Origin of the sequence: Moraxella cuniculi, assembly GCF_900637105.1 — a bacterium.
Classification (GTDB): Bacteria; Pseudomonadota; Gammaproteobacteria; order Pseudomonadales; family Moraxellaceae; genus Moraxella; species Moraxella cuniculi.
Window position 1 is genome coordinate 403,700 of the sequence record NZ_LR134343.1, and the last position, 922,746, is coordinate 1,326,445.

Genomic DNA, 922,746 nt, shown 5'->3' on the forward strand with positions numbered 1-922,746 from the left:
CTCAACCGCCACCACTTGCACGGCGTTGTTTTTGCTTTTTAGCACTTCGCCAACGCCTGTTACCGTACCACCTGTGCCAACACCTGATACCAAAATATCCACCTGTCCATCGGTATCTTCCCAAATTTCAATGGCGGTGGTATCACGATGCACTTGCGGATTGGCAAGGTTGTCAAACTGGCGTGGCATAAAATACCCCTCTTGTGCCGCCAACTCATTTGCCTTGGCAATCGCACCGCCCATACCTTCGGCAGCTGGTGTCAGCACCAAAGTCGCCCCATACGCACGCAACAATGCACGACGCTCAAGGCTCATGCTCTCTGGCATGGTAATCACCAAGCGATAACCTCGTGCTGCACAAACCATCGCAAGCCCAATGCCTGTGTTGCCAGATGTCGCCTCTACGATGGTTGTGTCCTTGTTAATCAAGCCTGATTTTTCGGCATCATCAATCATTGCCAACGCAATGCGGTCTTTTACCGAACTGGCTGGATTGAAGTACTCAAGTTTTGCCACCACGCGTGCGGGTAAATCTTTGGTTAAGGCAGACAATTCAACCAAAGGCGTGCGTCCGATAAGCTCGGTGATATTACTGGCGATTTTCATAGATACTCCTTGTGTTATTGGTTGGGCAAAGGTTGGCATCGCCATCGGTGAAGCACCATTTGCCCATGCAGTCATGATTACTATAACAAATTTTATTGGCATTTTATACACCCATTTCGGCAATTATTAGTCCAATATCAGCTATGGTTATTCTGATTATGAAATATCCAGCAACATCGCCACATTGTCCCTTGCTGTGCTACAATATCAAGATAACCGTCAAGCAAGGAAATTTTCATGAAAACTTTTGAACCAATAGCCATCACCTGCTTTAAGGCCTATGATGTGCGTGGCGAGCTGGGCGTAAGCCTTGATGAGTGTATCGCTTATCGCATTGGTCGTGCATTTGCCCAATTTCTCGGTGAACAAACCTGCCAAGACACTGCCACCATCGTGGTCGGTGCCGATATTCGCCCCTCCAGCGAAACCCTAAAAGCCGCTGTGATTGACGGCATTACCGATGCAGGCATTGATGTGATTGATTTGGGCATGACAGGCACAGAAGAGGTGTATTTTGCCACCAGTCATTATCAAGCCATCGGTGGCATCGAAATCACCGCAAGCCACAACCCCATCAACTACAATGGGCTAAAAATGGTGCGTGAACACTCTCGCCCCATCAGTGCAGATACAGGGCTTGCCCAAGTGCAGGCACTGGCAGAGAGTGGGCAATTCACCACGCACCCAAAAGGCAAAATCACCCAGCTTGCCAGCAAAGATGCCTATATCACCAAGCTGATGAGTTTTATTGACACAACCAAACTCCACCCCCAAAAAATCATCATCAACAGCGGCAACGGAGCAGCAGGGCCTGTGGTGGACGCACTCGAATCGCAACTGATTGCTGCCAATGCACCGATTGAGCTTATCAAAATACACCACACGCCTGATGGCAGTTTTCCAAACGGCATTCCAAATCCGATGATTGTTGCCAATCAGGCAACCACACGCGATGCTGTACTGGCTCATCAGGCGGATTTTGGCGTGGCTTTTGATGGTGATTTTGATCGCTGTTTTTTGTTTGATGCCAATGGTCGCTTCATTGAGGGCAGTTATGTGGTCGGTATGCTGGCAGAGGCTTTTTTGCAAAAACACCCCAAGCAAACCATCGTCTATGACCCACGCGTGATTTATAATACCGAAAATGTCGTCTCTCGCTTGGGTGGCGTGGCTGCCCTGTCCAAATCAGGACACTCATTCATCAAGCAAGTCATGCGTGATGAACAAGCTATCTATGGCGGCGAAATGTCAGCACATCATTATTTTAAGGAATTTTTTTATTGCGACAGTGGCATGATTGTTTGGCTGCTGGTCAGTGAGCTATTGTCCAGCACTGGCAAATCATTGGCGACTTTGGTTGATGACTATATTGCCAAATTCCCAAGCTCAGGCGAGCTAAATTTTCGCTTGGGTGGTCATGATGCCACAAGCATTATCACAAAACTTGAACAACTGTTTGCCAATGAAAATCCCAGCAAAAACACGCTTGATGGACTAAGTTTGGATTTTGGCAAATGGCGGTTTAATCTGCGTTCGAGCAATACCGAGCCACTGATTCGGCTAAATATCGAAAGCCGTGGCGACAAGGCACTGCTTGCCCAAAAAACTGCCGAGCTGGTGTCATTTTTGCAGCAGCATGGAGCGGCTTCCGCCGACCACTAAGCTTGGCAAAAACAACCCTTGTATATCAAGGGTTGTTTTATAAATACACCACCTTGGTTAAGGTTTTAGTTTATCGCCCACCAAGCCTTTGATGGTGTTCAAAATATCCGCAGGCAACACCACCGTCTTGGCATTATCCGACTGTGCCATGTCATTCATCGCCTTGATATATTGTTCGCCCAATAAATATACCGCAGGCATTTCTTTGCCGTCCATCGCCTGTGAGATAAGACGGATAGACGCTTCAGAGCCTTTTGCCAGCACCACTTGAGCTTCGGCATCACGGCGTGAGGCCTCAAGCCTACCATCAGCCTCCAAGATAGCTGCTTGCTTTTGACCATCGGCACGAGTTACCATCGCACGGCGTTGGCGTTCGGCAGCTGCCTGCTCCTCCATTGCCAATTGCATGGTTGCCGATGGTTTAATGTCTTGAATTTCAACGGTTTTTAGGGTGATGCCCCAGTCGGAAATATCATCGCTGATGGCGTGTTTGAGCTGTGCCTTGATCTGATCACGGCTAGACAAGGCAGCGTCCAAATCCATCTCGCCAATAATAGAACGCAAGGAAGTTTGTACCAAATTACGAATGCCGTGTTCATAATTTTCGATGCCATAGACAGCGTGCTCAGGCTGGACAATATTGATATACGCCACCGCATTGGCAATGATGACGACATTATCCCGAGTGATGACCTCTTGGCTTGGAATATCCAGCACAATGTCTTTGGTGGTAACTTTGTACGCGACATTATCCACATAAGGAATAATAAAATTCAGTCCCGGCTCTAGCGTCTGGTGATATTTGCCCAGACGCTGAACGATCCATTTTTCGCCTTGGGAAACCATTTTTACCCCTTTATAAATGGTAAATACCACCAAGGCAATCAATACCAACAATACACTGCCAAATTCCATCATCATTCTCCCAAAATTACTTATAAATAACTTAAATTTATCCAAACAATTTGACTTGTGGGTTATTTTTTGGCGACCACCAACTCATTGCCCATGACCGCTGTTACCACCACTCGCTCGCCAACAGCGATTGGCTGACCGTCATCACTGCGGCATCGCCATTGGTCAGCACCCACTTTTGGCACGGCAAATCGCACCACACCCAAGCCCTCTGGGGTAATTGCCGAGACAATCATGCCACTTTCACCGATAATCACCGCACCGCCCAAGCCTGCTTTGGTGCGTGTTTTGATTTTTGGCTGTATCAGGGCAAACCACAATACGCAAGCGATAATTGACAAAACAAGCCAAATCACAACCTGCATTATCAATCCCACTGGCAACAGCCATGCCAACAATGCCGTCAGCAATGCCGCCACACCAAACCACAAGGCAGCAAAACTTGGCAAAAATAGTTCAACGGTTATTAACAACAAACCAATTATTACCCAATGCCACGGTTGCAAATTCATACCAATTCTCTACTATGTCCAATTTACTGCAACGCCGCCAATGCCTGCACAGGCAAAGTAACCACATCAAAAGCAACCGCCAGTGGCAAAAGCAATAATTTACCTGCAGCCAACGCTCCTGCCTTGCCATCAGCCCTGCTGCTTGCTTGCGTGTAGATACTGACGCTATAAGGGCGTGTCAGCGGTGTAAACTTGCTGCGTAATAAGTCAAAATTGCTCACCTGCGGATAAACTTCGCCTTGCACAGCAATCTGAAAACAAAACCGCTGGGCGTTCATACGAGTATCTGAGGCATTGGAGCATTCACTGGCTTTGTTTTGCAGCAAAAATTGCAAATCTTGGTACTGCAAATCTTGTTTTAGGCGAGCATAAGACAGCTCAATCGTGCCTGCAAACCGACCATCATTATTGGCAGAATAAAAGGCAAGCTGATTGTTCACCGTGATGTTTTTTGGCTCTAGTGTGCTTAACAATGCAACCAATTGTGTGCCACCTTCGGTCAGAACATAGCTGTTCGTCTGACCGACAATCACCACCGAATCATTGGGCAAATTTGCCGTGCTGGCAGGGCGAGCAAACGCCACAACCTTATCAGCAACAAGCTCTACTTTTGTGATGTTTTGCTTTGAATCATTCATCAAACTTGTGGTTGCACAACCTGTCAGCAGCGTCAAACCCAAGGCAATCAAGGCAGATTTAATCAAGATAGCACAACTCATTACCACTCCTTATAACGATAAAATATATTATTGAGAATAAATATCAAATGCAAATGAAGCAGATTTATCCTAGTATCGATTATAAAACATCATTGAGCAAAATACAAATAAGCCCAAACTATCCATCAATCTTGGTCTGTGAAATTGTCCAAGCAAAACCGACATTTACCAGCATTAATAGCAACAGCACCGCCAATGGCAACTGCCAATCACCCTGCCACTGATACAGCCAACCGAGCAAAAATGGCCCAAAAAATGCAATGCTATAACCTATCGCCTGTGCCATGCTTGATAAATCTCGTGCCATCTCGGCAGTGGTGGTTTTTAGCGAAAACATCATCAGCGACAGCGTAAACACCATCGCACAGCCCAAGCCCATCAGCACCGACCACATCAGCATCTGTGTAGGCATAAATAATAAGCCTGCCACCGCCAGTGCATTCATTGAGGTGCCGACAATCGCCAATAATCGCACCGACACGCCTCGCCTCATCAGATAAGTCAGACCAATAATTGCAGGCAATGCCATCAGCTGACACACCAGTGCCAAACGCACCGCCTGCTGCAATGTCGCCCCATAAGACATCACAATCGCTGGCAAAAAGCTGGCAATACTATAAAATAACAAAGACTGCAATCCAAGAAACGCTGCCAAATGCCACGCTTGATGATTTTGCCACACAGAATATCCTGTGCCAAATTCCGCCCCATCTGCCACAGTAGGCTTATCGGCAAATCGCCACCAAATCAGTGCCGCCGCCAGCGAAAATACCGCCCAAAAACTCATCGAAACCCGCCAGCCCCAATATTCAGACAATGGCACAACAGCCCACGCACCCACGCCTGCCATTGCCGACATACCCAAGCTAAACACCCCTGTGGCAACGGTGATATGACCAGCTGCGTGTTGTTTGATAAACGGGGCAATCAACGCATTTAGCATACCAATGGCAAAAGATAAAATCAGCGTGCCTATAAATAATACCGTCGCCCCAAACCAGCTGCGAGTCGCCACCCCCATCGCAAGCAGCAGTGTCATCACAATCATCATGCGATGCAGCCCAAAGCGTCTTGCCAATCGTGCCGACACCAATGCCCCAAAGGCAAATAACGGCATGGGCAAAGCACCAAGTAGCCCTATCATCGTTGTTGTCAAGCCAAGCTCTGTCGCCACCATTGGTGCCACCGAGCCAAGCATCACCAAAGGCGTTCTCATATTCACGGCAGCCAATATCAAGCCGACCAGCAGCACTGGCAAACAAACCCGAGAAATCACCTGATGGGCAGTCATGATAATTTATCCAAATCAATCAACATAAATACAAAACCCACCAAAATGGCGGGTCTTATCACCTAAGCAATCAACCAGCAACAGGCTGATATTGATAAAGCAGGCTGGCGGATAAGCCAGCCACACGTCTAGCATATCGTCAAGCGGTGTGTCTTATTGCCATTTTCTAAGCAGCAACGAACCATTGGTACCGCCAAAGCCAAAGCTGTTTGACAACGCAAATTGCAAACCCTCCACCTTGCGTGCCGTGTGAGCAATATAATCAAGTGTACAAGCTGCGTCTGGATTGTCCAAATTAATGGTCGGTGGCAGCAATTGGTGCTGTAGTGCCAGCACTGTAAAAATCGCCTCAACCGCCCCTGCGGCACCAAGTAAATGCCCCGTCATGGATTTGGTTGAGCTCACCAAAATATCACCGCCAAATAGTCGCTCAATCGCCTGACTTTCGGCAATATCACCCTGTGGCGTACTGGTGCCATGGGCATTAATATACCCAACTTCTGCTGCACTCACGCCTGCATCAGCCAGTGCTGCCGCCATCGCACGCATCGCCCCCTCACCTCCTGCCGCTGGGCTGGTGATGTGGTTGGCATCATCACTCATGCCAAACCCTACCAACTCAGCCAAGATATTAGCACCGCGTGCTTTGGCGTGTGCCAAACTCTCCAAGACCAACGCCCCAGCACCATCTCCCAGCACAAAGCCGTCTCTGTCTTTGTCAAACGGTCTGCTGGCACGCACTGGCTCATCGTTGCGTGTGGATAAAGCGTGCATCGCCCCAAAGCCTGCCATGCCAAGCGGTGTTGAGGCTTTTTCGCTGCCGCCAACCAGCACCGCATCACAATCACCATAAGCGATAAGTCTCGCTCCCAAGCCGATGGCATGCGTTGAGGTAGTACAAGCTGTTGCTGTCGCCAAATTCGCCCCTTTGAGCTGATGTCGCATGGCAATCAGCCCTGCTGGCATATTGACAATTGTCCCAGGAATGATAAATGGCGAGACTTTTTTTGCCCCATGCTCGGTGAGTGTATCACGGCTACTTTCAATGGTCTGAATTCCGCCAATGCCTGAGCCCATCACCACCCCGAACCGCTCACTTGGCACATTGACAGGCAGTTCATCGCCAACAATATCTGTTGTTAGCCCAGCATGGTGCAATGCCTGAGCTGCCGCCACTTGTGCATAATGCACAAAAGTATCAAAACGGCGTGCTTCTTTTGGGTTTAGGAAGGCTTTGGCATCAAAATTCTTCACCAATCCTGCAATCTGCGAGCGAAATTCATCAATCACCACCGCCTTATCATCAAAGCCCTGCAAGCGACTAATGCCACTGACCCCTTGGCTAAGATTTGCCCAAATTTCATCAAGGCTGTTACCCACAGGGGTCAAAGCCCCCATGCCTGTAATGACAACGCGTTCGGCATCGCTTTTTTCAAAATAAGCACGCTTGGCTTGGCTTGATGGCTGTGTCATGCTACATATCCTACTTGGTGAATGGTTGAAACTTTATCATAAAACAACAAACTGGCTTATCTTAGCATGAATTAGTATAAATTTACAGTTTACAGTTGTATTTTTTAGCCTCGTGGGTGATGGGCAGCGTGTAGCTGTTGTAATCGAGTGCTGGCAACATGGGTATAAATCTGCGTGGTGGACAAATCACTATGTCCCAATAGCAGCTGCACACTGCGTAAATCCGCCCCATGATTCACCAGATGCGTGGCAAACGCATGACGCAAAGTATGTGGCGAGATGGCAGTGCTAATCCCTGCTGACAAAGCGTATTTTTTGATAATGTGCCAAAAATTATGCCGCGTCATATAACCGCCCTGCTCGGTCAAAAATACCGCCTGACAGTCTTTTTTGCCAAGCAAAAAATTAGCACGCACCTGTAAATATGCCGCCAATGCCGCTTGAGCATACTCACCAAGTGGCACCAGTCGTGCCTTGCCACCCTTGCCCACAACGGACAACCACCCTGCGTTTAGGTTTAGATTCTCAAGCGACAAGCCAACCAGCTCACTGACTCGCAGCCCACAAGCATACAGCACCTCAAGCATTGCTTTGTCCCTTAAGCCTCTGTCAGTGGTCGTATCGGCAGCATTGAGCAGGGCGTTTACATCTTGTTCTGAGAGTGTTTTTGGTAACGATTTGCCAAGTTTTGGTGGCTTGATGCCCTGACAAGGATTGTCCGTACGCACGCCTGTTTCGATTTGCCACAAAAAAAACTGCCGCAAACTTGCCAAACTGCGTGCAATGGATCGTTCAGATTGGTTTAATTGCCTTAATTTTGATAAATGTGCCTTCAGCTCACCTGCCTCCCAAGAAGCAACGGGGGTATCAGACAGGCGAATGCACAATCGCAAATCTTGGCTATAGGCATTGCGTGTGGCTGTCGATAGCCCTTTGGCAAGCATCGCCGCACGAAACTGGCTAAGATAATCAGGATCGTCATCATAAATAATGGCGGCAGGTTTTCTGGGGGATAGGGCTTTCATGCCGATTTTTTTTGTACAAGATAGCGATAACTGCCCTCGCTTAACTGCTCTTGGACAAGCAACTGATGCCCCAAATGACGGCAAAAATTTGGAATATCACGCATGGTGGCAGGGTCGGTGGCATGAATTTCGATACACTCGCCTGCTGCCGCTTGCCGCATGGTTTTGTGCAGGAGCATGACAGGCTCTGGGCAGATTAGCCCTGTGGTGTCCAAAGTATGATGAATGGTTGTCATTATTTTACCCAATAGCTCGCCAGTTTGCTTCTCATTGCTAAGTTAGCAATGAAGTTTGCTTAACTTTGATTTTATTTATACTAATAACTGTATTTTTGATGAATTAATAGAATCTACCCATAATGCCGCCACAATCCCACGCTTGGACTGTCTGCCGATGTCATGTGTCCAATCACTTCTCATCTGGCAGTGATGGCTGGTCGTTATTGGTATTTTCTGTTAAGAATTTTAAAAATTTATTTAAATTTACACGAAACAAAAACGGCATACCCAGCCAAGCAATCATCGCCAAAAATACCGCCATAAAAAACACCTTGTCAGCACCGAATATCAGCCCACGAAACAACGCCACAATCAATAAACCCACACCTATGGCAAGGATTAAAAACAAAATTGACGGCTGCATCACTCGATAACGCAACAACAAAAAACTGTGATACAGGCTAATCGGCATCGTCAAGGCAATCAACCCATAGGGCAAATAATGAAACGCATAATACACCCATGCGTTGTTTGCCAATGCAGGCAGACTTGCCAATGTACCAAGCACACAAAAGCAAATCACCGCCAAAAGCACCAAGCGTACCGCCAAATTTCCCTGCTTGATAGCCTTGGTAAATGTTTGAATAATCAGTGTTTGCTGCATAATAATCCTTGAGACCAATTTGTCAAAGGGTTGCTATTAAGGTGTAAGCGGCTATTTGTTACTTGGTTTGTAACTGCTGACAAATACCGCAAATTCTGGCTGGCGATAATAACTGTCAATCAACAAACACGCTGCCACATCATCAACTGGCTCATAAGGCGAAGCAATCCAGCCTTGTTGCAGAGCGATGGCTTTGGCATCTTGTGAGCTTAGCCGTTCGTCATAAACAAACACCGCCACCGCCTGACGACGCTCGGCAAGCTGATGAGCCAATCTACGAGCGAATTTGTGTGCCCGCTTTGAGAGCATCGATTCTGTGCCGTCCATATTCAGCGGCAAGCCAACCAGCACCTCGCCAATGCCCCACTGCTTGATGATACCAAGCAAATTATCCCAGTCGGGCTGCCCATTATTCATCGCCAAAATATCAAAGGGGCGTGCATCGCAAGTTAGGCTATTGCCCAGTGCCATGCCCATTTTTTTTACCCCATAATCCAAAGCAAGAATCAAAGTTGCTGTTGTCATCACGCATATCCCAAATTGGCAGCCAATCGCTCAGGCTTAATGCCCATCTTGGCATAGCAAGCAGCCAACCTGTCAGCAAATGGTGTCAAAAATAAGGTTGGCAAATCAGCAGGGCAAATATACCAATCGCCTGCACAAACTTCTGCTTCCAATTGTCCCTTGCTCCAGCTGCAATGCCCCATACACAACAAATAATGCGACAACTCGCCAAATGCCAAATGTTGCAAAATGTCCTTGCTGGTAGTCAGACAGACATTCTCAGCAATTACAAACGAAGACTTAAAATCAGGCTGACCTGTGTGCAACACAAACCCTGCCTCAATTCGCACAGGCCCACCATCAACGGCAGGCGTATTCATCATCTGCTGACTAACAGGCAAATCCAAATCAGCAAGCAACGCACCCACGCTGTTTGGCAGTGGCTGATTGACCACAAATCCCCACGCACCCTCTTTGGTATGCCGACAAATATAGACCAGCGTATCCACAAAGCGATCATCTTGCAACTGCGGTGTCGGTATCAAAAAATGATGGTTCAACTTTAATAATGCTTGATTCATGGGGCTTTCCTGCCTTGCTTTGATGGCTCGGCAGGTAAATTGGCAGTCAGCTCATCAGCATGACGGATGTCAGCCAGCAGGCTTTTTACATGGGCTCTGGTAGCATCGGTAATATTCACCCCGCCTGACATACGAGCCAGCTCATCAATCTGCTCTTCGCCTGTGATAATACGCATATCACTGACCGTCTGCTCACCATGCTCCTTATGTACCAAGATATGCCGATGTGCTGCCGCTGCCACTTGTGCTTGATGCGTGATGGCAAGCAGTTGCTGGTGCTTGCCCAAGGTTCGCAATAACTCACCAACCACTTGGGCTGTGCCACCACTGATGCCAACATCAACCTCATCAAAGACCAAAGTTGGTCTTGCACCGCCATCGCCCGATGCCATCACCTGCATTACTAGGGCGATACGAGACAGCTCTCCCCCTGATGCCACCTTGTGCAAAGGCTGTAGCGGCATACCAACATTGGCACTGAACAACAACGCAATCTCATAAGTGCCTTGTGCATTATACTGCTGTTCTGGTTTTTTATTAAAGGCGAATTCACAGCGAGCATTGGGCAATGCCAAGGGCAACAGCCTTGCCTCCAGTCGCTCACAGACATCGGGTGCGTGGGCGATTCGTGCCTCGTCAAGTGCTTCGGCTGCCTGCAGATACGCTTGGTACGCCGTCTGCACTTGAGCTTCAAGAGTGTCGTTATCAGGCAAATTATTGAGCATATCCAGCTCTTGTTGCCAGTTGGTAGCATCAGCAATCAGTTCCGCAATTGGCGTATGATACTTGCCAGACAAGCGATGTGCCAAACCAAGCAGCGTATCCAACTCATTGAGCCTTGCCTCATCTGGCAGTTGCTGATCGGCATAATTAACCAGCTTGGCGGTCGCCTCTTGGATTTGCTCTTGTGCCAATGCCAAAAGCTGACTGCATTCACCAAAAGTCTTGTTCGTGCTGTGATTATCACAAATCCGCATCGCACGCGACAACAAAGATGCAACAGACGGCGTATCGTCATCGCTATCAAGCAGCGTTGCCGCCTGCAAAGCCTCTCTCATCAGCTGTTCAAGGTTACAAAGCTCATCATGCTCGGCTTCTATTTGCTCAAAATCCACCGACAACAGCGGCTCAATATCTGCAATTTTTGCTGATAATAACGCCATGCGGTCAGCCCGTTGTGCCGACTGACTGCGTGCCTGCTCTGCTTGCTTTTTTAGCGATTGATAGCTGTCAAATGCCAGTTTGCTTTGTTGTTTTAATTCACCAAAGCCACCAATCTCATCAAGCCACTCAACCACAAACTGAGGTTTTAATAGCTCAAGCCCTGCGTGCTGACTGTGGATATTGACCAAAATCGCCCCAAGGCTTTTTAGTTCGCTGATGCTCGCTGGCACGCCATTTATCCATGACTTTGAGCGTCCCTGACTGCTGATTTTGCGACGAATGAGCAAAACAGGCTCATCAAGCGTGCGATCATGTTCGGCAAACCATGCCGCAACTTTCTGATTGCCACTGACATCAAACTCACCAAAAACACTTGCCTCATCACAGCCATGCCGCACCATGCCACTATCAGCACGCTCACCTGCACACAGCGATAATGCGTCCAAAATCAATGATTTACCCGCACCTGTCTCGCCTGTGATGACATTAAATTTCTCATCAAAGCTGATTTCTTTTTCGTCAATCAATGCCAAATTTTGTAAAGTCAGTGAAATAAGCATAGCCAATCTCTATCCGTCATCAACCCTCTATCATAATCAAACAGCACCCATTTGGCAATGATAAAAATGTTACCAAGCTGCTTTGTTTTTGGCAAGACAACAAACAAGCTGGGCGTTTGCTGAAAAATTGGCAAAATAAACACGCTGCCAAATACAGCAGTCAGCCAAACCCAAAAATAAAACCATCTGTATCAACAAATGGTTTTGGGTGGTTATTTTTTGTCTCGTGCCTTGAGGACTTTTTTGACTTTATCGCGTGCACGAGCTTGCTTAAGCGTGGACAAATAATCCACAAACAGCTTACCATTTAAATGATCCATCTCATGCTGGATACATACCGCCAATAGCCCATCAGCTTCAACATCAATCTTTTGACCTTTGTCATCCATCGCCTCAATTCTGACACGGCTGGGACGCTCGATGGTGTCATACACCTCAGGGATTGATAGACAACCCTCCTGATATGGAGCCAGCTCATCAGTCAATGGCGTAACGGTAGGATTGATAAACACCTGTGGTGCAGGATTATCGGCATCTGCTGACAAATCCATAACAATCACCTGCACATGACGATCCACCTGCGTTGCTGCAAGCCCAATGCCTCGTGCATCATACATGGTCTCAAACATATCAGCAACCAGTGCTGTGATACTCTCATCAATGTCTGCCACAGGCTTGGCAATGGTACGCAAGCGTGGATCAGGATAGGTCAAAATTGGCAATCGTGCCATCGTCTCATCTCGCTATTTGGTTGCAAAAAGTTTATTATAATCTAAAATCACCACAAACAAAACCAAATTCACCAAAACTGTGCCACTTGGTAATTTGTCATCGCTTATTTACCTGCGGAGATTTGTCATGAAATACCCAAAAACAGCCATCTATCTTGGCATTGGCATTTTGCTTGGTGCTTGCCAAAGCTCACCTACCATCAGCACCATCACTGCCAATACAGATGCCAATGGTTGCCTAAGCACGGCAGGATTTCGCTACTCGGCACTGCAACAAAAATGCGTACAGCCCTTTAATGCAGCGACTTTTCACTTTGCTGACAACGATGATGGCACACTTTCGGTGTATGTTATTTTGTCTGAGGACAAACAGCTGGCGGAAGTCTTTGCCAACAACCTACCACGCCCTCTCATACTACAAGCCAACAAAGGCGGCTATGTCTCCGATGATGGCAAAATACGCCTGATTTATGCACAAAATCGCTGGCGATTGACAGGTCGCTAAGCCCATTATGCCTTTGGCACATAGCCTTGCGGTTTTTCGTAATCAGCATTGTCCAAGAATTTATCTCGCTGCTCATTCAAAAAGGCTTTGGCAGCAGGGTCTATCATGCTTAGATGATTTTCGTTAATCAGCATGGTTTGTAGCTCCAGCCATTCTTGCCACGCTTTGGCTGATACTGTTTCTTGAATTTGCCGACCTTTGTCATTGGGAAATGGCGGATTTGGCAATTTTGGCAGATTTTGTTTATATTTACGACAAAAGACCATGTGGTCTGCTGGATTAAAAGTTTGCATAAAATTTCCTTGATGATGCGATGTAATGATTATAGCAGATTTTGCCTATTGGCGTGGTAAATTTGCCACCCTTTCCAAATCATGCAACAATTCATGTTACAATAACCAAGCTGGCAGACATTGGCAAGAATTTTTGCCGACAATCAATCTGTCTTAATAAATAATCCACCCAACCAAAGGAGCAATGATGGGCAATCGACTCTCAAAAATTACCACACGCACAGGTGATGATGGCACAACGGGCATGGCTGATGGCAGTCGCTTATCCAAGTCGGATTTGCGGTTTGATGCCATGGGGGCAGTTGATGGATTAAATGCTCAAATCGGTCTGCTGCAAGCTCATCTGGCTCAAAAACTGCCAACAGTGTGTGATGAGATTGGCATTATTCAGCACAAACTGTTTAATATCGGTGGTGAGATTGCCCTGCCAAATCATGCCGAAATCGGCTATGTTGCCATCACTACAGATGATATTGCAACCGTTGAACGCTGGCTAGAACAACACAACGAACCTCTGCCCTATTTACAAGACTTCATTCTGCCTGCAGGCTCTGTTGCCACCGCTCAGACCCATGTGGTGCGTGCCAGCTGCCGTGATGCCGAGCGGCTGCTTGTACGCCTATCTGAACGAGATGGCAACATTAGCCATGCCAGCAAACAATACCTAAACCGCCTGTCTGATTACTTATTTGTGCTGGCTCGTGTGGTTGCCAGACTAGATGGCGGACAAGAGGTACTTTGGCAAAAATAACCAACAAGCTGCCTTTCGGCGGCTTTTGTTTGCAGATCTGGCATGGCTTTGTGGGAGCAAGCTGGCAAAGCGTGTTTATACCGCAAGATCTGCCAAATCTCCTTTGGTCTCAAGCCACTGCTTGCGATCTGCCGAACGCTTTTTGGCAAGCAGTTTGTCCATAATGCTGTTCGTGCTGTGTATGTCGTCCAAATCCAGTCGCACCAACTTACGCGTATCAGGATTCATGGTGGTTTCACGCAGCTGATTGGGGTTCATTTCACCCAAACCCTTAAAGCGGGTGATTTGCGGTTTTTTGTTGCCAAGTTTGGCAAGCACCTGCTCTAGTTCTTCATTGTCAAGTGCATAATGCACCTCTTTGCCTGCATCCACGCGATACAAAGGCGGCACAGCAACATACAAATGCCCCGCCTCAATCAACGCAGGGAAATGTCTGACAAATAACGCACAAATCAAAGTCGCAATATGCAATCCATCACTATCGGCATCTGCCAAGATACAAATCTTATCATACCGCAGCTCGGACAAATCATCAGAGGCAGGGTCGACACCGATGGCGATGGCAATATCATGAATCTCTTGGCTAGACAGCACCGTATCGGACGACACCTCCCAAGTGTTCAAAATCTTGCCACGCAATGGCAAAATCGCCTGAAACGCATTATCTCGTGCCTGCTTGGCACTGCCCCCTGCTGACTGCCCCTCAACCAAAAACAGCTCGGAGCCTTCTTTTAAGCCACCACGACAATCCCACAATTTACCGGGCAAGGCAGGCCCTTGGGCGACTTTTTTGCGTGCCACTTTTTGGGCGGTTGCCAGTCGTTTCGTTGCCTTACTAATCACAAGCTCGGCAATGGCTTTGGCACTGTCTGGGTGCTGATTGAGCCACAGGCTAAACGCATCTTTGGCAAGTGTCTGCATCAGCGGTGCTGCCTCACGGCTGGACAATCGCTCCTTGGTCTGCCCACTAAACTGCGGCTCGACAAATTTTAGCGACAAAATATAGTTCACGCCGTCCCAGACATCTTCGCCTGACAGCTTGACATTGCGAGGCAACAGATTATGAATATCACAAAACTCACGCAACGCCTCCAGCACCCCTGTTCGCAATCCATTGACATGCGTCCCACCTTGGGCAGTAGGGATAAGATTGACATAACTTTCGGTAACGGGCGTACCCCCTTCGGCAAGCCATGACAAGGCAAAAGTTGCACCGCCTCTTTCACCTTTGGCAGGCTCAACGCTAAAATAAAATGGCTCATCGGGCAAAGCAGGCAGCCCATCAAGCTGCTCGGTCAGATACTGCACCACACCATCACTAAACTGCCAACTTTCGCTGTCGGCAGGATCAATCTGACTGATAAAGTCTATCTGCAATCCCGTGCAGAGCACCGCTTTGGCTTTTAGGTTGTGCTTGAGTGCTTTGATGGCAAACTTTGGATTGTCAAAATATCGTTCATCAACCCAAAATTGCACCTTTGTGCCACGCTTTTTTTTATTTGCCGCCTTATCAGCCAATAATGGCGTAACAGCTTGCCCTTGCTCAAACAACATACGATGTTCAAGCCCATCACGCCACACCGTAACCGCCACTTTGGTTGATAAAGCATTCACCACGCTGATGCCCACACCGTGCAAACCGCCCGAAACCTGATAATTATCCGTGCTAAATTTACCGCCAGCGTGTAATCGTGTCAAAATCAGCTCAACACCCGATTGGTTAAATTCAGGGTGAATGTCGGTCGGCATACCCCGCCCATCGTCCTCGACAGACAGCGAGCCATCAGTATGTAGCACCACAGTAATATGGCGTGCAAAACCCGCCAAGGCTTCATCAACCGAGTTATCAATGACCTCTTGGGCAAGGTGATTGGGTCGTGTGGTATCGGTGTACATACCGGGACGGCGGCGTACAGGTTCAAGCCCCTCTAGGACTTCTAATTTTTGGGAAGTATAAGCACTCATGGCAATCAATCTACAAAAAAATTACCGCCATTGTACACCAAAGATGATAAGTTGGGCAATGGCAAAGCCGTGATTACCACCATCAGCCCTGCCAACCTTGTGTAAATTTTTTCAATTCAACAGCTGTGGTTATGTAGATTTATCAATCATCATGTAGCCGCCAATTTTTATTATTGATACGCCATGCTTGTTATAATGCAGCATTTATTAGTGCTAATATTTCAAAAATTATTTAGTTTGTTTTAATTATTATGCCAATTCTAGCAGCAATCAACTCTTTATTTATCTTAACAAAGCAACCACTTGCACAAAATCAATCTGCCCTATCTGATGGTGCATTTCGTGCATTTGCCCATCAAGGTTCTGCTGTCAAATGCCAAAAATTTATATTTTAAAATTTAAAAATATTGGTTAATAATTATTCAAAAAATCAAATTACAATCTTGCGATAATTTACCCATTATTATCACAAAAATTCCCATAAAATCGCCCAAATTATTAATATTTTCTTAAAAATAAATCATAACATCAGCTATAATTTTGGCACAAAGCGCATGGCAAATAACGCCACTTACTCAAAACCTACTCAAATTCTCTGCACCTAATTATCTTGGCAAATTTACCAACGCCAAAACCCAATTTAGCACCGTTGCCACCTGCTTGTCATAATCACTCATGCGATGGTCGCCACCTGCCTGTGCCAATACCGCCACCCCACAAGACTGATAAAAGGCTTGCGTGGCGGTAGCGTCCAACAGCTCATCAGCCATTTTTAGCAACACTTTGATTTTATTTGGATTTTTTGCAATCAAGCGATGATTTTCAAACCATGCCAAATCTGCAAATTTAATCTGCCAACCGCCTGAGGTACGATAAATTACCGTCTCATCAGCCAGCGGTTGCCCATCAAAATGATTTGCCAAAAACCGCCGAAAACTCAAATCTGGGCGGATACTCGGATTGAGCAATACGCACGGCACGGCGGTCATGTCGCTTAATAAATTGGCAAAATAACCGCCAAGCGATGAACCAACCAGCACAGTATCCTTGCCATCGCCGATCAACTCAACCAAAAGTGCCACCACCTCATCAGGCGTGCGATTTAGGTCAGGTCGCAGCACTGTGATATCTGGGTAGTGTTCTTGGCAAAATTGATGGGTAATTTGAGCCTTAGTAGCATTGCTATCACTGTCCAGTCCGTGCAGATAAATCAGTTTCAAAACCACACCTTTTTCATTAACAAACTAGCCAACAGTTTATAACAAAATAAGCATAAAATCAAAGCCTTCGGCAAAGTGCCAAAAGACAACATTCTCTTTAACCAGCCCAAGTCATTTGGTAAGAAAATTTGATAAATATTAAAATTTTTATATGCAGTCAGTTTTTGGACTATTGCCAAATCGCCAATTTGCGTTTATAGTAAGCATTTCATCAATCAATCGCCAACCATGCCACAAGTTGAACTTTTTGCCATCGACAACCCCTGTATCAGCATTTGCCAAATGAACAAAAAAGGCTACTGCATCGGTTGTCTTCGCAATCGCAGTGAGCGACAACGCTGGCACACCATGAGCGATGACGAAAAACATCGAGTGCTTGTTTTACTTGCCCGTCGTCGCAGGCAGATTCATGAGCATTTGCGTCAAAAAGCACAGCCACAGATTGAATTGGACTTTGTTGGCACACCAAACCAGCTTGAGATTTTTTAAAGCCAGCAGCCCAAGTTATCATGTTGGCAAACAAAACCCCCATTCTGTAAGAATGAGGGTTTTTTCTCATGCCAATGGCTACTTGGGCAGTATTTGCTTACCTTTTACGCCTTGGCAAATTGCTAATAAACCAGCAATCACACTCTGCGATTGGTTAATTTGGCGACCGCAGATCGTGCACCCAAAACACTGGCAACAAAGGTCAATAAAGTACTAATCAACCAAAACAAACCTGAATACAAAGCGGCTTTGCGTGCTGTTTCTTCTGCGGTTTGCAGTGCTTGTTCCGCTTTTAGCTTGGCATCAGCGATGGCTTGTTCGGTACTTGCTCGATACTCTTGATAAGAAGTCATCGCCACCTTGCGCACTTGTACAGCCTGAGCCTCGCTTAAGCCTTCATTTTGCAAGCGGTTAATCAACTCATCGCCTTTTAGTACAGTTTCAACTTCGGCCGCACGCTGCTTGGCGTATTCATCAATATTTTTCCAAGTATCAATGTTACCAAAATCCATTTTGGCAAGGTCGGCTTTGGTCTTGTTCACCATGCCTTCTAGAACATTAACAGTTGCCGCCACCTGTGCTTGATCAAAGCTGTCATTATTTTTTGCAACCCAAGCCTCAATATCTTCACGGCTGATATTGCCCGTTGCTTTTTGGTACAGCTCTTGTGCTTTGTTGGCAATCCCTCCTTCACTTGAGGCATTCACTGCCACCGCTCCTGCACCTGCTACAGTTGCAGTTGTTGATGCCACCGCTCCTGCAGCGTTGCCAATCATGCTTGCTGTACCGCCAACAGCATTACCAGCGGTCTTTACCACACCTGTGATGCCATTAAATGCAAAAACCGAGCTGATTACCACAATTGCTGCCGCGGTCAAAATCCCAGTCAGCGTTGCATCTTTGGGTGCGATATCTGTACCATCACCAAACAAAGCCTCTGGTGCTGATGACTTGACTGCAAAATACCCCGCCACAAAAGCACTTAACAATGCCGTCAATGCTGCATAAATACCTGCGGCAATGCCTGCACCACGCAAATCTAATGATAAAAATGAACTAAGCACCAAAGCCAAGGCAAGCATAGCCATTGATACCACAAGACCCATCAACAGGCCTGCAAAAATCCCACGCCAAGATGGGCGTCTGCCAGTCAGTGTAAGATTTTTCATTAATCTCTCCGATAAAATCTTAAATTCTAATCCAAACACAGTTTATTAAACTGATGAATTATTATACATACTATAATTGTATCCTTCACCACCCATCTCGTCGTTCCTTCGTAACCCTCTGTAACCCCCTGTAACAACAAACCCCCTCCATCACTCGATGAAGGGGGTTTAAATAAGGATGCTGACGATGACCTACTCTCACATGGGCGAACCACACTACCATCGGCGCTAAGACGTTTCACTTCTGAGTTCGGGAAGGGATCAGGTGGTTCCATCTTGCTATTGTCGTCAGCGTAAAAGGATTAACAACGCTGTTATGAGTCTGTTATTTGCATTTAACTTGTTTTGTTAAAATCAATTCAAGATATTTTCTTTATCAAGCTTATTAGGTAAAATCTTTACACTTATTCATACTAAACCACTTGGGTGTTGTATGGTCAAGCCAAACGAGCAATTAGTATTGGTTAGCTACATGTATCACTACACTTCCACACCCAACCTATCAACGTCGTAGTCTACAACGGCTCTTTAGGGAAATCTTATCTTGAGGTGGGCTTCCCGCTTAGATGCTTTCAGCGGTTATCCCATCCGAACATAGCTACCCGGCAGTGCTACTGGCGTAACAACCGGAACACCAGAGGTTCGTCCACTCTGGTCCTCTCGTACTAGGAGCAGATCCTCTCAAATTTCCAACGCCCACGGTAGATAGGGACCGAACTGTCTCACGACGTTCTAAACCCAGCTCGCGTACCTCTTTAAATGGCGAACAGCCATACCCTTGGGACCTGCTTCAGCCCCAGGATGAGATGAGCCGACATCGAGGTGCCAAACACCGCCGTCGATATGAACTCTTGGGCGGTATCAGCCTGTTATCCCCAGAGTACCTTTTATCCGTTGAGCGATGGCCCTTCCATACAGAACCACCGGATCACTAAGACCTACTTTCGTACCTGCTCGACTTGTGGGTCTCACAGTTAAGCGCGCTTTTGCCTTTATACTCTTTGAACGATTTCCGACCGTTCTGAGCGCACCTTCGTACTCCTCCGTTACTCTTTAGGAGGAGACCGCCCCAGTCAAACTACCCACCATACATTGTCCTTGATGTTGTTACATCTAAGTTAGAACCCCAACATAACCAGGGTGGTATTTCAAGGTTGGCTCCATGGCAACTGGCGTCGCCACTTCAAAGCCTCCCACCTATCCTACACAAGTTAGGTCAAAGTTCAATGTAAAGCTGTAGTAAAGGTTCACGGGGTCTTTCCGTCTAGCCGCGGGTACACAGCATCTTCACTGCGATTTCGATTTCACTGAGTCTCTGCTGGAGACAGCGCTGCCATCATTATGCCATTCGTGCAGGTCGGAACTTACCCGACAAGGAATTTCGCTACCTTAGGACCGTTATAGTTACGGCCGCCGTTTACTGGGGCTTCGATCAAGAGCTTCGCATACGCTAACCCCATCAATTAACCTTCCAGCACCGGGCAGGCATCACACCCTATACGTCCACTTTCGTGTTTGCAGAGTGCTGTGTTTTTAATAAACAGTTGCAGCAGCCTGGTATCTGCGACTGCCAACAGCTCAAAGAGCAAGTCTTATCACCATCAGCAGCGTACCTTCTCCCGAAGTTACGGTACCATTTTGCCTAGTTCCTTCAGCAGAGTTCTCTCAAGCGCCTTGGTATTCTCTACCTGACCACCTGTGTCGGTTTCGGGTACGATTTGTTTATGACTATCGCTTAGAAGCTTTTCCTGGAAGCAGGGTATTTGCCACTTCGCCAGTAAACTGGCTTGCTATCAGATCTCAGTAATAGTCTAGCGGATTTGCCTACTAAACCTACCTACATCCTTCCACCTGGACAACCAACGCCAGGCTGACATAACCTTCTCCGTCCCTCCATCGCATCATAAACAAGTATCGGAATATTAACCGATTTCCCATCGACTACGCCTTTCGGCCTCGCCTTAGGGGTCGACTCACCCAGCCCCGATTAACGTTGGACTGGAACCCTTGGTCTTCCGGCGAACGGGCTTTTCACCCGTTTTGTCGTTACTCACGTCAGCATTCGCTCTTGTGATACCTCCAGCATACCTTACAATACACCTTCACAGGCTTACACAACGCTCCCCTACCACTTAATTGAAACAATTAAATCCGCAGCTTCGGCTCCTAGTTTGAGCCCCGTTACATCTTCCGCGCAGGCCGACTCGACTAGTGAGCTATTACGCTTTCTTTAAAGGGTGGCTGCTTCTAAGCCAACCTCCTAGCTGTCTGTGCCTTCCCACATCGTTTCCCACTTAACTAGGAATTTGGGGCCTTAGCTGGCGGTCTGGGTTGTTTCCCTCTTGACGACGGACGTTAGCACCCGCCGTCTGTCTCCCGGATAGTACTCTTGGGTATTCGGAGTTTGCATCGGTTTGGTAAGTCGGGATGACCCCCTAGCCGAAACAGTGCTCTACCCCCCAAGGTATTCGTCCGAGGCGCTACCTAAATAGCTTTCGGGGAGAACCAGCTATCACCGAGTTTGATTAGCCTTTCACCCCTATCCACAAGTCATCCCCTACCTTTTCAACGGGAGTGGGTTCGGTCCTCCGGTGCCTGTTACGGCACTTTCAACCTGCTCATGGATAGATCACTCGGTTTCGGGTCTATACCCTGCAACTAAAACGCCCTATTAAGACTCGGTTTCCCTACGCCTCCCCTACACGGTTAAGCTTGCTACAGAATATAAGTCGCTGACCCATTATACAAAAGGTACGCCGTCACCCGACCACTTAATCGTTCTGCTGTTGTGCAAATTGCGATTTAATGCGGTTCATTAAGAAAGTTCTTATGCGACCATTATTTTTAATGGTTCGCTCTCGCTTTCTTGCCACCTGCTCGTTGATATAGGCTTCACAATAAACTATTTGCCATTTTCTTGCTCTGGTTGAGTAAGTTGTGCCATTATTATGATTAACAATTCTTTGTTTTAAATTGGTGGTAAAACCAACATAAAACTCATCATGATTGTCAATATTTTGTATGACATAAACATAATAAAAGTTCATGCTATCCTCAAAACGATTAAGTGGTCGGGCTCCGACTGCTTGTATGCACACGGTTTCAGGTTCTATTTCACTCCCCTAACAGGGGTTCTTTTCGCCTTTCCCTCACGGTACTGGTTCACTATCGGTCAGTCAGGAGTATTTAGCCTTGGAGGATGGTCCCCCCATCTTCAGACAGAATTTCTCGTGTTCCGCCCTACTTAATATGTTAAAATTGCAGTTTCGCATACAGGACTATCACCTACTATGGTTGGCTTTCCCACGCCATTTTGCTACTACAAATCTAATCGGCTACTCCCCGTTCGCTCGCCGCTACTTGGGGAATCTCAATTGATGTCTTTTCCTCGGGGTACTGAGATGTTTCACTTCTCCCGGTTCGCCTCATAAAATAAATTATGATACCTAAGTTATCTTAGGTGGGTTTCCCCATTCAGAAATCGCCGGGTCACAGGATATTGCCACCTCACCGACGCTTATCGCAGGCTATCACGTCTTTCATCGCCTCTGACTGCCAAGGCATCCACCATGTGCACTTCATTACTTGACCATACAACCCCAAATAGTTTGTTGTCGTATGGGTAATGTGTAACGATTCACCTATGTTTACGCTTGATTCAGTTCTCTTTACTTTGTATTGATTGCTCAATACTGGTTAATTATTTGTTGGAATAAATAATTAACCCAGACTCATTACATGTTGTTAAATAATGTTATAAACTTCGTCAGTTTATAGATAGTTTCTACATTAAGTAGAAAGAAGAAATCTTCTAAAAGATTGCTTATTTCTAATTAATGGTGGAGTTAAGGAGAGTCGAACTCCTGACCTCCTGCGTGCAAGGCAGGCGCTCTACCAACTGAGCTATAACCCCATAAATGGTGGGTCTAATAAGACTTGAACTTATGACCCCCGCGTTATCAACACGGTGCTCTAACCAACTGAGCTATAGACCCGAAAGCCGTTAAAAAATTGCTTTTGCAACCTTCTAACTTTTATTCAACTAAAGAACAACTTGTTGTGAATTCTTGCCAATCAGATAACTTCGTTAAGGAGGTGATCCAGCCGCAGGTTCCCCTACGGCTACCTTGTTACGACTTCACCCCAGTCATCGACCCCACCGTGGTGATCGCCCTCTTGCGTTAGGCTAACCACTTCTGGTGAGATCAACTCCCATGGTGTGACGGGCGGTGTGTACAAGGCCCGGGAACGTATTCACCGCAGCATTCTGATCTGCGATTACTAGCGATTCCGACTTCATGGAGTCGAGTTGCAGACTCCAATCCGGACTACGATTGGCTTTTTGAGATTAGCATCACATCGCTGTGTAGCAACCCTTTGTACCAACCATTGTAGCACGTGTGTAGCCCTGGTCGTAAGGGCCATGATGACTTGACGTCGTCCCCGCCTTCCTCCAGTTTGTCACTGGCAGTATCCTTAGAGTTCCCGACTTAAATCGCTGGTAACTAAGGAAAAGGGTTGCGCTCGTTGCGGGACTTAACCCAACATCTCACGACACGAGCTGACGACAGCCATGCAGCACCTGTATCACAGTTCCCGAAGGCACTAAGCTATCTCTAGCGAATTCTGTGTATGTCAAGACCAGGTAAGGTTCTTCGCGTTGCATCGAATTAAACCACATGCTCCACCGCTTGTGCGGGCCCCCGTCAATTCATTTGAGTTTTAACCTTGCGGCCGTACTCCCCAGGCGGTCTACTTATTGCGTTAACTGCGTCACTAAGTCTTCAAGAGACCCAACGACTGGTAGACATCGTTTACGGCGTGGACTACCAGGGTATCTAATCCTGTTTGCTACCCACGCTTTCGCACCTCAGTGTCAGTATGATGCCAGGAAGCTGCCTTCGCCATCGGTATTCCTCCAGATCTCTACGCATTTCACCGCTACACCTGGAATTCTACTTCCCTCTCACCTACTCTAGTTACCCAGTATCAGATGCAGTTCCCAGGTTAAGCCCGGGGCTTTCACATCTGACTTAAGTAACCACCTACGCGCGCTTTACGCCCAGTAATTCCGATTAACGCTTGCACCCTCTGTATTACCGCGGCTGCTGGCACAGAGTTAGCCGGTGCTTATTCTGTGGGTAACGTCAGGGCTAATAGGTATTAGCTATTAGCTTTTCCTCCCCACTTAAAGTGCTTTACAACCAAAAGGCCTTCTTCACACACGCGGCATGGCTGGATCAGGCTTTCGCCCATTGTCCAATATTCCCCACTGCTGCCTCCCGTAGGAGTCTGGGCCGTGTCTCAGTCCCAGTGTGGCTGATCATCCTCTCAGACCAGCTACAGATCGTCGCCTTGGTAGGCCTTTACCCCACCAACTAGCTAATCCGACTTAGGCTCATCTAATAGCGAGAGCTTACGCCCCCTTTCACCCGTAGGTCGTATGCGGTATTAGCTATCCTTTCGGATAGTTATCCCCCACTACTAGGCAGATTCCTAAGCATTACTCACCCGTCCGCCACTAAGTATCAGGAGCAAGCTCCCTAACTTCGTTCGACTTGCATGTGTTAAGCCTGCCGCCAGCGTTCAATCTGAGCCATGATCAAACTCTTCAGTTTAATCTTTTAAAGCTCATTTAGATATTACTAGCAAAATTTGCTCATCGTGTAAATGAATTAACTTTGAGATTTTTTGTCGAGATAATAAATAAATGATTTATTTTTTAATTTATTTAAGTATCTTGTATTGACAAAAATCCACACAAGTTGTTCTTTAGTTTGGATTTTAAATAGTTGTTGAACACTGTCGTCCAGTTGTTCAATGAGTTGCGTATTATATACGCTTTTAATTGTTTGTCAAGGGGTTTTAAAGATTTAAATTAAAAATTTTTATTTAAACTTTTTAACCCAGCAAATCAACCTAAGTGATTGATTTAGCTCAAGTTTTTTATTACTTGGCTTGCTTGAGTGGTGCGTATTATACGCACCAGAATTCATGTTGTAAAGGGGTTTTTTGGGGGATTGGGAATAAAGTTTGTAAGTTGTTGATTTTAGGGGGTTTGTTTTTAAAAAATTTTTTGGCAGTATTTTATGCAAACCAAATTATACAAATCTCTCATAAACGCTTGCTTACATATCGTTAATTGGCATCATAAAACTGCGGCTACTTACCTGTAGCAAGTAGCGGTGGAGAAGATTCTTTTGGTTGTCATACCAACAGCAAAACAGGTGTTTATCACTGCCATTAAACCAAATAAAAACCCAAGCATCTGCTTGGGTTTTGCATCAATACTTCGGTCAAAGTCTAAGCCTTGATACAGCTAAGCCTAACCGCGATAAGCAAACTTGGGGTCAGCGGCTGCCGTAAATAACACATCGGTAGATGAATTCAGTGCCGTTTCGGCAGAGTCTTGCACAACGCCAATAATAAAGCCGATAGCAACCACTTGCATGGCGATATCATTTGGGATATTAAACAAGCTACACGCCACAGGAATCAACAGTAGCGAGCCGCCAGCGACACCAGAAGCACCACAAGCTGACACACTGCCAACAATCGCAAGCAATAACGCCGCCCCAAAACTCACCTCAATGCCCAGCGTGTGTGCCGCTGCCAAAGTTAGCACATTAATGGTGATTGCCGCTCCTGCCATATTGATGGTCGCCCCCAAAGGAATACTGACCGAATAGGTTTCTTCTGACAAGCCCAGTTTGCGAGCAAGGTTCATATTCACAGGAATGTTTGCCGCCGATGAGCGAGTAAAAAATGCCGTAACGCCAGACTCTCGCAAGCAAGTTAGCACCAGCGGATACGGATTTTTGCGGGTGATGGCAGCGACAATCAGTGGATTGACCACCAAGGCAATAAACAGCATCGACCCAACCAGCACGCCCAGCAATCTGGCATAGCTCATCAATGCCTCAAGTCCTGTCTCGGCAACGGTAGACGCAACCAAACCAAGAATACCAAATGGAGCCAGTGCAATAATCCACTTCACCACGCTGGTAATCGCCACGCCCAAATCCGACACCACTTGACGCGTGGTATCACCAACAGAGCGTAATGCCAAGCCAATTAGCACTGCCCAAGTTAAAATACCCATATAATTGGCATTGGCAAGCGATGAAACAGGATTGGCAACCAAATTCATCACCAGATTGGTTAATACTTCTTTTAAGCTCTGAGGGGCGGATTGCTCGGCTGCCGAAACATTTAGCACAAGCTCCACTGGGAACATAAAACTTGCCCCAACCGCCACCAAGGCTGCTGCAAATGTGCCAACCAGATACAATAATAAAATCGGCTTGATGCGTGTATCAGCACCAACTTGCTGACCTGACACTGCCGCCAAGACCAGCACAAATACCAATATAGGGGCTACCGCCTTTAATGCACCGACAAATACCGAACCTAAGATGCCAAGCGACAATCCCAGCTCGGGTGTCAATGCACCAATTATCGTGCCAAGTATTAATGCCGCAATAATCATCGGCACCAATCCCAAACGCATATAGGCATTCGCAATAGAACGCATAATTACTCCTAAGTTTCATACGAGCAAAGCTGATCTAAGCTGGACTGATGGTTTCAACCAACAAGCCCATTGCAACATTGTACAAATGCCACCAACACAGCGATTGGCTGATAAACTGGCTTCAACTTTGGCTTTGCAACAAAATAACACGCCTGACAACTTGCATTTATCTCTTATTGTTTTTGTAACTCATGTTGAGTCTGCGTTAATATACCATTTTTTTGTCATAAAGTCAGAATTTGTTGGCTTGGCAAGCACATCGCCCAAAATTTGCCCATAATCTTATCAAAAGTCAATCGCTGTCATCATACAGTGGCAAATAATTTTTGTGATATTTATCTGATACTTACAATCCATCTGCTGATTTATCAGAAGAAAAATTTTCCAAATCCAGCTCAAATTCTGACTCAAAACGCATCATCTCACCTGTTATCGGATCAACAAATGACAATCGCTTGGCAAGCAGCTGCAAGGGCTTGCTAAAATCATCATCGGCTCGGTGGCGAACCACAGGATAAAAACTGTCATGGCAGATGGCAAGACCCAGATAATTCATATGCACACGCAACTGATGCAGCTTGCCTGTGGTGGGTCGCAGTTGATATTTGCACCACTTGCCATCACGGCTTATTTGCAATGGCTCAATCAGCGTATGTGTATTTGGTTCGCCCTGTCCCACTTTCATGGTATAAAACGGCTCACCACGCTCAAGTGGCAACGCAAGCGATAAAGGAAAATGGTGCTGCTCGCTAGCAGGAGCGATGGCATGATAGCATTTGTCTATTGCATGATTGGCGAATAATTTCTGATATGTCGTGCGAGCCTTTGGCGTTTTGGCAAACAAAATCACGCCTGCCGTCTCCCTGTCCAAACGATGCACAGGTGAGATATTGGCATTGCCCGTTTGTGCCTTTAGCCGTGTCAAAAGCGTTTGTTGCACATAACGCCCTGCTGGTGCCACCGTCAAAAAATGCGGCTTATCCACCACCAGCAGTTCGTCATTTTCACAAATAATCCGATGAGCAAATGGCACAATCGTCTCACACGCCAGCTGCCGATAATAAGAAATGGTCAAGCCATGCTGATAAGGACTGTCCTGCGTCAGCACCTTGCCTTCGTGCAGCACCAAGCCTTGCTCAAAGCGACCACGCCATTCATCAGGGGTGATGTGGGGGAATTTTTGGCACAAATAGGCAAAAATGGTCGGCACGGTTTGGGCAAGTTTTGGCAAATATAACTTGCTTGGCGATATGCCTTGTCGCATCAAGCCATCTGCCTGCTGGCTACTTGGCATGAGCGATACAATAGGCGGTATATGGCACAGCCTTTAGGCGATTGTCGTCAATTTTTTCTGCACATTCCACGCAGATGCCGTACTCGTCCAGCTCAATACGCCGCAATGCTGCATTGACCTGTGCCAAACCTTGCTCCGCCTCAATCAAGAGAGCCTTACGCATCTCATCACGACTGGCAGCCACTGCCTGATCGTCCCAGTGTCGCTGTAGCTGATCTTGGGGGTGGCTGATGTGGTCGCTGATTTTGTCAATGCGTGCTTGGTACTCTTGTTTAAGCGTTTGTAATGCCTGCTCATACTGATGCAATTGTGTCATGATATCTCCTTATTGGCGGCGGTTTTCTCTGGCAAGATTTGTTGCCCAATTCTCCATCGCTTAATTGTTAAGGCAAATCATTCCTTGCCTTGTGTCAATTATTCATGAATTTATCAAAAAACGCAAGACCGCACGCCACAATTGACCATTTTGGTAGGTTTGTAAGAAATTTCTTACAAAAATTGGCGAAATTTGCCACTGTGTTTTGTCATGGCAATTTGGCATAATAGCACCATCAGCACAGGAAATGGCAACGATGCCACACGGAGGATTTGCTGTCGGTGTATGGAAGCACATTAGGGAGCCGCAAAGTATTGCACAAAACCACAAGTGATGAGCTTGTGGTTTTTTATTGCAGGTCTATCAAGCAATCCTGCTGACTGTCTAATAGCTGTCCGTATACCCCTAGGCTTGCGACAAATTCCTTGAGCCGTGCTGCATCCAGCCTAACTGTCGCACAGACATCAAGTGCATAATCAACCTGCAACATCTCGCCACCTGCCGCCAAGACCAAATACCGCAACTGTGCCTCGTGAGCAAAACTGGTCTTAATACGCAGTGTCGTCTGTGGCACGAACTGGCTTAGCACCATCTGATCAACCACCATCTGTGCCGCTGTCGCATAAGCACGCGTCAGCCCGCCAGCACCCAATTTAATGCCACCAAAATACCGCACAACCACAATCAGACAATTGCCAATCGCCTTGTGCTGTAGCACGCTTAAAATCGGCCGACCTGCTGTACCATTTGGCTCACCATCATCATCAAACCCTGCACTGGTGGTGTTGTGCGGATCGCCGATGATATAACCATAGCAATGATGGCGTGCATCAGGGTACTGCTGCCTTAAGTGCTGCACCCACGCCAACAGCTGCTCTCGTGTCTGTATCGGATAAGCAAAAGCCAAAAACTCACTTTTTTTGATTTCATAAGTCGCCGTGCAGGGCAAACTTAGCGTCTGATAGCTCACAACACACTCTTTGATGACAAAATGCCATTGTCCCACATTTTGGTAATTTATACAATTTTTTGCCCAAATTTGCCAATCTTTGGGCAATTCAGACCACCCACAGGCACTCTTAGCTTGATTATCACCACAAATCAAGCAGACAATGGCAAAATATGCTAAACTCATGCTTTGATTGTCTTATTGAGAAAAACCATGCGATTGGATAAATTTTTAAGCAAAGCCACCGAATTATCTCGTAAAGATGCCAAAAAAGTGCTACACGCTGGCGAAATTACAGTAAACAACACCATCATCAAAGATGGCAGCCATCATATTGACACCACCTGCGATGAGGTGCTGTGGGCGGGCGAACCATTATCGGTCGCTGATGGCAATCGATATATTTTGTTGTACAAGCCTGATGGCTTTGAATGCACCCTAAAACCCAAAGAATATCCGATTGTTACCAATTTAATTGCCGTACCTGAGGTGGCAAATTTGCGTATCGCAGGCAGGCTCGATGTAGACACCACAGGAGCATTGCTACTGTCTGACGATGGTGCGTGGCTTCACCGTGTTACCAGCCCAAAAAGCCATCAGCCCAAACGCTACGAAATCACACTTGCCGACCCGATGGACAGTCAAGCCCAAGCCGTCGCTATCAAGCAGGTGGCAAATGGCATCTTGCTTGAATCAGAAACCGAAAAAACCCGCCCTGCGGAACTGTCATTTGTTGATGAAACGCACGCCGTGCTGACACTAACCGAAGGCAAATACCACCAAGTCAAACGCATGATGGCATATTTTGGCAACAAAGTTGTCGCCCTGCACCGTGCCAGCATTGGCACCATCACGCTTGACGGATTGCAAATGGGCGAATGCCGTTTTTTGCGTGCCGATGAAATTGCTCAATTTTGATAAATTTCTCGCTACACTTTTAAGGTTTCATGTGAAACGCTTGATAAGTTGGCAAAATCTTAGCCCTAGACCATAAAAATTTGGCAAAATCAGCAAAAGCTGGCAAGATTTGTTATTTTGACTTGATAAATCGCTCAATTGGCACCATATTGAGCGATATTTTTATTTTTTATAATTTTTTGATAATGAGTATGACAAATGAGCAATGATTTTTATAGCACGCTGGGTGTCAGTCGCAGTGCGGACGAAAAAGAAATCAAAAAAGCCTTTCGCAAATTGGCAATGAAATATCACCCAGACCGCAACCCAGACAATCCTGAAGCCGAAGAAAAGCTCAAAGAGGCCACCAAAGCCTACGAAACGCTTAGCGATCCTGAAAAACGAGCCACTTATGACCGTGTCGGACACGCCGCCTATGAACAAGGCATGGGTGCAGGCGGCTTTGGCGGTGGTGGTTTTGGTGGCTTTGGCGGTGGCGATTTTAATGATATTTTTGGCGACCTATTTGGTCAGGCATTTGGTGGCGGCTTTGGCGGTGGCAGCTCACGCCGTCAAGCACGGCAAGGAGCGAACCTACTGTATAACATCAGCCTAACCCTTGAGGAAGCTGTCAAAGGTTGCAAAAAACAAATCACTTACCAAACTTCGGTTGCCTGTGGCAGCTGTCATGGCAAAGGTGCAGCCAAAGATAGCGACATCGTTACCTGTGGCAGCTGTCATGGTCAAGGTCAGGTGCGTATGCAACAAGGGTTCTTTGTCATGCAACAAACCTGTCCTGACTGTCAAGGCACAGGCAAACAAATCAAAACCCCTTGCCCAGATTGCCATGGTGTCGGCAAAAAACAAGAGCAACAAACGCTGGAGATTAGCATTCCTGCTGGTGTTGATGACGGCGACCGCGTGCGTCTGGCAGGCAAGGGTGAGGCTGGCGAAAATGGCTCACCAAGCGGCGATTTGTTTGTCGAGGTGCGTGTCAAACCACACGATATCTTTACGCGTAATGGTGCTGACTTGCACATGGAAGTCCCTGTTTCTATGGTATCGGCAGCTTTGGGCGATGAAATCGAAATTCCCACTTTGGACGGGAAAATCAAAATCAAAATCGCCGAGGGAACGCAATCAGGCAAAATGTTGCGGGTGCGTGGCAAGGGCGTAACCACTGTGCAGGGACGAATGCAGGGTGATTTGATTTGCCGAATCATCGTCCAAACGCCTGTCAATCTTAACAATGAACAAAAAGAACTACTCAAGCAGCTACAAGCAACCTTGGGCAGTAACAACAGCAGCAGCGAAGCCAAGAAAAAAGGCTTTTTTGACAAAGTCAAAGACGACCTAAAAGACCTGTTTGATTGATACCACAAAAGCCCCATAGTTGGGGCTTTTTGTTGTCTTAATGCTTTGGTGGAATATTTTGCAAAACCACATAACAAGACCGCACGCACTGGCAATGGCTCAATCGCACCAGCCCAAAACAAGTTTGACACAGCCAAGGCAAGAGATTATGATAATCGCATAAGCATTATTTTGTAAACAAACCAAAACCACAAGTAGATATAACAACAATACCATGCACGAACAAACCGCCCTTATCCACGACCCAAAAGCCGCTCCGATGGATATTAACACCATGCAACCGCCCGTGTATCACGCCTCAACCATCATCTTTGATAGCACCAAGGCGTTATTTAATCGCCACTGGACAGATCGCTATGACTACAGCTATGGCACGCACGGCACGCCAACCACTTATTTGCTCGCCGATCAAATCGCACGGCTAGAAGGCGGTCAGCACTGCCTATTGACCCCCAGCGGTCTGTCTGCGATAAGTTTGGTCAATACCGCTTTATTGACAACAGGCGATGAGGTCTGGATACCAGACAATGCTTACTCGCCCAATTTGGCTCACTTGCAACAACTACAGTCAAGCTATGGTATCAGCATAAAAATCTATCAACCACAAGATATTGACAGTTTTATGCCATCAAAGGCGTGCAAATTATTGTGGCTTGAGGCAGCAGGCTCAATTACCCTTGAGTTTCCCAATTTGCCTGCATTTATTCACAAGGCTCATCAGCATGGTGCTTGGGTGGCACTGGATAATACTTGGGGTGCGGCGGTGGCGTTTTGTCCTTTTGCTATCGATACGCTGGCGGTAGATATTTCGGTGCATGCACTCACCAAATACCCAAGTGGCGGTGGCGATGTACTGATGGGCAGCATTGTCAGCCGTGATAACAAACTACATCAGCGACTCTTGCAAACACATTCTGTCTTGGGGCTTAGTGTCTCTGGTGATGATTGTGCACGCATTTATCGCAGTCTGCCCAGTTTGCAGTTGCGTTATCAACAACAGTCCGCCACCGCTCAACAGCTGATGCACTGGCTAAAAAATCAACCACAATTCAGCCAAGTGCTACACCCTGCCAATCCAGACAGTGCTGGGCATGACGCTTGGCAAAAACTTTGCCCCAACGGCTTGTCATCAGGGCTTGTAAGTGTGGTATTTGACAAACGCTATCGCTGGGCGGATGTTTGTCGTTTTTGTGATGCGTTGCGTTTGTTTCAACTGGGTTTTAGCTGGGGTGGTGCGACAAGTCTTGTGATGCTGTATGATATTAAAAAAATTCGCAGCCTGCCACAGACGCATTTGCAGGGCGATTATGTGGTGCGATTTAGCGTTGGGCTTGAGCATATTGATGATTTGACAGCAGATATTGCCGCTGCACTACTGGTGCTAAATTATGATGAAAAAGCGGCACAACCTTGATATAATCATCTCATCTAGCCAAAAGGAGCAAGTATGAATCCATTAAAACTAGGCATCATGGGAGCATCGGGTCGCATGGGGCGTATGCTGATTGAGGCCACTTTAGACAATCCTGATACCACACTTGGTGGTGCGTATGTACGCAGCATTTCTAGCCTAATCGGTGCAGACGCTGGGGAATTTATTGGTGGTGAGCGTATCGGTGTCGCTCTTGCACCGCTTGATGTCGCCAAGGTTGATGCACTGATTGACTTTAGCCTACCTGAAGCACTTGATGAAGTGCTATCACAATGTATCACGCACCGCATACCGCTGGTGATGGGGGTAACAGGCTTAAGCCAAGACCAAGAAACCAAACTGACAGAAGCTGCCAAGCATATCGCCATCGTCTATGCTGGCAACTACTCAACAGGGGTAAATCTATCGCTGAACCTGCTTGCAACCACTGCTCGTGTGCTGGGGCTCGATGCCGATGTTGAAATCATCGAACATCACCACAAGCATAAGATTGACGCTCCCTCTGGCACGGCATTAATGATGGCAAATGCCATTGCTACCACACGAGGTCAGCAGCCAAATACCGTCATCAACCATGGTCGCTCAGGAGCCGCCAAACGAGTTGCTGGCGAAATTGGCATTCATGCAGTGCGTGGCGGTGAGATTATCGGTGAGCATACCGTGCAGTTTATTACCGCTGGTGAGATTATCGAAATCACGCACAAAGCCCAAAGTCGTGCCACCTTTGCCACAGGGGCGGTGCGTGCCGCTTTATGGGCAGCCAAGCAACCTGCTGGTCTGTATGATATGCAAGATGTTCTGGGGCTAAAATCTTAAGCACCGCCATGCCTACTGCTGATGGCGGTAGGCATTTTTCCATTGTTATCGCAATCACAGCGTGGCATTTAGCCAAACCACAGCTCAATCACCCTATCCCAGCAAATCTTAAATTTATAATTCACAACCACAACGCACAGCAACACAATCACCATCAAATCAGCCTAGGTGCATAGTACCGCTCGCTCGGCATGAAGTCTAAAAATGCTGTCGCCACTTGTTTGCCAAAATCAACTCTGATAGATCAAGTTTGGGCAGTTATCAAATTACAGCTTGAAAATTTTTGCAAATTTAAGGCGGTGGCAAATGGTCAAACAAAATAGCTCCAACATTCACACAGTTAGTAGCTACAGTTAAATAAACCCTCTTACGGAAATTTATGCTTGGCTGGTGCCCTATGCTTACCGCTGCCAATTCACCCAAAACCCCAGCACACCTGCCACTACAGTCAAACCGCCCAAGCCAAAAAATGCTGTGGTGAATTGTGTACTTTTAACCAGCATAGAAATCAAAAAGCCAATGACAACGCACATCTGCAAAATCAGCACATACGCAGGCATATAGTTATCACGATTAACAGCGGCGATATTTTTGAGCATAAAAGCAGACATGACGGTGTTTTGTGTACCATTAAACGCCCCCATCATCACCCCAAATACCACCAACATATAAAACTGCTCAGTTATGCCAAGTAATAAAAGCGACACACCGATCATCACAGCTGACAAACAAGCAGCCGCCGCCTCACCCATCTTTGTCAGAATTGGTACCAATATCAGTGGACAAAGTGCCAAAGCAAGACTGATCGCCGATGAAAATATACCGTACTCCACACCATTTAGTTGTACCACATCGGTCAGATATACAATCAGTAGTACCGATAGTGCCGAGGTACACGCCACCGTAACGCTCAGTGGGGGCAATGGCGGTCAATATCTGCTTATTTTGCAGCAACAAGCCAATGGATTTCAATCCGTTGATCGCAGGGGTGCTATCAGGTCTTGGAAGGCGTGCCAAACCACACATGGCAAGCCAAATGACCATGCCTGACAACGAAGTTGCCACTGCCACCCACAACAAAGCCCGTCCTACATCAAACAAATAACTAAAAGTACCACCCAACATCGGACCTGCCATAAAGCCCATGTTGCGGATACTGTGGGCGTATTTATTGATTTGCTCCAGCGGCTTATCATCAGTACTCATCACAGGGATTAAAATCAACACCGCCGACCACAGCAAGCCACCCAAAAAACCCAGCATAAGCGACACTGTCAAATATACCGCTGGTAAAGCGGTGGTAGCGGCAACCATCACCAATACTGCCTGAGCAAACAGGGCAAATAAAATCAGCTGGCGTGCCGAAAAGCGTGCCGCAAGCCTGCTATAGATAACATTGGCACACAGACCACCAAGCATACCCAGTAGTAGCAGTGCAGAGGTCAGATATACTCGCTCGGCATCACCCAGCTGCAAGGCAAAGATAATCTGCACCGCCTCATCACCAAAACTACCCAGTAATAACGATAAGAATAGCAAGATGATGTGCTTATTGTTCATAACGCTCCCCACTTACGCAGTAGTGCAAAAATGGGCATGTATTCACGACATGAATACAAGGAGACTTCTTGCTGACATGACAGTTCTTCAATAATTTTTAAAACTCGGCTTTCATATACAATAGCAGCGATATTTCTCTGCAAAATCTCATCGAGATTATTTTTATAAGAAAAAAGGGTTTAAAATATAACATCTTCTTCAATGAAGAAATCGTCTGGCTGAAGTTCGGCAGCTTGCTTACCAAATATATCTGTGGCAAATTTTTTGCCAAAAATCGTTTGCATATCTTTCCTCCTTGAGAATATGAACAATCTTTTAATTATGAGCTGCACAAAACCATGTACAACTCATAACTTCAACAACTTGCAGTAAACAAATTCAAAAAGCCAAATTATTTTCTAGCATATTTGATATGTTTAAATTCTGGGTTGTCGTTCTTTAAGGTGTACTCTCGAATAATCATAATTTACTCCTTTTAAAATATGAATTAAATGTACATCTTAGGGATTTCTCCCCAATTCAAATATAAAAACAAAAATAGAAATGTCAAGAAAAAATTTCAACTTTTAAATAACAACAATCACCTCTATGATGCTGGTAGGTTTAATCAGTTCACCATGCAATTCATTCGGCACCAAAAAACCTTAGGGCGTTGCGTGGCACAAAGGTTAAATCAAACTGCTTTTGCTGATAGCGATAATCCAAAAATCCAATATGACCACCAAAACGCGTATCCAGCAACTGCACACTTGACGAAACATCGCTTGGTTCGGCAGTTACCCCCAAAAATGGATCATCTTTTGCGGTTATTATTAAGGTTGGTTTAACAATATCTGCCAAATAAGGCAATGCAGATGCCTTGCGATAATAGTCATTTTTTGAGCGATAGCCATGTCTGGGTGCGGTGAACGCATTATCAAAATCTGCCATGCGTTTGGCGGTTTTTAGCATGGTGATTTCGTCATCGGTCAGTTGATTTGCCAGTGCTTTTTTGACAATGGGGTTGAGCAAATATGGGGTATAAACACGGCGACCGAGCAATCTTTCCATCGCCACCGAAGCACTCGCCAAGTCCACAGGTGCAGAGACAACCACCGCCCGCTGAACAAGTGCATCAGCACCGTATTCGCCCATGTATTTTGCCAAAACATTACCGCCAAGCGACACGCCCATCGCATAAATTGTCGTAAATCGCTCGGTGAGCTGTGCCAAATTGTGCTGCACTTCTGCGGTATCGCCTGCATTATAAAACACCTTACCTGCCACTGCCACACCGCCACAAGAACGAAAATGCACCACCACAAAATGCCAACCCACCTCATGCACACATTGTGCCAGCGTGCGTGCGTAATGGCTCTGACTTGAGCCTTCCATGCCATGAAACAGCACCACCAGTGGCGTGCTGTATCTGCCTGTGGCATCTTTTTTTTCATCTGCCAACAAATAATCATAGGCAACATCGCTTTCATTGAGCGAATCTTTTACCAGCACACGCTGATAATTGGGCGTATAACGCACCAAATAGCGTGGCAAAATGGTTTGTAAATGTGCATTACGAAGCCATATTGGCGGTGAAAATTGTTCGGCCATATCAGTCTCATTTATTTATATTTTCTAAAGAATAATTTGTAATAGCACAACCTGCATGATACATCGCAAGAAGGGTAGTTACTTATGTAGCTTGACGCAATTGCACCACCAAATCCCCCGTGCCGTCAGCTGTTGGCAACCCACGCCCAGTCAGCACAATATCAGCAGGACAATCCAAGCAGGCAGGGCTAATCAAAGTCAGCGAAAGCGGTGCTGGCAAAGTGATTTTTGCACCCTCCATCATCTGATGAGCGGTTAAATAAACCACATAATAAACATCAGCCCCTTTTAGCCGAACGCAAGGATTATCCAGCCAAATCCGCACACGCAACAACTGCTCGGCATATCGCACCTTGACAATCTCGCCTGCTCCAAGACCGCTTGGCAAATCCAGCTCAATTGCCTGCTCATGCCTTTGTTGCTGGGTGGTGATAGACACCTTGCCACCAAAATATGCGGTTTGCAAACCAATCCTGCAAACAATATCCGCCTGCTTGCCAGCCAAATGCGGCAATTGCTGATAAAAACGCTCAAACCGACCCCATGCCGCCATCACCGATTGTGCCGTCTGCATCATGCGACCTTGCAACTGCTTGCCAACCCCTGCCAACTGACTGTAGCGTCTATTTAGCCACTGCCGCTGTTGCACTTTGGCAAGATGTGCATCATAGGCTTGGCGAGTATTGGCGTCTTTTAAGGTGGCATAAGCAATATTGAGCCTGCTTGCCCAAGCATCATCGGCACCTCTGTCGGGGTGGTGCTGCGAAATTTTTTGGCGATATGCACGCTTAATGGTTGCTGTATCTGCGGTATAAGCAACCCCAAGTATCTGATAATAATCTGCTGTGGATTCGTCCATCTGCATTCACCAAAGCCATTCAGCCCAATTCACGCTCAAGCGTTTCAAGCTCGTCCATCGCAACCAAAAGCTCCTCTTCAATGGCGGCAATTTGTGATTTTAGTGCATTTTGCTCGTCCAGCTTCTCCAGCAAACGCTTTTTATTTGGCTCATCGTACAGCGAAGGTTCTGACAAATCATGCTCGATTGTCTGTAATTGCTCGCTGTGCTTTGTCAATTGCCCTTCAAGCGTGCTGATTTGCTTGCGTAATGGTGCGGTTTGTTCACGGATTTGGGCATTTTTTTTGCGTCGCTCCTCCTTGCTTAGCCCATCACCCTTGGGTGGCAAATCAGCGGTTGGTTGCTGCTTTATCACTGGCTGGGCATCTTGGGCATTTTGATGAGCTTGGCGAGCTTTTTTTAGATGCGTGCTATAATCGCTCATGTCTCCCTCAAAGACAGCCGCTCGCCCATCAGCCACCAACAGCAACTCATCACACACCGACAAGACCAAATCACGATCGTGCGACACCAAAATCAACGCACCTGAAAAATTTTGCAATGCCAACATCAAGGCATTACGCATCTGCAAATCCAAATGGTTGGTCGGCTCATCTAGCACCAAGACATTGGGTCGCTGCCACACAATCAACGCCAACATCAGCCTTGCTCGTTCACCACCAGAAAAGAACTTGCTTGGCGTATCAATTCGCTCTCCACGAAAATCAAAACTGCCCAAAAATGCACGCAATTTATCATCTGGCGTCTTGGCTGCAATGCGTCGCAATAGCAGCATTGGCGTGGCTTCATCGTCCAAACTGTCCATCTGATGCTGGTTAAAATACCCCAATTTGAGCGTCTGTGAGGATTTTTGCTCACCTGATAACAATGGCAACTCCCCCACCAATGCCTTGATGAGCGTTGATTTGCCTGCACCATTGGCACCCAAAATACCCAGTCGGCTGGCAGGCGTAATTTGTAAATTAACCCCTGTCAATAATGGCTTGCCCTGATAGCCAATGCTGGCATTATCAAGACAAATCAGCGGTGAAGACATCTGCTCTGGCTCATAAAAAGCAAATGAAAACTCACTATCAGCCATGACAGGACTTAGCTCGCTCATGCGGTCAAGCTGTTTGATGCGACTTTGGGCTTGTTTTGCTTTGGTTGCCTTGGCACGAAATCTACGGATATAATCTTGCAAATGCTCCTTGAGTGCTTGTTGCTTTTGGTAGGCTTGTTGCTGCTCGGCAAGTTGCCAAGCACGCATACGCACAAATTGGCTATAGTTGCCCGTATACAGCTTGATGCCGCCTTGCTCAATGTGCAAAATATGACCACAAACCGTGTCCAAAAAAGCCTGATCGTGGCTCACCACCAGCACCAAACCGTCAAACTTCAATAGCCATTCCTCAAGCCACAAAATAGCGTCCAAATCCAAATGGTTAGTCGGCTCATCTAGCAGCAACACCTCGGCTCGGTGCATGAGCGTGCGTGCCAAATTCAGTCGCATTCGCCAGCCACCAGAAAATGAAGCAACAAGCTCGGCGTGGTCAGATTCACGAAAGCCCAATCCCGCCAAGATGGTTGCCGCCTTGGCACGCGTGCGATAGCCATCAATCTCTTCATAACGCTGATATGCCACCGCGATTTGTTCTTCGTTCAGGCCTGCTTGCTGACCAAGCTGATTATCCAGCTCCCACCACTGGGCATCGCCAGACAGCACATAGTCCATCGCCGTCATATGCACCGCATGAATCTCTTGTGCCATGTGTGCAATCTGCCAAGTTGTCGGCAAATTCACCTCGCCAACATCGGTGCTGTGCTGCCCCAAAATGGTCGCAAACAAAGTGGATTTGCCCGTGCCATTTTTGCCCGTCAGGCCAATTTTTTGACCTTTGTGCAATTGCAAATTCACCCCATCAAACAGCAGCCGACCCTCTCGCCGCACTGCCACATTTTTAAACTCTATCATGAATCATCATCACCAAGGTGCAGTTTGTGCCATTGTAGCACATTTGATAATAGCCAAAAATCTAACAAAGACCGATTTTTGCCGAACCCATAATCAGTCATGAACAAGCTGTGCCAATAAGGCTTGCAGAGCAAGACCGCGATGGCTGATGGCATTTTTGGTGGATTTATCCAATTCGGCGGCTGATTTATTCAGCGTCGGCACAAAAAATAACGGATCATAGCCAAAGCCGCCCTCGCCACGAGGTGATGGCAAAATCTGCCCTTGCCAGCGACCGATGGCAATAACTGGCATCGGATCATCAGCGTGCTGCGCCAATGCCAAAGCACACACAAAAAATGCCTCTATCGGCACATCTGTGCGATAAGGCAACAGCTCATCGAGTAATTTTTGGTTATTGGCGGCATCATCACCATGCACGCCTGCATAGCGAGCTGAATAAATCCCCGGTGCATTGCCAAGCACAGGCACGCACAATCCAGAATCATCAGCAATCGCTGGCAGCCCACTGGCTTTGGCGGCATGGCGTGCTTTGATGATGGCATTTTCTACAAAACTGAGTCCATCTTCGACAGCGTCATCAATGCCCAAAGCCGCCTGATTGACGATGGTTAATTGTAAATTGGCACGATCAAACAATGCCTGAAACTCTGCCAATTTGCCTTGATTGTTGCTGGCAAGCACCCAGCGGTCATGCATCTGCATAAAAATCCTTAGTTAAGTTAATGATAAAAGCAAAATCCAATCATGGCTACAACGGCGACACCACTGCACTGATGGGCAGATGGTCAGATAAGTTTGACCATGGTATGCCTGCGTGTACCATCGCTGTCTGCACTGTCAAATTACGCACATAAATGCGATCTAGACTAAGTAGCGGCAGCTTGGCAGGAAAAGTGGCAGGATAAGCACCGTGTGCCTGCACAAATGCCTCATTTAAACCCAGTGATGACAGTGCTTGGCAGGATTTTTTTGACCAATCATTAAAATCACCCGCCAGCACCAATGGCACATCACTGGGCAGAGTCTGCACATACTTAGCAATCGCTTGGTACTGCTTTTGCCTATCACGGTGCAACAAATTCAAATGCACGCACAGCACCACCAATGCCGTCTGCCAGCCATCAGGATACACCTCGCAGTGCAGCACTCCGCGTTTTTCTAGGCGATTGACGGTGATATTCAGATTGTGCTTGGGGTCAAGTGGGTGCCGCGATAACACCGCATTGCCATGATGACCGTGCTGATATTCGGCATTTTTACCATAGCTGACTTGTGTGGATAAAAATTCGCCAAACCATTCATGCTGACCACAGTCGGGAAATTCAGCAAAATTCATCGCACGCTTAAGATTTTGCCCCTGCACTTCTTGCAAGCACAACACATCAGCATTGAGCTGCTGTAGGGCGTTTTTCATGCCATCGAGTCGCAGCCAGCGGTTGGTTGGCGACATACCTTTGTGGATATTATAACTGGTGATGGTGATGGCGTTCATCGTGATTGGTTACTGATGGTTGTTTTTGTTGGTTTGTCTGACAAATCATGTTGTTTAATTTGCTTGGCAAATATGGCGGCTTGGTAAGTCATCTGTCAACCTCGCCCAGCAAAACTTCCTGCCAAACAGATGCCATTATACCACAATTGCCAAAAGATAAGGCAGCCAACGCTTGCAAACAACCATCAGCAAGCATATTTTGCCAAAAATCACAAGCTGAGCCTCAAAGACCTTGCAAAATCACAAATCGCACGCATTTAGCTATTGATAGAATTTGGTTTAATTTGGTACACACCGCCCATCTAACAAAACACAAGGAATACGCATGACCGACACCATCAATCTAACTGGCAGCCCACTCAATGATAATCTGCACTTGGTTGATTTTGACAAGGCAACACCAGAGACACTACAGGCATTGACCGAGCAAGCACTGCACGCCGCCAGTTGTCAGCTTGATAATATTGAAGCACGCCAAGATACGCCCGATGTCGCTACGGCGTTTGCCATCATTTCGTCCTTTGATGATGCCACTGCTCAGATTTGGCGTCATTTTGGCATTTTGTCGCACCTAAACAGTGTCGCAAGCACCGATGATATTCGCCACGCCCACCATGCATTATTGCCAAAATTGTCCGCCTTTGGTACTCGCACAGGCCAATCAACCGCCCTGTATCAGCTATACCAGTTGGTGCATGATGAGTTTGACAAGCTGCCAGATGAGCTACGCCATGATGCCCAAAAGCGTGCGATTAATAAGGGATTGCAAGAATTTGTCTTGTCAGGCGTGGCTCTTGATGACGAGAAAAAAAGCAAATTTGCCGCCATCGAAAGCCAGCTGTCTGTCAGCTGTGCCAAATTTGCCGACAATATCATGGACGCCACTTATCATTTTGCCCGTCCACTAAAGCAAGATGAGCTGTCAGGCATCAGCAGCAATGGCTTGGCGTTATTAAAGGCGGCAGGCGATGCCTATCGTGCCAAAAACCCAAACGCCAGCTTGCCCAGCGATTATGTGGCGACATTGGATATGCCTTGCTACTTGGCGGTGATGGAATTTGCCGACAACCGAGCCTTGCGAGAGCAATTATATCACGCCTACAATACGCGTGCCTCTGACCAAAGCCCCGATACCACCGAGTTTGACAATGCTGACTTGATGGTTGAAATTCTCACACTACGCAAACAAAAAGCCGAACTGCTTGGCATGAGCAACTACAGCGAGTATTCATTGGCAACCAAAATGGCTGACAGCAGTGCAGAAATTGAGCAGTTTTTATTGCAACTGTCTGCTGCCGCCAAACCAAAAGCCATCGCCGAACTTGCCGAATTGGAACAAGCTGCCAAAAAGTTTGGGCTGGACAAATTGCAAGCATGGGATATTGCCTATTTAAGCCAAAAAATCCGCCAAGAAAAATTCAACCTAAGCAGCGATGCCTTGCGTCCTTATTTTCCTTTGCCTGTGGTGCTTGATGGCTTATTTGACATTTGCAAAAGTCTGTTTGGCATTCGCTTTGTGCAGGCGGATAAAGCACATTTTTCAGCATGGCATGATGATGTGCTGTTTTATACCCTGTATGATGACGACAGCGATACGCTCTTAGGCGGTGTGTATCTTGACTTGTTTGCTCGTGCAGGCAAGCAAGGCGGTGCGTGGCTTGATGATTTCCAAAAACGCCAAATCAAAGACGGTAACACGCGTCTGCCTGTGTGCTTTATTGTTGGCAACTTCGCCCCACCGCTTGGCGACAAGCCGAGCCTATTGTCCTTTGATGAGGTCAATACCCTATTCCACGAATTTGGACACGCCCTACATCATCTTTTGACTCAGATTGATGTTGCTGCCATCGCAGGCATTAATGGCGTTGAATGGGACGCTGTCGAGCTGCCAAGTCAGTTTATGGAAAATTTTGCCATCACAGATGTTGGCATTGGTAAAATCAGTCGCCATATTGACAGTGGCGAGACACTGCCTGCGGACAAAAAAGACGCTCTCATCGCCGCCAAAAATTTCCAAACAGGCTTACAAACCCTACGACAAATGGAATTTGGCTTATTTGATCTAAGGCTACACAGCCAGCAATCAGACACCAGCCTAAGCTACCAAGACATCTTGCAAACCGCCAACACCATTCGTGATGAAATTGCCGTCATTACCCCGCCTGCCTATCAGCGAATGGGCAACGGCTTTAGCCATATTTTTGCTGGCGGTTATGCTGCAGGTTATTATTCGTACATCTGGGCAGAGGTGCTGTCGGCGGATGCTTTTGGCAAGTTTGAAGAAGATGGCATTTATAATGCCAAAACTGGCAGAGCCTTTAGACAAGAAATTCTCGCACAAGGCAGCCTAAGGGACGCCAAAGACAATTATTTGGCATTCCGTGGTCGTGCCGCCACAACCGATGCTTTGTTAAGACATCGTGGGTTGGTGGAATAATTCCTTGTATCTTAGACTGGCACTGATATCAATCATGCCAGTCGGCTCGCACCAAGCATTAACAAACACTGAAAATTAAGATTTTATTATTAATAACCAACTGACTATTATGCGTTATCAATCCACTCGCCCAAAGCGACAATTTCTTGCTGGTGTCTCATGCCCCAGCTGTAACCACACTGATACCATTGTGCAGGTGCAAATCTTTATTCCCAGCTTTGATGAATACATCGAATGTATCAACTGCAATCACCAAGAAAGACGACCAAGCAAAGAGGACATCGCCACCATCAATCAGCCAGCCGACCAAAATGGTGTTGGTATTATTAAGTTTAAATAAATAGCGTCAGCTACTTCTGCCAATTTTCTTGATTGCAAGATAACGATGATGGTGTTATTGCAAATTGGCTGATATAATATCAACAAATGTTGCAATTTGGACAATGGATAATGTCAATCAATATTAACAATATTTTGTCATTCGTTGATGGCATGGCACAAGTTTTTATCCTAATAGGAGCCATGTTGATTGCTTTTGACGGTTTGCGTTTTGTGCGTAATTTATGCTTTCATTGGTGGAAAAATCGTCAAGTAACTTTCAAGCCAAGCCTCATAAAAGACTGGCACATGGATTACATTTCGCTACTTTACTTAATTATCGGACTGATTGTTCATACACTGCTGGCAGATTATGCAGTTGACTTTGATTATTTTCAAGTCATCATCAGTGCAGCACAAGGAATGGTGATAGCTCTGTTTGGCTATACGCTATTTCAGCTCATAAAAATGGTAAGACATAACCACCGCACAGGAAATAAATTATTGTTGCTCAATCATGAAAATAAGATGCTGCTTATAGATGGTGTAACTTGGCTCATGCTATGTGGCGTTATTTTGCTGATTTTTTTAAGGTGTCAGCAATAAAGATAATTTTACAGGCGGTGGGATTTGGCTAGATTACACGGTTTAACCAACAAAAGACAGTTAAGTAAATACCACCTTACAAACAACGCCCTAAAATAAACTCTGTTGCCCCACTAAAAATTCAGGTTTGGGTTTTATGCTAAATCCGAATTCTACCAAATAGCCTTTTAGGCTTTCAATATTATAAAAAGAATGGCTGTGGGTGGTGTTTTGAAAATAGAGATAAAGCCTATCAAATTCGCCTTTGTGTTGATTTAAGAGCGTTGCCAACTGCTTTAATTCCGCTTCACTATAACGATAATCGTGGCGAGCTTTGGCGGATTGGGCTTGCCACCAATTTTGGTTGCGTCCGTGCAATCGCAAATAAGCGGTGCGTTGGTTGGCGTAGAAATGAAAGGCAGGCAAGCCGATATTGGGCGGATAATCCACATTGCACCAAATCAAATTTGGCTTGCCGTGAAAATAGTCCAACACCGATGGCGTATGCCAACTGGCGTGGCGAAATTCAATCGCAAGGGGGAAATCGCCAAACCACGAAACCAGTTCCGCCAGATAGTAACGATTGGCGGTTGTCCGCTCAAACTCGGTGGGAAATTGCACAAATAAATTCGCCAAACAGCCCTGTTCACGCAAGGGGTGCAAAACTTTCAAAAATCCTACCGCTTGTTCGGCAGTTGCGGTGCGTTTATGGCTAAAATCTTGATGTAATTTCACCGAAAATTGCAACCGCCCTTCCGCTTTTTCGAGCATACCTTGCAACGCCTTCTCCCCAATCGGGGCGTGAAAGGTGCTGTTGATCTCAACGGTGTCGTAGTGCTGACTATAAACCGCCAAAAAATCCGCCTTATCCGTCCCAAACGGATAAAGCGTTCCGATTAAGTCTGTATCAGCATAACCGCCTGTGCCGAGGTGGATGTGGGGTGTGTGCATTAGTCTATTTATTTTTCTTTTAATAACGCAATAAGTGCTTTTAAGGAATCAATTTCATTTTGTTTTTGCTCCAATAAAAGATCCTTTGTTTTTAAAAGCTCTTCTTTATGAGAAATAATATTATCTTTTAATTGCAGTGCTAACTTTAATTTTTCTAATTCAATAACTGGGTTTTCTTGGACACCATAATAAACCGTATTATTGTCTGCGGTTTCGTTCATCATAAAATAAACACCATTATTGGCATTTTGCATAAATTCTAACACATCCATATTGAATAAGTTGGCAATTTGCTCTAATTTATCTAATGTCAGTTTAGTTTCCCCTCGTTCAATTTTGGCGTAACCATTTAAAGACATATGTAACTTTTCTGCCATTTCTTCTTGCGACCACTGATTAATTTCTCGCAATGCTCTAATTTTCTGATTGTATTCCATAGATACCTACTATTTGGTGAAATTTAACCACAAAAAGCGTAATTTTACCCACCTTTTGTAACTGGTTAAGTAAAATTGCAAACTCCACACCCCCTTGATCACTCATTCCAGTCTCAAATGAACAGTAATTCCAATTTAAAATGACCAGCCATTCCGATGAATGCTGATCATTTGATTTTGGCTTTTGTGAAATTAGTTGCTTAATGATTAATTGATAACGTGCGCCAATTTCTTACGCATGGATTCGCCAGTCAGGGTGATTGGATACGCTCGGTGAACTATACGATCAAGCACTGCATCAGCAATGGTTGCTTCTGGAAACAGTCCATGCCAACGCTCAATAGGGAATTGACTGGTGATGAGTAAACCGCCCACAGTGGATTGCTTATCTATAATATCCAGCAGCACAGGGCAGATTTGGGGCAGCAATTCACCAATACCGAAGTCGTCTATAATCAGTAAATCTACTTTGCAATATTTCTGCTTGGTTTTGGCAATGCTGCCATCAGCGATGGAGAGAATGATATCTTCATACAGATCAGCAGCTTGAACAAATAGCACTTTTCTTAAATTGCGACAAGCATGTATGCCTAAGGCACAAGCCAGCCAAGTTTTGCCTGTACCAGTTGCACCCATGATGATTGCGCTACGATGCCTATCCAACCACTCATCTTCTAATAAGTGCGATATACTATCAGGACTTAACCGTTTGCTGCTGTAGTCTATATCTTCAATTCTAGCTTTATTGTAGCGAAATTTGGCGTTTTTAACCAGCTTGTCAATGTGATTATTGTGCCTTTTGTTAATTTCATACTCCAACATACCATCAATCAGCTGCACTGTGCTAATTTGTGGATTGCTTGGTGTAAGATAATGTGTCTCGTAGTAATTGGCAGCATGGCTTAGTTTTAACTGCTTTAATTTTGTGACAATTGGATTGTTTGACATGGTTCTTCCCTATATTGCAATTTGGTTTAATTTATTAGCATAGTAGCTTGATCCACGGATGTTTTCATGTGGCTGTTTCGGAGCAAAGACCACATCCAACTCTTCCATACTTGGCATGAGTAGATGCTCGTTCTTTTGGTAAACTTTATTTTTAAATACTGAAATAATCCGATCAACCGCACAGATATTGAGTCTTTGCACATAGTCAAAGCCTTGTTCTATCTGTATATTTGGTACTTTATGTTCAAGTAAATATCGCTTTAACTGATTGAGTTTTCTAAGATTATTGGCGTAGCCAGTTTTATTATTTAGCAGCTTTTGGATAACAGCTGCGGCTTGTGAGCCAATGCTCTTAGCCCATGCCATCAACCGATCTGGTTGCATTTCATCTTGTAGCTGATGGTTTCTTGGCATATGCTCAGTAAGAATACTATTGCCTAAGGCAATGTATGGATGTTCAGCAATAAGCTCTCTATTTAGATATATTAATACTTTATTGCCTGCCACTTTAGCATCTACACGCTGTCCGATAAACTGATATGGCACCGAATAATTTGAATCACCTACGGTAATAGTATAGAACTCAGATACTTTTAGGCCGTAAGTCCAGTGGCAGACTTCGTATGGTGCGGCAGGTAGTGGGTTTAAGAACGGTTCATCTGTCTTTGTAAAGCTAACATAACGACTTTCTGGGTAGCGCCTAGTGGTTTTGGTGTTTAAAATCACAAGCTCTTCTTTGAGCACTTGGTTGAGCTCGTCAAGATCAAAAAACTTTCGGTTTCTTAATTTGGCTAAAATACCCATCTGCACAATGCGAACTACCAGCTCTGCCATGGATTTATCTTGAGGTTTTCTAGGTCTTGAAGGTAAAATGATAATATTATAATGATCAGCAAGTTCACTGTACGATGCGTTTAGCCGAATGCCTGTTTTATTATTGCTAATCACCGCAGATTTTAAATTGTCTGTAACCAACTTTAAGGGCACGCCACCAAAAAATTCAAACATACGAATATGACACAACTGCCAATCATCAATCTTTTGAGAAGCAACGGCAGTGCAATAGATATAACCAGATGCTGGTAATATGGCAACAAATATTTGGGCATTGATCATGATTTTGCCCATTTTCTCATCGTATATCGGTACAGTACGACCGCAGAAATCCACTTGCACCATATCGCCAGCTTTATAAACTTGCCTTTTGCTTGGTCTTACTGTTTTCTTATACTTGCGATATTGTTCACAAAACTGTGAATAGCCAATGCCATCTGGATGTGTCTTCTTGAACTCTTGCCACAATAACTCAAGTGTCATATCAGGGCGTGTCATCTCCTGATCTATATATGTCCAATCAGGATGCGGCTTAACTGGATTGATTTTATGTGGGTTATATGCTTTTTCCAGACCCAACAGTCTTCGCATCTCAATATCACTGACGGTGAGTAGTTCATCAATATCAACAATGCAGCCAGAATAAAGCTTTCGTATTTTGGCGACAGTTGTGGGTGAGATGCTCAGATGGAGAGCTATGGCTCGGTTGCTTAAGTCTTGATCAATTTGCCGTATGGCGGCACGGATAATTTTATTATCTATTTTCATAAGAAATCCTCAATGGTTAAATTAAAGAATATTTTTAACTTTTAAGGATTGCAAAGCCCTATAGCACTTGACAAATCAAGTACTAGCAGAGATAATAAAGATGTCAGCCCTCTAGCAGACAATCTTTATGAAGCACTATCAATTGGCGTTGATAGCGCTTTTTTGTTGCAATCGTGTTTATGTTGGCGTTTAATTCGCTATGACCAGTGCATAAGCTACCTCCCGTTATTCATTCGTTATTCATTCTTTCTACCAGTTATTAAAAAGACACGCAAAAAGCGTGCCCAATCTTATAAAGATGCAAGATGTATTGATCTGCTTATTTGTGAGTTGTAGGTGTTAATCGCAGATTCGCGACGGTTCTTTTCTTCGCTGATAAGTTTGGCAATAAAGCCTGACAATGACTGAAAATCATTGTCAGCTTGCTCTTTTGCCCAGTCTTTCAGGTATGTTGGTAGCTTTATGTTGCTTTGCGTGATTTTACGATTATGTTGGGCAGACATGAGATACTCCTAGCTGTAAAAAGTTACGACTGATTGCCTTATCATAAATGATTGATTTGCTACTGTCAAATAATTTTGTACCAATATATATTTTTTATTTTATTTACATGTACCATATTGTACCATAAATATAAAATAATGGTATACAATGTAGCAAAATTATATTAATTCTCACTCACTTTTTAGTATAATGAATTCATTTAAATCCAAAGGAGCTGTTATGGCTGGTGATATTCAGGTGAATCTACGCATCCCACCTGATCTGAAACAAAAACTCTTAGAACAAGCAGAGTTTAACGGACGCTCGCTTAATCTTGAAATGAATTATCGCCTGGTCAATTCATTCTCTACCCCTAATGACAGCTATGCAGACATCATCCAGAAGATGGATGAGATTGTCGCTCGTCATCATAAAACCAAGCGATTAAGCGCCATTAAAGAACGATTAAATATCGCTTTATTGGAATTGTGTAAAGTTCCGATGGTTAGGCAGCTTACCTCTGCACGCATCGCCTATGAATTGGGCTATGAGCGTGCCGATGAAGTGGTTCGCTGGTTTGAAGGTGATCTTGAACCCACCTTTACCCAGCTTGAACAGCTGGCAGATTATTTAGGCTGTGACGCCGCTTGGTTGATGTTTGATGAGGGCTGTCCATACCCTACTAAAAACAAAGACTTTAGCAATTTAAATACCGTCGAGGCGGTGGTTGAGTTTTGTTTTAAGCCAGAGGCGAGATTTGATGAGGTTCAAAAGGTTTCATTTATCCGAAATGACACTCACACAGGTGAGGTATTGATCATCAAGCAATTTGATCAAAAGCACGCTCAAGTCTATACCACCAACATCCATTTGAGCGATGTTGTCGGTGCCACGGGTGCCAGAATACAAGCTTTATTTGTACTGGCACTAAGAGCTATTTGCAAAAGCAATGAATACAAACATCGAGCCATGAGTTATGTATTTGACACGGAACGGTGCGAACAATTAAAACAAGGCATACAACATCCACTAAATCTGATGGCGCGCACCACCTTTATTCCATGGATGGATGATATTTGGGATCGGTACATGTATGAAAAACAAGATGCTAATTACTACTGGCAAGGTTATCAAGATTTGTGCTTTAGGGCGCAGACATATATCAATGAGGATGCTAGGTTGAGAACTTATTATGATTGATTCAAGTCGTGACAGTCAAAGGTTAGGCAAATATTCAAGATCGTCTAATGACCATCTAATCAGCAATTAAAGTTACCTGATTGTAACTGATGGATTTGATGATTGCAAGATTCTTTATTTAGATTTTATCATCATTTGATTTATCTTAAAAAATTAAATCATTTTTTAAATATTGTGATTATAAACAGAATTGCATAGTAACCATAGATGCTGATTAGTATCATAAAACAAGAAGTGATTCGAGTATGCAGAGTAACTTTTAAATAAAGTTAAAAAATAAAAATTAAATTTTTAAATAGATAAGACTTTATTTTTAAGAATACCTGTGCTAATATCCACAAAATATTACTGCTTTGTTGCTAAGAATTGGTAAACTGGCAGGTGTTTTGGTAGATTAAGATTATAATTTGGTACTGTAAGATAGGTGTGCAATCATGAACCGTTTTTGTTATCGTGTGATTTTTAGCAAAAGCCTAGGCAGACTTGTGGTGGTTTCTGAAAAGACAAGATCGCAAGGCAAATCCGATAACTCAAGCATGGGCGGTAGTACGCCGGCTGCGTCATCACCTGTTGGTTTTGGTTTAAAGACTCTTGCACTATCACTTCTGCTTGGGCTGGACATGACTGCCCACGCCACCACCGTCATCGCTGATCCATCCGCCGATAAATCACTACAACCCATTGTTCTACCCACAGCCAGTGGCATCACTTCAGTCAATATCACCACCCCCAATGCTCGCGGTTTATCCAATAACCATTATAGCCAATTTGATGTCGGCAGTTCTGGTGTTATTTTAAATAACAACCGCCAAGCAACAAATACCCAAATCGCAGGCTTTGTGGCAGCCAACCCCTTTATGGCTCGTGGTGAAGCTTCTACCATCTTAAACCAAATCAATTCAAACCATCCAAGCTACTTGGGTGGTTTTATTGAAATTGCAGGTAAAAAGGCAGATGTCATCATTGCTAATCCATCAGGCTTAGTGGTTAATGGCGCTGGGCTTATCAATGCAGGCAATGTCCATCTGGCAGCAGCAGGCAGCCAAGTCAATCAAGGGCAGGTATCTGGTTATCAAGTCAGTGGCAACTCTGCTGCTCATATTGAAGTCAATGGCAAACTAAACCTACAAGGCACCGATTATGCCGCTTTAATTACCAAAACTGCCCAAATCAATGATAAGATTTATGCAGGTAATACGCTTGATATTATTCTAGGCGAAAATCAAATCAGTCTTCAAAATGGTGATTTTACCAAGCTTAATGCCACTAATAAACAAACCAGTGCATTATCCGCCAGTCAAACCACCAATAAAGAACAGCGAGGCGTTGCCCTAGACATCTCATCTTTGGGTGGTATGTATGCTGGTAAAATCCATCTGATTGGCACGGACAAAGGCTTTGGGGTTAATAACACTGGTGTCATCACCGCAACTGGCAAAGGCGTACAGGCAGGCGGTACACTCACCCTAGATGCTCAGGGCAATCTTGTCAATGCTGGCATACTGTCTGCCAAAGACAAACTTGCCATCAATACCCATAATCATTCTGTTCTAAACGATGGCACACTGCTTAGCGAACAAGCCAATCTCACCATCAATACAAAAGACCTTGAGAGTGCAGGCACCATCCACAGCACTCAGACCACCCAAATTGATGCCACTGATACTTTAAACAATCAAGGCAGTATTTATGGCGGTGTTTTACAACTTACCACCAATCAGCTTGATAATACAGGCAAACTCATCCAAACAGGCACAGGCCGTCTTAATATCAGCACAGACACACTCACCAACAGCAATAAAGCCGTCATCGGTCAAAGTCTGTATGAGCAAACCACCCTCAATGCACCAAGCACGCCAAGCAGTGCTCAAAGTGCTGGTAGTATTAGCAGTGAGCCAACAGATAATACAACAACCAACCCGCAGCCACCTGCTTTAAGTGACTCTGGCGCAAACACTCAAACCAAACCCGTCCCAACTGCTCGTGGTCATATCATTGCTACCAACAGTATTCACAACACAGGCGATCAAGCACTCATCACCGCCACAGGTGATATTAGTATCAGTGCTGATCAAACCAGTAACACCAAGCAAGCATCGATTGATGTACAAAGCCTAAATACCAACACCCTTGCCAATACCGACAGTAAAATCGCCTTGGATGATATCCACTGGCAACTAACGAGCTTTGACAACAGTAAAGGTAGTATCACTGCTAGAAATGGCATGGTGATTGATAGTGAATCTGCCATCATTAACGCAGAGGGTAGTTTGACAAGCGGTGGTGATATGATACTTATCGCCAAGGACAGTATTATCAATCAAGACGGCACCATTACCGCAGTCAAACAAGCAGATATCACTGCCAAAGAATTACAAAATGGCGGTACTATCACGGCTGATACGCTGACCATCACCCAACAAGCAGACTATACCCACACGGATCAGGATAAGCTTGTTGCCAATCGCCTAGCGTTTACAACAAGTGGCAAGCTGATTAACCAAAGTCAATTTACCGCCGATCAAGATTTGACACTGAATGCCAATGACATCACAAACCAAGGCTTGATCAACAGTGAAAACACATTCATCAAAGCTGCAGGCACCATTGATAACTTGGCTGGTGGTCGTATCTATGGCACACACCTTGCCATTACTGCCGACACACTAAACAACACCCCAGCCAAAGCCAGTGATACCGACAGCCATCACACCGCCCCAGTCATTGCAGCCAGAGAGCGTCTGGATATTGGTGTAAACACCCTAAACAACAACCCCAACCCTGACAGAGCGGGCAAATTCAACGAAAACTTCGACAGTCAAGCTTTAATCACAAGTCTTGACAGTCTTAACATTGGCGGCAGTCTTGATGACAATCATCATGCCACAGGCAAAGCCGAAGCCATCATCAATAACGGTGCAACCATTGAATCTGGTGGGCAGATGCAGGTTAATACCAAAACCTTGTTAAACACCAATGCCGACTTTAACAAGCATACAGTCAAGGTAGAGGAAGAATCTGTCTATGGACAAACACTCTATCGCAACCGTGAGCAGTCAGGGGCAGCTCCTGTCATTCAAAAAAGCACCAATACTGATGATTTGGGCAATAAACCCATGGCAGGATTGTTTGACTGCCCAGAGGGTAGCGACTGCATCATCAACTACGGCAATGATTCTGCCATCTGGTCGTACTTTAAAATTGAGCCGCCCAAAGAGCCTATCCCAAGCATTAAAGCTCAGGATCTGTTAGATGAGCCTGATCTGCCAGAAAATGAAACCGCCGAAAGCTGTGCTTTGGCAGGTGCAGCCAATCAAGCGTGTGCTCAGTACAACAAAGAGCTGGCAAATTACACCAAAGTTATGGGTCCATTGTTAAAATGGGAAGAGGATAATGCTGCATCCATCGAAGCGCTAAATTCAGCGATTCGAGAGTATAACCGTCAGTTCGTCAAAGACAAAAGCGATGTGGATTTGGCATTAAACATCTACACCACCGATGAAGCGTATTTGGGTCCAACCAGTAAAAAAGGCGCACCGACTGGTGCTTTATATGTCAAACAAGCTAACGGTGATTATCATCGTGTTGGTGAAGAGATTGATGAGATCACTGTTGACTTTGTGGTCTATGAGGATAAAACCCTCACCTCTGACCCTGCTCGTATGGTGGCTGGCAATAATCTTATCATTCATGGCGATACCTTAATTAATGATAAAAGCCAGATAACTGCAGGTCATGACTTTGCTGTCATTGGCGATACTGTCATTCAAACACCTGACAATGGCCTGCATGGTGAAAAAACCAAAGTCACGGAAAATGGTCGATATGTCAGCCGCACGGTTGAGTCATCTGCTGCAGGTCGTAGGCATAAGCGTATTGATATCGGCAGTGGTGCCTTTGTACAATCCTTTGCGCCGCTGGCAACTTACGAGCTCCCCATCCTAAACGCTGCGATCAATACCACGCCAAATAGCACCAGCATTGACAAGCCAGCTGTGGATAATGATGTTTCTACCATCATTAAAGATGTGGGTGATGACACCATCACCTTACCAACTTCAGCCTTATACATCATCAACGCTGACGACCCTAATCAGCCACTGGTTCAAACCGATGCCGCCTTTACCGATTACAAACAGTGGCTTGGCTCGGATTATATGCTAAAAGCCCTACAATCAGACCCAAATCACATCCACAAACGCCTCTCTGATGGCTATGGTGAGCAACAGCGCATTAAAGATCAGTATTATCTACTGACAGGCAGACACATCAACACCGATTACCGCAGTAATGAAGAAGCCTTTAAACAGTTGATGGATAATGGCATCACTCATGCCAAACAGTTCGGCTACACGCTTGGCACCGCACTCACGCCTGAGCAGATGGCGAACTTAACCACAGACATCGTCTGGTTGGTCAAACAGTCCATCACGGTCGCCACCAAAGACAAAGATGGCAATACCATCACCAAAACAGAAGAAGTGTTGGTGCCTAAGCTGTATCTAAGATCTGCCAACATCGCCACAGGTGCACTTACCCCTGATGGCAGATACAGTGCTGTCTCAGCAAGAAATATTAACATGCAGCTGACTGGCGATCTTGACAATAATGGCAACCTCATCGCCAAAGACACAGCTGCCATTACCGCAAACAATGTCAATAATACAGGCACCATTTATGGTAACTTTGTCGCTGTCACAGCAGATAATACCATTGCCAATCATGGCACCATGTATGCAAACAGTGCCATGAGTCTAGATGCAGGCAACCAAATCATCAACCAAAGCCAAACAGCTACCCAAACAAACACACAAGGACAAAGCCACTCATCTAACACCGCCACCACACGCATCGCCACCATCAGTGTTGGTGAGGGCTTAAAAGACAAAACTGATGATAATGGCAAACCTTTAACCACCCTAAGTCTGCGTGGCAATCAGATCATCTATCAAGGTGCCACATCAGACAACGCTGGTGGCAGCACCCAAATCACCGCCGAAAACGGCATCGACATTGGTGCTGTTACCGTAAGCAATCACATCAGTGCTGTCGCCGATGAGAATAACTACTTTAAGTACAGCCAAACTACCGATGTAGGCTCAAATATTAGCAGTTATGGCAACACCATCATCAGAACTACAGGTGAGTATGCAGACATTAACATCCAAGGCTCGCACTTAGACTCTGCCACAGGCACTACGGCTATTATTGGTACTGGGGATGTACGCATGATTGAGGGGCGGCAGACACAGAGTGTAGAGAGTGCAAGTTTACACACCAATCGCCGCTTAACAGGCAGTAAAACTGAGCGGTCTAGCTTTGAGCAGCACAGCAGCACCAGCATAAAAAATCAGGTGGGCGGCAATCAAGTAGTCATCAGCGGTGTAAATACAACATTGGTAGCTACCGAAGTGTTGGCAGATGGCGATGTCCTTGTTAAAGCCGACAAACAGCTTAGCATTGGCTCTACCGCAGACAGTCTAAGTAGCCACAGTAGCGAGCAAACCACCAAAAAAGGCATATTTACCACCGCGCCCGCCTCAGTGACCCTAGGCAAACAGCAAACTCGTCAGAACGATGCCTATGAGCAAGTCACCTACACAGGCTCATTGGTGGGTACAACAGGGGGTAACATCCGCCTTGAAGCAGGTGATGGGGTGGATGTCATTAACAGTGACATCATCGCTCAAAAAGATGCGATTGATGCCAATACAGGTAATATTTTATTTAAAGCCCAAGCTGTCAATATCACAAGCCAAAATATCCAATCCAGCAATGAATCACACTTCTTACAAAAAACCACAGGGGTGACTGCCGGTGTTTCAAGCAGTGTTGTGAGTGATACACAAAGCATTGAAAGCTTAAAAGACGCTGCCCAAGACACCGACTCTCGCCGTGCTAAGCTCATGGGGACTTTAGCAGCTGCATCTAAAATACGCACCCTTAATCAAAACCTACAAGACAGCAAACTAGGCTCTGTCAGAGCCCAAGCTACCATCGGCAGTCAAAGCACCAAAAGCGACAGCCAAAGCCATCAAGAGACCAATGACGCTGCCAATGTCCATGCAGATGGCAATCTGATCTTTGATGTCAAAGGCAAAGGCGAAAACAGCACACTCACCGTCACAGGCTCAAACATCAGTGTTGGACAAAACCTATACAACCATGTTGAGGGCGATGTCATCTACCAAGCCTCAACCCAAACCAGCACCCAAGACAGCCAAAACAGCAGTAAAGGATGGGGAGCAGGTGTCTATGCCTCTGCCAATCTTGGCACCGATGGACTAAGCTCAAACTCTGCTGGCTTTACCGCTAATGCCAATAGAGCAAAAGGCAGTAGCCAAGAGATTGCCACAACCCACACCAATACCCAAGTCACTGTTGGCGGTACAACCGTCAATGACATTGGTGGCAGTCTTATCCTAGATGGTGCCAATCTTGATACCACATACCTAACAGGCACAGTAGGCGGTGATCTGATCGTCAAAAGCCATCAAGACGAATATCAATACACCCATGACCAAAAACAAATGGGCGGCAGTCTTGATGTCAGCTTCCAAGGCACACCACAATCTGCCAGTATCAATGGCGGCAAAACAGACATAGACGCAAGCTACAAGCAAGTCACCCAGCAATCAGGCATCAAAGCCAATACCTCAAACCTATCCGTACAAGGAAAAGGCAGCTTCACTGGTGGCTATCTCATCACTGATGCAGGTAAAAACCAAACTCAATTTGCCCAAGGCATCCAAACCCAAGACATTGAAAATCAGCTAAGCTATGAAGGTGATGCCATCAGTGTCGGTGTAGGGATTGGTTTTAATAACAAAGAGCAAGACAGCGAGGGCAGCCAAAACAAAACCAGCTACAACGCTAGTTTGCAAGGCATTGGTTATGGTACAATAGACCCAGTCCATAAAACATCCACAACCTACTCTGCCATCACAGACCAAGCAGGACTTGACTACATCAACACAGAAAGCTTCAACCAACCAGAAGTGCAAAATAAACTAAATCAAATCATTACTAATGATTTTGATAAGGAGCAAGCGATTAAAGAGCTAAATGCTCAAGTGGTAATTACTCAAGCCTTTGACAGTGAACGCCGTAAAATAAAAAGCGAATACGCCAAAAAAGCAGAAGACTACCTTAAACAAGCCAAAGACTTACCAGATGACGACCCAAGAAAAGCAGAACTGGAAGCTAAAGCCCAAAAGATACAAACCAACCTAAGAATCTTCGATAGCATCACCTCAGTCTTGTATGCTCCTAATTCAAATGGTATCATAGGTGATGTGGCAAGAGCGGCAAGTCCAGAGCTTGCTTATCGGATTGGGCAATATTTTAAACAAAACAAACTCAAAAACGAAATTGATGGTGGTAATCGTCCAGAAGAACAAAGCCCACAACACCTACTAGCCCATACCATACTAGGTGCTGCCGTAAGCTACGCCACAGGCAATAACCCAATAACAGGTGCTTTATCGGGAGCAACCAATGAAGCTGTTGCCCCAGTTTTATCAAATTACTTATATGGCAAAAAACCAAACGAGCTTAGTCAAGATGAAAAGGACACCATCACAAGTATCTTAAACCTAACCACAGTTGCCACTGCTTATGGCACAACAGGCGGTAGTGTAGCCGATGCAGTTAATGGAGCTGAGATTGGGAGAGTTGGGGTTGAGAATAATACATTAAAGAAAAGTGATGTTGATGAATTGTTAAGGCAGATAGCCTACGCTAGAAGGCATTATGATAGTGTTAAACTCGATGAAGAGATGCGTAGAATCAGAAGTCTTGCAGCAAAATTAGCTCATGACAACTTTAAGGAAATTCAAGCCTGTCAAAACAACCCCACGCCGAGCTGTGTAAACAAAATCAGAACTGAGTACAAAGATGTAAATTTTGCTAGCTTACAAGATGCCTATCACAAATATCAAGACACTGGCAATATTTTAAGTGCCTATGAATTTCGCAATAATTCACTTGTTTCGTGTGCTAACACCAATTTTGCAGATTGTATCATTGTTGCTGATGGTATAAAAGTTATGCAAAATGGTGCTTATGAAGCGGTAGGGGGATATGCAGGTAGTCAATTACGCCCCACCACTCTTTTAGCTGGAAGTGGAAGAAAAGTTAATAATCTTGACATTTCCTTTAATCCAGATATAAGCAAACATATGGTTAGGGATGGTAAATTTTCTCAAAGCGGGGGTATTTCTGGTACTCACAATAGATTGGAGTTTTACAAGGTTGCTAAAGAACACAACATTCAGATAATAGATGTTAGGTTGAGTACCAAAGATGGTATTTACACTGCTTGGTATAAAATTCCATCAAAAGACAGGATGGGAAATATAACAGGTTATAAAAAACAGATTTTTTATAAAACTGTTTATGATCCAAAAATATACAGTGATTCAATGATGTTAGAATACGGAAGGCAAGCTGCTAAACAAGGGTATCAACGAGCAATATCAGAACGATTAACCCAATATGATTCAACATATAATGGCATAACTTTTAGAGTTTATCTGGATTCTAAAACTGGTCAGGTAACGAATTTTCACCCAAAATAGGAGTTAACTAAATGAACACAATTTTTAACAACATAGATGTTTTGGATAAATTTTCAACTGCTAAATTATTTTTTAATTTAGTGTATCAGGATAACTATTTTTTGACGGTTATAGATTATCTTATTGATAGGCACGGTTTTGTTTCTGATGATATTGGATGTGTATTTCCAGATCCTGATAGCTATTATGAAGAAGATCATTTTGACGGAGTACGCTTTTTTATTGGAGGGCAAGAATTGACTGTATCTGATGATGAATTTAAAAATTTACTATATGAGGCTTGTGAAAAATATAATAAAATTCATCCGAATTATAATTTTTTTGGGACTGAACCCGATTAGCAACCATGCTTACTAGCTCGTGGGTTGAGTTTACCAAACTAAGCAAATTCAATGACTCAATCTAAAACTTTGAGGTTTGTTGTCGATCAAGCCAACCTATCAAGGAGTTCCATCAGTGTCGGCATTGGTATCGGTGCAGACGCCAGCAGTCTAGATGGCAAAGCAAAACCTGCCCTCCAAGGCTTAGGCTATGGTACAATAGACCCAGTACATAAAACATCCACCACCCACTCTGCCATCACAGATCAGGCAGGGCTTAGTCATATCAATACAGAGAACTTCAACCAACCAGAAGTTCAAGATGAGCTAAATCAAATCATCACCAATGACTTTGATAAGGAGCAAGCATTAAAAGAACTTGGGGCTCAAGTAACCATCACCCAAGCATTTGACGCTGAACGCCGTGCCATTAGAAGTGAATTTGCGAAAGAAGCGGAAGATTATCGTAAACAAGCAGAAAAGCTATCAGATGACAATCCAGAAAAGTTCAGACTTGAACAACAAGCCCAAGAAATCGAACAAAAGCTAAGAATCTTCGACAGCATCACATCAGCCTTGTACGCTCCTAACTCAAATGGTATCATAGGTGATGTGGCAAGAGCAGCAAGCCCTGAGCTTGCTTATCGGATTGGGCAGGAGTTTAAACGCAAAGACCAAGAAGGTTCGGCACAGCATCTACTAGCCCATACCGTACTAGGTGCTGCGGTAAGCTATGCCACAGGCAATGACATCGCCACAGGAGCAATATCGCCGTAAGCAATGAAGCAGGTGCTAAGATTTTAGCAAACTACCTATATCAAGGCAAAGATCCACAAGACCTAACCCAAGAACAAAAAGACACCATTGTCAGCATTCTAAACCTAGCTACTGCGACAGCCATCTACACCACAACTGATGGCAGCGCCACTGATGCAGTGAGTGGGGCTGAAGTTGGAAAAGTGGGGGTGGAGTGGAATGGTGGCGCAAATCTTGTACAAAAAAGCAGAGCGATCAATAATAAAAAATGCAGAAATGGCGATGTAAGTGCTTGTAATGTCAAAACTTTGGGTGACTTAATTAAGGATAATAAACAGTACATCCTAATTGGAACGAGCTTGCTGCCTATTGTTGGTGATATCCAAGGTTTTGTTGAGGCTGAGACTACTGGTGATTATGTCTTTGCTACCATAGGTCTTGTGCCTGGTCTTGGAGATGCAGCTCAAAAAGCCCATACAGCAAAAAAGGCTTATGATGCTGCTAAATCCGCCAATGATGTGAATGGTATGAAAGCCGCCATTCAACAAGGGGTGGATGCCTTAAAGGCACAAGGAAAAGCACAACAGCTTACTGGCAAGCAGGCTGTTAAAAAAGCGGAAAGTGGGGAGATTACCACACTATTATTACCAACCCCAAAAACAGCAAATGAGAGACGAAATAGTGCAGGAAAGGTATTTTCATCAACTAAACTAACCGAACTGAAAGCTGGCGAAAGCTTGTTTAAAGGTGGCAATTCAGCACCAGTACCAAAACAAGTGGCTGACAAATTGTCAGGCAGAGGCTTTAATAATTTTGGCGAATTTAGAAGTGCTTTTTGGAAAGAAATGGCAAGCGACCCTGCAGTTGCTCAAAATTTTGACCGTTCAAATTTAGCTCTTATGAGGCAAGGAAAAGCCCCTATTGCTCCAAAATCCCAGCATAATGGAGATAACAAAAGATATGAATTAGATCATAATATAGAAATTAGAGATGGTGGAACTATCTACAACCTAGATAATATCATCATTAGAACCCCAAAAGATCATAAAGAAAAAACTAGCAAGAGAGGCAGATAAATATGAAAAATATTTATCATGATTTAAAAAAACTAATTGAAGAATTGATGACATTTCAATCATCAGAAAAAAGAGAAAATTATATTATGTCCGAATTGGATGATATCATAATTGATCCAAAATGGAGTGATTATATATTTTGGAGCAATGATTATCATCATGAAGATGGCTCATTAAATTATGATAAATTCTTCAAAAAAATATCAGAATATGAACAATCTGATGAATACCAAAGAAATAAATATATTATCTCCTTAGTTAATAGTTTATTAAATAAAAATTTTGATAAAAAATCAGAAATGGAAATTGTCAATGAACTTAACAAGCTAATACCCGATGAAGATTGGATTGATTGCTTATTTGTAAGCAAATCATGTTTTTTGGAAAACGGAGTTTTTAATGAAAAAGAGTTTCTTAAATTAATGAATTTAATAAATTTTGAATTATAAAATGGGTGGAAATTATCAAACCCATAAACCAAGCCCGTAGGCTGGGTTAGCGACAGCGTAACCCAGCATTTATGGTGTAACCAATCGAAAAGGATTTGTTGAAGCTGAAACTGTCGCTGATTATGTTTTCGCCACAGTTGGTATTGTGCCTGGTCTCGGAGATGCAGCTCAAAAAGCCCATAAAGCAAAGCGAGCATACGAGACTGCAAAGTCCACCAATAATACCAGTGGTATGCAAAATGCTTTGACGAACATGAAGGCCGCCATTCAACAAGGTGGATGTTTTAAAGCAGGAGCAAGGGAAAGCTGGTGTTCCTAATGTCAGCCAACCCATCTCTGGTAGTCAAGCCATTCGGCAGATAGAGAACGGACAAGCGGTTCCTGTTGGGTATAGTAGAGATACTCAAGGTAGGTTGCGAGACAGTCAAGGGCGTTATGTGAGCAACCCAGATAACCCTAAAGTGGGAGACTTATATAGCCGACCAAGCCTAAGAGTGAATATTAAAGAGCAAATTATGGCGGATTATGAAAAACTTCCCAACGGAGACTACCGTCATAAAACTACCAGAACTGTTGTTAAAGCGCCCGTTGATTTCGGTCATGCCTATGGTTATGAACACAGACGATTGGTTCTAGCTGCACAACAAACGGGACTTACTCAAGCTCAATTTAACGATTTTGTTAATTCTCGCCCTGATTATTTTAGGCTTGAAAATAGAGCCGACAACCAAAGTCATCGTTATGAAAAGCCGGGCAATGGAGATTTACAGAAAATTATTGAAGATATTAATAAATTTAAAACACAAAGAGGTATTAAGTGATGAGTTACGATATAAGTGGTACTGAAATATGGAATGCTCTAAATATGGGTGATATTCCGCTTTTGGAAGCTGTGTTAAATAAATATCCGCAACGCAACCTATTAGAAATATCAGAAGATACAAATTGGAATTGGTTGCATAAAATATTGTCAGGGCTTGAACTTAGTAAAAATAAGCCATCTAGTTTAAGTGTTAAGTACTTAATCAACAAAAATATCCCCGTCAACGCCCAAGACATATATGGTATGACCCCATTGCATTATGCCATGCGTAGTCATAATGCTGATGCTGCCATTGCATTGCTTGAAGCAGGTGCTGACCCGAATATTCCTAATATTGATAATTTGCGACCGCTGTCTATGGTGGGTTATACTAAAGATAGATTGGATGTATTAGAGTTAATGCTTCAAAAAGGTGGGAATGTTCATAATATCATCAATGACAATGAAACAATTTTAGAAAGTTGGCTGCCAAGTGAGAATGACGAACAATGGGTAAGAGAAATTTATGAAATAATGAAACAATATGCCTAATTTAAATTCAACGACTTTGTAAACTTTCGCCCTGATTATTTTGGCCCCTAGCCCGTAGGCTGGGTTAGCGACAGCGTAACCCAGCATTTATAGTGTAACTCATTGATTTTGTTGGGTTTCGCTTTACTTAACCCAACCCTTAAAGACTATAACCTATTAACCCAACCCACAACCCAAAAAGACCCAAACCCATGACCTATACCAACCACCCATCTTGCCATATATTATCCTTACCAACACGATTGGCATTGGCTGTCTCTTTGACCTTATGCTGTTCAGCATATGCCAATACCCCTGAACAGATTGCCCATCAGCAAATCTTGCTTAATGAACAAAGACAAGCGGTGCTTAATCAATCATTGATGACAAGCCCTAGCGTGCAAGTTGATGTGCCCGCCTTTGAGTCTATTGCCAAGATGGATTCTATTCATACTGACAGTCAAAACAGCCACGATGATTTGCCTTGCTTTACCATCAATCAAATCGCTTATGCACCGATTGATGCTGCTAGCGATATTACTGGCGATGCTGATAGAGCAGATTTGAATCAATTCGCCTTTGCTCTTACGCCTTTAACACATGGCAAAAGTAGTGTATTGGGTCAATGTTTAAACATCAATGATATACATCACATTGTCCGTGATGTACAAAACCGCTTGATTGAGCGTGGCTTTGCCACCACCAGAGTCTTTATTGGTAATCAAAACTTATCTGGTGGTCAGCTTGTCTTGTACTGTCGTACCAGGTGTTATTGGACAGATTAAGGCAGATACGGCAAATAGTCCCAAGCCCATTTATACAGTTTATACAGACCCCACAGGACTGCCTGCCAATTTTAATACCGCTTTGCCTTTTAAATTTGGTGATGTACTAAACATCAGACAGCTTGAAACCGCCCTTGAAAACCTAAAACGAGTGCCAAGCTCTGATGCTGATTTTGCCATCATGCCAAGTGAGACTAGCAAGGTGGGAGCAAGCGATGTACTCATCAAATACGCCGCATCCAGAAAAGTGCGAGGCAGCCTTGGTCTTGATGACTCAGGGTCAAAAACCACAGGTAAATATCAAGGCAGTGTTACCTTAAGCTTTGGCAACCCCACTTGGCATAATGACTTACTCTATCTGACCTATAGCCGTGATTTAGGCAATCACATCAATAAAGACGAATATACCAATAAGACTGATAAAGGTGGCAGTAAAAACTATGGTATGGGCTATGTATTACCTATTAACAACACCGTCTTTCATGCCAATGCCAGCCATTACACCTATCATCAAACCGTGGCAGGGGTGAATCAAGACTATCTCTACAGCGGTGATTCTGATAACATCAGTCTAAATGCCAGCCACTTGGTACATCGAGATGCTAAGAGCAAAACATGGCTCAATGCAGGTGGCTTCACCAAATCACAAAAAAGTTATATTGATGATACCCAAATCGATGTACAACGCCGCAAAATCTCAGGCTGGACGGCAGGCATTCGCCATGAGACACGCTTGGGGCAAAGTCAGCTAAATACAGATGTCAGCATACAAAGAGGTACAGGTGCATTTAATGCCTTGACACCACCTGAGAGTCTGTTTAACGAAGGCACGGCACGCACACCGATTTATAAGCTTAATCTAAACTTTGCTACACCTCTCAAAATGGGCGATAACTACCAAGCAGGCTATCAGGCAAACCTAAAAGCCCAATACACCCAAGAAGCCCTAGTCCCCAGTGAGCGAATGAGTATTGGTGGACGATACAGTGTGCGTGGCTTTGATGGCGAGCGGACACTGTCAGGCGACATCGGAGCAATCCTTCGTCAAGATGTCAGCTTTCCCATTAAGCAGTCAAATCACAGTCTATATCTAGCCCTAGATGCTGGCAGTATCGCCATGTAAAACAAAGAGCAAGACAATCTGCTACTTGGACACACACCCATCGGTGGTGCCATCGGCATCAAAGGGCAAATTAAGCCACTGCGCCTAAACTACGACTTCTTTGCAGGGCATCCCATCAGACAGCCTAAGTATTTTGGTGATAAAGATTGGGTTGGTGGAATGAGTTTGGGGGTGGAGTTCTAACCAAACGGTTTTTTAAACCAGCAGACAAATAAATCCTGCGTAAACCATCAGTTAGGCATTGGCTTGGCTGGTGGTTTTTTATTGGGTGGGTAGAATGTTTACAAATATTTTGTAATACTTGCACATTGCCATCTCTTGTTTTAAAATATATAAACCTTTATGTAACAATTGTGCAAAATTATACCCAATCATCTGATGTTTGGGTAAGGTATTAAAATCTTCGAATGTTTGGTGGTATATCAAGCTGGTAAAAAACATGGTTGTTTTGGTTTTGTGAATATACACATAATTGGTGTATAGATGCTTACATCAATGAAAAAAGTAATGGTGAACTATATGGACTTAAATGTGATTAGAGAGAATCGCTGATTTAGTAGATGTGGCTGAGCAGCGCCGTATTTCCTTTTCTGAAATACAATCGGTTTTTAAATCTGTCAAAAATTCGTTAAATGGCAGAACATTTATTCATCTTAAAAATAAATTGGGTGGCGAGTACGACAGTGTTAAATTAACGACATTACATCAAAATTTGTCTAACATAATAAACGCACATATTTTCTTTGATGACAAGTTGATTTTTATTTTTGAAAAAGAAGATGAGATAAAAACTAAGCTTGATGCATATTTTGATGGTCAAAATTTTGGAAGTTATCAACCATACAAAAAACAGAAGCTTGATGAATTATGTGATTTCTATCATTTTTTTGTTTGCCGAGAGATTAATGTTAAGGTTCAACTTAGTTTGAATGATTTAAAGGAAGTTGATGGCAATTATCAAGAAATATATGCCATCGAAAAAATTCCGCTAAATTGCCATGATTTTATCATGATTGATAATAAGTGGATTGTGGTTGGAATTGATTTGGCGGACGTACTTGGTGCCAATGAGCTAAATATTGCCGAAAATAACTTTTTTAATTTTTTAAACAAGGAAATTGACATTCGGTTGGATAAGCGAGTGGATTTTTTCCCAAAAATTAGAGCATTTTACGACTTGCCACAGAATAGCGACAATGGCGTTACCGAGATTTCATTCATCACAACAGCAGGTACGGCTCATCATGAAGTACTAAAAGGAAATGCAACGGATTTGCGCCAAGCTCCTTACCATGATGGCGGTGTAAAAGCAGTTCGTGGACAAAAATACAACGGGCAGTTGTTGAATAATGATATCACTCCTTATAAAATAAACACAAGATTCTATCGCGTGGATAATAGAGACATGGATATCGCCATCAAGAGCAGTTATCGAGCTCTGCATACAGCCAATGCTTCACATGTCTATGGTGCTTTTATTTACGGCAGTAGGAGTTTGTCTGATTTGAATTTTGCAATTAATCGCTTGACTGCTTGATCATGAATATTGTTGATAACGCAAAAAATGAGCTAGACTCTCGCCACATCCCCCAAGATGTAGCGAGTGTTTGTCTTGCGATTATCAATCATGTGTCAAGATCCCCAAAAGCTTTCTCTCACTTGAGCTTTATGGATTTATATCGAATTAGCCCGAGAGTTGATGACGATAGCTTTTATCAAGCGGTATTTTTGTTAACCAGGCATCCATATAATATTCTAACTCAGAACTTTGAAGCTCAGCATCCAAGAGATGGCTTTAAAATTGTACCAAATAAAGAAGAGATCATAGAGGCAATGAAAACTAGCGATTTCTTCAATCCTTTTACTGGGCAGAGCTTAACCGAACAGGAGTTTGGAGAGCAGGTACTAACTTTTTTTTCACCCTCAGATGAATTATTGGAAATGTTTAATGCTAAATAATTCGCAACTATCCAATAATAAGATACGCCAATTGTCCATAACACCCAATCCAAAAAGCTATCAAGAATTTTTGGATGCCTTGTATTGCGATCTAGATTTTGCTATCGCAGAGCTTGCAAAATATAAAAATATTTGCTCTCAGGGGATTAAAAATAACCCCACCCAGGGCGAAAACCTGATTAATGTAATTATTTGCGTCATTCTGACCGCTCGTGGTTGGCAAGCTGGGCATGACACTTCTATCAATGGTCACGCTGATATTGTCGTCACTTTGCCATATATGAGTTATCAATGGATTGGTGAAGGAAAAATTTATAGCGGACCCACTTATACCACTAAAGGCTTAAATCAGCTTGCTTATCGCTATTCCACTGGACTAGAAGGTCAAAATGCAGGTGGGCTTTTGATTTATATTGACAGCACAAATCTCAACCAAAAGCAGATACTAGATAAATGGTTCAAGTCATTGCAGGATTCCTGCTTTCCAATAATCAAGCCCAACAGTCCTTGCGCAAATAACAGCCTTGCATTCTATAGTACGCATACCCATCCTTCTTCAGGTCTTGATTACACCATCCGGCACATGACGCTAGATTTTCGATATAATCCAAAAGACTAAGCAAATCACGTCTTAACAACTGTTAGCCACCTCTACAAATTAATTTAATATAGTCATTATACAAAATAACTACTAGATGATCACATGAAGAGTAGAATAAGTGGTCACGTGAAGAGTGGAATAAGTGATCATTTGGAGTGGAATATGCAAAAACGAAAAAACTATACTATATCAGTAACATTCTAGTTTTTATCCGTACATTTATCAAGCAAAGAATATTCATATTATGACGGCTTTTGGTTTCCCCACAGAAACAATTCTTATCTTTTTTGGTGTTATCGCCTCCTCTGTCTATCTTGATTTGTTTGCTCATCGCAAAACAACCGAGATTAGCGTAAAAGATGCTTCATTTTGGTCAATCTTTTGGATTGGGTTGGCATTAGCATTTTATGGTTATCTATGGGCGAGATTTGATCAAGGATACGCAAATCTTTATCTAGCTGGCTATGTGTTAGAAAAGAGCTTATCGATTGATAATTTGATGGTGTTTGTCGCTATTTTCGCCTCTTTTGGCATCACTGGAAAATTACAACATCGCATTCTCTATTGGGGGATTATTGGGGCATTGATTTTCCGTGCAATTTTTGTTGTGATTGGCACAAGTTTATTTACAGTAAGCCCTTATGTAGGCTTCCTTTTTGCAGGTTTTGTGATTTGGAGTGGCTATAAAATGCTCAGTAGTAATAGTGATTCTGAAGAAGAGATTGAAGATTATTCAAACCACTGGAGTGTTCGTTTCACTGGGAAATTGATCCCAGTGTTACCTAAATTATATGCAGAACGTTTCTTTGTTAAACATTCAGAACTTAGTCCAGAGAATATTGCATTAGTTACTCGTAAAGGATTGCGTTACGCTACACCTGCATTTCTTTGCTTAATGGCAATCGAAACCTCCGATGTAGCTTTTGCTTTTGACAGCGTACCAGCAGTGATCGCTGTTACGCAAGAACCGTTACTTGTTTATGCAGCAATGATCTTTGCTATTCTCGGATTGCGTAGTTTGTATTTTATTTTAGCTGCACTCACAAAATATTTAGTCCATCTTGAAAAAGCCGTTATTGCTTTACTATTTTTTATTGGTATCAAAATGGGGATTCAATCTTGGAATCACGCATTTGGCGATAGTGGTATTCATATTTCAGCCAATACAAGCTTATTTATTGTGTTAGGCACATTAGCGATTGGGGTATTAGCTTCCTTTATTTTTCCAGAGAGAGAAAATAATGAAAAAATTTAAATTTTCAATGGCTCTACTATTTATTTCCACTACGGTATTTGCACAATCTTACAAAATACCACCAACTTCATCAACCAGTGGTTATGTACCAGTCATCAGCGATAAATTGATGGAACAATGTGTGAAAGTTTATAACGAAGCTGAGTGGTTAAAACAAGACCTAAAGCAAACCTCAGTAAATCAATATTCATAATATGAAGTCAATCAGTACAACCAAAATGTTGCCAAATTAAATCGATCAACAAATTGGTTTAATCAAAATTGTGCAGGAAAACAATCTCGTTCCGCCTGTGAGGCAGCAAAAAAATTAAACCAACAAAAGGGATTGCCCTATCAATCTTGCAACTAATTTTTTCAAAAACTCAATGGAGATTTTATTATGTCAGTATCTTTATCAAAAGGCGGAAACGTCAGTTTAAGCAAAAATGCCCCAAATCTCACTAAATTAGTGATTGGATTAGGTTGGGATGTGAGAACGACTGATGGGGCAGAATTTGACCTTGATGGTAGTGCGTTTATGCTTGGTGCTAACGGAAAAGTCCGCTCGGACTCTGATTTTATCTTTTACAATAATCTAAAAGCCTCAGACGGTAGTATTGAGCATACTGGTGATAACCGTACTGGAGCAGGTGATGGTGATGATGAAAGTATTATTATTCACCTAGACAAATTGCCTACTACAGTGGAGAAAATTGCGATTACAGTTACTATTCATGATGCAGAGGCTAGAAAGCAGAGCTTTGGTCAAGTTGTCGGTGCATTTGTTCGCTGTGTCGATGGGGCTAATAATAATGAAATTGCTCGTTTTGATTTAAGCGAAGATGCTTCAACTGAAACTGCAATGATTTTTGGTGAGGTTTATCGCCACAATGGAGAATGGAAATTCCGTGCCGTAGGACAAGGATTTGCTGGCGGATTAGCTGCATTAGCAAGAAATTACGGTATTAACATTTAATAAAACATAAATGGGTAAGAAATTACCCATTTTTTATGGAGAAATCATTATGGCTATTGATGTAACAAAGAAACCTAAAATATCATTAAGTAAAGTAGTATTGGAAAAATCAGGTGATTCTACACGTATTGATTTATCTAAAAGTAATGATCAAAATATTGTGATCAATTTAAACTGGACACAAAAGAAAAATGATGGATTATTTGCCAACTTATTTAATAAAAACCAAGATATTGACCTAGATTTAGGTTGTTACTATGAATTAACCAATGGACAAGCTTCGGTCATTGATGGTTTGCAATTTTCCCATAATCGAGGCGGAGCAAAAAATCAACGTACTAGACAAGGTTGCTATACAGAAGCTCCCTATATTTGGCATTGTGGTGATGATCGTGGTTCAGGTAGTTCTTCTGGTGAAAATATTTTAGTTAATCCTATCGGAGCAAATTATATCAAACGGATTATTGTCTACTGTTTTATCTATGAAGGTGTAGCAAAATGGGGTGAATCTGATGCTATTGTCACGGTAAAAGTGCCTAACCAGCCTGATATTGTGGTAGAAATGGGCAGACAAACTGATCCAAGAACATTCTGTGCAATCGCTTCCATTGAATTTCACGGTAATCAAATGTCAGTGCGTAAAGAAATCACGTTCCACAACGGACACAAAGAGTGCGATCACTATTATGGTTGGGGATTTAATTGGGGGGCTGGGTCGAAATAAGGAAAGCGGAAGAAAATTGCTTGATTCAAGATTATTTCAATACCACACTCCAATAAACACAAATATCTATTTAATATATTGCTGGTTTACCCAGTTAAAAGAGCGTAAAACCATAAATAACTTGGCAGGTATTCCTCCGTCATTTTGATAATATTACAACACAAGCAATTTAACCCCAGCTGACAATCAAACCAACAAAAAACAGCCCCAACTTAGGGCTGTTTTTTTATTTGTAGTACAACTTACTTGCGTTTTTTGCGTTGAATGGCGTGGATTGCACGACCATCAGCAGACAATGCCGCCTCATGAACCGCTTCTGATATCGTTGGGTGAGCAAAAGTCATCAATTGCAGATCCTCGATGCTAGAAACAAACTCCATCGCAATCATGCCCTGATGAACAATCTCGCCTGCACCCACAGCAACAGCATGCATACCCAGCAGACGATCAGTCTTGGCATCGGCAACAACCTTAATCAGACCCACGCCCTCGCCCTGTGCCAAAGCACGACCATTGGCAGCCAAGCTAAATGAGCCAGTTTTCACCTCATAGCCTTTTTCGATAGCAGCTTGTTCTGACAGCCCCACCCATGCAATCTCTGGGTGCGTATAGATAACGCTGATGATGGTGTCATAGTTCACCTGTGCTTTTTCGCCGTGAATGCGTTCGGCCGCCATCATGCCCTCTTCCATGGCTTTGTGTGCAAGCATTGGGCCACGCACCAAATCACCGATGGCATATACACCGTCTAGGTTGGTTTTGCACTGATCATCAACTGCCACCAAGCCACGCTCGGTCAGCTCAATGCCACAACCCTCTGCAAGTAGCTTCTCGCTATACGCACGACGACCAACACAAACGATCAGCTTGTCAAAAGTCTCAGTCTTGGTCTCGCCCTTGACATCTGTGGTAACAACCACTTCACCATTGACCACTTCAGCATTGGTAACTTTGGTATCCACACGGATATCCAAGCCTTGTTTTTTCAGTAATTTGGCAGCTTCTTTGGAGATTTCTTTGTCCGCCACTGCCAAAAATTCTGGCATTGCTTCATAAACTACCACTTCAGCACCCAAGCGACGCCACACCGAACCAAGCTCAAGTCCGATAACGCCCGCACCAATCACGCCCAAGCGTTTTGGCACTTCGCTAAATTCCAATGCCCCTGTTGAATCAACGATATACTCGCCGTCAGTCTTGGCAACTGGAATCTCGATTGGCACAGAACCTGCCGCCAAAATTACATATTTTGCGGTGATTGTGGTCTCTTCGCCCTCAAGCGGTGCAAATTTTACTTGTTTTTGCTCGCCCTTGCCGTCAAGTAGCGTACCCCAGCCTTGCAACCAGTCAATGCCATTACCCTTAAGCAAACCTGCCACACCAGCTGTCAGACCTTTCACCACAGCGTCTTTACGCTCAAGCATTTTGGCAATGTCAATTTGCACATCACCTGTTGTGATGCCATGATCGGCAAGCTCATGCTTGGTTGCCTCATAACGATGCGAGCTGTCAAGCAACGCCTTTGATGGAATACAACCAACATTCAAGCAAGTGCCGCCCAATGCTGGCTCACCTTTATGAACACGCTTTTCGATACAAGCCACGCTCAGACCAAGCTGTGCTGCACGGATTGCGGCTTCGTAGCCACCAGGACCACCACCAATAACAACCAAGTCGTATGAATTTTTCATAATTTTCTCTTTTTTGTTAATTTAAAACACGCAAAGAATTGCCAGTACAATCCAGCAATTCTTTGTAACACGCTCAAGCAATTAGATCTTATAGATCTAACAATAGCATTGATGGATCTTCAATCAGCTCTTTGATTGTTACCAAGAATTGCACCGCTTCTTTACCATCAATGAGGCGATGGTCATAAGACAAGGCAAGATACATCATTGGCAAAATCACCACTTCGCCATTTACCGCCATTGGGCGTTCATTGATGGCGTGCATACCCAAAATCGCAGTCTGTGGTGGGTTGATGATTGGTGTAGATAACAACGAACCAAACACACCGCCATTGGTGATGGTAAATGTACCACCTGTCATCTCATCAATAGACAGTCTGCCTTCGCGAGCCTTGATGGCATAATCACGAATGCCTGCCTCGACATCTGCCATGCTCATGCGGTCAGTATCACGCAGCACAGGCACAACCAAGCCACGATCGCTTGATACTGCTACGCCAACATCATAAAAACCATGATAAATAATATCATCACCATCGATAGAGGCGTTTACCGCTGGGAAGCGTTTTAGGGCCTCTGTTGCCGCTTTCACAAACAGCGACATAAAGCCAAGTTTAACACCATGGCGTTTTTCGAAACGGTCTTTATATTTTGCACGCAAATCCATCAACGGCTTCATGTTCACCTCATTAAAGGTGGTTAGCATGGCAGTTTCTTGGGTTGCTGATAGCAGACGCTCTGCGATACGCTTACGCAAGCGAGTCATTGGCTCACGCTTTTCGATACGCTGACCAACCGCTGTGGCAATCACTTGACCATTGTCAGATTTTAAGGTTGGATTAACCATATCAGACTTGGTTACACGACCGCCGCGACCACTGCCCTGTACATCGGCAGGGTTGATGCCTGTTTCTTTGGCAGCCTTACGCACCGCTGGGCTTTGGTCTTTGTACTCTTCTTCTTTGGCATCGCTCTTTGGCTGTACAGGAGCAGCAACCGATGCTGGATCTACGGTAGTATTACCATCAGCCTGATCTTCGCTGGCAACCTTAGTCTCACCAGCAGCCACAGCACCCGCCTCAAAAGTTGCAACAACTTCGGCAGACAACACAGTGTCATCAACATTTTTGACAATGCTGGTAATCACGCCGTCATCAGGTGCAACGATTTCTAGCACAACTTTATCAGTCTCAACTTCAGCCAACAGCTGATCTCGGCTCACCGCTTCGCCTTCTGCGACATGCCATTCAACAATCGTACCATCTGGCACTGACTCTGGAAATACAGGGGCTTTAATTTCAGCCATAATAAACTCCTTGAAAGTTTATAAATCATTAAAAATTAGTTTAATTCATTTAACAATATCAGCCAAAGCAACCACCGCTTCGGCTGAAGTTGTATTATTTCAACTCATCAACAGTTACACCCAATGCAGCTGCAATTAGGGCTTTTTGTTGCTCTGCGTGCAATTTTGGCGAGCCAGTTGCAGGTGCGGCGGCAGCAGGGCGTGCCGATGGTGGCACAATCTTCGCTTTGGTTGGTGCTGGCACCACAATGCGGAACAATTCAGGAGCAAGATAATACCACGCACCTTGATTCAGTGGCTCTTCTTGTGCCCAAATAATCTCTTGCAAGTTTGGATATTTGGCAATTTCGTCCAAAATGCGTTGTTCTGGCAGAGGATATAGTTGCTCAATACGCACGATGGCAATATGCTCTTGGCTTAGTTTGCGGCGTTGTTCAAGCAAATCATAATACACTTTGCCACCACACAACACAAGGCGTGTTACCTGTTCAGGGTTGATGGCATCAATCTCTGGCAAGACGGTTTCGAACTTGCCGACTGCCAACTCATCAAGTGTCGAAGTAGCAAGCGGATGACGCAATAAGCTCTTAGGCGACATCACCACCAATGGCTTGCGAATTGGACGCACCACCTGACGACGCAACGCATGGAATATCTGTGCTGGCGTGGTTGGGGTAATCACCTGCATATTATCTTCGGCACACAACTGCAAGAACCGCTCAAGTCGTGCTGATGAATGCTCGGGACCTTGACCCTCAAAGCCATGTGGCAACAACATAACCAAGCCACACACACGCTGCCACTTGGTCTCACCGCTTGAGATGAACTGGTCAATCACCACCTGTGCACCATTAACAAAGTCGCCGAACTGTGCCTCCCAGACAATCAAGGCATTTGGCACTGTGGTCGCATAACCATATTCAAATGCTAATACCGCCTCTTCGGACAACAGTGAGTTATAGGTAGCAAAGCGAGCTTGGTTTGGTGAAATATGCTGCAACGGAATGTACATACTGCCATCGGTCATGTTGTACAATTCGGTATGGCGATGCGAGAAAGTACCACGACCCACATCTTCGCCCGTGATACGCACCAATGCCCCTTCGTCAGCAAGGCTGGCATACGCCAAAGTCTCAGCAGCCCCCCAGTTTAGTGGCTCTTCGCCTGTTTGCATGGCAAGGCGTTGCTCCAGCACTTTGGCAACTTGACGCTGCAATACAAAGCCCTCTGGCACTTTTGCCATCGCTTGCCCATATGCTTTTAGCTTGTCAATATCAACACCTGTTTGCCAATCATCAACCAGCTGATGACCCAGATATGGCTGCCAATCTACAAACAGCTGCGTATCTGGCTCACTGACCAAACCACCAGCTACAAAGTCGCCACGGTCAAGCGATTCACGATAATCGTCCTCGAACTTCGCCCCTTCGGCTGCTGTGATAACGCCTTCTTTGATTAGCTTGTCGGCATATTGGGTGCGAGTGGTTGGTAATTTTTTGATGACGCTATACATCAGTGGCTGTGTTGCTGATGGCTCATCAGACTCATTATGTCCATTGCGGCGATAGCAAACAATATCAATCACCACATCTTTGCCAAATTCACGGCGATAATCCACCGCCAATTGTGATGCAAACACCACCGCTTCGGGGTCATCACCATTGACATGGATAATCGGTGCATTCACCATCTTGGCAACATCGGTACAATACTCGGTTGAACGAGCGTCCTCAATGCGTGAAGTGGTGAAACCAACTTGGTTGTTGATGACAATATGCACCGTGCCGCCTGTTTTGTAGGCACGGGTTTGCGACATTTGAAAAGTTTCTTGATTGACGCCCTGACCTGCAAAAGCAGCATCGCCATGCACCACCAGAGGCATCACGGTACTGCTGTCAATCTCAAAGCCGTATTGCTCCGAACGACGAGCCTGTCTGGCACGCACCGAACCTTGTAATACAGGTGAGACAATCTCCAAATGTGAAGGGTTAAATGCCAATGCCAAGTGCATCTCACCGCCCGGTGTCATGACATTTGAGCTAAAGCCATTATGGTATTTGACATCGCCCGAACCTTGTGTTGGCTGTACTTTGCCATCAAACTCATCAAACAAATCGCTGGGGTTTTTGCCCAAGATATTGACCAACAGGTTCAAACGACCACGGTGTGCCATGCCGATGACGACTTCTTTTGAGCCATAACCACCTGCACGCTGCACCATTTCATGCACCGCAGGGATAAAGCTCTCGCCACCTTCTAGACCAAAACGCTTTACGCCCGTGTATTTGCGTGCCAAATATTTCTCAAGCCCTTCGGCGGCTGTTAGGCGTTCTAGGATTTCTAGCTTTTTGGCTTTATCAAACTGGATATGGCCGCGTGATGATTCGATATAATTTTCAAACCAGCGTTTTTCTTCTGTGGTAAAGACATGCATATATTCATAGCCAATGCTTTGGCAATACACACGCTCCAAAACCTCGATAATCTCACGCAAGGTCGCTTCAGATTTGCCGATGAGCAAATCATTGGTCGGGAAAGTTGCCGCCAAATCAGACTCATCAAGCCCATGATATGCCAAAGTCAGCTCAGCAATTACTGGGGTAGGCTGCAATCCCAATGGGTCTAGATTTGCCTTGCGATGGCCACGACGGCGATAAGCAGAAATCAGTTGCTGCACTGCCATCTGCTTAGGACTATACTCACCTGCTTGTGCTGCTGGTGCCACCGTTTGGTTGGTTTGGTTGCGAGCAAGCAACAAAAATTGCTCTTTGATGGCGTTATGCGGTGCATCATTATCTTGGCGATAATCAGCAAAATATCGCTGCCAATCCTCACTTACGCTTTGGCTGTCCGCCAAATACTCCTCATAAAGGGCTTCGATATAAGCCGCACCATCGGCTGTCAGTTCGGTGCTTTGATAAGCAACCGTATCTTTGCTATTTTTTGTCATGACCTACCACTCTTTGGTTGTTGTCATTTGCCCAATAATTGAGCAAATTTCCCTCTGGCTATTTACAATACGCACATTTGATATAGTTTACGCCATTTGGGCAAAGATAACAAGGGTAAGCGTGATTTTTCATTCAAACAAACTTCTCTCTACATCACACCAGCTAAAATTTGGGTAAAGAAATCAAAAATTGATAAAAACACTTGAATCAAGATATTTTTTTGCTAGGATAAAACTGTTCTTAATGGATTAGGGCATGATTTCATTGAGTTCTATTCATTTAGAACGCTTGGCAATTTAATTGATTTTGGTTTAATATAGAAATTTCAAATCCATCATCAAGTCTATATTTTGACAAGAAAACCACTGGTAATTGGTTCCAGTATTATGTGTCAAAAATGGTTCAATTCCTGCACCATTCATGATTGATGGTTGCAGTTGAAAAATTAGACTAAATTGCTGGCTCAATAGACGATTGGATTGCTCAATCATCTTTGCAAAGCGCTCAAAAGGATATTGATAGGAAAAATTTGATTTATGGGATATATCCAAAACCCCTGATGAAATCTCAACAAATCAAGAAGCAAAAAATGCGTATGAAAAAGTCTATCCCTACATTCAAGGTTTTTTGTGTGCAGACCATCCTTTTAGAAAAGGGGCTGTGTGTCCATTTGTACCCTCAGCAATAAAATATAACAACATATATTTTACTTATTTTGACAATGCCGATGAGAATCAAGTCTGTATTTTGATTGACAAACTAATCACTGAATATCTCGGCATCAAAAATGCTTCAAAAAACAAATATTTATCTATTATTGTCTTATTTCCTGAAAATTATAGTATCGAAACTCTTGCCAAGGTTCATATACAATCTAAAATACCCTGTATAAATAACCATATCATGCTCGGTGTACTGTTTGCAGATAATAATGCCCCAAGCCTACATAGCACTTCTTTTTTTCCTTTGCGGACACAAGTTCCATGCTTGGTAATGCGAGATTTAACCGTTCATGATTTATTATTTTTAAATCCCAAGCATTACTCTATTAAGCAACGAATAAACTTTTTACAAAAATTTATTGAGCGATTTAACAATACTACCTCAATCAAAAATCAAGAAGAGGTATTACAAGCAAAACAACTATTAAACGACTACCTGCAGGAAATATCAAATGCTCAATAACCGTGCTTTGCTTGTCAGCATATCACTGGTGCTTATCCAGCAGCTGCTATTGGTGCATCTACTTATTTGATTGCCAATGCAGGGGCTTATCTTGCTGCCCAAGATACCCAAGCTACGGTGCAAGCGATGTGCTACTTTTTTATGCTGGCATTGGCAGCGTATTTGGTCAGCGGTGTGGATAAGCTGGTTGTTGTGCGTGCCAAACAGCATATTTGTACAGAATATTTCATTCGATTTTTTAATAAAATACATAACAATCAAGGCTATAACAGCAAACACGGCAAAATACAAACAATCGCTTGGCTATCAGGCGAGGTACGCCAAACCTTAACCGCCGTCATTGATTTTATCAATCAAGCATGGTCGCTGTATTTACATATTCTCATCACTTTTTTGGTGTTTTATCAGACAGTGGGAGCTGTGATTAGCCTTATTATTCTTGCCTGTTTTGCTCTGCCTGCCCTATTGGTGCTGACAAGTCGGCAACGCATACAAAAGCTAAGCTGCACCAACCAAGCCGATAACATCAAGCTCAACGAAGCACTGCCTGTGCAGTGGGATTATGTCCTATTTGGTAATGCGAGCCGCCATCATCGCTTGCTTGATGCTGCCCTTGATGGTTATTTTGGCAGCTTGCGGCGGTATGTCCGCCTTGAGCAAGTCATCGTCATCGCCCCTGTTGCCGTGTGCGTACTGGCAATGGTTGGTTATTTATCCATCGCTGATGTGCCACTTGTACAACTGGCGATGATGGTGGCGGTACTGCCTCGAGCATTACAACTACTCGGCAGTGTACATACTGTTGCCACCATCAATACCCAGTTTAATTTTATTAAAAATAAATATCAAGGCGTGGTTAATTTTCTGCCCGCTTATCGTGATTTGGCTACTCACATTCAGCCTGATAAGCTCCAAATTTACTCAAATAAACAACAAACCACGCTCACGCTCGAGGCATTATTTGACACAATTAGCCGTCCAGCTGGCACGCACCCAGACCACATACGCCTGACAGGGGCGAATGGTGCTGGCAAATCCTCCTTGCTTAAATTATTAAAGCAGCACAATCCAGCTGCCACGCTCATCACCCCAGACAGTGATTTTCAGTATACGACAGCCGCACTATCCACAGGACAAGAGCAACTGCTTAGATTGACCGAACTTATCCATGACCCACAAAATACCATACTGCTGCTTGATGAATGGGACGCCAATTTGGACGATTATCATATCACCGTGCTTAATCAACAGCTTGTAGCACTTGCCAAAGACAAGCTGATTATCGAGGTTCGCCACCATCAGGGTGGCCAGTTAGGCGGTTTTTGCCAACAACAGCCAACCTGTCGCTAAGGTAGCAAACAACGCCAAAATTCCCACCGTCCCACCATATCCCACAAAACCGCTTATCATCAAAATTAAGGCAGCGATGATATTGCCAGCCCTGCCTGTTAGCGAAAAGGCACTTAAATAGATGCCAGCATTTTTATCGCCAATGTCATTGGCATAAATAGTCTTGATGCCCACCACTGATACAAAATAAAAAACACTCACCAAAGCAGATACCATATAAAATAAGTACTCATTATCAATCACCAAAAATAGCAACACAAACAGTAATCCGTATAAAAATGTTGTCCATAACATGGTGGTGTAGCGGGCGATTTTTTTGATAAATCCCAATAATGCCAGTCCAGCAACCAAAACAACCACACCGCTTATCGTTCTTGAAAAAGACAAAAGCTGTGAACCATTGTCAAACCTACTAAGACATGCTGGCAAAAATTGGCTTAAAGAAAAAAATAAACTGTGAATAAAAACTGATGATAACAGCAAATATGCCGCTGATTTGTCGTCCAAAATTCTGGAAAATTGGTTGTTTTTTGTGGGCGTTTTGGTTTAAGAATCAATCGATTGCCCTGCCAGCTGATTGTGCGATAATTGAGCAAAACCAAAAAAATAAAGCAAAAATATCAAAAAAGAAAACGCAGACAACACATAAATCAGTATATTTAAACCATAAGCATAAAAAATCCTCCCAGCAACACCCCCAAAGGAGCAGCCAGACCGTTCATCAGCCCACTGAGCTGGTACAAAACGGCTCGGTTTTCTTTTGTTGTCAGCTCAAAAACAAATACCTCGCCAAAGGGAACTAGGTAGCTAAATATCACATTTTTTAACAAATAAAGCAGTATAAAAACGATGCTATTTACAAAAATAGCCATCAAAAGCACCGCAATAAACTGCACAAATTCACCCCAGATTAAGGCATTTTTGATATTTTGGCTGGCAACTGCTTTGCCTCCATAACCATTAAAAATGTCCCCAATGCCAAAATTGCAAAAGCAATCATACCTGCCAAAAATTCCCCTTCTTGCAGCACCAAAAACAGCATCACAAAAGGTATCATGCCTTCTGTAACAAGCTTTTGTAAAAAACTTGCCAATAAACACATCTTGAGAGGGTAACAAAGCGTGTTGATATCATTGATAATATTTTGCACAAACCGCACAATCACGCCTCCGTTTTATTGTAAAAATCCTTTATTGATTAATAATAAATAAAAAACAATTTTAATTGATAATTATACGCCGACACAACCCAGTCATGCGACAAAACCTTTGCTGCCTTCTGGGTATATTGCTTGCTATTATACCTCTTATCTGATAAATAAAAAGGACAGTCAAAAAAACCGCACTTAGTTTGTGCGGTTTTTGCTTGCTTTTGGTATTAGCCTGCTTGGTCAAGCAACATATTTCTGATATGGCCAATGGCTCGTGTTGGGTTTAGACCCTTTGGACACACTGACACACAGTTCATGATGCCACGGCAACGGAACAAGCTAAATGGGTCATCTAGGCGTGCTAGGCGTGCCTGAGTATCGCCATCACGGCTATCAATGATGAAACGATAGCCATTTAGCAGTGCTGATGGGCCCAAGAATTTGTCAGGATTCCACCAAAATGATGGGCAAGAAGTTGAGCAGCACGCACACAAGATACACTCATACAGACCGTTCAATTTCTCACGATCTTCTGGTGATTGCAGGCGTTCTTTTGGCGGTGCTGGCTGGTTATTGATTAGATAAGGGTGAACCTTTTCGTATTGCTCATAGAACTGGTTCATGTCCACCACCAAATCTTTAATCACAGGCAACCCCGGCAATGGGCGAACGGTGATTTTGTTTGGTAGTGTGTTCATATTAATCAAACACGCCAAGCCATTTTTGCCGTTAATGTTCATGCCATCAGAACCACAAATACCCTCACGGCAAGAACGGCGGAAAGTTAAGGTCTCATCTTCACGCTTAAGACGCAATAATACATCAAGCAACATACGATCCGAATCCAAAAGCTCAACGGTGTATGATTGCATATATGGTGCTTTGTCTTTGTCTGGGTCGTAACGATAAATCTCGATGATACGGGTGCCTCGACTCATTATTTTTCTCCGAAGTTGGAAGGGCGTAGACAGCCCTTCATATTTGGCAAATGCTTAGAAAGTACGGACTTTTGGCTCGCAATAATCAACCGTCAATGGCGTTCTGCGAACTGGCTTATAAACAACTTTATTGCCTTGTGAGTACCACAAGGTGTGCTTCATCCAGTCTTTGTCATTACGCCCAAGTGGAGCTGGCTCGTAGTCGGCTGGGTGTTCATAATCAACAACCATATGTGCCCCACGGCATTCGTGGCGTAGCGATGCCGAAATCATGGTCGCCTTGGCAACCTCATACAGATTCGCCACTTCCAATGCCTCAATGCGAGCTGTGTTAAACACTTGCGACTTGTCCGCCAAATGGATTTGGTTGATTTTTGGCTCTAATGCCAAAATACGCTCAACGCCCTTGTCCATCAATTCTTGGGTACGGAAAACACCTGCGTGGTCTTGCATGATTTGGCGAATTTCATCACCAATCTCTTGGGCATTATAGCCGTCAGTTGAGTCTTGTAGCTTGTTTAGACGCGACAAGGTAAAGTCCAAAACTCGTGGACTTAGCGGTTTGTAGCTGCGATCAGACTGATTGAAGCTGTCAATGATGTGCTGACCTGCTGCACGACCAAACACCACCAAGTCAAGTAAAGAGTTCGTGCCCAAGCGATTCGCTCCGTGTACTGACACACAAGCACACTCGCCGATGGCATATAACCCTTTGATGATGCGACCTTCGGTGTATAGACCTTGCTCATCTTGTGGACCTTCAAGATTTGGTACAGTTACCTGACCGTGAATATTGGTCGGAATGCCGCCCATCATGTAGTGAATGGTAGGCACAACAGGTACTGGTTCTTTGGTAATGTCCACATTACCAAAATTACGGCTGATTTCAAATACCGATGGCAGGCGTTTCATGATTGAATCATGACCCAAATGCGTCATGTCCATCACGATATAGTCGCCATTTGGACCACATCCACGACCTTCTTTGATTTCTTGGTCCATTGAACGAGAAACGAAATCGCGTGGTGCCAAGTCTTTTAGGGTTGGTGCATAACGCTCCATAAAGGCCTCGCCATGCTTGTTACGCAAAATCGCCCCTTCACCGCGACAACCTTCGGTCAATAGTACACCTGCACCTGCTACGCCTGTTGGGTGGAATTGCCAAAACTCCATATCCTGCAGCGGAATGCCTGCACGCACCGCCATACCCAAGCCATCACCTGTGTTAATATAGGCGTTGGTTGATGCCTTAAAGATACGACCTGCACCACCCGTTGCCAGCACTGTGGTATGTGCCTGAAATACCGAAATATTGCCTGTTTCTTGCTCAAGTGCAATCACCCCATTGATGTTGCCTTCGTCATCTTTGATCAAATCAAGGGCAATCCACTCAACAAAAAACTGTGTGCCTTTTTCAAGGTTTTTTTGGTACAGCGTATGCAGCAGAGCATGACCTGTACGGTCGGCTGCAGCACAAGCACGCGGCACTGGCTTTTCGCCATAGTTCGAGCTATGACCGCCAAATGGGCGTTGATAAATCGTGCCATCAGCATTACGGTCAAAAGGCATACCCATATGCTCAAGCTCATAGACCACCTTTGGTGCTTCACGGCACATATATTCGATGGCATCTTGGTCGCCCAGCCAGTCAGAGCCTTTGACTGTGTCATAAAAATGAAAATGCCAATTGTCCTCGCTCATATTACCAAGCGAGGCACCGATACCGCCTTGGGCTGCTACAGTGTGCGAACGGGTTGGGAAAACTTTGGTAATGACCGCCACTTTCATGCCGCCATTGACCAATTGTAGCGATGCACGCATACCTGAACCGCCACCGCCAACAATCACTGCATCAAAGTTAAGCGTTGGGATATTATTAATTTTATCTTGGTTTGTTGCCATGTCTATTCCTAATTATTCTCATTGCTGTCAAAGCGTTATGATTTTGGCATTACCAAAAAATCATCACGCCCCAAAACAGATATACCAAAACAGCGATAATTACCAAAGATTGGATCACCAAACGCAATCCTGAGGATTTGACATAGTCGGTCAATACCGTCCACATACCCACCCATGCGTGAAATACCAATGACAAAATCGCCACCAAGCTAAACAACTTCATCGGCAAGCTCAGCATAAAGCCCTGCCATGCCTCAAAGTTCACCTCAGTGCATAGGAAAAACCCAACCACAACAACGCTATAAATCGCCAAAACAACGGCACTGATACGCTGCAAAATCCAATCGCGTGAACCTGACCCTGTCAAGCCAGTCGCACTTTTAATACCAGAATTATTTCTCATCAGAACATTACCCATACAAATGATGCGACAATTAATACCGCTGCAATCACAAAACTTACGATTGCGGCAGTACGGCCAGAATTAAACTCTTCATTCATGCCAAGGTCGGCAAGCAAATGCTTAATCCCCATCACAAAATGATACGCTGTCGCTGCCACAAAGATCCATGCAACAAAACGCACAGCAATGTTATTAAAAACATTCTCAAACCCTTCGGCTGATGACAGCGAAGTCTGAAGCAAGCACAACATCACAGGCACAAGCAAAAATAGCACGATTCCAGAGACGCGATGCAAAATAGAGGCCATAGCAATCGGTGATTTGGAGTTTACCGCAATCACTTGGCTTAATGGTAAGTTAATCGGTCGGTTGCTTTTCACAGCGGGCATCCTTATTTGATTAGATCTAATTTATGCCGTCATCAGCACGGCAAGGAGAGCTGGCTTTTATGATTGATATCCAAAAACATCAAATCATTTCATTATTTCTATTTATTAGTAATGGTAAAAAGTATATGTATTGGTTTTTGTTTTGCCCAAAACCGCCTACGAGCAACCAAGCCATCACCCATCACAAAGGTAGGTTTGTGCTGGCATACTTTTTTACCACTGACATTTATTTTTATAAATACTTATCAATCATCAAACACATAGGCCACAAAAATGCACAACCACTCATGCTTTTTGTTATCTTTGCCTATTGACAACACAAATGATTATCATTTATAAAAATGAATGGGTAAACTGTTAGATTATAAATCGCTTTGCGGTGAATTACAATTCTTTGCAGCCAAAAATTGCCAAAAACCCCTTATTTTTTGTAACTTTTCTCAATCTTATCAGCATTAACCAAAATGCTTCTCATTAACCCAATAACGACTTGATGACACATCGGTCATGTGTTCTGTAGCTCTTTATAATCAACAAAAAACCACACCTGATGCTCTCGGTGTGGCTTTGTATTTTATGCTACTGCACTTTTTTTACTTGTGCTTCTAGGTGATGAATCTTTTCCTCATTTTCCAGAACCCTTGAACGCGTGTTCTGATTTTCTATTGCAAGCTCTTTATCTCCTACCTTATGTTTCCATTCCAATAATTTAATATCATCAAATAAAACCTTACTCACCATAAACTGAAAAACCTGAAATACCAGCATGACAGCCAAAACAACACCAAGTGTAATTTTAGACCAAGGTAGTTTCTTTTTGGTGGTGCTCGTAGGGGTGGTCGTTGTCATAAATCTCTCTCCTTGATTGAACCAATAATTTTGTAATACGCCAAAGCACGCCCATGTCAAGCTGGTTTTTGATGACTTACAGGTGCTTGCACAGATATACTTATTTGCTTAATGCAGTTTAGGTTGATATTTTACTGATCTTTTTGTAACTGATTTTCCAAACGATCCCCCAATATCATTACTTCAAGCCGATCGTCTGCTATCTTTTGCTTTATTTCCAATTTTTCGTGTTGCAATTGTGATATTTGTATTTTCTCAAGTAACATTGCACTAATTTTGAACTGAAATACCTGCAAACCTATCAGCACGACCAAAATCACACCCAAGGCGATTTTAGACCAAGGGATTTTCTTTTTTGGGACAGTAGTAGCGGTTGTCATAAATCTCTCTCCTTGATTGAGCTATCATCTTAGCTTGAACAATGATGGGTAAGCACGCCTACCACAACTTCAAAGTTTTAGCATTTTTAAAATTATGCAGGTGTGCTTACAGATGGGGTAAACTAATTATTACTCATCATCAGCACCATCTGGTGGTATTTGGCACTCTTGACCTCTGCGATGATACTGTCCACACCCTGCAATTTTATTCTTGTGCGTTCACTACCCTACTTGTCATATTTTTCTTAATAATAACCTGCGAAATCCAGCATTTTTCATAAAAACTCCTTGTATTGAAAATGACATGCACTATAAAATTTACATAATAATAAACCTAAGCACAATTTTATACTATGTATAAAAAATCATCATGTCAAGTATTTTATGGCTCAATTTGTAACTAAATATTTCATTGAATTGCTTGTGATAAAAACTGTCATTTGCTAAAAAAATATTTGCAAAACAACAAATATTTGCTATTATCATCACTGTAACAGACAACTATTAGGAACTTAGCGAAGTTACAAGACAAAAAGGCTGGCAAAGAATTTGCCAAAAGAACGGAAGTTCTATCTTATCCTATCATTTTAATAACGAGGTGATTATGTCAGATATAAAAGATGTAAAATTAGTCGTGGACGGCACAGAATACGAAATGCCCGTACTGGAGAGTACACTGGGTCGCCCTGTACTAGATGTCAGTGCCATCGCCAAAGCAGGTCTATGGACATACGATCCTGGCTTTATGGCAACTGCTCCAGTTGAGTCAAAAATCACCTACATTGATGGCGAAAAAGGCGAATTGTTGCATCGTGGCTATGCCATTGATGAGCTTGCCTCAAATGCTGAATATCTAGAAGTATGCTATGCACTGCTGTATGGTGATTTGCCAAATGCTGAGCAAAAACAAGCATTTTATGAGCGTGTATCAAACCACATGGCAGTACACGACCAACTGCGTAAATTCTTCGAAGGTTTCCGCCGCGATGCTCACCCAATGGCAATCATGGTAGGTGTGGTTGGTGCATTGTCTGCATTTTATCACAATCATCTTGACATCTCAGATCCTAAGCATCGTGATAACACAGCAGTGGATCTGATTGCCAAAGTGCCAACACTTGCAGCAATGAGCTATAAGTACTCAATCGGCGAACCGTTCATGTATCCACGCAAAGATTTCAGCTATGCTGAGAATTTCTTGTACATGATGTTTGCTACACCGGGCGAGCCTGATTATAAGGTCGATCCTGTGCTGGTAAAAGCCATGGACAAAATATTCACCCTGCACGCTGACCATGAGCAAAATGCCTCAACCTCAACTGTACGCTTGGCTGGCTCAACAGGTGCCAACCCTTATGCCTGTATCGCTGCTGGTATCGTTGCCCTATGGGGACCATCACACGGTGGTGCCAACGAGGCTGTCCTAGAGATGCTAGATGAGATTGGCTCTGTGGACAAAGTTGAAGAGTTCATGGAAAAAGTCAAACGCAAAGAAGTCAAACTGATGGGCTTTGGTCATCGTGTTTATCGCAACTTTGACCCTCGTGCCAAAGTGATGAAAGAAACCTGCGATGAGGTATTGGGTGCGTTGGGTATCAACGATCCAAAACTTGAGCTTGCCATGAAACTTGAGCAAATCGCTCTGAACGATCCATACTTCGTTGAACGCAAGCTATACCCAAATGTTGATTTTTATTCGGGCATTATCCTAAAAGCCATCGGCATTCCTACCTCAATGTTTACGGTAATTTTTGCCCTAGCTCGTACAGTAGGTTGGATCAGCCACTGGACAGAAATGCACTCTGAAGCATTCAAAATCGGTCGTCCACGCCAACGCTACACAGGTGAAACACACCGCAAATTTGTACCACTTAATGAACGCAAATAAGCGATCGCTTGGTAGGCGTACAATCCCCGAGAGTTTTCTTGGGGATTTTTATTTGTCAATTATTCAAAATTATTGCATCAACCATGCTCCAATCCAATGGCGATTTGCCTAATCTTGTAGAATTAATGGACAATGTCTTAACCGATGCAGTTATAAAAAACCTGCCAGCATCGGCAGGTTTTTGGTATGGATCATGACTTGCCCAGACCTGCTTGCTGCAATAACGCCCCAAAGCTGCCCAGTGTTTTTTCCACTTTTTTGCCAGTCTTAACCGAGTTGCGTGCAGTCTGCTTGGCAGGGTTGTCAGCAAGTTGCTCCCTGCGTTTATTTGTCTTGTCTGCCTGTTTTTTGTCAGATTTTTGTAGCTTCATACTAAAGCCAATGCGGCCTCTTGCTTCATCAACCGAGATGACTCGCACCTTGACAATGTCTTGTGGCTTGACAACATCGGCAGGATTTTGCACATAATCATCAGAAAGCTCAGAAATATGCACCAGCCCATCTTGATGCACACCAACATCAACAAAGCAACCAAAAGCGGTAACATTGGTTACTACGCCCTCTAGCACCATATCAATTTTTAGATCTTTGATGTCATTAACATCATCACGAAATGATGCGGTACGAAACTCTCCACGAGGGTCGTGTGCAGGTTTGGCAAGCTCACTTAGAACGCCCGTCAGCTGGCTGAACGCATCACCATCACCGAGCGACTTGGCAAGTGATTCGTTGCCCAGCACCTCATCAAGCGATTTGCCATGCTTTGCCAAAATCTCATACACCAAGCCGTAACTTTCGGGGTGAACGCCTGTGGCATCAAGTGGCTCATCGCCATCTTTGATACGCAAAAATCCTGCCGCCTGCTCAAAGGTTTTCACGCCCAATCTTGGGACATTTTTTAGCTGCTCACGATTGCCAAAAGCACCATTGGCACGGCGATAATCGACAATTTGCTGGGCGACATTTTTGTTCAGCCCAGAAATATGTGTCAAGATTGCAGGACTTGCGGTATTAACATCAACGCCAACCGCATTCACACAATCCTCGGTAACTTTATCCAAGCTACTCTCAAGCTCGGTCTGATTGACATCATGCTGATACTGCCCAACGCCAATGGCTTTTGGCTCAACTTTTACCAACTCAGACAAAGGATCTTGCAATCGCCGTGCAATCGACACCGCACCACGCACCGAAACATCCAAATCAGGCAGCTCAGCAGAAGCAATCTCGCTGGCTGAATACACCGATGCACCTGCTTCAGAGACAACCAATGCAGTTGCAGACAATGCTGACTCACGGATTACCGATTTTACCAATTCTTCGGTTTCGCGGCTGGCGGTACCATTGCCAATCGCCACCAATTGCACCTGATGGGCCGTGATGAGATTTGCGATGCTGCTTTTGGCTTCATCAAGCTGATTGTGCGGGTTAAACGGATACACCGTATCGGTAGCCAACACCTCGCCTGTGCCATCAATCACTGCCATTTTTACACCATGGCGAATGCCGGGATCAACACCCAAAATCACCTTGCGACCTGCAGGTGCCATCATCAGCAAATGCTTCAAATTCTCGGCAAAAACAGCAATGGCATCACTCTCGGCTGTCAATCGGCGTTCGGTCAATAGACGATGCTCAATCTGCGGTCGCCATTTGACCGACCATAGTTTTTGGGCGGTATCGGCAAGAAACTCGCCACTTGGCGATGCTTGGTTAATATCAAAATAGCTGATGATTTTTTCGACAAATGGCGTATCCTCTCCCTCCACCGACAACACCAGCACATTTTGCTGGCGACCACGCAACATTGCCAACAGGCGATGGTTGGACAGCTTGGCAAATGGCTCGCTATGCTCAAAATAATCTTTAAATTTCTCGCCTGCTTCACGCTTTTCTTCACCAACCAATGCCGAACGGATATTGGCAGTTTTATTAAAAGCTATGCGTACCTCATCTAACAAATCCAGCCTAGTTGCCCATTCGTCCAAAATAATCGCTTGCACGCCTGCCAACTGTTTGGCAATGTCCTCAAAATCCGCCTCAAAAGTCTCGCCAGACTCATCGGTCAATGTCTGCGGTGGATTAAAACCAGCCAACGCCTCTAGCGGAGCAACACCTGTCAAGATATGATGAGCGATTGGCTCAAGCCCTGCCAATTTTGCCTTGGCAGCCACTGAGCGGCGGCGAGGACGATAGGGCTGATAAATTTCTTCCAGCTCAATCTTGCTTGTCGCTGCCGCAACTCGCTCGGCAAGCTCATCGGTCAGGGCATTTTGGGCGGTCAATAGCCCCAATATTTTTTGGCGGCGAGCAGCAAGGTCTCGCTCGGCGATCAGGGATTTTTCAAGCTGGCGTAGCATTTCATCATCAAGCCCACCCGTCTGATCTTTGCGATAGCGTGCAATAAATGGCACACTGGCACCTTCATCAAACAAGCTGGCAAATGAAGCGACTTGTTGCACCTTAATATTGTGCTGTATGGCAAGTTTTTGATAAATAGACTGATTATCAATCTGAAAATCGGTATCTTGGGCAGATTGTGTCATAGCAACTCTTTGTTATTAAACACCATTATTAAACATACGAAAATTAAGCCACCAAAGCACATGGTGGACACTGTGTCGTATTATAGCAAGTTTCGGCAAAAACACCAAAATTGCCTTGATTTGCCAATTTTGACCCAAAAGTGATCGCCAAACCGAGAAATTAACAAAAAATAGTTACATTTTTTTGTGCAATATTGTACACTAGCTATAATTATACTTTTTGACAAATCATGGCAAAAGGACAGGAAAAATGACTGATACTCTTGATAATTTGACTCATCGCATTTTGGTGGTTGATGATGATGCTCGTCTGCGTGCATTGTTGCAGCGTTTTTTGGAAGATGACGGCTATGTGGTGCGTGTGGCACATGATGGCAAACAAATGGACAAGTTCATCGCTCGTGAAATGTTTTCGCTAATTGTGCTGGACTTGATGCTGCCTGACGAAGATGGTATCGCCATCTGCAAAAGATTGCGTGCCGACAATGCTGACATTCCCATCATTATGCTTACCGCCAAAGGTTCGGATGCTGACCGCATTGCAGGGCTTGAGGCTGGTGCTGATGATTATTTGCCAAAGCCATTTAATCCAAAAGAGCTGCTGGCACGCATTAAGGCTGTGCTACGCCGCCAAAATCGTGAATTGCCCGGTGCCCCTAGCCAGCAAGTAGAAGTGGTGGATTTTGGCCCTTGGACACTTGATTTGTCCACACGCACACTCAAACGAGACGGCAATGTGGTTACGCTGACCACAGGGGAATTTAGCGTATTAAAGGCTTTGGTACAGCACCCCAGAGAGCCTCTGACACGAGACAAGCTGATGAATTTGGCACGCGGTCGTGAATGGGGTGCAATGGAACGCTCCATTGATGTGCAAGTATCTCGCCTACGCCGACTCATTGAGGACAATCCTTCGCAAGCACGCTATATCCAGACCGTTTGGGGTGTGGGTTATGTGTTTGTCCCAGATGGTGCCGAAGGCTAAATCTCATAATGATTTGACAAAATCAAGCGGTCATCACTCTGGTGTAGACCGCTTTTTGGTATTTTTCCATCAGCTTGATGGCCATATAAACAGCAACGCACACTGGCAATATCTGATAAAGCTGATGGCATGGTCAATTTATGCTGTGGTGATTGGCTGCAAAGTTGCATGGGTAAATCGCTTAGGCAAATTCAGGAACCGTCGTTTCACGACTTAAACCATATACACTAAACGACCCTGACTGTGGCTGCATCTTGACTGTTTTGCCAATATACAAGCGAAACGAATGCCCATTGGTCAAGCTGTTTAACTGCACAAATGGCTCGGCTGTTTTTGTCTCTTGATAATCCTGAAAATACGCTCTCACCTCTTCCACCGAAATGCCACGCCGTTTTGCTTGATGCAAAATGCGGTGCCGCAAAGGTATCTTGGGTGCGGTGCGATAATAGCAGGCATGACCAGTAACCCTATCTTGTGGCACAGCACGAATGCTGGTCATATGCACATAGTCGGTGAGCCGCTCTAGCCATTTTGCCAAGTTTAGGTCTTGCAATGCTTGTTCGGTTGGGGCAAAAATACGCACTCTAAAACCCAAAAAACCAATTTGTTTATCGGCATTTATACGATACTGCGGAAAACCCACACCGTATGAGATTTCACCATCATCGTCTTGTTGCTCAACGAAGGCGAGATGGAGCTGGGTGTAGAGTTTGCTCCAAATTTGATAAGCTGTTAATTCAGGACTATCTATGACGGTCAGTTCAATGTAATAATTCATAAACATTCTCATTGTTTTAGACGAATATCAGACACATACGCCAAGCCTTTTTTACCCAGATAAAATGATGATACGCCTGCATTATCTATCATCTGCTTTAGCTCCATCGCTTTTGGCAGGTCAATATCCAAAATGATTTCAAGCTGTCCACTGGCTTTGGTGAGATTATAGGGAGTATGGGTTGTTTTTTTCTTGTTACCCATTAAAGGATTTAGAAAATCTCGAACACCATTGAAGTTTCTTTTTGAAAACCCCTTAATTGTACCTCTCGTTGAAATATATTTTGAGATATCAACACCTCCTTGCTCAAGTTCGTTTACCATCACATAAAGACCTGCGGAGTACAACCTTATTGGATCAATGGTATTATTTTTTTCAACATATGATTCTTCAGGAAACAAATGTTCAAGAACTTCCAAACAATCCTTCAATTTTTTCTCAAATTTTACAACATTTTCCTTGTTTGCTAAATTCTCAAATCTTGAAATTTGCTCATGTAAACTTTCGATTCGCTTATCACTTGGTTTTTCCTTTTTGTATTCTTGAGTTAATTTGTCTTTAACAAGATTAATTTTATCTTGGAAAAATTGAACAGCCTCCATTGGTTGAATATCAAATTGAACCTTGTTTAAAATATGCGATACAGACACCTCCTTTTCAATTTTTCTTATCTTGGGATTGATAATAAAATCAAGCAACTCTTCAAAAGTAAAATCTAAAACAGACCATAAAGTGGCAGAATAATCAGAGAAAAATAAAGGCTCGTCTTCTTTTAACACACCAATAAAGCTACTTTGCGGCGGTCTATTTTCAGATTTATTAATTAAAAAAGCTTTTTCAATCCATGTTTTCGAATGTTTGGTATGTTGAAAAGAGATCTCCATATCTTTGAAATAAAAATCATCATTATTTTTTACCTGATACAACTTTCTTTGATCTCCAATCAACCTAGACAAAATACCCAAAATCGTATTATGAGAAATTTCTTTTACATCCTCTGCTTCTTTTGACTTAGATGATGCCTTAAATTCTCTTTTTTTAACAGGCTCATCATTTGAACCTGTTAAAAATGAGTTTTGCCAAGAGGATTCATAATCAATGATAATTTTCATTATTATTCTCCTTGTTGATAATAAATAGCATATTCTCCACTTTTCTGCGGGCTAATTTTGCTAATATCCTTTCTGATACGGAACATATCTTTAGGCTGCTCAAAGTTATTGTAATCAACCTCAACACTTTCTACATACACATAGCCTTTGGCTTGAGAAAAACCCAAGTTTTCTATCATATTAAGCATTTGTTTTACCAAAGTATTGATGGCATCTTCATTTAGCAAAATACCTTTCTGTCCTTCTGCAAAAATTGTTCCTTTGCGAACAAAGTTATTATGATAGGTTGCCTTAATATCCCCATGAGCAAAATCTAAGGTTTTAATATAGTTTTCAATTTTTTCAGCCAATGCGATACCCTCTTTGTCAGTAGTAATCTGTATAGCTTCTTGGCCAAAGTCATTGGATAAGGCAATAAATTGCAGTTGTTCAATATTGATTGAACCGTAAGCGATATATTCCGTATCGCCAAAAGTTGTCTTAGAAAATAATGAGTTGCTTTTATCTTTACCAGATTTGGTTTCCTGCTTTTCTTTGCTGCCCGCTCTTCCTAATTGTTCAAAATTGCCTTTTTTACCCAATTCTAAGAAGTCTGTTAATAGCAACGGACTTGTACGCTTATTCTCATTTCTCGGGATAACATAACCCCTTAACAATCCCGTCATTGAACATAAAATCTTATCAACATTCTCATGAATTTTTGGATGCTGCCAATTAATCACATCATCTTTAAACAAATGATATCGGATGCAGTTTTGGCTGATATAAAGGGGAGTCTCATCAAAATCAACTTCTGTAGCCTCTTTTAAGGTTTCGAATTTTTCACCTTTATCATTTGAAGCCAGTTTCTTGTTTGTGTAACCTCTTAGTTTTGGCATATTATGATTGGTTACGGTTTTCCATGAGCCATCAATTAAAGTTTTGAGCTCTGTCGATCCATTCCAATTCACCACGCCATGACCGCAAGCCTTGATTTTAAAATCAACACTTTTGATACCTGTTACTTTTTGCATGATTTACTCCTTGATTAAACTCATTTAAGTGATTAACTGTTTGTGAATGATATTATCGCATACATGAGTATGCAGATTTACTTTTATAAGCTTGCAAAATGTTAATACTACATCTAACCGACTTCATCAACAAGCTCATTATCCATAGATTTTGGGCTTGCCAATACATTAATCGGCATCATACCAACCGCCTGCTTGGGTGTGCGTACATAATACATGGCAAACTTATGTCGCTCTCGTTCGCCCCCGATGTATGCCAAATCTTCTGGCGTATAGCTGGTATAAATCGGATATTCTGGCGAGCGAGCCAGTTTCAGCAGCTCATAATCAGCAAATGACTTTTTGTGCGTATTCTCGCCACTGCGTCCATTTAGGATCTGATGATGTTTTTTGTGCATAAAAGCCAGCAAATCTTTTTCGCTATCTCTCATCTCAAATCTACCGCCTTGCAGTCGATCTGTGCTTTCGGTCAGACCGATATACACCTGACTGTGATCGGTGTCTTCATCATAGGCATATTCATTGATAAAGCTTGGATTGAGCTGATTATCTACCATACAGACCGCCATCTGCACAAAGCGATTATCCCCACGCAAAGACACTCTGGCGATTTTGGCAATTTGATCTGTTTTGATGGATTTTTTACTGCTGATGCTGATGGGATCAACCAGCTTACGATGAATCATCTGCACACTTTGATTGAGTGATTTTGCAATATCTTCGGCAATTTTTTCTACTGCTGATTTATCTTGATAAAACGCTTGATACAGCCGATACAGTTCATTTAACCCCATCACATTGCCATGATCTGACAGATGGCTTTGTAAATAGTCAAGCCATGCGACACTACTGTGAAACACGCACATATTTGCCAAAAATTTGGCTTTACTACTGCTTTGTTTTTTGGTCATCAATGACTGTGGTACCGCCGTTGTGTACACGCATTGCTTGGCTTCACCAAAACGGTTGAGTCGCCCTAGCCGTTGCAGCCAGTTTTCTGGGCTCGTTAGGTCAGTAATCATCTCGTCACAGCTGATATTGAGTGAGGCTTGTACAATCGGGCCACTGCGTAAGACTTGATATTGACCATTGCCATGTTTGCCAAAACTGTCTAGCACGCTGGCAAATAGATCAGCCTTGTCTTGTTTGATGAATTTTGAATGCAGCAAAATGGCATTTTCCTCATCTTGGTGAAGTAGATAACCAAGCTGAGCATCTTGAGCGGTATTACTGATTACAAAGGTGGCTTTGTCGCTACTTACAGCATTCACTATCAATGGACTGATCTGCTCGGTCTCATCATATACATCAAATACGAATTGATATTTTGCTAGATTAAAGCTATCCATACGAACCACGCGACTATCATCAATCTTTAGCACATTTTTCACAAAAAAATCATGCGGCGTTGCTGACACAAGTAAAGTATTGGCTTTGGCACCTTGCAGTTTTTTAGCTTCAATCAATTCGGCAAACAACAAATTCATCGCTGGGATGACAATCAGCTCATGAAATTCATCAAACACCACATGATATTGCATAAAATCCATCATGCTGGTAATTTTTTGGTGCGAAATAATGCCATTTAAAATCTGGTCAATGGTCGTAATGATGACATCACCAGAAAAATAATCTTCCACCTTGGTATCAGGCAATGCTATCAGCGGCGTATCGCCTTGAGAGATTTTCTTAAATTCGCCTGTAAAAATTTCAATACGGCTATTGGACAGATATTCTTTTTGGGTCAAATCATGAAATAAACCCAAACACACCTGCACTCGTGGACAGACCCAAATGATTTTTTGGGCATGGGTTTTCATTGCCCATTCTAGGGCAATTTTGGTTTTGCCGCAGCCTGCCGGTCCCTGTAGCACTGCCACATTATCACTATCTTCAAACTCTGCAATCATGGTAAGTTCAGACAACTCTTTGGCGACTGTGCTTTGTGCCTGATTGCGTTCGCTGTTAGGATATTGACGCTCAAAGCCATCCAAGCACGCTTGGATATGCTTGCCAAGCTGACTGTCTGTCGCTAGCACATCATCCAAGGCATACGCCAGCGTACCTTCTTTTGGATAATCTTGCAAATCTTCTGACGACATCTTTGAGACGATGCGATCGGCTGTAATGACCGCCATTCTCACCAAATTATGATAAGCATTGGGTGCAATATCAGCGACAATCTCATCAATCTCTGTAGCGATGTTTTCATATGCTTTATAAGGTGGTAAATCATCTCGTGTCAGCTCATAGTGGTAGGACAAAGTAGGCAATAACTTGGTCAAATCAAAATCATCTTGGCAAAACCGCTCAGCGATTTTATAAATATCCTTAAAAATCGCTTCTAACTTATCCATCAGCTTAGCTATGCTGCTCGTCCCAAGCGATTTGATAAACAGCTTATCAATGCCTTTTGCTTGATCAAAAAATTTGTCATCTTTGCGATAAGGGCGAGTATGATGCCAATAAATGCTATGGGTGATTTGCCCATATTGTGCCGAATTTAACTCGCCATTTTCTTTATTTTCTTTTAATAATGACGCCGCAAGCAGCCATGAGAGTTCATTATGCCTTGGGTGGTTTTCAAAACCAAACTTGCCAAACCCCCGATCGCTTTGATTGATATGTACACCATCTTCTGGCAGTACGACAATTTCTTGTTCTTTGTTCAGTTTTTTGGTTAGCCACTCTTGAAACTGCGGATCTAATTTACCGACATCATGCAGCATCCCTGCAATGAGGGCAGATTGTGCCAATTTGGGTTTATTTAAATTTAAGCTCTTTATCAAATGATATGCCAAATAACCCACCGCAAATAAGTGTTCGCTTAATATTTGCCCTTGGCTATTGGCATAAATATCTTTTACATTGATTTCAATATCCATAATTAATTCCTTCTTTGTCCAATTCACAGGCACAAAGCCCCATTCATTGAATTTATTGCGATTGCCCACAATCCACAACAGTTCACTGTGTTTACGTGTATGAAAACGATAGCAACTCACCGCAGTACTTTTGCTTGCCGTACGCGATAGCAATTTTTTCACCATTGCCAGACCATCTTCGGTAATCACTGTTTGCCATGTATTATCGCCAATACGATTAGCAAAAGCGTCCAAAACCTGCCTTGTGCGTGGCAAAGCCTTCTTTTCACATTGAGAAATAAAGGTAACAATCATAGTCAATTTTGAATAAAAAAGAATTATTGAAATTTTCAGGCTGTCCGAACTTGAAAATGTTGTGAAGCATTTTTGACTTGCTCAAACATAAAATCTAAGGCTTGATATTGAGTAAATTTTTGCAGAATTTTCTGACGAAATTCTTGTTCAGTAAATTCTTCTTTGGCACAGATAAACGCCCAAGGGAGCACAATCGCGTCTTTGATTAAATCCGCCACATCAAACACCAAAGCACCACGCCGTGTTTTGCCATGCATTACCGCGAAACCATGCGGAATGCCCAACACCCATAGCGTTGTCGCACCCAGTCCATACGCCAAATAATTGCCATGATTCAAAAAATTATTGGCAAGATCGCCTGCTTCATGATTGCGTTCAAAAGATAACTGACATCTTGTGGCTGCTGCTTTGTAAAGTTGTTTGGTCATCATGGCTTCAGCCAGCAACAACTCATTTACCGTGTTGATTTTGGAAATTTTATTTTGAAATGAAGTATAAGCCTGCGAAATATCAACCTCATCGGCATAAAATCCAAACTCATGTAATTGTTTATCTTTTGACCAGATTTGCTTAATAAATTCAATTCGTTGCTTTTGAAATTCTTTGGCAATAACCAATCGTTTTTGCTCATCAAACCAAAATGACAACCAACCTTGCACATATTCGGTCGGGCGATATTCATTTTGCGGATTAAGCCATTCAATTTCGGCACCCGAAAATAATGGCGTAGCACCACCCCCACAAAAACCAACCAAAACACCTGCACTGGCAAGCATACGCATAGCAGCTTGAGTAATTGATGTTCCCGTACCAAGCAAAATGCAGGTGGTGTTGGCGATGGGGATATTATAATAATGATTTTCGTATTTGGCTTCGGTCAGATACAAAACGCGACCATCTTTTTGCATCACTCGGCAATGCTCAAGATAAAAGATATTTGCCCGCTTTGAATGCAAAATCGCTTTGAGATCCTTAGGCTTGAGCGTGTCCATGGCGTCAATTTCCTTGATGATGAATTTAATTTAATCACACTCATTGTAGCCTGTCAAGCGATGATACGACCAAATTATAAGCTTATATTTTCCATCTGCCACATTGGTTATGCTATACTAAATTTGCCGTCAGATGATGATGGAAGTAAAAAACCTTTATTTTTTTAACTATTTAAAAACTTAATAAAATCAATAAGTTATAACTGGTCAAATTTTGATTGGGTAAAAAGGGTCAATTCATCATAAATGACTGTTATTTCTTAATTTTTTGGCGTATAATTACTCTTCACGACCGCATAGGTCGCTTAGAAAGAAGTGATCTGGTACTGGGATCTCATCCAGCCCTTCACGACCGCATAGGTCGCTTAGAAAATTCATTATCGCCATTTTTAGCCGTTTTAAGCCTTCACGACCGCATAGGTCGCTTAGAAAACTACCCCCTGATTGTGATTGGCGAGCATTAACTTCACGACCGCATAGGTCGCTTAGAAAAGCCATCACTTGGGCAAACCAGTTACGGTTATCTTCACGACCGCATAGGTCGCTTAGAAAACCATAAGCTAAATATTCAACATCAAAATCAACTTCACGACCGCATAGGTCGCTTAGAAATATCACCTTTATCACCTTTAGGGCCGGTTTCGCTTCACGACCGCATAGGTCGCTTAGAAATACCTTTGGCTATGTTCGCACTACAGAAGTAACTTCACGACCGCATAGGTCGCTTAGAAATGTTCTTTCACAATGGATTTTTTCGCCAGCTCCTTCACGACCGCATAGGTCGCTTAGAAAATTAACTCCGTATCGCTGAAACAACAATGCCCCTTCACGACCGCATAGGTCGCTTAGAAATTTGTCAGAGCTTAGCTTTTGCTATCCTTAAGCTTCACGACCGCATAGGTCGCTTAGAAATAATAGCCCAGTGGTTAGCCACAACGCTACACTTCACGACCGCATAGGTCGCTTAGAAAACACATTTCTACGTCTTCATATAAGCGGGCTACTTCACGACCGCATAGGTCGCTTAGAAATCCAATTAGTTTTACTGTTACTTAGTTGCCATCTTCACGACCGCATAGGTCGCTTAGAAATAGAGGTAAAGCACCAAGCCGAGTAATGTTTACTTCACGACCGCATAGGTCGCTTAGAAACTGTAGCGTTGAAGATTGTTCAATCATCAGTGCTTCACGACCGCATAGGTCGCTTAGAAATGAAGTCTACAGGGAGATGTTGATCGTCATCTCTTCACGACCGCATAGGTCGCTTAGAAAGGTTGACCGCACTTTAGTGAAGATATTATCTCCCTTCACGACCGCATAGGTCGCTTAGAAATTCCGTAACGAAGGAAGCATTGTCCCCAGCCCCTTCACGACCGCATAGGTCGCTTAGAAAATATCGTCAATGTTGGTGAGTTGCGAGGTTAACTTCACGACCGCATAGGTCGCTTAGAAATCCAAAGTTGGATACTTGCCATCATAATCGCGCTTCACGACCGCATAGGTCGCTTAGAAAGGCGATTTCGGTTGGGTGTAATTTAGTCATGTCTTCACGACCGCATAGGTCGCTTAGAAAGTGCACCGATACACCAGTTTTTATACGTTTCCCTTCACGACCGCATAGGTCGCTTAGAAAGTTTCTTTTGATTTTTTCCACGCTTTCTGGGTCTTCACGACCGCATAGGTCGCTTAGAAAAAGCGTTTTTGTAGGTCTTGTGCGACCACAGACTTCACGACCGCATAGGTCGCTTAGAAACAAGATTAAAGTTCCGTTTTCTAGTGTTGCTTCTTCACGACCGCATAGGTCGCTTAGAAAGTAAGTCCTGTGTGGTGTTCAGAATACCCATTCTTCACGACCGCATAGGTCGCTTAGAAAACATAGCTTAATACTGTGCCGTCTGATTTGATCTTCACGACCGCATAGGTCGCTTAGAAATTATGTTTTATCACCCAAGAGCGGTATTCTCTCTTCACGACCGCATAGGTCGCTTAGAAATCAAACCATTTTGACCACATGAGTTTGTTGCACCTTCACGACCGCATAGGTCGCTTAGAAAAGATTTAGATTTAACATTAAAAGCCATGAGAACTTCACGACCGCATAGGTCGCTTAGAAACAAGCGTCTACACGCTTGCGTGCAGCTTTTGCCTTCACGACCGCATAGGTCGCTTAGAAATTTAGTCCAGCTTCGATGTACGTTTGCTTGGTCTTCACGACCGCATAGGTCGCTTAGAAATAAAAAGCTCGCTGGTGCTGACAACTGTGCAGCTTCACGACCGCATAGGTCGCTTAGCGAATTAACCACAAGGTGAAATACCCATGCCCTGCCCAAATGTGCTACAATAAAATCAGTTCACCATCAACCAACGGGGAGCTGCAATGCACCATCACAATTCCGAACTTTTTGCCAAAGCTGTACAATGGCGAGAAAACATTGTTTTTAGTCAAGAAGTGCTTGGCAAAACCTTTCATTTTAATAGCACTTGGGGGATTTTTTCGCCCGAAAAACTCGATGACGGCAGTCTGATGCTGCTTGACCATATTGACTTTCGGTCAGATGACAACAGCATTGATTTAGGCTGCGGCTACGGTGTGCTTGGCATGACCGCCGCACGAGAATGTCCACAAGGACAGCACTTGCTGATTGACAAAGACTTTGTGGCGGTGGAATACGCCAAATTAAACTGCCAAAACAATCAGCTGCACAACGCCACAGTCATGCTCTCAAACGGCTTTTATCATGTTGATAAAACTTACAAATTCAGCCTCGTCATGAGCAACCTGCCCGCCAAAGCCAGCAAAGAACAACATTATTTGTATCTGATTGATGCCTATCAAGCCATGGAAATCGGGGCAAGGTTTTATGTAGTAACAATTAACGGACTGCGTGATTTTATGAAACGATCTTTTGGCGAAGTTTTTGGCAATGCAACCAAGGTCAAACAAGGCAAAACCTACACCATCACCATGGCGGTCAAAGAAAATTGATAAGGATAACTTATGAATTTTGTGCAAATGAAAAACCACTGGCAAGCACGATTGTCCACCAAGCGGTTTGGCGTGATTGATGAACAAATCCAACCAAAATCCATCGATACAGACGCCATTCGCACCAATTTTCATGTGGACTACGATCGTGTGGTTTTTAGTCGAGCATTTCGCCGACTGGGACGCAAAACACAAGTCCACCCATTTGCACGCAGCGACCATACCCACAACCGCCTGACACACAGCGTAGAAGTGGCGAGCGTTGGTCGCAGTCTGGGCAATGCTGTCGGTGCCAAGCTACAAGATGCCCACCTGTTGCCAGATGGCTACAGCCCGAGCAATATCGGCACCATTGTGCAAGTGGCTTGCCTTGCTCACGATTTGGGCAACCCAGCTTTTGGTCATACAGGCGAGGCGGCATTGCGAGAATGGTTTGCCAACCCAAAGCATGAGATTTATTTAGAAAATCTTAACGAAATACAGCGACAAGATATCTGCACTTACGAAGGCAATGCCCACAGTCTGCGTACCGTGTTACGGCTAGAAATGTACCAAAATCAAGGCGGTATGCGGCTAAGCTGTGCCAGCATTGGTGCCTTGTTAAAATACCCATGGGCAAGCAACAACCCCCATGCCAAGGGCAAAAAGTTTAATATCTATCAAAGCGAAATGCCACTCATTCGCCACATCGCCGCCGAATTGCAACTGCCCGAACTTGCCACCGACCATTGGGCAAGACACCCCTTGTCATACCTGATGGAAGCTGCTGATGATATTTGCTATGCCCTGCTTGATTTGGAGGATGCTGTAGAGCTTGGACTGATTGACATTGCTGATTTTCAAGATATTTTGGGCAACATTGATGGCGTTGCCAAATTGACCAACATCAGCAATATTGAACAGCGTTGTGGAGCGATGCGTGGCACCGCCATCGGACAAGCCATACAGGGCATTAGCCATGCTTTTATGCTGCATCATGACGAGTTATTGATGGGCAAATTTACCCACAAAGACCTGCTCGCCGTCTGCGATGAATCCATCAAAAACACCCTAAAAGAAGCCAAAAACCTCGCTGCCAACAAAATTTTTCGCCATGACAGCAAACTAGCTACCGAAATTGCCGCTTTTGGTTGTCTAGGTTCGATACTGGATTTGTTGATTCCTGCGGTCTTTGCTCATCATCAAAATCAACAAATCAGCACCAAACACGCCCTAGCACTGGATTTGATAGGTTTTGACAAATCAGCCAAAAATAGCCTGTACCAAGACTATATGAGCGTGCTGGATTTTATTGGCGGATTGACCGACAACACTGCCGCCCGCTTGGCACGCGACATTTCGGGCGTAAGCATGGTTTAGGCGTCCTTGACTCATTGGTCGCCTAAAAATGCGTAAAATCAGCCAAACATATTTTCCCTTTTAGCACAACCAAACTACCATCAACCACGCCCAAAACAGCATGATTGATGATAAATTTAGCAATCGCCCTTGAAAAATCCGTATTTTACCACTATCAAGATGGGGAATTTTAACCTTTGGGGCGATGATTATGACTGAACAAAATACCGAACACAGCACTGATGAAGTGCTACAGACCAGCACCGACAATGCCAAAGCCGATGAGCTAGCCACGCTACAAGCAACCATCGAAACACTGACAGCACAAGTCAAAGAAGCAACCGAAACGGCAGCTCGTGCCAATGCCGAAAGCTACAATGCCCAACGCCGCATGGAGCAAGAAGCCGAAAAAGCCAAAAAATTTGCCTTGCAAAAATTTGCCAAAGAGCTGCTTGATGTCGTGGACAATCTGGAGCGTGCCATTGACAATGGCGAAAAAACAGGCACAGACGAGGCGGCACTGGAGGGTATTCGCCTGACGCACAAATCGCTGCTTGGCGTACTTGAAAAAAATGGCGTAGTTGCTGTTGGTGAAGTTGGCGAGGCATTCAACCCAGATTTGCACGAAGCGGTGGGTATTTTTGCCGATGCCGAAAAAGACACCATCGGTCAAGTACTACAAAAAGGCTACACGCTCAATGAGCGAACACTGCGACCTGCGATGGTACTGGTTGGAGCATAATCCTAAGGATTTATTGAATAATTTCAATGGCTTAAAAATCAAAATTTTTTGAAAAAATTTCAAAATTTTCCCTTGAAAAGCCAAAAATCATACAAATATAGCACTTACTCTGGCAGGATTTTGAATTAAACTTTCAAGTCTGGCTAAAGCAAACAACCTTAATCATTAAAATAATTTTAAATTGGAGTAAACTATGGCTAAAGTAATTGGTATTGACCTAGGCACCACCAACTCATGTGTGGCAGTGCTTGAAGGCGACAAAGTAAAAGTAATTGAAAACGCCGAAGGTGCGCGTACCACGCCATCTATCGTGGCATTTAAAGACGGCGAGACCTTGGTGGGTCAAGCTGCCAAACGCCAAGCGGTTACCAATCCAAAGAACACACTGTTTGCCATCAAGCGTCTAATCGGTCGCCGTTTTGAGGACAAAGAAGTTCAAAAAGACATTGGGCTTGTGCCTTTTAAAATCGTCAAAGCCGACAATGGCGATGCTTGGGTTGAGGTAAACGACAAAAAACAAGCACCTCCACAAATCAGTGCCGAAGTGCTACGCAAAATGAAAAAAACCGCCGAAGATTATTTGGGCGAAAGCGTAACCGAAGCTGTTGTAACTGTACCTGCTTACTTTAACGATGCTCAGCGTCAAGCCACCAAAGATGCGGGTAAAATCGCAGGTTTGGATGTTAAGCGTATCATCAACGAACCAACTGCTGCTGCACTTGCCTATGGCATGGACAAAAAAGGCGGCGACAAAACCGTGGCTGTGTATGACTTGGGTGGTGGTACATTTGATGTGTCAATCATCGAGATCGCTGATGTTGATGGCGAGCAACAATTTGAAGTTCTGGCGACCAATGGCGACACCCATTTGGGCGGTGAGGACTTTGACCTTGCATTGATTGATTATTTGGTTGAAGAGTTCAAAAAAGAACAAAATGTCAATCTAAAAGGCGATCCGCTTGCCATGCAACGCCTAAAAGAAGCTGCCGAAAAAGCCAAGATTGAACTGTCAAGCAGCCAATCAACTGAGGTAAATCTGCCTTATATTACTGCCGATGCCTCAGGTCCAAAGCACTTGGTGGTTACCATCAGCCGTGCCAAACTTGAGTCTTTGACCGAAGAGATGGTTGCTCGCACCATTATTCCTTGCAAAACCGCACTAGAAGATGCTGGTCTATCAGCAAGCGACATTGACGATGTTATCTTGGTTGGTGGTCAAACGCGTATGCCGCTGGTACAACAAAAAGTGCAGGAATTCTTTGGCAAAGAGCCAAGAAAAGATGTAAACCCTGATGAAGCGGTTGCAATGGGTGCTGCTATCCAAGGGGCTGTGCTTGCTGGCGACAAAAAAGATGTGCTGCTGCTTGATGTAACACCGCTAACCTTGGGCATTGAGACCATGGGTGGCGTGATGACGGCAATCATTGAGAAAAACACCATGATTCCAACCAAAAAATCACAAGTGTTCTCAACGGCAGCCGACAACCAGCCTGCGGTATCCATTCAGGTATATCAAGGCGAACGCAAAATCGCCAACCAAAACAAACTGCTTGGCAATTTTGATTTGACAGACATTCCGCCAGCACCGCGTGGCGTGCCACAAATTGAGGTTACTTTTGACATCAATGCTGATGGTATTATGAACATTTCTGCCAAAGACAAAGGCACAGGCAAATCACAATCAATCCAGATTAAAGCAGACTCTGGTCTATCAGAGGCAGAAATCGAGGAGATGATTCGTGCAGCCGAGGCAAATGCCGCCGAAGATGAGAAATTTGCCGCCCTTGCCAATGTGCGTAACGAAGCCGATGGTCGCATTCATGGCGTACAAAAAGCCCTAAAAGACGCTGCTGACAAGGTCAGTGATGACGAAAAAGCAGCAGTTGAGGCAGCCATCACTGCCCTAGAGGCTGCCGCCAAAGAAGACGATGTTGATGACATCAAGGCCAAACTTGAGGCATTGGACAACGCCTTCTTGCCAGTGGGTCAAAAAATCTATGCCCAAGCAGGTGGCGAAGCTGGTGAAGCACAGCCAGAACAAGCTCAAGCTGACGATGGTGTCGTTGACGCTGAATTTACCGAAGTCAAAGACAAATAATCAGTCAGCATTACCAAACAAAAAAAACAGCTCATGTTGCATGGGCTGTTTTTTATTGCATTAGCCAAACAATAGATGGACAATCCAGCACAACAAAGCCGCCCAAGCCAAAGCCACCTTGCCCATCAAGATAATAACGCCCAATCATGTATGCGATTTATAACCCTGACAAGGTCGCCACCGAACAATAAAAATGCTATAATAAGCACAACTACCAGCCCGCCAACCAAATGGCTGGCACAACCAATCAAAGGAATCAGCCAATGAATGATATCATCAGCCAATTTTTGCCGATTTTTTTTGTTACTCTTGGCGTTTTTGTTTTATTCTTTTTGTTTATGGGTATTGGTTATTTGGTAAAAAAACAACCACTCAAAGGCTCGTGTGGCGGTGTGGCAAATTTGATGGGTGATGAATATTGTCAATTCTGTGGCAATGACCCAAATAAATGCGAAAACAACAACGATTTTGACAAAGCCACCCAAGCCAAAGCCAAAAATTTATCCAAGCCTGCCTAAATACCAAAAGCAAAAAGCGTAACATGAATAGTTACGCTTGTGGGCGAGCTGATTTATTTTTGTCGCTGTCTTGCCACTTCATATAACATCATGCCCGTGGCGACGCTGACATTGAGACTCTGCGGGCGGCCAGTCCTATCTGCCATCGGAATATAAACCAGCGTATCGCACATCTGCTGGGTCAATCGCCGCATGCCTTCGCCTTCTGAACCCATGATGATTGCAACCTTGCCAACAAAATCACACGCCTGCACTGGCTTGGCAGTCTCATCAAGTGCTGTGCCAAAAACAAACACGCCTGCTTTTTTCAGTTTGTCCAAAGTGCGTGCCAAATTGGTTACCAAGACAACATCAATCACCTCTGATGCCCCAACCGAAACTTTGGCAACTGTCGGCGTAATCGGTGCTGATTGATGCTTGGGTATGATGACGGCATCAACGCCCATCGCACACGCTGAACGCAAGCAAGCCCCCAGATTATGAGCATCGGTAATCTGATCAAGCACCAAAAATAACACATCAGGCTTATCCATCAATACATCAAGCAAAGCCTCATCAGCAACCGCCTTGGCTCTGGCTGAAGCGACAACGCCTTGGTGCTGATGACTGTCGCAAAGCTGCGATAATTTATCCTTGTGTGCATACTGAACACTGATACCAAACGCTTGAGCCATCTCAATGATGCGTTGGTGTTCGTGGCTTGGCTGACCATCTTCACGCAATTGTACAAACACCGCCAGCACCTCTTCTGGACGGCGTTTTAATAACATGGTTACTGCATGAATACCATAAAAATGTGGCATTTTTGCCTTGGCTGACCTAGCCTCGCCTTTTTGGTGTGCAGATGACTTTGGCAAGTTGCGATAATCGCCTCGGTTTGGGCGTTTTTTGTTGGTTGCGTTCATGAAGTTTTATCCTGATAATTTAATCATAGCCACCATCTTATTGGCGGTTTATATAATAATTTGACAAACACTTAGGCAGTGTGTTGCATTAACCCATCAATTGCCAAGCAAATCTCATCAGGGTGCAGGGTATCTATCTTGGCAACTTGAGCGGCTGGCTCTTGGCTACGGACAAGCTGTGATAATCGCTCGCCCAGCGTCAAATAATAACGACAAGTGTGCTGTAGTGTCCGCCATGCTTGATATGCCATTTGGCTGCTAATTAGCACACAGGTATTGTGCTTGTCCAGCAAAGGCTGCAAATGATTAAATCGCAACTCTAGATTATCTGGCACACGCCGCTGATACCAATAAACATCATCAACCTGCACACCTTTTGCCAACAAAGTGTCTTTTAATAGCCTGCGACCGCCAACACCGCACCAAATCAGCACCCGCTCGCCCGCCTGCAAAGTGGCAATCTCTGGCAATGCCAGCATACCCTCATTGCTGGCAACAGCTGGCAAAATCACCGAAAATCCACGAGCTGATAACACTTTGGCGGTCGCCTCACCAACGGCAATTATCGGTGCGGTCATCGTGGTAGCGACAGTTGTCAAATCCACGCCAAGCTGCCCAAGATATGCCAATGCTCGCTTTGCCGCCTCAACACTGGTGATAACCAATGCATGATAATCGCCAGTCAGCCACTTTGTCATCATTGCCTGCTCGCTGATACTCAAGGACAGCGAAACAATTTCAAGCAGTGGCAAATTCACCACAGGCACTACCGTGATTTGGTCAATTGCCGCACTTCGGTGGCTGGGTCTGGTATTGATAAGTAGCGGAGTCATGCGTTGTCTTGATATATCGCTTGCAAAATCTTATCCGCCCCCTGTGCCAGCAAATCTTCGGCAACTGCTGTGCCTAAATTTTCGGCAGCGGATTCATCACCGCCTGTCAGCACAATGCTGTTTTGGCTTTTTAACAGAACTGTGCCATCAAGCGAACCAACGCGTCCACGCAAGCTAAGTTTATCCCCAGCGATGGTTGCAAATCCTGCAATCGGCACTTGACAACCGCCTTGTAAAGTGCGATTCATCGCTCGCTCTGCCATGACACACAGGCGAGTGCTTGCATGATTTAGCGGTGCAAGCAGCGACAAAACAGCAGCATCATCGGCACGACACTCAATCGCCAACGCCCCCTGTCCAACCGCAGGCAAACAAAGCTCATCATCAAGCTCATGACGAATCCTGTCATCAAGCCCCAATCGCTGTAACCCACTGGTGGCAAGGATAATCGCATCGTACTCGCCTGCGTCCAGCTTAGCTAAGCGTGTGCCAACATTACCACGCAAACTTTTGATTGATAAATCAGGGCGTGCCTGTCGCAACTGACACTCACGGCGTAAGCTCGAAGTTCCCAGCACAGCACCAGCTGGCAATGCTTGCAGACTGTCATATTGATTGGATACAAATGCATCGGTTGGGGCGTGTCGTTGGCAATATGCTCCAAGCACCAAGCCATCAGGCAGCACCATTGGCACATCTTTTAAAGAATGCACAGCGATATCAGCCCTGCCATCATACAGTGCCTGCTCAAGCTCTTTGACAAACAGCCCCTTGCCACCGATTTTGGCAAGTGGCGTGTCCAAAATTTTATCGCCACGAGTAACCATGGTCAAAAGCTCAACAACCAGCTGCGGATACAGTGTCTCAAGTGCTTGTTTAATAAAATTCGCCTGCCACAGAGCCAAGGGGCTTTGACGAGTAGCGATGGTTAGAGTGCGTGCATTCATACAAAATCCAAATTATATTACTTATGCCTATTATAAGAGTTTTGGCACGCAAATGGCAAAGTTTGTTCGCTGTTTTGGCAATTTTTCTGATTAAGCGTTATTCTTGTCAGCAAATATGGTATACTTTTTGATATTTTTATTATCAAGAAGGCAGATTATGACAGAACAAACTTCAAGCATGTGGGGTGGTCGTTTTAGTGAGGCAACCGATGGTTTTGTGGCTGAATTTACCGCATCGGTCAATTTTGATAAACGCATGGCAAAACAAGACATTCAAGGTTCCATCGCCCATGCCACCATGCTGGGTCGCTGCGGTATCATCACCAGCGAAGAAAGTGATTTGATTATCAGTGGTCTAAAGCAAGTACAAGCCGAAATTGACGCTGGTCAATTCCAATGGTCGGTCGCCCTAGAAGATGTACATATGAATGTCGAATCTCGCCTGACTGCCCTAATCGGTGATGTCGGCAAAAAGTTGCACACAGGCAGAAGTCGCAATGATCAGGTGGCAACCGACATTCGCCTATGGCTAAGAGATGAAACGGATAATATCTTGGCACTGCTAAAACGCCTGCAATCAGGCTTACTTGATTTGGCGGACAAGCACACCACCACCATCATGCCCGGCTTCACCCATCTACAAACCGCACAACCTGTCAGCTTTGCCCATCATGTGATGGCGTGGTTTGAGATGCTTGTGCGTGATAGTGAGCGATTTGCCGACACTCGCCGCCGCATCAATCAAATGCCACTGGGCAGTGCCGCCCTAGCAGGAACAACATATCCAATCGATCGCACGATTACCGCCGAACTTCTGGGTTTTGAGGGCATTTGCCAAAACTCACTTGATGCGGTATCAGATCGTGATTTTGCCATCGAATTTACCGCCAATGCCTCGCTGCTGATGATGCACCTATCACGCATGAGCGAAGAAATTATTCTGTGGATGTCGGCACAATTTGGTTTTGTGGTGGTGCCTGACCGCTTCTGCACAGGCTCATCAATCATGCCCCAAAAGAAAAACCCCGATGTGCCAGAGCTTGTGCGTGGCAAGGCGGCAAGGGTCTTTGGGCAATTGACCACTTTATTGACACTCATGAAAAATCAGCCGCTGGCATACAACAAAGACAATCAAGAAGACAAAGAACCATTGTTTGATTGCGTGGATACTATTACGGGCAGCTTGCTTGCCTTTGCTGATATGCTGCCAAACCTTGTGCCAAATAGCGAAAATATGCGTGCAGCAACCATGAAAGGCTATGCCACCGCAACCGACTTGGCAGATTATTTGGTCAAAAAAGGCTTGCCGTTTCGTGATGCCCATGAAGTTGTTGGCAAGGCAGTGGCTTTGGCGGTGCAGACAGGCGTTGATTTGTCAGAATTATCATTGGCACAATTACAGAGCTTTAGTCCGCTGATTGCAGATGATGTATTTGATTGCCTAACCCTCGAAGGCTCGCTACAGGCTCGAGACCATCTTGGTGGCACGGCCCCCAATCAAGTCAAACAAGCCATCATCAGAGGCAGACAGCGCATCAGCTAAGCAACAACACACCCCAAATTGGGGTGTTTTTAATGCGACAAATAAACCAGCAACCACCCACAAAGCTACAATCCTTAATGGCATTTTTGACAAATTTTGCAAAAATACCTACGGGGTATTTGCAAATCATTCCGCCTGCGTATATAATATATGCTTTAAATGAATAATCACACATACGGTGAAATCATGTCCTCTTGCAGCAACACCCACAAACACAGCCACCCTCACGGCGATAATCACGACCATGACCACAGCCACGATCACGGCGGACATGGTCATAGTCATGTACCCAATGACAAACGCATCTTGCTTATCAGCTTTGTTATCATCACTGGCTATATGTTCATCGAATTTGCTGGTGGTTGGTACTTCAAAAGCCTTGCCCTACTTGCAGATGCAGGACACATGGCAAATGACAGCCTAGCATTATTCTTGGCATTTGTCGCTTTATATTTTAGCACCAAAGTACAAATGTGGGCAGCACTGCTCAATGGACTATCACTCATTGTCATCGCTGTATATGTACTGATTGAGGCAATCAACCGCTGGGGCAATCCACCAGAAATGCTGGCTCTGCCAATGCTTGGTGTTGCTATCATTGGATTGCTTGTTAATATCGGCGTTGCTTGGCTTATCCTAAAAAGCGACCAAGAAAACCTAAACATCCGCTCTGCTTATCTGCATGTGTTGGCGGACTTGCTCGGCTCGGTGGTTGCTATCATCGCAGGTTTGGCGGCGTGGTTACTGAACTGGCTATGGGTAGATATTGTCGCCAGTGTGATTTTGAGTATTTTTATCCTAAGAAGTGGCATCATGGTAACTAAGGCTTCTTTTTTAAGAATCAAAAACGCCAATAGTGATGATAATCATGATAATCACAATCACGACCATAGCGACCACAAACACTGATTACAAAAATCCCCAAACTTCAGCTTGGGGATTTTTTATAAACAAAACTGATTACTTAACGGATAATCTTAGCGAAATTGAACATAATCAGCGTCAATTTCTACGCGTTTTTTGCGTAAACTGATGTCAGTTTCGCCATTGATGGTAACTGTCTTGCCAATCAACTCTTGTGGATTTTGATAATAATCATCATCAATCTCAACAATCACAGTGCCTGTTTGGTCTTGCAATTCAAACTTTTCATTGCCCAAAAAACGCACAATCTTGCCCGTGATGGTTACTTGTCTGTCATCACCAACTGACTGAACAGTGGCTGCGGTAACGGTTTGGATACCTTGTTGTTGATTGTTTTTGGCATAAGCCATCGGTGCTGCTACCACAGAAACTGTCAATGCCGCTGCCAAAATTTGCTTCATAAAAGTCATAATAAACTCCAAATAATAAACTGTTTGTTTTGGCTGATGGTTATTGCCATCAGTTGATGGTGCATATTAAACCACATCAACCTTAACTAAACCTTAAGGGATAAAAATTTATCAAAAACACCAAACAAAATTTATGCAACCATTTGATTTTTAATAATTTTTATTCTTGCAAAAAACCATCGCCTGTCTGCCTTGCCCACAGCGACGCATAAACACCGCCATAAGCAAGCAGCTCATCATGACTGCCCATTTCGACAATTTGCCCCTTATCCATCACCACCAACCTATCCATTGAGGCAATCGTTGATAAACGATGAGCGATGGCAATGACAGTTTTGCCTGCCATCATGTCATCAAGACTGTCCGTGATGGCTTGCTCCACCTCGCTATCTAAGGCACTGGTCGCCTCATCAAGCAACAAAATCGGTGCGTTTTTTAGCATCACTCGGGCGATGGCAATACGCTGCCGCTGACCTCCAGAGAGCTTAACTCCTCGCTCACCCACTTGGGTATCTAGCCCCGTGTTGCCATATTTATCTTGTAGATTTTCAATAAACTCCCACGCATGGGCTGCTTTGGCGGCAGCAATAATCTCATCATCGGTGGCATCAGGGCGGCCATAGGCGATATTTTCTCGCACACTGCGGTGCAATAGCGAAGTATCTTGTGTTACCATGCCAATCTGTGATCGCAATGAATTTTGGCTGACATGGCTAATGTCTTGATTGTCAATACATATTCTGCCACCGTCCAATTCATAAAATCTTAACAGCAGATTAACCAAGCTGGATTTGCCCGCACCACTTCGCCCAACCAACCCGACTTTTTCTCCTGCTTTTATTGATAATGTAAACTTGCTAAATAGTTGCATATTGACATCACGGCGTGCATAATTAAATGTAACATCGTCAAAAATAATATCGCCTGCAACCACTTGTAGCTGTGTCGCATCTGGCTTGTCTACGATGGCGTGCGGTGTGGTTAAGGCAGTCATGCCATCTTGAACCGTGCCAATATGCTCAAGCAATCCTGCTGTCTCCCAAGTAATCCAGTGAATCATGCCCTTTAGTCGCAGTGCGATACCGCTTGCCACCGCAATCGCCCCCACCGTTACCTGCCCAACACTCCACAGATACACACCAACAACCATGCTGCCAACAATCATCACCAGCGACAGCACCTCGATTGTGGTTGCCAATAAGCTCACCCAACGCATCTGGGCATGAACCGTTGTCATGAACTCGTCCATCGCTGTCTTGGCATAGCCCAGCTCTCGTTGCGAATGGCTAAATAACTTCACCGCACCAATGTTGGCATAGGCATCGGTTACTCGCCCTGTCATTAACGCTCGTGCGTCTGCTTGTTTTTCGGCGGTGCGTCTTAGATGTGGTAAGAAAAACTTGATAATCAGTACCGCAAAACCAAACCATAACAAAAATGGCAAAAACAGCCAAAAATCCAACTGAAACAAAATCACGCCACTGGTGATAAGATAAGCTGTAACAAATGCCATCATCTCCACCATGGTCATAATCGCATCACGCACCGACAGTGCTGTTTGCATAACCTTGGCAGAGACACGCCCAGAAAATTCATCTTGATAAAATTGCAATGATTGCCCAAGCATGTGCTTATGAAACCACCACCGCAGTCGCATCGGAAGCACCCCTTGTAGGGTCTGATAATGAATCAAATTGCCCAAAAATTCAGCAAAAATTGACAAAACGCACAATGCCAAAATCACCATGACGGTGCTGCCTTTTTGTTGCCACAGCGTCTGCGGTGTGTAGACAGTCAGCCAGTCAATCACATCTCCAACCCATGCAAACAGCAACGAGCCAAACACCCCCAGCAATACCGCCAGTATCATGCGAATAATAATCCAGCCCCTTGCTCCTTTGGTACACGCCCACAAAAAAGCAAACAAGCCATCTTGGCTGGTTGGCATCGGTGTGTCTGGGTAAGGGTTTAGGCGTTTTTCAAAATAAGAAAACAAAGACATATCGCTCTCTTGGTTATAAAAATACCGCCATTATACCGCATATTATAGGCATGGCAAGCCAGACACACCGCAACATCGAGCCTACATCAATCCACACAGCCAACACGGCAGTCAATCAGTCATCAACACAACCAGCTGGCATTTGATGGTCTTTGGCATAATCACGCACATTTTGGGTAATTTTCATCGAACAAAACTTCGGCCCACACATCGAGCAAAAATGTGCCGATTTGTGTGCTTGCTTGGGCATGGTTTCATCATGCATACTGCGTGCAGTATCAGGGTCTAATGACAGATTAAACTGATCTTCCCAGCGAAATTCAAAGCGTGCTTTTGACAGAGCATTATCACGCACTTGGGCAGCAGGGTGTCCTTTGGCAAGATCTGCAGCATGGGCGGCGATTTTGTAGGCGATAATGCCGTCTTTGACATCTTTTTTATTTGGCAATCCCAAATGCTCCTTTGGGGTTACATAGCACAGCATCGCCGTACCATACCAACCAATCATCGCCGCCCCGATGGCACTGGTAATATGATCATAGCCGGGGGCAATGTCTGTGGTGAGCGGCCCAAGTGTATAAAACGGTGCTTCATGACACAGTTGCAACTGTTGCTGCATATTTTGCCGAATCAGCTGCATCGGCACATGACCCGGCCCTTCTATCATTATCTGTACATCATGTTGCCACGCACGACAGGTTAGCTTGCCCAAAGTAGCAAGCTCGGCAAACTGTGCTTTGTCATTGGCATCTTGGATACAGCCAGGACGCAGCCCATCGCCCAAACTAAAGCTGACATCATACGCTTGCATGATTTGACAAATCTCATCAAAATGTGTGTACAAAAAATTCTCTTGCTTGTGTGCCAAACACCACTGTGCCATGATCGATCCGCCACGGCTAACAATGCCTGTCAAGCGATTGGCGGTCAGTGGTATGTGGTCAAGTAACACCCCTGCATGAATGGTAAAATAATCCACGCCCTGCTCGGCTTGCTCAATCAGCGTATCCCTAAAAATCTCCCACGACAAATCTTCGGCGACACCAAAAACCTTCTCCAATGCCTGATAAATCGGCACAGTGCCAATTGGCACGGGACTGTTGCGGATAATCCATTCACGCGTTTCGTGGATATTTTTGCCTGTGGATAAATCCATGATGGTGTCAGCACCCCAACGAGTCGCCCAAGTCATCTTGGCAACTTCTTCATCAATGCTTGAACCCAGTGCCGAGTTGCCAATATTGGCATTGATTTTTACCAAAAAATTCCGCCCAATAATCATCGGCTCAAGCTCTGTGTGATTGATATTGGCAGGGATAATCGCACGACCTGCGGCAACCTCTTGACGAACAAATTCGGCGGTGATTTCCTGCTGATTATTTGCACCAAAATTCTCTCCCTGATGCTGTCTGGTATCCACGCCCTGTGCTTGGCGTTGATTTTCGCGAATGGCGACATATTCCATCTCAGGCGTGATAATGCCCGCTTTGGCATAGTGCATTTGGGTAACGATACGCCCCTTTTTGGCTCGGCGAGGCTTGGTGATGTGAGCAAAGCGAATATTAGCAGTGGTGATGTCTTTTAGCCGTGCCTTGCCAAAATCCGAACTGGGTTCATCCAAAATTATCGTATCAGCCCTGCTGTCTATCCATGGCTCTCGCAGCTTTGGCAATCCTTGATTTAAATCAATCTGAGCATCAGGGTCGGTATAAACGCCTGAAGTGTCATATACCAAAATCGGTTCATTTTTTGGTGAATTGCCATCAGCCAAGCCCTCTGGGGTATCAGACAGCGTAATCTGGCGAAATGGCACACGAATATCCGCCTGCAAGCCTTGCACATAGACCTTTTTGGACGCAGGCAAAATACGGGTTAAATCTTTGGCATCTTGTTCATGCTGGGTGGATTTGTGCGTATCAAATTTGGCAAAATCATCAACGCTTTCAACACAATATGGCGTGCTGGTACTGCTAGACTGAGTCATGGCATATTCCTTTATGGGTGATTAATTGCAAAAACGCACAAACCAAGCCAACAAAGAAAAGCCAATTTTGGGTACAAACAGATGGGTTTACTTTCATTAACTTGATTCCTACGCAGGTCTTAACCTTCAGGTTCAACGGTATCTGTCTGCAACAACGCTTGGGTTATAAGACAGTCTCAACAGCTTATTGGCTGTACTCCGTCAAGTTATAACAACAGTATAGCACAAATTTTTAGATTGGTTAATTTTTATTCTTTTGGCAAATTGTGTCAATTCTGCACAACTTGTCAATAATACCAGTGCAAGCAGCCAGCGGATTTTACCTTGAATAATTGATTAAATTTTAGCTTGTCAAGCATTGTCATTGCCTGTTATTATATATTTAATTAACCTTTGCCAGTTCGTCTGTGGCAAGGAAATATGGAACAAAAAACCACAAAACAGCTTACAAATTGTGCATGATTGCCCAAATTTGGTGTGGTTTTAAATCGGTTAATTGTGGAATAGTTCATGAAAGTTTTGGTTTTGGGTGGCGGTGTCATCGGCACAACCACAGCGTATTATCTCGCCAAACAAGGCGTAGAGGTTACAGTTGTTGAGCGGCAGCACAATGTTGCCGAAGAGACAAGTTTTGGCAATGCAGGGCAAATATCCCCCGGTTATTCAACACCTTGGGCAGCACCCGGCATTCCGCTAAAAGCTGCCAAATGGCTGCTTGAAAAGCACGCTCCTTTTGCTGTGCGTCCTGATGGTTCACTGTGGCAACTACAATGGGCGATGCAAATGTTTGCCAACTGCAATGCCGATCGTTATAGCATCAACAAAGAACGCATGATGCGAGTCGCCGAATACAGCCGAGACTGCCTGCAACAGTTACGCAAAGACACCAATATCAGCTATGAGCATCGTGAGCGTGGCACGCTACAATTGTTTCGCAAGCAAGCACAGATGGATGTTGTTGGTCGCGATATTGAGGTTTTAAAAGAATGCGGCGTTGATTATCAACTGCTCAACCGCGATGAACTGCCCACCATCGAACCTGCATTAATTCATGCCAAAGATAAGCTGGTTGGCGGCTTAAGACTGCCCAATGACGAAACGGGTGATTGTAATATTTTTACCAAATCCTTGGCAAAAATCGCCGAAGGCTTGGGCGTGAAATTTTTATTCAATACGACCATTGCAGATATCGAACATCAAAACAATGCCATCACGGGCATTATCACCGCAGATGGAGAGCGTTTGACAGCGGATAATTATGTGTTGGCATTTGGTAGCTATTCTCGCCCTTTTGCCGAAAAACTCCAGCTAAAGCTCCCCGTTTATCCTGTCAAAGGCTACTCGCTGACCGTGCCGATTATTGATGAATCGCTCGCCCCTGTCTCTACCGTACTGGACGAAACCTTTAAGATTGCCATCACTCGCTTTGATAATCGCATTCGTGTTGGTGGCATGGCAGAACTAAGCGGATTTAATACCGATTTGCCCATTGCACGCCGCGAAACTCTACAGATGGTCAGCCAAGAGTTGTTTGGCGGTGGTGATTTTGCCAATGCTCGCTTTTGGACAGGTTTGCGTCCAATGACACCAGACGGCACGCCTATTATTGGCGAGAGTCGATTTGCCAATTTATATATCAATACAGGGCATGGCACACTTGGCTGGACGATGGCCTGTGGCTCAGGTCAGCTGATTGCCGACATCATCACGCATACACCGACACAAATTAGCCTTGAGGGGCTGTCTGCCGCTCGTTATAATTAATTTATCATTTAAGGAATATTTATGAGTAATATCATCAAAATTGACAGCAACGATACCCTAAGCGAAATCGCCATTCATAACGGCGTGGTCTATTTGGCAGGGCAAGTGCCTAATGATGACAGCTTGGACATAAAAGGTCAATCTCGTGAGGTTTTTGCCAATATTGATGCCGCCCTTGCCAAAGCAGGTACAGACAAATCAAAAATCCTCTCGGCTCAAGTTTTTATCACCGATTTGGCAAATTTTGCTGATTTTAATGAAGAGTGGAATAACTGGGTCAAAGGTACAACTCCGCCTGCTCGTGCCACCATCGAGGCCAAGCTGGTCAATCCAAACTGGCTGGTTGAGATCATGGTTATTGCCGCAGTCTAAGCCAAGCCGAGTCTTACCACCCCGATTTTGGGGTGGTTTTGTTTCACTTATCAATACCATAATTCTTTGGCACTGAATGTTCCACATGAAACATCACTTGATATATTTTACCTTTAATGGCGGAAAACCATTAAACTCCACCGATGAATAAGAATTGGTATAAGCTCCTGTGGTCAGCCAATACAGCTTATCACCAATCTCAAGGTTCTGTGGCAGTTTGTAAGCAGCATTTTCGTACATAATGTCAGTGCTATCACAGGTTGGCCCTGCCAAGATCACCGTGCCTTTTTCGGTGGCAGTTTCCATTTTTGGTGTATAAACAGGGTATTTAATCGCCTCACCAAGCGTCTCGATTAACCCTTGGAACAGCCCAACATCAGTATAGACCCAGCGGGTTAATTCTGTGCGTGATTTACGGCTAATCAGCACCACTTCAGACACCAGCACGCCACTATCACCAACCATAGAACGGCCCGGCTCTAGGATAATCTCTGGCATTTCATCTTCATCAAAATCCTCAGACAGATAGCGGTGAATCTCTTCGGCGTAGACACTGATTGGGTTCACCTCGCTGATATAATTGGTTGGAAAACCACCGCCCAAATTAATCATTTGCAGTTTAATACCTTCTTCGTATTTCATCCAGTCAAACATATATTTGACCTTCGCCAAAGCATCGTCCCATGCCGCCACATCTTTTTGCTGACTGCCAACATGAAACGAAATGCCATAAGGCACAAGACCCAGATTTTTAGCCTGTACCAACAAATCAATCGCCATATCAGGGTGGCAACCAAACTTACGAGATAGCGGCCACTCGGCAGTATCTGCACCATGCACCAAGATACGCACAAACACCTTTGAACCAGGGGCATTATTGGCAATATTAATCAAATCAGCCTTAGAATCTGTGGCATACAATCTAATGCCCTTTTCATAAGCATATTTGACATGGTCGGCTTTTTTGATGGTGTTGCCATAAGAAATGCGATCAGGCGAAACGCCACAGCCCAGCACACGATCCAATTCATAAATGGACGCACAATCAAAATTTGACCCCAAATCCGCCAAATAATTCACCACCTCAACAGCAGGGCTTGCCTTCATGGCGTAGTGAATTTTTGCCTTTGGAAACAAATTCACCATCTCTTCATACTTGGTCTTAATACGGCTCAAATCCACCACCAAAAGTGGCGTTTCTTCGCCCTTGGCAGCATCGGTGAATTTTTGCCATTGTTGTTTGTCAAAATATTGATCGATTTTAATCATGCTTAGCTCCCTGTTATTAAAGTTATCTGTGCAACAGCCCATCTGTATTGCAATTGTCAATTGTACTTATCACAGATTATCACACAGTTTTTTTGGTTTTAAAATCAAAAACCTGCCATAGTTATTATAGCAGGCTTTTGGGTGTCAGACCATTGTCAGTCATCACGGGTTTTTACCTGCAACAAAGCAATCTCAAAGTACAAATCAGAATGCGGTGGAATTTTGCCCACATGGCGTTCGCCGTAGCCCAAATGAGCAGGCACAACAAGTCTTCTTGTACCGCCAATTCTCATCGGTTCAAATGTTGGCAAATCCAACTCAATGCCCCATTTTTCGCATAATTTTTGACCGATTTTATCGCCCAATATGCCCAAATCCCAGCCTTTTATCACTCGACCTGTGCCGATGACGCACTCAAATCCGTGTTCATTAGACGCATCAAATATCGTGCCATCAGCCAAACGACCTGTATACTGAGCTGTGATTAACGCCCCACGCTCAGCAGCCTTGCCTGTGCCAATCACCACATCCTCTACCACAAACTGTGACATCATCACCACGCCGTTAGTCATTTGTTGGGTTTGCCAGCACCACTTTTACTGTGCGTGTGGTTGTTACTGCTGCGATTTTTGATAATGCTTCATCAACTTGATTGGCAACTGGAGCGGCATCTGCTACCAGATTTGCATCTTTGTTATCAGCGACATCAGCGTCATTTGCAAGCTCAATGGTAACTCTGGCACGACCTTGCGACAAGGGAGCGATTTTGGCAAATGCTCCTTTTGACAAATCCAGTGCAATGCCATATTTACCAAAGCCGCCACGGTCATTGACACGACAAACCACCGATTTGCCATTGGCGACATTGGTAACTTTTAGGCGTGTGCCAAATTTATGCTTATTACTGGCACAAGTCATGGCATTTTGGTTAAAAATTTCGCCACTTGCCGTCTTGCGACCGTGGAATTTGCCGCCGTAATAGGTTGCAACCTGCTGGGCATGTACAGTTGTGGCACTTAGTGCAATCGCCACTGCCAGAAACTTTTTCATGGATTTCTCCTTACAATTCAAACCGCCAATAATAACCAAAAACCGCCAAAAAATATATCTTTTTTGGCGGTCATTGACATTTTTTAACAATGATTATTTAATATTACTCAATTATTGCTGATTTACTACAAAATCCCCAAAAAAGAGCTTTTAATCAGACAAATCAATATACTTTTACATAAGAATCATAAATTTCTACCCTAACTGTCGGGTTGCCACGCACGATTCTTTTGATTACGGCTGGCGATAGGTTGCTTCTTTTTACTTTTTCTTCAAATCTGGCTCGACTATCAGCATCGCCCAGACCGCACTCCCATGAGCCTGCATACGCCCTTTCTTGGCGTAAAATAGCAGCGGCTGCTTTTTTGGTTACAGAATTGCCCAAAAATTTACCACTGGTGTTAAATTTATCATCATTACTAATATAAGTTGTGTAGCTGCAATAATAAGCAAAGCTGCTTGAGCTTATCAATGCCAGTGCAACAGCTGCCAGATATTTTTTCATCATTTTCTCCCAATTGGTTAATAAATACATTATTAAGGAAAAGGCTATCATAATCAAAAAAAAAAAAACAATCTTTATTTTTTAAAAATCACAAAAAAAACCGCCAATTGCTGTCATTGGCGGTTTTGTTATAAAAATTTATACCAAATTATTCCCATTCGATGGTGGCAGGTGGCTTGCTTGATACATCATACACCACGCGTGAGACATCGCGGATTTCGTTCATGATGCGTGTTGAAATTTTATCAACAAGCTCATACGGCAGATGGGCAAAGCGAGCAGTCATAAAATCCACCGTCTCCACTGCACGCAAGGCAATCACCCACGCATAGCGTCTGCCATCACCAACCACGCCAACCGATTTGACAGGCTGAAATACCGCAAAGGCTTGAGCAGTTTTGTCATACCAGCCAGATGCTCTAAGCTCCTGCATAAAAATATCGTCCGCCACACGCAAAATGTCAGCATATTCTTTTTTGACCTCGCCCAAGATACGCACGCCCAATCCCGGACCTGGGAACGGATGACGATAAATCATATGAGCAGGAATGCCCAATGCCACACCAAGTTTACGCACTTCGTCCTTAAACAAATCACGAAGCGGCTCAACCAACTCAAATGCCAAATCGTCAGGCAGCCCGCCCACATTATGATGCGATTTAATCACATGAGCCTTGCCCTGCTTGCTTGCAGCTGACTCAATAACATCAGGATAAATCGTGCCTTGTGCCAAAAATTTCACGCCATCTAACTTGCGTGCCTCTTCGCTAAATACCTCAATAAACTCACGGCCGATGATTTTTCTTTTTGCCTCAGGGTCGGTAACGCCTGCCAAAGCCCCCAAAAATCTCTCTTCGGCATCGGCACGAATGACACGAATGCCCATATTTTCGCCAAACATCTGCATCACTTGATCGCCTTCATTGAGGCGTAGCAAGCCATTATCAACAAATACACAAGTCAGCTGATCGCCAATGGCACGATGCAACAACGCTGCCACCACCGAGCTATCAACACCGCCCGACAGACCCAGCAAAACCTTATTATCACCAATCTGCTGTCTTAATTGAGCAATACGCATCTCAATGATATTGTCAGAATTCCACTCGCTGCCACAACCACAGATTTTATGAACAAAGTTTGCAATCAACTCCACACCTTTGGCGGTATGAGTAACCTCAGGGTGAAACTGCACACCATACAGCTTGCGATTCTCATCACTGGCAGAGGCAAATGGGCAACTTGGCGTACTAGAAGTGCTTACAAACCCTTCAGGAAGGCGGGCAACCTTATCTCCATGGCTCATCCATACTTGGGACTGATTATTTTCATCAGCGATGCCGTGTAGGAGTTTATCTTGATGCGTGATATCAATTTTGGCATAGCCAAATTCATGCACCACACCTGCCTCTACCTTACCGCCCAGCTGCTCTGACATGGTCTGAAATCCATAACAAATACCCAAAACAGGCACGCCCAGCTCAAAAACCACCTGTGGTGCTCGTGGACTGCCCTCAATATGCACACTTTCTGGGCCGCCCGATAAGATTATGCCTTTTGGATTAAAATTGCGGATATCTTCTTCTGAAATGTCATAAGCGTACATTTCACTATATACGCCAGCTTCACGCACACGGCGAGCAATCAACTGGCTGTATTGTGAGCCAAAATCAAGAATTAAAATACGATCAGCGGTGATATTGGTCATGGCAAATAATTTCCGTCTTGGTGTGTAATGAGTGGTTATTTTAGCATTTTTTGGTGATAAAACTAAGGAAAACTGCCACAAATCGCATATTATTCATGGCAAAATTCCAAACAAATTTATAAAACAAAATACCGATTGCTTCATTGCCAATCAAGCATCAATATCTGCATTTAGAGCATTTTCTTCGATAAAAATACGGCGTGGCTCAACATCATCACCCATCAAGCAACTAAATAAATGGTCGGCTTTTATCGCATCTTCGATGGTGATTTTGAGCATACGGCGATTTTCAGGATCCATTGTTGTCTCCCATAACTGCTCTTTGTTCATCTCGCCTAGACCCTTATAACGCTGCACATCAACGCCGCGGCGAGCCGCCAGCATTAATTGCTGCCAAAGATGGTCAAAATCCTTAATCGCCAAATCTTTGTCATTGCGGCGTAAAAAAGCATCTTCGCTTAACACAGTGTTCCATTGAGTGCTAAGCCTTAATAAACGAGCATAATCCGACGATGCCAAAAATCCCAAATCCAGCAGGTATTGTTGTGGCAAACGATGAATATATACCACCACCTTGGGCAGCCACTGGGCATTTTCATCGCCAGAGATAACCTGCTCCAGCTCCACCGTTGCCTCAAGTTTTGGTGCCAGTTGGTTTATTTTATCTTCCAGCAATTTTGCCCATGTGGTCATTTTTTGATAATCGCCAATATCCGCGGTATCAAATTTTGGCACAAAGGTCAAAGCATCAAGCACAGCCGCTGGATATTTTGCTTGCAGTTTGTTTTTGACAACTTGGCTTTGGCTGTAGTCTTTTAGCAACTGCTCAAGAGCCAATCCTGTAACAGGCGGCGTATCTTGGCTGACAAACAACTGATGGTCATCAATTGTTGAGGACAATAAATAAGCATCCAAAGCCTCAGTGTCTTTTAGGTATACTTCCTGCTTGCCACGCTTAACCTTGTACAGTGGTGGCTGGGCGATATAAATATAGCCTCTCTCAATCAATTCAGGCATTTGACGGAAAAAGAAAGTCAAAAGCAAGGTGCGAATATGGCTACCATCGACATCGGCATCGGTCATGATGACAATTTTGTGATAGCGGATTTTATCAGGATTATACTCATCTGGACCAATGCCTGTACCCAGTGCGGTAATCAGCGTACCAACCTCGGCACTGGAGAGCATTTTGTCAAATCTTGCTCTCTCAACATTTAGGATTTTGCCCTTTAATGGCAAAATTGCCTGCATTTTGCGATTGCGACCTTGCTTAGCACTACCACCTGCCGAATCACCCTCGACAATGAATAATTCAGACAATGCAGGGTCTTTTTCTTGACAATCCGCCAACTTGCCGGGCAAACCTGCAATATCAAGCGTACTTTTGCGGCGAGTCATCTCTCGTGCCTTGCGTGCTGCATCGCGTGCCCGTGCCGCCTCGATAATCTTACTGGCGATGGCTTTGGCTGCCGCTGGATTTTCAAGCAAGTATTCAGACAACCTTTCGTGCATGGTTGTCTCAACGGCTGATTTTACCTCGCTTGATACCAGCTTATCTTTGGTTTGGCTGCTAAACTTCGGGTCAGGCACCTTGACCGAGATAATCGCTGTCAGACCCTCGCGTGCATCATCACCTGTTACTTGCACTTTTTCTTTTTTGCCGATATTTTCGCTGTCCATATAGGTATTTAGACAGCGAGTTAATGCCGAACGAAATCCTGACAAATGCGTACCGCCGTCTTTTTGTGGGATATTGTTGGTAAAGCACAGCACTTTTTCGTTATAACTGTCCGACCATTGCAACGCCACCTCAACTCCGATGCCTTCTTGACCATCAGCGGTAAAGTGAAAAATTTCGTTTAAGGTTTGTTTGCCACCATTGATATAATTAACAAATTCTGACAAACCGCCTTTATGCTCAAACACCTCTTTGATGCCTGTACGCTCATCAGTTAGCACAATACGCACGCCAGAGTTCAAAAAAGACAATTCTCGCAAACGCTTGGCAAGAATATCATAATCAAAGGTCGTTACACCCTTAAAAATCTCAAAACTTGGATAAAATCTGACCTGCGTGCCTGTCTGTGATGAAGCTTGTAATCTAGCAAGCGGTGCATCAGCAACCCCATCGGTATAGCTTTGTGTATGTGCAAAACCATCACGCCAAATATTTAATATCAATTTTTTGGACAGGGCATTTACCACCGACACACCAACGCCGTGCAAACCACCTGAAACCTTATAAGAATTATCATCAAACTTACCACCAGCGTGCAGCACAGTCATGATGACCTCTGCCGCCGACACCCCTTCTTCAGGGTGAATATCCACAGGAATACCGCGGCCATTGTCCATCACAGACACCGATTCATCATCATGGACAACAATATTAATCTCATCACAATGACCTGCCAGTGCCTCATCAATGGCATTATCCACCACCTCAAACACCATATGATGCAGACCTGTACCATCGTCAGTATCGCCAATGTACATACCAGGGCGGACACGCACCGCCTCAAGTCCACGCAAAACCCGCACATTTTTGGCGGTGTATTCCGCATTTTGTCCATCGACCTGCTGGCTGCTGCTTGTGGTTTCGGTCATAGCAAATCCTTAAACATAAACTTGAAATAATTTCAGGGTTTTTCCCAAAATATTTAAACAAAATAACGCTTATTATAGCATAAATCAGCCATAGATTGTATCGGTTTTCTAAGCCCAAACACACCTTGTTCTTGATTTTTAAACAGTTATCCAGTTTTTATAAATCCAAACCTATCAGACGAATAATTATTATTAAAATTAAAATACTAATAAAGATTGACTGGTTAATCTGCGTACATAAGAGCAAATTCACCCTGTTTCACATGAAACATATGATAAGATTTTTGTTGATTTTCAGACACATTTTGCCCATTTGATTGGTTGTATTGTTTATTGGTATTATTATCACCAGTGTTATTTAATTGATTGATTTTTAATAATATTTCATCATGAATGGCGTTATTTAAGCTACTGATAATAACCTGACAGGGCAAAGACAGTACCGTATCTAACAATATCGACACAGCCGCAGCATCCAGCTCGGCATCAATATCATCAATCAATACAATCGGTGGATTATCCAACATCACTCTGCCTTGTGCAACAGCATGACAAATTAACTGCAATTGCGACAATCTTAAAGCAGTAATGAGCAGTTTTTTTTCACCTCGTGAAAGAACATGGGTTGCCTGCTCACGAATCTTTTGACCATTTTGATGCTGTATTTTTAGCATAACCGCAACATCAGCACGATGAGCCCCTATGCGAGTATAGCCCAGCTCTATATCTTGTTTTATTCTTTTATTTAGTATATCTAATAAATTATGCTCAGTATCAAACCCTGCCAAATATTGCAAATAAAGTTTATTATGATATGCTGGCAACAGTCTTGCTATCATTCCATCAAAGCATTCAATCCATTGATAAAACACCTCCTCTCTGCATTCGTGCAATGTTTTTGCATAGATTGACAGCTGCTTATCCCAAGCAGCAAGCTGGCTAATGTTTTGATTTATCGCAGGATTTTTTAGTAAAGAATTTCTTTGTTTTAATAATCGCTGATAATGAAGCCAGTGCTGATAAAATTCAGATTTCATATGAAACGCCAACCAATCCAATAATTGTCGTCTCGAGGCACTGCCTTCATCAAGTAAATTCATACCAACAGGGTCAATTAATAAGACTGGCAAATGCAGGCTTAATACACTTTGGCTTGCGACAGGTTGTTCATTAAATCTTAATAATGTATCCGATTTACCAGTCGTATCTATCTTTTTTTGAATTGCCAGAGATACACTTTGTTGTTGCTCACTGGTGGTTGCCCAGATTGTGCAAGATGATTGATGATGACTGATATAACGCTTGGATTCATGATGGCGAAAACTTCTGCCACGAGACAGCAAAAACACCGCTTCCAATAGCGATGTTTTGCCACTGCCATTTTCTCCAATCAACAAATTACACTTAGCCAAATCCAGTACAACTTGGCTAAGGTTTCGTAATTGATGAATTTGTAATTTATTTATCACAACAATCAGGTACTACGCATTGGCATGACAACATACTGATGCAAATCATCACCAATTTGATAAATCAGTGCAGGTGAGCTTGGTTGGTTCATTTGTAGACAAATATCCCCCTCAAGCACATTAAGCACAGCTCGCAGATAGCCTTCATTAAATGTCAGCTCAATCGGATTACCCTCATAGCTAACAGCCAATACCTCCTCTGCCTCGCCATGTGCTTTGTTATTCACCCCCACTTTACAAGAATCAGCATCAGCAAAATTTAACACCACACCGGGATTTTCTTTACTGTTTAATACCGAAATACGACGCAAAACATCAACAGCCTGATCTTTGTTAATGATTGCTTTTTTGTCATTATTGGTTGGTAAAACACGGCGATAATCTGGGAATTTACCCTCAATCAAGCGTGCAGATAAGCTAACTTCAAGCTCTATGGCGGTTTCATCATCAATCAAAGTCAGCCCAACTTGCAAAAATTCACCGTCAAAGCCAAGCTCAACAACACCGTCCTCATCTTGGGTTTTGGCAAGCTCTAATAATAACCGCTCAAGCTCCAACACAGCCTTACCCGGAATAATCACCTGACTGGCTTCATACTGATTGGTCAATAAGCGATGTGCCACCGCCAAACGATGCCCATCTGTTGCCACCGCCGTCAATTTATCACCATCAATATCAAACAACATACCCGTTAGGTAATGACGAACATCTTGGGTTGCCATGGCAAAACGAGTATGATGAATCAAGCTGGTTAAATCATCCTGACTGATGGTTACAACATTGCTCGCCGTTGCCGTACCAATGCTTGGAAAATCAGCCGCTGGCAAAGAACTAAGCACATAGCGACCCTTGCCACTGGTAATCACACAACGCGTGGTATTTTCTGGTGCGTCAATTACCACCGTTTCTTCAGATAATGATTTACAAATACTAAAAAACATTTCGGCAGGCAGAGTTGTCGCCCCTGGCTGAATGCACACGCCTTCAGCAATGGCAAAGCGTGTGGTTAATTCAAGCTCCAAATCCGATGCTGTTAAGGTTAAAAAATTCTCTTCTAGCACCAGTTTGATATTACCCAAAATCACATAGCGATGGCGTTTGTCAGCTGCTTTTACCACCATGTTAATGGCTTTAATTAATAACTCTCGATTGATAGATAATTTCATAAAACTTATACACCATGTTAATCAAAATTAGTAAACAAACCTGCCCTTAGACATATTCAAGCATCATTTTTAGCGAATGATAGTCTTTTTCAATACTAGCATCAATCTCTCTTAGTTCATGAATCTTTTCACAGGCATGCATGACAGTGGTATGATCTCGTCCACCAAATACTTGTCCAATCTCAGGAAAGCTGTCTCTGGTAAGTTCGCGAATCAATGCCATTGCCATCTGTCTTGGGCGGGCAATTTGGCGAGATCGCTTTTTACCAATCAAATCCTTTGGCGATACATCATAATATTTTGCCACCAAATCTCGGATATTTTCAGCATTTAGTGCTTGGATACGCACCTGTATTTGACCTTTGATCGCACGCTTTACAAGCTCAATGCTAATGGGTTCATTGCCCATTAAACTTGCCGCTGCCAATTGCACATTTTTTAATGCACCCTCAAGCCCTCGCACATCAGGTGGTAGGTTTTGAGCCATATAAAACGCACAATCTTTTGGCAAATCAAGATCCAGCACAGCTGCCTTTTTTTCCAAAATTTGCACCCGCATATCCATATCTGGCGGTTCAATCGCCAATTGCAAAAAGGCAGATAATCTGGAAATACCACGATCGCCAAAGCTATCAAGCTGTGAAGGCGGTTTATCCGAGGCAAGAATCAGCTGTTTTTGCTTGCCATGGGTAGAAAAATCATCAACCAAATTCATCAAAACATCGTAGACTTTTGGCCCTGTTTTGACACCAAACATATGCACATCATCAATAATCAGTAAATCATGCTGACATATATTTTTTATCAATTGATCGATTTTTTTTGCATTAAACGCCTTGACTATCTGACTATAAAAATGATCTTTTGTAAAATAACAAAAAGACTTCTCGTATCTATGATAGCGATGGGCAACCGCCTGCATCAAGTGCGTCTTACCAAGCCCTGATGAACCATAAATAAAAATTGGACCATAATTGTGATTACTGTCTCTTTTGGACAACTCATTACAGGCATTATACGCCATAGAATTTGACTTTCCTTTAACAAAGGTATCAAAGGTAAAAGCAGGATCAATTGGCAGCCCTTCAACGGAATTTTTTTTCTTTGCGGTTTTGTTGCTTGCCGCCTGATTGTCAGATTTGGTCGGCGTGGTATTTACCATAACATCGACACGAACTGACTGTATTATTCCTTGACTGATTTTTTGAACAACCTCGGTAATTTTTTCTAAATAATTATTTCTTAAGTGTTTTGCCCACATTGGATTGATAGCAAGCAATACCAACTCACTGCCATCAATCTCTGCTTTTAACTGCTCAATCCACTGATAATATTCTTTTTCTTCCAAGACAAATCGCAGTTCGGTCTGACACTGCCGCCATAATGCCTCATTTTCAACCTGATTCATAACCTGCCCTACAATTTTATCTTTATCAATCAGCCTATTGCTTATCTGCTTGGCTGTATTTTAATCAATATAACCATCGCCTGTTTAAACTCATCACAAGCGTGAGTAAATAGTACCATATTTTACCCAAATAGCAAGCATTATTTTTGTGGATAACTTTATGAATAACTCTGTGGATAACTTAAAATTGCCAATTTTCCCCAAAAATAAAACAAATTATTAACATTAATTTCCACAATATAAATATATGATTTTTATCAAAAAAATTAAGTTTTCCCCAAAAATTTTTAGCTTTATTATTATTATATTTATCTATATATTTTAATAATAGCTCGATTACAAATCTGTGGATAACTTTTTTGAAAAGTTGGCAACTAACAAAAACAATATAAATTTTCTAGCCGAAAATAAAGATAAAATTTTAAGGCAGTAATCTTAAAATCAGCTGTTAATTTTTTAAATATTGACCTAATAATTTTATTTTGTTATAATTAAAAGGTTTTCTATCTTTTAGAGCGAAAACATTAACTAGTTAATTATCATTGTTGTTTGTCGTACTACGAACAACACCGCTTGCTTTTCAAGCATCAACATCTTAAGGTGAATTATGAAGCGTACATTTCAACCAAGCGTTTTAAAACGCAAACGCACTCATGGTTTTCGTGCTCGCATGGCAACCAAAAAAGGCCGTCAAGTCTTGGCTCGCCGTCGTGCAAAAGGTCGTCATCGCTTGACCGTATAAGCGAAAATCAAAAGCACCGAATTTGCGGTGCTTTTTTGTGCCTAAAATTTGCTAAAATAACCAAAGTGGTTTGTGGCAACATAAAATCAAGCCTGACAAGTATATCACGATAAATAACAATCATCAGAAAAAAATGACCAATTTTCAAAAACAGCATCGATTATTAAAACCTGCCGAATTTAAGGCGGTGTTTGATAAGCCAATAAAAAAAATTCACAGCACACATTTGTTGATTTTTGTTGGTGAATCAATATGCCCACAAGCACGACTTGGGCTTGCCATCACCAAAAAAAAGCTCAAAAATGCCGTTGATCGCAATTGTCTGAAACGGCTGGTGCGTGAGAATTTTCGCCATGTTAGAGATGATATTTTGCCAATTGATATGGTGGTGATTGTTAAATCTGGCTATCAAAGAGAGTTTGATATCGCCCAAGAAATCACCGAATTATTTAGAAAAATTAAAAAGATGTACAGAATTGAAAAGGTGTGAAATTTTATAATTGATAAGATATGATAAAAAATCTAATTTTGTGGATTATCAATAGTTATCGGCGATATATCAGTATCATAATCCCTGCCAGATGTCGTTATTATCCCAGCTGTTCGTTGTATGGCAAGCAAGCGATGCTATGGCATGATACAACCAAAGGCTTGTGGTTGGTGATACGCCGTGTTGCAAGCTGCCACCCTTGGGGTGGTTCGGGTGTTGATTTTGTTCCTCTGCCGCTGTATCGTTACCATTATCAGATTTCATCATTAACTGTGTGTAAGGTCGCCTGTGATAACACCAGTTATGTTGCTAGATTAAATTTTTTAATGAATAAATAAATTTTGATTAAATAATTTTAATAAAATATCATGTTAAATGGGTGGGTTTTCTTATATTTACCCTGCTAAGAGCTGGTTTTTCTAGGATTTTTAAATTATTTTTAGTACAATAGAAAGTTTTGAGATAAATTGGCTTTTATTTTATAGCTCGTGGATTCATTTTATGCAAAAAATTCTTAGGATTTTAATCATTGTGGCGATGCTGATTACGGCGTATTTGCTGATTTTGGCTTGGCGTGATGATTATGCAGGCAAGCCTGCAACAACTCAGCCTGTGGCAACACAAAGCAGCAATACGGATATACCAAGCAGTCAAGCTGCTGGCGATGTACCAACGCTGACTGCTGGCACTGTGGCAGATTCAACCAATCAGCAAGGCAATCTTATCAGCGTTAGCACAGATTTGTATGACATAAAAATCAACCCTGTTGGCGGGGATATTGTTTATGCTGCACTCAAGCAATACAATGCAACCAAGGACAGTAGTGAGCCTTTTGTACTGCTTGAACAAAACGCCACGCGTACTTATGTGGCACAGTCTGGTCTGACTGGCAAAGATGGTGTGGATACTGCCGAAGGTCGTGCGTTTTATAGCAGTTCTCGCAGCAGTTACGAGCTAAATCCTGCAGCAGGCTCGTTGCAAGTACCATTGGTTCTGCAAAAAGATGGGGTAACAATTACCAAAACTTATACATTTAATGCAGGTCAATATCCTATTAATTTAAGCTACAATATTAACAATAATTCAACCAAGCCTTGGCAAGGGCAAATGTACGCACAATTAAAGCGTGATGGCAGTTCAGATCCAGGTTTGGACGACAAGGGCATGCTTGGCTTGGCAACATACTTGGGTGGTGCTTGGGGTGTACCAGCAGATCCTTATAATAAGCTAAAATTTGGCGATTTTGGCGATGGTTTAAATGTTGGCAGTAAAGATGGTTGGGTGGCAATCGTTCAGCATTATTTTGTGTCTGCATGGACGCCGTCTAATAGTTTTGATGCGAAATTTTTTGCACGCACAACAGGCAATGATTATTTTATTGGTTATAATAGCCCAATTATCAATGTTGCCGCCAATAAGCAAATCACTCTAAATAGCACCTTGTACGCAGGGCCTAAAGTGCAGTCGCAGTTGGCACCAGTGGCCGAAGGGTTGAATCAAACGGTTGATTATGGATTGCTATGGCCAATCTCAAAGGTGTTATTTGCTATTTTGGATAACATCCACAAAGTGCTTGGCAACTGGGGTTGGTCGATTATTGTACTGACTTTGATTGTCAAAATTGCTTTATTTTGGCTGTCAAATAAAAGCTATGTTTCTATGGCAAAAATGCGTGCCATTGCACCAAAATTACAAGCTCTAAAAGATAAGCATGGCGATGATCGCATGGCAATGAGCCAAGAAATGATGCAGATTTATCGTGATGAAAAAGTAAATCCAATGGCGGGCTGCTTGCCGATTTTCTTACAAATGCCGATTTTCCTTGCACTGTACTGGGTGTTGGTTGAGTCTGTTGAATTGCGTCATGCACCTTGGATTTTGTGGATTAAGGATTTGTCTGCAATGGATCCATGGTTTATTTTGCCGATTTTTATGGGCGTAACCATGTTTGTGCAACAGTTATTAAACCCACAGCCAACCGACCCGATGCAGGCGAAAATGATGAAAATTTTACCTGTGATTTTTGCGGTATTTATGCTGTGGTTCCCAGCAGGTTTGGTGTTGTACTGGACGGTTAATAACTTGTTTAGCATGACTCATCAGCATATTGTTAATAAGCGAATCGAAAAACAAATGCAGCAGCGTGTATAAGACACAAACCCCATGATTTCATGGGGTTTTTTATTGCCATAAAATTATCAAAATCAAATTAATTGCAAAATCACCAAAAAATTAGATGGTGTATTAAAACTAATTCGGCACCAATTTATTTGATGGAATATTTTAATTGCTCCTATAAAAGTGATACAATAAAAGGTTAAATAATAACAAATCGATATTTATGAGCATTATTCAACAGCCAACCATCGCCGCCATCGCCACGCCCATCGGACAAGGAGGGGTGGGGATTATCCGTTTGTCTGGCAAAGATGCCTATCAAATAGGCTGTGCCATCACAAAAAGACAAAGCCTTAGCCCTAGAGTGGTATATTTTGGTAGTTTTTTTGGTTCTGATGGTGTGATTGATGAAGGGGTGATTATTTATTTTAAGGCTCCTCATTCATTCACAGGTGAAGATGTTGTGGAGCTGCAAGGGCATGGCGGCATGATATTACAAAATATGCTGCTGGCAAGGCTGTTTGAGCTGGGTGCTCGTCAGGCTACAGCGGGTGAATTTTCTTACCGTGCTTTTGAAAATGATAAGATTGATTTGGTGCAAGCTGAAGCGATCAGCGATGCCATTTCGGCAACTTCGGTGGCTCAAGCCAGCAGTGCTATCCGCTCACTTTCTGGAGAATTTTCAAATAAAATCAATGATTTATCTGAAAAATTAACACAGCTAAGATTATATGTTGAGGCGGCAATAGACTTTCCTGATGAGGAAGATGTTGATTTTTTGTCCGATGGCGTTATTGAGAAGAAGATAAATCTAATATTATCAGGCGTTGATGATATTTTGGCGACCGCCAAGCAGGGGCAGTTATTACGAGATGGGGTTCATGTGGTGTTGGCAGGTAGGCCTAATGCTGGCAAATCCAGCCTGCTTAATCGCCTGTCTGGTACACAAAGAGCCATTGTTACCGATATTGCAGGCACTACTCGCGATACACTTGAAGAAACACTGGTTCTGGACGGCTTGACTGTGCATTTGACAGATACGGCTGGCTTGCGTGATACCACAGATCAGGTCGAAAAAATCGGTATTGAGCGTGCTTTTGATGCCATAAATAAAGCAGATATTTTGCTAATGGTCTATGATGTCAGTGTAGAAAATGACCCACTTGCACTGGCAAAATCATTGTTTAGTGAGGGTTTGCCAGAGGTAAACATAGAGGAAATTTTTGCAAAAAAACTTGTTCTTGTTGCTAATAAATGTGATTTATTGACAACAAAACCCAGCAGTTATGTTTCATGTGAAACAGAAAATTTACCAAAAACTGTATATGTTTCATGTGAAACTTCCGAAGGTATTACGCAATTAATTGATTTATTGAAAGAAAAAGTCGGTTTTCATCCGCCAGAAAACAGCCTGATTGCACGCACTCGTCATCTTGATGCACTAAAGCGTGCCAAACAGCATATATTGCAAGCACATGAGCAATTGGTTTATTATCATGCAGGTGAATTGGTGGCTGATAGCTTAAGACAAGCACAGCAATCTTTGGGTGAAATTACAGGTCAGATGAGTGCCGATGAATTGTTGGGAAAAATTTTCTCAAGTTTTTGTATTGGCAAATGATAAAAAAAATGAGCGGTTTTATTTTATTTTTCTAAAAAATTAAAATGATAAAATTATGCTAATTTTTTATTATTATATTGTTTTTCTAAACAAATAAAATTAAAAGGATGGTTATGCATTGCCCTTTTTGCAATACAGATGATACAAAAGTAACCGACTCTAGGTTAGCGGCAGCTGGTGCCCAAGTACGCCGTCGTCGTCAATGCGTGGCGTGTGGTGAGAGGTTTACAACTTTTGAGATTTGTGAGATTGTGATGCCTCGCATTATCAAGTCAAGTGGTCGTATTGAACCCTATGATCAAAATAAATTGCGTCGTTCAATTTCGTTGCCATTGCAAAAAAGACCTGTCAGCAGCGATGAGCTGGAGGCAAGCATTAGTCGTATTGAGCATTCGCTGCGTACGCTGGGAGAAAGAGAGGTTGCCAGCAAAGTATTGGGCGAGATTGTCATGAAGCAACTTCAAGATTTGGATGATGTTGCTTATGTACGCTTTGCGAGTGTCTATAGAGATTTTCAAGATATTGGGCAGTTTCGTGCAGAGCTTGACAAAATAAATTTACCAAAAGATGTTGAAGAATCATGAATACAGCAATCATGCAGGCAGATGATGCATATTATATGACGCTGGCAATCAAGCAGGCATGGCAAGGTATTTATACCACACGACCGAACCCTGCTGTAGGGTGTGTGATTGTCAAAGATGGCATGGTTGTCGGTCAGGGATTTCATCCGAAGGCAGGTCAGCCCCATGCGGAGGTTTTTGCCTTGCAAGATGCTTATAATAAAGGTTGTGATGTTGTAGGAGCAACGGCGTATGTAACACTTGAGCCTTGTAGCCACACAGGTCGTACACCTCCTTGTGCTGATGCTTTGATTGAGGCAAAAATTGGGCGTGTGGCAATTGCCAATGTTGATCCCAATCCGCAAGTTGCTGGTTCTGGCATAGCTAAGCTTCAGGCTGCTGGTATAACTGTTGATGTGGGTGTATGCTCTGATGAAGCTGCCGAGCTTAATCGAGGGTTTTTTAAGGCAATGCAGTGGCAAATGCCTTATGTGCGTCTGAAGGTTGCAGCCAGTCTTGATGGTCGAACAGCAATGGCATCTGGTGAATCCAAGTGGATTACAGGAGAGCAGGCTCGAGAAGATGTACAAAAGCTGCGTGCTAGAAGTGCTGCGATTATTACAGGTTCTGGTACTGTAATTGCTGACAACCCTGCTTTGTCTGTACGCAGCCAGCTGCTTGGTGTGGATGTTGCACAGATACCCACCCCAAAGATTGTTGTGATAGATCGCAGTCAAAAACTAAGCATAGGTGATGATTTTCAGGTATTGCGTGATGATAACACCTTATTGTGGCGGCAGGATATATTGACGCTACTGAAGACTTTGGTGCAAAAATATCAATGCTATGATGTACTGGTGGAGGCAGGGGCGAGACTGTCAGCGACATTCATTCAGCAAAATTTGGTTGATGAATTAATTGTTTATCAATCTCCTTGTATTTTGGGCAGTTCAGCACGAGCGATGTTTGATTTTAATGTTGATAATTTATCCGAACGCCAACAATTTTGGTTGCAATCAATCAACCACATAGGGCGTGATTTGCGTTTGGTCTACCGTAGATAATTTTATTGGAAGTTTTAAAATATTGTAAAAACTTATACACAGTTGATATAAGTGATAATTTATCAAATCGGGTGAAATTTTCTATTATTTTGGCTGTGTATAATTATCAAAAATAAGATAAAATTTTATTTTGTTATTTATACAATTATTTGATTTTTATATATTTTTTATAAAAAATTTCTCTGATTGTTGTCAGAAAAATAAACTGTGGATAATTTTATTGTAAAAATAAAAACCCATAATGGCTGCTATAACCAAGATAATTATCCACAAGAAAATCGAGGTAAATATGTTTACAGGTATCATAGAAACCACTGGCAAAATTAAAGCAATTAATCAGCTTGGCGGTGATATTGAATTGATTATTCATGCACCTGATTTGGATTTTTCTGATGTAAAATTGGGTGATTCTATAGCATCAAATGGCATCTGCCTGACGGTCGTATCGGTTGCTAAAGATATGTATAGTGTTGATGTTTCACGGGAAACATTAAGCAAATCCGCCTTAAAAAATTGGCGTGTGGGAGATGTTGTTAATCTTGAAAAAGCAATGTTGCCTACCACTCGCTTTGGGGGGCATATTGTTGCAGGCCATGTAGACGGCGTGGGAGTAATAAAACATATTGCCAAAGATGCCCGTTCTGTCTATATTGAGATAGAAATCCCTGCCGAGTTCATGCATTACACTGCAGACAAAGGCTCAATTACAGTGGATGGGATTAGCCTAACAACCAATATGATTAAGCCTGAACAAAATCTAGTATGCTTAAATATTATTCCTCATACTGCTGAGCGTACAAATATCGCATATCATTGGACGGTGGGTGCATTGGTGAATATTGAGGTTGATTTGCTTGCTAGATATTTAGAACGACTTTTGCATAAAAAATCAGGTAAAAATACAGCTGGTAATATCACAGAAGAAATGCTGAATAAGGCTGGATTTTATTTATAATTATTAAGTTATTTTTAACAATAAACAGTCTATTGTTTTTATCGTATTAATTTTTATTTTTCATAAAAACTAATCAATTAAACCATTAATAAATAAAGAGTGTATGATGATACAAGGTGATAAGCGGTTAAGAGTCGTGTTTGCGGGTACTCCAGAGTTTGCAGCGACAAGTTTGCAACGGCTGATTGAACAACAGTCAATATTAAATATTGAGATTGTCGCTGTGTATACCCAGCCTGACCGTAAGTCAGGCAGGGGACAAAAAATTACTGCTTCTGCTGTCAAAAAAGTAGCAATTGCTAACAATATCCCTGTTGAACAGCCAGTTAGTTTTAGCCTTAAATACAACCCAGAACAAGGTGTAAGTGGAAAAGTTTCACGTGAAACTTTGGAAAAATATCGTCCTGATGTGATGGTTGTGGCAGCGTATGGCTTGATACTGCCATTGGGTGTTTTGGGTATACCAAAGTTTGGCTGTTTAAATATTCATGCATCTTTATTGCCAAGATGGCGTGGAGCTGCACCGATTCAGCGTGCTATTTTGGCTGGTGATACGCTAACTGGCATTACTATTATGCAGATGAATCAAGGGCTTGATACGGGAGATATGTTATATAAGAATATTTGTCCGATAACCGATATGGACACTGCCCAGACTTTGCATGACAAACTTGCCCTGCTTGGTGCTGATGCGATTATTACCGTCTTACAGGATTTGCCGAATTATCAAAAAAAAGCAGAAAAGCAGATGGATAATGAAGCAACCTATGCAGAAAAGATTCATAGTACAGAAGGTCAAATTAATTGGCAAGACAGTGCTGAGAATATCCATCGGCAAATTCGAGCTTTGAACGCTTATAGTTATTTGCATGACGAGAGAATTAAGGTGCTTGCTGCTCAATCCATTAAACAAGATCAAGTTACAACAGAGCCTGCAGCAAAGATTGTGAGCGTGGGCAAAAAAGCGATTTTGGTTTCATGTGGAACATCTGATGATGGCATGAAGCGTTTGATAAATTTAACAGTTTTGCAATGGGCTGGAGCCAAGCCATTAAATACTGAGCAAATTGCAAATTCAAATAAGATTAATGATGGTGATTATTTTGAGATGGTTGATTGAGATAATAAATGACTGATAATTTAAAAAAACTTTCTAATGATAGCTTATCAACTCGGACAAAAGTAGTTACCATTATTGAAGAAATTCTAAATGGTAAATCGTTGTCTTTATTACTTGACACATTGCTAGCGTCGGTGAGTTTTTCTGATAAGCCTTTTGCCCATGAGTTATTGATGGGAACATTGCGTCAATGGTGGGCATTGACTCGTATTGCAGAAAGTTTGGCAAAAAAGAGCATTGATGATCATGCCGTGTTGGCAGTATTAAATATTGGCTTATATCAACTTTTGTATATGAATACGGCAGATTATGCCGCGATACATAACACGGTTGAGGCACTCAAGCAGCTGAATAAATCTTATGCTGTGGGTTTTGTGAATGCAATTTTGCGAAAGGTGCAACAATCTTTGGCAAAATATCAAAAGAAGGCTCAAAAAAATCACAGCTTACCTAACTGGCTGGCAAAGCAGCTAAAGCAAGATTGGCCTTTGGTGTATAATGAATTAAGTCTGTCATTGAGACATTCGGCAGCTATTTTTTTGCGAGTCAATGAGCAAAAAGTCAGCATAGATAAATATTCAGAAATTCTTAATAGTAACGGTATCAGCCATAGTATTATCTTTCTTGGCTATGAGCATCATCAGACGATACGCTTGGATAGCCCTGTACAAATTGCGACCCTGCCTTATTTTGAGCAAGGCTGGGTTTCGGTGCAGGATATGCACGCACAGTTGTCGGCTTTTTTATTGAAACCGTCATTATCCACACAAGGCAAGCGAGTATTGGATATGTGTTGTGCCCCTGGTGGCAAGACGGCACATTTGCTTGAGAAGTTTCACATGAAACATATTGTTGCGATTGATTGTGATGAAAGTCGTCTAAATCGCGTTCATGAGAATCTAAACCGCCTAAACCTTAATCAGCAAAATATAACAATCATGGCGGCAGATGGCACTTCTTGGCAAGATAAGTCATTGTTTGATGTGATATTGCTTGATGCACCTTGTACAGCAACTGGGGTGATTCGCAGACACCCAGATATTGCGTTATTACGCCAAGAAGCGGATGTCTTGACAACCTGTGAATTGCAAGCCAAAATTTTACAAAATACATGGCGACAGTTAAAAACAGGTGGTGTATTATTGTATGTTACCTGCTCTATCTTAAAAGCAGAAAATGAATTGCAAATTATTGATTTTATTAAAAAAAATACAGACGCTCAAGCCACCCCTTTTGTGTTGGATTTGCCAAATCAAATCAAGCAAACAGTAGGCTATCAGTGTTTGCCACTGGATAGATTTGGTGGTGATGGTTTTTATTATGTGATGCTGACCAAATGTGCAACATGAGAATTGGGGCAAAACTTCGCCATTTGTTTATAATTTGTGCTAAAATTGATTAACTTGTTTAAATTTGGAGACAACATGAAATACATCAGTACTCGTGGTAATACCGCACCAATGCAGTTTAGTGATGTGCTTTTGATGGGGCTTGCACCAGATGGCGGATTGATGCTGCCAGAGTATTATCCGCAGATTGATAATGAGACGCTGAATAAATGGCGTAAGCTGGATTATGCCGATCTTGCTTTTGAGATTATGTCATTATTTGCAACGGATATACCTGCTGACGACTTAAGATTGATTATTAACAAAACCTACACAAAGCAAGCCTTTGGCAGTGATGAAATTACCCCTGTTAACCCTTTGTGCGACAATTTAAGTTTGCTTGAGTTGTCTAATGGTCCAACGCTTGCTTTTAAAGATGTGGCAATGCAGTTTTTGGGCAATGCGTTTGAATATGTATTGGACAAAAAAAATGAGCGACTAACCATCATCGGAGCAACTTCGGGGGATACAGGCAGTGCTGCTGAATATGCCCTGCGTGGCAAGAAAAATATCAGTGTTTTCATGATGTCGCCGCATGGTAAGATGAGTGAATTTCAGCGGGCACAGATGTACAGCCTTGATGATGCCAATATACACAATATTGCTGTAGAGGGGATGTTTGACGATTGCCAAGATATCGTCAAATCGCTGCAAGAAGATGCAGAATTTAAGAAAAAATACAGCCTTGGGACGGTAAATTCTATCAACTGGGGGCGTATTTTGGCACAGATTGTTTATTATTTTAAGGGGTATTTTGCAGCAACGACAAATAATGAGCAAAAGTTGAGTTTTTGTGTGCCTTCGGGGAATTTTGGCAATGTCTGTGCAGGATTGTTTGCAAAACAAATGGGCTTGCCGATTGACCGTTTGATTGTTGCCACCAATGAAAATGATGTTTTGCATGAATTTTTTAGCACAGGTAAATACACGCCTCGCCAATCAAGCGAAACTTATGTAACTTCCAGCCCTTCGATGGATATTTCTAAGGCATCAAACTTTGAGCGTTTTGTGTATTTACTGCTTGATAAAGACAGTGCTTATCTTGCTCAGCTATTCAATGATGTCAAGCTCGGCAAGGGCTTTGATTTGTCAGATAAACTTTCGGAAGTATCACAAAAGTTTGGTTTTGTTTCGGGTAAGTCCACGCACCAAGATCGCTTGGATACTATTAAGAAAATCTACACAAAAACCCAGCGTTTAATTGACCCACACACTGCAGATGGCGTCAAGGTTGCCTTGCAACTTCAACGAGAAGATGAGCATATTTTGGTTGCTGAGACGGCATTGCCTGCTAAGTTTGAGGATACTATTGTTGAGGCACTTGGTAAGATTGATTTGCCACGACCTAAGCACACTATTGGGCTTGAGGATAAGCCACAATATGTAACGGTTGTGCCAAATAATGCCGAAGCGGTTGCACAGATTATCAAGCAGCACATAACTGCATACTGACGGCTAAAGATGGCGTATTCATCATTAACAGATAAACAAGCGGTATTGGCACTGTGGTACATTGTCAATACTTCGCTAATTTCTTATTATAAACTTATTACTTATTGTAATAATGCTAAAGATGCTTTGCTGGCTGATACTTCTGTTTGGCAAAATCTCGCCATTCATAAGCTGCATATCAAACGCTGGCATGATAGTGCTGATGTGCTTGCTTTTGTTGAGAAAATCAAGCAAGAGGTTTCGCTTGGCAGTTATCAAGTGTGTTTTTTGAGCGATGATGATTATCCGCCGTTATTAAAAGAAATTTATGATCCGCCACCTGTGCTGTTTTATCGTGGTAATATTAAGCGGCTCACCGATCGCCAAATTGCCATTGTTGGCAGTCGCAAGCCCAGTACCGAAGCCGAAAAAATCACTTTTGATTTGGCACAGTATTTGGTTCAGGCGGGATATACCATCACCAGTGGCTTGGCTTGGGGGATAGATAAGCAGGCACATTTGGGAGCGATGGCTCAATTGCCTGCCTTGTCAGGTCGCACGGTAGGTGTGCTAGGCACGGGTATTGATGTTTGTTATCCTCGCAATCACAATGCGTTATTTGCCCAAATTGTCCAAGATGGCGGTTGTCTTGTCAGTGAATTATTACCAGCAACGCCTGCCAGCAAGCATACTTTTCCCAGACGCAATCGCTTGGTTGCTGGATTGTCCAAGGCGGTGGTTGTTACCGAAGCGGCATTACAAAGCGGCTCTCTTATCACGGCACGATTGTGTGCAGAGCAAGGCAAACAGGTTTTTGCAATACCGAGCAATATTTATAATAGCAATGCCGAAGGTTGTCATCATCTGATTCGCGAGGGTGCAACTTTGATATATCACCCCGATCAGATTTTGGAGGATGTGGGAAGGCAAGATGATGACTTTTTGCCTATGTTGCCAAAGACTTTTAGCCAAGGGGTGTCGGTGTATGATGGCGATGATAAGCTAGCCAAAAATCACAGCAGTAAGTCTGATGTGAATCATGGCACACCTGATTCTGTGGCGGTTCCTGAGCATTTAACGAAGCTGTATCATGTGCTGGATAAGCCGTGTGATTTAGATACTTTGGTTGCAGCAACCAATCAAGAAGTTGGTTCGTTATTGGCTGGGTTGATGGAGCTTGAGATTTTGGGTTTGATTACTCAATCAGGAGGTCATTATGTCAAATCCTGATGTGATATTATCAGCCCATAATCTGCCAGCGGTGGCTGATTATCTGCGGTCAGGTGCTGTGTTGGCATATCCAAGCGAAAGCGTCTGGGGTCTGGGCTGTGATGCGTTTAATACCACTGCACTAAAACGAGTCATTGCCTTAAAAAACAGACAGCTTGACAAAGGGCTGATTGTTTTGACGGACAATGCTGAGCGATTGTTACCATTATTTGCTAATGTTTCACATGAAACAGCTAAGCGGTATATTGAGCAAATCCAGCAGCAAACAGAGCATTTTGTGGCAACACATCAGCGAGCTGTAACTTGGCTGATTGAGGCTGATTTGACACAATTGCCAAAGGAGCTATTGGGTGGATTTGCCACTTTGGCGGTGCGTATTACACCCCACCCTGTGCTACAATCTTTGTGTCAAAATTTGGTATCCAAGCATAATCCTTATGGTTTTTTGGTATCGACCAGTTGCAATTTGGCAAGCCAGCCACCAGCACAGACATTGCTTGATGCGTATGGATATTTTGCTGACAGCGTTGCTTATTTGGATACGGATAATCTGGGTTTTGTGCAGCCAAGCTGTATTATTGAGCTGGCAACTGGCAAGGTGCTTAGATAGCTGTGTGTTAGCAATTGAACCAAATACGGTTATGTTGACAAAAATCCTTAAAAATTTTAAGAGATTATCAGGATTATTCTCGGTAGTAAGGCTGGGTACGCGTGGCGTTAATTATTTGCTTAATTAAACAGCTCAAGCAAATCATCTTTGTTTAATAAAAAATCCGCCAAAGTGTATTTGTCCAGCACCGAGATAAAGGCTTGGGCAGCTTCGGCAAGTGCAGGTTTTAGCATACAAGCAGGGGCGATGGCACAATATTCGGTGCTTTTTGTGCTGAAATTCACAGTAGGAATGATGGCACTGTTGTGCTGGGTTTGTTGCAATTGTTCAAAGCACTGCACCAAAGCAAAGTCGTTTTCGGTATGGCGAATCAGCTGTCCGATATTGATTTTTGTTGGGTGCATGGCAAGACGAATGCCGCCATTTTTGCCACGCACAGTTTCTACATAGCCAAGCCTGCCCAGCTGATGAATAATTTTGGTTAGGTGGCTTTTTGAAATGCGATAGCTGTTTGCAATATCGACAATATTGACAAATTCATCTGGCTTGGGCTTGACCGCCAAATATATCAAAGACCTAAGGGCAAAATCACTGTAATTGGTAAGTCTCATGCGTGTTTTGATTTAGATGATTGATTTTATTATAAATTGTAATTTTTATTTTGTAAATCAAAGTTTGTTAAAAGTGCTGATTTTGATTCATTAAACAGCAATCTGGCAAAAAATGCACTAATTTGCCAAATAAAAAAGACACGAACAAGCGTGTCTTTTGGTATAAGTGCTGGTTTGTTTAACGGCGTTTGCCAGTTAAAATCTCATAAACGAACAACAAAATCATCGCACCGATGACTGAGAAAATCAGATAGCTCATGCCAGAGGCGGCATTCATGCCCAAGAAATTGGCGATAAATGTTCCAACATAAGCACCCGCAATGCCCAAAATAATGGTCAAAATCCAGCCCATGCTGTCCGCACCCGGCTTAATCATGCGAGCCAGTAGACCAACAACAAAGCCAACAATCAAAGTCCAAATCATCATCGTCTCCTTTTTTGGGTTTGTATTATTACTAAAACCAAGGGGTTAGGATGATTTATTATAAAATCTTAAGCAGAAAATTACTTATAATATTTTGTAACTTAGGTAGTAAGCCTGTTATTAATTGTTGTTTTCTTGTCTTGGTTCATTCCACTGTTTCGATGATGTTTAGGTCAAATCCCGATAAAGCATTAAACTTAATGGGGCTGGATAATAGACGCATATCCTTAACCCCTAAGTGTTTTAGGATTTGGGCACCGACACCGATGGTTTGGTAAGGGGCACGGCGGTTTTGGTTGCTGGATTGTTGATTTTTGAGTGCGTCAAATGCATCTGACAGACCCATTTCATCGCCATGACCTATCCATACCAATACGCCATGCTCAGCTGTGGCAATCTCTTGCAAGGCGTTTTGTACACTCCAGCGGCTGCCTGTTGTGCGAATGCCAAATAAGTCTTTCATCGGAGAAAAGCTATGAACACGCACGGTGCTAACACCACCTGTTGGCGAGCCTTTGACAAATGCCAAATGCGTGTCATCGGAGCCAAACTCGGCAAAGCGATAGGCTTGAAATTCGCCATATTCTGTCTGAATGCTGAAACTCTCAACTTCGCTGACGGTTTGTTCGGTTGCCATGCGATACTGAATCAAGTCGGCGATTGTGCCGATTTTTAGCCCATGTTCTTTGGCAAAAATTTCCAAATCATCACGGCGTGCCATTTCGCCATCTGCCTTAATGATTTCAACAATCACCGCTGAGGGTTCAAGCCCTGCCAATCTCGCCAAATCACAACCTGCCTCGGTATGTCCAGCACGGTGCAATACACCGCCCTTGCGAGCCATGATGGGGAAAATGTGTCCCGGTTGCACGATGTCGCTGGGCTTGGCGTTGGCTGCTACTGCTGCACGAATGGTGGTGGCTCTGTCGGAGGCCGAAATGCCAGTACTGACCCCTTCGGCAGCTTCGATGGATAAGGTGAAATTGGTGCTAAATTTTGCACCGTTTTTATCGCTCATCAGTGGCAAATCCAGTTGCTGACAACGAGCCTCGGTTAAGGTTAGGCATACCAAACCGCGTGCGTGAGTTATCATAAAATTAATCGCCTCTGGGGTGATGTGGCTGGCTGCCATGATCAGGTCGCCTTCGTTTTCTCGATCTTCGTCATCCATCAAGATGACCATTTTGCCAAGTTTAATGTCTTCGATGATTTCAGGAATGCTGTTTAGTGCCATAATTGTGTCTCTGATGAATTTTTGGTAAATAATGGGGGCGGTTTGTGTTTTGTAAAGGGGTGCTTTGGTAAAGTTCCACCATGCTACTGTGCTGAATTTTTTAGCCAATTGATAAAAGCAAAGCTGGCTTGTTCTTTTTGATTGTCAGCAAATTCATAAAACCTAACGCCTTGCAGGGCATCGGGCAGATATTGCTGTGGGTGATAATGGTTTGGATAATCGTGCGGATAAATATAGCCTATGCCATAACCTTCGTTTTGCATCAGTTTGGTTACGCCATTTCTAAGGTGCAGTGGCACGCCAGATTGGTCAGTTTCGGCAAGTTTTAAGGCACGATTGATGGCATTGTAGCTTGAGTTGGATTTTGGGCTGTTGGCAAGATAGATTGCCACTTGACCCAGAATAATGCGTGCCTCTGGCATACCGATTGACTGAACTGAACGCAAGGCAGTATCGGCAAGCAACAAAGCATTGGGATTGGCAAGCCCAATATCTTCACTTGCCAAAATTACAAGCCTGCGTGCGATAAAGGCAGGATCTTCGCCTGCCGAAAGCATTCGTGCCAGCCAATATATCGCAGCGTCAGCATCCGAACCACGCACCGATTTTATCATTGCCGAGATAAGGTCATAATGATTATCGCCTGATTTGTCATAACGCACCAAGGATTGCCCTGCCACAGCGGTAACACTGGCATTGTCAATAACGATGGGGTCTGTATCGCCACTACAGACCAGCTCAAGCAAGTTTAACGCTCGTCTGCCATCACCTTGTGATAAATCAATCAAGGCGGTCAAATCACAAACTTGGATATTTTTTTTGCTAAGATGGGCATCTTTTCTGATGGCACGATGAATCAGTGTGCTGATTTCGTCAGGGCTTAGGGGGTTTAGTTTGTATACTTGGCAGCGTGATAACAAAGCATTATTGACGCTAAAGGAGGGGTTTTCGGTGGTTGCACCGATAAAGATGATTTCGCCTGTCTCGACAGCGTGTAACAGGGCATCTTGTTGTGCTTTGTTAAATCGATGAATTTCATCAACAAAAACCACAGGCGGCTGATGAAATAACCCATCATCGCTGCCCAGCACTTCTCTTAATTCCTTGACACCACTATTGATGGCAGATAAGGGGCGAAAAGGGCGACCGACTGCATAAGCCAGCAACATGGCAAGGGTGGTTTTGCCGATACCAGCCGAGCCGTGCAGTATCATTGAGGGCAAAAAACCTTGTTTGACAATGGTGGTAATCGGTGCTTGTTCACCAAGCAAGTGTGTCTGTCCGATGACATCATCAAGCGTGGCGGGTCGCATTCTTTCGGCAAGGGGTTTCATGGCAATTGGTTTTTGTGATTGTTTGTGTTATTTTAGCATAAAATTTGGTAAATTCTGGCACAGTTATGATAACAAACCCATTTTGGCATCAACAACAGGTGCGAAAGCTAACCGATGGCGAGCAACAAATTGCCCGCAGTGTTTTTGGTGAGGCATTGTGCCTTGATGAAATTCGTCTAAAGACGGCGTGGTGGGTGATTAGGGGTTATGCCGTCTCACCTGATGGTAATATTTATTTTCACCCTGATGACTGGTGTGAGGATTTTGCCAGCCAGCCACTTGAGCGGCGTGCGTGGCTTGTTCATGAGCTGGTGCATATTTGGCAGGTGCAACAAGGCATACGGGTGTTTTGGCGTGCTGTATTTAATCGCCGTTATCGCTATCAGTGGCACAAAAATAAACCGTTTTTAAGCTATGGCATCGAGCAGCAGGCACGCATGGTTGAGGATTTTTATATTCGCCGTGAATTGGGTGCAGATTGTACCGCTTGGTATCAGTGTGTGCCGTTTTTAAAATATTAAAAAATATTTTTATTTTGCATCAAAAATATACAAAAAGTATTGACAGGGTGTTTTTATATGGTAGCCCAAAACTGTCATAAGGAAACACTCTAGGCATTTTTATGCGACGGTTTCTTAACTTTATAAGGAGATGAGTTATGTTAAAGCGGTTAGGCTTAAGCAAGTTGGTTACTTTAAAAATCAATCAAAAGTAACAAAAATACAAGCATGATGAAGCATATAAAAAATTTTTAGAGGAAAAAGGCAATGAGGCTTGATTTTTTTTACCGCTATCAAGCCGCCGAGCTATTATTAACCACCAGCATCAGAACCATTGGTATTTTATTTGCATGGGTGATGATTGATGGGCTTGGTTTGGTGCAGGATTTGGGTGAATTTATCGCCCTCTCTTGGCTGTGTCAGGTGTTGTCTTTATTGATTTTTGGTAAAATCTCTAGCAGATTACAGTTTGATAACAAGCACCTTTTGCTGCTGTTTTGTTTTCTGACCGTTGTGGGGCTGCTTGCTTTATTTTATAGCCAAGCGATTTGGCTGTTTGCCACGATTTTATCATCACTTCTGTATTTGCTATTTTATTAACTCCACTGGGTAATGCACTGGCGGCAGATCTGTATGCTGGGGTGGATAAGAATCACGCATTTAAGGTGCGGGGTTTTGTTGGTTCTGTTAATACCATCTTAGCACCTGTGCTGTCTGGTTTTGTGATTTATTATCTTAGCAGGCAGCAGATTTTGTTTTTGTGTTTGAGTGTTGCATTGCTTAGTTTGTATGCTTTTTCTACGATAAAACTGCCCAAAGTCTCTACAAACACCGCCGACACCCATGCTGTCAATGTGTTAAAGGTGCTACTTTTTAATCCCATTGAGCGGATTATGGCAACCGTCTCTGCGGTGGCAAATTTTTCCGTTACGCCGATTTTGGCTTATGTGATTCCTTATAAAATCAGCCAAGAATTTTCATTGCCTGTGCTGTATGTCGGTATCAGCGAGGGGTTTTTTGGCTTGGGCATGATTATGGGCAGTGCGTGGTTGTTGGCGGTGTTTAATCACTATCTTGGCAAGCATCATACGGTGGCTGTTAGCACAGTATTATTTGCTTTGGGGATTGTGATGACAGCTCTTAGCCAAAATGTCGCTGTGCTGGTGGTATCGATGTTTGTGCTGGGTTTGGTGGTGGTGATGTTTAATATCAATAGCACAGCAATCCGCTGTACTGCTACGCCCAAGGCATTGACTCAGAGCTTTGAATTTGTGTTTTTGGCGGTGTGCATTATTCCGATACCCTTGGGTGTGATGGCGACCACTTGGGCGTTAAGCGGTGGTTATTTGCTGTGGTTGTATATGGCAACCGCGGTGATTGTGCTGCTGTTGTCTGGGGTGATTTATTTTCATCAACAAATCAAGCAGGTGTATCGGCTTACTGCTGATAAATTGCCTAATTTTTATCAAAGACAATACCCCAAACTGTATGTGGGTGTGGATACCGCCCAGCCTTAAGCCAAATAAAGAGCGTTCTTTCGTCTGATGGATTATCTTTTATAAGGCTAAATTTGCGTATCAACGGAGTTGGTGTCGTTATCAAGCTGGAGCGACTATCAATCAATTTGATGCGTTTTGTGCCAAATTCTAAGCAAAATTGATAAAATTAACATTGATAATGATTTTCATTTTTCATATAATAATTGCTATGTGTATTGATAATTTAAGGGTGCATTATGAAAAAAATTTTTGTTTTGTCGATGATTGCTTGTGCGGTGATGCTTGCTGGCTGTCAAGAGAAAAAAACCGAACAAGCTGCCAAAGTGGCAAGTGAGACCACCAAAACCGAAACACAAAACAATCAGCCATCGCAAGCGGTTGATTTGTCCGAAGAGATTAATACTTATCGCACATGGCTTGAGTCAGAGATTGATGAGCTGGTGGTGGGCGTAGAAAAATTTGCCACCGTGCTAAAATCAGGCAATGTTGCAGAGGCTAAGGCACTGTATCCAGAGGTGCGTGTGTATTTTGAACGCAGTGAGCCGATTGCTGGCAGTTTTGGCGATCTCGATCCACGCATTGACAACCGTGAAGCGGATTTGGAAGCAGGAGAGGTCTGGACGGGCTTTCATGCCATCGAAAAAATCCTATGGACACAAAACACCACAGCAGGCACAGAAAAGCTCGCCGAACAGCTACTGGCTGATGCCAAGCAGTTGCGTGAGCAGGTCTCACAAATGCCAATCACAGGCGAGCTGATGGTACAAGGCTCGGTGGATTTGCTCAATGAGGTTTCTACAGGCAAAATCACGGGCGAAGAAGAGATTTTCTCAAAAACAGATTTGTATGATTTTCAGGCAAATATCGAAGGTGCAGAAAAGATTTTTGAAATCTTGACCCCAAAACTTAAGGCAAAAGATGAGAAATTGGTCGCAACCATCGAAGAGCGATTTGCCGATGTGTACAAAGAATTGGCAAAATATCGAGAGGGCGGCGTTTATAAACCTTACGACACATTAACCAGCGAACAGACCAAATCGCTTGCCGAAGCGGTCAATAAACTGGGCGAGCCGTTGGCACAGATGGGCATTATCCTTGAGTAAATAAAATCGGCAAATAAGCTTGGCTTGTTTGTCGTTTTTTTTGGTGTTGTTTTATGTCGGATATGAATTTTTTGCAAAATCGCCGTCATTTTTTAAAGGGCATGGGAGCGGTTGGGCTGGTGGCAAGCTCGCCGCTATTAACCGCTTGTAATAAAGTCGCAACAGGCTTTGGCAAGAATCAGGCAGATGCCACGCACTGTATGGCGAATTTGCAGTATGAGTTTTTTGGGGAGCATCAGTCGGGTATCATCACGCCCGTTCAGCGGCATGTTTATTTTTTGGTGGCGGATTTGCACAGTCAAGATGTTGATAAGATACGGCAAATGCTACAAGCATGGACGCAGGCGGCAGCTCGCTTGATGCAGGGTAAAAATATCGCCGATTATGGCACAAGCCAGCAAACGCCACCGACCGACACAGGCGAGGCAGATGGGCTGGGGGCGTATGGGCTGACGCTTACCTTTGGTATTAGTCCCAGCTTTTTGCAAAAATTGGGTTTGGCTCACAAAGCTCCTTTGGTATTTCGTGAGTTGCCAAGTTTTGCACGAGAGCAGATTCGCCCCGAGTTATCAGGCGGTGATATTTGCATTCAGGCCTGTGCCGAAGATCCACAAGTGGCGTTTCATGCGGTGCGTCAGCTTGTTCGGCAGGCACGCGACAAAATTACCATGCGTTGGTCGCAGGCGGGGTTTAATTCTTTTGACAAAGGTAGTGATACGCCAAGAAATTTGTTTGGCTTTAAAGATGGTACGGCCAATCGCTCGGTGCTACAAAATGCCGATGAGCAAATTTGGGTGAATGATGGCAGTTGGCTGACTGGTGGCAGTTATTTGGTTACGCGGATTATCCAGATGCACCTTGAGACTTGGGATCGCACCGCCTTAAAGGCACAAGAACAAACTTTTGCTCGGCATCGCAACACAGGAGCACCGCTGGGGTCGGCACAGGAATTTGATGAATTTAACCCCGATGCTACCGATAACAATGGCGAGGCAATCATGCCTGATATTGGGCATACAACGCTTGCCAATCGCACCAAGCTGCAGATGCTTCGGCGTTCGTATTCGTACAGCAGTGGCATAGATGCACGCACGGGGCAGTTTGATGCAGGCTTGTTGTTTATTTCATTTCAAAAATCGCCCGAGCAATTTATCGCAATTCAGAATGCCTTGGGACGCATTGACAAGATGAACGAATACACCACGCATATTGGCAGTGGCTTGTTTGCGGTTTTTGGTGGCGTGTCATCTGGTGAATATTTGGGACAAAAATTGTTTGACTCATAATTTATGCACAAGCAACCAAATCCACCCAGTGATAACAAGTGCCAAATATTGATGGGTATGCTCCATTAAGCTGGTACTTGTTATTTTTTAGCAGTACTTAACAAAATTCTAAAACCGCATGACTGCGACTTGGGCTGACAAAAGATAGTCATTTGTCATTGCAGCAGTTCATGTCGGATAGTTTGGTTGTGATGTGAATTTGGTGATGTTCATAAACGCTGATAATGGCTTGATATAAGCTCGCCAAATGCGGCACAGGGTTGTGTGCCAATGTATTGATGTAGATGGCGGAGCTAAAATCATGAGCCAGTGGCAGATAGCATATCTGCTCATGACGAACACCAGTTAAGCTGTCAGGAACGATGGTTACACCCTCACTGGCAGCAACCATTGCCAAGGCAATCTGAATATCACGCACTCGCACACTGTTTTTTGGCTGCGTTTGTGCTTGCTCGAACAGTTGTAGCAGTGGGTCGCTTTGTGCCATTGTTGGCGTGTCGGTGGTATGATGATACAAAATCAGCGTATCGGTGGCAAGCTGTGATAGCTTGATGGGGCTTGTATGATTTGCCAGCGAATGCCATTTTGGTACCGCCAAAACTTGTGGTTCATGACGCAAAAATGCTTGATGAATCAAACTGTCATGGCTGACACTGCGAGCAAATCCAACATCAATCTCACCAGCCTTTAGTGCCGTGATTTGCTGCTCAAAGCTCATCTCAACAACTTTAATATCAAACTCTGAATGATCATCACTGACCATTTGGCGAAATTTCGAAACAACTTCTGGCAACAATCCATGTATGACCGAACCAACCGAACCGATGATAAGGCGGTTTTGGCAACTTTCGCCAAATCGACGCGTCAGTGCCATTGCTTGCTCAAGTTCATGCAGTGGTTCTTTGATGTGGCGGTATAAAAATTCGCCAGCGTCTGTCAGCGTCATGGGGCGGTGATGTCGTTTGAACAGCTGGGCCTGCAAATTGTCCTCAAGCTGCTGAATTTGGCGGCTCAGAGATGGTTGGGATAGACCTAGGGCTTTTGCTGACTGGCTGACGCTGCCAGTATTTGCCAGATGCAAAAAATAACTCAGTTGTCGAAATTCCATGCCTACCCCAAAGGTTATTGTTAGTTTGTTACATTATTATAAATCATAGCACTATTTGTGGGCATTTGCCAAGATTGCATTGATAAATTTGGTCAAATGGCAGCGATTGGTTGATGGTTTGGCATCGCTGGTTTGTTGAAATGTAGCATGATTAATCAATCACTGGCAATGGGTTGATGCTTGGGTTAATTGTCAAATGCACCTTGCTGATTGACAAAAGCAAACACGCCACCGCTGACACATTGGGAAGTTGTCAGGCTTGGCGTGGTGTGCGTTTTAATTTAAGCAAAGCACACTTGCCCCAGCACAACAGCTCTAGATGCTCCCGTGGCGGCAGGTAGATTGCCTGTGCGTCCCAAGATGGTTTGGCGTGCCAACCAAGCAAATGCTACGCTCTCAACCAAGCTTACATCGATGCCAAATTCATCGCTTGGTCTGACTGACATGGTTGACAGATGGGCTTGCAGGCGACGCATGAGGTGCTGATTTTTGGCACCGCCGCCACAAACAACCAGCACGCCATCATCAACAAAGCGAGAGATTTCGCTGGTGGCACTGACGGCGGTCAGCTCGGCAAGCGTGGCTTGTACATCGGCAGCCTGATAGCTAAGTGAAGGGTGATTTTGGTGCAGTTTTTCAAGATTATTGTTAAGCCATTCTAAATGAAATTCCTCACGACCTGTGCTTTTTGGTGGTTTTTTGGCAAAAAATGGGTGGCTAAGCAAAAGTTGTAATAATGGCTCAATCACTTGTCCTGATGCCGCCCATGCACCGTCTTTGTCATACGGTTTGCCTGTGTGTTTGGCAATCCATGCGTCCATAAGTAGATTTGCCACACCTGTATCAAAGCCCACTTGGGTGCTGTCTAATGGCTGATTTAGCAAAGTAATATTGGCAATGCCGCCCAGATTGAGCACGGCTTTTATTGCTGCATGATTGCCAAACATTGCCTGATGAAATGCAGGTACCAAAGGAGCCCCTTGACCACCGACCGCCATATCACGGCGACGAAAATCGCTAACAACGCTAATGCCTGTGTATTCAGCGAGCAAATTGGGATCAATGAGCTGCAGGCTAAATGCCCACTGTGGTCGGTGTCTGACCGTCTGACCGTGGCAGCCGATGGCACAGACTTTGTCGCTACTGATGTTGGCTTTTTCAAGCAGTTCAATGACAACCTGTGCGGCAAATGAAGCATAATAGACGCTTGCCCAACCGAATACATCAAGCTCGCTGTCAAAGCCAAGATTATAATCCGAGATGACCGAAACTGCCCCATTTGGCACAGTCAATGCCAACAACACGGCACGCAAATCATCAGTAAAAGGCAAACTGTGGCTTGCAACAATCTCCACTGTGCGTTCATCGTCAAAAAATTGGCACAAGACAGCGTCCATCGCATCTAGACTTGTGCCACTCATCATGCCAATAAAATAGGGCGTATCTGCCATTAAATCCTGTGCATCATCAAACAGCTGGCTCATCTGTGCCACAAAATCTGTCGCCATGTCATTGCCTTTTTTAAGTTTCTTATCAGCTTGCTAGCATAGCAAATTTTTGCCAAATTATCCATGATTTGAGAGGGTGTTAATTATTTATGCCGCTCTTTAAGTTTAGCAATCACATCAGCCCAGCTTAAGTCGGCATCTTGCAATAAAACGGTTAAATGATAAGCAAGATCCGCCGCTTCGCAGATGGTCTCTGCTCGATCTTTGACGGTGGCGGCGAGGGCGGTTTCCACCCCCTCTTCGCCGACCTTTTGGGCGATTCGTTTTGTGCCTTTGGCGTATAATTCTGCGGTGTAGGAGGTGCTAGGATCTGCCCCTTTACGCTCAGCAATTAAGCGTTCTAATTTAGCAAAAAAGATCCAATCGGGCGTTTTGTCAAATTGATGAAAACAGCTTTCCGCCCCTGTATGACAGGTTTCGCCGATTGGATTTGCCAGAATTAACAAGCTATCATTATCACAATCAAGGCTCATTTCCACCACATTTAAAAAATTGCCCGAGGTTTCGCCTTTCGTCCAAAGCCTGCCTTTGGTGCGAGAATAAAAGGTAACGCGTTGTTCTGCAATGGTTTTTGCCAGTGCCTCTTCGTTCATATAGCCCAGCATTAACACTTCGCAGGTTTGATAATTTTGCACGATGACGGGCAGTAATCCGCCCACTTTTTGCCAATCAATATTTTGCATGTTCACTTCTCTCTATTGGTCATTAATTAAAAGTCTTTTCTAATTTCAATAAGGCTCTCTTTCGATCAACTCCACCGCCATAACCTACTAAATCACCATCGCTACCTATCACACGATGGCAAGGAATAATAATAGAAATTTGATTTCGCCCATTAGCTGCAGCTATGGCTCTAATCGCACTGAGTTTACCCATAGACTCTGCTTGCAATTTATAGCTGCTGGTTGACCCATAAGGAATATTCAGTAACGCTTGCCAAACACTTTTTTGAAATTCTGTGCCAATAATATCAAGAGGAATGCTAAAATTTTTTCTTTCTCCAGCAAAATATTCACTAAGCTCTTGCGTAAGTTGAATACTTTGTTCGGTGGTTTGAAAAATAAAATTCGCTTTGAGATTTTTTTGTAAAGCCAACAGCTCGCTTTCTAACATTTTTCTATCGCAGAACTCTAATAAACACAAGCCTTTTTCCGAGAATATGGCTAACATTTCACCCAAAGGAGTCTCAATATAATTAGCACTTAAGGCTTGTTTAAACTTTTCGTTGATTTGATGTAATAAATAATCAACACGTCTTAAACGCACATATTTTCCTAAAGATATGCCAAGTGCTTTTTGAAAATCTTTTTTAAATACCAATAATTCAGCCTCTGAATTAAAGGGAAAAAGAGAATAAGATTTTGGCGGATTATTTTGGGTAACCAACCAATCGGCTATCGTTTTCCACTGACTTGGTAAAGAGGAAACTATATCCCATATTTGCATTTTTTACTCCTTTTTTGACCGCTTACAAAATTTGCGTAGGGGCAAGTTTCAACTCACCTATCGGGAGGGTTAAAACCCTCGCCTACGATTATCTACGAACCTCAACCCCTTCCGTCGCCAAATACGCTTTCAACTCGCCAATATTGATAATCTGCTTATGAAACACGCTTGCCGCCAATGCCCCATCGACATTTGCAAGGGTAAATGCGTCCCGAAAATGCACCATTTCGCCAGCACCGCCTGAGGCGATGAGTGGCACTTGGCACACTTCACGCACTTTTTTGAGTTGCACCAAATCGTAGCCGTTGCGAACGCCGTCTTGGTTCATCATATTTAGCACGATTTCGCCTGCCCCACGGCGTTGTACTTCTTGCACCCAGTCGAGCAGTTGCCAGTTGGTTTGGCGGGTGCGTTTTTCATCGCCCGTGTATTGATTGACCCAATATTTGCCAGTTTCTTGCTCAAACCAGCTATCAATGCCAACCACCACGGCTTGCACGCCAAAGCGTTGCGACAGCTTGGTAATCAAGGCAGGATCGGCAAGGGCAGGGGAGTTGATCGAGATTTTATCCGCCCCAAAAGCGAACAATTTTTCCGCATCTTCAAGGGTTTTGATTCCGCCAGCCACGCAAAACGGAATGTCGATCACTTCCGCCACCCGTGCCACCCAGCTTTTATCGACCGTGCGACCGTCCGATGAGGCGGTGATGTCATAAAACACCAATTCGTCCGCCCCTTCGTCCGCATAGCGTTGTGCAAGCGGTACGATATCGCCGATAATTTCGTGGTTGCGAAACTGCACGCCCTTGACCACCTGCCCATCTCGTACATCCAAACAAGGGATTATTCTTTTTGCCAACATTCGATAGCCTCCGCCACATTAAATTTACCTTCGAGCAACGCACGCCCGACAATCACGCCCGCTACGCCCGTGCCTTTTAACGCCTCAATATCCGCCAGCGAGCCGATACCGCCTGAGGATTGGAAATTCACATTAGGATATTTGGCACAAATTTCACGGTAAAGCTCCACATTTGAACCTGCCAGCGTGCCGTCTCGGGAAATGTCGGTGCATAAAACGTGCTGTAATCCGACCGCTTGAAAATCCTCGATCACCGTTTCTAGCGACACACCGCTTGCCTGTTGCCAACCGCTAATCGCAATGATTTTTTGACCGTTTGCATCAATGTTTACATCCAACGCCAGCACGAATTTTTCTGCCCCATATTTTTCAAACCAGCCCTTGACCATTGCTGAATCTTTCACGGCGGTAGAGCCTACCACCACACGGTTCGCCCCTGCGTTGAGCAAATCCGCCACATCTTGCTCAGAACGAATACCGCCCCCCACTTGAATCGGGCAGTGGGTATTTTCGATGATTTGAGCGATTAACGCCGTTTGCCGTTTGGCAGGATCTTTGGCTCCTGTTAAATCAACCAAATGCAACTGCTTCGCCCCTTGCTCAACATAGCGAGCGAATTGAGCAATCGGATTGTCGCAATAGGTCGTCTGCTTGGCATAGTCGCCCTGATGCAGTCGCACCACCTGCCCCTCAATCAAATCAAGGGCAGGGATAATGATGGATTTTTTCATTGATGTTGTGTCCTTTTAATAAAAATTTCGCGGAAAGTTACCGCTTGTGGTTTTGTTGAACAAGTTGTTCGATCAGTTTTTTCCCACTTCCGCCAGCCACATTTTTAGCGGTTCAGCTTTGGGAGAGGGAATGGATTGAATAATCCGAAAAACGCCTTGCATATCGGTGGCATCGGTTTCTCGCATTTTTCCGTCTGGAGCTTTCATTTTCAACTGTACGATTTTTTCGTACAGTTCGATGCCCCCTTCATCATCTTGGATTTTCCGTTTCAAATCACTCCAATAACGGCGAGGATTTGAGCTGCCTGTGAGCACCAAAATAATATCCACAATGCTAAAAAACCATTCCTCTAATTCGTTATGCCAAACAGAACGAATTTGGCTATTTTCAAAAAGTTTAATCTCGCTCATAAATCCTCTGTAAAAAATACCAGTAATGATAAAAGTATAACGCAATTTTTAGCCAGCAAAATGGCGAGGTGTTAATTTTTCGATCAAGCTCACAAAATTAGAGATTTTCCACAAAATTTTTCAGCAATTTCGCCCCATTTTTGCCCGACCGCTCGGGGTGGAACTGCACGCCGTAGAAGTTTTTATTGGCGATCGCCGCCGAAAACGGCACGCCATAATCGCAGGTGGCGATGGTGCTGTCATTCGGCAGCACGGCGAAGCTATGCACAAAATAAAAATGGCTATCTTGCGAAATGCCGTGAAACAGGGGGTGATCCGTTTGATAACGCACTTTATTCCAGCCCATATGTGGCAACGGCAAGCCCGTGTTGGGGATAAGCTCGGTTTTGCCACTCATCAGTTTGAGCGTTTCCACATTGCCCTCAGCCGAAAATTCGGTCATCAGCTGCATACCCAAACAAATGCCGAGCATGGGCTGAGTGGCGTTACGGATTGTCTCAATCAAATCACGATCTTGCAAAATCTTCATTGCAGCGGCTGCTGTCCCCACACCGGGGAGCAAGAGCTTATCCGCCGATCTGATTTTGGCTAAATCTTTGGTGATTTGTGCCGAAATCCCCAAACGATCGAATGCAAATTTTACCGAAGACAGGTTTGCACAGCCTGTGTCGATGATGGTGAGGTTCATATTTTTAATGCCTGTTTAATTAAACTCATAATATATTCTAAATTTTCTGTATCTTTGACGATGACTTGATAATCACCATTGCCCCAATGACCAATGGCAGAAACATCTTTGGTTAAATTTTTCGGGTCGTCCAATTCGCCTTTTTTCATATTTATGGCTATTTTTAATCCCGATTTTTGAATTTCAATATCACTGATTGTGCCGTTTAATTTAAACGAGATATATAGTTTTTTTGCCGTTGTGGTAATTTCAGGATTTAAATTTAAAATGCCTTGTTTAAAAATTTGATAAAGCTCAACAACATCATCTGATTTGCCAAGCAAATGTTCATCTTCACTATAAGTTTTTAACTCCTTTGTGATTTTAGCCAATTCATCATTATTTTTATCATTTGACAGTTTAATGCTCGGCTGATAGGCGGATTTGGGCAAGCCATTAATCACAACAATATCATTTTCAAATTGTTTTATTTCCCAAAGTTCAATATTTAAATCCTTAAAATCAACGGCTTGCTTTTGCGTTTGATTAAATGCAGGAGCCACAAAAACAACCTTGCTTTGCGACCAATCCACTTGATTTTTTCTCAATGATTGATCGAATCGTTCATTATATTCCAAAACAAAATCAGCCTTATGTTTTAGCAGGGTATTTAAATAGCTAATGCCTTGATCAAACACGCTATAATTGTGATTTCGCTTATATTCAATAATGACAAAGGCGTTATTTTCAGCATCAAAAGCAAGCGTGTCAATTCGTTGATTTTGGACCGAAAATTCCGATTTAACCAATATCAAACCTGTGGTTTGGGTCAAATTGTTTTCAAAAATTGCCTGAATGTCTTTTTCTCGCCGAAAGGGCATTTCTTTTAATTGGCAAAGATTGGCTTTGTTTTTATAAAAAATTTGCACTTTCTATCCTTAAGTTTGCTGGCAACCAATATTAGGTAGGGTAATATTGGTTGCTTTTCTATGGAAAAAATAGCAGATTTTAAATTATACTAATTTAATTCATAAAGTGTTACGCCGCATTCTTGTGTTGAAGCACTTGGCGTTACTTCATAATCTTTCCCTGCTTTTGCGGTGAAAGTTATTTTTTGACCAGAGCAATAAGAATAAGCCGTTGTTTTTTTACCTGTTGAAGCATCTGTAAAAGTATGATTTGGCGTTCTAATTGAATTATTGACGGTAATTTCAGCATTGGCAGGGACAATAAATTCTTTAAAGAAAGGCGTTGAGCCAATATTGGCAAATTGTGCTGGATTTTTGCTAAATTGCGTTGCAGGCATACCAATGCTTTCGTTGCCTTTTAAGCCAACCAATGACGAGAAAGCTTGCCCCATACCACCACCAACGCTGACCGTCTCGGTGTTGCCATTGGCATTGACCTCCATCACAGTGGCTCTGCCATTTTGACCGAATAAACGAATTCTCGCCTGATTGGCTGCATCATATTGGGCTTGATTGGTTGATAATTCTGTATTAACACAGCCAGCAAGCACGAGAGTTGCGATAGATAACGAGAGTTTTTTCATGTGAATTTTCCTCATAGGTTGATAATACAAGCGGTAGGATTTTATAAAATTTTACCGCATGGATTGGCTCTTATTTATTAATAACAACAGAGCGTTAAATTATAAAACCCCTTTCGAACTCGGCAACTGATCCCCCTCAACCTTGATACACTGTCTCAACGTTCTGCCGAACACTTTAAACAGGCTTTCGATTTTGTGGTGGTCGTTGTCGCCACGGGTTTTGAGGTGCAGGGTTGCCATTAGGGTGTAGGCGAGGGATTGGAAAAAATGCTCGGTCAGTTCGGTGGAAAAATCGCCCACTTTTTCGCGGTTGAATTTCGCTTTGAATTTTAAGTATGGTCGCCCTGACAAATCCATCGTACATTCGGCTTTGCATTCGTCCATCGGCAGCACAAAGCCAAAGCGGGCAATGCCTCTTTTTTCGCCTAAGGCTTGTTTGAGAGCCGTGCCGAGGGCGAGGGCGGTGTCTTCGACCGTGTGATGTTCGTCAATCCACAAGTCGCCTTTGCATTGCACATTCATACGGAAGCCTCCGTGGGTGGCGATTTGGTCGAGCATATGGTCGAAAAAGCCCACGCCGGTGCTGATTTCATTTACCCCTGTTTCGTCCAGCCATACCTGCACTTTGATGTCGGTCTCTTTGGTGGTGCGGACGACTTCGGCATAGCGAGCAGGGCGGTTGCAAGCGGTCGGTTTTGGCAATAATTTTTCGGCAATCAGATCCCAATTTAATTTTTCTCTGGTGTATTGTAAACCTTGAATCCCTAAATTTTCGGCAAGTTTTAAATCGGTTTCACGGTCTCCAATAACAAAACTGGTTTTAGGATCAAATAAATTTTGTTCGATATATTTTGTTAATAATTTGGTTTTGGGTTTACGACATTCACAATTATCCTCTGGGGCGTGCGGACAAATTAACACTTCATCAAAGAAAATGCCTTGTGAATTAAATAATTTCATCATCGCATTATGCGGTTTATCAAAATTTTCTTGCGGAAATTTAGGCGTACCTAAGGCGTCTTGATTGCTGACCATCACAAAACGGTAATAGGGTTTTAATTTTAATAATGCAGGAATCACATTCGGCTCAAATTGTAATTTTTCTAAACTATCAATTTGAAAATCGGTTTTTGGCTCGTCAATAAGCGTGCCGTCTCGGTCGATAAATAAAATAGATTGTTGTGGCATTTTTATCTCCTTATTGTGCGATAAATTTGTTAAATTAACTAAATTATATTTGCCATCATCTCAACGCAAAAAAAGCAGTTACAAGCGGTGAGATTTTGTCAAATTTTCTTATTTTGCGCATAAACTTTTTTAAAAACAAGTCTAGGCAAAAAATGATTTTGGGTTAAAATACGCCCTCTTTTTTACGAGGATTTTTTTATGAACGCTTGGTTTTTATTAGGCATTGCCATTATTGTTGAGGTGATCGGCTCAAATTCAATCAAGGCGAGCGATGGTTTTACCAAGCCCATTCCAACCGCCATTGCGATTGTCGCCTTTGTCATCGCACTCTACCTACTTTCTATCATCACCCGCACCCTACCGCTTGGGATTGTGTACGCCATTTGGTCGGGGGTGGGAATCGTGCTGACCGCGTTGGTCGCCTTCTTTTTATTCGGTCAAAAGCCTGATTTGGCAGGCTTTATCGGAATGGCGATGATTATCGGTGGTGTGCTGGTGATCAACCTGTTTTCGTCTAGCTCATCGCACTAATCGCTTGCACCACACGGCGATTTTCGTCCGCCGTGCCAACCGTAATCCGCACACAGTTGGCAAGAGATAACGCCGTGTGCTGATTACGCAGGATAATTCCCTGATCCCACAAGGCTTGAAACACTTTTTGCCCGTCTTTGAATTTCACCAAAAGATAGTTCGCCTCGCTTGCAAAAATCTGCTCAACAAGCGGTAGTTTGGCAAGATTTTTTTGCAAATCGGCACGCAGGGCGTTAAGCTTAGCCACCCTTGCTTGCATTGTGGCGATCCCTTGTGGGGCAAGGGCTTGGGCGGCAATATCTGACACAGGCACAGGCAACGGATAAGGGGCGATCACCTTTTGCAATATGCCGATAAGCTCTGGGCTTGCAAGGGTGAAACCGCACCGAAGGCCTGCCAGTGCAAAGGCTTTGGACAGGGTGCGGATAATCGCCAAATGCGGAAAATTGCCCAGCTCATTGACCATTGTCACAGTTGGGCAAAATTCAATGTACGCCTCGTCCACCACCACAATGGCACGCCCTGCCGTCATTTGCAAAAGCTCAAGCAAATCAGGCCGCTTGATTAGCCCCCCAGTCGGGTTGTTCGGGCTACACACAAACACCACTTTCACGCCGTCCAGATGGCGGGCGATTTCGGGCAAATCAAGCTGAAAATCCGCCGTCAAAGGCACGGTTTTCACCGCCACGCCACAGGTTTCGGCAGAAACGCCGTACATTCCGTAGGTCGGCGGACAATACAACACGCTATCATCTGCCTCGCAAAAAGCACGGATAATCAGCTCAATGCTCTCATCACCGCCACGGCTGACCAGCACATTTTGAGAATCCACGCCAGCATATTGAGCGTAGCCATCGATCACGGCAGCAGGTTGAGCCTCTGGATAGCGGTTAAATTGACGAGTTAAAAGGTCAAAATCAGGCGAAGTCGGGTATTCGTTGGCGTTTAGCCACACATCGCCACGACCCCCCAAACGGCGCGCCGATTGATAAGGGGTGAGGGCTTGGATATTTTTCCGAGAAAGTTTGGTGATTTGCATATTTTTCCTTATTTAAGCTGGTTAATTGGGCGATCTTGCCCCTTCGCAAATTTGACTTTGGGCGTTATAACTGCCACCTCTATCCAAGCAATCATCTTTGGCAAAAAATTCTTGGATAGTAGGTTTGATAAATAGCACTAAGAGTAAAATTACAATCAATATATAGATAAATTTTCGCATTTTATTTCCTTAAATTGGTTGATTTTGGGACATTTTTGCAAGTCGCACCACCACCGCCTGTTTGTGAGCTTCTAATTGTTCCGCCTCTGCCATTGCGATCACGGTTGGGGCGAGATCTTGAAAGCCTTGCGGAGTGAGTTCTTGCACGGTCATTCGCTTGCAAAAATCAGCCAAACCAAGGCTTGACGTGGTGCGAGTGTAGCCGTAGGTCGGCAGAACATGATTGGTGCCACTGGCGTAGTCGCCCATACTTTCAGGGCTGTACGCCCCCAAGAAAATTGAGCCAGCGTTGTCGAGTTGGTCGAGCAGTGAGCGAGCGTTGTTAACCTGCACCACCAAATGTTCAGGTGCATATTCGTTGCTGATTTCGACCGCTTGTTCAAGGCTTTCGGCAATGAAAATTCGGCTATGTTCCAACGCTTTACAAGCGGTCTGTTTTCTCGGCAATTTTGCCAATTGGCGTTCGATTGCCTGTTCGACCGCTTGGGCGAGGGCTTGGCTTGGCGTAACCAAAATTACTTGGCTGTCCGCCCCGTGTTCGGCTTGCGAGAGCAAATCGCTTGCCACAAAATCGGCATCGGCAAATTCGTCCGCAAGCACCAGCACTTCGGACGGCCCAGCCTGCATATCAATCGCTGCCCCATTGACCGACTGCGACACTTGGCGTTTCGCCTCGGTAACAAAGGCGTTGCCTGGCCCAAAAATTTTATCGACTTTGGCGACCGTCTGCGTGCCGAACGCCATTGCGATCACCGCTTGCGAACCGCCGATGGCGTAAATGGTTTGTACGCCACAAAGCTGGGCGGTGTACAAAATTTCGTCCGCAATTGGGGGCGGCGTGCAGAGAACTATCCTTTTGCAACCTGCGATTTTGGCAGGAATGGCGAGCATTAGCACGGTGGAAAATAGCGGTGCCGAACCGCCTGGAATATACAAGCCGACACGGTTGATTGGGCGTGTTAGCACTTGGCAACGCACGCCGTTTTGAGTTTGAAGATCGACCACGGGCGGAATTTGAGCGGTGTGGAATTTTTCGATATTGGCTTTGGCGTTTTGGATCGCCTGCTTAAGCGAGGCAGGCACACGCTGGGCGGCTTGTTCGATCTGCTCGGCGGAGACGATAAGGCTGTCTAATTTGACCTTGTCGAATTTTTCGGTGAGTTCAAATAATGCCTGATCGCCACGGCTTAGCACCGCATCTTTGATTTGATTTACCGCCTCAACAATGCTTTGGCTACCGCTAATCGCAGGGCGAGTGAGGGCTTGTCGTTTTTCTTGGCAACTTAAGTTTTTCCAAATCAGGGTTTGCATCTTGTTTCCTTTGTATAAATTTTAAAAAATCCGACCGCTTGCAAGCGATATTTATGCCAGCATTTTCTCAATCGGTAGCACCAAAATCGAACTTGCCCCGGCCTCTTTGAGTTGTTCCATCGTTTCCCAGAAGAGATTTTCTTGGCTGACCACGTGCATGGCGACTTTGTTCGGGTCGCTGGCAAGCGGTAAGAGGGTTGGATTTTCTACCCCCGGTAACAGGGCGGTGATGGCGGAGAGCTTGTCTTTCGGGGCGTGGAGCATAATGTATTTGGACTCGCTGGCTTGTTGCACGCCTTGAATGCGAGTGAGCAATTTATCGACCAACGCCTGTTTTTCATCTGATAAAGGGGCGGTGCGTTGGATTAAGCAGGCTTTCGATTGGTAAATCACCTCAACTTCTTTTAAGCCGTTTGCCTCTAAGGTTGCCCCTGATGAGACCAAATCGCAGATGCCCAAGGCAAGCCCTGCGGTGGGGGCGACTTCGACCGAGCCTGTGAGCAAGCAGTTTTTGAACGGCACGCCTTGTTCTGCCATATAGCGTTTTAACAGGTTGGGGTAGGAGGTGGCGATACGAGCATTGGCAAGGTCTTGCACGGATTGGTAGGCAAAATCACGCGGTACGGCAAGGGACAGACGGCAACCGCCAAAATCGAGGCGAGTGAGCATTTTGTAGCTTGGCGTTTCGCCTGCCGAGAGGCGACCGAGTTCCTCTTCTTCCAGCACATTTTCGCCGATAATGCCGAGATCGACCACGCCGTCAAAAATAAGCCCCGGAATGTCATCATCTCGCACGCGTAAAATATCAATCGGCAGATTTTGTGAATAGGCGATCAACCGCTGTTCGTTCCAGTTAATTTTTACCCCACACTGTTTGAGTAAGGCTTGCGATTCTTGGCTAAGCCGCCCTGATTTTTGCATGGCAATGCGTAAGCGTTGTGTTGTCATCTTGTGTTCCTTGTTATCGATAAATGCAAAAGAAAACCCCTCGGAATTTTGGTTTCCGAGGGGTTAAAATAGGGTGAAATTCAAACTCGCTCGGAATTTTCTTCCGAACACACCAACTGCCCGAAAGAATCAGGAAAAATGGTGGTGATGATGGCGAATTTGGGGGAGTTTCATTTTGTTATCCATTATGGGTGATTTTTTCATTATAGCAACCGTGATTAAAATTGCAAGCTGTTTTGGTATATTTTTACAAATTATTTTCAAAGCCTGCGTATTGCCATCATCGGTAGGTTTTTTTGCCAAGTTTTGCTATAATGGCGATTTATTATAATGACAGCCATCGCCGACATCAGATTTGATAAGTGGGCGACCAATGAACAAGGGTGTGCCATGAGCAAGTTTTTATCTACCGAAGAGCAATTGCAGCTTATCATGCGTGGTGTGCAAGATATTTATTCCAAAGAAGATTTGATTGCCAAGCTGGACGAAAAACGCCCTTTGCGTATCAAACTTGGCATGGATCCGACCGCACCAGATTTGCACTTTGGGCATACGGTGGTATTAAATAAGCTGCGTCATTTTCAGGACTTGGGGCATGAGGTGCTGTTTTTGATTGGTGATTATACCGCACGCATCGGCGATCCATCTGGTAAAAATGCCACACGACCGCCCTTGACCGAAGCAGAAGTCAAGGCAAATGCCGAAACTTATGCTGAGCAGGTGTTTAAGATTTTGGACAAAGACAAAACCACCATCGTGTTCAACTCACAATGGTTCGGTCAGATGAGTGCAGGGGACATGATTGCACTTGCCAGTCAGCTTACCGTTTCGCGTATGCTTGAGCGAGATGATTTTGCCAAACGCTACGCCAGCCAGACACCAATTGCCATTCATGAATTTTTGTATCCGCTGGTGCAGGGCTATGATTCGATTGCCCTTGATGCAGATGTTGAGCTGGGCGGTACCGATCAGACTTTTAACCTATTGATGGGGCGTACATTACAAGGACGCTATGGCAAACAGCCACAAGTGTGCCTGACCATGCCGATTCTGGAGGGGTTGGACGGCGTACAAAAAATGAGCAAATCGCTCGGCAATTATATCGGCATCAATGATTCTGCTGGGGTCATGTACCAAAAAATCCTCTCCATGCCTGATACGCTGATTTCGCGGTATTTTGAGCTTTTGAGCTTCAAGCCGATGAGCGAGGTCAATGAATTGCTTGAACAAATGGCGAATGGTCGCAATCCGCAAGAGCTAAAGAAAATTTTGGCACAGGAGCTGATTGAGCGTTTTCATGATAAGCAAGCGGCAGAAAATGCCCACAAATCAGCAGGCAATCGCTTGGCTGATGGTGAGCTACCAATTGATTTGCCAGAGGTTCAGTTGTCTTTGGCAGGGGCAGAGCGGTTGTTTATCACCCAGATTTTAAACCAAGCGAATTTGGCAAAAAATTCCGCCCAAGCCAAAGATATGCTGTCTCGTGGAGCGGTGAAGGTTGATGGCGTGGTGGTTGATGCCTCGTTTGCCATGACAGCAGGACAGACGGTGGTGATTCAGGCGGGCAAAAAATCCTACGCCAAGGTGTCGGTTGGCTAAGCATTACGCAAAATTGCACCAAAAATTGTGCAGCTTGCGATGGCAGGCTGCTTTTTTGGTATAATTTGTTGGCATTTGGTCATAAAACTGCTGAATTTCATCACAAAAAACCATAAAATTCCCCAAAATATACATGGATTATTTGTCAAAATAAATATATAATGACACTCGTTTTATTAATAAGAATGATTTTTATTTAAAGGAAGCCACTTGTTAAAAGACAAGTGGTTTTTTTGTTGAGACAATCGTTCATTTTTTGAGAAATAATCATGACCAAATCCGTTTTTACCCCATCGCTACTTTGTGTATCTGTTTTGGCGGCGTTATCGCCCAGCGTGCAGGCAGCCGAACAACCAACCACAGTATTGGCAACAGAATATGTAACCGCCAAACGAGGTCAGCAGACCCTAAAAGAATCCGCCCAAAAGGTGCTGATTATTAATCGTGAACAAATCAACGATCAGCTGCTGATTAGTGGTGATACCTCTCAAGCCTTGGCAAAGCTCATTCCGGGTTATGCACCAGCAAGCGAGAAATTGGGTACGGTGGGCGAGAGTTTCCGTGGGCGTGATGTGCTGTTTATGATTGATGGCGTGCCGCAGTCCAATCCGCTACGAAACGGCAGCCGCGAGAGTCGCACCATTGATTTGTCGATGGTGGATCGCATTGAGGTGGTCTATGGTGCCTCAGCCGAGCAAGGACTTGGTGCAACAGGGGGTATTATCAACTTCATCACCAAATCCAATCGTGAAGATGGACTAAGTCAGCAAATTGGCGTGTCGCTTAGCTCATCAAGTGAGCTAAAGTCGGCAGGTCTGGGCGGCGATGTACGCTATCAGGCAAGCTATGGCAATGATAAGGTTGATGGCTTGTTTGCTGTCAAATATGCCAAAGAAGGCATGTATTATCAAGCAGATGGCCGCATGATGGGCATCTATGGCAACCAAGGCGATGTGCAAGGCTCGGACAGTATCGATGTGCTGACAAAGGGCAGTTATCGCCTTGATGACAATAAGAAAATTGCCGCCTCGGTGAATTATTATCATCTTGAGGGCAGTCAAGATTATGTCAATGTCGCAGGTGATCGCAGCACAGGACGCACGGATACGGCACGCAAATACAACCCAGCCATCGATGGCGAGCAAGGCGAAAATCCTTATAACGATGTGCTGACGGTTAATGCCACTTATGACGATGAGGATTTTTTTGGTACGCGTTTGTCGGCACAGGTTTTTTATAATGACTTTGCGGCACGCTATGGGGCAAATTATGCCGCCAATTATCAAGACATAAGTATCGCACCCAATGGTCAGCTGCTTGACCAATCACAAAATGAATCAACAAAAATCGGCAGCAAATTCACCATTAATAAAGACAATCTGTGGCAGGATAAATTGGCACTGACTGCAGGGGTTGATGCCATGCAAGACACCACCGAGCAGCGACTCATTCGTTATAATCGCTCGTGGGCACCTAAGATGGTGTATCGCACCGTATCGCCTTTTGTGCAGGCTCGTGTGCGTTTGGCTGATAGGCTAAATATCAGTGCAGGCGTGCGTTATGAAAATGGTGAATTGACGGTAGATGACTTTCAGACGCTGGCAGGATATACGCGTGCAGCCAGATTTGGCAATCGACGCTGGACAACCACGCAGGTGGCAGGCGGCAAGCTAAAATTTGACGAGCTGTTACCAAGTGCAGGCGTGGTTTATGATGTGAATAATAACACACAGCTTTTTGCCAACTATGCCAAAGGGCTTGGTATGCCAGATGTTGGCAATGCTTTGCGTGGCATTACCGATGTGGGACGCAGTGTCGCCAATACCAATCTTGAACCGATTGTAACAGACAACACTGAGCTTGGTGTGAGATTCTATGGCGAAAAATTATCCGCCGATGCCAGCGTGTATCAGTCCAAGTCAGACCTAGGCTCAACATTGCAATACAATCCGCTCACCGAAGGGTATCAAGCAGTTCGCCAAAAAACCGACATTAAGGGTGCAGAGATTGCCCTACGCTATCAGGCTACTGACAACACGCAACTGTCAGCAAGCTATGCTTATGCCCAAGGCAAATACGATGCTGCTGGCGATGGCGTCATGGTGGATATGCCAGCACGCAATATCAGCCCAAACAAGCTAAGCCTTGGCTTGGTGCATAAATTGCCAAATAACAAGCGATTCACCGCCACTGCAACCCATCTGTTCTCACGAGATTATCCAGCGGTGGACAGCAGAGAGTCGTCATTTTCGGGTTATACGCTGGTTGATGTCGCCTACAGACAGCCGCTTGGCAAGGGCGAGTTGGGTATCGGTGTTAATAATCTGCTCAATGAAGAATACCTCAACTACCTAACCAGTACGGTGCTGCCAACTTCGGATAGATTCTCTGGTGGTCGTGGTCGCAGCTATACCATCAGCTATACGCAATCTTTCTAATTTTTTGCCCTTTTTGTGCCAAGTGATTTGCCAAAAAGGGCTTTTTGATGTTTTTTGGTGGTGGTTATGGATTGGCAGAGTGAATTAAGTGGTTCGGCAGTTTGGCTTGGGCAGACGCTTGTGTGGGTCTGTGTGGTTTTTGCTGTGGTGTTTTTTGGGCTGATACGCTGGACGGATACGGGACGCAAGTTTTGGGCAATCAGCAAGCCCTGTCTTGCCGACACTTCGCTCATAAAGGTGGTATTGATGGTGGTGGCACTCATCGCCTTTGTGCTGATTGAGGTGCGTATCAGCGTGCTAAATACCTTTTTTTATAATGGGCTATATACCTCGTTGCAAGAAATGCAGCCATCGGCGTTTTGGTTTTTTGCCCTGATTAATGCCGCCTTGGTGGGCGTAAAAATTATCCAAGAGATTATCGATATTTTGGTCGGTCAGGTATTTGAGATTCGTTGGCTTGAGAAATTAAATGCGGTGCTTTTGGACAGATGGCTGGATAATCAAAACTACTATCGCATCAGCCACAATGACGATGTGCCAGATAACATTGACCAGCGTATCGAACAAGATGCCACCGCTTTTATCACAGATACACTAGAGATGGTTCGCGGGGTGCTAAATTCGATTTTGTCCTCCATTGAATTTACGCTGATTTTGTGGGGTTTGTCGGGCGTTTTGGTGATTGCAGGAATTGAGATTCCCAAAGCTGCGGTGTTTTTGGTGTATATCTTTATCCTTTTGGCGACAGCGATTGCAGTATGGATTGGCAAGCCGCTGATTCGGCTGAATTTTGAAAAAGAACATCGGCATGGCGATTATCGTTATGCACTGGTGCGAGTGCGAGATCATGCCGAGAGCATCGCATTTTATCGTGGCGAGGGGCGAGAGAGAATTAATTTGACCGCCTATTTTAACGCCATCATTAGCAATCGTTGGGCGATTATCAAGCGTTCTTTGGGTCTAGAAGGGTTTAATACAGGGGTAACGCAATTTGCCATGTTGTTGCCGATTATGATTCAGGCACCGAGATTTTTTGCAGGGCAGATTAAACTTGGCGATGTGCATCAGACGGTGCAGTCGTTTAACCGTCTTATGCGTGCGTTGTCGTTTTTTCGCTTGTTTTATGAGCAATTTACCTTGTACCAAGCACGAGTCAATCGTTTGTATGGATTTTTAAATTCTTTGGCACAGATTGGCACGGTTAATCAAACCACCACTCTTGCTGATGAGTCATCACAAACACAAAAGCACGAGCTGGTGTTGCAGCAGTTTGGGCTAACCACAGTGTCAGGGGGCGTGTTGTTTGCACCGATTGATTTGCATCTACAGGCGGGCGATAGGCTGTTAATCCAAGGGGCTTCGGGTGTGGGCAAGACGAGCCTGTTGCGTGCGATGGCGGGGATTTATCCCTTGCCAACGGTGGGGGCGATGGTGCTGACGACAGCGGTGAAAACTTGGTTTGTGCCGCAGCGAGGCTATGTGCCACAGGGCAGCCTAAAACAGGTGATTTGTTATCCTAATATCAACGCCAAAGATGAGGAAATTTGCCGATGGCTTGAAGTGTTTGGGCTTGGGTCATTGTCAGATAAGCTGGACGAAGTGCGTACATGGCAAACGCAGCTGACCCCAGGGCAAGTGCAACGCATTGGTATTATTCGTGTGCTGCTTGTTCGACCTGATGTGGTGTTTTTGGACGAGGCGACTTCTGCTTTAGATGAGGCAAATGAACAGCTGGCGTATGAGCTGATTGGTACGCATCTGCCCCATGCTATCGTGGTCAGTGTCGGTCATCGCAGCGGTTTGGCTGTCCATCATAATAAGACCTTGCACATCACCGTTTAATGAACAGCTGGCTTATGTCATACCTGTCTAATCGCTGGGTTACAAAATTTATCAAAAGGTTTGACAAGCCCAAAAAATTACAATGGCATGAAATACCAAGGATTTTTCTTGGTATTTTTGTTTTACAAGGAGTTTCTCTCTTATTCATCATTGGCTAATCAAAAGGAAATTGATATGATGCAGTCGTTGGGCTTGAATGGCGTTTACACGAATATGATTGTGCTTTCTGCAACCCAAAGTCAAAACTATGTGTTTTCAAATACGCAAGATCTTGAGAGTTCTTTTCATGGTTTTTTGCGGTATTATCAACCAGAGGTAGTAAGACCGAACTCTTTTAGATTTGGTATTATTACTGAAGATTTTCTTTAGTAATATTTATCAGATTTATTCATCACGCAGTCTGCATTGAATGATAAAAATTAATCTGGTGCCGCAGATGGATGATTTCTTATCGTGTGTCAATAAATTGAAATATTGAGAGTTTTTTAATAGATCATGGAAGATGGTATGTTTACCAAATATCCATATTTACTCAATACAGAGCTGAAAATCACCGCCCTTTGTCTGTGTATTCAGCAGCTGATTGTTGCGTCCTCTACTTATTTTATCGCTCGCTTGGCAGCAGGGGTGGGGCAGGGCGAGATTTCCATGCTCTATGCGGTATTGTTTGTGATCTCACTGGTCGTGGTGTATGTACCTGCCTACTTTTGCATGGTGTATCTTGAGCGTGCCAAATATACTGCATGGCTTGGCTATATCAAGCGCTTTGAAGATAAATTTTTAGGCAGGGTTGGTTTTTATCCTGATGACACAACCAAGCAGACAAGCCTAGCCATGCTCAGCCAAGAGAGCAAAGCCACCATCGATAGCACGCTCAATACTTTGTTTGAAATTTCAAGCCTGTTATTAAACATTGTGCTTAATATCTTGGTTTTTGTCTTGGTGCTAGATAGTAGCATTTTGTTGGGTTATGTCGTTGGCGTGCTATTGGCGTTTTGCTATTTAAATCAATTTGGCAAACTTGATAAAATCGCTAAAGATGCCCAAAACAACAGGCTTAATCTGATTGCGTGGCTAAATAGAGCGTGGGACAATGTGGTTTTGGGTAATCAATACAGCCAGCATATTTATCAGACGCACTTGAAGATAAATTTAATCAAGCCAAGTGGGCTAATGTGCATTGTCAGTCGGTAAGCCACATTGTATCTAATATCGGTATGCTGTGCCTACTTGTTCCTGTGATGGCGATCACTGCGGCACTGTTTTATCAAAATATGAACGATTTGCCAGTGTTTGCGGTACTGGTGGCGAGATTGCCAAGGCAGGTGCAGATTTTGCAGGTGTGCTATGCGCTGATTAACCAAAGCGTGAATCTTAGCGTTGTGCGTTCAAGGCTTGATGGACTAGCACAGGCGTTGGCGATGAGTGAGCCTGATTTGGCACAGCGTATCTGTGCCGATGGCATCACAATCAAACAAAGCCAGCAAGTTTTTAATCCGCAGAATTTACCGAAAATCGGCAGGCTGACCTTAACTGGTAAAAATGGCGTGGGCAAGAGCAGTCAGCTATTGTTATTAAAACGAAAGCTTGGCAGTACAGCTTTTTATCTGCCAGCTAAGCATGAGCTGTGTTTTAATGGTAGGATACAAGGATCAACAGGGCAAAAGCTAATTGCCGAGCTAGATGAGATTGCTAAGCTTGGGGTGCAGACGGTGCTGCTGGACGAATGGGACGCAAATCTTGATGCAAGCAACGCCTGTCGGTTGGATAAACAACTTGATGAGATTGCCAAAGAAAAATTGGTGATTGATATTCGTCATTTTCGCAAAGCGTAAGGCTGGGTTAGGGTGGCGTACCGATGAGCAGGTTTGTAATCTGGTCTTTGTCCTTGAGTCGTTTGACCGTTTGCCACAGTGCGTCCGCTTCGGCATAGCCTTTGCTTAGCATACCCAGCCATTGTTTGTAGCGACCAATCAGTCCACTTTGGTTGTCGGTATTGTCTGACAAAAACTGCAATTGATAATCACACAGAGTTGCCCAATCCAAAGTGCCGCTGCCAGCAATACAAGCAATCAGATCGGGGCGAGTAACTGCCCCACGACCCAGCATGAGGTGTGGTGTGTTTGCTTGTTCGGTGCAGCGGTGGGCGTGTTCGGCGTGCCAAATCTCGCCATTGGCAATGATAGGTATGCCAAGCGTGGTAAAGGGGGCAACTTTTTCCCAATAGGCAGGTGGCTTGTAGCCATCAACCTTGGTGCGAGCGTGTACAGTCAGCCAGTTTGCACCAGCATCACGCACCGCCAGCCCAATGTCGCCTGCCAAGCTGTCATCGGTATAGCCCAAGCGAATCTTGGCAGAGACAGGTATGCTTTGTGGCACAGCATCACGCACCGCCTTAATGATGGCAAAAAGCGTGTCTGGCTCTTGCAGCAGCACCGAGCCGCCTTTGTGATTATTGACTGTTTTGGCAGGGCAGCCAAAATTAAGGTCAATCGCCAAAGCACCTAGCTTAGTAGCAACCATCGCACTTTGTGCCATCATTTCAGGATTATTGCCCAAAAGTTGAATATGCACAGGCGTGCCACTGGGCGTGCGTCCACCGTGATGCAGTTCAGGCACTGCCTTATAAAACACATGAGCAGGCAAAGGATAATGCGTAACACGAATAAACTCACTGACCGCCCAGTCATACGGTGCATGTAGCCGATGAGCAATGCTTGTTAAGATATGCCGCATCAACGGATCGGTCAGACCCTCCATCGGTGCAAGCAGGCGAACAGGCTGGGCGAATAATTCAGAAAAAGGCACGGCAAGTCTCACTGTATTAGCCATAAATCAGCTTTTTGTGCGGTAGGCTATGAATCAAATCGCTGATATTATGAATGTCAAGCAGGGTTTTGGCACGCGTACAAGCCACATACAATAGTCGCAATTCTTCGGGGGTGATTTTTACCGCCAATTGATTGATGTCGTACAAAAAATCATCGCTGATTTGTACACGCTGCCATTCTAGCCCCTTTGCCTTGTGTGCGGTGGATACGACATAGTCGGCGTGGCGTTGGGTGCTTAGGCTGTTGATGGCGTGGGTGATGGTGGCAGTGCCATGCTCCTCGATGAGCTTGACCCAAGTTTTCAGGTCGCCACCTTCGCCCGTTTCGCTAAATTCTTGTACCTCTGCCCAATGCCCAAAGTAAGCAAGTTCAGGAATGCCATAGGCGGATTTGCCATTTTTTAGGTTTTCTGCACCTTGGCAAAATCGCAAAATTCGCTGACTGTCGGCTTGCAAAGCAACCTTATGCCCCAGTTTTAAGCCCTCAAGCAGGCGAGCCATAGCCGTGGCATTGGTGCGGCACAAGATGGCATCTTTGGCACCATGCACCAAACTTTTGGCAAGTGTTGAATGCTGATTTGGGTTGCCCTGCAAGGGAATGGATTCTTGTAAGGCGGTCAAAAACACATTGGCAACATCGGCAATCGCCTCCCCAAAGCGAAACGACTGCGTCAAAAGTGTCTGCGGATAGGGCAATCGCTTCATAGCGTTCAAGGCTCCACGCCATTCATAAATCTGCTGGTGAGCATCGCCAACATAGATGGTTTGTTTGTCTTGGCGAATCAACGCCCCCATCATCAGCGGGTCAGCATCTTGGGCTTCGTCAAATAAAATAAAATCAGCAGGGATAATGGGATTTGACAGCGTCCATAACTTCAGATAAATATCGTGGCTAATGCCTGCTTGATGGCGTGGGTCAATGGACTGTAGCCAGCGTTGCTCAAAGGCAGGATAGAGCGTTTGTTGCAGGGCTGCGGCATCGGTCTCATTCATCCAGCTGGGGGCGGTGATGTGGCGTGGTGCAGGGTAGGCTGATGAGGTTTTGCAAAAAGTACTCAACGCCTCGCTGATGATATTGGCAAGTTTGGCAGGCGTGAGCGTAACGGATTTTTTGACACCGTCAATGGTGCGTTCGCAACCAATCGCAGTCAATCCCAGCTCGTCCGCCAGTCGTGCAGGTGTCAGGCGTGGCAGCTGGATTTTGGCAGTGATATCACGATTGACATGACGAAATGCCAGCGAATGAAAGGTCTGACAGCGAACATTGGGCGGAAATTTACCCTGTGCTTCGGTGGCAATTGCTTTGTTAAATGCCAAATACAGCCCGCGACCTCGCAAATTCTCACTGATAAGGCTTAAGGTGGTGGTTTTGCCCGCACCAGCATAGGCGACAATCTTAAAAGACTGCCCTGTGCGTGCCATATCCAGTGCCGCAAGTTGCTCTTGGGTGGGTGTGGGGCGAGTGTGGGCGGTGCTGACCCCGTGTATCGCAGGGCTTTGATAATCGCTGTGCTTCATGGGGCGTACATTTGACAAAAAAGCTATTATATCACAGCTTGGCGTAGTTGGTACAAGCTGCTTGCTGATGAGCTGCCAAGCTACAATTGACCACCAAACGAAAAGCGACTGCCTGCGTGCCACATATTTACAAAAGTTACCGCCATGCCTTGTGATTTGGTGTGGCGAGTGTGCAACAAGGCTGGTTCACCTTCTGTCATCAGCAGGGCTGTACGCACTTCATGGGGCGGCATGACTGCTTGAATTTGATAATCGCCGTATTCAAGTGGCACATGGTTGATAAGATAGTCGCTGGTATTGGTTTTTTCAAAATCCTGATGGATAAAATCGGCACACAGCTTGGCATTTACCCATCGCTGCTCGTACTGAATGGGCAAATCATCGCCATGATGCACAATATCAACTCGGTGCAGCTGGTCGTCATCGCTTGGCGTGCCACCAAAAAACAGCTCAGCCAGCCAGCGGTTCTCGGGCGTGGTGAGTTGTTCATGGTTTAATGAGCCAAGCGTTAGCACTTGGGCGTGGTAGCGTTGATGGCTTGAGCGAATGTCATTGGCGATGTTTTGTATCTCAATGTGGACATTGTTGTATTTTTGCTGGGCAACATAAGTGCCAGAGCCTTGGATTCGCTGCAAGATGCGTTCGGCTTCTAGTTCTTTGATGGCTCGGTTTACCGTCATGCGAGAAACGCCAAAGTTCTGAGCCAGCGTTATTTCGGCAGGAATTGCAACGCCCGATGCCCAAATGCCAGCGTGAATATTCTCCAAAATGGCGTGTTTGATACGCAGATAAATAGGGGTTTTGTTTGCCATGCTGATTTTAATTTGGTTGAACAAATACTTGAAATATTGTAACCAAAATCTACCAAAAAATAAAGCAATTGGCAACCACCATCAGCAAGATGCAAGCGTTTGGTGGCAATCAAAAGCCGTGCTTGGCTTACTTATTTGTTTTCATAATAGCTTTATCATTTTTGGCAAATATTATCAAAAAATAGCTGTGCTATAATAATTGGCTGTAAATTGCACATTTGGCACTGTGCCAAAGCCAGCAAGCACCAAGTTTATTTTGTGTGCAAGCCTTTAGCCTCTTTAATAATGACAGTAAATCACATGACACCATCAAAACCATCGCAGGATTCTGCCAATTATCTGTTTTTGGTACTGCCACGCTTTGCCTTGCTGTGGGTCTGTATCTTATTGATTCCTATTTCATTTTTTTTCAAGATTTGGTGGCTGCTGTTTATCACAGTGTGCCTGACTTGTCTTGGGATTTATAATATCAACCAAAAACGCCACGCCATTTTACGCAATTATCCAATCAGCGGACACATTCGTTTTTTGTTTGAGAATTTCCGCCCAGAGGTGCGTCAGTACTTTATCGAGGGCGATCGTGAAGAAGTGCCATTTTCTCGTTTGCAACGCTCGATTGTTTATCAGCGTGCCAAAGATGTTGATAGCACGACAGCATTTGGCAGCTTGAATGACTTAAGCAAGCCTGGCACAGACTGGTTTTTGCATTCAGGACGCAGCCACAAAATCAGCGATCATAATTTCCGTGTGCGTATCGGCAACGAACGCTGTAGCCAGCCTTATGATTTGTCGGTGTTTAATATCTCGGCGATGAGCTTTGGGGCGTTGTCGGCAGCGGCGATTGAGTCGCTGAACAAAGGGGCAAAGCAGGGTGGTTTTGCCCATGACACGGGCGAAGGGGGCATCAGCCCATATCACCAAAAGCATGGCGGTGATTTGATTTGGCAGTTGGGAACGGCATATTTTGGTTGCCGAGATGAACAGGGCAAATTCAATCCAGAGACCTTTGTGCAGCGTGCCAGCTTGCCACAGGTGAAGATGATTGAGATTAAGTTATCACAAGGGGCAAAACCCGGCAAGGGTGGCGTACTGCCTGCCTCAAAAATCACCGAAGAAATTGCTGCAACTCGTGATATTCCGATGGGCATTGATTGTATCTCGCCACCAACTCACCCAGAGTTTAGCACGCCACGCGAGCTGGTGCATTTTTGGCAGAGATTGCGTGAGCTGTCAGGTGGCAAACCTGTTGGCTTTAAGCTGTGTATCGGTATGCCGTGGGAGTTTATGGCGATTGTCAAGGCGATGATTGAAGAAGACAACTATCCTGATTTTATCGTCATTGATGGTGCCGAAGGTGGCACGGGTGCTGCACCTGTGGAGTTTATGGATTCGGTCGGTATGCCGCTGGTTGATGCCTTGATTTTTGTCCAAAATACTTTGGTCGGTGCTGGCATTCGCGATAAGATTAAAGTGGGCGTCAGTGGCAAGGTGATTTCTGGTTTTGATATCGCCAAGCTGATGGGTCTGGGGGCTGATTGGTGCAACTCGGCACGCGGCTTTATGTTTGCAGTGGGTTGTATCCAGTCTCGCTCTTGCCATACCAACAAATGCCCAACAGGGGTCGCCACCCAAGACCCTGCTCGACAAAAAGCCCTTGATGTGCCTGACAAATCACGCCGTGTGGCAAATTTCCACCAAAATACCCTCAAGGCACTTGCCGAAATTGTCGGCTGTGCAGGGCTGAATCACCCCAATGAGTTGATGCCGCACCATATCGTTCGCCGTCAGCCAGATGGCTGGATTAAGCTGTTGTCCGAGCATTATCAGTTCATCGATTCAGGTTCGCTGCTGACGGGTAATTGTGGTCGCCGTGTGCTTGATGATATGTGGAAACTTGCTGATCCGAACAGTTTTCAGGCGATGACCATTGCCGATGAAATTGTCGATGCTCAAAATGAACGCACACGAGCCCACCAAGAGCATTGCACATAATGTGTTTGATGTTTCACATGAAACCAGAACCGCCAGCTGCTGTTGGCGGTTTTTTTGGCTAAGTATTTCATAATCAGGTGATAAATGAGGCTATGATGGTTTTTATTTGCATGGCTATGATGGCTTATTGATAAACGCACCGCCAAACATATGCCAATGCTTTTATAAGGGATAATTTTCTTACCCCAAAACCGCAAAAGTGCTTGGCAAATTAAGCGTGGCAGCTGCTCCTTTTTTAGTGATAGATACATGGTGTATTGTGCGGTGGATTTGCCAGCAGATTGACCATTGTGGTTTGCTGAGATGATTAATGCAGGCACGGATATCTTTGTATACAATTTAGCAATTTAATTTAACATAAAATATACAAAAATAAAAAAATAAAAACAAATTTTATCAGTTATAGTAAGGATATCAACAAGGTGGTAATGTCGGCGGTCAGTCGCTGTGTTGATATACACATGATGCCAATGAAGACATCAAGGGATTCAAACAGTTGTGTTTGATAAATTTGTCTTGGATAGATAAATTAAGGATAATCTATGAAATATTTTCGTTACACCCCCCCCTCTTTTCTCGCCCTAGCTAGCCTGTTTGCCATGGGTCTTGCTGTCGAGGCTGTCGCCGCACCCAAGATTAACGGTCGCTTGTATGCCTCCATGTTGTACCAAGACACCAAAAAAACCGAAACCAACCTAAGCGATGCAAGCCAGCCTGTGATTGAGACCAATAACGATCGCACTAAGTTTAGCTCAAGTGGTTCGCGTATCTGGCTTTCGGGCAGTGAGCAGCTGAATGATAAGTTGGATTTGGTTTATCACTTAGAATACAGCGTGTTTTTGGACAATGACGGTGCAGGCCGCAACTTTGGTGCCCGTAATACTTATTTGGGCGTTAAGCATAAAGAATATGGTCAGTTGCACTTTGGTCGTATGTACACGCCTGATGATGCCATTGATTATGTGGCACAGGGGTATTTGTACGCTGATGGCTCGGGCAATTCTTTTGGTTATCATGGTCAGCGTACCAATAACTCAATTCGCTATATGTCGCCTGGTTTTGGCAAAGATAAGAAAAATTCTGTGCGACTGCACTATGCAATGGACGAAGGTGGCGATACGCTAGAATCAGCCGCCAGAGTGAGAGCCTTTAAGGACGGCAAGCCAGCTGACAAGTATCGTGATTTGTTCGTTGCCAATATTTTGCACAATGGTGATAAACTAAAACTGGGTGCGGCATATACTTATGGTGGCGATTTTAGTGCCGTGCGTGGCATGGTGAGCTATGCGGTCAATGACAAGCTGACGGTCGGTGCTTTGGCACAGCAAGTGGATTATGGCAGTGGTGATAATGAGCTTGGAGCAACGGTCAGTGCCTATTATCAATATGACAAAAACAAGCTGGATTTTTATGGGCAGGTAAGTCGCACTGATAATTATGGTGGCTTTAAAGATGGCGAAAAAACCACTGCCAGTATCGGTGCTGTCAAATGGCTCAAAAAAGAAAGCGGCACCCGTGTGCGTGCGTTTGCTTCATTAAACTATGCCGATGCGACCGTGTTTGGTTATAAGGCTGATAATTTGACAAAAACCCAAAGCGAGAGCTTCGGCGTTGAGACTGGTCTTCGCTACGATTTTTGATTTGGAAGTCGGACGCTAGGTCTTAAGTCGTAGCATTTTGCTGATGATGACACTCTGTTTGGTAACAGGCAGGGTGTTTTGTTTTGGGCATGATGGCTGGGTTGGTGTTTGTGCTTGCAATCAATGGGGGCTTATTATACCATAAGACAATACATTGGCTAAGCTGGCAGGTTTTGTTTTGCACAACAAATGCAGCAATAACCTTGACCGTTCTTGTCGACATGACTCTTGGTGGATACGATTTAAGCCCAAGGCAAAATGAAGGTTTGTGATAAGTTGCTTGCAATTTGGAGGAAGTAATTTCCCCAAATATATCTGCCAAAATTCAAATAAGGAAAGATGATGCTAAAAATCAACACAATATTTGAACCTATCTTAACTGGCGATGCTCGCCCAGCAGCGCTACAAGATTATCCTGTGGTGTGCGTACAGCCTGTGGCATGGGGGGATATGGACGGCTTTAATCATGTGAATAATGTTGTTTATTATCGCTATGCCGAATCGGCACGAATTGCATATATGCGAGCGATTGGTTTTTTGCAGGCACGAGAGGATTTATTGACGATTTTGGCACACGCCTCAATGCAGTATCATCGCCCTGTGGTGTATCCAGATACGCTGCTAATCGGTGTGCGAATTAAGCATCTTGGCACAACCAGCATTGTGCAAGAATATGCGATGTTTAGCCAAGCTCAACAGGCAGTGGTGGCAACAGGCGAGGCGGTGATAGTCAGAACCGATCGCACGATGTCAAAGATTGCTTGGTCGGGCGATGAGCGAGCCAAAGTTGCAGCCTTTGAAGGCAGGGAATTTTAGTGATTTTTGGGCGTTATCAAGGTGGCGTTGTTGGGTGGGGTCGGGCTATCCAAAGCCCAATATAACCACCATCATTTATCTGTGGCTGTATTGGGATTATCCAAGCCATCGTTGGCAAAATTTTCCATCGCCAGTAGATGTTCTGGCTGGTGGCAGGGGTTTGGATTGTGCATAATGGGACAGGATTGCCAAGAGGCAGTGGTGATTTGTAATTTGGGTTGGTGTTGTGGCTATTTTAGATGATTAATTATGGCTTGGCATTGGCAGTAATTGGTTATGGTGATGACTCACTTTAAGCATAAAAAATCACTAACAATGCACAATCATAAGCTGGTCGCAATCTGGCATAAAATGGCTGATGATGCCAGCCAAGTGCCACAGACTTGTCATTCTTGTCAAGCCAAACAAGCCAGCCTAGCTGACTTGTGGCGATGTGTTTAGGCTTTGGCTTGCAGTGTTGCCAGTAGTCGTGTATGAATGCTCTCAAAGCCACCATTTGACATGATGATAATCGCATCTCCTGCTTTTGCGTGCAGACTTAGGTGGTCGATGATGGCATCGGTGCTGCCCAGCACCATTTGCCCAGAGGTATCACCAATGGCATCGGCCAGCCCCCATGAGAGGTCTTTTGGCTCATACCAAATCACCTGATCGGCAATCGCTGCCGAGCTGGCAAGTTGATCGCGATGACTGCCCAGCTTCATTGTGTTGGAGCGGGGTTCAATCACTGCCCAAATGCGGCGGTTTTTTAGGCGTTTTTTTGCTCCATCAAGTGTGGTGGTGATGGCGGTTGGATGGTGAGCAAAATCATCAAAAACCAAAATATCACCAACATCACCAATCAGCTCCATACGCCGCTTAATGCCAGCAAATGCAGACAGAGCCTCGCACGCGGTTTTGATGCTTATGCCTACATGATGAGCGGCTGCGATGGCTGCCAAGCCGTTATTGACATTGTGTAGACCGCTCATGCCCCAGCGAACTTCGCCGATTTCATTCCCAAAACGCACGCCAAAGACCGAACCATCTGCCTCGGACAGTGTCGCTTGCCAGTCGGCATCTTGGTCGATGGCGGTACGCAATACAGGTGTCCATACGCCCAAGCCAAGCGTCTGTTCTAGGCTGTCGGTAGCGGCAGGCATGATAATCTGACCTGTGGACGGTATCATGCGAATCATGTGATGAAATTGCGTCTGAATCGCTGCCAAGTCGGCAAAAATATCAGCGTGATCGAATTCTAAGTTGTTCAAAATGGCTGTGGTTGGGCGATAGTGTACAAATTTTGAGCGTTTGTCAAAAAATGCCGAGTCATACTCGTCTGCCTCAATCACAAAATACCGCTCACCCAGATGACCAGAGTGAGCAAAGGCAGATTGCAGGCGACTGTCCGTACTATTTACCAGTGGCACGCCACCAATCAAAAATCCCGTGTCAATCCCTGCATATTGCAAAATCCATGCCAGCATGGTGGTTGTGGTGGTTTTGCCGTGTGTGCCTGCCACCGCCAGCACATGGCGATTTTTTAGCACCGTTTCGTACAAAAACTGCGGCCCTGAGGTATAGGGCAGGCGGTGATTTAGCATATATTCAACCGCCTCCATGCCTCGCTTGCAGGCGTTGCCCACCACCACCAAATCAGGAGCAGGGTTTAGGTGTTCGGCACGGTATCCCTCCCAGATTTCGATACCAGCATTGGCAAGTTGTGTACTCATGGGCGGATAAATATTGGTATCTGACCCTGTAACACGATGACCCAAATCACGGGCAATGAGTGCCAAAGACCCCATGAATGTGCCGCAGATACCCAAAATATGAATGTGCATGACGAACCTTGTACGATGATAAATGGTGAATAATTATGGCTGTTTGTTAATAATTTTTTTCAACAGAATTAACTGAATGACAAAAATAACCACGAATAAAATCAGTGTTTGGGCAGGGATTGACAGACCCATAAAAGTCCAATCAATCACCGAACAGTCGCCATTGGCGGTCAATACGGTGGTCAGCACATCAGATAAAGGCAGAGTCTGCACCCAATATTCCAGACCAGGGCCGCAGGCAGGCGGTTCGGCTGATGGCACATAGTGTAGCCAAGTATGGCGTGCAGCCACACCACCACCCCACAGTGTGCCAGCAAGACTACCTAGCCACAACAACAGGCGGGCGGTGAAATTTTTTGGGTTAAACAGTACCGCAAGCAGAGCAAAAGCCCCCATGGTCCACAGCCCAATACGCTGAAAAATGCACAGCGAGCAAGGTTCTAGCATAAGGTATTTTTGTAAAAATCCGATGGCAAAAATGCTGGCAGCTACCATGATAATGACCAGCAGCAGATTGATTGTGCGATAGTTAAATGTATTCATAAAAAACCTCAGTTAAATGTATTCATAAAAAACCTCTGGGCTTAGCGGTAGGCTTGGAGATATTGAGCAAATTCAATATCATCGGCAGCTTCAAGTTCGGCTTGCTTGGCAAGCGATTGTTGGGCGATGGCATCAAATTTGGCTTCGTCCTCACGGCTTAGGGCATGACCTAGCAGTTCGGCTTGGTGCTTTTGTGCCAACAGTTTGCCCAATGCCCAAGTACCGCCAACACGGTATGAGTCGGCGATGATTTGTGCCGACAGAGTAAATTCTGGGTTGGTTGCCTTGCCTTGCATCATTGCCAATGCACTGCGATAATCATTGCTGCCGTGATGTGCATCAAAGGCATCGGCGATGACTTGCATTTGTGATAGATGATGCACAATCCAATCGTGTAGGCACACTTCACCTGTCTTAGTGGTGATGGTAATGCCTTGTCGTCTGCCATAATTGACAACTGTGTCGATGTTTTGGCTTAGGCGTTTTTCTTCATCAGGCATAAGATAGGGCGAGTCAGTCAGCAGGCAATACAATGCCAACACTTCCAAAAAGCACGCAGTTGAGGTCTCGATACCGATGTCTGAATAAGGGTCAAGGTCAATTGCACGAAACTCAACATACGCAATGCCACGAGCCGCCAGTGCAGCGGTGGGTGTTTCGCCAGCTTTGGTGGTTTGTTTTGGTCTGATTGGGCTGTAGTATTCGTTCTCTATTTGCAAAATGTGGCTGTTGATTTGAATTGGGTTGCCGTCTGCATCGTCTACGCCAATGCGTTCAAAATCAGCATACGGCGTGCCGATGGCAGCTTGTAGACCTGCGATGTATTCGTCCAGCTGATTGTAGCGAATGTCCAGATTTTCTTGTACGCTGTTGGTGTAGCCAAGCTTACCCATGCGTAGGCTTGTGCCGTCAGGTTCGTGATAGCTGCAAGTGCCGCCCAAGGGCTTGAGCGTATGATTGCGACCGCTGACAAAAGTACCACAAACAGCAGGGCTTGCTCCGAGCAGATACAGCACCAGCGGCGTTAGGCGTTTGAAGTTGCGAATCAGTGCCAGATATTTGTCATTTTTAAAGTCGCCAAAACTGCCTGTGCCAGCAGCTTTGTGCCAAGCGGCAAACAAATCATCACCGATGGAGAGATTATAATGTAACCCTGCGATGGTTTGCATTTTGCGTCCATAACGCACACCAAGCCCTGAGCGGTAGAGAGTTTTTAGCTTGCCGATATTGGAGCTGCCATAATCAGCCAGCGGAATGTCGCTGTCGGTATCCGAACTCATGCACGGCATGGACAGTGGCCACATCAATTCGTTGTTTTCTAGTGAGCGATGGACTAAGACATGCAAATCTCGCAACATATCCAACGCCTGTTTGATGGAGGGCATTGGGTCGGTGATAAGCTCTAATAAGTTTTCTGAATAATCTGTCGTGATATAAGGGTGGGTGAGCTTTGAGCCGAGCTTGGCAGGGTGGAAGGTTTTGGCGGCATAGCCATCGGGCTGCATACGCAAGCCTTCTTTTTCGATGCCGCGTTGCATACCTGCCACAAGACTGGGGCTAAACCATACTGGCAAGCGAAAAACTGATTGCGTCATTGTACTGCTCTTTTATTTAGAAAATTGCTTTATTATAAAACACACAACCTAGCTTGGCAAAGGGATTTTGGTATGACTTGTTGGAATTTGTATTTGTGTTTATGCCATAAAACAAAGCCAGCACGCCACTTGCGAGATTGGTTTGTGATTTGGCACAGCTCATGCTTGGCTTATTTTTGTGGCGTAGCACCATGCTTAAGGCTACACGATTTGACCGAATTTAGATAGAAAATGACGAGCCGCAGCCGCAGGTGGTGGTGGCGTTTGGATTATTGACAATAAACCGTGAGCCTTCTAGCCCCTCAATGTAGTCAATGGTTGAGCCAGCCAGATATTGATAGCTTAATGAATCCACCACCAAAGTCTCTGTGCCATGCTCAAAAGTGGCATCATCATCGCCCAATTCTTCGGCAAAATCAAACCCATAGCTAAAACCAGAGCAGCCACCCCCTGTTACATATACACGCAACATGAGTGTGTCATTGCCTTCGGCGGTTTTTAGTTTGGCAAGTTTGGCAGCGGCACTGTCGGTGAGTGTAAGATTTGTATTCATACCTTTTGATAAACCTATAAACAAATGTGTCATCTAAATAGGATTAATTGTTCATTATACAAGGTTTTTGCCAAAAAAAGTTATTTTTTATCATTATCTTGCTAGCTAAGTTCTGCCATGAAGTTTGGCGCCCTTGCCATGGCAATCAAGCGGTTATTTGCTGGGGGCTTTTAGCTCAATTTTGGCGGTGATGGTATCATCAATGCGTTGGCTAAGCAGCAGTAGCGATTCATCATCGTTGTCAATGTGCCATGCCTGTGGCGTTGGCTCGCCTGTGATGCTGACGGTGATGGCTTTGTTTTTTAGGCGAATCATGGGGGGTTTGTGCTGATAGCCTGTATGATCTAGCCCCAAAATATGATGGGCGATGGCAGAGGCTTGTTCACGCAGCACAGCAACGAATCGGCAGGGCTTGCCATAGATACTGATGCAGTCGCCGATGGCATAGATGGCAGGGTTTGAGCTTTGTAGCGTTGTTGGATTGACGATGATGCCATGTTGAGAGTGGTCAATCCCTGCACTTGCTGCCAGCGTCTTATCCAGCATAAGACCCGTGCTGGTGATGACCTCATCAACCAGCAGTTCGCCATTGGCATGGCTTAGCTGATATTGTCCTTGCTTAGGGTGAATGCTCTGAATGTGCGTATCCCCAAGATAACAAATGCCAATATCGGTCAGTGCTGTGTGCAGTCTGGTAGCTGCAATGGGTGGCAGTACCCCAAGCAATGGCAGCTGATCGCGACCAATCAGAGTGATACGATGACCTGCACGGCTTAGGTCTTCGGCAAGCTCAACGCCAATCATGCCAGCACCGATGATGGCAATGTGCTGATTGGGTTTGGTGGCAAGTTTGCGTTGTAATTTGTCAAAATCATCAATATGATTAATCTGCCAAGTATGCTCACAGGGCAGGTTGGCTGGCAGCACAGGCACGGCTCCTGTCGCCAAAATCAGCCGATGATACCCAATCATGCCGTGATTGCTCGTGATGGTCTGAGCGTGGCTGTCAATACTGGTTACAACCGTGTGTGCCAGCAGCGTGATATTAAGCGTGGCAGCGAGCGACTCGGCAGTTTTGTTGATGAGCGTGGCGGCGGTTTTGTTCTGACTAAAGGCGGCAGAAAGTTGTGGCTTGATGTAGCGATCGCCACTGTCGGCAGTGATGAGCGTGATGTCAAGCGTTGCATCAAGTTTACGCAGAGTTTCGATAATCGTCCAGCCTGCCGTGCCACCACCGATAACGACGACACCTGCTTGGGGGATTTGGGAGGGGTTGGTATGCGTATTCATAAGAGTCCTGTCTGGTGGGTGTTTTGGCTTGCTGCGATTGATGTTTTTGTCATAAAAACAAAACAGTGCTTATTATAGCGAATCGCTGGTGATTTTGCTTATTCTAAATTTGCATATTGTGCAATTTGCCGTGTGCCATGGGCGTGATGGTTGTATCAAGCGTGCGGAGAAATTCGCCCGTTTGTCTGCGAAGGCTTGTAATTTTATCATCAATTGGCTATACTGTATTGCTTTTATTATATTTATATGCTGATTGTTAATGATATCTAATCATAGATATAAAAATATCTGCATAAACAGATTTTGATTGGCAAACCAAGAGCCAGTCTTTTAGGTATTTTAATTACACAAAAAGGTGAGTTATGAGCGATTTACAAGTATCTGTCAATGTCATCTCTGACAAAGAAACCCAGCTGACAGTCAAAGTGCCTGTGGGCAATATCCAAAGCAAAGTTGAAAGCCGCATTCGCAGCGTGGCAAAAACTGCCAAGATTGACGGTTTTCGCAAGGGCAAAGTGCCTGTATCACACATTCGTGCCCAGTACGGTGCTGGCATTCAACAAGAAGTTATCAACGATGTGATTCGTGATACAGTATTTGAAGCACTGGCAGGCGAGAAAATCCGTGTCGTTGGCGTACCAAGCATTGACGATGTGAAACTAGAAAATGACTTTTTGGTGTACCAAGCCACCGTTGAGACTTTCCCAAAAGTTGAGGTTCAGGGCTTGGGCGAGATTGAGGTTGAGCGTCAAGTTGCCAGCGTCTCTGATGCAGATGTCGATACCATGATCGAAAACTTGCAAAAACAACGCCAAACTTTTGAGACCAAAGATGGCGAGCTGGTTGATGGCGATGAGGCAGTTTTTGATTTTGCAGGCTCAATTGATGGCGAAAAATTCGAAGGCGGCAGTGCCGAAAATTACAGCCTAGTCATCGGCTCAGGTCGCATGATTCCCGGCTTTGAGGACGGCATGAAAGGCATGAAAGCTGGCGAAGAAAAAACCATCAAAGTTATCTTCCCAGAGGATTATCAAGCCGAGCATTTGGCGGGTAAAGAAGCCGAGTTTGTTATCACCGTCAAAGAAGTGAAGCAAGCCAAATTGCCTGAATTGGACGATGAATTTTTTGCCTTGTTTGGCGTAACCGAAGGCGGCTTGGACAAGCTAAAAGCCGATGTTCGCAAAAATATGGAGCGTGAAGTTAAGCACGCAGCACGCAATCAAGTTAAGCAAGCTGCCTTTGATGCACTGCTTGAGAAGAATGAATTTGAAGTGCCAAAAGCCATGTTAGATCAAGAGATTGACCGCCAACGCCAGCTGATGCTAAATCGTTTTGCACAGCAGTTCGGTGCCAATCCAGCAACTTTTGATGCCAATATGTTGCCAAATGAGTTGTTTGAAGATCAGGCATTGCGTGCAGTGCGTTTGGGGGTATTGGTTAGCCAAATCATCGAAACTCAAAAAATCGAAGTGGATCAAGAGCGTGTAACAGCATTTATCGCCGAAGCTGCCGAAAACTACGAAGATCCACAAGAGGTGATCGAGTACTACACCAATGACAAGGCTCAACGCAGCCAAGTTGAATCTGTGGTGCTAGAAGATCAGGTGGTGGATTATCTGCTTGGTCAAGCCAAAGTCAGCGAAAAAGAGGTAAAATACCAAGACTTGCTGGCGGCGGCACAGCAACAAGCCATCTAATGTGGGCTTAGCCATCAGAGTTGATGCGTCTTAGTCATCAAGATAAATGCCCCAAGCGTCATGCATTGGGGTTTTTATTCTTAAGTTTATCACAGCGGTGATGACTTGGTGGTCTAGGTTGGTTGCTGGATTTGACAAAGTAGCCAGACTTATGCCACACCAGTCGTATTTAAGGAAAATTATGAATAACATGACAAAAAACCCATTTTATGACCAGTTGGCAGATGCCTATCATGCACCTACCAATGCCCTTGTGCCGATGGTCATTGAGCAATCTGGTCGTGGTGAGCGATCGTTTGATATTTTCTCTCGTTTGTTGCGTGAGCGAGTGATTTTTTTGACAGGTCAGGTCGAGGACGGCATGGCAAATCTGATTGTCGCCCAGCTGTTATTTTTGGAGGCGGACAATCCTGAAAAAGACATTCACCTGTACATTAACTCGCCCGGTGGCGTGGTAACGGCAGGTATGGCGATTTATGATACCATGAATTTTATTAAGCCTGATGTATCAACCATTTGCTTGGGTCAGGCGTGTTCGATGGGTTCGTTTTTGTTGTCTGCAGGCGAAAAAGGCAAACGCTACGCACTGGAGAACTCACGCGTGATGATTCATCAGCCGCTGGGCGGTTTTCGTGGGCAGGCATCGGATATTGAGATTCATGCAAGAGAAATCATCGAGCTGAAGGCAAAATTAAACGCATTGCTTGCCAAGCACACAGGTCAGCCGATTGAAAAAGTGGAGCGAGATACTGACCGAGACCACTTCATGAGTGCCGCACAAGCCAAAGAATACGGCTTGGTTGATGTGGTGCTTGATAAACGCCCAAAATCACTATAATTGCCAATAAGGATAACGCATGACCAATACACAAGTGCCGAGCTGTGCCTTTTGTGGCAAAAAAAAGACCGAAGTGGATAAGCTGATTGCAGGGGCTGATGCCAATATCTGTGATGCATGTATCAAGGGTTGCGGTGATTTATTGCGAAAAGAGTCTGGCAAAAAACACCGCCAAGACACCAAAACAGACAGCGATCGCACCTCTTATGACCCACAGAATCAAGAGCAAAGCGAGTGGCTGGATAAGCCGTTGCCCAAGCCAAAGCAGCTGCGTGAGCATCTGGACGATTATGTCATCGGTCAAGATGCCGCCAAAAAAGCCCTGTCGGTTGCGGTATACAATCACTACAAACGCCTAAAAGTCGCCGCCAAAGACAACAGCGACAATGAGACGGTTGAGCTAAGCAAAAGTAATATTTTGCTTATCGGGCCGACTGGCTCTGGCAAGACGCTGCTGGCACAAACGCTGGCAAAAATGCTTGATGTGCCATTTGCGATGGCGGATGCGACAACCCTGACCGAAGCAGGCTATGTCGGCGAAGATGTTGAAAATATCGTCCAAAAACTGCTGCAAGCTGCCGATTATGATGTCAGCAAGGCAGAAAAAGGCATTATTTATATTGATGAAATTGACAAAATCTCTCGCAAAAGCGAAAATCCGTCCATCACACGAGATGTCTCTGGCGAGGGCGTGCAGCAAGCCCTGCTAAAACTTATCGAAGGCACGGTTGCCAATATTCCGCCCCAAGGTGGACGCAAGCACCCACGCCAAGAGATGATTCAGGTGGACACCAGCAATATTCTGATGATTGTCGGTGGGGCATTTGCAGGGCTTGAGCGAGTGATTCGCCAACGCACCGAAAAGACAGGCATTGGCTTTAATGCCGATGTCAAGGCACAGGACGAATCAAGCATTACCGAGCTGTTTCGCGAGGTGGAGGCGGAGGACTTGATTAAGTTCGGTCTGATTCCAGAGCTGATCGGTCGTCTGCCTGTGATTGCCAGCCTAGCAGAGCTGGACGAGGCGGCACTGGTGCAGATTCTCACCGAGCCAAAAAATGCCCTAGTCAAGCAGTACCAATATCTGTTTGAGATGGAAGGGGTGGCGTTGGAGTTTGAGCCACAGGCACTCACCGCCATTGCCAAGGCCGCAATGGTTCGCAAAACTGGAGCAAGGGGCTTGCGTTCAATCATCGAAAATGCCTTGCTTGACACCATGTACGAGCTGCCAAGTATGCAAGGGGTGAGCAAAATCATCGTGAGCGAATCCGTCATCACCAAAGGCGATAAGCCAATCGCTCAATAACCATAAAAGCCGACAGTCTGTGAGTGTCGGCTTTGTTATGTCAGTAAAAAATGGTTATTTATTCTGGGCGTAGTAACAAGTTTCATCTACAATACTTTCGCCGATAGTTTCTGGCGCGGTCGCATTCCAGCTGTCTGATGATAATGTGGAAATGTAGTTGCGATTAAAACTGTCTACTACATTGCCTTTGCTGGTGTAATCCATTCCTTGCACGAATTCTAATTTTTTGCCACCGCAGTCAATATAGTAAAAAACTTTTGATTGGCGATAAAGTTTACCAGCACTGGTTTTTTGAGCAGCAGCGTAATCCCATTTTATCCAAACAGACAAGTATCGAAAACTAGACAGCCCACCATGGTAACGAATGCTATCAGTATCAATGCTTGCACGGCGTGATCCATCAGCTGTCTTGCCAGTCTTAAGCCAATTAACAGCATGGGCAGTTGGGCTGATGAAGATAAATAGCACAGCTAGGCAGCTACCCAAAAAGCGAGGGGGGGGGGTGATTCTCATGATGATCCCTTATGATAAACGATGTCTCTGCACAGCTGATATTGTGAGTAGTGATATTATCATACAGTGGCTAGGATTTGTCAATTGTTACGCCAGTCCAGCGATATTGTTTATATTAACTATAATATATTATTAATCTATGGGAAAGTTGCGTAATTTATCAGCGGCAATCCAAGCTGCCACCCAGTCATCAGCAGGCATGAGCAAATCCCCATGACCGATGGCGGTCAGTACAGTTTGGGTCGGTATCGTCTTGCCTGTCATCAGATTGGTAACGCCAGTACGCAGCAGTGCCTGTGAGCTGGGCGTGCCTTGGTTGTACATGGTTTGCTCGATATAGAACCAGCGTTCGTCAATGGCACACAGCCGAGTTTTGATGGTGATTTTGTCAAACAGGCGAACACGCTTGCGATACTGAATGCTGCTGCCAGCCACGACCAAGCCCCAGCGGTTGGCGAGCAGTTTTTTGCCAAGCCCTGTACGAATGGCAAAATCCGTCCGCCCCAAGTCAAACAGGGTAAAAATCCGCCCATTGTTCATCTCAAGAAAATTATCAATATCATGAATGCCACTGACAAAGCTGATTTCGCTGGTGTCGGTCGGAGCAAGTGTTTTGCCCTGTAGTTGTAGCAGGGTGCTTTTGGCAATGGTTTTGCCCAGTCGGATAAAAGGATACATAATTTTCTCCAAAATTTTTGCCATGATAACAAATTTATCCAGCGTTGTCGGTGGCTAAGTTTGACCGCTGTGTCTATATTTGCCAGTTTGGGCAAGGGGTGGCTGTGTGGCGGTTTTGCAACAAAAAACCGCTCGCAGTGCAAGCGGTTGTGGTGATTTATTCGTATTCTTGCAACTGTGCAGCACGATCGTTTAGCTCTGGGACTTCGCACAGATAGCGAGCCGTGTCTTGCTCGTATTTAGTGCTGTAGTTGTTGCGTGCATAGGCTTTGCAGCCTGCTTCACGAGCGGCATTGATGGCACGCTGTTCATCACGCAAGGCGTTGCGAGTTTCGTCAGATAGGCTATTCCAAATGGCGTTGATGTTCGCTACCGCTTCATCATACATGGCTCGTGCTTCGGCAGGCTTAGTATAGCTGACAGGGTCGTCATAACTGTCGTCATGCGATTCGCTTGGTTCATCATAGCTGACATCATAGTCCGATGGCTCGTCATAAACAGGTGCGTTGCGTTCGCTTTGAATATAGACACGCAGTTCATTGGTGCGTTCGTCCATCAGGGGTACTTCGCAGCGATAGCGTGCGGTTTCGATTTCGATGGGTGAGCTGTATTCACTGACGGCTTGAGCTTGGCAGTTAGCTTCACGAGCGGCATTGATGGCACGCTGTTCATCACGCAAGGCGTTGCGAGTGTTCTTGGGCAGGCTATTCCAAACGGCATTGATGCGATTTACCGCTGCCAGATAGTCGGCGTGTGCTTGATTGCGTGCATTTTGTTGCTCGGCGGTGATGCCATTATCAATGGGGCTAACAGGCTTTAGGGTGTTGGTTTGGGCTGATGTGTCGATTGGCTGAACTGGTTCGTCTTTGTTGCCAAAAAATCCTGTGGAGGATACCAAATAATAAGCAAGCCCAGCCACTGCCAATAACACAACCAAAACCCCAATAATCCACGCTGCTGCTGACGAGCCTTTTTTTGGTGGGTGGTATGCAGCGGTTGGCATCGGTGCTACAGGGGTAACTGGCTGGTTGGTTTGGTTGAGTCGCAGCCATGCGTCATAGTCGCTGCGGCGAACAGGGTCTGACAATACATCATAGGCTTGTTTGATCAGTGCTGCCATCTGCCCTGCTTCAGGACTGGTGCTGTGGGTGTATTTTCTTGCCAGTGTCTGATAGGCGGCATGAATAACTTCAGGAGCGGCGTTGGCAGAGACGCCCAAAATATCATAATAAGTTTGCAATGTCATGGGAACTCGCAGGGAGATTTGGTTTGGTAAATCTGCTAATGATAACAATTAGCCAAATGTTTGTAAAGAGTGGTCGGTGATGATTGTTGATTTTGTGGCAAGTGTTGGCAGGGCTTGATGATTGCTAATTTTTGGGGCAATGACCCATCGGTCATGATTGTCTGGTGTAATCAGGTGCAATCTGTCTGTGGCTGTGCTATATTAAACAAAATCGGACAAATCCGCTGCTTGTTTGGCGGTTATTTTGAATTTAGGAGCGACCATGATTTATCAAGGAAACAGCATTCAAGTTGATTATTTGGATCAGGCGGCAGGCATTGTTGAATTTCGGTTCGATGCCAAACAAGGCAGCGTGAACAAATTTGACAAACAAACCAATAACGAGTTTGTTGAAGCAGTGGCAATTTTAGAAAAATCAAGCAATATCAAAGGCTTGGTGGTAAGCTCTGCCAAAAAAGTATTCATCGCAGGGGCGGACATTGGCGAGTTTGTAGAATATTTTAAAAAGCCAGCCGATGAGTTGTACACATGGCTTTTGCAGATTAATGATGCGTTTAACCGCTTTGAGAGATTGCCTTTTCCAAAAGTTGCCGCTGTCAATGGTGCAGCATTGGGCGGTGGCTGCGAGATGACTTTGGTGTGCGAATATCGTGTGGCGGGGGTCTCATCACAGATTGGATTGCCCGAAACCAAGCTGGGTATTTTCCCGGGATTTGGTGGCTCGGTACGCACGCCACGCTTGATTGGCATTGACAATGCTCTGGAGGCGATAGCCATAGGTAAGGCGTACAAGCCTGCCGATGCCTTAAAAATCGGCTTGGTGGATGCGGTGGTCGCTGATGAATCTGTGATGGATTCGGCGGTTGATTTGCTAAAAAAATGTATCGATGGGCAGTTTGATTGGCAGGCACGCCGCCAAGAAAAACTAGAGCCAGTCAAGCTAAACCAAATCGAGCAGACGATGGCGTTTACGACCGCCAAAGCGATGATTTTTGCCAAGGCAAATCCCAAGCAATATCCTGCGGTTGCATTGGCTGTAGAGGCGATCGAAAATCATGTCAATCTGCCGCTTGATGAGGCAATAAAAGTTGAGGCGGCAGCATTTGCCAAAGCAGCAACGACACCACAGGCGGCGGCATTGGTGGGGCTGTTCCTAAACGATCAAGCGGTGAAAAAACTTGCCAAAGATTACAGCAAGCACGCCCTTGATATCAACGAGGCGGCTGTGCTGGGTGCAGGCATCATGGGCGGTGGTATCGCGTATCAGGCTGCCAGCAAGGGCTTGCCGATTATGATGAAAGACATCAAAAACAGTCAGCTGGAGCTTGGCATGAGTGAGGCGAGCAAACTGCTTGCCAAAGAAGTAGAGCGTGGCAAATCTACGCCCGAAAAGATGGGTCGCACGCTGTCTTTAATCCGCCCAACGCTCAACTATGGGGATTTTGCTACGCCTGATATTGTCATCGAAGCCGTGGTAGAAAATCCAGCCGTCAAAGAGGCCGTGCTGTCTGAGGTTGAAGATTTGGTAAAAGATGACACAATTTTGGCATCAAATACCTCGACCATCTCCATCACACGGCTTGCCAAATCACTAAAACGCCCAGAGAATTTTGTGGGTATGCACTTTTTTAACCCTGTGCATCGTATGCCGTTGGTTGAGGTGATTCGTGGCGAAAAAACCAGCGATGAGGCGGTTGCTACCACAGTGGCATTGGCTCAAAAAATGGGCAAAACACCGATTGTGGTGAATGACTGCCCGGGGTTTTTGGTAAATCGTGTGCTGTTTCCGTACTTTGGGGCATTTGATTTGTTAATCAAAGAAGGTGCTGACTTTGTGCAGATTGACAAAACGATGGAAAAATTCGGTTGGCCAATGGGCCCTGCCTACCTGATCGATGTGGTGGGGCTGGATACGGGCGTGCATGGTGCCAAGGTGATGGCGGAAGGTTTTGCTGACCGCATGAAACCTGACTACAAGGGCAGCATTGAGCATTTGTATGAGCAAGGTCGCTTGGGGCAAAAAAACGGCATCGGCTTTTATAAATACGAGATGGACAAAAAAGGCAAGCCAAAAAAACTTGCCGATGATGAGACTTATGCATTATTAAAAGCAGTGCAGACAGATGCACAAAGTTTTGATGAACAAGCAATCATCGACCGCATGATGTTGGCGTTTTGTAATGAGACGGTACGCTGCCTAGAGGACGGTATCGTTGCCAGTGCTGCCGAGGCGGATATGGCGATGATTATGGGTGTGGGTTTTCCACCATTTCGTGGCGGGCCGTGCCGTTATATTGACCAGCTGGGTGTAGCAAATTATGTGGCACTGTGCGATCGCTATGCTCATCTGGGCAAGGCATATCAAGCACCAGATAAGCTGCGTCAAATGTGTGATGCTGGCGAGACTTTTTATTGATGGTTATTGGATAAAGTTAATATAAATAGAGTTTAAGGAAAATATAATGACTGCACTAAACCCAACCGATGTTGTCATTGTCGATGGCGTGCGTACCGCCATGGGCAAAAGCAAAAATGGTATGTTTGCCAATGTGCGTGCTGATGAGCTGTCGGCCGAGTTGATTCGTGCGTTAATTCAGCGTAATGGCATTGATGCAAGCGAGCTTGAGGATATTATCTGGGGCTGTGTCAATCAGACGCTAGAACAAGGCTGGAATATCGCACGCTATGCGGCATTGTTGGCAGGCGTGCCAAAGACTGTTGCTGCTCAAACGGTCAATCGCCTGTGCGGCTCATCAATGCAGGCACTGCATACCGCCGCTGCCCAAATCATGACCAATCAAGGTGATATGTTTATCATCGGTGGTGTTGAGCATATGGGACATGTGGCGATGACGCATGGGGTTGATCCCAATCCGCGTGCCAGTAAATACTATGCCAAGGCCTCCAACATGATGGGACTGACCGCCGAAATGCTGGGCAGACTGCATGGCATCACACGCCAAATGCAAGACGAATTTGGGGTAAATTCGCACAAAAAAGCATGGGAGGCGACCGTGCAAGGACGCTTTGCCAATGAGATTGTTGGCGTGAAGGGGCATGATGGGCAGGGCAATTTGCAATTATGCACCACTGATGAGGTGATTCGCCCTGATGCCAATTTGGCGGCATTTGAGGCATTGCGTCCTGTGTTTGACCCAAAAAATGGCACAGTAACAGCAGCCACCGCTTCGGCATTATCCGATGGTGCGGCGGCAATGCTTGTCATGAGTGCCAAAAAAGCAGGTGAGCTGGGGCTAAAACCGCGTGCAAAAATCCGTGCGATGGCAACCGCTGGCTGTGATGCGGCAATCATGGGTTATGGCCCTGTACCCGCCACTCAAAAAGCACTCAAACGAGCAGGCTTGGCGTTGTCTGATATTGAGACCATCGAGCTGAACGAGGCCTTTGCCGCCCAAGGTCTTGCCGTGTTAAAAGGCTTGGATTTGCTTGATAAACAAGACATCGTCAATCACAACGGCGGTGCGATTGCTCTGGGGCATCCTTTGGGCTGTTCGGGGGCAAGAATCACCACAACCTTGTTAAATGTCATGGAGCAACAAGATACCCAATTGGGGCTGGCGACCATGTGCATTGGCTTGGGTCAAGGCATCAGCACCATCATTGAGCGAGTCTAGTACCGCCTTTTGTCAAACAAACCCAAAACCCAAGTTATAGCTTGGGTTTTGTTCATTCTTATTGGCATAAAGGACGCTCCAGCCTGCTGGCATATAATCCATGACTATATAGAAAAATTGCACTGCCCTTTGTTTGCACCATTGGTATTTGCACCCTTAGTAGCCCCAGTGCTTTTGTACCAAATTATACGCCATTAATATTACAACCCATCAATAACAGCACCAGACCTACAAAAACCTTTTTATAAAAACCCCTTTTTGGCAAAATCCAAGCCATTTTTGTTTGATAATCCATGCTACAGCAGTAAATAGGCGGTGTCGTGATGGCTTGTGCTGCAGGGTGAGTGGGGTGATATTGACAAGGCTTGATTGATTGGGCATAATCAGCCATAGGTTTATCATTAGGGAGATTAAGATGAGAGCATCTGGCAAATGGCTTGCTGGCTTGGCATTGTTATCGCTAAGTTTGCTGGGATATGCTGACAGCACGGTGGATACCGCAACAAATGATGGTCGCTTTGGGCAACAGATTATGACAGGTGAGGCACTTAGCAAAAATGCCGACAGGTCAGGCATGCTGCTTTTGTACTGCCTTGATAGCAGCTGGTATCGGCTGGGGGCAATGTTTCCTGAAATGAGCAAGCAAGAAAAAAGCGAAAGACTCATCGAGGTCTGTCAATCATACATTGATACTTATTCGGTTTATAATGTTTTGCTGGCTGCTGATTACTATGGCGAACCAAAGTCTGAGCAGCAAGCATGGCAAATCATACAGGACAATCGCCAACGGGGCGATAATCAGGGAGAGCAAGAGGTGCATGAGATGATTAGAAAATATGCACAAACGCTTGATGATACGCCGCCCAATAAGTAGTTTGTACCGAGCAAGCGTTCGCATAACAATACCGCCAAGACAGGCGGTATTTGTGTATTGTTCTATTTGTTATTATTTGCCACTGTGGCGATTGTTGGCAGTGTCAATCGCCGTGTTGATGGCTGGCAGTTGTGCGATTGTGGCAATTTTGCCTGCATTGATAAGCTCAAGACGCTTGCTGGTATCAAAGGGCGATACTTCGGTTACCAAAGGGCGAATCAGCACATCGCTTGCCGCAACATCATCAGCACTGATGGCTAAGTTTTTGCCAGCTTGATCAAACAGTTGCCAAAGATCGGCTGGGCTGGTCGGCAGGTTTTTTGGCAGATTATCAGGCAAGGCGATGGTGGTGTCGGCTGGTATGGATTTGATGATATTGCCAACAATACTGCCCAGTGGCAACTCAAATGGCAGCTCGGCAGTTGCTTTATCAAGCTGTGTCAAATCAATCGGCAGAGCGAGGGTTTTGTCGCCCCATTTGGCACTGATGGCGGTGTCTGTGCGTGTGATGTTGATTTCACCCTTGTTTTGGGCGGCTTGGTCATCTGTGGTGGTTTGGGCTGGTGTCATCAAATCCACAGCAATGACGACATCTGCACCCAAATTGCGTGCAATGCGTGCAGGCACAAGAGCAGATTGCGAGCCGTCAATGTATTTTTTGCCTCCATTTTCGGGAATGCGTGGTGCGATAAACAGCTTTGGTACGCTGGTTGATGCTTGTACAGCAATGCCCGCCTCACCTGTGTCAAACACAACAGTGGTCTTGCTTGGCAGTTCGGTAGCGACCGCAGCATAACGCATCGCAAAGCTGCCAATGGGGCGATGATTGACCTGCTGATTGACATAGCGGCGTAGGCGTGTGCCGTCAATCAAGCCTTGTTTGGACGGGCTTAGTTCAATGATGTCTTTTTCGTTCAGCGTGATGGCGATCTGCTTTAGTTCATCGGCGGTTTTGCCACTGGCGTACAACGCCCCAACCATCGCCCCAACACTGGTGCCAACGACCATATCAGGACGAATGCCATTTTTTTCTAAGGCTTGAATCACGCCAACATGAGCAAAACCGCGTGTGCCACCACCGCCAAGCACCAACGCCACCACAGGGCGTTTGGGGGTGGTTTGTACAGGCTGTGGGCTGGGCGTTTGTTTGGTGCTACAGGCGGATAATAGCAAGGCAGCAGGCAGGGCAAGGGCGAATAATTTCATACAATTTCCAAAGATAAGCGTTATGCGTTTGGCGAAACTATAGCATAATTTGGCTAAAAATTTTATACAGATGTGCTGTGTTGTGTAAGTGTTTTGTTATTGGCTGGCGGATTGGGCATATTGAGCCATTGCGTAGAAGCGATTATGGTTGCAGGTAAATTGTGTGAATGCTTGATATTTTGATTATCAATACCGACATTGTAAGTATTCTTTTTGATGGTATCAAATGTTGACTTGCTTGGCGTGCAATCAATTAAATTTTTTAGATAACTCACAGGCTACCGTGAGTAAATGTTGTATTTTGACAAAGCCATGTTTGTGGTAAAACTGTTTATCAAAACTTAAACCATTGTCGATGATATTATCCAAGTTTAATGCATGCATTTTAGCTCTCCTGTTGTTTTGGTGTAGATGGTTTGGTACAAATAGTTACTTGGTTGGCAAGGTTGGTTAAGGTGCGAAAATCCAAGGGGCTATCATTGTTTTGATAATAAATAAAATAACCAAGCCTGTCGGACGAACCCAGCAGCTCATTAACGGTATCGCAGATGGTTTTGTGTAGTTTAACTTCAATAACGCCACGACTTGCCTGTAGTTTATCAATGCCTGTGATTTGGCTGATGATGCCCTTGGGGGCGTGAAAAAAGTAAACTGCCGCCACGCCTTTTCTGCTGATGGTGCCTATGTAGCCTGTTTTTTGACAAAACCATTGTAAAGATAATCTAAATATATCAATGCCCGTGCTAAGTTTTAGCAGATGAAAAATCCTGTCGCCACCGACTCGGGTATGTGTTTCAACAATTTTCACCCCAGTGTCGGTTAAGATGACTTCGGTGTGCGATGGACCATCACAAATACCCATACGATCTAGGCAGTCAAATACGACAGTCTCAATCAGCTGCCATGTTTGTGGGGTCAAATCAGCAGGTCCGATATGCCCAATTTCTACAAAAGGATTGGGATACTCTGCACCTGTTTTGAACTTTTGGTGAATAGATAGTAGCTTGTGCCTACCTGCAAAACTAAAGCACTCCACAGAGAATTCTTGACCATGGATAAATTATTCGCACAGATATTCTTGGTTGGTAAAATCAAGGCGATGTAGTGCATTTAGATTATCTGGTGTAACGCATACGACTGACTCACTGCCCACACCATCGACAGGTTTTATGATGACGGCTCGGTTTTGTTCTTTGACAAATGCAGCTGCCTGCTTGGCATCACAGGCAAGCTGATGGGCGATGGTATGGGGGCTGTCAGCCAATTTTTGTCGCATACGCTGTTTGTCTTTGGTGTTTTTTACCACTTCGGACGAAAATGGCGTAGCGATGCCGAGCTCTTCGGCAATCTGGCTGGCAAGCAGCAGGGCAGGCTCGGTGAAACTTAATATCATGTCTACTTTTTGGCTTTGGGTGATGGCGGCAATGATGTTTTTTGCCAAGTTTTTTTGATGATAATCAAGCAAGATAAACTGATGATTGGGCTGTAACAGGCTGGTATCCACCAATTGCACCTTGTCAATGATGGTAAGCCTAATACCAAGCTCGTTGGCGGCATTGATGACAGATTTGAACGCACCAAACAAAACGATGTGCATAAATACTCCTTAAATTTCACCAAAGCTAATGACGGTAGTATCGGCGATGTGCTGGGTTTTTTGTAGGGCGGACTGCCATGTGTCTGCGGTGGCAATCACGCAGCCCAGCCTGTCATCGCTTGATGTCAGGTTGCCTGTGTTGTATCTGGGCAGTGGACGCAGCCACAGGTCTTGTTCGCTGCCATCGGTACGGACTGTCATTACAGTGCCAGTCTGCTCGCTATATAGGTAGGCGGTGGCAGCATGGCAAGTGTGGTTGATAGCCAAATCAGCTGCCCATGGCGTGCCAGTGTGTGATAAGTAGGCAATCTTACCCATATCCACACCGCAAGCTGTCCGCACCAAATCAACAATCATATCTCCTGCCAATCTTGGATTGATTTCAACAACAAAAACCTGCCCTTGGTGCAACTTAAATTCCACATGAGCCACGCAATTTTTTAGCCCAAGTGCTTGTAGGCAGCCAATTAAAGTTTGGCAAATATCGTCGTCAAGCCCATTACCAAACGAATAAGGGAAAATGTGTGCCAGTTCCACAAAGGTAGGCTCTGGTGATTTGATCTTTTTGGTGTAGCCTATGAGTACCCAGCCTGCCAGACTGCACCAGCCGAACTCGGCACTGTATTCATCGCCTGCGATATATTGCTATTAGGGCTTGGGGCATTCGGCGATAGCCTGAGATGTGTTGTGGGCGATTTTTGATGAAATCTATCGCTTGCATAACTTGCGTGCTGTTTGTGCATTTGACCACGCCAAAGCTGCCACTGTCATCAACAGGCTTAACCACGCAAGGTAGGAATTTGGCAGCATCAGTAAACTTTGGCACATCGGTGGTATCATCAACCAGCTGATGACAAATCGGCAGTGAGACTTGATTGACAGTATTTCTGACCTTGTCTTTGTAGCGGGCGGTGATAAGATTGTTTGCAGTATCGGCATCTATCAAGCCTAAGGTGGTGGACAGCATGACGCACGGCAGCATTCTTATCTCATCAAACCAAATGACGGCGGTAATGTCGCTGTCGGCACAGATTGCTGATAGCATATCGGCAGGATTGATGGTGTCAGCGATACTTATCTTATCGGCAATGCTGACAGGGTCATATTTGGCGGTTTGCTACAGCGTCCGTTGTCTGGTCAGAAAATGGCAAAATACGCCGAGCTTTTGGGCGGCTTTGATGACATGATAGGCATTGCCTGAAGTATTGCTCTCAACGATGATGGCTGTCGGCATGATTTGCTCCTTTTTTCATGGCGGATAAAACGACAATACCAAAAAATATCGCAGCAAGCAGATAGCTGATAACGGTGATACTGTTTGGCTCATCAAGCCACGCCACAATACCCCCTGATAAGGGCATGGGCAATAAAATCAATGACAAAAACACGCCCATGGTGGTGCTAAAATTCTCAGGCTTAATCAATGCAGCACGGTGAATTCGCATATATACCACGAAAATCACCCGTCCAACAATCAATAGCCCATAGCCTGCCACGCACAGCCACAGGCTCTGTGGCTGACCAAATAGCAGCACCCCTGTGCCAATAAGCCCAAGCCCCAAATAATAACAAAGTGTAGGTTTAATCTTGGGCGATAAGGACAAAATCGACAAAACCACAATGCTGATAGCACTGCCTAGGGCGATGACAAAACCTACCATCTGACTGCTTTGGTTAAACTGTCCCATGATGATGGCAGGCAAGATGGCAAACAGCACGCCCTCAGCAAGGTTAATGAGTGCAGTAACCAGTGCCAAGCTAAGCAGCTGCTTGCCAAACAGCACTTCACCAAAGCCGCTTTTTAGTCGTGCGAGCAAAAAACTGCCGATGGGTTTGTCGTGTGCTTTTAGTGATTTGATAAACCAAAGTGGCATGATGATATAGCCGATAATAACCAGCGAAAAAGCCAACAACTGCCCACCGCCTGCCACAAATCCTGCCGCAATGGGAGCTAAGATCATCGCCAACTGCTCGGCATTTTGGATCTTGGCTTGGGTGCTGGGCGTTCTATTTATATCCAAAGCGTGCGTGATGGCGTATTCGATGCCCATATAAGACAACCCGGCCAGCAAGCCAAACACCGCTCCGATGACAGACAGCATATAAGGATTGTCCAGCCAAAATAGTGGCAGTATGATCATCGCTCGGACAAAGTCGGTGCTGATAAAGATGGATTTGATGTCAAATTTATCAATAATCACCCCAAAAAAAGGTTGGCAAATCACGCGTGGCAGCCAAATACTAGCAAACGAAATCCCAAGCCATGTCAGGCTGTCTGTTTGGATATAAATCAGCAGCGGTATGATTTTTTGGATAAATTCACCCAAAAATAAATTCGCAAAGCGATAAACCAATAAAGAGCTTAGGGTGGACAGATTTATATCTCGTTAATTTAATTCCATGATTGGGTTGTTGTTCTGCGTATCAAGAACCAACAGAGTTAAGATAGTGAGCAAAATCTGCCTTGAAACCTTATACACCTGCCTATGGTTTCGCCAATTAGCAATAATAAAATTTTGGTTTGCTCAATATTGTCAAAATGTGGCAGGTTGGTAATATGAATGGGCTTGGTTGGATTGCCATAAAATATTTGTGCAAGGTGCGTGGATTTTAGCTGCATGGAAAGCGTGCCAATACGAGACAAATAGCGACTCTGTATTTGGCTGGGACATTCTTGGTGAATGGTGGCAACAAGATGCTCCAAGTGCGATTTATCAGCACTGGATAATTGCAATTCCAAAACCTTGTAGCTGTCTTGATGGTTGGGTGTGTACATCATCTAACATTCCTTGTGTGCTATCAGTGCATGATTTATTGTAAAAGTTAAACAGGGGGGGGGTGTCAAGCAGTTTTGCTTTTTTGGGGGATTTATTTTACAATTCTTATCAGCTCTTATTAGTATCACAAACGCTTTTTTGGACGGCTTGCCATGACCAACCCTGCTATGAGTATTCATCTGCCTGTAACCGCTTTGGCTGGTGTGGGTCAGGCATTGGCAAATCGCTTGGCACAGCTTGGGGTGGTTCGGATTTTTGATTTGTTAATGCACCTGCCTAGAGATTATGAAGATCGCAGCCGTATCGTGCCGATTGGCATGGTCAGTCATGGCATGAGTGTGATGGTGTCAGGCACGGTAACTTGGGTAGAAAAAAATCGCACAGGGCTATCGGTTACGCTAGAAGATGAGTCAGGATTGTTGGTTTTGCGGTTTTTTAAGGCTTATGCCAGCTTGCTTGGCGTGATGACGGTTGGGGCGAAAATTACCGCTTTTGGTGAGATTAAGGTCAGTCGCTATGGCGTGCAGATGTCGCACCCAGAGTATCATCTGACAGGCACACAACAGACACAAACGGGGCTATTGCCGATTTATCCAACGGTCAAAGGATTGCACCAAAACAAACTTCGCCAGCTGGTGCGGTTGGCACTACAGGCGGTAGCAAATGATAGGATTTATAGCGTGCCTGATGCGATGTTGTCGGCAGCGGGACTGCGGCTATCGGGTGATTTTTTGTCCGCCTTAAAGCAGTTGCACCTGCCTGACCGCCATGCAGATATTTTTGCCCAGACTGAGTTATTAAGCCAATTAAAAGACCGCTCACACCCTGCGTGTCGCCGCTTGATTGTTGAGGAATTGGTGGCACATCAGCTAAGTTTTTTGTTTCGCCGTAATAATGTCTATCGCCAAAAAGCCCCCAAGTGTCAAGCAAACAGTGCGTTGGCAAAAAAACTGGCGGACAGTCTGCCCTTTAGCCTAACCCAAGCCCAGCAGCGAGTGATTCATCAGGCGGTTGTTGATATGACAAGCTCACAGCCAATGCTTCGGTTGATTCAGGGTGATGTTGGTGCTGGCAAGACTTTGGTGGCGGCGATGGTGGCGTGCCACGCCCTAGACAGCGGCTGGCAAGTGGCAGTGATGGCACCGACCGAGATTTTGGCAGAGCAGCATTTGGCGAATTTTCAGAAGTGGTTTGCTCCGCTTGGTATCAATGTTGGCTGGCTGGCTGGCAAGCAAACTGCCAAAGAACGCACGATGGCACTGCAAGCAATCGCTGACAATCAGGTGCAAATCGTGGTGGGGACGCACGCACTATTTTCGGACAATGTGGTTTTTGCCAAATTGGGCTTGGTCATCATTGACGAGCAGCATCGCTTCGGTGTTGAGCAGCGATTGCGATTGACGGACAAATCGTTGATGGGCAGCACGCCGCACCAGCTGACGATGACCGCCACTCCGATTCCTCGCACATTGGCGATGAGTATGTATGGCGATATGGATGTGTCTGTGATCGATGAGTTGCCACCAAACCGCACGCCGATTACTACCGTTACCATCAACCGTGAGCGGCGTGATGAGGTGATTGCTCGTATTTTTGACAATTGCAAGGCTGGCAAGCAGGCGTACTGGGTCTGTCCATTAGTCGAAGAATCAACCGCACTGGACGCACAGTCGGCACAGCTGACTTATGAGGATTTGGTGGAGCGGTTGGATATTCGTATCGGTCTGGTGCATGGCAAGATGAAAGCGGTGGACAAGCAGGCGGTGATGGCAGAGTTTAAGGCGGGCAAGATTGATTTGCTGGTCGCAACCACAGTGATTGAGGTGGGGGTTGATGTGCCAAATGCCTCTTTGATGGTGATAGAAAATGCCGAAAGACTCGGCTTGTCGCAGCTGCATCAGTTGCGTGGACGCGTGGGGCGAGGCGAGGCAAAAAGTTTTTGTGTGCTGCTTTATCAAGCACCGCTATCGCCAACAGGCATTGAGCGGCTCAATGTCCTAAGAGACAGCAGTGATGGGTTTGTCATTGCCCAAAAAGACCTACAGTTAAGGGGTGCAGGTGAGCTGCTTGGCAAGCGACAAACGGGTGATATGGGCTATTATTTGGCGGATATTGTGCGTGATGAGGTCTTGCTTGAGGCAGCGGGCAAAATCGCCGCACAGCTTATCGGCACAGCAGAGATGATGGCAACAGCCACCGCCATCATGAATACTTGGTTGCCACAGGCACAAAACTATGTCAATGTCTAGGTCATCGGCACTTTTGCGACCAGTCGGGCTAAGGGCGTTTGGTTGCCAAGCGTGCGTGCAATTTTACTGGCAGACTGCTACACTGGCAAATAAAATCATGGATAAATTTGGTATCGCTTATGACAGATTCATCACCAGACTATAAGACCGCCACGCAGATGCGAAACCACGCCAAGGGCTTGGTGCTGTTTGTGCTGGGTATTGTGATTGGCGTATTTTTGTTAAAGCCACTCATGCAATCTGATGACAAGCCATCGCCACAGGCGGCAGAAACACAGCCATCGGTCATGGCGGTGCGTGCCGTGCGACCACAGACGGTCAGTGTCCAAGACACGCTGTCGGCAAATGGACTGATAGCAGCTGCCAAGACTGCCGAAGTTGGCGGACAGCTGTCAGGGGTTGCCATCGAGCAGGTGCTGGTAGAGGTTGGTGATTGGGTGCGTCAGGGGCAGGTGCTGGCGGTGCTTGATACACGCACCTTAAGCGAGCAGGTGGCAGCTGGTGAGGCGGAGCTTGCTGCTGCTGTCGCTGCCCAAAAAAAGGCACAGGCGGATTTGGCACGCACCGAGCCACTGTTGGCGATTGATGCGGTGAGTCGCCAAGAGGTCGATGCCTATCGTGCGGCAGTCAGCCAAAGCGATGCCAATGTCCGTGCCGCCAATGCACGGCTTGCCACTGCTCGCACCAATCAGGCACGCAGCCAAGTTGTCGCTCCTGTGGCTGGTATTATCAGTGCCAAAAATGCCCAAATTGGTATGCTGGCAACTGGTGCGTCTTTATTTAGCATCATTGAAAAGGGGCAGTTGCAATGGCGGGCGGCACTTTCGCCAATTGAGGCAAACAGAGTACGCATTGGGCAGCTGGCAAGGCTTGAGATAGCAGATCGCACCATCACAGGTAAGGTGGTGCGTATCAGCCCTGTGGCAAATGACAGTCGCGAGGTGGCAGTTTGGGTGGATTTGCCAAAAGACAGCGGTGCCAGTGCAGGTATGTATCAAGCAGGTGAGCTGATATTTGCCGAAAAAACTTTGCCTGCCGTGCCAAAAAGTGCCTTGATGAGTTCTGATGGCTATGATTATCTGTGGCTGCTTGAGCCGACCCAAACAGCAGGTCAATACCGCACCAAACGCCACAATATTAGCATCATCAGCTATCAAGAGGACAAGATTATCGCCGATGTGCCACAAGATGCGTTGGTGGTGGCAGAAGGGGTGAGTTTTTTGGGCGAAAATGACTTGGTAACTCTGGTCAGTATTGACAATCAGCCAACCAGTGAAGGCAAATAACAAGAGGCTGCGATGAACATTTCGGCGTATTCAATCAAAAATCCACTGGCAGCGATATTGTTTTTTGTGCTGTTTAGTTTGCTTGGCGTGTTTGGCTTTTTGCAAATGAAAGTTCAGCAATTCCCTGACATTGATTTGCCGGGCGTGGTAACGACCATCACGCTAACTGGGGCTTCTGTAGAGCAGCTTGAAAGCGAGATTGCCATCAAGGTTGAGAACAGATTGGCAAATATTGAGGGTATCAAAAATATCCGCACGACGCTACAAACGGGCGTGGTTACGATTTTTAGCGAATTTGAACTAGAAAAGCCCAACGATGAGGCATTGGACGATGTGCGTTCGGCGGTTGGTGAAGTGCAGGCACAGTTGCCAGCGGCGGCTGATACACCGATTATCTCCAAAGTCTCAACGGCAGGAATGCCCGTGGCGACTTATTCGGTTGCAGCCTCAGGCATGAGTCAGGCACAGCTGTCATGGTTCGTTGATGATAAGCTGACCAAGCAGTTATCAAATATTGCAGGCGTGGGCAAGATTGAGCGAATTGGCGGTGTCGAAAGACAGATTTTGGTGCAGCCAAAGCTGGATATGTTATCAGCTCTCACCATGCCAATCGGGCAGTTGTCGCAGCAGATTTTTGCCAGATGGCAGGATACCGCAGGTGGTGAGGCAAGTATCGGCAATCAAAAACAAACCATCAATATTATCGGTGCAGGCGGGCGGATCGATGAGCTAAAAGCCATGCAAATCACCACGCCACAAGGCACAGCGATACGCCTAGACAATCTTGCTACCATCAGCGATACCCATGCAGATATCAGCTCGCTGGCACAGCTAGATGATAAGCAGGTGGTGGCGTTTAGTATCACACGCTCAAAGGGGGCAGGTGAGGTGGAGGTGGTGGCAGCGGTTGATGAAGCCATCAAAAAACTACAAGCACAGACGGCAGGGTTACAGATCGAAAAAATCGTTGATTATGCCGCTCCCATCAAAGAAAACTATCAGACAACCATGCGTATGCTCATCGAGGGCTGCATTTTGGCGGTACTGGTGGTGTTTGTGTTTTTGCGTGATTGGCGAGCGACTTTGGTGGCGGCGACCGCTTTGCCTTTGTCCATCATTCCAACATTTTTTGTGATGTATTGGTTCGGCTTTAGCCTGAATATGATTTCGCTGCTTGCCTTGACTTTGGTAATCGGCGTGCTGGTCGATGATGCCATCGTTGAGATTGAGAATATTGTACGGCATTTGGCGATGGGCAAAACCCCCATGCAAGCAGCAATCCAAGCGGCAGATGAGATTGGGCTTGCGGTAATGGCAACTACCTTTACGCTGATTGCGGTGTTTTTGCCGACAGCATTCATGAGTGGTGTGGTTGGGCAGTTTTTTAGTCAATTTGGCTGGACGGCAGTGATTGCGATTTTTATTTCGCTGATGGTGGCACGCTTATTGACACCGATGATGGCGGCATATTTGCTCAAGCCTGCCAAACACACCAAGCAAGCCGATGGCAGGCTGATGGTTATGTATCTAAATATCGTCAAATGGACGCTGAACCATCGTGCCTTGACAATCGGCATGGCGGCAGGGCTGTTTGTTATTTCATTGTCTCTTGCCAAACTGTTGCCAACGGCATTTATCCCTGCCGATGAGATGAATCAGACTCGGGTCAGCATTGAGCTTAGCCCTGATGCCACGATTGATGACACGCTACGAATCGCCACAATGGCACAACAAAAAGTCCAAGCCATATCAGGGGTGCAGAGCGTGCTGATTACCATCGGTGCAGGACAGAACTCAGGCGATCCCAGCAGCAGACGCAGTGGCTCGGTGAATGTCGCCAGTCTACAGGTGCGGCTTGTTGATCGCAATCAGCGTATCAGCAAGGCAGCCATCGAAAGCCAAATCACCCAAGCACTTGGTAAGGTACCATCTGCCAGATTTGCTGTGGGCATCTCAACAGGTGGTGGTGAAGCAGGTTATGTATTCTCGGTGATGGGGACGGACAAGGCGTTGCTGGATAAGACGGTGCAGCAGATCATGGCACAGATTCGCACACTGCCGATGGTGGCAGGTGTGATGAATGACCGCCCATTGCCCAAGCCTGAGCTTGGTATCCTGCCAGATACGCTGGCGATGGCGGATAAAGGGGTAACTACCAAAGATCTGTCCGATACGCTACGCATTGCCACTTTGGGCGATTATGACCAAGCTCTGCCCAAACTAAACCTTGACACACGCCAAATCCCCATCGTAACACGGCTTGGCGATACTGACAAACAAAGCCTAAATCACTTGCAAAATCTATATCTGCCCAGCACTCAGCCCTTGCCTGTGCAACTAAAAGATGTCGCACAGATTCGCTTTGGCATGACCAATGCCAGTATCAGCCGTCTCAATCGTGAGCGTGCAATAAAAATCACCGTCCTGCCCAAACAAGGCGAGCTGGGGGCGTTGGTTCAGGCGGTCAAGGCAACACCAACACTTGCCAATCTGCCACAGGGTATCCGTGCTACAGACGAAGGACAAGCGGAAAATATGGCAGAGCTGTTCACAGGCTTTGTGCTGGCGATGTCGGTTGGGGTGTTTTGTATTTTTGCGGTGCTGATGTTGTTGTTTCATCGTGTATTGCAGCCTTTGACCATTTTGGTGGCATTGCCATTGTCAATCGGTGGTGCATTTATCGGCTTGCTATTGACAGGCAGCAGTATGTCCATGCCTGCGATGATTGGCTTTATTCTGCTGATGGGTATCGCTACCAAGAACTCGATTTTGTTGGTTGATTATGCCATCACTGCCCAAGACAAGCAGGGTCTGCCACGCTTTGCGGCATTGATTGATGCGTGTCGCAAGCGGGCTCAGCCGATTATCATGACCACCATCGCCATGGGGGCAGGTATGCTGCCGCTGATTATTGGCTTGGGTGGCGTGGATTCTACCTTTAGCCGTCCGATGGCGGTGGCGGTGCTGGGCGGTCTGATTACCTCTACTTTATTGAGCCTTGTGGTGATTCCTGTATTTTATGCCCTGATGGACGATTTGGGCAGGCTGCTTAAGCGATCTGCCAGCTGATGCCTGTCATTGTGGCGTGGTGCTGTGCGATTGCTTGGCGTGCTGTAGTGCCTCGTGCATCAGCTCATTGAGCAGTCGTAGGTCGTGGATTTGTTCATTGAGCTTGGCAATCAGCTGCTCTTGATGGCGTATGGTCGCCTGTAGCTGGCAGATTTCAGGGGGGGGTAATCTTGGTGTGGGTTTAATAACTCATGGATGCTGACCTCAAAAATCCGTGCCAACTGCCCCAGCCGCTCGACACTTAGGCGAGTTTTGCCATGCTCTATCTTGGCATAGCCATTGACCGACAGTGCCAGTCTGTCCGCCATCTGCTCTTGGGTGAGCTGGCGACTTTTTCTTAGCTGATAGATGTGCCGATGTAGACTGTGGGCTGGATAATCGTCCATGACAAACTAAAAACCATACAAAAAGTGTAATAAATCCCCCTGATGGTTGCTGTTATCAGGCGGTGCTTGTTGCTATACTTGGTGGTATCATTTCATCAAAAGATGAGCCAAAAGTCAAGTTTTATACGGCGTACAAGCCACATTACACAAGGTTAATTATGAAAAAATCACTCCTTGCCCTGTCTGCCATCTTGGCATTTGCCACCACCAATGCCCAAGCAAACAATGCCCAAAAAATCGCTGTGGTTAAGCAGGCTTATGACAATGTAAGAAAAGTGCAAGATTGGCTGGCAACATTACGCAGATACGGCACGGCAAATTTAAATTATAATCTTGGGCTTGACGAGACCGATCCTGATTTTGACATCGTGCCTTGTTATTTTTATTGGGGTAGTGGTGGCGATCCATTTTATGGCAGCAGCGATCCAGATTTTACTGCCAAAGTATCTGTGGGCATGAATTCAAGAGGGTGGGTGGTGGCGTCTGTTTATAGTTCACGGTATCGCACTTCCCATTCGGTTGCTTATGTCGTCAAATTAGAAAATGGCAAATATAAGATTGACGATATAATTTTGTATGGCAGATCATTTAATGCCTATGCCAAAAAATACTGTAGCTAATTTTGTGATAATTTAACCAAATCATCAGGAGTTCATAATGAAAAAACAACTGCTTACCGCCCTATTGGGGGGGTGATGTCGCTGTCGGCATCGGCAAATAATGGCGTACCGTTTGTGGGTACGAAGTATTTTAATTTTGGTGGTGTGCCAGCATACAATGAAAATTATTCGCTTAGCATCAATAAAAATGGGCAAGCGGTGCTAAAATGGTGGAGCTGCTCATCGCTTGGTTGCGATGCCAAACGCACGCTATACAAAGGCAAGTTTAAGCCTACGATTGGCTATACCATCGATGGTTATAGTCAGTATCTAAAATTTGAAAAAAACCGTGTACGCCTACTTGATGCCAATGGTCGTCAAGAATATGGCTGTGAAGCTGCAATGACTGGTAAAAATACCCCATGTATCGATCGTTATTCTAATCCTTACTAAATACAACAACACCGCTAGTATTGCGGTGTTTTTTGTTTATATGTGGCAGCTTGGCGATTTATTCGCTTAGGATTTCAAGTAGCTGTTTTTCAAATTGGAGAAACTTTTTACGATTATTTTTTGCGTATGCTGCTTTATAGTTATCCACTCTTGGCAGGATATTGGTATAAAAATCTTGGACGACTTGGGTTTGTTTGCGATTGATACTCTGACCGATGGGCGAGTCATAAAACGCAATCATTGCATCAACTTCTTGTTGATTGAAGACTTGTTGATATAGAGCGTTTATATCACCAAGCATGATGTTAAGAAATGCAGGGTCAGCCCACAGCTCATCGGCGATTTGATTGGCGAATGGGCGAGCAATTTCGTCAATCTTTATGATTTGCCCCGCAGTTAAATTTGGATTTTGTTGTTTGGCTTGTTCTATTGTTGTCGTTGTGAAACTTTCCACCATACTGGTTCTAAAACTGGCTTGAGTCTCTTTGGCGAAGTTGGTAACTTGCAACAGGCGAGCGATGGATTCATTGCTGGGGGTCTGTGCCAGTGCTGGGTTTGTCAGCATGATGGTAGTACTGGTTAATAGGGCAAGTGTTAATTTTTCATTTTTCCGTCCTTAGGGTATGATTGTGGCATTTATTGTACAGATTTTGTCAATAATTATCAAATAAACCAGCCATTATCAGGCATAAAAAAGCAGCCATTTGCTGGCAGGCAACGCCCAAGACAACTTTGGTGGCGTATCCCACAGCCGTGCAAATTATAAATTATACTTAGCCAAAACCATCATGCTACTTTAAAATCCATTTACAGACGCTTAAGCTGGCATGGGCGAGATTTTGTGTTTGCTAGATGGTTTTGGTGGTGCTTGTTTGTGCCTTGAGGGCAAGCTGTTGGTATTTGTCATGCAGTTTGGCAAGCTGTTGGTGAAGGCTTGGCACATCGCCATCATTATTGACAACATCAGCACCGATGGCATGGGCGAGGGCAAGCCTGTCTGGACGGCTGATTTGCCGATTGATGATATTCATGATTTGGGCGGTGTCATTGCCATCACGGCGTGTGGCACGAGCCAGCTGGGTGCTGACGGCAACATCAATCACCAGCACATGATGGCACAGCTCAAGCAGGCTTGGGGATTTGTGCCGTCCCTCGAACAATAGCGGCACCGACAGTACGGCATATTCGCCCACCGCCACCGCCAACTCATCGCTGATGGCGTGCATGATGGCAGGGTGCATGATGGCGTTTAGCCTGTCAAGCTCGGCTGGTTTGTCAAAGACATAAGCACGCATGGCGGCACGATTATACCGCCCCTGTGCGTCCAGCACCCATGCCCCAAACACCTGTTGCAGCACGCCAAGCAGCGGACTGCCAGCCCCAGTTAGGCGATGGGCGATGACATCGGCATCTATCACCGCCGCCCCAAGCGTCGCCAAAAAATCACTCGCCGCCGTCTTGCCACTGCCGATACCACCTGTCAAACCCAATACAAACATCGCTAAGCTCGCTTTATTAATTGCAATTTTCAATTTTCAATTTTCAATTTTCAATTTTCAATTTTCAATTTTCAATTTTCAATTTTCAATTTTCAATTTTCAATTTTCAATTTTCAATTTTCAATTTTCAATTTTCAATTTTCAATTTTCAATTTTCAATTTTCAATTTTCAATTTTCAATTTTCAATTTTCAATTTTCAATTTTCAATTTTCAATTTTCAATTTTCAATTTTCAATTTTCAATTTTCAATTTTCAATTTCAATTTTCAATTTTCAATTTTCAATTTTCAATTTTCAATTTTCAATTTTCAATTTTCAATTTTCAATTTTCAATTTTCAATTTTCAATTTTCAATTTTCAATTTTCAATTTTCAATTTTCAATTTTCAATTTTCAATTTTCACCGATGGAAATGATTATCATTTATTTAATAAGAAAACAACCATGCCAAAAGTCGCTCGCCAAACAGCAGCGAGACAATCGCAGCAACAACAAGGCAAGGCCCGAAGGCAAAAGCTGCATTCTGCCCCAGTCGCCATCGCTTGTGCAGTCCAACCATCACACCGAGCGTGCTGGCAATCAGTAGCACCATCGGCAGCTGCCACACCCCCAGCCATGCACCGATGGCGGCGAGCAATTTGGCATCGCCAAGCCCCATGCCGTCTTGGTTGGTGATGAGCCGATACAGGGCGTTGATGAGCCATAATAGCACAAAACCCGCCACCGCTCCAAAAATAGCATGGCTTGCACTGGCAAACAGACCCATGCTGTTGGCAACAAGACCTATCATGCCAAGTGGCAGCACGAGGCGGTCAGGCAGCAGCTTGGTCTGATAATCAATAGCAGACAGGGCAATGCCTATCCAGACAAATATCAGTGCCAGCACCGCATGGATACCAACGCCCAGCACGGCAACCACCATGAGTGTCAGGACAATGCTAATGCTCTCAATTGCCAGATACTGTGGCGAGATGGCATGGCGACACTGGCGACACTTGCCCTGTAGCCATAGGTAGCTGATGATGGGGATAGCATCATAGATGGCAAGCGATGCCCGACAGTGGGGACAATGTATGGCAGTTGGGGGCGGATTGTCTGTAGTCAGGGCGGTGCTGATGGGTGTGATAAGCGTGCCATCAAGTGGCATTTGGCTTAAAAATTCTGCCACATCGGCACGCCACTGTCGCATCATCAGCATGGGCAGCCTGTGGGCAACCATACCAATGAAACTGCCAGCAACTGCACCGACACACGCTGTCAGTAGCCAGACCCATGTAGGCGTGGTGTCAATCATGGATTTTCCTCGTCTATATCAGATACCGATATTCATGCTAAATATCGGCAAATACATCGCCAGCACCAAGATACCAATCACCACGCCCATCACGATGATGATGGCAGGCTCTATCATGCTGATGATGGCTTGGGTGGTGGTGCTGATTTGTTTTAGGTAAAACTCTGCCACGGTATCAAGCATAATCTCAAGCCGTCCTGACTCTTCGCCAACCTTAATCATCTGTATGCCAATCGGTGAAAATAGCTTGCCCGTTGTCATCGCTGTGCTAAGCGGTGTGCCTGCTTGGACACTTTTGGCGATTTGTTCGGCTGCTTGCACAAAAAGTGGATTGTCGCATGATTTGCCAGCCAGCATGATACTTTGGGTCAATGGCACGCCAGAGCTTAAGGTGGTGGCAAGCGTCTGGGTAAATTTGGCATTATTCGCTGCGATAATAAGTTTGCCAATGATGGGCAAGCGTAAGCTAAGGGCGGCAATCCTTTGCCGAAAGCTAGGCTTATGCTGGTATAGCCAATATCCCAAAGTCATCATGGCAACCCCAGTGCCGATTAACCACCAAAAATAGCGACCAAGCCACTGGGACAGACCAAGCACCATCAGGGTAAGTGTTGGCAGAGTATCGCCTGTGGCGGCAAAATTGGCAGCAAAATTCGGCACGACCTTTAATAACAAGATACCACCGACCAATAAGGCGGTAATGATGATTGCCAGCGGATAGCGAGTGGCTTGGAGCAGCTGCGTTCGCAATTGGTGCTGTTTTTGGGCATAGTTGGCGGCACGGTGTAGCATAATATCCAGCGAGCCTGATTGTTCGCCAGCGTCAATCAAGGCTAGGGTGAGCTTGCCAAACTCTGGGTGCTGTGCGATGGCTTTGGCAAAGCTGTCTCCTGCTTCGATATCGGTTTTTATTTGGGTTAATTTGGCGGCAAGGCGAGCGTCTGTGCAGGTTTCGGCACTGATGGCAAGTGCGGTTGATAGGACAATGCCAGCGTCCAACAAGGTTGCCAATGTGTTTAGCGTGATGAGTATGTGCTTGGTTGCGATGGCTCGCCTGTAGCGTGGCGTGGACTGGGCGTGCAGACGGATATTGCCAAGACCTTGTTTTTTTAGCTGACTGTGTGCCAGCAGGCTATTTTTGGCACGAATCTTACCATGGATTTTGTTGCCCTGTGGGGTGATAGCGGTGTATACAAAGGTGGATTGTGAGTTTTCCACAGGGTAATTTTTGTTAGGCTGATTGTTTTTATCTTGTTGATTTATAAACATTTTATGTGAATTTTTCACAGTATTTTTTCCAGTTATCCACAATAGGTTTTTTGCTGATATATTTGGTGTCAAGTTTGTCCAAGCACACGGTGCATTTCAGATAAGCTAATTTCACCATTTAGTACTTTTGCAATGCCTGCACGCTTTAGACTGTGATTTTGGCAAAAATTGGCAGCCTCTATACGCTCTTCGTTGGCATTTGTCAAAATCAATGAGGCGATGGCAGGGCTGATGGGCAAGAATTCAAAAATCCCCACACGACCCAGATGACCATCTTTGCATTTGTGGCAGCCAGCAGGCTCGTATAGCAGTTTGGCTTGGGCGATTTCCTCTGGCTGAAAGCCTGCTTGTGCCAGCACCGATTGAGGTATTTGCACCGCTTGTTTGCACGCATCGCATAGGCGTCTGGCAAGTCGCTGGGCGATAATCAGGCTTAGACTGCCAGCTAGATGAAAGGACGGCACGCCCATGCTCGATAGCCGTGTGATGGCAGCGGCAGCGGAGTTGGTGTGCAGTGTTGATAGCACCAAATGCCCTGTCTGGGCGGCGGCTGTGGCGATTTTGGCAGTTTCGCCATCGCGAATCTCACCAACCATGATGACATCAGGGTCTTGGCGTAAAAAAGCCCGCAACACATCGGCAAAATCAAGCTGAATTTTGGGATTGATATTGACCTGATTAATGCCTGACAGATAAATCTCAACAGGGTCTTCGCAGCTTAGAATATTAATCTCGGGGCTGTTGAGTAGATTAAGAGCGGTGTACAGCGAGACCGTCTTGCCAGAGCCTGTTGGCCCTGTGATTAAAATCAGCCCTTGTGGCTTGGTGATGGCGTGGCGAAACTGTGCCATCTGCACATCGCTCATGCCCAGTTTGTCAAGGTTAATAAGGGCATGGTTCATATCCAAAAGTCGCAGTACGATTTTTTCACCATAGAGCGTGGGCAGTGTGCTGATACGAAAATTCACCGCCGAACCATCAGGGCTGGGGAATTTTAGCCGACCGTCCTGTGAGCGACGCCGTTCGGCAATGTCCAATTGTGCCAGCACTTTTAGGTAGGAGGCGATTTTTGGGGCGAGTGATTTTGGCGGATTTTGCACCACCTGCATCACGCCATCGATACGAAAGCGAATGCGATAGCTGGATTCATAAGGCTCAAAATGAATGTCAGAAGCTCGCAGACGAATGGCATCGGTAAGGAGCTTTTGGACGAATCGCACCGTTGGCGTGTCGTTGGTCGGTAGGGGCGTATCGTCTGGCTCATCATCAGGCAGGGCAATTTCCATGCCCAGATAATGCGTGCCAAGCAAGGCAGCCAGCTTATCCTCCTCGACCAGCACAGGCTGCACCATGAGCCGCGTGTGGAAGCGAATGGCGTGGAGCGTGCGTTGGTCAGTGGCATCGCTGACAGCAAGCCTGAGCGTATTTGCCTCACAAGACAGGGGCAGGGCGTGGTGCTGTACAAATAACTTGTCATCACCAATGCCATCAACAAGCTCAAGCTGAGCATCGGTCAGCTCGTAGATGGGCAGCTTTAGGTGCTGGCTTTGGAGCTTGGCAAGCTCATGAGCGGTGAGCAGTTGCGATGACACCAAGTGGCTAATCAGCGGTATGTTGGCAACAGCAGCATCACTGACCGCCTGTGCCAAAGTGGCATCATCGAGCAATCCGTACTGGGCGATGAGCTGTGCCAAAGGTGGCAAATTTACAGGTGTGGCAGCTTGCTGGTTTGGCTTGTCCATGTGCAATCGTCCTTGGCTGTGGTTTTGTGTTTGTTTGTGTGGCAAAATTCATCATTTGCGATAAGATTGTGGGCAAGGCATTTTTGTTTTTGCTGATAAAAGTCCAAACCCCATCTGCTTGCCCTTGCCACAAATTCACCAGCATTGGCTTTATGCTGTTGATGGCATAATTTTGTGATTTTGCACGCTTAATTTTATCATCGTTTGCAATACATACAAAAATCACCTTAAAATCACAAATGCTGTATTATTTTAAGCTTAAAATATCTATCATGAGTAAGTATAAGGTTTATTTATAATTAAAAATCATTTCACCATAACGCCATCATCAATCTTGAGGCTGTAATTTTTCGGCAAGTTTTTGGTAAATTTATCTTAATTAAATTTGTAGTATTGTTTACTTTATCTGTGCAAATGATTTTCTGCCAATGGCAAATCCTGCAAGCTGTATTGACAAGGCTGATAATAAACAGCAGAGTATCTTTCTGACCTTGTAAGCCTTGTGTGGTAGATTTTGCTGATTTTTATGCCACAATTTAAAGAATCTCAATCCATTGTAATGACTTTTTGGTTTGGTATCAAGCCAAATCGTATCACAAATCGTATCAATGGCATAAAATCGCCTTTGCCAAATGCCAAATGCCAAATGCCAAATGCCAAATGCCAAATGCCAAATGCCAAATGCCAAATGCCAAATATGATTTATCATTATGCCCAAATTTTTGCCAGTAGTGAAATCGCCTTTGATAAATCGCAACTGTGTACGGGGCAGGCAGGCTACATATACAGGAAATTTACCAAGTGGCTAGGCTTGCAGGCAATTTTGACCTGACAGTCAGACACTTAGTTTGGGCGGATTAATGTGCTATAATGAACGGCATTAATAACCTACACAACTTCGATGGCAGTGCCAAGCGATTGTAATTTTGATGATAATGATACGATAATGACAGCGACTACAGATAACCGCCAGCAATCTTTTCCTGTGTTATGGGTGATGATGCTGGGCGTGATGATTGCCATTGGGCCTTTGTCCATTGATATGTACCTGCCAGCTTTTCCGAGTATGGCAGAGGATTTTGGGGTGAGTGTGGCAAGCATTGCCAAATCTGTGCCAGCGTATTTTATTGGTTTGGTGGTAGGTCAGCTGTTTTATGGGCCTTTGTCCGACCGCATTGGGCGAGTGCTGCCGATGTATATTGGCATGGTGATTTTTATCATTGCCTCTGTGATTTGTGCCACGACAAGCAGTGAGTATGTGCTGTTTGTGGCACGCACAGCACAGGCACTGGGAGCGTGCGTTACTGCAGTGGTAACACGGGCAGCGATTCGTGATACGCTCTCGCCTGTACAGTCTGCCAGAGCATTTAGCTTGATGGTGTTGGTGATGGGCATTGCACCGATATTGGCACCGAGTTTGGGGGCGTTGATTTTGCGTGTGGCAGGGTGGCATGAGATATTTTGGTTTTTGGCGGCGTTTGGTGCTTTAAATATCCTTTTGACCAAATGCTTCTTAAAAGAAACGCTGCAACCACAATACCGCAACAGCACACCGATGACGCAGACGCTTGGGCAATACATTAGCCTAATGAAAGATCGCAGTTTTATGTTGCCAGCGGTGGCAGCAGGGTTGTTGCAGGGGGCGTTTTTTATTTATTTGTCCATCTCAAGCGAGCTGTTTATGGTCAATTATGCCCTAGACGAGCAGCAGTTTGCCATCGCATTTGGGCTAAATGCCTTTGGCTTTATTGCATTAACGCAGGTGAATCAGTTTTTGACCAAGCGATTTCGTCTGGTGCAGCTGCTTCGCTTTGGGGCGATGATTCAGCTGGTGGCGGCAAGTTGTTTGTTGTTGCTTGGGCTCACTTTTGGGGCAACTGCCAGTTTTTATTTGGTATTTGGTAGTATTTTTGTGTGCATTGCAGGGCTTGGCTTTACACAGCCTAACGCAGGGGCGATTGCGTTGGCATTCCAAAAGCAGCGTGCAGGCATGGCGAGTGCATTGCAGGGTGCGTTGCAGTTTTCGGTGGGGATTTTTGGTGGCTTGTTGATTGGGTTGTTTGATGCCAATCCTGTGCTAAAACTGGGCATTATCACAACCATCTTGGTGGCAATCGGCACGCTGCTTGTGCATAGCATTGACCCAAAACTTGATTTGTCAAAGATGGATTAGCAGAAAATTTGACGCTCTGTTGATTGCTTAATTAAATGGCGTTGCCAAAATATAGCCAAATGGCACAAATTAAGCCAGCCAAAGGTTAAATTTTTCTAAATTATTATTTTCGGCAGATGGCAGTTGCTACCACTTTTGTCAAATATACCAAACGCACCCAGCTGGGTTTATCCTAATGCCTGTTAATTTTCTAAAAATTAGAAAAGTTTTTAATTTTTTTAAATATCAAAGCAGCAGTCGTTTTTGATAAACTTTCAGGGCGATGACGCTGCAAGCATTGGCGATGATAAAGGCAATGCCAACGCCGAACAGTCCAGCCATGCTCAATAACCAACCGCCCAGCGGCAGTCCAACAGCAACCAGCAAGAGGCGAAATAGCGGCGGTTTTTTGGTATCGCCTGCCACACGCAGCTTGGCGATGGTGGCAATCGCCAAGCCATCTATCGCAGCAACCAGCAAAGCGGCCAGCACAATGAGCAGCTGCTTGGTATCAAATTGCCCAAAATACAGCCAGCACAAGAGGGGCGATAGCACCGCCCCAGCAAGCAGACTGCCTGCAACAAATCGGATAATGAGCCAGTCGATTTGGCGATTTGTGGTGCGGTGCAGCTTGATTGGCTGATTGGGCAGTTTGGATAAATAAATCACCAATGCCGAAGCAAAGCCGACATAGACCACAAAGCTTAAGTTAATCATGTTTAAAAAAATGCCAAACTCACCGACCAATTTTTCATCAAAACGGGCATTCAGATAAAACGACAATAAGGCAAAGCCAAGCGTAAAGACAAGCCCTGTCAGCAGCTCACTCTGACCGAAGCCGAGTAGTTTTTTTTGATTGCTGGTGGGTGCAATGTGGCACGCAGGGCGTGTGTGCCAAGCTGTTGCCCAATCCACGCCATAAGAACCAGCAGCCCAATGATTCGCACCGCTGTTGTGGCGGTCGCGATGGCAGCCTGTGCCGACAATGAACTGTTGAACAACAGCTGGTAGTTTAGGGCGATATTTAGCACGGTCATGATTGCCGTCAAATAAATCACTTGCCGAGATTTGCCAAGTGCGTCCAAGATGTGATTTAGCACGATATAGCAGGGCAGGCTTAGCACGCCACCAATCAGCAAAACATAAACCAGCGTCTGCTGTGGGCTAAAGGCATGAACGGCATCAAGCCCCACAAAATAAAGCCATGACAAAGCCAGCAGAGCGATACCAATCAAGCAAGCATAGCCAATGGCTTGACGAGTGGCAAGAACGCCATCACTGTGCTGATTAAAATAAATCGGCACCCCGATTGACAACGCCAGCGACAGCACCACAAACACCTGCACCAGCTGGGTAATCAGAGCATAATCTGCCAGTGCCGTGTCAGCTGCCCACCAAGACAGCATCACCAAATCCACCATCGGCATCGACAAAGCGATGAATTTAGATAAGCTGATCTGCATCGCTTGGCGGATGATTTGTTGGCTGGTTTGTGAGTTTGGCTGATGGTGTGTCTGATGATCCATATACGCACACTAAGTCATGATTGTAGGAGAAGTTATTATTTTAATTAACTTGGCAAAAAAATCAAGCCATCAGCGGTGATTGCAAGGCTTGAGCGGTTGGTAGGTTGATTTTGTGCCAAATTATCAACACCAACAGGCAGCTGGACAAATCATCATCAAGCCCTTGGTAAATTTGCCAAACAAGCCAAGATGGTTTTGTTTGCTTTGGCAAATGCCACTGCCTGCCTTGTTTGATGGTATTGGCTCATCTTTGTTTGGCATGGGTTTGGTTGCTGTTTTTGTTTTTGGGCGTGCTGTTGGCAGCTGTCTTGGTTGGGCAGAGGAAAAATTGGCTTACAACGCCGTTATCTGCTATAATGGCAATCATTTATTTTAATGCAATTGCCATTTTTGGCGTCTTTAGCAAGGGCAAAACACATGATGAATACCATCGCAGGTTTGGGTTTTTTGACCGACTTTCAAGCACAAAAATTAGCCAATCAGCTACGCACAAAAGCAGGGCTGGAGGTCAGCGGTTTGAGCAGTCAGCAGGTTTATGTTTTTGATGATGAATTGTCAGAAGCCAACCGCAAAAAAGCGATTGATTTGCTTAATCAAGGTCGTGTGCTAACGCTAACCCAAGCCAGCGATGAGCAAGTGCAGGTGGTGGTTGCACCACGCTTTGGCACGATTAGCCCATGGTCGTCCAAGGCGACTGATATTTTTAAGAACTGTGGCGTGCAGATTGGACGCATTGAGCGAGTGATTGTGTATACGCTGACAGGGCAGAATTTGCCAAAGCGTCTGCCAGCTGTTGCCGAGGCTATTTTGCACGACCGCATGACCCAAAGCTTGGTCTATGATTTGGCACAAGTGGCGGCACTGTTCATTGATGGCGAGCCTGCACATTTAAATGTGGTGGATATTCTTGGGCGTGGCAAAGAGGCGTTAATTGCTGCCAATATTGAGTATGGATTTGCATTAAGCACAGAAGATATTGATTATCTGGTGGAAAATTTCACCAACTTGGGACGCAATCCGACCGATGTTGAGCTGATGATGTTTGCCCAAGCCAATTCTGAGCATTGCCGTCATAAGATTTTTAATGCTGAATGGACAATCGATGGCAAAGTACAGCCAAAATCACTGTTTAAGATGATTCGCAATACCCACGAAAAGCACGCTGAAGGAATTTTGTCCGCCTATAAGGACAATGCAGCGGTGATGGAGGGTTTTGTTGCACAGCGTTTCTACCCCACCAAAAATGCCCAAGGCGAGGCAGAATATGGCTTTCATAATGAACAAATTGACATTCTGATGAAAGTAGAAACGCACAACCACCCAACAGCAATTGCTCCATTTGCAGGGGCGGCAACGGGTGCTGGCGGTGAGATTCGTGATGAAGGGGCGACAGGTCGTGGCGGTAAGCCAAAGGCTGGCTTGACGGGCTTTAGCGTATCGCATTTGCACCTGCCTACCATGCCCGAAAGCTGGGAAACCTCAGGCAAAGTATCAGCTGCTGATTATGGCAAGCCTGCACGCATGGCATCGGCATTGGATATCATGATTGATGGCCCGCTGGGCGGGGCGGCATTTGCCAATGAATTTGGTCGCCCTAATTTGGGAGGTTATTTCCGCACTTTTCAGCTGGATACTTCAGCGGATAAAGACGGCAGCCAAATGCGTGGCTATCACAAGCCAATCATGATTGCAGGGGGTTATGGCAACATTAAACGCAATTTGGTACAAAAAAACAGCATTGCCGAAGGTGATTTGCTCATCGTACTTGGCGGTCCTGCGATGCAGATTGGCTTGGGCGGTGGAGCAGCAAGCTCGGTTGATAGTGGTGAGCTGGACGAGGGGCTGGATTTTGCCTCGGTACAGCGAGACAATGCCGAAATGGAACGCCGTTGCCAAGAGGTGATTGATACCTGCTGGGCAATGGCAAAAGATGGCGTGGACAACAACCCAATCATCTCAATCCATGATGTCGGTGCAGGTGGTCTTTCTAATGCCATGCCAGAGCTTGTGGACGACCATGAGTTGGGGGCACATTTGAACCTACGCAAAGTCCCATCGCTTGAGGCTGGTATGTCGCCGATGGCAATCTGGTCAAACGAAGCACAGGAACGCTATGTGCTGGCGATTCGCCCTGAAAACGAAAAGTTATTTGACGAAATCTGCCAAAGAGAGCGTTGTCCATACGCCATCTTGGGCGTTGCAACCGCAGTGCGTCAGCTGGTGGTTGATGACAGTTTGTTGCCTGAGCAACCTGTAGATATGCCAATGCAGGTGCTGCTTGGCGGTACGCCAAAGATGAAACGCAGTGCCGTGCGTCAAAGCAAGCAGCTACAACCTTTGGACACCAGCATGGTTGATGTTGCCAGCAGTATCAAACAAGTACTAAGACACCCAACTGTTGCCAGCAAATCTTTCTTAATCAGCATTGGCGATCGTTCCATCACTGGCATGGTAACTCAAGATCAATATGTTGGTCGCTATCAAGTGCCAGTGGCGGACTGTGCCGTTACCAGCACCGCCATCAACGCCACCACAGGTGAGGCAATGGCAATGGGCGAGCGTTCGCCTGTGGCATTAATCAGCCCAGCAGCATCGGCACGCTTGGCGGTTGGGGAGGCGGTAACAAATATCGCCTCAGCACGCATTGCCAAAATCAGCGATATTACCCTATCTGCCAACTGGATGGCAGCCTGTGGCGATCAGGCGGAGGACATTGCTTTGTTTGATGCGGTACACGCTGTCGGCGAAGAGCTATGTCCTGCACTGGGCATCACCATTCCTGTAGGCAAGGACAGCTTGTCGATGAAGGCAGTTTGGCAAGACGAAACAGGGGACAAATCGGTCAGCTCGCCGATGAGTCTGATTATCACCGCCTTTGCTCCAGTACAAGATGTCGCTACTACGCTGACACCTGCACTTGTCAATCAAGATTCGGCGTTGTATCGCTTGGATTTATCAGCGGGCAAATACCGCTTGGGTGGGTCAATCCTTGCTCAGACTTTAAGCCAGTTGGGCGATGATTGTCCAGATTTGGATAGTCCAGAGTTGTTGGCGAAGTTTTTTGGGTTTGTCCAAGCGGCAGCACAGGCAGGGCTTATCAAAGCATATCATGACATTGGCGATGGCGGACTTGTGGCGACAGTTGCCGAGATGCAGTTTGCCAGTCGCATGGCGGTGGATTTGACCTTAGATGACGATAATGTGCTTGGTCAGTTGTTTGCCGAAGAGTTGGGTGCGGTGGTGCAGGTATTGCCCGAAGATGCCCAAGCATTTGTCGCACTTGCGACACAGCATGGTGTTGATGGGCTATTAAGCCTTGTTGGTCAAGCCAAACAAACCCCAGCAGGCGGCGGTGCGATTGATACGCTGAACATTCGCACACCAAGCCAATCTTGGTCGTTTGATCGCAGCAGTTTGCAACAAGAATGGACGAAAGTCAGCCATGCCATTGCCAGCTTGCGTGATAATCCTGCTTGTGCCGATCAAGAATTTGCCCTAATTAGCGATGTCAATCATCATGGTCTGATTGCTGATGCCAATTATGATTTGGATTTGGCGGTTGAGGCACCTTATGTCAATAGTCGCACCAGCCAGCCAAAAGTCGCCATCTTGCGTGAGCAAGGGGTCAATGGTCATCTGGAAATGGCGGCAGGCTTTGTGCGTGCAGGCTTTGAGGCGATTGATGTGCATATGAGCGATTTGATGAGCGGACGCATTAAGTTGCGAGATTTTGAGGGTTTGGTGGCGTGCGGTGGCTTTAGTTACGGTGATGTCTTGGGTGCAGGCTCTGGCTGGGCGAACTCAGTGCTGTTCCATGATGAGTTGCGAATGCAGTTTGCACAATTTTTCCACCGCCAAGAAACTTTTGCCTTGGGCGTGTGTAATGGCTGCCAGATGATGAGCCAGCTAAAAGATTTGATGGTAGGGGCAGAGCATTTCCCACGCTTTCGTGCCAACAAGTCAGCACGCTTTGAGGCACGCACGGTCAATGTGCGAGTTGAACGCACCAAATCTGTACTCTTAAAAGGTATGCAAGACAGCATTCTGCCGATTGCCGTTGCCCATGGCGAGGGTTATGCTGATTTGGACAATAAGTCCATCGAGCAGCTTGCTAAGCATGGTCAGATTGCTCTGCGTTATGTGGACAGTCAGGCAAACCCAACCGAGCATTATCCATTAAATCCCAACGGCTCACCACAGGGCATCACGGGCATCTGTAGCAACGATGGGCGTGTAACCTTGATGATGCCACACCCAGAGCGTACCTTGCGTGCGGTGAATCATTCGTGGAAGCCAGAATCATGGACAGGCGATGGTGCGTGGATGCGTCTGTTCCGCAATGCTCGAGCGTTTTTGCGTTAAGTTTTGTGCTGTCATTACAAAATCCCAAGTTGCAGCTTGGGATTTTTTTTGGTTTTTACCAACAAATCTAAAAACCTAAATTATAATTAAATTATCATTAAGCAAACAAACTTAAACAACACCAGCCTCAGTAAACCAAACAGGCGGCTAAAATAACACAAAATCAGTCAAAAGATGATGACAGGCTCAATGGCTTTGGCGTTACCATCAAAAAGCACCAAGCAAAAACACTTTTTGCTAATTTTATAATTTTTTAATATTTATGGATAGAAATTGAAGAATTATATCAGATACCTTTGTGGCGGAATGCTGCTATCAAGTTTGGCTTCTTCCATATATTTAATTGTACTGCCATTATATGTTTATTATCTCACGGGCAGTGCAATATCTACAGCACTGCAAGTAACAATCTTACGCCATTGGTAGCCTGTTTTCTTGTTTTTTGTCAATAATTTTAATGTATTTAAGAGTGATAAAAAACATATTGTTGCAATCAATCTTTCCTTGAGTTTTTTATTATGTTTGTCATACTTTTTTAGCAGCTCAAACATTATTTATTGGCTTTATATCATAAGTTTTGTAGCGACATTTTTAGATACTTGCTCAAGCGGCTATGTAGAGAGTTTGATTTCATTTATCTCAAAAATAACAGAAAACACAAACAGGCAAACCATCATAGCAAAAACAAAAATATTTTCAGGGATAGGCTCGGCATTAGGTTTCTTTTTTGGTGGTACTGTCTTGAGCTTATTGGAGTACAAATCGGTGTTTGTTATTAGCGGGGTGTTATTTATACTATCTGCTATCTTTATACATCGTATTCCCATAGACAATGCCAAACCAAGAGATAATGAGATTAAAAAGGCAGTCTATAAAATTTTATTTGCAAAAAATATATTTTATTTAAGCATGGCTCATGCCATATCTGCAATCAGTTTATTTATTTATAATGGAACTTTTATATATATTTTAAAAAGTATTTATAAAGTTGATGATGTTTATGTTTCTTTTTATTTTTTTGTGATGATGCTTTCGGTAATTTTGGGATCATTACTCATGACCAAATTATCAAAAAATAAAGAGTTGCCTGTTTATATAGCCCCACACCTGCGTGCATTGTACGCTTTATTGTTTTTTATTGTGGCATTTTCTACAAATTATTGGTACTTCTTAGTCTCTGTATTTATTCTAAATTTTATTCACGCTTTTTCGATTCCATTTTGGCAAGATTGTTTTCAAAAATATTCTGCGGCTTCACAATGGCGAGTGATCGGAACAAGCAGAAAAACATTGGTAGCCCTGTCTGGCATTGTTGGAAGTTTTATTGGTGGGTATTTGATAGCAGAGCGTGGCGTTATGATTACATATTTTTTTGCAGCCTTGTTGTCTTTTATCTCCAGTGCCTTATTGATTATTTTTGTTAAAAGGTCTTATGAGATTAACAAAAAACTATGATGTTATCGTCATTGGAGCTGGTTTGTTTTGCCAAATGCTGATGATTAAAAAATGATATGACTTTATAAGATGAGCAAACTTTTGATTATGTATGAAATATTTTGTAACAATTACCCATGCTAATTTTGACAAGTTATTTAGTACTTGTTGCGTTATGCTTTATAATGAGCCACCCAACGATTAAGATAATCAATACAAATTTTCAAATCAACAACAATCACCGCATTTGCCATATATTGCATATTGAATCATCTTGCACAAGGTTTGTTTGGCTCTGTGGTGATGACAGTATCGGTTGGTTGTTACAGATGGTTTGCACATTGCAAGCCAACCACATTTATCCACATGGAGTACCATCATGGAAATCACTCTCAATGGCTATTATACGCTGATTTTGGCAACGCTTGTGTTGCTACTTGGACGCTTTTTGGTGAAGCGAGTTAAATTTTTGGAAGATTTTAATATTCCTGAGCCTGTCGCTGGCGGTTTGATTGCGGCGGCGGTTGTCTTTGCACTCAATGCGTTCTTTGGCTATAGTTTTACCATCCAAAAAGAATTACAAACTGCCTGTATGCTGATGTTTTTTGCCTCAATTGGCTTATCGGCAGATTTTGCTCGCCTAAAAGCAGGTGGCGTGTCGCTGGTGGTTTTCTTGCTTGTGGTAACGACATTTATGTTCTTGCAGAACCTAGTTGGTGTCAGCATGGCATCAGCACTGGGGCTTGATCCGTTGATGGGCTTGGTTGCAGGCTCTATCAGTTTAACTGGTGGACATGGCACGGCAGGTGCTTGGGGTGGCACATTTGAAGATAAGTATAATCTTGTCGGTGCAACCACGCTAGGGATTGCTTGTGCAACCTACGGTTTGGTGGCAGGCGGTCTGATTGGCGGTCCAGTTGCCAAGCGTTTGATTAACAAGATGGGCATTACGCCAACCGCAGCCAAAAATACTCCGCAAACCACCCAAACCACAGAAGTTGCAACGCAAGAAGCGATGTTTGAGCGTTCGGACAATGTGCGTCTGATTACTGCAACTTCGGCGATTGAGACGCTGGCATTATTTGCAGCGTGTTTGGTATTTGCTGACTTTATGACTGGGGTTGCCAAGGATACTTGGTTTGAGCTGCCAACCTTTGTCTGGGCATTGTTTGGTGGTGTGGTGATTCGTAATGTTCTGACCGCGGTGTTTAATTTTGATATGTTTGATCGTGCCATTGATGTATTTGGCAATGCGGCGTTGTCGCTGTTTTTGGCGATGGCATTGATGTCGCTGAAACTGTGGGAGCTGGCTGATTTGGCAGGGCCGATCGTGATTATTCTTGCTGTTCAGACCTTGCTGATGATTGCTTATGCGTATTTTATTACTTTCCGCGTGATGGGCAAAGATTATGATGCGGCAATTTTGGCAGCGGGTCATTGTGGCTTTGGGCTGGGTGCAACACCAACAGCAATCGCCAATATGCAAGCAATCACTGACCGCTATATGCCATCGTACAAGGCATTTTTGATTGTGCCGATGGTGGGTGCGTTCTTTGTTGATATTATGAACTTGGTGATTTTGCAAGGATTTATCAATTTCATCAAGTAATTTTGCCAGTCAAAAACGCCCAACTGCTGTTTGGGCGTTTTTATTTTTACCAAATTTACCAAAAATAATGCACAATCAAGCCCAAAACATACAGCTTAGTGATGAGTACAATCAACACCACGCCATTAAACTGGCAAATTAAAAACAAAATCAAGCTTTGTATTTGATATTGCCAGCATCATCGTGCTTTGTGTTGTGGATTTTGGCAGGTTTGTCAAAGGACAGGGGATTTATCCGCTACGGGGCGTTGATTTGTCATCTTTGGCAATGCTGGCAGATTATCACGCCACCGCCCAAGCTGATACACAAGTCAAGTATCGCTTGGGTGGATTGCCAGTTTGGCACTCGTAGGGTGATGGGATTAGAGGTGTTTTTTTAGCACTTTTGAGTTGCGTGTGTGGTCATAATTTGCTCGGCGAGGTGCTGGCAAATCATCAACCGCCACTTCTACAAAGCCCTGCTCAACAAACCAATGAGCCGTGTGCGTGGTCAGTGCGTATAAGTGGTGCAAGCTGTGGCTGCGTGCCTGTTGCTCTAAGAACGCCAATAAATCTGCACCACGGCTGCCTTTGCGATAATCTGGGTGAATGGCAAGGCTTGCCACTTCGGCTGATTGCACATCCAGTGGATACAGGGCAGCACAACCCAAGATTGTGCCGTCTCTTTCGATGACGCTATAAAATTCGATTTCTTGCTCTAGGCGTTCTTGGCTGCGGCGGATTAAGATGCCTTGTTCCTCAAGCGGTTTTAGCAGCTCAAGCAAGCCAATAACATCGTGAATGGTGGCACGGCGAATCTCTTCATAAGGGTCGTGGCTCACCAGCGTGCCTGAACCATCACGCGTGAACAACTCTTCGATTAATGCCCCGTCTTTGGTATAAGAAATGATATGCGTACGATGCACGCCTTGTCGGCAGGCACTGGCAGCACAGCGTAAAAAATGGCTGATTTCGCTCTGGTCTTGGCGATCTCGCAGCAGTCTATCAACTTCGTTGGGAATCATCTCGTGCAGCAGTCGTCCATCACGACCCATGATACCGTCCTGTTCACCCAAGAAAATCAGCTTATCCGCTCCCAGTGCGGTGGCAGCCGTCAGGGCAACATCTTCGGCAAGCAGGTTAAAAATCTCTCCTGTGATCGAAAATCCTGTCGGCCCCAAGATGACGATATGATTATTATCAAGATTATGACGAATGGCATCAACATCAATTGACCGCACCTCGCCAGTCATTTGATAGTCAATGCCATCACGCACCCCAAAGGGCTTGGCACTGACAAAATTGCCCGAAATCGCATCAATGCGTGAGCCATACATTGGCGAATTGGCAAGCCCCATTGACAGTTGGGCTTCGATTTGTAGGCGGATTGCTCCAACAGCTTCTAGTATGGCAGGCATTGCCTCGTGTGGCGTGATGCGGACATCGGCGTGCAGGGTTGAGTCAAGACCGCGATTTTTTAGACTCTGTTCAACCTGTGGGCGAGCACCATGCACCAGCACCAACTTAATTCCCAAGCTGTGCAATAGTGCAAAATCATGAATCAAGCTGTTAAAATTATCCTGTGCAACCGCCTCACCGCCAAACATCACTACAAAAGTTTTGCCACGGTGAGTGTTGATATAGGGGGCAGAATTACGAAACCAATGCACGGGCGTAAGCTGGGTCTGAGTGGGGGCTGGTTGCATATTTTTCTCCGAGTGGTCAAGTGGGCGTAAATCGCTGAGCTGATGACTCAACCGAGGTTGTTTTTATGATTAACTGCCCATAATAAAGCAACTTGGCTGAATAATCAATTGTCGCACGCTTTTTTGTGATGTTTGTGGCTTGGCTGCTAAATTGGCAGGCTTGGTATGCTTTGCTGGCTTGTGATTTGGTTTGGTTGCCAAATTGACAAATGCTGGGCGACTGCTTGGCAAGGTTTTATAATCACTGCCCAAAACTTTTGGCGGTTACAAAGTGGCATTTGCAAAAAATCGCCGATACAGTTACCATAATTCAACAGTCAGCATATACACTCTTTTGCCAAGCTGTGTTATGCTTTATTAATATACGCAAACCATAAGGAAACCGCTATGAAAATTTCTGCACTGGCAGCAGTTGTGGCTGCAACATTTGCAATGACGGCATGTGTAACAACTCAACCAACCACCACGCCAACCACTACCCCTGTTGCCACAACTGGCAAAGTAGCTGCTGCCAATGTGCCAGCGACCAGACCGACCGTTGTTACCAGCAACAATGTTGATACAGTGATGAATGCGTTCGTGGTACGCTCGGTTAATGGTCAAGAAACCCTTGAACCTGTAACGGCCAATAGCAATATCAAAGCAGGCGATTTGGTTGAATATCAACTTTTGCTTACCAACAATGGCAAAGACCGTGTGCGTAATATGCAGGTTGCACTTAGCTTGCCACAGGGGATAAGTTTTACAGGTTATGTATCGCCATCTGTGGGCGTGCAGGCAAGCGTTGATGGCGGCCGTTTTGTATTTATGCCAGTTCGTGCCAGCGTCAATGGCGTTGTAAGCAATGTGCCGTTTGATCAATATCAAGCCTTGCGTTGGACGGTTGAAGAGCTTGGCATCGGTGCAACTGCTGTGGTCAAATACCGTGCAACCATCAACTGATTTTATCAAGAATACCCATTTGGGCTGATGGCGGAGCTTGTCTCCGCTTTTTTATTGCGTGTTATTTGGCTGGTGGAATAATGCCAATATGCAGACAACCTGCTGCACTTCAAAAACAGCTGCCTATTCATCAACAAAATGCCGATGGTTGATGACTTTTCTGATTACCAATCATTTACAAATAAAATAAATTCTTATTTGGTTTGAATTGATAAGATAAATACGGTACAATATCACAATTTGGGCAACTGACCCAATTTAGGCACAAATGATACCAATTCAACCGAGAGGCAATTTATGATTACCAAAAAACTTTATCCATTGAGCGTGGCATTGATGGCAGCTTTGAGCGTGGCAGCTTGTACAGACAAGAACAAAGATACCGCCAGCACCGAGACGCCAGCTGCCGAAACCGCCACAACCACCGAAACTGCTACCACTGACACTGTAGTACCTCAGGCGGGTGAAGTTACCATCAAAACGGCAACAGGTGAGATGGCTCTGCCTGCCAATCCGCACCCACTGGCAGTGTATGATATGACAGCAATGCAAAACTTGGCAGCATTGGGCGTGCCAGTTGAGGGCTTGCCAGCGAATTTGCGTGGCAATAATCTAAAAGCACCAAACACGCCAGAATCTACCGATATCGGTACTTTGTTTGAGCCAAATCTTGAGGCATTGAACGCATTGCAACCAAAAGCGGTATTTGTCGGCTCTCGTATGGCAGAAAAGGGCGAAGAGATTGCCAAAGTTGCCCCAGTGGTCAATCTGACCATCGACACCAAAAATGTCTATGAAGCCACCAAGCAGCAGCTGACAGATTTTGGCAAGTTGTTTAACAAACAAAACGAAGCTGCTACCGCCATCAGCGAAATTGACAAGGCAATCGAAGAAACCAAAGCAGCAGTTGCAGGCAAGGGCAATGGACTGGCAATCTTGGTTAATGGCAATAAACTATCGGCGTATGGTGAGAATTCTCGCTATGGCTTTTTGCATACGACATTTGGTATCCCGATGGCTGATAGCAACATTGAAGAAGCCAGACACGGTCAGCCAATCAGCTTTGAATACCTACAAAAAGTTGATCCAGACTGGTTGTTCGTGCTTGATCGTGGGGCAGCAATTGGTGAGGAAGGGCAGTCTGCCGAAGAGGTGCTAAACAACCCGCTGATGCAAAATACCAAAGCATGGAAAAACAAACAAATCGTCTATCTAAGTGCTGATAGTTATTTGGCATTTGGTGGCTATTATCAATGGCTAACCGATGCACAGATTGTGCGTGATGCTTTTAATGCCAAGAAATAATCCTTGCTTGGACAGGCTGTCCTGTTTATTGTCTTGATGTGTGAATTTGGTGGCTGCGGCTGCCAAATGTCATGCTTGATTGGCTCGGCATGATAAAATGCCGCCAAATGCTTTTGCTCATCAGATGGGTAGGTGATGTGTTATTCACCAAAGTGCTTGGCATTCATGCTGTATGATTAATAAATTTTGTTAATAATTTTAACAATTGGTACAAAAATATGTCCAGTATGTTTGCCAGTCGCTCTAACACCACTTCTCAGCATTCTTGGCAAAAAGCCATCATTACCAATATCGCAAGTCTGGCTATCATGGTGGTATTGGTGCTTGTCAGTTTGTCTGTTGGTGTGGCGGATTTTAGCTGGCAGGGATTGTTTGGCTTTGGCGAACCGCTGACAGATGATGCCCAAGTCCTGATCCAAAGTCGCATTCCCAGAACGCTCGCCATCATCTTGACAGGGGCAGGCATGGCAATCAGTGGCATGATGATGCAGGTGGTGCTAAAAAACCGTTTCGTTGAGCCGTCAATGGTGGGAGCAACCCAAAGTGCCGCACTGGGTATGTTGCTGACCGCACTGTTTTTGCCAGCGACAACCGTTGCCATAAAAATTGGCATTGCCACTGTCTGTGCAATGGTTGGCATGGCGATATTTATGCGTCTGATTCGCCGTCTGCCAGCGACTGATTATCTGATGGTGCCATTGGTGGGCATTGTGTTTGGCGGCATTATTGACTCAATCAGTACTTTTATTGCGTATCAAACAGAGATGGTGCAGCTGCTTGGTGTATGGCGGTTCGGTGATTTTTCTAGCATTTTGGCAGGTCGTTATGAGCTATTATGGCTTGTCGGTGCTGTATCGGTGCTGACTTATGTGCTTGCCGATAAGCTAACCATTATTGGGCTTGGCGACCATATTGCCACTAATCTGGGCATTAATCGTGAGATGGTGCTAAGGCTTGCGGTGGTGATGGTGGCATTGACCAGCTCGGTGGTGGTGGCAACGGTGGGCATGATTCCTTTTGTGGGGCTTGTTGTGCCAAATATTGTCAGCCGTATGGTGGGCGACAGATTGAGGCTGTCGCTGCCTGCAGTGGCTTTGCTTGGCTCCTCAGCGGTGCTGTTATCTGATATCATTGGTCGCCTGATTCGTTATCCGTTTGAGATTCCTGTTACGGTGATATTTGGCGTGCTGGGAGCGGTGATATTTTTGTGGTTGTTGTATAAGCAAAAATAACCAGCCACCATGGCTGATGCTCGCCAATTTCCAAGGTTTAGATACTGCCCAATCTGACCATCTTAGTCTTTTGACACAAAGTAGCCTAGTCGCTTGTAGAGTGTATATTTATGCAATCGCTGAAGTTTTTGTATAACCTAAAGCAGTATCCGTCCACGATATTTGCTGTGTTGCTTGCTGTTGCGTGTGTGTTATTTTTGACAATTAATGTCTCAGGCAATTGGGATTTTGTTTTATCATTGCGTGGCAAGAAGCTCTTGGCATTGATGACGGTAGGGTTTGCGATTGGTACATCGACACTGCTGTTTCAGACCTTGACGCACAATCCCATTTTGACCCCTGCATTGCTTGGTTTTGATAGTTTGTATGTGCTTATCAAAAGTTTGATGGTGTTTTTTTTGGGCTCGGTGGGGCTGGCTGCCATACCCAGCATGGGCAAATTCACCCTTGAGGTTGTCATTATGCTGTCGCTGTCGCTTGTGATGTTTCGCGTACTTTTTGGGCGACAGACACAGGATTTGACACGGCTGGTGCTGGTCGGTGTGGTATTTGGGCTATTGTTTCGTAGCCTGTCTTATTTGGTGGCTCGCATGATTGACCCTGAGGAATTTGTTACCATTCAGTCGGTCAGTTATGCTGGGTTTAACACCATCAATACCCAAGCCTTAGCCATAGGTATGCTGCTGTGTATGCTGTGTGCGGTGCTGATGTATCGCATGAGGCATCAGTTGGATATTTTGCTCCTTGGACGACTGCCAGCGATTAATCTGGGCATCAATTACCATCGCTTGGGTTTGGTGCTGCTATCAACCATTGCGTTGCTTGTTTGTGTTTCGACAGCAATGGTTGGCCCTGTTACCTTTTTTGGACTGTTGGTGTGTGCCTTGACCAACCGCTTATCACCCTCCATGCATCATGCCAAGCGTTTGGTGATGGTGTCATTATTGGCAATGCTGTGCCTTGTGGCGGGGCAGTTGGTGTTTGAGCAGCTGTTGAATATGGCAGGCGTGCTTGAGGTGGTGATTGAGTTTGTTGGCGGTGTGGTGTTTTTGTGGATTGTGTTTCATCAATATAAAAAGAGAGTGGCATGATAGAGATTGCGGATATATCTTATCAAGTGAATGATACGCTGACCATTTTGCAAGATATTAATTTGACTTTGCAAACAGGGCAGGTGATTGCACTGATTGGACCAAATGGTGCTGGCAAATCCACCTTGTTTGGTTTGATGGCACGCATCATACCGTTGCAGACGGGCAGCGTTCGTTTTTTTGGGCGTTCGGTGGCAGATACTGACAATCGCTTACTGGCTCAAACGCTTGCCATACTCACCCAAGAAAATCACATACAGGGCAGATTGCGAGTGGCAGAATTGTTAATGTTCGGTCGCTACCCTTATCATCAGGGCAATCCCAGTGAGCAAGATTATCAAAAAGTGCAAGAAGTTATGGCACAGTTTGAGCTGACACAGTTTGCCGATCGATTTTTGTCAGATTTATCTGGCGGACAGCGGCAGCGTGTGCTGATTGCGATGGTTGTTTGTCAAGATACGCCCTATTTGCTGCTCGATGAGCCACTGAATAATCTAGACATGTACCATGCAGGCAGGCTCATGCGACAGCTCAAAGCCTTGGCAACGCAGGGCAAGACCATTGTCATCGTTCTGCATGATATCAATCAAGCTGCCCAATTTGCTGATACAGTGGTGATGATGAAATCAGGGCAGGTGATGAATGTCGGCACGCCAGCAGAGGTTCTGACCGCCGAGAATATTCGCACGCTCTACCAAGTTGATGTAACGGTGCTGACCCATCAGGGCAAGCCTGTGATTGTTGATGTGCTATCTTAGGCAAAAAATCACCCAGCAGCATATATGTACACTGCTGGGCAGATTTGTCAGCATACTTAGCTGGGGTTAGTTTTCCAAATGCTGCACGCATAACTTTAACAACCGCCATAGCTCTTGGTCTTTTTCGATAAACTCATTGTAGATGGTATCTTGGCTCATGACGCTGTATTCGCCCTGTGTGGTCGTGTTGAGCTCACCTCGTTCATCGGCATCGTATAATTCATTAAAGGCAGGGCTGTAGTAGGTTTGTTGCAATTTTTCCATCACGGCTAGGGCGTGCTCAAGTTGCTCACGGGTATTTTGTAGTGCTGATTTGGCGGCCAGCCATTCACGATACAGTGTTTGGGCGGCATCAAGCGTTGCTTGTTGATCGGGGTTGCTCATGGTTTCTCCTGTCGGTTTGGTTAAGCGGATTTGTCGCTGTCGGGAAGTTGTTGAGGGTTGTCTTTTACCAGCAATCTGGCAAGCACCAACCCCAGCTCAAATAATAGGCACATGGGAATTGCCAACATCAGCATACTTGCCCCATCGGGCGGTGTTACGATGGCGGCGATGCCAAAGCAAGCAACGATAATATAACGCCGCTTGCTGGCAAGGCTCTGCACACTGACCAGTCGCACCAGCACCAGCACCAGCGTCAGCACAGGAATCTCAAACATCACCCCAAATACCAAAAACAATTTCACCACGAAGTTCAGATAACTGTCAATATCAGTCATCGGCAGCACATTGTCAGGAGCGAACATAACAAAAAATTTCAGTGCAGGGACAAGCACAACAAAATACGCAAATGCCACTCCTGTATAAAACAGCACAATAGATGACAGCAAAAGTGGTATGGCGGTGCGTTTTTCGTGGCGATATAGGGCTGGGGAAACAAAACCCCAAATCTGTGCCAAAATAAATGGTACGGTGATAAATAAGGCAACAAAAAAACTTAGGCGAATGGGTGCCAAAAAACTCGATGCCACATCGGTTGCAATCAGGCTGGCTTCGTTTGGCAGCAGTGCCACCAGTGGATTTGAGATAAAATCATACAGCTGACGACTAAATCCCACCAGAGCCAAAAAAACCACCAAGACGGCAATCAAGATACGAATAAAGCGAGTACGCAACTCAGCAAAATGCGACATTAAGGGGGTGTCATCGGTATTTGGGTCGTGGCTCATGATTGATGTTCCTGTGCCACAGCCTTGTTTAGCAATGGGTCGGCAGTATGGTTGGGTAAAAATGGAGCAGGTGGCAAGCGGTGTTTGCGGTCGTATTCACCGAGCAAAAACCAGCGATTGGTCATCGGCAGTGTCGCCGATTGTGCGTCTGCCATGTTGGCAATCTCTCGCCATGCACTGGTTGCTTGGCGGTTGCTTTGGTTGATTGACTGCTGAAGTTTGTCCATCTGTGCCTTCATGTCGGCCTCAGATTGGCGGATTTGTGCCAGCTCTTTTTTGAGCATTTCTTGTGTTTCAAGCAGTTGCAGCTCGCTTGAGATTTCGTGTTGCAGGCGTGCACTGGCTTGGCGAAAAGTGCGATACCATCGCCCCAGTGTCCGTGCGGCAACGGGCAACTTTTCAGGGCCAAGTACAATCAGTGCAATAACACCGAACAGCAACAGCTCAAAAAAACCAAGATTTGCCATGTTGTGTCAGCTTAGTTGTGCTGGTCTGGTTTTTCAATTTTAATCTCAACCTGCTCGGCGGTGATGGTTTTTTCGCCAGCGGGCAGTTGTGGCTTGTCATCATCTTTGACGGCATCTTTAAAGCCTTTGACCGCAGAGCCCAAATCCTTGCCAGCACTTTTTAGCTTACTTGTGCCAAAAACAATCACAACAATTGCCAAAAAAATCAGCCAATGCGTGATAGATAATGAACCCATAATGCACCTCGTGTCCTTGATAGTTGATAATAATTCAAAAATTGCTTTTGTTATGCTATTGTACCGCTTGCAGGCGAGCAAGTAAAGATAAGATGAAAGGAATGTTGCAATTAGGCTTGTTTTTGCTTGATTGATTTGCTACAATAAGTCTCCCACCTTCCGTCAGCGTCCAAGTATACTCTTGACACTAGGCAAAAAGGTTTATCGTTGAGCAATCAACTTATCTTAAGAGGCTATTATGAAACTAAAAACCAAGCGTGGTGCGGCCAAGCGTTTCAAAAAAACCGCAAACGGCTTCAAGCGTAAGCAAGCATTCAAGCGTCATATCTTGACCAAGAAATCTCCAAAGCGTATCCGTCAATTGCGTGGTTGTGTTATGGTTCACGCATCTGATGTGGCATCAATCCGTCGTATGTGCCCATACATCTAATCAATTTTTCGGATATTTTAGGAGAAAACAATGGCTCGTGTAAAACGTGGTGTACAAGCAAATCGCCGTCATAAAAAAGTTCTAGCTCGTGCAAAAGGCTACTATGGTGCACGCTCTCGTGTGTATCGTGTAGCAGTACAAGCTGTCATGAAAGCAGGTCAATATGCTTATCGTGATCGCCGCAACAAAAAGCGTTCTTTCCGCCGTCTGTGGATTGCTCGTATCAATGCTGGTGCTCGCCTAAATGGTCTAAGCTACAGCCGTCTAATCAATGGCCTAAAAAAGGCAAATATTGAAATCGACCGCCGTATCTTGGCTGATATCGCGATGCACGATGCTGCCGCTTTCACTGCAATTGCAGAAAAGGCAAAAGCTGCTTTGGCATAATCTTAAATTGTATATTTAAGAGCAAACCCACCATTTTGGTGGGTTTTGTTTTGTCTAAAATATCTTAAAAGACCGCAAAATCTATCAGCATACGCTAAAAACAGTAGCTAGGGTCAAATTGCCGAATGGATAAAATTTAGGCTATAATAAATCTTAGTTGCGTACTTGCTGCTAGGCTGCGGCATTTAACTATAAGATGAGCTGGTTTTGAATTCTATCCATTTTACTTATTTCGCCGACTTTATCAACAAAACCAAAGGACTGTCATAAATTATAGATTTATTCTTTTTGTGTGCTTGTCTTCTGTGGCACTTGGTGCTTTTTCTATCATTGACACTTTATTTTATCTACAAAAGGGGCTGGGTTTTCAGCAGATTGCTTTTTTGGCGACTTTGCTCAATGTTGTGGTGATGATCTGCGAGGTGCCGACAGGATTTATTACGGATAAATTTGGTGTTTTTCGGGCACTTTTGGTTGGTACGCTGCTTCGCTCTCTGGCTGCCATTTTTTATATTATTGATTTTTATGGTAATTTTGTTATCGCCACGACGCTTGCCGCCATCGGCATTGCTTTTTTGTCAGGTGCAGTAAACGCCGCAACCATCAGGCTCAAAGGAGCGATAAAAACCGAACAAGCGTTTTCGTCTGTCGGTTTTTATAAGAGTTTGGCTTTGGTCTTGGGTGGTCTGATGGGTTATGTGCTGTTTGGTTATAAGATTTATTATCCATGGGTCTTTGCCAGCATTTGTTTTTTCTTGGCGTGTGTCAGTATCATGCCTTTGGCGATTGAACTAAAAAATAATGATAAAAATCAACACAATACCGACCATTTTGCACAAACAGATGAACGAAAACTAAGCTTAAAAAACCTACCCATACTGATAAAAAAACCAAGCAACACGCCCTATATTTTGGGCGTGCGTGTGGATAAGTGTTGGGGCGGTTACGCCGATGCTTGTGTGGCAAAAGCTGTTTGATGGCTTTGCTTTTGGGTTGGTCTTGGGCTTTGTCAGCCTGCAAGCGGCAGCGATGGCAGCTTCTTATGTGGTAAAAAGACACAACATCACCTTAAAGTACAAATACACCGCCATGCTGGCAAATGGCTTGATTTTATTGTGCATTCCGCTTGCTACAGGCAATGTGCTGATATTGACGGCGGCGATATTTTTGCATGTGTTTTTTCATGTATTAAGCAGTATTTTTATTTTTTCTTTATTTCATGAGCAGGTCGAGGATGGTATTCGCAACACCGCTGAGTCATTGACCTCGCTGTTTGATTCATTGCTGCTCATTCTCATTTATCTTATCACAGGCTATTTGCTTGACGCAGGCAAGATAAATTCTGCGTTTTATCTTTCAGCTGTCGTGGCTTTGCTGGTGTTTTTGTTGTATTTTTTGGCAAATAAGTCGCCTGTTGGTTTGGTTGATTGATGAAAATATCAAAAAAGCATTGGCTAAAATATAAACTTGAAAAACGCAAACAGCTGTGGCGATACATCAGCATTTTTTAAAGACTGATGGTAAATTTAGGCGGATAATATACATGGTGGTGTTTGGCACTTAAAAAACCGCAATGTGCCATCATTGCGGTTTTATTTATGTGGCTACGGATTTAGTAAAACCTAGAAGTCATAGCGTAAGCCAGCTTCTAAGCCAAGAGCGTCTGATTGGACACGCACCAAATCATCGCCATCGTATTTAAAGCTGGTTTCGTCACTATATGACAGTGATCCAAAAACTCGCACACGAGCTCCGTCTCGTTTTAGCCATTTGATGACCCCTGTGCTGGCGGTGGTTTTTTCGCCATCTTTATAGCCTTTATAGTTGCGAGCTGTACCTGCTTGGGCATAGATATCGGTGGTTTGATTGAGCTTATAATAGCCTGATACCAATGCCCCAAGCTCTTTATTGCCGCTGTTATAGTCGGTTTGCTGGGCGATGAGACCGACAGTCAACTCTTTGGTTGGCTTGACGGACACCATGGCACGCAATGCCTTAAAATCACCTGCACTGGTATAGGCAATGCCTGTGTCAAACTTTTCAGATTCATGCAGCATATGACCAACAATCATGTCGCGTCTTTTTTCGTTTGGTTTGCCATCAGCACCAAAGACGGTAAATTTGCCACCATTACTGCTGTCTGTGTCGTCTTTAACCACCTCATCCATGGCGTAGTGTAGCTTGATTTGGGTTTTGCCGTCATTAAATTTTGGCGTGGTGTACTGAATGGTGTTGTTGGTGCGTTGCCCATGATAGCCAAAAGGTGAGCTTGTGCCTGCGGCATATAGGTAGCCCCAATTGACATAGTCAATGTCGTCATCAGGTGTGTATAGCCGACCAGCCAACATTGTGCCGTATTTTTTATGTTTAAGCCCCAAGTAGGTGTTGCGTGAGGCAAAATTATTGCCATTACCATCATTGTCTAAATATACAGAATATTCTAAGCGATATTCTAAATCAACATCATCAGTTAGTTTTTCTGATCCAGTTAAGCGAACGCGTGAGCCAGCTGAATTAAGCGTGGTTCGGTTGTCTTTACTCTGTGTTATCACACCTGTGCTTAGGTTGGTCTCTTTTTTGTCTGTCTTTTCTTGCAGAGTAGTCAAATAAAACCGACCAGAGATTTTTGGCTCAGCTGTGGCATTTATCGGTAAGGATAAAAGTAAAATGGGGGGGGTGGCGACACTAATGGCTTTTATGATGGCGGTTAGTGTGGGTGATTTTTTCATGATATGTCCTTAATTTCTTAGCTGTTGGCGAATATATAATCCATCAGATTGGGCACAAATCACAACTATATATAATGCCCAATCTAGTAATTTTGATGCCAAATCAAAATTACACTCTTAATATAATTGAAAAAATACAAAGTGGCAACATTTTTTTTGCAATTTGTTACAAGTTCGGTTTATGGTCTGGTTTTTTAGGCTTTGTTGGTAGATTGATGGTGATTTTTTGGCAAGCTGATGATAGGCTTGTCAAATAGCTTGACTGGATTTATTTAAGTGAGCATCTCGGGTGTGAATTGTTATAGCCTGCTGGTATTTGCCAATCGGTTGTTTACATTTTTGGGTGAATTATTTACAATAAACCGTTTTGGCTTGATAAAATTGATGAAAGTTTTTATGAGTATGATACCAAATTTGGACAAGGCTTTAACCGAGCTTGATAAGCAGCAATTTGTGGCATTTGAACAGCAGGCGGTTCAGCTGATTGAGCAAGCTCAAAATGAGCAGCAACTGCAAGAGTTGCGAGTAAATTTAACGGGTAAAAAATCTGCCTTGACGGCACTATCTAAGCAGATGGGGCTGCTTGATGCCGATGCCAAAAAGCAATACGGTGGCTATTTGCATGAGCTGCGTGGTAATATCATGCAGGCATTTGAGCAAAAAGCAAGCAGTTTGGCTTTGGTGGCACTCAATGCCAAACTTGCCAGCGAGACCATCGATATCAGTTTGCCTGCTCGGGGGGTTGACAAGGGTGGATTGCACCCAATCACGCAGACTGCCGAACGCATGAAGCAGTTTTTTGTGCAGGCGGGCTTTGTGGTGGCGACAGGCCCTGAGGTTGAGAGTGATTATTATAACTTTGAGGCACTAAATATCCCAGAGCATCACCCTGCGCGTGCCATGCATGATACTTTTTATTTTGATGCACATTATTTGTTGCGTACGCACACTTCAGGCGTGCAGATTCGCACGATGGAGCAGAGCACGCCACCGATTCGCATTATCTGCCCTGGCCGTGTGTATCGCTGTGATTCTGACCAGACCCATTCGCCGATGTTTCATCAGATGGAGGGATTAATGGTGAGCAAATCAAGCAATTTTGCTGAGCTAAAGGGCTTGATTCATGAATTTTTGGACGCTTTTTTTGGCAAGAAAATGACTGTGCGTTTTCGCCCTTCGTTTTTTCCATTTACCGAACCATCGGCTGAAGTGGATATTTTGTCCGACAGTGGTAAATGGCTTGAGGTGCTAGGCTGTGGCATGGTACACCCACAAGTGCTAAAAAATTGTGGCATTAATCCTGATGAGTACACGGGGTTTGCCTTTGGGCTTGGGATTGAGCGATTTGCCATGTTGTATTATGGCATTGATGATTTGCGATTATTTTTCCAAAATGATTTGCGTTTTTTAAGACAGTTTGGCTGATAAATTTGCCAAATTGATGGCGAAACAGTGGTTATTTTTGGGCTAAATATTAAGATAATATAGAGATTGTGATGAAAATCAGTGAACAATGGCTAAGACAATGGGTCAATCCACAACTTGACAGTGCCGCACTTGGCGAACAATTAACAATGGCAGGGCTTGAGCTGGACGGTATGCAGACAATTGCACCGCCGTTTAGTGGCGTTGTAGTTGGCGAAGTGATTGAGTGTACACAGCATCCAGATGCTGACCGTTTGCGAGTAACACGAGTAAATATCGGCGATGAGCTGTTGCAAATCGTCTGTGGTGCACCAAATGTGCGTGTTGGTCTAAAAGTTGCAGTGGCAACGATTGGTGCGGTGTTACCAAGCGATGATGGCAAGGGCTTTAAGATAAAAAAAGGCAAGCTGCGTGGCGTTGAATCGCAAGGCATGCTGTGTGGTGCTTCAGAGCTTGGTTTGCCAGATAAGATTGATGGGTTGATGGAGCTGGATTGTGATGCACCCATTGGCATGGATATCAGACAGCTATTGAACCTAGATGCCAAGATTTTTGAGATTGCCATCACACCAAACCGTGGCGACTGCCTAAGCGTATTAGGGCTGGCACGAGAAGTTGCAGCACTCAACCAGCTGCCGCTGAATCGTCCATCGGTCGAGGCTGTCTGTGCTGGTGATACCACCGTGCCGACTGTGCGTGTTGCTGACAGTACAGCCTGTCCTCGTTATTTGGCTCAGCGTATCGATGGCATTGATCGCAGCGTTGAGACACCGCAGTTTATCGTTGATGCTCTGACTGCCTCTGGCGTGCGAGTGCATAATTTTTTGGTTGATGTTACCAATTTTGTCTTGTTGGAATTGGGTCAGCCATTACACGCTTTTGATGCTGACAAAATAGTTGGCGACATTGTGGTACGCCATGCAGTCGCTGGCGAGACACTTGAGCTATTAAACGAACAGACCATTACTTTGACAGGTGATGAGCTGGTTATCGCTGATGATATTGGCGTGCTTGCTTTGGCAGGGATTATGGGAGGGCTGCGATCAGCTGTCAGCGATGAGACGACCAATATTGTGCTAGAGAGTGCACATTTTGCCCAGCTTGCCATCGCTTCGCGAGCCCGTCGTTTTGGCTTGCATACCGATGCTTCGCAACGCTTTGAGCGTGGCGTTGATTTTTGGTTGCCCAGATTGGCTCTTGAGCGTGCCAGTAGCTTGATTGTATCGGTGGCAGGTGGCAAGCCAAGTGCCGTCAGTCTCACAGAATCTTTAGAGCATCTGCCTGTGCGACCAAAAATCAGCGTACCGATTGCTAAAGTTACCCAGCTACTTGGCGTTGATATTGACCCTGTGCAGATGGTCGATGGCTTAAATAGACTTGAAATTGCAACCGAACAGGTGGGCGATGTGTTGCAGTGCCAAGCACCAAGCCATCGTTTTGATATTAATATTGCCGAAGATATCATTGAGGAAATTGCTCGCATTTATGGCTATGCCAATATCCCCGCGAGCTTGCCAAAGTTTGCCGTATCCATGAACGATGATATCGCTGCCGATGCTGTGCAATCACTCAAATTATCTTTGGTAAATGCAGGTTATTATGAGGCGGTGAGCTTTAGTTTTGCTGATGCGAAGGTTGAGGCATTGTTCGATGACGAAAATCTAGGGGCGGTATTGCCGATTGCCAATCCCATCTCCAGCGATTTGGCGGTAATGCGTCGCACCTTGCTGTCAAGCCTACTGCCGATTGTTGGCTATAATCTGAACCGTCAGCAATCTCGTGTGCGGTTGTTTGAAACAGGGCTTAGCTTTGTTGGTGCTGATGTCAAAAATCTACAACAAACGCCAAGCATTGCTCTTGTTGCCACAGGTGATGTCGCTCATGAGCAGCACCATGCCAACCGTGCGATGGATTTTTATGATTTAAAACGAGATGTCGAAAGTCTGCTGCCAGCAGCCTTGAACAAAGCAAGCGTCAGCTATGAGCGAGCGAAGTTGAGCTTTTTGCACCCTGGTCAATCCGCCCAGTTGCTGATTGATGGCGTGGCGGTAGGCTGGCTGGGTCAGCTACACCCAAGCATCGCCAAAGCACTTGATTTGCCGACTATTTGGGTTGCACAGTTGCAGATTGAGCCATTGCTTGCACAGTTTGGCAACAAGACAAGCATAGCAACACCGAGCAAATTCCCATCGGTTCGCCGTGATTTGGCGGTATTGGTGGATACAGATACACCGTGGCAGATGCTCAAGCAGGACATTCGTGTGCAGGCTGGCAGATATTTGCAAGAATTGTGGCTGTTTGATGTCTACACAGGCGATAGATTGCCAGCGGGCAAAAAGTCATTGGCATTTGCGATGGTTTTTCAGGACAATGAGGCAACTTTGGCAGATGAACAAGTCAAGGCAGCCACCGATAAGGTGATAGCAATGCTTGCCGACAAGCACCATGCCCAATTGCGTGATTGATTCCGTGCTGCTGTAGGCATGTTGTCTACGGCAGCCAAGTGAATAATGAGAATCGTGTATTATTTTTCAAAATTGTATTGCATTGAATATTTAATTAAGGTTAAAATAATACATTAAAGGCGATAAGGTTTTTTGGTAGCTTTTGATAAATAAGGATAAATCATGAGTGCACTGACCAAGGCGGATATGGTCAATCAATTAACGATTAGACTTAGGCTGACCCGCCAGCAAGCCAGAAAGCTGGTTGATGGATTTTTTGATGAAATCAGCCAAAATCTGATTGAGGGCAATGAGGTTAAATTATCAGGATTTGGTAATTTTGAGCTAAAAGATAAAAAAGCCAGACCGGGCCGCAATCCCAAAACTGGCGAAAACGCCCCTGTGCAAGCACGCCGTGTGGTAACTTTTAAGGCAGGGCAAAAATTGCGTGGCTGGGTAGATGGTCAGTATAATAAGGTGGATTAACCATCTTAGAGTACTTGAAAACCGTTTGGTTTTTTGCTAAAATATTGTTTTATTTTCCCACTTAAGTTGGCTAATAACACAGACAGGCATGGTGCGGCGTACCAAAGTTGGTTGGTGATGGCGTGGCTATGTTCCACCGTATGTGATTTGGTTTGGCGACCGACAGATATGGTGCTTATTAGTGCTTAGGTTTTTTGGATAAGAGTTTATTATGCGTAAAGACATTCACCCAGAATACCGCGAAGTATTGTTCCACGATACCAACGCTGATGTGTATTTTTTGACTCGCTCAACAGCAAGCACCAAGACCACTCGTGAATACGAAGGTCAAGAGTATCCATATTTCCCATTGGATATTTCTAGTGCTTCTCACCCATTCTACACAGGCGAGCAACGCAAAACTGCCAACGAAGGTCGTGTGGCAAGTTTCAACAAGCGTTTTGGTGCATTTGCAAATCGTGGCAAAAAATAAGCCATTGCACGGCTATCAGACGCATTGTGTCATCAAATCGCTCCATTGGGGCGATTTTTTATAAGTCGGATTTGGTGTGTTGGTTTTTGCATTGTCAGCAGGCGATGAGAATTGCAAGGCTATATTTATAAGACTGTTCATAAAATTGTAACAATTTTGACCAATATGCCAGACAATAGATGACGAATAATATTAAGTCTGATAAACTATGGTTATAAAAAGAGCCATTTGGGCAGTTGCTCAATTTTGGCTGATGATTGCTTTGTTTATTATAAAATAAAAACTTGAGGTGGCTTATGCAGTGGAGTGGTTTTTGGCTGGTTTTGGCCTTGGTTGTGATAATCATCGGTGTGCTGATGGTGGTGCGTAGTTTACGCCGTACTCAGGTGGCAGTGCCAGAGCTGGAACAAAAAACCAAGCATGGCTTGCCAATTGTCGCACGGGAAGATAGGGAGTTGTCATCATTACCAGCGGCAGAAAGTGAAGAGGTTGATGCGTTGTCTAGCATGGCGGCGGCAATGAGTGCTGCTCCTGTCATTGTGCAGACTGCTGATGATGCCAAAGCTGCCAAGGTGGCAGATGAGCCGCTGCCACACAGCGAAGAGTTGCCATTACAACAAGATGACGATGACGGCGAACCTATAGCGGTTGAGCAGATTAATTTTGAACAAAATTCGCCAGTGCTAGATAAGCATTTGGACGAACGCCGTCAGTTTGACCAAAACAATGACCCTTTGCTGCACGCCACCGAGACAGTCAGTATCGCCATCATGCCACGGCATTCTTTTGCAGGATTGCCGGGCAAGACCATCTTGGACATTGCCAAGACTTATGGCATTAAATTTGGCGTGATGAACCTATTTCATCGCTACGAAAATGAGGACGGCACAGGCGATTTGTGGTTTAGCATGATGGGTATGGGCTATGAGGGTGTGCGAGCATTTGACCTAAATACCCTGCATGAGGATCATTTCATTGGGTTGACGCTGTTTTTGCCATTGCCGCACCCACAGGCTGTATGCGGCTTTGATAGCATGGTGTCGGTGGCAAAGATGATTGCCCAAGAATTGTCAGCAGATATGCTTGATGAGCAAGGCAATGTAATCGATGATGCTTATTTTGATAAATTGCGTGCGGTGATTGTTGAGCAGCAATACGGCTGACAATGCGGACAGTACACGCTGGCACGAGAGACGATTTTGACATTTTCAAGGACAGTACCACAGACAAAGCATGGCTGACCTGCTCGCCCATAGACTGATAAGGTCTGCTGAAAATAGCCAGTTTTTCCCGTGCCAGTGCGAAAATCTTTCAGGCTTGAGCCACCTTGTTCGATGGCTTTGCTAAGCACTTGCTTGATGTTGCCAACCAGCCGTGCCAATTGCTCAGGACTGAGCTGGCAAGCAGGGGTCAGCGGGTGAATATTTGACAAAAACAAACTCTCGGCAGCATAAATATTACCCACGCCGACAACAACGCTCTGATCCATAATCAGAGCTTTGATGGCTTTATTGACAGTTTTGGCGACTGGGCTATTATGGATATGGCGAGTCAAATAATCACCATCAAAAGCGGCATCAAGAGGCTCTGGGCCCAGATGTGCCAAAAAACGCTCATGGGTGTCAGGCGTGTCAAGATGACTGTCATTTTGTAGCCAAAGTATCATGCCAAAGCGTCTGGGATCGTGATAATGCAACCAGATGTCGTGCTGATCATTGTCAGCATTGCCAAAACATATCAGCAGATGATCGTGCTTTCTTGGGGGCTCGTCAATGTATTGTTGTAAGCTGCCTGACATTCCCAAATGAATCAAAAGCGTCTTGTGCAGATTGTCAGTTTGGTGATAAAAATCAAGCAACAGATATTTGGCACGCCGTTTGATATCGATAAGCGTATAGCCCACCAAACCGTCCAAATCAGCAGCAATCGGGTAGCGTAGCTTGGTGTGCCGCAGCTGTAGTTGCTTGACGGTTTTGCCGATTAGTGGCATAAGGCTGGTTTTGGTGGTTTCGACTTCTGGCAGCTCTGGCATGATACACCTAATTTGTTACACGGCGTGCATACAGCACGGCTGGTTGTTGCTCTATTTTATTTAGCAGGCGTGATAAATGGGCGATGCCTGCCACCTCGACATAAAACCGCATTTGGCTGATTGTGCCATCATTATTGATGGTTTCGGCACGATGGATATTCACCTTCTCACGGTCAATGACATGCACCAAGTCTCTTAATAATCCGCTTGTGTTCTGGGCTTCGACATGAATCACCACAGGCTGATAACGGCCAAAACTTTCTTGCCAGCGAGCCACCACTGAGCGGTCTGGTTGCCGTTCTACCAATCGCAGATATTCAGCACAGCCTTGATTATGAATGCTGATACCGTTTGTTAATGTAATAAAGCCAGCAATCATCTCGCCATGAACAGGATTGCAGCATTTGGCAAGGTGCAACTCAACATTATCAAGTCCTTCAAGCTCAATTTTGTAGCGGTTGCTGCGAGCAGGTGTTTTGATTTCAATGGCGGCTTCATCAATGGCTGGCTCGGATAGATTGAGTTTTTGGGCAAGTAGGTTGCTGATTTGGCTCACGCCAACATCGCCCATTACCAGTGCCACATACAGGTCGTCTTCGGACTTGATGTTCAGCTCGCTTAGGCAGTCGTTTAGATCAATCTGGCTTGGCAGAATTGATAAGCGATCAAGTTCTCTTGATAACAACGCCTTGCCTGTGTCGATATTTTTATCACGGTCTTGTTTATTAAACCATTGCCGCAGTTTGGATTTGGCACGGTTGGTATGAATGTAGCCAAGTGATGCCATGAGCCAATCTCGATTCGGCTCACGGCTGGATTTGGTGATGATTTCAATCTGATCGCCTGTTTTTGGCTGGTGCGTCAGTGGCACATAGCGACCATTGACACGAGCCCCTTGGGCACGGTTACCAACTTCGGTATGCACATAATAGGCAAAATCCAGCACCGTTGCTCCTTTGGGTAGTTCGGTAATATCACCATCACGGCTAAAGACATAGATGCGTTCGGCATCATCAATCTCAATGTCGCTGTCTTCATCGCCGTCTGGTTTGTCATTGCCAAGCAATTGACGCAAGGAGCTGATTTTTTGGGTCAGATAGTCGTCTTTTTTGGCTTTTAGCCCTTCTTTATAATTAACATGAGAGCATTTGCCAAGCTCTGCCTCAAAGTGCATATCAAAGGTGCGTATCTGCACTTCCAGCGTTCGTCCTTCGGCGATGACAGCGGTGTGCAATGACTTGTAGCCATTGGGCTTGGGGTTGGTGATATAGTCATCAAACTGCTCTGGAATATGTCGCCACAGACCATGGACAATGCCAAGCGTGTAGTAGCATTCGGCATTGCTATTGACCAAAACACGCAACGCACGGATATCATACAGCTGATCAAAGGACAGATTTTTTTGTTTCATCTTACGCCAGATGGAGTAGATGTGCTTGACTCGTCCAGAGACTTCGCCTTGGATACCTGCCTGTATGAGAGCTTGGTTTAGGTTGTCTTTGACCAGTTCAATATAAGCCTCTCGCTCGCTGCGTTTTTCGGCAAGCAGTGAAGCGATTTTTTTGTATTCATCAGGGGCAAGGTAGCGAAATGCCAAATCCTCCAGTTCCCATTTTAGCTGGGCGATAGACAGCCGATGTGCCAGCGGTGCATAAATGGTCATCACCTCACGAGCGACCCGTTGCTGACGATCGGGCGGTGCAAATGACAGCTCACGCATGGCAAAGGTACGCTCGGCAAGTTTGATTAGCACAGCACGCACATCATTGGTGGTGCTGATGAGCATGCTGTAGATATTTGATAATTGATCGCGTTGATTGCTATTAAAATAATCCTCAAGTCGTTGATTATTCTCAATACTTTCGGATAATTTACCCATCGCCAGTGTGTCAGCCACCAAATGAGCAATGTCATCGCCAAAATTTTTGCTAAGGGTTTCTATGCTGACAAGCTCACGGCGTGCGGTGCGATATAGCATGGCAGCGGCGAGGGCGTTTTCGTCTTGGAACAAATACGCCAAAATATCCGCCATGCCAATGCCTGTGATGTACGCCCCAGAGCGAGTGATGTGTGGCTTATTGACCTGAATTTGGACAAACTGGCACGCCTTACGCAAAATGGGCAAATCCTCTTTGCCGATGCGTGCAGCGACATTGGCGATCCATGCCTCAACATCAATGTCTGAGACGCTGATATTGCATGGGGCGACTGGGCTGTTGGAATGGTCAAGGGTGCTGACCAGCTTGGGATTGGCAAGTTGTGCCTGAAAATCAGGGTGCAGTTGTTTGGCAACAAGGCTGGCTGCTAAGGTCGCACTGTCCATGCTGCTGCTATTGCCTCCCAATAATGGCAGGCTTTCACGAATTTGTACCACGGCAAATCCTTGTATTTTGTTTGTTGATGCACAATTTGTAGCCATTTGGCAGTCGGCTACGGTGTGCCAGCATACCAAAGCAATTGCCAAAATCGGTCGCTTTATGCCGATATGGCAAGCTGTATTGTTATGTTGTTGCTTATTATGGCACTTTATCGGTGATTTTTAAAGGCAAAAGCAAGATTTATCCGCAAAATTATTGCCCAGTACGACAAAAAATCGCAAATGCCACCAATTTTTATAAATAATAAAGAAAAATCAAGATTTTATCATCTGTTTGTGTTATAATTTTCCGCTTAAATTTATATTCGCTATCTGATGACATCGCCACCGAGCGTTCATGGTTTGGTATCTTGCCATGGGCGGCAGATTTCTTTTTATTATCATGCAATTGATAATGCCAGCATAATCTTTTCAACGAGCATCGGCACTGGTATCTTGGTCATGCCAGTTGTTGCTTTGATACTGTCGCGATGATTTTGGCTTGTTGCCCAAGGCTGCAAGCAAGCGACAACCATGCCACCACAGCAAAATGTTTTTATTAAGATTTTATTAATTATAAAATACTCATCAATGGTGGTGTATCAGGGTAGATTTATGACAAATACGACAACAATCACAGCTATCGATGACGGTGCGTGTGAAGATTTTGTGCTGCAATTTGCTGATTTGGGTCTGAACAAGCCTCTGTTAAAGGCATTGACAAAAAGCGGCTATACCACCCCTACACCCATTCAGGCACAGGCGATTCCCCATGCACGAGCAGGGCGAGATTTGCTCTTGTCTGCACAGACAGGCTCTGGCAAGACGGCGGCATTTGTACTGCCGATTTTGGACAAGCTAAGTCGCCTACCCAAGCTAAATAAGCAGGTTTATGCACTGATTTTGACACCGACTCGTGAGCTTGCTCTACAGGTGCAAGACAGTGTCCGCCGCTATGGCAATGGCATGCACCATCTGTACAGCGTGCCATTGGTGGGTGGGGCACCGTATGGTGGACAGCTGCGTGCCTTGCGTAAGGGGGTGCAGATTGTCATTGCCACGCCGGGCAGACTGCTTGACCATATGCGTGAGGGTCGGGTGGATTTGTCTGGACTTGATATGCTGGTGCTTGATGAAGCGGATCGTATGCTTGATATGGGATTTGCTGATGATATTCAAGAAATTCTTAATAATACACCAAGCAATAGACAAACCATCATGTCGTCAGCAACTTGGGACGGTGCGGTGGGCAAAATTGCCGAAAGTTTTACCAAAAACCCTGAAAAAATCGCCATCAAGGTTGAGTCAGCCCACATTGATGAGAGTGTGTATTTTTGTGATGATTTTCACCACAAAAACAAAATTTTGCTTGAGCTATTAAACAACCCACAAATCAAGCAGGCGGTGATTTTTGCGGCAACCAAGTCAGCAACAGAACGCTTGGCAGCAGAGTTGGTCGAGGCGGGGCTAAAGGCACGCTATCTGCATGGTGATTTGCCACAGCCAAAACGCAATCGCATTGTTGGTGAGATGAGATCGGGCAAATGTGATTTGCTTGTTGCGACCGATGTGGCGGCACGAGGTATTGATATTTCGGCAATCAGTCATGTGATTAATTATGATTTGCCACGACAAGTTGAGGATTATGTGCATCGCATCGGACGCTGTGGACGAGCAGGGCGTACGGGCGTGGCGATGAATCTGTGCAGTCAAGATGACAATCGCCAGCTGCAACGCATCAATGAATATCTGAAGCGGTCAATGACGGTTGCGACGGTAGAGGGGCTGGAGCCAAGCCGTAATTTTGGACCAGAATCCAGACAACGCCGCACTCGCCACAAGGACAAATCTCGCCCAAAACGCAGTTGGGCAGCACGCCATGAGCATAGCTATGATGAGTCGTCGGTTGGCAAGCGTGATGAGCGAGCACATCGCCGTGCACAGCATCGCAATCGCCACGATGACGCATGGGGCATTGCCAGCGAGCAATCAAAACATCGCAATCATCAAACAAAGCGTGATAAAGGCAGCCATCATGCTGACAATCGCGAGCATAAGCAGCGTGATTGGCATGGTGCCAAAAAATACCCCGCCAAGCCAAAAAACGCCCATTATCAGCCCAAACCTCTTGGTTATGCTGACAATCAAGCAGCAGGCACCACGAGGCAGCGTGGCAAAAAACCACAGCACAGCATGAATCAACCCGCCAAGGCACGCCCTGCGGTGATAGAGGAAGTGTTTTTTGATAAGCGTCAAGCCAAAAATATCAAACGCAAATTTGGGCAAATTGATTAGTATTGCTAATCTATACTCATAGCAATTATGATTAATAATGTGTAATTTAAAAACCTCATTGGGATAACAATGAGGTTTTTTAAGGTTGGCATGGGGTTAGTCTGTGATTTTTTCAAATCGAGCGATGCTCTCAACATGGCCTGTGTGGCTGAACATATCCATCACACCTGCGTGCGTCAGTCGATAGCCAGCGTCAATGAGTGCCTTAGTGTCTCGTGCAAGCGTGGCAGGATTGCACGAAACATAGACAATGCGTTTGGCGTTAAATTTTGGCAAATAACTCATGACCTCCCATGCACCTGATCGTGGTGGGTCAATCAGCAGTGCGTCAAATTGATTTTCGCCAGTTGCCCACGGCTGATGGCTAAAATCTTGGGTCAAATCTTGGGCATAAAACTTGGCATGACTGATGCCATTGGCAGCGGCATTCATGGCGGCACGCTCGGTCATTTCATTGCTGCCTTCAACACCAACCACAAAGCCTGTTTCGCCAACTTTTTTTGCCAGTGCAAGGCTAAAATTGCCCAAGCCACAGAACAAGTCTAGCACTCGCTCACCTGCTTGCAAATCCAGCAAATCACAAGCCAAAGCAATCATTTTGCGGTTTACCGATAAATTTACTTGGGTAAAATCCAGAGGAGAGAATTCATAAGTCAGCCCAAACTCTGGCAAATGATAAAACAGTCCGCCTGTTGGAGGCGTGGTCAATGAGCTGGCACGAGCATGGTCTGTGTCAATGCGATGTACGCTGTCTGAGCCTTTTGGTTGCAAAAACAATTGCCATTGTCTTTGGGCAAAAAATTCACTTAATTTTGCCAAATCATCATCAGACAGCGGTGCCATGTGGCGGACGATGACAGCGACTGATTTGGCACTGTCAGGCACATGGTCTAGGGTCTCACCCATTGCAACCTCTAGCTGTGCGATGGCATCTTTGGCTTGCAAGGTGGTGATGAGTGTTTTGAGATTTGTTATCTCATAACCCAGTCGCGAATCGAGAATATGACATTCTTGCAAATCTGCCAAAAAGTTACTGGCACGCTCACGAAAGCCGACCAATGCCGATTGTTTTTTGGCGACATAACGCACCCCTAGGCGAGCCTTGGTGCGATACCCCAGTCTATCCCCCACCAAGGGCGACAGCCAATGCTCTGGTGCGGTGCCTGCTTGATGTAGCAGCAGCTCCGCCAGTACCGATTGCTTAAAGCGAATCTGACCGTCAGGATCCCAGTGCTGGAGACTACAGCCGCCACAGCGGGTAAAATGGGGGCAGGGCGGCTCTTGGCGTTCTGGGTGGGGATTGGTGATGCTAAGCGTATCAGCTTCCTCAAAGGTTTTTTTGCTGCTGGTTACTTTGGCACAGACGGTTTCGTTTGGCAGTGCAAAGCTAATAAAGACTTTTTTGCCTGCCTTGTCGGGATTGTGCTGCGGGTTGTCTGCTTCATAGATGGCGACACCGCGGCCATCATGTGCCAAATTGGTGATATGAAAGTCAATCGGTGCTACCTCTGCCAAGCGTTTTCGCATACGGGCGGTTGGCCTGCCCTTTTTGCTGGGGCTTGCAATCAGTGAATGGGTCATAGTTTGCCTGTCGTCAGATGGGTCAAAAATTAATTGATTATTATAACATGGTTGTGATTTTATTGCCTGTCGTCCAAGAACTGCTGATGCCGAACGCTGCCATCATGATTGTACAATGTTGAGATAAACTGATAAGTATCTGTCATCAGTGCTTCATAGTCATCAAGACTTGCCTTGCCTGTCAAAATCAACCAACGCAAATAAATCAGCCAAGTATTGATAACATCAGCTTCGCAATAATTGCACAGTTTTTCCCACTCGCCTGCCTGCACCATTGGCACAACTTGCGAGCCGTCAATATCGCCCTTGCCAGCAAATCCACACAAGCTGGCAACGGTATCGAGCCTTTGGCGTTGATAGCCGTTATACAGCGACATTTTGTCCATCAGATCAATGTGCATATCGCCGTAGCGATACAGATAATCTGGTTTTTGGGCGGAGTTAAACAGCGAGGCAGCAGCGATTTTGTGGTGCATGGCACGATACATAATGACAGGAATATCAAAGCCCGAGCCATTCCAGCTGACCAAGGTGGGTTTTTTGTCAAACGCACGCAAAAAAGTGCTTAAGATTTCTTTTTCGCTCAAGTTCTCAAGCGAGAGTGATTTTAGGTGAAAATTTTGACCATCAAACCACAAAAACGACAAACAGGCAATTTTGTGCAGAGGCAGACGCATAAAGTCCGTGCCTGCTTCGGCTTGGCGTAGGGCAGTCAGGGCGGTTAGGGCATCGGCGTCATTTAGCGTGGCAATGTCAGGGTAAAGTCTTTTGCCTGTGGCAACATCGGGTATGGTCTCAATATCAAATACCAATATCGGCGTGTTGCTTAACATGACATCTCCTTGCTTGGTGGTTTGGATAAATTTGGCTAATTTGGTTTATGAAATGGGTTAATTTTTGAGTAATTGGGCTAATCTTTGATGCCAAATAGACCTGTGGATAGATAGCGATCGCCACGATCACAGACAATAAAGGCAATAACAGCGTCAGGGTTTTGTTGGGCGATTTGATGGGCTGCCCAAGCGGCACCGCCTGATGAGACTCCGCAAAAAATCCCTTCTTCTCGTGCCAGTTTTCGCATATAGTATTCGGCATCTGACTGATTGACATCAATGATGGCATCAACCAAACTGGCATCAAAAATTTTTGGCAGGTATTCACTTGGCCAGCGGCGAATCCCTGCAATTGACGAATGTTCATCAGGTTGTAGACCGATGATTTGCACGGCAGGATTTTGCTCTTTTAGGTATTGGCTGACACCCATGATGGTGCCTGTTGTCCCCATTGAACTGACAAAATGGGTGATTTTACCAGCGGTTTGTTGCCACAATTCAGGGCCTGTGGTTAGGTAGTGGGCGTTTTTATTATCGGGGTTATTGAACTGATCAAGCACCACGCCCAAGCCGTCCGCTTGCATTTGTAGAGCCATGTCTCGTGCTGCTTCCATGCCTTCTGCAACCTCAATTAAGGTCGCACCATAAGCGGTCATGGCATCTTTGCGTTCTTGGGTAGAGTTGGCGGGCATGAGCAGTGTCATCTTATAGCCTCGCATCGCTGCCACCATGGCTAGGGCGATTCCAGTATTGCCACTGGTTGCCTCGATGAGCGTATCGCCTGGCTTAATTTTGCCTCGCTGTTCGGCTTGATAAATCATATTAAACGCAGGGCGGTCTTTGACAGAGCCTGCTGGGTTGTTGCCCTCAAGTTTGGCAAGCAGGGTTGCACCGCTGTCTTTGCCCAAGTGCTTAAGCTCAACCAGTGGCGTATTGCCGACACATTCAGATAGGCTGGTGATTTGCTGGATAAAATTGGTCGTCATGGCCATATTCTCAATCAAAAATCATGGTGCAGATTATAGCATAATTGGCACAAGATATTCATACACTGTTCATACTTGAGCGTTTTTGAGATAATTTGCCAAGACAAGGCAGGCGATAGGTTTGCTTGATAAATGACGATTGGCAGCAAAATGTGCTGTTGGCTGACTTTGCCACCAAGATGGGTGCTGGCAAAAATGTAGCATGATGATGGCTTTTTTGTTATAGTGTGCCAAGCTGCCATACAAACCAGATGGCAGTGTGAGAGTATGGGTAACTGGGCGGGGCGAACAAAGCGTGCAAGATGATAAATTGTTTGGCGTAAAAAGTGCCTATGGGCAGCTGATTTTGTTGGTGTTTTTGCCAATTGTGATTCTGGCGATGGTTGGCTCGTATCTGGTGATGACAGAGACACGCCGTGCGATATTGTCAGAGCAAGACACGATGGCACAGGCGGCATTGGTGCGTTATGAGGCGATAGTCAGACCATTGCTTGAGGATATCAAGCGACAATCGGCACTTGATAATCAGGTGGCACAGATGGCGACCGATGCACTGCTGCAACCAATCGTGCCGCATGAGGTGATGACCAATGGCAAGGTGCAGACGGATAATTGGTTTGCTCAGTTGCAACAATCTGGCAGTCAGCATGTGCTGCGTGTGGCGGTGATGGACGGCATCGGTCAGGTGCTATTTAGCACAGGTGCACAGGCGGATTTGTCGTGGGGCAAGTTTGATTTACAAAGCAGACAAATTGCACGCGTACCAACCCCTGTTGGCATGGCGTATGGCAAATCTTTTGTGTTTGAGAATAAACGCTACTGGCTGGTGGTGGACATGGACAGCACGCCCTTGACCATCAGCTCATACCGTGTGGCATTGGCATTGACCATCACGGGGCTTACAACAATTTTGCTGCTACTGTTGATTCTAAATATCTACTCCAAACGCTGGATTGCACCGATTTATGAGATGCGTCTGTATCTACAAAAACTCAATGCACACAATCTCTCCAAAGTGCCACCGTTAAAGGCAGATGGGGAATTTGCCTTGCTAAAAGACGACTTTGTGTGTGCCATTGAGCGGCTTGAGAGCAGTTTTTCTGAACTAAAAAACCACGCCGAAGAAACTGAGCGAGATTTGCAGCAGGCGTTTGATGAGATGGAAATGCAAAATATCTCCATTCGCAACGCTCGTGATGCTGCCATCTCGACCAGCCAAGCAAAATCAGCATTTTTGGCAAATATCAGCCACGAATTGCGAACGCCGCTAAACAGTATTGATGGTTTTATCAACTTGTTGGCACGCAAAGCAAAACTGACTGGCGAACAAAATCTGTATGTGCAAACCATCAAAAAATCCAGTGCTCATCTGTTGGCATTGGTCAATGATGTGCTTGATTTTTCTAAGATGGAGGCAGGTAAGCTGGTTTTGGACAGCCATGACTTTGATCTGTATGCCACCGTCTATGATGTGGTGGATATGCTCTCGCCTGCGGCATTAGAAAAACGCTTGCGTCTTGCGGTGTTGTTTTATGATGATGTGCCGACCCAAGTTGTTGGCGATAGTTTAAGAGTGAAGCAAATCTTAACAAACCTAGTCGGCAATGCGATTAAATTCACCGATTCAGGTGGCGTGGTGGTGCGTGTCAGTTTGGCGGACAAGGCAAATTTTTTGCGTATCGAAATTGAGGACAGTGGCAAAGGGGTTAGCGAAAGCGACAAGGCACAGTTGTTTGTAAGTTTTGGGCAAGGTGATTTGTCGGTAACACGCCGCTATGGTGGCACAGGTCTGGGTTTGGTGATTTGTAAACAGCTGACAACCATGATGGGTGGCTCGATAGGCTTTTTTGACAATCGCAGCGAAAATATTGCCAACGCAGGGGCGACTTTTTGGTTTGAGATGCCAAGCGGCGTGCTTGAGCATGATGTTGCCCTGTCTGGCAGTGGCGTGCCGATACCTGCACAGATGCCCGAGCAGATTTTGGTGTGGATCAATCATGCACCTGCACTACAGGTATTAAAGGCGAGTTTGCTTGCCAGCAAAACCCAATTGACAGTAGCAATCGGCTTGGCGGATTTATTAGAAAAACTGGATAAAAATGATGCCAATTATGATTGGGTGATTGTGGATAATTTTGGTCAAGATGCCGCCAAAGATGATGTCGGGGCGATTTTGCGACAGATTCGCCAGCGATATCGTGGCAGCTTGGCAAGCTATGGTTATCAGGTGGGCATCAATGAGCAGCTGCTTGAGCGATACCAGACCCACGCACTGCACGAGCCGATGGACAGACGGCAGCTGTATGCGTTATTGTCCAACCAAAGCCAGATTCTAATGACAAACACACGCCAAGCGAAATTTGTCGGCAGGCGAGTTTTGGCGGTTGATGATCATTTGCCCAACTTGCTGGTGCTTGATGCCCTGCTTGGTGAGCTGGGGATTGAGGTGGTAACTGCCAGCAGTGGCTTTGATGCCATTGAAAAAATGACCCAAAGCATCACAGGGGCGATTGCACCGATTGATATGGTGTTTATGGATATACAAATGCCAAGAATGTCAGGGCTGGAGGCGACGATTGAGATTCGCAAGATAGAACAGGCTCATCTAAGCGAACCTGTGCCAATCGTTGCCCTGACAGCTCATGGGCTGGCAGATGAAAAGCTGCGTATGGTCAGCTCGGGGCTTGATGATTATATCAGTAAGCCCATCGGTGAGGTGCAGTTGGCACAAACCCTACAAAAATGGCTCAATCGCAGTGGTGCAGAGACAGAGCTGCCTACGATGTTATCCAGTCAGCCTGTCATGCTTGCTGAAATTTCGGCGGTGCAAGTATCCAGCAAATCTGCCAGCATTGAGACTGCCGAGCAGTTGCCTGATGTCGATTGGGCGGATGCGTTGGAGCGTTCGGCAAACAAGCCAGAGCTTGCCAAAAAGCTACTTGAGATGATGATTGATGGTGCCGATGGCGACAGACAGGCATTAGAGCGAGCGTGGGCAGATCGTGATCGTGCGACTTTGGCACAAATCGCTCATCGTATGGTTGGGGCGACACGCTATGCAGGCGTGCCAAGAATGCGTGCGGCTACCGAATTATTTGAACAAAAATGCCGTGCTGATATCGCTGCTGTCAGTGCCAGTCAGTTTATCGCCATGCGACCTGCTTATCGTGCGTTGATTGACGCACTAGATGCGTTGCAAGCGGTGCAGATAGATGTTGTTATCGGACGCTATCAGGGCGAAGGCTTGGGCTGATTTGGCTGTGGCGACAAGGATAATTGTGATTGACACAGGGCAACTGGAGCGGTTTGTCGAAGCCGAGCTGTAAAAATGCCACGCAGTTAAGCAACTGGTGGCAGGTGATTTGGCTTGATAATTAGCTGCTAACAAGACCTAAATGCTGCCCCATCATGACTTTTGTGCCATGTGCGATGTCGGCTTGCCATTGGGTATTTGCTGCTTTGGGCAGGACTATGATGGCGGTTGAACCCAAGTAAAATCTGCCAAGCTCATCGCCTTTTGATAGCGACAGCTCATGGGTGCGGTACTGAATGTATGGCGTGCGTTTGATTTTGCCTGTTGCCACTGTCTCAATACCTGCAACAATCATCGCACCGACCAGCACCACCGCAGCACGCCCAAACTCTGTATCAAACAAGCACACCAAGCGTTCATTGCGAGCAAACAAGTCAGGCACAGCATTGGCAGTGGTATTATTGACCGAAAACAGCGTGCCTGGCACATAGCGAGTGGCGATTAGTTTGCCAGCAAATGGCATATGCACACGGTGATAATTGCTTGGGGCAAGATAGATGGTTGCAAAGCTGCCATTGGCGAAATAGTTGCCGTCATCATAATCAGCGAGCAATTGACCAACCTCATAATCACGCCCTTTGGCTTGCAAGATGGCATTTTGCTGGATTGTGCCAATTTGCGATACTGTGCCATCGGCAGGGCAGATGATGCCACCGCTTGTGCCATCAATTGGGCGTGCGTTATCTTTTAGTTCCCGAGTGAAAAAATCATTAAAACTGGCATAATCACCCAGTGATTCTCGTGCATACTCGTCCAAAGTAATGTCATAGGCTTTGGCAAAGCTGTTGATTAAGGTGCGTTTGATGTGGCGATTTTCGCTGGCGGCAAGGTATCCTGCCAGCTCACTCAACGCCTGCTGTGGGACCAGGGTTTGGGCTAGGGCAAATAAATTCACAAGTGTATCCTGTTGGTTTTTGGCTATTGTAGCACAATTTATCATCACCGCAAACCAGTGCGGAGGCAAATGGTTGGTTGTTTTTCAAGATTATCTGCTGCTTGATTTGTTCTCATTTGATAATAATTATACTTTACAAAATAACACTGAAGCTTTATAATTGGGCAACTTGTATGCGTATTTATCAGCAAAACTTGCTTAGAGTTTGTTTGCTATGGAGAAAATCATGTCAAACTTTCAGCCAAAATCTTTGGCATTGTGTATTTTTGCCTGCATGAGCGGTGCAGCATTTGCAAATACTACAGAAGAAACAGCCAAAACCACCCTACCAACGGTTGTACTACCAACCCAAGTCGTTACCGCCGAAGCCCAAGTTAAGCAATCTTTGGGCGTATCAACCATTACAGGCAGTGATTTTGACCGCACGCCTGTCAAAAATGATGTTGCTGAAATCGTCCGCAAAATGCCGGGCGTCAATCTAACAGGCAACAGTGTCGGCGGTGCTAGGGGCAACAATCGCCAAATTGACATTCGTGGCATGGGTCCAGAAAATACGCTAATTCTCATCGATGGCAAGCCTGTCAGCTCAAGAAATTCGGTGCGTTATAGCTGGGGTGGTGAGCGTGATACGCGTGGAGATTCGCAGTGGATTCCAAGTGGTGCGATTGAATCCATTGAGGTATTGAGAGGCCCTGCAGCAGCTCGTTATGGCTCTGGTGCGATGGGCGGGGTGGTGAATATCAGAACCAAAAAAATAACTGATACGCCAACAGGCAGCGTCAGTGTATACACCAGCCAGCCCGAAAACAGCAAAGAAGGTGACAGTGTGCGAGTCAATGCCACTTTGAGTGCACCGATTATTGACAATAAACTGGGTATGCGTGTCTATGCAGGCTATAACAAGACTGACGCTGATGATGTGGATATCAACCCTGTGGTTAATGGCAGGCGTGCTGCTGGTCGTGAGGGCGTGATTAACAAAGACGCTGGACTGCGGTTGGCATACCAAATCAACCCAAACCACAGCTTGACTTTGGACAGCTCTTATGGTCGCCAAGGTAATATTTATGCAGGCGATACCCAGTCGAACGGCTATGATGCCGCCAATAATAACCCGATGACTCCCAACAGACGCACAGGCGTGCTGGAGGTTGATCAGACGGCTAAGCGAATTAACAACTTGGTTGGTGCAGAAACCAACACCATGTACCGCCAAAGCCATGCCATCACCCACGAAGGCGAATATGCCAACAATATCAGCAGCAAATTGATCGCCCAATATGATTATACTCGCAATTATCGTCAAGGCGAAGGCTTGGCTGGCGGTGGCGAAGGGGCATTTAACAGCGATGACAAGTTCACTTCACGACTAAAAACCAAACGCTTATCAGGCGAGGTGGTTGTGCCATTTTATGCTGCTGTGCCTAATGTCTTGACGGTGGGTGCAGAGTATGTCGGTGATGATTTTAATGATCCTGTATCAACCGTGATGGCGGACAGTTCAGGCTTGGTGCAATTACCGAGCAATCGTGCCGATATGAACTCACGCATTTATTCTGTGTATGCCGAGGATAATATCACGCTTGGCAATGATACCGATTTGGTTTTGGCACTTAGATATGACAATCACAACAAATCAGGGTCAAATTTCAGCCCAGCGATGAATATCACGCACAGATTGACCGATGGCTGGACAATCAAAGGTGGCATTGCCAAAGCCTACAAAGCACCCAATATGTACCAAACTGCACCGGGTTATCTGCTGTTTACGCGTGGCAATGGCTGTCCTGTAAACTACACCTATCAGGGCAATGCCTATAATTATGCGGCAAGTGGTCAGGCTACACGCATCAACAACTGCTATTTGATGGCGAACGAAGATCTTAAGCCCGAAACTGCCATCAATAGTGAGCTTGGTGTACAATTTAAGAATAACAAAGTTAATGCCAGCTTAACTTGGTTTAGAAGCGATTATAAAAACAAAATCGCCAGTGGCAACACTGTGCTTGGTCGCGTAACCAGAGGTCAAGATACCTACAATCTCTTGCAATGGGAAAATGTACCAAAGGCACTGGTGCAGGGCGTGGAGGGTAGCATTACTTATCGCTTTGATAAGGCAAGCTGGACAAATAATTTAACTTATATTATGGATTCTAAAAACAAAACAACGGGCAACCCACTGTCCATTATCCCTCGCTATACTTGGAATTCTATTTTGAATTATCAAGTGTCGGATAAGGTTGATGTTGTTGCCAGCTATACGCATTATGGCAAGCAAAAACCACGCCAATTCGCCGAGGGTAATATGCAGATTGATAGGGGGCTGGATTTGACCGAAGTGAAGGCGTACGGCATTGCAGGCATCAATGCAGGTTATCGCTTCAATGACAATATCAGTGCCAGAGTTGGTGTTGAGAATTTGTTTGATAAGCAGCTATTGCGTATCGGCAATCAGACCTACAACGAAGCGGGTCGCTCATATTTTGCCAGCATCAAATACCAGTTCTGATGCAAGTCCTAAAACCCAAGTTACAGCTTGGGTTTTATTTTTGCTGATTGGTTGGTTGATTTTGCAACACAGCTCATACGTGCCTTACCATGATTATTAATAATATTAAAAATTATTATCATATTGATAATAATTATACTTTACAAACATACAATCAGCTTTTATAATAATATCGTATCAGCTGGTTACAGCATTGTTGCAATTTTATGGATTGATGATTACTGGAGGATTTATGTCAAACTTTCAGCCAAAATCTTTGGCATTGTGTATTTTTGCCTGCATGAGTGGTGCAGCATTTGCAAATACTACAGAAGAAACAGCCAAAACCACCCTACCAACGGTTGTACTACCAACTCAAGTCGTTACCGCCGAAGCCCAAGTTAAGCAATCTTTGGGCGTATCAAGGATTAATCAGGCGGATTTGGAAAAACGCCCTGTGCAAAATGATGTATCGGAGATTTTGCGTACCATGCCAGGGGTGAACTTGACAGGCAATGCCGCAGGTGCAGCTCGTGGCAACAAACGCCAAATTGACATTCGTGGCATGGGACCAGAAAACACCCTAATCTTGGTTGACGGCAGACCTGTAACCTCACGCGGTGCTGAACGCTATGGTCGCTCGGGCGAACGCAATACGCGTGGCGATAGCAACTGGGTGCCAGCAGAAATGATTGAATCCATTGAGGTATTGCGAGGCCCTGCGGCAGCTCGTTATGGCTCTGGTGCGATGGGCGGAGTGGTGAATATCAAGACCAAGCCAACAACAGATGAATTTTTTGGCAGTGTTAATTATTATACCAATCAGCCCCAAGATGACAAAGAGGGGGCGACACAGCGAGTTGGGTTGTTGTTGAGCGGGCCGTTGATTAAGGACAAACTTGGTATGCGTCTGTATGCCAGCCAGAACAAAACAGATGCTGATGCGATGGATATTAATCCAGCCGAAAGAACCAACAATGACCCAATACCGCCATTGAGTGCAGGGCGTGAGGGCGTACGCAATAAAGACATTTCTGCTCGTATGGATTGGCAGATTAATGACAATCATAAGCTAAGTTTTGATACTGGGTTTAGCCGTCAGGGCAATATCTATAATGGCGATACGCAGTTTAATAATGCTGGTGGCACCGCAGATGGTGAAGCTTATACCAAATCATTAAACGGTGCCGAAACCGCTCGACTGTATCGCCAAAATTATGCAATCACGCACACGGCTCAATATGGCTGGGCTGATGGCAAAACGGTGCTAAGCTATGATCGCACCACCAACAGTCGCCTAAAAGAGGCGTTGGCAGGTCGCACCGAAGGCTCTTATGACAGCCGCAATCAAGGCTTTACAAACAGCGTGCTTAAGAATACGCGTCTGACCTCTGAGCTGAATATTCCGCTGAATTTTGGCTTTGAGCAGATGCTGACAGTTGGTGCTGAAGTGGTGCGTACCGATCTAAATGATGGTGCGTCTACCAGCCAGAATCTGTCTACCAATCGTCGAGGTCAGGCGGACAGTTATGACGGCATTCGCCAAGACCGTACAGGGCAGATTAAACGCACCAGCTGGGCGGTATTTGCTGAGGATAATATTGCTGTTGCCAAAGGCACTTTTGTTGTGCCAACTGTACGGTACAACTACAGCAGCGATGCAGGTTCGGTGGTTACAGGCGGTATTAATATTGCCCATAATATCACTGATAATCTGAAAATCAAAGGCGGCATTGCTCGCACCTACAAAAACCCAAACCTCTACCAAGCAAATCCTAATTATATGCTGTACAGTGCAGGCAGAAGTTGTCGCATTTTGCCACAAGGCACCCAATCTTGCTACTTGCTCGGCTCAGAGAATCTAAAGCCTGAAACCAGCTGGAATAAGGAAATTGGTCTAGAATATGCCAAAGATGGACTTAGAGCTTCTATTGCGTATTTTAATAACGACTATCGCAACAAGATAGTTGCAGGCACACAAGTGCTGGGCACAACAGCATTGGGTGCTGAGATTTTGCAGTGGGAGAATAGCAAGCAGGCGATTGTTGAGGGTGTTGAGGGTAATCTGACCTTGCCATTGGCACAAGATAAGCTGCGTTGGGTGAATAACTTTACCTATATGATGCAATCTAAGGACAAGGAAACTGGCAGCCCGCTGTCAGTGATTCCAAAATTCACCGTTAATTCTAGTTTGAATTGGCTGGTAACAGACAATCTAGATGCCAATCTGACTTATACACAATACGGTCGCCAAAAACCACGCACCGTGCCAACCACACCGCGTGAGCGTGAGGAAATGCGTCCAACCGAAGTGCCAAGCTATGGCATACTCGGGATAAATGCTGGTTACAAATGGAATGACGCAATCACTGTGCGAGCTGGTGTAAATAATGTCTTGGACAAGCAAATCAAACGCACCAACAGCGGTGCTAGAACCTACAACGAAGCGGGTCGCTCATATTTTGCCAGCATCAAATACCAGTTCTGATGCAAGTCCTAAAACCCAAGTTGCAGCTTGGGTTTTTTGACATTAACATTGGGTGGTGATCAGGTTTGCACCACAAGGAATGCGGTGTTGATTCATAATCCGAAGTAGTAACTTGGCAAACAGTAGAATTGGACGGACATTATCACCGATTATCCAGATTTGTCATGAATGGATAGCAAGCTAAAATCTATGTGTATGCAGTATGCGTGGAGCAAAGTGATACGGCAGATTGGCTGGCTGCTGCTTGGTTGGCTTGCCGTCATGACTCTTTGTGCTTTTGGGGCGTGGGATTATACCATTTGTCAGCATGAACAAGGCTATGACATGGCTTGTTTGCGTGAACAATATGCCAAACCAGTCAGCAAGTGGCCGCAGCCTGTGATTGACAAAGGTGTGGCGTGGCAAGAGTTAGCACCTGTGCCAAATCGCTTGTCAAGCAGTCTGTCGGCAAAGGCAAAATTGGGAGAGCGGTTGTTTTTTGAGACGGCGTTGTCTTTAGATGGTCAAATTTCCTGTGGCAGTTGCCATCGCCCAGAATACGCATTTGCCGATCCTCGCACTGTGTCTGTTGGCGTGCTTGGACGCAAAGGTGAACGCAATAGCCAGTCGCTTGTGCATTTGGGGCTTATGACAAATCAGGTGCAATTTTTTTGGGACGGCAGAGCCAAGTCATTATCCGAACAGGTGTTGTTGCCATTAACAAACCTCAATGAAATGGCAATATCGCTTGACAGTATTGATTGGCGGTTGCAAGAAGTGGGCTATTTGCCAAAATTCCGTCAAGTTTTTGGTCAGCAGGTGCAAGCGATAACCATTGAACAGTTCAGCCAAGCAGTGGTGGCGTATTTACAAAGCCTAACACCTGCACAGACCAGTTTTGATACAGTGCTTTTGGGCGATGTGTCCGCTTTTGATGACCAGCAGTTACTTGGTTTTCATTTGTTTCGCACCAAGGCACGCTGCATGAATTGTCATTTTGGGCAAGCAATGAGCGATGGCAAACTGCACAATCTGAACCAAACTTTGGCAGGCAGTGCTTTTGCTGATTTTGGTGCTTATGCCATCACTGGCAACAGTGCCGATTTTGGCAAATTTAAAACACCATCTTTGCGTAATTTGGCACAAAGCAAGCCATGGTTCCATCATGGGAGATTTACCAATCTTGAGGGCGTGGTTGAGATGTACAATCAAGCCATGCCTGAACGGTTGCCAAAATCCGCACCGCCTTTGGCACGCCAAAATCATAAAGATGCTTTGATTGTACCGCTTGGGCTAACGCGTCAAGAACGCAAAGCAGTGGTGGCATTTTTGCTGACTTTATAAAATCAAATAATCAAAATTATCAGTTTGCGTAGATAAATTACGCATACAAACTGCAATTTAAATAAGAAAAATTAACAAATAAAAATATTTGTCAAAATTGTTGACATATTTTACAAAATAAATAATAATCATTATCCATAAATTTCTTGTTATTATTTATGCTAATTTGGGATAATAAAATGAAAAGCAGTTTGAGCTTACTTAGTGCATCAATTATGATCTTGATGCCCAATTGGGCGAATGCTCAAGAGGTAGCGGCAGAAAAAGCAGCACCACAAACTACGGGCATAGTGCCAAGTGTTGTCCTGCCAGCGGTATATGTTTCGTCAGTGCCACGCCAAAATGATATTGGGCGTACTTATTATGATGCCGAAAAACTACAAAATACCCCAGCAATCAATCGCACCATCACCGAGATGCTCAAACAACATCCCAATGTGCAGTTTGACCGTGCAGATCAGGCGGCTGGCACTCAAGGGGAGATTTTTGCCACTGATTTTAGTATTAATGGTGCATTGCAGTATGATAATCAGATTTTGTTAAATAACGCCAGCATTGCCAATGAAATCAACCCTGTTGGCGGTGATAACAGCTTTGCGGCGGATAAATTACCAGGTTCGGCACAAACAGCAACCATCAATACAGCGTTATTATGCGAGCTTAGCGTATTAGATAGCAATGTATCAGCAGAATATGGTGGTTTTGTCGGCGGTGTGGTAAAGGCAAAAACTTGTGTGCCTAAAACCGCCACAGGCAAAATATACGGTAAAATCAGCTACGATTATACCAGCAGCGACTGGACCAAATATAACTATGTCAATGCCAGCGAGCTTGAGGATTTTGACAAAAATAACAATATCAACTATCAAAAAGATTTTAAAAAGCAAGGGCTAAGTGCCACTGTTTATGGCAAGCCAACCAATAATCTTGGTCTGTCTTTATCATTATCACGCCGTCTGTCAGATATTTATCTAAAAGCCAACCTGCCCGATGCCAGAGCGTATAACCAGCAGCGGACTGCTGATAATGCCATGCTTGATGCCGAATATCAGATTAATGCCAACAACAGCGTCAAGCTGAATCTGTCATATACCAATAATGGCTCGCTAAGATATCAGCCAAATGTTGCTGATAGCAAGCACACGGTTGATCAGCAAAATTACATTGTGGATTTGTCGTTTAGTCATGATTTGCCGAATTTTCAACTAAAACACGCTTTGGTGTACAAGCAAGAAAAACAGCAACGCAAAGTTAGCTCTGATGAATACATATCATGGCGAAAATCCGCCGCTAAGGATTGGGGCGTGGGTGCTGCGGTCAATGAGGGTACAACAGGCACACCGCTTGAACAAAATGGCAACAGCTGGCAATATCAGCTCAAAGCTGCCTTTAATCCTTATGAAAATGGTAGGTTTAGCCATCAAATGACTGTAGGTGCCAGCCTGAATCAGCAGCAGGCAGATTGGCGGCGTACGAGCGATTATTATTGGTATTTTATTCCTGAAATTAAGGGAGCGAATGGCACGGACTGCCAGCGTGCGGACGGCAGTATTGATAAATATTGCGACAGCACTTATGAGCGTAACAACAAAACCGTTGGTCAGTACCATACTCGCCGCACCTATTATCAGGCAGGTGCGATTAATCTCAAACAGCTTGGCTGGTCGGCGTTCACGCAGCATAAATTGACATTTGGTCAGCGGCTTGCTGTCAATCTGGGCTTAAGATACGATGATGACAATATGACCAAAAAAGCCACCATTGCACCGCGTTTTCATTTGACTTATCAGCCTTTTGCTAATTCAGACTTGGCACTAACACTGGGGGCAAACCGCTATTATGGGCGAAATGCGTTTAATTTATCGTTGCAAGACGGCATTAAGAATTTTGCTTGGGATCAAAGACGCACAAATTTAGATGATAATTGGCAAACCATTGGTAATTTGACAGGTGCTAGAATCGCTCGCAATGCCCTAAAATCACCATCTACAGATGAATATGTTGCAGGTATCACGGCCAAAGCATACAACACAAATTGGCAATTGCAATACACTCGCCGCAATTATCAAGATCAGATACGTCAGTATCGTGTCAGCACCACGCCGCTGGTTTGGGCTTATGATAATTTGGGCAAAAGCCAATCGGATATTTATAGCCTAAAGCTAACAACCGCCAAGCCACTAAAGTTATTTGGTGGTGAGCATCAGTTGTCTGTGGGTGGCAGCTATACCAAAACTTTGCGTAATTTTAATGATTTTGATGATTCCACCTTGCGAGACGATCCTTATGTATTGTATCAAGGGCGTGTGATTGAACATACCGATTTGCCAGCTGTGAATTACAATCAGCCGTGGCGTGCCACTTTGAACTTATACAGTCGCTTTAATCGCTTTAGTCTAAATAATCAGCTTAGCTATCGTGCTGGACAAATTGGTCTTGCCAACTCAACCCTGCCAATTGATAAACAGTTTGATTATGCAGGTTCGGTGGTGCGACAAGAATACAGCAAAAAACGCATGGGTGGCACGGTTAAGTGGGACATGAATGCTCGCTATGAGTTTGGTGGCGATTATCAATTGGCATTTGGCCTAACTGTCAATAATCTGCTCAATCGCCGTAGCCAATACCTAGGTGGCAGCACGGTGCGTTCCGAAGTTGGGCGACAGTATTTAGCACAAGTGGATTTTGTATTTTAATTGGTTGAAATTTACACCGATAGGCTCGTTTTGTTAATCAGCTTGGTGGTATAATGTCTTATATTTGTACAAGATAAGACCATGCCATCAGTTGATTTTGCTTATTTATTGCCACGCACCGCTTGCCTGCCTGTGCATTTGCGTCCTTATGCTGATATTCATCATGCCTTTGTTGATGACTGCCCGACCTTTTTGGCAGAGTGGCTTAACGGTTATTTTTTGGCAAATAATATCACGCCAAAGCTCCACGCCACCGCCACGCCCCTGTCATTTGTCAGTCAAGATGATTTGCCACATGGCACAGCGTATGAGGCTTTTATTCACAAATATGCCAAAATTCCCACCAGAGACAATCTGCATGATTGGTTCGGTGCTTGCGTCTGGGCAAAATTTCCCAAAACAAAAGCCTTATTAAACGCCAAACACATAGCCCATTTTGATGCGGTGGATAGTGGCAATGGCCGCAATCGTGTGCGTGATACCATCACCGTATTTGACGAAAATGGGGCAATCATCGCAGTCAGTGATGATGAAATCGGCAGCGAAATCGCAGATGCTTTGGTGGGGTTTGATTGGCAGACTTGCTTGGTAAAGAATCGCCAATATTGGCACAATCCTGATATTGCCAAGCGGTACACTGGGGCAAGGGCGTTTATTTTTGGCCATGCCTTGCTTGAGCAAATGCTCAATCCCTACAAATCATTATGTGCCCATACGCTGATTGTGCGTGTGCCACAAGTCTTTTTTGCCAAACCGCTTGCCATGCAATTGTCGATGCTTGATGAGCTGCTGTGCGATCGTCTTGATAAATTTTTGGTTGCAGGTGTAACGCCACGACAGTTTAGCCCTTTGCCGATTTTGGGCGTGCCGCACTTTTGGGACAATGCAGATGCCGCGTTTTATCAAGACGAATTCGTTTTTCGCAAGGGTCGGCGACATCAGAGGTGAATTATGTATCGGATATTGCTTATTGTGCATATTATTGCTGCCAGCATTTGGGTGGGCGTGCATCTGTATTTGTTTGTGCGATTAATGCCACGCTTTGTGCGTAATCAAGATGTGGCAGCTTTTTTGCAATTTGAAAAAAGCTATGAGCCGCTTGGGCTTTTGGCACTCGCCGTGCAGGTGATAACAGGGGCGTATATGCTCAATGCAATGGTGCCAATGTCGCAGTGGCTGGCACCGTTGGGGCAGCTTGGCGGGCTGATTTATGCCAAGCTGTTTTGGCTGCTATTGACCATCATCACCGCTTTGCACGCTCGCTTGCGAGTGGTGGCACGATTTGAAAAGGGCGTGCATGATGCCAAGACCATGCGTCTGATGATGGTTCATGTGGGACTGATTTGTCTGTGGGCGATTGCGTTTGTTGTAACGGGCGTGGCGTTTCGGTTTGGGTAGAGCTTGATTTTTGCCAATCTTCCAGCCTAAACCATACCCCTTGCTATTTTGGTGATGGCACGCACAAAATCACCATAAGGCGGTGCTTTGTAGCATAGGGCGGCAATCAAGCTGTACAAGCCAGCGTACCAAATCAGCTTGTCTTTTTCGATAAATTTCATCGCCGTGCCAGCGGATTTTTTGAGCCTTAGTCCATAAACATTGACGCTGTAGATTTCATCGAGTGCCAAATGCACCATCGCTCCAATAAACAGCATCATACCAAATATCCAGCTGACAAAGGCGGTTAATTTTAATCCATAAAATGCACCATAAACCACCCCAAGTGCAAAGACTGCCATATAGGGCACAGAATGCACCATGCCACGATGAACCGTTAAGCGACTAAACAACTCGGTCGCCCCACGCATAATCACAAACCCAATCGCCCAGATGAGCAATGAATGCAGCAGCAACTGACCAGATTGGTAGCGATTGGCATAGATGATGGTAATCAGCGTTGAGCTGATGAGCGATAGTGTAAAAAAACCTTGTTTGGCAGGCTTGGAGCTGTCAAGGTCGATATCAGGCAGCAGACTGCCCAATGTGCCAACCATCACGCACAGCACCGCAGTTGTCAGACCATAAAGCTGAAAATAAAACCCCAAGCCAGCAACAGTACTGCTAATAATCACGCCAGCGGTTAAGTGTGTATTAAAATTGGCCATGATTCACCAAGCAAACTTGTACAAACAAAAAAGCCAGTCAAATCAGACTGGCGTTTTGTTCTTTATTAAGAAAATAAGTGGCATCCCATAGGGGATTCGAACCCCTGTTACCGCCGTGAAAGGGCGGTGTCCTAGGCCTCTAGACGAATGGGACGCAAGAAAATTTGCAAATATTGCTGCAAATGAAATGCAAGAAATTGCCTAGGTGCTTACATTTCATACTAAGCATCTGGTGGAGCTAAGCGGAGTCGAACCGCTGACCCCTTGCATGCCATGCAAGTGCTCTACCAACTGAGCTATAGCCCCATGCTTAATGACTGCGTATTATACAGCATAATTTTTAGCTGTCAAGCATTTTTTGTAAATTTTCTCAATTTTTATCGCCAAGATTTTTGCCTGTTCAAGCGATATCTGGAGATTATGGCACAAGGCTATACTGCACCGTCCGCCAAAAAGTTTGGCAGGGCTTTGTTTTTTTCCTCAAGTTTTTTGAGTTTTTTCTTGCCAAGTCCGCCCAGCACTTCGCAGGCGTGTCTTAGGCGAGCCAAAGTCATGTCAGCACCGATGATGGCCATTGAGTTCATGACAGGCGTGCTGGCAGTACTGCCAGCAATGGCAACAAAAAACGGCTGCATGAAGTCTTTGAGCTTGATGTCAAAATGTGCCGCCAAGGATTTCATGATTTGATAAATATTATCCTCAGTCCATGCTGGCAGGGCTTCTAGTTGCCAAGTTGCCAAATACAAAATCTCAAGAATCTGTTCGCCATCAAGCGTTTTGTGGGCAAAATCTTCGCTGCTGATATCGGGTAGATTTTGAAAATAAAATCCCGCCCAATTGATTGCATCGGATAATAAATTAATGCGTGGCTGAATCGCCTTGGTGATGGCGGTCAGTTTTTCGTCATCATTTGCCCAAGATAACAGTGCATGCTTGAGCGTTGCTGTGTCCATTGCACGCAGGTATTCGCCATTTAGCCAGTAGAGTTTTTCGATATCAAATACAGGGCCGCCAAGCGAGACGCGTGAAATATCAAAACTGGCAATCATCTCATCTAGGCTGAATTTTTCTTGTTCGTCAGGCAGGCTGTAACCCATGCGACCCAAGTAATTTAGCAGTGCCTCAGGCAATACGCCAGCATCACGATAGTAGGTGATGGAGGTGGGGTTTTTGCGTTTTGACAGTTTGGATTTGTCAGGATTTCTAAGCAGTGGCATATGGCACAAGACGGGCATTTGCCAACCAAAGTATTGGTACAGCAATTGATGCTTGGGTGCAGAGGGTAGCCATTCTTCGCCACGCAGCACATGGGTGATTTGCATGAGATGGTCATCAACCACATTGGCAAGATGATAAGTAGGCATACCATCTGTCTTTAGCAGAACTTGCATATCCACTTGCTCCCAAGGAATCACCACCTCGCCACGCAGCATATCGTGAATGGTGCAGACCCCTTCGCTTGGCACACGCATACGAATCACATAAGGCTTGCCTTGTGCGACCAATGCATCGGATTCTTCACGGCTAAGATTGGCATAGCGTCCGTCATATTTGACAGGCAAACCAGCAGCCAATTGTGCCTCACGCATTTGGTCAAGCTCTTCTGGGGTGCAAAAACAGCGAAAAGCATGGCCTTTGTCCAGCAGTTCTTCGGCGTATTTTTTGTAGATTTCGCTGCGTTCACTTTGGCGATAAGGAGCGTGCGGCCCACCGATGTCAGGGCCTTCAGACCAGCTTAGCCCAAGCCATTTTAGGGCGTTTAGAATCATTTGTTCAGATTGACTGGTTGAGCGAGTCTGGTCAGTGTCCTCAATACGCAAAATAAACTCACCGCCCATTGATTTGGCAAAAGCAAGATTAAACAAGGCGATATAAGCGGTGCCAACATGAGGAAATCCTGTCGGACTGGGGGCGATGCGAGTGCGAACTGGTCGTGTCATATGATGCTCTTAACTTTCAACTGAAACAATAGATAAGGTGCTATGATAGCAAATTGGCACTATTTTTGGTAGAGTTTGGTGCAAACTGTGCAAAATGTGGCAAAATTTTGGCAATTGTTGAAATCTCGTAACAATCTAACACAAAAAATTGCGACAAATTCCCCACAAATTCATCATTTACTGCTAAAATAGTAAGGTTTTAGTTTTGTAATAGTTTATGATTATTTTGACTGATAAGTCAGTTAATTTTTGATAAATTATTATCTAAAATTTATTAATCAATTTGCACAAAATCACAGTGAACAACCATGAACGATGTCAGCTCAATCACTACAGCAAGCGATATGCCAAAGCAGTTTGTGCATACGGCTGTTTTGCTTGATGAGACGGTGGCGATGCTGTTAAATATCAAAAAGCTGACAGAGCTGGAGCTGGCATCGGTATCAGGTGTGTATGTTGATGCAACTTTTGGGCGTGGCGGTCATAGTCGCAGGTTGCTTGAATTTTTGGACGAATCAGCAAGGCTTGTGGTGTTTGACAAAGACCCAGAAGCAATCGAAGTTGCCCAAAAATTGGCGGCGATGGATTCGCGAGTGCAGGTGGTGCATGACAGTTTTGCCAATGTTGCCAAGGATTTGGACAAACTGGGCATTGGCAAGATTGATGGGTTGATGGCGGATTTGGGCGTGTCTAGTCCGCAACTTGACGATGGCAGTCGTGGCTTTAGCTTTATGAAAGACGGGGCGGTGGATATGCGTATGGATACCACCCGTGGTGAGCCTGTGTCAGCGTGGCTTGCACGCGTGTCGGCAGACGAGCTGGCAGATGTGCTGTATCAGTTCGGTGAGGAGCGGCATTCACGCAAGATAGCTCGGGCAATCAAGGCGATGGACAGCTATGATTCTACCTTGCAGCTGGCTGAGGTCATCAAGCAAGCTCACCCAAACTGGCAAAAAGGCAAGCACCCAGCAACCCAAAGTTTTCAGGCGATGCGGATTTTTATTAATAATGAGCTTGGCGATGTTGATGCCTTGCTTGAGCAGAGCATTGAACTGCTGGCAACAGGTGGTAGGCTTGCGGTGATTAGTTTTCATTCGCTTGAGGATCGCCGCATTAAGCAGTTTTTGCAGCGGCACAGTCGTGGCTATTATGACGAAGAGCAGCATTTGCCGATTGTGCCTGCTCGCCCAAAGTATTTTGCCAAGCCCAAACGAGTAGCACCAACGCAGACAGAGATTCACCAAAATCCCAGAGCAAGAAGTGCGTGGTTGCGTGGTGCGGTGCGTAGCGATGAGCCAGCGGTGCTTTAAGTAACGATAATGAGCAATATTATGAACAAAAATCATCTGTACGAAACTGAATCTGCACCTGATATGCGTCAGCTGTTGCGTTTGGTGCTTGCTGTTTTGATTGTGCTGATTTTTGCAACGGCGATTTTGATTGTCAAACAAACTCAAGCAAGGCATCAGGCGTATATTGAGCTACAAAAACTCAACCGAGAATTAACCAAGCTAAAAATTGAAGAACAGCGATTGATGATTGAGCAACAAACCTTCAGTGCCACACCACAAGTTGCCCAGCGAGCGGTAACTGAGCTGGGAATGTTTTTTCCCAATAATGACAATCGCCGTGTCATTGCCCCAAATGCCAAGCCATCAAGCCAAGCAAGTGAGTAAAGATGAGCAAATCAACCAAAAAACCAAAACTAGGCTCGGCAAGTGTTACCGCACCTTTAGAGCGTGATACGCAGAATAAAAAAAGATCATGGTGGTCGTTTGGTGTAAAAAAACGCACTGGGGCGAGCTTGGTTGGCGGCAAGCAAGACGCACGCAGATATTTGCTTGTGTGGTTGATTATGGCACTGGCGATGTTTGTGCTTATCGCACGAGCGGCTTATTTGCAGATTTTTAATGCACAGTTTTACATTGACAAAGGCGATGAACTCATCACCACAGTGCGTACCGAGCCGAGTTATCGTGGGGTGATTACCGACAGAGCTGGTGCTCCTTTGGCGGCAAATGCTCCGCTTTATACGGTGTTTTTTGATCCTTATGCGTATGCCGAAGAATACTATCGCTTGGTTGCTGATATGAACAGCACCAAAAAAGATGCCGTCAAGCAGCGTACTTTGACAAAATTAAAAGACATGGATTTGGTCAAATTGGCAGCGGCGGCCAACTTTCCTTTAGAAAAATTGCAAGCAGCGGTAAAAATTGACCCCAAATTGGACGCCAGTGATGACAAAAAAGTCCAAGCAGCACTACCAAAAGGTGCAGGCTCACGCCGTTTGGTCTTGTTAAATCGTGTGTCGCCCGAAATTGCCGAATCGGTCATGCAGCTTGAGTTTTTTGCGGTTGGGCGAGAGCAATATTTCCAACGCTATTATTTGCAAGCCGAGCCAAATGCACAGATTTTGGGCTTTATGGGGCAATCAAGCGATGGCAGTGGCTATATTGGGCGTGCTGGTATTGAGGCAAAATACAACGAGTTGCTCGCTGGCAAAGATGGCAAGGTTTTAACTTTGCGTAGCAGAGGCAGTCAGGTCATTCAAGAAATTGAGCAAATTGAACCGCTTGTCGAGGGGCGAGATATCAATCTGACCATCGACTCACGACTGCAATATGTCTTGTATAAGGAGCTTGAACAGGTTGGGCGATTGCAGTCGGCTCGCTCAAGCTCTGGCATGGTGGTTGATGTTAAAACGGGCGAAGTGCTGGCAATGGGTTCGTGGCCGTCATTTAACTCAAACAATCTGTCCGAGCGAGACGGTGCCAATGAACGCAACCGCCCCGTGCTTGATGTGTTTGAACCTGGTTCGGTAATGAAGCCATTTACAGTGGCAGCAGCCTTAGAATCTGGCAAATACAATACCAATTCGGTGATTGATACATCGCCGGGCAGTGTGTCAGTTGGTGGTTATACCATTCGTGATGGCGGTAATTATGGCGTGATTACGCTGGACAAATTAATCCAAAAATCCAGTAATGTTGCCTCAACCAAAATCGCTCTTAATTTGCCGACCAATGCCATTGCCAATATGCAGATGAAATTTGGCTTTGGTGCCAAGACAGCGTTGGACTTTCCTGCCGAATCTGCTGGCAAAGTTATCGTCCCTAAAGACCGTGAGCTATCACGCCGTGCAACCTTAAGTTATGGTTATGGACAGCAGGTAACTTTGGCACAGCTTGCCCAAGCCTATGCAGCCCTTGGCAATCGTGGGCTAATGTATCCGCTGCGTCTGGTAAAGGATCAGCCAAGCAAAGAGCCAACCCAAGTCATCGGTGCCCAGCATGCAGAAGCGGTTGTGCGTATGATGGAGCTGGTAACAGGTGCAGGCGGTACAGGTCAGGCTGCTGCCATCGATGGTTATCGTGTTGCTGGCAAGACAGGTACCAGCCGCCGTACCAATCCACAAGGTGGATACTACACCGATCAGCATCGTGCGATTTTTGTTGGTGTTGCTCCTGCGTCCAACCCAAGGTTTGCAGTGGCAATTTTGGTGGAAGATCCACGCAGACAGTCCTATGCAGGACAGGTTGCAGCACCTGTATTTGCCAATGTCATGAAAGAGGCGTTGCGTCTTTATAATGTGCCGTATGACAAGCCGCTTCGCCAAGCGACACAGGCACCTTTGTCATAGTTTCAAGGAATGATTATGAGTTTTCAGAATAATATTGTCAGCATAAAGCAAGTCATTGAGCAAGCAGTCAATACCCCAAGCACGGTTGCACAGACAAAAAGTGCATGGCTTTGGCAGGTGTTTGCACCGATTTTGGCTTGTCAATTTGGACGATTTTGCTTAGATTCTCGGCAGGTCAATCAAGGCGATGGCTTTGTGCTGCTTGCCAGCAGTAGCCTTGATGAAATAACCAGCATTGCCAACGCCAACCGCTATCTACAAGCGATAAAGGATAAAGCCAGTTTTGTCATCAGTGAGATAGCAGCCGAGCAATTGGATTTGTGCGATGTATCAATCCCTGTGCTGTGCGTGCCAGAGATTCGCACGGTGCTGGGCGATTTGATTGCTGCCAGACTGCAACTATGTCAGCCTGTGTCTTTGCCGATGGTAATTGCGGTAACAGGCACCAATGGCAAAACAACCGTTAGTCAATTAATCGCCCAGTTGTGTCAGGCGGCGGGCATACAAGCAGCGGTGATGGGTACGGCAGGTAATGGCAGGCTGGGTGCATTGGTACAAGCTGCCAACACCACAGGCGATGTCTTGTCCGTGCATGAATTTATTCATCAAATGGCACAGCAAGGGGTGCAGGTTATCGCCCTAGAGGCAAGCTCTCATGGCTTGGATCAGTATCGCTTGCAGGGCGTGCCGATTGTGGCAGCGGTTTATACCAATTTATCGCATGATCATTTGGACTATCATGCTGATATGCAAGCGTATCGTGCCGCCAAAGCAAGATTGTTTGACAAGGCATATTTTCCAACTTTGTCAGTTGGGGTGATAAATCATGATGCCGAGTACGCATTATTTGATTATACCAAGCCTTGTGGCTATGAGCTGTATGGCTACGGTCAGCAGACAAGGACGGATTATCGCACCAAGTCAGTTGAGCCAAGTCTTGACGGCGTAGCATTACAAATCATAACGCCACAGGGCGAGCTTTCGCTACACAGCCCATTGCTTGGCTTATTTAATGTGGATAATTTATTGGCAAGTGTGGCGGTATTTGACAGATTGTTTGCCGAGCATTGGACGGATTTGCCAGCATTGGTTGCAAACTTGCAAGGAGCAAGGGGGCGTATGCAGCGTGCCAAATCACAGCTGGGTTCGTTTATTGTTGATTATGCACATACGCCAGACGCTCTGGTGCAGGTATTATCAAGCCTAAGACGACATTGCACAGGTGAGCTAATCGCTGTATTTGGCTGTGGAGGCGATAGAGATCGCAGCAAGCGTATGCCGATGACACAGGCAGGATTGACTCATGCTAACAAAGTGATTTTGACCGCAGATAATCCCCGTTCGGAAGATCCGCTGGATATTTTGGCACAAATGCAAGAAGGGCTAAAGGCTGATGATTATGATAAAATCATGGTTGAGCCTGACCGCAGGGCGGCAATAGAGCTGGCAGTGCGTTGTGCAGGTGAGCATGATATTGTGGTGATTGCAGGCAAGGGGCATGAGACTTATCAAGAAATCAATGGCGTGCGTCATGATTTTGATGATTTGTCGGTGCTAAATGAGTTTTTGACAAAATATCAAAAATAACAGCACAGCAAACAGAGCATGGTGCCAAAGGTACAATCTGCGTATATTCACCGATGATGCGATTAATATTGCCGATAATGTCGTGTTGATGATTTGGTAGATTTGTACAATGTTTAGAATCGGTTTGTGCTACAAGCCAGATTTGTTGTAATATAAAAGTTAAGGTATATCAATGAGCAAACAAACCGCCTATGTGTGGCATAAGGATAATCTACAGCAAGCGACAGCTGGTCGTTGGCATCAACCGCCTGTTGATATCCGTGCCACGCGTATCATCACCGATACACGCCAGATTGTTGTAGGCGATGTGTTTTTGGCGATTCGTGGTGAGCGATTTGATGCTCATGATTTTGTTGCAACTGCTAAGCAAAACGGAGCAGTGGCAGCCATTGTTGAGCGAGAAGTTGAGTGCGATATACCACAGCTTGTTGTTGCTGACAGCAGGCTTGCATTGGGTCATTTGGGTAAATTTCGCCGCGATCAGCACACCGATTTGACAGTGGTGGCATTGACAGGCTCAAGCGGCAAAACCACCACCAAAGAAATGCTTGGCTCAATCTTGGGTCAAATTGCTCCAACGCTCATCACCAGAGGCAACCTAAATAACGATTTGGGCGTGCCAATGATGCTTTTGGAGCTGACAGATGAGCATCGCTTTTTGGTCGTTGAACTGGGGGCGAATCATGTGGGCGAGATTGCCTATACCGCAGGACTGGTGCGTCCTGATGTGGCGATGGTACTAAATATTGGCACGGCACATTTGGGTGAGTTTGGTGGTCGTGAAAATATCGCCAAAGCCAAAGCTGAAATTTATTCGGCATTGACCGAGCAGGGCGTGGCGGTGTTGCCATTTGCTGATGAGTTTTATGAAGAGCTGTCAGCTGCCGCTAAGCAATTCACCCAACGCACCATCAGCTTTGGCGAGCGGTCGGTACCACTAAAGACAGCCAATCTTGCCAAAGCAGACTATGAAATGCTCAGCTTGCAAGGCGTAGAGACGGTGCAAATGATGGGCGATGTTTTTGCTGATGAAGTGGAGGCATTGACAACGCACAGCTGTTTTGATTTGGTGCTAAATCCTGACATTGATACATTGCAGAGCTTGCCTGTACAGCTGCCATTTATTGGCGAGCATAATGTTGCCAATGCACAGGCAGCAGCGGCAGCAGCGGTGGCACTGGGGATTGATTTGCCAACGATTGTACAAGGATTGACGAATGCCACACCGCCAAAGGGTCGCTTGACACGAGTGGCGTTTGGTAATCATAGCTTACTTGATGATACCTATAATGCCAATCCAACCTCGATGCTGACCGCAGCTTCGGTGCTGGAGGCTGAACAGGGCATAAAAATCTTGGTAATGGGCGATATTTTTGAATTGGGTGATGCCAGTGTTGATGAGCATACAAAACTTGGCGAAAAAATAGCCACGCTTGCCATTGACCATGTGCTGACAGTCGGTACGCACATGGCACATACCGCCCAAGCAATCAACCGCCACAAGATGATTGCCAAGCACTATGCCGATAAGCCAAGCCTGCTGATTGATTTACAAAACCTACTCAAGACAGGGCAGGCAACCGTGCTATTTAAGGGTTCTCGTGGTATGGCAATGGAAAGTTTGATTGCAGATTTGACCGCTTGCTGATTGTACTAATTATTAAAAATAAGGAAAACTCATGCTTTATTGGTTGTTACAACAAACGGATATTGCCATCGCTTCGGTTACGCTAAGGGCGTTATTGGCAGTGATGACGGCATTGTGCATTGTTATCATCGCAGGTAAGCCTGTCATCAATTATTTACGCACGCTCAAATACGGTCAGGCTGTGCGTGATGATGGGCCAAAAACGCACCTTGCCAAGCAAGGCACACCAACGATGGGCGGCGTGCTGATTTTGGTGGCGATAGGCATCGCGACTTTGGCATGGGCGGATTTATCCAATCCTTATGTGTGGATTTTGATGGTGGTGATGGTGGTATTTGGAGCGGTCGGCTGGGCAGACGACTGGCTAAAAATCAAGCACAAAAACCCCCAAGGGTTGATTGCTCGCAAAAAGTATTTCTGGCTGTCGCTTGGTTCATTATTTGCAGGGGTGTCGATGTATTATATCGCAACCCAACAAGATGCCACGACGCTTGCCGCCATGCAAGATATGCTGATTCCGTTGTTTAAGGGCGTGGTAATTCCGTTCTCGGCGATACCGCTTGGGCTGGGTTTTATTATTGCTACTTATTTTGTATTGGCAGGATCGTCAAATGCGGTGAATTTAACTGACGGTCTGGACGGTTTGGTGATTTTGCCTGTGGTGCTGGTCGCGGCAGGTTTGGGCGTGTTTGCTTATATTTCGGGCTCGGCAAATTATGCTGCATATATGCATGTGCCGCATATTATCTACAATACCGAAGTTGTCATTGTCTGTGCCTCAATCATCGGTGCTGGCTTGGGGTTTTTGTGGTATAACGCCGCCCCTGCTGATGTTTTTATGGGTGATGTTGGTGCGTTATCGCTGGGAGGTATGCTTGGCACGATTGCTGTGATGACAAGGCAGGAGCTTGCTTTTGCGATTATGGGCGGTATTTTTGTGGCAGAGGCGGTATCGGTTATCTTGCAGGTTGGCTCGTATCGTTTACGCAAAAAACGCATTTTTTTGATGGCACCACTGCACCATCATTTTGAGGAAATGGGATTGAAAGAAACCAAAGTTGTTGCCCGCTTTTATATCGTGTGCATTATTTTGGTGATTTTGGGATTGATGACTTTAAAGCTACGCTAATGGCGGCGGCTTTGATTTTAAAGACCGTTTGCAAAAAATCTGACGATAAAGGCGATTTTGCGGTATAATGAGCATTTGCCTCGCCTTTTGGTCAAATTTTGCAGTTTGGGCAAGTTTGACAAATTAAGGTAAATTAAGGGTTGATATGCCAGTATGGATTGGCACAAACTGACAATTATTTATCATTGGAAAAATACATGAATGCACAAAAATATGTCATCGGCAACTGGAAACTAAACCCTGGCACGCTTAGCCAAGCGTGCCAGCTGGCATCATCTTTGGTGCAGATGGATAAATCAGTGCAGGTTGGTTGTGTGCCAAGTTTTGTGCATCTGTCAGCGGTTGGCGAATTGTTGGCAGAATCATCGATACTGCTCGGAGCCCAAGATGTCTGTGCCAAGACAGCAACAACGGGAGCCTTTACTGGTGATGTATCGGCAGGGCAGTTGGCTGATATTGGGGTGAAGTTTGTCATCATAGGCCACTCGGAGCGTCGAGCGTATTATGGTGAGGACAATGCCCTTCTGGAGGCAAAGATACAACAAGCGGTGGACGCTGGTCTGACTGTGGTGTTTTGTGTTGGCGAAACTAAGTCGCAGTATCAAGCACAGCAGACGCTGGCAGTGCTTGATGAGCAATTGTCAGTGCTAAAATCCGTACCAGCTGACAGGCTTATCGTTGCCTATGAGCCTGTATGGGCGATTGGCACGGGACTCACACCGAGCATTGACGAGGTCATCGGCGTGCATCGACATATCAAGCAGGTGCTGGCTGGTTATGCCATGCCGACCGTAAGCGTGCTGTATGGCGGCAGTGTCAATGAGAAAAATGCTGCCGAATTTGCCACAGCTTTTGGTGTTGATGGGGCGTTGGTGGGCGGTGCTTCCCTAAAAATTGAGGCTTTTTCCCAGATTGTTGCGGCATTTGCCGACAATTAAGATTAATTAATTTGGCACAGTTGTGCCACTGTGATTGAGAAATTTATGCTTACAGTACTTTTAGCCATTCATATTATTGTTGCCGTTGTCATGATTGGGTTTATTTTGATTCAGCATGGCAAAGGGGCGGACGCTGGTGCGTCTTTTGGTTCTGGTGCAGCAGGTACGGTATTTGGTGCAGCAGGATCGGCGAATTTTCTGACACGCACCACGGCAGTACTTGCGGCGATATTTTTTATCACCAGTTTGGCATTGGCACATTTTGCCCAAAAACAGGCAGAAGATCAGTTGCGTCTAGATGTGCCAGCAGCGACCAGCACACCTGCTCCTGCCGATAACTAACCGAAAAAACTTGCGTTTGCTGGATTTTTTGGGTAAAATACAGCAAGTTTGCGATCGTGGTGGAATTGGTAGACACGCCATCTTGAGGGGGTGGTGCTTCACGGCGTGAGGGTTCAAGTCCCTCCGATCGCACCAAATTTTATCTTTATTTATACTTACCAAACCTTGATTATCATCAAGGTTTTTTGTTTGATGGTTTGCATTTGTCAAATTTGCCCAATCAATCATCTGTCTTTAACTGCTTTTTACATCAAGCATCCAAACAGATTGCCATTTTAAATGATTCAAATCCTGCCAAGATGACACGGCAAATCTGGGAATTGCCACTGACACATCTTGCCAAAAACCAATCCGTTTGCATACATTTTTATGGCATTTGGTTATAATAGTCGCCAAGTTTGATGGTTTTACGACAAAAACGATAGCATGAGTGGGCATATGGACAATATTGATAGTTTTTTAAGGGCGGTTAGGCGAGCTGATGGGTCTGATGGGTTGTTGTCTGGCTTGGCGGCTGATTATTTTGGGGTATTGCCCATCAGCCCTGCAGGTGTGGCTGATTTTGACAATCTGCTGCATTGCCGTCAGATAACCGAGCAAATATTTCCTGCATCTCTTGCCAAAATCATGACGGCATTGGTTGCATTGGAATATCTTAAGTTGGATCATCAGGTGATGATTATTGATGATGATTTGGTGATTGGTTCTGGCTATAATTTAAAAACAGGCGATATTATCAGTGTAGAAAATCTAATCATTAACATGATGTTGCCCTCAAGCAATATCGCTGCCAAGGCAGTTGCTCGGGCAGTTACTGAAGTGTCGGGTTTGGGTTTTGTTTCGCTGATGAATGATAAGGCGAGGCAGCTTGGCATGACGGCAACCGTCTTTAAAAACCCCACAGGGCTGTCGGATAGGCAGCAGCTATCCACGGTGGTGGATTTGATGCGTTTGGGTGTCGCTGCCGTAAAGCATCGGGATTTGGCACGGCTTTGGGGTTTGTCGGTTGCAACGCTGACGATTACAGGTGCAAATGCACGCAGCATTCGTGTGGCGTCCTCTTTTGCAGCAATCAAAGATATGCCGTGGTGCTTGGGTGGCAAATCGGGCAGTTTTTCACACTGGGGCTATCATTTGCTGTGCCATGTCCGCCTAAAGTTTGGCTATACAGGCATTGCAGTTGTGCTAAAATCTCCAAGCAGCGAGCAAAGAGATTTGGATATGATTGGCATTGTGAATAATCTAAGCCAGCAGTATCATTATCCATGTGTTGATGGCTGATGGATTATGGATTATCAAAAAAGCCAACCAAGGCTGTGATAAGTAGTGTTATTTTTAGATTTTGATAAATAAAGTTTCGTTTTAAATTATATTTTGCAATAAAAATAATTAAAATAAAATTTTTGCTTGACATGGGGTGATTTTGCTGTATAATAGGCATTCTAAATTGATGCGGGGTGGAGCAGTCTGGTAGCTCGTCGGGCTCATAACCCGAAGGTCGTTGGTTCAAATCCAGCCCCCGCTACCACTTTTTAAAATCCTAAGTTCAGATTGTTATCATTGGATTTGGGTAGCTTGCTTAGCCAAGCTGTCGGCTGGTATTATTATTGCCCACCAACGATTGTTTTGTGGGTTTTTTTGTATTTATTATCCGTGTTCGGCTAAATTTTAGGAAATATCATTCAACCATGAAACCATCAAGCAAAATTGCTGAATTGACCGAATTGATAGCACCTGCTGTGGCTGCGTGTGGTGTGGACTTGTGGGGCATTGAGTTTATGCCACAAGGACGCAAATCGTTGTTGCGTATCTATATTGAGACCCTGCCAGAGCAGCGAGCGGCTGGTGAGCATGTTACCATCGAGGATTGCTCGGCGGTGAATCATCAGGTGTCAGGCGTGCTTGATGTACACGACCCCATCGCAGGCGAATATGTGCTGGAGGTGTCAAGCCCTGGTTTTGATAGACCGTTGTTCACGCGTGAGCAGGTGGCAGAATATGTCGGCGAGGTGGTGAATTTACGCTTGATTCATGCGATTGGCACAGCAGAGAACAAACGTCGCAAGGTTGTTGGGCGACTGATGTCGGTTACTGATAGCGGTATGCAAATCCTCACCGAGGATAAGTTGGAATTTGATATTGCCTTTGACAGTGTGGATAAGGCACATTTGGTTTATCAAGACTAACTTTTATTTATTTTAAGCAGATTTTCAAAATTAGTAATCTTCCCAAGCTGGGATTTTTATTAACTATTTGATTAAATTAACTATTTTATCATTATATTAACCATTAACCCAACCCAAGGAATCCACAGATGAGTCGTGAAATTTTGACCGTGGTTGAGACCGTCAGTAATGAAAAAGGGCTAAACCCTGAAGATATTTTTCAAGCAATCGAACAGGCGTTGGTTGTATCTACCAAGAAAAAAGTCTACACCGAGCAGCCAGAGGTTGCCATTCGTGTGCATATTGACCGCAAAACTGGCGACTATGACACTTTCCGCTACTGGACGGTGGTGGCTGATGAAGACCATGAAATGCCAGCTTGCCAGCTTGCCATCAGCGACTTGGACGAAAACGAGTGGAAAATCGGCGACATTAAAGAAGAACAAATTGAGTCAATTGAGTTTGGGCGAATTGCAGCAACCCAAGCCAAGCAAGTAATTATCCAAAAAATCCGTGAGGCGGAACGAGCGTTAATTGCCGATGCTTTTGAGTCTCGCTTGGGCGAGCTTGTTACTGGCGAGGTCAAAAAACAAAGCCGTGATGCTTATATCATTGACTTGGGCGAAGGTGGCGAAGGGTATTTGGCAAAAGACAATACTTTGCCAAGAGAGACTTTGCGTCCAAAAAGCCGCGTTTCGGCGATTTTGCAACAAGTCAATCGTGATGGCAGAAGCCCACAATTGGTATTGTCTCGCACCAGCAACGAAATGCTTGTTGCTTTGATGAACAAAGAAGTGCCAGAGATTAGCGAACAGATTATCGAGATTCGTGATGTGGCTCGCCTGCCGGGGCTTCGTGCCAAAATTTCGGTCAAAACCAACGACCACCGCATTGACCCTGTGGGGGCGTGTATCGGTATGCGTGGTACGCGTATCCAAGCGGTGCAGCAAGAGCTTGACGGTGAGCGTATCGATGTAATCGTCTGGAATGAAGACCCAGCCCAGTATATCATCAGTGCCTTGGAGCCTGCTGATGTCAGTGGTTTGGTGCTTGACGAAGACACCAAAACTGCTGAGGTGATTTTTGTAACCAACGAGCAGCTGGCACGAGCGATTGGCTCGCAAGGTCAAAATGTTCGCTTGGCATCAGAGCTGACAGGCTACAAGCTCAACATGATTTTGGAATCGGAATACAATGAGCGTCAGGCTTCTGAAAATCAAGCAGTGATTGAGATGTTCTATGAGCGTCTAGAGGTTGATCGTGATTTGGCAGAAGTATTGGCAGAGGTTGGCTTTAGCGATATTGAAACCGTTGCCTATGCACCTATTGAAGAGTTTTATGAAATCGAAGGTCTTGATGATGAGACCATCACCGCTATCCAAGAGCGTGCTAAAGAGGTAATTATCAGCGATGAGATTGCCAAGCAACAAAACATCAAAGAGCCAAGTGCTGAGCTTTTGGCACTCGATGAAATGACCCCAGCGATCGCCTATAAATTGGCAGAGCGAGACATCATTAGCCTTGATGATTTGGCAGAGCAGGCGGTATTTGATATTGATGATATCGAAGGCTTGGACAGCGAATTGGCTGGTAAGCTGATCATGGCAGCACGCCAATCGTGGTTTGATTAATCATGATGGCGGTAATAATGGACGCACAGCAATGAGCGTGCAGTCAAGAGCATAACCTGCCAGACCTAGTGTTTGGCAGACAAGATACGATGGGCGTTGTCAAAAGGCAAATGAAGATGATGCCAATGCCCATCACTAAGCAAAAACTAGGTGATATGAATGGCAAAAACAGTTAAAGAGCTTGCTCAAATTTCAAACACAACAACCGAAACCATCTTAAAGCAGCTTGCCGATGCTGGGTTGCCAGCACGCAGCGAAAATGACCATGTTAGTGATGCCGAGCAACAAAAACTGGTGGCATTTTTAAAACAAAGTCATGGCGAAAAGCCAAAATCTCGCATTAGCTTGAAGTCAAAAACCACTTCAACAGCACAGGTAACAGGTGCTTCTGGCAAGGCAAAAACCATCAATGTGGTACGCACCAAAAAAGTCGTTTATGAAAAGCCAGACCCTGCCAAGATTGAGGCAGAGATTGCTGCTCAAGCCAAAGCAGCTGAAGAAGCACGCCTAAAAGCAGCGGCAGAAAAACAAGCTGCTGAACGCAGCAAAAAAGAAGCCGCCGAGCGACAAGCGGCAACTTTGGCAGCAATGCGTGCCAGTGCCGAACCAAGCAAAGCTAGCGATACCAGCAGTGCTGTTGTCGTCAAAAAAGCCAAAAAAGACGATGAGCAAAAAGCTGCACCAAAAGCCGATAAGAAAAAAGCAGCAAAGCCAGCCAAACAAGAATCTGCCGAAGACAAAAAAGCCCGTGAAGCTCGTGAGGCTGAAGAAGAACGCCTGCGTCAGATGGAGGCTGAAACACGCCGCAAAGCTGCCATCGATGCCCAAAACCGCACGCTTGAACAAATGAAAGAGATGGCATCACGCTACAGCGATAGCGATGATAGTACACAGGCAACCATCGTACGCACCAAAGATGACGCACCGCTGGCTGATGGCTTGGTGGGAGCGGCTTTGGAGGAGTCGTTCGAAAAAGAACGCCGTGAGATTAAACGAGGCAGTGCTGGCACAACAGGCAAAGGCGGCAAAAAAGGCCGCAAAGGTCAGCAAGAAGAGCGAGAAATCAAAACCCGCTCAAAAGGACTAAAATCATCACAGGCAAATAAGCATAAGTTTGAAATGCCTGTTGAAAAAATCGTGCATAATGTCGAAGTTGGTGAGAGTATCGTACTGTCTGACTTGGCACAAAAAATGGCGGTCAAGGTTCGTGAAGTGATTAAAGCCTTGATGAAAATGGGCGAGCTGGTGCGAGAGTCTGACACCATTGATCAGATGACTGCTGCTTTGGTGATTGAGGAATTTGGTCATAATTTCATCGCTGTTAGTGATACGCAGCTAGAAGATGATCTGCAAGTGGCAGTAGACGAAAAATCAGGCAATATCCAGACCCGTCCGCCAGTTGTTACCATCATGGGTCATGTTGATCATGGCAAGACTTCTCTGCTTGACAAGATTCGTGCCACCAAAGTCGCCTCAGGTGAGGCAGGCGGCATTACCCAGCATATCGGTGCTTATCATGTAACCACAGATCGCGGCGTGATTACTTTCCTTGACACACCGGGGCATGCTGCATTTACAGCAATGCGTTCTCGTGGTGCACAGGCGACCGATATTGTTGTACTGGTTGTCGCTGCGGACGATGGCATGATGCCACAGACCGAAGAGGCGATTGACCACGCTCGTGCAGCTGGCACACCGCTGATTGTTGCCATCAATAAGATGGATAAAGACACCGCCGATCCTGATCGTGTGATTAATGAATTGTCGGTCAAAGAAGTGATTCCAGAAGAATGGGGTGGCGATACGCCGATGGTCAAGGTTTCTGCCAAATCAGGCATGGGCATTGATGAATTGCTTGAGGTGATTAGCATTCAGGCGGAGCTGATGGAGCTAGAAGCACCTGTTGATGGTGCAGCACAGGGCGTGGTGATCGAGTCTCGCTTGGACAAAGGTCGTGGAGCGGTTGCCAGCCTGCTTGTCAAAAAAGGCACACTAAACCAAGGCGATTTGGTCTTGGCGGGCGAATATTATGGCAAGGTGCGTGCCATGACCGATGAGAATGGTCAGCGTATCAAAACCGCAGGCCCTTCGATTCCTGTAGAGATTTTGGGCTTGCCAGAAGCACCAGCGGCAGGCAGCGAATTTTTGGTGGTATCAGATGAGAAAAAAGCACGAGAAGTGGCGGATTTCCGTGCTGCTCGTGAGCGTGATCGCATCTTGGAACGCCAAAATAAAATGCGACTGGATACCTTGTTTGACAGCATGAACAGTACCGAAGTTGCCACCTTAAACATTATCCTAAAAACCGATGTGCGTGGTTCGCTGGAGGCATTGTTGGGGGCACTTGATGAGCTGTCTACCGATGAGGTGAAAGTGCGTGTCATCAGCTCTGGCGTTGGTGCCATCACTGAGTCTGATGTTATCTTGGCAGAATCAAGCGAGGCGGTATTGCTTGGTTTTAATGTGCGTGCCGACAATGCAGGCAAGAAAAAAGCTGACGCAGCAGGATTGGATATTCGCTACTACAGCGTGATTTATGGACTGATTGATGATGTCAAGGCGGCAATGAGTGGTATGCTGGCACCTGAGCATCGTGAGCAGATTCTGGGCATTGCCGAAGTGCGAGAGGTCTTCCGCTCAAGCAAATTCGGTGCGGCGGCAGGCTGTATGGTGCAAGAGGGTACCATTCATCGCAACAAGCCAATCCGTGTATTGCGTGATGACAAGGTTATCTTCACAGGTCAGCTACAATCGTTACGCCGTTATAAAGATGATGTCAATGAAGTCAAGGCAGGCATCGAGTGCGGCTTGGCGGTGAAGGGCTATGAAGTTGCTGTTGGTGATAAGATTGAAGTGTTTGAAATTCACGAAATCAAGCGAGAGCTATAACCAACAAAAACCCTGTCAAGCTGGCGGGGTTTTGCTTTGTGGCGATGATACATCAACGCTCATGTGTCATCGCCACTTGGTAGTGCTGGCATTAGGCACAGTGGTCAATTTTTAAAATATTAATAAAGCATGAAAGGATATTTATGAATCAACGATTACAACGCTTGGCCGATCAGATCCAACGCAGTTTGGCAATTTTAATCCGTGATGAGATTAATGACCCCAGATTGACTGGATTTGTTACCATTTCGGCGGTGAAAGTCAGCCCAGATTTGGGCTATGCTGATATTTATGTAACCATTCTTGAGCCGAGCCAAGACGGTGGCATGAACATTGAGGCACATCGTGAGAGCCTAAAAGTGCTAAACAACGCCGCAGGGTTTTTGCGTACCGAGCTTAGTCGCACGATGAAAACTCGCACAACGCCACGCTTGCGTTTTCATTATGACGAAGTAACCGCACAGGGCAATCACATGATGAACTTGGTCAATCAAGCCATGCAAAAAACCCAAGCAACGGCAGACGATGGCGACAACTGATGCAAAAAACGGTTATTTCAGGTGTTTTGTTATTAGACAAACCTGCCGATATCAGCTCGCACACGGCTCTTTTTCGAGCAAAGCATTTGTTCAAATCAGACAGCCAAGATTCAAAAAAAGCAGGGCATACAGGCACGCTAGACCCGATGGCAACGGGGCTTTTGCCCTTATGCTTCGGTGAGGCGACCAAATTTGCCCAATATGGGCTTGATGCCAACAAGGGCTATACAGCCACGATTCGGTTGGGCGAGCAGACAGACACTGGCGATATGCAGGGGGTTGTGATTGCAACCGCCGCCGTGCCAGCGATAGATCAGGCGATGCTTGATGAGCTTAGTTTGGCGATGATAGGCGAGCAGTGGCAGACACCGCCGATGTATTCGGCACTAAAAAAAGACGGCAAAAAACTCTACGAATATGCACGCGAGGGCATACAGCTACAGCGAGAACCACGCCGTATCGTTATTCACCAGTTGCAATTGCGGCGTATTGATGAGCGGACGCTGGCATTGTCTGTATTATGCTCAAAAGGCAGTTATGTGCGTGTTTTGGCAGAGGATATCGCTGTTCGTTTGGGGACGCTTGGGCATCTGATTGGTCTGCGGCGGACGCAGACGGGTGGTTTTATGCTGGCAGAGGCGGTGGATTTTGCAGCATTGGAGGCGATGGATATGCCCAAGCGACTGCTTCAGCTGCTGCCTGTTGATGTGCTTGTGGCACATTTGCCGATATTGACGGTTGATGCTGATGAATCGCAGCGACTTAAGATTGGACAGCGGCTCAATGTTGCCAAGCGTGCCGCTGCCTTGTTCACCGAGCAAGCAGAGCCATCGTGTATGGTGCGACTGTATGCTGACGGTGCTTTTGTTGGCCTAGGGGAGCTTGCCATCACAGGCAGACTACAGCCCAAAAAAATGCTGGCATAGCTTTTTATGCTTGTAAAATTTTGTAACATATTGAGCAAATTTTATAAATATACTTGACAGTACAAGGTACTGGCGATAAAATTAGCTCGCCTATTATGGCAATGTTTTCTCCTAGGTTTAAGGATTTATTATGAAAAAGATCGCTCTAGCTGCTGTATTGGCAGGTGTTTCAAGCATGGCTTCAGCCAACCTACTAAACACTGACAACCTATATGTACAAGGTAATGTTGGTTATTCTAAACTACAAGCTAAACAAGGTGATAAAATCAGCGATAACAACACTAGCTACTCTGTTGCTGTTGGTAAAGACCTTGGTGATGTTCGTGTGGCAATTGATTACACTGGCTACGGTAAAGTTGAGCGTCGTGATAGATCATTTAACACAACCAGAACACTTGACAATCGTGAGCTAAAAACACAATCTGTAGGCATTTCTGCCATCTATGATTTCCAACCAGTGTCTGGCTTTACTCCGTATGTGGGTGGTCGTCTTGGTATTAACCAGCTAAAATACGAAGGTGCAACTGCAAGAACTGAAGTAGTAGCACCAAATACAGTTATGCGTACAGCAAGCACAACTGAAGAGAAAAAGACAGGTGTTGGTGCAGGCGTATTGGCTGGCGTTCAATACAATATCAACCCACAATTGGCTGTAGATGCTGGTGTTGAGTACAATTACCTTGGCAAAATCGGTCCTTTTGATGCAAAAGTAGACCAATACGGTGCTAAGCTAGGTCTTCGCTATAACTTCTAATGCCTGACTACTACAGTCGCATTATCAAATCCATCGATGTTTTATCGGTGGATTTTTTTGATTGCAGATTTTCTTGTAAAATTTTGTAACATTTATACCAAACCTGCCAAAAACTCCTTGACAGTTTAAGCAGGGGGGGGGGTAGAATTTCAGTGTTGGTTTATTTTGGCTTATTTTATTTTGGAGTATTGCGATGAAAAAGATGATTTTAGCTACCGTATTGGCAGGTGTATCAAGCGTAGCTTTTGCAAATGTGTTAGGCGATGGTCTGTATGTACAAGGTAATGTTGGCTATGCCAAATTACAGACCAAAGAGGGCAATCAGAAGCTAAAAGATAACAGCACAAGTTTTGGCGTGGCTTTTGGTAAAGACACTGGCAATGTGCGTTATGCAGTAGATTATACCAATTTTGGTACGCTTGAGCAAAGACAAACGGTGGTGTTTGACGCCGATATGCGAAATTTAGTTGCTGACATTACAAAGCAGGTTACAGGGCAGACTGTCTTTATTTCATCAGCCAAAGGCGATGTCATCACTAAGGTTAAAGCCCAGTCGCTTGGTATGTCAGCGATTTATGATTTTGCTAATAATTCGGCATTTACGCCGTATGCAGGTCTGCGAGTGGGTGTGAATCAGTTAAAAGCAGATGTGGCTGTTACGACTGATATGGTGATCAATGGCGTTGCCTCCAGCAACACACAAAAAGCAAACAAAGCCAAAAGCACCAAAGTTGGTGCAGGCGTGGTAGCTGGTGTACAGTATGCCATCAATCCACAGCTGGCAGTAGATGCTGGCGTTGAGTATAACTATTTGGGTAAATTTGATAAAATTAAAGCAGATCAATACGGTGCAAAAGTTGGCTTGCGTTATAATTTTTAATCACGCCAATTAACAGCGATGTATCTAGCCCATGGGCGTTTTGCTGATGGGCTTTTTGCCGTAATCTTAACAAATGCCCCAATATCTTCCGACTGTCAATCTCAATTGGCATGGCAGTATCTTTATAAAAAAAGCTGACAAATTGACAAAAATTTGTTATAATTATCAATCAGTGCCAATTGGCTTAGGCAGGCTTTCGCAATGCAATGCTTGCCCGAATGATATCGCATTGCCCAAATAGGAAACTGTTATGCTAACGAACAAAGATCGTGAAGAAATCATCGCCAAATACAAGCGTGGCGAGAACGACACTGGTAGCCCAGAGGTGCAAGTTGCTCTATTGACTGCTCGCATCAATGACTTACAAGACCACTTTAAGGCACACAAAGCTGACCATCACAGCCGTCGTGGTCTGATTCGCATGGTAAACCAACGCCGCAAATTGCTTGACTATCTAAAAGGCAAAGATTTGAACCGCTATACTGACCTTATCGGTTCATTGGGTCTGCGTCGTTAATTGCCAGCGTGCAATAATATCCATGAAAGACGGCGTGCGTTGGCGTGCCGTTTTTCTTTGAAATTTTTCTTAACAATCACATTCATCACCAAGCTGCGACAAAAATTTAGAACTCTAAGGCATGAGATGTGCTGACAGATGTGATGCCTTAGGGCTTTAGATTTGGTCTGGCTTGCATAGATAGGAATCATTATGTTTAATACCATTCGTCAAGAATTTCAATATGGCAATCAACAAGTTGTGCTAGAAACTGGTCGCATCGCTCGCCAAGCCAATAGCGTGCTGGTGCATATGGGTGGCGTGTCGGTACTGGTTGCTGTGGTGGTACGCCCAGAGGCAGTTGCTGGACAGAATTTCTTCCCACTGACGGTTAATTATCAAGAAAAAATGTACGCTTCGGGCAAAATCCCCGGTGGTTATGGCAAGCGTGAAGGGCGTGCCAGTGAGTTTGAGACGCTGACCAGCCGCTTAATTGACCGTCCAATTCGTCCACTATTCCCAGAAGGCTATTATAACGAAATTCAAGTAACCGCAACGGTTATCTCATCGGACAAGACCCAAGACGCTGATATTGCTGCCATGATTGGTGCGTCAGCTGCTCTTGCCATCTCACCAGCACCATTTAATGGACCAATCGGTGCCGCTCGTGTGGGCTTTATCAATGGCGAATATGTGCTAAACCCAAATCTTGCCGAGATGAAGCAGAGCGATTTGGATTTGGTGGTGGCTGGTACGAAAGCAGCTGTGCTGATGGTGGAATCAGAAGCCAAAGAACTGTCAGAGGATCAGATGCTTGGTGCGGTATTGTACGGACACGCCCAGCAACAAGTGGTGATTGATAATATCAATGCCTTTGCCGCAGCGGTTGGCAACGCCAAACAAGAGTTTGTCGCTCCTGTGATTAATGAGGCGTTAAACACGGCACTAAAAACCGCATTCACCGAAAAAGTGAGCGAGGCGTATACCATTACTGTCAAGCAAGATCGCTATGCTCGTTTAGATGAGCTACAAAATGAAGCGATTGAGACCTTGGCTGGTGATGCTGACAGCGAGGATTATGCAGACAAGGTTGCAGAAATCAAGAGTTTGTTTGAGGAGCTAAAATACCGCACCGTGCGTGATAATATCCTATCAGGCAAACCACGCATTGATGGCCGTGATCTTGAGACAGTGCGTGCGTTGGATATTCAGGTTGGTGTATTGCCTTATACGCATGGTTCGGCATTGTTCACTCGTGGCGAGACCCAAGCCTTGGTAGTAACAACACTTGGCACCACTCGCGATGTGAATTTGGTCGATACACTGGCTGGCACCAAGCAAGATCATTTCATGCTGCATTATAATTTCCCACATTATTCAGTGGGTGAGACAGGTCGTGAAGGGGCTCCAAAACGCCGTGAAATTGGCCATGGACGCTTGGCTCGCCGTGGCGTACAAGCAATGTTGCCATCTGTCGATCGCTTCCCATATACCATTCGTGTGGTGTCCGAAATCACCGAATCAAACGGCTCATCATCAATGGCATCGGTCTGCGGTGCGTCATTGTCATTGATGGACGCAGGCGTACCACTAAAAGCCCCTGTAGCAGGTATCGCAATGGGCTTGGTCAAAGAAGGCGACCGCTTTGCTGTTTTGTCAGATATTTTGGGCGATGAAGATCATTTGGGCGATATGGACTTTAAGGTGGCAGGTACCACCGAAGGCATTACCGCTTTGCAAATGGACATTAAAATCGAAGGCATCACTGCCGACATTATGGAACAGGCACTAAAACAAGCTTATGCAGGCCGTATCCATATCCTATCGGCGATGAATGAGGTTATCTCATCAAGCCGCACCGAGATTAATGCTCATGCACCAAACTATGCCACAATGAGCATCAATCCTGAAAAAATCCGTGATGTCATCGGCAAGGGTGGGGCAACCATTCGCCAGCTGACCGAAGACACAGGGGCGACCATTGATATTGAGGACAATGGCACAATCCGTATCTTTGGTATGGACAAAGCATCAACGCGTGCTGCCATGGCACAGATTGAGGCGATTACTGCCGAAGTGGAAGTTGGTGCGGTATACGAAGGTGTGGTTGCTCGCATCGTGGAGTTTGGGGCGTTTGTTACCATTTTGCCAGGTACGGACGGTTTGGTGCATATCAGCCAAATCTCTGATGAACGCGTTGAAAATGTCAGCGATTACCTAAAAGAAGGTCAAACGGTCAAGGTGCAAGTGCAAGACATTGACAATCGTGGTCGCATTAAGCTAACCATGAAAGGCATTGAATAACCAAAAATTGAGCTGATAGCAAGCCAAAACCCCGTCTGATGATGGGGTTTTGTTAATTATATCAACACAAACTGTGGCAGGCGTGGCTGATGGATTGGTGCCAAAAGATTTTTACTTGGTGTGAGGTTTGGTTGTATTTTAACCACCTCGATGATAAGGGTGGTTATTAATAATACTCATCGCACGGTACAGCTGCTCAATGAGTATGACACGAACCAATGGATGCGGCAGCGTCAAGTCCGACAGCGACCACTGAAAATCCGCCGCCTGCAACAGCGAGTTTGCCACGCCATCAGCTCCGCCGATAACCAGTGCGATATCACTGCCGTCTTGCATGGCGATGGACAGCTTGTCTGACAAGGTTTCGGTTGAGAGCATTTTGCCCTTGACTTCAAGTAGCCACAGTTGCTCTTTTGGGTGTTTGGCGGCAAGTATGGTTGCAGCTTCGGTTTGTTTGTATTTTTCGATATCGGCAGCCGATGGATTTTTGCTGCGTTTGGCAGGGGGCAGTTCCACCATCTCAACGCTCATCATGGGCAAAATGCGTTTTAGGTACTCTTGAAACCCTGTCTGTACCCAGCTTGGCATCTTATGACCGATGCTTAAAATTCTTAATTTCATAAAAAATTCCACAAAATAACGATATTTTACCGAAAATTCACAAAAAATCCCAGCAAAATCGCCCGAGATGATGGCGAAAATGCCAAAACTTTGCTATGCTACAGCGTACAAGATTTGGAGGTGATTATGGTACAACAACACGACCCTCGCTATGACGACAGCGAATATCAATACGCAGGATTTTGGGTGCGGCTTGTTGCCCAATTGGTGGATAGCTTGATATTTGTCTTGCTGACTTTGCCGCTTATGTATTATCAGTGGCAGCAGATGGCAAATATGCCGATTGAGGAGATACCTGTTTATAGCCCTATGGATATTGTGATAAACCTTGTGTTTGCGGTGGCGGTGATTATCTTTTGGGTGAAAAAAGGGGCAACACCGGGCAAAATGCTGTTTGGTTTACAAATTCGTGATGCCAAAACAGGGGCGTTTATCAGTGCACCAAGGGCGTTACTTCGCTATTTTATTGGCTATACGGTGTCGGCACTGGTGCTGGGTTTGGGCTTTATTTGGGCAGGATTTGATGCCAAAAAGCAAGGCTGGCATGATAAAATTGCTGGCACTGTGGTTGTTAAACGCATTCGCTAAACAAAATGGCGAAAACTGCCAAAATGCGACAGGGGGCGTTTTATGAAACGCAGGCACAACTCATTTTATGTCAGGCAGGGCTACAGATTGTCGCTACAAATTTTATTGCTACAGGCATTGGTGAGATTGACATCATTGCCACACCCAGCCAACAATCGCTGCTGATATTTGTTGAGGTCAGAAGTCGCAAAAAATCACAGTTTGGCACAGCGGCTGATAGCATTAGCCCGACAAAACAGGGGCGAATTTATCGCACTGCCGAGTATTTTTTGCAGCAGCACCCTGAATATGCTGAGTATGAGTGCCGTTTTGATGTGCTATTGTTTGATGTGATGGCAGATGGCGTGGTGCATGAATGGTTGGTGGCGGCATTTTAGCTTGGACAGGCTTGGGCATGGCATGATAATGTGGCAACACAGTCAAATAACGACAAAATAGCAAATTTATTAAAGAGAGTTTGTATTATGAATAAAGTATTGATTGCAATGATGGCATCAATGATGGCATTGACCGCTTGCACCACCAATGGGGGTAGTGTTGGGGCGGATGCGATGGGGCGTAGTATCCCAGAGCGTCTAAGCGACACCAGCATTGAGCTGACGGCACGCCGCAATTTGGCAACCATTGACGGCATTAATCAAAATAATGCACGCATTGCCATCGATGGCTATTTGCGAGAGGTGCTTTTGACAGGTGAAGTGCCAAGCGAGCAAATCAAAGCAGAAATCGGACGCACCATTGAATCAATGCGTGGCGTGGCAAAAGTGTTCAATTACCTTACCGTTACTGATATTCCCAAAAGCCAAAGCCACACAGTGCATGAGAACTATCTTCGTTCTAAGATTAATGCACGGCTGCTTGCCAATCGTGATGTCAAATCCTCACAATACAAAATCATCGTCCGTGATAGCACCGCCTATATCATGGGTTATCTTACCTCAGCTCAGCAAGATGAGATTTTGGCAGCGGTGCAGGCTACCTCTGGCATGGCAAAGGCGGTAACTTTGACCACTTTGGTTGAGGTGGCTCCTGCGGTTGAGGATTTGCCAGCGGTTGATGGTGCAACTGGCAGTTACACGCTCCAAGAGATTTATACGCCCGATGCGACAAATACCGCACCGAGTAATACACCGCCTGTATTTGGCACGCCAAGTGAATAATTTTGTTATCAATTGACAAAAATTACGCAAGCTGGGCAGTAGTTTGTTATAATAGTTGATTTGCAAACAGATGAGAAGTTTTATGAATGCACAAGAGTTGATTGACCTGTTGCGTCCACATTTTCCAAAGGCTCATATTGATGCAGTCAATCAGGGCAATAAGTTTGAGCTGCTGATTGTTGATGAAGCATTTGATAATAAGCGACTGGTAGCACGCCAGCAGATGATTTTTGCATTGGTCAATGAGCATATCCAAAGCGGTGCCATGCACGCCTTGACAATCCATGCTCTGACTCCTGATGAATATGCCAGCAAACAGGCTTGATAATACGAGAATTTTATGGACAAATTTAAAATCATAGGCAGCAGTCGCATCGCAGGCGAGGTGAGTATCTCTGGCTCAAAAAATGCCGCATTGCCCTTGCTTGCTGCCATGCTGTTACCCAATGATGAAACTGTACTGCACAATGTGCCAACACTAAAAGACACACAAACGCTCATCGAGCTAATCGCAGGCACAGGCGTTAAGATTGATAAGCAAGGCAACACAGTAACCGCCAATGCACGCACGGTGAATAATTATTACGCACCTTATGAATTGGTGCGAACCATGAGAGCGTCAATTTTGGTACTGGGGCCACTTTTGGCACGATTTGGCGAGGCAGAAGTGTCATTGCCGGGTGGATGTTCTATCGGTTCACGACCTGTTGATCAGCACCTAAAGGCATTTGAGGCGATGGGTGCTGCCATCACTGTCGAAAATGGCTATGTCAAAGCCAAAGCACCAGCAGGCGGTCGGTTGATAGGGTGTGATTTTAGCTTTGATATGGTAACTGTTGGCGGTACAGAGAATGTCATCATGGCGGCAGCTCTGGCAAAAGGCACAACACGCCTAGAAAACTGTGCCACTGAGCCTGAAGTGGTTGATTTGGCAAATATGCTGGTGGCGATGGGAGCAAAAATCAGCGGTATTGGCAGCACCACGATGGTGATCGAGGGCGTGGACAGTTTGCATGGTTGTGAATACAGTGTCATTGCTGATCGTATTGAGACAGGGTCTTATTTGGCTGGGGCTTTGATGAGCTGTGGCGATGTGCTGACCAAGAATACTTCGGCAGAATTTTTGCACCCTGTACTAAAAAAATTCGAGGCGATGGGTGCGACCATCACCACAGGCGAGGACTGGATTCGTGCTGTTATGCACACCAGACCGAAGGCGGTGGATATTCGCACACAGGTGCATCCTGGTTTTCCGACCGATATGCAGGCACAGCTGATGGCGGTGTGTTGCTTGGCGGACGGCACCAGCACAATCATTGAGAATATTTTTGAAAATCGTTTTATGCATGTGCCAGAGTTGCAACGCATGGGGGCAAAGGTGCGTGTTGATGGGCATACTGCCATCGTTGAAGGGGTGGAGAAGTTCATGCCAGCACCTGTGATGGCGACCGATTTGCGTGCTTCGATGTCTTTGGTGATGGCGGCTGCCTGTGCCGAAGGCGAGAGTATCATTGACCGCATTTATCATATTGATCGTGGTTATGATGATGTTGAAAATAAATTGCGAGCCTTGGGTGTCAATATCGAACGCATCAGCGGCTAGAGTGCTATTTGATGACAAGCAAGCATTGTATCGGTGCTTGCTTTTTTATTTGCCAATCCCTCTTTTTTAAGGCAGCGTGGGTGAAATCTTTTATCAGTCGGCTTTTGCCACAATCAGGAGAAATGCCAAAGTTTGTTTTGATGGGTGTCAATGCCTTTACAAAGTGCGGCTCATTAACTTGATTGTTGGCAGAATTGGCTGATTGTGATGATGATTTGCCAATCATGGATAAAATGACGAGAAAGGTAACAAGATAACCGCACCAAGTGTTATCAATTTTTGTCAAAAAATGCTAAAATGGTACAGATTATCACCGCTAATGTGGGTGATGACAACCAACAATGCCTTGCATTAAATTTAGCCGTTTGTGTGCTGATTGCACCAAATTAGCCAGAAGGATTTATCATGACTGTGATTAAGCAAGAAGACTTTATCCAAAGCATTGCTGATGCTTTTCAGTACATCAGTTATTACCACCCAACCGATTATATTACTGCACTTAGTGCCGCACTTGAGCGTGAAGAAAACCCTGCCGCTCGTGATGCGATGACGCAGATTCTGGTAAATAGTCGTATGTGTGCTGAGGGCAAACGCCCCATCTGCCAAGACACAGGGATTGCAACTGTATTTTTGAAAGTGGGCATGAATGTGCAATGGGACAGCACAATGAGCGTGGCAGAGATGGTCAATGAGGGCGTTCGCCGTGCTTATAACCACCCTGACAACAAACTGCGTGCCTCAGTGCTGGCCGACCCTGCTGGCAAACGCACCAACACCAAGGATAATACACCTGCGGTCATTCATATGGAAATTGTCGCTGGTGATACTGTTGATGTAACTTGTGCGGCCAAAGGCGGCGGCAGTGAAAACAAATCAAAACTTGCGATGCTAAACCCTTCGGACAGTATTGTTGATTGGGTGCTAAAAACCGTGCCAACCATGGGTGCTGGTTGGTGCCCACCGGGGATTTTGGGCATTGGCATTGGCGGTACGCCAGAAAAGGCAGCATTGCTTGCCAAAGAATCGCTGATGAGCCATATTGACATTCATGAATTAAAGGCAAAAGCCGACAGCGGTGCTGAATTGACCACAACCGAGAGCTTGCGTCTGGAGCTGTACGAGAAGGTCAATGCACTGGGTATCGGTGCACAGGGCTTGGGCGGTTTAACCACAGTGCTTGATGTGAAGATTTTGGATTATCCAACGCACGCTGCCAGTAAGCCTGTTGCCATGATTCCAAACTGTGCCGCCACTCGCCACATTCATTTTGAGCTAGATGGTACAGGGCCTGCCACCTTGACACCGCCAAGTCTTGATGCTTATCCAGACATTACTTACAGCCCAGACAATGGCAAGCGAGTGAATGTTGATACGCTGACCAAAGAAGAAGTGGCAAGCTGGAAGACGGGCGATGTATTGCTGTTGTCTGGCAAAATCTACACAGGTCGCGATGCAGCACACAAACGCATGACAGATATGCTAAGCAAGGGCGAAACCCTGCCTGTGGATTTCACCAACAAGCTGATTTATTATGTCGGACCTGTTGATCCTGTGCGTGATGAAGTTGTCGGTCCAGCAGGTCCAACGACCGCAACGCGTATGGACAAATTCACACGACAAATGCTTGAACAGACAGGGCTGCTCGGCATGATTGGTAAATCAGAGCGAGGCGAGGCAGCGTGTCAAGCGATTGCCGATAACAAGGCGGTGTATTTGATGGCAGTTGGCGGCTCGGCCTATTTGGTATCAAAAGCCATCAAAAATGCCAAAGTGGTCGCATTTGCCGAGCTTGGCATGGAAGCGATTTATGAATTTGAGGTCAAGGATATGCCAGTTACTGTGGCTGTAGACAGTCAGGGCAGTTCTGTCCATGCCACGGCACCGAAGATTTGGCAGGCAAAAATTGGCAAAATCCCTGTTGTAGATGCTTAAGCCACTACCCAACCACCACAGTTATTGTGGTGGTTTTTTGTACCAATCATTGCTAAAACCAAACAGTCTGGGTTGTTTATTGGCAATCTTGCTGTGCGCGGTTGTTTGGACTGATTGCTAAATTGTGCTTGCCGTGATGGCGATTAAGAGGGTTTAGCGGAGCTGGCTAATTTGTCAGTCTTTGATGAGTATGATTGCTACCAGAAGTGATGGCGTTGCTGTCTTTGCTACAATCAGACAATAAAAAAGAGAGCCTAAAAGACTCTCTTTTGCTATAAGATTTTAACAGCGTGGCTGTAAAATTACTTCTTAGCTTCTTCAGTTGCAGTAGTAGCAGCTTCTTGTGCAGTTTCTGCAGCAGCTTGAGCTTGGTCAGCAGCAGCTTGAGCTTCAGCAGTTTGAGCAGCGTTTGCATCACCAGCTACAGCGTCAGTTGCAGCTTTAGCAGCGTCGCCAGCAGCAGCAGTTGCGTCAGCAGCAGCTTCAGCAGCTTTGTCAGCAGCGTCAGCAGCAGCTTCACCAGTGGTAGCAGCAGCAGTTGCAGCAGCGTCTTTAGCTTCTACAGCAGCTTCAGTAGCAGTAGAGGCAGCGTCTTGAGCTTTTTCAGCTGGCTTTGAGCAAGCAGTTAGAGCCAAAGCAGCGATTAGTGCAGATGCGATTAGTTTAGTTTGCATGGTAAAACTCCAATTAGGTGGATATGAAATAAAAACAACCCATGAGCAAGCTCAATCTCATTGATACATGAGAAAACCCTCGTCCATAGGTCGATACAAAATTCGTATCATGATACAACAATTTATTGCAGATGCAAAGTTAAATTTATTAATAAATGCTTAATTTTGTAACAAAATATAACAATTAATCTGCTTGCCACTTTAGCCAAGCGACAATAAATTGTATCAAGGTTTAGTGTTGGGCGTATCTTAGCACAAAAAAATAAAGATGACAACGAAATGACAAGTCTTTTTTTGTAAATTTGTGATAAAAATTTGTAGCACAGGTAATTAACGGTACAACATAACAAAACCAGCCATTAAGAATAATGGCTGGCGGTTATTAGCTCTGAGCTTTTTTGATCATTTGTTCAAAGAATTCGTCATTGGTTTTGGAATCTTTGAGTCTTTCGAGCAAAAACTCGGTTGCTTGCGAATCTTCCATCGGTTGCATGAGCTTGCGTAAAATCCAAACGCGGCGTAGCGTTTCTTCGTCAAGCAATCTCTCTTCACGGCGTGTGCTGGATTTTTTGATATTAATCGCTGGGAAAATGCGACGCTCGGCAAGGTCTCGCTCGAGGGTAATCTCTTGGTTGCCCGTGCCTTTAAATTCCTCAAAAATTACGCTGTCCATCTTAGAGCCAGTGTCAATGAGTGCCGTTGAGATGATGGTCAGACTGCCGCCTTCTTCAACATTGCGAGCGGCACCAAAAAAGCGTTTTGGGCGTTCTAGGGCATTGGCATCAACACCGCCAGTCAAAACTTTGCCGCTTGAAGGAATGACCGTATTGTATGCACGAGCCAGACGGGTGATGGAATCTAATAAGATAACCACATCTTGTTTATGCTCAACAAGGCGTTTGGCTTTTTCGATGACCATCTCGGCAACCTGAATGTGTCGCTGTGGCGGCTCGTCAAAAGTTGAGGCGACCACTTCGCCACGCACGGTGCGTTGCATTTCGGTAACTTCTTCTGGGCGTTCATCAATCAGCAGTACGATAAGGTAGCATTCTGGGTGATTTTTGGTGATGGCTTGGGCGATGGTTTGTAATAGCACCGTCTTGCCTGCCTTTGGAGGGGCGACTATGATGGAGCGTTGGCCTCTGCCGATGGGGGCAATCAGGTCAATCATACGCCCTGTCAAATCTTCGGTTGTGCCATTGCCAGTCTCCAGCACCAGCTGCTTGGTAGGAAATAGCGGTGTTAAGTTCTCAAAGATGAGCTTATGACGACTGCGATCTGGGGTGTCAAAATTAATTTCGCTGACTTTTAGTAGGGCAAAATAGCGTTCCTGATCCTTAGGGGGGCGGATTTGTCCTGCGATGGAATCCCCTGTTTGTAGATTAAAGCGGCGAATTTGGCTGGGGCTGACATAAATATCATCAGGGCCTGCCAGATACGATCCTTCAGAGGAACGCAAAAAGCCAAAGCCATCAGGCAAAATCTCAAGCACGCCATCACCATAAATTGCCTCGCCGTTACGGGCGTGGGTTTTTAAGATGGCAAAAATAATGTCTTGTTTGCGACTTCTTGCCATGTTGTCAAGCCCCATAGACTCGGCAATCTGTAGCAATTCGCCAACGGATTTTCGTTTTAATTCAGTCAGATTCATGGATAGGTAAATAATGAATAAAGCCCAATTTGGGCAAATTGATGGAAATGATTGGGTAGAAATAAAGAAATGCAATCAGCAGAATGTGATTGCAGGTGCATAGATATTAAGCCAAATTGATGATTTTGTCAAGTGCTGTGTGGCAAATTTATGACACTTTTGCGTGATAAAAAAAGCCAGCACGATGCTGGCTTGAGGGTAGGTTTATAGATGCTTGTCAAGCAAGGCGGCAAATTCTGATTTTGGGCGACCGCCAACCACTGCCTCGACACGCTCACCATCTTTAAATACAAATAAAGTTGGAATGCTGCGAATGCCAAAGCGAGCGGCAGACTCTGGGTTGTCATCAACATTGACTTTGACGATTTTGGCACGACCAGCATAGTCTGCTGCCAGCTCCTCTAGGGTGGGAGCGATTGCCTTACAAGGGCCACACCATGGTGCCCAAAAATCAACCAAGACCACTTGGTCGGAGCCTAGCACATCAGCATCAAAGCTGGCATCGGTTGCGTTAATAATAGACATAATTTCACCTTTGTTAAGTTTGTATAATTGCCTAAATGGGGCGACTGGCAAAAAATTCAAGAGCGAATCATCTGTCAGGTGCGGTTTGTGGCAGATTGCGTGTTATAATAACAGCTTTTCTGCCCAAAGGCTTGTGCTGGCATGATTGAATTTATCAAATTCACCGATTGGGCAAATCAAAGATGACTATTGTTATTTGACCGAGAGCTGCCATGACCCTGTCCGAAGCTGATATTATCAACATGAATCAACACGAAGCGGCACAAAGTGAGGCGTTTTTTGTTGATTTTGCCAAATCAATCACCGTCTACGAAGATGAGGATATTTGGGTGCTGGATAAGCCAGCAGGGCTGCTTAGCGTTGATGGGCGACTGTTAAAGGTGAGTTTGCAATCACGACTGCTGCGAGTCAATTCCAAGTTGCGATTGATTCATCGGTTGGATATGGATACCTCAGGGCTGATTATTTTTGCCAAATCAGCACAGGCACAGACGCACATTGCCAAGCAATTTATTGACCGCGTTCCCCAAAAAGAATATCAAGCGGTGGTGATGGGTAGCATCATTCAACAAGACAAACAAGGCACAATTGACATTCCTGTCCGCTATGAGCCTAGCACCAAGCCTAGGCATATCGTTGATGAAGGGTGGCACAAACGAGCTTTGACGCATTATCAAGTGCTGCATCATGAGCTGCGGTGCGATGATATGGGCAAGGCACACGCCGTTACCCGTGTGGCGTTGTGGCCGATTACGGGGCGTAGCCATCAGTTGCGTGTGCATATGTTGCACTTGGGTCATGTGATGATTGGCGATCCGATTTATGCCGAGGGCGTGGCGTTGGGCTTGGACAGTAGGTTGAATTTGCACGCACACAAGCTGCGATTACGCCACCCAACGCATGAGGTATGGATGCAGTGGAGCAGTCCTGTGCCGTTTTAGCTTGGCAAGCAGGCGTGAATTTGGCTCTTAAGTACTGATTAATAGTTAAATTAGTCCAGAGATACAAGCACACTGATACAGTCGCTTGGCACGAGAGCCAGTGCCACAAAATACCATGACAGGCTTGGGCGTGTCGCTTAATAATTTGGCAAAACTTTGTACCTCAATCAGGTGAATTGATTCACCATCAATGGGTAGGTTGTGATAGACGAGTCCTGCTTGTTTGGCACTGGCTGCCAAGTCGCAGTTTTTTGGCTGACCGTCAATTTCATCATCAAAACGCAGATTGATGAGGCTTTTAAAGCCAAGATTGGCAAGGCTTGTGCATTGACTTGGGTGGATTTGTTTGTACAAAGTAATCTGGCTTGACATGGTAGATTCCGCATAAATGGGTGGATTAAGATGAGCTTGTACACAATTATCGCTTGTGTGCTTGGCAAACAGCTCTATCTTACCCCAAGCCAAAGCCTGTTGCAATGGCGATTTGGCATAAGGTTATGACTTGGGACGCAGGGTTTGCACCGCTTGGTTGGTGCTTAAAAAAACTTGCCCTGATAGGTTGGCAAAAACTTGGCTGGATTTTAAAATGTCCATGACAGGGCCTTTGACTTCGGCAAAATGCAGTCGCTGGTTGTTGGCTTGGCAGTGTTGATTCAAGTCATGCAGCATCTCTTGGGCGGCCAAATCCACATGATTGACTGCCGTCATGATAAGCACAATATCGCAAATGGCAGAATCATCGCTAAGTTTTAATAAATTGGCACGCACTGATTGGGCATTGCCAAAATACAAACTCTCATCAATGCGTAATAGCAACAACCCCTCAAAAGTGGTTGCTTGATAGCGTTCAATATTGCGAAAATGCTCACTGTTACCCACACGACCTAACACCGCAATATGCACCTGATGCGTGCGATAAATCATCGCAGCAAAACTGGCAAGTAGTCCTGCCACCAAGCCGCTATTTAAGCCAAAGACAATCGCAGTGGTAAAGGTGATAACAAAGCAGACAGCATCAGCCTTGTCATGTTGCCATGCTTGGGCGAGAGTTTTGGTATCAATCATGGCAATGGCAGAGATAATGATGACCGATGCCAACACCACATAGGGCAAGCCTGTCAAATATGCCCCAAAAAATAGCAAAATCAATAACACGCCCAATGCACAGATGACCGATGCCAATGGGGAGTTTGCCCCAACAAGCAAGTTGAGGCTGGTGCGAGAAATACCCCCTGCTACTGCAAAACCACCAAAAATGCCGCTGGCGATATTGGCAAGACCCAGCCCGCCAAGCTCTTTGTTGGCACTGTAGGTCTCGCCTCGCAATCTGGCTTGTTGTGCTGAGATGGTGCTTGATGAGACGAAGGCAATCAAGGCAATCAGCAGTGCTGATGGCAGTAATGTCAATAAAGTAGTGGGCGACAAACTGGGCAGACTGGCAGTGGGCAGGTGCGTGGGCAGTGGCTGCAAGACATTGACTTCATAAGCAGGTAAGTTGTAGCGATGGCTTGCCCAAATTGACGCCACAACAAGAACGATGACAAAAAAACGATTGCCAAAACTACGCCATTGGCGAGGCAACCACGCCCATACCCATCGCTCACCATAACGGCTGATGAGCAATAGCCCCAGTGCCAATAGACCAATCATTGCGGTGAGTGCGTGTATCGGCTTACTTGAGTGATAAATGCTGACGGCAAGGTTAATCAGGCTGTCGGCGTTGAGCGGTATGCCTAGTAGGTGCTTGATTTGTCCAAGTATAATCAGCACCGCTGCACCGCTGATAAATCCTGCTGCCACGCCACGGCTCACAAACTGCATAATCCAGCCCAAGCGAATCAAGCCACCCACCAACAAAATCGCACCAACCATGAGTGCCAAAGTAATGGCAAGAGAGATGTATTGCAAACTGCCTGTGGCATAGTCAGACAGTGCTGATGCAGTCATGATGGCAGTGATGGCAACAGGACCGATTGAGGAGACGCTGCTTGCCCCAATCCATGAGTATATCAGCACAGGCACAATGGCAGCATACAGACCCATGATGGGCGGCAGACCTGCCAAGGCTGCATAGCCAAGACTTTGGGGAATGACAAGCACCGCCATCATCAATCCTGCTTGGATATCTGGTAGGGCGGTGCGTGGTTGCTGGATAAATTGCAAAATCCAGTTGGGCAGTAGATTTTGCAAACGCATGGGTTATTCTCCGTAAATTTTTACGCCTTCTGCGAAGCTACAGTTCTTTTGGCGTGCAGCCACAATCATCGCATCGTGCTCACCATAAAGTTTGGCAAGGGCGTTATTTTTGGCAGCACGCTGACCGCTGCCTGTTCCCATGCCTAGGCTGATGGTCGGATAGATGCCATGGCGACCACCTGCAAGACCGATACCAATCCCTGTTGATGACAGGCTAAGTTGCTGTTTTTTGGTTTTTTCTACCAAAGCACCAATGCGTGCCGTCTCTGATTGTAATTGTTCGCAGTTATAGTTTTGATAGGTGGTTGGATTGACATACTGTGGGGCGATGTTGCCTGTGGTGGCACAGCCTGTCAGAACGCCACTGGCGATGAGAGCGGCAAGGAGAATTTTGCTAAATTTCATGATAATTCCTAGTTAAAAAGTGCTGGCATGGCAATGATAACCGCAAGCAACTTGGTAGATGTATGGTGATTTTGCTGATGATTTTATGGTCTGCTTGCCTGTCATGCCTGATTGTTATTGTTACGCCGTGAAGCACAGAGCGGACTGTCGGGCGATGTGGCAATGCTTGCCCACTCATCTGGTGTATAGGCAAAAATCGCCAACGCATGAATGGTGCCACCTTTACTCATCAAAAACTCATCAGCCAGTGCATAAATTTTTTGGTGTCTGGCAGCAAGGCGTATGCCATCAAAGGCTTGGCTTGCGATGGTGAGCTTAAAATGGCTTTGCTTGCCATCATAATACCCTGCGTGTTGATGGCTTTCATTTTCCAAAGCAAGATGTACAGGTTGCAAGGATTGCAAAGCTGCCAATAAGGCGGTGGCTGTATCCATAATTCCTCTTAGCGTGTTGTGCCTTGGAACAAAGGCATGACCGTTGGTATCAATGATTGCAACTGGCTAATGCGAGTAGCACTGCTGGGGTGCGTGCTAAGAAATTGTGGCACACTTCCCCCTGTTGCTTGCATTTTTTTCCAGAGGCTGACAGAGGCGTTTGGGTCGTAGCCTGCTCGAGCCATCAGCTCAAGCCCGATTTTGTCAGCTTCGGATTCTTGGGAACGTGAGTGTGGCAAGTCCAGACCCAATTGGCTAATGACCCCTGCCAGCTGTGCTTGACCGCTAGACAGACCCAATGCACCAGTTGCCAGTTGTAGCACCCCTTGGGTGGCAAAGCTGCGGCTGGCTTTTTCGCGAGAATGCTCACGCAGTGCATGGGCAATCTCATGACCCATGATGGCGGCAATTTCGGCATCAGTTAGGCGAAGTTTTTCGATAATGCCAGTATAAAAGACAATTTTGCCACCTGGCATAACATAGGCGTTGATTGAGTCGCTGGTGATGGTATGAACTTTCCAGTCCCAGTTTTTGGCATCAGGGCGGAGTACTTCGGTTTGTGTAATTAGCTTGTCGGCAATCTTGCGTAAACGCTTGACTTGCTCGTAATTATTGTCAAGTTTTCCTGCACGGCGAGCCTGATTGATGGTTTCGGCGTAGGCTTGATTGGACAGCTGGAGAATTTCTTGGCTTGAGACAAGCAGTAATTGTTTGCGATCGGCACCGACCACACCTGCACTGGTGGTGCTGGTGCAACCAACGATGGGCATGATGGCAGCGGCAGATACTGCCAAGGCAAGTAGACTGTGTTTGAGTGTTTTCATTGTCTGTCCTTAAAATTAAAAAGTCAAACCTCTAACGATGGCTAAGATTATAAACCAAATTCACCTCATTATCCTAGTGCTGACAACAAAAATTCACAAAATTTTGTCAATCAAGTTACTTTGGGCTGGGTGGTGCATGGCAAAATCATGAACAGGGTGGTTTGGGGATTGTCATCAAGTTGTCATGCAATGTTCATCAAGCTGTCATTTGCCAGTCATGCCATTGTCATTTATGCCACTTACAATGGCAGGCAATGCACCAAGGGCAAAAATCGTTGACATTTGGTGCGTAGCATAATCCAAATTATCCAACCAAACGGAGCAATCATGAAATTTTCTTTGTCGTGTATTAGCCTTGCACTTTTTGCCGCCATGACGCTGACTGCTTGTGGACAACAAAACAGCCAGCAAGCCGAGTCTGGCGACAAATCAACAACGCAGTCTGCAAACCAGCCAGCACAGTCAGCCAGCACCGAAGGCGAGGCCGTAACGCTAAGTATCACAGGGGCAGGGGCTTCTTTTCCACAGCCGATTTATGCCAAATGGTCGGCAGATTTTCGTGCTGCAACAGGTGGACAGGTGAATTACCAGTCCATTGGCTCATCAGGTGGTATCAAGCAAATCATCGCCAAAACCGTTGATTTTGGTGCTTCAGATGCACCGCTTAGCATTGAGGAGTTAAACGCCGAGGGCTTGGTGCAGTTTCCAACCGTGATAGGCGGTGTGGTGCCTGTGGTGAATATTGACGGCGTGGCAGCAGGGGCGTTAAAACTGGACGGGGCGATATTGGCTGATATTTATTTGGGCAAAATCACCAAATGGAATGATGCTGCCATCACCGCCTTAAATCCAGAGATTGCCTTGCCTGACGCTGCCATCACTACCGTGTTTCGCTCGGACGGCTCAGGGACGACATTTAATTTTACCGATTATTTGGCAAAGGTCTCCAGCCAATGGCAAACTTCGGTCGGCGTGGATAAGGCTGTCAAATGGCCAACAGCAGCGACAGGGGCGGCAGGCAAGGGCAATGAAGGCGTGGCAAGCTATGTGGGGCGTATCAAAAACTCCATCGGCTATGTTGAGTATGCTTATGCCAAACAAAACAACATGGCTCATGTCGCCTTAAAAAATGCCGCTGGCAAGTTCGTGCAGCCATCAGCAGAGAGTTTTGCAGCAGCAGGGAATATTGATTGGTCAAAATCGGCAGGGTTTAATCAAATCTTGACCAATTCGGCAACGGCTGATGCGTGGCCTATCGCTGCGGCAACTTTTGTTTTGGTGCATAAATCACCACAAAATCCCGAGCAGGTGGCAGGCGTGCTGAAGTTTTTTGAATGGGCGTATGACAATGGCGACAAGGCGGCACTGGAGCTGGATTATGTGCCATTTAGTGATGAGGCGGTGGCGTTGTTTAAACAAAGCTGGCAACAGATTACCGATAAAGATGGCAAGCCTGTGTTGCAGAAATAATATTATTTATCAATTAAGATTATATAAACAATGAATTGTCTGACATATTAAGGAAATGGTTGCTATGGATTTTGGGCAACAAGCATTAATAAAAAAAATCCGCCGCCAAAAGCAGCTTGATGTGGCTTTTGTGGCTTTGACCAAGCTGTCAGCAATGCTGGTACTTTTGGTGCTGGGCGGTATTTTGTTGTCGCTGATTGTCGGGGCTATGCCAAGCATTCGTCAGTTTGGTATTTGGTTTTATACAAGCAGCAACTGGGATCCTGTGGCAGGTGAATTTGGGGCATTGGCACCGATTTATGGCACGCTGATTACTTCGGCGATTGCGGTGCTGATTGCACTGCCTGTCAGCTTTGGCATCGCGGTATTTTTGGTTGAGCTTTGTCCAGATTTTTTAAAAAAACCACTGGGCATTGCCATTGAGTTATTGGCTGGCATTCCTTCGATTATTTATGGTATGTGGGGGCTGTTTGTTTTTGCTCCTTGGTTTGGTGAGATGGTGCAGCCGTGGCTGATTGATAACTTGGCAAAACTGCCAATCATCGGGCAGATGTTTGTCGGTGCACCGATTGGCATTGGGCTGTTTACCGCTGGGCTTGTGCTTGCCATCATGATTATTCCGTTTATGGCGGCAACCATGCGTGATGTATTTTTGGTTGTGCCTGATATGCTCAAAGAGTCAGCTTATGGCATGGGGGCGACCACTTGGGAGGTGATTGTCAAAGTGGTGCTGCCTTATACCAAAGCAGGCGTGGTGGGCGGTTTGATTTTGGGGCTTGGCAGGGCATTGGGTGAGACGATGGCGGTTACTTTTTTGATTGGCAATACTTTTACGATAAATGCCAGCGTCTTTGCCTCTGGCGTGTCCATCACTTCGGCACTTGCCAATGAGTTTGCCGAGGCAAGCAGTCAGCTGCATTTGTCATCGCTTTTGCATTTGGGTTTGGTGCTGTTTGTGATAAGCCTGATTGTTTTGTCCGCCTCGAAACTTATGCTGATGCGGATTGATAGACAGCTGGGCAAGTGATTTATAGCAAAAGGAGGGATTATGAATAACCAAATGCCAGCGTTTGTTGAACGCATTCATTTGCCAAAATACCATCGCCGCCGTGCCATCAGTCGCATTGCCATGGCTTTTGCGATAGCTGCGATGGTCTTTGGGTTGTTTTGGCTTGCGTGGATTTTATTGACTTTGTTGTCGCACGGCATACAGGGGCTGATGAGTATGCCTGTATTTAGCATGGATACGCCACCTCCGATGGCAGTAGGCGGTGTCAAAAATGCCATTGTCGGCTCGCTGATGATTTGTTTTGCGGCGTTATTTGTCGGTACGCCGCTTGGGATTTTGACAGGGGTGTATTTGGCAGAATTTGACCAAGGTGGACTGCTTGGTCGCAGCACACGCTTTATTAACGATATTTTGTTATCCGCACCTTCTATTGTTATCGGCTTATTTGTCTTTACGCTGATGGTGCAGGGTAGGGGATTTTCGGGGTGGGCAGGGGTTGTGGCACTTGCCATCATCGTCATACCTGTGGTGGTCGCCAGTACCGAAAATATGCTAAAACTTGTGCCAAACAGCTTGCGTGAAGCGGCTTATGCACTGGGTACGCCAAGATATAAGATGGCATGGCATATTACCTTAAAATCCGCCAAAGCAGGTGTGATAACAGGCGTTCTGCTTGCTTTTGCACGCATTGCAGGCGAGACGGCACCGCTGTTGTTTACGGCGTTAAATAATCAATATTTTAGCACGGATATGTCGCAGGCGATGGCAAACTTGCCAAATACCATCTACCAATTCGCCATGAGTCCCTATGACAACTGGCACGCGTTGGCTTGGGCGGCGGCGTTGTTGATTACCGCTGCGGTGTTACTGATTAATATCATCGCACGCACCTTGTCTGCCAAATCATCATAAAATACAACTGGAGAGCTTATGCAAACTGTATCAAACACACTGCCCATCAATATTCAGCTGATGGACAATCATCACAGCCAAAGTGCTGCCAATCAAGCCAGCATCGCCAAATTAACCGTGCGTGATTTGCATTTTTATTATGGCGATTATCATGCTTTGAACAACATTAATCTGACTGTCGCAAACAAAAAAGTTACCGCCTTTATCGGGCCGTCAGGTTGTGGCAAATCAACCTTGCTTCGTTGCCTAAATCGTATGTATGACCTGTATTCGGGCATGCGTGCCACAGGCAAAATTATGCTGGATAATCAAAATATCTTGGCTGATGATATTGATGTCAATCTGCTAAGAGCAAGGGTGGGCATGGTGTTCCAAAAGCCCACGCCTTTTGCCATGTCAATTTATGACAATGTGGCATTTGGGGTGCGATTATACGAAAATTTATCCAAAGACGCTCTTGATGAACGCGTTACATGGGCATTGCAAAAAGCGGCACTGTGGACGGAAGTGAAGGATAAATTAAAAAAGTCAGGGCTGTCATTATCGGGCGGTCAGCAGCAGCGTCTGTGCATTGCTCGCAGTATCGCCACACGCCCTGAAGTGCTGCTGCTTGATGAGCCGACTTCGGCACTTGATCCGATATCAACCGCTGCCATCGAAGAGCTGATCGCTGATTTAAAAAACGATTACACCATCGCCATCGTTACCCATAATATGCAGCAGGCGGCACGCTGTTCGGACTTTACTGCTTATATGTATCTGGGTGAGCTGGTTGAGATGGGGGCGACTCGGCAAATTTTTGAACAGCCAAAAAACGCCGCCACTGCTGATTATATCGCAGGTCGTCATGGCTGATAAATTTGTGCTACAATGCTGATATTTAGGTTTGTGATTTTTAGGCAAATAAAGCAAAATAACTACAGTGGCAAACAACCATCAACTTAAGGGGTGGACAATGTGTGCAAAAATTTTGGTCGTTGAAGATGAGCCAGCCATCAATGAGCTAATCGCAAGCACGCTGGAGCTGGCAGATTTTCAGGTGGTGCAGGCGTTTGATATCCAAGGGGCATATTTGGCAGTTGTTGAGCAGCTGCCTGATTTGATTTTGCTTGATTGGATGATGCCGCATGGCGAGTCTGGCATTGACTTTGTGCGACGGCTAAAAAAAACGCCCAATACCGATGAGATTCCCATCATCATGCTCACCGCCAAAGGCGAGGAGGATAATAAGGTCTATGGGCTAGATGCTGGCGTTGATGATTATATCACCAAGCCATTTAGTACGCGTGAGCTGGTCAGTCGTATCAATGCGGTGTTAAGACGGTTGGGCGGTGGCGACAAAAAGGGCGTGTTGCAGGTGGCAAATTTGACAATCAATACTGTCAGTCAGCGAGTCATGGCAGGCGATGATGAGATTGTGATGAGCAGCACCGAGTATCGACTGTTGTGCTTTTTTGTTGGCCATGCCGAGCGGGCATATACACGCACACAGATATTGGACGCTGTCTGGGGGAGTAATGTGTACATTGACGAGCGGACGGTTGATGTGCATATCAGACGACTGCGTAAACTTTTGATGCCATTTGGGGCGGATAGGCTGATACAGACAGTGCGTGGTACGGGCTATCGTTTTTCGGATAAATGCTGATGAATCAGGCGATTGATGAATGCAAGTTGCTTCACCAGCTGGCTGATGGCGTGGTTGTGGTCGCCTATGAGGCTGGCAGTGTTCGGGTGGTTTTTGGCAATACTGCTGCCAAGACTTTGCTTGGTATGTCTAATCCCAGTTCTGATGACACCAGCAATCTTGTGCAGCTATTTGATGATGAAATTGGTCAATATTTGCTTGATAGATTGACACATGGCGATAAAGATGGGGCGGCTGATGCGTGTTTTTATCAAAAAAACGCTCACACCGATGGCGTGCTACAGCTTAGTATCACAGCCGTGCCAAACCACCCGCAGCTGTTGGTCGTCATCAAGGATTACACGCGTACTTGGCAACTTGAGCAGATGCGTACGGATTTTGTGGGTAATGTTTCGCATGAGCTGCGTACGCCTTTGACGGTGATTTTGGGCTATCTTGAAAATTTTGGCATGATGGATGATTTAAGCCCTGCTTTGGCTCGTGGCACGAAGCTTATGCACGAGCAGGCGATACGCATGAATGCACTGATTAATGATTTGCTGATGTTATCACGATTAGAAAGCGATGAAACCAAGCCAATGGTGGCGGTGAATATGCCACGACTATTGATGCAAATTTTTGATGAAGCACAAGCAACCAACAAGGCTGGGCATTTGATTGATTTGCATTTGGACACGGACAAAAATATCTTGGGCATCGAGAGCTATCTGTACAGTGCCATCATTAATCTGGTGGTGAATGCCATCAAATACACGCCAGCAGGTGGCGAGATTGACATTAGTTACGAAGAGATTGCTGATGGCGTACAGTTAAGCGTTACTGACAACGGCATCGGCATCGCTGATGAGCATTTAAAACGGCTGACGGAGAGGTTTTATCGTGTTGATAGTGGCCGCAGTCGTGCTACAGGCGGCACAGGGCTTGGGCTGGCGATTGTTAAGCATATATTAGCAAAGCATCATGCAAAACTTCACATTAGCTCACAACAAGGACGAGGCTCAACCTTTCGCATGATTTTCCCAACAACGCAACTGGCAGATGGCTTGATGAAGTGAGGCGATTTATGTTGTCAAAAGATACCGAGAAGTTGGCGGCTGTTGATATTGGCTCAAACAGTATCCATCTGACCATTGCCAAGCGGCAGGGTGATAAATTGCGGCGTGTGGCGTCCATGAGCGAAAAAGTACAACTGGCAGCAGGGCTAGACGAGCATGATTATCTGTCTGAGCTGATTCAGCAGCGAGGGCTTGACTGCCTACAGCGTTTTGCAGGCAGGTTAGCCGATGTCAATGCCTCTTGTGTGCGAGTGGTGGCGACCAATGCACTTCGGCAGGCGGTGAATAGTCAGGCATTTATTGAGCGTGCCAATGAAATTTTGCCCGTGCCGATAGAGGTGGTGTCAGGTCGTGAGGAGGCTCGCCTGATTTATTTGGGCGTGGCACATACTTGCCCAAGTCCAAGGCAGCGATTGGTGGTGGATATTGGCGGTGGCTCAACCGAGCTGATCGTCGGTCAGGCACAGATGCCGCTTTTGACAGAGAGTGCCCAAGTGGGCGTGGTGGGTTTTAGCCAGCGGTTTTTTGGCGATGGCTATATTGACAGTCATCGTTTTGAAAGGGCGATTTATGCCGCCCAAAAAGAAATCATCACGCACGCCAATCGCTACAAAAAAGTCGGCTTTGCCGAAGTCATCGGCTCATCAGGGGCAATCAAGAGCATCGCACGAGCGGTGGCTGATTTTGGCTTGGGTGATACCATCACGCTTGCAGCTGTTGAGCAATTAAAGGCATCGCTATTATCCTGCGGTCATGTTGATATGATTGATATTGCTGGGGTTCGTGCGTATCGCAAGGCGATTTTTCCTGCTGGGGTGGCGATATTGCTCGCTGTCATGAAAGTGTTCGGCATACGCAAAATGCACTATTGCGATGGTGCATTGTCCGAGGGAGTGATGTACGATATGCTTTCACGCATGGACTATGATGATGTGCGTGATGACAGCGTGCGACAATTATCCGAACGGTTTGGTGTGGACAAAAAACAAGCAAAACGAGTCGCCAAGATTGCCGAGTCATTATTTGAGCAGGTGCGAGAGGCACTTGGGCTGACATCATCAGACAAGCAATTATTAAGATGGGCATCAATACTGCACGAGGTGGGGCTGGCGATTGGTCATAGCAGTTATCAAAAGCACAGCAGTTATTTGCTAAAATATGCTGACATGGCGGGTTTTTCACGCACCACCCAAGAAAAGCTATCGCTGCTTGTGCGTTATCATCGCCGTGCTATCCGTGCCGATGATGGCGAACGCATTATCAAAACTGGTGGCAAAGGCTTGTTATATCTGGCGGTATTGCTGCGAATGTCGGTACTGGTGCATCATGGCAGAAGCGATATTGCCAAGCAGCAATTGCGGCTTTATATCATCGACCAAGAAGCGAAATCTTGGCGTATTGATGTACGCATTGACCGTGCTGAGCATCAAGCCTGTGTGTTGGATTTGCAAGACGACGCCGATTGGCTTGCCAAGTGGGGGATTGCCCTTGGGGTGATGGCAAATTAACCAAAGTTGCCAAATTTTTATAAAAAATCAAAAAATTTTCAAAAAAATGCTTGACGGCAATTTTATTTACTGTATAATACGCACCCATAAAGCAAATATGCGGGAATAGCTCAGTTGGTAGAGCACAACCTTGCCAAGGTTGGGGTCGCGAGTTCGAATCTCGTTTCCCGCTCCAAATTTTAAAAAGTCCAAGTCAATGATTTGGGCTTTTTGTTTTGGTGTGTTGGTGTAGCGAAATATCAGCATCAATAATGAATAAGCAAACTGCGTGCCAATGCCCAAGACAGCCTTTGGCAGTCAAAATGACCAGACAAATAACAGCAAGAAAACTTACATAACTACACAAAAATAAACATACAATAACAAACAAGATTTGCCGAAAATCGGTACAAGTGTACTTTTCTATTATACCAACTGTTTGTTTTAATTAAGATTTGCTAATTATTTAGCTGCTATTGAGCTTTTTAATCAATGGCAACAGCCTCATCACCCCCCCCCCTTCATATTAAGAAATTAATACAATTCTTTTATTGCACAAACAAAACATTTGTGTAGAATTTTGCAGTGCAAATCTTACGCTATTTTGCTTGTCTAAGTTAGACTGGGTAAATATTGCAAATCTTGACATAATCTTAAGGTATTTTTCATGAACCAAATATATAAACTCATCTGGTCAGCCACTCAAGGTGCTTGGGTTGTTTGTTCTGAACTGGGTAGTCGTAAAAAGCAAGGCAGCACGCGTGCTGCGGTGTTGGTGTCAGCGATGGTTGTCGGTGGCGGCATTGCCCTACCTGCGGAGGCTGCAACCTGTGGTGATGGATCAACTGCCACCGAATGTACAATTACCGCTCTACAAGATGCCACCCAAGGAAACAGCTATAATCCTCGATTAAATGATGAAAGAGTAGGTCAAGCTCTTGTTGATGGCGCAGGTCAAACCCTACGTTTGACAGGTAAAGCCAGTAATGTTGAGCAGGGCATTGAGTCTCATATCTCGACAACGCCTGATCAGGTGTCGTATCAAGATGAAAATGGCAATGAAATGCGAGACGCCGAGCGTCTTACTGTGGGTCAAAAAAACAACAGCGTGGGTGCACCCAATGTACCGACCCGTTCAGTGAATACCGTTGCCACCTACAACAGCGACAATATCATTGGCGGCACTTGGGGGACCGAGCGTGTTGAAGTGCCAAATCTTAGCGTTGGCGATAATCAATATATCAATGCTCGCTTTGTCAATGCGTCAAACGAAGCCAAAGCAGAGGTAAACATTGAGCAAGACAGAGACACATTGCTGATGTATGCTAAACGCACCACATTGGCACAGGCAGAATCAGGTGCGGATATTGATTGGACAAGCCAAAACCGCATTAACTTTGGTAATGCCAATACTTACCGTGCCTCAAATGCTGATCCAAACAAACCAGCAGAGATTGGTGAAACCACCACCATCGCACTAACTCGCGCAGTGCCAAAATATGCAGGTCAAGTGGAGTTTGATGGTCAAACCTATAATGTTACCGATGCTGAAAGCCTCAAGGCCTATAACGATGCGTTAATCGCTCGCTTAAAAGAGCCAAGACTCTTCCCAGGTGAAGAGCAAAACGGTCTACAAAAAGCCTATGATGATGCGTTTAATAAAGCATTCACTTATGAGCAAGTTCGTTACACCTATAACGAAACCATTCCTGCTGATGATGTATCTGAAGTGCGTGGCGAACGCTGGGTGATGGCAGCTTCAGGTACAGGTTCAACCGTTACCGTAAAAGACGGTGCTTTCCTTGATGTTCGCTCATTGCCTAGTACCAGTGTTGCTGGCGTGCGTAAAGGCGGTGCGGGCGGTGCCATGCTTGCCGAAAACGGTGGTACAGCCATCGTTGAACAAGGGGCAAAAATCTCTGGCCACTTCTACCAAATGGTGGTGCGTGATGAAGGTTCACGCGGCGTGAATAACGGCGTGATTTCAACGGGTTATTATTCTGGAAATGGCTACGATACCGCCCAAAAAGGCAACTACAATGCTAATGGTGGCTATGTTGAGGGCTTGGGTGTTACCGTGTATGACAAAGGACGCTTTGAGAATAACAACATTATCAATGTGGCAGGCTGGACGCTTGACACCACTACAGGTCGTGTCAATTATGGCGTAAAAGCAGGCAATGACAGCACAGTGATCAACTCTAGCACAGGCGTGATTAATGTGGCGGTTAATAATGATATTCAAGGTCCTACCTATGGTATCATCGCCGATGGCGAAGGCTCAACCGTTAGCAATGATGGTGAGATTTATATCGGTCGTATTGCTCAATATGAAAAAGGTGCGGCAACACAAGAGACCAACCCGAACCTACCGACGGCGGGTATTTTGGTCCAATCAACCAATAGCACACCGATTAACACTACGGTGACCCATAGCGGCACTATCACGGTGGGAGAGAAGGCTCAAAATGCGACAGCCATCGCTGTAACTCAAACAGCGGCTGGTAGCGAAATCACCCTTGACAAGGGCAGCCAAATCATCTTAAAAGGTGCCGCACAAAATGCGAACGGCTCACCTCCACTGCAAAATATCGGTTTATTGGCCAAAGATTCTGGCGATGCCAAGATTCAAACCGCTGGTGCGATTACCATAGACGGCATCAACAGCGTGGCGGTAAAACTTGACGGCAAAGCCAAAGTGGACGCTACCGAAACCTCGAACATCACCATTAACGGTGGACAAGATCCGAAAAGCGGCACACGTAACTATGCGGTTTATGCCGAAGGTTATTCTGCCGACCGCCAAGCAACGGGTACGATTGACGGTGAAATCAACCTCAATGGTGTAGGTGCCATTGGTGTGCATGCACGTAATCACGCTGCCTTGACTGTTGAACAAGGCTCTTCACCAAAATTCAACCAAGGGACAGACCAAATCGGTTTTTATATCTTTGGCGAAAACGCTTCCATCACCACTAACGAAGCGGAAATGACCGTAGGTACCGAGCGTTCTAACCTTTATCGCATCGCCGATGGAGCAAAATTCGTTGCCAATGGTTTAACCAAAATCACCACTTCAGGTAAAGATAGCATTGCGGTGCTCGGCACGGGCTCTAACACCACCATCAATGCCGATACGCTCACCTTTAATCTCACGGGCGAAGGCAGCAATGCCCTTCGTATCGAAGGCGGTGCTACGGGTAATATCGATAATAACGCTACCGTGAATATTTCGGGCAAAGGTGCGGTTATCGGCGTGGTTGATGGTCAAGGTTATGATGTCAATAACAATGTAGATGGCGGTATCAAAGCCTCTACCCTAAATTCTTCCCTTGACACCACCACCAATGTAGAAGGCGTGAATGCTTATATCGCACGCAACCAAGGTAAATTGGTTTTTGATGCCAAAACACTTACCCTCTCTGGCAACAACAGCACGGCCTTTAGTACCGACAACGGCGGCGTGGTTGAAGTCAATGGCAGCACGGTGAATGTGAATACGAATGGCACGCTAGTAAAAGCCACCGAAGGCAGTACAGCGACACCGAATACCTTTACCGCGAATAACGCTACGCTTAATGCGACTCGTCTCCTTGATGCACAAAGTGGCGTAACGCAATTTACGGCTAATAATTCAAACCTTGCGGGTGCTTTTGTCAAAGCTGATAATGCTACCTCAACGGTTGCCTTAAAAGATAGCACTTGGCGTGTAACGGCAGATTCTGCGATGACAAATCTTGCGGTGAATAACTCCACTGTACGCTTTAGCCCATTGTCATCGGCGGCAGATCCAAAATTAGCGCGCAACTTCAAAACCATCACGACTGACAGCTACACAGGCGATAATGCCAACCTTATCGTCAATACCTCTTGGTATCAAGATGGCAAAACTTTCAGCGATAAACTGACAATCAACGGTGATGCGACAGGTAGCACAACGGTGAGCACCAACGGTAAAATTATCGGTGATGTAAAAGCAGGCGAAACCCAAAAATATTCTGCCACAGTGGTGGAAGTAAAAGGCACTGACAGTGCGACATTCTCAGGTACTGCCGAAACAACCAACGCAGAACAGGCACAATTAACCAAAGTGCGAGGAACCAACACCTATGCGTGGACATTGACTGCTGTGCCACAACCACCACAACCTGTGCCACAGCCAGAACCGCAACCTGAGCCACAGCCAGAACCACAACCTGAGCCACAGCCAGAGCAACCAAGCACGCCAATCTATGCACCAGAGGTAGCTGCCTATGTGGCGATGCCAAAAGTGAATATGGAAATGGGCTACACGAGCTTGGCGACCTTGCACGAACGCCGTGGCGAAAACCAAACGCTGGCTTGGGACGAGTGTGGTACTTGTGGCAAAGATGCTGATGCACAATCTTGGGCACGAATCTTTGGTCGCAACCTACAAGAAGACGGCAAAACACGCTTTGGCTATGATAGCGATATGTACGGTCTGCAAATCGGACACGATTTCGCCATCAACCGTGATGACAAAGGCGGCCACCAATTAAGCGGTGCTTACTTCGCTTACACCCGTGCGAACACCGACTTCAACGACCGCTTGCGTGCCGAAAACGGCATCATCAGCCAAGACAAATACACAGGCAAAGGCAAATCAGAGAGCTTCAGCCTTGGGGCAAGCCACACACGCTACGCCCTAAACGGTAGCTACCTTGATTTGGTGGGTCAAGTGTCTTACTTGCGTAACCGCTATGAATCACGCCGTGGTATCGAAGCTACCCAAAACGGCTGGAGAGCCGCCCTTTCTGCAGAAGTGGGTCGCCCTTATGCATTGAGCGATTACCAACCAACCGAAGGCGTATGGATGCTTGAGCCACAAGCTCAACTAAGCTACCAAGCGTTGCGTTTGAACGGCTTTAACGACGGCACTCGTCAAGTTGAGCCAGATACCCAACATGGCTTACGCGGCCGCGTGGGCGTTCGTTTGGCGTACAATGCTCCAACCAAAGAGCTGAACACCAAAACATTCTACGCCACCGCCAATGTGTTACACGATTTTGTTCGCTCGGGCAAAGTCAATATCGGACGCAGCTCACTTGAAGAAAAATATGCCTCAACTTGGGGTGAAGTGGGTGTCGGTATCCAATTACCAACCTCGAAACAAAGCTATGTCTATGCAGATGCCCGCTACGAGCGTGAACTCGGCGGCAGTGCCAACCGTGATGGCTATCGTGGTACGGTGGGTTGGAAATATACTTGGAAATAACCACTTGCATCTATCAACGCAAACGCTGCCACCATCGGGTGGCAGCCGATTAGGATAATATTATGAAAAAAATGAAACTTCTTACCGCTTGCTGCATCCTTGCCACACTAGGCAGCACAGCACAAGCTCGTGATGTCATTCACCGCTGGTGTCCGCCTGAGGAAGCAAAACCTGTTGAGGTGGTTCCGCCAGTTGTGGTTGAGCAACCTGTTATTATTCCTGAGCCTGTGCCCGTTCAACCAGAGCGACCAGTGCCGCCACCAGTTAGACAAATCGAAATCGCAGCTGATGCACTGTTTCGTTTTGATAAATCAGGCATGGCGGATATGTTGCCAGAGGGCAAAGCTCGCTTGGACGAATTGGCTCGTGTCCTAAATGAAGAATTTATTGAAATCTCAGGCATTGCCTTGACAGGACATACCGACCGCCTAGGCAGCGAGTCGTATAATCTTGCCTTGGGTCAACGCCGTGCCGATACGGTCAAAGCATATCTGCAACAAAAAGGCATCTTGGTTCCAATTAGTGCAACCAGTGCTGGCGAGAGCCAACCTGTTGTACAATGCTCAGACAGTCTTGGTCGTGAGGCACTAAAAAACTGCCTACAACCAAACCGTCGTGTAACCGTTGATGTAAGCGGTTACGCCAAATAATTTGACCGCTTATCAAACCCATAAAACTGTATGATGTTTTATGGGTTTTGTTTTTGGGTGGTAACCGCTAGCAGGGTATAATAATAGACAGTCTAATGCAAATTCCAAAAATCATTACTGTTAAAGGTTAATTGGCTATGCACCAATCAGTAATAATTGGTGCATAAAAATCTTTCGATGATTGCATTAAAGCCATCTGGACGCTCAAGATTTGAAATATGAGAGGCGGCAATGGTGGCAATGGCGGCATTTGGTATATTGTCGGCAATAAACTGAGCGTCACTAATAGGTGTGATGAGGTCAAATTCTCCACCGATGGACAAAAGAGGCGTATTAATATTGCCAAGCTTGTTTCGTACATCAGCAACTGCCAAAGCTTGACAGCAAGCAGCATAGCCATTGGTATTTTGATGGGCAAGAATATCAACCAGGCGAGCAACGACAGCACCATGGTGGACTATAAAGTCTTTACCAAACCAACGACTGGGGGCGGAATTGGCAATGTTTTTAAGCCCTTGTTCCAGCACGATATTTGCCCTATCTTGCCAAGCATTTGTTTGTCCAATTTTGGCAGCAGTATTGCTAACAATGATTTTTTTAAAGCGTTGGGGATAATGGATAGCAAGCCATAGTGTTACGCAACACGATAAAACTCTCAAATTTTTGCAATCAGACAAACAAAATTTTCTTTCACTTGGTGCAAGGCTATTTCATTTATTTGTGATATGCAACAAAAAACACCTTTAATTTTCACAGTAAAGGTGTTTTCTTTCACTTAAATTTCAGGGTTGATTGATATTGAACTCATCCCAGTAACAACTCCTTGTAATTCATCAATCCGATTTTGGCATAAACTAATTTTCTCCCTTAATGATAAAATTAGTTTATATCTTTCATCAATGCTTGGTAAGTCATCATTTCCCCATTTTTCACCTATTTCAGCATTGATAATATGCATGGTTTTTTTCATACACCACATCAGGAATTAACCAGTATAACATTTGTCTTGTTTCTGTGCTGTTACTTGGTGTGATTAGGTTTTTATGGCTACGAAAAGCATTAAATAACCATTCAAACCTTTGATTATTCTTGCACCACTCAAAGTCTTTAAGACTTCTTTCATTCATCGCCTTAAATCCGTTATATTTTTCCTGCATTTCTTTATCAACAAATTCAGGTTGCAGCAGGCTTTGAGCAATGTTTTTGGTATAGTTGCTCGCTTCTTGAGCGATAGATTCTTTCAGTAATACACCAAAATCCGTACGGTTTACAGGCATCATTTCAAGCTCTTTGATTTGCATTTCATAGCTTGATTTTTCTTGATTCAACTGCTTTAATTCATCGTACCATTTTTGAATTTCACTTTTGATTTTGGCAATATCATTTTTAATGGTCGATTTACTCATAGAGCAGCTTCTTGTTTTAAGCATTCACGCACCGCCGTTTTATAACTTACGCCGCATTGAGCTTGATAAGCTAAGGCTTTTTGGTGCAACTGATAGGATTGGTTATTGCTGTTTCTTTTTGAAAAATTAGCAGTATTTGCTTACTCACGCATGATTGAAATGACCGCTGTTTCGTAATCGGTATTAAAGGCTTTCATCCATGATAAAGCCTTTTTGTGAATGGCATTACCAGCATTAAAATCATGGGTATTTACCAATGCCATTACGCAGTTTTGCACAAAAGAATGCTCTGAAAAACTAAGTACTTCCATGTCTTTTACCGCAGGTCTTTTGACAAAAGCGACATGGTCTAACCACAAATCATCATCCACTTTCATAAAGCCAGCTGATACCGCCTTATATTGTCCGCTTTTTATCAAATTGATAAGTTTACGATTAACCCACGCCACCGCATACAATCGCCCATTATCCAGTTCAAGACCAGACACATAGCCGTAGCTTTGATGGCGTGTTGGGTCATTATTAGCTTTGCTTTGGGGATGTTCAAGATATAGGGACGTTTGTTGATTGCTATGATTTGTGCCAGTTGATTAAATCGTATTATCAGCTTATTAAATAGCACATCAGAAAAGTATGCTCATTGCCGTTACTGTCTGTATGCACGCCTGTTCTTGAAATTTAAAAGCGTTTTACTTCTAAGTCATTCATTGTTTGCCACCTTATAAAGCTCCAAAGTTTTCATTATTTTGCTTGCGTCTTTCCGTTCTTGCTTTGGATAGCTTCTTGTAGACAGATTGACAAGTCTTTTGATATTTTTGGGCAATCTGATGAATGCTAAGCCCTTTGTCTTGATCTATCAGCATTTGCCGACCTTCTTCATCTGCTTGCCCAGCAATGCCTTTTTTAAAATAAATATTGCAACCACCAAAAACCTTTTGCAAACATTCATACAATCGCATTGCCACACCATCACAATCATTGGCGACAAGATTCTCATTTTTTAAAAATTCTGAGATTACCATCACCATTTCGTACTGCTGTTCATCTTGTGCATTGATTTTGCTCATAAAACACCCTTAAAAGTGATAAGTAAATAACAAAAAAATCAAGCATGCCCAAAAAAAGGCTTGCCAAATTTTTTAAAAACATTTTACAAAAACAGGCAACAAGCTCTCCATGAAAACATTTTAAGCAAATGCTTTAAAAACAAAAACCCTCCCAAAAACATTTTTAGGCGGTTTTAATCAAAAAGTTACTGCAATATTGGCTAGGATTCTTGGGATTCTAAGGTATTAGTCAGCATATCCGACAGCATACCCAAAGTGTTTAATAAGGCACACTGCATTTATCATTATTGATACAAGTATAACCACTAAATGCAAGTAGAGTATCACGCACATTCAAAAGATGATTGTAGGCTTCATCATTGAGTATCCATTGCCCATTTTTCTAGACACAGCTTGGTTTTGGTCTGATGGGGTATTGGTTGATGCTATTGCAATTAGGATTGCAAGAATGAGAATGGTTGGAAGTGGTCATAGGGTTTGCCTTTACTTGTTTTGGTCATAAATACCAGCCTGTCTTCTCACGGATAGGGCGGTAGACAAAGGACGGATGTGAGAAACTGGCAACAAGTAACCAGCAGGCATAAAAGCCTAGCCGCCCCTTGCCTACCATAATAAATAAAGGCACAGGGAAATCGCAAGCATAAAAATACCGCTTGGTTATTGCGAAGGCAACAAACAAAACGGTTTGCTTACCTTGTTTATTCAGCTTCTCACGGCTGACTACTGATTTTGCAGTAGCAGATACATTATGCTAATTCTATGGAACACTGTCAAGCATTTTTTGCTTTGGCAGTAGCCCAAAAGTATGCTGTAACAAAAACTAAAAAGACAACTTGCACAAAAGTTGGTAATTTACGGTTATGAAGACACAAATTACCATTACTTGCCCAAGTTGCCTATCGGTTAGTATAAAGAAAAATGGCATAAAAAGCCGCCATTATGTAGCACCTGCACAAATATAAAAGAAAAAATAGGTGCTGATACACCTATTTAAAAAAACACTGGTTTACTAACTGCTTGAAATAATCTCTTATAACCTGATATATCTCATTCTCAATGTTGGAATCTCTTGTGTCAAGATAATTCAGGAACATTCTGTATATATTCGGTTTCCCGCCGCAGCTTTCTTCATTTTTTACTTTGTGTTTAAATCGATTCAGAACAAACTTTTTAGACATAAAGTTACGATTTATGTTGTCTATATTAAAAACATCGAGTCTGTGCGTATTTTTAAGTATAGCACCCATAATAAATAAATCACTCCAATATTCTAAATCACTCTCAATCAATCGCTTATCCAATATTGGATTTAAATTACCCAAAATGTAGTTGTGCTCCTCAGCAAGCATTGGTAATAAAAATTTTTTTATACAGTTTATATAACAGTACTTCCATAGATTGTCGAAATTAACAACCAACATCGAGTTTTTATGCTTTTCTCTATATTCTTTACTTTGAAAATTGGCTTTATTTATCGAGTTTAAATCGCGAAAATTGTAGTGATATACATCTATATCCGAAAAACCTTTGTCTAAACTTGTGACAGTTTGGTGTATATAATCATTCCCCGCTTGTTCTACACCACTAAGTGAAAATTTTAAGTCGCTGCCATATATGTCAAACATAAAGTTTTTTATAAACTCATAATTCATCCCTTCGGCATTCTTTTCATAAGTAGCCATAATTATGGGGAAAGGAGTGCCCCCCGCTAAATCTTTGAAGTAATGGCTAGAGAAAATAATTGCTTTTGCTAGGCGGTAGTTAGCCCTTAGTTTTTTCATATCTCTTAGATTGTTTTTCTTGATAAGATAGGATAGTGGGTGCAGAACACAAATGTATTCTGGTTCAAGTTTGGCATATGCCTCCAAAAAAGAACGTCCCACATCCCTACATTTGATATCTTCATCTTGAATCAGTCGTTCCGCTTTTTGCTTTGTGCTATATCGCTTATTAATACTAGTTGAATCGTTATAAGGAGGATTCCCAATGATAATAACTCTGTCGTCCTTGTCTAGCCCATATTTACCACGACTTACATTTAATAATGTATTGTCATGAAGTATATTGGAGAATTTAAACAAGTCAAGTATTTCAATGGCAGTTTTGTCTACATCCGCCCCTATGATTTTACAATCATCAAATAATTCAAGAAAAGCCCCACAACCGCAGGACAGATCCATCACAGTGGTATCAAAAGTAATTCGCTCCTGTATGCTCTCTCTTAATAGTTCCACTATTTCTTTTGGGGTGTAGTATTTACCCAAATTGGCTTTTTTATCATCTGGCATGTGGCTGGAGTAGTTGTGTTTTATGTATTCTTTTACTTTATTTACATCATCAATTGTAAATTTATTGATGAAATTTAAAAGTTCTTCTCTATTAACCTTGTCCATTACCAAATGAATTTCGATCTCATTCTCGGTTGCTTGGTTGATAAACAGATATCTATTAGTGGTAATTATTTCTTTATCAAGATTGAATAAAATTTGAAAAGCGTCCGTGACATTTAGTTTAAATTTATCATTTAGAATAAAATCTAAAGCGTACTCCAAATGAGAGTCTATTTTTATTTTATGGCCTTTTTGTTTGATAAAGTCTAAAAACTGATCCCTATCTTTTTCTTTGAATACAATACACTTATCCAGTTTCACATCCTGCCAGTGTTTTTCTTTCGTTTGATTGTAGTATCGTATTGTCTCACCTGCAACTATAAAGAAGGCCTCATAGTTATCAATCTTGCCAATATCGGTTTTTCTTTCATAAATTTCTTTCACCGCCTTCTTTAAATTTGAATTTGTATCTTTATTTTTGACCTCTCCTATTAGATTTAGTTCAGTTAAAATAAAATCAGGGCCTGCACTACCCCAGGCTTTAAACCTAACTCCGCAACTTTTAAACCAGTTCATATATTCAGAATGCAGGTGGATTTCTGGTAAGATACCATCTTCCGTTACAACTTCATTTGTACTCATAAATAACCATTAATTCAGATTTAGACTTTTGCACCCAATCACAGTTAATACCTGCAACATAAAATCAGCCCCAAAAGCGCCACGAGTGATTTTGTTGCTTAAGTTTTGAGGCGTTTCTTCAATACCAATTTCTTTGAGTTTTTCAACGACATCGGCATAACTAAGATTTCGCAGTGCAATCTCAGATTTTAAAATACCTTTGGCTTTATTTCGCCACAAGGCTTGTGTTTCTTTATTCATGGATACATACCAGAAAATCATTTAACAATTTTTTTCATTATAAACGATATTTTTATACTTGTCAAAGTTTGGTTCTTAGTATATAATCATCATATACGATATATAAAAGGATTATATTATGCCACAACACTTCCTTCTCTCTGCTGAAGCACGCAATCTATCACCGATTGCTATTGCTCGCATGAGCGAATATGAGGCGGTGATGACAATGAAGAAGTTGCGTTGGGGCGCTGGTGGAGCGGTGGTATGCCCTCGTTGTGGTGAGAAGCATCAAGCCTATTTCATTAAAACACGTCATCAATGGCAGTGTAAGCACTGCAATTACCGCTTTTCAGTGACAGCAGGTACGTTATTTGCACATCACAAATTGCCACTTCGTGATATTTTGTTTGCCTGTAGCTTGTATGTGAATGCAGCTAAGGGTATTTCTGCTTTACAAATTGCTCGCGATTTAAATGTACAATACAAAACTGCTTTTGTACTGCTACATAAAATCAAAGAAGCTCTAAAGGTGCATAAGCAGCGAGAAGCGATGCAGTTGAGCGGTATTGTGCATATGGACGCCACTTATGTCCATTCTAGTCAAAAACCCAAGAATAAAAAGAGTGAGCGTGTTGACAGACGCTTAAAGCAACACGAAAACCCACTAAAACGTGCGATTTTAGTTATGCGGGATAGTTTTGCCAAGCAAGATGATGAACAAAACACCAAACAAATTGGTGCAAGAAGCACCATTGCCTTTATCGCCAAATCTGAAAACAGCAAAGTTGTTAATCAGCTTGCCAACAAGCATATCACCAAAGGCAGTACCATCCATACCGATGAAAGCCCAGCTTATGACAACCTGATTTATTTTCATGACCTAAAGCGCGTCAACCACCAAAAGGAATATCGCTCTGATGCTGGTGTGACCAATAACTTAGCAGAAAGCTATTTTAGTCGCTTTAAGCGCATGTACTACGGGCAAGTTCACAAAATGAACAATACCTACCTATACGAATACGCCAATGAAATTGCTTATCGTGAAGATACTCGCCGTCTAAGCAATGGCGTCATTTTTAATGATGTGGTATCTAAATGTTTGACCAGCTTACCACCCGATGATTGGCGTGGATATTGGCAAGGCAATAAAAAGCGCGTTGAAACTTTAGCAGCTTAACAAACACCGACAAACCAATGAAAAAACCAAAACAATAAGGGGATAATATGGCAGATTCTCATATCAACAGCGGTATCGCCAATAGAATTGATAAACTTATCAAGCACAAACAGGCACTACACAAACAAATCCAAGAGATTGACCACCAAATTCACATTCTCACCCAAGCTGCTAAAATCATGGGCGAAATAGACCAACTGCCCAAATTAAGAACATCTGCTTTTAAAAATAGTATCAAAACCCTAGTAGTGCAGGTGTTAAAACAAGCAGATAAGCCATTATTAACGCATGAAATCGCAAAACAAGCGCTGATGCTAGACAGTGTCGAAAACACAAGCGCAGAGCCTGATAAAAGACAAAGCAAAGCTGTTTATAACGTACTAAGACCACTGGTTCAACAAGGCTTGGTTATCCAAACAGGAATAAGAAAAGGCGAAACACGTTATCAGTGGGCGACAAATACCCCAGAGAGTAGTTAAACCCATTAAAAGCAATAAGAAATCAAAGAAAAAGTAGCCAAAGAGCTGCTTTTATTGTGGTTGGTTTTGTGCAAGTGCTACATAATGGCATAAAAAGCTATGGCAAACAAAACTATTTTTGCAAAGATTGTCATAAACAGTTTGTTCATCATTTACAGCTTACTTACAAAGGTTGTCAATCTTACATAGATAACAAAATACGCTTAATGTTAGTTCGTGGTTGTAGCATTGCTGACATTGTGATACTTGAACAAGTGAGTAAGGGCAAAGTGCTTAGTGTGCTTGCAAACAGTAATCACCAAATCAAACCAAGACAAAAGCATTACAATACCTGAAAGATAGATGAGTTTTGGACTTGTGTGGGTAACAAGAAAAACAAAGTTTGGCTCATCTATGCGTACGATAGACACACAGGTGAGATTGTTGCCTATGTATGGGGCAAAAGAAACCTTGCTACTGCCAAACAGTTAAGGTCAAAACTGATGAGTTTAGGTATAAGTTTTGATAAAATTGCTTGTGATGATTGGGACAGCTTTCTGACGGCTTTTAAGCACTCTATCAAACAAGTGGGTAAACGCTTTACCGTTGGTATTGAAGGCAATAACACAAGGCTTAGAACCTTTGCTAGGCGAGCATTTAGAAAAACGTGTTGTTTCTCTAAAAACCTAACCAATCATCTTAAAGCATTTGACTTGGTGTTTCATTATATCAACTATGGGTGGGTGTAGCATACTTTTTGAACCAGGGCCTTTGCTTTTTATGCAAATTTCTCAAACAAGTTTAAAAAATCACCGCCCAAAAGCGAAAACGTTTTCGCTTTTACCCATTTTGGGTTATAATACATCCGCCAACAAGTGCAACGATTGGATTTATTTAAGCATTCTCGCTACCGCCCCAAATCCTTGATTTCTAAGGTTTTGGGGCGGTTTTTGTTGCAAAACGGAAAACGTTTCCCGTTTTAAAAGATTGTCAAAATGACCGACATCGGTCATTTTAAGAGATTTGTATTAAGATGAAACAATGTTTCACTTGTTCCGACATCGGGGCTTTTGCTAACGGTTGATAATTTTAATGACTGTTTCGCAGACATCTGCGAACATAAAAATAAGCTCTCTTACGCCCTCTTTCGGGTGTTTAAAACGGACACTGGCATCCATTTATGTGATTATTATCCTTATCTGATTTTTTGTTTTTGAAATTAAATTTCAAATGTCTCGCCAGCGATACATTTGAAAGGTTGTTTCATTTTCTAAATTACCCGACATCGGGTATTTTGTTTAAAAGTGGTAACAGTTACAAGTTTTTCATTTCATAAAATAATAAAAAATGGGACTGTCCTAGATAATGACCAAAAACTCCATTTAGGTTAAAATAACCCAATGAGAAAAAGTCGTCTAAGTCAGTATAAACAAAACAAACTCATTGAGCTGTTTGTTGCAGGTGTTACTGCAAGAACGGCAGCTCAATTAGCCAATGTAAATAAAACAACAGCTGCTTACTATTTTCACCGATTACGCCTACTCATCTATCAACACAGTCAGCACCTAGAAATGCTAGATGGCGAAGTTGAAGCTGATGAGAGCTATTTTGGCGGAACACGCAAAGGTAAGCGTGGTCGTGGTGCAAGCGGTAAGACTGCGGTATTTGGCTTATTAAAGCGAAATGGCAAGGTTTATACCTAATACAAAGTCGGTCACTTTATTGCCCATTATACGAGAAAAAGTAAAGCCTGACAGCATTGTTTACACAGATTTCTACAAAAGCTATGATGTGCTTGATGTTAGTGAATTTAATCACTTTAGAATCAATCACAGTACGCACTTTGCAGAAAAACAAAATCACATTAACGGAATAGAGAATTTTTGGAATCAGGCAAAACGCCATTTACGCAAATTTAACGGTGTTCCCAAAGAACACTTTGAGCTTTATCTTAAAGAATGCGAATGGCGTTTTAATAACAATGACCTTAAATCTCAAATTTCCATTTTAAAACAATTAGTTAAGGGTAGTTTGGGTTGGTTATCTAGGATGGTCCCTAAATTTATTTCACAAGAAGGCTTGGATATTTCGCCATTGTTTCTTGAGTCATGGGGTTATAATGATGACTTAAAAAGATGGGTACCAAATGGTTGTGCAAATCTAGGATAAATGTTGCCAAATTTATGAAAATGGTGTTTTTATTATTTGACAACAATATTTGCTTGATAAACTTTCAAGCAATCCCTAGATGGCCTTGTGTGGCATGGTACAAATATCCAAGGAGAATTGCCCAATCAAGTGTGCCATGTATTGACGCATGATTAAATATGCAAATTAACCAACCACCTGTGGTGTGCCAAAAATCTTATCGCCAGCATCACCAAGGCCGGGAATGATGTAGCCGTCTTCATTTAAATGGCTATCAAGGGCGGCGGTATAGATTTTCACATCGGGGTGGGCGGCATTGACGCAACGCACCCCCTCTGGGGCGGCAACCAGCACCAGTGCCTTGATATTGGTGCAGCCGTGTTTTTTTAGCATATCAATGGTTGCAACCATACTGCCACCTGTGGCAAGCATTGGGTCAAGAATGAGTGCAGGGCGTTTGTCAATGTCATTAACAAATTTCTCAAAAAACGGCACAGGCTCAAGCGTTTGTTCGTCTCGCTGTAGACCAACGACCGAAATTTTGGCGGTGGGCAACAAGTCCAGCACACCATCTAGCATGCCCAATCCTGCACGCAAAATTGGCACCAGCGTTACGGTTTTTCCCTTGATTTGTTCACCAGTAATTTCGCCACACCAGCCTTGCATGGCGAAGCGTTCTATCTGAAAATCACGACTCGCCTCATACGCCATCAGTCGCCCCAGCTCTTTGGCGAGGGTGCGAAATTTATAAGTGCTGCAGTCTTTTTCTCGCATCAGCGATAGTTTGTGGCGTACCAGTGGGTGGTTGATAATGTGGATATTTAGCGAATCTGTCATACATTTTACCTTAATTTATTTTATAAAAATAATAAACATAAATGACCAAAATCATCAGCGGTCATCAACAGCTACTAATGATAGCAATTTTCTTGGCAAATTGCACTCTTGCCGATAAGTTTCTTGCGATTTGTTTTGCTCGTTTTGCTGATTTTCCATGGGTTAAACAACACTTGTGCCAATTTGACAAATTATTGCCAAAATCTTGATAATGATAAGTGCCACAAAGCTATTTATCGATTGACTTAGTTGTCCAAAGTTGGTTAAATATGCACGCTGATGACCACCAGTTGTTATCAGAATAACCATCAATATTGATTAAATATTAATCAATTTCATAGCTGGGCGATGATAAGATTGTACCATGACTGACCAAAATTTCTCCTTGACGACCAACGAGCCAACGACCGATGCAGCAATCATTGAGCAAATGCGCGCTTTGATTGATTTGCTCAAAAAACACAACCATGCGTATTATGTGATGGATGCACCGACCATCACCGATGGCGAGTATGATAAGTTGCGTGAGCAGCTGATGGCACTTGAGACGACGCACCCAGCATTGGTGCAGTCAGACAGTCCGATTCAGACGGTTGGTGGAGAGCCGTTGCCGTTTTTTACTCAGGTGGCACACGATGTACCGATGTTGTCGCTTGGCAATGTCTTTGACAAAACGGATTTGGCGAATTTTTTGCGGCGAGCCAATGAGCGTGCTGGTGTCCATATTGATGAGTATGAGATGGAGCTAAAACTTGATGGTTTGGCGGTTTCGCTGAAATATCATCATGGCAGGTTTGTGCAAGCGGTAACGCGTGGCGATGGGCGAGTGGGCGAGGATATTACGCACAATGTCAGAACCATTGCCAATTTGCCACAAGTTTTGGCGGGGTGTGAGCAGCTTGAGTGGCTGGAGGTTCGTGGCGAGGTATTGATGCCAAAGGCAGGGTTTGAGAGGCTTAATCGAGACAGTCTGGCTCGTGGCGAGAAAACTTTTGCCAACCCAAGAAACGCAGCAGCAGGTTCATTGCGTCAGCTCAATCCTGCCATTGCTGCCGCACGACCGCTGGCTTTTTTTGCCTATTCGGTCAATCAAGGGCTGCCAGATGGCATCAAGACACAATCGGCGGCTTTGCAGTGGTTGGGCGAACTGGGCTTTCAGACTGCACCTTTTGCAACTGCGACCACTCTTGATGGCATTGAGGATTATTATCATCAGATTATCAAAACACGCAGCAGCTTGCCGTTTGAGATTGATGGCTTGGTTGTTAAGGTTAATTCACTGTCATTGCAGGAAAAACTGGGTTTTTTGAGCCGAGAACCTCGCTGGGCTACGGCGTATAAATTCCCTGCCGAGATTGTGCCAACACGACTGATTCATGTTGAATGGCAGGTTGGACGCACAGGCACATTGACACCTGTGGGCAAACTTGAGCCTGTCAATGTCGGTGGCGTAATGGTGAGCAATGTTACTTTGCACAATTTTGGCGAAATTGGACGGCTGGGGATCAAAATTGGCGATATGGTCAATGTCCATCGGGCAGGAGATGTTATTCCCAAAGTGTCAGGCGTGATTGTTGAGTTGCGACCAAGCGATGCCAAAGACATTACCCTGCCGACACACTGTCCTGTTTGTAGCTCACCTGTGGCTTTGCCTGAGGGTGAGGCATTGGCTCGTTGCACAGGTGGGCTGTATTGTGCCGCTCAGCAGCAGGAGGCTTTGATTCATTTTGTGGCACGCCGTGCGATGGATATTGACGGTTTGGGCGGTCAGTGGCTGGTGAAATTTTGGCAAATGGGGCTGATTAAAACCGTGGCGGATATTTATCAGCTGCATCAGCACAAAGAGCATCTGATGACGCTTGAGGGTTTGGGCGAAAAATCAGTTGCCAATATGCTCACCGCCATCGAAAAATCCAAAAGCACCACTTTGCCTCGTTTTATTTTTGCACTGGGCATTCGTGGCGTGGGCGAGAGTACAGCACAGGCACTGGCAAGCCAATTCGGCACTTTGCAGGCAATTTGTGATGCTACATTGGCACAGTTGCAAGCAGTGCCTGATATTGGCGAAATTACCGCACAGTCAATTTATGATTTTTTCCGTGCTAAGCACAACATGGCAGTGGTGCAGGCATTGATTGATGCTGGCGTTCATTGGGCGACGATGACAGCTCCTGATAGCGATAGTTTGCCACTGACTGGCGAGACTTGGGTGATAACAGGTACGCTACATCAGATGGGGCGTGATGAGGCAAAAGATAAGCTGATGGCATTGGGGGCAAAGGTTGCTGGCAGTGTTTCTGCCAAGACCACACGCTTGCTGGCTGGCGAAAAAGCAGGCAGTAAACTTGACAAAGCGATGGCATTGGGCATTGCTGTGGTATCCGAAGAGCAATTTTTGGCATTGCTTAATGATTATAGCTAATTTTATAATGAAAAAATAATTAATAGTTGAGCATAGTGATGGATTTATTTGCAGACCCAAGCCATGCCTGCCGAGTGCTGCATTTTGCAACCGACAGTTTGCCGTCATGTTGCCAACCAATAACCGCCAAAAATGACTTGTCAATATTGATAGATACACCCACCAATCGAGTAATTTTGGAAGAAATAGATGAATAGTCCAGAGATAAGTCGCAACAACCAGAGCTTGCCAGTGTTTGGGCTTTTGGTGGGGTGTGTATTATTTGGCATGGGCAGTTTGATTGTTGCACATGTGTCGGTGGGTTCTTATGCCATGGCATTTTGGCGGTTGTTGGTGTCATCGCTGATATTTGGTTGTTTGATGGTGATTTTTCGCCAGCACTTCCCTAGCTCAAGGCGAGCGATCGGCTTTGCGTTGCTGTCAGGGGCGGCATTGGGTCTGGATTTGGCATTGTGGCACGAAAGTATTCATGCTGTCGGTCCTGGGATTTCAACCTTGCTAAACAGCTTGCAGATATTCTTTTTGGCACTGATTGGTGTGTTGTTTTATTCAGAAAAACAAAGCATGGTTCGGATTATCAGCTTAGTACTGGCGGTTTTTGGCATCGGATTGATTGCCAGCCCTGAATTCGCCAGCAATATGCAAGCGGGATTTGGCTTTGTGGCAGGTATTGCCTCTGGAGCGTGCTTGGCATTGTCCATGACTTGGGTCAGGCAAGCACATCGATACGAAACGGTGGCGATTTTGCCATTGATGACTTTGGTGGCAATCGGTGGCATGATGATATTGTTGCCACTGATGCTATGGCTTGATGGCGGTCGGATATTGCCCAGTTCACTGACCGAGATTGGTTGGATTGTGATTTATGGTGCCATCATGCAGTGTTTGGCATGGGGTGTGATTGCCTATAGTATCCCAAAATTAAGTTTGACACTGACGGGTTTGTTATTATTGTCCGAGCCAGTGGCTGCATTATTGCTTGATTATTTTTGGCTGGGCAAGGCAATTGACAGCGTGCAGTGGCTGGGGGTGTGCTTGACGCTTGTTGCTATTTATTTGGGATCAATCAACAGAAAAAACGCATAGCCAGCAGCTGATGATTGCTTGGGTGATTTATCGGTTTATAAGATTAGTTTTTATTAACAATTTCAATTGGCAAAACCAACCCTTGTGCAAAGCTATCGGCGATGACATAATCATGCTTTTCGGCGATGATTGCTGGGGTGGTTTGGATAATTAGAGCAGGATTTGCACCATCTTGAAAAGTATGACCCAGATAGTTACCACCTAGCTGATTAATGATTTTTCCCAGTGCTTCAGGACTTGCCATGGATAGCATCATGGCGTACTGTGCTTGCTTGGCAGTGATATTAAAGTTGTTGGCATAATTAAGCACAGGCTGGCTATCAACGCCAAAAGGATATTGAAAATTATCAGCATCAACCTGTGCTGTTTTGCTGTCAATGACTGCCCAATTTAGTCGCAGCTTGCCATCATCGGTGGTGATGAGTTTGTTGGTTGTATCATCACTTTCACTGCTGGATTTTTTAGTTTTATTTAACAAATTATCGGCATTATGCGAATTGTTGTCGGCAGTTTGTTGGCTCTGCTCACTGGTGTCAATGATGGCAAGATTTTTTGCTGTTTGTGTATCTTGGCAGCCAGCAAATATCAAGCTGGCAATCATCAAGCCAATGCGACCGATATAAAGTGTGTGGTTATTTGTCAAATTCATTGCCATCAGCTCTTTGTTGGTTGGTTTGGGCAGGTGGTGTTTTGTATTTTGTCTGGTCTGTCAAAATTGGTGCTTAAACCCACGCTGCTTGTCGCGGGCGAAATCTCGCTCTTTGAGCGTGGCTCGTTTGTCGTGCAGCTTTTTGCCTTTGGCAAGGGCGATTTGGCATTTGACACGGCCATTTTTCCAGTAGCATGACAAGGCGACAACAGCATGGCCTTTTTGGTGTACCATGCCAAATAATTTATCAATCTCACGGCGATTAAGCAGCAGTTTGCGTGTGCGAATATTGTCAGGATTGACATGGGTTGAGCTGGTCAGCAGTGGCTGAATGTGCGAACCAAATAAAAACGCCTCGCCATTTTTAAAGATAACATAGCTTTCGGTGATTGACATTTTGCCAGCACGGATTGATTTGACCTCCCAGCCTTCAAGCACCAATCCTGCCTCAAAAGTTTCCTCAATAAAAAATTCATGCCGTGCCTTTTTGTTCGCACAGATTTGATTGTCAGGTTTTTTTGCCATCGATTGTCCTGCTTGCGTTGGTTGCCGCAGTTGCCATGGTTTGGTGGTGGCGTTGGCGACTATTTATAAATTTGCTGCCAATTATAGCAAAGATAATAAATTCTGTGCAATCATACAAGGCGGCTTTTGTGAAGGTTGATTTTGTTGCAAACTGTTTTTGAGGTTGCGTGCGTGTGCCATAATTTGCTAATATGCTTATGATTAATAATACTTGAGGAAAAGTTATGCTAAACAGCCAGCCAACCATCGAAACCTTGCTCAACCACCGTTCTATTCGCAAATACACAGGCGAGCCAATTTCAGAAGAGATGCTAAGTGCCGTGCTTGAGGCAGGGCGTGCAGTATCGACATCAAGTTTTTTGCAGGCTTGTAGTATTATCCGTGTAACGGACAAGGCTAAGCGTACTGCATTGCGACAAATTTCTTGCGACCTAAGCCAAGCACAATATGAGCAGGCGTTGGCAGAAGGTAAGCGACTGGGTCATGCCTATGTTGAAGATTGTGCCGAATATTTGGTATTTTGTATGGACAGCCATCGCCATAATCAGCTTGCCAAAGTGCAAACCGACTGGACAGAGGTGATGATTATTGGGGCGATTGATGCGGCATTAATGGCACAAAATGTACTGGCAGCTGCTGAGAGTTTGGGTTTGGGCGGCGTGTATATTGGCAGTTTGCGTAATGATATTGCCAGAGCCAGCGAAGTGCTAGGTTTGCCTAAGCATGTTGTGCCATTATTTGGCTTATGCCTTGGGCACCCTGACATGAGCTCAAAAATTAACCAATCGCAGCGTCCTCGACTGCCGCTGGATATTTTGGTATCAACAGACACTTATCAGGTGGCAGATGAGAGCAAACTTGAAAAATATAATGAAGTGGTGCGAGAATACTACCAAGGGCGTGGTTTGGATTTGGACTGGCGAGCCCAAATCGCCGCAACTTTTGGTGCAGAGGTGCGTCCATTTATGCTGGAATTTTTACAAAAACAGGGATTTTGTAAGCGTTAAATCATTCAAAGCGTCAATTGGGCAGACATAATTGACGCATCGCCATTTTGAATTTTGGTTTAAAAATTCCCCAAAATTTGCTACCATAGGCGTTTTGATTTTAATTTTGCTTTTACACCCAGTAGGCATAACAATGATTGCTCAAGCACACAAGACCAAAGTTTTATATCCAGGTACTTTTGATCCGATAACCAATGGACATATTGATTTGGTCAAGCGTGCTTTGCGGCTGTTTGATGAAGTGGTGATTGCTGTGGCGTTTGCTCACCACAAAAAACCGCTTTTTGATTTTGACGAACGCATTGACTTGGTGCAGGCATATTTTGCCGACAATCCGCGTGTTGTGGTCGTTGGTTTTGAAGGTTTGCTGGTGGATTTTGCACGCAAACAAGGAGCGACAGCGGTCTTAAGAGGCTTGCGTGCGGTGAGTGATTTTGAGTACGAATTTGGACTTGCCAATATGAATCGCAGCCTTGATGATGAGTTTGAGGCGGTATTTTTGACGCCATCGCAAGAATATTCTTTTGTTTCATCAACCTTGGTGCGAGAAGTGGCAAAATTAGGTGGCGATGTCAGCAAATTTGTCCCCGAGTCGGTGCAGCTGGCTTTTCAGAATAAATTTGCCACAGCTTAAGAGGTGCGATAATGGCACTAAAAATTACCGAAGAATGCATTAATTGTGATGTTTGTGAGCCTGTTTGTCCCAATGAAGCGATTTTTGCAGGGGAGGATATTTATGTCATCAATCCTGACCTGTGTACCGAATGCGTTGGGCATTATCAAACGCCACAGTGCGTGGACATTTGCCCTGTTGATTGCATTCCCAAAGACCCAAATTACCCAGAAACCCAAGAGCAATTGTTGGCAAAATATCAAAAACTTACCGCCGATGCTTAAATTATGCTATAATAAATTCGGCAGACTAGACAATCGCTGTTTAAGCAATTGCTTAAAGGGAGGAAAGTCCGGGCTACATAGGGCGATGTGCTAGCTAACGGCTAGGGGGCGTAAGCCTACGACAAGTGCAACAGAGAATAGACCGCCCGACTACTCAACCGAATTTTTTGCTGATTGATTATCGGGTTTTAAAAATTTCGGTTGAGTGGTTGGGTAAGGGTGAAACGGTGGGGTAAGAGCCCACCGCATGACTGGCAACAGTTCATGGCAAGGTAAACTCCACATGTAGCAAGACCAAATAGGAACTCAATGGGTGGCCCGCTCAGAGTTCGGGTAGGTTGCTTGAGCGTGTCGGCGACGGCACGCCTAGATGAATGATTGTCCACGACAGAACCCGGCTTATCGGTTTGCCAAAAATTTTTCAAATTTTCTATTGACAGGGCATAAATTTGTGCTAGAATATGCCTCCTGTAACGGCGATGTAGCTCAGCTGGTTAGAGCGCACGACTCATAATCGTGAGGTCAAGAGTTCAAGTCTCTTCATCGCCACCAATTATTAGATTAAATTTCAAAAAATGCTTGACATCGAAATTTAATACTGTATAATTGAATGCTCATACGGTTTGAAATTTTTTATTCAAAAAATAAAAAACCCCTTGACAAACAATTAAAAGCGTATATAATACGCAACTCATTGAACAACTGGACGACAGTGTTCAACAACTATTTAAAATCCAAACTAAAGAACAACTTGTGTGGATTTTTGTCAATACAAGATACTTAAATAAATTAAAAAATAAATCATTTATTTATTATCTCGACAAAAAATCTCAAAGTTAATTCATTTACACGATGAGCAAATTTTGCTAGTAATATCTAAATGAGCTTTAAAAGATTAAACTGAAGAGTTTGATCATGGCTCAGATTGAACGCTGGCGGCAGGCTTAACACATGCAAGTCGAACGAAGTTAGGGAGCTTGCTCCTGATACTTAGTGGCGGACGGGTGAGTAATGCTTAGGAATCTGCCTAGTAGTGGGGGATAACTATCCGAAAGGATAGCTAATACCGCATACGACCTACGGGTGAAAGGGGGCGTAAGCTCTCGCTATTAGATGAGCCTAAGTCGGATTAGCTAGTTGGTGGGGTAAAGGCCTACCAAGGCGACGATCTGTAGCTGGTCTGAGAGGATGATCAGCCACACTGGGACTGAGACACGGCCCAGACTCCTACGGGAGGCAGCAGTGGGGAATATTGGACAATGGGCGAAAGCCTGATCCAGCCATGCCGCGTGTGTGAAGAAGGCCTTTTGGTTGTAAAGCACTTTAAGTGGGGAGGAAAAGCTAATAGCTAATACCTATTAGCCCTGACGTTACCCACAGAATAAGCACCGGCTAACTCTGTGCCAGCAGCCGCGGTAATACAGAGGGTGCAAGCGTTAATCGGAATTACTGGGCGTAAAGCGCGCGTAGGTGGTTACTTAAGTCAGATGTGAAAGCCCCGGGCTTAACCTGGGAACTGCATCTGATACTGGGTAACTAGAGTAGGTGAGAGGGAAGTAGAATTCCAGGTGTAGCGGTGAAATGCGTAGAGATCTGGAGGAATACCGATGGCGAAGGCAGCTTCCTGGCATCATACTGACACTGAGGTGCGAAAGCGTGGGTAGCAAACAGGATTAGATACCCTGGTAGTCCACGCCGTAAACGATGTCTACCAGTCGTTGGGTCTCTTGAAGACTTAGTGACGCAGTTAACGCAATAAGTAGACCGCCTGGGGAGTACGGCCGCAAGGTTAAAACTCAAATGAATTGACGGGGGCCCGCACAAGCGGTGGAGCATGTGGTTTAATTCGATGCAACGCGAAGAACCTTACCTGGTCTTGACATAGTAGGAATCTTGCAGAGATGCGAGAGTGCCTTCGGGAATCTACATACAGGTGCTGCATGGCTGTCGTCAGCTCGTGTCGTGAGATGTTGGGTTAAGTCCCGCAACGAGCGCAACCCTTTTCCTTAGTTACCAGCGATTTAAGTCGGGAACTCTAAGGATACTGCCAGTGACAAACTGGAGGAAGGCGGGGACGACGTCAAGTCATCATGGCCCTTACGACCAGGGCTACACACGTGCTACAATGGTTGGTACAAAGGGTTGCTACACAGCGATGTGATGCTAATCTCAAAAAGCCAATCGTAGTCCGGATTGGAGTCTGCAACTCGACTCCATGAAGTCGGAATCGCTAGTAATCGCAGATCAGAATGCTGCGGTGAATACGTTCCCGGGCCTTGTACACACCGCCCGTCACACCATGGGAGTTGATCTCACCAGAAGTGGTTAGCCTAACGCAAGAGGGCGATCACCACGGTGGGGTCGATGACTGGGGTGAAGTCGTAACAAGGTAGCCGTAGGGGAACCTGCGGCTGGATCACCTCCTTAACGAAGTTATCTGATTGGCAAGAATTCACAACAAGTTGTTCTTTAGTTGAATAAAAGTTAGAAGGTTGCAAAAGCAATTTTTTAACGGCTTTCGGGTCTATAGCTCAGTTGGTTAGAGCACCGTGTTGATAACGCGGGGGTCATAAGTTCAAGTCTTATTAGACCCACCATTTATGGGGTTATAGCTCAGTTGGTAGAGCGCCTGCCTTGCACGCAGGAGGTCAGGAGTTCGACTCTCCTTAACTCCACCATTAATTAGAAATAAGCAATCTTTTAGAAGATTTCTTCTTTCTACTTAATGTAGAAACTATCTATAAACTGACGAAGTTTATAACATTATTTAACAACATGTAATGAGTCTGGGTTAATTATTTATTCCAACAAATAATTAACCAGTATTGAGCAATCAATACAAAGTAAAGAGAACTGAATCAAGCGTAAACATAGGTGAATCGTTACACATTACCCATACGACAACAAACTATTTGGGGTTGTATGGTCAAGTAATGAAGTGCACATGGTGGATGCCTTGGCAGTCAGAGGCGATGAAAGACGTGATAGCCTGCGATAAGCGTCGGTGAGGTGGCAATATCCTGTGACCCGGCGATTTCTGAATGGGGAAACCCACCTAAGATAACTTAGGTATCATAATTTATTTTATGAGGCGAACCGGGAGAAGTGAAACATCTCAGTACCCCGAGGAAAAGACATCAATTGAGATTCCCCAAGTAGCGGCGAGCGAACGGGGAGTAGCCGATTAGACTTGTAGTAGCAAAATGGCGTGGGAAAGCCAACCATAGTAGGTGATAGTCCTGTATGCGAAACTGCAATTTTAACATATTAAGTAGGGCGGAACACGAGAAATTCTGTCTGAAGATGGGGGGACCATCCTCCAAGGCTAAATACTCCTGACTGACCGATAGTGAACCAGTACCGTGAGGGAAAGGCGAAAAGAACCCCTGTTAGGGGAGTGAAATAGAACCTGAAACCGTGTGCATACAAGCAGTCGGAGCGGACTTGTTCCGTGACGGCGTACCTTTTGTATAATGGGTCAGCGACTTATATTCTGTAGCAAGCTTAACCGTGTAGGGGAGGCGTAGGGAAACCGAGTCTTAATAGGGCGTTTTAGTTGCAGGGTATAGACCCGAAACCGAGTGATCTATCCATGAGCAGGTTGAAAGTGCCGTAACAGGCACCGGAGGACCGAACCCACTCCCGTTGAAAAGGTAGGGGATGACTTGTGGATAGGGGTGAAAGGCTAATCAAACTCGGTGATAGCTGGTTCTCCCCGAAAGCTATTTAGGTAGCGCCTCGGACGAATACCTTGGGGGGTAGAGCACTGTTTCGGCTAGGGGGTCATCCCGACTTACCAAACCGATGCAAACTCCGAATACCCAAGAGTACTATCCGGGAGACAGACGGCGGGTGCTAACGTCCGTCGTCAAGAGGGAAACAACCCAGACCGCCAGCTAAGGCCCCAAATTCCTAGTTAAGTGGGAAACGATGTGGGAAGGCACAGACAGCTAGGAGGTTGGCTTAGAAGCAGCCACCCTTTAAAGAAAGCGTAATAGCTCACTAGTCGAGTCGGCCTGCGCGGAAGATGTAACGGGGCTCAAACTAGGAGCCGAAGCTGCGGATTTAATTGTTTCAATTAAGTGGTAGGGGAGCGTTGTGTAAGCCTGTGAAGGTGTATCGTAAGGTATGCTGGAGGTATCACAAGAGCGAATGCTGACGTGAGTAACGACAAAACGGGTGAAAAGCCCGTTCGCCGGAAGACCAAGGGTTCCAGTCCAACGTTAATCGGGGCTGGGTGAGTCGACCCCTAAGGCGAGGCCGAAAGGCGTAGTCGATGGGAAATCGGTTAATATTCCGATACTTGTTTATGATGCGATGGAGGGACGGAGAAGGTTATGTCAGCCTGGCGTTGGTTGTCCAGGTGGAAGGATGTAGGTAGGTTTAGTAGGCAAATCCGCTAGACTATTACTGAGATCTGATAGCAAGCCAGTTTACTGGCGAAGTGGCAAATACCCTGCTTCCAGGAAAAGCTTCTAAGCGATAGTCATAAACAAATCGTACCCGAAACCGACACAGGTGGTCAGGTAGAGAATACCAAGGCGCTTGAGAGAACTCTGCTGAAGGAACTAGGCAAAATGGTACCGTAACTTCGGGAGAAGGTACGCTGCTGATGGTGATAAGACTTGCTCTTTGAGCTGTTGGCAGTCGCAGATACCAGGCTGCTGCAACTGTTTATTAAAAACACAGCACTCTGCAAACACGAAAGTGGACGTATAGGGTGTGATGCCTGCCCGGTGCTGGAAGGTTAATTGATGGGGTTAGCGTATGCGAAGCTCTTGATCGAAGCCCCAGTAAACGGCGGCCGTAACTATAACGGTCCTAAGGTAGCGAAATTCCTTGTCGGGTAAGTTCCGACCTGCACGAATGGCATAATGATGGCAGCGCTGTCTCCAGCAGAGACTCAGTGAAATCGAAATCGCAGTGAAGATGCTGTGTACCCGCGGCTAGACGGAAAGACCCCGTGAACCTTTACTACAGCTTTACATTGAACTTTGACCTAACTTGTGTAGGATAGGTGGGAGGCTTTGAAGTGGCGACGCCAGTTGCCATGGAGCCAACCTTGAAATACCACCCTGGTTATGTTGGGGTTCTAACTTAGATGTAACAACATCAAGGACAATGTATGGTGGGTAGTTTGACTGGGGCGGTCTCCTCCTAAAGAGTAACGGAGGAGTACGAAGGTGCGCTCAGAACGGTCGGAAATCGTTCAAAGAGTATAAAGGCAAAAGCGCGCTTAACTGTGAGACCCACAAGTCGAGCAGGTACGAAAGTAGGTCTTAGTGATCCGGTGGTTCTGTATGGAAGGGCCATCGCTCAACGGATAAAAGGTACTCTGGGGATAACAGGCTGATACCGCCCAAGAGTTCATATCGACGGCGGTGTTTGGCACCTCGATGTCGGCTCATCTCATCCTGGGGCTGAAGCAGGTCCCAAGGGTATGGCTGTTCGCCATTTAAAGAGGTACGCGAGCTGGGTTTAGAACGTCGTGAGACAGTTCGGTCCCTATCTACCGTGGGCGTTGGAAATTTGAGAGGATCTGCTCCTAGTACGAGAGGACCAGAGTGGACGAACCTCTGGTGTTCCGGTTGTTACGCCAGTAGCACTGCCGGGTAGCTATGTTCGGATGGGATAACCGCTGAAAGCATCTAAGCGGGAAGCCCACCTCAAGATAAGATTTCCCTAAAGAGCCGTTGTAGACTACGACGTTGATAGGTTGGGTGTGGAAGTGTAGTGATACATGTAGCTAACCAATACTAATTGCTCGTTTGGCTTGACCATACAACACCCAAGTGGTTTAGTATGAATAAGTGTAAAGATTTTACCTAATAAGCTTGATAAAGAAAATATCTTGAATTGATTTTAACAAAACAAGTTAAATGCAAATAACAGACTCATAACAGCGTTGTTAATCCTTTTACGCTGACGACAATAGCAAGATGGAACCACCTGATCCCTTCCCGAACTCAGAAGTGAAACGTCTTAGCGCCGATGGTAGTGTGGTTCGCCCATGTGAGAGTAGGTCATCGTCAGCATCCTTATTTAAACCCCCTTCATCGAGTGATGGAGGGGGTTTGTTGTTTGATTTACTTTATTTATTTGATTGCTAGGGCATCGACAATGATTTTAAACAAATCTGAGTTTTCCATATAGCCACGGATATTTTCAGCACCAGGTCCGATGGCTTGAACCACCATATCATCAACAGAATGCACACCACTGTCAGCACCGCGTGGTAAGTTGCCTGCTCGCAGCACAGCACCAGCGGTATTTTTGTACTTGTCATTGGCGATGTAGTTGCCTTGGGCATCTTTGGTGGTTGGGCTAAATTGACCATCTAGTTTAGGACGGTAAGTCTCATAATAATCTGGATAGGCGGCAAAAAATACTGCTAAGCGTTTGCTGACATTCCAGTCATCAGGGTAGCCGTCGTTATTTTTATCTTCATAATTTGGCCATTTTGCATCTTGATATACACCGATTTTTTCACGCAGATCGCCTGCCTTATTATCATCAACCGTGCCAATGATAGAAATGCCGTGCGTGTGGTCGCCTGTAACAATGATTAGTGTGTCTGGATTTTTGGCAGCAAAATCCTTGGCGACTGCCAGCGTTTGATCCATCATGATGGTGCTTGCCATCGCCCGCTCCCAGTCCAGCGAGTGCGATGCTTTATCAATAAGTGCTGATTCTACCATCAAAAAGAAACCATCTTTATTTTGCGATAACACATCAAGGGCGGTTTTGGTCATTTCGGTTAGATCGGGCTGATCTGGAAACTTGGCGGTGTTGCCGTTATTTAAAAAACGCCGATCGAGTACGGTATTTAGATTACCTGTGTGAAATAAGCCCAAAAGTTTTTTGGTATTTTTGCCATCAATTTGTTTTAGCTGACTGGCATTGCTTATCACACGATAGCCTGAATTCTTAAAGGCGGTGATAAAGTCTTTGTCGTCTTTTCGTTTGGAGCCTGCCATATGCTGGGGTAAAAAGTACGCAGATCCACCGCCCAATAGCACATCGGGCTTGGCATTAAATAACATTTCGGTAATGGCGGCTTTTTCGGAACGGCGGCGTGTGTTGGCAACCACAGCGGCAGGGGTGGCATCTTGGACTTCGGCATCGGAAACAATACCGACCGATTTTTTGGTTAAGCGTTTAATCAGCTGACCTAAAGGCTCTTGTTTTGGATGATTAAAATTATCATTAGAACGGCTGGCATATACGCCTAGGGCATTGACGGCAGATTTATGCCCAGTCATATAAGCACTCATGGTGTTGGCACTGTCGGTGGCGATAGAATCGGTGCTAGAGGTGCCGATAAGACCCATGTAGGGTAAATCATCCATAGCCAGACGACCGTTTGCCTTGCCTTCTGTTATGCCTTTGGATAAAATGCGAGCCCCTGTGCGATGGGCAATGGATAGACCATCGCCAATGATTAAGATGACATTTTTGGCTTGGGCTTTATTTGGTGTGTTGTATGCAGACCAATTGACCGTGCTTTGTTTACCATTGACGCTCACTTGTACTTGATAATCGCCTGCTTGTTTTAGGCTGACATTACGAAGCCATAAAGCAGAAGCGTTCTTACCTTCTTCATTGGCAATGAACTCAACTTGATTATCGCTACTTAGTACAGTGTTGAATTTTTTGCCATTGATTAAGATGCTGGCTTGGGCAGGATTGATAATTTCATCAAATTCAATTTTAAAATCAAACTTTGCCCCTGTCATTATGGTGGCTCGATCAATCGGATAGATGATATTTTTTGCCATCACAGGCTGCGTAATGATGGCAAGAGTGGGTAACAAATAACGAAATTTCACAGTTTGCTCCTTTGGTGAATGACGCTTCACCAAGTATAAGTAGCAAATATAACCATCTGATGACAGCCTGATGACGGTTCGGTGATTTGTGGTTGGTATATTGGTTTTACAGGATTAATCGTTTAAGATTGGCTGATAAAAACCCTGCCAAAAAGCAGGGTTGCATTGGGAAGATAACTTAGTTGGCCTCATGCAATCGAGCATTGAGTTCGTCAAGTACCATTGCCCAAACGGCATCTTTTTTCCACTCTTCTACAATAAAGGCACGCTGTGCGTCATTCCAAAATTCAGCTGTTGCCAGCGTGGTGTCTTCATCAAGCTGGTTGGTTGCGATAAATGCCTCAATGTCGGCATTGCTATTTTCTAGCCCCAACTGGGCAAATAATTCATTCATGGTGTAGTCAATATCACCAAGCATGGCTCTCTCCTTGTTTAGGGTTTATTGTTATAACCTCCTTGCAAGTGTGGCGGAGGTATTTTGATTGTAGCAGTCCGATGGAGTTAAAACAAGGGTTTTATGTATGCTTTATGTAGCTAAACTTGATAAGCAATAAAAAACACCGCCAGTTTTGACGGTGCTTTTGGCTTGTTGATTAAGCGAACAGATGGTCAATTGCCGCGCGTTCTTCTTCAAGCTCGTTGAGCGTGATATTGATACGCTCTTGGCTAAATTCATCAATTTCAAGACCTTGAACGATTTTGTATTCACCGTTTTCGGTGGTAACAGGGAAACCGAACATCACGCCTTCTGGAATGCCGTATGAGCCATCTGATGGAATGCCCATCGTTACCCATTCGCCATTGGTACCCAATGCCCAATCACGCATGTGATCAATGGCGGCATTGGCGGCTGAAGCAGCTGAAGACAGACCGCGAGCTTCGATGATTGCCGCACCACGCTTGCCAACGGTTGGCAAGAATACATTGGCGTTCCAATCTTGGTCGTTGATCATGTCTTTGACGCTTTCGCCATTGATGGTGGCAAAACGATAATCAGCGTACATGGTTGGGCTGTGGTTGCCCCAAACGGTCAGTTGTTTGATGTCTTTGACTGCTTTGCCAGTTTTTTTGGCAACTTGGGTCAAGGCACGGTTGTGGTCAAGGCGTAGCATGGCAGTGAAGTTTTTCGCTGGCAGATCAGGTGCTGACTTCATGGCGATGTAGGCATTGGTATTGGCAGGGTTGCCCACCACCAGAACTTTCACATCACGGCTTGCCACATCGTTTAGAGCCTTGCCTTGCACGGTGAAGATTTTGGCGTTTTCTTGCAACAAATCAGCACGCTCCATGCCTGGTCCACGAGGTCTGGCACCAACCAGCAGGGCATAGTCGGCATCTTTAAAGGCGACATTTGGATCGTCAGTGCCGATAACATCAACCAGCAGTGGGAAGGCACAATCGTCTAGCTCCATAATAACGCCTTTTAGGGCTTGTTGTGCTTTTTCGACAGGAATTTCTAGCAATTGCAGAATGACTGGCTGATCCTTGCCAAGCATTTCGCCTGATGCGATACGAAATAGCAAACTGTAACCAATTTGACCAGCAGCACCAGTAACGGCAACACGAACAGGTTGTTTCATGAATAAATCCTTCTTGATGTATTAAGGGAAATCCAAAAATTGCATGATTGGACATTTTTGCAACAGGCATTGGTAAAAATGCCAAATCGCAGTTAGTGTATCATTTTATAATCCCAAAGACAAATCATTTGCATCTTAAGTTGATGGAAATATCTCTCAAGATTGATTATTGTGGTCTGACCTGCCCCATGCGTTGGCTGATGGGTGTGTAGTTGCCAAGCAACAAGCTGTAGATGGTGGCATTTTCCATCACATGCTTGACATAGGCTCGTGTCTCGCTGTAGGGTATCGCCTCGACATATTGGTCAGCACTGATGGAGCCGTGCTTTGGTAGCCATTTGACAGCTGCTGCAGGCCCTGCATTATAACCTGCGGTGGCAACAGCGATTTGTCCTGCTGTGCGATTTGCCAAATTGTTCAAAAACCAAGTGCCATAGCGAATATTGGTATCAGGATTGCTCATGCTTCCCGTGCTTTCGCCCATGCCACGAGCGATTTGGTTGGCGGTGCTGGGAATGATTTGCATCAAGCCGCCTGCACCTGCACCTGATTGGGCTGTGGGCTGAAAGCGACTTTCTTGTCTGATAATGCCGTACGCCCAAGCAGGGTCAATGCCAACCGAACGGCTGTGGCGAGTAATACTATCCAAATATGGCGTTGGGTGCGATAAGGCGGCATTACGCACCATATCGGTGGTCTCAATCGCTTGGATACTGCGATGATAATAACCCAAGTCATGGGCTTTTTTGGCGGCGGCGAGCAGCAGTGGCATATCACCTGCGTCTCTGGCTTTTTTGACCGCCCAGTTCCACTCACGGTTGATATGCTCAAGCCCTGCATTATTTTGCATCAATAACAAAGCACGAGCAAAATAAGGATTGTCCATCACACGCTGTGCGGTTGTGGCATCAACGGCTGGCAGGGTATTGCCACCGATATCATTTAGGCTAAGTCGCTGACCCAATCGATCCTTTGCCAACAAGCCATAATAATCAATGCCTGTGGCAAGCGTTTGATAAATTTGCCGTGCTTGGCTTTGTTTGCCTGTTTGTTCATAACCGCGTGCCAGCCAATATTGCCACATTCGCTCTTGCTGCTCAACGGCAGTCATGGCACCGATGGCATTGACAAGGTCTGTCCATTGCCCAAAATGAATCGCCGCTTGGGCATAATCTTCGGCTTCTTCATAATTAAACGGCTCGCCCAAGCTATTATTAAACCAAGTTAGGGCATCACGGCTGTAGCCATCATCGGTATTCATGTTCATGCGTTTGACCGCAATACTACGCCATGCATAACGGCGTGCCATGTCTGAGAGCAGCCTTGGGCTGCGGCGATTGTCTTGGTTGATATCAAACTCAAGTTGCAAGGCAGCGTCCTGATAAGAGCGATGTGCCAGCAGGCTGATGGCGTAGATGTATAAGTATTGGTTGGTTTGGCTGTAGCCTTCTTGGGAAAAGCGTGTCAAAAAGCCATTTGGGTTGTTGCGAATCTCTTGCAGGGTTTGGTAGCTGACAGGGAGATTGAGCTGCTGCATGAGCGATAAAATATCGCCAGTTTTGTCAAGTGCTGGCTGGCGGCTGGATAATTGTCGCTTATCTATTCGCAGCATTCGCACCAATTGTTCGTGCTTGTCAGTGTTGCTAATGCGGCTATTTTGGCTTAATTCGCTTGCCAATTTGTCGCACAGTGGTTGCTTGATTTGGGTATTTAGCCAGACATTGGGTTTTTGGTATAACGCACGCATGGATTCTGAGCTTTGGTTGAATCCCAAAGCGATGGCACAACTCTCCGAGGCATCTGGGTTTTCGATACTATTTGCAACAGCACGCACGGCAGCATAGTCCCCTTGGCGGGCTTTGGTTTCGGCGTAGTCGGCGGCCAGTTTTTCGCTCATGACATTGCTGGGGTATTGACGCACAAAGCCATTGATGGTGTCAGGTGTGTGGCTGGATAATTCGTTGTTTAACCGCCAATAGGTTGGGTACATGGCAAATAATGTACCTTTCATGCTTTGTTCGTATTGATAAAGGGCGGCATTGTTGGATTTTTGGCGTTCGGCATCGATAAATTGATAAATGCTGCCATCGTTGGCGTTGCCATTGGCACAGGCAAGCTGAGTTAAGGTTAAGCCACACATGGCAGCCGTCAGTACAAGGCGAATTGGGGTAGGTTTCATCATAATCTGTCAAATAAAAAAGCTGAGCTTGGCAATCTGGGTTAATACTTTGATTAAATTGCCATTTAGCACACTGGGCATAAATAGAAAATTATAACACTTTAACACTTTTAGGGTAATAAGTCTGCTACTGTTTGCGTGTATAAAAGTTGTAATTTTTTTGGGTTTAAAAATATGTAAAATTTGGTTGACAAAAAAAAAGGGGGGGGTAATTTAAAATAAATTTATGGCTTTATTGATTTATACCACCAAGGAGAATATACCATGAGTTTTTGGAATTCTTTGCTAAAAGCAGCTGGAACAGCAATGAGTGCGGCAGGCGATATCTATAACGCCACCTTAATTGAGACTTGGAATGCCTATAAGCGAAAAAATCAGGATACTTTGGGGCGTATTATTGAAGCCCATGAAACAACTTCTCAAAAAAGAGCAATTGCAATCGCAGCATGTCATCGGAATGGCTATATGCTAACTGAGGTGTTTTTAGACCATTATTATGCAAATACCGAAGGCGGAAAGTATGACAACAAACCTTTGGTAAAAGAAAGCCTAAGTTCCTTAATCAAGAAAATTGCTGAAGTTGATGGAGATGATGCACAAGAGCTTATCGACGCCCTTCAGGGTGCATTGCGTCGATATTTTTAATAAAATTCAACACTTGGGCTGTTGATATAAGATTTAAGACGGCAAAAAGCAATGCTCAATAAGCGATGGTCTAAGTTTGGGTCATTTATTATTGAGCATGATTTATATCAGCCAAAATAATTCAACGCACATGGTTGAGATTTCATATACCGACCAAAACAAGCTACCTTATTCTGATGGTAAAAAGCCTTATCAAGAGATAATGCCAATGTCAAAACACCGACAAGGCAAGACGAAACATTTGCCATCGAGAGTTATGGCTGTTCAAGGATAGGTCTGTCTTGCAAGGTTTAAATACAAAACCAAGCGTTATTTCAAATCTTGTGCATGAAAAATACACTTGGGCTTGTTATTTGTAGGCACAGTGGGGTTTGGGTTGGGTGTGCTTTTGAGGCTGCAACACCCTTTAATCATCAAGCATTATCCTGCCTTTGTTCCATCTTGATTGTAGACATTGCCGCGAAAACCATCAAAATTTTGATTCTTTGTATCCAGAAATATATTGCGAGCGGTATTGCCAACTATATTGGTGGTTACTGCATCAAAAGTACCACTGACCACACCACCCAATACGGGTACGAGCTTGGTAAGATTGATTAGACCTGTTGAACCTGCCTTTGTTACCAAACGAAAGCCGATTGCTTTGTTAATCTTGGTGAGCATTTCGCCAGTAATCTTTTTTGTGATAAATTGTTCGGCAAATTTTGTGCCAGCTGTTACTCCAAAATCCTTTAAGACTTCGCCTGCACCATTACCAAGCAAGCACATATATACCATTGTTTTTACTTTGTCGTGCTGGATGTCATAACCTGCCATGTGAGCAATCGCAGAAATCATGCGAATTTGTATGTATAAAGTAGAGGCGATATTGGCTGGCAAGGTTGCAGGAAGTGTAATCAGCCCTCCTAGACCTGTGGCAAATCCTGTTGAGCCTGCTTTGGCATTTTGCCAGCGAATAAGCGAGTTGATTCTATCCTCCAAACTGCCACTTTCAGACAAATAATCATTTGCCATTTCTTCTGCCGAGCCAAAGCCAATGCCGTTGTTTGCCTTTTTGTACGCCCATTCCATCACTTCGTACATGGTTTCACTACTGATTAAATTACTCATAAGTTTTCCTATTTTGCAGCCAAGACAGATTCATTATACAAAAAGCCTATTGTGAATCTTTGGTGTTTGGCTTTTTGGGCAGATAAGGCTTCTGGACGAAATAGTGGATTTGTCATCTAGTATTTCACAACCTCTAGCACATCGTTAGCACATAAGGTATATAGTGTTTTTGCAATCTTATCTGTATCTATTGCATTAGTCACTGTCAAGATTTCATCAACACTGATATTTGGGTTTTTGGCAATATGGATCAACACTGACTTTAAGTCAGAGTCTAAATTTAATTTAATGCCATTGGTAATGATATATTCGCTGTCATCATCATAGCTTTGGGTGGAATTTAGCCTTAATGTGGCAGATAGGGGTAGTTTACTGACTTGATTATTACCCAAAAGTTCTAAATTTAGCTTGCTTGGCAATCTGTGATTGGCGATAAATTCTTGCATAAATTGATCATAATTGGTTTTATTGGCAATTATGTTGGCTATGTTGTTAGCTAATGATTGTATATTTTCTTGGTCATTTTGCCAATTTGATAAAGGCTTTCTGATAGCTAGAATTTCAGGTAATTTCTGAGACAGCCACTCTGTGTAATCAAGCCCAAAAGCAGGAAATGTCCCAATTGCCAAATGTACCGTTTCTTCGCCTAGTGGCGATGGGTTGTGCCACCAACCACAAGGTATATATAGCATATCGCCTGCTTCTAGGACAATGTCCATGATTGGCTCTTTTGGGCAGGGGTGCGTGTCTTCATAATACTTACTTTGCTGCATATATAAGGGATTGGGAAAAGTCGGCTGATAAATTACCCAGCGTTTACGACCTTTTATTTGAATAGCGAAGACATCTCTTGTATCCCAGTGTGCCTTATACGAATCTTTATCGCCAAAAGCCACATACATACTGCTTACTGTTTGTCTGTTGGTCATCTGTGCAATCTGACGAGCAAAATGATCAACAGCAGGTTCGTTAATGATTTTATTGGCAATTACCGTAGCACCGTTTTGGAGTAGGTTATACACCGCAGGTTTTATTAGACGATGGCGAAGCATACCCACTTCAATAAAGCTTTCTACATAGTGATGTTTTTCTACAATGCCTTGATGAGCGATTTTAAAATCATCCGAGATAATATCTGCTCGTTCAATAATTTGATTGATTTGCAACCAGTCAAACCAATCAATACCAGCAATATTTTTAAATAAATAGGGCTTTTTATCTTGATAATTGGTTAAAAAATCATGCTGTGTCTGCTTGTTAAGATTTACCATAATATGCTAATCCTTTACCATTTTGTTTTAAACAAGAGATATTTCAAGTTCTTCTATTCATATCAATTTATATCAATCAAAAAAATAACCCAAAACACAAAATAGCCAGCTATCAAGAGAATTGCTGAACAATACAATCAGAATAAAGTAACAAAAGAAAAATAGCACTGGCTTGCGCATCGAGTCTGGTCTTAAGTTTAGTTTTGCTGATAAATAGATTGTGATACACATGCTTATTATTATAAATAAAATCCTTGTCAGCAGATATGCCAACTCTTCTCTAGGCTTAAAAGGTGCGATTTCAATCATAGTTACCTATCCTTGAGCTGAGTTTATTGATAATTGGTTCCAGCTTGAGATGAATTTTGATAGTCTGTCCCAGCCCTTTGTGAGCTTTTCTTCATAAAGTTGTCATATGCTGAAACAATAAAACTTCCGTTAAAGTTCAGACCAATCGTGTCCATTGTCTGCATTCTGCTCCGAAGAGGACCGCCAGCGTAGCCATAGTTTGCTCCAACTGCCCCGCTGAGCACAATACCTCCTACTGTAACAGGTTCGCCTGTTGCTAGTTTGCCACCCGTGTAACCTGCTGCATTGGATATTGCACCAACCGCCATAGCCCCTCCAAGACCATTATTGCCGTTCCCACCGCTAGTCTTTCCCACATCTTGACGCATACCACCACTAACCATCTCAATTTCTTTTAATGACAGTTCACGCATGATAATACTCCTTTTCAATACAATCCAACTAGATCATAAAAAACATAAAACCAAATAAAATGTTAAAACCATCATTGATTTGGTTTGTATCGCTCATTATAACCAAATGCAAAAAAGTAACCCTTTGTTAAATTCCCCCTCTTTTTGATGTAATTTATATCAACTAAAAAAATAATTTAAGATACAAGATAGCCAGTATTCAACATAGCCACCAAACAACCATAGGGCAATCAGGTATAAAAAGGTCGCAAGCCAAATTTTGGCACCATGAATGATATTCAAGCCAATTTTTGGCAGCAGGCGATCAATGATTAAAAAAGAAACTGTGATGAATGAGCCATTAGTGATCGCAATAGGCAGAATTTCTTTTAACGAAAATAATTCCATATTTATATTAACTTGTTTGTTTTGATGTCTATTGATAGTTTGTGCCTGCTTGAGATGTATTTTGATAGTCTGTTCCAGCTTGCTGCGAGTTTGTTCGACCTATTCTGGATAGACCTGATCCAGCTGCACCAGCGGCGGCATTTGACCCAATGATATTAATTGCTTGTTTCCCACTTTGGATTGGACCACCAAAAAATCCCGTAAATCCGCCCATGAATGCACTGATTATCATGCCTTGTTGAGTGGGAGATTCGCCTGAAGCCAGCTTGTCAGCTGAATAACCTGCCATGTTAGACAATGCACCAACAGCTATAGAATCCGCAATACGACCACCGCCCATATTGCCACCATTGGTAAAATTATCTCGCATACCACCACTAACCATCTCAATTTCTTTTAATGACAATTCACGCATAGCATTCTCCTTGTGCACAAAAATAAGTAAAAAATAACAAAACTATAATTGATTGTTATATTGCAATAAATTGTATAAAAAATCAACAGCTTTTATATTTTTAAGCTCTATAAGCCAAAGATCACCAAAAGATTATCGATATAAAGCAACTTGGTTTTGCCTAACCCTAACAATTGCTAATTTTTACCAAAAGCAAAATAAATAATCAAACAAATCAACATCATCAGCGTACCGTGTAGCCAATATTTTTTTAGCTGAGCATTTGGCAAAAAGAGCATTTGTTTTGCTTTGTGATTATGCCAGATGGTTTTGATGGTGTGGGCAATGATGAAGATTGGTATGACAAACATGAGACTCTCGGCAATGCCAACCAGCAATGCTGCATCAAAAAATGCCATGACTACTCCTTTGGGCACAATCCAACCAAGTTATAAAAAGCACAAGCCTAATGACAAATATCACTTATCCGATTTGTGGCTCAATTACAATCAACCGCTTAAAACAACCCTGTTGTTTATTTTTATCCTATTTGACTTGAGATATGCTGGCTGTTTATTTGCATCAAGCAAATACTCAAGTTTTGATAAAAATGATTATTATTATAATAACAAAATCTGCCTGCAGATACAACCTGTTTGGCGGATTTGTCAGGCTAGGTCGTATGTACAGCCCATGGCTGATGTGTTAAAATAGCTGAAATTTATCTTTTTGCAAACCCTTGGAGAAAACCATGACCGTTGGCACTTTTAATCCAGCCTTAGATCGCCAAAATCAGCATACTACCCAGATGCTGCCAAATACCACAGTGGCAGATGACGGCTCAAAAATAGGCAAAAAAGTCTATATCGTTACCCAAGGCTGTCAGATGAATGAATACGATAGCCAAAAAATGGGCGATGTGCTGGGCAGCAGTCATGGCATGACCATCACAACCGACATCAGCGAAGCTGATGTGCTGATTATGAATACTTGTTCGATTCGCGAAAAAGCACAAGAAAAGGTATTTTCTGAGCTGGGCAGATGGCGTAAATTAAAAGAAAAAAATCCCAATTTGGTGATTGGTGTTGGTGGTTGTGTCGCCTCACAAGAAGGGGATAATATCCAAAAACGAGCCCCTTATGTGGATATGATTTTTGGGCCGCAGACTTTGCACCGCTTGCCTGAATTATACGAAGCGACAACCAGCCAAGCCAGACAGCACGATGCCGATTTGCTCGCACCAAAAAACCGTATCGGCGTGGTTGATGTGTCCTTTCCTAGTATTGAGAAATTTGACTTTTTGCCAGAGCCAAGAGTGGAGGGCTATACGGCATTTGTTTCTATCATGGAAGGTTGCTCAAAATATTGCTCATTTTGCGTGGTGCCTTATACTCGTGGCGAGGAATTATCACGCCCATTAGATGATGTGCTTGCCGAGATTGATAGCCTAGCGGAGCAGGGCGTTAGAGAGATTAACCTTTTGGGGCAAAATGTCAATGGATATCGTGGACAAAAAGACGATGGCACGATTTGCCGCTTTAGTGAGCTTTTGCATTATGTATCGCATATTGATGGCATTGAGCGGATTCGTTATACCACAAGCCACCCGCTAGAATTTACCGATGATATTATCGATGCTTATAAGCATATTGATAAGCTGGTATCGCATTTGCATTTGCCGATTCAAAGTGGCTCAAATAACATTTTGGCAGCGATGAAACGCAACCATACGGTTGATGTTTATATCAATCAAATCAATAAGTTGCGAGAAATTCGCCCAGATTTGCATTTGTCGAGCGATTTTATTATCGGCTTTCCGGGCGAGACGGATCAGGATTTTGCCGATACGCTGAATCTTGCCAAGGAGCTTGATTTTGACCATTCCTACAGCTTTATTTATTCCAAGCGTCCCGGCACGCCTGCTTCTGATTTGCCCGATGATGTTAGTTTGCAAACCAAAAAACAGCGATTGGCAGAATTTCAAGAGGTGATTAAGCAATCAACCTTTGCCAAAACCCGTGCAATGGTTGGGCAGACTGTGCGAGTGCTGGTGATTGAGCCTGCCAATCGCCGTGAGGGGTACTTACATGGTACGGCGGATAATACACGGTCAGTGATTTTTCAGGGAGATGATACGCTGCTTGGCAAATTCGTCCTTGTGCGTGTCAATCATGCCATCAGTATGCATCTGGTCGAAGGGGAGTTGGTCGAGGTGTTGGGCTGATTTTGTCATGGCACAAGATGACAAATAACAGAAAATAAAAGAAGCAGAGCAGCAAGATGGACAATGACCGCCAGCATGGCAGTGTAATATAAATAATACCAAGGAGGCACAGGGTGGTGCGATGGCAACAACTGACAAAAATCGGCTCGCTAATTAAACCAAAGCGTCATGAGTCGCCGATATTGGGCGTGCATTTTACCAATACGGCGATTAATGTCACTGTCTTGACGCATCATCAGGGGCGGTGGCATTTATTGTCAGCCGCTCAGTCGCCACACGATGGGGCGATATCGCTTGGGCAAATTGTTGATAAAGCAAAACTGGCAGGCGTGCTTGCTGCAATCTTTGAAAGGCTGGCTACGACAGATGTGCTGATTGTTGGTGGTATTGCCGATGAGTCGGTGATGAGTCAGATAATTTGGCTGCCAGAGAATCTAAGCGATGAAGAAATTGAGGCTCAAATTCTGCTTGATGCCGAACGCTATATCGGACAAAACTTGGCAGAAGTCTGTTTTGATTTTTGGCAACTGCCCACACCAACACCCACCGCAATCCATGCCGACAGGGCGGATGTTGCCATCAGATTGACCGTGGCGTATCAAAGTGCGGTTGATGATTGTGTTGAGATTTTGGCGATGGCGGGTGCCAAGGCGGACGCTGTCGATGTGCATGGCGATAGCATGGCACGGCTGTTGTCCATTGACAAGGCTCATAATGGCACAGCAATTATCCACATAGACCTACCACAGGTTCGTTTGATGATTTATCACAATCATGAAATCATCTATCAGCAGCTTGGCGATGTGCCTTTGGCTGATATTGACACCACCCAAGCCGATTCACCTGCTTTTGCCAATTTTGCCACCGCCCAGACGCACCTTGATAATTTGCGTGCAGATAATGCTTTTGCCAAGCATGATTCATTGGATAATAATGACCCTACGGCAGAATATCAGATTCGCTTTGATGATACCATGGCACCACCAAGCAGTGCCGCTATTGAGACAACTTCGGCGACTTTGGGTGGTGTGCATACAGATTGTGGGAACCGATGGCAGATATTGTCCGATAAGATTGCTGAGTTGATTGACGGCTATCGCAGTTATCACCATGAGCCGATTGTCGCTGTTTGGATTGTGGGTATCAATCAAGCGGATAATGCTGGCTTTGATACCTTGCTAAATCAACGGCTGAATATGCCTTGCCAATTTTTCCAGCCAGCATGGCTACAGGTGGCAAATGGCTTTGATGTGGCAAAATTGCCTGTATTTGCTGGAGCGATTGCTTTGGCATTACGCACCGAGCCTGCCACCAACTTGTTGCCATGGCGAGATGATAGGCGGGTGCAAAAACAGGCAGCATTTCGGCAAAGGTGCATCACGCTACTGACGATTGCTCTGCTGACTGTGATTGTGATATATGCTTTGATTGGTCGGCAAATCAGCCATCAAAGTGCCATCAATGCCGAGATTGCACAGCGAATTGCCAATCTGCAAGCTCGGATTGAGCAGATGGCAACTTGGCAACAGCAGTTGCAACAGACACGCCAGCAAAGACAAGCAATGGCTGGTACGAGTATGGATGGTCAATTGCTGTATCGCTGGCAGAAATTGCCAAGTCTGTTGCCACAAGGCGTTTCATTGGATAGCTTGGTGCAGACAGGTGATGAGCTGACATGGACAGGCATGGCAAGCAGCACGCCAGCAGTGGCTGCCTTTGCTCGAGCGGTTGAGATGTCGGGATTTTATAGCGATGTGTTGGTTGTCGCCATGCAAAAAGCCCAAGATGGACGCACAAACTTTACGATGAGTGCCACAGTATTGCAGTTTGATTCGGCACAATTTGCTGAGATGGTGGCGGTGGATACGCTTGATGCCATGCCAGTGGCGGACGACACTGCACCGCAGGAAGGTGGTGATGAATAAGTTTGATTCTGTTTGGCGGTTTTGGCAAAAATTAAAGCAGGTTGATCGTCATAACATTGCCGATGCGGACAGCTCTGTACAATGGGCGGTGCTGCTGATTTTGTTATTGATTGTTGGTACTTTTGCATGGATTGGGCTGATTGCACCCAGCACAAACAAGCTTAAGGCAGTACGCAGTCAAGAGCAGGTTTTGCTACAGCAGTTTGCCGAAAAATACGAAGCAGGCAAGCAATACGAAGCGGTGCGTGAACAGTTGATAAAACAAAACGAGTTGTTAGAAAATGAACTTGCCAAATTGCCCCGTTCGGCACCGATGACGCAGATTGTTGCCATGATAAATGCCAAGGCTGAAGATGCAGGCGTGCAAATCATCAGTGCCAAGGTGCAGGCAGGCAGTGAGCAGGAGTATTATACCCAACGACCGATTGCGGTCAGTGCTGTGGGGAGATATCATGCGTTGGGCAGGTGGTTGTTTGCCTTGGTAGAAAGCGAGCATTTGCTGACGGTGCAAAATGTCAGCTTGCAGGCACAGGCGGATAATCGCTTGGTATTTGATGCAGAATTTATCACCTATCAGGCGAGCAAAAAGCCTGTTGTGCCTTTAACAGACAAAACAGATGGGGGCTTATGATTGCTAGAGTTATGATGATTTGGGCGTGCGTCATGTTGGCAGCGTGTGCTGATGATCCTAAGCAAATAGTTGATGGCAAACTTGCCGCCATCACAGAGCAGCCCATTGTAGCCACCAATGAAGGGTTGCCTGAGATTGTGGCGATGCCACGAGGCTATCAGGATTTTGGCGACCCTTTTTATGATGCAAACAGGATAGCCACCAACCATCAGCCAAATGATAAGCCTACCAATGCCAATGCCCAAACGATGAATACTGATGACAAGCCAAGCGACCCATCGGTTAATAAGAATAGCCTTGCTGATGTGCCTGCATTAACCAAACAAACACAGCCAATGAGCCTGCCAAAGCCACCGCCACCCAACTTGCCACAAGCGATGGTGGATAATGACAGGGTTAGGCAGCCGCTGGAGCGTTATGACTTGTCAAGTTTGCGTTATCAGGGCAATATCTTTGATGAAACACGGCAAGTGGCATTAATATCAAGCCCTGATGGGCTGATTCATCAGCTGACGGTGGGGCAGTATATTGGCAAAAATCATGGACAGGTTGTCAGGATAGATGCACGCACCATTGTCATCAATGAGGCGATGATGGCGGCAGATGGGCGGTATTATTCGCACCAGACAACCATGGCGTTTTTGGGTAAATAACAACAGGACGGACTTATGAGATATGGCAGTTTCGGTATTTTGATGGCTGGTATTTTGGCAACGACAGCATGGGCGGAGCAGACTAAAAATCCCAGCCAGCAGACACAGGAGATTTATCAAGGCAAACCCATTAGCCTTGAGTTTGCCGATATTCCTGTGCGTGCGGTATTTGATATTTTGGCAAGTTTTACAGGAATTAATATCATCACAGACGACAGCGTAACAGGCAATATCAGCATTCGCTTGACAAATATCGCATGGGATCAGGCGTTTGATATTATCGTGCAGATGCAGAATTTATCCGTACTAAAGACGGGCAATGTCTGGATTATCAGCTCAAAATCCATCAAGAGCAATCAGCCTGTTTTGACGCAATATATTCGTCTGCATTATGCACAGGCAGAAGAAGTGGCGGCGTTGATTCGTGGTGAGAAAATTGAGCGTAGCAATCTGAATAGTGCTCGGCGTGGCGAGGTGCTGCGTATCAACCCAAGCAGAGTGCAGCGTAGCGAAATTGACGAAACCACCACCATCACAGAACGAGGTACACTACTGTCAGAACGAGGCACGGTAACGATTGACAAACGCACCAATACTTTGATTATCCAAGATGTTGCTGCCAGCATTGAGAACATCAAAGCTTTGATTGCCAACATTGATGTTGCTGTTGATCAGGTGATGATTGAGGCTCGCATTGTCTCTGCCAACGAAAGTTTTGGGCGGCAGCTGGGGATAAGTCTGGGGGCAAAGGGTCAGCTTGGCAATGTGCGATATGCTGGCTCAAGGGCGAGTCTATGGTCAGCCGATAGTACAGCAACTGGCACCAATGTCAATCTGGGCGTTGGTGATGCGATGGGGCGGATTGCTTTTGGTTTATTAAATCTACCACAGGCGGTGCTGGATTTGGAGTTGTCTGCCATGCAGGCACAAAATGCAGGCGAGCTGATTTCTACCCCAAAGGTGCTTACCGCCGACAAACAAACCGCACGCATCTCATCAGGTGTGCAGATTCCTTATCAAGAAACCACCAGTTCTGGAGCGACTGCCACCACCTTTAAGGAAGCATCGCTGATTTTGGAAGTTACCCCAAGCATCACCCCAGATGGCAAAGTTGCCCTAAGGCTTAGCATCAAAAACGGCAATCCTGTGGCAACATTGGGCAGGGTCGCTATCCAAGAAGATGCCATCGAAACCAATGTCATTGTTGAAAATGGGCAAACGGTGGTGCTTGGTGGCATTTATCGCCAAAACTCACAAAATGGCACAAACAAAGTGCCAAAATTGGGCGATGTGCCAGTGCTTGGGCGGTTATTTCGTCATGACAGCAAGAGTCAAGAAAAGTCGGAATTGCTGATTTTTATCACGCCAACCCTGCTAAAACAATCCTGATTGTAAATTTTGGCAAAACAATCAACAAAAATACTGGCAACAAACCGCCAAACATTGTATCATAGATGATTTATATTGAGCTTATGCTCTATTTATTAAACATTGGAACAGTGTATGCACGAAGAGGATTCGGCGATTATTGATAGCATAATTGTCGAAAAAGCCAACAGTTATTTAGCCAAGAACTTGCCTGCGATTTTTTTGGTGGGGCCGATGGGTGCAGGCAAGACCACCATTGGCAAATTGCTCGCCAAATCTTTGGGAAGGCAGTTTGTTGATTGTGATTGGTATATCGTCAATCAAACAGGGGCGGATATCCCGTGGATTTTTGAAAAAGAAGGCGAGGCAGGATTTCGCGACCGAGAAACGCGTGCATTGATGGATTTGACAGCGATGCCAAATATCATCATGGCAACAGGCGGTGGGGCGGTTGGTCGCAGTCAAAACCGTGCATTGCTAAAAAATGGCTTGGTGATTTATTTGGACGCAAGTGTCGAGACGCAATTGGCACGCACCAAAAAAGACAAAAATCGCCCTTTGTTACAATCGGATAATCCCAAAGCCGTGCTTGAATCGCTTTATGAGCAAAGAAACCCATTGTACCGTGAGGTTGCTGATATCATCGTGCCAACAGGTCGGGCTTATCCCAAGCAGATGATTGGTGAGATTTTGTTGGCACTTGATGCATATCTGCGGCAACAAGACGAAAGCAGTTCACAGCAGATGCCGTGATTGACTGGGATTATTTTATATTTATTAAAATACAATTAAGGAAAGCTCATGTCAGAGCAAACATTAATCGTAAACACACAAAGTCATGATTATCCAATCTTTATCCAGTCAAGTGCTGATAAAGTGGATTTGGTCAGTCGCCTTGTGCCTTTTATCAAAGGGACGCAGGTGCTGATTGTCAGCAATGAAACCGTTGCACCACTGTATCTGTCTGAGCTGGCACAAGGTTTAAAATCGCACGGCTTTATGGTGCATGACTGCGTGTTGCCAGATGGTGAGCAGTTTAAAAATCAGCACAGCATCACGGCGATTTATGATGCCTTGCTTGAGCGACATTTTGCTCGTGATTGCACCTTGATTGCCTTGGGCGGTGGTGTGATTGGCGACATGGTGGGCTTTGCAGCGGCAAGTTTTATGCGTGGGGTGAATTTTATCCAAGTACCAACCACATTGTTGGCACAGGTGGACTCTAGCGTGGGCGGCAAGACAGGCATTAATCACCCGCGGGGCAAGAATATGATTGGGGCTTTTTGGCAGCCGCAGTGTGTGCTGGCAGATATGGCAACTTTTAGGACTTTGCCTGACAGAGAGTTTGCCGCTGGCATGGCTGAGGTCATCAAATATGCCTTGATTATGGATGATGGGTTTTTGGCATGGCTTGAGGACAATGCAGAGGCAATCCGTGCCAAAGATGGGGCGGTGCTTGGGCAGATGGTCTATCGCTGCTGTGCCTACAAAGCACAAATTGTCGCTGCTGATGAGCGAGAGTCTGGCGTGCGAGCGTTGTTAAACTTTGGGCACACTTTTGGTCATGTGATAGAAACCCACCAAGGCTATGGCAATTGGTTGCATGGCGAGGCGGTGGCGGTTGGCATGGTGCAGGCAGCACTGATGTCGGCAAAATTGGGGCTGATTGACCATGCAGATGTCGTGCGTATCAAGCGTATTTTAACCCTGTTTAATTTGCCTACAGTCGCCCCTGCCATCGACACCCAGACGGCACTTGGACTGATGGGGCATGACAAAAAAGTACAGCAGGGTAAGATTCGTTTGGTATTATTAAAAGCCATTGGCAAGGCATTTGTTACGGCTGATTTTGAACTGTCGGCACTAGAAGAAGTGTTGGCAGAGACGGCTTGATGGTTTGATTAATTAATTTGAAAAATAGCAAGGTGAGGTTATGTCGCAAACTGTCGCGATGAACGAGAAATATTTCCGCCGTCAGGCAATGTATTGGCTGATTGTGGCAGCTGTGGTGGCGGTGCTTTGGCTGGTGGTGTGGCTACTTAGTGCTACCCCTGTGATTGCCAACAAAGCAGATAATGAGATTAAATCGTCAGATTTGCCACTGCCTGCCACCATCACCGAGTTAAATGAGCTGAAGACTTTGGTGAAACCTTTGGACAATGCGGTGCTGGTACGAGATTTGCGTAGCTATCCTGATGAGTTTAAGGACAAAAATTATTTCACCGATATTGGCAGTCGTTATGCGGTGCAGCTGATGGATGTTGGCGAAAATGAGGTAATTGTGGATTATCTCAATGGACGCAAAGACCGTGCAGATTTTGCTTATTTTCGTTATACCGATGGCAATAAAAAACAGCGATATGTGCTGACTTATGGCAAATTTACCACTGCCGAAGAGGCAAAAGCTGCTTTGGCTTCGGTGAATTTCGCCCTGCCTGACAGCATCAAGCCAACAGCGGTAAAAATCTCCAGCTTGTTGCCAATGATTGACAATTACGAGCGAGGTCAAGATATTACCGATTTGGCAAGCACACAGCCGCGTCGTATCCGCCTACAAGCTACAGGCAACGAAATTCCTGTCAGAGCGGCAACTGCCGCCGATGAGGAACTGGCACGAATCAGCCGCCAGCGTGCCCAAGAGCAAGAAGCCAAGCAACAAGCACAGCAAGCAGCCCAAGCACAAGAGCAGTCGCAGCTTGTGCCGCCAGCTAAGGCAGGCGAGACGGCACCAACGCCAGCACATGAGGAGCTACCAATGGCACCAACTGCACAGCCAGAGCCGCACACCGCACAGCCGCCAGCTGCCGAGAAAAAACCTGCACCAGCCACCACTGGCGATAACCAGACCGAATCAGGTCAATAAGCGTCCTACGGCACAATGAACTAGGGTAGTATATGTCCGATAAACTCACCGCAAAACAAGTCTTGGCGGCACTCAAGGCAGGCAATGAACGCTATGTTGCCAGTCTTGCCAGTACTGAGCATGTCAGCATACCGCCACCTGCCTTGGTGCATGAGCATAAGCCAAGTGCCATCATTTTGGGCTGTTCGGATGCACGGGTGCCTGTGGAGCTGGTGTTTGATCAGGGGCTTGGCGATTTGTTTGTGATTCGTGTCGCAGGCAATGTTGTCGCTCCCAGCCAGATCGGCTCGGTAGAATTTGCTGCCGAAAAATTCGGCACTCGTCTTGTGGTGGTGCTTGGGCATTCGCATTGTGGTGCGGTAACTGCTTGCATTGAGGCGTTGGTGAACCCTGAGCAGTATTATTCACCAAATTTGCAATCAATTGTCGATCGCATTCGCCCCAGTGTGCTGAATTTGCACGAGATTGCCACCGCATCAGGCGATGATGTGGACATGGACGAATTGATTGACCGTTCCATTCGTGCCAATGTCGGCATGTCGGTCAGTCAGCTCAAGCATGGCTCTCGCATCTTGGAAGATATGGTCAATGCAGGTGATTTATTGATTGTCGGTGCAGAGTATGATGTGGCAACGGGCAAAGTGAACTTTTTTGAAGATTGATATTTTAGATAATATTAATAAATTGATTTTATCAAAAAATCCAAATGATGAACAAAAAAGAGGTTTGTAATGACAATTAAGCAACCAGTTTCTGCACCTGTAGCAACAGGCGTGCAGGATATTCCTGTGCAATCAGAGGGTTATATCTTTAACCATACCATGCTACGCGTCAAAGATGCAGTCAAGTCATTGGAATTTTATACAGGGGTGCTGGGCATGACTTTGCTGAAGCATCGCAGCTTTCCTGAAGCAAAATTTGATTTATATTTTTTAGCAAAACTAAGCGAACAAGAGCGAGAAAATTTGCCATCAGGCGACGAGCTAAAAGATTTTGTTTCGCGTCAGCGTTCGATTCTTGAGCTGACGCATAATTATGGCACCCAAGACGATGCTGATTTTCATTATCATAACGGCAACAGCGATCCGCGAGGCTTTGGGCATATTTGCTTTAGTGTGCCAGATTTGGCGGCGGCGGTTGCGTGGTTTGATAAAAACGGCGTAGAATTTCAAAAACGCCCAGAAGATGGCACGATGAAAGACATCGCCTTTATCAAAGACCCAGATGGTTACTGGATTGAGATTATCGAGATCAACAACAATCGTTGATAAAATGGCGCACCTAGCGGGAATCGAACCCACGGCCTTCAGCTTCGGAGGCTGACACTCTATCCAACTGAGCTATAGGTGCAGTAGCTAAAAATATTTTGTGGGCAAATTCTAGCAAGTTTTTACAAAAAAAACCACCTATGATGATAAAATAATGGCGATTTTGTGAAAAATTTTGCTAATTTTTAACAGATTTGATAAAAATCATGGCATTTTGCCTGCTTTTTCCCTTATAATAGTAAGGTAAATTTTATATCGTTTGAATCGCCTTTGCTTGAATTTGTCGATAAGGCAGCAACAGAGGTGATTTGACACCCCAGAGCAATTGCTCAAGGCCAAAACGAGATGATGACAATGAAAAAAGCCGTTCTGTTTTCTGTTGCTGCGATGCTTGCGGCAACAACTATGGCAAACCAGACCAAGCAAACCGAGCCAGCTCAAGCTGCTACTGCCACCACAACTGCCCCTGCCGAAACTGCCAAGACAGAAGACGCTACCAAAGCAGACACTACAGCAGCGGATAGTGCTGCTAAAGCCGATGGTAGTGATGCAGCACCAGCCGAAGATGCAGGGGCAACCGATGCAGCTGCCCCTGCCGAAAAAGCAGAAGAAGTGCCACAAGACAGTCCGCAGGTACAAAAACTGGTGGCAATGTACCCAAACCTGATTGCTCGCATTGCCCCATATGGCAAAGTTTGCTTTGCTGATGAAGAGGATAAGTGTGATATTAATATCACCGTGCTGGCACCAGCGGTTGAGGGACAGGCACGAGAGGGCAAGGATTTGTACAAGGCGATTTGTTCAACTTGTCATGATGCAGGCTTGGTGGGTGCACCAAAGATTGGCACGGCTGATTGGGCACCTCGTATCGCCAAAGGTAAAGCGGCATTGTACCAAAGTGCCATCAATGGCTTTAATGCCATGCCAGCACGCGGTGGTGCTGATATTTCTGATGAAGAAGTACAAAACGCTGTTGATTATATTATTGAACAATCAAGCTAATTATCATCAAGGTCTCAAGTCATTTTATTAAATGGCTTGGGGCTTTTTGTTGTTAATTTTTGACCCTTGAAAAAATCAGCATTGCCATCATAAAAACCGCCAACACTTGCAAGCAAAATCATCTATGAACATCAATACTCATGATAATACCAATGTGCCAGCCTTGAAAATTCAAGGGCTAAGCAAAGTCTATGACAATGGCTTTCATGCCTTAAAAGGCATAGATTTGACAGTGCCTCAGGGTGGTTTTTTTGCACTGCTTGGCCCAAATGGTGCAGGCAAATCAACGACAATCGGCATCATCAGTTCGCTTTTTCCGCCGACAGCTGGCTCGGTTGAGATTTTTGGGGTTGATTTGATTCGTCAGCCTGCCAAAGCCAAGCAATTTTTGGGCGTGGTGCCACAAGAATTTAACTTCATGCAGTTTGAGAATGTGCAGGATATTTTGATTAACCAAGCAGGATATTATGGCATTGCAAAAAGCCAAGCAAAACCTCGTGCCGAAAAACTGCTCAAGGCTTTGGGGTTGTGGGACAAAAGAAATACCAAATCCAGAATGCTCTCTGGAGGTATGAAGCGTCGCTTGATGATTGCTCGTGCCTTGATGCACAAGCCCAGATTGCTTATCTTGGACGAGCCGACAGCAGGTGTGGATATTGAGCTACGCCGCTCAATGTGGGAATTCATGGAGTATATCAACCAAGAAGAAAAAACCACCATCATTTTGACCACGCATTATCTGGAGGAGGCAGAGCAATTGTGTAAGCATATCGCCATCTTGGATAAGGGGCAAATTCGCATCAATACTGACATGAAAAGTCTATTGGCAAGCCTTGATGTGGAGAGTTTTGTGCTGGATTTTGCACAGGAGCATCATGAACCAATCACCCTGCAACATACATTACGCCATCAAAAAATTGATAATTTAAGCCTTGAGATTACTCTCAAAAAAGGCGACAGTCTTAATGGGATTTTTGCTCAATTGTCCAATCAGGGCGTGCAGATTGCCAGTATGCGTAACAAATCCAATCGCCTAGAAGAGTTGTTTATGAATTTGGTTGAAAACAAACTAACCACCAAATTAAATGACCAAGTGTAGCTGCAAGTTTGCTGTAGCGACGCTTATCGGCATTTGGCAAGATTTGCCTTATTTTGATAAATAAAACAACAAGTTATCCAAATTGGTAAATGGCAACCTGCCCAGCCAAGAGTGAGAAAATCATGAACACAAATCAACAATGGGTGGCATTTTGTACCATCTTAACCCGAGAAATTCATCGTATTTTGCGTATTTGGCCGCAGACTTTATTGCCTCCTGTGATTACCATGACGCTGTATTTTGTAATTTTTGGGCAGATGATTGGTAGTCGTGTTGGGCAGATGGGTGGCGTGTCTTATATGCAATTTATCGTGCCAGGGTTGATTATGATGGCGGTGATTACCAACAGTTATTCCAATGTGGTGTCGAGCTTTTTTAGCATGAAATTTCAAGGCAGTATTGAGGAATTGCTGGTGTCGCCTGTGTCCAAGCATACTATTTTGCTTGGTTATGTGGCAGGTGGCGTGTTTCGTGGATTGATGATTGCTCTGATTGTCAGCATTGTGGCACTGTTTTTTACACAGCTTGGTATACAAAATCTGACAGTGATGCTGATGACCATCATTGGTACAGCTGTGTTATTTTCGCTGGCAGGGTTTATCAATGCGGTCTTTGCTCGTTCGTTTGATGATATTTCTATCATTCCAAGTTTTGTGCTGACTCCGCTGACTTATTTGGGCGGTGTATTTTATTCATTGGAAAATTTGTCGCCATTTTGGCAAAATGTATCCTTGCTAAACCCGATTGTTTATATGGTAAATGCGTTTCGCTATGGTATTTTGGGGCATAGTGATGTGAATGTATGGTGGTCGCTTATGGCGATTTTGGCGTTTTGTGTGTTGCTGTATGCCATTTGTTACCGTCTGCTGGTTGATGGCTCAAGATTGCGACTGTAGCTGATTGCTGATGGGGGAATGATGAGTATCCATGGGGTATTGGGCGAGACAACAAGTTATCCAAAAACTTATGATGCAAGCGTGCTGTTCGCCATCACTCGCACGCTGGGTCGTGATGAGATTTATCAAGCCACTTCGGTAGCAAGTGACGATTTGGCGGTGGGGGTTGATGTTTGGCAAGCGTTTGAGCTGTCATGGCTTGATGAATTTGGCATCTCGCAGGTGGCTGTGGCACGATTGATTATCCCTGCCGATTCGCCAAATATTGTTGAATCAAAATCTTTAAAACTGTATTTAAACAGTCTAAATTTCACCCGTTTTGCCACGGTGTCAGCGGTGCAGGCGGTGATTGAGCGTGATGTGTCGGCGTGCATTGGGGCGATGGTGCAGGTGCAGATAGAGCCACTCAATACGACAGCGTTTGATTTGGTTGCACCGCTGGGTGAGTGCATAGATGATGTGCTAAGTCGTGCAGGGGTGGCAGTTGAGCTCAGCGATGATATTGATAGCACGCTGCTACAACCCAAGGCAGGTCAGATGATGCAGTATCAATTTCACAGTCATCTACTCAGATCAAATTGCCCTGTTACCAATCAGCCCGATTGGGGGACTTTATCGGTTGCCATCAGCACGGACAAGGTGGTGGATTATCAGCAAGTGCTGGCGTATATTTTGACATTTCGTCAGCATAATGGCTTTCATGAGCAGTGCGTTGAGCGGATTTTTGCTGATTTTTTGAGACTGTTTGCACCCACATCGCTGATGGTTCAAGCCAATTATACACGGCGTGGCGGCATTGATATCAACCCTGTGCGGGTAAAAAACCACCCTGTGCCAAAGATTGGACGACAAATCAGGCAGTAGCTGACAGCCTAAAAAGACCAGCAGTAGTTGGTCTTTTTGATTGTCAAATATAGCAAATTGGCCATTTGCTTGTTCTAAAAATAAATTTTGGCAGATGATGCGTCCTTAAACAACCACCATCTGCTAAATCTTGTTTGCCAAATAAGCTAATTTTGCAGGGTTGTTGCATGGATAATGATTGCTGGCTGGATTGTTGTCAGTATTTTACAAAAAAAGACCAATCACAAGACTGGTCTTTTTGTTATTTGTGAGCTTAGAATTTTGCCAGCACTTCTTCAAGGCTAAGCAACTGCTTATCTTCTGCGGTGCGATCGGCGTATTCGTACTTATTCTCGGCAAGATTGCGTTCTGATACCACGATGCGGTGCGGAATGCCAATCAACTCAAGGTCGGCAAATTTGACACCTGCTCTTTCATCACGATCATCAAGCAGTACATTAATGCCACGAGATTTTAGCATTTGATAAAGCTCTTCGGCTTTTTGTTCGGCTTCGCCAGTTTTCGATTTCAAAGGCACGATGGCGACATAAAACGGTGCAATGCTGTCCGCAGGATTGTCGGTTTTTGCCCAGATAATGCCTTTGTCGTCATGATTTTGCTCAATGGCGGCAGCAATGATGCGACTGACACCAATGCCATAGCAGCCCATCATTAAGGTAACAGGCTTGCCTTCTTTGCCAAGCACCGAGCAGCCCAAAGCTTTGGAATATTTATCACCAAGCTGAAAAATATGCCCAACCTCAATGCCTCGTTTGATCTGAATCACACCTTTGCCATCAGGTGAAGGGTCGCCATCAACCACATTGCGAATATCAACTACTTCGGCAATCTTGGCATCACGCTCCCAATTCATGCCTGTGGTGTGCTGATGTTCAATATTTGCCCCTGATACAAAATCCGCCAACGCCGCTGCGGCACGATCGACATAAGTCGGTATGGGTAAATCAACGCTGATATAGCCTTTAATTAGCCCCAATTGCTTTAGCTCATCTTCGCTTGCCATGGTCAAAGGCGTGTGGACGGCGGCGATTTTTTCGGCTTTGATTTCATTGAGTGTGTGGTCGCCACGCAGCACCAGTGCGACAAATTTTGGAGCGTCTGGGTTGTCTTCGCTATGACTGCCTTTGACAATTAGCGTTTTTACGGTCTGTGTAAGTGCAATGCCCAAATGCTCAGCAACTGCTTCGCAGGTCGGCATATTTGGGGTGGCGACATTGCTTCGTGCTTGCGTGGCGGCTGGACGCGTGCTGGTGCAAATCGCTTCAGCCAGCTCAACATTGGCAGCAAAATCCGATTCGCTGGAGAATGCAATATCATCTTCGCCACTGTCTGCCAAAACATGAAACTCATGCGAGGCAAAACCACCGATAGAGCCAGTATCTGCCTGCACGGCACGAAAATCCAGCCCCAGTCGGCTAAAAATACGGCTGTAGGCATCGTACATATCTTGGTAGGTTTGTGCCAAAGAGTGCGTGTCAATATGGAAAGAATACGCGTCTTTCATGGTGAATTCACGGGCACGCATCACCCCGAAGCGAGGGCGAATCTCATCGCGGAATTTGGTTTGAATTTGATAAAAGCTGACAGGCAGCTGTTTGTAGCTTTTTAATTCGTTGCGAGCGATGTCTGTGATGACCTCTTCATGCGTTGGACCCAAGACAAAATCACGGCTATGACGATCCTTGAACCGCAACAGCTCTGCTCCATAATCCTCCCAACGACCAGATTCATGCCACAGCTCACCGGGCTGCGTAACAGGCATGAGCAACTCTTGACTGTCAATGCGTTCCATCTCCTCACGCACGATACGCTCAACGCGTTTTAGCACTCTTAGCCCCATTGGTAGCCACACATACAGCCCCGAAGCCAGTTTGCGAATCAGTCCAGCACGCACCATCAATTGGCTTGAGATGATGTCGGCATCGTTCGGTGTTTCTTTTAAGGTGGCAAATAAAAATTGACTGGCTTTCATGAATAAACCTTGCTACAAAGTTGTTGTTATAAAATGTCTATATTATGCAAACTTTTGCCGTTGTGCAACAAATTTTCGGCAATTTTGCACAAAATTGTTGGCTTTTGTGGTATTTTAGAGCATTATTGGGCAGATTGCAGGGTTTTGGAAATGACAAAGCATTTGACTGGAGAGAATTTGCACCAGCAAACAGGCAAGGGCGTGTATATCATCATGTTAATCATGATGGCGTTGGCACTGGCATTTGCCGCCATGATGTTAAAAAATGACAACAAAAAAGCAAGCGTGATGACCACAGAGGGCATTGTTAGCCAGATTCAATCACTCTCACGGCTACAGACGGTGGCGTTTTCGGTGGATACCATTGTTACGGCAAATAAAGATGGCACTTGGCAAGCACTGTGGCAAGATAGGCAAAAGGGACTGTTTATCGTTAAGGGGCGAGTGCTGGCAGGGGTGGATTTGGCAAACTTAAATGAAACCATGGTAAAACTTGAGCCTACAAAAGACGGCACGAGTAAATTACAAATTACGCTACCGCCTGCTGAGATTTTTGAGGTGTTTTTGGACGATATTGTGGTGTATGATTGGCAGACAGGTTTGTTTGGTGCAACCAAAGTAGACCCTAAGCTTTTTGCTCAAGTGCAAGCCGATGCCAAGCGTGAAGTGCTACAAAAAGCCTGCCAAGGCGATGTGCTGACATTGGCGATGAGCAATGCGTCCGAGCAGGTGCAGAAGTTGTTTTCGCTCACTGCCACAACGGTTGAGCTAATCACCCAAGGCACAGGGTCGTGCCAGTTGCCCAGCAAATAATCTAAAAGGCGTTGGTGGCTATAAATTATCAGTAAGAATACGGTTGGTAATTAAGATGATAAAAATCAAATTTTGTGGACTGACTCGCAGGGCTGATGTGCAAGCGGCGGTGGCAGCTGGTGCGGATGCGATAGGCTTGGTATTTTATCCAAAAAGTCCAAGAGCAGTCAGCGTGGCACAGGCTGCCGAGTTGGTGCAAGCCGTGCCAGCATTTGTTAGCACGGTGGCACTGGTGGTGAATATTGATGATGAGCAATTGCAGCACATTTTTCAGGCACTGCCACTGGATTTGATTCAGTTTCATGGCGATGAAAGCCCAGAACAATGCCAAAGACAGGCAGCGTTGGTTGGCAGACGGTGGATAAAAGCATTGCGTATTAATGCTGCCTTGCACGATGAGCAAAGCATTGGGGCGATGATTGATGAGCTGGCTGCCGCAGGGGCATCAGCGGTGCTGCTTGATGCGTATCATGCAGATAAATTTGGCGGTACGGGCGAGCGGTTTGATTGGTCAATTATCCCCAAACAAGCCAGTTTGCCGATAATCTTGGCAGGGGGATTGACCCCTGAGAATGTATCTTTGGCGGCACAGTTGGCGATTTATGCTGTTGATGTCAGTGGCGGCATTGAAGCAGATAAAGGCATTAAAGATGCTGATAAGATGCAGCGTTTTGTTGCCAATTTGCGTCATTGTCAGCAGTTTGATGGACAAGCCTAAGCTGATGGCGGAATGATCAAGCCCTTTGATAAAGATTGCCAATTGATTGTAAAATTATTATAAAAAATATTTACAAAAATAAATATTTTGGATTATAATGCGTTACATGGATTTTTGTTTTATTAAAGGATACAGTGTGATTGTCAATGCCAAGTCAGCCGATAACCATAATCGGACAATAAGCCAAGCATTTTGTGCAAACATTAAGCACGGCTTGTGGTATGTATCGCTCTTACACACGCCAACCCCCCCCCGCTTATTGACAGCATGACAAGGCTTGCCGTGCTGAAGCTTGCTTATCAGCAGCCAAGCACTTCTGGTTTGCAATGCAGTCCTTATCATAGCAGCCTAGGCTTGCCATCTTGCCCAAAAACCCACGAAGCGGTTGCAACCAGTATTATCAGACTTGATGATGCTCTTGATGATTTATCCAATGTGCATCTGCAACGCTTGCAAGAGCCTTGTTTTGATATTCATAGACCTGCATCATTCCAAAACCATGCCGTCTGTCGCAATCTGCCACTGATTGTAAGACATGACGGCTATTTTGTTTCACGATTTGATTATCATAATGTCCACACAACAAGCCCAGAGCATATCGAGGCGTTAAACAGCTTTAAGGCACTTAGCACGCAACAAAAACGCTGGCGAAAAATTACGCTGACAGCAGGGCAGGTGCTAAGTTTTGATAACCAGCGAGTGCTGCATACACGCAGTGGTTTTTCACCAAAATTTGACAGCACAGACAGATGGCTGGTTCGTGTTTTTGGATTATACCAAGCTCCAGACCATCGCCATTTTTTCGCTGATGGTTGTCGCCATTATCTAAAAATTTCTTAAATTTATTCTAAATTATCTAATCTATTTTGGAGAATGCTATGTTTATTGACGGTAGTTTACTTGCCAATTATTTTATGATTGGTGTGGGTGTGCTGGTTGTGGCGGCATTTATTGCAGGTTATATTGATGCCATTGCAGGCGGTGCTGGGCTGATTTTAGTGCCTGCGTGTATGCTGGTCGGTATGCCACCACAGCTTGCCTTGGGTCAAGAAAAGCTCGTCAGCACCATCGGCACGATTGCAGCAATTAAAAACTTCATTAAAGCCAAATCCATCATTTGGAAAATCGTGCCTGTGGGTATCATCGCAGGGCTTTCGGGGGCGTTTTTGGGTGCAAAGGCGATTTTGGCATTTGACAGTAAGGTGATTGAATACATCATTTTTGCCTTATTGCCTGTGGGGCTGGTGGCGACCTTATTTAAAGGCAAAGTGGTGAATAAAAAACAAGACATGCCGATTAAGCAATCTGTTATTGCTGTATTTATTACTTGTCTTTTGGTGGGATTTTATGATGGATTTTTCGGCCCTGGCACAGGCAGTTTGTTTATCATTGCGTTGTTTTTAATCAACCGCCTAAGTTTGTTACAAGCCTCTGCAACTTCTAAGATTTTTAACTTTTCTTCAAATATCGGGGCATTTGTGGCATTTGCGATGGCAGGGCAGATGGCGTTATTGATTGGCATTCCGATGATTTTGGCAAATCTGCTTGGCAATCATTTGGGCAGTATGCACGCCATCAAATCAGACGGAGTGATTATCAAAAAAGTGCTGATGATTACGGTGGGCTTGATGATGGCGACTTTGGCATATCGGTTTTTGGTTGCTTGAGGTAATTTGTAAGGCATGGCAAAGAAATTTGTGATAAAAATGCCCATTTGCCATAAATCTGCTTGCATAATGGGGCTAACAAATGCTATGGTATTAACCGCTTGCGATGAGCGGCAGCTGGGATATAGATGAGAGCGATATGAATATTTTGGTTACAGGTGCAACTTCGGGCTTTGGTGAGCAGATCGCTCGCGATTTTGTGGCGACAGGTCATACGGTGTATGGTACAGGCAGGCGGGCAGACAGGCTTGCTGCCTTGCAAGATGAGCTGGGTGAGCGGTTTTTGCCTGTGTGTTTTGATGTTGCTGACAGTGAGGCGACTGTGGCTGCATTGACCAAGATTGATTTGTCAGCGATAGATGTGCTGGTAAATAATGCAGGGCTTGCGTTGGGGCTTGAGCCTGCCCATCGTGCTGACAGTACAGATTGGCAGACGATGATTGATGTGAATATCAAAGGCTTGGTAACGGTAACGCATTTGCTCTTGCCACATATGGTGGCAAAAAATTCAGGCACGATTATCAATATCGGCTCAACGGCTGGCAATCACCCTTATTTTGGGGCAAATGTCTATGGTGCAAGTAAGGCATTTGTTAAGCAATTTAGCAATAATTTGCGAGCTGATTTGCTGGGCGTGCGTGTGCGAGTAACCAACATTGAGCCGGGGCTGTGTGGTGGTACGGAGTTTAGCAATGTCCGCTTTAAGGGCGATGATGACAAGGCGGCAGCGGTTTATGAGCAAGTGGCATATCTGACCGCCCAAGACATTAGCAATGCCGTGCAGTGGGTGGTTTCGTTGCCATGGCATGTCAATATCAACTCTATGGAGCTGATGCCAACAGCACAGACTTATGCAGGACTGACGGTGGCACGCGGCATCTAGCTTGATGGTTAAGATATTAAAAAATCAGCACAAGCGGCTTTTGTGGCATCTCTGATGATTGTGATGGTTGTCGGCACAAAAGCGACCGCAACCACCGTATCACCAAATCAAATCGATGCTGATTTTGTCCAAAAACGCAGGCAAATCAGCCAATGAATTGGCAAGAATGCTGTCTTTGCAAGCCTATGACAGATTTCATAATCGCTTCATTGACGAATGCACTGCAGATATCGCAAGTGGGCAATCAGGTGATTTTTGATTATTTGTTATTTGATGAAAAATGTGGTAATTTGATTAAAAAGCACAGATGAACAACTCGCCCAGTATATCAGTGCTGGCAAGGCGTTTTGTATCAATGAGATTGCAAACACCGCAGCGATGGCAATGCTACAAGGTGGCGTGGTGCAGACATATCGTTTGATTTTATGCCACAAAAGGCTCTGATTGGTGGCTTTGACAGTATCAACAAAACAAGGAACAAACAATGAGTAACACAGATTTGGGTAAGCAGATTGATTATACCAAATTTCCTAATGATGACGGGCATTTTGGCGTGCATGGTGGAAGATTTGTATCCGAAACCTTAATGAAAGCCCTAGAAGAGCTTGAGGCGATTTATCAGACCGCCAAGGCTAGCCCTGAGTTTTGGAATGAATTTATGGCGGATTTGACCGATTATGTGGGTCGGCCAACGCCACTTTATTTTGCCAAGCGTTTAACCGAAGAAATCGGCGGTGCGAAGATTTTCTTTAAGCGTGAGGATTTGAACCACACAGGTGCCCACAAGGTCAATAATACCATCGGTCAGGCATTGCTTGCCAAGATGGTTGGCAAAAAACGCATCATCGCCGAAACAGGTGCAGGACAGCATGGGGTGGCAACGGCAACCATCGCAGCACGCTTGGGGCTAGAATGCGTTGTGTATATGGGGGCAGATGATGTCGAACGCCAAAAGATGAATGTCTATCGTATGCGACTCTTGGGAGCGAAAGTCGTGCCTGTCAGTTCAGGCTCACGCACGCTAAAAGACGCAATGAACGAGGCGATGCGTGATTGGGTGGCAAATGTTGATAGCACCTATTATATCATCGGCACGGTGGCAGGGCCACACCCTTATCCGCTGCTTGTGCGTGATTTTCAGGCGATTATTGGCAGAGAGGCACGCATTCAGCACCTAGAAAAAACAGGCAAACTGCCCGATGCACTGGTTGCTTGTGTTGGCGGTGGCAGTAATGCCATTGGGCTGTTTTATGATTTTTTAAATGATGCAGAAGTGGCAATCTATGGCGTGGAGGCAAATGGCTTGGGTCTTGATACGCCGCACCATGCAGCACCGCTACAGGCAGGGCGTGTCGGCGTTTTGCATGGCAATCGCACCTATCTGATGGCAGATGATGATGGGCAAGTGCTAGGCACACATTCTATCTCGGCAGGGCTTGATTACCCTGGTGTCGGCCCTGAACACAGTTTCTTAAAAGACATGAAGCGTGTGCAATATGTCGGTACAACCGATCAAGAGGCATTGGCAGCATTTAAAGAAGTAACCAAAAAAGAAGGGATTATCCCTGCTTTGGAGAGTTCGCACGCTGTGGCGTATGGGCTAAAACTGGCCGCTACCATGAAACCTGAGCAATCCATCATTATCAATATGTCAGGGCGTGGCGATAAGGATTTGCATACGGTGATGCAAGCTGATGGCATGGATATGTAATAAACAGCAGCTGCCAAATTATGATAAATTAAGAGAGAAATCATGACTCGAATCGAAAGCGTTTTTGCTAAATTAAAACAACAAAACAAAAAAGCCCTTATTCCCTATATCATGGCAGGCGATCCTGTGCCACAGCTGACGGTTGAGCTTATGCACCAGCTTGTGGCACACGGGGCTGATATCATTGAGCTAGGCTTGCCATTTAGCGATCCGATGGCGGACGGCTCTGTCATTGCTCATGCTGCCGAGCGAGCGTTGGCAGCAAAAACCAGTACGCGTGATGCCATCAAGATGGTTGCACAATTTCGCAAAACCAACACTCACACCCCTGTGTTGGTGATGGGTTATTTAAACCCCATCGAAATCATCGGCTATGATGCGTTTGCTGATATGTGTGCTGATGCTGGCGTTGATGCGATTTTGATGGTGGATTTGCCACCGCACGAAGCAGGCGAATTCCCACGCAAGCTAACCGCTCGCACGGACAATCCGATGAATCAGATTTTCTTGTTGTCGCCCACCACTACCGCCGAACGCCGTGCCAAAGTTATCGAAAATTGCAGCGGATTTATTTATTATGTATCGCTAAAAGGGGTAACAGGGTCATCTGCACTTGATGTTGATGCGGTGCGTGAGCAAGTTGCCACCATTAAGCAAGAAACCAGCATACCTGTTTGTGTAGGTTTTGGCATTCGTGATGGCGATTCTGCCAAAGCATTGGGTGCGGTGGCTGATGGTGTGATTGTCGGCAGTGAATTGGTGAAAAATTTTGCCGACACTGGTGAAGATCCAGAAAAACTGCAACTGGCAGTCGCCAAAGTTTTGGCAAAAATGGACGAGCTAAGAACAGCGATTGATGGCATTTGATGACATTTTGCCATGATGTTAACTTGGGTGGATTGATATTTGCCCAAGTTTGTCCTTGGCAAGATTGTTACCGAGCGAGCAAGGTGGCATACCACGGTAAATTAACAGAGCTGTATCTGCCCATTGTAAACTTTGCCATAAGATTGGCAAAACGGCAATTTATCCATCATTGGCTGCCAGGCGAAGGCTTGCTGGCTGGTTTGTCTTGCGATGGCAGTGTGCGGATTTTTGGTGAAATTGACCGTGTGAAATTGCAATCAAGGTGCTTTGCTGTCATTTGTCCAAGTTTGATTTGGGTTTGATGTGGCAAGCATGGGGCTGTGATATTGAGCTGATTTTGGGCAAATGCCGAACTAATTCTCGGCAAGGCACAAATTTCGTTTGCCAAATAAATAATACAAGTGTAAACTATATTAAATTTATAGTGATGCTAAATGGGATTTTTTATGTCAAATCAAGCACAAACCGCAGCAGAGCCAACCATCTGGCTGAATCGAGAAGTGCCAAAGGTCAAACGCACAACCGTGCCGACTTTAACCGCTGTGGAAACAGAGCCTTCGACAGAATGTGGCAATTGCCATTCGCTGACAACCAATACTGTCTTGACACTCAATCACTATGTCTGCCCTGAATGCGACCATCACATGACCATGACCGCTCGCCAGCGATTGCAGTGGTTTTTTGACAGTGTGGAGCAGGAGCTTGGGCAGGAATTTCGTGCAGGCAACCCTTTGAAATTCGTGGATTCAAAGCCTTATCCTGACCGCATGGCAGAAGCCCAGAGCAAGACAGGCGAGTCCGAAGGCTTGGTGGTGATGGCAGGTAAGCTAAAAAATCTTGATGTCATTGCTTGTGCTTTTGATTTTCGTTTTATGGGCGGTTCGATGGGTTCGGTGGTGGGTGATAGATTTGTCCAAGCTGCCGAAAAAGCACTGGCAGAACGCAAGCCTTTGGTGTGTTTTGCTGCCTCTGGCGGTGCAAGAATGCAAGAAGGCTTGTTGTCGCTTATGCAGATGGCACGCACTTCGGCAGTGATCGAAAGGCTACGATTGGCGGGCGTGCCTTATGTGGTCATCTTGACAAACCCTGTCTATGGCGGGGTAACAGCAAGCCTTGCCATGCTTGGCGATGTGCATATTGCCGAGCCGCGTGCGATGATTGGCTTTGCAGGTAAGCGAGTGATTGAGCAGACAGTACGCGAGGTGCTTGATGAGCCATTCCAGCGAGCTGAGTTTTTGCTAGAAAAAGGCACGGTGGATATGGTGGTGCATCGGCATGACCTGATTGATACCACGCATCGCATTTTGGCAAAACTGTCAAAAAAAGCAGCATAATTTGGTTTGATAAGCCACCCAAAACTGCTTGGTTTTGGGTGGTTTTTGTTGATTGTGGGTTTGCTTTGGTTGCAAAATCGCCAAAGGGCGGTAAAATAATTGGTAATTTTTAGATAGGAAAAATCGTCATGCAAAAATCGCTTGGGTGGTGGCTTGAGTATATGGCAAGCATTCATGTGTCCGCCATTGATATGGGGCTGGAGCGAGTGTTGCCTGTGGCGAGGCGGCTTGGCGTGTTAAATCAGGATTTGCCAAATAAACCAATGATTTTTAGCGCTGCAGGCACAAACGGCAAAGGCTCAACCACAGCAACAATTGCTGCCATCTGTCAGGCTGCTGGATACAAAACCGCTCTGTATCAGTCGCCACACCTGCTGTCATTTACCGAGCGTGTGCGTATTGATGGCGTATGCGTTGATGACAAAACCTTGATTGAGGCGTTTGAACAAGTCGAGCAGGCACGGCTGGCAGAAGGCTTGTCATTGTCGTTTTTTGAGATGACGACTTTGGCGGCATTTTGGATATTTGCCCAAGCAAGTTGTGATGTGTGGGTGCTTGAGATTGGCTTGGGCGGCAGATTGGATGTGGTGAATATTATCGACCCTGATGTGGCAGTGATAACCAATATTGGCATTGACCATGTGGATTGGCTGGGTGATGATATTGAAAAAATCGCCGCCGAAAAGGCAGGTATTATTCGCCCCAATATTCCTGTGATTTTTGGCTCAAACCCAATGCCAGCCAGTGCCAGTCAGATAGCACAGCAGCAAGGTGCCGAAATTCACCAATTGGGTGAGCATTATCACTACCAAGACTGCGGCGAGTCGTGGATTTTTGCCAATGCGGCATTAACCATGACACTGCCCAAGCCTAAGCTGTCATTATTAAATGCGGTCAATGCAGTGGCAGCCGTACTGGCAAGTCCACTGGCAATTGATTTGGCGGCGGTTAAGACAGGTCTTGATATCGTGCAGTTGGCAGGGCGTTTTGACCAGAGAATCATTGCTGATAGGCACTGGATTTTTGATGTGGCACACAATGCACATGGCATGGCGTTTTTTCTTGAGCAGTGGGCGGCGGCGTGGCAGGCACATTTGGCGATTTATCCAGAAGCTCGCCAAAAAATCGTATTTTCAATGCTTGGCGATAAAGATGTGGCGGCGGTGCTTGAATGCGTCCAGAATGCAAGCCGTCAGGGGCGTATTGCGACGGACAAATGGCATATTGCAGCTATTGATAATCCGCGTGCGATGTCGCTTGAGCAATTATTGCAGATTACCACTGATTATGTTGATGAGTGCAATGTAGAACAGCACCCAAGCCTTGATAAGGCGGTGCAGGCGGTGATTGCTGATAGCCGCGAAGAGGATTTGATTGTGGTGTTTGGTTCATTTCACACCATCAGCGAGGCTTTGATTGCTTTGCTTGGCAAACCGTATGATTGATGATGACATTTTTATTTACAATCTATCTGTAAAATCAGATTCAAAATCTTGACAAGCGGACAAAAAACAGATATTTTTAATTAATTTTTTGGGTGGATTTTGCCATGTTTGTTGGCAAAATTATCTTAACTTTCACAAATTTTTGGTGGTAGATTTATGGTATCAAGGCAGGTAATGTTGGGCATGGCACTGATTGTCGGTGGCGGATTGGCTGTGTTTGCATTGACAAAAAATGACAGCACCAGCACGGATACGCAAACCACCAGCAATGCTCCAGCCCAAAGTAAGGTCGCCAAGCCTATAGTGCAGCCTTTGACCGCTGATGTGGCAACTGAAGAGAAGCTACTTAGCCAAAAGCAGCGTGCCAGAGAGGCTCATACACTCCAGATGCAGCAACAGGCAGCAGCTCTGCTTGAAGAGCAAAACAATGCACGCAAAAAAGCCCTAGATAAGGCAAATGCAGAACTTTCTGGGCGTAATCCTACCACCAATCAGCAACTGTCTGCTGATTCGGCAGCAAAAAGTGAGCTGATTGCAGCACCGACAATACAAACCAGACCAGAGGCAATCGAGGCGGCACGCAAAGCCGAAGAGGCAAAAAAAGCTGCCAAAGCTGCCAAGCAAGCAGCAGAAACTGCCAAAAAATCTGAGCAACAAGCCCAAACCGCCAAAACCAAAGACAAACAGCAGGATAAGACAGTCAAGTCCGAAAAAACCGAACAGGCACAAAAAAAGCCTGATAACAAACCTGCCAATATTAAAGTGGTGGGCAATTATGAGGTAAAAGCAGGTGAGACTTGGCAGGGTATTGCCAACCGTCATGGTGTGTCGGTGTCGGCATTGGTGCAGGCAAACGGCATGACGGCAAACGATATTTTGCGTGCAGGCAGTAGCATAAAAATCCCTGCTGCTACCAAAAATCAGCAAAAATCCCAAGATAACAAGCGTAGCGAACAGACCAAGCCAGCCGCTCAAACACAGCAGAAAAAAGCAGAAAAGCCCACCGAGAAAACTGCTGAAAAAAATACAGACAACAAGGCACAATCTGAACAAAAGCAGAGCGAAAATAAACAAAATCCAAAATTATCAGGACGCTATACAGTGCAAGTTGCCATCTCGCCTGATAAACAAAAGATTGATGAGGTTGTCAAACAATACCGTGATGCTGGCTATCGTGTAACAACGAGTAATACCAGCCGTGGTCTGCGTGTGTTGGTCGGCAACGAAAAAACCGAAGAGGGTGCCAAAGCATTACGCAACAAACTTGCCAATGATTCACGCGTCAATTCATCAGGAGCATTTGTCCATCAGGTGCAATAGCAACCGAGCATTGCTGGCGGTTTTGGTTTGTGATTAACAAATCAGCCGCATTGGGCGAGTAAAATTTAAAGCAAAATCATGGCAAGCATGAATGATTATTTGTTGATTGCAGCGATTGTTGTCGTTGTGCTGTTTGTTATTTTTCGACCAAAACAAAAGCAGGTCAAAGGCGATGATTTGCCCGTTTGGCCTTTTGTGCCGATGGCATTGATGACTGACAGCGAGGTGTTGTTTTTCAAAAAATTACGCAGTGCCTTGCCAGAGTATGAGATTTTTGGGCAGGTGCAATTGTCTCGCATGATTGAGCCAAGCGATGAGGTGGCAAGCGAGCGGCAGTTTTGGTTCAATCGTGTGTGTCGTCAAAGCGTTGATTTTGTACTGGTTGCACAAGATTTGCAGCGAGTATTGGTTGCCATTGAACTTGACGATTGGACGCACGAAAGCAAAGCAAGACAAAAACAAGATGCCAAAAAAGACAAGGCATTGGCAAGTGCTGGCATTCCCATCATTCGCTTTCATGCCGAAAAAATGCCCAGCACGCAGATGATTCGCCAAGATGTGCTGGCGGTAATTCGCCAGTATGGCTTGGGCTAGTGGATATTCATTGATGATGGTTGCAACAAGGAGGTTGATGATGAAACGCTATCAAACCATTACCCTGCAAGTGCAAGATGGCATTGCAACTTTGTGCCTAAATCGCCCTGATAAGAAAAATGCCATTAATTTTTTGATGATTGACGAGCTGCTTGATGTGGCAAAACAACTGCAAAAAAGTCGGGATATTTTTGCAGTCAAGATCATGGGGGCAAAAGGGGATTTTAGTGCTGGGCTGGATTTGGGTGAGCTAAACAATCCAAAAAATACCTTAAGTGCAATATATCAGCTGATAAAGCCCAGCATGAGTAAATTCCAGCGTGTGTGCTTGATCTGGCAGCAACTGCCAATGCCTGTAATTGCTGTGGTTCAAGGCGTATGCCTTGGTGGCGGTTTGCAATTGGCATTGGGTGCAGATATTCGCATTGTTGATCACAAAGCCAAGATTGCCCTGCTTGAGGCGAAGTGGGGATTGGTGGCGGATATGGGCATTACCCATACAGCTTATGGCGTGCGTAGCGATGTGCTAAAACAGCTGGCGATGACCGCCGAGATGTTATCATCGGTCAAGGCTTGTGAGCTTGGGTTGATGACACATGTGAGTGATATGCCAGAGCTGATGGCTGATGATTTGATTGCCAAAATCAGCTCTCGTTCGCCTGATGCGGTACTGGCTGCCAAACGCGTGGTCAATGCTGCTCATTGCATCAACCATGCAGCACTGTATCAAGAAAAATATTGGCAGCTAAAATTACTAATAGGAAAAAATCGCCGCTTGGCAATCGCCAAGGCATATCAGGACGGCATAACTTTTGTTAAGCGACAATTTCGATAATTTAATATATTAGCAAGAATAAAGATATAATTAAAAATAACTGTTTATCCTTTTGGGCAGCAAACCATAAAATCACCCAATATAAAAAGTCGCCATGGCGATAGCTATGACGACTGTTGCTGATTAGTTTTTGTATTCTTTGTGGCATGAGCCGCAGCTACTTGCCATTTGTTTGTACAATTGCTCAACATCGGCAGCTGATGTGGCGTTGGCAGCAGCGGCAGATAGAGCGGCAGCGGCAGCGGTAAATTCATCAGCTTTTGCTTTAAATCCAGCGGCATCCGTCCAGACCGTATCTTTGGCATCGCCGCCTTTGCTCACTTCACCTTCAAAATATGGCCACATGGTATCGGCGGTTTTGGCGATAAAATCGGCTCTTTCTTTAAAGGCAGCGGCATCAAAGCTGGCTGGATTTTCAATCATTGTCTTCATGCTTTCGTTGGCTTGTCGCCAATCACGCATTAATTTGGCACGATCATCAAGCTGTGAATTTGTGGCATTGGCAGTTTTTTCGGCATTGCTACTACAAGCTGTCAAACCAAGGCTGCCAGCGAATAAAGTCGCCAGTACTAAGGCGGATAGAGTGTATTTTGACATAATGGCTTCCTGTTAGGTGGCTAATTTGGCACGGCAATTGGACGGAGGGCTATGCCAGTGGCAACATTACGCCGCCAAATTGCAATGGTGCCATTTTATTTTAGCAAAAAATCATCGCAAAATACTGATATTTTGTTAACTGTTCATAAAATTTTACAATTTTGGTAACGATTTGCAACAAAATGCCAGCTGGGCAAAAGATGATTATAATGCCAGCCAATCTTTTGGCTTGAGATAAAAATCGGTCAGTTCAAATTCTGGCGTGCCAGTTGCTGGCGTATAGCAATATTCCCACGCTGCCAGCGGCGGCATGGAGACCAGAATTGATTCGGTGCGACCGTTTGACTGGAGCCCAAACAGCGTGCCACGATCATAGACCAGATTATACTCAACATAGCGACCTCGCCGATACAGCTGAAATTGTCGTTGTTGCTCGTTGTAGCTTTTGTGTTTATTCTGCTCAAAAATCGGCACGATGCCATCAAGATAGCCTTGACCTACCGCCTGCATAAAAGCAAAACATTTGGCAAAATCCCAGCCTGTGTTGTCGGTATTGACATCATCATAAAACAGACCGCCCACGCCACGACACTCACCACGGTGCGGCAGATAAAAATAATCATCGCACCATGCTTTGTATTGCTGATAGACATCATCGCCAAACGGCTGGCAAAGCTCGTGGGCGACTTGGTGCCAGTGTTTAACATCTGATAGATTCGGGTAAAATGGCGTAAGATCAAAACCACCGCCAAACCACCAAATCGCCTCACTGCCATCATTGGGTGTGGCAACAAACAGACGAACATTGGCATGGCTGGTAGGCACATGGGGGTTTTTGGGGTGAACAACCAGCGATACGCCCAATGCTTGTGCTGTCGAACCTGCCAGTTTTGGGTGGCGTAATGTAGCAGAGGCTGGCAGTTGCGAGATATGAATGTGGCTGAACATTACCCCTGCTTTTTCGATAACCTGACCGCCTGACAGAACTGCCGAACGACCGCCACCGCCTTCATCTCGTTGCCAGACATCAATGACAAACTTGCTATCGCTTGAGCCATCAACACCTCCCAAGCGTTCTTGTTGCTCCAGTGCGTCGATGATGGTTTGTTGTAAGCCAAGTAAGAACTGTTTGACTGCTTGAATGTTGTTTTGCATGATTGCCACCGATGAGCGGTTAAGGGTTGTGGATTAAAAAGTGGATTAATTATATGATATTTTTCATTAATTATTAAAAATATCTACTTAATATTGCTTTGGTTTAAATCCGCACTGTCAATAAAATGAGCCATTTTTTTGCCTTTAATGCCCAGATAAGATTCGTTGTGCGGATTTACCCCAACAATCAGCGGCACTCGTTCGACAATTTGTATGCCTAAGTCTTGTAAGCCTTGCACTTTATTTGGGTTGTTGGTCAGCAGTTTGGCTTTGTTGATGCCAACGGATTTTAGCATGATTTCGCACATTTCATAGCTGCGAGCGTCCGCAGGTAGCCCCAGCATGAGATTTGCCTCAAGCGTATCATGACCTTGGTCTTGTAGGGCGTAGGCACGGATTTTATTCACCAGTCCGATGCCACGACCTTCTTGGCGTAAATATAAGATAGCACCGCAGCCATGTGCAATGATTTGTTGCATGGCATGATTTAGCTGGGGGCCGCAGTCGCATTTTAACGAACCAAAGGCATCGCCTGTTAGGCATTCTGAATGAATGCGAATCAGTGGTAAGATGTCTTGGTCGGTTGGTAGACCTGTTGTTAGCATGATATGCTCTTGCCCTGATTCACTCTCAAAGGCATGAATGTCAAACTCACCATGAATGGTCGGTAATTTGGCTTTGGTGATGAATTGATACAAAGTTTACCCCTTATTTTGTGTGGCAAATGCAATGATTTTTTATGCTTTGTTGCAATTTGTCAAAAAAATCACGAAATGGCGGTTTTTTCTAGCAAAAACACAGGCTATCTTGTAAAATAGCTTACATATTGCCACAGCACATACTTGCTGCTACACGCACTGGCGGTTAAAAGTGCTATTATGCCATATTTTTATTTGATGATGAACTGCCAATTGATAGCAATGCTGAAGTTGTTGCATTTAGCCATAAATTCGGAAAAAATTAACCATGTCGGATTCAGCCACCATTCATCTTAGTCGCCAAGCCAAAGTTTTTGATCAGATTTTGGCAACCCGTCCCGATACGCCGATTTTGGATACCATTGACAGCCCTGCTGTCCTAAAGACGCTAAGCGTTGATGAGCTGGTGCAACTTGCCGATGAGCTGCGAGCTTATTTGCTGTATTCAACAGGTGTCAGCGGTGGGCATTTTGGGGCAAATCTTGGCGTGGTTGAGCTGACCATTGCACTGCATACTGTGCTGAATACACCACAAGATTTGCTGGTGTGGGATGTGGGTCATCAGGCCTATGCCCACAAGGTTTTGACAGGTCGCCGCGAACGCCTGCCTAGCATTCGTGCCAAAGATGGCTTGACGGCATTTCCTGAGCGGCATGAGAGCGAATATGACACTTTTGGCGTGGGGCATTCATCAACTTCGATTTCGGCTGCCTTGGGCATGAGCTTGGCGGCACGATTATTGGGCGAAGAGCGGAAAGTGGCAGCGGTCATTGGTGATGGTGCCATGACAGGCGGTATGGCGTTTGAGGCGATGAATGATGCTGTACAACAAAATGCCGATTTGTTGGTGGTGCTAAATGATAATGATATGTCCATTTCTGCAGCGATTGGCGGTTTTTCTCGCCATCTTGCCAAGCTGTGGCAGCGAGGCTTGGCGATGGATATTGATAAAAATGGCAATATCTTGATGGTCAAGCGAGATATTTCGGCAGATGATCGCCGCATTCGGCATTATCTACAGATGGCAAATGGTGCGTTTGAAAATGTCTCGAATCGTCTGCCAAGCAAAATTGGCGAAAAAATCAGCGAGCTGTTGCATGGCGTGCCATTATCACCACTGCCTGACAAAATTGCCGAAAAAATCGGTGATAAGCTGTTTGCGGATAATTTGTTCAAGGCGATCGGCTTTACTTATCTTGGGCCATTTGATGGGCATGATTTGCCAAAACTTATCAGCGTGCTAGAGCGAGCCAAGCAGTTACAAGGGGCGGTGCTGGTGCATGTGCATACAGTCAAGGGCAAGGGGTTTTTGCCAGCAGAGGCAGATCCGATCGGCTATCACGCCATTGGCAAATTGCCAAAAACCACCGACAAGCAACCAGCCACCGATTCCCCAGCTAGACCTGCCGCCAAAAAATACTCGCAAATTTTTGGCGAATGGCTATTGCACACTGCCAAGCATGACAAGGCGTTGGTTGCCATCACCCCTGCGATGGCAGAAGGTTCTGGCATGGTTGAGTATGCAGCTTGCTATCCTGAGCGGTTTTTTGATGTGGCGATTGCCGAGCAGCACGCTGTAACGCTGGCGGCAGGCATGGCAACTTCTGAGAAAATCAAGCCTGTGGTAGCGATTTATTCAACATTTCTACAGCGTGGCTATGACCAGCTGATTCACGATGTGGCATTACAAAATCTTGATGTAACTTTTGCCATTGATAGAGCTGGGTTGGTTGGTGAGGACGGAGCGACACACGCAGGGGTTTTTGATTTGGCATATTTGCGTTGTGTGCCGAATATCATCATTGCCACGCCAAGCGATGAACATGAATGCCATCAGCTGCTTAATAGTTGCTATCGCCATCGAGGGGTGGCGGCGGTACGCTATCCACGAGGGGAGGGGGCTGGTCGCTCGGTTGGGATTGATGATGAGCATTATCCGATAGGCAAGGCAAATATTGTCTGGCAATCGTTTGATGAGTCTGATAATGTGGCTAATAATCAGCCAAAACTTGCCGTGTTGGTATTTGGTACGCGACTTGCTGATACACTAAAGGCTGCCAAAAGACTGTACCAGACGCAGCACATTGCTTGTGTTGTGGTTGACATGCGATGGGTAAAACCACTGGATAAGGCATTAATCAGCGATTTGTTGGCACAGGGCGTTACGCATATTGCTACCATTGAAGAGCATCAGATTGCAGGTGGTGCAGGCAGTGCGGTGAATGAATTTATCATCACAACTGCTTTGACGCAGCAGCCCAAGATCATTAATTTGGGCATTGCTGATGAATTTATCCATCATGCAAGCCATGCCGAGCAGCTGGCGTATTGCGGTCTTGACGAGGCGGGTATTTATCATGCTCTAAGCCAGTTCGTTGGTCGGTAGACTGTCCTTGCTTATCGCAAATTAAGCATTGATTGGGCAAAGGATTGGTTTTTTGTGGCTTTTGGCGTATAATAAAATTTTTGCATGATGAGTGCAAATAAACTGTTTTAAATCTTTTAACAAATTAACAAGTAGGTACTCTATGGAACCGATGGTTGTGATGGCGGCAAATGCGGCCAAAAAAGTAGGTCATGAAATTTTGCGGGCACATCTAAATCGCCACCGCCTAGATTTGGCAGTTGAATCAAAGGGCTTGGACGGCTTGGTTACGCAAATTGACCGTTATGCCGAGCAGCTTACCATTGCCACTTTGCAAGAAAGCTATCCGAACCATTCATATCTGGGCGAAGAGTTTGGACTACAAGAGGGCAAGGGTGCCGATGCCGAGTGGTGCTGGGTAATTGATCCGCTGGATGGCACACAAAATTTCGTCCATGGCGTGCCGCATTTTTGTGTATCTATCGCTGTCCAAAAAAACGGTATTACCGAGCATGGCGTGGTCTATGACCCTGTGCGAGATGAACTGTTCTCTGCCAGTCGTGGTCGAGGTGCAGTCATGAATCAACGCCGTCTGCAAGTCAGCGATCGCAAGACAATCGCAGGTGGACTGTTTACCACGGGTCATCCGTATGAGCGTATGGTGGGCAACGAGCGTGTTAGCTTTGCCAAACAGCACTTTGCCAGCCTGCAGGCGATTTGTGAAAATGGCGGTCAGGTGCGTCGTTTTGGCTCGGCGGCTTTGGATTTGTGCTATGTGGCGGCAGGGCGTTTTGATGGTTATTTTGAGATGAGCATCAAGCCGTGGGATATTGCTGCAGGCGAGCTGATTGTAAGCGAAGCACGAGGCGTGGTGGTCGATCATCAAGGTGCGTCAAACGCCATGCAGACAGGTTCGGTGTTTGCGTGCAATGTTAAACTGTTAAAACCATTAATGCAGCTGGTTGTGCCCAGATGGGAAAATGCACTGGGCTGATAAAAAATCCCGTACGATTAAGTGCGGGATTTTTTTTGCGGTTTGTACGCTGATGAATGCAGCGGAAGGGTGTTGATGATACCAAATCAGAGATGATGACCGTTTTTTGGCAAAGTATGACAAGATGTGTCAAAGATGAAACAAGTGTTTACACTTTAGTGGGCAAAATCGCCAATAAAGCATTGTTTACATTTGTACGCATGGGTTATACTACACACATCACAACAAGATAAATATAGACATATATTCAGCAAATCGCCAATATGTCATAGTTTTTAGAGGTGTCGCCATGAATCAGCCAACTCGCCAAATGACCGAAATGAACATTGTATCAAAAGGCAAAGAACAACCAATCACCGCCGAGATGATTGCTGCGGTATTAAAAAAACTTGCCAAGGGCAATCCACAAGTTTTGCCAATGACTGCCTAAGCAGGATTTGATGAATTTTTGACAAAGCCGCCTAGATTGGGCGGTTTTTTGTTGCTTGTTTTTTAAATAAAAAAGACCTGCAATAAGCAAGTCTAATGAAGATGGTAGGCCCAGCAGGACTTGAACCTGCGACCAAAGGATTATGAGTCCTCTGCTCTAACCAACTGAGCTATAGGCCCTGATTTGATGGTGTTTATCATAATAAACATGATTGTATCAACAGCTCAAGTATTGTACTTGGCGTTGTGCAATCATCATGTTGATGGGCGTAATTATACACAATGCCAATGCAAAAGAAAAGGGCAAAAGCCATAATTTCTTATTTTGTTGTCATTTGTGTCAGTATCCAAGCGTTGTTTGTAAGAACAGGGCTGATTGGTGCTTATTGATTTGGCAATATGCAGGCAGGTTGTGTTTTGATGGCAAGCCTAGGCTATTTATCAGTCAATAGATTTGTCTTTGGCAATGAAAAATGGGCAGTTTATTGGGCGGGGGATTTGTGGTAACTTTATCAAAAATACGCTATAATGACAGATTGCCGATAGATTTGTTATCAGCCTAATGGCACAAATCCAGTCGGTATGTGTACATTTACCAACCAGCCGATACTAGATCAAATTTATGAACATCACCAATATTAGAAATTTCTCCATCATTGCCCATATTGACCACGGCAAAAGTACGCTTGCTGATAGATTTATTCAGGTTTGTGGCGGTCTGTCCGATCGAGAAATGCAGGCACAGGTACTCGATAGCATGGATATCGAGCGTGAGCGTGGTATCACTATCAAGGCACAGTCGGTAACTTTGTATTACAATCACCCAAATGGAGAGCGGTATCAGCTGAATTTTATTGACACGCCGGGTCATGTGGACTTTAGCTACGAAGTTTCTCGTTCGTTGGCAGCGTGCGAAGGGGCGTTGCTTGTGGTGGATGCGGCCCAAGGCGTGGAGGCACAATCGGTTGCAAACTGCTATACTGCAGTCGAGCAGGGGCTTGAGGTATTGCCTGTTTTGAATAAAATTGACTTGCCACAAGTTGAGCCTGAGCGGGTGATTGAGGAGATTGAGGACATTATCGGCATTGAAGCGACAGACGCACCGCGAGTTTCGGCAAAAACAGGCGTGGGCATTGAGGAGCTGTTGCAAACTTTGGTGGATACCATTCCTGCACCTACAGGTGATCGTGAAGCACCGCTACAGGCATTGATTATTGATTCTTGGTTTGATAACTATCTGGGCGTGGTATCTTTGGTGCGTGTGCGAGAAGGTCAGGTTGCCAAAGGCGATAAAATTTTTATCAAATCAACAGGCGAAAGCCACATTGTTAGCTCTATTGGTGTATTTACCCCAAAATCGCTAGAAACCGATGTGCTGCGTGCAGGCGAGGTGGGCTTTGTGATTGCAGGGATTAAGGACATTCAGGGAGCACCTGTGGGCGATACCATCACCCTTGCCAAAACGCCTGATGTGGAGAGTATTGCAGGATTTCAAAAGGTAACGCCGCAAGTTTATGCAGGTATGTTTCCCATTGATTCAAGCGATTTTGAGAAATTCCGTGAGGCTTTACAAAAATTACAAATCAACGATGCGGCATTGTTTTTTGAGCCAGATACTTCAGAAGCATTGGGCTTTGGTTTTCGCTGTGGCTTTTTGGGCATGTTGCACATGGAGATTATCCAAGAGCGACTTGAGCGTGAGTATGACCTTGATTTGATTACCACTGCCCCATCGGTGATTTATGAGATTGTCAAAAAAAATGGCGAAATCGTCTATGTGGACAACCCTTCTAAGCTGCCAGATACAGGTGTGATTGCTGAGTTTCGTGAGCCGATTGCCCGCTGTCATATTTTGGTGCCGCAAGAATATCTGGGCAATGTCATCACGCTTGCCATCGAACGGCGTGGCGTGCAGGTGGATATGAAGTTTATGGCTCGTCAAGTGCAGGTGGTGTTTGACATTCCGATGGGTGAGGTGGTGATGGACTTTTTTGACAAATTAAAGTCAGCCAGCCGTGGATTTGCCTCACTTGATTATGGTTTTGAGCGTTATTCTGCTGATAAATTGGCACGCGTTGATGTGTTGATTAACGGCGAAAAAGTTGATGCACTTGCCATGATTTGCCATCAAGAACACGCACGCCGTCGTGGCAATCAGCTTGTTGAAAAAATGAAAGAGCTGATTCCTCGCCAGATGTTTGATGTGGCGATTCAGGCGGCGATTGGCAGTCAGATTATCGCTCGTAGCACAGTCAAGGCAATGCGAAAAGATGTGCTTGCCAAATGCTATGGCGGTGATGTCAGCCGTAAGAAAAAGCTGCTTGAAAAACAAAAAGCAGGCAAAAAGCGTATGAAGCAGGTCGGCTCGGTAGAAATCCCTCAAGAGGCTTTCTTGGCGGTACTAAAAGTCGATAGCTGATGATTGATAATAGTTAAGTTTTTATACATATTTTATACCTATTGATTGATTGGTGATACACGCAGTTGGTATAATGCATTTGGGGCGAGATTAATAGCACAATCGCTGCCAGAGTTTGCGTTTGACCGTGCTATCACAATACTAGGAGAAGTTGGGTGGAATTTGACATTAATTTGATTATTGTGCCAGTAACTTTGGTATTTTCGCTGATTTGGCTGGTGGATAAATTCATACTCAAACAACACCATGCTGTTAAGTTTTACTCAAAAGAGCTAAAGCTTGCCGAAGTGCAATTACAACAAGCCAAAGATAGGCTTGATGCCAGCTTGTCTCACCATCAAATCGCCAGCCACGCCGATGCTTATGTACCAAGTGCTGACAGCCCTACCGAAATTCAAACTGCTTATCAGGATTTTCAGCAACAACGCATTAAACTTGCCTCGCTAAAGGGCAATCCGCCAAGCGAAGCTGCATGGGTGCGTTGGGCGTATGAATTTTTGCCTGTGTTGGCGGTGATTGTGATTGTGCGTTCATTTATCATTGAGCCATTTAATATCCCTTCGTCATCAATGGTGCCGACTTTGTACACGGGGGATTTTATTGCGGTAAATAAGTCAGCTTATGGCTTAAGATTGCCATTGACGCATACCAAAATCTTGGATACGGGCAGTCCCGAGCGTGGCGATGTCGCGGTATTTCGTTATCCTCTCAATGACAAAGTATATTTTATCAAGCGAGTGATTGGCTTGCCAGGTGATACGGTGAGCTTCAATGATGGCGTGCTAAGCATCAATGGTGAGGCTGTATCAACGATGGCAGCCAATTATCAAATGCCACAATCGTTGGTTGATAAGATGTTGCCAGCTGTCATTAACAATCAGCCAATTGATGGTGAGCAGCGTGCGACTTTGGGTCGTCAAGAGGAGCTGGCAGCACGCTATCAGCGTGAGAATTTGGGCAAGCACAGTTATTTGGTGCGTTATGTGGCTGATGAAAATACCGCCAGCCAAGCCCCATTTTTGCTCGCCAATTCACCAGCACTTACCGAAACTGGTGGTCGCTCATGGTCAATCACTGTGCCAGAGGGTCAGTACTTTGTGATGGGTGATAATCGCGATCGCAGTGATGATGGCCGTTTTTGGGGCTTTGTGCCTGAAGAGAACTTGTCAGGCAAGGCAACTTATATTTGGATGCACAAAGAACCAGGGTTAAAACTGCCAAGTTTTGCTCGCAACGGTGCAATTGACTAAAAGGCATTGTGTGAATACCAATTCTAGTAAAATCAGTCAGCAGCCTTATTTTGCCCAATTTGAACAAGGGGTGGCTGTCTTGTGTGCCAAATTGGGCTATCAATTCAATGATGTGTCCTTGCTGCGGCAGGCATTAACACACCGCTCCTATGACCCAAAAAACAGCTATGAGCGACTTGAGTTTTTGGGTGATGCACTGCTTGGACTTATCATTGCACGAGCGTTATTTTTACATTATCCAAATCATGACGAAGGTCAATTGACTCGTATGCGTGCCACTTTGGTGCGACAAGAGACACTGGTGCGTATCGCTGACAAACTTGAGCTTTCGCGGCATTTGATTTTGGGCGTGGGTGAGCGAAAGGGCGGTGGTCGCCATCGCGCATCAATTTTGGCAGATGCGGTCGAGGCGTTGATTGCTGCTGTGTATTTGGACAATATTCACAATGATGACTGTCAATTGGTTGGCGAGATGGTGACTGCATGGTATGCTGATTTGATTGACGAAGTTGGCCAAGAGCAGGTCTTAAAAGATGCCAAATCACGCCTACAAGAGCTGCTACAGGGCAATCGCTTGCCATTGCCGACTTATGAGCTATTACAAACGCATGGCAATGCCCCTAATCAGATTTTTGAGGTCAGATGCAGTGTTGCCACCGCCAATGTAGCACCTGTCGTTGAAACAGGTGCCAGTCGCCGCATTGCCGAACAAAAATGTGCTGAATTAATGATTAATCAGCTCAATAAACTTGCCCTAAAACTGTAACACAACCGCTTTTTCAAGGAATTGTATGATTGATATGACTGCCGACAGCACAGATACAACCGATAATGATGATGTTATCTCGGCGTTTTTTGACAAAAAGCCAGCCACCAATGCGGTGTTTAAGGCGGGCTTTGTGGCGATTGTTGGTCGTCCAAATGTTGGCAAATCAACCTTGATGAATCATTTATTGGGGCAAAAACTTTCTATCACCAGCCGCAAACCCCAAACCACTCGCCATCGCATTCACGGGATTTTAACTGATGAAAATATGCAGATCGTTTTTGTTGATACACCCGGCATTCACGCCAATGAAGTGCGTGCAATCAATGAACGCATGAACAAGGCGGCAATCTCTGCTCTGTCCGATGTTGATGTGGTGCTGTTTGTGGTAAATGGCTTGCAGTGGCGTGAAGATGATTTGCTGACTTTGGAGAAGTTGTCAGCGACCAATCTGCCTGTCATTTTGGTGATTAACAAAACTGACACCATCAAAGACAAGTCCGAATTATTACCAGTGATTGATAGTTTCAATGACAGTTTTGATTTTGCTGATATTGTTCCTGTGTCAGCGTTGCGTCGTCATAACCTTGATAGATTACAGACGGTTATTGCCGAATATCTGCCAGCAAGAGAGGCGATTTTTGATGCTGAGCAAATCACAGACCGTTCCGAGCGTTTTTTGGCATCGGAGATTATTCGTGAAAAAATCATGCGACAATCAGGCGATGAAGTGCCGTATGATTTGACCGTGCAGATTGATACCTTTAAAGACGAGCCTGCCCACCAAGACCCAGAAACAGGCAAATGGCGGCGTGCGGTTACTTTTATTGATGCGACAATTTTTGTTGAACGAGCAGGGCAAAAGAGCATTGTCATCGGTGATAAAGGCAGTCGCATTAAGCAGATTGGCATTGATGCACGCAAGGATATGGAGCTGTTGTTTGATCGCAAAATCATGCTGACCTTGTGGGTAAAAGTCAAGCGTGGCTGGTCGGATGATGAGCGAGCATTAAACAGCTTGGGTTATTAATGCAAGCAGGGCGGCTTAGATTACCAGTCATCAATTTACTGCTTGCAATAATTTGTGATAATTGCTGCACTTTTAGCAAAAGAATAAAGCTAGATAATGTCAGTGGTGGCTTAGCGTGTACACATTATGTGCCATGTCAGTTTATTTGAGCAACTCCAAGCCTTAGACAATGAAACAATCTTTGCTTAATGGTTATATTCTGCACGCCAAGGCTTACCAAGAAAAGCGAGCGATTTATCGGTTTTTTTCTTATGAGCATGGGGTGGTGCATGGCGTGGGCGTACGAGCCATGCCGCTGTTTGTGCCAATCTGTCTGATGGCAACTGGCACACGCACGCTCAAAAGTTTTGGGCAATTGACGCTGGGTTTTGCTGCCTCTTTTGATGCAATAACGGCTCCAAGTTTTACCAAGATACCCAAAGGTCGCGTGCAGTATGCACTGCTTTATCTTAATGAAGTGCTGTATAAGTTATTGGCGATAGAAAATCCCTGCCCAGCGTTATGGCAGGCATACCACAATACCGCTGTCAAATTATACGCCCTAGATGCCATGCAGCTGTCTGTCGCCGAAGAATTGCAAGCAATGCGGGTATATTTGCGTGGTTTTGAGCGAGCGTTATTTGCTGAGCTTGGCGTGGCGATTGATTTTATTAATGATTATTTGGCAGAGCCGATCTGTGCTGAGCAGTGGTATCGATTCGTCCCTCAGATGGGCTTTGTGCCTGACAAGGTATCGGTGCTTGAGGGCGTTCGCCAAAATGCCAAAATCAGCCGTGCAAGATTTGCTGGCAAAGAAATTATACAAATGGCAGACAGCTTGTCTGACGAGACTTCGGTGGCGTATTTGGATCAATTCAGCCAAATTCAAAAGCAGTTGGTGGACTTTTTGTTGGACTATCAACCACTGCACAGCCGAACCTTGTGGCAACAAAGCATACGCTATTTGGCTGAAAAATAAGCAAGTGGAGAATTTTATGAACATACCATTATTAGGCGTGAATATTGACCATGTTGCCACTTTGCGAAATGCACGAGGTGTGGATTATCCTTGCCCTGTGGAAGCAGCATTGATTTGTGAGCAAGCAGGGGCAGCGGGCATTACTTTGCATTTGCGTGAGGATCGTCGCCATATTCGAGATGATGATGTTTATCAAATGGCAGACAAGCTCACCACACGCATGAACCTTGAGATGGCGGTTACTGATGAAATGTTGGCAATAGCCTTAAAAGTGCGTCCTGCTTGGGTTTGTCTTGTACCAGAAAAACGCCAAGAGCTAACCACTGAAGGCGGGCTTGATGTGGTCAATTTGCCCGATTTGCCAGCTTTTGTTGCCAAGTTGCAACAAGCAGGCATACAAGTGTCGTTGTTTATTGACCCTGATCTGCCACAGATTGATGCAGCGATGGCACTGGGAGCGGACGCTATCGAATTGCACACAGGCAGCTATGCACACGCAACTTTGGCAAATGATACTGCCAAGACAGCTTTTGAACTTTGGCGTATTGAACAGGCGGTGGCATACGTACGCAGTAGCAGCAACCTGCTTATTAATGCAGGGCATGGGCTGACTCGTGATAATGTGGCTGCTATCGCACAGATTGAGGGAATTCATGAGCTAAATATTGGCCATGCCTTGATTGCTGACGCTGTTTTTATGGGTCTGGAGAAGGCAGTGCAGGCGATGAAAGCGGCATTTTCGGCAACTTAAGCGTTCAGCAACCAAAAAATTGTAAACAAATATGATTTTTGTGTAATGGTTATGTAGTTTTTCACAAAAAGTAGTTGCCATTGCTAAGTTTTGCAGTTAAGCTACACCCATAAATCAATCAGCCAGTAGGGTTTATCACCAATCATGCTGATAATCATAAAAAAATTGTAACAGATTATTGTCAGAAACTGGCTGGCTATGCTACAATACGCATGGTAATCTTTAAAAACCAACCACTCCTTGGAGGAATTTATGAAATTTAATAAAATCGCTCTTGCAGTGATTGCTGCTGTTGCAGCACCAGTTGCTGCTCAAGCAGGTGTTACCGTTAGCCCACTATTGCTAGGCTATCATTACACTGACGAAGCAGCAGACGCACAGCGTAAAACTTTTGACGGTGATGAAAAAGTAGGCTATGCACTAGACAACGATTTGTGGACTGGTGCAGCTCTTGGTCTAGAGCTTACTCCATCAACTCAGTTCCAAGTTGAATACGGCGTATCAAACACTGATGCAAACTATTCTGTTAATGGCAATGAAGTGCCAGCTTGGGCAGCAGATGCTAAGCAACAAACCATCAGCGGTAACTTCTTGATCGGCACAGAGCAGTTCACTGGCTACAACCCAGCAACTAAGTTCAAGCCTTATGTATTGGTTGGTGCTGGCCAATCAAAAATCAAAATCGAAGACAAAGTAAATGGCCAAGAGCTTAAAGAGTCAAAAGACACCATCGGTAACATCGGTCTAGGTGCTCGTTACTTGGTAAATGATGCATTGGCACTTCGTGGTGAAGTTCGTGGTATTCACAACTTTGACAACGACTGGTGGGAAGGTCTTGCTTTGGCAGGTCTAGAGGTAACTCTAGGTGGTCGCTTGGCACCTGTGGTACCAGTAGCTCCAGTACAAGAGCCAGTAGCTCCTGTTAAGCCAGCAGCTGTTGTTGTTGAAGATCGTATCGTTGATACTGACCGTGATGGTGTGCCAGATCATCTAGACGCTTGCCCAGGTACCGAAGCTAATACTGTTGTTGATGCTCGCGGCTGCCCAGTACAAGTAAACTTGGTAGAAGAATTGCGTCAAGAATTGCGTGTATTCTTTGATTATGACAAGTCAGCAATCAAGCCACAATATCGTGAAGAAGTTGCAAAAGTTGCTGCACAAATGCGTGAATTCCCGAACGCAACTGCTGTAATCGAAGGCCACGCATCTCGTGAATCTGCTCGCTCAAATGCACGCTACAACCAGCGTCTATCTGAAGCTCGTGCGAACGCTGTGAAGTCTATGCTAACTAACGAATTTGGCGTTGCTCCAACTCGCCTAAATGCTGTTGGTTATGGCTTTGACCGCCCAATCGCTCCAAACGACACTGCTGAAGGTCGTGCAATGAACCGTCGCGTAGAAGCGGTTATCACTGGTACTAAGACTACCACTGTGAACCAAACCAAAGACATGGTAGTACAATAATACTTAGCTTTGGTTAGTTCAAAAGCCACTCCACTGGGGTGGCTTTTTTGTGCATAAACTTAAGCAGGCTGACTTTAATAATAGCTGGCAATGTGGTATAATGGGCGGTTTTTTATTTTTCTATCTTTATGAATTAATGAGTATTTATGGCAAATGACATCAAGCACTTGCGTAATATCGCAATTATTGCTCACGTTGACCACGGCAAAACCACTTTGGTGGATAAATTATTACAACAATCGGGTGCATTGGGCGACCGTTCGGGCGAAATCGAACGAGTGATGGATTCAAACGCATTAGAAAGTGAGCGAGGCATCACCATTTTGGCAAAAAACACAGCCATTAAATGGACGGACAAACGCAGTAATACCGAATACCGCATTAACATTGTCGATACACCGGGCCATGCTGACTTTGGTGGTGAAGTTGAGCGTGTGATGTCAATGGTTGATTGTGTCTTGTTGTTGGTTGATAGCCAAGAAGGCCCAATGCCACAAACTCGCTTTGTAACCCAAAAGGCATTCGCACGAGGGCTAAAACCCATTGTGGTGATTAACAAAATTGACAAGCCAGCAGCCCGTGCTGACTGGGTGATTGATCAGGTATTTGATTTGTTTGATAGCCTAGATGCAACCGATGAGCAGCTGGATTTTCCGATTGTTTACGCATCAGGAATTAACGGCATTGCAGGGCTAGAGCCTGACGCTTTGGCAGATGACATGACCCCGTTATTTGAGACGATTGTTGATATCGTTGAGCCACCCAAGGTTGATGTTGATGGGCCATTCCAAATGCAAATCTCAAGCCTGGATTATAACAGCTTTGTTGGTGTTATTGGAGTTGGACGCATTCAGCGAGGCTCGGTAAAAACCAACACGCCTGTTACCGTGATTGACAAAGATGGCAACAAGCGTAATGGCAGAATTCTAAAAATCATGGGCTATCATGGCTTGGAGCGGATTGATGTTGATTCGGCACAAGCAGGCGATATCGTGTGCATTACTGGAATTGACGCACTGAATATTTCAGATACCATCTGCGACCCTGCCCATGTTGAGGCGTTGCCAGCCTTGTCGGTTGATGAGCCAACGGTATCGATGACTTTTCAGGTCAATGATTCGCCATTTGCAGGTAAAGAAGGCAAGTTTGTTACCTCACGCAACATTCGTGAACGCCTTGATCGTGAGCTGATTCATAATGTGGCATTGCGTGTCGAAGATACCGACAGCCCAGAGAAATTCAAAGTCTCTGGTCGTGGTGAGCTGCATTTGTCAGTGTTGATTGAGAATATGCGTCGAGAAGGCTTTGAGCTGGGCGTGTCTCGCCCTCAGGTCATCATGAAAGAGATTGACGGCGTGATGTGCGAGCCTTATGAAAATGTTACCTTTGATGTTGAAGAGCAGCACCAAGGGGCAGTAATGCAAGAGATGGGCAACCGCAAGGGTGATTTGACCAATATGGAGGTTGATGGCAAGGGTCGTATCCGCATCGAAGCAACCGTTCCTTCTCGTGGGCTGATTGGTTTTCGTTCAGCATTTTTAACGATGACTTCAGGCACAGGCATCATGACCTCAAGTTTTAGCCATTATGGTGCCGCCAAAGAAGGCACAGTTGCCAAGCGACAAAATGGCGTGCTGGTATCCATGGTAACAGGTACTTGCCTTGCCTATGCTTTGTTTAGTTTGCAGGAGCGTGGCCGCTTGTTTGCCAAGCCACAGCTTGAGGTTTATGAGGGCATGATTATCGGGATTAATTCTCGTTCTGATGACATGGTGGTCAATCCAACCAAAGCCAAACAGCTGACCAATATCCGTGCCAGTGGCTCTGATGATGCCATTATCCTGACACCTGCGTTGGAATACACGCTTGAGCAGGCACTGGAATTTATTGAAGATGACGAGTTGGTTGAGGTAACGCCAAAGTCAATCCGTATTCGCAAGCGTTATCTGACCGAGAATGAACGCAAGCGTTTTGGTCGTAAAAAAGACTAAGACAATCTGATGGCAAGTGGGTAGCGTTAATTGATTAAGATTAATTAACAATAGTTTACACACTTGCTATCAAATGCTACAGTTGATTGACAAAGCTGTGCTAAAATTACGCAAAATTTATGGCGTGCTGGTCTGGACGCCATACCCAGTCTGACAAGGATTGGGTCTTTTTATTATCAAACAAATCGAGTGATTATCATGAGCATGATTCAAGAGTTTAAAGAGTTTGCCCTAAAAGGCAATGTAATGGATTTGGCAGTCGGTGTCATTATTGGTGCGGCATTTGGCAAAATCACAACTTCTTTGGTTGAAGATGTAATTATGCCAATCGTATCGTTTATCATGGGCGGCGAGCTTGACTTTAAAAATATGTACATTTTGTTGGGCGATGCACCAGCAGGCGTACCAGCCACTTATGACGCACTAAAAGAAGCAGGTGCACCAATGCTTGCCTATGGTAGTTTTATCACTGTGGTGATTAATTTTATCATTTTGGCGTTTATTATCTTTATGATGGTAAAAGGCATGAATCATCTACGCCGCAAATCAGAAGAGCCAGCAGCACCCGAAGAGCCATCAGAAGAAGTGCTACTGTTGCGTGAAATCAGTGCCAAACTGGGCGAACGCAAATAACCCAAACCCTTGATGCTGCGGTATCAGGGGTTTTTGATTGTGGGCATTGATGGTCGGTTTGTGCCAAGATTTGTGTAGGATTATCATGAACAATGGTGTTGGCAAAATGCCTAAAATGAGCTTAGCAATATGACAATGCGTCCAAAATTTTGGGAAAAATACCCACTGCATGAGCTTTTTGATGACGAATGGGAAGCGTTGTGCGATGGTTGTGGCGTGTGTTGTTTGGTAAAATTTTTGGACGATGAGCAAGTGCGGTTTACCGAATATACAGATGTTGCTTGCCAGTTGCTTGATTGTCAGACAGGGCAGTGCAGTAATTATCCAAACCGCCAAAGTGTCGTACCAGACTGTATCCGCTTGACGGCAGATATGTTGCCACAGATGCTGTGGTTGCCCCGCCATTGTGCCTATAAGCGCTTGTATTTGGGACAAAAATTGCCCAGTTGGCATAGATTGCTGCATGGTACAACGCAGCATCAAGCACAGTTTGCCAAATACTCTGTCGCTGGTCGCTGTGTCAGCGAGTTGGAATTTGATGAAGCCGCGATTGAAGAAAGGGTGGTGCGATGGGTGAAAATTTAGCCAAACAAATCACCGTGAGGCAATGCCAAGAAAAGCAATAATTTTGACCCAGATGAATAAAATCTCTTGAATAATTACCATCAATGCGTTACATTGTACAAAATCGGCAATGTGCCTTATTGATAATGCGAGGTTAAATTACACTTGTTATGTCTGATGACGGTTCGAGCAGTTGGTCAATGCGTGGGTTAAAAAGGTGGCTATCAACAGCACCAGAGACCCGAGATGATTTGTTAAAATTGGTGCAGGATTCGCGTCAATTTTTGGAGCCTGACACGGTGGATATGTTGGAGGGGGTGCTTGATTTGCCTGCCACCCAAGTGCGTGAGATTATGACACCACGCCCTCAAGTACACGCTGTGGCAAGCGATGATGATTTGGCTGATATTTTGTCGGTGGTGCTAAAGACTGAGCATTCTCGTTATCCTGTGTTTGACAGTTTGGACGATAATGCCGTCGTGGGGATTTTGCTTGTCAAGGACTTAATTCCATTGCTAAAATCAAAAGCCGATGGCGAAGATACACCCTTAAAACTTGCAGACATTGTCCGCAAGCCACTGTATATTAGCGAAACGGCTCGCTCTGATACATTGCTTCGCTCACTGCAAAAAGCCCAAGTGCATATGGCGATCGTGGTTGATGAATTTGGCTCGGTCTCTGGCGTGGTTACGATGGAGGATTTGCTTGAAGAAATCGTTGGCGATATTGTCGATGAGCATGACGATATTGATGAAGATAGCGACATTAACAATATCATACCACACCCTGACAAGGCGGGCGTTTGGTTGGTGCAAGCCTCAACTTTGATTAGTGATTGCAACGAAATCTTGGGCAGTCATTTTGATGATGCTGATGTTGATACGATGGGTGGCTTGGTCATGCAAGCATTGGGCTCTGTTGGGCGACTTGAGGGCGAAGTGGTGCAAATTGACGACTGGCAAATCACGGTGGTTGATGTTGAGGGCAGGTTTATTCACCTGCTAGAGCTGGTCTTAATGCCACAAAGCGAAACGCATGATGACTGACACTTAAAAAACAGGTTCTGCATGAACCTGTTTTATTTTAATTATTCCCGTCCAACATCAGTCTGTAGTGCTTCGGGCAGTGGCAAAAGTTCCAGCGAGCTTGCCAAAATATCCTCTGGCCGTGCCACAACCAATGCCTCGTAGCCCATCTGGGCTGCTATCGCATTGACGATGGTGATTTTGTCCAATTTATCACCCGCTTGTGGCACTGCTCCCTTGCCTGCCACACGGTGCAAGTAGGCCTTTGGCTTGGATTTAAAGTACAAGCGTGCAACCACTTCTTGCCCCAGATAGCAGCCTTTGTCATACGCCACACCACCTCGTTGGTGCAGTCGCAATTCTTGAGGCTGAAAAATCTCGCTGGTGGCTTGGCTTAGCCAATAGTTGCCCTGAGCAATGCTTAGCTTTCGCCAGTCATTTTGTTGTTGATGGTCAATAGCGGCAAAACTTGGCATATCCTGCCAAATACAAGGATAAATAGGCGTAGGTTGCGATAGCTCAATCTTAGAAAATGCACCGTATTTTTTGATATGATTGGCAAATTGCGTTGCCAAATCGGCACTGATTACGATACCAAAGCCAGCATCAAGTTTTTGTAGCCATAGACCAAATTGCACTCGCCCTGCCAAATTACAAATTGCTGTGGGTGTAAACAAGGGGCTGAGTTTTTGGACATCGGCGGTAACTTGGTCTTGCAAAAATTTTTCGCCATCGTTGCCTGTCAGGCTAAAATAACAAAAATCACTCATCGGTTTCTCTTGGAATTTGCTTAATTTTGTCAGATGGAGCGTCTGCCATCGTGTTTTGATAGGTCATTATAGGGGAATTTTATCAAAAAGTGTTAAAATTTTGTACGAAAAGCCAAAGCGTGCAACAATTTTTGGTCAAAATCGGTTACAATAGGCGACAAATTTCCCCAAGTTAATACAGTAGCAGGTGTGTTATGAGTTTGCCAATTTGCCCCAAGTGCAGCGAAGATTATACTTATGTTGATGGTGCATTATTTATTTGCCCCATGTGCAGCCATGAGTGGCAAGACGGCGAGGTTTCTGATGAGTTGCCTGTGATTAAAGATGCTGTTGGCAATGTACTTGCTGATGGCGATGCGGTAACTGTTATTAAGGATTTAAAAGTCAAAGGGTCAAGCACGCCAATCAAGGTTGGCACAAAGGTTAAATCAATTCGCTTGATTTATGATGCACCAGATGACCATGATATTGATTGCAAAATTGACGGTTTTGGGGCAATGAAACTCAAATCCAGCGTTGTCAAAAAAGCCTAAATTCTCATGCAACACGGCGACAAATCCATCTTGTGTGGTTGGTCGTCAAAGATTACAATTAGTTAAAAAGAGCAAAACATGAGCCAATCTGTGCATACCAATACAATCAATGAGCAGCTATTTGCACAAGCCAAACGCCATATCGCAGGGGGTGTTAATTCGCCTGTGCGTGCCTTTGCAGGGGTGGGCGGTGTGCCTGTCTTTGTTGCTCGTGCCAAAGGTGCGTATATCTACGATACCCAAGACAAGCCCTATATTGATTATGTTGGCTCATGGGGGCCGATGATTTTGGGTCATGCTCATGATGCGGTTATTGATGCGGTGAAGGCTGCCGCAGAGGACGGTCTGTCATTTGGTGCACCAACGCCGTCCGAAACCACGATGGCAGATTTGATTGCTCAAATTATCCCAAGCATTGAGCTGATACGCATGGTGTCATCAGGCACAGAGGCAACCATGTCGGCAATTCGCTTGGCAAGAGGTTATACAGGGCGTGATAAGATTGTCAAGTTTGAGGGCTGTTATCACGGGCATTCCGATAGCCTGCTTGTCAAGGCAGGTTCAGGCATGCTGGACATTGGCGAGCCAACTTCAAAAGGCGTGCCAGCGGATTTTGCCAAACATACTTTGACCTTGCCATATAATGATATTGAGGCATTGCAGGCGTGTTTTGAGCGTTTTGGCGACTCGCTGGCTTGTGTGATTTTAGAGCCGATTGCTGGCAATATGAACATGATTATCCCAAGCAAGCAATTTCACGAAACGCTGCGAGAGCTTTGCACCAAGCATGGCGTGGTGCTGATTTTTGATGAGGTGATGACAGGATTTCGTGTTGGGCTCGGTGGGGCACAGGCGTATTTTGGCATTACGCCTGATTTGACGACATTTGGTAAGATTATCGGTGCAGGACTGCCTGTTGGGGCGTTTGGCGGCAAGCGAGAGATTATGGAGCATATCGCACCAACGGGTGGTGTGTATCAGGCAGGAACTTTGTCTGGTAATCCGCTGGCAATGCGTGCTGGCAAGGCGATGTTTGATGAGTTGCTTGTTGATGGTTTTTATGATGAATTAAGCAAAAAAACTCAATATTTATTAGAAGGGCTAACAAAAGCTGCAGCCAAACAAGGCGTGGCATTGCAGACTTGTTCGGTAGGCGGTATGTTTGGGCTATTCTTTGCCGAGTCATTGCCACAGAACTTCAATGAAGTGGCAGCAAATTGCGATACCAAAAAATTCGCCAAATTTTTCCACGCCATGCTTGATGAAGGCGTATATTTGGCACCATCGGCATTTGAGGCGGCATTTATGTCATCGGCACATAGCTATGAGGATTTGGATCGCACCATCGCTGCTGCCATGCGAGCCTTTGCCAAATTATAAGCCTGTACAGTCGGCGACTTGATTTTGTTACAAAGACCCTTATAACTGATAAAGGGTCTGTTATTAAAATTAAATTGAACACAGAGATTATTTATGCGTTTATTGTTGGCATTTTTGTTGCCTTGGTTGCAGTTTTTTACCATTGGTCGTCCAATTTCGGGTGTGATTTGTTTGATTTTACAGATGACATTGGTTGGCTGGTTGCCAGCAACCATTTGGTCGGTGTATGCGTTAAGTCAATATAAAACTGACCAAAAACTCAAGAAGTTACAAAAAATGCACCAGCAATAAGCGGTATTTTGCTAGTTTTATCATGGATAATTTCCATTTTACGGAAAATTTAGTATGTTTACAAAAATTGTCAGCACAATCATCGGTACAAAAAACGAACGAGAACTTAAGCGAATGCGTAAGGTGGTTGATAAAATCAACGCCTTTGAGCCGAGCATTCAGACACTGTCTGATGAACAGTTGCGTCAAAAAACCGAAGAGTTTAAGAGTCGTTATAATGGCGGAGAGGACTTAGATAGCATCTTGCCAGAGGCTTTTGCGGTTTGTCGTGAAGCATCAAAGCGTGTCAATGGCATGCGTCATTATGATGTGCAGCTTATCGGTGGCATGACATTGCATGAGGGCAAAATCGCCGAAATGAAAACAGGCGAGGGCAAGACCTTGATGGCAACGCTGGCGATTTATCTTAACGCCATCAGTGGCAAGGGCGTGCATGTTGTTACTGTCAATGATTATCTGGCAGGGCGTGATGCCGAGCTAAACCGTCCCTTGTTTGAGTTCTTGGGCTTGACTGTGGGGGTGATTTATAGCCAGCAAATGCCCCAAGAGAAATTTGCCGCTTATCGTGCTGACATTACTTATGGCACCAACAATGAGTATGGTTTTGATTATCTTCGTGATAATATGGTGTTTAGCTTATCTGAAAAAAAGCAACGACCACTGAACTACTGTATCATTGATGAGATTGACTCTATTTTAATCGATGAGGCTCGCACACCACTGATTATCTCAGGTCAAGCTGAGGATTCTGCCCATCTGTATGCACTGATTGATAAGATTGTTGAGCGACTGGTGCGTTCGCAGGACGAAGAGGCGAACAAAGAAAACCGCGAAGGTGATTTTTGGATTGACGAAAAAAACCGCACCATTGAAATCAGCGAAAAAGGCTATGAGAAGATTGAGAAATTCTTAATAGAAGTTGGCGAGCTTGGCGAAAATGAAAGCCTATACAGTCCTGCTCGTCTGCCTTTGCTGGCTCATGCACAAGCGGCGATTCGTGCACATCATTTATTTGTCAAAAACATTCATTATATCGTCCAAGACGGCGAGGTGATTATTGTTGATGAAAACACTGGTCGCACCATGCCGGGCCGCCGTTGGTCTGATGGCTTGCACCAAGCGGTTGAGGCAAAAGAAGGGGTGGAAATCCAAGCCGAAAACCAGACAATGGCAACCACCACTTTCCAGAATTATTTTCGCCTGTATGACAAGCTCTCTGGCATGACAGGTACTGCCGACACCGAAGCTGCTGAGCTAAAATCCACCTATAATCTTGATGTGGTAATTATCCCAACGCATCGTCCAATCGCTCGTGTTGATATGGACGATCAGATTTTCTTGACCAAATTGGGTAAATATCAAGGCATTATCCGTGAAATCAAACAAATCACCGAAAAAGGTGCACCTGTGCTGGTGGGTACTGCAACCATTGAGGCTTCTGAGGAGTTGTCTTATTTGCTCAATCAAGAAGGCATCAAGCATAATGTCTTAAATGCCAAACAGCATGAGCGAGAGGCGGATATTATCGCACAAGCTGGCAGACCAAAGGCGGTTACCATTGCCACCAACATGGCAGGTCGTGGTACGGATATTATCCTAGGGGGCAATTGGCAGGCGGAGCTTGAGCAATATCCAGAGGTCAGCGATGAGATGCGTGCACAAGCACAAGCTGCATGGCAACAGCGACACGAGGCGGTTTTGGCGGCAGGTGGTCTGCATATTATTGGTTCAGAACGCCATGAGTCTCGCCGTATTGATAACCAGCTACGCGGGCGTGCAGGTCGTCAGGGCGACCCAGGTCAATCACGCTTTTTCTTGTCGCTAGAAGATGATTTGATGCGTATTTTTGCAGGCGATCGCATTACCAATATGTTCCGTGCGATGGGGCTAAAAGAAGACGAAGCGATTGAACATAAGATGGTATCTCGTTCAATTGAAGGGGCACAGGGCAAGGTTGAGGCTCGTGATTTTGATGCTCGCAAAAGCCTATTAAAATATGATGATATTGCCAATGAGCAGCGTAAAGTTATCTACAGTCAGCGTGATGATTTGCTTGCCAAGCTTGATTTGCAAGACAGTCTAAAAGCCATGCACCATGAGGTGTACAATGCCTTGATTGATCAATTCGTACCACCAGGGTCGGTTGATGATCAATGGAACATTGATGGGCTAGAAGATGAGATTGAGGAGGCATTTCGTTTTTATATGCCGATCAATGATTGGCTTGATGCGGATCGCCGTTTGGACGAAGATGGTTTGCGTAAAAAAATTATCCAAACCGCAATTGATCGTTATCAGGCACGCCGTGAGCAAATGGGTGAAGAGGCAGCAGCTCAGCTGGAGCGTCATTTTATGCTACAGAGCCTTGATCGCCACTGGAAAGAGCATCTGACCCAGATGGATCAGTTACGCAAGGGCATTCATTTGCGTAGCTATGCCCAAAAAAACCCCGAGCAAGAATACAAGCGAGAATCGTTTGAGCTGTTCCAATCCATGCTGGGTGCGATAAAATCTGATGTGGTGCAGGATTTGGCAAGAGTTCATGTGCCAACGCCTGAAGAGCTGGCAGCACTTGAGGAACAACGCCGCGAGCAGGCTGAGCAGATGCGTATGATGTTTGAGCATAATGAGCTAAATCTGGACGGCAGTCTGACACCAGACCCTGAGCTAAGACAAGCACCAGCCATGCAACGCATGACAGTATCTTTGGGAGCTGGCAGTCAGCAAGCACAACCGATGGTTGCAGATGATGACTTGGTGATACCTGAACATATCAATCGCAATGCACCATGCCCTTGTGGTTCTGGCTTAAAATACAAGCAATGCCACGGCAAATTAAGCTAAGCGTATAGATTGCAGTAAGTTATTGTAACCAACTTGTTGAAGTTGTGTATAATAACTGTGTTATACTGGTTATATCATCGGCTTGTGGCTGATTTGTTAAAGGCGGTTTATTTGCCAATAAATGTGCAGATAATCGTATTGCATATTTATCAAAACAAAGGAGCAAAATAATGAAAAAAGCATTTTGGCAAATTGCGATGCTTGCAGGCGTGCTGATGCTGACAGCGTGTGCCCAAAAAACCGAAGAAGCTACCGCCGAACCTGCCGAAGAAAAAGAAGTGCCAATGTCTGCCGAACCTGCCGAGCCGATGATTGTGGCAAAGGTGGACGAGAGTACAGAATCGGTTGAGCTGGCAGTACCAGAGGCATTTGAGGCACAAGAAGAAGGCGAAGAGACGCAAATTGCCGAAGTGATAGAAATTGACGAAACTGCTGATACCGCCACAAAAGATGCAGAAGTGCAAGAAGGTCCATAATCTTAACCGCATGGCATTTAAACCTTAACAGATACCATCAAATACATACACTTTGCATGGTCGTTTTGATTGTATGAAGATTGACCAAACACCGCTTAGCGATAGGCGGTGTTTTTCGCAAGTAGCCAAAAATTATGCTAAAATGATTTGTTTTGGTTTGATTAATAATCTTGCGTATTGGTGCATCATTAGATGTGATTTATTGGTAGTAGACTTATATTTTAATGGCGGATTGTCATGACACGAATTTTCCAAACAGCCCAAAAATCCACCCAATCAAGCCCGAAGTTTCCTTATGTGGTTTTGTGCTTGATTGCATTATTTGCTGGTGCGATTTTTAGCTTTGCTTTGGCACCGTATTATTTATACCCCTTGGCAGTTCTTTCCCCTGCTGTTTTGTATGCATTGCTGAGCGTTGCCAAAAACAGCAGACAGGCATTTTGGCTTGGGGAAATTTATGGCTTTGGCACTTGGGCGGTTGGTGGATTTTGGTTGTACACTTCCATTAACCAATACGGCAATGTCTCACCAACACTGTCGGTTGTGTTGATTGGTATCATGGCAATCATCATGGGGCTGTTTCATGCGGTGATGTCGTGGATTTTTGCACGCTTTACTGCCAAACAACCACTGTCGTTTGCAGGGTTATGGGTCGTACAAGAATGGCTAAAAACTTGGCTTTTGACAGGTTTTCCTTGGCTGTTTGTTGGTTATGCATTCACCGAAGTTGGTTGGTTAAATGGCATTGCTCCGATTTTTGGCGTCTTTGGTCTGTCGTTTTTGGCGGTGCTGTTGGCAGCCTCTGGCGTTGAGTTAATTCGCAAAAAAGCAGGATATTTTGTGATTTCGGCGACTTTGTTGTTGCTGACGGTGGCTATTTCGCTGCTTGATATTGCTTGGACTAAGCCAACAGGCACAACCACCAGCGTTTCGCTTGTACAGGGCAATATCCCTCAAGACTTAAAATGGCGTGAGGGCGTTGGTGTGCAGACCTTGGGGATTTATGCAGGGCTGTCGCAGGCTGAATGGGGGCGTGATTTGGTGATTTGGCCAGAAACGGCAATTCCTATGTTACAAGATGATGCCGAGGCGGACACTGCAGCCATCTCTGCACAAGCCAATGCTGCTGGCAGCACATGGATTACAGGTATTGTGTACCGTTTGCTGCCTGATGATGTTGCCGATGTGCCAAAGCTGTATAACAGCGTCATGTTGTTTGATGGCAAACAGCCACTGGTGTATCAAAAACAGCAGCTTGTACCATTTGGTGAATATATTCCGTTTGGTGGCTTATTAAATATTTTGCCAGGTTTGGAAGGTATGGATATGACAGGCTTAAGCCGTGGTGATGCCACCCAGCCGTTATTGGTTGCCAATGGGCAGAAACTTGGCACGGCGATTTGTTATGAAGTTGCTTATCCAAATACCACTCGCCGCAATGCACTTGGCAGTGATTTTTTATTAACTGTGTCCAATGACGCATGGTTTGGCACTTCGGCAGGGCCGATTCAGCATTTGCAAATGGTGCAGATGCGTTCTCTTGAGATGGGGCGTTGGTTTGTGCGTGCTACCAACAATGGAGTAACGGCACTGATTGACCAAAAAGGGCGGATTGTCAGCAGATTGCCACAGTTTGAGCGGGGCGTATTGCGTGGCGATGTACCAAGTTTTGTTGGTAAAACGCCATATATGCTGTGGGGATATTATCCTGTTTTGGTATTGGCGGCTGTGCTGATTGTGCTTAGTATGGTTGCTGCCAAGATGAGCAAAACCACCGCCAAGCGTGAAAAATTTTATACCGCAAAAGGCGTGGCAGATCGCTAATTGTGCTAAATACCCTTAATTTTTTGAAGGAATTGTACAAAAAGCAGTAATTTGTTATATAATAGAGAAAATTTATTTCAAACTTCACACCAGTTAAAATTAGGCAGGTAATTTATGGCACATGATGCTTCAGAAAACAACCCAGTAAAAGAATCGGTGATGACGCTTGTTGGTATCGTACTACTGCTTGTGATGATTGGTGGTATTGCGATATCGGCATGGTTACGACCTGCAGGCGAGCATCCTGCCAAAGAGCAGGTAGCTACAGAACAGACTGCCGAGCCAGCAGCCGAAGCCCCAGCGGCACAGCCAGCCACGACCGAGCAGCCAGCAGCCACCCAGCCAGAACAGGCAGCAACCGAACAGCCAAAGGCTGATGCAGCGGCTGGAGCAGAAGATGCGGCAGCACAGCCAGCAGAAGCAAAAAAATAATCTGCAATATCTACAAAACCAAGCATATCCGCTATGCTTGGTTTTTTTGTATCTATGATTTATTCAGTTGTGGCAAGTAGAGCCAAGGCTTGGGATTGATGTCAAATTTGACAGTATATCTTGCTTGATTGGCATAATTGACAAATGGTATTGTTATTTGCATGATGAAACTTTATAAAGTTGCCAAATTGGTGTCAAATCATGGTTGAAAATTATACCATTGGCACCAAAATATCTATTATCAGCTTAGGATTTCTGTGCTAAACTAGCAAGAGTTGATAGCTTTAACCCAAGTAAATTTTAAGGACGAGACATGATTGATTCAGCCCAAGTACGCCTAGAGCGACTGCAACAAGCACGCCAACTGATGAAACAGCATGGCGTAGATGCTTTGATTATCCCTTCTGCCGATCCGCATATGTCAGAATATCTGCCAGAGTATTGGCAGGGTCGTAGCTGGCTGTCTGGCTTTACAGGTTCAATGGGGACTTTGGTGGTTTTGCAGGACTTTGCAGGATTGTGGACGGATAGCCGTTATTGGGTGCAGGCTCCCATGCAGCTTGCTGGCACAGGTATTGAACTAAAAAAAATACAAGTTGATCCGACTTATGCTGTATTTTTGGCAGAGCATTTGCCCCAAGGTGCAAAAGTTGCCATCGATGGCAATGTATTGTCGGTGAGTGCCGCCAAAGAGCTAAAGACAGCTTTTGCTGACAAAAATATTACTTTGGTAACAGATATTGATATTTTGGCACAAATTTGGCATGACCGTCCAAGCCTACCAATGCAGCCGATTTATCAGCACCCTGACAAATTTGTTGATACCAGTATCACGGGCAAACTTGCCAAAGTGCGTCAGGTGATGGCAGAAAAGGGAGCGAGCCATCATCTGGTTTGTAGCCTAGATGATATTGCGTGGATATTGAATTTGCGAGGGTCGGATGTTGAGTTTAACCCTGTATTTTTGTCGCATTTGTTGATTGATGAGCAAAAGGCGACTTTGTTTGTGCATCAAGACAAACTGTCCGATGTCATCATTGATACACTTACGCAAGCTGGTGTTGGTGTGGCGGATTATGATGCGGTTGCTGCAGCTTTGGCAGAGGTTTCGGGTGTGCTGCTGATAGATCCGAGCCGTGTGGCGGTTGGCACACTGACATCAAATTCAGCACAGCTTGCCCATGGCATTAATCCTTCAACGCTATTAAAATCCATCAAATCCGAGGCGGACATTGCTCATATTCGCGAGGCAATGCGACAAGATGGGGCGGCGTTGTGCGAGTTTTTTGCTGAGTTTGAGAAAAAACTTGCAGCAGGCGAGACGATAACTGAGCTTGATATTGATACAATGCTAAACCAAGCACGCAGCCGTCAGCCAGACCATGTGTCAGCAAGTTTTAATACCATCGCAGGGTTTAATGCCAACGGTGCCATCGTCCATTATAGTGCCACAGCGGATAATCACAGTGTCATCGAGGGCGATGGCTTGCTGCTGATTGATTCAGGCGGGCAGTATTATAATGGCACAACCGACATTACCCGTGTGGCAGGTGTGGGGCAGGTCAGTCATGAACAAAAACAAGATGTAACCTATGTGCTAAAGGCACATATTGGCTTGGCACAGGCGTATTTCCCAGAAAATTTGCCATCGGCACATATTGATGCATTGGCACGCATACATTTATGGAGTTGTGGTCTGGATTATCGCCATGGCACAGGGCATGGGGTGGGGTATTTTATGAATGTGCATGAAGACCCACAAGTGATATCGGTACTTGCCCAACAAACGCCCGAGCGTGTACTCAAGCGTGGCATGGTAACAACCAACGAGCCGGGGCTGTATCGTGAAGGCAAATGGGGCATTCGTTTAGAAAATTGCGTGGTGCATACTGTGGCGTACGAAAATGAGTTTGGGGTGTTTTTGAAGTTTGATGATTTGACTTTGTGCCCATTTGATACTCGTCTGATTTTGCCAGAGTTATTAACAGAGGCAGAAAAACACTGGCTCAATGCGTATCACCAGCGTGTCCATGATGAGCTGATTGATCGTGTGGACGGTGATGCCAAGCAGTGGCTGATTGAACGCACAAAACCTGTGTGATGGTTTGGATTGACACCTTCTTGTGGACAAGAAGGTGTTTTTTATTGCCTGTTTGGCACCTGCACAGCCATCAGGTTTGGGTTATGGATTTTAGGGCAAATAAGCCAATACTTGCAATGTAAGTTTATATCAGGCAGTCTTATGATGAACTTTGGGGAGACTGGAGGGCGTCAAGAATTGTGCTGATTTTATCCCAGCATTCTTGATATTCGCCCAAGGCATCAGAACGCACCGTGATGCCACCACCTGCCCAGACGCTGACGGAGCTGGCATTGGCTTGCAGGGTGCGAATAAGCACATTAAATCGACCCGTGCCATCAAAATTGATAAAGCCAAGCGTACCACAATACGCCCCTCTGGGCAGTGCCTCTAACTCGGCGATGATTTGGCAGGCTCGTTTTTTGGGAGTGCCTGTGATGGAACCAGCGGGCAAAGAGCCAAACAGGACGCTCAAGGGGTGATTGTCAGGGTGCAGATGGGCGGTGATGGTGCTGACCATGTGGTGAACATTGTGAAAACTTTCGATGGCGAAGCGGTGCGGAGTTTTGACGCTGCCTGTGAAGGCATATTTGCCAAGATCGTTACGCAATAAGTCAACAATCATTAAATTTTCGGCAATGTCTTTGTCGCTGGTGGCAAGCTCGGTTTTGAGCTGATTGTCATGCTGAATGTTGATTGCACGCGGCCGAGTACCTTTGATGGGCTTGGTGATGATATGAATGCCATCATCTTGTTGATAAAAGCTAAAAAATAATTCAGGAGAGATGGACAAAAGCTCAAAATCACCACAATCAACAAACCCAGCAAAAGGGGCATTGCTGATACTCATCAGACAAGGAAGATGTGCAGCAAGCACACGCTGATGAGGGGTATTTGATTGCCAAACTTGGGTAAGGTTTATCTGATAGCCATCGCCTGCATGCAGATAGCGTTGGACTTGCTCAAAGGCATTAAGATAGTCTTGCTTGGACCACAGTGCGGTCAGCTGTAGTGCAGTGGCAGTAGGCAGGTCTTGGCGTGTCAGCTTACAAAGCTGCGAGGCAATTTGTGGCAAAATACCCAAATCTGCGTCATTACCAATCAGCTCAAAGCCGCCAACGCACGGCGATATATAAATATCATAATGCCCAAAAAAAGCAGCAGGTTGGCGATTGTCCACAACAATGTCATGACTTAGTGCATGAGCTGCGATGTCATAACCAACAAAACCCATCAGCCCTTCATGATAAACAATCGCATCATTTGGGCTGGCAGGCGTTGCTTGATAATTTTGCTGGCTGTAGTTTTCAATAACTGTCAAAAAGTGTGCATAATCGCTATTTGTACGCTCATGTTGATAGCCAATATCATCAGAGATATGGCGTTTTGTGGTAGTTAGCACAAAGTCTTGTGCTGTATCTTGTGCCTGTAATCGCCAGCTGATTTTTGGCAAAATACCAATCACAGGTGCGTGCTGATTGTTCAAAAAGCACACTTGCCATGTTGGATAATGATGGCTGATGCACGCTGTCAGTTCAGCGATGGTCAATGGGCTTAAAAAAAACGCTTTATACATAACAGACTGCACCAGCTTAAGCGAGCCAACTGAGCAAACTCAGCCATCAGGCTGTGGATATTGCGATAATTATATCCAGTTTTGCCCAGTTTTGCCATTTGCCTTATGGTTGGAATTTTTCAATAATCAAAGCGGCGTTAGTGCCACCGAAGCCAAAGCTATTACTCATTGCCGAATTGATAGCGGTTTGGCGAGTGCTGGTAACAATATCAAAGCCTTTGGCACCATCATCAAGTGTATTGACATTGATGGTTGGGGCGATAAAATCATGCGTCATCATCAAAAGGCAATAAATCAGCTCTTGTACGCCAACAGCACCCAAGCTATGACCTGTCATGGATTTGGTTGAGCTGATGGCAGGGGTTTTGTCCACGCCACCAAAGGCAGTCGCAATGGCGTTTAGTTCGGTGATATCGCCAAGCGGTGTGCTTGTGCCATGGCTATTGACATAATCAACCTTATCCAGCCCTGCTTGGGCAAGTGCCAGCTGCATACAGCGTACCGCACCTTCGCCACTGGGAGCGACCATCTCAGCACCATCAGAAGTCGCACCGTAGCCTGTAATTTCGGCCAAAATGGTTGCACCACGAGCTTGGGCAGATTCTAGGCTCTCAACCACCACCATGCCGCCACCGCCTGCAATCACAAAGCCATCTCGAGTGGTGTCATAAGGGCGGCTTGCGGTTTGTGGCGTGTTGTTATACTGGGTGCTCATCGCTCCCATGGCGTCAAACATACATGACTGTGTCCAATGCTCGCTTTCGCCACCGCCAGCAAGCACAATGTCTGCCTTGCCAAGCTGAATCAGCTCCATGGCATGACCTATGCAGTGGCTGGAAGTGGCACAGGCAGAGGATAGTGAATAAGACACCCCTTTGATTTTTAGTCCTGTGGCAAGAGTTGCTGATACGGAGCTTGCCATGATTTTTGGCACAGCCATTGCACCGACACCACGCAAGCCCTTATCACGCATGGCATCAACAGCGGTTACGACATCATGCGTTGAGGCACCGCCTGAGGCTGCAACCACTGCCACTCGGGGATTGTCGGCGATTTGTGCCATCTCAAGCCCTGCGTGTTTTATGGCGGACAAGGCACTGACATAGGCATATAAGCTGGCATCGCTCATAAAGCGTTTGAGCTTGCGATCAATGCCTGTTGTGTCCAAGCTGTCGTGGTCAATACTGCCAGCAACTTGTGATTTAAAGCCTCGTTCGGCATATTCAGGCTGAAAGCGAATGCCTGATTGACCATTTTGCAAGGCTTCTTTGACGGTTTGTAATTCATTACCCAAGCAAGAGACAATGCCTGCACCTGTGATAACCACTCGTTTCATAATTCAATCCATAAAAGTTTACAGTTGTAATGGTGGTATTGTAACAAATTATTTGACAGAAAATGGCACTTTTTTCTCATAAATCCAAAAAAAGCACAAAAAATTACCAACAGCATATGTCAGATGGGGATTTTTTGTATCATAAATTAACATTTATCTTATATATTTTTACTGGGCGTGGCTGTATTTTTGTGATACTCTTAGTGGTATTTGAGTAGGCATGATTTGCATGGCTATTTTATCAGCAGACAAAGACACAACAAGGAGCAAGCGATGTCAAAAAATAACAAATCACAAGCACCACACACAAAAAATCAGCACGATGAGCAAATGCAGGCTTTGGCACAAGAGGTTGCCGAGCATGATGATGTACAAATTGTCGCTGAGGTGAATATTGATAACAAAATCGTCTCTGATGTGCTGATTATCCGTGATAGTGAGGGCAATGAGACGGATAATTCAACACAGCAAGCTAAGCCATCATCGCAAAATGCAGATGAGCAACCAGCAGCTGAAGAGCCACTTGAAGCCGTCAAGCAACAAGCACAAGACTTAACCGAACAAGCAACCAGCCTTGCCCAGTCGCATAAGCAGGCAGCGGCTGATGGGGCAGATGAGCTTTTAAAGACCGCCAAAGAGGGGATTGATGAGCTAAAACAAAATGCCGATCGTGCACAAGAAACGGTTGCAAATAAGGTGCAGCAATTGACAGAACAGGCAGAAAATCAAGCCAAGCAGCTAAAAACACAGCTACAGCAGACCAAGGCGGATTTGTTGCACGCTGGCGATGAGCTAAAACAACAAGTCAGCGAAACGATAGACACGGCTCGCACCGAGACAGAAGCGGCCGTTTTGACAGGGTCGGTGGCAGTGCATGACAAAGTGGCAGCAACCAAAGACAAATTACAAACCTTGCTTGAGCAGGGCAAATCAACTTTGGAGCTAAAAGTGCAGGCACTTGACGAAAAATATGGTACCAGCGAAAAACTTGCCGAGCTTGGTGAGTCGGTTACGCTTGCCAGCGAATCGGTTAAGCAAGAAGCACAAGCGTGGCAGACTTCTGCCGAACAGTCGCTACAAGCTGCCAAGCAAGCAGGCGAGGCGTATGATAAGACGCACAAGCAGACAGGCATGGCAACAAAACTGGGTAAATTGGGTGCGTATTTGGCGGCTGCCTATGGTGCCAATCAGGCAAAAAATAAGCAATATCAAGCGGTTAATCTACAGCAGGACAGCTTTGCTAAAGATGCGTTTCATGAACAAAGCTCACAAGTGGCGAATTATTTGTTCGGTGCCAAAGCAGCGACCGCACAGAATTTCGCCAATAAATTTATCCCAGCAGGTCGGCTTGAGACGCTAAGCGAGGCGGTTTATCAGAAAGTTGCCCAGTGGGCGGATGCATGGGCAATGAAAGATTTGCAACAAGATGCACGATTTGCCATCGTTGAAACGCTAAGTGATGACGAAAAAGAGCGTTTTGTGCAGGATATTACCCATCAAAATCGTGCTTTGGCAGTTCTTGGTGGCGTTGCAGGGCTGGCAGGTTTAAAGGGCGTGCTGGCAGATATGGCATGGCTACTTATGGTATCACTAAAAACGGTATACCAAGTGGCGGCAATTTATGGCAAACCTTTGCAAGGCAAACAGGGCATTAAGCAGGTCTATGGCATCTTGGCGGGGGCAAATTTAGAAAAATTGCAAGAAAAGCAAGTGATTTTGACCGCTTTGGCACTGGGCAGCACCATGTTGGCCAATGCCCAACAAACAGGCGTCAAGCAGCAATTGACAGCTTTGGCAAATCGTTATCGCGAAAGCCAGCCCTATGCCAAACAATTTGTCGATTTGGATAAATTTGTTGATTTGGACAAGCTAAACTCAAGTTGGCTGCATAAATTACTGCCCATCGGCTCGGTGGCAGTCGGTGCGTATTATAACAATCAATTGATTGATGAGGTAATTGGCACGGCACTGGCAACTTTTACCGATGGTAGTGGCGAGATTGCCCTGCTTGAAGCAAGTATGACAGAAAAAACCCAAGAATAGCAGGATTAAGCTGTTTAAGAATTGGGGCGGTTTATTTGTTGCCGTCCCAATCATAATAGCTTAAAGCCAAGAAGGATTTGCATGACACTATGCTGTTTTGATAGGGAAAATCAATGAATTTTGTGCAAATATCTTGCAGTTTTGTTGATTTGGCTCTATAATATATTGCCCCAAAAAGGGGATTTGCGTTATTGGGTGTATTACCCAATGGCGAATTTTTAACAACAACGGGAGAGAATTGCCCTATGGCAACTACAAACCAGCTAATCCGCAAGGGTCGCACAACGATTAAGGAAAAGTCAAAAGTTCCTGCGTTGCAAGCATGCCCACAGCGTCGTGGCGTGTGTACTCGTGTTTACACCACTACGCCAAAAAAACCAAACTCAGCCATGCGTAAAGTATGCCGTGTGCGTCTAACTTCAGGTTATGAAGTATCAAGCTACATCGGCGGTGAAGGTCATAACCTTCAAGAGCATAGCGTTGTGCTTATCCGTGGCGGTCGTGTAAAAGACCTACCAGGTGTGCGTTACCACACTGTGCGTGGTGCACTTGACTGTGCAGGCGTGAAAGACCGCAAACAAGGCCGTTCTAAATACGGTGCTAAGCGTCCTAAGGCATAAGCCTAAGACATCATTTGCATGAAAGGGTTTGGTGTGTCAAACCCAAGTCGTGCAGTAAGGCTGGTTAGGCAACTAACCTTACCTATACCAGACAATCCTGAAGAACAAGGAAATTTATTATGCCAAGACGTCGTGTCGTCGCTGCCCGTGAAATCCTACCAGATCCAAAATTCGGCAGCCAAACAATCGCTAAATTCATTAACCATGTGATGGTTGATGGCAAAAAATCAGTCGCAGAAAAAATTGTTTATGGTGCATTAGAAGCAGTAGCCACCAAGAAAAACATCGAAGATCCTGTGGCTTTCTTTGAAGAAGTGCTAGAAAATGTACGCCCAACCGTTGAGGTAAAAGCTCGCCGTGTTGGTGGTGCAACCTACCAAGTGCCAATGGAAGTACGCCCATCCCGTCGTACCGCTTTGGCAATGCGTTGGTTGGCCGATGCTGCTTCTAAGCGTTCTGAAAAATCAATGGCACTACGCCTAGCAGGCGAGCTAAATGATGCTTCAGAAGGCAAAGGTGCAGCAATCAAGAAGCGTGATGATGTGCATCGTATGGCTGATGCCAACAAAGCATTCTCGCACTATCGCTTCTAATTGGCAGAGCAAGGATTGGTTAATCCACTGTCAAATATTGCGATTGTTTTTGGGATATTCCCAAACAATACTCAAAAATCTGCCTGACTGCAGCAATGACGGTCGGCAGATTTACCCAATTAAACAGAATTTTTCTAGGAAAAATTATGGCTCGTTCAACCCCTATTAGCCGTTACCGCAATATTGGTATCTCGGCACATATTGACGCTGGTAAGACTACTACTTCTGAGCGTATTTTGTTCTACACAGGTGTATCGCACAAAATCGGTGAGGTGCATGATGGTGCTGCTACCATGGACTGGATGGAGCAAGAGCAAGAGCGTGGTATTACCATTACTTCTGCTGCGACCACAGCGTTTTGGTCTGGCATGGGCAATCAGTTCCAAGAGCATCGTATCAATGTTATCGACACCCCAGGCCACGTAGACTTTACCGTTGAGGTTGAGCGTTCTATGCGTGTACTTGATGGTGCGTGCATGGTTTATTGTGCGGTTGGTGGCGTACAGCCACAATCTGAAACCGTATGGCGTCAGGCGAATAAATATAAAGTGCCACGCCTTGCCTTTGTAAACAAAATGGACCGTACAGGTGCAAACTTCTTCCGCGTTGTTGAGCAAATGAAAACTCGACTTGGCGGCAACCCTGTACCTATCGTAATCCCAGTAGGTGCCGAAGAGACCTTCACTGGCGTGGTTGATTTGATCGAAATGAAATCAATCATCTGGGACGAGCCATCACAAGGCATGAAGTTTGAATATGGTGAAATCCCTGCTGAACTGGTTGATACAGCTAATGAATGGCGTACCAACATGGTTGAAGCCGCTGCCGAAGCCTCAGAAGAATTGATGGACAAGTACCTAGAAGATGGCGATTTGTCAAAAGAAGACATCGTCAAGGGCTTGCGTATCCGTACTTTGGCAAGTGAAATTCAGCCAATGCTATGCGGTTCTGCCTTTAAGAACAAAGGCGTACAGCGTATGCTAGATGCTGTTATTGAGTTCTTGCCAGCACCAAACGATGTTGAGGCAATCAAAGGTATTTTGGACGACAAAGACGAGACCGAAGATTCTCGTGAAGCGTCTGATGAAGCACCATTCTCTGCACTTGCGTTCAAGATTATGAACGACAAATATGTTGGTAACTTGACTTTCGTTCGTGTATATTCAGGTGTGGTAAAACAAGGCGACAGCGTTTATAACCCTGTAAAAATGAAGCGTGAGCGTATCGGTCGTATCGTACAAATGCACGCCAACGAACAAAAAGAAGTTGAAGAAATCCGTGCGGGTGATATTGCTGCCTTGGTGGGTATGAAAGATGTAACCACAGGTGATACCCTGTGTGATAACGATCATGTCATCACGCTTGAGCGTATGGAATTCCCAGAGCCTGTGATTTCATTGGCAGTTGAGCCAAAGACCAAAGCAGACCAAGAAAAAATGTCTATCGCTTTGGGTCGTTTGGCAAAAGAAGACCCATCATTCCGTGTTCGCACTGATGAAGAGTCAGGACAAACCATCATTTCAGGCATGGGTGAATTGCACCTTGACATTATCGTTGATCGTATGAAGCGCGAGTTCAATGTTGAGGCGAATATTGGTGCACCTCAAGTTGCTTATCGTGAAACTATTCGTTCATCAGTTGAGGTTGAAGGTAAATTCGTTCGCCAAACTGGTGGTCGTGGTAAGTTCGGTCATGTATGGCTACGCCTAGAGCCACTTGACCCAACAGGTGATGTTGAGTACGAATTTGCCGAAGAAATCGTTGGTGGTGTTGTACCAAAAGAATACCATGCCGCTGTTGATAAAGGTATCCAAGAACGCATGAAAAATGGCGTTATCGCAGGCTATCCAGTTGTTGGCGTAAAGGCAACCCTGTACGATGGTTCATACCACGATGTTGACTCTGACGAATTGTCATTTAAGATGGCAGGTTCTATGGCATTCAAAAAAGGTTTCTTGCAAGCAAGTCCAGCTCTGCTTGAGCCTATCATGAAAGTTGAAGTAGAAACTCCAGAAGATTACATGGGTGATATCATGGGCGACTTGAACCGTCGTCGTGGTATGGTTCAAGGTATGGACGATCTACCTGGTGGTACTAAGTCAATCCGTGCCGAAGTACCGCTGGCAGAGATGTTTGGTTATGCAACCCAAATGCGTTCTATGTCGCAAGGTCGTGCAACTTACTCAATGGAATTCTTGAAATATCAAGAAACACCTAAGAATGTTGCTGACGAGATTATTAAGAAATTCACCGCCAAAGATGATGACGAATAAGTCATTATCAATCGGTTGATTGACAACAATGCTACTTTTTTGTTGTTGTAATAGATAAACAGATGGGTAGCATTGTCATAGATTTATTATCCTATGCATGGGAGTATTCCCATTTGCATCACAAAACGAGGAAACCATCATGGCAAAGGCCAAGTTTGAGCGTGTAAAACCACACGTAAACGTTGGTACCATCGGTCACGTTGACCATGGTAAAACCACTCTAACCGCTGCTATCGCAACCGTTGCTGCTAAGCATCACGGTGGTGAAGCAAAAGACTACGCTGCTATTGACTCAGCTCCTGAAGAAAAAGCACGTGGTATTACCATTAACACTTCTCACATTGAGTACGACACTGCAAACCGCCACTACGCACACGTAGACTGCCCAGGCCATGCTGACTATGTTAAAAACATGATCACTGGTGCAGCTCAGATGGACGGTGCTATCTTGGTTGTATCAGCAACTGACGGCCCAATGCCACAAACTCGTGAGCACATCCTACTATCTCGTCAGGTTGGTGTACCATACATCATGGTATTCATGAACAAGTGCGACATGGTAGATGACGAAGAGCTACTAGAGTTGGTTGAAATGGAAGTGCGTGAGCTACTATCAGACTACGACTTCCCAGGTGATGACACTCCAATCATCAAAGGTTCTGCCCTAGAAGCCCTAAACGGTGCTGACAGCAAATACGGTGAGCCTGCAGTTTTGGAACTGCTAGACACTCTAGACAGCTATATCCCAGAGCCTGAGCGTGATATCGATAAGTCATTCCTAATGCCAATCGAAGATGTATTCTCAATCTCAGGTCGTGGTACTGTAGTAACTGGTCGTGTAGAATCAGGCATCATCAAAGTTGGTGACGAAATCGAAATCATCGGTATCAAACCAACTGCAAAAACTACCTGTACTGGTGTTGAAATGTTCCGCAAATTGCTAGACGAAGGTCGTGCAGGTGAGAACTGTGGTATCCTACTTCGTGGTACTAAGCGTGAAGAAGTTCAGCGTGGTCAAGTACTTGCTAAGCCAGGTTCAATCACACCACACACCAAGTTTGATGCAGAAGTGTATGTACTATCAAAAGAAGAAGGTGGTCGCCACACGCCATTCCTAAATGGCTATCGCCCACAATTCTACTTCCGTACCACTGACGTAACTGGTGCCATCACTTTACAAGAAGGCACAGAAATGGTTATGCCAGGCGATAATGTTGAGATGAGCGTTGAGCTAATCCACCCAATCGCTATGGACAAAGGTCTACGCTTCGCTATCCGTGAAGGTGGCCGTACCGTAGGTGCTGGTGTTGTTGCTACTGTTAAAGACTAATCACAACACCTTATAAAGCAAGCTCCTTTTGGGGCTTGTTTTTTTGCCTTGGAGTAATAATTAATATAATATATAATTATTTTTTATAAAATATAATGAAATATTATTAATTGCAACTGTTAATAAATTTTACTTTCAAGACTCAAGAGTCCTGCAGTTGCTTTTTGGGCTAATTATCAAAACTTCTTAAGTTTGTTGGGGTGATTTGCACGATTATAAATCTGGACAATGTATTATCAAAATCATCAGCTGCCAAAATAACAATGCCACTGATATCAGACAGTGGCATTTGCTTTGCTGTTTGTTAACTCAAGGCATCTAGGTATTTTTCGGCATCTAGGGCAGCCATACAGCCTGTGCCAGCTGAGGTGATGGCTTGGCGATAGACATGGTCGGCTACATCGCCAGCGGCGAACACACCTGCGATATTGGTGGCGGTTGCATTGCCATCAAGTCCGCTATTAACAACGATATAGCCATCTTTCATGGTAAGCTGACTATCAAATAATGCAGTATTTGGCTTGTGCCCAATAGCAACAAACATACCCATCACCTCAAGGGTCTTTTCACTGTTGTCAATTGTTGAGGCGATTTTTATGCCAGTTACACCCATTTCATCGCCAAGCACTTCTTTGACTTCATGGTTCCACTCTATGCTGATATTGCCCTGTTTTACTTTTTCGAACAGTTGCTCTTGTAGGATTTTTTCGGCACGCAAGCCATCACGGCGATGCACCAAAGTTACATGACTTGCAATATTGGAGAGATACAGAGCCTCTTCGACAGCAGTATTGCCACCACCGATGACAGCAACTTTTTGATTTTTATAAAAAAATCCATCACAAGTTGCACAGGCTGAGACACCTTGACCCATGAATTTTTGTTCAGAATCCAGACCCAGATATTGGGCAGTGGCACCTGTGGCGATGATGAGAGCATCGCAGGTATAGGTGCCACTATCGCCTGTCAGCACAAAAGGGCGAGTCTGTAAATCGGCATGAGTGATGTTGTCGTAGATGAGTGTTGTGCCAAAGCGTTCGGCGTGTTCTTTCATGCGATCCATCAATCCATTGCCAGTCAGACCATAGGCATCACCAGGCCAGTTGTCCACTTCGGTGGTGGTGGTGAGCTGCCCACCGACTTGCAGGCCTGTGATGATGACAGGTTTTAGGTTGGCACGAGCGGCATAGACGGCGGCAGAATAACCTGCAGGACCTGAGCCTAAGATGATGAGTTGATGATGGGCTGCCATAACAATTCCTTCGATAAAAATATAAGACATATATAAGGTGTGATTGGTAAATTGCAAGTGCCACACCAACCAAACCGATAAGTTATCACAAACTCACTAAAAATAACAAGCCATCAATACAGTCAAGTCGCAATATCATGACAATAACTCTGTTTGAGAGATTCTATTCATAAACTTAGCCTGCCTACGAAAAAGCTGGCTGTTGATACTGCATTGATAAGCCTATTGCAAACAATCTGTTGTGGTAGATTGCTTCAATAACTATTAGTTTGGTTTTTGGCTTGTTGGTTGCAACTATGGCATCTTTATTCTTTGGAGCAAAAACATAAAGACAAGAAGCGTTGCCCTTAAACTTACTTTTGACAAGGCAAAGATGGGAGGGTTGTTTTTGTGTTGGCTTGGTTCTTTGATGAATAATTCACGATGGCAGGGTTTGGCAAAGGTGGGTTTGTATGATGAATGAAAAACTGCCCAAATCACAGACTTGGGCAGCTTGGCTGTATTAATCCAAAAAGGCGAAGTGGTCAATTTGCATTTGCATCATCACCTCACTTGGTGCAGTCATGCTTTCGGCATGAGCCGAACTTCTTGGTAGGATTTTTTCAAAATAAAATTCGGCAGTTTGTGTTTTGGCAAGATAAAATTCCTTGGGCTGTTCGCCACCATTTTTAAGCTTATCAAAAGACACCGCTGCCATACGAGCCCAGTGATATGCCATCATCACATAACCTGAGTACATCAAAAAGTCATCACAGGCAGCCGAGACAATATCACGATCTTTGCGTGCGGTTAGCAATAGGCGGGCGGTGAGCATGTTCCATTCGGCACACAGTTTGGTCAAGCTCCAGACAAATTTACGCATATCTTTGTCAAGGGCGTATTCACCGCACCACTTCATGATGCCAGCGGTATAATCACGGATTGCTTTGCCACCACCTTGCAGCAGCACTTTGCGACCCAATAAATCCAACGCCTGTACGCCTGTGGTGCCTTCGTATAAGGTTGCAATGCGAGCATCGCGAGCAATCAGCTCCATGCCTGATTCTTTGATGTATCCATGCCCACCATAGATTTGTTGACCGTGCTTGGCGGACTCAATGCCCAATTCGGTCAAAAAGCCCTTTAAGATCGGGGTAAAGAAACCGATTTTGTCGTCCCATTTTTTGATTTCTGCTTCATCGCCTTCTGCTACGGCTTCGGCAAGTTTATCTGCATAGCGGGCGGTGTGATAAATCATTGAACGAGCACCTTCGGCAAATGCCTTTTGGGTAAGCAGCATACGGCGAACATCAGCATGATGAATGATGGCATCAGCAGGTTGGTCTGGTTCTTTTGTGCCACTTAAGGCACGCATTGAGCGGCGTTCTTTGGCATAGGGCAGGGCATTTTGAAAAGCAAGTTCCATATGAGCCAAGCCCTGAATACCCGTACCAATACGAGCCGTGTTCATATAAGTAAACATGGCTTTTAGCCCTTTGTTTGGTTCACCAAGCAAAAATCCTGTAGCACCGTCAAAGTTAATCACGCAAGTGGCTGATGAGCTGATGCCCATTTTATGCTCAATAGAGCCACAAGCAACTTGGTTGCGTTCTCCGACTTCGCCTGTGGCAGTTGGTAAGAATTTTGGCACAATAAATAGCGAAATGCCCTTGGTGCCAGCAGGTGCATCAGGCAATCGTGCCAAGACAACATGCACAATGTTCTCAGTTAGGTCATGCTCGCCTGCCGAGATGAAGATTTTGCTGCCCGTGATGGCGTAGCTGCCATCGTCATTTGGTACGGCACGGGTTTTCATTTGGTTCAAATCTGTGCCACATTGTGCTTCAGTCAGGCACATTGTGCCAGACCATTCGCCAGAGACAAGTTTGGGTAGGTAGGTGTTTTTTTGCTGTTCATCACCATATTGCATGATGGTATTGACCGAGCCGATGGTCAGACCAGGGTACATTGCCCATGGCCAGTTTGCTGTTCCCATCATTTCGGATTTGATGAGATTAAGCGACATTGGCAGGTTCATGCCGCCATAGTTTTCAGGGTAGCTGATGCCTTGCCAGCCACCTTCAACAAATTGCTGATAAGCCTCTTTAAACCCTGTTGGCGTGGTTACTTTGCCATCTTGAAAATGACAACCCTCAGCATCGGCAGGTTGGTACAGTGGCGATAGTACATTTTCGGCAAAGCCGGCAAAACCCTGCAAAATCATTTCAACCGTTTCGGCATCGGCGGCTGAACCGTTGTTTAAGGTTTGATAATGACTTTGATAATCAAACATTTCATTCATCAAAAACTTCATGTCGCGTAGCGGTGCTTTGTAGGTTAGCATGATTTTTTCCTTTGCTGTTTGTTGATATAAAAGTTTGCCAATTTGCCAAAACTTGTCCTTACTATACAGAGATTTTTGCTTTTGGGAAAGGGTTGCGGATTATTAATAACTTATTTTCATACAAATCATGTTTTGTGATAATTTTTGGTTATAAAAAAGCGTCCGCCGAAGCAGACGCAGGTATTGCTGTTTGTGTGTTTGGCTTGGTTATAATTTACAAGCACCGCCTTCACAGCCATCGTCATTGCTACTATCTACGCCACCTTCGACCGCCATGCCGTCAAAGTCATTAAATAAATCATCCAAATTGTCAAAATCCAGCCCATCGGCTGCCAGTGTGGTGTCGCTCATGATGTCTCCTAATGGGATTTGCTTGTAAAATAAAAAGGTTGTATGATGCCCATACAGCGGTGTTAAAAGGCGAGCAGTATTGTATCATCACTCAATAAAAGCTCGGTTTAAAGCCAAAATTTTCAAAATCAAATAAACAGTTCATTGATAACTACTTTACTATGTTCTTGGGTGTATAAATCAATGATCTTATTTTTTTGGGAATTTTATCAGCCAGTGCGCCCGATGGAATACAAAATAACAGACGATATGTCCTTGCTGATGATAAGGCTACAAGTATTCTTGCTTGGAATTATACACACCTTGATGATAAACCACAATCAAAAATTGATTGCCGTAAGTTTGAGCCTGATTTATACAGCTACTTTTTAACATCGATCAAAACAATCGCGTGTAAAAATAGGTTCTAATAACCGCTGCTTATCATCACCAAAGCTAGTGATATTAAATTCTGCCACTGGCGTAATGCCCCGCACCGCATTGGTGATAAAAAGTCGTGTGATTTTTAACAAATCACCATCAGCCAGCACCCGTTCACGCACCACGCCACAAATACCGCTTGCCATGATTTTGGCACGCATAACCCCTGCTACACCTGATTTATCCACAGGTGGCGTGTACCAAATATCATCTGACAGCTGATAAAAAATATTACCCATCGTGGCACAAATCCACTCGCCATGCACATTGGCAACCAGCCCATCATCAATACTGGCATCGAACGCCTGCTTTGCCAAAAGTTCTGCGTGTGCCAGCACTTGCTCAGTGCAACCGATGAGTTTCAATCCTGCCAAGCGACTGGGACGATGGGCGAGCTGACTGCCCAGCGTGATGACGCGAATCGGTGCTTGCACTGGTATATCTTGGATAAATCCTGTGGCAAAACTTGTGTTGATGGGCGAAGTTTTTAGATAAACTTGTGCCTTATTGTTGCCATCATCAACAAAGCCATAGCCACGCAGAGTCTGTTTTTGGCGGGTGATGATGATTTTTATGATGCCCTGATGCACTTTGGTTGCCAAATGGCGAAGCTCAGCAAACAACAACGCAACATCCAGCTGCAAAGCAAAAGCCACCAAGCCCTGATTGATACGCTGATGATGAAAATCCAAGGCGATAATCTGCCCAGCAAACACGCCCATTGTGCTAAAAAAACCATCGCCAAAGGCAAATGCCCGCTCGTCCATGCGGTCATCGCACTGATCCAAAGTAGCATGATTCCATTGATAAAATTGTATTTTGTCCATAATTAATCAGCAAAAAACCAAATCACGCATAGGCACAGCCTTGCCCTTATCTTGCATGATTATTTATTTTGAAAATTTGACCCATCAACAACTCAGCGTTGCCTTAAGACAATCTGACAACGATAATCTTGGCACTGGGCATTTAGTAGTTCAAACGCACCAACGGTCTGCTCTGCCATTGGCACTCCTTGCAGTATCTGATGAACGATATTCGTCCCCTTTTTGGCATCGGCGGCACTCATCATTAAATAAGCTCGCTTGGCAAAATTAAGCGAAGATGACTTAGTTGGCTCATTATCACTGGCGGCGGCATAGTACCAAACCAGCTCTAGCAAACCATCGGATTCAACCACATACAAAGGTGGCTCATGGGCGGCACTGTAGCGAAAACTTGAGGCAGGTTTGCCATAAAAATCCAGCGTTTCTTCTTGGGTTGCGGTACTGCCAATGTATGACTTTAGACTTGTGATATCTGTGGCTGCCACCCCTGCCACTTGCCAATTTTTGGTGTCATAAACCACCGCTTTGTAGATTTTTTTCTCGCCATCGTCCTGAACCAGTTGCTCATTGCCCACAGGACGAAATGTCAAAAACAACACCAAAACCACCGCCAACAACAACGCTGCAAGCAGCCAAAACTGACGGCGATATAACCATGATTTATGAGAGGAGTTTTTGGTGAGATTTGTCATAGCGAATCAGTAAGATATTTTTTGATGATTGTAGCATAAAATAACAACAATCAGCACCCATTTGCTTGATTTTTTGCTAAAATTAGCACACTGCTTTATTTTTAAAAGCATTCGCCACGCTGGTGATGCTTAGTTATCTGGAACCCTCATGCAACATTTTATCGTCATTGGCAACCCCATCAATCACTCAAAAAGCCCAGAAATTCATCACGCCTTCGCTGCCAGTGTTGGGCTGCCCATCTGCTATCAAAGACAGCTTTGTCCTGATAATTTTGACAGTTTTGTCGCTGTTGTTTCAGCATTTTTTGCAGGGGGTGGTAAGGGGGCGAATGTTACTTTACCATTTAAACAAATGGCACATCAGCTGGTACAATCACAAGGCGAAATCAGCGATGATGCACGCCATGCTGGAGCGGTCAATACCCTGATGATAAAAAACGGCAAATTGTATGGCGATAATACTGACGGTCGTGGCTTGGTTGCCGATTTGCAAGCACATGGAATCACTTTGGCAAATAAAAAAGTCGCCATCATTGGGGCAGGTGGAGCGACTCGTGGGGCGATTTTGCCACTATTATCCACAGGTTGCTCGCTGGATATTTATAATCGCACCATTGATAAGGCTTGGCAGTTGCTTGAGCAATTCAATCACCCCGCCTTATCAGCACGCCCATTGTCAGACTTGACAACGGCACGCTATGACCTTATTATCAATGCCACATCAGCCACCACAACAGGTCAGACATTGACATTGGGCAATTGCCAAGCCAGTGCTGCCTATGATATGATGTATGGCAAGCCATCAGAATTTTTGGCACATTTTCAGCATCAAGGGGCGGCAACTTTTGATGGATTTGGTATGTTGATTCAGCAAGCCAAGCTGTCTTTTGAACTGTGGACAGGCAAGATGCTTGATTTGGATAAAATCACCTTGCCCTAAAAGCCCTTGGCTAAGATACGATATCATGGCAAAAAACCAATAGCATGAACATGCACCGTAAGCCGATGCTTGCCCATTTTTCCATTGGTATCAATACAATTTTTATTTCAAAATAAAATACAGTTGTAAGCAGAAATGAACAAAGACTGATTTTAAGTTTGAAAATTAATTATGTTTTTTGCAAAATTCAATGAGTTTTTGGCAGATTTAGAGCAAAACCCCATTGTTGATGAGTGGTATATGTCTAATTTTGCTGAAAAAAATATCAAAACATTAGAGCCTTATGAAGCATTTGATAATTTAAGGGGCTGAAATGGATTAGTATTGGAAATATTATGCTACAAATGTGAAGCTAACTCGTTGCAAATGAACATAATCCAAGCAAAGAAAATTACTTGAATTTTTACTGCTACAGTAATGGTCGGAATAGCAACTGACATGATAGGCATTTAAGCGAATACATCTATATTATATTATCACAAAGTTTGTCTTGCGATGGACCATTATTTAAGTTTGGAAGCCAAAGAATTCTTTTAAAACACAATAGCAAAGCCTATACTGTTGTCGTAAAAGATACCAAAGCTGACACCTGATGCCTATTATTACAAGCAAAATTAAACCTGGCAGTATTGTTTATGCGGACAGTTACAAAAGTTATAATGCTCTAGATATGAGTAACTTTAAGTACTTTAGAATTAATGATTCCAAAGAATTTATTGAGATCATAATCGCATTAACGGTATTGAAAACCTATGGAATCAAGCCAAGCTAGCACTTGGGAGGTGCAATGGCATTTAATCAGCTTAAAGTACTTAGAAAATGGTGCGAAATTGAGAGCTGACCTACAGCGTGAAAAAACCGATGGTTTTGACATCGACATTGCTCGAAGTGAGCCACGCTGGCACAAGTTGGAATAGCACATAAAGCGGTAAGCCTGAGCTAAACCCCGTGAAAATGCAGAGCAACATATTTTTGGTAAAAATCTGTTGCCAAAGGGACGGTTTGGTTGCGGTCATTGTTTTTCCCCTCTATTTTTAGCTTTTGTAGCCGTTCGGATTATTTTTTTGCCAGTTCCACGTATCTGCCATCATTTGCTCCAGATCGCGTTCTGTTTTCCAACCAAGCTTTTCAAGGGCTTTGCGAGAGTTGGAATAGCATTCAGCAATATCCCCAGCACGGCGTTCGACAATTTTATACGGCACGGCAATTTGATTTACTTTCTCAAAGGCTTTTACCATATCCAGCACCGAATAACCTACGCCCGTGCCCAAGTTGTAGATATGTAGCCCTGCGTCTTGATGATGTTTTTCAAGGGCTTTGAGATGACCAATCGCCAAATCGACCACGTGGATATAATCCCGCACGCCCGTGCCGTCTGGGGTCGGGTAGTCGCCACCAAAGACGGAAAGTTGCGGCAATTTGCCCACCGCAACTTGGCTGATAAACGGCATTAAATTATTTGGAATGCCATTCGGATCTTCGCCAATCAGACCGCTTGCGTGAGCACCGACGGGGTTGAAGTAACGCAAGATCACCGCACTAAATTGCGGATTGGCTTTGACCGTATCTTCCAACACACGCTCAACCATATATTTTGACGTGCCGTAAGGGTTGGTTGTGCCGCCCACTTCAAAATCTTCGGTAATTGGCACGGTTTTTGGTGTGCCGTAAACGGTGGCGGACGAGCTAAACACGATGGTATTTACCCCTGCTTTGAGCATTTCTTCCAGCAACACAATCGAACCGCCCACGTTATTTTCGTAGTAGAACAACGGTTTTTGCACGCTTTCGCCCACCGCTTTTAAGCCTGCGAAATGAATGACTGAGTCAATTTTGTGTTCTGCAAAAATTTTACGCAGGATTTCACGATCTAAAATATCGCCCTGATAAAACGGAAAATCTTTGCCAGTAATTTGTTTGACACGCTCAAGGGAAATCTCTGAGGAATTGTGTAAGTTGTCTAACACAACGATTTCTTGCCCTGCATTCAATAATTCTACGGCGGTGTGCGAGCCGATATAACCTGCACCGCCTGTGACTAAAATTGCCATTTAAGTGTTCCTTTTTTAGTAAAAATGTGGATATTCTACAACTTTTTAAAAAAAGTTAAATGTTACTTACAAAAAACATTGGCTCGGGGCGCTTTGAGTAAAAATAAAGGAGCAAATTAGATTAATAAACATATTATTTATACCAGTCTTATAAAGATAACCCATTGTAAAATAAGTAAAAAGCCTAAAAACTTTGCTTGAATTTTTGTGGCACAAGTTACTGCCAGAACAGCAAGTGACTACTTGATATTCGGTATAATTCATCCGCTTTATTCTATCACAAAATCAGGCTTGTAATAGGCTATCATTTAACCCAAGAAACCAAAGAGTTCTTTGATGGTGAAATTGAACTTGATGAAAGCTATTTTGATGACATCTGTAAAGCCAAGCGTGGTCGTGGTGCTGGTGGCAAAACTGCTGCGTTTAGTTTGTTAAAGCGAAATGATAGAGTTTATGTGGTTGTTGTTAAAGATATCAAGCAAAGTTAAGCCTGATAGTATTATTATTTATACTGACAGCTACAAAAGTTACCATGCTTTTGATGTGAATGACTTTAAGCATTTTAGAACCAACCATTCTAAAGAATTTTCTAAAGATTGCAATCATATCAACGGCATTGAAAACTTCTGGTTACAAGCCAAACAAGTACTTAGAAAGTATAATGGCATTGACAAGAAAAACATTCATTTGTTTATACAAGGAATGTGAGTTTAGATTCAACTATGATGCACCATATAATCAGCTTAAGGTATTGAGAAAATGGTGTAGGATCTGGGTTAATTTAGTGCAATTATTTATTTTATTAAAAACTCCATCAAGTCCCACGGCTGCAGCTAAGGTCAAGCAGCAACAGCAGGGCTGTATCTGTTTTGGGCATATTGCTTTTATTGACCGCTGTTGTTGTTCATATGAGGGTGAGAAAATATGCTTTGTAAATCATTGCCTGAAGTGACGGCTTATCAAAATGACAAACTGGTTTGGCTATATTGTAAACGCAAAATATCCGCCAAAAACAAGGCTTGTTTTTATTTGATGAGTTAAAAAATCACCATGGTTTTTGGCGCAATCAGATGCAAAGTTTTGATTATTGATATTGATGAATCGGTTGGCGGTTTACAATTTTTTAACGCATTATTGCGACATTGATTGGCTTTTTGTCATCAAACTTTGCTAAAATGGGCAAAATTTGATTTTTATTAGACTATGACAAAACGCAACAAAACCCAAGCAACAAAATCCAAACGAAACAACAAGCGTCAGCGATCTGGACGATCATCGCTGGCAGTGGCTGTGTCAATCATAACAGTTATCTTATTGGTCGTGGCGGCGGCTTGTTATCAGACGATTTATGCCAAATCAAGCCGACCTGCACAGACGATAACAGTGGATAAAGGTGATTCTTATCACAGTCTTTTGGTTACGCGTTTGTGGTCAGATCAGCCACTGGCGAGTCGCTGGATTGCTAGAGCTTATGTGGCATTGATGGCAAACAAACCATTGCAAGCAGGCGGCTATCAAATACCCAGTCAGGCAAGTTTGGCACAGGTGGTGCGTATTTTTGACGAAGGGGCAAAGGTGAGCCAATTTAGCCTGCGTATCATCGAGGGCAAGACGGTAAAAGATTTATATCAATTGCTCAAAAATACCGATGGCGTGGTATTGACCGTGCTGACACCGCCTGCTGATGGTTATGCGTGGACAGATGTCATGCGTGATAACGAAGCAGTTGCCAAAGCGTTAAATATCCAAACGCCCAATGGTAATTTGGAGGGGTGGTTTGCTCCCAATACTTATCAATTTGCCAAAGGCACAACCGATATTGCAATCTTGGAGCGGCTGTATCAAAGCCAGCAAAAAATCTTGGAGCAGGCATGGGCACAGCGAGCGGATAATCTGCCTTACAAAACGCCTTATGAAGCACTGATTATGGCAAGCATTATCGAAAAAGAAACAGGGATAAAATCCGAACGCAATCTGGTCGCGGCTGTGTTTGTCAATCGCTTGCGTCAAGGCATGAGATTGCAGACAGACCCAACCATTATCTATGGGTTGTTTGATCGATATGATGGCAAGATTTATCGCAGTAATATTGCCGAAAAAACCGAGTATAATACTTATCAAATTGATGGGCTACCACCGACACCAATTGCTCTGCCGTCAGCCGAAGCAATTTTGGCAACCATGCACCCCAAGGACAGCGATGTATTGTTTTTTGTTGCCACAGGCAAGGGTGGGCATAAATTCAGTCGCACTTATCAAGAGCATCAACAAGCAGTGGCACAGTATCGAGCAACCATTGCAAAAAAACCAAACTGACAAATAAAATCAATCAATACAGGCGAGATAACGATGGGCATGGGGCGATTTATCAGCTTTGAGGGAACAGAAGGTGTGGGCAAGACCACTGCCATAGAAGGCTTATGCCACAGGCTAACAAGCCAAGGCATTCAGGTGGTACGCACCAGAGAACCGGGTGGTAGCGAGCTTGCCGAGCGGGTGCGTGAGCTGTTTTTAAACCCCGATAACCACATTGATGCCAACACAGAGATTTTGCTGATGTTTGCGGCACGAGCCGATCATCTGCACCAAACCATTTTGCCTGCCTTGAAACTGGGTCATTGGGTGGTGTGCGATAGGTTTTTTGACAGCACAGTGGCGTATCAGGGTTTTGGGCGTTATAAGGGCGACAGATCGGCATTGGCAAAGATTGAGTCATTGATTGAGCAATTTGTTCCTGTGGTACCTGATGTAACTTTGTGGCTGGATTTGGATATTGCAACAGGTATGCAGCGTGCAGGCAAGCGTGCCGCTGCAGACAGGCTTGAGGCAAATGATTTGGCATTTTTTGAACGAGTATATCAGGGCTTGGTATATCAGCAGCAAAAATATCCAGAGCGAATTTATCGTATTGATGCCAGCGGCAGTGCTGATGAAGTGGCCACAAGAATTGATGCGGCACTGGGTCTTTGAGCTCTTTGGATTGTGTTGCCGCAGTTTTTTGCCAAGACCACTTGATCACAACAAATATCAAAGCCGCAGATGGCAGAAAAATCAAAAATAACTATCAACAATCTCCGCTAATGTGGTAAACTAGCAAAAGATTATTCGGTTTTTGAGCGAATGCTGCCAAGACCATCATTTATCACGCAGATTTTTCAATATTTACCACTGATTCATCAGGGCTTGTTATGGCAGATGTACATCAAAATATCAAATCCAAGTTAAAAGGTGCAATTACCGCTTTGGTTACTCCAATGAAACCTGATGGTTCCGTGGATTATGACGCACTTGCCAAGCTGATTGACTGGCAGATTGCCGAGGGTATTCATGGCTTGGTTGCTGTTGGCACAACAGGCGAGGCAGCAACTTTGCCAATGCAAGAGCATATCAAAGTGTTGCGTTTTTTTGTTGAGCAAGTAGCCTCTCGCGTCCCTGTAATTGCAGGCACAGGGGCAAACTCTACGCATGAGGCGATTGAACTGACCGCCCATGCCAAAGAGGCAGGAGCGGACTGTGCTTTGTTGGTTGTGCCTTATTATAACAAGCCAACCCAAGAGGGTATGTATCAGCATTTTAAGGCAGTTGCAACAGCGGTGGATATGCCGCAGATGCTCTATAATGTACCGGGGCGTACCGTGGTCGATATGTCCGAAGACACGGTTAATCGCTTGGCGGATTTGCCCAATATCATTGCCATTAAAGATGCCACAGGCGATATTGAGCGTGGCAAGCGGTTGATTGAGCGAGTTGGCGATCGTATCTTAGTATTTTCTGGCGATGATCCAACTGCCCTAACTTTAATGCATCATGGTGCAGTGGGGGATATTTCTGTCAGCTCAAATATTGCTCCCAAGGCAATGAGTCAAGTGTTTGAACTGGCATTGGCTGGCAAATTCACCGAAGCTGAAGCTATTCACCAGCAAATTGCCCATCTGCACCATGATTTATTTATCGAAACCAGTCCGCAACCTGTCAAATATGCTTTGCACAAAATGGGCAGAATTGATACAGGCATTCGTTTGCCTATGGTGTGGTTATCGCAAGAGTATCATGCTGCAATTGATGAAGCATTGCTAAAAGCAGGACTGTTGTCGGCATAATGACAAAATTGATAATAATCGGGGATTTTATGAAAATTTTACACATGATTGCATTGACGGTGGCGGTTGCTGCATTGACAGGCTGTGCAGCCACCAAAAGTGTGTTGGCAAAAAGAGACAATGGCAGCTTGGATTATCGCACTGCCAAGACACTTGACCCCATCAAAATGCCTGTCAATCAGCCAGCAGCTGAATTTATCCCCTTATACCAAACGCCAAAAGCAAACGGTGCTTTGCCAAATTTTGTTAATGAATCTGGCAAGCAATACCAGTTGCCCAGACCGCCTTCGGTTCGCTAATTAGTTGGCATTATTTACTTACCAAGCATTACCTTTTATATTATTGAGAGTATCATGGAAAAAAGAGCTTTATTGTACACTGGCAAGGCCAAATCTGTTTATGAAACTGACGATCCTGATTTATTGGTTTTGCATTTTCGCAATGATGCCAGTGCGTTTAATGGCGAAAAATTGGCAAGCCTTGATCGCAAAGGCATGGTAAACAACCGCTTTAATGCCTTTATTATGCAAAAACTTGCCGAAGCAGGCATTGAGACACATTTTGAAAAACAACTGTCTGATGAGGAGGTGTTGGTAAAACGCCTGAAAATGATTCCTGTTGAGGCGGTTGTGCGTAATTATGCTGCTGGTGGCTTGATGAAGCGTTTGGGATTGGCCGAAGGCTTGCCACTGCTACCACCAACTTATGAACTGTTTTATAAAGATGACGGACTGGGTGATCCGATGTTGTCCGAATCAACCGCCATCGCTCTTGGTTATGCCACTGCTGATGAGCTGGCACAAATGCAGACATTGACCATGAAAGTCAATGAAGTACTATCTAAACTGTTTGATGATGCAGACTTGATGTTGGTTGATTTTAAGCTGGAATTTGGTCTGTTCCATGGGCGAGTGGTGCTGGGTGATGAGTTTTCGCCAGATGGTTGCCGTTTGTGGGATAAGCAAACCAAGAAAAAGCTAGACAAAGACCGCTTCCGTCAAGGCTTGGGCGATGTGGTTGAGGGCTACGAAGAAGTCGCTCGCCGTATCGGTGTGCCACTATAAATATAAAATCTACACCACAAGTCAAGCAGCTTGTGGTGTTTGATGATTGCAACTGATATTGATATTGGATTATCGTCATGTATTTTCAGATGTATAAGATTGTTGCCTATATTCCAGAAAATGCACTCGAGAGTGTAAAAAATGCAATGTTTGAGGCAGGTGCAGGGCATTTTGGTAATTATGAATGTTGCAGCTGGCAAACTTTGGGCGTTGGACAGTTTCGACCTTTGGCTGGAGCGAACCCAACCATAGGGACAGTTGGCGAAATCACCCAAGTGTCCGAATGGAAAGTTGAAATGATCGTGGCGGAGAATAAGCTGTGCGATGTTGTTGCCGCCTACAAGCAAGCACACCCCTATGAAGTGCCAGCCTACGAAGTGTATCAGACTGTCGATGTTGAGGATTATTAAGCCAGCATTATCAACCTTCAAAGTAAAATTTGAAGGTTTTTATTTGCCTGCGAGATGGTTGCTCATGAATCGGATTTGCCATCACCCAAGCATAACAGGATTAAGCATTGGCAAAACAAACGCTTTTTTGCCAATCACACAAATTAGCACTATCCATCTGAAAAGATAAAAATTTAATATAAATAATAAAATTTGTTAATTAAACTTATTATATTTGCTCTTTTTATGTGATGTTTTTTGTGCTATGATAATTCAATTTACCAATTTCTTGGACGGATAATTAAGGGAATTGACACCATGTCGCAACCGATGACCAAAGATGAATTTTTGCAACTCAAGCAACAAGGGTACAGTCATGTACCGCTTATCAAAAAACGCTTGATGGACGATGCTACGCCAGTGGCGGTTTTTGCCAATATTCGCAAACTCAATCCAAAGGCGTATTTGTTTGAATCTGTGGTGGGCGGCGAACGCTTTGCACGCTATTCGATGATTGGGCTGGGCAAGGGCGTGTATTTTGAGTATCAAGACGGCACCATGCGTGTTGGTTCTGAACTTGTTGGTACGGTATCGAGCCAAAAAACAGACAAGCCCTTTGATGAAATCCGCCGCTTTATGCAGCAATTTCGTATGCCGTCAGCGACTGAAATTGTAGATTTGCCAGTATTTAGCGGTGGCTTGGTGGGTTATTTTGGCCATGATTTGATTCGCACCATTGAGCCAAGTGTCGGGCAATCAGATGCACCCAACCCTTTGAATTTGCCAGATTTGTGGCTTATGCTATCAACCGAGGTTGTGGTTTTTGATAATCTTGAACATACTTTATCCATTGTGGTGTATGCCAATTGTGATGTAGAAAATGGCTATGAAGATGCATTACAGCGTCTGCAAGCAATTGAGCAAGCGGTTGCACAAAAAGCGGATTTGAGCACCGTAACCAGAGCCAAGCCAGAATTTGTTTCACAAACGGGCAAAGAGAAGTATTGCGAAGATGTCAAAAAAATCAAAGAATATATCTTAGCTGGTGATGTGATGCAGGTTGTACCAGCCCAAAGACTGAGTGCTGATTTTGATGGCGATGCGTTGTCGGTGTATCGTGCACTTCGCTATCTGAACCCTTCACCGTATTTGTTCATCGTGCATGGCGAAACTTTTGGTACGGATAAGTCGCCTTTTGATATTATTGGTGCATCGCCTGAAATTTTATCCCGTATCGAAGATGGCATGGTTACGGTCAGACCATTGGCTGGGACACGCAGGCGTGGTCAAGATGCAGCAGAGGATTTGGCATTGGAGCAGGAGCTGTTGGCTGACCAAAAAGAAATCGCCGAGCATTTGATGTTGATTGACTTGGCTCGTAATGATATTGGGCGTGTCTGCCAAGTAGGTTCAGTGCAAGTTACTGATAAGATGTTTATTGAGCGATATTCGCAAGTGATGCATATTGCCAGTAATGTTGAGGGCGTTGTGCGAGATGATGTTGATGCACTTGATGTGTTTTGTGCTACTTTTCCAGCAGGGACGCTCTCTGGTGCACCAAAGATTCGTGCTATGCAGATTATTGATGAAGTTGAACCAGTACGCCGCACAGTGTTTGGCGGGGCGGTGGGCTATGTGGGCTGGCACGGCAATATGGATACCGCCATCGCCATTCGTACAGCAGTCATGAAAGATGGCAAGGTTCATGTGCAAGCAGGTGCAGGCGTGGTGGCGGATTCAGATCCTGTTGCCGAATGGGAAGAAACCAACAAAAAAGCCTTGGCTTTGGTGAAGGCGGTGGAGCTGGCTTGTGATGGATTAAATATCTAACAATTGCTTTGCTGATTAACCTTTTTGTTGCTTATGACGATTTGAGAATTTGCACCGATTGCAAGTGATTCAGATTGCAGGACATTGACAGATTGGCTAAGCTGCCAGAGTCTTAATGGGCGAAAAAATCTGGCAGCTGTGCATCAAGTTGTCAGCATGGCAGTTGATGGGCGGTATTTTGGGGCGTTTTCTGAAAAAAATAATCCAAATAAAATCAATGATTTATAAAAATATCTCAGATTTTTTATGAAAAAATAAAAAAAACGCTTGCACAATCTGAAAAATTTGCTATTATATGCACCACTTAGGAAATACACCGCCGGCTTAGCTCAGTTGGTAGAGCAACTGACTTGTAATCAGTAGGTCGCCAGTTCGATTCCGGCAGCCGGCACCATTTTCCAAGTATTATCAGGTCAAGCCCATCGACATTTTGTGGGCTTATCTTTTACCAAGACCAGTAAAAGCAAACCTTTTCAATTTGGTGGGGTTGGGGAGCGGTCAAACCCAACAGACTGTAACTCTGTCGCGAAAGCTTCGAAGGTTCGAATCCTTCCCCCACCACCATTATTCACTACCTAAGTTTACTACCCTGCGGGTGTAGTTTAGTGGTAGAACCTCAGCCTTCCAAGCTGATGGTGCGGGTTCGATTCCCGCCACCCGCTCCATATTTGCTCTTGTAGCTCAGGGGTAGAGCACTCCCTTGGTAAGGGAGAGGTCACGAGTTCAATTCTCGTCAAGAGCTCCATATACAACCCCTTGAAACTCAATGGTTTCAAGGGGTTCGGTTTTGGTAACGATGTGTTGCTTATCATAAAGGAGGTATCATGCGGTATTTTAATAAATCATTTGGGGTAATTATATAGCATGATGCCTATGGGCGTGTGCTAAATATCCATTTATCATGCGTCCAAGCCCATCAAAGTCTGGCTATGGTCGGGCTTTTTTAATGTCTAAAATCAGCCACAGGGTTTTGGGGATATTTCTTGGACGCTTTTATTTGTCATAAATAAGAGTATTAACAATGGCTGTCCAACTTATTTTAAATCAACAAACACAAACTACAGGCAAGGGCGTGCCTGTAAAAATCCATACCACAGATATTGATAGCGAGACTTTGGCACAATTGCACAAAATGTCAAAGCTGGGCTTTATTCATTCGCACATTGCAGTCATGCCAGATGCACACATGGGCAAGGGGGCGACTGTGGGTAGTGTTATTGCAACCAAAAATGCCATCATTCCAGCGGCTGTTGGCGTTGATATTGGTTGTGGCATGAATGCCATACGCCTAAGCCTAAAGGCTCATCAGTTGCCTGATAATTTATCGACATTACGCAACGCCATCGAACGCATGGTTCCTGTTGGCTTTGCTCAGCATAAGCAAGTTTTGGCAAAAGCATCAACGCTGGCACCGCTTGATAAGCGATTGCGGCTGATTACTGACAAACACCCAGCACTGCGTCGCATGTTGCGACAATTTGATGCCACATGGCAAAAACAGCTGGGAACTTTGGGTGGTGGTAATCATTTTATTGAGATATGCCTTGACGAAAGTGATGATGTTTGGGTGATGTTACACTCAGGATCGCGTGGCATAGGCAATGTGATTGGCAGTTATTTTATTGAGCGTGCCAAAAAAGAGGCACAAGACCGTTTTGGACGGGCACCAGATAGTGATTTGTCTTATTTTGTCGAAGGTTCGTCAAGTTTTGATGATTATATGCAGGCGGTTGAGTGGGCTCAAGAATATGCTTTTCATAATCGCCGTGAAATGATGAGAGTGATTTTGGAGGCAATGCGTCCATTGTTGCCGAAATTTTTTGCAACCAAAGAAGCAATCAATTGTCATCATAATTATGTGCAACGAGAACTGCATTTTGGCGAGATGGTTTTTGTTACTCGCAAAGGGGCGATTTCGGCACAACAAGATGAATACGGCATCATACCGGGTTCAATGGGGGCAAAATCCTACATTGTCAAAGGTCGAGGCAATGCAGACTCTTTTTGTTCATGCTCACATGGAGCGGGTCGCCGTATGAGCAGGGCAAAAGCAAAATTGCTGTTTAATCAGCAGGATTTGATTGAACAAACTCAAGGTGTCGAGTGTCGCAAAGACAAAGGTGTGCTCGATGAGATACCAGCTGCCTACAAGGATATTGATAGCGTCATGGCAAATCAGCAGGATTTGATTGAGGTGGTGCATACTTTGCGTCAAGTGCTGTGCATCAAAGGTTAATCTGCTAACAATTTTTAAGGACAATTATGGAAAAAATAACGATTATCTTGCCCAAATCAGGCAAGGGAAGAAACTTGGCAAGTTTATCACCCCTAATGAAAAAAGGTGGCAAATTTGCCAGTGAAAAACCTCGAGCCGCTCATCGCCGTCAGCGAAAATCAATCAAACTGCAACTGCGACAGGGTAGGAGTGATTGGCTCATTGATTAGTCAAAAACTAATACAGACAGAGCAAAGAGAAAAGTCATAAAATCTTGATTGGGTGTTTTCAAGGGCAATCTAGTGTGATATAATGACTGTTGATATGACAACCGTTTTGTCTGATTCGACCAAAGCATTGTCATAGAAGTTTTATTAACAAAACGAGGAAACCATCATGGCAAAGGCCAAGTTTGAGCGTGTAAAACCACACGTAAACGTTGGTACCATCGGTCACGTTGACCATGGTAAAACCACTCTAACCGCTGCTATCGCAACCGTTGCTGCTAAGCATCACGGTGGTGAAGCAAAAGACTACGCTGCTATTGACTCAGCTCCTGAAGAAAAAGCGCGTGGTATTACCATTAACACTTCTCACATTGAGTACGACACTGCAAACCGCCACTACGCACACGTAGACTGCCCAGGCCATGCTGACTATGTTAAAAACATGATCACTGGTGCAGCTCAGATGGACGGTGCTATCTTGGTTGTATCAGCAACTGACGGTCCAATGCCACAAACTCGTGAGCACATCCTACTATCTCGTCAGGTTGGTGTACCATACATCATGGTATTCATGAACAAGTGCGACATGGTAGATGACGAAGAGCTACTAGAGTTGGTTGAAATGGAAGTGCGTGAGCTACTATCAGACTACGACTTCCCAGGTGATGACACTCCAATCATCAAAGGTTCTGCCCTAGAAGCCCTAAACGGTGCTGACAGCAAATACGGTGAGCCTGCAGTTTTGGAACTGCTAGACACTCTAGACAGCTATATCCCAGAGCCTGAGCGTGATATCGATAAGTCATTCCTAATGCCAATCGAAGATGTATTCTCAATCTCAGGTCGTGGTACTGTAGTAACTGGCCGTGTAGAATCAGGCATCATCAAAGTTGGTGACGAAATCGAAATCATCGGTATCAAACCAACTGCAAAAACTACCTGTACTGGTGTTGAAATGTTCCGCAAATTGCTAGACGAAGGTCGTGCAGGTGAGAACTGTGGTATCCTACTTCGTGGTACTAAGCGTGAAGAAGTTCAGCGTGGTCAAGTACTTGCTAAGCCAGGTTCAATCACACCACACACCAAGTTTGATGCAGAAGTGTATGTACTATCAAAAGAAGAAGGTGGTCGCCACACGCCATTCCTAAATGGTTATCGCCCACAATTCTACTTCCGTACCACTGACGTAACTGGTGCCATCACTCTACAAGAAGGCACAGAAATGGTTATGCCAGGCGATAATGTTGAGATGAGCGTTGAGCTAATCCACCCAATCGCTATGGACAAAGGTCTACGCTTCGCTATCCGTGAAGGTGGCCGTACCGTAGGTGCTGGTGTTGTTGCTACTGTTAAAGACTAATCACAACACCTTATAAAGCAAGCTCCTTTTGGGGCTTGTTTTTTTTGGAAATTTTTTATAAAAATGCTTGCAAAAAATAAAATCTCTGCTATAATAGTAAGCCTTAACACCCTAGGCGATTGGCTCAATTGGTAGAGCATCGGACTCCAAATCCGAGGGTTGGGGGTTCGAGTCCCTCATCGCCTGCCATCTTATTTCTCACACCATTCTTTTAATTTCATAAAAATTGGTCATTCCAAGGCAAGTTCCTGCATGAGTGATAATAAAGACAATTTGGACATCCAAAAATCCGTACGCTCTGATATTAATGAGCAAAAACAACCAATCACCGTCTCAAAAGAAAGCGTGGTAGAGGTTGCCAAAAAACATTCAGCCAAAGACATGATCTTGTGGCTGCTTGCTATTGTTGCAATGATTTTGGCAACATTGGTATCGCAGTATTTGCCAAGATATTGGGCGGCGGCAAACGATATCTGGGTACAAATCGGTATCACGGTGGCGCTGGTTGTATTTGGCTTTGTTTGCTTGGCGTTCACCAATCAGGGTAGTGCATTCAAAACATTGCTAAAAGATGCAGGAATTGAATTAAGACGCATTACTTGGCCGAGCAAAGATGAGACCACGCGTTATACATGGCAGGTCATCGTTGTGATGATTATCATCGGGGTCATCATTGGGTTGCTTGATTTATTTTTTAACTATATTATTGGCTTTATTATTTAAAATATTAATTATTGTTAAGGATTGGATTGATGCGTTGGTATATTATTCAAGCATTTTCTGGCTACGAAAATCAAGTTCAGCGTTCGCTTATTGAGCGAATCAAACGCAGCGAATTTGCGGATAAATTCGGTGAGGTGCTGGTACCAACCGAAGAAGTGATTGAGATGCGTGAGGGCAAAAAACGCACCGTGCAACAAAAGCTGTTCCCTGGTTATGTGCTGATTAATATGGAAATGAACGAAGATACTTGGCATATTGTAAAATCATGTCCAAATATTACAGGTTTCGTTGGTGGCACGCCCGAAAATCCAGCACCAATTACCAAAGTTGAGGCGGATCGTATTTTAAATCGCATCAACAAGACAGGTGATGCACCGCGTCCAAAAACAATGTTTGAGCCGGGCGAAGAAGTGTTGGTCATTGATGGACCATTTACTGACTTTAAAGGCTTGGTCAAAAAAGTCGATTATGATAAATCAAAACTGCATTTGACAGTAAGTGTGTTTAATCGCCCAACTGAAGTGGAGCTTGAATTCACAAAAGTTGAAAAAATTAACTAACTGCTGTATAATATGTGGTTTGGGTCTTAGGATTCGTCCGAGGCTGAATTTTCACTGGGGAGCTGAATAAGCGTTTACCCATATCGGAGAGAGTATTATGGCAAAGAAGATTGATGGCTACATCAAGCTACAAGTGCCTGCTGGCAAAGCAAATCCATCACCACCGATTGGTCCAGCTTTGGGTCAAAAAGGTGTGAATATCATGGCTTTCTGTAAAGAGTTCAATGCTGCATCAGCAAACATTGAGCCAGGTTTGCCAATTCCTGTTGTTATCACAGTATTTAATGACAAATCATTCACTTTTGTGATGAAATCACCACCTGCAGCTGTACTATTGCGTAAGGCGGCGGGTATTGCTAAAGGTTCAAGTACGCCACACAGTGCTAAAGTTGGTACGGTTAATCGTGCACAACTTGAAGAGATTGTTAAAACCAAGCAAGCAGACCTAACTGCTGCTGACCTTGATGCAGCTGTTCGTACCATTGCTGGTACAGCACGCTCAATGGGTATCACTGTGGAGGGTGTATAATGGCTAAGCTAACTAAGCGTCAGCAACTAATCAAAGAGCGTGTAGATAGCAACAAGCTATACACCATCGAAGAAGCGGTTGCAATTTTGAATGATTTGCCAGCGGCTAAATTCAAAGAATCGATTGATATTGCCATCAACCTAGGTGTTGATCCTCGTAAATCAGACCAAGTGGTTCGTGGTGCAACCAACCTACCTGCAGGAACTGGTAAAACCAAACGCGTTGCTGTATTTGCACAAGGTGCTGCTGCTGAAGCTGCAAAAGAAGCAGGTGCAGATGTTGTTGGTTTTGAAGATTTGGCAGAAAGCATCAAAGCTGGCAATATGGACTTTGATGTTGTTATCGCCTCACCAGATGCGATGCGTATTGTTGGTCAATTGGGTACAATTCTAGGTCCTCGTGGCTTGATGCCAAACCCAAAAGTTGGCACAGTAACTGCTGATGTTGCAACTGCGGTAAAAAATACCAAAGCAGGTCAGGCACAGTATCGTGTTGATAAAGCTGGTATTATCCATGCTTCAATCGGTCAAGTTGGCTTTACTGGTGAGCAAATTGAGCAAAACGCAACAGCACTGCTTAACGATCTAAAGCGTGCTAAGCCTGCAACCTCAAAAGGTATTTATATCAAAAAAATCACACTTTCTAGCACAATGGGTCCGGGTATTGCTATCGATCCAGTGCCGCATCGTGTAAACAAGTAATCAGATTTGTAATATAATTTGAAATTGATTTGATATAACAATGGTGGCATAAGTTAGTATTATGCCACTTATAATAGATTTTATTATTAGTTCAGCACAACGGGTTGTGCTGTCTAAGACCGTAGGCACTGCATTGCAGTTTAATGTCCAACACCTACGCAGACGGTGAGACTATTGTCAGCCGTATTGGTGCAAGCAGTGATGCTTGTGAAATTGGCTTATTGCTTAGATTAAGCAATAAAACTGGAGACAACCCATGGCACTAAATCTTCAAGACAAACAAGCAATTGTTGCTGAAGTAAATGAAGCTGCCAAAGGTGCGCTCTCTGCTGTAGTTGCCGACTCGCGCGGCGTTGCAGTAGCACAGATGACCGAACTTCGTAAAGCTGCTCGTGAAGCAGGTGTTGATATGCGTATCGTGCGTAACACTTTGTTGCGTCGTGCCTTGTCAGACACTGCTTTTGAGTGCATGAACGATGTATTCGTTGGTCCTACTTTGATTGCATTTTCGAACGAACACCCAGGTGCAGCAGCACGCTTGTTCAAAGAATTTGCCAAGACCAATGACAAGTTCGAAATCAAAGGCGCAGCTTTTGAAGGTGAATTTATTGACGCAAAATCTATCGATCGCTTAGCAACACTACCGACCTACGACGAAGCTATTGCTCGCTTGATGGGTACGATGAAAGAAGCTGCAGCAGGCAAATTGGCTCGCACATTGGCAGCACTTCGCGACAAGATGGAAGCAGAAGCGGCTTAATTTACCGTTTAATTTTACTTTTTATTTTTATACCTTTATTTAGGAATAATTGCTATGTCACTAACTAATGAACAAATCCTAGACGCAATCGCGGCAAAATCAGTTATGGAAATCGTTGAGCTTATCTCTGCGATGGAAGAAAAATTCGGCGTATCAGCAGCAGCTTTGGCAGCAGCTCCAGCAGCTGGTGGCGACGCTGGTGCAGCAGCTGAAGAAAAAGACGACTTTAATGTTGTTCTAACCAACGGCGGCGACAAGAAAGTAGCTGTAATTAAAGTTGTTCGTGAAGTAACTGGTTTGGGTCTAAAAGAAGCCAAAGATTTGGTTGAAGGTGCACCACAAACTGTTAAAGAAGGTGCTTCTAAAGCAGAAGCTGAAGAGCTTAAGAAGAAGCTTGAAGAAGCTGGTGCAAGCGTCGAGCTTAAATAATTGTTTTGAGAAGGTGGCAGATTTGTCATCAATCAAAAAATTATCGCACAAAAACGACAATGTGATTGCATTGTCGTTTTTTATTGTAAAATATTGATGGTTTGGGACAGCTGATTTGATTTGGCAAATTTCTTTGTTGATAATCAGATTAATAAAGTAAAACAGCACCGTGATTAAAGCTGTTGATTTTTGAATTAAGCTGATTGGATTTGGATACTCTGGCTATTTTACAGTGTATTTAGTTGTGGATACTCAAGGTAAAATATAGTTTTGTTAATAAACTCTGGCTTGTGGATTGACCACACGCAATATCACAAGAAAAATTTCATCAGCTGACTTGCTTTATATGCCTTTTTTTATTATAATTTGTTATTTGACCTTTTGTGTAAGCATTTTGACAACAAAATGGTTGGCACGCCCAAAAAGGACAAACGCACCGATGCAAGTTCAGACAGTTTTTGGCATATCATGACTAAACTAGATACCAGAAGGTATTTGGTGTTTTGTTGTGTCTGCTGTTCTTGCGTTTGCCCATAAAAGTTCAAAATCGGTGCATCATGAGCAAATTGCAACGATTTGCAAAAGTTTGAAATCGCCCAATGATTTGGGAATGTTTGGCAGTGTTTGCCTGTTGGCAACATAAATTTAGTTAATCTAAGGAATCTTAATGGCATATTCTTATACCGAAAAGAAACGTATTCGCAAAAGTTTTTCAAAGCTTCCAGATGTCATGGATGTGCCGTATCTGCTCGCCATTCAAGTGGATTCTTATGAGCAATTTCTACAAGAGCACAAAAAACCCAAAGCCCGTGCCAATGTGGGTTTGCAGGCAGCATTTTCGTCAATTTTCCCAATAGAGAGCCACTCTGGCAATGCTCAGTTGCAGTTTGTGGAATATTATCTGGGTGAGCCTGAGTTTGATGAGCGTGAATGCATCATGCGTGGCTCGACTTTTGCTGCACCATTGCGTGTAAAAATTCGCTTGGTTATCAAAGACAAAGACAACAAAACTGCCATTAAAGATGTCCGTGAACAAAGCGTCTACATGGGCGAAATTCCGCTTATGACGGATAATGGTACTTTTATCATCAATGGCACAGAGCGTGTGATTGTTTCACAATTGCACCGTTCACCTGGCGTGTTTTTTGATCATGACAAGGGCAAATCGCACTCAAGCGGTAAGGTGCTTTATAATGCTCGTATCATTCCTTATCGTGGTTCATGGCTTGATTTTGAGTTTGATGTCAAAGACTTGGTCTATGCTCGTATTGACCGTCGCCGCAAGTTGCTTGCCACCATTATTTTGCGTGCCATCGGCATGGATACCGCACAAATTTTGGATACCTTTTTTGACAAAGTGGAAGTATTCAAGGGCGAAGAGTCTTTTGAGATTGAGCTGATCGCTGATCGCTTAAAGGGCGAAATGGCACAGTTTGATATTGTTGATGCAGAAGGCAAGGTTATCGTTGAGCAAGGTCAGCGTATCAATGCTCGCCGAATCAAACAAATCATTGATGCTGGCTTGACCAAATTGGCAGTGCCTGATGAGTACCTTTATGAACGCATTATTGGCGAAGATGTTATCGTGGCGGACGAAGTTATCGTGCGTGCCAACACCTTGATCGATCATGAAGTATTGGTAAAACTGGCTGAAAAAAATGTAAAATCATTTAAGATTTTGTTCACCAATGACATTGATCATGGCTCATTCATCGCTGATACTTTGCGTGCCGATACAGTATTGACGCGTGAAGAGGCATTGATTGAGATTTATAAAGTCATGCGTCCCGGTGAGCCACCAACGCTAGAAACTGCCGAAAAATTATTTGAATCAATGTTCTTTAGCCAAGAGCGTTATGACCTATCCAATGTTGGTCGTATGAAGTTTAATCGCCGCTTGGGTCGTGAATTTGTCGAAACCGATGATATTGATGTGCAGCGTGATCAAGGCGTGCTGTCAAATCAAGATATCGTTGATGTGCTAAAAGAACTGATCGAGATTCGCAATGGTCGTGGCGAGGTTGATGACATTGACCATTTGGGCAACCGCCGTATTCGCTCGGTTGGTGAAATGACCGAAAACCAATTCCGTATCGGTTTGGCTCGTGTGGAGCGTGCGGTAAAAGAGCGTTTGACCACAGCGGATTCGGACAATTTGTCGCCACAAGATTTGATTAACTCAAAACCTGTTGCCGCATCGATTAAGGAGTTTTTTGGTTCAAGCCAGTTGTCGCAATTTATGGATCAAAACAACCCGCTGTCTGAAATCACCCACAAACGCCGTGTTTCGGCACTTGGCCCAGGCGGCCTGACTCGTGAGCGTGCAGGCTTTGAGGTGCGAGATGTGCATACCACGCATTATGGTCGTGTATGTCCAATCGAAACGCCCGAAGGTCCAAACATTGGTTTGATTAACTCGTTGGCGGTATTTGCCAAGACGAATAATTTCGGCTTTTTGGAAACACCATATCGCCGTGTGGTTGATGGTCGTGTTACCGATGAGATTGAGTATGTCTCTGCCATTGAAGAAGTTGGCATGGTGATTGCACAGGCTGACTCGCCAATGAACGAAAATGGTGAGCTGACCGAAGAGATGGTCAGTGTGCGTTATGATGGTGAATTTGTCCGCATGAGTGCTGATAAAGTTACCCATATGGATGTTTCGCCTCGTCAGGTTGTGTCTGTTGCTGCAAGCCTTATTCCATTTTTGGAGCATGACGATGCTAACCGTGCCTTGATGGGCTCGAACATGCAACGCCAAGCAGTACCAACTTTGCGTAGCGACAAACCGCTTGTCGGTACGGGCATGGAACGCCATGTTGCACGAGACAGCGGCGTATGCGTGGTTGCCAAGCGTGGTGGGGTTATTGAGGAGGTTGATGCCAGCCGTATCATTGTGCGTGTCAATGAAGACGAAATGACCGCAGGTGAGGCAGGTATTGATATTTATAACCTGATTAAATACACTCGCTCAAACCAAAATACCTGTATCAACCAACGCGTTATTGTCAATGAAGGCGATGCGATTGCTCGTGGTGATATTTTGGCAGATGGCCCGTCTACCGATTTGGGTGAGTTGGCATTGGGTCAAAATATGCGTGTGGCATTCATGCCGTGGAATGGTTATAACTTCGAAGACTCAATTTTGTTGTCTGAGCGAGTGGTGCAAGAAGATCGCTTCACCACTATTCATATCCAAGAGCTGACCTGTGTGGCTCGTGATACCAAACTTGGCCCTGAAGAGATTACTGGCGATATTCCAAATGTCGGTGAGGCTGCTCTTGCCAATTTGGACGAGGCGGGCATTGTTTATATCGGTGCTGAAGTGGACGCTGGTGATATTTTGGTGGGTAAAGTTACACCAAAAGGCGAAAGTCAGCTAACTCCAGAAGAAAAACTGCTGCGTGCAATTTTTGGTGAAAAAGCTGCCGATGTTAAAGATACTTCATTGCGTGTGCCATCATCGACCAAAGGTACGGTGATTGATGTGCAGGTGTTTACCCGCGATGGCTTGGAAAAAGACAGCCGAGCCAAAGCCATTGAAAAGGCGATGCTTGATAATTATCGCAAAGACTTAAAAGAAGAGCTGGTTATCTTTGAGGCGGCGGCACGAGGTCGTATCTTAAGTTTGCTTGATGGCAAGAAAGTCTCAGGCGGTGCTGGCTTTAAATCAGGTACGGTGCTGACTTTGGCAGATCTTGAAAATCTACCGCTGGAGAGCTTGCTTGACATTCAACCTGCCGAAGAAGAAGTGTCAGAACGCCTGCAACAAATCGCTGAGTTTTTGAGCGATAAACAAAAAGACATTGATAATAAATTTGCCGAGAAAAAACGCAAATTGACACAGGGCGATGATTTGGCACATGGCGTGCAAAAAATCGTCAAAGTGTATCTGGCAGTCAAACGCCGCATCCAGCCCGGTGATAAGATGGCAGGTCGCCATGGTAACAAAGGGGTTGTATCACGCATTATGCCAGTTGAGGATATGCCTTATGATGAAAACGGCAATCCTGTGGACATCGTGCTAAATCCACTTGGTGTACCTTCTCGTATGAACATTGGTCAGGTGCTTGAGACGCACTTGGGCATGGCGGCTCGTGGCTTGGGCGATCGCATTAATGATATGCTCCGTTCACAAGCAAGCATTGCCGAGTTGCGTGAGTTCTTGGACAAGATTTATAACCAAGTTGGCGGGGAGCAGGTGGATCTTGACAGCTTGTCTGATGAAGATTTGTTGGCACTTTGCCAAAACCTAAAAGGCGGTGTGCCGATGGGTACTGCGGTCTTTGATGGTGCAAAAGAAACACAAATCAAGCAGTTGCTTGAGCTGGCAGGCTTGTCCACCACAGGTCAGCAAACGCTATACGATGGTCGCACGGGCAAGAAGTTTGATCGTCCTGTAACCGTTGGTTATATGTATATGCTAAAACTTAACCACTTGGTTGATGATAAGATGCACGCTCGTTCAACAGGTTCATATTCGCTGGTAACGCAGCAGCCATTGGGTGGTAAGGCTCAGTTTGGTGGTCAGCGTTTCGGTGAGATGGAAGTCTGGGCATTGGAGGCATACGGTGCAACTTATACCTTGCAAGAGATGCTGACAGTCAAATCAGACGATGTTGAAGGTCGTACCAGAATGTATAAAAACATCGTTGATGGCGAGCAATACATGACCCCAGGCATGCCAGAGTCGTTCAATGTATTGACCAAAGAGATTCGCTCGCTGGGCATTAACATTGACCTAAAAGAAAAAAAGTAAATTAGCCAAGACCGCATTTGCCCAAACTGTCCTGTGTGATGGTTTGGGACTAAAGATTAGAAAATTAACGGAGAAACCTTTTGAAAGATTTATTAGATATCATGAAAGGCCCTGCTGATGGCGGTGTAAAAGAGTTTGACAGCATTCAAATTTCTTTGGCATCACCTGAGGCCATCAAATCTTGGTCGCATGGCGAGGTAAAAAAGCCTGAAACCATCAATTACCGCACCTTTAAGCCTGAGCGTGATGGTTTGTTCTGTGCCAAAATCTTTGGACCTGTGAAAGATTTTGAATGCTTGTGTGGCAAATACAAACGCCGCAAATTCCAAGGCATTATTTGTGAAAAGTGTGGCGTTGAGGTAACTGCTGCCAAAGTGCGTCGTGATCGCATGGGTCATATTGAGCTTGCTAGCCCTGTGGCTCATATTTGGTTCTTGAAATCTTTGCCAAGCCGTATTGGTTTGTTGCTTGATATTACTCTGCGTGATATTGAACGCGTGCTATATTTTGAGAGCTATATCGTAACCGATCCGGGCATGACTAGCCTTGATAAGTATCAATTGCTTGATGACGAAGAGTATTTTACTGCCCTTGAGCAATATGGCGATGAATTTGTTGCCAAGATGGGTGCAGAAGCCATTCAAGACTTGCTAAAAGACATTGATGTTGATGGTGAGATTGATGAGCTGCGTGCCGCCATTCCGCAAACAGGCTCTGAAACCAAGCTAAAGAAAATGTCAAAACGCTTGCAATTGCTTGAGTCATTCCGTGATTCAAACAACAAGCCTGAATGGATGGTGATGACAGTATTGCCTGTATTGCCACCTGATTTGCGTCCATTGGTACCGCTTGAAGGTGGTCGTTTTGCCACTTCAGATTTGAACGATTTATACCGCCGTGTTATCAACCGTAACAACCGCTTGAAGCGTTTGCTTGAATTGAACGCACCTGATATCATCGTGCGAAATGAGAAGCGTATGCTACAAGAGGCGGTAGATGCTTTGCTTGACAATGGTCGCCGTGGCCGTGCTATTACGGGCTCAAACAAGCGTCCGCTAAAATCATTGGCAGACATGATTAAAGGTAAGCAAGGTCGTTTCCGCCAAAACTTGCTGGGTAAACGAGTGGATTATTCGGGTCGTTCGGTGATTGTGGTCGGTCCGACATTGCGTCTGCACCAGTGTGGTTTGCCAAAGAAAATGGCACTTGAGCTATTTAAACCATTTACCTATGCCAAGTTATTACAAAATGGCATTGCCAGCACCATCAAGGCTGCCAAAAAAATGGTTGAGCGTGAAGAGCCAGCAGTTTGGGATATGTTGGCGATGGTCATTCGTGAGCATCCAGTCCTGCTAAACCGTGCACCAACCCTGCACCGTTTGGGCTTACAGGCGTTTGAGCCTGTGCTGATTGAAGGTAAAGCAATCCAGCTACACCCCTTGGTCTGTGCGGCATTTAACGCTGACTTTGACGGCGACCAAATGGCGGTGCATGTGCCATTGACACTAGAAGCACAGCTAGAAGCTCGTGCATTGATGATGTCTACCAATAACATCTTGTCTCCAGCGAACGGCGAGCCGATTATCGTACCATCGCAAGATGTGGTATTGGGCTTGTATTATATCAGCCGTAGCCATGTGGCAGCTCGCGGTGAGGGCATGATTTTTAGCACAGTCAATGAGGCATTGCGTGCCATCGGTTCAGAGGATTTGAGCGTCAATGCAAAAATCAAAGTGCGTGTTGCCGAGACCATCTTGGACGAAAAAACTGGCGAAAAGGTCAGCCGTTCAACCATTTACGACACTGTTGCGGGTCGTTTGCTGATTTGGAATATCATGCCTGAAGGCATGGCGTTTGATGAGTGCAACACTGAGATGACCAAAAAGAACATCTCAAAACTTTTAAACTCTTGCTATCGTAAACTTGGCGTAAAAGAATCAGTATTGTTTGCCGACCATTTGATGTATCTAGGTTTTGCTCAAGCAACCTTGTCTGGTATTTCAATTGGTATGGAAGACATGGTAATTCCGCCAACCAAAAAACAAATCGTTGATGCTGCTGATGCCGAAGTGCGTGATATTGAACATCAGTTTGAGCAAGGCTTTGTAACCGCAGGTGAGCGATACAATAAGGTTGTTGATATCTGGGCAAGAACATCGGACAAGATTGCCAATGCAATGATGGAAAACCTATCAACAGATGAAGTTGTCAATGCTGATGGTCAAGCTGAGCAACAAAAATCATTTAACTCAATCTACATGATGGCGGATTCTGGTGCTCGTGGTAGTGCAACGCAGATTCGTCAGCTGGCTGGTATGCGTGGCTTGATGGCAAAGCCAGATGGCTCGATTATCGAAACGCCAATTAAGGCAAACTTCCGTGAAGGTTTGACCGTTTTGCAGTACTTTATCTCAACACACGGTGCGCGTAAAGGCTTGGCTGATACTGCCCTAAAAACTGCAAACTCAGGTTATCTGACTCGTCGTTTGGTTGATGTGGCACAAGACTTGGTAATTACCCAAGATGACTGTCATACACAAGCAGGTCAGCGTATGGCACCTGTGATTGATGGTGGCGAAATCGTTGAGCGTTTGGGCGATCGTGTATTGGGTCGTGTGGCAGCATCCGATGTTGTCAATGCCGATGGTGAGGTGGTTGTTGCAGCTGGCACTTTGATTGATGAGCGTCTGGTCGAAAAACTTGACACCAATGCCATTGATGAAGTGTATGTGCGTTCGGTCATCACTTGTGAAGCTGCTCAAGGCGTATGTGCAAAATGCTATGGCCGTGATTTGGCACGAGGTCATTTGGTAAATATCGGCGAATCTGTCGGCGTTATGGCTGCCCAGTCAATCGGTGAACCAGGCACACAGCTGACCATGCGTACTTTCCATGTGGGGGGTGCCGCTTCGGCAGCCTCGGTGGACAATAGCGTCTCTGTTGGTAATGCAGGTTCGGTTCGTTTCCACAACATGAAAACGGTAGAGCATACCGATGGGCATTTGGTCATCGTATCTCGTTCTGCGGAGATTGGCGTGGCGGACAGCCAAGGCCGTGAGCGTGAACGCTACAAAGTGCCTTATGGCTCAAGCATCTTGGTGCGTGATGGCGATGCAGTAGAGGCAGGTCGGGTGATTGCCAAATGGGATCCGCATACCCACCCAATCATCACCGAATTCTCTGGTACGGCTCGCTTTAGTGATATTACCGATGGTATGACTGCAACGGTCAAGGTTGATGAAATAACAGGCGTTAGCTCTTTTGAGATTCTGCCAAGCAAAGATCGCCCTGGTATTGCCAAAGATTTACGCCCAGCGATTATTCTTGATACCGATTCTGGCAAAGAAGTGGTGTATTTCTTGCCAAACGACACCATTATCCGTGTGGCAGATGGCGAACAAGTTGCAGCAGGTTCGGTCTTGGGTCGTGTACCGCAAGCAACCTCAGGCACCAAAGATATTACGGGCGGTCTGCCACGCGTGGCTGATTTGTTCGAAGCTCGCCGTCCAAAAGATCATGCCATCATGGCAGAGATTAGCGGTGTGGTGAGTTTTGGTAAAGAAACCAAAGGCAAAAACCGCTTTATCATCACTGCCGAAGATGGCACTGTCCATGAGGAATTAATTCCAAAATGGCGTCAAATCAATGTCTTTGAGGGTGAAACGGTTGAGCGTGGTGAAGTTGTGTCAGATGGGCCACAAAACCCGCATGATATTTTGCGTCTAAAAGGCGAAACAGCACTTGCCAATTATATTGTCAATGAAGTGCAAGAGGTATATCGCTTGCAGGGCGTAAAAATCAATGATAAGCACATCGAAGTGATTGTGCGTCAGATGTTACGCAAGGTTGAGGTGATTGATGGCGGTGATTCGAGCTACTTTAAGGGCGACCAAGCAGAGTACTCAAAAATCCGTGCATTGAATGCTGAATTGCAGGAGAATAACAAATTCCCTGTGCAGTACGAACGCCAATTGCTGGGCATCACCAAAGCAAGTCTGGCAACCGAAAGCTTTATTTCGGCAGCATCATTCCAAGAAACCACACGCGTCTTGACTGCCGCTGCGGTCATGGGCAAGGTTGATGATTTGAGCGGTCTAAAAGAAAATGTCGTGGTGGGTCGTTTGATTCCAGCAGGTACAGGATTGGCTTATCATCAAAACCGCCAACGCAAAGCACAAAATGCTGCTGACAGTCAGGTTCAGGCAGATGATCTGCTGGCAGAGACATTGCTTGGTGATACCGCTGGCAGTGTTGAGGACAGCTTTGCCAAGGCATTTGCTGACGAACTTGGTTCACAAGAGTAAACCTATCATCATAACAAAAGCTCGTTTGATAACGGGCTTTTGTTTTTTGAGCTTGATAATTTAACCTGCAAAAAAACTGGTTTGAGCTACAGACAAGGTGGCAGGGTTTGGTGAAATTTACCTTGACAGATGGCGTGATTATTATGATCGTGTTGGGCTTTGCCAGAAATTTGCTACTTGGTATTTGATTGAGTGATGGTTGGCAAACCATTGGCAAGAGCCAGTATTCCAAGATTTCATATTGATAGTGGCATTTGTCTATTGCAAAATTTAGCCAATGCGTGTATAACATTAATTTTTTCACCGAAGGATTTGCCATGACTTTATCTCTCAATAAAGACAAGATTCGTTTTTTGTTGCTTGAGGGCGTACACGAAAATGCACTGAAGGTATTAAACGAAGCAGGTTATACCAACATTGAATACATCAAATCTGCACTTGACGAGGCAGAATTGATTGAAAAAATCAAAGATGCTCACTTTATTGGTATCCGCTCTCGCACGCAGCTGACACGCAAGGTGCTGGAGGCTGCCCAGAAGCTGATTTGTATCGGTTGCTATTGTATTGGCACGAACCAAGTCGATCTTGAGGCGGCGTTGGAGCTTGGCATTCCAGTGTTTAATGCACCATTTTCAAATACTCGCTCGGTTGCCGAATTGGTGCTGGCTGAGACCATCATGTTAATGCGTGGTGTACCTGAGAAAAATGCCGTTGTGCATCGTGGTGGCTGGAATAAGTCTGCCAAAGACAGTTACGAAGTGCGTGGCAAAACAATGGGTATCGTGGGCTATGGCTCAATCGGCTCGCAATTGTCGGTGCTGGCTGAGAGTCTGGGCATGAAAGTTATTTATCATGATGCTGTAACCAAATTGCCGCTGGGCAATGCTGTACAAGTGGGCAGCCTAGATGAGCTGCTGGCGAAGGCAGATGTGGTAACTTTGCATGTGCCTGATTTGCCAAGCACTCGCAATATGATGACCGCCAAAGAATTTGCCCAAATGAAAGACGGTGCGTTTTTTATTAATGCTGCTCGTGGTGGTTGTGTGGATATTGATGCGTTGGCTGATGCACTGGCAAGCAAAAAACTGCTGGGAGCGGCGATTGATGTTTTCCCAAAAGAGCCAAAATCTGCCGACGAGGAGTTTGAGTCGCCATTGCGTGCCTTTGATAATGTTATCCTAACCCCGCATGTTGGCGGCTCTACCCAAGAGGCACAAGCCAATATCGGCTTGGAGGTTGCGGAGAAATTTGTTCGCTATTCAGATCAGGGCGATACCACCAGTGCGGTGAATTTCCCCAATGTTGCCATTCCTTTTGCCGAAGGTACGCACCGCTTATTGCACATTCACCGCAATGTCCCTGGTGTGCTGTCGCAGATTAACGCCTCTTTTGCCGATGCAGGGATCAACATTGCAGCCCAATCGCTGATGACCAAGGGTGATATTGGTTATTTGGTGATGGATGTTGATGATAACGATTCGGACAAGGCATTGCAGCGTTTGCGTGCTGTGGCTGAAACCATTCGTGTGCGTGTGTTGTTTTGATAAACTGGCATAAATGACCGTCTGTATGGACAATTTGCCATGATTGACAAGCTGCTGGGTTACTGGCGGCTTTGTTTTTTGCATGGCTTTGTGCTTTAAGCGTGTTATTTGCCAATGTCTTTGTGATAAAATGCTATGAACCGACAATAAAAGAGGTAATAATGAGCAAACAATACGATTATGACTATCTTGCCATTGGTGGCGGCAGTGGCGGCATTGCTTCTGCCAATCGTGCGGCCAGTTATGGTAAAAAATGTGCCATCATTGAGGCACGCCATGTGGGCGGCACTTGTGTTAATGTTGGCTGCGTGCCAAAAAAAGTCATGTGGTATGCCGCACACATTGCCGAGGCTTTGGGCAAATATGCTGCTGATTATGGCTTTGGGGTTGGTGAGTATCAGTTTGATTTTGCCAAATTAATCCAATCGCGTCAAAGCTACATTGACAGAATCCATCAGTCGTACAAGAATGGTTTTGCAAAAAACCAAGTTGAGCTGATTGACGGTTTTGCACGCTTTGTTGATGAGCATACCGTGCAAGTTACCGATGGTGATGGCAAAGTTAGCACGATTACCGCTGAGCATATTTTGATTGCGACAGGTGGCAAGCCTGTGCGAGCCGATGTTGCGGGTAGTGAATATGGCATTGATTCTGATGGGTTTTTTGAGCTTGACGAGCTGCCAGAATCGGTTGCGGTCATCGGAGCGGGCTATGTGGCGGTGGAGATTGCAGGTGTGCTGAACGCACTTGGGGCAAAGACGCATTTATTTGTGCGTGGCAAGCGACCGCTTAGACGCTTTGATGGGGATATTGTTGAGGTGCTAACGCAGACCATGAGCCAGCAGGGCATTGTGCTGCATACCGATTCTGATGTGGCACGCATTGACAAGAATCATGACGACAGCTATACCGTCGTGCTAAAAGATGGTCGCAGTCAGACGGTGGCGTGCGTGATTTGGGCAACAGGGCGTGTGCCTGCAACGGCGGATTTGAACTTGGATAAAGTTGGTGTGGCGGTTAATAGCCGAGGTCAAATCAAGGTTGATAAATTCCAAAATACCACAGCCAAGCAGATTTATGCCGTTGGCGATATTATCGAAGGGGGTATTGAGCTGACTCCTGTGGCGGTGGCGGCTGGGCGTAGACTGGCAGAGCGATTGTTCAATAATAAGCCTGATGAGCATTTGCAATATCATCTTGTGCCAAGCGTGATATTTAGTCACCCGCCGATTGGTACGGTTGGACTTAGTCAAAAAGATGCCGAAAGCCAGTACGGTGCCGAAAATATCAAGGTGTATACCGCCAATTTTACGCCAATGTACAGTGCGGTAACGCAGCACCGTGAACCGTGCCGCATGAAACTCATCTGTCTGGGTGATGATGAGAAAATCATCGGTCTGCATGGCATTGGGTTTGGGGTTGATGAGATGATTCAGGGTTTTGCTGTTGCCATTAAGATGGGGGCAACAAAGGCTGATTTTGATAATACGGTCGCCATTCACCCAACAGGGGCGGAGGAATTTGTTACCATGCGTTAAGTGTAATTTAATAATTAATCAACGCTACGCCACAAAACCCTTGGCAGCCTAAGCAATCCCCATCGCCCAAAAATCTAGAATTTATCGAGCGGTGGGGATTTTGTCAAACACTTAAAAACCACAAACTCACTATCGGTGATTGTTTATTATCACTAATTACATAATTTTACAAATCAGTAGTAATTTGTAAGAAATTGTAAAAGTGATTGCTTGGCGGTGCTTTTTGTAATATCTTGACAACGCCATTTATTAGGGAGTGCCTATGTTTAAAAACAGTGCTGATTTTAGACAGCATTTCAATTCAGAGCAAATTATTTCTTTGGATTTGTCTTATCTGTCTGATGATATTGAAAGCTGGTGGAATAAAGAAGTTAAGATAGATAGTGGATTTTTTGCTAAGAAAATATCACTAACCCATTTGCTACTTGCTAAAATAACCCCATCAGATTACACGATATTTAATAATTTGAGCAGGGCTAATAAATTTGTTTCTGGTATTGTTTTACATAATTTATTTAAGATAGACAGCCCAGATTTGGCTTTGTTGGTTCATGAATCTTTAGCTGATATTTTTAATTTAATTGATATTAAATATCCATATGAAGATCATAAGGCTTTATATTTAAAAAAATCCAAAAAACAAGTTGGGGAATGGGGTAATGGATCTGGAGATATTTCGTTGCACTCCGATGACTTGTATGAAGACATCAGCGCTGATTATTTGGCACTTACCACTTGCAGGGACTTAAGCAATACACCAACCTCTTATGCACTAGCCAAAGATATTTTGAATTGTCTAACTGATGATGAGCTGAATATTTTGCTAAATATTGAAGCAAACTTTATTTCGGGAAAAAATGTTAATGGCTTAAAGATTAAAAAGCATAAGATTTTAGAGTTTTGTGAGCAACGAGGATTTCTTTGCAGGCTGGATTTTCGTATCGATGATTTTAATGGTCAAAGAATGACGATTGCGAATGAAAATCCATCAAAGGCGGAGATTGATGTTTTTGATAAACTATTCACCATATCAAAAGCAATCAGTCATAACACGGTTGATAATGGCTTAGGTTCATTTTTAATTATTGACAATTATAAAGTTTTGCACGCTAGAAGCAATATTAAATATTATCCTAGTGAAGGGTATGATTGTCCAAAAGATGCGTTTCGACTTCTTTACAGAAGTAAAGGTCCGAGAAAGCAGTTTTTTGATGCCAGTAATGCGAGGTATTTTTGGTGAGCCTGTTACAAAACAATTCATTTCAAGCAGGGCTTAAGGATTCGATTTCTTTTGGGCTTGCTTTTATTTTTTTGTACATTCCGATTGGGGCATTGGGGGCAAGTCAAAACTTAAGTCTTATGGAGGTGATGACAACCAGTTTGCTGATTTTCTCAACGCCGCTACAGTTTATCTTGGTGCAAAGCTATGAGGCTGGATTGACTTTGTTGCCGATGATTTTGGCGTTGAACTCTCGTTTTATTTTAATGTCCTCTGCTCTTTCGTTGTACCTAAAACAAACCTCAATCAAAAAAATCATGGCATCAAGCATCTTAATCGTGCCATCGGTTTTTTCGGCAAGCATTTCTCGCTTTAAAAATCAACAAGAGGATTATTTTGCGTATTTTTTGGGCGTTGGCATTCCCATTTATCTTGCGTCCATTTTATCAACGCTTATCGGTTATTATCTCGGAGCCAGTATCGCCTCGCCGCTTTTTTATGAAGTGATAAAAATCGTGTTGCCGCTACAATTTACCGCTCTTGCTGCCAAGCATTGGCCGGATTATTTTGATGTCAGTGCTTATTGGATTGGCTTGATTCTTGCCCCTGTGTTTTTGTTATTGTTAAAAGAGTACACAATGCTGATAGCCCCTTTTGCGATTGGCATCTCAATTGCACTATTTGACAAGCTGGGGAGAAAAAATGGCTAATTTTACTTTTTTGCTGGTGTTTTCTGCGATAACGATTTTTATTTTTCGGGTTTTTCCATTTTTATTTAAAAATAATAAATATCTGAATGATAAAGACAGTTTTCTTTATAAATCAATCAGTTATTCTGCTCAAGCGATGATTGGCTTGATTGTTTTTAACAGTGCATTTTCAGGTAAGAATTTAACACAATTGGTTGAAACTGCTGATGTTAAAGATTTGATTAAGCTGTTGTTTTTGATTTTAACCTTTGTTATCACCATCAAAACCAAAAAAATCATACCAAGTTTCTTATTTTTCTTGGTGGTGTATGGTTTGATTGTGTATTTTTTGGGCTGATTGTTGCAGCAAAACAGCTACCAAATCGCAGTCTTCACATTGTGGCTAAATATAAAAAGCACCTTGATGGACAATGGTGCTTTTTGTGTGTCTGATTGGCAAGTGTTAGCTTGCTTGACGATTGGCGATCACGCCCAAAGCGTGTGTGAACAAATCAAATACGGTGCGGTATTTGTCGCTGTCATCATCAAGCGTTGGGTTAAACTCGGTGATTTCAAAGGCCTTTACCACTGGCAAGCCAAGCAATTTGTCAAAAATCAAACGCAAGTCATCAGGCTGATAGCCGTTCGGTTCAGGTGTGCCTGTGGCAGCGATGAGCGAGCTGTCCAAAGCGTCCACATCAAAGCTGACATAGACAGCGTCAAGTTGGCTAAGTTTGTCAATAAGCTGGCTGAGTATCTGACCAAGTGGCAGTTTGTCGCCACCAATCACCGCCTGACCTTGTGCATCATAGGCGAACATTTGTTGGGTTGCTAGCAGGTGTCGCTCGGGTGCTTCATAGCTACGCAAACCCAAGAAAAACACATCGCTTGACATGATGCCTTGGTGCATGGATAGCTGCTTGAGTGCTTGCCATTTTTGCTGTGTGTGGGTATCAATCGTCTGTGTTTGACAGTCGGTATTATCCAGACGCAGCACCGCAGCCAGTGGCATTCCGTGCATATTGCCTGATGGTGTGGTGAATACCGAATGCAAATCGGCATGAGCATCAATCCACACCACGCCAACACGAGCATCGTGATGATGATTCATGAATGCTGACAAATTGCCCATTGCGTTGGAATGATCGCCACTGATGATGACAGGGAAGTTGCCATTTTGTTCAATGTTGCCAAGCAATTTGTGCGATAAAGGGACGAGCTTATCACGAAAAAACGGCAACAAATGCTCGATGTATTTGGCAGCAGGGTGGGCTGGTGGCTGGGTGATTTTGTCGGCGATGATACGGTGCGTATCGTGGGCAAATCGCTTGGCGTGCTTGCTTATCAAATCCACCCCATGTACTGTGCCGTGCTTGCCTGCACCAATGTCAGAATACACTTCAATAAACTCAATATTCATTATCAATCCTTAATAGTTAGTTGTGTTATATTTGTCAAAAATAGCAACCCAACCTTGCCGATTGGGTATTTGTTATCCTGCCAAGTTGCTTATTGTAGCACACTGCATACCGCTGGACGAAAGGGTATCTTGCGGCATTAATTGCTAATTTGATAACTGGTCGGGTCATGGCTGGGCTTGGTAGGCTTGTCAGCAAAAAAAGTCTCTTGCACCCGCTGTCTGGCTGCCTGCCAATGCTCAAATTGCTGACAAGTCGCCTCAAGGCTGCCCTGCCACGGAGGGATATTACCCTTCATGCGAGCAAAGCGATTGTGCGGCTTGTCCGCTAGGTTTTTGGCAGCCTCAATGGCAAGTAGCGTACCTGCACGGTTGTTACATACCAATGCCATATCACAGCCTGCATTGATGGCGGCAATCACGCGTGCATCAACATCGCCTGCAATGTGGGCGGCTTTCATGCACAAATCGTCCGAAAATATCACACCGTCAAAGGCAAGTTGCTTGCGAATGATTTGCTCAATCCAAATCTGCGAAAAACCTGCTGGCTTATCATCAACTTGGCGAAAAATCACATGGGCAGGCATCAGAGCATCGAGTTTATCAAGCGTCTTAATAAAGGTCTGAGTGTCCATGCTGATGATTTCATCAAAGCTGCGTTCGTCAATCGCATCAGCGATGTGCGAATCAGGGGCGACAGAGCCATGACCTGGGAAATGCTTGCCTGTGGTCGCCATGCCTGCAGCTTTCATGCCGTCCATAAATCGGCTGGAGAGTGCCACGACAATATCAGGGTTTTGGTGAAAGGCACGATCTTGAATGACTTGGCTGCACCCATCAATGTCCAACACAGGTGCAAAACTAAAATCAACCCCCACCGCCAGCACTTCTGCTGCCATCAGATAGCCGCAGTCATAGGCAACCGACAGTGCATGAGCTGGGTCGGCGTCGTAGAGCTTGCCAAGCCTACCCATTGCAGGCAGTGGCGAGAATCCTTCACGAAAGCGAGCCACGCGTCCGCCTTCTTGATCGACAGCGATAAGCACATTATTGTTGATTGCACGCATTTGGTCGGTCAGTGTGCGTACCTGTGCTGCTGATTCGACATTGCGAGCGAACAAAATCATGCCACCGATTTGTTGGTTTGCCAGCAGGGCTTTGTCGCCATCATCAAGCACAGTGCCAGCAACATCTGCCATAATGATACCTGTTGCCATTTTATTTCCTTTGGATTGAGATGATTGTATATTATGCCATGAATTTGTGCGTGGTTGTGATAAGATTTGTATTTTGGGCGAATAAGCCAGTCTGTAGCCCGAGCCAATGGTGATGGCATCTTAAAAAGCGGTCATTTGCTGTCATTTTTGGCAAATTTATGTGCTTTGTAACCAAGCCTTAGGGTCTTTGGTACAAAAACCATCACTTGTGCAAAAAACTTTCGGCATTTTTGTGTTAATATAGCAACGCTTGATAAATTTAAGATGCCGCTTTGCGGTTTGATAACAACTCAGGAAAGAATTATGCCAAAAATCATCTCAAAACCAATCCCAAAACAGTATGTTGCATCATCACTGGCGGTTGCACTTTCTGCTGCTTTGTTTGCCAGCAGTTTTTCGTCATTGGCACAGGCGGCAGATCGTAAGGTATTTGAGCAAACGCCAGAGCAGCGTCTGACGGCACGCCAAGTGGCGGTTTTGCTTGATAGAGCCCATTATACAGATCAGCGACTCGATAAGCAGATGGGGCAAAAGATTTTGGCAATGTATTTTGACAAACTAGACCCAAATCGCACGCTGTTTTTGCAATCGGATGTTGATGAATTTACCCAAAAATATGCCGATAGTTATGCTGCTATGTTGCTGCGTGGCGACTTGACGGCTGGGATTGAGATTTTTGAGCGGTATCGCACGCGTTCTATGGAATATTACAAAACCGCCACCGACTATCTTGGCACTAAGGTGGATTTGTACACCGATAAGAGCATTGTGCTAGACAGAGAGGATGAACCAAGATTCACCAACAAGCAAGAACAGCTGGCTTATTGGCAAAATCAGACCGCCTTGTCGCTGATTGGCTTGACGCTGTCGCAAGAGGACGACAAAGCAAAAGACCAAGCCTATCTGGACAATCCAGAGTTGGCAAGGGGTCAGGATTTGATCAAGGCGGAACAACGCACACCAACGGAGATTTTGCTAAATCGCCTCAAACGCCAACAAGAACAGTTGGCACGCCTAAAAAATGACGAAATCATGGAAATGGTGCTTGACGCTGCAACCAGTGCCTATGATCCGCACAGCAATTATTATGCCCCTGTGCAAGCACAAGATATGCAGGTGCAGACCAGCTTGCAGCTTGAGGGTATTGGCGTGTCGATTCGACCTGACCGCAAGAATCCAGATTATATTCGCATTGTCAGTTTGGTTGATGGCGGGCCTGCTGCCAAGTCAGGGCAGATTTATGCCAATGATTTAATCATCGGCGTTGCCCAAGCCCAAGGCGAGATGGTTGATACCGTTGGCTATACCACACGAGAGATTGTTGGGCTGATTCGTGGCACGCGTGGCACCGAAGTTACCGTCAAGGTAAAGCAGCCAAACACGCCAGATTCCCAAGCGCGCACAGTAACGCTGACACGAGATGTCATTCGCCAAGATGAGTCAGGCGTGCAGCATCGAGTGATTGAGCTGCCTTATGAGGGTGGGCTTAAGCGTGTGGGCGTGATTGAAATCCCAAGTTTTTATTTGAACTTCAAAGCACGCCGACAAGGCATGGACAGCAGTGAGTATCGCAGCGTTAGCAATGATACCGCAAAAGCACTCAAGGCATTGACCGAGCAAGGCATTGATGGCTTGGTGGTGGACTTGCGTAACAATCCGGGTGGTTCGCTTGATGAAGTGGCAAAAATGCTAGCAATGTTTGTCAAAGAAGGTCCATTGGTGCAGATTCGTGATAATCGTGGCAATGTGCAGGTATTCACCGACAAAGATGGTGGACGGCAGTTGTACGATGGCAATTTGGCGGTACTGATTAATCTGGGTTCGGCATCTGCCAGTGAGATTTTTGCAGCAGCGATTCAAGATTATGGTTTGGGGTTGGTGATTGGCAACACCACCACAGGCAAAGGCTCGGCACAGTCGCAGCGTGATGATATTGCACTTGGTTCAACCACTTTGACACAGCGTAAGTTTTATCGCGTCAATGGCGGCAGCACCCAAAACAAGGGCGTGGTGCCTGACATTGAACTGGTGAATATCTACGAAGGCATTGAGTTTGGCGAACGAGAGTACAAAAACCCATTGCCGTGGGATACCATTGAGCCGACCAACTATACTGCAGCAGGTAAGTATTCGCAGGCGACCATCAGCTCTCTTAGCGAGCAATCCAAAGCACGCCAAAAAACTGACCCGCAATTTGTGTACTTATCAGAGCTAAACGCCATTCGTGCCTTAGATGATGACAAAAAGCCATCAGAAATCAATCTGGACAAACGCCGTGCCAAAATGCAGCAAATAGAGAACCGTACTTTGCTTGCCGAAAATGCCCGCCGTCAAGCGACAGGAGAGCAACCATTTGCCAACTGGACGACTTATCAGGCTCATCTGGAGGCATTGGCGGAAGAGCGAGTGGCGATGAAAGAAAATGAGCGTCCAAAATTGCCCGAAAGTGAGGCCTATGTGCTGGAGGCGGCACGGTTGATGTTTGATGCCAACAAAAATCTGCCGCAGTAATTGAAAAATTTTCTATAAATTTGCTTGACAGGCGGATAAAATTTTGGTTTAATATGCCCACTTTGGCGTGATAGCTCAGTTGGTAGAGCAACGGATTGAAAATCCGTGTGTCGGCAGTTCGATCCTGCCTCTCGCCACCATATCAAGACCCTCAAGGCGACTGCTTTGAGGGTTTTTAATTTGTCTGTTTTTGCCCATCATTGCCGTATGTCAAATTCACCGTTATCCGTGCGGCATGGACGAAGGCAGATTTGGCAATCGGCTGATTAAGAGATAAATCAGTTGGGAGGTGTTTATGCAGGTTTGTGATTTGGGTGTGTCATGGTAAATATAAACTACAAGCCATGAGCTTAATTGACAAAACTTTGTTAATTTTTAAGTTTTTTAAACTATTTAATCTGTAAGTTCAGTTTGTCTTACGATATTTTATCATTAATAACGATAGATTGCTTATTGTTCATTAAAAACAAAACCAAGCGGCGTTTGCGTGTCGCTTGGTTTTGCTGTATTGGGGCGTATTACAAGCCACTGGCGATTAATTGTACACCAACGATCATGAGCAATACCCCAAATGCTCGCTTGAGTGTTTGTGCAGGCAAAATATGAGCCAGTTTTGCACCGACTTTTGCCATAATAAAACTTGCAATGCTGATGCTGACAAATGCACCAATATGCACAAAACCAATCAAGCCGTCAATGCCTGTGGTGGTGCCACCAGCTTGACCAAACCAAATAAAACCCAACGCACCTGCGATGGCAATCGGCAAGCCACAAGCAGCAGAGGTACCGACCGCTTGTTTCATTGCAATGCCGTTATGGCTTAGGTATGGCACGGTTAGGCTGCCACCGCCGATGCCAAAAATCGCCGAAAGCATACCAATGATAATGCCTGCAAAGCCTTGCTGGTAGGGAGCTTGTGGGGTGGCGGTGCTTTTTTCTTGATTGGGGAAAAAGAGCATTTTTATCGCCATAAGTACAGCACCAGCACCCAATACCGCCTGTAGTGCTTCGCCGCTGATGAGTGTTGCCACCCATGCACCGACCAGACTGCCAAGCACCAAGCCCTTAGCCATGTGGCGAAAAATTTCCCAACGAACTCCGCCTCGCTTGTGGTGAGCGGTCATTGAGCTGATGGAGGTTAGAATAATGGTTGCAAGTGCCGTACCGACAGCAATGTGCGGCACGATGTCATTGGGTATGCCATAATACGCCAAAATCCAAATCAACGCAGGCACAATTACCATGCCGCCACCGACACCAAACAAGCCAGCACACAGTCCAGCAATGCTGCCTGCCAGTACAAACCATAGATAAATCATGCTATTTTCCGTTATTTTCTAACATTTGTGGTATTATAACGCAAATTTATCCGAACGATGCAATAACCTTTATGGCAGACAGTGATTTTGATGACTTGTGGCAGCAGATTTGCCAAAACCATCACCATAAGCCTTTGACCGACAGCACCAATACGCAGCTTATTGATGCTGTTGTAGAGGGCAGGGTTGATAATGATAAATTTGTGCTGTTCACCGCAGACAGCCAGAGTGCTGGGCGTGGGCAACATGGACGCAGCTGGCTCAGTGGGCGGGGCAATGTGTTTTTGTCTTTGTATGTGCCGATGCACACTCGCCATGCACGATTTGGGCTGGGGCGTTTGACGGGCTTGTTGTCGCTGCTTGTGGGTTTTTATCTTGCCAACTTGCCAGTGATTGAACAAATCAATCATGAGCGGACAAAAGAGCATTTGCCACTTATTGGCGTAAAGTGGGCAAACGATGTGGGGTTTTATGATGATAATCGGCAGCTGTTTCAGAAGTTGGCTGGTATTTTGATTGAACCTGTTTTTGCCAAACAACCAGTGGCGTTGACAGGCGTGGTGATAGGCATTGGGCTAAATGTTGCCAACAGCCCTGTGATTGCCGATGGCCTGTATCAAGCGGCCAGCATGGCTGATATTTGGCAGTCATCACTTGGCAAGTTGCCACAAGCACATGAGTGGTACCAGCCCATCTGTCATGGCATTTATCAGGCGATCATGCACCACAACCGATTGTGCGATGGCAGTCAAGCGAGGGCGGATTTTGTCCGTCAGTTTAATCGTTGTCATGTGCTGACGAATCGGCAAATTGCCATTTATGTGCGTGATGATATGACAACGGTTCATCAGGCAGGTCGCTGTCTGGGCATTGATGAGCAGGGGGCGTTGTTGATTGATACGACCGATGGCGTGCAAGCGGTATTTGCAGGCATGGTTCAGCTGGCTAAGTGAGGGTGTATGAAGCAAGGTGTATTGTGGTTGGACTTGGGTAATACGAGGCTCAAATATTGGCTGATTGAGCATGATAAAATAATCTTATCAGATGCCAAAGAGCATCTAAAAGCACCCAATGAGCTGCTTTTGGGGTTGCTTGGTAGTTTTGCACAGTTTGACCCTGCATTTATCGGTATTTCGAGCGTCTTGGGAGAGCGGATTAATGAGACGCTTGCCAATACGCTGACAGAGTTCGGCAGGGCGTTTGAATTTGCCAAAGTCAATGACAACCACCCAATGCTAAAAAGCCACTATCACCCCAAGCAACTGGGTGTGGATCGCTGGCTACAAATGCTTGGCGTGGTTGATGCCAATAAGCAGCAGTGTGTGATTGGCTGCGGTACGGCACTGACCATTGATGTGATTGATAAAGGCGTGCATTTGGGCGGTTATATCTTGCCAAATGTCTATATGCAGCGGCACGCATTGTATGCTGGCACACAACAAATCGGCGTGAAAAAAGGGCGATTTGATGAGCTGTCTTTGGGCTTAAGCACTGATGATGCGGTCAATCATGGGGTGCTGTTTGGCGTGGTGTCAGCGGTCAAAAATATTCAGCAGCAGTACCCAGATTATGAAGTTATTCTAACAGGTGGTGGTGCTAATATGTTATCCGTCCATCTTGATGGCGTACAAACTGACGCAGAGCTGCTATTAAAGGGTTTGCAGCGGTATTTTTGTGGCAAATCAAAGCTGTCAAGCCACACCGAGAATGCCTAAATGCCAATCCGATAAGACAGGATAAGCAACATCAGGCAGCAGCTCAATGAACAAAACCAAGACACCGAGCGAAACAGTGATAAATTGGCCGCGTAACTATAAATATAACACAGGCGAAACAGCACAAAACCTGTCGCAAGCATATTGATAATCTCAACAGGCACAAAGGTATACAGGGCGATGATGACGCTTGCCAAAAAAATCGGCAAGCTCTCAAAACTGTTCAGCTGAGCATAATTTAGGCGTGCTGCTGCCCCTGTGGTTTTTGCCAAAAACTCTCTGGGGGATTGATTGTCTTTGGCACGAAAACCGCCCAAAGCCTTGCACAGTATGGTGCAGACATAGGGCAATAAGACAGCGATGATCATCAGCACGATGGTAAGCTTGATGCTTGTTGTGGCAAATAACGAGACAATCATGCGGCAACAATCTGATAATCGTGGGTAATGTTCACACCGCCAGCGGAGAGCATTTGTGAGGCGGAGCAGTATTTTTGGGCAGACAGCTCAATGGCTTTGGCAAGCTGGTTTTCTTTGATGTCTTTGCCAGTTACCACAAAATGCAGGTGAATATCGGTATAAACTGCTGGTATGCCATCGGCACGCACAGCACGCATCTGACAACGCACATCGTGAATCTCTTGGCGAGATTTTTTCATGATGCTGACAACATCATAGCTGGCACAACCACCCAGACCCAACAAAATCAGCTCCATTGGACTGGCACCAGCGGTCTTGTCGCCGTCAATTTCGACACGATGACCAGAAGGCGAAGTGCCTGTAAAATGCACACCATCTTGCCATACGAGTTCTGCGTTTAACTCTGCCATAAGCCACCTTTTATGATAAATTTAGGCTTAATTTTACTTGCTTTGATGGATTTTGGCAAATGATTTGTTGTTTTGTGCTGTGCCTACCACCCAATTGTCATGAGCTGGTTAAAGATATGGGATAATGTTGGTGAAAATTTCGCCGAATGTAATTTTGTTTCAAAAAAACATTACACTTTTGGGCGGTTTTTTGGTTTAATAGGCAGTCAGGAAATGCCGATGATTTTCGGTAAAATTTATTTATAAAAAGAGTTTAGTTATGATTGATGCAGACGGTTTTCGTCCAAATGTCGGCATCATCTTGGTAAATGCACATGGGCAGCTGCTTTGGGCCAAACGCATAGGGCATGACAGTTGGCAATTTCCCCAAGGGGGGATTGGCTATGGCGAAACACCGCTTGAGGCGATGTATCGTGAACTGTACGAAGAGCTTGGGTTGTATCCTGAGCATGTCAAAGTGTTGGCAGTTACACGAGATTGGTTGCGTTATCGCTTGCCCAAACGCTTCGTGCGAGCGGGTCAGGAGCCGTTGTGCATTGGACAAAAACAAAAGTGGTTTTTGTTATACCTTGATGAGGCAGATACCAAGCACATTCGTTTTGATACCAGTATTCCAGAGTTTGATGATTGGCAATGGGTCAGCTACTGGTTTCCATTGACGGCGGTTGTTCCCTTCAAACGCAATGTATATCAGCGGGCATTAAGCGAGCTGATCGAAGCTGTACCAGCTCATCGCCAAGCCGCTGGGCGTTAGTCAAAAAATATAAATGTCAGCAGCTGGCAGGCGTGTCTTGTCGTTGCTGATAATCTAATCATGCACCGCTTGCCAAAATTTGTTAAAATGGCAGCTTTTGTTTGCCCTGTCTGATGGCAGGGTCTGTGTTATCGCTTGGTCTTTGTTGTAGTACAAAGTGCCAGCGGACTTGTTTGGCGTAATTACCATGCGATTAAAATCCCTAAAGCTGGCAGGGTTTAAATCCTTTGCCAACCCAACGACTTTCACTTTCAAGCATGACATCACTGCCATTGTCGGTCCAAATGGCTGTGGCAAATCCAATGTGATTGATGCCATTCGCTGGGTATTGGGCGAAACTTCAGCCAAGCAGCTGCGTGGTGGGGCGATGAGCGATGTGATTTTTGCAGGCGTGGAAGGTCGTGCCGCCAAGAGCCTTGCCAGTGTGGAGCTGGTGTTTGAGCATACCCAAGACGAAAAGCACGGCATTCGCCATGAGCTGAATCTATATCAAGAATTGTCATTGCGTCGCCAAGTAACCAAAGACGGCAAGTCAACTTATTTTATCAACGGTCAGCAAGTGCGGCGGCGTGATGTGGTTGATGTGTTTTTGGGAACAGGCTTGGGTGCTCGCAGCTATGCGGTGATTGAGCAGGGCATGATTGGCCGCATTGTTGATTCTAGCCCCATGCAGCTGCGAGAGTTTATCGAAGAGGGAGCTGGCGTATCTCGCTATCAGGCACGCCGAGTTGATACCGAGAAAAAACTTGCCGAGACGCGTGAGAATTTGCAGCGATTGTCCGATTTGCAAGGTGAGTTAAAAAAGCAACAAAAAACGCTGGCTCGCCAAGCAGAGTCCGCCAAGCAGTACAATCAGCTAAATGACAAATTGCACATTTTGCACCATGAGGATTTGTTGCGGCGATTGTTTGAGGCTTGGCAATATCATGAGCTAAAAAAGGGCGAACAGGGCAAATCGGCGGAAGTTTTGGCAGCTCTTGAGGCACAAGTTGGCCAAGTACGCAAACGGCTCGATGAGCATTCTGCACGCGTCCTAGAAGCCCAGTGGCTAAAAGACGATGCACGAGACAAATATCATAACGCCCAAATGGCTGAACAAACCGCTCAGCATAATTTTTTGACGGTTAATAACAGCATTGCCCAAAATGATGAAAAAATCGCCCGCCTAAAGAACACGCACGCCGAAGCGATGGCAAATATTGAGCATGCAAAAAGTGAGCTTGAGCAATTAACACAGCAATTGGACGAATTGTTGCCACAGGCACAGCAGGCACAGCGTGAGCTTGAGCTTGCCAAAGATACCCAAAATGATGCCCAAAACGCTTGGCAGACACAGCGTGATGAGCTAAATGCTCTTATGCAACAAAAAAACGCACTGCAAACCGAGCAAAAGTTGCTACAGACACAGGTGGCACGAGTACAGGAGAGTCTTGAGAAATCTCGGCACCGTGAAGAGCAGCTTGCGACAGCGTTACAAAACCTTGCCAATACCGACACGGAAGCCTCTGAACTAAAAAAACAGCAAGCGGTAGCACAGTCGCTTAGGCAGCGGCTTGATGGTTTTGGCGATGAGCAAGAATTAAAAGCTGGCGTGGATAAATTGCAGCAGCTTGTCAATCAACACCAAGCAGCCACCACCGCCCAAGATAAGCAGCACGCCAGTTTGATGGGTGAGTATGAGATTTTGCACAAACTTGTACATACGCCAGCACCAAAAGCCAAGCAAGATACGGCGGTTAATGCTGACATGGTGCAAGAATTGGAGAGCTTGCCAGTTCTACAAACAGCTTTGTCATTGACGGCAAAGGGCAGAGATTTGGCTGGAGTGCTGGATAAATTTTTGGGTTTTTGGCTGGGGGCGAGACTTGCCGATAACCCTTCTGTTGCCATTTGCCAAAACGATGCCCAAAGTGTGAAACTGATACTAAAATCAGGCAAAAAAAGCGACAAAGGCGTGATTGCTTCGGCATTGTATGCCAGTGATTTGCTGGCAAAATTACCACAATCTGTCAGCAGTCATCTTGTCAGACTCGATGAGCTGATTGCAACGCCGACGCTTGAGATATTCACCCGCTGCTATTTATACCTTGGCGATACGCTGCCTGATGAGCTTGATTGTACGGCACTGGTTGGGGTGATGATTTTGACCAAGACAGGCTGGTTGCTTGGCAGTTTTGGCATGATGCACATCAGTAAACTTGGTGATGAAAGTGGTGAGTTTTTGGTGCAGCGAAACAAGCATTTGCAGCGGCTTGCTGAACTGGACGATGAGCTAAATGCACTCGAAGAAGTACTTGGCAAGGAACAAAAACTGCTCAAGCAGACAAGTGGCCAGCTACAAACGGCAAAGGTTGAGCTCGAAGAGCTGCTCGCCCAAAAAAACGCAGCCACAGTACAGCTGCATCATGCCGAGAAGATGATTGCTACTTTGACGGCAAAGATTGATAATGAGCAAATCCGCCGTGAGAGCTTGTTGGCTCAGCATGAGCAGCTGACCGAAGAAAAAAAGGCATTATCGCTAGAGCTGCAGCAACTACAGGCACAGCAGCAACAGTGCCAAGAAAAGTTGGCTGAATTTGCTCCGCTTATCACACTTGCCAATCAGAGCATGAGTGTGCAGACGCTGCGTATCGATGAGGTCAATGCACTGCTAAAACAACGCAGCGAAACGCATAATCAGTTGCAGCTACAAATCAACACGCTTAGTCAAAATAAGACGCACGCCGAACGCTTGCTTGAGATGGCAAAGACAAGCCTTGCAAAGACGCAGGCTGATAGTGAGGCGACCAAACGCAGTCAAGATGAGCTGCATGACAAATTGCCAGAGCTTTTGGCGACATTCAAGCAAGCACAGGCGACAAGCCATGAGCTAAAAGTGGCAAGCGATGAGTACGAAGCTGCCACTAAGGTTTTGCAGCTTGGGCAGGCAAAATTGCAAGAAGAGCTGACCGATTGCCACAACCAATTTACCGCCGCCCAAACAGCCGCCGCTCAAGTCAGTGCTGATACTGCGGTTGGTGAGAGTCGCCTACAAGATTTGGCCGATGAGCTGACCCGCTTTGATGAGGCGTTTAACTTGCCTGCAATGTTGGCGGATTTTCGTGCCAATCCCAACAGGCAATTTGTGGATAATTTTGCCGAGCGTGAGCGGTTAAAAGAGCAGATTGCCAAACTTGGGGCGGTAAACCTTGCCGCCGCCGCTGAGCTTGCCGAGCTTGAGGCGAGAGTATCGCCAATGGACGAGCAAATTGCTGACATTACAAAGAGCATGACAAAGCTTGAAGATGCCATTCGCACCATTGACGAGAAAACAAAATCGCTATTTTTGGGTGCATTGTCTGCGGTCAATGAGCAGCTTAATGCCTTATTTTCCAAAGTTTTTGGTGGCGGTCAGGCAAGTTTGAGCTTGATGGAAGATGACAGCTTGCCAAAAGCAGACAAGTGGCGAGCAGGTTTGGTCTTGATGGCACAGCCCAAGGGCAAGAAAAACTCTCGGCTTGCAGTGCTATCGGGCGGCGAAAAAACACTGACGGCACTTAGTTTGATTTTTGCGATTTTCAAGCAGCACCCTGCACCGTTTTGTGTGCTTGATGAAGTGGACGCACCGCTTGATGATGCCAATGTGGCACGATTTACAGGGCTGATTCGTGAGCTGGCTTGTGATGTGCAGTTTATTTTTATTAGCCACAATAAACTTGCCATGCAGATTGCCGATGAACTAAAAGGCATCACCATGCCGACAGCTGGCATTTCAAGTTTGGTTACGGTTGATTTGCAGGAGGCCGAAAAATACCTTGAACCAGCAGTGTAGGCTTGTGGCGTTGGCTGTTTGATTGCTTGTCATTGCCAAAAATTTTTGCTATAATAATGCGTCCATTTTTTATGGGCGTATTTTTTATTAACACTACACACACGAGAATCTTTGAAATATCAGGGTGTTTGTCGGTTTGATTAATTCATTAGCACTATAATGAATGCGTGCTGGCAGATTTGATATTTTGTTTTCGTGGAGGCGTAACCCAACTTTTAGGATTTTTTATGTCAGACAAAAACCCAACCCAAATCTCAATGCGTGATTTGCTAGAAGCAGGTGCTCACTTTGGCCACCAAACTCGTTTTTGGAACCCAAAAATGAGCCAATACATCTTTGGTGCTCGCAACCGCATTCACATCATCAACCTTGAGCATACTGTGAAGCAGTTCAATGAGGCTTTGACCTTTGCAAATAAGCAAGCAGCTGCTCGCAACAAAATTTTGTTTGTTGGTACTAAGCGTGCTGCCAGTGCTGTTATTCGTGAGCAGGCACAACGAGCCGGTATGCCTTATGTAGATCATCGCTGGTTGGGTGGTATGCTAACCAACTGGAAGACTCTGCGTCAGTCAATCACTCGCCTAAAAGAGCTAGAAAAGCAAGCCGAAGACGGCACTTTTGCCAAGCTAACTAAGCGTGAAGCACTAGAGCGTACTCGCCAAATGGAAAAGCTAGAGCGTGCCTTGGGCGGTATCAAAGACATGGGCGGCTTGCCAGATGCGTTGTTCGTGGTTGATGTTGATCACGAAGCCATCGCCATCAAAGAGGCAAAAAACCTTGGTATCCCAGTCATCGGTATCGTAGACACCAACTCAAACCCAGACAATGTTGATTATGTTATCGCTGCCAATGATGACGCAATCCGTGCCGTTAGCTTGTATGTAACTGCAATGGCTGATGCGATTATCGCTGGTAAAGAGTATGCCAAAACTCAAGGCGGTGCTGATGCAGCCGATGCTGATAAGCAAGCAAGCCGTGATAATGCAACTGCACCAGTTGAAGACAAAATCGACCAAGCTGGTCAAGTGGTTAATAACTACTAATCACTCAAGCGGCCGAATGCCAAGCGTTCGGCCATCGCTGAATTTAAGTTTTTAAGGTAAACTACATGACTCAAGTTTCTGCAAAGCTGGTAAAAGAGCTAAGAGACCGTACTGGTCTTGGTATGATGGAGTGCAAAAAAGCACTAGAAGAAGCAAATGGCGATATCGAGCTTGCCATTGACAATCTGCGTAAATCAGGTCAAGCAAAAGCTGCCAAAAAAGCAGGTAATATCGCCGCTGATGGTGCGATTATCATCGCCCAGACTGCTGGCAAGGCACTGCTATTGGAAGTAAACTGCCAAACTGACTTTGTGGCAAAAGATGACAACTTCACTGCATTTGCCAACCAAGTTGCCGAGCTTGCTTTGGCAAACAACACAACCGATGTTGCTGCAATTTCTGCATTGCCATATGGCGACGGTGCAACCGTTGAAGAGGCTCGCGTAGCACTGGTGCAAAAAATTGGTGAAAACATTCAAGTACGCCGTGCCGAAATCATCGAAGGTGCTAATTTGGCTGCCTATCGCCACGGTCTACGCATTGGCGTGGTGGTGTCTTATGAAGGCGGTTCAGAAGAAGTTGGTAAGGCTGTTGCGATGCAAGTGGCGGCATTTAACCCATTGGCGGTGAACGAAGCCGATGTACCAGCAGACATTTTGGCTCGCGAAAAAGACATCATTGAAGCCAAAGCCAAAGAATCTGGCAAGCCAGAGGCAGTGGTAGAGAAGATGATCACTGGCGGTATCCAAAAATACCTAAACGAAGTAACTTTGGTAAACCAACCATATGTCATGGACAATGACAAAAAAGTTGGCGATGTACTAAAATCAGAAGGTGCAACCGTTGTTAGCTTCAAACGCCTAGAAGTGGGCGAAGGTATCGAGAAAAAGCAAGAAGACTTCGCTGCCGAAGTTGCTGCTGCTCAAGCGGCTGCAAAAGCCTAAGTTTTGCAATCTTTGCAAAAAGCCCAGTATTTTGCTGGGCTTTTTTATCAGCTTAATGATGGGATTGTGATTGACCTTTGAATTAAGTCTATGATTTTATTGAATTTATTATAAATTTTATTTAGGAATGATATCATAAACATTCACACCATTTTGGGCAATGATGCCGTCCGTCCTTCTTTGGCGGATTGCCAATTGTCGCGGTTGTGTTTATTTGTATTTATCCTGTTGATTTCATTGTAAAAGCGTGGCATACAGAGTACAATAGTCATCAGTTTATAAAAATCCCGCAGGCATTGCCGTGGGGTTGTTGTCAAGCTAAGGAATATTATGTCAGCATTTAGCCCTCAGCAGTTTATTGAAGCTGCACTAAAGAATAATGTATTGCGTTTTGGGGAATTTACCCTAAAATCAGGTCGAATCAGCCCATATTTTTTTAATGCAGGATTATTGGCGACGGGCGAGTTGTTGAGTTTATTGGCAAAAGGTTATGCCGAGACTTTGGCAAAAAACGCCACAGATGATTTGGTGATTTTTGGGGCGGCGTACAAGGGCATACCGTTTGTGGCGGCGACCGCACAGCAGCTATGGCAAGCTCATGGCATCAACGCCGAATGGGGCTATAATCGCAAAGAAGCCAAAGATCACGGCGAAGGCGGCGTGTTGGTTGGTGCAGACTTGGCTGGCAAGTCGGTTTGGGTAATAGACGATGTCATGACCGCAGGGACGGCAATGCGTGAAGTGGTGGCATTGCTTGACAATGCAGGAGCAAAAGTTGCAGGCGTGGTTGTTGCTCTTGATCGCAAAGAAAAAGGTCAGGGTGAGCAATCCGCCATTGCCGAGCTTGCCCAATCATTACAAGTGCCTGTGCTGGCATTGGTTACGATGGACGATATTATTGAGTATGTTGCCAATCAAGGCACGCCACAACAGCTTGCACAGATGATTGATTATCGCAACCAGTATGGCTGTGATTAAGACAAATGAGGGCAAGATGAAACAGCTAAATTTCCTAATCGTGATGGACGATATTGCAACCATTAATTATCACAAAGATTCAACGCTTGCGATGATGTGGGCAATTGCCAAGCGGGGGCATCAATTAAGCTATTGTCAGATTCAGGATTTGTGGCTTGATGAGGGTAGGTTGCAGGTTGATGCACAGGCATTGAGCGTTTATCAAGACCCTGAGCATTTTTATGAATTGGGCGATATAACAAGCGTGCCATCTTCGCAATTTGATGTGATTTTGATGCGTAAAGATCCGCCGTTTGACATGAAATTTTTGTACGCATTGCATTTGCTTGACTATGCCAAGCGAGAAGGTGTCTGGGTGGTGAACGACCCACAAAGCGTCAAAGATTGCAATGAAAAGCTATTCGCTACACAATTTAGCCATCTGATGTCGCCAACCATCGTTAGCAATAAGCAATCGCATATCCGCAGCTTTATCGCCAAGCATAAAGATGTGATTGTCAAGCCGCTTGATGGTATGGGTGGTATGGGTATTTTTCGGCTGACTGATACAGGGCATAATATCGGTGCAACGCTTGAGATGCTGACCGAGCTTGGCAGTTTGCCCGTCATGGCACAAAAGTACATTCCTGCCATCAAGGAGGGTGATAAGCGGGTGTTGATAGTTGGTGGCAAGCCTGTGGATTATTGCTTGGCACGCATTCCAAGCGAGGGCGAGACGCGTGGTAATTTGGCGGCAGGTGGTCGTGGCGTGGCAATGCCGTTGTCGCAAGCGGAGCGAGCTGTTGCCGAAGCCGTTGCACCGATTTTGTTAGAAAAAGGCTTGTATTTTGTTGGCTTGGATATCATTGGTGGTTTGATTACCGAGATTAATGTAACCAGTCCAACTTGCATCAGGCAGATTGATGAGCAATGTGGCACGGATATTGCAACCGATTTTATTGCGTTTATTGAGCATAATATTGATAAGTATTGCACAAGATAAATTTTAGTTAATTTAATTGATAATGACTGATAATCGATCAGTAAACATAGTGATTGATAAGTAGCAATCAGTAAGTGTCAATATGAATATTTGCTTGATTTATTGATATTTTAATAACAAAAGCAACTGGTGAAATTGTAAAGATTAATTAAACAACGGATATAACGATGATAAAACAACTTAATGTACTGATGATGGCGGCAGGCACGGGTGGTCATGTATTTCCTGCCTTAGCAGTGGCTGATGAATTGGCACGCCGTGGTGCAAATATTCATTGGCTTGGCACACCAACAGGCATGGAAAATGACTTGGTCGCAAAGCATGGGTACCAGATGCATACCATCGCCATGCAGGGCTTGCGTGGTAAGGGTTTGGCACGCATGGTAAAATTGCCATTTATGCTATTTAAATCCGTGCTGGCGGTGCGGCATATTTTACAAAGTCAGAATATTGATGTGGTGGTTGGCTTTGGTGGTTATGTAACAGCACCGGGCGGGCTGGCTGCAAAATTATGCAAATTGCCACTGGTGATTCATGAACAAAACGCCATCGCTGGCATGAGTAACAAGAACTTGGCTCGTCATGCCGATGTGATTTTGCAGGCATTTGCAGGGGCATTTGCCCAAGATAGCCAAAAGCTGCTGACGGTCGGCAACCCTGTACGCCGAGCCATTAGCAATATCGCCGATCCAAGTGTGCGGTATGCTGAGGATAATTCACCGCTAAAACTGCTGGTGGTTGGTGGCTCATTGGGAGCGATGGCAATCAATCAGGCGGTGGTTGAGATGTTGCAGTCAATCAATCGTCCGTTGTCGGTACAGCATCAGTGCGGCAAAGACAATCACGAGCAGATGCTGGTGGCTTATTCGCAGGCAGGCATTGACACCACTAAGCATATCATCGAGCTAAAGCCGTTTATTGATGACATGGCGGCAGCGTATGCATGGGCGGATATTATCGTATGCCGTGCTGGGGCTTTGACTGTTAGCGAAATCAGTAATGCAGGCGTGGCGGCGATTTTTGTGCCATTACCACACGCAGTTGATGACCATCAAACCGCCAATGCCAAAGTACTGGTTGAGGCTGGGGCGGCAATTTTGATACCACAAACCGAACTTGACGGCAAATCGTTGGCAGAGGTGCTTGATGGCTTGGATCGTAATCAGTGCAAGCAAATGGCAAGCATTGCTCGCGCGCAGGCTTGTGTTGATGCCGATGTGGTCGTTGCCGATATTATCGAGAAAACTGTGCAATAAAATCGCCATCGGTGCAACAAGTATCAGATGACAACAACTATGTGAAACGGCGACCCAATTTTAAATTGATTATCAAGGAAATTTGCCATGCCAAGCAAGCAATCATTACCCAAACGCTTAATTGAAATCCCAGAAATGCGACGCATTCAGACCATTCATTTTGTTGGCATTGGCGGTGCTGGTATGTGTGGCATTGCCGAAGTGCTACTGAATCAGGGTTATACCATCTCTGGCTCGGATATTAAACAAAGCACCGTTACGGCACGGCTACAGAGTTTGGGCGTGCAGATATTCATTGGGCATGACAGCAAAAACATTGCCAATGCTGATGTTGTGGTGGTGTCAAGTGCCATTGACAAGAGCAATCCTGAGATTGTTGCTGCCCTGAGCGGTCATATCCCTGTGGTTCGCCGCGCTGATATGCTCGGTGAGCTGATGCGTTATCGGCATGGCATTGCGGTGGCAGGTGCACACGGCAAGACGACAACCACAAGTTTATTGACGATGATGCTAACCGAAGCAGGGCTAGATCCAACCTATGTGATTGGCGGCAAATTAAACGCCTCTGGCAAAAATGCCTCGCTTGGAGGCAGTCGCTATCTGGTGGCGGAAGCAGATGAGTCTGATGCGTCATTTTTAAGTTTGCGACCGATGGCAACCATTGTAACCAATATTGACGAAGATCACATGGATACCTATGAGGGCAGTTTTGAGAAATTAAAAGCTGCTTATATCCAGTTTTTGCACAATATGCCGTTTTATGGTTTGGCGGCAATTTGTGGTGATGATGAAGTGCTGCTGGGTATGCTTGATGATATTGCCCGCCCTGTGCTTACCTTTGGGCTTAAGCCACATAATGATGTGCAGGCGGTGGATTTGCGTGTTGAAGGGGCAAAAACACATTTTACCGTACTGCGTAAAGACTGCAAGCCGTTGCCTATGGTGCTAAATGTGCCGGGCGAGCATAATGTATATAATGCGTTGGCAGCCATCACGATGGCGACAGATGAAGGAGTGAGCGATGAGGCAATCTGTCGTGCTGTTGAGAAATTTGCAGGCGTGGGGCGGCGTTTTGAGCATAATGGCAGCTATGCGTTGGGCGATGGCGATGTGCTATTGATAGATGATTATGGTCATCACCCAACAGAGGTTGCTGCCACCATCAAGGCTGCTCGCCAAAGCTATCCTGATCGCCGCCTAGTGGTGATGTTCCAGCCGCATCGTTATAGCCGCACCAGAGATTGTTTTAATGATTTTGTGGCAACGCTCTCGCAAGTGGACAAGCTGATCTTGCTTGATGTTTATGGTGCTGGCGAAGAGCCGATTAAGGGTGCGACCAGTGATGATTTGGCACGCTCATTGCGTGAACGAGGACAGGTTGAGCCAATTGTGCTAAATGTTAATGACAAGGAGCAGATCAGTCAGGTGCTAAAAGCCGCCCTAAAACCAAACGATTTGCTCATCACCCAAGGGGCGGGCAATGTGGGGCAATTGTGCCAAGAGCTAAAAGAACATGGCTTGTATTTATCAGAGCGTGATTGATAAGCTGCACTGATTAAAAAGTAATTAAAAAATAACAAATATGTGGAGAATATCATGATTGATGTAACCAAATTTGGTAAAGTTGCCGTTGTTTGTGGTGGCTTTAGCACAGAGCGTGAAGTATCGCTAAACAGTGGTAAAGCCGTGCTAAATGCTTTGCTCTCAAAAGGCGTGGATGCACACCAGTTTGACCCAAAACAAACCGATATTTCTAAGCTGCGTGAATTTGACCGTGTGTTTAATGTATTACATGGCACTTTTGGCGAAGACGGTGGTTTGCAGGGCGTGCTTGATGGGTTTAATATCCCTTACACAGGCAGCGGCGTGCTGGCATCGGCGATTGCGATGGATAAATTTCGTTGTCGTTTGATTTGGCAGGGGTTTAATTTGCCCAATGTGCCTTATGTTGTCTTGCATGATGACAGCGATTTTGCTGCGGTGGAGCAGCAGTTTGGTCTGCCACTATTTGTCAAGCCTGCCGCCGAAGGCTCAAGCGTTGGCGTAACCATGGTTGAAAATGCAGGCGATTTGGCAAAAATTTACCCAACGCTTAAGCAGTATCATGGTGCAATTTTGGCCGAAAAAGCCATCACAGGTGGCGAGTACGCCTGTGCTTTGGTTGGTGGCGAGACATTGCCAAGCATTCGCATTATCCCAACGGGCAAGTTTTATGACTATGAGGCCAAATATTTGCGTGATGATACGACTTATCAATGTCCGTCTGATTTGACGAGTGAACAAGAGCGTGAAATGGGCGAGCTTGCCAAAAAAGCCTTTGATGCTCTGGGTGGGCGTGGCTGGGCAAGGGTTGATTTTTTAAAGAGTGATGACGGCACGCTGTATTTGCTTGAGATTAACACAGTTCCCGGCATGACCGATCATAGCCTTGTGCCAATGGCAGCTCAGGCTCGCGGTGTTGGCCTTGCTGATTTGTGCGTACAAATCTTGGCACAGACGCTGACGGCATAATTTTGGCATCTGTATCGCCACAATCATCAGCCATGATTTCGCTAAGCAATCGCTTGGCAAGTCATGGCATTTTGTTAATTATTAATAAAAAACGCATTAAAAATATCAACTTTCGCATAAAAGCGGGGCAGTTTGTGGTCAGTACGCCCATTCATATTTCGCAAGCATTGCTGGCACAAGCCATTGAGCAGCGAATAGATTGGGCAATACAAGGTCATGAGCGGATTTTGGCACGGGGGCGGCAGCCGACTTGTCTATGGGGCGAGCCGTTTGATGCACGAGCTTGGCTTGCCATGCAGCAGGATAACTTGCACACACGCAGTTATCGGCGATTGCAAGCCATGCCTGATGATGAGCTGATTGCTTGGATTTATCGGCAACAAGTCGCCCAAAAATTGCCAGAGCTGTTGCAAAAGTGGCAACCCAAAGTTGGCAAATTTGCAAGCACGGTCAGCATTAAAGCCATGAAAAGCCGCTGGGGAAGCTGCAACACACGCACCGCCCAAATCACCATCAATAGCCGTCTTGCTGCTTATCCTGCCGAGTGCCTAAGTTATGTGTTGGTGCATGAATTGTGCCATTTGTATCATGCCAATCACAGTGCAGAGTTTTGGGCGTGCGTTGCATCTTTTATGCCAGAATATCGCCTGTGGCATGATAGATTAAAAGGTTAGCACCGCCATGTCATTGTCATGCCGTATGGGTGGGCGATGTGCTGGCTGTTTGCTGTTCGCCTTGTGCCAATGCCTGACCAAAAATTTCACTCAATAGGCGTACATCATTGACACGAGCATAATTGAGCCGTGTAATAAATGCCAACCGCCGATGCGGACCAGCTTCTGCTAATGGTAGGGCGTGTACTGATTTGGTGGTACTAATTTGATCCAAAGCCATTTTTGGCACCAAGGTTGTTCCCATACCTGCCAAGCTCATCTGAATCAGTGTATTTAGGCTGGCATCAGAAAAACTTGAGTGGATTTCACTCTTGCTCAAGGCACAGACAGACAGCACATGATCGGTTAAGCAATGCCCTTCGCCAAGCAGTAATAAATTGGTTTTGGACAAATCATCACTGCTGATTTTGTCAGCATGAATTGGCGTGTCGCCATTTGGCAAGATGGCAAAAAAATTCTCCGCCCAGAACTCAAAAGCGTGCAAACCGTCCAGTGGATAGGGCAGGGCGATGATGGCGGTATCAATATGCCCATAACGCACCTGATCGATGAGTCGCTCGGTTTGTTTTTCGATGACAGACAGCTCAAAATGCGGCTGGCTGGATTTTAGCACGGGCAGTACTTTTGGCAACAGATAAGGTGCAACCGTTGGGATAATGCCAATGGTCATCGGGTAGGCAAGCGGTGTCTGGTGGCTATGAGCACGAGTCATCAAATCGCTGACCTCGCTTTTGATGCGTTGGGCACGCTCAAGCAGCTCTTCACCGATGGGCGTGATGAGTACTTGTTTGTTGTTTCTTTCGAAAATTTGGGTGTCTAGCTGCTTTTCAAGCTCAGTAATACCAAGGCTTAGAGCCGATTGCGAGATGTTGCATTCTTCGGCAGCACGCTTAAAATGCCGATGTTTGGCAACTGCCAAAGCAAATTCCAATTGACGCAGTGTAATCATAGTTTTCCTTTTTAAATTGTAAAATAACAGCGGTTGTGATTGCCAACGCATTTTGGCGTGGTGATGTTTGATAAATTGCACCACTATTGTACCGAAGTTTTATAAAATAAAACAGCATCTTTGAAAGTTTTAACTGTATAAATTGACAATTTTTGGTATGATAATTAACGAAGCCAGAGCAAATACTGCATTTGATTTGGTGAGAATTAATTTTTAACAAACAAAAAAGGTGTCCATTATGGCAGCAATCATCAATCAACAAATCCCAGAATTCTCAACCCAAGCCTTTGTTAATGGCGAATTTAAAACCATCACTTCTGAAGATGTTAAAGGCAGCTGGGCAATTTTCCTATTCTACCCACACGACTTTACTTTTGTTTGCCCAACCGAGCTTGAAGACATGGCAGCTCATTATGACGAGCTAAAAGCCCTAGGCGTAGAAGTGTATGCAGTTTCAACAGATACTCATTTTGTTCACAAAGCATGGCATGACGCATCACCAGCGATTAGCAAAGTAAAATACCCAATGCTTGGCGATGGTACTGGCAAAATCACTCGTGGCTTTAATGTAATGATCGAAGAAGACAACGCTGCATTGCGTGGTACTTTCTTGGTAGATCCAGATGGCTTCATCAAAGTTGCTGAAATCCACGACTTGGGCATTGGTCGCTCTGCCAAAGACATGGTTCGCAAGGTGAAAGCTGCTCAATATGTGCGTGAAAATGATGGCGAAGTTTGCCCAGCAGCATGGGAACAAGGTCAAGAAACGCTAAAACCAAGCCTAGATTTGGTTGGTAAAATCTAAGCCAAACTACCTCCTTAAACCAAAAAACCAAGCTCTGATGGGCTTGGTTTTTTATGTTGCTTGACAAACAGCTTAAGAAGTGCTAATTATTTGCCAATATTTATTGGCTTTGGGGCTTGATATCCTGTTTGTTATTTGGGGGATTGTCAAAGTCGCCGTAGGTTAGGCTTTCGGCAAGCTCTTTGCTTAGATTGTGCATACTCATCATCCACAAAGGCAACTCCGTCTTTGGCGAGGCATTTTTTGATACTGTTGCTTTGATTGAAGGTAATGTCGGGATTGTAATCGATGTAATGCCCATTGGTGCCAATGGTATCGCCCATCTTAGATTCAAACACTTGTGGCAAATCATCGGCATCTTTTAGTGTTAGAATCTTGTCCTTTCATTTCATAATACGCCACTTTCTGGCAGTTTTGGGAAGGAGGCGGTGTATTTCTTATTTTTTGCAGAAGATAAATACAACCCTCGCCCCAAAAATGCACCATATACCACAGCTATCGACTGCCCATGTGATAAGGATTGGCATCATATGGCAGTAGTTTGGTTGCTTGTTCGTCCACCAAAGGGGTGTCGTTTTTGGCAATATAAGCAGGGGTTAAGACTGATGGCGGTGTACTGACACAGCCTGCCAATCAGGTAACCAAAAGAGCAAGTGCGATAGTTCTCATATTAGCCTTCTAAATTTAATCGAAATCCTGATTGTACAATGTTGATGGCGTAACACCATCGGTTATGTTTGTTGTACCAGCTGCGGCACCCACACCTCACCTGTCATCAGACGGCGAGCGGAGCGACTCATTGTTACCTTATGAACCAGCCATTTGCCATCAACCAATTTGGATTGACCGCCCACCAACAGCGTCCCTGATGGATGACCAAAACAAACCGTTGTCAGTGCCTGACCGCCTGCTGCTTCATTCACCACTGTTCCGACAATCGTCGCTGCTGTAGCAATGGCAACCGATGCCGTCCCCATCATCGCATGATGTAGCTGCCCCATGCTCATGGCACGAACGAGCAAATCAATCTTGCTTGCCTTGATTGTCTTGCCACTTGAGGCGATATAGTCGGTTGGGCTGGCAACCCAAGCGATTTTTGGGGTATGCTGGCGAGCTTTGGCCTCGGCAATATCGGCAATCAGCCCCATTTTGACAGCACCAAAGCTACGGATTTTTTCAAGTTTTGCCAAAATTTCGCCATTGCCATTGATGTCCTTTTGGCTTTCTGTACCTGTAAAACCAAGCTCATGAGCGTGTAAAAATATCGTGGGAATGCCTGCGTTAATCATCGTAACGCTAAAGTCGCCCACATCAGGCACGCTTAATTTGTCCTTTAAATTACCCGTTGGGAACATTTCGCCCGTATCGTCCACAGGGTCAATAAATTCAATTTTAATTTCTGAGGCGGCAAAGGTTACGCCATCAAGCTCAAAATCACCTGTTTCTTGCACTTGACCATCAACCATCGGTACATGGGCGATGATGGTTTTGCCAATATTTTGCTGCCAAATTTTGACCGTGCAAATGCCATTTTGGGGGATTTTGTCTTTATTAATCAGCCCATTAAAAATCGCAAAACTGCCCACTGCTGCGGTAAGATTGCCACAGTTGCCTGACCAATCAATCATCGCCTTGTCAATCGCCACCTGCCCAAACAGGTAATTGACATCGTGTATGCCGTCTGTACAAGGCGAGATGATGACGACTTTGGAGGTGCTTGATGAACCGCCTCCCAGTCCGTCAATTTGCTTGCCGTAAGGGTCCGGACTGCCAATGATACGCAAAAGCAGCTCATCTCGTGCCTGCCCTGCCACTTGGCAAGGCTCTGGCAAATCCGCCAAATTAAAAAATATGCCTTTTGATGTACCACCACGCATATAAGTGGCTGGGATTGGGGTTTGCATTTTAAGTTCCTTTTCATTTACTTACAACAGATTTGAAAAATTCATCATATTGTGTATTACCAATACTAATAATGAATAGATTCTCAATAGAACGAGTTATTCCTGTATATATAATTTCAGGAATATCATCTTGATGGACAATAATAAATACATTTTTTAGCTCTAAGCCTTTAAAGCTATGAATGGTAGAAAATTTAACCAATCCAGAATTTATATGAAAATGGTCTTTTTTAATTTTTCTTAGTTTTTCAATTTTGGATTTTCTACTATTTTTCTTTAATTGCTCATTAGGAATTTTTTCTATTGATATTTCAATATCCTTAATATCTGAAAATGTTTCAAATGCTGTTGTTGTTTTCTCATAATTGGAAAACTTATTTTCTATTTGTTGCAAAGTTAAAATCTTTGATGATAGGATGCAAGTATCATTTTGAACCAACTTATTATCTCTGATAATGGCTCTAATGCACTCACAAGCATCATTTATGGAACTAATATTCTGATGAATAATAATCTCGTGTCCTATGTCAAAGCTACCTTGTATGAGTTCTTTGTATTCATAGTTCTCTTCTTCTTTGTATTCAAGTAGAAACTCATCTTTAAACTTTGAAAAAACATCAATCAACTTTTAGCAAGAACGATAAGATTTATTTAACGCTTGCCATTCTCCAAAACCGTGAACCAATGAACTTTCTCTTTTCTTTATATCTCTTTTATAAATATTTTGAGTTTGGTCTCCAAAAATAATCATTTCACCATTTTCTGATAAAAACTATCTCGGACAATCTTTATCCAATCTGCTTCATAATCTTGAATTTCATCAACTAAAATCACATCATATCTTTCTTCATTATTTAAAAATATATTCTGTTTAAATTGATTTTCATTTATTGAGCCGTCAGCATTCATAACTTGAATACCTATATTCAAGTTATTGGCTTGTGCGATATAGAAACGATGATAATTGGTAATTTCAAATATATCTCTATCTATTTCGTCAAATTTTTCTTTATTAACTCGTCTTAAAACACTATACAATCTATATCTTAAATATGGTTTTAGACTATTATTATAGGTTAAAATTAAAATATTGTCTGTGTTAGTTCTCTGAATAGCATTAACCGCTCTATTAACTAACACTTCTGTTTTTCCACAACCAGCAACCCCTTTTATCTTTTGTAATCCTGCATTGCTTTGAGCAAGTTTTTCCTGCTTCTTATCTAAATGGATAATTTTTCCTTGCTCTAAAATAAATAAAGAAGGCGATAATCTACGCTTAAATTCATCATATATATCATCAGTAAATAAAGGGTGTTTTTTTCTGCCTTTAATTCGCTCAACCATTCTGTCAATATTTTTTTGAAATATTGCCAAATTTTTATCTCTTTGTTGTTTTTTTCTAAAATATTCAATTTTATCCATAGGGAAGTTTACAGAAATTCCTTTTTGATTATCAGAAACATATCTATTAAATATTCTATTGTTTTCTTCGTAGAAACTATCAAAAACTTCCTTATTGGTGCAGTGCAAATAAACAAAAACATCAATAACATTAAAAAAATTAGGGTTGATAACATTTTTAATTCCTAATAATGGAATATGTATATCATAAAAATTCTTTTTGTAATTAAACGCTTGTGAAAATGGGGATTTAATTGGTTTATAACCAACATTTGAATTAAAAAACCATTTATTAAATAAATCAATTTTGTAATTTTGATGATTTATTTCCCAATCTTTCACCTCAATAACAAAAACACCAACACTTTTCTTTAAAATAACAAAATCTGGTCTATCTCCGTCCAAAAAGGGATTAAAGAATATTTCATAAGAATTATCCAAATTATATTTTAGATAATTTAACAAAAACCATTCACCTGTGGTAGGTTGCACAGTCCAATTTTTAATATTCTCGATACTTGGATACACAATAGCCATTTTACAATCCTTAGTAAATACTAACTGACAGACAGCACAACGCTATCTGTCAATTATACTACATTTTTGCACCCATTAGCTTAGGAATCTCCCCGCAAACTCCCTTAGCACGCCTCCTGCCTTATAAGTCTTAATATCGCTATCACTGTCTAGGCGACATAAGACAGGCACGGTTTGGACATTGCCATTTTTGCGTTCAATAATTAAATCCAAAGTACAGCGAGCCGAGATCTCCCCTTGTACCGAATAAATTTCTGTACCGTCCAAATTCAGCGTTTTACGATTTTCACCGTTCATAAATTGCAGTGGCAACACGCCCATACCAATTAAGTTAGTGCGGTGAATTCGTTCAAACCCTTCGGCGACAATCACCTCCACGCCAGCCAGTCGCACGCCTTTTGCTGCCCAGTCTCGGCTTGACCCTTGTCCATAATCCGCCCCTGCAATGATGATTAACGGCTGACCACGCTGCATATAAGTTTCAATCGCCTCCCACATTCGCACGACCGTCCCATCAGGCTCGATGCGAGCCAGCGAGCCTTGTTTTACCGAACCATCATCATTTAATACCATTTCATTAAACAATTTAGGATTGGCAAGCGTGGCTCGTTGAGCGGTCAAATGGTCGCCTCGATGGGTGGCATAGCTGTTAAAATCTGCCTCAGGCACGCCCATTGAGAGCAGATATTCACCTGCCGCCGAGTTTGCCAAAATTGCATTCGATGGTGATAAATGATCGGTTGTGATATTATCAGGCAAAATGGCAAGTGGTCGTAAGTTTTTTAGCTCACAGGGCTTTGCCAACGCTCCTTCCCAATAAGGCGGACGGCGGATATAAGTGGACTTTTCACGCCAATCATACAGTGGGCTTTTGGCGGTTTGTGATTTGTCCAAATCAAACATTGGAATATAAATTTCACGAAATTGGGAAGGCTTGACGCATTTTGCGACAATCTCATCAATTTCATCATCAGAGGGGTAAATGTCTTTTAGATAAATTGCACGACCATCTTGTGCATACCCTAACGCATCATTTTCAATATCAAAACGAATCGTGCCTGCAATCGCATAGGCAACCACAAGTGGCGGACTTGCCAAAAATGCTTGCTTGGCATGGGGGTGGATGCGTCCATCAAAGTTGCGATTGCCAGATAGTACGGCAGTGGTGTATAAATCACGACTGATGATTTCTTGTTCAATTTCTGGTCGCAAGGCACCGCTCATGCCATTACAAGTGGTGCAGGCAAAGCCAACGATGCCAAAGCCCAATTTCTCCAGTTCATGTAGCAGCCCTGCCTCTGCTAAATATAATTGGGCAACCTTAGACCCAGGGGCAAAGGACGATTTGACCCATGGTTTGCGAGTCAAGCCAAGTGCGTTTGCTTTTTTTGCCAAAAGTCCAGCAGCTACGGTATTTCTTGGGTTTGAGGTATTGGTACAGCTGGTTATCGCTGCGATAATCACCGCTCCGTCAGGCATCAAGCCGTCTGTGCGATTTTCTACAATGCCTGCAATGCCTTTGGATTTAAGATCGCTCGTTGCCACTCGTGCGTGCGGATTGCTTGGGCCTGCGATGTTGCGAGTTACCTTTGATAAGTCAAATTCTAAAACGCGTGGATAATGGGCATTTGTCATTTTATCCGCCCATAGTCCAATGGTTTTGGCATAAGTTTCCACCAATTTTACTTGGCTTGGCTCTCGCCCTGTTAGGGTCAAATAGCCCAGTGTGTTTTGGTCAATATAAAACAGCCCTGCACTTGCCCCATATTCAGGGGTCATATTGGCAATGGTTGCTCTGTCGCCCACCGACAGCGAGTTTGCTCCTTCGCCAAAAAATTCCAAATATGCCCCGACCACTCGCTCATTGCGTAAAAATTCGGTCAAAGCCAGTACAATATCGGTCGCACTAATGCCAGCTTGCCGCTTGCCGAGCAAATGCACGCCCACGATGTCAGGCGTACGCATCATTGATGGCATTCCTAGCATGACACATTCGGCTTCAAGTCCACCCACACCCACCGAAATCACACCGAGTGCATCAGTGTGTGGCGTGTGGCTGTCCGTGCCAACACAGGTATCAGGGAATGCCACGCCATCACGCACCTGCACCACAGGCGACATTTTTTCTAGATTGATTTGATGCATAATGCCGTTGCCTGCTGTGATGACTTCGACATTTTTAAAGGCGGTTTTTGTCCAGTTAATAAAGTCAAAACGATCATCGTTTCGGCGATCTTCGATGGCACGGTTTTTGGCAAAGGCATCAGAATCATCGCCGCCATGCTCCACTGCCAAAGAATGATCGACAATCAGCTGTGTCGGTACGACAGGATTGACAAGGCTGGGGTCGCCGCCTTGCTTGGCAATCGCATCACGCAGTCCTGCCAAATCCACCAATGCCGTCTGACCCAAAATATCATGGCATACCACACGAACAGGATGCCACGGAAAGTCCAGTTCTTTTTTGTTGTCAATGAGTTGTGTCAAGTATTCACCGAGTTGCGGGTCATTGTGCTTGTTGCGAATCAATTGCTCGGCAAGCACTTTGGCGGTGTAGGGCAAGCGTTCATAGGCATTGGGGCGAATGTCATTAATCGCCTGCTCTGCATCAAAATAATGCAGATTGGTGCTTGGTAGGGGTTTTTGATGGTGTTTCATTGCTAAGTTTCCTTTCTTTGGCTGTGAAAAATTTTGGGTTGTGAATATGGGTTTATTGAAAAATGGGGCGTAGGTTAGGTTGAGCCTGCGAAACCCAACAAATTTAATATCGTATTTAAAATGTTGGGTTACGCTATTGCTAACTCAACCTACGACGATTTGCCATAATTGCAAACAAAATTAAAGTGTGCATTGATGGCGGGTTCTTTGCCAATGTCTTGCCATACTGCTTTTTTGGTTTGATGCTGGTAAATAACTAAATTGTTTTTATCGTAAAATTTTACTTGTAAAGGGGCAATTTTTTTAGTTTTGCAATTAACTTTAATGGTTACAATTTGAGAATGGTATTGCCGATACTCATCAAATTGTTGTGGGCTATTGTAATCCCTTTTTAAATTATAAATTACTTGATTTGAATTGCTCTTTTTAATATTGTCTGTATCAATATAAATTGCTTTTTCATCTGGATATTCCGCTGGTAATTGCATCCAATTTTGAGAAAAGGCAAAATTAGGGAATAAGAATAAAATTAAGACAATTTTTTTGTGAAATTTCATAAAAATACCTCATTAAAAAATCTTAAAAACAAGGCACATTTTCCCAATTAAAAATATGCCTTGTGTATGTTGATTACCGCTCATCCATCGGCACAAATGGCAAATTTTCAGGGCCTGTGTAATTGGCACTGGGGCGGATAATTTTACCGTCCGCTCGTTGTTCCAAGATATGAGCCGACCAGCCCGTGGTGCGAGCGATGACAAACAGTGGCGTAAACATGGCTGTTGGTACGCCAAGTTTTTGGTAGGAAACGGCAGAGAACCAGTCAAGGTTTGGGAACATTTTTTTCTCATGCCACATGAGGGTCTCTAGGCGTTCGGCAACATCAAACAACAACATATCGCCACTTTCTTGCGACAGCTTGCGAGCCACTTCTTTGATAATCGCATTGCGTGGGTCACTAATGGTATAAACAGGATGACCAAAGCCGATGATGATTTCCTTGCGTGCGATACGCTCACGGATATCCGCTTCGGCTTCATCGGCACTGCGATAGCGTTTTTGGATATCATAAGCCACTTCGTTGGCACCGCCATGCTTTGGACCTTTTAAGGCACCAATCGCTCCAGCAATGCACGAATAAATATCCGAGCCTGTGCCTGCGATGACGCGAGCAGTAAAGGTAGAGGCATTAAATTCATGTTCAGCATACAAAATTAGCGAGATGTGCATGGCACGCACTTGCTCTTTGGTGGGGGCTTTGCCGTATAATAGGTGCAAAAAATGTCCGCCGATGCTGTCTTCGTTATTTTCTAAATCAATCACTTTGCCATGCTGAGTGTATTGATACCAATACAGCAAAATAGAACCCAAGCAGGCAAGTAAGCGATCGGCAATATCGCGAGCTTCCGAAGCTGGTTGGCTTTCACGCTCAGGCAAAGTACAGCCCAATGCCGAGACACCTGTACGCATCACATCCATGGGGTGCGTGTGAGCAGGCAGATTTTCTAATACATGGCGGACACGCATGGGCAAGGTGCGATAGCTCTTGAGCTTTTGTTTGTAGGCTTTTAATTCAAAAAAGTCTGGCAAATGCCCATGAATGAGCAAATGTGCCACTTCCTCAAATTCGCACTTATCCGCCAAATCCAAAATATCATAACCGCGATACGATAAATCATTACCACTGCGACCGACCGTACAAAGAGCAGTATTGCCAGCTGGCACGCCTGACAGGGCGACGCTCTTTTTTGCTTTGAAGGTGGTTTGATTGTCTTGATTTGTCATAATCTACTCCTTGTTTGACAAAGTTGGCTAAAATTTTGCAATTTTAGCAGTTGGGTTAGCTGAATAATCCTTGTATGCCAACATGACCGATTTTAAAGGCAAGCAATAGCAACACGCCATAAGTCAGTGCCTTAAAGGTGCTAATGCTTAGTTTGTTGCGTAAATAAATGCCAACAAACAAAAAACCAATGGCAATGATAATAAGCATCAGCATCATCAACCAGTCTTGACGGTCAAAGGCGATGAATTGATTTTTTAGCAAAACAAGCTGTACCAATTTGCCAAGCAGATAGCATAAATTGCTGGCTTTGGCGATTTCATTTTTATCTTTACTATAACTTAATAAAAACATTAATAAAATTGGCGACATGGCATTGGTTGCTCCACCAACCACGCCTGCCATCAAGCCAAAAATTGCCATGCTAAGCGTTGTTGTCGGCACACGCAATTCGGGCAGTTTGCCTTGTAGGCTTAATAAGCCTTGTGCGGCATAATACAGCGTAACCGCCGCCATTATCAGATACAAAAGCGTGCTGGGCAGCGATATCAGTAGCCCCACGCCGATGATACTGCCAATGATGCTTGTGATGGCAAGTACACGATAAGTATAACAATAATGCCAAATCTCACTTGCTATCCATCGATTGCGGTTGGCGATAATGACAAACAGGCTCATCACAAGGCTGGGCAGGGCAACCATTGCCACCGCCTGTGATAACGGCATCACAAAAGCCAATGCCGTTGTGCCAATCATGGGAAAGCCCATACCAGTAATGCCGTGCAAGATGGCAGCGATGGCAAAGGCAATGGACTGTAGCAATTCTTGCATGGATTTTCCTTATTGACTGCTGGGCTTGGCTAGGTTTTGGATTTATTAAATGTTTTATCCAAATACTCTTCAAACTGATGATAATTAATGCGTTCATACAGCTCGGCACGAGTTTGCATTATATCCACGACATTTTTTTGTGTGCCGTCCGTACGAATGGCGTGGTATACATTTTCGGCGGCTTTGTTCATCGCACGAAATGCCGACAGCGGATACAGGGCAATGCTAACTTCGGCAGAGGCAAGCTCGGTGGTATCAAACAAAGGCGTTGCCCCAAATTCGGTGATATTTGCCAAAATTGGCACGCCTGTGGCTTCGGCAAATTCACGATACATATTAAGTTCGGTAATCGCCTCAGGAAACAGCATATCTGCCCCAGCCTCAACATAAGCACAAGCACGATCAATCGCCGCCTGCAACCCTTCTGATGCCAATGCGTCAGTGCGAGCCATCACCACAAAGTCATCACTGTCTCTGGCATCAACGGCAGCTTTGATTCTGTCAATCATTTCGGCGGTGGAAACGATGGCTTTGTTGGGACGATGACCGCAGCGTTTGGCACCAATTTGATCCTCAATATGCATGGCAGCGGCACCGAATTTGCTCAATGATTTGGTTGTGCGAGCGATGTTGAATGCTGATGAACCAAAGCCTGTATCGGCATCAACAAGCAGTGGCAAATCACAGACATCGGTAATCCGCCGCACATCCGTAAGTACATCATCAAGCGTGCTGATGCCCAAATCAGGCAGTCCAAGTGAGCCTGCCGCCACGCCACCGCCAGACAGATAAATCGCCTTGAAGCCTGCTCGTTTGGCAAGTAGGGCGTGATTGGCGTTGATTGTGCCGACCACTTGTAGGGGTTTTTCGGCAGCGATGGCTTGGCGAAATTTTAATCCTGCATTCATAAGCACTCCTGTTGATTGGTTTGGTTGTGATGTTGGGTTGATTGTTTGGCAAAATGCTCTCGGATATTTTGATAAGATGCCATGATATGCCGCTGCATGAGCATCTGTGCCAACTGACCGTCACCACAGGCGATGGCAGACAGGATTTGTCGATGCTCTTCTAGGGCTTGCTTTGGTCTGCCTTGTGTTCTGGCAAAGCGAATTCTGTGCATTTTTATCAGATGATACAGCTCATCGCACAGGAGTTTGGCAAGTAGCGTATTGCCGCTGTTTTTGATAATGCAGTAATGAAAATCATCGTCCAAAGACTGCGGATAATAGTCGGTATTTTGTTGTAAGTTTTCATCATTGGCGTGCAGCCGAAGGATATCATGCAGCTCGTCAATGACCGCTGGATCTTGTTTTTCGGCGGTAAGTTTGCAAGCCAGCGATTCTAGATTGGCACGGATTTGATACAGTTCATTCAGCTCTGCCAGCGAAAGACAAACCACCCGTGTGCCGACATGGGCGGTGCGTTCAAGTAGTTTTTGGGCTTCTAGACGATGGATTGCCTCACGCAAGGGGCCGCGACTGATGCCATAAGTTTTGGCAAGGTCGGTTTCAATGATTTTACTACCTGCGGCAATCTCACCACGCACGATGGCACTTTGGATTTGTTGATAGGCGTGTTCAGCTCGGGTGATTAGCCGTTGATTATCTTGGCAATCATTGTCATTATAATCGTCAGACATGAAGTTTTTTGCGGACATAAATTGGCTCAATATTTATTCATTGTTGTCAATTTATCATAAAAATAGGTAAAATAAAAGATATTTTTGCTTATTTTTCGAACATTGTAAACAATTTACCGCATGGTCGGTGTTTGGATCTTGGTGTGATTTTGGCTATATTGCATTTATAAATGCCCACAAAAAAGCCAACACGCAGAGATGTTGGCTTTTTTATAAACTGGTTTATTTTTCTAGACTTTCTAGATAGGCACGCAGCTCGTCTTTTAGGTGAAGTTTTTTGTGCTTCATTTCGTCAATTTCGGCTTTGCGACTGACAGAGGCAACTGGGTCTTTTTCTAGATTGTCGATTTGTGTGTCTAATTCATTATGCTCGTCAAACAGTTTTAAAAAGTGCAAATCGCCTTCGGCTTTTAGCTTGCTCATCAATTCTCTGTATTCTGGTAGCATGAGGTTCTCCTTGGGTTGGGCTGAAAAATCAGCATGGTTTATGTGCTTATATTAGCAAGAATATCGCCAATTATCAAGCCAAACCATGCTTGTTGTCAATCGGGCGGCTGGGCGGGGTGAGATTGTGGCTGTTTATGGTTTTGTGAATGTGATGACGGTGTTTAAAAATCTAAAATTTGGTTTGTGCGGTAACTGGGCTATAATAGGCACAACTGACAACAAGGCTGCAAAGCGATTGTCAATGATGATTTTTGTTAAAATAACAAGGTGAGCAAATGTTAGATCAAAATTTATTAGATGCTGTCAAATCTTATAGCGAAAATATGACCCGCCCTGTAGAGCTGGTTATTGGTCAGGGTGAGCATGATAAGCGTGGCGAGCTGGTGGATTTTTTGCAAAAAATCGCCCAAACCAGCGACAAAATCAACTTTGATGCAACCCAAACCGATGCAACACTGTCGCCGATGAGCTTTAAAATCACAACCAATGGGCGTGATACAGGCATTGTGTTTAGTGGTGTGCCGGGGGGTCATGAGTTCACCTCGTTTGTGCTGGCAGTGCTACAATCAGGTGGCCATACGATAAAACTTGATGAAGGTATCCAAAGCCTGATTAAGCGTATCCAAGCACCGCTACAGTTCCAAACCTTTGTGTCGTTGTCTTGCCACAACTGCCCTGATGTGGTGCAGGCATTAAACCAGTTTGCATTGCTTAATGATAATATTAACAGCGAGATGATTGATGGCGGGGTATTTCCTGAATTGGTTGCCGAAAAAGGCTTGCAGGGTGTGCCTGCGGTATTTTTAAATGGTAAGCCATTTGCCAATGGCAAAATTGACACCGCCAAATTGATTGAAAAGCTACAAGAGCAATACCCTGATTTGTTATCAGCTGCCGATGAACCAATGCTTGATACCCAAGATGTTACCGTCATTGGGGGCGGGCCTGCAGGGGCGGCAGCGGCGATTTATACCGCTCGCAAGGGCTTGGCAGTGGCGATGGTTGCCGATCGTATCGGCGGTCAGGTAAAAGACACGCAAGATATTGAGAATCTTATCTCAACACCGCTGACCAATGGCAATCAGCTGGCAGCCAATCTTGCCACGCACATTAAAGAGTATAACATTACAGTTAAAGAGCATGTCAGCGTTTCTGCCATTGAGCCTGTTGAGGGTGGTTATAAAGTTTTGCTAAACACAGGTGCAAGCTGGATATCACGCACTATTATTTTGGCAACAGGTGCCAAATGGCGAAAACTTGGCGTCAAGGGCGAGGATGAAAATATCGGTAATGGCGTGGCATATTGCCCACATTGTGATGGTCCGTTCTTTAAGGGCAAAGATGTTGCTGTCATCGGTGGCGGTAATTCTGGCGTAGAAGCGGCACTGGACTTGGCAGGTATCGTAAACCATGTAACAGTGTTGGAGTTTGGCGATACTTTGCGTGCCGATCAGGTGCTGGTGGATAAGGCGACAAGCCGTGAGAATATCACCATCATCAAATCAGCAGCCACCAGCGAAATCACCACAGATGGCAGCAAGGTCAATGGTCTGATTTATCAGGACAGAACCTCTGGTGAAAACAAAACTTTGCCACTGTCGGCGGTATTTGTACAAATTGGTCTGGTGCCAAATTCAGAGCTTGCCAAAGGCTTGGTGGCAACCACAGCACATGGCGAGATTGAGATTGATACCAAATGTCGCACCAGCCGTGAGGGGATTTTTGCTTGTGGTGATGTAACCACTGTGCCATATAAGCAGATTAATATCGCCATGGGCGAAGGCTCAAAAGCAGGTCTGGCTGCCTTTGAATATCTGATGATGAATGGTTAAAACACATTCAAGAGATAGAACAAAAAGCACGCTGTTAGGCAGGGTGCTTTTTTAATTTGTTAAATATAAAGGCTTATTTTATGCAGTTTTTTGGTGCCAATGATGGGCTTATAGATTTTCACGAAGCAAATCTACATCATCAACTAAAAAATTACACAAAAAATATCTCTCACTGCTTTCATTAGTGAAATAGAAAGTTGTGGCACTGTATGCACCTAGATGATAAACTGTTTGCAAAAGCCAGATGGGTAATTTATTTTCCATTTCAATCTGATATAGTTTGGAATCTTTTTTAGTATATTCATCAAGCCACTGATTGTCGCCACAGGGGTCTTCATTGATAAGTTTGATATTTAGACGCTTATCTTTTAATTTGCGAATATCAGGCTGACCTGTCACAATGCTTGTATTGATGGCAAAAAAAGATGGTTTATCACCAATGCCTGTGTAACCAATGCTGAACTCTGCTGGCGAACGACCAATGCCATCGCTTATTGCAACATTGTCAATGGCAACATTACGAGCATACATTTTGGTAAAATATCCACTGCTGACAAATGCCGAAATGCCAGCACCTGTTTGCCATTGTACTTGTCGATTGTTTCGTAGATTGTGATAACTTGGAGAAATTCCGTTGCTGCTGATTGCAAAAGGGGCGAGAAAATCATACATAGGGATAGCAAAGGCTGGCAATGAGAATGCTAATGCCAAACTGGCACATATTATTTTTTTCATAATTCACCTGTGGTTTATTTGCCTTATGAATTCAATTGACGATTTGCAGAATTATTATAAATGATTGACTTACAATAAAGCAAATGGCAAAATCTTATCCCTAGTTACTTGAATCAATCATCTGCTAAACTATGTTACAATAAGACAAATAAAACAGGAGGCAACAATGAAATTAACTTGGCAAGACACTTTGGATATCGCCATTGCTTTGGCGGAGAAATATCCTGATGTTGATGTGCAGTATATTCGCTTTACTGATTTGCACAGTTATGTGTGCCAGCTTGAGGGCTTTGCTGACAATCCGAACAGATCAAATGAGCGGATTTTGGAGGCCATTCAGATGGCATGGCTTGATGAGTTGTAAACTTAGCAGGTGATAAATTTGGGCGGCTCATTGATGACTGACCGCCTTATTTTAACTGGGTGATTGCCAAGCCACCAAGAGCTTGGTAGTATCAAAGCCCAGTACAGAGCAAGCATCTAGCAATTTTACAATATCCAACTGCCGTACCGCAGGTGGCATGACATCATGCAGTTCACGCGAGCGAGACCCGACATGGAGACAGTCTTGGTAATTACGACAGTGTGCAGAATCTATTGATTGATACCATCAGCGTATCACCAAGTGCATATTGCGACTCTGACAATGACAGTTGCATCAGCAGCGTCTGTCCTGTCTGGGTGCCGAGTGTGTATAGCCAATAACCACCACGAAAATCTTTGTCCAAGATGGTGCTGCTGATGGCATGGTTGTCATCAGCATTAGCTGGGCTGACATCATGTGGACGAACCAGCACTGTATTGGCAGCAGGATTGAGGGCTGCTTTTAGATGCTCATTAAGCGGTAGGGCTGCAAGCTGATGGATATCAATCAGCACGCCTTCACCAATAAACTGTGCCACCGCCTGATTGGCAGGCGTGTGATACAGAGCATCTGGGGTATCCCATTGTTGTAGCACGCCTTGGCTGATGACACCGACCTTGTCCGCCATGGCAAATGCCTCGGCTTGGTCATGCGTTACCATGATGGCACAGACTTGCTGAGATTTGAGCAACTGACGCACTTCTTTTGACAGGCTGGCACGCAGCTCAACATCAAGATTGGAAAATGGCTCATCAAGCAAAATCAAACTCGGTGAACACGCCAAGGCTCGCACCAGTGCCACACGCTGCTGCTGACCGCCTGATAATTCGTGCGGATAGCTGTGCCGATATTCACGCATATTGACAAGCTCCAGCATTTCGTCAATGCGGTGATTGGTGGCGGTTTTGTCAAGTTTTAGCCCAAAGGCGATATTATCCGCGACAGTCAAATGCGGAAACAGAGCATAGTCCTGAAACACCATGCCAATCTGTCGCTTGTGGGCAGGCGTGTGCGTATTTTTATCAAACAAAGTTGCACCACGAATGCTGATACTGCCACTGTCTGGCTTCTCAAAACCTGCAATACAACGCAGCAGGGTGGTTTTGCCACAGCCCGACCTGCCGAGCAAACAAGCGATTTCGCCAGTTTGTAATTGCAGACTGACATTATTCAAGATGGGCTTGTTATCAAAGCTGATGGATAAATTATCAATACGCAGCATGGTTGTTCTCAAGTTTTGCTAAATAATTAATATCTTTTAAATATAATGCACATTTAACTGGGCGGGTTTTACTCTAATTGACACAAGTCAAATCAAGTATGCTGGCTATTTTTGCCCAATTTTGCTAAATAGTATCACAGGAATCAGCCCTGTCAGTACAATCGCCAGTGCAGGCAGAGCAGCCTTGTCATACAAGCCTTCGCTGGTAAAGGCAAAAATCCGCACCGCCAGCGTATCCCAGTCAAATGGACGCATCATTAAGGTAATTGGCATCTCTTTCATGGTATCAACAAACACCATCAGCAGTGCCACGCCCAGCGACCCTTTAAGCAGCGGCAGATATATCCGCCAGATGGTTTGGATAGGCTTGGCACCCAGTGAGGCAGCTGCTTCAATGTGGCTGTGCTTAATGCGTTTCATGCCAGCGTCAATTGACTGTACGCCCAGTGCCAAAAAACGAATCAGCAACGCAACAACCATCACGGCAATTGTACCTTTAAAAATAGCATTGCTCTCGGCAAATGCAGGCACAGTGTCGATGAGCCAATTATCAAGCCACGCCACAGGCAAAAATACGCCGACTGCCAGCACCGCACCAGGGATTGTGTAGCCAAGTGTTGAAATTTTTGTGGTGATGACACCAAAGCGGCTGCCATCAGAGCGTCCAGCGATTGACAGTAGCAATGCCATGATGGCAACAGCGATTGCCGTCAGCAGGCTAATACTGACCGAGTGCCATATTTGTGCAACTATCTCAGCTGCCACCACTTCTTGCCAGCTTTGTACCGCCCATATAGTCAATTGCACCAAAGGCAGGACAAAGGCAAGCAGCAAAATACCACCGCAGTAGGCACTGGCGAGCCATTTTTTGTTGCCTGTCAATATGATACGGCGATGGGAATTCGCCTGTCCTGCTGTCTCAAATCGGCGGCGTCCACGACTTAATTGCTCCATCACCAAAAAAATAAACACCAAGGCAATCAATAGGCTTGCCAGCTGCTTGGCAGTGTCAATAGAAAAAAAGCCAAACCATGCCTGATAAATTGCCGTGGTAAAGGTATCGTAACCAAAGACACTCACCGCACCAAAATCCGCCAAAACCTCCATCAGTGCCAGCATTACGCCCCCTGCAATCCATGGGCGAGCCATTGGCAGGGCAAGTTTGACAAAGGCTTGTGCAGAACCCAGCCCCAAGGACGCACCTGCCTCTAAGGCACGATTGCCCATGCTGTCAAAGGCGTTTTTGGCAAGCAGATACACATAAGGGTAGAGCGTCAAGCTCATCACCACCGTCAATCCCAGACCATTTCTGACATCAGGAAGTCCGTTTTGTAAGCCCCAAACCGCACGCAGGTAGCTGCTAATCGGCCCTGTATAATCAAAAATCCCAAGTTGCACAAAGGCAAGCACATAAGCTGGCACCGCCAATGGCAGCATCATTGCCCAGCCAAAAAATCGCCTAAGCGGAAATTGCGTCATCGCCGTAAGCCATGCAGCTGTTGTGCCCAAGATTGCCGTGCCAATGCCCACGCCAACAACCAGCAGCAGGGTGTTTTTTAGTAATAATGGTAGCTCATATTCCAACAAAAATTGCCAAATCTCGGCATCAAACTCACCCAGGGCAGCGGCAATCACCGCAAGCGGAATGATAACGAGCAAGGCACACAGTATCAGCCAAATACGAGCAAAAAATAAGGATAAATTCATCATAATCCAAATGATAAGTTTGATTAATTTTCCATCATAAACAGCAAGCTATCTTTATTGACTTGGCTGGCTATTTATTAAGATTAACAAATGCAGCAAAATCCTTGGCAACAAGCCATCATCATTATTTGATTGGATATTCTTGATAAAATGATAACCAAAAATATACAAATACGCAATTTGTATAACAATCAAGATTGAATGACAATTATTCTTGTTTTCATTTGAAAATTGTTTTATTATAATAGCACAAGATTGGCAGGATTTTTATAAAACTTGCAAATATGATGCAATCTTTGTGAAATATATCGCACATTTGTGGATATGATGACAAAATTGCAAATTTTCACCAACAAAAGGATTGATTATGAAAAAGTTATTTGCCGCATCGCTGGCTTTGGCGGTGGCAACTCCAGCATTTGCCAACGAAATCGTGGTTTATTCGGCACGCATTGACGAATTGCTAAAGCCAATCGTTGATGCCTATCAAAACAAAACAGGCGTAAAAGTAACGGTTGTTAGCGACAAAGCAGGGCCACTGGTCGAAAGACTAAAAGCAGAAGGCAAAAATACCAAAGCCGATGTGCTAATTACCGTTGATGGTGGCAATCTGTGGCAAGCAGCTCAAGCAGGCGTGCTACGCCCAATCAACTCAAGCGTGCTAAAAGCCAATATTCCATCGCACCTAAGAGACCCGAATAATCAATGGTTTGGTCTGTCTGTGCGTGCAAGAACGATTTTTTATAATCCAAAAACAGTCAATGCCAGCCAGCTTTCTACCTATGCTGACCTTGCCAGCCCAAAATGGAAAGGCAAACTGTGTCTGCGTACCTCTAGCAATATCTACAGCCAATCGCTGGTGGCAACAATGATTGCCAATAACGGTCAAGCCGCCACCGAAAAAATCCTAAAAGGCTGGGTGGATAATTTGGCAACTGCACCGATTGCTAACGACTCAGGGGTGATTGAGGCGGTTGAGGCTGGTCGCTGTGATGTCGGCATTGCCAACACTTATTATTATGGTCGCTTGTTGGACAAAAAACCTGCACTGGCAAACACGGTCAAAATTTTCTTCCCTGACCAACAAGGCAAAGGCACCCATGTGAATGTCTCTGGTGCTGGCGTGGTAAAATATAGCGACAATCCAGTCGAGGCACAAAAGTTCATTGAGTGGCTATCAAGTGCCGAAGCCCAACGCCTATATGCTGATCGCAACTTTGAATATCCAGCAAGCCCACGCGTAGGCTCAGCTCCATCGGTCGCTCGCTGGGGTGCATTCAAGCAAGACTTTATCAATGTCTCGGTGGCTGGCAAAAACCAACAAAAAGCCATCATGTTGATGAAAAAAGCAGGTTATAAATAATCTGCCAAACCTAGAGAAAACAAAACACCCTGCACTCAGGGTGTTTTTATTTGGTGTGGCGTGAGCTGATTGAAGCGGTGCTTGGCTTATCAAGGCATAAAAAGCACAAAAGCAGGGCGTACCGCTTTACTTTACCAAACCTATCAGGCGATGAGCTGGCTTAGGATTTGTTCATAAATTTTGGTGAGATTTTCCAAATCATCAATCGCAACACATTCATCAATCTGATGAATGGTGGCATTTTTTACACCCAGTTCTACCACTTCGGCATTCATGATGGGGGCGATGAAACGACCATCAGAAGTGCCACCTGAAGTGGACAGTTGGGCGGTTGTGCCTGTTACTTGCTTGATGGCGGAGACCACTGCATCGACAAATTGACCTTTTTTGGTCAAAAATGGCTCACCAGAGAGGCTCCAGTCAATCTGATAGCTTGCTTTGCTGTTATTGAAATGCTTGTCAAAAATCTCATGGGTCTTTGCCTTGAGGCTGTCGGCGGTATTTTCGGTGCAATAGCGGAAGTTGAACAGGACTTGTGCATCTTGGGCGATGACATTGGTTGCACCTGTGCCGCTGTTTATGTTGGAGATTTGCATACTGGTGGCAGGGAAATATTCATTGCCCGTATCCCATGCTGTTGCCACAAGTTCTGCCAATGCAGGTGCCAGTGCGTGCATGGGATTGATTGCCAAATGCGGATAGGCGATATGACCTTGTTTGCCAGTAACGGTGAGTTTGGCATTTAGTGAGCCTCGGCGACCATTTTTAATGACATCGCCCAGTGTGTTGGTGCTTGATGGCTCGCCAACCAAGCAATAATTCATTTGCTCGCCACGCTGTGCCAATGCTTGTACGACCTTATGCGTACCATTAATCGCCACGCCTTCTTCGTCAGCGGTAATGAGCAGCGAAATATCCCCTTTGTGATTGGGGTTTTTGGCGATGAACTGCTCGCACGCCACGACAAAGCAGGCAATGGCGGTTTTCATATCGGCGGCACCACGCCCCCAGAGCTTGCCATCTGCTATCGTTGCCGAAAAGGGCGGATAAGCCCAAAGGCTCTCATCTCCCACAGGCACGACATCGGTATGCCCTGCAAAACATAGGTGTGGTGCGGTGGGGTTGCTTCCTCTTTTTTTGGCGTATAGGTTATTAACCTGTGCGTTTTTGCCTGTGTCGCTTGGGTCGCCAAAGTGCATAAATTCGCATTCAAAGCCCAATTTGTCCAAATAATCAGCAATCAGCTGTAGGCAGTTGGAGTTATCAGGGGTAATGGACGGCAGACGAAGCAAATCAATGCTTAATTGTAAAGTTGGTGTCATAAAAACTCTCAATAAATTCTTACAAATTTTTGATAAATAATCCAAGTAACCAATTGCCACGCCACAGGCTGACTATTCATACAGCAGGCTGATTGGCTTGGTTGTCGCACAGCTGGCGGACTAGGTGCTGTCTTTTGCCCATCTGACCAGCTTGTCATTTTCCATGATAAATGGCTGGGCGGTGGGCTGATTATAATCGATGGCGTATTTATTTAATAGATAGTCATAGGCTGCGTCTTTGCTGGCGAACTGTATCGCTTGATAGGGCTCTTGAAATGAGAGTTTTTCAAGGAATAGATAGCCAGTTTTGGCAGGCACCAAGACACCAACATGACCGATAAATAGATAATCACCGTCCAGATTGTCATGCATGACTACCGATAGCATGGTGGCAGTGTCATCAAAGCGAATGTTGGCAAATTGTGCCTGCATTTTTTTGGCGTGTACTGTTACATCGGTGGTGGCATCGGTTGCCACGCGTGCAAATAGTTGATTGAACTGTTGTAATTCTTGGGCATTTAATAGCTTGCCAGTCTCAACAGCCTCACGATCCAAGAACAGTAAGCGATCATCTGCTGGCGTGTTGGTGCCGATTTTGATGGTATTTTTTAGCAGCATAAAAGTATTCAGGCGGCAGTTGGTGCCGATAAACCAGCCCTTTTTTGCTTGCCAGAGCTTGTCAATCTGCACCACATCATAGTTAGGTTGCTCGCTATTGACAAAGCCATCTGTCAGGCTGGTGTTTTCGATGGTGGTGTTATAGTCTTGGATCCATGCCATGACAGTATCAACCGAACTTGGGTCTAGGTATTGCACCAGCGTATCACGCACTTGTTTGTAGCTTGTTTCATCGCTTAGGTTTGATAGCGTGATGGTCTGCTGTGTGGTGGTTTGGCTTGTGGTTTGGTCGGTAGATTCAATCTTGGTAGGCGTGCAACCAAACAGCATCAGGGTGATGGTGGTGGCAAGTAGGGCGTGCTTCATATTCAGATACCTGTTGTGGTGAATTGGTAAGATATTAGCAAATCAGCTCATCACGCCGCAACCAAGTTGCAATCGAAAACCGTCTGCGGTGCGTGATGGCGACTTGGTGCAACAGATTGCTATCAAACAGCACTAGGCGATTGCGTTGTGGCAGCAGCTGGGCTGTATTGTCTTGCTTATCAATCACACAAATCGCACCGCCATCACAAGCCTGCCAATTGTCATTTAGATAAAAAACTGCCGAAATCACTCGCTCATCACGACCTTTGGGATTGTCGGTATGCCACTGATAACCAAATCCAGCAGGATAGCAGGCATAATGAGCCTCGCTGCGGCGAATGCCTGTATAGAGCGTCTGGTTAAAGTATCGCCCCAGCTGATTGATTGATTCAAGATATGCCGTGCCAAAAGGGCAGTTGTCATCAATCCAGCGAATACTATCGCCACGGATATTTGCCTGCCGTTCGCCATGTGTCAAGGTTGCCTCGCGATACTCAACAAAGCCACTTTCTGCCTGCAACTTGCCCAAATCAGCCTCGTCAAATACCTCATCAAGCACCATAACACCTGTGTTGATGAAGTCGTCAAGTTTTGGCTCGATTAGGCTTTGCCAATTGACATCAAATGCTGGCATATTGCTCCTTTGTGATTATCATCTTGGGTTTGGTTGTAATTACGGATTAATTATTGGTTAAAAATTAGTAACAGATAATAAGTGATGGCTATATTCTGCACTGCCACCACCAAGCCATCATAAAAATATCGTAGAGACAGCAAGAATCTTATCGCTTAGCCTCTGATATTATTATAAATCATTTGGTTGATTTTTGATATTGCTAATAGCAATGACAAATAATAATCAACCAATCAATATTAATCCTTGACGACCATGCGTTTTAATTTGACCGTGTCAATTGTACAACCAGCGTATCTGTGATAGTATAGCATTTATTTTAAGCAGTTAAATCATGAACTATAAACACGCCTACCACGCTGGCAACTTTGCTGATGTTGCCAAGCATATTTTGTTATTGCAGTTGCTTGCTCAATTCTCCACCAAAGGCAAGCCATTTTATGTGCTTGATGCTTATGGTGGCCGTGGATTGTATTCGCTTGAGGCACTTGAGGCGACCAAGACAGGCGAGGCACAGCTGGGCATCAAAGCATTGGAGCAGGCAAGTGCTGATAACCCACCAAAGGCGGTGCGTCAATATTTGATGGATTTGGCACACGCTCGCAAGATTTATGATAAGCATGTTTACCCCGGTTCGCCGTGGTGGATTGCCAATCATGCCAGCAATCACAGCGAACACGCTCCTGTGCGTGCCGAAGCCTTTGAGGCGGTGGCGGACGAGTACGATGCTCTTAATTACCAGTTGTACCAATTGCCAATCGGCATCCACCACCGTGATGCTTTTGAGGGCGTGCCTGCGGTCTTGCCACCCAAAGAAAAGCGAGGCATTGTCTTGCTTGATCCGCCGTTTGAGCAAGAGCATAAGGATTTTGGTCGCTTGGTGGATTTGTTGGTTGTCAGCCACAAAAAGTTTGCCACAGGAACTTTTGTACTTTGGTATCCAATCAAAAATCTGGAAGCGGTAACGCTATTTTATAAAAAAATGAAACGCACAGGCATCAAAAAACAGCTGATTTGTGAGTTGAATTTATACCCCAATGATGTCGCAGTTGGGCTAAATGGCACAGGACTGCACATTATCAATCCGCCTTGGCAGTTTGATATACACGCCCAAGAGATTTTGCAGTATTTGGCACCGATTTTGCAGCCAGACAACGCTCCAGCAATGCCCATTGAGCAGATGGCAGTGGTTCAATGGTTGGTTGGCGAATAGCTTGGCAAGCATTTATTGGTTATTATTTATACAAATTTTGGCAAAAGTCATCAGCTGTTTGGGTAATGCAGCCAACAAAGCAAAATGCAGTATGTAATTTGATGAAGTGCTTTTGCCACAGACTTGTTATTTTTCGGCAGTTGCTGCTTTGTGATTATTGAAAGTAAAAAGGCAAATCATGTCAGATCGCCAACACATAAACAGTCAAAAAAACCCACCAGAGCATGACGGCATTACCTTTGAGGTGATTGAGCCTGCTGGTGATAAACCAACCTTGACCAAAGGGGTGTATTTGATTCCAAATCTTATCACCACCTTGTCGTTGTTTGCAGGTTTTTATTCGATTATCCTAAGTGCCAATGGGGAGTTTTATCGGGCAGCGTTGGCGATTTTTGCTTCGGCATTTTTGGACGGTATGGACGGCCGTGCCGCACGCTTGCTCAACGCCCAAAGCCCCTTTGGCGAGCAGTATGACTCTTTGGCGGACTGCGTGGCATTCGGGCTGGCTCCAGCCATGCTGGTTTATAGTTTTGCTTTGCAGCCTTTGGGGCGGTTTGGCGTGGCGTGTGCTTTTGTTTATGTGGCGTGTGCAGCATTTCGCTTGGCACGCTTTAATGTGCAGATTGGCACGGTGGACAAAAAATACTTCATTGGGCTTGCCAGCCCGCTTGCTGCCTTGCTTTTGACCTGTGCGGTGTTGGTGTCGTTAAAATATGTGCAAGCCGACCATCATGCCGATGCACTCACTTGGTTTTTTGCCAGCTGGGTGATTGCCTGCGGTCTGTTGATGGTGAGTAATATCAGATACTATTCCTTTAAGGAATTTGATAAGCAAAAAGTGCCATTTGTGGTGTTATTGCTTGCTGTATTGCTCTTTGGCATCGTGCTTTATGATGTGCCAGTTGGGCTATTGGCGATTGGCGTTGCCTATGTGTTATCAGGGCTGGTAACGACTTTTTATAAATCTTAACGAAAAATACATTGTATTAATATTAATCACAGCTTTTTAAGAAATTAAAAAGCTGTTTTTATTTTATCGATAATCAAGCAATTCTGCACGGTTTTTGCTCAAATATTTGCAGTGCTAATTTTATAGCCATAAAGGAAAATTGTTTAAATGGAATAAAAGCACATTTTTATTATGATAATAATTATCAAATGAGTTAATATATCAAATAATAATCAATTGATTTTGATAATAATACTTATTATAATGTAACAAAATCAATCAATAAATAACCCATCAGAGTAGACCGTCATGCTCGTGTTTATGCGTGAAAAAATCTGGACAAATCTAAAAGTTGCCAGCCGTATCTTGCTTGCGATTGTTGGCTCTTATATTATTGCAAGTCTGATTGCTTTGTTGCCACTGGCGTTACCGATATCTACCATCTCTGCGATTACTTGGGGGAGAATTATTGCTGTTGTGGTTGCTTGTTTGATTGTGCTTTGGGTTTTTTTGATTAGGTCTTTGTTCCAAGCGTGGCTTATGATTTTGACCATGATTTTTGTGCTATTTTTGCTGTGCTGGCTTATGATACCCAATTTTCTTTAGGATTGCTGGCTTTTGCTTGATTTGAGTGGGATTTATGATGAATACTAAGACAAAACAAGCTGTCAAAAAGGCGAATTTTCGCCAGATTCTCGCCCCTGTGCATACATGGACAGGGCTTATTTTGGGCTGGCTGTTGTTTTTGATATTTTTTATGGGGACTTTAAGTTATTTTAAAGATGAAATTAATATCTGGTCAATGCCGCACATTTACCAGCAAATTGGCAAAAGTCAGGATTGGCAATTGGCCACCGCTGCCGAGTATGCCGTGCGCAACTATCCTGATGCCAAGCAGATGTTTATTGATTCTGGTGATGACAGATCGCCGCTGACAATCAGAGTGCAGCCAAGCAATGATCGCAACAATGTACTGCAACTTGTCGCCAGTCAAGACGGCAGATTTGTCAGTGCCGACAATTACAGTCAGGGCGGTGAATTTTTTTACCGTTTGCATTTTGATTTACATTATATGCCTGTTCGTTATGCCAGATATTTGGTGGGATTTGCCTCCATGATGATGCTGATTGCCATCATCACAGGGGTTGTGATACACAAAAAGTTTTTTGCTGATTTTTTCACATTCCGAGCCAAAAAAGGTCAGCGTTCTTGGCTTGATGCACACAATGCTTTGTCGGTTCTGCCTTTGCCGTTTCATTTTTTTATCACCTTTACGGGGATTATTACACTGGTTGGTATGTATTTGCCATTTTCAGAAAAAGTTGCAGGCGTATCTGGTGATGTCAGAGCACCATTTTTGGCGTTTGATTGGTGGGCAAAACCCAGCGAGGGTGTCAAGCCTAGTCCGCCACCTGATATTTATCAGTTGATTGATAAAAGTAAAAAATCGTGGAAAATCCAGTCAGATTATGCAATTGCCAGAATCAGCATTAATTACCCCAATACCAGCGACATGACTGTCGCCATTGAGGCTGATGTGGATAAGCAGTTTTCAGTCATTCGTCCTTTTTATGTTTATAATCAGCAGTCTGCCTTGATTCGCCAGACGCCACCCATTCCATCTGGCGTGCTGGCACAGACAGCATTGGTTGGCTTGCATGAAGGTAAGGTTGCTGATTATTGGTTGCGTGTTATCTTATTTATACTCGGGGCGTTGGGCGTTGGTATGATTGCCACAGGTCTTGTTTTGTGGACAATAAAAAGAAAAGAAAAATTAAAAGCTCATCAGCAGGCAGGTTTTGGTTTTGTGCTGGTTGATGGACTAAATATCGCAACCATCATGGGCTTGCCCTTGGCAACAGTGGCATTTTTGTGGGCAAATCGTATTTTACCAAGCCAGTATCTAGGCAGGGATAATGCCGAAATTTTGATATTTTTTATAACATGGGCTACCGCCTTGGTGTTAGCGTTTATTTTGCCCAAAAAATTAGCATGGGCATTCTTAGGCTATGCCACGGCTTTGGCTTTGTTATTGTTACCCGTAGTCAGTATGGTGATGACGGATAGGGGTTTTGTTGATAGCTGGATAAACAAAGATTGGCTATTTGTGATTGCAGATATTTTATTTGTGCTATTTGCTTTGTTGTTTTGTTATATCGCTCATAAAATCTGGCAATACCAGCCACCAACACGCTTCAAAAAACAGTCAGCAATGGAGCAGCTATGAGTGATTGGCTGATTTATCTTGTTATATTTATGGCAAATCTTTGGGCTTTGCTGGCACTAATGATGATAAGCAAACGACATTCCAAAAAATTCCACATAACAAAGCCACAATTATTAAGCAAATTGGCTTATATTATGATGGTTGTTAGTTTTGGCTTTGTTTTTATCACGCAGCAACCTGCTTATTTTGGCATAGCTTGGTTTTTGCTATTGAGTTTTGCCGCCGTATTAATCTACCTTGGTTTGGTGATTTATGACCATCATCATGGGGCTAAAATCAAACCATGATTTATTTTTTATATAAAAATCAATAAGTTGAATAATTTTTTACATTTTTGTGAATTTTGTTATTGACGGGTAATTTTTTTCTGCTATAATAGATTTCGTTTTCAGCGTTACACAATTTAATCGTAATGTTGAAATAAAAATTAAAAAGGTCTTGACAACACAAAATTCTGTGATAAAATAGTCAGCCTTGATTAATAATACAGACGATGTATTATACACTATTTAAAATCCAAACTAAAGAACAACTTGTGTGGATTTTTGTCAATACAAGATACTTAAATAAATTAAAAAATAAATCATTTATTTAAGTATCTTGTATTGACAAAAAATCTCAAAGTTAATTCATTTACACGATGAGCAAATTTTGCTAGTAATATCTAAATGAGCTTTAAAAGATTAAACTGAAGAGTTTGATCATGGCTCAGATTGAACGCTGGCGGCAGGCTTAACACATGCAAGTCGAACGAAGTTAGGGAGCTTGCTCCTGATACTTAGTGGCGGACGGGTGAGTAATGCTTAGGAATCTGCCTAGTAGTGGGGGATAACTATCCGAAAGGATAGCTAATACCGCATACGACCTACGGGTGAAAGGGGGCGTAAGCTCTCGCTATTAGATGAGCCTAAGTCGGATTAGCTAGTTGGTGGGGTAAAGGCCTACCAAGGCGACGATCTGTAGCTGGTCTGAGAGGATGATCAGCCACACTGGGACTGAGACACGGCCCAGACTCCTACGGGAGGCAGCAGTGGGGAATATTGGACAATGGGCGAAAGCCTGATCCAGCCATGCCGCGTGTGTGAAGAAGGCCTTTTGGTTGTAAAGCACTTTAAGTGGGGAGGAAAAGCTAATAGCTAATACCTATTAGCCCTGACGTTACCCACAGAATAAGCACCGGCTAACTCTGTGCCAGCAGCCGCGGTAATACAGAGGGTGCAAGCGTTAATCGGAATTACTGGGCGTAAAGCGCGCGTAGGTGGTTACTTAAGTCAGATGTGAAAGCCCCGGGCTTAACCTGGGAACTGCATCTGATACTGGGTAACTAGAGTAGGTGAGAGGGAAGTAGAATTCCAGGTGTAGCGGTGAAATGCGTAGAGATCTGGAGGAATACCGATGGCGAAGGCAGCTTCCTGGCATCATACTGACACTGAGGTGCGAAAGCGTGGGTAGCAAACAGGATTAGATACCCTGGTAGTCCACGCCGTAAACGATGTCTACCAGTCGTTGGGTCTCTTGAAGACTTAGTGACGCAGTTAACGCAATAAGTAGACCGCCTGGGGAGTACGGCCGCAAGGTTAAAACTCAAATGAATTGACGGGGGCCCGCACAAGCGGTGGAGCATGTGGTTTAATTCGATGCAACGCGAAGAACCTTACCTGGTCTTGACATACACAGAATTCGCTAGAGATAGCTTAGTGCCTTCGGGAACTGTGATACAGGTGCTGCATGGCTGTCGTCAGCTCGTGTCGTGAGATGTTGGGTTAAGTCCCGCAACGAGCGCAACCCTTTTCCTTAGTTACCAGCGATTTAAGTCGGGAACTCTAAGGATACTGCCAGTGACAAACTGGAGGAAGGCGGGGACGACGTCAAGTCATCATGGCCCTTACGACCAGGGCTACACACGTGCTACAATGGTTGGTACAAAGGGTTGCTACACAGCGATGTGATGCTAATCTCAAAAAGCCAATCGTAGTCCGGATTGGAGTCTGCAACTCGACTCCATGAAGTCGGAATCGCTAGTAATCGCAGATCAGAATGCTGCGGTGAATACGTTCCCGGGCCTTGTACACACCGCCCGTCACACCATGGGAGTTGATCTCACCAGAAGTGGTTAGCCTAACGCAAGAGGGCGATCACCACGGTGGGGTCGATGACTGGGGTGAAGTCGTAACAAGGTAGCCGTAGGGGAACCTGCGGCTGGATCACCTCCTTAACGAAGTTATCTGATTGGCAAGAATTCACAACAAGTTGTTCTTTAGTTGAATAAAAGTTAGAAGGTTGCAAAAGCAATTTTTTAACGGCTTTCGGGTCTATAGCTCAGTTGGTTAGAGCACCGTGTTGATAACGCGGGGGTCATAAGTTCAAGTCTTATTAGACCCACCATTTATGGGGTTATAGCTCAGTTGGTAGAGCGCCTGCCTTGCACGCAGGAGGTCAGGAGTTCGACTCTCCTTAACTCCACCATTAATTAGAAATAAGCAATCTTTTAGAAGATTTCTTCTTTCTACTTAATGTAGAAACTATCTATAAACTGACGAAGTTTATAACATTATTTAACAACATGTAATGAGTCTGGGTTAATTATTTATTCCAACAAATAATTAACCAGTATTGAGCAATCAATACAAAGTAAAGAGAACTGAATCAAGCGTAAACATAGGTGAATCGTTACACATTACCCATACGACAACAAACTATTTGGGGTTGTATGGTCAAGTAATGAAGTGCACATGGTGGATGCCTTGGCAGTCAGAGGCGATGAAAGACGTGATAGCCTGCGATAAGCGTCGGTGAGGTGGCAATATCCTGTGACCCGGCGATTTCTGAATGGGGAAACCCACCTAAGATAACTTAGGTATCATAATTTATTTTATGAGGCGAACCGGGAGAAGTGAAACATCTCAGTACCCCGAGGAAAAGACATCAATTGAGATTCCCCAAGTAGCGGCGAGCGAACGGGGAGTAGCCGATTAGATTTGTAGTAGCAAAATGGCGTGGGAAAGCCAACCATAGTAGGTGATAGTCCTGTATGCGAAACTGCAATTTTAACATATTAAGTAGGGCGGAACACGAGAAATTCTGTCTGAAGATGGGGGGACCATCCTCCAAGGCTAAATACTCCTGACTGACCGATAGTGAACCAGTACCGTGAGGGAAAGGCGAAAAGAACCCCTGTTAGGGGAGTGAAATAGAACCTGAAACCGTGTGCATACAAGCAGTCGGAGCGGACTTGTTCCGTGACGGCGTACCTTTTGTATAATGGGTCAGCGACTTATATTCTGTAGCAAGCTTAACCGTGTAGGGGAGGCGTAGGGAAACCGAGTCTTAATAGGGCGTTTTAGTTGCAGGGTATAGACCCGAAACCGAGTGATCTATCCATGAGCAGGTTGAAAGTGCCGTAACAGGCACCGGAGGACCGAACCCACTCCCGTTGAAAAGGTAGGGGATGACTTGTGGATAGGGGTGAAAGGCTAATCAAACTCGGTGATAGCTGGTTCTCCCCGAAAGCTATTTAGGTAGCGCCTCGGACGAATACCTTGGGGGGTAGAGCACTGTTTCGGCTAGGGGGTCATCCCGACTTACCAAACCGATGCAAACTCCGAATACCCAAGAGTACTATCCGGGAGACAGACGGCGGGTGCTAACGTCCGTCGTCAAGAGGGAAACAACCCAGACCGCCAGCTAAGGCCCCAAATTCCTAGTTAAGTGGGAAACGATGTGGGAAGGCACAGACAGCTAGGAGGTTGGCTTAGAAGCAGCCACCCTTTAAAGAAAGCGTAATAGCTCACTAGTCGAGTCGGCCTGCGCGGAAGATGTAACGGGGCTCAAACTAGGAGCCGAAGCTGCGGATTTAATTGTTTCAATTAAGTGGTAGGGGAGCGTTGTGTAAGCCTGTGAAGGTGTATTGTAAGGTATGCTGGAGGTATCACAAGAGCGAATGCTGACGTGAGTAACGACAAAACGGGTGAAAAGCCCGTTCGCCGGAAGACCAAGGGTTCCAGTCCAACGTTAATCGGGGCTGGGTGAGTCGACCCCTAAGGCGAGGCCGAAAGGCGTAGTCGATGGGAAATCGGTTAATATTCCGATACTTGTTTATGATGCGATGGAGGGACGGAGAAGGTTATGTCAGCCTGGCGTTGGTTGTCCAGGTGGAAGGATGTAGGTAGGTTTAGTAGGCAAATCCGCTAGACTATTACTGAGATCTGATAGCAAGCCAGTTTACTGGCGAAGTGGCAAATACCCTGCTTCCAGGAAAAGCTTCTAAGCGATAGTCATAAACAAATCGTACCCGAAACCGACACAGGTGGTCAGGTAGAGAATACCAAGGCGCTTGAGAGAACTCTGCTGAAGGAACTAGGCAAAATGGTACCGTAACTTCGGGAGAAGGTACGCTGCTGATGGTGATAAGACTTGCTCTTTGAGCTGTTGGCAGTCGCAGATACCAGGCTGCTGCAACTGTTTATTAAAAACACAGCACTCTGCAAACACGAAAGTGGACGTATAGGGTGTGATGCCTGCCCGGTGCTGGAAGGTTAATTGATGGGGTTAGCGTATGCGAAGCTCTTGATCGAAGCCCCAGTAAACGGCGGCCGTAACTATAACGGTCCTAAGGTAGCGAAATTCCTTGTCGGGTAAGTTCCGACCTGCACGAATGGCATAATGATGGCAGCGCTGTCTCCAGCAGAGACTCAGTGAAATCGAAATCGCAGTGAAGATGCTGTGTACCCGCGGCTAGACGGAAAGACCCCGTGAACCTTTACTACAGCTTTACATTGAACTTTGACCTAACTTGTGTAGGATAGGTGGGAGGCTTTGAAGTGGCGACGCCAGTTGCCATGGAGCCAACCTTGAAATACCACCCTGGTTATGTTGGGGTTCTAACTTAGATGTAACAACATCAAGGACAATGTATGGTGGGTAGTTTGACTGGGGCGGTCTCCTCCTAAAGAGTAACGGAGGAGTACGAAGGTGCGCTCAGAACGGTCGGAAATCGTTCAAAGAGTATAAAGGCAAAAGCGCGCTTAACTGTGAGACCCACAAGTCGAGCAGGTACGAAAGTAGGTCTTAGTGATCCGGTGGTTCTGTATGGAAGGGCCATCGCTCAACGGATAAAAGGTACTCTGGGGATAACAGGCTGATACCGCCCAAGAGTTCATATCGACGGCGGTGTTTGGCACCTCGATGTCGGCTCATCTCATCCTGGGGCTGAAGCAGGTCCCAAGGGTATGGCTGTTCGCCATTTAAAGAGGTACGCGAGCTGGGTTTAGAACGTCGTGAGACAGTTCGGTCCCTATCTACCGTGGGCGTTGGAAATTTGAGAGGATCTGCTCCTAGTACGAGAGGACCAGAGTGGACGAACCTCTGGTGTTCCGGTTGTTACGCCAGTAGCACTGCCGGGTAGCTATGTTCGGATGGGATAACCGCTGAAAGCATCTAAGCGGGAAGCCCACCTCAAGATAAGATTTCCCTAAAGAGCCGTTGTAGACTACGACGTTGATAGGTTGGGTGTGGAAGTGTAGTGATACATGTAGCTAACCAATACTAATTGCTCGTTTGGCTTGACCATACAACACCCAAGTGGTTTAGTATGAATAAGTGTAAAGATTTTACCTAATAAGCTTGATAAAGAAAATATCTTGAATTGATTTTAACAAAACAAGTTAAATGCAAATAACAGACTCATAACAGCGTTGTTAATCCTTTTACGCTGACGACAATAGCAAGATGGAACCACCTGATCCCTTCCCGAACTCAGAAGTGAAACGTCTTAGCGCCGATGGTAGTGTGGTTCGCCCATGTGAGAGTAGGTCATCGTCAGCATCCCTTTTAAACCCCCTTCATCGAGTGATGGAGGGGGTTTGTTGTTACAGGGGGTTACGAAGGGAAAAGGAAGAAGGAAAATAGCTTGCGTGTTAGTTGCGGATATTATTTAAGCGATGCTTATATTACCTTAGTTGATGACTTTGCAATATCTAGTACCATACAATAATCTACTTGTTTGTAGGACCATCCTAGATAACTAACCCAAACTACCCTTAACTAATTGTTTTAAAATGGAAATTTGAGATTTAAGGTCACTGTTATTAAAACGCCATTCGCATTCTTTAAGATAAAGCTCAAAGTGTTCTTTGGGAACACCGTTAAATTTGCGTAAATGGCGTTTTGCCTGATTCCAAAAATTCTCTATTCCGTTAATGTGATTTTGTTTTTCTGCAAAGTGCGTACTGTGATTGATTCTAAAGTGATTAAATTCACTAACATCAAGCACATCATAGCTTTTGTAGAAATCTGTGTAAACAATGCTGTCAGGCTTTACTTTTTCTCGTATAATGGGCAATTTCGCTTTAATAAGCCAAATACCGCAGTCTTACCGCTTGCACCACGACCACGCTTACCTTTGCGTGTTCCGCCAAAATAGCTCTCATCAGCTTCAACTTCGCCATCTAGCATTTCTAGGTGCTGACTGTGTTGATAGATGAGTAGGCGTAATCGGTGAAAATAGTAAGCAGCTGTTGTTTTATTTACATTGGCTAATTGAGCTGCCGTTCTTGCAGTAACACCTGCAACAAATAGCTCAATGAGTTTGTTTTGTTTATACTGACTTAGACGACTTTTTCTCATTGGGTTATTTTAACCTAAATGGAGTTTTTAGTCATTATCTAGGATGGTCCCAAACTTAATTTACAACGAATTATCTTGATCTTTATAGTATAGAATAAGTACCAATCTACTATGGCTCCAAAACCAATATACCAGCCATAAATCACCAAACCGTCATCAGATGGCTATATTTACTACTTGGTTAAGTGTTATTCGCCAAAGGAGCAAACTGTGAAATTTCGTTATCTATCATCCACTCTTGCCATCATTATGCATACCCCACCCCAAATGACCACCCCATAAAAAACCACCAGCCAAGCCAATCTGCTCAACTGATGGTTTTGATGTCAATTTGCTTTTAAAACCCCACCCCCAAACTCACCCCACTCACCCAATCTTTGTTTGAAAAACCTGTGGGCTCGCTGATTGCTTTTGAGGTGAAAATGTCATAGTTAAAGCTTAAGTAAGGATTCTTGGTATTTGGCATGTATTGTCCTTTAATGCCAATGGCGGCACCTGCTAGATGCTGTCCCAGCAATAGCTCATTTTGGCTTTTGTTGTGGTTGGTGATGTAACCTGTATCCAATCCCAAATAGATGGCATGGCTTGATTGGCTGTTTGCTTTTTGCTGATTTAAAAAGCTTGGATAAAAGCTGATATCTTGTCTTACCAAGATGCTATTATCTGCTGATAATGAACGCTCCCCATCAAAGCCTCTAACAGTGTACCTACCACCAATTGCCATCTTTAAATCTGGTGTTAGACTGTCTGTGGCGTATTGGGCTTTGAGTGTGGTACTGTGGATGATGGGTAGTGGTTTGTTGTTAATGCTTGGGTTGTATTTACTTGTTAGATTGGCGTTTAATTGATAAATACCAACACGGGCAGAACCCTCATCAAACAGCTCTTCTGGTGAGGGCAAGGCATTAAAAGCTGCACTGCCGCGTTTATAAGAAATATCTGTCGTAAGTTGATGCTTGCCTTGTTTTAGGTAGGTTTCATGAGTAATGCCCATTTGATAACCAGCAATCTTACGAGTTTGTACATCGATGATTGTACCATCAATATCACTTTCTTGAGATTTGATAAACCCACCGACATACACATGGCTTTTGCTATGAGCATCTCTGTGTATTAAGTGTGATAATTTGGCATTATACCCACGAGAAGTACCACCATAAACATAATCTTGGGTGCTGCCTGCTACGGTTTGATGATAGGTGTAGCGATTGGCATTTAGTTGTAATAAACTATTTTTAATTGGCAATACATAACCAATACCATAATTCTTAGAGCCTTTGCTTTTATTAGACGGATAATCTTTATCGTCATTAAGCTGATTACCCAAATCCCGCCCAAAGCTTAAATAGAGTAAATCATTAAAATTTGCCAAATTATCCACACTCAAGGTTGCCATGCCTTGATATTTACCTGTGGATTTAGAGCCTGAATCATCGACGCTTAGACTGCCACGAATGCGGCGGTTTTGACTATAGTCAATTAAAATATCGCTAAAGCCAATACGCTTATCACCAGACGGCACAATCTTAAAATTAGCATCACTACTTGGCACGCGTTTAAAGTTCTCAAGCATGGTTTCTAAATCACGGATGTTTAATAGCTTGCCTGTTTGTGTGGTAAGTGCTGTGTCTAAAACAGCAGGATAAGCCATGTTTGTCTGTTTAACATAGACAGGCACTTTACTATCTGCTGTATTTACCAGCACTTTAGCAATCTTACCAGGAATTAAGGTTAATCTTAATTCACCTCCAGATAAATTCTGATCAGCCACCATAATACGACTGGTAACATAGCCTTGTTCAATTAAGCGGTTTTGTACACGAGTCAAGACAGCATTGATATCACCTACCGCCATACACTTGCCTAACACACTACCATTGCCCATAATTTCAGGAAGTAAAGCAAAGCCAAGCTTGTCTGCAAAGGCAATATCATCTTGTGATAACACCGAATAGCCAATCCGATAAATATCAAAGCAAATATTGCTATCATCTGCCAAAGCTTGCTCATCGTTGATGGCAGACGGGATGGAATCAATACCTGTTAATACCGTTGGATTGGGTACCAATTGGTTAAGCAGAGCTTGATTGCGAGCATCTTGGGTTTGCAGGAGGGCTTGGCTTTTGGTGTTGGCAAGGGCGATGCCGTGAGTAAAAATTGCTGTCATGCAAATAAAAAGAACGGAGTATCTAGCCATCACCAAATTTCCCAAAAATATCAAAAAGAATATATCAAGCGGTGTTAATCTGCACAAATTGTTAATTATTGCTATCATTATACTAAAATGTTACAATCATATCACTATTGTTTTTATCTGTCAGAGATTTGAACCGTGAACCATATTTATAAAATCGTCTTTAATAAATCCACACAGACTTGGATGGCGGTTTGTGAATATGCTCGTGGTGTGTCTTGTAACAGTGTCAGTGCTGGCAACAAGCCGTCAATAAAAGGCATGATGGGCAAAGTAACCGCTTTATCCTTTGCAGTATTTGTGGCTTTACAGTCAGCCCACGCCAACACCCCAACAACCATCTTAGCCGACAAATCCGCCGATAAATCACTACAACCCATTGTTCTACCCACAGCCAGTGGCATCACTTCAGTCAACATCACCACCCCCCAATGCTCGCGGTTTATCCAATAACCATTATAGCCAATTTGATGTCGGCAGTTCTGGTGTTATTTTAAATAACAACCGCCAAGCAACAAATACCCAAATTGCAGGCTTTGTGGCAGCCAACCCCTTTATGGCTCGTGGTGAAGCTTCTACCATCTTAAACCAAATCAATTCAAGCAAGCCAAGTCATTTGAACGGCTTCATTGAAGTGGCAGGTAAAAAGGCAGATGTCATCATTGCTAATCCATCAGGCTTAGTGGTCAATGGTGCAGGGCTTATCAATGCAGGCAATGCCCATCTGGCAGCAGCAGGCAGCCAAGTCAATCAAGGGCAGGTATCTGGTTATCAAGTCAGTGGCAACTCTGCTGCTCATATTGAAGTCAATGGCAAACTAAACCTACAAGGCACCGATTATGCCGCTTTAATTACCAAAACTGCCCAAATCAATGATAAGATTTATGCAGGTAATACGCTTGATATTATTCTAGGCGAAAATCAAATCAGTCTTCAAAATGGTGATTTTACCAAGCTTAATGCCACTAATAAACAAACCAGTGCATTATCCGCCAGTCAAACCACCAATAAAGAACAGCGAGGCGTTGCCCTAGACATCTCATCTTTGGGTGGTATGTATGCTGGTAAAATCCATCTGATTGGCACGGACAAAGGCTTTGGGGTTAATAACACTGGTGTCATCACCGCAACTGGCAAAGGCGTACAGGCAGGCGGTACACTCACCCTAGATGCTCAGGGCAATCTTGTCAATGCTGGCATACTGTCTGCCAAAGACAAACTTGCCATCAATACCCATAATCATTCTGTTCTAAACGATGGCACACTGCTTAGCGAACAAGCCAATCTCACCATCAATACAAAAGACCTTGAGAGTGCAGGCACCATCCACAGCACTCAGACCACCCAAATTGATGCCACTGATACTTTAAACAATCAAGGCAGTATTTATGGCGGTGTTTTACAACTTACCACCAATCAGCTTGATAATACAGGCAAACTCATCCAAACAGGCACAGGCCGTCTTAATATCAGCACAGACACACTCACCAACAGCAATAAAGCCGTCATCGGTCAAAGTCTGTATGAGCAAACCACCCTCGATGCACCAAGCACGCCAAGCAGCGATCAGAGTGCTGGTACTATTGGTAGTGATTCTAAAGACAATACAACAGCCAACACTGCCAACTCATCAAACCCATCACTACCTGCAACCACAGACACAACTCAGTCCATCCCAGTACCAAGTGCTGATGGTTTTATCACAGCCAAATCTTTGACCAACACAAACGATCAAGCACTCATCACAGCCACAGGCGACATTAGTATCACCGCCAATCAGACAAAGAACACCAATCAAGCATCCATTGACGCACAAACCTTAAACACCAAGACTCTTACCAACACCGACAGTAAAATCGCCTTAGACACCGTTAACTGGCAATTAACCAGCTTTGACAACAGCAAAGGCGATATTAGTGCCAAAGATGGTATGGTGATTGACAGTGAATCTACCATCATTAATGCAGAGGGTAGTTTGACAAGCGGTGGTGATATGATACTTATCGCCAAGGACAGTATTATCAATCAAGACGGCACCATTACCGCAGTCAAACAAGCAGATATCACTGCCAAAGAATTACAAAATGGCGGTACTATCACGGCTGATACGCTGACCATCACCCAACAAGCAGACTATACCCACACGGATCAGGATAAGCTTGTTGCCAATCGCCTAGCGTTTACAACAAGTGGCAAGCTGATTAACCAAAGTCAATTTACCGCCGATCAAGATTTGACACTGAATGCCAATGACATCACAAACCAAGGCTTGATCAACAGTGAAAACACATTCATCAAAGCTGCAGGCACCATTGATAACTTGGCTGGTGGTCGTATCTATGGCACACACCTTGCCATTACTGCCGACACACTAAACAACACCCCAGCCAAAGCCAGTGATACCGACAGCCATCACACCGCCCCAGTCATTGCAGCCAGAGAGCGTCTGGATATTGGTGTAAACACCCTAAACAACAACCCCAACCCTGACAGAGCGGGCAAATTCAACGAAAACTTCGACAGTCAAGCTTTAATCACAAGTCTTGACAGTCTTAACATTGGCGGCAGTCTTGATGACAATCATCATGCCACAGGCAAAGCCGAAGCCATCATCAATAACGGTGCAACCATTGAATCTGGTGGGCAGATGCAGGTTAATACCAAAACCTTGTTAAACACCAATGCCGACTTTAACAAGCATACAGTCAAGGTAGAGGAAGAATCTGTCTATGGACAAACACTCTATCGCAACCGTGAGCAGTCAGGGGCAGCTCCTGTCATTCAAAAAAGCACCAATACTGATGATTTGGGCAATAAACCAATGGCAGGATTGTTTGACTGCCCAGAGGGTAGCGACTGCATCATCAACTACGGCAATGATTCTGCCATCTGGTCGTACTTTAAAATTGAGCCGCCCAAAGAGCCTATCCCAAGCATTAAAGCTCAGGATCTGTTAGATGAGCCTGATCTGCCAGAAAATGAAACCACCCAAAGCTGTGCCTTGGCACCTAAAAGCAACCAAGCCTGCACACAATACAATGAAGACTTGGCAAATTACACCAAAGCCATGGCTCCTTTATTAACATGGGAACAGAACAATGCTGCTGCCATTGAAGCATTGGAACTTGCCATCAGAGCATACAACCGCCAATTTAACAAAACCAAAAGTGATGTTGATTTGGCTCTCAATATCTACACCACCGATGAAGCCTACCTAGGTCCAACCAGCCGTAAAGGTGCACCAACTGGGGCTTTGTATGTCAAACAAGCAAATGGCAGCCACCAGCGTGTTGGTGAAGAGATTGATGAAATCACTGTAGACTTTGTTGTTTATGAGGATAAAACTTTAACCTCTGACCCTGCTCGCATGGTGGCAGGAGGCAACCTTATCATTCAGGGCAATACACTGATTAATGATAAAAGTCAGATAAATGCAGGCGCAGGCTTTGCAGTGCTTGGCGATACTGTCATCCAAAACCCTGACAACGGTCTGTATGGTGAAAAAACCAAAGTAACCGAAAATGGCCGCTTTATCAGCCGCACAGTTGTCTCCTCTGGTGCAGGTCGTAGGCATAAGCGTATTGATATCGGCAGCGGTGCCTTTGTACAATCCTTTGCTCCGCTGGCAACTTACGAGCTGCCTATCCTAAACGCCACCATCAACACCACAGCAAGCAGCACAAGGATTGATAAGCCAGCCACAATCAATAACAACTCTGTCATTATTGATATCAACAGCAATGACAATAACATCATCATCCCAACATCAGCCCTATACACCATCAATGCTGATGACCCAAATCAACCGCTGATTCAGACCGATGCCGCCTTTACCAATTACAAACAGTGGCTATCGTCCGATTATATGCTAAAAGCACTACAATCAGACCCAAATCACATCCACAAACGCCTATCTGATGGCTATAAAGAACAGCAATACCTCAAAGAACAATATCAGCTATTAACAGGCAGACACATCAACACCGATTATACCAATCAAGAACAAGCCTTTAAACAGCTGATGAATCAAGGCATCACGGCAGCCAAACAGTTCGGCTACACACTTGGCACGGCACTTACGCCTGATCAGATGGCAAACTTAACCACCGACATCGTCTGGCTGGTCAAAGAGTCCATCACCTACACCACCAAAGACAAAGATGGCAATACCATCACCAAAACCCAAGATGCCTTAGTACCCAAGCTATATCTAAGATCTGCCAATATCACGACAGGCACACTTAGCCCTGATGGTAGGTATGCTGCCATGTCTGGCAAAAACATCAACATAGAGCTGACGGGCAATCTAGATAACAACGGTAATGTCATTGCCAAAGACAGCATAAACATCACCGCAAACAACGCCACCAATAAAGGTGCTGTGCAAGGCAACTTTATTGCCATCACAGCAAACAATGACATCACCAACCATGGCACCATATACGCAAACAGTGCCATGAGCCTTGATGCCAAAAACCAAATCATCAACGAAAGCCTAACAGCTACCCAAACAAACACACAAGGACAAAGCTCTTCATCCAACACCACCATCACACACATCGCCACCATCCGTGTGGGAGATGGTTTAAAAGACCAAACAGATGAACAGGGTAATCCATTAACCACTCTAAACATCCAAGCGGGTAACTATGTCCTAAACAAAGCTGCCAACATACAAAACGATGGCGGCAGTACCGACATCACCGCCGAAAACGGCATCGACATTGGCACTGTTACCGTAAGCAACCATATTAGTGCGGTGGCAGATGACAACAATTACTTTAAGTACAGCCAAACAGAAGATGTGGGGCCAAATATTAGCAGTTATGGTGATACTGTGATTGCAACAACAGGTCAGGGGGCAGACATTACAGGCAAGGCCGCCAATATTCGGTCAGGGGGTGTAAGTGCTGTTATTGCTACAGGTGGTGTGCATTTTAGCGAAGGGCGCGCGACAAGTAGTACTCAAAGCTCATCCACCCATCAACAGAGCAAATGGTATGGCTCCAAAGACATTACAAAAATCTATGAGTCCAGCAGCAACACTGCTGTGCTTAGCAGCATAGATGGCGATGAGATATATGTCATTTCAAAAAATTCTGATATTGATCTTTTTGGCACCAATATCACAGCCAACGAGCAAGCAAGCATCAGTGCCAAGCAAGGTGATGTCGCCATCGAATCCGTCAAAGATCGTGTTTATCAAAACACCATCCAAACCACTCAAAACTTTTATAAAAATACAGGCAATGTCGATGGTTTTTACCAAGAAACCCTTGCTCAAACAGGTGTTCGTGCGGGTAGTATTGACATTCAAGGAAACTCTACCAATTTAAATGCGGTCAAGTTACAAGCTCCCAACGGAGTCATCACTGTTGGCAATGCCCATCTTGCCACTAATGATGATGGTACCTTGAAGCTTGATGACAATGGCAAGCCCATTGTCCTATCAGGCGACATGCAGCACCTAAATTTAGGCACAGTAGATTTAACCAATAAAACTTGGCAAGAAAGCTCTAGCTCCTATCGTGGTTTTGTCAAAGATGTTATGAAAGGTGTTGGCGTGGTAACTGGTGCTTTAGGACTTGGTAAGGGTATTGCACTTGCCGAATCGCAAAGCAATCATACCACTGTCCATACCCAGGCTACCACTCAACTCAACGCCAATCAAATCCATTTGGGTGCATCCCAAGTTACCGCACAAGGCAGTGTAATAGATGCAGGAGATGACGGCTTTGTCAGCGTCTTGGGTGATGATATTTTATTTACCACCGCCAAGCACAGTCAAACAAACACACAAACCCAAACACGCCAAACCATCACTGGCGAGGGTATGCAATTTGGCAAAGATCGCTTACAACTTGGTGCTGTAGTTTATACAGATACGACAGATACCCAAACTACCCAAAGCACCACTCATGATGGCGTAACCGTTCGTGGTAATAGTGCGGCTGTACTTGGCGATATGAATGACGGCAGTCTAACCACGCAAGCTACCAACTTTGATTTGGATCGCACATCAGGTACTTTACTCATTGGTGCCAAAAACACCTTGCTTGATGGTGCCATCAATCAAAGCACTCACACTCAAAGCAACGAAACCAATACCACTCGTCTTGAAGCCAGTATTCATCATGCCGCCGTTGATACCGCTGTAGCTGCCGAAAACGTCAAAGAAGCTATCCAAAGTGCCAATCATGCTCGCAAAGCACTAGAAAATGCTCAAGATGAAGTGGCGGCAGGCAAACTTGAAGCGGATGCCATCAACGACTATGAAGCCAATCTGGCTATGGCAACCGCCAACATCGCCAATGCCCAAATCGCTTTAGGGGCAGTAGCAGCCAGTGCGGCTAATACGGCACCGACACTTGGCTTTAGTGCCAAATTAGGTGCAACGCATACCCAAAGCCAAAGCCATCAAACACAAACCAACCAAGACTTTGTAAGCACTCAGATCACCGCCGCCAATACAACGCTGGTTGGTGATGAGTTTACCACCAAAGGATTGCAAGCCGACATTGATAAGCTTAATATTGACCACCTAAACAAGTTAACCCTAACCCATGCCACCACCCAAGATACAAGCCAAAGTAAAAGTAGTACGAGCACCATTGATGCCAGTATCAGCACTTCAGGCAATCTATCAGCAGGCATGGGCAGACAACAAAGCCACAGCCATAGTACAAGCACGACCGCTCATGACACCAAACTTAACTTGGGTGAGCTGAACGGTCATGCCAAAAACACCACTTTACACGGTGCTACCATCAACGCACAAGGCGGTCATTACAGCACAGATACGCTTAACATTACCACCAGCCAAAATACCCAAAAAAGCCAAAGTGGTAGCAAAGGCGGCAATATCGGCGTTGGTACCAACAGTCTAAGCCTAGGCTATAATCAGCAAAACAGCCAAAGCGATATCACTGCCAGTAATACACCATCAGGCATTGTCTATATCACTACAGATAACACTGGCAATAAACCAAACCACAGCCTAACTGCCAATCATACTTCTATTACGGGTGGTATCATTGCCGCCATCAATGTAGATGAGCAAGGTAATCAAACCAATGGTCAATTAAACTTCACCACCAACACCCTAATCACCCAAGACCTACTGGCAACAGAATCTAGCCAAAACAAGGGCTTTGGTATCAATGTAGGTTTTACCAACAAACAAGGCGATATTGATTTATCCAATATCGGCATATCTGCAAACAATCAAGGTCATGACAAACAAACCCTTGCTCTTGCCACCATTGGTCAAGGTGCTACCATCAATAACACCATCACCCATAACGGACAACGCCAAACCACCACCGACCTTAGCCAAACAAACATCAACACCGATGCCCTAAACACCCAAAAAGTCATCAAAGACCAAAAAACAGGTGGTCTTGACATCAACACCACCATAGATGCCAGAGTATTCACCAAAACAGGTAGGCAGGAGATTAAAAAGGAGCAAAAGGAACTACCCAACAACGCCAAAGCTGCCTTTGGCATGCCAGCCATCGCAGCTGCTGCCATCACAACAGGCTTAATGGATAATGAAAAAACCATCAATGATAACACTCGTATTCAAAAAGCCAAAGACAATCTAACCCAAGCCAGAAATAACCTCTTAACAGGGGTAGATAAAGCAAATACCAGCCTAAACGCCCATGTGGATGCCATCATTGATGGCGACCTAACCGATGTCGCCCAAAACCAAGATATCCTAAATGAGCTCAACGCACAGCTGACCCAAAACACCAGTGCTGATGGCACGACTGTCTTTTTAACCGAAAACACCACCAATCCACAAGGTGAAATGGTTCAAGGGCTTGCCAATCCCACCAAAGGACACACCTACCTTGACATAGACCATCTAGACAATGCCATAGAAGCCCTAAACCACGAAATCACCCACCACAATGGACAAGGTGAAACTTCTGCCACAAGAATGGGCAAACTGGGTAATTTGGCGTATAATATTGGCACAAGTCTCAATCAAGAGGACATCAACACCCACAGGCAGGCAATTACACCAACAACTCAAACCCTACAAAACCTAAGCACTAAAGAACAACTTGCTTATCACACTCAAAATCAAGCACTCTTGGATGAGAACAAGGCGCAGTTGGAGGGGGAGAAGGAGAGTGATAGGGTTTGGAGCAAAGATTATAAACTAGGGAAAGGCTACCCTAAGCTAAAATATGATGCTGGTGCTGGAGAATGGGGTAGTGAACAAGCATCATTTGAAGTATATAGGGATTATAGTATAGCCATGGGCGTAGCCCTGAATTCCCCTGTATATCCAGATGCAACCGCTGCATTAAGACACTATTTGGCAAACTCTGGGGAAAATTATCAAATAGATCTTGAAGGCTTGATGAAAGATAGTGGTATTGCCCCGATTGTTCAAAAGGAAATTAATTACGCTCAATCCTTTATTGAGCAAAATCTGACTTCAAAAGGAACAATAGATTTTCATTCTACTGGGGCAAGTGGGGCTTATGCAGAGAGTAAGAATTGGTTTTATGCGACCGGAGGAGTGTTAATATATGGGGGTGGTAGTGCTACATATGATGGTGAAGGTAATTATACAATGGACTTTAACTTAATGTCTTATGATAGATATAATTGGGATGGTGGTAAATCTGTTACAATATTGGGACAAAAGATTACCGATGACCAACTGGGAGCCATGCACAGAGCTGGTATAGCAAAAGAATATAATATGTATGGAGCTGTACCTTTAACAATTACATGGTCTAAAGATGATCCAAAACCAAAAATTACAATCAATAAATCCAAATTAAGGTAGCAACCATGAAAATACACTATTCTAAAATTTTTATATTTTTAACTGGTGCTTTGGTTGGTTTTATATTATTTATTGCTTACAATACATCATCAAAGCCAGTATATGAATGGAAAAACAAATCAAACACCTTAATCTTGTCGGTTAGCCACAATGGAACCAACTATGGGTCTTTGCCTTTCGGAGATTACCATAGTTTTTTCTTAACGCCTTATGCAAATGGAAAGACCGTCCCTCGTGGGACTCTAATTACAGTAAGTGATAATTTTTCGGATTATGGTAGCCTAAAAGTTGAATGGCTAAAAGATGGTTGCTTAATAACATCAAAACATGGCTACAAAATCTTTATGCCATATCCATAAATGTAAAAAATTATATCAAACCCTAAACCACGAAATCGCCCACCACAACGGCTTAGGCGAAACTTCTGCACAAGAATGGGCAAGCTGGGTAATTTGGCGTATAATATAGGTACCAGTCTTAACAAAGAGGACATAAGCACCCATAGACAAGGCATCACACCAACGGCTCAAACCAAAGCAACTTTAGACCAACAAACGCAAAACTTACTCAAAGCACAAGACCAAGCCTTACTTGATGCCAATCAAGAACAGCTTAAGGGAGAGAAGGAAAGCGGGGATGGGATTTACAATGCTCCGATGACTACAAAACGAGGTCAGCTAATTACCGAGAGGCATAACAAAGAATGTAATCAGCTTGGCATTCCTGCGAATCAATGTGGTAAATATCATGGCGACAAAAGTCTTGAGACACTCAAAGAAGTGGGTCTATTTATTGTACCAACCACCCCTGAGGAAATCGCCCTTGCTGTTGTTACAGGTGGAGCAGGCAGATATGTCATTAAAGCTGGTGGTAAAGTAATCAGTAAAGTCTTTAAAAGTAAAGATGAAGCTGAGAAGGTGGTGGCTGAGGCTAAGAGGATTTCAAAAAAAGATACTCCAAATGGATATGAGCCTGATAATAATTTGTTGGGTAGTCCTGCGAGTGGAAGAAGGGAGTATTATAATTTTAATTTAATGTCAAAAACAGAGGCGGAAGAAATTGCTACCAAAATTAGCGTGCGTTCACCTGTAAAAATTCCCAATAATGCCACTAAAAAGATTGACCAAAAATCTGGGTATGCTCAAATAAAATATACTTGGATTGAGAACGGTGTTAAGTATGAATCTAGATGGCATACTAGAACCCCAGGGGCTCCTGCAAACCAAACCAATTCTTGGGTTGTAACCAGAAAAGTTCAAGGAAGTAGAACGCAAAAGGCTGGAGATACAGAATATTTGCTAAATAATGGTCAGTGGGTCTCTGAATCCAAATGGAATCATGCTTTAAAATTAAGAAAGCAAGGAAAAGAAACAAAAGAGAGTAGAGAAATACTGGATGGAGGGCATATAAAAGATGTTGAATGAATTAGGTGTTTTTATGATTGAAGGTACGGATATGTACGATTATTACGATAGTGATTATTATGGTATGTCAGCTTATATATTTTGCTACAAGAATCAAGATGAAAATTTTTTGTTTACATTACCTGGTTGTTATTTTGAAGAAATTTTAAAAATGATGTCAGAGTCAATTAATAGCAATTACTGCTTATTATTAGAAAAATTTATAGATGCTGGTTTGGATTTTGATTTCGATTTTCAAAATCATGAGTTGGGAGGATGGTGGGAAATACCTGATAAAAATCTATTGTTAGAAAATTTGAAAGCGATAGATTTTAGTAACATGAGCCCAGACTTAATTAATGATGATGCTGAGTACTATCTTGACTTGATTGCTGAAATGCATAAAAACTTGGTAAGCTACCTTGATAATAATTATCAAATTTTTTTGCACTATATGTAAATTAATTATAAATCATAGAATTATGACAAAGGGAATGGTATCTATGCAACCAATACCAGTAGCGGAGAAAAGTTTTCCTCTCCAACGAACTATTATCTTATTAAAGGAACTAAAAAAGTGAGTATTGTTCCTTACAGTCCCAAAGGTCCACGTCAATGAATATTTACTATGTGACATATTGCCTATCAAAGGCTTGTTTAGGTGAAATTAGTGAAAATTTTTCCAGAATTTATTGGTCTTTTGATAAATATAAAAATATTACTGTTTATTTTTATTTAATTTCTGAAATAGAAGAAGATGTGGATATAATTTTGGAAGAAATATTACCCATGTTAGAATTTTTTCTTGAAGAAGATTTAAAAATGGTGGGAGAATACAGTTTGAATCATAAAATATTTTATGATGATTGCTATATTGATTGTGATGATTATCATTTCTGTATGGAATTTTTTAGAAAAAAGGAAATAGGTGAATCATGTCAATTTCAGCAAGCATAGATTTTAATTTTTATTCAAGTAGTGTAGAGATTACACCATTGTTATTAATAAACATCTTAATATCAAATGGTTGGTCTTTGTTGGGTTGTGGAGGTAAATCTTACCTGCCCATTGGAGATATCGATGATTTTGATTGGCAATACTCAAAATCCATAACTGATGATGAGATTATGGATATTTGTACCATAAAATTTAAAAACAAAGAAATCATAGGGTTGGAATTGACATGGCTTGATACTAATATCGGTGGAAATTTCTTATTTTACCCAGAGGGTGGATTGTCTTTTGTATTGAATATAAAGCGAATTGAAAACCCATTAACTGCCTTAACGGATTTTAATTGGTATTTGGAAAAAATTGTCCCAGTTCTCATAAGAAATCATATCAAGGTAGAAAGGGTGGAGTGTAGCCATATGATATGATTTAATATACCATGAAGACAATCGGATTTTTATAAACCACGAAATCGCCCACCACAACGGCTTAGGCGAAACTTCTGCCACAAGAATGGGCAAGCTGGGTAATTTGGCGTATAATATAGGTACCAGTCTTAACAAAGAGGACATAAGCACCCATAGACAAGGCATCACACCAACTGTTCAAACGCTGCAAAACTTAAGCCCACAAGAGCAATCTATTTATCACACCCAAAATTAAGCACTCTTGGATGAGAATAAGAGGCAGCTAGAGGGGGAGATGGAGAGTGATGGGGTTTGGAGTTATTTATATCATGAGTCTGGATTAAGAAACCCCAAGTTAACTGGCAGGCAAAGAAGGCATATTCAAGCCCTAAAAGATGCTGGTGCTGTTTCTTATGAGGAGATTGAGAAAAAATTCAATGCTTGCCAAGGAAATAAAGTCTGCGAGAAAGAAGTAGAAAAAGAATGGTGCAAGCAATCAGAAATCACACGCCAAATAGAACGAGATTTGGTTGTAAAAGGCATTTTGACCTGGGAGGATTTTGACAAATTTGAAGGCGGTATTGGTACTGCTACGCCACACTTATCCGCTATACAAAACAAAAAACATAGCTTGGCTCAATCAGAGGTATTTAGTTGGAATCAGCCTGATCATATAGCGAGAACAGAAGCTCTTAGAAGAGATGGCGGAGTAACACCTGGAAGTACTGAGGATTTGCTAATGCAAGCTGGTGCTGGTACGGTTGGTGCAGTAGCGGCTGGGCGTGGGAAAGTTACAGTTAGTTCTAATGCTGGCAATTCAAGTCAAAATGTAAGTATTTCTCCTATTCGCTTACATGACAATAGCTCAAGTAAAACTTGGAGTTCTCCAGCTGGATTAAATTATGGTCAAGGCTCAAGAGAAGGAAATAGGGTCAAGCATGTGTTAGAGCATGCGCAACCCAATAGTAATAAGCCAAATCATACGGTGTTTAATGTGCAAAGAAATCAAATTTTATCGTTGGTTGATCAAGCGTGGGTAAGAAGAGGAAATCCTTTACCATCAGATCCTGGCGTTTATGTTATCCCCATGGGTAAAGTTGTCGGGACTCGTGGAGAGACTTCAATTCGTATTGTTGTAAAACCTGGCACCAACCAAGTTATTACAGCTTATCCCACTCCTTAGAGGTATACACTATGTTAATATGTCCAAGATGCGAACAAGCCTATTTGCTTAAAGCAAAAATTAAAAAAAACAATGAGGTTATTTTCTTATGCGAAGAATGTGAAGCTATGTGGCTTGAAAATCAAGATGTTGACTTATTGAATTTTGCGGATTTCAGCACCTACTTGGTTAGCCATAACTTGCAACCTTTATGGGATGAAATTGATATTTTGTGATTTCACCTAGCTCGTAGGTTGGGTTGAACCGCCGTTCCACCCAACATTTAAATTCAGCCCTTGATTTTGTTGGGTTTCGTAAACTCAACCCAACCTACGGGCTAAGACAAGACAGCATCCAAACCCTAGGTCATGAGCTAGACCACATCCGTGGTGGCAAAAACAAAACCTTGGCAGATTTAGCAGGACTTGCCGCCAAGCTCAATACCGAAGCTGTCATCAGTGCTAATAAAGACAGAATCAACCCCATCAAAGCACAGCTAGAGGATGGCAAAGATGCACAAACAACCCTTCAAAATCAAGCATTGCTTGAGGGGAATAATAAGACCTTCTTTAAGGACTGGGTAAAAAACACAGAAAATTGGCAGTATATTATTACAACTAAAGATGGAGAACAACTTGCTCGCCATAAAATGTTTAATGGCACCCAAAAAATGGTTTATGATTATTTGCAGCAAAACTATCCAGATGTCTTTAAAGCAAACGATGAAGAATTTTATAAGTTAGTCAGTCAAGCTATGAAAGAGATGGGAGTTTCTGATTCAATTTTTATCCCTTTCACTGGCAACAAATATTATGCAAATGATACCCTTATGAATGCAAAGGAGGCTCAAACTCGCACTGATAAAGACGATATTTTATTTTATAAAAAAGAATTTATTGAACAAATGAGAGATGAAAAGTATATTTGGAGTGATGAGCAGTTCAGGGAATTCAAAAAATCTGACGTCTATTATTATGATAAAATTCAAAATGGCATAGCTACCCAAAAACTTATTCAAGCAGGATTGGAAAAAGGACTGCCCCTTGCTCAAGCTGCTTTGGGTATTGGAGAGGTTATTGGAGGTGTAACCACCCTTACAACTTGCCCTAGTGTCGCAGGTTGTGTGGTTGCCACAGCAATCATTGTTGATGGTGTTGATAATGTTTCAACTGCTTTTGTCAATTACAATGAATCCATTGACGAACAAATCGCTTCACTTGGGCTAAAAAATCTTGGTGTGGATGAACAAAATGCTAACCTTATCAAACTTGGCACAGGTTTAGGTACTGGTGTTAGTGCAGTTGTAATTGCCAAGAGTGCGGATGGGGTGATTGATGGTGCAAACGCATTATCAAGATTGGATGCTAATCCCAAAACAGTTATTGACAATAATGTCAATTCTGAATATGGAGACTATATTTTACCAACAGGTCTTCAAACCATAGACCCTACAAGAACTTCATTCTCACAAGCAACGGTCAGTTATCAAAAGATGGAAAATGGTGTGCCAAAAGATTATAATTATGATAGCATTGTCTCTGCCATGAAAGAAAAACAAGGTTGGATAGGCGACCCTGTTGATGTGGTTAATATGCCAGATAAAGCCCCAACCAGTATGGACAACACCCGTATTTTGGCTGCCCGTGAAGCAGGTGTAAAAGTAGAGGCGAATGTCCATAATTTTGATGATCCTTTGACAAAAGCTGAAGCAACTCGCTTTACTTATAATGGCATAAAACCTAAAACTTGGGGTGAAGCTATTCAACTTAGAGTGCAAAAACAAAGCGATATGGGCTTCACTCCCAAAGAATGGTCATCTCAATACCCTAATGGCAGTATCTATGACCCCAAAATCACCTATGATTGCAAAAAAGTGAAAGCGGGTAATCAAGAAACCCAAATTTGCCAACCTAAAAAATAGTGGAGTTTTTATGAAAAAACAAACTTCTTTTAATCCCTATCCCCAAGAAATGCTACCAGAGGGATTTAAATACCCACAAAGCTATCTTGACTTATCCAAAGACACATCCACGATCAACTGGGATAGTGAATTTATGTTTCCTTGGTGGTTTGAGGACTGTCAAGAAGAGCTGACAGAAGTAATGAACATTTATCAAGAGCTTACTGAGTTAAATAATTTAATCCCCTTTGCTAGAAACGGAGATTGGGCTGCTTGCTTTAATGCCAATGACATTTCAGGTAGTCCCCAAGTAATTGTTATTGATTTAGGCAATCCTAAATATGTTAGCTATTGTGATAACTTTGATAAATGGCTAGAAATGGCAGAACAAAATGGTTGGACTTAATAAACAAACTTCTTTTAATCCCTATCCCCAAGAAATGCTACCAGAGGGATTTAAATACCCACAAAGCTATCTTGACTTATCCAAAGACACATCCACGATCAACTGGGATAGTGAATTTATGTTTCCTTGGTGGTTTGAGGACTGTCAAGAAGAGCTGACATAAGTAATGAACATTTATCAAGAGCTTACCAAGTTAAATAATTGGTAGTAGTTTGAAAAGTATGCTGAGATAAAAATAATAAAGACAACTTGAGAAAAAGATGTCATCACCGATAGCAACCTAACCGATGTCGCCCAAAACCAAGATATCCTAAATGAGCTCAACGCACAGCTGACCCAAAACACCAGTGCTGATGGCACGACTGTCTTTTTAACCGAAAACACCACCAATCCACAAGGTGAGATGGTTCAAGGGCTTGCCAATCCCACCAAAGGACACACCTACCTTGACATAGACCATCTAGACAATGCCATAGAAGCCCTAAACCACGAAATCGCCCACCACAATGGACAAGGTGAAACTTCTGCCACAAGAATGGGCAAACTGGGTAATTTGGCGTATAATATTGGCACAAGTCTCAATCAAGAGGACATCAACACCCACAGGCAGGCAATTACACCAACAACTCAAACCCTACAAAACCTAAGCACTAAAGAACAACTTGCTTATCACGCTCAAAATCAAGCCTTGCTTGATGCCAATCAAGAACAGCTTAAGGAGGAGAAGGAGAGTGGGGATGGGTTTGAAAATAAAACTGTTGCTGGTCGGATTGGTACCAATAGACAAGAAAGTGAAAGGCAACACAAAGCACAAATGTGTCAAGTTGCACAGGTATCCGCAGATATGTGCACCAGATACCAAAATGATAAGAAGGCAACTTGGAGTTCTTATGATTTTGCCCAATGGCAAATACAAGGGAGTGGTTTTTTGCATAGAAAAAAAGAATTGTTTGTGTCTGATTATAAATATGAGATTGAGAAGTATGCCAAACAATATGACATACCTCCAGAGTTATTAGCTGGTGTTATGTATAATGAGTTTGGAGGAGATCCTTTAATTGTGGATGATGTGGCATACAATGGACGCTCCATCCTTAATTTTGTAGGTGCTGGAAATCCAGCTGACAAAACATCGTTTGGCAATACAAGTATTCAAATTGCCAGGGTAAGAGAGGCTCGCCCTACTTGGAGTAATGCTAGAATTATAGCATCGCTAAAGATTCCAGAAAAAAATATTGAATTGACGGCAGAACATTTAAGAGTGGCTCTAAATGTGGATTATGCTGGTATTCCTGCAAAAGATATGGGTGATGAACATATTAGAATTGCTGGTGCAAGATACAATCGAGGGCTAGAGTTAACAAAGGAACAAATTATGCAAAATACATCATACGGAGATAGCATTTTGAAAAGAAAATACAAACTAAAAGAGTTAATAAAATGAAAATAATTAATATTATATTATCGATGTGTATTTGTTTTCTTATATTTTTCTTTCTAAACAAGTATGATTCTTGGGGTATTTCCGAGGGGGTATGTATTTATCATGATAGTTCCGTAGTTGTCGCCATAATTCTATCCTCTATTTTGTTTTTGTTAAATTTTTTATTTTTCTTATTTTGGTTTTTCTTTAAAGAAAAAAAATCAACTACCAATATTATATTTATTATTATCTCAATTGGTCTTTTTGTATATTGGCATCCTGCAACATACTATTATTCAATAGGTGCTCTATTAAAATACACCAATATCCAAATAGAACAACTGGGCGAAGTTGCTAGGTGCGAGTTGCAACGTAATAATGACTTAAGATTTGTAAAACCATAGAAACCCTAAACCACGAAATCGCCCACCACATGGACAGCAACACCAGCATTCAAAGTACGGTGGGTGGTAAGACTGTGCTGATGAAGGCAGATAATGGCATAAGCATCATGGGCAGTGATGTCATTGCTGATTATGATACCACTTTGCTATCAGATGGTGCGATACGCATTGGCTCTGCCACCAATACCCTAAATAGCCAATCACAGATACTCACCAAAAAATCAGGGTTATTTAGCACCTCACCAACTTCTGCTACCTTGGGCAAACAACGCACCCAAGATGACACAACAACCAAGCAAACCACTTATACAGGATCAACCATCGCTGCCTTAGATGGCAGCGTTACACTCATTAGCGGTAATAGCCTACATGTCACCAACAGCGATGTCATCGCCCAAACCAAAAATAGCACAAATACAGCATCAGACAAACAAACAGGCAATATCTTTATTGAAGCCACCGATGTTACCATCGAAAGCCAAAATGCCATCAATGAGACCAGCAACCATTTCACCCAAAAAACCACAGGTGTTACCGCCAGCGTCTCTAGCAGTCTTGTGAGCGACATACAAAGCATCGAAAGCTTAAAAGACGCTACCGAAGACACCAATTCTCGCAGAATGCAACTGATGGGAGGTCTTGCAGCTGTCTCCAAAAGCTACACACTCACCAAAAACCTAAAAAACAAAAACTTCGGCAGTATCCGTGCCCAAGCCACCGTCGGCTCACAAAGCACCAAAAGCAACAGCCAAAGCCATCAAGAGACCAATGACGCTGCCAACATTCATGCAGATGGCAATCTGATCTTTGATGTCAAAGGCAAAGGCGATGACAGCACACTTACCGTCACAGGCTCAAACATCAGTGTTGGAAAAGATTTATACAATCTGGTCGAAGGCGATGTTACTTATCAAGCCTCAACCCAGACCAGCACATCGGACAGTCAAAACAGCAGCAAAGGCTGGGGCGTGGGTGTCTATGCCTCTGCCAATCTTGGCACCGATGGACTAAGCTCAAACTCTGCTGGCTTTACCGCTAATGCCAACAAAGCAAAAGGCAGTAGCACAGAGCAAACCACAACACATACAAACACCCAAATCAAAGTAGGTGGCACCACTTATAATGACATCAAAGGCAATCTTATCCTAGACGGTGCCAACCTTAGCACCCAACACTTAACAGGCACTGTTGCCAAAGACTTAATCATCTCAAGCCGTCAAGACCAATACCAATACACCTACAATCAAAAACAAGCAGGATTTAGTGCCGATGTTGGCTTTGATGGTAAACCCCAAAACCTTAGTGTCAATGGGGGCAAAACCAACATAGATATCAGCTACGCCCAAGTAACCAACCAATCAGGCATCAAAGCCAATCAATCAACCCTATCTGTACAAGGACAAGGTAGCTTCACTGGTGGCTATCTCATCACTGATCAGGGTAAAAACCAAACCCAATTTGCCCAAGGGATAAACACTCAAAATATAGAAAATCATCTCACCATCAATGGCAAAGCCCTACAAACTGGCATTAACATCAGCCAAAATGGCATATCGCCAACAGACTTAGGTTATGGTACAATAACCCCAACCAACAAAACCAGCACCACTCACTCTGCCATCACAGACCAAGCAGGACTTGACTACATCAACACAGAAAACTTCAACCAACAACAAACCCAAAACCAACTTAACCAAATCATCAACAATGATTTTAACAAAGACAAAGCAATTAAAGAGTTAAATGCTCAAACAGTTATCACCACAGAATTTGGCAAACAAGCCCCAAAGACAATCGGTGATTATGCCCAAGCCAAACAGATTGAACTGACCGCACAAGGCAATCAAGAAGAAGCTAATAAGTGGGCAGAAGACGGCATCTACCGAATAGCACTACACACCCTAACAGGTGTTCTTGCTACAGGTACAATAAAAGGAGCTGTATCAGCAGGTACAACTGCCTATACCATTCCAAAGATTGATGAATATCTCACAAAACAAGGCTTTGATGAAACCACAAGACAAACCGCTTTACTTGCCCTATCAGCAGGCATTGGTGCGACTGTTGGTGGTGATACTGCAAGCACGGTGAATAATGTTGGGCAGACAAGGTGGAATTATTTAAATCATTGGGAAAATGCCAAGCTAAAAGAACTAAAAGCAAAGAAGCAAAAACTGTCAAATGCTTATGGCTATTGCATATCCAGCGAATGTGCAGAAATATCAAAACAAATTACCGAGCTTGAAAAATTAAGCAAGCAAAGAGATAAAGAATTTGACACTGCTTATGCAAATTGTCGTGCTGGCATTGACTGTAATCAGTTTTATTATTTGCATGTAACTCAACGAAATGAGTGGAATAGGGAGGGGGTTGAGTTATTTAAAAAACAATTTAATCCAAAGCTTAGCTATGAACAGCAGTCACAAGAGTTTCGACAAAACTGGAATGAGTACCCTGATTATAAAAATGCATTTCATAACTTTTCTGCTGATGGTACAAAAATTTTACAAAATCCTGATGGAGCTTATCCTCATGCAAAATATGTACATAAGGGCGGTCAATTTGAAGTGATTGTAGATAAAAAAACAGGGAAAATTGTTACCGTTCCATCTAATGCAGGCACATTTAATTACTATGCAGACAGTTTAGGTCATATAGATTATGATGTAGATCCTTGGGCGGACTTTGGTAGCGGCAATGGCGACAATACAAGCTATGATATTCGTCATTCTGGTTCAGGAAAATTTTTTGGTGAATTCAAACTATGGGATAATAAAGAAGATTCTATTAAAAAATTTAAAAAAGTTGATAAGGTTAGATAGATGAGTAAGTTTGAAAAAATATTTCTTTTGATGGCTGTTGATTTTATTATCATATTTAATATGGGTTTAGCCTTTGAGCCTTTTAAAAATCATTTTTTATTTAAGGTTTTTCACTATTATTTTGCTATTAGTATTGTGCTTTTATTTTTTTATTATACTATATCAAAATTATTTCCAAGGATATATAACTACTATTGGATGTTTATTATTATATTTATTACTATTAAAGAGTATTTTGCAATATTACTGTATGGAGCATCAGTTCTTTAGCTATTAGTATGGTAAAATATGTACAACACACCATTAAAGCAATTTTAATGGTGTGTAACAATACTGGTTTATAAAGCATCGGCTATGGTACAATACCCCCAACCAACAACAAACCCAAAACCAACTTAACCAAATCATCAACAATGATTTTAACAAAGACAAAGCAATTAAAGAGCTAAATGCTCAAGTGGTAATTACCACAGAATTTGGTAAAGAAGCTCCAAAGAGAATCGGTGATTATGCCCAAGACAAAGAACTTGAACTGCTTGCACAGGGCAACACCGAAGAAGCTAAAAAGTGGGCAGAAGGTGGTATTTATCGCATAGCACTACACACCGCAACCGCAGCCCTAGCCACAGGTACTATCGAAGGAGCAATATCAGCAGGTACAACTGCTTACACTATCCCAAAACTGGACGAATACCTAACCAAGCAAGCTACACCAAACAAGTAAGAGACACAACCTTACTTGCCCTATCAGCCACGCTAGGCACAACCATAGGCGATAGCACAGCAAGCACTGTGAATAATGTGGGGCAGACGCAGTGGAATTATTTGAGTCATTGGGAAAATGCCAAGCTAAAAGAACTAAAAGCAAAGAAGCACAAACTGTCAAATGCTTATGGTTATTGTATATCCAGCGAATGTGCAGAAATATCAAAACAAATTACCGAGCTTGAACAATTAAGCAAGCAAAGAGATCAAGAATTTGACACTGCTTATGCAAATTGTCGTGTTGGCATTGACTGTAATCAGTTTTATTATTTACATGTTATTCAGAGAAATGAGTGGAATAAAGAAGCTGAAAAATCATTTAAAGAAAATCGCAATGATTGGATCTTAATGAAAGATTCAGAAAATATATTTCATAATTTTAACAATCAAGGCATTCCTGAGAAAATGCCCAATGGTAGTTATAGATACAAAAAGTTTGTTCATAACAATGGACAGATGGAAATTATTATCGATACTAAAGATGGAATTCTAAGCACAGATGATTATAATAGAATTGTTAGAGATCCAACCAATGCGGGGACTTATAATTATTACGGACCAAAACAGGACGGACTAGGACATAAGAGATATGATGTTGATCCTTATATTGATTTTGGGAATGGACTGGGTGATGAAACTGGTTTGGGTAATAGAAGGAGTGTGCCTGCTATCCTGCATCTGAATTCGGGTAAAATTTTTGGAAAGTTGCCAATGCCTACAAATAACCCTAAAACCCTAAGGGCTAACAGAGTTATTAATCAAAAAATCAAAATTGCCCATGATGCTTTTAATGAAGCTGAAAAATTATGTGAGGCAAACAAGGATAATTGCAATTATGAAAAATGATATATTTTTTATTTTTATGTTTTTTATTTTTGTGCTACTGATTGCCTTTTTAAAAACCATCATTGCTTATTTATTGGTTGCATTTGGGTATATTAGTGTTTGATTTTTCCTTACACGGCAGATGAAATCTGCACTAGAGCATATTGGGCAGCCGTGGTTTAGGGTGGCTGAGGACGTTTCTAGAGAGGATCTTCAGGGCTGGATATATTCTGCTGGAAATGCGGCTTCTGATTTATATGGACCGTCATTGGATAATTGGCGTGATGAAGCTGGTGCTGTAATTATGAAAAACGGCAAAAAAGAATTCCAAGATATTTATAAAAATCACCAAAACAAAACTTTAAGCTGGAGCTATTGGCGATTGATCAATGAGCAAAATGATCCAGAATTGCAAAGAGTTCACGAGAAATATTATAATTCTTGGAATTGGTTTAGTAAAAGATCGGTAAATGCAATGATAAAGCTTAGAAAATGGGATTGGTCAGGCAAATTCTTAAATCCAAATCATAGGGTTGATGTTGGTTGTGAAGGCATGAAAGAAGTTAAGGAATGTCAATAATGAATATAAATGATAAGATCGTTGTATCAATCATGATTTTAAATTTCTTTTTCTGGATAACTTTTGGCACATTAAGTTTTTTGCTATACATCTATTTATTGGTACGGATTTTTTATCATGGTCTAAATAAAGAACTTTTAGACAAGTACATTAGAATATTCTCTTTTCTTAGTGTATTTCCAACAGCTACCTTGATTGCAATATTGATTGTTTCGATATTTTATGTGAAAGCATTGTGGGCTTTTATTATGTTTATTTACAGTGGTTATCCTCTATCGATGTTGACCATAGTTTGGATAATGCCACCAATTTTTTTAATGATAAAACCATTTATCTCAAATAAATCATATTTCTATAAATTTTTTATTATTTGGTTTGGCGTAGTTTCATTTTGTTCGTTTTGCTCTTATTTTGCATTTATTTTATAATAGATGTAGGCTAAGGTCAGTAGTCATCGCTTAGGTTGGCGATAGCGCAACCCAGCATTGCGATGTAACCCATTGAATTTGTTGGGCTTTGTTACCTAAATCCAACCTATGGGCTTCAACCAACAACAAACCCAAAACCAACTTAACCAAATCATCAACAATGATTTTAACAAAGACAAAGCAATTAAAGAGTTAAATGCTCAAACAGTTATCACCACAGAATTTGGCAAACAAGCCCCAAAGACAATCGGTGATTATGCCCAAGCCAAACAGATTGAACTGACCGCACAAGGCAATCAAGAAGAAGCTAATAAGTGGGCAGAAGACGGCATCTACCGAATAGCACTACACACCCTAACAGGTGTTCTTGCTACAGGTACAATAAAAGGAGCTGTATCAGCAGGTACAACTGCCTATACCATTCCAAAGATTGATGAATATCTCACAAAACAAGGCTTTGATGAAACCACAAGACAAACCGCTTTACTTGCCCTATCAGCAGGCATTGGTGCGACTGTTGGTGGTGATACTGCAAGCACGGTGAATAATGTTGGGCAGACAAGGTGGAATTATTTAAATCATTGGGAAAATGCCAAGCTAAAAGAACTAAAAGCAAAGAAGCAAAAACTGTCAAATGCTTATGGTTATTGTATATCCAGCGAATGTGCAGAAATATCAAAACAAATTACTGAGCTTGAACAATTAAGTAAGCAAAGAAATCAAGAATTTGATACCGCTTATGCAAATTGTCGTGCTGGCATTGACTGTAATCAGTTTTATTATTTGCATGTTGTTCAGAGAAATGAGTGGAATAAGCATGGTATTCGATTGTTTAAACAACAGTTTAACCCTAGTCTAAGTTTGAATGAGCAGTCTTATGAATTCAATAAGACCTGGACAAGATATCCAGATTCTCAAAATGCTTTCCATAATTTTTCAAATGATGGATCGGTTATTCTAAAAGATCCTGATGGCTCGTATCCAAATATAAAATATGTTCATAAAAATGGTCAATTTGAAGTCATTGTGAACAAAGCTGGAACTATTATTACCAATCCAGTTAATGCAGGGACTTTTAATTATTATTCAGATCTGATAGGGCATAAAGATTATGATGTAGATCCTTGGGCTGATTTTGGAAATGGTAATGGTGATAGCACAAGTTATGAATTAAGACGGAGTGGTATTACTGGAAAAATATTTGGGGAATTCTCCATTTATGATGATAAAAATGATGCTTTAAAGAAATTTAAGAAAATTGATGATAAAAAGGTAAAAAAGTGAATACTAGCACAAAGTTTTCTATATTAATTATAGTTGATTTGGTTATTTTGTTCAATTACTTGGTTTTTTCTTTGGATATTCTTACATACCCTTATATTGATAAGACGCAAGATATTACAAATATGATATTTTTTTATACAACTCTAACCATGCCGATTTATATAGCATTCATGTTATTATATATATTAAATAAATTTAATATATATTTTTCTATTTTTTTCTTATTTACAATTAGAGAATCGTCGTTGATATTTTTGTATGCAGTGAGCATGAGATAGAACAACAAGGGTGTAAACCATGAGGACTGAAGCTTTATTTTTCAAAACATTGTTTTTGGTTTTTTTATCATTTTATATTGTATCTTATTTTATTTTTTTGATACCAGTATTATGTATAGAAATGGGGGAATACAGCACCATCAACTTGATTGATTTCATGGAAATTGCGGCATTTGCACCATTTTTACTTGGCTTTACTGCTACTATATTTTTTTCTCCAGTTTTGTTGCTTGTATGCTTTATTCAGTGGTGGATAAAGAGTAAAAAAATAAAAAATACAATATCATTTATAGTAATGATATTGTATGGATATGTTATGTTTGCGTGGTTTTCAGGCGATTATGAAAAATTTAGTTGGATTGTTACGCAGGACGAAGCAATATACTATGTGATTTTATTAATACCATCAACATTGCTTTTTATGGTTCTGTTGTCCTATTTGGCTCAGTACAAAAAAAGCAGAAGACTACCTTAAACAAGCCAAAGACTTACCAGATGATGACCCAAGAAAAATAGAACTGGAAGCTAAAGCCCAAAAGATACAAACCAACCTAAGACCCTTCGATAGCATTACCTCAGTCTTGTATGCCCCTAATTCAAATGGTATCATAGGCGATGTGGCAAGAGCAGTAAGCCCACAAGTAGCTTATAACATAGGACAATACTTTAAACAAAACAAAACCCTAAACCAACTAGACAATGGTAATCGTCCAGAAGAACAAAGCCCACAACACCTACTAGCCCATACCATACTAGGTGCTGCTGTAAGCTATGCCACAGGTAATAACCCAACCATAGGTGCCTTATCAGCAGTAGGCAGTGAAGCTGTTGCTCCAGTTTTATCAAATTATTTATATGGCAAAAAACCAAACGAGCTTAGTCAAGATGAAAAGGATACCATCACAAGTATCTTAAGCTTAACCACTGCCATAACTACCTACACCACAACAGGCGGTAGTGTAGCCGATGCAGTTAATGGAGCTGAGATTGGGAGAGTTGGGGTTGAGTGGAATGCTGGACACTCAGCAAAACAAATCGCAAGTATTTCAAAGAGACAACAAAATGAATGTAAATCTTTGGGCATACCTTCAAATCAATGTGGCAAGTATCATGGTGAGAAAAGCCTTGAAATCCTCAGACAAATAGGCTTGTTCATTATACCAACCACTCCAGAAGAAATTGCTATTGCAGTTGTAACTGGCGGTGCTGGTGGGTATGTGATTAAAGCTGGAGGTAAAATTCTTAGCAAGACTTTTAAAAGCAAAGATGAAGCTGAAAAAGTCTTAGCGGAAGCTAAGAGGGTAAGATATAACAATCCACAGACTTACAGAGAAGATTTGGCTCGCCAAGCCGGCATCCCTAGGGATATTATCAACAACCCTACCAGCATTTGGGGTAAAGCCGCCGATCAGATTAAACAATCCCTTGAAATGGACGGTGCTGTTGTTACCAAAAAACCTCACAGAGCTAGATCTTCAGGCAATGGTCAGGTTTATGAAGTTAAAGGTGGTTCATCAGGAATTGGAGAGTTTGAGTATCATGCAGGTGGAGGTGTTCATGGTGCACCTTATTACAAAATAGTTAAAAATGATGGTACCATAGTCAAGATTATAGAGAAAAATAGTGGCTACAAGCCAGGAACCATAACTCGAAATCAGATTTATTTAAACCCTCAAGGTCAGCGATTAATATATAAAGGTGAAAAGTGGATGATTTGGGAATGATGAGTGTTCAAAACATACCCTTGGTGCCAGATTTAATGGCAGATATTATTCCTGAGCAGTCTGCTGCTGGTTATCATATAGGTATGGATTTTAATCAATTTTTTCAGACAATATCTACAAATTTTATTTATCAAAGAGAAGATATTGACTTATCTTTGACCGAGAAAGATGTTTGGGTGGTGGAATTTTTTTTCAGTGAACATTACCCGAATAGACAGATTGCATCTTGGAATAATACGGTAACACTCATATTTGATGATAACAAGCTCAATATTATCAGTTTAAAAAATGACTATCAAGGAAAATTATTTGATAAAGTCAACATTGGCGATAGATTGGATATATTGTTAGATAAGTATTATTTTTTATTTTATTTTGAGGTGCATTTATTGGTTGAAAAGAATCAAAATAGAGAAATTTTAGAAAAATATATATTTGATAATGATTTATATGATATTGATATAGAAAATGATTTTGATGTAATGAGTATCATATATGATATAAATGATACAATTACTGTTTTGGGCGTAGAATTCAATACAAACTATAAAATTCAATTTTCCAAAGAATATCCAGATCAAATTATTGAAGAGATTGTTATTTTTGGCTCATAAAAAAATATGTCTTCTATGATGATTTTATTGGTCGCGGCAAATGGAGAATAAAAAAGGATTTAGTAGACAAGCCAAAACTCCGTACCATTTTCTCAATGCTTTAAGCTGACTAGATGGTATGCCACAGTTAAATCTAAGCTCACATTCTTTGATAAAGGCTGTCGGTATAAACAATGCTGTTGGGCTTGACTTTACTTGTGATGATAGACATTAGAGTGCTTTGCTTGGTATTTTTAACAACAACAGTATAAGCCTTACCATTGTGTTTTAAAAGACTAAACACGGCAGTTTTGCTATCAGCACCACGACCACGCTTGCCTTTTTGAGTACCGCCTTCGTTATCCTAATCAAGTTCAATTTCACCGTCAAAGAACTCTTTGGTTTCTTGGGTTAAATGATAGTCTATTGCAAGCCTGATTTTGTAATAAAATAAAGTTGCTGAACGAGCAGTTACTTCAAGTACAAAAATTCAAGCAGGCTTTTTTGGGTTTTTGTTTATTTACAATGGGTTATCTTTATAAAACTAGTATAATATAAAGTGTTATTCTAGTACCTGGTACAGATCCAAAAAAACAAGAATTTTTGTTGCAATTTAGAAATTTTTGTTTAGCTTTTTTAACTGGCTATCCCAAAAGGTAATAAAAACAAGAAGATAGTTGGTAAGTTTGGTAAAACCGTGGCGGCGATGACCGTTTGCTGTGAGTATTGTAGACTGCTGACCCTTGGCTTAGTGGGAGCTTGTGGCTATTGATGAGCCAAAAATCCAAGCCAGCCTAAGATTGCACCAGACTGCCAAATTGGTGACTATTATTGATAATGATAAAATAATATGTGAAAAATTTTGCCAACTCAAGTAAAATAAACAGTTTGCTTTTGCCAAATATTGGCGTATGACAATAATCAAAAAATCGAGCAGTCTATGAGTGAAAATTTTGCCATTGGTCAGCGTTATTTGTCCGACAGTGAGTCAAGTCTGGGTTTGGGTGTGGTGATAGATGTTGATGATCGCTGTGTGCATATTTTATTCCCCCAAAGTGAACAGACGCGAGTCTATGCCAAAGCATCGGCGTTGTTGTCTCGTGTCATATTCTCAAAAGGCGATAGCATTACAGATCAAGATGGCAATCTGTACACAGTGGCAAGCCGTGAGGAAATATCAGGGGTGGTGCGATACCACTTAAGCTGTGGCAAAAGCCTGATGGAGACCAGATTGGCTGCCAATATTACTCTGGCAAAGCCGCTGGAGCGACTGCTGGCAGGGCATATTGCCTCATCAGATGAGTATGAATTGCGTCAAGATGCTTTGCGTATCCAAGCCATGCTAAGTCGCCACCCATTGCGTGGTCTGATAGGAGCAAGGGTGGATATCATCAAGCATCAGTTGTATATTGCTCATGAGGTCGGTAAGCGACTTGCTCCTCGTGTGTTGCTGGCTGATGAGGTTGGACTGGGTAAGACAATTGAGGCTGGGCTAATTGTCCATCAGCAAATCATCACAGGCAAAGTGGAGCGTGTGCTGATATTGGTGCCCGACAGTTTGCAATATCAGTGGATGATTGAGTTAAAACGGCGGTTTAATTTGGACTTTGCGTTGTTTGATTTGGTGCGTACTGCATCCATCAAAGAGCATAATCCTGAGCAAAATGTCTTTTTGACAGAGCAGTTTATCATCGCAGGGATTGATTTGTTGCTTGATCATCATGATTTGTATGAACAGGCTTATGCAGCAGGGTTTGATTTGTTGGTGGTGGACGAGGCACATCATCTGCATTGGGACAGCGAACAAGGTGGCAATGACAAATACGAGCTGGTGGCGGATTTTGCTGCCAATATTGCAGGCGTGTTGTTATTGACTGCAACGCCTGAACAGCTGGGCGTGGAGAGTCATTTTGCTCGTTTGCGATTGCTTGATCCGCATCGTTTTGATGATTTGGAGGATTTTGTTGCTGCCCAAGATGCTTTTGCCGATGTGGCGATGGTGGCAACTTTGTTGATTGATGGCGTGGAATTGTCCGCCAAACAGATTCGTGCGGTGGCAGGATTGCTTGGCTTTGATGAAGTGCAACTGGCCGATATTAATGCCAATGAGAGACTGCGTACCCATGTGATTAATGAGCTTTTGGATAGGCATGGCACTGGGCGTGTGTTGTTTCGCAATACACGAGACAGCGTGCAGGGATTTTTTGGGCGTATGAGTGTGCCGTATCCGCTGCCACTGCCGATGGCATGGCAAAACACCCATTATACACAAGGCAAATTGCGTGAGCAGCTGTGGGGCGAGGAAAATTATCCTGATGGCTCATGGCTTGAGCATGACCCGCGTGTGGCGTGGTTGATTGGGCTATTGCGTGAACAATTAAAGCACCAAAAGGTGCTGCTGATTGCACGAAGTGGAGCAACCATCGAAAGCCTAGAGGCGGCGTTGCGATTGCACGCTGGCATAAAGACGGCGGTGTTTACCGAGCAGATGAGCTTGCTTGAGCGAGATCAGGCGGCGGCGTTTTTTGCCGATGAGGCAGGGGCACAGATTTTGTTATGCTCAGAGATTGGCTCGGAGGGGCGTAATTTTCAATTTGTGCAGGATTTGGTACTGTTTGATTTGCCTGCCAATGCTGACACGCTGGAGCAACGCATTGGTCGGTTGGATCGCATTGGACAGATTGCCCAAATCCGTCTGCATGTGCCATTTGTCGTGGGAACTGCCCAAGAGCGACTGTATCATTGGTATGATGGGGCGTTAAATATCTTTCATCAAATCAGCCCAACTGCCCAAGCGGTGCAAGAGGCGTATTTGCCACAGCTTAAGCCACTGCTTGAGGCGGCGGATACCCCTGATAATCGTGAGGCGTTGGCTGGCTTGATTGCAGACGCCTTGGAATACCGTAAGCAGCTAGAGGAGCAGCTACAGGCAGGGCGAGATCGTCTGCTTGAGTATAATTCATGCCGCCCGAATGTCGCTGCGCGTATCGAAACGGCAATGCAAGAACTTGATGAGAATAAGCTGCTGCCTGTATTTTTGGACAGATATTTGACAGCGGTTGGCATTGATTATAGCGTGCAGCGAGATGGTTCGTGGATTATTCACCCAATTGATGGCTCTCAGGTTGATATAGAGGGCATTGAGAGCTTGCCACTTGACGAAGATGGCATGAGTTTGACCTTTAGCCGCAAGCAGGCTTTGGCTCGTGAAGATTTGCAGTTTATGAGCTATGAACATCCGTTGGTGCAGGCGATTTTGGAGGGGGTTTTGTCAGGTGCTTTTGGCAATACGCAGGTTGCTTTATTAAAATCTGCCGCCCTGCCAAAAGGCATGCTGTTGATTGAAAACCACTTCCGCATTGAGGCGATTGCTGCCAAGCGATTAAATTTATCAGCTTATCTGCCTAAGCAGAGCTTGCGTGTGTTTTTGAGCGAGCGTGGTGATGATTTGACAGCGGTGGCAACCAGCGAAAAAATCCTGCCATTGATTGAGCGACTTGATAAGGCTCGTGCTCGCCAAGTTACCAAAGTGCGTGCCGATATTATTGATAACCGCAGCCAAGATGCCAAGCAAATCGCCACGGCTCAGCTTGATGAAATCAGCCGTCAGGCAAGTACTGCCTTTGCCGAACACATGGATAAAGAGATTGGCAGATTGACCAGATTGCAGGCAATCAATCCCAATGTGCGTCATGATGAAATCGCTGCCTTGCAGGAGCTAAAACAGCAAGGAATGCAGGCACTGGGTGGATTGTCGCTGGTACCAGACAGCATTCGGGTGTTGGTGGTGGTCGCACCTGATTGATTGAAGGCTGATGATTTGTAAAATGATGGACAAATAATGCTTGCGGCTCGTCTGGTGCTATCATCAGGCTGACAAAGTGGCGATTAACAAAGCCGCTTGGCAGAAGTTTTGGTGAAATTTATCACAAAACACTGCCAGATACGCCAGAGTGTGCTATGATGGATAAAAAATGAACCAAATAAGGATATCTGATGTCATTTGCCAAAGTATATACCCGTTCGGTGGTTGGTCTGCACGCACCACAGGTGCTTGTTGAGGTGCATTTATCACAAGGGCTGCCTGCCTTGACCATTGTTGGATTGCCTGAGGCTTCGGTGCGAGAGAGCAAGGATCGTGTGCGTTCGGCACTGATTAATTCAGGCTTTGAATTTCCCAATCGCCGTTTGACCATCAATCTTGCCCCTGCTGATTTGCCAAAAGATGGAGCTAGGCTGGATTTGCCGATTGCCATGGGGATTTTGGCAGCAAGTGGTCAGATTGATGAGTCGGTGCTGGCAGCGTATGAGTTTGTCGGTGAGTTGGCACTAAATGGCGAGCTGCGACCTGTTACTGGGGCGTTGTCTGTGGCTCGTGCAGTCAAATCCGCCAAAGATGGCAAACGCACACTGATTGTCCCAACCACCAATGCCGAAGAGGCAGTCAAGGCAGGCGGCGTTACCGTGTTGGCGGCACAGTCGCTTGAGGCGGTTTGTCGCCATCTGGAGGTGGTTAGCGGTGTCAGCAGTAATCAGGCGGATTTGTTGCCAGCTGCTACCGCCGCTGTACATAATCTGGCGGTGGAATATGCACTTGATTTGGCGGATGTAAAAGGTCAGCATCATGCACGCCGAGCGTTGGAGGTGGCAGCAGCAGGCGGGCATTCGTTATTATTTATGGGTCCGCCCGGTTCGGGTAAGACGCTGATGGCATCAAGACTGCCAAGCATTCTACCACCACTGGCTGAAGAAGAGGCATTGGAGGTGGCGAGCATTTATTCCATCGCTGGGGTGGAGTGTCGTTTTGGCGAGAGACCATTTCGTGCCATTCATCATACGGTATCGGCAGCGGCATTGGTTGGCGGTGGTTCGCGTCCCAAACCCGGTGAGATTAGCCTTGCACATCGTGGCGTGGTGTTCATGGACGAATTGCCAGAGTTTGACCGCAGGACACTGGAGACTTTGCGTCAGCCAATCGAATCCAAGCAGATCGTCATCTCGCGCGCCAATTCTCAAGTGTCTTTTCCTGCAGATTTTCAGCTGATTGCAGCAATGAATCCTTGTCCTTGTGGTTATTATGGTGATTTATCAGGTCGCTGTCATTGCCGAGCTGAACAGGTGAAAAAATACCAAGATAAAATTTCAGGGCCGCTGCTTGATCGCATTGATTTGCATATCAAAGTTCCAGCCATGCCCATCAATGAGCTGCAAAATGCACCAGCAGGCGAGGCTTCGTCTGTTGTGCGTGAGCGAGTGGTGGCAGCACGACAAATTGCCATCGCACGGCAGGGCAAGGCCAATTATGAGCTTAGCCCCAGTCAGCTTGATCAGGTGGTTGTGCTGGGTACTGCCGAGCAACAAATGTTGCAGTTGGCACAGTCGAGACTTAATCTATCGGCACGCAGCTATCATCGTATCTTAAAGGTGGCACGCACCATTGCTGATTTGGCGGCCAGCGACAAGGTTACTACAGTGCATCTTGCCGAGGCATTAAGCTATCGCTGATTGGCGTGGATTGGCTGGCGACAGGACAGTGCAAGTTTATCAATTATTTTCAATTATTTTGTCAAATGCAGTCAATCAAGCAGTGATGATAATCCATGTGTATCTAAGATAACCGCTTGATTGACTTGGGCTATATGCCAAAAGGGTAGTGTTTGGGCTAGTTCTCGTTACCAATCCAGTAGCGTCTGCGTTTTTTGCCAGCGTTGCTTGGGTGGGCGAGGGTATTTTCAAGCACGCCGCCATTTTTGCTGATGACAAGCTGTGAGCCGATATTATGCTCATCGCAGGTGATGAGTATCCGATTGACGCCCAGTTCATTTAGCCGTGCCACAGCAAATCGTAACATGGCGGTAGCAATGCCACGCCCTTGATAATCAGGGTGGGTGCTATAGCCAACATGACCACCAAACTGCAATAAGAAATCATTAAGCTCATGGCGGATATTAACAATGCCAACAACCACTTCATCAAGCATTGCCAGATAAGTGCTGTCAGCCACTTTGGCATAGCCAAACCAGTTGCTGCCTGCAGGGGCGTTCAGATAATGAAACCAGCCGATGATACCACTGTCGCTAAAGGCGTTTAGCTCGCTGGCACCATGCAGCTCAGGATTGACGGCATTAAACTTGCGGCGAAAATCCAGCACGGCTTGTGCGTGTTTGGCAAATTCTGGCTGAACAAAGTGAAGTTTGCTAATATCCATGGTGATACTCCTTGTGCTTGACTGTTGATATCTTAAACCCTAAGCCTGCCAACTGTCAAGAAAGCCAGTGGCATCACTTTGCCAATGGTGATTGATGTCATTAAATTTATTATATAATTAAGTATTAATTAATTAAATATTATCAAATGAATCATCAAAGCAAGCAAGAATTGGGACAAATGGCGATAAATATTACCAAAATATAAATTGAAAATTTCATAAAAGTTAAATAAATCAATAAGTAGCGTTTATTTTGGCAATTTTGCTTGATTTGCTTGCAATGCGTTGGCTTTTTTGCTAAATTTGTCTATATAAATTTGACCAATGATTTGGGCAAGTTTATTTGGTCTAATTTTCACCTGCCAAAAAAGGATATTTTATGAGCAAATTTACTCGCACTGACACAAGCCGCGTTATCAAAGCACCGACAGGCACAACCTTGACTTGCAAAAGCTGGCTGACCGAAGCACCATTTCGCATGATTCAAAACAACCTGCACCCAGATGTTGCCGAAAATCCACAAAGCCTTGTGGTTTATGGTGGCATTGGGCGAGCGGCTCGCAACTGGGAGTGTTATGATAAGATTCTTGAGACGCTAAAGACGCTTGAGGATAATCAGACATTGTTGGTGCAGTCAGGCAAGCCTGTGGGCGTGTTTAATACGCACGAAAATGCACCACGAGTGCTGATTGCCAACTCAAACCTTGTGCCAAAATGGGCAACTTGGGAGCATTTTAATGAGCTTGACCGCAAAGATTTGTTCATGTACGGACAAATGACCGCGGGCAGCTGGATTTATATTGGCACGCAAGGGATTGTCCAAGGTACTTATGAAACCTTTGCCGAGGCAGGTCGTCAGCACTTTGGCAATGGTGTGGATAAATCCACCAACAACTGGAAAGGTCGCTGGATTTTGACAGCAGGCTTGGGTGGGATGGGTGGTGCTCAGCCACTGGCGGCGACCTTTGCAGGGGCGGCGAGTCTAAATATTGAGTGTCAGCAATCAAGCATTGATTTCCGCCTGCGTACTGGCTATGTGGATAAGCAAGCGGATAATTTGGATCATGCTTATGAGCTGATTAAAGAACATACTGCCAAAGGTGAAGCGGTGTCAATTGCCTTGCTCGGCAATGCTGCCGAGATTTTGCCAGAGATTGTCAAGCGAGCCAAAACCGCCACGGCTGACACGGCGTATCTGAAGCCTGATTTTGTTACTGACCAAACTTCGGCTCATGATTTGATCAACGGCTATCTGCCAATCGGTTGGACGGTAGATGAGTGGAAAGCGGCACAGGCTGACCCTGCTTTGCACGAACGCCTCACCAAAGACGCTGCCAAATCTTGTGCCGTGCATGTGCAGGCAATGCTTGATTTGCAGGCGATGGGCGTACCAGCAACCGATTATGGTAACAATATCCGCCAAGTTGCCTTTGATGAAGGGGTGAAAAATGCCTTTGATTTTCCGGGATTTGTGCCTGCGTATATCCGTCCCTTGTTTTGTCAAGGCAAAGGGCCGTTTCGCTGGGTGGCGTTGTCTGGCGACCCTGAGGACATTTATAAGACTGACCAAAAAATCAAAGAACTGTTCCCTGATAATGCCCATGTGCACAACTGGCTAGATATGGCAAAAGACCGCATTCATTTTCAGGGCTTGCCTGCTCGTATTTGCTGGCTTGGGCTTGGTGAGCGTGATAAGGCGGGCTTGGCGTTTAATGAAATGGTCAAAAATGGCGAGCTAAAAGGCCCCATTGTCATCGGTCGAGATCATCTGGATACAGGCTCTGTTGCCAGCCCCAACCGCGAAACCGAAAGTATGAAAGACGGCTCGGACGCTGTGTCAGACTGGGCATTGTTAAATGGTATGCTCAATGTCGCAGGCGGGGCAACTTGGGTGAGCTTGCATCACGGTGGTGGTGTTGGCATGGGCTACAGCCAGCATTCGGGCATGGTTATCGTAGCGGACGGTACTGATGCTGCCGCCAAACGCCTTGCCAATGTGCTGGTAAATGACTGTGGCAGCGGTGTGATGCGTCATGCTGATGCAGGTTATGAGCTTGCCATCGAGACGGCAAAAAACTTTGGGCTAAATCTGCCGATGATTAAATGATGTATCTGTTTGGCATTGCTTAACCAAAGCAGTTGCCAAAGTATAAGCGTGATAGATGTGCCTTGCTGTTTGACTGATGATGATTTTGCTGTTTGTGGCAACTCGGTTTAAACAGCAAGGCGGATAGGCAGTACAATATCCAAGCTGTCTGCTTGATTGTATCATCTATCACGCCGCCTTTTGCTTGGCGTGTTTTAAGGATAAAACGATGACACAACACAACAAATCCACCCAGCTTGCCCTTTGGCAGATGATTGTCTTTAGCCTTGTGGGAATCGTGATGTTTTTTGTGCCATTTACTATTGGTAACAAACGCACGATTGCTTTTGACCATGCGGCAAGCTATCTGGTGAATGAACAAAAACCACTGGCGATTGTGCTGCTGTTTGCTTTGATGATTTATGGTGTGGCAAAGCCATTTGTTACAGGTAGTTATAAGCATAACTTAACAAATAAGATTTTGACCGCCCTTAAGGTGGCAGGCTTGATATTGGCAGTGCTTTATATCACAGGTCTGGCACCAGAGCTCATCATGCAAAAAGACATGATGCCGTTTTTGTTTGATAAATTGGCTTTGCCTGTTGGTATGATTGTTCCAATTGGGGCGATGATGTTGGCATTTTTGCTTGGCTTTGGCTTGCTTGAGCTGATGGGTGTGCTGATGCAACCTGTGATGCGACCGATTTGGAAAACTCCCGGTGCTTCAGCGATTGATGCGGTAGCGTCATTTGTCGGCAGCTATTCGGTGGCATTGTTAATTACCAATCGCGTGTATTTGCAAGGTCAATATTCCACCAAAGAGGCGGTGATTATCGCCACGGGATTTTCTACCGTTTCGACAGCTTTTATGGTGATTATCGCCAAAACGCTTAATCTGATGGATTTTTGGAATTTGTATTTTTGGTCGTGCTTGGTGATTACTTTTTTGGTAACGGCGATAACCGCACGCTTGCCGCCCATTGCTACGATGGATAACAGTAAGCCAATTGCCGATGTTACTGCACAGGGTCAAAGCCGCCTAAAACTTGCTTTTGACACTGGTATTAATACTGCCAAAGCCAGCGATGGTTTGCTAAAGGTTTTGTGGATAAATCTCAAAGATGGTATTGAGATGGCAGCGGCAATTGTACCGTCCATCATTGCCATCGGTCTACTTGGGCTGCTTTTTGCCAAGTATACGCCTGTGTTTGATGTATTGGGCATGGCATTGTATCCTTTTACTTATTTGGGTGGGCTGCCTCAGCCGATGGTGGTTGCCAAGGGCTTGTCGGCAGGGCTTGCCGAGGTGTTTTTGCCTGCATTGTTGCTTGCCGATAGCGATATTTTAACCAGATTTGTAACGGCAATCGTGCCAGTGAGTTCAATCATCTTTTTCTCGGCGATGATACCTTGTGTGCTTGCGACCAATATCCCCTTGTCCGTGCCAAAAATGATTTTGATTTGGTTTATCCGTACGGCATTAAGCATTGTGCTTGCGTGTGCTTTTGCTCAGCTGGCTTTGGCATTGGGCTGGTTGGCTTAGGCTAAGTGAAGACGGTTGCGATATTTTGGCTTGCCGCACTGGATTTGTGCGGTACAAAAATAACAGGCAAAAAAAGCAAGACCCAAATTTAGGTCTTGCTTATCAAATCACCAAACTGCCTATTGCTAGGGCGTTTGGGTGATTAGTTGGCTTTTAGCCAATCTTTTAGGCTGGTGATGACCGCTTCATTGTTGCTGATTAATGATTGAGCCAGTTGTTTTAGGCTGTCATCTTTGCCGTATTTGAGTTGTTGTTCTGCCAAATCAACCACTGCTTCATGGTTGGCAAGTAGGTTTTTGGCAAATATCTTATCGGCACTGATGGCTGCTTCGGCATTGTCCGCTGTACCCATCAGATCTTCGTGCAGCTCGATAAGTTCTTTGTTGAATTCTTCTTTTTCGGCAAATGCTTCGCTGGCATCTTGATTGTTTGCCAAATAGTCGCCCAAAGTTTTGCTGATTGTAGCATTATCGGCGATTTTTTGGGCAATGCCAGTCAATAGTGGATCGGTGCCATTTTTTAGTTGTAGATTTGCCATGGCAATCGCACTGTCAATCTGTGGTTGCACGCTCTGGGCAAACATACGATCGGCACTGTTGCTGGCTTCGGCGGTTAGGCTTTTGTCCAAAGATTCAGCAACGATTTTCATGTATTCTGTCAGCACTGAATCTTGAGCGGTATCAGCTGCTGGTTGTGTTGTTGGAGCGGCGGCAGTTTCGGTTGTGGTGGTTGCGGCGGCATCGGTTGTTTTGGCTTGTTCTGGTGCTTTTTGTTGATTACAAGCGGTTAGCATCAACGGCAAAATGGCAGCTGCTAGAAGAATTTTTTTCATAAAACCCTCAGTTGGTTATTAAGTGAATGATAATCAGAACTGTAATCAGCCCTGATTCTATGGAGAATAGTAATCGCAAGTTTTCATTATACCCAAAAATAAGCCGAATGCAACTTGATGGCAACTGGCAGGGTATGAGTTTTGTAGTTAATATGTCTTGAAATTATACTATTTTGTTGCTATAGTCATTTTTTGATATGATGCTTGGGCTATTTGCAGTTAATTGAGCGGCAGGCTTGCATCACCACGATTTTATTTGTTGTTTGACAATATGAAAACATTTGACCAGATTTTAGGAGTGTTATCATGAAGCCAACCTTGACAATCATACCAAGTCAGCTAAGTTTTAAGCAGTTGCGCCAAATTTATGCCAAGCCAGCCACCATTCGTTTGTCCGAAGGCAGCTATGCGGCGATCGAAAAATCACATCAAGCAGTGCAAGAGATTATCAAACGCGACAAGGCGGCGTACGGCATCAATACAGGCTTTGGGCTGCTGGCAAAAACACGCATTGCCAACGATGAGCTTGAATTGTTGCAACGCAATCTTATCCTAAGTCATTCGGTTGGCACAGGCGAGCTGTTGCCTGATGAGGTGGTGCGACTGATTGTGGTAATGAAAATCTCAAGCCTAGCTCAGGGCTATTCGGGCGTGCGTGCTTGCGTGATTGATGCACTGATTAATCTTATCAATCATGACATCATGCCGTGCATTCCTGCCAAAGGTTCGGTGGGGGCATCGGGTGATTTGGCACCGCTATCGCACATGACTTTGGCAATCTTGGGCGAAGGACAAGTGCGAGTGCATGGCGAGCTTGTGCCAGCCAAACAGGCATTGGCACAGGCAGGGCTTGAGCCGATTACGCTGGCTGCCAAAGAAGGCTTGGCACTGATTAATGGCACACAAGCCTCAACAGCACTTGCGATTCGCGGCTTGTTTTTGGCACAAGATTTGTTGGCAGCAGCGACCATTACAGGCAGTATGTCAATTGATGCTGCCAAAGGCTCGGATGCACCATTTGATGCACGCATTCATAAGGTGCGTGGCCATCATGGACAAATCCAAATTGCCAAAGCACATCGCAGTTTGATTGATGGTAGTCAAATCCGTGAATCGCATAAGATTGACGATGACCGTGTCCAAGATCCTTATTGCTTGCGTTGCCAGCCGCAGGTGATGGGGGCGTGTCTTGATATCATCAATCAGGCAGGGGCAACCTTATTAAAAGAAGCCAACGCGGTAACTGACAATCCGTTGATTTTTGATAATGACGGCGAAGCAGTAGCAATCAGTGGCGGTAATTTTCATGCCGAGCCTGTGGCGTTTGCTGCTGATATGCTGGCACTTGCCATCAGTGAGATTGGCTCAATGAGCGAACGCCGCATTGCCTTGTTGATTGACAAAACCTTATCAGGTCTGCCTGCGTTTTTGGTGGAAAATGCTGGCACCAATTCAGGCTTTATGATTGCTCATGTTACGGCGGCGGCTTTGGTCAGTGAGAACAAATCACACGCACACCCAGCCAGTGTTGATAGCATTCCTACCAGTGCCAACCAAGAAGACCATGTGTCGATGGCAACTTATGCTGGTCGCCGCCTGTATGAGATGGCACATAACACCGCAGCGGTTGTCGGCATTGAATTATTGGCAGCGGCACAGGGAGTGGATTTTCATGCCAAAGAAGGTCTTAGTACCTCGCCGCTACTTGCCAAAACGCACCAGCTGCTGCGTCAAAAAGTGGCGTTTTATGACAAAGATCGCTATTTTGCCCCTGATATTGAAAATGCCAAAAACTTGGTGTTGTCAGGCGAGCTGCTTGCCCATTGGGACAATTTGCGTGATGAGTGGTATCTGGCAGAATAAGCACGCACGCCCAAGATCTTTTTTGGATTTTGGGTTGTGTTTTTAAGGATTTGTGATAGCATGGTGCCTTTGGGTCAATGTCAAAGGCACAGCATTAATGTTTGCACTTGGTCTATATAAATTTAGCCTATTAATGACCACGCCCAAAGACCGCTTTATTTGCCGATGATGGCTTGTAGGGCGGATTTGTATAATCATAACGGCCGAGAGACTTAGGGTGGTAGCGATGTTTGTGAAAGGGGCGTTGGTTTCGGCAAGTCTAATCATGGCAATTGGCGGTCAAAATGCCTTTGTGCTAAAAAACGGACTGAAGAAAAACAATGTTTTTGCCGTCAGTTTGATTTGTTTTTTGTGTGATTTTTTGCTGATGACCATCGGCGTGCTGGGCTTGGGGTCAATATTGGCAACCAACAAATGGCTAAGTGGCGGATTGGCAATTTTTGGTGCGGCATTTTTGGGTGTTTATGGGTTTAATTCCTTTAAAAGCTCATTTGCTGGCAATGACTCATTGCTTATTGATGGTCAAAATCAAGTTTCTGACAAGCTAAAAACCACAGTGCTTGCCACTTTGGCGGTAACTTTATTAAATCCCCATGTGTATTTGGACACAGTGGTGATTGTTGGTGGTATCGCAGGGACGCTGGCATTTGAGCAGAAATTACAGTTTTTGGCAGGGGCGTTGCTTGCCTCATTTGTCTGGTTTTTTGGTTTGGGCTTTGGTGCCAGATTTTTGTTGCCTTTGTTCCAAAAACCAAAAGCATGGCGAATTTTGGAATTTGTTATCGGTTGTATTATGTGGTGGATTGCCTTTGGCTTGCTTGCTTTTGCCTATCGGTTATTCATCGGGCAGTGATGGTCAGCAATTTGCGAGGTTTAGATGTCAGCACAAATAATCAAAACAGCTTATAATCAAGCCATTTATACAGCACGCCAAGAAAATTATGAGCATAACACTGCCAGTTATTGGCAGCAGGCGATTGCTGAATATGAGCAGCAACCGATTACGCTTCTAGGCTTTGCCTGCGATCAGGGCGTGCAACGCAATCAAGGACGCATTGGTGCAAAGCACGCACCAGATGTGATTAAGGCCGCCTTTGGCAAACTGCCAGTCTCCAGCAAGCTATGGCGTGCTTTTGGCGAGGCGGTTTTGTCAGGTGGGCTGGTCGCTGACGCTGGCAATATTCAGTGTGCTGATGATGATAAGATTGCTGTGGATATTTTGGAGCAATGCCAGAGCCAGTATGCTGACGATATTTGCAAGATTATTTGCAGTGGCAGCTTACCAATTGCCATCGGTGGTGGGCATGAGATTGCCTTTGGCTCGTTTATGGGGCTTCATCGTGCATTGGCATTGTCGGGCAGTCAGGATAAATCCATTGGCATTATTAATCTTGATGCCCATTTTGATCTGCGTTGTGATAAATATGCAACCAGTGGCACGCCATTTTTGCAGATTGCTGATTTTTTGGCTCAGCATAATCGGGCGTTTCATTATTTGGCGATTGGCATCAGTGAGTTTGGTAATACTGCCGCTTTGTTTGATAAGGCGGAGCGTTTGGGCGTGCATATCATTGATGAAAATGCCTGTCATGAGCTATCTTTTGACGAGATTAAGGCACGGATTGATGCATTCATCGATGGCGTGGATGTGCTGTATTTGACGCTGGATCTGGATTGTTTACAAGCTGGCTTTATGCCTGCGGTCAGTGCGGTCAATGCCAAGGGGCTGGATGTGCATTTTGTTGAAAAATGCTTAATTCATGCCATCAAAAGCGGCAAAGTAAAAATAGTAGACATTGCTGAATTTAATCCCAATTATGATATTGACGGACGGGGTGCAAAGGTAGCGGCACGATTATTGGCTCAGATGGCACAGGCATTTTTATTAGAAAAAATCAAATAAAATTTAATCAAAAATAAACCATCATCTATGACAATAGACAAGACAGCATAGGGAGCATTTATGAGATTTGACACCTTGATTATCAATGCCAACCTTGCCACGATGAATGAAGAGTTTGGCTTTGGTCGTGGTACGGCTTATGGGGCGGTGGCGAATGCAGCTTTGGGCATTGTTGATGGCAAGATTGCATGGATTGGCAGTATGGCAGAGCTGCCCACGCACCATGCAAACGAGAGGATTGATGCCTGTGGTGGCTGGCTGACCCCTGCATTGCTTGATTGTCATACACATTTGGTCTATGCGGGCAATCGCAGTGATGAGTTTGAGATGCGATTAACTGGCGTGGATTATACAACCATTGCCAAAAATGGCGGCGGTATTTTATCAACAGTGCGTGCGACACGGCAGGCGAGTTTTGAACAGCTGTATGAGCAAAGCCTGCCCAGATTTCTGGCACTGGTTAATCAGGGCGTGGCGACCATCGAGATCAAATCAGGCTATGGTTTGGACTTAGACAGCGAACGAAAAATGCTCCAAGTCGCCAAAAAACTTGGCGAGGATTATGGCATTAGCGTACAAAAAACCTACCTTGCTGCTCATGCTCTGCCGCCAGAATACCAAGGCGATGCTGATGCTTATATTGAAAAAGTCTGCCAATGGCTGCCGATTTTGCACGCAGAAGGACTGGTGGATGCGGTTGATGCTTTTTGTGAAAAAATTGCCTTTACCATTGAGCAAGTGGCACGAGTATTTAAGGTGGCACAGTCCTTGAATCTGCCTGTCAAGCTGCACGCCGAACAATTGTCCGACATGGGCGGCAGTGGCTTGGTGGCAAGTTTTCGGGGGTTGTCTGCTGACCATATTGAGTATTTATCCAGTGGCGATATTGTCAAAATGGCGGCAGCTGATACGGTTGCGGTATTGCTACCGACTGCCTTTTATTGCTTGCGTGAAACCAAAGTACCACCGATTGATGAGCTGCGTAGCCATGCGGTAAAAATGGCGGTATCAACTGACTGCAATCCCGGCACATCGCCATCGGTATCGCTTATGCTTGCTATGAATATGGCTTGCACACTGTTTCGCCTAACCCCAGAGGAGGCGTTGGCTGGCACAACCATTCATGCTGCCTGTGCATTGGGGCTGCCAAATAAAGGTAAATTGGCGGTTGGCTGTGATGCTGATTTGGCAATCTGGCAGATAGACAGACCTGCGGATTTGAGCTATTTGATTGGACAAAATGTACTCAAACAGCTCATTGTTGCAGGCAAATCACGCCACTGATGGTTAATGCTTAAGATAATAAAGAACAGCTTATGGCTCTAGGCTTTTTGCAGCCATCGCCATGGTTGCAATGCACCCAGTGCCATACCAATTAGCCCAAGAAGCAAAGTGGTATCAATCATCTCGCCAAGCAGTGGCACGGCAAGCAGGCTGGCAATAAATGGTGCCAAATTGGCAATGCTGCCTGCCTGAAATACACCGATTTGTGCTACGGCTTTGGCATAGCTAATTGTGGCAATAATCACCACAAAAATACTATGAAACAGCCCTTGTATGACCAAATGCACTGGTTGATTGTTGGCAAAATTTGGTTCTACAAATAGCACATAGGCAGGAATGTATAAAATGGCAGACCATATCGCCACGCCACTCATGATGTGCCATGCGGAAAAATTCCATTGCCGTAATAAGACAGAAAATAGCCCCCAGCAAGCACCGCTTAAAATAAAAAACACATCACCGATGCCAAAGCGAGCATTGTCAGCAATCATCATCACTGCCATCAGCAGCAAGGTCGCCACAATAATCCCAAGACCGATGCCTGTGTGCTTGTCAATGCCTTGTTTTAGCACAACATAGCCTATCAGTGCGGCAAACAGCGGAAAAGTACCATTTAAAAACACCACGCCGTGTGCCACAGGGGCATAAAAAAATCCACTATAAACCAAAGTGCAATAGCCAATACTGCCAACCAGTGCCAAAATCAGCATCCGCCAGTCAAACAAAAACCGATAATCTTTTTTTAGCCACAAAATCGGTATCAGTACCAAGGCTGCTATGCCAAACCGCAACAGCAATACATCCCAAACTTGGATTTGCCAGTAGGCGTTCATGCGAGCAAGCAGCCCAAAACTGCCCCAAATGCACATGGTGATAATGGTGAATAAATAGCCTTGTTGGGTGGTGCTTAGGTGGCGAAAGAATTTCATGGCAAGCGGTTGGTAAAAAGCAGAGTGCTATTATATCACAAGCAAATTGGCGTACAAAACAAGCGTGCCATGAGAACTGTTTATAAAATTGGCAAAATTATGTTACAAAAATGACCAATGGGTCAAATTTGCCATTGTTTGGCGAAAATTTGCTTGTAATGGTTTACAAACTTGTCTGAAATGTGTATTGTATAGCTGTTGTTTGTTTTTAATTAAAAGAGGAAATTATGAAAATATTAGTTGCGGTAAAACGCGTTGTCGATCACAATGTCAAGGTGCGTGTTAAGGCGGACGAGTCAGGCGTGGAGCTTGCCAATGCCAAAATGTCCGTCAATCCTTTTTGTGAGATTGCCATTGAAGAAGCGGTACGCCTAAAAGAAAAAGGCATTGCCAGCGAAATTATTGCTGTATCAATTGGCACAAGTCAGGCAGCAGAGCAGATTCGCTCGGCATTGGCATTGGGGGCGGATCGTGGTATTTTGGTAGAAACTGACGAAAAAGCCCACCCACTGCAAGTTGCCAAAATCCTAAAAGCGGTTGCACAGGCAGAAGATGCCAAAATCGTTTTGCTTGGCAAGCAGGCGATTGATGATGATAACAACCAGACAGGACAAATGCTGGCTGCACTGATGGGTGTTGGTCAGGGTACTTTTGCCTCTCAAGTGGAAGTTGAGGGTGATGCAGTTAAGGTTACTCGTGAGATTGACGGTGGTTTGCAAACAGTAGCTTTGCCATTGCCTGCGGTGATTACCACCGATTTGCGTCTGAATGAGCCTCGTTTCCCAAAACTGCCAAACATCATGGCTGCCAAGAAAAAACCACTGGAAAACAAAACTCCAGCAGATTTTGGCGTTGATATGACCTCAAAATTACAAACACTCAAGGTTACAGCACCAAAAGAGCGTTCGGCAGGTGTTAAGGTAGCATCAGTTGATGAGCTGATTGGCAAGCTAAAAAATGAAGCACGCGTGATTTAATTAACAGATAATAAGGATAATTAAGATGACAATTTTAGTCTATGCAGAACACGACAACCAAGAATTAAAATCAGCAACGCTATCAACGGTTGCAGCAGCAAGCAAAATCGGTGGCGAGGTACATGTATTGGTGGCAGGCTCTGGCTGTCAGGTGGTTGCAGAGCAAGCTGCCAAGATTGCAGGCGTGAGCAAAGTTTTGCTGGCGGATAATGCCGCCTATGCCAATCAACTTGCCGAAAATGTCGCTTTGTTGGTCAAGGAGCTGGCGGTAAGTTATAACCATATTCTTGCTGCTGCAACCACCACAGGCAAGAATTTTTTGCCACGCGTGGCGGCATTGCTTGATGTGAGTATGGTGTCAGATATTACAGCGGTCATTGATGCCAATACTTTTGAGCGTCCGATTTATGCAGGCAATGCCATCGCAACTGTCAAATCCAGCGAGAGCATCATTGTGGTATCGGTGCGTGCAACGGCATTTGACCCTGTTGAATCAACAGGTGCAGCAGCGATAGAGAGCGTGCCGCTTACGCTTGATGCTGGCAAATCAAGTTTTGTCAAAGAAGAGCTTGCGGTATCTGATCGTCCTGAGCTTACTTCGGCAAATATCGTGGTATCAGGCGGTCGTGCATTGGCAAGTGGTGAGAATTTTGCCAAATATATCGAGCCATTGGCGGATAAATTGGGTGCGGCAGTCGGTGCAAGCCGTGCAGCAGTTGATGCAGGTTTTGTGCCAAATGATATGCAGGTTGGTCAAACAGGCAAAATCGTTGCACCAAACTTGTATATTGCTGTTGGTATCTCTGGAGCGATTCAGCATCTGGCAGGTATGAAAGATTCTAAGACCATCGTGGCAATCAACAATGACCCAGAAGCACCGATTGCTGCGGTCGCTGATTATTTCTTGGAAGGGGATTTGTTCAGCGTGGTGCCAGAGCTCACTGACAAGCTATAATATCGACAAAAACGCACTCAATTGGGTGTGTTTTGTTTTGGGTGTATTGATAGGGCTTGCTAATTATAATGCCCAAGCCAATCATTAAAAGCAAGGTTAATGTTGGGCAAATTGTCGCTGTCTTAGCATTTCATAAAAACAAACCGAGCCTGCAACTCCAACATTGAGGCTTTCTTGACCGTTGGGTTGGGGTAGGGCGATGGCGGTGGCGGTGCGTAAGAATATCTCGGATACGCCTTGACCCTCATGTCCCAGCACCCATGCGATCGGTTGCGTTAAGTTGTGCTGATAGATGACTTTGTCAGTATGGCTGCTGGTGGCGTATAGCGGTATTTTGACTTTTTGTAGAATGGCTTCATAATCGACTTGCTCAAAGATTGCCAAAGAAAAATGAGCCCCCATGCCAGCACGCAAGCACTTGGGCGACCAAAGATGGGCGGTGCCTGTAGTGCTGATGATGGTACTGATGCCGACAGCGGATGCGGTGCGAAGCAAAGTGCCAATATTACCCAAGTCCTGCAACCCGTCCAAAATCAGACAATCGCTGGTGATAACACCCAGTGCAGGCGTTGGTATCTCGACAATTGCCATGATATCAACACCTGTACCTAGGCTACGAATTTGTTTATAAACAGCGTCTGTGGCAAGGATAATCGACTGAGCAATCTGCTCAATTAGCCCAGCAACTTCAGGGTGGCTGAGTGCAGATTGACCGATGATGATTTGCTTTATTGTGAAGTTTTGCTTAATTGCTGCTTCTATTAAATGCACACCCTCAAGCACGGTCTGACCGCTTTTTTTGCGTATGCGATGCTGCGTAAGCAAGGCGGCGGCGTGCTTAATGGTTGGGTTGGCAAGTGAGCTGATTGGGGTCATGCCACTGTTCCATCTGCCAGTATGCCTGCTTTGGCGTGCAATTGTCTGACATATTCAACCTCTTGTGTCGCCCCCAGTACAACTGGAATCCGCTGATGAATATGCGTTGGTTGAATCTGCATGATTCGTTGAACGCCGTCTGTGCTGGCACCACCTGCTTGCTCAATGACAAAGCTCATCGGATTGGCCTCATACATGAGTCGTAATTTGCCTGCCTTGCCTGCAATCTTGGTATCAAATGGATACATGAACACGCCACCACGAATCAAAATCCGATGCACATCAGCAATCATTGCTGCCACCCAGCGAGTGTTATAATCTTTATTGCGTATGCCTGTATCACCTGCAACCAATTCATCAATATATTGCTTGATGGGTGCAAGCCAATAGCGATGGTTAGAGGCATTGATGGCGTATTCGGCTGTGGTTGGGCTGATGCGTACATTGTCGTTAATCAGCAGATAGGTTTGGGTATTTGGATCAAAGCTAAACATTGCCACGCCATTGCCCAAGGTCAGTGCAAGCATGGTGGAAGTACCATAAATAAAATACCCTGCCGCCAGCTGATTTTCGCCAGATTGTAAAAAATCTGCCTCAGTTGCTATCTCGCCTACGCGATGATACGGCAAAATAGAAAAAATCGTACCAACGGTCATGTTGATATCGATATTGCTTGAACCGTCCAAAGGGTCAAAGGTGATAAGTACAGTGCCGTCTTGGTTGGCAGGGCTGATTTCATCAAGTTCTTCGGAGGCGACGCCTGCACAGTTTGGGTTGCGAGTCAATGCCCCAAGCAGCAAATCATTTGAGATGACATCAAGTTTTTTTTGGACCTCGCCTTGTACATTTTCGCCACCTGCATCACCATGAATGCCAGCCAATGCACCTTTGGCAAGCAAGTGGCTGATGGAAATGCTGGCGGTTGCCAAGGTGGTGATGGTGCTGGCAACGGTGGCATTGGCGTGGTTTTGCAGATACTGAGCAAGTGTTATCATGATTTATCCTTATCATTAAAATTGGTAGGCTTGGTTGATATTAAGTTTGTTAAAAATAGCAAACAAAATCACCACCAAAAACAATGTCAGGGCTAAGGCTTATGGTGGTGTCAATCACGAGCCAATCGTGTGATAATGCCATATTTTATCATGATTTTATCAAGAAAACTTGCAAAATTGGCACTGTTTTTGTGGGGAAAAATTTGCTAAAATGACTTAATTTATTTTTTTGACCGCCAGTTGGCAATTTGGCAAAAACCATTGGCAAAGCAAGTTTTGTATTATTTCAGGTTTTGATCTAAGGAATTTACATGAATAATGTTCAGGCACGCCTCAATGCACAGCTGGCACAACCGCAGCTGGCACCTAATGATGGTATTCGGCATTTTTTGGGCGTGGAGGGTTTGTCGTGTCGCCAGCTTGAGAGCATTATTGACAAGGCGATGGGTTATTTTGATGCCAATGGCAGGCTGATAAATACCGATGAGCTGGCTGGTTGTACGGTGATGAACTTGTTTTTTGAGAATTCAACACGCACTCGCACGACTTTTGAGGCTGCCCAAAAACGACTGGGGGCAAATGTATTAAACCTTGATATTGCTCGCTCATCAACCAATAAGGGTGAGACCTTGCGTGATACGCTGTGGAATTTGCAGGCAATGAGTGCTGATATGTTTGTGGTGCGACACAGTGCCTCTGGTGCGGCACATTTTATGGCGACGCAGGTAACGCCAAATGTTGCCATTATTAACGCAGGTGATGGTTGGCACGCTCACCCAACGCAGGCAATGCTTGATATGCTTACCATCTATCGTGAGGCGAATAAGCCATTTCACCAGCTGTCTGTTGCAATCATTGGTGATATTAAGCACAGTCGTGTGGCACGCTCGGACATAGCGGCACTGCAGACTTTGGGCGTGGCGGATTTGCGTGTGATTGCCCCAAAGACCTTGTTGCCAAAAGGTATTGAGCGTTATGGCGTGCGTGTTTTTGAGGATATTGACAAGGGCTTGGCAGGCGTGGATGTGATTATCGGACTGCGTATCCAAAATGAACGCATTGGCTCACCGCTTTTGCCATCAACCAGCGAATATTTTAAGATGTATGGCATTACCGAGAGTCGTGTTCGCCTTGCCAATCCTTCGGCACTCATCATGCACCCAGGCCCTATGAATCGTGGCGTTGAGATTGCGTCTGCGGTGGCAGATGGGCCGCAATCGGTGATTTTAAAGCAAGTGAATAACGGCATCGCTGTCCGCATGGCGGTGATGGCGATGGCATTGGCAGGGCAAAAAGCCAGCAGAGCCAATTTGACCAATTAAGCTGCCAGCCTTAAGCGGTTTGTTCATTTTGCTGATAGCAACTGGCTGTGGTGATCGCCATCGTGCATTTTGCTTGGGTTTGCTGGTGGTAGAATGATACCAGTGATGATTGGGATTTTGCCAAATGCTCGCTTGGCTTATGGACTTGACAACCATCGGTTGATGCTTGATAAATTTTGCTCATGATAAGGATAAATATAAATGACTGTCTCAACAAAACAACACGCCTCTTTGACAAATTTATTGCCCAGCGATTGGCAATTTGACCAAAACCAGCTAGAAGGCGTGGACACGCAGGGCAAATGGCTAATACCGCCAATCGTGGATTTGTGTGCAAGATTAAGAGAGCCAGGGCATCAGTCGCATGGCACATTGGCAAGCGAAGGGCAGGCCGCCAGAGCAAATGGTATCTTGCACATTGTGCTGCCACCTGATACCGACCCTGTGCTAGAAAATGGCTCTTTATTAAAGGGCTTGCGTGAAAAAGCATTGAATGACGGCGGCGTGCATTTGCATATCTTGGGGGCGATGACAGCAGGTCTAAAGGGTGAGCAGCCTGCCAATTTGGCTGGATTAAAGCAAGGCGGAGCGATTGCTGTTAGTAATGCTGGGGCAGGTTTTGCCAACGATTTGGCATTATTACGCTGCTTGGAATATGCGGCGACTTTTGGCATTAAGGTATTTTTTTATCCTGACGAGCCAAGCCTGTCGCGTGGCGGTGTGGCACATGAGGGCTATATTGCTTCATTTCATGGGCTGCAAGGGATACCGTGGCTTGCCGAGACCATTGCTTTGTCCAAGCAAATTCTGATGGCAGAAGAAACAGGGGTAAGCGTGCATTTTAGCCAGATTACCTGTCGTACTTCGGTGGAGCTGATTCGCTGGGCAAAGCAAAAAGGGCTGCCGATTACTTGCGATGTTGCCATGCACCAGCTGCACCTGACCGATGATAATATTGAGGGCTATAATGCCAATGCCTATGTGTTGCCACCACTTCGCAGCAATACCGACCAAAAAGCATTGATTGCAGGTTTGCAAGATGGGACGATTGATGCGATTTGTAGCCATCATGAGCCATTGTCAATGAGTGCCAAGCAAGCACCGTTTGCCGAAAGCACAGCAGGCATTAGTAATTTTGATACCTTTGTGTCTTTGGGTTGTCAGTTGGTGGCTGATGGCGTGCTAACCGCCGAGCAGTTGATTGAAAAAATCTGCCTAAATCCTGCCAAGATTGCAGGCATTGATAACTATCATGCCATCGGTGGTGCGGTGCTGCTTGACCCAGAGGCGAATTGGACAGTGTCGGCAGAGACCATGCTGTCTGCAGGCAAAAACACGCCTTTTATGGGGCAGATATTAACTGGCAAAGTTTGCCGTGTATTTTTTGATTAATCATGATGCAAGCGATGACAAAGACACTGTATCTGTTCGTGCCTGCGGTGCGTCTTGATAGAGTATCAAAGGCGATTGCCACAGGTGTTGATAAGGTCATCATCGATCTGGAAGATACGGTTGCAGACAATGCCAAAGATTCGGTGCGTCAGGCGTTGCTGGATTTTGATAAGCAGATGACGCATCGTTATTGGTTGCGGATTAATGCCTATGACACGGCAGCTTACCAAGCCGATATCGCCTGCGTGAATGAGCTGGTGCAGCTAGATGGTTTGTTGTTGCCAAAATGCCAATCTGCCGAACAGGCGACACAGGTACATCAGCAGAGCCAAAAGCCCATCATCGCTATGATTGAGACAGCGACAGGGCTTGCCAATCTTGTGCAGATTGCACAGGCGACAGGTGTGCAGGCATTGAGCTTTGGTTGTTTGGATTTGGCACAGTCATTGGGGGTGCGTCCAGATTCGGCTGCTTATGCGACCTTGCTTGACAAAGTCCGCACGGATTTGTTGGTATATTCAGCCGCTTATGGATTGCAGCCACCGATTGAGACCATTTTTGTCAATTTTGCCAATGAGCAGGCTTTTGCCGACCGTGTGGCGTATTGGCGTGATTTTGGTTTTGCTGGGCAATTGCTGATTCACCCAAGGCAAGTGGCGATTGCACGGCGTGTACTGGCAGATGAACAGGATTGGGCATTTGCCGAGGCGATTTATCAAAGGCATGAACAAACAGGCGAAATTGCTTTTGCCATTGACGGCAAAATGGTGGATTTGCCCTTAATACAGTGGGCAAGGCGACTGCTTGACAAGTAGTTTGGGCGGTTTCGATTCATCTTTTGCGGTAAACTTCCCACCACTGATCCAACTTCCCTACACCATGTGCCAGTGGTAAATGCTGATTGTCATCACCACTTGGGGCTTGATGGCGATCAAGCCAATCTTTCGCTGGCTGATTGCCTGCCGTGATAGCTTTTTAATAAAATCTGACCGTATTCAAATCGGCAAATGCTTACTTTGTAGGCTTGGTTTTTGATGTCAATTTATGCGTTTGCCATACCGTCATGTTGGTAGCGGCTTTGGCAAGATGGTACTAAGCACGCTCACTGGTGATGGCGATGGCGTGATTAATGTCCGGCAAATTGTGCAAAACCATAAACAGTCTATCAATACCCAGTGCTATCCCACTGCAGACGGGCAAATCATCGCACGCATCAAGTAGGTTGTAATCAATGGGCATGGTGGGCAGATTTAGCTTGGCTCGTAGTGCATTGTCAGCTTGAAATCTCGCCAACAGCTCGTTTTTATTGGCAAGCTCATCATAGGCATTGGCAATCTCAATACCGTTGATATACAATTCAAATCGGCTTGCCACCAGATGCCCATTATTATCTGTGCTGATTTTGGCAAGGGCGGCAGTGGCAGGCGGATAGTCTGTGATAAGTGTCGGTGCCTCAAAGCCCAGCTTGGGCTCAACCAAATGGCTAAACAGTAAATCAAGCCAGCCTTGTCTATCTACACCCATATCCAGCCTGATTTTATGGTGCGTGGCACAGGACTTGAGTTCTGTCAGACTGGCGGAAAATGGGTGAATGGCGGCGTATTTTTCAAAAGCATCGGCGTAGCTTAGCTGTTGCAGCTTGATGGGGTGGTGAAATACCGCTGCCAGCAGCTCCTCTAGCTCACAAGCTAGCATCGCCAAGTCAAATTTTGGCCGATACCATTCTAACATGGTGAATTCTATATTGTGCCGCCCCCCTTGTTCATTATCACGAAATACTTGGCAAATCTGATAAATTGGCACTTGGTAGCTCGCCAAAAGTCGCTTCATGGCAAACTCAGGCGAAGTGTGCAGATAGCCTGTGTGCTTTTTGCCATGGTGATGAAAAAACGCCTGCACGGATTCGATATAAACATCGGTATTGCCAGCGTGCGACAAAATGGGCGTTGTTACCTCCAGTACATTTTTTGTCAGGAAAAAATGACGGATACTGCTGAGCAGTTGGGCTTTTTTTTGAGCATGAGCAAGACTTAGCGTCGGCATATAGGTGGTTGTCATAATGTTGGCTTTTGGGTTTGTTTTGATGATTAAAAAATCCATTCACGCCGCAGTGGATAGTTTTTGCGTAAGCGGTCAAAATCATCACCGCGCACACCATGGTGATTGATTGCCTGTAGCTTGGCAAAATCAGCTTCAATGTCATAAAAATTCTTAAGAATTTCTAAATTAAATTTATTTAATAGTTCATCAAAAAAATAAGGATTGGGGGGTAATAAAGGAGCAAGGGTTTGTTTGATTGGCAGTTCAAAATGCCGACAAAACGCTTGATAAATCATGTCCGTACCGCGAATTTTGCCCTCAAGTGTGTAGCCTGCAATGTGCGGCGTGGCAAGCGATACTTTTTTTAGCAATTCATCATCAATATGGGGTTCATTTTCAAATACATCTAATATAGCAGTTAAGTTTTTATTATTTATGGCAGCTAATAGGGCAGCTTGGTCAATCACCTCGCCACGGGCGGTATTGATAAGCAGGGCGTTGGGGCGAATGCGTGCCAATTGTTCATGGCTGATGAGCTTGGCAGTGGGGTGCGTGCCTGTGTGTGTCAGTGGTGTGTGAATGCTGATGACATCGGATTGTAGTAGCTGTTCAAAAGTGGCATTGTTGATGGCTGATGGTGCCAAAAATGGATCATACCCCAACACTTGCCAGCCGAGTTTGTTGGCATAATTTGCCAGTGTGCTGCCAATATTGCCAAGTCCAATAATGCCAAGCTTGATTGGCGTGTGGCGTGCCTCTGGCAAGGTGTGTAAGATGGCAGTGATGACATATTGTGCAACAGAATGTTTGCTGCAACCAGCGGCATTGGCGAAGCTGATGTTAAATTTTTGCAAAAAATCACCATCTACATGGTCTGTACCGATGGTTGCCGAGCCAACAAACTTCAAATTAAGGTGCGATATGTTGGCAAGGTTTTGTGCATTGATTGGCGTAACCGAACGAATGAGCAATGCATCAGCACGGTGCTGCTGTAGCACCTCGCCAGTAATATCGCGACCTGCCATCTTAATCAGGCGAACCTTGTGATGATTCAGATAGCTTTCTAGATGGCTGATATTTTCATCAGCAATGACGGTAATCATGATTTATCCTGTGGCTGCTCGGGATTATTTTTTGTGATGGCATCGTGGTCTAGGATTGGCGCAGGGTCGGTATCGGCAAGCAACGCCTCTCCGTCAGCAACCACAAAACCACTGCGGCGACTGGCAAAAATCTCGCTTTTGTGCTGGCTTATCCACTCTCGCCAGACCGCCAAAGCAATGGCAAGCACAACAGGGCCGATAAATAGTCCCACAAAGCCAAATGCCGTCAAGCCGCCAAGCACACCAATAAAAATGATGATAAAAGGAATTTTGGTGGCACCGCTGATGACGATGGGGCGAATCAAATTATCCACCCAACTGATAACCAAAATGCCCCAAACAGCCAAGCCAATCCCTTGCGTGGTAAAGCCTTGCGAAAGCAGCCAAAGCGAAACTGCACCCCAAGCAAAAGGCGTGCCAAACGGAATCATCGCCACCACAAAGGTGATGAGCGTGAGCAAAATCGGACTGGGGGCACCAGCAACAGCATAGCCGATACCAGCCAGTAATGCTTGAGCCAGAGCGGTCAAGCCAATGCCATAAACCACCGCTTGCGTGGTGCTGGCGATGGCGTTGATATAGTGATCAATGCGATCGCCGATGATATTTCGCATGGCTTGGCGGATTTGCTTGACCAAACTTAACCCATCACGATAAAAGAAAAAAACAGTCATCAATGCCATGCCGAGTTTGGCAAAGTTTTTCAAGGCGGCATCAAAAGCGATTTTGCCATAGTGCAAATGCGACTGAATCCAGTTGCGTACAGCTGCCATTGAACTTTCTGGGTCTTTGTTAATCTCCCAGAGTATGTCTTTGATTTGCTGACCGATGACAGGTAGGTTTTTGATATTTTCTGGCAAATCCACATAGCCTGCTTGTAGCCGTCTGACCGCCATGCTATAAAAATTCACTACTTCATGCTGCAAATAAATAACACCGATGGCAAGCGGAATGCCAATGATCAGCGTGATGGAGACAGTCATGATTAATGCACTTAAAGTGGGGCTAAGCCGCACTTTTTGGTGAAAAAATTGATACAAAGGAAAGGTAACATAGGCCAAAATCGCTGCCCAAATCGCAGGCGAGATAAAAAAACGCACCACTTGCAGGCACAGAATTACCAAAACTGCCAACAAAATAAATGCCAACAGTCGCTGCAGGACAATTTCTTTGCTCCACTGCTCAATCATAACTTGCCACCGAAAAATTTATTGTATTTTGCCAAAAATACTGTCATCTTGCAAATGACAATTTGATGAATATTATCGCACCAAGCGATTGAGTGCATTGGCAAAGGCAATTTTATCTTTGTCGCCATAGCGTGCTTGCTTGCCCATTTGGTTGGGGTTTAGTAGACCTGTGGCACGCATTGTATCCATAAAATCACGGGCGTTTAATTTGGATTTGATGGTGTCGGCAATAAACTCTTCGCCATGTACGCTTAGTGCTTTGGCGGATTTTGCCAAGACAGCATCTGCCAGCACAATGTCATTGGTGATAACCAAATCGCCCTTGCTGACAGCGTTGATGATGTAATTATCCGCCACATCAAAGCCATGAGCAACAACGATATTCGCCAAAAAGGGCGAGGGCGGTAGCCTGATGGGGTGATTGGCGACAAATGTACTCATCACCTCACAACGCAAGGCGGTTTTGATAATTAATGTCTTGGCGATGGCAGGGGTGGCATCAGCATCAACAAAAATCTGCACAAAGCACCTAGCAATTGGACTGCTGTACGATGGATTCAATGTGCTGATGGTCGGTGATTGATTCGCTGATGATGGTCAAATGCCCAATCTTACGCCCAGCTCGCTCGCTTTTGTGATAGTGGTGAAAATTCACCCCATCGGTTGCCAAGATGTCATCAAGGTTTGGGTATTTGCCGATGATATTGAGCATGACAGAGGGTTTGATAATGCTAGTGTCGCCAAGCGGCAATCCTACTACAGCACGAATGTGGTTTTCAAATTGGCTACAAGCCGCACCCTCAATGCTCCAATGTCCAGAATTATGCACGCGTGGGGCAATTTCGTTGGCGATCAGTTCTGATTTGCTGACAAATAACTCAAGCGTCAAGACGCCAACATAGTTAAGATGAGTTAAAATTCTCTCAATGCTTTTTTGGGCTTGTTTGTTTAAAATTTCGGCATCGACAGCAGGAGCGATGCTTTTGGACAAAATGCCTTGCTGATGATGATTTTCGACCAAAGGATAGAAGCGAACATCGCCATTTTTGCTACGCACAGCGATGATGGAGACTTCCCGTTCAAAATCAATAAACCTTTCGGCAATCAGTGGTGCTGGAGTGCTTGTCAAGCCTCCCTCGCCTGTGGTTGCACTACCAAGCTGCCCCCAAGCAGCGGCAATATCATCGGTTGTTTTGATGACAAATTGTCCCTTGCCATCATAGCCACCTCGAGAGGTTTTTAGCACCAATGGCAGACCAAGTTTATTGCATGAATCTTGTAGTTCTGCTAATGAATTAACCACACGATAAGGTACGGTGCCAATGTTTAGCTCGTCAAATAAGGCTTTTTCGATTAAGCGGTCTTGGGCGATTGCCAAGGCGTTTGGCGGTGGATAAATGCCTTGTTTTTGCTGATTTAATAATTCGGCGGTTTCTACAGGTGTGTTTTCAAATTCTAAAGTAAAAACATCGCAAGCGGCAATAAATGCCTCAAGTTGATGGCTTTTAAAAACCTGCCCATACAATCCTGCTGGCGGATTGTCCGCATCTTCCAAAAACACACAACGATGACCAAGTTTTAAGGCGGCTTGAGCCAACATCATGCCCAATTGACCACCGCCTAAAATGCCAATGGTTTTGCTGTTTGTATTGATAGCGGTGGTAGTCATAATTTATCCAAAATTTATCCAAAATAACAATGGGGCTATTATCGCATATTTTGCCATAAATTTCACGTCCAACATCAGTTGATGATGCCAGGGGTGGGGCTGTTTAACACAGTTTGGGTTTGTTGGCTGCGAAAATCGTGTAGTTTTTTGGCAAGGCTGCTGTCATGCAGTGCCAAAATCTGAATGGCAAGCAAGGCGGCATTGAACGCCCCTGCGGTGCCGATGGCCAGCGTGCCAACAGCGACACCTTTGGGCATTTGGACGATGGATAGCAAGCTGTCCCAACCGCTTAGTGTGCTGGATTTGACAGGCACGCCAAGCACGGGTAGGGCGGTTTGGCTGGCACACATACCGGGCAGATGGGCAGCCCCGCCAGCCCCTGCGATGATGATTTGCAAGCCTTTTGCTTGGGCGGATTTTGCATAATCAAACAATTTGTCAGGTGTGCGATGAGCCGAGACCACTTCACATTCAAAAGCAACACCAAAGTCTGCCAGCAGCTGTGCCGCCTCGCTCATGGTTGCCCAATCAGATTGAGAGCCCATAATAATGCCAACTTTTGCAACGCCAGCAGGGGAGGAGATGGGTGCAGGCTGGGTAGTAGTCATGTTTTTCCCTTAAAATTTCAAATAAAACAATAAATAAGCCAAGCTGATAAATTAGCACATTTGCACAAAAATAGCAATTTATCCAGCAGGCTGACCTGATTTTTGGCGTGTGATATTTGGTGGTTTGGCTAGTATCGTTTGTGGTTGATTGTTATCACGATACAAAATGGCACAATTTGGCGGTGATAAAATTGCACCGCCGCAGATGGTAGCCAAGAGATGTGCTTGCCAAAATTTGCCATAAGGAAGTTTAGCCACCTAAGTATTGGACAAATTTGTCATCGGATAATGTTGGGTTGTCGGTATCGAATTGATAAGCGGTCAAATGGCCTCCGCCTCCTGCAGAATAATCCGTGCAGACCACGCTGTCGGACAGTATCGTAGGCGTGCCTGTCAGCCAATAATGCCCGATAAAAGTCGGCTTGGTGTTATTTGCCCGAAATGGCGTTGTGATGACCATTGGCTGATTGTCGGCAGCTGGGTGTAGCATGGTGTTTGCACCCAGTTGGGCAGCGGCAGCCAATGGCAGTGTCTGCCAGTTTTCCAGCCACCATTTGACACGCGTGCGATGGCGTATGATTTGCCCATCGGTCAGCACCATGCCTGCGGGCAAAGCCACCTCAATGCCTTTTAGCAGATTTTCAATGGCGTGATATGGAGCAGAATCTGCCGTACTGCTCGCTATCACAGTGCGTGGATTGAGGCAGTTGTTGGCACTTAGGTGTGTCGTGAGCGTTTTTTGGGCATCGTTATCCCAGCAGGCATGCACAACTTGCAAATCTGGCAAATCAAGCCAAAGTGGCAACTCATACATTCGCTGCAGCCAATAAGTATGCGTCGCCGAGCCAAAGGGTGCTTCTGCCAAAAATGCTTGGTGCTGATGGGTGTTGCGGTCAGTGTGCGGACGACAATAACCGCCATCAGGGTGTGCTGTGGCGTAGGCGATAGCATTGTATTCATGGTTGCCCATCACAGCAAGGGCGACACCAGCATCAATCATGTCAAAGACGATTTGTAAAGTCTGCAATTGAGCAGGGCCTCTATCAATAAAATCACCAACAAAAATCGCCTGATGATTGGCTGGTGGTTGATAGTATTGCCCTTGATGGCGATAGCCCAGTTTCTCAAGCAGTCCGATGAGTTTGTCAGCGTGTCCATGAATATCGCCGATGATGTCATAAATCATAATATATCCGCTACCAAGTATAAGTGGTTAAATGATTATCCATGTGCCAGTTGGGTAATTGGTTTGGGCATGATTGCCAAATTGGCTTTATTAATATAGCACAATTGCTAAAGTCTTGACAAAATTGGCTGGACTTTTTGTAACAAAACTGCTATATTTTAAATTTTATAATAACTATATTTTAATGATAAATTTAACAAAACAACAAAGTGAACAAATGACCGATGTGCCACAACAGACCTTGTCCATTATTTATCAAGATGAATATCTGGTGGTGGTAAATAAACCTGCAGGTATGCTGGTTCATCGCTCATGGCTGGATAAAAACGAGCGTCATGTCGTCATGCAGCAGCTGCGTAATCAGCTGGGCTGTCATGTGTATCCTGTGCATCGTTTAGATAGGCCGACTTCGGGGGCGTTGTTATTTGCCTTGTCCAGTCAGGTTGCAAGGCAGCTGGCTGAATTGTTTGAGCTTCATCAAGTAGAAAAAAGTTATCTGGCGGTGGTGCGTGGCGTGATTGATTCGGGTAGGATTGATTATCCGCTCAAGCCACGATTGGATAAGATTGCTGATAAATTTAGCAACCCTGACAAGCCAGCAGAGGCTGCCATTACCGATTATCAAGTACTGGCAACGACCGAGCAGCCTTTTGTTTCTTGTAAGCGGTTTGCAACTTCTCGTTATAGTTTGGTGGCATTAACACCAATCACAGGACGCAAGCATCAATTGCGGCGACACATGAAGCATATTTTTCACCCCATCGTTGGTGATACCACCTATGGCGACAAGGTGCAAAATCGTGCCATTGCTGCCCATGTAGGAGTGCGTCGTTTGATGTTACACGCTTATCGTTTGGCATTTGTGCACCCTGTTACAGGGCGGCATTTGTCGGTGATTGCACCGCTTGATGATGCGTACCAAAAATTGCTGACAGCATTTGCTTGGCAGGGCGTGCTGGCTGATTGACTTGCCAAAAGCACCAAACTGCCAAGATAAGTGCTTAAAGTGGCTTGACCACCGCCAGAATCACCACGGCAATCAAAATTACAACAGGAATCTCATTAAACATACGCCAATAAGTGTGGCTTTTATAATGAGGGTTATCCACGAGGCGTTTGCGAAATTGACCGCAGAGCAGATGATAGACGGTTAGGCAGATGATTAGGGCAAGTTTAATATGCAGCCAGCCCTGACTAAGATAAACGCTCGGTGCTAGGGCAATCATGCTTAGCCCAAAGCCCCAAGTAGCAATCATGGCAGGGGTCATAATGCCGCGATAGAGCTTGCGTTCCATCAAGGAAAATCTGTCTTGGCTGGGGGTATCTTCGCTCATGGCGTGATAGACAAATAGTCTTGGCAGATAAAAAATTCCAGCAAACCAACAAACCATGCTGATGATATGAAAGGCTTTTAGGTAATCAATCATGCTTATGCTCGTCTTTATCGCTGGCTGAAGGGTAATTGGGCTTGCTATTATAGCACAGTTTTTATCCTTCAGTCAGCAGATGGCACTAGGCGGTCAATGGGCAATGGCTGGGTGGTTGTTCGGATATGGCAACACCGCTCATGGCATCGATGATTGTTGGTTTGGGTGCTGCTTTGGCGGCAACCAGACCCAGTTCAGCCATGAGACGATCGTCATGTGAGGTGGATTGATTGCCTGTGGTGAGCAGCTTATCACCATAAAAAAACGAATTGGCACCCGCCATAAATGCCAAGGCTTGCTCGCCATCGCTTAGGCTTTCGCGACCTGCCGACAGTCGCACATGGCTGGTCGGGCAGCAGATGCGTGTTACTGCGATGGTGCGAATCCATTCAATGACGGACAGTTTACCTTCGGCAAGTACCTTGTCGCCCAGTGGCGTACCTTGAATTGGAACAAGCAAATTCACAGGAATGGACTGTGGCGGTATTGGCATTTGCGTGAGTTCATAAATCCAATCAATACGATCTTCGCGGCTTTCGCCCATGCCAACGATACTGCCCGAGCAGACATTGATGCCTGCATTGCGTACATTGTCAATGGTGTTTAGGCGGTCGTCATAACTGCGAGTACTGGTAACGGTGTCATAGTAGTTACGCGAGGTATCCAGATTGTGATTATAATAATCCAGCCCAGCCTCCGCCAGTGTCTGTGCTTGGTTGGCATTTAACATGCCCAAAGTCATGCAGGTTTCAAGCCCCATTGCCTTAACCTCACTGATAAGCTCAACCAAATAGGGCATATCTTTGGCACTGGGGTGTTTCCATGCTGCCCCCATACAAAATCTTGATGAACCCTGTGCTTTGGCACGACGGGCGGCTGCCAAGACTTTGTTAATCTCTAGGCGTTTTTCGGCAGTAAGTCCAGTTTTGTCGCGATAATGACCCGACTGCGAACAATAGCCACAATCCTCAGGGCAGTTGCCTGTTTTGATGGATAGCAAAGTGCTGATTTGCACTTCGTTTGCGGTGAAGTGCTTGCGATGCACCGTTTGTGCTTGCAGCAACAAATCCATCAGTGGCAAATCAAACAAGCGTGTGATTTCGTCCTTGCTTATTGTGGTCATCATGGTTTTCTCACTTTTGCCAAATTAATTACCAATACCAAAAATTAACTGATTAAATCGCCAAAAGCACGATGCTGATGACTAAGTGAACAATTGTAGCGAAAAATTCATCAAATAGCAAATCACCTTGACAATGCCAACAAGTTATCGCTGTCTATTTGACCGTGCTGCTTTGATGGCTGTGCCAAAGTTTTGGCTATTTTTGCAGTTTTTGCTTTAGGTTGCCAAGCAATTCTTTGGCATTTTGTGCATAGGGCTTGGCGATTGCCACCAGTGGCTTGACTTGGTCAAGATAGGGCTGATATGCTTCTGGGACGCTGGCGGCTTGTTTGCCGATACTGGCGAACCAAAGCAGCAATTTATAATCACCAGTGATGGTTATGTCGCCATCTTGAATGGCAGTCATGAAGGCGGTTATGTCGCCTTTGGTCAGCAGTTGTACGCCAGTCATTGCGTCTTTAAAATCAATTGTCAAATCGGCATTGTGTGCCGTGCCAAGCGACTGACCGAAGTGAGAATTTTCAAAGCGAAAATAGCGTGCCATCTCAGGTGCGACAAACTGAATACAGACATTGCGGTCTTTGATAAGATTATTAAAAGTTTCGTTATCACGGTTTTTTGCAAGGTTTTGTAGGCGTAAGCCAAGCAGTGCCAGCAGTGCATCAAGTGGATTGGTTTTGACATTGATAACGGGTATTGTAAACATAACACTTCCTTAAAAATATCTAAAAATCATCGGCTGCATTTGTCAAGGCGATGACCAAGCACATACAGCACGCCTTCTAGCCCTGTTGTATTGATGGCGGCATCGGCTTTGGCTTGTACGATGGGTTTGGCGTGATAGGCAATGCCAATATCACTGATGTTCATCATCGGCAAGTCATTGGCACCATCGCCAATACAGACGATCTGCTGTGGCGACAATCCCAGACGCTCGGCAACTTGTTGGGTGATGATGGCTTTTTGGGTGCCGTCTAAGATGGTATCGCCAATCGTGCCTGTGAGAGTTTTGCCATCGCTTATCAGTGGATTGGCATAGTACTCATCAATGCCAAGCGTGTTTGCAACATATTTGGCAAATGGTTCAAATCCACCCGAAATTAGCACGGTATGATAGCCCAGTGCTTTTAGGGCATGAATGGTTGCTGCTGCACCACGGCTAAAGCTGATTTGCTTGGCGATAATTTCATCAACAATCTCAATGGGTGTCTCTGCAAGCAGTGCAACACGACGGGCAAAACTGGTGGCAAAATCAATCTCGCCACGCATGGCTTGTTCGGTGATTTCGGCGACTTTTTCTGCCACGCCGCAGAATTTGGCAAGCTCAACGATGACTTCTTGCTCAATCAAAGTCGAATCCATATCAAAGCATGCCAAGCGATGCTCGTTGAGCATTTTTTCTATGGATAAAATATGCACATCGGCATGAATGTGGGCGGACAGATGGCTGCTGATTTGTTCATCAAGGATATGGGCGGCAGCGTCTTTATTGATCGCAAAATTGGTTTTTGGGGCGAGTAAATAGCGGTGAATTGCTACATCGGCAAGTGCTTCATCACTGCTGATTTTATGCGTACTGGCTGTGGTGGTATCATCTATGAGTGAATGCAGTTGCCAATTGGGCTGTGATTGCACCCAGTTTTGTATAAGGGTGTCAATGTTTGATTCTGTCGCTGGGCTGACAATGATGATGGCAAAAATAGGCAACGCAGCAAGCGTGGCATAAGCGTCATCGGTGCCGAAGTCCGCCCCTGTTGGCACGCTGGGCAGTTTGTCGCTTAAGCTATTTAGGGTATGTTGCCATGCTTTGCTATTTTTTGGCAGCTGATAGGTATAAGACATATCCAAATTATCCTTGTTGTCAGAATTACCATATTAGCAGGTAATGAGTGATTTTAAAAGAGCAAACGCAGGATTTGTGCCATTTTCTGATAAGCATTTTGGGCAAAAGTGCCAAACTTGCCATCGCCACCCATGGGCTTATTGGTTGATTGTGGGAGTCTATTAAGTGGATTTTTGACAACAAACCACAAAAGTGTTAAGAAAATTCACCAAAGCTGATAACTATATTGTCATTTGATGATATAATGGGACAATTTAACCGTTTGAATTATAATTTGGCAATTATCATGACTTATCTAGCACCCAGACAGGGTATTTTTGCGGCGATTGTTTTGGCAAGTTTGACACTGCATTTATTGTTTTTTGTCATCAGTGCCGAGCGTGGCATTAATGCTCAAAATCAGCAAGTAGTAAACCATAGTGTTGCTGCTTTAAGCCAAGAATTGGTCGCACCGTTGGCAGCCTATGACAGGGTTAGCATGAGCGTAATTGCCGAGCCGTATACCAATGAGCAAGCGGTGGGTTATATTGGCATCTATGATAGCCAAGGTCGTATATTGGTGCCTCTAGGAGAGGCAAGCGATGGCTATCGCACCGAGCAAATCATCGCTACAGGCGATCAGGTGCTGGGCAAGGTTGCGGTGCAAGCCAAACCAATCAGCCGTGCACAAATTTTGTCGGATAATTGGGTGTTTTTGCTCAGCGTTATTGGCTTACACATCATCTTGTGGTTGGTGTATGGCTATGTTGCACGACCAACTGCCGAATTAAAGCGTCAAATTGCCCAGCGTGTACGAACGGATTTATTAAACAAAGGCTTGTTAAGCGAGCAGCAACCTGCCAAGGTTGAAGCTGCTGAGCCAGAGCAGTCGCCATCACAAGCAAGCGATGACGAACAGGACGATGAGCTGCAAATTGATGATTCAAGCGATGAAGCCACGCTGTCGGCTGCCTATACGGTGCAGTTAAGCTATGATGATCCACGACATTTATTGGCGACTGTGAGTATTGATACCAAAGCGGCTTATTTGGCTCTGTGCGATCAGTTGTTTGACAAAGCGTGTCAGGCGTTGCTTGAGTTGCCTTTGTTTGCAGGCGTGGAGACCGCCAACAAAAAAACCTTTGACGACTCAGGCGTATCAATCACACTGCATGCCAAAGAGCCAACCGCCAAGACAGCGACAGCGGCGGCACTTTTGTCCAAATTGCTGGTGATGGTCAATGAAGTGGTGTACCAAAAGCACCGTGAAATCAGACGCTTTGCCTTGCCTGTCAAGGCGGTCTGTAGCGATGCTGATTCGGCCGAGATTGCCAAATTAATCTCTTTAAACCGCAAAGAGCAGCTGTTGATTATTTTGCCAGAAGCAGGGCGAAATCAGGTCTCAACCTACATGAGCCTATCTGCACTCAAGCAGCCAAGAAGCACCCACGAAAGAGATGCTCGCGAGATTGTCAGCGTAACCAATGCCACCACCGAGCGTCTAAAAATTGCTTGTGATAAAGTCTTGCTTTTTGAAGATAATGCTTGACAAAATGGCTATTTTGTTTTATAAGGCTATCAATCCATACGGCAAACTGTGCCATAGCGTACAATCTGACTAAGGAGTCATTATGAGTAATATTGATGATGATTTTGATGATGATAATTTTGAAGAAGATGCCGATGCACAACTGGCAGACGAATCCAAGGCAAAACCGCTCGAAAAACGCCTAAAAATCGATGCTTTATTAGAAGAGCAGCGACTGAACAAACTTAAGCGTGCCTTAGAAGATGGTGATGATTTTGCAGAATTTGATGATTTGGACGATTTGGATTTAGATGACGATTTTTAATCGTTAAATCATGGTTTGATTTGCCAGCTGATTTGACTTTTGGGGCAAAGTTGCCCATCGTGGTCAATCTTGACTATTTATACAACTGGATATTTCATGAACAAACAACAATTATTTGATTACCTAGAATCACCTGCCAATGAGATAGGGCTTGACCCAATCGCTGCTCATGGTTTTTTGACGGCAACGGTAGTGGGCAAGCCTTTACCAAATTGGCTGTCGGCATTTTTTGAGGGTGGCGATAGTCGCGTGCCTGATGATGTCAAGGCAGCATTGGTGGCATGGCAACAGGAGCTTGTTGATACCTTAAAGGCCGAACAGCCGATTGAGTTGCCATTTGATGCCAGTGAAGAGGCTGAAGATTTTAGCGAAGATGGTGATTTGGCGGCGTGGGCAATTGGTTTTGTTGATGCCATGTATTCTGATGAAAATGTTGATTGGTTTGACGATCCTGATACCGAAGAAGAGGTGGCGATGCTGACCTTGCCGATGGTTGTTTTGTCAGGTATTGATGAGGAAATGGACGATATGCGTGATGATGAAACGCTTGCCCAAATGGCAAATGCACTCGAGGATAATATCACAGAGTTGTTTTTATTGTTTCATACACAAGAATAATCAATTATTTGATAAAAGCGGGCTTGTCCTGCTTTTATTTTGCCAGTTGTTTGCTTGACGAGCTGGGCTTTAGAAGATGCTGGTTGGTGATGCTATAAGGCTGATACCAACAAAAATTATAGATTGCAAAGGATAACGCAAGACAACCAAAGACAATAAAAAGGGCTTAAAGCTAGAAAATACAAGGGCTATCGCACAATTGTGGACAGCCCTAGATTTTTATATGGTAGGCGTAAACGGACTCGAACCATCGACCCCCACCATGTCAAGGTGGTGCTCTAACCAACTGAGCTATACGCCTGTGTAATTGCGTGCTATTTTAGCAAACTTTTGGCAAAAAGCAAGCGTTTTTTGCATTTTTATGGCGATTTTGTATTTTTTGCCATTTGGTCAAATTGATAGATGTCAATCGGTGTTTTAAACGGGCGATTGGGCAGTTCTTGCACCAGCTTTGGCACAAGGTAGCCAGAGAGTCGCTCAAGCAATTGCCAATAAATCGCTACCGCTTGCTCAATGGGCAGGTCAAAATGTGCTGCACCTGCCACCTTGTCCAAAATATGCAAATAATAAGGCAAAATACCAGCGGCGAATAACGCATGGCTTAGTTGTGCAAGCGTATCGGCATTATCATTAATATTTTTTAATAAGACAGTTTGGTTAAGTAGCGTAATTCCTGCCGCTTTTAGGGCGTGGCATTTATCGCTAAGCGATGTGTCAATTTCGTTGGGGTGGTTGATGTGCAGCACCAATACGATGCTTTTTGATTGGGATTTTAATAACTCAATCAGCTCATTATCAATGCGGTTGGGTAGCGCCACAGGCAGGCGTGTATGTAGGCGAATGGTGTGCAAGTGATTGATTGTGCTAAGTTTATCTAGCCACAGTTTAAGCCGTTTGTTGCTTAAGTTTAAGGGGTCGCCACCGCTTAGTATTACTTCATTAATTTGTGAATTTTTATTTATATATGCCACAATGTCATCAATTTGCTGGGTGTTGGGCTGGTTGCCAGCATAATCAAAGTGCTGGCGAAAGCAGTAGCGGCAATGTATAGCACATGAGCCAGTTGCTGTTATCAGGACGCGGCTGTTGTATTTGTGCAGTATGCCCTTGGTGGGATTGTGATGATTTTCATCAAGGGGGTCGGTGCTATAACCTTGCACAGACAGAGCTTCTTTGGTATCTGGCAGCACTTGCAGTAACAAAGGGTCATTTGGATTGCCTTTTTGCATTTTGTTAATAAAGGCATGTGGCACACGCAAGGGGAATTTTTTGGGCGATGGCTGGGTTTTGGGCGGTGCTGGTAGCTCAAGCAAGGCAAATAATTCATCAATATTATCAACAACGGCTGATAATTCGTCTTGCCAAGTCTGAAAAACTGGCATTTTGTCGCTTGGGTGAATTTTTTTTGTAGAAATCATGGTTTAGGTTTTGACAAAAATCATTAAAACTTTATATAATGGAGTGTTTATGGGCGAAATCGCCAAAACATTATAGCACAGCGGATTTTTGGCTGTGAATTAATTTTGCCGAGCGTGCTTGGCTAACTTGATAACAAACCAAAGAGCAATAGGTAAATTATGGCAAGTTTTTCTACAAATGATTTTAAGGCTGGATTGAAGGTTATGCTTGACGGCAACCCTTGTTCAATCCTTGAAAATGAATATGTTAAGCCGGGCAAAGGTCAGGCGTTTAACCGTGTTAAGCTACGCAATCTACGCACAGGCAAAGTGCTTGAGCAAACCTTCAAATCTGGCGATACGCTAGAAGGTGCCGATGTGATGGATGTTGAGATGAACTATCTGTATAACGATGGTGAGTTTTGGCATTTTATGCACCCAGAAAGTTTTGAGCAGTTGCAAGCTGACAAGACAGCCATGGGCGATGCGGCACAGTGGCTAAAAGAAAACTCAAACGCACTTTGCACCATTACTTTGTTCAATGGAGCACCGCTATCAGTTACGCCACCGAATTTTGTTGAGCTTGAGATTGTTGAAACCGATCCAGGTGTGCGTGGCGATACTTCAGGCGGTGGCGGTAAGCCTGCACGCTTGGAGACAGGGGCGACAGTGCGTGTACCGCTATTTGTTCAACAAAACGAAATCGTCCGTGTCGATACCCGCACTGGCGAATACCAAACGCGTGTTTCTGCTTAATCTTATCTTGCAAAACAGTGCCAATCGGCACTGTTTTTTTGTGCAGGCGTGTTTGTTTTGATGATATGGCTTGGCAAATGATGTCAAATTTACAAATCATCAACCGAATGCAACATAATTTTGCCAAAAGTGCCATGTCAATAGATGACAAAAAATACACCAAATGGTAAACTATGCTGACACATTTTGAAATATTTTGATGAAATCAGCCTTGTGATTTTGTCAGGCATCACCGAGAATAACTATGACAAAGCTTAATCAGCGTACAGTGGCGACAGCGATTGCTGCAACAGGCATTGGGCTACACAGTGGTAAAAAAGTAACGCTGACCTTAAAGCCTGCCCAAGTAGATACTGGCATTGTGTTTGAAAGAACCGATTTGGGCAAGACGATACCTATGGCGGCAAATCTCGTGCAAGATACCATGATGTCGTCCAATCTGGTGCAAGGTGATGCTCGTGTAGGGACGGTTGAGCATTTGCTCTCGGCAGTGGCGGCGTGCGGTATTGACAATCTCATCATTGAAGTAGACGCACCAGAGATTCCCATCATGGACGGCAGTGCTGCACCATTTTTGTATTTGATTGACAAGGCGGGCATTGCTGAGCAAACTGCTCTAAAAAAATTCATTAAAATCATTAAGCCTGTTGAGGTAAGCGATGGCGACAAATGGGCTCGCCTTGAGCCGTATGAGGCAGGATTTTTGATGGATTTTGAGATTGATTTTGCTCATGCGGCGATTGCAGCAACAGAACAAAGCACACGGCTTGATTTTAGCACCGCCAATTTTGCCATTGAAGTGGGGCAGGCTCGTACTTTTGGTTTTTTAAAGGATTTGGAATATCTACAAAAAAATAACCTAGCATTGGGCGGTAGTCTTGATAATGCGGTTGTGCTTGATGATAATTCGGTGGTTAATGCAGATGGATTGCGTTACCCCAATGAATTTGTTCGCCACAAGATGCTTGATGCCGTGGGTGATTTGTATGTCATCGGACATCCGTTGCTTGCCAAATTTTCAGCGTTTAAATCAGGTCATGCGTTAAATAATGCACTGATTCGTGCAGTTTTGGCAGATGAAAGTTGCTATAAAATTGTAACATTTTATGACAAAAATGATTGCCCGATTGACTATGTGGAAGCGGCATAACGCAATTTTTGCTACAGCCAATCCTAGTATCAGTCTATGAATGCCACCCAAAGGCAAATTTAGCTGCAAAAGCACAGACATATTTCAGATTTTGCATAATCATCATATCAAAAATGAAAAAACCCACAGTGAATTTGACTGACTGGTTTTTTTTATTGCCATAAAATACAAAATAGTAAATAAAATCAACAGTTTATTTGATAAAAGTAGCCAGATGGTTAATTAATGATTAAAAAATCATCAACTGTAAACATATTGTAATAAAATACCAAGTTCTTTGCTTGGTTACAAAACTTTACAAAAAGCTTGGCTGGGTGGTGATGGTTTATTTGTTATTTATTTTAATTATAAATTTATTTTTATTAATAAATAACAATCATGGCTGGTTCAGTCTTCGCTGGCAAGTTTTTGCAAAGCCTCAATCAAATGCGGATTTTTGCTGATTAATTTGATATTTTGTGTTATCATTTGCCTTGTGTTTTCGCTTAGGGTCTTTTTAGCCACTGGGCGAGCATCTGATGGCAGTAAATTGGGCGAAGTAATGAACTTGATTGACTGCAAATGACAAAAACGCTGATCATAAGCACGCAAAGCTTGAACACAATCCTCCATGATATAGCGTGCATGATTGGCAGCGGTCGGCGAATCTAGCGATAGAGTAAGCTCGGTCGGCGAAACATAGATGGCATAGCAGCTTTTAAGCGTCTTTTCGTCAAAAATGGGCGTAAGAGCATTGCGAAGTAGTTGCGTATGATATTGCAAATAGCGATATTTTGACATCAGTGGTTTTGACAGCATGGCACCTGCTGCCGCTTGTTTTTCAAGCGGTGTGGCAAGATGATTGGTTATGCGAGTTTTTGCCAACAAATCATTAATCCGTGTGGTTTTTGTGGAATCAGACATGGCTCACCTAGAGAATAATTGACCTTGGACATGGTGTCCGCAGAGCAAGTGTATCACACCTTTTGAGAAAAACAACCATCATGCAAGCGTTGGGCTGTTTTTTTAGTACACCAAGGAAGTGTATTGTGTGGCACTGGCTTTAATCAAAACCAACCAACGGCACAACCGTAGCGGTTTGACAAGCTGACAGATGTTTTGTCGGTAAATCTCTTTCGGCTGTGTAAGGAAAATCAATGAAACAAGTACTTTGGCTACTATCAGCCGTGGGATTAACTTTTGTGCAATCAAGCACAGCACAAAACAACTATGTCAATAACACCGCTCAAGCCAGTTATGCTGCCAGCGTGCCAGACAATATTGACAGTGTGATTAATAGTCTGATTATCAGCAGTCAAAACGCACAAGCACAGACTTATCGTCAGGGTGCAACTGCTGAATTTAGCAGCAACTTTCAAGCACCAAAAACCAGCGAACGCCTTACTGCCAACAGTGCCCCAAGCATTGCAGCAGCAGCGGCGTCTCGTGCCGCACTAAAAAGCAGCATCGGTCGCTGTGCGATGTATGTTCGCAAAGCTCTACAGGCTGCTGATTATAAATTCACCCCACAGGTTTCTGCGTATCAGTACGCCAGCAATGGCACATTGGCATCAGCAGGTTTTGTAAAACTTGACAATAATAACTATGTGCCACAGGCGGGTGATGTTGCGGTATTTAACCGTACGGCAAAAAATCCACATGGACATATTCAGATTTATGATGGCAAAGACTGGATTTCTGATTTTCGCCAATCCATCTCAGAGACTCGCCAGCCGAACTTTAGCCCATACGCACAGCATAATGGCTACAGCGTGTGGCGTGATGCACGCTTTGTAGATGCTTCGGCAAATACTGGCACAATGCTTGCCATCAATGGACAATGATTGTATGCCGTACAGAAAGTCAGACTAAGTCTGGCTTTTTTATTTGTATAACTGGTTGTAAGTTTGTATTAATGCCAATACTGGCGTTGATGAAAATCAGGTGTGGTGGCGTGCGTGATGGCATAATACACAGGCGCACGACAATCATCAATCAATGGATATAAGATGGCAGTGATGTTGATATCAAGATTGGCACGCAAAAGTGGCTTGAGTGTATGGCGAATCTGTAGCTTTAGCACATAAGCATCAGGGGTGCTGCTTATTTTTTGTTGTAAATCATGCTCAAAATCCATGATTGGTGGCAGGGTGCTTGGTGTGCGATAGTTCTCAAAGCGATAAATGTTGTAGCGAGAATCAATAGCGGCGTTGATTTCAATATAGCTATCGGCTTGTTTTTCGGCGATAAAGCACTCAAAACAATCCATCTCCCACAAAAAATCAGCACGGCAAGCGGCTTTTGACTGATTGATCATAGGGTCAAAGAGTGCGTGCGTATGGGCGGTTTTTTCAACATAAAAACACAGCTGCAAAGCATCGCCCTGATTGCACAAGCTGGCAGTGATTTTTGCTGGTGTGAAGTGATTGACCGATTGCCGATAAGCATCATCAATCACCGCTTGCAAGACAAAATGTTCGCAATGACCAAGAGCGTCATGCGATATACCGCCATAAGAACTTGCTGCCATTTTAATAGATGTTACTTATGGATATTAGGCAAAGCCAAAGCGGCTTAAGTTTGATAGTTTGGGATTGGCCTCGTCATTGTTGCGAAGTAGTAGCACCATGCGACCGATATGATGAATGACGCTTGACTCGGTGGCGTTGGCGATGGCGTCAGCACAGGCTTTGCGTTCTTCGCTACTGCCAGCAGGAATTTTGATTTTGATTAGCTCATGGTCATGCAAGGCACGAGAAATTTCCTCAATGACAGTTGGACTGATGCCATTGGCACCGACAATCACCACGGGATCAAGCTGATGACCAATGCCACGCAGGGCTTTGATGTCTTGTAGTTTTGATTTTTTGCTCATAAAATCTCCAAATTGAGCTGGCAAGCAGTGAGAAATTTACATTATTATAGCAGATTTTCACCAAATTTACTGCCAATAATGGTAAACTAGAACATTCCGATTGGCTCTAGCTGGGCTATTATATAGACGATGTCATTGTATGAATGAATGATGGCGAAACTAACTTTGGCTGAGACCAGATGGCGATAAATTTGACAAAAAGGCAGGTATATGGCAACCAGAATCAAAAATAAAAAACTCTCCAAGTCCAGCCGTGCGTGGATGAAAGAGCATATTGATGATTTTTATGTGCAAAAAGCCCAAAAAGAGGGCTATCGAGCAAGAGCCGCCTATAAGCTGCTGGAAATTAACGAAAAAACAGGCTTGATAAAAAAAGGCATGACTGTGGTGGATTTGGGTTCGGCACCTGGTAGTTGGTCGCAGGTTGCAGGGCGACTGGTCGGAGACGGTGGCATGCTTATCGCCTCGGATATTTTGCCAATGGATACGCTGGAGAATGTTACCTTTATTCAGGGTGATTTTCGTGAAGAGGCGGTATTTAATCAAATCATGGATGAGGTTGGTGGTCGTAGGGTTGATGTGGTGCTGTCAGATATGGCACCAAACACCTCAGGCATGGCAGCGGTAGATCAGCCACGCATGATGTATCTGTGCGAGTTGGCGGTAGATTTTGCCCTAAAGGTGCTGCCAGAGGGCGGGGCGTTAATCATGAAGGTATTTCAGGGTGAAGGTTCACAAGAGTTGCGTGCCAATATGCAAAAGCAGTTTAGCAAAATTAAAAGTATCAAGCCTGCTGCCTCTCGTCCTCGTTCCAAAGAAATGTTCTGGGTGGCGATTAAATAAAACCACCAATAGGGCTTGAAATCATCAAAACAAGCAATATATAACACAAATAGGCATTGGGTGGCTTGTCCACCTGATTTTCATAAGCTAAGGATAAAAAGTTTGAGTGATATGGTAAAGAATACCTTATTGTGGCTGGCGATTATCGGTATCGTAGTTGCGATTTTTGGCAATTTGGATCGCGGTCGCGCTGATGCTGATTCTTTGAACTATTCGGCATTTGTAACCGCAGTTGCCAATGGCGAAATTAAAAATGTCAAAATTGATGGCGAGGAAATCACGGGCAAAAAAGTCAATGGCGATGATTTTGAGACCATTCGTCCCGCCCTTGCCGATGATGAACTGATGCCATTGTTACGCAAAAACAATGTTGAAATACAAGGCACAACGCCTGAACGCCAAGGTGTTGGTATGCAGTTGTTGATGGCAGCATTTCCGATTTTGCTCATCGTTGGTCTGTTTTGGCTGATTATGCGAGGCATGAGTGGCGGCGGTGCTGGTGGCGGTATGGCTGGTCGCAACCCCATGAGCTTTGGTAAATCAAAGGCAAAAATGCTCTCAGAAGATCAGGTTAAGGTAACTTTTGCCGATGTTGCTGGTGTGGAAGAGTCCAAGCAAGAAGTTGCTGAAATTGTTGATTTCTTAAAAGACCCAAGCAAATTCACCAAACTTGGTGCAACCATTCCGCGTGGCGTGTTAATGGTTGGCCCGCCTGGTACTGGCAAAACCTTGCTTGCTAAGGCCATCGCTGGCGAAGCAAAAGTACCATTTTTTAGCATTTCAGGTTCTGATTTTGTTGAGATGTTTGTCGGTGTCGGTGCCTCTCGTGTGCGTGATATGTTTGAACAAGCGAAGAAAAACGCACCTTGTATTATCTTTATCGATGAGATTGATGCCGTTGGTCGCCATCGTGGCAGTGGCATGGGCGGTGGTCATGATGAGCGTGAACAGACACTAAATCAGCTGCTGGTTGAGATGGACGGTTTTGAGGGCAATGATGGCGTGATTGTTATCGCTGCAACCAACCGTGTGGATGTGTTGGATAAGGCATTGTTGCGACCCGGTCGTTTTGACCGTCAGGTTAGTGTTGGCTTGCCTGATGTCAAAGGTCGTGAGCAGATTTTGAATGTGCATTTGAAGAAATTGCCTGCAACCATTGGGGTGGATGTGAACGCTTTGGCACGCGGTACGCCGGGCTTTAGTGGGGCACAGTTGGCAAACTTGGTCAATGAAGCGGCATTGTTCGCAGCTCGCCGAGATAAAAGCAGCGTGGACATGAATGACTTTGAAGATGCCAAAGACAAACTGTACATGGGGCCTGAACGCAAGTCTATGGTGCTAAAAGAAGAAGAGCGTCGTGCCACTGCTTATCATGAAGCAGGTCATGCACTGGTGGCACAATTGCTACCTGGCACTGACCCTGTACACAAAGTAACCATCATGCCCCGTGGCTGGGCATTGGGGGTAACATGGCAGTTGCCAGAGCAAGATGCTGTCAGCAGCTATAAAGACAAAATGCTTAGCGATATTGCCATCATGTTCGGTGGTCGCATCGCTGAAGAGATTTTTGTTAATCGCAAATCAACAGGTGCGTCCAATGATTTTGAGCGAGCAACAAAAATGGCACGAGCGATGGTTACACGCTATGGTATGTCTGATGCACTGGGTGTGATGGTCTATGAAGCAGAGGAGCATGGCGGCTACTTTGGTGGCAGTACTCGCACGATTTCTGAAGCAACACAACAAAAAGTTGATGATGAGATTCGTAGCATTTTGGAGGCACAATATCAGGTGGCTTATCGTTTGATTGATGACAATCATGACAAAATGCACGCCATGGTGGACGCACTCATGAAATGGGAAACCATTGACAGAGAGCAATTTTTGCAAATCATGGCAGGCGAAGAACCTCGTGAACCCAAAGAATATCAGCACGAGGTGCCAACGGTGAATATTGTCAAAAATGATGAACTGCCACCGCCATTGCCAAGTGCCTAATTGATGTACAAAAAACAGCATTTAAAATAAATGCTGTTTTTTTATTGATGGTTATTAGCGAGCATTAATATGAACGCAAGTGGCATTGGTAAATAACAGTGTGCCTGCGAGCAAAGTTTTGATTTTCATAAGAAATTCTTAGGAAAATTAACGGCACTCTTTGATTAAAAGTTCAGGGCGGTATTCAAAATGTGGGCTGTCATAACTTGCCCATTTGCCACCCCAAATAAAACCATGTTTTTCAAAAATTTTCACCACTTGATTTAATTTGGGATCCTGTAGGAGTGCCTTGGGATAAAGGCAGGGTTTATCTTCACTGGTGCAGCCGTCCCAACGCCAGTATTTATGTAGGTGTTTGGGCAGGTGAAAATCAACGGCCACGCCAAAACTATGGCTGCTCAGACGATTGGTGCCAGCAATCATTCGCCAATTAAGCGTACCAAGTGACTTGGCAACATAAGCAGACAGGGCTTTGTCTTTGGCAATCTCATCACCAACTTTTTGTAGTTGGATACTGGCATTATTGCGTTTATTAAACTGCAAAGTTTTGCCCGATGGTCGCCATTGTACGGTTGTCATGTTCGCCTGTACTTCTTTGGCGGTATTGCCATATAACACCTTAAAAAAAGCATCATTTCTTAGTCGTCCTGCGTCTTTATATTGTTTGGGAATGGCAAAATCCAAGGGGTAAGTTTGTGATAGTTGGTCAGCGATACTGGCATTTTTCAGGCGAGTGGTGAAAGCGGCATTAGAATCCACCCCCCCCCATGGCAGTGTTTTGCCATTTTTAAAAAGCACTTGACCGCCGTCCACTGATTTAATATCAGGATAAGCGGTGGTTAGGCATTTGTGTGGATTTATATTGGCAAAACTTGAGATGCTGACTGCCAATAAAGCGGTTGGTAGGATTCGTTTCATCACTATTTTAACCTGTTTTATGAGTGTAAGCATTATTAATATAATAAAATATTTACAAAATCTAAACCTTTGCACATAATGATGCATTTTATAGCAAAAAGATAGGCAAAACAACCATTCACCAAAAACGCTTGCAATTTTCTTAGAAGTCTTATAGGATAGACTTTTTAGCCGATTAGACAGATTATGACAAATTTTTTTAATAAGCAATTAAGACGCACCAAAATTATCGCAGGTATAGGCAATTCTTTGGTGGGGGGCTTTCGTGTCGCCTATAAAATTGGAGCGTTCAAAGAGCCTCCCAGAGATGTTTTGCCAAAATATATCCAAACCTTTTGCCGCAAAATGGTTAATTCTTTTGGCGTGGAAGTGGTGCAAGTTGAGCCTGTGCCACAAACTCACGGTCTGTGGGTAAGCAATCATGTTTCATGGTTGGATATTCCTGTGGTTGGCTCAGTCGCCCCTGTGTTTTTTTTGTCAAAGGCGGAGATTAGCCAATGGCCGATTTTTGGACGCTTGGCAAAGGCAGGTGGCACGCTTTTTATTCAGCGTGGTTCGGGAGATGCGACAACTGTCAGCGACCAGATAGCTCAATTTTTGCACGAAGGTTCATCGGTGGTATTTTTCCCAGAGGCGACCACCACAGATGGTAAGCAAATCAAAAAAATCTATGGCAAGTTATTAAAGGCAGCCATTGATAGCAACTTGCCAATTTGTCCGATGGTGGTGGCTTATGTTAATAAAGATGGCACATTGTCAGATGAGGCAGCGTATTATGGCGATCGCACGATGGCACAGAGTCTAAAGGCAGTTGCTGATCATGACATTACCGCTTATGTATTGCCGCTGGCACCGATTTATCCAGAAAATCGTGATTTGCGTGAATTGACAGCGGTGTTGCAGGCGGCAATGGAGCAAGGTCTGGCACAGCTTCATGCCCGCGTTTTGACAGCGTGATATTTGCTTGTCTTTTGCCAAGCTGATGACTTATTTCATAATCTGTAGCCCAAGCAAGCAACTTGTATCAACCAGCCAAACCAACCAAAATGCACCAGATGATTGATGGGGCATTTTGGTTATTTTTATGCCAATTTGCCAGTGTATTGCCAATTTGAGGTATATTTATCAAGGGCTATTGTAGATTATAACTTAATTTATATTAAAAAATAGATAAAAATCTTAGTTGTGGCATGAGTAGTGAAATGGCAGCAATTAACCGATGGGTAGGGCTTGTAGATGAGTTGTGAAGTGTCTGTGCTTTGGGTATAAAAAACCAGCCATTGGGCTGGTTTTTGGTTAATCGGTTAAATTGACGACCCGCTGAGTGGCTTTAATTGCCTTTGAGCGATCCTCTTTGCTTACCCATTGTGATGGTGTGCCTTTTAGCTCTTGACGCATAAAATTCACCCAAATAGGCAAGGCGGCAAAACCACCGTATTCTTTTGCACCCAGTGGCGAAGGTGTGTCAAAGCCGACCCAGACCACGGCGACATTGGTGGGATGAAAACCTGCAAACCATGCATCTTTGGCAAGGTTGGTTGTCCCTGTTTTGCCCCCAACATCACCACGACCCAAGGCACGAGCACGGCGACCTGTACCACTGGTGATAACCTCACGCATCATGTTTGAGACATTATAAGAGGTCTCTTGTGATAACACACGGGGGGCTTGGGTGGCGGTGCTGTATTGCGGTGCGGTTTTTGGCTGTAGCCTGTCGCCTTGTGGTGTACCTGCTGCTGCAAGGGTTTCTTGCTTGGCTTTATTTGCCTCAAATGTTTCTAGCAATTTGGCATTGGTTGTTTGTAGCTGGTCGTTAAAACATACCGCACAAGCCTGCACAGGGTTGGCTTGGTAGATGGTATTGCTATAAAAATCATAAATGCGTTCGATGATATAAGGCTGTACACGATGACCGCCGTTGGCAATGGTGGCAAAGCCTGTCGCCATTTGTAGTGGCGTGGCTTCGGCTGCACCCAGAGCGACCGCCAAAGTCGGTGGCATACGCTCCATCTCAAGTCCACCCATCGCATTCATCAAAGAGCGTGTCTCGTCAATACCTGCCGATCGCATTAGGCGAATGGCTGGCGTATTACGCGATAATGCCAAAGCACGGCGTAGCGTCATGTTGCCTGTGTAACGACCGTCAGCATTTTTTGGTCGCCAGCTGCCAATGCGAATGGCGGCATCAGATACCATGCTGTCAGGCGTGTATTTGCCAGTTTCTAATGCTGCAGCATAAACAAATGGCTTGATGATGGAACCAGGTTGGCGATAGCCTTGAATGGCACGGTTGAATTTGCTTTGGTTAAAATGAAAACCACCAACAACAGCACGCAATGCACCATTTGTAGGGTCAAGCGATACCAATGCCCCTTGTACTTTTGGAATGGATTCCATTTTCCAAGCGGTTTTTGCCTCGTTTAATGGCGAGATACGCACAATGTTGCCGACCTTGACCATTTGATTGGCATTGCTGTAGCCACCACCAACACGGTTGGCACTGTAGTAACGCCTTGCCCAGCTCATGCCTGACCAGCCGATGGTAACTGTTTCGCCTGATTGTAGCTGTGCCTCAAAGCTGTTGTTATTAACCTTGGTAACTTTGGCAGGATAAATGTTGTCAAAGTTTTTTCGCCCATCAAGTGAGCCTGATTCTGCTTCCACACCTCGCCAGCCATGACGGCGATCGTAGCTACGCAAGCCGCCAACCAATGCCTGATCGGCGGCAAGTTGTGAGCTGCTGCTGACCGTTGTTTGTACACGCCAGCCAGAATCCATGACCGCCTCACCAAAGCGTTCAACCAATGATGAACGAGCCATTTCTGCGATATAGGGGAGGTTTAAATCAAGTTTTTCTTGATAAAGGTTTAAGTCAATCGGCTCATTAATGGCAGCATCTCGCTCGGCAGCACTGATAAAGCCTTCTTCAAACATACGCCCAATAATCCAGTTGCGGCGTTCCATTGCTCTATCTGGGTTAATCACAGGGTTGTAGGCAGAAGGGGCTTTTGGCAAACCTGCAATCATCGCCATCTGTGCAATGGTTAATTGATCCAAAGTCTTGCTGTAATAACGCCGTGCTGCCGCTTGAATGCCATAAGTGCCTTCGCCCAGATAGATTTTATTGACATACAGTGTCAAAATCTCATTTTTGCTCAGCTCAGATTCAATCTTACGAGCGATGAATAATTCGGTCAGTTTGCGGCTGATGGTTCGCTCTGAGCTTAAGAAGTAGTTTTTTGCCACCTGCATGGTGATGGTTGAGCCACCTGTTTGTGTGTCATTATCGGTCAATACTTCGGTGATGGCACGCCCCATGCCCTTGACGCTGATACCACTATGCTCAAAAAAAGTATCGTCCTCTGCTGCCAAAAATGCCGAAATCATCGGCTTGGGAATTTCCTCAAAACGCACAGGCATTGAATAGCGATTGCCATACTGACCGATGAGCTTGTTGTCAGCGGTATAAATTTGCAATGGCATCTCAAACTTGGTGTTGTCAATTTTTTTGACATCAGGCAAAGTGGGTTCAAGATACATCGCCATGCCATAAAAACCGATCGGAAAAGCCAACAATAAAATGGCAAACAGTGCCAATATTGCCAAAATCAGTTTGGCTAAGATGGCAAAAAATGATGCAGAAAAAGACTGGTTTGACATAAGTGATAATACTTCAAGATAGCTTTGCGGTTTATTTTACTAGGTTCGGCAAATAATAGCCAGTATTTCATTGTAACCTGATTAAATTTTGTACTATTTTTGCCATAAGTTTGCTTTTTTGGCGTTGATTGCTGTTGTTATGATACAAAATATCAGCAAAATTGTCCGCAATGACGGCACAAATCATGACGGTCTGCGACTTTTTGGCATTTGGCTTGAAAATTTCTCATACTATCCCTATTTTTTAGCAAGTTTTATCTGAAAGTTAATGGAGAAAATTATGACCACAACCAATCATCATTTTGAGGCTGAAGTTGCCCAGCTTTTGCATTTGGTAACGCATTCTTTGTATTCTAATGCTGATATTTTTGTGCGTGAGCTGGTGTCCAATGCCTCTGATGCGTGTGATAAACTGCGTTTTTTGGCAACTGCTGATGACAGCTTGTACGAAAATGATGGCGAGCTTGCGATTAAGATTGATTTTGACCAAGAGGCAAAAACACTCACCATCAGCGATAACGGTATCGGCATGAATGAAGCTGATGCCATTGAGCATTTGGGAACGATTGCCAAGTCAGGCACAAAGGCGTTTTTGGACAAATTATCCGACAGTGAGAAAAAAGACGGCAATCTTATCGGTCAATTTGGTGTGGGTTTTTATTCAGGGTTTATTGTTGCTGACAAAATCACTGTTGAGAGCCGTAAAGCTGGCGAGCCTGCCGAGCAGGGCGTGCGTTGGGTATCAGATGGCACAGGGTCATTTAGCACCGAGACCATTACCAAAGACAGTCGTGGCACGAGCATTACTCTGCACCTAAAAGACATTTATGCAGGTGAGGGCGAAGGCGAGAGCAATTATCTGGATCGCCATACCGTGCGTCAGTTGGTGAACAAATACTCTGACCATATCAGTCTGCCAATTCAGATGCGTAAGCAAGAATGGCAAGATGAGCTGGACGATGATGGCGAAGTGGTCGCAGGCAAAGGCGAGTATGTCTTGACGGACGAGTACGAAACCATCAACCAAGCCACCGCCTTGTGGACAAAATCGCCAGCGGATATCAGCGATGATGAGTATAATGAGTTTTATAAAAACCTAAGCTATGATTATACCGATCCGCTTGCTTATACGCACAATCGTGTCGAGGGGCGTGTGCAGTATACCCAGTTGCTCTACATTCCCAAAAAAGCACCGTTTGACTTATACGCACGAGAGCAGCAGCGTGGGCTGAAGCTGTATGTGAAGCGAGTGTTTATCATGGAAGATGCCGAGCAGCTGCTGCCGATGTATTTGCGTTTTGTCAAAGGGGTGATTGATACAGCTGATTTACCGCTCAATGTCAGCCGTGAGATTTTGCAAGAAAGCCGTGATGTCAAGGCAATTCGCGATGGTAATGCTCGCCGTGTACTGACCTTGCTTGGCAGCCTTGCAGGTAGCGAAGATACGGACAAACAGGCGAAATTTGCCGAGTTTTATCAAGAATTTGGCGATGTGCTAAAAGAGGGCTTGGGCGAAGATCAATCCAACCAAGAACGCATTGCCAAATTGTTGCGTTATGCTACCAGCACCGATGATGCGACAAAGACCAGCTTTGCCGATTATAAAGCTCGCATGAAAGAGGGTCAAAAAGCTATCTATTATCTGACAGCGGATAATCTGGCTGCTGCCAAAAACAGCCCACAGCTTGAGCTGTTTAACAAAAAAGGCATCGAGGTTATCTTGATGACAGCACGAGTTGATGAATGGGCGATGAATTTCTTGCACGAGTTTGACGGCACGCCACTAAAAAATATTGCCAAAGGGGCGGTGGATTTGGGCGAGCTGACGGACGAGAGCGAAAAACAACAAACCAAACAAGCCGAAGAAAATCTCAAGCCCATCGTTGATAAGCTAAAAACCGCACTGGACGGTCGTGCCAAAGATGTGCGAGTCTCTAGCCGTCTGGTGGATAGTGCTGCGTGCTTGGTGGTGGGTGAGGGCGAGCTTAGCCCGCAGATGGCACAGATGCTAAAAGCGATGGGACAAAGCGTGCCTGATGTCAAGCCTGTGCTTGAGATTAACCCAAACCACCCATTGATTAACAAGCTTGAGCAAGATGGTGAGTTTGACACACTGGCACAGGTTATCTTTGATCAGGCGGTGCTGGCTGATGGCGGACAGCTTGATGACCCTGCAGCATACCTGAAGCGTATCAATGCACTGCTTATGAAGTAATTAAGAAATAATAAAAACTGTCTGTAGATACAGGCAGTTTTTTTTGTGTTTGCGGTATGATTTTTGGCAAAAAATGTAACAAAATGTAAAAATAAATAAAAATCGTTTTTTTTTTTTTTGGATATGGTATCTTGAGCAAAACTTAAGCAAATTGTTTGGGTTTGATTGTTCATTTTATTTAATTTTTATTAAGGAGTTATGATGAAAATCCACCATCTAATCACCGCCACAGCCGCAGCTTTGTTGTTGCTTGCCACAGCCCCCGCCCAAGCCAACCAAGCAAAGTTTAATAAGATTGAACGAGAGCTTAAGCAGTGTTTAAAAGATGTCAGAGGTTCGTATGGAGCAGGAAGTTGTGCGATAGGTGCTGTAGATGATTACAGAAAATTGATGAATGCAAGCAAAAGATCCAAGCTAAAGCAAGCAGAACGAGCTTGTGCAATTAAGGTAGCAAGAGAAGAGTCAAGATTTGATTATGATTATGACAACGATGGTTTAGAGGGATTCAGTAATGCAGGCAGAGGCAATGCTGCCGATTGCCAATTAAAAGCAGCCAGACGCATCGCCAAACAACGCTGATTTTTATTATGCCCAAAAAGATCGTCCTTTGGCGGTCTTTTTGTTATTTGGCTTGGCAAGAAATTTCCCCCACTTTGGCATGGCTTGTGGTACAATGATCTCACCTTTTTTGCCTTGTTGCATGGTTGAGTATTGCATGAGTTTTTTCTCAAATTTTTTCTCAAATCTGGGTGCGTCGTTGTGGATGCTGATCGGTAGCGAACGAGCATTTACGCGTGCCAAGCCAACCTTTGGGCAGTTTGTGCTGTTGATGGTGGTGGCACTGTCATCAAATATTTTATTTGCTTGGCTGGTTGCGACTGATGACAGTTATTTTAATGAACAGGGGCTGATCAGTTATCTGGTGTGGCCTGTGATTATTGTGGCGGCTGGGATTATCATTGCCCAGCGGTCGGTGAATTATTCGCTGTTGTTCGTGCCTGCGATTTTGTGGCTGGCGGCGGATACTTTGCTGGTGCTGTTCCAAAGCGGCATTCAGTTTCTTGAAAATCAGGGGCTGTTGCCATATTGGCTGGGCAGTATTTTGCCGAGCTTGTTTTTGCTGTTGTTCGTCTGGCAGACGACAGCGTTGCTGCTGATTTTTGCCAAACGCTTTGGCTGGCCGTGGTGGGAGCGGTGCCTGATGTTGATTGCAACCATCGCACTGCTGGTTGTTTGGCAAAAAAACACCATCAGCCAACCGATTTTTAAGACAGATGCCACACAGACTTTGCTGGACGAGGCGGCATTTTATGAACAGCCTGCGGTATTTTCACGCACGCTTGATAGCATCGCCGAACATAAGCAAGGTCGTGCCGAATGGTATTTTTTGGGCGTGGCTCCCTATGCTGAACAAAATGTATTTGCCAATGAGATTTTGCAAGCCAAGCAGATTTTTGATGGGCGTTTTGACTCGGCGAAACGCTCGCTGGCTTTGATTAACAATCCTAACACTTGGGGTGAATATCCACTGGCGACACGCACCAGCATTGAGCGGAGTTTGGTACGCATTGGCGAGCGTATGGACAGTGATGAAGATGTGCTGTTTATGGCATTAAGCTCACATGGTTCGGTTGATGAGCATGGCGAGCCAATCGGTGAGCTTGCGGTGAGCAACCCGCCGCTGGATTTGCGACAGATTGACCCGTTTTGGCTAAAATCAGCACTGGACAAATCAGGCATTCGCTGGCGGGTGATTGTGATTTCGGCGTGTTATTCAGGCACTTTTATTAATGCTTTAAAAGACCCTTATACGCTTATCATCACAGCATCAAAAGAGGACAAAGCCTCGTTTGGCTGTACCGATGATGCCGAGCTGACTTATTTTGGCAGGGCATTTTTTGCCGAAAGTATGCTACAGACCGATGGGATTATCGAGGCGTTTTATGCCGCTGTGCCAAAGATTAAAGAGCGAGAGATTCTGATGGGATTTGAGCCGTCTGAACCACAACTGGTGGTCGGTGAGCTGATACAGCTTGCTTTGCCAGAGCTGCAAAAATCACTGTACAATCCTAGCGAAAATTCCCCACTACAGCTGCCAGAGGGTGTGATCGATACCAAAAATCCGACCCAAACATCGACAGCTCCACCGCAATAATCAAATTTGCCAAAACCGCCTGTGTGATACGGGCGGTTTTTTGATGTGAGAAAAATGATAAAAATCTGTGCCAAAGCAGATAATCATCGCCAAATTTTGCTTATTTACAAAAAAAATTGCCAAAAAAATAAAAAACCGTTTTTTTTTTTTTTTTTTGAATGTGCTATCGTAGGCGGTATCGGAAATTTGCCGCTTTTTAACCAACAGGAGAGTATGATGAAAATCACCAAAACACTAAGCCTAACCGCACTGTGTGCTTTGGCTGCATTATCCAGCCCAAGTTATGCCAACCAAGCCAAGTTTAATAAGATTGAACGAGAGCTTAAGCAGTGTTTAAAAGATGTCAGAGGTTCGTATGGGGAAGGAAGTTGTATGATACAGGCTGTGGACGATTACAGTGATGCAATGAGCCAAAAGAAAAGAGAAAGATTGTTTGTATTTGGAGCACGCTGTGCGGTGCAATATGGTGCAGAAGATGAAAGGGAATATGAGGTATTTGGTTTTGATAATTTAAGTAATGCAGACAGAAGCAGTGCTGCCTATTGTAAATTGGAGGCTGCCAGACGCATCGCCAAACAACGCTGATTTTGTTATTTAAGACTGCCGATAGGCGGTCTTTTTTATGGGTGATTGGTGATGGGTTTTGAGATTGGTTTGGGTATTTTTTAGAAAAATAATCATTATTTCGCCAAAGATGGCTTGTAATTTATCAAAAATATCGGTATATTGTAGCGGTATATCATATTTACTTATGATATTACAAGTTTTTGTGATATGTTGTAATGCACCGTGCATGACCAGCACAACACTTGTCCATCATACAGATGTTTTTTAGTTTGAGGATTTAACCATGAGTATCCAATCTGTTGTCAAAAAAATCGAGCAAACCTATGCCCATCAGCCCGAATTTATTCAGGCGGTACAAGAAGTGGCGATGACGGTTGAGCAAGTGTATGCTGACAATCCAAAATTTGCCGAATTGAAGGTTTTTGAACGCTTGTGCGAGCCTGACCGCATCATCAGTTTCCGCGTGAACTGGGAAAATGACAAGGGCGAAGTGCAGGTCAATCGTGGCTGGCGTGTGCAGTTTAGCAATGCCATCGGCCCTTACAAAGGCGGTTTGCGATTCCATCCAACGGTCAATGAGGGCGTGCTGAAGTTTTTGGGCTTTGAGCAGATTTTCAAAAATGCACTGACAGGCTTGCCGATGGGCGGCGGTAAAGGGGGTTCGGATTTTGACCCCAAAGGGAAATCTGATGCCGAAATTCGCCGTTTTTGCTATGCGTTTATGCGTGAATTGCACAAAAATATCGGCAAAGATATGGATGTGCCAGCAGGTGATATCGGGGTTGGTGGTCGTGAGGTGAACTATATGTTCGCCATGTACAAAAATCTAACCCGCGAATATGAAGGCGTGCTGACAGGCAAGGGCGTAGGTTTTGGCGGTAGCTTGATTCGTACCGAGGCGACAGGTTATGGCTTGGTGTATTTTTTGGATAATATGCTAAAAGCCAATGATGACACGCTGTCTGGCAAGACGGTGCTGGTCTCTGGTGCTGGTAATGTTGCTCAATACGCCGCCGAAAAAGTGGTGCAGTTGGGCGGCAAGGTTATTACTTTCTCTGATTCTACTGGCACGCTGTATGACAAAGATGGCTTTGACCAAGAAAAAATTGACTGGGTAAAAGCACAAAAACAAGAACGCAAACCGCTGTCTGACTATGTGGAGCAATTTGGTGGTCAGTGGCTGGCTGGTGAGAAGCCTTGGCAGTTTGCTGCCGATATTGCTCTGCCTTGTGCAACCCAAAATGAGGTCAATGAAAGCGAAGCTAAGACCTTGGTGGCAAATGGTGTCAAATACATTGCCGAAGGGGCAAATATGCCACTAGATGCTAAGGCAATCGATGTGGTGCGTGAGCATGGCGTTGCCTATGCACCGGGCAAAGCAGCCAATGCTGGCGGTGTGGCAGTTTCGGGTCTTGAGATGAGCCAAAACTCGGTGCGTCAATACAAGAGTTTTGAGGAGCTTGATAAGCAGCTACAAAACATCATGAAAACCATTCATGACAATGCCTGTGCTGCCGCCGAAAAATACGGCACAACCAAAGGGGCGATTGATTACATGACTGGGGCAAATGTCGCAGGTTTTGTACAAGTTGCCAATGCTCTGGTGGCTTACGGTATTTTATAAGTTTGCCAAAAAACAATACCCCAAAAGTCGGCTTTTGGGGTATTTTTTGTGGATTAATGAGCGGAATGGTTATTGCTTGATTGATTGGTGTCCATTTGGCTCATATTTGTGCCATTCATATTACTCATGTCGTGTCCAGATTTTGACATCATCATCTGCATAATGGGCGAGCTAAAGGCAATGGCAAGCCCCGAAATCAGCATGATAGCACCGCTGAATTTGCGTAATTGCAGATGGTGGATTTTTGATTTTAGCCATGTGATGACAGTGCCTGTGGTTAGTAGCATGGGCAAAGTTCCCAGCCAAAAAAACGCCATAAATGCCGTGGCGGTCAAGCCAAATTGCCCATCGGCAGCCAGACCCAGTGCAACACCCAAAGCCCCATAAACCAAACCGCATGGCAAAAATCCCCACAACAAGCCTGCCGCCAGTGCCTTTGGTAGGCTATCCATGGGCAACACTTTGCTACGCAAGGGGGCAAGTGCATTCCACAATTTTAAGCCTGCTTTTTCTAGTTGGTTTAAGATGGGCAGACCGAGCATTAACAGGGCAGCAAAAATCAATGCCCCGCCCAATAGGTATTTTGGTATGGAGCTGTTTGCCATCAAAGGAGCAAGAATGCTGTTGCCAAATGCCGCCACCAGCAAGCCCAAAATCATATAGCTGCCGAGCCTGCCTGCATGATAAGCAACCATCAGCATGGCTTTTTTGGTAGGCGAGACTTCTTTCATCGCAACACCAAAAGCTGCTACGATACCACCACACATACCCAAGCAATGTGGCGAGCCTAATAGCCCCATGCTAAAGGCGGCAAAAATCAGGGCGATGGTCATTGGTGATCCTTAGTGGTGATATTGCGGCGTGCTTGGCGATCATCAAGAATAATCTGCTCTGGTGCGTTGTCCAGATCTTCAAACTGATTGGATTTGACGGCATAATAAATTGCCCAAATTGCCACCACAAACAGCATAAGACTTAAGGGGATTAATAAATAAATACTCAGCATAAACCACACCTACTAAGCCGATTGATTACAATATTTTATCAAAAACATAACCAGATGACAATATTTGCTCAAATTTCATTCATATACAGCACAGTATGACAGTGATACAGACTTTATCAGATAGACTTAGGACATACAGCTGATTGCCTTGATTTCATCATGCCGTGCAGGGCGAGTGTCATCGGCGGTTGCGATGGCATTTGGCTGATAAGGATTGGACAGCAGGGCAAATAATCGCTGGACTTCGGCAAAATCCCCTTGATAAGCCTGCATGATGGCACGATCCGCCATGTGATTGCGTAGCACATAGATGGGATTGTGCTGCTGCAATGTGCTGATGATGTCGGATTTGCTAGTATGGCGAAGCTCGTGCAGGTATTCTGTCGCCCATTGTTGCCAGTGGGCTTGGGCGTGTTGTGGCAGTTGTGCAAGTCCATGATGCAATAGCTGCTTTTCATAAGGGTGATTTTGACCATCAACAAGGGCAATTAGGCTGCGAAAAGTATTGGTAAAATCAAGTCGATGCGTCTGCATAAAATCAAGCAGATGATTGCCAAGCTGTATGATGGCAGGGTGCTGCGTATGGGGCTTGTTGATGCCAAGTTTTTGGCACAGTTTGTCATGATAACTATGCTGTAGCGTATTGTCATAAGATATCAGCACTTGCTCCATGTCATCTTGGCTGATAAATTGTCCAAAACTTTGTAAAAATTTTGCCAAATTCCAGCGTCCGATGGCAGGCTGATTATGATAACTGTACCGCCCCATGTGGTCGGACTGGTTATTGATCCAATGAGGATTAAAACGCTCCATAAAACCAAAAGGCCCAAAATCCAGCGTGCTGCCTGTAATGTTCAAATTATCCGTATTCATTACCCCATGGCAAAAACCAACCAGCTGCCAGTTGGCAATCATCAAGGCTGTGCGATTGGCAATGGTACAAAGCAGGGTAGGTATGTCCACAGTTTTTGTGCCGCTGTGATATAAAGCAGGATAATAACTTTGGGCAATCTTGCCAACAAAATCACCAAAATTATCAGGCGTATACATTGACACCCACTGAAAATGCCCCAGTCGCACATGGCAATCACTGACACGCAATAATGCAGCGGCTTTTTCTGGGTATTGACGGCGAATCGTGGTATCGCTTATCACCAATCCTATGGCATCTGATGAGTCAATCCCCAGTTGGTTCATGGCATGACCGCACAGATATTCACGAATGGTGCTGGCAAGCATTGCACGGCCATCACCATGACGAGAGTAGGGAGTACGCCCTGCACCTTTTAGGTGCAAGTCGGTCAGCCTGCCTTGATTATCCTTTAGCTGTGCTATCAGCAGTCCACGACCATCGCCCAGCTGACCTGCCCATTGCCCAAACTGATGACCAGCGTATGCCATGGCAATCGGCTGTATATCAGTTGGCATGATATTTGCCAAATCAGCAAGCCGACCGCTGATGATATTGCACCACTGATTATCGTTTAGATTATTCAGCCCAAGCCTGTCAATCAATGGGCGATTAAGAGCGATCAATGTGGGGTTGTCAAGTGGTGTTGGTAGAATATGGCGATACAGTCTGTCGTCATGCTTTAGGTAATCGTGGATAAATTTCATGCACTGTATGATTGATTATTGGGCTTTTGTTTGATAGTGGCGTGTCTTAAATATGAATGCAGCTTATCCATAATAGCACCAGTTGGGGCGTTTGACAAGGTTGCCATCATGCGATGTGCCATTATGATTGTGAGGCTTATAAATATTAAGCAAAAGAAACCCTTTGTTCAGAACAAGTGAACAAAGGGTGGAGAAAAGCCATCTGGTCTGATTAAGCGACAGGTTTGCCTTTGAGTTGTAGGAATGCTTGCTCAATCCGCTTGCTATGCTCAAAGATTTTTACCTCAATTTGGGCGAATTGTGCTTTGAGCTTTTCGTCAGCTTCGTGTAAGCGGTCGGCGAATTCAGCACGCTTTAGCTCGATGGCTTTGGCTTTTAGGGCGTGCCATTCTTCGACAGTTTTGGTAAATTCTTCATACTCTTGGCTGATGCGATCTTTGAACATTGCCAAGCGTTCATCTAGGCTTGGTTCGCCACCTTTGGCAATGCGTTCGGCAGCTCGCTTAAACTGCATGGTAACTTCTGCGTGCTTGATGGTAAGGTCGTCAACGCGTTTTAGGTTCTGTGCCAAGCCAATTTTTGACAAGATGCTGATGAACCATTTGGTTGGGTCGTATTGCCACCACTTAACACCATTGCGATAGTCGTATTGGAAATAGTGATGATAATTATGATAGCCCTCACCCCATGTTACAATCGCAAGCAGTGGGTTGTCTCGAGCGGTGTTTTCGTCAGTATAAGGGCGTGTGCCAAACATATGGCAGAGCGAGTTGATAAAAAAGGTAAAATGATGGGTCAAAACCAGACGCAACAAGCCTGCAATCAAGAAAGTGCCAAGCATATCACCTGTGATTAGCCCTGCAATGCCCACAACCACAAGATTGGTTGCAACCACCCAAAAGCCATAATATTTGTGTTGCAAGGTCAGCAGTTTGTCTTTTTTTAGGTCGGGGATATTTTTGTAATCATATTGACCGCTTGGATATTTGTGCAGCATCCAGTCCATGTGGCTGAACCAAAAACCACGGCGAGCCGAATACGGATCATCGTATTCATCATCAACATGGCGATGGTGCGTGCGATGCCCAGAACACCAGTCAAATGCCGAACTCTGGACTGCTAAAGTTGCCCCAAGTAGCAAGAAGTATTTGACAATCGGATGGGCTTCGTATGATTTGTGAGCCCAAAGACGGTGATAGCCTGCAGTGATGGAAAGACCCGTCCATGCCATAAACAACGCAAAGGCGGTCCAAACAGCGGGATTGACACCGTGTGTCCACAGATACCAAGGCACCAAAATAATGGCAAGTAGCGGTGTTGATAGCAATACAATGGCAGGAACCCAGTTGATTGGTGCGTTTTTAAAGGCTTCAGGATTGCGTTCGATGCTCATAAGCGATAAATATCCTCAAAGATAGTCAGGTAAACAGTGCGTTTGCACACAGCAACAATATTACAAAATTTTGCCAACGCCTGTTGTTGCTAGGCGAGCCATCGTCTGACAAACAAATGGCTTGGTTGTATTAAAAATTTTGGAATACTGACTGTCTGTATCCATACTATCACAGATTGTCAAGAAAGTGAACAATTATTCACGCAATTTTTGCATATTTTTTTGATAAAATTGTAACAGCAAACTGGCGATGATGATTTGGAATAATTGCCGTGATGCTTGATTATTTTGTGAATATTTTTATCATTTATTGATAAATATTATTAAATAAATAAGATGATGAACAAAGGCACCAAAAATAACCATATATAAATAAAGGAAATAAAAAAATGCACCAAGGGCGTTTGCTTTTGTTATAATCTAGCAAAATCTGGAGTGGAGCAGGCAACATGAACAATCGCAAGCAACAGTTTGAGCTGCGTCAGTTGCGTATTTTGCAAACTGCTGAACAATTGCTGCTAGAATCTGGCGAAGGGGATTTGACTTTGGACAATCTGGCGTTGCAGCTGGATTTGGCAAAAGGGACGCTGTATAAGCACTTTAGTAGCAAAGATGAGCTTTTGTTGCGTATTTTGATTCGTTATGAAGAGCGAAAATTACAAATCATCAGTGTTGATGACGGTGCAGGGGCGGGCGTGGCAAGGTTGGTGCTACAGCTGCTGAATTTGCCACACCGTGCGATATTGTTTAACCATATCGAGGAGCGGTTATCATCGACCACTTCGGGGCTAAATCAGTGGTTTGCACAGTTGTACCGTGTGCGTCGTGAACGCATGGTGCGTATGTCAAAAATTGTACACACTTATCTTGATGAACAAAATAGCGACATGAATATCCGTGATTATATGGCGACACTGTATGCGGTTGGGCAGGGGGGTGCAAGTCTGCTTAATTCAAGTTTTTATCAGATGTATCTGGGTAGGCGAGATACGCTAAAGATAGCACTGGTAAGACAGATGTTGGATTTGCCAAAGTTGTACCCCAGACTGGCACCGACCACTGACGAAGAATACAGGCAGCAACTGGCGATGCTTGATGGTATTAATGAGGAGCAAATCCAAGAGCTTGCCGAGTTGATTGGACAAAATATCATACCCACGCCCAGCAAGCAGTAGTTTTATTCGCATAAAAAAATACCCCAAGCGAGCTTGAGGTATTTTTTGTGATGTTTAGACATCGCTTTCTTTGTACTGCGGTACAGGTTTTTTAAAGCCTGCGGTCTTGATGCCCAGCCAAACAAAGCCAAGTGCTGCCCAGAATAGACCAACGCTGAAGGTTGTGCCGTCTACTTCTAGCCACATCAAGAAAATCGCAATAAAGCCAAGCACTGGCACGATGACATAGCTGAATATTTCTTTGGCACTTGTTACCATCTTATCACGAATGGCATAGCGGAAAATCACTGACAAATTCACAAAGCTAAATGCCGTCAATGCACCAAAGCTAATCAAGTTCACCACAGTTTCTAGGCTAATAAAGCCTGCGGTTAAAGCCACAGCACCTGCGATGAGAATGTTGTTTACTGGGGTGAGTAGCTTGGGGTGGATTTTCCCAAAGATTTTGTTGCTGATAACGCCATCACGACCCATCACATACATCAGACGAGAAACGCCAGCATGTGCCGAGATGCCCGATGCCATCACAGTTACAATGGCAAAGCCCAGTACAATGGCTTGAAATGCCGAGCCGCCAACCAGCAGTAGGATTTCGGCTTGGGTTTCGTCCACTGCCTTAAAGTAAATCGTAGGGTCGCTTGGCAAGAAAGTCTGCATAAAATAAGCACTGATGATAAACACAACACCTGCAATCAGAGTGGTTAATATCATGGCTTTTGGCAGCGTGTTTTTGACATCTTTGGTTTCTTCGGCAAGGCTTGAGATTGAGTCAAAGCCTGTAAATGAGAAACACAAAATGGTCGCACCAGTAATCAATGCACCAACAGAGGTCATCTTGTCCCAAAATGGCTTAAGGCTCCATAGCTGATAAGCGTCTTCTTTGAGCGTGCCATCTGCGTACAATCCCATGCCTAGCTTGGTGTAGATCAAATAGGTAAATACAGCGATAACGATCAGCTGTACAAAGACAATCCAGCTGTTAAAATACGCCACCACTTTTGAGCCAAATAGGTTTACCCCTGTCATCAATGCTGTCAGTCCAATGACCCAGACCCAGTGATTGACACTTGGGAACAGAGCCTCTAGATACAGCACTGCCAGAATGATATTAACCATTGGCGAGAGCAGGTAGTCAAGCCAGCTTGACCAGCCCACCATAAAGCCCATGCTTGGGTTGATGGCTTTTTGGGTATAGGTATAGGCAGAGCCTGATGATGGATAGGCACGAATCATATGACCATAGCTGATGGAGGTTAGCAAAATCGCCACCAAAGCAAACAGATAAGACATGGGAACATGGCCGCCGCTATCACGAGAAACCATACCAAAGGTATCAAACAAGGTCATGGGCTGAATGTAGGCAAGACCAATGATAATAACATGCCATAGGCCAAGATTTCGCTTCAGACGAGCGACATTAGAGGTGGGTAAAGTATTCAACGATGGTATTCCTTTTAAGTGTGCAAAATGCAGCCAACACAAAAGGGAGTACAGCTTTATCGTATCAAACGCAAGGTTTGATGCTTGGTCGATTAGGCTATCTGCTCCAGTTTTTTAATGAAAGAAAAATAATCAAACAGTGGTTGCTGTTTAATTTTGGGAAATTTGGGCAATTTTAGCCCAAAAATAACCATTTGTCAGCTGTTTTTTGCTAAATTGTTAAAATTTTTGCTACAAGGTTTTTATAAATTGACAAAATTGCTACCATCGCTGCCATATCAACCGCCTTTTAGCGTTAGACTGCGGCCGCCGTCAACGGCGAGAATCTGCCCTGTGATATAGCGACTGCTTGCCAAGAATAGCACCGCTTCGGCGATGTCGTTTGGTGTGCCAATGCAGGATAGGGGAACTGAGTTGATAAGCTCTGCTACGGTTTGGCTATTTAGTTGGAGGTTTTGGTCATTTTCAGGAAGGATATTAACACCTGGGGCAACACCGTTGATACGCACCAGTGGAGCGACTTCTAGGGCGAGGCTTTGTACCATGGCACGGTGGGCGGCTTTTGCCATGTTGTAGATGGGATAGCCGACAAAAGGCTTGCCATCTGCATGAATGTCAATCAGGCTGATGATACTGCCTTTGTTGGCTTGCAAAATTGGCAAAAAGGCTTGGCTTATCATAAAGGGGGCTTTGGCATTGGTTAAGAACAAATCTTGCCAATGCGATAGCAGATTTTGGTGATTATCGTGTAGATTTGTTGCATAAAAACTTGAGGCATTATGAACCAAAACATCAATACCGCCAAAAAATTCGCAGCAATTTTGGACAAATTGTGCAAGTAAGGCTCCATCATTAACGATTTGTAAATCCGCCTGAATCATGGCGGCGGAATTTGGGCGAGCGGTATTGAGTGCCAAGACCAGATTTGTCGCCTCAAGGGTGCTATGATGATAATGAATGATGATGCGGTAGCCGTGCTGGTGCAAAAGCCTGCTAATGGCGGCTCCGATACGCTTTGCTCCGCCTGTAACAAGGGCAACTTTGGACGATTTCATGATGGTTGTATGCCTTGGTTGGGTGCGATATGTGTGTGCTTTGATGATTGTAAAAATTTTGTCAATTGCAACAAGCGTAACCGTGTCAGCTCATCGCCAATTGCTTTGCCAGTGAGCGTTGGATTAATATTCGCCATACTAACAGATTGATAGCGAGTGATGGCATCATTCAGCCATGATTTTTTATAAGCAATTGATTTATCTTGATAAATCTGACAAGCATCATACAACAGCATCAACAGTGCATCATCTTTGTGGGCTTTGGTATGCTCAATCATAGTAAGCAATTGTTCAGCATTTATATTTTCTAAATTAAGTAAAATTTTATGATAATTGGCAAAAGCGTGGACAAACTGGCTGATGGCTTTTGGGGCATTGAGCCGTGTTAAGCAATCGTTTAGATTATCTTTATTGTTATATAAGTTAGAAAACAGCATGGCAAAACGCACATCAAGCGGAGCATTTTGTTTGCAGGCGTGTTGTAGCCGTGCCAAAACCGCTGCATAGCTGTTGTTATCGGTGAATGTCTGTGCCAGCGTTGGCAAAATATGCAGCAAAATCTCATTATCCTGCAAACAGCTGATGAATTGATGACCGTGCGGCTGCATTAAGGCACGAGCAAACTCTGCCCAAATGCGTTCGCGGCTAAGCGTGGCAAGCTCACCACGGCTGGCAATGTCGGTCATCAAAGTGCAAGTTGTGTCATCAATCACAAAACCAAGCGGTGATAACCGTGCATAAAATCGTGCCACTCGCAGCACTCGCAAGGGATCTTCGCTAAAAGCTGGGCTGACATGGCGGAGGATTTTATTGTGCAAATCAGCCAAGCCACCATAAAAATCAACCACCGTGCCATCGATGGGCGTGTCATCATTAAGACCTTGCACCTGTATGGCTAGGGCGTTAATTGTCAAATCTCGCCGCAATAAATCATCTTGCAGGCGGACGCTTTCATTGGCATCGATACAAAACGCCCGATGACCTGTGCCTGATTTTCGCTCAAGCCTTGCCAGTGCGTATTCGTTATGCGTATCAGGGTGTAAAAATACAGGAAAATCCGCCCCCACTTGGCGAAAGCCGTGTGATAGCATGGTGTTCTGATTACCACCGACCACCACAAAATCTTTGTCAGTAACAGGCAGACCAAGCAGCATATCACGCACCGCTCCGCCGACTAAATATATTTGCATGGATTTGTTGTTTATTGTGCCAGTATGCCATTCACTATAGCAAGTTTTTGTCAATTTGGCAAAATGTTCTATTGAAATTAAGGCTGGCTTGATAAAAAATACAAAAATTTGTGCACTGTTTTCACCGCTTGGCTAAAGTAAGCGGTATAATATTAATTTTGGCAACCATCAAGGAATATTTATGCTAAGCATTGCAAAAACCACCGACACGCAGGATAATTTGGGTATCATACCAAAAATGGCAAACCGACACGGACTTATTGCAGGAGCGACAGGCACGGGCAAGACCATCAGTTTGCGTAAAATGGCAGAGGCTTTTAGTCAGGCAGGCGTGCCTGTATTTTTGGCCGATGTAAAAGGTGATTTGTCAGGCATGGTGCAGGCAGGCACCGCCACAGGCAAAGTTGGTGAGCGTATGGCACAATTTGGGCTGTCTGATGAGTATCTGTCAGGCTTTCCTGTGCGGTTTTGGGATGTGTATGCAGAGACTGGGATTGCGGTGCGAGTTACCATATCGCAGCTTGGCAGTGCGTTGCTATCTCGCTTGATGGGGCTAAATGACACTCAAGAAGGCTTGCTAAATCTTGTCTTTAAGGTTGCTGATGACAGAGGTTGGCATTTGCTTGACTTAAAAGATTTGCGTGCCATGCTTGGCTTTGTGGCTAAGAATGCTGCCGAATTTCGCACGCAATATGGCAATATCTCAGCAGCCAGCATTGGTGCAATCCAGCGGCAGTTATTGCAGCTTGAGAGCGAGGGGGCGGATAAGTTTTTTGGTGAGCCATCATTAAATCTGCAAGACTGGCTACAAACTGACGGCGGCAAGGGGGTAATCAATATCCTAAACAGCGACAAACTCATGCGTTCGCCTCGTTTGTATGCGGCATTTTTGCTGTGGTTTTTGGCAGAGATTTTTGAGACTTTTCCTGAAGTGGGTGATTTGGATAAGCCAAAATTTGTGCTGTTTTTTGACGAGGCACATTTGTTATTTGATGAGATGCCACAAGCACTGACCAAGCAGATTGAGCAAGTGGTGCGGTTGATTCGCTCAAAGGGCGTGGGTGTGTATTTTGTTACCCAAAATCCACTGGATTTGCCAGATGCAATCTTAGGACAGCTTGGCAATCGCATTCAGCATGCCTTGCGTGCATTTACGCCTAGGGATCAAAAGGCAGTCAAAGCTGCCGCAGAGACTTTTCGCAGTACTGAGAAATTTTCTGTTGCGACCGCCATCAGTGAGCTTGGCGTTGGCGAGGCTTTGGTGTCATTTTTGGACGCAGATGGTATGCCAAGTGTGGTTGAACGGGCGTATATTTTGCCGCCGTCATCACAGCTGGCTCCGCTTAGTGCAGCCGAGCAGCAGGCGAATTATCAGCAGGATATTTTATACCCTCATTATAAAGATATGCTGGATAATTATTCAGCGTTTGAGGCGTTGGCTGATGAGCGTGCCGCCAGCGAGGAACGCACAGCACAGCCATCTGATGACACCAATACCAAAGAAAAAGCAGCCGAAAAGTCTGAAGCGGGCGTGTTTGAGGGATTTTTGGGCGGCTTGACAGGTGGACGCAAAAAATCAGGGCAGGGCGTGGCGTATAATGTCGCTGATCAGCTGGGCAGTCAGTTGAATAAGCAGGCGAGCCGTGCCATCAGCCGTGGTCTGATGGGCGTGATTAAAAATTTGCTAAAATAACTGTCAGAACAATAAGATTACGGCAAGTCAATGGCTTGCCGTTTTTACCAACGGTTGTTATTGCTGTTTTGCAAAAAATCACTGGCCGCTTTGCTGATGCCATCAATTGACTGACTGGCAAGTTTGCCAAGTTTTAACGCCTGCATTGGCGTATGCAGTTGCCAGCCGTTGTCTTCATAAGACAGTTGCCAAGCGATTAAGGTTTTGCAATCAGGTTCAATCTGCGAAAAGCTGATACTGTGTGCTTTGGGATTGTCTTTATCGCCCAGATGTATTATGCCTTTGTCGGCGGCACGCAGTGGTTGATTGTGATAACTGTTTAGTACAACTAACAAATGTTTGGCGGTATTGGGCAGTTCATTGAGGCGTAATTGTATTTGCTCTTGGGCAATCAAACTTTCCTCAAAACTTTTGGCACCAACCAGTGCATCACCTTGGTGGCGAATGGATTCATTGGCATTACGCAAATTGCCATACCAGATTTTTTCGACAACTTGCATTGATTTGTCAAGCACGATGCAGGATAAATCAATATCCATCGCAATTGGTGCATCGCTGACAAGTGGCAATTTGGCAAGCATGGCTGCCAGCCCTGTTTTTTCTAGGCTGGTGAAATGATAGCTTAAGCCAATCAATAAAGTGTCGCCAAGCGTGCCATCACTTAGCGATCTGGGTTCATAATGCTGCTTTAAGACATGAGTATTGTTTGACATGATAAATTTTGGTTTGGTTGATAGTTATTATGGCGGTTTTGGCAATGGCTCAAAAGCACAAAAATCCCAAGGTGTACTTTGGCATTTAAAAGTGGTAAGAAATCCAAAACCAGCGATTGGCTACCATCATACCCTATCTGGGCGGAATTTTCGAGCATGGCAACAAAATTATGACAAAAATGCAACTTGTAACAAACTGGCACAAATGCCACACAAGATTGTCAGTCACCATTGTGTTTTGTTGCCCTGCCAAAGCGGTGCAGTCAGTCAAAAATCTTGCCTGAATTGATGATGCCATTTGGGTCAAATGCTGCCTTGATGGCTTTCATGTAGGCGATTTCTTCGGGACTGCGGCTGTAGTGCAGATAGGGTTTTTTGGTCATGCCAACGCCATGTTCGGCAGAGATTGAGCCGTGGTATTTTTTGACGGTCTCAAAGACAAAAGCATTGACCGTTTGGCATTTGGCAAAAAACTCTTCTTTGCTAAGTGTGGCAGGTTTTAGGATATTTAGGTGCAGGTTGCCATCACCGATATGCCCAAACCAGCAGATTTCAAAATCAGGATAATTTTCCTTGACCACAGCTTCGATATCGGCAATGAAATCGCCCAGATGGCTGATAAGTACCGAGATGTCATTTTTATAAGGGGTGAAAACTGAGATGGTTTCAGAAATGCACTCACGCAATTTCCACAACTCTTGGAGCTGGGCGATGCTTTGGCTCATCACGCCATCAACAATCAAGCCAGCTTCGGCAGCAGACTCAAACACTGCCATCGCAGTCTCTAGCACCTCATCGCTTACCGCCTCAAACTCAAGCAAAACATAAAACGGCGTTTGGCTGTCAAAAGGTGCTTTGGTATGACCTGCGTCGATGACTTTATCAACAGCGATTTGGTCAAAAAATTCAAAAGCGGTCAGTGTCAATGCCTTGCCAAATTTATCAAGCAGTGCCACAATGCTGTCAAAATCAGGCACGCCAAGCACCATGGCTGTCAGATTGACAGGGGGTTTTTCAAGTTTAATCAGGGCTTTGGTAACAAACCCCAGCGTCCCTTCGGCACCGATAAACAGATGACGCAAATCATAACCTGTGGCGTTTTTTAGCATACCGCCATTGAGATTTAGCACATCGCCTTTGCCGGTAACGACAGTCAGACCCAAAATCTGGTTGCGTGTCATGCCGTAGCGAATCACCTTGATGCCGCCTGCATTTGTGCCGATATTGCCACCGATTTGACTTGAACCAGAGGAGGCAAAATCCACCGCATAGTACAAATCTTGACTTTCGGCAAACTCTTGCAAGGCTTTGGTAACAACACCTGCCTCAACTTCTACCATGCGGTCAGCTGCATAAAACTTGCCAATGTTGTTCATTTTATCAAAACTGACCACCACCTCGCCTTGTGCTGCCACAGCTGCTGCTGACAGTCCTGTGCGACCACCGCTTGGCACCAGTGGCGTGCGATGCTCATTTGCCAAACGCACAATGGTTGCAACTTCTTCGGTGGTTTTTGGGAAAAGTACCGCTTGGCAGTTGCTCTGAAAATGCACCGTCCAATCACGACCCCAGTGTGTGCAAGACTCACTGTCGGTTTTGATGCTAAGTTCAGGCAGGGCGATGGCGATGGCGTCCAAAAAGGCTTGATGTGTATTCATAATTTACTCGATTGCTGGTTTGGAATGTTCATCAAACAACACTTGACAAAAATAACCGCTATCATAGCAGATTATTGATAATTTTTTAATGATTTTTTCAAGACACTAGCTGTGAATTGTTGAATCAACGGACAAATTTAGCATCGCCCATGCCAAAAAGCAGTCTGGGGTGGGCAGCGGCAACAAATGTGCGTGTTGATTTTTATCTTTGGCAAAATTTGTTATAATAAGCAACCCAAGATTAATTAGGCAATGACAATGACAACCCAAACCACCAAAAAAGCCGAACTGCTCTGTCCTGCTGGCACTTTTAAAAATATGCAATATGCCTTTGCTTATGGGGCGGATGCCGTCTATGCAGGGCAGGCACGCTACAGCTTGCGTGTGCGTAATAATGATTTTGATGAAGAGAATTTGGCAAAAGGCATTGCTTATGCACATTCGCTTGGCAAAAAGTTTTATGTGGTGGTAAATATCCAAGCACACAACGCCAAACTCAAGACCTTTATCGAAGACATTCGCCCTGTGATTGAGATGAAGCCTGATGCCTTAATCATGTCGGATGCTGGCATGATTATGATGGTGCGAGAGCATTTTCCCCATCAACAGATTCATTTGTCAGTGCAAGCCAACGCGGTCAATTGGGCAACGGTAAAATTTTGGCAACAGATGGGTGTAAGTCGCGTTATTGTTAGTCGTGAGTTGTCCTTAAAAGAGATTGAACAAATCATTGCCGAAGTGCCCGATATGGAGATTGAGGTATTTGTGCATGGGGCACTCTGCATGGCGTACTCGGGTCGTTGTTTATTATCAGGCTATATCAACAAACGAGATGCCAACCAAGGCACTTGTACCAATGCTTGCCGTTGGTCTTATAATACTTATAAAGCCACAGAAAATGAAACGGGCGACATCGTACCAGTTACCCAAAGCACGAACACCGCTCAAGTCTTTGTGCCAAATCAAGCCACTGACAGCAACGCCATTGGTAATATCAATCTAAACGGCGATGTGGTGATGGGTGATGATTATGTAGAAAAACCGTCCGATGAAGTGGTGCTGATCGAAGAACAGGGCCGCAAGGGCGAGTTAATGGCAATGTATGAGGATGAGCATGGCACTTATATCATGAATTCCAAGGACTTGCGTGCGGTGGAGTTGGTGCCTGATTTGGTCAATATGGGCGTGCATTCTTTGAAGATTGAGGGGCGTACCAAGTCGCATTATTATGTTGCTCGCACCGCCCAAGTTTATCGCCGTGCCATTGATGATGCGGTTGCAGGTAAGCCGTTTGACACAAGTCTCATCACCGCTCTTGATGGGCTTGCCAATCGTGGCTATACCGAGGGTTTTTTACGCCGTCATGTACATGCTGATTATCAAAATTATGAATATGGTTCATCAAAAACCGACCATCAGCAATTTGTGGCGGAAGTTGTGGATATCTGTGAGAAGTTTCTGACCTTAGAAATAAAAAACAAACTCATGGTGGGCGATGAGATCGAAATCATGACCCCAAAAGGCAATTTGACCTACACGCTTACCAAGATGTGGGACAAAAAAGGCAATGAAATAGATGGTGCATTGGGTTCTGGCTGGACTGCCAAAATCGCCAATCCATTTAGCGATATATCGCATGAGGATTTGCAATTTGCTCTTGTGATGAAAAGCGTGAGTGAGGCGATTTATACTTGAGTTGTGTAAATAAGGCAGTTGAGATGCTGCCTTTTAGTGCACCTTACGATAGCGTCCACCGCCCAAAAATTCAATCACGCCTTGATCTCGTAAAACTTGTAACTGTTGTCGAATTTTGTCTTTGATATGAGCATTATTTGGGTATCTGATCGCCAATTCATGCTCAAAAGCATACATTTGCTTGAGTGAAAAAACATTGTCTGGCAATCTGTCAAGACAGCCCATGATTGCCAAAAGCCAGCCTTTGCTTTCAGCTTTCATTGTGCGTAGATAGAAATTTTGTCGCCATTTTTGCATTACTTTGTCTTGGTTGATGACTTGACCTTCCCTGATAATGCTGATTTTTCCACTGCTTGGCACTGTGCTGGTGTTAATGGAGCACATGACATAGTTTGGGCGGTTGGGAATGCCTTTTTGGCGTGGAATGATAATATCAGCACTAAAAAATTGCTTGGGTACAATAATTAAGTTATTGACTTTATAATCTTTTTTATCATAACTTAAAAAGAAAAAATTTGGATTGCTATCTGATGCAATCCGCTCAAGCATGGTGTGGTAGGCACCATCAGCAAAGTTGTTGCCTAAGCTTTTGCCATTTTTGCTCTTTAATTCATACTGCTCTTGGCATACAGTGCAGAAAAAATCACCAACAGGTTGGTTGTTGTCAAATTGATTAATGGGAAATGTACCACAGCATGGACAATAAACATTGTTGGCAAGCCAGTTTTCTGTTAGTATGCGAATAATTTGCGAGCTGCTTTGGTAATTTTTTGCCAAATCGGTATTAAAATATAAGTTCATTGATTGGGTGGTCTGTTGCTTCAATTAAACAGTGTTCATGCAAATACTCAAGACGCTGCTGTGATACCAAGCATGATAACTGGGCTGATGGCAAAAATCAATCACCTGTTGGCAAAACTTCCCATGCTGGGCATCGTGGCACATTGCTCAAGAGGCGATTTATCGGCATCGACCAAGAGCGACAATATTTACAAATTGCCAAAAATCGCTATCTTGCCATCAATGATGATACAAAAATATTCCTAAAACAAAAAATTCGTGAACAAATAAGTTTGATATAATAGTATTTATTTATCATTTTATCCCAATGGCACTAAAAATCACCACTGACTGTATCAACTGCGACATTTGCGAGCCAGAATGCCCCAATGATGCGATAAGCTACGACCAAAAAGGTCAAAAAACCTATGTCATCAACCCCGACCTATGCACCGAGTGCGTGGGTTTTTATGATGAACCGACCTGTGATAAGGTCTGCCCGATTGATTGTATCATCAAAGATCCCAATTATCCTGAGGATAATGATGAATTGTTGGCAAAATACAAGCGAATTTGGCAAAAATAAACCTGCCCAAAGGCAGGCTTAGGCTTGATTTAGGCGGTGAGTGCTTGTTTTACCAATCCTGAAATCACGGCAGGATCAGCAAGACCCACCGTTTGTTCTTTGACGGCATTCATCACTTTGCCCATATCCTTCATGCCTTGAGCTTCGGTTGCCAAGATGGTGGCTTTGATGATGGCAACAAGCTCTGCCTCGTCAAGCTGGGCTGGCAAAAACTGACTGATGGTATCAATCTCAAACTGCTCTGTATTTGCCAAATCCTCACGGCCATTGGCTGTATAAATCCCCAAAGACTCTTGGCGTTGTTTGATTTGTTTTTGTAGCAATTCCAAGATGGCAGTATCGCCAAGCTCAGTTTGGCTATCAATTTCTACCTTTTTGATGGCAGCTTGGACATTGCGAAGGACTTTGACGGTGTCCATTTCTCGTGCTTTCATTGCAGATTTGATGGTGTCATTTAGCGTATCTTTTAGACTCATGATGGCTCCTGTGTGGTTATGGTTTGTTCGTTGTTTTGTAGCGTTAGCAATCTGTCATAAACAGTGGATTTTTTTAGCTGCAGCACATCAGCAACGATGGCGGCGGCTTTTTTTGGGGGTAGCTCTTGGGCGATGCGTAATAGCCATTCGTCATATTCGGTAGTGCTATGCGTCTTGGTGTTGCCTGCAACAACCAGTACGATTTCACCCTTTTGTTGATTGCTGTCTTGTTTGACAAATTCCAGTAGCTGTGCCAGTGGCAGTTTTTTTATGGTTTCAAAAGTTTTGGTAAGTTCACGGCATAAAGTGGCTTCTCGCTCACCGCCAAATACAGAAATCATATCCGTCAAGCAGTCAATAATGCGGTGCGGTGCTTCATAAAAAATCAAAGTCTCGCTGCGTTTTTGCCAGCTGTTCAAGGCGGTGATGCGTCCATGGGATTTTGCAGGTAAAAATCCCAAAAAGCTAAACTTATCTGATGCCAATCCAGCGACAGACAGGGCGGCAATCATCGCACAAGCCCCAACAATAGGCACAACGCCAATGCCTTGCTCGTGGGCGGCACGCACCAAGCGAAAGCCTGGGTCTGAGATAAGTGGCGTGCCAGCATCACTGATAAGTGCAATCGATTGCCCTGATTGTAGCTTATCGATGAGTTTGGGCGTTTGGCTGTCGGCGTTATGCTCATGATAGGCAAGCGTTGGGGTGTTGATGTTAAAAAATTTTAACAAAACTGCCGAAGTGCGAGTATCCTCACAGGCGATAATATCAGCTGACTTTAGTGTGTCAATGGCACGCTGACTGATATCGGATAAGTTACCGATGGGCGTAGCAACGATATATAGCAGACCTGTCATATCATGCACCTGTGTGATTGTCTGATGACTCGGCAACGGGCAGTTGTAGCCATTCGCCCAGCACCAAGGCAAGCTCTTGCAGTCCTTGTTTTTTTAGTGCTGAAAACAACTGAATACTAAAGGGCAACTCCAAAGATTGCAATTGTTGTCTGGTGGCAAGCAGAGCTGATTTTTGGGCACCGTGCTTTAGTTTGTCGGCTTTGGTAAGTAGCACATGCACAGGCAGTCCGCCGTCTTTTGCCCAATGCAGCATCTGCTCATCAAAGTATTTTAAGGGGTGGCGTATGTCAGTCATCAGCACCAGCCCCACCAGTGATTTGCGTGAAACGAGATATTCCTCAAGCTCTTTTTGCCATTTGATTTTCATTGCCTCAGGCACGGCAGCATAGCCATAACCGGGCAAATCAACAATACGAGAATTCTCACTGCCAACGCCAAAAAAGTTAATCATCTGCGTGCGACCGGGGGTTTTTGAGGAGCGAGCCAGCTGTTTTTGTTGGGTGATGGTATTAATGGCAGAGGACTTGCCTGCATTAGAACGCCCAGCAAAAGCCACCTCAAAACCTGCATCATCAGGGCAGAGCTTAAAGGTGGGAGCAGACAACAAAAATTCCGTCTGATGGATTTTTTTTAAATAATCGTTGGCGTGATGATTTGACATGGTTTGATAAATTTAACAAAATAAGTTGTAGTATATCATTAAACACGCTAAAATCACCAATTTTAATCATTGATTTGGTTTGGGCTTGGAGATTGGTGATATTTTGGGCAGTTTGTGCTGGATTTGCCATGATTTATGATATTGTGTGGATTGTTTTGATGAAATTTTGCCAAAAAATCATACTTTTTTGAAAAAATGTTGCCAAAGCCACAATTTTTGTAGGAAAATTGAGCCAATTCTTGCTATAATATAGCCATTGTTCATGATATTTTGGTTTTGGTCGCCAAGCAATGCACGCCAATTGGCAAGTTGTTCAGCTTATCAAGACCGAGCCGCAACCAATTACAACATCACCCAAGACTTAGCCAAGTTAGTAGGAAATTGTTATGAAACCTGCAAAAAAAGCAACTTTAGCCAAATTCGCACTTGCAAGCTCAATTGGCATCGCCAGCCTGTCAGCTTATGCTGCTTCTTATCCCGTGCCTGCTTATAATATTGAGGCAGGTAAAGCCATTGTTGAGAATAACTGTGCTGCCTGTCATGGTGCCAATGGCGTGAGCGTTGCTCCATTACAGCCAAACCTTGGCGGACAAAATATCAAATACCTATACAAGCAGCTGGTGGATTTTAAAACCAAGGCTCGCCGCAATGGTGTGATGGAGGCTCAATTGGTGGGCTTGACCCAGCAGGATTTGGCAGATGTTGCAGGATATTATGCCAGTCAAGCACCATGGACACCGGGCTACGGCAATAAGGCAACTGCCGCCGAAGCGACCAAGTTGTACCTAGGTGGTGATAAGACCCGTGGCGTTATCCCTTGTGCAGGTTGCCATGATCCAAAAGGTTCGGGCAATGCCTTTGCTGCATTCCCTCGTTTGGGCGGTCAGCACGCCTCTTATCTGGCATTGCAACTAAAACTATTCCGTGCTGCAGGTCGTGAAGATGAGGTGGCAACTGACATGGAAGTGCGTACCAATGATGCTGCCAAAAAAGGCGAAAAAGGCATGATGCAAATGGTTGCAGCACGCCTATCTGACCGTGATATTAAGATTTTGTCTGAATATCTGTCAGCGGTGCATTGATTGATAGTTTTGCTGTATGTCAAAATTTGCCAAAAGCCTCCGTTGTGGGGCTTTTGTTGTTTTGGCTCGGCTTATGGGCTTGTACTGGATTTTGTGCTAAAATAGTGCAAATTTTATCATGGTAGAAAATATGCTGCATCGATATACGGTATTTTTTGTTGCTTGTGCTTTGCCTTTATTGATCACAGGGCAGATTGCACCAAATATGGCTTATCAGCTGGATTTTTGGCTGATGTGGTTGCTTGCGATGGTGCTGGTTGGCTTGCCAGTGTTGTTTGCTGAGTTGGCATTGTCGGCACGGTCGGCAGCTTTGCCATGGCAGGGCATTCAAAAACTCACTCGTGAAGCTGATGCTGGCATGATTTGGCGTGCGTTTGCAGCATTGTCAGTGCTGGTGGCGGTATTATTGGCAGCTGGGATTGCCTCGCGGATTGCGGTTGGCGTTGCGGCACAGTTCAGTGAGTTGGTGCGACAAGCAGGCGTGCCGATGATGGCGATGTCAGCGGTGGTGATGGCGGTGGCATTAATCTTAAGTTTATTAAGAGTGCGTTTGTTATTTGTTGGCACGCTACTTGTTATCTTTGGGGCGATGTTGTCGCTGCTTGACAGTGCGGTGAGCGTGCCACTGCTTACTGAGCCAAGCCTTGGTGAATGGTCTCAGGCAGTGTTGTTGGCATTATTAAGCGTCGGGGCGGGCAGTGGTTTGTATTGGTTTGGTTCAGCAACCATTGCCAATAATGTCATGCAAGCCAAAAAACCTTTGGCGGGCTATATTTTGCCAATTTGGCTGACGCAGTTAATTTTTGGGGCATTGGCAATTTTGGCAGGCAGTGCAATGATTGGCGTGCCGTCTTTTTTGGTGAGTAGTGTGGGCATGCTGTTGATTGCGGCATTTTTGCTACACTATGCAGGCGTGCAACTGGTGCTGCGTTTTGGGCTATTGACAGGGGTGCTTGTGCTTGTGCTTTTGGCATTTGCACTTAGCGTTGTGCCGATGCAGTTTTTGGTGATTGCGGTAATTTTTATCAGTTTGCTGGCGGTGTTGTGCTTGGCGATATTTTCAGGTTTTGTGATGAAAATCAGTCATTTACGCAAAACTTTTAACATGAAAACTGAACTGCGTTACAACATTTGGCGTGTGCTGGTGCGTATCATTGTTCCGCTTGCGGTTGTGGCGGCATTGGCAGGCGTGGTGCTGGAGCTGGTTGCCTGATGCGTATATCGGTGGCTTGTGTAACGGCGGATTTGCAGCAGTATTATACAGAGCTGGATTTGGCGGTAGGGGCAACGATTTATGAAGCACTGCTAGCAACAGGGTGGCTTGATGATGCCAAATTTGCCGACTTTGCCACTTGGTGCGTCCAAAATCGCACCAATGAGCCAAATCATAAAGCATGGCGTGTCGGTATTTTTAGCCAAAAAAAACGCTTGGACACGCCTTTGGCAGAGGGTGATCGTGTGGAGATTTATCGTCCACTTAACATTGAGCCGATGGCAAAACGCAAAGCCTTGTCAAAAAAATCACGCAGCGAGCGTTCTTAACAAAAGCCTGTGCAGATGGTCAAGCTCAAAACCAGACAGCTTGGGCTTTTTAGATTATTATGCTGATAATTGGGCAGTCTTTCTGTAATTTGGCGTGTATTTTGTTGTCATAAATCCGCCTTTATTTGACAAATTTACCACTGACGACAGCAATCCATCGACAATTGCCATCAATGGGCTGAATAATTTTTTAAAAAGTCTTCGATGATTTTGTCCATACTGCTTTGGTTACTCTGTCGTTGCCGCCATAATCTTGGACGGTTTCAATTTCAACCCATTGATTTTTCTTGAAAATTTGTTGAACTTGGGGGGCTTGTTGCCAACCGTGTTCTAACATCAACGCCCCGTTTGGGTGCAAATAAAGCGGTGCGTTTTCGATAATTTTTTGCAAATCCGCCAGCCCATTTTGCCCAGCGACCAACGCCGAACGAGGCTCAAACCGCACATCGCCTTGGGTGAGGTTTTCATCATTTTGATCGATATAGGGCGGATTACTCACGATCAAATGGAATTTCTGCGAGATTTGGGTAAACCAGTCGCTTTGCTGAATTTTAACATTATTTAGCCCTAAGGCTTGGCGATTTTGTTCGGCAAGTTCAACCGCTTGTGGCTCTCTATCGACTGCCACGATCTGCGCCTTTTCGCCCAATTCCCGTGCCAACGCCAAGGCAATCGCCCCCGTCCCTGTGCCGAGATCGAGGATTTGCAAAATTTCCTCACGATCCGACCGCTTGTTCGCCCAATCGAGTGCCAATTCGACCAGCCGTTCGGTATCAGGGCGAGGAATGAGGGTGGCAGGGGAGACCTTGAGCGGCAGCGACCAAAACTCTTTTTCGCCCAAAATATACGCCATCGGTTCGCCTTTGGCACGCCGTGCCAGTAAAGTGGCTAACTGTTTTAATTCTGCCTCGCTCAACCCCGTTTCCGCAAAGGCAAAAATGGCGGATTTTGAGCGTTTGGTTACCGCTTGCAACAGCAAATTCGCATCGGTTTTTGGATTTAAAAAAGGATCGTTCCCCTGATTTTCCGCAAGGGTGGCAGTGGCGAAAGTGAGCCATTGCTGATAGGTTTTGGGGAAAAGTTGCACAACCGAAAACTTTTCATAAACGACCTCAAAATCCCCCGCAATTTCCGTTGCCAAGTTGTATGCTTGGCACTGCTCTTGGAAAAATGCGAGGTGGGCTGATTGCCAGTCTGCCAAGTTCCCTTCACCCTCTGCTTGTGCCTTTTCTTCGGTGATTTGTGCAAATGCAATGATCTCAACCGATTGCAATTCGATTTTGACGACAGGCTGGTCGGCACTATCCAAAATAATGTGCTGATTGCCTACTTTGGGTAACGGCTCATCGGCTAAGGTGTAAAAACATTTGCCCGATGATGTGGCTGTTTTTAAGCCAGCCACGACCAGTGTTGCCAGATAATCAGGCTTTACGCCAAATTGCCATTGAGGAAGATCCATTTGCTGTCTCTATTTGCTTTTTAATTAGGCAATCTTGTTGCAGTTTAGCGTATATTCTTTATCGCCGATAATCACTGACAGCAGTCCAATCTCGCCTTTGGTGTGCCATTGGTATTGACTGTTCGGGTTGGTGCGATTCACAAAATTCATGCCAGAGGCTGTTTTTTCAGCTTTTAGGGTTAGCTGTTGATTGTTTAGTTTCCAGCTGGGGGCATTGATATTTAGCACCGCCAAATCTCGGTGTGGTTGATAGCTGGCAACCACTTTGGCATCTTGTTCACATTGATAGCTGGTGGTAAGGGCGGGTTTGGTTGCTTTGTCGCTGGCTTTGCCCTGATGATGGACAGCTTTGTTGGGCTTGTGGGTGGGTTTTACTTGAACTTGTTGCTTGGGAGCGGTGGCACAGCCTGCAATAGCAAAAGCAGCCAAACTGGCGATGATTAGTGATTTTTTCATAAATATCCTCAAAAGTTACACAAAATCAGCAACGATGCTGACAAATCGGTATATTATAATAAAAAAATAGTCAATTATCAGCCATAATGTGCAAAAATATGTAGTCAAATGGTGAATCATATTGTGCGATTGTGCAAAATTTTATAAACTGATTGCTGTGGCAAAGTTGAAGCGATTGCCAAATCTGACAAATGACCAGAGGGTGATGATGACAACATTCTTACAACGCTTGGGGCTTATGATACCGATTATCCAAGCGCCGATGGCAGGGGCGAGTAATGCTGGTTTTGTTGTTGCAGCTTGTCAGGCAGGAATAATAGGGTCGCTTGGGGCTGGCATGATGAAACCTGAGCAAATCAACGATGAGATTAACGCAATCAAGGCATTGGTTCAAGGCTGCTTTGCGGTTAATTTGATGATTTTGCCCAAACGGCTGACGGACAGAGTGATTGAACCGATGCCTGCATGGCTGGTGCAGTGCTATAAATCCATCAATCAGCCAGCCGATATTGAGATGCCGCCCGCTCCTGATTTTGCCGAGCAATTGGCGGTGCTGCTTGACAATCCTGTACCTGTGGCAAGTTTTACTTTTGGGATTTTGCAAGCCTCACAAGTGGACGCATTGCACGCTGTTGGCACGCAAGTCATTGGCACGGCAAATCACCCTGATGAGGTGTTGGCATGGATAGAGGCGGGTGCTGATGCGGTGGTGCTACAAGGTGCCGAGGCGGGCGGGCATCGTGGTGGCTGGCTGTACGAACAAAGTAAGCCGTTAATGCTCGATGAGCTGTGGGCAGCAACCAAGCAGGCTTTGGCGACTGCGGATAAATCGATACCGTTGATTGTTGCAGGTGGAATCGCAACCAGACAACAAGTGCAAAAATATCTAAGCATGGGTGCCGAAGCTGTTTCGGTGGGTACGGCATTTTTGACCACGCATGAGGCGGTGATTCACAAGGCGTATCAAGCACGCCTATTGTCCGCCAAAGCCTGCGATACTGCCTTGACCAGACTGTACTCGGGCAAGCTGGCAAGGGGGATTATTACCGAATATATGCGGCAATTTGCCCAATTTGATGGTTTGCAACGGCATGCACAAATTCCTGAATATCCAATGTTAAATGCCATGACCAAAAAACTGCGAGCCGTTAGCACGCAAATGCACAACACCGAGATGATGTCATTGTGGGCAGGCATGGGGGTGGAGCATTGCCGTGATGAGACCATATCACAACTGGTGGCAAGGCTTGGCTGCGATTAAGTCTTGTCATTAAGATTGCTACAACAAGCATTGGCTGCTGATAACTTTGGTGTAATGATGGCTGATTAAGTTTGATTTTGGCAAAATAAAGCCAATAAAGTTGAGTGAGTTTGTGGCAAATGAATTAATTTAATATAATTTAAGTATCTTATAATTTAATTAAAATGACTGTATTTGCCAAGATGGCAAGTAAGCGTTGTGCTTGTGGTTTTGTATAGCTTACTGATGACAAATATGATCAAAAGTACGGTGCTTGTGCTTGATATATTATATATTTAATAAAATATTATTTTATTTTTCATAATTTAAAATTTCTGTGCAATCAGTAAAATGATAACAAGGCAGATTGCTTGAGTTGGTGATGGGATTTGTCTTTTTGCTATGATTTAGCAATCTGTCTGGCGATGCCTGATGAATGCTTTGGCTGATTGCTGGCTTATCTGTGGACATAAAAATCCCCAAGCGGCGGGCTTGGGGTCAGGATTAGTCGTGCGTTGTGGGAATAAAACCATCGCCAGTATCTTTGGCAAGTGTGGGGTTGTCGGCATTGGGAATGGTGCGGCGAAGCAAAAGATAGCCTGCAATGCCTGAAATGAGTGAGCCAATAATAATGCCAAGTCGCGGATCGAACTCTGCTGGAATGCCACCAAAAGCCAGCCCTGAAATAAACAAACTCATGGTAAAGCCAATACCGCACAGCAACGAAACACCGTATAACTGCGTCAGATTTGTACCTTTTGGCAGGTTTGCCAGATTAAGTTTTAGGCAAATCAGCACCGCTGCCATAACGCCAAACTGCTTGCCCAAAACCAAACCTGCGGCAATGCCGAGCGGCACTGGGTGCAGCAGCGTGTCAAGATTGGTACCGATGAGCGAAATGCCAGCATTGGCAAAGGCAAATAAAGGCAATACACCAAAGGCAACGGTATTGTGCAAATCATGCTCCAGCTCTTCTAGTGGCGAATGCTCTGGATCTTTTTTGTTGCGAAGTGGGATGAAAAACGCCAGCAAAACCCCAGCGAGCGTTGCGTGCACGCCTGATTTTAATAACGCCGCCCACAGAATAAGTCCGATGAGCAGATAGGGTGTAATGCGTACTACATTGATTTTGTTCAAAAAATACAAAAATGGGAAACAGACAGCCGCCACTGCCAATGAAAATAATGACAACTCGCTGGTATAAAACAGGGCAATGATAATGATTGCACCCAAGTCATCAAAGATAGCAATGGATACCAAAAATACCTTTAGGGCGTTTGGCACGCGGTTGCCCAAAAGGCTAATCACCCCCAGTGCAAAAGCGATATCCGTGGCAGCAGGGATTGCCCAACCAGCCAATTGCTCAGGATTTTGGTAATTAAATGCTGCATAAATCAGTGCAGGAGCAATCATGCCACCGACCGCTGCCAGTGCAGGCATGAGAATTTGTTTGATGTCAGACAGCTCGCCAATCAGTGCCTCTCGCTTGAGTTCAAGACCAACCAAAAAGAAAAAAATCGCCATCAGCCCATCATTGATCCAGTGCTGGGCATCTTTGGCAATCTCAAAACTGCCAATTTGCACGACCACAGGGGCATGAATAAAGGCGTTGTAAAATTCCTGCAATGGCGAATTAGCAACGATCATGGCAAGCACCGCTGCCAAAGCAAGCACGATACCGCCAGCGGCTTCTAGTTGAAAAAAGGCTTTGATTTTTTCCATAGCTTCCTCATATTGGCTGAAACTTAATAATCTTATGAGTATTAATAAATTAACGCAATCAGCCAATCAAAATGGTGGCAAGTTGATTTTATGCAGGCAATTCATACATAAAAAATCGCTATCAATCCATCACTTTATCATAAAATTTTGTTAGGCGATAAGTTTTTTTGTAAATTTATCAAAAAATTCATCGCACGGTGCAGTCATTGGGCGAAGTTTGTAATTATGAGCGTGTGTTTTTATTGGCTTTGGCGGCTGTGTAGCTGTGCAGTGCCGATAAGGGATTGTGATTTGTTATTGTATTTTTGCCAATAAATCAAAAGTCATTTGATTTATTGTTGCTTTTTTAAGAAAAATAAAACCACTAAAATGGCGACATTCGTTAGGCTTCAAGGAATAAAAAATGATGAATCCAAAATATGCTCCACTGTTTGAGCCTTACACCCTGAACAACGGGGTGGAAATTAAAAACCGTTTAACCGTTGCACCGCTGACCATTTACGACTCAGGGGCGGACGGCGAGATTACCGAGGCAGGTCGCCACTTTTGGCGAGATCGTTTTAACGGTTTTGGGCTTTATATTATGCCGTTTACCAATGTGCACCCGAGTGGTATCGGCTTTGAGTCGCCCAATGCCTTTGATGAACGCCACTTGCCGACTTTGCGAGAATATGCCGAGCTTGCCCACGCACAAGGGGCAAAAGCGGTGGTGCAAATCGCCCATTCGGGCTTGCGTGCCGATCCTGCGATGACGCAAGGACACGATGTAATCGCTCCAACAGGCGATATGTACGGTCGTTTTCGTGCGATGAGCGATGACGAAGTAGGGCAAATGGTGGCAAGTTTCGCCCGAGCTGCCGAGCTTGTGATGCAAGCTGGCTTTGACGGGGTGGAAATTCACGGGGCAAATGGCTGGCTGATTCAACAATTTGTCTCCGCCGCCACCAATTTTCGCCAAGATCGATGGGGCGGTAGCCTTGAAAACCGCTTGCGTTTTCCGCTGGCGATTGTCGATGCGATCGACCAAATGCGACAAAAACACCACCGCCCAGATTTTATTATCGGCTACCGCTTTTCGCCCGAAGAGCCGGGCGAGAGAGGCATTACGATGAAAGAAACGCTCACGCTCATTGATCGCTTGCTCGAAAAACCGCTTCAATATCTGCACATTTCGCTGTGGGATTTTTACAAAAAAGTTCGCCGTGGGGCGGATACGAGCCTGACCCGAATGCAGGTGGTACACGACCGCATTAACGGACGCTTGCCGTTTTTGGGCTCTGGCAATCTTTACACGGCGGACGATATGCTAAAAGCCTATCAAACAGGCTGGGTGGAATCGGTTTCCATCGGCAAAAGCATTATGCTGAACCCCAATTTGGTGGGATTGATCGAAACAGGGCATGAAGAGGAAATCCAAACCACTTTCGATTGGGAAAAAGCCGACAGCTATCGCTACACCCCTGCGATGCTACAAGGCACAATGGCTGGCACGGATTTTTATCCGCCCTCAAAACAGCGTGGCGTGCGTTACAAAACCGAACATTTCTAACAAGCGGTGAGAAAAATGCAAAAACTTAACATATCAACCGAACAAGGCACGGCGTTGCAGGGCGTGCTGTTTTCCGCCCAGCAGGCGGATACTGTGATGATCGCCATCACGGGCATTCACGGCATTTTTATTCCAATCCCTTTTATTACAACATTGGTAAGACCCTGTCCGCAGGCGAGATTGATTTTATCTATGCCCAAACTCGCAACGCCTTCGGGCAAATTGACACCGTCAATCATCTCACAGGCAAGCCTGAGCTTGTCGGCTCTTTTAATGAGGATTTTCGCTTTGCCGAGCAAGATGTGAAAGCCTATGTGGATTATGCTGCCGCGGCTGGCTATCGCCACATTATTTTGGCAGGACATTCCTTGGGGGCGAACAAGGTGATTTATTATCTGGCGAAAACCCAAGATCCGCGTGTGCAGAAATTTATTTTGCTCAGCCCTGCCAATATCGCCCATCTGATTTCGGTGGTAACGCCCGAGCAAAAAGCGATAATTGCCGATTATCTCGCCCACGGACGAGGGCAAGAATTATTACCCTTTGAGCTACTCGGCTGGCTACCGTGCGTGGCGGATACGGCAGATCAATGGCTGCACAGCTTGATTTTGGATAATGTGCATTTGGAAGATGACAAAGATTTCTCTCAAATCGAGCAAATCTCGCACACGGGGGCGTTATTGATTGGCACTTTTGACCGCTTTACCTATGGCGATCCGAGCCAGTTTTTACGCACCATCAACCGCCATTTTCCCAAGCATCAGCAAAACGAGCTGATTTTTATCGAAAACACGGGGCATACCTACCAGCGAAAAGAGCAAGAAGTTGCCGACCGCCTGTTAGCCCTGATTCAACATTGGCGAGCCTAATAAGCTAAGCAAGCGGTGGGATTTTTTGAAATTTCTAAAAATCTCACCGCTTGTAACGAGGATTTTCTATGCCATTTATGACCTTAAAAACCAACCTGTCGCTCAATGCTACCCAAGCGACCGCCCTAAAAACCGCACTGGGCAAAGCGATCGAAGTCGTCCCTTATAAATCTGAGGCAAATTTATTGCTGGAACTACAAGATCAATGCCGTTTTTACCTTGCTGGCGAAAATCAGCACCCTGTCGCCTATGTCAAAATCAGCCTGTTTGCCAACGAACAGCACTGGGGCTACCCTGAATTGACGGCGGCGATCACAGAGTCCCTTACCGACATTTTACAGATTGCTCCACACCGCATTTATCTGCATTTTGAGGACATCACTGCGTGGGGCGTGGCAGGGCAATATCTTGAACGCTAGGGCAAAATTTATGCAAAACCCACTGATTATTTACCAATTTACCGACCCGATGATGGGGCTGTCGTATGAGAGTGAGCCGTTTTTCCGCCAAGTGGAAAGCCATTTTGGTGAGCAGATCCGCTTTCGCCCGATAATTAGCTACTTGGTGCGAAATGTGGCGGATTTTATGATCCCAGATGATTTTAAAGAGGGGGCAGAAAAGGCGTTTATCCGCTACAACAAACGGCTGGCACAAATCTATCAAAGCGAGCAAAGCATTAGCGGAATACCGATCAAAATGGATCATCTTGAGCTGTTTTCGCCCGAACGCCCCTCATCGCTACCGCTTAATCTGGCATATAAAGCGGTCGAGCTTGCCTGTGCGAGCAAAGCCGAGCCGTTTTTGTACCGCTTACGCTTTGCGACCGTGGCGGAATGTCGCCCCACCACCAAATTTGATGAAATCGTGCGAGTCGTCAAACAGTGCGATATTGATCTCACGGCGTTTTTACAGCATTATCAAGATGGTTCGGCACAATTCGCCCTTGAACGCGATTTTGCCTTTTTAAATGAGGTGGGCGTGCGAGGTTTGCCAGCTTATCTGTTTGAATATCAAGGCAAACGCCTATTGCGTTCGGGCGTGCTGACTTATGCGGATTTTGCGATGGCGATTCGGCAGGTGTCTGGTGGGCAAATTATGCCGTCTGTGCCCACTTTTTCGCCCCAAGCCTTAGACTTTTGCAAAAACATCCGCCGATCTCACCGCTTGAAATTCAAGCCGCCTTCGGCTTAACCGCAAGCGAAGTGTGGCAACAGGTTCGCCCCTTGATTGAAAACGGCTCGCTACAAGTGATTGATGCAGCTGGCGGAAAGTTTATGATGAGGCGATCTTTTTAACGAGAATGGCAATGGACAGAATACAATCCCTACAAATTTATGTGCTGGTGGTCGAGACGGGCAGTTTTACCAAATGTGCCGAGCAGTTAAATCTGCACGTTTCGGTGGTTTCCAAAGCGATCAAATACCTTGAACATCAGCTTGGCACACGCCTGCTCAACCGCACCACCCGTAAAATTTCGCTGACGGCAGAAGGCGAGGCGTTTTATGAAAAAAGCCAAAGCCTGCTGGCGGAATTGGCTGATACTTTTCACGATTTGTCCTCCGCCAGCCGTCAAGCCGAGGGCAAATTACGCATTGAACTGCCCTCTGCCATTGCCCCTTTTGTGATCGCCCATTTGCTGCAATTTTACCAAAAATATCCGCAAATTCAGTTGATTTTGTCGGTGTCGGATCATCTGAGCAATTTGATTGATGAGGGCTTAGATTGCTCCTTGCGACTGGGCGAATTAAGCGACAGCAGTTACATCGCTCGCCCCCTTGCCCCGATTGCGATGACGACTTGTGCCACAAGCCACTATTTACAGCAAAACGGCTTGCCCACCGAACTTGATGAGTTGCAACAGCATAGGGCGGTGCATTATTTTTCGGGCAAACAACGCAAAATAATGAGCTGGCATTTTTTGCAACAAGGCGAAAATATTCGTCTCAAATTGCCAAATAAAACGCTCGTGAATGATTCCAATGCGTTATTGCACTGTGCCTTGGCAGGGCTTGGCATTGTGCAAATGCCCACGCTACTGGTCGCCCCTTATTTAGCCACAGGGCAACTCCAAACCGTCCTTCCTCATCTCGCTCCACCTGCCAAAACCGCGTGGATTGTCTATCCCCAACGCAAACACCTCCCAAAACGGCTAGAACATTTTATTGAATGGGTTTGGGGATATTTTTGATATTGACAAAAAAGTTGGCTAAAGGCTGTGGTGATTATTAGCAATGGGTAAATTGGCTTGGTAAAGGTCTTGAGTTTGTATTAATCAATGATTTGGCTGATTGGGTAATGGATAGGAGGTTGGGTAAAATGCCAGCTTGGCATAAGGCTTGCTGGCATTGTGATAAATATCAGTTGTGCTACAGAGTGCTTGGCAATCGTGCGTTAAATTAAAAAAGCAACGATGGACGGTCAATCTGTTGGCAGTTTAACCAACAGATTGCAAGATGAATCATGCACGCCATGTGGCTTCATCAAGTGATTTTTCGTGCTTGGCAACGATGGCAACACCTGCGATATCACCAACCACATTCATCGCAGTTCGCCCCATGTCAAGCAGTGCCTCAATGCCCAAAATCATGCCATAGGCAATGGCAACTGCCGAACCTGTTTCAACAGGCAACCCAATGGATTCTAGCACCATCAGCAGCATAATCGCCCCTGCACCTGGCACGCCAGCTGTACCGACTGCAGCCAGCACGGTGGTCAGCGTAACGGTCATCATCTGCTCAGGCGTGAGTGGCATACCGACAGCATTGGCGATAAATATCGCACACACGCCAAGATAAACCGTTGTGCCGTCCATGTTCATGGTTGAGCCAACAGGCAGCCCAAAGCTATAAATATGCTTTGGCACGCCCATGCTCTCGGCACTTTGTACGGACACAGGCAAAGTTGCTCCAGATGAGCGAGTAACAAAGGCGGTAATCATCGCAGGACGCACTTTTTTTAAGAAAATCCATGGAGAAAGCCGAAAAATCGCACAGCTTATGCAATATACCAAGGCAACTTGCAGCAGCAGCCCAAGATAAACCGAAGCAGTTACGCCAGCCAAGGAACCAAAGGCGGCAGTACCATTTTTGGCAAAAACAACAAAAATCAAAGCAAAAACGCCAATCGGTGCGTATTGCATTACCCAGCCGACGATTCGAAACATCGCTTGGCTGACACCATCAACAAAAGCATAGACGGTATCGGAGCTTTTTTGGATTTGTGCATCGCTGCTGTCTCGCCCAAACGCCAAGGCGATACCAAACATCAAGCAGAAAAAAATCATCGGCAACACTTGTCCATCAGCAATCACGCCGATTGGATTGGTTGGTACAATCTCTAGCAGTACATTGAGCATGCTTGGAGCCTCGGCAGCCTTGCCATCAACGGCAGATTGTGCGGTCAATTGCAGACCCAAGCCGGGCTTTAGCAATGTACCAACGCCCAAGCCGATTAAAATGGCAAAAATAGAAGTGATGATGTAGTACAGCATGGTTTTTAGTCCAATGCGACCCAGCTGTGATGGCGTAATGCTGCTTGCACCGACAATCAAGGTGGCAGCAATAACAGGCACGACAATCATCTTTAATAAACGAACAAACAGCTCGCCAAAAGGGCTTAAAATTGCCAAAACGGTTGGCGAATCCTGAAAAATCAAACCAAAAATCGCCCCCAAAACCAAAGCGAGCAAAATACGAATGAGTAGGTTTGATTGAAAATATAGTTTAAAAATAGACAACATAAAGCTTGTCCTTAAGTGAAATGCTTATGATTAATTTATTAAAATTATTTATTATAAAAATAATATTATATTATAAATCAACAATAAGGCTACTGTGTTAAAGATAAATCCGCCAAAGAATCAACAGTTGATGTGCAGAATTATCTGGAGGATAAACTATCATAAACCATAATGATACAAACCGCCACATATTTAATAAGATTATTTAACAAATCGTCAAATCACAAATCACTTGAGAATCTCGGCGTGCTTTTGTATGATAACAAGCCAAAGGCGGCGATAGCTCGCCAAATTATAATGCTGGCAAGTGAGTTTGGTTGATGACATTTGGTGCGGATATATTGGCGGTGCTGTTTTTTGCGGCGATGATTGCAGGTTTTGTTGATGCGATGGCAGGGGGTGGTGGTCTTTTAACCATTCCTGCACTGCTTTTAACGGGTATCAATCCTGTAGCGGCATTGGCAACCAATAAGCTACAAGCAGCTGCAGGGTCGTTTTCGGCATCATTAACCATGATAAAAAAGCGGCTCATCAGCCCACGCCAGATTAAGATGGCTCTGATAATGGCGTTTGTGGGCTCAGCGATTGGTACGATTTTGGTGCAATTATCACCACCTGAGGCACTAAGAGTTATCATTCCTTTTTTGGTGGCGGCAGTGGGGTTGTATACGCTGATCGCCCCCAATCTTGGCGAGCTTGAGCGTCGTCCAAAAATCAGCCAGCAAACTTGGCAAAAAACCATCGTGCCACTCATCGGTCTGTATGATGGCTATCTGGGGCCAGCAACAGGAACTTTTTTTGCTCTATCAAATGTCAGCTTGCGTGGCATGGAGCTAATCCGTGCTACTGCCACCGCCAAATTGCTGAATTTTGCTACCAATATTGCCAGCTTGATTTTCTTTATTTTAGGCGGTCAGGTGCTGTGGCAGATTGGACTGATAATGATGGCAGGGCAGGTGATTGGGGCGTTTTTTGGTTCGCAGTTGGTGGTAAAAGGTGGGGCAAAATTTATCCGTCCTGTGATTGTGCTGATGTGCTTTGCGATGGTCGTGCGGTATGTGTTTTGGTGAATGTGCGAGCATATCGTTATTGTGCAAAATTTCTTCTTTGTAAATATCGGCCATAAAAATGGCACTGTCATCAAATTGACATTGGGCATTTTGACGGTTTGGGCATTATAAATTTACCGCAAAGAGATATGAATATAACTATTGCTCAAGATTTATCGGCTTAATTTTAAAATAATATTTATTTATAAAAATTAAATAATAAATCACCGATTTTATTTGCTTTGCTAGATAAAATACATTCACTTTCCCTGTCTGCTCAAAATACGCTATAATATACCATTTATATTTTGGGCGTTTGCCATGACTGATTTGACCAATCCAAAAATCCTTCTTGCCATCACAGGCGGCATTGCTGCTTATAAATCAGCAGTGCTGGCTCGCCTGCTTATCAAGGCAGGCTGTAGCGTGCGTGTGATGATGACACAAGCGGCGTGTGAGTTTGTTACACCGCTGACCTTTCAGGCATTGACAGGGCAGGCGGTGCATACCGAGTTGCTTGATGAGACTGCCGAGCTTGGCATGGGGCATATTGAGCTTGCTAAGTGGGCGGATGTGGTGGTGATTGCCCCAGCGTCTGCCAATACCATCGGTAAACTGGCTGCTGGCTTGGCGGACAATCTGCTGACAACGGTGTGTTTGGCGACCAATGCACCGATTTTGCTTGCTCCTGCGATGAATCAGCAGATGTGGTCAAATGCCATCGTACAGGATAATTTGGCAAAATTACACAAATTTGGCTACCATATCATCAGCCCTGACAGTGGCGAGCAGGCGTGTGGTGATGTCGGAGCAGGGCGACTGCCTGAGCCTGAGCAGTTGTGTGAGCAAATCCTTCACTTTTTAACCGTCCAAAACACCGCCCAGACTTTGGCTGGCAAAACTGTCATCATTACCGCAGGGGCGACACTTGAGCCGATTGACCCTGTGCGATTTTTGTCCAATCATTCATCTGGCAAAATGGGCTTTGCACTTGCCAAAGCCTGCCATGATGCTGGGGCAACAGTTAGCCTGATAGCAGGTCGCCGTGTGGCATTGCAGACACCGTTTGGGGTGGAGCGGATTGATGTTGGCACGGCTGACGAGATGCTTGCAGCCTGCCAAGCCAAAATGCGTGATGATGAGCAGATGATTTTTATTGCAACAGCGGCGGTGGCGGATTTTAAGATGGCAAATATCGCCAGTCAAAAAATCAAAAAAACCGCTGGCAGTGATGGCTTGACCTTAGAATTAATAAAAAATCCTGATATTTTGGCGACAATTTCAGAACAATTCCCCAATGCTCTGATGATAGGTTTTGCTGCCGAAACCCAAGACGGCGAAACTTATGCCCAAAACAAACTTGACGCCAAAAATCTAGACATGATAGCGGTCAATGATGTTTCAGACAGCAGCATTGGCTTTGGCAGTGATGACAATGCCATGACGGTGTTTTTTGCAAAAAAATACGCACGCAGCAAGGTGCAATTGCCAAAAGCCGCAAAAGCAACCATCGCCAAGCAGTTGGTATCGTGCGTTGCCATGCTGACAGATAAACTTAATCTAATTTGGGAAAATCAGTGATGCCACTTCGTTATTATATTACTTTTTTGGCGGCGATTATTCTGCTACAGCTGCTGACTTATGGTTTTGTCAAGACTGTGATTTGGCTTGCCAATCTACAATCGCATGGCAGGCGGTGGCTGACTGTGCTGGCATTTGTTGCAATTAACTCATTGATTGGCTTGGCATTTTTACGCAAGTTTGGGGTGGATTTTAAATTTATTGCACTGGTGATGACTTTGTTGTTGTTTTCCTTTTTTGCCAGTGCGGTGGTTTTTTGCTTGCAAAAGATTATTGGCAGTGGCAGCAATCACTGGTCAAAAGCCACCTATCTGCTGATTTTTGCTGGTTTGTTGGGGCTTGGTTGGTACAATGCCCATACGTCCAAGCTGGTTTCGTACGATGTGAAAATCAACAAGCCCTTTGTGCGTCCAATTCGTGTTGGCTTGGTGAGTGATTTGCACTTGGGTCGCTTGGTGGGTGCGGCCGCCATTGATAAGCTGGTGCAGATTTTCCAAGAACAACAAGTTGATGTGATTGTGCTGGCTGGTGATATTATTGATGATACGCTTGAGGGCTATGAATCGGCAAATTTACAACAAAACTTGCGGCAATTACAAGCACCGCTTGGCGTTTATGCTGCTTTGGGCAATCATGATTATATGGTCGAGCCTGATAGGATTCGCCAAGCCCTAAGCCAAGCTGGGCTTAAGGTTCTAGAAGACGAATCTGTGTATCTGGACAGTGGGTTTTATCTGATTGGTCGCAAAGACGATGTCATTACAAATCGCAAAAGTGCCGAGCAGTTATTACAAGAGATTGACAGCAGTAAGCCTGTGTTTATGCTACAGCATCGCCCCAGTGAGTTTGAGCATCAAGGGCAGCTGCCGATAGATTTGCAATTGGCAGGTCATACGCACAAGGGGCAGATTTTTCCAGCGAACTTAATTACCAAAATTGTGCATTTTATGGACTACGGCATACAAAAAATCGGACAGGGGAATTATATTGTTACCTCAGGATTTGGTTTTTGGGCGGTGCCATTTCGCTTGGGGTCGCAATCAGAGGTGGTGATTATTAATGTGCAGGGCGGTTAAGCGACTGCCTCTTGCTTGGCAAATTTGCCCAAAACATTTGCCAAAACTGCCACAATGCGATATGGTATAAGATAATCGTGCTGAATGTATTTTTGCACCACAAATAATCGCCGTGCGGCTACTGATTTATAAATATGTAAGGATTTATCATGACTGATTATGCTGGATTTGTTACCCCTGATAACCGTGCTTGGCAGGCGACCTATCGCCAGCATGGCTTGGATATTCAGCTGAATATGCCCAAAGGGATAAATTCGCTGCTTGATTTTTTTGATGAAAATTTTCGTGCCAATCGTGGGCAGCGTGCCATCACTTTTATGGGGCAGCACATCAGCTATGATGAGCTTGATAAACTTAGCCTAAAAATCGCCGCCTATTTGCAATCGCTTGGGCTTGAGCAGGGCGACAAAGTGGCGGTGATGATGCCAAACACGCCACAATATTTGGCGGTCATGATGGGGATTGTGCGAGCAGGATTTGTGCTGGTGAATATCAATCCACTCTATACCGCAAGCGAGCTTGAGCATCAGCTGGCAGATAGCGATGCCAAAGTGTTATTTATTGTTGAGAATTTTGCCCATACGCTTGAACAGGTCAAGAACAAAGCCAAACTTCAACACACGATTATTACAGGTGTTGGTGATATGCTGGGGCTAAAAGGCTTGCTGATTAATGCTGTGGTGCGATATGTCAAAAAAATGGTGCCGAATTTTTGCATTCCTAATAAAGTAAATTTTAAGGAAATTTTAAAATCATCGCACCCTTATACCAAGCCTGTGGTGAATCTTGATGATGTGGTGATATTGCAATACACAGGCGGTACGACAGGCGTGGCAAAAGGAGCGATGCTCACTCATGGCAATTTGATTGCCAATGTTTATCAGTGCATGACTTATGTCAAAACAGGCTTTAATAACCCTTATCAGCATGGCGAATATATGGCGGTTGCCTTGCCGCTTTATCATATTTTTTCGTTCATGGTGGCGATGCTTGGCATGAAAATGGGTTTTGCGTTGTTATTGATTCCCAATGCACGAGATTTGGACGATTTGACCAAGCAGTTTGGCAAATTCCGTCCGCAATTTTTCCCAGCGGTGAATACGCTGTTTAATGCCTTGACGCATCACAAGGGTTTTGTGGAGCTTGACCATAGTAACCTAAAAGTATCCTTAGGCGGTGGCATGAGCGTTCTGCCCAGCACGGCTGCCAATTGGGAGAAAATTACTGGTAATTATATCATTGAAGGCTATGGCTTGTCAGAGACCTCACCTGTGCTGACCTTTAATCCGTTGGGCAGTTATACAGGCAAAATTGGCATTCCGTTTCCCTCAACTGATATTATTTTGCTTGATGATGAAGGCAATGAAGTGGCAGAAGGTGAGGCTGGTGAGATTTGTGCCAAAGGCCCGCAAGTGATGAAGGGCTACTGGAAGCACGATGACGAAACAGCCAAGGCGATGACTGCTGATGGTTATTTTCGCACAGGGGATATTGGCGTGATGGACGAGCAGGGGTATTTTAAGATTGTCGATCGCAAAAAAGACATGATTTTGGTGTCTGGCTTTAATGTCTATCCCAATGAAGTTGAGGCGGTGATAGCAGCGTGTGCAGGCGTGCTGGAATGCGGGGTGGTGGGCGTGCCTGATGAGCATAGCGGCGAGGCAATCAAGGCGTTTATTGTCAAGCAAGACGCTGCCTTGACAGCCGATGCCATCAAGCAGTGGTGCAAACAAAACCTCACAGGTTACAAACGCCCCAAGCACATTGTTTTTGTTGAGCAATTGCCAAAATCCAATGTGGGCAAAATCCTAAGAAAAGAGCTGCGAGCATTGGCATAAACGGCACTGGACTGATAAGGTTGGTTGTTTGTGGCGTTTTGTGGTTTTTGTGGATAAAAGGCTTGTTTAATTTGCCATCTTATGTTAGATTGACAGTAATGACATTGCTTAGATGTCATTGAAACACAATGAAACCATTCATACGCAATCATCACCTTGATGATGGATTTTACAAAAGCAAACTTAAGGAAAGACAATGACTGAGCAACTATTCACCGTATCAAAAGATGTCCCGTGGTATAAGACTTATCAAGAGCATGGCATTGAGTTTGATTTTAGCCTGCCGAATAATATCAATTCGTTGGTGGATATTTTTGAGCAAGCCTTTGCTCGTTTTGGTGAGCGTGTGGCATTCACCTGCATGGACAAATCCATCACTTATCGCGAGCTGGACAATTACAGTCGCCAAATTGCTGCCTATTTGCAGTCTTTGGGGCTGACCAAGGGCGACAAAGTGGCGGTGATGATGCCGAACATTTTGCAATATCCGATTGCAATGATTGGTATTGTGCGAGCAGGTCTTACGCTTGTCAATGTCAACCCGCTCTACACCTCTCATGAGCTTGAGCATCAATTAAATGATTCTGAAGCAAAGGCGTTGTTTATCGTTGAGAATTTTGCCCATACTTTTGAGAAGGTTGCCAACAAAGGTCAGGTTAAGCATGTGATTGTCGCCTCGCTTGGTGATATGCTGGGGCTAAAGGGCTTGCTGGTCAATGCCGTGGTGCGTCATGTCAAAAAAATGGTGCCTGATTGGAATATTCCGGGTCATATCAGTTTTAAAGATGCACTTAATGTCGTGCCAGCTGCCAATTATACCCGCCCAGAGTTGCAGCTTGATGAGATTGCTGCTTTGCAATACACAGGCGGTACGACAGGCGTGGCAAAAGGAGCGATGCTTAGCCATCGTAATTTGGCCTCAAATGTTGAGCAGTGCGTACCTTTTGTAAGTAAGGTATTTCCAGAAAAAGACCTATCGGGCAAATACATTGCGGTTGCCTTGCCACTTTATCATATTTTCTCATTTACCGCCTGTGGCCTGCTTGGCATGAAATTGGGTTTTAGTATGCTGCTTATCACCAATCCGCGTGATTTTGCCGCAGTGTGCAAGGATTTTGCCAAATATAAGCCCGTATTTTTCCCAGCGGTGAATACGCTATTTAATGGCTTGGTGAATCATGATGGCTTTAGAGCCTTGGACCACAGTAACCTGCGTTTGTCCCTAGGTGGTGGTATGTCGGTGCTGTCAGACACCGCCAAGTCATGGGAGCGTTTGACAGGTAACTACATCGTTGAAGGCTATGGCTTGTCAGAGACTTCGCCTGTCTTGACGCTAAATCCACCGGGTGGCTATACGGGCAAAATTGGCATTCCATTCCCTGCAACAGACATTAAGCTGTTTGATGACGAGGGCAATGAAGTTGCCTTGGGCGAGGCAGGAGAAATTTGTGCCAAAGGCCCACAGGTTATGCAAGGCTACTGGAAACGCGATGATGAAACCGCCAAAGTTACCACCAAAGATGGTTATTTCCGCACTGGAGATATCGGCATCATGGACGAAAAAGGCTTTGTAAAAATTGTCGATCGCAAAAAAGACATGATTTTGGTATCAGGCTTTAATGTTTATCCAAACGAAGTTGAGGAAGTGATGGCATCACACCCAAAAATCCTTGAATGTGGAGTGATTGGGGTGGCAGATTCGCACAGTGGCGAAGTGCCAAAAATCTTTGTGGTGAAAAAAGACGCTTCTTTGACCACCGAAGAGGTGCGTGAATGGGCAAAAGAAAACCTAACAGGTTACAAACGCCCCAAATATATTGAGTTTGTCTCAGAGCTGCCAAAGTCCAATGTTGGCAAGATTTTACGCAAAGAGCTGCGTAAACTTGAAGAGAGCAAATAATCAGCATCGGCCATTTGACCGATGATGCCAAGAATACAAACCTGCCATGAAAAATTGGCAGGTTTGTTTTGTATTCTGATACCAAACTTGGTAAAATGATTGCCATACAAACAACTTAACGAGAATCATTATGCGTATTGACGGCCGTACCAACAATCAACTTCGCCCCATTCAATTTATCCGCCATTATACCAAGCACGCCGAAGGTTCGGTGCTTGTTTGCTTTGGTGATACCAAGGTGCTATGCACAGCCAGTATTGAAGCTGGCGTACCACGCTGGTTAAAGGGGCAGGGCAAGGGCTGGCTGACTGCCGAATATGGTATGCTGCCTCGTGCCACAGGCACACGCACACAGCGTGAAGCTGCTCGTGGCAAGCAATCAGGACGCACCCAAGAGATTCAGCGGTTAATCGGTCGCTCGTTGCGTGCCATGCTGGATTTGTCAAAATTGGGCGAAAACACCATTTATATTGACTGTGATGTCATTCAGGCCGATGGCGGCACACGCACTGCCAGCATTAGCGGTGCAGCTGTGGCGTTGATTGATGCCTTGGAGTGCTTGCAGCGTGATAAAAAACTTAGCCAAGATCCGCTGACAGGCTTGGTGGCTGCTGTGTCGGTTGGTATCAAAAATTCTGAAGCATTGTTGGATTTGAACTATGCTGAGGATTCAACTTGTGATACGGATTTGAATGTGGTGATGACGCAGGCGGGCGGTTTTATCGAAATTCAAGGAACGGCAGAGGATAAGTCATTCTCTCGGCAGCAGGCAGATGCCATGCTAAGCCTAGCCGAAGCTGGCATTGCTGAAATTATCACTGCCCAAAAACAAGCATTGGGCTGGTAATATGCTAAAAGTCTGCGATGATGGTGTGATTATTCGGCTTGATGGTCGGGCAGATAACCGACTGTTTTGGTGGTCGTTGTCGCTGGTGCTGGTTGGCATTGTTGTCGCCATAGCGTGCATGGCATTGCCTGTGGCGTACGCCATCGGCAGTCTGTTTGTTTTTGCGGTGCTGATGTTTGGGTTTAATATCCAAAAACATAGGGCAAAATCTCAGCATTGCTTCACGCAAGGTGAGCTGATACTGACACCCAAGCGATTTAGTATTAATCAGATTGCACTGACTTTGGCTGATGATGCCAAGATTGAACAGGTGGGCAACTGGCTGATTGTCAAGGATCGTGGGCTTGAGTATCGCTTTTCAGGCTTTGCTGATGAAAGACAAATGCAGGTGGCCCGCTCGGTGCTGGCTGGGGCAACGGTGCAAGCCAATCAGGTGGCGATTCGCATCAATCAATGAGATTGATTAGGGATTATCGGTACTGACTTCTTCAACTGGTGGCGTTTGACTTTGTGGTTGCGATTCTAGGGCTTTGGCGAGCTTTTCTTCATTCAGGCGGCGAACTTGATTAATGGCGATGGATAGCTGTTCATCAATCGCATCTGCTTGCTGTGCTGCCTGAGCGTCATAGATTTCAGTGCTGGCGGCTGTAGTAGCGGTGTTTTGGCGAGATGGCAGGTACAGATCATCAGCACTGACAGGGGTGCTGGCGGCTGCTTTGTTGGTGGACTGCTTTTGAGCAGGTTTGGCGGCAGCGTCAGCTTGTGCAGGGGTGGCTGCTTGGGCGGTGATCTCTGCGGAGCCATCACTTGGGCGATCTTGCACTGTCAGCGGCTTGTCGCTTTGATTGTCAGCATCGCTCGGCGGTTCGTCTGTTTGTGCGTCTGGGTTTGCGACATTATCATCATTGAGCGTCTCAAGCGAAACAGGCTCTAGTGGCTGAACTTGCAGATTGCTGCTAACTGGCTTTGGTTCATCGGCAGGTTTTGGCTTGTACTGGGACAGCAAATAAACAATGCTAATCACCAATAGACTTAGCATAACCAAAAGTAGCAATGCACTCATCAGTGGCGAGCGTTTAAAAAAATTGCCTTGATTGGCACGAGGTTTGGTCGGTGGTGTGGTACTCATGAGCAAAATAAAATCGCAAGGCCACATTGCCCAAAGAAATATAGGCAGTCGCATGGCGTTATGTTATTGATTGTTGATATAGTATAGCATAATTGGCTGGGCTGATAAAGTTTGCATTGTCTTGATAAATGGCAGCTTGCCGATGGCAAATCCGATATATGCCAGCCATGCTTGCACAAAATCAGCAATCTGTTAGCTGTTTTTGCTTGTGCTATTGTATATAATTTGTGAAACCATCAATAAAACCCAAAAAAAATTGTAGAATTTGGTATAATAGTCAGTTGGAATGTAATCAGAACAATCACTGACAATCACTTCAAAAACGGTTGCACTGCTTGTTGGCGGTGTGATTTTAAGTAATTTTATACAAGCAATTTGACGGATTTTGCCAAATTGTGTGAGTATGGATAATGACCGTATCTGTTTATAAATGCTCGATGACTTCGGCAACGAAAAAATTGCGACTTGGTAGCTTGGTGGCGGCACTTATTGGTGCGGCTTGTTTGCCTGCGTCCGCCAATGTTAATCCTTTGCAAATCAATGATTTAATCACTTTGGCGGTGCAGACTCACCCATTGGTTGGTTCGGCCGTTGCCGACCAGCAGGCGACCAAAGAGGGCGTAACTGCAGCCAAATTGGGTTATTTGCCCACACCGACCATCTCATCGCAATACAATGGTGATGACGGCACGGTTACTCGCTTTGCTGTCAGCCAGCCGATTTGGTCAGGCGGCAAGCTCAAAGCCGATGCCAATCGTGCCATCAATGATGATAAGGCGGCAACTGCCAAAATCATGGAGCGACAAAATGAAGTTGCCAAAAACACCATTGATATTTGGCAAAGCTATATTTATGCCTTGTCGCTACAAGAATTGTATGTCAATAACCTAAAACAGCTGGCAGAATTTGAGGCGATGATGCAGCGTCGTGTCAGTCAAGGCGTGTCGGCAAAAATTGAATTGGATTTGGTAACAAACCGCATCTTGCAAGACCAAAATTCCCTACAAGGAGCAATCGAGCAGCAAAAAATCGCTGAGGCACGCTTGCAGCAAATCATCGGCGTGCCAGTTGGTTCACCAAATGGTGCCACCATCGCCCAGTTGGCACAATATGCCAAAGATCAATCGCAAAACTACGGTCAGCTTGCCTTTTCGCAAGTGAGCGAAAATCACCCAACGGTCATTCGCCAACGCTTCGAGATTGATTCGGCACGCTATGCGGTTAAATCACAAAAAGCCCAACAAATGCCAACGGTCTATGTGCAGTACCAGACCGATTATAATCATCGCAACAATCGCTTTGAGGATAAGGTTGCACTGGGGCTGAACTATTCACCCGGTGCGGGTTTTTCGAATGTGGCACTGTCCAGAGCCTCTGAGGCACGCGTGCAAAGTTTGGTACAAAGCCAAGAGGCATCAAGACGCACCGTCATGGAGAATATCCAGACGCAGTATCAGCAGTTCATCAGTGCCAGAGATCAGGAATTGTCCCTGACGGCAGCGGTGGCGGGTGCACAAATTGTCCTAAATTCTTATCGCCGACAATTTATTGCAGGTCGCAAAAGCTGGCTTGAGGTGCTAAATGCCGTGCGAGAGCAATCGCAATACGAGCAGCAGCTGCGGCAGGTTCAGGCACAGATGGTGGCAAATTTTTATAAACTGCAAGTGGATTTTGCCTTGATGCCATGGCAGCAGCAGGGCATTGAATTTGTACAGCAACCTGTGGTTGAGTTTAGCCCATTTGGCTATCTAAAAAATGAATTAAGCCATTTTGTACCAAATACACCTATTGATAATTTATCAAATCAAGCAGGCGATGATGCGTCAGATGGTGTGGCCTATCCTGCTTCGGTATTGCCAACCGATGAGCCGATGATTAGACAATTACCGCTGGCAGAAGGCGAGTGGGTATTTGCTGATGAGTCAGATGAGGCATCAGCTGCTTTGTCGCCTGTGCCATCAAATGAGCCAAGCCAGCCTTATGCAGCAGGTGAGCAGCGTACAATCACCCAAACAATCAAGGCAGTGGCACAAAATCAGCAGTGTCAAAATGCAGAAATCTGCCCCAAACCTGTGTCTACAGATGACACGCCAAGCCAATGAATTTGGTGATTGTTGAGATATTTAATATTAAGTATTAATAATTTTGTAGTAAAGTTTTGATGAATTATCATCAGCCCTAAGGAATCAAACCATGTCGCTCCCATCAAATGCGGTGCAAACCAATCAAGGCAGCAATCCTCAAGAATTGGCGTATGCTGTCAGCATTCTCTTAAAAGAGCAGGGATACCCTGTCGACAAAAACCGCTTGCAGTCCAGTCTTGAGACGGTATTGACAGCCCCTACGCCAGATGCTGCTGTTTTTAATATGTTAAAGGCTCTGGGCATTGATGGTGGCATAGAGATTTTGCAAGCACCTGATGCTGCATTTATGCCATTGATTGCTCATCATAAATCCTTGGGTTTTGGGCGAATTGTACAATTTGAACAAGACAACTGGTCTTTTGTTCAGCAGGAAAATACGCATCGCTGCCGCAGTGGCGATTTTGATTTGGTGGCAAAAATTGACATTCATGCCAAGACTGATGAGCGACAAAACATCACCTTTACCAAGTTGCTACGCGAGAGTATTATTGAGCATAAGGGCATTGTCATTGAGGCAATGATTGCTTCTTTTATCATCAACCTATTGGCATTGGCGGTGTCGCTGTTTTCGATGCAGGTGTATGATCGCGTCATTCCAACACGCAGTGAATATACGCTGATTATTCTAAGCTCGGGCGTGGCGTTGATGATTTTGTTTGAGACTTTCATGAAATTTGCTCGCTCGCGGGTGATGGATCGCATGGTGGTGGGCATGGATCAGGATTTGTCTCGCTCGGTGTTTGAGCGATTGCTCAAGGTTCGTGTTGATAGAATGCCAAATTCTGTCGGCTCGTTGGCGGCACAGCTAAGGGGTTATGAGCAGGTGCGAGGATTTTTTACTGCCAGCACACTGTTTACTTTGGTAGATATTCCGATGAGTTTGATATTTGTCTTTCTTATCGCTGTCATTGCCTCGCCGCTGGTTGCAGCTGTACCGCTAATTGCTGCGATTATTGGGCTGCTGCTTGGGTTTTATAGTCGCAAAAAAATCAACCAAGCTGCCCAAGAAGGTGCACAGGCTTCTTATCTAAAAACAGGGATTTTGGTTGAGGCGGTTGAGGGCATTGAGACCATTAAGGCAGGGTCGGGCAATTGGAAATTTTTGTCCAAATGGCTAAATATCATGAATATCACCACCCAAAACGACCTAAAGATGCGTCATGCCAATGACAACCTTAACTACACAGTGCAGATGCTACAACAGATTAGCTATATCAGCATTGTCATTACAGGTGCTTATGTGGTAATGCAGGGCGATATGACCATGGGTGGCTTGATTGCATCGACCATTTTGGGCGGTCGTGTGCTGGCTCCGATTATGAATGCACCAAATATGTTGGTGCAGTATTCGCACGCCAAAGCAGCTCAAATGAATATTGAGAATTTGTTTAAGCTTGAGCAGGACAATCAGGGCGTGAGCTATCCTTTGTCGCCATCAAAAATTTATGGCAATTATCAGTGCAACCAATTGACATTTAATTATCCTGATAATGACAGACCTGCGTTACAAGTGCCAAATTTGACCATCAGAGCAGGCGAGCGAGTGGCGATTTTGGGTGCGATTGGTTCTGGCAAATCAACGCTGCTAAAATTACTATCAGGGTTGTACGCACCAAGTTCTGGGCATATCTTGCTTGATGGCTTGGACATTTCTCAAATCAGCCGTGAGAGCCTAAGTGATCAGGTTGGATATTTGCAACAAGACCATCGTCTATTTCAGGGAACGCTTCGGGATAATTTGCTTATCGGTATGCCGACTCCGTCTGATGATGTGCTGAGCCGAGCATTGCACAGAACGGGGCTGATTCGGTTGGTGTCAGGGCATTCAAGCGGTCTGGATTTGAACATCAGCGAGGGCGGCAAAGGCTTGTCAGGTGGACAAAAACAACTGGTGGCATTTACTCGGCTGGTGCTGACCCAGCCATCGGTGTGGTTGCTTGATGAACCGACCGCTTCTATGGATAATGCCCAAGAACAGCAGTGTATTCAGGTGCTGGCACAAGAGTTTCAAGATCCCCAAAAGACTTTGGTGCTATCCACGCACAAGCCTGCATTGCTTGCTTTGGTAAATCGTATCATCATCATGGACGACAGCAAAGTGGTGATGGATGGGCCAAAGCAGGCGGTGCTTGACCAACTTCGCAAAAATGAAGAAGCTGCCATTGCCAGACGACAAGCACAGCTTGAGCAGGCGAAGCAACAAGCTGCCCAGCAAGCTGATGCGGCTGATAATGACAAACAGCCACCACAGGCCTAATTTTAATTTTTGTTTTGGGATTTATAATGTCAAATTCATATCGTTATCAGCCACACAAGCCCAACTCTAAGCGGGCACGGATTATTATTTGGACGGCACTGGTTACGGTGGTTGTGCTTTTAACTTGGGCATATTTTGCCAAGATTGATCAGGTTACTCGAGCATCAGCGACCGTCATTGCCAGCTCTCGCACGCAAGAAATCCAAGCCTCTGATGGCGGCGTTTTGTCATCAATGCTTGTCAAAGAAGGTGAAGATGTGAAGCGTGGGCAGCTTTTGCTTGTGCTAGAAGAGGAGCGTGCACAGGCAGCGGTGGATAATTCGGCGGTGAAAGTTGCTGCACTGCAAGCAAAAGTGATTCGCCTAGAGGCAGAAATCTTAAATCGCCCATTGCAATTTCCCGAAAGTGTCAAACGGTATCCTGAATATGTACAGAACCAGACGGAACTGTACAATCGTCGCCGCCAAGCGATTTCGCAAGAGATTGCCTCGCTTGAGCAGATGTTGTCGCTTGCCGAGCAGGAATTGTCGCTCAATGAACCATTGCTGGCTTATGGTGATGTCAGTCAGGCTGATGTCATTCGTCTGCGTCGCCAAGTTGCTGATATCAAGGCACAGATTACCAACAAACGCAACAAGTATTTTGAGGACGCTCAAGCCGAGATGACCAAGGCTCAAGAAGAGTTGCAGTCTGAACAAGAGCAGCTTCGTGATCGCAGTCAAGTATTGCAAGAAAAACGCCTATTTGCCCCAACTGAAGGCAAGGTGAAAAATATCCGTGTTACTACTATTGGCGGTGTGGTTAAGCCTGGTGAAGTAATTTTGGAGATTTTGCCGACCGACAGTGATTTGGTTGTTGAGGCAAAAGTGCGTCCTGCCGATATTGCCTATGTCAAAGAAGGGCAAACCGCCAGCGTCAAGCTAGATGCTTATGATTATTCAATCTTTGGTGCGATGAATGGGGAAGTTTTCTATATCAGTCCAGACACTTTGACAGAGCAGACACCGCAGGGCGAGCAGCCGTATTATCGCGTGCAGATTCGTATATCGGGAGCGGAGTTTGATGGGCGTGCTGAAGATATCGTCATTCGTCCTGGTATGACTGCCAGTGTTGATATTAAGGCAATGGAGCGTAGCGTCCTGTCTTATCTGACCAAGCCAATTACCAAGACCTTGTCAGAGGGCTTGGGTGAGCGTTAAGCCATGAATGCTGTGCATCCAAAGCGGACAGTTGCCATTTTGACCACTGCCATTGTCATTGCTGGCATGGCGGTTGGTTTAAGTGCCTGTCAGCAATCTGCACCAAAATCGGCATTGTGTAATAATCAGCAGATTGAGCAAAGTTTTGCCAAGCAGCAATCAGATGTACAAGTGCGTGGCTGTGGTGTGGTAAAATCAGTGCTAAAAGACGACACAAAAGGCAGTCGCCATCAGCGATTTATTGTTCGCTTGGAGGGTGTGCAGCAAACAGTATTGATGGCACACAATATTGATTTGGCACCACGCATTGACACGCTCAAACAAGGCGATTGGGTGGATTTTTATGGTGAATATGAATACACCAAACAAGGCGGTGTGGTGCATTGGACGCACAAAGACCCAGCGGCACGCCGTCAAGATGGCTACATTGATCACCAAGGGCAGCGATATCAATAATATACAAGCTGGCTTATTTGCTTTTATTTGTTGTTAATTTATTATCAATGTAATATAGAGTGGTTATGATGAAAATTTCACTTTCTACCTTATCAGCGTCTGTTTTGGCGGGTTTTGGCATAGTGCCGATGGCGTATGCTGTACCAAATCCGATGGGGCTGCCTACAGAGACGGTGCAAAATAAACCATTTGTTTTGCTGACAGAGCAGGCAACAAGCGAGCCTCTTGTGTCAGCTGAACAAATTGAGCAAGCACAGCAGCCAACTGCCAAGCAGACAGCTATCAGCGTGCCTGAGCCATTGGTTGAGGCGGTCAGTGCAGATGTTGGCTCGCCAGCGGATATGCAGACGATGTTGATAAATTGTGCCTCATTAACACAAGATGCCATGCGTTTGGCGTGCTATGACACCCTGATGCAGGGCGATATACCAACTGCCACTCAAGCAAAACGACCAATCAAACTTGGCGATACGCTGTGGCAGACCATCAAGGGCAATCCGCAGGTTGTGTACAGCGAGACCGAGACGGTTACTTTGCTTGATGGACAGCAAAATGATCAATTATCAGACAAGCAAACCGAGCAACTGGAACAAATCGCCAAAAAATTCACGCCACTTAGTTTGGCATTTGACCTTGATCGCAACAATACACCATTGTGGACAACGCGTCCGCATAACCCCATGTATATTTTGCCATTATATTTAAATGCCAAACCAAATCGAGACCCCAGCACGCCAACACAAAGCACGCAACATTTTAGCACCAATGATATGCGAGCCATGGAACTAAAATTCCAGCTGTCGTTTAAGGTTAAGGCGGCAGAGAATTTGTTGGGTACAGATGCTGATTTGTGGTTTGGTTACACCCAGCAATCGCATTGGCAGGTGTATAATGAGGATAACTCGCGACCATTTCGCTCTCATGATTACCAGCCAGAGCTGTTTTTGACACAGCCTGTGTACTCCAATCTGCCTTTTGGGGGTAAGCTGCGTATGCTGGGTGTTGGTGGCGTGCATCACTCAAATGGTGAGGACAATCCATTGTCCCGCTCGTGGAATCGTGCTTATCTGATGGCGGGTATGGAGTGGGGTAAATTGACTGTCATGCCACGCCTTTGGGCTCGCGTTGCCAAAGGCAGTGATGGACAAGTTGATGACAATCCAGATATCTTGGATTATTATGGCTATGGCGATGTTAGATTCTTGTATCAATTGCCAAATAAGAGCAATATCTCAGGCTTGATGCGTTATAACCCATCAACCAGCAAAGGTGCATTGCAGCTTGACTATGTGCGTCCACTGGGTAAAGGTGTCAGTGGCTATGTGCAGTTGTTCAAGGGCTATGGACAGTCGCTGATTGATTACAATCATAACGCAACCAGCATTGGCATAGGCTTGATGTTAAATGACTGGATGGGCTTGTAATTTGATATAACCTAAACAAAGGCGGCTTGCATGATGGATTATAAAAGCCCAATTTGGCAAAAATCTGCACCAGACAACCCTGTGGTTTGGACGGTGCAGTATGTGCATTATCAAATGGCGGTTTGGCTATACAGACTGCATCGTCATTGCAGTATCTGTGGTCAGCGTCAGTCTGTAGCTCAGCTGATTTGTCAGCATTGCATGGCACGGATTGCCACCAAACTTGCTCCAGAATCCATACCGCTTGACATGGTTGGTGATTTGGACGGTCGGCCATCTGCCAATCAATCTGACAATGTTGCGGCGGCATGGTTGCGAGTTTATCCCATCAGTTATTATCAATATCCTATCAATTTTCTTATTAAAAAATTTAAAGAAAATGAGCAATTAACCGCCTTATTGGCACTGTATGGGCTGATTATGACTCTGCCCAAGCCAATCGGGTGTCATGCAAAAAACACAGTCATTTTGCCCATACCTACCACCACAAGCCGCATTCGTAGGCGTGGATTCAACCCTGTGCTGATACTTGCCAAATGTCTGGCAAAACACTGGGGCCTACCGATTTGGCAAGGTGTAGCACGGCATGACGATAGCCAAAGCCAGCGAGGGCTGGATCGCAAGCAGCGACTAAACAACACAATGGATTTTTATTTGCGCCAAGCGATTCCTGCTTGTCAGGTGATTATCTTTGATGATGTATTAACCACAGGGGCGACGATGGCGTCTGTTGCACGACTGCTTCGTGGGCAAAATGACAAGGTTCGCCTGCTTGGAGTTTGTTTGGCACATGGCACGCCCAAGCATGGAGCCAAGCGATGAATGCAAGAATTTATCAGCAAATCTACAAAAAGTCGACAGGGAGCAGTTTGCTTGAGGTGCTGATGGCTTTGTTGTTATTGTCTGTGGTGGCTTTGGGGCTGTTGTTGGTGCAGGGTAGGTTGTTGATTAGTAGCAGCTCGGCGGACTTAAAATCTCAAGCAGTACAGTTGATTAATAATGATTATCATGCGTTGCGTAATTTTGACGACAATCAAAAACGCAGTTATCGGCTTGCCCTGTCGCAAATTGCCAGCAGTGCCACGACATTGCAAGAATATCGCAGGGCAGCACAAGCACCTCGCATGGATTGTTATCAGGGCTGCTCGGCTGATGCCTATGCTCAATCATTGGCAATTCAGACTGCCAATGCCGCTGCACAAGCCAATGTGGTCATCACAGCGACAACCTGCCCTTCGGGCTATTGTTGGGTGGCGATGTGGGGCAGCGCTGCTTTTGCTGGGTATGATTGTCAAGCTCGTCTGGCGAGTACAGCCAGTGCAGATTGCTTAATCATGGGTGGCTTATGAATGCTGAACGAGGGCTGACACTGCTTGAGTTGGTTGTGGCTTTGGCGATTGGCACATTGGTGGTGCTGACGGCAGCAGCAATGTATGCACAGAGCCTAAAAATTGCCACTTGGACTGATAACACTGCCATATTAATGGATAAGCAGCTTTATGGTGTAGCAGGTTTGGTTGAGCAGCTGCGTTTGGCAGGGCTTGGCATAGATGATGATTATGCCCAAGCTGTGCTGATAGACCCTGCACAGCTGACAGGGCTGACACAGGGCGGCAGTGCATTGTCCACACGATTTTTGACCCAATCCAATCATGGGCAGGCAACCCAAGGCATGACGGCATCGGATAAGCTGACGATACGCTATGTTGCACCGATGGATATGTATGATTGTGAGGGTGATTTGGTGCTTGGGCCAAGACGGGTGCGATTAACCAATGGTGAGCTTGTGATGGTTGATGGGCAGGTGGTTATCGAGCGTTATTTTGTCAGCAGCGATGATGATGGCTTGGCATTGCGTTGTGATGCGGCTCGCTATATCACCGATTCAATTGAGCGAGATGGCAGTCGGGATAGGCGTGGCAGTATGTATACCAATGCGGTGATTGATGAGCAGGTAAAAAGCCACCTAAAAAATCAGCCAGCGATACGCAAACCCTATCAGCTCAAAGGTGCTGGCACACAAAATAGAGCAGGCACGGTGATTATGGCAGATATTGATGGTTTTTGGGTGCAGTTATTAACCATGCAAGCGGGACAAATTCGCCAAATATCCATTGATGATTATCGTAATCAACCAACCAAAACTCCTATTATTGGGATAAAATTTGCCATCATCAGCCGTGCCAGGAGTGATTTATCTGTTGATCAATCAAGCAAGTTGGTGCAGATTTTTGTCAAGCCTGTTCGCTTGCCAGCAGATGGTATCGCACGCCGCTTACATACAGCAGATGTAATGTTTGTCAATGTCAAACAGCAGGTGCCATGATGGGATATTATCAGAAGCAATCGGGGTTTGTACTGCTCGTTGTGCTGATTGTCTTGCTGTTCATGAGCGTGCTGACAACTTGGCTTATCAATCAAAATGCTGTAAATACAAGCAGTGCTTGGTTAAATTGGCGTCAGCAGTCGCTATTTGTCAGTGTTGATACGATGGTTCAGGGTTTTTGGCGATTATCACCAGATGAGTTGGTCAATGAGGCGAAAAGTCCGCAAACTTGGCTAAACACCATTATCACAACTGATGATGAGATGGTTGAGATGACCTCGTGCGATGGGCTGTTGAATTTTGGCAGTAGGCAGGTGGACATACGGCAGAATTTGACTGGTCAGCAGTCGGCACCTTGTGGCGGTGATACGGTAATAACAAAGCAGTGGTTATATGCCAAGAGGCTGCCGCAGACGCATTTTTTGGTTCGGCAGTGGCAGGCTGCCAATATAACACTGCCAACAGCCGAACAGCCTGATGATACCACAGCCCAGCCAAACACATGGCAATATATCCATGTTCAGCTGTTTGTGGTGGCAATGCCAGCAAACAACGGGCGGTTTTGCCAAACGCAGCCCATGTATCAGCATCAAGCGATAAAATGCCTAACGGACAACAGTGTCGCCAATGCAGCATCGACTGCCGAATGGCTTATGGTGGTGCAGGCTGATAATAGTGATTCAGAGCCTGCTACTGATAGTGTCTTATTTATCAAGCCATTACGCAGTTATGATATTCGTCTGGTGCGAGAATAGCTGGCATGAACCAAGCGTTCACAAAAAATCGGCTGACTGGCTGGATTTTTTGCCAAATTATGGTAAAATGCCACAGTTTTTGGTTGAATTGTGGGCGTTGCGGTGAAATTGTAATAAATTGTAACAATACTCACAGCAATTTGTCTGATAGAAAAATGATTGAACAATAAGCAATCATTTTTTACACAATTACATAAAAATACCATAAAAACACTGGTGCATTGAGCGAGCAATCGTATTAAAATGTAACCATCAATAACAAGATGTGCCTTCGGTGCATCGTTTTAGGAGAAAGCAATGAAAGCTGTAAAATTGTCTGTAATTTCTGCTGCAGTACTACTATCAACTTCTGCGATGGCAAATGTTATCACTAACACTGGCACCGCTGTTGCTAATGGTACTCGCACAGTTTTCAAAACACTAACCAAGCCAGCAGCAGTAAGTGCTGAAGTTGGTACTTTGGGTTATGGTGCAAACATCGCTTGGGCGGTGAATGATACCACCGAACTACAAGCTGGTTGGGCTGGCGGTAACATCGCTTCTAGCATCAATGATAACTTCGATGCCAATGGCGTAAACTACCAAGTAAAAACCGACTTTTCTAACCCATACCTAGGCGTACAAATGCGTCCTGCTGCCAACTGGTTCACCGTTGGTGCTGGCGTAATCGTGCCTGACAATGAAATCGAAGTAAAAGCTAACCCACAAAGCAATGGCACTTACCGTATCGGTGGTAAAGAATACGATCAAAACGATGTTGGCGTGCTAGAAGGTAAACTTGAGCATCGTAACAAACTTGCCCCTTACTTGACTGTTGGCTTCCGTCCAAACATTAACAACAACTGGGGTGTATTCGGTGAAATTGGTGCAACTTATCTAGGCAAGGTTGACGCTCAAATCAACAATGTGAGCAATCGTGTTGTAACTTCAACTGATAACAGTACCATTACCAATACATCTGCTTTGGCTGATCAAGCTGAACGCGACATCGAAGCGAAAAAATATGCAAACTGGTTCCCAATTGCAAAAGTTGGCGTAACTTATCGCTTCTAATCGCTAAATCAGAAATCTTCTGATAAATAGCAAAGGCAGTGCAATCGCACTGTCTTTTTTTGGCTTTGTATAAGTTCTTAATGGCAATGACATTGATTGTATTTTGGTGTGATATTTACTGATTAAGCTGTAAAAATTTATAGATAAATTAAGAATTATCATCAGGCAAAGTAGTATGGCAAATGGCAGTTATATTGCCATCAAGCAGTCAATTTTAGAATAAAAAAGCAAAATAAGATAAATATTAAAAAATAATTAATATATTTTTAATAAAAACACCAATTAATATTAAGCAAAGGCGACATTATCATCGGCAAAAATCGCATTCAGCTGCAATCTGGGCTGATGATAAACCCAATGCCCAGCTGCTACACTTGTCCGCACCAGTTGTAACTGTGTGCTGGCATCAGGCAAAGTCATTGCCGAAAAATCAACGCCAAGACCTGCGTGCAAGCGACCGTGATACAGCTTAATCCAACATTCTTTGATTCGCCATAATGCAGCAATCAGTGATTGTTTGGCGATGGCTTGGTTGATGAGCATAAGCTCATTGGGGTGATAATAGCGATTGGCAATGGCAGGGCTGACTGGGTGGATTTCGATATCAATGGCACAGGGCGTGGGGCTGATAATAAGTGCGACCTGATTGCCAGAATGGCTAAAGCTCACAAAACCATGCCGACCGCCGATAAGCCGATAGGGCAGATGCGTGTCTTGCAGCTTGGCGGTGATATTAAATTTGCATAAAGTTTTTGATAATAAAGCACGCACGCAAGCAGATTGTTGGCGTTTGTGTTGTGCTTTGTTGGTGTTTGGTTTGGCGATATAGGCATGGGCGATAATGACTGCCTTGTCATGCAACAAGGCAAAGGTAGGATTGTGCAAACTACACGCAGTCATGCAGAGCGACAGCCAAATTTATGCAGATACTTGCTCGATGGATATGCCACCAAGCCAGTATTGCGTTAGCTGTTTAGTATGATAGCTCGGCACGGCGGTTTTGCGACCATGCTTCTTCGGTTGAGCCAGTGGCAACGGGGCGTTCTTCGCCAAAGCTGACAATCTCAACATTGGCATCGCTGACCCCTTTGCTGGTCAAATAGCTACGCACAGCAGCGGCACGACGCTCACCCAGCGACATATTGTACTCACGACCACCTCGCTCATCGGTATGACCTGCAACCAACACACGAGCGGTCTGATTGGCGGTTAATAGCTTAATATGCTCATCTAGGATTGCTGCAGCTTGTGGCTTGATGACATCAGAGTCAAAATCAAAATGAACAAGGCTTGGCAGGGCTGCTGCTGCAGTTTTAACCGCTTCGCTATTTTCGACCAAAGGTTTGCTTGGGTTGTATACAGCACCTGTGTAGCCTGTTGGGGCGTTTGGTGCAACAACGACATTGCCAGTTGGCTTATGGGCACAACCTGTGCTTGTCATCACGGCCACCAAGGCAAGGCCTGCAAGAGCAAATTTTAAATGTGGCATAAAAACACCTTTTGTATTTATTAACAAATATTAATCGTTATACGCACAATTGTGCAAAGTTGTTTCAGATGGCTATATAATGACAAATTTATAACAAATTTACAAGATATTTTTGCATTTGTGAGACTTTGATTGTGGTGGTTTTATATTTTTAGTGATTCGTCCATTTGTTGCCGAAATTTCAAAAGTCTGTTACCATAGGTCATTTGGCACATAATCGTGTCAAAATCACTGTTTATTGATAAATTTTATTAAATTATATATTTATAAATTGGATAATACTATGAGTCAAGCAACCACACCCCAAAAAATCTACCTAAAGGATTATACGCCACCTGCCTATGCGGTTAAGAAAGTGGATTTGGACATTTGCCTATATGAACAACAGGCGATTGTTAGTAGTCGCCTTGAGATGACAAGACAGGCAGCAGGTGAGCTGGTACTGCTTGGGCGAGATTTGCAATTGCAGCAGGTTTCGGTCAATGGTGAGGTGCTCAGCCCTGCACAGTTTCGCTTGGATTCGGAGAGTTTGACTCTGATTGATGCTCCTGATAGAGCGATTGTTGAGACCAAAGTTATCATCAAGCCACAGACCAACACCACGCTTGAGGGTTTGTATCAGTCAGGCTTAGATGATGAGATGATGTTTGTTACACAATGTGAGCCTGAAGGGTTTCGAAAGATTACCTTTTTTCCAGATCGTCCCGATGTGCTAAGTGAGTATACCACGCGTCTAGAAGCACCAAAAACATTCAAAACCTTGTTGGCGAACGGCAATCTGGTGGAGGCAGGCGAGGTTGGCGATGACCGCCATTATACCATCTGGCATGATCCAACCAAAAAACCAAGTTATTTATTTGCAGCGGTGATTGCCAATTTGCAGGTGCTACAAGACCATTATACAACCAGCGGGGGTCGCAAGGTCTTGCTGGAACTTTATGCGGTTTCTCAGGATATTGACAAGTGTCATGTTGCCATGCAAGCACTCAAAGATTCGATGAAGTGGGACGAGGATAATTATGGGCGTGCCTATGATTTGGATCGCTATATGATTGTGGCAACCAGCCAGTTTAATATGGGGGCGATGGAAAATAAGGGCTTGAATATTTTTAATACCAGCTGCGTGTTATCAAGCCCTGAGACGGCAACCGATGAACGAAGCTTTAATGTCAAAGCGGTGATTGCTCATGAATATTTCCACAACTGGACGGGCAATCGTATCACTTGCCGTGATTGGTTTCAGCTGTGCCTAAAAGAAGGCTTTACGGTTTTTCGTGATCAGAGTTTTTCGGGGGATTTTCGCTCAAAGGCGGTGCAACGCATTGAAGATGTGGCGATATTGCGTTCGGCACAGTTTGCCGAAGATGCTGGCACATTGGCTCACCCTGTGCGTCCAGAGAGCTTTGTGGAGATTAATAATTTTTATACCGCAACGGTCTATGAAAAAGGTGCAGAGATTGTGCGTATGCTTGCCAATTTTCTGGGCAAAGAAAAATTCAGACAAGGCACCGATGAGTATTTTGCCCGTTATGATGGGCAAGCGGTAACTGTGGAGGATTTTTTGTCGGCGTTGTCGGTGGCGGACGAGCGAGTTTTGGCATTTATGCCGTGGTATCGCCAGCCGGGTACACCAGTGCTGTCAGGCGGTGTGCAATATGAACAAGATAAGGTGGTGGTTCGCCTTGCCCAAAAAACTCGCCATGTACCAAATTATGACGCACCAGTTGCTTTGCCAATTCCTGTGGATACGGCAATTTTTGACAGCAATACAGGGCAGTTGCTTGCCGAAAAAATGTTGCTACTGACCACCGATAGTGCTGAGTTTGTCTTTGATGGGATACAGCTGTCCGAAGGTGGCCACCCTGTCGTGTCTGTTTTGCGTAATTTTTCCGCACCTGTACGACTGGAGTTTGATTATAGTGATGAGGATTTGGTGCGTTTGGTGTCGTTTGAAACCGAAGGATTTAACCGTTGGCAAGCCATGCAAACTCTGGTAAATCGTTGGTTGTTTGGCAGCTTTGATAATGTTGATAGCATTGCAGGGCTGTTAAAAACGGTAACAGATGAACTGCTTGATTGTGATCCGATGTTGGCAGCCAGATTGTTTGATGTGCCAAGTCAAAAAGAGCTGGCGATGGCATATGACAGCGATTATGATCCTGTGGCGGTCAAGGCTCGCCGTGATGAATTTATTAAATTGATTGCGTGTGCGTTGGCGGATAAGGCGACAACATGGTATCAAGCCTTGCCAATACAGGCGTACGAAGACACACCATTGGCACGGGGTCGCCGTCTGTTACGCAATGTGTTGCTTGATTTGCGTCTGCTGGCAGGCGATGCTACCGCTGAACAAGATGCCTATTACCAATATGATAATGCAACTTGCATGAGTGAGCGACTGGGGGCGTTTACCGCCATCATCAATCATGATTTGGGCAAAAAATCGCTATACATTGCTAATTTTTATGAAAAATTTGCCAATGAGAACTTGGTGATCGATGCTTGGTTTAATGCACAGGCATTGTCAAGCCGTACCAGCATTGATGATATTGCCGCCTTGATGCAGCGTCAAGATTATGACTGGAATACGCCAAACCGTGTGCGTACCACTTTGGGAGCATTGGCTGCCAAACCTGTGCAGTTATGGACACAGCAGGGCATGGCGTTATACCTATCGGCGGTTGAGCGGCTTGATGGTTCAAATCCGCTTTTGGCGGCACGATTGTTGTCGGCACTGGCTCGCTGGTATACGCTTGGTGATGATGCCAAGGCGATGGCACAGTTCAATCTTGAGCAATTAAAACAAAAAGTACAGTCGAAAAATGTACTGGAGTTTTTGGATAATATGCTGACCGTTTGATGTGTTTTTATTGATAATCAACAAGTGGCAGGCTCGCTTGTTGATTATTATTTGTTGCATAAATTTTAATTTTTCCAATTTTTCTGATTTTTAAAATATATTATCTATCTATATATTTTTAATTAATTGTTGGGCAAGTTTAAAGAAAAATGCTACAATTGCTTTTTTGCCAAACTTTGGAGCGTCCATGTCAATCGCCACCAAGCCGCCTGTGTATTATCGTGCTGCCATTGCGATGCTATCTCCCCTGTATCGCCTGTGGGTTGCTTATAAATCCAAATCACGATTGACACGCCAAAGGGAGCTTGATGAGCGATTTGCGGTGCGGTATTTGCCTGTCCCTGTGGCTGATAAGGGGGTGATTTGGTGCCATGCGGTCTCTTTGGGCGAGCTAAATACGGCATATCCGCTTTTGGAGAAGTTGCTGGAGCATGGTTTTGGGCTGTGGATTAGCAGCACAACGCAGACAGGATTTGAGCGTGCTAAGCGGTTGTTTGCTGAGCAGATAGCAGCAGGTAGTGTGTCGCACAGTTTTGTTCCTGTGGATAGACCTGTGGTACTGGAGCGATTTTTGGCACATACAAATCCTGTTGCTGCACTGTTTGTTGAGACCGAGCTGTGGGCAAATACACTGTATGCTTGCCGCCGCCGTGGTATCGCAACTGTGATGATAAATGCTCGCTTGACCGAAAAATCATATCAAGGTTATGCCAAATTTGCCCAAGTAAGCAAGACCATGATGGCAAATCTGGACAGTGTAATCGCACAAGATAAGGATTCTGCCGAGCGATTTTTGGCACTGGGAGCCAAGAAAGTGGCGGTGGCTGATTCTTTAAAATGGGCAAGTGTCAGTCAGCTGACCTATGCCCAGCAGCTGCTTGCCGAACAAAAAGCACAGGAGTTTGGGCGTGCTGGCAAGACGCATATTTGGGTAATGGCAAGTACGCATGAGGGCGAGGAGGCGTTGGCGATTGCCGCACATCAAGCACTCATCAAACAATTGCCCAATGCTTTGTTGATTTTGGTGCCACGCCACCCAGAACGATTTGAGGCGGTGTATCAGCTGTGCCAGCAATCAGGGGTTGAAACGGTACGCCGATCGCAGCAGACAAATATCAATGAGCATACGCAGGTCTATTTGGCAGATAGTATGGGCGAGCTTTTGGCTTGGTATCAACTTGCAGATATTGCCGTTGTTGGTGGCTCGTTTGTGCCGATGGGTGGGCATAATCCGATAGAGCCAGCCAGCCTTGGCAAGCCTGTGATTATTGGCAGTTATGATACCAATTGCCATGAATTGGTGAGGGCATTAAAACGCGTTGGTGCGTTGGCACAGCTTGATGCAACAGATGATAAAGTGGCGATTAGGCTGTTTGAGGCAATCATGCAAGCGTATCTGTATCGCTGGACGGGAGAGAGCGGAGCGGAGTTGGTTGCAAGCAAGCAACAAGCGGTCTTCGAGCAACTGTCCTTGGTGCTACAAGCCATAAAAGAGCAAGGCAATGATGATTGATATTTTCGCCTAACGAATAAGCTGCGTTGTTAATTTATGAATGTTATTTTATTAAACTCTGAAAATTTTATTAATAAAAATGCAGAAAACACTTACCAGCCACAGGCTTGTATTTATGATGAAAAAATCATTCATCATGTCATCTCGGTGCTGGGGGCTAAGGCTGGTGATGAGCTAAAAGTTGGTGAAATTGGTGGCAATCTGGGTGTGGCAACAATTGAGCGAATTGATAATAAGCAATTGATTTTAAAAGATATTTATCTTGACACACCACCTCCACCAAAACTTGAGATGACCGTTGTTTTGGCACTGCCACGCCCCAAGGTATTAAGGCGGTTGATGATGGATATGGCGGCGATTGGTGTTCGGCATATTGTGCTGGTTAATAGCTTTCGCACTGACAAATCCTACTGGTCATCGCCACATTTGGCACGGCTTGATGAGTATCTTATCGAGGGGCTACAGCAAGGTGTGGATACGGTATTGCCAACTTTGACACTGGCTAGGCGATTCAAGCCTTTTGTGGAGGATCAATTGCCTGCCTTGATTGGTGAGGGGCAGGCGGTGGTGGCACATCCGTATGCACAGGTTGGTTTTGGGCAGTTTGGCAGTTCTTGTGTGCCGAGCGTTATATTGGTTGGGGCTGAAGGGGGATTTATCCCTTATGAGATTGAGCTGCTTGCCAGTGTTGGGGTGGTGGCTGCAAGTTTGGGCAGGCGTATTTTACGCACCGAGGCGGCGGTAAATGCTTTGCTGGGGCGGTTTTTGTCAGCTTGTTAATCACTTTATAAGCGGTTATGATTTATGTAAAAAACGGCAATTGCTATGTGCAACTGCCGTTTTTTGAGATTATTTATTATCCAGTTGGCGATAGTTGATGTAGGGAACTGGCTGAATGGTTTTGTTGTTTGGCGTGGTGTATGACAGTGCCTTGATGTCTTCTGCCAGCTGATTGCCCAGCTCGCTGTAACCCTTGTGGGTAAAATGCACGCCGTCTTTGGCAGCTTTGCCACTGCGAATCCAGTTCATCATTGAGCAGCTACCTCCCATTGCTGCTTGCCAATCCCAAAACAAAGTTTGTTCATCTTGGGCGGTTTGTCGCTGAATCTGCTGAATGGCAGACAATCCACTTGGGCGTGTGCCACAGCCACCACCAGTGCTTCGCAGTGCTTCGGGTGCAGAGACAATCATGATGGCTGCATTGGGTGCGGCTCGGCGAATTTGGCGAATGCGTTCGCTTAGCACCGCTTGCACACGCTCTGCTGATACGCTGTTGTAGCCTTCGTTGGTGCCATAGGCTAAAATAATCAAATCAGGGGCAATTTCTCCCAATTCATTTTGCCAAGCGGTGTCATTCCAACGATTCCAGTGGGACAGTTCAGCTCCGTTAATGCCCAGTGCTGATACGATGGCTCCTGTTTGGGTTTTTGATTTGCCCCACCAGCCACCGATGGCAGTGCCAGAGACGCTGCCTTGTGCAGTGATGGTAAAGGGTAATTTGGCATCAAAACTGACTCGTTGCCAAGTGCTATTTTTGATGGGAGCGGCGATACTAAAGCGGTTGCCATCGCTGTCAATACCAATAAGCTCACCATCATTGGCCGCTTGGCGGATGCTGACTGTCATGGTTTGGGTTGGTTCATAGCCCTTGGACTTAATGGTTAGGCTGCTGCCTGTGTGATTGGGCTTGGCAATCAGACCGCCAAGTGTGTAATTTTCGTTTTGATTGCGGCGACTAGAAATGGCTGTCCATTGGTTGTTGTCATAGCCATAGCGAGCTAATCTTTGACCGCTAAAGTACATTGGCATTGCCCAGCCCATGCCACCATTGCCATAGCGTTCCTGAAGATTGTTGCGTAGAGCGTCCGTCATGCTATCGCCTGCAGTATGCGAGTCGCCAAGCTGGACGATGTGGATATTATTGTTTGCCAGTGCGTTCAATAATTTGTTGGTATTTGGCTCATTATAGTTGGTCAAAAAACCACCCCAAGCAGCCATATTTGTCAGCGATAAGGCACAAAGTGCAAACAGTTTTTTCATAAATTTACTCGGTTAATCTGTGATAATGGTCAGCTCATCTTGTAGGGCTTTTGCAATCAGTTTTTGCCCTTGTACGCTAAAATGAATGCCATCGGAGCTACGCATTTTAATTGATTTGCCATCTTTTACAAGATAATCATTGTAAACATCGTTGCTGGTACCTAACAGTTCGCGTGCGTCCAAAACCTTGACATCGTGGCGTTGCAGCTCGGCTTTCATGACGGCAGTTAAATAAATCATCTGTTCATTTAGTTTTGCTTTTTTCATATTTGGTGGCGTAATCCAGATAACTTTTACGCCGTAGTTTTTGGCAGTATTAAGAATGCTTGCCATGCGAGCTTGATAGCCCGCTTCCCATTGTGGGGTCTGAAATTTCAACTGACCGCCATTGGTTAGGTCGGGCATATCCCATGGATCATTTGGCCCCAAAAATACCGCCAAAATCTTGATATTGGCATTATTTGCCAAAGTTTCTTCGATGGTTTTTGGCCAGTTAAATAGGCTTGGGTAAGCAAGTCCTGTGCTTTGTTTGGATAGATTTACTGATTTTATATTGTAATTTTTTTGAAGATATTGCTGCACATGCGGTGCAACGCCTTGCATCATAGAGTCTCCAGCAAAAAAGATTTCATCGCCAGTACGCAGAATATACACATCTGTAGTGGATGCTTGTATGCTAGATACTTGGTCTTGTGCTTTGGGTGCTTGATTGGACTGTATCAGCTGCTGCTTGGCAAGATATTGCGGAGTGTAGGCAAAATTTTTATTAAAATAATCAACCACTTGTTGATTTTTATTCGTGATATTATCGGTGAGTTGACCATGCCAAGCGTATAATTGGTTGCCGATTTCGCCGCCTTTTTTCCACGCGTCAAATTTGTTGTTTAGGTACAACAAGGGGCTGTCTTTGTGGTAGGTTTGTAGATAATAGGCATTGACCGAGTTTTGCATGACCCATAGGCACAATGCTGCAAAAAAGCACAGCACCGCCAAAAGATAGCTGTAGCTTTTTGAGTGCATATAATCCACAGGATAGTCATCTAGATTGATATGCTTGGCTGTGGGGTATGTTGGCAGATTATTGTCCGTTGATGATTGCTTAGAAATTGGCATAAATAAACCCTGGAATCCCTGATGGTGCAAAGATAATGACCGTTAATAACCCAATGAGCAATAGGCTGATGATGACAACCTTTGGCAGGCAAGAGAAAAAACGCACAATGGCAGGCGTGTGGCGTGTGTACCACGGATAAATAAGCCACGCAACCACAAAAATCGCCAGCATATACAAAGGATTGGCACTCCATGCGATGTTTTGATAATTAAATACCAATGCCTGAAAAATCTGCGTAGCATCATTCCAGCTGCTTGCTCGAAAAAACACAAAGCAAAATGCCACAAAATTGATGGTGAAAAAAATACCCAGCATTTTGCCCAGCCAGCCTTGCCGATAGAGGGCATTGCGTGCGGTTTTTGGGGTGCTTTTGTAGAGGATTTGGTGCAGCTTGTCGGTGCAGTTTAGCAGTACAATCGCCAAGCCGTGCAACAATCCCCACAGCAAAAAATTAATGCTTGAGCCGTGCCAAATGCCAGACAATCCCATGGCAATCATCAGATTGATTTGTGTTTTGGCAAAGCCACCACGGCTACCACCCAAGGGAATGTAAATATAATCACGAATCCATGTGGATAGACTGATGTGCCATCTGTCCCAAAAAACACGAATATTATGGGCGATGAGTGGTGCTTTGAAGTTTATGGGCAAACGAAAACCGAGCAATAAACCAAACGCCACCATCATCTCGCTATAGCCCGAAAAGTCCAAAAATAACTGCAAAGTGTAGGCATAAATCGCCACCAGTACTTCTAGGCTATGGTACTGCATGGGGTTGGCAAAGATTGGATTGACCCAATTGTCAGCCAACCAACCTGCCAGCCACCATTTTTTGATTAATGCCAACAAAATCAGTGCCAGAGCCACAGTCGGCAACAAAATCCGCCGTGGTGCGATGGTGCGGATTTGTTCGCTCATGCCACAGGGTTTGCCCTGTATGTCGGTCAATCCTGCTGCCGACTTGGCACGAGCGATAGGACCTGCACTGATGGTGGCAAAAAATGACAAATGCTGTAGCAGTTCCATAAAGCCAAAGCGTGGCGTTTGTTCGTCCTGCTGATAGCGGCTGACCATGTAGCTTATGCCTTGAAATGAATAATAAGAAATGCCCAGCGGAAAGATGATATTTGCCATCAAGCCTGACGAATCAAGCTGCAGGGCATCTAGGCTTAGCTGAATTGTTTGTTTGAAAAAATCATAATATTTAAATACGCTAAGGTTAAGCAGGGTGAAAATTACACCAAGGGCGAGCCATCGCTTTTTAAACTGACTGCGATCCATCATGCTGGTGATAAAAAATACCAAAATGGTGTAGATAAATAATATCAAGACAGCTTGCCCGCCTGCCATCAGATAGACAATCAAGTAGCTTAGGCAGCTAAGTAGCAGATTTTGGCATTTGGGTCTATGGCGAAACAACCAATAAATCGCCAAAAAACCAATAAATAATAACGAAAATTCTATGGATAGAAATGAAAACATGGGTTGATTTCACTCCGCATCAGAGTATATAAATATGGATAAATTTTGAACTATTTTATCATATCGTTGTTTTATTGTTAATATGTATGGTTAAAAAATTGCACGCATTTTGAGCAACTTTTTAAGATTTTATCAATATAATTTTTATTTATTAACAATAAAAAAGCAGGCAAAACCTGCTTGATAATCAGATTGATAAGACTGGCTAATCACTAAGTTTATTTGCTAGCAAGTGCAAATACCGACCCATTTGCCGAAATGGCATCATGCGTGCGTATTTTAGCTCCATTTGCACCACAGCATCAGGGTTATTCAGCCCGCCTCGTTTTAGCGGTGCATAATCAGAAAAAACACGAATCCCTGAACGCAACATGATTTGATAGCCGTGTTGATTTAGCCAGTTTTCGACAGTGTCGGCAGCCACAGGGTGATTGGGCGTGAGGCTTTTGTTGTCGGCTGGGCGTGGCGTATCCAGCTGATAAAAATTCCCCATCACCAGATTGCGATAAATTTTACTGGCAGGGTTATAAAAGCACAGCGAAAGTATGCCATCTTTTGCCAAAAATTGATCAAAAAATGCCATGATTTTTTCGGGTTCGCCAAGCCACTCAAGTAAGGCATGGCATAAGATTAGGTCAAATTTTTCACCTGCAAGTTGCTCGCTTAGCTGCTGATAGGGGCAGTTAATGATACGCAGTTTTTGCTCAACGCCGAGTGCTTTGGCGTTATCTTTTGCCATCTGGAGCATATTGGCAGAGATGTCGTTGATGGTAACTTGATGATTGTTGGCGAGCATGAGGCTCAATTGTGCCAATCCTGCTCCGACATCCAGTACACGCAGGCTATCTTTTGGGTGGTTGGTGATGGCTTCGTCAATATCCTGCCAAAGTACGGCAAGGCGAATGCGGCCTTTGATGCCGCCATAGACTTTTTTGGCAAAATGCTCACTGATGTCGTCAAAATTTCTATCGCTGATGTGCTTGGTCATGTTAATCTTTTGTAAAAGTTGAACGGATAAATGTATCTGTGCATTTTGTTGGGTTTATTTTGATTATTTGTTGGCTAAGCTGTGCTATAATGAGCTGGTTTATCAAGTGGATTAATGCCTTATTATAGCACAGCCAGATGAGTATGGGCTTATTTTATGGCTGGCATAAGGGCAGGTTGCTTGAACAGAAAAACTAAATAGCGATGAGTATCACGATGAAAAAATCTACCATCAAAGTTATTGGCGTGTCAGCAGCATTGGCATGGGCATTGGCAGGTTGTGATGAGCAGCCAAAAACACAAGATGTCGCAGTTGCTGAACCTGTGGTGCAAAAGCTGGATTCGGTATGCGAGGACAGTGCCTTAAAGAGTCGATTGGATTTGTCTATCAAAAATGCCATCTTGTCAGCGGCAATGAATCGTTTGGTAGGGCTATCGCCAGAGCAAAATTTGGCAACCCAAACCGCATTAAATCAGCGACTAAATACAGTGCGTATTGACAGCCAGAATCCGACAAATTTTGCTGACAGTTGCATGGTTGATGTTGCAATTGCCATTGATAATCAAGATTTGGTCGCAGCGGAGTATGCTTTTGCTCAGTCAGGGGCGACTTTGTTGCAACGAGCCACTCAAGATCAGGTTGAGTTAAATAATGGCACAATTGTCGCCAAGCAAGTTACTTATCAGCTGGTTGGTGGCGATGTGGTTATGTATAACAACAATCACAATGCCATTAATTTGATTGCTGATATTTTGTTGGCAGCGGTGGGCAATACGCAGGTTGATATGAGCAATGCGACTTATGGCGTAAGCAAGCCTCAGGTGGTTGAGCGTATGCCATCGCAACCAGCACAGATAAACAGTGATGCTCAAATCACCACCCGAATCGAACGCCAAAACTCTGTTGCAGATGCAGCTCATGACAATCAAGCGGTACGCACGCCAACAGGCAATCGCACGCCATCACATGAGTTGCCCAGAACCAGACAGCCAGAACAAAAAGCACCTGCCAAAGTAGCCGAGCCTACCGAGTCCGCCAAGGCTCAAGCAAGCAACCAGCAGCCAGCAATTATCAGCAAACGCAGCACTCAAGCTCAGGCTCAGATAAACTCTGCCAAAACAGCAGAGGCTGCCGAAAAAGCACAAGCCAAGCCAAAGCCTGCTGAAACTCGCTCTGCCGATGCATCGTCTGCCAAATCACCAGTCGAGCCAAAGCAAACCGAGCAAACAAGCGATGGTATTACCATTGTTGAGACCAATGAAACCTACTAAGTTTGTCAAAGTGTGGTGATGTCAAATAAAGCCTTGTAAAGGGGCTTTATTTGTTTTGTTACAGTATTATCAAAAATACCCCTTTTTGTTGATTTTGTGTTACAATCAGGTGATATTTAATCATTGATGATTTGGAGACTGTGATGAATTTGCCTCGTAATAAGTTTGCTCAAGTGATGCCAGCGATGATTGCAGTGGCGTTGATGGGCTGTAATGATTCTGCTAAGAGTACCGATACTGCTGAAAAATCCAGCAATCAGGCGGTTAAAACCCAAGAAAAAGCCAACAAAAAGGTGGCAATTTCGGCAATTGTTGAGCATCCTTCGCTAAACGATATTCGCTTGGGCGTGATTGATGGTTTGGCAAGTTTGGGCTATAAAACTGGCGAAAATCTGACAATTAATTTTCAGTCTGCACAGGGCAGTATGGCAACCGCAGGGCAGATTGCCAAGCAGTTTGTCGCTGACAATCCTGATGCAATCGTTGCCATCACCACACCAACTGCCCAAAGTCTTGCAGCAGCAACCAGCAGTATTCCTTTGGTTTATACGGCAGTATCAGACCCTGTGGCTGCCAAATTGATTGATGAAAATAATCAAGCCAAGCAAGCCAACATTACAGGTCTGTCAAGCCAATTGCCTCTGGAGCCACAGATTGAATTGTTCAGCAAAGTCAAGCCAGAAGCCAAACGCATTGGCTTTGTATACAGCCCCGGTGAGGCAAATTCGGTGGCAATAAAAAATCAGCTGCTTGAGCTTTTGCCAAAATACGGCATGACTTTGGTGGATGTGCCAGCAAATCGCTCAAGCGATGTTGGTGATGCGACCCGTTCTTTGGCTGGCAAGGTTGATTTGCTATACACATCACTGGATAATGGTGTAGCATCGGCGATGGAATCAATGGTGCAGGTGGCAAATGAGCTAAAAATTCCTGTCATCACCTCTGATGAATTTTCGGTGCGTCGTGGAGCAACGGCTGCTTTGGGCGTGAATGATTATGACTTTGGTTTGGCAACCGCCAAGTTGGTCGCCCAAGTATTAGATGGCAAAAAAGCCAATGAAATCAGCCCAGCGGTAATGAACGAGCTGACCTTGTTTATCAGCCCAAAACACGCTGCAGCACAAGGGGTTACTGTTGATTTAACCAAACTGCAAGACAGTATTAATGTAGATACCGTGCCTGCCCGCCAAGCACAAAACTAACCGCCAATCAGTGGGTTAGCCAGCCCAAAGCAGGCTTGGTGTTTTGGTGTGATTGTAAATATCACTCACCACAAACAAAGCAAGTCTGCCTAGGTGATTAATTGTATATTAAGAGAGTATTATGAAAAAGTTATTAAAAACTACTTTATGTGCCAGCCTTGCAGCACTGCTGCTAAGTGCCTGTGGCGATAAGACCACCAACGAAACCACCGACAAGGCAGCTGATGATGCCAAGCGTGTTGCCATTACCGCCATTGTTGAGCATCCTGCTTTGGACGCGGCTCGTCAAGGTGCGTTGGAGCAGCTGGCTGCCGAAGGCTTTAAAGAAGGCGAAAATTTAACGGTGAATTTCCAGTCAGCGCAGGGCAACATGGCAACTGCAGGACAAATTGCCAAGCAGTTTGTCGCTGACAATCCTGATGCGATTTATGCCATCGCCACGCCATCAGCCCAAGCGATCGCCGCTGCCACTTCAACGATTCCTGTGGTATTTTCGGCGGTTACCGACCCTGTGGAGGCAAAGCTGGTGAATAATTTACAATCATCTGGCAATAACATTACAGGTGCTTCTGATGTTTTGCCTTATGAGCCACAAATTGAGCTGATTCGTCAGCTGATTCCAACGGTAAAAAATGTTGGCTATGTTTATAGCCCAGGCGAGGTTAATTCAACCGTTGTCTTAAAAAATCTCAAAGAAAAACTTGCTCCGCTTGGTATTACAGTTATCGAGGCACCAGCCCAAAAATCCAGCGACATTACACAGGCAGCAAACAGCTTGGTTGGCAAGGTTGATGTTATCTATACCTCAACTGACAATAATGTCATTAATGCTTATGAGGCACTGTATCAGGTGGCAAAACAGGCAAAAATACCCTTGATTTCGGCGGATACCAGCACTGTTGAGCGAGGGGCGGTGGCAGCCATGGGCGTGAACTATACTGATTTGGGCAAACAGGCGGGCAAAATCATCGCTCGTGTGCTAAAGGGTGAAAAACCTGCCGATATTCCTGTGTATATTTCAGAGAATTTGGATTTGTACATTAGCAAAAAACACGCCGCCGAACAAGGCGTACAGTTGCCACAAGAAGTGCTGGACAGAGCAACCAAAGTCATTGATTGATTTTGTCGTGTGGATTTTTGGTTAATTTTGTGGCATATTTTCTTTTGTGCTACAAACTTCAAGCCCAAGCGGTATCAACTGCTTGGGTTTTGTACAAATGATAATTCTATTGTGCCAGTGATTTTGTTATAATAAGCATTTTTTGATGGCGAGTAATGCCCATGAGTTTGATTGCGTTATTTGGGGCGCTAGAAAGCGGTCTGATTTATGCCTTGATGGCACTTGGTGTGCTGATTTCTTTTCGGATTTTGGATTTTCCAGATTTGACAGCGGACGGCAGTTTTCCTTTGGGAGGTGCAGTTGCAGGCGTGGCGATTATTGCTGGATTTAATCCGTGGCTTGCCTGTCTGTTTGGTATGGTGGCAGGCATGGTGGCAGGTATGATAACTGCTTGGCTGCATGTCAAATTGGGTATCTTGCATCTTTTGGCAGGTATTTTGATGATGACTGCCTTGTATTCAATAAATCTTAGAATCATGAACGCTCCCAACTTATCACTGCTTGGCGAGCCGACTGTATTTGATGCGGTGTCGCAATTTGGTACGCCTGCCAAAATTGCCGTGGTTGCTGCCATTGTGATTGTTGTCAAGCTGCTTTTGGACTGGTTTTTTTCAACCGAGACAGGGCTTGCGATGCGTGCCACAGGCTCAAACTTACGCATGGCACAGGCTCAAGGCATCAACACTTCAGGGATTATTATTCTGGGCATGGCAATCTCCAATGGACTGATTGCGTTGTCAGGTGCGTTATTTGTGCAGACGCAGGGCTTTGCTGATGTGTCTATGGGTATCGGAACCATCATCATCGGTCTGGCGGCGGTGATTATTGGCGAGGCGGTATTGTCAGCCAAACGCATTTTTTGGATTACTTTGTCGGTATTATTAGGTTCGGTGATTTATAAGTTGTTTGTGCAATTGGCGATGTCTAGCGAGCTGTTGCGTGATGTGGGCTTTCGCTCGCAAGATTTGAATCTCATCACTGCTATTTTGGTGATTATTCTGCTTGTGTTGTCAGGTTATAAGCACAAGCTGGTTGGCAAACGCAAGACAAAACAATAGGAGTGCCACTTATGATGCAAGCAACTGATTTACGCCTGACATTTAATGCAGGTACACCAATTGAAAACCCTGCCTTGCAAGGACTGTCTTTATCAATCGCCAAAGGGGAATTTGTTACCGTCATTGGCACCAATGGTGCGGGCAAATCCACTTTTTTAAACGCCATCAGTGGTGCGGTGCGTGTTGATAGCGGCAGCATAAAAATCGACGGGCAAGAGGTGAGTCATTTGCCCACCCATCGCCGTGCAGGGCAGGTGGCACGAGTATTCCAAGACCCGATGGCTGGCACTTGCGAGGCTCTCACCATCGAAGAAAATATGGCATTGGCATTTAAGCGTGGCGGTGTGCGTGGCGTGTCAGGAGCATTAAATGCCAAAAATCGCGAGCTGTTTCGTGAAAAATTAGCCATCTTAAAACTCGGTCTAGAAAATCGCCTCACCGACCGCATGGGGCTGCTGTCAGGAGGCCAAAGGCAGGCGGTGAGCTTATTGATGGCAAGTTTGCAACCATCAAAGATTTTGTTGCTTGATGAGCATACAGCGGCACTCGACCCAAAGACGGCAGCTTTTGTGCTGGATTTGACCGACCGAATCATCAGTCAGGGGCAGCTGACCGCAATGATGGTAACGCATTCAATGCAACAGGCATTGGCACACGGTACACGCACTGTGATGCTGCATCAAGGCAAAGTGCTGCTTGATGTCTCAGGCGAGGCTCGTAAGGGCATGACGGTGCAGGATTTGTTAGACTTATTTACTCAAACTCGTGGCGAAAAGATTAGTGATGATAGTTTGATACTGGGCTGATATCCATAGCCCATCAAGCACTTAGGCAAAAGCTTAAGTGCTTTTTTATTATTAAGAAAATTTGTTTTGTCAAAAATTTTTGTTACTATGGGGTATTTTTTATAAATTACAAGGAAAGAAAATAAATTTAAATTTTTATAATAAAAACAATATCTTACAAATAAATATTGAGACAAATTTGTTTTTTTATTGAAAAATTATCCAATGCCTACCATATAATCGCTAACAATGCAATAAGATAATTTTAAGTATTAATTTTTAATTAAACTTAATAAATTATCTGACAAAAATTTTGAGGACGATAATGAATTTTGACAAATACACACGCACATTGCAAGAGCTGTTGCAAAAAGCTCAGAGCTTGGCTGGCGATCAGCAGCATACAGCGATTGCCCCTGTGCATTTATTAACGGTGGCGAGTGAGCATCAGACAGCAGCAGCGATATTGCAGGCGGCACAGGCGAATATGCCAGTGCTAAGCAATCAAGCCAAAACATTGTTATCGCACCAAGCCATCATCACTGGTGCAGCACAGGTGGGCATTTCGCCCGAGACCGTAAGAGTGTTGGAGGCAGCTGAAAAATACGCAGCCGAAGCAGGCGATGATTATGTGGCGGTTGAATGGTTGCTGCTTGCGTTGTTCTATGACAAAACGACGCACAAAGCACTGGTGGCAGCAGAGGTGAATGAGCAGCAGTTAAAGCAAACAATTATGAAAATCAGAGGAGATGAAACAGTGAATAATCAAAACAGCGAACAAAACAGACAAGCACTCGAAAAATACACCATTAACTTGACCGAGCGAGCGGCAGCTGGCAAACTTGACCCTGTTATTGGTCGTGATGACGAGATTCGCCGTACGGTGCAAGTGCTTTCACGCCGTACCAAAAACAATCCTGTATTGATTGGCGAGGCAGGTGTTGGCAAGACCGCCATTGTTGAGGGTTTGGCACAACGCATCGTCAATGGTGAAGTGCCAGAGAGCCTACGAAACAAGACGGTACTGTCTTTGGACATGGGGTCGCTCATCGCAGGGGCAAAATATCATGGCGAGTTCGAGGAGCGGCTAAAAGCTGTGCTAAATGAACTATCTAAGCAAGATGGCAATGTGATTTTGTTCATTGATGAGCTGCACACCATGGTTGGTGCAGGCAAAACCAGCGGTGCGATGGACGCGGGCAATATGTTAAAGCCTGCCTTGGCACGAGGTGAATTACGCTGTGTGGGTGCGACAACGCTTGATGAATATCGCCAATATATTGAAAAAGATCCAGCACTGGAGCGTAGATTTCAAAAGGTATTGGTTGATGAGCCGAGTGTTGAGGACACCATTGCGATTTTGCGTGGTTTAAAAGAGCGTTATGAGCTGCATCATGGGGTGAAAATTCTGGATTCGGCAATCATCGCTGCTGCCAAGATGAGTCATCGTTATATTACCGATCGCCAATTGCCAGATAAGGCAATTGATTTGATTGATGAGGCTGCCAGCCGTATCAAGATGGAGCTAGACAGCAAGCCTGAAAGTTTGGATAAATTAGATCGCCGTATCATTGCTCTAAAAATGCAGTTAGAAGCGGTAAAGCATGAACAAGACGCAGGGGCAAAATCGCAAGTAAATTCATTGCAGGCACAGATTGACGATGCCCAAAAGCAGTACGATGAGCTTGAGCAAGTCTGGCGAGCCGAAAAAGCAGGCGTGGAAAAAAGCAAGACTTTGCAAGCCAAACTTGATGCAGCACGCATCACGCTGGATAAGGCACTAAGAGAGGGTGATTATGCTCGAGCATCCCAGTTGCAGTACGGTGAAATTATTGAGCTGCAAAAACAGTTAGAAGAGCAAAGTGATGAAGGTCAGACGCCAAAATTGTTACGCAACAAAGTCAGCGATAACGAAATTGCTGAAGTGGTATCGGCAGCGACAGGCATTCCTGTTGCCAAAATGCTGCAAGGTGAGCGTGATAAATTGTTGGCAATGGAAGCGGTGCTGCATGAGCGAGTGATTGGGCAAAATGAGGCGGTCGTTGCCGTGGCGAATGCCGTTCGCCGCAGTCGCTCTGGTCTGTCAGACCCGAATAAACCAAGCGGATCGTTCTTATTTTTGGGGCCGACTGGCGTTGGCAAGACCGAACTTACCAAAGCACTTGCCAATTTCTTATTTGACTCCGAAGAGGCGATGGTGCGTATTGACATGAGTGAGTTTATGGAAAAGCATAGCGTTTCTCGTCTTGTGGGTGCACCTCCGGGCTATGTGGGCTATGAAGAGGGTGGTATCTTGACCGAAGCGGTACGCCGCAAGCCATACAGTGTGGTATTGTTTGACGAGGTGGAAAAGGCACACCCAGATGTGTTTAATATCTTGTTGCAGGTGCTTGATGATGGCCGTCTGACTGACAGTCAGGGTCGTGTGGTGAATTTCAAAAACACCGTCATCATCATGACTAGCAATTTGGGTAGCCAAGCAATCTCTGCAGCACCTGATGCTCCTTATCAGACGCTAAAATCAGCGGTCATGGAGTCGGTAACGGCACATTTTCGCCCAGAATTTATCAATCGCATTGATGAGATTGTCGTATTTCATGGCTTGGGTCAGGAGCAGATGGCTGGCATTGCAGAGATTCAGCTGGAAAGATTACGCAGTCGCCTAAAAGAGCGTGAGCTTGGGCTGGTGCTAAGCGATGAGGCGATGCAACATTTGGTGGCGGTGGGCTATGATCCTGTATTTGGTGCCAGACCGCTCAAGCGTGCCATCACCCAAGAAATCGAAAATCCACTGGCACAGCTTTTGTTGTCAGGTGCATTCGTGGCAGGCGATGTGATTTCTGTTGAATGGCGTGAGGGCAAATTCGCTTTTGAGAAGTTGCGTTTTAGCTGATTTGATATCAGCTGGGCATGACTTCCCGTGTGATGGGTTTTGCCCGCTCAAGCGTGCAAAGCGGAGAAACCATTATGGTAGAGATTTTACCATGAACGGTTTTTCCTAATTGCAAGGCTTTGTAGGAAGCTGTTAAGCTGCTCATTGATGGGCAGCTTTTTTCCGTTATTTGCTAATAATAACCAACAACGGTTGATATGCCAATCCCAGCAAAATGAGCTAGGGTGAGATTGCAAAAGTTATGCTTGTGAAAAGCACATTTTATTTGGCATAAACTGCCCATAATGCTAATCTAAGATACGCAGTGTTGGTTTATTATCAGTGGGCTTGTCGTTATCTTTTGGCGTGGGCTGATATCCGTCATACTCACTGGGGTCAAACAATGTGATTTGCTCAGAATTTTCCTTGGGATAAATAGCCATAACCGCCTGCATAGGAATCCACAATTTGTGAGAAACGCCACCAAAGCGAGCCTCAAAGCTGATGGCATCATTGTCAATGTGTAGATTTTGGGTGGCTGCATAAGAGATTGCCAGCACCAAGCGTTCATCAATTGCATACTCAAGCGGTGCCACAAGCTCGGCATGGCTAGCATCAACCAAGAGATAAGCGGTATAATCGTTATCTTCCATCCATTCGTGCATGGCTCGTATGATGTAAGGGCGTTTTGGAGTCATGATATGTCCTCAAAATTGATACTGGATAAAAAACTTTTGCGAGAAAATTGCTCGGTCTGATAGTCAAGTAGTGGCTTAACCAAATGCGTGGGCAGGCTGATGTTCATTTGTGGCAATCGCCAAAGCAGCGGCAAGAGCAATACATCGCACCAGCCAAAATCATCTGACATAAAATAAGGCCGATAACCAAACAAGGGGGCGAGAGTTACCAAAGAATCGCACAGGGATTTTTTGGCATGGTGTGCCTGTATTTCATCAAAGCTATCAGGGTGGGTAAGTAGCGTATACCCCTGACTGAGCCAATCTTTTTGGATTCGCCAAGCCAATTGCCGCATTTTGGCACGCTCACTGGGCATGGCAGGCAACAAGCGAGGTGCTTGATGGCGTTCTTCCAAATATTCAAAAATAACATTAATTTCATACAAAGCGACATCGCGATTGACCAAAATCGGCAAAGTATGATAGGGATTGAGTTCAATCAGCTCTTCGGGTCGTTCGTCTTCGATAACAATCAACCGATAATCCAGCTGTTTTTCTTCAAGCAATAAGCGAACCACATGGCTGTTTAGCCCATGGTCGGCATAGAGTGTAAATTGTGTTGAGAAACAATGTGCTGAATTTGCCATGATGATTCATGATATGGTTTAAGTTACTAGTTTAGCAAAATTTTTATTTAAAGTCTGTATTTTCTTAAAAAAATCCAAATCTTAAAATTGTGTGATTGATGGCAAAATGTCAAGCTGCATTGGTGCTGCACTAAGGTCAATAAAAATGACCGATGGTTGGCATCGGTCATTAATGGTACGGCTTGGCAATTTATTTGACATCTTTCCAGAATTCTTTGTTGAGCAGATAAACTGGAATCAACAAGATTAGTAGAAATAAGATGACATATGCACCATAGATTTTGCGTTGATGACGCACAGGCTCAGCCATCCATGCCATGAAGTTTACCAAGTCGCCAACGCGTGATTCGTACTCTTGTTTGCCCAACTCTTGTTGCAAATTCATCAGCACATGAGGCATGGCAGCGTTTGCAAGGACAAGGTTGTTTGCTCCCCAAGGACGGCTTGGGTCTTCATAAAAAGACAGCAAATAAGTATATACCCAATCATCACCACGCAGACGAGTCTCAAGCGACAAATCTGGCGGAGCTGCACCGAACCACTGCCCTTGTACTTCAGGGTCAATGCCAGCGGTGATGTGATCGCCAATTGACTTGCTGGTAACCATCAAGTATTTTTCGACCAATTCAGGTGGAATGTCCAAATCTTTGGCGATGCGTGAATGACGAACATATTGTGCTGAATGGCAGCCTGCACAATAGTTCATAAACATTGCTGCACCTCGTTGTAGCGAGCCTTTGTTGGTCAAATCAATCGGTGCTTTGCTACATTCTAGGGTAACGGTTGTGCCATCAGCTTCGGTATAAGTGCCACAGCCTTTGGTAGCGGCAGCCATGGCATTGGTGCTAGCAAAAGCACCAGCGGCGACCAATACTGCACCTGCACCAAATTTAATCAAAGAATTAAGTGCTTTCATTAGTGGCCTCCTGTAACGCGTTCTGGTGGTTGTTTGCATTTTTCAATTGATGTATAAATCGGCATCAATAAGAAATACAAGAAGTACAGTATTGTACAGATACGACCAATAATGGTTGCTGTTGGGGTAGAGGCTGTACCGCCCAAGTAACCCAGAATGATAAAGCTAATAACAAAGATAGCCAAAGCGATTTTTGACAAAATGCCCTTGTAGCGGATTGAGCGAACAGGCGAACGATCAAGCCATGGCAGAACAAATAGTACGGCAATCGCTGCACCCATTGCAATGACTCCACCCAGTTTGTGCGGTACGGCACGCAAGATTGCATAAAATGGCATATAGTACCACACAGGGGCAATCAGAGGTGGTGTTTTTAGGGCATTGGCAACTTCAAAGTTTGGTTTTTCTAAGAAATAGCCACCGCCTTCAGGGACGAAAAATACCACAGCAAAGAAGCAGATAAAGAATACTACAATGCCAACCATATCATGTACGGTGTAGTAAGGGTGGAATGGTACGCCGTCAAGTGGTACGCCGTTTTTGTCTTTGAGTTTTTTGATGTCAATGCCGTCAGGGTTGTTTGAGCCAACATGGTGCAAGGCAACCAAATGCATAAATACCAAACCAACCAACACCAGCGGAATGGCGATGACATGCAGAGCAAAGAAACGGTTCAGAGTAATGCCAGAGATTAGATAATCACCACGCACCCATTCTGACAGACCATCACCGATAAACGGAATGGCAGCAGGTAGGTTTAGGATAACTTGAGCACCCCAAAACGACATATTGCCCCAAGGTAGTAAGTAGCCAAAGAAGCCTTCTGCCATCAAGCATAGATAGATGGCCATACCAATAAGCCAAACTAACTCACGCGGCTTTTTGTATGAGCCATACATCAGACCACGGAACATATGTAGGTAAACTACGATAAAAAACGCCGAAGCACCTGTTGAGTGCATATAGCGAATCAACCAACCACCTTGAACATCACGCATGATATACTCAAGCGAAGCAAATGCCCCTTCGGCACTTGGGTTGAACATCATGGTCAGCCAGATACCTGTTACCAGCTGGTTTACCAAAACGACCATCGACAGCACACCGAAAAAATACCAAAAATTGAAATTTTTTGGTGCGTAGTATTTGGACATATGGTATTCATAAGTTTCGGTTGCAGGGTAGCGTGCATCCACCCAGCTCATGAACTTTTTCGCGATACTCATGATTAAGCCTCCCCAACGGTCAAGATTGTACCTTCGATGCTATAGATTGGCACTGGTAGGTTTGTAGGGGCAGGTACGCCACTATAAACGCGTCCAGCCAAGTCATACAGCGAGCCATGGCAAGGACAAAAGAAGCCACCAAACCAGTCAGCACCGCCCAAATCTGCCGCACCGACCTCAGGGCGGAATGTTGGTGCACAACCAAGATGCGTACACACACCCTCTACAACCAAGATTTCAGGTTGGATTGAGCGAGTTTCATTTTTGCAGTCTTCGGGCTGAACGGAAGCTTCAGAATTTGGATCGCTAAGTTTGGGTGTAACTTTGCTTAGATTTGCCACCATTTCTTCGGTGCGTTTGACGACAAAGATTGGCTTGCCACGATATTTTAGGGTAACCATTTGACCTTGCTCAATGCCAGCGATGTCTTGGGTAACAGCTGCACCCGCTGCTTCGGCTTTGGCACTTGGGTACCAAGATTTGACAAATGGAGTGGCAATCGCACCAACACCAACCGCACCGATGGCGGCGGTGGTTGCGATAAGGACTCTACGGCGTTTCACATTCACGCCTTCGGCATGGCTCATTAAAATTTCCTCCAGAGAAAGAATGGGGATATTCCCATACTGGGTGTGTGGCTATTATGAGAAACAATTTATCACAACAACCACATTTGCTGTGCCTATGTTTATTTAATATGACTATTTTAAGCTATTTTTGTAATAAAAGAAATTGTTCAGCGACAAAGTTGGCAAAAAAAGTCATAAAATTTTTGTTGATTTGATAAAAAAGTCAATTTTATAAAATAATATTAACTTATCAATTTATAAAATCTATAAAAAGCAACTATTTTGCTAAAAATTTATCGCTACAATGTTACCATATTTTAAGAAATTTTTCTGCATTGTTTGATGAAAAATTGCACAAAAGTACAAAATTTTCTTAGAATATTAGCTAGGTTTGGCGGAAGTGATAAGGTGCTATTTAAATTGTGAGGGTGATTGGTGTAATAAAGAGGGCGGTGAGGCTTGTGTGTTTTGATTAAAAAAACAAAAACCCTCAAATGAGGGCTTTTGTACAACCAAAACGGTATTAACGCTTTGAGAACTGTGGACGACGGCGTGCTTTGCGTAGACCAAGTTTTTTACGCTCAACTTCACGAGCATCACGAGTAACGAAGCCAGCTGCTTTTAGTGCAGGTTTGTAGCTTTCGTCAGACTCAATCAATGCACGAGTGATACCGTGGCGAATTGCACCTGCTTGACCGTTAATACCACCACCAACAACAGTGATGTACAAATCAACACTGTTGGTTAGTTCAAGTAGCTCTAGTGGCTGACGAACAACCATGCGAGAAGTTTCGCGACCGAAGTATTCGTCCAATGATTTACCGTTTACAACAATGTTACCTGTGCCTTTAGACAAGAAAACACGAGCGGTAGAAGTCTTGCGGCGACCAGTGCCGTAATTGCGTTCCATAATGTCTCCTTAGATGTCTAGTACTTGAGGTTGCTGAGCTGTGTGCGGGTGTTCGCTACCTGCATACAGTTTTAGCTTTTTAATCATTGCATAACCCAAAGGACCTTTTGGAAGCATACCTTTGACGGCTTTGAACAATACATCTTCAGGCTTGTGAGCAAGTAGTTTGGTGAAATTGGTTTCTTTGATGCCGCCTGGGTAGCCAGTGTGGCGATAGTATTTTTTGTCCTGAGCTTTTTTGCCAGTTACAGCAATTTTGTCAGCGTTGATAACAACGATATAATCGCCAGTATCTACATGCGGTGTGTATGATGGCTTGTGTTTGCCACGCAGACGAGAAGCAATTTCAGAAGCTAGGCGACCTAGAGTTTTGCCTTCAGCGTCCACGACATACCAGTCATGTACAACTTCAGCAGGCTTGGCACTGATAGTAGTAGTCATATAAAACCTATTTAGTTGAGTTTGAGAGTAATACAAATAAAAATCTCAAGCATGGCTTGATTTTATTTGTTTTTGGAGTTGGGAAACGAAGGGCTCTCAAAAAACAGCGACCATTTTACCAAATTATGATGGCATTGTGCAACTGTTTTTTAAATTTTTAAAATTGACTGCTATTTTATTATTGGCAGAGTAATCACAATCGGCAAACTGGTAGGTTCAAATAATCCTTGTGTGCGGTGGATTATTCTTTGTCGTTTTCTTTTTTGCCTTGCTTGTCTTTTTTGCCTGTGATGGCTTTGCCGACAGCGATGCCGCCTTTGACGACACCTTTGGTGGTTTTGTAGGCGATTTTGGCAGGGGTGGTAACAACTTTATGCACGCAGGCAGACAGCAATAAACAGGTGGCTGTGATAATAAGCAGGCGAATAATTTTCATGATAATATCAATAAGCAAAAGACTTATAATAAGCGATAATGACAAAAAATGCAATTGGCAAGGTTTGTTTATCAGTGGGCGAATTTGTCATAAAACTGTGCTAAAATAACGCCAAATTTATTTGGCTTTATGTCGCTGACAAATTTAACAATCAGCAAAAATCGGAAATCTTGAATGAATACAAGCACTTATACTTATCCTAAGACTTATGATGTGATTGTCATTGGTGGTGGTCATGCTGGCACGGAGGCGGCACTTGCAGCAGCTCGCATGGGCGTGGCGACTTTGCTAATTACGCATAATATTGAAACTTTGGGTCAGATGAGCTGCAACCCTGCCATTGGCGGCATTGGCAAATCGCATTTGGTGCGTGAAGTTGATGCCTTGGGCGGTGCGATGGCACTGGCAACGGACAAGGCAGGCATTCAGTTTCGTGTGCTAAATAGCCGAAAAGGAGCGGCGGTGCGTGCCACACGGGCTCAAGCTGACCGTATTTTGTACAAGGCGGCAATTCGCCATGTGCTAGAAAATCAACCAAATCTGGATCTGTTTCAACAAGCGGTTGATGATGTCATTGTCGAAAATGGCCGAGCGGTCGCTGTGGCAACTGCAACTGGCGTGCGTTTTAACACGCATACGGTGGTGCTGACTTCTGGGACTTTTTTGGGTGGGGTGATTCACATTGGCTTGCAGCACCAAAGCGGCGGTCGGGCGGGGGATATGCCAGCGATTCGCTTGGCAGATCGTTTGCGTGAGTTAAAGCTGCCAGTCGGTCGGCTAAAGACGGGCACGCCAGCACGCATTGATGCACGCACGGTGGATTTTTCGGTCATGCAAGTCCAAGAGGGCGATACGCCTTTGCCTGTGATGAGTTATTTGGGTGATGTATCCATGCACCCTAGACAAATTCCTTGTTATATTACACACACCAATGAGCGTACGCATGAGATTATCCGTGCCAATTTGGACAGAAGTCCGATGTTTAGTGGCAAAATCGAAGGCGTTGGACCAAGGTATTGTCCTTCTATTGAGGATAAGATTCACCGCTTTGCTGACAAAGACAGCCATCAGATTTTTATTGAGCCTGAAGGGCTGACAACGCATGAATTGTACCCAAATGGCATCTCAACAAGCCTGCCATTTGATGTGCAGGTGGCATTTATCCGCAGTATGCGTGGGCTTGAAAATGCTCATATCACAAGACCGGGTTATGCTATTGAATATGATTATTTTGATCCACAAAATCTCAAGCCAACACTTGAGACCAAATCAATCGATGGGCTGTATTTTGCAGGGCAAATCAATGGCACAACAGGCTATGAAGAGGCGGCAGCACAGGGTTTGTTGGCTGGGGCAAATGCAGCCTTGGCGGTGCAACAAAAAGAGGCGTGGACACCAAAACGACACGAGGCTTATCTGGGCGTGTTGGTTGATGATTTAATCACGCATGGCACCAATGAACCATACCGTATGTTTACCAGTCGTGCCGAGCATCGCCTGCTGTTGCGTGAGGATAATGCCGATGAGCGTCTGACAGCCATCGGATACCAATTGGGTCTGGTGGATGAAATACGCTGGGTAAAATTTAATCAAAAAATGGAAGACATTGCCAGTGAAACTGCTCGCTTGACAGAGATCTGGGCAACGCCAACCAATGCCATCGGCAAGGCATTCATGGCAAATACAGGCGAGGTGCTAAGCAAAGAAAATACACTGCTGGATTTATTAAAGCGTCCAAACATCGGCTTTGCCGACATTGCCAAAGTGTCAGACAGCACGGTCGCTGCCGAAGTTGGTGAGCAAATTGAGATTGCTGTAAAATATGCAGGATACATTGAGCGGCAAAATGACGAAATTGAACAAATCAAACGCCTTGAAAACACGCCTTTGCCGATGGATTTTGATTATCAGGCAGTGTCTGGACTTTCTAATGAAATTGTCCAAAAACTTAGCCATATCAGACCTGCCACACTTGGGCAAGCAAGCCGTATCAGTGGCGTTACTCCTGCGGCGGTGAGCCTGCTTGCCATGACGATTAAGAAGTTACAAAAAATGCAAGCCTTAAAATAACAGTCATATTGCTTGCTTTGATTGGTTTGGATAGGTAGTTTATTTGAGGTATTGTTATGTTGGCGGCCGTCATCTTTGCTGTATCAATCACCATGCCAAACTTGTTATTAATGGCTTTGGGATTTTTTATGCAAAGACGAATGCAGGTCAGCGATGGCTTTGTTGAGACAGCCTCAAACCTTGTCTTTAATTACTGTTTGCCTTGTTTGCTGTTTTTTAGCGTCATTGGCAGTGAGGCACAAATTGCCAGCCAATCGGTGCTATTAACCGCAGGGACGATTAGCACTTTGCTGTTGTTTATTTTGGCAGAATTGTACGCCAAATGCTTCGTGCCAAATATTGCTGATAAAGGGGTGTTTGTGCAGGGCGTATTTCGCTCCAACATGGCAATCATTAGTCTGGCAACCGTTGCCAATGCTTATGGCAAAACAGGGCTTGGCATTGGTGCGGTTTATATGGGCGTGATTACCATTTTGTATAATGTGCTGGCGGTGATTACGCTATCACGCACCAAAAAAACCACAGGCGGTCTGATGGTGCAAATAAAAAATATCGCCATAACCATCGCCAAAAATCCTTTAATCATCGCTTTGGTTGCTGCGTTTGTTTATAAGGGGCTTGCTCTGCCAGCTTTGCCAGAATTTATCCAAAAAACAGGCAACCTGCTTGGGGCGGTGGCATTGCCATTGGCGTTGATTTGTGCAGGGGCGACTTTGGATATGAAATCGATGCTCAGCCCATCGGGGTTGTCGATGCAGGCAAGTCTTGGGCGAATTGTTATCGCTCCTTTGATGGCGGTGCTGATTGGTTGGCTATTTGCTTTATCGCCAATGCAAATGGGCGTGCTGTTTTTGATGGTGGCAAGCCCTGCAGCGGCAGCAAGCTATGTCATGGCAAAAGCAATGGGCGGTAACGATGTGTTGGCGGCGAATATTTTGGGTTTTACCACCGTTTTTGGCATGATTGGCATGGCGGTGGGTATGGCGGTCTTAAGAGTGCTTGGGTGGGCATAGATTGATTGATAGGCACTGCCTGACTTTGCCCGCCGCTTATCACAATCTACAAACGCCAGCACCAGAGAGCGTGCTGTTACCACCTGCCTGTTTTTCTACGGTAATTTCGGTATCAATGCGTTCTTTTAGGCTGGCAACATGGCTAATGATACCGATACTTTTGCCACTTTGTTGCAGCTCAAACAAGGTATTTAGTGCCAAATCAAGTGCTGCCTCGTCCAGCGTACCAAATCCTTCGTCCAAAAACAGCGATTCAATTTGTACATTTTGGCTATTTATTTGTGCCAGACCCAGTGCCAACGCCAGCGAGATAACAAAACTTTCGCCACCAGAGAGGTTTTTGCTGCTACGCACCGCATCGCCTTGATGTTTGTCAATCACCAGAATTTCCAATGACTTACTATGGTCGCCGTCAAAACTAAGTAGATAGCGATCGGTCATTTTGCTCAAGACAATATTGGCATGGTGCAGCACCATATCAAGCGTCAGCCCTTGTACAAAATTGCGATATTTCTTGCCATCGGCTGAGCCAATCAGCAGATCTAATTTTTCCCAAATACTGTTTTCTTGTTGCTGATTGTTAATCTTTAATAATAAATCTTGTTGTTGATTTCGGTTTTTATTTTCCAGTTCTTGGCTTGCAAGCAGCGTGCCGATTTGCTGGTTGGTAATGGCAAGATGCTGTTGAATTTCTTGTAGTTTTTCTTGAATATCGTTAATGCTTAATTTATCAATATGCGGATAATCCTGTTTGATTGTTGATAGCTTTTCTGTGTTATCTGCCAAAAATATCTCCGCTTGATTTAATTGATTGTGCAGATTTTCTGAATAGTTTTGTAATGATAGTAACTCTGTATCGGGTAATTTCGCTGCCAAAAACGCATTCTCGTCAGTCAGCTGCAGCTGATTTAATGCTTCAGCAAATCGCTGCTTGGTGTCATGAAGTTTTGTACCAAGGTCTGTCAGTGCCTTTTCGTTGCTGCTGATGTACGCCTGATTTGCCTGCAAGTTTGCGGTATCGTGATGTAGCTTTTGTAAAATCTGCTCTTTTTCGCTGCGTTTATTGTTAATTTTTGATTGATACTCATCGTCCACCTTGTCAGCATTTTGAGCATTTAATAATTGCTTTCGCTGCTCAATAAGCACAGTTAGATTCTGGGCGGTAGAATTAACAAGCAATTGATGTTTGTCATAAGTTGATTTGCTTACAGCTAATTGATTTTCTAGTGTTTTTATCTTAGCATTTAGATAACTTAGCTTATTTTTTTGTTGGTTTAGTAGTTGATTTAATGTTTCGGAATCTACGAGCTTGGCATTAAGTTTGGCATGGGTGTTTTCAAAATATTGTTTCGTTTTACTTAATAAATAATTATCAATATCCGAAGGCAGACTAATGATATCAGACAGCGGCTGATTGGGTGATATTGTATCGATATCAACTGGCAAATCCTTAGGCGTGATGTCATTTAGATGTATCTTTAGTGCTTGTAGCGGCTCGGTGGAATCGTTTTTTTCTGCCCGATGTTCGTGGTGAAATTGCCAAATTTGTTGCACAAGTTGCAACAAGCTCGGCATTGTGTTATTGCTAAGCTCAAAGTGGTTTTGATTGGTTTGCTTAAGCAGCATATCAGTATCTTGCTTAAGCGTTTCACCATTTTGCTGAATATTTGCCAGATTTGTCAGCAGTTTTGTCAGTTCGTTATTTTGTTCATAGAGTTCATCAAAGTGCATTTTTGCCTTATTGAGCATCAATTCGGTTTGTTTGATGTCATTGCTTGTCTGTTCAAGTAGTCGCTCAATACCATCTTTGTCCACCTGATGTTTTGTTGTAAATTGCTGATGAATTTTCTCCCAGATTTTATTACTTTCTTGGGTGCTTGTTGTTAGTTTATTGATTAGATTTTCTAATTTATTATAATTATTTTCTAGGTGGATTGTGATGCTGTGCAGCTCTTGAGATTGTTCGTCATGCAGCGTGCTGATTTCCTCAAATTCTCTGGTGTGTGCGTGTAATTGCTGCTCGGCAACTTCGGCTTTTAAGTCATTAACATGCTCTGGCTGTGATTTGTAAGGGTGATCGGTGCTACCGCACAAAGGGCAACGATCCCCTTGCTTTAGTTGTTCAAGCTGCTTTTTCATTGCCAGAATTTGCTTGCAAAGGTCAAAATTTGCTTGGCTCATCTGCCATAACTCTTTGGATTTTTTTAATTTTTCCTTGCTTGCAGCCAAAGCATTGGCAATCTCTTGCTCCTTTTGCTTTAGTCTTGTTTGTTCCAGCCTGGCTTGATTGATTTCATCTTGTATGCTTGCTTGCTGTTGATACAGCTGATAAATTTGCTCAAGCAGGTATAGCTTGTGAGTGCTTGTTTTAAGCTCTTCTTGTTTTTCTGTGAATATTTGACGCAGCTTGCCATCTGTGTAGTCATTATCATTAAGTTTTAGTAAATTAATGATTTTTGTTTTTGTTTGTTGGCTTTGTTCAAGCTGACCTAGCTTTGCTTGCTTGGTTCTTTGATAATCGCTGCGTAATTGATTTAACTTGGTTAGATTTTCTTGCAGTTTTTTGCGATCAATGAGCTGCTGCGTATGCGTGTGTTGTAGGGTATTAATTAAAGTGGTGTATTGAGAGAGATATTGATTGTAAGTATTTAATTTTTCTGATAAATTTTCTGATTGCAGTTGGTTAATTTGCTGCTTGATATCTTGTGTTTTTTCTGTCAGTTGGGCTTGCTCTGCCAGTGCTTGCTGCAATTGGTCGTCAATATTTGTTTGCTGATATTGATAATCTGTTAAGATTTTTTGTTGGCTGGCTTGCTCGTGCTGTAGTGCTATTATCTCTTTATCCAGTGAGCGAGCCTGTGCCAGCATGGGTTTGGCTTGTTCGTATGCTGCCATTAGCTGTGCAAGCTGTTGCTGGCTGTTTTGGTAATCTTGCTGATTTTTATTTAGATTTTCTTGCAAGTTTTTTAGTTGATTATTAAGCGTGCTAAGTTCAGCATTTTTTTGCTCGCACGCTTGCTGGTATTCTTGCAATGCTTGATAGATTGGCGTATATTCCTTAACTTTTTTGGCAAGGTTGAGCCTTAATTGATTGGGGGAGAATTCCTCAAGCTCTTGCTGAATTTTATTAACTTTATCTTTATAAACCACCACTTGATTTTGTAAATTGTCATATTCTTCGGCAAGTTTTAACGAATCGCTTAGCTTGCTTAATTCTGCCTCAAGTTTGCTTTTATTTTGCTGATTTTCTTGCAGGGCGTTACTGAGCTTTTGATACTCTTCTTCGCTCAAAATATCAATATCGCCAAGTTTTTCTTGTAGATTTTTTAAAATATTTACTTGCTGTTTGTGTTTTTCAAAGGCGGCTTGACTGATTTTGGCATAGATTTGAGTGCCAGTGATTTGCTCAAGAATCTGCCCTCGTTCACTGGCATCGGATTGCAAAAATGCAGCAAACTCTCCTTGTACCAGCATGACAGAGCGGGTGAATTGCATTTTATTCATGCCCAAAATCTGTTCAATTTTTTTGCCAACCAGACTTGCTCTTTCTTCTAAAATTTTGCCCTTGTTGTCTTGACTGTGGCTTAACTCACTGATTTCACGATGGATATTTTGCAGCTTGCCATCGCTTTTTTGTTTGGCACGACGCTGCGACCAGCTGGCTTGGTAGATTTTGCCATTGGCACGAAAAATTACCGTGCTTGAGGCTGTGGCAGTACCGATGCTCATCAGTTCATTTTGGTTTGCTGAGATATTCAGGCGAGGGGTTTCGCCATATAGAGCAAGGCAGATTGCGTCCAAGATGGTGGTTTTGCCAGCACCTGTCGGCCCTGTGATGGCAAATAAAGCATGGTTGTTGAAGGCTTCATCTTCAAAATCGATTTGCCATTTGCCTTTTATTGAGTTGATATTCTCAAAAATTAATTTTAAAATTTTCATCAATAACCACCAGTGTCAAGCATTTCCGTCTTGTTCGTGTAATGATTTTAGTAAACTTTGATAAGCTAAAATTAACTGTTCTTTGTCTTCATTTGTTATTTTTTCTTTATTAAGTCGCTTAAGAAAAATATCCATTTCATCGAGATTTTTTGGGTTATCAATCCATACTGCTGCTTGTAAGCTGCCTTGGTGGCGTGCTTTATTTTTTATGCTGATGGCAACCAGTTTGCTATCATCAAGCAGGGTATCAATTTGTTGCTTTAGGTTGCCGATTAATGTTTCGCCTGTATATTCTATCTCCAGCCAAACCTCTTGCTGGGTGGCTTTTAGCTTATCAAGACAGTCTTGGATAAAGGTCATATCACCTGCAATTTTGGCAAGTCCCTGAAAAATTGGCACGGGCAAGCTGTTTATAGATAGTTGTTTTTTATCATTATTTTCTTTATGTATGTCAATAATTAAAACTTGTTTTTGTCGACCAATTTCACCAAAACCCATCGCAATCGGCGAGCCACAATAGCGGATACGCTCCTGCTTGCCAACTTTTTGGGCGGCGTGAATATGTCCAAGTGCCACATAGTCTATTGTATCGTCAAAGATGCTAGCACTGATTTGTCCCAATGTGCCAATCTGAATATCTCTCATGCCATCATCAGCCGATGAGACTGATGCACCTGCGACATACAGATGACCTGTGGCGATGATTGGTACGGATATTTGATAAGTTTTTTTTAATTCATCTTGTCTTTTTTTGGCAAGTTTTGCTAATGAATGATAATAATCAGCGACCGCAGATAGGAGTAATTTATCATGATGTTCGACTTGCTCAGGGTCGATGCTGCCACGCACATCACGATCCCTAAGATAAGGAACTGTCATCACAATGGCAAGCGGCGTGTCATCATCGTACAGAGTGATGATATCGTCCGCCATGTTTTGACTGATACTGCCAACAACATGGGTATTTAACACACCCAAGACTTCTTTGGTTTTTTGTAGGCTGGTCGGTGAATCGTGATTACCAGCGACAATAATTATATGCTTAATGTGTCTTTTAAAGGCAGTTGCCAAAAACTGATGATACAGATGCTCGGCACGATTGCTTGGGGTCATGGTGTCAAAAATATCACCAGCAACAATCAGAACATCAACCTCGAACTCCGCCAAGGAATCTTGTAGCCAATCTAAAAAATTGGCAAATTCATGATAACGGGGCTGATTGTATAATAATTTGCCCAAATGCCAATCTGAAGTGTGCAAAATACGCAGTGCATCTTTGGGCTTGGGTGGTAAAGCTGGCGTTTGGCTTTGTTGAACGAGGTGGGTTTTAAAGACATTCATAATGGTAAAAAAGACCGCATAAACACGGCCTTGGCTTGATTTTAAACAACGGTACGCACGGTTTTTGCTTTGTCCAAAGCGGTGTATAAGCGATTGACCTCATCGGCAGATTGCAAGTGCAGATTGACTCGTAGCGAGTGAAATCTGCCCGTACGAGAGGGGCGGACTTGAATGGTTGCATGGTCAAAGCTGGGGAAAATCTCTGCTAGAATCAGTTTGACTTCATTAAGCAAATCTTCATGATGACCCTCATGACCGATAATGCTCATTGGATAGTCCATCGGAAAATGCCACAGTTCTGGATTTTGGATTTCGGTGCGTGTTGGCACGGCGGTATTGTTGTCTTGCATAAATATTCCTAGCTGTTTGTGAGTGCCAAAACTGGCAAAGTTATCGGTTAAATGGGGTGGATTTTTGGAATTTAAAGAGCCTTGCTTAGTTAAGTAAAAATTCAATGACCGCCTTTGAGCCAATAAAACCAACCGCCAGCAAGACAAAGCCGTACATGGCAAAATTCGCCGCACGCTTGCCACGCCAGCCATAGCGATAATGCCCAAAAATCAACACGCCAAAAACCAGCCAGCTGGCAATGCTAAATGACAGCTTGTGTGCCAAATGCTGATTTAAAATATCATAAGTCGCCACAAAGCCCAGCCCTAAAGCAATGCTTAGAATAACAAAACCTGTCAGCACCATATCAAACAGCAAACTTTCCATGCTCTGTAATGAAGGCAGGCGACTTACCCAAAAACGGTGAATGCTTTGATGTTTTAGTTCGCGGATTTGCAAACGCAGCAACAAACCCTGTACTGCCGCCATCAAAAGCACGCAGTAAGCGGCAAATGATAACAAAATATGCACCTGCAAACTGGTGGATAAATTGGTCAAAGGCTCATAGGCAACTTTGCCAAAATAACCCAAACTCACCCCCGCCAACGCAGCAGGCACTGCCAAAATCCCAAGGCTTAAAATCGGACGATATAAAGCAAATAACACATAAAACAGCACAAAGAATAAGCCAGTCAGGCTAAGCGTATTAAACAGGTTAAAATTTAGCCCATAAAGCGTGATAATCTCTGGATACAGCACATAGCCATGTAACAAAATGGCAACGACAAGCAGTCCCAGTATGCCTTGGTGAATCGGCGTGTCCTGAATCAGTGCATGAGCCAAATATAAGCCAACACCTGTATAAATACCAAGACACAGTAAAAAAATCAGCAGCACAATCGCCCCTTTGGTTGTGAAATGATGGCAAGAACAGCAAGCAACATGATAAAATAACTCAATTAATAACCAGTTATGGTTAAAATAAAGATTTTTGTCAGCAATCATGCAATTAAATTGGAATATTTGCCTAATTTAGCATAAAATAGCAGGTATTTGTAGCCAAGTTTTGTCAAATGCGATAAGTTTTTGTCAATTATCTCAAAAACCGCAATCAATTTGACAAATCATCAAACTTATTATCATGGAAAAATTATGTTTGACACTTTAACCGAACGACTTTCGACCAGCCTTCGTAATATCGCAGGCACAGGGCAGCTGACCGAGGATAATATCAAAGATACCTTGCGTGAGGTGCGTATGGCACTGCTTGAGGCGGATGTTGCCTTGCCAGTTGCACGAGATTTTGTGGCAAAGGTTAAGCAAGAGGCTTTGGGGCAGCAAGTGCTAAAAGAATTGGCACCTGGTCAGGCATTTGTCAAAATCGTCTATGATGAGCTAAGCGAAATGATGGGCAGTGCCAATCAGAGCCTTGAAATGACAGCCAAGCCACCGATGGTATACCTGTTAGCAGGTCTACAAGGAGCGGGTAAAACAACCACGGCGGGTAAGTTGGCGAAGTTTTTGCAAGATAAGCATAACAAAAAGGTGATGTTAGTATCGGCTGATATTTATCGTCCTGCAGCAATCAAGCAGTTGGAGCAAGTGGCGGTGCAGGTCGGAGCGAGTTTTGTACCATCGCAAAGTGATGAAAATCCGCTTGATATCGCTCGCCGTGCCATTGAACAGGCGAGGCTACAATATCAGGATATTTTGATTATTGATACGGCAGGTCGCCTGCACATCGATGATGAGATGATGGCAGAGATTAAGGCATTGACAGCAGCGGTAGAGCCTGTTGAGACCTTATTTGTGGTTGATAGTATGACAGGTCAAGATGCGGCAAATACCGCCAAGGCGTTCAATGATGCTTTGCCTTTGACAGGGGTAATTTTGACCAAAACTGACGGCGATGCTCGTGGCGGTGCGGCGTTGTCGGTGCGTGCAATCACAGGCAAGCCGATTAAATTTTTGGGTCGTGGCGAGAAGCTAGACGCTTTGGAGCTGTTCCACCCTGAACGCATTGCCCAGCGAATCCTTGGCATGGGTGATGTGCTAAGTTTGGTTGAGGAAGTTGAGCAAAAAATTGACCGCGAACAAGCCGAAAAAATGGCGAAAAAAATCCAAAAAGGTGGAGAATTTGACCTTGAGGATTTGTTAAACCAATTTCAGCAAATGAAAAATTTGGGCGGCATGGCAGGATTTTTGGACAAAATGCCGGGGCTTGGCGGCGCGGATATCCAAAAAGCCATGCAAGAGGCGAAGCCTGAAGAGAAGGTTAAGGAAATGGAGGCACTGATTCATTCAATGACTCCGTTTGAGCGGCAAAATCCTGACAAAATCACCCCAAGCCGCAAACGCCGCATTGCTGCAGGCTCTGGCAAGCAGATTCAAGATGTCAATCGTCTGCTCAAGCAGCACAAGCAGATGGCAAAAATGATGAAAATGATCAGTCGCCCTGATGGTATCAGCAAAATGATGAAAGCGGTGCAGGGCTTGGCAAAAGGTATGTCAGGCGGCCCATTATTTGGTAACAAAGATGCCACAGCGACCGATATGGCACAGATGCAACAGTCAATGCAGCAAATGGGGCTAGACCCAAACAATTTGCCAAGTATGGAAGAAATGCAACAAAAAATGCAGCAGCTACAAGGGCAAATGCCGCCAAATTTTAAAAAACGATTCTAAGTATTATCAGAATAAGTTAATAAATCTGTATTTTGATTTGTCGTTGTGCGAGTAATTGGCGGAAATTATGGCGATTTTTATGGCATTTGACACGGTCTTTGGGCAGTGTTCTGTGGCAATTTGTGATGATGAGCAGGTGTTGTACCAACAGACACTGCCAACAGATCGTGGGCAGACAGAGGTGATTTTGCCGATGACAGAGGCTGCACTTTCTGCCACAGGTTTATCTTTGCCAGCGATTGATTGCTTGGCATTTAATCGTGGGCCGGGGGCGTTTAGCGGTATTCGCATTAACACAGCGGTGGTGCAGGCATTGTCTGTGGCAGCACAGTTGCCATGCGTTGGTGTTTCAAGCCTTGCCGTGCTTGCCGATACGGCACAACAAGCAGCAAGTTATGCTGACGGCAGTCGCATTGTGGCACTGATTGATGCACGACAAAATCAGCTCTATGCTGGACAATTTATTATCCAAGATGGCAAAATCAATGCCATAAACGAGGATAACAACCCGCATGGCAACGAGTATTTATTGGATTATGGCGAACAGATAGCGGCTGATGTCATTGTTGGCGATGGTGGCGAGTTGGTGCGTGCTGATGCACAGCGTGTCAGCATTCACCCAACTGCGGTAGATATCGCTCGCCAAGCTGTTGGTATTTATCAACAAGGTGGTGCAACCACTGCTGCACAAGCCCTGCCTGTTTATCTTCGGGACAATGCTTGGAAAACACTAACCGAGCAGGGCAAAGTGTAGTTTTTTGCGGCAATCACAGCATGATGGCATAAGCCAGTGCGAGCAATAAAAGGTGTTTATGGATATTGTATTACTCATCAAAACCATTATTATGGGCATCGTTGAAGGTGTGGCAGAATTTTTGCCCATCTCAAGCACTGGCTATTTGATTTTGTCAGCTGATTTGATGAATTTTTTGCAGGGTGATTTGCGTAATTTGTTCATCGTATTTATTCAGCTGGGTGCGATTTTGGCGGTAATTTATGACTACTGGGGTAGGCTGTGGCATGCTTTTATGGGACTGCTTACTGGGCGTGCCGAAGGGCTTGCCAATCCCAGACAGCTTGGCATATCGCTGATAATCGCAACCATTCCTGTGATGTTGGTGGGGTTTTTGGCGGCTGATTTTATCACCAAGACATTGTTTCATCCGTTGGTGGTGGCGGCCATGCTGATTATCGGGGCGTTGATTATCATCTATGCAGAAAAAAACCCTCGCATCGTTCGTGCAGCCGAAGCAGAAAATATCAGCTTTAAGACTGCATTGGCAATCGGCTTGTGTCAATGTTTGGCATTGATACCCGGCACTTCTCGCTCTGGTGCTACCATCATTGGTGCATTGTTACTTGGTGCATCTCGTAAGGCGGCAACAGAGTTTTCGTTCTTTTTGGGTATTCCTGTAATCATCGGGGCGGCTTTGATTGACTTGTTAAAATACAAAGACAGCTTGACCAGTACCAGTGATTGGGTGGTGCTGGGTTTGGGAACGGCGGTGTCTTTTGTGGTTGCTTTGCTGTGTATTCGCCTGATGGTATCGTGGGTCAGTCGCAAAGATTTTATGATTTTTGCTTATTTGCGTATCTTGACGGGCGTGGTGGTGCTGATTGCGTTTTTTGGCTTTAATTATCAAATTCAAAGCTGAGAAGCTGCTTAGAAGATACGACCGTGTTGATACCTATTATTACCAACGAGCATTGTGCTGCCATTGATACATTGTGGCAGTTGAATGATAAGCACGCACTGGGATTGCAGTTGGGCGTTGAGAGGGTTGATAATATTAAGATTAATGATAAAATATTATCAAGATATTATGAAAATTATAACACGCCTTTTCTTGCCATTATCAAAAATACACCAATGCTGATTAAAAGTGCTGATGGCGAGGTTGTCAAATCATCGCTCAATTGGCAGTCATTGACGCATCGCATTGTCAGTGCTGGACGCAAATCAGAATTGCTGCTACAAGCGTGCAAGATAACACAGCAGATGAGCGTGCTTGATGGCACGGCAGGTTTTGGGCATGATGGTTTGCTATTGGCAAGTGCGGCGGCACGGACTACTTTGTGCGAATCACACCCTGTGATGGCGTTGCTGCTTCTTTATGAATATCATCTGATGCTGGCGGTACAAAATTGGCAAGGGCTACTTGGTCGCATTCAAATCATTCACCAAGACAGCACACAGCTATCGGGTGAGTATGATTGCGTGTATCTTGACCCCATGTTCCCAAAAGGCAGCTACAAAGCAAAAGTCGGCAAGCAAATGCAGCTTCTGCATGATTTGGCAAAACCGCCGACAGTCGATGATGAAGAAGTGCTATTTTGTCGTGCCATGCAGCAGTTGTCGGCAACGGGTCGCTTGATTGTCAAACGCCCAATCCATGCACCGTATTTGGCAGGGCGAACGCCAACCCAAAGCGTACAAAATGCAGCAATCCGCTTTGATAGATATGAATCATCATGCTGCTGATGGGGCGATGGGTGCTGATATGATAAGTTTATTGAAAACATAAAAAAGGTGATTAATGAATAATTGGATTATCTGGGCATATCTTGTCGTAACTTTATTGATTTTATTGCAAAATTTTAGCTACAAAAAACGCATTCGTAAACTTGAAGATAGCTTATTTGCTCTAAAAAAAGACGAATGGCTGCCTTTTGCCAAAGCACAATTGCATCTGCCAAAAATCCAAGCAATTAAGCAAATCCGTCAGCAGTACCCTGAGCTAAGCCTACAGCAGGCAATGCAACTGTATCTGTTGGCTGCTGGTAAATAGTATGAAAAATCACCATACCAAGCTGCCGATGAGCCTGCAAGAGAAATGTGTAGCGTGGTTGCAGCTGATTCGCTTTGACAAGCCTGTTGGCACGGAGCTGTTGTTATATCCGACGCTGTGGGCGGTGATTTTGGCATTTGTTGGTATTGGTAGGGTGCCTGATGTTAAGATTGTGCTGATTTTTGCCTTGGGGGCGGTGCTGATGCGTGCTGCAGGCTGTGCCATCAATGATTTTGCCGATCGTAAGGTTGATGGCAAGGTCAAGCGAACGCTAGGCAGACCATTGGCTGATGGGCGACTGGCGGCAAAAACGGCAGTATATACTTTTGTTGCTTTGTCATTGCTGGCGGCTTGTTTGCTGGTATTTTTGCCAGTGGCGGTTTTTTATTGGGCGTTGGTGGCGGTGCTGTTGGCATTTGTTTATCCTTTTGTAAAACGCTTTAGTAATCTGCCACAATTGGTGCTGGCGGCGGCTTTTGGCTGGGCGATACCGATGGCCTATGTGGCAGTGCAAGGACATACAGATGCTAATACTTGGCTGCTGTTTATTGCATATATGTGCTGGACGGTGGCGTATGATACCGCCTATGCCATGTGCGATCGCGATGATGACGAAAAAATTGGCGTCAAATCCACGGCAATTTTGTTTGGTCGCCATGATGTATTAATCATTGTGCTATTAAATACTGCGTTTGTGGTGCTGATGACCGTGGTATTTTGGCGGTATTTTGCAGGCATTATCAGCAAGCTGCAGTTGCTGTGGCTGATGGTACCTCTGATGCTGATGTTTTTTGGGCAGTATCGCGCAATTGCCACTCGTGAGCGGCTGGCGTGTTTTCGTGCCTTTCGCCAAAATGCTTGGGTGGGGCGATATGTTTTTTGTGTTACGCTGATATTGCTGATTAAATGGCTGTTGCAAAATTAATTAATAAAACTTACCTTTAGCCACGCACAAGAAAACTTTTGTAACTGTGGCAAAATGTCATTAAACTGTCATATTGCCAACTTATAATTGGCACAAAACCAATCATGTCAGCTGTGTTTTGGGTTTGATGATTACAGTTGGCTTTTTATAAACTTTGGCGGATTTATGGTAAATTCAACAAAACAAACAACACCGATGGCGGCAAATGCTTTTTTTGCATTGCTACTGATTGGTATGAGTATTTATTTTATTCAGTGGGGACTTGGTTATACGCTATACCAACAAGTTGGGCTGTTTATGGTCGCCAGCTTTTTTGGTATTTTTATGGCGTTTAACATTGGTGGTAATGATGTTGCCAACTCATTTGGTACTTCTGTTGGTGCAGGCACTCTGACCGTTACGCAAGCACTGGCGATTGCAGCTATTTTTGAGGTTTCAGGAGCGGTGCTGGCAGGTGCGGCGGTAACAGACACCATTCGCAGTGGCATTGTTGATATCGGCAAGCTGGGTGTTTCGCCGAGTCAGTTTATCTACCTGATGTTGTCAGCATTGATTGCGGCGGCATTTTGGTTATTATTCGCCACCAAGCGTGGTCTGCCTGTATCCACCACACACGCCATCATTGGCGGCATTGTCGGCAGCTCAATCGTACTGGGGATTAGTATTGGTGGTACCGAGCTTGCTTTTTCGACCGTCAAATGGTCAAAAATCCGTGATATTGCCATCTCTTGGGTAGTCTCTCCTGTGCTGGGCGGTGCATTGTCTTATCTGCTTTATAGCATTATCAAGAAAAATATCTTGGCGTATAATGATAAGGTTGAGGTGGTTGTCAAGGCGATTAAAGCCCAGAAAAAAAATCTCAAGCGTGAACAAAAAGAGTATTTTGAAAAATTGGGCGAGGTGGAAAAACTGCCATATACCAATGCCATGCTGCGAGATCAGGAAGTTTACAAAGACAGCGATTGTCAGCGTGAGGATTTGGAAACCGAATACTACCGCTCATTGTATGATTTGGAGCGTAAGCGAGAAAATATTGACACCCTAAAAGCACTAAAAACATGGGTACCATTGATTGCGGCTTTGGGTGCTGTGATTATGACTGCGATGGTGGTGTTTAAGGGCTTGGCAAATACAGGGCTGACATTATCAACCTTACAAGCAGGGCTGGTGATGGGTATGCTGGGTGCGATGGTATGGCTGACGGCATTTATCTATACCAAGACCATTCGTGGCAAGCACAAAGAAGATTTGGGCAAAGCAACATTTGTGATGTTTAGCTGGATGCAGGTATTTACTGCGTGTGCATTTGCGTTCAGCCATGGTTCAAATGACATTGCCAACGCTGTCGGTCCCTTTGTTGCCATCATGGATGTCATCAAAAATAATGCCATTGAGGCACAAGCGAGTGTACCCGGCCCTGTAATGGTAACTTTTGGCGTGGCATTGATTGTTGGTCTGTGGTTTATTGGCAAAGAGGTCATTCAGACGGTTGGTACCAACCTGACCGAAATGCACCCAGCATCAGGGTTTGCTGCCGAGCTTGCCGCCGCTGCGGTGGTGATGGGAGCCTCAAGTCTGGGCATTCCTGTATCAAGTACCCATATTTTGGTTGGGGCGGTACTGGGCATTGGCTTGGTGAACAAAAATACCAACTGGCGACTGATGCGACCCATTGGCTTGGCGTGGGTTATCACCTTGCCAGCTGCCGCAGGTATCAGTGCAATTTCATTTATGCTTCTGACCAAATTTTTATAAAATGGTCTGTGATAAAAGCTCTGAAAATCAGGGCTTTTATTTTGCGTCAAAAAAGTTATGTATAATGGGTGGGCTTGAGTCAGACGGATAATTTTATCACTATTTATGACAAGCAATCATCAATAAATAAAAACACGCTCAAATCAATGACTTGAGCGTGTCTGGAATAGTGGCATCCCATAGGGGATTCGAACCCCTGTTACCGCCGTGAAAGGGCGGTGTCCTAGGCCTCTAGACGAATGGGACACAGTGTGTAAAGTCAATTGCTTGCTTTACCAACTTTCGACGCTTTCACCGTTTAACCGAAAGTGGCGTTATTATAGCAAATTTTTAAAAATCGTCAAGCAGCCAAAGAAAAAAATCAACAAAAATCTTATAAGTCATTGAATTTAAATAATTTTTATATCATTGCTGCTTGGCGTTTTAGTCTTTAAAATTATTAAATTGCAACGGCACGCCAAACTGTTTTTGTTTTAATAATGCCATCGCAAGTTGCAGATTGTCTTTTTTCTTATCGCTAACACGCACTTTGTCGCCTTGAATGCTGGCGGCGACCTTCAAATCAGATTCTTTGAGGGCTTTGGCAATCTTTTTGGCACTGTCAGCATCCAAACCGTCTTTTAGATTAATCAGTTGCTTGATGTGTTTGCCTGATTGGGTTTTTTCTTGTGGGTCAAGCGACTGCAAATCCACATTGCGTTTGATGAGCTGCTTTTCTAAGATGGCATACACATTATCTGCCTGCAAGTCATTATCAGTGGTGATGGTGATGGTTTTTGCTTTTTCGTTCAGCTCAATTTGAATATCGCTGCCCTTAAAATCAAAGCGAGTGGCGATTTCTTTTTCGGCATTTTGTACGGCGTGCTTGACCTCAAAGGTCTGTAATTCTGATACAACATCAAAAGATGGCATGGTTGTCTCCTTGGTGCTGCTACATGGCAGCGGTATCGTTGGTTTGTTCGGATAAATTGTCTGCTATGGGCAATAGGGTGCTGTGATTGACAATGTGGCAAAATAATTCAGCAGTTTTTTGGGTGTCGTAGACTGCCGAATGTGCATGACTGTTGTCAAATTCAATGCCTGCCATCATGCAGCTGCGTGCCAGCACCGTATGCCCATACGCCAAAGCGGCAAAACTTGCGGTATCCAGCACGCTAAAGGCATGAAAGGGCGAGTGGTTTTTGCTGTTGGTGCGTGTAATGGCAGCATTTAAAAAGCCCAAATCAAAATGTGCGTTATGCCCCACCAAAATACACTGACGGCAACCGTGTTGTTTTTTGATGGCTTTTAGTGCCTTAAAAATACGGCGCAAGGCAGTTTTTTCGTCCTCGCTGATTGCTTTGCGAATGGGGCTGTCTGGATTGATGCCTGTGAATTTTAAGGCGGCAGGCTCAAGGTTCGCCCCTGCAAATGGTTCAATATGAGCATTTAGCACCTCGCCTTGATACAGTTTGCCTGTCTCGTCCATCAAAATCGGCACGCAAGCAATCTCAAGCAGGGCATCAGTTTGGGCGTTAAATCCTGCGGTTTCGACATCGACAACCACAGGCAAAAATCCACGAAAACGATTGGCGATGCCAAGGGGGGCTGTGTCATTCATTGGGCAACCTGCCAAGCAATTGTTTCACCTGCAAGCAGTGGCGTGAGTGTCTGAGTCTCCAGATATGGATAGCTTGCCGCAATGGTTTGTGGTTTTTTGATTAGGGTGATGGTGCTGGTATTCATCGGTAAGCCGTAGAATTTGGCACCATAAACACTGGCAAAGTTCTCTAGCTTATCAAGTGCGTCTACGCTCTCAAAAGCAGCTGCATACAGCGGCAGTGCGTGCGTGGCGGTATAGCAACCAGCACAACCGCAAGCGGCTTCTTTGGTGCTGGTGGCGTGTGGTGCCGAATCTGTGCCTAAGAAAAATTTCGGATTGCCACTGGTGGCAACTTCCAGCAGTCGTTTTTGGTGCACGGCACGCTTTAAAATAGGCAAGCAGTAATAATGAGGCTTAACACCGCCAACAAGCAGATGATTGCGATTAAACAATAAATGCTGCGGTGTAATGGTGGCAGCAATATGATTACCCTGAGCCAGACAAAAGTCCGCTGCATCAGCGGTTGTGATATGCTCCATGACAATTCTTAGCTCGGCAAAAGTGCTGATGATTTTTTGTAGCACTTCGTCCAAAAAACGCTTTTCGCGATCAAAAATATCTATGGATTCGCGGGTGATTTCACCGTGTACCAGCAGCGGCAGTCCGTGTTTTTGCATGGCGTCAAAAACCTCTGCCCGTGCCAGAATATCAGTTACCCCATCGGCTGAATTGGTGGTTGCACCAGCAGGATAGAGCTTGACAGCGGAGATAATGCCTGTGGCGACAGCATCGTCAATATCACTTGCGGTTGTATGATCGGTCAGATACAGCACCATGCGTGGATCAAAAGCTGCTTTGCGTGCCTTATCAACATCACTGTCTGCCAAAGCCTGCATAATGCGTTCACGATAAGAGATGGCTTGGGCGGCGGTTTTGACAGGGGGTGTAAGATTTGGCATACAAATCACACGGTTAAAGCTTGTCGCCGCATGCGGTACTGTGGTGGCAAGTGCAGCACCATCACGCAGATGAATATGCCAATCATCTGGCTGAATGATTGTTAATGTGGTTGTCATGAGTAAACTTGTTCCAAGATAAATAAATCAATTGCCAAGCCCTTAATTATTCTAGCAATTGCCATCTTTGTCAAGTGCCGATGATGATTTGTTGGCTTGATACCCTCCTTTGCCGTGCCGATTTGATTGGCATGATGATAATAAATGAGGGTGTAAACCAGACCTAAGCGTTGTATTTTTAAAAATTACCGCAAAGCCAAATTTATAAATTTATTCAACTTAAACCACCATTAAAATAAATTTATACTTTAAAAAATTTTAATAAATTGTCATTATTGCAAAAATCTTAAATACCGCACAGTCAGTGATTTGTGCAATTATTGTCATTTTGGGTTGTATGCTATTATTTTTGTATAAACTTAATAATTTGCACAAAAAATTCCCAATCGGTTGATTGGGAATGTGGCATGGGTTTATTTGTTGTTTTGTTCAAGTCTTGGCACGGTGTTGCCTTCGCCAAGTCCCAGCAGCCCTGATTGAGCATACAGCCCAAGTTTTTGGCGAGTGTCTGCAATGTCAAGATTACGCATGGTAAGCTGACCGATACGATCAAGCGGTGTAAAGGCAGCATCTTCCACTTTTTCCATAGACAGACGATCGGCTTCGTAAGTTAGGTTTGGTGATTCGGTGTTTAGAATACTGTAGTCATTGCCACGACGCAACTCAAGCGTAACCGTACCGGTGATGGCACGAGCCACCCAACGCTGAGAAGTTTCACGCAGCATTAGGGCTTGAGAGTCAAACCAGCGACCTTGATACAACAAGCGACCCAAACGCAAGCCATTGATGCGATATTGCTCGATGGTGTCTTCATTATGAATGCCTGTTACCAATCGCTCATAGCAGATGTGCAGCAGTGCCATGCCGGGGGCTTCATAGATGCCTCGAGATTTTGCCTCAATGATGCGATTTTCGATTTGATCTGTCATGCCAAGTCCATGACGACCACCGATTTCGTTGGCCTTTAAAATCAACGCCACCAAATCATCAAAACGCTCACCATTGATGGCGACAGGCATGCCTTCTTCAAAACTTAGGCTGACGGTTTCGGCTGCAATTGCGACCGATTCGTCCCAATAACGCACGCCCATGATCGGCTCAACGATTTTATGGCTGGCATCCAGATACTCCAAATCTTTTGCTTCGTGAGTTGCACCGAGCATATTAGAATCGGTTGAGTAGGCTTTTTCTTTGCTCATTTTATAATCAAAGCCATTGTCAATCAAAAATTGACTCATCTCGGCACGACCGCCCAATTCATCAATAAAGGTCTGATCCAGCCAAGGTTTGTAGATTTTTAATTCAGGATTGGCGAGCAAGCCATAGCGATAGAATCGCTCAATGTCATTGCCTTTGTAGGTTGAGCCATCGCCCCAAATGTGGACATCATCTTCACGCATTGCCGATACCAGCATCGTGCCTGTTACCGCACGACCAAGAGGCGTGGTGTTAAAATATGGCATACCGCCTGTGCTGACATGAAACGCACCGCATTGAATGGCGGCAATACCTTCTTGGGCAAGTTGTTGGCGACAGTCAATTAACCGTGCTTTTACCGCACCGTATGCTGTGGCTTTGGCTGGAATGGCATTGTAATCATCTTCATCTGGCTGACCCAAATTGGCAGTATAGGCGTAGGGGGCGGCACCTTTTTGTTTCATCCACAAAAGGGCGGCAGAAGTATCCAAACCGCCAGAGAAAGCGATGCCAACTTTTTTGCCGACAGGTAAGTGTTGCAAGATGGTTGCGTTTGTCATGATATACCCTTGATTAACAATGAAAATAAATATCGCAAATTATAGCATTTTTTAGCCACTTGTCATGAGTTTGCATGGATATTTTATAAAAAATGCAATAAATAAAGGCAGGGATTAACAATTTTTTGCACCCAAGTGCTGATTTTGCTATACTATTATTTATTAAATGAATGATAGTTATAATTCTGACAAATTGACAAAATCGCACAGGGTTGGAGTGCCATCGGGTATTTTTGGTCGCGTTTATGCGGTATATACGACTGGCATGGTTGATAGCATTTGGTGATTTTGGCAGTTTTGGCTTATCGGTGAAATCATGACGCAGACAATAACGACTGAGCAAACACAGCTGATTGTTGATTGCCAAGTTCAGACTTTGCAATTGTGGCAAAATCAGCAATTGGTACGAACTTTTAGCATCTCAACCGCCAAAAACGGCACAGGACAACTGTCAGGATCAGGCTGTACGCCACTTGGACGGCATAAAATAAGTGAAAAATTTGGTGAAGGCTTGCCGATAAATGCGGTATTTGTTGCACGGCAGTTCACAGGTGAGTTATATGATGAGGCGTTGGCAGAGCAATTTGCCAATCGTGATTGGATTTTGGCTCGGATATTGTGGCTGGAGGGCTTGGAGGAGGGGTATAATCGCGGTGAGAATGCACAAGGGATTTGTGTTGATAGTAAGTCTCGTTATATTTATATTCATGGTACGCCAGATACAGAGCCAATGGGTGTGCCATTATCGCATGGCTGTATCAGAATGCGTAACCAAGAGATACTTTGGCTGTTTGAGCAAGTTGAAGTTGGTGCACAGGTTGTGATTCGCTAGGCTGTGCAATAACATGATCATAAATTACCAAGCGGTATTATTTTGTCAAGCAAAGCTGTTTTTGTTGTTGATGAAAATTTATACTACTGTGCTTTGTGTGGTTTTGGGTTATTTGCCAGATGGCTGATTGGGTGGGGTGTGTTTATGAATTTGCAAAAAGTTGATTTGAATTTATTGTTTTATCTTGATGTTTTGTTGCGTGAAAAAAATGTAACACGAGCGTCAGAGCAATTGGGCATTACTCAGCCTGCGATGAGTAATATTTTGCGGCGATTGCGATCGCTGTTTAATGATCCGCTGTTGGTGCGTTCATCAGAGGGTATGACGCCGACCGAACGAGCATTTGAGCTACAGCCTCGTATTCGTGAAGTGTTGTCGGATATCAGTGTACTGCTTGAGCCACGCACCGAATTTCGCCCTTATAGCACCTCAAGAGTGTTTCGCATCATGACCAGTGATTATGCCGAAGCAACTTTGGTGCCTCGTTTGGTGAAGGCGTTGCGTAGCGAGGCACCGAATGTGATTTTGGATTTTTTGACACCTTCGGATGTTTCGTATCGCGATATGGAGCAGGGCAGGGTGGATTTGGCGATTAATCGCTTTAATGAAATTCCGCAGAGTTTTCATCAGGTGCTGGTTTGGCGTGATACTTTTAGCTGCTTGTTGTCCGCCGAAAGTCCTTATGCACACAGATTTAACCTAAAAAACTACCTAAAAGCACAGCATGTCTGGGTGTCAAAAACAGGCATGGGGGTGGGCTTTGGGGTCAATCCCGAAAAATCAGGCGGGCTTGGTTCAATCGATCAGGCATTGCAGCGATTGGGACAAAAACGGCAAATCAGTGTATTTACTCGCCATTATCAGATGCCTGCCATGCTTGCTGCGAATAAAGATTTGATTGCAACCTTGCCTACGCGTGTGGCACGCCTACAGGCGGATAATAACTCACAAATCATTGTCAAAGAACCGCCATTTTTTATCCCAGAGTTTGAGCTGACGATGGCTTGGTCGCCACTGCTACAGCACCACCCCGCCCATCGCTGGTTGCGGCAGTTAATTCTGCATGTGGCTCGTCAAGTGATTGCCGAAGAAGAGCAAGCCACAAGGGCAGAGCAGGCATCAATCATATAAATGGCGATTGTATCGTTCAGCTTGCGGCGGATTATGATGATATAATCCGCCATTATTTTATCAGCGGTTGCTATTACGGTAGTAAGAGTGATAGGTATTGTGTGGCGGATTTGAAGTGAAAATCAAGGGGGGGGTTATCCCTTGATTATTGATGTTCTACAATATTTCTGGTAGGGACATTTTACTGTGTTCCTGCTGATATAATTCCAGAATTTTCCCTTTTTGCTCATCACTATAAAATTGTTCACTAGTATTAGATTGAAGTTTCAAATATCTTAATGCTTCTACAATCTCATATTCTGAATTTTCATCATATTTTTCAATCATATAAGTAATAAATTGCTTCAAGATATTAAATGCTTCATAACTTTCCAAAACCTTAATATGTTCATCTACAAAATTAGACATATACCATTCATCGGTAACTGGATTGTTATTTAAATCATCTAAAAAAGCATCAAATTCATCAAAGAACAAAACTAATCCTTAAATTTAAAATCTGTTGTTTCACCAGTTTTGGTATTTTCAATATAATGTATCTCAACACCATTCACATTTTGAACACGCTTAACCCAACCGTCCTTTGCAAACCAACCATTTTTTGCATCAGACATTGCGGGCATTCTTGCAGGTGTAGTACCGCGTGGATTAGCTTTAACTTCTTCCATTACCAATTTTTCTTTTAAATTCTTTGGCACAGTTCTACCAGTAGATTTTTCAGAATTTGGCTTTGTAGCTTGGGTTTGAGGTGCTGTTGTTGTAACTTTTGGCGTTTTAGGCGTTGTTTTCTTTGGTGGTGCTGCGACAACAGTTGTTGCCAAAGAAAATAGGCTAAAAACCACAAATAAATTGACAAAAAACTTTTTTATAATCAATTATCCTAAATATTTTCCCCATTCTAACTACTTTTTTTAAGCAAAAACAAGCTAGTTTTTAACAATTTGCCATCTGGGCTAATGTATGGCTGACTTTTTGATGATTATTTGCCAGCGTTTTGTGATGTGGCAGATGATGGTCTTTTGTCTCGCTGGTCGGGCAAGTCATTTTGGGTGGCATTAAAACTTGTCAATGGCAAAAAGACAATGTTGTTTTTTGGTAGATTTTCGGGTTGGAGTAGTCGCCAGTTGTGCGTACCAGCATTGCTGACTTGTAGATAATATTTGGCAGGCGTGGCATCTAGCACCACCTCGCCTGTGTAGCGATTGGCGGCTTGGTGCGTGATGACAAAATCACGGTCTTTGGATTTATCCGTGGCGTGTGAGATACTAACGCTTAGGGTTTTTGGGTAATTAAGCGGCGTGCCATCGCTAAGTTTGCCACTTGCCAAAGATTCTTTTGGATAGTTAAGCTCAAAAACCACCTGCGTGCTATCACCGCTTTTATTTAGTCGCATGACCCCTGATACACCCAAGTCATAAGCCAGTTGGTCTCGTGAGGCATCTTGGTAGAGTGTTTTGCCGTCCATGTACCAATCATCACGCACGGTCGCATCTTGAATTTTGATAGAATAAAACACAAAAAAAATGCAAGCAATCACCACAAATGCAGGCAGACCAATGACAAAAATGAGCATCAATGGGTTGGTGTACCAAGTGTCGTGGGATTGTTGGTTGTTGTGCGGTGGTGTTGTGTTGCTCATGATGATAAATAAGATAACCAAGATTGACCCTCATTGTATCACAAGAGGGTCGTCTTTTTAAGGCAATAACTGGGTTATTTTTGCTCTTTTGCTTCGTAGATGAACATATTTTGTGCAGAAGTGCTGTATTTGCCATCGGTGCTGTACACGGTAATGGTAATAGGCGTGCTGCCTGCCTTGATGATGGCTGGGTCGCCAATGACACTGACGGGTAGGTCGTATGGCTCATTGGCTTGTAGTGGCAGTTGCTTAAAGCGAGAGCGTAGTGTCAGCCCTTTGGTGTCGCCGTCCAGACGCACTTTGTAGATTTGTTTTTCGTTAGTTTTGTTGACGATTTTTAGCACATAGCTGTTTTCAACCATGCCATCACGGCCAATGCTGGAGAGCTGTTTGCGGTCGTGGCGAATCTCAAGCTCAAGTGGCGAGCGTCCAACAACAATCAAGGCTGCCGCCACGATACAAGCACTAAGCACGCCAATATAGGCAAAAATACGCCAGCCGATGATTTTGGTTTTTTGTTTATCAACCAGCTGTCTTTCGGTGGTATAGCGAATCAAGCCACGCGGTGAGCCAACCTTGTCCATGATTTCATTACAAGCGTCAATACAGGCGGCACACTGAATACATTCAACTTGCAAACCATCACGGATATCGATGCCTGTTGGGCAAACTTGTACGCACAAAGTACAATCAACGCAATCGCCATATTGATGAGTGCTGTCTTTTTTGCGAGCACCTCGTGGTTCGCCTCGCTCATAATCATAAGATACAATTAAGGTATCCTTATCAAACATAACCGATTGAAAGCGACCATAGGGGCAAATATAGACACACATATGCTCACGCATATAGCCGCCATTGGTCTGGGTAACAAAAGTGATGAGCAGGAAAAAAATCCAAGTCATCTTGCCCCAGCCCATAAAAAATAACGGCTCGCCATTAAAGAATAAATAATCAGTACCAACAATAAAGGCGATAAAGGTCAGAGCGGTAACGGCAGAAAAAATTCCCCAAATGCTGTGGACCGCCAAGGTTTTTAGAATTTTTTCGGCATTCCAAGGGGCTTTGTCAAATTTAATGCGTTTATTGCGATCGCCAATGATTATTTTTTCTACATATTGATATAAATGAACATAAATTGTTTGTGGGCAAGCATAACCACACCAAACCCGCCCTGCATAGACTGTTACCATAAAAAGTAGCAAAGCGGCAATGATAAACACAAAGGCAAAAAAGTAAAAATCCTGCGGCATAAATACCGCACCAAAAATATAAAACTTCGGTTCAATAACATCAAACAATAAAGCCTGACGAGAATCCCAACGCAACCATGGTGCGAGCAAAAAGCCCAGCAAAATCGTGTACATACTTATCAGGCGAATTTTTTGATATTTGCCTTTGACGAATCTGGGGTGGACACGCTGCTTGGTTGCGTCCATATCTTTGGAATGTGGAATGATTTTTTCGGGAGCTGGACGGGGTTTTTTTGGTTTTTGTTGTTCTGACATGGCAGATACCTTGGCTGATTGCTTGCAACAAGATGGTACAAGCGATGGCTTGGTCTTTGATTGGTTAAACTTTGGCTGATTGAACAAATACCACAGAGTTTAATTTTGCTGATTATATTACCATGTTTTGTAGGGTTTTGGTATGGGTAGTTTGTGCTAATTTATGCACGCTTGAGTTTATATTGACAAACCAGCCATCAATCTAATGGCTGGCGAGGTGGGGATTAAAATTCGGTCATTGCCAAAATTTGCTTAAATAATGCTTTTTGTTCTTGGCTTGGTTTGGCAGATTGCAGTGCCATCACCTGTGTCATGTCGCCATCAATGCGAATTTTGCCGAGCATAAATGCCTCAATGGCGTGATTAATGTCGCCATCTGTGATGATTTGTTGCAAGGTGGTACGATCGATGGTCAGCGTGGTTGTGGCAGTATCAATCAAGCCTTGTGCGATTTTGCCTGCCTGTAAGTGCAAAGCGGTGTCGGTTTCGCCTGTGATTTTGGCATTTAAGGTAACATTGGCAAGATTGGGTGGTAGGTTTAGTTCACCTGCGGCGTTGTTTAGTTTACTTACTTCATCAAACCATGCCGAGCTTAAAAATTGTGCCATAAGATTCCTTGGGATAAGCTATGATAATGTGGCATGACCATCGATGCCAAAGCTGTGGCAGTTTGTCGGTCATTGCGACTCTTATTATAAGGGATAAAGCAGGCTTTGTCGATTACAACAAGGCATCAGCGATATAATTGAATAATTTTTGATAAGAAATATTAATATTTTTAAAATAAAGCCATCAAATCTATAGAATATTACTAAAAAATTTCAAGATTTTTACAAAATATACCCAAAAATTACATTTGTGTTGTATAATAAAGGGGAGAGACCGCTGGCAATACCATATTGTCAGTAAGGATATAGATGGTGTGCTTAAGCCACGCCATCAACGCAAGCCAAGCACTGTAGCAAGCCAAGCTAGCATGGAATAAAGCACCAAATATACAAATTTGCTGGTATTCCATAGAAAAAATAAGGATTTTTTCATTTTTGCTGGTCTGACTTGATGATATTTGCCCGACTTTGCGTTACAATAGACATAAAATATCAAAGCAAGTGTGGTTTTTTATGCGTTATTTGCATCAGACCGCATTGCGACATAAATCAGGCTGCACAGGAAATATCCAATGATTAGTCTAAATAAATCAGCAGTAGCCCCAGTTTCTGTCGATCATGAATATGAAATCACCATTGTGAGATTTTTCACCATCATGACGGTTGTATGGGGCATTATTGGCATGTCTGTTGGTGTATTGATTGCATCGCAGTTGGCATGGCCAGCATTGAATTTTGACACCTCGTGGTTGTCTTTTGGGCGACTAAGACCATTGCACACCAATGCGGTGATTTTTGCATTTGGCGGCTCGGCACTTTTTGCCACTTCTTATTATATCGTCCAGCGTACTTGTAAGACCAGATTATTCGCCCCATATTTGGCATGGTTTACTTTTTGGGGTTGGCAGGCAATTATTGTTGCGGCGGTAATCACGCTGCCGCTTGGGCTAACTTCAGCTAAAGAATATGCCGAATTAGAATGGCCGATTGATATCGCTATTGCTTTGGTTTGGGTATCCTATGCCATCGTATTTTTTGGTACGATTATCAAGCGTAAGACCTCGCATATCTATGTGGCGAACTGGTTCTTTGCGGCATTTATCATCACCATTGCATTGCTACACATTGTCAATAGCCTTGCAATTCCTGTTAGTGCGATGAAATCATACTCACTGTTTGGTGGTGCAACCGATGCCATGGTTCAGTGGTGGTATGGACATAATGCTGTTGGATTTTATCTTACTGCTGCCTTTTTGGGCATGATGTATTATTTCATTCCTGTGCAAGTAGGTCGTCCTGTATATTCATATCGTCTGTCAATTGTTCACTTTTGGGCATTGATTGCCTCGTATATGTGGGCAGGCGGGCATCATCTGCACTATTCGGCACTGCCTGATTGGACTCAATCTTTGGGCATGGTATTCTCGTTGATTTTGTTTGCACCTTCTTGGGGTGGTATGATTAACGGCGTACTGACTTTGTCAGGCAGCTGGGATAAGTTGCGTACAGACCCGATTATCCGCTTCTTGATTGTTGCTTTGTCGTTCTATGCGATGAGTACCTTTGAAGGACCAATGCTGTCAATCAAAGCTGTGAACGCCATCAGTCATAACACAGACTGGACAGTTGGCCATGTGCATTCAGGTGCATTGGGCTGGGTTGGTATGATTACCATTGGTTCGGTGTATGTGCTATTGCCACGCATCTGGAATAAGGCAAAAATGTACTCAACAGGATTAATCACTGTGCATTTTTGGTTGGCAACCACAGGTACGGTACTGTATATTGTGGCGTTGTGGATTTCTGGTATTACGCAGGGCATGATGTGGCGTGCCACCAACCCAGACGGTACTTTGGCTTATGACTTTATTCAGACAGTTGTTGTGTCGCATTGGCCATATGTTGTGCGTACACTGGGTGGGGCGTTGTATGTGGCAGGTATGTTTGTGATGGCGTATAACTGCTATCGCACCATCAAGATGCCAAGTGTGCCTGAGCATATCGCTGAGCCAGATGAAGTGAATACTGGCAGCGATCAGGTTACAGCACAAGCATAAGGGGTAAACTCATGTCAAAAATCACTCATGAATTAGTAGAAAAAAACACGGGTTTGCTCGTCATTTTTATCGTGATTGCAATCAGCTTTGCAACTTTGGTGGAGATTGTGCCATTGATTTATGATGGCACAGCTGCCGAAGATGGCGGTGTGAATAAACCACTGCCAAATATGCGTCCATGGACAGCACTTGAGCTTGAGGGTCGTGATATTTATATCCGTGAAGGTTGTCATGTTTGCCATACCCAAATGGTTCGCCCATTGCGTGCCGAGGTGGAGCGTTATGGACCATATAGCCGTGCAGCTGAATCAGCTTGGGATCATCCGTTTTTGTGGGGCTCTAAGCGTACAGGTCCAGACTTGGCACGCGTTGGTGGGCGTTACTCGGATCAGTGGCATGTGGATCACTTGACCAACCCTCGCTCTGTCGTGCGAGAATCGGTAATGCCAGCCTATCCTTGGCTTGCCAAAAATGAAGTTGATGGCACAAAAGTACAACAAAAAATGCGTCTATTCAGAGATCGTTTTGGTCTGCCATATACTGAAGAAGACATTGCAGCAGCACCTGACCAAGTTCAGGGTGCGACCGAAATGGACGCACTGGTTGCTTATTTGCAACAGCTGGGCATTGCAATGCAAGGTCAGCGATAATGGATTGGGGTTTTTTGCATAGCGTCGCAACTGTATCAGCCGTTTTGGCATTTATTGCGATTGCATGGTGGGCGTATTCACCAAAAAACAAAAAACGCTTTGAAGATGATGCACAACTTGCGCTGGATGATAAGCAACAAACGCTATCATCACATGAGCGCACTAAGGATACACAATGAGCTTTTTTTGGGGTTCTTGGATTACCATCTTGTCATTGGGCTGCTGGCTATTCATTTTTGCGGTACTGGTTTGGACATTGAGATCTAAGCCAGTATTGGATGAAGATGAGACAACAGGGCATTCTTATGACGGCATCCGAGAGTTTGACAAACCGCTACCAAAGTGGTGGCTGGTAATTTTCTTTGGCACGATGATTTGGGGCTTGGGCTATTTTGTGCTTTTCCCAGCCATTCAGCCAAATGTCTGGAAGGGTGTTACAACGGTTGAAGTAGACGGTCAGCAAGTGCCGTGGACTTCTGCCAATGAGCTAAACAGCCAGCTACAAGCGAACAATCGTGTTTTTATTGAGAATTTTGAACAAAATATTTTGGCAAATGCAGGTGCCAGTGAGGCAACAGCAATTTTGGCAAAATTGAGCGATTTGCAGGCACAACGCAAGACAAATGAAAAAAATGAAGATTTGCAAAAACAAATTGATGAGCAAATCACCTTGCTTGCTCCTTATGTAGACAAACTGGCTGCCGACCCTGAAGCACAAAAGGCTGGCAACCGCTTGTTTTTACAAAACTGTGCTTTGTGCCATGGCTCTAATGCCAAAGGTTCGGTCGGTTATCCTAATTTGACGGACAATGACTGGCTCTATGGCGGTACGGCAGATCAGATCTTACTTACCATTCATAATGGTCGAGTGGGTGCGATGGCAGCATGGCAAAAGCAATTGGGTGAATCAGGTGTGCGAGCTGCTGCCGAATATGTGCTAAAAATCTCTGGCAATCAAAATGATTATACGCTTGATGAAGCAAAAGTGGCTCAAGGTAAAGCAATTTTTGAACAAAACTGCGTCCTGTGCCATGGTGCTGATGCCAAGGGCTTGACTGCAATGGGTGCACCAAATCTAACCGATGATATTTGGTTGTTTGGTGGCGATCGCGAAACCATTCGCACAACCATTCGTCATGGTCGTTCTGGTGTGATGCCAGAATGGCAGAGTAAGCTGGGCAATGAGCGAGTCATGCTACTTGCTGCCTATGTGCGTTCATTATCGCAATCTGCTGAATAATGTTTTTAGACCAAAGAGCTGCCAAGTTGGTGGCTCTTTTTTCATGCCATGATGCAGCCATTGGTGTGTTATTGGTTAAATAAAGCAATTTCTGCCTTAAAAATTAACCCAAATTAAAAAGCACCAGCAATTTGTGATGATGATAAAGAAAGCCCACTCAACATATTGCCAATCACAAACTTGACGCATAAGAAGAGCAAAACGCACAAGATGATGCCTTAATGACAAGAAAAAATTTGCCCAACCCCCTATATTTTTTTGACGATTTTTAGTAAAATTTGACTTTACCAGCAACCGATTTGATTATTATGACGACTAAATTTATCTTTGTAACTGGCGGTGTTGTATCATCACTTGGCAAGGGCATCGCTGCAGCTTCTCTTGCCGCTGTCTTGGAGGCTCGTGGGCTAAAAGTAACCATGACCAAGATGGATCCTTATATCAATGTTGATCCGGGCACGATGAGTCCATTTCAGCATGGTGAGGTGTTTGTTACCGAAGATGGTGCAGAAACCGACCTTGATTTGGGGTATTATGAGCGGTTTTTGCGTCGCTCAAAGATGAGCAAGGCAAACAATTTTACCAGTGGTCGCATTTATCAAACTGTGCTTGCCAAAGAACGCCGTGGTGATTATTTGGGCGGTACGGTGCAGGTGATTCCGCACATTACTGATGAAATCAAGCACAAAATCCGTGCCAGTGGCGAAGGTTATGACATTGCCATTATTGAGATTGGTGGCACAGTGGGCGATATTGAGAGCCTGCCATTCATGGAAGCGGTGCGTCAATTGCAAGTTGAGCTGGGGCGTAGCAATTCGCTATTAATGCATTTGACACTGGTGCCATACATTGCCTCGGCTGGCGAATCAAAAACCAAGCCAACGCAGCATTCGGTCAAGGAGTTGCGTTCTATCGGTTTGCAGCCAGATGTATTAATCTGTCGTTCGGAACAAACCATCTCTGAAGAAAATCGCCAAAAAATCGCTCTGTTTACCAATGTTGAGACTCGTGGTGTGATTTTGTGCGAAGATGCCAAATCCATTTATCAGATTCCACGCCGTTTTTATGAGCAAGATTTGGACGATTTGATTTGTGAGCGATTTGGGCTGACCGTCCCAGAGGCGGATTTGTCCGACTGGGATTTGGTGGTACAAGATTTGTTCAATGCACAAGGCGAAGTTGTTGTGGCGATGGTTGGTAAATATGTTGAACTGCCAGATGCCTATAAGTCGGTTAATGAAGCCTTGTTGCACGCAGGTATCCACAACAAAACCAAAGTGCGTATCAATTATATCAATGCCGAGACGCTAGAACATGACAATGCTGCCTTTGATGAATTGAAGCAAGCCGATGCCATCTTGGTACCAGGGGGGTTTGGTGAGCGAGGCACGCTTGGCAAGATGAAGGCCATTGAATATGCTCGCACGCATAACAAGCCATTTTTAGGCATATGTCTAGGTATGCAGTTGGCGGTGATTGAGTTTGCTCGCAATGTTCTGGGGCTTCAAGCAAATTCAACGGAATTTGACCGCAAGACTACCCACCCGATTATCGGTCTGATTACCGAATGGTTTGATGAAAAAGGTGAATTGCAGATTCGCTCTGATGACAGTGATTTGGGTGGCACGATGCGACTTGGGGCACAGCAAGCAGAGCTGGTTGCAGGATCAAAACTTGCCAAGATTTACGGTGCCAATAACATCACCGAACGCCATCGCCATCGCTATGAAATGAACAACCGCTATATTGAGCCACTGGAGCAAGCGGGCATGAAAATTTCTGGCTATTCTGCCAAGCAGCACTTGGTTGAGGCGATAGAAATTGATCATCACCCATGGTTCGTGGCAGTGCAGTATCACCCAGAGTTTACCAGTTCGCCACGCGGTGGGCATCCGCTATTTAATAGCTTTATTAAAGCAGCGATGGCTGATAGCTAGCACAAACAGCACATCAAGCAAGTTTGGTGTGCTTTTTATTTTCAGTGTTTTTGTTGCTTGGTTGAGATATAATAACAAAAACACATTTATTTAAGCCAAATTGACTTAGGTCTAAGGATATTAAGATGACGCAGCCGCAAGCAACTGCACAATCAGTGATTAATATTGCAGGGATTGAGATTGCCAATGATAAGCCATTTGTGCTGTTTGGTGGCATGAATGTGCTTGAAAGTCGCGAGTTGGCTTTTGAGATTGCCGAGCAATATATTGCCATTTGCCAAAAATTACAGATAGGCTATGTGTTTAAGGCAAGTTTTGACAAGGCAAATCGCTCAAGCCTGCATTCTTTTCGTGGCCCAAGTCTTGAGACGGGGCTGACTTGGCTAAATGACATTAAAGAGGCGTACAATGTGCCGATTATTACCGATGTGCATGAGCCATATCAAGCAGCACCAGTTGCCAAAGTTGCCGATGTTTTGCAGCTGCCTGCGTTTTTGTCGCGTCAGACAGACTTGGTCAATGCCATTGCTCGTACAGGCAAGGTGGTTAATATCAAAAAAGCACAATTTTTGGCACCGCATGAGATGCGTCATATCATTAATAAATGCCTAGAATCTGGCAATGATCAGGTGATATTGTGCGAAAGGGGTTCTGCCTTTGGTTATAACAACTTGGTGGTTGATATGCTTGGTTTTGACACCATGAAGGCGATGAATGTTCCTGTGTTTTTTGATGTAACGCACGCTTTGCAAGAACCGGGGGCAAGGGCGGATAGTGCAGGTGGTCGCCGTCATCAGATTGCCACTTTGGCTCGTGCTGGCATGGCAACAGGATTGGCAGGGCTGTTTTTGGAAGCTCATCCAGACCCTGATAAGGCAAAATGCGATGGGCCAAGTGCCTTGCGACTTGACCAGCTTGAACCATTTTTAACCCAAATAAAACAGCTTGACACATTGGTGAAGGGCTTTTCGGTGCTGGATACGCATTAAGTGGCAGAGATATTTATTAAATAAATTTAAGACTGTTTGTTTTTAAGATAAAAAGGAGTGATTATGTACGCTGAAGATACCAAAAATGTTGTAGAAATTAAAGACATTGTTGCACGCGAGATTTTGGACTCTCGTGGCAACCCAACCATTGAGGCTGATGTTATTTTGGCAAATGGTATTTGTGGTCGTGCTGCTGCACCAAGTGGGGCATCTACTGGTTCACGCGAAGCGTTGGAGCTGCGTGATGGCGATGCCACCCGTTATCTAGGCAAAGGGGTAAAAAAAGCTGTTGCCAATGCCAACAGCCAAATTCGCAGCGTATTGCTTGATAAAGATGTTACGCAGCAAGCTGAGATTGACAAATTGTTGATAGAGCTTGATGGTACTGAAAATAAAGCAAATATGGGTGCAAATGCCATGCTGGCGGTATCTTTGGCAGCTGCCAAGGCGGCAGCACAGTCGCAATCATTGCCACTTCATCAATATATCGCCAATTTGCGTGGACAAACTTCTTTGACCATGCCTGTGCCGATGATGAATATTCTAAATGGTGGAGCCCATGCGGACAACACGGTTGATATTCAGGAATTTATGATTGAGCCAGTTGGCTTTTCGTCATTTTCAGAAAGTCTGCGCGCAGGGACGGAGATTTTTCATGCACTAAAATCAGTGCTAAAATCGCAAGGCTTGAATACAGCGGTTGGTGATGAAGGTGGTTTTGCACCAAATTTACGCTCAAACGAAGAAGCAATCACTGTTATCATGCAGGCAATCGAAAAAGCAGGTTATCAGGCTGGCAAGGATATTTTCTTGGCACTGGACTGTGCTTCGTCAGAGTTTTATAAAAATGGTCAATATGTGCTGGCTGGCGAGGGCAATAAGGCGTTTGACAGTCAAGGATTTAGTGATTATCTGACCGCTTTGTGCAGGCAATATCCAATCATCTCAATTGAAGATGGTCTTGATGAGAGCGATTGGGAAGGCTGGGCGTATCTAACCAAGCAATTGGGCGATAAGGTGCAGTTGGTTGGCGATGATTTGTTCGTAACCAATCCAAAAATTTTGCAAGAAGGCATTGATAAGCATATCGCCAATGCGATTTTGATTAAGTTTAATCAAATTGGCACATTGACAGAAACGCTTGATGCGATTTATTTGGCAAAACAGCATGGCTATGCGACAATCATCAGCCATCGCTCGGGCGAGACTGAAGATTCTACCATTGCTGATTTGGCGGTGGGTACGGCTGCAGGTCAGATTAAGACAGGGTCATTGTGCCGCTCTGACCGTGTTGCCAAATACAACCAACTGTTGCGTATCGAACAACAAGTGCGTGCCGCATATCGTGGTCGTGAAGAATTCATCGGCTTGCGTGGCTGAGGCTATGGCAGTTTTGGCTTTGGAGATGGGCTGTGGCAAGCGATAAAATAACCAAATTAAAACCATATCGGTTGTATGTAGTTGCGATCGCATTTGCTACAGTGGTGCTATTGTTGATGCAATATCAATATTGGTATGGCGAATATGGTCATGGCAACTTTGTGCAGGTACAAAAGCAGCTGCAAGAACAAAGTAAACTCAATGAAGAACAGTCTTACAAAAACGCCATTTTACTTGCCGATGTCAAGGACTTAAAATCAGGCTTGTCTGCCATTGAAGAGCATGCACGGCTGGATTTGGGTTTGATTAAGGCTGGCGAGACTTTTGTTCAATTGTCCAACGCACCCATCACCTATTCACGCTCCATGCTAACTGACGATGAACAGGTGGTGGAGACGGTTGATTCCGTGCCTGAACCTTCCGCCCAGTAACAAAGCCATTGTGATAAAATCGCCCAGTTTGCCGACTGTGGCGATTTTTATTTATGTGTTATTTTGATGGCAATCCAATACCCAAATGTACTACAATTAACCCATAAGAACATCAAAAATTACTTAAAAATAGCGGCAGATGCAGCAGCGATGGCGGCTTTGTGGTTTGTTATTAAGTATTGCGATTTGCTGCAACTGTAGATTGTGCTTTTTAAGCTTAAAAAAGGGTTGTGGCAATAAGAAGTAAGCTGGGGGAAGAAATGCAATTGCCTGAATGGCTTAAAATATGCGATACTATAGCAGGATAAGCGGTGATTGCCAGCATTGGTGGGATTTTGTCAGTCTGCAATCTGGCGGTTGCTTGCATTGTTCGCTTTATATAAATACAAATAACAAGAGGTCGTTGTGATTTATCCAATGATTGTTGCTGCAGGTGTGGGTAGGCGTTTTGGGGCGGCAACGCCTAAGCAGTACTTGACAGTGGCAGGCAAAACCATACTTGAGCATAGTGCAGCTTGCCTTGTTCACCCTGCTTTTGCCACACTTACCTTGGTGGTGGCGAGAACAGATCCGTACATTGATGAGCTGCTGCCACGCTTAACCACTCTGCACCCAACAATATATCGTGCTGTCGGTGGCGATGAGCGGTGGCAATCGGTGCTTTCTGGCATTGAGGAGATTTGCAGGCAGGGTGGTCAAGATGATGACTGGGTGCTGATTCATGATGCGGCACGACCTTGCTTGCCAAGAGCAGATCTGGATAAGTTGCTTGACCACCTACAGACAACCCAAGCATCGGCGGTGATTTTGGCAACAGCGGTGGTGGATACGCTCAAATATGCTACATCGGGGCAAATCAATCATACCGTCAGCCGTGAGAATCTCTGGCAAGCCTTGACACCGCAGGCATTTCGTATCGGTGTGCTAAAGCGTGCTTTTGCTCATGCCAGCCAGCAGAATCTTAGCATCACCGATGAGGCCACTGTGTGCGAGGCATTGGGAATACCAGTGCAAATTATCCCAGCCTCACGCAGTAATATCAAGCTGACCCATGCTGATGACTTGCCTTTGATTGAGCGGTTGATTGTGGATTTGGATTGACAAAAGACAATAGGGAAGGAGCTTAAGGGAATAAGATGGCAGCGTGGCTATTTGCAATTGTCAGTCTGGTGGTGCTGGTATTGCTTGGCAGTGTTGAGCAGTTCATAATTGGCGAAGGCCTAAGTGCTTGGCTGTCCGTGGCGTGGCTTGCACCGCTGTTGTCGGTTGCTTTGGTGGTATCATTGTTGCTGTGGTTATTTACCCCTGTGGTAAGTCGCCATCGTGCCTATATCCTATCGCTACAGATGGTAAGTTTTGTGGCGATTGTTGCGTTGTTTGTTATCAAGAGCTTGTATGCTTATCATCAGCTTGAGCGACAAACGCCCCAATCACGCACGCTTATTAATGCAACCGCAACGATATATCAAATCAGCGACAGTGTCTATGATAAAGTTTTAGCAACACCATTTCGCCAAGTGGCTGTCTTGTCAAACATAGAGCCGTTTAATCCGAAGCAAAATTCCCGCCTGATTCACAATCCTTTTGCCAATGATGATGACTTTGCTGCTGGTCAGGCGGTAGATTTGCAATCGTTTGAGGGCATGACGGTGCTATTAACCGCAGACCCAAAGTTTGCCAAAAGCGATTTGCAGGCACTTGAGTCGGCACAACCTGCCAGTATTTTGCAGGTTCAGTTATTGCTAGAGCCAATTAAGGGTGGGGCTTTGGCATCAGGGTTTGACAACAAGGCTTGGTTGCGTACTCGCCAAGTGCAGGCGACGGCACAAATTTTGGCGGCAACACACATTGGCACAGCACAGGCTGACACATGGGCGCAGCAATTTAGGCTACAGCTTGAGCGATTGCGTTGGCAGTTGCGGCAGCATTTTTATAAAAACTGGCACACGCTTGATGGCAAGCAGGCACAGGCAAGGGCGGTAACGCTTAGCTTGCTCACAGGCGATAGAGCATTGATAGATAGGGATACCAAAGATCTGTACCAGCTGGCAGGGATTTCGCATTTGTTGGCAATATCAGGCACCCATGTGTTGTTTTTGGCGATTGTGCTGGCGGCGATGATTACTGCCATTACCGACAGATTTGCGTTGCTTATTTATCAAAAAATCCCCCGTTGGCAAATTCGCATGGCAATCATGGTGGCTGCTGCGTTGATTTATGCGGTATTTACAGGGTTTGAGGTGCCTGCGGTGCGTACAGTATATATGCTGATGGCGGCTTGGCTGATTCGTTATTTTGCCTTACCAACCTCTATCATCTCAGCGTTATTTGTTGTGGCATTATTGATGGTGTGGGCTGACCCTTATGTGTTATGGCAGGCGGGATTTTGGTTGTCATTTGTTGCGGTGGTTTTGTTAATTCGCTACGAAAACGGTCATTTGCAAGCAGCAGACCTGCATATTTATGGGTGGCTTGGCAGATTGTGGCAAAAATTATCAGCGACAGTGTCGTTGCAGTTGTGGCTGTTTTTGACCATGTTGCCTGTGTCAATTTTGCTGTTTGGCAAAGTCTCTTTGTGGGGCTTGTTGGTAAATTTATTTGCCATTGGGCTGTTTGGTTTTGTTGTTGTGCCAATAAACTTGTTGGCAGGCGTGGTTTTTTGGGTATCTCCTTGGCTTGCTGATTTGCTCTGGAGTATTTCTGTAGCGATATTGTATGGGCTGCATCAATCGCTGTCGGTTGCATTGACAACAAAATTGCCAGCAGTCTCGGCATGGCTGTACGCACCATTTGGCATGGCAGGTTTTGTTTTGGCGTTTTTGTTGGTGATTTGGTTGATATTGCCCAAAGTGATGCCAAGATTTCTACTGTTGTTGCCGATTGCGGCATTGATTTTTTTAACAAAGCCTGTTAAAAACCCTCGCCTTGAGATTGCATCGTTGCCCAGCGATACGCCCAATGTCAGCCAATTATTATTGACCCAATATGGCAAAGATGGCACAAGCCACTGGCTGATTTTAAATGATTTGGGGGCAAAATCACTCAGAAAAAATCATGCACAGATTTTGACAGACCAGCTGTATCGGCGTGGGGTTGCTGCCATGGGGCTTGATGGGGTAATTGTGCAGACACCGAGCGATATTTTTGTTCCGATGGTTGGGCAATTGGCAGACAGTTTACCCATTTCTCGCTACTGGCAAGCGGGCAATCATCAACAGCTTGTCAGCATACGCCAACAAAGTTGTCGTGCTGGCATGGCTTGGCAGCAGGAAGGCTTTGTAATCCGAGCATTGACAGGGTGGAGCGAGATTAATGATGAGCGTGTGCAATATTGTGCCATTGAGGTGTTAAGCGACTATCCATTTTCTTGGCAGGGTAATGCAGCACAGACGACTGAAGCGGACGCTGTCGATGATTGGGCTGATGATGACAGTCAGCCATCAGACAGCAAGCCATCAACGAAAGCCAAGAGTCAGCTGGTCATCAGCACCAGTGCCGAACCGCTGCTTTGGCAGCTGTGGCAGAGTTTGTGCGTATCGAACAATCGCCTTGATGTGCTTGCCAAAGAAGGGTATTATCCTGTCTGGCTAACTTCGTGGCGTGCCGATGAGGCGACAGTTGCCAAACAGCGATTATCACCTGCCAAGATATATATGCTTGATGAGTGATTGCTTGCACGGTTGCCAAAGGAGAAATTTTGCTGGCGAAATTAGGCACTGTGCCATGCTTGTGCTGTGGTCGCATTGTATTCATAGGCACATTCGTTAGTGAATGATTGCTGATTGTAGTGATAAATATGATTTTAAAAACCATCAGACTTGATTAGTTGATAATATTAAAGCACTGCACCATTATGCCAGTATGTCGGTGAAAATAAGCAAAGCATGATTTTTGCTATCACTTGGCTTGATTTTCAGGTAGAATAGGGGGCTGTTTTATACATAAAGGACAAAAACCATGGCATGGCCACCAAACCCCAACAAAGCACCCAGCTCACCAAATCCACAGCAGCAGGTCAATACGCCGCCTTCGGATCAAAGCTGGCGTGTTATCGAAAAAACCTTGCTTGCCAGCATTGAGGAACAAAAATCCTCTCGCCGCTGGTCTATCTTTTTTAAGCTTTTAACCTTTGCATATCTGCTGATGATGTTTGTGGCATTTGGCTATGGTTGTAGCGACAGTGTCTCATCGCAGCGTATCGGTAGTAGCCAGCCGCATATTGCTGTGGTGAATGTGGCAGGCGTGATTGCGGCAAATACAGATACCAATGCCGAAAACATCAGCGACTCGCTCATCGATGCTTTTGATAATGCCAATGCCCAAGCTGTGGTGCTGAATATCAACTCGCCCGGCGGTTCGCCTGTGCAGTCAGATGAGATTTGGCAGACGGCAATGATGCTAAAACAACAATACCCCGACAAAAAACTCTATGCTATCATCGGTGATATCGGAGCGTCAGGGGCGTATTATATCGCTTCGGCTGCCGATGAAATTTGGGTCAATCCATCAAGTCTGGTCGGCTCAATCGGTGTGATTATGTCGGGATATAATATTGAAGAGTTGCTAAAAAAAATCGGCGTCAAAGACCGCACCATGACCTCAGGAGAATATAAGGATATCTTGAGCATGAATCGTGAAATGACCGCCAGTGAGCAGGCTCATGTACAAAGATTGCTAGACACCACGCACCAAAATTTTATCGATGCGGTAAAAAAAGGTCGTGGCGATAAACTAAAAAATACCGAACAAAATCAGATATTTAGCGGATTGTTCTGGACGGGTAAAGATGCGTTGGCATTGGGCTTGGCGGATAAAACAGGCGGCATTATCCAGCTAAAAAAACAGCTAGACCTACCAACGGTGGATTATACCTATAACGACCCGATGAACAAGATTTTTGATAGATTTGGTGTGCAAGTCGGCAAAGGTTTGGGAGAAGGTGTTAAGTTTGGCTTAACAGATAGCACCAGCACCCGCTTGCAATAATGATGTTTTGATTTCATACCCAAACTTGATGATAATGAAGTTTGGGTATTTTTTGGGTTTTTAAAAACACTTAGATGATGATTTTGGATTGGCTTAGTCCAAATCGCATTTTTGATTAACATCGGTCAATGCTTCATCGATGATTTTTTGGCTTACGCCTTTTTTGCGTAATTTTTCGATAAACAGCACATCTTGAGCTAGGCTATAGTTGCAGTTATCACGATCCAGTCCTTGTCTTACATATAGGCGAATCAATCCTTGAATGCGTTCAAAGCCATGTGCTTTGGCGGTTTCTTCCAAATGCTCGATAATCTCTTCAGACAGACGCAGATGCACAGGACGCATGATGGTCTGTGGGTGGTTGAGATAGCGATTTTTTAGGCGTGGCGGTATCATGACTGTCTATCCAATGAGAATGTAGGTAGATTATAGCATGACAGCTTGCGTTGTCAAATCCAAGATGCAGCGGAGATGGCATGGTATTTTTTATAAAATAAAAACCCCTGCGATTAAACAGGGGTTTTTGAATTTGGCTCCCCAACCTGGGCTCGAACCAGGGACACACGGATTAACAGTCCGATGCTCTACCGACTGAGCTATTGGGGAATGGTGGTGGGTCGTGCAGGATTCGAACCTGCGACCAATTGATTAAAAGTCAACTGCTCTACCAACTGAGCTAACGACCCTTAGCGATACTTAATAAGCTGTGGATAAATGGTGGGTCGTGCAGGATTCGAACCTGCGACCAATTGATTAAAAGTCAACTGCTCTACCAACTGAGCTAACGACCCATCTATCCTAGGATACGGTATCCCATATCGCTAATGTGGTGCATATTATACGCAAAAATTTTATAATTGCAAGCGTTTATTTGCAAATTTTGCAAATTTTTGCTGAAAAAATCACTGCCAGCATGATGACTGTGCAATTATTGAGCAGTTTTATCAATATTGCCAAATTTGTTTGGCAAGCAAGAATGTCTGACAGTGGGCGGTGATGATGTCGTCAAGATTGGGGCTATAACCACCGCCCATGACAACCACAACAGGTATGCCGTGCTGATGTGCGGTGCGTAATACGATTTCATCTCGGCGTTCACAGCCTGCCATGCTAAGCGATAATTTGCCCAAAGCATCTGTGGCAAGCACATCAACACCTGCTTGATAAAATATCATATCAGGGCAAAATGAATCAATAATCGTAGGCAGGGTGTGGCTTAGCTGATGCAGATAAGTGGTATCATCTGTACCATCATCAAGCTCAATATCTAGGTCTGATGGTGGTTTGATAAAAGGGTAGTTTTTCTTGCCGTGCATACTAAACACAAAGACTTTGGGATTGCCTGCCATGATGGCAGCGTTGCCATTGCCTTGATGCACATCTAGGTCGATGATTAAAATTCGCTCAGCTTGCTTGCGATGAATGAGCAGGTTGCTGGCGATACAGATGTCATTTAGAATACAAAATCCTTCACCATGCCCAGCAAAAGCATGGTGCGTACCGCCTGAGGTTGAAAGTGAGATGCCGTAATTTTTGGCATATAAGGCACATTCATAAGTGCCATGGGCAATGTAGCGTTCTCGCTTAATGAGTTCGGCAGACATCGGCAGTCCGATTTTGCGTGCGTCTTTGGCAGCAAGTGTGAGCGTCTTTAATTCGTGCCAATATTTGGCGGTATGGGTGCTTAGAATTTCTGCCTCACTTGCCAAAATGGGGTGAAACAGATTGTCATGACAAATCACGCCTTGGCTTATGAGCCGTTCGGGGATTTGTTGATATTTTGCCATCGGAAAGCGATGATTGGCAGGCAAAGGGTGGCAAAATAGGGGTGAATGGGCGATTTTTAGCATGATGATTGATTTGGCTTGGCTGTATTTTGGCGTGATTATTGGTATTGCTCGGTCGGCACAAAAAAGCTGTCCTGCTTGCCATCATCAGCAGTGGTCAAATCGTTATAATGCAAATAATCAAGCAAAATTGGGCTTGGTTCGCTTTCGTTCATGACTTCATCATAGAGATTCTGGGCAAGCTCGCTTAAGGTTGTCGCTGCGTGTAAATAACAATCAAGCAGTCTGTCCGTCAGTGGTGCAAACTCGACATCAAAACTTAGTTTGGCGTGTATGATGCCATCTGCTGGGCTGAACTCAATACTGCCAAAATCCACGCCGCGATTGGCATTGGCAATTGCCATAATCATCGGTGCAAAATGACTGTGCGGCACAATGTCTGGCAAGATGGCAAAAAGCCCAACAAGCTGATTTTTTTCATTTATCCGAAATATACAAGTCCATTCTCGTTGTCTGTCGGTTAGATTCAGTGAAATATGATGCAGCTCATGCAGAGCTTGTTCGTTGTTGGCGGGGTGATATTCATATTGCCATTTGCGAGCGTCCAGATAGTGCATGATTTGTCGGCTGATTGGAGCTGGTTCGTCCGTGGCGGTTTGGTGATTTTTGCTGAATAGATTTTTGAGTTTGCTTAGCAGTTTCATCATTGTGCCGAACTTGGTTTTAGGTTTTATCTATTGTAACACCAAATGATGATTTTTGAAAAATTTTGCAAAGTTTGTGCCAATAAAAATGGGTAATTTGCTACTTTTGTGCAAAAGGTGCGTTGTGTTGGCTTGGATTTTGGTGCGTTTTGTAATTTGTTTCGGTAAATGTGGCGAAATTTTGGTATGATATGACAAATTTAACCGATTAAGATTGCATGAGTATAGATGTAAGAATGATGGGAAATGCCGATTGCACAGATAGCACGCACGCACAGCCGATATTCACCGCACAAGGGGTGAATGTGCAGCGAGGGGAGTTTTTGTTGTGCCAAGGGGTGGATTTGGCATTGCGTGCTGGTGATGTGTGCCATCTGATTGGTGAGAATGGCTTGGGCAAGACCACGCTTATTTTGCAGATTGCAGGACTGTTGCCTGTGATGACAGGGTGGATTACCTGTAAAACTGGCATGGTGTATGTGTCGCATCAGTTGGGCATTAGCAGTGCATTGACCGTGCAGCAGAATTTGCAGTTTTTGCTGGCATTGCATGGCGTGGCGGCAGATGATGAGCTGATAAGTATGGCATTGGAAAAGGTGGGGCTTGATGGTTTGCAAGATGTGCCAGCAGCACAGCTGTCAGCAGGGCAGATGCGGCGAGTTGGCTTGGCGAAACTGTTCGTGCTAACGCCAGCACAGGCAGGATTTTGGTTACTTGATGAGCCATTGACAGCACTGGATATGCAGATGGTTGATTTGCTTGAGCGGCAGATTGCGACATTTGCAGCTGCAGGCGGTGCGGTGCTGATGACCAGTCATCAGGCGATAAATGTGGCAAATTGCCAGTTGGATTTGGCGGAGTATGCGGTATGAATCATGCGTTCTTGACCATGCTTAAGCGAGAGTGGCAAATCAAGTGGCAGGGAGCGGTGTCATGGCTGTATCCTTTGGTGCTGTTTTTGTTGATTATCACCTTGTTTCCGCTGGCGATTGGCAGCGAGCCAAATTTATTGTTGCGACTGGCACCATCGGCGGTATGGATTGCAGCACTGTTGGCGTTGGTTATTGGTGTTGATGATTTGTTCCGCAGTGAGTTTGATAATGGTGTGCTGGCACAGTTGGTGGCAACCAAAGCACCGCTGATTCTCTGGGTACTGGCACGGTTACTGGTGCATTGGTTGTTCAGTGCGGGTATGGTGGCGTTGTTGTCGCTATTGGTGGTGGTGCTGTTTGCCATGCCGATGGCTGATGCTCTGATGTTGATGTTGTCTATCTTGGTGGGGTCGCCACTGCTTTTGGCACTGTCGGCGATTGCCAGTAGCCTGACTTTGACGCTCAAAAATGGTGCAGTGCTGGTGCCATTGATTGCCTTGCCAATGCAGCTGCCTGTGCTGATTTTTGCCACGGGTGCGGTGGATTTACAAACGACAGGGCTAAATGGCCTGCCGACCTTGGCACTGTTGGCGGCAGGCAGTATCATTGCCATCTTGGCAACACCTTGGGTGGTGGCAGCGGTGCTACAGATGGCATGGACGGAGTAGTTTAGTAACCAAGTGCTGTAAGCTTTTTATATTCATCGCAGCCTTGTCGGTCGCCATTATCGCAGGCTTTGCCATGCCATTGCTTAGCAAGACTGTAATTTTGGGGCATGCCTAGACCATCATAATGCATGACACCAAGAGCAAATTGGGCATTTGCATAACCCTGTGCTGCTGCTTTTTCAAACCAATATTTGGCTTGGGTATAATCCTGTCTGACACCTTTACCTTCGATATACATTACACCAAGGTTGAATTGAGCCTTTGCCGAGCCTTGTTTGGCAGCCTTTTCGTACCAATATTTTGCTTTGATATAGTCTTGTTTTATGCCATAACCATTATCATACATTATGCCAAGATTAAATTGAGCGGCCGCATCGCCTTGTGCTGCTGCTTTCTCAAACCAATATTTGGCTTGATTGTAATTTTGGGGTATGCCTAGACCGTCATAATATATCACACCAAGATTGAACTTAGCATCTGCACTGCCTTGCATTGCTGCTTTTTCAAACCAATATTTCGCCTGCGTATAATCTTGAGGCTTGCCATTTTCCCCAAAATAATAATTGACAGCAGTATTAAAATAATCCGCTGTCGCTGCTTTTGCTGCACCAGTTGTGGGATTGGCTGGGCTATTGCTGCTTGCTACATTTGCCATCAAGGCAGAGGACAATAGGGCGATGGCAAGTGATTGGGCAAGGATTTTATTGTTCATGGGAGTTTCTGTGTGCGGTTTGATGTTGTAGAATTAAAGATGGTTGTTGTATTAAAAAGTGTATCATCAGCTCAAGCGATGGCAGTCAAAAATCGGCAAGTTTTGACGAATTTGTCGCTGCTCGCTTGGGGTGTAATTGGCATAGACAATCTGATACTCTCCAGTCATCTCACCTGTAGTTGCCACCACCTGCCCGTTGGCATCAGCAATAAGCGAATGCCCCCAAGTCTCACGCACACGGCTGCCGATATGGTGCATGCCGCCTTGGGCTGACCCTATCACCATGCATTGACTGTCCAACGCCCGAGCCTGTAGCAGTAGCTGCCAGTGAGCCTGTCCAGTTCGCTGGGTGAATGCTGCTGGCACGGTCAGAATGTCCGCCCCTTGTTGTCGCAGTTGCTGGGCAAGTGCAGGAAATCTGACATCAAAACAAATCATCATGCCAACATTCACCGCCACACCGTCAATCATGCAGTTGGCAATCACCACCTCATCACCCGCCTCAAAAGTCTGACTCTCGTCATAGCGACCTGTGCTGTCATTGACCATCGCACGAAACAGATGAATCTTGTCATAGCGTGCCTTGATGTTGCCTGCGGGGTCGATCATCAGACTGGTTTGGCGAAATCTACCGCCATCGACCTTGCTACCATCTGGACGATTGGGGCAGGGCAGTGTGCCTGCAACCAGATGAATCTGCTGCTTTTGTGCCAGCGTTTGATAAAACTGACAAATCTCATCAAAGCGTATCGCCAGCTCATCTTGGCGACCCATGGCACAGGCATTCTCTGGCAGTACGATGAGTTTGGCACCAGCTTGGGCGGCTTCATTGACGGCATGGCTGATGATTCGAAGGTTGTTATCGATGCTGGTCTGGCTATTTAATCCAATACTGGCAATGGCAAAGCTCATCATGATCTCCTTGTAGATGATGGTGATAATTGTGGCTGGGTATCGTGCGTGTCAGTGGTGATTGTTGTCAGATTGCTTAAGTGGCGTCTGTTTGGCAAAATCACTTGCAAAAAATCGCAAACTGTGCGATAGTGGCAAAGTACCCAATGCAGTCTCTAACAGGCATTTGATTGCATTGGGTATTTTTTAGCCACCGCCAACCGCTTGCACCACTTCGATACGCATATTTGGCAGTAGGGCGGTCTGCTCTAGGCGTGATTTTGGCAACAGTACGCCGTCAATCTCCACCGCAAAACGACCTTGAGTCAGCTGATGCTTCTCCAGCAGCTGTAGAACGGTATCGCTGTCATCGCTGATGGGCTGACCGTTTAGGATAATTTGCTTGGGCATCGTCTCTCCTTGTTGATGGTTATGATGATTTTGTTTTGCCACTGCCAAAGACAATCAGCAGCCATGCAAGGATAAATAGTACGCCACCGATGGGGGTGATTGCCCCTAGCCACTTGGGCAGACCCAGTGCAATGGCGTACAAACTGCCACTAAATAACACAATGCCAAGCTGCATAGCAAAAGCAGCAACTGTGGCACGATGGGTGCTGACAGCGTGCAGCACGCCGATGGCAAGCAGTCCCAATGCGTGTACAAACAAATACATGGTTGCTGTTTGCCAAATTTGCACAGCATAATCACTCATGCCCTGCAGTCCATGGGCTCCGAATGCTCCCAGTGCCACGCCGATGGCAAGGTTGATGGCGGCGATTTTTAACCAAGTCATAAGCTACCTTTGTGTAGAGTGTGGACAAAGTCAAAATTTGGGCCTTGTCCGCTTATTTAGTTTGTTACCAATCCTTAATCGTCCAAAATCATGCGATCTAAGGTGATGGCTTCTTTGATTTTATCCATGGCATTTTTTTCGATTTGGCGTACTCGCTCGGCAGAGATGTTGTACACAGCTGCCAAATCGTGCAAGGTGGATTTTTGGTCAGCAAGCCATCTTTGGGTGATGATGTCGCGTGAGCGGTCATCTAGGCTGTCCATGGCGTCTTTTAGGGCGGTAGTGGTGTTTTCTTCCCAGTCTGCCTCTTCAACCACATCGGCAGGATTGACAGCATCTTCCAAGAACAGCTGCGGTGCATAACGCCCCTCGTCATCATCAGAATCCTGTGCCTCAAAGCTGGCATCATAGCTGGTTAGGCGAGATTCCATTTCTAGCACTTGCTTTACCGTTACATTCAAATCTTCGGCGATGGCGGTGGCTTCTTCTAGTGTCAGCTGGTTGTTGGATTTTTTTAAGCTGCGTAAATTAAAAAATAGCTTGCGATGTGCTTTGGTGGTGGCAACTTTGACAATCCGCCAATTTTTGATGACAAATTCGTGAATCTCTGCTTTAATCCAATGTACAGCAAAACTTACCAATCGTACGCCTTTATTTGGGTCAAAGCGTTTGACGGCTTTCATCAGCCCCAGATTGCCTTCTTGAATCAGGTCAGCCTGCGGCAAGCCGTAGCCAGAATAGCTGCGAGCGATATGAATGACAAAACGCAAATGCGACATTACCAACAGTCGTGCTGCCTCAAGGTCGCCTTCGTTATAGTAGCGTTCGGCAAGTTCGCGTTCTTGCTCAGGGCTTAAAATGGGGATTTGATGCACTGTATTAATGTACGCACCCAAATTCACTCCCGGGGCTGCCAAATGTGTAGGCATGGCAGGCACAAGGTCTTTGGTGGCGACATTGTGCGACACAGCAGGCGAGGCTGGCAGGTTGTCTGAGTACTTGTCAAGCATTTGGGTGTATTCATCATCGCCGAAGTCTTCGTCATTAAAGTCTTCAAGTTCATGAATCAAATCATCGCTCAAATCCTCATCAAGCTCATCATCTGGATAGTAATCCTCATAACCATCATCGTGGTCGTAATCATCATCGTGGCTGCGTTTGGACATTGTACTCTTGGCTTAGGTTGTCAATAGGATTTTACTATTGTACGGCAAATGTTGTTAATTGGCTAGTATTCACTGCCGAAAACACATAATTTTTACAAATTGCAACTTTTGGCTTGGAATTAGTGCCAATTGGGACTTTGCTTTGCTTGGCAATTGCCCAAATCACATGGCGATTGCATTTTACCTTTTGGAATAATACCATCGTTGTTTATGGATTGTTTGCTTAAAAGGGTGGATTTGTCCAAGTCTGCTAAGCGACTGATTGATTTGATACGCTTGGTGTCTGCATGAAACTTTACGGAGAATGTTGCACAGCCATTTGGGAAAATTTATAACAACAAATCGTCAGCTGGCATTAGATGGATTAATAATTTTAAAATGAAATTTATTTTATATTAAAAATACACATTTATCCCAAGCCAAATAGACAAGATGGCTGATGGATAACCGATTAGGCGGTTTTTAGCAGGATAAAATGATAGATGGTCGCCGTGCCATCTGGTGCATCACTGTGCCAACTGTGGGCGGTGAGGGCGTTTTTTTGGCAGTAGGCAAGTAGGTCGGTTTGTGAATTTTTGTCGGTGGCAATCAGATACAGTGCTTGATTGGCATTGATGCTACGAAGGGTAATTTTTGCTTTTAGTAGCGGCATCGGGCAGGGTAAATTGCGTGCATCAAAAAATGCCACAACAGTATCAGTGCTAAGTGATAGCTTATCAAGCTGGTTTGCGAGCTCTTGATAAAAAAACGACTGCTCTGTTTGCTCTAAAGTGCCAAAAAAATTCATCATATAATTGTCAAAATCGATATCAGCTGGGAAAAACGCCCCAAAGCTGGGGCGTTGTAGGTTTAGACAGCGGCGTGCAAGCAAGCAACTTGGTGGCTGTCTGTGCCTTCTAGGACGGGCTTGGTCTTGGCACATTCATCGGTTGCCAATGGGCAACGGGTGCGAAACACACAGCCTGAAGGTGGGTTGATAGGGCTTGGCAAATCACCCTCAAGCAGCTGTACGGTTTTGTTGCGTTCAGCTTCTGGGTCTGGCAGTGGTACAGCAGACATCAGTGCTTGGGTATAGGGGTGAGTTGGCTTGTCATAGACAGCGGTATCAGTACCCAGCTCAACAGCATTGCCCAGATACATGACCAGTACTCTGTCAGAGATATGCTTAACAACAGATAAGTCGTGAGCGATAAAAATCAACGCCAAGCCCATCTCTTCTTGCACTTCTTGCAATAGGTTAATTACCTGTGCTTGAATTGACACATCAAGTGCCGATACTGGTTCATCGCAGATAATCAGCTTGGGACGCAAAATCAACGCACGAGCAATCCCGATACGCTGACACTGACCGCCCGAAAACTCATGCGGATAGCGGTTGATTAGGCTTGGCAACAGTCCAACCTTTTTCATCATCTCACGCACTTGCTGCTGAATCTCTTCGTTTTTTAGCTCAGGGTGGTGCGTCCGCAGTGGCTCAGCAATGATTTCGCCAACGGTCATGCGTGGGTTTAGTGATGCCAGTGGGTCTTGGAAAATCATTTGGATTTCTTGGCGTTTGGTTTTCCATGCTTTTTCAGGCAGCCCAACCAGCTCTTCACCATTGAATAAAATACTGCCTGATTTTGCTTTGACCAAACCAATAATGGTGCGTGCCAGCGTGGATTTGCCACAGCCTGACTCGCCGACCACGCCCAAGGTTTCGCCTGCTTTTAGCTCAAATGATACGCCGTTTACTGCCTTTAAGGTGGCGGGCTTTTGCCAAAAGAACGCCCCTTTTTTATGAATATCAAAATGCGTCTGCACATTGCGAACTTGTAATAATGGAGTCGTCATGACATCATTCTCCTACAGGTAGATTTGGGTGCTGCCAGTGGCAAGCACGCTGGCGTTCATTTGGCAAAAATTTCAGCTCTGGTGGCTGGTTTTGGCAAATATCCATCGCATATTCACAGCGTTCAACAAATGGGCAACCAACAGGCAGGTTTAGCAAGTTTGGTGGGTTGCCGGGAATGGTGGTCAATCGCTCGCTTTCGCCATCTAGGCGTGGAATCGCTCCAAGCAAGCCAATGGTATAAGGGTGGGTTGGGTTATAAAAAATCTCTTCGGTCTTGCCGTATGCCATCGTACGACCTGCATACATGACCAAGATGCGATCACAAGTACCTGCCACCACGCCCAAATCATGGGTAATCATGATAATGGTGGTGTCAAAATCGCGTTTTAAATCATTAAGCAGTGCCATGATTTGTGCTTGTACGGTAACATCAAGTGCCGTGGTTGGCTCGTCTGCAATCAATAGCTTGGGTCTGCAAAGTAGTGCCATTGCAATCATCACACGCTGACGCATACCGCCCGAAAACTCGTGCGGATACATACCAATACGCTTGCGAGCTTCGGGGATTTTTACCGCATCAAGCATGCGAATGGACTCTTCCCAAGCCTCTGCCTTGCTCATACCCTTGTGCAAAATCAATACTTCCGTCAGCTGATCGCCTACTTTCATAAAAGGATTTAGGCTGGTCATCGGATCTTGGAAGATGATGGCAATTTCGTTGGCACGGATTTTGTTAAGTTCTTTTTGTGATAATCCAACCAATTCTTTATCACGAAATTTGATCGAGCCTTCGGTATAGCCATTTTTGGCAAGCAAACCAAGAATTGAGAAGGCGGTTTGTGATTTGCCAGAACCAGACTCACCAACGATACCAAGCGTTTCGCCTTGATTTAGGTTGAAATTGAGACCATTGACGGCAGTTACCAAGCCGTCTTCGGTTTTGAATTTTACCTTTAAGTCCTTTACTTCTAATAAAGCCATATTGTTCTCCTAGGCGTGCAGAATACACGCCTGTTGTCTTTATAATTAGCGGTCTTTTGGATCTAGAGCATCACGCAGACCATCGCCGATGAAGTTAAAGCAGAACAGCGTTACCACCAAAAATACCGATGGTACAAGCAGCTGCCAAGGCGTTACCTGCATGGTTTGGGCACCTTCTTGGAGCAAAGCACCCCAGCTGGTCATTGGCTCTTGTACACCCAGACCCAAGAAACTCAAGAAAGATTCAAACATAATCATACCGGGCACCAGCAGTGATGCATAGACCACAACTACGCCCAACACATTAGGTACGATATGGCGAGTAACGATTTTCCAGCCAGAAACACCGCCAACATGAGCCGCCTCAATAAATTCTTTGTTTTTTAGGCTCAAGGTTTGACCGCGAACAATACGGGCAATGTCAAGCCATGAAACCAGACCAATCGCCACAAAGATAAAGATAATGTTGCGACCAAACAAAGTTACCAACAAAATCACAAAGAACATGAAGGGAAAAGCGTTCAATACCTCAACAAAACGCATCATCAGCATATCTACCTTGCCGCCCAAATAGCCAGAGACTGCACCATAGATTGTGCCAAATAGGACGGCAACCAGCGAGCCTGCGATACCAACCATCAGCGAGATACGACCACCGACAGCAGTACGCACAAGCAAATCGCGACCCAAATTGTCTGTACCAAAATAGTGCTTGGTTTCAATTGAGGGGGCGGAGGCCATATTTGCCCAATCTGTATCGGCATAGCCAAACGGTGCAAACATTGGCACAAATACAACAAATAAAGTGATGAGTAGTAAAATAAAACCACTGATCAATGCTGCTTTATTATGAGAAAAGCGACGCCACGCATCTTGCCACAGGCTGCGTCCTTTGACTTCTTTGGCGGCAGTCGGTGCAATTGTCGTTGAAACTTGATTTGACATAAAAATCCCTTATCCGTCCTAGTATTTGATTTTTGGATCGATGATAGCATACAAAATATCAACGATGGCATTAAATAAGATGGTTAATGCACCAACCAAGATGGTCAGGCTAAGCACCAAGCTATAATCACGGTTCAATGCACCATTAACAAACAGCTGACCAATACCGGGCAGACCAAAAATCGTCTCAATGATGATAGAGCCTGTGATGATACCAACAAATGCAGGGCCAAGATAAGAAATAATTGGCAGCATGGCAGGACGCAAGGCATGACGAGTTACGATACGAGAAAGCGGCAAGCCTTTGGCACGAGCGGTGCGGATAAATTGTGAGTTCATCGTCTCAATCATCGAGCCACGAGTAATACGAGCAATGCTGGCAATATAGCTTAATGACAATGCAGTAACTGGCAACACAAGGTTCATGAATGCACCATTGTTCCAACCACCCGCTGGGAACCATTTTAAAATAACGGCAAATACCAAAACCATCAGCGGTGCTTTAACAAAACTTGGCACAGCAACACCTGCCATCGCAAGCGTCATCAGAGAGTAATCCAGCCAGCTGTTTTGTTTTAAGGCGGCGATGATACCCAGAGTAATACCAAGCACAACCGCGATGACGAAGGCATACAGACCAATCTCAACCGAAATTGGCAGCTGCTGGGCAAGTAGCTCATTGATGGTATGGTCTTTGTATTTAAAAGACGGGCCAAAATCGCCTTGCAGCAGTTGTTTTAGGTAGTTGAGATATTGTAGCCAAAGTGGGTCATTAAGATTGTATTTGGCTTCGATGTTTGCCATGACAGCAGGTGGTAAGTTACGCTCACCAGTAAAAGGGCTGCCAGGTGCTAGACGCATCATAAAAAAGGAAATGGTAATCAAAAACAGCAGCGTTGGAATCGCTTCGAGCGTACGCCGTAAGATGAGTTTGAACATAAAAATAACCTTTTGTTTTGCCTATGGCAAAATCTTCCATGGGGTTGTTTGCCATCCGCTTGATTGATAGGTTTGGCTGATTTAAAAAATCGCTGAACTCTAGCTGGCTTGGCTTATTGTATCGGTGGTAATCCACACAGTTGGTTGCAAAATACAACAATCGTCAGATAATGCAAAAAGCACCTGCAACCATAAGCTCCTTTATATCAGAGTTACCCCTATTATAACAAATGGGTGAAAAATTCCCATAGTTTTTTATTTTTTTTGTAAAAAATATTGCTTATTTTTGCAAATTTTTGGCAAATAACGCTCTGATAAGTATTTTATTGCCGAATGAATTGTATGCCAAATTGGCATATTTATCAAAAAATTGATTAAAAATCAAACATACCACATTATTTTAAGATTTTGCAACTTGGTTTTTGGTGGTTATTGACAGGGTGTTTTTGACCGTACTGGGCGAGATTTGTTTTATTAATTAATCAATTAGTATAGAAAAAATTAATAATTGATAGTAGCTTGTGGATTGTGGAGAAATAAAAGCGGCATCTGTATAAGACAAATGCCGCTTTGTGGTTATTTATTTACCGACCAATATTTGGCGTGCCACTGATCCAGAGGGTCTTTGTTGGAATAGTCTTGAATATAAGGTTTTACCAAGCGTACATTGCTGTAGTAAAAAATATTGATTTGGCTGGCATCTTGATCCATGAGACTTTCGGCAGTTTCGTAGAGCTTGACTCTGGCAGCATCATCAACATTGGCGGTGAGTGTTTGGAGCATGACCTCGTCATACTTTGGATTATTGTAGCGTGTCCAGTTGTTGGTATTGTTGGATTTACGCAGATTTAAGAAAGTGGAGGCTTCGTTATAATCGCCACACCATCTGGCACGAGCCATTTGATAATTACCATTGCGGCGACTGTCCAGATAGGTTTTCCACTCTTGATTAACCAAATTAACATTGACAAAGCCTAGAGAGTCTTTCCATAGACTGCTTGCTGCCACGGCAATCTTTTTGTGGCTTTCGTTGGTGTCATACAGCAGGTCGAAGTTCAGTGGATTTTTCTCATTGTAGCCAGCTTCAGCAAGGAGCTTTTTGGCTTCTTCGATGCGTTTTGCCTTGTCCCAAGATTTCCATGCAGGCGTGTAGCTGACACCACCTTTGATGGCGGTTGGGGTGAATTGATAAGCACTGATTTGTCCTTGACCCATCACCTTGTCAGCAATGGCTTCACGATCCATCGCCAAAGTCAGTGCTTGGCGAACTTTTGGATTGTCAAAAGGTGCTTTGCTGTGATTTAAGTCATAATAATAAGTGCATAGGGTTGGTGCATTTTTTAGCTCATCACCAAGTTTGGCTTTTAGGTCGTTAAACTGCTCTGGTGGCAATTCGCTGGCAGTGATATCAATCTCACCTGCTTGATAACGCATGACATCGGTGGTTGCTTGCGAGATTGGCAAAATGGTCAGTTGCGGCAATTTGACAATGCTGGCGTTGTAATAAGCTGGGTTTGGTTCAAGTACGATTTTTTCGTTGACGATCCACTGTGTTGGCTTGAATGGACCATTGACCACAATGTTGGCAGGGTCTGTCCATTTGTCGCCGAATTTTTCAACGGTGGCTTGATGTACAGGTTGCACCGATGAATGAATCATCATATCAGGAAAATAAGGCACAGGCTCAACCAGTGTGATTTTTAGGGTTTTGTCATCTACCGCTTCAACACCGAGCTTATCAACTGGCATTTTGCCATCAATGACGGCTTGGGCATTGGCAACTTTGGCATCTTCTAGATAGCTGGCATAGTATGAGCCTGTTGCAGGATCGACCAGACGGCGGAAACTATAAACAAAATCTTGAGCAGTTACAGGGTCGCCATTTGACCACTTGGCATCACGCAGTTTAAAAATCCAAGTTTTGTTGTCTTCGCTGCTCCATTCGCTTGCCATACCAGCGACCAAATTGCCATCATTATCAGTGCTGACCAAACCTTCGGAAAATTGGCGAATGATATTGGCCTCTTGCACACCCTGAGCCAGTTGTGGGTCAAGTGTTTCTGGTTCACTGGCATTATTGATGGTAATGCCTGCCGTTGTTGTCGTTGTGCTGGAGCTGGCTGGCTTGTCGGCTGGCTTTGAGCAGGCACTTAGCAGGGCGACAAGGCTGACTGCCAGCAGGGTGGGCTTAAATAAAGTGGTCATAAATTCCCTCTTGGATAATGATGAAAATTGGCATTTTTTACAAAACACTATCTGAATAATACCTAAAAACTACACAGCTGGCAAGTGTTTTATTATTTGCTTTTAAAAATTGCTGTCCGTCAAGGCGGATTTGGTTCGTTTGCACCAAAGCACAAAAATGAGCAAGTTGGCAGGGTGTTATTGTTGGTTGATGGTTTTTAAGCTGATGGCTTTATCCAACTGGCTAAGCAAACAGCTCTATCATTTTGTACCAAAATCAAGTGGTGCATGGTGCTTGACTTGACCTTTTAAGCATAAAAGGATAATAAAAATCCAAGCGTTTTGCTTGGATTTTGTTGGTTTGGCAAGGGGGGGGTGAAATAGATAGCAAGTGATGTTTATTACTGGGTGTTTTTTAGCAACAAATCCCTCCCTGCAAACTCATTACCTGACAATTCTAGGGCAAAACGCTCATGGTCAGCCTTACGCACTTGATCGCAAATATCTTCTGCTTGTAGCTCATCTGCTCCCAGCTGCTTGATGGTTTCGTTGCCCATTAGCATGGCAGCCTCAAAGGTCTCACGAATCACAAAATCGGCGTCCGCCTGCACCAAATGCAAGGCATGCTCACGGTCATTGGCACGCACGATTACTTTGACGGTTGGGCAATGGTGCTTGACATTCTCGACAATGCGAGTTGTTGCTTCACTGTCGTTGATGCACACCAAAACACACTTGGCCTGATACGCTCCTGCAGCGTGCAGAACATCCTCACGAGAGCCATCGCCGTAATAGACTTTGAAGCCATATTTTGCTGCTCCTCGAACCACATCGGGATTATTGTCAATGATAGAAATGTCAGCACCGTAAGCAATCGGTGCTTGGCTGGCAATTTGTCCCACACGCCCAAAGCCAATAATCAGCACATTGCCTTTGAGTTTTTTGTCGCCAGCTTCTAGATTGTCCACGCCGTCCATTGAGGCTTGGGCGGCTTTGGCAAAGCGTTGGTGCAACATAATCATCACAGGTGTAATTGCCATAGATAGCACGACAACGGCAGTCATGTTGGCATTGATTGTTGCGGTAATCACGCCCTGAGATGCCGCTGCCGAAAACAGCACAAAAGCAAACTCGCCACCTTGAGCCATCATCACGGCACGGTTTAGTGCGTCAGCGTGATTGCTTTTGGCAATGCGAGCCACGACATAAATCACCACTGCTTTGGCGGTCATCAGAGCAATTACGCCAGATAGAATTAATTTGTAGTTGGCAGCCACGACATTTAAATCAAGTGCCATGCCAACCCCTAGAAAAAACAAACCGAGCAGCAAGCCACGAAACGGCTCAATATCCGCCTCTAGCTGATGGCGGAAGCTGGATTCTGACAGCAACACGCCTGCAACAAATGCCCCCATTGCCATTGACAGTCCGCCCATCTCCATGAGCAATGCCGCTCCCAAAACCACCAATAAGGCAGCAGCGGTCATCACTTCACGGGCTTTGGTTTTTGCCAAAATTCTAAACAAAGGATTGAGCAAATATAAACCCGCTATCACCAGTGCCGCCAAAGAAAGCAATGCCAGTCCCAGTTGCTTTAGCACAGAAGTGTCGCCTGCTACATGACTTGGGTCGGCTGGAGCCAAAAATGCCACAATCGCAAGCAGTGGCACAATCAGCAAATCCTCAAACAATAAGATGGATACCATGCGTTGTCCGCTGGGGCTATTAAGTTCGTTGCGTTCGCCCAGCACCTGCATGACAATGGCGGTGGAAGTGAGGACAAAACCTGCCGCACCAACAAAGGCTATCTGCCATGCAAAACCAAATGCCATGCCTACAAGCGTCAGTATAAAGGCTGCCAAAATCACCTGCATACTACCCAAGCCAAAGATTTGATGACGCAAACTCCACAGATGCGATGGCTTCATCTCAAGTCCAATCACAAATAAAAACATCACCACGCCAAACTCTGCCACATGGATAATAGCCTGTGGATCATGAAACAGCCCCAAGCCAAACGGCCCGATTGCAAGTCCTGCTGCCAAATAACCAAGCACCGAACCCAATCCCAGTCGTTTAAATAAAGGTATCGCAACGACCGCAGCTCCTAATAAAGCCACGACAGAGCTAAGTTGGCTTGCACCTTCTGCTGCCATAAATCACTCCAAAAATACAAAAAGCTGATTATTATATCCCAAAAACAAAGTAGCAGCAAACACTGTTGCTGCTACTTTGTTGGTTGTTAAACGCTTATTGTTTGGCGATTTTTAGGTTTTTCACCTGCCAATAGTTCAAAGGATCGTTGCCTGAGAAGCCTTTGACATAAGGTTTCACCAAACGAGGTGCAACATATTGATAAACAAAGATGTTGGCTGCATCTTTATCCAAAACCGCTTCTGCTTGGTTGTACAACTCTGCACGCTGTTCCTCTGTAACATCGGCACCGAATGCTTTATTCAACAGAGCATCAAATTCTGGATTGCTGTATTTGCCGTAGTTGCTTGAGTTTTCTGATTTTAGCGTGTTTAAGAAGGTTGATGCTTCGTTATAATCAGCACACCAGCCGCCGCGTGCCATTTGGTGCTGTTGTTTGCGGCGTGTTTCTAGGTAGGTTTTCCACTCTTGGTTGTTAAGGGTGATATCAACAAAGCCTAAGTTTTCCTTCCAGAATGAGCTTGCTGCCACAGCGAGCTGTTTGTGCTGGTCGTTGGTGTTATACAGCAGTTCAAATTTCAGCGGATTGTTCTCATTGTAGCCAGCTTCGGCAAGGAGCTTTTTGGCTTCTTCGATGCGTTTTGCCTTATCCCAAGATTTCCATTCAGGCGTGTAGTTTTTGATGCCTTGGATTGCCTCTGGGCTGAACTGATAGGCAACTTTTTGACCTTGCTTTAAGATACTATCCACGATGATATCGCGATCAAGCGTCAAAGAGAGTGCCTTACGCACACGCACATCATTAAACGGTGCCTTGGTGTGGTTAAACTCGTAATAATAAGTACATAGTTTTGGCGGTACAATGACTTGCGATCCAAACTCATTTTTCAGCTGTACAAACTGCTCTGATGGTAGCGACTCGCCAGTTACATCAACATCACCTGCTTTATAACGCTGTACATCGGTGGTAGGCTGCGGTATAGCCAGCAGCGTTACTTTGTTGATGGTGGTGTTGGCATCGTCATAATACACTGGGTTGCGTTCTAGTACGATGCGTTCATTGACCTGCCATTGAGACAGTTTATAAGGGCCATTGACCACGATATTTTCAGGCGAAGTCCACTTGTCGCCGAATTTTTCAACGGTGGCTTGGTGTACAGGCTTAACCGAAGTGTGAATCATCATTGATGGGAAATATGGCACAGGTGCAGATAGGGTTACTTCCAGTGTCTTATCGTCAAGTGCTTTTATGCCCAATGTGTCCATTGCAGCTTTGCCATCAATAATCTCTTGAGCATTGACAATTTTGGCATCTGCCAGATAAGAAGAATAGGGCGAAGCAATTTCTGGATCGACCAGACGGCGGAAGCTATAAACAAAGTCTTGAGCAGTTACAGGGTCGCCATTTGACCACTTGGCATCACGCAGTTTAAAAATCCAAGTTTTGTTGTCGGTACTTTCCCAAGATTCGGCCATGCCGGGGATAGTATTGCCGTCCATATCAACAGAAGTTAATCCAACAAACATCTGACGCAAAATGCTAGACTCTGGCACGCCAGATACTTTGTGCGGATCAAGCGATTCTGGCTCGGCACCATTATTGATGGTGATTTCTTGAGTCTGTGCCAGTTCGATATTGGCAAGATCTTCTTTTGCGGTAGCTGTATCAGCTTTTGCGGCTGCTGTATCGGTGGCTTGCTCTTTGTTGCCACCACAGGCAACGAGTAAGGTGCTAAGTCCAAGTGCGACTGCCAAACGAGCTGGCGTGAAAACTGTATTCATAAGACGATATCCTTAATTGTCAAAAGTGTACAACCATCAACCTGCCCATCTCGGGGTTTGGCAAATTGCCTTAAGACCGAAAATTTGTCATGGCAACCGCTGCCTGCAGGTTTATTGTTACCAAAATTCTGCGATGGTTGGTTTATATTGACAAAATGTAACTAAGATGTCAATAGAATTAACAAAAATTGTTAATGTTTTAAGTAATTGAGCAATTTTGCGGTACAATCAATGTATAAGTATGGCGTGGCAATCTGTAGTTGGCGGATTGGGTTTGTTTAAAAACGAGGTGGGCTGTGGCTTTATTGACAAAATATCAACAAGTGGCATTGTGTGCTGGGCTGCTTATGTGCCAAGCTGCACTGGCAGATGGTCAGACGCTTGGTTATCAGTTGCCGAGCATGGCAGATGGGCAGGGCTTTTATGATAAGCATCGCAATGAGCAGATTGCTGCGTGGTCGTTGCGTCAGATTCATGCAAGCCTGCCTGTGATTGATGATGCGTGGACAAATCAGCTGATTGCCCAAATGAGTGCCGAGATGAATGCTTCGGTACGCAACACGCCTTTGTACACCACAGTGCTTGTCAATGATAACAATATTAATGCCTTTGCCGTACCTGGTGGGCTAATTGGCATGAACACAGGCACGATATTATCCGCCCAGAGCATGGACGAGCTTGCCAGCGTCATGGCACACGAGGTGGCACATATCAGCCAGCGACACTATGAACATCGGCAGGATAATAACAAAAAACTTTTGGCATTGCAGCTGGGTGGTTTGTTGGCTGCCATTGCTGCTTCGGCATCTGGCAGTGGTGATGCGGCATTGATGGCGATGGCAGGCTCTCAAGCATCGGCAGCAGAGGTTGCAGCCAGCCACAGCCGAGAAAATGAAAGAGAGGCTGATAGGGTGGGTATGCAGATTTTGGCACAGGTGGGCTATGACACGCAAGCAATGCCGAAGTTTTTTGGCAGAATGCAGCGACAATTAAGCCTAAACCAAGCCAAAAATGCTTTTGTACCAAGTTTTGTGCAATCGCACCCATTTACCGCCGAGCGACTCTCTGAGGCAAATGCACGCAGCCAAACCTATCCAAGAGCTTCACAGACTCGCCTAAAGCAACACGCAGTCATCTTTGACCAACTATACTGGCGTGTCAAATACCTAAGTAAGCAAACCACCTATGCTGAGCTTATCGCTAGTTCGGCATATAGCGAAGGGGCAAAGTTGGCATTGGCAATGTATCTGGCGGACAATGGGCAATTTGCCAAAGCCGAAACAACTTGGCTTGAGGTTTCATTGGACAAGCAAGACCCTTTGATGTGCCTAACTGGTGCTTTTGTGTTTACTGCCAGCAAGCAATACGAGCGTGCTAAGACGCTTTTGGCACAATGCCAGCTGTTGTATCCTGAACGGCGAGATTTGCGATTGGCATTGGCAGAGGCTGAATTGTCGCTGAATCAACCAAATGCAGCATTGGCATTATTGACGCCATTGGTGCAAGATGGGTCATCTGATGTTGTTGCTTGGCAGCTGGCTTATCGTGCTTATGATAAGCGGTCGCAGGCAAGTGGTGATACCGCCACCAAGACCATTGCCACAATCCATGCCTTGCGTTCACGCAGTCAGCTGGAGCTATGGCGTGGTCAGTACACGGGAGCATTGCAGTCATTGGCACAGGCAGAACAGCTTGCCAAGCAGTTGCCACAAGCATCAAGCCTGTTATCAATGCTTGATAAAGACAAGCAGCAGGTGATTGTGGCACGAGATTTTAAGCCCAGATGAGATTGGTGGATTGTTTTGGGCTAAGATTTTGGTTATTGATTTTGGTTGGTAAATCAACCAAGCCAAATAAAAAAGTGGCTGGCGGCTGCATATTTACAAATCTACGAGCATAGGCGGGATAATTAAAAAACAATTACTTTGATACTAAAAAGCACAGAAAATAAACCTTCTGTGCTTGATGATTGTGCCAAGATTAAGGTTGCTGGGTAATTGATTCTAGCCCCTGTGGACGGATTTGGCTTAGGTGTTTTTTGATGGTGGCGATTGGCAGACCTTGTTTTTCTAGGCGTTTTGGGATAATTTGACTGCCTTTTTGACCTTTCATATCAAACATCATAAACAAAAACTCATCTGTCTCGTCCCAGCTGCTGATTGCCGACCAAGGAATTGTGGCTGATTGTGTTGTGCCAGCACGCAGCTGCATACCACGCATTTGTGGCGTGTTCGTCAAGGCAGGTGCAGGCATTGCCATTACCAGCCCGTGCGATTGTACACCCAGTTGCAGTTGCTCAAATTGCTCAGGCATCTGACTGCTGGCGACTTGTTTTTGGTATTCGCGCTGCATATACCACCGCAGACCCAAAGTGCGTGCCAGCAGATAAACTGCCACGAGCACAAGCATCACCCAAAAAATAATTGTTGAATAACCATTAACCAGCACCAGACCTGCTATCGCTGCAATAACAGTCAAGGCAATGACGATCCATTCGGTGCGTTTGATGGCTTTTAATGAGGTGGCATTGGCACTTTTGTTAAACAATGCCAATTGAGCTTGGCGAAACTCTTGCTCGCTCATATTCAGTGCGATGGGCTTGAGCGTATAAGGGTACAGGGCTTGTGTCATGTTGTTATTCCTATGAATTAATCTGTCTATATTACCCATTTTGCACGCAAAAATAAACCAAAACTTATAATTTAAGAAAAAAAATTCATTTTTGTGAGCTTTGGTGGTCAAATTGGCTTAATTTTAAGGGTAAAATTTGCTATGATATAGCCATATTTTTTCATTGCTTAGATTATTGATATTTTTATAAATAAAATTTAATCTAAAATAAACATAAAAGAGCGAAGTTATCAAAAGGTGTGCTTATGCTAGACCCAAAAATTTTGCGTGGTGAACTGGACGAGTTGGCGGCTAGGCTTGCAACGCGTGGTTATCAGCTTGATGTTAAGTTTTGGCAAGATATTGAACAGCAACGAAAATCACTTCAAGTAACCACAGAAGAACTGCAGGCCAAGAAAAACGCAGGGGCAAAGCAAGTTGGCGAACTAAAGCGTCAAGGTCTGGATACCAGCGAACTGATGGCACAAATGCAGGAAGTGAGCGAGGCGATGAAAACCGCTGAGAATCAGCTGCGAGAATTGCAAGATAAGATTACAACCGCAAGTCTACAGATTCCTAATTTGCCTGCCGATGGCGTACCTGTGGGTGCTGATGAGGCGGATAATGTTCAAGTGCGTCAGTGGGGGCAGCCACGCCAGTTTGACTTTGCCATCAAAGACCATACTGATGTAGCAGAGGGCTTGGGTTTGCTGGATTTTGAGATGGCGGCAAAACTGACAGGTTCTCGTTTTAGTGTGTTAAAGGGTGATTTGGCACGCCTAAATCGTGCCTTGGTGCAGTTTATGCTCGATACACATACCCAAAAAGGCTACACAGAGATGTATGTGCCTTATATGGTAAATGCAGACAGCCTGACTGGTACGGGGCAATTACCAAAGTTTGAAGAGGATTTGTTCAAATTACGAGGCGACAAAGAATATTACCTAATCCCCACCTCTGAAGTGCCACTAACCAACAGCGTGCGTGATGTTATCCTAAGTGCTACAGATTTGCCAATTAAGCTGACTGCCCATACGCCATGTTTTCGTTCTGAGGCAGGCAGTGCAGGGCGTGATACGCGTGGCTTGATTCGTCAGCATCAGTTTGAAAAGGTTGAGATGGTGCAAATTGTGCAAGCAGATACTTCTATGCAAGCACTTGAAGAGATGACCGCACAGGCGGAGAGTATTTTGCAGTCGCTTGAGTTGCCTTATCGTGTGGTGCAGTTATGCACAGGCGATATGGGATTTAGTGCTGTTAAGACTTATGATATTGAAGTTTGGTTGCCATCGCAGAATACTTATCGTGAGATTTCTAGCTGCTCAAATTGTGGTGATTTTCAGGCACGGCGTATGGCTGCCCGTATCAAAGATGGCAAAAAAACCGAGCTTGTACATACTTTGAATGGCTCGGGGCTTGCTGTTGGTCGCACCTTGCTTGCGATTTTGGAAAATCATCAAAACGCCGATGGCAGTGTCAATATTCCAAAAGCACTACAGCCATACATGGGCGGGCAGACACAACTTGCTTAATGCCGAGTCAAACTTGGCTGGTTGCTTGATTTGTTTTTATTTTACCAGCCGATTATTTATTATATCTTAATACATTCATAAAAATTAGGTGGATTTATGCCAACCCAACTTAATCAACGACACAATGCCAATGCCATTCGCATACTTGCGATGGATGCTGTTCAAAAAGCCAATTCAGGCCACCCAGGTGCACCGATGGGCATGGCAGATATTGCCGAAGTATTGTGGCGTGAGTTTTTAAACCACAACCCAAAAAATGCCAAATGGGCAAATCGCGACAGATTTGTACTATCCAATGGGCATGGCTCAATGTTGCTGTACGCACTGCTGCATTTGACAGGCTATGATTTGTCGATTGATGACATAAAAAACTTCCGCCAATTGTACTCAAAAACCGCAGGGCATCCAGAGCATGGCTATGCAGATGGTATCGAGACCACCACAGGTCCTTTGGGTCAGGGCATTGCCAATGCGGTAGGTTTTGCACTTGCCGAAAAAACTTTGGCAGCACAGTTTAACCGTGAAAATCATGAGATTATCAACCATTATACTTATGCGTTTTTGGGCGATGGTTGTTTGATGGAAGGGGTGAGTCATGAGGCTTGCTCGCTGGCTGGCACTTTGGGATTGGGCAAGCTGATTGCCTATTATGACGATAATGGCATTTCAATTGATGGCGAGGTGGAAGGTTGGTTCAGTGATGACACTGCCAAACGCTTCGAAGCATACGGCTGGCAGGTGCTAAGCGTTGATGGTCATGATGCCGAGGCAATTTACAAGGCAACCCAAGCAGCCAAAGCCGAGACGGACAAGCCAAGTTTGCTTATCTGCAAAACAATCATCGGTCTAGGCTCACCAAACAAACAAGGCAAAGAAGACTGCCATGGTGCACCGCTTGGGGCTGATGAGATTGCCTTGACGCGTGCAGAGCTTGGCTGGGCTGATGATACGCCATTTGCCATCCCTCAGGAGATTTATCAGGCTTGGGACGCAACCGAAAAAGGAGCGGCTTTGGAGGCTCTTTGGAATGAGCAATTTGCCAAATATCAAGCGGCATATCCTGAATTGGCAGCGGAACTTCAGCGTCGTTTGGCTGGGGATTTGCCAAGCAATTTTGAGCAAATTGCTGATGATTTCATTAAGCTATGCAACCAAAAAGGCGAAAATATCGCCACACGCAAAGCCAGCCAAAACACCATCGCTGCTTTTGCACCGCATTTGCCAGAGATTTTGGGCGGCTCGGCAGATTTGGCAGGTTCAAACTTGACGCTATGGTCAGGGGCAAAAGGCGTACAGCAACACGCAGATGGCAACTATGTGCATTATGGTGTGCGTGAGTTTGGCATGACCGCCATTGCCAATGGTGTGGCGTTGCATGGTGGCTTCATTCCTTATACTGCAACTTTCTTGATGTTTATGGAATATGCCAGAAATGCTGTGCGTATGTCTGCACTGATGAAACAGCGTGTGATTAATGTCTATACGCATGATTCGATTGGTTTGGGTGAAGATGGTCCAACCCATCAGCCAGTTGAGCAGATTGCCAGTTTGCGTAATACTCCGAATCATTTTACTTGGCGTCCTTGTGATACGACCGAGACAGCAGTTGCGTGGAAAATGGCATTAACCACAGCCCACGCACCAACCTCGCTAATCCTATCTCGACAAAATCTACCATTTCAGGCACGCACTGATGAGCAGCTTGCCAATATTGAAAAAGGTGCTTATGTGCTTGCCCATGAAAAAGGCGAGCTAAAAGCGATCATCATCGCCACAGGTTCGGAGGTTGATTTGGCGATGCAGGCACACAGCCAGCTTGAGGGCGTGCGTGTGGTTTCTATGCCTTGTGCTGAGAAATTCATGGAGCAGGACGATGCTTATCGTGAGAGCGTGCTGCCAGCTGGCGTGCGTGCAAGAGTTGCTGTCGAGGCAGGCATCACTGACTATTGGTATAAGTTTGTCGGCCTTGATGGTAAGATTGTCGGCATGAATAGTTTTGGTGAATCAGCCCCTGCCAAAGATTTGTTCGCTCACTTTGGCATCACAGCAGATGCGGTAGTCGCTGCGGTGAAATCTTTGATTTGATACAGCAGGCTGATGAATGGCATACTATTTTGGTATGCCATTTTTTATGCCATGATGATGGTAGGATTAATCTGTCAGTCGCTGATATGTTTTAATGTTATTGATATATTTAAATAATAAAAATAAATATTATTAAATAATTTAATGAATTAATTTTAAAGTCAAAATTATCTTAACTTATATTTTCTTGTACAATTAGCCCAATTGATAATTAATTATTATAAATTTTATAATAAATATTTATAAAATAAAATTGCTCAAGATGGTTAAATGATGGCTTTGCCATTGTTGGCATGGTATATCTGCTTTTATCAGCTGTTTGTCAGCCCAATTGTCAATGGCGATGGTGATGAGCAAAGTTGGCTTGGTGCTATCAAAAAAGAATAAATTATGCTAAAATTGGAAAAATTTTTTATGAAAAGTATAAGGCATGGCAGATTTGGGGGCATTATGTCTGATAAAAATCCACAATTTTCTCGTATTTTGTTAAAACTGTCAGGTGAGGCACTTGCTGGTGGTCGCGAGATGGGCATTGATGCTTCAATCTTAGATCAGATGAGTCTGTCCATTGCTCACTTGCGAGGCTTGGGTGTGCAGGTTGGTATCGTTGTTGGTGGTGGCAATCTGTATCGTGGCTCAACCCTACAAAAAGAAGGGTTGGTAGGGCGTGTAACAGGCGATCAGATGGGCATGTTGGCAACCGTGATGAATGGTCTTGCCATGCGAGATGCTCTGGTGCGTCGCAATATCAAAACTCGTCTGATGTCAGCGATTGCCATTGATACGGTGGTGGAGTCTTATTCTAGTCGTGATGCCATTCGTCATTTGAATAATGGTGAGGTGTGTATTTTTGTGGCAGGTACGGGCAATCCGTTTTTTACCACAGATACGGCGGCGTGCTTGCGAGGCATTGAGATTGAAGCTGGCTTGATTTTAAAAGCAACAAAAGTTGATGGGGTGTATGACAAAGACCCAACCACCCACGATGATGCGGTGAAGTTTGACAGCCTAAGTTTTGATGAAGTGCTTGAAAAAAAGCTGGGCGTGATGGATTTGACCGCCATTGCTCTGTGCCGTGAGCATAATGTGCCACTTCAGGTATTTGACATGAATAAGCCCAATGCTTTGTTAAATGTCGTGATGGGCGAGGCAGAAGGCACACGCGTGTATCATTGATATTCATGCCAAGATTTGTGTAATTTTATAAAGCTAAAGGAACTGTTATGATTAATGAAATTAAAAAAGACGGTGAAACTCGTATGCAAAAAGCCATTGAGGCTCTAGAAGGGGCGTTTGGCAAGTTGCGTACTGGTCGAGCTCACCCCGGTGTACTCTCTGGCGTGATGGTGAATTACTATGGTTCAGAAACACCACTAAACCAAGTGGCAAGCATTAATGTTGAGGACAGTCGCACGCTGTTGGTGCAGCCGTTTGATCGCTCGATGGTGCAAGCGGTGGATAAGGCAATCCGTGAGGCGGATTTGGGTCTTAATCCAATGACTGCTGATGTCATTCGTGTGCCAATGCCAGCTTTGACCGAAGAGACACGCCGTGATATGCAAAAAATCGCTCGTGGCGATGCCGAACAAGCTCGCATTTCGGTGCGTAATATTCGCCGTGATATGCTTGGCGATATTAAGGAGCTATTAAAAGACAAGCAAATCTCCGAAGATGATGAACGCCGTGCTGCCGATGATATCCAAAAACTCACTGATAAATTCATCACCACCATCGATGCTCGCCTAGAGAAAAAAGAAAGCGAGCTGATGGAAGTATAATCTTGCCATCTAAAACAACACGGACAATGGGCGTTGTCCGTGTCTTTATCAATCAACACCTGTTTGCATGGCTGTTTGACAGGTCTAATATTGCGATACATATAACATGACAAACACCCAAGATATCAGCACAGACAATATCCCTAAGCATATTGCCATCATTATGGACGGCAATAATCGCTTTGGCAAAGCCAAGCAGCTGGCGATGGGGGCTGGGCATATCGCAGGCAAAGATGCACTGGATCCGATTGTTGAGCATTGTCTGGCAAAAGGCGTGCAGGTGCTGACTGTGTTTGCTTTTTCAAGCGAAAATTGGTCAAGGCCAAAATCAGAGGTGGATTTGTTAATGCAGCTGCTTACAAACAGCATTCATGAACAAATGCCAAGAATGGATAAGTATCGCATTCGCCTACGGTTCATTGGCGAACGCAGTCAATTATCACCTCAGTTGCAACAGCTTTTGGCTGATGCCGAAGCAAAAACAGCACATTTTGATGCGATGACTTTGGTGATAGCCATCAGCTATGGCGGACAATGGGATATTGCCAACGCTGCCAAGGCACTGGCACAAAAGGTTGCTAAAGGGCAGCTGTCGCCAGAGCAGATTGACCAAGATACTGTTGCTGGGCAGTTGGCTTTGGCGGATTTGCCAATGGTAGATATGCTGATTCGCACAGGTGGCGAATATCGCATCTCAAATTTTCTGCTGTGGCAGGCGGCGTATGCGGAGCTGTTTTTTACAACAACCTTATGGCCTGAATTCACAACCGATGAGCTTGATGAGATGATTGCAGCATTTGCCAAGCGTGAGCGTCGCTTTGGGCGTACCAGTGAGCAGCTACAAAAGTTGCACCAATAAGTCAAGGAGTGATTCATGTGGCAGCGGATTAAAACAGCGATTGTGCTGATTGGGATTGTGGGTTTTGCATTATTTGCAAGCTCAATGCCGATTTTTGTCATACCATTATTGGCAATAGCGGTGCTAATCGCCGCCCATGAGTGGACGAAGCTGATGCCAAAGTGGAAACAGCCAGCACAGTTTATTGTCGTGGTGCTATTTTTGACGCTTTCATCAATTCTTGTACCTGCCAGTTGGGTTTTTTGGTGGCTGGCTTCGCTTGTGATTTGGGGCATGGCAGCTGCATGGGTCAGACAGTATCCGAATAAGGAACGCTGGTATGGCAAGCGGCTGGTGTATATGGGCATGGTAATTTTGACCGCTGCCATCACAGCAATGTATGGACTGTGGCACATTTCCCCTTGGTGGCTGATGTATGTGTTTTTGTTGGTGTGGTGTGCTGACAGTGGGGCGTATTTTGTTGGACGCAAATTTGGCAAACGCAAACTCGCTCCCAATGTTTCACCAAACAAAAGCGTCGAGGGTTTGATTGGCGGTATGTTGGTTGCAGGATTGGTTACAGGAATTGTTGGACAATGGCTGCAATTATCAGGGGTGGAATTGGTGCTATTTTTGTTGTTGTCATGCCTGACAGTCTTGGCAAGCGTGCTGGGTGATTTGTTTGAATCTATGCTAAAACGCCGTGCAGGCATCAAAGATTCTGGCAATATTTTGCCCGGTCATGGTGGTGTGCTTGACCGCATTGACTCGCTCTTGTCTGCCACCCCAGTATTTGCCTTTGGGTTTTGGGCATTGTCAAAATTAAACATATTTACCAAGCTGGGTGTGCAATTGCCCTTTTAAGCCACTTTTTACTATACCAATTATTTTTTCATGATGACAATAACAACGCCACAAAAACTCTCGGTGCTGGGTGCAACAGGCTCAATCGGTGATAGCACACTGGCACTGGTGCGAGCTTATCCCAATCGCTATCAAATCTATGGCTTGTCAGGCTATGGACAGGTGGATAAGTTATTTGCCTTGGTGAGAGAATTTTTGCCAAAAAAAGTCTGCACTTCGCCTGAAAATTATCGAATTTTGTGCGAAAAAATACAGCAAGCAGGGCTGGACACCGTGGTGCTGGCAGGCGATGAGGGCTTGATTGAGCTGGCTTGTGATGATGAAGTTGATACGGTGGTTGCTGCCATTGTTGGGGCGGCAGGATTGTCATCAACTTTGGCGGCGGTTTGTGCTTGTAAGCGAGTTTTGCTTGCCAACAAAGAATCATTGGTGATGGCAGGCGAGCTGGTGATGGATGCAGCACAGCAGCATGGTGCGACCATTTTGCCAATTGACTCAGAGCATAATGCCATTTATCAATGCTTGCCACAAGCGGTGCAGCATAATCGTGTGGCAATTCATGATGAGCAATATGGCATTAAAAGACTGTGGCTAACCGCTTCAGGTGGCGGATTTTTGTACAAATCTATCGAACAAATGCAGCAGGCCACGATACGCGAGGCGGTCAATCACCCCAATTGGTCAATGGGTCAAAAAATTTCTATCGACTCGGCAACCATGATGAATAAAGGGCTGGAGCTGATTGAAGCGTGTCATTTGTTTAATTTGGACGAAAGTCAGATTTCGGTGGTGATTCACCCAAACAGCGTAGTGCATTCGCTGGTGGAATATGCCGATGGTAGTTTTTTGGCACAACTGGGTAGCCCTGATATGAAAACGCCTATTGCTCATGCACTGGCCTATCCTGAACGCATTGATGCACAAGTGGCAGGGCTTGATTTGTACCAATTGGCTGAATTGAAGTTTTTACCACCAGATTTACAAAAATTCCCTTGCTTGACTTTGGCACGCGAGGCGGCAAAACAAGGCACAAAGGCGTGCATCACCTTAAACGCTGCCAATGAAGTTGCTGTGGCGGCGTTTTTGGCAGGGCAAATTCGCCTGACTGATATTGCACGCGTTGTTGAGCTGTGCTTGGCTGATGATGGCGGTACTTTAAATTATCAAAAAAATTCTACCGATGTCAAAGCAGCACTGTCGCAGATTTTGGCACTGGATGAGCAAGTGCGTGCCATCGCCAAAGATAAAATTGCCATGATACAAAAAGGTGTGCGATGAATGCTTTATACATGATACTGGCAGCGATTTGTGTGCTTGGCCCACTGGTGGCGTTGCATGAATTTGGTCATTATATTGTCGCTCGCTGGTGCGGTGTGCAGGTGCAGGTTTATTCGATTGGTTTTGGGCCTCGTTTGTTCTCTTGGCAGAGTCGCCGTTCGGGCATTCGTTATCAAATCGCCGCCATTCCACTGGGTGGTTATGTCAAAATGCTCGATGAACGCAACGAAAAAGTTGCAGAACAAAGCAGGCATAAAGCGTTTAACAATCAGCATCCGCTTAAAAAAATCGCCATCGTTGCAGCAGGCCCTGTGATGAATTTGTTGATTGCAGTGGCGTTGTTTTGGTTGGTGTTTTTGTTCCCAAGCGAGGAGTTAAATACTCGCATTGGTAAAATTTTGCCCAACTCACCTGCTGCCAGCAGTGCATTGATGGTTGATGATCAGATTATCAGCATTAACAACAAGCCTACACAAACTTGGCAGCAAGCAGCCTATGCACTGGCTGATGTGATGGGTGAGACAACTAAAGTCGCCGTTGAGATTCGCCGTGATAATGCTACCACCATGCAGGTGGCAGTGCCAGTGGTTGATTTTCTGCAGGGCAACTTGGAGACTAAGCAGCCCAAAGATCCTTTAAGTGGTTTTGGCGTGCTGCCTTATCAAGTAAAAATTGAGCCAGTCATTGATGAGGTGCTGCCAGACGGTGCAGGGGCAATGATGGGCTTGCAGGCAGGCGATCGCTTTGTGAGCATTGATGGTGTTATGGTTGATGATTGGCTTGCTGCTGCTCAAATTATCCAAGACAGCCCCGGTAAGATGCTCAATGTTGTTATCATGCGACAAGGCAAGGAGCAAGTGCTAAAGCTAATGCCACGCACAGTAAAAACCAAGCACGGCAAAGTAGGGCAGCTGGGCATCAAGCCTAAGATTGGTGATGAGTTAATACCCCAAAAGTATCGCATTACTATTGAGAATACACCAAGCCAAGCATTCGATCAGGCGATTAAACGCACTTATGATTTGTCAACAATGACACTGTCGGCGATTGCCAAAATGATCACAGGGCTAATTGGTATCGAGAATCTTTCTGGGCCGATTAGCATTGCTGAAGTCTCAAAGACGAGTTTTGAGCTGGGACTAAAAGAGGTGCTATCTACTGCAGCAATTATCAGCCTTAGCCTTGCGGTGCTGAATTTGTTGCCAATCCCTGTGCTTGATGGCGGTCATTTGTTGTTTTATACTTATGAATTGATCGTTGGCAAACCTATGTCAGAGACGCTACAGGCGGTGGCATTTCGGTTGGGGGCGTTATTGCTTTTATGTTTCATGCTGCTTGCAATTAGTAACGATATCATGCGGTTATTTGGCTAAATGGTATCATATCGCCATAATTAACAAAAAAATTGCGGTTTTTGTGTAGAAACACTTGCCAAATTTGATTTTTTGGCTTACCTTTACACTTAATAAACTTGGCTGGGGCTTTGCCCTTTGTTGTGGTTTGTAATATTTTTATAAATTTTAAAAATTAAGTTTGGATTAACTTATGCGTAACTCATCTATAAAAGGCTTTAAAATGAAAACAATCGCCGCTGTTGTCGGAATTTTGATGACAGCGACCGCTCAGGCTGCCGAGGTGGTGGCGAGTGATATTGCCATCACAGGTCTTCAGCGTGTTACTGCCGATAGCTTGCAGGCAGTGTTGCCATTTCGCTTAGGTCAGGTGGTCAATGACGAAGCACTGGCAAAAGGCGTGCAAGCCTTGTACGACACGGGCAATTTTTCTGATGTGCAAGTGTATCAACAAGATGGACGCATTGTTTATCAAGTCAAGGAACGCCCCATCATTGCCGAGATTAATTTTGAGGGCAATCGCCTGATTCCAAAAGAAGGCTTGGAGGCAGGTCTAAAAAGCACAGGTTTGGCAGTTGGACAACCGCTAAAGCAAGCCACAGTGCAGATGGTTGAGTCAGAGCTTGCCAATCAATATATGCTACAAGGCTACTACAATAGTGAAATCACCGTCAAGCAGACCGAGCTGGACGGCAACCGTGTTAAGTTGGATTTGACTTTTGCTGAGGGCAAGCCTGCTCGTGTGGTTGATATTAACATTATTGGCAATCGTTATTTTAATGATAAAGAGCTGATTGATGAACTTGCTATCAAAGATCGCACCCTAAATCCACTCTCAAAAGCCAATCGCTATACCCAAGAAAAACTGGCGGCAAGCCTTGAGAATTTGCGAGCCAAATATCTAAATGCAGGCTTTGTGCGTTTTGAGGTAAAAGATGCCAAATTAAATATTGATGAAGAGAAAAATAAAGTTTTTATTGAAATTGCCATCAATGAAGGCGAGCAATATCGTTTTGGACAAACGCAATTTTTGGGCGAAGTTACTTATCCTGTCGCAGAGCTAGAAAAGCTACAGATCTTTAAGGTGGGTGAGGGTTATTCGCAGGCCAAACTGGACGATACCGCCAGAGAAATCAGCAGTAAATTTGGCGATGATGGTTATTATTATGCCCAAATTCGCCCCGTAACACGCATCAATGACACAACAAGAGTGGTTGATGTTGATTATTATATTGACCCTGTGCGTCCTGTTTATGTTCGCCGCATTAATTTTAGTGGCAACTTTAAAACCAAAGATGAGGTGCTACGCCGTGAAATGCGTCAGCTAGAAGGGGCGTTGGCTTCTAATCAAAAAATCCAATTATCACGAGCTCGTTTGATGCGAACTGGATTTTTTAAGAATGTTACCGTTGATACTCGCCCTGTGCCAAACTCACCAGACCAGATTGATGTTAATTTTGTTGTTGAAGAACAGCCTTCTGGCTCATCAACCATCGCTGCAGGTTATTCGCAAAGTGGTGGGGTAACTTTCCAGTTTGATGTTTCACAAAATAACTTTATGGGTACAGGCAACCGCGTGAATGCTTCGTTTTCTCGTTCAGAGACTCGCGAGGTGTACAACCTTGGCATGACCAATCCATATTTTACCGTCAATGGTGTTTCACAGGGCATTAATGCCTACTACCGCAAAACCAAGTATGACGACAAAAATATCAGCAACTATGTCTTGGATTCTTATGGAGCATCTTTGACTTATGGTTATCCGATTGATGAAAACCAGCGAATCAGTGCTGGGCTAAATGTCGATAATACCACCGTTCGTGGCGGTCGTTATATGGGGATTAGCAATGTCAAGCAACTGCTTGATGATGGTGGCTCATTGTCTGTTGATACCAACGGTATCCCTGAATTTAAACATGATTATACCACCTATAATGCAACTTTGGGCTGGAGTTACTCAAGCCTTGACAAGCCAGTATTTCCCACAAAAGGTATGAGCCATACGGTGGACTTGACTTTGGGTTTTGGTGATAAGACTTATCAAAAGGCGGTATATCAGGGCAATATTTATAAACCATTTATCAAAAATAGCGTATTGCGTGGCTATGCTCGTTTGGGCTATGGTAATAATTTGCCATTTTATGAGAACTTCTATGCAGGCGGCTATGGCTCGGTGCGTGGCTATGATCAATCAACGCTTGGGCCTCGTTCGCAGCCGTATATCGCCGCTCGTTCAGGTCAGGCCTATCAGCTTGGTGAAGTGGTGGGTGGTAATGCGTTGGCAACCTTTGGTGGCGAGCTGATTTTACCAATGCCGTTTAAGGGTGATTGGGTGGATCAGGTGCGTCCTGTGTTATTTATAGAAGGCGGTCAAGTATTTGACACCACAAACATGGATACACAAACCATTGATTTGACCCAATATAATGATCCAAATGCCACAGCAACCAATTATCCGCTATTAACACAGGACAAAGAATTCCGCTACAGTGCAGGCATTGGGGCGACTTGGTACACGCCAATTGGGCCGTTGTCAATCAGCTATTCTAAGCCCATCAATAGCAAGGCAGATGACAAGACTGATAAGATTCAATTCCAGATTGGTAGCGTATTCTGATGACGACGCTTGATTGTATTATCAACGCCATCGAAGCTCGTCAGGCGGTGGCAAATAAAACCAGTTTGCAAACAAATATCAAGATTGATGGCGTGGCAAGTTTGGTGGCAGCCCAGCCTAACCAGTTGGCTTTTTTGGCACAGGCAAAATACCTAGGCGAGCTTGAGCACACAAAAGCAGGCGTGGTGCTGGTATCTGACAAATTTGCCAATGTGCTAAAGGCACCGACTGCCACCCAGATTGTCTTGGTAAAAGACGCTTATTTGGCGTATGCCTGTGTCAGTACACTATTTACCCCTGCTGTGTTGGCAACTGTGCATCCATCAGCTGTTATTGATTCATCGGCGACACTTGGACAGGCGGTCAGTGTGGGTGCGTATGCCGTTATCGGTGCAGGTGCAGTGATTGGCGATGGCGTGCATATCGGTGCAGGTGCAGTGATTGGCGATGGCGTGCATATCGGTGCTGGCAGTGATATTGCTGCTATGGTGCATATCGGTGCGGATTGCCATATTGGTGAACAGGTGCGTATCCACAGCCATGCCAGTATCGGCTCAGAGGGTTTTGGCTTTGCACCGTTTGCTGGTGATGGTGGTGTGCGTTGGCAACGCATTGCTCAGCTAGGACGCGTGGTGATTGGCAATCGGGTGCGTATCGGCAGCAATACTTGTATTGACAGAGGTGCGGTAGATGATACCATCATTGCTGACGATGTGATTATTGATAATTTGGTACAAATTGCTCACAATGTACACATTGGCCAAGGTACAGCAATTGCTGCTAAGGTCGGCATTGCTGGCAGTACGAAGATTGGTAAGAACTGCATTATTGGTGGTGCAGTGGGTATCAATGGGCATCTAAGCATTGCTGATAATGTTACCTTAACAGGCATGAGCATGGTAATCAGCGACATTACCGAGTCTGGTACTTATTCATCGGGCACGGTGGCAATGCCACAAGCCAACTGGCGGCGAGCAGCGGTCAAATTCCGCAAACTTGGCGAAAAATAATTTACATAAGGAAAATTTATGTCAGTTTCACTGATTGATTATGAGCTGCTCAATGAAGCAGATATACAAGCATTGCATGAGCGTGGCGTTGTTTTACCACTTCGCTATGACCAAATTAAACACTACCTACCACATCGCTATCCGTTTATGCTGATTGACCGTGTAACCGCTTGCCGTCCAAATGAATGGATCACAGGTTATAAGAATATCAGCATTAATGAAGAATTATTTAATGGTCATTTTCCAGACAATCCAATCATGCCGGGCGTGTTGATGGTGGAGGCGATGGCACAATTGTCGGGGATTTTGGGCTTTATCAGTGCCTCACAAACTTCTGATGATGGGTATTTGTACTTATTTGCTGGTGTTGATAAGGTGCGTTTTAAAAAACTGGTTATGCCAGGTGATCAATTGGTGATTCGCTCAAAAACACTGATGAATAAGCGAGATATTTATAAATTTGAATGCACTGCTCATGTTGATGGGCAATTGGCGTGTAGTGCAGAGATTATGATTGCTCGTCAAAAAGTTGGCAACAACTAAGTTTATTATAGCAAAAAGGACAATCATGACAATCCATCATACTGCCATCATCGATCCGACTGCTGTGATTGACGAAACAGCAACCATCGGGCCTTATTGCATTATTGGCAAAAACAGCACGATTGGTGCCCATACTGTATTACGCCGCCATGTTGTCGTTGGCGAAAATACCACCATTGGCAAGCATAATGATATTTATCAATTTGCCAGCATTGGCGAAAATCCCCAAGATTTAAAATACGCAGGCGAACAAACCTATCTTGAAATCGGTGATTATAACCGCATTCGTGAGGCTTGCACCATTCATCGTGGCACAGCTCAAGACAACAGCATGACCAAAATCGGCAGCCATAATCTTTTTATGGTCAATGTGCATATTGCCCATGATTGTGTGGTTGGGGATTATAATGTCTTGGCGAATAATGTCGGTGTGGCAGGTCATGCTTATATTGGCAATTATGTTATTGTTGGCGGTCAGTCAGGCGTGCATCAATTTTGTCGCATTGAGGATTATAGCATGATTGGCGGGGCAAGCCTGATTGTCAAAGATGTTGCGGCGTTTGTTACTGTTTCTGGCAATCCTGCCAAAGTGCATGGGCTTAATAAAGAGGGTATGCGTCGCAAGGGCTGGTCGGCGGACACCATTAAAGCAATCGATGAGGCGTATCGTGTGATTTTTCGTTCAGGGTTATTAAAACAAGAGGCTTTGGTGCAGTTACAAGCTCTGGCAGATGCTGAGCCAAAGGTTCAACTCTTGATTGACTCAATCAATAACAGCAAGCGAGGCTTGATTCGCTAAGCGTGTCATTTGCCAAATCCTGATACCTGCAATGATTTGTTGCAGGTTTTTTGCATTATAAATATTATTTGTTTGACATTTTTTACTCATTAATTCAAACTATAATAGTCCTTTTCTCACTGGATAATTTGTCTGACTGCTGGCAAGAAGTGCTAAATACCGCCAGCTGTCTGGCAAAACAGTGAAAAGCTAAGCAATAACTTTGGGCATTTTCATAAATAAACAAGAAAATCGCCAAATGTGCTTTGGGTGCGGTGTGTTGATTATTTAAATTTTATAAAAATAATTTATAAATAAATCAAATAATAACACGCCGTAGAAAATAATAACGCACCGAAGGATTTTCGGTAAAACTTGGAGAGCTTTTATGGCGACACAACGAGAGAGTTGGTCAGCACGCTCTGGCTTTATTTTGGCAGCGATTGGTTCGGCTGTGGGTTTGGGTAATATTTGGCGTTTTCCGTATGTATCCTATGAAAACGGTGGCGGTGCTTTCTTTTTGCCATATTTGATTGCACTGATTACCGCAGGATTTCCGCTGTTGTTTTTGGATTATGTGGTTGGTCAAAAGTACAAAGGTGCACCACCGACCGCTTATCGGCGTATGGTAAAATCAGCCGAAGGCATTGGCTGGTGGCAGGTGGCTGTTTGTACGGTGATTGGTATTTATTATGCTTCGGTGCTAAGCTGGGCGGGTAATTATACCTTGTTTGCTGTCAATCAGGCATGGGGTGAAGATCCGCAGACTTTCTTTTTTGAAGAGTATTTGCATAATGCCAGTGAATTAAGCCTGTCATTTGCACCGAATCTATTCATCTCACTGCTTGTTGTGTGGGTGGTGGTGTTGTTTATTATGTATGGCGGTATCCGTAAGGGTGTTGAGCTGTCAAACAAAATCTTTATTCCGCTGCTTGTGGTGCTGTTTGGTGTGATGGTTGCTAAGGCAATCACTTTGCCGGGGGCAAGCGTTGGCATGGAGACATTTTTTACTCCTAATTGGCAGGCGATGACAGATCCCAAAGTATGGCTTGCTGCTTATGGTCATGTCTTTTTCTCAATGTCTATTGGCTTTGGGATTATGGTAACTTATGCTTCATATCTGCAAAAGAATGCCAATTTGACTGGCTCTGGCTTGGTGGTTGGTTTTGCCAATTCATCATTTGAGCTGCTGGCAGGCATTGGTATTTTTTCGGTGCTGGGCTTTATGGCTCAAGCCTCAGGCGTACCTGTATCTGAAGTGGTCAAGGGTGGTATTGGTCTTGCTTTCATTGCTTTCCCAAAAATCATCTCAACCATGGGCGATGCTGGCACAATCATTGGCGTGTTGTTTTTTGCCTCGTTGTTTATCGCAGGTCTAACCTCAATGGCAAGTATCTTGCAAGTGCCAATTTCGGCATGCCAAGACAAATTTGGCTGGTCAAAAAACAAATCAGTAACCATCGTTGGTGGTGTCAGTGCCATCATTTCTATCGCAATGTTCTCATCGTATAACGCCATCACTTTTGTTGATGTTATCGATCATTTTGCCAATAATATCGGCGTGGTTGTTGGTGCGATTTTGTCAATCATCTGGGTAACTTGGTTGCACAGACAGTTGTTGCCAAAATTAATCAGCCATATCAATGGCATCTCAAGTTTTAAAGTTGGTGCGATCTGGAGTGTGATGCTGACCATCATTACGCCGATTTCATTAATTATTGCCTTGGTGCTTTCGCTAAAAGACCTATTGAGCAAAAACTATGGCGATTATAGCAGCATGACTTTGTTGATTTTTGGCTGGGGCGTGGTTGCTATTTTTGCATTGACCGCCTTGATTTTGCCACGAATCAAAAGCCATCCAAGCCACACTGACTCAACTCAAGGAGAGCATGAATGAACACAACTGCATTGATTGTGATGATTATTGCAATGACGCTAATCTGGGGCGGGTTGATTGCCTCGGTGGTGCATTTGATAAAAAATCCTGACATTGAAATGGACAAAGTGCCGAATAATTAATCAGTCAAAAACACGCCAAATGCTGGCGTGTTTTTTTTGAGCCCAAGGCAGCGACTGCTACATTTGCCAAATATTAGTTGGCTTGACAAATTGTCTATGGCTTTTATAAAAGTTGTTCGTTATAATAATGCTTTGTCTATCTGACAACGCAAGGACTGGGTTGCTACTTGTGTATCTGATGATAAGTTGTTGTCTTGGAGAGAATGACTTGGTCTCATAAAGGATTTGGTATGATTACCGAATATCTGGTCGATGTATCACGGCTGCAATTTGCCGCTACCGCACTGTTTCACTTTTTGTTTGTTCCTTTGACGCTTGGCATGACTTGGCTATTGGTCATCATGGAGGCGGTTTATCTGACGACAGGCAAAGAAATCTGGAAGGACATGACCCGCTTTTGGGGTAAGTTGTTCGGCATTAACTTTGTGCTGGGCGTTACCACAGGCATCACCATGGAGTTTCAGTTTGGGACGAACTGGTCGTATTATTCGCAATATGTTGGTGATGTTTTTGGTGCACCGCTCGCCATTGAGGGTCTGATGGCGTTTTTCTTAGAATCAACTATGGTGGGCTTGTTTTTCTTTGGTTGGGATAGAATGTCGCGGTTGCAGCATTTTACTACTACACTGCTTATGGCACTGGGTACAAGTTTGTCAGCGTTGTGGATTTTGGTGGCAAATGGCTGGATGCAAAATCCTGTCGGTGCGGAGTTTAATTATGACACCATGCGTATGGAGATGGTGAGCTTTGCCCAGATTTTCTTAAATCCTGATGCACAAAATAAATTTGTTCATACCGTCTCGGCGGGCTATGTAACAGGTGCTTCTTTTGTTTTGGGGGTGTCGGCATGGTATTTGCTAAAAGGTCGTGATATTGCTTTTGCCAAGCGGAGTTTTCATGTGGCGGCAGCTTTTGGTTTTGCGGCGATTTGTAGTGCTATTGTACTTGGTGATGAATCAGGGTATTCAATAGGGCAGGCTCAACAAACCAAGCTGGCGACCATGGAGGCGATGTGGGAGACAGAGCCTGCACCTGCTGGTTTTAATATCATTGCCAGTATTAATGAAGCTGAGCAAAAAAACAACTGGGCGGTACAAGTGCCTTATATGATGGGGCTGATCGGTACTCGCTCGGTGGATAAGCAGATTTTGGGCATTCATGATATCAAAAAACTCAATGCCAAACGCATAATCAATGGCGTAACAGCAGTCAGTGCGTTGGATTTGATGCGTGAAAATAAAGCTCGTGGTATGGAGAATCCACAGGCATTGATTGATGTTTTTGAGAAGCACAAACAGGATTTGGGCTTTGGTTTATTGCTCAAAAAATATACAGATGACATGAGCAAAATCACTCCAGAAATGCTCTCAAAGGCAGTTGATGACAGTGTGCCTCGTGTAACGCCGATGTTCTGGTCATTTCGTATGATGGTCGGCATGGGTGTGCTGATGTTGATTTTGTACACTTTGTGCTTATTTTTCACCTTAAAGGGCAATTTTATGCAGAAAAAATGGCTCTTAAGATTTGCCCTGTTCATGATACCTGCACCATGGATCGCCATCGAGGCTGGCTGGTTTGTGGCTGAATATGGTCGCCAGCCATGGACGGTATATGGTGTTTTGCCAACCTATCTATCCGTTTCTAATATTGATGTCAAAAATGTCTTGTGGTCTTTGGCTGGGTTTGTGATTTTTTATGTCATCTTGGCGATTGTCGAAATGTATCTGATGGTCAAGTATGTGCGTATCGGCCCTGCAAGTCTCGGCACGGGCAAGTATTTTGGCGAAAAAACCTCGCCGCATTTGATTAACCCAGCAAACAAAACAGAGGTATAGCCATGTTATTTGATTATGAAACACTCAAGCTGATTTGGTGGCTGTTGGTCGGTGTGTTGTTGATAGGCTTTGCCATCATGGACGGTCATGATATCGGCGTGTGTACACTGTTGCCCTTTGTTGGTCAGGACGATACCGAGCGGCGTGTGATTGTCAATACCATAGGCCCGCACTGGGAAGGTAATCAGGTGTGGTTTATTACCGCAGGTGGGGCGATTTTTGCGGCACTGCCTTTGGTGTATGCGACAGCGTTTAGCGGTTTTTATTGGGCGTTGATTGCAGCGTTATGGGCGTTATTTTTCCGCCCAGTTGGCTTTAAGTATCGCAGCATGATAAAAAATAAGGCATGGCGTCAGACTTGGGATTGGTTATTGTTGGCAGGGTCGGCAGTGCCAGCGGTGATTTTTGGTGTGGCGTTTGGCAATTTATTGCTTGGCGTGCCGTTTGCTTTTGATACGCATCTGGTTTCTACTTATACAGGCTCATTTTTTGAGTTATTGTCGCCATTTGCCTTGTTGTGTGGTTTGGTGAGTTTGAGTATGCTTATTATGCATGGCGGTGTGTATTTGGTACATCGTACGGTTGATGGCATTCATCAGCGTGCCAAGCGACTGGCTACATGGGCGGCAGTTTTGACCGCCGTATTATTTGTCTTGGCGGGATTTTGGGTGCAGGGCTTGGACGGCTATGTCATTGTTGGCAATGTTGATACCAATGCTGTGATTGACCCATTGGCAAAGCAGGTGCGTGTGCAAAAAGGTGCATGGCTGAATAATTATTACAATTATCCTGCACTATGGCTATTGCCTGCACTGGGTGTGTTTATGCCACTGTTTACGGCGGTGTGCTTAAAACTTGGGCGTAGTTTATTGGCATTTGTCAGCTCGGCTGTGGCATTACTTGGTATTATTGCGACAGCAGGTGTGGCATTGTTCCCATTTTATATGCCGTCATCATCAGACCCAAAATCTAGCCTGACGGTGTGGGACGCAACCTCAAGCCAGCTTACCTTGACCATCATGCTGTTTGTGGTGATTTTTTTGTTGCCAATCGTTGTGGTATATACCAGCTGGGGCTATGCCATCATGCGTGGCAAAGTTACCAAAGCCTACATCAAACAAAACGAAAAAACTCTGTACTAATGAACAACTGGAGAGGATTATGTGGTATTTTGCGTGGATTTTGGGGTTGGGCTTTGCAGTATTGCTTGCGATTTTGAGTGCGGTTTGGGTGGAGTTTGAGGACAGTCGTAATGATGCCTTTGCCAAAAAATCCACACAAGACGAGCCTTAAACACCAGCCATCTTGCATTTGTAAGGTGGCTTTGTTGTGCTTTGATTGTTGGCATAAACACAGCACCCAAGGCAAGTTTGCCAATCTTTGCGTGCAATGACTAATAGATGGATTGTTGATTGCAAAAATTGTGTAATATCTATGTGCTAAAATAAACCATTTTGGCAAAATTGGGCGATTGGTCGCGTGGCTTTTTGGCAGTGCAGTAGGTAAATTTGGGTTTGTTATGTCTGTATCAAAAAATTGGCTAAAATCATTCTTGCTTATCGGCGTGCTTGGCGGTGCGGTGGTTTATCCATCACCATCGCTGGCGACGGATTTGTCATCATTGTTTGGCAAAATAAAAAACGAGCCAAAATTTCTGCCCGTTACCGAAGCCTTTAATGTGCAGGCTGTACAGCTTGATGATGAGCTGGTACTGACATTTCGCGTGCGTTCTGGTTATTATTTGTACAAACAGCGTTTATCGCTTGACTTGCCACCACAAATCACCGCTGGCGAATGGACTTTTGACAAAGAGCCAATCATCATTGACGACCCAAATTTTGGTACAGTGCCAGTTTTTGATGGCGATGTTGTAGCACGCATAAAACTAACCAGCATGGCAGCGGTGGATAATCAATCAATCGGTATCCGCTGGCAGGGTTGTGCCAAAGCAGGGCTGTGTTATCCGCCAGAATTGATTGCCTTGCCTGTCAGTCTGCCAGCAAGTGATGCACCAACGCGAGCGAAGCAGCCTGCCTTGCCACCAAAGACACAAAGCCAATCAACCATCACCTCACCCAATCAGCCCACGCCACCTGCCGTGAGCATACCGCCAGCTGCCGACAATCTGGGCGATAATCAATCTATAAATAATCAGCTTGACGACCAAACTGCCGTGCAGGACAGTCAGACGGCAAAATATCCACTCAATCATCGCCTGCCCGATGACAGTAACAGTGATGATAAGTCGCCCTTGCTGATGATTGCCTTGTTGTTTTTGGCAGGGCTGTTACTGGCATTTACGCCGTGTATTTATCCGATGTTGCCGATTGTCGCCAATATTGTTGCTAGGCAGCACGCCAAAGCCAATGCAAAATACGGCTTTATCTTGTCTTTATCCTACGCTTTTGGCGTGGCAAGTGCTTATGGCATTTTGGGGGTGTTGATTGCATGGTTTGGGCAAGCCCTCGGCATTGGCTCTTGGCTACAACGCACCGAAGTGCTGATTGTTGCGGTGATGTTGTTTGTTATTTTTGCATTGATGATGTTTGGTTGGCTGCAATTTCGCTTGCCTGCCAGCATTGCCAATAAACTAACCAACAATGCTCGCTGGGCGGACAGATGGCTTGGCACGGTCGGCGGCAGTTATTTGTCAGGTTTGCTGTCGGCATTGGTGGTGTCGCCTTGTGTGTCGGCACCGATGGCAGGGGCATTGACGATGGTGGCTGCCAATGGCAATCTGCTTTTTGGTTTTGTGGCATTATTCGCCCTAGGTTTTGGGTTGTCGATACCGCTGATTATTGTTGGCTCGCTACAGGGCAAATGGCTACCAAAGGCAGGTGCGTGGATGCAGCATATTCGCACGCTGGGTGGGTTTTTGTTGCTTGGCGTGGCGTTATTTTTGACCGAACGCTTGCTGGTATCGCCATCAATGTTGCTGCTATGGGCGATATGGTTTGTTGCCTTGGCGATTTGGCTTGTGATTGCCCTTGGTTCATGGCGGCGATTGTTGGCGGTTGTTCCTATGGCTTGGGCAGGATTGCTGATTTATGGTGCAACGCTGGGTGCGATAGATGCGTGGCGACCTTGGCAAAAGCCAGTGCAGACAGCGGTTGCCAATCAAGATATCAGGGTGTACGATTTGGCAGAGCTTGATAAAATTTTGGCAAGCCATGACAAAGTTCTGGTGGATGTTACCGCTGATTGGTGCGTGCAATGTCGCGTGATGGAGCGAACTTTGTTTACCAATCGTCCTGATGAGCTTGCCAGCTATCAAGTGGTCAAACTTGACATTACCAAAACCAATGAGCAAAGCCAAGCGATTTTGGCACGCTATCAGTTGTTTGGTCCGCCTGCATTGCTGATTTATAAGCAAGGCACCTTGCAAGAAATCTTACTTGGCACAACACAGCCAGAGGTCTTTAAAGCCACTTTGGCAAAATATTAAACTGCAACTGGTCGGTTTTGATAAGCATGGTACGCCAAGTGAAGTTGTTTGTAGTTTTGCTAATCACTTGGTGTATTTATGCTGTGCAACAGAACCTTGCAATATTTATCAAAGATGAGCATGAACAAAGACAAACTTGATGCCAAAGCGTGGCTTTTGGGGTTATTTACCACGACATTATGGGGCATGAATTTTTTGGTGATAGATTTGGGCTTGCGTCAGCTTGACCCATTTTTATTGACCTTTTTGCGTTTCTTTTTTTGTGCTGTGCCTTTGGTATTTTTTATCAAAAAGCCACAAGGCATCTCTTGGGCGGTGCTATTTTTGTATGGCAGTTTATTTGCCTGTGGTCTGTGGTGGGTGGTGAATTTTGCTATTCATCAGGGCTTATCGGTGGGGCTGTCGGCGTTATTTTTACAGTTCAGTGCGTTTTTTACCATCATATTGGGCGTAATGTTGTTTAAAGAGCGTATCAATCGCATTCAAATCACTGGTATGGTACTCGCCTTTTTTGGGCTTGTCTTTTTGATTTATCATAAAAATACCGCAAGTACGCTACAGGGCATTGGGCTAATTTTGTTGGCAGCGTTGGCGTGGGCGGTGTGTAATAGCATTATCAAACGCTACAAGCCAAGCGATATGATTGCTTTTATTGTGTGGTCAAGCCTTTGTTCCTTGCCTGCTTTGTTTGTGATGACGCTGTGGGTGAAGGGGGTGGATTTATTCATCAATCTGCCCAGCCAAATGAATGCCGAAGCATGGTTCTCGGTGTTGTTTCAGGCTTATATCACGACCATTGTTGGCTATATGATTTGGAATAATTTGATGCGACAATATCCTGTATCGCAGGTGGCACCGCTGTCTTTGATTGTGCCGATTGTCGGTGCGGTGTCATCATACTTACTGCTTAATGAGCCGATGGATATGATAAAAGTTACTGCAATCATCATCGTGCTTTTAGGCTTGGGTATTTTTATGAATGCTAATAAAATAAAACAAAAATCAGCTGGCTTATCTTAAAAATTACCAAAACAAAGCTGGGTCGGTACACGCAATTTGCATCTGTATAAAATCACACAATTGTATCTTAAAGGCAAGCGATTGCAAAATGGACTTGATTATTGAATAAAAAACAGGCATGATAATCTTACCGAGTAAATTTGTTCACTGAATTGCTCGGTGCTTTTCACTTAAAGACAAAGGAGTTGTTTATGCGTTATGCAAACCCAAATACCGAAGGCAGTAAAGTTTCATTCAAGCCTGCATACGATAATTTCATTGGTGGCGAGTGGGTTGCACCTGCTGATGGCGAGTATTTTGATGATATTTCGCCCGTTGATGGCAAGGCATTTGCCAAAGTCGCCAGATCAAACGACAAAGATCTCAAACTTGCCCTAGATGCAGCACACGCTGCCAAAGAATCATGGGGCAAAACCTCGCCTACAGAGCGATCTAATATTTTGTTAAAAATCGCCGACCGCCTAGAGGAGAATTTGGAGCTTTTGGCGGTGGCTGAAACATGGGAAAATGGCAAACCTATCCGTGAAACGCTGGCCGCTGATATTCCGCTTGCCATTGATCATTTTCGCTATTTTGCTGGCTGTATCCGAGCCCAAGAAGGTGGCATTTCACCAATTGACGAAGATACCGTTGCTTATCATTTTCATGAGCCAATTGGCGTGGTTGGGCAGATTATTCCGTGGAATTTCCCCATCTTGATGGCGGCATGGAAAATCGCACCAGCACTGGCAGCGGGCAACTGTATTGTGCTAAAACCTGCCGAGCAAACGCCTGTGAGTATCATGGTGCTTATTGAACTGATTGAGGATTTGTTGCCAAAAGGCGTGCTAAATGTCATCAATGGCTTTGGTGCAGAAGTAGGGCAGGCGTTGGCAACCAGTCCACGCATTGACAAGGTTGCATTCACAGGCTCAACCGAAGTTGGGCAAAAAATCATGCAATTTGCTTCCGAAAACATCATTCCTGTAACACTGGAATTGGGCGGCAAATCACCCAATATTTTCTTTGCTGATGTGATGGATAAAGATGATGAATTCTTGGATAAGGCACTGGAAGGTTTTGCGATGTTTGCCCTAAACCAAGGCGAGGTCTGCACTTGTCCATCTCGTGCTTTGGTGCATGAGAGCATCGCCGAAGCCTTTTTGAAAAAGGCGGTTGAGCGTGTACGCACAATTAAAACAGGACACCCTTTAGATACCGAGACCATGATTGGAGCACAGGCATCAAAAGAGCAGCAAGATAAAATCTTGGGCTGTATTGCCAAGGGCAAATCCGAAGGAGCGGCCGTCTTGACAGGCGGTGAGGCACGCAGTGAGGTGGACGGTGGTTTTTATATTGAACCAACCATATTCAAGGGCGAAAATAGCATGGAAATTTTCCAAGAGGAAATTTTTGGCCCTGTGCTTGCTGTTACAACCTTCAAGGATTTTGATGAAGCCATCAGTATTGCCAACGATACCATGTATGGCTTGGGTGCAGGCGTGTGGAGCCGTGATGGCACAACCGCTTATCGTGCTGGACGAGCGATAAAGGCGGGTCGTGTCTGGACAAACTGCTACCACATTTATCCTGCCCATGCGGCATTTGGCGGCTACAAAAAATCAGGCATTGGGCGAGAAACGCACAAGATGATGCTCAACCATTATCAGCAAACCAAAAATCTGCTGGTAAGTTACTCGCCAAAAGCAATGGGCTTTTTCTAAGCTGTGATTGACTTGTAATGATAAAAACTTGGCTTGCATTGAGCCAAGTTTTTTGTTTTGATATACAACCTGCTGTGATGTTTGATAAACAAATGGCTTAAGCGGTGTTTTGGGTTTTAATCTGTCGTGGATAAAGTGGATTTATAAGAGTGGCTGCTCAAGGCTTAAAAATGGGATAAATATTTTTATTTTTCTTAATAATTCATATCAATAATTGTCATTATCCACTGGATTGGTGATTGGATTTTGGTGCGATAATTAGCATAAAAAACCCTGCAAAAATGCAGGGTTTTGGCTGTGTGAGCTTAGTCTTTTTTATTGATACGATTTTCCCAGAAAGTGGCATTTTTGATGCCAAGTTTGACAGGGTCAAAAGTATAATTGCTCACACCAGCTTTTTTCTGGGCTTCATAATCTTTCAGTGCCAAGATGGCAGGTTTTGCCATAAAGAAGATGAGCAAGATACCAATAATGTTCAGCCAAGCCGTCAGACCAACGCCGATATCGCCAATGTTCCAGATATAACCTGCTGAATTAACCGCACCATAGGCAACAGCAAACATCAGAACGATTTTGATGGCAAATAACGCACCTGTGGTTTTCATTGAGCGAGTCAAATACGCCACATTGGTTTCGGCAATGTAGTAATACGCCATGATGGTGGTAAATGAGAAGAAAAATACCGCAACCGCCACAAAAATACTACCAAAACTGCCAAACACGCTAGAAACGGCCATTTGGGTGAAAGCAGGTGTTGAAATCATCGCAGAGCTAACATCGATGTTTTGGACAATCCAAGAACCCTCAGGCAGTGTGCCTTGGATATTGTACATGCCAGTCATCAAAATCATAAAGGCGGTTGCCGAGCAGACGAACAAAGTGTCAATATATACAGAAAATGCTTGCACGATGCCTTGTTGGGCAGGGTGCTGTACTTCTGCAGCTGCGGCATGGTGAGGGCCTGTACCTTGACCTGCTTCGTTAGAATATACACCACGCTTGATACCCCAGCCGATGGCTGCACCAAAGCCTGCTTGAGCGGTGAAGGCATCACCAACAATTAGGCTGATGACCTCAGGTAATTTGTTGATATTAAACAAAATAATCAATACCGCCATGATGATATAGCCAAGTGCCATAAATGGTACGACAAATTCAGCCACGCGTGCGATGCGTTTGATACCGCCAAAGATAATCAGACCTAGAATTGATACAACCACAAGGGTAACAATCAGGGCATTCATACCAACCTCGCCAAAGACGGTATTAACCATCTCGCCTGGGCCTGTCAGACCAACGATGGCATTGACAACGCCATTGGCTTGTACGCCTGGCAAGAACAATCCGCAAGAAATGATGAACGATAGGGCGACCAAAATGCCATAGAATTTCCCAAAAGCACCACCAAAAAACTTATCAAAATAATAAGCGGGGCCACCACGATATTGTCCACGGTCATTTTCTTTGTAGATTTGACCAAGTGTGGACTCAACATAGGCGGTTGAAGCACCCAAAAATGCCACAATCCACATCCAAAATACCGCACCGGGACCACCAAAACCAATCGCTGCTGCAACCCCTGCGATATTGCCCATACCGACACGCCCAGCAACCGCAACGGTCAGTGCCTGAAATGAGCTGATACCCTCTGGTGATTCATTGCGAGCAAACAGCAAGCGAATCATTTCTTTAAAATGACGCACCTGCATCAATCGTGTCAAAATACTATAAAATAAGCCTGCTGCCAAGCACAAATAAATCAGTGCAGGACTCCAAATAACGCCATTGATGGCATCAATCATTTGTTCCATAGTGTAAATTCCTTTACCATACCCCAAAGGGTTTACTGTATAAACATCATCACCGCTCTTTTGGCGATGGCGATGAGTTGCTTTACTCAAATCGGATACAAAATTGCTACAACCATTGGCATCCGAGCAATATATCCACTTGATAGTTGCAATTTGCCACAAAATTTCTCTAAAATCTAGCAAAAAATGCAATTTTTCGTAAAATTTTATGAATTTTGCCAGATTTTGTTGATTTTTTGATTTTCAGAAGCCAAATAAAGCCTAATTTTGGCTAATTTGACAAGCCCAAAGGTGATTTGCTTGTGAATTTTGTCTAAATTTGGTAAGTGTTGATTGAAAAATCCAAGCAAAGGCGGTATGTTATGGCATGATAAGCCAAGGCTTTGATTATTTATTGTTTTGTGATGTATTGGCAGGTTTTGCATTAACCGTTATTAACCTGCGTTTTGGGAGTGATTATGAAATTTGATAGCAAAAAGCATTTGATTTTGCCAGCTTTGTTGGCGACAACTTTGACAATGTCAGGCTGTGGGTACAACACTTTGCAAGCCCAAGATGAGCAGACGGCTGCCGCTTGGTCAGAGGTGGTGAACCAGTACCAACGCCGTGCTGATTTGGTGCCTAATTTGGTGCAAGTGGTTGAGCGTTATGCTTCGCATGAGCAGGCAGTGTTTGGTGAGGTTGCCGAAGCCAGAGCCAAAGTGGGCAGTGTGCAACTGACTCCAGAGCTGCTTAATGACCCACAAGCCATGCAGCAGTATCAGCAAGCACAAGGGCAGATGACCTCTGCATTGTCTCGCTTGATGATGGTCTCGGAGCGTTATCCAGAGCTAAAAGCAGATGCTTTGTTCCAAGATTTGCAAGCCCAATTAGAAGGAACAGAAAACCGCATCACTGTGGCACGCAATCGCTACATTGAGGAAGTTCGCAGTTATAACACAACCGTGCGACAATTTCCAACCAACTTGACCGCCAAAGTATTTGGTATGCAGCCTAAGCCGAACTTCACTGTTGATAATGAGGTGGCTATTGCAACCGCACCGCAGGTAAATTTTGGTGGCAATAATACAAGCAATGATGGTAAATAATCATATATGCTAAATTTGCTAACAAAAAATGCAACAGCCATGACAGATGATAATGTGGCTGCCCATTGGCTTACCAAAGGGTGCTTGTGGCTGCTTATTATCTGGGTGCTGACGGTGCAGTTTGGGCTACAGGCTTTGGCAAATACCGAAAGCTCATACACATCAGCCCAAGAAGATGAGCTTGCTGCCTTGGTGCTGGCCACCAAGCAAGGTGAACAAGATTCGGTGCTGGGTGAACTTGAGCAATCGGTCGGTGAGTTTGTTAATCAACAAGACAGTTCCGCCAATCCGCCAGAGCCTAAGCAGACAAAAACATCGCAGGCAGCTGCCGTTACGCATGATAAACTTATCCTAAACAGCCCTGTGGTTGATGCTGCTGGTATTTTAAGTGCTGACGAAAAGCAGCAACTTAGCTTGCAATTGCAAAAAATCTATCAAGATGGTTTGGCACAGGCGGCATTGGTAATTGTGCCAACGACCAATGGCATGAGTATTTTTGATTATGCAATGGCGGTGGCAAATCGCTGGCAACTGGGGCGTGCTGATACAGATGATGGCTTGCTGATTGCTGTAGCAATCAATGATAGAAATTTGTATATCTTAACAGGCTATGGACTGGAGGGTGTGCTGCCTGACGCTGCCGTCAAACGCATTATTCGTGAGCAAATTACCCCAAACTTTAAGCAATCGGCATATGCACAAGGTTTGTCAGCAGCCATCGCAAAGATTGACGAGCGTTTGCGTAGCGATCCTGAGACATTGGCACGAGCTGATGCTGCTGCAAGCAATGCAACCGATGAGGCTGTTGGTATTGATATTATTGGCTTGTTTATCATTGCCTTGGTGCTTGGGTCATTTTTGCGAGTGATATTGGGACGACTCATTGGGTCGTTATTGGGTGCTGCTGGTTTTGCTACTGTTGCTGTCATTGGTGGTGCTAATTTAATCATCGCTGTTGCTGCTGCTTTTGTGCTGCTGATATTATTGCTATTACAAGGCGTCATACCGCTTGGCATGGGCAATCATCGCTCGGGCGGCTTTGGCGGTGGTTTTGGCGGAGGCGGATTTGGCAGTGGTGGCAGTTTCGGTGGTTTTGGCGGAGGCGGTGGCAGCTTTGGCGGTGGTGGTGCAGGAGGGTCTTGGTAATGCAGCTTATTCAATCAACAAAAAGTGTGGCACGGCTGTGTCGTCAGTTAATCCATGTGCCACCACTGCACAATCGCTGGCTAACTGCCGAAACCAAACAACAACTCAGCCAAAGCATTGCAACAGCCGAGCTTGGGCATCGTGGCGAGATTTATTTGATTGTTGAAAATCATCTGCCCATTGCCACCGCCTATCATCAGGATTGTCGCGAGCGTGCCTTGCACTTATTTGCCACGCATAGGGTTTGGGATACCGAGCAAAACACGGGTGTGCTGATTTATTTGAATTTATGCGAGCATAATCTTGAGATTATTGCTGATCGTGGCATTGACCAAAAGGCACATGATAACTGCTGGCAGCAGCTATGCCAGCAGACACTTGATTTGTTCAAACAGGGGCAAATGCAAACAGGGTTGGCTCGGCTGATTGAGCAAATTGGTAATTTGTTGCGAAAGCATTATCCAGACGATGATACAGCTGGCAATGAATTGCCCAATCAAGTGGTGTATTTGCGTTAGATCCAAGGGTTAAAAACAGGCTAAAAGCCACACGGCTTGTCTGAACTGGCTTGCTGTTTGGTTTGGTAGGATAGATAAGGTCAGTGTTGGCATTGGCTGGCGGTATGATCAATTGACTTAAGCAAACTACTGTTTTGCCAAAAAATTATAAATTTCCCTTGTTTTTTTGCACAAAATTTTGTATAATTTCGGCTTATTTTATATCCTTGTCGTGTTCGTCATCAAGTGCTGTCAAAGGGATAGCCACGACACACAGGTTTTTGTGGAGAACTAAGATGTACGCAGTAATCAAAAGTGGCGGTAAGCAACACCGTGTCAGCGTTGGCGAGACTTTGAAAGTTGAGCTACTAAAAGCCAATGTCGGCGATACGCTAAAAATCGAAGATGTGCTGATGGTGGTTAATGGTGCTGATATTAAAATCGGTGAGCCACTCGTTGCTGGTGCCAGTGTAGAAGCTGAAGTGGTTAGCCATGGTCGTGGCAAAAAGGTGCGTATCGTTAAGCATCGTCGCCGCAAGCACTATCACAAAGAGCAAGGCCATCGCCAATGGTTCACTGAACTAAATATCAAAGCCATTAACGCTTAATTCACTTTTATATTTTGATACCATTGTGGTATTCTTACAGGAGATATTCTCATGGCACATAAAAAAGCCGCAGGTTCTACTCGTAACGGTCGTGATTCTAACCCAAAAATGCTTGGCGTAAAAGTATTTGGCGGTCAAGATGTTGTTGCTGGTAACATCATCGTGCGTCAGCGTGGTACCGAATTCCATGCAGGCGAGGGTGTTGGCATGGGTCGTGATCACACGCTATTTGCCTTGACCGAAGGTGTGGTAAAGTTTGAAACCAAAGGTCAGTTTAACCGTCGCTATGTTTCTGTTTTGGCAAAATAATTTTTGCTGACAGTCTTACAGTCAAAGACTCATCGTGTATTCATGATGGGTCTTTTTGAGTTTAATAAATCTTAAGAATATTATGATTGATAATGTTTTGCTGGCTTTTTTGATTACTTGTGCTGCAGGCTTGGCAACTGTGCTGGGCAGCGTGCTGGTATTTTTCCAAAAAAGCCCAAGCCCTAGGGTGTTGGCTTTTGGACTTGCCTTTGCTGCAGGTGCAATGGTATTTGTTTCTTTGACAGAGATTTTTTCTAAGGCGGTGCAGAGCTTTACCACAGGTGGGCATTTGGGCTTTGTGTGGGCGACGGCGGCATTTTTGGCAGGTTTGCTTGCGATTTTGGCACTGGATCATCTGATTCCCAATCCGCACGAAACGCTTGATGTTAATGACCCAAGATTTCAGGATCAAAATCAAAGCTACCTAAAACGCATTGGCTTAATGTCAGCTTTTGCCATCACTGCACACAATTTCCCCGAGGGCTTGGCAACTTTTTTTGCAACGCTAGACAGTCCTACCATCGGGGCACCGCTGGCATTTGCCATCGCTGTGCATAATATTCCTGAGGGTATATCAATCGCCGCACCGATTTATTTTGCCACACAAAACAAACGGCTGACAGTGGTCGCCTGCTTGATTTCGGGCTTGGCAGAGCCGCTGGGTGCAGTGATGGGATATTTTATTTTGCGTCCATTTTTATCGCCAGATATTTTTGGTTGGGTGTTTGGCATGATTGCAGGCACGATGGTATTTTTGGCGATGGACGAACTATTGCCTGCAGCCAAGCGGTATTCTGCTGGGCATGAGACGGTCTATGGCTTGGTGGGTGGCATGGCGGTGATTTCTATCAGCTTGGCACTGTTTAGCATGCAGCAATGAACCAAAAAAAGCTCCATCATACATGGAGCTTTTGTTGATTTATTTTTGAATCCATTGGCGGATTTTTTCTCGTTCTTCTTCGCTGGCATTTAGCCATAGTTGCATAAAGCCGTCAAGATTGTCTTTGTTCGCTGTATTGGTTGTTTTTGGCGGTTGATTGATGGCAGCAATGGCTTGTTGGTTGCTATTTACTGCTTGATTATCACGACCAAACATATTACCAATAGCACCTGTGATGCCTGAGAGCAGTCCTGTGCGGCTCTGAGTAGTGCTTTCTTGGGCGATGATGTTGCCATTATGAGCGATTGCCAAGGTTGGAGCTTTGGCATATTCTTTGGCAGCGTTATAATTATTTGGCTGATTTGGCATAATGAGCTGATATTGTTGATTGTCCGCCAAATCTGCCGAAATGGTGATGTTGTCAGATTTTAGGTAGTCGTGGTCGCTGTTGCTGATGTCAAACAGTCTGTCATAGCGTGCGGTGATGACATGACGACCAGCTTCTAGGCTAAAAGTTTTTTGCAAAGGTTGCAAAAGTCCGTGTCGGATTTCTTGTCCATTAATGGCGGTAACTTTGATATTGTCATCAACCTGAAGTTCTACTTTGGCGATGGCGATATTGCTGGCTAGGGCGATGCCCAATACACTGGCGATGGTGATTTTTTTCATAATAATCCTTGTTGTGGTTGGTAAATAAAATATCGATTGTCAATACTCTGTAGTAACTACATTGTCGGCAATCTCAAGCATAAAAGTCTCACGCAGGATAATTTCTTTGGCCTCGTTGATGGTTTTTTTTGGGATTTGTACGCGTGATAATTTGGTAAATAAAGGCTTGATAAATTCCAAAACGCTGATGATGCCACCTGCATTATGAGGGCCTTCGATAACCAAATATTCAAAAATTTCTGCTGGCAGTCTCCAGTTTTTCTTTTTTAAGATGGTATTTATCAAGATGCGACGATCTTCGACATCGTTGTTATCAGGCAAGGTAAGCATGGGTGCCAGCGATAGGCGAGTCTGCAGGTCTAACAAGCTGATTTGTAATTCACGAGCTGGCATGGTGGCAAAATACAGAATCTGCTTGCGGTGTTCACGAATGCGATTGATGAGATGAAACAAGCCCTCTTGCCACTCTTGCTTGTGGCGTACCAATTGCAAATCATCAATAATAATCAAATCAAATAGCTCAAGACCAACAAGAGATTCGGCATGGGGATCTTGTTCTATGATTTCGCTTAAGTTTAGGTTGATGACCATCTTACCTGTATGTCGCGTGTATTCATTGTAGATGGCGTTTGCCAAATGTGTTTTGCCAAAACCGCGATCGCCAACTATAAATAATTCGTGCAGTTTGCCATCGCTTAGTTTGGTGATGGCCTCCAAAATTGGACGAAAACTTGCGGATTGAAAATCGCCCAAAGTGATCTCTGGGCGAAGATCAAGGTTAATAAGGTCAAAATTACTTGCAGAATCTTGTAGCGTTTTGCTCACGATTATTGCCCCAATTGTACGATAAATTATTCAAACATCACTGTTTGTGCCGTTGTTATTGTTGATTGAATTTTGTCTGTGCCGACAGTTTCTTGGGTATTGTGTTGATTATATATAGCACATATTGTATATTCCAATCAATAACTTTGTCAAATTTTATCGGTTTGTTGTGTTTTTGGGTGAAATATCATTCATCTTCCCACAGTGGTAACTGCCTTTGACCCTTGTGCCATTCACTGCCCAAATAAGCCTCATAGGCATAGTGAAATAGCACATTAATCACTGCCGAAACAGGCAGGGCGATAAGCATACCAACAAAGCCGAACAATGAAGCACCTGCCAGCACCGCAAAAATCACCCACAAAGGCGACAGACCGATTTTATCCCCCAAAAGCAGTGGTTGTAAAATATAACCCTCAACCGCTTGCCCAACCATAAATGCAGCAAAAATCAACCCCAAATAAACCCAGTCAAGCCCAAACTGGAATACCCCAGCAATCAACGCTGCAATGATGCCGATACCAAAGCCCAAATACGGCACAAAACTGGCAATACCTGCCATAATGCCGATAATCAGCCCCAGCTGCAAGCCAATCAATTGTAGCTGAATGGCATAAATCGCCCCCAGTAGCAACATGACCAGCAACTGACCTTTGGCAAAATTCATCAAAGCACGGTCGCAATCTTTGGCGATGCTAACAACTTTTTTGGTATAAGGTTTGGGTATGGCAATCCGCCAAGTTTCCAACCGTTTATCCCAGCCGAGCAAAAAATAAAAGGTCAAAATCGGCACCATAACCGCCAAGCCAATGTTATTGGCGGCAGACATACCAGAGGTGAAAATTTGTTTGATGATGCCTTGTGCGTCCGAAACTTGATAATTGTTTTGCAAATAGGCAATCGCCGAATTGGAAATCAAGTCAATATCCAGTGGCAGAAGTTGGTTGTCGGTATGCTGAGCAATCCATGCACGACCAGTGTCATTATACCAGCTGATAATCTGCGGCAGGGATTCCCACAGAAGCTGCAACTGAGCCCACAGCATTGGCACAAGCCAAATAATCAACGCCGCCGCGACAACGATACAGCTGATATACACCACCGAAATTGCCAAAATTCTCGGCATGACAATTGATAATTTGCTGACCGTGGGATTTAAAAAATAAGCCAAAATAAATGCAGCAACAAAGGGGGCGATGACACCCTTCATTAAAAACAACGCATAAACAAATATGCACAGTGCCACCAAAATAAATAAGCGGCGAAAAAATGGGTCAATTTTGTGTGGATACATGGCAGTGGCTAAAAATGGCAAATAAATATCTATTGTAGGCGATTTCTGTTGAATTTGCACCTGATTTTGTGTATTTTTTCTGTGCATTTGCTGACATGGGAAATTCGGGCAGCTTTGGTGAAATAATTTAGCCAATGATGATTTTTTCGCTGAAAATTTGGTATAATTAAGCAATTGATTGTGTATTTATGATTGATGATTTGACGATTAAATACTTTTTATTTTTCAAGATTGATAAGGGCAAAGCATGACCGAACAAACTTCATTAAGCTATAAAGATGCAGGTGTGGATATCGATGCAGGCGAAGCATTGGTTACACGCATTAAGTCAGTTGCCAAGGCAACCAGTCGTCCAGAGGTGTTGGGTGGATTGGGTGGTTTTGGGGCATTGTGCCGCATTCCAACAGGGTATAAATCACCGCTTTTGGTGTCGGGTACAGATGGGGTTGGTACAAAATTAAAATTGGCATTGCAGCTAAATCGCCATGAGACCATTGGACAAGATTTGGTGGCAATGTGTGTCAATGATTTGCTGGTCTGTGGTGCTGAGCCGTTGTTTTTCTTGGATTATTATGCCACAGGCAAACTTGATGTTGATACGGCAGCAACGGTCATTGCAGGCATTGGCGATGGCTGTAAATTGGCAAATTGTGCCTTGATTGGTGGCGAAACTGCCGAAATGCCGGGTATGTATCAAGACGAAGATTATGATTTGGCAGGTTTTTGTGTTGGTGTTGTTGAAGAATCTGAAGTCATCACAGGCGAACATGTGCAAAAGGGCGATGTGCTGCTTGCTTTGGCATCAAGCGGTGCCCATTCCAACGGCTATTCACTGATTCGTAAAGTACTTGAGCATACTGGGGTTGATGTGGCAACTTATCAGCTTGACGGTAAGTCGTTGGCAGATGTGCTGATGGCACCAACTCGCATTTATGTCAAATCAGTCAATGCCTTACAAAAAACCTTGGGCAATGCCAACATTCATGCGATGGCACATATCACAGGTGGTGGCTTGACGGAGAATTTGCCACGAGTATTGCCTGAGCAATTGGCAGCTCAAATTGACACAAAGAGCTGGCAGTTGCCAAGTGTATTCCAGTGGCTACAACAAGGCGGCAATATTGAAACTGCTGAGATGTATCGCACCTTCAACTGTGGCGTGGGTTTTGTTTTGGTTGTGCCTGCCGACAAAGCACAATTGGCACAGCAGGAACTTGCCAAGCACGGAGAGCAGGTCTGGCAGATTGGAGAGATTGTTGAGAGGGATAGCCAAGCTGTGGTGTATGTCTAATGCCAAATCAATCTCGCTTAAAAATTGCCGTTTTGGTTTCTGGCAGTGGCTCAAATTTGCAGGTAATGATTGATGCCATGCAAAATGGCTCGTTGCCCATTGAAATTGTCGGTGTCATCAGCAATCGCGAAGATGCTTATGCCGTCGTGCGTGCCAAGACGGCTGGCATCCATGTCAGTGTGTTATCGCACACCACAAGCGGTAAACGCATGAGTATCGCCACTTTTGAAAAACATGCCTTGGAGCAGCTAAACACATGGCAACCTGATTTGGTGGTGCTTGCAGGGTTTATGCGTGTGCTGTCGGCTGAATTTATCCATGCAGTATCATGCCCGATGATTAACCTGCACCCATCGCTCCTGCCAGATTATAAGGGATTAGATACGCATCATCGTGTGCTCCGAGCAGGTGAGGCTTATCATGGTTGTAGCGTGCATTTGGTTGTCCCTGAGCTAGATGCAGGGCAGGTGCTGACACAGGCTTGGTTGGCAATTTGCAGTGATGAAACAGCGGAGAGCTTGGCGTTGCGTGTTCAGAAGCTAGAGCATCAACTTGTACCGTTTACGCTGGAGCTAATCATCAAAGGCGTGTTAAATCTAGCCAAAATCCAAGCAGGGCAGACAGAGGGCTTTGTGCCATTGCCGTATCGTTTATGGTTGGATTGATAATCTTTGGCTTTGCTAATAAAACACCATCAAACTTCAGGTCTGATGGCGTTTTAATTTGTTGATAATTTGCACGCCTTGATTGGGTTTGGCATAGGCTGGGGGTTTGTGTGGTTGAAAAATTGTTCCGCGATAAATGAGCATTTGGCAAATCCAGCAGCAAGCATGGCGATAAAATTGTACTTAATTTGGTCGATTATGTGAATCTTTGATGACTTGGCTGTTTTGTCCGTTGTGTCAAGTTTCAAAGATGGTGCATTATCCGCACCAAATTAGGCTGATAAACTTCCGTGAATAATGCGTTTTATAGATAAGCAAAAGCCCTTAGTTATAACTAAGGGCTTCTTAATATGGCTCCCCAACCTGGGCTCGAACCAGGGACACACGGATTAACAGTCCGATGCTCTACCGACTGAGCTATTGGGGAATGTCGGTATCTTTCGGCTTATTGCCTCAAGATGTGGCATATTATAGCAGGTTATTTTTTCTTGTCAAGCATTTTTTATAAAAAAATCTAAATTTTTATAAAAATACCAAAGTACCGCTACAAAGGGGAACCATGAACCGTGAAGTTCAGGGCGGATAAGAGTCATACTTATTACGGCTTCCTGATTCATCAGGCGATGCAGGCCTGCTCAACAAAGTATGTAACCCAAATCCTAAGATAAGATTATCGGCTCAGGAAATACGCTTTGCTGGCGAGTACTCCAGTGTTGTGTAGTATAGCAAATTTGGGAAAATTTTCAATAGAAAAAATGCCAAAAAATTCAGTAACTGATTGAATTTTCGGCAAAAATATTTTATTTTCTATAATAGGAATGGATTAAGAGCAGGCATAAAAATACCCATCATAATGCTGATGGGCATTAAGTAAAATTGCAAAATTATTTGATTTTTGCTTCTTTAAATAGCACATGCTGGCGAATTTTTGGGTCAAATTTTTTGATTTCCATTTTGCCAGGCATGGTGCGTTTGTTTTTGGTGGTGGTGTAAAAATAACCAGTACCAGCGGTAGAAACGAGTTTAATTTTATCTCTCATGATTGTATCCTTCTAAAACGATGTAATGTGTCAAATCTTAGATTTTTTGACCTTGTGCGCGTAGATCAGCAAGCACTTTGTCAATGCCATGCTTGTCAATGATACGCATACCTTTAGAAGAAACACGAAGACGCACAAAACGGTTTTCAGATTCTACCCAAAAACGATGGTTGTGTAGGTTTGGCAGAAAACGACGACGAGTTTTGTTGTTTGCGTGTGATACATTATTACCCACTTGTGGGCGTTTTCCAGTCACTTGACAGACTCGAGACATGGTGAACTCCTAATCTTGGTGGCACGGATATTGAGCGGTATCGGGTGTGCCAGTTGCTGCTAGGTGCTATTAATGCGGTATGGACACAGCACAGATAAGCAGAACTTATTCATGGTTAGGCCACTTATTTCTTACCGTTAAAGGCGACGACAATCAAGAAGTAGCAAAAAATTAAAGCCAAAATTATACATGAAAGAATTAAATTTGGCAAGAAATTTATCAGATGAACTGCATTTGGCGGTGCATCTGATGATGTATTACGCTTTTGGTGTCAGGGCATTTTTGGGCATGCCAATTCCTTGCCAACCGTAGTGTAGAAAATTGCGGATATTGGCATGATCACTGCCTTCAGGATTTGCCAAGACGGCACGATAATGCTCGGCAAAAAGCGATAGGGTGTCAAGCTGATTTAGCCCATGTAATTTGGCAAGGCTAAAGACTTTGGCACTGCCTTCATTGGTGCCAGCGGCGTTATTTAACTCGCCATTGCTAAAGCCGATTGGCGTGTAGTGATAATTTGTTTCAATAAAAGTTATCACATCGGCAAAGTTAAGGCGTTGATCGGCAACACCTGCCAAAATGCGTGAAATATCAGTCATTTGCATGAACCATCTAGTTTTTGATTATCGGTTGAAATAGTCATCATCATCAAAAGAGGGGGGTGCAAAATTACCACCTTGCTCCAAATGACTCATGTGCATTTGCATAGAGCGTTCGTGTTGAATGCGTTGATAGATTTCTTCGCGATGTACAGCGATATCTTTTGGGGCATTCACACCCAAACGAACTTGATTGCCCTTGACGCCCAAAACGGTAACGCTGACCTCATCGCCAATCATCAAGGTTTCGCCGACACGACGGGTTAAAATTAGCATAAGTTACTCCTTATTATGTGCCAATATGCGTTGTTGTTAGCCCGATGAGTCCATCTATTATGAGAGCATACTGGCGAGGTGATTGGGCAATGCCCAAAAAAATCTGCTCAATACAATATTATAAATCGCATTGAGCAGATTGTCAGCTGATTTTGCACAGACTTTGTTATTTTTTGTTTAACAAAATATATCAAGTGGCACCATCATCAGCCGATTGTGTAATTTATCTTAAAATTATTAAGGATAAAATTACAAGCCAGCCACTTTGCTTTCGCCATCTTGGCGATCCAGCCCAAAGGCAGTGTGTAGCTCTTTGACAGCTTTTTCAAGATGCTGCTCTTGGATTAATACCGATACTTTGATTTCGCTGGTTGAAATCATTTGCAGGTTGATGTTGTTGCTTGCCAAGGTATCAAACATTTTACTGGCGACCCCTGCGTGCGAACGCATACCCACGCCAACGATGGAAACCTTCACCACGTCGTCAGCACCTGAGATTTCGCTGGCACCGATGTCATCTTTGACACGCTCGTTGAGAATTTTTAGGGCTTTTTCATAATCGCCACGCTGAACGGTGAAACTAAAGTCAGTCAAGCCATCAACAGAGGCATTTTGGATAATCATATCAATGTCAATGTTGGCAGAGCTGACAGGGCTTAAGATGGCTGAGGCAATACCAGGGCGATCGGGTACGCCACGCACGACAATTTTTGCTTCATCACGGTTGAATGCGATACCAGAAATTACCGCTCTTTCCATATCATCTCCTTCGTCAATTGTAATCAAAGTGCCAACATTTTGTTTAAAATTATCATCAAAAACGCCATCTGCATTGTCATCAAAACTTGACAAAACTCGCAGTGGCACTTGGTATTTGCCCGCAAATTCAACCGAGCGAATTTGTAGGACTTTTGAGCCAAGACTTGCCATCTCAATCATCTCCTCAAAGGTGATTTTGTCAAGTTTTTTGGCTTTTGAGGTAACGCGTGGGTCAGTGGTATAGACGCCATCAACATCGGTGTAGATTTGGCATTCGTCAGCTTTTAGGGCGGCTGCCAAAGCAACGCCTGTGGTATCAGAGCCACCACGGCCTAAGGTGGTTACATCACCATGCTCGTCAATGCCCTGAAATCCTGCAACGACAACGACACGACCAGCATTTAGCTCATGAAAGATGGCATCGGTATCGATGCTTTGAATGCGTGCTTTGGTATGCGTATCATCGGTACGAATGGCAACCTGACCGCCTGTCATCGATTTGGCTTGTATGCCGATGGCTTGCAATGCCATTGACAATAGCGAGATAGAAACCTGCTCACCTGTGCAGACCATTTGATCGTATTCACGAGGGTCTGGGTCATTGGTAATTTCACGAGCGAGGCCAATCAAGCGATTGGTCTCACCGCTCATTGCCGAAACAACGACCACAACTTGATGACCGTTGTCATGCCAACGCTTGACACGAGCGGCGACATTTTTGATGCGGGTGATGTTACCCATCGAAGTCCCGCCGTATTTTTGAACAATTAATGCCATTTTGTTTCCTTAAATGAACCAATCACCCAAGATGATAAAAACCCCAACGATGAAGTTTGTAAAATAGATTGTCTAATTTTGCTGTTATGCTACAAAATTTAACTCTTGCGTATTGTAGCCCATGCGTTTGATAAGGGCAAGCGTTTTTGTGGTCAAGGGTGTACCATTGGCTGAAAAATCATAAAACAAATCAGCCAAGCGTCAATTATATCTTGTTATAATAGCTTGTCATGAAAGTCTTGTGCAAATTCGCTGTGTTTTTTAGTATCGCTATTAAAAAATTCAAAGCCTAAGCATTTAATTTCTTGATATTTGCCAAAATGATTACAATCAAATTCAATTTGGCTAAGATTTTCCAAATTTATCAAGGCTTGCTCTTTCCAGTCGTCTTTTTGTAATAAATGTCCGCCTTTGGGTTCAAACAGGCATTGATAATACATTTGTTTATTTTGTACATCATTGATTATCATCATATAATCAGGGCTAAATCGCCGACCATCTTCTATATTAAATAGATAATAATCCAATTCATTACGAATTAAATAAATCTCGGCATTTTTATAAGTTTGCTTTAATTTATCAATTTGACTGGCGATAAATTTTACAAAGCGTTTTTCTTCACTTGTGCCATAATTTTCGCTATAAGCATACCAATCGGCGGTATTAACAGCGTATTGTAAGTCGCTGTTGTCGTGGCTGGATTGAGCTTTTGCTCGTTCATCGGGTGCAATGAATGTTTTTTCGCCTTGTTCATTGATGGTTGGATACGCTACAAGATAAATGTTCTTTTGTTTTTGAAAAATGGCAGACAAAGGTTTTGGGGTAAATAAACTGCTACCTTTGACAATGGGCAGATATTTATCAATGGCTTTTCGCACCTCTGGCAAAATACTGCCAATCAGCATTTGTAGCTTTTCATGAGCGGACAAATCATCAATGTCTTTGCCTTGAACATGGCCATATTTGATATCATATTTAGGCAAATAAATATCAATCATCTCATCAATACTGCTTATACCAATGATATGTTTTTTTAGATTATTTAATCTAAAAAAACCGTTTTCTGCCAAAATCAATGCCTTATACAACAAATGCCTTGAAAAATATTTTGCACTGATTTTGATGGTTTTGTAGCTTAGGGTAGACAAGGCGGTGTTTTGCTTTTTGTCCGTCAATGTATGCGTATGCAATTTATAACTGCTGGCAATGATTTGTCTGTTAAAAGTCAAATCAATGTCGCTTTGTGTGTTTTTTGAGCGGAATTCTTGGCGATTGACCAGTACAAAGCCTTTTTGATAAGTTTGACTTTCTAAGAATTTGGGTTTTAAATGAATGGTGCGTTTTTCTACGCCTTCACTGATAATTCCCTCGCCAAGCAAATCTTTTTGTAAATTTTCCAAAAATGTCCCTGTTTTGACAAAATGATAATAAAAGGTTTCTAGCATTCGCCCATTATCATTTGGGTTTTGGTCAAATTTACGCTTAAATGGGTCGGTGCCATACGCATTATGACCGCTAAATAAATCATTGCGGTGATAACTTTTTGGCAATTGATAAGGGTAAAGTCTGGCTCCACGCCCAATCAGCTGAATGTCCTGCAAAGAGACTTTTTTACTTTCTGAAATGTCAAAATGGACAATGTCATATAGGCTCAACACATCCCAACCTTCGTTTAGGGCATTAACCGAAAATATCGCCCGAATGGTGTTTTTAGGGCTGTCAAGCAAGGGCAAAAGCTCGGCTTTTTCTTTGGTTTTGCTGTTATAAATTATGGTGTTGTTTTCAGAAAATCGCTCTTTGATATGAGCAATAAAAGCACCGAGTCCTGTGGTGTCTTGGGTGGTAGCAAGGTTGGCTTTGGCGGATTTTAACCAATAAAACATTTGGGCAATCATCAAGGATTGAGTGTCAAACAAATCCTTTTTTTCTTCTGCCATGCGTTCTAAGTGCTTTAAATCCTCTGCCCTAAGCGAGCTGATGACTTTGTGAAAAAACGCTCTGTCCTCCTCGCTTTGGGCGATTTTGACAGATTTAATCAGCACAACAGGGTTGATGGCCACGCCCATTTCTCGCTCAGCAAGCAGACGGCGGTATTCGCTCAATACCACTGCATTGACAATCAGTAGGCGTTTTTGGTCGGCAATTTGGGTTTCGTTATTGTATAAAAACGCCACTTGCTTGCTATAGCCATCTTTGTTAAATGCCAAAAAGTCGTATTTATAGACCAGTTTATCTTTATATTTTTTATGAATGTTTTCATTTTTTAAATCCACTGTGGCGGTAAATTCCAGCAGTAAATTTTTAGGATTGGCGTGCAACACCGATTGCACGGCTGTTTCCCAGTTGTTTTCGTCCGCCACTTCGGTTTTTTTCTTGGTATTGACATTGAGCCTGTGAGCTTCATCAGCAATAATAATGGTATCGTTTTTGACAAAATCCTCAGTACTAATGCTGTTTTCTTTGGGGTGATTGATACGCTCATACAACATTTGCGTACTAAAAAACATAAAGTTAATGCCTGATCGCTTACTGTCCTCAAAGCGTTCTATGGCTTTTGTTGGTGTGGTTTTGCCATTAAATTTAATTTGTTTTTTAAACAAATATTTATCAAAATTTGGGTCGGTAAAATTTGCCAACGCCTGCTGTTTGATTTGTACTTGATGCACCAAAAACACAAAATTACGATAACCCCATTCATATAAATACAGCACAATCGCCGCCATTGTCAGCGTTTTGCCTGTGCCTGTCGCCATATTAAATAAAATGTGTTTGGCTTTTTGCATTTCGCCACTTTCAAACAAATAAATAAAATGCTTGACCGCTTCTATTTGATAATCACGCAAGGTGCGTGATAGATTGTCTGTAATAAATGCAGGCATTTCAAAGTCAAGCGACCACTGTTGATAATCAGGGTCGTTTTTGATTTGATTAAACAAAAATTCGTTTAGCGTGTCTTTTAATTTTATCTTTTTTGTCATGATTATGCTCCATAAAACGCTTTTGATAAGGCTTTTTCGTCATCGCTTACTTTAAAGCGTGCATCATCCATATCGGCATAATTAAGATAAAGTTGATTTTCATCTAAGACATTTATTAAAATTTCTTTTCGCTCGTCTAGGCTGATTTGATTGTTATCGGCATCTTTTTTGTAGGCTTTTTGAAAATCATCTTTATCAAACCAAAATTTAAAAAACGCATTTTTTGCCATCTCGTTATAGACAGTATCTAGCTCGCCCATGGTTTTGGCATTTTGGATTTTTTCCATAAAATACAGATTGTATTTTTTAAGTTCAAAATACACAAATTCACCACCGCCTTGCCAATCTACCGCCTTTGAAATACCGCCTTGTTCGCCATTTAAGACATGAATCAGACGAGTAAGGGTAATATCCTCAATATAATCCATCTGTTCAATACCAATCCAACGGCGACCCATTTTATGAGCCACCGCACAAGTGGTTCCAGAGCCTAGGCAAAAATCCAAAACTATATCATTTTTATTGGTTGCAATATGAATAATTCTTTGTAATAATTTTTCAGGTTTTGGTGTATCAAAAACCGTTTTGCTATCAAATTCTTTTACTTCTTTTTTGGCATCTTGGTTATGTCCAACTTCGGTATATTTCCAAATAGTTAGTGGCGTAACTCCATCTTTAACTTCCGATAAAAATCTTTTTATGGCTGGAACATTATTGCCATCTTTTCCAAACCAAATACGGTTGTCAGCAACTAATTCTTCATAACCCTGTTTTGTTGTTCGCCAACTTGTGCCTTTTGGTGGATTGCAAATTCTACCATTTGGCGTAACTATGGTAAATAATCCAGATATCTGCTCATCTTTTCTTAATAAATCACCTGCCTTCCACAATCCCCTTGGATCATTATCAGGATTTTTGTAGCGTGCATTCATTTCATCAGTTCTTGGCAACAAATTTGGTCGCCAGTTTTCTTTATTTTTGGCAAAACAAATAATATGGTCATGATTATCACTAAACCATTTTGCGTCATTTTGTGGTGCGTACTTTTTCTCCCAAATTAAATTATTGACAAAATTCTCACGCCCAAAAACCTCGTCCATCAAAACCTTTAAATAAGCCTGTTCATTGTCATCAATAGAGACAAAAATCACCCCATCATCACGCAAAAGTTCTTTGGCGATTTCTAGGCGGTTTTTCATAAAAACAAGCCACGATGAATGATTGAAATTATCGTTGTATTTAAAGCTGTCCGAACCTGTGTTATAAGGCGGATCAATATAGATAAGTTTGACTTGACCTGCTAGGCGGTCTTTTAGAGAGTGTAGGGCAAGTAGATTGTTGCCTTTGATAAGGAGGTTTTGGGTAAGGTTGCCACTTTCATCAAAAAACGCTTGACTATTTAATGGGTTAGGCAAACAATGGTTGGTTGGTTGGTTGGTTGGTTGGTTGGTTGGTTGGTTGGTTGGTTGGTTGGTTGGTTGGTTGGTTGGTTGGTTGGTTGGTTGCCATCGTTGCGTGCAAAATGACGGTAATTTGTCAATACCTTTGGCTCAAAAAGCGTATCAATATCTCGTCCGTCCATCTCTAGGTGCAAAAAGCGTTCACTGCGTGCTGTATCCTCTTTATTCATGCCCGCCTCTAACACGGTATCTTTAAAAGGAAAATTTAACACCACATTGTCTTGATGGGCGATAAAGCCATCTTTGTTGGTCAGTCCGATTTTGTTGCTGTGGGTGGTATAGCGACCCTTTTCAAAAGTGTTGTTTGCCATAATTTTACTCGCTGGATAAATAAAACCGATATAAATAAGGACGCATGACACGCCCTTATTGTTTTTTGATTAGTTAAGCTTTGATTGTAAAGTCTCTTGCAGCATGGCAAGGGCAGTCTCAAGCTGTGTGATGTTGCTTGCACCACCTTGGGCAAAATCAGGCTTGCCGCCACCTTTGCCATCAAGTTGCTCGCACAATTGCTTGATGATGTCGCCTGCTTTAACTTTGTTTATAAGCTCTTTACCAACGCTTGCGGTTAGGGCAATTTTGCCGTCATGAACGCTTGCCAATACTGCCACGCCGTTGTGCAGTTTGGATTTTATATCATCTGCCAATGAGCGTAGGGCTTTGGCATCTAATCCATTTATGGTGGTAATCAGCACTGGCACATCGCCAATGTGAACAACCTTATCCATCAAGGATTTAGCCTCTAGGCTGGCGAGTTTTTGGGTGAGTTGTTCTAGCTGCTTTTCAAGCTCTCGCTGCTTGTCGCTTAAGCCTGTAATGCGTGGCAGGATTTCATCTCGTTTTGCTTTTAGGTTGTTGGCAAGGCTACCAAGTACAGCATCGCCAGCTTGAACATGACGAATTGCACCCATGCCTGTCAAAGCCTCAATGCGGCGAATGCCAGCAGCGATTCCGCTTTCGCTGGTGATTTTAAACAGTCCGATATCACCTGTGCGATTGACATGCAGACCACCGCACAGCTCAATAGAAAACGGTGATTTGTCTTGCTTTTCGCCCATGGTCAGCACACGCACGGTGTCGCCGTATTTTTCGCCAAACAGTGCCATCGCACCTTGGCTGGTGGCGGTTTTGATGTCCATATACTCACTGTGGACGGGGGTGTTTTTTTGGATTTGCTCATTGACCAAGCGTTCGATTTGAATCAACTGATTGGTATCAATCGCACCATCATAAGAAAAGTCAAACCGCAGCACTTCGCTGGATACCAAAGAGCCTTTTTGGCTAACCCCATCGCCCAGCACCGCTCGCAATGCAGCGTGCAATAAGTGCGTGGCAGAGTGGTTTTTGGCAGAGGCACGGCGAACATCATCAATCACCTGAGCGGCAACTGACTGCTGATTGCTTAGCTCGCCCATTTTTACTGTGCCGTAATGAATAATGGCTTGACCTGATTTTTTGGTGTCTTCAACGGCAAATACCCCGCTTTGGCTGCTAATTTCACCAGTTTCGCCAACTTGACCACCGCCTTCGGCATAAAATGGCGTTGCTGCCAGTACAATCACCCCTTGTTCGCCTTCGCTTAGTGTTTGTTGTGGCTGACCGTCTTTATAAAGACTGATGATGGTGGTCTCGCTTGCCAGTGAGTCGTAGCCCAAAAATTGTGTGGCGGCATCAATCTTGATGATTGAGGTATAATCAAGGTCAAATTTGCCAGCATCACGAGCTCTTTCTCGCTGAATTTGCATTTGTGCCTCAAAGCCAGCCTCGTCCAGACTGATGTCTCGTTCACGAGCAATATCAGCGGTGAGATCAACAGGGAATCCGTAGGTGTCGTATAGTTTAAAAACAGTTTCGCCATCTAGCACAGCACCATCGGCAAGTTTGTCTAGTTCGCCTGATAGTAGGCGTAATCCTTGAGCCAGCGTTTTGGCAAACTGTTCTTCTTCTTTTTTGATGACAGCTTCGATATGGCTTTGTTGTTCAACCAGCTGAGGGTATGCCTGACCCATTTCTTGTGCCAAGGCTGCCACCATTTGATAAAAGAAAGCAGAATCCGCCCCCAGTTTGTTGCCATGACGCACGGCACGGCGAATGATACGGCGTAGCACATAACCACGACCTTCGTTACTTGGGTGTACGCCATCAGCGATCAAAAAACCCACCGCACGGATATGATCGGCGATGACTTTTAAGGAGGCTTGTTGTTTATTATCAATGCCTAGAATTTTGGCGGCAGCATTCATCAAATTGACAAAAATATCAATCTCATAGTTACCATGCACCCCTTGCATAATACTGCTGATACGCTCAAGCCCCATGCCAGTATCTACCGATGGTTTTGGTAGCAAATCCATACTGCCATCTTTTTGGCGGTTAAATTGCATAAAGACGCAGTTCCAGATTTCAATGTAGCGATCGCCATCTTCTTCGGGCGTGCCAGGCAAGCCACCCCAAATATGATCGCCATGATCATAAAAAATCTCAGTACAAGGGCCGCAAGGACCTGTATCGCCCATCATCCAAAAGTTATCCGACTGATACAAGCCGCCTTTATTATCGCCAATGCGAATGATGCGATCGGCAGTTAGCCCAATGTCATTTTGCCAAATTTGATAGGCTTCGTCATCGGTATGATATACAGTAACATAAAGGCGTTCTTTGGGTAGGGCAAGCCAGTTGGGGCTGGTCAAAAATTCCCAAGCAAAATTGATGGCATCTTTTTTGAAATAATCACCAAAGCTAAAATTGCCCAGCATCTCAAAAAAAGTATGATGGCGAGCGGTATAGCCAACATTATCAAGGTCATTGTGTTTGCCACCTGCACGGACGCATTTTTGGGCACTGACCGCACGGCTGTAGTCTCGTTTTTCCAGTCCCAAAAAAGTATCCTTAAACTGGTTCATGCCTGCGTTGGTGAATAATAAAGTCGGATCGTTGTGTGGCACCAATGATGATGATGGCACAGGCGTGTGTTGCTTGCTGGCAAAAAAATCAATAAAGGCTTGACGCACTTCGTTTAGTTTCATGTTTTTCATAAAAAATCCTTGACCAGAATTGGCAAAAAGCTGGCAGATTGTTCGCTTGGCATATGCCAAAGTAAAATTGATAAACGCATAATTTTAGCACAAATGACGGTAAATGTAAGCGATTTATGGCTGATTGGTGTAAATTTTCCCAAAACAATACTAAACCATAAAAAAATTACGGATTTTTTTGAAAAATACTTAACTTTTTGCCAAAAAAAGGTGTATAACTATTATTATTCCACAAAAAATATGGGGGTTTGTATGAATATGCCTTTGTTAAGTGCGATTTTTACCATTGCTTTTACGGTTAGCATTGGTATTTTATTGATTATTGCTTTTGTAACAGGTTTTGACAAAGCAAGTCATATCATCGGTTGCATCGTTATCGGTGCTGTGATAAGTTTGCCACTTGCCATTCTTGTTACCAAAAAGATAAATCGCTTAACTGGCGAACCAACCCATGCACCCAAACGATAATTGTTGGTTGTTAATCACATTTTGTCTGTAAAAAATTGCAGCTATTGATAATTTTTACTTAACAATAACTTTTTCATGGGTTATTTGACAAAAATTTAAGCTGTCATTGTCTCACTGCATGGCAAATGTTGGTTGCTGTGAAGTGATGACAGTTCAAATTGTAGCAATCTGGAGAATATGCCAAAAAAAATGGCGGCTGTTTAACCGCCATTTATGACAGGACTATTTTAGATAATCTTGCAGGGCATTTGCTTGTATGTCGGCATTGCCAATATAGCGATCAGGGGTTAATTCTCTTAGGCGAGCTTTGTCAGCATCAGGCACGGCATTTAGTTCATCGCCATCAATAAAACCAACCATCATCTCACGAGTCATCGCCTGACCGCGTGTCAGTGCTTTGAGTTTTTCGTAGGGTTTTTCAACATTGTAGCGACGCATGACGGTCTGAATGGGTTCGGCAAGCACCTCTTGTGCATTTTGCAAATCCTCTGCCAGTCGCTGTTTATTTAATTCAAGCTTAGCAATGCCTTTTAGACAGGCTTCAAAAGCAATCAAACTTTGGGCAAAGCCTACGCCCATATTGCGTAGCACTGTTGAATCGGTCAAATCACGCTGCCAGCGAGAGATGGGCAGTTTTTCGCCCAAATGTGCCAATACGGCATTGGCGATGCCAAGATTGCCCTCGGAATTCTCAAAGTCAATTGGATTGACTTTATGAGGCATGGTTGATGAACCAACTTCACCTTCTTTTAGTTTTTGTTTAAAGTAGCCCAGTGAAATATAGCCCCAAACATCACGGTTAAAGTCAACGAGTACAGTGTTAAATCGGCGTAGGACATCAAACAGCTCCGCCATGTAGTCATGTGGCTCAATCTGCGTGGTATAAGGGTTAAAAGTCAGACCTAAACTTTCAACAAAACTCTGGGCATTTGCTTGCCAATCAATCTCTGGATAGGCTGACAAATGGGCGTTGTAGTTACCAACTGCACCGTTGATTTTGCCAAGCAGTTCCACCGCCTGAAATTGACGAAGCTGGCGATGCAGGCGATAGGCGACATTTGCCATTTCTTTGCCGAGCGTGGTTGGACTTGCGGTTTGACCGTGTGTGCGAGACAGCATGGGTTCGGCGGCGTGCAGTTTTGCCAAGTTTGCAATCTCATCAATGATTGCTTGCATTTGGCTGCTAAGGACATCGCGACCTGCTTTTAGCATCAATGCGTGCGACAGATTGTTAATATCCTCTGAAGTGCAGGCAAAATGAATAAATTCACCCGCTTCACGAATCTCGGCAATGTCGGCAATTTTTTCTTTTAAGAAATACTCAACCGCTTTGACATCGTGATTGGTGGTGCGTTCAATTTCTTTGATACGCAGAGCGTCTTGTTCACTAAATTGAGCAATAATTTCATCTAGGCGAGCATTGGTTTTGTCAGAAAACGGTGCAAGTTCGGTGATTTGTGGGTGGCGAGCCAATGTCTGCAACCAGCGAACCTCAACCGTAACACGAGCATGAATCAGACCAAATTCTGACAAATAAGGACGCAAAGCATCGCATTTACTGGCATAGCGACCATCAAGTGGAGATAGGGCGGTCAGTGTTGATAATGACATGAGTTTTCCTAATGTGGGTTAAAACGGTAATAATACACAAAATAATCATGCTTAAGTATAGCAAATTTACTCATTTTTTAAAACCTTTCTGTTTGTTAAATATGTGTTAATTTATTTTGCTTTATGCTGTATTATGTGTTATATTTGTTGTTGAATGTCATTTTTGTATTTAGGGAGAAAATCATGCAGAAATTTATCATTGCTACAGTGGCAGGTGCTTTGTTGCTGTCAGGGTGTGCAAGCACCAAGGCAATTAGCCCAGAGGCACAGGAAAAGATTCGCAAAGAGCAGGCCACATATGAACAAAATGTCTATCGCATCAAACAGCAAAGTCAGGTTGATGTCGGCAATGCTAAGGTTAGCTTAATTTTTCGTGAAAGAACGCTTGCCATTGAACCTGAATTGACCATTGTTCAGCGGAAAAAAACAGCGGCAGTGGCGGCGTTAATCACCGTGGGCATGGTGGCAGCAAAGGGAGCGTACGGAGGTGATGGTTTTAGCAAAGATGACTTAAAAGGCAAAAAGCTAGAGCCTGCTTTGGCAAATCCAATCTTGGACTATGCTAAACCTGATTTTGAGCAATGGCTACTGTCAAACCATGACAAGCTGACACCGCAAGACAAGCCACTTGAAAAGGTAACGGTAACGCCCAGACGCTTTGCACTGATTTATACCAAACTTGTGGGCAAAGAAAGTTATGAGCTAAATAACGAGCTTATTATTACGCTACAAAACAGCTGGGATAATCGCAAGGCGTATGAATATTTGTGCGATGTAAAATCGGCGGCCAAAACTTTGCCTGAATGGCAGGCGAATAATTACCAAGCGGTGCATGAAGCGGTAAAACAAAATATCCAAAGCTGCCTGAACAATCTGGACAATCGACAAGCACAGATTTATAAGAGTCTGTCATAATAAAAAGCACGGGTTGATGATTGGTCATTGACCTGTGCGATAGGCTTGGCAGGTTTAGTCGGTTTTGGCATCGCACCAATCAATCACACCGCCACCTAGGCAAATATCGCCGTCATACAACACCACCGACTGACCTAGGGTAACAGCTCGTTGCGGCTCATCAAAAACCACACGCAGTTTATCACTCTCTACCAACACAGTACAGCTTTGGTCGCTTTGCCGATAGCGTGTTTTGGCAAATAGTTTGCTGCCGTGCTTGGGTGCATCATCAACCCAGTCAAGTTTATAAGCGGTCAGCTGCGTGCTTTGTAGCCATGGATGGTCATGCCCCTGACCGATAATTAGGCGGTTGTTTTCAAGGTTTTTGTGCAGAACAAACCACGGCTCTTCGGGTCTGCCTGATACGCCACCGACACCAATGCCACCACGCTGACCGATGGTATAGTACATCAGACCATCGTGCGTGCCGATTTTTTGATTGTCATCGGTGTAGATATCGCCTTGTTTGGCAGGCAGATAGGTCTGCAAGAAGTCTTTGAATTTGCGTTCGCCAATAAAACAAATGCCCGTTGAGTCTTTTTTCTTAGCAGTGGCAAGATTGTATTGTTCGGCAATGGCACGCACGGCAGATTTTTCAAGCTCGCCTACAGGGAATAAAGTCTTGGCAAGTTTATCACCGCCCACTGCGTGCAAAAAATAACTCTGGTCTTTATTATTATCAAGCCCTCGCAACAATTTCGCCTTGCTATCGCTGGCAAAACTGCGGCGTGCATAATGCCCTGTGGCAATAAAATCTGCCCCCAGTGTCAGGGCATAGTCCAAAAATGCCTTAAATTTTACTTCTTTGTTGCACAAAATATCAGGATTAGGCGTGCGTCCTGCACGATATTCTGCCAAAAAATGCTCAAAAACCCTATCCCAGTATTCGGCAGAAAAATTGGCGGTATGTAAGTGAATGCCAATACTGTCTGCCACTGCCTGTGCGTCTGCCAAGTCCTCTAAGGCGGTACAATATTCAGTGCCGTCATCTTCTTCCCAGTTTTTCATGAACAAGCCCTCAACCGTGAAGCCTGCTTGTTTTAACAAAACAGCACTGACCGAGCTGTCCACACCGCCAGACATACCAACGATAACTTTGATGTCTTTTGGGGATTTATTCACGCTGGTTGCCACATCGGCAAGGGTAAAGGCAGTTGTACTCATGGTGTCTACTACAGATTGTGTGTATCTTGACTATATGGGGGCAGGGGGAATGCTTTCAAGTGGGCTGGACTTATTGTGGTTTATCTACTTGTGATGGCTGCTGTCTTGCTTATTCATTGCCAAAAAAATCAGCTTATGCTACATTATTATACTGGCTTGTGGTTTGTAAACGCCCTGTAGCTTTGGGGTGAAGATGACAGGTGTTGCCTTGATAAGGGCAAAAACTGGTCATCAGCAAAGTGGCTGCCACACCAGACAATAATTGCAAGAAAGCTATAAATTATAAATAAGGCGATGATATGCTAAGAATTGGTCAGGGGCTTGATGTCCATGCTTTTACCGAAGGCAGTTTTGTAACGCTTGGTGGTATCCAAATTGCTCATACGCAGGGCATTTTGGCACATTCAGATGGCGATGTGCTATTGCACGCTTTGTGCGATGCCTTGCTCGGTGCGTTGGCACTTGGCGATATTGGTCAGCATTTTCCTGATACAGATGAACGATTTGCAGGTGCTGATAGTAAGATTTTATTAAAAAATGTTTATGAATTAATTAAAAAAAATGGATACCAATTGCTCAATGCAGACATGACGGTGATTTGTGAAGCTCCCAAAATTGCACCGCATAATGCCGCCATGCGTGAGTGTATCGCTGATGTCTTGGGTGTGGAAATTAATCAAATCAGCATTAAGGCGACCACCAACGAAAAAATGGGCTATCTGGGGCGTGGCGAGGGGATTTTTGCCAGTGCAGTGGTGCTGTTGCAAGCTGCACAAGGGTAATTTACTGTAATTTTGATTAAAAATAAGCCATATTTTTCTTGATTTGGGTAAATATTTTTGTTGTAATAAGATTGCACCAAATCATGATTGCAGGGCGTGGTGCCTTAATTGGGAAATTTGATAAATCAATAGGAAGGGCTAAGCAACCTTTGATTGGTTGTGGCTCATGTTATAAGGACAGTAGGGCAGATTTGCCAACCTAAACCGCTGTTTTGATAGGACGCAAGAGCTGTATTTTAAGCATTTTGGCGAGTATATGTATGAAGTGGATTTCTGATAATTTTAATTGGCGAGCCGAGCTAAAATTATCTGCGTCTTTTTCATTAAACCGCTTTATGCCCATCTTTTTATATTTTGCCACATTGTTTTTGGTCATGCAGCTGGCAAGCCCTGAGGAAGCGGACGCTTATGTTTTGTATGCGTCATTGTATAATGTCGCTTTGGCACTGGGCTTGGGCATGGGGTCAGGGCTTCGTTTTTATGCGGTACGCTTGCCACATCGGCAGATTTTTGTCCCCATGCTGGTTTTGGCGACTGTGGCAGCTGTTTTGATCTCGGTGGGGTTTTTATTATACACCAGCTACGCCTTGGTTGGTGATTTGGCAAACAGCAGTATCGCCATCGCCTTTGCTATCTCTATCATCATTGCTTTTTATTATGATTTTTTGGTGATATATGGCGAGAGCAAAAAGGTGGTGCAGGGCAGTAACTACAGCAACGCTTTGGCATTGGTGAGCTTTGCTGTAATTTTTGGCGTGGTGCATCAGCTTGGGGCGTTGTCAGCGTCAGTGGCGGTGCAGATAGTGATTTGCTATGCACTGACCAAACTGCTTATGTTGGGGTTATTAGCTTACTTAACCTATCGTAACCGTGCCTTATTTAGCCAAGATGATATCGATGAAGCACAGCAGATGACGGCAGGGCGGTCGGCTGGTGTGCATGGGGCGTTTATCCAGCGTGCCATGGCAGTGATTATCCCGATTATTAGCTTTAGCGTGCCGATTGTGCTGCTGCAGTTTTTTAAGCGATTATCCATGAGTCAGGCACTACTGTGGCTAAAAGACACTGTCGGTGCTGTCAGTATCTTGCAGACGCTGTTTATGGTGTCGCTGTTGATCTCGGTATTTGCGGTGGCGGTGAGTAATAATGGCTTTGTGTTTTTGGCGAAATTTTTTAGCAAACATAATGACAGCTTGTCTGTGTGGCAGTCTGTGAGTGATTATGCTTATTATACAGTATCAGGTTTGGCTGTTTTGATGGCGTTATCGGCAGTGGCTGTTTGGCTGATTTGTATTGGACTGCTTGATTTTCAGCAACCATTTTTGGCGTTTGTCCGCGAGTATCCGATTGCTGTTTTGTTGTTTTTATGTTCTGAGATGCTGCTTTGGGCATTGATGACCTATGGCAGGGCTCTGGGCGAAACTTGGCGAATACAAAGCCTGTGGCTTATGGTGCTGATGCTTGCAGGTTTGGTATTGTCAATGACGACAGTTGATTTGCCATCTTTGGTATGGGGATTTGTGGTGGCAAATATGGTAGCTTGTACTTATGCGGCATTTTGGTTGTTTGACAATGTCAGGCAGCCAAAAGTAAACAAGGCATGACGGGCAGATTGGCTTTGGTGTTTTAGCCGCGTGGAAATTGCCAAGCGATTATTGGGATTGATTGGCATTTGGCTTATGTGATTTCTTTATTGTATTATTAATAATTTTAAAATAGGAGAAGCGATGATTGATAATCAGACCGCATTGCTATTGATTGATTTGCAACTGGGCTTTGATGAAGTGGCACACTGGGGCGGTAATCGTAACAATCCAGACTGTGAGGCGGTGTGTTTTGATTTGCTGACAGCGTGGCGTAAAAGACAGATGCCGATTTTTCACATTCGCCATGCTTCCACCGAGCCAAATTCGCCATTGGCACCACATCGATCAGGATTTGCGTTTAAGCCGCTAACCGCACCGCAGGCAGGCGAGCGGATAATCCAAAAACAGGTCAATTCTTCTTTTATCGGCACGGATTTGCAGCAACAACTTGATAAGGCAGGGATTAAAAAACTGGTGCTGGCAGGGCTTACAACCAATCATTGTGTCTCGACCACTGCACGCATGGCGGGCAATTTGGGCTATCAGGCGTGGGTGGTGCATGATGCAACGGCAACTTTTGACCGCAAGGGTCATGATGGCACGGTATATCCAAGCGAGCTGATTCATCGGACGGCGTTGGCAAGTTTGCATGGTGAATTTGCTACCGTGCTTGGCAGTTGTGATGTGCTGTCCATGCTAAAAAATCCACAAAACCCTTTAAAAAATCAGCAATCACCTTTATAATAAGCTAAATCATACCAATCTTAGTTTATCATTATTTAGGAAAAGTTATGACTGATATTAATCCAGAAATCAAAAGTCTAATCGAAAATCAAATCAAAGATCATGCTGTGCTTTTGTACATGAAAGGCACGCCACAGTTTCCACAGTGTGGTTTTTCGGCACGAGCGGTGGAGGTTTTGACCCAGATCGGCAGACCATTTGCCTTTGTCAATATCCTAGAAAATCCCGAAATTCGCAGCACGCTGCCATTGATTGCTAACTGGCCGACTTTTCCGCAGTTGTGGGTGAATGGCGAGTTGATTGGCGGCAGTGATATTATCCTACAGATGTATCAGGCAGGCGAGCTTAAGCCGTTGATTGAAGAGCATAGCCCAGAAGTGTGATTTATGTGCTTGCATAATCAGCTTGGTAAATGCCAAGCTGTTTTTGTATGTCTTAAAAGCTGGCTTGCTGGATTTAAACCAAATATCATAAATGGGCGATGGTTTGGCTTTGGTTGGTATTGCCAAATCTCAATCCGATTAATCTGGACGAATAAAAAACCTCCACCAACCTATACCCAAATCCTCAAAGCCCAACCGCCCATGGACTAAAGTCAAATTTACTGTACTCTTCACCCACTTGAGAAAAGACATGCAGAAAATATTCATCAAGCATGGCTTTGGGGTTGGTGATTTCATAAAGACCATTAATAAAATCTCCTCCTTTTGCCCAAAATACTCGATGATCATAATAAAGGCAGGAGTATTTAATTTATCTTTTATAGTTTTGTCAAAATACCATACCAGCATTAATTGATATCTTAATTCTTTGCTTGATAAATAAGCATAAGTTTTTGGAAAGTAGTTTTTAATGATCGTATGGTTTCATTAAAACACAAGTCTAATTTTCCCATATGAAAATCATTGATATTTGTAAATTCTTTACTAGATATAAAGTCACGCTCTTTTGCCTTGATGTCCAAATAAGTATCTGCAATATATGCAATTTTTTCATTATCAAGATCAGAATTTAATTTTCCTACTGTGTAAATAGCCATATATCAACCAATCCCTTTTATTTAATCTTATATTGCATATAAAGCTTTTTAGCCTTTCATCAATATCGCTCTGAGTTTTTCTCAAATAACCCTTATAACCAGCATCCACCTTTTTACCCTCCAAGTCTCCCAACCTGTACTGTTTAATTCAATTTTTGAGCCTTTGGAGGGGTTGGCAGATTGTCGCATGGCTGTAGGTTTTCGGGACTGTTTATGATAGAATCCCGTACTTTTTTGGGTAGCTTACTAAAGGAGGGTCTTTGGTAAAATAGCTCTGTGGTAGGATGTGGTCTACACCTACTGTATATTTAGTCGCATCTTCCAGATTGCCAGTCAGAGGATCTTTAACATATTGCTTGCCATTGATGGTGGCAATCTTGTTGATTTGTTCATTTTTATTGGTTAATGGATTTCGCCAATAAATTTCACTATTAGCACCAAAATGCCTATCATCTAATTTGCCATATCGATCTTCTAGGTTGGCTCTGATAACATCACAACAATTCGCATTATGCACCCACACACCGCATTTGCCAATGTGGTAGGTGTGAAAATCCTGCACCTCAAAGTTATAAACTGTTTCGGTATTGGCAAGCTTTCTTTGACTGATGATTGTAACATTGGCAAACCCATGTTTGTCAATCAGTATCATGCCTTTTTCTAATAAAGAGGCTTTAAGATAACCAATGCCTTCCACCCAAAATGGGTGTTCTGCGGTGGTTTTGAATACTTCTATTGTGTTGTCATTGTCATGTTTTACAACAACTTCATAGATTTCTTGATTAGGCGTTACTTTGGTGGCAATAACAGGACGATAGCCATAAAGAGTACCAAATTCTTGACGAGACCAAATTAAATCACCATGATTAATGGTTTCAATGGGTTTTAGCCTATGAATGGTATGAATAAGCGTCCCTGCAACAAAGCAGACATTACTAGCATCTTGGGCTAAGTCTTTGGCATCGCCTTGTAGGGTTTTTAGTAAAACATAATTATTTTGCTCGTTCAGATTATATTCTATTTTTTTCAAAGATGATTGTCTATAATCTTCATCTGTAACAAACCGTCCAACATCATTAACGGTAGATTTATAGCAGAGTAAGTTTCATCAAGACTCATGTTTTGTATTAAATCTGCCAGTTCAGAAGTACTCAAACACTGTCTTGCACTCCCTGAATCAAACCATTGATAAACTGATATTTGGCTTCTGTGAGAGCAATGACTGCTTCTGAAGTATTGATATTGTTTAACAAATTGGCATAATTTGCATAACTGTTAGTATCAAATGCACTATTTAAAAACAACCTTTGATTATTAAAATCATCATCTGCGGCCGTAAAGCTTCGTCCAACCTGACTTAAATATTCATTTGCTTTTGATGTATAAGGGTTAAAGGGTGTACCTGTACCAGTGATTACAGCAGTAGGCAGCATCACAGTTGGACGATTTAAATCATCCTTTGTGCCATCTTGATTGGTGGCGTCCGTGGTCGCGATGTTGTTATTATAACAATCGTGCAACGAACTATCTTTGGTTTCATTGATTAAGAAATTATAAGCCTGCTGATAACTTTCGATTTCTTCAGCAGCATATCTATCAATATTCTTTTTCCAGTCAGTATCGATATTATATAAAGCACCTCTGATGAGTTGTTTTTTGGCTTCTTCTTCATCTATATTGAACTGCTCGGCGTATTTCTTGGCAACAATGTCTATCACAGTCAGTTCCAGATCATGCAACTGCCTATTAAACGCATCCACATTCACCGCTGTGGCAGTGGCTGAGGTATCTGCACCGATTGCAACTCCTGCTGTTAATAATACCAAAGAGGTCAGTTTACCTACTGCTGATAAAGCACCTGTTATTGGGTTATTGCCTGTGGCGTAGCTTACTGCAGCACCTAGTATGGTATGGGCTAACAGGTGTTGTAGGCTTTGTTCTTCTGGGCGATTGCCACCATCAATTTCGTTTTTGAGTTTGTTTTCTTTAAAATATTGCCCAATCCGATAAGCAAGCTCTGGACTTACTGCTCTTGTAACATCGCCTATGATACCATTTGAATTAGGAGCATACAAGGCTGAGGTGATGCTATCGAATAGTCTTAGGTTGGTTTGTATCTTTTGGGCTTTAGCTTCCAGTTCTGCTTTTCTTGGGTCATCATCTGGTAAGTCTTTGGCTTCATTACGGTAGTCTTCTGCTTTTTTGGCGTACTCGCTTCTGATTTTTCGTCTGTTTTGGTCAAACTTTCGAGACATCTAAACCGAGATATCAATCCACTCTAAGCTTGATTAATATCAAAACTATTGGTTAATAATCTAACTACCTACCAATCATTATTGAAAATCTTCTTTGCTACTACCTTATGTAAGTAAAGTCCATATTTCTTTTCTTGCTGCATAAATCGTAAACAATATCAATATTGATATGATGCCATACCAAATAAGAAAAATCTGATAGTAATTTTTTTGTTTTGATAGATAGGGTTTTAATACCAAAAAAATCGGTGGCATAACCCAAAGTAATAACACAAACAAAAATCCTATTCTATTATACCAGTCAATCTCAGGCTCCTTTACAAGCATGTAAAATACCAGTCCTAAGAAAAAAGGCTTAATCAAACCCGCAATCAAAAAGGCTGACAATGTAATAGAAGGCAAAACACTTAATCTTGTAAAGAGCCTAATACATCTCTCCATTCGCCATGTTTGTATACCATATAAATAAGTTTTAATTAACAATATAGTATATAAAAACACATACACAACACCAACAGTAATTAAATACAAAAAATTAACGAATAGTGCTAGCAAAACAATAGCACGTAAAGCATCCTCCAGCATTATCGGCACTCCTTTACTTCTTGCATTTTTGCACAACCAATACGGATTCTGTGTTTTGGATTTAAAAACCTGCCTGGCCAAGACCATATTCTTGCTCGTATTGCTGAATCTACAAGAAGTTGGCTCATAAAATTCCAAGAATTATAATATTTCTCGTGAACTCTTTGCAATTCTGGATCGTTTTGCTCATTGACCAATCGCCAATAGCTCCAGCTTAAAGTTTTGTTTTGGTGATTTTTATAAATATCTTGGAATTCTTTTTTGCCGTTTTTCATAATTACAGCTCCAGCTTCTGCAATCCAATCAGAATAAAAGGTTTTATCAGCCCCTTTTAGGCTAAGCCAGTTTCTTGATTCACTTTCTGCCACCCTAAACCACGGTTGCCCTGTATATCCATACATCGCTCCAAAGTAGTTGGCTCTTTCTGTTAAGGTGTCTATGGTGTGATATCCTGTAGAATTGGCGATATTTAAGACTCTTTTGGTTGAATCTTGGATATCACTTGCTTTTCCGTAGTGATTTCTGTTTTCACCTACATATTCCAAAGCGTCTTTCATCATGCGTTGGCAGTCAGTGCCGTTTGGGTTACTTGAACAAACTGCTTTTAATCTTTCATCTTGCTCTTTGGATATTTTATCATATTTAGCCACGCGATCTGCACAATCTTTGGCAGTACCATAACAGGCTATTTTTTCTTGTAATTGCCTATGTGTCAAATAATTCCACCTTGTCTGCCCCACATTATTCACAGTGCTTGCTGTGCTGTCGCCTATGGTTGTGCCTAGGGTTGCTGATAGGGCAAGTAAGGTTGTGTCTCTTACTTGTTTGGTGTAGCCTTGTTTTGTAAGGTATTCATCAATCTTTGGAATGGCGTAAGCAGTTGTGCCTGCTGATATTGCTCCTTCGATAGTACCTATGGCTAGAGCAGCAGTTATTGTGTGTAGTGCTATTCGGTAGATGCCGCCTTCTGCCCATTTCTTAGTTTCTGCCAGTTTTTCATCTGTGGTAAGATTGGGGTTGTTAAGTATCTTGGTGATGGCATAGTCAGAAATTTCAGCCACTGCCTTTGGTGCTTCTTTGTCAAATTCTGTGGTAATGACCGTTTGAGCATTTAGCTGTTTTGATTGGTTAGCTTAACTGAACTTTCATATCCATTTAACCAAAACCATCTGTTAAACATCAGATTACAACCTCATGCATACCCCTCTTTCTTCAAATCGAACCCATATATCGATTGTCTCCTGATTGTCAATTTTTTCAAGGCTGATTTGCACATATATTATTTCTTTGCAATATTCTTGTTCGATTTCAGAATAGGATTTATAATATCTAGCATAAATACTTGGATTTAGAGTTTGCAAATTTGTTACCAGCTGCTGATAATTTTTATCTGTGTTTAAAAATCTCTTAAAATAAGCAATATAATTTGTAGATGGCGAATACTTTTCTTCCTCAATAATTTTATCCTCCATGCCCTGCGTAATATCATACATTTCTTGTTTCATTAATAGTTTGAGATCTGGTAGTCGATTGGGTAATTTATCTTTATTAACAGGATTAATAAACCAATAATCTATCTTAACATAAAGAAAAAATAAAAACAAAATAGCTACAAAAACATTAACTAATTTCTGCATACTATCTTCTCTTCTGCAACTTTATAAGCTGCTCATGAGTTAAGGTAATGCCAGTATCAAACATTGTTGTTGCAGAGCCTCCCAGTTGCGGTGTTCCAATACCATATGTATTTATTATCTCACCGTCTGCTGTTCTTGCACCTCCCAAGCACACCCCAAACACCCTTGAATACCAAAAGATCTACCATTAATAGCTTTATCAATCTGATCCGCTGTTTTTCTACCACCTTGCACACTCCCAAAATTAATTGAACCACCGGGTGATGATAAAATATTGGCTAAATTTGAAACATTAAAATCGGGGTGTTGTGAAGCATATACCTTGCCATTTTTATTATTGATAATAATGGTATAACCAGTCAAGCTGGCAGATCCATTGATAATTGTCATGTCATTATATCTTGCATGAAAAAATTCCAAATCAGATATCATGGTGTCAAGCTTACCCTGCAAACCAATCAATTTAAAATACAAATCCCTGTCCCCATCAGAAATCTCCCATGCATATATTCTTTGTGCTTCAAGATACATTTCATTATTATTCTCAACCCCAACTCTCCCCACTTCAGCAGCACTCACCGCACTGCTCACATCGCCATCAGTGATGGTATAAGCAGTAGATACTGTGGCTAGGGTGATGATGTTGGTAATGATGTCTTTTTCATCTTGGGTGAGTTCTTTTGAATCTTTACCAAATAAGAATTTAGATAGGGCAGGGGCAGCAGCTTCACTACCCACTGCTGATAAAGCACCTGTTATTGGGTTATTGCCTGTGGCGTAGCTTACTGCAGCACCTAGTATGGTATGGGCTAACAGGTGTTGTAGGCTTTGTTCTTCTGGACGATTACCACCATCAATTTCGTTTTTGAGTTTGTTTTCTTTAAAATATTGTCCAATCCGATAAGCAAGCTCTGGACTTGCCGCTCGTGCAACATCACCTATGATACCATTTGAATTAGGAGCATACAAGGCTGAGGTGATGCCATCGAATAGTCTTAGGTTGGTTTGTATCTTTTGGGCTTTAGCTTCCAGTTCTATTTTTCTTGGGTCATCATCTGGTAAGTCTTTGGCTTGTTTAAGGTAGTCTTCTGCTTTTTTGGCGTACTCACTTCTGATTTTTCGTCTGTTTTGGTCAAAGCTTTGAGTTACCATAAGCTGCAAATCAATCTCATTTTGCACTCTCCATCAATGGAGATCTTATCTAGAATTAAAGTGTAGTACTTCATAAATTAATCTAAATTAGAGGCTAACCCATACTAAAATAAAAATGGCAATAAACCAAGAAACCCATTTTTACTATCAATAAGATAACCAAAAAAATACTAAATGGCAAATCTTTATTTTTTATAAAAGCAGAAAATATTAAGAATAATACAATTGAACATACAACATAAATTGCCAACAATAAGGGATTTCCCAAATGCTGAGCTAAGCAAAAAGCAAAAATATATATAAAAATATCTAAAAAATAAAGAAGTATATTTGTCTGAAATATCCATATTGGTCCTCATGGTTTACACCCTTGTTGTTCTATCTCATGCTCACTGCATACAAAAATATCAACGACGATTCTCTAATTGTAAATAAGAAAAAAATAGAAAAATATATATTAAATTTATTTAATATATATAATAACATGAATGCTATATAAATCGGCATGGTTAGAGTTGTATAAAAAAATATCATATTTGTAATATCTTGCGTCTTATCAATATAAGGGTATGTAAGAATATCCAAAGAAAAAACCAAGTAATTGAACAAAATAACCAAATCAACTATAATTAATATAGAAAACTTTGTGCTAGTATTCACTTTTTTACCTTTTTATCATCAATTTTCTTAAATTTCTTTAAAGCATCATTTTTATCATCATAAATGGAGAATTCCCCAAATATTTTTCCAGTAATACCACTCCGTCTTAATTCATAACTTGTGCTATCACCATTACCATTTCCAAAATCAGCCCAAGGATCTACATCATAATCTTTATGCCCTATCAGATCTGAATAATAATTAAAAGTCCCTGCATTAACTGGATTGGTAATAATAGTTCCAGCTTTGTTCACAATGACTTCAAATTGACCATTTTTATGAACATATTTTATATTTGGATACGAGCCATCAGGATCTTTTAGAATAACCGATCCATCATTTGAAAAATTATGGAAAGCATTTTGAGAATCTGGATATCTTGTCCAGGTCTTATTGAATTCATAAGACTGCTCATTCAAACTTAGACTAGGGTTAAACTGTTGTTTAAACAATCGAATACCATGCTTATTCCACTCATTTCTCTGAACAACATGCAAATAATAAAACTGATTACAGTCAATGCCAGCACGACAATTTGCATAAGCGGTATCAAATTCTTGATTTCTTTGCTTACTTAATTGTTCAAGCTCAGTAATTTGTTTTGATATTTCTGCACATTCGCTGGATATACAATAACCATAAGCATTTGACAGTTTTTGCTTCTTTGCTTTTAGTTCTTTTAGCTTGGCATTTTCCCAATGATTTAAATAATTCCACCTTGTCTGCCCCACATTATTCACAGTGCTTGCTGTGCTATCGCCTATGGTTGTGCCTAGCGTGGCTGATAGGGCAAGTAAGGTTGTGTCTCTTACTTGTTTGGTGTAGCCTTGCTTGGTTAGGTATTCGTCCAGTTTTGGGATAGTGTAAGCAGTTGTACCTGCTGATACAGCTCCTTCTATTGTGCCTGTGGCTAGGGCTGCGGTTGCGGTGTGCAGTGCTATTCGGTAGATACCGCCTTCTGCCCATTTCTTAGTTTCTGCCAGTTTTTCATCTGTGCTAAGATTGGGGTTGTTAAGTATCTTGGTGATGGCATAGTCAGAAATTTCAGCCACTGCCTTTGGTGCGTTTTGTCCAAAGGTAAAGGTTACTTGTTGCTGTAGAGTGATTTCTTGCTGCACTTTGTTTTTGTCAAAGTTGTTGCTAATAATGCCATTGATATACTTATTTTCTGCTACATCATCGGTGGTGATGTTGGTGTATAGGTTTTGGCTGTCTGTGTTTTGGTATTTGCTGTTTTGTTTGTCTTGATTTGTGATGGTAATATTATGTGTGCCAATACCACTTGTTGTTTGGCTGTGGTTGTTGTCTTTGTCTGTGCCATAGCCCATGCCTTGATAGGTTGGTGTGGTGGCGGTTGATACAGTTTGGGCTTTGATTGGCTTGTTGGGATTTGGGATTTTTTGTCCCAATGCTTCACCGCTGATATTAACACCTCCACCAATGCCAAAGCTATTAGCATCATAGCTGCTGTGGTTTTGTAGGGTGGTGGTATTTATAGTACCTGTACCAAAGCTGTTTTTGCCTTGTTCTTCTGCTTTGGCAGTAGAGGTGATGATGGCACCGTCTAGCTGTGTATGGTTGTTGATATTGATGTTAAAACCATTGTTGCCAGCAAAGATGCCTGATTGTTCGCTAACTGATTTGTAGTCGGCGTTGATTTTAGATTGGCTGTAGTTGACATTAAGACTGGCACCATAACCAGCTGCTGCTTGGGCTTGGATATTTTGTTGTTTGGCTACATAAGTCGCTGTGTCTTGTGTACTTGCCAGGTATAAATCATTGGCAGTGATGGTAACGCCACCACCTTTGACCTGACCGCCTTGTACGGTAAGTTTATCGCCAGTGGTAATGGTGGTTTGGCTGTTTGAATCACCAACATGGCTTGTTTTGTGTGTTACTTCATCAGCATTGCCATAGCCCTTGCCATAATTGCCACCAGCAGTTACACCAAAGGCAAAGCCATCCTTGCCGTAACTGATGGCAACACCTGCGTTGTAACCTTTGGATTGATTTGAGCTACGCTCACTGTGGTATTGCTCATAGGCTTTAATGTCAATATCATTATCAGCAGTTAGCTGTGTGCTTAATCTGCCCAATACATTCGAGCCTGTGATATTGATGTTTGATGTGCTATTTGTGCCATCTTTGTCTGTGGCTTGGATAGTAACCGTACCACCAGCCAACACTTGACTTGCCTCAGCTGTTGTACCTTGTAGGATGGTTTGGGTGGTGTTTTGTTGCTCACCATAGGTGATGGCGGCACTGATTTGAGCCAATTCGTTGGCATTTTTTAAGTTGCCTTTGGCTATCTCACTGATGGCTTTGCCAGTATTTGCCAGAGTCTTGCTTGTCTGATAAGCCTGCCAGCCAGTATTAGCCACTGCCATGGCGTTAATTCTATCATTGCTGCTTTTGCCCACAGTTTGGGCGGTGTTGACGGTGGCTTGTGCTGCATTGACAATAGGTACATTGACGGCAAAGGTTAAACCTTTTTTCTTGTATTTGCTTTGATTGTTGGTATAGTAGGTGTTATCTGCTGTCGTGATATCTACTTGTTTGGCAGTAATGGTAGTGTCGCCTTGCGGTGTTGAGATAATAGAAGCGGTTTGGCTGTAGTTATTGCCAGCATGGCTGGTTGTATTACCTTGTAAGCTGCCAACCGTACTGCCTGCTTGGGTGGTGCGGTTTTGAACCGTGTCTTGGCTTATGGTTTCTTTGCCAATGCTTACGCCAATATTACCAGAACTCATAAGACCTGATGTGTCATGGCTAAACGCAAACTGGCTATTTAGGGTGTTGGTGGCAGAGTCAATGCGTATGTCTTTGCCAGCATTTAGCGATGTGCCATCATCTGACACCACCTGACTGCTTGTAATTTGAATATTGTCATTGGCAGACAGCAGGACTTTTGTACCAGTAATTTGACTGCCTACTGCGGTGGTTTTGTTGTAATTAGACTGTGATTTGGCTGATGAGCTTGATAGAGTTTGTTTGTTCTTGGTGTAGAATCTATCAGAATAAGATTCTGTTTGCGTGGTATGATTAACAGTGATATTTAACTCATTGGCTGAGTGTAGCAACAAACTGCCCTGTGTATCGATTTGGCTGCCGTGCCAAATGGTTTTGCTTTGCTGCTGCTCATTGTCTTGGTTCCATACAGTCTTTTGTGTATGGGTGGTGCTGACAGCACCAATGTTTAGGTTGCGATCTGCTTTTATAATGCTAACGGCTTGGCTTTCATTGCTGATATTGGCATTTGCTAGGGTGATATCACGACCAGCTTGTAATATAAGATTTGCCTGAGTATCTGCTTTGGCATCACCGACACGAATTTGTGCAGGTGATGTGCTATTTAATCCAGCAGTTGCTGTTGGGTAGATATCTTGACCAGCGTGCAGTTTTACAGATTCATCGGCATCAATCTTTGCTTGATTGTGGATATTTTGCTCTGCCAACACTCGGATACGCTTAGCCGCAAGAGAGCCGCCTGACAAATAAACATCCTTTGCTGCCAATATCACATCCTCTTTTGCCAGCATTGTGCCTTTATTTTTGATAATTTCGCCATCAACAATGATATTGCGTGCAGCAATAAGAGCACCATCAGCCTGTAGTGTGAGTTGATTTTTTGGTAGTAGCACCACAGGATAATAGACCCTTTGCCAGCTGCCGTCCTCAAGTGCGATGTCTTTTAGCTGCAACCAAATCATGGGCTTTGTTAATAGCGACATCTGCTCGGCGGTTAATGCCGTGCCAGCTGCAAGATTAAATGCTTGGGCAAATTCAATACCAGCATCCATCAGTGCCTTGAACTGTTCTTCTTGATTTTGATAATCAGACAGATAATTGCGACCAGTAAGCTGTGCAATCTGCTCGGCAACAAGACGCTGCTGATAATAACCATCACCAATTTGTTTGTGCATATAATTGGGGTCTGATTGTAGCGCCTTTAGCATATAATCAGACGATAGCCATTTGCGATAATTGACAAAGGCGGGGTCGGTCTGCACCAGATAATCTGGATGTGCAGGGTTTATGGTATAAAGACTGCTGCTTGGTAGCAATGTGGTGTTGATGGTGGCAATGGCAACATTGGCTGTCTTGGAGGTGATGTCAGCAGTTTGTGCATTACTGTTTGGTTTGTCAATGCTTTGCTGATTTAGCGTAACAGTGGTGGGCATCTCAAAGGTTTTTTCATGAATTTTTTCATTGGTGGTTTTGTTGTACAAATCTGCGCGTGTATAACCACTGCCACCAATACCACCATCATGATACCAGTCTCGGTGGGTGCTTTGTCTGTCTCTTAGTGTATAGCTGACACCTTTGGTACTGATATTGTTAATATTGGTACTTGTGGCCAGAATATCATCCTGTGCCAAGATGGTGCTATCTAGGTTGTCTACATCGCCATCAAAGCGAATACTGCCGCCAGACTTAATCACCGACGGGTCTGTATACTTAACCAAGGTTTTAAAATGGCGTAGCTTGTCATAATTCTCTATCCAAATACGACCCAAGCCAACCGTGCTGCCGTCTTCATTATCTAGATAGATGTGCTTTAAGCCATCGAAGCGAAATTTACTTGGTTCATATTCATCTGGCAATTTGTCTTTTAGGTTCCAGCCCCAATCACCTGGTCCATGCTCGCTGCTGGTGCGATTTGAAAAGCTGATTGTGTGTTTTTCTTCTATATCACCAATTTGATGAATGGCAGTTTCAAGGTGCAGATTGTCATTGGTTGTTTTGGCAGCTGCAATAAACATATCGCCGCCAGATTCAATATTGGTAGATAAGTTCTCCAAAGAAGTCGCTTTGCCCACTGCTTGATGATTATCATCAAGACTGCCGCCAATATGTAGCGTGCCTTCGCTTAACAGTTTGCTATGACTGTCGCTGTTTTGTAGGGTTTTACGCTGTGTTTTATTGATGATTTTATCTGCACCAATATCCAGTCGTGTATAGGCTGCAATGATGGCAGATGCATTATCTGTATCGGTATTACTTAGCGTGTTGGCAGCCAATGCCACATGATCGCCATAAATCTTGCCTGTGCCTATATTCAGTAAAGTTTTTTGAGACTGTAAATAGGTTGTTTTATTGCTGTTTATGGTGCCTTGGTTTATGATGTCTTTGGCAAAGATATCAACAACAAAGCCAGCTTGGATGGTTTTTTGGTTGTCAATACTGCCTTGGGTGTTGATGGTTAAAGTATTGCCTGCTTGCAAATCACGCTGAACTTGCAAATCATCAGTAAGCTGTAATGATAAATCGTTTGCTGCTGACAGCTCGCCTGTGTTGCTTAGTGATTTGGCTTGTATGGATAAATCTTGGGCAAGCAGTGTGCCATCGGCATTGATGACAGTTAGGCTGTTTTGGTTATTGTCATGAATGTTTAATAAGCCATTGGCTAAAATCTCACCTTGGGTGTTGGTTATCTGTTGGCTAACTTGTAAGTCGCTGTCTTTGGCTGAATGCAGCTTGCCCTTGGTGTTATTTAGTTGGTCGGTTGTGATAGACAGCATGTGTGATGCTGTAAGTTTGCCATGGTTATTATTTACTGTATTGGTATAAATATCAGTGGTGCTTGCCTGAATATCAGCGGTATTTGTCAAAGCATCACCTGATGCTTTAAGGTGGCGTACATTGAGCTTGCCAGTATTATCAAGACCTGATATGGCGGTCAAATCAACGCCGCCATTTGCTTGGATTTTGCCAAGATTATCAAGATTGTTGATGGTTTTGATGATACCAGTGGCTAAGTTTTGGTTTTGTGGTGGGCTGCTGGTAATTTGGCTTATGCCTTGATCTGTGGCACTGCTTGGTAGGGCAACTGTTGTCTCTTTGGGAGATATCGGTGCTGATGGTGTATCAGGTGTGGGCATGGTATCAATGGCAACTGTATCAACCTTGCCAATATCACCTAGGTTGGTTAATTTGCCTTGTGCGATAACGGATAGGGCTTGTGTGCCTGTTTGGGTGATTGTACCGTCATTGATGAATTGGTTTGATTGCACATTCAAGCGTTGGGCATTGATTTGTGCTGATGATTGGTTGCTTATTGTATTGACAACCTGTGCTTTAACTTCATCCGTGGTTAAAACTGTGCCTGCATTGTCTAGATTGTCAAAGACAAGAGTGAGCTGCTCTTTTGATGATACTGTGCCACTGTTTATTGCATCTTTGGCAACAAGGGTGGCTTTGCCTTGTGAAGAAATGGTGCCAGTATTAACAAGGTTGCCCCCAATGTCCAATTGCAGCCCACCAAGCCCACTAAAGATTTGACCTTGGTTATTCACCAGTGTGTCAATTTCGCTGCTGATCAGTGTGATTTTACCTGCGTACACACCGCCCAATTCACCAATATCGACAGCGATGGTACGACCTTTGGTGATTTGCTTGCCCTGTGCTGATGTGCTGGTTGTTGTGCCATTGGTATCTATATAACCATTGCTGGTAATTAGCTGTAGTTCATTGGCTACAATTGGTGCATCTAGCTGCACATGACGAGCAATCACTTGGGTAAAATCTACCTGACGATTGTCCAGTCCTGTACCAAGCACCAATACATCACCACCCACCTGATAACCAGATACCTGCCCTTGATTAACTTCACTACCCGCTGCTGCCAGATGGGCATTGCCTGCATTGATAAGCCCAGCGCCATTAACCACTAAGCCTGATGGATTAGCAATGATGACATCTGCCTTTTTACCTGCAATTTCAATAAAACCACCCAAGTAGCTTGGATGGTTTGAATTGATTTGGTTTAAGATGGTAGAAGCTTCACCACGAGCCATAAAGGGGTTGGCTGCCACAAAGCCTGCAATTTGGGTATTTGTTGCTTGGCGGTTGTTATTTAAAATAACACCAGAGTTGCCGACATCAAATTGGCTATAATGGTTATTGGATAAACCGCGAGCATTGGGTGTTGTGATATTGACTGAAGTGATGCCACTGGCTGTGAGTAGAACAATGGGTTGTAGTGATTTATCGGCGGATTTGTCGGCTAAGATGGTTGTTGGGGTGTTGGCGTGGGCAACTAAGCCTAGGCTAAGAAGAAGTGATAATGAGAGAGTTTTTAAGCCAAAGCCAGTGCCAGCAGCAGCACTAAATACTAGCGAACGACTGGCTTTGGTGGTTTGACTGGATTTACCTTGTGAGCGGGTTTTTTCAGAAACCACGATAAGCTGACCTAAGTTTTTATTAAAAATAACTCGGTAGCACAGGCGGTTCATGATAGACTCCAGTGAATATTTATTTTATGGCAATGTGATAATATCTTAATAATTATGTGATGTTATCATAAATGTTATTAAAATTCAAAGGCGGCAGGGCAGGGGTTATGATGGAGTGGGAGCAAGGAGTTTTATTGGTTCAGGTGTTGATTTGATGATTGGATATGACGGATTTATTAAGTTAAAAATATATTCATTAATAATAAAATTTTATTAAATAATAAAAATACAATGATGATGAATACTTTACGGGTTTAAACAGATAATCCGATTAAGCATGATGGTGTGATATTGTCTTGCTATAATGATAAATTATACTTTATAAACCAATAAGTTAATTTTTATATCGTTTAATCAGTGTTTTAACAAACCACCACATAGAACTCGGCTGTGTGGTGGCTATATGTGCGGTTAATGACCTTCTTTGGCGTGATTTAGGGTGTATTTGGGGATTTCGATTAATAAATCTTCTGTGCCGATAACGCATTGGCAGGATAGGCGAGAGTCTGGTTCAAGCCCCCAAGCACGGTCAAGCAAATCGCCCTCAATGTCGTCCATTTCGTCAAGACTGTCAAAACCTTGACGGACAATGACATGACAAGTTGTACAGGCTTTTGACATATCGCAAGCGTGTTCAATTTTGATGCCATTATTTAGCATGGCTTCACATAGATTATCGCCTGAATTAACTTCAATGGTTGCACCTTCTGGGCAGATTTCATGATGAGGTAAAATAGTTACAGTGGTCATAATAATCTCTTTTAAATGGCTATGGAATTACCAATCGCTTGTGTGTGTGCCTGCAAGGGCATTTTTGACATTGCTGTCCATAATAACGCTGGCAAAATGATCGCTGTGTGGCTTGAGTGCAGTTATTTGCTTGTCAATTTGAGCCTTGTCATCGGTAGTGATGGCGTGTTTGACGGCTTGTATATGCGTCAGTAGGGTTTTGTGCTGCTCATCAGTTAGCAACTCGGCAAACTCTTCAAGTGCTGAAGTTAGGGCGATAATTTCTCGCTCTGCTTCAACTTTGGTTTCTATTAACATTCGAGCAGCCTTGTCAGCTTGGGCGTGGATAAAGCCAGCCTGTAGCAACTGTTCTTGCTGTTCTTCTGACAGACCATAGCTTGGGCTGACTTGGATTTGGCTCACGACATCAGTGGTGGTCTCTCGTGCCGAAACCGTCAGCTGACCATTGGCATCAATGGCATAGCTAATCTCGATGCGTGCAAAACCTGCTTTCATTGGCGGTATGCCATGCAGCTCAAAGCGTGCCAGACTGCGACAATCCGCAACTGTATCTCGTTCACCTTGCACGACATGAACCACCATGCCTGTCTGACCATCTTGATGGGTGGTGAAAGTTTGTCGGCGTGTTACAGGAATGGGGGTGTTGCGAGGAATAATCACTTCCACCAAGCCGCCCATTGTCTCAACGCCGAGCGATAGCGGTGTTACATCAAGTAGCAGCAAGGCATTATTAGACTGATTAACCAGTTGGTCAGCGGCAATGCTGGCACCGATTGCGACCACTTCGTCAGGATTGATATTGCAAAGCGGTACACGCTCAAAATGCTGCTCGACCGCTCTTCGGATAACGGGCATTCGAGTTGAGCCACCGACCAGAATAATATCGGCAAGAGCTGCTTTGTCAAGTTTGGCATCAAGCAGAACTTGCTCACAGGCTTGCAGCGTACGGCGAATGACAGGCTCAATGATACTGCTTAGTGTCTGATTGTCCAGTGTGGTTTGTAATTTGGTGCCAGCAATCTCAATATCAATCTCAACAGCATCATGATGGCTAAGCTGCTGCTTGCAGTTTTTGCTGACTTTTGCTAAATGGGCTTTTTCGTCATTGCTAATCTCGCTGGGATTTTTATTGGCAGCTTTGATAAGCCAATTGGCAATCAAGCGATCAATATCATCACCACCCAAAGCAGAATTACCACCTGTTGCCAAAACCTCAAAAACGCCATCGGATAAATTCAGCAGCGAAACATCAAAAGTACCACCGCCCAAGTCATAAACCAAATAATTACCGTTGTTGGTATTTTTGTCCAGTCCGTAGGCGATGGCAGCGGCGGTCGGTTCATTAAGTAGCCTTAGTACGGTCAGACCTGCGGCAGTGGCAGCATCTTTGGTGGCCTGTCGCTGTGCATCATCAAAGTAGGCAGGCACGGTAATCACCGCTCCTTGAATGCTGTTTGCTGGCAGGGCGGCTTCGGCGTGGTTTTTTAGGTATTTTAGGATATGAGCCGAAGTTTCTACAGGAGATTTTTCACCTTGTGCGGTAACAAATGCAGGCATGGTATTATGATTGCCTGCCAGTTGATAGGGGTGTGAAAATTTAATGTCTGATTTGGCACGACCCATAAAGCGTTTGGCAGAGATGATGGTGTTTTGGCTGTCGTCGGCGTGTGCCAATGCTGCATTACCAATCAGCGGCGTGTTGCTATTTTTGCCATAATACACCACCGAAGGCAATAGAGGTGAGTTGTCAAAGGGCAGGACATCGGCACGCCCCGAACGCACAACTGCAACCAGTGAGTGTGTTGTACCTAAATCGATGCCCAATGCGTAGCGGTGCTGATGTGGGTTTTTGCTTTGATTGGGTTCGCTGATTTGTAATAAAGACATGATGGTTTCTTAATGCTAAGTTAATTTTGGATAAATTCAGACATACAGTTCATCGTCAGTATTGTCTTTGGCTAGGTTTTCGCTTGTTTTGTTGGCAATATCATCAAGCAGTCTGGCGGTAAATTGCAGTTTTTTGCTGGCATCAATTGCTTGCGACCAATTCTGATTACCATAAGCCTCAATAAAGCGTTGTGCCTGTGCCTGATTGATTAAACCAACCTGCTGTGCAATTTGGGCAAGTTTACCGTTATCAGAGGTATCGTCAAGCTCAATACGCAGCTGCATCATGCTGTCCAAAAACTCCCAATCGGCAATGGATTCTGACGCATCAACAACCACGCCTGATAGTTGCAATAAATAATCAGCACGACTGTCATCAGCCAGCAAAGTTTGATAAGCATGGTTGATAAGAGATGCCTGTTGATTGCTGCCGTGATTGGCAGTATTGCGGTCTGGGTGGTGCTGTTTTTGTAGAGCTAAATGTGCTTGCTTGAGGGCTTGTTTGTCAATATTAAAATCAACAGGCAGACCAAATAAAGCAAAAAAATGAGCATCAGACATAATAAGTTCCGATAATTAACGCAAAATCATCATCAAATAAGCCTTGTCAAGACAATGCTTATCGATAATCCTTAGACGGTGAACGATTCGCCACAGCCACATTCACCCGTTTTATTTGGGTTGCTGAATTTAAAGCCAGAATTTAGCCCTTCGGTAACATAGTCCATCTGTAGACCATTTAGATATACCAAACTTTTGGGATCGACAAATACCGAGACGCCTTCGCTGACAAAACGCTCATCACTGCTGTCAGGTTCATCAACAAATTCAAGCACATAGGCAAGCCCAGAACAGCCTGCTGTACGCACACCAACACGGATGCCCTCGCCACTACCACGATTTTGCAAAAACTCTTTAACATGTTGAGCGGCACGACTGGTTAGACTGATCATCATTGCTCCTTAGATTGACAAAATGGCAAATCGCCACCAAAGCCCAAGCGATTAGGCTTGAGCTTTGGTTTGGTAATCGGCGATGGCTGCCTTGATGGCATCTTCGGCAAGTACCGAGCAATGCACTTTTACAGGGGGTAGGGCAAGCTCTTCGGCGATGTCTTTGTTTTTGATGGCGGCGGCTTGGTCGAGTGTTTTGCCTTTTAGCCATTCTGTTACCAGTGAGCTTGAGGCAATTGCCGAGCCACAACCATAGGTTTTAAACTTTGCATCTTCGATGATGCCATCGTCGCCAACCTGAATTTGTAGTCGCATAACATCACCACAGGCAGGGGCTCCCACCATACCTGTGCCGACATTTTTGGCGTTTTTGTCAAGATTGCCCACATTGCGAGGATTTTCATAATGGTCAATAACTTTGTCTGAATATGCCATGATTACTCTCTTTTGTTTGTGATTATTGTCAAAAGTTTTAGTGAAAATATGTTGAAATAATCAGCTTTAATAACAATTTTCTTAATTTTTTCTTACAATAGCGTTTGTCAATCGCCTTGCTTGTGTTGTACAAAAGAACCGCTGTTCATTTGTGGCTTTGCTGCGGACAATTCACCAAATTCGCATTTATGATGGGCTGATAAATTGTCCGTTTTAAGCAGGATTTTGGTTCAAATTTCACTGCATTTTGCCAAACTGGCAGTCTTATGACTTGTTGCTTTACCCAAGCCATGCGGTCAATCAACTGCCGAGCGATTAATTTGCAAAAGGCGGTGGATTAATGCTCCTGCCATTCAACTTTGCTAAAATCCACGCCTTCTTTGAACATATCCCACAATGGCGAAAGTTCACGCAGTTTATCAACGGCTTCATGGATTTGTGCCAAGACGCGGTCAATGTCTTCTTCGGTGGTGTATCGACCGAAACTAAAGCGAATTGATGAGTGTGCCAATTCATCAGGACGACCGATGGCACGCAATACATAAGACGGCTCAAGGGTGGCTGAGGTACACGCTGAGCCTGATGACACCGCCAAGTCTTTTAGGCTCATCATTAGGCTTTCACCCTCAACGAAGTTGAAGCTGACATTGAGAATGTTTGGCACACCTTGGCTAAGGCTACCGTTTAGATAAACCTCTTCAATGTCTTGCAAGCCTTGCCATAGTTTATCGCGTAGGGCTGTGATGTGTGCATGATCTTCATCAAAGCGTTTGGCAGACAGTTCAAATGCCTCGCCCATGCCGACAATTTGGTGCGTTGGCAATGTGCCAGAACGCATACCTCGCTCATGACCACCACCGTGCTGCTCTGCTTTGATGCGGACGCGAGGTTTGCGGCTGACATACAATGCACCAATGCCTTTGGGGCCGTAGATTTTATGACCGCTAAAGCTCATCAGGTCTATTTTTAGCTCTGCCAAGTTTAGCTTGATTTTGCCGACGCTTTGAGCTCCATCAACATGAAAAATAATGCCTTTTTCACGGGTGATTTCGCCAATGGCGGCAATGTCGGTAATTGTGCCAAGCTCATTATTGACCGCCATCAGACTTACCAAGATGGTATCAGGGCGAATGGCATCGGCAACTTGGCTTGGGTGAATCAGCCCAGTGCCTTGTTCAGGCTCAAGATAGGTAATCTCAAAGCCTTCGGTCTCTAATTGACGGCAAGTGTCCAAGATGGCTTTGTGCTCAATTTGGCTGGTGATGATGTGCTTGCCACGGCTTTCATAAAAATGTGCCACGCCTTTTAGGGCAAGGTTGTCCGATTCGGTTGCACCGCTGGTAAAGACAATCTCGCGTGGGTCAGCACCGATGGTTTCGGCGATTTGCAAGCGGGCATTTTCGACCGCCTCTTCGGCTTGCCAACCAAAGCCGTGCGAGCGAGAGGCTGGATTGCCAAAGATGCCATCAAAGGTCAGGTATTTTGCCATCTTGTCAGCAACCTCATGGGCAACAGGCGTGGTGGCGGCATAATCTAAATAAATCAAAGAATTCTGGCTCATGCTGGATTTCCAATCAAATTGACAGTTGTGATTTGTGAATTGTCTTTTTTGTTGCCACACAGTCGATGCTCTTGGCGGTCGGCGATGGCTTGGGTATTTTTGGTTTCTAAAAGCTGTGCTAAAGTAACATTTTTTAGATAATTTTCGATATGTATGGATAGGTCATGCCATAGGTCATGTGTCAGGCACATAGAGCCATCTTGGCAGTCGCCTTTGCCGCCACATTGGGTGGCATTGATGCTTTCATCAACGGCGATAATAATGCTCATCACATCAATTTCGTTTAGGGGTTTGGCAAGGTGATAGCCACCTGCCGCCCCACGCGTGCTATTGACCAAGCCTTTTTTGCGAAGTTTGGAAAATAGTTGCTCAAGATAAGATATGGAGATGGATTGGCGTTTTGCAATGTCGGATAAGGACACAGCACCTTTATGGCGATTCTCTTGGACAGCCAAATCCAAAAGGGCAGTGACGGCATACCGTCCACGAGTTGTCAAACGCATTATAATAATTCCAAAAAATTGCCTAATTCCACTTTGGCACAGTGGCCTGTGAAGTTGGGTGGTTAATGTTGCCTATTATAATAATTCCTAGTAAACAGGTCAAGATTAAATCAATAAAAAATCCATCAAATTTTTCAATTTCATGGATTGATTTTATCAATTAATGGTTATTTGCCCAGCCGATGGTTGTTTGTTGTTAGATAAAAAAGTGCAAAACCGTGCTGACAATGGCGGCAAAGGCAGCGACAATCATGGCAACAAAAGTCGATTTTTGTTTGCTGGCAAGCTCGGCCAGTTGAATGGATAGGCGTTTGTTTTCTGTAGATAATGTGTCAATGCGTTCGGCTTGCTCGGCAATTTTTTGTTGATAATCGCTGTTTTGTTTGGCTTGGCTTTCGGCGGTTGGTTTTGGTTTTTGATTGCCTGTAAATTTGGTGATGAGATTTTGGATAGCACCACCAACGCCAACACGCAACAAAAATGCCTTGAAATTCTCAACCATCACAGCTTCACCACGGATTTGTAGCGACTCAATGTGGCTTGGACTGTGGTTAATAAGTGCATTAACAAGCTGAAAGCTATAAGCATTTACCGTGATATCGGCATTGACATTGGCTGGCAGCTGACTGTCCAGCAAAACACCACGATAGCCAAAAGTGGCATAGATGGTGGTGTGGGGTAGGTAGGAGCGAATACAAACCACCGTGCCTGCCTTGGCAAGTGGATAGGCAAGCTGGCGTAACTTCGGATCAAGTCGCAACATCAGAGCAATCGCAGATTCAATAAAAATCAGCACAACGCCAATCAGACTACGAGAAACGATGCCACCTGCTGGTTGCTGTTCGCTGTCATTTTGTGGCGTTTGGGTTTGTAGTGCGTTTGGGGTATTTGTCGTCATTGATTGTTCCTGATATATTTTTGGCTATAAGCAAGTAAGGCTGCTTGTCGTTTGGCGAGTTATTTGCTTGTAGAATTTATCATAATATTGTTGATTTATCCAGTCACCAAGCTGCACTTGGTAGAGTTGATGATAAAATTGGCTGATTTCATAAAATTTGCCAAACTTTGCCAGTTTTATGTATTTTGATTATCTTACCGCATCTTGATTGAGAAAAATAGCAACTTTTTGCAATTTTTTGCATAAAAATTGGAGAATTGTTGGTTGTTTTTGTTACCATATCCATCACAGTGGTTGCTAATTTGTCAAAATTATCATGTCAGCACGCTGGTAATGACTGGTTTGTGCTGCTGATTTTTGTTGGAAAATGGCTTAATTTCTGCAAATTTTCACAAAAAATGCAATTTTTTGTGATTTTCTGCAAATTTTTGTACTTTGGCACTTGTAAAACTTTAGCAATACTTTTAAAATGCATGTTTAAATACGCTTGGGAAACTTAAGCAATATTTTAATTGTTAAATCCATTACATGAGGATAGGTTATGAATAAGTCAGAATTGGTTGATAATATTGCAAGCCTTGCAGGTCTAACCAAAGATCAAGCCACCAAAGCATTGAATGCTTTCACTGAAAGTGTACAAGATGCACTGCAACGCGGTGATTCTGTTACTTTGGTTGGTTTTGGTACTTTTAGCGTTAAGGAGCGTCAAGCACGCACTGGTCGTAACCCAAAAACGCTTGAAACCATCGAAATCCCTGCAAGCAAAGTACCAAGCTTCAAAGCAGGCAAAGGTCTAAAAGACGCTGTAAACTAATACCAGCAATCAAGCTGTGATATATCTAAAAAGCTACCCTTTGGTGGCTTTTTATTTTGCCAAGATGATGATGGCTGGATATTTTTGCAAAGTTACAAAAAGTATTTTGAGAAATGACAAAAATTAGCGTATTATAGTAAGGTTTATATTGACTACTTGATAAGAGCAAAGTGTAATCCTATGGAAAAAATGCGGAATTTCTTAAACAGTTGGCCGGGTCGCTTGGTGCTGATTGGTACTTTGGTGCCGATGGCGTTTTTGGGCGTTGGGACTTTTGGTGGCCCTAAGATTAAGCCAAATGAGCTGATTAAGGTTGGCGACCGAGTGGTTGATGTTAGCACTTTTCAGGCAGAATTAAATGCCGAACGCAATGCGTTGATTGAGTCGGGTGTTGATGCCAGCTTGATTGACGAGCAGGCGTTAATACAGATTGTGCTAAAGCGTCTGACCGATAAGGCATTGCTTGAAAATCAGGCTTCGGTGCTTGGCATGACGGTGTCAGATGAGATGATTACGCAGCTGTTGCAACAATTTCCTGTCTTTCAGGACAATGGGCAGTTTTCTAATGAAAAATTTGCCAGCTATTTGCAACAAAATGGGCTGACCAAAGATGTGCTGTTTCAAATTGAGCGACTTCGCCTGAGCCTGCGTCAGTTAATCACCAGCATTTTGGGGACGGCTATTTATCCAGACAGTCAAGTTTCAAGATTGATTGATTTGCAGCTAGAATCACGAGAAGTGTGGGTGAATCGTTATAAATGGCAGGATTATGCCGATCAGGTGTCGGTCAGCGATGCAGAAATTCAGGCGTATTTTGAGCAAAATAAACAATCGCTCACCAAGCCTGCAACGGTTGATTTGAGCTATATTGAGCTTGATGCCAATCAATTAAAAGTCGATGAGCCAAGCGAGGAGGAGATTCGTGCTCAGCAAGCTGCTTATTTAAAAGAAAACGGCATTAATGCTGGTCCGCAATTGGCTCAAATTTTATTAACAGGAGCAGATGCCGAAGAGCGTGCCAAGCAGATTCGGGCAAAGCTGGATGCAGGCGAATCGTTTGAGGCACTTGCCAAGCAATATTCCGATGACCCAAGTGGGGCAAATGGCGGCGATATTGGCACATTTAACCCCAATGTTTTTGGCAATGATGGGGTGGCTATCGAGCGTGCATTGTCTGGATTGGGCATAGGTCAGGTTAGCCAGCCTGTCAAAAGTGGATTTGGCTATCATATTTTTAAAATTACCAAACTCAATGACAATTCGGCGATTTTGGCAAATGCACGCAATGAATTGCTGGCTCGTGCGGTGCAATTTAAGCGATCTCAAGCCTTTGAGGAATTGTCAGCAAAAATCAACACAATGGCGACCGATGGTATGGGTGCAGCAGATATTGCCAAGCAAACAGGGCTGACAGTTGCCCAAATAGCCGCTTATCCACAAACAGATAATGACACAGCACTGAACCAGCCTGCGATTATTGCTGCGGCTTTTGATGATTTCACCATTCAAAATCAAGGTGTCAGCCCGAATATTTTGATTGGTGAGAAAAATATTTGGCTGCAACCAAGCAATTATCAGCCAGCGCGTGCCTTGAGCTTTAATGAAGCAAAACCTGTGATTAAGCAGCGATTAATTCAGCAAAAAGCCAGCAAACTTGCAATGGCAGCGGCACAGCAAGCAGTAGAGGCGGCAAAAGCATCACCAGCAGAGCTTGCCAGATTGACAACGCCAAGTGCTAATATTGGCATGAGTACACGCATCAATCCCTTGCTTGATTCGCTTGAGCTGGCAAGTTTATTCTTGAACCAAAGTGGTAACGATAAAGATGTCTGGGCGGTACAAACCGAATCAGGAGCAAGCGTGATTGTCGGTGGCAAGGTGCAAAAAAGTAGTGAAAGTCCACTGTCCGCCGAAGATCGTATGCGTGTTGTTGCGGTGATTCGTGATAATATCGGTGCAGATCAATTGGAAGATTATGTGCATTATCTGCGACAAAGTAGCGAAGTGGTCATCAATGAAGATGCCCTTAAAGCCCAGCAGCGATAATCTTAATAAAAACCTTAAAGTTAAACTTTAAGGTTTTTTTGAATACAAATAATCGTGCTGCAAATACTTGGCAGATGTGGCAGGGTGGATTGATTTGTCAAATTAAGAATTATCAAAAAAAACGGTGCATGAACACCGTTTTTTGGTTTGTGTAATTAATGTCTAAAATGACGCATGCCAGTAAAGACCATGGCAATGCCGTGTTCATTGGCAGCGGCAATCACTTCATCATCACGCACCGAACCACCCGGTTGAATGATACATTTAATGCCAGCGGCGGCGGCGTTGTCTATACCATCACGGAATGGAAAGAAGGCATCTGATGCCATGACGGCACCTGCGACGCTTAAGCCTGCGTGTTCTGCCTTAATCGCGGCAATGCGAGCAGAATTGACACGGCTCATTTGTCCTGCACCAACACCGATGGTTTGTCGATTTTTGGCGTAGACAATGGCATTAGATTTGACATATTTGGCAACTTTCCATGCAAAAATCAAATCATCAAGCTCGGCATCTGTTGGTGCTTTTTCGGTAACGACTGTTAAGTTAGACTTATCAATCATGCCCAAATCTTGCTCTTGTACCAACAGACCGCCTGTAACACGCTTAAAGTCAAATTGAGCATGGCGTGCGTTGATGTCTGGCAATTCGCCACAGGTGAGTAGGCGGACATTTTTTTTGCTGGCGACAATCTCAGCCACACCGTCTGCTACTGTTGGAGCGATAATCACCTCAACAAATTGACGGTCGATGATTGCTTGGGCGGTGGCGGTATCCAGCTGGCGGTTGAAGGCAATAATACCGCCAAAAGCTGACTCTGGGTCGGTTGCATAGGCCAAATCATAAGCCTGCAAGATGCCTTGTTCGCTCACCGCAACACCGCACGGGTTGGCGTGTTTGACGATAACGCAAGCTGGCTTGGCAAAGGATTTGACGCATTCTAGGGCAGCATCAGTATCGGCGATGTTATTATAAGAAAGCTCTTTGCCTTGTAACTGCTTGGCGGTGGCGATAGATGCCTCGCTGGCATGATTTTCTACATAAAATGCTGCCGTTTGGTGGGGGTTCTCGCCATAGCGTAATTCTTGTGCCTTGATAAATTGCTGGTTGAAGGTGCGAGGGTACTGGCTTGTGGCATCAGCATTATCTGGGTTGTTATTAGCCGTGTCTGTTGGTAGGCGAGCACCTAGCCAGCTGGCAATCATACCGTCATAAGCAGCCGTGTGTTCAAATGCTTTCACCGCCAAGTCAAATCGAGTCGCATGGCTTAGATCGTTTTGATTGTTTAGTTCATCTAATACACGGTTGTAGTCATTTGGGCTGGTGATGATGGCGACATGGGCGTGATTTTTGGCAGCAGAACGCACCATGGCAGGGCCGCCGATGTCAATATTTTCAATGGCATCGCTCATGCTAACATTGGGCTTGGCGATGGTTGCGGCAAAAGGATATAAATTGACTGCAACGATATCAATGCGGTCAATGCCATGCTCTGCCATAACGCCATCATCAACACCGCGGCGACCCAAGATACCACCGTGAATTTTTGGGTGCAAGGTTTTGACACGGCCGTCCATCATTTCGCTAAAGCCTGTATGTGCCGAAACTTCAAGGGCATCAATACCATTTTCCGTCAGCAGTTTATAAGTTCCACCTGTGGACAAGATATCAAAACCTGCTTTGATAAGACCTTGGGCAAATTCAACAATGCCTGCTTTGTCAGATACGGACAATAGGGCAAAACGCTTTTGATTCATAATTCAACCTAATAAATTTATTGAGATTTTTTTGTCAATAGCATTGACTGTCGATGTGATACCATCGATGATTGAGCATAAAATAATACCATTGATTACCAAATTTATAAAGTGCTAAGCCGTGATTTGTTGTGTTTTTTAGCAAAAACAACCATCATGAGCGGGCTTGATTGCTGATGCTGTTAGCAAATTGATTGGCTAAAATCAACCTTGGTAGTGCAAGCAATTACCAGTCAATGCAATCTGGATCTTGGTGATTATGACTGCGACTGCAAAGAAAATAAAAAACTGCCCAATGTGGGCAGTTGGCATGCGATTTACAGCAGGCGATATGATTTTAATTTGGTGCGTAAAGTTCCTCGATTTAGCCCCAAAATTTTTGCTGCTTTGGATTGATTGCCGCGAGTGTGCTTTAAGGTGGCAATTAGCAAGGGTTTTTCTAATTCTGCCAAAAAAATCTCATACAGATTGTTTGCCTTTGCATCGCCCAAAGCGGCAAAATATCGCTGTGCGGCATCTTCAACATGGACATGGAGAGGGGTAGTGTTTTCGGTTTGTGTTGTCATTGTTATACTCGTAAGTTTATCCAAAGAATTTATCAATGCAATTAAATATTTAAATAAAACAAAAGCAACTCATTTATGTCATTTTTGACAGAAATTGCGACTAATGTTAGCAAAGCATTGTCAATTTGGCTGTGATTTTTGTGTTATGATATGTAGCAAGTTTGTAAATATTTATTTTTTGATACCGCTTAAGCGATGCCAATGATGATCGTTGTCATTATCATAACAAAATGGAGCGTCAAGCTCAAAATAAGGACGATAAGCGTCTTCAACCTCTTGAGTCTGTGATTGAATCAACCCTGCCAGCACTATCGAGCCGTGTGGCTTTAATAATTGCTGAAAAGTTGGGGCAAAATGAATCAGCGGCTTTGCCAAAATATTGGCAGTGATGGTATCGGCAAGCTCGTCATGTGTGTTGCGATACTGGTTAAACTCTTCTGGCAAAAATGCAATGAGCTTGTCAGCAACACCGTTTAGCTCGGCATTTTGGCGTGTGGCAAGGATTGCCTGTGGGTCAATGTCCACCGCCAGCACTTGTCTTGCACCCAGCAATAGGGCTGCCACGCCCAAAACCCCCGAGCCACAACCATAGTCAATCACCAATTTATCTGCCAAATCTTGCTTGGCAAGCCAGTCTAGACACAGTCGGGTGGTGGCATGATAGCCAGTACCAAAAGCCAGGCCTGGGTCAAGGATAATGTTGATTGCTGTCTTATCAGGCGGACTGAGCCACTCAGGAACAATCCATAAACTATCTGCACATTGAATGGGCTTATAATGGCTCATCCATTCGCGTGTCCAGTCTTTATCATCAAGCCGTGTCAGCCAAAATCTCGAAGCCTGAACCTCGGCTGCAATGGAGGCTGCTAGGCTTTCAAAATCCATGCCTGCCAAGCTGTCATCGCTGTTGGTATCAAAAATAGCGGTCAGTATCACTTGCGACCACAGTGGCTCTTCGCCAGGCAATGGCTCAAACAATGGTTCATCGCCAGCATCTTCTAGCAAGATGGAGACGGCACCTGATTCATAAAACAATGCCTCAGCAAGCTCAACAGCAGATTGTGGGCATTGTAGGTGAAGTTGTTGCCAAGACATAGATTTCCTCAATAAAATAACCGATATTGTGCGGTGATTGCGACACAAGTTGTGTGGCGGCAAATCTTACCAAATTTGCACCATTATAACAAAATTATCAGACAATCGCCAAATCCTTACCAAGTAGGCGTTTCATCTGTGCTGATTTGCTCTTCCCAAAGTATTGGCTCGCCATCATCGGCATCCATATCGTCAAAATTATCCTCATTTATCATCTCATCTGGCATGGAGGTTGTCGGACTGGCATCGGTGCAATCGACTGTCTGATAGGGTAGATAACTGTCAATGACAGGCAACCAAACGGCGTTTGGGCAGTTGGCTTGGGTGGGCAGTCCAAGATTGCCATCAAGCCATCGCCAGCTAACGCCAGCAGGCAGCGGCAAATTTACCGCAGTCAATGTCAATCTGTTCATATAATCTGTCCAAATTGGCAAAGCTCCTTGACCGCCTGTCAAGCCAATAGGTTTGTTGTCATCACGACCAACCCAGACGACACTGACATAGTTGCCACTATAACCAGCAAACCAAGCATCACGATTGTCATTGGTTGTGCCTGTTTTGCCAGCCAAGCCCAGATTGCCACTGATGGCATTGGCTGATTTGGCAGTGCCAGTGCGAACCACTTCTTGCAGGCCATAATTGAGCAGATAAACCGCCTCAGGCGATGCACGAAATTGCTGCTTATTTTGAGTGCGTTGCAGTACCCGACCTTTGTCATCAATCACAGCATTGATGGTGTGAATCGGTGTATAAGCACCACCGTTGGCAAAAATCTGATACATACCAAGCACCTGCATGGGCGATAAATCCACTGCCCCAAGGAGTACCGAAGGGTAGGGGGTGATTTGGCTGGTGATGGATAGATTGCTCATTTGTGCCAAAAAATTATCCAAGCCCAATTGCATACCAGTATTTACCGCTGCTTGGTTGTAAGAGTTTGCCAGTGCCGTTATCAATGGCACGCTGCCATAGGAAGTGTCACCATAGTTTTTGGGCGTCCATGGGCGATTGCCGTTATTATAACTGACTGGACTGTCATTGACAGGGGTGCTTAGGTTATAATTGCCAGACTGTAGGGCGGTCAGATAAATCGCAGGCTTAAGCAGCGAGCCGACTTGTCTTTTGGCATCAATGGCACGGTTAAAACCTGTAAACTGACTGCCGCTACCAACCAAAGCAACCAGCTCGCCTGTTGCTGGATTGGCACTGACGATGGCTCCTTGCAGGGTTTTGGTGGCATCAGAGTGCTTGCGTAATTTGTCAAGTTGTGTCCGCATGGCGGTGTCAGCGGCCTGCTGTGCCAGTGGGTTAAGTGTTGAAATAATACGCAGCCCACGATTTTGCAAATCATCTTGGCGATAATAGCTGTTCAGCTCTCGTTGCACTGCATCAACAAAATCAGGAAATCTTGGTCTGGCGATAGTTGGTGTCTTGACTACACCTAGGGGGCGTTTTATTGCTTCTTGGTAGCGTTGCTCGTTAATTTTTCCTGTAACAAGCATATTATTTAGCACGATATTTCTGCGTGCCAAAGCTCGCTCGGGGTTGTTTCTGGGGTTGTAATAACTTGGGCCTTTGGCAATACCAACAAGCAAGGCGTACTGCTCAAGGCTTAGCTCACTTAAAGGTTTATTAAAATAAAATTCAGCTGCAATTGCAAATCCATTAACAGAGCGGTTGCCATTTTGCCCCAAATTAATTTCGTTAAGATAAGCCAGCAAAATCTCATCTTTATCATAGCGTGCCTCAAGCAGTACCGCCATGATTGCTTCGTTGATTTTTCGCTTAAGGGTGCGATCAGAATTAAGGTAAAAATTCTTAATCAGCTGCTGGGTGATGGTTGAGCCACCCTGTGTGGGTTTGCCGAGCAGATTGGCGAGCATGGCACGGCTAATGCCACGCAGCGATAAGCCATAATGCTCATAAAAGTTGCGATCTTCGGTGGCGATGAGTGCATCGATGAGTTCTTGGGGTGTGCTGTTTTTATCAATGAGTTTGCGGTCTTCGTTATTTTTGGGATAAATGCCACCAATCTTGACAGGCTCAAGCCGAACCATGCCACGCGTGTTGGCAGCACTGCTTAGTAGCTTGGTGATGGTGTTGTTTTCAAATACCAGCTCAACCAATTGCTCTGCTTGAATGTCATTATCGCCATAATCAAAGCTACGCAGATAAATTCGGTAACGGTTGCCAGTATTTTGATAATGACCTGTTTTGTTGCTGCTGCTTTTGCTGTAGTTTAATAATTTTAGCCAAGATTCAAGCTCATCTGCCGAGAGGCTTGCCCCTTGATACAGTGGCAGAGGGCGAGAATATAAAGTGGCAGGAATGTCCCATCGGCGACTTTCAAATTTTTTAATGACAGTGGTGTTTAGATAAACTGCATAAAATGCCAAAACCACCAGTGTCAGCAACAAGACAATAACCAGCGTGCTGACAATAAAGCCCGAGCGGTGTTTGGGTGAGTAGGGCGTAAAGTTTGACACAATAAATCCCCAAGTCAAAAATAATACTATCACCCAAATTGCATAAATTTTCAAGCGAAAATTTTATTATTTTTATTTATATAAATTATCTTTTTATTTTTATTAATTATTACCGCCATACCAAAGTTTGACTTGTTGGGATAAACTTTGTTTTGCTGTGCTATAATAGACACGATAAGTGCAACCAGTGTGTTTTTATGAGCAATGACGATATCACCCCTAAGACTACTACAAAAATCCACGAAACGGATTTTGATGAAATTGAACAAAGTCTGATATTGCCCGCCGAAGGCAGTTGTTTTCATTGTGGTGAGATTTTGCCCAAAGAGCCATTTTTTACGCTGATTTTTGCTCGCCAGCGAGCGATGTGTTGCTTGGGATGTCAATTGGCCGCCCAAAGTATCGTTGAGGCGGGATTGTCGCAATATTATCTTGATCGCCGTGAAATCAGCCCAACTGCCAGCTTGCCTGATGCCATTAATTTTGAGGCGTATAATCACGATGATATTAAAAAACAATTTATTTATCATGAAAATGGTGGCAGTACGGCAGAATTGTCGGTTGCCAACTTAAAATGTGCAGCCTGTACTTGGCTCATAGAAACGCGGCTGCGGTCAATGAATGGTGTCAAAGCCTGTCAGGTGAACCTAACCCAGCAGCGAATGCGAGTCAATTGGGACGAGGGCGAGCTGTCCATCGCCGATATTTTAAAGGCGGTGCATTCGGTGGGCTATGATGCCAAGCCCTATCGCCAAGACACGCACGAAGCGATGCTAAAACGACAAAATAAACAAATGCTGATTCGCTTGGGCGTGGCGGCACTAGGAGCGATGCAGGCGATGATGTTCTCCATCGGTATTTATTTTGGCGATTATAGTGGTATGCTTAATGAGCATCGTGATTTTTTGCGTTATGTGGCATTGTTTGTCAGCATTCCTGTGTTTTTTTATTCGGGCGTGCCATTTTTTGCCTCAGCGTATAATGCTGTGCGAGCCAAACAAATCAACATGGATGTGCCTGTATCTATTGCACTGATTTTGACTTTTTTTGCCAGTTTGTATGCCACCATCACAGGCGTGGGCGAGACTTATTTTGACTCGGTGTCCATGTTTATTTTCTTTTTGTTGGCTGGGCGATATATTGAACAAAATGCTCGGCTCAAGGCATCAAACATGGCGTCAGATTTGGTGGTGATTGAGCCGCTGCTGGTACAAAAAATCACCCAAGCGGAAAATCTGATTGCAAATCTTAATGAGCAAAATCTTACCAAAAATACCATCTGTCGCTGGCTTGATGAGGTGGATTTGCCCAGTCAAATCAACCGCACGCTTGACGAAAAAGTGCTGGCTCAAAGTGTCAAAATCGGTGATGTGGTTGCCATTGAGGCAGGCTCACAGATTGTTGCCGATGGTATTTTATTGTCGCAGGAGGCGACGGTGTCGCAGAGTTTGCTGACTGGTGAGAGCGATTTGATTGTCAAGCAATGCGGCGATGTGCTGGTTGGCGGTTCGCAAAATGACAGTCAGCCATTGATTATGCTGGTTACGGCAGATGTGGATAATAGCCAAATCGCCTTGATTGATCGCTTGATGAACCGAGCGATGAGCGAAAAACCAAAAATCGCCCAAGATGCTGATCGTATGGCACGCTGGTTCGTGGCACGGGTGTTGGTGCTGTCGTTGCTGGTGTTTGCGGTTTGGTATTTTATTGATCCAAAACAGGCATTGTGGGCGACTGTGGCGGTGCTGGTGGCAACTTGCCCTTGTGCATTGTCTTTGGCAACACCGATTGCTTTGACGGTAGCAACCAATCGCTTATCGGCTTTGGGATTTTTGCCGACACGAGGGCATACGGTGCAGACTTTGGCAGCGGTTAGTCATGTGGCTTTTGACAAGACAGGCACATTGACCATGGGACAGGCGAATTTGTTGGCGGTGGTTACTGATGCCACCACTGATGAATCGCTGGCGATTGCGGCAGCACTGGAGGTTGGCAGTCGCCACCCTGTTGCCAAGGCACTATTGACGGCGGCACGCAATTTGCATTTGCCACAAGTTGATGACTTGAGCCATCATGCAGCGGGCGGCATTGAAGGCGTGGTAAATGGGCAGCGTTATCGCATTGGCCATGCCAGCTTTGTCAGTGATGGCGATTCGCAAAAGGCAGATTTTGTATTTGGCAAATTTGCCGAACAATTGCAGGAATATCAGGCAAACCTTTCGGTATTGCTATCGGTTTGGCGGCAGGGGCGTTGGCAATTGATTGCTCGGTTTTATTTTAATGACCCAATCCGTAGCGATGCCAGAGCATTGGTGCAATCGCTCAACAAGCGTGGCATCAAAACCTTAATGCTGACAGGCGACCCCAATCCAAATGCACTCAAGGTGGCAGAAACACTGGGCATTGACGAGGTGTATTATGGATTGACTGCTGAGGATAAAGTCAATCATATCAAGAAGTTGCAGGAAAATGGCCATCAGGTGCTGATGGTTGGTGATGGCATTAATGATGCACCTGTGCTGGCAGCAGCCAATGTCTCTACCGCCATCGCAGGAGCGGCGGATTTGGCACAGGTATCCAGCGACAGTGTTTTGTTGGGTGGACGGTTGGCGGTGATTCATCAGGCGATAGCTGTTTCGTCCAAGACGCATACGATTATTCGACAAAATTTACGCTGGGCATTGATTTATAACACTGCTGTGCTGATTCCTGCGGCACTTGGTTATGTGCCACCTTGGCTTGCAGCGATTGGTATGTCTTTGTCAAGTTTGGCAGTGGTGATGAATGCCATGAGAATCCGCCGAGTGGCTGCTTAGATTGGTTTATTTTGTTGCAACTGGCAGGCTTGACCACCAGATGGTGAAGGGGTTTGTGCTTTGATATTGCCTGACAAGCTGCCCATCAGCTCATCAGGCAAAGGGGGTTAAAAAATCCGATTCAAACCATTGAGTGCAGCAACACGATAAGCCTCCGCCATTGTCGGATAGTTAAAGGTTGTATTGACAAAATACTCAAGCGTATGACCGCATTTCATGACAGCCTGTCCGATATGGATAATCTCAGAGGCGTGATTGCCATAACAATGAATGCCGAGAATTTCCAGCGTTTCACGGTGAAATAGTATCTTTAAGACACCAGAGCGTTCACCGATGATTTGTGAGCGTGCCAAGTGCTTAAAGAATGCTTGACCGACTTCATAGGGGATTTGTTCGGCGGTCAGCTCAGCTTCGGTCTTGCCAATGCTAGAAATTTCAGGAATGGTGTAGATGCCTGTTGGAACGCTGTTAATAAATTCAGCGTCTTCATCACCCACCATAAAGGCGGCGGCATTGCGTCCTTGATCATAAGCAGCTGATGCCAAAGACGGCCAGCCGATCACATCACCAACGGCATAAATGTGCGGCACGCTGGTGCGGTAGCTATGATCAACCTCTAGCTGACCACGGCTGTTGGCAGCCAAACCGATGGCTTCTAGATTCAGGCTGTCTGTGTTGCCTGTGCGACCATTGCACCATAAAATTGCGTCCGATTTGATTTTTTTGCCACTTTTTAGGTGCAAAATGACACAATCATCGTGCGTTTCTAGGCGTTCAATTTCCTCGTTGTTGCGAATGCGTACACCGAATTGGCGAAAATCGTGGCTCAGTGCGTCCGAGATTTCTTCGTCCAAATAGCTAAGCAGTTGTTCTTTATTATTAATCAAATCAACAACATAGCCTAAGCCTGTAAAAATCGAGGCATATTCGCAACCGATGACCCCAGCACCGTAGATGATGATTTTGCGTGCAACATAATCCATTTGCAAAATCTTATCGGAGTCAAATACACGAGGATGATTAAAGTCCAAAATATCAGGGCGATAAGGGCGTGAACCAACAGCAATAACCGCTTGGTTGAAGGTGATGGTTTTGGTGGGTTCTTGGTCGTTGGTGCAAATTTCCAGTGTATGCTCATCAATAAACTTGCCCCAGCCATGAATGATATGAATCTGGTTGCGTTCATAGAATAGCTTGTGCGTATTTACCTGATGACGGATAACTTCTCTAGCTCTGCTTAATACTTTGCTTAATGGAACTTGATAACCATCTTTGGTTTGCTGAAACAAGGGATCGCGGCGAAAGTTAATGATATTAAATACCGATTGACGCAGTGCCTTGCTTGGGATAGTTCCTACATGGGTAGAGTTGCCACCAACCTGATCGCGGGGATCGATGACAGCGACCCGTTGTCCTGATTTGGCAAGTTTCATTGCAGCAGCTTCACCTGCTGGACCTGCACCCAGCACAATAGCATCGTACTCATAGTTATGCTTGGTGCGATTTTGCTGATGGCGAGCCAAGCCGATGCGATGACCGTCAAGCGGGCTGATGAGGTTTGGGTGCGTATGATCGTGGTCAATATGCTCAAAAGTCTGTAGCACGGTTTCTTTGGTATTGCTGGCAGCTTTGGCGGCTGTGGCTTTTTGTTTTTTTGGCATGATATTTCCTTTTGTTGTTGCCAAGTGCATAAGTTTGGATTGGCATTTCTTATGGTTTTGTTTTTGATAACAAAGTCCATCGCTAGACGCCGATGCGTCTTTTTAGCCCCGTGATTTGTAAAATGCGTGTGGCAATTTCTTCAACTGACATTTCCGAGACATTTAAGTTTGGGATTTTTTGGCTGCTATAAATTGCCTGAATGGCTCGCTGTTCCTCTTGACACTGAGCAAGGCTGGCATAACGGCTGCCTGCTCGGCGTTCCTGACGAATGCGTACCAACCGTTCGGTATCAATGGTTAGCCCGAATAGTTTGTTGTGATAAGGCTTTAAGGCAGCTGGCAGCTGGCTGGTGTCAAGGTCTTCTTCGGTCAAGGGATAATTGGCAGCACGAATGCCATATTGTAGTGCCAAGTACAACGAGGTTGGGGTTTTGCCCGAGCGAGACAATCCAATCAAGATAATATCAGCACCGTCATAATGTGTCGTGCGAGCACCATCATCATTATCTAGGGCAAAATGCACCGCATCAATACGAGCCTTATAGTCGTCAGAATCGACATGGCTGTGTGCCATGCCAGCATGAGGGTTGGGTTCGTGGTTGATTTCGGTGGCGATACGATTGATTAAGCCTTCGTAAATATCCAAATTATAAGCATTGGCAGAATTGATGATTTCACGAATTTCATCACTGACAATGGTGTCAAATACCAAGGGGCGTAATTTGCTTGTCTCAAAGGCACGGTTGATCCGCTCTACGGCTTGTTTGGCAAGCTCAATGGTATCAACATAGGGAATTACCTGAATGTCAAACTCAACATCGCTAAACTGACTGAGCAATGACTTGCCTAAAGTTTCAGCGGTAATTGCAGTACCATCTGAAATAAAAAATGCACTACGAATGGCAGGTGGGGGCGGTGTGGGTGTGTGGACATACATGTCGTGTTCTTTTTGCTTAATGTTGGGAAAATTTTCATAATCTACTTCATTATAGCACAGTTGCCAATAAGTTTGTTTGTTACCGCTGGATTTTTTGATATTTTTGTATTTTATGGCTATATTTTTATTTTGAATAAATTGATAAATTGATTGAGTATTGGCAAATTTGTCGCTATAATCACCGCAAGAATATCAAATTAGGCAACAATTTTGACCTTGTTTGGGTGAATTGATTTTATAGATTTTTTACAATGCTTGGTTTACCTTAGGCTTGTTGCAAGGCGAGAAAATCGTGATGGTTTAACAGCTTGCCACAAAGGATTCTCTTGCAATACATTGTTTTGTAAATAATCTATTTAAAAAATCAATTTTTGCGAATAAATTCACAAGCCAAAGGTCTGATTGATTGTGCATTTTATGGGAGTAAGATATGAGCAAGCAAGTCATTGCTTTTAGTCAGCTTGGCAAAGATGATGTGGAGATTGTTGGTGGCAAAAACGCATCATTGGGCGAGATGATTAGTCATTTGGGTGCGTTGGGCGTAAATGTGCCAAATGGTTTTGCAACAACAGCGGCGGCGTTTAACCGCTTTTTGAGCGAGACGGGTTTGCTTGAAAAAATCAACAATGAGCTGGCAACTTTAAATGTTGATGATGTTGAGCAGCTTGCCCAGACAGGGGCGAAGGTGCGTCGCTGGGTGATTGAGCAGCCACTACCAAAGGATTTGGAAGACGAGATTCGCGAGGCGTTTGCCGAATTGTCTGCTGGCGAAGACATTGCCGTGGCGGTGCGATCGTCAGCAACGGCGGAGGATTTGCCTGATGCGTCATTTGCAGGGCAGCAAGAGACATTTTTGAATATTCGTGGCATTGATAATGTGTTGATTGCCATCAAGGAAGTCTTTGCCAGCCTATATAATGACCGTGCAATCGCTTATCGTGTTCATAAGGGTTTTGAGCATGCTGGCGTGGCATTGTCGGCAGGCGTGCAGCGTATGGTGCGTTCAGAGACTGGCACAAGCGGCGTGATGTTTACCATTGACACTGAGTCTGGCTTTGATGAAGTGGTGTTTATCACCGCCAGCTATGGATTGGGTGAGATGGTGGTACAAGGTGCGGTAAACCCTGATGAATTTTATCTGTCAAAAGTGCTGCTGGAGCAAAATCGCCCAGCGGTTGTACGCCGTAATTTGGGTGCCAAGCAAGTCAAAATGATCTATGGCGATGAAGGCAATACCAAAAAATCCACCAAAATTGTCGAAGTGGACAAGGCGGAACGCTTGCAGTTTGCCCTAAGTAGTGATGAATTAACCAAACTTGGCAAGCAGGCGATGATTATCGAAAAGCACTATGGCTGTCCGATGGATATCGAATGGGCAAAAGATGGCGACAGTGGTGAGATTTTCATTGTGCAAGCACGCCCAGAAACGGTCAAATCTCGCCAAGACAAGAGTTATATGGAGCGTTATGCCATCAACTCAAAAGGAGCAAAAGTGCTGACAGAAGGCCGCTCAATCGGTCAGCGTGTCGGCAGCGGTACGGTGCGTATTGTCAGCGATCTTAGCCAGATGAGTAAGGTGCAAGCGGGCGATGTACTGGTGTCGGATATGACAGATCCTGACTGGGAACCTGTGATGAAGCGAGCATCAGCCATCATCACCAACCGTGGCGGTCGCACTTGCCATGCAGCCATCATCGCCCGAGAGCTTGGCGTGCCTGCGATTGTCGGTTCAGGCAACGCCACCGAAGTGCTGCTTGATGGTCAAGAGGTTACAGTGTCATGTGCCGAGGGCGATACTGGCTTTGTTTATGAAGGTTTGCTAAACTATGAAGTCCATCGCAACTCCATCAGCAGCATGCCTGAGCTTGACTTTAAGGTGATGATGAATGTTGGTAATCCTGATCGTGCTTTTGATTTTGCCCAAACGCCAAATCAAGGCGTGGGATTGGCTCGCTTGGAATTTATCATCAGCAACATGATTGGCATTCACCCAAAAGCTCTGCTGAATATTGACAGCCTGCCACAAGAAATCGTGCAGGCGGTAAACGAAAAAATCGCAGGATATAATTCTCCTGTGGAGTTTTATATCAATAAGTTGATTGAAGGCATTGCAACGCTTGCGGTGGCGTTTCGTGATAAGCCTGTGATTGTGCGTATGAGTGATTTTAAGTCCAATGAATACGCCAATCTCATCGGTGGCAAGCTGTATGAGCCAAGCGAGGAAAACCCAATGCTTGGTTTCCGTGGAGCGTCTCGCTATGTGTCAGAGAATTTCCGTGATTGCTTTGAGCTTGAATGCCGTGCCTTAAAATATGTGCGTGATGATATGGGACTTAGTAATGTCAAGATTATGATTCCATTTGTGCGTACTACCGATGAGGCAAAGCAAGTTATTGAATTGCTTGAAAAAAATGGCCTAAAGCGTGGCGAAAATTCACTTGAAGTTATCATGATGTGTGAATTGCCGACCAATGCGTTGCTTGCCGATGAATTTTTGCAATATTTTGACGGCTTCTCTATCGGCTCAAATGACTTGACGCAATTAACACTTGGGCTTGATCGTGATAGCGGTATCGTTTCTCGCTTGTTTGATGAGCGAGACCCAGCGGTCAAAAAGTTACTTGCAATGGCTATTCATGCCTGCCGTAAGGCAAATAAATATGTCGGCATCTGTGGTCAAGGGCCATCTGACCACCCAGATTTGGCGTATTGGTTGATGGAGCAGGGTATTAACTCGGTATCCCTAAACCCTGATACTGTGCTAAAAACTTGGTTCTTTTTGGCTGACAAAAACAATCAGTCCAAATAATAAGATCAGCCCTTAAGATTTTACTTAAGGGCTGTGGCTTTTGTTCTTTGATGGTTATTTTGTCCATCATGTTATTTATGATTATTGATAATCTTTAGCTGTTTTTATCATGACTGCCGCGACTACAGTTGCCAATTTTTTTAAGAAAATCTTAACAGAACTGTACCAAAATATCTACCAGTTGCTTGGTGGTTCACTTGACGATCAGACCCTAAGTTTGGCAAATATTGGGCTGTCTGTATTGCGTACCAGTATCAAAATTGTCATCTTGCTTGTGCTGATTGGCTTTATATATTGGCTGTTGGTGTATGTGGTGAAGACGCTGCGTAAGTTGTTTGGCTTGTCGCACCGTTATGCACGCATTGCCCGAGCAATTTTGCGTTATTTGTGGTTTATGACCAGCTTGCTTGCATTTATGTCGCAGATTGGTTTGCAGGCTGATACGGTCAAAGCCACAGCAAAGGCGGCGACTTGGGCAGGGTTTTATTATGCTCTATGGGCAGCCAGTGGGCAGATGGTAAGCCGTGTGTTAAAGCATTATGAGCTAAATGCCTCTATTGAGCAGCTGCTCAAAAATTTGCTGTTGGTGCTGATTTTGGCATTGGCATTTGCAACCGTGATGGCAAAATTTGGCTTTGATGTCATCTCTATCGTGGCAGGTTTGGGTATTGCAGGTTTGGCGGTGGGCTGGGCATCGCAAAGCACGCTGGCAAACTTCATCGCAGGCATTGTGATTTTGGTTGAGCAGTCGTTTCAGGTCGGTGATTGGATTCGCTTGGGTGATAAAGAAGGGCGAGTGGTCAAAATTTCACTGCGTGCCACCCAAATTCTTGACCGTGATAATATCATTATCATCATACCAAATTCCTCAGTTGCCTCATCGGAGGTGGTGAATCTTACTTCCAAAAAAATGATTCGCTTTGAGGTAACAACTCGTATTGGCTTGCACGCTGACATTACCACAGCACGCAGTGCCATCATCAAAACCTTGCAAAAAGATGAGGTTGTGTTAAAGCACCCAGCACCGCTGGCAACAGTTGCCGAAATTGGCGAATCTGGCATTCGTTTGGTGGTGCGTTTTTGGGTAGCTCCACTGTCGGTTGCACGCATTCCTGTGATTAAAGAAAACATCAATGAAAAAATCAAGCGTGCCTTGGACGAGGCAGGTGTCGAAGTGCCATTTCCTCATATGAAATTACTGCTAGACAATCCCAAGCTGGGTAGTGAGCAGTAGCGAAGTTTTGGCAATCATTTGGGCGTATAACAAATTTATGCCGAACTAAGCAAATGACAGAGTGTGAGAAAATCTGACAGTTTTGTGCTATAATATTTGGTTTAAATAAAAATTTTGGAATTTTATGAGCCTAGCAATCCCTGCATATTTTGCCAATTTAACCCAATTTTGTGCTGATGATTTTTATATCATCATCACTTGTGCAGACGGATTGGAGGCAGCGTTATGTATCGAGCTTGAAAGTTTTGAGCTTGCACCACAAATCTTGCGTGCAGGGCGTGTGCTGGTGCGTATTGATTTGACAAAGCTTTATCACATCTGTCTGTATAGCCGCGTGGCAAGCCGTGTCTTGCTACCACTGGGCGAGTATCATTTTAAACAAAAAATAACTGATAATACAGAAGTGCCTGATGAAGACATTCCGCAGGCGTTGTACCAATTTGCAAGAAGAATTGACTGGACGGCGTTGTTTGGGCTGGAGCATCGATTTGCGGTGCGTCTAAGTACCGATAAGCGATTGACAGTTAATCAGCAATTTGCCACCTTGCGTATCAAAGATGCTATCGCTGACACCTTTAACCATGCGTTTGCTGCACGCCCTGATGTTGATGCCAAATCGCCTGATTTTCAGATTTTTGCAACCGCCAATCAAAAAGTTGCCGAGCTTTTTTTGGATTTGTCAGGAACCAGCTTGCACCGCCGTGGCTATCGAGTGGCAAATACCGCAGCCCCTTTAAAAGAAAATTTGGCAGCGGCACTATTGTATGAGTGCAACTGGCATACTGGAGAGTTTGATGCCATCATTGATCCAATGTGCGGCTCTGGGACTTTTATCAGTGAAGCATTGCTCATGCGTGCAGGCTATCCTGTGGGGATTGATAAGGCAAGTCGTGAGTTTGGTTTTTATGCTTGGCAGCACCACAATGAATCGCTGTGGTTGGATATGGTGGCAGCGGCAAATGATGATTTTCATGCACGCCTTGCCAAGCTACAACAACAAAACTTAACAATCGTTGCCTTGGATGCCGATGCTCAAGCAATCCGAGCCTGTCATAAGAATTTATTGGCGGCAGGCTTGGGTTGTCTATTGCCGAGCATCACCTTGCAGCAGCAAGCATTGCACCATCTGCCGCGTACTTTGGTTGCCCTGCCTGAGCTTGCAACCAAAAATCCTTTGATTATCACCAATCCGCCTTATGGAGAGCGGCTTGGTGAGCTGGATTTTATCAAGCCTTTGTATCAGGGTTTGGGTTTGATCAGTGCAGAGGCGTTGCAACAAGCAGGGGTGCAACAGGCATATATGGCGGTATTGGCAAGTCAGGTTGAGCAAGCAGATACTTTGCCGATACTAAGCCCGCATACTTTGCGTTGCCATAATGGTGCTTTGACGGTGTATTTTCGCCATGGCGAGTTGAATTTGGCAAAACTGCCGAGTCTGATTGACGATTGGCAAAAACAACACATTGTCCATGAAGAGGCACAAGAATTTGTCAATAGATTACAAAAAAATTTATCAAATCTAAAAAATAAAGCCAATAAATATGCAGTGAGTAACTTGCGGGTTTATGATGCTGATTTGCCGAATTTTAATGTTGCCATTGATGTTTATGGCGACAAAATCCATGTGCAAGAATACGCACCGCCCAAGCAAATTCCTGCCGATGTTGCCAAGATGCGATTTAATCTGGTGCTACAGATGGTGCGAGAGGTTTTTGGCGTGTCTCGTGAGGCGATTTTTATCAAAACCCGAGCCAAGCAATCAGGCAATGAGCAATACACCAAAACTGAACATGGCAAGCGTCGTAAGTTGTGGCTGGCACGAGAAGATGGTGCGTATTTTTATGTGAATTTTACCGATTATCTGGATACGGGCTTGTTTATTGACCATCGCACCATGCGTGGGCTTGTCAAATCGGCCAGTCGTGGTAAGCGAGTGCTGAATTTATTTGCTTATACTTGTTCGGCAAGCGTCCATGCGGCACTGGCTGGAGCAAAGCAAGTAACCAGCGTTGATTTGTCTGCCAATTATTTGGACTGGGGTAAGCAGAATTTTGCCTTAAATGGCTTGTTGCTTGATGCCATTATCGAAGATAAGGGCGAATATCTGCCGAAATATCAGTTCATCGCTGCCGATGTGTTTGAGTGGATTAAGCACAATACCGAGCAGTTTGAGGTGATTTTTATTGACCCGCCAACTTTTTCCAATTCCAAGAAGTTTAAGGGTACTTTTGATGTGCAGCGAGATCATGCAGCCCTTATCAATCGTGCGATGAATCGCTTGAGTGCTGATGGCGTGTTGTATTTTAGCAACAATTTCAGCAAGTTTGAGCTTGATGAGGTATTGATGGCTCGCTATGAAATTGTGCAGATTACCCACAAGACCATTGGTTTTGATTTTAATAGCAAAAAGCCAATTCATCAAAGCTATGAAATCCGCCACAAAAATGCCCCAGTGCGTGATTTTGTTGATGAAAGGGTGCTTGATAAAACCACACGCCAAGAGTTGATGACTTATCAAGACAGCAAGCAGCAAGACAGCAAACAAAGGCAGAGTGCCAAGCGGTTGCCACAAGTGAAGGAACCTAGGTCAAAAAATCGCCCAACTTATCCACGCCAAGCCAATAAAACACAAAGTAAGCAGCAGCCCAGCCAATCTGGTACGAAGCGAGTGTATATCAACCCTAAGGCGGCAGACGGTGCGAATTTGGCAAAAAAATTAAATGATAAATTAAATATAGATACACAAAACCTAAGCGAAAAACGCTACAGTATCAAAGCAAAGACAAATACAACGGATAAACAGTCATGAATCAATTTCAAACCGATGACGAGCAACAAGAACTGACCGAGGTACTTTTGGGTCGTGATGACACCACCCATACAATCGATGATGAGCAGGCAGACGATGATCGCCATGACTTTGATGATGGTATTCAATCAACTCGCTTTAAAAAATTACAAAAAAAGCTACGCAAAGAAGTGTCGTGGGCGATTCGCGATTTTAAGATGATTGAAGATGGCGATGTGGTGATGGTCTGCATCTCTGGTGGCAAAGACAGCTTTACTTTGCTGGATATCTTGCTATTTTTAAAGAAAATTGCACCGATTCAATTTGAGGTGGTTGCGGTTAATCTTGACCAAAAGCAACCCGGCTTTCCTGAAGAAGTGCTGCCACGCTATCTGTCAGAGCAGGGCATTCCTTACTACATTCTTGAAAAAGACACTTATAGCATCGTAAAATCTGTCGTACCAGAAGGCAAGACCTATTGTTCGGCGTGTTCTCGTCTGCGTCGTGGCTCGTTATACGGTTTTGCCAAGCAAATCGGTGCAACCAAAGTGGCACTTGGGCATCATCGTGATGATATTTTGGCAACTTTTTTCTTGAACTTGTTCCATGGTGGCAGCCTAAAAGCCATGCCGCCAAAATTATTAAGCGATGATAAGCAAAATGTCTTGATTCGACCTTTGGCATATGTTGCCGAAAAAGACATTATTAAATACGCCAATTACAAAAAATTCCCCATCATTCCTTGCAACCTGTGCGGCTCACAAGAAAACTTGCAACGAGCAATGATTAATGAGATGTTGCGAGAGTGGGATAATGCTCACCCAAAGCGACTTGCCAGTATGTTTAAGGCACTGCAAAATGTCGCTCCAAGCCAATTGGCTGATCGCAATTTGTTTGATTTTGAGAATCTGACGCTTGCTCGAGATGATAATGAGCGACTGTTTGAAGGTGAAAAAATTCAAGCAGGGTTGACAGAAGAGCTTGACAAGATGGGCTTGCCGATTAATCCTTTGGTGCAAAATTTTAATCCAAAGTTTACTGACACACCCAAGCAGGCAGACGATACGCAGGATTCGGACAAACCGTATAAAATCCCTGTGATTAATCCATTGATTTAGGCGTATCACCAAAATCCCACCAACAAAAAACCTAGCACGATGCTAGGTTTTTGGTTTTGGACTTATAGCACTTGGCGAATTTTTTCCAAAGCTTCATCAATTTCGGCTTTGCTGATGATAAGAGGTGGGGCAAAGCGAATAACGGTATCATGAGTTTCTTTGCACAACAGTCCTAATTCCTTGAGCTTTTCGCAATAAGGGCGTGCCGATGTGTTAAGTTCCATGCCGATAAACAGCCCGCGACCACGCACCTGTTTGATGATAGGATTGTCAATTTTTTGTAATTGAGCCAAAAAATACGCACCCAGTTCGGCAGAATTCTCAACCAAATTTTCATCAAGCAAAACATCAAGAGCGGTCATTGAGACGGCACACGCCATCGGGTTGCCACCAAAGGTTGATCCGTGCGAACCTGGTTCAAACACTCCCAAAATATCATCATCTGCCAGCACGCAAGAGATGGGGAACACGCCACCACCCAATGCCTTGCCCAGAATGTACATATCAGGCACAACTCCTTCATGCTCGCAGGCGAATAGCTTACCTGTGCGACCTAAACCTGCTTGAATTTCATCAGCAATAAATAATACATTGTGCTGTTTGCAGACATCAAACGCTTTTTTCATGTAGCCTGCTGGCGGGATATTGATACCTGCCTCACCCTGAATTGGCTCAATCAAAAATGCAGCGGTGTTTGGCGTGATTGCTGCTTGCAGGGCTTCAATATCACCATAAGGCACAAGTTTGATACCGCCAAGCATTGGGCCAAAACCACGCTTATAATCAGGGTCTGATGACAGCGATACCGCACCCATCGTACGGCCATGAAAATTGCCGATGCAGGCAATGATTTCGGCTTGATTGTCCGCCACGCCTTTGACATTATAAGCCCAGCGTCGTGCAGTTTTGATGGCGGTTTCGACCGCTTCAGCACCTGTATTCATCGGCAATACTCGGCTTTTGCCTGCCAGTTTGCAGATTTTTTCGCTCCATGGGGCAAGTTGGTCGTTATGAAATGCACGACTGGTCAGCGTAACCTTGTCCGCTTGTGCCTTGAGTGTGTCAATGATGCGTGGGTGGCAATGACCCTGATTGACCGCCGAATACGCACTGAGCATATCCATATAGCGTTTGCCTTCTGGATCTTCTACCCAGATTCCAGCGGCTTTGCTGATGACGATAGGCAGTGGCAAATAGTTTTTTGTGCCATAACGATCGTTTTGTGCGATGAGCTGTTCGGTTTTACTAGTCATAAATACTCCTTAAAGTTAAACTCCAAAATGATATGATGAATCTTGACGCTGGTTATAATTGTCAGTTAAGGTTAATAATGATTAATGATTTATAAATTTTTAATAAACCATTGCAACGCCATATCATAACCAATATCACCAAGCCCACAAATCACCCCAACCGCCTTGTCCGAAAAATAAGAATGGCTGCGAAAAGGCTCTCTGGCATGAACATTGGATAAATGCACTTCGATAAAAGGCTTGTTTAGTGCTGATAGGGCATCACGAATGGCGATGGAGCTGTGGGTGAAGGCGGCAGGGTTGATGATGATGCCATCAATAGGGTGTGCTGCCAAAAGACCAATCTCGCCAATAAAATCAACAATCGCTCCTTCGTGATTTGACTGAAAAGCAATCAGTTCAATGGCGTGTTGTGCTGCTTGTGCCTGCAATCGCTGCTCGATGTCATGCAGGGTGGTCGTGCCGTACAGGTGCGGTTCTCGTTTGCCGAGCAAATGCAGATTAGCACCATTAATCAAAGCAAGTTTTTTTGAGGTGGCAATAGACATAAACTTGATCCAAAACCAAAAATTCATTGTAGCGAATTTGCCAAGTTTTGGCAAATATTTGTTGTGGATTTTGTTAATTTTCTGTGGCTTGGGTGTAATCTCGCCATTAGCGACAGGCTATTAACTGATAATTAACATTGGCTAATTGTATGGAATATATAGCAATTTTTTTGGTATTTTATAAAAAAATATTGGGTATTTGTAATTTTTCCTATGTAAGTATTTGTAATTATCAGAAATAATGGTAAGATAATCGTGCAAGATATCTGTAAGGTTGGTGGATTTTGTTTTTGCCAGTTATCGAGATTAATTTGTCGAGGCAGATATCAGGTTGTGTAATTTTTTAAGGAAATCACCATGTCAAAAGAACAAGGTACAGTAAAATGGTTTAACGATGCCAAGGGCTTCGGTTTTATTCAGCGTGCTACAGGTGAAGATGTATTTGTGCATTTTCGTGCGATTGTTGGTGAGGGTTATCGCTCACTAAAAGAAGGTCAGGCGGTGGAGTTTATCGTCAGCGAAGGCGAAAAAGGCCTGCAAGCTGAAGAAGTCAGCAAACTATAATGCCAAAAACAGCAGTTCTTACTGCTGTTTTTTTGTGCCAAAGTCTTTGCTGGGCATGGTTTTGTAAACTTGTCAAATTATTTGTTCATATCAAGGCTTTGTAGTCTGGCATAATAGCCATTTTTTGCCAGCAGTTGTTGATGCGAACCTTCCTCAATGATTTTGCCTTCGTCCATCACAATGATACGATCGGCTTGTTCAATGGTGCTAAGGCGATGAGCAACGATGATACTGGTGCGACCAGCCATCAGCCGTTCGAGTGCTTGTTGCACCAGTTTTTCTGATTCATTGTCCAAAGCACTGGTTGCCTCATCAAGCAGCAAGATGGGTGCGTCTTTTAAAATGGCTCTGGCGATAGAAACACGCTGACGCTGACCACCTGATAGTTGACTGCCATTGGCACCGATTGGTTGGTGTAGTCCCAAGGGGTGCTGTTCAATAAGCGTGGATAGATTGGCGGCATGTAGGGCTTGTCTGACTTGCTCTTCGCTTGCCTGCGGGGAGGAATAACGCACATTTTCAAACAAAGTGTCATCAAACAAAAAAGTGTCTTGAGAAACAAGGGCAAATTGTGTGCGTAAATTGCCAATCTCAATGTCATTAATATCCACGCCATCGATGGTGATTTTGCCCGCAGTTGGTTGCACAAAGCGTGGCAGCAGATTGACAGCGGTGGTTTTGCCAGAGCCTGAGCGACCAACCAAAGCGATTTTTTCGCCTGCTTGAATGCTTAGGTCAAAATTATCCAGTGCTTTTTTGGATTCGCTGGCATATTGCACATCGATATTTTCAAAGTGCAAATTGCCAACCACTTGGTTTAGGCGAATTGTGCCACGATTTTCTTCGTTTTTCTCGTCCAAAAATTGACACACAGAATCGGCAGCCAAAAACATCGTCTGCATTGGAATGCTGATATTGGCAAGGTTTTTAATAGGGCCAAACATTTGCATCATCGCCACGATAAATGCCATAAACTCACCGATGGTGGTTAATCCTTGTTGGCTTTGCCACAGGGCGATAAAAATCACCACCGCAAGGGCTGATGAGCCAATGATTTCACTAACAGGAGAGCGGGTGGCACTGGCTTGGGTGATTTTTTTACTCAAGCGAACAATGGTGTCATTGACTTGACCGAAGCGTTTGGCAGCTTGAGCCTGACCGCCAAATAATTTCACCACACGATGCCCTTGGTGTGTCTCATTGACGGTATTGTTCAGAGAGCCGATGGATAATTGTGCATTATTAATAATATCTTTTAGTTTATCTCTATAATATCGAGACAACCAAGACAGTATCGGAAACATAATCAGCACAATCAGAGTCAGCTGCCAGTTAAGATAAAACAGTACAAAAGTCAGCCCAAGAACAATCAAAGTATCACGGGTCAGGACAATAAAAACTTCGCTGCCGTTATTGATTGAGTTGTCTGCCATCTGCACCATGTTCATTAGCACATGACCTGAAGAGGTGTTTTGATAGTAGCTTGAGGGCAAATCAAGCATTTTGTCAAACATATCACGGCGTAGATGGCTGATGGCAACAATGGATACCCAGCTCATCATGTACTGACTAACAAAACGGCAAATGCCACGAAAAATCACCAAGCCCATAAAAAACAACGGTACAATCCATACTTTGTTCTCGGTACCCCAAATGGCGTACTGCATTACATCTTTGTAATATTTTAAAGTTGCAGCAATGCCATCAAAAGCAGGCAGGGGAGTTTCGCGAGTGTCAGGTATGGCAAAGCCCTGATTGACCAACGGTGCGATAAATGCTGCCAGATAGCTTTCGGTAAAGGCGACGCCAATGATTGCCAGCAGGGCAAGAAAAATGCGTGCTTTGTATGGTTTGACATAGCCCATCAGCCGCATAAAACTTTCGGCATCTTTTTTGCTGAACAAACCAAAGGTGAGTTTATGAATCATAACAAATAATTACTGACTAAAAAGTTGAGAAGGTTACTGCCAAGCAGCTTTAATCCATTCACTTGGGAGTACATGACGATACCACTTACCACCACCGCCTGTGATGGCATCGGGCGGATTAATCTCACCATGAAAAACAATGATTTTTGCACCGCTGGGTTTTTTTGGCGGGATAAAATATGCCAATGGAATTTTTTGCAAGCAGTGATATTTAAAGCTGACACACCACGAACTGTCCCAATACTCCAGATGGTGATGCTCTCTGAGATAATTGGACAAAAATGCCTGCTCATGGCGAACTTCTTGGCGTATTTTTTCAAAATTTTGTTCAAAATATGTTAATAATTCTGGATAGGTATTTTGACCAATTTTAAAGCGATATACTGAGCTGTTACCAACCATACGCCATGGTTTTTTCCAATCACGGATAATCACCACGCTGTCCTCATGCTTGGCATTATAAGTAAAAAAACAATCAATATTATCTACAATAACAATATCAATGTCCAAAAACAATGCCGTGCCTTTTAGATCGTATAACTCAGGCTTAAAGGTGGTGAGTTTTTTCCAGCCACGCTCGGGTAGATTGGCAGGCAGGTTAAGCTCAGGGATAGGATAGCACTTGATATCTGGGTTGATGCCTGTGGTGTCGTCGGTCAGGCAAACCATCTGAAAATCAAGCGTTAGATGGCGTTTGACCATGTTATACAGGCGATTGACATACTCGGCAGGGTATTTGCTACCCCATTTCATGCAGATGACATAGCGGTTATCTTGACTCATGGGAAATATCCTGTGTGCTGTGATAATGTTTGGCTATTTTTTGTAGTTCATCATCACTTAGTTGATAGATATTATTAATATTTGGCACATATTTAAATCTGCGATAACCCCACATATAATGTGCTTTATGCTCATTTATCATGGCTTGCATTGTTAGGTTTAGTGCAGAGGTGGCAATGGTGGCATCTGGGTGATACAGATTAGCGTCGTCCAATTGATAACAAAAAATATCAAAGCCTTGATTGTCATCTCGGCGAATGCAAGCAAGCCCTACCAATGCACAAGCTGTCTTATTGGCAAGTTTTGGAGTAAGTGTGCTAGAGAGGGTGGGGATATTAAAAAATGGTACCACCACACCCCCTGAAGGGTCTGGTACATGGTCTGGCAAAATGATGCTAAATCCACCAGATTTTAAGCTCTTAAAAATTGCCTTTACCCCTGTGGCATCAGTAGGCACAAGCGTGGCGTTGAGTCGTTGCCGACCTTGTAGTACAAAATCATTGCTAATTTTGCCTTTGATGGGCTTGTACATGATGGTTGGCGAGCCGAATTGATTGAGCCATGCGTTCATCATCTCCCATGTGCCAAGATGTGGCACAATGGCAAGCATACCATTGGGATTGGCAAGGGCATTGGTTAGAATATCTTGATTGTGAATTGTATGAATTTGCTTAATTGACCAATCAGGTGGCATTGCCCATGATTTGACCGATTCAACGCTGGTTAGGCATTGGTTAAGCACAGTTTGTCGGTGTAGTTGTCGCCGTTCTTGTGCATTTAATTCTGGATAGGCAAGTTGCAGATTGCGATGCACTGAGCGATTGATGCTTAGTGAGGGCATGAGCAATATCAACCAAGCAACCATACGAGCCATTATCCGCAGTAGGGATAATGGCAGATGGCTAAATAGCTGATAGGGATTATTCATGATAATCAGTTGCTGTCTTTGCTTTTTTCACGAACACGCAGACCCAGTTCACGCAATTGCTTGGCGTCGACTTCGGCAGGTGCGTCTGTCAAAGGGCATTCGGCAGTCTTGGTTTTTGGGAAAGCGATGACATCACGGATAGAGCTTGCACCAACCATGAGCATAATCAAGCGGTCAAGACCCAGTGCCAAGCCACCATGTGGTGGTGCACCATATTTTAGGGCGTTAAGCAAGAAACTGAATTTTTCGTTGGCTTCTTCTTCGCCAATGCCCAGAGCCTCAAAAACTGCCGTTTGCATCTCAAGTGTGTTGATACGCAGACTGCCACCACCAATTTCTGTGCCGTTTAGCACCATGTCATAAGCGATGGATAGGGCGGTTTCTGGGCTGTTTTTCATTTCTTCAACCGTGCCTTTTGGACGGGTAAATGGGTGGTGTACAGAAGTCCATTTGCCATCATCGGTTTCTTCAAACATTGGGAAATCAACCACCCATAGCGGTGCCCATTGGCAGGTAAGTAGGTTTAGATCCAAGCCAATTTTGACACGCAACGCTCCCATGGCATCATTGACAACTTTGGCTTTGTCAGCACCGAAGAATATCAAATCGCCATTTTGGGCATTGGTGCGGCGAATCAGCTCAACCAATACCTCATCGGTCATGTTTTTGATGATGGGTGATTGCAGCCCTGATTCTTTATCAACGCCATTGTTGATATTGCTGATGTCATTGACCTTAATGTATGCCAAACCTTTGGCACCATAGATGCCGACAAATTTGGTATAGTCATCAATTTGCTTACGGCTGATGTCAGCACCATTTGGAATGCGCAGAGCAACAACACGACCTTTTGGATCGTTGGCAGGGCCTGAGAATACCTTAAATTCCACTGACTGCATGATATCGGCGACATCAATCAGCTTAAGTGGGATACGCAAATCGGGCTTATCAGAGGCATAATCACGCATTGCATCAGCATAAGTCATGCGTGGGAAAGTGTCAAATTCTACACCCAGCATGGTTTTAAAGAGTTCTTTGGCAAGCCCTTCGGAGATGTTCATAATCTCTTCATCGTCCAAAAATGAGGTTTCGATATCCACTTGGGTAAACTCAGGCTGACGGTCAGCACGCAAATCCTCATCACGGAAGCATTTGGCAATTTGATAATAACGATCAAAACCTGCAACCATTAGCAGTTGTTTAAATAGCTGTGGTGATTGTGGTAGGGCATAAAACTCACCGTTAGATACACGGCTTGGCACCAGATAATCACGAGCACCCTCTGGCGTGGCACGGGTCAAGATTGGCGTCTCAACATCCAAAAACCCTTGCTCGTCCAAATAACGGCGAATCACCGAAGTGGCTTTGGCACGGAACATCATACGCTCTTGCATTTCTGGGCGACGCATATCCAAGAAGCGGTATTTTAGGCGTAGCTCTTCAGATACGGTAATGGTGTCATCATTTAGTGGAAATGGCGGTGTTTCTGCCTTGGCAAGGGTTTGGATTTCTTTGGCAAGCAGTTCAACATTGCCGCTTTTCATGTTTTTGTTTTCGGTGCCTTGATAGCGTGCACGGACACGACCAGTGATTTGTAGCACATATTCAGAGCGAGCAGCATCGGCGGTTGCAAAGGCCTCTGGCGTATCAGGGTCAATAACGACCTGCAACAAGCCTTCACGATCACGCATATCCAAAAAAATCACCCCGCCGTGATCACGACGACGATGCACCCACCCAACAACAGTGATGGTTTGGTCAATCAGCTCTTCGGTTACAAGACCGCAATAAATGCTACGCATATACAGTTTACCTTAAATTATTAATTATGTGAAATAACAAAAGCCACACAAGCAACCTGCAAGTGAGTTTTTATAAGCAATAAATATTTCAATTGCTACATTATGCCTGTTTATTGATTTTCGTGCAAGTGTTGGCAAAAAAATTCATGACAATTAATGAAGACTGTATGCAAAAAATAAAAACCATGAAAAATATCAGCCACTTAGGCTGCTTGACAATTAACCACATTGCTTAATATTTGTTCATTTTGCCAATACTTGATTAAAAATATTAATTTTTGGTGATTTGTTGTGGCACAATGGCGTTGGCTGTGGTAGCATTAACAATATTTATCTGTATGATTTATAAGTGTTTTTGTTAAAATATTTATAAATAAAACTAATAAATTAGTAACGCTGATTTTGTTTTTGCACAATTTGCCAAAAAAGCTGGAATGATGTTTTCATGGATACCTTAAATCTTTTGTATGTTATCGCCTCATTGCTGATTTTTATCAGTATTATGACGACTACGCTGTCGGCTCGCTTGGGTGTGCCTTTGTTGTTGTTTTTTTTGGGCGTGGGCATGCTGGCTGGCGAAGAAGGGGTTTTGGGCATTGAGTTTGCAGAATATAATTTGGCAAATTTCATCGGACAGGCAGCATTGGCGTGCATTTTGCTTGATGGTGGTTTGCGGACTTCATTTAACTCGTTCCGTGTCGGGCTAAGACCTGCAATCACTTTGGCAAGCTGGGGGGTGTTGGCAACGGTTGCTGTGCTGGGTTTATTCGCCACTTGGCTTTTGGGCGTTGATTGGCGGCTGGGGGTATTGATGGCTGCCATTGTTGGCAGTACCGATGCGGCGGCGGTTTTTAGTTTATTAAGAAATGGCGGCGTAAAGCTCAACGACCGTGTGCAGGCAACGCTTGAGATCGAATCAGGGGCGAACGACCCTTTGGCGATTTTGTTGGTTACTGCGATGATTGCTCTAAATCTTGACCCAAGCAGTCAGGGGGTGGTTGATATTATCCTGATGCTTATCAGTCAGATTGTGATCGGTTTGGTGTCGGGGTTGCTTGCTGGTTGGGCGTTGTCTCGGTTGCTGCCAAAGGTGCATCTGGCAGATGGTATGTATGCCATCTTAATCCTGTCGGCAGGCATGGTGGTATTTGGTTTGACAAACTTGCTTGGCGGTTCGGGGTTTTTGGCGGTGTATTTGGCAGGCGTGGTGATTGGCAATACCAAAGTGCGTGCGACCGAGCATGTGCTGCGAGTGATGGATAGTTTTGCATGGCTGTCCCAAGCGGTACTTTTTGTGGTGCTGGGACTACTTGTACAACCATCGAGCATATTTGAGGTTTGGCATTATTCGTTATTGATTTTTATTTTTTTGTTATTTGTCGCAAGACCCTTTGCCGTTGTTAGTTCGCTGTTGCCATTTCGCTTTGGATTTCGCGAAATTGGCTTTATTTCGTGGGTTGGTCTGCGTGGTGCTGTGCCGATTACTTTGGCGATTATCCCTGTTACTATGCAGGTTGCAGGGGCGGATTTGGCGTTTAATATCACCTTTGGAGTGGTGATTTTGTCTTTGCTGGTGCAAGGTGCGAGCATTCCGATGATGTCAAGGCTGTTTCGCGTGTGGGTGCCGACCAATAACGAACCAAAGGCTTGGCATGAGATTTGGGTGGGTGATCAGGCAAATATCACTTTGTATGAATTTGAGGTCAAACAAGGAGCATTTGCCATCGGTCGCCATCCGCAGAGTATTTCTAGCAAGTTTCAGGCTGATGAGATGTCGATGTTTGCTGTGGTTAGGCAGGGAAAATTATTGACCGTCAATGAGGATACCATCTTAAAAATGGGCGATGTGGTGTGGTATGCCTTGCGTACTGATATTGCTGGCAGTGTGGCAAAAATTTTCAATAATTCAGCAACGCAATACCAAAAAAACAGCGAGTTTTATGGCGATTGGTTGTTGTCGCCACACGCTCGCATTGCTGATTTGCCATTTTATAATCTGGCGACTCGCTCACTGGCAACCGCTCAGCAGCGGCGTTTGGCACGACCTGTTGCCAGTGCTTTTGATGTATTTACCGTGCCACCTGATGTTAGTAGTTTGACAGGGGTGGACGAATATTTGGTTGCCAAATTAACCGCCGCCAAAAACCAAACGGTTGAAGAATATATGATGGAGCATTTTAAAACCGAGCCAGTCAAGGGCGACGAGGTGCATCTTAATGATACTTGGTCGCTGATTGTGCGTGATGTTGATAATAAAGGCAGGTTGCGTGGCGTTGGTCTAAAAAATAAGAGCAAAAATCCCACGACAAAATCCACTGATTGATTGCAAGATTGGCGATTTGTCGGTTTTTTGTAATATTTTTTGTATATTGCTTTAAACAAACAGCATCTGCCCTGATTTAAGCCTGTGGTTATGTTTTATTTGTTCTTTAAACATGAATAAATTTTAAAGTTAAATTTATTAAAGGATAGTTATGTTACATTTCCCCAAAAAACTCGTTGAGCTGCAAATCATTCACCTAAACAAATCTCAACAAGATGCCATCAAGCAGCTTGAAAATGCCAAAAAAGACAGCGATTTGTCGTGTCAAATGTTGGCAAAATTATGCCAAAAAATTAAGAAAAATCAAAAACAAAATCAAGAAAACATTGATAATAATGAGCAGGAACAAGCTGTATATGTGCTTGATTTTGACGGCGATATCAAAGCCAGTGCGGTTGCACAATTGCGTGAAGAAATCAGCACCATCATCAGTGCAGCAGCCAAGGGTGATGAGGTGGTATTACGCTTAAAAAGTGGCGGCGGTCAGGTTCATTCCTATGGTTTAGCTGCAGCACAATTGGCACGGATTAAGCAAGCGGGTCTGAATCTGACGATTTGTGTTGATGAAGTGGCAGCCAGCGGTGGCTATATGATGGCGTGTACTGCCGACAAAATTATCGCCAGCGATTTTGCCATCATCGGCTCGGTGGGCGTGGTGAGTCAGTTGCCGAATTTTCATGAATTCTTAAAAAAGCACGATGTGCAATTTGAGCAATTCACCGCAGGCGAGTACAAGCGAACGGTAACGATGTTTGGCGAAAATACCGACGAAGATCGTGCCAAGCACCAAGAGGATTTGGAACGCATTCATCAATTGTTTAAGGATTTTGTCAAAAAACATCGCCCATCGCTTGATGTAGAAAAAATCGCCACAGGTGAGATTTGGTTTGGTAGTGATGCCAAAACGCTTGGTTTGGTTGATGAGATTGGCACATCGGACGCTTATTTGCTTGATAAACTTGACACACAGCAGGTCTATGCACTGCACTCACGCACCAAGCCAACTTTGGCCGAAAAACTAGGTCTTGCCGATCAAGTCTCAACAAGCGTGGCACAGGTGGCTGATGCAGCATCTGGGGCGATTGGGCAGTGGCTACACAAGTTTAATCGTGCCAAGTTTTAGAGCATGACTGTCAAGTTACTGGGAATTTTTACCAATTTGCGTTACAATATGGATTTTGATAATTTTGGATATTTTGATGAAAAAATTAGAAGAACTATTTAATAAAGCTGATAAATTTGGTCGTGTTGTTGCCAATCGCTTTAGTAAAATCAAGGACTTGAACGACATTCGTGGCATTGGTGCAGGCAAGACGGTACTAATCACAGGTGCCAGCAGTGGCTTGGGTGCGATGATGGCACGCAAATTTGCATTTTTGGGCTATGATTTGGCAATCTGTGCAAGGCGAGTGGAGCGACTTGAGGCATTAAAAACAGAGCTTGAGCACGAATTTGGCATTACGGTGCATATTGAGCATCTGGATGTCATGGATTATGAGCAAATTTTTACGGTATTTGACAAATTTGTCGCCAAGGCGGGCAGGCTTGATAAAATCATTGTCAATGCAGGTGTTGGCGATAGCCGAGTGATTGGGCATGGCAGATTTAATATCAACCGTGCAACCGCCGAGACCAATTTTATCGCAGCGATTGCTCAGTGCGAGGCAGCGATGCAGATTTTTCGCAACCAAAACAGCGGTCAGCTGGTGGTCATCTCCAGTATGTCGGCGGTGCGTGGCTTGCCGCGACATCTGACAACCTATGCTGCCGCCAAGGCTGGTTTGGCAAGGCTTGCCGAAGGCATTCGTGCTGATATGATCAAAGAAAAATTGCCGATTACCGTATCAACCATCTATCCAGGTTATGTGCGTACTGATTTAAATATCGGTGCCAAATACTTACCTTTTGAGGTGGAGGAGGACGAAGGGGCTGATGTGATTATCAAGGCAATTGAGGCGGGTGTTGATGAGGCTTATGTGCCTGCATGGCCATGGTTGCCGATTGGGCTGGGTATGAAGTATCTACCGCTAAAGCTAATCACCAAATTTATCTGATGTTTTGTTATCAAAAGGCTTGTTGTTGCAAGCCTTTGCGATTTTGAGCGATTGTCAAAAAGGAGATTGCCAAATTGAGTAACAGCCAAAACCCAACACAAAAAAGCACTGAGGTGATGATGGAGGCTGCCACCGAAGCCAAACAAGCTGCTGAGGTTGCCAAAGAAGTGGCGGCAGACGCTGCCAAAATCACCAAAGACACCATTGAATCTGGTGCAAACAACACCTTGGATTTTTTGGGTGTGCCGATTGATATTACTACATTAACCCAAATGGCCATTGATATGTCAGGCAGATTGGCTTTGGCATTATTGATTTTCTTTGTGGGCAAATGGGTGGGTAAGCGATTGGTTCGGCTTGCCAAGCTGGTAATGGCTCGCAGTCGTCTGGATAATACCGCTGCCAATTTTTTGGGCAATTTGCTCTATGGTGTGATGCTGGTTGCGGTTATTTTGGCGGCGTTAAATAAACTTGGCGTTAATACCAACTCATTTGTTGCGATTTTGGGTGCGGCAGGTGTGGCGATTGGTGTCTCGCTAAAAGACCAGTTATCAAATCTGGCTGCTGGTGTGCTGATTGTGATTTTTCGTCCCTTTGGGCGTGGCGATGTGGTAGAAATTGGCGGCAAGACTGGTACCGTGCTTGAGATTACGCTGGTGAATACGCGTATCCGCACAGCCAATAATCATGAAATTATTATCCCAAATGGCGACATCATGACCACTGCCAGTGTGAATTTTTCGTCATTGCCGACCCGCCGTGTTGATGTTGAGGTGGGCATTGGGTATGATGCGGACATTCGCAGTGCCAGAGCGGTCATGCTTGATTTGGCAAAAAATCACCCCAATGTGCTGGCAACGCCAGAGCCTGTGGTGCTGGTAACTGCACTGGCGGACAGCTCGGTGGATTTGTCATTGCGTGTTTGGGTGGAAAATGAGCATTGGCTGACGGTGCAAGCAGATTTGCTTGAGCAGGTTAAGTATGCCTTTGATGAACATGGCATCAATATCCCATTTCCCAACCGTACGGTGCAGATTGAGGGGTTTGATATGCAGACACTGAGCAAATTGCTACAACAACAAAAAGACGATGCTTGACAGCCTAAGCTGCCTGGTGAATTGGCTTGTGGTGAGGGGTTGCTAAAATGCCCGTTTGTTATGATGAGAATATTTGTTGCATTGTAGTAAAATTCCCTGTTAATCATTCATCATGCAGTAATGCCATGCAGGATAATAAAATATAAACACTGTATCAAAAATAAGTGAATTAATTATGCCAAAAAATCCATTTTCTTTTGCCAAAAAGCACCTAACACAGGGCGTGCAGGTGCTTGGGCGTATCCAAAAGACCGCAAGCGTGGCGGGTTTGTCGGCATTGCGAGTGGCGGCAGGCGATAAGATGGACGCTTATTTGCTAAAAGATGCCTTTGAGCAATTGGGCGTAACTTATATCAAACTTGGTCAGTTTATTGCCAGTACGCCGTCAATTTTTCCACGAGAATATGTGCTGGCGTTTCAGGGCTGTTTGGATCAGACAACGCCTGTTGGATTTGACAAAATTCGCCAAGTGCTTGATGACGAGCTGGCAGATGAGCGGCGTGGCTTGGGCGATATTTTTGCATATATTGATCCAAAACCTCTGGCATCGGCTTCTATTGCACAAGTGCATAGGGCGGTGCTGTCTGATGGTCGTCAGGTGGCACTTAAGGTGCAAAAACCTCATGTCAAGGCGGTCATGCAGACAGATTTGGGCGTGTTGCACAGTGTATTTTGGGTATTGGAGCGTGCAATTCCCAATCTAAAAGCAGTGTCTTTGGCTCCGATTGTTGATGAGATACGCACCAGAATGATTGCCGAAACCGACTTTTTGGCAGAGGCTCGGCACATTGAAAGGTTTGTGGATTATCTTGCCAAAACAGGCAATCAAAAAGTCATCGCCCCAAATGTGCATCATCAGCTGTCTACCAAAAAAGTGCTGGTGATGGATTTGTTGGTTGGCAAATCACTCATTGATGACAGCTTGATTTGGGACGGTACGGCGGGCAAAGACAGCAAGCAAATCATGAGCGATGTGCTGGATACTTGGTTTTTGTCGCTGATGATGACTGGCGAGTTTCATGCTGATTTGCACGCTGGTAATTTGATGTTACTTGATGATGGTCGCATCGCCTTTTTGGACTTTGGTTTGATGGGTAAGATTGAGCCAGCGAGCCTGCAGGCGTGTTTTGCACTTGTGCAGAGCTTGCAGATGAATGATTATCATGGCATGGCACAGGCGATGGTGGCTATCGGCATGACCAAGAAGCCTGAGCAGATGGATATGCAGCTATTGGCGATGGATTTGCAAAAAATGCTTGGCAAAATTCATGGAGCGACAAACGCCGCCCATGCCGAAGAGGGGCTAAATGTCATGATGCTTGAGATGGTGGAAATTGGCAAGCGGCATGGCATTCATTTCCCTCGAGATTTTGCTCTGCTGATTAAGCAGTTGTTGTATTTTGACCGCTTTATGCTGACTTTGGCACCTGATATGGAGTTGTTTGAGGGCGAGCGGCTGGATTTTATTAAGATTAACTAAACTGCCAGCAGTAGCTTATAATAACCACACGGACAATCAAAGAGATTGCTGCACCGATGAAGGCTTGATTTGCTGTCAATCGCTATGTTGATATTGTTCAATAAAAAAACACCAGATGGTAAAACTTAACCATCTGGCTGATGTGCTTGATAAGGCGGCAAATTTTTGCAAGTATGATGATTTTATTAATTGGATAATATTTATAATTTTTGATAATGATCCAGCAGCACTTCGGCAAGATCGTCTGCCAAATCACGACGCAGCGGTGCTTTGTCGTGATAATTATCATGAAGACTGCTGTAATTTGGCTGTGTGCGGGCTTTTTTTAGGCTGGCAGGCAGTGCGTTACTTTGCCAAGGCAGGGCATGTTGCTTGTTGTCGATGGCATCTATGCTGGCGTGTCCGCGATGCCTAAGTACATAGTGCAGGCTTTGGCTACGAGCTGCCAGCAGGGTCAAAGTGGCATCATCGATATTGAGCGTCTGAATGCCTAGGGCTTTGTCTTTTAAGGTATTGCTGTTTGGCAACAAACCACCAAGCACGCCGCCAATGGCAGTACCCAGCCCAAGACTTGTCCCCAGCGTCGCCACATCAATGCCAGCACCGATAATCATGCCTGCCAGACTGCCACCTGCGGTGCGTATGCCATACTGAGCCAATAATTGACTGTCAAAAATATCCTGCACCTCGCCTGTGATGGCAGGGCTGTCATCATTGAGCGTATCTTGATAAAATCGGTACAATGCCAGCAGCTGTTGTTGTAGAATTTGTTCTGCTTGTCGTACGGCATTTTGCATGGCACTAAGCACAGGTTTTGGGTCGCTGCGTTCGTCAATTTTTTTGCTAAAAGCAGCAACATTAATCAAAAAATCCGCAATGAGCAAACTGCCTTGCTCCAACAATTCTTGCCAATTGTCATGCCGCTGTTGTTTGAGTGTGGTAATATTGACATCATGCTGTAGCAGCAGGCTAAGGTTTGACCATAGTGCCATTTCGTTGTCAAAATCAAACGCCACAGTATCAAAGCTACTGCTGATATGCAAGGCTCGCCTGCCAAGCATTTCACGCCATGCGTTTGGTTGATTGGCAGCACTGGTGAAGTTAAATACTGGCAAAATAGGCACGCCAGAGTTTGCCAAAATAGCCAGCTCATCTTTATATTTGCTCAAGACAGGCTCTCTGGCATCGATGACATATAGGGCAACATCAGAGGATAATAAACTTCTGATAACTTTGGCTTCTTGGCTATAATCCGCTTGCAGCCTATCATCTTGATTATCCACCGCTGCCAAAAACGCCATCAGTCGTTCAACGCCATCAGCTCGCCCATCGGTATACAGCTGCAAAAAATCCATCACGCCTGCTGCATCCTCAAGCCCAGGCGTGTCATACAGCACAACCAGTGGCTCTTGGTGGTTGCCAAGTATCTGCACCGCACTGACATGGCGTGTGGTGGCAGAGCTATTTTTTACTTCGCCAAAATCACTGTCTCGCAACAAGGTTCGCATGAGCGAGGTTTTGCCGACATTGGTGTGTCCGATGACGCAAATTTTGCTTGGCTGGGTGGTTGTGTGATGAACAGACATGGCTTAACCTAGAAATGTGTACTAGAGGCAGTTGGGGGGTTTTGGCAGACCTGCGATACGATTGACATGACGAGCAACCAAACCTGTGTTAAACAGCTGCTGTAGCTTTTGGTTGCTAAGTTGCAACTCAGGCAGGGTTGCGGTCAAATGCTTGATTAAAGCTCGCGTGGCAGGGCTATGATGATAAGTCTCAAAAAAGTGGCGTACTTGCTGCAAAATTTGATAATGCTCATCGCTTAGTTGCAAATCCAGCGTGTTTGCCAATTGTTGAGCGATGGCAGGGGTCCAGTCCAGATGGTTTTGTAGATGTCCATCATGGTCAAGGCGTGGGGTATCGTGGGGTAATTTATTCATAAATAATAAACTAAAAATTAAGGCATATATCATAATCTTGAGCATTTGCCGTGCCAAACTTAAGTGCTTGGCGGACTGGCTCATCAATGATAATATCATCAGCAAACTGGTGCAGGGCAGGTGCTATGTCATACAGCTCAAGCGACTGAATCATGCCATAAATCCGCGTGGTGGCATCAGTTAGCAAGGTCAATGATTGCTCACCAAGCACAAATTGCACCAGATGGTCAAAAGTTGCCAAAGTCAGTCCCAACGAGATGGCTTCATAGGCGATGAGTTCACTGTCGGTATTGATATGAATCAAAAATTTTTGCATGGTTATCTGTGGGCTAATTAACTTAATACTGAATCACGGTGGTGTCATCATCAATCATCAATACAAGCTCAGACAGCCCAGTTAAATAAAATGGACTAAGTAAATTATCACCATCGAGCTGATGACGCGTGGCATTATTTTTGTCGGTGATGCCACGAGCCAAAGCGGTGCTGACACATACAGGTAGTGCTAGCGTGTGCGATTTGGCAAGAGCTATCCAGCCCTGTGCAATGCTTGGTACATCGGCAGTCTGCCACGCCAAGCGATTGGCAACATAAGCACCATCACCATAAAAAAATACCAAAACGCACTCGCCACGCTTAAGTCTTTGGGTGGCGTCTGTTAGGGCGAGATTTGCCTGCTTGCTGTGCGGCGAGCAAGTAATCAACAAAAGGGTCTTGTGGCTCATGGTGATACTTTTTTAAATAAAGACTTATTATAGCCCAAAAGATAGGGTAAAATAAGCCCATTGTTAAAAATTTCTTTGGGTCATGATTGCTGGTTTAGCAAATCTGGACTTGTTTTTAAATAATATCAATTATCTAACTTTGGGTGATTTTGCGAGGATTTATGGCGTTGAGTGCATTTGTGCCAAATCAAAGACAGCTTGATGGGCTAAAACTTGCCAGCCCCTTTGCATGGCAAATTTATCAAAAGCAAACAACTGTCGCCCAGAGATTTTTGGCTGAGTATGATTTATCCCTGCCACTTGTGCGGTCTGACTTTGACGCCTTGGTGCGTCGTTTTGTGGGCTTGGGGACGACTTATTATTTGGACAGCATTGATGAGCCGATGGTGATGGCAGGGTTGCGGCAACTTCGGCAGCTGTTGATGCTCAAATGGATTTGGCAGGACGCATTATCATTGATTGAGCTTGATAGACTCATGCAGGAGCTGTCAGATTTTGCCGATGCTTGCATTCAATTTTCGAAAGATTTTATTTATAATAAATTAACAAAACGCTACGGCACGCCACAAATTAAACAAAAAAACAAAACCATCGCTGATGAATTTGCCATTATCGCCATGGGCAAATTGGGGGCAGGCGAGCTGAATTTGTCGAGCGATATTGATTTGGTATTTGTGCATATTGCCAATGGTGAGACCGATGGTACCAAGAGCATTGACACGCACAAATTCATGAAAGACCTTGGACGAGGGGTGATTAAACTGCTTGGCGAAAATACCGAGCATGGCTTTGTATTTCGGGTGGATATGCGGCTAAGACCGTGGGGAGATGGCTCGCCGCTGGTGCTGCACACGACAGCACTTGCCAAGTATTTTAACCAACATGGGCGGACATGGGAGCGGTTTGCATGGCTAAAAGCAAGGGTGGTCAATGAGATTGGTGCAGATTTTTCGTATAATTTACAACAGATTATCAAAAATTTTGTCCATCGGTATTATATAGATTATAGTGCATTTAGTGCTTTGCGTGAAATGAAGGCGATGATTGTCAATCAGCAGACCCAAAGGCAGGATTTGGACAATGTCAAGCTGGGCGTGGGTGGTATTCGTGATATTGAGTTCATTGTGCAGGCATTTGCTTTGATTTATGGCGGGCATCATGTTGCTCTTGCGGAGAATTCTGCCTGCCTGCCTTGCTTGACAAAATTGATTGAGCTTGGCTATATTGAGGAGCAAGAGGGCGAGCAGCTGGCGGCGGCATATCGTTTTTTGCGTCGCTTAGAGCATGCTATCCAAGCACGCCACGACCAACAAACCCAGCAGTTGCCAAGTGGTGCTGATGAGCTTGCCGCGATTGCAACTTGCTTGGGTTTTGAGTCGGTGGCTGCATTTCGTTCGGTGCTTGATGCCCATCGGCAAAATGTCAGCCGACCGTTTGGGCGTATGGTAACAGACAGGCAATCCCCCAAGCAAGAAAGTCTAGATATTGCACAGATTTATGAGTCGCTTCAGGATACTTTGGGTGATGAGGCGAATGCGATTTTGGCAGATTTTATGAACTCAAAGTTGGTTGCCACACTTGATGAGGTATCCAAAGAGCGGCTAAATCAGGCATATCCGATTATCCTGCACGCTGTTTTGCTTCATGCCAAAAGGCAGGGCGTGCCAGCGGTGATGCAGGCATTGCCACGATTGATTGATTTGCTTGAGGGGATTTGTCGGCGTTCGATTTATTTGGTGATGTTAAGCGAAAATCCCAACGCAACCATGCGATTGATTCCAATGCTGGGACAAAGTTCGTGGATTGCCCGTGAGCTGGCACATTATCCTGTGCTGCTTGATACTTTTTTGCAAAAGCGGTATCTGCACCTGCCTGATAGGGCGGAGCTTGGGAATATTTTGCGACAAAGCCTGCTGCGTGTTGAGCCGTTTGATGATGAAAGTTATCTAACTGCCATTCGCTTTTTTAAAAAAACCCAAGTATTGGCGGTGGCGACGGCGGATATTTTGGGCTTGCGACACATTATGAAAGTCTCGGACAGCTTGACTTTTATTGCCGAGGTGGTGCTGCATTCGGCGTTGTATCGTGCTTATGATGAGCTGTCCAAAAAGCACGGATTGCCATTGCTACAAAACGGCGAGCGAGCCACAGTGGATAATTGCGGTTTTGCCATCATTGGCTATGGCAAGCTGGGCGGGCTTGAGATGAGCTATGCGTCAGATTTGGATTTGGTATTTTTGCATCGCATTGATGAGCTGGGCGAAACCGATGGCGAAAAACCAATCAGTGGCATGAAATTTGCCGCACGACTTATCCAAAAAATCATCACCTATCTTGCCACACAGACCCGCGATGGTCGTGCTTATGAAATTGACACTCGCCTAAGACCATCTGGTAATGCAGGCGTGGCGGTGATTTCAACTTGGGCATTTGAAATGTACCAAACCCAAAAAGCATGGTCATGGGAGCATCAAGCTCTCGTGCGTGCCAGAGGCTTGGTTGGTGATGACAGTGTGCTTGCGGAGTTTGATCGCATTCGCAAGCAGGTACTGACAACGAGACGAGATGTTGCCCAAATTCGCCTTGATGTTATACAAATGCGGCAAAAAATGCAGACGCACCTAGGCTCTAAGTCTGACAATCATACAGATGGCAAGCACCAGTTTCACCTAAAGCAGGATTCTGGCGGATTGGTGGATATTGAGTTTTTGGCACAATACTTGGTGCTGCGATATGCCCGTGATTATGCCGAGCTTGCCAGATGGTCGGATAATGTGCGTATCTTTGAGGCGGCTCAGACGACAGGCATCTTGGCAAGCGAAGATTGTAAACAGCTGACCGATGCGTATCTGCAATTACGCAAAAAAACGCATGAGATGGCATTGTCCGAACAGCCAGCTGTGGTGAGTGATGATCAGTTTGGGCAGCTGCGGCAGTTTGTGCGTACAATGTGGCTTGAACAGCTTGGTGATGAGGCACAGTAAGCGGTCTTTATAACTTAGGCTTGTTATATTTTTAGTGTTTTTCAGGCGGTCTTAGGCTGGAGGGTTTCATTTGCTTACTGCTGCCAGATGTCAATATTCTTTATGGTTTTTGGTTGGTTAAATGGCTTTTCTAACCAAGTATTGATTTTATCACCAATCATGTCTTTGTTGGGTGGTTTGAAATTTGTTTTGTTGGATAGAGTGAATTTTTGCTAAAATAATTTATAAGTTTTTGTCAGTATTATTTTTTATAAAATGGTTGGTTTTTTGTCTCGTCAATAAGATGATATTAATAGGATTTTGTGATTGTAAATATTTTAAATAATAAAGTTTTATAAATTTGAATGCTTATCAAACCCATTTAACCTAACAATTTCTTTGATTGTATTTTTATCAAACAGTTTTTTGTCTTATTTGCTACTAAAAAAGCTTGGTATATAAAAACACCAACTACATTATTATATCAAGTAGGTATAATAAATCACTTTACTATATCTTAAACTCAATTTCATTCTTGATTTTGAAACATGACAAATAATGACTTTTATAAATTCATTATTTGCCATTCCCTTTGATTGTCAAAAAATAGTTTAAGAGCAAGCCAAAATACCTTACGGTAGAAAATCCATTGTTGGATAAAATTAATTATTTTTTATAAAAATTTACAAAAATACTTGATTATTAATTACTGTTTATTATAATTAAGTACAACTGTACAAAGTGATAGTTATCTGACCTACTACCACCTTATACAGTTGTGGCTGTTGGTTGAACTGACAGTCTTTTCATAAACTTCAAATCAGGAAAAATCCATGAAAAAACTTTCAATTCTTGCACTAAGTGCAACCTTTGCCATCACTCCTGCTTTTGCAGAAATGACCACCCATTATAACACAGTTTCGCCACAAACTGATTTATCTTTTGCTTTTGATGACAGCCAAAACCTACAAGCCACCGCTATGACTGAGCAGGAAATGGCAGAGACGGAAGGAGCTTGGTTTCCTGTTGCAATTGCATTAAATGTTGGTGGTCGCTTTGTTGCCAATCAACTGGTTAAACACTATATTGGAAATGCAAGTTTGGCTTATGGTACTTATTCTTGGGGCAAAAACCAAGGAAAAAAATAATCATTTTCTTGACCAAATATTTAAACCGTTAAAAACGGTTTAAATATTTGCATAGTCTCCTATCAATTTTGTATGAGACCTTTATGCCATATATTTATAAAATATGCCCACACTGCCGTGATAAGTGTATAGATGTTATAGGTTTTTCAGGACGATGCCCTGTTTGTCAAACGTCACTTCAGACTGCTGCTTATTTTTCCATTGGTTTGACAGCATTATTGCTGATTTGCTTATTAATTAGCTTGTATTTGAAATTATACATTATTTCTTTAGGATTTTTATGTCTTATCTTGATTTATAAGATATTTTCATACCAAATAGATTGTTTGTTATTCCCTTTGATTGTCAAAAAATAGTTTAAGAGCAAGCCTGATGAAGTTAAAATACCTAATGCCTATCTTTGCGACAGTATCAACAATTGCCCATGCCGACCTGCCCCTTACGGTAGAGGATTTAACAACGGACAAAAACCGTTTTAAATTAGATACATCGCTTAGTTATTATAACCAAAGCCAAACCAGTCTGGCTCCGCAGACTTATGGCATGGCGGACTTGGGTAATGGGCGTGTTATTATCTTGCCAGCACCAGCGGCAGAAAATAACAGCAATACCGATATGTTGATTGTGGGTGCAGGTTTGCGTTATGGCATCAGTGATTCTTGGGAGGTGGGGGTGCGAGGCAATTTTGTGCATACCACAGAGCGTTATACCATAGACCAAAAGCCCAATCAGAGCAACAATCGTTTTTTGCAAGACATTTATCTTGGCATGCAATACAGCTTTAAGGATAACAAAAAATTCCCCGACAGCCTATTATTTGCCGAAATTTCTGCCTATGATAACACCCAAGGTTTGCGATCAAAATCAGGCTCATCGGTTCTGGTGGGTGGCACGGTTTATACCATCAATGATCCGATTGTATTAAGCTTGACAGGCTCTTATCAATACAACGGCAATCGCAAAACATTGCATAACACAGCGGTTGATTTGGGCGATGTGCTGGCGATAAATGGAGTTGTTGGTTTCGCTGTTAATCCTGATATCACATTGACTGGTGGCGTGGGCATACAATACAAAAAAGCCGATAACTTTGAAGATATGGGGCAAATATCACACAACCAAACACAGACCTTGTTAAATCTTGGCATGGCGTATGCTTTATCAGCCAGAAGTAATTTGACCGCCAATGTACGCACCAATATTTCAGGTGGTAATAATAGCACGCTATCACTGGGCATTACAACCAAACTTGGGGCATTGCCACCGCCTTTGTCAGAAAAATACCGCCAATCAAATAAATAATGAAATATTGTCAAATTTTGGGCATGGCTTTTGTTGCATTTGGGCAAGTTGGTTATGCCAGTACAATAAACAGTCCTTATTCCGCCCAAATTTTTTCAAGCCATACCACCTTTAAGGACAGGCGAGATGCCAACATCACCAAACAAGACTTGGACTATTCTTGTGGGGCATCTTCTTTGTCTACCATTTTAACTTACTTTTATAATCAGCCGACAACAGAAGCTCAAATTTTGGAAGATATGGCATTGGATAACATGATGTCATCTTTTTTGGATTTGGCACAGGTTAGCGAAAAATACGGCTTTGTTGGGCGTGGGCTTTTGATGGATTATGAGACACTTTCCCAAATCAAAATCCCTGCCATTGTCTATCTTAATCACAAAAGAAGCGACCATTTTAGCGTGGTGCGAGCGATTGACAGCACTCATGTTTATTTGGCGGATTCAAGTATGGGCAATAGAATATTAACCAAAAAACAATTTGAAAAAATGTGGCTTGCTGCTGATAACACCAGCAAAGACAACAACACCAAAGGCAAAGTGCTGCTGATACTGCCAACAACAGACAAACAAAAACAACTAAGTAATGTCAATTTTACCACCATTACCCAAACTCAATCTTTATTAAAAGAAACCACTTATTTTTTAGAAATTTTTTATAATACATGCACTGCCAAGTTGGCAGCGTTTTTCTTTATCAAGCAATAGTGCTGATTGAGTTAAACCTTTAGTGATTGCCAAATGGGGCTAATGCACAAACAACGCCCAAGCTGGAACAAAATCAAATGATTGACTTAATTATTTATTATTTCATTGCCATCTGTTATAATCATCAACAATATCACAATTTTTAGTTATCAATTATGGAGTAACTTATGAGCATGGCAACACAACAAGGCAAAATGTGGCTTGATGGGGCATTGGTTGAGCAACCAGATGCCAAAGTTCATGTGCTGACCCACAGTTTGCATTATGGTTTGGCGGTATTTGAGGGCGTGCGTGCTTACCAAACTCCCGATGGCCGCACGGCAATTTTTCGCCTACAAGAACATACCGAACGCCTGCTAAATTCAGCAAAAATCTTTCAGCTTAATGTTCGCTACAGCTTTGATGAGCTGGTACAAGCCCAAAAAGATGTTGTTCGGCTAAATGGGTTGGCGTCGGCATATATTCGCCCTTTGATTTGGGTTGGTTCTGAAAAACTGGGCATCGCTGCCAAAGACAATACCATTCATGCAGCGGTAGCAGCGTGGCATTGGGGAGCGTATCTGGGCGAAGAGGGCATCAAAAACGGCATTCGTGTCAAAACCTCAAGCTACACCCATCACCACCCAAATGTTACCATGTGCAAAGCCAAAGCTGCCAGCAACTATCCTGTGTCTATCCTTGCCAATCAAGAAGTAACACGCAATGGCTATGATGAAGCCATCTTGATGGACCCACAAGGCTATGTCTGCCAAGGCTCTGGCGAGAACCTATTTTTGGTAAAAAATGGTGAATTGCACACCCCTGATTTGGCAGGAGGGGCATTGGACGGCATCACTCGCCGCACCATCATTGAGTTTGCACAGGATTTGGGTATTAAGGTGATTGAGCGTCGCATTACTCGTGATGAGTTTTATTTGGCAGATGAAATATTCATGACTGGCACCGCAGCCGAAGTTACACCGATTCGTGAATATGATGACCGCATTATCGGTAAGGGTGGTCGTGGTGAGCTGACCGAACAATTACAAAGTTTGTATTTTGATGTGGTGCAAGGTCGCAACGACAAATACAAACATTGGCTAAGTTTTGTTGATGAGTAATTGATTTTGCAAAAGCGTTTGGGCAACTAAACGCTTTTGTTTCATGCGTGCATTTGGCAATAAATCTGTATCAAAGGAAGTGCTGATGACTGATAAATTTGGCGAGCCATTGCTCAAGCTGCCCGATTATCCAGCAGAGTTTGAATGCTGTGATAGTGGCTGCGGTGAATTTTGTGTGTATGAAATTTATCGTCAGCAAAAACAAGCCTATGACGAGCAGCAGGCACGCCTGCATAAATTTTTGGCAGAAGGTGATATGAATGCTTAATCGCTGATTGCTTGTATAAAAATCTGATGTGCTTGAGATTGTAGCGATATAAAAAAACCTTGTCATCTGACAAGGTTAATATATGGTGGGGACGGAGAGACTCGAACTCTCACACCTCGCGGCGCTGGAACCTAAATCCAGTGCGTCTACCAATTTCGCCACGTCCCCAGTGTTTTGTGGGTGCTATTATAGCGTATTTTTGGAATTTGGCAAGTGTTTTTTTATGAATTTTATTATTTTTTTAATTTCATTCGCTGATTCTTTGGAGAGTGGGGTTTGGCAAGATTATTAATTGCCCAAATAAGCCAAAAGGGGTATAATGACAGAATTTTCGGTTGATTTATGCCCATCAGCTTGGTGTTGATGGGTTTTTCTTGGAATAAATATGCGACATTTTTTATTTGATATTATTTTTACCGCCGTGTGCTTTGTGATAGCGGCATGGTGGGGCTATAGTCAGGGCGGTGTATCTGCCATGTTGATGGCGTTGGGCATTACGGCAATTTTGGCAATTATGGAGGTGTCGTTGTCATTTGACAATGCGGTGGTCAATGCCTCTATTTTAAAAGGCTGGAATGAATTTTGGAAAAAAATCTTTTTGACGGTTGGGATTTTGATTGCAGTCTTTGGTATGCGACTGGTTTTCCCAATTGTCATCGTTGCAGTAACGGCAAATCTGGGCATGATTGAGGTGGTGGATTTGGCATTAAACAACCCAAGTAAATATGCCGAACATCTAAACGCTCATCATGAGGAAATTTCCGTTTTTGGCGGTATGTTTTTGTTGCTCGTGTTTTTGAAGTTCATGTTTAGTGACAAGGACATTCATTGGTTTGGCTGGCTGGAATCTCGCTTAGTTAGATTTAGCAAGGTTGATGCCATGAGTGTTTTTGTGGCGTTGGCGGTATTAATGGTGGCAGTTGGATTGGTCGAAGAAACAAAACAGGCTGCGATTTTGACCGCTGGCATTTGGGGGATTTTGGTATATCTGGGCGTGAGCGTTTTGTCGACTTTGCTAGAAGGCGAGAGCCATGATGACGAAGTGGTGTATGATGCCAAGGGCAATGTCATCACCAATACCGCAGGTGTGTCGCCAGTTATCCTAAAAGGCGGCGTGGCAGGGTTTTTGTATCTTGAGGTATTGGACGCATCGTTTAGTTTTGATGGGGTGATTGGTGCTTTTGCCATCACCAATGATGTTATCATCATCATGCTGGGGCTTGCCATTGGTGCGATGTTTGTGCGTTCGATGACGATTTATTTGGTTGAAAAAGGCACGCTTAGCGAATTTGTCTATCTGGAACATGGGGCACATTATGCCATCGGTGCATTGGCGGTGATTATGCTGCTGTCGGTCAAGGTGTCGGTGCCAGAGATTATCACAGGCTTAATTGGCGTTACTTTGATTGTTTGGTCGGTGTTTAATTCTATTGCTTATAATAAACGGCACGCCAATAAGTAGCTCAATCATCACCCAAAACCACTTCGGCTCTATGAGCTTGGTGTGGTTTTTGTTTGCTGGTTGTTTATTTGGCTTTGATGAATAATCAGCTTTTATTAAAATTACAATAAAGACAGATTGTAAAAATATAGATTAACAGGCTAAAAATGTGATGGTTGGTAACTGGCTGGCGGTATTGTTGGCATCAGAAAACTGTTATTTTTAAAATTTGGCATAAATTTCGCCAAAGTAGCCAAGCAAATCATTTTGGTCAGTGATGGCGTCAATCTTGCATGATTTGGCATGATCAAAAGATATGATAATATTGAATCGTTTAAATATCGCCGAAATGCAACATCATCAGTGCAGACTGGCTGCTGCAAAACGAACCACTTGACCGACAATGATGATGGCAGGTGCGTTTAGTTTGGCTGCGTCTTTTTTGGCGACAATATCTGACAATGTGCCGATGACAACCTCTTGGGTGGGCAGGCTGGCATGGCAGACGATGGCGACTGGTGTGCTGCTTGGCAGACCTGAGGCAATTAGGCTTTCGCTGATTTTTTCAAGAGCGTGCAGACCCATATAAAAGACCAAAGTTTCGTCAGGGTGGTAGGTGCTTTTTAGCCCGTCAAAACTGGCATCGGACTGGTAGCAACCTGTCAAAAATCGCACCGAAGTTGCAACGCCACGATGGGTAAGCGGAATGCCAGCATAGCTACCAGCTGCCAAGGCTGCGGTAATGCCACTGACAATTTGGCAGTCAATGCCAGCATCACGGCAGGCAAGCATTTCCTCGCCACCTCGCCCAAAAATCAGCGGATCGCCACCTTTTAGCCGCAAGACGCGATGACCCTGCTTGGCATAAGTGATCAGCAGGTTGTTGATCTCTTCTTGGGTTTTTGCATGGTCTTTGCGTTTTTTGCCGACAAAGATTTTTTGGCTATCACGGCGACACAGTGCCAAAATCTCTGGGCTAACCAGTGCATCATACAGTACAATGTCTGCCTGCTGCATCAAGCGTAGAGCCTTGAACGTGAGTAGGTCAGGGTTGCCTGCACCTGCACCAACAATATAAACCTCGCCAGATTTTTTGCCTTGATTGATAAAGCGATTTAGCTCGTCAGGCAGATTATCAATGTGTTCATCATTCAAGCCACGCTGAAAAATTGACTCCCAAAAATAACGCCGCTCGGTGATGGTTGGTAGGGTGTTTTTGACGGCTTCACGAAAATCACCTGCTTTTTTGGCAAGCCTCCCTAGATAGCTTGGTAGGGTGCTTTCAATTTTGGCACGAATCAGCCGTGCCAGCACAGGTGCTGTGCCATTGCTTGAAATGCCGATGACCACAGGATTTCTATCAACGATGGCTGGGAAAATAAAATCGCACAATTTGGGCGTATCAACAACATTAATAGCGACACCATGAGCCTTGGCGGCGGCATGGACAGCTTGATTGACTGCATTATCATCGGTGGCACAGATGACTAAGGCAGGATTGTGCTGGCTGATGTCATTATCATCAAAAGATTTTTTGATGGCTTGATGGTGTTTTTCGTTTAAAAAATTTAAAAACTCTTCATTAAAATTTTTGGCAATAACGATGAGTTTGGCATCTGCCTGATTTATAAGCAATGCCTTGCGATAGGCAACATCACCACCGCCAATAATTAGGACGGTTTTATTTTTTAGCTTAAAAAACAGTGGTAGAGTATTCATACAAGGCTTGATTATTTTAAAAAATTTAACAGAGTATTAACTAAATAATGGCAATCTGCTGACTGATTCGCCATCATAGCCCGTTGCCAAATCTTGCAAAGTCTTGCTTAAAATTGGCAACTGCTCTTTTTGAATGATAAAAGCGTCAGCACCTGATTTGACAAAATAATTCGCCTGATCAAGTGCAAAATCCCCTGCAACAATCACCTCGCCAGCAAAACTTTGATGTCTGGCATGGCGAATTAGGCTAAATACTCGCCCATCGGCAAAGTTACTGACATGAAAAACCAGCACCGATTGCTCACCGATGGCAGCCGTAATATCCTCAAGCGTATTATCGGCGGTTAGGGCGTGTTCGCTGTTATAATCATCGACAGTCTGGGTGCGAGCATCGGCATAAACTTTAATAAGATCCATGATAGTCCTTGTGGTTTAGTTATAAACGGCAGCTTTAAACGGTGCAATGCCCAATCTTTCAACAGCTTGAGCGAAACTTTCGATATGATCATCGCTTTCAATGCGTTCGTTTTTGTAGACATTGACAATGGTGGCGATGGTGCTGGCAACTTCATCGGCGGCAACGGCACGACCGAGAATTTGACCCAGCTTGGCATTTTCTCCAGAGTTGCCACCAAGGCTGATTTGGTACCAATGTTCGCCCTTTTTGTCCACGCCAAGAATGCCAATATCGCCAACATGGTGATGGGCACAGGCATTCATACAGCCTGACATATTCAGACGAATATCGCCTAGGTCGTATAGGTAATCCAAATCATCAAACTGCTTTTCGATGGACTCGGCAATGTTGTGCGTTGTGGCATTTGCCAAAGCACAATAATCAAATCCAGGGCAAACAATCATATCGGTTAGGGTGCCGATATTTGCTCGTGCCAAGTTTAACTCGCTAAGTGCTTGCCATAATTGGTACAAATCACTGATTTTGACATCGCTTAATACCAAGTTTTGCTGGTGCGTGGCACGGATTTCGCCCAGACTGTATTTATCCGCAAGCTCCGCCAAAGCAAACATTTGCTTATCGGTAATATCACCTGCTGGCACATAGCGACCATCAACCACGCCAGCTTTTAGTGAGATGATTACCGCCTTGTAGCCATTAACCTTATGGGCGACCGTGTTGTGTTGATACCAGTTGTTAAAATCTGTATTTTGCAAAAACTGCTGTAGCGTTTCTTGGGCGGTCAGTGTGTCAATGCTTTCATACGCAGGCTCGCTAAAATAGCTTTGGGCTTTGGCAAAATGGGCATCGCTCAAGGTCAGCTCGCCATCTTTGCTGGCTTGCCATGCTTGTTCAACTTTTTCGGCAAAAACCTCTTTGCCCAGACTTTCGACCAAGATTTTAATTCGTGCTTTGTATTTATTATCACGGCGACCTTCAAGATTATAGACACGCAAGATGGCATCAAGATAACTTAACAAATGACGGCGTGGCAAAAATTCATTGATAACCTTGCCGATGATTGGCGTGCGACCCAAGCCGCCACCGACCAAAACCTCAAAGCCAATTTCGCCATCTTTTTCGACCAAGTGCAGACCAATATCATGCACCTGTGTGGCGGCACGGTCAGCCTTTGTGCCGATGACGGCGATTTTGAATTTGCGAGGCAAAAAAGCAAATTCAGGGTGGAAGGTACTCCATTGACGAATAATCTCGCAATATGGGCGAGGGTCGGCGATTTCATCAGCATGGATACCTGCATAAGGGTCGGTGGTGGTGTTGCGGATACAGTTGCCAGAGGTCTGAATGGCGTGCATCTGATTGGCAGCCAGCTTGGCAAGAATGTCAGGAACTTCAGCCAGCTCAACCCAGTTCAGCTGCATATTGGTACGCGTGGTAAAATGCCCATAGCCCTTGTCATAATCACGAGCGATTTCGGCCAAGCACCGCAGCTGCTGACTTGACATTAAGCCATAAGGAATGGCGATACGCAACATCGGTGCATGACGCTGAATGTACAAGCCGTTTTGGAGGCGTAAAGGCAAAAATTGCTCCTCTGGCAATTGTCCTGCCAAAAAACGCTCAGTCTGATCGCGAAACTGTGCAACTCGTTCATCAACCAATTTTTGATCGGCATAGCTGTATTGATACATTGTTAATCCTTTGGCTTAATGCTAATGGGAGCTTTTTGTTGTAGCTATTTATGAATATGACGCACCATGTTAAGCGGTGCTGACAAAAATTTAAAATGCAAAAATGGAATATCGCCCAGTGGTTTGGGGATATGCTGTGCTATTTGGGGCTTTGCTGGCGGTGATGATGGTGCTAGGGCTGACGCAGCCACAAACTTTGGCACAGAAGTTGATATTGTATAACTGATTTGACAGAATTTCAAACAGCAAAATGCCCAGCAAGATAAAATTTTAAAATTAGGTTTTAAAATTAGGTTTTGAAATTAGGTTTTGAAATTAGGTTTTGAAATTAGGTTTTGAAATTAGGTTTTGAAAATGGGTTTTGAAAATGGGTTTTGAAAATGGGTTTTGAAAATGGGTTTTGAAAATGGGTTTTGAAAATGGGTTTTGAAAATGGGTTTTGAAAATGGGTTTTGGCATTTGTATAGATAAATTTATGGCAATTTCAACAAAGCCAATTTGCAACCCTGCAACCATGTTTGTGATTTGATTGATTAGAAAAACCACAGCAAACAAGCAATAACTTGTTTGCTGTATTTGGCTGTTTATTCCGTCCCAAACTCTAAGCGTTTTTTGGCAAAAAATCGTTCCAGTCTGTCCATGGCATCTTCCAAATCGCTTAAATTCGGCAAAAACACCACACGGAAATGGTCTGGCAAATCCCAGTTAAATCCCGTGCCTTGTACCATCAGTACTTTTTCTTCGATGAGCAGTTCCATCATAAATTTCATGTCGTCATCAATAGGATAGACGCTGCGGTCGATTTTGGCAAAGCAATAAAACGCTCCTTTTGGCAAGGTGCAGCTGATGCCTTTGATGGCGTTTAGCCTGTTGACTGCCAAATCTCGCTGCTTGCACAATCTGCCTGTGGGGGCGGTGAGTGCTTGCATGGATTGGTAGCCGCCCATCGCTGTTTGAATGGCGTATTGTGCTGGCGTGTTGGCACACAGTCGCATACTGGCAAGCATGGTCAAGCCTTCGATAAAGTCTTGGGCGTGGTCTTTTTTGCCTGACAGCATCAGCCAGCCAGAGCGATAGCCTGCAATGCGGTGAGATTTTGACAGACCGTTGTAGGTCAGTACCAAGCAGTCGTTGCTGATGGTGCACATGGGGATATGTACCGCATCATCGTACAAAATGCGGTCATAAATCTCATCTGCCATGATGACCAGATTGTGTTTTTTGGCAATATCGGCGATGGCTCGCAAGGTATGCTCTGGATAGACAGCACCTGTTGGATTGTTTGGATTAATGATGACAATGCCTTTGGTGGCAGGGGTGATTTTGCTTTGTATGTCTGCCAAATCAGGCTGCCAGTCATCTTCTTCTTTGCAGCGATAATGCACCGCCTTGCCACCTGCCAAATTGGTTGCTGCCGTCCACAGGGGGTAGTCTGGCATTGGGATTAGCACCTCATCACCATCATCAAGCAGTGCCTGCATGGTCATGACAATCAGCTCGCTGACCCCATTGCCGATATAAACATCACCAACATCAGTGGCACTGACCAAGCCTTTGGCTTGATAGTATTGCAGTACGGCTTTGCGAGCAGCAAAAATCCCTTGTGAATCCGAATAGCCCGAGGCCTCAGGCAGGTTCATCGCCACATCACGGACTATCTCTTCAGGTGCCAGCAGTCCAAAAGGGGCAGGGTTGCCAATGTTTAGCTTGATGATACGCTGACCTTCTGCCTCCATGCGGTTGGCAGTTTGTAGCAGCTCGCCACGAATGTCATAGCAAACATTGGCAAGTTTGTTGGATTTTTTGAGTAAAACTGGTTCGGACATGGACTGTTCTCGCAGGTGGGTGGGGTGGGTTTGGGTGTGCCTGCCAGAGGCTGGCTGTGTTGATGCGTTGTGCTGATTGGGGGTGGTATTATAAGTTGTGCCAGTCAGCAGGTAGCTTTCGTCAATTTGTAATGCCGCTGCCAATGCAGGAAGTTTGCTGATGACAATGCCATTTTTGCCACACTCCCAATTGGCAATCGCACCACGACTGACAGGCGTGCCAAGTGCAGCCATTTTGTCAGCAAGTTCTTGGGCTGACAGGCCAAGTGCCTTGCGTCTGTTTTTTAGGCGTATGCCTTGAGATTTGGCGGTTTGCTTTGTATTATTCATAAGGGAGATTGTGAAATTTTTGCTGATTATATGCCAAGTGGTGCTAGATTGCAAGTTATTCTATACGAAATTGAGCTAATTTTATTTATTTTTAATCTGATTTATGGATTTTTGATGAAATTTTGATATTTTGCAAGAAATAGTTGCAAGATGATTGAATTTTATTCGGCAGACTTGCTATCGTGTGGTGTTGGTGTTTTTATTATATTGCAGCATAGATTGGGAGTGTGATATGATTGAGCGATATTTTAAAAATATATTTTATGTAGGGCAGGGATTTTGTGGCTAACAAGGAAGTATAAACATGAATAGCATGACAAAAATCAAAAAGAATTTTTCTTGGTTTTATTATTGTAAGTCCACAGCGTTAATTGTACCGATTTTGTTTCTATTTTTGGAAGAACAGCTGGGGCTGACAGTTGCTGATATTTTATTGATTTCGGGGATTTATTATCTTTTGCCGATGATTTTTGAACTGCCATTTGGTATGTTGGCAGATAAGTTTGGGCAAAAAAAGATATTATCGCTGGGTCTTATTTTGCAAATCATCTCTTGTGCTGTCTTGATTTTTATTGATTCTGTTTTGGCTTATCATTTGTATCTAATCAGCATAGCTGTTGCCCAGTGTTGTTATTCTGGGGCGGATATGGCATTAGTAAAAAGTGCCTTTGTTGCCAATCACAAAAGCAACACTGAGTTTAAAAATTTTGTCATTGACTTAGAATCTCGGTTTTATTTTATTGGTATTTTATTTTTAATTATTGGCTGTATCGCTTATTTTTTCGCCCCAAAACTTGCTTTTGTATTACAAATCATCTTGTTCGCAACTGGGCTGCTTTTTTGCAAAAACTGCCAGAATGTGGCAAATTTATTGCCAAACAATCTATCTTAAGCCAAATTACCCAAGAGAAAAACAGGTTAAAATTAGTCATTGGCTTTACGCTTATGAATAAAGCATATCTTGCTATTTGGTTGATTGGGGTAATTTTTGGTTCAGTGGTGCTAATCAACCATAAGACAATCCAGTCGCAGATTGCAAGTCTGGGGCAGTTTAATGTGCTTATCACGCTTGGGGTGAGTTTTGTTTTGGGTAATATTGCCTCATCTTTGGGTGCGAAATATTTTTTAAAATTTTGCCAAAAAATGCCAAATTTTCAGCGACAGCTGGCTGTTCTGATTGTGCTATTTGCTGTTTCTTATGCACTGTTATCAACAAGTGATTGGTTTATTTTGGGATTTTTGTTGCTGTGCGTTTTTAAGGCAAGTTTTCGACCGTTTATTTCAGCTGAGCTGACCAACCGCATACCATTTCAAGAATCCATCGCTACTGCTTTGTCAATGCTCGGGCTATTTACTGCTGTCATCACAAGCCTTATACATATTGGTGTGTCTTTTTTCTACCAAGATGTTGTATATGGCAATTGGTTGGTGTTGGCTGTTGCTTCTGCTTTGCTTGTCGTTTTGTTTGTGATACAGTATAAATCTCAACCAAATTGGTCTTTTGTTGTTTCAAAAAATCCACTCACCAAAAAAATCAACGCAATATCATACGAGGACAATCAGCTTTATTTTGACCAAGTATATCCAACAGAGCATAAAGATTCTTTGGTTGGTAGCGTTGATTATGCCAATTGGTATTTTAATGCTACAGATGAATTGAAAATCATCAATAAAAATAATCAGGTGATTCTAAGAGCTGCCTACTATGGGTCTGTGCATCTTTCGGACATACAAGATGGCTCCAAAATTTATGAGTACTGCGATAAAATTTTAAGCTCATTTAAGAATTTGGGTATGCAAAACGGCACCATGCTCAAGCATTATAGATTGGCTCAGCTGCCAACCATACAAGAGATTTTTCATGATCAAAAGAATATAAAGATTATCAATAATTTCTTAACAAAAACCATCATACATGGCGATCTACACCCTGACAATATCATGGTGCTTGGCGACGATGCAAAGATAATAGATTGGGATTTGTCTGGCGTTGGTTATTATTGGTTTGATGTTTTGACTTTATTATCGCACCCTAGGAACAATATTGACACAAAAGATATGTTTGTTCTGTTAAATAAATATTTAGTAGAACTTGATGATGAGCAATGGCTTGGGATTTTAATGGAGTTTGTTTTATTTAAAAAGGAGCAGTTATTAAAATTTTCCAAATTTGATAAAAAATTGCAAAAATTATCAGAAGACTATATGGACAAATGGAGATATTTTAATGAGCTGCTTATTGCAAATAACGACAAAATGTAGTGCCAAGTGCCAACATTGTCAATGTTATGATGGAAAAATTTGACACGCAGATTGTTTTAAACAAAGCTGCATCTAGTCATGAGGATTTAATTTAATGGCTGATATGCTACGACAAATTGGCTTTTGGCGTGTTGATTTTGATTTATTGGCAAGTTAAACTGTCAAATGATGGCATTTGTTATTTCATTTTAAAACAGGAGATGAAATTGCGTCATGAAAATTTTGGATAAGAAAACCATTCATGCGATGAGTGAGGCTGATTGGCAGCACAGGCTAGATGCCTTGTCGTATCATGTGCTACGGCAGCAGGGTACGGAGCGAGCGTTTACAGGTGCTTATACCGATACGACACTGGCAGGAGTGTATCGCTGCAAGGGTTGCCATACGCCGCTGTTTGATAGTCGTGCCAAATTTCATTCAGGCTGTGGCTGGCCGAGTTTTGATGCCGTGATTGCCGATGATGCGGTTGATGAGCGACTGGACTTATCGCATGGTATGCAGCGTACAGAGGTTGTGTGTCATCACTGTGGTGGGCATTTGGGTCATGTGTTTGATGATAATGTTGTTACTGATACAGGGCTGCGTTATTGTATCAACTCGGCAGCTTTGCTATTGGACGCCAATGACAAGGCAGGCGTGTGATACTACTGGGCTTGGGTGATTTTCTTGGCATTTGCCAAAAATATTTTGCTAATGTCTAGCTTTTTTGTATTTTTTTGTATATAATAACCAAAATCTACAACGAGCGAGTGATTATGAAGACTTTTAACTTTATCTTAGCAGTAACGCAAGGATAAGTTATTTGTTTTAATCATTCGCTTTTTTGTGGGCGATTTTTGCCAATTGATTGGTATTTGAGCGAGTTTTCGCAAAAAAATTTTATCCAAAATTTGGCAAATTTTATTTTATATTTAATAATTATTTATATTTAATAATAAATTTGGGGCAGATTCATGAACGCTCAAGCAACCCAAAAGGCGATTTTGGCACTGGCTGATGGTACGATTTTTCGTGGTATAAGCATTGGTGCAGCGGGCAGTACGGTCGGTGAGGTGGTATTTAATACAGCCATGACAGGCTACCAAGAAATTTTGACCGATCCAAGCTATGCAGGGCAGATGGTTACGCTGACCTATCCGCATATTGGCAACACGGGGTGCAATGACGAAGATGTGGAGTCAGGTCGGCAGCACAAAGTTTGGGCAACGGGTCTGATTATTCGTGATTTGCCATTATTGCACAGCAATTTTCGTGCCACAACTTCTTTGTCAGAATATCTGCAAGCCCAGCAGGTTGTTGCGATTGCCGATATTGACACACGCCGCCTGACAACCTTGCTACGCAACACAGGTGCACAAAATGGCTGTATTATGACAGCAGATGCCGATGGGCAGATTGATGAAGCACGGGCGGTGGCACTTGCCAAAGCGGCACCGTCAATGAAGGGTCAGGATTTGGCAAAAGTATGCTGCGATCAAGAGGGCTATGAATGGACAGAAGGCTCATGGCAGCTTGCCCATGATGGACGCAATGGCAAAACAAGCCAAACTGGCGGTCGTTTTCGCCAATTGACTGTAGATATTGAGCAAAAATACCGCATTGTTGCTTATGATTTTGGCGTAAAGACCAACATTTTGCGTATGCTGGTGGATAGAGGTTGTCATGTAACGGTTATGCCTGCAACCACGCCAATCGAGCAAGTACTGGCACACAATCCAGATGGGATTTTTTTGTCCAACGGCCCTGGCGATCCAGAGCCATGCGTCTATGCCATCGAAGCGATTCGTCATATTATTACCAAGACTGATATCCCTGTATTTGGCATCTGTCTTGGGCATCAGTTGCTTGCTTTGGCAAGTGGGGCAAAAACTTTAAAAATGAAATTTGGCCATCATGGAGCGAACCACCCTGTACAAAATCTTGCTGATGGGACGGTGATGATCACCAGCCAAAATCATGGGTTCTGCGTTGATGAATCAAGCTTGCCTGCCAATGTTAAGCCTACGCATCGTTCATTGTTTGACGGCTCTAATCAAGGCATTGAGCTGACGGATCACCCTGCATTTAGTTTCCAAGGACACCCCGAAGCCAGCCCCGGCCCTCATGATTGTAGCGTGTTGTTTGATAGATTTGTGTGTGAGATTGAGAAGTCTAAGGCGTAAAATATCAGCAAAGTACGAGCGTTCGTACTTTGCGTTTCTTTATGTTTTGGGCTAATTTTAAGATATTGCCTTCTTTACTTCATAACGGCTCAAAAATAAAAGTAATTTATATTGCCCTGCCTGATATAAAGATTTGATTAACTTACCAATTTATAGATTTTAACCAGCAAAATCAAACAAACAAGCCAAATGGTCAGCAGTCAAATAAGCAGCTTGTAATGGCTTTTTAATTCATTTGATATTAAATTTAAAAAGAGAGAAATCCTATGCCAAAACGCAATGATATAAAATCCATTCTCATCATTGGGGCAGGTCCGATTGTGATTGGGCAAGCCTGTGAATTTGACTATTCAGGAGCTCAGGCTTGCAAGGCCTTAAAAGAAGAGGGCTATCGAGTTATCTTGGTGAACTCAAATCCTGCGACCATCATGACCGATCCTACGATGGCAGATGCAACTTATATCGAGCCGATCACTTGGCAGACTGTCGAGGGGATTATTGCCAAAGAGCGTCCTGATGCGATTTTGCCAACGATGGGTGGGCAGACGGCACTGAACTGTGCATTGGATTTGGATAAGCATGGAGTGCTTGCCAAATATGGCTGCGAGCTAATCGGTGCTACCAAAGAAGCCATCGAAAAGGCAGAAGATCGCGAGCTGTTTGATAAAGCGATGAAAAAAATCGGACTGGAATGTCCGCGTGCTGATGTGGCAGAGACGATGGAACAGGCGTTGGAGATTCAGGCACGATTTGGCTTTCCTGTGATTATTCGTCCATCTTTTACGATGGGCGGCTCTGGCGGTGGTATTGCTTATAATCGTGAAGAATTTATTGAAATCTGCGAGCGAGGTTTTGATTTATCACCAACCCATCAGCTGCTTATTGACGAGAGTTTAATCGGCTGGAAAGAGTACGAGATGGAGGTGGTGCGTGATAAAAATGACAACTGTATCATCGTTTGCTCTATTGAAAACTTTGACCCAATGGGCGTGCATACAGGCGATAGCATCACTGTTGCCCCTGCTCAGACGCTTACTGACAAAGAATATCAGCTAATGCGTAACGCCTCTATTGCTGTTTTGCGTGAGATTGGTGTTGAGACAGGTGGCTCTAATGTGCAATTTGGTATCAATCCACAAAATGGCCGCATGGTGGTGATTGAGATGAATCCGCGTGTCAGCCGTTCATCGGCACTGGCATCAAAAGCGACAGGATTTCCAATTGCCAAAATCGCCGCCAAACTTGCGGTGGGCTATACGCTTAATGAGCTAAAAAATGACATTACAGGTGGCAAGACGCCAGCATCATTTGAGCCGTCTATTGATTATGTCGTTACCAAATTGCCTCGTTTTAATTTTGAAAAATTCCCACAAGCGGAAAATACCCTAACCACACAGATGAAATCTGTGGGCGAGGTGATGGCAATTGGTCGCAATTTCCAAGAATCTATGCAAAAAGCACTACGTGGACTTGAGACGGGAGCGACAGGCTTTGATGAGGTGATTGAGCTTGAGGGTAGGGCAGATGAAGAAATCACCAGCGAAATCAAAAACCGCCTAAGCATTCCAACACCAGAGAGAATTTTCTATTTGGCGGAGGCGTTTCGTCATGGCATGGGTATTGATGAAGTGTTTGAATATACCAAGATTGATAAATGGTTCTTGGTGCAGATTGAGGATATTGTCAAGACCGAAAATCACATCAAAACACTTGGGCTTAGTGATTTGACTGCTGATAATGTTCGTCAATTTAAGCGAAAAGGCATGAGTGATTTACGCATTGCCAATTTGATGGGTATCAGCCAAAAACAATTCCGCAAGCAGCGTTGGGGGCTTGGCGTATATCCAGTGTATAAACGCGTGGATACTTGTGCTGCCGAATTTGAAACCTCAACAGCCTATATGTACTCAAGCTATGATGAAGCGTGCGAGGCCAATCCAACCGACAAGGACAAAATCATGGTGATTGGCGGTGGCCCGAACCGTATCGGTCAGGGGATTGAGTTTGATTATTGCTGTGTCCATGCGGCTTTGGCAATGCGTGAAGATGGTTTTGAGACCATCATGGTGAACTGTAACCCAGAGACGGTTTCAACCGATTATGATACTTCTGATCGCTTGTATTTTGAGCCTGTAACCTTAGAAGATGTGCTAGAAATCGTACGCACCGAGAATCCAAAAGGCGTGATTGTGCAGTATGGTGGTCAAACGCCATTAAAACTGGCTCGTTCGCTAGAAGAGGCAGGCGTGCCAATCATCGGCACCAGTCCCGATGCTATTGACCGTGCCGAAGATCGTGAGCGTTTTCAGCGTATGCTTCACCAGTTGGGTCTAAATCAGCCACCAAATGCATTAGCAACCAGCAGCGAAGAGGGGCTGATTAAGGCACAAGGCGTTGGCTATCCTTTGGTGGTGCGTCCTTCTTATGTATTGGGCGGTCGTGCGATGGAGATTGTTTATAACGAAGATGAACTAAAACGCTATTTGCGTGAGGCGGTACAGGCTTCCAATGAAGCACCAGTTTTGCTGGATAGATTTTTGGACGATGCCATCGAGGTCGATGTGGATTGTGTATCAGATGGCAAAGATGTGGTGATTGGCGGCATCATGCAGCACATTGAACAAGCAGGGGTGCATTCTGGCGACTCTGCCTGTAGCTTGCCGCCGTATTCGCTAAGCGATAAAATCCAAAATCAAATTCGCGAGCAGACCATTGCCATGGCAAAAGAGCTGGGCGTAGTTGGTCTGATGAATGTGCAGTATGCCGTCAAGGATAACACTGTCTATATTCTTGAGGTGAATCCGCGTGCCAGCCGCACCGTGCCTTTTGTTTCAAAGTGCATTGGTGTATCACTGGCAAAAGTTGCTGCACGCTGTATGGCAGGCAAGTCGCTTGTCGAACAGGGCTTTGTGAGCGAGATTGTGCCAAAGCATTATTCGGTAAAAGAGGCGGTTTTCCCATTTGCCAAATTCCCGGGCGTTGATCCAATTCTAAGCCCAGAAATGAAATCGACAGGCGAGGTAATGGGTGTTGGCAAGAGCTTTGGCGAGGCATTTTATAAGGCGGTGATTGGCTCAAATGAACGCTTGCCGGGATTGCCAACAGCAGGCGAAGTCAAAAAAGCCTTCTTGTCTGTGCGTGATAGTGATAAGAAAAACTTACCAAAAATTGCCAAACAGTTGGTTGATTATGGCTTTCAATTGGTGGCAACTGGTGGTACACAGCAGGTGCTGATTGAGTCAGGTATTGATTGTGAGCGTATTAATAAGGTCAATGAAGGTCGCCCTCATATTGTAGATATGATTAAAAATGGTGAAATTCATTTGGTGATTAATACCACCGAAGGCAAACGGGCTCAAGAGGATTCATTCTTGATTCGCCGCAGTGCTTTGCAGGCAAAATTGTTCTATGTTACGACAATGAGTGCAGCAGAGGCGATGTGTATGGCGTATCAGGTGAAGCTGCCATTTGCTGTTTATCGTTTGCAGGATTTGCATAATGCATGAATGCAATAGGCTGGCTGATGATACAGCTTACCAAAGGCTAGCCTGATAAACCGTAGCTAATTATAAATATAAGCCCAATCCATCTGATTGGGCTTATGTCATAGACATGAACGCTTGGAGGGTGTTTAAATCCATCGGTTTTCCTTTTTATATATGGAAGTTATTTTGATATTTTCTTTGAAATTATCTCATTTTTATGATAACTATCCAATTTAAAAATCTGATCTGCAAAAATTTTCAGAAATCCCACCGCTTGTTATTTCCAAAAATGAAAATAGACTTCCCATAAATCGCCATTCCATTTCAATATTCACAAGGCTAAAATACTCTCAACTGTTATACATTGAGGGTATTTTTATGAACAAATTATTTCACCGCAGTTTACTCGTTGTTGCTTTGGGTTTGGTTGGCGTGGCGTGTACGCCGATGAGCCAGCTTGCTAAAGCCAAATCCGCCCAATCTTCGTTTGATGGCGTTACGCAGGTTGAAAATCTGCAATATATCAATGGTTTACAAAGCCCTGAGGATTTGGTGCAAATCCCCAATACCAAATGGCTGATAGCGAGCGGTATGGCGAATAACAGCGGTTTGCACTTGATTGATGGTGAAAGCAAAATTAGCCAAAGATAGATCGCCCCGAAAGCAAGCTTGCCGTCAGAGCAATATCCTGACAGTCAGCCACAACCGCTGCCTGATGAAATGCAGGCTCACGGTATCAGTTTGCGTGAAATCGGGCAGGGGAAATCGCTGTTGTATGTCGTCAATCACAACGGCAAAGACAACAATATCACCCGTGAAACCATTGAAATTTTTGAAGTTGATGCAAGCCGTGCCAAGCCTGCTTTGACTTGGCTGGGCAATGTGCGGATGCCGAATGATTTTGCAGCAAACAGCGTGGTTTCGGGGTCAGACGGCTCAATTTATGCCACGGTGATGATGCACCCCCAATACACTTTGGCGGATATGTTTGCCGGCAAAATCACGGGGGCGGTGTATCGCTGGACGCCCAAAACCCGCCAATTTGAAAAATTGCAAGGCTCGGAATTTACGGGCAATAACGGCATTGAATTATCCAAAGACGGGCAATTTATTTATGTCGCCCATATGAAAAATATCAGCAAACTCACCAATACCAATCCGACCAAAATTGTCGCAACCGCTACGCTTGATTATGGTGTTTTTGATAATTTGCATTGGGCGAACGACAAACTCATTACCGCAGGCTCTTGCACGGAAAGTTGTGGCAATTCAATGACTTATGACTGCCTGAAAGATTATCATATTACGACCATCAACCCTGATAATTTGGCAACCGACGCTATTTTTAAAGGCAAATATACTCAAGATTTTAGCGGTGTTTCAACTGTGTTACCAGTGAGGAAAACCTATTATCTCGGCTCATTTTACAGAAATAAAATGGCGTATTTTGAGACAAAATAATCCTCTATTTAAGGAAAAACAATGAGCAAACAAATTCAATTTCATCAAACAGGTTCGCCTGATGTGTTAAAAATCGTTGAGATTAGCCCTATCGAGCCGAAATCGCACGAGGTGCAAATTAAAATGTCGGTGTTAGGTCTAAACCGTGCCGAGGCGATGTATCGGGCAGGAGCTTATGTGATTGAGCCTGTTTTCCCTGCCACGATGGGCTACGAAGGGGCTGGCGAGGTCGTGGCGGTGGGCGAGGGCGTGAGCGAATTTGCCATTGGCGACAAAGTGAGCGTGATTCCGTCATTTATGTTCACCGAATACGGCACTTATGGCGAAGTGGTCAATTTGCCCGCTCACGCTGTGGTCAAGCACTCTGACAATCTCACAATGGAACAAGCTGCCGCCAGTTGGATGATGTTCGTTACCGCTTATGGTGGCTTGGTGGAATTCGGCAACATTCAGGCAGGCGATTTTGTGGTGCTGGGGGCGGCGACCAGTTCGGTGGGGCTGGCGGCAATCCAAATCACCAAGCAGCAAGGGGCGACCGTGATTGCCCTGTCTCGCACCCACGCCAAAGGCGATGTGTTGCGACAAAAAGGGGCGGATTTTGTGATTGCCACCAGCGAGCGATGTTACCGCCAAATTGCTGGAAATCACGGACGGCAAAGGCGTGAATTTGGTGTTTGACCCAGTGGGCGGTAAAGAAGCGGCAAAAATTATCAATGCAATGGCACACAATGGACGTTACATCATTTACGGTGCATTAAGCCACGATGACATCGCCGTGCCAGTGTTTCCGATTTTGGGCAAACATCTCACGGTGCGAGGCTATGAACTGTTTGAAATCACCACCGTGCCAGAAAAACTCGCCAAAGCGAAAAAATTTGTGTTTGACGGCTTGGCAAGCGGTCAGTTGCAGCCTGAAATTGACAAGGCTTTTGCCTTTGATGAAATGATTGAAGCTCACCACTATCTGGAAAGCAACCAACAGATTGGGAAGATTTTGGTGAAGGTGTAAATAAAAATGCCGTCTAGAAGTTGGTTTCAGACGGCATTACTTTTTAAAGCATCCAGCCTTTATACAGACAATCTAATAATTCTTTCTGTCTTTCTTCTACTATTTCTGGTGTCCATTCTTCTTTATCTAACACTTGAGTAGTTAAAGCATACGATGAAACATTGTTATTTCCACGAAAATATTTTTCTTTCTTAACTTTAAACTCCCAATTGGATGCAGCAGAATTTCTTCTTTTATTAAGCGGTACTAGGTTGGCTAATCGGTGTAGCCATAATTGATGTTTGTCATCAGACCACCATTGTTGCCACTGGCTTTCAGGGGTAATAGTCTGTGGCAACACATGCTCAATTGTTAGCAAACCATCTTTGTGTTGATAAGTTGCCCCACCATCAGAAATCATTGCATCTAATCTTAAAATGATGTAATTTCTTCTGACCGCAGTCATTTCATTATAAATATTACCATCCAATAGTTTTCTAAAAGATTGCTTTTCTTCATCACTCAATCGCAGGCTCTCACTGCACGCTTTTGGATTATCCTGCAATTCTTTCAATATCAAACCATAGCGTTCAATACGCTTATTAACATCTTTGGCTGATAAATGCAGATAAGAACTTAATATTTCAAGTTGCTTAAAAAATGCCAATGTCTGTTCATTGCTAGGCTTTTGATGTAAAAATAGAATAGCAGCAGGCAACCATTCAGAAAAACCAATACGATTTAACCATTTTATATATTCATTGATGTCTACCTGATATTGGTCTATTTGATAGTTACTATTTTTCAATGCTCTAAATGCAGCAGTGTAACTAGACAATTCATTATCAATAAAAGCTGGGATAGATGGAATTTTTGGAACAATCAATTCTTGTAATTCTTCTAAAATGCTTTTTTGGGCTTTTTTCTTTAATTCAATCATACGGATATGAGCAAACAACTCATTGAAAAGATTTCGTCCTAGCTCTTGCTCTAAATCTTCCCATTTTTTGGTATGCTCATCTTGTTTATCGGTAATTTTTCCAATTAAATCAGCCTTCAAAATATCAGTTGGTAACAAATCCAAACCACGGTTATTCATCACAGAAAAAATGCGAAATGCTGATTTTTGGCTAGGGGTAGATACAATCACTAAGCAGCATTTTTGAATTAAAAAACTGAAAAAGTTAAAAACGGCTGTACTGTCGTTATTAAATTTATTTTCAATACACTTAAGTATAGCTTTAGCATTTTTAACTATATTTCGTTGAGCGTCATTTTTACAATCGTGCTCTATATTTAAATTATTTAATTTATCAAATTGCAGTTCTTGAATATATTTTCTGAAAAAATCTTTATCACGCTGGCGAAGAGTTAGCCTTGGTTGTGCGGTAAGGTTTTGTGATTTCTTTGCTGGTTGCTGCAAAATCTCTTGACCTTCAGATTTATCTTCATCTGAAAAATGGTGTGTTAAAGCTGCGATTAATATGGTTAAGCTAGTCAAACGCTGTTGCCCATCTACTACATCTGCTTTGGGTTTGTTATCTTGTTTGATAACGACAACACTGCCTAAAAAGTAGCTCTCATCGGTTTGTCGTTGATAAAATTCGTACAAATCATCAAATAATTGCTTGATATGTTCCTCTTCCCAAGAATAAGGTCGCTGATAATCGGGAATTTCATATTGAAATTTTGAACTGAATATTCCACTCAAATAAAATGCTTCACCTTGAATGGCGTAATCTTGAATACTCATATTTTTCCTCAATTAAAAACCACAACATTGATATTTTACATGGATAAACTATCCTATGCAATAATATACTTTTCAGTTTATTTTATCATCTAAAATAAAATTATAATCAGAAAATATTTTTCAAATAAAAAAAGTGCAAAAATCACATTTTGAAATAAATTTCATGATACCAAATCCATTCAACCGAAACTTCCACCCTAACAAACAATAAAATCTCACAAAACTTTTGCAGGATTGCACTCTTTGTTTTCATCAATAGAAATCATCTTTCCATTTTTCACTATTCTATTTCCACTCATGCCAAATTAAAATAGCGTTTATTTTTAAGCTGAACGATGCTCTATGCAAAATTTTAATATTCCCCCAAAACTTGCCAATCACGCAGGTTTTTCGCAAATTTTTCAAAAAGATAAGCTGACATTTGGGTTAATCGCCCCTTTCAAGGGTTATGCCGAGCATATCCCTGATAATCTGACCGACATCGGCGATACGGCGGTTTTGGCGGAGAAATTGGGCTTTTCTGCGCTTTGGGTGCGAGATGTACCGTTTTTTGACCCCAATTTTGGCGATGTAGGTCAGGGGCTTGATCCTATCGTCACGCTTGGCTTTTTGACCGCCAAAACGCACAAAATCGCCCTTGGCACAGCAGGGCTGGTTGCACCGCTTCGCTCGCCGATTCATATCGCCAAAACGGCAGTCAGTCTGGCAACCCTCAGTGACAATCGGTTTGTACTGGGGCTGTCTAGTGGCGACCGTCCGATTGAATACCCTGCTTTTCAGGCTGCCTTTGAAAATCGTGCCGAGCGTTTTCGTGAAAGCATTGAGATGATTAAAACCTTGACCGAGCAGACTTTTCCACATTATCAAGGCAAGCATTACGGCAATCTAACGGGCGAGTTGGATTTGTTGCCGAAACCAACACAACCTCTGCCGATAGTAGCGATTGGGCGAGCAAGACAGGAAATGCAGTGGCTTGCCAATGTGCCTGACGCGTGGATTTGGCATGGTGTCGATCCAAAACAGACGGCAAATATTGTAAAAACGCTGGCTGAATTAAATCAAGACGGTTTTTGGCATCCGTTTGGTTACGCCAATTTTGTAGAAGTGTTGGAGAATCCGAACGCCCCTGCCCAACTGTTTAATAACATTTATTTGCGAGGTGGCTCAAATGCGTTGTGTGAATTTTGGCAAGAGCAGAAAGCGCAAGGCTTGGCACACATCACGCTAAATCTCAAACCAACGAGCCGCCCAACTGCCGAGGTGTTGCAAGATTTGGCAGAAAATGTGTTGGCGAAAATGTAGGTTAGCGGGTTGATTGGGCTAAATAAAAAAACAAGCGGTGGAATTTTGGGAAATTTCTTAAAATCCCACCGCTTACGTTTTAATTTTTCAAATGTTCTAGGATTGCACAATAAGCATTTTCATCGCCAGCACACTCATCGTAGCATTGCTGTAAGGTTTGTCGCATTTTTTCTAGGCGGTCAATTTCTTGCGTGAGAAATTGCAAATGCAAGCGGGTAAATTGTTTCACATCTTTGCATTGATGTGGGGAAGGGGTATCTAAAAGATGTACCAACTCTTTGATTTGAGCGATGGAAAAGCCCACTTCCCTTGAATGATGAATGAATTTCAATCGTTCAACATCTTGCTCGTTGTAGGTGCGGTAGCCCGACAGAGTACGGCGGACAGTCGGCAATAATTGATGTTTTTCATAATCGCGAATTTGTTTGGCAGATAATCCTGTCAAATCGGCAACTTGTTTAATGTGCATTTTTTTAAGCTCCTTACTTGACCTTAACCTATGGTTAGGGATTATACTATCCGTGATGGGAAAATCAAGCCCGTCAATCGTTTTACAACTTTTAATTTAAAGAGGAATACACAATGAAAAACACCCACACACCGTGCTGCGAAAACTGCAAATGCACCCCAGAAAAATGCTATTGTCAGGAAAATCCTTGCTGTGATCATTGTCAATGCACATCGCAAAAATGTGACTGTCAGCCTAGCGAGTAAATGAAACAAGCGGTGGGATTCTGCAAAACTTTTGAGAAATCCCACCGCTTGTATTGCGTTACGCCTTGCCCCAAAACGCATCTTCGGCGGCTTGGTCGTCTGAAAACAGCCAGACGGTTTGGATTTTGCCGTCCACCACTTCAAACAAATCCATGCCCGTCATATCCATTTGCGAGCCGTCCGCTTTTTTGCCCGAAAAACGCACAGGGCAGGCAACCAAATTGCCGTTGATCATTAAATTGCCATTTGGGGCGAGGGCGAATGAGCCTTGGGTGTCTGCCATCATTTGCCCAATCATTTCGCCGATTTGCGCCGCGCCGATTTTTACGCCTGAAAATTTGTTGTTACCAGGTTGGTGCCATTTCACGTCTTCGGCAAAGGCGGAAAAAGCGGTTGGCATGTCGCCTTTATCAAGGGCGGTTAAATAATTCACGACAGTAGTTAATGCAGTCATAAAAATTCCTTATGTTGATAAGATGTTAGAAAAAAAACGGTGCGATTTTACCATTGTTTTTGCGTTCAGGCTGCCTGAAAATAAAAAGCGGTGCAATTTTGCAAAATTTCCCCAAAATCCCACCGCTTGCAAAAATTAGCAGGTTACGGTTTCGCCCTCTTTTGGCACGGCAACTTGTTTTCCCAAGCCGTTCTCTTTGACAAATTGACGCATTTGCTCGCTGGTTACGGTGGTGTGGTTCACGGCGTCCATATGCACAGTGATGATTTGGGCATTCGGCATTTTTTGGCTGGCGAGCAACACATCTTCTTGCCCCATAATCAGGCTGCCGTCAAAGCCTTGTAATTTTGCCTGTCCTGCGTTGAGTACCAGCACATCAGGGCGGTGCGTTTGCAAGGCGTGTTCAACATGATGATTCCAAAGCGTGTCGCCCACCAAATAGAGCGTTTTTTGATTGGGTGCGGTAAACACCACGCCCATCGCATCGCCTGCGATTTCGGCAAGCATTGGGATTGAATACATCTGGTCGGTGCCGTGCTGACCGCCTGTCTTAAACATCGTTACCCCTTGAAATGCCGTGCCTTGCCCCATCACCTGCACATTTTGGAAACCTTGCGAACGGATTAAACGCGCATCGCCAGCATTTTGCACAAACATCGGTAAATCTTTGGGCAAGTGCTTTTGAGCCGCCTCGTCCCAGTGGTCATCGTGGGTATGGGTAACGATAATTGCGTCCACGCCTTTTAAGGTTTCTGCAATGGAAAAAGGCAAGTCAATCAACGGATTGCGTAATTCGCTATTGACTGTGCCTTCAAAGCCCGCATACGCCCCTTTTTCGCCCAAATACGGGTCAATCAAGAAAGTTACCCCTGCATAAGTCAAACGAGCGGTGGCGTTGCGAATATGTTGGTAGTGAATTTGTGTGGTCATTTTTGCCTCTAGTAAATTTTTTTGAAAAACTAACCGCTTGTTGCGGAATGGACACTATTATAACAAGAATCATACCGAGAAAAAATTGACATTTAAGCCATTTTACGAAAGAATTGGGTCAATTTTCATAAACAGGAAAAAATTTTATGCCCAATTGCCCAAAAATCGGTCTGTTTGATTTTGGAGGGTTGTCCAAAGTCAATCTGTTTCAATTTGCCGTGCCACAGATGGTGTTTGGCGACCTTTACGCCGAAAAATGGTTTGAGCTTTTCATTCTCAACGCCTCATCCGACCAATCGTCCACGCTACCTTGCGATGGGGATTTATCCCTTGCCGAACAAATGGATATGCTGATTGTGGCAGGCTGGCACGATATCAATGAACCACCTACACCCGAGGTGCAGCATGCCCTACGTCAAGCCTATACACGTGGGGCAATGGTAGTCGGCTTGTGCTATGGCACGTATGCATTGGCATATTCAGGCTTACTAGACGGTAAAAAAGCGGCAACACATTGGTTTGCCGAAAGTGATTTCAGTCTGCGTTTTCCGAGCATTCAGCTAGATACCAACGCCCTTTATGTGGACGAAAATCGGCTGATTACTTCGGCTGGCACGGCGGCGAGTTTGGATTGTTGTCTTTATATCGTGCGGAAATTTCACGGCAGCCGTGTCGCCAATAAAATCGCACGAATGATGGTCGTTCCGCCCCACCGTGAGGGCGGACAGGCACAATTTATTGACCAACCTCTGCCGATTGTGAGCAAAGACCAGCAAATCAACCAACTACTTGCCAAAATTCAGCAAAATCCGACCGCTTGCTACCGCATTGACGAACTTGCCGAACAACTGGCAATGAGCCGCCGCACCTTTACCCGCCACTTCCAAAAGGCGACTGGCACGAGTTTGACCCAATGGATTATTCATCTTCGCCTAAAAAACAGCCTTACATTATTAGAAAATACTTCATTATCCATTGAGCAAATCAGCGAACGGGCAGGTTTTCAAAATACCGTCAGTTTCCACCAACATTTCAAAACCCGCTACCAAATCACCCCAAATGACTGGCGACGAGCGTTTGTGGGCATAGAAAAATAGAGCGATTGCTGCCTGAAAACCTAACGATTATTTTCGCCCCATTCGCACAAAGCGTCCAAAATCGGTATTAAAGACAAGCCTTTATCCGACAAACTATACTCCACTTTCGGCGGAATTTGCGGATACTCGGTGCGGATAATCAAGCCGTCATTTTCCAGCTCTTTTAACGATTGGCTCAATGTTTTGACCGAGATTTTGCCGATTTTGCGTTGCAGTTCGTTAAACCGCATATTGGGCGGATTGCGGTGCAACCAAAACAAGATTACCATTTTGTATTTTCCGCCAATAAGCGACAAGGCATAGCCAAAACCTGTTTCGTCTAGTGATTGGATATTTTGATAATTGGGGGCATTGAGCATTTACACTTTCCTTTAGGTGAGTATATTACGATAAGTACCGTACTATTTTTTGACATCATACACCATTATAATATGCTCACTTTTTAAACCGCCCATTGGAGTATGATGATGAAAATCCAAATCTGGTCAGATTATGCCTGTCCTTACTGTTATATCGGCAAACGCCATTTAGAACAAGCCCTTGAACAATTCGCCCACAAAGACAGCGTACAGATTGAGTTTAAAGCCTTTGAACTTTATCCACACGCAGGCAAAACGGCAGTCAATACCACTCAAGAACGCATTGAGAAAAAATACGCCAAAACGCCGCAAGGGGCATTAGAAATGATTGCCCATATTGAAAAAATGGGCGAGCGAGCAGGCTTGGAAATGAATTATGCAGGCGTGAAAAATACCAATACCTTCGATGCTCACCGCCTCTATCAATGGGCAAAAAGTTTGGGTAAAGGAAGTGAAATGAACGAACGCTTGATGCGTGCTTATTTCACCGATAATGTGGAATTGGCAAATTGGGAAACCTTGGCAAAGCTGGCAAACGAGGTAGGCTTAAACGGCGATGATGCCAAAACAATGCTCGCTTCTGATGATTTTATCCAAGCGGTCAAAGACGATGAGAACGAAGCTAAAATGATTGGCGTGCAAGGCGTGCCGTTTTTTGTGTTTGACGGCAAAACCGCCACATCGGGAGCAATGCCTGTGGGAAGTCTTTTGGGTCTACTAAACCAAGTTTATCAAGATAATCAAACGGATAGTCTGACAGGTGCAAGCTGTGGCATTGATGGGTGCAACTGATGGCAATCCTAGAATTTACACCGTCTGCCAAACCCATTATTTTGGGTGGGCAAAGTGCGGATAAGCATTTGATTTTGATACACGGATTGACACTTTCAGGCAGGCAGTTTGTGCCGATTGGGCAGTTTTTATTGGCACGGCTTGGGCAAAATTGGCAAAATGGCTTTCAGATTGGCTGAAACAGTAACTTCTTTCCCTATTCCATGTTTCCACAAAAATAAAAACCGCCTACCGTGATAAACGATGTTTTTACTCACCAAAATTTTCCTAAAATTTTGTGGTGATACGCCAAAGCATACCTTAAATTGCCCATCTAATTGAATATGGGGAATTTTTGTCCCAAATTCGCTCAATATAGCCTTATCATTATCGCTACATACCTTAAAATCAAACATTTTTTCCCTTGATAAGTGGTTTGAAACAGCAAAAATGGAATATTAAAGACAAAGTTATTGCAACGGTTTTTGGTGTAGAGAACTAGGGTTGGGGGTGTTATTAAAATTCATTGTTTTTATTTAAAATTTCAAGAATTTTTTGATGACGAACGCCTTTATCAGACTCTTTAAATTCCAAATTCTCTTTGATTGGCTTGCCCTGTTTGTCAATTTTAATCCACTCTCCATTTAATTGAGCATCGGTTATTTCACCATCTTTAAAATAACTAATAAAATCATAAATCATTGGAATAATAAGTTCGCCTTTATTATTAATTGCACCCCATCTGTTGCCGATTCTCACGCTGGCAACTCCATTAAAAAATTTGCTTGTCTCATCATAGTTAAAAGGAATAACCAATGTTCCTGTTTTATCAATAAATCCGCTTTTGTTATTTTTTTCAACAATTGCCAAACCTTCTCTAAAGTCTGACGCATTATCATATTGAAAATCAATGATAATTTTACCTGTTTTGTCCATAAAGCCAATTTTGGAACTTTGTTTGATGACAACAAATCCTTCTTTAAATTCACTAATAACTTCCACACCATCAGGAATTTCAATGACAATATTACCTTGATGATTGATGAAAAAAATTTTCCCATCTTTTTCAACTTCTGCCAAACCATCGCTAAATAAATTCACATTATCATAAATCAAAGGAATGACAAGATTGCCAGACAAATCCACAAACCCTGCTTTGTTGCCTTTTTCAGCACGCGAAAACCCTTCAGAAGGACAAGAAATATAATCAAGTTCATGTTTGTTTGATGGTCGTTTGCAAGGATTGGCATGACTATTTTGTGAGAATAAAAAGGGTAATAACATTGCCACAAGATAGCTGACTTTTTTAAGAAAAGGGCGTATCATTTTTTGGTTCCATTGCAAAAATGGATTTATTATACCGTCTTTCATATCAAAATAAAATGGCAAAATCCTTGCATTGATTGGTCATATTATCTATTTTGTCATAAAACAAAAATCTTTAATATATGTATGTTATTTAGCCCAAAAATTAGGAAAATTTTATAAAAACTGTCGAGCAAAACGGACAACTTATCATTGGCGTTTGGCATTTAATGGCAAAAGATTATCCGCTATTTGCTGAAGAGTCGCACGGAGTAGAACTACATTCATCGGTTGCGGACATTTTGGCGGATAGCGCGTGGATTGAAGTGGTTTGAGTTGATAAAACAAACACCGTTTTAGAAATAAAAGTGGTAGGATTTGGTGAAATTTCTGCCAATCCCACCGCTTGTTATTTCCAAAAATGAAAACCAACTTCCCATAAATCGCTATTCTAGCGTAAATTTTAAGATGTTAAAATTTCCCCAACTTTTACCCATTAAGGAATTTTTTATGAAACAAACTAACCGTATTTGCGACATTTTGGGGATTGATTATCCGATTATTCAAGCACCGATGTCGTGGCTGACGGACGCCCGTTTTGTGGCGGCGGTGAGCAATGCTGGTGGCTTGGGATTTCTTGCACCGCACGCAGGGCAGACCACCAATCCCCGTTCCAATGAAGAAGTATTGGCACGGTTGCAGGAGCAAATCCGTAAGGTAAAAGCCTTGACCGACAAGCCGTTTGGTGTGCCAGTGGTGCTGTCTTATGATTTGGCGATGATTGAGCCGATTAGCGATTTGTTGATTGCCGAACAAGTACCAGTGGCGTTGATTAACTATTTTGAGGGCTACGATTTTGAGCCGGTTATCGCCAAACTCAAAAATGCAGGGCTGAAAATACTGTTCCGTCCGCTCAATCCAACCCTTGAAAATGCACGCTTTGCCGAGAAAGTGGGGGCGGATATTTTCATCAGCACGGGCTTTGACGAGGGCGGTACGCTGCCGACCCAACAAATCGGTTCGTTTTCGGTGGTGTCGCATATTGTTGATGAAATCAACATTCCCGTGATGTTGGCGGGCGGTATTGCCGATGTGCGGGGTGTGCGAGCGGCGTTGGCGTTGGGGGCGGAGGGCGTTTATGTCGGCACGGCATTTTTGGCGACCGTTGAGAACCGTATGGCGGACAATGTCAAGCAGCTGCTTGTCAGCACCACCGCCAACGATTTGCACATTTATCGAACCAATCCAGCCTATTACCGCTCAATCCCAACCGCACTCAGCACGCAATTAGTGGCGATGGACGCCCAAGGTGCCAGCCGTGATGAGATTGAAAAAGCAAGCAAATTCGGCACAGGAATGCGTTTGGGAATGCTGGAAGGCAATTTGGACGAGGGCTATATTTCGGTGGGCAATGGCGTGACGCTTATCAAAGAAATCCGCAGTGTACAAGCCTTGATTGATGATTTAATGCAGGATTTTAGATAATCTGGCTATTTTTATTTTTGTAGTATCGGGCTTGGTGTACAAGCAGTTTTGCGTGATAACGCGGTTAAGGTTGTCGTTTTTACCCCTGATTTGCACCAAGTGATTAAAAGTGATTGATGATGTTTACAGGGTGGAGATTGCCAACTTATCCTGCTTTTTATGAATGTAAATTCACCAAAATAAAATAAGGGTGGCAAAACCACCCTTAAATGTCATAAGCTCTTATGATGCCTGAACATCGTTGATGAGTTTTTGATTGTGCTGCTTGAGGGCTTCTGGCATACGCTCGCCAAGTTTGTCAAATAGCTCGGCATGGCTTTGTAGCTCATCAAGCCACTGCTGTTTGTCTTGGCTGGTTACCAAATCAAACTGTGCCTTGCTAAAATCCGATTGATCCCAATTGATATCCTCGTAGGTTGGCACCAGCCCAATCGGTGTTTGTACGGCGTTGGCTTTGTTTTCGCAGCGTTCGATAATCCATTGCAATACACGCATATTTTGCCCAAAGCCCGGCCAAACAAAATCACCATTCTCATCACGGCGGAACCAGTTTACTTTAAACATTTTTGGTGGTTGATTGCCAGAAGCGGCGGCTTTTTGATTGATTTGTTCGCCCATTTGTAGCCAATGGTTGAAATAATCCGCCATGTTATAACCTGCAAAAGGCAGCATGGCAAAAGGATCGCGACGCACAACACCTTGCTGACCGACAGCGGCGGCGGTGGTTTCAGAACCCATCGTGGCAGCTTTATATACGCCATCTACCCAATCAAATGCCTCTGATACCAAAGGCACGGTGTCAGCACGGCGACCCCCAAAGATAAAGGCAGAGATTGGCACGCCTTCAGGATTTTCCCATTCAGGATCAATAGAAGGGCATTGTGCAGCCGAAACGGTAAAGCGAGCATTGGCATGAGCGGCTCGTTCTTCGCCTGTGTGTGGCTGGCGTTTCCAGTTGGTAAGGTTGGCTGGCGTTTCCTTGGTTTTGCCTTCCCACCATACTTCGCCATCATCAGTTACGGCAACATTGGTGTAGATAACATCAGAGCCTAAGGTGCTCATGCAGTTTGAGTTGGTCTTGGTGTTGGTGCCGGGAGCCACGCCAAAGAATCCTGCTTCAGGGTTGATGGCGTATAGTTTGCCGTCAGCTGATGGCTTAATCCAAGCAATGTCATCACCAACGGTTTCGACTTTCCAGCCTTCATAGCCAGCTGGTGGGATTAGCATGGCAAAGTTGGTTTTGCCACAGGCTGATGGGAAGGCGGCAGCGATATAGTGTTTTTTGCCTTCTGGATTGGTTACGCCCAAAATCAGCATATGCTCAGCCAACCAGCCTTGCTCGCGACCCATGGCAGAAGCGATACGCAACGCTAGGCATTTTTTGCCAAGCAGGGCATTGCCACCATAACCTGAGCCATACGACCAAATTTCACGAGTTTCTGGAAAATGCACAATGTATTTTTCGTCATTGCACGGCCAAGCAACATCTTGTTGTCCTGCTGACAGTGGCATACCGACCGAATGCACACAAGGCACAAACGCCCCATCTGTGCCTAGTACATCATAGACCGCCTTGCCCATGCGAGCCATTTTTCGCATACTTACCACCACATAAGGCGAGTCAGTAATCTCAATGCCAATTTGGGCAATGTGGCTACCCAGCGGACCCATGCTAAATGGCACAACATACATAGTGCGACCAGCCATACAGCCATCAAACAATTCATTTAACTTGGCACGCATTTGCTTTGGCTCAACCCAATTATTGGTGGCACCTGCATCAATTTCATGCTCTGAACAAATAAAGGTGCGATCTTCAACACGAGCCACATCTGAAGGGTCAGAAAATGCCAAATAAGAATTTGGGTGCTTTTGCTCATTAAGTTTGACCATGGTGCCATTGGCAATCATCAACTCAAGCAGGCGTTGATTTTCTTCTTCAGAGCCATCGCACCATTGAATGTCGGCAGGCTTGGTTAAAGCGGCAATATCGGCAACCCAGTCAATTAGGGCTTGATGACGAACAAATGCTGGAGCGGTAATCTTTGTGGTCATGATGAAATCTCATTTGATGAAAATTGAGCAAATTTGCTAAAATTGTCATATCACTGTCATTTGTGCGTGCTAAATTAGCACTTGATATGTAACAAAACAATGCAAAATATGCTAAAAAACTGTATTAAACCACAAAAGCTGGCAAATGATAAGCATTATTCAAAAAATAAATGAATATATTTTTTAATTTGATAATATTTATGGCAATAAAGTATTAATTTTGTTCATTATTAGAATGCAAATATTGAATAAAAACAACCAATAAGCAAACAATTTTGACAGCTTGATGAATATTTTGGACAACATGACAAGTGTGAAGTTTGCTTTATCTATAGGCATTAGCATGGTTATGATTGGCATTTGTGGATTTTGATAGCTATATTATGGCTGTTCAAGATTGTAATCTTGCCACAAAGTCGCCCAAAAATGCTACAATAATGCTGGTATTTGACAAATAAACAGTGGGGCATTATGGCAAAAGCCAAAAGCAGCTATGTCTGCCAGCAGTGTGGTGCAATCTATGGCAAATGGTCGGGGCAATGCACTGATTGTGGCGAGTGGAACACGCTTGTTGAGGCGGTCAGTACGACCTTGCCACATCATCAAAAAGCCAAATCCAGCACACCTGCAAGCAAGACGGCAAGTTATGCTGGTGCGGTCAGTGGTGTGATGACGCTTGACAATGTAGGGCTGACGCTTGAGACTCGTATGCCTACAGGGATTGGTGAGTTTGATCGTGTCTTGGGTGGTGGCTTGGTGGCAGGTTCAGTGGTGCTGATTGGTGGTGACCCCGGTATTGGCAAATCTACCATTTTGCTTCAGACGGCAGCCAACATGGCATCTAGCGATTCGCTGGCAGGTTCTGCACTGTATATTACAGGTGAGGAGAGTTTATCCCAAGTTGCCATGCGTGCCAAGCGGCTGGGTCTACCAACCGATCGCTTACGCGTACTTGCCGAAACCAATGTGGACGCTATTTGCATGGCATTAAGTAGCGAACAGCCTGCAATTGCCATCATTGATTCTATTCAGACATTATTTACCGAAATGATACAATCTGCCCCTGGTGGCGTGGCACAAATCCGTGAATCGGCGGCGATTTTGACACGCTTTGCCAAGCAGACAGGCACGGCGTTATTTTTGGTGGGTCATGTTACCAAAGAAGGGGCGTTGGCAGGGCCGCGTGTGCTTGAACACATGGTGGATACTGTGCTGTATTTTGAAGGCGAGGCAGATAGTCGGTTTCGTATGATTCGGGCGGTAAAAAATCGTTTTGGTGCTGTCAATGAGCTGGGTATTTTTGGCATGACCGATACAGGGCTAAAAGAAGTTGCCAACCCTTCGGCGATTTTTTTGAGCCGTTATGATAGACCGATTGCAGGCTCTGTGGTGATGGTGAGCCGAGAGGGGACAAGGCCACTATTGGTTGAGGTGCAGGCTTTGGTGGATAGTACACAAGGACAACCCAGACGCATGGCATTGGGATTGGATTATCAGCGATTATCAATGCTGCTTGCGGTCATGCACCGACATGGAGGCATTCATACCAGCGGCATGGATGTTTATGTCAATGTGGTTGGTGGGGTGAAGGTTATGGAAACTGGGTCAGACTTGGCGGTGCTTTTGGCCTGTGCCTCAAGCATTCGCGAAAAACCATTGCCAAATCGCTTGGCGGTATTTGGCGAAGTGGGATTGTCTGGAGAGATTCGTCCCGTGCCAAATGGTCAAGAGCGATTGCGTGAGGCGATGAAACATGGTTTTACTCATGCCATTGTCCCAAAAGCCAATGCCCCCAAAGAAAACAGCGAGCAGTTTGCAGGCATTCGGATTATTGCTGTTGATAGGCTTGATGATGCCTTAAGCCAAGCATTTTCGGTTGATTATTAGACTGATTAATTGATTTCTTGCTGCCGTCAGGGTGGGTGGCTACAAGTTTGAGATTGTGGTTGTGATTATCAACGCCATCATGCTTGCTATTGCTACCTCGCCATTGTTGCTGGCGTGATAATCGGTTGTCGCCACGTCTTTGTATGGTGGTCAAATTGCCAAAGTTCGTGCGATGGCGTAATGTAGTAGCGTTAAAGACTTTGGTAAAGTCATGTCAGCCTTTTGCGAAAATCACTTGGTGATAAACCTGTGAGCTGCTTAAATTGCCTGCTAAATGCACTGTGATCTGCATAACCACACTGCAAGGCAATCTCAACCACAGATTGTTTAGTATTTTTTAATAAATCGATGGCTTTTTCTAGGCGGATTTTTTGCAACATTTGCTGTGGTGATAACTGCAAAACCGAACGAAATAACCGTTCAAGTCTTGAAATGCTCAGCCCTGTTTGCTTGGCAAGCTCGCCGATGGTGAGTTTATGCTCGGCATGGTCTTTCATATAATCGATGGCGATTGCCAGCTTTTCGTGATTTTTTAATTGATGCCCATTGTCCTTGTCAATATCAATAGAAACACCAACCATAGCCACCACTTGATTGTTGTGGTTATAAATCGGAAATTTGTGCGTCATGCACCAGCCTAACTTACCCGATGGATAAGTATGTAGCTCCAGCCTATCAACAATAGATACCCCTTCTAGAACTTTTAAATCCTGTGCCATATATTCACCGCCTTGTTTGTCGCCAAACATTTGTGCAGGCGTTTTGCCGATAATTTGCGAATCATGCTCTATATCAAGTCTTGCTTTTAAGGTTTTATTAACAATCATATATTGAGCTTGGGTATTTTTTACAAAAAATACCGTTGAGCTTAATAGGTCAAGAATAGGAATAATTGCCCAAATACTGGCAATAAAACCATCAAGGTTGGCTACCGCATACCGTCCATCTGCCTTGCTTTTATCAAGGTGCAATAGGTGCAATTGCGACAAAGTATCGTTGTGCATATTCATCACTCCATCATACAAAAATTATAGCAAATATAAGGATAATTTTACCAAACTGTGCCAAATTCGGCGTTTTTTGTTAGGAATTTATCAAGCATTATATTCGCCAAACCGCTAACATAAACCAAAAGTTGGCCAAAAATCAACAAGGAATGAATAACCATGAACCAACAAGATGTCTGCATTTATCTGATTGATTCGCATACTGGTGGCGAGCCTACGCGTATGGTATACCAAGGGTTTCCTAGGCTGCTTGGTGATACCGTTGCCGATAAGCTGAATGATTTTAAACAAAATTACGACCATCTTCGTCAAGCTATTATTTTGCAGCCGCGAGGTAGCGAGGTGATGGTTGGTGCTTTGCTTGTGCCACCAAGTGATGATTCTGCGGTTGCTGGCGTTATATTTTTTAATAACGAGGGTTATCTTGGTATGTGTGGGCATGGCAGTATCGGGGTGATTGCATCTTTGGCTTATCAGGGGAAAATTGGGGTCGGTGAGCATCGCTTAGAGACCGCTGTGGGGATTGTTACGGCTACCTTGCATCATGATGGTAGTTGTAGTATTACCAATGTGCCATCTTATCGCTACCAAAAGCAAGTCAGGCTTAAGGTGCCTGATTTGGGTGTTGTCCATGGCGATGTTGCATGGGGTGGCAACTGGTTCTTTTTGGTGAATGATCATGGGCAAAATCTGCACCTGCAAAATGTCAAGCAATTAACCGAGCTGGCTTTAAAAATCAAATCAGCCCTGAAAAATCAAGGCATTGTCGGAGCTGATGGCAAAGAGATTGATCATATTGAATTATTTGGTGAATCAAATATTGCCGACAGTCGCAACTTCGTTCTATGCCCGGGTGGGGTCTATGATCGTTCGCCATGTGGTACAGGCACCAGTGCCAAGATTGCTTGTCTTGCAGCTGATGGCAAGCTACGGCCAAAAACCGTATGGCGACAAGAGAGCATTATAGGCAGTGTATTTTTGGCAAGCTATGAGACGGCTGGCAACCACAATCAATATGGGAGCGTAACAATTGTCCCAACCATTCGGGGCAATGCCTATATCAGTGCCGAAACCAAACTTATCATGCAGGCAGACGATCCATTTTGCTGGGGATTTTAACCATGAACGCAATCAACTCTGGTGCTGATTTTTATGTCATAGGCGGCGGTGTGATTGGGCTGTGTGCAGCATTGCAGTTGCAGTCTCAGGGTCAGTCTGTGGCTATTTTGGAAGCCGATAAAGTGGCTGCTGGTGCATCTTTTGGCAATGCAGGGCATTTGGCAACGGAGCAAGTTTTTGCCATTGCAGACTTTGGCATTATCAAACAGTTGCCTGCCATGCTGTTTGATCCTTTGGGGGCTTTAAGGATTGATTGGACTTATCTGCCCAAATTATTGCCATGGGCTATGAAGCTGCTATTATCAATGAAAAAAGAGCCATCACAAAAAAATTCATGCGGCATTAAAGCAAATCAATGGCGTAAGTCTAGCCGCTTGGCAGGATTTTTCGCACAAATGGGGGCTGGATAATTGGGTTTTTGCCAAAGGCTCCTTGCTGGTGGCAGAAAGCGAGTCTTCTTTATTGTCGCTTCGCCAGCACGGCAAAAAATTAGCCGCTCTTGGCGTGGCAAATACTTTTATCACTCAGCATGAATTGCTTGCCAGAGAGCCTGCTTTGGCAAAAAATCAACTGGGGGCGTTATTTTTTCCAGATACGGGTCATGTTGGCAATCTATCTGCAATGTACAAAGCATTGATTGGGCATTTTATTGGCATGGGCGGTGTTATTTATGAGGGCTGCAAGGTTTGGAGAATTTACAATGAGCGGCAGTTTGTACGCTTAATAACCACACAAGGTGAAATCATGGCACCAAATATTTTGATCAGTGCTGGTGCATTTTCAAAGCCGCTTGTTACACAGGCAACTGGCGTTGAAGTACCTCTTGATACCGAACGAGGTTATCATTTGATGTTACCCAATGAACACAATCGCCTACATATCCCTGTAACGAGTATGGATCGCCGCTTTATCATGACGCCGATGCACTCAGGGCTTAGGCTTGCAGGCACTGTTGAGTTCGCTGGGCTAAAAAAACCGCCCAATATGCAGCGTGCCTATAATTTGCTCAAACTTGCCAATCCTATGTTTAATCAGGATTTGGACAGCTCACAATCTACGCCTTGGATGGGGTTTAGACCATCAACGGCAGATTCCTTACCTGTGATTGATAAGATTGGTAGGGTTTATCTAAATTTTGGGCATCAGCATCTGGGGCTGACGCAGGCAGTGGTAAGTGGGCAGATAATTAGCGATTTGCACTTTGGCAGACCGACAGCCATTGATTGCACTGCCTACAAATTAGAGCGATTTGGGCAACCATTAAAGTAATATTTATTAAGTTTTAATAAACACAGCAAATTAAGGAGATGCTAGATGAATATTCATGGTGTTTTGGTGCCAATTGTTACCCCATTTGACAAAAATGGTGCGGTAGATCTGCCAACTTTGGAGAAATTGGTTGGTTGTTTGATTAACAAAGGCGTGGCTGGTATCGTGGCTTGTGGCACAACTGGCGAGTATTATGCCTTATCACCAAAAGAACGCGAGGTGGTGATGACAACCATCGCCAAGCACGCCAAAGGCAAAGTTAGCCTAATTGCTGGCATCAATAGCCTATCAACAGATTATACCATTGAACTTGCCCATCAAGCCAAGCAAATGGGTTATGAAGGGCTGATGTTGTCGGCAAATCCGTACAGCTTGCCAGAGCAAGCAGGGATTATTGCTCATTTTGAAAAAGTGGCAAATACGGTAAAAATGCCCATCATCATGTATAATTTCCCTGCTCGTGTTGGCGTTAATATTGAGTTTGAAACGGTTGAGTATTTGTCCAAAAATCCGTATATTATAGGCATTAAGGAAAGCAGCGGTAATTTTAGCCATGCTTTGCGAATGTTGCAGGCTAAGTTTGCAAATTTTGAGATTGTATGCGGCTGTGATGACCAGCCTGTGGATTTCTTCTTTTGGGGAGCCAGAAGTTGGATTGCAGGTGCTGCCAATGTCTTCCCTGATGAACAAGTGGCGATTTATCAAGCTGCTTGCAACGAAAACTGGGACGAGGCTCGCCGCATCATGAGCAAAATTTATCCTGCAATCTGCTCGATGGAATCTGGCGATTATAACCAAAAAGCCAAAATTGGTTGTCTAAAAGGTACGGTTGATGTCGGTGGTGTTCGACTGCCATTGGTTGATATTAGTAATGAAGACAAACAAGAATTTTTATCATTGTTAAATAGTTGAGGTTTGTATCATGACAACACCAAAAAATAAAGAGGCTGTTTTTGCGGCAGCCAAGCAGGGCGTATTGTATGCAGGCAATTTGATTGTCGGTGCTGACCCATGCCAGTCCACAATGACCAATACCACCCCAATTGACAACAGTGCAATTGGCACAATTGATGATGCCACCGAAGAGCATGTCAATCAAGCGGTCAAGGCTGCACGAGCTTGCTTTAATAATGGCACATGGAAGGACAAATCCCCCGCCCAAAGAAAGCAAATCATGCAGGCGTGGTCAGCCCTTATGAAAAAACACGCCGAAGAATTGGCAGCACTGGATTGCATTGATGCTGGCAAGCCAATCAGCGAGTGCATAAATACCGATATGCCAGCAACGTTGGATACTTTTGATTGGTATGCCGAGGCGATTGATAAGGTTTTTGGCAAGGTGGCACCAACAGATGGCGGTGTGGTTTCTTGGATTGTCAAAGAGCCCATTGGCGTGGTGGCTGCTGTACTTCCGTGGAATTTTCCTGCACAGATGTTTGCTTGGAAGGTGGCACCTGCATTAATCATGGGCAACAGCGTCATTGTCAAGCCTGCCGAACTGACCAGCCTGTCGGCTTATCGCATGATTGAGCTGGCTTATGAGGCAGGCGTGCCAAAAGATGCTTTGCAGATGGTCTGTGGACGCGGCGAGGTTGTGGGTGCAGCCATTGGCAGACACATGGATATTGATATGGTGTCTTTTACTGGCTCAACTGAGGTAGGGCGGTTATTTTTGCAGTATTCAGCACAAAGCAATCTAAAAGAAATTGTCCTAGAATGCGGTGGCAAGAGTCCTCAGATTGTCTTTGAAGACGCTGTTATTGATGAAGATATGGTTAATAATGTCTTGTCTGCAGCTTTTTGGAATATGAGCGAAAACTGCAGCTGCGGCTCCAGATTGCTGGTGCATAGCAGCAAAAAACAGCTTTTACTTGACAAACTGGTTGCAGGGCTTGCCACTTGGAAATTGGGCGACCCACGACAAGATGATGTTGTGCTAGGTCCGATGATTGAGCAGGCACACTTTGACAAAGTGGTGCATTATCTAGAAACCGCCAAATCCGAAGGTGCGTCATTGCTGACAGGTGGCAAGGTATGTGCAGACATGGGCAGTGGCTGGTATATCGAACCGACTATTTTTGAGAATGTAACTGCTGACATGACTTTGTTTAAGGAAGAAGTGTTCGGCCCTATTTTGGCTGTAACGGCATTTGACAGCGAAGAAGAAGCGGTAAGGCTGGCAAATGACAGCAGTTATGGTCTGGCAGCGTCATTTTATACCCAAAATCTCAAGCGTGCATTGTCGGTTGCAAGACAAATCCAAGCTGGCACGGTATCAATTAATGGCTTCTCAGAGGGCGATATTACAACCCCATTTGGCGGCTATAAGCAATCAGGATTTGGCGGCAGGGACAATGGACTGGAGGCATTGGAGCAATATTGCCAAACCAAGACCATCTGGGCAATCTGCTAAGCAATAAGGACTTTTAAAACCCTACTTGTGGTAACAACCTTTGGAGTTTGTATTCCATTGGTAGGGTTTTTGCAACTTAAGGAAATGGATATGGAAGGTTTTATCAATACAATAGTGGGTTATATTTGGAGCGATGCTCTGGTGTATTTGGCTTTGGCTGTGGGAATTTATTTTACTGTTGCTACAAGGGGTGTGCAATTTCGCTATCTTAAAGAGATGATTCGCCTATTGTTTGACAAAAACAATTCAGGGCAAGGCGTTAGCTCATTTCAGGCGTTTTGTATGGCGTTGTCTGGCCGTATTGGTGTGGGCAACATCGCTGGCGTGGCTACCGCAATTGCAGCTGGCGGGCCGGGTGCGGTGTTTTGGATGATTGTCATGGGGCTATTGGGTGGGGCAAGTGCTTTTATTGAATCCACTCTGGCTCAGGTCTATAAAGAAAGTGCCGATAAGCAGTATCGTGGCGGCTCACCTTATTATATTGAAAAAGGTCTAAAAATGAAGCCGTTTGCAATTTTTGTTGCGGCTGTTATTTGTCTGTCTTATGGGGTTTTGGTGCCAGGTGTGCAGGCAAATACAATCAGTGATTCGTTTAGCACTGCTTTTGGGCTATCTCCAGCGATAACAGGTTTGATTGTGATTATGCCGTTGGCCTTTATTATCTTTGGCGGCATTAAGCGGATTGCTAGATTTGCTGACAAAGTTGTTCCATTGATGGCGATATTCTACATTTTAATGATGGCAGTGGTGCTAGTTGCGAATATTTCTGCCATACCTAGCATGATTGCCCTAATTGTAAAAAGTGCATTTGACATGGATGCAGTGTTTGGTGGTATTGTTGGCACGGCAGTTTCTTGGGGTGTCCGCCGTGCGGTTTTTTCTAATGTTGCTGGTGCAGGCGAGGCGACATTTAGCTCGGCGGCTGCCGAAGTATCGCACCCTGCCAAACAAGAGCTGGTGCAGAGCTTTTCGGTTTATGTGGATACTGTGCTTGTCTGTACGGCGACAGCATTAATGATTCTCTCAACAGGCATGTACAATGTTGCAGATCCTGATGGCACCATGCTGGTTGAAAATATGCCAAATGTGGCGGCTGGTACGGCATTCACACAGGCGGCGATTTCAACCGTGTTTTTGGATTTTGGCCCTGCGTTCGTTGCAATAGCCATATTCTTATTTGCATGGACTTGCCTGCTTGCTTATTATTATATTGCCGAAACAACCTTGGTGTATTTGGATAATAAACTGCGTTATCCGTATTTTAAAACAATACTAAAAATTGTATTTTTAATTATTTGCTATGTTGGCAGTGTGCAATCAACGGGCATGATGTGGGCATTGGGCGATATTGGCTTTGGTGCCATGTGTTATCTTAATTTTATCGCCATCGTATTGCTTGGCAAAATCGCCTTTAAGGTGCTAAAAGACTATGATGCACAAATGAAAAAAGGCCTAAATCCTGTTTTTGACCCAAGAAAGGTGGGTATTGACAATGCTGATTTTTGGGTTGGCTATAGTGATAAGCATAAGCAGTGATTGTGTTTGGTCTATTGAATCATGCTTGATTTTGATGGGTTTTAAGGACCAAATCCAAACTTGGCAACCAAGCCATAAGGCTTAGTTTTGCACGATACAGAATTTGGCTTTTGTGCTTGGTTTTGCCTAAGTTATTTTAGTTTGCTTGGTTTGCTTGCCTGATGGTTGGAGGGTGGGGTGTAATTTGAATAAAAATCTTTGTTGAAAATCCTTCTGTTTTATAAAATGATTAAATTATCTTTTTGTCGTATTTATATACTTTGTTAGAGTTTTTATTTGTAATGTGTTTGTAAAAGTGGTAGCCTAAAGGAGAATGTTTTTGATCGGTGGGGGTTATAAATTTATGATAGGTAGTAGGAACGCTATCAGCCACACTAGGCACAACCATAGGCGACAGTACAGCAAGCACTGTGAATAATGTGGGGCAGACAAGGTGGAATTATTTGAGTCATTGGGAAAATGCCAAGCTAAAAGAACTGGTAGTAGCCCAAAAAGTATGCTGTAACAAAAACTAAAAAGACAACTTGCACAAAAGTTGGTAATTTACGGTTATGAAGACACAAATTACCATTACTTGCCCAAGTTGCCTATCGGTTAGTATAAAGAAAAATGGCGTAAAAAGCTATGGCAAACAAAACTATTTTTGCAAAGATTGTCATAAACAGTTTGTTCATCATTTACAGCTTACTTACAAAGGTTGTCAATCTTACATAGATAACAAAATACGCTTAATGTTAGTTCGTGGTTGTAGCATTGCTGACATTGTGATACTTGAACAAGTGAGTAAGGGCAAAGTGCTTAGTGTGCTTGCAAACAGTAATCACCAAATCAAACCAAGACAAAAGCATTACAATACCTGAAAGATAGATGAGTTTTGGACTTGTGTGGGTAACAAGAAAAACAAAGTTTGGCTCATCTATGCGTACGATAGACACACAGGTGAGATTGTTGCCTATGTATGGGGCAAAAGAAACCTTGCTACTGCCAAACAGTTAAGGTCAAAACTGATGAGTTTAGGTATAAGTTTTGATAAAATTGCTTGCGATGATTGGGACAGCTTTCTGACGGCTTTTAAGCACTCTATCAAACAAGTGGGTAAACACTTTACCGTTGGTATTGAAGGCAATAACACAAGGCTTAGAACCTTTGCTAGGCGAGCATTTAGAAAAACGTGTTGTTTCTCTAAAAACCTAACCAATCATCTTAAAGCATTTGACTTGGTGTTTCATTATATCAACTATGGGTGGGTGTAGCATACTTTTTGAACCAGGGCCAAAAATACATTAACATACTTTCATATATAGGGGTATTTCCTAGTATCACTTTATTTTTATTTCTTTTGCTTGAGTTTTTTGATGATAAGAAAAGCTTTTTCTTTGTTTACCTATTAAAATTTAAAAATACACAGGATGCTCTTTTTGGATTGTCTTTTGTTCTGCTTTGGTTTATGCCTGCATTGTTTTTATTATTTAAAAAATGTATTATTCATCGCAATTTTTATATAAAATTTTCACTGATTTGGTATGGTATAATTATAGTATGCTTAGCTTTGCAATTAAGTGATGTAGTAGTGATGTATGCTTTTAAGAGATTGACTTTTAAATTCAACTAAGCCTACAAAATAAGAGCTTGAACAAACCTAAGAATCTTCGATAGCATCACCTCAGTCTTGTACACTCCTAATTCAAATGGTATCATAGGTGATGTGGCAAGATCAGCAAGTCCAGAGCTTGCTTATCGGATTGGGCAGGAGTTTAAAGAAAATAAAACCCTAAACCAACTAGACAATGGTAATCGCCCAGAAGAACAAAGCCCGCAACACCTACTGGCTCATGCTATACTAGGTGCTGCCGTAAGCTACGCCACAGGACAAGACATTGGTATAGGTGCTTTATCAGCAGCAGGCAGTGAAGCTGTTACTCCTATCTTATCTGACTTCTTATTTGGCAAAAAACCAAACGAGCTAAGTCAAGAACAAAAAGATACTATTACAAGTATTTTAAACTTAACCACAGTTACTACTGCTTATAGCACAACTGGCGATGTGAGCAGTGCAGTGAATGCTGCTGAAGTGGGGAGAGTTGGGGTTGAGAATAATAACAGCAGTCGTCGAATTGTGGTTAGAAACCCTGTTCAACAACAAAGGCTGGATATTATAAATCTTGAGACAGCTGCAATCCGAAGATATTTGCCGGGCTTTAATGGCATTCCATCACTTAGACCCAATAGCCACATTTCCGCTGTTGAGGTGGCTGAATATCAAGCATTTAGTAGATTTCTTAGATATTCAAATCAGACATATCCTGATGCACAAAGTGCTTATCAGGCTTTTAGACAAGTGGGTTATCGGACTGGTTTATCCCAGCCAATTATTGGTCGTGGTGGTTACTATTATGCAAATAATATGAAAATAACCCAAAGTTACTATAACAGACTATGGCGAGAGGGTAGACCAGCGCCTTTTGTTCAGGCTAGAGAGATATTATCATCAAATCCTAGAGTTGAAAGAGATCCACAAGGGAGGCCAAGTTTTAATCGATACACAACCAACAACTTAGAAATGATTTATAACCCAACAACTGGTGAAATATGGCACATCCAACCAACAAGAAATAGCAGGTGATTTTTATGCAAATAGACATTATGTCAAAAACATTAATGGATAATTTACTAACCATTCAAAGATGCAATAATGAAGTTGAATCTATACTTTATAATATTGAAATTTTAATCAAATCTATATTAAATAATATTACAAATATTGATGATGACAAATCGATCGCCCTAATCAAATCTTTGTTCGAAATTCAAGAAAGTGTGGCTTTTGTCGTATTTAAATTTAACCATAAAACCAGTGATTTTTTATATAACTTTATCTATGATTTTGAGCGATATGATGAATATGCTGCTAAATATGTATTTGATAAATACATAAGCAGTAAGAGATTTCAAGGCAATAATACAGACTTATAGTAATTAGATGACAACACCAAAGAAGCTAATAAGTGGGCAGAAGGCGGCATCTACCGAATAGCACTACACACAATAACTGCTGCTCTAGCCACAGGTACAATAGAAGGAGCTGTATCAGCAGGCACAACCGCTTACGCCATTCCAAAGATTGATGAATACCTTACAAAACAAGGCTTTGATGAAACCACAAGACAAACCGCTTTGCTTGCCCTATCAGCAGCCCTAGGCACAACCATAGGCGACAGCACAGCAAGCACGGTGAATAATGTGGGGCAGACAAGGTGGAATTATTTGAGTCATCTTGAATTGGCTAATTGGAGACAGGTACTTCAAGCATGCAAGGGCAACGCAGTTTGTATTGAAAACAATAACCGCTTTTATGCACAAAAAAATCTACAAAATACCCAAGAATTTGAAAATGCCTGTATTAACAACTTCAATGCAAGCAATTGTCAAAACCTAATCTTGCGATTTCAAGATGGCACACAAGGTGATTATAATTTAAAATACATACCAAATCTTTATGCTGACATATCAAGACTTGGCGGTGCAAATGCCAACACCACCATTAATAGTATCCGATGGAATAATGCCACAGGTGGTTATTTCATCAGAGATACTGGTATTGTCAATATCAATCGCTATCATGGCAATGAAGCCCAAGCATTTATAGGTGAACTTGCCAATGATAGACTGTATGGCGGTCGTCGTGCTGGTAGTGTGGCTGGGGCGGCTGGGTATGGGGTTGGGGTTAATTCTGTATCAGGTACAACAAAGCATGGAGACAAAAGAAAGGCTCAATCAAGAACAGATAGCCACAGGAGTGTTGGTGATGCTAATAAAGTTGTCTTGGAGGGAAGGCGATATCTTGACAGTGAAACTGGTGCTCATGTGTACATCAAGGGAGATAGGGTTGTAATTCTTGATAACGAAGGTAAAATCATAACGCAATTTAAAAATACCAAGCAAAATACTAGAAATAGAGTCAGGAGTGGAAAATGGATTCCTCAGTAATACAAACCAAGTTGGAATTGAGATTATTCTTTGTAAAAAGATATAATAATTTATTTAAGATATTTGTGTTATTTAATCCACAGACGGAGGCATATGCAGTGCCCATGTCTATTAACATGAGTGAGGTTGGAGATATTATGAATAGGGATCTGGAGATAACTCTAAATGAGATAATCTTGGATGAATTACAGCAGACTTTTTTAGATTGGTATGATAGTGCAGAATGTGCGATTGAATGCCATTTTTTGGAATTTGGTTAATAATTTAGACCAAATACAAGTTACCATTTAGCAAAGGATACAAAAAACAGCTAAATGCTCAGGTAATCATCACCACAGAATTTGGCAAAGAAGCCCCGAAAAGAATCGGTGATTATGCCCAAAACAAAGAACTTGAACTGATTGCCGTAATCAGACTTGTAAAGATCAAGTAATTCAAAAATACTTGGTACTGTCCGATCAACAACAAAAAAAATTTAAACAATGTCTGCGTAATAAACTATAATGCCGTACAATGTGAAAACTTACGCAAACAGTACTTTGCAATGAGTGAAACCCTCACTCAAACACATTTTAATAAGTTAGGCGGTACAAATTATTGGCTTCATGTAGAAAATGAAAATCAGCAAGCTGAATCAATTTGGCGAAATGTTGCACTTAGTAATCCAAATACTCAAGCCTTAGATAAAGCTGTACTGATTATACAAGAACAAGGTGGAGTTGGGGCTGGTAGAAATAGTGGATTTTCTGCGGTTGGGATCAAGAATAATAAAAAACCCAATTCTACGGCTCAAACCCCTAAAAATAAACCAGCTGAAAAAGATCTGAGCTTGCTTGGTGCTACCGGACCTCAACTTCCTAGCACGACAGTATGGAGGGAGAAAGGTTCAAAAGCTCGTATCGATGTAGAAAATCCAGCACCAGGGGTTAGAGCTGGGCAGATACATTATCAAGATGCCAACAATAAAAAATATTACTACAATCCAAAAGATGGTAAATTTTATGTTGGTAAAATAGATGATGGTGTACTTGCACCAAAATCTATACAGAATCTATTAAATGATAGAAAATTCCGTAAAGGAATAGAGAAAGCCTTGAAATATCTAGGAGCTAAATAAATATGCGGTTATTAAATCAAAGCATGCTTGGCTACATTGCCAAGATGAATATCGATATAGAAAAATCAACACTAGACTCAAATCTTCAAAAAATTCTATCAGAAGATTTTTTGGATAAAGATGGCGGCGTCTTTTTTCAAGAAACATATCCCGATGAATATTTATCTAGGTCATTTTCGGCTGATGAAATAAAAAAAATTTATGCTGATTTATCTGGAATGGAGCAATCGTTCAACAAAATACATATAGGCGATTATGTAAATGATGATAAATTATTTGAGCAAGCAATTGTATTTTTTCAAAAGTTTATAGAAAAATGGAATCGCCAAAGAGATTCTGAAGTTTTGGCAGTCTTAGCTTTTCAAGATGACGATGTTGGTCTTTTTGCAACATTTAACTTTCATCAAATCAGAGACGGTGAAATAGTTTATGATTTAAGTAATGGTATAGAAAATTTTATTCAACCAGTAATGTTTTATTTGTCTTAACATGTTTAGGAAGGGCTTAGAGTGGCAGAAAGTGAATCAAGGAGCTTTTTAAGCCTTAAGGGAGCTGATAAAACCTTTTATTCTGATTGGATTGCTGAAGCTGGAGCTGTAATTATGAAAAATGGCAAAAAAGAATTCCAAGATATTTATAAAAATCATCAAAATAGAACTTTAAGCTGGAGCTATTGGCGATTGGTCAATGAGCAAAATGATCCAGAATTGCAAAAGGTTCATGAGAAGCACATTCGTTCTTGGAGTTTTTTCAGCAAATTTTTAACCGATTCTATCATGAAGTTTCGTGTATGGTCACCATGGAGTTATTTTTTAAATCCTAAGGATAGAATTACTATTGGCTGTAAGCAAATGCCAGAGGTTAAAGAATGCAAGAAATAATAGTTAACACGGTTCTTGTGACACTGCTTATCAATCTTTTTTATTTAATAACAATTGGCATTGTTAGCTTATTATTATATATTGGACTATTGATACGCATTGCAACTCGTAGAATTAAAAAGATACATTTAGAGCGTGCTATTCGGTTTTTTACAATTGTGAGTGTAGTGCCTGCTTACCCTGTCCATACTTTTGTTTTGTTCGTTGTTTAATCCAGTTGGGCTATTGTTCTTATTTCCTTTCATTGGTTTAATGATTGATGGTCATCCCATGTTTTTCCGTATTTATTCGGTTGCATTTTCTTTGGCGTGGTTAATGCCGCCTATATTCTTGATAATTAAAAATCGAATTTCTCAGAAGCCTTATTATTATAAATTTTTTATTATTTGGTATGGTGTCATTACGGTGTGCATATTGCTTATAATATTGAGTACAATGTTGTAAGGTCATCAACCCTAGAAATCTCAAGCAACTCACCCAAGAGCAAAAAGATACCATTACAAGTATCTTAAGCTTAACCACAGTCATCACTACCTACACCACAACCAATGGTGATGTGAGCAGTGCGGTGAGTGCTGGGGAGATTGGGAAGGTATGCAAGCATAAGCCAGCATCACGATGAATAATTGTCAAATCAGCCATTTGTTGCCTGAATAAAAGACAAGGCATGAGCATCTTTTTCATTGATAATCAATTCCAAACCCTCTGTTTGCCAATCAATCCCTATCGTCTTATCATTCCATATGATGCTTCGCTCGCTGTCTTTGTGGTAAAAGTTTGTGGTTTTGTACAAAAATTGGGTATTGTCTTCCAATGCAACAAAGCCATGAGCAAAGCCTGCAGGTATCCAAAATTGGCGATGCGTTTGGGCATTTAATTCTACACCGACCCATTGCCCAAAGGTTGGTGAGTCTTTACGAATATCCACCGCAACATCAAAGGCACGACCCTGTACCACACGCACCAATTTTCCTTGGGCAAAGGGTTCGCTTTGATAATGCAATCCACGCAACACACCTTTTGATGACATGGAATGGTTATCTTGTACAAAGATTGGCACACCAAAACCACGCTCTTGAAGTACCTTGGCAAATACATTTTGGTTAAAACTTTCCATAAACCAACCACGCTCATCGGCAAAAATTCGTGGTTCAAAAATCAACAATTCAGGGATTTTGGTTTCTATGACATTCATATTCATGCCTCAACCGTTATGCTCTTTATGTAATTTTAATAAATATTGTCCGTAGCCTGTTTTCTTAAAAAACTCTGCTCGTGCCAACAATTGTTCATTATTTATCCAACCATTTGCATAGGCAATTTCTTCTAAACACGCGACTTTTAATCCTTGTCTGTGTTCAATGGTTTGTACAAATCGGCTTGCATCAAGCAACGAGTCGTGCGTACCTGTATCAAGCCAAGCAAAACCACGCCCAAGCAACTCGACATTTAGCGTATCTTTTTGTAAATACACATTATTAACATCGGTAATTTCTAATTCACCACGATGTGAAGGTTTGATATTTTTGGCGATTTCTACCACATCATTGTCATAAAAATAAAGCCCTGTAACCGCATAATGTGATTTTGGCTCGGCAGGTTTTTCTTCTATGCTTAAGGCTTTGCCATTTTTATCAAACTCTACTACGCCAAAACGCTCTGGGTCATTCACATAGTAGCCAAATACGGTCGCTCCAGTTTCTTGTGCTGATGCACGGCGTAATTGTTCGCTAAAATGCTGACCATAGAAAATGTTATCGCCCAAAATTAAGCAAACATTATCATCGCCAATAAATTCTTCACCTAAAATAAAGGCCTCTGCTAATCCATCTGGGCTTGGTTGGACTTTATAGGATAGCTTAATACCAATCTCTTCACCTGTTCCCAGTAGTTTTTCAAAATTTGGTAAATCTTCAGGCGTTGAAATAATTAAGATGTCAGAAATGCCTGCCAACATCAGCACCGATAATGGATAATAAATCATCGGTTTATCATAAATTGGCAATAATTGTTTTGATGTTCCCATGGTGATTGGGTATAGGCGAGTGCCTGACCCGCCTGCCAAGATAATGCCTTTACGGTTTTTAGTTGTCATGAATCAGTTCTCCAAGCACTTGGCGAACGCCTTGTTGCCAATGTGGTAAATGTAATGAAAAATTGCGTTGTAATTTGCTGGTATTAAGTCGTGAATTGTGTGGACGCTTTGCAGGCGTTGGATAATCCGCTGTGCCAATGGCATTGACTTGTTTCACTATTAAGTCAATCCCCATTTCACGAGCCACGTCAAAAATAAACTTAGCATAGTCATACCATGAGCATTCGCCTTGTGGTGCAAGATGGTAGTGTCCCATCTTAATACTTGCAGAGTTCAGCTGATATTGGCGAATGATTTGAGTGGTAATGTCTGCAATCAAACTTGCTCCTGTTGGGCTACCAATTTGGTCGGCAATAATTCCAAGCGTTTCACGGCTTGCTCCCAGTTTTAACATGGTTTTGATAAAATTATTGCCATGTGTGCCATAAACCCAACTGGTGCGAAGGTTAATAAAATTTGCTCCGCTTTGCTCAAGTGCAAGTTCGCCTTGACGCTTGGTTTGCCCATACACATTGATAGGGCCCGTGCTATCTTCTTCTGTCCAAGCAGTTTCACCCGTACCATCAAACACATAATCGGTTGAATAATGTATCAATAGGGCATGGTGTTGTTTTGTCAATTCTGCCAAATGTTTTACAGCCAAATGGTTAATCAATTCTGCTTGCACAGTATCAGTTTCGGCTTTATCAACCGCAGTATAGGCAGTCGCATTAACCACAATATCAGGGCGGATATGATGAAATGCTTGTGTTATCGCATTAAAATTCGCCACATCACCACATAAACCATCGGCATTGCTATGGCGGTCTAGGGCATAGACTTGTCCTAAAGGTTGTAAACTTCTGTCTAATTCAAAGCCGACTTGACCATTTTTACCTAGAAGTAAAATTTTCATCGTTTAACCTTGTTATGGCTTATTGATATTGCTTGTTAATCCAGTTTTGGTATTCACCGCTTTGAACGTGCTGTACCCATTCTTGATTATCCAAATACCATTGCACGGTTTTACGCAAGCCTGTAGCAAAAGTTTCTTGTGGCATCCAACCTAACTCTGCCCCAATTTTACTAGCATCAATGGCGTAGCGTAAATCATGTCCAGGGCGGTCTTTGACATAAGTAATTAAATCTGCATATTGAGCAACACCTGTCGGTTTATTTGGTGCAAGCTCTTCTAATAATTCACAAATGGCTTTGACCACATCAATATTTTTCTGCTCATTATGTCCGCCAATATTGTAAGTCTCGCCGACTTTTGCAGTGGTTGCCACTAAAAATAAGGCACGAGCATGGTCTTCTACATAGAGCCAATCACGGATTTGTAATCCATTGCCATACACAGGTAAAGGCTTACCATTTAGTGCATTCAAAATGGTTAATGGAATTAATTTTTCAGGGAAATGATAAGGTCCATAATTGTTAGAGCAATTGGTAATCACCACAGGCAAGCCATAGGTACGATGCCATGCTCGCACCAAATGGTCAGAACTGGCTTTACTGGCGGAATATGGTGAACTTGGGGCATAAGGCGTGGTCTCAAGAAACAAATCGTCAGTGCCTTCCAAATCGCCATACACTTCATCAGTTGAGATATGATGAAAACGGAATGTTGCCTTTTTATCATCGCTTAAACGATGATAATAATGGCGAGCGACCTCTAATAGGGTGTAAGTGCCAATAATATTGGTCTGAATAAATTCGTTTGAACCCGTAATAGAGCGATCTACATGGCTTTCTGCCGCTAAGTGCATGACAATATCTGGAGCAAATTCATCAAACAATCGCTCAATTTGCCCACGATTGCAAATATCTGTTTGGCTAAATTGATAGCGTGGATTGTCAGACACTAGCAATAAGGATTCTAAATTGCCTGCGTAGGTTAATTTATCCACATTTAAGACATGATGCTCGGTTGTTTGTAAAATATGGCGAACCACTGCTGAACCGATAAAGCCTGCACCGCCTGTGATTAGGATGTTCATTGTAAAAATTTCAAAAAATCATAAATTAATATTTTGAATACTAATTTTCTAAACATATAAGCATCTAAAATAATAATAATGTTGCCAATAAAGTACATTGGCAACGTTATATATATCAAGATTTGGGAGGATTGAGTAAGTTAACAGAACGCTCATTCCTTAATTTTCGAATACGGTCTCTTACCCAATGAGCAGCAGCCCTAGTCTTTGAAAACTTCTTCCTAGAAGTTCGAATTTTTTCTTTAATATTTCTAAAAAATACACTTATTGGATTAATCTTTTTGTAAAAATAGTAAACCATCTGATACATCTCTTCATCTCTTTGATTTCGAGAAGTTGTATTGTGAATATGCCAAATTAATTCATTTTTCGATTTTTCAATATCGTGAAGCAATGTATGTAAAAGCCCAAAATTTGCTTGGTTATCCATAAGAGCTTGACGAACCATGGCATTGCGATATTCTGTTTGGTACTTTAGGTGTTTGTCCACTCCGGCAATAACAGAGTTGCCATAAGTACCATTTGCATTAGGGCGGTGATGATAGTAGGCCAATTTTTTATTTAAGGTTCTAATTTCGCCAAGTCTAAATAATCTCAGGTTATAGTCCCAATCACCCAGCACGGGTAAGCTTTCATTAAAGCCCCCGATAGTTTTTGCAGCTTTCATTCTGATAAGTAGGCAAATTGGTGGTGCGATGTTACCTTTAATAAGTGTATCAATATCGACAAAATCTTTCCAATAATCCCAGTCAAAGATGGCAAGCTCTTTTACTGTATCGTGGATAATTTCTTCATGAATCACTTGGCAGTTGCATATGACAGCAACGGCTGATTTATCTTGCTGTAGAAATTGCACAGTTTCTTGCAAAAATTCTGGATGCCATGAATCGTCGTCGTCATGTATGACTAAAAATTCTTCATGAGCAATCTGAAATGCACAGTTTGATGCCGCTTCCATGCCTAGTGAATCTGGATTATGGATTATAGTGATTCGTTGATTTAAGTCGTTTGAATAAATATCAACTAAGTCTTCAACATCTTTTGGTTCGCCACCATCATTAACAATGTATAAGTGCCAATTGTGGTAGCTTTGCTCGATGACGCTATTAATCGCTCTTGCTAATAATATAGTGCGATTTTTAGTACGCATTATGATAGCTACCGAGCCATCCGTTTTGATTTGATTATTGTCTTGCAGTTCATTAGCAATTGGGTATAAATGATTATTAAACACTGAAGAAATTCCTTATCAAAATTTGCTCTTGATTAGATCTGAATAGTTGTCAAAATGCTGACGAGCTACCTGATATGCGGCTGGATTTTTTTCTTTAATACCAAGATTGATCCAATGAGTCATCACGCCAGCGGGCCAACCTCCTCTATGTAGCAAATCAGAAATTTGATCTTGCTTTTTTGGTAGATGATTTGGAACAATACGATGAAACTCGTCATGATTGTGCAGCATAGAATGTTCTATTGCACCCAAAGTTTCTATTTCATTTTTATTTGGAGAGCAAAAAACTTGTGCCATAGCAGCATTCGCACTGATAATATCAATGCTATCAGCAGAAATACCCATATAACTGCCAGATGTTATCCATTTAGATATTCCTTGCAAGGCAGCATCTTGAAACAATTTAATTGTTTCATTAAATGAATTGATATATTTGTGACCTTTATCCTCTTTGAGAGTTGGATGATAACGCTTATCTTCAGTAGATAAATGAAAATTAATCGTTGTTTGATGGTCTGCTGAATGGAAATTTTCTAGCAGGTTGATTGAATTTATCATTGTGTTTGTTTCATCCTGTCTAAGAAATTTACTCCAAAAAGCAGCAGCCATTGGCCCATTTTTATACAGTCTACCAGTGGTATTTTGACGAAATAAACCGTAATAATAGCCATATACTTTTGAATCTACACCAAAGTAACTGCGTAAGTTTGCAATAGACATCTGAATGGTGCCATTCCAACCCAAATCAACTATGGCAATCTTGTTATTATTACTCATAAGTCCTTCTTGATGATAGTAATTGGTTGTGTTATCGAACACTTGCTTAAAAACAGGTAACAGGTCATCAAGTAGAAATTCTTGAATATAGCTTTTAATTTCATTGACTCTAGACCAATCAATTTTTGACTCTAGGTTACCAAAAATAGCCTTGAATCCATCTTGATAAATTTTTGTTTGAGAAATATTGAATGGCTTAAAAATCTGATAGTAACTATCCCAGGGTTCACAAGATTCATTGATGATAAAATTAAGTGACGCCTCTGATAAATATTTATTTTTAATAATCTCGGTGTAGCATAGAGAGTATCTTAAAACTCGTCTAGAGACATATAAATAACTTGATGTGCAGCCAATTTTATTATCAAAATCTTGTAGTTGCCAAGCTTTATGAATTACCTGTGCATCTCTGGCGCAGAAAAATACATGGTCAATTTTATGGGTTTTGATTTGCTCTGCGAGCCAATTTGTAAAGCTGTATAAAATTATTGACCCTAAAGATGCACCCAAAGAAGACCAAATCTGTTTTTTGATGTCAAAATTAGGATTTTGTCGAAGTTTGGTTGCTTGACTAAGGAAAGAAAATGGTAGTAAATAAGGATTCAATTCTGCACCCACTCGGCGTTCGTTTAAGAATCGATCATAGTGTTGTGTTTGAATGCCATATTTGTTTGGTGTTATAACATCTGCATGAATATTATCTCCAAAATGAAAGATTTTTTTATCGTTTCCGATAACATTTCTCACTTCAGCCCAAATTTTACCACTATGTTTGGTTTTGCCAAGATATGAAGAAACAAATAAATGATCATAATTAACAAAACCATTGGTTTTTAGAATCATCTCAATGTTATGTGGATGAAGATACATATCAGAGACAAAGATGATGGTTTTTCCTAGTTTTTTCAGCTGGGAGATTAGTTCAAAATGATCGGAAATGGCAATACAAAGATCAACTTCGGAATTTTGCTCACAAGATTTGGCAATGTTTGCAAAATCTTTTGTATAGCCAAATTGAGTAACTAGTGTGTGATAAATTTCATCAATAGATATTTCTTCGGCTTTATTTCTGTCATAGGCAGTATTTCGTGCTTGTTGTTCTGCAAGCAGTCGATTTTTTGCAAAGCCTGCTGCAAGGGTGCATCCTTGCGATACTAATTTTGCCTCAACAAATGCAAAAACATCAATAGGGCATTCAACCAATCGTGTCACAACGGTGTCAAATACATCGAAGGAGATAATATCGAAATCCTGAAGCTGATTTAACATTAATTCAACATAGTGTTTATTTGTGACCATTATATTTTTCTTATAATCTGCACGAACTGTTGAGAGTAATTGATTTGCATCAAGATAGGAGTTGGTTGTGATCATAAGAATCCTTATTTACAAATATTAAGTATATCAAAGTACGCATTTTCAGATGATTAAGTTTCTTAACTTAGCATAATATCCACCTTCTGCCATCAACTCATGGTGAAAACCTTCTTTGGTGATTTTGCCTTCATTCAGCAATAGAATTGGTGCAACCCAAGTGGATGTTTATTAACCAAATCTGTTAAATTCACCACCTCTAGTGCTTTCAATACATCGTTTAGCCGAGAATGACGCATATTTGCAAACAAAGTGTCATCAAACAAAATACATCTTGCGACACCAAGGCAAACTGCTGGCACAAATTAGTAAGTTCAATGTCATAAATATCCACGCCGTCTAGTAGAATTTGACCGTTACTTAGCGTAACAAATCGTGGCAATAAATTAATCACCGTGGTTTTGCCTGAGCCTGAACGCCCAACAAGGGTGGCTTGCTCGCCTGCTTGGATATCAAGATTGAAATTATCCAAAAATTTTTTGGATTCTGTAGTATATTATATGTCATTATTATAAAAATGCAAGTTGTCTGCAATATGATTTAAGCAAGTGCTTCCTGTGTCATTTTCATTTTCTTCATCCATAAACTTGCACACAGAATCAGTTGCCAAAAACAGGTCTGTATGGGGATGGAAATGTTGGCAAGGTTTTTGATGGGGACAAACATCTGCATCATCGTTACGATAAACGCCATAAATTCACCGATAGTGGTCAGCCCCTTTTGGCTTTGCCATAGGGCGATAAAAATCACCACTGCCAGTGCAGTTGAACCAATGACCTCGCTGACAGGGGAGCGTGTGGCGTTGGCTTGAGTGATTTTTTTACCAAGGCGAGCGATAGTGTGATTAACATCCGCAAAGCGTTTGGTGGCTTGATTTTGTCTACCAAATAATTTCACTATACGATGACCTTGATGGATTTCATTAACAGTGCTGTTGAGTGAACCGATGGAAAATTGAGCGTGGTTGATAATATCTTTGAGCCTATCACGATAAAACTGGAAACATAATCAACACAATTAATGTTAATTGCCAGTTTAAATAAAATAAAACAAATACCAAGCCAATGACAATTAAAGTATCACGCGTCAAAACAATAAAAACATTGCTGGCGTTGCTCATTGAATTTTCAGCCATTTGAACAATATTCATCAGTACATGACCTGAGGGTGTATTTTGATAATAACCAGATGGCAATAAAAGCATTTTATCAAACATATCCTGTCTTAAATAGCTAATTGCCATCAATACCACCCAGTTTATTAAATATTGGCTCACAAAACGGCAAATACCTCTAAAAATAACCAAGCTCATAAAAAATACAGCTACAATCCATACTTTATTTTCTGTCCCCTAAATTATATGATTAAATCGGTCTTTTAGGTGGATGATGTTGGCAACAAACCCTGTATTTTGTTGGGCTGGTGCAATATTATCAGGTATACTAAAACCTTGGTTTACAAGCGGTGCAATAAAAGCCGCTAAGTAACTTTCAGATAAAGCAACACCAACGATCGCCAATAGAGCGACGATAATACGAAGCTTAAACGGTTTGACATGGTTCATCAATCGAATGAAGCTTTTGGTATCTTCTTGGGTAAATAAGCCAAAGGTAAGTTTGCCGATCATAGTGGTTATTATTAATTCGTTTGAGTGGTTTTAATTTATTTAAGATGACTATCTAGAGCAATATATGGATCTATGCCAAGCATATATCGTATCCAATTTGTGAAAGAATATTTATAAATAATTTGATTGTCTGGATTGCGGTAAGGCTTGTTCAGAAAAGCTCGCAGTTCTTCAACACTTGTTTCGATATTCCAAATCAAGATATTATGCTCATCAAAGAAATCATATTGTGCAATGTTGACATTGTTTGTAATTAGCTTTTTATCGTAATAAAGCGCTTCAAATGCTCGAAATGATAAACCACCGTGTATATCGTTCAATATATCCACGATAATATCTGCAGATTGTACATTGGTCAAATTTTCTTCAAATGAAATATAATTAGCCAAAAATGTCACAGGATAACCTTGATATGCAGTTTGTTTGTTATGGTCGTGTAATCCAGCAATCATAAATAATGGTTCAATACCTACCTTGCAAAAGCAATTTAGCATCTGTAAAACGATTGGTGTGCGTTGATCTAAATGAGATCCGATGAAATAAGCTATTATTGGACTGTTATTATCTTGCACTAGATCTTGAGCTTTTTTGACATAGTCAAAGTAAAAATTAGTAATTAAACACAAATTGTATTGAGAATATTGATGAATATCCATAGGGTCAAAAACAAAAAAATTATCAAAAAAATGTAATTTTGCAAACACATCAGGAAATCTATCTAAACCATCCCATTGATAGCCAATGGTTTTGGAGCTTATTCCTTTTATGATAGATAAAAAATTATCTGAACATAAGTCTGGTCGGATGATGAGTGTATAGTTGATATGCTTGTTTTGTTGCGAAATCTCCAAAAGCATGTTTTGACCCTCAAGGTCTCGCATTTTAGATTTGTAACTAAAATCGTTTAAAATAAACTTACGAAAAAAATTTACCAGCCTTTCATAAAGGTTTTTATATTTAAATTGAGGATGCTCGTAACTGATAACCTCAAAGCCACAAAAAGACAAATTTTTAGCAATTAAAGCATTAAGACCCATGTCCTCAGGGGCTACTAGCAGAATAGTCTTACCGGATATGTTCATAATTTCCTTTTAATGTAACTAAATTATAACTTTGTTAAGGTGCAAAATTTTTACCCAAAATTCCTGGCACTATGGGAGCTTTTATTAACCCAAAACTATTTGTTAAACAAAAAGATAACCTAATAGAAACAAATATTAAATTATGATATCATAACCTAAATTTTCTACAAATACCACCCTTTTTATTTTATGATACTATCCTTGCTTGTAGTCAATTACAATACCGAAAGCTATATTTGCGATCTACTTCAAGATCTGCTTGCTCAGACGCTGCCGACCGATCAGTGGCAGGTCGTTATCGTCAATAACAGCCGAAATGACCAGCTTCAAATCATGGTACGGCGATTTCAATCATTGCTGTCATGTACGATCATCCAATCGCCTCAAAATGTTGGGTTTGGTCGTGCAATGAATTTGGCAGCAGAACACGCTCAAGGTGAATTGTTGTTGCTGATGAATCCTGATATGCGAATGCTACAAGATGATTATCTGGAGAAATTGCTTGAGCATGCTCAGCAGAATCCTGAGTTTGGTGTGATTTCTACCCAAGTGTTGGATGATGATGGTCAAGATGTGTCAACTTATCATTATTATGAATTTGGACAAACTTTGGGTTATGATAACCAGATTTGTTGGTTTCAAGGGTCGCTGATGCTGATGGATGCTGATGTATTTACAAAGATGGGAGGGTTTGATACTGACTTTTTTATGTATTGTGAAGATGTGGATTTGTGTTACAGACTCAAAAAATCAGGCAAGCCATTATTAAAGTACGAAGCGTTAAAAATTTATCATTATGGTGGTGCAAGCGAACCTTCAAGAGGTCTAGATTTTTATTTAAAATATTTTAAATCACGCTGGCTATTTGCTCATAAGCATTTAACACCAGCTGATTTTCAGGCGTTGCTTGAAAATCAAAATCACAAAGCCAAAAACAGGGTGAGGTTTTATGGTGTGTTGCGACTTTTATCTCAGCACTATGTTGAAAAATACAACAAAAATCTGGCGACGCGGATAATTATTACTAAAATACAAACCGAGTCTGCGGATTGGTTATATCAAAAATAGACGGTCAGAGTATTTCAGCACTGATGATGAATTAGCGAAACTCGATCTTAGTACGCATGAATTGACCAAAGCTTTTTCGAATGGCGTTGGATAGTTCGCCTTTTAACTTCTTACCGATACTACGTTTTGGCTTTTGTTTGCGCTTTATGAGGCGATCATTTTCAAGACTGCTCGGCATTGACAATGTTTCAGGCATTAGGATAAACTCTTGTATGCAGATTGCTGGCAGTAGCTGATGAATCAAAATTGCTTCAGAGTCTTTAATTAAATATTCAAATACAATTACATCTATTGGCTGGATTTGCTCAGAGTTAAGGGATCTTATGATGGCAAGTAACTGCACAGCTGCTTTTTGGCTTAAGATATATCCAGCGGCACCTAGATGACTTTCTTTTAACACATGAAGAGTGCGATGATCCATGGTGCTAATACTGTCTTTGGACAGTTTTCTTTTTTGCAGAAAAGTCTCAGTCTTCACAAAATCCAAAGCATTGTCTTTTAGCCATTCATCATCACTAAAAAACAAGTGTGCATTTTCGCCCAAATAAATATCATCCTCAAAGACTGCCAGATATGTCAGATTTTCATCAATCATCTGTTGCCATAGGCACGCATGGCTCATAAAGCATGCCTTTTCGCCCTCGGTCAAAAAAGCATCGCCCAATGCCAAGCCATGCTGCTTAGCCAATTGGGTAACTTGATTTGGTGTGATGGCATCAAAAAATTCAAAATCAATCCCTTGTTTACTGAACTCTTGGGTGATGTGGGTGCGGCGTTCAGGTTTGGATTCTAGACTAATTACTTTACATTTCATAACAGTGCCACTATATCTCATTGTATAGCATCTTAGCCAAGATGCAGTTTGGGTTTATCTGTTTTAAATCAATATTTTTTAAGGTTTCGTTATAAAGATGTGCACATACACTGCGCAGCGTGGTCACATCATGAATACTGAGCGAAGGATCAAGTAATTTATTGACTTCGTGATGCTGGACTGGATAAAGCACATCCACAGGCTGAACCAAGTTTGTAATATTTAGTTTTTTTGCATAATGCGTGATCGCACTGGGTCCAATGACTCCCCAGCCCATTGTAGATAGTGTATTGGCATAACCAAACAGGCGTTTGATTCTTAAGCGCATTTTATCATAGCTAGAATACCACTCTGGGGTGAAATAAGGCTGATTGCTTAGGTTGATTAAGGTGTTTAGCATGCTGCTGTCAGCAGGCAGAGCCAATACGGCTCCATTGATGTGGCTGTCATTTTCGTAACCGAGTAGATATCCATGTTCTGGAATAGTGAGTGGCTTTAGACAATATACATCACAGTCTACATAGATGCCATTTTTGATTTTGCTTAATAAAGCATAACGAAAGATGTCCGAAAACAGTGCAAAGCTGCCACTTTTTTGATGTTTAATGATCTTGGATTTGTCCAATATCGTAGACCCATCCAGCACATGGACGCCTGTCGGCAAATTGCTGATCTCTCCATAAGTGTAGAGATTGACTTGATGCCCATGCTTGATAAATGATATTAGGCAGGCGGTGGAGATGGCATTGAGCTTCTCCCCAATCCATAGTGCGTTAATACTTGGCAAGTCTTGCCGCGTCATATTTTGTATGGTCATATCAGTCTTCTTGTTGATGAATAAACTTCTGGCGATCGACGGCGATTTGTCTTTTAACCCCTCTAGATAGGGCGATTAGTGTACGAATGCCTAGATGTAGCTGGGTGGCAATGCGATTTTTTTTGAATTGGATTTTATGAGCTAGCGTCTGTTCAAATGGCACGGTGTTTTTGATGGCACCAATTAAAGACACTGGTGGCGTTTTAATCGACACATCATAAGCAGGGCAGATCACATCTTGGAGTAGGGCGGCAGGTTCAATTTGATACAAATTCAGATTTGGGCAGCTGAAGATGAACGCATCAGCCAACGCTAAGCGATGTTGGGCCTCTGCCAATAGTTTTTTGGCACCAGATGGGAATAGGACATAGCCACCAGTGCCATTTTTTTCTAACAGCAGTTGGTAGATGGCATATTCATCCGATAAGATGCTGTGAGATGGACTGCTTGCCACGACCTTATTGCGAGGCTGCACCTCAAGATTGATCAGATCAATATTGGGATCGTTGAGCTTAGAAATCCCATCCAAAACTTGTTTAAAATCATACACTAACACTGCATCATCTTCTAAGATGGCACATGGTTGATTCTCCAAAACCACTTTTTCCCAAGCGGACTTATGGCTTAAAAAGCAAGCCATCTCGGTTTGTTTGATTAGTCTTTGACCGTGTTTGATATTATCAAGATAAAAGCGTTCGCTGATGTCGCCAACGGTCGTGGCAGGCAGTCGCTCAAATGCCATGCTTAGTCGGTCAAATTGTTGTTTTTGTAACTCAAGCCGATCGGTAGATTGTGCCAAATTAATGATAAACACTTTCATGATTGGTGACCTTTTTGATGATTATATTGCCATAATAGCAAATATTTATTAAAAGTATATTGACTAAAAATAATAGAATAAATCAAACCGTATTCGCCTTGTAAGAATCGACCATCCAAAAAATACTGCCTAATAAACTGCCAAATGGGATTGCTGATTACTTTAAATAGATTGGATGTTTTGCCTTTTTGAGCATTTTCGATTGCCCAAGCTTGGGCATAGCTGAGCCGTTTTTCTAATAAAAATAAAGGGTCCGGCGCAGTATGATGATGCAAAAAGCCAGACAGCTTGACTGTTTTTGCCCCTGCGACATCCAAAGATTCGTGTACGGTCAAATTATTAAAACCAAAGCTTTTTGGATAAAGTCGCCAGTATGCTTTGACACCCCAATGAGCGTTATCGATTTGACAACCAAAGATAAAATCCAACCGTTTTAAGCCATAGACTGTATTTTCAGGTTTTTGTTTGATGACTGCTAAAATACTATATCTAAGCTCATCGGTGATTTCTTCATCGGCGTCCAATGCCAAAATCCAGTCGCCTGTTGCATAACTTTGGGCGATTTGTCGTTGTCGCCCAAAACCTTGCCAATCGGTATTGACAAACCATTTGCCACCAAACTTTTCAACAATCTGGCGGCTGTTATCGGTGCTGCCACTGTCAAGCACGACAATCTCATCAGCAAGCCCAGTCAAGGCTGGCAATGAGATGGCAAGGTTTTTTGCCTCGTTTTTGACAATCATCACAACAGACAGGCGATAAGGGGTGGTATTCATGCTAAGTGATTAAATTTGGTTGGGTTATTTGACAACATTTTACTTAACTTTGTGAAACTTTGCCAGTGATTTTTCGGCATAATTGTGCTAAAAATCTAGCCAAAATCATCAATTATCAGTACAATAGAGTTTTTTGGCAGGGTGAAGAGATGACAAAACAGGTGATTGCATTGGGCGGTGTGGTTATGGCACTGCTGTTGGGTGGTTTAACAGGGTGC

807 protein-coding genes, 27 tRNA genes, 9 rRNA genes, 2 other RNA genes, 15 pseudogenes, 1 CRISPR repeat array, 1 riboswitch and 1 other annotated feature (2 of these 863 only partly in view) are annotated in these 922,746 nt (G+C 44.5%); of the genes and pseudogenes, 484 read left to right on the top strand and 376 right to left on the bottom strand.

The genetic code is table 11. The annotated features are described in order from the left end of the window. A protein-coding gene (cysK, locus tag EL162_RS01930) for a cysteine synthase A (RefSeq protein ID WP_076555552.1) crosses the window boundary here: on the bottom strand, positions 1 to 606 show its 5' portion. Its footprint begins 324 nt before the window's first position; 606 of the gene's 930 nt are visible here — the first part of the coding sequence; its start codon is at positions 604 to 606; its stop codon lies off the left edge, out of view. A gap of 237 nt (positions 607 to 843) precedes the next feature. Between cysK and EL162_RS01935 the strand changes: the two genes are divergently transcribed. Beyond that, positions 844 to 2,268, top strand: coding sequence for a phosphohexomutase domain-containing protein (locus EL162_RS01935; RefSeq protein WP_126329712.1), 1,425 nt, complete (start codon positions 844 to 846; stop codon positions 2,266 to 2,268). Between the two features lie 57 nt (positions 2,269 to 2,325). Here the strand turns inward: EL162_RS01935 and EL162_RS01940 are convergent, their stop codons facing one another. The 12 genes from EL162_RS01940 to def all read right to left on the bottom strand — a co-directional run bounded on the left by EL162_RS01940 (position 2,326) and on the right by def (position 12,625). Then, positions 2,326 to 3,183, bottom strand: a complete 858-nt coding sequence (locus EL162_RS01940; protein WP_076555550.1) for an SPFH domain-containing protein — start codon at positions 3,181 to 3,183, stop codon at positions 2,326 to 2,328. 62 nt (positions 3,184 to 3,245) lie between these two features. Then, positions 3,246 to 3,695, bottom strand: a complete 450-nt coding sequence (locus tag EL162_RS01945) for an NfeD family protein (RefSeq protein ID WP_076555549.1) — start codon at positions 3,693 to 3,695, stop codon at positions 3,246 to 3,248. A 23-nt stretch (positions 3,696 to 3,718) separates the two neighbouring features. Continuing rightward, positions 3,719 to 4,414, bottom strand: coding sequence for a YidX family protein (locus EL162_RS01950; protein WP_076555548.1), 696 nt, complete (start codon positions 4,412 to 4,414; stop codon positions 3,719 to 3,721). 118 nt (positions 4,415 to 4,532) lie between these two features. After that, on the bottom strand, positions 4,533 to 5,705 hold the full coding sequence (locus EL162_RS01955) for an MFS transporter (protein WP_126329714.1): 1,173 nt from the start codon (positions 5,703 to 5,705) through the stop codon (positions 4,533 to 4,535). Between the two features lie 153 nt (positions 5,706 to 5,858). Then, positions 5,859 to 7,178, bottom strand: coding sequence for a beta-ketoacyl-ACP synthase II (gene fabF / locus EL162_RS01960; protein ID WP_126329716.1), 1,320 nt, complete (start codon positions 7,176 to 7,178; stop codon positions 5,859 to 5,861). A 104-nt stretch (positions 7,179 to 7,282) separates the two neighbouring features. Beyond that, complete coding sequence (gene xerD / locus EL162_RS01965) at positions 7,283 to 8,203, bottom strand: site-specific tyrosine recombinase XerD (RefSeq protein WP_126329718.1); 921 nt, start codon at positions 8,201 to 8,203, stop codon at positions 7,283 to 7,285. Then, positions 8,200 to 8,439 (bottom strand): sulfurtransferase TusA, encoded by a 240-nt coding sequence (gene tusA / locus EL162_RS01970; RefSeq protein WP_076555544.1) that lies wholly within the window; start codon positions 8,437 to 8,439, stop codon positions 8,200 to 8,202. The genes xerD and tusA overlap by 4 nt, the downstream gene beginning before the upstream one ends. A 172-nt stretch (positions 8,440 to 8,611) precedes the next feature. Then, entirely contained in the window at positions 8,612 to 9,085 is a 474-nt protein-coding gene (locus EL162_RS01975; protein ID WP_227543424.1) for a hypothetical protein, read from the bottom strand. 51 nt (positions 9,086 to 9,136) lie between these two features. Next, a complete protein-coding gene (gene ruvX / locus EL162_RS01980) occupies positions 9,137 to 9,610 on the bottom strand; it encodes a Holliday junction resolvase RuvX (RefSeq protein WP_126329720.1) in 474 nt (157 codons plus the stop codon). After that, on the bottom strand, positions 9,610 to 10,170 hold the full coding sequence (locus tag EL162_RS01985; protein ID WP_126329722.1) for a YqgE/AlgH family protein: 561 nt from the start codon (positions 10,168 to 10,170) through the stop codon (positions 9,610 to 9,612). The genes ruvX and EL162_RS01985 overlap by 1 nt, the downstream gene beginning before the upstream one ends. Then, positions 10,167 to 11,894: a DNA repair protein RecN gene (recN, locus tag EL162_RS01990; protein WP_126329724.1), complete on the bottom strand. Its 1,728-nt coding sequence runs from the start codon at positions 11,892 to 11,894 to the stop codon at positions 10,167 to 10,169. The genes EL162_RS01985 and recN overlap by 4 nt, the downstream gene beginning before the upstream one ends. Positions 11,895 to 12,106: 212 nt before the next feature. Continuing rightward, positions 12,107 to 12,625, bottom strand: coding sequence for a peptide deformylase (gene def, locus EL162_RS01995; protein WP_076555540.1), 519 nt, complete (start codon positions 12,623 to 12,625; stop codon positions 12,107 to 12,109). Between the two features lie 127 nt (positions 12,626 to 12,752). Between def and EL162_RS02000 the strand changes: the two genes are divergently transcribed. Next, positions 12,753 to 13,130 (top strand): hypothetical protein, encoded by a 378-nt coding sequence (locus EL162_RS02000; protein ID WP_197718987.1) that lies wholly within the window; start codon positions 12,753 to 12,755, stop codon positions 13,128 to 13,130. 5 nt (positions 13,131 to 13,135) lie between these two features. On the opposite strand, the gene EL162_RS02005 is transcribed toward EL162_RS02000, so the two are convergent. Beyond that, positions 13,136 to 13,423, bottom strand: a complete 288-nt coding sequence (locus EL162_RS02005) for an oxidative damage protection protein (protein WP_076555538.1) — start codon at positions 13,421 to 13,423, stop codon at positions 13,136 to 13,138. Positions 13,424 to 13,610: 187 nt separating this feature from the next. On the opposite strand from EL162_RS02005, the gene EL162_RS02010 reads away from it, so the two are divergent. Then, positions 13,611 to 14,174: a cob(I)yrinic acid a,c-diamide adenosyltransferase gene (locus tag EL162_RS02010; protein WP_076555537.1), complete on the top strand. Its 564-nt coding sequence runs from the start codon at positions 13,611 to 13,613 to the stop codon at positions 14,172 to 14,174. A gap of 75 nt (positions 14,175 to 14,249) precedes the next feature. Here the strand turns inward: EL162_RS02010 and parE are convergent, their stop codons facing one another. Together parE and EL162_RS02020 are read right to left on the bottom strand one after the other, a co-directional pair. Then, positions 14,250 to 16,139: a DNA topoisomerase IV subunit B gene (parE, locus tag EL162_RS02015; RefSeq protein ID WP_126329726.1), complete on the bottom strand. Its 1,890-nt coding sequence runs from the start codon at positions 16,137 to 16,139 to the stop codon at positions 14,250 to 14,252. A gap of 605 nt (positions 16,140 to 16,744) precedes the next feature. Further along, positions 16,745 to 17,359, bottom strand: coding sequence for a YqiA/YcfP family alpha/beta fold hydrolase (locus tag EL162_RS02020; protein ID WP_076555535.1), 615 nt, complete (start codon positions 17,357 to 17,359; stop codon positions 16,745 to 16,747). A gap of 228 nt (positions 17,360 to 17,587) precedes the next feature. On the opposite strand from EL162_RS02020, the gene EL162_RS02025 reads away from it, so the two are divergent. After that, positions 17,588 to 17,848, top strand: a complete 261-nt coding sequence (locus EL162_RS02025) for a DUF1289 domain-containing protein (protein WP_076555534.1) — start codon at positions 17,588 to 17,590, stop codon at positions 17,846 to 17,848. 137 nt (positions 17,849 to 17,985) lie between these two features. Here EL162_RS02025 and EL162_RS02030 read toward each other — a convergent pair whose 3' ends face one another. The 6 genes from EL162_RS02030 to EL162_RS02055 all read right to left on the bottom strand — a co-directional run bounded on the left by EL162_RS02030 (position 17,986) and on the right by EL162_RS02055 (position 24,635). Next, positions 17,986 to 19,017: a hypothetical protein gene (locus tag EL162_RS02030; protein ID WP_126329728.1), complete on the bottom strand. Its 1,032-nt coding sequence runs from the start codon at positions 19,015 to 19,017 to the stop codon at positions 17,986 to 17,988. Between the two features lie 179 nt (positions 19,018 to 19,196). Next, positions 19,197 to 19,310, bottom strand: a 5S ribosomal RNA gene (gene rrf, locus EL162_RS02035). A 140-nt stretch (positions 19,311 to 19,450) separates the two neighbouring features. Then, a 23S ribosomal RNA gene (locus tag EL162_RS02040) occupies positions 19,451 to 22,608 on the bottom strand. Positions 22,609 to 22,854: 246 nt separating this feature from the next. Further along, a tRNA-Ala gene (locus tag EL162_RS02045) sits at positions 22,855 to 22,930 on the bottom strand. A gap of 5 nt (positions 22,931 to 22,935) precedes the next feature. Further along, positions 22,936 to 23,012: transfer RNA gene (locus EL162_RS02050), tRNA-Ile, on the bottom strand. 93 nt (positions 23,013 to 23,105) lie between these two features. Beyond that, positions 23,106 to 24,635: ribosomal RNA gene (locus EL162_RS02055) — 16S ribosomal RNA — on the bottom strand. 563 nt (positions 24,636 to 25,198) lie between these two features. Here EL162_RS02055 and EL162_RS02060 point away from each other — a divergent pair. Further along, positions 25,199 to 25,264: pseudogene (locus EL162_RS02060) on the top strand (YHYH domain-containing protein); the annotation flags it as partial. A gap of 78 nt (positions 25,265 to 25,342) precedes the next feature. Here EL162_RS02060 and sstT read toward each other — a convergent pair. From sstT to EL162_RS02080, 4 genes are all read right to left on the bottom strand, one after another. Further along, complete coding sequence (gene sstT / locus EL162_RS02065) at positions 25,343 to 26,551, bottom strand: serine/threonine transporter SstT (protein ID WP_126329730.1); 1,209 nt, start codon at positions 26,549 to 26,551, stop codon at positions 25,343 to 25,345. Between the two features lie 346 nt (positions 26,552 to 26,897). Continuing rightward, positions 26,898 to 27,845, bottom strand: a complete 948-nt coding sequence (locus EL162_RS02070; protein ID WP_227543425.1) for a pseudouridine synthase — start codon at positions 27,843 to 27,845, stop codon at positions 26,898 to 26,900. Further along, positions 27,835 to 28,161, bottom strand: a complete 327-nt coding sequence (locus EL162_RS02075) for a TraR/DksA family transcriptional regulator (RefSeq protein WP_126329732.1) — start codon at positions 28,159 to 28,161, stop codon at positions 27,835 to 27,837. Before EL162_RS02075 ends, EL162_RS02070 begins: the two co-directional genes overlap by 11 nt. A 349-nt stretch (positions 28,162 to 28,510) precedes the next feature. Next, a complete protein-coding gene (locus tag EL162_RS02080) occupies positions 28,511 to 29,131 on the bottom strand; it encodes an IMPACT family protein (protein WP_126329734.1) in 621 nt (206 codons plus the stop codon). A 192-nt stretch (positions 29,132 to 29,323) separates the two neighbouring features. Here EL162_RS02080 and EL162_RS02085 point away from each other — a divergent pair, with 192 nt between their 5' ends. From EL162_RS02085 to dapB, 4 genes are all read left to right on the top strand, one after another. Then, positions 29,324 to 30,028, top strand: coding sequence for a pseudouridine synthase (locus EL162_RS02085; protein WP_126329736.1), 705 nt, complete (start codon positions 29,324 to 29,326; stop codon positions 30,026 to 30,028). Positions 30,029 to 30,226: 198 nt separating this feature from the next. Further along, positions 30,227 to 31,381 carry a molecular chaperone DnaJ gene (dnaJ, locus tag EL162_RS02090; RefSeq protein ID WP_126329738.1) on the top strand — a complete coding sequence of 385 codons (1,155 nt, stop codon included), beginning with the start codon at positions 30,227 to 30,229 and terminating at the stop codon, positions 31,379 to 31,381. Between the two features lie 214 nt (positions 31,382 to 31,595). Then, positions 31,596 to 32,795 (top strand): PLP-dependent transferase, encoded by a 1,200-nt coding sequence (locus tag EL162_RS02095; RefSeq protein WP_126329740.1) that lies wholly within the window; start codon positions 31,596 to 31,598, stop codon positions 32,793 to 32,795. A gap of 33 nt (positions 32,796 to 32,828) precedes the next feature. Next, the gene (gene dapB, locus EL162_RS02100) at positions 32,829 to 33,629 is read left to right on the top strand and encodes a 4-hydroxy-tetrahydrodipicolinate reductase (protein ID WP_126329742.1); all 801 of its coding nucleotides are present in this window, start codon (positions 32,829 to 32,831) and stop codon (positions 33,627 to 33,629) included. A gap of 401 nt (positions 33,630 to 34,030) precedes the next feature. Here dapB and EL162_RS02105 read toward each other — a convergent pair whose 3' ends face one another. The 7 genes from EL162_RS02105 to EL162_RS02135 form a co-directional block, all read right to left on the bottom strand. Next, positions 34,031 to 34,480, bottom strand: coding sequence for an MFS transporter (locus EL162_RS02105; RefSeq protein ID WP_311195368.1), 450 nt, complete (start codon positions 34,478 to 34,480; stop codon positions 34,031 to 34,033). Then, complete coding sequence (locus tag EL162_RS02110) at positions 34,374 to 35,189, bottom strand: hypothetical protein (protein ID WP_126329746.1); 816 nt, start codon at positions 35,187 to 35,189, stop codon at positions 34,374 to 34,376. The genes EL162_RS02105 and EL162_RS02110 overlap by 107 nt, the downstream gene beginning before the upstream one ends. Before the next feature lie 624 nt (positions 35,190 to 35,813). Next, positions 35,814 to 36,779 carry a YheT family hydrolase gene (locus tag EL162_RS02115; RefSeq protein WP_126329748.1) on the bottom strand — a complete coding sequence of 322 codons (966 nt, stop codon included), beginning with the start codon at positions 36,777 to 36,779 and terminating at the stop codon, positions 35,814 to 35,816. A gap of 82 nt (positions 36,780 to 36,861) precedes the next feature. Next, on the bottom strand, positions 36,862 to 37,638 hold the full coding sequence (locus EL162_RS02120; protein ID WP_170161395.1) for a DnaJ domain-containing protein: 777 nt from the start codon (positions 37,636 to 37,638) through the stop codon (positions 36,862 to 36,864). A 19-nt stretch (positions 37,639 to 37,657) separates the two neighbouring features. Continuing rightward, complete coding sequence (locus EL162_RS02125) at positions 37,658 to 39,592, bottom strand: ABC-F family ATP-binding cassette domain-containing protein (RefSeq protein WP_126329752.1); 1,935 nt, start codon at positions 39,590 to 39,592, stop codon at positions 37,658 to 37,660. 93 nt (positions 39,593 to 39,685) lie between these two features. Next, positions 39,686 to 40,297, bottom strand: a complete 612-nt coding sequence (gene rdgB, locus EL162_RS02130) for an RdgB/HAM1 family non-canonical purine NTP pyrophosphatase (RefSeq protein WP_126329754.1) — start codon at positions 40,295 to 40,297, stop codon at positions 39,686 to 39,688. Between the two features lie 46 nt (positions 40,298 to 40,343). Beyond that, entirely contained in the window at positions 40,344 to 41,087 is a 744-nt protein-coding gene (locus tag EL162_RS02135) for an endonuclease/exonuclease/phosphatase family protein (RefSeq protein ID WP_076554685.1), read from the bottom strand. A 325-nt stretch (positions 41,088 to 41,412) separates the two neighbouring features. On the opposite strand from EL162_RS02135, the gene EL162_RS02140 reads away from it, so the two are divergent. The 3 genes from EL162_RS02140 (at position 41,413) to EL162_RS02150 (ending at position 44,448) form a co-directional block, all read left to right on the top strand. Next, the gene (locus tag EL162_RS02140) at positions 41,413 to 43,524 is read left to right on the top strand and encodes a M3 family metallopeptidase (protein ID WP_126329756.1); all 2,112 of its coding nucleotides are present in this window, start codon (positions 41,413 to 41,415) and stop codon (positions 43,522 to 43,524) included. A gap of 109 nt (positions 43,525 to 43,633) precedes the next feature. Next, entirely contained in the window at positions 43,634 to 43,864 is a 231-nt protein-coding gene (locus EL162_RS02145; protein ID WP_126329758.1) for a YheV family putative metal-binding protein, read from the top strand. Between the two features lie 110 nt (positions 43,865 to 43,974). After that, complete coding sequence (locus EL162_RS02150) at positions 43,975 to 44,448, top strand: hypothetical protein (protein WP_126329759.1); 474 nt, start codon at positions 43,975 to 43,977, stop codon at positions 44,446 to 44,448. Between the two features lie 90 nt (positions 44,449 to 44,538). Here EL162_RS02150 and EL162_RS02155 read toward each other — a convergent pair whose 3' ends face one another. From EL162_RS02155 to EL162_RS02175, 5 genes are all read right to left on the bottom strand, one after another. Then, positions 44,539 to 45,378, bottom strand: coding sequence for a DUF72 domain-containing protein (locus EL162_RS02155; protein WP_126329760.1), 840 nt, complete (start codon positions 45,376 to 45,378; stop codon positions 44,539 to 44,541). An 8-nt stretch (positions 45,379 to 45,386) separates the two neighbouring features. After that, complete coding sequence (locus EL162_RS02160) at positions 45,387 to 45,815, bottom strand: helix-turn-helix domain-containing protein (protein ID WP_126329761.1); 429 nt, start codon at positions 45,813 to 45,815, stop codon at positions 45,387 to 45,389. Positions 45,816 to 46,022: 207 nt separating this feature from the next. Next, positions 46,023 to 46,763: an IS21-like element helper ATPase IstB gene (gene istB, locus EL162_RS02165; protein WP_126329763.1), complete on the bottom strand. Its 741-nt coding sequence runs from the start codon at positions 46,761 to 46,763 to the stop codon at positions 46,023 to 46,025. Between the two features lie 9 nt (positions 46,764 to 46,772). Further along, positions 46,773 to 48,365: an IS21 family transposase gene (gene istA, locus EL162_RS02170; protein WP_126329765.1), complete on the bottom strand. Its 1,593-nt coding sequence runs from the start codon at positions 48,363 to 48,365 to the stop codon at positions 46,773 to 46,775. Positions 48,366 to 48,655: 290 nt separating this feature from the next. After that, positions 48,656 to 48,868 (bottom strand): hypothetical protein, encoded by a 213-nt coding sequence (locus tag EL162_RS02175; RefSeq protein ID WP_126329767.1) that lies wholly within the window; start codon positions 48,866 to 48,868, stop codon positions 48,656 to 48,658. A 220-nt stretch (positions 48,869 to 49,088) separates the two neighbouring features. Here EL162_RS02175 and EL162_RS02180 point away from each other — a divergent pair, with 220 nt between their 5' ends. The 18 genes and pseudogenes from EL162_RS02180 (at position 49,089) to EL162_RS02260 (ending at position 69,963) form a co-directional block, all read left to right on the top strand. Continuing rightward, positions 49,089 to 50,048 carry an Arc family DNA-binding protein gene (locus EL162_RS02180; RefSeq protein WP_170161396.1) on the top strand — a complete coding sequence of 320 codons (960 nt, stop codon included), beginning with the start codon at positions 49,089 to 49,091 and terminating at the stop codon, positions 50,046 to 50,048. A 434-nt stretch (positions 50,049 to 50,482) separates the two neighbouring features. Further along, positions 50,483 to 58,627, top strand: a complete 8,145-nt coding sequence (locus EL162_RS02185) for a two-partner secretion domain-containing protein (RefSeq protein ID WP_126329771.1) — start codon at positions 50,483 to 50,485, stop codon at positions 58,625 to 58,627. Positions 58,628 to 58,638: 11 nt separating this feature from the next. After that, entirely contained in the window at positions 58,639 to 58,968 is a 330-nt protein-coding gene (gene cdiI, locus EL162_RS02190; protein ID WP_126329773.1) for a ribonuclease toxin immunity protein CdiI, read from the top strand. Between the two features lie 51 nt (positions 58,969 to 59,019). Next, the gene (locus EL162_RS10150; protein WP_227543426.1) at positions 59,020 to 59,724 is read left to right on the top strand and encodes a hypothetical protein; all 705 of its coding nucleotides are present in this window, start codon (positions 59,020 to 59,022) and stop codon (positions 59,722 to 59,724) included. A gap of 20 nt (positions 59,725 to 59,744) precedes the next feature. Then, positions 59,745 to 59,912, top strand: a pseudogene (locus tag EL162_RS10380) (VENN motif pre-toxin domain-containing protein); the annotation flags it as partial. After that, entirely contained in the window at positions 59,913 to 60,779 is an 867-nt protein-coding gene (locus EL162_RS02200; protein ID WP_259772335.1) for a pyocin-S2/colicin E7-DNase domain-containing protein, read from the top strand. Between the two features lie 2 nt (positions 60,780 to 60,781). Next, the gene (locus tag EL162_RS02205; protein ID WP_126329777.1) at positions 60,782 to 61,228 is read left to right on the top strand and encodes a hypothetical protein; all 447 of its coding nucleotides are present in this window, start codon (positions 60,782 to 60,784) and stop codon (positions 61,226 to 61,228) included. 275 nt (positions 61,229 to 61,503) lie between these two features. Beyond that, positions 61,504 to 62,049, top strand: a complete 546-nt coding sequence (locus EL162_RS02210) for a GH-E family nuclease (protein ID WP_126329779.1) — start codon at positions 61,504 to 61,506, stop codon at positions 62,047 to 62,049. Beyond that, the gene (locus EL162_RS02215) at positions 62,049 to 62,582 is read left to right on the top strand and encodes an ankyrin repeat domain-containing protein (RefSeq protein ID WP_126331642.1); all 534 of its coding nucleotides are present in this window, start codon (positions 62,049 to 62,051) and stop codon (positions 62,580 to 62,582) included. The genes EL162_RS02210 and EL162_RS02215 overlap by 1 nt, the downstream gene beginning before the upstream one ends. Positions 62,583 to 62,773: 191 nt before the next feature. Continuing rightward, positions 62,774 to 63,346 carry a POTRA domain-containing protein gene (locus EL162_RS02220; protein WP_126329781.1) on the top strand — a complete coding sequence of 191 codons (573 nt, stop codon included), beginning with the start codon at positions 62,774 to 62,776 and terminating at the stop codon, positions 63,344 to 63,346. Continuing rightward, on the top strand, positions 63,306 to 64,469 hold the full coding sequence (locus tag EL162_RS02225) for a ShlB/FhaC/HecB family hemolysin secretion/activation protein (protein WP_170161397.1): 1,164 nt from the start codon (positions 63,306 to 63,308) through the stop codon (positions 64,467 to 64,469). The genes EL162_RS02220 and EL162_RS02225 overlap by 41 nt, the downstream gene beginning before the upstream one ends. Positions 64,470 to 65,031: 562 nt before the next feature. After that, positions 65,032 to 66,006: a hypothetical protein gene (locus EL162_RS02230; protein ID WP_126329785.1), complete on the top strand. Its 975-nt coding sequence runs from the start codon at positions 65,032 to 65,034 to the stop codon at positions 66,004 to 66,006. A gap of 2 nt (positions 66,007 to 66,008) precedes the next feature. Continuing rightward, the gene (locus EL162_RS02235) at positions 66,009 to 66,428 is read left to right on the top strand and encodes a hypothetical protein (RefSeq protein ID WP_126329787.1); all 420 of its coding nucleotides are present in this window, start codon (positions 66,009 to 66,011) and stop codon (positions 66,426 to 66,428) included. Continuing rightward, positions 66,418 to 67,047: a hypothetical protein gene (locus EL162_RS02240; RefSeq protein WP_126329789.1), complete on the top strand. Its 630-nt coding sequence runs from the start codon at positions 66,418 to 66,420 to the stop codon at positions 67,045 to 67,047. The genes EL162_RS02235 and EL162_RS02240 overlap by 11 nt, the downstream gene beginning before the upstream one ends. Before the next feature lie 226 nt (positions 67,048 to 67,273). Continuing rightward, entirely contained in the window at positions 67,274 to 68,284 is a 1,011-nt protein-coding gene (locus EL162_RS02245) for a TerC/Alx family metal homeostasis membrane protein (protein ID WP_126329791.1), read from the top strand. Further along, entirely contained in the window at positions 68,271 to 68,477 is a 207-nt protein-coding gene (locus EL162_RS10085) for a hypothetical protein (protein WP_197718988.1), read from the top strand. The genes EL162_RS02245 and EL162_RS10085 overlap by 14 nt, the downstream gene beginning before the upstream one ends. A 186-nt stretch (positions 68,478 to 68,663) precedes the next feature. Next, a complete protein-coding gene (locus EL162_RS02255; protein WP_126329794.1) occupies positions 68,664 to 69,239 on the top strand; it encodes a TerD family protein in 576 nt (191 codons plus the stop codon). 49 nt (positions 69,240 to 69,288) lie between these two features. Further along, complete coding sequence (locus tag EL162_RS02260; RefSeq protein ID WP_126329796.1) at positions 69,289 to 69,963, top strand: TerD family protein; 675 nt, start codon at positions 69,289 to 69,291, stop codon at positions 69,961 to 69,963. Positions 69,964 to 70,205: 242 nt separating this feature from the next. Here the strand turns inward: EL162_RS02260 and lpdA are convergent, their stop codons facing one another. The 3 genes from lpdA to EL162_RS02275 form a co-directional block, all read right to left on the bottom strand. Further along, positions 70,206 to 71,654: a dihydrolipoyl dehydrogenase gene (gene lpdA / locus EL162_RS02265; protein WP_126329798.1), complete on the bottom strand. Its 1,449-nt coding sequence runs from the start codon at positions 71,652 to 71,654 to the stop codon at positions 70,206 to 70,208. An 88-nt stretch (positions 71,655 to 71,742) separates the two neighbouring features. Continuing rightward, complete coding sequence (odhB, locus tag EL162_RS02270) at positions 71,743 to 72,960, bottom strand: 2-oxoglutarate dehydrogenase complex dihydrolipoyllysine-residue succinyltransferase (protein ID WP_126329800.1); 1,218 nt, start codon at positions 72,958 to 72,960, stop codon at positions 71,743 to 71,745. 94 nt (positions 72,961 to 73,054) lie between these two features. Further along, positions 73,055 to 75,910, bottom strand: coding sequence for a 2-oxoglutarate dehydrogenase E1 component (locus tag EL162_RS02275; RefSeq protein WP_126329802.1), 2,856 nt, complete (start codon positions 75,908 to 75,910; stop codon positions 73,055 to 73,057). A gap of 565 nt (positions 75,911 to 76,475) precedes the next feature. Here EL162_RS02275 and EL162_RS02280 point away from each other — a divergent pair. Both EL162_RS02280 and EL162_RS02285 read left to right on the top strand, forming a co-directional pair. Further along, positions 76,476 to 77,096: a DUF6875 domain-containing protein gene (locus EL162_RS02280; protein WP_375537709.1), complete on the top strand. Its 621-nt coding sequence runs from the start codon at positions 76,476 to 76,478 to the stop codon at positions 77,094 to 77,096. A gap of 66 nt (positions 77,097 to 77,162) precedes the next feature. Then, positions 77,163 to 78,446 (top strand): ATP-binding cassette domain-containing protein, encoded by a 1,284-nt coding sequence (locus EL162_RS02285; RefSeq protein WP_126329805.1) that lies wholly within the window; start codon positions 77,163 to 77,165, stop codon positions 78,444 to 78,446. Here the strand turns inward: EL162_RS02285 and EL162_RS02290 are convergent. From EL162_RS02290 to EL162_RS02325, 9 genes are all read right to left on the bottom strand, one after another. Beyond that, positions 78,408 to 78,833, bottom strand: coding sequence for a hypothetical protein (locus EL162_RS02290; RefSeq protein WP_126329807.1), 426 nt, complete (start codon positions 78,831 to 78,833; stop codon positions 78,408 to 78,410). The two genes, EL162_RS02285 and EL162_RS02290, sit on opposite strands and share 39 nt — an antisense overlap. A 272-nt stretch (positions 78,834 to 79,105) precedes the next feature. Next, positions 79,106 to 79,318 (bottom strand): hypothetical protein, encoded by a 213-nt coding sequence (locus EL162_RS02295; protein ID WP_126329809.1) that lies wholly within the window; start codon positions 79,316 to 79,318, stop codon positions 79,106 to 79,108. 38 nt (positions 79,319 to 79,356) lie between these two features. Continuing rightward, complete coding sequence (locus tag EL162_RS09925) at positions 79,357 to 79,503, bottom strand: hypothetical protein (RefSeq protein ID WP_170161398.1); 147 nt, start codon at positions 79,501 to 79,503, stop codon at positions 79,357 to 79,359. Positions 79,504 to 79,823: 320 nt separating this feature from the next. Then, entirely contained in the window at positions 79,824 to 80,534 is a 711-nt protein-coding gene (locus tag EL162_RS02300; RefSeq protein ID WP_076554673.1) for a succinate dehydrogenase iron-sulfur subunit, read from the bottom strand. 54 nt (positions 80,535 to 80,588) lie between these two features. Next, positions 80,589 to 82,442, bottom strand: coding sequence for a succinate dehydrogenase flavoprotein subunit (gene sdhA / locus EL162_RS02305; protein ID WP_197719006.1), 1,854 nt, complete (start codon positions 82,440 to 82,442; stop codon positions 80,589 to 80,591). Positions 82,443 to 82,485: 43 nt separating this feature from the next. Continuing rightward, positions 82,486 to 82,821, bottom strand: coding sequence for a succinate dehydrogenase, hydrophobic membrane anchor protein (gene sdhD, locus EL162_RS02310; protein ID WP_227516533.1), 336 nt, complete (start codon positions 82,819 to 82,821; stop codon positions 82,486 to 82,488). Positions 82,822 to 82,838: 17 nt separating this feature from the next. Continuing rightward, positions 82,839 to 83,228 carry a succinate dehydrogenase, cytochrome b556 subunit gene (sdhC, locus tag EL162_RS02315; RefSeq protein WP_076554670.1) on the bottom strand — a complete coding sequence of 130 codons (390 nt, stop codon included), beginning with the start codon at positions 83,226 to 83,228 and terminating at the stop codon, positions 82,839 to 82,841. A 579-nt stretch (positions 83,229 to 83,807) separates the two neighbouring features. After that, the gene (locus EL162_RS02320) at positions 83,808 to 84,077 is read right to left on the bottom strand and encodes a hypothetical protein (RefSeq protein ID WP_126329811.1); all 270 of its coding nucleotides are present in this window, start codon (positions 84,075 to 84,077) and stop codon (positions 83,808 to 83,810) included. 131 nt (positions 84,078 to 84,208) lie between these two features. Further along, positions 84,209 to 84,457, bottom strand: a complete 249-nt coding sequence (locus EL162_RS02325; protein ID WP_126329813.1) for a hypothetical protein — start codon at positions 84,455 to 84,457, stop codon at positions 84,209 to 84,211. A 604-nt stretch (positions 84,458 to 85,061) separates the two neighbouring features. Here EL162_RS02325 and gltA point away from each other — a divergent pair. Continuing rightward, positions 85,062 to 86,345, top strand: a complete 1,284-nt coding sequence (gltA, locus tag EL162_RS02330) for a citrate synthase (RefSeq protein ID WP_076554667.1) — start codon at positions 85,062 to 85,064, stop codon at positions 86,343 to 86,345. Positions 86,346 to 86,536: 191 nt separating this feature from the next. Here the strand turns inward: gltA and EL162_RS02335 are convergent, their stop codons facing one another. Continuing rightward, positions 86,537 to 88,891, bottom strand: coding sequence for a Tex family protein (locus tag EL162_RS02335; RefSeq protein WP_126329815.1), 2,355 nt, complete (start codon positions 88,889 to 88,891; stop codon positions 86,537 to 86,539). A gap of 250 nt (positions 88,892 to 89,141) precedes the next feature. Here EL162_RS02335 and ompR point away from each other — a divergent pair, with 250 nt between their 5' ends. Next, a complete protein-coding gene (gene ompR / locus EL162_RS02340; protein ID WP_076554665.1) occupies positions 89,142 to 89,876 on the top strand; it encodes an osmolarity response regulator transcription factor OmpR in 735 nt (244 codons plus the stop codon). Between the two features lie 181 nt (positions 89,877 to 90,057). Here ompR and cas6f read toward each other — a convergent pair whose 3' ends face one another. The 5 genes from cas6f to cas1f all read right to left on the bottom strand — a co-directional run bounded on the left by cas6f (position 90,058) and on the right by cas1f (position 96,950). Further along, complete coding sequence (gene cas6f, locus EL162_RS02345) at positions 90,058 to 90,654, bottom strand: type I-F CRISPR-associated endoribonuclease Cas6/Csy4 (protein ID WP_126329817.1); 597 nt, start codon at positions 90,652 to 90,654, stop codon at positions 90,058 to 90,060. Positions 90,655 to 90,662: 8 nt separating this feature from the next. Next, positions 90,663 to 91,766: a type I-Fv CRISPR-associated protein Cas5fv gene (cas5fv, locus tag EL162_RS02350; protein ID WP_076554663.1), complete on the bottom strand. Its 1,104-nt coding sequence runs from the start codon at positions 91,764 to 91,766 to the stop codon at positions 90,663 to 90,665. 2 nt (positions 91,767 to 91,768) lie between these two features. Then, the gene (cas7fv, locus tag EL162_RS02355) at positions 91,769 to 92,779 is read right to left on the bottom strand and encodes a type I-Fv CRISPR-associated protein Cas7fv (RefSeq protein WP_076554662.1); all 1,011 of its coding nucleotides are present in this window, start codon (positions 92,777 to 92,779) and stop codon (positions 91,769 to 91,771) included. A 113-nt stretch (positions 92,780 to 92,892) separates the two neighbouring features. Continuing rightward, positions 92,893 to 95,958 carry a CRISPR-associated helicase Cas3' gene (cas3, locus tag EL162_RS02360; protein WP_126329819.1) on the bottom strand — a complete coding sequence of 1,022 codons (3,066 nt, stop codon included), beginning with the start codon at positions 95,956 to 95,958 and terminating at the stop codon, positions 92,893 to 92,895. A 35-nt stretch (positions 95,959 to 95,993) separates the two neighbouring features. Beyond that, on the bottom strand, positions 95,994 to 96,950 hold the full coding sequence (gene cas1f, locus EL162_RS02365; protein ID WP_126329821.1) for a type I-F CRISPR-associated endonuclease Cas1f: 957 nt from the start codon (positions 96,948 to 96,950) through the stop codon (positions 95,994 to 95,996). Positions 96,951 to 97,234: 284 nt separating this feature from the next. Beyond that, a CRISPR array of direct repeats spans positions 97,235 to 99,243; the repeat unit is 28 nt; unit sequence CTTCACGACCGCATAGGTCGCTTAGAAA. A gap of 83 nt (positions 99,244 to 99,326) precedes the next feature. Here cas1f and EL162_RS02370 point away from each other — a divergent pair. The 5 genes from EL162_RS02370 to nqrM all read left to right on the top strand — a co-directional run bounded on the left by EL162_RS02370 (position 99,327) and on the right by nqrM (position 104,631). Beyond that, a complete protein-coding gene (locus EL162_RS02370) occupies positions 99,327 to 99,935 on the top strand; it encodes a class I SAM-dependent methyltransferase (RefSeq protein WP_126329823.1) in 609 nt (202 codons plus the stop codon). Positions 99,936 to 99,947: 12 nt separating this feature from the next. Beyond that, on the top strand, positions 99,948 to 101,294 hold the full coding sequence (locus EL162_RS02375; protein WP_197718989.1) for a deoxyguanosinetriphosphate triphosphohydrolase: 1,347 nt from the start codon (positions 99,948 to 99,950) through the stop codon (positions 101,292 to 101,294). Between the two features lie 190 nt (positions 101,295 to 101,484). Then, positions 101,485 to 102,015 carry a nucleotide exchange factor GrpE gene (gene grpE, locus EL162_RS02380; RefSeq protein ID WP_076554659.1) on the top strand — a complete coding sequence of 177 codons (531 nt, stop codon included), beginning with the start codon at positions 101,485 to 101,487 and terminating at the stop codon, positions 102,013 to 102,015. A gap of 193 nt (positions 102,016 to 102,208) precedes the next feature. Then, a complete protein-coding gene (dnaK, locus tag EL162_RS02385) occupies positions 102,209 to 104,113 on the top strand; it encodes a molecular chaperone DnaK (RefSeq protein ID WP_126329825.1) in 1,905 nt (634 codons plus the stop codon). Positions 104,114 to 104,376: 263 nt separating this feature from the next. Further along, a complete protein-coding gene (gene nqrM / locus EL162_RS02390; protein WP_076554656.1) occupies positions 104,377 to 104,631 on the top strand; it encodes a (Na+)-NQR maturation NqrM in 255 nt (84 codons plus the stop codon). Between the two features lie 53 nt (positions 104,632 to 104,684). Here the strand turns inward: nqrM and rlmB are convergent, their stop codons facing one another. The 3 genes from rlmB to hemC all read right to left on the bottom strand — a co-directional run bounded on the left by rlmB (position 104,685) and on the right by hemC (position 107,316). Then, positions 104,685 to 105,536: a 23S rRNA (guanosine(2251)-2'-O)-methyltransferase RlmB gene (gene rlmB, locus EL162_RS02395; RefSeq protein ID WP_126329827.1), complete on the bottom strand. Its 852-nt coding sequence runs from the start codon at positions 105,534 to 105,536 to the stop codon at positions 104,685 to 104,687. A gap of 71 nt (positions 105,537 to 105,607) precedes the next feature. Next, positions 105,608 to 106,369, bottom strand: coding sequence for a uroporphyrinogen-III synthase (locus tag EL162_RS02400; RefSeq protein ID WP_126329829.1), 762 nt, complete (start codon positions 106,367 to 106,369; stop codon positions 105,608 to 105,610). Then, the gene (gene hemC / locus EL162_RS02405) at positions 106,366 to 107,316 is read right to left on the bottom strand and encodes a hydroxymethylbilane synthase (RefSeq protein ID WP_126329831.1); all 951 of its coding nucleotides are present in this window, start codon (positions 107,314 to 107,316) and stop codon (positions 106,366 to 106,368) included. The genes EL162_RS02400 and hemC overlap by 4 nt, the downstream gene beginning before the upstream one ends. A 157-nt stretch (positions 107,317 to 107,473) precedes the next feature. On the opposite strand from hemC, the gene argH reads away from it, so the two are divergent. Both argH and EL162_RS02415 read left to right on the top strand, forming a co-directional pair. Next, entirely contained in the window at positions 107,474 to 108,859 is a 1,386-nt protein-coding gene (gene argH, locus EL162_RS02410) for an argininosuccinate lyase (RefSeq protein WP_126329833.1), read from the top strand. 159 nt (positions 108,860 to 109,018) lie between these two features. Next, positions 109,019 to 109,768, top strand: a complete 750-nt coding sequence (locus tag EL162_RS02415; protein ID WP_197718990.1) for a cation diffusion facilitator family transporter — start codon at positions 109,019 to 109,021, stop codon at positions 109,766 to 109,768. 68 nt (positions 109,769 to 109,836) lie between these two features. Here the strand turns inward: EL162_RS02415 and EL162_RS02420 are convergent, their stop codons facing one another. From EL162_RS02420 to thiC, 3 genes are all read right to left on the bottom strand, one after another. Continuing rightward, positions 109,837 to 110,193 (bottom strand): NirD/YgiW/YdeI family stress tolerance protein, encoded by a 357-nt coding sequence (locus EL162_RS02420; RefSeq protein ID WP_076554652.1) that lies wholly within the window; start codon positions 110,191 to 110,193, stop codon positions 109,837 to 109,839. A 160-nt stretch (positions 110,194 to 110,353) separates the two neighbouring features. Next, on the bottom strand, positions 110,354 to 112,195 hold the full coding sequence (locus EL162_RS02425; RefSeq protein ID WP_126329835.1) for an ABC transporter ATP-binding protein: 1,842 nt from the start codon (positions 112,193 to 112,195) through the stop codon (positions 110,354 to 110,356). Positions 112,196 to 112,310: 115 nt separating this feature from the next. Further along, the gene (gene thiC, locus EL162_RS02430; RefSeq protein ID WP_126329837.1) at positions 112,311 to 114,179 is read right to left on the bottom strand and encodes a phosphomethylpyrimidine synthase ThiC; all 1,869 of its coding nucleotides are present in this window, start codon (positions 114,177 to 114,179) and stop codon (positions 112,311 to 112,313) included. Positions 114,180 to 114,267: 88 nt separating this feature from the next. Beyond that, positions 114,268 to 114,390: riboswitch (TPP riboswitch) on the bottom strand. A 299-nt stretch (positions 114,391 to 114,689) separates the two neighbouring features. Here thiC and EL162_RS02435 point away from each other — a divergent pair. Together EL162_RS02435 and EL162_RS02440 are read left to right on the top strand one after the other, a co-directional pair. Further along, positions 114,690 to 115,943 carry a D-amino acid dehydrogenase gene (locus EL162_RS02435; protein ID WP_126329839.1) on the top strand — a complete coding sequence of 418 codons (1,254 nt, stop codon included), beginning with the start codon at positions 114,690 to 114,692 and terminating at the stop codon, positions 115,941 to 115,943. Between the two features lie 21 nt (positions 115,944 to 115,964). Continuing rightward, positions 115,965 to 116,315: a RidA family protein gene (locus EL162_RS02440; RefSeq protein WP_076554649.1), complete on the top strand. Its 351-nt coding sequence runs from the start codon at positions 115,965 to 115,967 to the stop codon at positions 116,313 to 116,315. 93 nt (positions 116,316 to 116,408) lie between these two features. Here EL162_RS02440 and EL162_RS02445 read toward each other — a convergent pair whose 3' ends face one another. The 9 genes from EL162_RS02445 to dnaA all read right to left on the bottom strand — a co-directional run bounded on the left by EL162_RS02445 (position 116,409) and on the right by dnaA (position 127,497). Beyond that, complete coding sequence (locus EL162_RS02445; protein ID WP_076554644.1) at positions 116,409 to 117,584, bottom strand: type III PLP-dependent enzyme; 1,176 nt, start codon at positions 117,582 to 117,584, stop codon at positions 116,409 to 116,411. A 155-nt stretch (positions 117,585 to 117,739) separates the two neighbouring features. Continuing rightward, complete coding sequence (locus tag EL162_RS02450; protein WP_126329841.1) at positions 117,740 to 118,138, bottom strand: FKBP-type peptidyl-prolyl cis-trans isomerase; 399 nt, start codon at positions 118,136 to 118,138, stop codon at positions 117,740 to 117,742. Positions 118,139 to 118,148: 10 nt separating this feature from the next. Then, entirely contained in the window at positions 118,149 to 118,634 is a 486-nt protein-coding gene (locus tag EL162_RS02455; RefSeq protein WP_126329843.1) for a septal ring lytic transglycosylase RlpA family protein, read from the bottom strand. A gap of 163 nt (positions 118,635 to 118,797) precedes the next feature. After that, positions 118,798 to 119,142 carry a hypothetical protein gene (locus tag EL162_RS02460; protein WP_126329845.1) on the bottom strand — a complete coding sequence of 115 codons (345 nt, stop codon included), beginning with the start codon at positions 119,140 to 119,142 and terminating at the stop codon, positions 118,798 to 118,800. A gap of 145 nt (positions 119,143 to 119,287) precedes the next feature. Continuing rightward, positions 119,288 to 120,847: a glutamine-hydrolyzing GMP synthase gene (gene guaA / locus EL162_RS02465; RefSeq protein WP_126329847.1), complete on the bottom strand. Its 1,560-nt coding sequence runs from the start codon at positions 120,845 to 120,847 to the stop codon at positions 119,288 to 119,290. Positions 120,848 to 120,997: 150 nt separating this feature from the next. Further along, the gene (gene gyrB, locus EL162_RS02470) at positions 120,998 to 123,454 is read right to left on the bottom strand and encodes a DNA topoisomerase (ATP-hydrolyzing) subunit B (RefSeq protein ID WP_126329849.1); all 2,457 of its coding nucleotides are present in this window, start codon (positions 123,452 to 123,454) and stop codon (positions 120,998 to 121,000) included. A gap of 224 nt (positions 123,455 to 123,678) precedes the next feature. Beyond that, positions 123,679 to 124,923 (bottom strand): DNA replication/repair protein RecF, encoded by a 1,245-nt coding sequence (gene recF, locus EL162_RS02475; RefSeq protein WP_126329851.1) that lies wholly within the window; start codon positions 124,921 to 124,923, stop codon positions 123,679 to 123,681. Positions 124,924 to 124,928: 5 nt separating this feature from the next. After that, positions 124,929 to 126,089: a DNA polymerase III subunit beta gene (dnaN, locus tag EL162_RS02480; protein ID WP_126329853.1), complete on the bottom strand. Its 1,161-nt coding sequence runs from the start codon at positions 126,087 to 126,089 to the stop codon at positions 124,929 to 124,931. Between the two features lie 46 nt (positions 126,090 to 126,135). After that, positions 126,136 to 127,497: a chromosomal replication initiator protein DnaA gene (gene dnaA / locus EL162_RS02485; RefSeq protein WP_126329855.1), complete on the bottom strand. Its 1,362-nt coding sequence runs from the start codon at positions 127,495 to 127,497 to the stop codon at positions 126,136 to 126,138. A 607-nt stretch (positions 127,498 to 128,104) separates the two neighbouring features. On the opposite strand from dnaA, the gene rpmH reads away from it, so the two are divergent. From rpmH to EL162_RS02550, 13 genes are all read left to right on the top strand, one after another. Next, positions 128,105 to 128,239 (top strand): 50S ribosomal protein L34, encoded by a 135-nt coding sequence (rpmH, locus tag EL162_RS02490; RefSeq protein ID WP_003662232.1) that lies wholly within the window; start codon positions 128,105 to 128,107, stop codon positions 128,237 to 128,239. A gap of 133 nt (positions 128,240 to 128,372) precedes the next feature. Continuing rightward, positions 128,373 to 128,729 carry a ribonuclease P protein component gene (rnpA, locus tag EL162_RS02495; protein WP_126329857.1) on the top strand — a complete coding sequence of 119 codons (357 nt, stop codon included), beginning with the start codon at positions 128,373 to 128,375 and terminating at the stop codon, positions 128,727 to 128,729. 20 nt (positions 128,730 to 128,749) lie between these two features. Next, complete coding sequence (gene yidD, locus EL162_RS02500; RefSeq protein ID WP_076554635.1) at positions 128,750 to 129,067, top strand: membrane protein insertion efficiency factor YidD; 318 nt, start codon at positions 128,750 to 128,752, stop codon at positions 129,065 to 129,067. 163 nt (positions 129,068 to 129,230) lie between these two features. Further along, positions 129,231 to 130,880, top strand: a complete 1,650-nt coding sequence (yidC, locus tag EL162_RS02505) for a membrane protein insertase YidC (protein ID WP_126329859.1) — start codon at positions 129,231 to 129,233, stop codon at positions 130,878 to 130,880. A 184-nt stretch (positions 130,881 to 131,064) separates the two neighbouring features. Then, positions 131,065 to 132,468, top strand: coding sequence for a tRNA uridine-5-carboxymethylaminomethyl(34) synthesis GTPase MnmE (mnmE, locus tag EL162_RS02510; protein WP_126329861.1), 1,404 nt, complete (start codon positions 131,065 to 131,067; stop codon positions 132,466 to 132,468). A gap of 113 nt (positions 132,469 to 132,581) precedes the next feature. After that, positions 132,582 to 133,052 (top strand): transcriptional regulator NrdR, encoded by a 471-nt coding sequence (nrdR, locus tag EL162_RS02515; RefSeq protein WP_076554632.1) that lies wholly within the window; start codon positions 132,582 to 132,584, stop codon positions 133,050 to 133,052. Then, on the top strand, positions 133,049 to 134,095 hold the full coding sequence (gene ribD / locus EL162_RS02520; RefSeq protein WP_126329863.1) for a bifunctional diaminohydroxyphosphoribosylaminopyrimidine deaminase/5-amino-6-(5-phosphoribosylamino)uracil reductase RibD: 1,047 nt from the start codon (positions 133,049 to 133,051) through the stop codon (positions 134,093 to 134,095). The genes nrdR and ribD overlap by 4 nt, the downstream gene beginning before the upstream one ends. A gap of 289 nt (positions 134,096 to 134,384) precedes the next feature. Continuing rightward, a complete protein-coding gene (locus EL162_RS02525; protein WP_126329865.1) occupies positions 134,385 to 135,050 on the top strand; it encodes a riboflavin synthase in 666 nt (221 codons plus the stop codon). Between the two features lie 103 nt (positions 135,051 to 135,153). Further along, positions 135,154 to 136,170, top strand: coding sequence for a methionyl-tRNA formyltransferase (fmt, locus tag EL162_RS02530; protein ID WP_126329867.1), 1,017 nt, complete (start codon positions 135,154 to 135,156; stop codon positions 136,168 to 136,170). A gap of 8 nt (positions 136,171 to 136,178) precedes the next feature. Next, positions 136,179 to 137,519, top strand: coding sequence for a 16S rRNA (cytosine(967)-C(5))-methyltransferase RsmB (rsmB, locus tag EL162_RS02535; RefSeq protein ID WP_126329869.1), 1,341 nt, complete (start codon positions 136,179 to 136,181; stop codon positions 137,517 to 137,519). Positions 137,520 to 137,594: 75 nt separating this feature from the next. After that, positions 137,595 to 139,010 (top strand): threonine synthase, encoded by a 1,416-nt coding sequence (gene thrC / locus EL162_RS02540; RefSeq protein ID WP_126329871.1) that lies wholly within the window; start codon positions 137,595 to 137,597, stop codon positions 139,008 to 139,010. Positions 139,011 to 139,019: 9 nt separating this feature from the next. Beyond that, positions 139,020 to 140,219, top strand: coding sequence for a DNA-processing protein DprA (gene dprA / locus EL162_RS02545; protein WP_126329873.1), 1,200 nt, complete (start codon positions 139,020 to 139,022; stop codon positions 140,217 to 140,219). After that, complete coding sequence (locus EL162_RS02550; protein ID WP_126329875.1) at positions 140,206 to 140,829, top strand: L-threonylcarbamoyladenylate synthase; 624 nt, start codon at positions 140,206 to 140,208, stop codon at positions 140,827 to 140,829. Before dprA ends, EL162_RS02550 begins: the two co-directional genes overlap by 14 nt. Positions 140,830 to 140,948: 119 nt before the next feature. Here EL162_RS02550 and EL162_RS02555 read toward each other — a convergent pair whose 3' ends face one another. The 4 genes from EL162_RS02555 to EL162_RS02570 form a co-directional block, all read right to left on the bottom strand. Continuing rightward, positions 140,949 to 141,440: an Rrf2 family transcriptional regulator gene (locus EL162_RS02555; protein ID WP_076554624.1), complete on the bottom strand. Its 492-nt coding sequence runs from the start codon at positions 141,438 to 141,440 to the stop codon at positions 140,949 to 140,951. Between the two features lie 178 nt (positions 141,441 to 141,618). Next, a complete protein-coding gene (locus EL162_RS02560; RefSeq protein WP_375537523.1) occupies positions 141,619 to 141,864 on the bottom strand; it encodes a GlsB/YeaQ/YmgE family stress response membrane protein in 246 nt (81 codons plus the stop codon). Between the two features lie 145 nt (positions 141,865 to 142,009). Next, positions 142,010 to 143,098: a bifunctional 3,4-dihydroxy-2-butanone-4-phosphate synthase/GTP cyclohydrolase II gene (ribBA, locus tag EL162_RS02565; protein WP_076554622.1), complete on the bottom strand. Its 1,089-nt coding sequence runs from the start codon at positions 143,096 to 143,098 to the stop codon at positions 142,010 to 142,012. A gap of 83 nt (positions 143,099 to 143,181) precedes the next feature. Continuing rightward, positions 143,182 to 144,432, bottom strand: coding sequence for a replication-associated recombination protein A (locus EL162_RS02570; RefSeq protein ID WP_126329877.1), 1,251 nt, complete (start codon positions 144,430 to 144,432; stop codon positions 143,182 to 143,184). A gap of 65 nt (positions 144,433 to 144,497) precedes the next feature. Here EL162_RS02570 and EL162_RS02575 point away from each other — a divergent pair, with 65 nt between their 5' ends. The 5 genes from EL162_RS02575 to efeB all read left to right on the top strand — a co-directional run bounded on the left by EL162_RS02575 (position 144,498) and on the right by efeB (position 148,820). Further along, positions 144,498 to 144,953: a type IV secretion protein Rhs gene (locus EL162_RS02575; protein WP_197718991.1), complete on the top strand. Its 456-nt coding sequence runs from the start codon at positions 144,498 to 144,500 to the stop codon at positions 144,951 to 144,953. Positions 144,954 to 145,199: 246 nt separating this feature from the next. Continuing rightward, positions 145,200 to 145,532, top strand: a complete 333-nt coding sequence (locus EL162_RS10090) for a hypothetical protein (RefSeq protein ID WP_197718992.1) — start codon at positions 145,200 to 145,202, stop codon at positions 145,530 to 145,532. Beyond that, positions 145,481 to 146,449 (top strand): MFS transporter, encoded by a 969-nt coding sequence (locus EL162_RS02585; protein ID WP_126329879.1) that lies wholly within the window; start codon positions 145,481 to 145,483, stop codon positions 146,447 to 146,449. Before EL162_RS10090 ends, EL162_RS02585 begins: the two co-directional genes overlap by 52 nt. 218 nt (positions 146,450 to 146,667) lie before the next feature. Next, the gene (gene efeO / locus EL162_RS02590) at positions 146,668 to 147,534 is read left to right on the top strand and encodes an iron uptake system protein EfeO (RefSeq protein WP_076554620.1); all 867 of its coding nucleotides are present in this window, start codon (positions 146,668 to 146,670) and stop codon (positions 147,532 to 147,534) included. A 53-nt stretch (positions 147,535 to 147,587) separates the two neighbouring features. Continuing rightward, on the top strand, positions 147,588 to 148,820 hold the full coding sequence (efeB, locus tag EL162_RS02595) for an iron uptake transporter deferrochelatase/peroxidase subunit (protein WP_259772336.1): 1,233 nt from the start codon (positions 147,588 to 147,590) through the stop codon (positions 148,818 to 148,820). 148 nt (positions 148,821 to 148,968) lie between these two features. Here the strand turns inward: efeB and EL162_RS02600 are convergent, their stop codons facing one another. The 11 genes from EL162_RS02600 to hisB all read right to left on the bottom strand — a co-directional run bounded on the left by EL162_RS02600 (position 148,969) and on the right by hisB (position 158,293). Continuing rightward, positions 148,969 to 149,928, bottom strand: a complete 960-nt coding sequence (locus EL162_RS02600; RefSeq protein WP_076554619.1) for a LysR family transcriptional regulator — start codon at positions 149,926 to 149,928, stop codon at positions 148,969 to 148,971. Between the two features lie 281 nt (positions 149,929 to 150,209). Further along, positions 150,210 to 151,436: an anhydro-N-acetylmuramic acid kinase gene (locus EL162_RS02605; RefSeq protein ID WP_126329881.1), complete on the bottom strand. Its 1,227-nt coding sequence runs from the start codon at positions 151,434 to 151,436 to the stop codon at positions 150,210 to 150,212. Positions 151,437 to 151,519: 83 nt separating this feature from the next. After that, positions 151,520 to 152,119: a bifunctional phosphoribosyl-AMP cyclohydrolase/phosphoribosyl-ATP diphosphatase HisIE gene (hisIE, locus tag EL162_RS02610; protein ID WP_126329883.1), complete on the bottom strand. Its 600-nt coding sequence runs from the start codon at positions 152,117 to 152,119 to the stop codon at positions 151,520 to 151,522. 22 nt (positions 152,120 to 152,141) lie between these two features. Further along, complete coding sequence (locus EL162_RS02615) at positions 152,142 to 152,882, bottom strand: methylated-DNA--[protein]-cysteine S-methyltransferase (RefSeq protein ID WP_126329885.1); 741 nt, start codon at positions 152,880 to 152,882, stop codon at positions 152,142 to 152,144. Between the two features lie 88 nt (positions 152,883 to 152,970). Then, positions 152,971 to 153,717 (bottom strand): imidazole glycerol phosphate synthase subunit HisF, encoded by a 747-nt coding sequence (gene hisF / locus EL162_RS02620; RefSeq protein ID WP_259772337.1) that lies wholly within the window; start codon positions 153,715 to 153,717, stop codon positions 152,971 to 152,973. Positions 153,718 to 153,725: 8 nt separating this feature from the next. Continuing rightward, positions 153,726 to 154,475 (bottom strand): 1-(5-phosphoribosyl)-5-[(5-phosphoribosylamino)methylideneamino]imidazole-4-carboxamide isomerase, encoded by a 750-nt coding sequence (gene hisA, locus EL162_RS02625; RefSeq protein WP_126329889.1) that lies wholly within the window; start codon positions 154,473 to 154,475, stop codon positions 153,726 to 153,728. Between the two features lie 72 nt (positions 154,476 to 154,547). Next, positions 154,548 to 154,886: a BRO-N domain-containing protein gene (locus EL162_RS02630; RefSeq protein WP_126329891.1), complete on the bottom strand. Its 339-nt coding sequence runs from the start codon at positions 154,884 to 154,886 to the stop codon at positions 154,548 to 154,550. A 97-nt stretch (positions 154,887 to 154,983) separates the two neighbouring features. Continuing rightward, positions 154,984 to 155,574, bottom strand: coding sequence for an imidazole glycerol phosphate synthase subunit HisH (gene hisH, locus EL162_RS02635; RefSeq protein WP_126329893.1), 591 nt, complete (start codon positions 155,572 to 155,574; stop codon positions 154,984 to 154,986). Then, positions 155,571 to 156,482 carry a DUF5655 domain-containing protein gene (locus tag EL162_RS02640; RefSeq protein WP_126329895.1) on the bottom strand — a complete coding sequence of 304 codons (912 nt, stop codon included), beginning with the start codon at positions 156,480 to 156,482 and terminating at the stop codon, positions 155,571 to 155,573. The genes hisH and EL162_RS02640 overlap by 4 nt, the downstream gene beginning before the upstream one ends. Before the next feature lie 89 nt (positions 156,483 to 156,571). Then, the gene (locus EL162_RS02645; RefSeq protein ID WP_126329897.1) at positions 156,572 to 157,105 is read right to left on the bottom strand and encodes a hypothetical protein; all 534 of its coding nucleotides are present in this window, start codon (positions 157,103 to 157,105) and stop codon (positions 156,572 to 156,574) included. 99 nt (positions 157,106 to 157,204) lie between these two features. Continuing rightward, positions 157,205 to 158,293 (bottom strand): bifunctional histidinol-phosphatase/imidazoleglycerol-phosphate dehydratase HisB, encoded by a 1,089-nt coding sequence (hisB, locus tag EL162_RS02650; protein WP_126329899.1) that lies wholly within the window; start codon positions 158,291 to 158,293, stop codon positions 157,205 to 157,207. 198 nt (positions 158,294 to 158,491) lie between these two features. On the opposite strand from hisB, the gene EL162_RS02655 reads away from it, so the two are divergent. Then, entirely contained in the window at positions 158,492 to 158,824 is a 333-nt protein-coding gene (locus EL162_RS02655) for a DMT family transporter (RefSeq protein WP_126329901.1), read from the top strand. Here EL162_RS02655 and hisC read toward each other — a convergent pair. The 4 genes from hisC to hisG are packed head-to-tail and all read right to left on the bottom strand — an operon-like array spanning position 158,808 to position 162,302. Further along, entirely contained in the window at positions 158,808 to 159,863 is a 1,056-nt protein-coding gene (gene hisC, locus EL162_RS02660) for a histidinol-phosphate transaminase (protein WP_126329903.1), read from the bottom strand. The two genes, EL162_RS02655 and hisC, sit on opposite strands and share 17 nt — an antisense overlap. Before the next feature lie 21 nt (positions 159,864 to 159,884). Beyond that, entirely contained in the window at positions 159,885 to 160,043 is a 159-nt protein-coding gene (locus tag EL162_RS09930; RefSeq protein WP_018652615.1) for a hypothetical protein, read from the bottom strand. A 9-nt stretch (positions 160,044 to 160,052) separates the two neighbouring features. Then, entirely contained in the window at positions 160,053 to 161,354 is a 1,302-nt protein-coding gene (gene hisD / locus EL162_RS02665) for a histidinol dehydrogenase (RefSeq protein WP_126329905.1), read from the bottom strand. Positions 161,355 to 161,405: 51 nt separating this feature from the next. Further along, positions 161,406 to 162,302, bottom strand: coding sequence for an ATP phosphoribosyltransferase (gene hisG / locus EL162_RS02670; protein ID WP_126329907.1), 897 nt, complete (start codon positions 162,300 to 162,302; stop codon positions 161,406 to 161,408). Between the two features lie 28 nt (positions 162,303 to 162,330). After that, positions 162,331 to 162,453 (bottom strand) — a sequence feature (His leader region). Between the two features lie 239 nt (positions 162,454 to 162,692). Here hisG and tyrS point away from each other — a divergent pair. From tyrS to EL162_RS02700, 6 genes are all read left to right on the top strand, one after another. Then, positions 162,693 to 163,901: a tyrosine--tRNA ligase gene (gene tyrS, locus EL162_RS02675; RefSeq protein WP_126331647.1), complete on the top strand. Its 1,209-nt coding sequence runs from the start codon at positions 162,693 to 162,695 to the stop codon at positions 163,899 to 163,901. Between the two features lie 269 nt (positions 163,902 to 164,170). Continuing rightward, complete coding sequence (locus EL162_RS02680) at positions 164,171 to 166,339, top strand: TonB-dependent receptor (RefSeq protein ID WP_126329909.1); 2,169 nt, start codon at positions 164,171 to 164,173, stop codon at positions 166,337 to 166,339. Positions 166,340 to 166,405: 66 nt separating this feature from the next. Then, positions 166,406 to 168,181 (top strand): ABC transporter ATP-binding protein/permease, encoded by a 1,776-nt coding sequence (locus tag EL162_RS02685; protein ID WP_126329911.1) that lies wholly within the window; start codon positions 166,406 to 166,408, stop codon positions 168,179 to 168,181. A gap of 174 nt (positions 168,182 to 168,355) precedes the next feature. Then, positions 168,356 to 168,550 (top strand): hypothetical protein, encoded by a 195-nt coding sequence (locus EL162_RS02690; RefSeq protein WP_126329913.1) that lies wholly within the window; start codon positions 168,356 to 168,358, stop codon positions 168,548 to 168,550. 138 nt (positions 168,551 to 168,688) lie between these two features. After that, positions 168,689 to 169,375 (top strand): hypothetical protein, encoded by a 687-nt coding sequence (locus tag EL162_RS02695; RefSeq protein WP_126329915.1) that lies wholly within the window; start codon positions 168,689 to 168,691, stop codon positions 169,373 to 169,375. A gap of 23 nt (positions 169,376 to 169,398) precedes the next feature. Continuing rightward, entirely contained in the window at positions 169,399 to 170,016 is a 618-nt protein-coding gene (locus EL162_RS02700) for a P-loop NTPase family protein (protein WP_126329917.1), read from the top strand. A gap of 7 nt (positions 170,017 to 170,023) precedes the next feature. Here EL162_RS02700 and EL162_RS02705 read toward each other — a convergent pair whose 3' ends face one another. From EL162_RS02705 to hutC, 3 genes are all read right to left on the bottom strand, one after another. After that, on the bottom strand, positions 170,024 to 170,989 hold the full coding sequence (locus tag EL162_RS02705) for a tRNA dihydrouridine synthase (protein WP_375537710.1): 966 nt from the start codon (positions 170,987 to 170,989) through the stop codon (positions 170,024 to 170,026). A 16-nt stretch (positions 170,990 to 171,005) separates the two neighbouring features. Beyond that, positions 171,006 to 172,529 (bottom strand): UvrD-helicase domain-containing protein, encoded by a 1,524-nt coding sequence (locus tag EL162_RS02710; protein ID WP_126329921.1) that lies wholly within the window; start codon positions 172,527 to 172,529, stop codon positions 171,006 to 171,008. Positions 172,530 to 172,609: 80 nt separating this feature from the next. Further along, positions 172,610 to 173,341, bottom strand: coding sequence for a histidine utilization transcriptional repressor HutC (hutC, locus tag EL162_RS02715; protein WP_126329923.1), 732 nt, complete (start codon positions 173,339 to 173,341; stop codon positions 172,610 to 172,612). Between the two features lie 285 nt (positions 173,342 to 173,626). On the opposite strand from hutC, the gene EL162_RS02720 reads away from it, so the two are divergent. The 3 genes from EL162_RS02720 (at position 173,627) to EL162_RS02730 (ending at position 177,789) form a co-directional block, all read left to right on the top strand. Continuing rightward, a complete protein-coding gene (locus tag EL162_RS02720; protein ID WP_375537703.1) occupies positions 173,627 to 175,333 on the top strand; it encodes an FMN-binding glutamate synthase family protein in 1,707 nt (568 codons plus the stop codon). Between the two features lie 542 nt (positions 175,334 to 175,875). Then, positions 175,876 to 176,973, top strand: a complete 1,098-nt coding sequence (locus EL162_RS02725; protein ID WP_126329927.1) for a porin — start codon at positions 175,876 to 175,878, stop codon at positions 176,971 to 176,973. Between the two features lie 342 nt (positions 176,974 to 177,315). After that, a complete protein-coding gene (locus EL162_RS02730) occupies positions 177,316 to 177,789 on the top strand; it encodes an acyl-CoA thioesterase (RefSeq protein WP_126329929.1) in 474 nt (157 codons plus the stop codon). A gap of 437 nt (positions 177,790 to 178,226) precedes the next feature. On the opposite strand, the gene mpl is transcribed toward EL162_RS02730, so the two are convergent. The 5 genes from mpl to EL162_RS02755 form a co-directional block, all read right to left on the bottom strand. Next, positions 178,227 to 179,612: a UDP-N-acetylmuramate:L-alanyl-gamma-D-glutamyl-meso-diaminopimelate ligase gene (mpl, locus tag EL162_RS02735; protein WP_126329931.1), complete on the bottom strand. Its 1,386-nt coding sequence runs from the start codon at positions 179,610 to 179,612 to the stop codon at positions 178,227 to 178,229. 33 nt (positions 179,613 to 179,645) lie between these two features. Next, positions 179,646 to 180,155, bottom strand: coding sequence for a disulfide bond formation protein B (locus tag EL162_RS02740; RefSeq protein ID WP_076554596.1), 510 nt, complete (start codon positions 180,153 to 180,155; stop codon positions 179,646 to 179,648). Positions 180,156 to 180,196: 41 nt separating this feature from the next. After that, positions 180,197 to 181,750 (bottom strand): glutamate--cysteine ligase, encoded by a 1,554-nt coding sequence (gene gshA / locus EL162_RS02745; protein WP_076554595.1) that lies wholly within the window; start codon positions 181,748 to 181,750, stop codon positions 180,197 to 180,199. 220 nt (positions 181,751 to 181,970) lie between these two features. Further along, positions 181,971 to 182,303, bottom strand: a complete 333-nt coding sequence (gene erpA, locus EL162_RS02750; RefSeq protein WP_076554708.1) for an iron-sulfur cluster insertion protein ErpA — start codon at positions 182,301 to 182,303, stop codon at positions 181,971 to 181,973. 153 nt (positions 182,304 to 182,456) lie between these two features. Then, a complete protein-coding gene (locus EL162_RS02755) occupies positions 182,457 to 183,593 on the bottom strand; it encodes an FAD-dependent oxidoreductase (RefSeq protein ID WP_126329933.1) in 1,137 nt (378 codons plus the stop codon). Positions 183,594 to 183,955: 362 nt separating this feature from the next. Between EL162_RS02755 and tig the strand changes: the two genes are divergently transcribed. The 3 genes from tig to clpX all read left to right on the top strand — a co-directional run bounded on the left by tig (position 183,956) and on the right by clpX (position 187,434). Then, positions 183,956 to 185,290 carry a trigger factor gene (tig, locus tag EL162_RS02760; RefSeq protein WP_126329935.1) on the top strand — a complete coding sequence of 445 codons (1,335 nt, stop codon included), beginning with the start codon at positions 183,956 to 183,958 and terminating at the stop codon, positions 185,288 to 185,290. A 190-nt stretch (positions 185,291 to 185,480) separates the two neighbouring features. Further along, positions 185,481 to 186,128, top strand: a complete 648-nt coding sequence (gene clpP, locus EL162_RS02765; protein ID WP_076554707.1) for an ATP-dependent Clp endopeptidase proteolytic subunit ClpP — start codon at positions 185,481 to 185,483, stop codon at positions 186,126 to 186,128. 19 nt (positions 186,129 to 186,147) lie between these two features. Next, positions 186,148 to 187,434 carry an ATP-dependent protease ATP-binding subunit ClpX gene (gene clpX, locus EL162_RS02770; RefSeq protein WP_126329937.1) on the top strand — a complete coding sequence of 429 codons (1,287 nt, stop codon included), beginning with the start codon at positions 186,148 to 186,150 and terminating at the stop codon, positions 187,432 to 187,434. Positions 187,435 to 187,488: 54 nt separating this feature from the next. Here the strand turns inward: clpX and EL162_RS02775 are convergent, their stop codons facing one another. From EL162_RS02775 to EL162_RS02785, 3 genes are all read right to left on the bottom strand, one after another. Continuing rightward, entirely contained in the window at positions 187,489 to 187,947 is a 459-nt protein-coding gene (locus EL162_RS02775) for a surface-adhesin E family protein (protein WP_126329939.1), read from the bottom strand. A gap of 132 nt (positions 187,948 to 188,079) precedes the next feature. After that, a complete protein-coding gene (locus EL162_RS02780; protein WP_076554590.1) occupies positions 188,080 to 188,625 on the bottom strand; it encodes an acyl-CoA thioesterase in 546 nt (181 codons plus the stop codon). Positions 188,626 to 188,782: 157 nt separating this feature from the next. Continuing rightward, positions 188,783 to 189,871 (bottom strand): DnaJ domain-containing protein, encoded by a 1,089-nt coding sequence (locus EL162_RS02785; protein WP_126329941.1) that lies wholly within the window; start codon positions 189,869 to 189,871, stop codon positions 188,783 to 188,785. A 262-nt stretch (positions 189,872 to 190,133) separates the two neighbouring features. Between EL162_RS02785 and fadB the strand changes: the two genes are divergently transcribed. The 3 genes from fadB (at position 190,134) to EL162_RS02800 (ending at position 194,380) form a co-directional block, all read left to right on the top strand. Beyond that, positions 190,134 to 192,287 carry a fatty acid oxidation complex subunit alpha FadB gene (gene fadB, locus EL162_RS02790; protein ID WP_126329943.1) on the top strand — a complete coding sequence of 718 codons (2,154 nt, stop codon included), beginning with the start codon at positions 190,134 to 190,136 and terminating at the stop codon, positions 192,285 to 192,287. Positions 192,288 to 192,333: 46 nt separating this feature from the next. Further along, complete coding sequence (gene fadA, locus EL162_RS02795) at positions 192,334 to 193,506, top strand: acetyl-CoA C-acyltransferase FadA (protein WP_076554587.1); 1,173 nt, start codon at positions 192,334 to 192,336, stop codon at positions 193,504 to 193,506. 415 nt (positions 193,507 to 193,921) lie between these two features. Next, a complete protein-coding gene (locus EL162_RS02800) occupies positions 193,922 to 194,380 on the top strand; it encodes a hypothetical protein (RefSeq protein WP_076554585.1) in 459 nt (152 codons plus the stop codon). A 72-nt stretch (positions 194,381 to 194,452) separates the two neighbouring features. Here the strand turns inward: EL162_RS02800 and EL162_RS02805 are convergent, their stop codons facing one another. The 7 genes from EL162_RS02805 to EL162_RS02835 form a co-directional block, all read right to left on the bottom strand. Next, positions 194,453 to 195,586 (bottom strand): patatin-like phospholipase family protein, encoded by a 1,134-nt coding sequence (locus EL162_RS02805; protein ID WP_126329945.1) that lies wholly within the window; start codon positions 195,584 to 195,586, stop codon positions 194,453 to 194,455. Between the two features lie 385 nt (positions 195,587 to 195,971). Further along, on the bottom strand, positions 195,972 to 196,643 hold the full coding sequence (locus EL162_RS02810) for an ATP-grasp domain-containing protein (protein WP_126329947.1): 672 nt from the start codon (positions 196,641 to 196,643) through the stop codon (positions 195,972 to 195,974). 3 nt (positions 196,644 to 196,646) lie between these two features. Beyond that, complete coding sequence (locus EL162_RS02815) at positions 196,647 to 197,183, bottom strand: hypothetical protein (RefSeq protein ID WP_126329949.1); 537 nt, start codon at positions 197,181 to 197,183, stop codon at positions 196,647 to 196,649. A gap of 9 nt (positions 197,184 to 197,192) precedes the next feature. Then, a complete protein-coding gene (locus tag EL162_RS02820; RefSeq protein ID WP_126329950.1) occupies positions 197,193 to 197,822 on the bottom strand; it encodes an ATP-grasp domain-containing protein in 630 nt (209 codons plus the stop codon). Then, complete coding sequence (locus tag EL162_RS02825) at positions 197,809 to 198,228, bottom strand: ATP-grasp domain-containing protein (RefSeq protein WP_126329952.1); 420 nt, start codon at positions 198,226 to 198,228, stop codon at positions 197,809 to 197,811. The genes EL162_RS02820 and EL162_RS02825 overlap by 14 nt, the downstream gene beginning before the upstream one ends. Before the next feature lie 166 nt (positions 198,229 to 198,394). After that, complete coding sequence (locus EL162_RS02830; RefSeq protein WP_170161400.1) at positions 198,395 to 199,510, bottom strand: MFS transporter; 1,116 nt, start codon at positions 199,508 to 199,510, stop codon at positions 198,395 to 198,397. 113 nt (positions 199,511 to 199,623) lie between these two features. Continuing rightward, positions 199,624 to 199,962, bottom strand: coding sequence for a hypothetical protein (locus EL162_RS02835; protein ID WP_076554574.1), 339 nt, complete (start codon positions 199,960 to 199,962; stop codon positions 199,624 to 199,626). Between the two features lie 150 nt (positions 199,963 to 200,112). On the opposite strand from EL162_RS02835, the gene recG reads away from it, so the two are divergent. The 3 genes from recG to EL162_RS02850 all read left to right on the top strand — a co-directional run bounded on the left by recG (position 200,113) and on the right by EL162_RS02850 (position 206,564). Next, positions 200,113 to 202,209, top strand: a complete 2,097-nt coding sequence (gene recG / locus EL162_RS02840; protein WP_126329956.1) for an ATP-dependent DNA helicase RecG — start codon at positions 200,113 to 200,115, stop codon at positions 202,207 to 202,209. 119 nt (positions 202,210 to 202,328) lie between these two features. Next, positions 202,329 to 203,495 carry an efflux RND transporter periplasmic adaptor subunit gene (locus EL162_RS02845; protein WP_126329958.1) on the top strand — a complete coding sequence of 389 codons (1,167 nt, stop codon included), beginning with the start codon at positions 202,329 to 202,331 and terminating at the stop codon, positions 203,493 to 203,495. A gap of 12 nt (positions 203,496 to 203,507) precedes the next feature. Beyond that, entirely contained in the window at positions 203,508 to 206,564 is a 3,057-nt protein-coding gene (locus EL162_RS02850) for an efflux RND transporter permease subunit (RefSeq protein WP_126329960.1), read from the top strand. A gap of 110 nt (positions 206,565 to 206,674) precedes the next feature. Here EL162_RS02850 and EL162_RS02855 read toward each other — a convergent pair whose 3' ends face one another. After that, on the bottom strand, positions 206,675 to 206,950 hold the full coding sequence (locus tag EL162_RS02855; protein WP_126329962.1) for a helix-turn-helix domain-containing protein: 276 nt from the start codon (positions 206,948 to 206,950) through the stop codon (positions 206,675 to 206,677). Positions 206,951 to 207,108: 158 nt separating this feature from the next. On the opposite strand from EL162_RS02855, the gene EL162_RS02860 reads away from it, so the two are divergent. Beyond that, a complete protein-coding gene (locus tag EL162_RS02860; protein ID WP_126329964.1) occupies positions 207,109 to 207,570 on the top strand; it encodes a hypothetical protein in 462 nt (153 codons plus the stop codon). Between the two features lie 75 nt (positions 207,571 to 207,645). Continuing rightward, positions 207,646 to 208,002, top strand: coding sequence for a hypothetical protein (locus EL162_RS02865; RefSeq protein ID WP_126329966.1), 357 nt, complete (start codon positions 207,646 to 207,648; stop codon positions 208,000 to 208,002). Positions 208,003 to 208,060: 58 nt separating this feature from the next. Here the strand turns inward: EL162_RS02865 and EL162_RS02870 are convergent, their stop codons facing one another. The 5 genes from EL162_RS02870 to EL162_RS02890 all read right to left on the bottom strand — a co-directional run bounded on the left by EL162_RS02870 (position 208,061) and on the right by EL162_RS02890 (position 213,805). Then, the gene (locus EL162_RS02870) at positions 208,061 to 208,567 is read right to left on the bottom strand and encodes a DUF2059 domain-containing protein (RefSeq protein ID WP_126329968.1); all 507 of its coding nucleotides are present in this window, start codon (positions 208,565 to 208,567) and stop codon (positions 208,061 to 208,063) included. 283 nt (positions 208,568 to 208,850) lie between these two features. Beyond that, positions 208,851 to 209,501, bottom strand: a complete 651-nt coding sequence (coaE, locus tag EL162_RS02875; RefSeq protein ID WP_126329970.1) for a dephospho-CoA kinase — start codon at positions 209,499 to 209,501, stop codon at positions 208,851 to 208,853. 426 nt (positions 209,502 to 209,927) lie between these two features. Further along, positions 209,928 to 210,794 (bottom strand): prepilin peptidase, encoded by an 867-nt coding sequence (locus EL162_RS02880; RefSeq protein WP_126329973.1) that lies wholly within the window; start codon positions 210,792 to 210,794, stop codon positions 209,928 to 209,930. Between the two features lie 18 nt (positions 210,795 to 210,812). Beyond that, positions 210,813 to 212,081 carry a type II secretion system F family protein gene (locus EL162_RS02885; protein WP_126329975.1) on the bottom strand — a complete coding sequence of 423 codons (1,269 nt, stop codon included), beginning with the start codon at positions 212,079 to 212,081 and terminating at the stop codon, positions 210,813 to 210,815. A gap of 50 nt (positions 212,082 to 212,131) precedes the next feature. Next, the gene (locus tag EL162_RS02890; protein ID WP_126329977.1) at positions 212,132 to 213,805 is read right to left on the bottom strand and encodes a GspE/PulE family protein; all 1,674 of its coding nucleotides are present in this window, start codon (positions 213,803 to 213,805) and stop codon (positions 212,132 to 212,134) included. A gap of 526 nt (positions 213,806 to 214,331) precedes the next feature. Between EL162_RS02890 and EL162_RS02895 the strand changes: the two genes are divergently transcribed. Then, the gene (locus EL162_RS02895) at positions 214,332 to 214,637 is read left to right on the top strand and encodes a hypothetical protein (RefSeq protein WP_126329979.1); all 306 of its coding nucleotides are present in this window, start codon (positions 214,332 to 214,334) and stop codon (positions 214,635 to 214,637) included. Between the two features lie 114 nt (positions 214,638 to 214,751). Next, complete coding sequence (locus EL162_RS02900) at positions 214,752 to 215,978, top strand: multidrug effflux MFS transporter (RefSeq protein WP_227543427.1); 1,227 nt, start codon at positions 214,752 to 214,754, stop codon at positions 215,976 to 215,978. 225 nt (positions 215,979 to 216,203) lie between these two features. Here the strand turns inward: EL162_RS02900 and EL162_RS02905 are convergent, their stop codons facing one another. After that, positions 216,204 to 216,872, bottom strand: a complete 669-nt coding sequence (locus EL162_RS02905) for a hypothetical protein (RefSeq protein ID WP_126329981.1) — start codon at positions 216,870 to 216,872, stop codon at positions 216,204 to 216,206. Next, positions 216,773 to 217,483 carry an MATE family efflux transporter gene (locus tag EL162_RS02910; RefSeq protein ID WP_126329983.1) on the bottom strand — a complete coding sequence of 237 codons (711 nt, stop codon included), beginning with the start codon at positions 217,481 to 217,483 and terminating at the stop codon, positions 216,773 to 216,775. Before EL162_RS02910 ends, EL162_RS02905 begins: the two co-directional genes overlap by 100 nt. A gap of 112 nt (positions 217,484 to 217,595) precedes the next feature. Here EL162_RS02910 and EL162_RS02915 point away from each other — a divergent pair, with 112 nt between their 5' ends. The 5 genes from EL162_RS02915 to EL162_RS09935 all read left to right on the top strand — a co-directional run bounded on the left by EL162_RS02915 (position 217,596) and on the right by EL162_RS09935 (position 225,239). Further along, positions 217,596 to 217,859 carry a hypothetical protein gene (locus tag EL162_RS02915; RefSeq protein WP_126329985.1) on the top strand — a complete coding sequence of 88 codons (264 nt, stop codon included), beginning with the start codon at positions 217,596 to 217,598 and terminating at the stop codon, positions 217,857 to 217,859. Positions 217,860 to 217,900: 41 nt separating this feature from the next. Continuing rightward, positions 217,901 to 221,845: a phosphoribosylformylglycinamidine synthase gene (purL, locus tag EL162_RS02920; protein ID WP_126329987.1), complete on the top strand. Its 3,945-nt coding sequence runs from the start codon at positions 217,901 to 217,903 to the stop codon at positions 221,843 to 221,845. A 435-nt stretch (positions 221,846 to 222,280) separates the two neighbouring features. After that, positions 222,281 to 223,300 carry an MFS transporter gene (locus tag EL162_RS02925; RefSeq protein ID WP_126329989.1) on the top strand — a complete coding sequence of 340 codons (1,020 nt, stop codon included), beginning with the start codon at positions 222,281 to 222,283 and terminating at the stop codon, positions 223,298 to 223,300. Positions 223,301 to 223,658: 358 nt separating this feature from the next. Next, a complete protein-coding gene (gene gltS / locus EL162_RS02930) occupies positions 223,659 to 224,888 on the top strand; it encodes a sodium/glutamate symporter (protein WP_126329991.1) in 1,230 nt (409 codons plus the stop codon). A gap of 183 nt (positions 224,889 to 225,071) precedes the next feature. Next, complete coding sequence (locus EL162_RS09935; protein WP_158078440.1) at positions 225,072 to 225,239, top strand: hypothetical protein; 168 nt, start codon at positions 225,072 to 225,074, stop codon at positions 225,237 to 225,239. 10 nt (positions 225,240 to 225,249) lie between these two features. Here the strand turns inward: EL162_RS09935 and argA are convergent, their stop codons facing one another. Then, on the bottom strand, positions 225,250 to 226,572 hold the full coding sequence (gene argA / locus EL162_RS02935; RefSeq protein ID WP_126329993.1) for an amino-acid N-acetyltransferase: 1,323 nt from the start codon (positions 226,570 to 226,572) through the stop codon (positions 225,250 to 225,252). A 387-nt stretch (positions 226,573 to 226,959) separates the two neighbouring features. Here argA and EL162_RS02940 point away from each other — a divergent pair, with 387 nt between their 5' ends. The 5 genes from EL162_RS02940 to EL162_RS02960 all read left to right on the top strand — a co-directional run bounded on the left by EL162_RS02940 (position 226,960) and on the right by EL162_RS02960 (position 231,900). After that, positions 226,960 to 227,514: a DUF11 domain-containing protein gene (locus EL162_RS02940; protein ID WP_227516528.1), complete on the top strand. Its 555-nt coding sequence runs from the start codon at positions 226,960 to 226,962 to the stop codon at positions 227,512 to 227,514. A gap of 297 nt (positions 227,515 to 227,811) precedes the next feature. Continuing rightward, a complete protein-coding gene (locus tag EL162_RS02945) occupies positions 227,812 to 228,819 on the top strand; it encodes a siderophore ABC transporter substrate-binding protein (RefSeq protein ID WP_126329995.1) in 1,008 nt (335 codons plus the stop codon). 218 nt (positions 228,820 to 229,037) lie between these two features. Next, positions 229,038 to 230,051: an ABC transporter permease gene (locus tag EL162_RS02950; RefSeq protein WP_311195369.1), complete on the top strand. Its 1,014-nt coding sequence runs from the start codon at positions 229,038 to 229,040 to the stop codon at positions 230,049 to 230,051. Positions 230,052 to 230,161: 110 nt separating this feature from the next. Next, a complete protein-coding gene (locus EL162_RS02955) occupies positions 230,162 to 231,142 on the top strand; it encodes an iron chelate uptake ABC transporter family permease subunit (protein ID WP_126329997.1) in 981 nt (326 codons plus the stop codon). After that, positions 231,139 to 231,900 carry an ATP-binding cassette domain-containing protein gene (locus EL162_RS02960; protein ID WP_076554552.1) on the top strand — a complete coding sequence of 254 codons (762 nt, stop codon included), beginning with the start codon at positions 231,139 to 231,141 and terminating at the stop codon, positions 231,898 to 231,900. The genes EL162_RS02955 and EL162_RS02960 overlap by 4 nt, the downstream gene beginning before the upstream one ends. A 66-nt stretch (positions 231,901 to 231,966) precedes the next feature. Here the strand turns inward: EL162_RS02960 and EL162_RS02965 are convergent, their stop codons facing one another. Genes EL162_RS02965 through tatA form a run of 4 tightly spaced genes read right to left on the bottom strand, consistent with a single transcriptional unit; the run spans position 231,967 to position 233,772 of the window. Then, entirely contained in the window at positions 231,967 to 232,284 is a 318-nt protein-coding gene (locus EL162_RS02965; protein WP_126329999.1) for a DUF4298 domain-containing protein, read from the bottom strand. 20 nt (positions 232,285 to 232,304) lie between these two features. Further along, positions 232,305 to 233,069 (bottom strand): twin-arginine translocase subunit TatC, encoded by a 765-nt coding sequence (gene tatC, locus EL162_RS02970; protein WP_375537704.1) that lies wholly within the window; start codon positions 233,067 to 233,069, stop codon positions 232,305 to 232,307. Then, complete coding sequence (tatB, locus tag EL162_RS02975; RefSeq protein WP_126330003.1) at positions 233,066 to 233,536, bottom strand: Sec-independent protein translocase protein TatB; 471 nt, start codon at positions 233,534 to 233,536, stop codon at positions 233,066 to 233,068. The genes tatC and tatB overlap by 4 nt, the downstream gene beginning before the upstream one ends. Positions 233,537 to 233,547: 11 nt before the next feature. Next, positions 233,548 to 233,772: a Sec-independent protein translocase subunit TatA gene (gene tatA, locus EL162_RS02980; protein WP_076554548.1), complete on the bottom strand. Its 225-nt coding sequence runs from the start codon at positions 233,770 to 233,772 to the stop codon at positions 233,548 to 233,550. A 235-nt stretch (positions 233,773 to 234,007) separates the two neighbouring features. Here tatA and rpmI point away from each other — a divergent pair, with 235 nt between their 5' ends. The 4 genes from rpmI to EL162_RS03000 all read left to right on the top strand — a co-directional run bounded on the left by rpmI (position 234,008) and on the right by EL162_RS03000 (position 236,020). Next, positions 234,008 to 234,202 carry a 50S ribosomal protein L35 gene (gene rpmI / locus EL162_RS02985; protein ID WP_036331620.1) on the top strand — a complete coding sequence of 65 codons (195 nt, stop codon included), beginning with the start codon at positions 234,008 to 234,010 and terminating at the stop codon, positions 234,200 to 234,202. 30 nt (positions 234,203 to 234,232) lie between these two features. Continuing rightward, on the top strand, positions 234,233 to 234,589 hold the full coding sequence (gene rplT, locus EL162_RS02990; RefSeq protein WP_049238130.1) for a 50S ribosomal protein L20: 357 nt from the start codon (positions 234,233 to 234,235) through the stop codon (positions 234,587 to 234,589). Between the two features lie 290 nt (positions 234,590 to 234,879). Continuing rightward, positions 234,880 to 235,566, top strand: a complete 687-nt coding sequence (locus EL162_RS02995) for an MFS transporter (RefSeq protein WP_170161401.1) — start codon at positions 234,880 to 234,882, stop codon at positions 235,564 to 235,566. Continuing rightward, a complete protein-coding gene (locus tag EL162_RS03000; protein ID WP_126330007.1) occupies positions 235,541 to 236,020 on the top strand; it encodes a hypothetical protein in 480 nt (159 codons plus the stop codon). Before EL162_RS02995 ends, EL162_RS03000 begins: the two co-directional genes overlap by 26 nt. Positions 236,021 to 236,211: 191 nt before the next feature. Here the strand turns inward: EL162_RS03000 and EL162_RS03005 are convergent, their stop codons facing one another. Next, positions 236,212 to 237,318, bottom strand: coding sequence for a porin (locus tag EL162_RS03005; RefSeq protein ID WP_126330009.1), 1,107 nt, complete (start codon positions 237,316 to 237,318; stop codon positions 236,212 to 236,214). 384 nt (positions 237,319 to 237,702) lie between these two features. On the opposite strand from EL162_RS03005, the gene pheS reads away from it, so the two are divergent. The 5 genes from pheS to EL162_RS03030 all read left to right on the top strand — a co-directional run bounded on the left by pheS (position 237,703) and on the right by EL162_RS03030 (position 243,308). After that, on the top strand, positions 237,703 to 238,743 hold the full coding sequence (pheS, locus tag EL162_RS03010) for a phenylalanine--tRNA ligase subunit alpha (RefSeq protein ID WP_076554702.1): 1,041 nt from the start codon (positions 237,703 to 237,705) through the stop codon (positions 238,741 to 238,743). A gap of 71 nt (positions 238,744 to 238,814) precedes the next feature. Beyond that, a complete protein-coding gene (pheT, locus tag EL162_RS03015) occupies positions 238,815 to 241,208 on the top strand; it encodes a phenylalanine--tRNA ligase subunit beta (protein ID WP_126330013.1) in 2,394 nt (797 codons plus the stop codon). Positions 241,209 to 241,370: 162 nt separating this feature from the next. Further along, positions 241,371 to 241,673, top strand: coding sequence for an integration host factor subunit alpha (locus EL162_RS03020; RefSeq protein ID WP_076554544.1), 303 nt, complete (start codon positions 241,371 to 241,373; stop codon positions 241,671 to 241,673). A gap of 211 nt (positions 241,674 to 241,884) precedes the next feature. Next, a complete protein-coding gene (locus EL162_RS03025; protein WP_076554543.1) occupies positions 241,885 to 242,145 on the top strand; it encodes a type B 50S ribosomal protein L31 in 261 nt (86 codons plus the stop codon). Between the two features lie 296 nt (positions 242,146 to 242,441). Then, the gene (locus tag EL162_RS03030; RefSeq protein ID WP_126330015.1) at positions 242,442 to 243,308 is read left to right on the top strand and encodes a cell division protein ZipA C-terminal FtsZ-binding domain-containing protein; all 867 of its coding nucleotides are present in this window, start codon (positions 242,442 to 242,444) and stop codon (positions 243,306 to 243,308) included. Here the strand turns inward: EL162_RS03030 and mutM are convergent. Together mutM and EL162_RS03040 are read right to left on the bottom strand one after the other, a co-directional pair. Beyond that, positions 243,260 to 244,177, bottom strand: coding sequence for a bifunctional DNA-formamidopyrimidine glycosylase/DNA-(apurinic or apyrimidinic site) lyase (gene mutM / locus EL162_RS03035; protein WP_126330017.1), 918 nt, complete (start codon positions 244,175 to 244,177; stop codon positions 243,260 to 243,262). The two genes, EL162_RS03030 and mutM, sit on opposite strands and share 49 nt — an antisense overlap. Before the next feature lie 7 nt (positions 244,178 to 244,184). Next, positions 244,185 to 246,551, bottom strand: a complete 2,367-nt coding sequence (locus EL162_RS03040) for a RelA/SpoT family protein (RefSeq protein WP_126330020.1) — start codon at positions 246,549 to 246,551, stop codon at positions 244,185 to 244,187. A 597-nt stretch (positions 246,552 to 247,148) separates the two neighbouring features. Here EL162_RS03040 and EL162_RS03045 point away from each other — a divergent pair. Beyond that, the gene (locus EL162_RS03045) at positions 247,149 to 248,828 is read left to right on the top strand and encodes a DEAD/DEAH box helicase (protein ID WP_126330022.1); all 1,680 of its coding nucleotides are present in this window, start codon (positions 247,149 to 247,151) and stop codon (positions 248,826 to 248,828) included. A 96-nt stretch (positions 248,829 to 248,924) separates the two neighbouring features. On the opposite strand, the gene rlmD is transcribed toward EL162_RS03045, so the two are convergent. The 4 genes from rlmD to EL162_RS10240 form a co-directional block, all read right to left on the bottom strand. Then, positions 248,925 to 250,409: a 23S rRNA (uracil(1939)-C(5))-methyltransferase RlmD gene (gene rlmD / locus EL162_RS03050; RefSeq protein WP_126330024.1), complete on the bottom strand. Its 1,485-nt coding sequence runs from the start codon at positions 250,407 to 250,409 to the stop codon at positions 248,925 to 248,927. 59 nt (positions 250,410 to 250,468) lie between these two features. Then, the gene (locus EL162_RS03055) at positions 250,469 to 251,242 is read right to left on the bottom strand and encodes a 3'-5' exonuclease (protein WP_126330026.1); all 774 of its coding nucleotides are present in this window, start codon (positions 251,240 to 251,242) and stop codon (positions 250,469 to 250,471) included. Between the two features lie 77 nt (positions 251,243 to 251,319). After that, positions 251,320 to 252,228 (bottom strand): cysteine synthase CysM, encoded by a 909-nt coding sequence (gene cysM, locus EL162_RS03060; protein WP_375537705.1) that lies wholly within the window; start codon positions 252,226 to 252,228, stop codon positions 251,320 to 251,322. A gap of 69 nt (positions 252,229 to 252,297) precedes the next feature. Next, positions 252,298 to 252,432 carry a hypothetical protein gene (locus EL162_RS10240; protein ID WP_259772338.1) on the bottom strand — a complete coding sequence of 45 codons (135 nt, stop codon included), beginning with the start codon at positions 252,430 to 252,432 and terminating at the stop codon, positions 252,298 to 252,300. Between the two features lie 91 nt (positions 252,433 to 252,523). On the opposite strand from EL162_RS10240, the gene EL162_RS03065 reads away from it, so the two are divergent. Further along, positions 252,524 to 255,481, top strand: a complete 2,958-nt coding sequence (locus EL162_RS03065) for a hybrid sensor histidine kinase/response regulator (protein WP_126331650.1) — start codon at positions 252,524 to 252,526, stop codon at positions 255,479 to 255,481. A 121-nt stretch (positions 255,482 to 255,602) separates the two neighbouring features. Here EL162_RS03065 and asd read toward each other — a convergent pair whose 3' ends face one another. After that, positions 255,603 to 256,436, bottom strand: a complete 834-nt coding sequence (gene asd / locus EL162_RS03070; protein WP_126330030.1) for an archaetidylserine decarboxylase — start codon at positions 256,434 to 256,436, stop codon at positions 255,603 to 255,605. 226 nt (positions 256,437 to 256,662) lie between these two features. Here asd and EL162_RS03075 point away from each other — a divergent pair, with 226 nt between their 5' ends. The 6 genes from EL162_RS03075 to EL162_RS03100 all read left to right on the top strand — a co-directional run bounded on the left by EL162_RS03075 (position 256,663) and on the right by EL162_RS03100 (position 266,829). Further along, a complete protein-coding gene (locus EL162_RS03075) occupies positions 256,663 to 258,945 on the top strand; it encodes a FepA family TonB-dependent siderophore receptor (protein ID WP_126330032.1) in 2,283 nt (760 codons plus the stop codon). Positions 258,946 to 259,177: 232 nt separating this feature from the next. Beyond that, positions 259,178 to 261,412, top strand: coding sequence for a FepA family TonB-dependent siderophore receptor (locus EL162_RS03080; RefSeq protein WP_126330034.1), 2,235 nt, complete (start codon positions 259,178 to 259,180; stop codon positions 261,410 to 261,412). A gap of 189 nt (positions 261,413 to 261,601) precedes the next feature. Then, complete coding sequence (locus tag EL162_RS03085; protein WP_170161402.1) at positions 261,602 to 262,735, top strand: cytochrome-c peroxidase; 1,134 nt, start codon at positions 261,602 to 261,604, stop codon at positions 262,733 to 262,735. Positions 262,736 to 262,914: 179 nt separating this feature from the next. Beyond that, positions 262,915 to 265,431: a TonB-dependent receptor plug domain-containing protein gene (locus EL162_RS03090; protein WP_170161403.1), complete on the top strand. Its 2,517-nt coding sequence runs from the start codon at positions 262,915 to 262,917 to the stop codon at positions 265,429 to 265,431. Between the two features lie 81 nt (positions 265,432 to 265,512). Continuing rightward, positions 265,513 to 266,379 carry a DUF3025 domain-containing protein gene (locus EL162_RS03095; RefSeq protein WP_126330040.1) on the top strand — a complete coding sequence of 289 codons (867 nt, stop codon included), beginning with the start codon at positions 265,513 to 265,515 and terminating at the stop codon, positions 266,377 to 266,379. A gap of 3 nt (positions 266,380 to 266,382) precedes the next feature. Next, entirely contained in the window at positions 266,383 to 266,829 is a 447-nt protein-coding gene (locus EL162_RS03100; protein ID WP_126330042.1) for a CopD family protein, read from the top strand. Between the two features lie 26 nt (positions 266,830 to 266,855). Here EL162_RS03100 and EL162_RS03105 read toward each other — a convergent pair whose 3' ends face one another. The 4 genes from EL162_RS03105 to gltX form a co-directional block, all read right to left on the bottom strand. Then, complete coding sequence (locus tag EL162_RS03105; RefSeq protein ID WP_126330044.1) at positions 266,856 to 267,536, bottom strand: metal-dependent hydrolase; 681 nt, start codon at positions 267,534 to 267,536, stop codon at positions 266,856 to 266,858. 78 nt (positions 267,537 to 267,614) lie between these two features. Further along, positions 267,615 to 267,690, bottom strand: a tRNA-Glu gene (locus EL162_RS03110). 76 nt (positions 267,691 to 267,766) lie between these two features. Next, positions 267,767 to 267,842, bottom strand: a tRNA-Ala gene (locus tag EL162_RS03115). Positions 267,843 to 267,967: 125 nt separating this feature from the next. Then, positions 267,968 to 269,476, bottom strand: coding sequence for a glutamate--tRNA ligase (gene gltX, locus EL162_RS03120; protein WP_126330046.1), 1,509 nt, complete (start codon positions 269,474 to 269,476; stop codon positions 267,968 to 267,970). A 308-nt stretch (positions 269,477 to 269,784) separates the two neighbouring features. Here gltX and rsmH point away from each other — a divergent pair, with 308 nt between their 5' ends. The 19 genes from rsmH (at position 269,785) to rpsO (ending at position 289,061) form a co-directional block, all read left to right on the top strand. Then, a complete protein-coding gene (gene rsmH / locus EL162_RS03125) occupies positions 269,785 to 270,786 on the top strand; it encodes a 16S rRNA (cytosine(1402)-N(4))-methyltransferase RsmH (protein WP_126330048.1) in 1,002 nt (333 codons plus the stop codon). Positions 270,787 to 270,807: 21 nt separating this feature from the next. After that, positions 270,808 to 271,152 carry a cell division protein FtsL gene (ftsL, locus tag EL162_RS03130; RefSeq protein WP_076554528.1) on the top strand — a complete coding sequence of 115 codons (345 nt, stop codon included), beginning with the start codon at positions 270,808 to 270,810 and terminating at the stop codon, positions 271,150 to 271,152. A 2-nt stretch (positions 271,153 to 271,154) separates the two neighbouring features. Continuing rightward, positions 271,155 to 273,116 (top strand): peptidoglycan D,D-transpeptidase FtsI family protein, encoded by a 1,962-nt coding sequence (locus EL162_RS03135; protein ID WP_126330049.1) that lies wholly within the window; start codon positions 271,155 to 271,157, stop codon positions 273,114 to 273,116. 15 nt (positions 273,117 to 273,131) lie between these two features. Beyond that, complete coding sequence (locus EL162_RS03140; RefSeq protein WP_126330050.1) at positions 273,132 to 274,703, top strand: UDP-N-acetylmuramoyl-L-alanyl-D-glutamate--2,6-diaminopimelate ligase; 1,572 nt, start codon at positions 273,132 to 273,134, stop codon at positions 274,701 to 274,703. 172 nt (positions 274,704 to 274,875) lie between these two features. Then, positions 274,876 to 276,351, top strand: a complete 1,476-nt coding sequence (locus tag EL162_RS03145; protein WP_126330052.1) for a UDP-N-acetylmuramoyl-tripeptide--D-alanyl-D-alanine ligase — start codon at positions 274,876 to 274,878, stop codon at positions 276,349 to 276,351. A gap of 31 nt (positions 276,352 to 276,382) precedes the next feature. Beyond that, positions 276,383 to 277,480 (top strand): phospho-N-acetylmuramoyl-pentapeptide-transferase, encoded by a 1,098-nt coding sequence (gene mraY, locus EL162_RS03150; protein ID WP_076554524.1) that lies wholly within the window; start codon positions 276,383 to 276,385, stop codon positions 277,478 to 277,480. A 197-nt stretch (positions 277,481 to 277,677) separates the two neighbouring features. Next, entirely contained in the window at positions 277,678 to 278,418 is a 741-nt protein-coding gene (tpiA, locus tag EL162_RS03155; protein ID WP_126330054.1) for a triose-phosphate isomerase, read from the top strand. A gap of 45 nt (positions 278,419 to 278,463) precedes the next feature. Beyond that, entirely contained in the window at positions 278,464 to 278,760 is a 297-nt protein-coding gene (secG, locus tag EL162_RS03160; RefSeq protein ID WP_076554522.1) for a preprotein translocase subunit SecG, read from the top strand. Between the two features lie 50 nt (positions 278,761 to 278,810). Next, a tRNA-Leu gene (locus EL162_RS03165) sits at positions 278,811 to 278,895 on the top strand. A 303-nt stretch (positions 278,896 to 279,198) separates the two neighbouring features. After that, positions 279,199 to 280,041, top strand: a complete 843-nt coding sequence (locus EL162_RS03170) for a D-alanyl-D-alanine carboxypeptidase family protein (RefSeq protein ID WP_170161404.1) — start codon at positions 279,199 to 279,201, stop codon at positions 280,039 to 280,041. A gap of 170 nt (positions 280,042 to 280,211) precedes the next feature. Then, positions 280,212 to 280,288 (top strand) — tRNA-Met (locus EL162_RS03175). Between the two features lie 160 nt (positions 280,289 to 280,448). Continuing rightward, positions 280,449 to 280,946, top strand: coding sequence for a ribosome maturation factor RimP (gene rimP, locus EL162_RS03180; RefSeq protein WP_126330057.1), 498 nt, complete (start codon positions 280,449 to 280,451; stop codon positions 280,944 to 280,946). 128 nt (positions 280,947 to 281,074) lie between these two features. After that, positions 281,075 to 282,556, top strand: a complete 1,482-nt coding sequence (gene nusA, locus EL162_RS03185) for a transcription termination factor NusA (RefSeq protein WP_126330059.1) — start codon at positions 281,075 to 281,077, stop codon at positions 282,554 to 282,556. 159 nt (positions 282,557 to 282,715) lie between these two features. Further along, on the top strand, positions 282,716 to 285,445 hold the full coding sequence (infB, locus tag EL162_RS03190) for a translation initiation factor IF-2 (RefSeq protein ID WP_126330061.1): 2,730 nt from the start codon (positions 282,716 to 282,718) through the stop codon (positions 285,443 to 285,445). 143 nt (positions 285,446 to 285,588) lie between these two features. Beyond that, positions 285,589 to 285,984, top strand: coding sequence for a ribosome-binding factor A (locus EL162_RS03195; protein ID WP_076555839.1), 396 nt, complete (start codon positions 285,589 to 285,591; stop codon positions 285,982 to 285,984). Next, the gene (truB, locus tag EL162_RS03200) at positions 285,984 to 286,910 is read left to right on the top strand and encodes a tRNA pseudouridine(55) synthase TruB (RefSeq protein WP_126330063.1); all 927 of its coding nucleotides are present in this window, start codon (positions 285,984 to 285,986) and stop codon (positions 286,908 to 286,910) included. Before EL162_RS03195 ends, truB begins: the two co-directional genes overlap by 1 nt. A 130-nt stretch (positions 286,911 to 287,040) precedes the next feature. Next, positions 287,041 to 287,664 carry an opacity family porin gene (locus tag EL162_RS03205; protein ID WP_126330065.1) on the top strand — a complete coding sequence of 208 codons (624 nt, stop codon included), beginning with the start codon at positions 287,041 to 287,043 and terminating at the stop codon, positions 287,662 to 287,664. Positions 287,665 to 287,857: 193 nt separating this feature from the next. After that, positions 287,858 to 288,544, top strand: coding sequence for an opacity family porin (locus EL162_RS03210; protein ID WP_126330067.1), 687 nt, complete (start codon positions 287,858 to 287,860; stop codon positions 288,542 to 288,544). Positions 288,545 to 288,794: 250 nt separating this feature from the next. Continuing rightward, positions 288,795 to 289,061 (top strand): 30S ribosomal protein S15, encoded by a 267-nt coding sequence (rpsO, locus tag EL162_RS03215; RefSeq protein ID WP_078275781.1) that lies wholly within the window; start codon positions 288,795 to 288,797, stop codon positions 289,059 to 289,061. Here rpsO and EL162_RS03220 read toward each other — a convergent pair. Next, a complete protein-coding gene (locus tag EL162_RS03220; protein WP_126330069.1) occupies positions 289,058 to 289,252 on the bottom strand; it encodes a hypothetical protein in 195 nt (64 codons plus the stop codon). The two genes, rpsO and EL162_RS03220, sit on opposite strands and share 4 nt — an antisense overlap. Between EL162_RS03220 and pnp the strand changes: the two genes are divergently transcribed. After that, a complete protein-coding gene (pnp, locus tag EL162_RS03225; RefSeq protein WP_197719009.1) occupies positions 289,248 to 291,344 on the top strand; it encodes a polyribonucleotide nucleotidyltransferase in 2,097 nt (698 codons plus the stop codon). The two genes, EL162_RS03220 and pnp, sit on opposite strands and share 5 nt — an antisense overlap. Before the next feature lie 138 nt (positions 291,345 to 291,482). Here the strand turns inward: pnp and rlmH are convergent, their stop codons facing one another. Continuing rightward, the gene (rlmH, locus tag EL162_RS03230) at positions 291,483 to 291,965 is read right to left on the bottom strand and encodes a 23S rRNA (pseudouridine(1915)-N(3))-methyltransferase RlmH (protein WP_126330071.1); all 483 of its coding nucleotides are present in this window, start codon (positions 291,963 to 291,965) and stop codon (positions 291,483 to 291,485) included. 126 nt (positions 291,966 to 292,091) lie between these two features. Between rlmH and EL162_RS03235 the strand changes: the two genes are divergently transcribed. The 5 genes from EL162_RS03235 (at position 292,092) to murA (ending at position 295,316) form a co-directional block, all read left to right on the top strand. After that, entirely contained in the window at positions 292,092 to 292,553 is a 462-nt protein-coding gene (locus tag EL162_RS03235; protein WP_126330073.1) for an RDD family protein, read from the top strand. A 5-nt stretch (positions 292,554 to 292,558) separates the two neighbouring features. Then, positions 292,559 to 292,930 carry a YraN family protein gene (locus EL162_RS03240; protein ID WP_126330075.1) on the top strand — a complete coding sequence of 124 codons (372 nt, stop codon included), beginning with the start codon at positions 292,559 to 292,561 and terminating at the stop codon, positions 292,928 to 292,930. Positions 292,931 to 293,017: 87 nt separating this feature from the next. Beyond that, positions 293,018 to 293,713 carry a BON domain-containing protein gene (locus EL162_RS03245; protein ID WP_227543429.1) on the top strand — a complete coding sequence of 232 codons (696 nt, stop codon included), beginning with the start codon at positions 293,018 to 293,020 and terminating at the stop codon, positions 293,711 to 293,713. Positions 293,714 to 293,795: 82 nt separating this feature from the next. Further along, positions 293,796 to 294,038, top strand: coding sequence for a BolA family protein (locus EL162_RS03250; protein ID WP_076555848.1), 243 nt, complete (start codon positions 293,796 to 293,798; stop codon positions 294,036 to 294,038). 15 nt (positions 294,039 to 294,053) lie between these two features. Beyond that, the gene (murA, locus tag EL162_RS03255) at positions 294,054 to 295,316 is read left to right on the top strand and encodes a UDP-N-acetylglucosamine 1-carboxyvinyltransferase (RefSeq protein WP_126330076.1); all 1,263 of its coding nucleotides are present in this window, start codon (positions 294,054 to 294,056) and stop codon (positions 295,314 to 295,316) included. A 4-nt stretch (positions 295,317 to 295,320) separates the two neighbouring features. On the opposite strand, the gene EL162_RS03260 is transcribed toward murA, so the two are convergent. After that, on the bottom strand, positions 295,321 to 295,602 hold the full coding sequence (locus EL162_RS03260) for a hypothetical protein (RefSeq protein ID WP_126330078.1): 282 nt from the start codon (positions 295,600 to 295,602) through the stop codon (positions 295,321 to 295,323). Between the two features lie 116 nt (positions 295,603 to 295,718). On the opposite strand from EL162_RS03260, the gene EL162_RS03265 reads away from it, so the two are divergent. Next, on the top strand, positions 295,719 to 297,248 hold the full coding sequence (locus tag EL162_RS03265) for a fumarate hydratase (protein ID WP_446030806.1): 1,530 nt from the start codon (positions 295,719 to 295,721) through the stop codon (positions 297,246 to 297,248). A 302-nt stretch (positions 297,249 to 297,550) separates the two neighbouring features. On the opposite strand, the gene EL162_RS03270 is transcribed toward EL162_RS03265, so the two are convergent. The 3 genes from EL162_RS03270 to trxA all read right to left on the bottom strand — a co-directional run bounded on the left by EL162_RS03270 (position 297,551) and on the right by trxA (position 300,098). Then, positions 297,551 to 297,922, bottom strand: a complete 372-nt coding sequence (locus EL162_RS03270) for a hypothetical protein (protein WP_076555852.1) — start codon at positions 297,920 to 297,922, stop codon at positions 297,551 to 297,553. 382 nt (positions 297,923 to 298,304) lie between these two features. Beyond that, positions 298,305 to 299,573 (bottom strand): transcription termination factor Rho, encoded by a 1,269-nt coding sequence (rho, locus tag EL162_RS03275; RefSeq protein ID WP_076555853.1) that lies wholly within the window; start codon positions 299,571 to 299,573, stop codon positions 298,305 to 298,307. A 204-nt stretch (positions 299,574 to 299,777) separates the two neighbouring features. Beyond that, on the bottom strand, positions 299,778 to 300,098 hold the full coding sequence (gene trxA / locus EL162_RS03280) for a thioredoxin (RefSeq protein WP_076555854.1): 321 nt from the start codon (positions 300,096 to 300,098) through the stop codon (positions 299,778 to 299,780). 212 nt (positions 300,099 to 300,310) lie between these two features. Between trxA and EL162_RS03285 the strand changes: the two genes are divergently transcribed. After that, a complete protein-coding gene (locus EL162_RS03285; RefSeq protein ID WP_126330082.1) occupies positions 300,311 to 301,039 on the top strand; it encodes an RluA family pseudouridine synthase in 729 nt (242 codons plus the stop codon). 45 nt (positions 301,040 to 301,084) lie between these two features. Here EL162_RS03285 and EL162_RS03290 read toward each other — a convergent pair whose 3' ends face one another. The 5 genes from EL162_RS03290 to EL162_RS03310 all read right to left on the bottom strand — a co-directional run bounded on the left by EL162_RS03290 (position 301,085) and on the right by EL162_RS03310 (position 304,898). Beyond that, on the bottom strand, positions 301,085 to 301,411 hold the full coding sequence (locus EL162_RS03290) for a protein tyrosine phosphatase family protein (protein ID WP_126330084.1): 327 nt from the start codon (positions 301,409 to 301,411) through the stop codon (positions 301,085 to 301,087). A gap of 123 nt (positions 301,412 to 301,534) precedes the next feature. Then, a complete protein-coding gene (locus tag EL162_RS03295; RefSeq protein ID WP_126330086.1) occupies positions 301,535 to 303,235 on the bottom strand; it encodes a SulP family inorganic anion transporter in 1,701 nt (566 codons plus the stop codon). 3 nt (positions 303,236 to 303,238) lie between these two features. Further along, positions 303,239 to 303,640 carry a hypothetical protein gene (locus EL162_RS03300; RefSeq protein WP_076555857.1) on the bottom strand — a complete coding sequence of 134 codons (402 nt, stop codon included), beginning with the start codon at positions 303,638 to 303,640 and terminating at the stop codon, positions 303,239 to 303,241. 101 nt (positions 303,641 to 303,741) lie between these two features. Continuing rightward, positions 303,742 to 304,074: a BolA family protein gene (locus EL162_RS03305; RefSeq protein ID WP_126330088.1), complete on the bottom strand. Its 333-nt coding sequence runs from the start codon at positions 304,072 to 304,074 to the stop codon at positions 303,742 to 303,744. 8 nt (positions 304,075 to 304,082) lie between these two features. Then, complete coding sequence (locus tag EL162_RS03310; RefSeq protein WP_126330090.1) at positions 304,083 to 304,898, bottom strand: M48 family metallopeptidase; 816 nt, start codon at positions 304,896 to 304,898, stop codon at positions 304,083 to 304,085. A gap of 147 nt (positions 304,899 to 305,045) precedes the next feature. Here EL162_RS03310 and EL162_RS10245 point away from each other — a divergent pair, with 147 nt between their 5' ends. The 11 genes from EL162_RS10245 to EL162_RS03360 all read left to right on the top strand — a co-directional run bounded on the left by EL162_RS10245 (position 305,046) and on the right by EL162_RS03360 (position 318,365). After that, on the top strand, positions 305,046 to 305,177 hold the full coding sequence (locus EL162_RS10245; RefSeq protein WP_259772339.1) for a hypothetical protein: 132 nt from the start codon (positions 305,046 to 305,048) through the stop codon (positions 305,175 to 305,177). Between the two features lie 48 nt (positions 305,178 to 305,225). Beyond that, positions 305,226 to 306,368, top strand: a complete 1,143-nt coding sequence (gene pstS, locus EL162_RS03315) for a phosphate ABC transporter substrate-binding protein PstS (RefSeq protein ID WP_126330092.1) — start codon at positions 305,226 to 305,228, stop codon at positions 306,366 to 306,368. A gap of 64 nt (positions 306,369 to 306,432) precedes the next feature. Next, the gene (gene pstC, locus EL162_RS03320) at positions 306,433 to 307,395 is read left to right on the top strand and encodes a phosphate ABC transporter permease subunit PstC (protein WP_076555860.1); all 963 of its coding nucleotides are present in this window, start codon (positions 306,433 to 306,435) and stop codon (positions 307,393 to 307,395) included. Between the two features lie 21 nt (positions 307,396 to 307,416). Continuing rightward, positions 307,417 to 308,289, top strand: coding sequence for a phosphate ABC transporter permease PstA (pstA, locus tag EL162_RS03325; RefSeq protein WP_076555861.1), 873 nt, complete (start codon positions 307,417 to 307,419; stop codon positions 308,287 to 308,289). A 60-nt stretch (positions 308,290 to 308,349) separates the two neighbouring features. Further along, the gene (pstB, locus tag EL162_RS03330) at positions 308,350 to 309,144 is read left to right on the top strand and encodes a phosphate ABC transporter ATP-binding protein PstB (protein WP_126331653.1); all 795 of its coding nucleotides are present in this window, start codon (positions 308,350 to 308,352) and stop codon (positions 309,142 to 309,144) included. 100 nt (positions 309,145 to 309,244) lie between these two features. Beyond that, positions 309,245 to 309,937 (top strand): phosphate regulon transcriptional regulator PhoB, encoded by a 693-nt coding sequence (gene phoB / locus EL162_RS03335; protein ID WP_126330094.1) that lies wholly within the window; start codon positions 309,245 to 309,247, stop codon positions 309,935 to 309,937. Beyond that, on the top strand, positions 309,937 to 310,992 hold the full coding sequence (phoR, locus tag EL162_RS03340) for a phosphate regulon sensor histidine kinase PhoR (protein WP_227543430.1): 1,056 nt from the start codon (positions 309,937 to 309,939) through the stop codon (positions 310,990 to 310,992). Before phoB ends, phoR begins: the two co-directional genes overlap by 1 nt. A gap of 8 nt (positions 310,993 to 311,000) precedes the next feature. Then, positions 311,001 to 312,500, top strand: coding sequence for a Ppx/GppA phosphatase family protein (locus EL162_RS03345; protein ID WP_076555865.1), 1,500 nt, complete (start codon positions 311,001 to 311,003; stop codon positions 312,498 to 312,500). A gap of 99 nt (positions 312,501 to 312,599) precedes the next feature. Continuing rightward, positions 312,600 to 312,675 (top strand) — tRNA-Gly (locus EL162_RS03350). Positions 312,676 to 313,146: 471 nt separating this feature from the next. Next, entirely contained in the window at positions 313,147 to 317,715 is a 4,569-nt protein-coding gene (locus EL162_RS03355) for an autotransporter outer membrane beta-barrel domain-containing protein (protein WP_126331655.1), read from the top strand. Between the two features lie 62 nt (positions 317,716 to 317,777). Further along, positions 317,778 to 318,365 (top strand): OmpA family protein, encoded by a 588-nt coding sequence (locus EL162_RS03360; protein ID WP_126330096.1) that lies wholly within the window; start codon positions 317,778 to 317,780, stop codon positions 318,363 to 318,365. Between the two features lie 146 nt (positions 318,366 to 318,511). On the opposite strand, the gene EL162_RS03365 is transcribed toward EL162_RS03360, so the two are convergent. The 5 genes and pseudogenes from EL162_RS03365 to EL162_RS03385 all read right to left on the bottom strand — a co-directional run bounded on the left by EL162_RS03365 (position 318,512) and on the right by EL162_RS03385 (position 320,838). After that, on the bottom strand, positions 318,512 to 319,024 hold the full coding sequence (locus EL162_RS03365; protein WP_126330098.1) for an alpha/beta hydrolase: 513 nt from the start codon (positions 319,022 to 319,024) through the stop codon (positions 318,512 to 318,514). A gap of 116 nt (positions 319,025 to 319,140) precedes the next feature. Further along, complete coding sequence (locus tag EL162_RS03370) at positions 319,141 to 319,335, bottom strand: hypothetical protein (RefSeq protein ID WP_126330100.1); 195 nt, start codon at positions 319,333 to 319,335, stop codon at positions 319,141 to 319,143. Beyond that, positions 319,304 to 319,771 carry a hypothetical protein gene (locus tag EL162_RS03375; RefSeq protein WP_126330102.1) on the bottom strand — a complete coding sequence of 156 codons (468 nt, stop codon included), beginning with the start codon at positions 319,769 to 319,771 and terminating at the stop codon, positions 319,304 to 319,306. Before EL162_RS03375 ends, EL162_RS03370 begins: the two co-directional genes overlap by 32 nt. A 140-nt stretch (positions 319,772 to 319,911) precedes the next feature. Next, positions 319,912 to 320,331: pseudogene (locus EL162_RS03380) on the bottom strand (phage protease); the annotation flags it as partial. A gap of 159 nt (positions 320,332 to 320,490) precedes the next feature. After that, the gene (locus tag EL162_RS03385) at positions 320,491 to 320,838 is read right to left on the bottom strand and encodes a Mor transcription activator family protein (RefSeq protein ID WP_126330106.1); all 348 of its coding nucleotides are present in this window, start codon (positions 320,836 to 320,838) and stop codon (positions 320,491 to 320,493) included. Between the two features lie 860 nt (positions 320,839 to 321,698). On the opposite strand from EL162_RS03385, the pseudogene EL162_RS10430 reads away from it, so the two are divergent. Beyond that, positions 321,699 to 321,770 (top strand): annotated as a pseudogene (locus tag EL162_RS10430) (IS1 family transposase); the annotation flags it as partial. A 54-nt stretch (positions 321,771 to 321,824) separates the two neighbouring features. Here the strand turns inward: EL162_RS10430 and EL162_RS03390 are convergent. Continuing rightward, positions 321,825 to 323,810, bottom strand: coding sequence for an Eco57I restriction-modification methylase domain-containing protein (locus EL162_RS03390; protein ID WP_126330108.1), 1,986 nt, complete (start codon positions 323,808 to 323,810; stop codon positions 321,825 to 321,827). Between the two features lie 9 nt (positions 323,811 to 323,819). Continuing rightward, positions 323,820 to 324,050, bottom strand: a complete 231-nt coding sequence (locus EL162_RS03395) for a DUF6471 domain-containing protein (RefSeq protein ID WP_078318489.1) — start codon at positions 324,048 to 324,050, stop codon at positions 323,820 to 323,822. A gap of 118 nt (positions 324,051 to 324,168) precedes the next feature. On the opposite strand from EL162_RS03395, the gene EL162_RS03400 reads away from it, so the two are divergent. The 4 genes and pseudogenes from EL162_RS03400 to EL162_RS03415 form a co-directional block, all read left to right on the top strand. Further along, positions 324,169 to 325,209, top strand: coding sequence for an IS1595 family transposase (locus tag EL162_RS03400; protein WP_126330110.1), 1,041 nt, complete (start codon positions 324,169 to 324,171; stop codon positions 325,207 to 325,209). A gap of 47 nt (positions 325,210 to 325,256) precedes the next feature. Continuing rightward, positions 325,257 to 325,688: a hypothetical protein gene (locus EL162_RS03405; RefSeq protein WP_126330112.1), complete on the top strand. Its 432-nt coding sequence runs from the start codon at positions 325,257 to 325,259 to the stop codon at positions 325,686 to 325,688. Between the two features lie 53 nt (positions 325,689 to 325,741). After that, positions 325,742 to 326,416: pseudogene (locus EL162_RS03410) on the top strand (IS1 family transposase). Between the two features lie 651 nt (positions 326,417 to 327,067). Continuing rightward, a pseudogene (locus EL162_RS03415) lies at positions 327,068 to 327,704 on the top strand (IS1595 family transposase); the annotation flags it as partial. 297 nt (positions 327,705 to 328,001) lie between these two features. Here the strand turns inward: EL162_RS03415 and upp are convergent. Further along, complete coding sequence (upp, locus tag EL162_RS03420; protein ID WP_126330114.1) at positions 328,002 to 328,652, bottom strand: uracil phosphoribosyltransferase; 651 nt, start codon at positions 328,650 to 328,652, stop codon at positions 328,002 to 328,004. 364 nt (positions 328,653 to 329,016) lie between these two features. Here upp and ligA point away from each other — a divergent pair, with 364 nt between their 5' ends. Both ligA and EL162_RS03430 read left to right on the top strand, forming a co-directional pair. Then, positions 329,017 to 331,074 (top strand): NAD-dependent DNA ligase LigA, encoded by a 2,058-nt coding sequence (ligA, locus tag EL162_RS03425; RefSeq protein ID WP_126330116.1) that lies wholly within the window; start codon positions 329,017 to 329,019, stop codon positions 331,072 to 331,074. Positions 331,075 to 331,263: 189 nt separating this feature from the next. Beyond that, on the top strand, positions 331,264 to 332,160 hold the full coding sequence (locus EL162_RS03430) for a DMT family transporter (RefSeq protein WP_126330118.1): 897 nt from the start codon (positions 331,264 to 331,266) through the stop codon (positions 332,158 to 332,160). A 43-nt stretch (positions 332,161 to 332,203) separates the two neighbouring features. On the opposite strand, the gene EL162_RS03435 is transcribed toward EL162_RS03430, so the two are convergent. Together EL162_RS03435 and smpB are read right to left on the bottom strand one after the other, a co-directional pair. Then, positions 332,204 to 332,809 (bottom strand): hypothetical protein, encoded by a 606-nt coding sequence (locus EL162_RS03435; RefSeq protein ID WP_126330120.1) that lies wholly within the window; start codon positions 332,807 to 332,809, stop codon positions 332,204 to 332,206. 60 nt (positions 332,810 to 332,869) lie between these two features. Next, complete coding sequence (gene smpB, locus EL162_RS03440; RefSeq protein ID WP_076556230.1) at positions 332,870 to 333,334, bottom strand: SsrA-binding protein SmpB; 465 nt, start codon at positions 333,332 to 333,334, stop codon at positions 332,870 to 332,872. Positions 333,335 to 333,558: 224 nt separating this feature from the next. Here smpB and nfsA point away from each other — a divergent pair, with 224 nt between their 5' ends. The 10 genes from nfsA to rrf (EL162_RS03490) all read left to right on the top strand — a co-directional run bounded on the left by nfsA (position 333,559) and on the right by rrf (EL162_RS03490) (position 341,273). Continuing rightward, entirely contained in the window at positions 333,559 to 334,341 is a 783-nt protein-coding gene (gene nfsA / locus EL162_RS03445; protein WP_126330123.1) for an oxygen-insensitive NADPH nitroreductase, read from the top strand. Positions 334,342 to 334,474: 133 nt separating this feature from the next. Further along, entirely contained in the window at positions 334,475 to 334,975 is a 501-nt protein-coding gene (coaD, locus tag EL162_RS03450) for a pantetheine-phosphate adenylyltransferase (RefSeq protein ID WP_076556232.1), read from the top strand. An 11-nt stretch (positions 334,976 to 334,986) separates the two neighbouring features. Further along, a complete protein-coding gene (locus EL162_RS03455) occupies positions 334,987 to 335,238 on the top strand; it encodes a YfhL family 4Fe-4S dicluster ferredoxin (RefSeq protein ID WP_076556233.1) in 252 nt (83 codons plus the stop codon). A 17-nt stretch (positions 335,239 to 335,255) separates the two neighbouring features. After that, positions 335,256 to 335,656: RNase P RNA component class A (gene rnpB / locus EL162_RS03460), an RNA gene on the top strand. Positions 335,657 to 335,713: 57 nt separating this feature from the next. After that, positions 335,714 to 335,790 (top strand) — tRNA-Met (locus EL162_RS03465). Positions 335,791 to 336,135: 345 nt separating this feature from the next. Further along, a 16S ribosomal RNA gene (locus EL162_RS03470) occupies positions 336,136 to 337,665 on the top strand. 93 nt (positions 337,666 to 337,758) lie between these two features. Further along, positions 337,759 to 337,835, top strand: a tRNA-Ile gene (locus EL162_RS03475). Positions 337,836 to 337,840: 5 nt separating this feature from the next. Next, positions 337,841 to 337,916: transfer RNA gene (locus EL162_RS03480), tRNA-Ala, on the top strand. A gap of 246 nt (positions 337,917 to 338,162) precedes the next feature. Then, a 23S ribosomal RNA gene (locus EL162_RS03485) occupies positions 338,163 to 341,019 on the top strand. Between the two features lie 140 nt (positions 341,020 to 341,159). Then, a 5S ribosomal RNA gene (gene rrf, locus EL162_RS03490) occupies positions 341,160 to 341,273 on the top strand. Positions 341,274 to 341,333: 60 nt separating this feature from the next. Here the strand turns inward: rrf (EL162_RS03490) and EL162_RS03495 are convergent. The 4 genes from EL162_RS03495 to EL162_RS03510 all read right to left on the bottom strand — a co-directional run bounded on the left by EL162_RS03495 (position 341,334) and on the right by EL162_RS03510 (position 346,826). After that, positions 341,334 to 343,067, bottom strand: coding sequence for an alkaline phosphatase (locus tag EL162_RS03495; RefSeq protein WP_197718994.1), 1,734 nt, complete (start codon positions 343,065 to 343,067; stop codon positions 341,334 to 341,336). Between the two features lie 178 nt (positions 343,068 to 343,245). Then, a complete protein-coding gene (locus EL162_RS03500) occupies positions 343,246 to 343,485 on the bottom strand; it encodes a DUF2789 family protein (RefSeq protein ID WP_126330124.1) in 240 nt (79 codons plus the stop codon). A 175-nt stretch (positions 343,486 to 343,660) separates the two neighbouring features. Continuing rightward, the gene (locus EL162_RS03505) at positions 343,661 to 344,647 is read right to left on the bottom strand and encodes a malate dehydrogenase (protein ID WP_076554853.1); all 987 of its coding nucleotides are present in this window, start codon (positions 344,645 to 344,647) and stop codon (positions 343,661 to 343,663) included. Between the two features lie 166 nt (positions 344,648 to 344,813). Beyond that, positions 344,814 to 346,826, bottom strand: coding sequence for a lytic transglycosylase domain-containing protein (locus EL162_RS03510; RefSeq protein ID WP_126331657.1), 2,013 nt, complete (start codon positions 346,824 to 346,826; stop codon positions 344,814 to 344,816). Positions 346,827 to 347,090: 264 nt separating this feature from the next. Between EL162_RS03510 and EL162_RS03515 the strand changes: the two genes are divergently transcribed. Continuing rightward, complete coding sequence (locus EL162_RS03515) at positions 347,091 to 347,471, top strand: hypothetical protein (protein WP_126330126.1); 381 nt, start codon at positions 347,091 to 347,093, stop codon at positions 347,469 to 347,471. A 420-nt stretch (positions 347,472 to 347,891) separates the two neighbouring features. On the opposite strand, the gene EL162_RS03520 is transcribed toward EL162_RS03515, so the two are convergent. From EL162_RS03520 to EL162_RS03540, 5 genes are all read right to left on the bottom strand, one after another. Continuing rightward, positions 347,892 to 348,581 carry an EcsC family protein gene (locus tag EL162_RS03520; RefSeq protein WP_126330128.1) on the bottom strand — a complete coding sequence of 230 codons (690 nt, stop codon included), beginning with the start codon at positions 348,579 to 348,581 and terminating at the stop codon, positions 347,892 to 347,894. A gap of 116 nt (positions 348,582 to 348,697) precedes the next feature. Further along, positions 348,698 to 349,852 (bottom strand): JmjC domain-containing protein, encoded by a 1,155-nt coding sequence (locus EL162_RS03525; RefSeq protein ID WP_126330130.1) that lies wholly within the window; start codon positions 349,850 to 349,852, stop codon positions 348,698 to 348,700. 332 nt (positions 349,853 to 350,184) lie between these two features. Continuing rightward, positions 350,185 to 350,574, bottom strand: a complete 390-nt coding sequence (locus EL162_RS03530; protein ID WP_126330132.1) for a hypothetical protein — start codon at positions 350,572 to 350,574, stop codon at positions 350,185 to 350,187. Positions 350,575 to 350,989: 415 nt separating this feature from the next. Next, positions 350,990 to 351,376 (bottom strand): hypothetical protein, encoded by a 387-nt coding sequence (locus tag EL162_RS03535; protein WP_126330134.1) that lies wholly within the window; start codon positions 351,374 to 351,376, stop codon positions 350,990 to 350,992. A 176-nt stretch (positions 351,377 to 351,552) separates the two neighbouring features. Continuing rightward, entirely contained in the window at positions 351,553 to 351,774 is a 222-nt protein-coding gene (locus EL162_RS03540; protein WP_126330136.1) for a hypothetical protein, read from the bottom strand. 332 nt (positions 351,775 to 352,106) lie between these two features. Between EL162_RS03540 and miaB the strand changes: the two genes are divergently transcribed. The 10 genes from miaB to gloA all read left to right on the top strand — a co-directional run bounded on the left by miaB (position 352,107) and on the right by gloA (position 362,287). After that, positions 352,107 to 353,579 carry a tRNA (N6-isopentenyl adenosine(37)-C2)-methylthiotransferase MiaB gene (gene miaB / locus EL162_RS03545; protein WP_126330138.1) on the top strand — a complete coding sequence of 491 codons (1,473 nt, stop codon included), beginning with the start codon at positions 352,107 to 352,109 and terminating at the stop codon, positions 353,577 to 353,579. Positions 353,580 to 353,695: 116 nt separating this feature from the next. Next, a complete protein-coding gene (gene pilM / locus EL162_RS03550) occupies positions 353,696 to 355,504 on the top strand; it encodes a pilus assembly protein PilM (RefSeq protein WP_126330140.1) in 1,809 nt (602 codons plus the stop codon). Beyond that, positions 355,497 to 356,135, top strand: coding sequence for a type IV pilus inner membrane component PilO (locus tag EL162_RS03555; protein WP_170161405.1), 639 nt, complete (start codon positions 355,497 to 355,499; stop codon positions 356,133 to 356,135). Before pilM ends, EL162_RS03555 begins: the two co-directional genes overlap by 8 nt. Beyond that, positions 356,132 to 356,788: a pilus assembly protein PilP gene (locus EL162_RS03560; protein WP_126330144.1), complete on the top strand. Its 657-nt coding sequence runs from the start codon at positions 356,132 to 356,134 to the stop codon at positions 356,786 to 356,788. Before EL162_RS03555 ends, EL162_RS03560 begins: the two co-directional genes overlap by 4 nt. A gap of 15 nt (positions 356,789 to 356,803) precedes the next feature. Beyond that, complete coding sequence (locus tag EL162_RS03565; RefSeq protein ID WP_126330146.1) at positions 356,804 to 358,177, top strand: type IV pilus secretin PilQ; 1,374 nt, start codon at positions 356,804 to 356,806, stop codon at positions 358,175 to 358,177. A gap of 114 nt (positions 358,178 to 358,291) precedes the next feature. Beyond that, positions 358,292 to 358,909, top strand: coding sequence for a shikimate kinase (locus EL162_RS03570; protein WP_126330148.1), 618 nt, complete (start codon positions 358,292 to 358,294; stop codon positions 358,907 to 358,909). A 48-nt stretch (positions 358,910 to 358,957) separates the two neighbouring features. Continuing rightward, entirely contained in the window at positions 358,958 to 360,049 is a 1,092-nt protein-coding gene (gene aroB, locus EL162_RS03575) for a 3-dehydroquinate synthase (protein ID WP_126330150.1), read from the top strand. Between the two features lie 40 nt (positions 360,050 to 360,089). Continuing rightward, positions 360,090 to 361,019 (top strand): hypothetical protein, encoded by a 930-nt coding sequence (locus EL162_RS03580; RefSeq protein WP_126330152.1) that lies wholly within the window; start codon positions 360,090 to 360,092, stop codon positions 361,017 to 361,019. Positions 361,020 to 361,051: 32 nt separating this feature from the next. Beyond that, positions 361,052 to 361,681 (top strand): carbonic anhydrase, encoded by a 630-nt coding sequence (locus EL162_RS03585; RefSeq protein ID WP_076554837.1) that lies wholly within the window; start codon positions 361,052 to 361,054, stop codon positions 361,679 to 361,681. Between the two features lie 69 nt (positions 361,682 to 361,750). Further along, positions 361,751 to 362,287 carry a lactoylglutathione lyase gene (gene gloA, locus EL162_RS03590; protein WP_126330154.1) on the top strand — a complete coding sequence of 179 codons (537 nt, stop codon included), beginning with the start codon at positions 361,751 to 361,753 and terminating at the stop codon, positions 362,285 to 362,287. Positions 362,288 to 362,292: 5 nt separating this feature from the next. Here gloA and EL162_RS03595 read toward each other — a convergent pair. Further along, positions 362,293 to 362,369, bottom strand: a tRNA-Arg gene (locus tag EL162_RS03595). Between the two features lie 263 nt (positions 362,370 to 362,632). Here EL162_RS03595 and EL162_RS03600 point away from each other — a divergent pair. The 4 genes from EL162_RS03600 to queF all read left to right on the top strand — a co-directional run bounded on the left by EL162_RS03600 (position 362,633) and on the right by queF (position 366,148). Then, positions 362,633 to 363,289 carry a c-type cytochrome gene (locus tag EL162_RS03600; protein ID WP_126330156.1) on the top strand — a complete coding sequence of 219 codons (657 nt, stop codon included), beginning with the start codon at positions 362,633 to 362,635 and terminating at the stop codon, positions 363,287 to 363,289. A 124-nt stretch (positions 363,290 to 363,413) separates the two neighbouring features. Beyond that, positions 363,414 to 364,388: an ABC transporter ATP-binding protein gene (locus EL162_RS03605; protein WP_126330158.1), complete on the top strand. Its 975-nt coding sequence runs from the start codon at positions 363,414 to 363,416 to the stop codon at positions 364,386 to 364,388. A 122-nt stretch (positions 364,389 to 364,510) separates the two neighbouring features. Then, positions 364,511 to 365,284, top strand: a complete 774-nt coding sequence (locus tag EL162_RS03610) for an ABC transporter permease (protein WP_076554833.1) — start codon at positions 364,511 to 364,513, stop codon at positions 365,282 to 365,284. Positions 365,285 to 365,305: 21 nt separating this feature from the next. Continuing rightward, the gene (gene queF / locus EL162_RS03615) at positions 365,306 to 366,148 is read left to right on the top strand and encodes an NADPH-dependent 7-cyano-7-deazaguanine reductase QueF (RefSeq protein ID WP_126331658.1); all 843 of its coding nucleotides are present in this window, start codon (positions 365,306 to 365,308) and stop codon (positions 366,146 to 366,148) included. Between the two features lie 253 nt (positions 366,149 to 366,401). On the opposite strand, the gene EL162_RS03620 is transcribed toward queF, so the two are convergent. Beyond that, positions 366,402 to 368,120, bottom strand: coding sequence for a proline--tRNA ligase (locus tag EL162_RS03620; RefSeq protein WP_126330160.1), 1,719 nt, complete (start codon positions 368,118 to 368,120; stop codon positions 366,402 to 366,404). Between the two features lie 150 nt (positions 368,121 to 368,270). On the opposite strand from EL162_RS03620, the gene EL162_RS03625 reads away from it, so the two are divergent. The 13 genes from EL162_RS03625 (at position 368,271) to EL162_RS03680 (ending at position 380,307) form a co-directional block, all read left to right on the top strand. Beyond that, positions 368,271 to 368,933, top strand: coding sequence for a DUF4230 domain-containing protein (locus EL162_RS03625; RefSeq protein ID WP_170161406.1), 663 nt, complete (start codon positions 368,271 to 368,273; stop codon positions 368,931 to 368,933). 55 nt (positions 368,934 to 368,988) lie between these two features. Continuing rightward, positions 368,989 to 369,651: a phosphoribosylanthranilate isomerase gene (locus EL162_RS03630; protein WP_126330164.1), complete on the top strand. Its 663-nt coding sequence runs from the start codon at positions 368,989 to 368,991 to the stop codon at positions 369,649 to 369,651. 282 nt (positions 369,652 to 369,933) lie between these two features. After that, complete coding sequence (locus EL162_RS03635; RefSeq protein ID WP_170161407.1) at positions 369,934 to 370,491, top strand: TauD/TfdA family dioxygenase; 558 nt, start codon at positions 369,934 to 369,936, stop codon at positions 370,489 to 370,491. A gap of 38 nt (positions 370,492 to 370,529) precedes the next feature. Then, positions 370,530 to 371,318, top strand: a complete 789-nt coding sequence (locus tag EL162_RS03640) for a sulfite exporter TauE/SafE family protein (RefSeq protein ID WP_126330168.1) — start codon at positions 370,530 to 370,532, stop codon at positions 371,316 to 371,318. Between the two features lie 139 nt (positions 371,319 to 371,457). Further along, positions 371,458 to 372,201: an SDR family NAD(P)-dependent oxidoreductase gene (locus EL162_RS03645; RefSeq protein WP_126330170.1), complete on the top strand. Its 744-nt coding sequence runs from the start codon at positions 371,458 to 371,460 to the stop codon at positions 372,199 to 372,201. A 115-nt stretch (positions 372,202 to 372,316) separates the two neighbouring features. Then, complete coding sequence (locus EL162_RS09940) at positions 372,317 to 372,460, top strand: hypothetical protein (RefSeq protein ID WP_170161408.1); 144 nt, start codon at positions 372,317 to 372,319, stop codon at positions 372,458 to 372,460. Positions 372,461 to 372,685: 225 nt separating this feature from the next. Beyond that, positions 372,686 to 373,912 carry a tryptophan synthase subunit beta gene (gene trpB, locus EL162_RS03650; protein WP_126330172.1) on the top strand — a complete coding sequence of 409 codons (1,227 nt, stop codon included), beginning with the start codon at positions 372,686 to 372,688 and terminating at the stop codon, positions 373,910 to 373,912. 42 nt (positions 373,913 to 373,954) lie between these two features. Then, complete coding sequence (gene trpA, locus EL162_RS03655; protein WP_170161409.1) at positions 373,955 to 374,779, top strand: tryptophan synthase subunit alpha; 825 nt, start codon at positions 373,955 to 373,957, stop codon at positions 374,777 to 374,779. Between the two features lie 446 nt (positions 374,780 to 375,225). Then, positions 375,226 to 376,113, top strand: coding sequence for an acetyl-CoA carboxylase, carboxyltransferase subunit beta (gene accD / locus EL162_RS03660; protein ID WP_076554825.1), 888 nt, complete (start codon positions 375,226 to 375,228; stop codon positions 376,111 to 376,113). Positions 376,114 to 376,241: 128 nt separating this feature from the next. Then, on the top strand, positions 376,242 to 377,558 hold the full coding sequence (folC, locus tag EL162_RS03665; RefSeq protein ID WP_126330176.1) for a bifunctional tetrahydrofolate synthase/dihydrofolate synthase: 1,317 nt from the start codon (positions 376,242 to 376,244) through the stop codon (positions 377,556 to 377,558). A gap of 156 nt (positions 377,559 to 377,714) precedes the next feature. After that, on the top strand, positions 377,715 to 378,878 hold the full coding sequence (locus EL162_RS03670) for a LysM peptidoglycan-binding domain-containing protein (protein WP_126330178.1): 1,164 nt from the start codon (positions 377,715 to 377,717) through the stop codon (positions 378,876 to 378,878). 78 nt (positions 378,879 to 378,956) lie between these two features. Continuing rightward, a complete protein-coding gene (locus tag EL162_RS03675; RefSeq protein WP_076554822.1) occupies positions 378,957 to 379,472 on the top strand; it encodes a DUF2726 domain-containing protein in 516 nt (171 codons plus the stop codon). A 37-nt stretch (positions 379,473 to 379,509) separates the two neighbouring features. Continuing rightward, positions 379,510 to 380,307: a crotonase/enoyl-CoA hydratase family protein gene (locus tag EL162_RS03680; RefSeq protein ID WP_126330180.1), complete on the top strand. Its 798-nt coding sequence runs from the start codon at positions 379,510 to 379,512 to the stop codon at positions 380,305 to 380,307. Positions 380,308 to 380,430: 123 nt separating this feature from the next. Here EL162_RS03680 and EL162_RS03685 read toward each other — a convergent pair whose 3' ends face one another. The 3 genes from EL162_RS03685 to ribA form a co-directional block, all read right to left on the bottom strand. Next, positions 380,431 to 380,904: a c-type cytochrome gene (locus EL162_RS03685; RefSeq protein ID WP_126330182.1), complete on the bottom strand. Its 474-nt coding sequence runs from the start codon at positions 380,902 to 380,904 to the stop codon at positions 380,431 to 380,433. A 204-nt stretch (positions 380,905 to 381,108) separates the two neighbouring features. Further along, positions 381,109 to 382,059: an oxygen-dependent coproporphyrinogen oxidase gene (hemF, locus tag EL162_RS03690; protein WP_126330184.1), complete on the bottom strand. Its 951-nt coding sequence runs from the start codon at positions 382,057 to 382,059 to the stop codon at positions 381,109 to 381,111. 83 nt (positions 382,060 to 382,142) lie between these two features. Further along, positions 382,143 to 382,757, bottom strand: coding sequence for a GTP cyclohydrolase II (gene ribA / locus EL162_RS03695; protein ID WP_076554819.1), 615 nt, complete (start codon positions 382,755 to 382,757; stop codon positions 382,143 to 382,145). Between the two features lie 268 nt (positions 382,758 to 383,025). Between ribA and EL162_RS03700 the strand changes: the two genes are divergently transcribed. From EL162_RS03700 to EL162_RS09945, 3 genes are all read left to right on the top strand, one after another. Continuing rightward, complete coding sequence (locus EL162_RS03700; protein WP_126330186.1) at positions 383,026 to 385,143, top strand: 1-deoxy-D-xylulose-5-phosphate synthase; 2,118 nt, start codon at positions 383,026 to 383,028, stop codon at positions 385,141 to 385,143. A gap of 142 nt (positions 385,144 to 385,285) precedes the next feature. Then, on the top strand, positions 385,286 to 386,116 hold the full coding sequence (locus tag EL162_RS03705) for an inositol monophosphatase family protein (RefSeq protein WP_076554817.1): 831 nt from the start codon (positions 385,286 to 385,288) through the stop codon (positions 386,114 to 386,116). 289 nt (positions 386,117 to 386,405) lie between these two features. Then, positions 386,406 to 386,546 (top strand): hypothetical protein, encoded by a 141-nt coding sequence (locus tag EL162_RS09945; protein ID WP_170161410.1) that lies wholly within the window; start codon positions 386,406 to 386,408, stop codon positions 386,544 to 386,546. 102 nt (positions 386,547 to 386,648) lie between these two features. Here EL162_RS09945 and EL162_RS03710 read toward each other — a convergent pair. Then, positions 386,649 to 386,725: transfer RNA gene (locus tag EL162_RS03710), tRNA-Ile, on the bottom strand. Between the two features lie 442 nt (positions 386,726 to 387,167). Between EL162_RS03710 and lepA the strand changes: the two genes are divergently transcribed. The 11 genes from lepA to EL162_RS03765 all read left to right on the top strand — a co-directional run bounded on the left by lepA (position 387,168) and on the right by EL162_RS03765 (position 399,417). Then, positions 387,168 to 388,964, top strand: coding sequence for a translation elongation factor 4 (gene lepA / locus EL162_RS03715; RefSeq protein ID WP_076554816.1), 1,797 nt, complete (start codon positions 387,168 to 387,170; stop codon positions 388,962 to 388,964). Between the two features lie 155 nt (positions 388,965 to 389,119). Continuing rightward, entirely contained in the window at positions 389,120 to 390,214 is a 1,095-nt protein-coding gene (lepB, locus tag EL162_RS03720; RefSeq protein ID WP_126330188.1) for a signal peptidase I, read from the top strand. Positions 390,215 to 390,224: 10 nt separating this feature from the next. Next, positions 390,225 to 390,980, top strand: coding sequence for a ribonuclease III (gene rnc / locus EL162_RS03725; RefSeq protein ID WP_227543432.1), 756 nt, complete (start codon positions 390,225 to 390,227; stop codon positions 390,978 to 390,980). Between the two features lie 25 nt (positions 390,981 to 391,005). After that, positions 391,006 to 392,010 (top strand): GTPase Era, encoded by a 1,005-nt coding sequence (era, locus tag EL162_RS03730; RefSeq protein ID WP_227543433.1) that lies wholly within the window; start codon positions 391,006 to 391,008, stop codon positions 392,008 to 392,010. Between the two features lie 169 nt (positions 392,011 to 392,179). Continuing rightward, positions 392,180 to 392,968 (top strand): DNA repair protein RecO, encoded by a 789-nt coding sequence (gene recO, locus EL162_RS03735; protein WP_126330192.1) that lies wholly within the window; start codon positions 392,180 to 392,182, stop codon positions 392,966 to 392,968. A 16-nt stretch (positions 392,969 to 392,984) separates the two neighbouring features. Further along, positions 392,985 to 393,719 carry a pyridoxine 5'-phosphate synthase gene (locus EL162_RS03740; protein WP_126330194.1) on the top strand — a complete coding sequence of 245 codons (735 nt, stop codon included), beginning with the start codon at positions 392,985 to 392,987 and terminating at the stop codon, positions 393,717 to 393,719. A 252-nt stretch (positions 393,720 to 393,971) separates the two neighbouring features. Next, complete coding sequence (locus tag EL162_RS03745) at positions 393,972 to 395,183, top strand: OmpA family protein (RefSeq protein ID WP_126330196.1); 1,212 nt, start codon at positions 393,972 to 393,974, stop codon at positions 395,181 to 395,183. Between the two features lie 146 nt (positions 395,184 to 395,329). Further along, on the top strand, positions 395,330 to 397,174 hold the full coding sequence (typA, locus tag EL162_RS03750) for a translational GTPase TypA (RefSeq protein WP_076554811.1): 1,845 nt from the start codon (positions 395,330 to 395,332) through the stop codon (positions 397,172 to 397,174). 198 nt (positions 397,175 to 397,372) lie between these two features. Continuing rightward, on the top strand, positions 397,373 to 397,807 hold the full coding sequence (gene mscL, locus EL162_RS03755; protein WP_076554810.1) for a large conductance mechanosensitive channel protein MscL: 435 nt from the start codon (positions 397,373 to 397,375) through the stop codon (positions 397,805 to 397,807). 129 nt (positions 397,808 to 397,936) lie between these two features. Beyond that, positions 397,937 to 398,392, top strand: a complete 456-nt coding sequence (locus tag EL162_RS03760; protein WP_126330198.1) for a YcgN family cysteine cluster protein — start codon at positions 397,937 to 397,939, stop codon at positions 398,390 to 398,392. A 149-nt stretch (positions 398,393 to 398,541) separates the two neighbouring features. Then, complete coding sequence (locus tag EL162_RS03765; RefSeq protein ID WP_076554808.1) at positions 398,542 to 399,417, top strand: transporter associated domain-containing protein; 876 nt, start codon at positions 398,542 to 398,544, stop codon at positions 399,415 to 399,417. Positions 399,418 to 399,458: 41 nt separating this feature from the next. Here the strand turns inward: EL162_RS03765 and ygfZ are convergent, their stop codons facing one another. After that, positions 399,459 to 400,166 (bottom strand): CAF17-like 4Fe-4S cluster assembly/insertion protein YgfZ, encoded by a 708-nt coding sequence (ygfZ, locus tag EL162_RS03770; protein ID WP_126330199.1) that lies wholly within the window; start codon positions 400,164 to 400,166, stop codon positions 399,459 to 399,461. 194 nt (positions 400,167 to 400,360) lie between these two features. Between ygfZ and EL162_RS03775 the strand changes: the two genes are divergently transcribed. The 8 genes from EL162_RS03775 to EL162_RS03810 all read left to right on the top strand — a co-directional run bounded on the left by EL162_RS03775 (position 400,361) and on the right by EL162_RS03810 (position 410,047). Then, on the top strand, positions 400,361 to 400,699 hold the full coding sequence (locus tag EL162_RS03775; RefSeq protein WP_076554806.1) for a zinc ribbon domain-containing protein YjdM: 339 nt from the start codon (positions 400,361 to 400,363) through the stop codon (positions 400,697 to 400,699). 78 nt (positions 400,700 to 400,777) lie between these two features. Beyond that, positions 400,778 to 402,079, top strand: a complete 1,302-nt coding sequence (hemL, locus tag EL162_RS03780) for a glutamate-1-semialdehyde 2,1-aminomutase (protein ID WP_126330201.1) — start codon at positions 400,778 to 400,780, stop codon at positions 402,077 to 402,079. Between the two features lie 93 nt (positions 402,080 to 402,172). Next, on the top strand, positions 402,173 to 402,370 hold the full coding sequence (locus EL162_RS03785; RefSeq protein WP_076554804.1) for a YqaE/Pmp3 family membrane protein: 198 nt from the start codon (positions 402,173 to 402,175) through the stop codon (positions 402,368 to 402,370). A 54-nt stretch (positions 402,371 to 402,424) separates the two neighbouring features. Then, entirely contained in the window at positions 402,425 to 405,214 is a 2,790-nt protein-coding gene (gene secA, locus EL162_RS03790) for a preprotein translocase subunit SecA (RefSeq protein ID WP_126330203.1), read from the top strand. Positions 405,215 to 405,384: 170 nt separating this feature from the next. After that, positions 405,385 to 405,690, top strand: coding sequence for a hypothetical protein (locus EL162_RS03795; protein ID WP_126330205.1), 306 nt, complete (start codon positions 405,385 to 405,387; stop codon positions 405,688 to 405,690). Positions 405,691 to 405,927: 237 nt separating this feature from the next. Continuing rightward, positions 405,928 to 407,514 (top strand): apolipoprotein N-acyltransferase, encoded by a 1,587-nt coding sequence (gene lnt, locus EL162_RS03800; protein WP_126330207.1) that lies wholly within the window; start codon positions 405,928 to 405,930, stop codon positions 407,512 to 407,514. A 114-nt stretch (positions 407,515 to 407,628) separates the two neighbouring features. Then, the gene (locus tag EL162_RS09950; RefSeq protein ID WP_170161382.1) at positions 407,629 to 407,946 is read left to right on the top strand and encodes a hypothetical protein; all 318 of its coding nucleotides are present in this window, start codon (positions 407,629 to 407,631) and stop codon (positions 407,944 to 407,946) included. Between the two features lie 313 nt (positions 407,947 to 408,259). After that, a complete protein-coding gene (locus EL162_RS03810) occupies positions 408,260 to 410,047 on the top strand; it encodes an aminopeptidase P family protein (RefSeq protein WP_126330209.1) in 1,788 nt (595 codons plus the stop codon). A 139-nt stretch (positions 410,048 to 410,186) separates the two neighbouring features. Here EL162_RS03810 and EL162_RS03815 read toward each other — a convergent pair whose 3' ends face one another. Next, positions 410,187 to 411,602, bottom strand: coding sequence for an anthranilate synthase component I family protein (locus EL162_RS03815; protein WP_126330211.1), 1,416 nt, complete (start codon positions 411,600 to 411,602; stop codon positions 410,187 to 410,189). 103 nt (positions 411,603 to 411,705) lie between these two features. Next, positions 411,706 to 412,938 (bottom strand): beta-ketoacyl synthase N-terminal-like domain-containing protein, encoded by a 1,233-nt coding sequence (locus EL162_RS03820; protein ID WP_126330213.1) that lies wholly within the window; start codon positions 412,936 to 412,938, stop codon positions 411,706 to 411,708. A 273-nt stretch (positions 412,939 to 413,211) separates the two neighbouring features. On the opposite strand from EL162_RS03820, the gene EL162_RS03825 reads away from it, so the two are divergent. The 5 genes from EL162_RS03825 to tuf (EL162_RS03845) all read left to right on the top strand — a co-directional run bounded on the left by EL162_RS03825 (position 413,212) and on the right by tuf (EL162_RS03845) (position 419,797). Next, entirely contained in the window at positions 413,212 to 414,981 is a 1,770-nt protein-coding gene (locus tag EL162_RS03825) for an EcsC family protein (protein WP_126330215.1), read from the top strand. 245 nt (positions 414,982 to 415,226) lie between these two features. Beyond that, the gene (gene rpsL, locus EL162_RS03830; protein ID WP_003656377.1) at positions 415,227 to 415,601 is read left to right on the top strand and encodes a 30S ribosomal protein S12; all 375 of its coding nucleotides are present in this window, start codon (positions 415,227 to 415,229) and stop codon (positions 415,599 to 415,601) included. 119 nt (positions 415,602 to 415,720) lie between these two features. After that, positions 415,721 to 416,194: a 30S ribosomal protein S7 gene (rpsG, locus tag EL162_RS03835; protein ID WP_126330217.1), complete on the top strand. Its 474-nt coding sequence runs from the start codon at positions 415,721 to 415,723 to the stop codon at positions 416,192 to 416,194. Between the two features lie 146 nt (positions 416,195 to 416,340). Further along, the gene (gene fusA, locus EL162_RS03840) at positions 416,341 to 418,467 is read left to right on the top strand and encodes an elongation factor G (protein ID WP_076554795.1); all 2,127 of its coding nucleotides are present in this window, start codon (positions 416,341 to 416,343) and stop codon (positions 418,465 to 418,467) included. A 139-nt stretch (positions 418,468 to 418,606) separates the two neighbouring features. Beyond that, complete coding sequence (gene tuf / locus EL162_RS03845) at positions 418,607 to 419,797, top strand: elongation factor Tu (RefSeq protein ID WP_076554779.1); 1,191 nt, start codon at positions 418,607 to 418,609, stop codon at positions 419,795 to 419,797. A 304-nt stretch (positions 419,798 to 420,101) separates the two neighbouring features. On the opposite strand, the gene trxB is transcribed toward tuf (EL162_RS03845), so the two are convergent. The 5 genes from trxB to EL162_RS03865 form a co-directional block, all read right to left on the bottom strand. Next, a complete protein-coding gene (gene trxB, locus EL162_RS03850; protein WP_126330219.1) occupies positions 420,102 to 421,049 on the bottom strand; it encodes a thioredoxin-disulfide reductase in 948 nt (315 codons plus the stop codon). A 502-nt stretch (positions 421,050 to 421,551) separates the two neighbouring features. Continuing rightward, positions 421,552 to 423,372 carry an acyl-CoA dehydrogenase C-terminal domain-containing protein gene (locus EL162_RS03855; RefSeq protein ID WP_126330221.1) on the bottom strand — a complete coding sequence of 607 codons (1,821 nt, stop codon included), beginning with the start codon at positions 423,370 to 423,372 and terminating at the stop codon, positions 421,552 to 421,554. A gap of 207 nt (positions 423,373 to 423,579) precedes the next feature. Then, entirely contained in the window at positions 423,580 to 423,723 is a 144-nt protein-coding gene (locus EL162_RS09955; RefSeq protein ID WP_169835314.1) for a hypothetical protein, read from the bottom strand. A gap of 368 nt (positions 423,724 to 424,091) precedes the next feature. Then, positions 424,092 to 424,970 (bottom strand): aminotransferase class IV, encoded by an 879-nt coding sequence (locus EL162_RS03860; protein ID WP_126330223.1) that lies wholly within the window; start codon positions 424,968 to 424,970, stop codon positions 424,092 to 424,094. Between the two features lie 92 nt (positions 424,971 to 425,062). Continuing rightward, positions 425,063 to 425,662, bottom strand: coding sequence for a hypothetical protein (locus EL162_RS03865; protein ID WP_126330225.1), 600 nt, complete (start codon positions 425,660 to 425,662; stop codon positions 425,063 to 425,065). 148 nt (positions 425,663 to 425,810) lie between these two features. Here EL162_RS03865 and aroE point away from each other — a divergent pair, with 148 nt between their 5' ends. The 3 genes and pseudogenes from aroE to EL162_RS10155 all read left to right on the top strand — a co-directional run. Further along, complete coding sequence (aroE, locus tag EL162_RS03870) at positions 425,811 to 426,602, top strand: shikimate dehydrogenase (RefSeq protein ID WP_126330227.1); 792 nt, start codon at positions 425,811 to 425,813, stop codon at positions 426,600 to 426,602. A gap of 171 nt (positions 426,603 to 426,773) precedes the next feature. Continuing rightward, a complete protein-coding gene (locus EL162_RS09960; RefSeq protein WP_170161383.1) occupies positions 426,774 to 426,914 on the top strand; it encodes a hypothetical protein in 141 nt (46 codons plus the stop codon). 218 nt (positions 426,915 to 427,132) lie between these two features. Next, positions 427,133 to 427,397 (top strand): annotated as a pseudogene (locus EL162_RS10155) (transposase); the annotation flags it as partial. Positions 427,398 to 427,444: 47 nt separating this feature from the next. Here EL162_RS10155 and EL162_RS03875 read toward each other — a convergent pair. Together EL162_RS03875 and galE are read right to left on the bottom strand one after the other, a co-directional pair. Then, a complete protein-coding gene (locus tag EL162_RS03875) occupies positions 427,445 to 427,618 on the bottom strand; it encodes a hypothetical protein (protein ID WP_197718995.1) in 174 nt (57 codons plus the stop codon). An 18-nt stretch (positions 427,619 to 427,636) separates the two neighbouring features. Then, the gene (gene galE / locus EL162_RS03880) at positions 427,637 to 428,653 is read right to left on the bottom strand and encodes a UDP-glucose 4-epimerase GalE (protein ID WP_126330229.1); all 1,017 of its coding nucleotides are present in this window, start codon (positions 428,651 to 428,653) and stop codon (positions 427,637 to 427,639) included. Positions 428,654 to 428,803: 150 nt separating this feature from the next. Between galE and EL162_RS03885 the strand changes: the two are divergent. From EL162_RS03885 to EL162_RS04030, 30 genes and pseudogenes are all read left to right on the top strand, one after another. After that, a pseudogene (locus EL162_RS03885) lies at positions 428,804 to 429,425 on the top strand (IS1595 family transposase); the annotation flags it as partial. A gap of 431 nt (positions 429,426 to 429,856) precedes the next feature. Further along, positions 429,857 to 430,969: an endolytic transglycosylase MltG gene (mltG, locus tag EL162_RS03890; RefSeq protein WP_126330231.1), complete on the top strand. Its 1,113-nt coding sequence runs from the start codon at positions 429,857 to 429,859 to the stop codon at positions 430,967 to 430,969. Between the two features lie 33 nt (positions 430,970 to 431,002). Next, the gene (tmk, locus tag EL162_RS03895; RefSeq protein ID WP_126330233.1) at positions 431,003 to 431,623 is read left to right on the top strand and encodes a dTMP kinase; all 621 of its coding nucleotides are present in this window, start codon (positions 431,003 to 431,005) and stop codon (positions 431,621 to 431,623) included. Positions 431,624 to 431,841: 218 nt separating this feature from the next. After that, the gene (gene dapA / locus EL162_RS03900) at positions 431,842 to 432,753 is read left to right on the top strand and encodes a 4-hydroxy-tetrahydrodipicolinate synthase (RefSeq protein WP_126330235.1); all 912 of its coding nucleotides are present in this window, start codon (positions 431,842 to 431,844) and stop codon (positions 432,751 to 432,753) included. 29 nt (positions 432,754 to 432,782) lie between these two features. Beyond that, positions 432,783 to 433,052, top strand: a complete 270-nt coding sequence (locus tag EL162_RS03905; RefSeq protein ID WP_126330237.1) for a hypothetical protein — start codon at positions 432,783 to 432,785, stop codon at positions 433,050 to 433,052. A gap of 54 nt (positions 433,053 to 433,106) precedes the next feature. Further along, positions 433,107 to 433,817 (top strand): phosphoribosylaminoimidazolesuccinocarboxamide synthase, encoded by a 711-nt coding sequence (gene purC / locus EL162_RS03910; protein ID WP_126330239.1) that lies wholly within the window; start codon positions 433,107 to 433,109, stop codon positions 433,815 to 433,817. An 89-nt stretch (positions 433,818 to 433,906) separates the two neighbouring features. Further along, positions 433,907 to 434,227: a YqfO family protein gene (locus EL162_RS03915; protein ID WP_076554860.1), complete on the top strand. Its 321-nt coding sequence runs from the start codon at positions 433,907 to 433,909 to the stop codon at positions 434,225 to 434,227. 309 nt (positions 434,228 to 434,536) lie between these two features. Further along, positions 434,537 to 436,036, top strand: coding sequence for an anthranilate synthase component I (gene trpE / locus EL162_RS03920; protein ID WP_375537711.1), 1,500 nt, complete (start codon positions 434,537 to 434,539; stop codon positions 436,034 to 436,036). Positions 436,037 to 436,120: 84 nt separating this feature from the next. Next, positions 436,121 to 436,264 carry a hypothetical protein gene (locus EL162_RS03925; protein ID WP_170161411.1) on the top strand — a complete coding sequence of 48 codons (144 nt, stop codon included), beginning with the start codon at positions 436,121 to 436,123 and terminating at the stop codon, positions 436,262 to 436,264. Between the two features lie 90 nt (positions 436,265 to 436,354). Continuing rightward, positions 436,355 to 436,430, top strand: a tRNA-Thr gene (locus tag EL162_RS03930). Positions 436,431 to 436,516: 86 nt separating this feature from the next. Next, positions 436,517 to 436,600, top strand: a tRNA-Tyr gene (locus tag EL162_RS03935). 27 nt (positions 436,601 to 436,627) lie between these two features. Beyond that, positions 436,628 to 436,701: transfer RNA gene (locus EL162_RS03940), tRNA-Gly, on the top strand. 5 nt (positions 436,702 to 436,706) lie between these two features. Next, a tRNA-Thr gene (locus EL162_RS03945) sits at positions 436,707 to 436,781 on the top strand. 276 nt (positions 436,782 to 437,057) lie between these two features. Continuing rightward, complete coding sequence (locus EL162_RS03950) at positions 437,058 to 438,272, top strand: RtcB family protein (RefSeq protein WP_126330245.1); 1,215 nt, start codon at positions 437,058 to 437,060, stop codon at positions 438,270 to 438,272. Positions 438,273 to 438,298: 26 nt separating this feature from the next. Then, entirely contained in the window at positions 438,299 to 438,481 is a 183-nt protein-coding gene (locus tag EL162_RS03955) for a hypothetical protein (RefSeq protein WP_126330247.1), read from the top strand. A gap of 166 nt (positions 438,482 to 438,647) precedes the next feature. Next, complete coding sequence (gene tuf, locus EL162_RS03960) at positions 438,648 to 439,838, top strand: elongation factor Tu (protein ID WP_076554779.1); 1,191 nt, start codon at positions 438,648 to 438,650, stop codon at positions 439,836 to 439,838. A gap of 113 nt (positions 439,839 to 439,951) precedes the next feature. Beyond that, positions 439,952 to 440,027 (top strand) — tRNA-Trp (locus EL162_RS03965). Between the two features lie 63 nt (positions 440,028 to 440,090). After that, positions 440,091 to 440,561, top strand: coding sequence for a preprotein translocase subunit SecE (gene secE / locus EL162_RS03970; RefSeq protein WP_126330249.1), 471 nt, complete (start codon positions 440,091 to 440,093; stop codon positions 440,559 to 440,561). A gap of 29 nt (positions 440,562 to 440,590) precedes the next feature. After that, a complete protein-coding gene (gene nusG / locus EL162_RS03975) occupies positions 440,591 to 441,121 on the top strand; it encodes a transcription termination/antitermination protein NusG (RefSeq protein ID WP_078310296.1) in 531 nt (176 codons plus the stop codon). A gap of 97 nt (positions 441,122 to 441,218) precedes the next feature. Further along, positions 441,219 to 441,650 (top strand): 50S ribosomal protein L11, encoded by a 432-nt coding sequence (gene rplK, locus EL162_RS03980; protein WP_076554776.1) that lies wholly within the window; start codon positions 441,219 to 441,221, stop codon positions 441,648 to 441,650. Continuing rightward, complete coding sequence (rplA, locus tag EL162_RS03985; protein ID WP_076554775.1) at positions 441,650 to 442,351, top strand: 50S ribosomal protein L1; 702 nt, start codon at positions 441,650 to 441,652, stop codon at positions 442,349 to 442,351. Before rplK ends, rplA begins: the two co-directional genes overlap by 1 nt. A gap of 256 nt (positions 442,352 to 442,607) precedes the next feature. Then, positions 442,608 to 443,111 (top strand): 50S ribosomal protein L10, encoded by a 504-nt coding sequence (gene rplJ / locus EL162_RS03990; RefSeq protein WP_076554774.1) that lies wholly within the window; start codon positions 442,608 to 442,610, stop codon positions 443,109 to 443,111. A gap of 54 nt (positions 443,112 to 443,165) precedes the next feature. Further along, the gene (rplL, locus tag EL162_RS03995) at positions 443,166 to 443,540 is read left to right on the top strand and encodes a 50S ribosomal protein L7/L12 (RefSeq protein ID WP_076554773.1); all 375 of its coding nucleotides are present in this window, start codon (positions 443,166 to 443,168) and stop codon (positions 443,538 to 443,540) included. A 667-nt stretch (positions 443,541 to 444,207) separates the two neighbouring features. After that, positions 444,208 to 448,299 (top strand): DNA-directed RNA polymerase subunit beta, encoded by a 4,092-nt coding sequence (gene rpoB / locus EL162_RS04000; protein ID WP_076554771.1) that lies wholly within the window; start codon positions 444,208 to 444,210, stop codon positions 448,297 to 448,299. A gap of 80 nt (positions 448,300 to 448,379) precedes the next feature. Next, complete coding sequence (gene rpoC, locus EL162_RS04005) at positions 448,380 to 452,603, top strand: DNA-directed RNA polymerase subunit beta' (protein ID WP_126330251.1); 4,224 nt, start codon at positions 448,380 to 448,382, stop codon at positions 452,601 to 452,603. A 317-nt stretch (positions 452,604 to 452,920) separates the two neighbouring features. After that, positions 452,921 to 454,147, top strand: coding sequence for a phosphoglycerate dehydrogenase (gene serA, locus EL162_RS04010; protein ID WP_126330253.1), 1,227 nt, complete (start codon positions 452,921 to 452,923; stop codon positions 454,145 to 454,147). 161 nt (positions 454,148 to 454,308) lie between these two features. After that, the gene (gorA, locus tag EL162_RS04015) at positions 454,309 to 455,685 is read left to right on the top strand and encodes a glutathione-disulfide reductase (protein ID WP_076554768.1); all 1,377 of its coding nucleotides are present in this window, start codon (positions 454,309 to 454,311) and stop codon (positions 455,683 to 455,685) included. Between the two features lie 262 nt (positions 455,686 to 455,947). Beyond that, positions 455,948 to 456,925, top strand: coding sequence for a hypothetical protein (locus EL162_RS04020; protein ID WP_126330255.1), 978 nt, complete (start codon positions 455,948 to 455,950; stop codon positions 456,923 to 456,925). Next, positions 456,922 to 457,614, top strand: coding sequence for an AzlC family ABC transporter permease (locus EL162_RS04025; protein ID WP_126330257.1), 693 nt, complete (start codon positions 456,922 to 456,924; stop codon positions 457,612 to 457,614). The genes EL162_RS04020 and EL162_RS04025 overlap by 4 nt, the downstream gene beginning before the upstream one ends. Next, positions 457,607 to 457,951, top strand: coding sequence for an AzlD domain-containing protein (locus EL162_RS04030; protein WP_076554765.1), 345 nt, complete (start codon positions 457,607 to 457,609; stop codon positions 457,949 to 457,951). The genes EL162_RS04025 and EL162_RS04030 overlap by 8 nt, the downstream gene beginning before the upstream one ends. A 105-nt stretch (positions 457,952 to 458,056) precedes the next feature. On the opposite strand, the gene EL162_RS04035 is transcribed toward EL162_RS04030, so the two are convergent. Continuing rightward, on the bottom strand, positions 458,057 to 459,013 hold the full coding sequence (locus tag EL162_RS04035) for an arginase family protein (protein WP_126330259.1): 957 nt from the start codon (positions 459,011 to 459,013) through the stop codon (positions 458,057 to 458,059). Positions 459,014 to 459,150: 137 nt separating this feature from the next. Continuing rightward, a complete protein-coding gene (gene nagZ, locus EL162_RS04040; RefSeq protein WP_126330261.1) occupies positions 459,151 to 460,227 on the bottom strand; it encodes a beta-N-acetylhexosaminidase in 1,077 nt (358 codons plus the stop codon). A gap of 303 nt (positions 460,228 to 460,530) precedes the next feature. Here nagZ and EL162_RS04045 point away from each other — a divergent pair, with 303 nt between their 5' ends. After that, the gene (locus tag EL162_RS04045) at positions 460,531 to 462,738 is read left to right on the top strand and encodes a carboxy terminal-processing peptidase (RefSeq protein WP_375537706.1); all 2,208 of its coding nucleotides are present in this window, start codon (positions 460,531 to 460,533) and stop codon (positions 462,736 to 462,738) included. A gap of 64 nt (positions 462,739 to 462,802) precedes the next feature. Further along, a tRNA-Phe gene (locus tag EL162_RS04050) sits at positions 462,803 to 462,878 on the top strand. A 378-nt stretch (positions 462,879 to 463,256) separates the two neighbouring features. Here the strand turns inward: EL162_RS04050 and EL162_RS04055 are convergent. Then, a complete protein-coding gene (locus EL162_RS04055; RefSeq protein WP_126330263.1) occupies positions 463,257 to 464,057 on the bottom strand; it encodes a sulfite exporter TauE/SafE family protein in 801 nt (266 codons plus the stop codon). 71 nt (positions 464,058 to 464,128) lie between these two features. On the opposite strand from EL162_RS04055, the gene EL162_RS04060 reads away from it, so the two are divergent. Both EL162_RS04060 and EL162_RS04065 read left to right on the top strand, forming a co-directional pair. Continuing rightward, positions 464,129 to 465,010, top strand: a complete 882-nt coding sequence (locus EL162_RS04060; RefSeq protein ID WP_126330265.1) for a biotin--[acetyl-CoA-carboxylase] ligase — start codon at positions 464,129 to 464,131, stop codon at positions 465,008 to 465,010. A 6-nt stretch (positions 465,011 to 465,016) separates the two neighbouring features. Then, positions 465,017 to 465,772 carry a pantothenate kinase gene (locus EL162_RS04065; RefSeq protein ID WP_126330267.1) on the top strand — a complete coding sequence of 252 codons (756 nt, stop codon included), beginning with the start codon at positions 465,017 to 465,019 and terminating at the stop codon, positions 465,770 to 465,772. Here the strand turns inward: EL162_RS04065 and EL162_RS04070 are convergent. Next, positions 465,769 to 466,191, bottom strand: a complete 423-nt coding sequence (locus EL162_RS04070) for an MAPEG family protein (protein WP_076554759.1) — start codon at positions 466,189 to 466,191, stop codon at positions 465,769 to 465,771. The genes EL162_RS04065 and EL162_RS04070 overlap by 4 nt on opposite strands. Next, positions 466,188 to 466,601, bottom strand: a complete 414-nt coding sequence (locus tag EL162_RS04075) for an OsmC family protein (RefSeq protein WP_076554758.1) — start codon at positions 466,599 to 466,601, stop codon at positions 466,188 to 466,190. Before EL162_RS04075 ends, EL162_RS04070 begins: the two co-directional genes overlap by 4 nt. Before the next feature lie 259 nt (positions 466,602 to 466,860). On the opposite strand from EL162_RS04075, the gene EL162_RS04080 reads away from it, so the two are divergent. The 10 genes from EL162_RS04080 to EL162_RS04125 all read left to right on the top strand — a co-directional run bounded on the left by EL162_RS04080 (position 466,861) and on the right by EL162_RS04125 (position 479,554). Next, on the top strand, positions 466,861 to 467,355 hold the full coding sequence (locus EL162_RS04080; protein ID WP_126330269.1) for an RNA pyrophosphohydrolase: 495 nt from the start codon (positions 466,861 to 466,863) through the stop codon (positions 467,353 to 467,355). A gap of 187 nt (positions 467,356 to 467,542) precedes the next feature. Beyond that, the gene (smc, locus tag EL162_RS04085) at positions 467,543 to 471,166 is read left to right on the top strand and encodes a chromosome segregation protein SMC (RefSeq protein ID WP_126330274.1); all 3,624 of its coding nucleotides are present in this window, start codon (positions 467,543 to 467,545) and stop codon (positions 471,164 to 471,166) included. A 227-nt stretch (positions 471,167 to 471,393) separates the two neighbouring features. Then, positions 471,394 to 472,209: a 30S ribosomal protein S2 gene (gene rpsB / locus EL162_RS04090; protein ID WP_126330276.1), complete on the top strand. Its 816-nt coding sequence runs from the start codon at positions 471,394 to 471,396 to the stop codon at positions 472,207 to 472,209. Between the two features lie 65 nt (positions 472,210 to 472,274). After that, positions 472,275 to 473,153: a translation elongation factor Ts gene (gene tsf, locus EL162_RS04095; RefSeq protein WP_076554754.1), complete on the top strand. Its 879-nt coding sequence runs from the start codon at positions 472,275 to 472,277 to the stop codon at positions 473,151 to 473,153. A 330-nt stretch (positions 473,154 to 473,483) separates the two neighbouring features. Next, the gene (gene pyrE / locus EL162_RS04100) at positions 473,484 to 474,131 is read left to right on the top strand and encodes an orotate phosphoribosyltransferase (RefSeq protein WP_076554753.1); all 648 of its coding nucleotides are present in this window, start codon (positions 473,484 to 473,486) and stop codon (positions 474,129 to 474,131) included. Positions 474,132 to 474,147: 16 nt separating this feature from the next. Continuing rightward, a complete protein-coding gene (gene gshB / locus EL162_RS04105; RefSeq protein ID WP_126330278.1) occupies positions 474,148 to 475,113 on the top strand; it encodes a glutathione synthase in 966 nt (321 codons plus the stop codon). A 167-nt stretch (positions 475,114 to 475,280) separates the two neighbouring features. After that, on the top strand, positions 475,281 to 476,369 hold the full coding sequence (gene murG, locus EL162_RS04110) for an undecaprenyldiphospho-muramoylpentapeptide beta-N-acetylglucosaminyltransferase (RefSeq protein WP_126330280.1): 1,089 nt from the start codon (positions 475,281 to 475,283) through the stop codon (positions 476,367 to 476,369). Positions 476,370 to 476,456: 87 nt separating this feature from the next. Beyond that, entirely contained in the window at positions 476,457 to 477,911 is a 1,455-nt protein-coding gene (murC, locus tag EL162_RS04115) for a UDP-N-acetylmuramate--L-alanine ligase (protein WP_126330282.1), read from the top strand. Between the two features lie 54 nt (positions 477,912 to 477,965). After that, positions 477,966 to 478,880: a D-alanine--D-alanine ligase gene (locus EL162_RS04120; protein WP_126330284.1), complete on the top strand. Its 915-nt coding sequence runs from the start codon at positions 477,966 to 477,968 to the stop codon at positions 478,878 to 478,880. Beyond that, positions 478,844 to 479,554, top strand: a complete 711-nt coding sequence (locus EL162_RS04125; RefSeq protein ID WP_126330286.1) for a M48 family metallopeptidase — start codon at positions 478,844 to 478,846, stop codon at positions 479,552 to 479,554. The genes EL162_RS04120 and EL162_RS04125 overlap by 37 nt, the downstream gene beginning before the upstream one ends. A gap of 16 nt (positions 479,555 to 479,570) precedes the next feature. On the opposite strand, the gene EL162_RS04130 is transcribed toward EL162_RS04125, so the two are convergent. Then, positions 479,571 to 480,503, bottom strand: a complete 933-nt coding sequence (locus EL162_RS04130; RefSeq protein WP_076554749.1) for a hydrogen peroxide-inducible genes activator — start codon at positions 480,501 to 480,503, stop codon at positions 479,571 to 479,573. A 238-nt stretch (positions 480,504 to 480,741) separates the two neighbouring features. Here EL162_RS04130 and ahpC point away from each other — a divergent pair, with 238 nt between their 5' ends. After that, positions 480,742 to 481,308 (top strand): alkyl hydroperoxide reductase subunit C, encoded by a 567-nt coding sequence (ahpC, locus tag EL162_RS04135; RefSeq protein ID WP_076554748.1) that lies wholly within the window; start codon positions 480,742 to 480,744, stop codon positions 481,306 to 481,308. A gap of 100 nt (positions 481,309 to 481,408) precedes the next feature. On the opposite strand, the gene EL162_RS04140 is transcribed toward ahpC, so the two are convergent. The 12 genes from EL162_RS04140 to EL162_RS04190 all read right to left on the bottom strand — a co-directional run bounded on the left by EL162_RS04140 (position 481,409) and on the right by EL162_RS04190 (position 492,508). Next, positions 481,409 to 481,609 (bottom strand): hypothetical protein, encoded by a 201-nt coding sequence (locus EL162_RS04140; RefSeq protein ID WP_126330288.1) that lies wholly within the window; start codon positions 481,607 to 481,609, stop codon positions 481,409 to 481,411. Positions 481,610 to 481,803: 194 nt separating this feature from the next. Further along, positions 481,804 to 481,941: a hypothetical protein gene (locus tag EL162_RS09965; protein ID WP_170161412.1), complete on the bottom strand. Its 138-nt coding sequence runs from the start codon at positions 481,939 to 481,941 to the stop codon at positions 481,804 to 481,806. A gap of 98 nt (positions 481,942 to 482,039) precedes the next feature. After that, positions 482,040 to 483,212: a 2-methylaconitate cis-trans isomerase PrpF gene (gene prpF, locus EL162_RS04145; RefSeq protein WP_126330290.1), complete on the bottom strand. Its 1,173-nt coding sequence runs from the start codon at positions 483,210 to 483,212 to the stop codon at positions 482,040 to 482,042. Positions 483,213 to 483,225: 13 nt separating this feature from the next. Next, positions 483,226 to 483,837, bottom strand: a complete 612-nt coding sequence (locus EL162_RS04150; RefSeq protein WP_126330292.1) for a DEAD/DEAH box helicase — start codon at positions 483,835 to 483,837, stop codon at positions 483,226 to 483,228. Between the two features lie 122 nt (positions 483,838 to 483,959). Beyond that, positions 483,960 to 485,150 (bottom strand): nuclease-related domain-containing DEAD/DEAH box helicase, encoded by a 1,191-nt coding sequence (locus EL162_RS04155; protein ID WP_126330294.1) that lies wholly within the window; start codon positions 485,148 to 485,150, stop codon positions 483,960 to 483,962. A 75-nt stretch (positions 485,151 to 485,225) separates the two neighbouring features. Beyond that, on the bottom strand, positions 485,226 to 487,808 hold the full coding sequence (gene acnD, locus EL162_RS04160) for a Fe/S-dependent 2-methylisocitrate dehydratase AcnD (protein WP_126330296.1): 2,583 nt from the start codon (positions 487,806 to 487,808) through the stop codon (positions 485,226 to 485,228). 149 nt (positions 487,809 to 487,957) lie between these two features. Continuing rightward, positions 487,958 to 488,365, bottom strand: coding sequence for a surface-adhesin E family protein (locus tag EL162_RS04165; protein ID WP_126330298.1), 408 nt, complete (start codon positions 488,363 to 488,365; stop codon positions 487,958 to 487,960). Positions 488,366 to 488,438: 73 nt separating this feature from the next. Then, entirely contained in the window at positions 488,439 to 489,593 is a 1,155-nt protein-coding gene (prpC, locus tag EL162_RS04170; protein WP_126330300.1) for a bifunctional 2-methylcitrate synthase/citrate synthase, read from the bottom strand. Positions 489,594 to 489,648: 55 nt separating this feature from the next. After that, positions 489,649 to 490,422, bottom strand: a complete 774-nt coding sequence (locus tag EL162_RS04175) for a sulfite exporter TauE/SafE family protein (protein ID WP_126330302.1) — start codon at positions 490,420 to 490,422, stop codon at positions 489,649 to 489,651. Positions 490,423 to 490,451: 29 nt separating this feature from the next. Further along, positions 490,452 to 491,330: a methylisocitrate lyase gene (gene prpB / locus EL162_RS04180; RefSeq protein WP_126330304.1), complete on the bottom strand. Its 879-nt coding sequence runs from the start codon at positions 491,328 to 491,330 to the stop codon at positions 490,452 to 490,454. Further along, complete coding sequence (locus EL162_RS04185; protein ID WP_126331661.1) at positions 491,327 to 492,061, bottom strand: GntR family transcriptional regulator; 735 nt, start codon at positions 492,059 to 492,061, stop codon at positions 491,327 to 491,329. Before EL162_RS04185 ends, prpB begins: the two co-directional genes overlap by 4 nt. 222 nt (positions 492,062 to 492,283) lie before the next feature. Further along, on the bottom strand, positions 492,284 to 492,508 hold the full coding sequence (locus tag EL162_RS04190; protein ID WP_076554737.1) for an HP1242/YdcH family protein: 225 nt from the start codon (positions 492,506 to 492,508) through the stop codon (positions 492,284 to 492,286). 275 nt (positions 492,509 to 492,783) lie between these two features. Between EL162_RS04190 and ahpF the strand changes: the two genes are divergently transcribed. After that, the gene (gene ahpF / locus EL162_RS04195) at positions 492,784 to 494,340 is read left to right on the top strand and encodes an alkyl hydroperoxide reductase subunit F (protein ID WP_126330306.1); all 1,557 of its coding nucleotides are present in this window, start codon (positions 492,784 to 492,786) and stop codon (positions 494,338 to 494,340) included. 108 nt (positions 494,341 to 494,448) lie between these two features. Here the strand turns inward: ahpF and EL162_RS04200 are convergent, their stop codons facing one another. Further along, positions 494,449 to 495,075 (bottom strand): hypothetical protein, encoded by a 627-nt coding sequence (locus tag EL162_RS04200; RefSeq protein ID WP_126330308.1) that lies wholly within the window; start codon positions 495,073 to 495,075, stop codon positions 494,449 to 494,451. A gap of 166 nt (positions 495,076 to 495,241) precedes the next feature. Here EL162_RS04200 and iscX point away from each other — a divergent pair, with 166 nt between their 5' ends. Continuing rightward, positions 495,242 to 495,439 carry a Fe-S cluster assembly protein IscX gene (iscX, locus tag EL162_RS04205; protein WP_126330310.1) on the top strand — a complete coding sequence of 66 codons (198 nt, stop codon included), beginning with the start codon at positions 495,242 to 495,244 and terminating at the stop codon, positions 495,437 to 495,439. Positions 495,440 to 495,650: 211 nt separating this feature from the next. Here iscX and EL162_RS04210 read toward each other — a convergent pair whose 3' ends face one another. Then, on the bottom strand, positions 495,651 to 496,661 hold the full coding sequence (locus EL162_RS04210) for an ABC transporter ATP-binding protein (protein ID WP_126330312.1): 1,011 nt from the start codon (positions 496,659 to 496,661) through the stop codon (positions 495,651 to 495,653). 105 nt (positions 496,662 to 496,766) lie between these two features. Beyond that, positions 496,767 to 498,371, bottom strand: a complete 1,605-nt coding sequence (locus EL162_RS04215; protein WP_259772340.1) for an ABC transporter permease — start codon at positions 498,369 to 498,371, stop codon at positions 496,767 to 496,769. Positions 498,372 to 498,735: 364 nt separating this feature from the next. Between EL162_RS04215 and EL162_RS04220 the strand changes: the two genes are divergently transcribed. Beyond that, on the top strand, positions 498,736 to 499,731 hold the full coding sequence (locus tag EL162_RS04220) for a Fe(3+) ABC transporter substrate-binding protein (RefSeq protein ID WP_076554731.1): 996 nt from the start codon (positions 498,736 to 498,738) through the stop codon (positions 499,729 to 499,731). Between the two features lie 143 nt (positions 499,732 to 499,874). On the opposite strand, the gene dapE is transcribed toward EL162_RS04220, so the two are convergent. The 3 genes from dapE to EL162_RS04235 all read right to left on the bottom strand — a co-directional run bounded on the left by dapE (position 499,875) and on the right by EL162_RS04235 (position 502,671). Then, positions 499,875 to 501,053 carry a succinyl-diaminopimelate desuccinylase gene (dapE, locus tag EL162_RS04225; RefSeq protein WP_126330314.1) on the bottom strand — a complete coding sequence of 393 codons (1,179 nt, stop codon included), beginning with the start codon at positions 501,051 to 501,053 and terminating at the stop codon, positions 499,875 to 499,877. A 120-nt stretch (positions 501,054 to 501,173) separates the two neighbouring features. Next, positions 501,174 to 502,037, bottom strand: a complete 864-nt coding sequence (locus EL162_RS04230) for a DUF4300 family protein (protein WP_126330316.1) — start codon at positions 502,035 to 502,037, stop codon at positions 501,174 to 501,176. A 34-nt stretch (positions 502,038 to 502,071) separates the two neighbouring features. Next, on the bottom strand, positions 502,072 to 502,671 hold the full coding sequence (locus tag EL162_RS04235; RefSeq protein WP_126330317.1) for a 2OG-Fe(II) oxygenase: 600 nt from the start codon (positions 502,669 to 502,671) through the stop codon (positions 502,072 to 502,074). A 334-nt stretch (positions 502,672 to 503,005) separates the two neighbouring features. Here EL162_RS04235 and EL162_RS04240 point away from each other — a divergent pair, with 334 nt between their 5' ends. The 9 genes from EL162_RS04240 to rrf (EL162_RS04280) all read left to right on the top strand — a co-directional run bounded on the left by EL162_RS04240 (position 503,006) and on the right by rrf (EL162_RS04280) (position 512,883). After that, positions 503,006 to 503,884, top strand: coding sequence for a 23S rRNA (adenine(2030)-N(6))-methyltransferase RlmJ (locus EL162_RS04240; RefSeq protein WP_126330319.1), 879 nt, complete (start codon positions 503,006 to 503,008; stop codon positions 503,882 to 503,884). A 178-nt stretch (positions 503,885 to 504,062) separates the two neighbouring features. After that, on the top strand, positions 504,063 to 504,854 hold the full coding sequence (pssA, locus tag EL162_RS04245) for a CDP-diacylglycerol--serine O-phosphatidyltransferase (protein WP_076554726.1): 792 nt from the start codon (positions 504,063 to 504,065) through the stop codon (positions 504,852 to 504,854). A gap of 288 nt (positions 504,855 to 505,142) precedes the next feature. After that, positions 505,143 to 505,439 (top strand): hypothetical protein, encoded by a 297-nt coding sequence (locus tag EL162_RS04250; RefSeq protein WP_076554725.1) that lies wholly within the window; start codon positions 505,143 to 505,145, stop codon positions 505,437 to 505,439. Between the two features lie 37 nt (positions 505,440 to 505,476). Continuing rightward, positions 505,477 to 507,060, top strand: coding sequence for a PepSY-associated TM helix domain-containing protein (locus tag EL162_RS04255; protein ID WP_170161413.1), 1,584 nt, complete (start codon positions 505,477 to 505,479; stop codon positions 507,058 to 507,060). 685 nt (positions 507,061 to 507,745) lie between these two features. Next, positions 507,746 to 509,275: ribosomal RNA gene (locus tag EL162_RS04260) — 16S ribosomal RNA — on the top strand. Between the two features lie 93 nt (positions 509,276 to 509,368). Beyond that, a tRNA-Ile gene (locus EL162_RS04265) sits at positions 509,369 to 509,445 on the top strand. A gap of 5 nt (positions 509,446 to 509,450) precedes the next feature. Next, positions 509,451 to 509,526: transfer RNA gene (locus EL162_RS04270), tRNA-Ala, on the top strand. Between the two features lie 246 nt (positions 509,527 to 509,772). Beyond that, positions 509,773 to 512,629: ribosomal RNA gene (locus EL162_RS04275) — 23S ribosomal RNA — on the top strand. A 140-nt stretch (positions 512,630 to 512,769) separates the two neighbouring features. Beyond that, positions 512,770 to 512,883 (top strand): 5S ribosomal RNA (gene rrf, locus EL162_RS04280). Positions 512,884 to 513,082: 199 nt separating this feature from the next. On the opposite strand, the pseudogene EL162_RS04285 reads toward rrf (EL162_RS04280), so the two are convergent. Next, positions 513,083 to 513,684: pseudogene (locus EL162_RS04285) on the bottom strand (IS1595 family transposase). 337 nt (positions 513,685 to 514,021) lie between these two features. After that, positions 514,022 to 515,851 (bottom strand): ShlB/FhaC/HecB family hemolysin secretion/activation protein, encoded by a 1,830-nt coding sequence (locus tag EL162_RS04290; RefSeq protein WP_170161414.1) that lies wholly within the window; start codon positions 515,849 to 515,851, stop codon positions 514,022 to 514,024. Positions 515,852 to 516,016: 165 nt separating this feature from the next. On the opposite strand from EL162_RS04290, the gene EL162_RS10385 reads away from it, so the two are divergent. From EL162_RS10385 to EL162_RS04390, 21 genes are all read left to right on the top strand, one after another. Continuing rightward, positions 516,017 to 516,331, top strand: a complete 315-nt coding sequence (locus EL162_RS10385) for an ESPR domain-containing protein (protein ID WP_126330325.1) — start codon at positions 516,017 to 516,019, stop codon at positions 516,329 to 516,331. Then, complete coding sequence (locus EL162_RS04300; RefSeq protein WP_126330327.1) at positions 516,276 to 524,690, top strand: two-partner secretion domain-containing protein; 8,415 nt, start codon at positions 516,276 to 516,278, stop codon at positions 524,688 to 524,690. Before EL162_RS10385 ends, EL162_RS04300 begins: the two co-directional genes overlap by 56 nt. A gap of 5 nt (positions 524,691 to 524,695) precedes the next feature. Next, on the top strand, positions 524,696 to 525,049 hold the full coding sequence (locus tag EL162_RS04305) for a hypothetical protein (RefSeq protein ID WP_126330329.1): 354 nt from the start codon (positions 524,696 to 524,698) through the stop codon (positions 525,047 to 525,049). 75 nt (positions 525,050 to 525,124) lie between these two features. Beyond that, the gene (locus EL162_RS04310; protein ID WP_126330331.1) at positions 525,125 to 526,114 is read left to right on the top strand and encodes a hypothetical protein; all 990 of its coding nucleotides are present in this window, start codon (positions 525,125 to 525,127) and stop codon (positions 526,112 to 526,114) included. Positions 526,115 to 526,127: 13 nt separating this feature from the next. Further along, entirely contained in the window at positions 526,128 to 526,553 is a 426-nt protein-coding gene (locus EL162_RS04315; RefSeq protein ID WP_126330333.1) for a hypothetical protein, read from the top strand. 155 nt (positions 526,554 to 526,708) lie between these two features. Further along, positions 526,709 to 527,050 carry a hypothetical protein gene (locus EL162_RS04320; RefSeq protein WP_126330335.1) on the top strand — a complete coding sequence of 114 codons (342 nt, stop codon included), beginning with the start codon at positions 526,709 to 526,711 and terminating at the stop codon, positions 527,048 to 527,050. After that, entirely contained in the window at positions 527,029 to 527,472 is a 444-nt protein-coding gene (locus tag EL162_RS04325; protein WP_126330337.1) for a hypothetical protein, read from the top strand. Before EL162_RS04320 ends, EL162_RS04325 begins: the two co-directional genes overlap by 22 nt. A gap of 274 nt (positions 527,473 to 527,746) precedes the next feature. Next, on the top strand, positions 527,747 to 528,634 hold the full coding sequence (locus EL162_RS04330; RefSeq protein ID WP_126330339.1) for a hypothetical protein: 888 nt from the start codon (positions 527,747 to 527,749) through the stop codon (positions 528,632 to 528,634). A gap of 238 nt (positions 528,635 to 528,872) precedes the next feature. Further along, positions 528,873 to 530,534 (top strand): hypothetical protein, encoded by a 1,662-nt coding sequence (locus tag EL162_RS10355; RefSeq protein WP_197718997.1) that lies wholly within the window; start codon positions 528,873 to 528,875, stop codon positions 530,532 to 530,534. Positions 530,535 to 530,544: 10 nt separating this feature from the next. After that, positions 530,545 to 530,919, top strand: coding sequence for an SMI1/KNR4 family protein (locus EL162_RS04340; protein ID WP_126330341.1), 375 nt, complete (start codon positions 530,545 to 530,547; stop codon positions 530,917 to 530,919). Continuing rightward, positions 530,906 to 531,082, top strand: a complete 177-nt coding sequence (locus EL162_RS09970) for a hypothetical protein (protein WP_170161415.1) — start codon at positions 530,906 to 530,908, stop codon at positions 531,080 to 531,082. Before EL162_RS04340 ends, EL162_RS09970 begins: the two co-directional genes overlap by 14 nt. A gap of 240 nt (positions 531,083 to 531,322) precedes the next feature. Next, the gene (locus EL162_RS04345) at positions 531,323 to 532,363 is read left to right on the top strand and encodes a lysozyme family protein (RefSeq protein WP_126330343.1); all 1,041 of its coding nucleotides are present in this window, start codon (positions 531,323 to 531,325) and stop codon (positions 532,361 to 532,363) included. A gap of 412 nt (positions 532,364 to 532,775) precedes the next feature. Then, positions 532,776 to 535,568 (top strand): hemagglutinin repeat-containing protein, encoded by a 2,793-nt coding sequence (locus tag EL162_RS04350; protein ID WP_126330345.1) that lies wholly within the window; start codon positions 532,776 to 532,778, stop codon positions 535,566 to 535,568. Then, positions 535,569 to 535,838 (top strand): hypothetical protein, encoded by a 270-nt coding sequence (locus tag EL162_RS04355; protein WP_126330347.1) that lies wholly within the window; start codon positions 535,569 to 535,571, stop codon positions 535,836 to 535,838. It begins immediately after the preceding gene. Between the two features lie 187 nt (positions 535,839 to 536,025). After that, complete coding sequence (locus EL162_RS04360; RefSeq protein WP_126330349.1) at positions 536,026 to 536,292, top strand: hypothetical protein; 267 nt, start codon at positions 536,026 to 536,028, stop codon at positions 536,290 to 536,292. 68 nt (positions 536,293 to 536,360) lie between these two features. Beyond that, positions 536,361 to 537,179, top strand: coding sequence for a hypothetical protein (locus EL162_RS04365; protein WP_126330351.1), 819 nt, complete (start codon positions 536,361 to 536,363; stop codon positions 537,177 to 537,179). Between the two features lie 121 nt (positions 537,180 to 537,300). Next, on the top strand, positions 537,301 to 537,738 hold the full coding sequence (locus EL162_RS04370; protein ID WP_126330353.1) for a hypothetical protein: 438 nt from the start codon (positions 537,301 to 537,303) through the stop codon (positions 537,736 to 537,738). A 536-nt stretch (positions 537,739 to 538,274) separates the two neighbouring features. Continuing rightward, positions 538,275 to 539,450: a hypothetical protein gene (locus tag EL162_RS04375; RefSeq protein ID WP_126330355.1), complete on the top strand. Its 1,176-nt coding sequence runs from the start codon at positions 538,275 to 538,277 to the stop codon at positions 539,448 to 539,450. Positions 539,451 to 539,747: 297 nt separating this feature from the next. Beyond that, positions 539,748 to 540,203 (top strand): hypothetical protein, encoded by a 456-nt coding sequence (locus EL162_RS04380; RefSeq protein ID WP_126330357.1) that lies wholly within the window; start codon positions 539,748 to 539,750, stop codon positions 540,201 to 540,203. Between the two features lie 142 nt (positions 540,204 to 540,345). Further along, positions 540,346 to 541,452, top strand: a complete 1,107-nt coding sequence (locus EL162_RS10165) for a VENN motif pre-toxin domain-containing protein (protein ID WP_227543434.1) — start codon at positions 540,346 to 540,348, stop codon at positions 541,450 to 541,452. Then, positions 541,434 to 542,066 (top strand): hypothetical protein, encoded by a 633-nt coding sequence (locus tag EL162_RS04390; RefSeq protein WP_126330361.1) that lies wholly within the window; start codon positions 541,434 to 541,436, stop codon positions 542,064 to 542,066. Before EL162_RS10165 ends, EL162_RS04390 begins: the two co-directional genes overlap by 19 nt. A gap of 24 nt (positions 542,067 to 542,090) precedes the next feature. Here the strand turns inward: EL162_RS04390 and EL162_RS04395 are convergent. After that, positions 542,091 to 542,543 (bottom strand): annotated as a pseudogene (locus EL162_RS04395) (transposase). 442 nt (positions 542,544 to 542,985) lie between these two features. Between EL162_RS04395 and rapA the strand changes: the two are divergent. Both rapA and EL162_RS04405 read left to right on the top strand, forming a co-directional pair. Then, complete coding sequence (rapA, locus tag EL162_RS04400; RefSeq protein WP_126330363.1) at positions 542,986 to 545,850, top strand: RNA polymerase-associated protein RapA; 2,865 nt, start codon at positions 542,986 to 542,988, stop codon at positions 545,848 to 545,850. 191 nt (positions 545,851 to 546,041) lie between these two features. After that, complete coding sequence (locus EL162_RS04405) at positions 546,042 to 547,550, top strand: YifB family Mg chelatase-like AAA ATPase (RefSeq protein WP_126330365.1); 1,509 nt, start codon at positions 546,042 to 546,044, stop codon at positions 547,548 to 547,550. 157 nt (positions 547,551 to 547,707) lie between these two features. Here the strand turns inward: EL162_RS04405 and EL162_RS04410 are convergent, their stop codons facing one another. Further along, positions 547,708 to 548,253: a GNAT family N-acetyltransferase gene (locus tag EL162_RS04410; protein ID WP_126330367.1), complete on the bottom strand. Its 546-nt coding sequence runs from the start codon at positions 548,251 to 548,253 to the stop codon at positions 547,708 to 547,710. A 379-nt stretch (positions 548,254 to 548,632) separates the two neighbouring features. On the opposite strand from EL162_RS04410, the gene hutU reads away from it, so the two are divergent. Continuing rightward, positions 548,633 to 550,360: a urocanate hydratase gene (gene hutU / locus EL162_RS04415; protein ID WP_126330369.1), complete on the top strand. Its 1,728-nt coding sequence runs from the start codon at positions 548,633 to 548,635 to the stop codon at positions 550,358 to 550,360. A 208-nt stretch (positions 550,361 to 550,568) separates the two neighbouring features. After that, a complete protein-coding gene (locus EL162_RS04420; RefSeq protein WP_126330371.1) occupies positions 550,569 to 551,882 on the top strand; it encodes a YjiH family protein in 1,314 nt (437 codons plus the stop codon). Between the two features lie 142 nt (positions 551,883 to 552,024). Here the strand turns inward: EL162_RS04420 and EL162_RS04425 are convergent, their stop codons facing one another. Then, the gene (locus tag EL162_RS04425) at positions 552,025 to 552,714 is read right to left on the bottom strand and encodes a DUF305 domain-containing protein (protein WP_126330373.1); all 690 of its coding nucleotides are present in this window, start codon (positions 552,712 to 552,714) and stop codon (positions 552,025 to 552,027) included. A 306-nt stretch (positions 552,715 to 553,020) separates the two neighbouring features. Between EL162_RS04425 and hutH the strand changes: the two genes are divergently transcribed. From hutH to hutI, 4 genes are all read left to right on the top strand, one after another. Next, positions 553,021 to 554,577 (top strand): histidine ammonia-lyase, encoded by a 1,557-nt coding sequence (hutH, locus tag EL162_RS04430; protein WP_126330375.1) that lies wholly within the window; start codon positions 553,021 to 553,023, stop codon positions 554,575 to 554,577. Positions 554,578 to 554,803: 226 nt separating this feature from the next. Then, entirely contained in the window at positions 554,804 to 555,430 is a 627-nt protein-coding gene (locus tag EL162_RS04435; protein WP_126330377.1) for a LysE/ArgO family amino acid transporter, read from the top strand. Between the two features lie 24 nt (positions 555,431 to 555,454). Beyond that, positions 555,455 to 556,480: a formimidoylglutamase gene (gene hutG, locus EL162_RS04440; RefSeq protein WP_126330379.1), complete on the top strand. Its 1,026-nt coding sequence runs from the start codon at positions 555,455 to 555,457 to the stop codon at positions 556,478 to 556,480. 60 nt (positions 556,481 to 556,540) lie between these two features. Further along, positions 556,541 to 557,764: an imidazolonepropionase gene (gene hutI, locus EL162_RS04445; RefSeq protein ID WP_126330381.1), complete on the top strand. Its 1,224-nt coding sequence runs from the start codon at positions 556,541 to 556,543 to the stop codon at positions 557,762 to 557,764. Positions 557,765 to 557,802: 38 nt separating this feature from the next. On the opposite strand, the gene EL162_RS04450 is transcribed toward hutI, so the two are convergent. Then, positions 557,803 to 558,693, bottom strand: coding sequence for a DMT family transporter (locus EL162_RS04450; RefSeq protein ID WP_126330383.1), 891 nt, complete (start codon positions 558,691 to 558,693; stop codon positions 557,803 to 557,805). A 227-nt stretch (positions 558,694 to 558,920) separates the two neighbouring features. On the opposite strand from EL162_RS04450, the gene EL162_RS04455 reads away from it, so the two are divergent. Both EL162_RS04455 and EL162_RS04460 read left to right on the top strand, forming a co-directional pair. Next, on the top strand, positions 558,921 to 559,670 hold the full coding sequence (locus EL162_RS04455) for an electron transfer flavoprotein subunit beta/FixA family protein (protein ID WP_126330385.1): 750 nt from the start codon (positions 558,921 to 558,923) through the stop codon (positions 559,668 to 559,670). 25 nt (positions 559,671 to 559,695) lie between these two features. Then, the gene (locus tag EL162_RS04460) at positions 559,696 to 560,625 is read left to right on the top strand and encodes an electron transfer flavoprotein subunit alpha/FixB family protein (RefSeq protein ID WP_126330387.1); all 930 of its coding nucleotides are present in this window, start codon (positions 559,696 to 559,698) and stop codon (positions 560,623 to 560,625) included. A gap of 96 nt (positions 560,626 to 560,721) precedes the next feature. Here the strand turns inward: EL162_RS04460 and EL162_RS04465 are convergent, their stop codons facing one another. Next, positions 560,722 to 561,501: a TrmH family RNA methyltransferase gene (locus EL162_RS04465; RefSeq protein WP_076554136.1), complete on the bottom strand. Its 780-nt coding sequence runs from the start codon at positions 561,499 to 561,501 to the stop codon at positions 560,722 to 560,724. Next, entirely contained in the window at positions 561,498 to 562,496 is a 999-nt protein-coding gene (locus EL162_RS04470; RefSeq protein ID WP_126330389.1) for a class 1 fructose-bisphosphatase, read from the bottom strand. The genes EL162_RS04465 and EL162_RS04470 overlap by 4 nt, the downstream gene beginning before the upstream one ends. 311 nt (positions 562,497 to 562,807) lie before the next feature. Here EL162_RS04470 and EL162_RS04475 point away from each other — a divergent pair, with 311 nt between their 5' ends. Then, positions 562,808 to 563,818: an aspartate carbamoyltransferase catalytic subunit gene (locus EL162_RS04475; protein WP_126330391.1), complete on the top strand. Its 1,011-nt coding sequence runs from the start codon at positions 562,808 to 562,810 to the stop codon at positions 563,816 to 563,818. Between the two features lie 10 nt (positions 563,819 to 563,828). Here the strand turns inward: EL162_RS04475 and EL162_RS09985 are convergent, their stop codons facing one another. Next, on the bottom strand, positions 563,829 to 564,002 hold the full coding sequence (locus EL162_RS09985) for a hypothetical protein (RefSeq protein WP_158078418.1): 174 nt from the start codon (positions 564,000 to 564,002) through the stop codon (positions 563,829 to 563,831). Positions 564,003 to 564,049: 47 nt separating this feature from the next. Between EL162_RS09985 and EL162_RS04480 the strand changes: the two genes are divergently transcribed. Together EL162_RS04480 and EL162_RS04485 are read left to right on the top strand one after the other, a co-directional pair. Continuing rightward, entirely contained in the window at positions 564,050 to 565,210 is a 1,161-nt protein-coding gene (locus tag EL162_RS04480; protein WP_126331663.1) for a dihydroorotase, read from the top strand. 2 nt (positions 565,211 to 565,212) lie between these two features. Continuing rightward, positions 565,213 to 566,025, top strand: coding sequence for an HpcH/HpaI aldolase/citrate lyase family protein (locus EL162_RS04485; protein WP_227543435.1), 813 nt, complete (start codon positions 565,213 to 565,215; stop codon positions 566,023 to 566,025). Between the two features lie 277 nt (positions 566,026 to 566,302). Here the strand turns inward: EL162_RS04485 and epmA are convergent, their stop codons facing one another. From epmA to EL162_RS04520, 8 genes are all read right to left on the bottom strand, one after another. Next, positions 566,303 to 567,271, bottom strand: a complete 969-nt coding sequence (gene epmA, locus EL162_RS04490; protein ID WP_126331665.1) for an EF-P lysine aminoacylase EpmA — start codon at positions 567,269 to 567,271, stop codon at positions 566,303 to 566,305. Positions 567,272 to 567,297: 26 nt separating this feature from the next. Further along, complete coding sequence (locus EL162_RS04495) at positions 567,298 to 568,353, bottom strand: 4-phosphoerythronate dehydrogenase (RefSeq protein ID WP_126330393.1); 1,056 nt, start codon at positions 568,351 to 568,353, stop codon at positions 567,298 to 567,300. Then, entirely contained in the window at positions 568,350 to 569,543 is a 1,194-nt protein-coding gene (locus tag EL162_RS04500; RefSeq protein WP_076554143.1) for an AI-2E family transporter, read from the bottom strand. The genes EL162_RS04495 and EL162_RS04500 overlap by 4 nt, the downstream gene beginning before the upstream one ends. A gap of 72 nt (positions 569,544 to 569,615) precedes the next feature. Then, a complete protein-coding gene (locus EL162_RS04505) occupies positions 569,616 to 570,065 on the bottom strand; it encodes a YaiI/YqxD family protein (protein ID WP_126330395.1) in 450 nt (149 codons plus the stop codon). 7 nt (positions 570,066 to 570,072) lie between these two features. Further along, entirely contained in the window at positions 570,073 to 571,212 is a 1,140-nt protein-coding gene (locus EL162_RS04510) for a 5-(carboxyamino)imidazole ribonucleotide synthase (RefSeq protein WP_375537707.1), read from the bottom strand. A 74-nt stretch (positions 571,213 to 571,286) separates the two neighbouring features. Beyond that, on the bottom strand, positions 571,287 to 571,820 hold the full coding sequence (purE, locus tag EL162_RS04515) for a 5-(carboxyamino)imidazole ribonucleotide mutase (protein ID WP_126330397.1): 534 nt from the start codon (positions 571,818 to 571,820) through the stop codon (positions 571,287 to 571,289). A gap of 78 nt (positions 571,821 to 571,898) precedes the next feature. After that, entirely contained in the window at positions 571,899 to 572,036 is a 138-nt protein-coding gene (locus tag EL162_RS09990; protein ID WP_170161417.1) for a hypothetical protein, read from the bottom strand. A 34-nt stretch (positions 572,037 to 572,070) separates the two neighbouring features. Continuing rightward, on the bottom strand, positions 572,071 to 573,006 hold the full coding sequence (locus tag EL162_RS04520) for a metallophosphoesterase (RefSeq protein WP_126330399.1): 936 nt from the start codon (positions 573,004 to 573,006) through the stop codon (positions 572,071 to 572,073). Positions 573,007 to 573,190: 184 nt separating this feature from the next. On the opposite strand from EL162_RS04520, the gene truC reads away from it, so the two are divergent. After that, positions 573,191 to 573,973, top strand: coding sequence for a tRNA pseudouridine(65) synthase TruC (gene truC, locus EL162_RS04525; protein ID WP_259772341.1), 783 nt, complete (start codon positions 573,191 to 573,193; stop codon positions 573,971 to 573,973). A 34-nt stretch (positions 573,974 to 574,007) separates the two neighbouring features. Here truC and hemJ read toward each other — a convergent pair whose 3' ends face one another. From hemJ to serB, 4 genes are all read right to left on the bottom strand, one after another. Then, positions 574,008 to 574,433: a protoporphyrinogen oxidase HemJ gene (gene hemJ / locus EL162_RS04530; protein WP_126330401.1), complete on the bottom strand. Its 426-nt coding sequence runs from the start codon at positions 574,431 to 574,433 to the stop codon at positions 574,008 to 574,010. A gap of 85 nt (positions 574,434 to 574,518) precedes the next feature. Then, positions 574,519 to 575,559: a biotin synthase BioB gene (bioB, locus tag EL162_RS04535; RefSeq protein WP_126330403.1), complete on the bottom strand. Its 1,041-nt coding sequence runs from the start codon at positions 575,557 to 575,559 to the stop codon at positions 574,519 to 574,521. Between the two features lie 193 nt (positions 575,560 to 575,752). Then, positions 575,753 to 576,262 (bottom strand): hypothetical protein, encoded by a 510-nt coding sequence (locus tag EL162_RS04540; RefSeq protein ID WP_076554156.1) that lies wholly within the window; start codon positions 576,260 to 576,262, stop codon positions 575,753 to 575,755. A gap of 26 nt (positions 576,263 to 576,288) precedes the next feature. Continuing rightward, positions 576,289 to 577,398 carry a phosphoserine phosphatase SerB gene (serB, locus tag EL162_RS04545; RefSeq protein WP_126330405.1) on the bottom strand — a complete coding sequence of 370 codons (1,110 nt, stop codon included), beginning with the start codon at positions 577,396 to 577,398 and terminating at the stop codon, positions 576,289 to 576,291. Between the two features lie 287 nt (positions 577,399 to 577,685). On the opposite strand from serB, the gene EL162_RS04550 reads away from it, so the two are divergent. The 3 genes from EL162_RS04550 (at position 577,686) to EL162_RS04560 (ending at position 579,849) form a co-directional block, all read left to right on the top strand. Then, positions 577,686 to 578,927, top strand: a complete 1,242-nt coding sequence (locus EL162_RS04550; protein ID WP_126330407.1) for a hypothetical protein — start codon at positions 577,686 to 577,688, stop codon at positions 578,925 to 578,927. Positions 578,928 to 579,009: 82 nt separating this feature from the next. Beyond that, on the top strand, positions 579,010 to 579,231 hold the full coding sequence (locus EL162_RS04555) for a PA3496 family putative envelope integrity protein (RefSeq protein ID WP_076554159.1): 222 nt from the start codon (positions 579,010 to 579,012) through the stop codon (positions 579,229 to 579,231). A gap of 96 nt (positions 579,232 to 579,327) precedes the next feature. After that, complete coding sequence (locus EL162_RS04560) at positions 579,328 to 579,849, top strand: UPF0149 family protein (protein WP_126330409.1); 522 nt, start codon at positions 579,328 to 579,330, stop codon at positions 579,847 to 579,849. Positions 579,850 to 580,073: 224 nt separating this feature from the next. Here EL162_RS04560 and EL162_RS04565 read toward each other — a convergent pair. Together EL162_RS04565 and epmB are read right to left on the bottom strand one after the other, a co-directional pair. Further along, positions 580,074 to 580,150 (bottom strand) — tRNA-Val (locus EL162_RS04565). A gap of 58 nt (positions 580,151 to 580,208) precedes the next feature. Continuing rightward, positions 580,209 to 581,267, bottom strand: coding sequence for an EF-P beta-lysylation protein EpmB (gene epmB / locus EL162_RS04570; RefSeq protein WP_126330411.1), 1,059 nt, complete (start codon positions 581,265 to 581,267; stop codon positions 580,209 to 580,211). 159 nt (positions 581,268 to 581,426) lie between these two features. On the opposite strand from epmB, the gene efp reads away from it, so the two are divergent. Beyond that, a complete protein-coding gene (efp, locus tag EL162_RS04575) occupies positions 581,427 to 582,002 on the top strand; it encodes an elongation factor P (protein WP_076554164.1) in 576 nt (191 codons plus the stop codon). 244 nt (positions 582,003 to 582,246) lie between these two features. Next, the gene (lpxC, locus tag EL162_RS04580; RefSeq protein WP_076554166.1) at positions 582,247 to 583,152 is read left to right on the top strand and encodes a UDP-3-O-acyl-N-acetylglucosamine deacetylase; all 906 of its coding nucleotides are present in this window, start codon (positions 582,247 to 582,249) and stop codon (positions 583,150 to 583,152) included. Positions 583,153 to 583,539: 387 nt separating this feature from the next. Here lpxC and EL162_RS04585 read toward each other — a convergent pair whose 3' ends face one another. Further along, entirely contained in the window at positions 583,540 to 584,055 is a 516-nt protein-coding gene (locus tag EL162_RS04585; RefSeq protein WP_126330413.1) for a hypothetical protein, read from the bottom strand. A 233-nt stretch (positions 584,056 to 584,288) separates the two neighbouring features. On the opposite strand from EL162_RS04585, the gene EL162_RS04590 reads away from it, so the two are divergent. Then, complete coding sequence (locus EL162_RS04590) at positions 584,289 to 584,975, top strand: CHAP domain-containing protein (RefSeq protein WP_076554170.1); 687 nt, start codon at positions 584,289 to 584,291, stop codon at positions 584,973 to 584,975. A gap of 68 nt (positions 584,976 to 585,043) precedes the next feature. Here the strand turns inward: EL162_RS04590 and EL162_RS04595 are convergent, their stop codons facing one another. Both EL162_RS04595 and EL162_RS04600 read right to left on the bottom strand, forming a co-directional pair. Continuing rightward, positions 585,044 to 585,661 (bottom strand): DOMON domain-containing protein, encoded by a 618-nt coding sequence (locus EL162_RS04595; protein ID WP_126330415.1) that lies wholly within the window; start codon positions 585,659 to 585,661, stop codon positions 585,044 to 585,046. 24 nt (positions 585,662 to 585,685) lie between these two features. Then, entirely contained in the window at positions 585,686 to 586,006 is a 321-nt protein-coding gene (locus EL162_RS04600) for a YhbY family RNA-binding protein (protein ID WP_126330417.1), read from the bottom strand. A 210-nt stretch (positions 586,007 to 586,216) separates the two neighbouring features. Here EL162_RS04600 and EL162_RS04605 point away from each other — a divergent pair, with 210 nt between their 5' ends. Further along, on the top strand, positions 586,217 to 586,849 hold the full coding sequence (locus EL162_RS04605; RefSeq protein WP_126330419.1) for an RlmE family RNA methyltransferase: 633 nt from the start codon (positions 586,217 to 586,219) through the stop codon (positions 586,847 to 586,849). Between the two features lie 111 nt (positions 586,850 to 586,960). Continuing rightward, positions 586,961 to 588,847 carry an ATP-dependent zinc metalloprotease FtsH gene (ftsH, locus tag EL162_RS04610; RefSeq protein WP_126331668.1) on the top strand — a complete coding sequence of 629 codons (1,887 nt, stop codon included), beginning with the start codon at positions 586,961 to 586,963 and terminating at the stop codon, positions 588,845 to 588,847. A 147-nt stretch (positions 588,848 to 588,994) separates the two neighbouring features. Here ftsH and EL162_RS04615 read toward each other — a convergent pair whose 3' ends face one another. Further along, positions 588,995 to 589,765, bottom strand: a complete 771-nt coding sequence (locus EL162_RS04615) for a M15 family metallopeptidase (protein WP_227543449.1) — start codon at positions 589,763 to 589,765, stop codon at positions 588,995 to 588,997. Positions 589,766 to 589,951: 186 nt separating this feature from the next. Here EL162_RS04615 and EL162_RS04620 point away from each other — a divergent pair, with 186 nt between their 5' ends. Beyond that, on the top strand, positions 589,952 to 590,722 hold the full coding sequence (locus EL162_RS04620) for a lysophospholipid acyltransferase family protein (RefSeq protein WP_126330423.1): 771 nt from the start codon (positions 589,952 to 589,954) through the stop codon (positions 590,720 to 590,722). A 339-nt stretch (positions 590,723 to 591,061) separates the two neighbouring features. Here the strand turns inward: EL162_RS04620 and EL162_RS04625 are convergent, their stop codons facing one another. Further along, complete coding sequence (locus tag EL162_RS04625; protein WP_126330425.1) at positions 591,062 to 593,425, bottom strand: penicillin-binding protein 1A; 2,364 nt, start codon at positions 593,423 to 593,425, stop codon at positions 591,062 to 591,064. Between the two features lie 268 nt (positions 593,426 to 593,693). Between EL162_RS04625 and htpG the strand changes: the two genes are divergently transcribed. Then, a complete protein-coding gene (gene htpG, locus EL162_RS04630) occupies positions 593,694 to 595,640 on the top strand; it encodes a molecular chaperone HtpG (RefSeq protein WP_197718998.1) in 1,947 nt (648 codons plus the stop codon). Between the two features lie 201 nt (positions 595,641 to 595,841). Beyond that, on the top strand, positions 595,842 to 596,219 hold the full coding sequence (locus EL162_RS04635; RefSeq protein ID WP_126330429.1) for a hypothetical protein: 378 nt from the start codon (positions 595,842 to 595,844) through the stop codon (positions 596,217 to 596,219). A gap of 6 nt (positions 596,220 to 596,225) precedes the next feature. Here the strand turns inward: EL162_RS04635 and EL162_RS10255 are convergent, their stop codons facing one another. Continuing rightward, positions 596,226 to 596,357 (bottom strand): hypothetical protein, encoded by a 132-nt coding sequence (locus EL162_RS10255; RefSeq protein ID WP_259772342.1) that lies wholly within the window; start codon positions 596,355 to 596,357, stop codon positions 596,226 to 596,228. Between EL162_RS10255 and EL162_RS04640 the strand changes: the two genes are divergently transcribed. The 3 genes from EL162_RS04640 to gdhA all read left to right on the top strand — a co-directional run bounded on the left by EL162_RS04640 (position 596,356) and on the right by gdhA (position 599,986). Beyond that, a complete protein-coding gene (locus EL162_RS04640) occupies positions 596,356 to 597,795 on the top strand; it encodes a C13 family peptidase (protein WP_126330431.1) in 1,440 nt (479 codons plus the stop codon). The two genes, EL162_RS10255 and EL162_RS04640, sit on opposite strands and share 2 nt — an antisense overlap. Before the next feature lie 213 nt (positions 597,796 to 598,008). Beyond that, positions 598,009 to 598,380 carry a hypothetical protein gene (locus tag EL162_RS04645; RefSeq protein WP_126330433.1) on the top strand — a complete coding sequence of 124 codons (372 nt, stop codon included), beginning with the start codon at positions 598,009 to 598,011 and terminating at the stop codon, positions 598,378 to 598,380. A gap of 265 nt (positions 598,381 to 598,645) precedes the next feature. Then, on the top strand, positions 598,646 to 599,986 hold the full coding sequence (gene gdhA, locus EL162_RS04650) for an NADP-specific glutamate dehydrogenase (protein ID WP_126330435.1): 1,341 nt from the start codon (positions 598,646 to 598,648) through the stop codon (positions 599,984 to 599,986). A gap of 53 nt (positions 599,987 to 600,039) precedes the next feature. Here the strand turns inward: gdhA and EL162_RS04655 are convergent, their stop codons facing one another. The 4 genes from EL162_RS04655 to EL162_RS04670 form a co-directional block, all read right to left on the bottom strand. Beyond that, a complete protein-coding gene (locus EL162_RS04655; protein ID WP_126330442.1) occupies positions 600,040 to 600,819 on the bottom strand; it encodes a sulfite exporter TauE/SafE family protein in 780 nt (259 codons plus the stop codon). Then, positions 600,816 to 600,992 carry a cbb3-type cytochrome oxidase assembly protein CcoS gene (gene ccoS / locus EL162_RS04660; protein WP_076554209.1) on the bottom strand — a complete coding sequence of 59 codons (177 nt, stop codon included), beginning with the start codon at positions 600,990 to 600,992 and terminating at the stop codon, positions 600,816 to 600,818. Before ccoS ends, EL162_RS04655 begins: the two co-directional genes overlap by 4 nt. A 126-nt stretch (positions 600,993 to 601,118) precedes the next feature. Then, positions 601,119 to 602,609: a protein adenylyltransferase SelO family protein gene (locus EL162_RS04665; RefSeq protein WP_126330444.1), complete on the bottom strand. Its 1,491-nt coding sequence runs from the start codon at positions 602,607 to 602,609 to the stop codon at positions 601,119 to 601,121. A gap of 211 nt (positions 602,610 to 602,820) precedes the next feature. Beyond that, positions 602,821 to 604,002 carry an acyl-CoA desaturase gene (locus tag EL162_RS04670; protein WP_126330446.1) on the bottom strand — a complete coding sequence of 394 codons (1,182 nt, stop codon included), beginning with the start codon at positions 604,000 to 604,002 and terminating at the stop codon, positions 602,821 to 602,823. A gap of 449 nt (positions 604,003 to 604,451) precedes the next feature. Between EL162_RS04670 and EL162_RS04675 the strand changes: the two genes are divergently transcribed. Continuing rightward, the gene (locus tag EL162_RS04675) at positions 604,452 to 605,177 is read left to right on the top strand and encodes a TetR/AcrR family transcriptional regulator (RefSeq protein WP_126330448.1); all 726 of its coding nucleotides are present in this window, start codon (positions 604,452 to 604,454) and stop codon (positions 605,175 to 605,177) included. Between the two features lie 54 nt (positions 605,178 to 605,231). On the opposite strand, the gene EL162_RS04680 is transcribed toward EL162_RS04675, so the two are convergent. The 3 genes from EL162_RS04680 to EL162_RS04690 form a co-directional block, all read right to left on the bottom strand. Continuing rightward, entirely contained in the window at positions 605,232 to 606,617 is a 1,386-nt protein-coding gene (locus tag EL162_RS04680; protein WP_126330450.1) for an APC family permease, read from the bottom strand. Between the two features lie 278 nt (positions 606,618 to 606,895). Then, positions 606,896 to 607,672: a pteridine reductase gene (locus EL162_RS04685; protein WP_126330452.1), complete on the bottom strand. Its 777-nt coding sequence runs from the start codon at positions 607,670 to 607,672 to the stop codon at positions 606,896 to 606,898. Further along, positions 607,669 to 608,862 (bottom strand): tRNA nucleotidyltransferase/poly(A) polymerase-related protein, encoded by a 1,194-nt coding sequence (locus tag EL162_RS04690; RefSeq protein WP_126330455.1) that lies wholly within the window; start codon positions 608,860 to 608,862, stop codon positions 607,669 to 607,671. Before EL162_RS04690 ends, EL162_RS04685 begins: the two co-directional genes overlap by 4 nt. A 181-nt stretch (positions 608,863 to 609,043) precedes the next feature. Between EL162_RS04690 and EL162_RS04695 the strand changes: the two genes are divergently transcribed. Beyond that, positions 609,044 to 610,555 carry a helicase HerA-like domain-containing protein gene (locus EL162_RS04695; protein ID WP_126330457.1) on the top strand — a complete coding sequence of 504 codons (1,512 nt, stop codon included), beginning with the start codon at positions 609,044 to 609,046 and terminating at the stop codon, positions 610,553 to 610,555. 44 nt (positions 610,556 to 610,599) lie between these two features. Here the strand turns inward: EL162_RS04695 and EL162_RS04700 are convergent, their stop codons facing one another. Then, the gene (locus EL162_RS04700; protein ID WP_126330458.1) at positions 610,600 to 611,268 is read right to left on the bottom strand and encodes a TerD family protein; all 669 of its coding nucleotides are present in this window, start codon (positions 611,266 to 611,268) and stop codon (positions 610,600 to 610,602) included. On the opposite strand from EL162_RS04700, the gene EL162_RS04705 reads away from it, so the two are divergent. Continuing rightward, positions 611,267 to 611,557, top strand: coding sequence for a hypothetical protein (locus EL162_RS04705; protein ID WP_126330460.1), 291 nt, complete (start codon positions 611,267 to 611,269; stop codon positions 611,555 to 611,557). The genes EL162_RS04700 and EL162_RS04705 overlap by 2 nt on opposite strands. Here EL162_RS04705 and EL162_RS04710 read toward each other — a convergent pair. Continuing rightward, positions 611,532 to 612,926 carry a D-2-hydroxyglutarate dehydrogenase gene (locus EL162_RS04710; RefSeq protein WP_126330462.1) on the bottom strand — a complete coding sequence of 465 codons (1,395 nt, stop codon included), beginning with the start codon at positions 612,924 to 612,926 and terminating at the stop codon, positions 611,532 to 611,534. The two genes, EL162_RS04705 and EL162_RS04710, sit on opposite strands and share 26 nt — an antisense overlap. A gap of 258 nt (positions 612,927 to 613,184) precedes the next feature. On the opposite strand from EL162_RS04710, the gene trhP reads away from it, so the two are divergent. Beyond that, positions 613,185 to 614,621, top strand: a complete 1,437-nt coding sequence (gene trhP / locus EL162_RS04715; protein ID WP_126330464.1) for a prephenate-dependent tRNA uridine(34) hydroxylase TrhP — start codon at positions 613,185 to 613,187, stop codon at positions 614,619 to 614,621. A 33-nt stretch (positions 614,622 to 614,654) separates the two neighbouring features. Here the strand turns inward: trhP and EL162_RS04720 are convergent, their stop codons facing one another. Further along, positions 614,655 to 615,422 carry a DpnI domain-containing protein gene (locus EL162_RS04720; RefSeq protein ID WP_126330466.1) on the bottom strand — a complete coding sequence of 256 codons (768 nt, stop codon included), beginning with the start codon at positions 615,420 to 615,422 and terminating at the stop codon, positions 614,655 to 614,657. Between EL162_RS04720 and EL162_RS04725 the strand changes: the two genes are divergently transcribed. Together EL162_RS04725 and EL162_RS04730 are read left to right on the top strand one after the other, a co-directional pair. Next, on the top strand, positions 615,422 to 615,703 hold the full coding sequence (locus EL162_RS04725) for a hypothetical protein (protein ID WP_126330468.1): 282 nt from the start codon (positions 615,422 to 615,424) through the stop codon (positions 615,701 to 615,703). The genes EL162_RS04720 and EL162_RS04725 overlap by 1 nt on opposite strands. A gap of 26 nt (positions 615,704 to 615,729) precedes the next feature. Continuing rightward, on the top strand, positions 615,730 to 615,987 hold the full coding sequence (locus tag EL162_RS04730; protein ID WP_076554233.1) for a YfhL family 4Fe-4S dicluster ferredoxin: 258 nt from the start codon (positions 615,730 to 615,732) through the stop codon (positions 615,985 to 615,987). Between the two features lie 29 nt (positions 615,988 to 616,016). On the opposite strand, the gene EL162_RS04735 is transcribed toward EL162_RS04730, so the two are convergent. From EL162_RS04735 to yihA, 3 genes are read right to left on the bottom strand one after another with little or no spacing between them, the layout of a single operon-like run. Then, on the bottom strand, positions 616,017 to 616,463 hold the full coding sequence (locus EL162_RS04735) for a GatB/YqeY domain-containing protein (protein ID WP_126330469.1): 447 nt from the start codon (positions 616,461 to 616,463) through the stop codon (positions 616,017 to 616,019). Beyond that, the gene (gene rsmI / locus EL162_RS04740) at positions 616,460 to 617,320 is read right to left on the bottom strand and encodes a 16S rRNA (cytidine(1402)-2'-O)-methyltransferase (RefSeq protein WP_126330471.1); all 861 of its coding nucleotides are present in this window, start codon (positions 617,318 to 617,320) and stop codon (positions 616,460 to 616,462) included. The genes EL162_RS04735 and rsmI overlap by 4 nt, the downstream gene beginning before the upstream one ends. Position 617,321: 1 nt before the next feature. After that, positions 617,322 to 617,981: a ribosome biogenesis GTP-binding protein YihA/YsxC gene (gene yihA, locus EL162_RS04745; protein WP_126330473.1), complete on the bottom strand. Its 660-nt coding sequence runs from the start codon at positions 617,979 to 617,981 to the stop codon at positions 617,322 to 617,324. A gap of 386 nt (positions 617,982 to 618,367) precedes the next feature. Here yihA and EL162_RS04750 point away from each other — a divergent pair, with 386 nt between their 5' ends. The 3 genes from EL162_RS04750 (at position 618,368) to EL162_RS04760 (ending at position 620,605) form a co-directional block, all read left to right on the top strand. Beyond that, positions 618,368 to 619,063 carry a c-type cytochrome gene (locus tag EL162_RS04750; RefSeq protein WP_076554241.1) on the top strand — a complete coding sequence of 232 codons (696 nt, stop codon included), beginning with the start codon at positions 618,368 to 618,370 and terminating at the stop codon, positions 619,061 to 619,063. Between the two features lie 130 nt (positions 619,064 to 619,193). Further along, positions 619,194 to 620,276: a hypothetical protein gene (locus EL162_RS04755; RefSeq protein WP_126330475.1), complete on the top strand. Its 1,083-nt coding sequence runs from the start codon at positions 619,194 to 619,196 to the stop codon at positions 620,274 to 620,276. After that, the gene (locus EL162_RS04760; protein WP_076554249.1) at positions 620,276 to 620,605 is read left to right on the top strand and encodes an RnfH family protein; all 330 of its coding nucleotides are present in this window, start codon (positions 620,276 to 620,278) and stop codon (positions 620,603 to 620,605) included. The genes EL162_RS04755 and EL162_RS04760 overlap by 1 nt, the downstream gene beginning before the upstream one ends. 190 nt (positions 620,606 to 620,795) lie before the next feature. On the opposite strand, the gene prmC is transcribed toward EL162_RS04760, so the two are convergent. Continuing rightward, complete coding sequence (gene prmC / locus EL162_RS04765; RefSeq protein ID WP_126330477.1) at positions 620,796 to 622,064, bottom strand: peptide chain release factor N(5)-glutamine methyltransferase; 1,269 nt, start codon at positions 622,062 to 622,064, stop codon at positions 620,796 to 620,798. A gap of 24 nt (positions 622,065 to 622,088) precedes the next feature. Next, the gene (locus EL162_RS04770) at positions 622,089 to 622,520 is read right to left on the bottom strand and encodes an MliC family protein (RefSeq protein ID WP_076554253.1); all 432 of its coding nucleotides are present in this window, start codon (positions 622,518 to 622,520) and stop codon (positions 622,089 to 622,091) included. A 205-nt stretch (positions 622,521 to 622,725) separates the two neighbouring features. Here EL162_RS04770 and EL162_RS04775 point away from each other — a divergent pair, with 205 nt between their 5' ends. Next, the gene (locus tag EL162_RS04775; RefSeq protein ID WP_227543436.1) at positions 622,726 to 623,781 is read left to right on the top strand and encodes an NAD(P)H-dependent flavin oxidoreductase; all 1,056 of its coding nucleotides are present in this window, start codon (positions 622,726 to 622,728) and stop codon (positions 623,779 to 623,781) included. 291 nt (positions 623,782 to 624,072) lie between these two features. On the opposite strand, the gene EL162_RS09995 is transcribed toward EL162_RS04775, so the two are convergent. Further along, positions 624,073 to 624,231, bottom strand: a complete 159-nt coding sequence (locus tag EL162_RS09995) for a hypothetical protein (protein WP_170161419.1) — start codon at positions 624,229 to 624,231, stop codon at positions 624,073 to 624,075. A gap of 33 nt (positions 624,232 to 624,264) precedes the next feature. After that, the gene (nhaA, locus tag EL162_RS04780) at positions 624,265 to 625,482 is read right to left on the bottom strand and encodes a Na+/H+ antiporter NhaA (protein WP_126330479.1); all 1,218 of its coding nucleotides are present in this window, start codon (positions 625,480 to 625,482) and stop codon (positions 624,265 to 624,267) included. Between the two features lie 403 nt (positions 625,483 to 625,885). Here nhaA and EL162_RS04785 point away from each other — a divergent pair, with 403 nt between their 5' ends. The 7 genes from EL162_RS04785 to EL162_RS04810 all read left to right on the top strand — a co-directional run bounded on the left by EL162_RS04785 (position 625,886) and on the right by EL162_RS04810 (position 630,088). Next, a complete protein-coding gene (locus EL162_RS04785; RefSeq protein WP_126330481.1) occupies positions 625,886 to 627,031 on the top strand; it encodes an NADH-dependent flavin oxidoreductase in 1,146 nt (381 codons plus the stop codon). A 15-nt stretch (positions 627,032 to 627,046) separates the two neighbouring features. Further along, positions 627,047 to 627,337, top strand: a complete 291-nt coding sequence (locus EL162_RS10260; protein WP_197718999.1) for a hypothetical protein — start codon at positions 627,047 to 627,049, stop codon at positions 627,335 to 627,337. After that, entirely contained in the window at positions 627,334 to 627,900 is a 567-nt protein-coding gene (locus EL162_RS04790) for a DUF1749 domain-containing protein (protein ID WP_197719000.1), read from the top strand. Before EL162_RS10260 ends, EL162_RS04790 begins: the two co-directional genes overlap by 4 nt. A 68-nt stretch (positions 627,901 to 627,968) precedes the next feature. Then, the gene (locus EL162_RS04795) at positions 627,969 to 628,319 is read left to right on the top strand and encodes a phenylpyruvate tautomerase MIF-related protein (RefSeq protein WP_126330483.1); all 351 of its coding nucleotides are present in this window, start codon (positions 627,969 to 627,971) and stop codon (positions 628,317 to 628,319) included. Between the two features lie 10 nt (positions 628,320 to 628,329). Beyond that, positions 628,330 to 629,091: a DsbA family protein gene (locus tag EL162_RS04800; protein WP_126330485.1), complete on the top strand. Its 762-nt coding sequence runs from the start codon at positions 628,330 to 628,332 to the stop codon at positions 629,089 to 629,091. Beyond that, on the top strand, positions 629,037 to 629,195 hold the full coding sequence (locus EL162_RS10390; RefSeq protein ID WP_126330487.1) for a winged helix-turn-helix transcriptional regulator: 159 nt from the start codon (positions 629,037 to 629,039) through the stop codon (positions 629,193 to 629,195). The genes EL162_RS04800 and EL162_RS10390 overlap by 55 nt, the downstream gene beginning before the upstream one ends. Before the next feature lie 11 nt (positions 629,196 to 629,206). Then, positions 629,207 to 630,088, top strand: a complete 882-nt coding sequence (locus EL162_RS04810) for a LysR family transcriptional regulator (protein WP_126330489.1) — start codon at positions 629,207 to 629,209, stop codon at positions 630,086 to 630,088. A 270-nt stretch (positions 630,089 to 630,358) separates the two neighbouring features. On the opposite strand, the gene EL162_RS04815 is transcribed toward EL162_RS04810, so the two are convergent. Continuing rightward, positions 630,359 to 631,639, bottom strand: coding sequence for a dicarboxylate/amino acid:cation symporter (locus EL162_RS04815; RefSeq protein WP_126330491.1), 1,281 nt, complete (start codon positions 631,637 to 631,639; stop codon positions 630,359 to 630,361). 320 nt (positions 631,640 to 631,959) lie between these two features. Here EL162_RS04815 and EL162_RS04820 point away from each other — a divergent pair, with 320 nt between their 5' ends. The 7 genes from EL162_RS04820 (at position 631,960) to EL162_RS04850 (ending at position 640,387) form a co-directional block, all read left to right on the top strand. Beyond that, on the top strand, positions 631,960 to 632,709 hold the full coding sequence (locus tag EL162_RS04820; RefSeq protein ID WP_126331670.1) for a TSUP family transporter: 750 nt from the start codon (positions 631,960 to 631,962) through the stop codon (positions 632,707 to 632,709). A 300-nt stretch (positions 632,710 to 633,009) separates the two neighbouring features. Continuing rightward, positions 633,010 to 634,269: a bifunctional phosphopantothenoylcysteine decarboxylase/phosphopantothenate--cysteine ligase CoaBC gene (gene coaBC, locus EL162_RS04825; RefSeq protein ID WP_126330493.1), complete on the top strand. Its 1,260-nt coding sequence runs from the start codon at positions 633,010 to 633,012 to the stop codon at positions 634,267 to 634,269. After that, the gene (locus tag EL162_RS04830; RefSeq protein WP_126330495.1) at positions 634,269 to 635,345 is read left to right on the top strand and encodes a metallophosphoesterase; all 1,077 of its coding nucleotides are present in this window, start codon (positions 634,269 to 634,271) and stop codon (positions 635,343 to 635,345) included. Before coaBC ends, EL162_RS04830 begins: the two co-directional genes overlap by 1 nt. 149 nt (positions 635,346 to 635,494) lie before the next feature. Further along, on the top strand, positions 635,495 to 637,183 hold the full coding sequence (locus tag EL162_RS04835) for an AMP-binding protein (protein ID WP_126330497.1): 1,689 nt from the start codon (positions 635,495 to 635,497) through the stop codon (positions 637,181 to 637,183). A 196-nt stretch (positions 637,184 to 637,379) separates the two neighbouring features. Continuing rightward, positions 637,380 to 639,083, top strand: a complete 1,704-nt coding sequence (locus tag EL162_RS04840; protein WP_126330499.1) for an AMP-binding protein — start codon at positions 637,380 to 637,382, stop codon at positions 639,081 to 639,083. Between the two features lie 130 nt (positions 639,084 to 639,213). Continuing rightward, a complete protein-coding gene (gene rph, locus EL162_RS04845; protein WP_076554274.1) occupies positions 639,214 to 639,930 on the top strand; it encodes a ribonuclease PH in 717 nt (238 codons plus the stop codon). Between the two features lies 1 nt (position 639,931). Next, positions 639,932 to 640,387, top strand: coding sequence for a hypothetical protein (locus tag EL162_RS04850; protein ID WP_126330501.1), 456 nt, complete (start codon positions 639,932 to 639,934; stop codon positions 640,385 to 640,387). Positions 640,388 to 640,393: 6 nt separating this feature from the next. On the opposite strand, the gene EL162_RS04855 is transcribed toward EL162_RS04850, so the two are convergent. After that, the gene (locus tag EL162_RS04855; RefSeq protein WP_126330503.1) at positions 640,394 to 641,059 is read right to left on the bottom strand and encodes a hypothetical protein; all 666 of its coding nucleotides are present in this window, start codon (positions 641,057 to 641,059) and stop codon (positions 640,394 to 640,396) included. Between the two features lie 410 nt (positions 641,060 to 641,469). Between EL162_RS04855 and EL162_RS04860 the strand changes: the two genes are divergently transcribed. The 10 genes from EL162_RS04860 (at position 641,470) to EL162_RS04905 (ending at position 652,673) form a co-directional block, all read left to right on the top strand. Then, positions 641,470 to 643,161 carry a TolC family protein gene (locus EL162_RS04860; RefSeq protein WP_227543437.1) on the top strand — a complete coding sequence of 564 codons (1,692 nt, stop codon included), beginning with the start codon at positions 641,470 to 641,472 and terminating at the stop codon, positions 643,159 to 643,161. 91 nt (positions 643,162 to 643,252) lie between these two features. Further along, positions 643,253 to 645,460 carry a type I secretion system permease/ATPase gene (locus tag EL162_RS04865; protein ID WP_076554282.1) on the top strand — a complete coding sequence of 736 codons (2,208 nt, stop codon included), beginning with the start codon at positions 643,253 to 643,255 and terminating at the stop codon, positions 645,458 to 645,460. A gap of 26 nt (positions 645,461 to 645,486) precedes the next feature. Then, positions 645,487 to 646,659 carry an HlyD family type I secretion periplasmic adaptor subunit gene (locus EL162_RS04870; protein WP_126330505.1) on the top strand — a complete coding sequence of 391 codons (1,173 nt, stop codon included), beginning with the start codon at positions 645,487 to 645,489 and terminating at the stop codon, positions 646,657 to 646,659. A 3-nt stretch (positions 646,660 to 646,662) separates the two neighbouring features. Beyond that, complete coding sequence (locus EL162_RS04875; RefSeq protein WP_076554286.1) at positions 646,663 to 647,115, top strand: DUF3465 domain-containing protein; 453 nt, start codon at positions 646,663 to 646,665, stop codon at positions 647,113 to 647,115. A gap of 65 nt (positions 647,116 to 647,180) precedes the next feature. Further along, entirely contained in the window at positions 647,181 to 648,539 is a 1,359-nt protein-coding gene (locus EL162_RS04880) for a phospholipase A (RefSeq protein WP_227543438.1), read from the top strand. 30 nt (positions 648,540 to 648,569) lie between these two features. Continuing rightward, the gene (locus EL162_RS04885; RefSeq protein ID WP_126330507.1) at positions 648,570 to 649,361 is read left to right on the top strand and encodes a ComF family protein; all 792 of its coding nucleotides are present in this window, start codon (positions 648,570 to 648,572) and stop codon (positions 649,359 to 649,361) included. Then, positions 649,358 to 649,888: a pilus assembly protein PilV gene (locus EL162_RS04890; RefSeq protein WP_126330508.1), complete on the top strand. Its 531-nt coding sequence runs from the start codon at positions 649,358 to 649,360 to the stop codon at positions 649,886 to 649,888. Before EL162_RS04885 ends, EL162_RS04890 begins: the two co-directional genes overlap by 4 nt. Continuing rightward, a complete protein-coding gene (locus EL162_RS04895; protein ID WP_126330510.1) occupies positions 649,885 to 650,865 on the top strand; it encodes a PilW family protein in 981 nt (326 codons plus the stop codon). Before EL162_RS04890 ends, EL162_RS04895 begins: the two co-directional genes overlap by 4 nt. Next, entirely contained in the window at positions 650,862 to 651,620 is a 759-nt protein-coding gene (locus EL162_RS04900; protein ID WP_126330512.1) for a hypothetical protein, read from the top strand. Before EL162_RS04895 ends, EL162_RS04900 begins: the two co-directional genes overlap by 4 nt. 297 nt (positions 651,621 to 651,917) lie before the next feature. Further along, positions 651,918 to 652,673 carry a hypothetical protein gene (locus EL162_RS04905; protein WP_126330514.1) on the top strand — a complete coding sequence of 252 codons (756 nt, stop codon included), beginning with the start codon at positions 651,918 to 651,920 and terminating at the stop codon, positions 652,671 to 652,673. Between the two features lie 288 nt (positions 652,674 to 652,961). Here EL162_RS04905 and EL162_RS04910 read toward each other — a convergent pair whose 3' ends face one another. After that, entirely contained in the window at positions 652,962 to 653,573 is a 612-nt protein-coding gene (locus EL162_RS04910; protein ID WP_126330516.1) for a 4'-phosphopantetheinyl transferase family protein, read from the bottom strand. A 73-nt stretch (positions 653,574 to 653,646) separates the two neighbouring features. Further along, entirely contained in the window at positions 653,647 to 654,162 is a 516-nt protein-coding gene (gene pal, locus EL162_RS04915) for a peptidoglycan-associated lipoprotein Pal (protein WP_076554300.1), read from the bottom strand. 283 nt (positions 654,163 to 654,445) lie between these two features. On the opposite strand from pal, the gene pepN reads away from it, so the two are divergent. From pepN to EL162_RS04930, 3 genes are all read left to right on the top strand, one after another. Then, positions 654,446 to 657,022 (top strand): aminopeptidase N, encoded by a 2,577-nt coding sequence (gene pepN / locus EL162_RS04920; RefSeq protein ID WP_126330518.1) that lies wholly within the window; start codon positions 654,446 to 654,448, stop codon positions 657,020 to 657,022. 187 nt (positions 657,023 to 657,209) lie between these two features. Further along, on the top strand, positions 657,210 to 658,535 hold the full coding sequence (locus tag EL162_RS04925) for a 3-deoxy-D-manno-octulosonic acid transferase (protein WP_126330520.1): 1,326 nt from the start codon (positions 657,210 to 657,212) through the stop codon (positions 658,533 to 658,535). Between the two features lie 36 nt (positions 658,536 to 658,571). Next, the gene (locus EL162_RS04930) at positions 658,572 to 659,315 is read left to right on the top strand and encodes a 16S rRNA (uracil(1498)-N(3))-methyltransferase (protein ID WP_126330522.1); all 744 of its coding nucleotides are present in this window, start codon (positions 658,572 to 658,574) and stop codon (positions 659,313 to 659,315) included. Positions 659,316 to 659,384: 69 nt separating this feature from the next. Here EL162_RS04930 and EL162_RS04935 read toward each other — a convergent pair whose 3' ends face one another. From EL162_RS04935 to EL162_RS04950, 4 genes are all read right to left on the bottom strand, one after another. Next, positions 659,385 to 660,575, bottom strand: coding sequence for an SGNH/GDSL hydrolase family protein (locus EL162_RS04935; protein WP_126330524.1), 1,191 nt, complete (start codon positions 660,573 to 660,575; stop codon positions 659,385 to 659,387). Between the two features lie 12 nt (positions 660,576 to 660,587). After that, positions 660,588 to 661,688 carry an SGNH/GDSL hydrolase family protein gene (locus EL162_RS04940; RefSeq protein ID WP_126330526.1) on the bottom strand — a complete coding sequence of 367 codons (1,101 nt, stop codon included), beginning with the start codon at positions 661,686 to 661,688 and terminating at the stop codon, positions 660,588 to 660,590. After that, on the bottom strand, positions 661,675 to 663,171 hold the full coding sequence (locus tag EL162_RS04945; RefSeq protein ID WP_126330528.1) for an MBOAT family O-acyltransferase: 1,497 nt from the start codon (positions 663,169 to 663,171) through the stop codon (positions 661,675 to 661,677). Before EL162_RS04945 ends, EL162_RS04940 begins: the two co-directional genes overlap by 14 nt. A gap of 205 nt (positions 663,172 to 663,376) precedes the next feature. Next, positions 663,377 to 664,159 carry a methyltransferase domain-containing protein gene (locus EL162_RS04950; protein WP_126330530.1) on the bottom strand — a complete coding sequence of 261 codons (783 nt, stop codon included), beginning with the start codon at positions 664,157 to 664,159 and terminating at the stop codon, positions 663,377 to 663,379. A 215-nt stretch (positions 664,160 to 664,374) separates the two neighbouring features. On the opposite strand from EL162_RS04950, the gene EL162_RS04955 reads away from it, so the two are divergent. From EL162_RS04955 to clpB, 6 genes are all read left to right on the top strand, one after another. Then, complete coding sequence (locus tag EL162_RS04955) at positions 664,375 to 665,430, top strand: hypothetical protein (RefSeq protein WP_126330532.1); 1,056 nt, start codon at positions 664,375 to 664,377, stop codon at positions 665,428 to 665,430. A gap of 143 nt (positions 665,431 to 665,573) precedes the next feature. Continuing rightward, complete coding sequence (locus tag EL162_RS04960; RefSeq protein WP_126330534.1) at positions 665,574 to 666,632, top strand: ABC transporter substrate-binding protein; 1,059 nt, start codon at positions 665,574 to 665,576, stop codon at positions 666,630 to 666,632. Between the two features lie 121 nt (positions 666,633 to 666,753). After that, a complete protein-coding gene (locus EL162_RS04965; RefSeq protein ID WP_126330536.1) occupies positions 666,754 to 667,752 on the top strand; it encodes an ABC transporter substrate-binding protein in 999 nt (332 codons plus the stop codon). A 161-nt stretch (positions 667,753 to 667,913) separates the two neighbouring features. Further along, on the top strand, positions 667,914 to 668,810 hold the full coding sequence (locus EL162_RS04970; RefSeq protein ID WP_126330538.1) for an ABC transporter permease: 897 nt from the start codon (positions 667,914 to 667,916) through the stop codon (positions 668,808 to 668,810). Between the two features lie 11 nt (positions 668,811 to 668,821). Further along, positions 668,822 to 669,616 (top strand): ABC transporter ATP-binding protein, encoded by a 795-nt coding sequence (locus EL162_RS04975; RefSeq protein ID WP_076554321.1) that lies wholly within the window; start codon positions 668,822 to 668,824, stop codon positions 669,614 to 669,616. 304 nt (positions 669,617 to 669,920) lie between these two features. Then, on the top strand, positions 669,921 to 672,488 hold the full coding sequence (clpB, locus tag EL162_RS04980) for an ATP-dependent chaperone ClpB (RefSeq protein ID WP_126330540.1): 2,568 nt from the start codon (positions 669,921 to 669,923) through the stop codon (positions 672,486 to 672,488). A 287-nt stretch (positions 672,489 to 672,775) separates the two neighbouring features. Here clpB and EL162_RS04985 read toward each other — a convergent pair whose 3' ends face one another. The 8 genes from EL162_RS04985 to EL162_RS05020 form a co-directional block, all read right to left on the bottom strand. Further along, positions 672,776 to 673,165 carry a ClpXP protease specificity-enhancing factor SspB gene (locus tag EL162_RS04985; protein ID WP_126330542.1) on the bottom strand — a complete coding sequence of 130 codons (390 nt, stop codon included), beginning with the start codon at positions 673,163 to 673,165 and terminating at the stop codon, positions 672,776 to 672,778. Continuing rightward, on the bottom strand, positions 673,162 to 673,791 hold the full coding sequence (locus EL162_RS04990) for a glutathione S-transferase N-terminal domain-containing protein (RefSeq protein ID WP_076554324.1): 630 nt from the start codon (positions 673,789 to 673,791) through the stop codon (positions 673,162 to 673,164). The genes EL162_RS04985 and EL162_RS04990 overlap by 4 nt, the downstream gene beginning before the upstream one ends. A 190-nt stretch (positions 673,792 to 673,981) precedes the next feature. After that, the gene (locus EL162_RS04995) at positions 673,982 to 674,707 is read right to left on the bottom strand and encodes a cytochrome c1 (protein ID WP_126330544.1); all 726 of its coding nucleotides are present in this window, start codon (positions 674,705 to 674,707) and stop codon (positions 673,982 to 673,984) included. Beyond that, on the bottom strand, positions 674,707 to 675,912 hold the full coding sequence (locus EL162_RS05000) for a cytochrome b (protein ID WP_197719011.1): 1,206 nt from the start codon (positions 675,910 to 675,912) through the stop codon (positions 674,707 to 674,709). The genes EL162_RS04995 and EL162_RS05000 overlap by 1 nt, the downstream gene beginning before the upstream one ends. A gap of 23 nt (positions 675,913 to 675,935) precedes the next feature. After that, entirely contained in the window at positions 675,936 to 676,520 is a 585-nt protein-coding gene (petA, locus tag EL162_RS05005; RefSeq protein ID WP_076554327.1) for a ubiquinol-cytochrome c reductase iron-sulfur subunit, read from the bottom strand. A 505-nt stretch (positions 676,521 to 677,025) separates the two neighbouring features. After that, positions 677,026 to 677,412 carry a 30S ribosomal protein S9 gene (rpsI, locus tag EL162_RS05010; protein WP_076554328.1) on the bottom strand — a complete coding sequence of 129 codons (387 nt, stop codon included), beginning with the start codon at positions 677,410 to 677,412 and terminating at the stop codon, positions 677,026 to 677,028. A gap of 9 nt (positions 677,413 to 677,421) precedes the next feature. Continuing rightward, the gene (gene rplM, locus EL162_RS05015; protein ID WP_076554329.1) at positions 677,422 to 677,853 is read right to left on the bottom strand and encodes a 50S ribosomal protein L13; all 432 of its coding nucleotides are present in this window, start codon (positions 677,851 to 677,853) and stop codon (positions 677,422 to 677,424) included. A gap of 241 nt (positions 677,854 to 678,094) precedes the next feature. Further along, complete coding sequence (locus EL162_RS05020) at positions 678,095 to 678,289, bottom strand: NF038104 family lipoprotein (protein ID WP_126330546.1); 195 nt, start codon at positions 678,287 to 678,289, stop codon at positions 678,095 to 678,097. Positions 678,290 to 678,463: 174 nt separating this feature from the next. Here EL162_RS05020 and mnmG point away from each other — a divergent pair, with 174 nt between their 5' ends. Beyond that, complete coding sequence (gene mnmG / locus EL162_RS05025) at positions 678,464 to 680,359, top strand: tRNA uridine-5-carboxymethylaminomethyl(34) synthesis enzyme MnmG (RefSeq protein ID WP_126330548.1); 1,896 nt, start codon at positions 678,464 to 678,466, stop codon at positions 680,357 to 680,359. Positions 680,360 to 680,415: 56 nt separating this feature from the next. Then, positions 680,416 to 681,372, top strand: coding sequence for an AEC family transporter (locus tag EL162_RS05030; protein ID WP_126330550.1), 957 nt, complete (start codon positions 680,416 to 680,418; stop codon positions 681,370 to 681,372). Between the two features lie 39 nt (positions 681,373 to 681,411). On the opposite strand, the gene EL162_RS05035 is transcribed toward EL162_RS05030, so the two are convergent. The 4 genes from EL162_RS05035 to EL162_RS05050 all read right to left on the bottom strand — a co-directional run bounded on the left by EL162_RS05035 (position 681,412) and on the right by EL162_RS05050 (position 687,879). Then, positions 681,412 to 685,311 (bottom strand): AAA family ATPase, encoded by a 3,900-nt coding sequence (locus EL162_RS05035; protein WP_126330551.1) that lies wholly within the window; start codon positions 685,309 to 685,311, stop codon positions 681,412 to 681,414. A 15-nt stretch (positions 685,312 to 685,326) separates the two neighbouring features. Then, positions 685,327 to 686,652: an exonuclease SbcCD subunit D C-terminal domain-containing protein gene (locus tag EL162_RS05040; protein ID WP_126330553.1), complete on the bottom strand. Its 1,326-nt coding sequence runs from the start codon at positions 686,650 to 686,652 to the stop codon at positions 685,327 to 685,329. Between the two features lie 41 nt (positions 686,653 to 686,693). Then, the gene (locus tag EL162_RS05045; RefSeq protein ID WP_076554334.1) at positions 686,694 to 687,002 is read right to left on the bottom strand and encodes a YbeD family protein; all 309 of its coding nucleotides are present in this window, start codon (positions 687,000 to 687,002) and stop codon (positions 686,694 to 686,696) included. Between the two features lie 85 nt (positions 687,003 to 687,087). Beyond that, positions 687,088 to 687,879: a cytochrome C assembly family protein gene (locus EL162_RS05050; protein WP_076554486.1), complete on the bottom strand. Its 792-nt coding sequence runs from the start codon at positions 687,877 to 687,879 to the stop codon at positions 687,088 to 687,090. A 255-nt stretch (positions 687,880 to 688,134) separates the two neighbouring features. On the opposite strand from EL162_RS05050, the gene ffh reads away from it, so the two are divergent. The 7 genes from ffh to EL162_RS05085 all read left to right on the top strand — a co-directional run bounded on the left by ffh (position 688,135) and on the right by EL162_RS05085 (position 695,136). Further along, a complete protein-coding gene (gene ffh, locus EL162_RS05055) occupies positions 688,135 to 689,667 on the top strand; it encodes a signal recognition particle protein (RefSeq protein ID WP_076554335.1) in 1,533 nt (510 codons plus the stop codon). Between the two features lie 79 nt (positions 689,668 to 689,746). After that, positions 689,747 to 690,421, top strand: a complete 675-nt coding sequence (gene tsaB / locus EL162_RS05060; protein WP_227543439.1) for a tRNA (adenosine(37)-N6)-threonylcarbamoyltransferase complex dimerization subunit type 1 TsaB — start codon at positions 689,747 to 689,749, stop codon at positions 690,419 to 690,421. A gap of 58 nt (positions 690,422 to 690,479) precedes the next feature. Next, entirely contained in the window at positions 690,480 to 691,322 is an 843-nt protein-coding gene (locus EL162_RS05065; RefSeq protein WP_126330558.1) for an undecaprenyl-diphosphate phosphatase, read from the top strand. Positions 691,323 to 691,345: 23 nt separating this feature from the next. Next, positions 691,346 to 692,149, top strand: coding sequence for a class I SAM-dependent methyltransferase (locus EL162_RS05070; protein WP_227543440.1), 804 nt, complete (start codon positions 691,346 to 691,348; stop codon positions 692,147 to 692,149). Between the two features lie 55 nt (positions 692,150 to 692,204). Further along, positions 692,205 to 692,456 (top strand): hypothetical protein, encoded by a 252-nt coding sequence (locus EL162_RS05075; protein WP_076554339.1) that lies wholly within the window; start codon positions 692,205 to 692,207, stop codon positions 692,454 to 692,456. A 1-nt stretch (position 692,457) separates the two neighbouring features. Continuing rightward, positions 692,458 to 693,381 (top strand): 4-hydroxybenzoate octaprenyltransferase, encoded by a 924-nt coding sequence (ubiA, locus tag EL162_RS05080; protein ID WP_126330560.1) that lies wholly within the window; start codon positions 692,458 to 692,460, stop codon positions 693,379 to 693,381. A 165-nt stretch (positions 693,382 to 693,546) separates the two neighbouring features. Next, a complete protein-coding gene (locus EL162_RS05085) occupies positions 693,547 to 695,136 on the top strand; it encodes an inorganic phosphate transporter (protein ID WP_126330562.1) in 1,590 nt (529 codons plus the stop codon). Positions 695,137 to 695,306: 170 nt separating this feature from the next. On the opposite strand, the gene EL162_RS05090 is transcribed toward EL162_RS05085, so the two are convergent. The 5 genes from EL162_RS05090 to argG all read right to left on the bottom strand — a co-directional run bounded on the left by EL162_RS05090 (position 695,307) and on the right by argG (position 699,554). Continuing rightward, positions 695,307 to 695,382, bottom strand: a tRNA-Glu gene (locus EL162_RS05090). Between the two features lie 177 nt (positions 695,383 to 695,559). After that, complete coding sequence (locus tag EL162_RS05095; RefSeq protein ID WP_126330564.1) at positions 695,560 to 696,048, bottom strand: YajQ family cyclic di-GMP-binding protein; 489 nt, start codon at positions 696,046 to 696,048, stop codon at positions 695,560 to 695,562. 19 nt (positions 696,049 to 696,067) lie between these two features. Further along, positions 696,068 to 696,736, bottom strand: a complete 669-nt coding sequence (gene rnt / locus EL162_RS05100; RefSeq protein WP_076554342.1) for a ribonuclease T — start codon at positions 696,734 to 696,736, stop codon at positions 696,068 to 696,070. After that, on the bottom strand, positions 696,733 to 697,794 hold the full coding sequence (gene pyrC / locus EL162_RS05105) for a dihydroorotase (protein ID WP_126330566.1): 1,062 nt from the start codon (positions 697,792 to 697,794) through the stop codon (positions 696,733 to 696,735). The genes rnt and pyrC overlap by 4 nt, the downstream gene beginning before the upstream one ends. A 413-nt stretch (positions 697,795 to 698,207) precedes the next feature. Then, positions 698,208 to 699,554 (bottom strand): argininosuccinate synthase, encoded by a 1,347-nt coding sequence (argG, locus tag EL162_RS05110; RefSeq protein ID WP_126330568.1) that lies wholly within the window; start codon positions 699,552 to 699,554, stop codon positions 698,208 to 698,210. A gap of 313 nt (positions 699,555 to 699,867) precedes the next feature. Between argG and EL162_RS05115 the strand changes: the two genes are divergently transcribed. Together EL162_RS05115 and EL162_RS05120 are read left to right on the top strand one after the other, a co-directional pair. Continuing rightward, on the top strand, positions 699,868 to 700,383 hold the full coding sequence (locus tag EL162_RS05115) for a L,D-transpeptidase (protein WP_126330570.1): 516 nt from the start codon (positions 699,868 to 699,870) through the stop codon (positions 700,381 to 700,383). A 144-nt stretch (positions 700,384 to 700,527) separates the two neighbouring features. Then, on the top strand, positions 700,528 to 701,514 hold the full coding sequence (locus tag EL162_RS05120) for a LysR family transcriptional regulator (protein ID WP_126330572.1): 987 nt from the start codon (positions 700,528 to 700,530) through the stop codon (positions 701,512 to 701,514). Between the two features lie 156 nt (positions 701,515 to 701,670). Here the strand turns inward: EL162_RS05120 and EL162_RS05125 are convergent, their stop codons facing one another. The 5 genes from EL162_RS05125 to EL162_RS05145 all read right to left on the bottom strand — a co-directional run bounded on the left by EL162_RS05125 (position 701,671) and on the right by EL162_RS05145 (position 705,269). Further along, a complete protein-coding gene (locus tag EL162_RS05125; RefSeq protein WP_126330574.1) occupies positions 701,671 to 701,991 on the bottom strand; it encodes a hypothetical protein in 321 nt (106 codons plus the stop codon). Positions 701,992 to 701,993: 2 nt separating this feature from the next. Continuing rightward, on the bottom strand, positions 701,994 to 702,389 hold the full coding sequence (locus EL162_RS10170; RefSeq protein ID WP_227543374.1) for a hypothetical protein: 396 nt from the start codon (positions 702,387 to 702,389) through the stop codon (positions 701,994 to 701,996). Between the two features lie 104 nt (positions 702,390 to 702,493). Further along, positions 702,494 to 703,153 (bottom strand): FixH family protein, encoded by a 660-nt coding sequence (locus tag EL162_RS05135; protein ID WP_126331675.1) that lies wholly within the window; start codon positions 703,151 to 703,153, stop codon positions 702,494 to 702,496. A gap of 74 nt (positions 703,154 to 703,227) precedes the next feature. Next, a complete protein-coding gene (gene ccoG, locus EL162_RS05140; RefSeq protein ID WP_126330576.1) occupies positions 703,228 to 704,661 on the bottom strand; it encodes a cytochrome c oxidase accessory protein CcoG in 1,434 nt (477 codons plus the stop codon). A 224-nt stretch (positions 704,662 to 704,885) separates the two neighbouring features. Continuing rightward, a complete protein-coding gene (locus EL162_RS05145; RefSeq protein WP_076554350.1) occupies positions 704,886 to 705,269 on the bottom strand; it encodes an SCP2 sterol-binding domain-containing protein in 384 nt (127 codons plus the stop codon). Positions 705,270 to 705,844: 575 nt separating this feature from the next. On the opposite strand from EL162_RS05145, the gene ccoN reads away from it, so the two are divergent. From ccoN to sppA, 11 genes are all read left to right on the top strand, one after another. Next, entirely contained in the window at positions 705,845 to 707,326 is a 1,482-nt protein-coding gene (gene ccoN / locus EL162_RS05155; protein ID WP_126331676.1) for a cytochrome-c oxidase, cbb3-type subunit I, read from the top strand. 11 nt (positions 707,327 to 707,337) lie between these two features. Further along, a complete protein-coding gene (gene ccoO, locus EL162_RS05160; RefSeq protein WP_126330578.1) occupies positions 707,338 to 707,976 on the top strand; it encodes a cytochrome-c oxidase, cbb3-type subunit II in 639 nt (212 codons plus the stop codon). After that, positions 707,976 to 708,155, top strand: a complete 180-nt coding sequence (locus EL162_RS05165) for a cbb3-type cytochrome oxidase subunit 3 (protein WP_076554352.1) — start codon at positions 707,976 to 707,978, stop codon at positions 708,153 to 708,155. The genes ccoO and EL162_RS05165 overlap by 1 nt, the downstream gene beginning before the upstream one ends. Further along, positions 708,152 to 709,216 carry a cytochrome-c oxidase, cbb3-type subunit III gene (gene ccoP, locus EL162_RS05170; protein ID WP_076554353.1) on the top strand — a complete coding sequence of 355 codons (1,065 nt, stop codon included), beginning with the start codon at positions 708,152 to 708,154 and terminating at the stop codon, positions 709,214 to 709,216. Before EL162_RS05165 ends, ccoP begins: the two co-directional genes overlap by 4 nt. A 308-nt stretch (positions 709,217 to 709,524) precedes the next feature. Further along, the gene (pyrG, locus tag EL162_RS05175) at positions 709,525 to 711,153 is read left to right on the top strand and encodes a CTP synthase (RefSeq protein WP_126330580.1); all 1,629 of its coding nucleotides are present in this window, start codon (positions 709,525 to 709,527) and stop codon (positions 711,151 to 711,153) included. Positions 711,154 to 711,278: 125 nt separating this feature from the next. Next, entirely contained in the window at positions 711,279 to 712,142 is an 864-nt protein-coding gene (gene kdsA, locus EL162_RS05180; protein ID WP_076554355.1) for a 3-deoxy-8-phosphooctulonate synthase, read from the top strand. 63 nt (positions 712,143 to 712,205) lie between these two features. Further along, entirely contained in the window at positions 712,206 to 713,522 is a 1,317-nt protein-coding gene (gene eno / locus EL162_RS05185; RefSeq protein ID WP_126330583.1) for a phosphopyruvate hydratase, read from the top strand. Between the two features lie 116 nt (positions 713,523 to 713,638). Then, positions 713,639 to 713,953, top strand: a complete 315-nt coding sequence (locus EL162_RS05190) for a septum formation initiator family protein (protein ID WP_126330585.1) — start codon at positions 713,639 to 713,641, stop codon at positions 713,951 to 713,953. 405 nt (positions 713,954 to 714,358) lie between these two features. Beyond that, on the top strand, positions 714,359 to 715,054 hold the full coding sequence (ispD, locus tag EL162_RS05195) for a 2-C-methyl-D-erythritol 4-phosphate cytidylyltransferase (RefSeq protein ID WP_227543375.1): 696 nt from the start codon (positions 714,359 to 714,361) through the stop codon (positions 715,052 to 715,054). Between the two features lie 35 nt (positions 715,055 to 715,089). After that, entirely contained in the window at positions 715,090 to 717,621 is a 2,532-nt protein-coding gene (locus EL162_RS05200) for a ComEC/Rec2 family competence protein (RefSeq protein ID WP_126330587.1), read from the top strand. A 289-nt stretch (positions 717,622 to 717,910) separates the two neighbouring features. After that, entirely contained in the window at positions 717,911 to 718,939 is a 1,029-nt protein-coding gene (gene sppA / locus EL162_RS05205) for a signal peptide peptidase SppA (protein ID WP_126330589.1), read from the top strand. Between the two features lie 93 nt (positions 718,940 to 719,032). Here the strand turns inward: sppA and EL162_RS05210 are convergent, their stop codons facing one another. The 6 genes from EL162_RS05210 to EL162_RS05235 all read right to left on the bottom strand — a co-directional run bounded on the left by EL162_RS05210 (position 719,033) and on the right by EL162_RS05235 (position 721,433). After that, entirely contained in the window at positions 719,033 to 719,335 is a 303-nt protein-coding gene (locus tag EL162_RS05210; RefSeq protein ID WP_076554359.1) for a CopG family transcriptional regulator, read from the bottom strand. A gap of 134 nt (positions 719,336 to 719,469) precedes the next feature. Next, positions 719,470 to 719,545: transfer RNA gene (locus EL162_RS05215), tRNA-Asn, on the bottom strand. Positions 719,546 to 719,549: 4 nt separating this feature from the next. Continuing rightward, a tRNA-Lys gene (locus EL162_RS05220) sits at positions 719,550 to 719,625 on the bottom strand. 29 nt (positions 719,626 to 719,654) lie between these two features. Beyond that, positions 719,655 to 719,730: transfer RNA gene (locus EL162_RS05225), tRNA-Lys, on the bottom strand. Positions 719,731 to 719,883: 153 nt separating this feature from the next. Continuing rightward, a complete protein-coding gene (locus tag EL162_RS05230) occupies positions 719,884 to 720,789 on the bottom strand; it encodes a histone deacetylase family protein (RefSeq protein ID WP_126330591.1) in 906 nt (301 codons plus the stop codon). Between the two features lie 35 nt (positions 720,790 to 720,824). Next, the gene (locus tag EL162_RS05235) at positions 720,825 to 721,433 is read right to left on the bottom strand and encodes a type III secretion system chaperone family protein (RefSeq protein WP_227543376.1); all 609 of its coding nucleotides are present in this window, start codon (positions 721,431 to 721,433) and stop codon (positions 720,825 to 720,827) included. A gap of 236 nt (positions 721,434 to 721,669) precedes the next feature. On the opposite strand from EL162_RS05235, the gene ccmA reads away from it, so the two are divergent. Both ccmA and EL162_RS05245 read left to right on the top strand, forming a co-directional pair. Next, a complete protein-coding gene (ccmA, locus tag EL162_RS05240; RefSeq protein WP_227543451.1) occupies positions 721,670 to 722,302 on the top strand; it encodes a heme ABC exporter ATP-binding protein CcmA in 633 nt (210 codons plus the stop codon). Next, positions 722,299 to 722,970, top strand: a complete 672-nt coding sequence (locus EL162_RS05245; protein WP_126330595.1) for a heme exporter protein CcmB — start codon at positions 722,299 to 722,301, stop codon at positions 722,968 to 722,970. The genes ccmA and EL162_RS05245 overlap by 4 nt, the downstream gene beginning before the upstream one ends. Position 722,971: 1 nt before the next feature. Here the strand turns inward: EL162_RS05245 and EL162_RS05250 are convergent, their stop codons facing one another. From EL162_RS05250 to EL162_RS05310, 13 genes are all read right to left on the bottom strand, one after another. Next, a complete protein-coding gene (locus tag EL162_RS05250; protein WP_126330597.1) occupies positions 722,972 to 723,682 on the bottom strand; it encodes a tetratricopeptide repeat protein in 711 nt (236 codons plus the stop codon). Positions 723,683 to 723,748: 66 nt separating this feature from the next. Then, on the bottom strand, positions 723,749 to 724,594 hold the full coding sequence (locus tag EL162_RS05255; protein ID WP_126331679.1) for a carbon-nitrogen hydrolase family protein: 846 nt from the start codon (positions 724,592 to 724,594) through the stop codon (positions 723,749 to 723,751). Between the two features lie 186 nt (positions 724,595 to 724,780). Next, positions 724,781 to 724,984 (bottom strand): sulfur carrier protein ThiS, encoded by a 204-nt coding sequence (gene thiS, locus EL162_RS05260; RefSeq protein ID WP_076554367.1) that lies wholly within the window; start codon positions 724,982 to 724,984, stop codon positions 724,781 to 724,783. A gap of 19 nt (positions 724,985 to 725,003) precedes the next feature. Then, positions 725,004 to 725,369: a DUF423 domain-containing protein gene (locus EL162_RS05265; protein ID WP_076554368.1), complete on the bottom strand. Its 366-nt coding sequence runs from the start codon at positions 725,367 to 725,369 to the stop codon at positions 725,004 to 725,006. A 74-nt stretch (positions 725,370 to 725,443) separates the two neighbouring features. After that, positions 725,444 to 726,298 carry an RNA polymerase sigma factor RpoH gene (rpoH, locus tag EL162_RS05270; protein ID WP_197719012.1) on the bottom strand — a complete coding sequence of 285 codons (855 nt, stop codon included), beginning with the start codon at positions 726,296 to 726,298 and terminating at the stop codon, positions 725,444 to 725,446. A 688-nt stretch (positions 726,299 to 726,986) separates the two neighbouring features. Beyond that, positions 726,987 to 727,457, bottom strand: a complete 471-nt coding sequence (locus EL162_RS05275; protein ID WP_227543377.1) for a sulfurtransferase TusA family protein — start codon at positions 727,455 to 727,457, stop codon at positions 726,987 to 726,989. Then, the gene (gene oppF / locus EL162_RS05280; protein ID WP_126330601.1) at positions 727,385 to 728,368 is read right to left on the bottom strand and encodes a murein tripeptide/oligopeptide ABC transporter ATP binding protein OppF; all 984 of its coding nucleotides are present in this window, start codon (positions 728,366 to 728,368) and stop codon (positions 727,385 to 727,387) included. Before oppF ends, EL162_RS05275 begins: the two co-directional genes overlap by 73 nt. 4 nt (positions 728,369 to 728,372) lie before the next feature. Continuing rightward, the gene (oppD, locus tag EL162_RS05285; RefSeq protein WP_076554371.1) at positions 728,373 to 729,350 is read right to left on the bottom strand and encodes an oligopeptide ABC transporter ATP-binding protein OppD; all 978 of its coding nucleotides are present in this window, start codon (positions 729,348 to 729,350) and stop codon (positions 728,373 to 728,375) included. A 45-nt stretch (positions 729,351 to 729,395) separates the two neighbouring features. Further along, entirely contained in the window at positions 729,396 to 730,295 is a 900-nt protein-coding gene (oppC, locus tag EL162_RS05290; RefSeq protein ID WP_076554372.1) for an oligopeptide ABC transporter permease OppC, read from the bottom strand. Positions 730,296 to 730,313: 18 nt separating this feature from the next. After that, positions 730,314 to 731,234 (bottom strand): oligopeptide ABC transporter permease OppB, encoded by a 921-nt coding sequence (gene oppB / locus EL162_RS05295; protein ID WP_076554373.1) that lies wholly within the window; start codon positions 731,232 to 731,234, stop codon positions 730,314 to 730,316. Between the two features lie 576 nt (positions 731,235 to 731,810). Further along, positions 731,811 to 733,439 (bottom strand): ABC transporter substrate-binding protein, encoded by a 1,629-nt coding sequence (locus EL162_RS05300; RefSeq protein WP_126330603.1) that lies wholly within the window; start codon positions 733,437 to 733,439, stop codon positions 731,811 to 731,813. A gap of 380 nt (positions 733,440 to 733,819) precedes the next feature. Beyond that, positions 733,820 to 735,574: a monovalent cation:proton antiporter-2 (CPA2) family protein gene (locus tag EL162_RS05305; RefSeq protein WP_126330605.1), complete on the bottom strand. Its 1,755-nt coding sequence runs from the start codon at positions 735,572 to 735,574 to the stop codon at positions 733,820 to 733,822. A gap of 94 nt (positions 735,575 to 735,668) precedes the next feature. After that, on the bottom strand, positions 735,669 to 737,354 hold the full coding sequence (locus EL162_RS05310; protein WP_126330607.1) for an ABC transporter substrate-binding protein: 1,686 nt from the start codon (positions 737,352 to 737,354) through the stop codon (positions 735,669 to 735,671). A 296-nt stretch (positions 737,355 to 737,650) separates the two neighbouring features. Between EL162_RS05310 and EL162_RS05315 the strand changes: the two genes are divergently transcribed. Further along, on the top strand, positions 737,651 to 739,141 hold the full coding sequence (locus EL162_RS05315; protein WP_126330609.1) for a M48 family metalloprotease: 1,491 nt from the start codon (positions 737,651 to 737,653) through the stop codon (positions 739,139 to 739,141). Between the two features lie 193 nt (positions 739,142 to 739,334). Here EL162_RS05315 and EL162_RS05320 read toward each other — a convergent pair whose 3' ends face one another. Further along, positions 739,335 to 739,985: a YcxB family protein gene (locus tag EL162_RS05320; protein WP_076554377.1), complete on the bottom strand. Its 651-nt coding sequence runs from the start codon at positions 739,983 to 739,985 to the stop codon at positions 739,335 to 739,337. 245 nt (positions 739,986 to 740,230) lie between these two features. Between EL162_RS05320 and serS the strand changes: the two genes are divergently transcribed. The 20 genes from serS (at position 740,231) to exaC (ending at position 764,661) form a co-directional block, all read left to right on the top strand. After that, positions 740,231 to 741,496, top strand: a complete 1,266-nt coding sequence (gene serS, locus EL162_RS05325; RefSeq protein WP_076554378.1) for a serine--tRNA ligase — start codon at positions 740,231 to 740,233, stop codon at positions 741,494 to 741,496. Between the two features lie 96 nt (positions 741,497 to 741,592). Then, positions 741,593 to 743,581 (top strand): transketolase, encoded by a 1,989-nt coding sequence (tkt, locus tag EL162_RS05330; protein WP_126330611.1) that lies wholly within the window; start codon positions 741,593 to 741,595, stop codon positions 743,579 to 743,581. 450 nt (positions 743,582 to 744,031) lie between these two features. Beyond that, complete coding sequence (gene pyrH / locus EL162_RS05335) at positions 744,032 to 744,757, top strand: UMP kinase (protein ID WP_076554493.1); 726 nt, start codon at positions 744,032 to 744,034, stop codon at positions 744,755 to 744,757. 47 nt (positions 744,758 to 744,804) lie between these two features. Continuing rightward, complete coding sequence (frr, locus tag EL162_RS05340; protein WP_126330613.1) at positions 744,805 to 745,359, top strand: ribosome recycling factor; 555 nt, start codon at positions 744,805 to 744,807, stop codon at positions 745,357 to 745,359. A gap of 106 nt (positions 745,360 to 745,465) precedes the next feature. Continuing rightward, positions 745,466 to 746,218 (top strand): polyprenyl diphosphate synthase, encoded by a 753-nt coding sequence (uppS, locus tag EL162_RS05345; RefSeq protein ID WP_126330615.1) that lies wholly within the window; start codon positions 745,466 to 745,468, stop codon positions 746,216 to 746,218. A 15-nt stretch (positions 746,219 to 746,233) separates the two neighbouring features. Next, entirely contained in the window at positions 746,234 to 747,061 is an 828-nt protein-coding gene (locus EL162_RS05350; RefSeq protein WP_126330617.1) for a phosphatidate cytidylyltransferase, read from the top strand. Positions 747,062 to 747,091: 30 nt separating this feature from the next. Beyond that, a complete protein-coding gene (gene dxr / locus EL162_RS05355; protein WP_227543378.1) occupies positions 747,092 to 748,339 on the top strand; it encodes a 1-deoxy-D-xylulose-5-phosphate reductoisomerase in 1,248 nt (415 codons plus the stop codon). Further along, entirely contained in the window at positions 748,336 to 749,712 is a 1,377-nt protein-coding gene (rseP, locus tag EL162_RS05360) for an RIP metalloprotease RseP (RefSeq protein ID WP_126330619.1), read from the top strand. Before dxr ends, rseP begins: the two co-directional genes overlap by 4 nt. A gap of 172 nt (positions 749,713 to 749,884) precedes the next feature. Next, entirely contained in the window at positions 749,885 to 752,308 is a 2,424-nt protein-coding gene (bamA, locus tag EL162_RS05365; protein WP_126330621.1) for an outer membrane protein assembly factor BamA, read from the top strand. After that, a complete protein-coding gene (gene lpxD / locus EL162_RS05370; RefSeq protein WP_126330622.1) occupies positions 752,308 to 753,318 on the top strand; it encodes a UDP-3-O-(3-hydroxymyristoyl)glucosamine N-acyltransferase in 1,011 nt (336 codons plus the stop codon). The genes bamA and lpxD overlap by 1 nt, the downstream gene beginning before the upstream one ends. A gap of 18 nt (positions 753,319 to 753,336) precedes the next feature. Beyond that, entirely contained in the window at positions 753,337 to 753,861 is a 525-nt protein-coding gene (fabZ, locus tag EL162_RS05375; RefSeq protein ID WP_126330625.1) for a 3-hydroxyacyl-ACP dehydratase FabZ, read from the top strand. A gap of 25 nt (positions 753,862 to 753,886) precedes the next feature. Next, complete coding sequence (gene lpxA / locus EL162_RS05380) at positions 753,887 to 754,660, top strand: acyl-ACP--UDP-N-acetylglucosamine O-acyltransferase (RefSeq protein WP_126330627.1); 774 nt, start codon at positions 753,887 to 753,889, stop codon at positions 754,658 to 754,660. A gap of 367 nt (positions 754,661 to 755,027) precedes the next feature. Continuing rightward, positions 755,028 to 756,536, top strand: a complete 1,509-nt coding sequence (locus EL162_RS05385) for a sodium-dependent transporter (RefSeq protein ID WP_076554388.1) — start codon at positions 755,028 to 755,030, stop codon at positions 756,534 to 756,536. Further along, a complete protein-coding gene (locus tag EL162_RS05390; RefSeq protein ID WP_076554389.1) occupies positions 756,533 to 756,658 on the top strand; it encodes a methionine/alanine import family NSS transporter small subunit in 126 nt (41 codons plus the stop codon). Before EL162_RS05385 ends, EL162_RS05390 begins: the two co-directional genes overlap by 4 nt. Before the next feature lie 230 nt (positions 756,659 to 756,888). Further along, a complete protein-coding gene (locus tag EL162_RS05395) occupies positions 756,889 to 758,493 on the top strand; it encodes a cytochrome ubiquinol oxidase subunit I (RefSeq protein WP_126330629.1) in 1,605 nt (534 codons plus the stop codon). Between the two features lie 2 nt (positions 758,494 to 758,495). Beyond that, positions 758,496 to 759,635: a cytochrome d ubiquinol oxidase subunit II gene (cydB, locus tag EL162_RS05400; protein ID WP_126330631.1), complete on the top strand. Its 1,140-nt coding sequence runs from the start codon at positions 758,496 to 758,498 to the stop codon at positions 759,633 to 759,635. 19 nt (positions 759,636 to 759,654) lie between these two features. Beyond that, positions 759,655 to 759,786, top strand: coding sequence for a cytochrome bd-I oxidase subunit CydX (gene cydX, locus EL162_RS05405; protein ID WP_076554392.1), 132 nt, complete (start codon positions 759,655 to 759,657; stop codon positions 759,784 to 759,786). A gap of 226 nt (positions 759,787 to 760,012) precedes the next feature. Then, positions 760,013 to 761,938 (top strand): protein-disulfide reductase DsbD, encoded by a 1,926-nt coding sequence (dsbD, locus tag EL162_RS05410; RefSeq protein WP_126330633.1) that lies wholly within the window; start codon positions 760,013 to 760,015, stop codon positions 761,936 to 761,938. Positions 761,939 to 762,016: 78 nt separating this feature from the next. Next, positions 762,017 to 762,958, top strand: a complete 942-nt coding sequence (locus EL162_RS05415; protein WP_197718962.1) for an EamA family transporter — start codon at positions 762,017 to 762,019, stop codon at positions 762,956 to 762,958. A 191-nt stretch (positions 762,959 to 763,149) separates the two neighbouring features. Further along, the gene (gene exaC, locus EL162_RS05420; RefSeq protein WP_126330635.1) at positions 763,150 to 764,661 is read left to right on the top strand and encodes an acetaldehyde dehydrogenase ExaC; all 1,512 of its coding nucleotides are present in this window, start codon (positions 763,150 to 763,152) and stop codon (positions 764,659 to 764,661) included. A gap of 305 nt (positions 764,662 to 764,966) precedes the next feature. Here exaC and EL162_RS05425 read toward each other — a convergent pair whose 3' ends face one another. Beyond that, entirely contained in the window at positions 764,967 to 766,472 is a 1,506-nt protein-coding gene (locus EL162_RS05425; RefSeq protein WP_126330637.1) for an alanine/glycine:cation symporter family protein, read from the bottom strand. Positions 766,473 to 766,930: 458 nt separating this feature from the next. Between EL162_RS05425 and EL162_RS05430 the strand changes: the two genes are divergently transcribed. From EL162_RS05430 to zupT, 6 genes are all read left to right on the top strand, one after another. After that, positions 766,931 to 767,560, top strand: a complete 630-nt coding sequence (locus EL162_RS05430) for a LemA family protein (protein ID WP_126330639.1) — start codon at positions 766,931 to 766,933, stop codon at positions 767,558 to 767,560. A 39-nt stretch (positions 767,561 to 767,599) separates the two neighbouring features. Next, positions 767,600 to 768,706: a TPM domain-containing protein gene (locus tag EL162_RS05435; protein ID WP_126330641.1), complete on the top strand. Its 1,107-nt coding sequence runs from the start codon at positions 767,600 to 767,602 to the stop codon at positions 768,704 to 768,706. Beyond that, complete coding sequence (locus tag EL162_RS05440; RefSeq protein WP_126330643.1) at positions 768,706 to 769,224, top strand: TPM domain-containing protein; 519 nt, start codon at positions 768,706 to 768,708, stop codon at positions 769,222 to 769,224. Before EL162_RS05435 ends, EL162_RS05440 begins: the two co-directional genes overlap by 1 nt. Positions 769,225 to 769,499: 275 nt before the next feature. Beyond that, positions 769,500 to 769,811 carry a 50S ribosomal protein L21 gene (rplU, locus tag EL162_RS05445; RefSeq protein WP_076554396.1) on the top strand — a complete coding sequence of 104 codons (312 nt, stop codon included), beginning with the start codon at positions 769,500 to 769,502 and terminating at the stop codon, positions 769,809 to 769,811. A gap of 51 nt (positions 769,812 to 769,862) precedes the next feature. Continuing rightward, a complete protein-coding gene (rpmA, locus tag EL162_RS05450; protein ID WP_003659274.1) occupies positions 769,863 to 770,120 on the top strand; it encodes a 50S ribosomal protein L27 in 258 nt (85 codons plus the stop codon). Between the two features lie 82 nt (positions 770,121 to 770,202). Beyond that, positions 770,203 to 771,000, top strand: a complete 798-nt coding sequence (gene zupT / locus EL162_RS05455; protein WP_076554397.1) for a zinc transporter ZupT — start codon at positions 770,203 to 770,205, stop codon at positions 770,998 to 771,000. A 39-nt stretch (positions 771,001 to 771,039) separates the two neighbouring features. On the opposite strand, the gene EL162_RS05460 is transcribed toward zupT, so the two are convergent. From EL162_RS05460 to EL162_RS05470, 3 genes are all read right to left on the bottom strand, one after another. Next, positions 771,040 to 771,669: a DUF2057 family protein gene (locus tag EL162_RS05460; RefSeq protein WP_126330645.1), complete on the bottom strand. Its 630-nt coding sequence runs from the start codon at positions 771,667 to 771,669 to the stop codon at positions 771,040 to 771,042. Positions 771,670 to 771,708: 39 nt separating this feature from the next. Beyond that, positions 771,709 to 772,494, bottom strand: a complete 786-nt coding sequence (locus tag EL162_RS05465) for a DnaA ATPase domain-containing protein (protein WP_126330647.1) — start codon at positions 772,492 to 772,494, stop codon at positions 771,709 to 771,711. A 187-nt stretch (positions 772,495 to 772,681) separates the two neighbouring features. Then, complete coding sequence (locus EL162_RS05470; RefSeq protein WP_076554499.1) at positions 772,682 to 773,788, bottom strand: AI-2E family transporter; 1,107 nt, start codon at positions 773,786 to 773,788, stop codon at positions 772,682 to 772,684. 247 nt (positions 773,789 to 774,035) lie between these two features. Between EL162_RS05470 and purM the strand changes: the two genes are divergently transcribed. Both purM and purN read left to right on the top strand, forming a co-directional pair. After that, a complete protein-coding gene (gene purM / locus EL162_RS05475) occupies positions 774,036 to 775,079 on the top strand; it encodes a phosphoribosylformylglycinamidine cyclo-ligase (protein WP_126330649.1) in 1,044 nt (347 codons plus the stop codon). Next, positions 775,079 to 775,744, top strand: a complete 666-nt coding sequence (gene purN / locus EL162_RS05480) for a phosphoribosylglycinamide formyltransferase (RefSeq protein WP_126330651.1) — start codon at positions 775,079 to 775,081, stop codon at positions 775,742 to 775,744. Before purM ends, purN begins: the two co-directional genes overlap by 1 nt. Before the next feature lie 351 nt (positions 775,745 to 776,095). Here the strand turns inward: purN and EL162_RS05485 are convergent. From EL162_RS05485 to alaS, 11 genes and pseudogenes are all read right to left on the bottom strand, one after another. Then, positions 776,096 to 776,171 (bottom strand) — tRNA-Asn (locus EL162_RS05485). 99 nt (positions 776,172 to 776,270) lie between these two features. Then, positions 776,271 to 776,461: non-coding RNA, 6S RNA (gene ssrS / locus EL162_RS05490), on the bottom strand. 167 nt (positions 776,462 to 776,628) lie between these two features. Beyond that, complete coding sequence (gene rpmG / locus EL162_RS05495) at positions 776,629 to 776,784, bottom strand: 50S ribosomal protein L33 (RefSeq protein ID WP_003659281.1); 156 nt, start codon at positions 776,782 to 776,784, stop codon at positions 776,629 to 776,631. A 37-nt stretch (positions 776,785 to 776,821) separates the two neighbouring features. Next, on the bottom strand, positions 776,822 to 777,058 hold the full coding sequence (gene rpmB, locus EL162_RS05500) for a 50S ribosomal protein L28 (RefSeq protein WP_076554403.1): 237 nt from the start codon (positions 777,056 to 777,058) through the stop codon (positions 776,822 to 776,824). A 257-nt stretch (positions 777,059 to 777,315) separates the two neighbouring features. Then, entirely contained in the window at positions 777,316 to 777,663 is a 348-nt protein-coding gene (locus tag EL162_RS05505) for a HopJ type III effector protein (RefSeq protein ID WP_126330653.1), read from the bottom strand. Between the two features lie 102 nt (positions 777,664 to 777,765). Further along, positions 777,766 to 777,933: pseudogene (csrA, locus tag EL162_RS05510) on the bottom strand (carbon storage regulator CsrA); the annotation flags it as partial. Between the two features lie 249 nt (positions 777,934 to 778,182). Next, entirely contained in the window at positions 778,183 to 779,469 is a 1,287-nt protein-coding gene (locus EL162_RS05515) for an aspartate kinase (protein ID WP_076554405.1), read from the bottom strand. A gap of 215 nt (positions 779,470 to 779,684) precedes the next feature. Next, positions 779,685 to 782,447, bottom strand: coding sequence for a DEAD/DEAH box helicase family protein (locus EL162_RS05520; RefSeq protein WP_126330655.1), 2,763 nt, complete (start codon positions 782,445 to 782,447; stop codon positions 779,685 to 779,687). A gap of 2 nt (positions 782,448 to 782,449) precedes the next feature. Then, entirely contained in the window at positions 782,450 to 783,862 is a 1,413-nt protein-coding gene (locus EL162_RS05525) for a site-specific DNA-methyltransferase (protein WP_259772307.1), read from the bottom strand. Further along, the gene (locus EL162_RS10360) at positions 783,847 to 784,218 is read right to left on the bottom strand and encodes a PT domain-containing protein (protein ID WP_227543379.1); all 372 of its coding nucleotides are present in this window, start codon (positions 784,216 to 784,218) and stop codon (positions 783,847 to 783,849) included. Before EL162_RS10360 ends, EL162_RS05525 begins: the two co-directional genes overlap by 16 nt. 69 nt (positions 784,219 to 784,287) lie before the next feature. Continuing rightward, the gene (alaS, locus tag EL162_RS05530; RefSeq protein ID WP_126330657.1) at positions 784,288 to 786,942 is read right to left on the bottom strand and encodes an alanine--tRNA ligase; all 2,655 of its coding nucleotides are present in this window, start codon (positions 786,940 to 786,942) and stop codon (positions 784,288 to 784,290) included. A gap of 252 nt (positions 786,943 to 787,194) precedes the next feature. On the opposite strand from alaS, the gene EL162_RS05535 reads away from it, so the two are divergent. Next, entirely contained in the window at positions 787,195 to 787,410 is a 216-nt protein-coding gene (locus EL162_RS05535; protein WP_076554409.1) for a hypothetical protein, read from the top strand. A gap of 222 nt (positions 787,411 to 787,632) precedes the next feature. Here the strand turns inward: EL162_RS05535 and purB are convergent, their stop codons facing one another. Next, complete coding sequence (gene purB, locus EL162_RS05540; RefSeq protein ID WP_126330658.1) at positions 787,633 to 789,021, bottom strand: adenylosuccinate lyase; 1,389 nt, start codon at positions 789,019 to 789,021, stop codon at positions 787,633 to 787,635. 183 nt (positions 789,022 to 789,204) lie between these two features. Between purB and EL162_RS05545 the strand changes: the two genes are divergently transcribed. Further along, entirely contained in the window at positions 789,205 to 789,936 is a 732-nt protein-coding gene (locus EL162_RS05545; RefSeq protein WP_126330660.1) for a hypothetical protein, read from the top strand. 54 nt (positions 789,937 to 789,990) lie between these two features. Here EL162_RS05545 and mnmA read toward each other — a convergent pair whose 3' ends face one another. Further along, the gene (gene mnmA, locus EL162_RS05550) at positions 789,991 to 791,139 is read right to left on the bottom strand and encodes a tRNA 2-thiouridine(34) synthase MnmA (protein ID WP_126330662.1); all 1,149 of its coding nucleotides are present in this window, start codon (positions 791,137 to 791,139) and stop codon (positions 789,991 to 789,993) included. A gap of 299 nt (positions 791,140 to 791,438) precedes the next feature. Between mnmA and ispF the strand changes: the two genes are divergently transcribed. The 4 genes from ispF (at position 791,439) to grxD (ending at position 794,634) form a co-directional block, all read left to right on the top strand. Then, positions 791,439 to 791,921: a 2-C-methyl-D-erythritol 2,4-cyclodiphosphate synthase gene (ispF, locus tag EL162_RS05555; RefSeq protein ID WP_126330664.1), complete on the top strand. Its 483-nt coding sequence runs from the start codon at positions 791,439 to 791,441 to the stop codon at positions 791,919 to 791,921. Between the two features lie 260 nt (positions 791,922 to 792,181). Continuing rightward, the gene (locus EL162_RS05560) at positions 792,182 to 793,525 is read left to right on the top strand and encodes a hypothetical protein (protein WP_126330666.1); all 1,344 of its coding nucleotides are present in this window, start codon (positions 792,182 to 792,184) and stop codon (positions 793,523 to 793,525) included. A 123-nt stretch (positions 793,526 to 793,648) separates the two neighbouring features. Continuing rightward, complete coding sequence (locus tag EL162_RS05565; protein WP_126330669.1) at positions 793,649 to 794,251, top strand: cysteine hydrolase family protein; 603 nt, start codon at positions 793,649 to 793,651, stop codon at positions 794,249 to 794,251. Between the two features lie 47 nt (positions 794,252 to 794,298). Then, positions 794,299 to 794,634 (top strand): Grx4 family monothiol glutaredoxin, encoded by a 336-nt coding sequence (grxD, locus tag EL162_RS05570; RefSeq protein WP_076554418.1) that lies wholly within the window; start codon positions 794,299 to 794,301, stop codon positions 794,632 to 794,634. Between the two features lie 419 nt (positions 794,635 to 795,053). On the opposite strand, the gene EL162_RS10180 is transcribed toward grxD, so the two are convergent. The 16 genes from EL162_RS10180 to EL162_RS05655 all read right to left on the bottom strand — a co-directional run bounded on the left by EL162_RS10180 (position 795,054) and on the right by EL162_RS05655 (position 815,801). Continuing rightward, complete coding sequence (locus EL162_RS10180; RefSeq protein ID WP_227543380.1) at positions 795,054 to 795,290, bottom strand: hypothetical protein; 237 nt, start codon at positions 795,288 to 795,290, stop codon at positions 795,054 to 795,056. Positions 795,291 to 795,501: 211 nt separating this feature from the next. Then, on the bottom strand, positions 795,502 to 796,320 hold the full coding sequence (locus EL162_RS10185; protein WP_227543381.1) for a polymorphic toxin-type HINT domain-containing protein: 819 nt from the start codon (positions 796,318 to 796,320) through the stop codon (positions 795,502 to 795,504). Positions 796,321 to 796,441: 121 nt separating this feature from the next. Beyond that, positions 796,442 to 797,545: a hypothetical protein gene (locus EL162_RS05590; RefSeq protein ID WP_126330671.1), complete on the bottom strand. Its 1,104-nt coding sequence runs from the start codon at positions 797,543 to 797,545 to the stop codon at positions 796,442 to 796,444. 105 nt (positions 797,546 to 797,650) lie between these two features. After that, entirely contained in the window at positions 797,651 to 798,130 is a 480-nt protein-coding gene (locus tag EL162_RS05595; RefSeq protein ID WP_126330673.1) for a hypothetical protein, read from the bottom strand. Further along, positions 798,130 to 799,191, bottom strand: a complete 1,062-nt coding sequence (locus EL162_RS05600) for a DUF6862 domain-containing protein (protein WP_126330675.1) — start codon at positions 799,189 to 799,191, stop codon at positions 798,130 to 798,132. The genes EL162_RS05595 and EL162_RS05600 overlap by 1 nt, the downstream gene beginning before the upstream one ends. Positions 799,192 to 799,314: 123 nt before the next feature. Continuing rightward, positions 799,315 to 799,767, bottom strand: a complete 453-nt coding sequence (locus EL162_RS05605; protein WP_076556210.1) for a hypothetical protein — start codon at positions 799,765 to 799,767, stop codon at positions 799,315 to 799,317. Positions 799,768 to 799,881: 114 nt separating this feature from the next. Further along, positions 799,882 to 800,946, bottom strand: coding sequence for a VENN motif pre-toxin domain-containing protein (locus tag EL162_RS05610; RefSeq protein WP_126330677.1), 1,065 nt, complete (start codon positions 800,944 to 800,946; stop codon positions 799,882 to 799,884). A gap of 629 nt (positions 800,947 to 801,575) precedes the next feature. Continuing rightward, positions 801,576 to 808,814: a hemagglutinin repeat-containing protein gene (locus EL162_RS05615; protein WP_126330679.1), complete on the bottom strand. Its 7,239-nt coding sequence runs from the start codon at positions 808,812 to 808,814 to the stop codon at positions 801,576 to 801,578. Between the two features lie 411 nt (positions 808,815 to 809,225). Next, positions 809,226 to 809,564 (bottom strand): ISC system 2Fe-2S type ferredoxin, encoded by a 339-nt coding sequence (fdx, locus tag EL162_RS05620; protein ID WP_076555283.1) that lies wholly within the window; start codon positions 809,562 to 809,564, stop codon positions 809,226 to 809,228. A gap of 27 nt (positions 809,565 to 809,591) precedes the next feature. Then, a complete protein-coding gene (gene hscA / locus EL162_RS05625; RefSeq protein ID WP_126330681.1) occupies positions 809,592 to 811,451 on the bottom strand; it encodes a Fe-S protein assembly chaperone HscA in 1,860 nt (619 codons plus the stop codon). A gap of 36 nt (positions 811,452 to 811,487) precedes the next feature. Beyond that, a complete protein-coding gene (gene hscB / locus EL162_RS05630; RefSeq protein ID WP_126330683.1) occupies positions 811,488 to 812,012 on the bottom strand; it encodes a Fe-S protein assembly co-chaperone HscB in 525 nt (174 codons plus the stop codon). Positions 812,013 to 812,083: 71 nt separating this feature from the next. Beyond that, a complete protein-coding gene (gene iscA, locus EL162_RS05635; protein WP_126331683.1) occupies positions 812,084 to 812,404 on the bottom strand; it encodes an iron-sulfur cluster assembly protein IscA in 321 nt (106 codons plus the stop codon). Between the two features lie 51 nt (positions 812,405 to 812,455). Further along, positions 812,456 to 812,839: a Fe-S cluster assembly scaffold IscU gene (gene iscU, locus EL162_RS05640; RefSeq protein ID WP_076555287.1), complete on the bottom strand. Its 384-nt coding sequence runs from the start codon at positions 812,837 to 812,839 to the stop codon at positions 812,456 to 812,458. A 337-nt stretch (positions 812,840 to 813,176) separates the two neighbouring features. After that, complete coding sequence (locus EL162_RS05645; RefSeq protein WP_126330685.1) at positions 813,177 to 814,400, bottom strand: IscS subfamily cysteine desulfurase; 1,224 nt, start codon at positions 814,398 to 814,400, stop codon at positions 813,177 to 813,179. Beyond that, positions 814,397 to 814,903 carry an Rrf2 family transcriptional regulator gene (locus EL162_RS05650; protein ID WP_076555289.1) on the bottom strand — a complete coding sequence of 169 codons (507 nt, stop codon included), beginning with the start codon at positions 814,901 to 814,903 and terminating at the stop codon, positions 814,397 to 814,399. Before EL162_RS05650 ends, EL162_RS05645 begins: the two co-directional genes overlap by 4 nt. Positions 814,904 to 815,099: 196 nt before the next feature. After that, positions 815,100 to 815,801, bottom strand: coding sequence for a hypothetical protein (locus EL162_RS05655; RefSeq protein WP_227543382.1), 702 nt, complete (start codon positions 815,799 to 815,801; stop codon positions 815,100 to 815,102). 541 nt (positions 815,802 to 816,342) lie between these two features. Between EL162_RS05655 and hbs the strand changes: the two genes are divergently transcribed. Together hbs and EL162_RS05665 are read left to right on the top strand one after the other, a co-directional pair. Then, a complete protein-coding gene (gene hbs, locus EL162_RS05660; RefSeq protein WP_076555291.1) occupies positions 816,343 to 816,615 on the top strand; it encodes a non-specific DNA-binding protein Hbs in 273 nt (90 codons plus the stop codon). A 180-nt stretch (positions 816,616 to 816,795) separates the two neighbouring features. Then, complete coding sequence (locus tag EL162_RS05665) at positions 816,796 to 818,661, top strand: SurA N-terminal domain-containing protein (RefSeq protein WP_126330687.1); 1,866 nt, start codon at positions 816,796 to 816,798, stop codon at positions 818,659 to 818,661. 155 nt (positions 818,662 to 818,816) lie between these two features. Here EL162_RS05665 and purH read toward each other — a convergent pair whose 3' ends face one another. From purH to mrcB, 4 genes are all read right to left on the bottom strand, one after another. Then, a complete protein-coding gene (purH, locus tag EL162_RS05670; protein ID WP_126330689.1) occupies positions 818,817 to 820,418 on the bottom strand; it encodes a bifunctional phosphoribosylaminoimidazolecarboxamide formyltransferase/IMP cyclohydrolase in 1,602 nt (533 codons plus the stop codon). 317 nt (positions 820,419 to 820,735) lie between these two features. After that, positions 820,736 to 820,984, bottom strand: coding sequence for a helix-turn-helix domain-containing protein (locus tag EL162_RS05675; RefSeq protein WP_126330691.1), 249 nt, complete (start codon positions 820,982 to 820,984; stop codon positions 820,736 to 820,738). A gap of 171 nt (positions 820,985 to 821,155) precedes the next feature. Then, positions 821,156 to 822,079, bottom strand: coding sequence for a 50S ribosomal protein L11 methyltransferase (prmA, locus tag EL162_RS05680; RefSeq protein WP_126330692.1), 924 nt, complete (start codon positions 822,077 to 822,079; stop codon positions 821,156 to 821,158). A gap of 116 nt (positions 822,080 to 822,195) precedes the next feature. After that, a complete protein-coding gene (gene mrcB / locus EL162_RS05685) occupies positions 822,196 to 824,619 on the bottom strand; it encodes a penicillin-binding protein 1B (protein WP_126330693.1) in 2,424 nt (807 codons plus the stop codon). A gap of 143 nt (positions 824,620 to 824,762) precedes the next feature. Here mrcB and EL162_RS05690 point away from each other — a divergent pair, with 143 nt between their 5' ends. Continuing rightward, positions 824,763 to 827,381, top strand: a complete 2,619-nt coding sequence (locus tag EL162_RS05690) for a heavy metal translocating P-type ATPase (protein WP_126330695.1) — start codon at positions 824,763 to 824,765, stop codon at positions 827,379 to 827,381. 107 nt (positions 827,382 to 827,488) lie between these two features. Here the strand turns inward: EL162_RS05690 and sthA are convergent, their stop codons facing one another. Together sthA and ppsR are read right to left on the bottom strand one after the other, a co-directional pair. Continuing rightward, positions 827,489 to 829,042: a Si-specific NAD(P)(+) transhydrogenase gene (gene sthA, locus EL162_RS05695; RefSeq protein ID WP_126330697.1), complete on the bottom strand. Its 1,554-nt coding sequence runs from the start codon at positions 829,040 to 829,042 to the stop codon at positions 827,489 to 827,491. Positions 829,043 to 829,124: 82 nt separating this feature from the next. Then, positions 829,125 to 829,979 (bottom strand): posphoenolpyruvate synthetase regulatory kinase/phosphorylase PpsR, encoded by an 855-nt coding sequence (gene ppsR, locus EL162_RS05700; protein WP_076555297.1) that lies wholly within the window; start codon positions 829,977 to 829,979, stop codon positions 829,125 to 829,127. A 430-nt stretch (positions 829,980 to 830,409) separates the two neighbouring features. On the opposite strand from ppsR, the gene ppsA reads away from it, so the two are divergent. The 4 genes from ppsA (at position 830,410) to ttcA (ending at position 837,928) form a co-directional block, all read left to right on the top strand. Further along, a complete protein-coding gene (ppsA, locus tag EL162_RS05705) occupies positions 830,410 to 832,788 on the top strand; it encodes a phosphoenolpyruvate synthase (RefSeq protein ID WP_126330699.1) in 2,379 nt (792 codons plus the stop codon). Positions 832,789 to 832,897: 109 nt separating this feature from the next. Next, a complete protein-coding gene (locus EL162_RS05710) occupies positions 832,898 to 834,022 on the top strand; it encodes a mechanosensitive ion channel family protein (protein WP_076555299.1) in 1,125 nt (374 codons plus the stop codon). 124 nt (positions 834,023 to 834,146) lie between these two features. Then, positions 834,147 to 836,831, top strand: a complete 2,685-nt coding sequence (gene rlmKL / locus EL162_RS05715) for a bifunctional 23S rRNA (guanine(2069)-N(7))-methyltransferase RlmK/23S rRNA (guanine(2445)-N(2))-methyltransferase RlmL (RefSeq protein ID WP_126330701.1) — start codon at positions 834,147 to 834,149, stop codon at positions 836,829 to 836,831. A gap of 32 nt (positions 836,832 to 836,863) precedes the next feature. Next, the gene (ttcA, locus tag EL162_RS05720; RefSeq protein WP_375537712.1) at positions 836,864 to 837,928 is read left to right on the top strand and encodes a tRNA 2-thiocytidine(32) synthetase TtcA; all 1,065 of its coding nucleotides are present in this window, start codon (positions 836,864 to 836,866) and stop codon (positions 837,926 to 837,928) included. A gap of 62 nt (positions 837,929 to 837,990) precedes the next feature. Here ttcA and EL162_RS05725 read toward each other — a convergent pair whose 3' ends face one another. Both EL162_RS05725 and aroQ read right to left on the bottom strand, forming a co-directional pair. Continuing rightward, positions 837,991 to 839,181, bottom strand: a complete 1,191-nt coding sequence (locus tag EL162_RS05725; RefSeq protein ID WP_126330705.1) for an ornithine--oxo-acid transaminase — start codon at positions 839,179 to 839,181, stop codon at positions 837,991 to 837,993. Positions 839,182 to 839,270: 89 nt separating this feature from the next. After that, complete coding sequence (gene aroQ / locus EL162_RS05730; RefSeq protein WP_126330707.1) at positions 839,271 to 839,729, bottom strand: type II 3-dehydroquinate dehydratase; 459 nt, start codon at positions 839,727 to 839,729, stop codon at positions 839,271 to 839,273. A 357-nt stretch (positions 839,730 to 840,086) separates the two neighbouring features. Between aroQ and EL162_RS05735 the strand changes: the two genes are divergently transcribed. Next, the gene (locus tag EL162_RS05735) at positions 840,087 to 840,293 is read left to right on the top strand and encodes a cold-shock protein (protein WP_076555302.1); all 207 of its coding nucleotides are present in this window, start codon (positions 840,087 to 840,089) and stop codon (positions 840,291 to 840,293) included. 77 nt (positions 840,294 to 840,370) lie between these two features. Here the strand turns inward: EL162_RS05735 and msbA are convergent, their stop codons facing one another. The 4 genes from msbA to aspS are packed head-to-tail and all read right to left on the bottom strand — an operon-like array spanning position 840,371 to position 845,734. Beyond that, a complete protein-coding gene (gene msbA, locus EL162_RS05740; RefSeq protein ID WP_126330709.1) occupies positions 840,371 to 842,221 on the bottom strand; it encodes a lipid A export permease/ATP-binding protein MsbA in 1,851 nt (616 codons plus the stop codon). Between the two features lie 33 nt (positions 842,222 to 842,254). Beyond that, positions 842,255 to 843,004, bottom strand: a complete 750-nt coding sequence (locus EL162_RS05745) for a glycosyltransferase (protein WP_126330711.1) — start codon at positions 843,002 to 843,004, stop codon at positions 842,255 to 842,257. Beyond that, positions 842,991 to 843,932 carry a lysophospholipid acyltransferase family protein gene (locus EL162_RS05750; RefSeq protein WP_126330713.1) on the bottom strand — a complete coding sequence of 314 codons (942 nt, stop codon included), beginning with the start codon at positions 843,930 to 843,932 and terminating at the stop codon, positions 842,991 to 842,993. Before EL162_RS05750 ends, EL162_RS05745 begins: the two co-directional genes overlap by 14 nt. A 5-nt stretch (positions 843,933 to 843,937) precedes the next feature. Next, complete coding sequence (aspS, locus tag EL162_RS05755; RefSeq protein WP_126330715.1) at positions 843,938 to 845,734, bottom strand: aspartate--tRNA ligase; 1,797 nt, start codon at positions 845,732 to 845,734, stop codon at positions 843,938 to 843,940. Positions 845,735 to 846,179: 445 nt separating this feature from the next. Here aspS and EL162_RS05760 point away from each other — a divergent pair, with 445 nt between their 5' ends. The 5 genes from EL162_RS05760 to EL162_RS05780 all read left to right on the top strand — a co-directional run bounded on the left by EL162_RS05760 (position 846,180) and on the right by EL162_RS05780 (position 852,688). Continuing rightward, positions 846,180 to 848,057, top strand: a complete 1,878-nt coding sequence (locus EL162_RS05760; RefSeq protein ID WP_126330717.1) for a potassium/proton antiporter — start codon at positions 846,180 to 846,182, stop codon at positions 848,055 to 848,057. A gap of 151 nt (positions 848,058 to 848,208) precedes the next feature. Then, the gene (gene sohB, locus EL162_RS05765) at positions 848,209 to 849,180 is read left to right on the top strand and encodes a protease SohB (protein WP_126330719.1); all 972 of its coding nucleotides are present in this window, start codon (positions 848,209 to 848,211) and stop codon (positions 849,178 to 849,180) included. 76 nt (positions 849,181 to 849,256) lie between these two features. After that, on the top strand, positions 849,257 to 850,111 hold the full coding sequence (locus EL162_RS05770; RefSeq protein WP_126330721.1) for an SDR family oxidoreductase: 855 nt from the start codon (positions 849,257 to 849,259) through the stop codon (positions 850,109 to 850,111). Positions 850,112 to 850,227: 116 nt separating this feature from the next. After that, positions 850,228 to 851,208, top strand: coding sequence for a mechanosensitive ion channel family protein (locus EL162_RS05775; RefSeq protein WP_126331685.1), 981 nt, complete (start codon positions 850,228 to 850,230; stop codon positions 851,206 to 851,208). Positions 851,209 to 851,383: 175 nt separating this feature from the next. Beyond that, positions 851,384 to 852,688: an ABC1 kinase family protein gene (locus tag EL162_RS05780; protein ID WP_126330723.1), complete on the top strand. Its 1,305-nt coding sequence runs from the start codon at positions 851,384 to 851,386 to the stop codon at positions 852,686 to 852,688. 200 nt (positions 852,689 to 852,888) lie between these two features. On the opposite strand, the gene EL162_RS05785 is transcribed toward EL162_RS05780, so the two are convergent. The 4 genes from EL162_RS05785 to EL162_RS05800 are packed head-to-tail and all read right to left on the bottom strand — an operon-like array spanning position 852,889 to position 855,353. After that, positions 852,889 to 854,274 carry a GTPase/DUF3482 domain-containing protein gene (locus tag EL162_RS05785; protein WP_126330725.1) on the bottom strand — a complete coding sequence of 462 codons (1,386 nt, stop codon included), beginning with the start codon at positions 854,272 to 854,274 and terminating at the stop codon, positions 852,889 to 852,891. Positions 854,275 to 854,295: 21 nt separating this feature from the next. Continuing rightward, on the bottom strand, positions 854,296 to 854,628 hold the full coding sequence (locus EL162_RS05790) for a TusE/DsrC/DsvC family sulfur relay protein (RefSeq protein ID WP_126330727.1): 333 nt from the start codon (positions 854,626 to 854,628) through the stop codon (positions 854,296 to 854,298). 10 nt (positions 854,629 to 854,638) lie between these two features. Continuing rightward, positions 854,639 to 854,944, bottom strand: coding sequence for a hypothetical protein (locus EL162_RS05795; protein WP_076555314.1), 306 nt, complete (start codon positions 854,942 to 854,944; stop codon positions 854,639 to 854,641). A 22-nt stretch (positions 854,945 to 854,966) separates the two neighbouring features. Continuing rightward, positions 854,967 to 855,353: a DsrE family protein gene (locus tag EL162_RS05800; RefSeq protein WP_126330729.1), complete on the bottom strand. Its 387-nt coding sequence runs from the start codon at positions 855,351 to 855,353 to the stop codon at positions 854,967 to 854,969. Between the two features lie 161 nt (positions 855,354 to 855,514). Between EL162_RS05800 and glnE the strand changes: the two genes are divergently transcribed. The 6 genes from glnE to EL162_RS05830 all read left to right on the top strand — a co-directional run bounded on the left by glnE (position 855,515) and on the right by EL162_RS05830 (position 862,841). Further along, positions 855,515 to 858,337 (top strand): bifunctional [glutamate--ammonia ligase]-adenylyl-L-tyrosine phosphorylase/[glutamate--ammonia-ligase] adenylyltransferase, encoded by a 2,823-nt coding sequence (glnE, locus tag EL162_RS05805; protein WP_126330731.1) that lies wholly within the window; start codon positions 855,515 to 855,517, stop codon positions 858,335 to 858,337. Between the two features lie 812 nt (positions 858,338 to 859,149). Then, positions 859,150 to 859,464 carry a hypothetical protein gene (locus EL162_RS05810; protein WP_126330733.1) on the top strand — a complete coding sequence of 105 codons (315 nt, stop codon included), beginning with the start codon at positions 859,150 to 859,152 and terminating at the stop codon, positions 859,462 to 859,464. Positions 859,465 to 859,836: 372 nt separating this feature from the next. Beyond that, on the top strand, positions 859,837 to 860,766 hold the full coding sequence (locus tag EL162_RS05815; RefSeq protein ID WP_126330735.1) for a transporter: 930 nt from the start codon (positions 859,837 to 859,839) through the stop codon (positions 860,764 to 860,766). Next, a complete protein-coding gene (locus EL162_RS05820; RefSeq protein WP_126330737.1) occupies positions 860,766 to 861,473 on the top strand; it encodes a C39 family peptidase in 708 nt (235 codons plus the stop codon). Before EL162_RS05815 ends, EL162_RS05820 begins: the two co-directional genes overlap by 1 nt. Before the next feature lie 167 nt (positions 861,474 to 861,640). Beyond that, positions 861,641 to 862,573: a branched-chain amino acid transaminase gene (locus tag EL162_RS05825; RefSeq protein WP_076555321.1), complete on the top strand. Its 933-nt coding sequence runs from the start codon at positions 861,641 to 861,643 to the stop codon at positions 862,571 to 862,573. Between the two features lie 85 nt (positions 862,574 to 862,658). Continuing rightward, positions 862,659 to 862,841, top strand: a complete 183-nt coding sequence (locus EL162_RS05830; protein WP_076555358.1) for an oxidoreductase-like domain-containing protein — start codon at positions 862,659 to 862,661, stop codon at positions 862,839 to 862,841. 83 nt (positions 862,842 to 862,924) lie between these two features. On the opposite strand, the gene EL162_RS05835 is transcribed toward EL162_RS05830, so the two are convergent. Then, positions 862,925 to 863,009 (bottom strand) — tRNA-Leu (locus EL162_RS05835). A gap of 217 nt (positions 863,010 to 863,226) precedes the next feature. Here EL162_RS05835 and EL162_RS05840 point away from each other — a divergent pair. Further along, complete coding sequence (locus tag EL162_RS05840; RefSeq protein ID WP_126330739.1) at positions 863,227 to 864,303, top strand: DUF475 domain-containing protein; 1,077 nt, start codon at positions 863,227 to 863,229, stop codon at positions 864,301 to 864,303. A 339-nt stretch (positions 864,304 to 864,642) separates the two neighbouring features. Here the strand turns inward: EL162_RS05840 and cysG are convergent, their stop codons facing one another. Genes cysG through EL162_RS05855 form a run of 3 tightly spaced genes read right to left on the bottom strand, consistent with a single transcriptional unit; the run spans position 864,643 to position 868,110 of the window. Continuing rightward, on the bottom strand, positions 864,643 to 866,001 hold the full coding sequence (gene cysG, locus EL162_RS05845; protein ID WP_126330741.1) for a siroheme synthase CysG: 1,359 nt from the start codon (positions 865,999 to 866,001) through the stop codon (positions 864,643 to 864,645). A 36-nt stretch (positions 866,002 to 866,037) separates the two neighbouring features. After that, complete coding sequence (locus EL162_RS05850) at positions 866,038 to 866,418, bottom strand: DUF934 domain-containing protein (protein ID WP_126330743.1); 381 nt, start codon at positions 866,416 to 866,418, stop codon at positions 866,038 to 866,040. 15 nt (positions 866,419 to 866,433) lie between these two features. Next, the gene (locus tag EL162_RS05855) at positions 866,434 to 868,110 is read right to left on the bottom strand and encodes a nitrite/sulfite reductase (protein ID WP_126330745.1); all 1,677 of its coding nucleotides are present in this window, start codon (positions 868,108 to 868,110) and stop codon (positions 866,434 to 866,436) included. A 103-nt stretch (positions 868,111 to 868,213) separates the two neighbouring features. On the opposite strand from EL162_RS05855, the gene EL162_RS10275 reads away from it, so the two are divergent. Continuing rightward, entirely contained in the window at positions 868,214 to 868,336 is a 123-nt protein-coding gene (locus EL162_RS10275) for a hypothetical protein (RefSeq protein WP_259772309.1), read from the top strand. Between the two features lie 358 nt (positions 868,337 to 868,694). On the opposite strand, the gene EL162_RS05860 is transcribed toward EL162_RS10275, so the two are convergent. Then, entirely contained in the window at positions 868,695 to 869,936 is a 1,242-nt protein-coding gene (locus EL162_RS05860; protein ID WP_126331686.1) for an aminotransferase class I/II-fold pyridoxal phosphate-dependent enzyme, read from the bottom strand. Between the two features lie 168 nt (positions 869,937 to 870,104). Continuing rightward, positions 870,105 to 870,266, bottom strand: a pseudogene (locus EL162_RS10395) (aminotransferase class I/II-fold pyridoxal phosphate-dependent enzyme); the annotation flags it as partial. Positions 870,267 to 870,570: 304 nt separating this feature from the next. Here EL162_RS10395 and EL162_RS05865 point away from each other — a divergent pair. From EL162_RS05865 to EL162_RS10280, 9 genes are all read left to right on the top strand, one after another. Further along, complete coding sequence (locus EL162_RS05865) at positions 870,571 to 871,158, top strand: MFS transporter (RefSeq protein WP_126330747.1); 588 nt, start codon at positions 870,571 to 870,573, stop codon at positions 871,156 to 871,158. A gap of 53 nt (positions 871,159 to 871,211) precedes the next feature. Next, positions 871,212 to 872,528, top strand: coding sequence for a phosphotransferase (locus tag EL162_RS05870; protein ID WP_126330749.1), 1,317 nt, complete (start codon positions 871,212 to 871,214; stop codon positions 872,526 to 872,528). 213 nt (positions 872,529 to 872,741) lie between these two features. Then, positions 872,742 to 873,170, top strand: coding sequence for a peptide-methionine (R)-S-oxide reductase MsrB (gene msrB / locus EL162_RS05875; protein ID WP_126330751.1), 429 nt, complete (start codon positions 872,742 to 872,744; stop codon positions 873,168 to 873,170). A 311-nt stretch (positions 873,171 to 873,481) separates the two neighbouring features. Next, the gene (carA, locus tag EL162_RS05880) at positions 873,482 to 874,690 is read left to right on the top strand and encodes a glutamine-hydrolyzing carbamoyl-phosphate synthase small subunit (protein WP_126330753.1); all 1,209 of its coding nucleotides are present in this window, start codon (positions 873,482 to 873,484) and stop codon (positions 874,688 to 874,690) included. A 266-nt stretch (positions 874,691 to 874,956) separates the two neighbouring features. Then, on the top strand, positions 874,957 to 878,196 hold the full coding sequence (gene carB, locus EL162_RS05885; RefSeq protein WP_126330755.1) for a carbamoyl-phosphate synthase large subunit: 3,240 nt from the start codon (positions 874,957 to 874,959) through the stop codon (positions 878,194 to 878,196). A gap of 357 nt (positions 878,197 to 878,553) precedes the next feature. Beyond that, positions 878,554 to 878,826, top strand: coding sequence for a hypothetical protein (locus EL162_RS05890; protein ID WP_126330757.1), 273 nt, complete (start codon positions 878,554 to 878,556; stop codon positions 878,824 to 878,826). Between the two features lie 18 nt (positions 878,827 to 878,844). After that, a complete protein-coding gene (locus EL162_RS05895) occupies positions 878,845 to 879,636 on the top strand; it encodes an SMP-30/gluconolactonase/LRE family protein (protein ID WP_126330759.1) in 792 nt (263 codons plus the stop codon). Between the two features lie 21 nt (positions 879,637 to 879,657). Next, positions 879,658 to 880,314: a zinc-dependent alcohol dehydrogenase family protein gene (locus tag EL162_RS05900; protein WP_259772310.1), complete on the top strand. Its 657-nt coding sequence runs from the start codon at positions 879,658 to 879,660 to the stop codon at positions 880,312 to 880,314. Continuing rightward, complete coding sequence (locus EL162_RS10280) at positions 880,241 to 880,645, top strand: zinc-binding dehydrogenase (protein WP_259772311.1); 405 nt, start codon at positions 880,241 to 880,243, stop codon at positions 880,643 to 880,645. The genes EL162_RS05900 and EL162_RS10280 overlap by 74 nt, the downstream gene beginning before the upstream one ends. 43 nt (positions 880,646 to 880,688) lie before the next feature. Here the strand turns inward: EL162_RS10280 and EL162_RS05905 are convergent, their stop codons facing one another. Then, a complete protein-coding gene (locus EL162_RS05905; protein WP_126330761.1) occupies positions 880,689 to 882,377 on the bottom strand; it encodes a DUF262 domain-containing protein in 1,689 nt (562 codons plus the stop codon). 342 nt (positions 882,378 to 882,719) lie between these two features. Here EL162_RS05905 and EL162_RS05910 point away from each other — a divergent pair, with 342 nt between their 5' ends. Continuing rightward, on the top strand, positions 882,720 to 883,679 hold the full coding sequence (locus tag EL162_RS05910) for a TIGR03571 family LLM class oxidoreductase (RefSeq protein ID WP_126330763.1): 960 nt from the start codon (positions 882,720 to 882,722) through the stop codon (positions 883,677 to 883,679). A gap of 79 nt (positions 883,680 to 883,758) precedes the next feature. On the opposite strand, the gene EL162_RS05915 is transcribed toward EL162_RS05910, so the two are convergent. The 3 genes from EL162_RS05915 to EL162_RS05925 form a co-directional block, all read right to left on the bottom strand. Next, positions 883,759 to 884,148 carry a MerR family transcriptional regulator gene (locus tag EL162_RS05915; protein WP_126330765.1) on the bottom strand — a complete coding sequence of 130 codons (390 nt, stop codon included), beginning with the start codon at positions 884,146 to 884,148 and terminating at the stop codon, positions 883,759 to 883,761. A gap of 303 nt (positions 884,149 to 884,451) precedes the next feature. Continuing rightward, positions 884,452 to 884,847, bottom strand: a complete 396-nt coding sequence (locus EL162_RS05920) for a nuclear transport factor 2 family protein (RefSeq protein WP_126330767.1) — start codon at positions 884,845 to 884,847, stop codon at positions 884,452 to 884,454. A gap of 135 nt (positions 884,848 to 884,982) precedes the next feature. Beyond that, positions 884,983 to 885,777, bottom strand: a complete 795-nt coding sequence (locus tag EL162_RS05925; RefSeq protein ID WP_126330769.1) for an MBL fold metallo-hydrolase — start codon at positions 885,775 to 885,777, stop codon at positions 884,983 to 884,985. 146 nt (positions 885,778 to 885,923) lie between these two features. Between EL162_RS05925 and EL162_RS05930 the strand changes: the two genes are divergently transcribed. Then, a complete protein-coding gene (locus EL162_RS05930; protein ID WP_126330771.1) occupies positions 885,924 to 886,874 on the top strand; it encodes a GlxA family transcriptional regulator in 951 nt (316 codons plus the stop codon). 20 nt (positions 886,875 to 886,894) lie between these two features. Here EL162_RS05930 and EL162_RS05935 read toward each other — a convergent pair whose 3' ends face one another. Further along, the gene (locus EL162_RS05935; RefSeq protein ID WP_126330773.1) at positions 886,895 to 887,233 is read right to left on the bottom strand and encodes a winged helix-turn-helix transcriptional regulator; all 339 of its coding nucleotides are present in this window, start codon (positions 887,231 to 887,233) and stop codon (positions 886,895 to 886,897) included. Positions 887,234 to 887,341: 108 nt separating this feature from the next. On the opposite strand from EL162_RS05935, the gene EL162_RS05940 reads away from it, so the two are divergent. Continuing rightward, a complete protein-coding gene (locus tag EL162_RS05940) occupies positions 887,342 to 888,025 on the top strand; it encodes a DsbA family oxidoreductase (protein WP_126330775.1) in 684 nt (227 codons plus the stop codon). Further along, positions 888,025 to 888,204: a hypothetical protein gene (locus EL162_RS05945; protein ID WP_197718963.1), complete on the top strand. Its 180-nt coding sequence runs from the start codon at positions 888,025 to 888,027 to the stop codon at positions 888,202 to 888,204. Before EL162_RS05940 ends, EL162_RS05945 begins: the two co-directional genes overlap by 1 nt. A 316-nt stretch (positions 888,205 to 888,520) precedes the next feature. Here the strand turns inward: EL162_RS05945 and EL162_RS05950 are convergent, their stop codons facing one another. Continuing rightward, positions 888,521 to 889,393: a WG repeat-containing protein gene (locus EL162_RS05950; RefSeq protein ID WP_126330777.1), complete on the bottom strand. Its 873-nt coding sequence runs from the start codon at positions 889,391 to 889,393 to the stop codon at positions 888,521 to 888,523. 426 nt (positions 889,394 to 889,819) lie between these two features. Here EL162_RS05950 and EL162_RS05955 point away from each other — a divergent pair, with 426 nt between their 5' ends. After that, entirely contained in the window at positions 889,820 to 890,794 is a 975-nt protein-coding gene (locus EL162_RS05955) for an NAD(P)H-dependent flavin oxidoreductase (protein WP_126330779.1), read from the top strand. Positions 890,795 to 891,016: 222 nt separating this feature from the next. On the opposite strand, the gene EL162_RS05960 is transcribed toward EL162_RS05955, so the two are convergent. After that, positions 891,017 to 892,849 carry a phosphoenolpyruvate carboxykinase (GTP) gene (locus EL162_RS05960; protein WP_126330781.1) on the bottom strand — a complete coding sequence of 611 codons (1,833 nt, stop codon included), beginning with the start codon at positions 892,847 to 892,849 and terminating at the stop codon, positions 891,017 to 891,019. A gap of 471 nt (positions 892,850 to 893,320) precedes the next feature. On the opposite strand from EL162_RS05960, the gene radA reads away from it, so the two are divergent. Continuing rightward, positions 893,321 to 894,736: a DNA repair protein RadA gene (radA, locus tag EL162_RS05965; protein ID WP_076555349.1), complete on the top strand. Its 1,416-nt coding sequence runs from the start codon at positions 893,321 to 893,323 to the stop codon at positions 894,734 to 894,736. Between the two features lie 209 nt (positions 894,737 to 894,945). Here the strand turns inward: radA and EL162_RS05970 are convergent, their stop codons facing one another. Beyond that, positions 894,946 to 895,746, bottom strand: coding sequence for an AraC family transcriptional regulator (locus EL162_RS05970; RefSeq protein WP_227543384.1), 801 nt, complete (start codon positions 895,744 to 895,746; stop codon positions 894,946 to 894,948). A gap of 156 nt (positions 895,747 to 895,902) precedes the next feature. On the opposite strand from EL162_RS05970, the gene EL162_RS05975 reads away from it, so the two are divergent. From EL162_RS05975 to EL162_RS06030, 14 genes and pseudogenes are all read left to right on the top strand, one after another. Beyond that, on the top strand, positions 895,903 to 896,862 hold the full coding sequence (locus EL162_RS05975; protein ID WP_126330783.1) for a proline racemase family protein: 960 nt from the start codon (positions 895,903 to 895,905) through the stop codon (positions 896,860 to 896,862). A gap of 2 nt (positions 896,863 to 896,864) precedes the next feature. Continuing rightward, entirely contained in the window at positions 896,865 to 897,272 is a 408-nt protein-coding gene (locus tag EL162_RS10285) for an FAD-dependent oxidoreductase (protein ID WP_259772312.1), read from the top strand. Continuing rightward, complete coding sequence (locus tag EL162_RS05980; RefSeq protein ID WP_375537713.1) at positions 897,214 to 898,131, top strand: NAD(P)/FAD-dependent oxidoreductase; 918 nt, start codon at positions 897,214 to 897,216, stop codon at positions 898,129 to 898,131. Before EL162_RS10285 ends, EL162_RS05980 begins: the two co-directional genes overlap by 59 nt. Before the next feature lie 45 nt (positions 898,132 to 898,176). Beyond that, complete coding sequence (gene dapA / locus EL162_RS05985; protein ID WP_126330785.1) at positions 898,177 to 899,043, top strand: 4-hydroxy-tetrahydrodipicolinate synthase; 867 nt, start codon at positions 898,177 to 898,179, stop codon at positions 899,041 to 899,043. A gap of 10 nt (positions 899,044 to 899,053) precedes the next feature. Next, the gene (locus EL162_RS05990) at positions 899,054 to 900,544 is read left to right on the top strand and encodes an aldehyde dehydrogenase (protein WP_126330787.1); all 1,491 of its coding nucleotides are present in this window, start codon (positions 899,054 to 899,056) and stop codon (positions 900,542 to 900,544) included. A 90-nt stretch (positions 900,545 to 900,634) separates the two neighbouring features. After that, positions 900,635 to 902,080, top strand: a complete 1,446-nt coding sequence (locus EL162_RS05995; RefSeq protein ID WP_126330789.1) for an alanine/glycine:cation symporter family protein — start codon at positions 900,635 to 900,637, stop codon at positions 902,078 to 902,080. A 551-nt stretch (positions 902,081 to 902,631) separates the two neighbouring features. Beyond that, positions 902,632 to 903,333 (top strand): annotated as a pseudogene (locus EL162_RS06000) (IS1 family transposase). Between the two features lie 452 nt (positions 903,334 to 903,785). Next, positions 903,786 to 904,703, top strand: a complete 918-nt coding sequence (locus EL162_RS06005) for a VENN motif pre-toxin domain-containing protein (protein ID WP_170161420.1) — start codon at positions 903,786 to 903,788, stop codon at positions 904,701 to 904,703. Positions 904,704 to 904,708: 5 nt separating this feature from the next. Continuing rightward, complete coding sequence (locus EL162_RS06010) at positions 904,709 to 905,053, top strand: CdiI-like immunity protein (protein ID WP_076555193.1); 345 nt, start codon at positions 904,709 to 904,711, stop codon at positions 905,051 to 905,053. Between the two features lie 201 nt (positions 905,054 to 905,254). Continuing rightward, positions 905,255 to 906,067 carry a hypothetical protein gene (locus EL162_RS10365; protein ID WP_126330793.1) on the top strand — a complete coding sequence of 271 codons (813 nt, stop codon included), beginning with the start codon at positions 905,255 to 905,257 and terminating at the stop codon, positions 906,065 to 906,067. A gap of 104 nt (positions 906,068 to 906,171) precedes the next feature. Next, a complete protein-coding gene (locus EL162_RS10000) occupies positions 906,172 to 906,327 on the top strand; it encodes a hypothetical protein (RefSeq protein ID WP_170161421.1) in 156 nt (51 codons plus the stop codon). A 284-nt stretch (positions 906,328 to 906,611) separates the two neighbouring features. Next, entirely contained in the window at positions 906,612 to 907,184 is a 573-nt protein-coding gene (locus EL162_RS06020; protein ID WP_126330795.1) for a hypothetical protein, read from the top strand. A gap of 2 nt (positions 907,185 to 907,186) precedes the next feature. Beyond that, a complete protein-coding gene (locus tag EL162_RS06025; protein WP_126330797.1) occupies positions 907,187 to 907,672 on the top strand; it encodes a PM0498 family protein in 486 nt (161 codons plus the stop codon). A gap of 21 nt (positions 907,673 to 907,693) precedes the next feature. Beyond that, positions 907,694 to 908,065, top strand: a complete 372-nt coding sequence (locus EL162_RS06030; protein WP_126330800.1) for a hypothetical protein — start codon at positions 907,694 to 907,696, stop codon at positions 908,063 to 908,065. Between the two features lie 634 nt (positions 908,066 to 908,699). Here EL162_RS06030 and rfbC read toward each other — a convergent pair. The 10 genes and pseudogenes from rfbC to EL162_RS06075 form a co-directional block, all read right to left on the bottom strand. After that, positions 908,700 to 909,260, bottom strand: a complete 561-nt coding sequence (gene rfbC / locus EL162_RS06040; protein ID WP_126331688.1) for a dTDP-4-dehydrorhamnose 3,5-epimerase — start codon at positions 909,258 to 909,260, stop codon at positions 908,700 to 908,702. A 9-nt stretch (positions 909,261 to 909,269) separates the two neighbouring features. Further along, on the bottom strand, positions 909,270 to 910,160 hold the full coding sequence (gene rfbA / locus EL162_RS06045; RefSeq protein ID WP_126330802.1) for a glucose-1-phosphate thymidylyltransferase RfbA: 891 nt from the start codon (positions 910,158 to 910,160) through the stop codon (positions 909,270 to 909,272). Then, a complete protein-coding gene (gene rfbD / locus EL162_RS06050) occupies positions 910,150 to 911,055 on the bottom strand; it encodes a dTDP-4-dehydrorhamnose reductase (RefSeq protein ID WP_126330804.1) in 906 nt (301 codons plus the stop codon). Before rfbD ends, rfbA begins: the two co-directional genes overlap by 11 nt. A 19-nt stretch (positions 911,056 to 911,074) precedes the next feature. Continuing rightward, entirely contained in the window at positions 911,075 to 912,139 is a 1,065-nt protein-coding gene (rfbB, locus tag EL162_RS06055) for a dTDP-glucose 4,6-dehydratase (protein WP_126330806.1), read from the bottom strand. Between the two features lie 115 nt (positions 912,140 to 912,254). After that, positions 912,255 to 913,373, bottom strand: coding sequence for a glycosyltransferase family A protein (locus tag EL162_RS06060; RefSeq protein WP_126330808.1), 1,119 nt, complete (start codon positions 913,371 to 913,373; stop codon positions 912,255 to 912,257). A 15-nt stretch (positions 913,374 to 913,388) separates the two neighbouring features. Continuing rightward, a complete protein-coding gene (locus tag EL162_RS06065) occupies positions 913,389 to 915,524 on the bottom strand; it encodes an HAD family hydrolase (protein ID WP_126330810.1) in 2,136 nt (711 codons plus the stop codon). A gap of 220 nt (positions 915,525 to 915,744) precedes the next feature. Then, positions 915,745 to 915,996: an ATP-binding cassette domain-containing protein gene (locus tag EL162_RS10290; RefSeq protein ID WP_259772313.1), complete on the bottom strand. Its 252-nt coding sequence runs from the start codon at positions 915,994 to 915,996 to the stop codon at positions 915,745 to 915,747. Between the two features lie 68 nt (positions 915,997 to 916,064). Continuing rightward, positions 916,065 to 916,836: pseudogene (locus tag EL162_RS10295) on the bottom strand (ABC transporter permease). A gap of 39 nt (positions 916,837 to 916,875) precedes the next feature. Continuing rightward, entirely contained in the window at positions 916,876 to 917,151 is a 276-nt protein-coding gene (locus tag EL162_RS10300; RefSeq protein WP_259772314.1) for a hypothetical protein, read from the bottom strand. Positions 917,152 to 917,186: 35 nt separating this feature from the next. Continuing rightward, complete coding sequence (locus EL162_RS06075) at positions 917,187 to 918,233, bottom strand: WaaS/CpsH family glycosyltransferase (protein ID WP_126330812.1); 1,047 nt, start codon at positions 918,231 to 918,233, stop codon at positions 917,187 to 917,189. Between the two features lie 201 nt (positions 918,234 to 918,434). On the opposite strand from EL162_RS06075, the gene EL162_RS06080 reads away from it, so the two are divergent. Continuing rightward, the gene (locus EL162_RS06080) at positions 918,435 to 919,301 is read left to right on the top strand and encodes a glycosyltransferase family 2 protein (RefSeq protein WP_170161422.1); all 867 of its coding nucleotides are present in this window, start codon (positions 918,435 to 918,437) and stop codon (positions 919,299 to 919,301) included. Between the two features lie 31 nt (positions 919,302 to 919,332). On the opposite strand, the gene EL162_RS06085 is transcribed toward EL162_RS06080, so the two are convergent. The 4 genes and pseudogenes from EL162_RS06085 to EL162_RS06100 all read right to left on the bottom strand — a co-directional run. Continuing rightward, positions 919,333 to 920,115, bottom strand: a complete 783-nt coding sequence (locus tag EL162_RS06085) for a glycosyltransferase family 25 protein (protein ID WP_170161423.1) — start codon at positions 920,113 to 920,115, stop codon at positions 919,333 to 919,335. A 10-nt stretch (positions 920,116 to 920,125) separates the two neighbouring features. Further along, positions 920,126 to 920,932, bottom strand: a complete 807-nt coding sequence (locus EL162_RS06090) for a glycosyltransferase (protein ID WP_227543385.1) — start codon at positions 920,930 to 920,932, stop codon at positions 920,126 to 920,128. A gap of 1 nt (position 920,933) precedes the next feature. After that, positions 920,934 to 921,752: a glycosyltransferase family 25 protein gene (locus EL162_RS06095; protein ID WP_126330819.1), complete on the bottom strand. Its 819-nt coding sequence runs from the start codon at positions 921,750 to 921,752 to the stop codon at positions 920,934 to 920,936. After that, positions 921,752 to 922,528: pseudogene (locus EL162_RS06100) on the bottom strand (glycosyltransferase family 2 protein); the annotation flags it as partial. The pseudogene EL162_RS06100 and the gene EL162_RS06095, both read right to left, overlap by 1 nt. Before the next feature lie 149 nt (positions 922,529 to 922,677). Here EL162_RS06100 and EL162_RS06105 point away from each other — a divergent pair. Further along, positions 922,678 to 922,746 carry the 5' end (the start) of a hypothetical protein gene (locus tag EL162_RS06105; RefSeq protein WP_126330823.1) on the top strand. Its footprint extends 477 nt past the window's final position, so 69 of the gene's 546 nt are visible here — the first part of the coding sequence; its start codon is at positions 922,678 to 922,680; its stop codon lies beyond the right edge, outside the window.

Coding starts and splice junctions, on each gene's coding strand:
- cysG (WP_126330741.1), bottom strand. CDS start 866,001: ATGAATACTCTACCACTGTTTTTTAAGCTAAAAAATAAAACCGTCCTA.
- EL162_RS03195 (WP_076555839.1), top strand. CDS start 285,589: ATGAATCAACGATTACAACGCTTGGCCGATCAGATCCAACGCAGTTTG.
- pstA (WP_076555861.1), top strand. CDS start 307,417: ATGAATAACCAAATGCCAGCGTTTGTTGAACGCATTCATTTGCCAAAA.
- EL162_RS04500 (WP_076554143.1), bottom strand. CDS start 569,543: ATGATTGAGCAGTGGAGCAAAGAAATTGTCCTGCAGCGACTGTTGGCA.
- trxA (WP_076555854.1), bottom strand. CDS start 300,098: ATGTCTATTATTAACGCAACCGATGCCAGCTTTGATGCTGATGTGCTA.
- gshB (WP_126330278.1), top strand. CDS start 474,148: ATGAAACAGCTAAATTTCCTAATCGTGATGGACGATATTGCAACCATT.
- rsmI (WP_126330471.1), bottom strand. CDS start 617,320: ATGACAGGTCTGCTATATATCGTTGCTACGCCCATCGGTAACTTATCC.
- rplA (WP_076554775.1), top strand. CDS start 441,650: ATGGCTAAGCTAACTAAGCGTCAGCAACTAATCAAAGAGCGTGTAGAT.
- efeO (WP_076554620.1), top strand. CDS start 146,668: ATGAAAAAAATTTTTGTTTTGTCGATGATTGCTTGTGCGGTGATGCTT.
- xerD (WP_126329718.1), bottom strand. CDS start 8,203: ATGAAAGCCCTATCCCCCAGAAAACCTGCCGCCATTATTTATGATGAC.
- EL162_RS03290 (WP_126330084.1), bottom strand. CDS start 301,411: ATGTCAAGCCAGATTACTTTGTACAAACAAATCCACCCAAGTCAATGC.
- EL162_RS03080 (WP_126330034.1), top strand. CDS start 259,178: ATGTCAAACTTTCAGCCAAAATCTTTGGCATTGTGTATTTTTGCCTGC.
- EL162_RS02870 (WP_126329968.1), bottom strand. CDS start 208,567: ATGCTGACAAACCCAGCACTGGCACAGACCCCCAGCAATGAATCCATC.
- EL162_RS02010 (WP_076555537.1), top strand. CDS start 13,611: ATGGGCAATCGACTCTCAAAAATTACCACACGCACAGGTGATGATGGC.
- EL162_RS02710 (WP_126329921.1), bottom strand. CDS start 172,529: ATGAAGCACAGCGATTATCAAAGCCCTGCGATACACGGGGTCAGCACC.
- EL162_RS05275 (WP_227543377.1), bottom strand. CDS start 727,457: ATGTGCCAAGACCAAGCCCGTCCTAGAAGGCACAGACAGCCACCAAGT.
- EL162_RS09945 (WP_170161410.1), top strand. CDS start 386,406: ATGAATCAGCCAACTCGCCAAATGACCGAAATGAACATTGTATCAAAA.
- EL162_RS04675 (WP_126330448.1), top strand. CDS start 604,452: ATGAACAATCGCAAGCAACAGTTTGAGCTGCGTCAGTTGCGTATTTTG.
- EL162_RS02910 (WP_126329983.1), bottom strand. CDS start 217,483: ATGGATCATCAGACACACCATCAGCCAAACTCACAAACCAGCCAACAA.
- EL162_RS05520 (WP_126330655.1), bottom strand. CDS start 782,447: ATGACAAAAAAGATAAAATTAAAAGACACGCTAAACGAATTTTTGTTT.
- era (WP_227543433.1), top strand. CDS start 391,006: ATGATTGATATGACTGCCGACAGCACAGATACAACCGATAATGATGAT.
- EL162_RS02525 (WP_126329865.1), top strand. CDS start 134,385: ATGTTTACAGGTATCATAGAAACCACTGGCAAAATTAAAGCAATTAAT.
- EL162_RS03795 (WP_126330205.1), top strand. CDS start 405,385: ATGAAAAAAGCATTTTGGCAAATTGCGATGCTTGCAGGCGTGCTGATG.
- EL162_RS04035 (WP_126330259.1), bottom strand. CDS start 459,013: ATGAATATTGAGTTTATTGAAGTGTATTCTGACATTGGTGCAGGCAAG.
- EL162_RS05230 (WP_126330591.1), bottom strand. CDS start 720,789: ATGCTAAAAATCGCCCATTCACCCCTATTTTGCCACCCTTTGCCTGCC.
- EL162_RS02425 (WP_126329835.1), bottom strand. CDS start 112,195: ATGTCTTTGTTTTCTTATTTTGAAAAACGCCTAAACCCTTACCCAGAC.
- ftsH (WP_126331668.1), top strand. CDS start 586,961: ATGGTAAAGAATACCTTATTGTGGCTGGCGATTATCGGTATCGTAGTT.
- EL162_RS05095 (WP_126330564.1), bottom strand. CDS start 696,048: ATGCCATCTTTTGATGTTGTATCAGAATTACAGACCTTTGAGGTCAAG.
- EL162_RS05135 (WP_126331675.1), bottom strand. CDS start 703,153: ATGAGCAACACAACACCACCGCACAACAACCAACAATCCCACGACACT.
- EL162_RS03020 (WP_076554544.1), top strand. CDS start 241,371: ATGAGTGCACTGACCAAGGCGGATATGGTCAATCAATTAACGATTAGA.
- grpE (WP_076554659.1), top strand. CDS start 101,485: ATGACTGAACAAAATACCGAACACAGCACTGATGAAGTGCTACAGACC.
- EL162_RS05020 (WP_126330546.1), bottom strand. CDS start 678,289: ATGAAAATTATTCGCCTGCTTATTATCACAGCCACCTGTTTATTGCTG.
- EL162_RS05250 (WP_126330597.1), bottom strand. CDS start 723,682: ATGAACAATAAAATCCTTGCCCAATCACTTGCCATCGCCCTATTGTCC.
- EL162_RS04810 (WP_126330489.1), top strand. CDS start 629,207: ATGGACAGAATACAATCCCTACAAATTTATGTGCTGGTGGTCGAGACG.
- dnaJ (WP_126329738.1), top strand. CDS start 30,227: ATGAGCAATGATTTTTATAGCACGCTGGGTGTCAGTCGCAGTGCGGAC.
- rpmB (WP_076554403.1), bottom strand. CDS start 777,058: ATGTCTCGAGTCTGTCAAGTGACTGGAAAACGCCCACAAGTGGGTAAT.
- EL162_RS04880 (WP_227543438.1), top strand. CDS start 647,181: ATGATGAAAATTTCACTTTCTACCTTATCAGCGTCTGTTTTGGCGGGT.
- gdhA (WP_126330435.1), top strand. CDS start 598,646: ATGAGTATCCAATCTGTTGTCAAAAAAATCGAGCAAACCTATGCCCAT.
- pssA (WP_076554726.1), top strand. CDS start 504,063: ATGTCAGATCGCCAACACATAAACAGTCAAAAAAACCCACCAGAGCAT.
- EL162_RS01985 (WP_126329722.1), bottom strand. CDS start 10,170: ATGAATCAAGCATTATTAAAGTTGAACCATCATTTTTTGATACCGACA.
- cas3 (WP_126329819.1), bottom strand. CDS start 95,958: ATGATTGTTACCTTTATTTCTCAATGTGAAAAGAAGGCTTTGCCACGC.
- fabZ (WP_126330625.1), top strand. CDS start 753,337: ATGTCAGTTTCACTGATTGATTATGAGCTGCTCAATGAAGCAGATATA.
- purL (WP_126329987.1), top strand. CDS start 217,901: ATGATGAATACCATCGCAGGTTTGGGTTTTTTGACCGACTTTCAAGCA.
- EL162_RS04925 (WP_126330520.1), top strand. CDS start 657,210: ATGTCAATCGCCACCAAGCCGCCTGTGTATTATCGTGCTGCCATTGCG.
- EL162_RS02275 (WP_126329802.1), bottom strand. CDS start 75,910: ATGACAAAAAATAGCAAAGATACGGTTGCTTATCAAAGCACCGAACTG.
- EL162_RS02720 (WP_375537703.1), top strand. CDS start 173,627: ATGACAGTAAATCACATGACACCATCAAAACCATCGCAGGATTCTGCC.
- alaS (WP_126330657.1), bottom strand. CDS start 786,942: ATGAAAAACATGAAACTAAACGAAGTGCGTCAAGCCTTTATTGATTTT.
- EL162_RS05320 (WP_076554377.1), bottom strand. CDS start 739,985: ATGACACAAGCCCTGTACCCTTATACGCTCAAGCCCATCGCACTGAAT.
- EL162_RS05890 (WP_126330757.1), top strand. CDS start 878,554: ATGAACAAATTATTTCACCGCAGTTTACTCGTTGTTGCTTTGGGTTTG.
- EL162_RS04755 (WP_126330475.1), top strand. CDS start 619,194: ATGCTGCATCGATATACGGTATTTTTTGTTGCTTGTGCTTTGCCTTTA.
- EL162_RS04640 (WP_126330431.1), top strand. CDS start 596,356: ATGAGTTTTTTCTCAAATTTTTTCTCAAATCTGGGTGCGTCGTTGTGG.
- EL162_RS02260 (WP_126329796.1), top strand. CDS start 69,289: ATGGCTATTGATGTAACAAAGAAACCTAAAATATCATTAAGTAAAGTA.
- EL162_RS03565 (WP_126330146.1), top strand. CDS start 356,804: ATGAGATATGGCAGTTTCGGTATTTTGATGGCTGGTATTTTGGCAACG.
- EL162_RS03580 (WP_126330152.1), top strand. CDS start 360,090: ATGTCGCAAACTGTCGCGATGAACGAGAAATATTTCCGCCGTCAGGCA.
- EL162_RS06020 (WP_126330795.1), top strand. CDS start 906,612: ATGAGTGAAACCCTCACTCAAACACATTTTAATAAGTTAGGCGGTACA.
- EL162_RS02680 (WP_126329909.1), top strand. CDS start 164,171: ATGACCAAATCCGTTTTTACCCCATCGCTACTTTGTGTATCTGTTTTG.
- EL162_RS05430 (WP_126330639.1), top strand. CDS start 766,931: ATGAAATTTGATAGCAAAAAGCATTTGATTTTGCCAGCTTTGTTGGCG.
- EL162_RS03310 (WP_126330090.1), bottom strand. CDS start 304,898: ATGAAAACACTCAAACACAGTCTACTTGCCTTGGCAGTATCTGCCGCT.
- rpmH (WP_003662232.1), top strand. CDS start 128,105: ATGAAGCGTACATTTCAACCAAGCGTTTTAAAACGCAAACGCACTCAT.
- mnmA (WP_126330662.1), bottom strand. CDS start 791,139: ATGAGTACAACTGCCTTTACCCTTGCCGATGTGGCAACCAGCGTGAAT.
- EL162_RS04750 (WP_076554241.1), top strand. CDS start 618,368: ATGAAACCTGCAAAAAAAGCAACTTTAGCCAAATTCGCACTTGCAAGC.
- EL162_RS05085 (WP_126330562.1), top strand. CDS start 693,547: ATGGTAAATTCAACAAAACAAACAACACCGATGGCGGCAAATGCTTTT.
- trpE (WP_375537711.1), top strand. CDS start 434,537: ATGACCAAAGATGAATTTTTGCAACTCAAGCAACAAGGGTACAGTCAT.
- rlmH (WP_126330071.1), bottom strand. CDS start 291,965: ATGAAATTAAGAATTTTAAGCATCGGTCATAAGATGCCAAGCTGGGTA.
- prpC (WP_126330300.1), bottom strand. CDS start 489,593: ATGACAAATCAAGACAATCAAACCACCTTCAAAGCAAAAAAGAGCGTC.
- hisC (WP_126329903.1), bottom strand. CDS start 159,863: ATGCAAATCACCAAACTTTCTCGGAAAAATATCCAAGCCCTCACCCCT.
- EL162_RS04945 (WP_126330528.1), bottom strand. CDS start 663,171: ATGTTTTCATTTCTATCCATAGAATTTTCGTTATTATTTATTGGTTTT.
- EL162_RS04885 (WP_126330507.1), top strand. CDS start 648,570: ATGATGGATTATAAAAGCCCAATTTGGCAAAAATCTGCACCAGACAAC.
- EL162_RS03240 (WP_126330075.1), top strand. CDS start 292,559: ATGGCGAAAACTGCCAAAATGCGACAGGGGGCGTTTTATGAAACGCAG.
- EL162_RS09995 (WP_170161419.1), bottom strand. CDS start 624,231: ATGTCCACAGATAAGCCAGCAATCAGCCAAAGCATTCATCAGGCATCG.
- EL162_RS03760 (WP_126330198.1), top strand. CDS start 397,937: ATGACAATGCGTCCAAAATTTTGGGAAAAATACCCACTGCATGAGCTT.
- EL162_RS02560 (WP_375537523.1), bottom strand. CDS start 141,864: ATGATTTGGACTTTGATTGTTGGCTTTGTTGTTGGTCTACTGGCTCGC.
- EL162_RS05725 (WP_126330705.1), bottom strand. CDS start 839,181: ATGACTAGTAAAACCGAACAGCTCATCGCACAAAACGATCGTTATGGC.
- EL162_RS05795 (WP_076555314.1), bottom strand. CDS start 854,944: ATGCAAAAATTTTTGATTCATATCAATACCGACAGTGAACTCATCGCC.
- EL162_RS05770 (WP_126330721.1), top strand. CDS start 849,257: ATGAAAAAATTAGAAGAACTATTTAATAAAGCTGATAAATTTGGTCGT.
- parE (WP_126329726.1), bottom strand. CDS start 16,139: ATGAGTGCTTATACTTCCCAAAAATTAGAAGTCCTAGAGGGGCTTGAA.
- iscU (WP_076555287.1), bottom strand. CDS start 812,839: ATGGCATATTCAGACAAAGTTATTGACCATTATGAAAATCCTCGCAAT.
- EL162_RS05995 (WP_126330789.1), top strand. CDS start 900,635: ATGGAAGGTTTTATCAATACAATAGTGGGTTATATTTGGAGCGATGCT.
- EL162_RS05975 (WP_126330783.1), top strand. CDS start 895,903: ATGAACCAACAAGATGTCTGCATTTATCTGATTGATTCGCATACTGGT.
- EL162_RS05065 (WP_126330558.1), top strand. CDS start 690,480: ATGGATATTGTATTACTCATCAAAACCATTATTATGGGCATCGTTGAA.
- mraY (WP_076554524.1), top strand. CDS start 276,383: ATGCTTTATTGGTTGTTACAACAAACGGATATTGCCATCGCTTCGGTT.
- mscL (WP_076554810.1), top strand. CDS start 397,373: ATGAGCATGATTCAAGAGTTTAAAGAGTTTGCCCTAAAAGGCAATGTA.
- EL162_RS04620 (WP_126330423.1), top strand. CDS start 589,952: ATGACAAATTTTTTTAATAAGCAATTAAGACGCACCAAAATTATCGCA.
- EL162_RS10285 (WP_259772312.1), top strand. CDS start 896,865: ATGAACGCAATCAACTCTGGTGCTGATTTTTATGTCATAGGCGGCGGT.
- ppsR (WP_076555297.1), bottom strand. CDS start 829,979: ATGTATGTCCACACACCCACACCGCCCCCACCTGCCATTCGTAGTGCA.
- htpG (WP_197718998.1), top strand. CDS start 593,694: ATGGAGAAAATTATGACCACAACCAATCATCATTTTGAGGCTGAAGTT.
- efeB (WP_259772336.1), top strand. CDS start 147,588: ATGTCGGATATGAATTTTTTGCAAAATCGCCGTCATTTTTTAAAGGGC.
- rplU (WP_076554396.1), top strand. CDS start 769,500: ATGTACGCAGTAATCAAAAGTGGCGGTAAGCAACACCGTGTCAGCGTT.
- rplJ (WP_076554774.1), top strand. CDS start 442,608: ATGGCACTAAATCTTCAAGACAAACAAGCAATTGTTGCTGAAGTAAAT.
- EL162_RS05870 (WP_126330749.1), top strand. CDS start 871,212: ATGAATAAAGCATATCTTGCTATTTGGTTGATTGGGGTAATTTTTGGT.
- EL162_RS10000 (WP_170161421.1), top strand. CDS start 906,172: ATGTCTATTAACATGAGTGAGGTTGGAGATATTATGAATAGGGATCTG.
- EL162_RS01975 (WP_227543424.1), bottom strand. CDS start 9,085: ATGCAGCAAACACTGATTATTCAAACATTTACCAAGGCTATCAAGCAG.
- frr (WP_126330613.1), top strand. CDS start 744,805: ATGATTAATGAAATTAAAAAAGACGGTGAAACTCGTATGCAAAAAGCC.
- EL162_RS04075 (WP_076554758.1), bottom strand. CDS start 466,601: ATGGCAGAGTTAAACGCAGAACTCGTATGGCAAGATGGTGTGCATTTT.
- EL162_RS06065 (WP_126330810.1), bottom strand. CDS start 915,524: ATGATCACAACCAACTCCTATCTTGATGCAAATCAATTACTCTCAACA.
- EL162_RS05605 (WP_076556210.1), bottom strand. CDS start 799,767: ATGCAGAAATTAGTTAATGTTTTTGTAGCTATTTTGTTTTTATTTTTT.
- EL162_RS05000 (WP_197719011.1), bottom strand. CDS start 675,912: ATGAGCTGGGTGGATGCACGCTACCCTGCAACCGAAACTTATGAATAC.
- EL162_RS03915 (WP_076554860.1), top strand. CDS start 433,907: ATGTATAAGATTGTTGCCTATATTCCAGAAAATGCACTCGAGAGTGTA.
- EL162_RS06075 (WP_126330812.1), bottom strand. CDS start 918,233: ATGAACATATCCGGTAAGACTATTCTGCTAGTAGCCCCTGAGGACATG.
- accD (WP_076554825.1), top strand. CDS start 375,226: ATGTCAAATCAAGCACAAACCGCAGCAGAGCCAACCATCTGGCTGAAT.
- EL162_RS05650 (WP_076555289.1), bottom strand. CDS start 814,903: ATGCGTTTGACAACTCGTGGACGGTATGCCGTCACTGCCCTTTTGGAT.
- EL162_RS03605 (WP_126330158.1), top strand. CDS start 363,414: ATGAACATCAATACTCATGATAATACCAATGTGCCAGCCTTGAAAATT.
- ribD (WP_126329863.1), top strand. CDS start 133,049: ATGAATACAGCAATCATGCAGGCAGATGATGCATATTATATGACGCTG.
- EL162_RS03075 (WP_126330032.1), top strand. CDS start 256,663: ATGTCAAACTTTCAGCCAAAATCTTTGGCATTGTGTATTTTTGCCTGC.
- clpP (WP_076554707.1), top strand. CDS start 185,481: ATGACAAAAAACCCATTTTATGACCAGTTGGCAGATGCCTATCATGCA.
- phoB (WP_126330094.1), top strand. CDS start 309,245: ATGTGTGCAAAAATTTTGGTCGTTGAAGATGAGCCAGCCATCAATGAG.
- EL162_RS05425 (WP_126330637.1), bottom strand. CDS start 766,472: ATGGAACAAATGATTGATGCCATCAATGGCGTTATTTGGAGTCCTGCA.
- EL162_RS05615 (WP_126330679.1), bottom strand. CDS start 808,814: ATGAACCGCCTGTGCTACCGAGTTATTTTTAATAAAAACTTAGGTCAG.
- EL162_RS03030 (WP_126330015.1), top strand. CDS start 242,442: ATGCAGTGGAGTGGTTTTTGGCTGGTTTTGGCCTTGGTTGTGATAATC.
- EL162_RS02755 (WP_126329933.1), bottom strand. CDS start 183,593: ATGAATACGCATACCAACCCCTCCCAAATCCCCCAAGCAGGTGTCGTC.
- trxB (WP_126330219.1), bottom strand. CDS start 421,049: ATGGCAGCCCATCATCAACTCATCATCTTAGGCTCAGGTCCTGCAGGT.
- pheS (WP_076554702.1), top strand. CDS start 237,703: ATGAAAGTTTTTATGAGTATGATACCAAATTTGGACAAGGCTTTAACC.
- EL162_RS02120 (WP_170161395.1), bottom strand. CDS start 37,638: ATGGACGAATCCACAGCAGATTATTATCAGATACTTGGGGTTGCTTAT.
- EL162_RS05300 (WP_126330603.1), bottom strand. CDS start 733,439: ATGACCACTTTATTTAAGCCCACCCTGCTGGCAGTCAGCCTTGTCGCC.
- petA (WP_076554327.1), bottom strand. CDS start 676,520: ATGAGCCATGCCGAAGGCGTGAATGTGAAACGCCGTAGAGTCCTTATC.
- EL162_RS05940 (WP_126330775.1), top strand. CDS start 887,342: ATGAAAATCCAAATCTGGTCAGATTATGCCTGTCCTTACTGTTATATC.
- EL162_RS05710 (WP_076555299.1), top strand. CDS start 832,898: ATGACTGCCGCGACTACAGTTGCCAATTTTTTTAAGAAAATCTTAACA.
- EL162_RS04165 (WP_126330298.1), bottom strand. CDS start 488,365: ATGAAATTTCACAAAAAAATTGTCTTAATTTTATTCTTATTCCCTAAT.
- EL162_RS05865 (WP_126330747.1), top strand. CDS start 870,571: ATGAATAGCATGACAAAAATCAAAAAGAATTTTTCTTGGTTTTATTAT.
- EL162_RS02460 (WP_126329845.1), bottom strand. CDS start 119,142: ATGATGAAAAAATATCTGGCAGCTGTTGCACTGGCATTGATAAGCTCA.
- EL162_RS05675 (WP_126330691.1), bottom strand. CDS start 820,984: ATGACAACACAAACCGAAAACACTACCCCTCTCCATGTCCATGTTGAA.
- EL162_RS04230 (WP_126330316.1), bottom strand. CDS start 502,037: ATGAAGCACGCCCTACTTGCCACCACCATCACCCTGATGCTGTTTGGT.
- hisD (WP_126329905.1), bottom strand. CDS start 161,354: ATGCAAACCCTGATTTGGAAAAACTTAAGTTGCCAAGAAAAACGACAA.
- thiC (WP_126329837.1), bottom strand. CDS start 114,179: ATGACTCAGTCTAGCAGTACCAGCACGCCATATTGTGTTGAAAGCGTT.
- EL162_RS09955 (WP_169835314.1), bottom strand. CDS start 423,723: ATGAGCGACACCACACTGGCAGCCGATGGGCTGGATTTTGACAATTTG.
- EL162_RS03505 (WP_076554853.1), bottom strand. CDS start 344,647: ATGAAACAACCTGTTCGTGTTGCCGTTACTGGTGCTGCTGGTCAAATT.
- radA (WP_076555349.1), top strand. CDS start 893,321: ATGGCAAAAGCCAAAAGCAGCTATGTCTGCCAGCAGTGTGGTGCAATC.
- EL162_RS04730 (WP_076554233.1), top strand. CDS start 615,730: ATGGCACTAAAAATCACCACTGACTGTATCAACTGCGACATTTGCGAG.
- EL162_RS05775 (WP_126331685.1), top strand. CDS start 850,228: ATGATGGAGGCTGCCACCGAAGCCAAACAAGCTGCTGAGGTTGCCAAA.
- gorA (WP_076554768.1), top strand. CDS start 454,309: ATGAGCAAACAATACGATTATGACTATCTTGCCATTGGTGGCGGCAGT.
- bioB (WP_126330403.1), bottom strand. CDS start 575,559: ATGATGACCACAATAAGCAAGGACGAAATCACACGCTTGTTTGATTTG.
- dapB (WP_126329742.1), top strand. CDS start 32,829: ATGAATCCATTAAAACTAGGCATCATGGGAGCATCGGGTCGCATGGGG.
- EL162_RS02825 (WP_126329952.1), bottom strand. CDS start 198,228: ATGCTATCAGCAATCTGTGCCGACAGCGACATTACCGCCGTCATTTGG.
- EL162_RS02815 (WP_126329949.1), bottom strand. CDS start 197,183: ATGCACATCGTTTTGTTTGGTGCGTTCAAATCTGTCATCAATGCCGCC.
- cas1f (WP_126329821.1), bottom strand. CDS start 96,950: ATGGACACGCTCAAGCCTAAGGATCTCAAAGCGATTTTGCATTCAAAG.
- EL162_RS02950 (WP_311195369.1), top strand. CDS start 229,038: ATGTCCAGTATGTTTGCCAGTCGCTCTAACACCACTTCTCAGCATTCT.
- EL162_RS04070 (WP_076554759.1), bottom strand. CDS start 466,191: ATGATTGTCTCGTTATTTGCCACAACAAGCATCAAGCTTACCATCGTG.
- EL162_RS03630 (WP_126330164.1), top strand. CDS start 368,989: ATGATAAAAATCAAATTTTGTGGACTGACTCGCAGGGCTGATGTGCAA.
- EL162_RS04995 (WP_126330544.1), bottom strand. CDS start 674,707: ATGAAAGCACTTAATTCTTTGATTAAATTTGGTGCAGGTGCAGTATTG.
- EL162_RS02005 (WP_076555538.1), bottom strand. CDS start 13,423: ATGCAAACTTTTAATCCAGCAGACCACATGGTCTTTTGTCGTAAATAT.
- iscA (WP_126331683.1), bottom strand. CDS start 812,404: ATGATCAGTCTAACCAGTCGTGCCGCTCAACATGTTAAAGAGTTTTTG.
- EL162_RS09970 (WP_170161415.1), top strand. CDS start 530,906: ATGGTTGGACTTAATAAACAAACTTCTTTTAATCCCTATCCCCAAGAA.
- EL162_RS02135 (WP_076554685.1), bottom strand. CDS start 41,087: ATGAACGCCATCACCATCACCAGTTATAATATCCACAAAGGTATGTCG.
- hscB (WP_126330683.1), bottom strand. CDS start 812,012: ATGTCTGATGCTCATTTTTTTGCTTTATTTGGTCTGCCTGTTGATTTT.
- EL162_RS02550 (WP_126329875.1), top strand. CDS start 140,206: ATGTCAAATCCTGATGTGATATTATCAGCCCATAATCTGCCAGCGGTG.
- aroE (WP_126330227.1), top strand. CDS start 425,811: ATGCAACATTTTATCGTCATTGGCAACCCCATCAATCACTCAAAAAGC.
- EL162_RS03855 (WP_126330221.1), bottom strand. CDS start 423,372: ATGCTAACCTACAAAGCACCGCTACGCGACATGAAGTTTTTGATGAAT.
- EL162_RS04080 (WP_126330269.1), top strand. CDS start 466,861: ATGATTGATGCAGACGGTTTTCGTCCAAATGTCGGCATCATCTTGGTA.
- EL162_RS02855 (WP_126329962.1), bottom strand. CDS start 206,950: ATGGACGATTATCCAGCCCACAGTCTACATCGGCACATCTATCAGCTA.
- smc (WP_126330274.1), top strand. CDS start 467,543: ATGCGATTAAAATCCCTAAAGCTGGCAGGGTTTAAATCCTTTGCCAAC.
- EL162_RS04665 (WP_126330444.1), bottom strand. CDS start 602,609: ATGAAATTTATCCACGATTACCTAAAGCATGACGACAGACTGTATCGC.
- trpA (WP_170161409.1), top strand. CDS start 373,955: ATGACTCGAATCGAAAGCGTTTTTGCTAAATTAAAACAACAAAACAAA.
- EL162_RS04345 (WP_126330343.1), top strand. CDS start 531,323: ATGGTTCAAGGGCTTGCCAATCCCACCAAAGGACACACCTACCTTGAC.
- EL162_RS05745 (WP_126330711.1), bottom strand. CDS start 843,004: ATGAGTCAAGATAACCGCTATGTCATCTGCATGAAATGGGGTAGCAAA.
- def (WP_076555540.1), bottom strand. CDS start 12,625: ATGGCACGATTGCCAATTTTGACCTATCCTGATCCACGCTTGCGTACC.
- EL162_RS05385 (WP_076554388.1), top strand. CDS start 755,028: ATGGCGACACAACGAGAGAGTTGGTCAGCACGCTCTGGCTTTATTTTG.
- lpxA (WP_126330627.1), top strand. CDS start 753,887: ATGACAATCCATCATACTGCCATCATCGATCCGACTGCTGTGATTGAC.
- purE (WP_126330397.1), bottom strand. CDS start 571,820: ATGACTACTACCCAGCCTGCACCCATCTCCTCCCCTGCTGGCGTTGCA.
- EL162_RS02960 (WP_076554552.1), top strand. CDS start 231,139: ATGATAGAGATTGCGGATATATCTTATCAAGTGAATGATACGCTGACC.
- EL162_RS03860 (WP_126330223.1), bottom strand. CDS start 424,970: ATGGACAAAATACAATTTTATCAATGGAATCATGCTACTTTGGATCAG.
- EL162_RS05470 (WP_076554499.1), bottom strand. CDS start 773,788: ATGTATCCACACAAAATTGACCCATTTTTTCGCCGCTTATTTATTTTG.
- EL162_RS03865 (WP_126330225.1), bottom strand. CDS start 425,662: ATGACAAATCTCACCAAAAACTCCTCTCATAAATCATGGTTATATCGC.
- EL162_RS03045 (WP_126330022.1), top strand. CDS start 247,149: ATGACAAATACGACAACAATCACAGCTATCGATGACGGTGCGTGTGAA.
- EL162_RS03170 (WP_170161404.1), top strand. CDS start 279,199: ATGGACAATATTGATAGTTTTTTAAGGGCGGTTAGGCGAGCTGATGGG.
- dnaK (WP_126329825.1), top strand. CDS start 102,209: ATGGCTAAAGTAATTGGTATTGACCTAGGCACCACCAACTCATGTGTG.
- coaD (WP_076556232.1), top strand. CDS start 334,475: ATGATTGCTCAAGCACACAAGACCAAAGTTTTATATCCAGGTACTTTT.
- EL162_RS02215 (WP_126331642.1), top strand. CDS start 62,049: ATGAGTTACGATATAAGTGGTACTGAAATATGGAATGCTCTAAATATG.
- EL162_RS03955 (WP_126330247.1), top strand. CDS start 438,299: ATGGAAAAAATAACGATTATCTTGCCCAAATCAGGCAAGGGAAGAAAC.
- exaC (WP_126330635.1), top strand. CDS start 763,150: ATGCGTTATGCAAACCCAAATACCGAAGGCAGTAAAGTTTCATTCAAG.
- tatB (WP_126330003.1), bottom strand. CDS start 233,536: ATGGCAAATCTTGGTTTTTTTGAGCTGTTGCTGTTCGGTGTTATTGCA.
- EL162_RS02245 (WP_126329791.1), top strand. CDS start 67,274: ATGACGGCTTTTGGTTTCCCCACAGAAACAATTCTTATCTTTTTTGGT.
- EL162_RS04065 (WP_126330267.1), top strand. CDS start 465,017: ATGAAGCAAGGTGTATTGTGGTTGGACTTGGGTAATACGAGGCTCAAA.
- oppC (WP_076554372.1), bottom strand. CDS start 730,295: ATGTCAAATCAAGTTTCAACGACAATTGCACCGACTGCCGCCAAAGAA.
- EL162_RS02615 (WP_126329885.1), bottom strand. CDS start 152,882: ATGCAAATATGGGATATAGTTTCCTCTTTACCAAGTCAGTGGAAAACG.
- EL162_RS04210 (WP_126330312.1), bottom strand. CDS start 496,661: ATGCTGCGTATTGATAATTTATCCATCAGCTTTGATAACAAGCCCATC.
- ispF (WP_126330664.1), top strand. CDS start 791,439: ATGCTAAGAATTGGTCAGGGGCTTGATGTCCATGCTTTTACCGAAGGC.
- hbs (WP_076555291.1), top strand. CDS start 816,343: ATGAATAAGTCAGAATTGGTTGATAATATTGCAAGCCTTGCAGGTCTA.
- EL162_RS05935 (WP_126330773.1), bottom strand. CDS start 887,233: ATGCTCAATGCCCCCAATTATCAAAATATCCAATCACTAGACGAAACA.
- EL162_RS04585 (WP_126330413.1), bottom strand. CDS start 584,055: ATGTCTGATTCCACAAAAACCACACGGATTAATGATTTGTTGGCAAAA.
- hemL (WP_126330201.1), top strand. CDS start 400,778: ATGAGCCAATCTGTGCATACCAATACAATCAATGAGCAGCTATTTGCA.
- EL162_RS03375 (WP_126330102.1), bottom strand. CDS start 319,771: ATGAGTAAATCGACCATTAAAAATGATATTGCCAAAATCAAAAGTGAA.
- pal (WP_076554300.1), bottom strand. CDS start 654,162: ATGCCACATTTAAAATTTGCTCTTGCAGGCCTTGCCTTGGTGGCCGTG.
- EL162_RS03390 (WP_126330108.1), bottom strand. CDS start 323,810: ATGAGTACAAATGAAGTTGTAACGGAAGATGGTATCTTACCAGAAATC.
- EL162_RS02700 (WP_126329917.1), top strand. CDS start 169,399: ATGCTGTGCCTACTTGTTCCTGTGATGGCGATCACTGCGGCACTGTTT.
- nhaA (WP_126330479.1), bottom strand. CDS start 625,482: ATGGAAAAAATCAAAGCCTTTTTTCAACTAGAAGCCGCTGGCGGTATC.
- pheT (WP_126330013.1), top strand. CDS start 238,815: ATGAAAATCAGTGAACAATGGCTAAGACAATGGGTCAATCCACAACTT.
- smpB (WP_076556230.1), bottom strand. CDS start 333,334: ATGGCAAAAAAACCTGACAATCAAATCTGTGCGAACAAAAAGGCACGG.
- secG (WP_076554522.1), top strand. CDS start 278,464: ATGCTTACAGTACTTTTAGCCATTCATATTATTGTTGCCGTTGTCATG.
- EL162_RS10245 (WP_259772339.1), top strand. CDS start 305,046: ATGAACAGGGTGGTTTGGGGATTGTCATCAAGTTGTCATGCAATGTTC.
- nagZ (WP_126330261.1), bottom strand. CDS start 460,227: ATGGCAACAGGTATCATTATGGCAGATGTTGCTGGCACTGTGCTTGAT.
- EL162_RS04815 (WP_126330491.1), bottom strand. CDS start 631,639: ATGTTGTCTATTTTTAAACTATATTTTCAATCAAACCTACTCATTCGT.
- EL162_RS03680 (WP_126330180.1), top strand. CDS start 379,510: ATGATGAAACGCTATCAAACCATTACCCTGCAAGTGCAAGATGGCATT.
- mnmG (WP_126330548.1), top strand. CDS start 678,464: ATGAATACAAGCACTTATACTTATCCTAAGACTTATGATGTGATTGTC.
- EL162_RS05165 (WP_076554352.1), top strand. CDS start 707,976: ATGGATTGGGGTTTTTTGCATAGCGTCGCAACTGTATCAGCCGTTTTG.
- EL162_RS03360 (WP_126330096.1), top strand. CDS start 317,778: ATGAAAAAAATGAAACTTCTTACCGCTTGCTGCATCCTTGCCACACTA.
- EL162_RS03820 (WP_126330213.1), bottom strand. CDS start 412,938: ATGAAACGAGTGGTTATCACAGGTGCAGGCATTGTCTCTTGCTTGGGT.
- tatC (WP_375537704.1), bottom strand. CDS start 233,069: ATGAGCCACGACCCAAATACCGATGACACCCCCTTAATGTCGCATTTT.
- EL162_RS03000 (WP_126330007.1), top strand. CDS start 235,541: ATGCTTGTGTGGCAAAAGCTGTTTGATGGCTTTGCTTTTGGGTTGGTC.
- EL162_RS04670 (WP_126330446.1), bottom strand. CDS start 604,002: ATGAGCATCGAACGCAATCCTGAAGCCTTTAAAAACGCACCAATCAAC.
- EL162_RS05235 (WP_227543376.1), bottom strand. CDS start 721,433: ATGATGAAACTGCTAAGCAAACTCAAAAATCTATTCAGCAAAAATCAC.
- yidC (WP_126329859.1), top strand. CDS start 129,231: ATGCAAAAAATTCTTAGGATTTTAATCATTGTGGCGATGCTGATTACG.
- truC (WP_259772341.1), top strand. CDS start 573,191: ATGATAAATTTAACAAAACAACAAAGTGAACAAATGACCGATGTGCCA.
- EL162_RS04870 (WP_126330505.1), top strand. CDS start 645,487: ATGTCAAATTCATATCGTTATCAGCCACACAAGCCCAACTCTAAGCGG.
- EL162_RS03625 (WP_170161406.1), top strand. CDS start 368,271: ATGACAAAGCATTTGACTGGAGAGAATTTGCACCAGCAAACAGGCAAG.
- EL162_RS03205 (WP_126330065.1), top strand. CDS start 287,041: ATGAAAAAGATCGCTCTAGCTGCTGTATTGGCAGGTGTTTCAAGCATG.
- EL162_RS04520 (WP_126330399.1), bottom strand. CDS start 573,006: ATGATTTATGACATCATCGGCGATATTCATGGACACGCTGACAAACTC.
- EL162_RS05460 (WP_126330645.1), bottom strand. CDS start 771,669: ATGAAAAAAATCACCATCGCCAGTGTATTGGGCATCGCCCTAGCCAGC.
- EL162_RS02445 (WP_076554644.1), bottom strand. CDS start 117,584: ATGATTAAAATCGATCAATATTTTGACAAACAACAATGGCAAAAATTC.
- EL162_RS05395 (WP_126330629.1), top strand. CDS start 756,889: ATGATTACCGAATATCTGGTCGATGTATCACGGCTGCAATTTGCCGCT.
- EL162_RS04985 (WP_126330542.1), bottom strand. CDS start 673,165: ATGACTCCAAAACGCCCTTACATCATACGAGCCATGCACGAATGGATG.
- EL162_RS05120 (WP_126330572.1), top strand. CDS start 700,528: ATGAATTTGCAAAAAGTTGATTTGAATTTATTGTTTTATCTTGATGTT.
- hutU (WP_126330369.1), top strand. CDS start 548,633: ATGAGCAAATTTACTCGCACTGACACAAGCCGCGTTATCAAAGCACCG.
- rpoH (WP_197719012.1), bottom strand. CDS start 726,298: ATGCCTACACATTTGGCAGCCCCGGGAGTGAATTTGGGTGCGTACATT.
- EL162_RS04340 (WP_126330341.1), top strand. CDS start 530,545: ATGAAAAAACAAACTTCTTTTAATCCCTATCCCCAAGAAATGCTACCA.
- EL162_RS05810 (WP_126330733.1), top strand. CDS start 859,150: ATGAAAAAACTTTCAATTCTTGCACTAAGTGCAACCTTTGCCATCACT.
- EL162_RS03270 (WP_076555852.1), bottom strand. CDS start 297,922: ATGCAAACTAAACTAATCGCATCTGCACTAATCGCTGCTTTGGCTCTA.
- rseP (WP_126330619.1), top strand. CDS start 748,336: ATGAATGCTTTATACATGATACTGGCAGCGATTTGTGTGCTTGGCCCA.
- EL162_RS05245 (WP_126330595.1), top strand. CDS start 722,299: ATGAATCATGCGTTCTTGACCATGCTTAAGCGAGAGTGGCAAATCAAG.
- tuf (WP_076554779.1), top strand. CDS start 418,607: ATGGCAAAGGCCAAGTTTGAGCGTGTAAAACCACACGTAAACGTTGGT.
- EL162_RS04860 (WP_227543437.1), top strand. CDS start 641,470: ATGACCGTATCTGTTTATAAATGCTCGATGACTTCGGCAACGAAAAAA.
- fadA (WP_076554587.1), top strand. CDS start 192,334: ATGACTGCACTAAACCCAACCGATGTTGTCATTGTCGATGGCGTGCGT.
- secE (WP_126330249.1), top strand. CDS start 440,091: ATGAGTGATAATAAAGACAATTTGGACATCCAAAAATCCGTACGCTCT.
- nusA (WP_126330059.1), top strand. CDS start 281,075: ATGAGTCGTGAAATTTTGACCGTGGTTGAGACCGTCAGTAATGAAAAA.
- EL162_RS02835 (WP_076554574.1), bottom strand. CDS start 199,962: ATGATGTACACACCCAACCATCAAGACAGCTACAAGGTTTTGGAATTG.
- EL162_RS03670 (WP_126330178.1), top strand. CDS start 377,715: ATGGTATCAAGGCAGGTAATGTTGGGCATGGCACTGATTGTCGGTGGC.
- rlmD (WP_126330024.1), bottom strand. CDS start 250,409: ATGACCCATTCACTGATTGCAAGCCCCAGCAAAAAGGGCAGGCCAACC.
- ligA (WP_126330116.1), top strand. CDS start 329,017: ATGACTGACCAAAATTTCTCCTTGACGACCAACGAGCCAACGACCGAT.
- rnpA (WP_126329857.1), top strand. CDS start 128,373: ATGACCAATTTTCAAAAACAGCATCGATTATTAAAACCTGCCGAATTT.
- EL162_RS05820 (WP_126330737.1), top strand. CDS start 860,766: ATGAAATATTGTCAAATTTTGGGCATGGCTTTTGTTGCATTTGGGCAA.
- EL162_RS04955 (WP_126330532.1), top strand. CDS start 664,375: ATGAAAAAATCTACCATCAAAGTTATTGGCGTGTCAGCAGCATTGGCA.
- EL162_RS03520 (WP_126330128.1), bottom strand. CDS start 348,581: ATGAGTAATTTAATCAGTAGTGAAACCATGTACGAAGTGATGGAATGG.
- mltG (WP_126330231.1), top strand. CDS start 429,857: ATGACAAAACGCAACAAAACCCAAGCAACAAAATCCAAACGAAACAAC.
- EL162_RS04045 (WP_375537706.1), top strand. CDS start 460,531: ATGCCAAAAATCATCTCAAAACCAATCCCAAAACAGTATGTTGCATCA.
- EL162_RS04350 (WP_126330345.1), top strand. CDS start 532,776: ATGGACAGCAACACCAGCATTCAAAGTACGGTGGGTGGTAAGACTGTG.
- EL162_RS05905 (WP_126330761.1), bottom strand. CDS start 882,377: ATGAGTATTCAAGATTACGCCATTCAAGGTGAAGCATTTTATTTGAGT.
- EL162_RS02145 (WP_126329758.1), top strand. CDS start 43,634: ATGCGTTATCAATCCACTCGCCCAAAGCGACAATTTCTTGCTGGTGTC.
- EL162_RS03645 (WP_126330170.1), top strand. CDS start 371,458: ATGAATATTTTGGTTACAGGTGCAACTTCGGGCTTTGGTGAGCAGATC.
- EL162_RS04140 (WP_126330288.1), bottom strand. CDS start 481,609: ATGGGCATTACATCGATTACAATCCCGACATTACCTTCAATCAAAGCA.
- grxD (WP_076554418.1), top strand. CDS start 794,299: ATGACTGATATTAATCCAGAAATCAAAAGTCTAATCGAAAATCAAATC.
- miaB (WP_126330138.1), top strand. CDS start 352,107: ATGACCGTTGGCACTTTTAATCCAGCCTTAGATCGCCAAAATCAGCAT.
- EL162_RS04410 (WP_126330367.1), bottom strand. CDS start 548,253: ATGGATATTAGCAAACTTCACTTTGTTCAGCCAGAATTTGCCAAACAC.
- EL162_RS04475 (WP_126330391.1), top strand. CDS start 562,808: ATGAATAATGTTCAGGCACGCCTCAATGCACAGCTGGCACAACCGCAG.
- EL162_RS05440 (WP_126330643.1), top strand. CDS start 768,706: ATGCAGCTTATTCAATCAACAAAAAGTGTGGCACGGCTGTGTCGTCAG.
- EL162_RS04890 (WP_126330508.1), top strand. CDS start 649,358: ATGAATGCAAGAATTTATCAGCAAATCTACAAAAAGTCGACAGGGAGC.
- epmB (WP_126330411.1), bottom strand. CDS start 581,267: ATGATTTCTACAAAAAAAATTCACCCAAGCGACAAAATGCCAGTTTTT.
- EL162_RS03640 (WP_126330168.1), top strand. CDS start 370,530: ATGTTTATTGACGGTAGTTTACTTGCCAATTATTTTATGATTGGTGTG.
- EL162_RS04700 (WP_126330458.1), bottom strand. CDS start 611,268: ATGTCAAACAATACTCATGTCTTAAAGCAGCATTATGAACCCAGATCG.
- rimP (WP_126330057.1), top strand. CDS start 280,449: ATGAAACCATCAAGCAAAATTGCTGAATTGACCGAATTGATAGCACCT.
- EL162_RS03585 (WP_076554837.1), top strand. CDS start 361,052: ATGTCCGATAAACTCACCGCAAAACAAGTCTTGGCGGCACTCAAGGCA.
- EL162_RS04330 (WP_126330339.1), top strand. CDS start 527,747: ATGGAGAGTGATGGGGTTTGGAGTTATTTATATCATGAGTCTGGATTA.
- EL162_RS01945 (WP_076555549.1), bottom strand. CDS start 3,695: ATGAATTTGCAACCGTGGCATTGGGTAATAATTGGTTTGTTGTTAATA.
- EL162_RS04695 (WP_126330457.1), top strand. CDS start 609,044: ATGCTAAGCATTGCAAAAACCACCGACACGCAGGATAATTTGGGTATC.
- EL162_RS02440 (WP_076554649.1), top strand. CDS start 115,965: ATGAGTAATATCATCAAAATTGACAGCAACGATACCCTAAGCGAAATC.
- EL162_RS04325 (WP_126330337.1), top strand. CDS start 527,029: ATGTCAATTTCAGCAAGCATAGATTTTAATTTTTATTCAAGTAGTGTA.
- EL162_RS05955 (WP_126330779.1), top strand. CDS start 889,820: ATGAAACAAACTAACCGTATTTGCGACATTTTGGGGATTGATTATCCG.
- iscX (WP_126330310.1), top strand. CDS start 495,242: ATGAAATTAACTTGGCAAGACACTTTGGATATCGCCATTGCTTTGGCG.
- carA (WP_126330753.1), top strand. CDS start 873,482: ATGAACGCTCAAGCAACCCAAAAGGCGATTTTGGCACTGGCTGATGGT.
- EL162_RS03825 (WP_126330215.1), top strand. CDS start 413,212: ATGTCAAAAAATAACAAATCACAAGCACCACACACAAAAAATCAGCAC.
- argH (WP_126329833.1), top strand. CDS start 107,474: ATGACAGAACAAACTTCAAGCATGTGGGGTGGTCGTTTTAGTGAGGCA.
- EL162_RS02645 (WP_126329897.1), bottom strand. CDS start 157,105: ATGAAAAAACTCTCGTTATCTATCGCAACTCTCGTGCTTGCTGGCTGT.
- EL162_RS05855 (WP_126330745.1), bottom strand. CDS start 868,110: ATGTATCAATACAGCTATGCCGATCAAAAATTGGTTGATGAACGAGTT.
- EL162_RS02415 (WP_197718990.1), top strand. CDS start 109,019: ATGAATAATCACACATACGGTGAAATCATGTCCTCTTGCAGCAACACC.
- EL162_RS05750 (WP_126330713.1), bottom strand. CDS start 843,932: ATGAATAATCCCTATCAGCTATTTAGCCATCTGCCATTATCCCTACTG.
- hemF (WP_126330184.1), bottom strand. CDS start 382,059: ATGCAAAACAACATTCAAGCAGTCAAACAGTTCTTACTTGGCTTACAA.
- EL162_RS06010 (WP_076555193.1), top strand. CDS start 904,709: ATGCAAATAGACATTATGTCAAAAACATTAATGGATAATTTACTAACC.
- EL162_RS05735 (WP_076555302.1), top strand. CDS start 840,087: ATGTCAAAAGAACAAGGTACAGTAAAATGGTTTAACGATGCCAAGGGC.
- cydB (WP_126330631.1), top strand. CDS start 758,496: ATGTTATTTGATTATGAAACACTCAAGCTGATTTGGTGGCTGTTGGTC.
- EL162_RS05415 (WP_197718962.1), top strand. CDS start 762,017: ATGCTGTGCAACAGAACCTTGCAATATTTATCAAAGATGAGCATGAAC.
- EL162_RS04835 (WP_126330497.1), top strand. CDS start 635,495: ATGACTGATTATGCTGGATTTGTTACCCCTGATAACCGTGCTTGGCAG.
- hutH (WP_126330375.1), top strand. CDS start 553,021: ATGAAGCCAACCTTGACAATCATACCAAGTCAGCTAAGTTTTAAGCAG.
- thiS (WP_076554367.1), bottom strand. CDS start 724,984: ATGCCCAAGCAAATTATCCTAAACGGTCAGCCCATCAGCGATGACAGC.
- EL162_RS05590 (WP_126330671.1), bottom strand. CDS start 797,545: ATGTCTCGAAAGTTTGACCAAAACAGACGAAAAATCAGAAGCGAGTAC.
- serA (WP_126330253.1), top strand. CDS start 452,921: ATGACTTTATCTCTCAATAAAGACAAGATTCGTTTTTTGTTGCTTGAG.
- EL162_RS04560 (WP_126330409.1), top strand. CDS start 579,328: ATGAACAAACAACAATTATTTGATTACCTAGAATCACCTGCCAATGAG.
- cdiI (WP_126329773.1), top strand. CDS start 58,639: ATGAACACAATTTTTAACAACATAGATGTTTTGGATAAATTTTCAACT.
- EL162_RS04830 (WP_126330495.1), top strand. CDS start 634,269: ATGCCACTTCGTTATTATATTACTTTTTTGGCGGCGATTATTCTGCTA.
- EL162_RS04220 (WP_076554731.1), top strand. CDS start 498,736: ATGAAAAAGTTATTTGCCGCATCGCTGGCTTTGGCGGTGGCAACTCCA.
- EL162_RS04840 (WP_126330499.1), top strand. CDS start 637,380: ATGACTGAGCAACTATTCACCGTATCAAAAGATGTCCCGTGGTATAAG.
- EL162_RS04055 (WP_126330263.1), bottom strand. CDS start 464,057: ATGATTTATCTATGGTTTGTACTGGCAGGCAGCATTGCTGGACTGTGT.
- EL162_RS02125 (WP_126329752.1), bottom strand. CDS start 39,592: ATGATAGAGTTTAAAAATGTGGCAGTGCGGCGAGAGGGTCGGCTGCTG.
- EL162_RS05920 (WP_126330767.1), bottom strand. CDS start 884,847: ATGACTGCATTAACTACTGTCGTGAATTATTTAACCGCCCTTGATAAA.
- rpsO (WP_078275781.1), top strand. CDS start 288,795: ATGCTAACGAACAAAGATCGTGAAGAAATCATCGCCAAATACAAGCGT.
- hisA (WP_126329889.1), bottom strand. CDS start 154,475: ATGAAAAAATCCATCATTATCCCTGCCCTTGATTTGATTGAGGGGCAG.
- EL162_RS03560 (WP_126330144.1), top strand. CDS start 356,132: ATGATTGCTAGAGTTATGATGATTTGGGCGTGCGTCATGTTGGCAGCG.
- murG (WP_126330280.1), top strand. CDS start 475,281: ATGATAAAACAACTTAATGTACTGATGATGGCGGCAGGCACGGGTGGT.
- clpX (WP_126329937.1), top strand. CDS start 186,148: ATGACCAATACACAAGTGCCGAGCTGTGCCTTTTGTGGCAAAAAAAAG.
- EL162_RS02295 (WP_126329809.1), bottom strand. CDS start 79,318: ATGGCTATTTTTGTAAATAGCATCGTTTTTATACTGCTTTATTTGTTA.
- EL162_RS04735 (WP_126330469.1), bottom strand. CDS start 616,463: ATGAGTCTAAAAGATACGCTAAATGACACCATCAAATCTGCAATGAAA.
- trhP (WP_126330464.1), top strand. CDS start 613,185: ATGACAACCCAAACCACCAAAAAAGCCGAACTGCTCTGTCCTGCTGGC.
- EL162_RS05190 (WP_126330585.1), top strand. CDS start 713,639: ATGCAATATCAATATTGGTATGGCGAATATGGTCATGGCAACTTTGTG.
- EL162_RS02900 (WP_227543427.1), top strand. CDS start 214,752: ATGACAGCGACTACAGATAACCGCCAGCAATCTTTTCCTGTGTTATGG.
- pepN (WP_126330518.1), top strand. CDS start 654,446: ATGAGTCAAGCAACCACACCCCAAAAAATCTACCTAAAGGATTATACG.
- EL162_RS02845 (WP_126329958.1), top strand. CDS start 202,329: ATGACAGATTCATCACCAGACTATAAGACCGCCACGCAGATGCGAAAC.
- EL162_RS10255 (WP_259772342.1), bottom strand. CDS start 596,357: ATGCAATACTCAACCATGCAACAAGGCAAAAAAGGTGAGATCATTGTA.
- EL162_RS04305 (WP_126330329.1), top strand. CDS start 524,696: ATGAAAATACACTATTCTAAAATTTTTATATTTTTAACTGGTGCTTTG.
- rnt (WP_076554342.1), bottom strand. CDS start 696,736: ATGAATGACACAGCCCCCCTTGGCATCGCCAATCGTTTTCGTGGATTT.
- EL162_RS02880 (WP_126329973.1), bottom strand. CDS start 210,794: ATGATTGACACCACGCCTACATGGGTCTGGCTACTGACAGCGTGTGTC.
- EL162_RS03540 (WP_126330136.1), bottom strand. CDS start 351,774: ATGGCATTTTTTGATGCAGCATTGCTGGTTGGCATTGCCGAGAGTCTC.
- guaA (WP_126329847.1), bottom strand. CDS start 120,847: ATGACCAATATCACCGCTGATCGTATTTTAATTCTTGATTTTGGCTCA.
- EL162_RS02205 (WP_126329777.1), top strand. CDS start 60,782: ATGAAAAATATTTATCATGATTTAAAAAAACTAATTGAAGAATTGATG.
- EL162_RS10240 (WP_259772338.1), bottom strand. CDS start 252,432: ATGCTACATTTTTGCCAGCACCCATCTTGGTGGCAAAGTCAGCCAACA.
- EL162_RS04590 (WP_076554170.1), top strand. CDS start 584,289: ATGAAACAAGTACTTTGGCTACTATCAGCCGTGGGATTAACTTTTGTG.
- EL162_RS04540 (WP_076554156.1), bottom strand. CDS start 576,262: ATGTTTACAATACCCGTTATCAATGTCAAAACCAATCCACTTGATGCA.
- EL162_RS03355 (WP_126331655.1), top strand. CDS start 313,147: ATGAACCAAATATATAAACTCATCTGGTCAGCCACTCAAGGTGCTTGG.
- murA (WP_126330076.1), top strand. CDS start 294,054: ATGGACAAATTTAAAATCATAGGCAGCAGTCGCATCGCAGGCGAGGTG.
- EL162_RS04600 (WP_126330417.1), bottom strand. CDS start 586,006: ATGAGCAAAAAATCAAAACTACAAGACATCAAAGCCCTGCGTGGCATT.
- truB (WP_126330063.1), top strand. CDS start 285,984: ATGCAAAAAACGGTTATTTCAGGTGTTTTGTTATTAGACAAACCTGCC.
- EL162_RS04940 (WP_126330526.1), bottom strand. CDS start 661,688: ATGCCAATTTCTAAGCAATCATCAACGGACAATAATCTGCCAACATAC.
- EL162_RS05560 (WP_126330666.1), top strand. CDS start 792,182: ATGAAGTGGATTTCTGATAATTTTAATTGGCGAGCCGAGCTAAAATTA.
- EL162_RS05565 (WP_126330669.1), top strand. CDS start 793,649: ATGATTGATAATCAGACCGCATTGCTATTGATTGATTTGCAACTGGGC.
- prpB (WP_126330304.1), bottom strand. CDS start 491,330: ATGAATGCAGGATTAAAATTTCGCCAAGCCATCGCTGCCGAAAAACCC.
- eno (WP_126330583.1), top strand. CDS start 712,206: ATGTACGCTGAAGATACCAAAAATGTTGTAGAAATTAAAGACATTGTT.
- EL162_RS02185 (WP_126329771.1), top strand. CDS start 50,483: ATGAACCGTTTTTGTTATCGTGTGATTTTTAGCAAAAGCCTAGGCAGA.
- EL162_RS04320 (WP_126330335.1), top strand. CDS start 526,709: ATGAATATTTACTATGTGACATATTGCCTATCAAAGGCTTGTTTAGGT.
- lpdA (WP_126329798.1), bottom strand. CDS start 71,654: ATGAAAAATTCATACGACTTGGTTGTTATTGGTGGTGGTCCTGGTGGC.
- hemJ (WP_126330401.1), bottom strand. CDS start 574,433: ATGATTGATTACCTAAAAGCCTTTCATATCATCAGCATGGTTTGTTGG.
- EL162_RS02160 (WP_126329761.1), bottom strand. CDS start 45,815: ATGGAATACAATCAGAAAATTAGAGCATTGCGAGAAATTAATCAGTGG.
- infB (WP_126330061.1), top strand. CDS start 282,716: ATGGCAAAAACAGTTAAAGAGCTTGCTCAAATTTCAAACACAACAACC.
- EL162_RS03765 (WP_076554808.1), top strand. CDS start 398,542: ATGTCTGATGACGGTTCGAGCAGTTGGTCAATGCGTGGGTTAAAAAGG.
- EL162_RS04615 (WP_227543449.1), bottom strand. CDS start 589,765: ATGAAACGAATCCTACCAACCGCTTTATTGGCAGTCAGCATCTCAAGT.
- EL162_RS04375 (WP_126330355.1), top strand. CDS start 538,275: ATGGGCTTCAACCAACAACAAACCCAAAACCAACTTAACCAAATCATC.
- EL162_RS05780 (WP_126330723.1), top strand. CDS start 851,384: ATGCCAAAAAATCCATTTTCTTTTGCCAAAAAGCACCTAACACAGGGC.
- EL162_RS05075 (WP_076554339.1), top strand. CDS start 692,205: ATGAATAATTGGATTATCTGGGCATATCTTGTCGTAACTTTATTGATT.
- EL162_RS03245 (WP_227543429.1), top strand. CDS start 293,018: ATGAATAAAGTATTGATTGCAATGATGGCATCAATGATGGCATTGACC.
- EL162_RS04950 (WP_126330530.1), bottom strand. CDS start 664,159: ATGACCAAGCACATCAGCGATAGAAATTTTGACGACATCAGTGAGCAT.
- EL162_RS02220 (WP_126329781.1), top strand. CDS start 62,774: ATGACCTATACCAACCACCCATCTTGCCATATATTATCCTTACCAACA.
- cas6f (WP_126329817.1), bottom strand. CDS start 90,654: ATGAATTATTACATTGAACTGACCGTCATAGATAGTCCTGAATTAACA.
- EL162_RS04605 (WP_126330419.1), top strand. CDS start 586,217: ATGGCAACCAGAATCAAAAATAAAAAACTCTCCAAGTCCAGCCGTGCG.
- hscA (WP_126330681.1), bottom strand. CDS start 811,451: ATGTCTTTATTACAAATCAGCGAACCCAATCAAAGCAAAAACCCACAT.
- pyrH (WP_076554493.1), top strand. CDS start 744,032: ATGTCTGATAAAAATCCACAATTTTCTCGTATTTTGTTAAAACTGTCA.
- rpoB (WP_076554771.1), top strand. CDS start 444,208: ATGGCATATTCTTATACCGAAAAGAAACGTATTCGCAAAAGTTTTTCA.
- EL162_RS02945 (WP_126329995.1), top strand. CDS start 227,812: ATGATTACCAAAAAACTTTATCCATTGAGCGTGGCATTGATGGCAGCT.
- EL162_RS05960 (WP_126330781.1), bottom strand. CDS start 892,849: ATGACCACAAAGATTACCGCTCCAGCATTTGTTCGTCATCAAGCCCTA.
- purN (WP_126330651.1), top strand. CDS start 775,079: ATGCCAAATCAATCTCGCTTAAAAATTGCCGTTTTGGTTTCTGGCAGT.
- rfbB (WP_126330806.1), bottom strand. CDS start 912,139: ATGAACATCCTAATCACAGGCGGTGCAGGCTTTATCGGTTCAGCAGTG.
- EL162_RS05310 (WP_126330607.1), bottom strand. CDS start 737,354: ATGAATACAGTTTTCACGCCAGCTCGTTTGGCAGTCGCACTTGGACTT.
- sdhC (WP_076554670.1), bottom strand. CDS start 83,228: ATGCCCGCTGTGAAAAGCAACCGACCGATTAACTTACCATTAAGCCAA.
- EL162_RS04240 (WP_126330319.1), top strand. CDS start 503,006: ATGAACTATAAACACGCCTACCACGCTGGCAACTTTGCTGATGTTGCC.
- EL162_RS04685 (WP_126330452.1), bottom strand. CDS start 607,672: ATGAAATCGTCCAAAGTTGCCCTTGTTACAGGCGGAGCAAAGCGTATC.
- tusA (WP_076555544.1), bottom strand. CDS start 8,439: ATGACAACCATTCATCATACTTTGGACACCACAGGGCTAATCTGCCCA.
- EL162_RS05305 (WP_126330605.1), bottom strand. CDS start 735,574: ATGGCAGCAGAAGGTGCAAGCCAACTTAGCTCTGTCGTGGCTTTATTA.
- nusG (WP_078310296.1), top strand. CDS start 440,591: ATGCGTTGGTATATTATTCAAGCATTTTCTGGCTACGAAAATCAAGTT.
- pyrG (WP_126330580.1), top strand. CDS start 709,525: ATGACGACTAAATTTATCTTTGTAACTGGCGGTGTTGTATCATCACTT.
- EL162_RS02890 (WP_126329977.1), bottom strand. CDS start 213,805: ATGGACAAGCCAAACCAGCAAGCTGCCACACCTGTAAATTTGCCACCT.
- recN (WP_126329724.1), bottom strand. CDS start 11,894: ATGCTTATTTCACTGACTTTACAAAATTTGGCATTGATTGACGAAAAA.
- EL162_RS04175 (WP_126330302.1), bottom strand. CDS start 490,422: ATGCAAGAATTGCTACAGTCCATTGCCTTTGCCATCGCTGCCATCTTG.
- EL162_RS04970 (WP_126330538.1), top strand. CDS start 667,914: ATGAGTTTGATTGCGTTATTTGGGGCGCTAGAAAGCGGTCTGATTTAT.
- EL162_RS04865 (WP_076554282.1), top strand. CDS start 643,253: ATGTCGCTCCCATCAAATGCGGTGCAAACCAATCAAGGCAGCAATCCT.
- EL162_RS04380 (WP_126330357.1), top strand. CDS start 539,748: ATGAGGACTGAAGCTTTATTTTTCAAAACATTGTTTTTGGTTTTTTTA.
- EL162_RS02075 (WP_126329732.1), bottom strand. CDS start 28,161: ATGACACAATTGCATCAGTATGAGCAGGCATTACAAACGCTTAAACAA.
- purH (WP_126330689.1), bottom strand. CDS start 820,418: ATGAATCAAAAGCGTTTTGCCCTATTGTCCGTATCTGACAAAGCAGGC.
- EL162_RS04120 (WP_126330284.1), top strand. CDS start 477,966: ATGATTGATGTAACCAAATTTGGTAAAGTTGCCGTTGTTTGTGGTGGC.
- EL162_RS02085 (WP_126329736.1), top strand. CDS start 29,324: ATGCGATTGGATAAATTTTTAAGCAAAGCCACCGAATTATCTCGTAAA.
- sohB (WP_126330719.1), top strand. CDS start 848,209: ATGTTACATTTCCCCAAAAAACTCGTTGAGCTGCAAATCATTCACCTA.
- EL162_RS05040 (WP_126330553.1), bottom strand. CDS start 686,652: ATGAATGTCTTTAAAACCCACCTCGTTCAACAAAGCCAAACGCCAGCT.
- prmA (WP_126330692.1), bottom strand. CDS start 822,079: ATGTCTTGGCAACAACTTCACCTACAATGCCCACAATCTGCTGTTGAG.
- typA (WP_076554811.1), top strand. CDS start 395,330: ATGGCAAATGACATCAAGCACTTGCGTAATATCGCAATTATTGCTCAC.
- EL162_RS02775 (WP_126329939.1), bottom strand. CDS start 187,947: ATGAGAATCACCCCCCCCCCTCGCTTTTTGGGTAGCTGCCTAGCTGTG.
- EL162_RS02655 (WP_126329901.1), top strand. CDS start 158,492: ATGAACGCTTGGTTTTTATTAGGCATTGCCATTATTGTTGAGGTGATC.
- EL162_RS04555 (WP_076554159.1), top strand. CDS start 579,010: ATGAGTAATATTGATGATGATTTTGATGATGATAATTTTGAAGAAGAT.
- EL162_RS05595 (WP_126330673.1), bottom strand. CDS start 798,130: ATGCTGGAGGATGCTTTACGTGCTATTGTTTTGCTAGCACTATTCGTT.
- cas5fv (WP_076554663.1), bottom strand. CDS start 91,766: ATGAAAATTATCATTGATTATGAATCCTCTTGGCAAAACTCATTTTTA.
- murC (WP_126330282.1), top strand. CDS start 476,457: ATGCCAAGCAAGCAATCATTACCCAAACGCTTAATTGAAATCCCAGAA.
- EL162_RS03395 (WP_078318489.1), bottom strand. CDS start 324,050: ATGAATAAAGAAACACAAGCCTTGTGGCGAAATAAAGCCAAAGGTATT.
- EL162_RS10150 (WP_227543426.1), top strand. CDS start 59,020: ATGACTCAATCTAAAACTTTGAGGTTTGTTGTCGATCAAGCCAACCTA.
- EL162_RS04895 (WP_126330510.1), top strand. CDS start 649,885: ATGAATGCTGAACGAGGGCTGACACTGCTTGAGTTGGTTGTGGCTTTG.
- upp (WP_126330114.1), bottom strand. CDS start 328,652: ATGACAGATTCGCTAAATATCCACATTATCAACCACCCACTGGTACGC.
- EL162_RS06025 (WP_126330797.1), top strand. CDS start 907,187: ATGCGGTTATTAAATCAAAGCATGCTTGGCTACATTGCCAAGATGAAT.
- mutM (WP_126330017.1), bottom strand. CDS start 244,177: ATGCCAGAGCTGCCAGAAGTCGAAACCACCAAAACCAGCCTTATGCCA.
- EL162_RS03220 (WP_126330069.1), bottom strand. CDS start 289,252: ATGATTCCTATCTATGCAAGCCAGACCAAATCTAAAGCCCTAAGGCAT.
- EL162_RS05665 (WP_126330687.1), top strand. CDS start 816,796: ATGGAAAAAATGCGGAATTTCTTAAACAGTTGGCCGGGTCGCTTGGTG.
- EL162_RS04495 (WP_126330393.1), bottom strand. CDS start 568,353: ATGATTACCGTCATTGCTGATGAAAATATCAGCCATCTAGAAAGCTAT.
- istA (WP_126329765.1), bottom strand. CDS start 48,365: ATGAAAATAGATAATAAAATTATCCGTGCCGCCATACGGCAAATTGAT.
- EL162_RS04215 (WP_259772340.1), bottom strand. CDS start 498,371: ATGATGAATTTATCCTTATTTTTTGCTCGTATTTGGCTGATACTGTGT.
- EL162_RS02420 (WP_076554652.1), bottom strand. CDS start 110,193: ATGACTTTTATGAAGCAAATTTTGGCAGCGGCATTGACAGTTTCTGTG.
- EL162_RS03250 (WP_076555848.1), top strand. CDS start 293,796: ATGAATGCACAAGAGTTGATTGACCTGTTGCGTCCACATTTTCCAAAG.
- EL162_RS05860 (WP_126331686.1), bottom strand. CDS start 869,936: ATGTCCGAACCAGTTTTACTCAAAAAATCCAACAAACTTGCCAATGTT.
- EL162_RS03525 (WP_126330130.1), bottom strand. CDS start 349,852: ATGGTAAATCTTAACAAGCAGACACAGCATGATTTTTTAACCAATTAT.
- EL162_RS04130 (WP_076554749.1), bottom strand. CDS start 480,503: ATGATTACACTGCGTCAATTGGAATTTGCTTTGGCAGTTGCCAAACAT.
- thrC (WP_126329871.1), top strand. CDS start 137,595: ATGAAATACATCAGTACTCGTGGTAATACCGCACCAATGCAGTTTAGT.
- EL162_RS02800 (WP_076554585.1), top strand. CDS start 193,922: ATGAGAGCATCTGGCAAATGGCTTGCTGGCTTGGCATTGTTATCGCTA.
- ruvX (WP_126329720.1), bottom strand. CDS start 9,610: ATGACAACAGCAACTTTGATTCTTGCTTTGGATTATGGGGTAAAAAAA.
- EL162_RS02865 (WP_126329966.1), top strand. CDS start 207,646: ATGTCGCTGTCGGCATCGGCAAATAATGGCGTACCGTTTGTGGGTACG.
- EL162_RS05785 (WP_126330725.1), bottom strand. CDS start 854,274: ATGTCTGTTCATCACACAACCACCCAGCCAAGCAAAATTTGCGTCATC.
- EL162_RS05850 (WP_126330743.1), bottom strand. CDS start 866,418: ATGGATCTTATTAAAGTTTATGCCGATGCTCGCACCCAGACTGTCGAT.
- EL162_RS10180 (WP_227543380.1), bottom strand. CDS start 795,290: ATGGCTATTTACACAGTAGGAAAATTAAATTCTGATCTTGATAATGAA.
- EL162_RS03235 (WP_126330073.1), top strand. CDS start 292,092: ATGGTACAACAACACGACCCTCGCTATGACGACAGCGAATATCAATAC.
- fabF (WP_126329716.1), bottom strand. CDS start 7,178: ATGACACAGCCATCAAGCCAAGCCAAGCGTGCTTATTTTGAAAAAAGC.
- EL162_RS03875 (WP_197718995.1), bottom strand. CDS start 427,618: ATGACCGCAACCAAACCGTCCCTTTGGCAACAGATTTTTACCAAAAAT.
- EL162_RS03345 (WP_076555865.1), top strand. CDS start 311,001: ATGTTGTCAAAAGATACCGAGAAGTTGGCGGCTGTTGATATTGGCTCA.
- hisIE (WP_126329883.1), bottom strand. CDS start 152,119: ATGCAAAATATTGATTGGCAAAAAGTGGGCGGATTACTGCCCGTCATC.
- coaE (WP_126329970.1), bottom strand. CDS start 209,501: ATGTTTGTATTGGGTTTGACAGGTGGTATCGGCAGTGGCAAGACGGCG.
- pstS (WP_126330092.1), top strand. CDS start 305,226: ATGAAATTTTCTTTGTCGTGTATTAGCCTTGCACTTTTTGCCGCCATG.
- EL162_RS04760 (WP_076554249.1), top strand. CDS start 620,276: ATGCGTATATCGGTGGCTTGTGTAACGGCGGATTTGCAGCAGTATTAT.
- sstT (WP_126329730.1), bottom strand. CDS start 26,551: ATGCGTTCTATTGCGAATGCCTATATGCGTTTGGGATTGGTGCCGATG.
- EL162_RS05515 (WP_076554405.1), bottom strand. CDS start 779,469: ATGGCATTAATTGTTCAAAAATACGGCGGGACTTCGATGGGTAACATC.
- purM (WP_126330649.1), top strand. CDS start 774,036: ATGACCGAACAAACTTCATTAAGCTATAAAGATGCAGGTGTGGATATC.
- EL162_RS04460 (WP_126330387.1), top strand. CDS start 559,696: ATGACAATTTTAGTCTATGCAGAACACGACAACCAAGAATTAAAATCA.
- hisB (WP_126329899.1), bottom strand. CDS start 158,293: ATGCCACAACAATCTATTTTATTTATCGACCGAGACGGCACGCTTATT.
- bamA (WP_126330621.1), top strand. CDS start 749,885: ATGCGTAACTCATCTATAAAAGGCTTTAAAATGAAAACAATCGCCGCT.
- EL162_RS05790 (WP_126330727.1), bottom strand. CDS start 854,628: ATGAATAAATTACCCCACGATACCCCACGCCTTGACCATGATGGACAT.
- rplM (WP_076554329.1), bottom strand. CDS start 677,853: ATGACTACTACTATCAGTGCCAAGCCTGCTGAAGTTGTACATGACTGG.
- hutI (WP_126330381.1), top strand. CDS start 556,541: ATGAGATTTGACACCTTGATTATCAATGCCAACCTTGCCACGATGAAT.
- EL162_RS05115 (WP_126330570.1), top strand. CDS start 699,868: ATGACGCAGACAATAACGACTGAGCAAACACAGCTGATTGTTGATTGC.
- aspS (WP_126330715.1), bottom strand. CDS start 845,734: ATGCGTAGCATTTATTGCGGTCTTGTAACCGAAGAGCTGATTGACCAA.
- nfsA (WP_126330123.1), top strand. CDS start 333,559: ATGCTAAACAGCCAGCCAACCATCGAAACCTTGCTCAACCACCGTTCT.
- EL162_RS04485 (WP_227543435.1), top strand. CDS start 565,213: ATGATGCAAGCGATGACAAAGACACTGTATCTGTTCGTGCCTGCGGTG.
- EL162_RS03210 (WP_126330067.1), top strand. CDS start 287,858: ATGAAAAAGATGATTTTAGCTACCGTATTGGCAGGTGTATCAAGCGTA.
- EL162_RS03905 (WP_126330237.1), top strand. CDS start 432,783: ATGAAAATTTTACACATGATTGCATTGACGGTGGCGGTTGCTGCATTG.
- uppS (WP_126330615.1), top strand. CDS start 745,466: ATGACAAACACCCAAGATATCAGCACAGACAATATCCCTAAGCATATT.
- EL162_RS03085 (WP_170161402.1), top strand. CDS start 261,602: ATGTGTATGCAGTATGCGTGGAGCAAAGTGATACGGCAGATTGGCTGG.
- lepA (WP_076554816.1), top strand. CDS start 387,168: ATGAACATCACCAATATTAGAAATTTCTCCATCATTGCCCATATTGAC.
- EL162_RS02110 (WP_126329746.1), bottom strand. CDS start 35,189: ATGAACAATAAGCACATCATCTTGCTATTCTTATCGTTATTACTGGGT.
- EL162_RS03510 (WP_126331657.1), bottom strand. CDS start 346,826: ATGAAACCTACCCCAATTCGCCTTGTACTGACGGCTGCCATGTGTGGC.
- lpxC (WP_076554166.1), top strand. CDS start 582,247: ATGACAAAGCTTAATCAGCGTACAGTGGCGACAGCGATTGCTGCAACA.
- EL162_RS05535 (WP_076554409.1), top strand. CDS start 787,195: ATGAATATGCCTTTGTTAAGTGCGATTTTTACCATTGCTTTTACGGTT.
- EL162_RS02325 (WP_126329813.1), bottom strand. CDS start 84,457: ATGACAACCGCTACTACTGTCCCAAAAAAGAAAATCCCTTGGTCTAAA.
- EL162_RS03295 (WP_126330086.1), bottom strand. CDS start 303,235: ATGCGTTTGCAAAATCTACTGCCCAACTGGATTTTGCAATTTATCCAG.
- EL162_RS10090 (WP_197718992.1), top strand. CDS start 145,200: ATGAGGCTTGATTTTTTTTACCGCTATCAAGCCGCCGAGCTATTATTA.
- EL162_RS03610 (WP_076554833.1), top strand. CDS start 364,511: ATGAACACAAATCAACAATGGGTGGCATTTTGTACCATCTTAACCCGA.
- rsmH (WP_126330048.1), top strand. CDS start 269,785: ATGAACGATGTCAGCTCAATCACTACAGCAAGCGATATGCCAAAGCAG.
- EL162_RS04875 (WP_076554286.1), top strand. CDS start 646,663: ATGAATGCTGTGCATCCAAAGCGGACAGTTGCCATTTTGACCACTGCC.
- EL162_RS02740 (WP_076554596.1), bottom strand. CDS start 180,155: ATGAATACATTTAACTATCGCACAATCAATCTGCTGCTGGTCATTATC.
- EL162_RS04900 (WP_126330512.1), top strand. CDS start 650,862: ATGATGGGATATTATCAGAAGCAATCGGGGTTTGTACTGCTCGTTGTG.
- oppF (WP_126330601.1), bottom strand. CDS start 728,368: ATGACGACTCCATTATTACAAGTTCGCAATGTGCAGACGCATTTTGAT.
- EL162_RS05045 (WP_076554334.1), bottom strand. CDS start 687,002: ATGCAAGACAACAATACCGCCGTGCCAACACGCACCGAAATCCAAAAT.
- trpB (WP_126330172.1), top strand. CDS start 372,686: ATGAGTAACACAGATTTGGGTAAGCAGATTGATTATACCAAATTTCCT.
- erpA (WP_076554708.1), bottom strand. CDS start 182,303: ATGAATACAAATCTTACACTCACCGACAGTGCCGCTGCCAAACTTGCC.
- EL162_RS02240 (WP_126329789.1), top strand. CDS start 66,418: ATGCTAAATAATTCGCAACTATCCAATAATAAGATACGCCAATTGTCC.
- EL162_RS02955 (WP_126329997.1), top strand. CDS start 230,162: ATGCAATCGCTGAAGTTTTTGTATAACCTAAAGCAGTATCCGTCCACG.
- EL162_RS04770 (WP_076554253.1), bottom strand. CDS start 622,520: ATGAAAAAATCACTAATCATCGCCAGTTTGGCTGCTTTTGCTATTGCA.
- EL162_RS02320 (WP_126329811.1), bottom strand. CDS start 84,077: ATGACAACGACCACCCCTACGAGCACCACCAAAAAGAAACTACCTTGG.
- EL162_RS01955 (WP_126329714.1), bottom strand. CDS start 5,705: ATGACTGCCCATCAGGTGATTTCTCGGGTTTGTTTGCCAGTGCTGCTG.
- dsbD (WP_126330633.1), top strand. CDS start 760,013: ATGTCTGTATCAAAAAATTGGCTAAAATCATTCTTGCTTATCGGCGTG.
- ppsA (WP_126330699.1), top strand. CDS start 830,410: ATGAGCAAGCAAGTCATTGCTTTTAGTCAGCTTGGCAAAGATGATGTG.
- tsaB (WP_227543439.1), top strand. CDS start 689,747: ATGGCATTTGACACGGTCTTTGGGCAGTGTTCTGTGGCAATTTGTGAT.
- rdgB (WP_126329754.1), bottom strand. CDS start 40,297: ATGCAGATGCATGACCGCTGGGTGCTTGCCAGCAACAATCAAGGCAAA.
- EL162_RS03105 (WP_126330044.1), bottom strand. CDS start 267,536: ATGGCCAATTTTAATACACACTTAACCGCTGGCGTGATTATTAGCAGT.
- EL162_RS02630 (WP_126329891.1), bottom strand. CDS start 154,886: ATGAGCGAGATTAAACTTTTTGAAAATAGCCAAATTCGTTCTGTTTGG.
- gltS (WP_126329991.1), top strand. CDS start 223,659: ATGGAAATCACTCTCAATGGCTATTATACGCTGATTTTGGCAACGCTT.
- EL162_RS02235 (WP_126329787.1), top strand. CDS start 66,009: ATGAATATTGTTGATAACGCAAAAAATGAGCTAGACTCTCGCCACATC.
- fmt (WP_126329867.1), top strand. CDS start 135,154: ATGATGATACAAGGTGATAAGCGGTTAAGAGTCGTGTTTGCGGGTACT.
- EL162_RS05925 (WP_126330769.1), bottom strand. CDS start 885,777: ATGACCACACAAATTCACTACCAACATATTCGCAACGCCACCGCTCGT.
- EL162_RS06090 (WP_227543385.1), bottom strand. CDS start 920,932: ATGACCATACAAAATATGACGCGGCAAGACTTGCCAAGTATTAACGCA.
- rpsG (WP_126330217.1), top strand. CDS start 415,721: ATGCCAAGACGTCGTGTCGTCGCTGCCCGTGAAATCCTACCAGATCCA.
- EL162_RS02895 (WP_126329979.1), top strand. CDS start 214,332: ATGCCACAATTTAAAGAATCTCAATCCATTGTAATGACTTTTTGGTTT.
- clpB (WP_126330540.1), top strand. CDS start 669,921: ATGAATTTTGACAAATACACACGCACATTGCAAGAGCTGTTGCAAAAA.
- EL162_RS04990 (WP_076554324.1), bottom strand. CDS start 673,791: ATGGCAAATTCAGCACATTGTTTCTCAACACAATTTACACTCTATGCC.
- EL162_RS04185 (WP_126331661.1), bottom strand. CDS start 492,061: ATGTCTGACGATTATAATGACAATGATTGCCAAGATAATCAACGGCTA.
- EL162_RS03025 (WP_076554543.1), top strand. CDS start 241,885: ATGCGTAAAGACATTCACCCAGAATACCGCGAAGTATTGTTCCACGAT.
- EL162_RS02335 (WP_126329815.1), bottom strand. CDS start 88,891: ATGACACAATCTGCCCAAGATACCGATTTTCAGATTGATAATCAGTCT.
- rapA (WP_126330363.1), top strand. CDS start 542,986: ATGAGTGAAAATTTTGCCATTGGTCAGCGTTATTTGTCCGACAGTGAG.
- EL162_RS04720 (WP_126330466.1), bottom strand. CDS start 615,422: ATGAACTTATATTTTAATACCGATTTGGCAAAAAATTACCAAAGCAGC.
- EL162_RS05970 (WP_227543384.1), bottom strand. CDS start 895,746: ATGAATATGCACAACGATACTTTGTCGCAATTGCACCTATTGCACCTT.
- purB (WP_126330658.1), bottom strand. CDS start 789,021: ATGTCATTATCAACACTGACCGCCCTATCTCCACTTGATGGTCGCTAT.
- EL162_RS04785 (WP_126330481.1), top strand. CDS start 625,886: ATGATGAATCCAAAATATGCTCCACTGTTTGAGCCTTACACCCTGAAC.
- coaBC (WP_126330493.1), top strand. CDS start 633,010: ATGACTGATTTGACCAATCCAAAAATCCTTCTTGCCATCACAGGCGGC.
- EL162_RS06095 (WP_126330819.1), bottom strand. CDS start 921,752: ATGAAAGTGTTTATCATTAATTTGGCACAATCTACCGATCGGCTTGAG.
- fdx (WP_076555283.1), bottom strand. CDS start 809,564: ATGACCACTGTAACTATTTTACCTCATCATGAAATCTGCCCAGAAGGT.
- EL162_RS05435 (WP_126330641.1), top strand. CDS start 767,600: ATGACAGATGATAATGTGGCTGCCCATTGGCTTACCAAAGGGTGCTTG.
- EL162_RS04595 (WP_126330415.1), bottom strand. CDS start 585,661: ATGGCAGCAAGTTCTTATGGCGGTATATCGCATGACGCTCTTGGTCAT.
- pstC (WP_076555860.1), top strand. CDS start 306,433: ATGGATTTTGGGCAACAAGCATTAATAAAAAAAATCCGCCGCCAAAAG.
- prmC (WP_126330477.1), bottom strand. CDS start 622,064: ATGGATCTTCCTCAATGGCAATTTGGCGTAAAGCCTGATTATCTGGCA.
- EL162_RS02070 (WP_227543425.1), bottom strand. CDS start 27,845: ATGCCAAGTAGCCAGCAGGCAGATGGCTTGATGCGACAAGGCATATCG.
- EL162_RS10260 (WP_197718999.1), top strand. CDS start 627,047: ATGCAAAAACTTAACATATCAACCGAACAAGGCACGGCGTTGCAGGGC.
- EL162_RS05690 (WP_126330695.1), top strand. CDS start 824,763: ATGAGCAATGACGATATCACCCCTAAGACTACTACAAAAATCCACGAA.
- EL162_RS06085 (WP_170161423.1), bottom strand. CDS start 920,115: ATGAAATGTAAAGTAATTAGTCTAGAATCCAAACCTGAACGCCGCACC.
- dnaA (WP_126329855.1), bottom strand. CDS start 127,497: ATGAATCAGGTTGAAAATGAGGCATTATGGCGGCAGTGTCAGACCGAA.
- EL162_RS03135 (WP_126330049.1), top strand. CDS start 271,155: ATGAGCAAATCAACCAAAAAACCAAAACTAGGCTCGGCAAGTGTTACC.
- EL162_RS03775 (WP_076554806.1), top strand. CDS start 400,361: ATGAGTTTGCCAATTTGCCCCAAGTGCAGCGAAGATTATACTTATGTT.
- EL162_RS05915 (WP_126330765.1), bottom strand. CDS start 884,148: ATGCACATTAAACAAGTTGCCGATTTGACAGGATTATCTGCCAAACAA.
- mpl (WP_126329931.1), bottom strand. CDS start 179,612: ATGCACATTCATATTTTGGGTATCTGCGGCACATTCATGGGGTCTTTG.
- msbA (WP_126330709.1), bottom strand. CDS start 842,221: ATGATTCATAAACTCACCTTTGGTTTGTTCAGCAAAAAAGATGCCGAA.
- EL162_RS04625 (WP_126330425.1), bottom strand. CDS start 593,425: ATGTCAAACCAGTCTTTTTCTGCATCATTTTTTGCCATCTTAGCCAAA.
- EL162_RS04800 (WP_126330485.1), top strand. CDS start 628,330: ATGCAAAACCCACTGATTATTTACCAATTTACCGACCCGATGATGGGG.
- EL162_RS05545 (WP_126330660.1), top strand. CDS start 789,205: ATGCAGAAATTTATCATTGCTACAGTGGCAGGTGCTTTGTTGCTGTCA.
- fadB (WP_126329943.1), top strand. CDS start 190,134: ATGATTTATCAAGGAAACAGCATTCAAGTTGATTATTTGGATCAGGCG.
- EL162_RS04975 (WP_076554321.1), top strand. CDS start 668,822: ATGATGCAAGCAACTGATTTACGCCTGACATTTAATGCAGGTACACCA.
- EL162_RS02780 (WP_076554590.1), bottom strand. CDS start 188,625: ATGTATCCTTTTATCCGACTGGGCAAAACCATTGCCAAAAGCACCCTG.
- EL162_RS02575 (WP_197718991.1), top strand. CDS start 144,498: ATGATAACAAACCCATTTTGGCATCAACAACAGGTGCGAAAGCTAACC.
- rlmB (WP_126329827.1), bottom strand. CDS start 105,536: ATGAACGCAACCAACAAAAAACGCCCAAACCGAGGCGATTATCGCAAC.
- serB (WP_126330405.1), bottom strand. CDS start 577,398: ATGTCTTATACCTATCAGCTGCCAAAAAATAGCAAAGCATGGCAACAT.
- EL162_RS04910 (WP_126330516.1), bottom strand. CDS start 653,573: ATGACTGCGTGTAGTTTGCACAATCCTACCTTTGCCTTGTTGCATGAC.
- odhB (WP_126329800.1), bottom strand. CDS start 72,960: ATGGCTGAAATTAAAGCCCCTGTATTTCCAGAGTCAGTGCCAGATGGT.
- EL162_RS04450 (WP_126330383.1), bottom strand. CDS start 558,693: ATGAAATTCTTTCGCCACCTAAGCACCACCCAACAAGGCTATTTATTC.
- EL162_RS05760 (WP_126330717.1), top strand. CDS start 846,180: ATGGATACCTTAAATCTTTTGTATGTTATCGCCTCATTGCTGATTTTT.
- pstB (WP_126331653.1), top strand. CDS start 308,350: ATGGACAATCATCACAGCCAAAGTGCTGCCAATCAAGCCAGCATCGCC.
- EL162_RS04820 (WP_126331670.1), top strand. CDS start 631,960: ATGACATTTGGTGCGGATATATTGGCGGTGCTGTTTTTTGCGGCGATG.
- EL162_RS03700 (WP_126330186.1), top strand. CDS start 383,026: ATGTCGGATTCAGCCACCATTCATCTTAGTCGCCAAGCCAAAGTTTTT.
- EL162_RS04850 (WP_126330501.1), top strand. CDS start 639,932: ATGCTAAAAGTCTGCGATGATGGTGTGATTATTCGGCTTGATGGTCGG.
- EL162_RS03005 (WP_126330009.1), bottom strand. CDS start 237,318: ATGAAAAAATCACCCACACTAACCGCCATCATAAAAGCCATTAGTGTC.
- ccmA (WP_227543451.1), top strand. CDS start 721,670: ATGGGAAATGCCGATTGCACAGATAGCACGCACGCACAGCCGATATTC.
- ccoS (WP_076554209.1), bottom strand. CDS start 600,992: ATGCTGAGTATTTATTTATTAATCCCCTTAAGTCTTATGCTGTTTGTG.
- EL162_RS02375 (WP_197718989.1), top strand. CDS start 99,948: ATGAATTTTGTGCAAATGAAAAACCACTGGCAAGCACGATTGTCCACC.
- EL162_RS02140 (WP_126329756.1), top strand. CDS start 41,413: ATGACCGACACCATCAATCTAACTGGCAGCCCACTCAATGATAATCTG.
- rph (WP_076554274.1), top strand. CDS start 639,214: ATGCGTATTGACGGCCGTACCAACAATCAACTTCGCCCCATTCAATTT.
- argA (WP_126329993.1), bottom strand. CDS start 226,572: ATGCAACCAGCCCCCACTCAGACCCAGCTTACGCCCGTGCATTGGTTT.
- recG (WP_126329956.1), top strand. CDS start 200,113: ATGACCAACCCTGCTATGAGTATTCATCTGCCTGTAACCGCTTTGGCT.
- EL162_RS03675 (WP_076554822.1), top strand. CDS start 378,957: ATGGCAAGCATGAATGATTATTTGTTGATTGCAGCGATTGTTGTCGTT.
- EL162_RS02025 (WP_076555534.1), top strand. CDS start 17,588: ATGCCACAAGTTGAACTTTTTGCCATCGACAACCCCTGTATCAGCATT.
- cas7fv (WP_076554662.1), bottom strand. CDS start 92,779: ATGCAAAAAGTAACAGGTATCAAAAGTGTTGATTTTAAAATCAAGGCT.
- cysM (WP_375537705.1), bottom strand. CDS start 252,228: ATGACGACCAATTTTATCCAGCAAATCACCAGCCTATCTGAATGTGTC.
- EL162_RS04775 (WP_227543436.1), top strand. CDS start 622,726: ATGATGACAACATTCTTACAACGCTTGGGGCTTATGATACCGATTATC.
- nrdR (WP_076554632.1), top strand. CDS start 132,582: ATGCATTGCCCTTTTTGCAATACAGATGATACAAAAGTAACCGACTCT.
- EL162_RS10360 (WP_227543379.1), bottom strand. CDS start 784,218: ATGGCAAACAACACTTTTGAAAAGGGTCGCTATACCACCCACAGCAAC.
- EL162_RS03815 (WP_126330211.1), bottom strand. CDS start 411,602: ATGTATAAAGCGTTTTTTTTAAGCCCATTGACCATCGCTGAACTGACA.
- EL162_RS02030 (WP_126329728.1), bottom strand. CDS start 19,017: ATGAAAAATCTTACACTGACTGGCAGACGCCCATCTTGGCGTGGGATT.
- EL162_RS05390 (WP_076554389.1), top strand. CDS start 756,533: ATGAACACAACTGCATTGATTGTGATGATTATTGCAATGACGCTAATC.
- gltA (WP_076554667.1), top strand. CDS start 85,062: ATGTCAGATATAAAAGATGTAAAATTAGTCGTGGACGGCACAGAATAC.
- EL162_RS02555 (WP_076554624.1), bottom strand. CDS start 141,440: ATGAGACTTACCAATTACAGTGATTTTGCCCTTAGGTCTTTGATATAT.
- ccoP (WP_076554353.1), top strand. CDS start 708,152: ATGAGCTTTTTTTGGGGTTCTTGGATTACCATCTTGTCATTGGGCTGC.
- rplL (WP_076554773.1), top strand. CDS start 443,166: ATGTCACTAACTAATGAACAAATCCTAGACGCAATCGCGGCAAAATCA.
- yihA (WP_126330473.1), bottom strand. CDS start 617,981: ATGTCAAATCATCACGCCAACGATTATTTAAAAAAAATCCATCAGACG.
- glnE (WP_126330731.1), top strand. CDS start 855,515: ATGGCGTTGAGTGCATTTGTGCCAAATCAAAGACAGCTTGATGGGCTA.
- EL162_RS10275 (WP_259772309.1), top strand. CDS start 868,214: ATGGAATATCGCCCAGTGGTTTGGGGATATGCTGTGCTATTTGGGGCT.
- EL162_RS02155 (WP_126329760.1), bottom strand. CDS start 45,378: ATGCACACACCCCACATCCACCTCGGCACAGGCGGTTATGCTGATACA.
- EL162_RS04690 (WP_126330455.1), bottom strand. CDS start 608,862: ATGCAAATATATTTAGTCGGCGGAGCGGTGCGTGATATGCTGCTTGGT.
- sthA (WP_126330697.1), bottom strand. CDS start 829,042: ATGCCAAAAAAACAAAAAGCCACAGCCGCCAAAGCTGCCAGCAATACC.
- EL162_RS05815 (WP_126330735.1), top strand. CDS start 859,837: ATGAAGTTAAAATACCTAATGCCTATCTTTGCGACAGTATCAACAATT.
- dnaN (WP_126329853.1), bottom strand. CDS start 126,089: ATGAAATTATCTATCAATCGAGAGTTATTAATTAAAGCCATTAACATG.
- oppB (WP_076554373.1), bottom strand. CDS start 731,234: ATGTTCAAACTCATCTTACGGCGTACGCTCGAAGCGATTCCAACGCTG.
- pyrC (WP_126330566.1), bottom strand. CDS start 697,794: ATGACAACCACATTAACAATCATTCAGCCAGATGATTGGCATATTCAT.
- gshA (WP_076554595.1), bottom strand. CDS start 181,750: ATGACGCAATCAGTTTTTCGCTTGCCAGTATGGTTTAGCCCCAGTCTT.
- EL162_RS05900 (WP_259772310.1), top strand. CDS start 879,658: ATGAGCAAACAAATTCAATTTCATCAAACAGGTTCGCCTGATGTGTTA.
- ompR (WP_076554665.1), top strand. CDS start 89,142: ATGACTGATACTCTTGATAATTTGACTCATCGCATTTTGGTGGTTGAT.
- rlmKL (WP_126330701.1), top strand. CDS start 834,147: ATGAGCCTAGCAATCCCTGCATATTTTGCCAATTTAACCCAATTTTGT.
- zupT (WP_076554397.1), top strand. CDS start 770,203: ATGATTGATAATGTTTTGCTGGCTTTTTTGATTACTTGTGCTGCAGGC.
- prpF (WP_126330290.1), bottom strand. CDS start 483,212: ATGCAAACCCCAATCCCAGCCACTTATATGCGTGGTGGTACATCAAAA.
- EL162_RS02115 (WP_126329748.1), bottom strand. CDS start 36,779: ATGGCCGAACAATTTTCACCGCCAATATGGCTTCGTAATGCACATTTA.
- EL162_RS03140 (WP_126330050.1), top strand. CDS start 273,132: ATGAGTTTTCAGAATAATATTGTCAGCATAAAGCAAGTCATTGAGCAA.
- EL162_RS05145 (WP_076554350.1), bottom strand. CDS start 705,269: ATGGCACAATTTTTAAGCTCGGCATGGTTTGATGAAGTAAGTAAACTA.
- EL162_RS05200 (WP_126330587.1), top strand. CDS start 715,090: ATGGCAGCGTGGCTATTTGCAATTGTCAGTCTGGTGGTGCTGGTATTG.
- EL162_RS05840 (WP_126330739.1), top strand. CDS start 863,227: ATGCGACATTTTTTATTTGATATTATTTTTACCGCCGTGTGCTTTGTG.
- gloA (WP_126330154.1), top strand. CDS start 361,751: ATGACAATTAAGCAACCAGTTTCTGCACCTGTAGCAACAGGCGTGCAG.
- EL162_RS04550 (WP_126330407.1), top strand. CDS start 577,686: ATGACTTATCTAGCACCCAGACAGGGTATTTTTGCGGCGATTGTTTTG.
- oppD (WP_076554371.1), bottom strand. CDS start 729,350: ATGGCTTTATTAGAAGTAAAGGACTTAAAGGTAAAATTCAAAACCGAA.
- tig (WP_126329935.1), top strand. CDS start 183,956: ATGAGCGATTTACAAGTATCTGTCAATGTCATCTCTGACAAAGAAACC.
- EL162_RS04405 (WP_126330365.1), top strand. CDS start 546,042: ATGTCATTTGCCAAAGTATATACCCGTTCGGTGGTTGGTCTGCACGCA.
- EL162_RS02300 (WP_076554673.1), bottom strand. CDS start 80,534: ATGAGTCGAGGCACCCGTATCATCGAGATTTATCGTTACGACCCAGAC.
- acnD (WP_126330296.1), bottom strand. CDS start 487,808: ATGAAACACCATCAAAAACCCCTACCAAGCACCAATCTGCATTATTTT.
- EL162_RS10085 (WP_197718988.1), top strand. CDS start 68,271: ATGAAAAAATTTAAATTTTCAATGGCTCTACTATTTATTTCCACTACG.
- EL162_RS04855 (WP_126330503.1), bottom strand. CDS start 641,059: ATGAGTACCACACCACCGACCAAACCTCGTGCCAATCAAGGCAATTTT.
- EL162_RS04960 (WP_126330534.1), top strand. CDS start 665,574: ATGAATTTGCCTCGTAATAAGTTTGCTCAAGTGATGCCAGCGATGATT.
- EL162_RS04020 (WP_126330255.1), top strand. CDS start 455,948: ATGTTTAAAAACAGTGCTGATTTTAGACAGCATTTCAATTCAGAGCAA.
- purC (WP_126330239.1), top strand. CDS start 433,107: ATGGAAAAAAGAGCTTTATTGTACACTGGCAAGGCCAAATCTGTTTAT.
- EL162_RS05830 (WP_076555358.1), top strand. CDS start 862,659: ATGACTGATAAATTTGGCGAGCCATTGCTCAAGCTGCCCGATTATCCA.
- EL162_RS05210 (WP_076554359.1), bottom strand. CDS start 719,335: ATGATACCGCCACGCCTAAAAAATCGCTATCTCAACCACCCACAGACC.
- msrB (WP_126330751.1), top strand. CDS start 872,742: ATGAAAATTTTGGATAAGAAAACCATTCATGCGATGAGTGAGGCTGAT.
- rpmA (WP_003659274.1), top strand. CDS start 769,863: ATGGCACATAAAAAAGCCGCAGGTTCTACTCGTAACGGTCGTGATTCT.
- EL162_RS01950 (WP_076555548.1), bottom strand. CDS start 4,414: ATGAGTTGTGCTATCTTGATTAAATCTGCCTTGATTGCCTTGGGTTTG.
- rpmG (WP_003659281.1), bottom strand. CDS start 776,784: ATGAGAGATAAAATTAAACTCGTTTCTACCGCTGGTACTGGTTATTTT.
- EL162_RS04425 (WP_126330373.1), bottom strand. CDS start 552,714: ATGAAAAAAATTCTTCTAGCAGCTGCCATTTTGCCGTTGATGCTAACC.
- ahpC (WP_076554748.1), top strand. CDS start 480,742: ATGGCAGCAATCATCAATCAACAAATCCCAGAATTCTCAACCCAAGCC.
- EL162_RS02605 (WP_126329881.1), bottom strand. CDS start 151,436: ATGGCGACAGATTTTGTGGCACAGATGAGCCAGCTGTTTGATGATGCA.
- EL162_RS02435 (WP_126329839.1), top strand. CDS start 114,690: ATGAAAGTTTTGGTTTTGGGTGGCGGTGTCATCGGCACAACCACAGCG.
- EL162_RS02455 (WP_126329843.1), bottom strand. CDS start 118,634: ATGAAAAAGTTTCTGGCAGTGGCGATTGCACTAAGTGCCACAACTGTA.
- EL162_RS03705 (WP_076554817.1), top strand. CDS start 385,286: ATGGAACCGATGGTTGTGATGGCGGCAAATGCGGCCAAAAAAGTAGGT.
- EL162_RS04435 (WP_126330377.1), top strand. CDS start 554,804: ATGTTTGTGAAAGGGGCGTTGGTTTCGGCAAGTCTAATCATGGCAATT.
- EL162_RS04645 (WP_126330433.1), top strand. CDS start 598,009: ATGATGAAAATCACCAAAACACTAAGCCTAACCGCACTGTGTGCTTTG.
- dapE (WP_126330314.1), bottom strand. CDS start 501,053: ATGACACCAACTTTACAATTAAGCATTGATTTGCTTCGTCTGCCGTCC.
- gltX (WP_126330046.1), bottom strand. CDS start 269,476: ATGACACGACCAGTTCGCACTCGCATCGCCCCCAGTCCGACAGGATTT.
- EL162_RS04370 (WP_126330353.1), top strand. CDS start 537,301: ATGAAATCTGCACTAGAGCATATTGGGCAGCCGTGGTTTAGGGTGGCT.
- hisG (WP_126329907.1), bottom strand. CDS start 162,302: ATGACAACACAACGCTTACGCATTGCCATGCAAAAATCAGGGCGGCTT.
- ffh (WP_076554335.1), top strand. CDS start 688,135: ATGTTTGACACTTTAACCGAACGACTTTCGACCAGCCTTCGTAATATC.
- EL162_RS09925 (WP_170161398.1), bottom strand. CDS start 79,503: ATGATACCTTTTGTGATGCTGTTTTTGGTGCTGCAAGAAGGGGAATTT.
- ribBA (WP_076554622.1), bottom strand. CDS start 143,098: ATGGCACTAAACAGCATTCCTGAAATCATCGAAGACATTAAACTTGGC.
- aroQ (WP_126330707.1), bottom strand. CDS start 839,729: ATGTCTATTGCCACCTCAAAAAAACTTGCTTTGATTAATGGTGCTAAT.
- EL162_RS03430 (WP_126330118.1), top strand. CDS start 331,264: ATGAATAGTCCAGAGATAAGTCGCAACAACCAGAGCTTGCCAGTGTTT.
- EL162_RS03530 (WP_126330132.1), bottom strand. CDS start 350,574: ATGCGTGAACTGTCATTAAAAGAAATTGAGATGGTTAGTGGTGGTATG.
- rpsL (WP_003656377.1), top strand. CDS start 415,227: ATGGCAACTACAAACCAGCTAATCCGCAAGGGTCGCACAACGATTAAG.
- EL162_RS05255 (WP_126331679.1), bottom strand. CDS start 724,594: ATGAGCTTTGCCATTGCCAGTATTGGATTAAATAGCCAGACCAGCATC.
- EL162_RS04290 (WP_170161414.1), bottom strand. CDS start 515,851: ATGACAGCAATTTTTACTCACGGCATCGCCCTTGCCAACACCAAAAGC.
- EL162_RS02150 (WP_126329759.1), top strand. CDS start 43,975: ATGTCAATCAATATTAACAATATTTTGTCATTCGTTGATGGCATGGCA.
- EL162_RS04030 (WP_076554765.1), top strand. CDS start 457,607: ATGGCTAATTTTACTTTTTTGCTGGTGTTTTCTGCGATAACGATTTTT.
- EL162_RS09960 (WP_170161383.1), top strand. CDS start 426,774: ATGTTTTTTGCAAAATTCAATGAGTTTTTGGCAGATTTAGAGCAAAAC.
- EL162_RS04705 (WP_126330460.1), top strand. CDS start 611,267: ATGATAAATTTTGGTTTGGTTGATAGTTATTATGGCGGTTTTGGCAAT.
- EL162_RS09985 (WP_158078418.1), bottom strand. CDS start 564,002: ATGAGCAAAATTTATCAAGCATCAACCGATGGTTGTCAAGTCCATAAG.
- ftsL (WP_076554528.1), top strand. CDS start 270,808: ATGAACAAAAATCATCTGTACGAAACTGAATCTGCACCTGATATGCGT.
- hutG (WP_126330379.1), top strand. CDS start 555,455: ATGTCAGCACAAATAATCAAAACAGCTTATAATCAAGCCATTTATACA.
- EL162_RS03095 (WP_126330040.1), top strand. CDS start 265,513: ATGCCATCAGTTGATTTTGCTTATTTATTGCCACGCACCGCTTGCCTG.
- EL162_RS03100 (WP_126330042.1), top strand. CDS start 266,383: ATGTATCGGATATTGCTTATTGTGCATATTATTGCTGCCAGCATTTGG.
- EL162_RS03385 (WP_126330106.1), bottom strand. CDS start 320,838: ATGAGCAAAATCAATGCACAAGATGAACAGCAGTACGAAATGGTGATG.
- EL162_RS05350 (WP_126330617.1), top strand. CDS start 746,234: ATGTGGCAGCGGATTAAAACAGCGATTGTGCTGATTGGGATTGTGGGT.
- rpsI (WP_076554328.1), bottom strand. CDS start 677,412: ATGGAACGCAATTACGGCACTGGTCGCCGCAAGACTTCTACCGCTCGT.
- EL162_RS05035 (WP_126330551.1), bottom strand. CDS start 685,311: ATGAAAATTTTAAAATTAATTTTTGAGAATATCAACTCAATAAAAGGC.
- EL162_RS02255 (WP_126329794.1), top strand. CDS start 68,664: ATGTCAGTATCTTTATCAAAAGGCGGAAACGTCAGTTTAAGCAAAAAT.
- EL162_RS05930 (WP_126330771.1), top strand. CDS start 885,924: ATGCCCAATTGCCCAAAAATCGGTCTGTTTGATTTTGGAGGGTTGTCC.
- EL162_RS04935 (WP_126330524.1), bottom strand. CDS start 660,575: ATGAAAAAACTGTTTGCACTTTGTGCCTTATCGCTGACAAATATGGCT.
- EL162_RS02400 (WP_126329829.1), bottom strand. CDS start 106,369: ATGACTCCGCTACTTATCAATACCAGACCCAGCCACCGAAGTGCGGCA.
- yidD (WP_076554635.1), top strand. CDS start 128,750: ATGATAAAAAATCTAATTTTGTGGATTATCAATAGTTATCGGCGATAT.
- EL162_RS03535 (WP_126330134.1), bottom strand. CDS start 351,376: ATGCGTGAATTGTCATTAAAAGAAATTGAGATGGTTAGTGGTGGTATG.
- EL162_RS04510 (WP_375537707.1), bottom strand. CDS start 571,212: ATGACTACCACCGCTATCAATACAAACAGCAAAACCATTGGCATTTTA.
- EL162_RS03555 (WP_170161405.1), top strand. CDS start 355,497: ATGAATAAGTTTGATTCTGTTTGGCGGTTTTGGCAAAAATTAAAGCAG.
- EL162_RS04310 (WP_126330331.1), top strand. CDS start 525,125: ATGGGCAAGCTGGGTAATTTGGCGTATAATATAGGTACCAGTCTTAAC.
- EL162_RS03500 (WP_126330124.1), bottom strand. CDS start 343,485: ATGCTTGGTGATATTGACTACACCATGAATGAATTATTTGCCCAGTTG.
- EL162_RS05945 (WP_197718963.1), top strand. CDS start 888,025: ATGGCAATCCTAGAATTTACACCGTCTGCCAAACCCATTATTTTGGGT.
- gyrB (WP_126329849.1), bottom strand. CDS start 123,454: ATGACCGAAACCACAAGCAGCAGCCAGCAGGTCGATGGACAAAATGCG.
- tuf (WP_076554779.1), top strand. CDS start 438,648: ATGGCAAAGGCCAAGTTTGAGCGTGTAAAACCACACGTAAACGTTGGT.
- EL162_RS04905 (WP_126330514.1), top strand. CDS start 651,918: ATGAAAGCTGTAAAATTGTCTGTAATTTCTGCTGCAGTACTACTATCA.
- EL162_RS04200 (WP_126330308.1), bottom strand. CDS start 495,075: ATGAAAAAAATAATATGTGCCAGTTTGGCATTAGCATTCTCATTGCCA.
- EL162_RS04710 (WP_126330462.1), bottom strand. CDS start 612,926: ATGAATACACATCAAGCCTTTTTGGACGCCATCGCCATCGCCCTGCCT.
- EL162_RS01935 (WP_126329712.1), top strand. CDS start 844: ATGAAAACTTTTGAACCAATAGCCATCACCTGCTTTAAGGCCTATGAT.
- EL162_RS04155 (WP_126330294.1), bottom strand. CDS start 485,150: ATGGCTATTGTGTATCCAAGTATCGAGAATATTAAAAATTGGACTGTG.
- EL162_RS10300 (WP_259772314.1), bottom strand. CDS start 917,151: ATGATCGGCAAACTTACCTTTGGCTTATTTACCCAAGAAGATACCAAA.
- EL162_RS03685 (WP_126330182.1), bottom strand. CDS start 380,904: ATGTCAAAATACACTCTATCCGCCTTAGTACTGGCGACTTTATTCGCT.
- EL162_RS03305 (WP_126330088.1), bottom strand. CDS start 304,074: ATGGATACAGCCACCGCCTTATTGGCAGCTTTGCAATCCTTGCAACCT.
- sppA (WP_126330589.1), top strand. CDS start 717,911: ATGGCATGGCCACCAAACCCCAACAAAGCACCCAGCTCACCAAATCCA.
- EL162_RS03370 (WP_126330100.1), bottom strand. CDS start 319,335: ATGAAAAAAACCATGCATATTATCAATGCTGAAATAGGTGAAAAATGG.
- EL162_RS03600 (WP_126330156.1), top strand. CDS start 362,633: ATGATGACAATGAAAAAAGCCGTTCTGTTTTCTGTTGCTGCGATGCTT.
- EL162_RS04190 (WP_076554737.1), bottom strand. CDS start 492,508: ATGCTACCAGAATACAGAGAATTGATGAGCAAGCTAAAAGCCGAAGGC.
- EL162_RS02000 (WP_197718987.1), top strand. CDS start 12,753: ATGAAATACCCAAAAACAGCCATCTATCTTGGCATTGGCATTTTGCTT.
- EL162_RS03055 (WP_126330026.1), bottom strand. CDS start 251,242: ATGTTAAGCAACACGCCGATATTGGTATTTGATATTGAGACCATACCC.
- EL162_RS03740 (WP_126330194.1), top strand. CDS start 392,985: ATGAACATACCATTATTAGGCGTGAATATTGACCATGTTGCCACTTTG.
- EL162_RS03455 (WP_076556233.1), top strand. CDS start 334,987: ATGGCACTAAAAATTACCGAAGAATGCATTAATTGTGATGTTTGTGAG.
- EL162_RS02600 (WP_076554619.1), bottom strand. CDS start 149,928: ATGGAATTTCGACAACTGAGTTATTTTTTGCATCTGGCAAATACTGGC.
- EL162_RS04470 (WP_126330389.1), bottom strand. CDS start 562,496: ATGATAACACTTGCTCAGTATCTGCAAAACCACGCCAATGCCACCGTT.
- EL162_RS02730 (WP_126329929.1), top strand. CDS start 177,316: ATGCTAAAAATCAACACAATATTTGAACCTATCTTAACTGGCGATGCT.
- pyrE (WP_076554753.1), top strand. CDS start 473,484: ATGTCAGCATTTAGCCCTCAGCAGTTTATTGAAGCTGCACTAAAGAAT.
- lpxD (WP_126330622.1), top strand. CDS start 752,308: ATGACGACGCTTGATTGTATTATCAACGCCATCGAAGCTCGTCAGGCG.
- EL162_RS02940 (WP_227516528.1), top strand. CDS start 226,960: ATGAAAATTTCTGCACTGGCAGCAGTTGTGGCTGCAACATTTGCAATG.
- dapA (WP_126330785.1), top strand. CDS start 898,177: ATGAATATTCATGGTGTTTTGGTGCCAATTGTTACCCCATTTGACAAA.
- EL162_RS02095 (WP_126329740.1), top strand. CDS start 31,596: ATGCACGAACAAACCGCCCTTATCCACGACCCAAAAGCCGCTCCGATG.
- EL162_RS04060 (WP_126330265.1), top strand. CDS start 464,129: ATGGCAGACAGTGATTTTGATGACTTGTGGCAGCAGATTTGCCAAAAC.
- tatA (WP_076554548.1), bottom strand. CDS start 233,772: ATGGGTTCATTATCTATCACGCATTGGCTGATTTTTTTGGCAATTGTT.
- fusA (WP_076554795.1), top strand. CDS start 416,341: ATGGCTCGTTCAACCCCTATTAGCCGTTACCGCAATATTGGTATCTCG.
- dapA (WP_126330235.1), top strand. CDS start 431,842: ATGGCAGATGTACATCAAAATATCAAATCCAAGTTAAAAGGTGCAATT.
- galE (WP_126330229.1), bottom strand. CDS start 428,653: ATGGCAATTTTAGTCACAGGCGGTGCAGGTTATATCGGCTCGCACACC.
- EL162_RS04655 (WP_126330442.1), bottom strand. CDS start 600,819: ATGACCATCGCCCTGATTTTTGCCGCCTTTAGCATGGGGCTATTAGGC.
- EL162_RS02965 (WP_126329999.1), bottom strand. CDS start 232,284: ATGAGCAACCCCGATCAACAAGCAACGCTTGATGCCGCCCAAACACTG.
- EL162_RS02570 (WP_126329877.1), bottom strand. CDS start 144,432: ATGAAACCCCTTGCCGAAAGAATGCGACCCGCCACGCTTGATGATGTC.
- istB (WP_126329763.1), bottom strand. CDS start 46,763: ATGTCAAACAATCCAATTGTCACAAAATTAAAGCAGTTAAAACTAAGC.
- EL162_RS02690 (WP_126329913.1), top strand. CDS start 168,356: ATGATGCAGTCGTTGGGCTTGAATGGCGTTTACACGAATATGATTGTG.
- EL162_RS03435 (WP_126330120.1), bottom strand. CDS start 332,809: ATGAATTTGACAAATAACCACACACTTTATATCGGTCGCATTGGCTTG.
- EL162_RS03810 (WP_126330209.1), top strand. CDS start 408,260: ATGATTGATTCAGCCCAAGTACGCCTAGAGCGACTGCAACAAGCACGC.
- carB (WP_126330755.1), top strand. CDS start 874,957: ATGCCAAAACGCAATGATATAAAATCCATTCTCATCATTGGGGCAGGT.
- rsmB (WP_126329869.1), top strand. CDS start 136,179: ATGACTGATAATTTAAAAAAACTTTCTAATGATAGCTTATCAACTCGG.
- EL162_RS03570 (WP_126330148.1), top strand. CDS start 358,292: ATGCACGAAGAGGATTCGGCGATTATTGATAGCATAATTGTCGAAAAA.
- EL162_RS03515 (WP_126330126.1), top strand. CDS start 347,091: ATGAGTTTTTGGAATTCTTTGCTAAAAGCAGCTGGAACAGCAATGAGT.
- EL162_RS03090 (WP_170161403.1), top strand. CDS start 262,915: ATGAAAAGCAGTTTGAGCTTACTTAGTGCATCAATTATGATCTTGATG.
- EL162_RS04355 (WP_126330347.1), top strand. CDS start 535,569: ATGAGTAAGTTTGAAAAAATATTTCTTTTGATGGCTGTTGATTTTATT.
- lnt (WP_126330207.1), top strand. CDS start 405,928: ATGACACGAATTTTCCAAACAGCCCAAAAATCCACCCAATCAAGCCCG.
- EL162_RS04930 (WP_126330522.1), top strand. CDS start 658,572: ATGAATGTTATTTTATTAAACTCTGAAAATTTTATTAATAAAAATGCA.
- EL162_RS05825 (WP_076555321.1), top strand. CDS start 861,641: ATGAGCATGGCAACACAACAAGGCAAAATGTGGCTTGATGGGGCATTG.
- EL162_RS03285 (WP_126330082.1), top strand. CDS start 300,311: ATGACCCTGTCCGAAGCTGATATTATCAACATGAATCAACACGAAGCG.
- recO (WP_126330192.1), top strand. CDS start 392,180: ATGAAACAATCTTTGCTTAATGGTTATATTCTGCACGCCAAGGCTTAC.
- rplK (WP_076554776.1), top strand. CDS start 441,219: ATGGCAAAGAAGATTGATGGCTACATCAAGCTACAAGTGCCTGCTGGC.
- phoR (WP_227543430.1), top strand. CDS start 309,937: ATGAATCAGGCGATTGATGAATGCAAGTTGCTTCACCAGCTGGCTGAT.
- folC (WP_126330176.1), top strand. CDS start 376,242: ATGCAAAAATCGCTTGGGTGGTGGCTTGAGTATATGGCAAGCATTCAT.
- dprA (WP_126329873.1), top strand. CDS start 139,020: ATGGCGTATTCATCATTAACAGATAAACAAGCGGTATTGGCACTGTGG.
- dxr (WP_227543378.1), top strand. CDS start 747,092: ATGATGACAATAACAACGCCACAAAAACTCTCGGTGCTGGGTGCAACA.
- hisH (WP_126329893.1), bottom strand. CDS start 155,574: ATGAACCTCACCATCATCGACACAGGCTGTGCAAACCTGTCTTCGGTA.
- EL162_RS04235 (WP_126330317.1), bottom strand. CDS start 502,671: ATGCCAGCATTTGATGTCAATTGGCAAAGCCTAATCGAGCCAAAACTT.
- cydX (WP_076554392.1), top strand. CDS start 759,655: ATGTGGTATTTTGCGTGGATTTTGGGGTTGGGCTTTGCAGTATTGCTT.
- rfbA (WP_126330802.1), bottom strand. CDS start 910,160: ATGACAACTAAAAACCGTAAAGGCATTATCTTGGCAGGCGGGTCAGGC.
- tpiA (WP_126330054.1), top strand. CDS start 277,678: ATGAATGCACAAAAATATGTCATCGGCAACTGGAAACTAAACCCTGGC.
- EL162_RS03950 (WP_126330245.1), top strand. CDS start 437,058: ATGGCTGTCCAACTTATTTTAAATCAACAAACACAAACTACAGGCAAG.
- EL162_RS05645 (WP_126330685.1), bottom strand. CDS start 814,400: ATGAGCCAGAATTCTTTGATTTATTTAGATTATGCCGCCACCACGCCT.
- tmk (WP_126330233.1), top strand. CDS start 431,003: ATGGGCATGGGGCGATTTATCAGCTTTGAGGGAACAGAAGGTGTGGGC.
- EL162_RS05030 (WP_126330550.1), top strand. CDS start 680,416: ATGTTGGCGGCCGTCATCTTTGCTGTATCAATCACCATGCCAAACTTG.
- EL162_RS04965 (WP_126330536.1), top strand. CDS start 666,754: ATGAAAAAGTTATTAAAAACTACTTTATGTGCCAGCCTTGCAGCACTG.
- EL162_RS04420 (WP_126330371.1), top strand. CDS start 550,569: ATGACACAACACAACAAATCCACCCAGCTTGCCCTTTGGCAGATGATT.
- EL162_RS02175 (WP_126329767.1), bottom strand. CDS start 48,868: ATGTCTGCCCAACATAATCGTAAAATCACGCAAAGCAACATAAAGCTA.
- rpsB (WP_126330276.1), top strand. CDS start 471,394: ATGTCAGACAAAAACCCAACCCAAATCTCAATGCGTGATTTGCTAGAA.
- EL162_RS04635 (WP_126330429.1), top strand. CDS start 595,842: ATGAAAATCCACCATCTAATCACCGCCACAGCCGCAGCTTTGTTGTTG.
- EL162_RS02695 (WP_126329915.1), top strand. CDS start 168,689: ATGTTTACCAAATATCCATATTTACTCAATACAGAGCTGAAAATCACC.
- rho (WP_076555853.1), bottom strand. CDS start 299,573: ATGAATCTGACTGAATTAAAACGAAAATCCGTTGGCGAATTGCTACAG.
- EL162_RS05265 (WP_076554368.1), bottom strand. CDS start 725,369: ATGACTTGGTTAAAAATCGCCGCCATCAACCTTGCCATCGGCGTGGCA.
- EL162_RS04255 (WP_170161413.1), top strand. CDS start 505,477: ATGAATACTAAGACAAAACAAGCTGTCAAAAAGGCGAATTTTCGCCAG.
- EL162_RS03300 (WP_076555857.1), bottom strand. CDS start 303,640: ATGAAATTTAGCAAAATTCTCCTTGCCGCTCTCATCGCCAGTGGCGTT.
- ccoO (WP_126330578.1), top strand. CDS start 707,338: ATGTCAAAAATCACTCATGAATTAGTAGAAAAAAACACGGGTTTGCTC.
- EL162_RS04795 (WP_126330483.1), top strand. CDS start 627,969: ATGCCATTTATGACCTTAAAAACCAACCTGTCGCTCAATGCTACCCAA.
- queF (WP_126331658.1), top strand. CDS start 365,306: ATGAGTATCCATGGGGTATTGGGCGAGACAACAAGTTATCCAAAAACT.
- EL162_RS09940 (WP_170161408.1), top strand. CDS start 372,317: ATGCTGATTTTGTCCAAAAACGCAGGCAAATCAGCCAATGAATTGGCA.
- tyrS (WP_126331647.1), top strand. CDS start 162,693: ATGAGCAAGTTTTTATCTACCGAAGAGCAATTGCAGCTTATCATGCGT.
- hemC (WP_126329831.1), bottom strand. CDS start 107,316: ATGAATGCACGCACTCTAACCATCGCTACTCGTCAAAGCCCCTTGGCT.
- EL162_RS09950 (WP_170161382.1), top strand. CDS start 407,629: ATGGCACATGATGCTTCAGAAAACAACCCAGTAAAAGAATCGGTGATG.
- EL162_RS04465 (WP_076554136.1), bottom strand. CDS start 561,501: ATGACCCCAATCAGCTCACTTGCCAACCCAACCATTAAGCACGCCGCC.
- EL162_RS09930 (WP_018652615.1), bottom strand. CDS start 160,043: ATGCGAAAATTTATCTATATATTGATTGTAATTTTACTCTTAGTGCTA.
- EL162_RS03785 (WP_076554804.1), top strand. CDS start 402,173: ATGCGTTTATTGTTGGCATTTTTGTTGCCTTGGTTGCAGTTTTTTACC.
- secA (WP_126330203.1), top strand. CDS start 402,425: ATGTTTACAAAAATTGTCAGCACAATCATCGGTACAAAAAACGAACGA.
- nqrM (WP_076554656.1), top strand. CDS start 104,377: ATGAATGATATCATCAGCCAATTTTTGCCGATTTTTTTTGTTACTCTT.
- hutC (WP_126329923.1), bottom strand. CDS start 173,341: ATGGCAAACAAAACCCCTATTTATCTGCGTATCAAACACGCCATTTTG.
- EL162_RS02685 (WP_126329911.1), top strand. CDS start 166,406: ATGGATTGGCAGAGTGAATTAAGTGGTTCGGCAGTTTGGCTTGGGCAG.
- EL162_RS05505 (WP_126330653.1), bottom strand. CDS start 777,663: ATGCAAATGACTGATATTTCACGCATTTTGGCAGGTGTTGCCGATCAA.
- EL162_RS02850 (WP_126329960.1), top strand. CDS start 203,508: ATGAACATTTCGGCGTATTCAATCAAAAATCCACTGGCAGCGATATTG.
- EL162_RS02180 (WP_170161396.1), top strand. CDS start 49,089: ATGGCTGGTGATATTCAGGTGAATCTACGCATCCCACCTGATCTGAAA.
- EL162_RS03145 (WP_126330052.1), top strand. CDS start 274,876: ATGAGCAAACAAACCGCCTATGTGTGGCATAAGGATAATCTACAGCAA.
- tkt (WP_126330611.1), top strand. CDS start 741,593: ATGCCAACCCAACTTAATCAACGACACAATGCCAATGCCATTCGCATA.
- EL162_RS02370 (WP_126329823.1), top strand. CDS start 99,327: ATGCACCATCACAATTCCGAACTTTTTGCCAAAGCTGTACAATGGCGA.
- serS (WP_076554378.1), top strand. CDS start 740,231: ATGCTAGACCCAAAAATTTTGCGTGGTGAACTGGACGAGTTGGCGGCT.
- EL162_RS05800 (WP_126330729.1), bottom strand. CDS start 855,353: ATGAGCCACAAGACCCTTTTGTTGATTACTTGCTCGCCGCACAGCAAG.
- rfbD (WP_126330804.1), bottom strand. CDS start 911,055: ATGAAAATTTTACTTCTAGGTAAAAATGGTCAAGTCGGCTTTGAATTA.
- EL162_RS05990 (WP_126330787.1), top strand. CDS start 899,054: ATGACAACACCAAAAAATAAAGAGGCTGTTTTTGCGGCAGCCAAGCAG.
- rfbC (WP_126331688.1), bottom strand. CDS start 909,260: ATGAATGTCATAGAAACCAAAATCCCTGAATTGTTGATTTTTGAACCA.
- EL162_RS04315 (WP_126330333.1), top strand. CDS start 526,128: ATGATTGAAGGTACGGATATGTACGATTATTACGATAGTGATTATTAT.
- EL162_RS04250 (WP_076554725.1), top strand. CDS start 505,143: ATGCTCGTGTTTATGCGTGAAAAAATCTGGACAAATCTAAAAGTTGCC.
- ahpF (WP_126330306.1), top strand. CDS start 492,784: ATGTTAGATCAAAATTTATTAGATGCTGTCAAATCTTATAGCGAAAAT.
- EL162_RS05910 (WP_126330763.1), top strand. CDS start 882,720: ATGCAAAATTTTAATATTCCCCCAAAACTTGCCAATCACGCAGGTTTT.
- EL162_RS02725 (WP_126329927.1), top strand. CDS start 175,876: ATGAAATATTTTCGTTACACCCCCCCCTCTTTTCTCGCCCTAGCTAGC.
- EL162_RS02860 (WP_126329964.1), top strand. CDS start 207,109: ATGAAAAAATCACTCCTTGCCCTGTCTGCCATCTTGGCATTTGCCACC.
- EL162_RS01940 (WP_076555550.1), bottom strand. CDS start 3,183: ATGGAATTTGGCAGTGTATTGTTGGTATTGATTGCCTTGGTGGTATTT.
- tsf (WP_076554754.1), top strand. CDS start 472,275: ATGACTCAAGTTTCTGCAAAGCTGGTAAAAGAGCTAAGAGACCGTACT.
- EL162_RS03745 (WP_126330196.1), top strand. CDS start 393,972: ATGAAATTTAATAAAATCGCTCTTGCAGTGATTGCTGCTGTTGCAGCA.
- kdsA (WP_076554355.1), top strand. CDS start 711,279: ATGACGCAGCCGCAAGCAACTGCACAATCAGTGATTAATATTGCAGGG.
- efp (WP_076554164.1), top strand. CDS start 581,427: ATGGCAAGTTTTTCTACAAATGATTTTAAGGCTGGATTGAAGGTTATG.
- EL162_RS03620 (WP_126330160.1), bottom strand. CDS start 368,120: ATGAAAGCCAGTCAATTTTTATTTGCCACCTTAAAAGAAACACCGAAC.
- aroB (WP_126330150.1), top strand. CDS start 358,958: ATGTCAGAGCAAACATTAATCGTAAACACACAAAGTCATGATTATCCA.
- EL162_RS03400 (WP_126330110.1), top strand. CDS start 324,169: ATGCCACAACACTTCCTTCTCTCTGCTGAAGCACGCAATCTATCACCG.
- ubiA (WP_126330560.1), top strand. CDS start 692,458: ATGAAAAATCACCATACCAAGCTGCCGATGAGCCTGCAAGAGAAATGT.
- EL162_RS02450 (WP_126329841.1), bottom strand. CDS start 118,138: ATGATGTCACAGTTTGTGGTAGAGGATGTGGTGATTGGCACAGGCAAG.
- EL162_RS03405 (WP_126330112.1), top strand. CDS start 325,257: ATGGCAGATTCTCATATCAACAGCGGTATCGCCAATAGAATTGATAAA.
- rplT (WP_049238130.1), top strand. CDS start 234,233: ATGGCTCGTGTAAAACGTGGTGTACAAGCAAATCGCCGTCATAAAAAA.
- EL162_RS02785 (WP_126329941.1), bottom strand. CDS start 189,871: ATGACATTGCAAACTTATTATGATATTTTGGGCGTCTCTGCCAACGCC.
- EL162_RS02805 (WP_126329945.1), bottom strand. CDS start 195,586: ATGAAATTATTCGCCCTTGCCCTGCCTGCTGCCTTGCTATTATCCGCC.
- ccoG (WP_126330576.1), bottom strand. CDS start 704,661: ATGTCAGAACAACAAAAACCAAAAAAACCCCGTCCAGCTCCCGAAAAA.
- EL162_RS04455 (WP_126330385.1), top strand. CDS start 558,921: ATGAAAATATTAGTTGCGGTAAAACGCGTTGTCGATCACAATGTCAAG.
- EL162_RS05655 (WP_227543382.1), bottom strand. CDS start 815,801: ATGACGACAAATACCCCAAACGCACTACAAACCCAAACGCCACAAAAT.
- ygfZ (WP_126330199.1), bottom strand. CDS start 400,166: ATGAGTGATTTTTGTTATTTTAGCCTGACAGGCAACGATGGCGAAAAA.